The sequence below is a fragment of the Pigmentiphaga sp. CHJ604 genome, from assembly GCF_036972535.1.
GTDB lineage: Bacteria > Pseudomonadota > Gammaproteobacteria > Burkholderiales > Burkholderiaceae_B > Pigmentiphaga > Pigmentiphaga daeguensis.
Map to the genome: position 1 here is coordinate 720567 of NZ_CP136998.1, position 905757 is coordinate 1626323.

817 protein-coding genes, 8 tRNA genes, 1 other RNA gene, 6 pseudogenes and 2 riboswitches (2 of these 834 running past the window's edge) are annotated in these 905757 nt (G+C 67.7%); of the genes and pseudogenes, 417 read left to right on the forward strand and 415 right to left on the reverse strand.

What is annotated here, in order from left to right; genetic code table 11:
* Together R4823_RS03625 and R4823_RS03630 are read right to left on the reverse strand one after the other, a co-directional pair.
* A protein-coding gene (locus tag R4823_RS03625) for a tripartite tricarboxylate transporter substrate binding protein (RefSeq protein ID WP_087836812.1) crosses the window boundary here: on the reverse strand, positions 1-929 show its 5' portion. It extends 46 nt beyond the left edge of the window; the window shows 929 of its 975 coding nt (coding positions 1-929); it begins with the start codon at positions 927-929; its stop codon lies beyond the left edge, outside the window.
* 79 nt (positions 930-1008) lie between these two features.
* Complete coding sequence (locus R4823_RS03630; protein ID WP_338617476.1) at positions 1009-1971, reverse strand: tripartite tricarboxylate transporter substrate binding protein; 963 nt, start codon at positions 1969-1971, stop codon at positions 1009-1011.
* 122 nt (positions 1972-2093) lie between these two features.
* Between R4823_RS03630 and pcaQ the strand changes: the two genes are divergently transcribed.
* Positions 2094-3053: a pca operon transcription factor PcaQ gene (pcaQ, locus tag R4823_RS03635; RefSeq protein WP_087836814.1), complete on the forward strand. Its 960-nt coding sequence runs from the start codon at positions 2094-2096 to the stop codon at positions 3051-3053.
* 34 nt (positions 3054-3087) lie between these two features.
* Here the strand turns inward: pcaQ and R4823_RS03640 are convergent, their stop codons facing one another.
* From R4823_RS03640 to R4823_RS03660, 5 genes are all read right to left on the reverse strand, one after another.
* Positions 3088-3972 carry a Kdo hydroxylase family protein gene (locus tag R4823_RS03640; protein ID WP_087836815.1) on the reverse strand — a complete coding sequence of 295 codons (885 nt, stop codon included), beginning with the start codon at positions 3970-3972 and terminating at the stop codon, positions 3088-3090.
* A gap of 4 nt (positions 3973-3976) precedes the next feature.
* Positions 3977-4516, reverse strand: coding sequence for a TlpA disulfide reductase family protein (locus R4823_RS03645; RefSeq protein ID WP_087836816.1), 540 nt, complete (start codon positions 4514-4516; stop codon positions 3977-3979).
* A gap of 113 nt (positions 4517-4629) precedes the next feature.
* The gene (locus R4823_RS03650) at positions 4630-5304 is read right to left on the reverse strand and encodes a BON domain-containing protein (RefSeq protein ID WP_338617480.1); all 675 of its coding nucleotides are present in this window, start codon (positions 5302-5304) and stop codon (positions 4630-4632) included.
* The gene (locus R4823_RS03655; protein WP_087836818.1) at positions 5304-5894 is read right to left on the reverse strand and encodes a phosphoheptose isomerase; all 591 of its coding nucleotides are present in this window, start codon (positions 5892-5894) and stop codon (positions 5304-5306) included. The genes R4823_RS03650 and R4823_RS03655 overlap by 1 nt, the downstream gene beginning before the upstream one ends.
* A gap of 163 nt (positions 5895-6057) precedes the next feature.
* On the reverse strand, positions 6058-6543 hold the full coding sequence (locus R4823_RS03660) for a YraN family protein (RefSeq protein ID WP_338617483.1): 486 nt from the start codon (positions 6541-6543) through the stop codon (positions 6058-6060).
* A gap of 26 nt (positions 6544-6569) precedes the next feature.
* Between R4823_RS03660 and rsmI the strand changes: the two genes are divergently transcribed.
* Positions 6570-7499: a 16S rRNA (cytidine(1402)-2'-O)-methyltransferase gene (gene rsmI / locus R4823_RS03665; protein ID WP_338617486.1), complete on the forward strand. Its 930-nt coding sequence runs from the start codon at positions 6570-6572 to the stop codon at positions 7497-7499.
* 127 nt (positions 7500-7626) lie between these two features.
* Here rsmI and R4823_RS03670 read toward each other — a convergent pair whose 3' ends face one another.
* Together R4823_RS03670 and R4823_RS03675 are read right to left on the reverse strand one after the other, a co-directional pair.
* On the reverse strand, positions 7627-8505 hold the full coding sequence (locus tag R4823_RS03670) for an IclR family transcriptional regulator (protein WP_176400661.1): 879 nt from the start codon (positions 8503-8505) through the stop codon (positions 7627-7629).
* An 80-nt stretch (positions 8506-8585) separates the two neighbouring features.
* Positions 8586-9254, reverse strand: a complete 669-nt coding sequence (locus tag R4823_RS03675; protein ID WP_165963023.1) for a hypothetical protein — start codon at positions 9252-9254, stop codon at positions 8586-8588.
* 173 nt (positions 9255-9427) lie between these two features.
* On the opposite strand from R4823_RS03675, the gene R4823_RS03680 reads away from it, so the two are divergent.
* Entirely contained in the window at positions 9428-10684 is a 1257-nt protein-coding gene (locus tag R4823_RS03680) for an MFS transporter (protein WP_132979085.1), read from the forward strand.
* A 15-nt stretch (positions 10685-10699) separates the two neighbouring features.
* On the opposite strand, the gene R4823_RS03685 is transcribed toward R4823_RS03680, so the two are convergent.
* From R4823_RS03685 to R4823_RS03735, 11 genes are all read right to left on the reverse strand, one after another.
* Complete coding sequence (locus R4823_RS03685; protein WP_338619107.1) at positions 10700-11686, reverse strand: septal ring lytic transglycosylase RlpA family protein; 987 nt, start codon at positions 11684-11686, stop codon at positions 10700-10702.
* Positions 11687-11812: 126 nt separating this feature from the next.
* Complete coding sequence (gene rapZ / locus R4823_RS03690; protein WP_087837515.1) at positions 11813-12730, reverse strand: RNase adapter RapZ; 918 nt, start codon at positions 12728-12730, stop codon at positions 11813-11815.
* Positions 12731-13075: 345 nt separating this feature from the next.
* Positions 13076-14008, reverse strand: a complete 933-nt coding sequence (gene hprK / locus R4823_RS03695) for an HPr(Ser) kinase/phosphatase (protein ID WP_338617491.1) — start codon at positions 14006-14008, stop codon at positions 13076-13078.
* A gap of 38 nt (positions 14009-14046) precedes the next feature.
* Positions 14047-14523, reverse strand: coding sequence for a PTS IIA-like nitrogen regulatory protein PtsN (gene ptsN / locus R4823_RS03700; protein ID WP_087837517.1), 477 nt, complete (start codon positions 14521-14523; stop codon positions 14047-14049).
* Positions 14524-14944: 421 nt separating this feature from the next.
* The gene (raiA, locus tag R4823_RS03705) at positions 14945-15274 is read right to left on the reverse strand and encodes a ribosome-associated translation inhibitor RaiA (RefSeq protein ID WP_132979082.1); all 330 of its coding nucleotides are present in this window, start codon (positions 15272-15274) and stop codon (positions 14945-14947) included.
* A 275-nt stretch (positions 15275-15549) separates the two neighbouring features.
* Positions 15550-17025: an RNA polymerase factor sigma-54 gene (locus tag R4823_RS03710; protein ID WP_087837519.1), complete on the reverse strand. Its 1476-nt coding sequence runs from the start codon at positions 17023-17025 to the stop codon at positions 15550-15552.
* Between the two features lie 9 nt (positions 17026-17034).
* Positions 17035-17844, reverse strand: coding sequence for an LPS export ABC transporter ATP-binding protein (gene lptB / locus R4823_RS03715; RefSeq protein ID WP_087837520.1), 810 nt, complete (start codon positions 17842-17844; stop codon positions 17035-17037).
* On the reverse strand, positions 17841-18449 hold the full coding sequence (lptA, locus tag R4823_RS03720; RefSeq protein ID WP_132979081.1) for a lipopolysaccharide transport periplasmic protein LptA: 609 nt from the start codon (positions 18447-18449) through the stop codon (positions 17841-17843). Before lptA ends, lptB begins: the two co-directional genes overlap by 4 nt.
* Positions 18450-18456: 7 nt before the next feature.
* Positions 18457-19074 carry an LPS export ABC transporter periplasmic protein LptC gene (gene lptC, locus R4823_RS03725; RefSeq protein ID WP_087837522.1) on the reverse strand — a complete coding sequence of 206 codons (618 nt, stop codon included), beginning with the start codon at positions 19072-19074 and terminating at the stop codon, positions 18457-18459.
* On the reverse strand, positions 19071-19679 hold the full coding sequence (locus R4823_RS03730) for an HAD hydrolase family protein (protein ID WP_087837523.1): 609 nt from the start codon (positions 19677-19679) through the stop codon (positions 19071-19073). Before R4823_RS03730 ends, lptC begins: the two co-directional genes overlap by 4 nt.
* Positions 19680-19684: 5 nt before the next feature.
* Positions 19685-20701, reverse strand: a complete 1017-nt coding sequence (locus R4823_RS03735; protein WP_087837524.1) for a KpsF/GutQ family sugar-phosphate isomerase — start codon at positions 20699-20701, stop codon at positions 19685-19687.
* Positions 20702-20912: 211 nt separating this feature from the next.
* Between R4823_RS03735 and R4823_RS03740 the strand changes: the two genes are divergently transcribed.
* Entirely contained in the window at positions 20913-21452 is a 540-nt protein-coding gene (locus tag R4823_RS03740) for an adenine phosphoribosyltransferase (RefSeq protein WP_087837659.1), read from the forward strand.
* A 37-nt stretch (positions 21453-21489) separates the two neighbouring features.
* Here the strand turns inward: R4823_RS03740 and uvrA are convergent, their stop codons facing one another.
* Entirely contained in the window at positions 21490-24396 is a 2907-nt protein-coding gene (gene uvrA, locus R4823_RS03745) for an excinuclease ABC subunit UvrA (protein ID WP_087837525.1), read from the reverse strand.
* A 385-nt stretch (positions 24397-24781) separates the two neighbouring features.
* Here uvrA and R4823_RS03750 point away from each other — a divergent pair, with 385 nt between their 5' ends.
* From R4823_RS03750 to R4823_RS03760, 3 genes are all read left to right on the forward strand, one after another.
* The gene (locus R4823_RS03750) at positions 24782-25996 is read left to right on the forward strand and encodes an MFS transporter (protein ID WP_338617497.1); all 1215 of its coding nucleotides are present in this window, start codon (positions 24782-24784) and stop codon (positions 25994-25996) included.
* A gap of 160 nt (positions 25997-26156) precedes the next feature.
* The gene (gene ssb, locus R4823_RS03755) at positions 26157-26669 is read left to right on the forward strand and encodes a single-stranded DNA-binding protein (protein WP_087837527.1); all 513 of its coding nucleotides are present in this window, start codon (positions 26157-26159) and stop codon (positions 26667-26669) included.
* 19 nt (positions 26670-26688) lie between these two features.
* On the forward strand, positions 26689-27087 hold the full coding sequence (locus tag R4823_RS03760) for a VOC family protein (RefSeq protein WP_087837528.1): 399 nt from the start codon (positions 26689-26691) through the stop codon (positions 27085-27087).
* Between the two features lie 56 nt (positions 27088-27143).
* On the opposite strand, the gene R4823_RS03765 is transcribed toward R4823_RS03760, so the two are convergent.
* Positions 27144-27356, reverse strand: coding sequence for a hypothetical protein (locus R4823_RS03765; protein WP_087837529.1), 213 nt, complete (start codon positions 27354-27356; stop codon positions 27144-27146).
* Between the two features lie 19 nt (positions 27357-27375).
* Complete coding sequence (gene crcB, locus R4823_RS03770) at positions 27376-27759, reverse strand: fluoride efflux transporter CrcB (protein WP_132979078.1); 384 nt, start codon at positions 27757-27759, stop codon at positions 27376-27378.
* A gap of 100 nt (positions 27760-27859) precedes the next feature.
* Here crcB and R4823_RS03775 point away from each other — a divergent pair, with 100 nt between their 5' ends.
* Positions 27860-29347: an AMP nucleosidase gene (locus R4823_RS03775; protein WP_087837531.1), complete on the forward strand. Its 1488-nt coding sequence runs from the start codon at positions 27860-27862 to the stop codon at positions 29345-29347.
* Between the two features lie 60 nt (positions 29348-29407).
* Entirely contained in the window at positions 29408-30982 is a 1575-nt protein-coding gene (locus R4823_RS03780; protein ID WP_338617502.1) for an EAL domain-containing protein, read from the forward strand.
* A 6-nt stretch (positions 30983-30988) separates the two neighbouring features.
* On the opposite strand, the gene R4823_RS03785 is transcribed toward R4823_RS03780, so the two are convergent.
* Genes R4823_RS03785 through R4823_RS03815 form a run of 7 tightly spaced genes read right to left on the reverse strand, consistent with a single transcriptional unit; the run spans position 30989 to position 38895 of the window.
* A complete protein-coding gene (locus tag R4823_RS03785; protein WP_338617505.1) occupies positions 30989-31744 on the reverse strand; it encodes a citryl-CoA lyase in 756 nt (251 codons plus the stop codon).
* A gap of 14 nt (positions 31745-31758) precedes the next feature.
* Positions 31759-33876: an acetate--CoA ligase family protein gene (locus R4823_RS03790; RefSeq protein WP_279819579.1), complete on the reverse strand. Its 2118-nt coding sequence runs from the start codon at positions 33874-33876 to the stop codon at positions 31759-31761.
* Complete coding sequence (locus R4823_RS03795) at positions 33873-34358, reverse strand: MaoC/PaaZ C-terminal domain-containing protein (protein ID WP_338617509.1); 486 nt, start codon at positions 34356-34358, stop codon at positions 33873-33875. The genes R4823_RS03790 and R4823_RS03795 overlap by 4 nt, the downstream gene beginning before the upstream one ends.
* Positions 34359-34365: 7 nt before the next feature.
* A complete protein-coding gene (fabG, locus tag R4823_RS03800) occupies positions 34366-35112 on the reverse strand; it encodes a 3-oxoacyl-ACP reductase FabG (protein ID WP_087837536.1) in 747 nt (248 codons plus the stop codon).
* A 43-nt stretch (positions 35113-35155) separates the two neighbouring features.
* Complete coding sequence (locus tag R4823_RS03805) at positions 35156-36118, reverse strand: tripartite tricarboxylate transporter substrate binding protein (protein WP_087837537.1); 963 nt, start codon at positions 36116-36118, stop codon at positions 35156-35158.
* A gap of 49 nt (positions 36119-36167) precedes the next feature.
* The gene (locus R4823_RS03810) at positions 36168-37634 is read right to left on the reverse strand and encodes an aldehyde dehydrogenase family protein (protein ID WP_087837538.1); all 1467 of its coding nucleotides are present in this window, start codon (positions 37632-37634) and stop codon (positions 36168-36170) included.
* 4 nt (positions 37635-37638) lie between these two features.
* Positions 37639-38895 (reverse strand): iron-containing alcohol dehydrogenase, encoded by a 1257-nt coding sequence (locus R4823_RS03815; protein ID WP_087837539.1) that lies wholly within the window; start codon positions 38893-38895, stop codon positions 37639-37641.
* 95 nt (positions 38896-38990) lie between these two features.
* Between R4823_RS03815 and R4823_RS03820 the strand changes: the two genes are divergently transcribed.
* From R4823_RS03820 to R4823_RS03840, 5 genes are all read left to right on the forward strand, one after another.
* The gene (locus R4823_RS03820; protein ID WP_087837540.1) at positions 38991-39776 is read left to right on the forward strand and encodes an IclR family transcriptional regulator; all 786 of its coding nucleotides are present in this window, start codon (positions 38991-38993) and stop codon (positions 39774-39776) included.
* The gene (locus tag R4823_RS03825; protein WP_087837541.1) at positions 39773-40798 is read left to right on the forward strand and encodes a nitronate monooxygenase; all 1026 of its coding nucleotides are present in this window, start codon (positions 39773-39775) and stop codon (positions 40796-40798) included. Before R4823_RS03820 ends, R4823_RS03825 begins: the two co-directional genes overlap by 4 nt.
* A gap of 43 nt (positions 40799-40841) precedes the next feature.
* On the forward strand, positions 40842-42047 hold the full coding sequence (locus R4823_RS03830; RefSeq protein WP_087837542.1) for an MFS transporter: 1206 nt from the start codon (positions 40842-40844) through the stop codon (positions 42045-42047).
* A 105-nt stretch (positions 42048-42152) separates the two neighbouring features.
* Positions 42153-43244, forward strand: coding sequence for a glycosyltransferase (locus tag R4823_RS03835; protein WP_338617514.1), 1092 nt, complete (start codon positions 42153-42155; stop codon positions 43242-43244).
* 67 nt (positions 43245-43311) lie between these two features.
* Entirely contained in the window at positions 43312-43656 is a 345-nt protein-coding gene (locus tag R4823_RS03840; protein ID WP_087837544.1) for a hypothetical protein, read from the forward strand.
* An 11-nt stretch (positions 43657-43667) separates the two neighbouring features.
* Here R4823_RS03840 and R4823_RS03845 read toward each other — a convergent pair whose 3' ends face one another.
* From R4823_RS03845 to R4823_RS03910, 14 genes are all read right to left on the reverse strand, one after another.
* On the reverse strand, positions 43668-44777 hold the full coding sequence (locus R4823_RS03845) for a sensor histidine kinase (protein WP_176400663.1): 1110 nt from the start codon (positions 44775-44777) through the stop codon (positions 43668-43670).
* Positions 44778-44859: 82 nt separating this feature from the next.
* A complete protein-coding gene (locus tag R4823_RS03850; protein WP_338617518.1) occupies positions 44860-45876 on the reverse strand; it encodes a UDP-glucuronic acid decarboxylase family protein in 1017 nt (338 codons plus the stop codon).
* The gene (locus tag R4823_RS03855; RefSeq protein ID WP_338617519.1) at positions 45873-46874 is read right to left on the reverse strand and encodes a glycosyltransferase family 4 protein; all 1002 of its coding nucleotides are present in this window, start codon (positions 46872-46874) and stop codon (positions 45873-45875) included. Before R4823_RS03855 ends, R4823_RS03850 begins: the two co-directional genes overlap by 4 nt.
* On the reverse strand, positions 46867-47952 hold the full coding sequence (locus R4823_RS03860; protein WP_338617521.1) for a glycosyltransferase family 9 protein: 1086 nt from the start codon (positions 47950-47952) through the stop codon (positions 46867-46869). Before R4823_RS03860 ends, R4823_RS03855 begins: the two co-directional genes overlap by 8 nt.
* Positions 47949-48938 carry a glycosyltransferase gene (locus tag R4823_RS03865; protein ID WP_254914556.1) on the reverse strand — a complete coding sequence of 330 codons (990 nt, stop codon included), beginning with the start codon at positions 48936-48938 and terminating at the stop codon, positions 47949-47951. Before R4823_RS03865 ends, R4823_RS03860 begins: the two co-directional genes overlap by 4 nt.
* A complete protein-coding gene (locus R4823_RS03870) occupies positions 48935-50674 on the reverse strand; it encodes a carbamoyltransferase C-terminal domain-containing protein (RefSeq protein ID WP_279819607.1) in 1740 nt (579 codons plus the stop codon). Before R4823_RS03870 ends, R4823_RS03865 begins: the two co-directional genes overlap by 4 nt.
* 22 nt (positions 50675-50696) lie before the next feature.
* A complete protein-coding gene (locus R4823_RS03875; RefSeq protein ID WP_338617527.1) occupies positions 50697-51842 on the reverse strand; it encodes a glycosyltransferase family 9 protein in 1146 nt (381 codons plus the stop codon).
* A complete protein-coding gene (locus R4823_RS03880; protein WP_338617528.1) occupies positions 51839-52420 on the reverse strand; it encodes an HAD-IIIA family hydrolase in 582 nt (193 codons plus the stop codon). The genes R4823_RS03875 and R4823_RS03880 overlap by 4 nt, the downstream gene beginning before the upstream one ends.
* The gene (locus R4823_RS03885) at positions 52411-53142 is read right to left on the reverse strand and encodes an SDR family oxidoreductase (RefSeq protein ID WP_087837553.1); all 732 of its coding nucleotides are present in this window, start codon (positions 53140-53142) and stop codon (positions 52411-52413) included. The genes R4823_RS03880 and R4823_RS03885 overlap by 10 nt, the downstream gene beginning before the upstream one ends.
* A 16-nt stretch (positions 53143-53158) precedes the next feature.
* A complete protein-coding gene (locus R4823_RS03890; protein WP_338619109.1) occupies positions 53159-54451 on the reverse strand; it encodes a glycosyltransferase in 1293 nt (430 codons plus the stop codon).
* Positions 54452-54597: 146 nt separating this feature from the next.
* Positions 54598-55116, reverse strand: coding sequence for a hypothetical protein (locus tag R4823_RS03895; RefSeq protein ID WP_087837554.1), 519 nt, complete (start codon positions 55114-55116; stop codon positions 54598-54600).
* Positions 55117-55152: 36 nt separating this feature from the next.
* Positions 55153-57873 carry an ATP-binding cassette domain-containing protein gene (locus tag R4823_RS03900; protein ID WP_338617530.1) on the reverse strand — a complete coding sequence of 907 codons (2721 nt, stop codon included), beginning with the start codon at positions 57871-57873 and terminating at the stop codon, positions 55153-55155.
* 81 nt (positions 57874-57954) lie between these two features.
* Complete coding sequence (locus R4823_RS03905; protein ID WP_338617531.1) at positions 57955-58884, reverse strand: glycosyltransferase; 930 nt, start codon at positions 58882-58884, stop codon at positions 57955-57957.
* Positions 58871-59548, reverse strand: a complete 678-nt coding sequence (locus tag R4823_RS03910; protein WP_165963021.1) for a PIG-L family deacetylase — start codon at positions 59546-59548, stop codon at positions 58871-58873. Before R4823_RS03910 ends, R4823_RS03905 begins: the two co-directional genes overlap by 14 nt.
* A gap of 111 nt (positions 59549-59659) precedes the next feature.
* On the opposite strand from R4823_RS03910, the gene R4823_RS03915 reads away from it, so the two are divergent.
* On the forward strand, positions 59660-61027 hold the full coding sequence (locus R4823_RS03915; protein ID WP_087837557.1) for a UDP-glucose/GDP-mannose dehydrogenase family protein: 1368 nt from the start codon (positions 59660-59662) through the stop codon (positions 61025-61027).
* Positions 61028-61049: 22 nt separating this feature from the next.
* Here the strand turns inward: R4823_RS03915 and R4823_RS03920 are convergent, their stop codons facing one another.
* Positions 61050-61928 carry a manganese catalase family protein gene (locus R4823_RS03920; RefSeq protein ID WP_087837558.1) on the reverse strand — a complete coding sequence of 293 codons (879 nt, stop codon included), beginning with the start codon at positions 61926-61928 and terminating at the stop codon, positions 61050-61052.
* Positions 61929-62142: 214 nt separating this feature from the next.
* On the opposite strand from R4823_RS03920, the gene R4823_RS03925 reads away from it, so the two are divergent.
* From R4823_RS03925 to aspS, 5 genes are all read left to right on the forward strand, one after another.
* Complete coding sequence (locus R4823_RS03925) at positions 62143-64176, forward strand: methyl-accepting chemotaxis protein (protein ID WP_087837559.1); 2034 nt, start codon at positions 62143-62145, stop codon at positions 64174-64176.
* A 378-nt stretch (positions 64177-64554) separates the two neighbouring features.
* A complete protein-coding gene (locus R4823_RS03930; protein ID WP_087837560.1) occupies positions 64555-65832 on the forward strand; it encodes a putative Na+/H+ antiporter in 1278 nt (425 codons plus the stop codon).
* Between the two features lie 188 nt (positions 65833-66020).
* Complete coding sequence (locus tag R4823_RS03935; protein WP_338617540.1) at positions 66021-66350, forward strand: FmdB family zinc ribbon protein; 330 nt, start codon at positions 66021-66023, stop codon at positions 66348-66350.
* A gap of 46 nt (positions 66351-66396) precedes the next feature.
* Entirely contained in the window at positions 66397-66996 is a 600-nt protein-coding gene (locus R4823_RS03940; RefSeq protein ID WP_087837562.1) for a DUF502 domain-containing protein, read from the forward strand.
* A gap of 76 nt (positions 66997-67072) precedes the next feature.
* Positions 67073-68872 (forward strand): aspartate--tRNA ligase, encoded by a 1800-nt coding sequence (gene aspS, locus R4823_RS03945; RefSeq protein ID WP_087837563.1) that lies wholly within the window; start codon positions 67073-67075, stop codon positions 68870-68872.
* A gap of 123 nt (positions 68873-68995) precedes the next feature.
* Here aspS and R4823_RS03950 read toward each other — a convergent pair whose 3' ends face one another.
* Complete coding sequence (locus tag R4823_RS03950) at positions 68996-69619, reverse strand: MarR family transcriptional regulator (RefSeq protein ID WP_087837564.1); 624 nt, start codon at positions 69617-69619, stop codon at positions 68996-68998.
* A 171-nt stretch (positions 69620-69790) separates the two neighbouring features.
* Between R4823_RS03950 and R4823_RS03955 the strand changes: the two genes are divergently transcribed.
* Genes R4823_RS03955 through R4823_RS03970 form a run of 4 tightly spaced genes read left to right on the forward strand, consistent with a single transcriptional unit; the run spans position 69791 to position 76841 of the window.
* Positions 69791-70897, forward strand: a complete 1107-nt coding sequence (locus R4823_RS03955; protein WP_338617546.1) for an efflux RND transporter periplasmic adaptor subunit — start codon at positions 69791-69793, stop codon at positions 70895-70897.
* 13 nt (positions 70898-70910) lie between these two features.
* The gene (locus tag R4823_RS03960) at positions 70911-73997 is read left to right on the forward strand and encodes a MexW/MexI family multidrug efflux RND transporter permease subunit (protein WP_132979064.1); all 3087 of its coding nucleotides are present in this window, start codon (positions 70911-70913) and stop codon (positions 73995-73997) included.
* A gap of 10 nt (positions 73998-74007) precedes the next feature.
* Positions 74008-75420, forward strand: coding sequence for a TolC family protein (locus tag R4823_RS03965; protein ID WP_338617548.1), 1413 nt, complete (start codon positions 74008-74010; stop codon positions 75418-75420).
* A complete protein-coding gene (locus tag R4823_RS03970; protein WP_087837568.1) occupies positions 75417-76841 on the forward strand; it encodes an MFS transporter in 1425 nt (474 codons plus the stop codon). Before R4823_RS03965 ends, R4823_RS03970 begins: the two co-directional genes overlap by 4 nt.
* Before the next feature lie 3 nt (positions 76842-76844).
* Here the strand turns inward: R4823_RS03970 and R4823_RS03975 are convergent, their stop codons facing one another.
* Together R4823_RS03975 and R4823_RS03980 are read right to left on the reverse strand one after the other, a co-directional pair.
* Positions 76845-77273 carry a VOC family protein gene (locus tag R4823_RS03975; RefSeq protein WP_087837569.1) on the reverse strand — a complete coding sequence of 143 codons (429 nt, stop codon included), beginning with the start codon at positions 77271-77273 and terminating at the stop codon, positions 76845-76847.
* Between the two features lie 125 nt (positions 77274-77398).
* The gene (locus tag R4823_RS03980; protein ID WP_338617553.1) at positions 77399-78280 is read right to left on the reverse strand and encodes a LysR substrate-binding domain-containing protein; all 882 of its coding nucleotides are present in this window, start codon (positions 78278-78280) and stop codon (positions 77399-77401) included.
* 127 nt (positions 78281-78407) lie between these two features.
* Between R4823_RS03980 and R4823_RS03985 the strand changes: the two genes are divergently transcribed.
* Both R4823_RS03985 and R4823_RS03990 read left to right on the forward strand, forming a co-directional pair.
* Positions 78408-78830, forward strand: a complete 423-nt coding sequence (locus R4823_RS03985) for a VOC family protein (protein WP_279818139.1) — start codon at positions 78408-78410, stop codon at positions 78828-78830.
* A gap of 113 nt (positions 78831-78943) precedes the next feature.
* Positions 78944-79312 carry a DUF423 domain-containing protein gene (locus R4823_RS03990; protein ID WP_087837570.1) on the forward strand — a complete coding sequence of 123 codons (369 nt, stop codon included), beginning with the start codon at positions 78944-78946 and terminating at the stop codon, positions 79310-79312.
* An 81-nt stretch (positions 79313-79393) separates the two neighbouring features.
* On the opposite strand, the gene R4823_RS03995 is transcribed toward R4823_RS03990, so the two are convergent.
* Positions 79394-79957 carry an NADPH-dependent FMN reductase gene (locus tag R4823_RS03995; RefSeq protein ID WP_087837571.1) on the reverse strand — a complete coding sequence of 188 codons (564 nt, stop codon included), beginning with the start codon at positions 79955-79957 and terminating at the stop codon, positions 79394-79396.
* A gap of 137 nt (positions 79958-80094) precedes the next feature.
* On the opposite strand from R4823_RS03995, the gene R4823_RS04000 reads away from it, so the two are divergent.
* Positions 80095-80967: an endonuclease/exonuclease/phosphatase family protein gene (locus R4823_RS04000; RefSeq protein WP_279818137.1), complete on the forward strand. Its 873-nt coding sequence runs from the start codon at positions 80095-80097 to the stop codon at positions 80965-80967.
* Here R4823_RS04000 and R4823_RS04005 read toward each other — a convergent pair.
* Positions 80959-82311, reverse strand: a complete 1353-nt coding sequence (locus R4823_RS04005; RefSeq protein ID WP_087837572.1) for an MFS transporter — start codon at positions 82309-82311, stop codon at positions 80959-80961. The two genes, R4823_RS04000 and R4823_RS04005, sit on opposite strands and share 9 nt — an antisense overlap.
* 38 nt (positions 82312-82349) lie before the next feature.
* Positions 82350-83132 (reverse strand): M15 family metallopeptidase, encoded by a 783-nt coding sequence (locus R4823_RS04010; protein ID WP_130356986.1) that lies wholly within the window; start codon positions 83130-83132, stop codon positions 82350-82352.
* Between the two features lie 72 nt (positions 83133-83204).
* Positions 83205-83370, forward strand: a riboswitch (yybP-ykoY riboswitch).
* Positions 83371-83388: 18 nt separating this feature from the next.
* Here R4823_RS04010 and R4823_RS04015 point away from each other — a divergent pair.
* From R4823_RS04015 to R4823_RS04035, 5 genes are all read left to right on the forward strand, one after another.
* Positions 83389-83949 carry a TMEM165/GDT1 family protein gene (locus R4823_RS04015; RefSeq protein WP_087837574.1) on the forward strand — a complete coding sequence of 187 codons (561 nt, stop codon included), beginning with the start codon at positions 83389-83391 and terminating at the stop codon, positions 83947-83949.
* 113 nt (positions 83950-84062) lie between these two features.
* Positions 84063-86027 (forward strand): 5'-nucleotidase C-terminal domain-containing protein, encoded by a 1965-nt coding sequence (locus R4823_RS04020; RefSeq protein ID WP_338617562.1) that lies wholly within the window; start codon positions 84063-84065, stop codon positions 86025-86027.
* A 234-nt stretch (positions 86028-86261) separates the two neighbouring features.
* Entirely contained in the window at positions 86262-88667 is a 2406-nt protein-coding gene (locus R4823_RS04025; protein WP_338617563.1) for a 3-hydroxyacyl-CoA dehydrogenase/enoyl-CoA hydratase family protein, read from the forward strand.
* Between the two features lie 211 nt (positions 88668-88878).
* Complete coding sequence (locus R4823_RS04030) at positions 88879-90078, forward strand: acetyl-CoA C-acyltransferase (RefSeq protein ID WP_338617565.1); 1200 nt, start codon at positions 88879-88881, stop codon at positions 90076-90078.
* A gap of 67 nt (positions 90079-90145) precedes the next feature.
* Complete coding sequence (locus R4823_RS04035) at positions 90146-90562, forward strand: DUF2007 domain-containing protein (protein ID WP_087837577.1); 417 nt, start codon at positions 90146-90148, stop codon at positions 90560-90562.
* A 9-nt stretch (positions 90563-90571) separates the two neighbouring features.
* Here R4823_RS04035 and R4823_RS04040 read toward each other — a convergent pair whose 3' ends face one another.
* Entirely contained in the window at positions 90572-91063 is a 492-nt protein-coding gene (locus R4823_RS04040; RefSeq protein WP_165963020.1) for a MarR family transcriptional regulator, read from the reverse strand.
* A 144-nt stretch (positions 91064-91207) separates the two neighbouring features.
* On the opposite strand from R4823_RS04040, the gene R4823_RS04045 reads away from it, so the two are divergent.
* From R4823_RS04045 to R4823_RS04065, 5 genes are all read left to right on the forward strand, one after another.
* Entirely contained in the window at positions 91208-92638 is a 1431-nt protein-coding gene (locus R4823_RS04045; protein ID WP_279818129.1) for a sulfatase-like hydrolase/transferase, read from the forward strand.
* Positions 92639-92699: 61 nt separating this feature from the next.
* A complete protein-coding gene (locus R4823_RS04050; RefSeq protein WP_087837580.1) occupies positions 92700-93668 on the forward strand; it encodes a tripartite tricarboxylate transporter substrate-binding protein in 969 nt (322 codons plus the stop codon).
* Positions 93669-93720: 52 nt separating this feature from the next.
* On the forward strand, positions 93721-94044 hold the full coding sequence (locus tag R4823_RS04055) for a 4a-hydroxytetrahydrobiopterin dehydratase (protein ID WP_254914562.1): 324 nt from the start codon (positions 93721-93723) through the stop codon (positions 94042-94044).
* A 9-nt stretch (positions 94045-94053) separates the two neighbouring features.
* Positions 94054-94944: a phenylalanine 4-monooxygenase gene (phhA, locus tag R4823_RS04060; RefSeq protein WP_087837582.1), complete on the forward strand. Its 891-nt coding sequence runs from the start codon at positions 94054-94056 to the stop codon at positions 94942-94944.
* A 1-nt stretch (position 94945) separates the two neighbouring features.
* Positions 94946-95653: an SDR family NAD(P)-dependent oxidoreductase gene (locus tag R4823_RS04065; RefSeq protein ID WP_338617568.1), complete on the forward strand. Its 708-nt coding sequence runs from the start codon at positions 94946-94948 to the stop codon at positions 95651-95653.
* 7 nt (positions 95654-95660) lie between these two features.
* On the opposite strand, the gene R4823_RS04070 is transcribed toward R4823_RS04065, so the two are convergent.
* The 3 genes from R4823_RS04070 to R4823_RS04080 form a co-directional block, all read right to left on the reverse strand.
* On the reverse strand, positions 95661-96596 hold the full coding sequence (locus tag R4823_RS04070) for a TIGR03571 family LLM class oxidoreductase (protein ID WP_087837584.1): 936 nt from the start codon (positions 96594-96596) through the stop codon (positions 95661-95663).
* A gap of 7 nt (positions 96597-96603) precedes the next feature.
* Positions 96604-97296, reverse strand: coding sequence for a substrate-binding domain-containing protein (locus tag R4823_RS04075; RefSeq protein ID WP_338617570.1), 693 nt, complete (start codon positions 97294-97296; stop codon positions 96604-96606).
* A 98-nt stretch (positions 97297-97394) separates the two neighbouring features.
* Positions 97395-97748 carry a VOC family protein gene (locus R4823_RS04080; protein ID WP_338617572.1) on the reverse strand — a complete coding sequence of 118 codons (354 nt, stop codon included), beginning with the start codon at positions 97746-97748 and terminating at the stop codon, positions 97395-97397.
* A 167-nt stretch (positions 97749-97915) separates the two neighbouring features.
* Here R4823_RS04080 and R4823_RS04085 point away from each other — a divergent pair, with 167 nt between their 5' ends.
* Positions 97916-99160, forward strand: coding sequence for a DUF445 domain-containing protein (locus R4823_RS04085; protein WP_338619111.1), 1245 nt, complete (start codon positions 97916-97918; stop codon positions 99158-99160).
* A 16-nt stretch (positions 99161-99176) separates the two neighbouring features.
* Here R4823_RS04085 and R4823_RS04090 read toward each other — a convergent pair whose 3' ends face one another.
* The 5 genes from R4823_RS04090 to R4823_RS04110 all read right to left on the reverse strand — a co-directional run bounded on the left by R4823_RS04090 (position 99177) and on the right by R4823_RS04110 (position 103327).
* Positions 99177-100721, reverse strand: a complete 1545-nt coding sequence (locus tag R4823_RS04090) for an MFS transporter (RefSeq protein ID WP_338617574.1) — start codon at positions 100719-100721, stop codon at positions 99177-99179.
* Positions 100722-100728: 7 nt separating this feature from the next.
* On the reverse strand, positions 100729-102009 hold the full coding sequence (locus R4823_RS04095; RefSeq protein ID WP_338617576.1) for an RNA polymerase sigma factor: 1281 nt from the start codon (positions 102007-102009) through the stop codon (positions 100729-100731).
* A 4-nt stretch (positions 102010-102013) separates the two neighbouring features.
* The gene (locus R4823_RS04100; protein WP_087837589.1) at positions 102014-102421 is read right to left on the reverse strand and encodes a VOC family protein; all 408 of its coding nucleotides are present in this window, start codon (positions 102419-102421) and stop codon (positions 102014-102016) included.
* A gap of 26 nt (positions 102422-102447) precedes the next feature.
* On the reverse strand, positions 102448-102858 hold the full coding sequence (locus R4823_RS04105) for a YciI family protein (RefSeq protein ID WP_130357005.1): 411 nt from the start codon (positions 102856-102858) through the stop codon (positions 102448-102450).
* A 115-nt stretch (positions 102859-102973) separates the two neighbouring features.
* Positions 102974-103327: a YciI family protein gene (locus tag R4823_RS04110; protein WP_087837591.1), complete on the reverse strand. Its 354-nt coding sequence runs from the start codon at positions 103325-103327 to the stop codon at positions 102974-102976.
* Positions 103328-103579: 252 nt separating this feature from the next.
* Between R4823_RS04110 and R4823_RS04115 the strand changes: the two genes are divergently transcribed.
* Both R4823_RS04115 and R4823_RS04120 read left to right on the forward strand, forming a co-directional pair.
* Complete coding sequence (locus R4823_RS04115; protein ID WP_338617580.1) at positions 103580-104590, forward strand: tripartite tricarboxylate transporter substrate binding protein; 1011 nt, start codon at positions 103580-103582, stop codon at positions 104588-104590.
* Positions 104591-104595: 5 nt separating this feature from the next.
* Positions 104596-105936, forward strand: a complete 1341-nt coding sequence (locus R4823_RS04120) for an amidohydrolase family protein (protein WP_338617581.1) — start codon at positions 104596-104598, stop codon at positions 105934-105936.
* Between the two features lie 31 nt (positions 105937-105967).
* Here R4823_RS04120 and R4823_RS04125 read toward each other — a convergent pair whose 3' ends face one another.
* Together R4823_RS04125 and R4823_RS04130 are read right to left on the reverse strand one after the other, a co-directional pair.
* Positions 105968-106876 carry a LysR substrate-binding domain-containing protein gene (locus R4823_RS04125; protein WP_338617582.1) on the reverse strand — a complete coding sequence of 303 codons (909 nt, stop codon included), beginning with the start codon at positions 106874-106876 and terminating at the stop codon, positions 105968-105970.
* 81 nt (positions 106877-106957) lie between these two features.
* Positions 106958-107536, reverse strand: coding sequence for a type 1 glutamine amidotransferase domain-containing protein (locus R4823_RS04130; RefSeq protein WP_087837669.1), 579 nt, complete (start codon positions 107534-107536; stop codon positions 106958-106960).
* 141 nt (positions 107537-107677) lie between these two features.
* Between R4823_RS04130 and R4823_RS04135 the strand changes: the two genes are divergently transcribed.
* Together R4823_RS04135 and R4823_RS04140 are read left to right on the forward strand one after the other, a co-directional pair.
* Positions 107678-108310, forward strand: coding sequence for an OmpW family outer membrane protein (locus tag R4823_RS04135; protein ID WP_087837593.1), 633 nt, complete (start codon positions 107678-107680; stop codon positions 108308-108310).
* 59 nt (positions 108311-108369) lie between these two features.
* Positions 108370-109809 (forward strand): MFS transporter, encoded by a 1440-nt coding sequence (locus tag R4823_RS04140; protein ID WP_338617585.1) that lies wholly within the window; start codon positions 108370-108372, stop codon positions 109807-109809.
* Between the two features lie 25 nt (positions 109810-109834).
* On the opposite strand, the gene R4823_RS04145 is transcribed toward R4823_RS04140, so the two are convergent.
* On the reverse strand, positions 109835-110437 hold the full coding sequence (locus tag R4823_RS04145) for a carbon monoxide dehydrogenase subunit G (protein WP_087837594.1): 603 nt from the start codon (positions 110435-110437) through the stop codon (positions 109835-109837).
* Positions 110438-110575: 138 nt separating this feature from the next.
* Positions 110576-110947 carry an acyl-CoA thioesterase gene (locus R4823_RS04150; protein WP_087837671.1) on the reverse strand — a complete coding sequence of 124 codons (372 nt, stop codon included), beginning with the start codon at positions 110945-110947 and terminating at the stop codon, positions 110576-110578.
* 174 nt (positions 110948-111121) lie between these two features.
* On the opposite strand from R4823_RS04150, the gene R4823_RS04155 reads away from it, so the two are divergent.
* The 6 genes from R4823_RS04155 to R4823_RS04180 all read left to right on the forward strand — a co-directional run bounded on the left by R4823_RS04155 (position 111122) and on the right by R4823_RS04180 (position 117009).
* A complete protein-coding gene (locus R4823_RS04155; RefSeq protein ID WP_087837595.1) occupies positions 111122-112033 on the forward strand; it encodes a LysR family transcriptional regulator in 912 nt (303 codons plus the stop codon).
* A 150-nt stretch (positions 112034-112183) separates the two neighbouring features.
* Positions 112184-113617 carry an aspartate ammonia-lyase gene (gene aspA / locus R4823_RS04160; protein WP_087837596.1) on the forward strand — a complete coding sequence of 478 codons (1434 nt, stop codon included), beginning with the start codon at positions 112184-112186 and terminating at the stop codon, positions 113615-113617.
* A gap of 128 nt (positions 113618-113745) precedes the next feature.
* Positions 113746-114651, forward strand: a complete 906-nt coding sequence (locus tag R4823_RS04165) for an amino acid ABC transporter substrate-binding protein (protein ID WP_087837597.1) — start codon at positions 113746-113748, stop codon at positions 114649-114651.
* 132 nt (positions 114652-114783) lie between these two features.
* Positions 114784-115536, forward strand: a complete 753-nt coding sequence (locus tag R4823_RS04170; protein ID WP_087837598.1) for an amino acid ABC transporter permease — start codon at positions 114784-114786, stop codon at positions 115534-115536.
* Between the two features lie 12 nt (positions 115537-115548).
* On the forward strand, positions 115549-116241 hold the full coding sequence (locus R4823_RS04175) for an ABC transporter permease subunit (RefSeq protein WP_087837599.1): 693 nt from the start codon (positions 115549-115551) through the stop codon (positions 116239-116241).
* A gap of 33 nt (positions 116242-116274) precedes the next feature.
* Positions 116275-117009, forward strand: a complete 735-nt coding sequence (locus R4823_RS04180) for an amino acid ABC transporter ATP-binding protein (RefSeq protein ID WP_087837600.1) — start codon at positions 116275-116277, stop codon at positions 117007-117009.
* A 49-nt stretch (positions 117010-117058) separates the two neighbouring features.
* Here the strand turns inward: R4823_RS04180 and R4823_RS04185 are convergent, their stop codons facing one another.
* On the reverse strand, positions 117059-117979 hold the full coding sequence (locus tag R4823_RS04185) for a LysR substrate-binding domain-containing protein (protein ID WP_087837601.1): 921 nt from the start codon (positions 117977-117979) through the stop codon (positions 117059-117061).
* A 141-nt stretch (positions 117980-118120) separates the two neighbouring features.
* Between R4823_RS04185 and R4823_RS04190 the strand changes: the two genes are divergently transcribed.
* Both R4823_RS04190 and R4823_RS04195 read left to right on the forward strand, forming a co-directional pair.
* On the forward strand, positions 118121-119188 hold the full coding sequence (locus R4823_RS04190) for a tartrate dehydrogenase (RefSeq protein ID WP_279818111.1): 1068 nt from the start codon (positions 118121-118123) through the stop codon (positions 119186-119188).
* Positions 119189-119196: 8 nt separating this feature from the next.
* Positions 119197-120096: an alpha/beta hydrolase gene (locus R4823_RS04195; protein WP_132979046.1), complete on the forward strand. Its 900-nt coding sequence runs from the start codon at positions 119197-119199 to the stop codon at positions 120094-120096.
* A gap of 3 nt (positions 120097-120099) precedes the next feature.
* Here the strand turns inward: R4823_RS04195 and R4823_RS04200 are convergent, their stop codons facing one another.
* On the reverse strand, positions 120100-121359 hold the full coding sequence (locus tag R4823_RS04200; protein WP_243724393.1) for a citrate synthase family protein: 1260 nt from the start codon (positions 121357-121359) through the stop codon (positions 120100-120102).
* A gap of 117 nt (positions 121360-121476) precedes the next feature.
* On the opposite strand from R4823_RS04200, the gene R4823_RS04205 reads away from it, so the two are divergent.
* Positions 121477-122187, forward strand: a complete 711-nt coding sequence (locus R4823_RS04205; RefSeq protein ID WP_132979045.1) for a glutathione S-transferase N-terminal domain-containing protein — start codon at positions 121477-121479, stop codon at positions 122185-122187.
* Between the two features lie 144 nt (positions 122188-122331).
* Positions 122332-123615, forward strand: a complete 1284-nt coding sequence (locus R4823_RS04210; RefSeq protein ID WP_338617590.1) for a glycerate kinase — start codon at positions 122332-122334, stop codon at positions 123613-123615.
* Here the strand turns inward: R4823_RS04210 and R4823_RS04215 are convergent.
* Positions 123581-124786: a M20 aminoacylase family protein gene (locus tag R4823_RS04215; protein WP_087837606.1), complete on the reverse strand. Its 1206-nt coding sequence runs from the start codon at positions 124784-124786 to the stop codon at positions 123581-123583. The two genes, R4823_RS04210 and R4823_RS04215, sit on opposite strands and share 35 nt — an antisense overlap.
* A gap of 170 nt (positions 124787-124956) precedes the next feature.
* Here R4823_RS04215 and R4823_RS04220 point away from each other — a divergent pair, with 170 nt between their 5' ends.
* From R4823_RS04220 to R4823_RS04230, 3 genes are all read left to right on the forward strand, one after another.
* Positions 124957-126120, forward strand: coding sequence for an aminopeptidase (locus R4823_RS04220; protein ID WP_338617591.1), 1164 nt, complete (start codon positions 124957-124959; stop codon positions 126118-126120).
* A 39-nt stretch (positions 126121-126159) separates the two neighbouring features.
* The gene (locus tag R4823_RS04225) at positions 126160-127854 is read left to right on the forward strand and encodes a long-chain-fatty-acid--CoA ligase (RefSeq protein WP_338617593.1); all 1695 of its coding nucleotides are present in this window, start codon (positions 126160-126162) and stop codon (positions 127852-127854) included.
* An 82-nt stretch (positions 127855-127936) separates the two neighbouring features.
* Complete coding sequence (locus tag R4823_RS04230; RefSeq protein WP_338617594.1) at positions 127937-129280, forward strand: phospholipase A; 1344 nt, start codon at positions 127937-127939, stop codon at positions 129278-129280.
* 7 nt (positions 129281-129287) lie between these two features.
* Here R4823_RS04230 and R4823_RS04235 read toward each other — a convergent pair whose 3' ends face one another.
* On the reverse strand, positions 129288-130172 hold the full coding sequence (locus R4823_RS04235) for an inositol monophosphatase family protein (protein WP_243724377.1): 885 nt from the start codon (positions 130170-130172) through the stop codon (positions 129288-129290).
* A gap of 271 nt (positions 130173-130443) precedes the next feature.
* On the opposite strand from R4823_RS04235, the gene mnmC reads away from it, so the two are divergent.
* Positions 130444-132333: an FAD-dependent 5-carboxymethylaminomethyl-2-thiouridine(34) oxidoreductase MnmC gene (gene mnmC / locus R4823_RS04240; RefSeq protein ID WP_338617595.1), complete on the forward strand. Its 1890-nt coding sequence runs from the start codon at positions 130444-130446 to the stop codon at positions 132331-132333.
* A gap of 333 nt (positions 132334-132666) precedes the next feature.
* On the forward strand, positions 132667-134895 hold the full coding sequence (locus tag R4823_RS04245) for a TIM-barrel domain-containing protein (RefSeq protein ID WP_338617597.1): 2229 nt from the start codon (positions 132667-132669) through the stop codon (positions 134893-134895).
* Between the two features lie 257 nt (positions 134896-135152).
* On the opposite strand, the gene R4823_RS04250 is transcribed toward R4823_RS04245, so the two are convergent.
* Positions 135153-135971 (reverse strand): copper resistance protein NlpE N-terminal domain-containing protein, encoded by an 819-nt coding sequence (locus R4823_RS04250; protein ID WP_338617598.1) that lies wholly within the window; start codon positions 135969-135971, stop codon positions 135153-135155.
* A gap of 192 nt (positions 135972-136163) precedes the next feature.
* On the opposite strand from R4823_RS04250, the gene R4823_RS04255 reads away from it, so the two are divergent.
* Both R4823_RS04255 and coaE read left to right on the forward strand, forming a co-directional pair.
* A complete protein-coding gene (locus tag R4823_RS04255; RefSeq protein ID WP_338619114.1) occupies positions 136164-137018 on the forward strand; it encodes an A24 family peptidase in 855 nt (284 codons plus the stop codon).
* Complete coding sequence (gene coaE, locus R4823_RS04260; protein ID WP_087837615.1) at positions 137012-137653, forward strand: dephospho-CoA kinase; 642 nt, start codon at positions 137012-137014, stop codon at positions 137651-137653. Before R4823_RS04255 ends, coaE begins: the two co-directional genes overlap by 7 nt.
* A 15-nt stretch (positions 137654-137668) precedes the next feature.
* Here the strand turns inward: coaE and R4823_RS04265 are convergent, their stop codons facing one another.
* Positions 137669-138625, reverse strand: coding sequence for a tripartite tricarboxylate transporter substrate binding protein (locus R4823_RS04265; RefSeq protein WP_279818099.1), 957 nt, complete (start codon positions 138623-138625; stop codon positions 137669-137671).
* A gap of 126 nt (positions 138626-138751) precedes the next feature.
* On the opposite strand from R4823_RS04265, the gene R4823_RS04270 reads away from it, so the two are divergent.
* The 3 genes from R4823_RS04270 to R4823_RS04280 all read left to right on the forward strand — a co-directional run bounded on the left by R4823_RS04270 (position 138752) and on the right by R4823_RS04280 (position 140894).
* Positions 138752-139717: a LysR family transcriptional regulator gene (locus R4823_RS04270; protein WP_279818097.1), complete on the forward strand. Its 966-nt coding sequence runs from the start codon at positions 138752-138754 to the stop codon at positions 139715-139717.
* Between the two features lie 167 nt (positions 139718-139884).
* Positions 139885-140640, forward strand: coding sequence for a cell division protein ZapD (gene zapD, locus R4823_RS04275; protein ID WP_087837618.1), 756 nt, complete (start codon positions 139885-139887; stop codon positions 140638-140640).
* Positions 140641-140678: 38 nt separating this feature from the next.
* Positions 140679-140894, forward strand: coding sequence for a DNA gyrase inhibitor YacG (locus tag R4823_RS04280; protein ID WP_338617601.1), 216 nt, complete (start codon positions 140679-140681; stop codon positions 140892-140894).
* 7 nt (positions 140895-140901) lie between these two features.
* Here R4823_RS04280 and R4823_RS04285 read toward each other — a convergent pair whose 3' ends face one another.
* A complete protein-coding gene (locus R4823_RS04285) occupies positions 140902-141810 on the reverse strand; it encodes a LysR substrate-binding domain-containing protein (protein WP_087837620.1) in 909 nt (302 codons plus the stop codon).
* Positions 141811-141930: 120 nt separating this feature from the next.
* Between R4823_RS04285 and R4823_RS04290 the strand changes: the two genes are divergently transcribed.
* The gene (locus tag R4823_RS04290) at positions 141931-143079 is read left to right on the forward strand and encodes an FAD-dependent monooxygenase (protein WP_338617602.1); all 1149 of its coding nucleotides are present in this window, start codon (positions 141931-141933) and stop codon (positions 143077-143079) included.
* Positions 143080-143140: 61 nt separating this feature from the next.
* Positions 143141-144103 (forward strand): tripartite tricarboxylate transporter substrate binding protein, encoded by a 963-nt coding sequence (locus tag R4823_RS04295; protein WP_087837622.1) that lies wholly within the window; start codon positions 143141-143143, stop codon positions 144101-144103.
* Between the two features lie 46 nt (positions 144104-144149).
* On the opposite strand, the gene R4823_RS04300 is transcribed toward R4823_RS04295, so the two are convergent.
* The 9 genes from R4823_RS04300 to R4823_RS04340 all read right to left on the reverse strand — a co-directional run bounded on the left by R4823_RS04300 (position 144150) and on the right by R4823_RS04340 (position 153892).
* Complete coding sequence (locus R4823_RS04300; RefSeq protein WP_338619115.1) at positions 144150-145229, reverse strand: thiamine phosphate synthase; 1080 nt, start codon at positions 145227-145229, stop codon at positions 144150-144152.
* A 174-nt stretch (positions 145230-145403) separates the two neighbouring features.
* Complete coding sequence (locus R4823_RS04305) at positions 145404-146300, reverse strand: ATP-binding protein (protein WP_254914557.1); 897 nt, start codon at positions 146298-146300, stop codon at positions 145404-145406.
* 189 nt (positions 146301-146489) lie between these two features.
* Positions 146490-147191, reverse strand: coding sequence for an isochorismatase family protein (locus R4823_RS04310; RefSeq protein ID WP_338617603.1), 702 nt, complete (start codon positions 147189-147191; stop codon positions 146490-146492).
* Positions 147192-147195: 4 nt separating this feature from the next.
* Positions 147196-148416 (reverse strand): FAD-dependent monooxygenase, encoded by a 1221-nt coding sequence (locus R4823_RS04315; RefSeq protein WP_338617605.1) that lies wholly within the window; start codon positions 148414-148416, stop codon positions 147196-147198.
* Complete coding sequence (locus tag R4823_RS04320; RefSeq protein ID WP_338617607.1) at positions 148413-148883, reverse strand: (2Fe-2S)-binding protein; 471 nt, start codon at positions 148881-148883, stop codon at positions 148413-148415. The genes R4823_RS04315 and R4823_RS04320 overlap by 4 nt, the downstream gene beginning before the upstream one ends.
* Positions 148884-148921: 38 nt before the next feature.
* A complete protein-coding gene (locus tag R4823_RS04325) occupies positions 148922-149791 on the reverse strand; it encodes an FAD binding domain-containing protein (RefSeq protein ID WP_338617609.1) in 870 nt (289 codons plus the stop codon).
* The gene (locus R4823_RS04330; protein ID WP_338617611.1) at positions 149791-150576 is read right to left on the reverse strand and encodes an SRPBCC domain-containing protein; all 786 of its coding nucleotides are present in this window, start codon (positions 150574-150576) and stop codon (positions 149791-149793) included. The genes R4823_RS04325 and R4823_RS04330 overlap by 1 nt, the downstream gene beginning before the upstream one ends.
* A 10-nt stretch (positions 150577-150586) precedes the next feature.
* Entirely contained in the window at positions 150587-152893 is a 2307-nt protein-coding gene (locus R4823_RS04335) for a xanthine dehydrogenase family protein molybdopterin-binding subunit (protein WP_338617612.1), read from the reverse strand.
* Positions 152894-152908: 15 nt separating this feature from the next.
* A complete protein-coding gene (locus tag R4823_RS04340) occupies positions 152909-153892 on the reverse strand; it encodes a tripartite tricarboxylate transporter substrate binding protein (protein WP_338617614.1) in 984 nt (327 codons plus the stop codon).
* Positions 153893-154009: 117 nt separating this feature from the next.
* Between R4823_RS04340 and R4823_RS04345 the strand changes: the two genes are divergently transcribed.
* Positions 154010-154762, forward strand: coding sequence for an IclR family transcriptional regulator (locus tag R4823_RS04345; RefSeq protein WP_338617615.1), 753 nt, complete (start codon positions 154010-154012; stop codon positions 154760-154762).
* Between the two features lie 3 nt (positions 154763-154765).
* Here R4823_RS04345 and R4823_RS04350 read toward each other — a convergent pair whose 3' ends face one another.
* From R4823_RS04350 to R4823_RS04375, 6 genes are all read right to left on the reverse strand, one after another.
* Complete coding sequence (locus tag R4823_RS04350) at positions 154766-155809, reverse strand: 2,5-dihydroxypyridine 5,6-dioxygenase (RefSeq protein WP_338617617.1); 1044 nt, start codon at positions 155807-155809, stop codon at positions 154766-154768.
* Positions 155806-156621, reverse strand: coding sequence for an alpha/beta hydrolase (locus R4823_RS04355; RefSeq protein WP_338617620.1), 816 nt, complete (start codon positions 156619-156621; stop codon positions 155806-155808). Before R4823_RS04355 ends, R4823_RS04350 begins: the two co-directional genes overlap by 4 nt.
* A gap of 298 nt (positions 156622-156919) precedes the next feature.
* On the reverse strand, positions 156920-158146 hold the full coding sequence (gene argJ, locus R4823_RS04360; RefSeq protein ID WP_338617623.1) for a bifunctional glutamate N-acetyltransferase/amino-acid acetyltransferase ArgJ: 1227 nt from the start codon (positions 158144-158146) through the stop codon (positions 156920-156922).
* Between the two features lie 51 nt (positions 158147-158197).
* Positions 158198-159481, reverse strand: coding sequence for a glutamate-1-semialdehyde 2,1-aminomutase (gene hemL, locus R4823_RS04365; RefSeq protein WP_087837624.1), 1284 nt, complete (start codon positions 159479-159481; stop codon positions 158198-158200).
* A 2-nt stretch (positions 159482-159483) separates the two neighbouring features.
* Positions 159484-160167 (reverse strand): thiamine phosphate synthase, encoded by a 684-nt coding sequence (gene thiE / locus R4823_RS04370; RefSeq protein WP_132979031.1) that lies wholly within the window; start codon positions 160165-160167, stop codon positions 159484-159486.
* Positions 160164-161054, reverse strand: coding sequence for a hydroxymethylpyrimidine/phosphomethylpyrimidine kinase (locus R4823_RS04375; protein ID WP_132979030.1), 891 nt, complete (start codon positions 161052-161054; stop codon positions 160164-160166). The genes thiE and R4823_RS04375 overlap by 4 nt, the downstream gene beginning before the upstream one ends.
* A gap of 135 nt (positions 161055-161189) precedes the next feature.
* Here R4823_RS04375 and R4823_RS04380 point away from each other — a divergent pair, with 135 nt between their 5' ends.
* The 9 genes from R4823_RS04380 (at position 161190) to R4823_RS04420 (ending at position 166569) form a co-directional block, all read left to right on the forward strand.
* Positions 161190-161354, forward strand: a complete 165-nt coding sequence (locus R4823_RS04380; protein ID WP_087780643.1) for a rubredoxin — start codon at positions 161190-161192, stop codon at positions 161352-161354.
* A gap of 27 nt (positions 161355-161381) precedes the next feature.
* On the forward strand, positions 161382-161948 hold the full coding sequence (locus tag R4823_RS04385; RefSeq protein WP_087837627.1) for a YqgE/AlgH family protein: 567 nt from the start codon (positions 161382-161384) through the stop codon (positions 161946-161948).
* Positions 161941-162351, forward strand: a complete 411-nt coding sequence (gene ruvX / locus R4823_RS04390) for a Holliday junction resolvase RuvX (protein ID WP_087837628.1) — start codon at positions 161941-161943, stop codon at positions 162349-162351. The genes R4823_RS04385 and ruvX overlap by 8 nt, the downstream gene beginning before the upstream one ends.
* Before the next feature lie 12 nt (positions 162352-162363).
* Entirely contained in the window at positions 162364-162903 is a 540-nt protein-coding gene (gene pyrR / locus R4823_RS04395) for a bifunctional pyr operon transcriptional regulator/uracil phosphoribosyltransferase PyrR (protein ID WP_087837629.1), read from the forward strand.
* Complete coding sequence (locus tag R4823_RS04400; protein ID WP_087837630.1) at positions 162848-163843, forward strand: aspartate carbamoyltransferase catalytic subunit; 996 nt, start codon at positions 162848-162850, stop codon at positions 163841-163843. The genes pyrR and R4823_RS04400 overlap by 56 nt, the downstream gene beginning before the upstream one ends.
* Positions 163844-163846: 3 nt before the next feature.
* Entirely contained in the window at positions 163847-165139 is a 1293-nt protein-coding gene (locus R4823_RS04405; RefSeq protein ID WP_279818080.1) for a dihydroorotase, read from the forward strand.
* A gap of 2 nt (positions 165140-165141) precedes the next feature.
* Positions 165142-165912, forward strand: coding sequence for a lysophospholipid acyltransferase family protein (locus R4823_RS04410; RefSeq protein WP_254914558.1), 771 nt, complete (start codon positions 165142-165144; stop codon positions 165910-165912).
* A 73-nt stretch (positions 165913-165985) separates the two neighbouring features.
* A complete protein-coding gene (locus R4823_RS04415; RefSeq protein WP_087837676.1) occupies positions 165986-166264 on the forward strand; it encodes a YlcI/YnfO family protein in 279 nt (92 codons plus the stop codon).
* Positions 166261-166569, forward strand: a complete 309-nt coding sequence (locus R4823_RS04420; RefSeq protein ID WP_338617624.1) for a type II toxin-antitoxin system RelE/ParE family toxin — start codon at positions 166261-166263, stop codon at positions 166567-166569. The genes R4823_RS04415 and R4823_RS04420 overlap by 4 nt, the downstream gene beginning before the upstream one ends.
* On the opposite strand, the gene R4823_RS04425 is transcribed toward R4823_RS04420, so the two are convergent.
* The 4 genes from R4823_RS04425 to R4823_RS04440 all read right to left on the reverse strand — a co-directional run bounded on the left by R4823_RS04425 (position 166563) and on the right by R4823_RS04440 (position 172395).
* A complete protein-coding gene (locus tag R4823_RS04425) occupies positions 166563-167537 on the reverse strand; it encodes a LysR family transcriptional regulator (protein WP_087837633.1) in 975 nt (324 codons plus the stop codon). The genes R4823_RS04420 and R4823_RS04425 overlap by 7 nt on opposite strands.
* Positions 167538-167781: 244 nt before the next feature.
* The gene (locus tag R4823_RS04430) at positions 167782-169062 is read right to left on the reverse strand and encodes a cytochrome c (RefSeq protein ID WP_087837634.1); all 1281 of its coding nucleotides are present in this window, start codon (positions 169060-169062) and stop codon (positions 167782-167784) included.
* 1 nt (position 169063) lies between these two features.
* Complete coding sequence (locus R4823_RS04435; RefSeq protein ID WP_087837635.1) at positions 169064-169612, reverse strand: (2Fe-2S)-binding protein; 549 nt, start codon at positions 169610-169612, stop codon at positions 169064-169066.
* On the reverse strand, positions 169609-172395 hold the full coding sequence (locus tag R4823_RS04440) for a molybdopterin cofactor-binding domain-containing protein (protein ID WP_087837677.1): 2787 nt from the start codon (positions 172393-172395) through the stop codon (positions 169609-169611). Before R4823_RS04440 ends, R4823_RS04435 begins: the two co-directional genes overlap by 4 nt.
* A 292-nt stretch (positions 172396-172687) precedes the next feature.
* On the opposite strand from R4823_RS04440, the gene R4823_RS04445 reads away from it, so the two are divergent.
* From R4823_RS04445 to R4823_RS04490, 10 genes are all read left to right on the forward strand, one after another.
* Positions 172688-174868: an indolepyruvate ferredoxin oxidoreductase subunit alpha gene (locus R4823_RS04445; RefSeq protein ID WP_087837636.1), complete on the forward strand. Its 2181-nt coding sequence runs from the start codon at positions 172688-172690 to the stop codon at positions 174866-174868.
* A complete protein-coding gene (locus tag R4823_RS04450; protein ID WP_087837637.1) occupies positions 174865-176433 on the forward strand; it encodes an indolepyruvate oxidoreductase subunit beta family protein in 1569 nt (522 codons plus the stop codon). Before R4823_RS04445 ends, R4823_RS04450 begins: the two co-directional genes overlap by 4 nt.
* Before the next feature lie 59 nt (positions 176434-176492).
* Positions 176493-177485 carry a TRAP transporter substrate-binding protein DctP gene (dctP, locus tag R4823_RS04455; RefSeq protein ID WP_087837638.1) on the forward strand — a complete coding sequence of 331 codons (993 nt, stop codon included), beginning with the start codon at positions 176493-176495 and terminating at the stop codon, positions 177483-177485.
* A complete protein-coding gene (locus R4823_RS04460) occupies positions 177482-178012 on the forward strand; it encodes a TRAP transporter small permease subunit (RefSeq protein WP_243724374.1) in 531 nt (176 codons plus the stop codon). Before dctP (R4823_RS04455) ends, R4823_RS04460 begins: the two co-directional genes overlap by 4 nt.
* Positions 178009-179325 carry a TRAP transporter large permease subunit gene (locus R4823_RS04465; protein WP_087837639.1) on the forward strand — a complete coding sequence of 439 codons (1317 nt, stop codon included), beginning with the start codon at positions 178009-178011 and terminating at the stop codon, positions 179323-179325. Before R4823_RS04460 ends, R4823_RS04465 begins: the two co-directional genes overlap by 4 nt.
* A 461-nt stretch (positions 179326-179786) precedes the next feature.
* Positions 179787-181040 carry a Rieske 2Fe-2S domain-containing protein gene (locus R4823_RS04470; RefSeq protein WP_087837640.1) on the forward strand — a complete coding sequence of 418 codons (1254 nt, stop codon included), beginning with the start codon at positions 179787-179789 and terminating at the stop codon, positions 181038-181040.
* Positions 181041-181053: 13 nt separating this feature from the next.
* Positions 181054-181560 (forward strand): aromatic-ring-hydroxylating dioxygenase subunit beta, encoded by a 507-nt coding sequence (locus R4823_RS04475; RefSeq protein WP_087837641.1) that lies wholly within the window; start codon positions 181054-181056, stop codon positions 181558-181560.
* 31 nt (positions 181561-181591) lie between these two features.
* On the forward strand, positions 181592-182566 hold the full coding sequence (locus R4823_RS04480; RefSeq protein ID WP_087837642.1) for a tripartite tricarboxylate transporter substrate binding protein: 975 nt from the start codon (positions 181592-181594) through the stop codon (positions 182564-182566).
* Positions 182567-182568: 2 nt separating this feature from the next.
* Positions 182569-183771 carry a sulfurtransferase gene (locus R4823_RS04485; RefSeq protein WP_338617629.1) on the forward strand — a complete coding sequence of 401 codons (1203 nt, stop codon included), beginning with the start codon at positions 182569-182571 and terminating at the stop codon, positions 183769-183771.
* Positions 183771-184562: an alpha/beta fold hydrolase gene (locus tag R4823_RS04490; protein WP_087837644.1), complete on the forward strand. Its 792-nt coding sequence runs from the start codon at positions 183771-183773 to the stop codon at positions 184560-184562. The genes R4823_RS04485 and R4823_RS04490 overlap by 1 nt, the downstream gene beginning before the upstream one ends.
* A gap of 36 nt (positions 184563-184598) precedes the next feature.
* On the opposite strand, the gene R4823_RS04495 is transcribed toward R4823_RS04490, so the two are convergent.
* Positions 184599-185501 (reverse strand): LysR family transcriptional regulator, encoded by a 903-nt coding sequence (locus R4823_RS04495; RefSeq protein ID WP_087837645.1) that lies wholly within the window; start codon positions 185499-185501, stop codon positions 184599-184601.
* 135 nt (positions 185502-185636) lie between these two features.
* Here R4823_RS04495 and R4823_RS04500 point away from each other — a divergent pair, with 135 nt between their 5' ends.
* From R4823_RS04500 to R4823_RS04510, 3 genes are all read left to right on the forward strand, one after another.
* Positions 185637-187745 (forward strand): CHAT domain-containing protein, encoded by a 2109-nt coding sequence (locus R4823_RS04500; RefSeq protein WP_254914559.1) that lies wholly within the window; start codon positions 185637-185639, stop codon positions 187743-187745.
* Positions 187746-187748: 3 nt separating this feature from the next.
* Positions 187749-189389: a ShlB/FhaC/HecB family hemolysin secretion/activation protein gene (locus R4823_RS04505; protein ID WP_338617632.1), complete on the forward strand. Its 1641-nt coding sequence runs from the start codon at positions 187749-187751 to the stop codon at positions 189387-189389.
* A 67-nt stretch (positions 189390-189456) separates the two neighbouring features.
* On the forward strand, positions 189457-196644 hold the full coding sequence (locus R4823_RS04510) for a filamentous hemagglutinin N-terminal domain-containing protein (protein WP_338617633.1): 7188 nt from the start codon (positions 189457-189459) through the stop codon (positions 196642-196644).
* Positions 196645-196656: 12 nt separating this feature from the next.
* Here R4823_RS04510 and R4823_RS04515 read toward each other — a convergent pair whose 3' ends face one another.
* Complete coding sequence (locus tag R4823_RS04515) at positions 196657-198552, reverse strand: ATP-binding protein (protein WP_338617635.1); 1896 nt, start codon at positions 198550-198552, stop codon at positions 196657-196659.
* A gap of 14 nt (positions 198553-198566) precedes the next feature.
* Entirely contained in the window at positions 198567-199592 is a 1026-nt protein-coding gene (locus tag R4823_RS04520) for an ABC transporter substrate binding protein (RefSeq protein WP_338617636.1), read from the reverse strand.
* Positions 199593-199904: 312 nt separating this feature from the next.
* On the opposite strand from R4823_RS04520, the gene R4823_RS04525 reads away from it, so the two are divergent.
* Together R4823_RS04525 and R4823_RS04530 are read left to right on the forward strand one after the other, a co-directional pair.
* Entirely contained in the window at positions 199905-200516 is a 612-nt protein-coding gene (locus tag R4823_RS04525) for an OmpA family protein (protein WP_087837650.1), read from the forward strand.
* Positions 200517-200554: 38 nt separating this feature from the next.
* Entirely contained in the window at positions 200555-200944 is a 390-nt protein-coding gene (locus R4823_RS04530) for a DUF4280 domain-containing protein (protein ID WP_087837651.1), read from the forward strand.
* 25 nt (positions 200945-200969) lie between these two features.
* Here R4823_RS04530 and R4823_RS04535 read toward each other — a convergent pair whose 3' ends face one another.
* The 8 genes from R4823_RS04535 to phnD all read right to left on the reverse strand — a co-directional run bounded on the left by R4823_RS04535 (position 200970) and on the right by phnD (position 215402).
* Positions 200970-203183 carry a hypothetical protein gene (locus R4823_RS04535; protein WP_338617637.1) on the reverse strand — a complete coding sequence of 738 codons (2214 nt, stop codon included), beginning with the start codon at positions 203181-203183 and terminating at the stop codon, positions 200970-200972.
* A gap of 649 nt (positions 203184-203832) precedes the next feature.
* Positions 203833-204456: a peptidoglycan-binding protein gene (locus R4823_RS04540; RefSeq protein ID WP_338617638.1), complete on the reverse strand. Its 624-nt coding sequence runs from the start codon at positions 204454-204456 to the stop codon at positions 203833-203835.
* Positions 204457-204459: 3 nt separating this feature from the next.
* Complete coding sequence (tssI, locus tag R4823_RS04545; RefSeq protein ID WP_338617641.1) at positions 204460-206730, reverse strand: type VI secretion system tip protein TssI/VgrG; 2271 nt, start codon at positions 206728-206730, stop codon at positions 204460-204462.
* A 5-nt stretch (positions 206731-206735) separates the two neighbouring features.
* Complete coding sequence (tssH, locus tag R4823_RS04550) at positions 206736-209387, reverse strand: type VI secretion system ATPase TssH (protein WP_338617644.1); 2652 nt, start codon at positions 209385-209387, stop codon at positions 206736-206738.
* Positions 209378-210457: a type VI secretion system baseplate subunit TssG gene (tssG, locus tag R4823_RS04555; RefSeq protein ID WP_338617647.1), complete on the reverse strand. Its 1080-nt coding sequence runs from the start codon at positions 210455-210457 to the stop codon at positions 209378-209380. Before tssG ends, tssH begins: the two co-directional genes overlap by 10 nt.
* Positions 210458-210461: 4 nt before the next feature.
* Positions 210462-212294 (reverse strand): type VI secretion system baseplate subunit TssF, encoded by a 1833-nt coding sequence (gene tssF, locus R4823_RS04560; protein WP_338617649.1) that lies wholly within the window; start codon positions 212292-212294, stop codon positions 210462-210464.
* A 108-nt stretch (positions 212295-212402) separates the two neighbouring features.
* A complete protein-coding gene (locus tag R4823_RS04565) occupies positions 212403-214256 on the reverse strand; it encodes an MltA domain-containing protein (RefSeq protein WP_338617650.1) in 1854 nt (617 codons plus the stop codon).
* A 123-nt stretch (positions 214257-214379) separates the two neighbouring features.
* Complete coding sequence (gene phnD, locus R4823_RS04570) at positions 214380-215402, reverse strand: phosphate/phosphite/phosphonate ABC transporter substrate-binding protein (protein ID WP_338617652.1); 1023 nt, start codon at positions 215400-215402, stop codon at positions 214380-214382.
* Between the two features lie 158 nt (positions 215403-215560).
* Between phnD and R4823_RS04575 the strand changes: the two genes are divergently transcribed.
* Positions 215561-217438 (forward strand): hybrid sensor histidine kinase/response regulator, encoded by a 1878-nt coding sequence (locus tag R4823_RS04575; protein ID WP_338617655.1) that lies wholly within the window; start codon positions 215561-215563, stop codon positions 217436-217438.
* Here the strand turns inward: R4823_RS04575 and tssE are convergent.
* From tssE to tssB, 4 genes are read right to left on the reverse strand one after another with little or no spacing between them, the layout of a single operon-like run.
* The gene (gene tssE / locus R4823_RS04580; protein WP_130357078.1) at positions 217431-217862 is read right to left on the reverse strand and encodes a type VI secretion system baseplate subunit TssE; all 432 of its coding nucleotides are present in this window, start codon (positions 217860-217862) and stop codon (positions 217431-217433) included. The genes R4823_RS04575 and tssE overlap by 8 nt on opposite strands.
* 35 nt (positions 217863-217897) lie before the next feature.
* Positions 217898-218392, reverse strand: coding sequence for a type VI secretion system tube protein Hcp (locus tag R4823_RS04585; RefSeq protein ID WP_087840933.1), 495 nt, complete (start codon positions 218390-218392; stop codon positions 217898-217900).
* A gap of 22 nt (positions 218393-218414) precedes the next feature.
* Positions 218415-219902, reverse strand: a complete 1488-nt coding sequence (tssC, locus tag R4823_RS04590; protein WP_338617661.1) for a type VI secretion system contractile sheath large subunit — start codon at positions 219900-219902, stop codon at positions 218415-218417.
* Between the two features lie 26 nt (positions 219903-219928).
* Complete coding sequence (gene tssB / locus R4823_RS04595; protein ID WP_087840931.1) at positions 219929-220447, reverse strand: type VI secretion system contractile sheath small subunit; 519 nt, start codon at positions 220445-220447, stop codon at positions 219929-219931.
* A gap of 241 nt (positions 220448-220688) precedes the next feature.
* Here tssB and R4823_RS04600 point away from each other — a divergent pair, with 241 nt between their 5' ends.
* Complete coding sequence (locus R4823_RS04600; RefSeq protein WP_087840930.1) at positions 220689-221048, forward strand: type II toxin-antitoxin system RelE/ParE family toxin; 360 nt, start codon at positions 220689-220691, stop codon at positions 221046-221048.
* Complete coding sequence (locus tag R4823_RS04605; protein WP_087840929.1) at positions 221045-221377, forward strand: helix-turn-helix transcriptional regulator; 333 nt, start codon at positions 221045-221047, stop codon at positions 221375-221377. The genes R4823_RS04600 and R4823_RS04605 overlap by 4 nt, the downstream gene beginning before the upstream one ends.
* Before the next feature lie 10 nt (positions 221378-221387).
* Here R4823_RS04605 and tssA read toward each other — a convergent pair whose 3' ends face one another.
* Genes tssA through R4823_RS04630 form a run of 5 tightly spaced genes read right to left on the reverse strand, consistent with a single transcriptional unit; the run spans position 221388 to position 229905 of the window.
* Positions 221388-222488, reverse strand: coding sequence for a type VI secretion system protein TssA (tssA, locus tag R4823_RS04610; RefSeq protein WP_338617668.1), 1101 nt, complete (start codon positions 222486-222488; stop codon positions 221388-221390).
* 16 nt (positions 222489-222504) lie between these two features.
* Positions 222505-226074 (reverse strand): type VI secretion protein IcmF/TssM N-terminal domain-containing protein, encoded by a 3570-nt coding sequence (locus R4823_RS04615; protein ID WP_338617670.1) that lies wholly within the window; start codon positions 226072-226074, stop codon positions 222505-222507.
* A 4-nt stretch (positions 226075-226078) separates the two neighbouring features.
* Entirely contained in the window at positions 226079-227416 is a 1338-nt protein-coding gene (locus R4823_RS04620; RefSeq protein WP_338617672.1) for a DotU family type IV/VI secretion system protein, read from the reverse strand.
* Positions 227417-227444: 28 nt separating this feature from the next.
* On the reverse strand, positions 227445-228866 hold the full coding sequence (gene tssK / locus R4823_RS04625) for a type VI secretion system baseplate subunit TssK (RefSeq protein WP_338617674.1): 1422 nt from the start codon (positions 228864-228866) through the stop codon (positions 227445-227447).
* 34 nt (positions 228867-228900) lie between these two features.
* Positions 228901-229905 (reverse strand): TraB/GumN family protein, encoded by a 1005-nt coding sequence (locus R4823_RS04630; protein WP_087840924.1) that lies wholly within the window; start codon positions 229903-229905, stop codon positions 228901-228903.
* 155 nt (positions 229906-230060) lie between these two features.
* Between R4823_RS04630 and R4823_RS04635 the strand changes: the two genes are divergently transcribed.
* Positions 230061-230726, forward strand: coding sequence for a response regulator transcription factor (locus R4823_RS04635; RefSeq protein ID WP_132979009.1), 666 nt, complete (start codon positions 230061-230063; stop codon positions 230724-230726).
* 3 nt (positions 230727-230729) lie between these two features.
* Here R4823_RS04635 and R4823_RS04640 read toward each other — a convergent pair whose 3' ends face one another.
* From R4823_RS04640 to galU, 9 genes are all read right to left on the reverse strand, one after another.
* Positions 230730-232040, reverse strand: a complete 1311-nt coding sequence (locus R4823_RS04640; protein WP_338617676.1) for a HipA domain-containing protein — start codon at positions 232038-232040, stop codon at positions 230730-230732.
* Positions 232037-232348 carry a helix-turn-helix domain-containing protein gene (locus R4823_RS04645; protein WP_338617677.1) on the reverse strand — a complete coding sequence of 104 codons (312 nt, stop codon included), beginning with the start codon at positions 232346-232348 and terminating at the stop codon, positions 232037-232039. Before R4823_RS04645 ends, R4823_RS04640 begins: the two co-directional genes overlap by 4 nt.
* Positions 232349-232433: 85 nt before the next feature.
* Positions 232434-233123: a nitroreductase gene (locus tag R4823_RS04650; RefSeq protein WP_338617679.1), complete on the reverse strand. Its 690-nt coding sequence runs from the start codon at positions 233121-233123 to the stop codon at positions 232434-232436.
* Positions 233124-233181: 58 nt separating this feature from the next.
* Positions 233182-234195: a dTDP-glucose 4,6-dehydratase gene (rfbB, locus tag R4823_RS04655; RefSeq protein WP_338617681.1), complete on the reverse strand. Its 1014-nt coding sequence runs from the start codon at positions 234193-234195 to the stop codon at positions 233182-233184.
* Positions 234192-235073, reverse strand: a complete 882-nt coding sequence (gene rfbD / locus R4823_RS04660) for a dTDP-4-dehydrorhamnose reductase (RefSeq protein WP_338617683.1) — start codon at positions 235071-235073, stop codon at positions 234192-234194. Before rfbD ends, rfbB begins: the two co-directional genes overlap by 4 nt.
* Positions 235070-235636, reverse strand: a complete 567-nt coding sequence (gene rfbC, locus R4823_RS04665; RefSeq protein WP_279820558.1) for a dTDP-4-dehydrorhamnose 3,5-epimerase — start codon at positions 235634-235636, stop codon at positions 235070-235072. The genes rfbD and rfbC overlap by 4 nt, the downstream gene beginning before the upstream one ends.
* 25 nt (positions 235637-235661) lie before the next feature.
* Positions 235662-236483 (reverse strand): symmetrical bis(5'-nucleosyl)-tetraphosphatase, encoded by an 822-nt coding sequence (locus tag R4823_RS04670; protein ID WP_132979004.1) that lies wholly within the window; start codon positions 236481-236483, stop codon positions 235662-235664.
* Positions 236480-237658, reverse strand: a complete 1179-nt coding sequence (gene lptG, locus R4823_RS04675; RefSeq protein ID WP_132979003.1) for an LPS export ABC transporter permease LptG — start codon at positions 237656-237658, stop codon at positions 236480-236482. Before lptG ends, R4823_RS04670 begins: the two co-directional genes overlap by 4 nt.
* 71 nt (positions 237659-237729) lie before the next feature.
* Entirely contained in the window at positions 237730-238572 is an 843-nt protein-coding gene (gene galU / locus R4823_RS04680) for a UTP--glucose-1-phosphate uridylyltransferase GalU (RefSeq protein ID WP_279820563.1), read from the reverse strand.
* Positions 238573-238833: 261 nt separating this feature from the next.
* On the opposite strand from galU, the gene R4823_RS04685 reads away from it, so the two are divergent.
* The 4 genes from R4823_RS04685 (at position 238834) to R4823_RS04700 (ending at position 244460) form a co-directional block, all read left to right on the forward strand.
* Positions 238834-240453: a capsule assembly Wzi family protein gene (locus tag R4823_RS04685; protein ID WP_338617685.1), complete on the forward strand. Its 1620-nt coding sequence runs from the start codon at positions 238834-238836 to the stop codon at positions 240451-240453.
* 95 nt (positions 240454-240548) lie between these two features.
* Positions 240549-240998, forward strand: a complete 450-nt coding sequence (locus R4823_RS04690; protein WP_338619116.1) for a low molecular weight protein-tyrosine-phosphatase — start codon at positions 240549-240551, stop codon at positions 240996-240998.
* Positions 240999-241017: 19 nt separating this feature from the next.
* Entirely contained in the window at positions 241018-242199 is a 1182-nt protein-coding gene (locus R4823_RS04695; protein WP_338617688.1) for a polysaccharide biosynthesis/export family protein, read from the forward strand.
* Positions 242200-242213: 14 nt separating this feature from the next.
* The gene (locus R4823_RS04700; RefSeq protein ID WP_338617689.1) at positions 242214-244460 is read left to right on the forward strand and encodes a polysaccharide biosynthesis tyrosine autokinase; all 2247 of its coding nucleotides are present in this window, start codon (positions 242214-242216) and stop codon (positions 244458-244460) included.
* Positions 244461-244656: 196 nt separating this feature from the next.
* Here the strand turns inward: R4823_RS04700 and R4823_RS04705 are convergent.
* Positions 244657-244851: pseudogene (locus R4823_RS04705) on the reverse strand (transposase domain-containing protein); the annotation flags it as partial.
* On the opposite strand from R4823_RS04705, the pseudogene R4823_RS04710 reads away from it, so the two are divergent.
* Positions 244837-245187 (forward strand): annotated as a pseudogene (locus R4823_RS04710) (IS66 family transposase zinc-finger binding domain-containing protein); the annotation flags it as partial. The pseudogenes R4823_RS04705 and R4823_RS04710 overlap by 15 nt on opposite strands.
* A 129-nt stretch (positions 245188-245316) precedes the next feature.
* Here R4823_RS04710 and R4823_RS04715 read toward each other — a convergent pair.
* The 4 genes from R4823_RS04715 to R4823_RS04730 form a co-directional block, all read right to left on the reverse strand.
* Positions 245317-246407 (reverse strand): IS3 family transposase gene (locus R4823_RS04715; RefSeq protein WP_338617691.1). Its coding sequence is split into 2 segments (ribosomal slippage): positions 245317-246176 and positions 246176-246407, totalling 1092 coding nucleotides; the frame shifts between segments, so codons are not numbered across the junction.
* Positions 246408-246448: 41 nt separating this feature from the next.
* Positions 246449-247975, reverse strand: a complete 1527-nt coding sequence (locus R4823_RS04720; protein WP_338615244.1) for an IS66 family transposase — start codon at positions 247973-247975, stop codon at positions 246449-246451.
* 56 nt (positions 247976-248031) lie between these two features.
* Positions 248032-248376, reverse strand: a complete 345-nt coding sequence (gene tnpB / locus R4823_RS04725; RefSeq protein ID WP_338615243.1) for an IS66 family insertion sequence element accessory protein TnpB — start codon at positions 248374-248376, stop codon at positions 248032-248034.
* Positions 248373-248798, reverse strand: a complete 426-nt coding sequence (locus tag R4823_RS04730) for a transposase (protein WP_338615242.1) — start codon at positions 248796-248798, stop codon at positions 248373-248375. Before R4823_RS04730 ends, tnpB begins: the two co-directional genes overlap by 4 nt.
* A 563-nt stretch (positions 248799-249361) precedes the next feature.
* On the opposite strand from R4823_RS04730, the gene R4823_RS04735 reads away from it, so the two are divergent.
* On the forward strand, positions 249362-250903 hold the full coding sequence (locus tag R4823_RS04735; protein WP_338617693.1) for a hypothetical protein: 1542 nt from the start codon (positions 249362-249364) through the stop codon (positions 250901-250903).
* Between the two features lie 47 nt (positions 250904-250950).
* On the opposite strand, the gene R4823_RS04740 is transcribed toward R4823_RS04735, so the two are convergent.
* From R4823_RS04740 to R4823_RS04825, 18 genes are all read right to left on the reverse strand, one after another.
* Entirely contained in the window at positions 250951-252039 is a 1089-nt protein-coding gene (locus R4823_RS04740) for a glycosyltransferase (protein WP_338617695.1), read from the reverse strand.
* Between the two features lie 7 nt (positions 252040-252046).
* Complete coding sequence (locus R4823_RS04745) at positions 252047-253228, reverse strand: hypothetical protein (RefSeq protein ID WP_338617697.1); 1182 nt, start codon at positions 253226-253228, stop codon at positions 252047-252049.
* 30 nt (positions 253229-253258) lie between these two features.
* Positions 253259-254377 carry an N-acetyl sugar amidotransferase gene (locus R4823_RS04750; RefSeq protein WP_338617698.1) on the reverse strand — a complete coding sequence of 373 codons (1119 nt, stop codon included), beginning with the start codon at positions 254375-254377 and terminating at the stop codon, positions 253259-253261.
* Complete coding sequence (locus R4823_RS04755; RefSeq protein WP_338617699.1) at positions 254364-255140, reverse strand: AglZ/HisF2 family acetamidino modification protein; 777 nt, start codon at positions 255138-255140, stop codon at positions 254364-254366. The genes R4823_RS04750 and R4823_RS04755 overlap by 14 nt, the downstream gene beginning before the upstream one ends.
* Positions 255140-255754: an imidazole glycerol phosphate synthase subunit HisH gene (gene hisH / locus R4823_RS04760; RefSeq protein WP_338617701.1), complete on the reverse strand. Its 615-nt coding sequence runs from the start codon at positions 255752-255754 to the stop codon at positions 255140-255142. The genes R4823_RS04755 and hisH overlap by 1 nt, the downstream gene beginning before the upstream one ends.
* Positions 255751-256992 carry an oligosaccharide flippase family protein gene (locus R4823_RS04765; RefSeq protein ID WP_338617703.1) on the reverse strand — a complete coding sequence of 414 codons (1242 nt, stop codon included), beginning with the start codon at positions 256990-256992 and terminating at the stop codon, positions 255751-255753. Before R4823_RS04765 ends, hisH begins: the two co-directional genes overlap by 4 nt.
* Entirely contained in the window at positions 256989-258086 is a 1098-nt protein-coding gene (locus R4823_RS04770) for a DegT/DnrJ/EryC1/StrS family aminotransferase (RefSeq protein ID WP_338617704.1), read from the reverse strand. The genes R4823_RS04765 and R4823_RS04770 overlap by 4 nt, the downstream gene beginning before the upstream one ends.
* Complete coding sequence (locus R4823_RS04775) at positions 258087-258668, reverse strand: acyltransferase (protein ID WP_338617705.1); 582 nt, start codon at positions 258666-258668, stop codon at positions 258087-258089.
* Positions 258669-258677: 9 nt separating this feature from the next.
* Positions 258678-259625 carry a Gfo/Idh/MocA family oxidoreductase gene (locus tag R4823_RS04780; RefSeq protein ID WP_338617706.1) on the reverse strand — a complete coding sequence of 316 codons (948 nt, stop codon included), beginning with the start codon at positions 259623-259625 and terminating at the stop codon, positions 258678-258680.
* A complete protein-coding gene (locus R4823_RS04785) occupies positions 259622-260674 on the reverse strand; it encodes an NAD-dependent epimerase/dehydratase family protein (protein ID WP_338617707.1) in 1053 nt (350 codons plus the stop codon). The genes R4823_RS04780 and R4823_RS04785 overlap by 4 nt, the downstream gene beginning before the upstream one ends.
* Before the next feature lie 15 nt (positions 260675-260689).
* The gene (tviB, locus tag R4823_RS04790) at positions 260690-261967 is read right to left on the reverse strand and encodes a Vi polysaccharide biosynthesis UDP-N-acetylglucosamine C-6 dehydrogenase TviB (RefSeq protein ID WP_338617709.1); all 1278 of its coding nucleotides are present in this window, start codon (positions 261965-261967) and stop codon (positions 260690-260692) included.
* A 26-nt stretch (positions 261968-261993) separates the two neighbouring features.
* Complete coding sequence (locus tag R4823_RS04795) at positions 261994-263130, reverse strand: glycosyltransferase family 4 protein (RefSeq protein WP_338617710.1); 1137 nt, start codon at positions 263128-263130, stop codon at positions 261994-261996.
* Complete coding sequence (locus R4823_RS04800) at positions 263127-264329, reverse strand: DegT/DnrJ/EryC1/StrS aminotransferase family protein (protein ID WP_338617711.1); 1203 nt, start codon at positions 264327-264329, stop codon at positions 263127-263129. Before R4823_RS04800 ends, R4823_RS04795 begins: the two co-directional genes overlap by 4 nt.
* Positions 264323-264964, reverse strand: coding sequence for an acetyltransferase (locus R4823_RS04805; RefSeq protein ID WP_338617712.1), 642 nt, complete (start codon positions 264962-264964; stop codon positions 264323-264325). Before R4823_RS04805 ends, R4823_RS04800 begins: the two co-directional genes overlap by 7 nt.
* The gene (locus R4823_RS04810; RefSeq protein WP_338617714.1) at positions 264961-265557 is read right to left on the reverse strand and encodes a sugar transferase; all 597 of its coding nucleotides are present in this window, start codon (positions 265555-265557) and stop codon (positions 264961-264963) included. The genes R4823_RS04805 and R4823_RS04810 overlap by 4 nt, the downstream gene beginning before the upstream one ends.
* Before the next feature lie 58 nt (positions 265558-265615).
* Positions 265616-267610: a nucleoside-diphosphate sugar epimerase/dehydratase gene (locus R4823_RS04815; RefSeq protein ID WP_338617715.1), complete on the reverse strand. Its 1995-nt coding sequence runs from the start codon at positions 267608-267610 to the stop codon at positions 265616-265618.
* A gap of 461 nt (positions 267611-268071) precedes the next feature.
* On the reverse strand, positions 268072-269415 hold the full coding sequence (gene glmM, locus R4823_RS04820) for a phosphoglucosamine mutase (RefSeq protein WP_338617717.1): 1344 nt from the start codon (positions 269413-269415) through the stop codon (positions 268072-268074).
* A gap of 365 nt (positions 269416-269780) precedes the next feature.
* On the reverse strand, positions 269781-270878 hold the full coding sequence (locus R4823_RS04825) for a glycosyltransferase (RefSeq protein WP_132978980.1): 1098 nt from the start codon (positions 270876-270878) through the stop codon (positions 269781-269783).
* A gap of 355 nt (positions 270879-271233) precedes the next feature.
* Here R4823_RS04825 and R4823_RS04830 point away from each other — a divergent pair, with 355 nt between their 5' ends.
* From R4823_RS04830 to R4823_RS04855, 6 genes are all read left to right on the forward strand, one after another.
* Positions 271234-272640, forward strand: a complete 1407-nt coding sequence (locus R4823_RS04830) for a phosphomannomutase/phosphoglucomutase (protein ID WP_338617719.1) — start codon at positions 271234-271236, stop codon at positions 272638-272640.
* A gap of 11 nt (positions 272641-272651) precedes the next feature.
* On the forward strand, positions 272652-274247 hold the full coding sequence (pgi, locus tag R4823_RS04835) for a glucose-6-phosphate isomerase (protein WP_338617722.1): 1596 nt from the start codon (positions 272652-272654) through the stop codon (positions 274245-274247).
* 53 nt (positions 274248-274300) lie between these two features.
* Positions 274301-274591, forward strand: a complete 291-nt coding sequence (locus R4823_RS04840) for a nucleotidyltransferase family protein (RefSeq protein ID WP_087840889.1) — start codon at positions 274301-274303, stop codon at positions 274589-274591.
* Positions 274588-274974, forward strand: a complete 387-nt coding sequence (locus tag R4823_RS04845; protein ID WP_132978978.1) for a DUF86 domain-containing protein — start codon at positions 274588-274590, stop codon at positions 274972-274974. Before R4823_RS04840 ends, R4823_RS04845 begins: the two co-directional genes overlap by 4 nt.
* A gap of 78 nt (positions 274975-275052) precedes the next feature.
* The gene (waaC, locus tag R4823_RS04850) at positions 275053-276030 is read left to right on the forward strand and encodes a lipopolysaccharide heptosyltransferase I (RefSeq protein WP_087840888.1); all 978 of its coding nucleotides are present in this window, start codon (positions 275053-275055) and stop codon (positions 276028-276030) included.
* The gene (locus tag R4823_RS04855) at positions 276030-277349 is read left to right on the forward strand and encodes a 3-deoxy-D-manno-octulosonic acid transferase (RefSeq protein ID WP_338617730.1); all 1320 of its coding nucleotides are present in this window, start codon (positions 276030-276032) and stop codon (positions 277347-277349) included. The genes waaC and R4823_RS04855 overlap by 1 nt, the downstream gene beginning before the upstream one ends.
* A 31-nt stretch (positions 277350-277380) precedes the next feature.
* Here R4823_RS04855 and R4823_RS04860 read toward each other — a convergent pair whose 3' ends face one another.
* From R4823_RS04860 to R4823_RS04875, 4 genes are all read right to left on the reverse strand, one after another.
* On the reverse strand, positions 277381-277701 hold the full coding sequence (locus R4823_RS04860) for a helix-turn-helix transcriptional regulator (RefSeq protein ID WP_087840886.1): 321 nt from the start codon (positions 277699-277701) through the stop codon (positions 277381-277383).
* Positions 277702-277718: 17 nt separating this feature from the next.
* Positions 277719-278075: a type II toxin-antitoxin system RelE/ParE family toxin gene (locus R4823_RS04865; protein ID WP_087840885.1), complete on the reverse strand. Its 357-nt coding sequence runs from the start codon at positions 278073-278075 to the stop codon at positions 277719-277721.
* A gap of 153 nt (positions 278076-278228) precedes the next feature.
* Positions 278229-279173, reverse strand: a complete 945-nt coding sequence (locus R4823_RS04870) for a LysR substrate-binding domain-containing protein (RefSeq protein ID WP_338617733.1) — start codon at positions 279171-279173, stop codon at positions 278229-278231.
* A gap of 115 nt (positions 279174-279288) precedes the next feature.
* Positions 279289-280245 (reverse strand): LysR family transcriptional regulator, encoded by a 957-nt coding sequence (locus R4823_RS04875; RefSeq protein WP_338617734.1) that lies wholly within the window; start codon positions 280243-280245, stop codon positions 279289-279291.
* A 116-nt stretch (positions 280246-280361) separates the two neighbouring features.
* Here R4823_RS04875 and R4823_RS04880 point away from each other — a divergent pair, with 116 nt between their 5' ends.
* The 3 genes from R4823_RS04880 to R4823_RS04890 are packed head-to-tail and all read left to right on the forward strand — an operon-like array spanning position 280362 to position 282616.
* Positions 280362-281327, forward strand: a complete 966-nt coding sequence (locus R4823_RS04880) for a tripartite tricarboxylate transporter substrate binding protein (RefSeq protein WP_338617736.1) — start codon at positions 280362-280364, stop codon at positions 281325-281327.
* 21 nt (positions 281328-281348) lie between these two features.
* Positions 281349-282098, forward strand: coding sequence for an alpha/beta fold hydrolase (locus R4823_RS04885; RefSeq protein ID WP_338617738.1), 750 nt, complete (start codon positions 281349-281351; stop codon positions 282096-282098).
* Entirely contained in the window at positions 282095-282616 is a 522-nt protein-coding gene (locus R4823_RS04890) for a cupin domain-containing protein (protein ID WP_338617739.1), read from the forward strand. Before R4823_RS04885 ends, R4823_RS04890 begins: the two co-directional genes overlap by 4 nt.
* On the opposite strand, the gene R4823_RS04895 is transcribed toward R4823_RS04890, so the two are convergent.
* From R4823_RS04895 to R4823_RS04915, 5 genes are read right to left on the reverse strand one after another with little or no spacing between them, the layout of a single operon-like run.
* Positions 282597-283493, reverse strand: coding sequence for a phosphate ABC transporter substrate-binding protein (locus R4823_RS04895; protein ID WP_338617740.1), 897 nt, complete (start codon positions 283491-283493; stop codon positions 282597-282599). The two genes, R4823_RS04890 and R4823_RS04895, sit on opposite strands and share 20 nt — an antisense overlap.
* A 4-nt stretch (positions 283494-283497) precedes the next feature.
* On the reverse strand, positions 283498-284352 hold the full coding sequence (locus R4823_RS04900; protein ID WP_279820395.1) for an amidohydrolase family protein: 855 nt from the start codon (positions 284350-284352) through the stop codon (positions 283498-283500).
* Between the two features lie 39 nt (positions 284353-284391).
* Positions 284392-285378 (reverse strand): ABC transporter substrate-binding protein, encoded by a 987-nt coding sequence (locus R4823_RS04905; RefSeq protein WP_087840881.1) that lies wholly within the window; start codon positions 285376-285378, stop codon positions 284392-284394.
* A gap of 40 nt (positions 285379-285418) precedes the next feature.
* Positions 285419-286126 (reverse strand): 4-carboxy-4-hydroxy-2-oxoadipate aldolase/oxaloacetate decarboxylase, encoded by a 708-nt coding sequence (locus R4823_RS04910; RefSeq protein WP_132978974.1) that lies wholly within the window; start codon positions 286124-286126, stop codon positions 285419-285421.
* An 11-nt stretch (positions 286127-286137) separates the two neighbouring features.
* Positions 286138-287127 (reverse strand): tripartite tricarboxylate transporter substrate binding protein, encoded by a 990-nt coding sequence (locus R4823_RS04915; RefSeq protein ID WP_165963010.1) that lies wholly within the window; start codon positions 287125-287127, stop codon positions 286138-286140.
* Positions 287128-287412: 285 nt separating this feature from the next.
* On the opposite strand from R4823_RS04915, the gene R4823_RS04920 reads away from it, so the two are divergent.
* The gene (locus R4823_RS04920; protein ID WP_087840878.1) at positions 287413-288420 is read left to right on the forward strand and encodes an amidohydrolase family protein; all 1008 of its coding nucleotides are present in this window, start codon (positions 287413-287415) and stop codon (positions 288418-288420) included.
* 21 nt (positions 288421-288441) lie between these two features.
* On the opposite strand, the gene R4823_RS04925 is transcribed toward R4823_RS04920, so the two are convergent.
* Genes R4823_RS04925 through R4823_RS04935 form a run of 3 tightly spaced genes read right to left on the reverse strand, consistent with a single transcriptional unit; the run spans position 288442 to position 290800 of the window.
* Positions 288442-289755, reverse strand: a complete 1314-nt coding sequence (locus tag R4823_RS04925; RefSeq protein WP_338617744.1) for a TolC family outer membrane protein — start codon at positions 289753-289755, stop codon at positions 288442-288444.
* Between the two features lie 16 nt (positions 289756-289771).
* On the reverse strand, positions 289772-290452 hold the full coding sequence (locus R4823_RS04930; protein WP_087840876.1) for a protein-L-isoaspartate O-methyltransferase: 681 nt from the start codon (positions 290450-290452) through the stop codon (positions 289772-289774).
* Positions 290453-290500: 48 nt separating this feature from the next.
* Positions 290501-290800 carry an antibiotic biosynthesis monooxygenase family protein gene (locus tag R4823_RS04935; RefSeq protein WP_087840875.1) on the reverse strand — a complete coding sequence of 100 codons (300 nt, stop codon included), beginning with the start codon at positions 290798-290800 and terminating at the stop codon, positions 290501-290503.
* 144 nt (positions 290801-290944) lie between these two features.
* Between R4823_RS04935 and thiD the strand changes: the two genes are divergently transcribed.
* The gene (gene thiD, locus R4823_RS04940) at positions 290945-291769 is read left to right on the forward strand and encodes a bifunctional hydroxymethylpyrimidine kinase/phosphomethylpyrimidine kinase (RefSeq protein WP_087840874.1); all 825 of its coding nucleotides are present in this window, start codon (positions 290945-290947) and stop codon (positions 291767-291769) included.
* Positions 291770-291858: 89 nt separating this feature from the next.
* On the opposite strand, the gene R4823_RS04945 is transcribed toward thiD, so the two are convergent.
* From R4823_RS04945 to R4823_RS04955, 3 genes are all read right to left on the reverse strand, one after another.
* Positions 291859-292644 (reverse strand): thiazole synthase, encoded by a 786-nt coding sequence (locus tag R4823_RS04945; protein WP_087840937.1) that lies wholly within the window; start codon positions 292642-292644, stop codon positions 291859-291861.
* Between the two features lie 379 nt (positions 292645-293023).
* Positions 293024-294937, reverse strand: coding sequence for a phosphomethylpyrimidine synthase ThiC (thiC, locus tag R4823_RS04950; RefSeq protein ID WP_279817709.1), 1914 nt, complete (start codon positions 294935-294937; stop codon positions 293024-293026).
* Between the two features lie 120 nt (positions 294938-295057).
* A riboswitch (TPP riboswitch) is annotated at positions 295058-295160 on the reverse strand.
* Between the two features lie 67 nt (positions 295161-295227).
* Positions 295228-295953, reverse strand: a complete 726-nt coding sequence (locus tag R4823_RS04955; RefSeq protein ID WP_338617746.1) for a GntR family transcriptional regulator — start codon at positions 295951-295953, stop codon at positions 295228-295230.
* 147 nt (positions 295954-296100) lie between these two features.
* Between R4823_RS04955 and R4823_RS04960 the strand changes: the two genes are divergently transcribed.
* The 4 genes from R4823_RS04960 to R4823_RS04975 all read left to right on the forward strand — a co-directional run bounded on the left by R4823_RS04960 (position 296101) and on the right by R4823_RS04975 (position 299846).
* The gene (locus R4823_RS04960) at positions 296101-297072 is read left to right on the forward strand and encodes a tripartite tricarboxylate transporter substrate binding protein (protein ID WP_087779399.1); all 972 of its coding nucleotides are present in this window, start codon (positions 296101-296103) and stop codon (positions 297070-297072) included.
* Positions 297073-297103: 31 nt separating this feature from the next.
* Entirely contained in the window at positions 297104-298006 is a 903-nt protein-coding gene (locus R4823_RS04965) for a polysaccharide deacetylase family protein (protein WP_158213209.1), read from the forward strand.
* A gap of 11 nt (positions 298007-298017) precedes the next feature.
* A complete protein-coding gene (locus R4823_RS04970; RefSeq protein ID WP_087837269.1) occupies positions 298018-298797 on the forward strand; it encodes an SDR family oxidoreductase in 780 nt (259 codons plus the stop codon).
* A 113-nt stretch (positions 298798-298910) separates the two neighbouring features.
* A complete protein-coding gene (locus R4823_RS04975) occupies positions 298911-299846 on the forward strand; it encodes a hypothetical protein (RefSeq protein WP_087779401.1) in 936 nt (311 codons plus the stop codon).
* A gap of 6 nt (positions 299847-299852) precedes the next feature.
* Here R4823_RS04975 and R4823_RS04980 read toward each other — a convergent pair whose 3' ends face one another.
* The 8 genes from R4823_RS04980 to R4823_RS05015 all read right to left on the reverse strand — a co-directional run bounded on the left by R4823_RS04980 (position 299853) and on the right by R4823_RS05015 (position 308470).
* Positions 299853-300947, reverse strand: coding sequence for a helix-turn-helix transcriptional regulator (locus R4823_RS04980; RefSeq protein ID WP_132978966.1), 1095 nt, complete (start codon positions 300945-300947; stop codon positions 299853-299855).
* Positions 300948-301074: 127 nt separating this feature from the next.
* On the reverse strand, positions 301075-302004 hold the full coding sequence (locus tag R4823_RS04985; RefSeq protein WP_338617748.1) for a LysR family transcriptional regulator: 930 nt from the start codon (positions 302002-302004) through the stop codon (positions 301075-301077).
* 77 nt (positions 302005-302081) lie between these two features.
* Positions 302082-303047, reverse strand: coding sequence for a tripartite tricarboxylate transporter substrate binding protein (locus R4823_RS04990; RefSeq protein WP_338617750.1), 966 nt, complete (start codon positions 303045-303047; stop codon positions 302082-302084).
* Between the two features lies 1 nt (position 303048).
* Positions 303049-303702, reverse strand: a complete 654-nt coding sequence (locus R4823_RS04995) for an isochorismatase family protein (protein ID WP_087779405.1) — start codon at positions 303700-303702, stop codon at positions 303049-303051.
* 129 nt (positions 303703-303831) lie between these two features.
* Entirely contained in the window at positions 303832-305934 is a 2103-nt protein-coding gene (locus tag R4823_RS05000) for a TonB-dependent siderophore receptor (protein ID WP_132978964.1), read from the reverse strand.
* A 186-nt stretch (positions 305935-306120) separates the two neighbouring features.
* A complete protein-coding gene (locus tag R4823_RS05005; RefSeq protein ID WP_338617751.1) occupies positions 306121-306945 on the reverse strand; it encodes an extracellular solute-binding protein in 825 nt (274 codons plus the stop codon).
* Positions 306942-307730, reverse strand: coding sequence for a phosphate ABC transporter ATP-binding protein (locus R4823_RS05010; RefSeq protein WP_243724369.1), 789 nt, complete (start codon positions 307728-307730; stop codon positions 306942-306944). Before R4823_RS05010 ends, R4823_RS05005 begins: the two co-directional genes overlap by 4 nt.
* Complete coding sequence (locus tag R4823_RS05015) at positions 307727-308470, reverse strand: ABC transporter permease (protein WP_087779408.1); 744 nt, start codon at positions 308468-308470, stop codon at positions 307727-307729. Before R4823_RS05015 ends, R4823_RS05010 begins: the two co-directional genes overlap by 4 nt.
* Before the next feature lie 407 nt (positions 308471-308877).
* On the opposite strand from R4823_RS05015, the gene R4823_RS05020 reads away from it, so the two are divergent.
* Positions 308878-309987, forward strand: a complete 1110-nt coding sequence (locus tag R4823_RS05020) for a substrate-binding domain-containing protein (RefSeq protein WP_338617753.1) — start codon at positions 308878-308880, stop codon at positions 309985-309987.
* Positions 309988-309997: 10 nt separating this feature from the next.
* Here the strand turns inward: R4823_RS05020 and R4823_RS05025 are convergent, their stop codons facing one another.
* The 12 genes from R4823_RS05025 to apbC form a co-directional block, all read right to left on the reverse strand.
* On the reverse strand, positions 309998-310879 hold the full coding sequence (locus tag R4823_RS05025; protein WP_279817731.1) for a formate dehydrogenase accessory sulfurtransferase FdhD: 882 nt from the start codon (positions 310877-310879) through the stop codon (positions 309998-310000).
* Positions 310876-311250 carry a hypothetical protein gene (locus tag R4823_RS05030; protein ID WP_087837263.1) on the reverse strand — a complete coding sequence of 125 codons (375 nt, stop codon included), beginning with the start codon at positions 311248-311250 and terminating at the stop codon, positions 310876-310878. The genes R4823_RS05025 and R4823_RS05030 overlap by 4 nt, the downstream gene beginning before the upstream one ends.
* Before the next feature lie 28 nt (positions 311251-311278).
* Positions 311279-312445, reverse strand: coding sequence for a formate dehydrogenase subunit gamma (locus R4823_RS05035; protein WP_087837262.1), 1167 nt, complete (start codon positions 312443-312445; stop codon positions 311279-311281).
* Between the two features lie 12 nt (positions 312446-312457).
* Positions 312458-312691, reverse strand: coding sequence for a hypothetical protein (locus R4823_RS05040; RefSeq protein ID WP_279817735.1), 234 nt, complete (start codon positions 312689-312691; stop codon positions 312458-312460).
* On the reverse strand, positions 312691-313335 hold the full coding sequence (gene fdh3B, locus R4823_RS05045) for a formate dehydrogenase FDH3 subunit beta (RefSeq protein ID WP_087837260.1): 645 nt from the start codon (positions 313333-313335) through the stop codon (positions 312691-312693). Before fdh3B ends, R4823_RS05040 begins: the two co-directional genes overlap by 1 nt.
* A gap of 10 nt (positions 313336-313345) precedes the next feature.
* The gene (locus R4823_RS05050) at positions 313346-316318 is read right to left on the reverse strand and encodes a formate dehydrogenase subunit alpha (protein ID WP_132978959.1); all 2973 of its coding nucleotides are present in this window, start codon (positions 316316-316318) and stop codon (positions 313346-313348) included.
* A 15-nt stretch (positions 316319-316333) separates the two neighbouring features.
* Positions 316334-316540 carry a twin-arginine translocation signal domain-containing protein gene (locus R4823_RS05055; RefSeq protein ID WP_338617754.1) on the reverse strand — a complete coding sequence of 69 codons (207 nt, stop codon included), beginning with the start codon at positions 316538-316540 and terminating at the stop codon, positions 316334-316336.
* A gap of 119 nt (positions 316541-316659) precedes the next feature.
* Positions 316660-317289 (reverse strand): molecular chaperone TorD family protein, encoded by a 630-nt coding sequence (locus tag R4823_RS05060; protein ID WP_132978958.1) that lies wholly within the window; start codon positions 317287-317289, stop codon positions 316660-316662.
* Complete coding sequence (locus R4823_RS05065) at positions 317286-319379, reverse strand: 4Fe-4S binding protein (protein WP_338617757.1); 2094 nt, start codon at positions 319377-319379, stop codon at positions 317286-317288. Before R4823_RS05065 ends, R4823_RS05060 begins: the two co-directional genes overlap by 4 nt.
* Before the next feature lie 20 nt (positions 319380-319399).
* The gene (locus R4823_RS05070) at positions 319400-320053 is read right to left on the reverse strand and encodes a DUF3306 domain-containing protein (RefSeq protein ID WP_338617758.1); all 654 of its coding nucleotides are present in this window, start codon (positions 320051-320053) and stop codon (positions 319400-319402) included.
* Entirely contained in the window at positions 320050-320607 is a 558-nt protein-coding gene (locus R4823_RS05075; protein WP_279817743.1) for a DUF3305 domain-containing protein, read from the reverse strand. Before R4823_RS05075 ends, R4823_RS05070 begins: the two co-directional genes overlap by 4 nt.
* A gap of 12 nt (positions 320608-320619) precedes the next feature.
* Positions 320620-321708 carry an iron-sulfur cluster carrier protein ApbC gene (gene apbC / locus R4823_RS05080; RefSeq protein WP_087837253.1) on the reverse strand — a complete coding sequence of 363 codons (1089 nt, stop codon included), beginning with the start codon at positions 321706-321708 and terminating at the stop codon, positions 320620-320622.
* A 114-nt stretch (positions 321709-321822) separates the two neighbouring features.
* Here apbC and mobA point away from each other — a divergent pair, with 114 nt between their 5' ends.
* The 3 genes from mobA to mobB are packed head-to-tail and all read left to right on the forward strand — an operon-like array spanning position 321823 to position 324237.
* Positions 321823-322410, forward strand: coding sequence for a molybdenum cofactor guanylyltransferase MobA (mobA, locus tag R4823_RS05085; protein ID WP_279817744.1), 588 nt, complete (start codon positions 321823-321825; stop codon positions 322408-322410).
* A gap of 4 nt (positions 322411-322414) precedes the next feature.
* Entirely contained in the window at positions 322415-323707 is a 1293-nt protein-coding gene (gene glp, locus R4823_RS05090) for a gephyrin-like molybdotransferase Glp (protein ID WP_087837251.1), read from the forward strand.
* Positions 323707-324237, forward strand: coding sequence for a molybdopterin-guanine dinucleotide biosynthesis protein B (gene mobB / locus R4823_RS05095; RefSeq protein ID WP_338617761.1), 531 nt, complete (start codon positions 323707-323709; stop codon positions 324235-324237). The genes glp and mobB overlap by 1 nt, the downstream gene beginning before the upstream one ends.
* Before the next feature lie 47 nt (positions 324238-324284).
* Here the strand turns inward: mobB and R4823_RS05100 are convergent, their stop codons facing one another.
* The 3 genes from R4823_RS05100 to R4823_RS05110 form a co-directional block, all read right to left on the reverse strand.
* The gene (locus tag R4823_RS05100; protein ID WP_087837249.1) at positions 324285-325187 is read right to left on the reverse strand and encodes an NAD(P)-dependent oxidoreductase; all 903 of its coding nucleotides are present in this window, start codon (positions 325185-325187) and stop codon (positions 324285-324287) included.
* A 346-nt stretch (positions 325188-325533) separates the two neighbouring features.
* The gene (locus tag R4823_RS05105; protein ID WP_087837248.1) at positions 325534-327036 is read right to left on the reverse strand and encodes a tripartite tricarboxylate transporter permease; all 1503 of its coding nucleotides are present in this window, start codon (positions 327034-327036) and stop codon (positions 325534-325536) included.
* A 12-nt stretch (positions 327037-327048) separates the two neighbouring features.
* On the reverse strand, positions 327049-327513 hold the full coding sequence (locus R4823_RS05110) for a tripartite tricarboxylate transporter TctB family protein (RefSeq protein ID WP_087837247.1): 465 nt from the start codon (positions 327511-327513) through the stop codon (positions 327049-327051).
* Between the two features lie 314 nt (positions 327514-327827).
* Here R4823_RS05110 and R4823_RS05115 point away from each other — a divergent pair.
* Positions 327828-327980 (forward strand): annotated as a pseudogene (locus tag R4823_RS05115) (helix-turn-helix transcriptional regulator); the annotation flags it as partial.
* A 135-nt stretch (positions 327981-328115) separates the two neighbouring features.
* Here R4823_RS05115 and R4823_RS05120 read toward each other — a convergent pair.
* Entirely contained in the window at positions 328116-329111 is a 996-nt protein-coding gene (locus R4823_RS05120; RefSeq protein ID WP_338617764.1) for a tripartite tricarboxylate transporter substrate binding protein, read from the reverse strand.
* 11 nt (positions 329112-329122) lie between these two features.
* Positions 329123-329668, reverse strand: a complete 546-nt coding sequence (msrA, locus tag R4823_RS05125) for a peptide-methionine (S)-S-oxide reductase MsrA (protein ID WP_087837244.1) — start codon at positions 329666-329668, stop codon at positions 329123-329125.
* A 38-nt stretch (positions 329669-329706) separates the two neighbouring features.
* Here msrA and R4823_RS05130 point away from each other — a divergent pair, with 38 nt between their 5' ends.
* Positions 329707-329943 (forward strand): hypothetical protein, encoded by a 237-nt coding sequence (locus R4823_RS05130; protein WP_140416829.1) that lies wholly within the window; start codon positions 329707-329709, stop codon positions 329941-329943.
* A gap of 22 nt (positions 329944-329965) precedes the next feature.
* On the opposite strand, the gene R4823_RS05135 is transcribed toward R4823_RS05130, so the two are convergent.
* Positions 329966-330292 (reverse strand): c-type cytochrome, encoded by a 327-nt coding sequence (locus R4823_RS05135; RefSeq protein ID WP_087837242.1) that lies wholly within the window; start codon positions 330290-330292, stop codon positions 329966-329968.
* Between the two features lie 206 nt (positions 330293-330498).
* Here R4823_RS05135 and lgt point away from each other — a divergent pair, with 206 nt between their 5' ends.
* Positions 330499-331284 (forward strand): prolipoprotein diacylglyceryl transferase, encoded by a 786-nt coding sequence (gene lgt / locus R4823_RS05140; protein ID WP_087837241.1) that lies wholly within the window; start codon positions 330499-330501, stop codon positions 331282-331284.
* 22 nt (positions 331285-331306) lie between these two features.
* Here the strand turns inward: lgt and R4823_RS05145 are convergent, their stop codons facing one another.
* From R4823_RS05145 to R4823_RS05180, 8 genes are all read right to left on the reverse strand, one after another.
* On the reverse strand, positions 331307-332047 hold the full coding sequence (locus R4823_RS05145) for an SIMPL domain-containing protein (protein WP_243724367.1): 741 nt from the start codon (positions 332045-332047) through the stop codon (positions 331307-331309).
* 69 nt (positions 332048-332116) lie between these two features.
* Positions 332117-332938, reverse strand: coding sequence for a sulfite exporter TauE/SafE family protein (locus R4823_RS05150; RefSeq protein ID WP_087837240.1), 822 nt, complete (start codon positions 332936-332938; stop codon positions 332117-332119).
* A gap of 286 nt (positions 332939-333224) precedes the next feature.
* Positions 333225-333405, reverse strand: a non-coding RNA gene (gene ssrS, locus R4823_RS05155) — 6S RNA.
* A 52-nt stretch (positions 333406-333457) separates the two neighbouring features.
* A complete protein-coding gene (locus tag R4823_RS05160; protein ID WP_087837239.1) occupies positions 333458-333760 on the reverse strand; it encodes a cell division protein ZapA in 303 nt (100 codons plus the stop codon).
* Complete coding sequence (locus tag R4823_RS05165) at positions 333747-334049, reverse strand: hypothetical protein (protein WP_087837238.1); 303 nt, start codon at positions 334047-334049, stop codon at positions 333747-333749. The genes R4823_RS05160 and R4823_RS05165 overlap by 14 nt, the downstream gene beginning before the upstream one ends.
* A gap of 124 nt (positions 334050-334173) precedes the next feature.
* Positions 334174-335016, reverse strand: coding sequence for a pantoate--beta-alanine ligase (panC, locus tag R4823_RS05170; RefSeq protein WP_338617765.1), 843 nt, complete (start codon positions 335014-335016; stop codon positions 334174-334176).
* A gap of 67 nt (positions 335017-335083) precedes the next feature.
* Positions 335084-335965, reverse strand: a complete 882-nt coding sequence (locus R4823_RS05175; RefSeq protein ID WP_087837236.1) for a ScpA family protein — start codon at positions 335963-335965, stop codon at positions 335084-335086.
* Positions 335966-335976: 11 nt separating this feature from the next.
* Positions 335977-336168, reverse strand: coding sequence for a DUF3460 family protein (locus R4823_RS05180; protein ID WP_087837235.1), 192 nt, complete (start codon positions 336166-336168; stop codon positions 335977-335979).
* A gap of 276 nt (positions 336169-336444) precedes the next feature.
* Between R4823_RS05180 and R4823_RS05185 the strand changes: the two genes are divergently transcribed.
* Entirely contained in the window at positions 336445-336699 is a 255-nt protein-coding gene (locus R4823_RS05185; protein WP_087837234.1) for a DUF6356 family protein, read from the forward strand.
* Positions 336700-336747: 48 nt separating this feature from the next.
* Here the strand turns inward: R4823_RS05185 and metG are convergent, their stop codons facing one another.
* Positions 336748-338811 (reverse strand): methionine--tRNA ligase, encoded by a 2064-nt coding sequence (metG, locus tag R4823_RS05190; RefSeq protein ID WP_338617766.1) that lies wholly within the window; start codon positions 338809-338811, stop codon positions 336748-336750.
* A gap of 134 nt (positions 338812-338945) precedes the next feature.
* On the opposite strand from metG, the gene R4823_RS05195 reads away from it, so the two are divergent.
* Positions 338946-339278 (forward strand): thioredoxin family protein, encoded by a 333-nt coding sequence (locus R4823_RS05195; RefSeq protein WP_338617767.1) that lies wholly within the window; start codon positions 338946-338948, stop codon positions 339276-339278.
* A gap of 12 nt (positions 339279-339290) precedes the next feature.
* On the opposite strand, the gene R4823_RS05200 is transcribed toward R4823_RS05195, so the two are convergent.
* Positions 339291-340199: a LysR family transcriptional regulator gene (locus R4823_RS05200; protein WP_087837231.1), complete on the reverse strand. Its 909-nt coding sequence runs from the start codon at positions 340197-340199 to the stop codon at positions 339291-339293.
* A gap of 60 nt (positions 340200-340259) precedes the next feature.
* Here R4823_RS05200 and R4823_RS05205 point away from each other — a divergent pair, with 60 nt between their 5' ends.
* The 3 genes from R4823_RS05205 to R4823_RS05215 all read left to right on the forward strand — a co-directional run bounded on the left by R4823_RS05205 (position 340260) and on the right by R4823_RS05215 (position 343633).
* Entirely contained in the window at positions 340260-341339 is a 1080-nt protein-coding gene (locus tag R4823_RS05205) for a 4-oxalomesaconate tautomerase (RefSeq protein ID WP_338617770.1), read from the forward strand.
* Positions 341340-341433: 94 nt separating this feature from the next.
* Positions 341434-342414 carry a tripartite tricarboxylate transporter substrate binding protein gene (locus R4823_RS05210; RefSeq protein ID WP_087837230.1) on the forward strand — a complete coding sequence of 327 codons (981 nt, stop codon included), beginning with the start codon at positions 341434-341436 and terminating at the stop codon, positions 342412-342414.
* Positions 342415-342595: 181 nt separating this feature from the next.
* Positions 342596-343633, forward strand: coding sequence for an esterase (locus R4823_RS05215; protein ID WP_087837229.1), 1038 nt, complete (start codon positions 342596-342598; stop codon positions 343631-343633).
* A 46-nt stretch (positions 343634-343679) separates the two neighbouring features.
* On the opposite strand, the gene R4823_RS05220 is transcribed toward R4823_RS05215, so the two are convergent.
* Positions 343680-343994, reverse strand: coding sequence for a hypothetical protein (locus R4823_RS05220; RefSeq protein ID WP_087837228.1), 315 nt, complete (start codon positions 343992-343994; stop codon positions 343680-343682).
* A 121-nt stretch (positions 343995-344115) separates the two neighbouring features.
* Entirely contained in the window at positions 344116-345429 is a 1314-nt protein-coding gene (locus tag R4823_RS05225) for a hemolysin family protein (RefSeq protein ID WP_087837227.1), read from the reverse strand.
* A 395-nt stretch (positions 345430-345824) separates the two neighbouring features.
* Between R4823_RS05225 and R4823_RS05230 the strand changes: the two genes are divergently transcribed.
* Together R4823_RS05230 and R4823_RS05235 are read left to right on the forward strand one after the other, a co-directional pair.
* Positions 345825-347666, forward strand: a complete 1842-nt coding sequence (locus R4823_RS05230; RefSeq protein WP_338617774.1) for a BamA/TamA family outer membrane protein — start codon at positions 345825-345827, stop codon at positions 347664-347666.
* Positions 347663-351766 carry a translocation/assembly module TamB domain-containing protein gene (locus tag R4823_RS05235; RefSeq protein WP_338617775.1) on the forward strand — a complete coding sequence of 1368 codons (4104 nt, stop codon included), beginning with the start codon at positions 347663-347665 and terminating at the stop codon, positions 351764-351766. Before R4823_RS05230 ends, R4823_RS05235 begins: the two co-directional genes overlap by 4 nt.
* Before the next feature lie 37 nt (positions 351767-351803).
* Here the strand turns inward: R4823_RS05235 and fahA are convergent, their stop codons facing one another.
* From fahA to R4823_RS05250, 3 genes are read right to left on the reverse strand one after another with little or no spacing between them, the layout of a single operon-like run.
* Positions 351804-353072: a fumarylacetoacetase gene (gene fahA / locus R4823_RS05240; protein WP_338617777.1), complete on the reverse strand. Its 1269-nt coding sequence runs from the start codon at positions 353070-353072 to the stop codon at positions 351804-351806.
* Between the two features lie 8 nt (positions 353073-353080).
* Positions 353081-354034 carry a tripartite tricarboxylate transporter substrate binding protein gene (locus R4823_RS05245; RefSeq protein ID WP_087837223.1) on the reverse strand — a complete coding sequence of 318 codons (954 nt, stop codon included), beginning with the start codon at positions 354032-354034 and terminating at the stop codon, positions 353081-353083.
* A gap of 25 nt (positions 354035-354059) precedes the next feature.
* Positions 354060-354632: a cupin domain-containing protein gene (locus R4823_RS05250; protein WP_087837222.1), complete on the reverse strand. Its 573-nt coding sequence runs from the start codon at positions 354630-354632 to the stop codon at positions 354060-354062.
* 152 nt (positions 354633-354784) lie between these two features.
* Between R4823_RS05250 and R4823_RS05255 the strand changes: the two genes are divergently transcribed.
* On the forward strand, positions 354785-355453 hold the full coding sequence (locus R4823_RS05255) for a TetR/AcrR family transcriptional regulator (RefSeq protein WP_087837221.1): 669 nt from the start codon (positions 354785-354787) through the stop codon (positions 355451-355453).
* A gap of 4 nt (positions 355454-355457) precedes the next feature.
* On the opposite strand, the gene R4823_RS05260 is transcribed toward R4823_RS05255, so the two are convergent.
* Positions 355458-356372: a LysR family transcriptional regulator gene (locus tag R4823_RS05260; RefSeq protein ID WP_338617779.1), complete on the reverse strand. Its 915-nt coding sequence runs from the start codon at positions 356370-356372 to the stop codon at positions 355458-355460.
* 347 nt (positions 356373-356719) lie between these two features.
* Between R4823_RS05260 and R4823_RS05265 the strand changes: the two genes are divergently transcribed.
* The 5 genes from R4823_RS05265 to R4823_RS05285 all read left to right on the forward strand — a co-directional run bounded on the left by R4823_RS05265 (position 356720) and on the right by R4823_RS05285 (position 363268).
* On the forward strand, positions 356720-358210 hold the full coding sequence (locus R4823_RS05265; protein ID WP_338617781.1) for a chlorohydrolase family protein: 1491 nt from the start codon (positions 356720-356722) through the stop codon (positions 358208-358210).
* Positions 358211-358261: 51 nt separating this feature from the next.
* Positions 358262-358813, forward strand: coding sequence for a tripartite tricarboxylate transporter substrate-binding protein (locus R4823_RS05270; RefSeq protein ID WP_087837218.1), 552 nt, complete (start codon positions 358262-358264; stop codon positions 358811-358813).
* 98 nt (positions 358814-358911) lie between these two features.
* Entirely contained in the window at positions 358912-359475 is a 564-nt protein-coding gene (gene dcd / locus R4823_RS05275) for a dCTP deaminase (RefSeq protein ID WP_087837217.1), read from the forward strand.
* Between the two features lie 317 nt (positions 359476-359792).
* The gene (locus tag R4823_RS05280) at positions 359793-362054 is read left to right on the forward strand and encodes an arginine/lysine/ornithine decarboxylase (RefSeq protein ID WP_087837216.1); all 2262 of its coding nucleotides are present in this window, start codon (positions 359793-359795) and stop codon (positions 362052-362054) included.
* Entirely contained in the window at positions 362054-363268 is a 1215-nt protein-coding gene (locus R4823_RS05285; protein WP_338617784.1) for an NAD(P)/FAD-dependent oxidoreductase, read from the forward strand. The genes R4823_RS05280 and R4823_RS05285 overlap by 1 nt, the downstream gene beginning before the upstream one ends.
* On the opposite strand, the gene R4823_RS05290 is transcribed toward R4823_RS05285, so the two are convergent.
* Genes R4823_RS05290 through R4823_RS05310 form a run of 5 tightly spaced genes read right to left on the reverse strand, consistent with a single transcriptional unit; the run spans position 363269 to position 366714 of the window.
* A complete protein-coding gene (locus R4823_RS05290) occupies positions 363269-363823 on the reverse strand; it encodes a 3-isopropylmalate dehydratase (protein ID WP_132978944.1) in 555 nt (184 codons plus the stop codon).
* Complete coding sequence (locus R4823_RS05295; RefSeq protein ID WP_087837213.1) at positions 363820-365076, reverse strand: aconitase family protein; 1257 nt, start codon at positions 365074-365076, stop codon at positions 363820-363822. Before R4823_RS05295 ends, R4823_RS05290 begins: the two co-directional genes overlap by 4 nt.
* Complete coding sequence (locus tag R4823_RS05300) at positions 365073-365720, reverse strand: RraA family protein (protein ID WP_165963005.1); 648 nt, start codon at positions 365718-365720, stop codon at positions 365073-365075. Before R4823_RS05300 ends, R4823_RS05295 begins: the two co-directional genes overlap by 4 nt.
* Positions 365721-365722: 2 nt before the next feature.
* A complete protein-coding gene (locus R4823_RS05305) occupies positions 365723-365947 on the reverse strand; it encodes a tripartite tricarboxylate transporter substrate-binding protein (RefSeq protein WP_132979146.1) in 225 nt (74 codons plus the stop codon).
* A complete protein-coding gene (locus R4823_RS05310; protein ID WP_165963004.1) occupies positions 365893-366714 on the reverse strand; it encodes a tripartite tricarboxylate transporter substrate-binding protein in 822 nt (273 codons plus the stop codon). Before R4823_RS05310 ends, R4823_RS05305 begins: the two co-directional genes overlap by 55 nt.
* 183 nt (positions 366715-366897) lie before the next feature.
* Between R4823_RS05310 and R4823_RS05315 the strand changes: the two genes are divergently transcribed.
* Complete coding sequence (locus R4823_RS05315) at positions 366898-367818, forward strand: LysR family transcriptional regulator (RefSeq protein ID WP_132978942.1); 921 nt, start codon at positions 366898-366900, stop codon at positions 367816-367818.
* Here the strand turns inward: R4823_RS05315 and R4823_RS05320 are convergent.
* Positions 367815-368699 (reverse strand): tripartite tricarboxylate transporter substrate binding protein, encoded by an 885-nt coding sequence (locus R4823_RS05320; RefSeq protein ID WP_338617787.1) that lies wholly within the window; start codon positions 368697-368699, stop codon positions 367815-367817. The two genes, R4823_RS05315 and R4823_RS05320, sit on opposite strands and share 4 nt — an antisense overlap.
* A gap of 194 nt (positions 368700-368893) precedes the next feature.
* On the opposite strand from R4823_RS05320, the gene R4823_RS05325 reads away from it, so the two are divergent.
* From R4823_RS05325 to gcvH, 3 genes are all read left to right on the forward strand, one after another.
* On the forward strand, positions 368894-369745 hold the full coding sequence (locus R4823_RS05325) for a class I SAM-dependent methyltransferase (protein WP_243724366.1): 852 nt from the start codon (positions 368894-368896) through the stop codon (positions 369743-369745).
* Positions 369746-369776: 31 nt separating this feature from the next.
* Positions 369777-370883: a glycine cleavage system aminomethyltransferase GcvT gene (gene gcvT / locus R4823_RS05330; protein ID WP_132978941.1), complete on the forward strand. Its 1107-nt coding sequence runs from the start codon at positions 369777-369779 to the stop codon at positions 370881-370883.
* Between the two features lie 70 nt (positions 370884-370953).
* Positions 370954-371334, forward strand: coding sequence for a glycine cleavage system protein GcvH (gene gcvH / locus R4823_RS05335; protein WP_087837207.1), 381 nt, complete (start codon positions 370954-370956; stop codon positions 371332-371334).
* A 52-nt stretch (positions 371335-371386) separates the two neighbouring features.
* On the opposite strand, the gene R4823_RS05340 is transcribed toward gcvH, so the two are convergent.
* Positions 371387-372874, reverse strand: a complete 1488-nt coding sequence (locus tag R4823_RS05340; RefSeq protein ID WP_338619118.1) for a DHA2 family efflux MFS transporter permease subunit — start codon at positions 372872-372874, stop codon at positions 371387-371389.
* Between the two features lie 147 nt (positions 372875-373021).
* Between R4823_RS05340 and R4823_RS05345 the strand changes: the two genes are divergently transcribed.
* The 8 genes from R4823_RS05345 to R4823_RS05380 all read left to right on the forward strand — a co-directional run bounded on the left by R4823_RS05345 (position 373022) and on the right by R4823_RS05380 (position 383130).
* Positions 373022-373465, forward strand: coding sequence for a MarR family transcriptional regulator (locus R4823_RS05345; protein WP_087837290.1), 444 nt, complete (start codon positions 373022-373024; stop codon positions 373463-373465).
* Positions 373466-373540: 75 nt separating this feature from the next.
* Entirely contained in the window at positions 373541-374026 is a 486-nt protein-coding gene (locus R4823_RS05350) for a hypothetical protein (RefSeq protein ID WP_087837206.1), read from the forward strand.
* A 93-nt stretch (positions 374027-374119) separates the two neighbouring features.
* Positions 374120-375361 carry a TolC family protein gene (locus R4823_RS05355; protein ID WP_087837205.1) on the forward strand — a complete coding sequence of 414 codons (1242 nt, stop codon included), beginning with the start codon at positions 374120-374122 and terminating at the stop codon, positions 375359-375361.
* Positions 375358-376551, forward strand: a complete 1194-nt coding sequence (locus R4823_RS05360) for an efflux RND transporter periplasmic adaptor subunit (RefSeq protein ID WP_087837204.1) — start codon at positions 375358-375360, stop codon at positions 376549-376551. The genes R4823_RS05355 and R4823_RS05360 overlap by 4 nt, the downstream gene beginning before the upstream one ends.
* 5 nt (positions 376552-376556) lie before the next feature.
* Positions 376557-379658, forward strand: a complete 3102-nt coding sequence (locus R4823_RS05365; RefSeq protein ID WP_132978939.1) for a CusA/CzcA family heavy metal efflux RND transporter — start codon at positions 376557-376559, stop codon at positions 379656-379658.
* Positions 379659-379679: 21 nt separating this feature from the next.
* Positions 379680-380012: a P-II family nitrogen regulator gene (locus R4823_RS05370; protein WP_087837202.1), complete on the forward strand. Its 333-nt coding sequence runs from the start codon at positions 379680-379682 to the stop codon at positions 380010-380012.
* Positions 380013-380284: 272 nt separating this feature from the next.
* Positions 380285-382774, forward strand: a complete 2490-nt coding sequence (locus tag R4823_RS05375) for a penicillin acylase family protein (protein ID WP_338617795.1) — start codon at positions 380285-380287, stop codon at positions 382772-382774.
* A gap of 11 nt (positions 382775-382785) precedes the next feature.
* On the forward strand, positions 382786-383130 hold the full coding sequence (locus tag R4823_RS05380; RefSeq protein WP_087837200.1) for a hypothetical protein: 345 nt from the start codon (positions 382786-382788) through the stop codon (positions 383128-383130).
* Between the two features lies 1 nt (position 383131).
* Here the strand turns inward: R4823_RS05380 and R4823_RS05385 are convergent, their stop codons facing one another.
* The gene (locus R4823_RS05385; RefSeq protein WP_087837199.1) at positions 383132-383623 is read right to left on the reverse strand and encodes a dihydrofolate reductase; all 492 of its coding nucleotides are present in this window, start codon (positions 383621-383623) and stop codon (positions 383132-383134) included.
* 188 nt (positions 383624-383811) lie between these two features.
* Between R4823_RS05385 and R4823_RS05390 the strand changes: the two genes are divergently transcribed.
* Positions 383812-384480, forward strand: a complete 669-nt coding sequence (locus R4823_RS05390; RefSeq protein ID WP_132978936.1) for a dienelactone hydrolase family protein — start codon at positions 383812-383814, stop codon at positions 384478-384480.
* Positions 384481-384525: 45 nt separating this feature from the next.
* Here R4823_RS05390 and R4823_RS05395 read toward each other — a convergent pair whose 3' ends face one another.
* Positions 384526-384822 carry a LysR substrate-binding domain-containing protein gene (locus R4823_RS05395; RefSeq protein WP_165963003.1) on the reverse strand — a complete coding sequence of 99 codons (297 nt, stop codon included), beginning with the start codon at positions 384820-384822 and terminating at the stop codon, positions 384526-384528.
* Between R4823_RS05395 and R4823_RS05400 the strand changes: the two genes are divergently transcribed.
* The gene (locus tag R4823_RS05400) at positions 384821-385036 is read left to right on the forward strand and encodes a tripartite tricarboxylate transporter substrate-binding protein (RefSeq protein ID WP_165963002.1); all 216 of its coding nucleotides are present in this window, start codon (positions 384821-384823) and stop codon (positions 385034-385036) included. The two genes, R4823_RS05395 and R4823_RS05400, sit on opposite strands and share 2 nt — an antisense overlap.
* 7 nt (positions 385037-385043) lie before the next feature.
* On the opposite strand, the gene R4823_RS05405 is transcribed toward R4823_RS05400, so the two are convergent.
* Entirely contained in the window at positions 385044-386015 is a 972-nt protein-coding gene (locus R4823_RS05405; RefSeq protein ID WP_087837196.1) for a thymidylate synthase, read from the reverse strand.
* A 184-nt stretch (positions 386016-386199) separates the two neighbouring features.
* Between R4823_RS05405 and yccS the strand changes: the two genes are divergently transcribed.
* A complete protein-coding gene (gene yccS / locus R4823_RS05410) occupies positions 386200-388419 on the forward strand; it encodes a YccS family putative transporter (protein ID WP_087837195.1) in 2220 nt (739 codons plus the stop codon).
* A 29-nt stretch (positions 388420-388448) separates the two neighbouring features.
* On the opposite strand, the gene ggt is transcribed toward yccS, so the two are convergent.
* On the reverse strand, positions 388449-390035 hold the full coding sequence (gene ggt, locus R4823_RS05415) for a gamma-glutamyltransferase (protein WP_279817812.1): 1587 nt from the start codon (positions 390033-390035) through the stop codon (positions 388449-388451).
* Between the two features lie 142 nt (positions 390036-390177).
* On the opposite strand from ggt, the gene R4823_RS05420 reads away from it, so the two are divergent.
* Both R4823_RS05420 and ettA read left to right on the forward strand, forming a co-directional pair.
* Positions 390178-391146, forward strand: a complete 969-nt coding sequence (locus R4823_RS05420; protein WP_279817814.1) for a tripartite tricarboxylate transporter substrate binding protein — start codon at positions 390178-390180, stop codon at positions 391144-391146.
* 111 nt (positions 391147-391257) lie between these two features.
* Complete coding sequence (gene ettA / locus R4823_RS05425; protein ID WP_087837192.1) at positions 391258-392931, forward strand: energy-dependent translational throttle protein EttA; 1674 nt, start codon at positions 391258-391260, stop codon at positions 392929-392931.
* A 124-nt stretch (positions 392932-393055) separates the two neighbouring features.
* Here ettA and R4823_RS05430 read toward each other — a convergent pair whose 3' ends face one another.
* Together R4823_RS05430 and R4823_RS05435 are read right to left on the reverse strand one after the other, a co-directional pair.
* Positions 393056-394030 (reverse strand): hypothetical protein, encoded by a 975-nt coding sequence (locus R4823_RS05430; RefSeq protein ID WP_338617807.1) that lies wholly within the window; start codon positions 394028-394030, stop codon positions 393056-393058.
* Between the two features lie 150 nt (positions 394031-394180).
* Positions 394181-395182 carry a hypothetical protein gene (locus tag R4823_RS05435; protein ID WP_087837190.1) on the reverse strand — a complete coding sequence of 334 codons (1002 nt, stop codon included), beginning with the start codon at positions 395180-395182 and terminating at the stop codon, positions 394181-394183.
* 225 nt (positions 395183-395407) lie between these two features.
* Here R4823_RS05435 and R4823_RS05440 point away from each other — a divergent pair, with 225 nt between their 5' ends.
* Genes R4823_RS05440 through R4823_RS05455 form a run of 4 tightly spaced genes read left to right on the forward strand, consistent with a single transcriptional unit; the run spans position 395408 to position 399675 of the window.
* On the forward strand, positions 395408-396280 hold the full coding sequence (locus R4823_RS05440; protein WP_087837189.1) for a fumarylacetoacetate hydrolase family protein: 873 nt from the start codon (positions 395408-395410) through the stop codon (positions 396278-396280).
* Between the two features lie 35 nt (positions 396281-396315).
* The gene (gtdA, locus tag R4823_RS05445; RefSeq protein ID WP_087837188.1) at positions 396316-397374 is read left to right on the forward strand and encodes a gentisate 1,2-dioxygenase; all 1059 of its coding nucleotides are present in this window, start codon (positions 396316-396318) and stop codon (positions 397372-397374) included.
* A gap of 47 nt (positions 397375-397421) precedes the next feature.
* Positions 397422-398627 (forward strand): FAD-dependent monooxygenase, encoded by a 1206-nt coding sequence (locus tag R4823_RS05450; RefSeq protein ID WP_087837187.1) that lies wholly within the window; start codon positions 397422-397424, stop codon positions 398625-398627.
* Between the two features lie 49 nt (positions 398628-398676).
* A complete protein-coding gene (locus R4823_RS05455; protein ID WP_087837186.1) occupies positions 398677-399675 on the forward strand; it encodes a tripartite tricarboxylate transporter substrate binding protein in 999 nt (332 codons plus the stop codon).
* Positions 399676-399784: 109 nt separating this feature from the next.
* On the opposite strand, the gene R4823_RS05460 is transcribed toward R4823_RS05455, so the two are convergent.
* Positions 399785-400012, reverse strand: a complete 228-nt coding sequence (locus R4823_RS05460) for a glycine zipper 2TM domain-containing protein (protein WP_087837185.1) — start codon at positions 400010-400012, stop codon at positions 399785-399787.
* A 245-nt stretch (positions 400013-400257) separates the two neighbouring features.
* Between R4823_RS05460 and R4823_RS05465 the strand changes: the two genes are divergently transcribed.
* Complete coding sequence (locus tag R4823_RS05465; RefSeq protein WP_338619119.1) at positions 400258-401058, forward strand: ferritin-like domain-containing protein; 801 nt, start codon at positions 400258-400260, stop codon at positions 401056-401058.
* On the opposite strand, the gene R4823_RS05470 is transcribed toward R4823_RS05465, so the two are convergent.
* The gene (locus R4823_RS05470) at positions 401050-401376 is read right to left on the reverse strand and encodes a hypothetical protein (protein WP_087837183.1); all 327 of its coding nucleotides are present in this window, start codon (positions 401374-401376) and stop codon (positions 401050-401052) included. The genes R4823_RS05465 and R4823_RS05470 overlap by 9 nt on opposite strands.
* Positions 401377-401423: 47 nt before the next feature.
* On the reverse strand, positions 401424-401720 hold the full coding sequence (locus R4823_RS05475) for a PepSY domain-containing protein (RefSeq protein ID WP_087837182.1): 297 nt from the start codon (positions 401718-401720) through the stop codon (positions 401424-401426).
* Between the two features lie 119 nt (positions 401721-401839).
* Here R4823_RS05475 and R4823_RS05480 point away from each other — a divergent pair, with 119 nt between their 5' ends.
* The 4 genes from R4823_RS05480 to R4823_RS05495 all read left to right on the forward strand — a co-directional run bounded on the left by R4823_RS05480 (position 401840) and on the right by R4823_RS05495 (position 405264).
* The gene (locus R4823_RS05480) at positions 401840-402169 is read left to right on the forward strand and encodes a PepSY domain-containing protein (protein WP_087837288.1); all 330 of its coding nucleotides are present in this window, start codon (positions 401840-401842) and stop codon (positions 402167-402169) included.
* A 2-nt stretch (positions 402170-402171) separates the two neighbouring features.
* Positions 402172-402837, forward strand: a complete 666-nt coding sequence (locus R4823_RS05485) for a response regulator transcription factor (protein WP_338617818.1) — start codon at positions 402172-402174, stop codon at positions 402835-402837.
* A complete protein-coding gene (locus R4823_RS05490; RefSeq protein WP_338617821.1) occupies positions 402834-404201 on the forward strand; it encodes a HAMP domain-containing sensor histidine kinase in 1368 nt (455 codons plus the stop codon). The genes R4823_RS05485 and R4823_RS05490 overlap by 4 nt, the downstream gene beginning before the upstream one ends.
* Positions 404202-404370: 169 nt before the next feature.
* Positions 404371-405264, forward strand: a complete 894-nt coding sequence (locus tag R4823_RS05495) for a hypothetical protein (protein WP_087837179.1) — start codon at positions 404371-404373, stop codon at positions 405262-405264.
* Between the two features lie 23 nt (positions 405265-405287).
* Here the strand turns inward: R4823_RS05495 and R4823_RS05500 are convergent, their stop codons facing one another.
* The gene (locus tag R4823_RS05500; RefSeq protein ID WP_087837178.1) at positions 405288-406457 is read right to left on the reverse strand and encodes a mandelate racemase/muconate lactonizing enzyme family protein; all 1170 of its coding nucleotides are present in this window, start codon (positions 406455-406457) and stop codon (positions 405288-405290) included.
* 114 nt (positions 406458-406571) lie between these two features.
* On the opposite strand from R4823_RS05500, the gene R4823_RS05505 reads away from it, so the two are divergent.
* Positions 406572-407525, forward strand: a complete 954-nt coding sequence (locus tag R4823_RS05505) for a LysR family transcriptional regulator (protein ID WP_087837177.1) — start codon at positions 406572-406574, stop codon at positions 407523-407525.
* Here the strand turns inward: R4823_RS05505 and minE are convergent.
* The 6 genes from minE to R4823_RS05535 all read right to left on the reverse strand — a co-directional run bounded on the left by minE (position 407497) and on the right by R4823_RS05535 (position 414018).
* Positions 407497-407757, reverse strand: a complete 261-nt coding sequence (gene minE / locus R4823_RS05510; protein WP_087837176.1) for a cell division topological specificity factor MinE — start codon at positions 407755-407757, stop codon at positions 407497-407499. The two genes, R4823_RS05505 and minE, sit on opposite strands and share 29 nt — an antisense overlap.
* Positions 407758-407760: 3 nt before the next feature.
* The gene (minD, locus tag R4823_RS05515) at positions 407761-408576 is read right to left on the reverse strand and encodes a septum site-determining protein MinD (protein ID WP_087837175.1); all 816 of its coding nucleotides are present in this window, start codon (positions 408574-408576) and stop codon (positions 407761-407763) included.
* A gap of 20 nt (positions 408577-408596) precedes the next feature.
* The gene (gene minC, locus R4823_RS05520) at positions 408597-409388 is read right to left on the reverse strand and encodes a septum site-determining protein MinC (RefSeq protein ID WP_087837174.1); all 792 of its coding nucleotides are present in this window, start codon (positions 409386-409388) and stop codon (positions 408597-408599) included.
* Between the two features lie 415 nt (positions 409389-409803).
* A complete protein-coding gene (locus tag R4823_RS05525) occupies positions 409804-411567 on the reverse strand; it encodes a glutamine--tRNA ligase/YqeY domain fusion protein (protein WP_087837173.1) in 1764 nt (587 codons plus the stop codon).
* Between the two features lie 205 nt (positions 411568-411772).
* On the reverse strand, positions 411773-413275 hold the full coding sequence (locus R4823_RS05530; protein WP_087837172.1) for an ATP-binding protein: 1503 nt from the start codon (positions 413273-413275) through the stop codon (positions 411773-411775).
* Positions 413272-414018: a response regulator gene (locus tag R4823_RS05535; protein ID WP_338617829.1), complete on the reverse strand. Its 747-nt coding sequence runs from the start codon at positions 414016-414018 to the stop codon at positions 413272-413274. Before R4823_RS05535 ends, R4823_RS05530 begins: the two co-directional genes overlap by 4 nt.
* Positions 414019-414170: 152 nt before the next feature.
* Between R4823_RS05535 and R4823_RS05540 the strand changes: the two genes are divergently transcribed.
* The 4 genes from R4823_RS05540 (at position 414171) to recQ (ending at position 418472) form a co-directional block, all read left to right on the forward strand.
* Positions 414171-414752: a Spy/CpxP family protein refolding chaperone gene (locus R4823_RS05540; protein ID WP_165963001.1), complete on the forward strand. Its 582-nt coding sequence runs from the start codon at positions 414171-414173 to the stop codon at positions 414750-414752.
* A gap of 122 nt (positions 414753-414874) precedes the next feature.
* Positions 414875-415381: a gluconokinase gene (locus R4823_RS05545; protein WP_338617833.1), complete on the forward strand. Its 507-nt coding sequence runs from the start codon at positions 414875-414877 to the stop codon at positions 415379-415381.
* A gap of 102 nt (positions 415382-415483) precedes the next feature.
* Positions 415484-416665, forward strand: coding sequence for a cystathionine beta-lyase (gene metC / locus R4823_RS05550; RefSeq protein WP_338617835.1), 1182 nt, complete (start codon positions 415484-415486; stop codon positions 416663-416665).
* The gene (recQ, locus tag R4823_RS05555; RefSeq protein WP_132978929.1) at positions 416658-418472 is read left to right on the forward strand and encodes a DNA helicase RecQ; all 1815 of its coding nucleotides are present in this window, start codon (positions 416658-416660) and stop codon (positions 418470-418472) included. The genes metC and recQ overlap by 8 nt, the downstream gene beginning before the upstream one ends.
* 175 nt (positions 418473-418647) lie before the next feature.
* Here recQ and R4823_RS05560 read toward each other — a convergent pair whose 3' ends face one another.
* The 3 genes from R4823_RS05560 to R4823_RS05570 all read right to left on the reverse strand — a co-directional run bounded on the left by R4823_RS05560 (position 418648) and on the right by R4823_RS05570 (position 421656).
* Positions 418648-419199, reverse strand: coding sequence for a class I SAM-dependent methyltransferase (locus R4823_RS05560; protein WP_087837166.1), 552 nt, complete (start codon positions 419197-419199; stop codon positions 418648-418650).
* Positions 419200-419228: 29 nt separating this feature from the next.
* On the reverse strand, positions 419229-420608 hold the full coding sequence (locus R4823_RS05565; RefSeq protein ID WP_338617837.1) for an amino acid permease: 1380 nt from the start codon (positions 420606-420608) through the stop codon (positions 419229-419231).
* 127 nt (positions 420609-420735) lie between these two features.
* Entirely contained in the window at positions 420736-421656 is a 921-nt protein-coding gene (locus tag R4823_RS05570; protein WP_176400650.1) for a helix-turn-helix domain-containing protein, read from the reverse strand.
* Between the two features lie 123 nt (positions 421657-421779).
* On the opposite strand from R4823_RS05570, the gene pobA reads away from it, so the two are divergent.
* Positions 421780-422949, forward strand: a complete 1170-nt coding sequence (pobA, locus tag R4823_RS05575) for a 4-hydroxybenzoate 3-monooxygenase (RefSeq protein WP_087837163.1) — start codon at positions 421780-421782, stop codon at positions 422947-422949.
* 206 nt (positions 422950-423155) lie between these two features.
* On the opposite strand, the gene R4823_RS05580 is transcribed toward pobA, so the two are convergent.
* Positions 423156-423755, reverse strand: a complete 600-nt coding sequence (locus tag R4823_RS05580; RefSeq protein WP_087837162.1) for a UbiX family flavin prenyltransferase — start codon at positions 423753-423755, stop codon at positions 423156-423158.
* A 104-nt stretch (positions 423756-423859) separates the two neighbouring features.
* On the opposite strand from R4823_RS05580, the gene R4823_RS05585 reads away from it, so the two are divergent.
* Positions 423860-425185, forward strand: coding sequence for a carbohydrate porin (locus tag R4823_RS05585; RefSeq protein ID WP_243724391.1), 1326 nt, complete (start codon positions 423860-423862; stop codon positions 425183-425185).
* A gap of 21 nt (positions 425186-425206) precedes the next feature.
* Here the strand turns inward: R4823_RS05585 and R4823_RS05590 are convergent, their stop codons facing one another.
* The gene (locus R4823_RS05590; RefSeq protein ID WP_132978925.1) at positions 425207-426199 is read right to left on the reverse strand and encodes a tripartite tricarboxylate transporter substrate binding protein; all 993 of its coding nucleotides are present in this window, start codon (positions 426197-426199) and stop codon (positions 425207-425209) included.
* A gap of 11 nt (positions 426200-426210) precedes the next feature.
* On the reverse strand, positions 426211-427878 hold the full coding sequence (locus tag R4823_RS05595; RefSeq protein ID WP_087837160.1) for an amidohydrolase family protein: 1668 nt from the start codon (positions 427876-427878) through the stop codon (positions 426211-426213).
* A 120-nt stretch (positions 427879-427998) separates the two neighbouring features.
* On the opposite strand from R4823_RS05595, the gene R4823_RS05600 reads away from it, so the two are divergent.
* From R4823_RS05600 to R4823_RS05625, 6 genes are all read left to right on the forward strand, one after another.
* Positions 427999-428913 (forward strand): LysR substrate-binding domain-containing protein, encoded by a 915-nt coding sequence (locus tag R4823_RS05600; protein WP_087837159.1) that lies wholly within the window; start codon positions 427999-428001, stop codon positions 428911-428913.
* Between the two features lie 297 nt (positions 428914-429210).
* The gene (locus R4823_RS05605; protein WP_338617841.1) at positions 429211-434217 is read left to right on the forward strand and encodes a YadA-like family protein; all 5007 of its coding nucleotides are present in this window, start codon (positions 429211-429213) and stop codon (positions 434215-434217) included.
* A 5-nt stretch (positions 434218-434222) separates the two neighbouring features.
* Complete coding sequence (locus R4823_RS05610) at positions 434223-435167, forward strand: OmpA family protein (protein ID WP_087837157.1); 945 nt, start codon at positions 434223-434225, stop codon at positions 435165-435167.
* 175 nt (positions 435168-435342) lie between these two features.
* Positions 435343-435684 (forward strand): TIGR01244 family sulfur transferase, encoded by a 342-nt coding sequence (locus R4823_RS05615; protein WP_087837156.1) that lies wholly within the window; start codon positions 435343-435345, stop codon positions 435682-435684.
* Positions 435685-435696: 12 nt separating this feature from the next.
* Positions 435697-439425, forward strand: a complete 3729-nt coding sequence (locus tag R4823_RS05620) for a DUF748 domain-containing protein (protein ID WP_338617844.1) — start codon at positions 435697-435699, stop codon at positions 439423-439425.
* A 179-nt stretch (positions 439426-439604) separates the two neighbouring features.
* Positions 439605-440837 (forward strand): MFS transporter, encoded by a 1233-nt coding sequence (locus R4823_RS05625; RefSeq protein WP_243724399.1) that lies wholly within the window; start codon positions 439605-439607, stop codon positions 440835-440837.
* On the opposite strand, the gene R4823_RS05630 is transcribed toward R4823_RS05625, so the two are convergent.
* Positions 440834-443566 (reverse strand): bifunctional acetate--CoA ligase family protein/GNAT family N-acetyltransferase, encoded by a 2733-nt coding sequence (locus tag R4823_RS05630; RefSeq protein WP_132979168.1) that lies wholly within the window; start codon positions 443564-443566, stop codon positions 440834-440836. The genes R4823_RS05625 and R4823_RS05630 overlap by 4 nt on opposite strands.
* A 144-nt stretch (positions 443567-443710) precedes the next feature.
* On the opposite strand from R4823_RS05630, the gene gltX reads away from it, so the two are divergent.
* The 11 genes from gltX (at position 443711) to R4823_RS05685 (ending at position 448944) form a co-directional block, all read left to right on the forward strand.
* A complete protein-coding gene (gene gltX, locus R4823_RS05635; RefSeq protein WP_087837153.1) occupies positions 443711-445138 on the forward strand; it encodes a glutamate--tRNA ligase in 1428 nt (475 codons plus the stop codon).
* Positions 445139-445170: 32 nt separating this feature from the next.
* Positions 445171-445246: transfer RNA gene (locus tag R4823_RS05640), tRNA-Ala, on the forward strand.
* A gap of 30 nt (positions 445247-445276) precedes the next feature.
* Positions 445277-445352 (forward strand) — tRNA-Glu (locus R4823_RS05645).
* A 37-nt stretch (positions 445353-445389) separates the two neighbouring features.
* Positions 445390-445466 (forward strand) — tRNA-Asp (locus R4823_RS05650).
* A 186-nt stretch (positions 445467-445652) separates the two neighbouring features.
* Positions 445653-445728 (forward strand) — tRNA-Ala (locus R4823_RS05655).
* Positions 445729-445745: 17 nt separating this feature from the next.
* Positions 445746-445821, forward strand: a tRNA-Glu gene (locus tag R4823_RS05660).
* 36 nt (positions 445822-445857) lie between these two features.
* A tRNA-Asp gene (locus R4823_RS05665) sits at positions 445858-445934 on the forward strand.
* Positions 445935-446073: 139 nt separating this feature from the next.
* Entirely contained in the window at positions 446074-446517 is a 444-nt protein-coding gene (locus tag R4823_RS05670; RefSeq protein ID WP_087837152.1) for a hypothetical protein, read from the forward strand.
* Between the two features lie 211 nt (positions 446518-446728).
* Positions 446729-447760 (forward strand): serine hydrolase, encoded by a 1032-nt coding sequence (locus tag R4823_RS05675; RefSeq protein WP_279816630.1) that lies wholly within the window; start codon positions 446729-446731, stop codon positions 447758-447760.
* A gap of 18 nt (positions 447761-447778) precedes the next feature.
* Positions 447779-448708, forward strand: coding sequence for a LytTR family transcriptional regulator DNA-binding domain-containing protein (locus R4823_RS05680; protein WP_279816632.1), 930 nt, complete (start codon positions 447779-447781; stop codon positions 448706-448708).
* An 80-nt stretch (positions 448709-448788) separates the two neighbouring features.
* Entirely contained in the window at positions 448789-448944 is a 156-nt protein-coding gene (locus tag R4823_RS05685) for a DUF3309 family protein (RefSeq protein WP_087837150.1), read from the forward strand.
* Positions 448945-448966: 22 nt separating this feature from the next.
* Here R4823_RS05685 and R4823_RS05690 read toward each other — a convergent pair whose 3' ends face one another.
* Positions 448967-449422, reverse strand: coding sequence for an ion channel (locus R4823_RS05690; protein WP_279816636.1), 456 nt, complete (start codon positions 449420-449422; stop codon positions 448967-448969).
* 130 nt (positions 449423-449552) lie between these two features.
* Here R4823_RS05690 and R4823_RS05695 point away from each other — a divergent pair, with 130 nt between their 5' ends.
* On the forward strand, positions 449553-450371 hold the full coding sequence (locus R4823_RS05695; RefSeq protein WP_338617856.1) for an META and DUF4377 domain-containing protein: 819 nt from the start codon (positions 449553-449555) through the stop codon (positions 450369-450371).
* 15 nt (positions 450372-450386) lie between these two features.
* Here the strand turns inward: R4823_RS05695 and R4823_RS05700 are convergent, their stop codons facing one another.
* Positions 450387-451640 carry an Hsp70 family protein gene (locus R4823_RS05700; protein WP_338617858.1) on the reverse strand — a complete coding sequence of 418 codons (1254 nt, stop codon included), beginning with the start codon at positions 451638-451640 and terminating at the stop codon, positions 450387-450389.
* A gap of 206 nt (positions 451641-451846) precedes the next feature.
* Here R4823_RS05700 and R4823_RS05705 point away from each other — a divergent pair, with 206 nt between their 5' ends.
* Positions 451847-452662 carry a methyltransferase gene (locus R4823_RS05705; RefSeq protein ID WP_338617860.1) on the forward strand — a complete coding sequence of 272 codons (816 nt, stop codon included), beginning with the start codon at positions 451847-451849 and terminating at the stop codon, positions 452660-452662.
* On the opposite strand, the gene R4823_RS05710 is transcribed toward R4823_RS05705, so the two are convergent.
* The 7 genes from R4823_RS05710 to dctP (R4823_RS05740) all read right to left on the reverse strand — a co-directional run bounded on the left by R4823_RS05710 (position 452659) and on the right by dctP (R4823_RS05740) (position 460351).
* Positions 452659-452853 carry a zinc ribbon domain-containing protein gene (locus R4823_RS05710; RefSeq protein ID WP_087837146.1) on the reverse strand — a complete coding sequence of 65 codons (195 nt, stop codon included), beginning with the start codon at positions 452851-452853 and terminating at the stop codon, positions 452659-452661. The two genes, R4823_RS05705 and R4823_RS05710, sit on opposite strands and share 4 nt — an antisense overlap.
* A gap of 356 nt (positions 452854-453209) precedes the next feature.
* Positions 453210-453641: a thioesterase family protein gene (locus R4823_RS05715; RefSeq protein ID WP_338617867.1), complete on the reverse strand. Its 432-nt coding sequence runs from the start codon at positions 453639-453641 to the stop codon at positions 453210-453212.
* A 67-nt stretch (positions 453642-453708) separates the two neighbouring features.
* Complete coding sequence (locus R4823_RS05720) at positions 453709-455220, reverse strand: indolepyruvate oxidoreductase subunit beta family protein (RefSeq protein ID WP_338617869.1); 1512 nt, start codon at positions 455218-455220, stop codon at positions 453709-453711.
* Entirely contained in the window at positions 455210-457396 is a 2187-nt protein-coding gene (locus tag R4823_RS05725) for an indolepyruvate ferredoxin oxidoreductase subunit alpha (RefSeq protein ID WP_338617871.1), read from the reverse strand. The genes R4823_RS05720 and R4823_RS05725 overlap by 11 nt, the downstream gene beginning before the upstream one ends.
* A 108-nt stretch (positions 457397-457504) precedes the next feature.
* Complete coding sequence (locus R4823_RS05730) at positions 457505-458815, reverse strand: TRAP transporter large permease subunit (protein WP_338617872.1); 1311 nt, start codon at positions 458813-458815, stop codon at positions 457505-457507.
* Positions 458816-458824: 9 nt separating this feature from the next.
* Positions 458825-459340 (reverse strand): TRAP transporter small permease, encoded by a 516-nt coding sequence (locus R4823_RS05735; protein ID WP_338617875.1) that lies wholly within the window; start codon positions 459338-459340, stop codon positions 458825-458827.
* 6 nt (positions 459341-459346) lie between these two features.
* A complete protein-coding gene (gene dctP, locus R4823_RS05740) occupies positions 459347-460351 on the reverse strand; it encodes a TRAP transporter substrate-binding protein DctP (protein ID WP_338617876.1) in 1005 nt (334 codons plus the stop codon).
* A gap of 240 nt (positions 460352-460591) precedes the next feature.
* Between dctP (R4823_RS05740) and R4823_RS05745 the strand changes: the two genes are divergently transcribed.
* Complete coding sequence (locus R4823_RS05745) at positions 460592-461536, forward strand: LysR family transcriptional regulator (RefSeq protein WP_338617880.1); 945 nt, start codon at positions 460592-460594, stop codon at positions 461534-461536.
* Between the two features lie 19 nt (positions 461537-461555).
* Here the strand turns inward: R4823_RS05745 and R4823_RS05750 are convergent, their stop codons facing one another.
* Positions 461556-462374 (reverse strand): ChbG/HpnK family deacetylase, encoded by an 819-nt coding sequence (locus R4823_RS05750; protein ID WP_338617883.1) that lies wholly within the window; start codon positions 462372-462374, stop codon positions 461556-461558.
* Between the two features lie 24 nt (positions 462375-462398).
* Between R4823_RS05750 and R4823_RS05755 the strand changes: the two genes are divergently transcribed.
* Positions 462399-462794: a GtrA family protein gene (locus R4823_RS05755; RefSeq protein WP_338617885.1), complete on the forward strand. Its 396-nt coding sequence runs from the start codon at positions 462399-462401 to the stop codon at positions 462792-462794.
* Here the strand turns inward: R4823_RS05755 and R4823_RS05760 are convergent.
* From R4823_RS05760 to R4823_RS05770, 3 genes are all read right to left on the reverse strand, one after another.
* On the reverse strand, positions 462748-464298 hold the full coding sequence (locus R4823_RS05760) for a glycosyltransferase family 39 protein (RefSeq protein WP_338617887.1): 1551 nt from the start codon (positions 464296-464298) through the stop codon (positions 462748-462750). The two genes, R4823_RS05755 and R4823_RS05760, sit on opposite strands and share 47 nt — an antisense overlap.
* Before the next feature lie 241 nt (positions 464299-464539).
* Entirely contained in the window at positions 464540-465592 is a 1053-nt protein-coding gene (locus R4823_RS05765) for a glycosyltransferase family 2 protein (protein WP_087837134.1), read from the reverse strand.
* A gap of 107 nt (positions 465593-465699) precedes the next feature.
* Positions 465700-466641 carry a LysR family transcriptional regulator gene (locus tag R4823_RS05770; RefSeq protein ID WP_087837133.1) on the reverse strand — a complete coding sequence of 314 codons (942 nt, stop codon included), beginning with the start codon at positions 466639-466641 and terminating at the stop codon, positions 465700-465702.
* A 126-nt stretch (positions 466642-466767) separates the two neighbouring features.
* Here R4823_RS05770 and R4823_RS05775 point away from each other — a divergent pair, with 126 nt between their 5' ends.
* Genes R4823_RS05775 through R4823_RS05790 form a run of 4 tightly spaced genes read left to right on the forward strand, consistent with a single transcriptional unit; the run spans position 466768 to position 470784 of the window.
* Complete coding sequence (locus R4823_RS05775) at positions 466768-467748, forward strand: isocitrate lyase/PEP mutase family protein (protein ID WP_165963040.1); 981 nt, start codon at positions 466768-466770, stop codon at positions 467746-467748.
* A gap of 51 nt (positions 467749-467799) precedes the next feature.
* Positions 467800-468768, forward strand: coding sequence for a tripartite tricarboxylate transporter substrate binding protein (locus R4823_RS05780; protein ID WP_087837131.1), 969 nt, complete (start codon positions 467800-467802; stop codon positions 468766-468768).
* 34 nt (positions 468769-468802) lie between these two features.
* Positions 468803-469819, forward strand: a complete 1017-nt coding sequence (locus R4823_RS05785) for a dihydrodipicolinate synthase family protein (protein WP_243724403.1) — start codon at positions 468803-468805, stop codon at positions 469817-469819.
* Entirely contained in the window at positions 469816-470784 is a 969-nt protein-coding gene (locus R4823_RS05790; RefSeq protein WP_087837129.1) for a tripartite tricarboxylate transporter substrate binding protein, read from the forward strand. Before R4823_RS05785 ends, R4823_RS05790 begins: the two co-directional genes overlap by 4 nt.
* A 16-nt stretch (positions 470785-470800) precedes the next feature.
* On the opposite strand, the gene R4823_RS05795 is transcribed toward R4823_RS05790, so the two are convergent.
* Positions 470801-471925 carry an MFS transporter gene (locus tag R4823_RS05795; RefSeq protein ID WP_132979170.1) on the reverse strand — a complete coding sequence of 375 codons (1125 nt, stop codon included), beginning with the start codon at positions 471923-471925 and terminating at the stop codon, positions 470801-470803.
* Positions 471926-472001: 76 nt separating this feature from the next.
* Between R4823_RS05795 and R4823_RS05800 the strand changes: the two genes are divergently transcribed.
* On the forward strand, positions 472002-472925 hold the full coding sequence (locus R4823_RS05800) for a LysR substrate-binding domain-containing protein (RefSeq protein ID WP_087837127.1): 924 nt from the start codon (positions 472002-472004) through the stop codon (positions 472923-472925).
* 9 nt (positions 472926-472934) lie between these two features.
* Here the strand turns inward: R4823_RS05800 and R4823_RS05805 are convergent, their stop codons facing one another.
* The 3 genes from R4823_RS05805 to R4823_RS05815 form a co-directional block, all read right to left on the reverse strand.
* Positions 472935-473330 carry an OsmC family protein gene (locus R4823_RS05805; RefSeq protein WP_087837126.1) on the reverse strand — a complete coding sequence of 132 codons (396 nt, stop codon included), beginning with the start codon at positions 473328-473330 and terminating at the stop codon, positions 472935-472937.
* Positions 473327-474274, reverse strand: a complete 948-nt coding sequence (locus R4823_RS05810) for a DedA family protein/thiosulfate sulfurtransferase GlpE (RefSeq protein WP_087837125.1) — start codon at positions 474272-474274, stop codon at positions 473327-473329. Before R4823_RS05810 ends, R4823_RS05805 begins: the two co-directional genes overlap by 4 nt.
* A 138-nt stretch (positions 474275-474412) precedes the next feature.
* On the reverse strand, positions 474413-475372 hold the full coding sequence (locus R4823_RS05815) for a tripartite tricarboxylate transporter substrate binding protein (RefSeq protein ID WP_338617905.1): 960 nt from the start codon (positions 475370-475372) through the stop codon (positions 474413-474415).
* 130 nt (positions 475373-475502) lie between these two features.
* Between R4823_RS05815 and R4823_RS05820 the strand changes: the two genes are divergently transcribed.
* Entirely contained in the window at positions 475503-476426 is a 924-nt protein-coding gene (locus tag R4823_RS05820) for a LysR substrate-binding domain-containing protein (RefSeq protein WP_338617907.1), read from the forward strand.
* 173 nt (positions 476427-476599) lie between these two features.
* Here R4823_RS05820 and R4823_RS05825 read toward each other — a convergent pair whose 3' ends face one another.
* The 4 genes from R4823_RS05825 to yjgA form a co-directional block, all read right to left on the reverse strand.
* Positions 476600-477088, reverse strand: coding sequence for a universal stress protein (locus tag R4823_RS05825; protein WP_087837122.1), 489 nt, complete (start codon positions 477086-477088; stop codon positions 476600-476602).
* Between the two features lie 114 nt (positions 477089-477202).
* A complete protein-coding gene (locus R4823_RS05830; protein ID WP_087837121.1) occupies positions 477203-477874 on the reverse strand; it encodes a dienelactone hydrolase family protein in 672 nt (223 codons plus the stop codon).
* A 28-nt stretch (positions 477875-477902) separates the two neighbouring features.
* The gene (gene mog / locus R4823_RS05835) at positions 477903-478547 is read right to left on the reverse strand and encodes a molybdopterin adenylyltransferase (RefSeq protein WP_087837120.1); all 645 of its coding nucleotides are present in this window, start codon (positions 478545-478547) and stop codon (positions 477903-477905) included.
* A 13-nt stretch (positions 478548-478560) separates the two neighbouring features.
* Entirely contained in the window at positions 478561-479172 is a 612-nt protein-coding gene (yjgA, locus tag R4823_RS05840; RefSeq protein WP_087837119.1) for a ribosome biogenesis factor YjgA, read from the reverse strand.
* A 116-nt stretch (positions 479173-479288) separates the two neighbouring features.
* On the opposite strand from yjgA, the gene pmbA reads away from it, so the two are divergent.
* Entirely contained in the window at positions 479289-480680 is a 1392-nt protein-coding gene (gene pmbA / locus R4823_RS05845; RefSeq protein WP_087837118.1) for a metalloprotease PmbA, read from the forward strand.
* Between the two features lie 124 nt (positions 480681-480804).
* The gene (locus tag R4823_RS05850; protein WP_132979171.1) at positions 480805-482109 is read left to right on the forward strand and encodes an FAD-dependent oxidoreductase; all 1305 of its coding nucleotides are present in this window, start codon (positions 480805-480807) and stop codon (positions 482107-482109) included.
* Between the two features lie 399 nt (positions 482110-482508).
* On the opposite strand, the gene R4823_RS05855 is transcribed toward R4823_RS05850, so the two are convergent.
* A protein-coding gene (locus tag R4823_RS05855) for an IS5 family transposase (protein WP_132980470.1) occupies positions 482509-483281 on the reverse strand; the annotation gives its coding sequence in 2 pieces (ribosomal slippage) (positions 482509-482957 and positions 482957-483281; 774 coding nt in all).
* A gap of 173 nt (positions 483282-483454) precedes the next feature.
* On the opposite strand from R4823_RS05855, the gene R4823_RS05860 reads away from it, so the two are divergent.
* The 9 genes from R4823_RS05860 to R4823_RS05900 all read left to right on the forward strand — a co-directional run bounded on the left by R4823_RS05860 (position 483455) and on the right by R4823_RS05900 (position 490687).
* On the forward strand, positions 483455-484369 hold the full coding sequence (locus R4823_RS05860) for an ABC transporter substrate-binding protein (protein WP_087837116.1): 915 nt from the start codon (positions 483455-483457) through the stop codon (positions 484367-484369).
* A gap of 51 nt (positions 484370-484420) precedes the next feature.
* Complete coding sequence (locus tag R4823_RS05865) at positions 484421-485440, forward strand: ABC transporter substrate-binding protein (protein ID WP_338617913.1); 1020 nt, start codon at positions 484421-484423, stop codon at positions 485438-485440.
* A gap of 11 nt (positions 485441-485451) precedes the next feature.
* A complete protein-coding gene (locus R4823_RS05870; RefSeq protein WP_338617914.1) occupies positions 485452-486201 on the forward strand; it encodes an ABC transporter ATP-binding protein in 750 nt (249 codons plus the stop codon).
* Entirely contained in the window at positions 486198-486989 is a 792-nt protein-coding gene (locus tag R4823_RS05875) for an ABC transporter permease (protein WP_087837113.1), read from the forward strand. The genes R4823_RS05870 and R4823_RS05875 overlap by 4 nt, the downstream gene beginning before the upstream one ends.
* A complete protein-coding gene (locus R4823_RS05880; RefSeq protein WP_338617915.1) occupies positions 486986-488335 on the forward strand; it encodes a cytosine deaminase in 1350 nt (449 codons plus the stop codon). Before R4823_RS05875 ends, R4823_RS05880 begins: the two co-directional genes overlap by 4 nt.
* Before the next feature lie 3 nt (positions 488336-488338).
* Positions 488339-488833 (forward strand): MarR family winged helix-turn-helix transcriptional regulator, encoded by a 495-nt coding sequence (locus tag R4823_RS05885; protein WP_087837111.1) that lies wholly within the window; start codon positions 488339-488341, stop codon positions 488831-488833.
* A gap of 74 nt (positions 488834-488907) precedes the next feature.
* A complete protein-coding gene (locus R4823_RS05890) occupies positions 488908-489960 on the forward strand; it encodes a P1 family peptidase (protein ID WP_338617917.1) in 1053 nt (350 codons plus the stop codon).
* A 95-nt stretch (positions 489961-490055) separates the two neighbouring features.
* Complete coding sequence (vapB, locus tag R4823_RS05895) at positions 490056-490298, forward strand: type II toxin-antitoxin system VapB family antitoxin (RefSeq protein WP_087837110.1); 243 nt, start codon at positions 490056-490058, stop codon at positions 490296-490298.
* Positions 490295-490687 carry a type II toxin-antitoxin system VapC family toxin gene (locus R4823_RS05900; protein WP_087837109.1) on the forward strand — a complete coding sequence of 131 codons (393 nt, stop codon included), beginning with the start codon at positions 490295-490297 and terminating at the stop codon, positions 490685-490687. The genes vapB and R4823_RS05900 overlap by 4 nt, the downstream gene beginning before the upstream one ends.
* A gap of 9 nt (positions 490688-490696) precedes the next feature.
* Here the strand turns inward: R4823_RS05900 and moaC are convergent, their stop codons facing one another.
* Both moaC and R4823_RS05910 read right to left on the reverse strand, forming a co-directional pair.
* Positions 490697-491182 carry a cyclic pyranopterin monophosphate synthase MoaC gene (gene moaC, locus R4823_RS05905; RefSeq protein ID WP_338619121.1) on the reverse strand — a complete coding sequence of 162 codons (486 nt, stop codon included), beginning with the start codon at positions 491180-491182 and terminating at the stop codon, positions 490697-490699.
* Positions 491182-492042 (reverse strand): sulfurtransferase, encoded by an 861-nt coding sequence (locus R4823_RS05910; protein WP_338617923.1) that lies wholly within the window; start codon positions 492040-492042, stop codon positions 491182-491184. Before R4823_RS05910 ends, moaC begins: the two co-directional genes overlap by 1 nt.
* Positions 492043-492158: 116 nt before the next feature.
* Here R4823_RS05910 and R4823_RS05915 point away from each other — a divergent pair, with 116 nt between their 5' ends.
* Positions 492159-493658, forward strand: coding sequence for a M48 family metalloprotease (locus tag R4823_RS05915; protein ID WP_087837106.1), 1500 nt, complete (start codon positions 492159-492161; stop codon positions 493656-493658).
* Here R4823_RS05915 and R4823_RS05920 read toward each other — a convergent pair.
* From R4823_RS05920 to R4823_RS05950, 7 genes are all read right to left on the reverse strand, one after another.
* The gene (locus R4823_RS05920; protein WP_338617925.1) at positions 493639-494271 is read right to left on the reverse strand and encodes a DUF2946 family protein; all 633 of its coding nucleotides are present in this window, start codon (positions 494269-494271) and stop codon (positions 493639-493641) included. The two genes, R4823_RS05915 and R4823_RS05920, sit on opposite strands and share 20 nt — an antisense overlap.
* Positions 494264-495946: a thiamine pyrophosphate-binding protein gene (locus R4823_RS05925; protein WP_087837104.1), complete on the reverse strand. Its 1683-nt coding sequence runs from the start codon at positions 495944-495946 to the stop codon at positions 494264-494266. The genes R4823_RS05920 and R4823_RS05925 overlap by 8 nt, the downstream gene beginning before the upstream one ends.
* A gap of 85 nt (positions 495947-496031) precedes the next feature.
* Positions 496032-497078, reverse strand: coding sequence for an alpha/beta fold hydrolase (locus R4823_RS05930; RefSeq protein WP_087837103.1), 1047 nt, complete (start codon positions 497076-497078; stop codon positions 496032-496034).
* An 18-nt stretch (positions 497079-497096) separates the two neighbouring features.
* Positions 497097-497519, reverse strand: coding sequence for a nuclear transport factor 2 family protein (locus R4823_RS05935; RefSeq protein ID WP_087837283.1), 423 nt, complete (start codon positions 497517-497519; stop codon positions 497097-497099).
* 27 nt (positions 497520-497546) lie between these two features.
* Entirely contained in the window at positions 497547-498401 is an 855-nt protein-coding gene (purU, locus tag R4823_RS05940) for a formyltetrahydrofolate deformylase (RefSeq protein WP_087837102.1), read from the reverse strand.
* A gap of 91 nt (positions 498402-498492) precedes the next feature.
* Entirely contained in the window at positions 498493-498690 is a 198-nt protein-coding gene (locus R4823_RS05945) for a zinc-finger domain-containing protein (protein WP_087837101.1), read from the reverse strand.
* A gap of 15 nt (positions 498691-498705) precedes the next feature.
* Positions 498706-499626 (reverse strand): branched-chain amino acid transaminase, encoded by a 921-nt coding sequence (locus tag R4823_RS05950; protein ID WP_087837282.1) that lies wholly within the window; start codon positions 499624-499626, stop codon positions 498706-498708.
* 203 nt (positions 499627-499829) lie between these two features.
* Between R4823_RS05950 and R4823_RS05955 the strand changes: the two genes are divergently transcribed.
* Together R4823_RS05955 and R4823_RS05960 are read left to right on the forward strand one after the other, a co-directional pair.
* On the forward strand, positions 499830-500585 hold the full coding sequence (locus R4823_RS05955) for an AzlC family ABC transporter permease (RefSeq protein WP_243724405.1): 756 nt from the start codon (positions 499830-499832) through the stop codon (positions 500583-500585).
* Positions 500582-500932 (forward strand): AzlD domain-containing protein, encoded by a 351-nt coding sequence (locus tag R4823_RS05960; protein ID WP_087837100.1) that lies wholly within the window; start codon positions 500582-500584, stop codon positions 500930-500932. Before R4823_RS05955 ends, R4823_RS05960 begins: the two co-directional genes overlap by 4 nt.
* Positions 500933-500947: 15 nt before the next feature.
* Here the strand turns inward: R4823_RS05960 and R4823_RS05965 are convergent, their stop codons facing one another.
* The 4 genes from R4823_RS05965 to glnE all read right to left on the reverse strand — a co-directional run bounded on the left by R4823_RS05965 (position 500948) and on the right by glnE (position 506268).
* Positions 500948-501931, reverse strand: a complete 984-nt coding sequence (locus tag R4823_RS05965) for a tripartite tricarboxylate transporter substrate binding protein (RefSeq protein WP_087837099.1) — start codon at positions 501929-501931, stop codon at positions 500948-500950.
* A 59-nt stretch (positions 501932-501990) separates the two neighbouring features.
* Positions 501991-502734 carry a helix-turn-helix domain-containing protein gene (locus R4823_RS05970; protein WP_087837098.1) on the reverse strand — a complete coding sequence of 248 codons (744 nt, stop codon included), beginning with the start codon at positions 502732-502734 and terminating at the stop codon, positions 501991-501993.
* Positions 502731-503297, reverse strand: coding sequence for a VOC family protein (locus R4823_RS05975; protein ID WP_087837097.1), 567 nt, complete (start codon positions 503295-503297; stop codon positions 502731-502733). Before R4823_RS05975 ends, R4823_RS05970 begins: the two co-directional genes overlap by 4 nt.
* A gap of 193 nt (positions 503298-503490) precedes the next feature.
* Positions 503491-506268, reverse strand: coding sequence for a bifunctional [glutamate--ammonia ligase]-adenylyl-L-tyrosine phosphorylase/[glutamate--ammonia-ligase] adenylyltransferase (glnE, locus tag R4823_RS05980; RefSeq protein ID WP_087837096.1), 2778 nt, complete (start codon positions 506266-506268; stop codon positions 503491-503493).
* A 164-nt stretch (positions 506269-506432) separates the two neighbouring features.
* Here glnE and R4823_RS05985 point away from each other — a divergent pair, with 164 nt between their 5' ends.
* The 8 genes from R4823_RS05985 to R4823_RS06020 all read left to right on the forward strand — a co-directional run bounded on the left by R4823_RS05985 (position 506433) and on the right by R4823_RS06020 (position 516837).
* A complete protein-coding gene (locus R4823_RS05985) occupies positions 506433-510500 on the forward strand; it encodes a YhdP family protein (protein ID WP_176400649.1) in 4068 nt (1355 codons plus the stop codon).
* Positions 510501-510555: 55 nt separating this feature from the next.
* On the forward strand, positions 510556-511371 hold the full coding sequence (locus R4823_RS05990; protein WP_087837094.1) for a carbon-nitrogen hydrolase family protein: 816 nt from the start codon (positions 510556-510558) through the stop codon (positions 511369-511371).
* Between the two features lie 49 nt (positions 511372-511420).
* The gene (gene tldD, locus R4823_RS05995) at positions 511421-512881 is read left to right on the forward strand and encodes a metalloprotease TldD (protein ID WP_087837093.1); all 1461 of its coding nucleotides are present in this window, start codon (positions 511421-511423) and stop codon (positions 512879-512881) included.
* 166 nt (positions 512882-513047) lie between these two features.
* A complete protein-coding gene (locus R4823_RS06000) occupies positions 513048-513674 on the forward strand; it encodes a flavin reductase family protein (RefSeq protein WP_087837092.1) in 627 nt (208 codons plus the stop codon).
* Positions 513675-513696: 22 nt separating this feature from the next.
* Positions 513697-514530 (forward strand): hypothetical protein, encoded by an 834-nt coding sequence (locus R4823_RS06005; RefSeq protein ID WP_087837091.1) that lies wholly within the window; start codon positions 513697-513699, stop codon positions 514528-514530.
* A gap of 37 nt (positions 514531-514567) precedes the next feature.
* Positions 514568-515584, forward strand: coding sequence for a tripartite tricarboxylate transporter substrate binding protein (locus R4823_RS06010; protein ID WP_087837090.1), 1017 nt, complete (start codon positions 514568-514570; stop codon positions 515582-515584).
* A gap of 15 nt (positions 515585-515599) precedes the next feature.
* Positions 515600-516019 (forward strand): 5-carboxymethyl-2-hydroxymuconate isomerase, encoded by a 420-nt coding sequence (locus R4823_RS06015; protein ID WP_338617928.1) that lies wholly within the window; start codon positions 515600-515602, stop codon positions 516017-516019.
* Complete coding sequence (locus R4823_RS06020; protein ID WP_087837088.1) at positions 516016-516837, forward strand: DNA-binding transcriptional regulator; 822 nt, start codon at positions 516016-516018, stop codon at positions 516835-516837. The genes R4823_RS06015 and R4823_RS06020 overlap by 4 nt, the downstream gene beginning before the upstream one ends.
* Positions 516838-516853: 16 nt before the next feature.
* Here R4823_RS06020 and R4823_RS06025 read toward each other — a convergent pair whose 3' ends face one another.
* Both R4823_RS06025 and R4823_RS06030 read right to left on the reverse strand, forming a co-directional pair.
* Entirely contained in the window at positions 516854-518380 is a 1527-nt protein-coding gene (locus tag R4823_RS06025; protein WP_087837087.1) for a sulfatase-like hydrolase/transferase, read from the reverse strand.
* A complete protein-coding gene (locus R4823_RS06030; protein ID WP_279816717.1) occupies positions 518377-519339 on the reverse strand; it encodes a tripartite tricarboxylate transporter substrate binding protein in 963 nt (320 codons plus the stop codon). Before R4823_RS06030 ends, R4823_RS06025 begins: the two co-directional genes overlap by 4 nt.
* Before the next feature lie 124 nt (positions 519340-519463).
* Here R4823_RS06030 and R4823_RS06035 point away from each other — a divergent pair, with 124 nt between their 5' ends.
* The 5 genes from R4823_RS06035 to R4823_RS06055 all read left to right on the forward strand — a co-directional run bounded on the left by R4823_RS06035 (position 519464) and on the right by R4823_RS06055 (position 524059).
* Complete coding sequence (locus R4823_RS06035) at positions 519464-520426, forward strand: LysR family transcriptional regulator (RefSeq protein ID WP_279816719.1); 963 nt, start codon at positions 519464-519466, stop codon at positions 520424-520426.
* Positions 520427-520541: 115 nt separating this feature from the next.
* Complete coding sequence (locus tag R4823_RS06040) at positions 520542-521201, forward strand: paraquat-inducible protein A (RefSeq protein WP_338617930.1); 660 nt, start codon at positions 520542-520544, stop codon at positions 521199-521201.
* Positions 521198-521827 (forward strand): paraquat-inducible protein A, encoded by a 630-nt coding sequence (locus R4823_RS06045; RefSeq protein ID WP_132979180.1) that lies wholly within the window; start codon positions 521198-521200, stop codon positions 521825-521827. Before R4823_RS06040 ends, R4823_RS06045 begins: the two co-directional genes overlap by 4 nt.
* The gene (locus tag R4823_RS06050) at positions 521811-523451 is read left to right on the forward strand and encodes an MlaD family protein (protein ID WP_338617934.1); all 1641 of its coding nucleotides are present in this window, start codon (positions 521811-521813) and stop codon (positions 523449-523451) included. Before R4823_RS06045 ends, R4823_RS06050 begins: the two co-directional genes overlap by 17 nt.
* The gene (locus tag R4823_RS06055; protein ID WP_338617935.1) at positions 523448-524059 is read left to right on the forward strand and encodes a PqiC family protein; all 612 of its coding nucleotides are present in this window, start codon (positions 523448-523450) and stop codon (positions 524057-524059) included. Before R4823_RS06050 ends, R4823_RS06055 begins: the two co-directional genes overlap by 4 nt.
* A gap of 24 nt (positions 524060-524083) precedes the next feature.
* On the opposite strand, the gene R4823_RS06060 is transcribed toward R4823_RS06055, so the two are convergent.
* Genes R4823_RS06060 through R4823_RS06070 form a run of 3 tightly spaced genes read right to left on the reverse strand, consistent with a single transcriptional unit; the run spans position 524084 to position 527078 of the window.
* Complete coding sequence (locus tag R4823_RS06060) at positions 524084-525292, reverse strand: NAD(P)/FAD-dependent oxidoreductase (RefSeq protein WP_338617936.1); 1209 nt, start codon at positions 525290-525292, stop codon at positions 524084-524086.
* On the reverse strand, positions 525293-526489 hold the full coding sequence (locus R4823_RS06065; protein ID WP_087837079.1) for an amidohydrolase family protein: 1197 nt from the start codon (positions 526487-526489) through the stop codon (positions 525293-525295).
* A gap of 10 nt (positions 526490-526499) precedes the next feature.
* Positions 526500-527078, reverse strand: a complete 579-nt coding sequence (locus R4823_RS06070) for an amino acid synthesis family protein (protein ID WP_087837078.1) — start codon at positions 527076-527078, stop codon at positions 526500-526502.
* 115 nt (positions 527079-527193) lie between these two features.
* Here R4823_RS06070 and R4823_RS06075 point away from each other — a divergent pair, with 115 nt between their 5' ends.
* Genes R4823_RS06075 through R4823_RS06085 form a run of 3 tightly spaced genes read left to right on the forward strand, consistent with a single transcriptional unit; the run spans position 527194 to position 529527 of the window.
* Entirely contained in the window at positions 527194-527850 is a 657-nt protein-coding gene (locus tag R4823_RS06075) for a DUF4286 family protein (protein WP_165963045.1), read from the forward strand.
* A gap of 16 nt (positions 527851-527866) precedes the next feature.
* Positions 527867-528535 carry a GntR family transcriptional regulator gene (locus R4823_RS06080; RefSeq protein WP_165963046.1) on the forward strand — a complete coding sequence of 223 codons (669 nt, stop codon included), beginning with the start codon at positions 527867-527869 and terminating at the stop codon, positions 528533-528535.
* Positions 528536-528564: 29 nt separating this feature from the next.
* Positions 528565-529527: a tripartite tricarboxylate transporter substrate binding protein gene (locus R4823_RS06085; protein WP_087837075.1), complete on the forward strand. Its 963-nt coding sequence runs from the start codon at positions 528565-528567 to the stop codon at positions 529525-529527.
* Position 529528: 1 nt separating this feature from the next.
* Here R4823_RS06085 and R4823_RS06090 read toward each other — a convergent pair whose 3' ends face one another.
* Complete coding sequence (locus R4823_RS06090; protein WP_087837280.1) at positions 529529-530275, reverse strand: pseudouridine synthase; 747 nt, start codon at positions 530273-530275, stop codon at positions 529529-529531.
* A 113-nt stretch (positions 530276-530388) separates the two neighbouring features.
* Here R4823_RS06090 and R4823_RS06095 point away from each other — a divergent pair, with 113 nt between their 5' ends.
* Positions 530389-531252 (forward strand): alpha/beta fold hydrolase, encoded by an 864-nt coding sequence (locus tag R4823_RS06095; RefSeq protein ID WP_087837074.1) that lies wholly within the window; start codon positions 530389-530391, stop codon positions 531250-531252.
* 18 nt (positions 531253-531270) lie between these two features.
* On the opposite strand, the gene R4823_RS06100 is transcribed toward R4823_RS06095, so the two are convergent.
* Complete coding sequence (locus tag R4823_RS06100) at positions 531271-531807, reverse strand: M23 family metallopeptidase (RefSeq protein WP_279816839.1); 537 nt, start codon at positions 531805-531807, stop codon at positions 531271-531273.
* Positions 531808-532109: 302 nt separating this feature from the next.
* On the opposite strand from R4823_RS06100, the gene aroG reads away from it, so the two are divergent.
* Complete coding sequence (aroG, locus tag R4823_RS06105) at positions 532110-533183, forward strand: 3-deoxy-7-phosphoheptulonate synthase AroG (protein ID WP_338617940.1); 1074 nt, start codon at positions 532110-532112, stop codon at positions 533181-533183.
* Between the two features lie 7 nt (positions 533184-533190).
* Here the strand turns inward: aroG and R4823_RS06110 are convergent, their stop codons facing one another.
* The gene (locus tag R4823_RS06110; RefSeq protein ID WP_087837072.1) at positions 533191-533748 is read right to left on the reverse strand and encodes a cob(I)yrinic acid a,c-diamide adenosyltransferase; all 558 of its coding nucleotides are present in this window, start codon (positions 533746-533748) and stop codon (positions 533191-533193) included.
* A gap of 63 nt (positions 533749-533811) precedes the next feature.
* A complete protein-coding gene (locus R4823_RS06115) occupies positions 533812-534588 on the reverse strand; it encodes an AraC family transcriptional regulator (protein ID WP_087837071.1) in 777 nt (258 codons plus the stop codon).
* 90 nt (positions 534589-534678) lie between these two features.
* Between R4823_RS06115 and R4823_RS06120 the strand changes: the two genes are divergently transcribed.
* The 6 genes from R4823_RS06120 (at position 534679) to glcF (ending at position 543159) form a co-directional block, all read left to right on the forward strand.
* A complete protein-coding gene (locus tag R4823_RS06120) occupies positions 534679-535173 on the forward strand; it encodes a tripartite tricarboxylate transporter substrate-binding protein (protein ID WP_338617942.1) in 495 nt (164 codons plus the stop codon).
* A gap of 35 nt (positions 535174-535208) precedes the next feature.
* The gene (locus R4823_RS06125; RefSeq protein ID WP_338617944.1) at positions 535209-537539 is read left to right on the forward strand and encodes a molybdopterin-dependent oxidoreductase; all 2331 of its coding nucleotides are present in this window, start codon (positions 535209-535211) and stop codon (positions 537537-537539) included.
* A gap of 33 nt (positions 537540-537572) precedes the next feature.
* Positions 537573-538988 carry an FAD-linked oxidase C-terminal domain-containing protein gene (locus R4823_RS06130; RefSeq protein WP_338617945.1) on the forward strand — a complete coding sequence of 472 codons (1416 nt, stop codon included), beginning with the start codon at positions 537573-537575 and terminating at the stop codon, positions 538986-538988.
* Positions 538989-539319: 331 nt separating this feature from the next.
* Positions 539320-540816, forward strand: coding sequence for an FAD-linked oxidase C-terminal domain-containing protein (locus R4823_RS06135; RefSeq protein ID WP_087837067.1), 1497 nt, complete (start codon positions 539320-539322; stop codon positions 540814-540816).
* Positions 540817-540825: 9 nt separating this feature from the next.
* Positions 540826-541899 (forward strand): glycolate oxidase subunit GlcE, encoded by a 1074-nt coding sequence (gene glcE / locus R4823_RS06140; RefSeq protein ID WP_087837066.1) that lies wholly within the window; start codon positions 540826-540828, stop codon positions 541897-541899.
* An 18-nt stretch (positions 541900-541917) separates the two neighbouring features.
* The gene (gene glcF / locus R4823_RS06145; protein ID WP_087837065.1) at positions 541918-543159 is read left to right on the forward strand and encodes a glycolate oxidase subunit GlcF; all 1242 of its coding nucleotides are present in this window, start codon (positions 541918-541920) and stop codon (positions 543157-543159) included.
* Here the strand turns inward: glcF and R4823_RS06150 are convergent.
* Positions 543149-544060 (reverse strand): LysR family transcriptional regulator, encoded by a 912-nt coding sequence (locus R4823_RS06150; protein ID WP_207958586.1) that lies wholly within the window; start codon positions 544058-544060, stop codon positions 543149-543151. The genes glcF and R4823_RS06150 overlap by 11 nt on opposite strands.
* A gap of 131 nt (positions 544061-544191) precedes the next feature.
* On the opposite strand from R4823_RS06150, the gene mdlC reads away from it, so the two are divergent.
* The 3 genes from mdlC to R4823_RS06165 all read left to right on the forward strand — a co-directional run bounded on the left by mdlC (position 544192) and on the right by R4823_RS06165 (position 548319).
* On the forward strand, positions 544192-545760 hold the full coding sequence (gene mdlC, locus R4823_RS06155) for a benzoylformate decarboxylase (protein ID WP_338617947.1): 1569 nt from the start codon (positions 544192-544194) through the stop codon (positions 545758-545760).
* 43 nt (positions 545761-545803) lie between these two features.
* Complete coding sequence (locus R4823_RS06160) at positions 545804-547255, forward strand: aldehyde dehydrogenase (protein WP_087837062.1); 1452 nt, start codon at positions 545804-545806, stop codon at positions 547253-547255.
* 77 nt (positions 547256-547332) lie between these two features.
* The gene (locus R4823_RS06165) at positions 547333-548319 is read left to right on the forward strand and encodes a tripartite tricarboxylate transporter substrate binding protein (protein WP_087837061.1); all 987 of its coding nucleotides are present in this window, start codon (positions 547333-547335) and stop codon (positions 548317-548319) included.
* A 15-nt stretch (positions 548320-548334) separates the two neighbouring features.
* Here R4823_RS06165 and ssuE read toward each other — a convergent pair whose 3' ends face one another.
* Positions 548335-548913, reverse strand: coding sequence for an NADPH-dependent FMN reductase (ssuE, locus tag R4823_RS06170; protein WP_087837060.1), 579 nt, complete (start codon positions 548911-548913; stop codon positions 548335-548337).
* Positions 548914-549118: 205 nt separating this feature from the next.
* Between ssuE and R4823_RS06175 the strand changes: the two genes are divergently transcribed.
* From R4823_RS06175 to R4823_RS06190, 4 genes are all read left to right on the forward strand, one after another.
* Positions 549119-550159 (forward strand): ligase-associated DNA damage response exonuclease, encoded by a 1041-nt coding sequence (locus tag R4823_RS06175; protein WP_087837059.1) that lies wholly within the window; start codon positions 549119-549121, stop codon positions 550157-550159.
* Positions 550156-551811, forward strand: a complete 1656-nt coding sequence (locus R4823_RS06180) for an ATP-dependent DNA ligase (RefSeq protein ID WP_087837058.1) — start codon at positions 550156-550158, stop codon at positions 551809-551811. Before R4823_RS06175 ends, R4823_RS06180 begins: the two co-directional genes overlap by 4 nt.
* Positions 551812-551988: 177 nt before the next feature.
* Complete coding sequence (locus tag R4823_RS06185) at positions 551989-552963, forward strand: tripartite tricarboxylate transporter substrate binding protein (RefSeq protein WP_165963049.1); 975 nt, start codon at positions 551989-551991, stop codon at positions 552961-552963.
* A 19-nt stretch (positions 552964-552982) separates the two neighbouring features.
* Positions 552983-553699, forward strand: a complete 717-nt coding sequence (locus tag R4823_RS06190) for an aspartate/glutamate racemase family protein (RefSeq protein ID WP_279816769.1) — start codon at positions 552983-552985, stop codon at positions 553697-553699.
* Positions 553700-553712: 13 nt separating this feature from the next.
* Here the strand turns inward: R4823_RS06190 and R4823_RS06195 are convergent, their stop codons facing one another.
* Both R4823_RS06195 and R4823_RS06200 read right to left on the reverse strand, forming a co-directional pair.
* Positions 553713-554489, reverse strand: coding sequence for an IclR family transcriptional regulator (locus tag R4823_RS06195; RefSeq protein WP_279816772.1), 777 nt, complete (start codon positions 554487-554489; stop codon positions 553713-553715).
* Between the two features lie 29 nt (positions 554490-554518).
* The gene (locus R4823_RS06200) at positions 554519-556048 is read right to left on the reverse strand and encodes a class I adenylate-forming enzyme family protein (RefSeq protein ID WP_338617950.1); all 1530 of its coding nucleotides are present in this window, start codon (positions 556046-556048) and stop codon (positions 554519-554521) included.
* A gap of 112 nt (positions 556049-556160) precedes the next feature.
* Between R4823_RS06200 and R4823_RS06205 the strand changes: the two genes are divergently transcribed.
* Complete coding sequence (locus R4823_RS06205) at positions 556161-556916, forward strand: enoyl-CoA hydratase-related protein (protein WP_338617952.1); 756 nt, start codon at positions 556161-556163, stop codon at positions 556914-556916.
* A gap of 3 nt (positions 556917-556919) precedes the next feature.
* On the forward strand, positions 556920-557831 hold the full coding sequence (locus tag R4823_RS06210; RefSeq protein ID WP_207958590.1) for an alpha/beta hydrolase: 912 nt from the start codon (positions 556920-556922) through the stop codon (positions 557829-557831).
* On the opposite strand, the gene R4823_RS06215 is transcribed toward R4823_RS06210, so the two are convergent.
* Genes R4823_RS06215 through R4823_RS06225 form a run of 3 tightly spaced genes read right to left on the reverse strand, consistent with a single transcriptional unit; the run spans position 557815 to position 560701 of the window.
* Positions 557815-559248 carry an NAD(P)(+) transhydrogenase (Re/Si-specific) subunit beta gene (locus R4823_RS06215; protein ID WP_087837053.1) on the reverse strand — a complete coding sequence of 478 codons (1434 nt, stop codon included), beginning with the start codon at positions 559246-559248 and terminating at the stop codon, positions 557815-557817. The genes R4823_RS06210 and R4823_RS06215 overlap by 17 nt on opposite strands.
* A complete protein-coding gene (locus R4823_RS06220; RefSeq protein WP_279816781.1) occupies positions 559248-559577 on the reverse strand; it encodes an NAD(P) transhydrogenase subunit alpha in 330 nt (109 codons plus the stop codon). The genes R4823_RS06215 and R4823_RS06220 overlap by 1 nt, the downstream gene beginning before the upstream one ends.
* A complete protein-coding gene (locus tag R4823_RS06225) occupies positions 559577-560701 on the reverse strand; it encodes a Re/Si-specific NAD(P)(+) transhydrogenase subunit alpha (protein WP_087837051.1) in 1125 nt (374 codons plus the stop codon). The genes R4823_RS06220 and R4823_RS06225 overlap by 1 nt, the downstream gene beginning before the upstream one ends.
* A gap of 225 nt (positions 560702-560926) precedes the next feature.
* Here R4823_RS06225 and R4823_RS06230 point away from each other — a divergent pair, with 225 nt between their 5' ends.
* Both R4823_RS06230 and R4823_RS06235 read left to right on the forward strand, forming a co-directional pair.
* Positions 560927-561631 (forward strand): FCD domain-containing protein, encoded by a 705-nt coding sequence (locus R4823_RS06230; RefSeq protein WP_165963050.1) that lies wholly within the window; start codon positions 560927-560929, stop codon positions 561629-561631.
* A 162-nt stretch (positions 561632-561793) separates the two neighbouring features.
* Entirely contained in the window at positions 561794-562717 is a 924-nt protein-coding gene (locus R4823_RS06235) for a dihydrodipicolinate synthase family protein (RefSeq protein WP_087837049.1), read from the forward strand.
* 18 nt (positions 562718-562735) lie between these two features.
* Here R4823_RS06235 and mnmA read toward each other — a convergent pair whose 3' ends face one another.
* The 3 genes from mnmA to R4823_RS06250 are packed head-to-tail and all read right to left on the reverse strand — an operon-like array spanning position 562736 to position 565118.
* Complete coding sequence (gene mnmA / locus R4823_RS06240) at positions 562736-563872, reverse strand: tRNA 2-thiouridine(34) synthase MnmA (protein WP_087837048.1); 1137 nt, start codon at positions 563870-563872, stop codon at positions 562736-562738.
* Positions 563859-564353 (reverse strand): NUDIX hydrolase, encoded by a 495-nt coding sequence (locus R4823_RS06245; RefSeq protein WP_087837047.1) that lies wholly within the window; start codon positions 564351-564353, stop codon positions 563859-563861. Before R4823_RS06245 ends, mnmA begins: the two co-directional genes overlap by 14 nt.
* 60 nt (positions 564354-564413) lie before the next feature.
* The gene (locus R4823_RS06250; RefSeq protein WP_254914546.1) at positions 564414-565118 is read right to left on the reverse strand and encodes an FCD domain-containing protein; all 705 of its coding nucleotides are present in this window, start codon (positions 565116-565118) and stop codon (positions 564414-564416) included.
* 225 nt (positions 565119-565343) lie between these two features.
* Here R4823_RS06250 and R4823_RS06255 point away from each other — a divergent pair, with 225 nt between their 5' ends.
* A complete protein-coding gene (locus tag R4823_RS06255) occupies positions 565344-566204 on the forward strand; it encodes a fumarylacetoacetate hydrolase family protein (protein WP_087837046.1) in 861 nt (286 codons plus the stop codon).
* Between the two features lie 127 nt (positions 566205-566331).
* On the opposite strand, the gene R4823_RS06260 is transcribed toward R4823_RS06255, so the two are convergent.
* Both R4823_RS06260 and R4823_RS06265 read right to left on the reverse strand, forming a co-directional pair.
* Entirely contained in the window at positions 566332-567957 is a 1626-nt protein-coding gene (locus R4823_RS06260) for an FMN-binding glutamate synthase family protein (RefSeq protein WP_338617955.1), read from the reverse strand.
* 61 nt (positions 567958-568018) lie between these two features.
* A complete protein-coding gene (locus R4823_RS06265) occupies positions 568019-568633 on the reverse strand; it encodes a glutathione S-transferase C-terminal domain-containing protein (protein WP_087837044.1) in 615 nt (204 codons plus the stop codon).
* A 128-nt stretch (positions 568634-568761) separates the two neighbouring features.
* Here R4823_RS06265 and purB point away from each other — a divergent pair, with 128 nt between their 5' ends.
* The 3 genes from purB (at position 568762) to R4823_RS06280 (ending at position 572382) form a co-directional block, all read left to right on the forward strand.
* Entirely contained in the window at positions 568762-570141 is a 1380-nt protein-coding gene (gene purB / locus R4823_RS06270; RefSeq protein WP_087837043.1) for an adenylosuccinate lyase, read from the forward strand.
* Positions 570142-570278: 137 nt separating this feature from the next.
* Positions 570279-570737: a cytochrome c gene (locus R4823_RS06275; RefSeq protein ID WP_087837042.1), complete on the forward strand. Its 459-nt coding sequence runs from the start codon at positions 570279-570281 to the stop codon at positions 570735-570737.
* A gap of 124 nt (positions 570738-570861) precedes the next feature.
* Positions 570862-572382: a DUF3300 domain-containing protein gene (locus tag R4823_RS06280; protein ID WP_338617958.1), complete on the forward strand. Its 1521-nt coding sequence runs from the start codon at positions 570862-570864 to the stop codon at positions 572380-572382.
* Positions 572383-572402: 20 nt separating this feature from the next.
* Here the strand turns inward: R4823_RS06280 and R4823_RS06285 are convergent, their stop codons facing one another.
* A complete protein-coding gene (locus R4823_RS06285) occupies positions 572403-573086 on the reverse strand; it encodes a cytochrome b/b6 domain-containing protein (RefSeq protein WP_338617960.1) in 684 nt (227 codons plus the stop codon).
* A gap of 30 nt (positions 573087-573116) precedes the next feature.
* On the reverse strand, positions 573117-574442 hold the full coding sequence (locus R4823_RS06290) for an amidase (RefSeq protein WP_279816798.1): 1326 nt from the start codon (positions 574440-574442) through the stop codon (positions 573117-573119).
* A gap of 124 nt (positions 574443-574566) precedes the next feature.
* On the opposite strand from R4823_RS06290, the gene R4823_RS06295 reads away from it, so the two are divergent.
* Both R4823_RS06295 and R4823_RS06300 read left to right on the forward strand, forming a co-directional pair.
* The gene (locus R4823_RS06295; RefSeq protein WP_279816801.1) at positions 574567-575697 is read left to right on the forward strand and encodes a 4-oxalomesaconate tautomerase; all 1131 of its coding nucleotides are present in this window, start codon (positions 574567-574569) and stop codon (positions 575695-575697) included.
* Positions 575694-576665 carry a tripartite tricarboxylate transporter substrate binding protein gene (locus R4823_RS06300; protein ID WP_279816803.1) on the forward strand — a complete coding sequence of 324 codons (972 nt, stop codon included), beginning with the start codon at positions 575694-575696 and terminating at the stop codon, positions 576663-576665. The genes R4823_RS06295 and R4823_RS06300 overlap by 4 nt, the downstream gene beginning before the upstream one ends.
* Here R4823_RS06300 and R4823_RS06305 read toward each other — a convergent pair.
* From R4823_RS06305 to R4823_RS06335, 7 genes are all read right to left on the reverse strand, one after another.
* Complete coding sequence (locus tag R4823_RS06305; protein WP_279816805.1) at positions 576662-577555, reverse strand: LysR family transcriptional regulator; 894 nt, start codon at positions 577553-577555, stop codon at positions 576662-576664. The genes R4823_RS06300 and R4823_RS06305 overlap by 4 nt on opposite strands.
* Before the next feature lie 92 nt (positions 577556-577647).
* The gene (gene secF / locus R4823_RS06310) at positions 577648-578580 is read right to left on the reverse strand and encodes a protein translocase subunit SecF (protein WP_087837036.1); all 933 of its coding nucleotides are present in this window, start codon (positions 578578-578580) and stop codon (positions 577648-577650) included.
* 5 nt (positions 578581-578585) lie between these two features.
* Positions 578586-580457: a protein translocase subunit SecD gene (gene secD, locus R4823_RS06315; RefSeq protein ID WP_087837035.1), complete on the reverse strand. Its 1872-nt coding sequence runs from the start codon at positions 580455-580457 to the stop codon at positions 578586-578588.
* A gap of 146 nt (positions 580458-580603) precedes the next feature.
* Complete coding sequence (gene yajC, locus R4823_RS06320) at positions 580604-580951, reverse strand: preprotein translocase subunit YajC (RefSeq protein ID WP_087837034.1); 348 nt, start codon at positions 580949-580951, stop codon at positions 580604-580606.
* A gap of 166 nt (positions 580952-581117) precedes the next feature.
* Positions 581118-582251, reverse strand: a complete 1134-nt coding sequence (gene tgt, locus R4823_RS06325) for a tRNA guanosine(34) transglycosylase Tgt (RefSeq protein WP_087837033.1) — start codon at positions 582249-582251, stop codon at positions 581118-581120.
* Complete coding sequence (gene queA / locus R4823_RS06330; protein WP_087837032.1) at positions 582248-583273, reverse strand: tRNA preQ1(34) S-adenosylmethionine ribosyltransferase-isomerase QueA; 1026 nt, start codon at positions 583271-583273, stop codon at positions 582248-582250. Before queA ends, tgt begins: the two co-directional genes overlap by 4 nt.
* A gap of 139 nt (positions 583274-583412) precedes the next feature.
* Positions 583413-584183, reverse strand: a complete 771-nt coding sequence (locus R4823_RS06335; RefSeq protein WP_087837031.1) for an enoyl-CoA hydratase-related protein — start codon at positions 584181-584183, stop codon at positions 583413-583415.
* A 132-nt stretch (positions 584184-584315) separates the two neighbouring features.
* On the opposite strand from R4823_RS06335, the gene R4823_RS06340 reads away from it, so the two are divergent.
* Positions 584316-585140 (forward strand): IclR family transcriptional regulator, encoded by an 825-nt coding sequence (locus R4823_RS06340; protein WP_243724407.1) that lies wholly within the window; start codon positions 584316-584318, stop codon positions 585138-585140.
* 20 nt (positions 585141-585160) lie between these two features.
* On the opposite strand, the gene R4823_RS06345 is transcribed toward R4823_RS06340, so the two are convergent.
* The 7 genes from R4823_RS06345 to R4823_RS06375 are packed head-to-tail and all read right to left on the reverse strand — an operon-like array spanning position 585161 to position 591537.
* On the reverse strand, positions 585161-586321 hold the full coding sequence (locus R4823_RS06345; RefSeq protein ID WP_087837029.1) for a CaiB/BaiF CoA-transferase family protein: 1161 nt from the start codon (positions 586319-586321) through the stop codon (positions 585161-585163).
* Complete coding sequence (locus tag R4823_RS06350) at positions 586318-586767, reverse strand: PaaI family thioesterase (RefSeq protein WP_087837028.1); 450 nt, start codon at positions 586765-586767, stop codon at positions 586318-586320. The genes R4823_RS06345 and R4823_RS06350 overlap by 4 nt, the downstream gene beginning before the upstream one ends.
* 28 nt (positions 586768-586795) lie before the next feature.
* A complete protein-coding gene (locus R4823_RS06355; RefSeq protein WP_087837027.1) occupies positions 586796-587758 on the reverse strand; it encodes a tripartite tricarboxylate transporter substrate binding protein in 963 nt (320 codons plus the stop codon).
* 59 nt (positions 587759-587817) lie between these two features.
* A complete protein-coding gene (locus tag R4823_RS06360; protein ID WP_087837026.1) occupies positions 587818-588585 on the reverse strand; it encodes a glucose 1-dehydrogenase in 768 nt (255 codons plus the stop codon).
* Positions 588586-588610: 25 nt separating this feature from the next.
* Positions 588611-589093, reverse strand: a complete 483-nt coding sequence (locus R4823_RS06365) for a MaoC/PaaZ C-terminal domain-containing protein (protein WP_087837025.1) — start codon at positions 589091-589093, stop codon at positions 588611-588613.
* A gap of 37 nt (positions 589094-589130) precedes the next feature.
* Positions 589131-590276 (reverse strand): acyl-CoA dehydrogenase family protein, encoded by a 1146-nt coding sequence (locus R4823_RS06370; RefSeq protein ID WP_087837024.1) that lies wholly within the window; start codon positions 590274-590276, stop codon positions 589131-589133.
* A gap of 34 nt (positions 590277-590310) precedes the next feature.
* The gene (locus R4823_RS06375) at positions 590311-591537 is read right to left on the reverse strand and encodes a CaiB/BaiF CoA-transferase family protein (RefSeq protein WP_087837023.1); all 1227 of its coding nucleotides are present in this window, start codon (positions 591535-591537) and stop codon (positions 590311-590313) included.
* 174 nt (positions 591538-591711) lie between these two features.
* Between R4823_RS06375 and R4823_RS06380 the strand changes: the two genes are divergently transcribed.
* The 11 genes from R4823_RS06380 to R4823_RS06430 all read left to right on the forward strand — a co-directional run bounded on the left by R4823_RS06380 (position 591712) and on the right by R4823_RS06430 (position 605389).
* The gene (locus R4823_RS06380; RefSeq protein ID WP_087837022.1) at positions 591712-592506 is read left to right on the forward strand and encodes an enoyl-CoA hydratase-related protein; all 795 of its coding nucleotides are present in this window, start codon (positions 591712-591714) and stop codon (positions 592504-592506) included.
* A gap of 219 nt (positions 592507-592725) precedes the next feature.
* The gene (locus R4823_RS06385; RefSeq protein WP_243724408.1) at positions 592726-593889 is read left to right on the forward strand and encodes an acyl-CoA dehydrogenase family protein; all 1164 of its coding nucleotides are present in this window, start codon (positions 592726-592728) and stop codon (positions 593887-593889) included.
* 11 nt (positions 593890-593900) lie between these two features.
* Positions 593901-594977: an acyl-CoA dehydrogenase family protein gene (locus R4823_RS06390; protein WP_087837020.1), complete on the forward strand. Its 1077-nt coding sequence runs from the start codon at positions 593901-593903 to the stop codon at positions 594975-594977.
* 23 nt (positions 594978-595000) lie between these two features.
* Complete coding sequence (locus R4823_RS06395) at positions 595001-596215, forward strand: CoA transferase (RefSeq protein ID WP_087837019.1); 1215 nt, start codon at positions 595001-595003, stop codon at positions 596213-596215.
* Positions 596212-596997 carry an enoyl-CoA hydratase-related protein gene (locus tag R4823_RS06400; RefSeq protein WP_087837018.1) on the forward strand — a complete coding sequence of 262 codons (786 nt, stop codon included), beginning with the start codon at positions 596212-596214 and terminating at the stop codon, positions 596995-596997. Before R4823_RS06395 ends, R4823_RS06400 begins: the two co-directional genes overlap by 4 nt.
* Complete coding sequence (locus tag R4823_RS06405) at positions 596997-598031, forward strand: NADPH:quinone oxidoreductase family protein (RefSeq protein ID WP_243724409.1); 1035 nt, start codon at positions 596997-596999, stop codon at positions 598029-598031. The genes R4823_RS06400 and R4823_RS06405 overlap by 1 nt, the downstream gene beginning before the upstream one ends.
* Positions 598028-599164, forward strand: a complete 1137-nt coding sequence (locus R4823_RS06410; RefSeq protein ID WP_087837017.1) for an NADH:flavin oxidoreductase/NADH oxidase — start codon at positions 598028-598030, stop codon at positions 599162-599164. The genes R4823_RS06405 and R4823_RS06410 overlap by 4 nt, the downstream gene beginning before the upstream one ends.
* A gap of 47 nt (positions 599165-599211) precedes the next feature.
* On the forward strand, positions 599212-600198 hold the full coding sequence (locus R4823_RS06415) for a tripartite tricarboxylate transporter substrate binding protein (protein WP_087837016.1): 987 nt from the start codon (positions 599212-599214) through the stop codon (positions 600196-600198).
* A gap of 15 nt (positions 600199-600213) precedes the next feature.
* Positions 600214-601620 carry an MmgE/PrpD family protein gene (locus R4823_RS06420; RefSeq protein WP_087837015.1) on the forward strand — a complete coding sequence of 469 codons (1407 nt, stop codon included), beginning with the start codon at positions 600214-600216 and terminating at the stop codon, positions 601618-601620.
* A 19-nt stretch (positions 601621-601639) separates the two neighbouring features.
* The gene (locus tag R4823_RS06425; RefSeq protein ID WP_176400645.1) at positions 601640-603295 is read left to right on the forward strand and encodes an electron transfer flavoprotein-ubiquinone oxidoreductase; all 1656 of its coding nucleotides are present in this window, start codon (positions 601640-601642) and stop codon (positions 603293-603295) included.
* Positions 603296-603343: 48 nt separating this feature from the next.
* Complete coding sequence (locus tag R4823_RS06430; RefSeq protein ID WP_087837013.1) at positions 603344-605389, forward strand: NADPH-dependent 2,4-dienoyl-CoA reductase; 2046 nt, start codon at positions 603344-603346, stop codon at positions 605387-605389.
* A gap of 27 nt (positions 605390-605416) precedes the next feature.
* Here R4823_RS06430 and gcvA read toward each other — a convergent pair whose 3' ends face one another.
* Complete coding sequence (gene gcvA, locus R4823_RS06435) at positions 605417-606364, reverse strand: transcriptional regulator GcvA (protein WP_087837012.1); 948 nt, start codon at positions 606362-606364, stop codon at positions 605417-605419.
* Positions 606365-606534: 170 nt separating this feature from the next.
* On the opposite strand from gcvA, the gene R4823_RS06440 reads away from it, so the two are divergent.
* Genes R4823_RS06440 through R4823_RS06470 form a run of 7 tightly spaced genes read left to right on the forward strand, consistent with a single transcriptional unit; the run spans position 606535 to position 612845 of the window.
* Positions 606535-606942, forward strand: a complete 408-nt coding sequence (locus R4823_RS06440) for a RidA family protein (protein WP_087837011.1) — start codon at positions 606535-606537, stop codon at positions 606940-606942.
* Complete coding sequence (locus R4823_RS06445; RefSeq protein ID WP_087837010.1) at positions 606939-607772, forward strand: alpha/beta fold hydrolase; 834 nt, start codon at positions 606939-606941, stop codon at positions 607770-607772. The genes R4823_RS06440 and R4823_RS06445 overlap by 4 nt, the downstream gene beginning before the upstream one ends.
* Positions 607765-609117 carry an amidohydrolase family protein gene (locus tag R4823_RS06450; protein WP_087837009.1) on the forward strand — a complete coding sequence of 451 codons (1353 nt, stop codon included), beginning with the start codon at positions 607765-607767 and terminating at the stop codon, positions 609115-609117. Before R4823_RS06445 ends, R4823_RS06450 begins: the two co-directional genes overlap by 8 nt.
* A gap of 29 nt (positions 609118-609146) precedes the next feature.
* The gene (locus tag R4823_RS06455; protein ID WP_087837008.1) at positions 609147-610427 is read left to right on the forward strand and encodes an aromatic ring-hydroxylating dioxygenase subunit alpha; all 1281 of its coding nucleotides are present in this window, start codon (positions 609147-609149) and stop codon (positions 610425-610427) included.
* A gap of 18 nt (positions 610428-610445) precedes the next feature.
* Positions 610446-610958 carry an aromatic-ring-hydroxylating dioxygenase subunit beta gene (locus R4823_RS06460; protein WP_087837007.1) on the forward strand — a complete coding sequence of 171 codons (513 nt, stop codon included), beginning with the start codon at positions 610446-610448 and terminating at the stop codon, positions 610956-610958.
* 37 nt (positions 610959-610995) lie between these two features.
* Positions 610996-611973, forward strand: coding sequence for a tripartite tricarboxylate transporter substrate-binding protein (locus tag R4823_RS06465; protein ID WP_087837006.1), 978 nt, complete (start codon positions 610996-610998; stop codon positions 611971-611973).
* 23 nt (positions 611974-611996) lie between these two features.
* Positions 611997-612845, forward strand: coding sequence for a fumarylacetoacetate hydrolase family protein (locus R4823_RS06470; RefSeq protein WP_338617972.1), 849 nt, complete (start codon positions 611997-611999; stop codon positions 612843-612845).
* Positions 612846-612881: 36 nt separating this feature from the next.
* Here the strand turns inward: R4823_RS06470 and R4823_RS06475 are convergent, their stop codons facing one another.
* Entirely contained in the window at positions 612882-613163 is a 282-nt protein-coding gene (locus R4823_RS06475) for a peptidylprolyl isomerase (RefSeq protein WP_087837004.1), read from the reverse strand.
* A 93-nt stretch (positions 613164-613256) separates the two neighbouring features.
* Between R4823_RS06475 and R4823_RS06480 the strand changes: the two genes are divergently transcribed.
* Positions 613257-613341: transfer RNA gene (locus R4823_RS06480), tRNA-Leu, on the forward strand.
* 710 nt (positions 613342-614051) lie between these two features.
* On the opposite strand, the pseudogene R4823_RS06485 reads toward R4823_RS06480, so the two are convergent.
* The 3 genes and pseudogenes from R4823_RS06485 to R4823_RS06495 form a co-directional block, all read right to left on the reverse strand.
* A pseudogene (locus R4823_RS06485) lies at positions 614052-614840 on the reverse strand (IS3 family transposase); the annotation flags it as partial.
* A gap of 16 nt (positions 614841-614856) precedes the next feature.
* Positions 614857-615962, reverse strand: a protein-coding gene (locus tag R4823_RS06490; protein WP_105797010.1) for an IS3 family transposase whose coding sequence is annotated in 2 segments (ribosomal slippage) — positions 614857-615716 and positions 615716-615962 — 1107 coding nt in all. Because the reading frame shifts where the segments join, the coding sequence is not laid out codon by codon here.
* Positions 615963-616031: 69 nt separating this feature from the next.
* A pseudogene (locus R4823_RS06495) lies at positions 616032-616414 on the reverse strand (transposase); the annotation flags it as partial.
* Positions 616415-616542: 128 nt separating this feature from the next.
* Between R4823_RS06495 and R4823_RS06500 the strand changes: the two are divergent.
* Complete coding sequence (locus R4823_RS06500; RefSeq protein WP_338617975.1) at positions 616543-616731, forward strand: hypothetical protein; 189 nt, start codon at positions 616543-616545, stop codon at positions 616729-616731.
* Between the two features lie 48 nt (positions 616732-616779).
* Here R4823_RS06500 and R4823_RS06505 read toward each other — a convergent pair whose 3' ends face one another.
* Entirely contained in the window at positions 616780-618135 is a 1356-nt protein-coding gene (locus tag R4823_RS06505) for an IS5 family transposase (RefSeq protein ID WP_338617978.1), read from the reverse strand.
* A 149-nt stretch (positions 618136-618284) separates the two neighbouring features.
* Between R4823_RS06505 and R4823_RS06510 the strand changes: the two genes are divergently transcribed.
* Positions 618285-619280: a tripartite tricarboxylate transporter substrate binding protein gene (locus tag R4823_RS06510; protein WP_338617979.1), complete on the forward strand. Its 996-nt coding sequence runs from the start codon at positions 618285-618287 to the stop codon at positions 619278-619280.
* A 226-nt stretch (positions 619281-619506) separates the two neighbouring features.
* Here the strand turns inward: R4823_RS06510 and R4823_RS06515 are convergent, their stop codons facing one another.
* The 4 genes from R4823_RS06515 to R4823_RS06530 all read right to left on the reverse strand — a co-directional run bounded on the left by R4823_RS06515 (position 619507) and on the right by R4823_RS06530 (position 622821).
* Positions 619507-619638 carry a hypothetical protein gene (locus tag R4823_RS06515; protein ID WP_338617980.1) on the reverse strand — a complete coding sequence of 44 codons (132 nt, stop codon included), beginning with the start codon at positions 619636-619638 and terminating at the stop codon, positions 619507-619509.
* A 566-nt stretch (positions 619639-620204) separates the two neighbouring features.
* Positions 620205-621059, reverse strand: a complete 855-nt coding sequence (locus tag R4823_RS06520) for an alpha/beta fold hydrolase (protein ID WP_338617981.1) — start codon at positions 621057-621059, stop codon at positions 620205-620207.
* Between the two features lie 108 nt (positions 621060-621167).
* A complete protein-coding gene (locus tag R4823_RS06525) occupies positions 621168-621950 on the reverse strand; it encodes an IclR family transcriptional regulator (protein ID WP_338617982.1) in 783 nt (260 codons plus the stop codon).
* The gene (locus R4823_RS06530) at positions 621940-622821 is read right to left on the reverse strand and encodes an IclR family transcriptional regulator (protein ID WP_338617983.1); all 882 of its coding nucleotides are present in this window, start codon (positions 622819-622821) and stop codon (positions 621940-621942) included. Before R4823_RS06530 ends, R4823_RS06525 begins: the two co-directional genes overlap by 11 nt.
* A 425-nt stretch (positions 622822-623246) precedes the next feature.
* Between R4823_RS06530 and R4823_RS06535 the strand changes: the two genes are divergently transcribed.
* The 6 genes and pseudogenes from R4823_RS06535 to R4823_RS06560 all read left to right on the forward strand — a co-directional run.
* Positions 623247-624095 carry a tripartite tricarboxylate transporter substrate-binding protein gene (locus tag R4823_RS06535; RefSeq protein WP_338617984.1) on the forward strand — a complete coding sequence of 283 codons (849 nt, stop codon included), beginning with the start codon at positions 623247-623249 and terminating at the stop codon, positions 624093-624095.
* A gap of 53 nt (positions 624096-624148) precedes the next feature.
* A complete protein-coding gene (locus R4823_RS06540; RefSeq protein ID WP_338617986.1) occupies positions 624149-625333 on the forward strand; it encodes an FAD-dependent monooxygenase in 1185 nt (394 codons plus the stop codon).
* Complete coding sequence (locus R4823_RS06545; RefSeq protein ID WP_338619124.1) at positions 625333-625776, forward strand: OB-fold domain-containing protein; 444 nt, start codon at positions 625333-625335, stop codon at positions 625774-625776. The genes R4823_RS06540 and R4823_RS06545 overlap by 1 nt, the downstream gene beginning before the upstream one ends.
* Entirely contained in the window at positions 625773-626912 is a 1140-nt protein-coding gene (locus R4823_RS06550) for a beta-ketoacyl synthase N-terminal-like domain-containing protein (protein WP_338617988.1), read from the forward strand. The genes R4823_RS06545 and R4823_RS06550 overlap by 4 nt, the downstream gene beginning before the upstream one ends.
* Positions 626913-627030: 118 nt before the next feature.
* Entirely contained in the window at positions 627031-628266 is a 1236-nt protein-coding gene (locus R4823_RS06555) for a CoA transferase (protein ID WP_338617990.1), read from the forward strand.
* Positions 628267-628314: 48 nt separating this feature from the next.
* Positions 628315-629823 (forward strand): annotated as a pseudogene (locus tag R4823_RS06560) (subtype B tannase); the annotation flags it as partial.
* 29 nt (positions 629824-629852) lie between these two features.
* Here the strand turns inward: R4823_RS06560 and urtE are convergent.
* From urtE to atzF, 8 genes are all read right to left on the reverse strand, one after another.
* Positions 629853-630545: an urea ABC transporter ATP-binding subunit UrtE gene (urtE, locus tag R4823_RS06565; RefSeq protein ID WP_087837489.1), complete on the reverse strand. Its 693-nt coding sequence runs from the start codon at positions 630543-630545 to the stop codon at positions 629853-629855.
* Positions 630546-630563: 18 nt separating this feature from the next.
* A complete protein-coding gene (gene urtD / locus R4823_RS06570) occupies positions 630564-631433 on the reverse strand; it encodes an urea ABC transporter ATP-binding protein UrtD (RefSeq protein WP_338619127.1) in 870 nt (289 codons plus the stop codon).
* A 17-nt stretch (positions 631434-631450) separates the two neighbouring features.
* On the reverse strand, positions 631451-632593 hold the full coding sequence (gene urtC / locus R4823_RS06575) for an urea ABC transporter permease subunit UrtC (RefSeq protein WP_279816282.1): 1143 nt from the start codon (positions 632591-632593) through the stop codon (positions 631451-631453).
* Between the two features lie 22 nt (positions 632594-632615).
* Positions 632616-634235 carry an urea ABC transporter permease subunit UrtB gene (urtB, locus tag R4823_RS06580; RefSeq protein WP_338617992.1) on the reverse strand — a complete coding sequence of 540 codons (1620 nt, stop codon included), beginning with the start codon at positions 634233-634235 and terminating at the stop codon, positions 632616-632618.
* A 74-nt stretch (positions 634236-634309) separates the two neighbouring features.
* On the reverse strand, positions 634310-635611 hold the full coding sequence (gene urtA / locus R4823_RS06585; protein WP_279816261.1) for an urea ABC transporter substrate-binding protein: 1302 nt from the start codon (positions 635609-635611) through the stop codon (positions 634310-634312).
* A 198-nt stretch (positions 635612-635809) separates the two neighbouring features.
* A complete protein-coding gene (locus R4823_RS06590) occupies positions 635810-636526 on the reverse strand; it encodes a GntR family transcriptional regulator (RefSeq protein ID WP_087837485.1) in 717 nt (238 codons plus the stop codon).
* Positions 636527-636558: 32 nt separating this feature from the next.
* Entirely contained in the window at positions 636559-640164 is a 3606-nt protein-coding gene (gene uca, locus R4823_RS06595; RefSeq protein ID WP_338617993.1) for an urea carboxylase, read from the reverse strand.
* A gap of 12 nt (positions 640165-640176) precedes the next feature.
* On the reverse strand, positions 640177-642012 hold the full coding sequence (gene atzF / locus R4823_RS06600) for an allophanate hydrolase (protein ID WP_087837483.1): 1836 nt from the start codon (positions 642010-642012) through the stop codon (positions 640177-640179).
* A 223-nt stretch (positions 642013-642235) separates the two neighbouring features.
* On the opposite strand from atzF, the gene R4823_RS06605 reads away from it, so the two are divergent.
* Complete coding sequence (locus R4823_RS06605; RefSeq protein ID WP_165963052.1) at positions 642236-642727, forward strand: thermonuclease family protein; 492 nt, start codon at positions 642236-642238, stop codon at positions 642725-642727.
* Here the strand turns inward: R4823_RS06605 and R4823_RS06610 are convergent.
* Positions 642724-643224 (reverse strand): N-acetyltransferase, encoded by a 501-nt coding sequence (locus tag R4823_RS06610; protein ID WP_087837481.1) that lies wholly within the window; start codon positions 643222-643224, stop codon positions 642724-642726. The genes R4823_RS06605 and R4823_RS06610 overlap by 4 nt on opposite strands.
* A 117-nt stretch (positions 643225-643341) precedes the next feature.
* Here R4823_RS06610 and R4823_RS06615 point away from each other — a divergent pair, with 117 nt between their 5' ends.
* Both R4823_RS06615 and R4823_RS06620 read left to right on the forward strand, forming a co-directional pair.
* A complete protein-coding gene (locus R4823_RS06615; protein ID WP_279816249.1) occupies positions 643342-643809 on the forward strand; it encodes a MarR family transcriptional regulator in 468 nt (155 codons plus the stop codon).
* 13 nt (positions 643810-643822) lie between these two features.
* Positions 643823-645052, forward strand: a complete 1230-nt coding sequence (locus R4823_RS06620; RefSeq protein WP_243724410.1) for a multidrug effflux MFS transporter — start codon at positions 643823-643825, stop codon at positions 645050-645052.
* Here R4823_RS06620 and R4823_RS06625 read toward each other — a convergent pair.
* Entirely contained in the window at positions 645031-645624 is a 594-nt protein-coding gene (locus R4823_RS06625; protein ID WP_338617995.1) for a TetR/AcrR family transcriptional regulator, read from the reverse strand. The genes R4823_RS06620 and R4823_RS06625 overlap by 22 nt on opposite strands.
* A gap of 66 nt (positions 645625-645690) precedes the next feature.
* On the opposite strand from R4823_RS06625, the gene R4823_RS06630 reads away from it, so the two are divergent.
* Complete coding sequence (locus R4823_RS06630; RefSeq protein ID WP_338617996.1) at positions 645691-647160, forward strand: NAD(P)/FAD-dependent oxidoreductase; 1470 nt, start codon at positions 645691-645693, stop codon at positions 647158-647160.
* A gap of 15 nt (positions 647161-647175) precedes the next feature.
* On the opposite strand, the gene R4823_RS06635 is transcribed toward R4823_RS06630, so the two are convergent.
* The 3 genes from R4823_RS06635 to R4823_RS06645 are packed head-to-tail and all read right to left on the reverse strand — an operon-like array spanning position 647176 to position 649542.
* On the reverse strand, positions 647176-647871 hold the full coding sequence (locus R4823_RS06635) for a glutamine amidotransferase (protein ID WP_338617998.1): 696 nt from the start codon (positions 647869-647871) through the stop codon (positions 647176-647178).
* Between the two features lie 22 nt (positions 647872-647893).
* Entirely contained in the window at positions 647894-648721 is an 828-nt protein-coding gene (gene pdxK / locus R4823_RS06640; protein ID WP_338618000.1) for a pyridoxine/pyridoxal/pyridoxamine kinase, read from the reverse strand.
* On the reverse strand, positions 648718-649542 hold the full coding sequence (locus R4823_RS06645) for a YggS family pyridoxal phosphate-dependent enzyme (protein ID WP_279816236.1): 825 nt from the start codon (positions 649540-649542) through the stop codon (positions 648718-648720). Before R4823_RS06645 ends, pdxK begins: the two co-directional genes overlap by 4 nt.
* Before the next feature lie 67 nt (positions 649543-649609).
* Between R4823_RS06645 and R4823_RS06650 the strand changes: the two genes are divergently transcribed.
* Positions 649610-650176, forward strand: a complete 567-nt coding sequence (locus tag R4823_RS06650) for a TlpA disulfide reductase family protein (protein ID WP_338618003.1) — start codon at positions 649610-649612, stop codon at positions 650174-650176.
* Here the strand turns inward: R4823_RS06650 and ptsJ are convergent.
* Positions 650173-651465: a transcriptional regulator PtsJ gene (gene ptsJ, locus R4823_RS06655; protein ID WP_279816231.1), complete on the reverse strand. Its 1293-nt coding sequence runs from the start codon at positions 651463-651465 to the stop codon at positions 650173-650175. The genes R4823_RS06650 and ptsJ overlap by 4 nt on opposite strands.
* Positions 651466-651529: 64 nt before the next feature.
* Here ptsJ and R4823_RS06660 point away from each other — a divergent pair, with 64 nt between their 5' ends.
* Entirely contained in the window at positions 651530-652354 is an 825-nt protein-coding gene (locus R4823_RS06660) for an aminoglycoside phosphotransferase family protein (protein ID WP_087837472.1), read from the forward strand.
* Here R4823_RS06660 and R4823_RS06665 read toward each other — a convergent pair.
* Positions 652351-653580 (reverse strand): MFS transporter, encoded by a 1230-nt coding sequence (locus R4823_RS06665; protein WP_087837471.1) that lies wholly within the window; start codon positions 653578-653580, stop codon positions 652351-652353. The genes R4823_RS06660 and R4823_RS06665 overlap by 4 nt on opposite strands.
* 99 nt (positions 653581-653679) lie before the next feature.
* Between R4823_RS06665 and R4823_RS06670 the strand changes: the two genes are divergently transcribed.
* Entirely contained in the window at positions 653680-654129 is a 450-nt protein-coding gene (locus R4823_RS06670; protein WP_087837470.1) for a helix-turn-helix domain-containing protein, read from the forward strand.
* A gap of 44 nt (positions 654130-654173) precedes the next feature.
* On the opposite strand, the gene R4823_RS06675 is transcribed toward R4823_RS06670, so the two are convergent.
* Both R4823_RS06675 and R4823_RS06680 read right to left on the reverse strand, forming a co-directional pair.
* Positions 654174-655496 carry an MFS transporter gene (locus R4823_RS06675; RefSeq protein ID WP_338618008.1) on the reverse strand — a complete coding sequence of 441 codons (1323 nt, stop codon included), beginning with the start codon at positions 655494-655496 and terminating at the stop codon, positions 654174-654176.
* Positions 655497-655582: 86 nt separating this feature from the next.
* The gene (locus tag R4823_RS06680) at positions 655583-657526 is read right to left on the reverse strand and encodes a metallophosphoesterase (RefSeq protein ID WP_338618010.1); all 1944 of its coding nucleotides are present in this window, start codon (positions 657524-657526) and stop codon (positions 655583-655585) included.
* Between the two features lie 162 nt (positions 657527-657688).
* Between R4823_RS06680 and fabG (R4823_RS06685) the strand changes: the two genes are divergently transcribed.
* From fabG (R4823_RS06685) to R4823_RS06695, 3 genes are all read left to right on the forward strand, one after another.
* On the forward strand, positions 657689-658429 hold the full coding sequence (gene fabG, locus R4823_RS06685; RefSeq protein ID WP_087837467.1) for a 3-oxoacyl-ACP reductase FabG: 741 nt from the start codon (positions 657689-657691) through the stop codon (positions 658427-658429).
* A gap of 105 nt (positions 658430-658534) precedes the next feature.
* The gene (locus R4823_RS06690) at positions 658535-658705 is read left to right on the forward strand and encodes a hypothetical protein (protein ID WP_165963053.1); all 171 of its coding nucleotides are present in this window, start codon (positions 658535-658537) and stop codon (positions 658703-658705) included.
* Positions 658706-659068: 363 nt separating this feature from the next.
* A complete protein-coding gene (locus tag R4823_RS06695; RefSeq protein ID WP_338618013.1) occupies positions 659069-661450 on the forward strand; it encodes a hypothetical protein in 2382 nt (793 codons plus the stop codon).
* A 19-nt stretch (positions 661451-661469) separates the two neighbouring features.
* On the opposite strand, the gene R4823_RS06700 is transcribed toward R4823_RS06695, so the two are convergent.
* The 10 genes from R4823_RS06700 to R4823_RS06745 form a co-directional block, all read right to left on the reverse strand.
* Entirely contained in the window at positions 661470-665135 is a 3666-nt protein-coding gene (locus R4823_RS06700) for a hydantoinase B/oxoprolinase family protein (protein ID WP_338618014.1), read from the reverse strand.
* On the reverse strand, positions 665132-665680 hold the full coding sequence (locus R4823_RS06705) for a winged helix DNA-binding protein (protein ID WP_087837464.1): 549 nt from the start codon (positions 665678-665680) through the stop codon (positions 665132-665134). Before R4823_RS06705 ends, R4823_RS06700 begins: the two co-directional genes overlap by 4 nt.
* Positions 665670-666041, reverse strand: a complete 372-nt coding sequence (locus tag R4823_RS06710; protein ID WP_338618016.1) for a 2Fe-2S iron-sulfur cluster-binding protein — start codon at positions 666039-666041, stop codon at positions 665670-665672. Before R4823_RS06710 ends, R4823_RS06705 begins: the two co-directional genes overlap by 11 nt.
* A complete protein-coding gene (locus R4823_RS06715) occupies positions 666038-667753 on the reverse strand; it encodes an FAD-binding protein (RefSeq protein ID WP_338618018.1) in 1716 nt (571 codons plus the stop codon). Before R4823_RS06715 ends, R4823_RS06710 begins: the two co-directional genes overlap by 4 nt.
* Positions 667754-667755: 2 nt before the next feature.
* Entirely contained in the window at positions 667756-668547 is a 792-nt protein-coding gene (locus R4823_RS06720; RefSeq protein WP_207958592.1) for an ABC transporter ATP-binding protein, read from the reverse strand.
* Positions 668531-669391: an ABC transporter ATP-binding protein gene (locus R4823_RS06725; protein ID WP_338618022.1), complete on the reverse strand. Its 861-nt coding sequence runs from the start codon at positions 669389-669391 to the stop codon at positions 668531-668533. The genes R4823_RS06720 and R4823_RS06725 overlap by 17 nt, the downstream gene beginning before the upstream one ends.
* Before the next feature lie 130 nt (positions 669392-669521).
* Positions 669522-671402 carry an ABC transporter permease gene (locus R4823_RS06730; RefSeq protein WP_279816211.1) on the reverse strand — a complete coding sequence of 627 codons (1881 nt, stop codon included), beginning with the start codon at positions 671400-671402 and terminating at the stop codon, positions 669522-669524.
* A gap of 76 nt (positions 671403-671478) precedes the next feature.
* Entirely contained in the window at positions 671479-672606 is a 1128-nt protein-coding gene (locus R4823_RS06735) for an ABC transporter substrate-binding protein (protein WP_165963054.1), read from the reverse strand.
* Positions 672607-672729: 123 nt separating this feature from the next.
* A complete protein-coding gene (locus R4823_RS06740; RefSeq protein WP_338618027.1) occupies positions 672730-674847 on the reverse strand; it encodes a hypothetical protein in 2118 nt (705 codons plus the stop codon).
* A gap of 105 nt (positions 674848-674952) precedes the next feature.
* Positions 674953-675411: a DUF2501 domain-containing protein gene (locus tag R4823_RS06745; RefSeq protein ID WP_087837457.1), complete on the reverse strand. Its 459-nt coding sequence runs from the start codon at positions 675409-675411 to the stop codon at positions 674953-674955.
* A gap of 287 nt (positions 675412-675698) precedes the next feature.
* Between R4823_RS06745 and R4823_RS06750 the strand changes: the two genes are divergently transcribed.
* Both R4823_RS06750 and R4823_RS06755 read left to right on the forward strand, forming a co-directional pair.
* Positions 675699-677114: an MDR family MFS transporter gene (locus R4823_RS06750; protein WP_087837456.1), complete on the forward strand. Its 1416-nt coding sequence runs from the start codon at positions 675699-675701 to the stop codon at positions 677112-677114.
* A 236-nt stretch (positions 677115-677350) separates the two neighbouring features.
* Complete coding sequence (locus tag R4823_RS06755) at positions 677351-677743, forward strand: DUF4168 domain-containing protein (RefSeq protein WP_087837455.1); 393 nt, start codon at positions 677351-677353, stop codon at positions 677741-677743.
* A 37-nt stretch (positions 677744-677780) separates the two neighbouring features.
* Here R4823_RS06755 and wrbA read toward each other — a convergent pair whose 3' ends face one another.
* From wrbA to R4823_RS06775, 4 genes are all read right to left on the reverse strand, one after another.
* Positions 677781-678380, reverse strand: coding sequence for an NAD(P)H:quinone oxidoreductase (wrbA, locus tag R4823_RS06760; RefSeq protein WP_087837454.1), 600 nt, complete (start codon positions 678378-678380; stop codon positions 677781-677783).
* 97 nt (positions 678381-678477) lie between these two features.
* Positions 678478-679350: a peptidoglycan DD-metalloendopeptidase family protein gene (locus tag R4823_RS06765; protein WP_243724411.1), complete on the reverse strand. Its 873-nt coding sequence runs from the start codon at positions 679348-679350 to the stop codon at positions 678478-678480.
* Positions 679351-679394: 44 nt separating this feature from the next.
* Complete coding sequence (locus R4823_RS06770) at positions 679395-680105, reverse strand: glutathione S-transferase (RefSeq protein ID WP_087837453.1); 711 nt, start codon at positions 680103-680105, stop codon at positions 679395-679397.
* Complete coding sequence (locus R4823_RS06775; protein ID WP_087837452.1) at positions 680102-681133, reverse strand: NAD(P)-dependent alcohol dehydrogenase; 1032 nt, start codon at positions 681131-681133, stop codon at positions 680102-680104. The genes R4823_RS06770 and R4823_RS06775 overlap by 4 nt, the downstream gene beginning before the upstream one ends.
* A 132-nt stretch (positions 681134-681265) precedes the next feature.
* Between R4823_RS06775 and nhaA the strand changes: the two genes are divergently transcribed.
* Entirely contained in the window at positions 681266-682636 is a 1371-nt protein-coding gene (nhaA, locus tag R4823_RS06780; protein ID WP_087837501.1) for a Na+/H+ antiporter NhaA, read from the forward strand.
* 13 nt (positions 682637-682649) lie between these two features.
* Here nhaA and R4823_RS06785 read toward each other — a convergent pair whose 3' ends face one another.
* Genes R4823_RS06785 through R4823_RS06800 form a run of 4 tightly spaced genes read right to left on the reverse strand, consistent with a single transcriptional unit; the run spans position 682650 to position 691014 of the window.
* Entirely contained in the window at positions 682650-684614 is a 1965-nt protein-coding gene (locus tag R4823_RS06785) for an acetyl/propionyl/methylcrotonyl-CoA carboxylase subunit alpha (protein ID WP_338618036.1), read from the reverse strand.
* 23 nt (positions 684615-684637) lie between these two features.
* Positions 684638-686239 carry a carboxyl transferase domain-containing protein gene (locus R4823_RS06790; RefSeq protein ID WP_338618038.1) on the reverse strand — a complete coding sequence of 534 codons (1602 nt, stop codon included), beginning with the start codon at positions 686237-686239 and terminating at the stop codon, positions 684638-684640.
* Positions 686240-686261: 22 nt separating this feature from the next.
* A complete protein-coding gene (locus R4823_RS06795) occupies positions 686262-687437 on the reverse strand; it encodes an isovaleryl-CoA dehydrogenase (protein WP_279816198.1) in 1176 nt (391 codons plus the stop codon).
* A gap of 40 nt (positions 687438-687477) precedes the next feature.
* Positions 687478-691014: an indolepyruvate ferredoxin oxidoreductase family protein gene (locus tag R4823_RS06800; RefSeq protein ID WP_338618039.1), complete on the reverse strand. Its 3537-nt coding sequence runs from the start codon at positions 691012-691014 to the stop codon at positions 687478-687480.
* A gap of 445 nt (positions 691015-691459) precedes the next feature.
* On the opposite strand from R4823_RS06800, the gene R4823_RS06805 reads away from it, so the two are divergent.
* From R4823_RS06805 to R4823_RS06820, 4 genes are read left to right on the forward strand one after another with little or no spacing between them, the layout of a single operon-like run.
* On the forward strand, positions 691460-692473 hold the full coding sequence (locus R4823_RS06805; RefSeq protein ID WP_338618042.1) for an ABC transporter substrate-binding protein: 1014 nt from the start codon (positions 691460-691462) through the stop codon (positions 692471-692473).
* A 15-nt stretch (positions 692474-692488) separates the two neighbouring features.
* Entirely contained in the window at positions 692489-693256 is a 768-nt protein-coding gene (locus R4823_RS06810; protein WP_176400659.1) for an ABC transporter permease subunit, read from the forward strand.
* Entirely contained in the window at positions 693244-693984 is a 741-nt protein-coding gene (locus tag R4823_RS06815) for an ABC transporter ATP-binding protein (protein WP_338618045.1), read from the forward strand. The genes R4823_RS06810 and R4823_RS06815 overlap by 13 nt, the downstream gene beginning before the upstream one ends.
* A 2-nt stretch (positions 693985-693986) precedes the next feature.
* Complete coding sequence (locus R4823_RS06820; protein ID WP_087837446.1) at positions 693987-694286, forward strand: hypothetical protein; 300 nt, start codon at positions 693987-693989, stop codon at positions 694284-694286.
* A gap of 10 nt (positions 694287-694296) precedes the next feature.
* Here R4823_RS06820 and putA read toward each other — a convergent pair whose 3' ends face one another.
* The 5 genes from putA to R4823_RS06845 all read right to left on the reverse strand — a co-directional run bounded on the left by putA (position 694297) and on the right by R4823_RS06845 (position 701452).
* A complete protein-coding gene (gene putA / locus R4823_RS06825) occupies positions 694297-698040 on the reverse strand; it encodes a trifunctional transcriptional regulator/proline dehydrogenase/L-glutamate gamma-semialdehyde dehydrogenase (RefSeq protein WP_338618048.1) in 3744 nt (1247 codons plus the stop codon).
* 42 nt (positions 698041-698082) lie between these two features.
* Positions 698083-698769 carry a metallophosphoesterase gene (locus R4823_RS06830; protein ID WP_279816185.1) on the reverse strand — a complete coding sequence of 229 codons (687 nt, stop codon included), beginning with the start codon at positions 698767-698769 and terminating at the stop codon, positions 698083-698085.
* Positions 698770-698886: 117 nt separating this feature from the next.
* On the reverse strand, positions 698887-699591 hold the full coding sequence (locus R4823_RS06835) for an MBL fold metallo-hydrolase (RefSeq protein ID WP_087837443.1): 705 nt from the start codon (positions 699589-699591) through the stop codon (positions 698887-698889).
* 65 nt (positions 699592-699656) lie between these two features.
* Entirely contained in the window at positions 699657-700544 is an 888-nt protein-coding gene (locus R4823_RS06840; RefSeq protein ID WP_087837442.1) for an oxygenase MpaB family protein, read from the reverse strand.
* Complete coding sequence (locus R4823_RS06845) at positions 700541-701452, reverse strand: LysR substrate-binding domain-containing protein (protein WP_087837441.1); 912 nt, start codon at positions 701450-701452, stop codon at positions 700541-700543. The genes R4823_RS06840 and R4823_RS06845 overlap by 4 nt, the downstream gene beginning before the upstream one ends.
* A gap of 116 nt (positions 701453-701568) precedes the next feature.
* On the opposite strand from R4823_RS06845, the gene R4823_RS06850 reads away from it, so the two are divergent.
* The 12 genes from R4823_RS06850 to R4823_RS06905 all read left to right on the forward strand — a co-directional run bounded on the left by R4823_RS06850 (position 701569) and on the right by R4823_RS06905 (position 715966).
* Positions 701569-702564 carry a tripartite tricarboxylate transporter substrate binding protein gene (locus R4823_RS06850; RefSeq protein ID WP_132979197.1) on the forward strand — a complete coding sequence of 332 codons (996 nt, stop codon included), beginning with the start codon at positions 701569-701571 and terminating at the stop codon, positions 702562-702564.
* A 36-nt stretch (positions 702565-702600) separates the two neighbouring features.
* Positions 702601-703362 carry an SDR family oxidoreductase gene (locus tag R4823_RS06855; protein ID WP_132979198.1) on the forward strand — a complete coding sequence of 254 codons (762 nt, stop codon included), beginning with the start codon at positions 702601-702603 and terminating at the stop codon, positions 703360-703362.
* A gap of 9 nt (positions 703363-703371) precedes the next feature.
* Positions 703372-705012 carry an AMP-binding protein gene (locus tag R4823_RS06860; protein WP_338618055.1) on the forward strand — a complete coding sequence of 547 codons (1641 nt, stop codon included), beginning with the start codon at positions 703372-703374 and terminating at the stop codon, positions 705010-705012.
* Positions 705013-705030: 18 nt separating this feature from the next.
* Positions 705031-705873 (forward strand): amidohydrolase family protein, encoded by an 843-nt coding sequence (locus R4823_RS06865; protein ID WP_338618057.1) that lies wholly within the window; start codon positions 705031-705033, stop codon positions 705871-705873.
* Positions 705874-705972: 99 nt separating this feature from the next.
* Positions 705973-706395 carry a hypothetical protein gene (locus tag R4823_RS06870; RefSeq protein WP_087837436.1) on the forward strand — a complete coding sequence of 141 codons (423 nt, stop codon included), beginning with the start codon at positions 705973-705975 and terminating at the stop codon, positions 706393-706395.
* Positions 706396-706496: 101 nt separating this feature from the next.
* On the forward strand, positions 706497-706841 hold the full coding sequence (gene czcI / locus R4823_RS06875; protein ID WP_087837435.1) for a cation efflux protein, CzcI family: 345 nt from the start codon (positions 706497-706499) through the stop codon (positions 706839-706841).
* Between the two features lie 75 nt (positions 706842-706916).
* A complete protein-coding gene (locus R4823_RS06880; RefSeq protein ID WP_338618060.1) occupies positions 706917-708182 on the forward strand; it encodes a TolC family protein in 1266 nt (421 codons plus the stop codon).
* 12 nt (positions 708183-708194) lie between these two features.
* Positions 708195-709388: an efflux RND transporter periplasmic adaptor subunit gene (locus R4823_RS06885; protein WP_087839986.1), complete on the forward strand. Its 1194-nt coding sequence runs from the start codon at positions 708195-708197 to the stop codon at positions 709386-709388.
* 23 nt (positions 709389-709411) lie between these two features.
* Complete coding sequence (locus R4823_RS06890) at positions 709412-712540, forward strand: CusA/CzcA family heavy metal efflux RND transporter (protein ID WP_338618063.1); 3129 nt, start codon at positions 709412-709414, stop codon at positions 712538-712540.
* 83 nt (positions 712541-712623) lie between these two features.
* Positions 712624-713229, forward strand: a complete 606-nt coding sequence (locus tag R4823_RS06895; RefSeq protein WP_338618064.1) for a TetR family transcriptional regulator — start codon at positions 712624-712626, stop codon at positions 713227-713229.
* A gap of 12 nt (positions 713230-713241) precedes the next feature.
* On the forward strand, positions 713242-714540 hold the full coding sequence (locus tag R4823_RS06900; protein WP_087839983.1) for an MFS transporter: 1299 nt from the start codon (positions 713242-713244) through the stop codon (positions 714538-714540).
* Between the two features lie 13 nt (positions 714541-714553).
* Positions 714554-715966 carry an MATE family efflux transporter gene (locus R4823_RS06905; protein WP_087839982.1) on the forward strand — a complete coding sequence of 471 codons (1413 nt, stop codon included), beginning with the start codon at positions 714554-714556 and terminating at the stop codon, positions 715964-715966.
* Here R4823_RS06905 and R4823_RS06910 read toward each other — a convergent pair.
* Genes R4823_RS06910 through R4823_RS06920 form a run of 3 tightly spaced genes read right to left on the reverse strand, consistent with a single transcriptional unit; the run spans position 715849 to position 717913 of the window.
* On the reverse strand, positions 715849-716793 hold the full coding sequence (locus R4823_RS06910; RefSeq protein ID WP_338618068.1) for an alpha/beta hydrolase: 945 nt from the start codon (positions 716791-716793) through the stop codon (positions 715849-715851). The two genes, R4823_RS06905 and R4823_RS06910, sit on opposite strands and share 118 nt — an antisense overlap.
* On the reverse strand, positions 716790-717497 hold the full coding sequence (locus R4823_RS06915; RefSeq protein ID WP_132979204.1) for a TetR/AcrR family transcriptional regulator: 708 nt from the start codon (positions 717495-717497) through the stop codon (positions 716790-716792). Before R4823_RS06915 ends, R4823_RS06910 begins: the two co-directional genes overlap by 4 nt.
* 35 nt (positions 717498-717532) lie before the next feature.
* On the reverse strand, positions 717533-717913 hold the full coding sequence (locus R4823_RS06920) for a RidA family protein (protein ID WP_087839979.1): 381 nt from the start codon (positions 717911-717913) through the stop codon (positions 717533-717535).
* Positions 717914-718087: 174 nt separating this feature from the next.
* On the opposite strand from R4823_RS06920, the gene R4823_RS06925 reads away from it, so the two are divergent.
* The 5 genes from R4823_RS06925 (at position 718088) to R4823_RS06945 (ending at position 723782) form a co-directional block, all read left to right on the forward strand.
* Positions 718088-719002: a ferritin-like domain-containing protein gene (locus R4823_RS06925; RefSeq protein WP_087839978.1), complete on the forward strand. Its 915-nt coding sequence runs from the start codon at positions 718088-718090 to the stop codon at positions 719000-719002.
* A gap of 85 nt (positions 719003-719087) precedes the next feature.
* On the forward strand, positions 719088-720062 hold the full coding sequence (locus R4823_RS06930; protein WP_132979205.1) for a tripartite tricarboxylate transporter substrate binding protein: 975 nt from the start codon (positions 719088-719090) through the stop codon (positions 720060-720062).
* Positions 720063-720251: 189 nt separating this feature from the next.
* Entirely contained in the window at positions 720252-721340 is a 1089-nt protein-coding gene (locus tag R4823_RS06935) for a TRAP transporter substrate-binding protein (RefSeq protein WP_087839976.1), read from the forward strand.
* A gap of 109 nt (positions 721341-721449) precedes the next feature.
* Entirely contained in the window at positions 721450-722073 is a 624-nt protein-coding gene (locus tag R4823_RS06940) for a TRAP transporter small permease subunit (protein ID WP_087839975.1), read from the forward strand.
* A gap of 2 nt (positions 722074-722075) precedes the next feature.
* Positions 722076-723782, forward strand: coding sequence for a TRAP transporter large permease subunit (locus R4823_RS06945; RefSeq protein WP_087840001.1), 1707 nt, complete (start codon positions 722076-722078; stop codon positions 723780-723782).
* On the opposite strand, the gene R4823_RS06950 is transcribed toward R4823_RS06945, so the two are convergent.
* The 4 genes from R4823_RS06950 to R4823_RS06965 all read right to left on the reverse strand — a co-directional run bounded on the left by R4823_RS06950 (position 723775) and on the right by R4823_RS06965 (position 727877).
* On the reverse strand, positions 723775-724593 hold the full coding sequence (locus tag R4823_RS06950) for an IclR family transcriptional regulator (RefSeq protein ID WP_338618073.1): 819 nt from the start codon (positions 724591-724593) through the stop codon (positions 723775-723777). The genes R4823_RS06945 and R4823_RS06950 overlap by 8 nt on opposite strands.
* 32 nt (positions 724594-724625) lie before the next feature.
* Positions 724626-725837, reverse strand: coding sequence for an alpha/beta hydrolase (locus R4823_RS06955; RefSeq protein WP_132979206.1), 1212 nt, complete (start codon positions 725835-725837; stop codon positions 724626-724628).
* A gap of 35 nt (positions 725838-725872) precedes the next feature.
* Positions 725873-726391 (reverse strand): VOC family protein, encoded by a 519-nt coding sequence (locus tag R4823_RS06960; protein WP_087839972.1) that lies wholly within the window; start codon positions 726389-726391, stop codon positions 725873-725875.
* 226 nt (positions 726392-726617) lie between these two features.
* A complete protein-coding gene (locus tag R4823_RS06965) occupies positions 726618-727877 on the reverse strand; it encodes a flavin-dependent oxidoreductase (RefSeq protein ID WP_338618076.1) in 1260 nt (419 codons plus the stop codon).
* Positions 727878-728003: 126 nt separating this feature from the next.
* Here R4823_RS06965 and R4823_RS06970 point away from each other — a divergent pair, with 126 nt between their 5' ends.
* The 7 genes from R4823_RS06970 (at position 728004) to R4823_RS07000 (ending at position 737458) form a co-directional block, all read left to right on the forward strand.
* Positions 728004-728906: a LysR family transcriptional regulator gene (locus tag R4823_RS06970; RefSeq protein WP_087839970.1), complete on the forward strand. Its 903-nt coding sequence runs from the start codon at positions 728004-728006 to the stop codon at positions 728904-728906.
* 101 nt (positions 728907-729007) lie between these two features.
* A complete protein-coding gene (locus R4823_RS06975) occupies positions 729008-729622 on the forward strand; it encodes a trimeric intracellular cation channel family protein (protein WP_207958600.1) in 615 nt (204 codons plus the stop codon).
* Positions 729623-729635: 13 nt separating this feature from the next.
* Positions 729636-730703, forward strand: a complete 1068-nt coding sequence (locus tag R4823_RS06980; RefSeq protein ID WP_087839968.1) for an AI-2E family transporter — start codon at positions 729636-729638, stop codon at positions 730701-730703.
* Between the two features lie 221 nt (positions 730704-730924).
* Entirely contained in the window at positions 730925-733138 is a 2214-nt protein-coding gene (locus tag R4823_RS06985) for a DUF6351 family protein (RefSeq protein WP_279816149.1), read from the forward strand.
* Between the two features lie 12 nt (positions 733139-733150).
* Complete coding sequence (locus R4823_RS06990) at positions 733151-734125, forward strand: tripartite tricarboxylate transporter substrate-binding protein (protein WP_087839967.1); 975 nt, start codon at positions 733151-733153, stop codon at positions 734123-734125.
* 92 nt (positions 734126-734217) lie between these two features.
* Entirely contained in the window at positions 734218-736122 is a 1905-nt protein-coding gene (locus tag R4823_RS06995; protein WP_087839966.1) for an ATP-binding protein, read from the forward strand.
* Positions 736115-737458: a sigma-54 dependent transcriptional regulator gene (locus R4823_RS07000; protein WP_087839965.1), complete on the forward strand. Its 1344-nt coding sequence runs from the start codon at positions 736115-736117 to the stop codon at positions 737456-737458. Before R4823_RS06995 ends, R4823_RS07000 begins: the two co-directional genes overlap by 8 nt.
* Here the strand turns inward: R4823_RS07000 and R4823_RS07005 are convergent.
* Positions 737445-737906 carry an STN domain-containing protein gene (locus R4823_RS07005; protein WP_087839964.1) on the reverse strand — a complete coding sequence of 154 codons (462 nt, stop codon included), beginning with the start codon at positions 737904-737906 and terminating at the stop codon, positions 737445-737447. The genes R4823_RS07000 and R4823_RS07005 overlap by 14 nt on opposite strands.
* 87 nt (positions 737907-737993) lie before the next feature.
* Positions 737994-739025: an NADP-dependent oxidoreductase gene (locus R4823_RS07010; RefSeq protein WP_338618080.1), complete on the reverse strand. Its 1032-nt coding sequence runs from the start codon at positions 739023-739025 to the stop codon at positions 737994-737996.
* 99 nt (positions 739026-739124) lie between these two features.
* On the opposite strand from R4823_RS07010, the gene R4823_RS07015 reads away from it, so the two are divergent.
* Positions 739125-739331: a hypothetical protein gene (locus R4823_RS07015; protein ID WP_087839963.1), complete on the forward strand. Its 207-nt coding sequence runs from the start codon at positions 739125-739127 to the stop codon at positions 739329-739331.
* A 22-nt stretch (positions 739332-739353) separates the two neighbouring features.
* On the opposite strand, the gene R4823_RS07020 is transcribed toward R4823_RS07015, so the two are convergent.
* A complete protein-coding gene (locus tag R4823_RS07020) occupies positions 739354-740436 on the reverse strand; it encodes an exonuclease domain-containing protein (RefSeq protein ID WP_338618083.1) in 1083 nt (360 codons plus the stop codon).
* Between the two features lie 127 nt (positions 740437-740563).
* On the opposite strand from R4823_RS07020, the gene R4823_RS07025 reads away from it, so the two are divergent.
* The 8 genes from R4823_RS07025 to R4823_RS07060 all read left to right on the forward strand — a co-directional run bounded on the left by R4823_RS07025 (position 740564) and on the right by R4823_RS07060 (position 748081).
* Positions 740564-742795, forward strand: coding sequence for an acyl-CoA dehydrogenase (locus R4823_RS07025; RefSeq protein ID WP_338618086.1), 2232 nt, complete (start codon positions 740564-740566; stop codon positions 742793-742795).
* Between the two features lie 204 nt (positions 742796-742999).
* Positions 743000-743527: a MarR family transcriptional regulator gene (locus R4823_RS07030; protein WP_087839960.1), complete on the forward strand. Its 528-nt coding sequence runs from the start codon at positions 743000-743002 to the stop codon at positions 743525-743527.
* A gap of 118 nt (positions 743528-743645) precedes the next feature.
* Complete coding sequence (gene ectA / locus R4823_RS07035; RefSeq protein ID WP_279816277.1) at positions 743646-744128, forward strand: diaminobutyrate acetyltransferase; 483 nt, start codon at positions 743646-743648, stop codon at positions 744126-744128.
* A gap of 93 nt (positions 744129-744221) precedes the next feature.
* Positions 744222-745541 (forward strand): diaminobutyrate--2-oxoglutarate transaminase, encoded by a 1320-nt coding sequence (ectB, locus tag R4823_RS07040; protein WP_087839958.1) that lies wholly within the window; start codon positions 744222-744224, stop codon positions 745539-745541.
* Positions 745538-745936 (forward strand): ectoine synthase, encoded by a 399-nt coding sequence (locus tag R4823_RS07045; RefSeq protein WP_087839957.1) that lies wholly within the window; start codon positions 745538-745540, stop codon positions 745934-745936. The genes ectB and R4823_RS07045 overlap by 4 nt, the downstream gene beginning before the upstream one ends.
* Positions 745937-746003: 67 nt before the next feature.
* Positions 746004-746936 (forward strand): ectoine hydroxylase, encoded by a 933-nt coding sequence (gene thpD / locus R4823_RS07050; RefSeq protein WP_087839956.1) that lies wholly within the window; start codon positions 746004-746006, stop codon positions 746934-746936.
* Positions 746937-747084: 148 nt separating this feature from the next.
* Complete coding sequence (panD, locus tag R4823_RS07055) at positions 747085-747450, forward strand: aspartate 1-decarboxylase (protein WP_087783350.1); 366 nt, start codon at positions 747085-747087, stop codon at positions 747448-747450.
* 16 nt (positions 747451-747466) lie between these two features.
* Positions 747467-748081 carry a LysE family translocator gene (locus R4823_RS07060; RefSeq protein ID WP_087839955.1) on the forward strand — a complete coding sequence of 205 codons (615 nt, stop codon included), beginning with the start codon at positions 747467-747469 and terminating at the stop codon, positions 748079-748081.
* Positions 748082-748148: 67 nt separating this feature from the next.
* On the opposite strand, the gene R4823_RS07065 is transcribed toward R4823_RS07060, so the two are convergent.
* Positions 748149-748610, reverse strand: coding sequence for a hypothetical protein (locus R4823_RS07065; RefSeq protein WP_338619133.1), 462 nt, complete (start codon positions 748608-748610; stop codon positions 748149-748151).
* A gap of 10 nt (positions 748611-748620) precedes the next feature.
* On the opposite strand from R4823_RS07065, the gene R4823_RS07070 reads away from it, so the two are divergent.
* The gene (locus R4823_RS07070; RefSeq protein WP_338618089.1) at positions 748621-749397 is read left to right on the forward strand and encodes a LysR substrate-binding domain-containing protein; all 777 of its coding nucleotides are present in this window, start codon (positions 748621-748623) and stop codon (positions 749395-749397) included.
* Here R4823_RS07070 and R4823_RS07075 read toward each other — a convergent pair.
* The gene (locus tag R4823_RS07075) at positions 749394-750434 is read right to left on the reverse strand and encodes an SDR family NAD(P)-dependent oxidoreductase (RefSeq protein WP_338618090.1); all 1041 of its coding nucleotides are present in this window, start codon (positions 750432-750434) and stop codon (positions 749394-749396) included. The genes R4823_RS07070 and R4823_RS07075 overlap by 4 nt on opposite strands.
* Before the next feature lie 32 nt (positions 750435-750466).
* On the opposite strand from R4823_RS07075, the gene R4823_RS07080 reads away from it, so the two are divergent.
* The 3 genes from R4823_RS07080 (at position 750467) to R4823_RS07090 (ending at position 755209) form a co-directional block, all read left to right on the forward strand.
* Positions 750467-751513 (forward strand): CDP-6-deoxy-delta-3,4-glucoseen reductase, encoded by a 1047-nt coding sequence (locus R4823_RS07080; RefSeq protein WP_338618092.1) that lies wholly within the window; start codon positions 750467-750469, stop codon positions 751511-751513.
* A gap of 68 nt (positions 751514-751581) precedes the next feature.
* The gene (locus R4823_RS07085) at positions 751582-752772 is read left to right on the forward strand and encodes an acetylornithine transaminase (protein ID WP_087839950.1); all 1191 of its coding nucleotides are present in this window, start codon (positions 751582-751584) and stop codon (positions 752770-752772) included.
* Between the two features lie 100 nt (positions 752773-752872).
* A complete protein-coding gene (locus tag R4823_RS07090; RefSeq protein ID WP_338618095.1) occupies positions 752873-755209 on the forward strand; it encodes an ATP-dependent DNA helicase in 2337 nt (778 codons plus the stop codon).
* On the opposite strand, the gene R4823_RS07095 is transcribed toward R4823_RS07090, so the two are convergent.
* The 4 genes from R4823_RS07095 to R4823_RS07110 are packed head-to-tail and all read right to left on the reverse strand — an operon-like array spanning position 755197 to position 760959.
* Positions 755197-756357, reverse strand: coding sequence for a hybrid sensor histidine kinase/response regulator (locus R4823_RS07095; RefSeq protein ID WP_132979218.1), 1161 nt, complete (start codon positions 756355-756357; stop codon positions 755197-755199). The two genes, R4823_RS07090 and R4823_RS07095, sit on opposite strands and share 13 nt — an antisense overlap.
* A 12-nt stretch (positions 756358-756369) precedes the next feature.
* Entirely contained in the window at positions 756370-756984 is a 615-nt protein-coding gene (locus R4823_RS07100; protein WP_087839947.1) for a chemotaxis protein CheB, read from the reverse strand.
* A gap of 1 nt (position 756985) precedes the next feature.
* Positions 756986-757807, reverse strand: a complete 822-nt coding sequence (locus R4823_RS07105) for a CheR family methyltransferase (RefSeq protein WP_087839946.1) — start codon at positions 757805-757807, stop codon at positions 756986-756988.
* A gap of 20 nt (positions 757808-757827) precedes the next feature.
* Positions 757828-760959 (reverse strand): response regulator, encoded by a 3132-nt coding sequence (locus tag R4823_RS07110; protein WP_338618098.1) that lies wholly within the window; start codon positions 760957-760959, stop codon positions 757828-757830.
* A 296-nt stretch (positions 760960-761255) separates the two neighbouring features.
* Between R4823_RS07110 and R4823_RS07115 the strand changes: the two genes are divergently transcribed.
* From R4823_RS07115 to ugpQ, 12 genes are all read left to right on the forward strand, one after another.
* Positions 761256-762419, forward strand: coding sequence for an ABC transporter substrate-binding protein (locus R4823_RS07115; protein ID WP_279816117.1), 1164 nt, complete (start codon positions 761256-761258; stop codon positions 762417-762419).
* A gap of 11 nt (positions 762420-762430) precedes the next feature.
* Positions 762431-763294, forward strand: a complete 864-nt coding sequence (locus R4823_RS07120; RefSeq protein WP_279816115.1) for a branched-chain amino acid ABC transporter permease — start codon at positions 762431-762433, stop codon at positions 763292-763294.
* Positions 763291-764289 carry a branched-chain amino acid ABC transporter permease gene (locus R4823_RS07125; protein WP_338618101.1) on the forward strand — a complete coding sequence of 333 codons (999 nt, stop codon included), beginning with the start codon at positions 763291-763293 and terminating at the stop codon, positions 764287-764289. Before R4823_RS07120 ends, R4823_RS07125 begins: the two co-directional genes overlap by 4 nt.
* Positions 764286-765026, forward strand: a complete 741-nt coding sequence (locus R4823_RS07130) for an ABC transporter ATP-binding protein (RefSeq protein ID WP_279816112.1) — start codon at positions 764286-764288, stop codon at positions 765024-765026. The genes R4823_RS07125 and R4823_RS07130 overlap by 4 nt, the downstream gene beginning before the upstream one ends.
* Positions 765023-765742: an ABC transporter ATP-binding protein gene (locus R4823_RS07135; protein WP_338618105.1), complete on the forward strand. Its 720-nt coding sequence runs from the start codon at positions 765023-765025 to the stop codon at positions 765740-765742. Before R4823_RS07130 ends, R4823_RS07135 begins: the two co-directional genes overlap by 4 nt.
* A gap of 33 nt (positions 765743-765775) precedes the next feature.
* Positions 765776-766975 (forward strand): cytochrome P450, encoded by a 1200-nt coding sequence (locus R4823_RS07140; protein ID WP_338618109.1) that lies wholly within the window; start codon positions 765776-765778, stop codon positions 766973-766975.
* 11 nt (positions 766976-766986) lie between these two features.
* Entirely contained in the window at positions 766987-767307 is a 321-nt protein-coding gene (locus R4823_RS07145; protein ID WP_087839938.1) for a 2Fe-2S iron-sulfur cluster-binding protein, read from the forward strand.
* Positions 767308-767341: 34 nt separating this feature from the next.
* Entirely contained in the window at positions 767342-767914 is a 573-nt protein-coding gene (locus R4823_RS07150) for a MarR family winged helix-turn-helix transcriptional regulator (protein WP_087839998.1), read from the forward strand.
* Positions 767911-769122 (forward strand): FAD-dependent oxidoreductase, encoded by a 1212-nt coding sequence (locus R4823_RS07155; protein ID WP_338618112.1) that lies wholly within the window; start codon positions 767911-767913, stop codon positions 769120-769122. The genes R4823_RS07150 and R4823_RS07155 overlap by 4 nt, the downstream gene beginning before the upstream one ends.
* Positions 769123-769261: 139 nt before the next feature.
* Positions 769262-770512 carry a D-amino acid dehydrogenase gene (locus R4823_RS07160; protein WP_338618113.1) on the forward strand — a complete coding sequence of 417 codons (1251 nt, stop codon included), beginning with the start codon at positions 769262-769264 and terminating at the stop codon, positions 770510-770512.
* 42 nt (positions 770513-770554) lie between these two features.
* Positions 770555-772006 (forward strand): extracellular solute-binding protein, encoded by a 1452-nt coding sequence (locus tag R4823_RS07165; RefSeq protein ID WP_338618115.1) that lies wholly within the window; start codon positions 770555-770557, stop codon positions 772004-772006.
* A complete protein-coding gene (gene ugpQ, locus R4823_RS07170; protein WP_338618116.1) occupies positions 772003-772779 on the forward strand; it encodes a glycerophosphodiester phosphodiesterase in 777 nt (258 codons plus the stop codon). The genes R4823_RS07165 and ugpQ overlap by 4 nt, the downstream gene beginning before the upstream one ends.
* A gap of 4 nt (positions 772780-772783) precedes the next feature.
* Here the strand turns inward: ugpQ and R4823_RS07175 are convergent, their stop codons facing one another.
* Genes R4823_RS07175 through R4823_RS07185 form a run of 3 tightly spaced genes read right to left on the reverse strand, consistent with a single transcriptional unit; the run spans position 772784 to position 774151 of the window.
* Positions 772784-773527, reverse strand: a complete 744-nt coding sequence (locus tag R4823_RS07175; RefSeq protein ID WP_279816098.1) for a metallophosphoesterase — start codon at positions 773525-773527, stop codon at positions 772784-772786.
* 49 nt (positions 773528-773576) lie between these two features.
* A complete protein-coding gene (locus tag R4823_RS07180) occupies positions 773577-773699 on the reverse strand; it encodes a hypothetical protein (protein WP_254914630.1) in 123 nt (40 codons plus the stop codon).
* On the reverse strand, positions 773696-774151 hold the full coding sequence (locus R4823_RS07185) for a LysR substrate-binding domain-containing protein (RefSeq protein ID WP_338618118.1): 456 nt from the start codon (positions 774149-774151) through the stop codon (positions 773696-773698). The genes R4823_RS07180 and R4823_RS07185 overlap by 4 nt, the downstream gene beginning before the upstream one ends.
* 100 nt (positions 774152-774251) lie before the next feature.
* Here R4823_RS07185 and R4823_RS07190 point away from each other — a divergent pair, with 100 nt between their 5' ends.
* From R4823_RS07190 to R4823_RS07235, 10 genes are all read left to right on the forward strand, one after another.
* Positions 774252-774710 carry a tripartite tricarboxylate transporter substrate-binding protein gene (locus tag R4823_RS07190; protein WP_338618119.1) on the forward strand — a complete coding sequence of 153 codons (459 nt, stop codon included), beginning with the start codon at positions 774252-774254 and terminating at the stop codon, positions 774708-774710.
* Positions 774711-774850: 140 nt separating this feature from the next.
* The gene (locus R4823_RS07195; RefSeq protein WP_165963056.1) at positions 774851-775657 is read left to right on the forward strand and encodes a TcpQ domain-containing protein; all 807 of its coding nucleotides are present in this window, start codon (positions 774851-774853) and stop codon (positions 775655-775657) included.
* Positions 775658-775711: 54 nt separating this feature from the next.
* The gene (locus R4823_RS07200) at positions 775712-777271 is read left to right on the forward strand and encodes a hypothetical protein (protein WP_132979227.1); all 1560 of its coding nucleotides are present in this window, start codon (positions 775712-775714) and stop codon (positions 777269-777271) included.
* 6 nt (positions 777272-777277) lie between these two features.
* Positions 777278-778591 carry a type 4b pilus protein PilO2 gene (pilO2, locus tag R4823_RS07205; RefSeq protein ID WP_338618121.1) on the forward strand — a complete coding sequence of 438 codons (1314 nt, stop codon included), beginning with the start codon at positions 777278-777280 and terminating at the stop codon, positions 778589-778591.
* Positions 778578-779102, forward strand: coding sequence for a hypothetical protein (locus R4823_RS07210; protein WP_338618122.1), 525 nt, complete (start codon positions 778578-778580; stop codon positions 779100-779102). Before pilO2 ends, R4823_RS07210 begins: the two co-directional genes overlap by 14 nt.
* Positions 779099-781024: an ATPase, T2SS/T4P/T4SS family gene (locus R4823_RS07215; RefSeq protein ID WP_338618123.1), complete on the forward strand. Its 1926-nt coding sequence runs from the start codon at positions 779099-779101 to the stop codon at positions 781022-781024. Before R4823_RS07210 ends, R4823_RS07215 begins: the two co-directional genes overlap by 4 nt.
* Positions 781021-782124: a hypothetical protein gene (locus R4823_RS07220; RefSeq protein WP_338618124.1), complete on the forward strand. Its 1104-nt coding sequence runs from the start codon at positions 781021-781023 to the stop codon at positions 782122-782124. The genes R4823_RS07215 and R4823_RS07220 overlap by 4 nt, the downstream gene beginning before the upstream one ends.
* Before the next feature lie 9 nt (positions 782125-782133).
* Positions 782134-782718, forward strand: a complete 585-nt coding sequence (locus tag R4823_RS07225) for a prepilin-type N-terminal cleavage/methylation domain-containing protein (RefSeq protein ID WP_087839925.1) — start codon at positions 782134-782136, stop codon at positions 782716-782718.
* Between the two features lie 9 nt (positions 782719-782727).
* Positions 782728-784296, forward strand: a complete 1569-nt coding sequence (locus tag R4823_RS07230; protein WP_338618126.1) for a type II secretion system protein — start codon at positions 782728-782730, stop codon at positions 784294-784296.
* Between the two features lie 9 nt (positions 784297-784305).
* Complete coding sequence (locus R4823_RS07235; RefSeq protein WP_279816052.1) at positions 784306-784965, forward strand: hypothetical protein; 660 nt, start codon at positions 784306-784308, stop codon at positions 784963-784965.
* Positions 784966-784995: 30 nt separating this feature from the next.
* On the opposite strand, the gene R4823_RS07240 is transcribed toward R4823_RS07235, so the two are convergent.
* Complete coding sequence (locus R4823_RS07240) at positions 784996-785856, reverse strand: CAP domain-containing protein (RefSeq protein WP_279816050.1); 861 nt, start codon at positions 785854-785856, stop codon at positions 784996-784998.
* Between the two features lie 356 nt (positions 785857-786212).
* Between R4823_RS07240 and R4823_RS07245 the strand changes: the two genes are divergently transcribed.
* From R4823_RS07245 to R4823_RS07260, 4 genes are all read left to right on the forward strand, one after another.
* On the forward strand, positions 786213-786404 hold the full coding sequence (locus R4823_RS07245) for a YqaE/Pmp3 family membrane protein (protein ID WP_087839922.1): 192 nt from the start codon (positions 786213-786215) through the stop codon (positions 786402-786404).
* A 164-nt stretch (positions 786405-786568) separates the two neighbouring features.
* Entirely contained in the window at positions 786569-789184 is a 2616-nt protein-coding gene (gene alaS / locus R4823_RS07250; RefSeq protein ID WP_338618130.1) for an alanine--tRNA ligase, read from the forward strand.
* Positions 789185-789222: 38 nt separating this feature from the next.
* Complete coding sequence (locus tag R4823_RS07255; RefSeq protein WP_087839997.1) at positions 789223-789450, forward strand: sulfurtransferase TusA family protein; 228 nt, start codon at positions 789223-789225, stop codon at positions 789448-789450.
* Positions 789451-789558: 108 nt separating this feature from the next.
* A complete protein-coding gene (locus R4823_RS07260) occupies positions 789559-790683 on the forward strand; it encodes an SGNH/GDSL hydrolase family protein (RefSeq protein WP_087839920.1) in 1125 nt (374 codons plus the stop codon).
* A gap of 17 nt (positions 790684-790700) precedes the next feature.
* Here R4823_RS07260 and R4823_RS07265 read toward each other — a convergent pair whose 3' ends face one another.
* The 6 genes from R4823_RS07265 to R4823_RS07290 all read right to left on the reverse strand — a co-directional run bounded on the left by R4823_RS07265 (position 790701) and on the right by R4823_RS07290 (position 796786).
* A complete protein-coding gene (locus R4823_RS07265) occupies positions 790701-791003 on the reverse strand; it encodes an addiction module antidote protein (RefSeq protein ID WP_338618131.1) in 303 nt (100 codons plus the stop codon).
* Positions 791000-791308, reverse strand: a complete 309-nt coding sequence (locus R4823_RS07270; RefSeq protein WP_087839918.1) for a type II toxin-antitoxin system RelE/ParE family toxin — start codon at positions 791306-791308, stop codon at positions 791000-791002. The genes R4823_RS07265 and R4823_RS07270 overlap by 4 nt, the downstream gene beginning before the upstream one ends.
* A gap of 155 nt (positions 791309-791463) precedes the next feature.
* A complete protein-coding gene (locus R4823_RS07275; protein ID WP_087839917.1) occupies positions 791464-794313 on the reverse strand; it encodes a valine--tRNA ligase in 2850 nt (949 codons plus the stop codon).
* A 108-nt stretch (positions 794314-794421) separates the two neighbouring features.
* Entirely contained in the window at positions 794422-794826 is a 405-nt protein-coding gene (locus tag R4823_RS07280) for a hypothetical protein (protein ID WP_338618132.1), read from the reverse strand.
* A 6-nt stretch (positions 794827-794832) separates the two neighbouring features.
* Positions 794833-795264, reverse strand: coding sequence for a DNA polymerase III subunit chi (locus tag R4823_RS07285; RefSeq protein ID WP_087839915.1), 432 nt, complete (start codon positions 795262-795264; stop codon positions 794833-794835).
* 13 nt (positions 795265-795277) lie between these two features.
* On the reverse strand, positions 795278-796786 hold the full coding sequence (locus R4823_RS07290; RefSeq protein ID WP_338618133.1) for a leucyl aminopeptidase: 1509 nt from the start codon (positions 796784-796786) through the stop codon (positions 795278-795280).
* A gap of 76 nt (positions 796787-796862) precedes the next feature.
* Here R4823_RS07290 and lptF point away from each other — a divergent pair, with 76 nt between their 5' ends.
* The 3 genes from lptF (at position 796863) to R4823_RS07305 (ending at position 799562) form a co-directional block, all read left to right on the forward strand.
* Complete coding sequence (gene lptF, locus R4823_RS07295) at positions 796863-797942, forward strand: LPS export ABC transporter permease LptF (RefSeq protein ID WP_132979232.1); 1080 nt, start codon at positions 796863-796865, stop codon at positions 797940-797942.
* Positions 797943-798100: 158 nt separating this feature from the next.
* A complete protein-coding gene (locus tag R4823_RS07300) occupies positions 798101-799048 on the forward strand; it encodes a CysB family HTH-type transcriptional regulator (protein WP_087839912.1) in 948 nt (315 codons plus the stop codon).
* Between the two features lie 121 nt (positions 799049-799169).
* Complete coding sequence (locus R4823_RS07305; RefSeq protein WP_338619136.1) at positions 799170-799562, forward strand: DUF2325 domain-containing protein; 393 nt, start codon at positions 799170-799172, stop codon at positions 799560-799562.
* Here the strand turns inward: R4823_RS07305 and R4823_RS07310 are convergent.
* Positions 799516-800151, reverse strand: coding sequence for a C40 family peptidase (locus tag R4823_RS07310; protein WP_338618135.1), 636 nt, complete (start codon positions 800149-800151; stop codon positions 799516-799518). The two genes, R4823_RS07305 and R4823_RS07310, sit on opposite strands and share 47 nt — an antisense overlap.
* 252 nt (positions 800152-800403) lie before the next feature.
* On the opposite strand from R4823_RS07310, the gene R4823_RS07315 reads away from it, so the two are divergent.
* Together R4823_RS07315 and R4823_RS07320 are read left to right on the forward strand one after the other, a co-directional pair.
* Complete coding sequence (locus tag R4823_RS07315; protein WP_087839910.1) at positions 800404-800811, forward strand: heme-binding protein; 408 nt, start codon at positions 800404-800406, stop codon at positions 800809-800811.
* Positions 800812-800834: 23 nt separating this feature from the next.
* Positions 800835-802160, forward strand: coding sequence for an MFS transporter (locus R4823_RS07320; RefSeq protein ID WP_338618136.1), 1326 nt, complete (start codon positions 800835-800837; stop codon positions 802158-802160).
* Here R4823_RS07320 and R4823_RS07325 read toward each other — a convergent pair.
* The 3 genes from R4823_RS07325 to R4823_RS07335 form a co-directional block, all read right to left on the reverse strand.
* A complete protein-coding gene (locus tag R4823_RS07325; protein ID WP_338618138.1) occupies positions 802141-802539 on the reverse strand; it encodes a hypothetical protein in 399 nt (132 codons plus the stop codon). The two genes, R4823_RS07320 and R4823_RS07325, sit on opposite strands and share 20 nt — an antisense overlap.
* 183 nt (positions 802540-802722) lie before the next feature.
* Positions 802723-804234 carry a fumarate hydratase gene (locus R4823_RS07330; RefSeq protein ID WP_338618139.1) on the reverse strand — a complete coding sequence of 504 codons (1512 nt, stop codon included), beginning with the start codon at positions 804232-804234 and terminating at the stop codon, positions 802723-802725.
* Positions 804235-804301: 67 nt separating this feature from the next.
* Complete coding sequence (locus tag R4823_RS07335; protein WP_242621400.1) at positions 804302-804940, reverse strand: YqhA family protein; 639 nt, start codon at positions 804938-804940, stop codon at positions 804302-804304.
* A gap of 239 nt (positions 804941-805179) precedes the next feature.
* On the opposite strand from R4823_RS07335, the gene acs reads away from it, so the two are divergent.
* Positions 805180-807159: an acetate--CoA ligase gene (acs, locus tag R4823_RS07340; protein ID WP_132979236.1), complete on the forward strand. Its 1980-nt coding sequence runs from the start codon at positions 805180-805182 to the stop codon at positions 807157-807159.
* A 424-nt stretch (positions 807160-807583) separates the two neighbouring features.
* Positions 807584-807673: transfer RNA gene (locus tag R4823_RS07345), tRNA-Ser, on the forward strand.
* Between the two features lie 135 nt (positions 807674-807808).
* On the opposite strand, the gene arsH is transcribed toward R4823_RS07345, so the two are convergent.
* Genes arsH through R4823_RS07370 form a run of 5 tightly spaced genes read right to left on the reverse strand, consistent with a single transcriptional unit; the run spans position 807809 to position 810915 of the window.
* Positions 807809-808549, reverse strand: coding sequence for an arsenical resistance protein ArsH (arsH, locus tag R4823_RS07350; RefSeq protein WP_165963058.1), 741 nt, complete (start codon positions 808547-808549; stop codon positions 807809-807811).
* Positions 808527-808949 carry an arsenate reductase (glutaredoxin) gene (arsC, locus tag R4823_RS07355; RefSeq protein ID WP_087839905.1) on the reverse strand — a complete coding sequence of 141 codons (423 nt, stop codon included), beginning with the start codon at positions 808947-808949 and terminating at the stop codon, positions 808527-808529. The genes arsH and arsC overlap by 23 nt, the downstream gene beginning before the upstream one ends.
* Before the next feature lie 21 nt (positions 808950-808970).
* On the reverse strand, positions 808971-810038 hold the full coding sequence (arsB, locus tag R4823_RS07360) for an ACR3 family arsenite efflux transporter (RefSeq protein WP_087839904.1): 1068 nt from the start codon (positions 810036-810038) through the stop codon (positions 808971-808973).
* A gap of 9 nt (positions 810039-810047) precedes the next feature.
* The gene (locus tag R4823_RS07365) at positions 810048-810539 is read right to left on the reverse strand and encodes an arsenate reductase ArsC (RefSeq protein ID WP_087839903.1); all 492 of its coding nucleotides are present in this window, start codon (positions 810537-810539) and stop codon (positions 810048-810050) included.
* Between the two features lie 31 nt (positions 810540-810570).
* Positions 810571-810915 carry a helix-turn-helix domain-containing protein gene (locus R4823_RS07370; RefSeq protein WP_176400786.1) on the reverse strand — a complete coding sequence of 115 codons (345 nt, stop codon included), beginning with the start codon at positions 810913-810915 and terminating at the stop codon, positions 810571-810573.
* Between the two features lie 313 nt (positions 810916-811228).
* On the opposite strand from R4823_RS07370, the gene R4823_RS07375 reads away from it, so the two are divergent.
* Positions 811229-811972, forward strand: a complete 744-nt coding sequence (locus tag R4823_RS07375; RefSeq protein WP_087839901.1) for a sulfite exporter TauE/SafE family protein — start codon at positions 811229-811231, stop codon at positions 811970-811972.
* Positions 811973-811989: 17 nt separating this feature from the next.
* Here R4823_RS07375 and R4823_RS07380 read toward each other — a convergent pair whose 3' ends face one another.
* Positions 811990-813933, reverse strand: coding sequence for an FAD-binding monooxygenase (locus R4823_RS07380; RefSeq protein ID WP_338618144.1), 1944 nt, complete (start codon positions 813931-813933; stop codon positions 811990-811992).
* 119 nt (positions 813934-814052) lie between these two features.
* Here R4823_RS07380 and R4823_RS07385 point away from each other — a divergent pair, with 119 nt between their 5' ends.
* The gene (locus R4823_RS07385; RefSeq protein WP_087839899.1) at positions 814053-815435 is read left to right on the forward strand and encodes a gluconate:H+ symporter; all 1383 of its coding nucleotides are present in this window, start codon (positions 814053-814055) and stop codon (positions 815433-815435) included.
* Between the two features lie 31 nt (positions 815436-815466).
* Here R4823_RS07385 and R4823_RS07390 read toward each other — a convergent pair whose 3' ends face one another.
* The 3 genes from R4823_RS07390 to R4823_RS07400 form a co-directional block, all read right to left on the reverse strand.
* Positions 815467-815946: a hemerythrin domain-containing protein gene (locus tag R4823_RS07390; RefSeq protein WP_087839898.1), complete on the reverse strand. Its 480-nt coding sequence runs from the start codon at positions 815944-815946 to the stop codon at positions 815467-815469.
* Between the two features lie 94 nt (positions 815947-816040).
* Complete coding sequence (locus R4823_RS07395) at positions 816041-816517, reverse strand: hemerythrin domain-containing protein (RefSeq protein WP_087839897.1); 477 nt, start codon at positions 816515-816517, stop codon at positions 816041-816043.
* A gap of 61 nt (positions 816518-816578) precedes the next feature.
* A complete protein-coding gene (locus R4823_RS07400) occupies positions 816579-817472 on the reverse strand; it encodes a LysR family transcriptional regulator (protein WP_087839896.1) in 894 nt (297 codons plus the stop codon).
* A 115-nt stretch (positions 817473-817587) separates the two neighbouring features.
* On the opposite strand from R4823_RS07400, the gene R4823_RS07405 reads away from it, so the two are divergent.
* From R4823_RS07405 to gtdA (R4823_RS07415), 3 genes are read left to right on the forward strand one after another with little or no spacing between them, the layout of a single operon-like run.
* On the forward strand, positions 817588-818463 hold the full coding sequence (locus tag R4823_RS07405) for a fumarylacetoacetate hydrolase family protein (protein ID WP_338618145.1): 876 nt from the start codon (positions 817588-817590) through the stop codon (positions 818461-818463).
* A complete protein-coding gene (locus tag R4823_RS07410) occupies positions 818460-819650 on the forward strand; it encodes a 3-hydroxybenzoate 6-monooxygenase (protein WP_338618146.1) in 1191 nt (396 codons plus the stop codon). Before R4823_RS07405 ends, R4823_RS07410 begins: the two co-directional genes overlap by 4 nt.
* On the forward strand, positions 819647-820678 hold the full coding sequence (gene gtdA, locus R4823_RS07415) for a gentisate 1,2-dioxygenase (RefSeq protein WP_338618147.1): 1032 nt from the start codon (positions 819647-819649) through the stop codon (positions 820676-820678). Before R4823_RS07410 ends, gtdA (R4823_RS07415) begins: the two co-directional genes overlap by 4 nt.
* A gap of 9 nt (positions 820679-820687) precedes the next feature.
* Here gtdA (R4823_RS07415) and R4823_RS07420 read toward each other — a convergent pair whose 3' ends face one another.
* Entirely contained in the window at positions 820688-821581 is an 894-nt protein-coding gene (locus R4823_RS07420; protein ID WP_087839892.1) for a LysR substrate-binding domain-containing protein, read from the reverse strand.
* Between the two features lie 107 nt (positions 821582-821688).
* Here R4823_RS07420 and R4823_RS07425 point away from each other — a divergent pair, with 107 nt between their 5' ends.
* On the forward strand, positions 821689-822672 hold the full coding sequence (locus R4823_RS07425) for a tripartite tricarboxylate transporter substrate binding protein (RefSeq protein WP_087839891.1): 984 nt from the start codon (positions 821689-821691) through the stop codon (positions 822670-822672).
* Between the two features lie 22 nt (positions 822673-822694).
* A complete protein-coding gene (locus tag R4823_RS07430; RefSeq protein ID WP_338618148.1) occupies positions 822695-824374 on the forward strand; it encodes an FAD-dependent monooxygenase in 1680 nt (559 codons plus the stop codon).
* Between the two features lie 123 nt (positions 824375-824497).
* Here the strand turns inward: R4823_RS07430 and R4823_RS07435 are convergent, their stop codons facing one another.
* From R4823_RS07435 to R4823_RS07455, 5 genes are all read right to left on the reverse strand, one after another.
* Positions 824498-825439: a VOC family protein gene (locus tag R4823_RS07435; RefSeq protein WP_132979245.1), complete on the reverse strand. Its 942-nt coding sequence runs from the start codon at positions 825437-825439 to the stop codon at positions 824498-824500.
* A 34-nt stretch (positions 825440-825473) separates the two neighbouring features.
* Positions 825474-826310, reverse strand: coding sequence for a fumarylacetoacetate hydrolase family protein (locus R4823_RS07440; protein WP_087839889.1), 837 nt, complete (start codon positions 826308-826310; stop codon positions 825474-825476).
* A gap of 184 nt (positions 826311-826494) precedes the next feature.
* A complete protein-coding gene (locus R4823_RS07445) occupies positions 826495-827517 on the reverse strand; it encodes an amidohydrolase family protein (protein WP_087839888.1) in 1023 nt (340 codons plus the stop codon).
* A gap of 193 nt (positions 827518-827710) precedes the next feature.
* Positions 827711-832042, reverse strand: a complete 4332-nt coding sequence (locus tag R4823_RS07450; protein WP_132979246.1) for a DEAD/DEAH box helicase — start codon at positions 832040-832042, stop codon at positions 827711-827713.
* 142 nt (positions 832043-832184) lie between these two features.
* Complete coding sequence (locus R4823_RS07455) at positions 832185-832826, reverse strand: TetR/AcrR family transcriptional regulator (RefSeq protein ID WP_207958594.1); 642 nt, start codon at positions 832824-832826, stop codon at positions 832185-832187.
* Positions 832827-833144: 318 nt separating this feature from the next.
* Here R4823_RS07455 and R4823_RS07460 point away from each other — a divergent pair, with 318 nt between their 5' ends.
* From R4823_RS07460 to R4823_RS07505, 10 genes are all read left to right on the forward strand, one after another.
* On the forward strand, positions 833145-834197 hold the full coding sequence (locus tag R4823_RS07460; protein WP_132979247.1) for a substrate-binding domain-containing protein: 1053 nt from the start codon (positions 833145-833147) through the stop codon (positions 834195-834197).
* Positions 834198-834293: 96 nt separating this feature from the next.
* Entirely contained in the window at positions 834294-835853 is a 1560-nt protein-coding gene (locus tag R4823_RS07465) for a sugar ABC transporter ATP-binding protein (protein WP_165963059.1), read from the forward strand.
* A 4-nt stretch (positions 835854-835857) separates the two neighbouring features.
* On the forward strand, positions 835858-836850 hold the full coding sequence (locus R4823_RS07470) for an ABC transporter permease (protein ID WP_207958595.1): 993 nt from the start codon (positions 835858-835860) through the stop codon (positions 836848-836850).
* A gap of 56 nt (positions 836851-836906) precedes the next feature.
* A complete protein-coding gene (locus R4823_RS07475) occupies positions 836907-838394 on the forward strand; it encodes a 4-hydroxyphenylacetate 3-hydroxylase N-terminal domain-containing protein (protein WP_207958596.1) in 1488 nt (495 codons plus the stop codon).
* Between the two features lie 12 nt (positions 838395-838406).
* Positions 838407-838700 (forward strand): putative quinol monooxygenase, encoded by a 294-nt coding sequence (locus R4823_RS07480; RefSeq protein WP_132979249.1) that lies wholly within the window; start codon positions 838407-838409, stop codon positions 838698-838700.
* Positions 838701-838726: 26 nt separating this feature from the next.
* Positions 838727-839224, forward strand: a complete 498-nt coding sequence (locus R4823_RS07485) for a flavin reductase family protein (RefSeq protein WP_132979250.1) — start codon at positions 838727-838729, stop codon at positions 839222-839224.
* A gap of 14 nt (positions 839225-839238) precedes the next feature.
* A complete protein-coding gene (locus tag R4823_RS07490; RefSeq protein WP_132979251.1) occupies positions 839239-840252 on the forward strand; it encodes an alpha/beta fold hydrolase in 1014 nt (337 codons plus the stop codon).
* Between the two features lie 39 nt (positions 840253-840291).
* Positions 840292-841344, forward strand: coding sequence for a leucyl aminopeptidase (locus R4823_RS07495; protein ID WP_132979252.1), 1053 nt, complete (start codon positions 840292-840294; stop codon positions 841342-841344).
* The gene (locus R4823_RS07500; protein ID WP_132979253.1) at positions 841341-842588 is read left to right on the forward strand and encodes an amidase; all 1248 of its coding nucleotides are present in this window, start codon (positions 841341-841343) and stop codon (positions 842586-842588) included. Before R4823_RS07495 ends, R4823_RS07500 begins: the two co-directional genes overlap by 4 nt.
* A 258-nt stretch (positions 842589-842846) precedes the next feature.
* The gene (locus tag R4823_RS07505; RefSeq protein ID WP_132979254.1) at positions 842847-843833 is read left to right on the forward strand and encodes a tripartite tricarboxylate transporter substrate binding protein; all 987 of its coding nucleotides are present in this window, start codon (positions 842847-842849) and stop codon (positions 843831-843833) included.
* Positions 843834-843836: 3 nt separating this feature from the next.
* Here R4823_RS07505 and R4823_RS07510 read toward each other — a convergent pair whose 3' ends face one another.
* Complete coding sequence (locus R4823_RS07510; RefSeq protein ID WP_243724414.1) at positions 843837-844559, reverse strand: CerR family C-terminal domain-containing protein; 723 nt, start codon at positions 844557-844559, stop codon at positions 843837-843839.
* A 72-nt stretch (positions 844560-844631) separates the two neighbouring features.
* Here R4823_RS07510 and R4823_RS07515 point away from each other — a divergent pair, with 72 nt between their 5' ends.
* From R4823_RS07515 to R4823_RS07550, 8 genes are all read left to right on the forward strand, one after another.
* A complete protein-coding gene (locus R4823_RS07515; protein WP_087839885.1) occupies positions 844632-845648 on the forward strand; it encodes an HlyD family efflux transporter periplasmic adaptor subunit in 1017 nt (338 codons plus the stop codon).
* Positions 845645-847405 (forward strand): ATP-binding cassette domain-containing protein, encoded by a 1761-nt coding sequence (locus R4823_RS07520; protein ID WP_087839884.1) that lies wholly within the window; start codon positions 845645-845647, stop codon positions 847403-847405. Before R4823_RS07515 ends, R4823_RS07520 begins: the two co-directional genes overlap by 4 nt.
* Positions 847402-848541 carry an ABC transporter permease gene (locus R4823_RS07525; RefSeq protein WP_087839883.1) on the forward strand — a complete coding sequence of 380 codons (1140 nt, stop codon included), beginning with the start codon at positions 847402-847404 and terminating at the stop codon, positions 848539-848541. The genes R4823_RS07520 and R4823_RS07525 overlap by 4 nt, the downstream gene beginning before the upstream one ends.
* A gap of 3 nt (positions 848542-848544) precedes the next feature.
* Positions 848545-849660, forward strand: coding sequence for an ABC transporter permease (locus tag R4823_RS07530; protein WP_087839882.1), 1116 nt, complete (start codon positions 848545-848547; stop codon positions 849658-849660).
* A 13-nt stretch (positions 849661-849673) separates the two neighbouring features.
* Complete coding sequence (locus R4823_RS07535) at positions 849674-851296, forward strand: efflux transporter outer membrane subunit (RefSeq protein ID WP_087839881.1); 1623 nt, start codon at positions 849674-849676, stop codon at positions 851294-851296.
* A gap of 39 nt (positions 851297-851335) precedes the next feature.
* On the forward strand, positions 851336-851740 hold the full coding sequence (locus R4823_RS07540) for an Hsp20/alpha crystallin family protein (protein WP_087839880.1): 405 nt from the start codon (positions 851336-851338) through the stop codon (positions 851738-851740).
* Positions 851741-851784: 44 nt separating this feature from the next.
* Positions 851785-854214 (forward strand): endopeptidase La, encoded by a 2430-nt coding sequence (lon, locus tag R4823_RS07545; protein ID WP_338618152.1) that lies wholly within the window; start codon positions 851785-851787, stop codon positions 854212-854214.
* A 146-nt stretch (positions 854215-854360) separates the two neighbouring features.
* A complete protein-coding gene (locus R4823_RS07550; protein ID WP_087839878.1) occupies positions 854361-860636 on the forward strand; it encodes an autotransporter outer membrane beta-barrel domain-containing protein in 6276 nt (2091 codons plus the stop codon).
* Positions 860637-860781: 145 nt separating this feature from the next.
* On the opposite strand, the gene R4823_RS07555 is transcribed toward R4823_RS07550, so the two are convergent.
* The 7 genes from R4823_RS07555 to R4823_RS07585 form a co-directional block, all read right to left on the reverse strand.
* Positions 860782-861555, reverse strand: coding sequence for an SDR family NAD(P)-dependent oxidoreductase (locus R4823_RS07555; protein ID WP_087839877.1), 774 nt, complete (start codon positions 861553-861555; stop codon positions 860782-860784).
* 9 nt (positions 861556-861564) lie between these two features.
* The gene (locus R4823_RS07560; protein WP_087839876.1) at positions 861565-862533 is read right to left on the reverse strand and encodes a tripartite tricarboxylate transporter substrate binding protein; all 969 of its coding nucleotides are present in this window, start codon (positions 862531-862533) and stop codon (positions 861565-861567) included.
* A gap of 25 nt (positions 862534-862558) precedes the next feature.
* Entirely contained in the window at positions 862559-863035 is a 477-nt protein-coding gene (locus R4823_RS07565; RefSeq protein WP_087839875.1) for a RidA family protein, read from the reverse strand.
* A 16-nt stretch (positions 863036-863051) separates the two neighbouring features.
* A complete protein-coding gene (locus R4823_RS07570) occupies positions 863052-864044 on the reverse strand; it encodes a tripartite tricarboxylate transporter substrate binding protein (protein WP_087839874.1) in 993 nt (330 codons plus the stop codon).
* A 24-nt stretch (positions 864045-864068) separates the two neighbouring features.
* Positions 864069-864953 (reverse strand): polysaccharide deacetylase family protein, encoded by an 885-nt coding sequence (locus R4823_RS07575; RefSeq protein WP_087839873.1) that lies wholly within the window; start codon positions 864951-864953, stop codon positions 864069-864071.
* Positions 864954-864998: 45 nt separating this feature from the next.
* Entirely contained in the window at positions 864999-865385 is a 387-nt protein-coding gene (locus tag R4823_RS07580) for a RidA family protein (RefSeq protein WP_087839872.1), read from the reverse strand.
* An 84-nt stretch (positions 865386-865469) separates the two neighbouring features.
* The gene (locus R4823_RS07585; protein WP_087839871.1) at positions 865470-866732 is read right to left on the reverse strand and encodes an alpha-hydroxy acid oxidase; all 1263 of its coding nucleotides are present in this window, start codon (positions 866730-866732) and stop codon (positions 865470-865472) included.
* A gap of 123 nt (positions 866733-866855) precedes the next feature.
* Here R4823_RS07585 and R4823_RS07590 point away from each other — a divergent pair, with 123 nt between their 5' ends.
* Complete coding sequence (locus R4823_RS07590; protein WP_087839870.1) at positions 866856-867755, forward strand: LysR family transcriptional regulator; 900 nt, start codon at positions 866856-866858, stop codon at positions 867753-867755.
* A 9-nt stretch (positions 867756-867764) separates the two neighbouring features.
* Here R4823_RS07590 and R4823_RS07595 read toward each other — a convergent pair whose 3' ends face one another.
* Entirely contained in the window at positions 867765-868742 is a 978-nt protein-coding gene (locus R4823_RS07595; protein WP_176400785.1) for a tripartite tricarboxylate transporter substrate binding protein, read from the reverse strand.
* 144 nt (positions 868743-868886) lie between these two features.
* Here R4823_RS07595 and R4823_RS07600 point away from each other — a divergent pair, with 144 nt between their 5' ends.
* The 3 genes from R4823_RS07600 (at position 868887) to R4823_RS07610 (ending at position 871672) form a co-directional block, all read left to right on the forward strand.
* Positions 868887-869456 carry a DNA-3-methyladenine glycosylase gene (locus R4823_RS07600; RefSeq protein WP_087839868.1) on the forward strand — a complete coding sequence of 190 codons (570 nt, stop codon included), beginning with the start codon at positions 868887-868889 and terminating at the stop codon, positions 869454-869456.
* 131 nt (positions 869457-869587) lie between these two features.
* Positions 869588-870565, forward strand: coding sequence for a tripartite tricarboxylate transporter substrate binding protein (locus R4823_RS07605; RefSeq protein WP_087839867.1), 978 nt, complete (start codon positions 869588-869590; stop codon positions 870563-870565).
* Positions 870566-870580: 15 nt separating this feature from the next.
* On the forward strand, positions 870581-871672 hold the full coding sequence (locus R4823_RS07610) for a CoA transferase (RefSeq protein ID WP_087839866.1): 1092 nt from the start codon (positions 870581-870583) through the stop codon (positions 871670-871672).
* 6 nt (positions 871673-871678) lie between these two features.
* On the opposite strand, the gene R4823_RS07615 is transcribed toward R4823_RS07610, so the two are convergent.
* The 5 genes from R4823_RS07615 to R4823_RS07635 form a co-directional block, all read right to left on the reverse strand.
* Complete coding sequence (locus R4823_RS07615; protein ID WP_087839865.1) at positions 871679-872635, reverse strand: LysR family transcriptional regulator; 957 nt, start codon at positions 872633-872635, stop codon at positions 871679-871681.
* 20 nt (positions 872636-872655) lie between these two features.
* Positions 872656-873540 (reverse strand): DUF72 domain-containing protein, encoded by an 885-nt coding sequence (locus R4823_RS07620; RefSeq protein WP_087839991.1) that lies wholly within the window; start codon positions 873538-873540, stop codon positions 872656-872658.
* A gap of 4 nt (positions 873541-873544) precedes the next feature.
* Positions 873545-874108, reverse strand: a complete 564-nt coding sequence (locus R4823_RS07625; protein ID WP_087839864.1) for a GNAT family N-acetyltransferase — start codon at positions 874106-874108, stop codon at positions 873545-873547.
* 99 nt (positions 874109-874207) lie between these two features.
* The gene (locus R4823_RS07630) at positions 874208-874852 is read right to left on the reverse strand and encodes an OmpA family protein (RefSeq protein ID WP_087839863.1); all 645 of its coding nucleotides are present in this window, start codon (positions 874850-874852) and stop codon (positions 874208-874210) included.
* 141 nt (positions 874853-874993) lie between these two features.
* Complete coding sequence (locus R4823_RS07635; RefSeq protein WP_087839862.1) at positions 874994-875806, reverse strand: alpha/beta hydrolase; 813 nt, start codon at positions 875804-875806, stop codon at positions 874994-874996.
* A gap of 242 nt (positions 875807-876048) precedes the next feature.
* Here R4823_RS07635 and R4823_RS07640 point away from each other — a divergent pair, with 242 nt between their 5' ends.
* From R4823_RS07640 to R4823_RS07695, 12 genes are all read left to right on the forward strand, one after another.
* Positions 876049-876627, forward strand: a complete 579-nt coding sequence (locus tag R4823_RS07640; RefSeq protein ID WP_087839861.1) for a YSC84-related protein — start codon at positions 876049-876051, stop codon at positions 876625-876627.
* A gap of 146 nt (positions 876628-876773) precedes the next feature.
* Entirely contained in the window at positions 876774-877061 is a 288-nt protein-coding gene (locus R4823_RS07645; protein ID WP_087839860.1) for a hypothetical protein, read from the forward strand.
* 9 nt (positions 877062-877070) lie between these two features.
* A complete protein-coding gene (locus R4823_RS07650; protein WP_338618153.1) occupies positions 877071-878471 on the forward strand; it encodes a hypothetical protein in 1401 nt (466 codons plus the stop codon).
* Positions 878472-878503: 32 nt separating this feature from the next.
* Positions 878504-879184 (forward strand): hypothetical protein, encoded by a 681-nt coding sequence (locus R4823_RS07655; protein WP_132979273.1) that lies wholly within the window; start codon positions 878504-878506, stop codon positions 879182-879184.
* Between the two features lie 38 nt (positions 879185-879222).
* Entirely contained in the window at positions 879223-879837 is a 615-nt protein-coding gene (locus R4823_RS07660) for a hypothetical protein (protein WP_338618155.1), read from the forward strand.
* Positions 879834-880052, forward strand: coding sequence for a hypothetical protein (locus R4823_RS07665; protein ID WP_176400784.1), 219 nt, complete (start codon positions 879834-879836; stop codon positions 880050-880052). Before R4823_RS07660 ends, R4823_RS07665 begins: the two co-directional genes overlap by 4 nt.
* Positions 880049-880915 (forward strand): Flp pilus assembly protein CpaB, encoded by an 867-nt coding sequence (cpaB, locus tag R4823_RS07670; protein ID WP_165963063.1) that lies wholly within the window; start codon positions 880049-880051, stop codon positions 880913-880915. The genes R4823_RS07665 and cpaB overlap by 4 nt, the downstream gene beginning before the upstream one ends.
* Positions 880912-882333 (forward strand): pilus assembly protein N-terminal domain-containing protein, encoded by a 1422-nt coding sequence (locus tag R4823_RS07675; protein WP_243724416.1) that lies wholly within the window; start codon positions 880912-880914, stop codon positions 882331-882333. The genes cpaB and R4823_RS07675 overlap by 4 nt, the downstream gene beginning before the upstream one ends.
* Positions 882333-884018 carry an ATPase, T2SS/T4P/T4SS family gene (locus R4823_RS07680; protein ID WP_338619138.1) on the forward strand — a complete coding sequence of 562 codons (1686 nt, stop codon included), beginning with the start codon at positions 882333-882335 and terminating at the stop codon, positions 884016-884018. Before R4823_RS07675 ends, R4823_RS07680 begins: the two co-directional genes overlap by 1 nt.
* A complete protein-coding gene (locus R4823_RS07685) occupies positions 884015-884875 on the forward strand; it encodes a type II secretion system F family protein (protein WP_087839854.1) in 861 nt (286 codons plus the stop codon). The genes R4823_RS07680 and R4823_RS07685 overlap by 4 nt, the downstream gene beginning before the upstream one ends.
* 52 nt (positions 884876-884927) lie before the next feature.
* On the forward strand, positions 884928-885797 hold the full coding sequence (locus tag R4823_RS07690) for a type II secretion system F family protein (protein WP_338618157.1): 870 nt from the start codon (positions 884928-884930) through the stop codon (positions 885795-885797).
* 4 nt (positions 885798-885801) lie between these two features.
* Complete coding sequence (locus R4823_RS07695) at positions 885802-886131, forward strand: DUF192 domain-containing protein (protein ID WP_087839853.1); 330 nt, start codon at positions 885802-885804, stop codon at positions 886129-886131.
* A 33-nt stretch (positions 886132-886164) separates the two neighbouring features.
* Here R4823_RS07695 and argH read toward each other — a convergent pair whose 3' ends face one another.
* A complete protein-coding gene (gene argH, locus R4823_RS07700) occupies positions 886165-887586 on the reverse strand; it encodes an argininosuccinate lyase (RefSeq protein ID WP_087839852.1) in 1422 nt (473 codons plus the stop codon).
* Between the two features lie 22 nt (positions 887587-887608).
* Between argH and R4823_RS07705 the strand changes: the two genes are divergently transcribed.
* The 7 genes from R4823_RS07705 (at position 887609) to cysW (ending at position 895174) form a co-directional block, all read left to right on the forward strand.
* Positions 887609-888385 (forward strand): LytTR family DNA-binding domain-containing protein, encoded by a 777-nt coding sequence (locus R4823_RS07705; protein ID WP_165963064.1) that lies wholly within the window; start codon positions 887609-887611, stop codon positions 888383-888385.
* A complete protein-coding gene (locus R4823_RS07710; protein ID WP_132979277.1) occupies positions 888382-889515 on the forward strand; it encodes a GNAT family N-acetyltransferase in 1134 nt (377 codons plus the stop codon). The genes R4823_RS07705 and R4823_RS07710 overlap by 4 nt, the downstream gene beginning before the upstream one ends.
* Before the next feature lie 78 nt (positions 889516-889593).
* The gene (locus tag R4823_RS07715; protein ID WP_087839849.1) at positions 889594-891654 is read left to right on the forward strand and encodes an NAD(+) synthase; all 2061 of its coding nucleotides are present in this window, start codon (positions 889594-889596) and stop codon (positions 891652-891654) included.
* Positions 891655-891732: 78 nt separating this feature from the next.
* Positions 891733-892071, forward strand: a complete 339-nt coding sequence (locus tag R4823_RS07720; protein WP_087839848.1) for a P-II family nitrogen regulator — start codon at positions 891733-891735, stop codon at positions 892069-892071.
* A 147-nt stretch (positions 892072-892218) separates the two neighbouring features.
* Complete coding sequence (cysP, locus tag R4823_RS07725; protein ID WP_087839847.1) at positions 892219-893235, forward strand: thiosulfate ABC transporter substrate-binding protein CysP; 1017 nt, start codon at positions 892219-892221, stop codon at positions 893233-893235.
* 114 nt (positions 893236-893349) lie between these two features.
* Positions 893350-894183 (forward strand): sulfate ABC transporter permease subunit CysT, encoded by an 834-nt coding sequence (cysT, locus tag R4823_RS07730; RefSeq protein WP_087839846.1) that lies wholly within the window; start codon positions 893350-893352, stop codon positions 894181-894183.
* A 130-nt stretch (positions 894184-894313) separates the two neighbouring features.
* Positions 894314-895174: a sulfate ABC transporter permease subunit CysW gene (cysW, locus tag R4823_RS07735; protein WP_087839845.1), complete on the forward strand. Its 861-nt coding sequence runs from the start codon at positions 894314-894316 to the stop codon at positions 895172-895174.
* Positions 895175-895186: 12 nt separating this feature from the next.
* On the opposite strand, the gene R4823_RS07740 is transcribed toward cysW, so the two are convergent.
* Both R4823_RS07740 and trxB read right to left on the reverse strand, forming a co-directional pair.
* Entirely contained in the window at positions 895187-895804 is a 618-nt protein-coding gene (locus R4823_RS07740) for a Smr/MutS family protein (RefSeq protein ID WP_243724418.1), read from the reverse strand.
* Between the two features lie 232 nt (positions 895805-896036).
* On the reverse strand, positions 896037-896993 hold the full coding sequence (trxB, locus tag R4823_RS07745; RefSeq protein WP_087839844.1) for a thioredoxin-disulfide reductase: 957 nt from the start codon (positions 896991-896993) through the stop codon (positions 896037-896039).
* A gap of 180 nt (positions 896994-897173) precedes the next feature.
* Here trxB and R4823_RS07750 point away from each other — a divergent pair, with 180 nt between their 5' ends.
* From R4823_RS07750 to R4823_RS07760, 3 genes are read left to right on the forward strand one after another with little or no spacing between them, the layout of a single operon-like run.
* Entirely contained in the window at positions 897174-899516 is a 2343-nt protein-coding gene (locus R4823_RS07750; protein WP_087839843.1) for a DNA translocase FtsK, read from the forward strand.
* A 35-nt stretch (positions 899517-899551) separates the two neighbouring features.
* Positions 899552-900229, forward strand: a complete 678-nt coding sequence (gene lolA, locus R4823_RS07755) for an outer membrane lipoprotein chaperone LolA (protein WP_087839842.1) — start codon at positions 899552-899554, stop codon at positions 900227-900229.
* A gap of 17 nt (positions 900230-900246) precedes the next feature.
* Entirely contained in the window at positions 900247-901572 is a 1326-nt protein-coding gene (locus R4823_RS07760) for a replication-associated recombination protein A (RefSeq protein ID WP_087839841.1), read from the forward strand.
* On the opposite strand, the gene R4823_RS07765 is transcribed toward R4823_RS07760, so the two are convergent.
* Positions 901569-902486 carry a helix-turn-helix transcriptional regulator gene (locus tag R4823_RS07765; protein WP_132979279.1) on the reverse strand — a complete coding sequence of 306 codons (918 nt, stop codon included), beginning with the start codon at positions 902484-902486 and terminating at the stop codon, positions 901569-901571. The two genes, R4823_RS07760 and R4823_RS07765, sit on opposite strands and share 4 nt — an antisense overlap.
* Positions 902470-903453 (reverse strand): tripartite tricarboxylate transporter substrate binding protein, encoded by a 984-nt coding sequence (locus tag R4823_RS07770; protein WP_165963065.1) that lies wholly within the window; start codon positions 903451-903453, stop codon positions 902470-902472. Before R4823_RS07770 ends, R4823_RS07765 begins: the two co-directional genes overlap by 17 nt.
* 224 nt (positions 903454-903677) lie before the next feature.
* On the opposite strand from R4823_RS07770, the gene R4823_RS07775 reads away from it, so the two are divergent.
* Both R4823_RS07775 and R4823_RS07780 read left to right on the forward strand, forming a co-directional pair.
* Positions 903678-904532: a rhodanese-like domain-containing protein gene (locus tag R4823_RS07775; RefSeq protein ID WP_176400781.1), complete on the forward strand. Its 855-nt coding sequence runs from the start codon at positions 903678-903680 to the stop codon at positions 904530-904532.
* Positions 904529-905757, forward strand: partial view of an FAD-dependent oxidoreductase gene (locus R4823_RS07780; RefSeq protein WP_087839837.1) — the 5' portion only. Its footprint extends 523 nt past the window's final position; only the first 1229 of its 1752 coding nucleotides appear in the window; the start codon lies at positions 904529-904531; its stop codon lies off the right edge, out of view. The genes R4823_RS07775 and R4823_RS07780 overlap by 4 nt, the downstream gene beginning before the upstream one ends.

Here is a 905757-nt window from a genome sequence, read left to right on the forward strand (position 1 = left end):
CGGGTCTCCCCCTGGATGAACGTGGCGAACTCGGCTGGCGTGCCGCCCACGGTGTCCAGCCCGAGCTTGTTCAGCTTGGCGCGGGTATCCGGATCCGACACGGCCGCCTTGACCTCCTTCGCCAGGCGGTCGACCACTGCCGGCGGCGTGCCCTTGGGCACGAAGAAGCCATTCCATTCCAGCACTTCGAAGTTCTTGAAGCCGTTTTCCGCGATGGTGGGCGTATCGGGCAGCGCGGCCATGCGCTTGGCGGAGGTGACGGCCAGCGCCTTGAGGCGGCCGGACTGGACGTAGGACAGGCCCGACGCGGCGTTGGCGAAGTAGGCGTTCACCTGTCCTCCCATCACGTCGGCCAGGGCCGGAGCGCCGCCCTTGTAGGGCACGTGCAGCATGTCGATGCCGGCCTGGTTCTTCAGCAGCTCGCCCACGAGGTGGGCGGGGCTGCCGGCGCCGTACGAGGCGTAGCTGACCTTGCCCGGATGCTGGCGGGCGTAGTCCACGAATTCTTTGAAGCTCTTGTAGGGGGCGTCGGGGTGGACGACCAGGATGTTGGGCACGGTGACCGCCAGCGACACGGGCACGAGGTCCTTGTCCGGATCGAAGGGCATCTTGCGCAGCGCGGGGTTCACCGCGTAGGTGGAGGCGTCGTACAGCACGGTATAGCCGTCGGGCGTGGCCTGGGCCACCGCCTGCGCGCCTATCATGCCGCTGGCGCCCGGCCGGTTGTCGATCACGACCTGTGTGTGCAGTGCCGTGCCCAGCCGCTGCGCGATCACCCGCGCCGCATTGTCCGCGCCGCCGCCGGCCGAGTAGGGGACGATGACGCGGATGGGACGGCTGGGATAGTCCTGGGCGTGGCCGGGCGATGCGACGGCCGCGGCAAGCGTGGCAACGATGCCGGTGGCGGCCAGACGGGTGAATGCGGGCATGGGGGTCTCCGGGGGCAGATATCTTGTCGGCGCGGCCGCTGCGTCGCGGCCTGCCCCCGTAGTGTAGTAGTCAGGCGGCCTATTCCTTGATATCGATGCGTTTGACCACCTCGGCCCACTTGGCCGTGTCGCGCTTCAGGGTTTCTGCGGCCTGCGCGCCCACCTGGCCCACCGGCGTCAGGTCCAGCGAGGTCAGGCGCTGGCGCACGGGCGCTTCCTGCAGCGCGGCCGTCACGGCTTCCTGCAGGGCCTGGAGCACGGCGGCCGGCGTGTCCTTGGGCGCCATCAGGTACTGGTTGAACGAAGCGTCGATGTTGGGCAGGCCGACCTGCGGCAAGGTGGGCACGGTGGGCGCCATGGGCGAGGGCCGGGCCGAGGACACCGCCAGCGCGGTCAGCCGTCCGGCCTGGACGTTGGGCAGGACCGTGGGCGTCGCCAGGAAGCCGCAGTCGACCTGGCCGCCCATGACGTCGGTCATCGCCGGGCTCGGACCCTTGTAGGGCACGTGGGTCATGGCGACGCCGGCCTTGCTCAGGACCAGTTCGGCCGCGAGATGGCCGGGCGAGCCCTGGCCGCCGGATGCGTAGGTCATCGGCGTCTGCCGGGCGCGCGTGATCAGTTGCTCCATGGACGTGAGCTTGAGCGCGGCGCCGCACACCATCATCTGGTTGAAGTTGGCCACCAGCGAGACCGGCACGAGATCGGTGCGCGGGTCGAAGTCCATCTTCTTGTAGACGAAGGGATTGACCGTGACCACGGTGTCGGGCGTGACCAGCAGCGTGTAGCCGTCGGGCGCGGCCTTGGCGACCTGTTGCGCGGCCAGGCCGTTGTTGGCGCCGGCGCGGTTTTCCACGACGAAGGTCTGCTTGAAGCGGCTGCCCAGGCGTTCGGCCAGGACACGGGCGACCATGTCCGAAGGGGCCCCCGGGGGAGAGCCGACGAGGACGCGCACGGGCTTGGAGGGATAGTCGGACTGGGCCTGCGCCAGCGGAGACGCGGCAAGGACGGCGGCGGCCAGCAGGGCCGGTCGAAGAACGGGCATGGTCTCGCTCCTGATGCTGATGTTTTGCCGCAGTGTATTTAGTTATTTTGGTTATGAAAAATGAAAAATAAGAAGAGTTGATTTCCTTTTGGTTATGATTCTGGCAGGACGAGAGAGGATGCATGCAGGAACACGGCATATCCATGGGACTGGGCCGCATCAAGCTGCGGCATCTCCAATGCCTGGTCGCCATCGCCGCGTACCGGCAAATGGGGAAGGCTGCCGATGCGCTGGGCATCTCGCAGCCGGCCATCTCCAAGACCCTGGCGGAGCTCGAGGACGTGGTGCAGGCGCAGCTCGTGGTCCGCGGCAAGCGCGGCGCGTCGCTGACGGACAAGGGCCGCGTGCTGTTGGGCTACGCCGGCAGCAGCCTGCGTACGCTGCGCGAGGGCCTGGATCATGTGTCGTCGGCCGTGCGGGACGACGCGGCGGTGATCGCGATCGGCACGCTGCCCACCGTCGCCCCCACCATCGGGCCGCAGGCTGCCAGCCTGTTCAAGCGCCAATGGCCGTCGGTGCGGCTGAGCGTGCATACGGGTGTGAATGCGGGCCTGCTGGCGCTGCTCAAGCAGGGCGAACTGGACCTGGTGCTGGGGCGTGTGGCGGAGCCCTCGGAAATGCTGGGCCTGTCATACGAGCACTTGTACGAGGAACCGGTGGTGGTGGTCGCGCGGCCGGGGCATCCGTTGGCGCGGGCCCGCCGCGTGGAGCCCGAGGAGATCGCCGCCTGCGGCATGGTGGTGCCGCTGCCGGGCACGGCCATCCGCCACACCATCGACTCGTACATGGTCCGTCATGGCGTGGGCGTGGGACGCGAGGCGATCGAGACCCTGTCCGATGCCTTCGCCCGATCCTACGTGGCCCACACCGACGCGGTCTGGATGATCGCGCTGGGAGTGGTCGAGCACGACCTGCGCGCCGGCAGCCTGGTCCGGCTGGCCTGCGACACGCAGCACACCTCGGCCTCGGTCGGGCTGACGCTGCGCAGCGACGCGGTGCCTTCGCACGCGGTGCGGGCGCTGATCGAATGCATACGCGCCGCGGCCGCGCAGCGGCGCGAGCAGGCCGAGGGAAATGCCTGAAACGGCCGCGCGGGGCGCGGCCACGGGAAGGGCGCTAGTGCGCCGCGGCGACCTGCCGCGCCAGCACGCGCTGGGGTGAAAGGTCGGGCCGGGCCATGGCCGAGACCGGCAGCAGGTAGGTCTGCTCCAGCATGAACTGGCCGGTCATGGCGGCGTGCGGGGTCTGGTCCGAGAAGCAGATCCAGGTGCTGCCGGGCGGGAATTCGATGCTTTCCTGTATGCCGTCGCGCTGGTAGCCGGCGTCGGCCTTCATGCGGTCGTGCAACTGCAGCATGAAATGGTCATAGGCGCTGCGGCGGCTCTTGGTGATGTGCAGCTTGTGCAGCAGCCAGGCCACGCCGGGCCGATAGGCCGGCATCTGCGGCAGGTAGCGCGCCGACAGCGTGTCGAAGGCTTCGCCCACCCGCCATAGGCGGGTATCGCCGTGCGGGTTGATGTTGTTGAAGACGCGCAGGATGCGCTGCTCGCCCACCGGCCGCGAAGGGAAGGCATCCACGTGCAGGCGGGTGTCGTCCTTGCGCCAGGACATCTTCCAGGTGCCGATGCGGTGCAGGCGCAGGCTGGTGGTGGGCGCGTGCAGGTGCGAGGCGTACTCGGGCAGCAGGCGGTCCAGGAAGCGGCGCGTGGTTTCGTAGTAGCGGCGCACCAGCGCGCCGATGGCGGCCTGGCGCTCGTCTTCCACGGCCACGCCGGTCAGCTTGCCGGTGGTGGCGTTCAGGCTGATGTTCTTGCGCTTCGGATCGACCAGCGCGGGGTCGAGCAGGCCGGTTTCGGCCTGGCTCAATTCGAACCGCAATTCGGGGAAGTACAGGACCTTGCCTTCTTCCAGTTCGGCCACGGGCGTGGACGCGCCGGCCTGGCCGGGCGCGTCGTCCCAGGAGCGGTGGTCGATGCGGACGATGCGGGAGGGCGCGCTCATGGCGTCAGCTGGCCAGCGCCTTCTCGATCGTGGCGTGGAACTCGGCCACGTTGGGCTCGCCCAGGTAGCGCTTGATGATGCGGCCCTGCTTGTCGATCAGGAACGAGGTGGGCGTGAGCTTGACGTCCTGGAAGCTGCGCGCGATCTCGCCCATCGGGTCGAGCGCGACCTTGAAGGGCAGCTCGCGCGACTGCGCGAAATTGAGCACGTAGTTGGCCGGGTCGTAGCTCATGGCCACCGCGACCATCTCGTAGCCCTGGGGCGCGTACTTCTTGTAGGTCTCGACCATCATCGGCATTTCCTTCACGCAGGTCACGCAACTGGTGGCCCAGAAGTTGACCAGCACCACCTTGCCGCGCAGGCTTTCGGTGGTGAACTTGTCGCCGTGGATGGAGGTGAAGGTGGTGTCGGGGGCCTTGGCGGCGGGGGCCAGCGCGAACCAGGCGCCGGCGGCGGCCAGCAGCGCGACCACGAGGATGGCGGCCAGCTTGGCGGCGCCGCGCTGGGCGCGGGCGGATCCGTTGACGGGAGCTGAAATCGACATAGGGGGCGATCCGTTGCGTGGCGGGCAGGGCGGCGCAAGTCCGCGCCCGCGATGCGACCCATTATAGGCCGGGATGCGCGACCCGCCCGCCTTGCGCCGGGCGGGGACGCCGGTCAGCGGTTGCCGGACGAACCGGTGGCGGCTTGCGACTGGTCCTGCTCGGCCTTCACCTTGGACAGGTCCTGCAATTCTTCTTCGGTGATGTAGTCGAACACCTTGACCACCTTCTTGACGCCGCTCACGCCGGCGGCGATCTCGGCGCCGCGCTTGCCTTCGCGTTCGGTGACGCGGCCCATCAGGTAGGCCACGCCGTTCTCGACCGCGATACGGAAGGAGTTGGCGAAGAGATCCTTGGCATCCACCAGCGAAGCCTTGATCTTGCCCTCGATGAATACGTCGTTCGAGCGGGTGGCCAGCGAGGTCGGGATGCCGATCTGGAGTTCGTTCACGATGGCGCGGACGTTCTCGACGCCGCGCGCCTGTTCCTCGGCATCGCGCTTGGCGGCCTCGTCCGGGACTTCGCCGGTCAGCAGCAGCTTGCGGTTGTAGGCATTGGCGTTGATGTGGCCCTTGTCGCCATAGCGGCCCGACAGGCGGCTGGAGGCCTTGAGCTCGATGTTCTTGTCTTCGACCTGGATGCCCACGGTACGGCGGTCGGTGGCGGCCATCGTGCCGACGTAGGCGCCGCCCAGGACGATGGGCGCGCAGGCGGACACCGCCCATGCCGAGCTTGCGACCACGAGGGCCAGGACCAGGGGGCGTACCGCAGCGGCCGGTTTGCGAAACATCAGAGATCTCCCAGCAGTTGAGCGTCGATGCCGTCGCACATGGCGTGCAGCAGCAGGATGTGGACTTCCTGGATGCGCAGGGTGCGATCGTGCGGCACGCACAGGTGCACGTCGTCTTCCGTCAGCATCTGGCCGATGCGGCCGCCGCCCTTTCCCGTCAGCGCGATGACGCGCAGCTCGCGGGAATGGGCGGCCTCGATGGCCTCGATCACGTTGGCCGAGTTGCCGCTGGTGGAGATGGCCACCAGCACGTCGCCCGGCTGGCCCAGCGCATTGACCTGCTGGGAGAACACCCGGTCGTAGCCGAAGTCGTTGCCGACCGCGGTCAGGATGGAGGTGTCGGTATTGAGCGCGATGGCGCCCAGCGGTAGCCGTTCGCGTTCGAAGCGGCCGACCAGCTCGGCGGCGAAGTGCTGCGCATCGGCGGCGGAGCCCCCATTGCCGCAGGCCAGGATCTTGCCGTTGTTGGAAAGACTGAACACCAGCGCGTCCACGGCGGCCGCGGTGGGCGCCGCGAGGGTGTCCTGGCAGTGTTCGAACAGCGCGACGGCGTCGCGGAAATGGGCGGATATGCGGGCGATAAGGTCCATGCCGGGATTATCTCATGCAGGGGAAACGGCCGGCTCGCCGGCCTGGCCGGCAAGTGTGTCCGCTGTAACCGGCCGTGACGCTTCGGTTGCGGGGCGGCGGCCAAGACTTGGAGCGGCTTCGGCAATGATAGTTTCCCTGGCTCGCCGATGGGAGTCCGCCCCGCTATCGGAAACCAGGCAGTGTCTCGAGCGAAAAGGCGTGGCGTATCCAGCGGGGTGGCGCGTCGGCCTCGAAGGCCAGGACGTCGAAGCGGCAGGGCGGCAGCGGTCCCTTCCAGCGGGTGCGCAGGAAATGGGCGGCGGCCCGCGCCAGGCGCACCCGCTTGGCCGGGCCCACGCTGGCGGCCGCGCCGCCGTAGCGTCCCAGGGCGCGCGCGCGGACCTCGACGAAGACCAGGACGGGGCCTTCGCGCATGACCAGGTCGATTTCGCCGGCGCGGCACGCCACGTTGCGGGCCACCAGGACCAGCCCCGCGGCGCGCAGGTGGGCCAGTGCCGCGTGCTCGGCCCGGTCGCCGGCCTGCTGCGTGGGCGAGCGGCGGCGCGGCGACTCCGCTTCCTGCCGGCGGCCCGGCCGGGGGCGGCGGCGCGCCGCCCGCCGCTGCGCCGCATGGGCCAGGGCGTAGGCCTGCGTGTCGGCAGCCGTCATGCGCGCCCTCGCGGTATCCTCGCGCCATGGACAACGAATTCGAATCTTCCGGGCCCGCCACCGGCGCCTGGGAACGGCTGGCCGGCAAGATCGCGGCGCAGCACTGGCCCGGCCCCGCGCTGTATGTCGTGGCCACCCCCATCGGCAACCTGGGCGACCTGAGCCTGAGGGCCCAGGCCTGCCTGCAGCGGGCCGACGTGATCGCCGCCGAAGACACGCGCATGACGCGCCCCCTGCTGGACGCCTGGGGCATTTCCACGCCCCTGATGGCGGCCCACCGGCACAACGAGGCGCAGGCGGCCCAGGCCATCGTCGGCCGGCTGGCCGCGGGCGAGCGGGTGGCCCTGGTTTCGGACGCCGGCGCGCCCGGCGTCAGCGATCCCGGTTCGCGCATCGTGCGCGAGGTGCGCGCGGCCGGCTACCCGGTGGTGCCGGTGCCCGGCGCCAGCGCCGTGATCGCCGCCCTGATGGCCAGCGGCGCGACCTCGGACGAGAATCCGGCGTTCGTCTTCGCCGGTTTCCCGCCTCCCAAGGCGGCCGCCCGCCAGCGCTGGCTGGCCCAGTGGTGCGCGCTGCCGGCGCCGGTGGTCATGTACGAGTCGCCGCACCGGATGGCCGCGACCATGGCCGACCTGCTGGCGGTGTGCGGCGCCGCGCGGCGACTGACCGTGGCGCGGGAGCTGACCAAGCGTTTCGAGGAGATCGCCGCCATGCCGCTGGCCGAGGCGCAGGCCTGGCTGGCCGCCCATCCCCAGCGGGCGCAGGGAGAGTTCGTGCTGATCGTGGAGGCGGCGCCCGAGGAAGCCGCCGGGGCGCTGGATGCCCGGACGGACGAGGTGCTGCGGGCCTTGCTGGATGTGCTGAGCGTGCGCGATAGCGCCAAGGTCGCGGCCCGCATCACCGGCGCGCCGCGCGATGCCTTGTATGCCCGTGCGCTGGCGCTGAAGGAAGCGTAGCGGCAAGGGAAAGCCACGGCGGGGCGGATAGGGAAGGGACATGGCATGGCGACCCGGGATGCGAGTCGCCCAGCATGCCTCAATCGGACGGGCGCCGGCGCGCCGGTAGGACAGGCGTGTCCCGGTCTCAGCCCGGCGCGGCCGCGCCCGCCTGGCCCGCGCCCAGCACGGCGGACACCGCGGCGGCCGCCTGCATCAGCTCCCGCACGGTATCCGGATGGGCCCGCGCCGGCAGGTAGTGGATCGAGGCGACGATGGCCAGCGCGCCGAACAGCGAGCCGTCGGCCTGGAAGATCGGCGCCGCCAGGGCGTTGATGCCGGTGAAGATTTCCTCGGGCGCCTCGGCCCAGCCGCGCTGGCGCACGAGCTGGATCTCGGCGCGCAGGCGGTCGGGGTCGGTGATGGTCTTGGGCGTGCTGGCCGCCAGGGGCTGGGACAGCATCGCGTCGCGCAGCGACGGCGGACCGAAGGCCAGCACGACCTTGCCCTGCGCCACGGTGTGGAAGCCGGGGAACTGCGTGCCGGGACTGAGCAGGATTTCCAGCGCGCTGCGGCCGCGCACGACGTCCAGCACGACGACCTTGTTGGGATCGAAGGTGGTGATGACGATGGTCTGCCCGACGCGGTTGCGCAGGTCTTCCATGATGGGCTTGGCCAGCGATACGACGTCGAACTGCTGCACCAGCTTGCGTCCCAGCAGGAACAGGCGCCAGCCCACGCGGTAGCGGCTGGTGCGCTTGTTCTGCGTGACGTAGCCCTGCTGGCGCAGGGCGGACAGGTGGCGATGCACGCGCGCCTTGGGCATTCCGAGCAGTTCGGCCAGTTCCGTGACCCCGCATTCGGTGCCCTGGGCCGCCATCAATTCCAGGATGCGCAGGGAGATGACCGAGGTCGACGAGATCGCGGCCTCGTCGCCCGAGGTCGGCAGCGCATGGCCGGTCTGGGCGTCGTCCGCGGCGGGTGCGGTGGCGTCGGAGGGAAGAAGGTCCGGGGCGGGGGGATGCATGGATCGAAGCGTGTCTTGGCAAGGCCGGTGGATTCTCGATGGACGCATGCCCGCCCCGTGCCTGGGCCGGGAAGCGCCCGTCAGGGCAGGGTCAGCATGCGCTCGCCGTACACATGATAATGCTGACGCTTGGGCTTGCCGGCGTCTTCCGGCAGAACATAGCGCAGGGAACTGCGCAGGCGGCATCCCTGGGGCAGGATGAAGCAGCGGATGAAGCTGGTGTCCGTGGCCTCGGTGGTGGGCGCCAGGACCGGGGCGTGGCCGAGCTCGAACCACGCCGAGCCTGCCGGATGCACCGTGGTCTTGCCCTGGGTCTCGATGGTGATTTCGCCCTTCAGGCAACAGCGTATGCCGGGGCCCTGGTGCACGTGCGTCAGCGCCACGCCGCCGGGCGGGAAGTCGACGCGGTCGCAGCGCATCAGCCAGTCGAACTGGCTGTCCAGCTCGATTTCCTGTTGCAGCTTGAGGGTGGACGTGGCGCCCGGGGCGCTGCGCAGCGTGCCCGCGGGAGCATCGGGCGCCACCAGTTCCCAGCGCCACAGCACGGCGTCTTCCTCGCCCGCCACCAGCGCGATCTGGTCCTGCCCGACCCAGGCCGATTCCTGGCGCTGGTGCTGGGTGCCGTCCGAGAACTCTACCGTGATCCCGCCCTGCACCACGTAGACCGACCGCGGCATCCGCGGCAGGTAGACCGGCGCGTGGCCGGCGGGGATGCGGTCTTCGTAAAGCCTGATGATGAAACTGCGCATGGATGACTCCTGAAGATATGGCCGGCCCCATGCCGGGCAACGGACCATTTGTATCGATAAACAATACGTTCGTATCATTTATCGTAAACCATGAATGCATGGCTTGGGAATATTCGGATAGAATATTTATCGATACGTTTGTATCGTTTATCGATACACCAAGGAGACGAAGCATGGCATCCTCCGCGACCTCGCTATCCGGCGTGGCCCAGGAAAAATGGTACGTAGGGCGTACCAAGGAACAATGGCGCGCGTTCGGTTCGGCCTACATAGGCTGGATGCTGGACATCATGGATCTGATGCTGTTTGCCATGGTGATCACGCACATGCGGGCCGAATTGAATTTCGACAGCGGCGCGGCCGGGGTCATCGCCTCGATGACGCTGCTGGCCACGGCCTTCGGCGGTCTGATCTTCGGTTTCCTGGCCGACCGGCTGGGCCGCACGCGGTCGCTGGTGCTCAGCATCGCGTGCTATTCCATCGGCACGGCCCTGTGCGGGTTCTCGCAGAACGTCACGCAGCTGCTGATCTTCCGCTTCCTGCTGGGACTGGGGGTCGGCGGGGAATGGTCGGCGGGCGCGGCCCTGGTCACCGAGACGTGGCCGGCCAAGCACCGCGGCAAGGTGATGGCCTGGGTGCAGAGTGCCTTCGCGGCGGGCTACGCGCTGGCCGCCATCGTCGCGGCGCTGGTATTGCCCACGCTGGGCTGGCGCTGGGTGTTCGCCGTCGGACTGGCGCCCGCGCTGTTCGCGTTCTGGGTGCGCCGCCATGCGTCCGAGCCTGAAATCTGGGCGGGCCAGAAAGAGCGCCTGGGCGTCGGGGCGACCCTGAAGCTGCTGTTCGGGCAGCATCTGCGCAGCACGGTGGTCGGCCTGGCGTTCACGGCCGCCGCCATGTGCGGCTACTGGGGCTTGTTTACCTGGATTCCCACCTATCTCGCGACGCCCGTCAGCGCAGGGGGCGCCGGCCTGGACCTGACCAAGTCCACGACCTGGATCGTCATCATGCAGGTGGGCGCGGCGCTGGGTTTCGTCTGCTTCGGCTACATCGCCGACCGGATCGGCCGCCGCATGGCCTTCATCCTGTTCTTCCTGCTGTCGGCCGTGTGCGTGCCGCTGTACGTGCAGATCGAGTCCAGCCTGGTGCTGCTGGCGTTCGGGCCGCTGGTCGCGTTCGTGGGCACGGGCTTCTACAGCGGTTTCGCGCCCACCTTCGCCGAACTGTTCCCGACCAGTATCCGCGCGACCGCCCAGGGCTTCATCTACAACACCGGCCGGGCCACCAGCGCGCTGGCGCCGGCCGCCGTGGGGTTCTTCTCGGCCACCCACGGCGTGGCGAGCGCCCTGGGCGCCACTGCCGGGTTCTTCGCGCTGGCCGCGGTCATCGTGTATTTCTTCCTGCCCGAGACCAAAGGCGGCGAACTGGAATAGCGATCGCGCGCCCGGTCAGCGCACGACGATGACCGGGGCGATGTCCAGCCGCGCCTGCACGCGCTGCGCGGCCGCCAGCGCGCTCTCGCGCGAGGGGTAGGGGCCCAGGTGCACGCGGTGCAGGCTGTCGGTGTTCACGATGCGCAGCGGTTCGGCCTGCTCCCCCAGCTGGGACCGGATCCGGGCCGCCAGATCTTCGGCGTTGCGCTGGCCGCTGAAGGCGCCTACTTGCAGGAAGATGCCCGATTGCGGCGCCGAGACCACCGGCGTGGTGGCGGCCAAGGGGACCTGCACGCCGCTCGCCATGGGACGAGGGACTGCCTGCATGGCGGTGCCGTCCGGCGAGGCGGACGCCAGCGGCGGCAGTTCCCGTATCTGGCTGGCCGGCGCCTGCGTGGCCACCGGAATGGCGACCACCTCGGCTTCGGCCGCCGGCGTGGGGGCGGCGGCCAGCATGGGGGCGCTGCCTCGCTCGCTGCGGATCCTGGCGATTTCCTCCGGTCCCAGCCACTCGACCTCGACCTCTCCGCTGCCCTGTGAGAGCAGGCCCAGCTTGTAGGCGGCCGTGTAGGAAAGGTCGATGATGCGGTCGCTGTGGAAGGGGCCGCGGTCGTTCACGCGCACGATCACCGACTTGCCCGTCCCGACCCGCGTGACGCGGGCGTAGCTGGGGATGGGCAGCGTGGTGTGGGCCGCGGTCATCGCGTACATGTCGTAGATCTCGCCGTTCGACGTGCGCGCGCCATGGAACTTGCGCCCGTACCACGACGCGATCCCGCGCACCTTGTAGGGCTGCATGGACGTGTCGGGCACGTAGCGCTTGCCGAAGATCACATAGGGCTTGTTGGCGCCGCTGGCCAGCGGCTCGACGGCCGGCAGCGGGTCGGGCACGAGATCCAGGTTGGCGGGCGGGTTGGACGGCGGACCGTCGTCCTTGTAGTAGCCGCCGCCGCGCGAACCCGAGGACCCCTTGGGCGTGGTGCCGCAAGCGGCCAGCAGCATCGCTGCGCAGACCGCCGCCAGGAGCAGGGGGCCTTCGGTCCTTCCGCGCGGTGGGCGGCTGGTGGTGGGGCGCGCGCCAGGCAAGGGAAGCCGGTCGGTCTGCTTCATCGTCTAGGGTCCTGAATGCTAAGGTCTGGCAAGCGGCGGCGCCTCGGTGGGGCCACCGCCCGGATCATAAAGGTCGAACTGCTTTTGTGCACGGTGGCGCACCAGCACCTGTCCCTGGCCCGCGAACATGGCGGCCAGTTGCTCCACCACGTAGACCGACCGGTGCGTCCCGCCCGTACAGCCTATGGCCACCGTCAGGTAGCTGCGCGTGTCCTGCATGTACTCCGGCAACCAGGTGCGGATGAAGGCGGCGATGTCGTCGATCATGCGCCCCACGCTGGGAATGGCTGCCAGGAAGTTCGCCACCGGGGCGTCCCGCCCCGTCAACGGCCGCAGGACCGGGTCGTAGTGGGGGTTGGGCAGGCAGCGCACGTCGAACATCAGGTCCGCGTCCAGCGGCACGCTTTCCTTGAACGCGAACGATTCGAAGGTCAGGACCAGCGGCACGGTATCGGCCTGCACCACGTTGCGCACCCAGGACCGCAGTTGCGAGGGCGTCAGCCCCGTGGTGTCGATGACGTGCCCCAGTTCGCGCAGCGGCCCCAGCAACTCCCGCTCGTGCGCGATACAGGCTTCGACCGAGGGCGCCACGCCTTCGTGGAACAGCTTGTCGGTCAGCGGATGGCGGCGGCGCGATTCCGAATAGCGCTGCACCAGCGTGCCGGTATCGGCGTCCAGGAACACTACGCGGATCTCGGTGCCCAGCGCGCGCAGCGCATTGATGGTGCCGGGCAGGCTGGCGATGGCCCCGCTGGAACGCGCATCGATGGACACCCCGACACGCTGCAGCCCTTCATCGTGCGCGGCCGCGATGAAATCGTGAAGAAAGCGGACCGGAAGATTGTCGACGCAGTTGTAGCCGGCATCCTCCAGGGTACGAAGAGCCACGGACTTGCCCGAGCCCGAGATACCGGTGATGAAAACGACACGTAACACAGCAGGCTTTGCCTCGTAGGAGGTTCATTCATCGAAGCCTGAACAATAACGCACATTCGTCGCCCCCCTACGCGCTTCGCGCGCCCCCCAGGGGGCGAAACCGGCGGACCGGCAAAGCCGGATCCGCGGTTTCCTGGGTCTAGGGAAACTATCTTGGATCGAAGCACTGTTGCTACCGCTGGCAGCCAGCGAAGCAACGGTGCCACAAACCAAGATAGCGGCACCAGACCCAGGATGCGGTGGATCCGGCTCCGCCGGTCCACCCGCATCGCCCCCTTGAGGGGGCCCGCGCAAGCGGGTAGGGGGTGGGCTTCCCTTGCGCCCGAAGGGCGTAGGGGGGGGCCTCTACCCCTCGCCGTTCTGGATCGCGTCCATCTGCCGTTCCATGAATTCGGTCATGGTGTCGATGCCACGCAGTTGCAGGATGGCGTTGCGCACCGCGGCTTCGACCAGTACGGCCAGGTTGCGGCCGGCGGCCACCGGCAGGACGACCTTGCGTATGGGCAGGGCCAGCACGTCCTGCGTCAGGGCCTGGAGGGGGAGGCGTTCGAAATTGGCTTCGGGCGAGGTGGTGCGGACCAGGTGGACGATGATCTTGAGCTTCATCTTCCGGCGCACCGAGGTCTCGCCGAAGATCGCGCGGATGTCCAGCAGGCCCAGGCCTCGCACTTCCAGCATGTTCTGCAGCAGCGGGGGGCAGCGGCCTTCGATGATGTTGGGCGCGATGCGGGAGAACTCCACCGCGTCGTCGGCCACCAGGCCGTGGCCGCGGGAGATCAGTTCGAGCGCAAGCTCGCTCTTGCCCAGGCCGGATTCGCCGGAGATCAGCACGCCCATGCCGAGCACGTCCATGAATACGCCGTGGACGGTGGTGACGGGGGCGAGCTTCTTGCCCAGGTAGATGCGCAGGAGGTCGATGACCTGAGCCGCCGAGCGGGGCGATGCCAGCAGCGGCACGCCGCGCTGTTCGCAGTGCTCCAGCAGGTCGGCCGGCGCGGCCAGGCCGTCGGCCATGATGATGGCCGGCACGCCGCTGGCCAGCAGCTCGTCCAGGTGGTGGGCGCGTCGGCGTGCTTCCAGCCGGGCATAGAACGCCAGTTCCTCGTGGCCGAAGACCTGGATGCGCGACGGGTGGATGAGGTTCAGGTGGCCGACCAGGTCGGCGGCGGCCAGGCAGGTGTCGGGCAGCGGCGAGCGATTCGCGTTCGAGCGCCCGGCCAGCCAGCTCAAGGAAATCTTGTCGGTGTTCTCGTCGACCAGTTTTTCGATAGTAAGCATGGGGCACACGGAGAAGGCGGCCGGCCGGGCCCGCCGGGTCAGACCGCGGCGTCGGACTGGGCCGGCTCCCAGTGGGTCAGCAGCGAATGGATCGCGCTGGCCGACGGTTCGGTGGCCAGGGCCTCGCGCAGCGCGCGGTTGGACAGCATCTGCGCCAGCTCGGACAGGATTTCCAGGTGTACCTGCGTAGCCTGCTCGGGCACCAGCAGGAACACCAGCATCTGCACCGGCTTGCCATCGGGGGCGTCGAAATTGATGGGCTGGGCCAGGCGCACGAAGGCGGCCACGGCATCTGTCAGTCCCTTGATGCGGCCGTGCGGCACGGCAACGCCTTGCCCCAGGCCGGTCGAGCCGAGCCGTTCGCGCGCGAACAGGCTGTCGAACACCACCGAGCGGGCGATGCCGTGATTGTTCTCGAACAAAAGGCCGACTTGTTCGAAAACGCGCTTCTTGCTGGTGACTTCCAGATCAAGCAGCACGTTCGAAGGGGGGAGTATCCGCGAGATCAGATTCATAACGTATGCGCCGGTCGGGCGATACAAATTCGCACAATAGATGGACCAGGCGACATCTTTTGGAGATGGACGTCGATTATAGCCACCGGCCCGGTTCTGTCACGGAAAGCGGCACTTTTGTGCCCCGCAAACAACCCGTCCGTATCCCGACCCGGCATCACATGCCCTCGTCCCACGAAGGAAGCGCCCACCCGGGACCCTACACAGTCCCTCGAAAACCATGGCGCAGCGCGGCATTTCTCGATCCCGATCACGGCTAACTGGACGCAAACCCATCCCTTAAACGTTACAACGGCGGGAAAAGCCTCCTTTCCCCGCCGACCGATGTTTACCCCCAGGGCACAGCGGATCCGGCTTTGCCGGTCCGCCAGTGCCGCCCCCTTGAGGGGGCGCGCGAAGCGCGTAGGGGGTGGGCTTCCTTTCAGGGCGTAGGGGGGGGAATTCTTTTTATTGCTTCCTCGACCCGAGGTCGCTGGACCTTGTCCTTGTACTTGATGACCTGGCGGTCGACTTTATCGACAAGGGCATCGATGGCCGCGTATAGATTTTCTTCTTGGGCCTCGCAATGGACGTCCTTGCCTCGGAGATGCATGGTGATTTCCGCGCTGTGGCGCAGTTTTTCCACGGAAAGCAGCACCTGGATATCGATGACGTGATCGAAATGCCTCAGCACCCGCGTGAGCTTGTTCAGGACGTACTCACGTATGGCAGGGGTCACGATGAGGTGATGTCCGCTGATGCTCAGATTCATGTAAAGCCCTCCTTGAAGCAATGTACCGGGAGACTTCCCCGGAGCCCGCGCCCATGTCCGCAGGGCATGGGCGCTTGTGGCACGAGCGTGCCACTTTGCTTGCGTCGCTCCGATGTTCCGGATGTCGCCACGCAATCGAAGTGGCTGGCACATGCGTTTTCAGCGGTTGCTATAAAGATGAGCCTTTATCCGGGGCTTTCAAGTACGGTCTAACCCTAGCATCGCGATTGGGTGATGGATACGCGGCATGCGATGCCGCGCGGGCGCGATCCGTACTAGATGCTCTTACGCAGCGAAACCGGCGGAATCTTGAGCGCTTCGCGGTATTTGGCCACCGTGCGGCGGGCCACGACGATACCCTGCTCCCCCAGCGTCTGCGCAAGTTGGCTGTCGGATAGTGGCTGGGTAGGATCCTCCGCACCAATGAGTTGCTTGATCAGCGCACGGATCGCCGTGGACGATGCCGCTCCTCCGGTCTCCGTGGCGACGTGGCTGCCGAAGAAATACTTGAGCTCGAAAGTCCCCAGGGGGGTAAGCATGTATTTCTGCGTAGTGACGCGTGAGATCGTCGACTCATGCAAGCCTAGTGTATCTGCTATTTCGCGTAATACAAGAGGCCGCATGGCGACTTCGCCATGGTTGAGGAAACCCTGCTGCCGGTCGACGATGGCCTGGGCCACGCGCAGGATGGTGTCGAAGCGTTGCTGGACATTGCGTATCAGCCAGCGCGCCTCCTGCAGCTGCGAGGACAGCCCGGGATGGGCCGAGCTGCGTTCCGATTTCAGGATCTGCGCGTACATCTGGTTGATGCGCAGCCGCGGCATGGCTTCGCCGTTGAGCGTCGCGCGCCACTGGTTGCCGACCTTGCGCACGATCACGTCGGGCACGACGTAGTCCGCCGCGGGCGACGAATAGCGCGAACCGGGCCGGGGGTCGAGCCGGCGGATCAGGCTCTGGGCCGCGCGCAACTGGTCGTCGTTGCAGCCCAGCGCCTTGCGCAGCTTGGCGTAGTCACGCGCACCCAGCAGGGGCAGGTGCTGGGCCGCGATCTGGCGGGCCAGCGCCAGCACCTCGGCATCGCGGGCCTCGGGCAGGCAGTCGAGGTCCGGCGTGCGCAATTGCAGGCAGAGGCATTCGGAGATGTTGCGGGCGCCCACGCCGGCAGGGTCGAAGGACTGGAGCAGCCCCAGCGCGGAGCGCAGTTCGTCGGCGTCGATTTCCAGCTCGGGCGGGAACAGCGCGGCGAGCTCTTCCAGCGACACGTCCAGATAGCCGTTGTCGTCCAGCTCGTCGACCAGCGCCGTCACCAGCGCCGCATCGCGCGGCGTGGCCTGCGTGAGCGCGAGCTGGCCCAGCAGGTGCTCGCGCAGCGACGCGTCGGGCGCGGCCAGTTGCGGCGCGGTGTCGTCGTCGTGTTCGCCGCCGGGGCGGTGCAGCTCCGGCATGTCGGGCAGGTCCGGTCCGTCGCCGGCGTCGGCCGGCGTCGGGGCTTCCACGGTCTCGCCGCCGGGTTCCCCGTCGGCTTCCGGCGCGGCGGGCGCGGTCGTGTGCATGCTGCCGTCGGCGTCGACCCGCAGCGTAGCCGCCACGGGATCGTCCTCGCGTTCGAGCAGCGGGTTCTCTTGCAGGATCTGCTCGATCTCGTGCTCGAGTTCGAGGGTCGACAGCTGCAGCAGCTTGATCGACTGCTGCAGCGCCGGCGTCAGCGCCAGGTGCTGGGAGGTGCGAAGTTGGAGTCCGGGTTTGAGCATGGGCACCGCTTACATGCGGAAGTGTTCTCCGAGGTAGACCCGCCGCACGGCCGGATCGCCGACGATCTCCTCGGGGTGTCCGCTGGCCAGTACCGTGCCGTCGCTGATGATGTAGGCGCGGTCGCAGATGCCCAGGGTCTCGCGCACGTTGTGATCGGTGATGAGCACGCCTATGCCGCGTCCCTTGAGGAAGCGCACGATGCGCTGGATCTCGATGACGGCGATGGGGTCCACGCCGGCGAAGGGTTCGTCCAGCAGGATGAAGCGCGGATTGGTGGCGAGCGCGCGCGCGATCTCGACGCGGCGGCGTTCGCCGCCGGACAGCGAGATTGCGGCGTTGCTGCGGATGTGTCCGATCTGCAATTCGTCCAGCAGCGATTCCAGGCTTTCGTTCACCTGTTTCGCGTCCAGCGGCGCGCCCTGTTCGTTGCGCTGCAGCTCGAGCACCGCGCGGATGTTCTGTTCGACGTTGAGCCGGCGGAAGACCGAGGCGTCCTGGGGCAGGTAGGAAAGCCCCAGCCGCGCGCGCTTGTGGATGGGCAGGCTGGTGACCGAGACGCGATCGATATCTATGCTGCCGGCGTCGGCGGGCACCAGTCCGACGATCATGTAGAAGCAGGTGGTCTTGCCCGCGCCGTTGGGGCCCAGCAGTCCCACCACCTCGCCGCCGTCCACGTGCAGCGACACGTTCTTGACCACCGTGCGTCCTTGATAGGACTTGCGCAGGCCTTCGGCCCGCAGGCGGCCGTCGCCCCGGGCGGACTCTTCGGCGCGCGGCGCCCCGGCCGGCGTTCCGGCCTCGACGAGCGGCGCGTTCATTGTGCCGCCTTGCCCGAGGTCGGGGCGCCGCAGCCCGCCGCCGGCGCGCCGGCGGCCGTCTGGCCGCGCGGCTGGATGATGGTGCGCACGCGCTGGTTGGACGTCGGGGCTTGCGGCCCGCCGGTGGCGGTGTAGGTATCGGTGCGCTGGTTGTAGGTCACGCGCTGGCCGCGCACTTCGTCGACCATCTGTTCGCAGGCCAGGCGCTTGACGACCGCCTTCGAGATGAAATGGATCAGCTCGCCGCGTCCGTCGTACTCGACGCGTTCGGCCACGCCCTCGACGTATTCGTCCGTGCCTTCGCGCCGCTGGCGCACGTTGACCAGCTTGCCGCCGTTGGCGGTGGCGACGCCGAACTGGTAGCCCTCGGCGTCCTCGCGCAGCTCGAGGCGGTCGGCGCGCAGGATCAGCGAGCCCTTGGTCAGCACGACGTTGCCGGTGAAGATGCTGGTCTGCTTCAGGTCGTCGTAGCGCAGCGCGTCGGCATCCACCGTCGTCGGCTGGTTGCGGTCGGCGGCGGCCGCGAGCGCCTGGGCGCCGCAGGCGAGGGCCGCCAGGGCGAGCATGGCCTGGGCGGCGTATCGGGAAAATCGGTGATGTGGCACGGTGTTTCTATCCTTTGGATGGCTGTCGGGCCGAGGGAGCGGCCGGCCGCGTGCTGCCCGGCACGATCTGCACCCGCGTCTGCTCGTTGACCTTCAGTTCGCGCGAGACGTTGTCGTAGCGCATGCCGCGTCCCTGTATGCGCGTGGTGCCGTTGACCACGGTGGCGGGCAGGTCCGTGTAGGCGACATCCTCGTCGGGCAGCAGGGTGACTTCCTCGCTGCGTATGTCGAGCTCGGGACGTCCCTGCCCGGCCAGCCTCCGCAACTGGACGTCGCCGCGCATGACCACGCGCGCGCCGTCCTGGTCCATCCTGGCGTGCTGCGAGGTCGCCGTCATGGTCGGCCGCTCGGTGCGCTGGCTGACCGCGCGGAACTGCGTGACTTCCGAGGAGTCGTCGTCCGGGTAGTGCTCCAGCCGGTCGCCTTCCATGCGCGTCATCGGCATGCCGTGCTCGTCGCTGCGGACCATGACGAACTGCTCGACGAAGGAGTCGATCTCGTGGGTCAGCCGGCGCGGAGGATCTTCCTTGACCGCCCGCTTGGCATAGTCGGCCGCCCACCACGTGCCGGCCACCAGGGCGGCCAGCAGCGCGATCGATACCCCGGAGGCGAGTCGGTCTTTCATTGGGGAGAGGATCCGGCGGTGATGGTCGTGCGGGTGCGGCTGGTGATGTAGCCGCCCAGCCGGCCCTGCGCGGCCAGGATCAGGTCGCAGCACTCGCGTGCCGCGCCATCTCCGGCGGGGCGGGTGGCCACCCAGTGGGCGGCCTGGGCGACGTAGACCGGCGCTTCCGCCACGCTGGCGGCGAAGCCCACGCGCTGCATGGCGGCCAGGTCGATGATGTCGTCGCCCATAAAGCCGACCGCGTCCAGCTCGACGTTGCAGCGCTGCGCCAGCGCGGTCACGGCCGCGCTCTTGTCGCGCACGCCCTGCTGGACCTCGGAGATGCCCAGCTCGGCGGCGCGCCGCGATACGGTGGGCGAGTCGCGCCCGGTCATGAACACGACCTCGATGCCGCTTTCGTGCAGCATGCGCAGCCCGAAGCCGTCCAGCGCATGGAAGCGCTTCACGGTCTCGCCGTGCTCGCCGTAGTAGAGGCGGCCGTCGGTCAGGACGCCGTCGACGTCGAAGATCATCAGTCGCAGCCGGGAGACGCGTTCGCGCACGTCTTGCGGCACGCGGGCCAGGATCAGGGCTTCGGCCGGATGGGGAGTGAGGGGGATCGCCATGGAACTCAGAGCACCTTTGCTGCCATCAGGTCGTGGGTATGGAGGGCGCCGACCAGCCTGCCGGTGGCGTCGAGCACCAGCAACTGGTTCTTGCGGTTGTCGTCCATCAGCGCGGCTGCCTCGGTGGCGAGCGCGTCAGGACCGATGTGAAGGGGGTTGCGCGTCATGCCGGCGACCACGGTCAGGTTGCGGATGTCGCCTTCGCGCTCGATCAGGCGGCGCAGGTCGCCATCGGTGAAGATGCCGACCACCCGGTCGCCGTCGAGGACTGCGGTCATGCCCATGCTCTTGCGGGTGATTTCCACCAGGGCTTCGGTGACCGAGGCCGTGACCGGCACGATGGGCAGGTCCTTGCCGGTGCGCATGACGTCGCTGACATGGGTCAGCAGGCGGCGGCCCAGGGCGCCGCCCGGGTGGGACCGGGCGAAATCCTCTGGGCCGAAGCCGCGCGCCTCGAGGCAGGCCACCGCCAGCGCGTCGCCCAGCGCCAGCGCGGTCGTGGTGCTGGCGGTGGGGGCGAGGTTCAGCGGGCAGGCTTCCTGGGGCACGCTGGCGTCCAGGTGCACGTCGGCGAGCTGGGCCAGTTCGGAATCCGGGTTGCCGGTGATCGCGATCAGCGGCGATCCCAGGCGCTTGACGACGGGCACGATGGTCAGCAGTTCGGCCGTCGTGCCCGAATACGATATCGTGACCAGCACGTCGTTGGCGGTGATCATGCCCAGGTCGCCGTGGACGGCCTCGGCCGCGTGGACGAAGAAGGCCGGCGTGCCGGTCGAGGCGAACGTGGCGGCGACCTTGCGGGCGATGTGCCCGGACTTGCCGATGCCGCTGACCACCACGCGTCCGGGGCAGGCCAGCAGGATGTCGACCGCGCGCACGAACGTGCGGTCCAGGCGGCTGGACAGGGCCTTGAGCGCCTCGATTTCCACCGCCAGGGTGCTGCGGGCCGAATCGATGATGTCGACGGGGCCGGAAGCGCCGGGAACGTATACGTTGGACGTGCCGTTGTCTGAGGTGTTCATGATGGGTCTGAGCCGGTACCGTGGAAGGGCGGGCAGCGAAAAACGCGCCTCGTGTCGCCTTGCGCGGCAACGGTCATTCAATTGCGATGATCTACCAGTATAGTAGCAAGGGCACGATCCTTGCTTCACGCTCTTTGCGTTACAGTGGCGTCCTGTGTCGCCGGGGCCTCCCATCCCGGTTTCCTCCGATTCCTTCCTGTCCGAGCCCGCCATGTTCCTGGACCCGAACTACATCCGAGACCGCATACGCACGGTGCCCGACTGGCCCGAGCCCGGCGTGCAGTTCCGGGACATCACGCCGCTGCTGCAGGACCCGCGCAGCTTCCGCGTGCTGATCGAGCTGTTCGTCTACCGCTACATGAACCAGCGCCTGGACCTGGTGGCGGGCATCGATGCGCGGGGATTCATCGTGGGCAGCGTGATCGCGCACGAGCTGAACCTCGGTTTCGTGCCCGTGCGCAAGAAGGGCAAGCTTCCCTACGACACCATCGCCGAGCAATATGCCCTGGAATACGGCAGTTCGACGGTGGAGATGCATGCCGACGCCGTGCGCCCCGGGCAACGGGTCGTGCTGGTGGACGACCTGGTCGCCACCGGCGGCACCATGCTGGCCGGCATGAAGCTGCTGCAGCGGCTGGGGGCCAACGTGGTCGAGGCGGCCGCCGTCATCGACCTGCCGCGGTTGGGCGGATCGAAGGCGATACGCGATTCGGGACTGAACCTCTACACCGTCTGCGAATTCGACGAGTAAGCGGCCCGGCCTTCGGGGGCCGGCCGGGCCTGGCGCGTCAGCCGGCCTTGCGCCGGGGCGCGCGCGCCGCCCTGGCCGGCGCGGAAGGGGCGCCGGCGGCCAGGAATTTCTTCAGATAGCTGCCGGTATGGCTGCCGGGCGCCTGCGCGATCTCCTCGGGCGTGCCCTGGGCCACGATGCTGCCGCCGCCGTCGCCGCCTTCCGGACCCATGTCGATGATCCAGTCCGCGGTCTTGATGACGTCCAGGTTGTGCTCGATCACGACCACGGTGTTGCCGGCGTCCACCAGGTGCCCGATCACTTCCAGCAGCAGCGAGATGTCGTGGAAATGCAGGCCGGTGGTGGGTTCGTCCAGGATGTAAAGGGTGCGGCCGGTGCCGCGCTTGGACAGTTCCTGTGACAGCTTGACCCGCTGCGCCTCGCCGCCCGACAGGGTGGTGGCGCTTTGTCCCAGGCGGATGTAGCCCAGCCCCACGTCGATCAGCGTCTGCAGCCGCCGGGCGATGGCCGGCACGGCCTCGAAATACTCCAGGGCCTGCTCGACGGTCAGGTCCAGCACCTCGCTGATGTTGCGGCCGCGGTAGCGGATTTCCAGCGTTTCGCGGTTGTAGCGGCTGCCATGGCAGACGTCGCAGGGGACGTAGATGTCGGGCAGGAAGTGCATCTCCACCTTGACCACGCCGTCGCCCTGGCAGGCCTCGCAGCGGCCGCCCTTGACGTTGAAGCTGAAGCGGCCGGGATCGTAGCCGCGGGCGCGGGCTTCCGGCACGCCCGCGAACAGCTCCCGTATCGGGGTGAACAGGCCGGTGTAGGTGGCCGGGTTGCTGCGCGGCGTGCGGCCGATCGGGCTCTGGTCGACGCTGATGATCTTGTCGAAATGCTCCAGCCCCTCGATGGACTCGTAGGGCGCGGGCTCGGTCTGGCTGTTGTACAGGTGGCGCGAGACCACGTTGACGAGCGTGTCGTTGATCAGGGTCGACTTGCCCGAGCCCGAGACCCCGGTGATGCAGACCAGGCGGCCCGCCGGGATGCGCAGGTCCACGCCTTTCAGGTTGTTGCCCGAACAGCCCCTGAGCTCCAGCCACGGCAGTTCGTCCTGGCCCGCCACCGGCCGGCGGGGCGGGATGGCGATGGACTTCTGGCCGCTGAGGTATTGGCCGGTCAGGGACTGCGGGTCGGCCACGATGTCGGCCGGCGATCCCTGCGCCACGACTTTCCCGCCGTGTTCGCCCGCGCCGGGGCCCATGTCCACGACCCAGTCGGCCTCGCGGATCATGTCCTCGTCGTGCTCGACCACGATCACGCTGTTGCCGAGGTTGCGCAGGTGCCGCAGGGTGCTGATCAGCCGGTCGTTGTCGCGCTGGTGCAGGCCGATGGAGGGTTCGTCCAGCACGTACATCACGCCGGTCAGGCCCGAGCCGATCTGGCTGGCCAGGCGGATGCGCTGGGCCTCGCCGCCCGAGATGGTATCGGCGCTGCGGTCCAGCGACAGGTAGCTCAGCCCCACGTTGTTCAGGAAGGTCAGGCGGGCGGAAATCTCGCGCACGATGCGGTCGGCGATCTCGCGCTTGGCGCCGGTCAGCGCCAGTTCCTCGAACCAGTGCAGGCAGTCGGACAGCGGCAGGGCTTCCAGCTGGTAGATCGCGCGTCCCTGGTCATCCTCGCCCACGCGGACGTTGCGGGCCTCGGCGCGCAGCCGCGAGCCGCCGCAATCGGGGCAGGTCCGCACGTTCCTGTACTTGCCCAGTTCCTCGCGCACCGTGGCCGAGTCGGTTTCCTTCCAGCGGCGCTCGAGGTTGGGAATCACCCCCTCGAAAGGGTGCGAGCGCACGGTCGTGCGTCCCTTCTCGTTCACGTAGGTGAAGGCGATTTCCTGGTCGCCCGAGCCGTACAGCACCCGCTGCTGGGTGTCCTCGGACAGTTCCTCGAACGGCGTGTCCACGTCGAAGTCGTAGAAGGCCGCCAGGCTGGTCAGCAACTGATGGTAGAACGGGTTGCGCCGGTCCCAGCCGCGAATGGCGCCGCCGGCCAGGCTCAGTTCGGGAAATGCCACCACCCGTTTCGGATCGAAGAAGCCTACGTGGCCGATGCCGTCGCAGCTGGGGCAGGCGCCGATGGGATTGTTGAAGCTGAACAGCCGGGGCTCGAGCTCCGGCAGGCTGTGCCCGCATACCGGACAGGCATAGCGGCTGGAGAACAGATGCTCGCGTTCGTGGCCATCGGCATCGGCGTCCATCTCCAGCACGATGGCCCGCCCCTCGGCCAGGCCGATGGCCGTCTCGAAGCTCTCGGCCAGCCGCTGCTGGGCCTCGGGCCGCACGCGCAGGCGGTCGATCACCACGTCGATGCTGTGCTTCTCGGTCTTCTTCAGCGGGGGGACGCTGTCGATGTCCAGCACCTGGCCGTCCACGCGCACCCGCACGAAGCCCTGGGCCTGCAGGCTGGCCAGTTCGTCCTCGAAGCTGCCCTTGCGGTCGCGTACCAGCGGCGCCAGGATCGCCAACCGGCTTTCGGCCGGCAGCGCCAGGGTGATGTCCACCATCTGGCTGATGCTTTGCGCCTGCAGCGGCAATTGGTGGTCGGGGCAGTAGGGCGTGCCCACCCGCGCGAACAGCAGGCGCAGGTAGTCGTGGATTTCCGTGACCGTGCCCACGGTCGAGCGCGGGTTGTGGCTGGCGGCTTTCTGCTCGATGGAAATGGCCGGCGACAGGCCCTCGATCAGATCGACCTCGGGCTTGTCCATCAACTGCAGGAACTGGCGGGCGTAGGCGGACAGGCTTTCCACGTAGCGCCGCTGGCCTTCCGCGTACAGGGTATCGAACGCCAGGGAGGATTTGCCCGAACCGGATAGCCCAGTGATCACGACAAGCTGGTGGCGGGGCAACTCCAGCGAGACGTTCTTCAGATTATGGGTGCGCGCACCCCTGATGCGGATGACATCCATCAAGCAAACCTTTACGCGAGCGGTGGCGAAAGCCAACTTGGTAATATAACCCCCCCGTACGCGCTGACGCGCGCCCCCCAGGGGGCGGGCGGCGGGGGGACCGGCGGAGCCGGATCCCCCGTGCCCTGGTCTAGTGGGGCTTTCTTGGGATGTGGCGCTGGTGCTGCCGCTGGCTGCCGGCGTTCGCGATGGGTGACATGACAAAGAGACTCGTATTGGATTCAGAGGATTGCGGGTTCGGTTCCGCCGGCCGGTCACTGTCCTTCGGGCAAAGGCCCGCGTTGCGAAACACGGTTACACGACTCAGGATGCCGCGGATCTGGCTCCGCCAGTCCGCAGGCATCGCCCCCTGGGGGGCGCGCGTCAGCGCGTACGGGGGGGCCCAATGACTTCATTTCGGATGACCCCTTTCGAGCGCCGCGCCAGCTTGTCGCTGGCGGCGCTGTTCATGTGCCGGATGCTGGGGTTGTTCCTGCTGCTGCCGGTGTTCGCGGTGGCGGCGAAGGCCTTGCCGGGGGGGAACGATCCGGCGCGGGTGGGATTGGCGCTGGGCATGTATGGGCTGACCCAGGCGTTCATGCAGATCCCGTTCGGGCTGGCCTCGGACCGCTGGGGCCGGCGGCCGGTGGTGGTGATGGGACTGGTGCTGTTCGTCGCCGGCAGCGTGGTCTGCGCCACGACCGACGACCTGTTCTGGATCACGATCGGGCGGGCCATCCAGGGCTCGGGCGCGATTTCGGCGGCGGTGACGGCGTGGCTGGCCGATGCCACGCGCGACGAGGTGCGGACCAAGGCCATGGCCATGATAGGCGCCTCGATCGGCCTGACCTTCGCGGTGTCGCTGGTGCTGGCTCCCGTGCTGGTGGGCTGGGGCGGGCTGACCGGCCTGTTCTGGACCATCGCCGCGCTGGGCGTGGCCGCACTGGGCGTGGCCGCCTGGGTGGTTCCGGCCGCGCCGCCCGCGCTGCGGGGCGAACCCGCATCCATGTCCAGCGTGCTGTCGCACCCCGACCTGCTGCGACTGAACCTGGGCGTCTTCACCCTGCACCTGATCCAGGTGGCCCTGTTCGTGGTGGTACCCGCCGCGCTGGTGCACACCGGCGGCCTGGACACGGCCACCCTGTGGAAGGTCTACCTGCCGGTGGTGCTGGCCTCGTTCGTCGTCATGGTGCCGGTGATCGGCGTCACCGAACGCTACGCCACCCACCGCAAGACCCTGCTGGGCGCGATCGCCGGGCTGGTGCTGGTGTGCATGTTCCTGCCGTGGGCCCAGGACCACTATGGATGGCTGGTGGGCGCCATGATCGCCTTCTTCTCCGTCTTCAACATCCTCGAGGCCATGCAGCCTTCGCTGGTATCCCGCGTGGCGCCGCCGTCGCTGAAGGGGCTGGCCCTGGGTTTCTATAATACGAGCCAGGCCATCGGGCTCTTCGCCGGCGGGGCGCTGGGCGGCTGGCTGGTCTCCCACCTGGGGTCCGCGGCGGTATTCCAGGCGGCGGCGGGGCTGGCGGTAATATGGCTGCTGGCGGCCTGGGGGATGAAGCCCCTGCCCGCCAGGCGGACCGCTCGGCCGGAGCGGGTGTCCCATCCCGCGTCCTGAGCCCTTCCTGTCCCATTTACGCACGAGACCGTATTGCGGTCGGCGCATTTTCAACCAATGATGTTTTTTTTCTTGTGGCCCGTGGCCGCGCCGGGCGGGGGTGGCTACAATCCACCCGCCTCGCCGCGGGCCGGTGAATACAGTCAATAGGAGTGTGGTAATGGCATCCGTCAACAAAGTCATCCTGGTCGGCAACCTGGGCCGCGACCCCGAAGTTCGCTACACGCCCGACGGCGCAGCGATCTGCAACGTGTCCATCGCCACCACGTCCCAATGGAAGGACAAGAACTCGGGCGAACGCCGCGAGGAAACCGAGTGGCACCGCGTGGTGTTCTACAACCGCCTGGCCGAGATCGCCGGCGAATACCTGAAGAAGGGCCGTTCGGTGTATGTCGAAGGCCGCCTGAAGACCCGCAAGTGGCAGGACAAGGACACCGGCGCCGACAAGTACACGACCGAGATCGTCGCCGACCAGATGCAGATGCTGGGCGGCCGTGAAGGCGGTGGCGGCGGTGGCGAAGGCGGCTACGGCGGTGGCGGCGGCTATGGTGACTCCGCGCCGGCCCAGCGCCCGTCCAACCGTCCGGCCAGCGGTGGCGGCGGCCAGCGTCCGGCCTCGCAGTCGAGCTCGGCGCCGAACTTCGCCGACATGGACGACGACATCCCGTTCTGACGGGCGCGCCATCCCGTCGATGCTCCATCACCTTTCTTTCGGCGTGGCCGACCTGCGTGCCGCCGCCGATTTTTATGATGCGGTGCTCAGGCCTCTGGGGTACGAGCGTGTCTGGACGGATTTCGACGGCGAGCCCGACAGGCAGGCCGTCGGATACGGCCTTCCCGGAGGGGGCGACAAGTTCGCGCTCAAGCAATGCCCGAAAGGCGGGGCCGTACCCGGGCCCGGCTTTCACCTCGCTTTTTCCGCGCCAAGCCGGGATGCCGTCGACCGTTTCCACGAGGCGGCCCTGCGCCATGGGGCCGTCGACAATGGCGCTCCGGGGCTGCGGCCTCGCTACGGCCCGGATTACTACGCGGCGTTCGTGATCGATCCGGAAGGCAACCGCATCGAGGCCGTCATCAGCACGGCGGCCTGACGAGCCGAACCCCGCCCGACCCGGCGGGGTTTTTTGTTGCAACCGATCCTGGCGTTTCAGCCCGCCGCCGGCGCCCGAGCGCCCACCCGCCCGAACTCCACCGGCTGCTTCACGTAGAACAGGTCGATGGGTTCTTTCGCCAGGGCGTCCAGCAGGGTGCCGCCCAGGGCGCCCTGGGCCTGGGCGAAGGCCAGCAGCCAGTGGGCCAGGGGCTGGCCGCCGTGGCGCCGGTCCTGCCGGGTGAAGAAAGTCAGTTGGAAACCGTTCACGATGCGTCTCCTTGCAGGGTCAGGACTGCCGCAACCCGGCGTAGGTGGCGATGCCGAGCAAGGTCATCGCGACGGAACCGCCCACGTGGACCAGGATGGTCGCGGCCACCCAGCCCAGCCGCTGCTGCTGGATCAGGGCAACCAGTTCGGCCGAGAAGGTGGAAAAGGTGGTCAGGCCGCCGCAGAAGCCGGTGATGATCAGCAGCCGCCAATGCGGCGGCAGGGCCGGGTTGCCGGCGAAATAGGCCACGGCCAGGCCGATGATGTAGGCGCCGATGAGGTTGGCGGCCAGGGTGCCAGGTGGCATGGCGGGCAGCAGGGCGTTCAGGCCCAGCCCCAGGACCCAGCGCAGCAGCGCCCCGACGGCGGCGCCGACGGCGATCGCGATTACCGCGAGCAGCATGACGGACTCCTTGCGAAGGCGGGCTAGTGTAGTACGAGGCCGCGGGACCGGCCAGGCCGCGGTAGGCTAAGCTATATCAGGACCTTCTCCAACTCCGATCATGACCCCGCCCGCCAGTGTCCTCCTTCGCCATCCCGCCCCCTGGCCCACCGAGTCCTTCCGCGATCCCGACGCCGCCGTCCAGCGCCTGATCGACATCTACGCGCGCAATACCGCCTTCCTGTGCGACAGCTTCCGCGAGGTGGTCGCCACGCAGGCATCCTCGCCCGGGCGGTTCCGCGCCTGCTATCCGTTCATCCGGATCAGCGTGGACACCTACGACGAGGTGGATTCGCGCCTGTCGTATGGGCACGTGGCCGAGCCCGGCGTCTACCAGACCACCGTCACCAAACCCAGGCTGTTCCGCTCCTACCTGACCGAGCAGCTGCGGCAATTGATGGCGAACCATGGCGTCGCGGTCGAGATCGGCGAATCCGACGTGCCCATCGCCCTGCACTTCGCGTTTCCCGACGGCATCTATGTCGAGGGCGAGGACATCGAGGCGCTCAAGCGGCCCCTGCGGGACCTGTTCGACACGCCCGACCTCGCGGTCACCGACGACGCCATCGTCAACGGCACCCACCGCCATCCGCCGGACGGGCCGCAGCCGCTGGCCCCGTTCACGGCGCCGCGCATCGACTACTCGCTGCATCGCCTGCAGCACTACACCGCCACCGCGCCTTCGCACTTCCAGAATTTCGTGCTGTTCACCAACTATCAGTTCTACGTGGACGAGTTCTGCCTGCGCGCGCGCACGCTGGTGGCACAGGGGCACTACGACGCGCTGGTCGAGCCGGGCAATCGCGTCACCCGCGCGGGCGACCCGCTGCCGGACCCGGCGGCGCCGATGTCGCGGCTGCCGCAGATGCCCGCCTATCACCTGGTGCGCGAGGGGCATTCGGGCATCACCCTGGTCAACATCGGCGTGGGGCCGTCCAACGCCAAGACCATCACCGACCACATCGCCGTGCTGCGTCCGCATGCCTGGCTGATGCTGGGGCATTGCGCCGGGCTGCGGGCCTCGCAGCGGCTGGGCGACTACGTGCTGGCACACGGCTACGTGCGCGACGACCACGTGCTGGACGCGGACCTGCCGACCTGGGTGCCGATTCCCCCGCTGGCCGAGGTGCAGGTGGCGCTGGAGCAGGCGGTGGAAGAGGTGGCCGGGCTGTCGGGCTGGGAGCTCAAGCGCATCATGCGCACCGGCACGGTGGCGACCATAGACAATCGCAACTGGGAACTGCGCGAGCACCTGGAGCCGGTGCAGCGTTTCTCGCAGTCGCGCGCCATCGCGCTGGACATGGAGTCGGCCACCATCGCGGCCAATGGCTTTCGCTTCCGCGTGCCCTACGGCACCTTGCTGTGCGTGTCGGACAAGCCCCTGCACGGCGAGCTGAAGCTGCCGGGGATGGCCAGCGCGTTCTACCGCCGGCAGGTGGGCCAGCACCTGGACATCGGGCTGCGGGCGCTGGAGATCCTGAGCAAGATGCCGCCCGAGCGGCTGCATTCGCGCAAGTTGCGCAGCTTCCTGGAGACCGCGTTCCAGTAGCGGGGTGTGCCGCCCGCACGGTAGGATGCGATCCATGATCGGTACGTGCAAGGGGGGCGCGTGACGACCGGGGAACGGCAGGACAAGCGGTGGTGGCTGAGGTGGCTGCTGGTGGCGGCCGCCGCCGCCTTGCCGCTCGCGGTGGCGGTGCCCTTCGTCTACATGCAGGCCGGCCTGCTGGCGCGCCACGACGCGCGTGGCGCGGCCGAAGTGGTGATGCGCCAGGCCGATGCCATTTTCGCCGAGGCCGACAGGCTGGCGGCGGAGATGGCGCCGCAGGCCGGCAAGTCCTGCGCCGAGGCCGACTCCACCCTGCACGATGCGGCCTTCCAGCCCTACTTCCGCGCCATCGTCCTGGTGCGGCACCGCGTGCTCTATTGTTCCTCGATCACGGACGCCTTCACGCTGCCGCTGGCGCAACTGCTGCCGGACAGCGCAGTGCCGCCGGGGCGGTCCTTTCATTTCGTTCCCGGCACACCCATGGTCCCGGACCGGCCCGCGGTAATGGCGGTCCGGCTGGACGCGGCCGGGGACGGCGTCATCGTCACGGTGGACGGCCGCTATCTGCGGGACCTCCTGGACGCGGTGGGCGGCAGCGGCCGCTACCGGATCGGCATCGAGTCGCTGGATGGCCGGCAAGGCCTGGCGGGCCGGCGCGCGGGCGTCCCGCCGCCCGGCGCATCGTCCGTGCAGGAGGTGGTGTCGACGATCTATCCGTTCCGGGTGCGGTTCCTGGCGGATGCCGCGCTGCTGGCCGAATACCGGAAGCGGCTGGCGGGCAGCTACGCGCCTTTCGTCGTGCTGCTTGCCCTGCTGCTGGGCTATCTGTGCCACCACTTCCTGAAGTACCGGTTCTCGCTGGTGGCCGCCATCAGGCGCGGCATGCGGCGGGGCGAGTTCGAGGTCCACTACCAGCCGGTCATCGACCTGCGCGATGGGTCCTGCGCGGGTGCCGAGGCGCTGATGCGCTGGTTCCGCCCGGGCCTGGGCGCGGTGCGGCCGGACCTGTTCTTCGCCGTGGCCGAGTCCAGCGGCCTGGCGATTCCGCTGACGCGGCACCTGTTCAAGCTGGTGGGGCGCGACCTGCGCCGCTGTCCGATGGGGCCGCTATTCCGCGTGGGCCTGAACATCACCGCCAGCCATCTGGTGGAGCCGAGCATCGTCGACGACGTTGCCCGCCTGCGCAAGGTGGTCGGGTCGGGGGCGGCGGATTTCGTGCTGGAGATCACCGAGCGCGAGCCCTTGCCTCCCATCGAGCAGGTCTACCGGAACATGGGCGTGCTCAGCGCCAGCGGCGTGAAGCTGGCCATCGACGATTTCGGCACGGGCCACAGCTCGCTGGCCTACCTGGAGCGGTTCCCGGTCGATTACCTGAAGATCGACCGCGGCTTCGTGGCGGCCATCGGCACGGACGCGGTCAATGCCTCGGTGCTGGAGATGATCATCGGGCTGGCCGCGCGGCTGGGGGTGGAGCTGACGGCCGAGGGCGTGGAGACGCACGGGCAGCGCGACTATCTTGCCGCCCAGGGCGTGCACTACGCGCAAGGCTTCCTGTATGCGCGGCCCATGCCCATCGAGGCCCTGCGCGCCTGGGTGGATGAGCTCCGCGGCGGGCCGATGCCGGCGGAGCCCTGAAGGCGGTCAGGCCTGCAGCTTGTCCGCCGCCATGTCCCACACCTGCTGGCCCAGGGGGGTGCGCTGTTCCTCCAGAATGTGCGCCATCAGGCCCGCCGTGCGGCCGATCAACGTCAGCGCCTTGCCCTGCTCCGGCGTCAGCCCCATGTCCAGCGTGATCGCGCCCTTGGCGCCCGTGGCGTTGAGCGGAATCTTGCGGCCAGTGGCCCGGCTGGCGGCGGCCGCCAGTTCCACCGCGAAGCGGCAGTAGGCGCCGTAGTAGCCGCAGTCGCGCGCGATCTCGAACATCTTCTCGCAGCGCGGGTCGCCGTCCACATGGACGGGGTGGCCCACGCCGGGTATCTTGCGCTTGGCCGCGCGCGTCTCGCGCACGCAGCGCTCGGCGGCTTCGCGCAATTGTTCGTCGGTCCAGCTTTCCTGCCGGGGCAGCGCATCGCGCAGGAAGCGCGCGCTGTATTCGATCACGCCCAGGAAACGGCTGCCGGCGCCCAGCAGGCCGGCGGCCAGCGCGCCCTGCATGGCCTCGGGCGCGCCATGCAGCGTCAGGCGCGCCGACAGGGCGCTGGGGGTCAGGCCATGATCGGTGGCGCTGACCAGGAACAGGTTGAGCATGCGCTTGAGCCTGTCGTCGGGAAACCTGCCGAGCAGCTCCAGCGACATCACGTCGATGAAGTCGCGTTTGTCGAACAGGTCGTGCACGAGGTCATGGCCTCGCACGGTGATGCGGTGGGCGTCGCCGCCGCCGATTTCGCTGCGTATCATCCGGGATTCCATCATCAGTGAATGACGCCGTCCAATGCGACGGCGCCCTGGCCCTGTTCGAGCACGAGCAGGGGGTTGATCTCCAGCGCTTCCACGCCGTCGCCCAGCGACAGGAAGAGCGCCGCGGTTCTTTCTATCGCGTCGACCAGGGCATTCCGGTCGTAGGCGGGCCGGCCGCGGTGGGCCGGCAGCAGCCGCGCCACCCGGGTCTGGTCCACCATGGCTTCGATGGCCGGGCGGTCGGCGGGCAGGCGGCACCGTGCCACGTCGGCCACGATTTCCACCGCCACGCCGCCCGCGCCGAAGGACAGCATGGGGCCGAACACCGCGTCGCGATGCACGCCGACCAGGGTTTCGATGCCACCGCGCACCATCTCCGCGACGATGACGCCGCGTATCGCGGACGCGGCCACGCCGTGCCGTGCCGCCGCGTCCATGATGGAGGCGAAGGCGCGTTCGGCGGCGGCCTCGTCCCGCACGCCCAGCACGACGCCGCCGACATCGCTTTTGTGCTGCACACCGTCGGCGACCAGCTTGAGCGCCACCGGAAAGCCTATCCGGGTAGCCGCCTGCGCCGCCTCGCGCGCGGTGGCCGCCGTGGCCTCCCGGGGAACGCGAATGCCGTGCCGGGCGAAAAGGGCCTTGGCCTGCGCCTCGTTCCACGGTCCGGCCGCCGCCGGCGTGGCGGGAGCGGCCAGCGGCAGGCCGGCCAGCCGCTCCCGTGGCGCGCGCACGTAGGCGTCGCATCGGGCCATGGCCCGCGTGGCGTTGCGCAGGCTGTAGAGCGGCGCGAAACCTTGTTCGATGAGCAGGTCGTGGGCCGGGCCGCGCCGGCTGCTCATCCAGACCGGGACGAACGGGATGGGCGCTTCGCGGGCGATGTCCATCAGGTTGCGCACCGAGGTTTCGGTGGTGGCGGCGTAGTTGGACGTGATCGGATAGATGACCGCGTCGATGCCGGGATCGGCGAACAACGGCACCAGGCAGCGGCGGGCCAGCGCGGTATCGGTCAGGGCCTTGGTGGTCAGGTCGACGGGATTGGCCAGCGCGGCATAGGACGGAGCATGGCGCGCCATCTCCTGGATCGTGGCGGCAGACAGTTCCGCCATCTCCAGGCCCGCGGCGCTGATCATGTCGGCCGCCAGCACGCCCGCGCCGCCCGACGACGAGTACACGCAGATGCGCCGGAACGGGCGCCCGCCCGCTCGTGCCAGCAGGCTGGCGACGTCCAGCATCTCATCCAGGTCGTCGACGCGGATGACGCCGTACTGGGCGAACACGGCCTCGTTGACCGCGTCCTCGCCCGCCAGTGACGCCGTGTGCGATTGCGCGGCCTGGGCGCCGAAGCTCGACCGGCCGACCTTGAGCACCGCGACCGGCTTGCCCGCCCGGTGGGCGGCCTGGATGGCGGCCAGGAAGCGGACGCCGTCCTTGATGCCCTCCATGACCACGCAGATCGCCCGCACGTCGTCCTGCCGCGCCAGCCACGCGATGAAGTCGGCGCTGTCCAGGTCCACTTCGTTGCCGGTGGAGAACCAGCGGCCGAAGCGCACGCCGCGGTCGCTGCCCTGCATCAGCGATCGTCCCAGCCCGCCGCCCTGCGTGACCAGCGCCAGCGGGCCGCCGTGGCCGTCGTTGCGGAACTCGGTCGAGAACGTCAGGCCCAGGCGCGGTGCCAGCGAGGTCAGACCCGCGCAGTTGGGGCCGTAGATGCGCATGCCCGTGTCGCGCGCCAGGTCGCGCATGGCCCGTTCGGCCGCCTTGCCGTCGTCGCCGACCTCGCCGAAGCCGCCGGTAAAGACCACGGCCGTGCCCACGCCGCGCGCGGCGCAGCGGCGCAGCGCGTCCAGGACGGCCTCGGCGGGCACCAGCAGCAGCGCCACGTCGATGGGGCCGGCGGGGACGCTGTCGATGTCGGGATGGAGCACATGTCCCTTGAGCTCGCCGCCGCGGGGGTTGACCAGATGGACGTCGCCCTGGAAGTCGGAGTGCTCCAGCACATTCTCCACCGTCGTGTGGCCCAGGGAACCGGGCGTGGACGAGGCGCCGACGATCATGATCGAGCGCGGCTTCATGAGCCGGTCGAGGTCGGCGAAGGAAATGCCGGCCGTCGTCGTTGCGGATGCCGTCATGCCTGCGCCTCGCGAAGTTTCATCAGGGTGATCCAGGCGCTTTCCATGACGACCTCCCCATGCTGGTTCAGCACGGTGCGCTCGAGCGTGACCTTGCCCGTGCCGGGACGCCTGCCGGACAACCGCTTCTCGCCCACCGACAGGGCGACCTGGATCGTGTCGCCGATGAACACCGGCTTGCGCCAGCGGCACGACAGTTCGGTCAGCGCCAGCCGCGATGGGTCCATCAGCCGGTAGACCGGCATGCGTGTCGTCAGGCCCGAGGCAATCGCCAGCGTCAGCAGGCCGTGCGCGGCACGTTGGCCGAAGGGGTGCTGCGCCGCGTGGACGGCGTCGGTGTGCAGCGCGTTGTAGTCGCCGGACAGGCCGGCGAAATTGACCACGTCCGCCTCGGTGACCGTGCGGCGCGGGCTGAGCCATTGCGCGCCGGGTTCGAGGTCGTCGTAGTAGAGCGCCTCTTGCAGGTAGCGTTCGATGTCCATGCCGGCCTCAGGAACGGCCGCCGGTGACGTGCACCGTCTCGCCGGTGATGAAGCCCGCCAGCGTCGAGGCCAGGAAGGCGACGGTGGCCGCCACGTCCTCCGGGTCGCCCAGGCGCGCGACCGGCGTGTTCTGCCTGGCCCGTTCGGTCAGCGTCTCGTAGTCGGCGCGCTGGCGCATCCGGGGCGTGGAGATCACGCCGGGGGCCACGGCGTTGGCCGTGATCCCGAACTTGCCCGACTCCAGGGCCAGAGAACGGGTGAAGCCGATCAGGCCGGCCTTGGCCGCCGAGTAATTGGTCTGGCCCGGGTTGCCGCGATGCGCGCGGGAGGCGATGTTGACGATGCGCCCGAACCTGTTCTGCATCATGCCGGGCAGCACGGCGCGCGAACAGTGGAAGGCGCCTTGCAGCGTGACGTCCAGCACGGCCTGCCAGTCTTCTTCCTTCATCCGGGTCAGGTAGGCATCGCGGGCGAAGCCGGCGTTGTTGACCAGGATGTCCACGCCGCCGAAGCGTTCCTGCGCCCGGGCCACGGCCGCGCCGACCTCGTCGCGCGAGGTGACATCGGCACGGCACCCCAGCACATGGGCGCCTTCGCCCTCCAGGATGCCCACGGCACGGGCAATGGCTTCTTCGTTGGCGTCGCAGATGACGATCCGGGCCTGTTCCCGGGCGAGGCGCTGAGCCACCGCCAGCCCCAGCGTGCCGGCGCCGCCGGTGATGAATGCGGTGCGGTCCTTGATTCCTAGATCCATGATTCCTGTCGCAAGTGTTGTAAAGAGTCGGGGTCGGGCAGGTTCAGTCGATACGGATCCTGGCCCGTTCGATCAATTCCTTGGCGGCCTTGCGTTCCTTGTCCAGGAACACGGCGAACTCGTCGGGAGTGCTGCCGACCAGCGGCGTATTGATGGAGGCGAAGCGTTCGCGCACGACCGGGTCCTTGAGCGTGTCGCGCAAGGCGGAGGCCAGCTTGTCGATGACGGGGCGCGGCGTTCCGGCCGGAACGACCACCGCCTGCCAGGTGGTGACGGAGAAGCCCGGCACGCCGGCCTCGGCCACGGTGGGCACGTCCGGCAGGTCTTCCACGCGCTTGGGACCGGTCAGGGCAAGCGCGCGCAGCGTGCCGCTCTTGATGTGCGGATTGGTGGTCGAGCGACTGTCGGCCATGAAATCCAGCCGGCCGGCCAACAGGTCCTGGATGGCGGGGCCGCTGCCCTTGTAAGGTACGTGAGTCATGGATCCGCCCAGCGCGAGGGCGAGCGAGGCGCCGGCGATGTGCATGGAGCTGCCGTTGCCCGCGGACCCGTAGGCCAGCGGCGTTCCTTTCCTGGCCGCGGCGATCAGGTCGCCCATGGTCTTGTAGGGCGAGTCCTTGGGAACCACCACCACCAGCGGCGAATCGGTCAGCTGAGTTACCGGCGCGAAGGCCTTGGCCGGATCGAGCTTGTTGCCGGCGTACAGGTACTGGTTGACCGCCAGCGGGCCGACGTTGGCCCACAGCACGGTGTAGCCGTCGGGCGCGGCGGCGGCCACCGTGTCGTTGGCGATGTTGCCGTTCGCGCCGGGCTTGTATTCCGGCACCACGGGCTGGCCGAGCCGCTTGGACAGTTCGTCCTGCACCATGCGGAACGCGATGTCCGAGGCGCCGCCGGGGGCGAAGCCGATCACGACCCGCACGGGCTTGGCGGGATAGTCGGCCATGGCGGGCGCGGCGGCGGCCAGTGCGGCGCCGAGCAGCAGGGGCCGGTGGAAAGTGGTCATGCCTGTCTCCTTGTACTGGGGTGAAAGGGTGGGGCGCCGCGGGCAGCCCTCATAGCGAGGTGTCGTATTTCACGTTCTTGAGCTGGGTGTTCTCCAGGATGGCCTCCAGCCCCCGCTCCTTGCCGATGCCCGAGTGCTTGTAGCCGCCGAAGGGCGCGTCCACCGACGTCCTCACGCCGGTATTGACGGCCACGCTGCCGGATTCCAGGCGCCGGGCCATGCGCAGGGCGCGCCCACCGTCGCGGGTGAACACGACCGCGGCCAGTCCATAGCGCGTGTCGTTGGCGATGCGCAGCGCCTGCGCCTCGTCCTTGAAGCCGATCAGCGACTGGACGGGACCGAAGATCTCTTCCTGCGACGTTCTCATGCCGTTGTCGGCCGTGGTCAGCAGCGTGGGCGGGACGTAGAAGCCGCGCGCCGTCTCCGGGCGGCTGGCCGGATCCGGGTAGGACCGTGGCGTGGCGCCTTCCTGCCGGGCGATGTCGAGGTAGGCACGCACGCGTTCGGCCTGGGCGCGGCTGACCAGCGGCCCCATCTGGGTCTGCGGGTCGGCCGGATCGCCCATCCGGATCGCGGCCAGGCGGGTTTCCAGTCTTGCCTGGAAGGCTTCGCGGATGCCGTCCTGCACCAGCAGCCGCGTGCAGGCGATGCAGACCTGGCCCGAATTCTTGACGATGTCGCCCACCGCCACGTCCACCGCCGCATCCAGCGCGGCGTCGTCGAACACGATCAGCGGCGACTTGCCGCCCAGCTCCAGCGTGACGCGCTTGACGTCGGCGGCGGCCGCGGCCTGGATCGCGGCGCCGGTGGCGGTGTCTCCGGTGAACGAGACGCGCGCGACGCCCGGATGCCGCACCAGCGCTTCGCCCACGCTGGCGCCGGAGCCGTTGACGACGTTCACCACGCCATCCGGAAAGCCTGCCTCGGCGAACAGCGCCGCCAGCGCCAGGGTAGAGAGCGGCGTGATCTCCGAGGGCTTGATCACCACCGTGTTGCCCGCCGCCAGCGCCGGCGCCAGCTTGTGCAGCGTCAGCGTCATGGGGTAGTTCCATGGCATGACCAGCGCGCACACGCCCAGCGGCTCGCGCAGCGTGAAATTCAACACGCTGGCGTGGTTGAGCATGGGAATGGTGTCGCCTCGTACCGCCGGGATGATGCCGGCGAAATAGTCCAGCGAGGCCGGCATGGCGGACAGCGATTCGCGCGAATGGGTGATGGGCTTGCCGACGTTGCGGGTCTCGATCCAGGCGAGCTTCTCCACTTCGCGCTCGAACAGCGCCGCAAGCCGGCGCAGCAGCCGGGCCCGTTCGCGCGGCGTCGTATCGCGCCAGTGTTCGTCGTAGGCGCGGCGTGCCGCGCGGACCGCCGTGTCCACGTCGCGCGCGGTGGCGGCGTGGACCTGTGCCAGGACGTCGCCCGTGGCGGGATCGTAGGTGGGGAACAGGGCGCCTTCGCCGCCGGCCTGCCAGCGGCCGTCGATCAGCATGCGATAGGGTTGGTCGTCGATGGGGTTCATGTCGCTACGGGGCGGGAAGGATGACGGTGGATGGGGCGGCTTGGCTGCGCGCGGCGATGTCCAGGTAGAGGCCGGCGATGTCGTCGCGGTCGAGGGCGCGCGGGTTGAGCCGGGTCGATGGGCTGAGCAGGGCCTGGTCGGCCAGCGCCAGGGCGTCGTCGCGTGTCAGCGCCAGCGGCGGCAGGCGGTCGGGCAGCCCGCCCAGGGCGCGCATGCGGCGTATCGCGTCCAGCAGGCGGCCGGCGGCCTGCGCGTCGTCTTCATCGGGGCCGGCCAGGCCGCAACGGCGCGCCGCACGGGCGTAGCTGGCGGCGGCTTTCCGGGCGGTGTGGTCCGCGATGGGATCGAAGATGGCGGCCAGGACTTCGGCATGGGCCATGTCCACCCGGCCTTCGAGCGGCGTGCACAATCCATGCACGGCATCCACGCGCTTCATTCCTATCGCGACGCCGGCCAGGTAGCTGGCCATCAGCATGGCGGCACGCGCGTCGGCATCGTCGGGCGTGGCCAGGACGCGCGGATAGGCATGAAGCGCCCGGACCAGGGATTCGGCGGCCAGGGCCGCGCCCACCGGAGCGTCGCAGTCGTTGACCAGGGCCCCCATGGCATGCAGCAGCGCGTCGAAGCCGCCGGCGGCCGTGGCCGCGCGCGGCAGCCCCAGCGTCAGTTCCGGGGCCAGGACCACGGCTCCCGGACGGCTGCGCGCGCTGCGGAACATCAGTTTGCGGCCGTGCTCGTCCTTGACGAGCGCGGCGGTGCTGCTTTCGCTGCCGGTGCCGGCGGTGGTGGGCACGGCCAGGAAGAGCGGGTCGTCGGCCTGCGGGGCGCCAGCCATCCAGGCATTGCCGGGGGCCAGCAGGTCGGCGGGGTCGGCCTGGCCGCCGAACACGGTGGCGTAGGCCACCTTGGCGGTGTCGATCGCGCTGCCGCCGCCGATCGCTACCAGCGCGTCGCACCGGTCCGCGCGGATCGCGGCCGCCGCGGCGCGGACCTCGTCCAGCGACGGATTGGGGCGCACGCCGTCGTACACGGCGGCGATGCGGCAGCCGGCCCGGTCCGCCGCGCGTTGCAGCGCCGGTGATGCCAGCGGCCAGACCCGCGGGTCGGCGATGACCGCCACGCGCCGCGCGCGGCGCAGGACCTGGGCCGCGAAGGGCCACGCCGCCTGGCCATGGCCGCAATGCCCGGGCCACAGGACGACTCGCTCCAGATCGGCAAGCACGGCGGCATCGCCAATGGCGGGCGCACTTGCGTTTGACATGCGTCTCCTTTATAATTTGCACAGCGAATTAGTAATTCGCTAAACGGATTCAGATTAACGTCCAAGCTTTCCGTCCGTCAATCCCTGGAGGCTGCATGGCCGACGCTCCCGCTCGCTCCGAACCCGAAGACCGCCAGTTCGTCGTGGCGCTGGCACGCGGGCTGGAGATCCTGCGCTGCTTCGACGCGGAACACCGCCAGCTCGGCACGACCGAGATCGCCGCCCGCACCGGGTTGCCCCAACCCACGGTGTGGCGGCTCGCCCATACCTTGCAGAAACTCGGCTACCTGGTCATGGAGTCCGGCGCGGACAAGCTGCGCCTGGGGCCCGCGGCCGTGGCGCTGGGGGGCGCCGCGCTGGCAGGCCAGGAGTCGCTGGACATCGCGCGGCCGCGCATGCAGGAATTGGCCGATCGCTACCAGGCGGCCGTCGCGCTGGGGCGGCGGGACGGCGACAGCATCGTGTACCTGGCGCGCTGCCAGGGCGACTCGCCGCTGCTGATGAACCTGCGGGTGGGGTCGCGCATCCCCCTGTACCGCAGCGCGATCGGCTGGGCCTACCTGGCCTCGGGAGCCGGCGGCGAACGAGACCTGGCGCTGGCCGAGGCGGGCGCGCCCGGGCCCGAGGCCCTGCAGGCGTTCCAGGACGCCGTGGACCTGTACGACGAGCGCGGTTTCGTCATCCATTGCCGGCCGCAGCATCACGTCAACACCGTCGCCACCGCCATCGTGGTACAGGGCAACGACCGCTATGCCATCAGTTGCGGCGGCCCGGCGTCGGCCCTGCCGGTGGAAGCCATCCTGGACGAAATCGGGCCCGCGCTGGTCAAGCTCGCGGCCGAACTGCAACCCATCTTCCTGCTCGGCAGGCGCTACGCATGAACTCCGCATCCGCTGCCCAGGCTCCGGCCATCGATACGCCCATCACTCGCCTCTTCGGCATCCGCTATCCCGTGCTGCTGGGCGGGATGATGTGGCTGTCGGACGCCTCGCTGGTGGCCGCGGCCGTCAATGCGGGAGCCATGGGCTTCATCACGTCCCGCTCCTCGGCCGACGTCGGCGCCTTCCGGGAACAACTCCAGAAATGCCGCGCGCTGACGGCGGGCAAGGCCTATGGCGTGAATCTCACGCTGTCGCGGCGCCAGGGCGCCAACGACATCGTGTCCGACATGCTGCGCGTCGCCCTGGACGAAGGCGTGCGCCATTTCGAGACCGCCGGCCTGCCGCCTTCCCCGCTGCTGCCCGCGCTGCGCGAGGCGGGCGCCGTGGTCGTGCACAAATGCGCCCACATCCGCCACGCCGTCGCGGCCGAACGCATGGGGGTCGACGCGGTCACCCTGGTTGGCATGGAAGAAGGCGGGCATCCCGGCTCCAACCCGTTGCCGACCTTCGTCAACGGCGCCTTCGCGCTGGACCGCCTGTCGATCCCGCTCGCGCTGGGAGGAGGCATCGGCCACGGCAGGCAGATCGCCGCCGCGCTGGCCATGGGGGCGGCGGGCGTGGTCATGGGCAGCCGCTTCACCACGGCGGCAGAGACACCGGCGCATCCGGCCTACAAGCAGCGCGTGGTCGAGGCGGACGAACACTGCTCGCGCACCGTGCTGTCCACGTTGGGCGATACCTGGCGCGTCCTGGACAACGAAAACGCGCGCCGCGTGGCGCGGTTGGAAAACGAAGGGGCCCGCAGCTACGAAGCCTTCGGCGAATGGATACGCGGCCATCGCGCACGTGACTACGCCTATGCCCAGGGCCTGCACGAGGAAGGCATGCTGTCGCTGGGGCCGGCCGCCGGCTTCTCGCGGGTGGTCGAGCCCTTCGCGCAGACGCTGCAGGCGCTCATGCTGCAGTGCCGGGAAGCCCTGCTGGGCGCCGGCAGGCTGGCGGGCGGGGGCGAAGCGCCGTGAGCTAACATCCTGGGACGTCCCGCCCACTCACGCCGCCCCTCCCATGCTGCAGCTCGAACGCGTATTTCCCGCATTGTCCGAACCCACGATGCGGCGCTACCTGATGGGGCAGGGGGTGTCGGTGCTGGGCAGCTGGACCCAGAACGTGACGCTCAACCTGGTCGTCTACCATCTGTCGGGCTCGGCCGCCGTGCTCGCCCTGCTCAATTTCCTGCTGTACGGACCGCAGCTGGTGATCGCGCCGCTGGCGGGGGCGCGGGTCAACGCGGGCAACGCGCGCCGGTCTACGCTGAGCGTGCTCTATTCCTCGATGACCGTCGCCTGCGTGCTCGCGGTGCTGTCGATGCTGCACTGGCTGACCTTGCCCATCATCCTGGCCCTGGCGCTGTGCGCCGGCGTGCTGAACGCGATCGAGACCCCATCGCGCCAGGTCCTGCTGCTGACCGGCCTGGAGGATCCGGCGCTGCTGCCCAACGCCATCGCCATGAACACCATGGTCTACAACGTGGGGCGCATGGTCGGGCCGAGCATGGCCGCCATCATCTATCCCACGTTCGGCCAGGCGGCGGCCTTCCTGACCTATGCCGCCGCGCTGGTGTTCATGGCCTGGTGCGTGCGATCGATGCCGCGCCGCGCGACGGCGGCGGCATCGCCCTCGCACGACCGGGGAGGGCTGCGCAATGCACTGGTCTACGTGCTGGACGACCGCTTCACCGCCAAGTACCTGTCCATCCTGGCCTGCATGGGCCTGCTGGCAGGCAGCTACCAGACGCTCGTGCCGCTGCTGGCGGACCGGGTCTTCCACGACGCCGCCCGCTACACCGGCGTGTTCTTCGCCTGCGCGGGCATGGGGGCGCTGGCCGCCGCGGTCGTCCTGTCCTCGTCCATCGCGTCGCGCACCGCCAGTCTGCTGCGGTTCGCCCCCTGGATCGCGTGCGCGGCGCTGGCCCTGTTGTCCACGAGCTGGAGCAGCGTCGTCAGTGGAGCCGCCTTCGTGCTGCTGGGCTTCTGCCTGAGCTTCTCGGCCACCTCCACCAACGCGACCATCCAGCGGCGCTGCCCGGAGTCCGTCCGCGGCGCCCTGGTCGGCCTCTACGGCATGGCCTACAACGGCACCATGCCTTTCGGCTATCTGCTCGTGGGGTCGTTCTCGGAGGCCTTCACGGTGACCGGGGCGTTCGGCACCATGGCCGTGGTACTGGCTGCGTGCATCGGTTTCTTGACGCTGCTGTACTGGCGCAAGACCTGAAGGGAAAGCGCCGATCAGAGGGAGGATTCGCACGCTGGAGCATCGACTCCCGCCCGCCATGACCGGTAGAATGGACTGCGCTTCGAGCAAGGTTCGTTTTTCTCCATGCGCGTGCTCCATATTTGCAGAGTCTATTTTCCCGATGGATGCGGCGTTGCCGAGCGTTCCGTCCACGGCATCGCTTCCAAGGGCGGCGCCCACGGGATCGACAGCCGCGTGTTGACCGTGTCGGCGCGTGGGGGCTGCGACGAGGCCGATCTGTCCGGATATCGCATCAAGCGCTATCCCGCATGGCGCAGTGGCGTTTCTCCCTCTTTCATCGCCAGGTTCCGCGGCGAGGCTGCGTGGGCCGACCTGCTGCACTTCCACTTTCCATGGCCATGCGCCCAATGGGCCTACCTGCTGGGCCGCGTGGCGGTGCCGGCCCTGGCGACGGTCCATGCCGATGCGGCGGGCGGCGGATTCCTGGCCCGGTCCGCGCGAGACGGTTTCCTGCACCGCATGCGGCGCATCATCGTGACTTCGCCGAATTACCTGGCGGGCAGTGCGGTCCTGCGCGGGCTGCAGCAGCGGACGGAAGTGGTGCCCACGGGCGTCGAGGATGTTCCTGCGCGCGATCCCGAGGCCGTGTGGCGCTGGCGGCAACGCATCGGCCAGCGCTTCTTCGTGTTCCTGGGGGGCTTGCGCGACTACAAGGGCCTGCATCACCTGCTGGACGCCATGGAAGGGCGCGATTACCCCCTGGCCGTCGCCGGAGACGGGCCCGAGCGGTCCTCGCTCGACGCCCATGCCCGGGCGGCAGGGCTGCGCAACATACGTTTCCTGGGACCGCTGGACGACGAGGACAAGCACGATCTGCTGGCCGCGGCATACGGCTTCGTCCTGCCGTCCTGTCGCCGCGACGAAGCCTACGGGCTGGCGCTGGTCGAGGCATCTGTCCATGGGTTGCCCATGATCTCCTGCGAAGTCGGAACGGGCACGAGCTACATCAACCTGAACGAGGAAACCGGCCTGGTCGTCCCTCCTGGCGATGCCCGTGCACTGGGAGCCGCGCTGGATCGATTCTGGCTGGAGCCCGGGCAGGTCCGGGCCTGGGGCGGCGCCGCCCGCCGGCGCTACGTGGAGCGGTTCACCGACGAGGCGATGGTTGCGCGACATGCCGCATGCTACGGCGAGATACTGGGGCAAGCCGCCTGACGCAGCGGGCGTCCGGGCGGCGGGCACGCGCATTGCTGATCGATGCAGTGATTCCAAGGAGACCACCATGCCCATCGACTCCAGGCGCGGCCAGCCCCCATCGTCCGCGCACCGCCCCGGCGGCCCCTCCGCCCCCGCCAACCTGCCCGAAGCCGCGGTGGACGAGACCGGCAATGAAGATCCGGGTGCCGAATTGACCGAACTGCCGGATCACGAACAGCAGGAACAGGCCGGCACCCCGCCGCGCGAGCGGGATGGGCAAGCCGGGCGCGAACGCACCATCGGCAATCATCCCGTGGATCCGAACAGCATGCCCTCGCGCATCGGACTGCCGGTGGGCGTCGATCGGGAGACCGCCGCCGACCCGGGAAACCAGACGCCAGACGCCCCGGAGACGGACAACCGGAGCTGAGCAACGCCGTGTCAGTCCGGGGACGGATCGTCGGGCAGCCATAAGGTGAAGGTGGTGCCCGATTCGGACGAGGCGACGGTCAGCGTGCCCCGGTGTGCCACCGCGATCTGCCGGGCGATGTACAGGCCGAGCCCCAGCCCCGTACGGCGTCGCTCGGTGCCGGGACGCTGTCCTCGCATCAGCGGGTCGAAGATCTGGTGCCGCATGTGAGGCGGGATCGGCGCTCCCTCGTTATGGACTTCGGCGATCACGCAGCCCTCGTCGCGGCGCACCCGCAGCGCGACCGGGCGGCCGGCGTAGCCATGCTGGACCGCGTTGCCCAGCAGGTTGGCCAGCAGCTGGGCGAGGCGATTGGCGTCCCAGCGGCCGGCAAGCCGTCCGTGGCATTCCAGCAGAAAAGTCTGCTCGGGATGGATGGCCCGGATCTCGTCCAGGGCGCGCGTGCAGATGTCTTCCAGGTTGGCGTTCGAGAGCGCCAGCGGCAGCGGACTGCCCAGGCGGGTACGGGTAAAGTCCAGCAGGTCGTCGATCATGCGCTGCATGCGCGAGCCGCTGTGTCCGATGCGCGTGGCGGCTTCCCGGCACCGGCCGGGCAGTTCGTCGGCGAGCATGAGCGCCTGCGCGGACATGGCGATGGCGCCCAGCGGCGTCCGCAAGTCGTGGGCGAGAATGCCGACGAACAGATCGCGCGCCCGCTCGAGGCCCGCTGAATAGCGGGAGATCGATTCCTTCAGCGCCTGGTCCAGCGCCTGGTTGAAGCGAACCAGGTCGTCGTGGGCTTGGGCGTCCATTTCACCGTTTTCGCGCGCCCATCGTTCCAGGATGTTGGCACGCAACGCGCAGAACTCCGACACCATCTCGGTCAGGGTAAAGCCGGCCCGCAGCCGGTTGCGGGCATGGACGTGCGCCAGGCGGGTGGCGCCGGACGGCCGGTGTCCGGCGGAGGGCTCGTGGGGCTGGGCCCGCAGGTCCGCGGCAAGCTGCCGCAGCAGCGACCGGGCCGAGGTCTGCAAGGCGTGCTCGGATACGGCCGTTCGCCGCAGGTCCAGTTGCCGGGCGAACGCGCGCCAGTCGCTTAGAAGCAGGTCCAGGTTCGCGTCGATGAAGTCGGCCAGTCTCATAGCCCCTCCCGGCATATATGGCCACGCGTGGGATGGCACTGCACGGCAGGGCGCCGGCATGCCTGCCGGCGGATTGTAAATCCTAGGGCGGGCTGGCGGCTGCATGAGCAAGGCTGGTTACAACGTCGGCGGCGGGAATGGCGCCGTGCTGGAAGAAATGCTCCCGGAAATAGGCCAGGGTGCGGCGCAGTCCTTCTTCCAGGGGCGTAGCCGGCTCCCATCCCAGCATGCGGCGGGCGAGATCGATGTCGGGGCAGCGCCTGACCGGATCGTCCTGGGGCAGCGGCCGCAGTTCGATGTCCGAAGCCGAGCCGGCCAGGCCGCGGATCGTGCGCGCGATATCGAGCACCGTGGTTTCGTGGGTGTTGCCCAGATTGACCGGCCCGTGGAAATCATCGGGGCTGTTCATCAGGCGCACCAGGCCGTCGATCAGGTCGTCCACGTAGCAGAATGACCGTGTCTGCCCGCCGTCGCCATAGACGGTCATGGGCTCGCCTGCAAGCGCCTGCATGATGAGATTGGATACCACGCGTCCATCGTCGGGCCGCATGCGGGGACCGTAGGTATTGAAGATGCGGGCGATCTTGACCTGCAGTCCATACTGGCGCTGGTAATCGGCGAACAGTGTCTCCGCGCATCGCTTGCCTTCGTCGTAGCAGGCGCGTATCCCGTTGGGGTTGACGTGGCCCCAATAGTCCTCGCGCTGGGGATGGCGGTCGGGGTCGCCGTACACCTCGCTGGTCGACGCCTGCAGGATGCGGGCGTTCAGCCTCCGGGCCAGGCCCAGCATATTGATGGAGCCGTGCACGCAAGTCTTGGTGGTCTGCACGGGGTCGTGCTGGTAGTGCACCGGCGAGGCCGGGCAGGCGAGGTTGTAGATCTCGTCGGCCTCGATGTAGAGCGGGAAGGTGATGTCGTGGCGCAGCAGCTCGAACGAGGGGTGGCCGATCAGGTGCGCGATGTTGGCCTTGGTGCCGGTATAGAAATTGTCGACGCACAGGACTTCGTGCCCGGCCTCGATCAGGCGGGTGCACAGGTGCGATCCCAGGAAGCCGGCGCCTCCGGTGACGACGACGCGGCGTGGCAGGCGCGGGCTCATGATGACATCTCCTCGGGTTGGTCGACGTACTCGGCGGCCGTGCGGGTCGCTTGTGCGAAGACGTCCATCCAGTCGCGCACGAAGCGGTCGATGCCGAAGCGCTGCAAGGCGCGCAGGCGCGCCTCCTGGCCCCAGGCGCGCGCCAGTTCGGGATCGGCCAGCAGCTCGTGCATGACATCGGCCAGGCAGTCCAGGCGCGTGTCCACGTAGCCGTTGACGCCGTTCTCGATCACCGTGCTCATCTCCGTGGTGGCCAGGCCGACGACGGGAACGCCGGCCATCATGGCTTCCACCACCGCCAGGCCCAGGCTGGTATAGCGTATGGGATTGAAGAAGAACCGATAGCGGGCCATGAGCGCCGGCAGCTCCAGGTTGGGCACTTCGCCCAGGCCGCCCAGCGACTGCGCATCCATGCCGGCCAGGTCCAGCGGAACGCGCGCACGCAGGGCATCGAAGACATCGGCCCCCAGGCGACGGCCGCGCCGTTTCAGGTGGTTCACGACGACGATCCCGCGCGGCGTCGTGCCCTGGTACTCGACGTCGGGCGGAAGCCGCACGCCATGCTCGACCACCCGCATGGGAGTGCAGCCGCTATCCCACATCAGGGCATTGAACGGCGTGACGTGCACCAGGGTTCCGCGCGGCTCCTGGAACCAGTGCACCGTGTTGGTCGGATGCAGCTGCGGCGGGTCGTGCTCCAGATAGATCTGGGGCAACTGGCGCTGCGCGGCCGACAGCAGTTGCTCCCTGTCCTCCAGGTAGGCCTGCTTGGACTGGTAGAGCACGCAGTCGAAGCGCATGTCGCGCACCTTGTCCGCGGAAACCTCGTGGACGTTGCGGCCCCAGGGCAGTCCGGGGCCCAGCGGCGCGTAGCCGGGTCCGCCCTCGGGGCGGATGACGACATGGAATTCGTGCGGCACCTGTGTCAGGTAGTAAAGATAGTTGCCGTGTACGTGCCAGGTCAGGATGCGCAGTGGCCGCGCGAGGGTTTCAGGCATGAGTGGGCTCCTTGCAAAGCATGCGTTCGGCCTGGAGGATCACGTCCGAGGCCTTGACTCCGAGCGCGCACGGATGGCCGATCGGACAGTCGGGGAAGGCGCAGGGCCGGCAGGCGACGTGGTGCCAGAGCACCACGTGCCGCGAGCGGTCGGCCGGCGCCCAGCGATGTACGTCGCTGCCGCTGGCGATCACCACGCTGGGCGTGCGCATCGCCGCCGCCACATGGGAGACGCCGGTATCGTTGCAGACCAGCAGGCGGCTGCGTTCGAGCATCGCCGCCAGCGTGCCCAGGCCCGTGCGGCCGGTCAGGTCGCGCAGCGGCTCGCTGGCCAGCCGGGCCACCTGGCGCGTCAGGGGGCGTTCTTCGTCGGTTCCCGTCAACGCCACGTCGAAGCCTGTCCGGGCGATCGCGGAGGCCACGGCGGCATAGCGTTCGGCCGGCCAACGGCGCGACGACAGGCGGGCGCCGGGGTGGACGAGCACCGTGCGGCCCGGCCTGAGTCCTTCCTGCCCGGCCAGCATGGCGGCCGAATCGCGGTCTTCGTCCGTCAACGGGAACTCCAGCGTGGCGTCGGGGCAGGGAATGTCCAGGAACCGCATCAGCGCCAGATAGCGTTCGACTTCGGGCAGGTGGTCGGGCCAGGCCAGCCACCAGGCGTCGCGTTCGGAATCGCGCGCCTGTCCGGGCTGGAAGCCGGCGATGCGCGCCGCTCCCAGGCGGCGAACGATATCGTTGGTCAGGCGGCCGCTGCCGTGCAATTGCAGGGCGACGTCGAAGCGCTGCGCCCGGGCCCAGTCGAAGAAGGCAGGCAACGCCTCCTCGCGGAACGGCTGTTCCGGCATTCCTTCCATTCCCGGAAAGGGGGCCAGTTCATCGACATAGTTGGCGAAGCGTTGCTGGAACGCCTTTGCGCCGGCCAGGCCGATCAGGGTGATGCGGGCCCGGGGAAAGCGCGCGCGCAAGGCCCGCAACGCCGGCACGGTGCACAGCATGTCGCCCAGTTGCAGCGCGCGGAACACGGCGATGCGGCCGGGTTCGGGCTGCCACAGCGGATGGGAGCCGGGTACGCCCGTCATAGGAACCTCGCCTTGAAATGCCAGGCCCCGCGCAATCTCCAGAATAGCGAAAGCGGGGGAATGAGCACCGACGTGACCAGCATCTCGATCACGTGCGACGGCGCGAGCGACGCGCCGCGCAGCCGCGCGATGCAGAAATGCAGCGTCAGGGCCGACCAGATCGCCAGTCCGCCCCACGCGAGCCAGGCGAGACCGGCCGCCGCGCCCGTGACGGTGGCCAGTGCGCCGGCGACGATGGCGAAGTAATTCCAGGGCGGCCGGCGACGTATGCGGGAGCGGTAGAGCGACGGATGTTTCTTGTAGAGAAGGGCATCGAAGAACACCTTGCGCTGCTGGCCCACGCTGATGCCGATGGGAGCGGGCCTGACGGGATGCAGGACGATGGCGTCCTCGGCCCTGGCGATGCGATGCCCGCGCGCCAGCAACATGAATTGCAGGTCGGAGTCCTCCCGCCAGGCCAGCGTGAACCGTTCGTCGAAGCCGCCGACGGCGACGAGCGCGCGCTTGCGCACCAGGCAGTTGGCCGTGGCGAATTCCGCCCGTTCCAGTCCTCCCGTATCTCGTTCGTGATCGCGCGGCCTGTCCGGCAGCGGTACGCGTATCCGGCCCACCACGGCATCGACCCCGTCCGTCATCGCATCCAGGCCATGGCGCAGCCAGGACGGGGTGGGAATCGTGTCGTCGTCGGTGAAGGCCACGACCGCCGCACGCGCCTGTTCCCAACCCCGGTTGCGCGCGCCCGACGGCCCCTGCGTGCCTTCCGCCTCGAGATAGCGCACGGTCAGTCCACGTGGGGCGTGTTCCCGCGCGAGCGTCTCCACCACGCGCCGGGTGTGGCGATCGGGCCCATCGTCGACCACCAGTATCTCGAAGCGGCGGGGATCGATGTCCTGCCACGTCAGCGCCCGCAGGCAGCGTTGCAGCATGTCGGGCCGGCGATACGTCGGCACGACCACCGACACCAACAAGTCCGAAATGCCGTTCATGCCGCTTTCTCCAGCAGGAAGGAGCCGATGGCCAGGGCATCGAGCGGGGAAGTCCAGAAGCATTCGATCGCATCGCGCGGCGAGCACACGACCGGTTCCCCGCGGGTATTGAAGGAGGTGTTCACCAGCACGGGCACCCCCGTGCGCCGCTCGAACGCCGCGATCAGGTCGTAGTACGCGGGATGCTGTTCGCGCCGCACCGTCTGCACCCGGGCGGTTCCGTCGGTGTGGCGCACGGCCGGGATGCGGTCGGCCTTGTCCGCCAGCACGTCGAAGACGAACAGCATGAAGGGCGCGACGATGGGGCCCGGGCGGGACGTGGCGAACCATTCTCGCGCGCGTTCTTCCATGACGACCGGCGCCACCGGGCGGAAATCCTCGCGGTCCTTGATCTCGTTGAGCCGGGATTGCATGTCCGGGGAGATGGGCGAGGCCAGGATGGACCGGGCGCCCAGGGCCCGGGGACCGAATTCCATGCGGCCCTGGAACCACCCTATGATCTTGTCCTGGGCCAGCAGCTCCGCGGTGGCCTCGGCGATGTCCGCCGGCTTGCGGTAGGGCAGCTTCGAGCGTTGCAGGAACGCCTCGATCTCGTCATCGTCGAACGCCGGCCCGAGGAAGGCATGATCCATGGTCCAGCTGCGGCCTTGTCCCGGGCGCTGCTGGCTATCCACCCATAGCGCGGCGCCCAGGGACGTGCCGGAATCACCCGCGGCGGGTTGCACCCAGACCTCGCGAAAGGGACCGCGTTCGCGCAGGCGCGCGTTCATGACGCAGTTCAGCGCCACGCCGCCGGCCATGCAGAGATTGGGCGAGCCCGTCTCGCGATGCAGCCACCGTGCCATGCGCTCGACCGTCTGTTCCAGCGCGAACTGCAGCGACCGGGCCAGATCGTAGTGGTGCTGCTCCAGGGGGCCGCCGCGCAGTCGCGCCGGACCGAAGCGCTGCGCCAGCGACAGCGGCGATACCGTATAGCCGCCATCGTCGCCCACGCGCATGACCTCCTCGAAGAAATCCGCATGGCGCGGTTGGCCGAAGGAAGCCAGCGCCATCACCTTGTATTCGTCGGAAGAATGCAGGAATCCGAGATGGCGGGTGACTTCCTCGTAGAGCAGGCCCAGCGAGTGGGGAAGATCGATCTGCTTGATCCGGCGGTAGCTGCCGTCGACGTAGTGCCCGTAGCTGGTGGTTGCGCGCTCGCCCCGGCCGTCCATCGTCAGGACCGCGGTATCGTCGAAGGGAGCGGCCAGGAAGGCGCTGGCCTCGTGCGCCAGGTGGTGCTCGACGAAGTGCCAGCGGCGCTGGATGTCGCCGGACGTGGCTCCGCGAAAGCGTTCCTGCAGGTGATGCGGGGCGCCGTCGGCCAGTTGCCGCGGCGCGTTGACCACGTAGGACAGGAACAGGGGGTCCCAAGGAGAACTCGTGGCCGTGGGGCTGCCGCTGCGCGAGGGCTCCAGCGGCAGGGTGATGTGGCCGTCCGCGGCCTGCTCCTGCAGCAGCAGGGACGGGTCGTACGAGTAGGCGAAGTGGTCGACCTGGTGGATGTCGATGCCCGCCTGCGCCAGGCAGTAGTCGATGGCGTGGAAGGGCAGTTGCCATGTCGTGAACGGCAGCGGGCGCTTGCCATGCTTGACGCGGGAGAACCGCTCCTCTTCCGCCGCCGCCAGCACCACGCCGTCGCGGACCAGCGTGGCGGAACAGTCGTGGTAGACCGCGTTGATTCCCAGTGTGTACATGGACGGACTCCTTGAAAGGTGTTCAGGCGGCCTGTGTGGCGGCGGGGGAGTGACGCCGCCACGCCAGCAGTTCGTGCGCTGCCTGGACGACGGCCGCGGGGTCGACGCCCGTCAGGCAGGCGTGATGGCCTTCCGGGCAGACGCTGCGGTAGCAGTACTTGCACGGCACGTCGCGATTCAGCAGCCGATGCTCGACCCCCCAGGGCGCGTGCTGGGGATTGGTCAGCGCATACAGGTCGGCCACCGGCGTGCCGACGGCCGCGGCCAGGTGCACGGGTCCGCTGTTGTTCGATACCAGTACCGCCGCGTCGGCCAATAGCGCGCCCAGTTCCCCCAGGCCCAGCTCGCCCGACATGTCGGTCGCGCGTCCGCCCGCCAGGACGTTGACGTGCCCGGCCAGCGGCCGTTCGCCGGCATCCCCGGTCAAGACGACGGGAGCGGCGGCGGACAATTCGCGGACGACCTGCGCGAACAACTCGGGCGGATAGCGCCGCGAGGGCGCGCTGGCGCCCGGATGGACCACGATGCACGAGGCCACGTCGGCGATGCCGCGCGCGGCAAGCTTTCCCCGCATGGTCTCGCGGTCGGCCGGCCGCACGGCGAACTCCAGTCCTTCGGCGGCCGGGCGCACGCCGATCGATGCCACCAGATCGAGTTGCCGGCGGGTTTCATGGCGCTCGCCGTCCATGGGGGCGTCGTCCTTGACCCACCGCGTGACCAGCCGGTAGGGGTTCTCGCGCGCGTGGGCCAGGATGCGAGGGATGCCGGCCAGCCTGCACATCAGGGCCGCGGGCAGCGCGCTCTGGCTATAGACCGTGAAGATCACCGCCGCATCGAAGTTCCCGGCGCGCAATCGTTCGATCATCGCCAGGTCGGGGGCGGGGTTGGCGGTGCGCAGGTTCTTCACCCAGGGCGCGTCGTAGGCGATCGCCGCATCCACGCTGGGCAGGTAGGGGGCCAGGCGCGCGCCCGCCGGCGAGCACAGCAGCGTGATGCGCCGGCCGGCCGCGGCGCCCTTCAGGGCACGCACCGCCGGCGTGGTCATCAGCACGTCGCCCAGGTTGTCCAGCCGGACGCACAGGACGTTCGCCGCCCGGTCCCAGTCCGCGCGGGCCGTGTCCTCGTCCAGGCGCTGCGCGACGTCGTCGCCATGAATGGCCGCGTTCATGCCACCTCCCTGGCGCGCATCGCCACCGCCACGATGGCCGCGGCCTGTTCGAATCCGTCCACGATGTAGTCGGGCTCGCGGAACGGGCCGCGCACCCATTCGGTCTCGTGGCCGTTGTTCAGCAGCACGGTGCGGCAGCCGGCGCGCCGGCCGGCCTCCACGTCGTCCAGGATGTCGCCGATGAACCAGGAGCGTTCCAGGTCCAGGTCCAGGTCGCGCGCGGCCTGGCGCAGCAGTCCGGGCTGGGGCTTGCGGCAGGTGCAGGGCAGGGCGTAGGGGCGGCGCACCCCGCGTGCCAGGTGGGGGCAGTAATAGAATCCGTGCAGCCTCGCATGGGCGTTCTCGAACATGCGGGCGAGCTGGAGATGCACGCCGATCAGCGCCTCTTCCTCGAACAGTCCCAGCGCGACGCCCGGCTGGTTGGTGATGACGACCATCGGGGCGCCCGTGCTTCCCAGGCGGCGCAGCCCCGCTTCCACGCCTTCATCCAGCCGCATCCGCGCGGGATCGACGTTGTAGGCGTCGTTCACCAGCAGCGTGCCGTCCTTGTCCAGGAATACCGCCGGTTTCAAGGCCATGACGTTTCTCGCATCGGCAGTACCATCACCTCCGGTATGACGGTTTCATCGGGTTGCAGCAGGACGAAGCGCACGGTGCGCGCCACGTTGGCCGGATCCTGGAGCGTGCCCGCGTCGATGTCGGGAAAGCGGTCCAGCAGGAAAGGCGTGCGCATGCCGCCGGCGACCACCGCCGAGACCTTGATGCCCTGGGGGCGAAGCTCGGCGTGCAGCGCATGCGACAGGCCCAGCAGGCCCCATTTGGTGGCGTGGTACACGGCGGCGTTGGGCCAGGCGCGCTTGGACGCCGTCGAGGCGATATTGACGATATGGCCATGCCCGCGTTCCTTCATGTGGGCGCACGCGTGCCGGGACACCAGGAAGGGGCCGGTCAGGTTGGTGCGCAGGATGCGCTCCCAGTCCGCCAATCCCAGCTCGTCTATGGGGACGGTCAGGTCGATCGCGGCATTGTTGACCACGGCATCCAGGTGGCCGAAGCGCGAAATCGCGCGATCGATGGCCGCCCGCACGTCGCTTTCGTTGCCCACGTCGAAACCGATCGCGTCGGTGTGCGCGCCGATGCGCCGGGCCATCGCATGGGCCTTGCCCTCGTCGATGTCGCCGATCAGCACATGGGCTCCGTCGGCGGCGAGTTCCTGGCATATCGCCGCGCCCAGCCCCTGGCCGCCGCCTGTCACCAGTACCGTCCTGCCCGCCATGTTCGTAGGTGTCCGGGATGTCATGCATTTCTCCTTGAAGTCATTTGGCGGCCAGCGCGGGCTCGGCCATGGGTTCCCGCCGCATGCGGCGGGACGCGGTCGGCGCCTGGGTCAGGCCGGCGTAGGCGCGCAGCATGTCGCGGGCAACGAAGGTCCAGGTGAACATCTTCTGCGCGCGCCGCAGGCCATTGCGCCCCAGTCGCCTGGCGGTCTGTTCGTGCCGCGCCAGAAAGGCCAGGCGTTCGGCCAGCGCCTCGGGGTCGCGGGGCGGGACGAGATAGCCGGTCTTGCCATCGATGACGGTCGACCGTATGCCGCCCACCGCGGCGCCCACCACCGGCCGCGCGCAGGCCATGGCCTCGACCGGCGTGATGCCGAAGGGCTCGTACCAGGGCGTGGTGACGAACACGTCGCAGGCTCCGTAGAACATCGACAGGCGGTCGCGGTCGCACCTTCCGCAGAAGTGCACCGCCTCGCTCACGCCTTCCTCGTCCGCGATGCCGCGCAGCCGTCCCAGTTCGGGCGTGGCCAGGTCGTCGGGCCGCACCGCGTCGCCTCCCACCACGCGCAGGACGGCGTCCACGCCATGGCGGCGGCGCAGGATGGCAAGTGCGCGGATGACGTTGTCCACGCCCTTGCGCGGCACCATGCGGCCGAGCTGGAGCAGCGTGAACCGTCCCGGCTCCCATCCCAGGGCCATGCGCGCGGCGGTCCGGTCCATGGGGGCGAGCTCGGTGGCGTCGAAGCCGCAGGGAATGATGTCTATCTTCGCCGGGTCGGCGGCATAGTGCTCGACCAGGTCTTCCAGGTCCTGCGGGCATTCGGCGATCAGCTTCTCGGCCCGGCGCACGAGCTCGAGCTCGATGGCATAGCGTTCCGCGGGAAACTGGTCGGCACTGCCCTGATGCTTGCGGCGCACGCGGTCCAGTGCATGGAAGGTCATGACCAGCGGCACGCCGAATTCCCGCGTGACTGGCAGGGCCGCCAGCCCGGACATGAAGAAATTGGCGTGGACGACGTCGTAGATCGGCCAGTTGTTGCGGAAGTAGTGAAGCAGGAACTCCGAGAAGTGCCCCATGTATGGCAGCAGCGCTTCCTTGGGGATCGGGCGCGCCGGTCCGACGGGTACATGGATGACCCGCACGCCGGGCTGCCAGGCCAGCGTGCGGGGGAGCGAGGGATCGTCCTGGCGGGTGAATACGTCGACCCGGTTGCCCTGGGCCGCGAGTTCGCGCGCCAGGTGGGCGACATAGATGTTCTGGCCGCCGCTGTCCACGCTGCCGGGAGGAGCCAGCGGGGAAGCATGTTCACTGACGAGGGCGATGGTGCGCATGGTGATGTCCCTTTCGTTGATCAGCACAACTACAGGGGCAGCCATGGCATCTTCCGTTCCCGGCCCGAGAAGCGGCTCCAGTGCCCATGGGGCTCCCGGCTTCACCAGTAAGGTCTACACAAGCGTGAACTTCTTGCCGGGTTTGCCTACAGGACCAGTCCTCGGGACTCCGACAGCGCGCGGCCCTTGACGATCGCCCGCAGGCAGGCCGCGACCGTCATCGCGAAGGCTTCGTCGTACCAAGGGTTGACGCCGCTGGACGCGACCACGTAGCCGTCCAGGCACGCGGTGCCCCACAGCGTGGAGTCGTTCTTCTGCAACAGGTGCGGATAGGCGGTCTGCACGAGATGGCTTTCGAGTCCCGTGCGCCAGCTGATCCGGGCCTTGCCGCGCGCGAAGGCGGCATAGTCGGCGTCCCACTGCTCCGGGTCGCCCACCGCGTGCTCGTAGAGGATGGCTTCTTCGAACTGGTCGCGATCGGGACAACTGGCCGGGTCCATGATGACGAGATAAAGAAAGCCGCTGTCGCCGACGTGGGGATCGCGCATCGCGGCTTCGATCATCGGCATCGCCATGCGGACGGCCTGCGCCGCGGCCTGCCTGTCCGCGTAGAAGCTCGGCGCGGACACCGTGGGGGCCGAGGCCAGGAAGGGATTGCCGTTCATGGGGATACTCCTCTGTCGTGAGAATGTCGGACAAGCTCAGGCGGCCGGGCCGGGCGGGGGAGCGGGCCGGGCGTGGTCGCGCGCCAGCGTGGCGACCGTGGCGGCCAGTTCGTCGGGGTTCACGGGCTTGGCCAGGTGAACCTGGAATCCCGCCAGCAGCGCGCGCATGCGGTCCATGGGCTGGGTGCGCCCGGTCAGCGCGACGGCCGGCATGAGGTCCGGCAGCGAGATCGAGCGCCGGGATTCGAGGGCCCGGATCTCCTGCAGGACCTGGTGGCCGTCCTCGTCGCCCAGCGACAGGTCGCACAACAGTACGTCCGGCCATTGTTCCGAAGGGGTGCGTTCCAGGTACGACAGGGCGGCGCGGCCGGAGTCCATGGGCAGGACCTTCGCGCGGTAGGTCTCCAGCACGGCGCCGATCTGCTCCAGCACCTCGGCCTGGTCATCGACCGCCATCACTGTGATGCCGTCCAGCAAGACCTCGCCCGCCTTGCCGTGCGCGGGGGGCGTTTCCTCGGCGACTGCGCGCAGGGGCAGGCTGAGCACCCGCGTCTCGCCCCGGCCGGTGCGGACGGCGTGCGTCGTGAGCTTGCCGCCCTGGCCCTCGACCACCGCCCGGATGTGCATGGGGTCGAAGACCGCCGAGCCGTCCGGCGGCAAGGGCGGCGGCGCGGCGCCGTGCTCCAGTGCGACGATGGCCTCGTCATCGCGCCCGTCGGTGATGGACAACTGCGCGTTGCCGTCCGTCGTATCCAGCCGCAGTTCCATGCGGCCGCCAGGGGGGCTGACGGCGATGGCGTTCATGCAAAGCTCGGACACGACTTGCTGCAAGGTGCTGGGGTCGCCGGTGACCCGATAGGGATGGGATCCCATGAAGGTGTAGAGCTCGATGGCGCGTTCCTCGATCAGCGGACGCAGGCCGTCCAGCACGCTGGCGACCAGCGCCACCATGTTGACGGGCTGCCTGCTGAGCTGGCGGCTGGTGCGTTCCAGCTCGCTCTGTTTGAGTTGCAGGTTCCACATCTGGGCATACATGCCCTGGCCGGCCAGCAAGGCTTCGTGCGTACCCCGCTCGACGATGCGGCCCTGGTCCAGCACCAGGATCTCGTCGGCATCGACCACGGTGGACAGCCGGTGGGCGATGATGAGCGTGGTCCGGTCGCGCGAGAGCTGCGCGAGCTCGGTCTGGATGGCGCGTTCGGCCATGGTGTCCAGCGCCGAGGTCGCCTCGTCGAAGATGAGAATGGGAGGATTCTTTAGGATCGCGCGGGCGATCGCGATGCGCTGGCGCTCGCCGCCGGACAGCTTCACGCCGCGTTCGCCCACCATCGTGTCGTACTGGGCGGGCAGGGCATTGATGAACTCGTGGATGCGCGCGGCCCGCGCCGCCTCGATGATTTCCGCCATCGAGGCGCCGGGCCGTCCGTAGGCGATGTTGTAGGCCACGGTCTCGTTGAACAGCGCGGTGTCCTGCGGCACCATGCCGATATGGGCGCGCAGGCTCTTCTGGTCGACGCCGGCCAGGTCCTGATCGTCGATGGTGATCCGGCCGGTGTCGGGTTCGTAGAAGCGGAACAGCAGTCGCGCCAGCGTCGATTTCCCCGAGCCGCTGCCGCCCACCACGGCCACCGTCGCGCCGGGCGGGATCCGGAAGTCCACGTTCCAGAGTATCTGCCGGCCGGGCTCGTAGCTGAAATCGACCGATTCGAACCGTACCTCGCCCCGCTTGAAATCCAGCGGCGGCAACTGGCGCGCCTCGTCCGCTTCGGGCGGCGTGTCCAGCAGCGCGAACAGGCGTTCCGCGTTGATGATGGCGTCCTTGGACTGGCGGAACACCATGCCCAGCGTATTGAGCGGCAGGCTGATCTGGATGATGTAGGCATTCACCAGGACCAGGCTGCCCACGGTCATGTGGTCCAGGACCACCTCGCGGCCGGCCAGCAGCATGACCGAGGCCACGCCCATCGCGATGATGGCGCTCTGGCCGACGTGCAGCACGGACAGGGCGTGCTGGTTGGCCACGCCCGCCTGGCGCCATCGTTCCAGCAGCTTGCGAAAACGCACCAGCTCGTAGCGTTCGTTGGTGTAGAACTTGACGGTTTCGTAGTTCAGCAGGGTATCGACCAGGCGTCCGCTGGTGGCCGAATCCGCGACGTTCATCTCCCGCTGCAGCGCGGCCCGGCGTTCGGTCAGCGCGAAGGTGAAGATGCCGTAGCCCAGCAACGCCAGCACCACGATGACGGTGAACCAGATGTCGTAGCCGATGGCCAGGACGACCGCGACCACGCCGATCTCGAACAGGGTCGGCACGACGGTGAACAGCGTGGTGCCGAGCAGGAACGTGATTCCCGCCGAGCCGCGGTCCACGTCGCGCGCCAGCGATCCTGTCTGGCGTGCGATGTGGAAGCGCGGCCCCAGGCGGTGCAGATGCGCGAACGTGCGCTCGTTGAACTCGGCCACCACCTGGTGCAGCACCGGCGAAAACACCACGTCTCGCAGTTCGTTGAACAGGGTGCCCAGGAAGCGCAGCAGCGCATAGGCCAGCAGCAGGAAGACGGGCAGCACCAGGGGATGGGTGGGCTGGCTCAATTCGTCCACGACGCTCTTGAGCACCATGGGAACCGCGACCATGACCAGCTTGGCCAGGATGAGCAGGGCAAGCGCCGTGAGCACCCGCCGTCGCGCCGCCCATATGGGCGGCCCCAGCGTGCGGGCGAGTTGTTGAACGAGGGGCTTGGCGCTCGGGTCCTGGGCCATGGACGACGGACTCCCGTGGCGGCGCGGTCGCGCCGGAACGCGGCCCACAGCAATATGCATACCCGGGGAATCCGGGTAGCGTCAGCGTTCGCGCGAGGATGGGGCCGAGCGCCGGCCCGGCAGCGGCACGGGGCCCGCGCCGGCCTGCGCATCGTGCGCCAGCGTCCGCCGCATGGCCAGGACTTGCGGCGGAACGACCCGGCGCTGGCCGGGAATCCACAGCAGTCCCCGCAACGCCGACCAGGCAACGCCAAGGCGGGCGGTTCCCCGCAGGCCGCGCAGGATACGCAGGGTTTCACGGCCTGCCTCGGCCAGGGGCAGGCGCAGCCACGCCGTCCAGATCTCGTTGCGGGCCAGCAGTTGCCGCCGCAGCGGAGCGTCGCGCCGGGCAGATGGGTAGTGGCGTGTGAAGATGCGCGGGCAATAGACCATGCGCCAGCCTGCCGCCGCGAAGTCCAGGGCCATCAACGCTTCCTCGGCCCCGATGAAGAAGGCGGGATGATAGCCCCCGGTCTCGAGGAAGGCGCAGGTCCGCATGACGGCGGCACCGGCCAGGAAGCCGAGCAGGGCCTTGCCCGGCATCCCGCGCGACGGCAGCGGACTGCGCGCCATGCGCTCGCATGCGGGATCGGGCCGTCCGTCGTCACCCACCTGTACCTGTGCGCAAAGCACGGCGATGTCCGGATGGCGGTCCAGGATGTCGGCGGCCAGGTCCAGCGAATGAGGCTGCCAGCAGGTGTCGTCGTCGCAGAACGCGACGTAGGGCGTGCGGGCCCACCGTACGCCCAGCTTGCGCCCGGCGGCGCCCAGGTTGCCGCCGGCCTCGATGACGTGCACGCCGGGAAAGGCCGCGCGCAGCGCGTCCGCGCTTCCGTCCCGGCTGCCGTTGTCCACCACGCACAGCCGTACCCTGTCGGGCAGTGCGCTCAGTCCGCCGACCGTGCGCAGCACTTCGTCGCACCTGTCATGAGTCAGTACCACGACGGTGACGCGGGGTTCAGCCGATGTCATGGCGCTCCAGCCTCCAGAGTCGTTCAGGCAGGTCCGTATCCTCGTAGCCGCCTTCGCCGAAGGCGCGCAACTGGCTCGCATAGGCCCTTACGGCGCGCGCCTTGGCGCCGGACGCGGAGGTTGGCGCGATGACCGGCGTGAGCCGCCATCCCGATCGCAGCAGCGAGGCCAGGCGGTCCTGCAGCAGGCCCGGCAGTCGGCGGTACAAGGCGTCCTCGTAGCACAGCCACTCGAGTTCCGGATGCCCCGCATGCAGGCGCAGGCACGCCTCATGGACCACCTGATGATCGGAGTGGAACAGGCCCAGCGGCACGGCCACCATGCCGCCGCGCCGGCGGTCCAGGCAGGGGGCGAGATGCTGCTCGATGTCCTCCGGCCGATAGGCGCCGCCGTACTGCGCGTCCAGCAGGTCCAGCCATACCGGGCTGGCGCCCAGCATCGCCAGCGCCTTGGCGTCCTCGGTCCGGCGCGCCTGCATGGCTGCTTGCGCGCTTGCGAAGCCGCATTGCCGATCCCAGTCGGTCAGCGGGGCGTCCCGGGGCGTTCCGGCGAAAACGGTGACGACCGTGGCCCCGGGTGTCCGCTCGAGCAACGTGCCGCAGCTGAACACGGCATCGTCCAGGTGCGGGGAAACGATGGTCAGGGAAGAGAGTGATGGGCTCATGGCGGCTACCTTGCCACCGGCCGGCGGGAACAGGTGTAACCAGATTGAGGCGTTCGCCGGGGGAATGGAACTTGCTGGATGGGGGTACCGATATCCAAAGGGAGCAAGGCCATGAATCTCGCCGTCATCGGCGCCGGCTATGTGGGACTCGTGACCGGAGCCTGCCTGGCCGACGTGGGCAACCGGGTGCATTGCGTGGATCGCGACGCCGCCCGGCTGCATCTGCTGCGGGGCGGCCACCTGCCCATCTATGAACCCGGGCTGGACACGCTCGTCGCGCGCAATGCGGCGGCGGGCAGGCTGGTGTTCACCGACGACCTGCCGGCTGCCGTGGCGGATGCCGACGCCGTCTTCATCGCGGTGGGTACGCCCTCGAGGGAGGATGGCGCGGCGGACATCGGCCAGGTGTTGCAGGCGGCGGGAGACGTCGCGCGCTCGGCCACGCGCGACCTGCTGGTGGTGGTCAAGTCCACCGTCCCGGTGGGCACGTGCGACCGCGTGCGCGAAGTCGTCGAAGCCGAGCTGGCTCGTCGCGGCGCGCCGTGCGAATTGCGGGTGGCCTCCAATCCGGAGTTCCTGAAGGAAGGCCACGCGGTCGAGGACTTCCAGCGGCCGGACCGCATCGTGATCGGCACGTCCGACGACGATGACGGCGCCTTGCTGCGCGCGCTCTACGCGCCCTACAACCGCAACCACGACCGGCTCATCTGCATGGACATCCGGTCGGCCGAGTTCACCAAGTACGCCTCGAACGCGATGCTGGCGGCCCGGATCTCGCTGATGAACGAACTCGCCTGCCTGGCCGAGAAAGTCGACGCCGACATCGAATCGGTGCGTCGGGGCACCGGCGCGGATCCCCGCATCGGCTACGACTTCCTGTATGCCGGGGCGGGATACGGCGGGTCCTGCCTGCCCAAGGATGTGCGCGCGTTGATACGGCTGGCCGACGAGTATGGCGCGGCGGCCGATATATTGGGCAGCGTGCAGGCGGTCAACCTCCGCCAGCGGACGCTGTTGTACGAAAAACTCGAACGCTTTTTCCGGGGCCGCCTGGCCGGCCGCACCATTGCGGTATGGGGGCTGGCCTTCAAGCCGGCCACCGACGACATCCGAGAGGCGCCCTCCATCGACCTGATCGGACGTCTGTTGCGCGCCGGCGCTTCGGTGCGCGGCTACGACCCCGTGGCCGGTGCGAACGCGCTGCGCGCCCTGGGGCAGGACGGATTCTCCATCGCCGACGATGCCCGCGCCGCGTGCCGCGGCGCCGACGCGCTCGTGGTCATGACCGAATGGCGCGAATTCAAGTCGCCCGATTTCCGCGGCCTTGCCCAGACCCTGCGCGCGCGGGCCGTATTCGACGCCCGCAATCTGTACGATCCTGCCTACGTGAGGTCCTGCGGCCTGCACTACGAGGGCGTGGGGCGGGCCGCCGGCCGCCCCGCGCGGCGGGCGGCGCCCGCCGCGGCCACGGTACGCTAGCGGCCGGGCCGCCGCCCGGGCGTCAGCGCCCGGCTTCCGACCCCAGTTCCGCCCCGGTGGTCGGATCCACTTCCGGATCGGAGGCCGTGCGGGTGGCAAGATCCTCCAGCGCGGCTTGCTCATCCGCGGTCAACGTTACCTGCGGCTGGCCGTCGCCCCCGTCCACCGCGCACTGTTCCTCGCGCTCGGAGACGTAGGTGAAATGGCCGTCGTCGTTCCAGGAGCCGCGCATGTCGCCTTCGCCCTGCGACATATTGAAATACACGTTGGTGAAGTGGGGGTCGCCCGGGAGCTTGCCGGGAGGGAAGTTGGGCGTGATCGCGTACAAGGCCTTCTCGAAGGACTGCTGGTGCGCGACCTCCCGCGTCATGAGGAATTGCAGCGCGTTCTTGACGCCCGGGTCGTCGGTCAGGTTGATCAGGCGCTCGTAGATGATCTTGGCGCGGGCCTCGGCGGCGATGTTCGACCGCAGGTCCGCGGTGGGCTCGCCTATGGAGTCGATGTAGCCGGCATGCCAGGGGGCGCCGCCCGAGTTGATCAGGGCCGGCCCACCGCCGTAGAGAACCTGGGTCAGGTGGGAATCGTTGCCCGCTCCGGTGATGGAGCGGTAGAGCTCCGCGGTTTCCTCGGCCGCCTCGGCCAGCTTGCCCTTGGCGCCCTTGTTGAGCATGGCGACGATGGTTCCGATCACCTCGAGATGGCTCAGCTCCTCGGTGGCGATGTCCAGCAGCATGTCCTTGCGGCCGGGATCGTCCTCGGCCAGCCCCTGGGTGAAATAGCGACACGCGGCCGCGAGTTCTCCCTGCGGACCGCCGAACTGCTCCAGCATCAGGTTGGCCAGGCCCGGGTTGCATTCCGAGACGCGGACGGTGTATTGCAGGCGTTTGTTGTGCGCGAACATGAGGATCTCCTTGAAGGGCGAGCGCTTCGCTCCGCAGGAATCATTCCCATGCCGCCTACCGGGATATCCCTGGTAGGCCGGCCCGCAATACTCCCGCAAAAAATGCTCAATTCCCGGTCCCCGCTGCCGTAAACACGGACACGCCCGCCCGCGAAGGGAACGCGAGCGCACGAAACGACCGGCACGAGCCGGCAACAACGGTTTGGGGTAAACAATGGCTGTGTCTCTCGGCTTGGGTCAGCGATCTCTGGCCAAGCAGGTACTGGTGCTGGCGCTTTCCGTCAGCGCCGTCGTCTCGCTGGTGACCGCCGTCGTCGTGGCCTGGCAGGGACTGCAAGCGGGCAAGGAGGCGGTCGAGCGCGAGATGATGGACGCGCTCGGTTCGATCAATTCCAGCCTGGTGTCCTCTTTCGAGTCCTCCCGCGGGCGGGTCGAACGCCAGCTGCTGGTATTCCAGCGCATGCTGGGCGAACTGCCGTCGCCGGACGGCACGATGACCGAAACCGGCGTCGCCGGCGAGGTCATGACCGTGCGCGCCGGGGAAAACGTGCTCAACGGCAACTCGGCGATCCTGCAGCGCATGCGCAGCTATACCGGTGCCGAGCCCGAACTGGTCGTGCGCCACAATAACCGGTGGATCCGCGCCGCGACGCTGCTGCGCGGGCCGGACGGCTCGCCGATGACCGGCCAGCCCATTCCGGCCGACGATTTCGTCGCGACCACCATGGATACCCAACAGGCCGCGACCAACATCGTCTATCGCAACAAGCGCTGGTACGCGCTGCACGTGCGGCCGCTCAAGGACGATACCGGCAAGATCTTCGGCGGCATCACGCTCCAGGTCGACCTGTCGGACGACGTCGGCAGCGCGCTGGAGTTCATCGAGAAAACGCAGGTGGCGGGCTACGGCACCATGTTCGCGATGACGCCCAGGATGAACGGCACCTCGGAGTTCCTGGTCCATCCGCTCTACAAGGGCAAGACGGTCGAAGAGGCCGCCGAGGCCGACCGCTCCTTCTACTACCACATGGTCGACCAGGACCGCGGTTTCCTGGAAGCCACGCGTTCCACCGACGACTCCACCATGCTGGTCGCCTTCCAGACCGTGCCCAACTGGGGCTGGACGCTGGTGGCGACCGGGCCCAAGGCCGAGTTCATGGCGGCGCAGTACCGGCAGATCGGGTTGATGGTGGCGCTGCTGGTCGTGGGCGGCCTCCTGACCGGCCTCCTGACCTATTACCAGATGTCCACCGCGCTGCGGCCGGTGCGCGATGTGGTCGAGGGAATCGGGCGGCTGGGCGATGGCGACCTGACGCGCGACGTGCCGGCGGGGCCGCGCGGATCGCGCAACGAGATCCACATCATGGCCGACCGCATCAACGCCACGCGGGCGCGCATCGCCCACCTGGCCCAGCAGATGAATTCGACCGGGTCGCAGGTCGCCACGGCCACGACCCAGACGCTCCAGGCCCTGCACCAGATCGGCAAGGGTACCGAGGTGCAGTCCGAGGCGGCCAGCGGCGTCGCGGCCGCGGTCGAGCAACTGACCGTGTCGATCTCCCAGATCGCCGACAACACCCGCGAAGCCAACAGCTTCTCGCGCACGTCCAGCACGGCCGCCGAGGAAGGCGCGGTGGTCGTGACCCAGACGGTGTCCGAGATCGAGAAGATGGCCAGCCAGGTGGCCAGTTCCGCCGAGGTGGTGCAGGAACTGGAGGCCTCGTCGCGCCAGATCTCGGCGGTGGTCAAGACCATCCAGGAGATCGCCGAGCAGACCAACCTGCTGGCGCTGAACGCCGCCATCGAGGCGGCCCGCGCCGGCGAGGAAGGGCGCGGCTTCTCGGTGGTGGCGGACGAGGTACGGGGCCTGGCCGAGCGCACGAAGTCCTCGACTTCCCAGATCGCCCAGGTCATTGCCGCCGTGCAGAAGCAGACCGCGCTGGCCGCCGACGCCATGCGCCAGGTCAATGCCGACATGCAGCGCTCGGCCGAGGGCGCCCGCCAGGCCGGCGACGTGCTGGTCCGCATTCGCGAGGCCGCCGGCCGCACCGCCGAGGTCATCGCCGACATCTCGAACGCCGCGATGGAGCAGAAGTCGGCGTCCGAGCAGATCGCCAGCCGGGTCGAGCAGATCGCCCAGTACTCCGAGGAATCGGCGGCCGCGGTGCAGCAGTCGGTCGCGTCGGCCGAGTCGCTGCAGAACCAGGCGCAAGTCCTGGACGAGACCATCCGCACGTTGAGGACGTGATTGGGGCCCCCCCTACGCGCTTCGCGCGCCCAGAATGGTGGGCCCCCAGCCGCTACGCGGCAGCCCCCCAAGGGGGCCGGGACCCGCCTTGGGGCGGCCCGGCGCCGGGTTCCGAGGGGGCGAAACCGGCGGACTGGCGGAGCCAGATCCGCGGTTTCCTGGCTCTAGGGAAACCATCGTGGACTGAAGCACGATTGCTACCGCTGACAGCCAGCGAAGCACCGGCACGACAACCCAAGACAGCGGTACTAGACCCAGGATGCGGTGGATCCGGCTCCGCCGGTCCACCCGCATCGCCCCCTTGAGGGGGCGCCCGAAGGGCGTAGGGGGTGGGCTACACTCCACAGGCACCTTGCCAGTCTAAGACGCCCACCAGCAATGACTCCTGCCTCCGTCAGCGCGATCGAGCTGATCGCCACCGTCCTGTTCGCGATCGCGATCATCCACACGTTCTCGGTGCCCGTCTTCGCCGCGCTGGCGCACAAGGGGGGGCGGCATGCGGGGCTTTGGCACATGCTGTCCGAGGTCGAGGCCGTGTTCGGATTCTGGGCCTTCGTGCTGCTGGTGGCGATGGCGGGCCTGGCGGGCGCCGGGGCGGCGGTCGAGTACATGGACACGCGCAATTTCACCGAGCCGCTGTTCGTGTTCGCCATCATGGTCATCGCCGCCAGCCGGCCGATCCTGAACCTGGTCACGCAACTGGTGGGCGCCGTCGCGGCGGTGGTGCCGGGCAGCCGGTCGGTCGCGGTCTATTTCCTGACCTTGTCGGTGGTGCCGCTGCTGGGGTCGTTCATCACCGAGCCGGCGGCCATGACGCTGGCCGCGGTCATGCTGCGCGACACCAGTTTCCATCGCATCGACAGCTCCCGCTTCAAGTACTTCACCCTGGGCGTGCTGTTCGTCAACGTCTCGATCGGTGGCGTCCTGACCTCCTACGCGGCGCCGCCCGTGCTGATGGTGGCGTCCACCTTCGGCTGGGACAGCGCCTACATGCTGGCCCATTTCGGCTGGCGCGCGGCATGCGCGGTGGTGCTGAACGCGCTGATCGTGACGCTCTGCTTCCATCGGCTGGTCCGGACGCACGCGCCGGCGGCGTCCGGCCCGGGAGGCGAGGAACGCCGGGTGCCGGCCACCGTGACGGCCGTGCACGTGGCCTTCCTGGCCGCGGTCGTGCTGTTCGCGCACCATCCGGCGGTGTTCGTGGGCCTGTTCCTGCTGTTCATCGGCTATACCGAGGCCTACCGGAAGTACCAGCGTCCGCTGATGATCAAGGAAGGGCTGATGGTGGGCTTCTTCCTGGCCGGGCTGGTGGTGCTGGGAGGCCTGCAGAAATGGTGGCTGCAGGACCTGCTGGCGGATATGTCGCCGCTGGTGCTGTACTGGGGGGCGACCGCCCTGACCGCCGTCACCGACAACGCGGCGCTGACCTACCTGGGCTCGCTGGTGGACGGCACCTCGGAAGCATGGCGCACCATGCTGGTGGCGGGCGCCGTCACCGGCGGCGGGCTGACGGTCATCGCCAACGCGCCCAATCCGGCCGGTTTCGCGGTCCTGAAGGGCTCTTTCCCGGGCGGGACCATCACGCCGGTGGCGCTGCTGATGGGCGCCTCGCTGCCCACGGCGATCGCGGCGGTCTTCTTCCTGCTGCCGGTCTAGGGACGGGGGATATTTCCCGCCCGCGCCGTTTTTCCACCTCGTCGCGCTAAATACTCAAAAAATCGCTAAAATTCAAGGCTTTGATTAATTTCCCGAAGTCCGGCCCGCCGGTCCAGATAGCTTTGGCCGCTCTTTGAGTGTTCCCCGCTGACGTGGGGATGAACCGGTATGCCTGAGGAGTCTTGGCGATGCCTATCTACGCCTACAAGTGCAGTGCCTGCGGACACCAGCAGGATGTATTGCAGAAGCTGTCCGATGCCCCGTTGACCGACTGTCCCCAATGCGGACAGTCCACGTTCTCCAAGCAATTGACCGCGGCTGGCTTCCAGCTCAAGGGGTCGGGCTGGTACGTGACCGATTTCCGCAACAACAGCGGCGGCAAGTCCGGCGGCTCGGCCTCGCCAGCCGCCTCGTCCACGGAAAGCAACTCGTCCGCCGCAAGCGCTTCGTCCGGCTCGGATTCGGGAACTTCGTCGACGCCCGCCGCGCCGGCGCCGAGCACGCCGGCCTCGACCTGACCGGGGCGCGGCGCTGGCGGCGCCGTCCGCTCCTACTGGAACCTTCGTGTTCAAACGCTACTTCGTCACCGGTTTGCTGATCTGGGTCCCGCTGGTCATCACCTTGTGGGTGCTGGGCCTGGTCGTGTCGACGCTCGAGGCCGTCGTGCCCTCGGTGCTCACGTCCGAGTCGCTGTTCGGCACCCATATTCCCGGGTTCGGCCTGGCGGTGGTGATCCTGGTGGTGCTGCTGACGGGCATGGGCGCGGCCAACCTGCTCGGGCGCAAGCTGCTCGAGGTCTGGGAAGGCCTGCTGGGCCGCATCCCGCTGGTGCGTTCGATCTACAACTCGGTCAAGCAGGTCAGCGACACGGTGCTGGCGCCCAATGGCCAGGCCTTCCGCAAGGCGGTGCTGGTGCAGTATCCCCGCGCCGGATCCTGGACGCTGGCCTTCCTGACCGGGACGCCCGGCGGCGAGGTGGCCGAACACCTGCCCGCCGACTGCGTGAGCGTTTACGTGCCGACGACGCCGAATCCGACGTCGGGTTTCTTTTTGATGGTGCCGCGCGCCGATATCGTCGAGCTCGGCATGTCTGTGGATGCGGCCTTGAAGTACATCGTATCGATGGGGGTGGTGGCGCCGGGTTCCCCGGCGCGGGGCAATTGACGTCGCCAAGGACGTCCGGCGCGCGCGTGCGCGGCCCGGCCCTGCATCGATACACACCAATTTAGACGGAGATTCCATGCGTACCTGCTATACCGGCCAGGTCTCGACCGAGCACCTGGGACAAACCGTGACCCTGTTTGGCTGGGTGCACCGCCGCCGCGACCATGGCGGCGTCATCTTCATCGACCTGCGCGATCGCGAAGGCCTGGCCCAGGTCGTCTGCGATCCCGACCGCGCCGACACCTTCCAGATCGCCGAGCGCCTGCGCAACGAATTCTGCGTGCGCGTCACCGGCCTGGTGCGCAAGCGCCCCGAGGGCACGACCAACCCCGCGCTGAAGTCGGGCGAGATCGAAGTGCTGGCGCACGACATCGAGATCCTGAACGCGTCGGTCACGCCGCCCTTCCAGCTCGATGACGAGAACCTGTCCGAGACCACCCGCCTGACGCACCGCGTGCTGGACCTGCGCCGCCCGCAGATGCAGCAGAACCTGATGCTGCGCTATCGCGTGGCGATCGAGTCGCGCAAGTACCTGGACGGCCTGGGCTTCATCGACATCGAGACGCCCATGCTCACCAAGAGCACGCCGGAAGGCGCGCGCGACTACCTGGTGCCCTCGCGCGTCAACCCGGGCCATTTCTTCGCGCTGCCGCAATCGCCCCAGCTGTTCAAGCAACTGCTGATGGTGTCGGGCTTCGACCGCTACTACCAGATCGTCAAGTGCTTCCGCGACGAGGACCTGCGTGCCGACCGCCAGCCCGAGTTCACGCAGATCGACTGCGAGACCTCGTTCCTGAACGAGCAGGAAATCCGCGACATCTTCGAGAACATGATCCGTCACGTGTTCAAGGAAGTGAAGGGCGTCGAACTGGCCAACCCGTTCCCGGTCATGCCGTGGAGCGAGGCCATGGGCCGCTTCGGCTCCGACAAGCCGGACCTGCGCGTCAAGCTCGAGTTCACCGACCTGACCGACGTCATGAAGGATGTCGACTTCAAGGTCTTCGCCAGCGCCGCCAACAGCGCGGGCGGCCGCGTCGTCGCCCTGCGCGTGCCGGGCGGCGCGGAATTGAGCCGCAGCGAGATTGACGCCTACACCCAGTTCGTCGGCATCTATGGTGCCCGCGGCCTGGCCTGGATCAAGGTCAACGAACTGGCCAAGGGCCGCGAAGGCCTGCAGTCGCCCATCGTCAAGAACATCCATGACGCCGCCCTGCAGGAACTGCTGGGCCGCAGCGGCGCCCAGGACGGCGACATCCTGTTCTTCGGCGCCGACAAGGCCCGCATCGTCAACGACTCGATCGGCGCGCTGCGCGTGAAGATCGGGCACAGCGAGTTCGGCCGCAAGCAGGGCCTGCTGGAAGGCGACTGGAGGCCGCTGTGGGTGGTCGACTTCCCGATGTTCGAGTACGACGAGGAAGAGCAGCGCTACACCGCCGCCCACCATCCCTTCACCTCGCCCAAGGACGGCCACGAGGACCTGCTGGAAACCGATCCCGGCGCCTGCCTGGCCAAGGCCTACGACATGGTGCTGAACGGCTGGGAAATCGGCGGCGGCTCGGTTCGTATCCACCGCGAGGAAGTGCAGAGCAAGGTGTTCCGCGCGTTGAAGATCGATGCCGAGGAAGCCCAGGTCAAGTTCGGCTTCCTGCTGGACGCGCTGCAATACGGCGCGCCTCCGCACGGCGGCATCGCCTTCGGCCTGGACCGCATCGTCACGATGATGGCCGGCGCCGAGTCCATCCGCGACGTGATCGCCTTCCCCAAGACCCAGCGCGCCCAGTGCCTGCTGACCGGCGCGCCGTCGGAGGTGGACGAGAAGCAGCTGCGCGAACTGCACGTGCGCCTGCGCGCCGCCGAGGTCAAGACGGCGCAGTAAGCGGCCGGCTTCGCCGCACGCCATCCGGGCCCCGCTTCGCAAGAGGCGGGGCTTTTTTCATCGCCGGACCGTCGCCAGGATGAAAAGGCCCCCTTGGGGGGCGGCGCCGCCGCGAAGCGGCACCTACACCTTGTGGATGCGGTACACGCAGCGGCCGCCTCCCGCCAGCAGGTGCTGCTCGCGCGCCACTTGCGTGTCCTTGCCCGCGATCTCCTGGAACAACTGCAGTTCCGAGCGGCAGAAACCCTGGCATGCCTGCGCCGCCGCGCAGATCGGGCAATGGTCCTCCACCAGCAGCCAGTCGGCGCCGTCGCGTTCCACTCTCGCCATGTAGCCCTCGTTGGAGCGGACCTGCGCCAGCTGGCGCAGGCGTTCCTCCAGGCTCTTGCCGTCGCACGCCGCCGCATAGGCGGCCCTGGCTTCGGCTTCGCGCTTGGCAATCAGGCGGTCCAGTCCTTCCTCGCCGAACAACTGCCGGATCGAGTCGATCAACTGCGTCGTCAACTGGGCGTGCGTATCGGGAAAACGACGATTGCCCGCCTCGGTCAGGACCCAGTCCTGGCGCGGCCGGCCGGCACCCGCCGCGGGCTGCTGGCGGCCCTCGACCAGGCCTGCCGCCACGAGCTTCTGCACTTGCTGGCGCGCGGCTTCGGTGGTCAGGTCCAGCTTGCGGGCGAGGGTGGCGGTGGAGACCGGCCCATGGGTCTTGATGAAGAACAGGATGCGATCGGCGGTGGGGAATACCATTCAATTTTCCAAGGTCTTTCTTGCATAAATAAAAGACGCTCTCTAATATGCAAGAAATTTCTTTGATAATAGGCCCTGCCGGTCCCGTTGTCGAGGAATCCGGCTTGCGTTCGCGTTCCCGGGTTCTCCGGCCGTGTCCGAACGGGCCTCTCCTCCTTCAAGGTCCGCATCATGCGCAAGAAAATCCTGGTGGGCACGGCGATACTGGCCGCCGTCGTCCTGGCCGGCGTGCGCGTCGCCGCATCGGGCGGCGACGAGCCTCCCCCCGCCGCCTATCCCGCGCCCAAGGTGGCGGTCGCCAGCGTGCAGCGAGCCCGATTGCCCCGGGTCTACGTGGGCGTCGGCGAACTGGAGGCGGTGCGCCAGGTCCTCCTGGCCACCGAAGCGGGCGGGCGCATCACGCGTATCGCGTTCGAGTCGGGCCAGCGGGTCAAGGCCGGGCAGGTGCTGGTGCAGCTGAACGACGCACCCGAGCAGGCCGAGGCGCGTCGCCTGGAGGCGCAGTTGCGCAATGCCGAACTCCAGCACGCCCGCGTGCTGCGGCTGCTGGAGGAGGATGCCGCCACGCGCGAACAGCTCGACAACGCCCGTGCCGCGCGGGACATGGCGCAGGGAGAACTGCAGCGGGTCCAGGCCCTGATCGCGCAGAAGACGGTGCGCGCGCCCTTCGACGGCGTGCTGGGCCTGCGCCGCGTCCATGCCGGCCAGTACCTGAACGTCGCCGATCCCATCGCATCCCTGGTCGATGCCGCGTCGCTGCGGGCCAACTTCTCGCTGGACGAACAGGCCGTTCCACGGCTGCGTGCCGGCCAGCCCGTGGAGGTGCTGGTGGACGCCTATCCGGGCCGGCGCTTTCGCGCCACGATCAACGCGATCGATCCGATGATCTCGCGTTCGCGCACCGTGCGGGTCCAGGCAACCCTGCCCAATCCGGAAGGCGCGTTGAAGGCGGGCATGTACGCGAGCGTCAGGGTCGAGCGCCAGGACGGCCCGGCCTCGGTGCTGGCGGTGCCCGAGACCGCGGTCACCTATACCGCCTACGGCGATACCGTGTTCGTCGTGCAGGACGCGCCGGGCAAGGGGCTGGTGGTCAAGCGGGTGGCGGTCAAGGTGGGCGCGCGCCACGAAGGCCTGGTCGAGATCGAAGAGGGCTTGCGCGAAAGTGATCGCGTGGTCACTTCGGGCCAGCTCAAGCTGAACGACGGGATGCCGGTGGAGCCGAGCGCGGGCGATACGCTGCGCGAGACGGTGTCCGCCACGCGCGTCTCCGGCATCTGAACCGGGTGCCGCCATGACGTTCACCGACGTATTCGTCCGCCGCCCGGTCCTGGCCCTGGTGGTGAGCGCGCTCATCCTGCTGCTGGGCCTGTTGTCCCTGACCCGGCTGCCGATCCGCCAGTATCCGCTGCTGGAGAGTTCCACCGTCACCATCACGACCGAATATCCCGGCGCTTCCGCCGAGCTGATGCAGGGCTTCGTCACGCAGCCCATCGCCCAGGCCGTGTCCTCGGTGGAAGGCATCGACTACCTGTCCTCGTCCTCGGTCCAGGGCCGCAGCGTCGTGACGGTGCGCATGGAGCTGAACCGCGATTCCACGCAGGCCCTGGCCGAGGTCATGGCCAAGGTCAACCAGGTGCGCTATCGGCTGCCCGAGCAGGCCTACGATCCGGTGATCGAACGGTCGGCCGGCGAGTCCACCGACGTGGCCTATGTCGGCTTCGCCAGCGACACGCTGTCGATGCCGGCCCTGAGCGACTATGTGCGGCGGGTGGTGGAACCGAAGTTCTCCGGCATCGAGGGGGTGGCCAAGGTCTCGGTCTACGGCGGGCAGCGGCTGGCGATGCGCCTGTGGCTGGATCCCGACCGGCTGGCCGGCCGCGGCCTGACCGCGGCGGACGTGGCCGAGGCGGTACGGCGCAACAACTACCAGGCGGCGCCCGGCAAGGTGAAGGGCATGTACGTGATCGCCAACGTCCGGGTCAATACCGATCTCATCAGCGTCGAGGAATTCCGCGACATGGTGGTCCACAGCGGCGCCGACGGACTGGTGCGGCTGCGCGACGTCGGTACCGTGGAACTGGGCGCGGCCTCGACCGAGAGCAGCGCCACCATGGACGGCACGCCGGCGATCTTCGTGGGCCTGGCCTCGACGCCGTCCGGCAACCCGCTGGTGATCGTGGACGGCATACGCAAGCAACTGGCCGAGATCGACAAGACGCTGCCGCCCGGCGTGCACGCGCGGCTGGCATTCGAGACCTCGCGCTTCATCAAGGCCTCCATCGACGAGGTCGTGCACACATTGATCGAGGCGCTGGTCATCGTGGTGGCGGTGATCTTCCTGTGCCTGGGGTCGCTGCGCACGGTGCTGGTGCCGATCGCCACCATCCCGCTGTCCATGCTGGGCGCGGCGGCGCTGATGCTGGCCTTCGGGTTCAGCGTGAACCTGCTGACGCTGCTGGCCATGGTGCTGGCCATCGGACTCGTGGTGGACGATGCCATCGTGGTGGTCGAGAACGTCCACCGGCACATCGAGGAAGGGCGTTCGCCCGCCGCGGCCGCGCTGATCGGCGCGCGCGAAGTGGCGGGGCCGGTCATCGCGATGACGTTGACCCTGGCGGCCGTGTACGCCCCCATCGGCCTGATGGGCGGGCTGACCGGCGCCCTGTTCAAGGAGTTCGCTTTCACGCTGGCCGGCTCGGTGGTGGTGTCCGGCGTGATCGCGCTGACGCTGTCCCCGGTGATGAGCTCATTCCTGCTGCCCGCGCAGCAGAACGAGGGACGCATGGCGCGGCTGGCCGAGCGTTTCTTCGGCGGCCTGACAGGCGGCTACGCGGCGGTGCTGCAACGTTCGCTGCGGCACCGCTGGGTAACCGGCGCGCTGGCGCTGGCGGTCTGCGTGAGCCTGCCGGTGCTGTATTCGATGCCGCAGCGCGAGCTCGCACCGGTGGAGGACCAGGCCAGCGTGCTGACCGCGGTCAAGTCGCCGCAGTATGCCAACCTCGATTACGTCGAACACTACTCGCGCAAGCTGGACGACATCTACAAGAGCCTGCCCGAAACCACGGGGCGCTGGATCATCAACGGCAGCGACGGGCTGGCCTCCAGCATCGGCGGCATCGACCTGTCGGCGTGGGGCGAGCGCGAGCGGTCGGGGGCCGAGGTTCAGTCGGCGCTGCAGGCGGCCGTGAACGACGTCGAGGGCAGCAGCATCTTCGCGTTCCAGTTGCCTGCGCTGCCCGGCTCCACCGGGGGACTGCCGGTGCAGATGGTGTTGCGCAGTTCAATGGACTACCGCACGCTGTTCGACGCCATGGAAGACATCAAGCAGCGGGCGCGCCAGAGCGGCCTGTTCGTGGTGGTGGACAGCGACCTCGACTACAACAACCCCGTCGTGCAGGTGAAGGTGGATCGCGCCAAGGCGAACAGCCTGGGCATAGGCATGCGCGACATCGGCGAATCGCTGGCGGTGCTGGTGGGCGAGAACTACGTCAACCGCTTCGGCCTGGACGGCCGTTCGTACGACGTGATCCCGCAAAGCACGCGCGAGCGGCGGCTCACGCCCGAGGCCCTGGCGCTCCAGTACGTGCGCACCGCCGACGGCGACCTCGTGCCGCTGTCGGCGGTGGTCGCGGTGTCGGTGCAGGTCGAGCCCAACAAGCTGACCCAGTTCGACCAGCAGAACTCGGCCACCTTCCAGGCCATTCCCGCGCCCGGCGTGACGCTGGGCGACGCGGTGGCGTTCCTGGAGTCGGTCGCGGCGAGCCTGCCTGCCGACTTCAGCCACGATTGGCAATCGGACGCCCGCCAGTACAAGCAGGAGGGCAATGCGCTGGCGCTGGCCTTCGCCGCGGCGCTGATCGTCATCTACCTGGTGCTGGCGGCCCAGTACGAAAGCCTGGTCGATCCGCTGGTCATCCTGATCACCGTGCCGCTGTCCATCTGCGGCGCGCTGGTGCCGCTGGCGCTGGGCGGGGCCACGCTCAACATCTATACGCAGATCGGGCTGGTGACGCTGATCGGCCTGATCAGCAAGCACGGCATCCTGATGGTGGAGTTCGCCAACGAGCTGCGTGCCGCCGAAGGGCTCACGCCTATCGAGGCCGTGCTGCGCGCCGCGCAGATCCGCCTGCGGCCCATCCTGATGACCACGGCCGCCATGGTGTTCGGGCTGCTGCCGCTGCTGGGCGCCTCCGGCGCGGGCGCGCAAAGCCGCTTCGGCCTGGGCATCGTCATCGTCTGCGGCATGGTGGTGGGCACGCTGTTCACCCTGTTCGTGCTGCCCACCGTCTATTCGCTGCTGGCCCGCGACCACGCCACCGGCGCAGCGCGCCGGCGCGAGCTGGCCGAGGCCGGCGCCGCCGCGCCGCAGGCGCACTGAGGAGCATCGCATGTACAAGCAACCTGTCATGCCCGCCATGCTGGCCATGGCGGCACTGATCGCCGGATGCGCCGTCGGGCCCCGCTACGAGGCGCCGCAGGTGGCCCCGATTGCGCTGGCCAGCCCCGAGCAGGCCTGGTTCGCCGCCGAGCCTTCCACGGCGCCCTGGTGGTCGTTCTTCGACGATCCCGCGCTGGAACGCCTGATCGCCGCCGCGCTGGAACACAACCACGATGTCCGCCAGGCCTATGCCAGCCTGCAAGGCGCGCGGGCGATGTACGACGAGCGCGAGCTGGACCGCTATCCCGCCGTTACCGCGCAGGCCGCCTGGCGCCGCGGCGTCCAGCAGCAGGCCATGGCCACGGGCGATCCCGAGCGCAAGCCCTTCGAGAACTTCCGCGCCGGGTTCGATGCGCAGTGGGAAATCGACCTGTTCGGCCGCCTGGCCCACCTGGCCGCGTCGGCCCAGGCGCAGGCCGATGCGGCGCGGGCGGACCTGGACCGCGTGTGGCTGGCCATCGCCGCCGACGTCGCCCGTTATCACTACGAGTACCAGGGCTTGCAGCGCCGCCTGAATGTCGCGCGGGCCCAGGCCGAGAGCTGGCGCCAGACGGTGCGGCTGGTGGACGCCAGCGTCCGCGCCGGCAGCGGACTGCGGGAGGATCTGGAAAACGCGCGCGCCAACCTGGCCCGCAGCGAGGCGGCCATCGCGCCGCTGTGGGCGGCCAGCCAGGAGACCCGCTACCGGCTGGACGTGCTCCTGGGGCGGCGGCCGGGCGAGACGGCTGCGCCGGCCGATGCCGGCGGGCAGGCTCCGCTGGTGGGCCGCCTGCCGCTGGGAGACGTCGATGCGCTGATCCGCAACCGGCCCGATGTGGTGCGCGCCGAAAGACTGCTTGCCGCCAGCACCGAAAACGAGGGCGCGGCTACCGCCGACCTCTATCCGCGTGTGAGCCTGGGCGGGTTCATCGGTTTCTTCGCACTGCGCGGCGGCGACCTCGGCGGCGCCGCGCGGGCGTTCGAAGTCGCGCCCACCGTCGACTGGCCGGCGTTCCGGCTGGGCAGCGCCCGCGCACGCCTGCGCGCCGCTCACGCGCAGTCGACCGGCGCGCAGGCCCGCTACGAGCAGACGCTGCTGCTGGCGCAGGAAGAGGTCGAGGGGGCGTTGACGCGGCTGGCCCGCCAGCAGGAGCGCCTGGCCGCGCTGGCGCGCTCCGCGGAGCATGCGCGCGCCGGACTGGAGATCGCCACGCGGCGCTACCGGGCCGGCGCGGGGCCGTATCTGGCCGTGCTGGAGAACCAGCGCAGCTACTACCAGATCAGCCAGGAGGCCACGGAAGCGGAGACCGCCTCGTACGTGAACGCGGTGGCCCTGTACAAGGCCCTGGGCTGGGGCATGGGCACGGACGGAGGAAACTCATGAGCGCATCGACCTTGCCCGAGGCTTCCTGGGGCGAACTGCTCCATGGCCGCAACGCGTTGCGGTCCATCGCGCTGGCCGGCGGCGTCGCGCTGCATGCCATCAACGTCTACGTCGTGACCACCATCCTGCCCAGCATGATCGCCGACATAGGCGGCCTGGAGTACTACGCCTGGAACACTTCGCTGTTCGTCGTCGCGTCCATAGTCGGGTCGGCGCTATCTGCCCGCCTGCTGGAACTGCTGGGTCCTCGCGGCGCCTACCTGCTGGCGCTTTGCGCCTTCGCGGCGGGGTCGGCGTGGTGCGCGTTGTCCCCGTCCATGCCCAGCCTGTTGGCCGCGAGAACGGTGCAGGGCTTCGGCGGCGGCGTGTTGCTCGCGCTGAGCTATGCGCTGATCCGCCAGGTGTTCGAGGCGCGGCTGTGGCCACGGGCGATGGGCCTGGTGTCGGGCATGTGGGGCGTGGCGACGCTGTGCGGCCCGGCGGTGGGCGGGCTGTTCGCCGGGCAAGGGCACTGGCGCTGGGCCTTCTGGTCGCTGATCCCGGTGGCCGCCGTGCTGGCCGCGATCGTATCCGTCCAGTTGCCGGGCCGGAGCCGTTCCGCCGGCGACACTGGCATGCGGCCGCCCTACGCGACCATAGGCCTCCTGGTGGTATCGGTGCTGGCCGTGTCCCTGGGCAGTCTCAGCACCAGCGCCGCGTGGAACCTGGCCGGCGTGGCGGCGGGTTGCGTGCTGGCCGTGGGCATCGCGGCGATCGACCGGCGCGCGGCCGCGCGGCTGCTGCCGGCTGGCGCATATTCGCTGTCGGCGCGGCTGGGCCTCCTGTATGCGCTGATGAGTCTGCTGGTGGTCGGCATCACGACCGAGATATTCGTGCCGTACTTCCTGCAGGTCATCCACGGAATGACGCCGCTCGCCGCCGGTTACCTCACCGCCGTCATGGCCGGCGGCTGGACGCTGGGTTCGGTGGGCAGCGCCGGCCGGCGCGGCGCCGCGGCCGACCGGATGGTGCGGGCCGGCCCTTGGATCAGCCTGGGCGCGCTGGTGGCCATGGCGGTCCTGACGCCACGTGCCGGGTGGCTGGAGGGCGTGCCCGGACTGGCGCTGTATTGCCTGGCGCTGGCGGGCGTGGGGCTGGGCATAGGGGTGGGCTGGCCGCACCTGCTGACGCGGCTATTCGTCGCGGCGCCGCCGGGGGAAGAAAACCTGGCCTCGGCATCGATCACCACGGTGCAGTTGTACGCCATGTCGCTGGCCTCGGCGCTGGCCGGCATGGTGGCGAACGCGGCCGGATTGGCCGATCCGGGCGGCGTGGCCGGCGCCCAGCGGGCCGCCCTCTGGCTGTTCGGCACTTTCGCCATCGCTCCCGCGCTGGCCGTGCTCCTGTCGCGCCGCGTGGCCGGACGGCAGGAGACGGCGTAAGGGCTACGGGGGATTCAGTTCCGAGTCCTGCCACGGGTCGTAGCTCCCGAAATGCCAGACATAGCCTTCGGGATCGGCGAGCGTATAGCCCTTGCCGCCGTAATCTTCCTCCTGGATGGGGCGCACGATGCGGGCACCGGCCTTGATGGCGGTGGCGTAGTGCGCGTCGGGATCGGCGACGACGACGTAGGGCGTCTGGGTCTGCCGGCCGCCGATGTCGGCCGGCAGGGCGGTAAGCTGGCGCATGAGTTCGCTCGTACCCGAGCCGAGCATGATCATGCCGTCTCCCAGGGTGAGCTGGGCATGGGCGATGGTTCCGCCGTCCCCCGGCACCACCAGGTGCTGGGTGAAGCCGAAGGCCTGGCACAGCCAGTCGATGGCGGCGGGGGCATCGCGGTAGACCAGGCAAGGCATGATGGAGGTGCGTGTCATGGGCGGTCTCCTGGCAGGCAGGCGTCGGAACGTACGAAAACCGTAGCATGGCATGCGCGCGATGGACAAGGCGCCGCGCCGCCCGCATCGTTTCCGGGGATGTCCGTGCCAGCCGGCGGGCGGCGTCAGGCGCGCGCTTCCAGCTCGACCGCCTGTTTCCGCATGCTTTCGACCAGCGATGCCAGCACGGCTTCGTTGGCCTCGCGCGGATGCGCGACCACGCCGATCTCGCGGAAGAAGGGCGGCCCGGGCAGCTCGACGATGCGCACCTGCCTGTCGGCGGCCGCATCCACCAGCGTGCCCGGGATGACGGCGCAGCCCAGCCCCTCGCGGACCATGCGCAGGATGACGGCCGGTTCGTCCAGTTCCATCAGCTCGTCCACGCCGGTCGACAGGCGGCGCAGGAACTGGTCGACCAGATGGCCGCCATGCGACTTGCGGTTGTAGCGGATGAACGGCAGCGCCGCCGCCACCGCCTCCCAGTCCCCCCGCGTTCCGCGCGGCGCGATGCCGACGTAGCGCTCGCGCATCAGCGCGGTCCATTTCAGGTGGCGCGGCAGGTTCAGGTTGGGCTTGATCAGCACGGCCAGGTCGAGTTCCTGCTCGTCCACCTGCGCGAGGAGCTGCGAGGACATGCCCGGCACCACGTTGACATGCACGGCGGGCAGGGACTGCCGGAAGCGCCGCAGCGCGCCGGGCAGCAACCCCGTCTGTGCAGTGGAAATCGCGCCCACGGTGATGGCCACCGGCGCCGGCTGCCGGCTGGCGCCGCGCATGGCCTGGTAGCGCTGCACGATGTGCTCGGCCTCGGGCAGCAACTGGCGCCCGCGTTCGCTCAACCGGACCGACTTGCCCGCCCGCTCGAACAACAGGCAGCCCAGGTCTTCCTCTAGCCGCTTGATCTGGGTGCTGACGGCCGACTGGGTCAGCCCCAGGCGCGCGCCGGCGGCCGAGAAGGACGAAGCCCGCGCGGCTGCCATGAAGGTTTGTAGGTAGCGGATCACCATGGGGATGCCTGGATGCTAATAGAAAAAATCGATGACAAGGCCGGGAAACTTTCGTTTCGCATCGGAAGTTTCGTTCAATACAATCATAGCCCGGGCCCGGATGGCGGGCCTGCACCGGAGTTTCCTCATGGCTGGCATCCCGCTCTTTCACCTGGCTTTCCCCGTCGACGATCTCGCGCAGGCACGAGCCTTCTATGGCGGCCTGCTCGGCTGTCCCGAGGGCCGCAGCTCGGACGCGTGGGTCGATTTCAATTTCTACGGGCACCAGATCGTGGCCCACCTGTCGCCGGGCGAGGCCGGCACGCGCCATACCAGCGCGGTCGACGGGGACGACGTCCCCGTGCGCCACTTCGGCGCCATTCTTCCCATGGACGAATGGGAGGCCCTGGCCGAAAAACTGCGCCAGGCCGGCACCCGGTTCGTGATCGAGCCACACGTCCGTTTCAAGGGGGAAGTGGGCGAACAGGCTACTATGTTCTTTTTGGATCCTTCGGGCAACGCGCTCGAATTCAAGGCATTTGGCGATCTCGGCCAGGTGTTCGCGAAGTAGCCGGCCGGCGGCGCGACCCGGGCCCGACCGGTTTTTCATCGCCGGGCCGCCCCTGGCGGGGCAGCGCCGCCGCGCGGCGGCAAGCGTGGGGCCATTTTTCAAGGAAGCGCTGCATGTTGTTATCTTCTCGAGTCTTGCTGGGCTGCGCCGCACCGATGGGCGCGGCCGGCGTCATGCTGGCCGCCATGGCCACGCACCTGACGGGTGGAGGCATCCTGTCCACCGCCGCGTTGTTCCTGCTGCTGCATGCCGCCGCCATCACCGGCCTGGCCGCCGTGGTGCCCCACGTCCAGCGCGGCCGCACCGCCCTGATCGGCGCCGCGGCCCTGATCATCGCCGGCACGCTGCTGTTCTCGGTGGACCTGGCCCTGCGCCAACTGGCCGGCATGAAACTGTTCTGGGGCACCGCCCCCTTCGGCGGCGGCGCCATGATCGTAGGCTGGCTGGGCGTCGCCATCGCCGCCCTCATGCCCAACCGCTGACCCCCACCAGCCCGTTGGTTGCCAGGGCACAGCGGATCCGGCTCCGCCGGTCCGCCAGTGCCGCCCCCCGGGGGGCGCCCGTCAGGGCGTAGGGGGGGGAAACTTCTCCATCCAGCCCACGTACCGATCCACGAATCCCTGGATGAACTTGGCGCTGGCCTCATTGGTGATCTTGCCGTCCGCATCCACCAGCCCGCCGGTGTACTGCACGAAGATGCTCGGCTGAGGCAGCACGGGCACGTCCAGCGCCGACAGCACCATGCGCAGGTGTTCCTGCGCCAGGGCCGTGCCGACCTGGCTGGGCGAGGCGCCCATGATGCCGGCGGGCTTGCCCGGCCACGAACTCTTGCCCCAGGGGCGCGAGCCCCAGTCCAGCGCGTTCTTGAGCACGCCGGGGTACGACCGGTTGTATTCCGGCGTGAAGAACAGCAGGCCGTCCGCGGCTTCCACCTGCCGCTTGAACGTGACGACGGGCCCGGGCAGGGCGGTATCGAGATCCTGGTTGTACAGGGGGAGATCGCCGATGGCGATTTCCTCCGTCTGGAAGTTGGATGGCAGCAGTTTCGTCACGGCCTTCGCCAGCTGGCGGTTGAACGATTCCTTGCGGAGACTGCCGATGATCACGCCGATCTTGTAGGTGCTCATGAAGATTCCCGGATCTGGATGAGAAAAGGGGATGCCGGAGCGCGGCCGCCGGCCGCACCGGAGCGGGGGAACTGCCGATTCATGATAGCGCAGCGAATCCACTAGAATGAATCCCTTGTCCCCCCTTGATGCTCACGATGTCAGTCGTTCGTATCGTCAGCTACAACATCCACAAGGGCATGTCCGCCCTGGGCAAGCGCGAGTCCGTGCAGGAACTGCGCCTCGGCCTGCACGGGCTGCGCGCCGACCTGGCTTTTCTCCAGGAAGTCCAGGGGCGCAACGACAAGTCCGGTACCTTGCACGAGCAGCATGAGATGCTGGCCGCGGCCCTGAGGCTGGAGGCCGCCTATGGCCGCAATGCCGTCTACCGGCACAGCGATCATGGCAACGCGCTGCTGTCGCGCTTCCCCATCCTGTCGCACCAGAACCAGGACATCTCCGATCACCGCCTGGAGCAGCGCGGCCTGCTGCATGCCCGCGTGGGCATCGGCGGCCACGAGGTGCATTGCTTCGTGGTGCATCTCGGACTGTTCGCCGGCAGCCGGTCGCGCCAGGTGGGAGCGCTGGTGTCGCGCATCGAGGAAGTCGTGCCGTCGTCGGATCCCATCCTGATCGCCGGGGACTTCAACGACTGGACCAACGTGCTGTCGGACATCCTGGTCGAACGCCTGGGCTTGCACGAGGTGTTCGCGACCGCGCCTCGGGGCAACAACGTGGAACTGCCGCGCCTGCGCGATTCGGTCCGCATGCTGGGCCGGGTGCTGCGGGGCGGGGAAGCCTCGCCCTGGCGGCTGCGGCCCGGGTTCCAGGGCCCGCCCAAGCTCGGCATGGGCAACGAACTGATGGCGCCGCGTCCGCCCCGCACTTTCCCCGCCATCTTTCCGTGGCTGCGGCTGGACCGGATCTACCAGCGCGGATTTTCGGTCCGGCAGGCCAGCGTGTTGTACGGCAGGCCCTGGACACGCCTGTCGGACCACGCGCCGCTGCTGGCCGAGCTCGAACTACCTTGACATGCGGGTGCCTGGCCGCGCCGCGCTGACCGCGGACGCCGCGGCCAGGAAGACGGCGGCCAGCACGAGGCCCGTGGTCGGCCCGTGCGCCGAGGCGGCGGTGAACGCCAGCGCCACCAGCGCCGCGCCCAGTGCCATGCCGAACTGGCGCGCCGTGGCCTGCAGGCCGCCCGCTCCGCCGCTGCGATGGCGCGGGGCCGCGGTCAGCATGACCCGGTTGTTGGGAGTCTGGAACATGCCGAAGCCGGTGCCGCAAAGCACCATGCAGGCCATGATCCAGCCGTTGGGCGTGCTGGTGGGCAGCAACGAGATGACCACCAGGCCGCCGGCGACCAGTCCGGCACCTATCGAGCACAGGATCGAGGGCGCGACGGATTCCGACAGGCGTCCGGCCACGGGGGCCGCGATGGCCACCGCCAGCGGCCAGGGCACCATCAGCATGCCCATTTCCAGCTGGCTGCGGCCCAGGATCTGCTGGAAGTAGAACGGCAGCGAAATATAGGAAATGGTCTGGCCCGAGAACGCGCAGACCGAGGCGCCGACCGAGAACGCGAACTGGCGGATGCGCAGCAGGTCGAGCGGCAGCAGCGGCGTCGCCTGGGTCAGTTCGCGCCGGACCAGCGCCAGCCCGGCCACCGCGCCGCCGGCCAGCAGCGCGAGCGCCGTCATGAAATCGTGCAGCAGCCGGTCCACGCCCACCACGATCAGGCCGAAGGTCAATCCGCTGAGCGTGGCGCTGAGCGCATCGAAAGGACGCTTGGCGAGTTCGGTCTCGGGCAGCATGCGGCTGCCGATGGACAGGATGAACAGGCCGATGGGAAGGTTGACCGCGAACAGCCAGGGCCAGGAGGCGACCGACAGGATCAGCGACCCTATCATCGGCCCGGCGGCGGACGAGGTCGCCACGACCAGGGCGTTATAGCCGATGGCCCGGCCGAACTGCTTCTGGGAATAGATGAAGCGCAGCAGGGCCGGCGTGACGCTCATGACCGCCGCCGCGCCCAGGCCCTGGAACACGCGGAAGGAAATGAGCATCGTGAACGACTGCGACATCGCGCAGCCCGCCGAGGCGATGGTGAAGGCCGTCAGGCCCGCGCCGAACACGCGCCGGTAGCCCAGGATTTCTCCCAGCGACGAGAAGGGCAGCAGGGCGACGACGATCGCGAGCTGGTAAGTGTTGACGATCCAGACGGCCTGGGCAGGCGAGACGCCCAGGTCACGCGCGATGGACGGCAGCGCGACGTTGGTGATGGTGGTTTCCAGGACGGTCATCGCCATCGCCAGCATCGTGGCTGCCAGGGCCCAGTACTTGCGCGGCGGGGTAAGTCCGTCCAGGGGATGCATCTTCTTGTTGTGCGCGCGCCGTGCGCGCGGCGCGCGGATCAGCGTACGGGGAAATTGAAATAGGTATCCGGATACGGCTCTTCGTCCAGAGTGTAGTGCCACCACTCTTCGGGCAGGTTGCGAAAACCGTGCCTGGCCATCAGTTCCTTCAGGAACCGGCGATTGTGTCGGACAGCCTCGGGTAAATCAGGATTGTCTGTATGCGACTTTACATCAAAAAGGTCGAAGGGGGTTCCCATGTCGACCTCGCCGCCGGCCAGCAGCGGACCACGGACGGGCAGGGCGGAGGCGGTTTCAGGCTCCAGCGCGGCCAGCGTCAGATCCACCGTGCTGCCCCGGCTGTGGCCGGATCGCTCGGCGATGTAGCCCAGTTCGAGCAGCGCGGCCTTGTCCACGCCGGGGAAGTATTCGGCCTTGGTCTTCTGGTCGGCGGCGTCGCGCGTCCAGGCCACGAAATCGGTCACGGCGCGCTGGGGCCGGTAGCAATCGAAGATCTTCAACGTCAGGCCCTGGGGCCGGACTTCGCGCTGCACGGCCAGCAGGCGCCGCGCGGCGGGTTCGGTCAGGATGCAGGTGGGGGCGTCGTAGCCCGCCGCCGGCCGGCCCATGAAGTTGGCGCTGCCGTGATAGCGGATGTCCAGCCGCACGGTCTGGGCGACGTCGGTCAGGTGGACGAAGCCGACGGGGATGGGAAGAAGCGGGTCTTCCTGGGCGTGGGCGACCGGCGAGAGCAGCGCCGCGGCGGCGAGACAGGCGCCGGTGGCTTGTGCCAGCGAACCGGCCGGGCGCCGGTCGTCCTGGTCGGAGGAGCGGTTCTTCATTCGGGCATTCCATCTTGAAGCAGCGCATATTATGCGGCGTACGGCGCGCGGCGGGCCAGTTGCGCTATACTTGCGCCCGTCATTGGGGAGTAGCCTCCTTGCCTTTGGGTGCAAGGGCCTGCGTCAACACACTTGCCTACGGGCATGGCGCAGGCGGTCCAGGACTTGGCAAGACCTTTGATCGTGCAGCTTCCGGTGGGCCGGGGCTGTTGCACGATCATTCGGTCAACCGTCCGGCCCGGAGCGCGTATCAAACATGGAAGCCTTCCTCGTCTCGACCGGCATCGTCGCCCTGGCCGAGATCGGCGACAAAACCCAACTGCTCGCCTTGTTCCTGGCTGCCCGCTGGCGTCGGCCCTGGCCCATTATCCTGGGCATCTTCACCGCGACCATCGTCAACCATGCCCTGGCCGGCGCCGTTGGCGCGTGGCTGACGCAGGTGATCGGTCCCGACGCGCTGCGCTGGATACTGGGCGTTTCCTTCATCGCCATGGCGGTCTGGATGCTGGTTCCCGACAAGCTCGACGCAGCCGAGACCGGCAAGCTCAGGCTGGGCGTGTTCGGCACCACGGTGGTGGCATTCTTCCTGGCGGAAATGGGCGACAAGACGCAGGTGGCGACCGTGGCGCTGGTCGCGCAATTCCATGCCTACTACGCCGTGGTGGCCGGCACCACGCTCGGCATGCTGATCGCCAATGTGCCCGCCGTGCTGCTGGGCGACAAGCTGGCCCATCGGCTGCCGGTGCGGCTGGTGCATGGCATCGCGGCATTGATCTTCGCCTGTCTGGGACTGGCCGCGCTGCTCGGCCTGTTCTGATCGCGGGGCTCGTCCCCGGGACGGCCCGGGGACGGTGCAACACGATCTTCATGCAAGCTTCACGACCGTTTCATGACAGGCCTCCATCCTTCGAGTCCTTCAGTGACAAACGGATGAAAACCATGAAAAGACTCGTGAGCGGCGGTGTGGGGCTCGCCGCGGTATTGCTGGCGGCAGGATGCCTGTCCTCGGGCGATGACGATCTCATTCCCGTCAATCCGGAGCCGCAGGGGCGGCCCCTGGCCCTGACCATCCTGCACGTCAACGACCATCATTCCCACCTGGATGCCACCTCGGCCACGCTGCAACTGAAGGTGGCCGACGGATCACGCAAGGCCGTCGCGGTATCGGCCGGAGGCTTTCCCCGGGTGAAGGCGGCGATCGACCAGCTGGCGGCGAAGTCGACCCACGTGCTCAAGCTGCACGCGGGCGACGCGCTGACCGGCACGCTGTATTTCAACCGGGCGGGCGAGATGGGCGAGCCCGATGCCGCCCTGATGAACACGGTCTGCTTCGACGCCTTCGCGCTCGGCAACCACGAGTTCGACAAGGGCGACAGCGGCCTGAAGCATTTCATCGACCTGCTGCACGCCGGCAGTTGCAGGACGCCCGTGCTGAGCGCGAACGTCAGCTTCGCCGCGTCCTCGGCGCTGCATCCCTCGCGCGCGGCGGGCGCGGTATCGCCGTCGACGGTCGTGGTGCGCGACGGCCAGAAGATCGGCATCATCGGACTGACGATCGCGGCCAAGACCCAGGCGTCCTCGAGCCCGGACAAGGGTACGGTGTTCGAGGACGAGGCGGTGGCGGCGCAGCGCGAGATCGACGCGCTGCGCAAGCAGGGCATCGACAAGATCATCCTGCTCAGCCACACCGGCTACGGGTACGACAAGCAGATCATCGCCAGGCTCGATGGCGTGGACGTGCTGGTGGGCGGGGACTCGCATACATTGCTCGGCCCCGACGCGATGGCGGGCACGTACGCGCTGGGTGCGACGCCCGGTGGCGCCTATCCCACGCGGATGACCGACAAGCAGGGCAAGCCCGTGTGCCTGGTCCAGGCCTGGGAATACAGCCGGGTGGTGGGCGAGCTGAAGGTGGAGTTCGACGCCAGGGGCGAGATCAGCAAGTGCGAAGGCACGCCGCATGTGCTGATCGGCGACGATTTCGCCATTGGCGGCGCGGCGGCGGGTGCGCCGGACCGGGCCGCGATCCTGGCCGACGTGCAGGCCAGCGGTTTCCTGAAAGTGGTGGCGCCGGACGCCGCGGCGGCGCAGCTGCTGCAGCCGTTCAAGCTGCAGGTGGATGCGTTCAACAAGACGGTCGTGGCACAGGCGCCCGACGAACTGTGCTCGCGCCGCGTGCCGGGCGGCTCGCCCACGCAGACGGCCGGCTGGAACGACTACGGCCGGTCGAGCGCGGCCTGCAACGCGCTGGGCGACGTGACCCGGCGCGGCGGCGACATCCAGCAGATCGTGGCGCAGGCCTTCCTGGAAATTGCGCAGAAGGCCTATGGCGGTGCCGACCTGACGCTGCAAAGCGGCGGTGGCGTGCGGGTGCCCCTGCAGGGCGACATCACCGCGGGCCGCGCCATCGAGGTCGTGCCTTTCGGCAACCAGCTGTATCGCCTGGAGGTGACCGCGACGGAGATCAAGAACCTGCTGGAGGACGGCATCGAGGCCACCTATGGCGGCACCGGCGCCACGGGGCCCTATCCCTACACCGGCGGGCTGCGCTGGGACGTGGATGCCACCCAGCCCAAGGGCAGCCGGGTCAGCAACATCGAGCTGCGCGACAGTGCCACGGGGAACTGGGGATTGCTGGACCTGGGCAACGCCACCCGCACCTACAAGCTGTTCGTGCTGAGCTTCAACGCCAACGGCGGCGATGGCTACGCCACCCTGGCGGCCGTGCCGGCCGCGCGGCGGCTCGACGTGGGCGTGCTGGATGCCGACGTGTTCCTGGAATACATCGCGGCGCAGCCCAAGGGGACGAACGGCCTGCCGCAACTGCGCAAGCTGGAACCTGGCCTCTATAGCACCAAGTCCCATAAGGACGTGTGGACCCTCTCTACGCGCTGACGCGCGCCTCCCGGGTCTAGTCCCAGGGCGCGGCCATCGGCCGCGCGGGGCGGGCTTTCCATCCGGCCCGCCAGTGCCGCTCCCTTCAAGAGGTAGACTATGCGAGTAGGCAGTTGCTGCGATGAGGCGTGGCGGCTGCGCGTGTCTTTAGTCCCGAATCGCCCGTGCGCGGCGGCTGTCGCGCATGCCCTAGATTGGGCCGGCCGCTCCGGCCCGTTTATCGCCAGGAAGACCATGTCGAATTTCCTCGTCCGCAAAGTCGCAGTGCTGGGTGCCGGAGTCATGGGCGCCCAGATCGCCGCGCACTGCGTCAATGCCAAGGTGCCGGTGGTGCTGTTCGACCTGCCCGCCAAGGAAGGCCCCAAGAACGGCATCGTGCAGAAGGCCATCGACAACCTGCGCAAGCTCAGCCCCGCTCCGCTGGCGGTGCCGGAACTGGCATCGCTGATCGAGCCCGCCAATTACGAAGACGACCTGGCCAGGCTCAAGGAATGCGATCTGGTGATCGAGGCGATCGCCGAACGCATGGACTGGAAGCATGATTTGTATGCGAAGGTCGCCTCGGCGATCGGTCCGCGGGCCATCTTCGCCACCAATACCTCGGGCCTGTCGATCACCGAACTGTCCAAGGGCATGGCCCCCGGGCTGCTGCCGCGCTTCTGCGGCGTGCACTTCTTCAATCCGCCACGCTACATGCACCTGGTGGAACTGATTCCCACCGCGCATACCGAACCCGCCATCCTGGACCATCTGGAGGCTTTCCTGACCACGGTGCTGGGCAAGGGCGTGGTACGGGCCAAGGACACGCCCAATTTCATCGGCAACCGCGTGGGCGTGTTCGGATTGCTGTCCGCGATGATCGAGGCCGAGCGCTTCGGGCTGACCTACGACGTCGTGGACGACCTGACCGGCGCCAAGCTGGGCCGGGCCAAGTCCGGCACTTTCCGCACCGGCGACGTGGTCGGGCTGGACACGCTGGCGCACGTCATCAAGACCATGGAAGACTACCTGCCCGATGATCCGTTCGCCGCGCACTACGGCACGCCGCCGGTGCTGGCCGGGCTGATCAAGCAGGGCGCGCTGGGGCAGAAGACCGGCGCGGGGTTCTTCCGCAAGCAGGGCAAGGCCATCCTCAGGCTGGATCCGGCCAAGGGCGAGTACGTGCCGGCCGACGGCAAGGCCGACGATGCCGTCGCCCGCATCCTGAAGAACAAGGACGCCGGGCAGCGCCTGCAGGCGCTGCGCGACAGCGAGCATCCGCAGGCCCAGTTCCTGTGGGCCATCCTGCGCGATACCTTCCAGTACATCGCCGTGCACCTGGCCGACATCGCCGGCACCGCGCGCGACGTGGACTTCGCCATGCGCTGGGGATTCGGCCATGGCGTGGGCCCGTTCGAGCTGTGGCAGCAGGCCGGCTGGCTGCAGGTCGCGCAATGGGTGCAGGCCGACATCGCGGCAGGCAAGACGCTGTCCAGCGCGCCGCTGCCGGCCTGGGTGACCAGCGGCCCGGTGGCCGAGCGCGGCGGCGTCCATACGCCGGAAGGGTCGTGGAACCCGGCCGCGGGCAGGTTCGAGCCGCGCTCCAGCCTGCCGGTCTATGCGCGCCAGATCTTCCGCGCGCCGCTGGCAGGAGAGGGCATCGTGCCGCTGGCCGCCGGCAAGACCGTCTTCGAGGACGAGGCGATCCGCCTGTGGACCCTGGACCGCGCCGGCCTGGACGATGTGCTGATCGCCTCGTTCAAGACCAAGATGCACACCATCAGCCCCGCCGTGACGCTGGGGCTGCTGCGGGCCGTCGACCTGGCCGAGCAGGACTACCGCGGGCTCGTGGTCTGGAATCCGGGCGAGCCGTTCTCGGCCGGCGCCGACCTGCAGGCCATCGTGCCGCTGTTCATGAGCGGCGGCGTGCAGGCCGTCGCGCCCGAGGAGGAACGCCTGCAGCAGTTGATGCTGCGGCTGCGCTACGCCCAGGTGCCCACGGTGGCCGCGCTGGCGGGCATGGCGCTGGGCGGCGGCTGCGAGCTGTCGGTGTATTGCGCGCGCCGCGTGGCGCATTTCGAGACCTATCTCGGCCTGGTCGAGGTGGGCGTGGGCCTGATCCCGGGCGGCGGCGGCCTGACCTACCTGGCCCGGCGCGCGGCGCAGGAGCGGGCGCTGGCGCCGGACATGCCGCTGATGGCCTTCCTGAAGAAGTACGCCTTCCAGGCCGCCACCGCGCAGGTCTCCAAGTCCGCGGTCGAGGCCCGGCGCATGGGCTACCTGCTGGACGACGACCCCATCGTCTTCAACGTGCACGAGGTGCTGTACGCGGCCATCCGCGAGGCGCAGGCCCTGCACGACACGGGCTGGCGCGCGCCATGGAAGGAGCCGTTCGCGGCCGCCGGCAGCGAAGGCATCGCCATGCTGAGCGCGCAACTGGTGAACATGCGCGACGGCGGCTTCATCTCAGACTACGACTACCGCCTGGGCCATGCGATTGCCGAGATCCTGTGCGGCGGTGAGATCGAGGCGGGGTCGCTGGTGGACGAACAGTGGATCATGGCGCTGGAGCGCAAGACGTTCATGTCGCTGCTGGGCGAACCCAAGACCCAGGAGCGCCTGATGGGCATGATGCAGACCGGCAAACCTATAAGGAATTGATGTGGCCCCCCCTACGCGCTGACGCGCGCCCCCCAGGGGGCGATGCGCGCGGACCGGCGGAGCCGGATCCGCCGCATCCTGGGGTACCAACCGGCTGGCGAGGAACTGCGTTCTTGGCGTTCCTTCAGTGCAGGTGGTGACGAAGTGGGGTTTGAGCGGTGGAACAACAGGGGCGCCTCGTGGCGTCACGGACGAATTGAAGGAGATGGGGATGTCACGTCAGGTTCAGGATGCGTATGTCGTTGCCGCGTCGCGCACGCCGATCGGGAAGGCGCCGCGGGGAGCGTTGCGGACGGTGCGGCCGGATGATTTGTTGATCCATGTGCTGCGCGCGGCGCTGGCGCAGGTGCCGGGGCTGGATCCGGGGCGTATCCAGGATGCCATCATCGGCTGCGCGATGCCCGAGGGCGCGCAGGGGATGAACGTGGCCAGGATTTCCACCCTGCTGGCCGGCCTGCCGCAAAGCGTGGGCGCGGTCACGGTGAACCGTTTCTGCGCGTCGGGGCTGACCGCGGTGGCGATGGCCGCCGACCGGATCCGCGTGGGCGAGGCCGACGTGATGATCGCGGGCGGCACCGAATCGATGAGCATGGTGCCGATGATGGGCATCAACCCGTCGCTGAATCCGCGGGTGTTCGAGGGCGACGAGAATATCGGCATCGCCTACGGCATGGGCCTGACCGCCGAGAAGGTGGCCGCCCAGTGGAAGGTGTCGCGGGAAGACCAGGATGCGTTCGCGCTGGCCTCGCACCAGAAGGCGCTGGCCGCCCAGCAGGCGGGCGAGTTCAAGGACGAGATCGCTCCCATCGAGGTGGTGACGCACTTCCCCGACCTGGAGGCGGAGAAGGTGGCGGTGCGCAAGCGCACGATGTCGCTGGACGAAGGGCCGCGTGCCGACACCAGCGCCGAGGCGCTGGCCAGGTTGCGGCCGGTGTTCGCGGCCAAGGGCAGCGTGACCGCCGGCAACAGTTCCCAGACCTCGGACGGCGCGGGCGCGCTGGTGCTGGTGTCCGAGAGGGCGCTCAAGGAATTCAACCTCGTGCCGCTGGCGCGTTTCGTGACCGCCACGGTGCGGGGCGTGCCGCCGGAGATCATGGGCATCGGCCCCAAGGAGGCCGTGCCCGCCGCGCTGCGGCAGGCCGGCCTGTCGCTGTCCGATATCGACTGGATCGAACTCAATGAGGCGTTCGCCGCGCAGTCGCTGGCGGTGATCCGCGACCTGGGCCTGGACCCGGCCAGGGTCAATCCGATGGGGGGCGCGATCGCGCTTGGCCACCCGCTGGGGGCGACCGGCGCGATCCGTGCCTCTACCGTGGTGCATGCGCTGCGGCGCAGGAACCTGAAGTACGGCATGGTCACGATGTGCGTGGGCACGGGCATGGGCGCCGCGGGAATCTTCGAGCGGGTCTAGTCGCGTGGTCGAGACGGGGCGTGGCGATTCCTGGCGGGACGCCGCGCGGCGACGGGAGGGGCGTGCAATGGCGGAGTTCGTCACCCTGGAAGTCCATACCAACCCTTGGGACGCCCACATCACCCGTGGGCTGCTGGAAAGCGAGGGCATCCCGGTGCTGCTGCAGAACGAGCACCAGGTATGGGCCAACTGGCCTTTCTCGCTGGCCCTGGGCGGTGTGCAGGTGCAGGTTCCCGCCTTGTCGCTGCCGCGCGCGCAGGCGGTGCTGGCGCGCCGCAACAGCGGGGAGTATCAGCAGGAAGTGTTCGACCAGCCCGTCGCCGCGCGATGCGAGGCCTGCGGCGGCACGCGGTTCGCGCGCGACGTGAACTGGCCGCAGGTGGCGCTGGCACTGGTGACGCTGTGCTGGAGCAGCGTCATCTTCCCGCCTCGCAGGGGACCGATGAAATGCGTGGACTGCGGAACGCCAGCTGGCGAGGCCTGAGCCGGGCGGCTACCGGCCCTTCGCGCGATCGGCGTTCTCCTGCATCCGGCGCAGCAGTTCCAGCAAGCGTTCCACCTCTTCCCTGTCGAATCCTTCCAGCATCCTGGCCTGCCTGTCCATGGCCCGGGCGATCAGCGCCTGGCCGGTCTGCCGGCCCCGCGGCGTCACGCTGAAGATGGTGCGGCGCGCGTCGGCGGGATCGGGGATGGAGCCCACCAGTCCCGCCTGAGCCAGCTTGGCCAGCGTGCGGCTGACCCAGGCCTTGTCGATGTGCATGATCTGGCACAGGGGCGTGACGCCCATGTCGCCGCGCGTGGCCAGGACCACCAGGCAGCGGTATTCGGGCAGCGTGAGGCCGGCCACTTCCTGCGCATCCCGTTCGGCCAGGCCGCCCAGGCTGGATGACAGCCGGAAGATGACGAAGCCCAGCAGCGAGGTCAGGTCGAAATCGACCGGCGCGGTTCCGCGCCGGCGGGACGAGGATCGGGAGGGGGCGGTCATGGGCATCGGCCGGGACGAAAGTGGAACGGACAGGCGCCATGTTGACAGAAGAGCGTGCCGGCCGCCAATTGGTTGTCAAAACATCATTGACAACACAACAAAAAGCGCGCATCGTCTCTTCCGCAGCGTTCAACGATCCGTTTCATGGCTTCCAATCTCCTGATCATCCTGTCGGACGAACACAGCCCCGGCGTCATGGGCTGCGCCGGCCATGGCGAGGTGTCGACTCCGCACCTGGATGCGCTGGCGGCGTCGGGTACGCGTTTCGCCAACGCGGTATGCGCCAGCCCCATCTGTGTGCCGACCCGTGCCGCGCTCGCCACCGGGCGGGCGGTGCACGAGGCCGGCTACTGGGACAATGTCGATGCCTACGACGGTGCCGTGCCCAGCTGGCACCACGTGCTGCGCGAGCACGGGCATGAAGTGGTGTCCATAGGCAAGCTGCACTATCGCGGCGCCCCGGGCGAGGACTACGGTTTTTCCGAAAGCCTGCTGCCCATGCACATCCATGGCGGCCGGGGCGAGGTCAAGATGCTGCTGCGCGATCCGCCCGCCTCGCTGGGCGACGGCGCGAACATGCTGGCCTCGGCGCGTGCGGGCGAGTCGGACTACAACCGCTACGACGACCGCATCTGCGACACGGCGGTCCGATGGTTGCGTCGCAAGGCGGCGACGCCCGCCCCGGACAAGCCCTGGGTACTGATGGTATCGCTGGTCGCGCCGCATTTTCCGCTGACGGTGCCGGCGCCCTTCTTCGACCGCTATGCCGCGCAGCCCCTGCGCCTGCCCAAGGCCTATCGGTTCGGCATCGACGAGGCGGCCCATCCCTTCATCCGCCAGTATGCGCGCGAGACCGGCTACAACGTCCATTTCCGCGACGAATCGGATGTCAGGCGGGCGCTGGCCGGCTACTACGGCCTGGTCAGCTTCCTGGATGCCAAGGTGGGCACGCTGGTGCGCACGCTGAAGGAGTGCGGGCTGGACGACGCGACGCGCATCATGTACCTGAGCGACCATGGCGACAACGTGGGGGCGCGGGGCCTCTGGGGCAAGAGCACCATGTATGCCGAGTCGGTGGGCATACCGATGATCCTATCCGGTGCCGGCATCGAGGCCGGACGGGTCGAGCGCACGCCCGTCGGCCAGACCGATGTCTACGATACCGTGCTGGACGCGGTGGGCGTACCCGCCGATGCCGGACGCGTGTCGCCATCGGCGCGTTCGCTGCTGCGGGAGCTGCCCGCCGACCGCGCGGTGCTGTCCGAATACCATACCGTGGGTTCGCGCGCGGCCGTCTTCATGCTGCGCGACGTCCATACCAAGTACGTCCACTATTGCGACCATCCTCCCCAGTTGTTCGACCTGGACGACGATCCGGACGAACTGCACGACATCGCCGCGAAGTCGCCGGGCCGCGTGCATGCCTGGCGCGAGCGGCTGGCCGGGTTCTGCGACCCCGACGAGGTCGATCGCCGCGCCAAGGCGCGACAGGCCGAATTGATCCGGCGCCATGGCGGCGACGCGGCGATCCGGGCCGGGACGGGCATAGGGGGATACACGCCGGTCTTGGCGTGAGGAGCGGATTCCATCGCGGCGCCCGGCGCCGCATCATCACAAAACCGGCAGGAGACAAGACATGAAGTACCCCAGGGTCCTACGCGGACTGATCGCGGCCGCGCTGGCCGCCGTGGCCGGCATGGCCCAGGCACAGCAGGCCGGCGCGCGGTTGCTGGTGGGCTATCCGGCCGGCGGGGCGCCCGATGCCGTGGCGCGCGTGTTCGCCGAGCACCTGCGGCAGGTCGCCGGCTTTCCCGTGGTGGTGGAGAACCGCGCCGGCGCGACCGGCAAGCTGGCCATCGATGCGGTGCAGGCCGCCCCCGCCGACGGCCAGACGCTGATGGTGATGCCGGCCAGTTCGCTGCTGCTGACGCCCATGGTGCTGAAGTCCGCCCACTACGACGCAGTCCGGGATTTCGCGCCGGTGTCCGCATTGGCCGAATACGGCTTCGGCGTGGCGCTGGGGCCCGCCGCGCAGGGCGCCACGCTGGCGGCGTTCATGGCCTGGGCCAAGGGCCATGCCGACCAGGCCAACTACGCGACGCCCGGCCTGGGGACGCCGCAGCACTTCCTGGGCGCGGAGCTGGCCAGGCAGGGCGGCACGCCGTTGACGCACGTGCCCTACCGCGGAGGCGCCAATGCCGTCACCGACGTGCTGGGCGGGCAGGTCGCGGCGCTGATCACCACCGAGCAACTGCTCGTTCCCTACCAGGCCCAGGGCAAGCTGCGCGCCGTGTTGATCACCTCGCCGCAGCGCAATGCCAAGCTGCCGGGCGTGCCGACCGCGCGCGAAGCCGGCCTGCCGCAGCTCGAGGCGGTGGATTGGTTCGGCCTTTTCGCCAAGGCGGGAACGCCGGCCGACCGGCTGGCGCAGTGGCAGGCGCGGGCCGATGCGGTGCTGGCCAGCCCCGCCTATCGCAAGGCGATCGCCGACCTCGGCTACGCCCTGCCGGCTCAGCCCACCGCCGGGCTCGGGTCCAGGCTGGAGCGCGAACGTGGCCAGTGGCGCGACCGGATGCGGGTTTCCGGTTTCCAGGCAACGGAATAAGATTTGTCGGGGAGCGCAGGCCGCGCGACAGCCGGGGCGCGGCTGCGGTGCGATCTCCCGGCGCAAGGAGCAGGCCATGCAGAAGTTGAGTGCGCAGGACATCGAGCAGGCGATGGCGAAGCTGCCCGAGTGGCAGCTGGACGCGCAGCGGGGCGCCATCCGGCGCCGGTTCCAGTTCCAGGATTTCAGCCAGGCCTTCGCGTTCATGACGCGCATCGCCCTGTATGCGGAAAAGAACGATCACCATCCCGAGTGGTCCAACGTCTACAACCGGGTGGACGTCACGCTGACCACCCATGACGCGAACGGCCTGACACAGCGCGACATCGACCTGGCGCGCCACGCCGACGAGGCTGCGCGCGCCCATTCCGGATAAGAGGCCAGGATGAAGCACCCATCGACCGCGCCCAAGCACGGTCTTGCCGCCGGCGACGCGGGCCGGCCGGAGCGGGCGGACTGGACCATAGACCAGGGCTGGGAGCGCTACACCCAGGAAGAGCACGCCGTCTGGAGGTTCCTGTTCGAGCGGCAGTCCAGGCTGGTGCCGGGCCGCGCCTGCCGCGAGTTCGAGGAGGGCATGCGCGACCTGCCCATAGGCGCGGACCAGATTCCCGATTTCCGCCGCCTGAGCGACGTGCTGTCGCGGCGCACCGGCTGGCAGGTGGTGGCCGTGCCCGGCCTGGTGCCCGACGACGTGTTCTTCGAGCACCTGGCCAACCGGCGTTTTCCCGCCGGGCAGTTCATCCGCCGCGCCGACCAGCTCGACTACCTGGAAGAGCCCGATGTCTTCCACGACGTCTTCGGCCACGTGCCCATGCTGATGAACCCCATCCTGGCGGATTTCGTGCAGGCCTACGGCGAAGGCGGGCTGCGTGCCCAGCGCATGGGTGTGCTGCCCAACCTGGCGCGCGTGTACTGGTACACCGTGGAGTTCGGCCTGGTGCAGCAGACCGAGGGGTTGCGCATCTACGGCTCGGGCATCATCTCGTCGTACGCGGAAAGCCTGTTCGCGCTGGCAGACCCCTCGCCCAACCGGGTCCGCTTCGAACTGGAGCGCGTGATGCGGACGCGCTATCGCATCGACGATTTCCAGGAAACCTATTTCGTGCTGCACGACCTGGAAGAACTGCTGGAGCTCGCGCGGGTCGATTTCGCGCCCGTCTACGAGCGCGTACGCCAGCAATCCGAACTGGAGCCGGGCATCCTGCTGCCGGGGGACGACATCATGACCCGGGGTACGGGCGCTTACCATGCCGCGCGGGCGGAAGGGAACTGACATGGCATCGACACATACGGGGCGGCGCACGGTCATGGTCACCGGCGCGGCTGGAACGTTGGGCGGCGCCGTTGCCGCCGCCTTTGCCGCCGAGGGCGCCAACCTGGTGCTGCTGGACCGCCGCGAGGCGCAACCGCCGGCGGGGCTGGGCGCGGCCTCGTGCCTGATCGCGCCGGTGGATCTGCTGGATGCCGGGCAGGTCGCGGATGCGGCGGACCGCGCGCGGGACCGCTTCGGCGCGATCGACGTGCTGTGCAACATCGCCGGCGGTTTCCGCATGGGCGAGGCCGTGCACGAGACCCGCGACGCCACCTGGGATTTCCTGCTGGACCTGAACGCCCGCAGCATCGTCCATACCGCGCGCGCCGTCGTGCCCGGCATGGTGGCACGGGGTGAAGGCCGGATCGTCAACGTCGCCGCCCATGCCGCCTTGCGCGGCACGGCCGGCATGGGCGCCTATTGCGCCTCGAAAAGCGCGGTCATGCGGCTGACCGAGTCCATGGCCGCGGAGTTGCGCGAGCGGGGCATCAACGTCAATTGCGTCATGCCCACCATCATCGATACGCCCGAGAACCGGCGCGACATGCCGGATGCCGATCCCGCGCGCTGGGTGGCGCCGGCCGACCTGGCCGAAGTGATCCGCTTCCTGGCTTCGCCGGCGGCCCGCGCCGTCCACGGCGCGGCATTGCCGGTGACGGGCCTGTCCTGAAGGCCGTTCAGGACAGCTCGGCGTTCAGCGGGGCCAGCTCGGCGATGACATCCGGCAGCGGCCGGGCGCCTGCGGGCAGGTTCAGGCTGACATGGTGGGTGCCGGCTTCGCGCATGCGCGCCAGGATGCCGGCCAGCGCCCGTGCGCCGGTGCGATAGCCCAGTTCGATGGCTTCGGCCGGGGCTTCGGGGCGGTCCAGCAGTTCCACGCGCATGGCGACGCCGAAGGCACGGAACTGGCCCGGCGCGGCGCGTTCCACCGCCTGGCGCCACATCCCGTGGCGGCCGCGCTGTACTTCCGGCGGACGGTGGTAGGTGGTCCAGCCCACCGCGTGGCGGGCGATCCAGTCCAGGCTCTGGCCGGCCGAACCGACGGCCAGCATGGGCACGGGCGTGGCGGGGAGCGGCCGCAGGCTGAAGGCCACGGGCGGATCGTCCTGCACGTCGGGCACGACGCGCGGCGGGGTCCCCAGCGCGGCCGACAGTTGTTCCCAGCGCGCGCGGAAATCCTCGCGCCGGGTGGCGGCATCACGGCCGAACGCCAGGTATTCGGGCGGCCGGTCGCCCGATCCCAGTCCCAGCACGAAGCGTCCCGGCGCCAGCGAGGCGATCGAGACGGCGCCCTTGGCGACGTGCAGCGGATGGCGCAGCGTCAGCACGACGGCACCCGTCACGAGGCCGATGCGCCGGGTGCGCGCGGCCAGCGCGCCCAGCCATGTCCACGGATCGAGATGGCCGATGGCTTCGGGATAACCGGGATGGTTCAGCGGCACGTCGCGCACCCACAGCGCGGCGAAACCCGCCGATTCGGCCTGGGCCGCCAGTTCCAGTTGATGGTGGAAATCGACTTCGCGCCGGCCGGCATGTTCGGCGGCGTCGACCCAGGGCAGGGCCAGTCCCAGCGTCAGCCGGTCGGCCTGGAACAGGGACGCCGCGGCGTTCATGGCGGCCCTAGGCGGGGTCCATGCCGTTCTTGCGCTTGATCTCGGCCGCGTCGGCGCTGGCCATGAAGGCCAGCAGTTCGCGCACGGTGTCCTGCCGGGTGCAGGTGGCGGCCACGCCGGCGGAGAAGGTGGTCATGACCTGCAGGCCGGGGGGCAGGGGACCCACGATGTCGATGCCCGGCACGTTCATCATTTCGCTCAGTTGCTGGAAGCCAAGGTCGACTTCGCCCTTGGCGATCAGCGTGCCCACCGGGATGCCGGGCTTGGACTGGACGGTGCGGTCCTTGATCTGGTCGGCGATGCCCCAGCGTTCGAACAGTTTGGACAGGTAGACGCCGCTGGGACCGGTGGAGTAGCCGATGGTGCCAGCGTCCAGCACGGCCTGCCTGAGGGCGGTTTCGGAGCCGATGTCCGGGCGCGGCGCGCCGGCGCGCACGGCCACGTAGACGCCCGATACGACCAGGTCCACGCGGCTGCCCGCCACGATATGCCCGGCTTCGGTCATCTGGTCGATGACGTTGGCGGCCAGCACGACGGCGTCCAGGGCTTCGCCGGACTGCACGCGCCGGGCGGCATCGACGCCGCCGACGGATTCCACGAGGATGTCCTGCTGTGCGTGCGATTGCTGGAATTGGGCGACGAGATCGGCAAGCAGCTGCTTGGTTGCCATCGAGGAAAGGATGTGGATCTGGGATGCCATGGTTTGCGTCCTGTGAGTCGGCGGCCGGCACGGCCCTGCCGGCAGATTAGAACATAGGGGCGTCGCGCGTCGGGACGCCTGCTCGGCCGGGTGCCGGCCTACGAGCGATGCGTCAGGATGTTGACCAGATTGCCGAACGGGTCGCGCACGTAGAAGCGCCGCACGCCCCAGGCTTCGTCGCAGGGCCCGTAGACGATCTCGGCCCCGTGCGCGCGGGCGCGGGCCAGCACGTCGTCCACGTCGTCGACCTCGATGGACAGCTCCGGCACGGGCGTGCCCGAACCGCCTTCGCTGGCCACGCTGACCTGGGGCGTCTGGCTGCCGCCGGACGCGAAGGTCATGAGCCAGCCGTGGTCCATGACCACGTCCAGGCCCAGCAGCCTGCCGTAGAACTCCCGCGCGAGGGCGGGGTCGGGGGTGGAGAGATTGGCGACGATGCGGCGGACGGTCATGGCGGTCGTGCTCCGGAAGCGAATCTTGACCGGAGATTCTATCGCCCGCGACCCCCGCGGCTGGAAGCGCGCCGCGGCCGTGGGTAAAGTGGAGGCTTGCCCACCGAAGCACCGCCGTCTTGAATCCTTCCCCATCCGCCGATCCCCGCCTGGCCCGCCTGCGCCGCATGAAACTGGGCGCGCTGGGCCTGCTTGCCGCGTCGTTGGCGGGTTTCGGGCTCAGCCATGCGATGGGCGGGCAGGGCGCCTGGGCCTGGGTCCGGGCCTTCTGCGAGGCCGCCACGGTGGGCGCGCTGGCCGACTGGTTCGCCGTGGTGGCGCTGTTCAAGCGGCCGCTGGGCCTGCCGATTCCCCACACCGCCATCGTTCCCGCCAACCAGGCGCGCCTGGGGGACAACCTGGCCGTGTTCGTGCGCGATCATTTCCTGGCGCCCGACGCGCTGCTGGCCAGGCTCCAGGTATTCGACCCGGCCAGCCGGCTGGGCGCATGGCTGAGCGAGCCGGCCCAGGCGCGCATGGCGGCGGGCATGGCGCGCACGTGGCTGTCGCAGGCGCTGGACCTGCTGGACGAGCGGGTCGTGCGCGAGGCCATCCAGTCTTTCGTCGTCGCCCGCCTGCGGGCCTGGGATGCCGGGGCGACGGCGGGAGAGGTGCTGGGATTGCTGACGCGCGACGGCCGCCATCATCAATTGCTGGACGAGGCCCTGCGGCGCCTGGGGGGCTACCTGGACGACGAGGGCGTCAAGGAGCGGGTGTCGGATCTGATGGTGAAATACGCGCGCAAGGAATGGCCCAGGATCGTCGGGACCGTGAACCTGGTGAAACCGGTCGAAGGGATCGCCGACAATCTGGCGGACCGGCTGGCGCGCGCGCTGCTGGATGAACTGCACGAGGTGTTGTCGCGGCCCGATCATCCGCTGCGCCAGGACTACGAGGCCTGGGTGGCGGACTACGTGGCGCGGCTGCGCGACGATCCGCAATTGCGCGAGCAGATCGACGGCATCAAGTCGCGGCTGATCGATCACCCCTCGGTGCAGGCGTACGTGCAGGGGCTGTGGGCAGAGATCCACGCGGCCCTGCGCCGCAACCTGGATGCGCAGGACTCGCCGCTGGCGCGGCACCTGGAGCAGAGCCTGCTGGGACTGGGCCGCCAGCTGGCCGCCAATCCCGCCCTGCGCGAAGCGATCAACGAACATGTCATGACCGGCGCGCGCAGCCTGGCGGCCCGGCTGCGCGAAGGGGTCACCGAGCATATCGCCCAGACCGTCAGGGGCTGGGACGAAAGGCGGCTGGTGCAGGCGCTGGAGCTGAGCGTGGGCCCCGACCTGCAATACATCCGCTACAACGGCACGCTGGTGGGCGGGCTGATCGGGATCGGCCTGCACGCGCTGGTGCTCGCCTTCGGCGGCTGAGCGGCGGCCGGCCGCGCTACGCCGCGTCGTCGCGCAGTGCCTGGGCGCGGGCGGATCCGCCGCGCAGGATGCAGGCCGCGGCCACGGCCGCGCACAGTGTCAGTACGGCGCCGACCGCCGCGGAGAGTTGCAGCGCATCGACGAACGCCCCGCGCGCCACCGCCAGCATGGCGTCGGCCTGCGGCGTGGGCAGCGCATGCGCCGCCGCCACCGCGGCGCCCAGCGTCGACGAGGCGGTCTCGGCTACTTGCGCCGGGATGCCCTCCGGCATGCCCGCCGATAGGCCGGAACGGTAGATCATCGTGCCCATGCTGCCGAATACCGCGATGCCGAGCGCGCCGCTGAATTCGGCGCTGGTTTCGGAGATGGCCGAGGCCGAGCCCGCCCGCTGCGGCGGCGCCGAGGTGATGATCATCTCGTTGCCGATGGTGAACACCGGCGCCATGCCCAGACTCATCACGATCAGGCCCGCCATGATGGCTTCGAGTCCGTAGGGGCGGTCGGCCAGCAGCACCATCAGGAAACCGGCGGCGGCCGCGAGCAGTCCGCCCACGAAGATGGACAGCGGCGGCACGCGCCGGGCCAGCCTCGGGGCGAGCAGCGAGCCCGCGACGAAGCCCAGCGCCCAGGGCACGGTGACCAGGCCCGCCCGCAGCGGGTCCAGGCCCAGCACCAGTTGCAGGTACTGCGTGATGAAGATGTAGACGCCGAACATGGCGAGGCAGGACAGCGCGTAGGCGGCGATGGCGGCGCTGAAGGCCGGCCGCATGAACAGGTTCAGGTCCAGCAGCGGATAGGGCAGGCGCCGCTGGCGCCGCACGAAGGCCACGCCCACCGCGAATCCCGCCGCGATGATGGCGGCGGCGGTCCACGACGCGCCGTGCTGGGCGATCTGCTTGAGTCCGTAGATCATCGCCAGCACGGCGAACAGGGACTGCGCCACGCTGGGCGGGTCGATGCGGCCGGCGTCCGGGTCGCGGTATTCCGGCAGCAGCACCGGGCCGAGCACGAGCAGGAGCAGCATCACCGGCACCGCGACCAGGAAGACCGATCCCCACCAGAAGAATTGCAGCAGCACCCCGCCCACCAGCGGCCCGATGGCGCTGCCGAGCGAGAAGCTGGCGATCCAGATGCCGATCGCGAACTGGCGCTCGTGCTCGTCGTGGAACATGTTGCGGATCAGGGACATGGTCGATGGTGCCAGGGTGGCGCCCGCGATGCCCAGCAGGGCCCGCATGGCGATCAGCATGCCCGCGCTGTCGGAGAAGGCCGCGATGGCCGAGGCGACGCCGAACGCCGCGGCGCCGATCAGCAGCAGCTTGCGGCGCCCGATGCGGTCGCCCAGGGTGCCCATGGTGATGAGCAGGCCCGCGACCAGGAAGCCGTAGATGTCGATGATCCACAAGAGCTGCGAGCTGGACGGGTTCAACTGCGCGCTGATGGCGGGCAGGGCCAGGTTGAGCACGGTCAGGTCCATCGCGTAGACCATGCAGGGCAGCGCGATGACGGCCAGTCCTATCCATTCCTTGCGGGTGGCCTTGGGAGACGGGGATGAGGTCATGGGAGGATCAGTGGGAAGGGAGGGCTTGGGCAGCACGCTCCAGGAGAAGTTCCTGTTCCCGCAGGTTGCGGGTCATGGCGGCGGCGCGCAGGAATTCCTCGCGCGCCTCGGCGCGGCGCCCGAGTTTCTGCAGCAGGTCGCCGCGCACGCTGGGCAGCCAGTGGTAGTTCGCCAGGGCCGGCTCGGAACGCAGCGCGTCCGCCAGCGCCAGGCCGGCGGCGGGGCCGAAGGCCATGCCGACCGCCACGGCGCGGTTCAGCTCGACCACGGGGGACGGGGCCACCTGCGCCAGGGCGTCGTACAAGGCCACGATGCGTTCCCAGTCGGTCTCGTCCGGCGTCCGGGCCCGGGCATGGCAGGCGGCCAGCGCGGCCTGCAAGGCATAGGGGCCGTGCGCTCCGCCCAGGGCTTCGGCCCGGGCCAGGGCCGCCAGGCCGCGTCGTATCAGCAGCGGGTCCCAGCGCGTGCGATCCTGGTCCATCAGCAGGACGGGGCGCCCGTCGGCGTCGGTGCGGGCCGGCAGACGCGAGGCCTGGATCTCCAGCAGCGCGCACAGGCCATGCACCTCGCCCTCGTCCGGTGCCAGTCCCGCCAGTACGCGCGCCAGCCGCAGCGCCTCGCCGCACAGCGCCGGCCGCATCCAGTCGTCGCCGGCCGTGGCCGAATAGCCCTCGTTGAAGACCAGGTAGATCACTTCCAGCACCGAGCCCAGGCGGGCCGCGCGCTCATGCGCGTGGGGCACCTCGAACGGCACCCTGGCCACCGACAGGGTGCGCTTGGCACGCACGATGCGCTGGGCGATGGTGGCCTCGGGCACCAGGAAGGCGCGGGCGATCTCGCCGGCCGTCAATCCGCCCAGCAGGCGCAGCGTCAGCGCCACGCGGGCGTCGGTGGACAGGACGGGATGGCAGGCGGTGAAGATCAGGCGCAGCAGGTCGTCGCCCACTTCGTCGTCGCGTGCGGCCTCGACCAGGGCCGCCGGATCCGGCGCATGGCCCGCGCCCAGCACTTCGGTCTCGTGGCCGTACTCCTCGTGCTTGCGCGCGTGCAGGGCGGCCTGGCGCAGGCGGTCCAGCGCCCGGTTCTTCGCGGTGGTCATCAGCCAGGCTCCGGGATTGTCCGGCACGCCATCCCCGGGCCATCGCTCCAGCGCGGCCACCAGCGCGTCCTGCGCCAGTTCCTCCGCCAGGCCGACGTCGCGCACCAGCCGCGCGACGCCCGCGATGATGCGGGCCGATTCGATCCGCCAGACGGCTTCGATGGCCCGGTGGGTGGCGGCCTGCGTCACAGGCTCAGCCCTGCTCGACCGTGGCGGGGTCCATGTAGAAGACCTCCCATGCATGGCCGTCCGGGTCGTCGAAGCCATGGCTGTACATGAAGCCGTGGTCCTGCGGAGGCCGCGGTGCCGTGCCGCCGGCGGCCAGGGCCTTGCGCACCATGTCGTCGACGGCTTCCCGGCTGTCGCAGGTCAGGGCCACCAGGACTTCGGTGCTTTCCCGGGCATCACTGATCGGCTTGCTGGCGAAACCGCGGAAAAAATCCGTGGTGAGCAGCATGGCGTAGATGTTCTCGCCGATGACCATGCAGGCGGCCTTTTCGTTGGTGAACTGGGCGTTGAAGGTGAAGCCGAGCTGGCCGAAGAAGGCCTGGGTGCGCGGCAGGTCGGCGACGGGCAGGTTGACGAAGATCTGCTTGTGCATGGCGGGTTCCTTGGAAGATGGGCGCGTTATCGGCTGGTGGTTTCCAGCTTGCGGAAGCGGTCCACCGCTTCGCTCGGGCCGAGGTCGTCCAGCTCGAAGAGCTCGCGCACCTCGATCTCGCCGTCGGCATCCGCCATGGGCGAGGGAAAGCGCCGGGCCCATTCCATGGCTTCCTCGCGCGAGCGGACCTGGATCAGCGTGTAGCCGGCGATCAGTTCCTTGGTCTCGGCGAACGGGCCGTCTATGACCGTACCCTTGCCGGCCCGGTAGCGGACGCGCCAGCCCCGGGACGACGGCTTCAGGCCGTTGGCGTCCAGCAGCACGCCGGCCCTGGCCAGTTCCTCGTGGTAGGCGGTCATCGCGGCCAGCAGGGGTTCCTCGGGCATGACGCCGGCCTCGGTGTCCGCGGTGGCGCGGACGATGATCATGAATCGCATGGCGGTTTCTCCGGTGGTTGCAAGCCCGCACGTGGGCTTCTGACCCTACGACGATCGGCGCGTGCCGGAATCGACATGGCGGAGGCGACCTAGGGAAACTACCAGGTCGAGCGGCTCAGCGATAGCACGGCGCCACTTCCCGGACCTCGACCGTGCACCATTGCGCCGCCGGGCAGGCTTGCGCGATGGCCACGGCCTCCTCGCGCGTGGCGCAGTCCAGCAGGAAGAAGCCGCCTATCATTTCCTTGGCTTCGGCGAACGGCCCGTCCACCAGGCGGGTGCGGCCGTCCCGCTTCTGCACGCGCACGGCGCCGTCCTGCGAGGCCAGCGATTCGGCGGCCAGCAACAGGCCGCGCGTCTTCAGATCGGCGCCGAAGGCGACCATGCGGTCGTAGAGGTCGCGGCCCGCCGCCTCGCTGCGTTCGGCGCGCTGGCCGGTGGGTTCGACGATGAGCAGCATGTAGGCCATGGGGACTCGCAAGAGAGGGCCGCGGGGCGCGGCCGGCGAAGGCGGAGCGCCCGATTCTTGCAGATTTCGCGTCTTTTTTCATGACAGCGTGTAAGCGCGGCGGGAGCACGTATTTAGATGGCCAACTGATAGAACTACAAATTTTTCTCGTTTGCCTGTCCCGCCGCCCGCGGGTGAAATGCCTGCCATGTCGCCGCGGGACATCGGAAGGCGGGCCTTGCTTTCCGGGCCGTCCGGCGGGAAGGAGAAGTGATGAGGCAAGCAAGTACAGCGGCGGCGCAGGGTCGCCGCCGGTGGCTGGCGGCATGTGCCGCGGCCCTGGGCGTCGCGGCCGCGGGGCCGGCGATGGGGCAGCCGGCCTGGCCGGCGCGGCCGGTGCGCATCGTCGTGCCCTATGCGCCCGGAGGCGGCGTGGACGTGATCGCCCGCGCCCTGGCCGAGCGCCTGGGGCAGAAATGGGGCCGGCCGGTCATCGTCGAGAACAAGCTGGGAGCGGCTTCCATCATCGGCGCCGACGCCGTCGCCAAGGCGGCGCCCGATGGCCACACCCTGCTGGTCACCAGCGAATCGACCATCACCAGCAACCCCTTCCTGTACGACAAGCTGCCCTACGATGCCGTGCGCGACCTGGCGCCGATCTCGCAACTGGTCAGCCTGCCACAGATGGTGCTGGCGCATCCGTCCGTGAAGGCCGCCACGCTCGACGAACTGGTCGCGCTGGCGAAGGCCAGGCCCAACGAGCTGAACTACGCCTCGATGGGATCGGGCAGCCTGCCCCATCTGCTGTTCGAGGGGCTGCGGCACAAGACGGGCATACGGATCACCCAGGTGCCCTACAAGGGCATCATGCCGGCCGTGACGGCGCTGATCGGCGGCGAGGTGCAACTGGCCATGGTGGGCGCGGCCATCGCCGAGCCTCACATCCGCGCGGGCAAGATGAAGCCGCTGGCCATCGCGCGGGCCAGCCGGCTGGCGTCCGAGCCCGACGTGCCTACCCTGGCGGAGGCCGGCTATGCCGACGTCGACCCGCGCGAATCCTGGTTCGGCCTGTTCGCCACCGGCGGCACGCCCGACGCCGTGATCCAGCGCATCCATGCCGACGTGAAGGCGATCGCCGCCGATCCGGAATTCCAGCAGCGCTTCGTGGCCGCGCGCGGCTTCGACCCGGTGTTCTCGGCGCCGGCTGAATTCGCCGCCGCGCTGCGCGACGAAATGCGCCACAAGGAACGCCTGATCCGCCTGACCGGAGCCAAGGCCGACTAATGGGCATGCAGTCAGCAAGATGGCACGAGGCGGCCGGACACGTGTCCGGCCTGCCCGCGCGCGAGGAATTCGTGATACGGGGCGGCCATGTGATGACCATGGCCGACGGCATGGACGACCTGCCCGATGCCGACGTCCATGTCCGCGACGGCACGCTGGTGGCGATCGGCCGGGGGCTGCGCGTGCCGGGCGCGCGGGAGCTGGATGCGCGCGGCATGATCGTGATGCCGGGCTTCGTCGACACGCACTGGCACCTGTGGAACTGCTCGCTGCGCGCGCTGATGAGCGGCGACGAGGCGGCGCGCGGCTATTTCCCCGTGACCTTGTCCGTGGGGCCGAAGTTCACGCCGGACGACTCCTACCATTCGGTGCGGCTGGGGCTGGCCGAAGGTTTGGCGGGCGGCATCACCACGGTCCACAACTGGTCGCACAACACCCGCACGCCCGATCACGCGCGCGCGGAACTGGCGGCCATGCGCAGCCTGGGCATACGGGGCCGCCTGGCCTACGGCTGGGGGCAGGACCTGCCGCTGGACCGCGCGATGGACCTGGCGGGCCTCGCCGAAGTCGCCCGGGAAGCGGCCGGCGATCCCATGATCCACTTGGGCGCGGCGCTTCGCACGCCGGTTTCCAATCCGCGCGGCACCGTACCCATCGACGTCGTGCGCACGGAATTCGCGGGCGTGCGGCGCCTGGGGCTGCCCATCACCATGCACGCGCGCCCCGGCGTGGTGTCGGTGCTGGACGCGCACGGCCTGCTGGGGCCGGACCTGCAACTGGTGCATCCTCAGGGCGTGTCGCCGCAGGAGCAGCTGCGGCTGGCCGCCTGCGGCGTCTCGTTCTCGTGTTCGCCGGTGATCGAGGTGTTGTACGCCCAGGCATCGCGCGGCGTGATCCAGTTCCACGAGCTGGAGTGCGCCTGCGTGCGGCAGAGCCTGTCGGTGGACAGTTCGTCGGCCTCGGCCAACGCCGATTTCTTTGCCTGCATGCGCGCCCTGCTGTGGTCGCATCGCCAGCGTTTCGGCGCCGAGGTCCCGCTCACGGCGCGCCGCCTGCTGCGGCTGGCCACGCTGGACGGCGCGCGCGACCTGGGCATCGCGGACCGCGTCGGTTCGCTCGAGGCGGGCAAGCGGGCCGACGTCATCCTGGTCCGCACCACGGACCTGAACATGGCGCCGGTGGCGGACCCGGCCTTCTCGCTGGTCTACTCGGCCCAGCCGGCCAACGTGGATACCGTCATCGTCGACGGGCGGGTCTTGCGCCGGCACGGGCAGTGGACCGCCTGCGATCCCGCGCAGATCGTGCGTGACGCGGCCCAGTCCGTGCGCGAACTGGCAGCGCGGTGAACGCGCGCCGGCCGGGACGGCCGGCGCGGCATCAGCCGCGTTCCTCGAATTCCTTGCAGTGCGCCGCCAGGTGGGCGCGGAAGGACGCCGCCGCCGGCGACAGCGAACGGCCGGGCTGCGTGACCAGTTCGATCTTGCGATACACCACCGGGTCGTGCAGCACGCGAAAGCGCGCGCGTTTCGATCGGGCCAGCAGCCCCGCGTAGGACGGCAGTACCGCGATGCCCAGGCCGGCCTCGACCAGACCGATGGCCGACCACAGATAGTGCACCTCGAAGCGCGGCTCGGCCGCGATGCCCGACTGGTGCAGTACGCGGTCGATCTGCGGCAGCGAGCCGCTGGACTGCGGCACGACGATCATCGGCTGGCTGGCCAGGTCGGCCCAAGCCAGGTCCCGCCGTCGTCGCGCCAGCGGCCATGCGCTGGGAATCATGGCGCCCAGCGGATGGCGCATCAGCAGGCTGCGGTTCAGCTCCACCTCATTGCCGGTGAACACTCCCACGCCCAGGTCGACCTCGCCCTGCTGCACCTGCCGCAGGATGACGTCGACCGGCGCGTCGGACAGGCGGACTTCGATGGCGGGATGGGCGGCCTGGAAGGTGGCGATGGCGTCGGGCAGCAGTGTGGCCGCCATGACCGGCGTGGTCGCCACCGTGACGCGCCCGCGGCGCATCTGCACCAGGTCCTGGGTGCGGCGGATGGCTTGCTCGACTTCGCCCAGGATGCGTTCCGCATGCTGCAGGAATTCGGCGCCGGCCTCGGTGACCGCGAGCTTGCGCGTGGACCGGTCCAGCAACTGCAAGCCCAGCTGGCCTTCGAGTTCGCGCACCAGCAGGCTGGTGGCGGACTGGGTCAGGTGCAGCCGCCGCGAGGCCGCGGTGAAACCGCCGCAATGCACGACTTCGACGAACGCGCGCATCTGGCGCAGGGTCACATTCATACGGCGGCGCTACCTATACTTGCCTGGTCGCGGCAAGTATAGGGGTTGCTGGCCGCCCCCGCGCCGGGCACATACCCGGGGTCAGGTAGGCTGCGCGCCCGATGGCGTGTCGGCGCTCTCGACGTTGGACAGCGCGGCGATCAGCTTCGCGTTGAATGCCGGCAGGTCGTCGGGCTTGCGGCTGGTGATGAGGTTGCCGTCCAGCACGACTTCCTCGTCCACCCACTGTCCGCCGGCATTGCGGATGTCGTCCTGCAACGATGGCCAACTGGTCAGTTGCCGGCCGTCGACCATGCCGGCCGACACCAGCAGCCAGGGGCCGTGGCAGATGACGGCGACCGGCTTGCCCGTGTCGTGCAACGCCTGCACGAAGCGCTGTGCGCCCTTGTCGGTGCGGATGACGTCCGCGTTGAAAACGCCGCCGGGCACCACCACGCCCGCATAGCGGGTCGGGTCGGCGTCGTTCCAGCTCGCCTCCACGCGGAAGCGGTCGGCCTTCTCGTCATGCTTCATGCCCCGGATCTCGCCGGCCTGGGCGGAAAGAATGTGCACCGTGGCACCCGCGCGTTCCAGCGCTTCCTTCGGGCTCGTCAGTTCGACCTGTTCGAAATTGTCGGTTGCCACGATGGCAACGGTGAGTCCTTGCAACGGCTTGGCCATGTCGATCTCCATAGTGGGGCGCCGCGTGGGCAGCCGGATGCCCCAGCAAGCGGCGTGCCCGAGGGCGGCTTGATCTGGGACAAGGCGCGCGGGGCGAGGGGCTGCCAAGCTGGAGCCTCATCGTTCGATATGGAGCTCCTCATGTTTTCCCGCCGCACGCCGCCCATCCTGCTTGCCGCCCTTCTTGCCGCGGCGTTTTCGGCCGCGCAGGCGCACGAAGCCGGCGACTGGCTGCTCAAGGCCGGCATCAGCCAGGTCCGGCCGAAATCGGACAACGGCACCGTCCTGAACGGGGCCGTGCGCCTGGACGCCGGCAATTCGACGCGGCCCAGCGCCAGTCTGACCTACATGGCCACCCGCAACGTCGGGATCGAGCTGCTGGCCGCCGTACCCTTCCGGCACGACATCGGCGCTTCCGGCGCGGTGGGCGGCAACATCGGTTCGTCCCGGCAACTGCCGCCCACGCTTAGCGTGCAATGGCACTTCCTGCCCGATTCGCAGGTGCAGCCCTATGTCGGCCTGGGCGTGAACTACACGCGCTTCTTCCACACCCGGGCCGCGGGCGCCCTGGCCGGCCAGGACCTGAGCCTGGGCGACTCGTGGGGGCTGGCAGCGCAGGTAGGGGTGGACGTGAAGATGGGCGAGCGCTGGTTCCTGAACGCCAGCCTGCGCTACATCGACATTTCGTCCAAGGTGAAGCTGAACGGCAGCCAGATCGGCAAGGCGCGCATCGATCCGTGGGTGCCGACCATCGCTATCGGCTATCGCTTTTGAACGGCGGGCCATTGGGGGGGTAGGGGTATACCCGGGGCGCGGTATATGATTATGCGCAAATGTCCGAGAACCCGCCGCACCCGCCATCTCAGCCCGGGCACGCCAGCCCCCGCCCGCCTTCCGATCTCGATTCACCGGTAGAAGACCAGCGCCAGCTGATCCTGGCGCTGATCGGGATCTGCGCGGTCGTGATGCTGGTGGCGCTGGATTCGACCATCGTCGGCACCACGCTGCCGCGCGTGGTGGCCGAGCTGGGCGGCATGCCCCTGTATGCCTGGGTCGGCACGGGCTACCTGCTGGCCTCGGCCATCGTCATTCCCATCTTCGGCCGCCTGGGCGACCTGTTCGGACGCAAATACTTCATCCTCGTCTCGCTGGGCCTGGTGTCGCTGGGCTCGGTGCTGTGCGGCATCAGCCAGTCGATGCCGCAACTGATCGCGGCCCGCACCCTGCAGGGTGTGGGCGGCGGCATGATGATCGCCACCGCCTTCGCGGCGCCCGCCGACCTGTTTCCCGATGCCATGCGGCGCGTGCGCTGGCAGGCCCTGATCTCGACGTCGTTCGCGGTGGCCAGCGGCGTGGGGCCGCTGCTGGGCGGGGCGATCACCGAATCCTTCGGCTGGCGGGCGGCGTTCTTCGTCAGCCCGGTGATGGGGGTGATCGCCTTCGTGATGCTGTGGCGGTATTTCCCGCCGCTCAAGCCCCGGCACGACACGCCGCCGCGCATAGACTGGCTGGGCGGGGCGCTGCTGGCGCTGGCCGTGGGCACGCCCATGGCGGCGCTCGAGCTGGGCTTCTCCACCCACCCGCGTCCGGTGCTGGGCCTGGTGTTCCTGGCTGTGGCCGCCGTGTCGGTCTTCCTGCTCGTCTGGTACGAGCGCCGCCTGGAACAGCCCATGTTCCCGTTGCGCGTGCTCGAGCGCAGGGAGTCGCGCCTGTTGAACGTCGTCGGCGTGATGACCGGCGCGGTGATGTTCATCCTGATCTACTACGGCCCGCTGCTGCTGCAGGTGGAGGTGGGGCTGAGCCCCACCCAGGCGGGCATGATCCTCGCGCCGCTGGTGGCCTGCATACCGGTGGGCAGCGTCATCAACGGGCGCCTGTTCCCGCGCCAGAGCCAGCCTCAGCGGCTGATGGTGTTCGGCGCGCTGCTGCTGGCCGTGGGCTGCCTGGGCGTGATGTTCCTGGAGCGCGGATCGTCCATGGCCTTCGCCGTGGTCTCGTTCGGCCTGGCCGGCGTGGGCATGGGCTTCATCATCCCCAACCTGACGCTGTTCATGCAGATGATCGCCGAGCGCCGCGACGTGGGCGTGGCCTCGGCGCTGATCCAGACCATGCGCACCCTGGGCAGCGCGGTGGGCACCGCGCTGGTGGGGCTGGTCATCGCCCGCACGTCGGTCAATACCGGCATCGAGGCCGGCATGGTGATGGCCATCGTGTTCTGCGTCGCGATGATGGCCCTGTCCCAGCGCATCAAGATGAAGAACGTGCGCCGCTGAACGCCGCGGCGCGCCGTTGCCGCGCTCAGTGCAGGAAGGTGTGGTAGACCACCAGGCCCGCGATGACGGCCAGCGCGGCCAGCCACGACAGCCGGTTGACCCATTGCGAGGGCAGGTGCAGGGCATGCGCGCCGCCGGCGGCCATCGGCCTGGCCACGCGCGGCGGACGGGGCGCGGGACGTTCCAGCGCCCGGCACGCGCAGACCGAGAACAGCGCGAAGAAGTTGTCCATCATCTTGCGCGCGATCTTCTCGGCCTGGTCCGTGCGCAACTGGGCGAGCTTGCCTTCCAGGTCGGCGTGGGCGGTGTACGAGACCCGCGTGCCGTCGCCTTCCGGCGTCAGCCGGATGTCGGCGTAACCCTTGGCCGATCCGGCCACGCCGCCTTCCCCCTCGAAAGTGAGGTGGTAGGAGTCCTGGGGCCGGATGTCGGTCAGCTGCAGCCGGCCGTGGAAGCGGGCCGACAGCGGGCCGACCTCGGCCCGCAGGTTGACCCGGTATTCGTTTTCGGAGAGGCGCTCGACCTTTTCGCATCCGCTGATACAGACCTTGAGGGTCTCGGGAGCGACGAGCTTGTTCCAGGTGCGTTCCTGGGACGCTGGAATCAGGCGCGAACCGGATATGTCCATGGTGAGTCTCCTTCGCCTTGGGGGCAGGGCCTGCGTGCCTGCCGTGTTGGCTGGCCGGCCGGTCTGTGCCGGCTGGGCTGGGGCGGTGACGTCCTTGTGGTCAATGTGCCACTAATCGCCATGGGTGTCCAGACGGGTTCAGTCCGCGCGCAGGTCCGGCAGGGGGCGCGGGCGCCGCTGGTGGTCGGTCGCCACGTAGACCAGGGTGGCCTCGGTGACCTTGACGACTTCCGAGTTGAGGCGGATGCGTTCGGCGTAGACCTCGACCGCGACCGTGATCGAGGTGCGGCCGGTCTTGACGATGTGGGCGTAGAAGCTGAGCAGGTCGCCCACGAACACCGGTTCCTTGAACACGAACGAGGTCACGGCCACGGTGGCGACGCGGCCGTTGGCGCGGCCCTGGGCGGGCACCGACCCGGCAAGGTCGACCTGGGCCATGATCCAGCCCCCGAACACGTCGCCCGACGGGTTGGAGTCGGCGGGCATGGGGATGACGCGCAGCACCGGCATCTGGCCGGCGGGCAGCGAATTGGGGGCAGGGGGCGGGTAGGGGAGCGAATCGGTCACGCTGGACTCCAGGAAGATGGTCGGTGCGGCGCGGGGCCATGCGGCAAGTGTATGCCCGGCCGGGCGCGGCACCGGCCCCACGGTACAATTTCCGCCGGTTCCTCCACGGTTGCAAGCATGGAAGCCAAGTGGCTCGAAGATTTCATCGCGCTGGCCGAGACCCGTTCGTTTTCGCGGGCGGCCGAGCTGCGACACATCACGCAGCCCGCCTTCTCGCGCCGTATCCAGGCCCTGGAGGCCTGGGTCGGCACCGATCTGGTCGACCGCGCCGTCTACCCCACCCGCCTGACGCCCGCCGGCGAGACCTTCCGCGCCGAAGCCATCGCCATGCTGGCCAAGCTGGACGAGACCCGCGCGATGCTGCGGGGCATGCGTCCCGCCTCGCAGGCGGTGATCGACTTCGCCGTACCCCATACCCTGTCGCTGACCTTCTTCCCGCGCTGGCTGAGCCGTATCCGGGCCGAGGCCGGCCTGCCGGATTTCACGGCCAGGCTGATGGCGCTGAACGTCCATGACGCCGCGATCAGCCTGGTGCAGGGCGGCAGCGACCTGGTCATGGTCTATTACCATCCCCGCCAGCCGGTCCAGCTCGATCCGCGCCACTACGACATGCTGGTGCTGGGCAGCGAGGCGGTCTACCCCTATGCGCGCAGCAAGCCCGACGGCACGCCCGAGTACGTCCTGGGCGGGGGCGGCCCGGTGCCCTACCTGGCCTACGCGCCCAACGCCTACCTGGGCCGCATCGTCGACCTGATCCTGGCGGGCGCCCAGCCCCGGCCGCCGCTGGACGAGCGCTACGAAACCGACATGGCCGAGGGGCTGAAGGCCATGGCGCTCGAGGGGCACGGGGTGGCCTTCCTGCCCGAGAGCGCGGTCAGCCGCGAGGTGGCCGCGCGCCGCCTGGCCTGCGCGGGCGAGGCCTATACCGAGACCATGGAGATCCGGCTCTACCGCGAACGCGCGCCGGCCGGCGTTCCCGCCAAGCCGCTGGTCGACGCCCTTTGGGACTATCTGTCCGCCGCGCGCTGACGCGTCCCTGGCCGCCGGGCATTTTCCTGGCAATGCAAAAAAAACATTGGCCAATGCGAACACGGCATTGGCGCTATCGCGGGGCGCCTGCCTATAGTGTTTTCCATCGGGCGCCGCATGGTGCGGCGGCCTTTCCGATGGACATCGAACATGAGCAGCAATGCCGCTTCCGGCCTCTTCCGCATCGAACACGACCTGCTTGGCGAGCGCGAGATTCCCGCCGACGCCTACTGGGGCATCCATTCCCTGCGCGCCCGCGAGAACTTTCCGATTTCCGGCTCGACCATAGGCGGCCAGGCCGACCTGGTGCGGGCCCTGGCCTGCGTCAAGCTGGCGGCGGCCCGCGCCAACCAGGACCTGGGCGTGCTGCCCGCGGAACGGGCCGGGGCGATCGTCCAGGCCTGCCAGGAGATCATCGAAGGCGCGCTGCACGACCAGTTCATCGTCGACGTGATCCAGGGCGGGGCCGGCACCTCGACCAACATGAACGCCAACGAGGTCATCGCCAATCGTGCGCTGGAGCTGCTGGGGGCCAGGAAGGGCCAGTACGACGTCCTGCACCCCATCCAGGACGTGAACGCCTCGCAAAGCACCAACGACGTCTATCCGACCGCGCTGCGCATCGCGATGTGCTTTTCCTTGCAGCGCCTGCTGGTGGCCATGGCCGAACTGCGCGGCGCCTTCGAGGCCAAGGCGCTGGAGTTCGACGACGTGCTGAAGATGGGGCGCACGCAGTTGCAGGACGCGGTGCCGATGACGCTGGGCCAGGAGTTCCTGACCTATGCCGTCATGCTGGGCGAGGACGAGGCGCGGCTGGGCGAGGCCCGGACACTGATGGTGGAAGTGAACCTGGGCGCGACCGCCATCGGTACCGGCATCAATACCGATCCCGACTACAGCCCGCTGGCGGTGCGGTACCTGGCCGAGATCACGGGGCTGCCGCTGGTGCGCGCGGCGAACATGATCGAGGCGACGCAGGACACGGGCGCGTTCGTGCAGTTGTCCGGCGTCCTGAAGCGCGTGGCCTGCAAGCTGTCCAAGACCTGCAACGACCTGCGGCTGCTGTCGTCGGGACCGCAGTCGGGGCTGAACGAGATCAACCTCCCGGAGCGCGCGGCGGGCAGCTCCATCATGCCGGGGAAGGTGAACCCCATCATTCCGGAAGTGGTCAATCAGGTGGCCTTCGAGGTCATCGGTAACGACATGACGATCACGATGGCGTCCGAAAGCGGCCAGCTGCAGCTCAATGCCTTCGAGCCCATCATCGCGTGGAGCCTGGTCAAGAGCATTTCGCACCTGGAAGCGGCATGCACCACGTTGACGCACAACTGCGTCAAGGGGATCACGGCGAATCGCGAGCGGCTGGCGCAGGCCGTGAAGCGGTCGGCGGGGCTGGCGACGGCCCTGAATCCGGTGCTCGGGTACGAGGCGGCGACGCGGATCGCGCGGGATGCGATGCGGACGGGCCGGCCGGTGGCGGATCTGGTGCTGGAAGCGGGGCTGCTGGATGCGGAGACCCTGGAGCAGGTCCTCAAGCCGGAGGTGTTGACGCGGCCCTACCGGTTCAAGAAAGTGGCGGTTTGAGATGAGGGGGGGTCCGGGAGGGTGACGGCACGTTCCCGGGCTTCGGCTCGGGTAAAAATCCATGTCCGTACTGTCGGCTTGTTGCTACACTCGGCCGACATCGTTACTAGTTACGGAAGGGAGATTCCATGAAGAAACTCGTGCTGCTCTCCGCCGCGCTGACCCTGGTCGCCGTGTCGTCTGTCTCGGCGCAAGACCTGACCGGCCGGCTCAAGAAGATCAAGGACACGGGGACGCTGACGCTTGGCTATCGCGATTCCTCCATTCCTTTCTCCTACCTGGACGACAACCAGAAATCCATCGGTTACTCGATGGACATCTGCTACAAGATCGCCGACGCGATCAAGAGCCACCTGAAGCTGCCCAAGCTGAACGTCGCGCTTGCGCCGGTCACCTCGGCCACCCGTATTCCCCTCATCGCCAACGGCACGGTGGACCTCGAATGCGGGTCGACCACCAACAATGCCGAGCGCCAGCAGCAGGTGTCGTTCGCGCCGACCACGTTCGTGACGGCCACGCGTTTCGTCGCCAAGAAAAGCTCGAAACTGAACGACCTTTCAGACTTCAAGGGCAAGACCGTCGTCTCCACGGCCGGCACCAGCAACCTGAAGTGGCTGACCGAGACCAACGGCAAGGAAAACCTGGGCATGCAGATCATCCCCGCCAAGGACCATGCCGATGCCTTCCTGATGGTCGACAGCGGGCGCGCCGCAGCCTTCTTCATGGACGACATCCTGCTGTACGGGCTGGTGGCCAACTCCAAGAGCCCGGACCAGTGGATGGTCAGCAGCAAGGCCTATACCGTCGAGCCCTACGGCATGATCGAGCCCAAGGACGACCCGGCGTTCAAGAAGGTGGTGGACGACGCCGTCGTGGCGATGATGAAGTCGGGCGAGGTCGAGAAGCTCTATCAGAAGTGGTTCAACTCGCCCATTCCGCCGCGCAACGTCAACCTGAAGGTGCCCATGAGCGATTCGCTCAAGAAGGTGATCGCCAATCCCACCGATTCGGGAGACCCAGCAGCCTATCGCTGATTGCCGGGCCGGAAGGCCAGGCAGCCGGCCATGCGCTGCGCATGATCGAGCAGGATTCCAGGGGACCCGAGCGGTCCCCTGTTTCCATGGGGCCGGCCCCGTGCCGGACCGGGTAAGCACGTCGGAGCCGCGATGAACTACAACTGGAACTGGAAGATCTTCTGGGAGCTGTCGCCAGACGGCCAGGGCACCTACATGGACACGTTGCTGTCGGGCCTGCAGTGGACGCTGGCCACGGCCCTGGCGGCATGGGTGATCGCCTTCGTGCTGGGCTCCATCGTCGGCGTGGTGCGCACCACGCAGGTCAAGTGGGCGGTACGCCTGGCCGGGGCCTACGTGGAGCTGTTCCGCAACATCCCGCTGCTGGTGCAGCTTTTCCTGTGGTATTTCGTGCTGCCCGAGCTGCTGCCCGAGGCGCTGGGCAACGCGATCAAGCAGATCGCGCCGCCGTGGGGCGCGTACTGGCCGGCGGTGCTGTGCCTGGGGTTCTTCACCTCGGCGCGGGTAGCGGAACAGGTACGGGCCGGCATCGAGTCGCTGCCGCGCGGGCAGCGCATGGCGGCCACCGCGCTGGGGCTGCGCGGCACGCAGGTCTATCGCTATGTGTTGCTGCCCATCGCCTACCGGGTGATCCTGCCGCCGCTGACGTCCGAGTTCATGAACATCATCAAGAACTCGTCGGTTGCCATGACCATCGGCCTGCTGGAACTCACGGGCCGCGCCCGGTCGATGCAGGAATTCAGCTTCCAGGTGTTCGAGGCCTTCGCCGCGGCCACGGTGCTGTACCTGATCGTCAGCCTGGTCGTCGTCACCTTCATGCGCTGGGTGGAGCGGCGCGTGGCGGTGCCCGGCTTCATCGGGCCCGCGCGCGGCGGCTCGCACTGAACGGGGGCGGACATGTTCGGCAATTTCGATTTCGACGTCATCTGGCGCACGCTGCCCTACCTGTTCAAGGAGGGCATGACCTTCACGCTGACGCTGACCGCGATGGCGACGGCGGGCGGCATCGTCTTCGGCACGTTGCTGGCGATGATGCGGCTGTCGCGCTTCCGCTGGCTGTCGGCCGTGGCGGGCGCCTACGTCAACCTGATGCGCTCGCTGCCGCTCTTGCTGGTGATCTTCTGGTTCTATTTCCTGGTGCCCTACATCGGCGCGTGGATCATCGGGTCGTCCACGCCGATCAAGGTCGGCGCCTACTGGTCCTCGGTCATCACCTTCACGATGTTCGAGGCGGCCTTCTTCTGCGAGATCATGCGGGCCGGCATCCAGTCGATTTCGCGCGGGCAGACCTACGCCGCCTACGCGCTGGGCCTGAACTACTGGCAGACCATGGGCAGCGTGGTCCTGCCGCAGGCCTTCCGCAACATGATTCCGGTGCTGCTGACGCAGACCATCGTGCTGTTCCAGGACACGTCGCTGGTGTATGTGCTGTCGATCACGGATTTCCTGGGGGCGGCGTCGAAGGTGGCGCAGCGCGACGGGCGGCTGGTCGAGATGTACGTGTTCGCGGCGGTGGTGTATTTCATCATCTGCTTTGCGGCGTCCAGGCTGGTGCGGCGCTTGCAGCAGCGGGTGGCGATCGTCCGCTGACCCGGCCCGGGGATATTTTCAGGAGAGTCTCGAATGATCGAGATCAAGCATGTCAGCAAGTGGTACGGGTCTTTCCAGGTGTTGGCCGATTGCACGACGTCGGTGGCGACCGGCGAAGTGGTGGTGGTGTGCGGGCCATCGGGGTCGGGCAAGTCGACGTTGATCAAGACGGTCAACGCGCTGGAGCCCTTCCAGGAAGGGGAGATCGTGGTGGACGGCATCTCGGTGGGCGATGCGAAGACGAATCTGCCGAAGCTGCGCTCGAAGGTGGGGATGGTGTTCCAGCATTTCGAGCTGTTTCCCCATTTGTCGGTGATGGACAACCTGACGCTGGCGCAGGTGAAGGTGCTGGGGCGCGGGAAGGACGAGGCCGAGGAGCGGGCGCAGAAGTTGCTGGACCGGGTGGGGCTGAAGGCGCATCGGGAGAAGTTCCCGGGCCAGTTGTCGGGGGGGCAGCAGCAGCGGGTGGCGATCGCGCGGGCGTTGTCGATGGACCCGGTCGCGATGCTGTTCGATGAGCCGACGTCGGCGCTGGATCCCGAGATGGTCAACGAGGTGCTGGATGTGATGGTGGATCTGGCGAAAGAGGGAATGACGATGATGGTGGTGACCCACGAGATGGGGTTCGCCAGGAAGGTGGCGCATCGGGTGGTGTTCATGGACGGGGGAAGGATCGTGGAGGACACCGACAAGGAAACGTTCTTCGATCCGTCGGCGCAGCGGTCCGAGCGTGCCCGCCATTTCCTGTCGAAGATCCTGCCGCATTGATTTAGAAAGGGGGGCGGTCTGTACGGCGGCAGGGGGCGAGGTATCCCCGTTACCACGACAACCCTTCTTCCCTGTCCCGTCGCCGATGCGCGAACCGTTCCGCCAGGAAATCCACGAAGGCGGTGGTCTTGGCGGACAGATTCTGGCGTTCGGGGTAGAGCGCGAAGATGTCGGCCGAGGGGGTGTGCCATTCTTCCAGGACGGCGACCAGCCTGCCCGAGCGCAGGTAGGCGCCGACTTCCCATTCCGAACGCATGATGATGCCGTGGCCCTCCAGGGCCCAGTACAGGGCGCTTTCGCCGTCGTTGGCGCTGAGGGGGCCGCGCACCTTGACGGTTTCGGCGCGGGTGCCGGAGCGCAGGTGCCAGGTGCCGTAGGCGGTATCGCTTTCACGGATGACGATGCAGGGGTGGCGGGCCAGATCGCGCGGGGAGGCGGGGGGCGCGTGGCGCTTCAGGTAGATGGGCGAGGCGCACAGCAGGCGGCGGTTGGAGGCGATCTTGCGGGCGGTCAGGCGGGCGTCGGGGAGGTCGCCGATGCGGATGCAGACGTCGAAGGATTCGTCCAGCAGGCTGGCGGGGCGGTCGGTCAGGTGCAGCTGGGCCTGGACGGCGGGGAAGCGCTTGAGGAAATCGGACAGGGCGGGGGCGATGTGGTGGCGGCCGAAGCCCAGGGTGGCGTTGATGCGCAGCAGGCCCCGGGGTTCGTCGCGGCTGCGGCCGACGGTATGTTCCAGTTCCTCGACGTCGGCCAGGATGCGGTTGCCTTCGCGCAGGTAGAGCTCGCCCTCGTGGGTCAGCGCGATGCGGCGGGTGGTGCGGTTGAGCAGGCGCACGCCCAGGCGCCGCTCCAGCCGCTGCAGGCGCTTGCTGACGGCCGGGGTGGACAGGCCCAGTTCGCGGGCGGCGGAGGACAGGCTGCCCTGGCGGATCAGGAGCGAAAAGAAGGCGAGGTCGGAGATGGTGTCCATTGTTAACCTCCATTCAACAATGGTTTTTATCTCGTTCAATTATGAAGGGCAAGCGCGAGATACACTTGATCCATTCCATCCCGCACCGGTTTTCGCGACAGGCTTGCGTGCCGGCGCCATCACGACAAGGACGTTTCATCCATGGCCCACCGCATTGCAGTGATCCCCGGCGACGGCATCGGCACCGAGGTCGTTCCAGAAGGCTTGCGTGTCCTGGAGGCGGCGGCGTCGCGCTTCGGCATCGGCCTGTCGTTCGACCGGTTCGATTTCGCCTCGTGCCAGTACTACGCGCGGCATGGCGCGATGCTGCCCGACGACTGGAAGGAGCAGATCGGCGGCCATGACGCGATCTTCTTCGGCGCGGTAGGCTGGCCGGCCACGGTGCCGGACCACGTCTCGCTGTGGGGTTCGCTGTTGAAGTTCCGCCGCGAGTTCGACCAGTACGTGAACCTGCGCCCCGTGCGGCTGATGCCCGGCGTGCCGTCGCCGCTGGCCAACCGCAAGCCGGGCGACATCGATTTCTACGTGGTGCGCGAAAACACCGAGGGCGAGTATTCCAGCGTGGGCGGCCGCATGTTCGAGGGCACCGATCGCGAGGTCGTGCTGCAGGAGACGGTCATGACGCGCACCGGGGTCGACCGGGTGCTGAAGTTCGCCTTCGACCTGGCGGCGTCGCGTCCCCGCAAGCACCTGACCTCGGCCACGAAATCCAACGGCATCGCCATCAGCATGCCGTACTGGGACGAGCGCGTGGAGGCGATGGCGGGCAAATATGGCGACGTGCGCGTGGACAAATTCCACATCGACATCCTGACCGCCAATTTCGTGCTGCACCCCGACTGGTTCGACGTGGTGGTGGCTTCCAACCTGTTCGGCGACATCCTGTCGGATCTGGGACCCGCCTGCACCGGCACCATCGGCATCGCGCCCTCGGCCAACCTGAATCCCGACCGCCGCTTCCCGTCGCTGTTCGAGCCGGTGCACGGCTCGGCGCCCGACATCGCCGGCAAGGGCGTGGCCAATCCCATCGCGCAGATCTGGTCGGGCGCATTGATGCTGGAGTTCCTGGGCCACAAGGGGGCGCACGACGCCATCCTGTCTGCCATCGAGACCGTGTTGTCCGACGGCCCGCGCACGCCCGACATGGGCGGCAAGGCGGTCACGGCCGACGTCGGCAAGGCGGTGGCGGAAATCGTCGCGAAAAGCTAGGGGCCGCCATGTCCGAGATCTCGCTCTTCAACGACCGGCTGCAGCACTTCCACGTCAATGGCGTGGACATCGCCACGCGCGTGGGCGGCACCGGGCCGGCGCTGCTGCTGATGCACGGACATCCCCAGTCCCATGCCATGTGGCACAAGCTGTGGGCCCGGCTGACCAACCGCTATACCTGCGTCGCCATCGACCTGCGCGGCTATGGCGACAGCGGCATGCCGGCGGACGAGCCGGCCGGGCACGAGGCCTTCTCCAAGCGCACGATGGCGGTGGACGCGGTCGAGGTGATGCGCTGCATCGGCTACGAGACCTTCGGCGTGCTGGCCCACGACCGCGGGGCGCGCGTCGCGCACCGGCTGGCGCTGGACCATGCCGAGCGGGTCGAGCGCATGATGCTGCTGGACATCGCGCCCACGCTGGACATGTACGAGGGCACCACGCGCGGTTTCGCGCAGGCCTACTACCACTGGTTCTGGCTGATCCAGCCGGCGCCCTTTCCGGAAAAGCTGATCGGCGCCGATCCGGCGTTCTATCTGCGTTCCGTGATGGGCGGCCGCCACGCGGGCCTGGCTCCCTTCGCCGATCGCGCGATGGCCGAGTACGAACGCTGCGCGCGCCATCCGCATTGGGCGCACGCGATCTGCGAGGACTATCGCGCGGCCGCCACCATCGACCTGGAACACGATCGCGCCGACCGCGACCAGGGCAACCGCGTGGATTGCCCGCTGCGGGTGCTGTGGGGCGGGAAGGGCGTGGTGGGGCGCTATTTCGACGTACTGGACCTGTGGCGCAGGCAGGCCTCGCAGGTCGACGGCCGGGCGCTGGACTGCGGCCACTACATCGCCGAGGAAGCGCCCGACGCGCTGTGGGCCGAGATCGAGTCGTTCTGGCCCGCGGCCGACTGAGGTTCAGGGGTCGCCGGCGGCGCCCACGAATTTGGCCCGGGGCCGCAGCAGCATGCCGCTCAGGCGCTGCTCCTGCACGTGGGCGACCCAGCCCGCCATGCGCGCCAGCGTGAACAGCGTGCCCACCGATTGGCGCGGCACGCCCATGGCCATGGCCAGGACGATGCCGCCGAGCTCATGCCGGGGATGCAGGCCGAACTCGCCGCGCACGTCGTCGATGAAGCGATGGACCTGTTCGAGCGCCGCCTTCTTGCGCGGCCGGTTGCGGGCCAGTTCGAGCAGCAGCTCGGCGCGTTCGTCGCCCTTGGGATAGAGCGGGTGGCCGAAGCCGGGCACGCTGGCGCCGCGCTCGTGTTGCGCGCGCGCCCGCTGCATGAGGCCGGCGGCGTCGTCGGCGCTGCGCAGGAAGTCTTCGATCCGGTCGTACATCCGCCCCAGGTGCACGCCGGCCGAGCTGCAGATGGCCGATGCGACGCAGCTGTGCAGGGTCGATCCGCCCGAGGCCGCCACGCGCGCGGCGAAGGTGCTGGGCGAGAGCTCGTGGTCGGCGAACAGCACCAGGAAGGCTTCCATGGCTTGCAGGTTGGCCGGGCTGGCGGGCAGGTCCAGGGCCGCCAGCAGGCCCTCGGCCATGGACGCCTCGTCGGGTATGGCATGGAAGCGCCGCCGGCGCGACACCAGGCCCATGCAGCCGGCCAGGGTCTTGATCAGCTGCCGCGCGGCTTCGTGCATGTGGCCGCCGCGCATGCGGTCTTCCACCGATCCTCGCGACATGCCCAGGCGCAGGGTGACGATGGCCATGATCTCCAGCAGCCCGCTGTTGGACTTGGGCGGCGCCAGCGATTCCAGCAGGGTTTCCTGGAGCCGGGGCGTGATGCCCGTATCCCAGCGGCGCGGCGCATCGTGCCAGACGCCGGTCCACAGCAGCTCGCACACGGCTTCGTAGCTGGCGTGGCCGCGGGCCAGCCGCACCGCGGAATGTCCGCGGTAGTGCGGACCGTCGGAACGGATCTCGGTGATCGAGGTGGGAATGATGGGCTCGCCCCAGTTCATGGCCGAGGCGGCCACCGCCCCGTGCCCCGAGCGGGCGGTGGAGCGCGCCTTGACCCGCAGGACGTCCTCGTGCAGGTACAGGCGCTGGCGCGTGTCCGGCTGCTTGACGCTGCGTATCCATCCCTTGCTGACGTAGGCATAGAGGGTCTGCATGCGTATGCCCAGCAGCTCCACGGCTTCCTTGGCGCTGAGATAGTCCTTGTGCGGCATGGTCTTCAAGGTTGATCGATCTTCATCAATATTCTACGGCCCCGCCCCCCTGCGTGGCTGCCGTGCACGGCTGGTATAGTCGGGCGGACCGACACTTCCATCGAGCAAGGATTCCCCATGACGGATCTTTCCGCTTTCCCGATCACCCGCAAATGGCCCGCGCAGCATCCGGACCGCATCCAGCTCTATTCGCTGCCCACGCCCAATGGCGTGAAGGTCTCGATCATGCTCGAGGAAACCGGCCTGCCGTACGAGCCGCACCGGGTGGCGTTCGACACCCAGGACCAGATGTCGCCGGAGTTCCTGTCGCTCAACCCGAACAACAAGATTCCCGCCATCCTCGATCCCGACGGCCCGGGCGGCAAGCCGCTGCCGCTGTTCGAGTCCGGCGCCATCCTGATCTACCTGGCCGAGAAATCGGGCAAGTTCATCCCGCGGGATCCCGCCGGCCGCTACCAGGCCATGCAGTGGGTGATGTTCCAGATGGGAGGCATCGGCCCCATGTTCGGCCAGGTGGGGTTCTTCCATAAATTCGCCGGCAAGGACTACGAGGACAAGCGCCCCCGCGACCGCTACGTGGCCGAGTCGCGCCGCCTGCTGGGCGTGCTGGACCGCCACCTGGAAGGCAAGGCCTGGATCCTGGGCGACGACTACGGCATCGCCGACATCGCCACCTTCCCCTGGGTGCGCAACCTGGTGGGCTTCTACGGCGCGGGCGAGCTGGTCGGGTTCGCCGACTTCGCCAACGTGAAGCGGGTGCTGGATGCCTTCGTGGCGCGTCCCGCCGTGCAGCGGGGCTTGCAGATTCCGGCGGCGCCCGGCGCCTGAGGACGGCTGCGACCAGGTGCCACGCGGGGGCGTGGTGCATGCCGGCGCGATGGGTGGAATAGGGATTTCATCCAGCTAGCCAAGCGGTGGCGGGCAGCCATAATGGCTATCACCACGAAAAGAGACATCAGCCGTTCCCCGCGTATGCATCAACTCCTCCTGGAATCGTTTCAAGCGGCCGTCGCCGCCGCCGACCCCCTCCACATCACCGCCCGCCACCTTCCGGCCCCACCCAGGGGCCGCACGGTCGTCGTCGGCGCGGGCAAGGCCGCCGCCAGCATGGCCCGCGCCGTCGAGGCCGCCTGGCCCGCCGACGCCCCGCTGGAGGGCCTGGTCGTGACCCGCTACGGGCACGGCATGCCGCTCGACCGCATCGCCTGCGTCGAGGCCGGCCACCCCGTGCCCGACGCGGCCGGCGAACGGGCCGCCGGCGACATCCTGCGGCTGGCTTGCGACCTGGGCGAGGACGACCTGCTGATCGTGCTCGTGTCCGGCGGCGGTTCCAGCCTGTTGTCGCTGCCGGTGCCGGCGGTGCCCATGGCCGCGCTGCGCGAGGTCACCCAGTCGCTGCTGCGCAGCGGCGCCCCCATCGAATCGATGAACGTGGTGCGCAAGCACCTGTCGCAGTTGCAGGGCGGACGCCTGGCCGCGTCGACGCGGGCCCGGGTCCTGGGCCTGATCGTCTCCGACGTCGCCGGCGACGATCCGTCCGCCATCGCCTCCGGTCCCACGGTGGCCGATCCCAGCACCTATGCCGACGCGCTCGACATCCTGCGCCGCCACGGCGTGCAGGCGCCGCGGCCGGTGGTCGACTGGCTCGAGGGCGGGGCCGCGGGGCGCCACCCCGAGACGCCCAAGGCGGGCGATCCGGTGTTCCAGCGGGTGGAGAACCACGTCATCGCCACCGCCCAGCAAAGCCTGCAGGCCGGCGCGCGCGTGCTGCGCCGCGCGGGTATCCAGGCGGTGGTGCTGGGCGACACCGTCACGGGCGAGGCCCGCGAGGTGGCCAAGGTCTATGCCGCGCTGGCGCGCCAGATCGTGCGGCATGGCGAACCCTTCGATGCGCCGGTGGCGCTGGTATCCGGAGGAGAATGCACGGTCACGGTGCGTGGAAGCGGCCGTGGCGGGCGCTGCACCGAATTCCTGCTGTCGCTGGCCGCCGAGCTGTGCGGCGAAGCCAGGATCTCGGCCCTGGCCTGCGATACCGACGGCATCGACGGCAGCGAGGACAACGCCGGCGCTTGGTGGGACAGCGAACGCCTGCGCCGGGCGGCGGCCCGGGACGTCATGCCCGGCCCGTGGCTGGACGCCAACGACGCCTGGGGTTATTTCCGCGAACTCGACACCCTGGTCACGACGGGGCCCACGCTGACCAACGTCAACGACTACCGGGTCATACTGATCGAGGCCGAGCGAACCAGTCGCTGACCAGCTTCACCCAGAAGCTGGCCCCCAGCGGCAGCAGTTCGTCGTTGAAGTCGTAGCTGCCGTTGTGCAGGGTGCATGGCCCCAGCCCGTGGCCCGCCTCGCGATGCGCGCCGTCGCCGTTGCCGATGAAGACGTAGCAGCCGGGTTTTTCCTGCAGCATGAAGGCGAAGTCCTCGGCGCCCATCGTCGGTTCGGTCGCGGCATCCACCTGGTTGGGCCCGACCAGCGAGCGCAGCACGTCGGTCACGAAACGGGTCTCGTCGGGATGGTTGATCAGCGGCGGGTACTTGCGCTGGAAGTCGACCTCGATCCGGGCGCCGTGGGCCAGCTCCATGCCCCGGGCGATCTCGTGCATGCGCTGCTCGATCAGGTCCAGGACCTCGATGGTGAAGGTGCGCACCGTGCCGACCATCTCGGCCTCGTCGGGCACGATGTTGGTGGTCGTGCCCGCGTGGATCTGGGTGATGCTGAGCACCGCGGTGTCGATGGGCTTCTTGTTGCGGGTCAGGATGGTCTGCAGCGACTGCGCGAGCTGCACCGCGATCATGACCGGATCGATGCCCAGGTGGGGCAGCGCGGCGTGGGTGCCCTTGCCCCGGACGACGATGCGGAAGTCGTTGCTGGAGGCCATCATCGGGCCCGGCGTGACGGCAAAGCTGCCGACCGGGATGCCGGGCCAGTTGTGCATGCCGAACACGGCTTCCATGGGAAAGCGCGTGAACAGCCCGTCGTCGATCATGGCCTTGCCGCCGCCGCCGCCTTCCTCGGCCGGCTGGAAGATCAGGTAGACGGTACCGGGGAAGTCGCGGTGCGCCGCCAGGTGGCGGGCGGCGCCCAGCAGCATGGCGCAGTGGCCGTCGTGGCCGCAGGCGTGCATCTTGCCCGGGTTCACGCTGGCGTGCTCGAAGGTGTTGAGTTCCTGCAGAGGCAGGGCGTCCATGTCGGCCCGCAGGCCGATGGCCGGTCCGTTCCTGTCCGTGCCTTCCAGGACGCCGACCAGGCCGGTGCCCCCCAGGCCGCGCACGACGGGGATGCCCCATCCCTCCAGCAGGCGGGCAATGGTGTCCGACGTGCGGTGCTCCTCGTAGCACAGCTCGGGGTGGGCGTGGAGGTCGCGTCGGATCGTCTTCAGGTCGCTGTGGAAAGCGACGATGGGTTCGAGCAGATTCATGTGGAACTCCTGAACGTTGCCCCGCCGCGGGTGCGAGCGCGCCGCGCCTTGTCCAGGCGGTCGCGAAGGCGGGAAGGGCCGATGTGCCGCGCCGTGTCCGGCGTCGCCGGCGGGGTCGTGTGCCCCGGGGCCGGCGGTTACCATAGCCATTATCTCCAATGAGCTTGTCCATGGCGAGTGTAACGACGAGGGGCCGGGCGGCCTGGGGTGCCCTGGTCCTGGCAGCGGCGCTGGCCGGGTGCGCCGACCTGCGCTACTACGCGCAGTCGATAGGCGGACATTCGTCGCTGCTGCAGGCGGCGCGGCCGGTCGAAGAGGTCCTGGCCGATCCCGCCACTTCCCCCGATTTGCGCGAGCGATTGCGTCATGCGCAAGACGCGCGCCGCTATGCCAGCCAGGTGCTGGGCCTGCCCGACAACCGCAGCTACACCGAATACGCCGACGTCAAGCGCCCCTACGTGGTCTGGAACGTGTTCGCCACGCCGGAACTGTCCCTGCGGCTCAAGCAGTCCTGTTTTCCGGTGGTGGGATGCATAGACTATCGGGGCTACTACAGCGAAGCCGAGGCCCGGCGGACGGCCGCCGAGCTGAAGGCACGGGGCTGGGACGTGCACGTGGGCGGCGTGCCCGCCTATTCGACGCTGGGCTGGTATCCCGATCCCTTCGTCAACACCTTCATCCGCCTGCCGCCGGCCGAGGTCGCGCGCCTGGTTTTCCACGAGCTGACCCACCAGGCGGTCTACGCGAAGAACGACACGACCTTCAACGAGTCGCTGGCCACGGCGGTGGAGCAGATCGGCGTCGACCGCTGGCTGCGCGAGCCGCAGAACCAGTCGCTGCGGCCCGCGTACGAGGCGTTCGATGCGCGCCGGCACGATTTCGTCGCGCTGCTGCTGGAGACGCGGCGGCAACTGGCGCAGGCCTACGGCGAGACCGGCGCCCGCCAGGGGCCGGCGCCCACCACGCCCGATCCGGCGGGCCTGGGGCCGGACGAGATCGAGCGGCGGCGCGCCCGCAAGGCCGAGATCATCGCCGACCTGAAGTCCCGCTACGAGCGGATGAAGCGCGAGCGGTGGCATGGCTACGCCGGCTATGATGCCTGGTTCGCGCAGACCTTGAACAACGCGCAGTTCGCGGCCATGGGCGCGTACCACCAGTGGGTACCGGCGCTGCTGGCCATGGCGCGCCGCTGCGAAAGTTGCCGCGACGGCAGCCTCGCGCCGTTCCTGGACGAGGCGCGCGAGTTGGCGCGCCTGCCGTATGCCGAGCGCCGGCGGCGATTGCTCGCGGAAACCGGACGCGCGCAGGCGGCTGGGCTATCATCGGCGCAATAAGCCGACACCGCGCGGCAAAGACTGGACCAGGAGACGTGCATGCAAAGACCGTGGCTGGCGTACTACCCGCCGGGCATTCCCGCCGACATCGACCCGGGACGCTACCGGTCCCTGATCCAGTTGCTGGAGGAATCGTTCGAGCAGTACGCCGGGCGCCCGGCCTTCGTCTGCATGGGCAGGACGCTTGCCTACGCCGACATCGACGCCATGTCGCGCAAGCTCGGGGCCTGGCTGCAATCGCGCGGGCTGCCGCGCGGCGCGCGCGTGGCGCTGATGATGCCCAACGTCCTGCAATACCCCGTGGCCATCGCGGCGGTGCTGCGGGCCGGCTACACGGTGGTCAACGTCAACCCCCTCTACACCGCCCCGGAACTGGAGCACCAGCTCAAGGACAGCGGCGCCGAGGCCATCGTCATCCTGGAGAACTTCGCCCACACCCTGCAGCGGGTGCTGTCCGCCACGGCCATCCGGCACATCGTGGTGGCGTCCATGGGCGACCTGATGGGCGGCGTGAAGGGCACCGTGGTCAATGCCGTGGTGCGCTACGTCAAGAAGCTCGTCCCGCCGTTCAGCCTGCCGGGCGCGGTAAGCTTCCGGCGCGCGCTGGCGCAAGGGGCGGCGCGGGAACTGGCGCGCCCCGAGATCGGGCCCGACGACGTCGCCTTCCTGCAGTACACCGGCGGCACGACGGGCGTGGCCAAGGGGGCCGTCCTGTTGCACCGGAACCTCGTCGCCAACGTCCTGCAATGCGATGCCTGGCTGCTGACCGACGAGCAGCCCGCCAGGCAGGGCGGACAGCGCACCCAGCACATCTTCGTCTGCGCCCTGCCGCTGTATCACATCTTCGGTCTGACGGTGTGCGCCCTGCTCGGCATGCGGGCCGGCGGCCTCAACGTGATGGTGCCCAATCCGCGCGACATTCCCGACCTGGTCAGGACGCTGTCGGGCTACCGCTTCACGCTTTTTCCCGGCGTCAACACGCTGTTCAATGCGCTGCTGAACAACGAGAAGTTCCGTTCGCTGGATTTCTCGGGGCTGCGCGTGAGCGTGGGCGGCGGCATGGCGGTGCAGAAGGCGGTGGCCGACCGTTGGCGCGAGGTGACCAAGTCCCCGCTGTGCGAGGGCTACGGGCTGTCGGAGACCTCGCCGGTGGCCTGCTGCACGCCCATCAACATCAAGGAGTATTCCGGCACCATAGGCATCCCGCTGCCGTCCACCGACGCGGCGATCCTGGACGACGACGGCGCGGCGCTGCCGATAGGCGAGCGCGGCGAGATCGCGCTGCGCGGCCCGCAGGTCATGCCGGGCTATTGGAACATGCCGGACGAGACCGCCCGCGTCATGACGGCCGACGGATTCTTCAAGACCGGCGACATCGGCATCATGGACGAACGCGGCTACATCCGCATCGTCGACCGCAAGAAGGACATGATCCTGGTGTCGGGCTTCAACGTCTATCCCAACGAAGTCGAGGCCGTGGTGTCCCAGCACCCGGGGGTGCTGGAGTGCGCCGCCATCGGCGTGCCCGACGAGCATTCCGGCGAGGCGGTGAAGGTGGTCGTGGTCAAGCGCGATCCGGCGCTGACCGAGCAGGACCTGAAGGCCTTCTGCCGGGACCGCCTGACCGGCTACAAGCGGCCGCGCTACATCGAGTTCCGGTCGGAACTGCCCAAGTCCAACGTCGGCAAGATCCTGCGGCGCGAACTGCGGACCGGCACCGAGGCGGCCGCCTAGCGGGTACCTCCCGGCCGTGCCCCTACAATGGCGGCGTCTGCCCGATCGCGGGCATTGTCCGGGAGTTCACATGCCAGGTCGGATGGCTGACCATCGTCTTCGTGCGTCGCATGGCGTCGTGCGCCGCGCGCTCGCGCCCGCGGGCCTCGTCGCCTTGATGGCGGCAGCGCCGTTGCAGGCCGACGCGGGCGTGACCTTCAAGCTGGACCGCCTCCAGGCCGGGCCCGGCGAGACCGTGCGTATCGAGGCCATGTTCTTCAATGAAGGCAACGCCACGGTGGCCTGGGACGCGCCGCGCGAGCTGGTGCTGCAGTGGCGGGACGCGGCCGGCCACGTCGTGCGCGCGCCCGCGCGGCTGGACGGCGGCACCGCCGTGCTGCAGATTCCCGTGGGCCAGTTCTCGCGCGCGACCTGGTCGGCCGTGGTGCCCGAGCAGGCCCGAGGGCTGCAGGCCATCGCGATCGAGGGCGAGCCCGTGCTGCTGGCGCTGGATGCGACGCCCGCCGAGAAGGGCGCCATCGTGGGATCGCCGGCGATCGGCCCCATCGTCGACCCGCGCGCGCCCAACGCCGTGCCACAGGTGCCGGACAACGGCGTGCTGGCCGCGGTCAGCGGCATTTCGGCGGGGTCGGGGCCGGGCAGCACCGCGCTGTCCGGGCCGGCGCCGGCCGAGGCTGCCGCCCCGGGCAACGACGAGCACGACGTATTGAGCCGCTTCCGCAGCGCGCTCTCGCCCTACGAGCCGGTGTACTTCAGCTTCGGCGCCCGCCCGAACCTGAACGCGCGCTTCCAGGTCAGCCTGAAGTTCAGGCTGTTCCAGCCCAACGACGGCGAGGAAACGGGCTTTCTCAACAACCTGTACCTGGGCTACAGCCAGACCTCGCTGTGGGACATAGGCGAGAACTCCGCGCCGTTCCGCGACAGCAGCTACCGCCCCGCGGTCTTCTGGCTGTCCGACCGGGTCTGGGAATCGCAGGATCGCCGCAAGTCGCTGGGTTTCGACGGGGGGTTCGAGCACGAGTCCAATGGCCGCGACGGCGACACCTCGCGCGCCATCAATTCCCTGTATGCCCGGCCCACGCTGCGCTACCGCCTGGATGACGGCAGCACCCTGAGTTTCGGCCCCAAGATCAAGTACTACATGACCCGCGAGGGCAATCCGGACATCGCCGACTACCGGGGCCACGTCGACTACCAGCTGCGCTGGGCCAAGGACGATGGCCTGATGGTGTCGGCGCTGGTGCGCAAGGGCCACGAGAAGGGATCGCTGCAACTGGACATGGCCTACCCGCTGCGCAAGCTGGGCCTGGGCCGCCTGAACGGCTTCCTGCACGTGCAGTATTTCAACGGCTACGGCGAGACCCTGCTGGACTACAACGTGCGCGCCAAGTCGCAGGTGCGCATCGGCCTGATGATCGTGCGCTGAGCGGTCTTCAGCCCGCGCCGGCGGCCTTGAGGTTGGGGCCGATCAGGTCGTGCAAGGCCTTGGCCACGCCGGGGCCGCCGGCGACGATGTTGCCTTGCTCGGGCCAGGGAGCCCGCCCGAACGGGTCGAAGGCCTGCCCGCCGGCTTCGCGCACCAGCAGCGTGCCGGCGGCGACGTCCCACGGCTTGAGCCGCAGTTCCCAGTAGCCGTCGAAGCGCCCGCAGGCCACCCAGGCCAGGTCGAGCGCCGCGGCGCCGTTGCGGCGCACGCCGCGCGTGCCGTGCATGGCGTCGCGCAGCATGGGCAGGTAGCTTTCGGTGAACGACATATCGCTGTAGGGAAAGCCGGTGGCCAGCAGGGCATCGGCCAGGGTTTCCGTGCGCGAGCACTGGATGCGGTGGCTGTTGAGCCAGGCGCCCACGCCGCGTACCGAGGTGAACATCTCTTCACGACAGGGATCGTAGATCACTCCCACCACGGGCCCGGGCTCGCACCGCGTCTCTTCGAAGGCGATGCCGCAGCCTTCCTGGGCCACCAGCGCGATGGAAACGGCGTAGTGGGGAATGGCATGGACGAAATTGGTGGTGCCGTCCAGCGGGTCGATGTACCAGCTGGCGGGACCGGAAGGCGAGCCCCCCGTCTCCTCGGCCACGATGCCGTATTGCGGCGTGCGCGCGCGCAGGACCTCGATGATCGCGATTTCGGCTTCGCGGTCCGCCTGCGAAACCAGGTCGTTGCGGGCCTTCAGGTCGATCACCAGTTCCGAGCGCTTGTGCGCATAGGCTTGCAAGATCGCCGCGCCGGCGTGCGCGGCGGTGACGGCGGCTTCGAGCGCCTTGAAGAGATCCAGCGGGACGGGCTTGTCCATGGTGGCGGCTGCGGGGATGCTCATACAGGGAGTGTACCCCCCCTACGCGCTTACGCGCGCCCCCCAGGGGGCGATGCGGGTGGACCGGCAAAGCTGGATCCACTGCATCCTGGGTCTAGTACCGTTATCTTGGGTTTGGCACGGGTGCTATCGCTGGCTGCCAGCGGTAGCAACGGTGATCCAATCCAAGAAGCGCGTACTAGACCCAGGAAACCGCGGATCTGGCTTTGCCAGTCCGCCGGTTTCGCCCCCTGGGGGGCGCCCGAAGGGCGTAGGGGGGGTTATCATCCTCGCCGTGTTTACCCCCCTGACTCCTTCCCGCCCGGCCTTCGATCAGGACGGCCTGCCTTATAGCCCGCTCTACGGCGACATCTACCATGCCGCCCAGGGGGCGTTGGAGCAGGCTCGCCATGTGTTCCTGGCGGGCAACGGTCTGCCGGAGCGATGGCGCGGACGCGAGCGCTTCACCGTGTGCGAGACGGGATTCGGGCTGGGGCTGACTTTCCTGGCGCTATGGCGCGCCTGGCGCGACGATCCCCGGCGCAGCCGGAGGCTGCATGTGGTGTCCGTCGAGGCCCATCCCTTCGCCCGCGAGGACCTGGCGGAGCTGCTGCGCGCGCGGGTGCCCGCCGGGTGGGACGACATGGCGGCGCAACTCTTGGCGCAGTGGCCGCCTCTTCTTCCCGGCCTGCACCGGCTGGACCTGGATGGCGGCGCGGTGACGCTGACCCTGGCCTTCGGGCTGGCCGAACAGATCGTGCCCCGGCTGGTCCTGCGCGCGGACGCTTTTTTCCTGGATGGATTCAAGCCGTCCGCGAATCCCGGCATGTGGTCCGAGCCGCTGATGAAGGCGCTGGCCAGGCTGGCCGCGCCGGATGCCACGGCGGCGACCTGGGCGAGCGCCGGCGCGGCGCGCCGCGCCTTGCAGGCGGCGGGTTTCGAGGTCGAGCGCAGGGAGGGCTTCGGCGGCAAGCTGCACATGACGGTGGCGCGCCATGCGCCGCGCTTCGAGCGCCGCCACGCGCCGGCCGAGCCGCCGTCCTTCGCCGAGCGCCATGCCATCGTGGTGGGAGCGGGCATCGCCGGGGCCGGTGTGGCGCATGCGCTGGCGTTGCGTGGCTGGCGCGTGTCCGTGTTCGATGCGGCCTGGACTTTTCCCCCGCAAGGTGGCGGCCATCTGGCCGCCGCATTGACGCCGTTGCTGGCCCGGGACGACAGCCCCCGCGCGCGCCTGAGCCGTGCCGGTGCCTTGCGCGCGGCCGCGCGCTGGGCGCCGTGGATGGACGGCGGGATCGTCGCCCGCTGCGGCACCGTGCAGCAGGCCAAATCCGACGACAAAGAGGCCGGCATGCGCGCCATGCTGGAGGAGCTGCGTTTTCCGGCCGACTGGGTGCGACCGGTGACGCGGGACGAAGCCAGCGCGCTGGCGGGTTGCCCGACGGCGCGCGGCGGGGTCTATTTTCCGGGCGGACTGCGGGTGCGTCCGCGCCTGCTGGGGGCGGCGCTGCTGTCCCGGCCGGGCATCGAAGTCCGGGCGGCCCGGGTAGCCCGCATCGAGGCGCTGGCGGCGGACGTGCCGTCGGGCCGCCGGTGGCGGGCCCTCGACCAGGAAGGCGCCACGCTGGCCGAGGCCGAGATCGTGGTGCTGGCCAATGCGGCCGAGGCGCCGCGGCTGCTTGCCGCCAGCGGACTGGCCGCCGACGGCGAACTGCCGGGTTTCTTCGGGCAAAAGGCCATAGCGGGACAGATCACGCTGCTTCCCGCGCAAGATGCCGCCTGGCGCCCGCCGCGCTGCGTGGTGGCGGGCGACGGCTACGTGCTGCCCGCCGTGGACGGCGCCTGCGTGGCCGGCAGCACGTACGTCCACGATGCCTCGCGCGCCGTCGTCACGGCCGAGGGCCACGCGGTCAACCTGGACCGGGCCGCGCGGCTGCTGCCGGAACTGGCCGGGGCCGGCCTGGATCCCGGCGCGTTCACGGGCTGGGCCGGGTGGCGCGCCGTGCTGCCCGGCAGGTTGCCGGTGATCGGCGAATCGCCTGTCCATGGCGGGCTCTGGGCCGCCTCGGGCTATGCCTCGCGTGGCCTGAGCTGGTCGGCGCTGGGAGGCGACATACTGGCCGCTTCCCTGGAGGGAGAACCCATGGTGCTGGAGGGGGATTTGCTGCGCTCGATCGCCTGGCGCTGATCCCGGGCCGAATCGTGGGAAAATAGCGGGATTAACAGCAAAAAAGACGTGCCTGGGGGCGCGCGGTGCCCGGCCCGCGTGTCCCGATCCGCTGCTTCCAGGGGCGCGGGATGGCCCCGGATACGGCCTTGCCGGGCCTCTCGCGGCGCCCCGCGAAGCGCGTCCGTGCGGGAGACGGCTTCTTCCACGGTTTATTTGCCTCCCCGAATCCGTCAAAATAGAGGTTTTGGCGAAAAAGTGCGGTCATTTGCCGCATTTGGGGCGGATAGCGGGGCCTCGCGAGGGTTGCGTCTTTGCTATTGCCAATCTGTCGAAAGCGATCGAGGGAAACCTGTGCCACTTCAATTCGACTCCTCCCGCTACCAGCGTCTGGAATCCCTGTCTCTCAACACGACCAGCCCGTCCGCCGTCCGTTTCACGACGGACCAGGGCCAGCCGGTGCTGGTCGAGGCCAGCGCGCCAGGCGTGTTCAGGTTGAGCATGGGCACGCCCGCCGCCACCGGCAAGCCGGCCTCCGGCTCCGCCACGCGCGCCGCCGCCCTGCATGATCTGCTGGCCCGGGACGAGGCCATAGGCGAGGCCGTGGTTGAACAGGCGGATGTGGCCGGCCAGCCCGGCTGGCGCATCGTCCAGGGCGACAACGTACTCGAGATCGCCGCCAATCCCGTGCGGCTGGCCTTGTACCGCAAGGGGCAGCAGGTGCTGGCCTCGTCCGCGGACCAGGACCTGTGCCCGCTCGGCACCGAAGACGCCGCGGCCCCGACGTCGTGGGCCCTGTGCTTCGACCTCGCGGCTGGCGAAGCCGTCCACGGCCTGGGCGAAAGCCGCATCATGCTGGACCGCCGCGCCGAGCGCGTGGTGTCCGACGAGGCCGAGTCGCGCGCCCTGCCGCTGGCCTGGAGCCCGCGCGGCTGGGGGCTGTACGTCAATACGCTCGAATCCGTCGTGCACGACATCGGCCTGCCCGAGTTCGCGCCCGACAGCTACGTGGTGACCGTGGCCGACGCCCAGCTGGACGTGTTCCTGTTCGTGGGCGAGCCGGCCGAGATCCTGAACCAGTACACCCAGTTGACCGGCCGCGCGGGACAGCCCACGCTGTGGAGCATGGGCACGTGGCTGCACCAGGCGCCCGATACCGGCGCCGAGCAGCTCGCCGCCGTGGCCGGCCAGATGCGCAGCCGCGGCGTGCCCCTCGACGCCGTGTCGTTCCGGCCACCCGCGGCCTGGGAGATCCGCGCCAAGCTGAACCTCGAATGGGACGCCGCCCGCTTCCCCGATCCGCGCCAGGTGCTGGGCGAGTTCAAGGGCCTGGACCTGAAGGTGTGCGCACCCGGTTTCCCGGGCGTGCCCACCCATAGCCCCATGTTCGCCGAACTCGAGGACAAGGGCTGGCTGCTGACCGACGAATCCGGCGCCGCGCAGGTGTTCGCCGGCGTGCCCGCCAGCGCGGGCGTCGCCTTCGGCCTGCTCGACCTGACCCACCGCGACGTGTGGACCTTCTGGCGCGACAAGATCCGCCAGGTCATGGACGAGGGCGTCGATGCGGTGTCCTGCGACATCCAGTTCGACATCCCCGACGGCGTCGAGGCGCGCAACGGCGATACCGGAGCGCGGCTGCGCACGGCCTATCCCATGCTGGTCAAGCGCTGCCTGTTCGAGGCGGCGGCCTGGAACAAGACCCCGCCCGAGGGCGTGGTGTGGAGCCGCGATCTCTTCCCGACCGGCCAGCGCCTGCCCATGCAGGCCCCCGTGTCCGTGCCCAACACCTGGGAAGGACTGGCCGAATCGCTGCGCGCCGCGCTGACGGCGGGGGCCAGCGGGCTGCCCGCCCATGCCCACGACATCGGTTCGCCCCAGCATCCGCGCGACGCCATGACGCCCGAGCTGTACCTGCGCTGGCTGGCGGCCGGCGTGTTCAGTTCGCACCTGCGTTTTCACGCCGTGCCGGGGCTGCTGCCCTGGGACTTCGGCGAGGAGGCCTTCCAGCACGCGCAGACGCTGATGCAGTGGCGCTATAGGCTCATTCCCTACGTGCTGGGGGTGATCGAGGACGCGGCCCGCACCGGCCTGCCGGTGCAGCGTTCCATGGCCCTGTCCTTCCCGGACGATCCCGAGGCGCATGCCCACGAGCTGCAATACCTGCTCGGCCCGGCCCTGCTGGTCGCGCCGGCCGTGCAGCCCGGCAACCAGATCCGCGTCTATTTCCCCAAGGGCGAAGCCTGGTGGGACCTGAACACGGGCTGGCGCTACGAGGGCGGCACGACCTGGACCTTCGAATGCGGCCTGGACCGCCTGCCCGTGTTCGGCCGCGAAGGCCACATGCTGTGCCTGGGCCCCGCCGCCCAGCACACCGGCGAGTTCAACTCCGCCCGCATCCTGGACGAGGTCTGGCTGTTCGGCATGCCCGTGCACAACCCCAGCGTGATGCGCAACAAGATCCGCGTCATGCAGATGCAGGGTTCGAGCTACGCCAAGGGCCTGGAAGGCCTGAAGATCCTGCCCTCCGAAGGCCTGGAAGTGAAGCGCCGCGGCGCCGAGGTACGTATCTCTCGGGCGAGGTAGAAGCCCCCCCCTACGCGCTGACGCGCGCCCCCCAGGGGGCGAAACCGGCGGACTGGCGGAGCCAGATCCGCGGTTTCCTGGGTCTAGTACCTGTTTCTTGGCACGTTACACCGTTGCTATCGCTGGCAGCCAGCGAAGCACAGGTGCTCCAACCCAAGATAAAGGAACTAGACCCAGGATGCGGTGGATCCGGCTTTGCCGGTCCACCCGCATCGCCCCCTTGAGGGGGCGCCCGAAGGGCGTAGGGGGTGGGCCTATCAGTCCTCGCAGGGGCTGTCCAAGGTGCCGCGGGCCAGCTTGTCTACGACCACCGACTCTACCGGGGGTTCGCCGCTGCGGGCGATGTGGCCGTCTATCCACATCAGGACCGGGGTGCCGGGGGCCACGCGCAGTTTGGCGTAGGCGTCGGCCAGGGCCTGGGCCTGGCCGGTGGGCGACACCGGATAGCGCTTGCCGGTGCTGCAGATGGCGAAGGTGGGCTGGCCGTCCTTGGCCACCACCTTGCCGCGCATGGTGAAGGTGTCGGTGATGAAGTCCACCTCGAACTGCTGGGTCAGGGCGTAGTTCAACGTGGACTGGATGGGTTCGCCGTTCTGGTCCAGCATGCGCAGCGTGCTGCCGGAGATGAACTCGTAGAGTCCGCCCTCGTTGCGGTCGCCGATCAGTCGGATCTGGTCGGGCGAGTCGAACAGGCGTTCCCAGCGGCCGGTGCTGATGAAGCTTTGTTCCTTGTTGTCGCGCGTGCCGAAATACACCCGGCGCATGCGCCAGGTCCAGTCGGGCAGCAGCGTGAGCGTGACGCGCTGGCCGGCGCAGTCGGCGCAGGGGATCACGCCGCGGAAGGTTTGCGGCTGGGCCAGGGGCACGCCCCTATCCTGTCCGTCTCGCTCGGCCTGTTCCCGCGTCACGGCGGGCGGCGGCGGGATCACCGCGTCGGCGGCGGCCAGGGTGCCGGAGCGCTCGCGGTCGGGCAGGGGGATCGAGCACGCGCCCAATCCGGCCGCCACGGCCAGGGCGGCGGCCAGGGTGGCAAGGCGGGAAGGGGCGGGGCGGGAGGAAAGGGGCGGGTTGGTCATGACGGCTCCGGCTCTTGAGATTTATCGCAAGTCTAACCTGTTGCGTCTGCCGGCATGCGACGGGAAGCGCGGCGGGCATCGACGGATGCCGTGCCGGGAGCAGGACATTTATTGCCGTGCCCGTCCCACGCGGGGCCCCGGGGGCGGTTAAGCTTGCGGGGGGCCGCCGTGGCGGCGTTTACATCCTTGTCTATGTCATTCGTGCAGATACTCGCGGCCACCCCGTGGCTGGCCTATGCGGCCGCCGCCGTGCTGGGGCTGGTGGTGGGCAGCTTCCTCAACGTCGTGATCGCGCGCCTGCCGCAGATGATGCAGCGCGCCTGGCAGGAGCAGTGCGCGGAGCTGCACGGCGCCGCGCAACCCGGGCAGGCCCGCTTCGACCTGGCCTATCCCCCCTCGCATTGTCCGGCCTGCCGGCATCCGATCGCCTGGCGCCACAACATCCCGGTGCTGGGCTGGCTGGCGCTGCGCGGCCGCTGCGCCCATTGCGCCGCGCCCATCTCCTGGCAATACCCGCTGGTGGAACTGGCGTCGGCGGCGTTGTTCGCGGCCTGCGTCGTGGTGTTCGGCGTGACCTGGACCAGCCTGGCCGCCATGGCATTCTGCGCGGCCTGCCTGGCGCTGGCCGTGATCGATCACCAGACCTCGCTGCTGCCGGACGACCTGACGCTTCCGCTGCTGTGGGCGGGCCTGTTCGTCAACCTGTGGGGCGGTTTCGCCTTCCTGCCCGACGCGGTCATCGGCGCGATGGCCGGCTACGGGGTGCTGTGGTCCGTGTACTGGCTGTTCCGCCTGCTGACGGGCAAGGAAGGCATGGGCTACGGCGATTTCAAGCTGCTGGCCGCCATCGGCGCCTGGCTCGGGTGGCAGAGCCTGCCGCTGGTCATGGTGGCGGCCTCGCTGGCCGGTGTGGCGGTGGCCGGGGTGCTGATGATCGCCGGCCGCGTGCGGCGCGACCAGCCGCTGCCATTCGGGCCGTACCTGGCGGCGGCGGGCGTGGCCGCGATGTTCGCGGGCGACGCATGGATTAAGCTGCTGGCATGGTAGGCACACTTCCTTCTTTCCCCGCCCGTCCCTTGCGCGTGGGCCTGACCGGCGGCATCGGATCCGGCAAGACCGCCGTGGCCGATATCCTGGAGGCGCAGGGCGCGGCCGTCATCGATACCGATGCCATCGCGCATGCGCTGACCGCGCCGGGCGGACTCGCCATCGAGCCGCTGCGGCGCGAATTCGGTCCGGACATGATCGGTCCCGACGGCGCGATGGACCGTCCCCGCATGCGGGCCCTGGTGTTTTCCGACGCACAGGCCAAGACGCGGCTCGAGGCGCTGATCCACCCGCTCATCGGCCAGGAGGTCGAGCGCGAGGCCGCCCGGCGCCAGGGGCTCTATCAGGTCTTCGTGGTGCCGCTGCTGGTGGAGTCGGGTCGCTGGCGGGACCGGGTGGACCGGATCTGCGTGGTCGATTGCGACGAGGCCACCCAGGTCCGGCGCGTGCAGCGCCGCAGCGGCCTGGCTCCCGACATGGTCGCCCGCATCATGGCCGCCCAGGCGACGCGCGCCCAGCGGCTGGCCGTGGCCGACGACGTCATCCTCAACGATGGCCAGACCACGCCCGGCCAGCTGTCCGAGCGTACGCTGGCCCGGCATCGCGCGTGGCTCGACCTGCTGGCGCTGCCCTAGCAGGCTGCCCGGGCTTTACTGGATGTCCAGCTTGCGGATCAACGTGTCCCAACGCGCACGCGTGTCGCGCAACCACGCCGTGGTCTGCGCCGAGTCGGCCCAGAACGGCGTCACCGCCATCTGATCCAGTTGCCGGCGCACTTCCGCGCTTTCCAGGATGTCGTGCAGCAGGCCTTCCCACTTCGTCACCACGGCCGCCGGCGTGCCGGCGGGAAACAGGACCACCTGGCTGAATCGCACGTCGAAGTCGGGTACGCCCTGTTCCTGCGCCGTGGGGACTTGCGGCAACTGGGGATTGCGGATGGCGGCGGACGTGGCCAGCGCCTGCAGCGCGCCGGACCGGACATAGGGAAGGGTGTTGGACGAGGCCACGAAGGCCAGCGGCACGTGGCCGGCCACCACGTCCGACAGGGCGGGGGCGTTGCCCTTGTAGGGCACGTGCGTGCCGCGTATGCCGGTGCGGGCCTTCAGGAGTTCGAAGGTCAGGTGGCCGGGCGAGGCCAGGCCGGCCGAGGCGTAGGTCAGGTCCTCCTTCCTGGCCCGGTCCAGGAAGTCGCGGAAATCCTTCAGCCCCAGCCTGGGGTGGGCCACCAGCACCTGCGAGGTGGTGCCGAAGATGCCGGCCGGCACGAGATCGCGGTAGGGGTCCAGTCCCATGTTCCGGTAGACCGACGGATTGATCGTCAGCAGGTGGTCGACGCTGACCAGCGCCGTATAGCCGTCCTTGGGCGAGCGCGCGACGTATTCGGCGCCGATGTTGCCGCCGGCGCCCGCCCGGTTCTCGACGATGACGGGCTGTTTCAGGCGCGATGCCGCCTGTTCGGCGATCAAGCGGGCGATCAGGTCCAGCGGCCCGCCGGCGGCGAAGTTGACGACCAGCTTGACCGGATGGTCGGGATAGTCGGCGGCCCGCACCGAGGGCGCGGCGGCAACGAGGGAAAGCACGAGGAAAAGGCGCGCAAGCGGTCGCATGGGGTGTCTCCGTGGAAGGGGGGCGGGCTGGCTGGAGCCAGTCTGGTCGGCGCCGTGCCGGCATTATGGGAACGGAGAGGTATTTGTTTCCAATGATAAAATGCCGCTCTGTCATACATAAAATTCATGGCAATGGACTGGACCCGGCGCCTGCGCATCCGGCAGCTCGAAGTGCTGAGCAGCCTGGCCGACACGTGCAATCTCAGCCACACCGCCGAACGTCTCTGCATGACGCAGCCGGCCCTGTCCAAGTGGCTGGCCGAGCTCGAGGCCGAACTGGGCGTGCCCCTGTTCGAGCGCCATTCGCGCGGCCTCGTGCCCACGCGTTTCGGCGCCGCCATGGCCGAACATGCCCGCGTCATGCTGGCCGAGGTCGAGCGGGCCAGTCATGCCATGGCGCTGATGGCCGAAGGGGCGGACGGGCACCTGTCGATCGGGGTGACGGCCACGGTCTCGACCGGCCTGCTGCCGGACAGCGTGGCCTTGCTGCTGGCCCGGCGTCCCGAGACCCGGCTGTCGATCACCGAGTCGACGCTGGACCAGCTTCTGCCGCCCTTGCTCGAGCGCCGCCTGGATTTCGTGGTCACGCGCCTGGAGGGCGATGCCATCGACGATCGCCTGCGCTGCACGCCGGTCTATGGCGAAAGCATCGCGGTGGCCGCGCCTCCCTCGCACCCGCTGGCCGGCCGCCGCGGCCTGGCCTGGACGGATCTGGAAGGATGCGGCTGGGTGGTGCCGCCCCAGGGCAACCCGCTGCGCCGCGAGCTGGACGCCGAGTTCGCGCTGGCCGGCCTGCCCGCGCCGCGCTACCGGGTCGAGGCGGTCGGCATCCTGATGCTGGTGGCCATGATGCAGCGGGCCAACCTGCTGACCGCGCTGTCGCGCCGCGTGCTGGGCTACTTCCAGGCCGCCGGGCAGCTCGTGGCGCTGGACCTGCCCACGCGCCGGCAGGGCATGGTGGGCATCCTGCGCCATCGCGACGCGCCCGACACCGCCTTGCATCGCGACTTCCACGAGGCCTTGCTGGAAGCGGCCGGCGCGGCGGGCGTCACAACTCGAAACCGCATTGCCGAGCCGCCTGCTTCAAAGTAAGGGGTGATCGGGCCACGGTTGAGTGTTTTTCCGGTGGGCTCCGTACCTACAATGGAGGTGTTCCGAAGCGCCCGCGCAAGGGCCGTTCGGAAGCGGGCGCGGCAAGTGTCGCCGTGTCCATGCCGTACAGGTATATTTCTACGAAATTCCGATTCCGGACGGTCTACGTGGTTCTTTACGAATACCCATTCAACGAGCGCGTCCGTACGCTGCTGCGTCTGGAAAGCCTCTTCGACAATCTGTTCTTCTTCGTGCGGCAACCGGATGCCCGCGGGCATCACGTCGCATTGACCACGCTGTTCGAAATCCTGGATGTATCGGCGCGCGCCGATCTCAAGTCCGATCTGCTGCAGGACCTGGAGCGCTATCGCCAATCCCTGAGCTCGCTGCGCGAGCATCCCGGCGTCGATCGCCAGACCCTGGACGTCATGCTGTCCAGCATCGAGCAGGCCACGGGTTCGCTGGTGGCACAGGGCAAGACCGGCCAGCCGTTGCGGCAGAACGAATGGCTGACCAGCATACGCAGCCGCCTGGCGATCCCGGGCGGGGCGTGCGAGTTCGACGTTCCTTCCTTTCATGCCTGGAAGCACAAGCCTGTCGAGCATCGGGTCCAGGATCTCGCCCAGTGGGTCGAGCCCTTCCTGCCCATACGCGACGGCCTGGCCATCGTGCTGAAGATGCTGCGCGAATCGGGCCGCCAGGTCGCGGTGGTGGCCGAGGGCGGCGCCTTCCAGCAGATGCTGGGAGGCAAGGCCTATCAGTTGCTGCGCATCTACGTCGACGAGGCGCTGGGCGTGTTTCCCGAGGTCAGCGCCAACAAGTACATGGTGTCGGTGCGCTTCTCGTCGCAGGGGGGCGACCTCAAGCCCCAGCCGGTGGTGGCCGACGTGCCCTTCCAGCTGACGCTGTGCAACAGCTTCTAAGCGCGGCGGCCCCTTCGTCCGCTGGCTACAATGCTGCCATGGTCAAGAACGTCAAATGTCCCACTTGCGCCAGGCCGGCTCCGTGGAGCCCCGAGAACGCCTGGCGGCCCTTCTGTTCCGAGCGCTGCCGCCAGATCGACCTGGGGGCGTGGGCGGCCGAGAAATTCTCCATTCCCGGCGCGCCGCTGGAGACCGACGACCTGAGCGGCGACACCTCGGGGCGCCTGTTTCCTCCGCCGCAATCGGTGAACTGAACGGGCCCTAGGCGTTGGCCAGCAGTGCCCGGATGTCCAGCGACCGCAGCAACTGCATGGTTTCCCGCGTCAACCGGGTCAGCGGCTGCAGCCGTGCCGTGCACATGATCAGATTGTTGTGCATGGACGGCGTGTGCACGCGGGCCGTGGCCAGCGTGCCGGCGCGCCGCTGCGGTCCGATGGCGCTGGCCGACAGCAGCGCGTAGCCTTCGCCGCTTTCGGCCAGCGCCACCATGGTGTGGACCGCGTTGACCTCGGCGACGATGTTCAGGGCGATGCCGCGCCGGCGGCAGGCGGCATCCACCACCGCGCGGATGGTGTTGGGCTCGCAGGGCAGGATCAGCGGATAGTCCGCCAGGGCATCGACCGGCAGCGATTCGGGCAGCCGCTCGCCCGGACCCGGCACGCATCCCACCAGCATCAGTTCCTCCTGGAATACCGGTTCGTAGTCCAGCGTCTCGCCGGGGGCGGGATCGTACAGCAGCGCGACATCGACCCGGCCTTCGTGCAGCCATTCCCTCAGGCTCACGCTCAGCCCCTCGGTCACGGTCAGCGCGGCGCCCGGCAGGCGTTCGCGAAAACCGCGCACCAGGCTGGGGGCCAGCAGGTGGGCGATGCGCGGCGGAAAGCCGACCACGATCTTGCCGCGGGGCACGGCCTTCAGTTCGTGGATTTCCTGGCGCGCGGTGGCCAGGCGGGCCAGGACGACCCGGGCGTGCTCCAGCAGGCACCTGCCCGCCTCGGTCGGCTCCACGCCGCGGCCGTTGCGGTACAGCAGGTGCTCGTGCAGCTCCACCTCCAGCAGGCGGATCTGCCGGCTCAGGGAAGGCTGGGTCATTTCGAGCACCATGGCGGCGCGCGTGAAGCTGCCGGCATCGACGACCTGGACGAAGTACTCGAGTTGCTTGATATCTATGCCTGTCTCGCGTTACATAGAGAAGTTCTATAGCTGCTAGAGCTGTTCTGCAATTTACTCGATATGTCCCGACTTCAATAATGGGCGCTTCCGCAAAGGCGGACCCATCGGAGGCGTTTCATGAAGAAGTCGGAGTTGCCGGTTGCGATCATCGGCGCGGGTATAGGCGGGCTGGCGGCGGCGACCGCGCTGCGCGCCCAGGGCGTGGAAGTGCAGGTCTACGAACAGGCGCGGCAGTTCGCGCGCATCGGCGCGGGCATCCAGATGACGCCCAATGCCATGCGGGTGCTCGATGGGCTGGGGCTGCGCCCGCAACTGGAATCGATCGCCTTCGCCCCCCGGTCGTCGTTGAACCGCGCGCACGACACCGGCGCCGTGACGAACGAGTTTCCGCTGGCCGGCGCGGTCCTGGAGCGCTATGGCATGCCCTTCCTGGCCATGCACCGGGGCGACCTGCACGCGGCGCTGGCGGCGCGGGTACCGGCGGCGCACATCGCGCTGGGCAAGAAGCTGGTGCACCTGGACCAGGGCGATGGCGAGATCGCATTGCGCTTCGAGGATGGCACCCAGGCCCGCGCCCGCGCGGTGATCGGCGCCGACGGCGTGCATTCGCTGGTGCGCGAACTGCTGCTGGGCGAGGAGCAGCCGAGTTTCACCGGCCGCGTCGCCTACCGGACGACGTTCCCGGCCAGCCGGCTGGGCTCGCTCGACATCGGCCAGTCGCGCACGAAATGGTGGGGACCGGACCGCCACATCGTCATCTATTACGTCACCCGGAACCAGGACGAAATCTATTTCGTCACCAGCCAACCCGAGGATGCCGGCTGGCTGACCCCTGAATCATGGTCGGCCAAGGGCGACCTGGAGGTGCTGCGGGCAGCCTATGCCGATTTCCATCCCGACGTGCGCGCGGTGCTGGCGGCATGTCCGGACGTGCACAAATGGGCGATCTTCCAGCGCGATCCGCTGCCGAGCTGGGGACGGGGCAACATCGTGCTGATGGGCGACGCCTGCCATCCGATGACGCCCTACATGGCCCAGGGCGCGGCCATGGCATTGGAGGACTCGGTCGTCCTGGCGCGCTGCGTGGCCGCCCACCGCACCGACCTCGATGCGGCGTTCCGCCTGTTCGAGCAGGTTCGCAAGCCCCGCACGTCGGCGGTGCAGGCCGGATCGAGCGCCAACAACTGGATGCGCGAGTCCACCAATCCCGATTGGGTCTACGGTTACGACGCCTGGAACGTGTCCCTGGACGCGGGCGCGCAATAAGCCTTCGCCGGACGGAGCCGGGAGGCCGGTGCCCGTCCGGCGCATCAAAATAGGAGACAGCATGAAGACACGCATCAAGACTTTCGTCGCGGCCATGATGCTCGCGGCGGTCCCGGCCCTGGCGGCGCACGCCCAGTATCCGGACCGGCCCATCAAGCTGGTGGTGCCGCACGGGCCGGGGGGCGTCGCCGACACGGTGTCGCGCATCTTCGCCGATGCGCTGGCGCGCGAGCTTAAGCAGCCGGTCATCGTCGAGAACAAGGCCGGTGCCAGCACCATGATAGGCGCCGAGTACGTCGCCAAGGCCGCCCCGGACGGATACACGCTGTTGATGGCCTCGGTGACCACCTTGTCGATCAATCCTTCGCTGTATCCCAACATCACCTACGATCCCAAGCGCGACTTCGCGCCGGTCTCCATGGTCGCGGCGCTGCCGTTCTACCTGATGGCCAGCCCCACGCTGGGCGTCAAGAACGTGAAGGAACTGGTCGCGCTGGCCAAGTCCAGGCCGGGGCAGCTCAACTATTCGTCGCCCGGGTCGGGCACGTCGCCGCACCTGGTGGGCGCGCTGTTCGCTTCCATGACCGGGGTCGACACCCTGCACGTGCCGTACAAGTCCACCGCCTCGGCCGAGGTCGATCTCAACGCCGGCCGCATCCATTTCGCCTTCACCGGTTCGGGCATGGCGCCGATCCGGTCAGGCCGGGTGGTCGGCCTGGGCGTGACCAGCGGCGAGCGCCTGGCGTCCATGCCCGAGCTGCCCACGCTGAAGGAACAGGGCCTGGACCTGGAGGCGACCGTCTGGAACGGCGTGGTCGCGCCCGCCGGCACCTCGCCGGAGATCGTCCGCAAGCTTGCCGACGCATTGGCCCGCATCGCGCGGTCGCCGGACATCAAGGAGAAAGTGCAGGCCCACGGCGGCATCGCGGTGGGCAATACGCCCGCCGAGTTCAAGCGCCTGATCGACACCGAGGCCGCGCGTTGGGAGAAAGTGATCAAGGAGGCCAGCATCACCGTGCAGTGACGCGGCCGGGAGGCCGGCGGAAGGGGCCGCCGGTCCGTCGCCCGGGTCAGCCGCCCCAAAAGCCGCTGATGCCCGCGATGCCATGCGCGCCGTGCGCCAGGGCCGTCGCGCGCGTGTCCGCCGACTGCCCGCCCAGCGCGAGCACCGGCAGGCCGGCGTGCAGCGCCAGCGTGCCGAAGGTCTCCCAGCCCAGGCCGGGCTGGCCGGGATGCGAGCGCGTGGGCAGCACCGGCGCCAGCACCGCGAAGTCGGCGTCCAGCTGGCGCGCGCGTTCCAGTTCCGCGACATTGTGGGCCGATACGCCCAGCATCGCGCCGGGCGGCAGCTTGGGGCGCTGGGCCGGGACGTCGGCGGCGCGCAGGTGCACACCGTCGGCATCGGCGATCCAGTCGCGCGGATGCGCGCTGTTGACCAGTACCCGCGCGCCGGCCGGCCGGGCGCGTGCCACCACCTGTTTCAGCACCTGGCGCAGCGCGTCGTCCGCCGCGCCGCCGGGCCAGTCCGGTTCACGGAACTGGACCAGCTTCAGGCCCGAGGCCAGCGCGGCATCCAGGCGCCGCAGGAAGGCATCGACGTTGCCGGGCGAGCCGATATGGGTGATGGCATAGGTATCGGGCACGTGCAGCCACCGCAGCGGCGGCAGCGTGGCCGGCAGCAGGGGGCCGATGCGCGGCTCCAGCGCCAGTCCCAGCGCGTCCTCCGGCGACTGCGCGCGCGCCTGGGCCGTTTCCAGGTCGGTCGGCTGCTCGCCCCGGGCGATGCGCGCTTCCAGCGCCTTCACCCGTTCCCCGTGATCGCGCCGCGCCGCCTGCACCTCGGCCTCGCTCGCGTCCCGTATCCGCCCCCATTGCAGGGCCTGCGATTCCAGCCCCCGGGGCTCGCCTTCCCAGCGGGTGACCCGGCAGAAATAGAGCCTGACGGTGGCGTGCGAATAGGCGTGCACGTGCGTGACCCAGGTCGACGACTCCAGCACCGTCACCCCCAGTTCTTCCTTCAATTCCCGCGCCAGGGCCTGCAATATCGTCTCGCCCGGCTCCAGCTTGCCCCCCGGCAGCTCCCACCATCCCGCATACGGCTTGCCTTCGGGCCGCTGGCCCAGCAGCAACCGCCCGTCCGGCTGCAGCATCACGCCCACCGCGACATCGACGACTTTCACCCCAGAACCCAGAGACCCCATAATCCTTCCTAAAATGCAATCCACACAAGAACAATACCCAGGGCACAGCGGATCCGGCTCCGCCGGTCCGCCAGTGCCGCCCCCTGGGGGGCGCGCGCAAGCGCGTAGGGGGGAGCCCTCCTGTCAGCGCGTAGGGGGGGGGACCTCCCTCCCGGCCCAATCCTTGGCGAACTGCCAGGCGACCCGGCCGGAACGCGAGCCGCGCTCGAGCGTCCATTGCAGCGCGGCCGTACGCGAGCGCGCGATGGATTCCTCGCTGCATCCCAGGTCGCGCAGCCAGTGCGCCACGATGTCCAGGTAGTCGTCCTGCTTGAACGGATAGAACGACAACCACAGTCCGAAGCGCTCGGACAGCGAGATCTTTTCCTCGACGGTCTCGCCGGGATGGATCTCGCCGTCGCTCTGGTGCTTGGCCTGCAGGTTCTCGTGCATGTACTCCGGCATCAGGTGGCGCCGGTTGGACGTGGCGTAGATCAGCACGTTCTGGGTCGATGCGGCGATCGAGCCGTCCAGCACCGACTTGAGCGCCTTGTAGCCGGCCTCGCCTTCCTCGAACGACAGGTCGTCGGCGAAGACCAGGAAGCGCTCGGGCCGCTCGGCCACGGTCTCCACGATCTCCTGCAGGTCGCCCAGGTCGCTCTTGTCGACTTCGATCAGGCGCAGTCCGCGATCGCCATACGTGGCCAGCATGGCCTTGACCAGGGAACTCTTGCCGGTGCCGCGGGCGCCGGTCATCAGCACGTTGTTGGCCGGCTTGCCTTCCAGGAACTGCACCGTATTCCGGTCGATCACTTCCTTCTGGCGATCGATGTGCTGCAGGTCGTCCAGGTCGATGCGCGCGATGTGCCGCACCGGCTCCAGCCAGCCTCGCGTTCCGCGCTTGCGCCAGCGGAAGGCGTGGGAATTCCAGTCCACGGGGGGCGGGGCGGGGGGGAGCCAGGCTTCGAGCTGGGCGAGGACGCCCTCGGCGCGTTTCAGGAAAGAGGCCAGATCGACAGGTGGGGAAGACTCGTTCGGCACAGCAGCGTTCCTATCTTCGGCCGGAGCCGCGCAGGCCCCGGATCGTGTTCTTGAACGACGGATTCCGGCCCGGGCAGGGGCGCCGCCGGGGCCGGAATCCATCTACGGCACCGGGTATTGCACCATTTTTTTCGATGGCGCGCCCGGCCAGCCGGGCGGTCGATGCCGCAGCCGTAGCCGGGCCAAGGGCTACGGACGCTGACGCAGGAGGCCGATCAGCTCGTCCGTCGGAAGGACGTCCGCGTACTTGCTGGCCATGTCGAACAGGTTGACCGCGTGCGACACCTGCGAGCGGTCGTACACCGCGTCCTGCGGCACCACCACCTTGAGGTTCATCGCGCAGGCGTCCACGGCCGTTGCGCGTACGCAGCCGCTGGTCGTGCAGCCGGTGACGACCACGGTATCCACGCCCAGCCCGACCAGATAGCTCGCCAGCGGCGTGCCGTGGAAGGCGCTGGCCTGGAATTTCGGGATGGTGATTTCCCCGGGGCGGGGGCTGACTGGTTCGACGAACTGGTAATCGCGCAGCGGTACGTCCATGACGCCGGGCACCTTGCGTTCGAATTGGCCCAGGTCGTGCGACTTCTTGGGCGCGACGTAGGGATAGAGCACGGGCGCTCCCAGTTCCCGGAAGGCCTCCAGCAGCCGGGAGATATGGGGGACGGCGCGCCAGCCATGTTCCCCGCAGCTCGTCGGCATGGCCTCGATGGCCTGCGCGATGGGCATGGGCTCGTAGCCCATGGAGCGGTATTGCACGTCTATCACCAGCAGCGCGGGGTGCCGGCCGATACCGCCGGGCGCGCCCCAGCCCGCCTTGCGGTAGATAGCAAGTTCTTCTTCGGGAATGATTCCGTCCCAGGGGCGGGGCCGGTGGTCGAGGACATCGGTCATGGTTCTAGATTTCCACCGTGGTAGCGTCGTATTGCAGCAGCCAGTCGTAGCGGTCGCGCACGGCTTGCGGCGACCATTGCTTGCGAATGTAGGGCCAAGCCGTCTCGGGATTTTCCAGTTCCTTGCTGTGGAAGACCGACAGCATGCCCAGGGAGTCGGCCTTGGTACGGTTGGCGCGCGAGATGCGGGCCGCATCGTAGCGTTGGAGCGCGCGCGCCGTGTCGGTGCCGTCCTGTTCCAGGCAGCGCGCCAGCACGAAGGCGTCCTCCATGGTCAGGTTCACGCCCATGCCCAGATAGGGCGTCATGGAATGGCAGGCGTCGCCTACCAGCGTGACGCGGCCGGCGGACCAGGATTCGAGCGGGTCGCGCACGAACAGGCCCCAGCGGAACAGGTTCTCGGACGCCGTGAACAGGTCGATGATGTCCTGGTGCCAGCCCTTGAAGTCGTCCAGGGCGTCGGCAAGCGCGCCGGGTTCCGACCACGATTCCGTGTGCCAGGTCTGGCTGTCGACCTGCGCGGAGAAACTGACGAACAGCTCGCCCTGGCGCTGAACGGGATAGGTCGTCACGTGTGCGGTCGGCCCGACCCAGGTGGAGGCCAGCGGCTGGCGATGCTGGGGCTTGAGCTTGCCCATGGGGGCCAGGCCGCGCCAGGCCGCCGCGCCGGTGTAGCGCGCGGGCGCGGTGCCGAAGATGGACTGGCGCACGCGCGAGTGCGCGCCGTCGCAGCCGACTACCAGGTCGCCCTCGGCGTAGCCGCCGTCGTCGAATAGCAGGCGGGCGCGGTCGCCCACGGTTTCCGCGCCGACCGAGCGCCGGCCGAAATGGAAGGCGTCCGGCTTTTGCCGCAGGACAGCCTCGTACAGGACGCGCTGCAGTTCCGCGCGCAGCACCTGGATCAAAGTGTGGTCGACCTTGGAGGCGCCGGCGTCGCGGTTGTAGACCGAATGCCCCTCACCCGTCTTCCAGAAGCGGATCAGGCGATCCTCGGGTGACAGGTTGATGGCCTCGATGGTCTCCTTCAGGCCGAGCGCTTGCAGCACGCGCGCGCCGTTGGCCGAAATCCAGAGGCCGGCGCCGACCTCCCGGAGCTCGGATGATTGCTCGTAGACTTCGACGTCGAAGCCCTTCTGGAGCAACGTCGCCGCCAGCGTGAGGCCTCCCATGCCGGCCCCGGCGATGATCACGCGCCGTTTGCCGGCGGTGGACTGCAAAGTACTCATTGGTCCTCCGGTTGGTAAGAGGATGGGTTGTGGATGAGATCCAGGATGGCTTCCATGATCTTCACGTAGCCCGTGCACCGGCACAGGTTGCCCCGCAGGTAGTGGCGGATGTCCTGTTCGGTCGGCCGGGGGCAGCGCGCCAGCATGGACTTGACCGCGAGAATCATGCCGGGCGTGCAAAAGCCGCATTGCAGCGCGCCGTGGGCGATGAACGCGCGCTGCACGGGGTCCAGCTTTCCGTCCCGGGCCAGGCCTTCGATAGTGGTGACGGCGCGGTCGTGCACATCGGCGCACAGCGTGGTGCAGCTGGACGCAGGCTGGCCGTCGACCAGGACGGTGCACGCGCCGCACACCTGCACGTCGCAGGAGCGCTTGGTGCCGGTCAGCTTCAACTGGTCCCGCAGGACGTCGATCAGCATTTCGCGCGGCTCGACCTCAACGGCGCAGGGAGCGCCGTTGAGCGTCATGGCTATGCGCGTCAGCGGAAATTCTTGTTCATCAGGGCTCATGGCTGGGGCAGGCATGCGGAAAGGGCGCGCTGGGCGAGGACGGACACGAGATGGCGTTTGTAGTCGGCGCCGCCATGCAGGTCGTCGTGGGTATCGATATCCGCGGCATCGGCCGCGACGGCGGCGCGCAGACCCTCCCAGACGGAGGCGGCGGGCAGGTCGGGCGCGAGTCCGGCGGCGGCCTCCTGGGCGCGTTCCAGGCATACCGGCCTGGCCGACAGGGCGCCGGCCCACAGGCTGAGCCGTTGCGGGTTGTCGGTGGACCAGACGGCAGCCACACCCACGGCGGGCCGCTCGGTATGGCCGAAGGATCGATAGGCCGAGCGCGTCCCCGTGGACTGCGGCGCGATCTCGATCGAGGCCAGGATTTCGTCGTCGGCGCGGGCGGTGGTGAATTCCCCGAGGTGGAAATCGCGCGAGGGGATCTCGCGTTCGCCATCCGGCCCGGCCAGCACGACCCAGGCATCGAGCGCGCACAGTAGGGTGGGCGCATCGGCGTGCGGCTCGGCGAAACAGAGGACGCCGCCCAGCGTGCCGGCGATGCGCACACGGATGTTCGCGACCTGTTCGCTCAGTTCCGCGTAGCCTGGCAGCAGCTCGCGCACCAGCGGGTCGTTGGCGATCGTGTCGTGGCTGGTCAGCGCGCCTATCGACAGCGTGCCGTCGCTGCGGACCCGGATGCCTTTCAGGCCGGGAATCTGCTTGAGGTCGATCACGTGCTCGTAGCGCAGCACGCGGGCCTTGAGCGCGACCAGCAATTCCGTTCCACCGGCATGAAAGGCGGCGGCATCGCCGAATGCGGCTTTCAGCGCGATCGCCTCGTCCAGGGTGGCCGGCCGATGCAGGGTGAATCGGTGGGCGCGCATCAGTCGCCTCGCTTGCCCAAGCTGGCGGCCGCACCCAGCAGTGGAGCTGCCAGCCACCACCAGGGAGACTGGCCGAAGGCCACGGCGCCGTGGGCGACAGCCACCGCGACGGCGACATTGATGCCCAGGCGCGGCCACTGGAAGACGAGTTCGGTGCGGCGAGGCGGCGCGCTGAGGCCGGCCACGGGCGCCGGTTGATGAGTGGATGCGCGCGAGCTCCGGCCGTTGCCGGCTGCGGAAAGAGACGTCGCGGCCTGGGCCGGCGCGGCCGGCAGGGGAACTGCCGCTGCGGCGTCGGGCATGGCCGCAGCGGCGATGCCCGCGTCCAGGCCTGACAACTCCGCGCGCAGGCGCCGTTCGAACTCTGCGAAGAGCTCCTCGGAACGCTTCTTGACGATGGGATAGCCCAGCGATGCCAGCCGTCCCGCGACCTGCATGCTGGCGTCCACTCCCAGCCGGCACTCGGCCTGGCCGGCCTCGCCGCTTTCTTCTAGGACGACGTGCATGCGTACGTCGATCGTCGTGCCGGTGCGCCGGTCGGTGCCGCTGGCGTGCAGCACGACCTGGCGCTCGGGCTCGTGCGATTCGATCACGATGCGGGTCGGCACCTCCAGCCTGAAGGGGCCGATCTTCTGCATCATCACGGCGGAGAACGCCTTGAAGGGTTCCTCCTCGACGACCTGCTCGCATCCCGGGATCAGGCCGGCGACACGCTTGACGTCGAAAAAGATGGTCCAGAGCCTGGCGGCGGTGGCGGGCAGTACGGCGTCTATTCTGAAGTCCATGGCATGCGTATCAATGGTTGTCGGGTGGGGCTGCGTCTTTTTCCCGCAGGGCGCGCCAGACGCGTTCGGGCGTGAGCGGCAGTTCCTTCACGCGCACGCCCCATCCCTGGAACAGCGCGTTGGCCACGGCGGGTGCCACGGGCAGGATGCCGCCCTCGCCGCCGCCGCGCGAGCCGAACGGCCCGGGGCCATCGCCGCTTTCGAGCAGGGTGGTACCGACCTGCAACGGCAGGTCCTCCATCGACGGCACCTTGTAGTCGAACAGCGTGCCGTTGATGACCTGGCCGTCGGCGTAGACGTATTCCTCGGACAGCGTGTGGCCCAGCGCCATGATCATGGCCCCTTCGTCCTGTCCCTCGGCCGCCTTGCGGTTGAGCACGCGGCCCAGGTCCGCGGCGCCGCCGGCGCGCAGGACGCGGATCGCGCCGGTTTCCTCGTCCAGCGTGATCTCGAAGGCGCCGGCGCCGGTTTCCCAGAACAGCGGCGCGCGCCGGAAGTCTCCGTCGTTGGTGCCGGAGTCGATGCGTCCCACACCCAGGAATTCGCCGGCGGCCATGCCGTTGAAGCGACGCAGCAGTTCGAGAAAGGGCAGCGAACCGTCCGGGCCCGCCACGCCGCCGGCCTCGATGCGATAGGCTTCCGGCGCGCCGCCCAGTACCTGCGCGGCCATGGCCTGGACCTGGCGCACGATGTCTTCACAAGCGCGTTGCACGGCCAGGCCGATGATCACGGTCGAGCGGCTGGCGCCTGTGCCCCAGTCGTAGGGGGCCTGCATGGTGTCGGGTTCGGCGACGCTGATCGCGCGTAGCGGCTGGTCCAGCGCGCGGGCGGCCACGATCCGCAGCACGCCGCGATTGCCCTGGCCGATCTCGACCGTGTTGGCCGAGACGTTGACCGAGCCGTCGGCGCGTAGCCGTACGATGGCGCCGCCCAGCGGCACGATGCCGGGGTCGGTCGCCCCGACGGCGACACCCAGCCCGCGCCGGCCCGGGTGTCCGGTATCCGGCAGATCCTGCAGCGATTGCAGCGCCGCGTGCAGTGAACGGCGCATGTCGACGTCCAGCGGCCGCAGGTCCGGCTTCAGCGTCTGGCCCTTGTCCGCCATGTTGAACAGCCGGAACTCCACGGGATCGCGGCCCAGCGCCGCCGCGATGATGTCCATCTGGGATTCGGTTGCCCAGACGGCCTGTGGTCCGCCTATCGAGCGGAACGCGGCGCCCGGCACGGTGTTGGTGTAGACGCCCACGGCCTCGAGCCGCAGATTGGGGATGTGGTACGGCCCGATGGCGCGGATCGCGGCCTTGACGGCGATGGCCGGCCCGGTGTCCGCATACGCGCCGCCATTGAGCAGCGCACGCACGGACTTGGCGACGATGCGTCCGCTGCCATCGACCGCTGTCTTGAGCGTGATCTCCGCATCGAGCCGGCGGCAGGTCAGCATGGACTCGGCGATCGACAGGCACAGGCGTACGGGCGCGCGCGCCTTCCAGGACAGCGCCGCCGCGAGCGGGTCTACCTTGACCGAGGCCTTGCCGCCGAAGCCACCCCCCACGTAGGGCGAGTGCACGCGCACGCGCGACAGCGGCACGCCCAGGATTTCCGAACAGACGCGCTGGACGGCGGTGGGAGTCTGGCCGCCGCTCCAGAGTTCCAGCGAACCCGGCTGCCAATGCGCGACGCAGACATGCGGTTCCATCGCGTAATGGAACACCATGGGGAACGAGAAACTGTCCTCGAACACGCGTACGTCGCTCTTGAAGGCCGCATCGACGTCGCCGCTTTCATAGGTCCAGTTCTGGAACTGGTTGGTGCCGGGCAGCGGCGTGCATTCGCCACGGAAGTAATAGTCCTTGAGCGGCTCCATGTTCTCGTGCACCAGCGGCGCGCCAGCGGCCAGCGCCTCTCGCGCGGTGGTGGCATGAGGCAGGGGGTCGTAGCGGACGACGATGGCTTCGAGCGCGTCCTCGGCCGTGGCTTCATCCACGGCGGCCACGGCCGCCACCGGGTCGCCCACGTAGCGCACCTTGTCGAGCGCGATCACCGGGCGATCCCGCAGGGAAAGTCCCCAGCGTATCGCGCTGCCGGGAAGGCGATGGAGATCGTCTCCGGTCAGCACGGCGACGACGCCCGGTATCGCCAGGGCCGCGCGGACGTCGATGCCGGCGATGCGGGCGTGGGGCACGGTGCTGCGCAGGATCTTGCCGTGCAGCATGCCCGGAACGTGCACGTCGCTGGCGTAGATGGCGGTGCCCGTCACCTTCTCGAGGTAGTCGGCACGAGGTTCCTGGCCGAGAGGAAGCGGCGTTTTCGCATGCATGAGAGGATGCCCGGCCTATTCTTCGAGCGAGATCTTCGCGCGCGAGATCACTTCCTTCCACATGGCGGTCTCGGCCGCCTGGCGCTTGACGACGTCCTCGGGCCTGCTGGAGGCTGCCTCCACGCCCACGGCGCCCAGTCGTTCCTTGACCTCGGCCGATTGCATGGTCTTGGCGATCTGCGGCACGACCTGCGCGAGAACGTTCTTGGGCACGCCCTTCGGCGCATACAGCGCGAACCAGGTGACCGCATCGAACCCGGGCAGTACCGTTTCGGCCAGCGTGGGTACGTCGGGCAGCGCGAGCGAGCGCTGCGGCGTCGTCACGGCCAGGGCGCGGAGCTTGCCGGCCTTGATATGGCTGAGCACGGCAGGGCCTTGCTCGATCGCCATGGTCACGCGGCCGGCCAGCAGGTCGACCACCATGGGGCCGCTGCCCTTGTATTGCACCGGAAACACGTCGACGCCGGCCCGCTGCTTGAACAGCTCCATGAACACGTGCTGCGACGTGCCGATGCCGGCCGAGCCGTACGGGAGCTTGCCGGGGTTGGCTTTCAGGTGCGCGACCAGTTCCTGGATGGTGTTGACCGGCAGCGAGGCGGGAACGACCACGTACGAAGGGTTGAAACCGAGGATGGAGACCGGCTCGATGTGCTGGTAGACGTTTTCCATCCGCTTGCTGAGCAGGGGCAGGATGGAAAACATGGACGAGGCGCCGATGACGAAGGTGTAGCCATCGGCCGACTGGCGCGAGGCATAGTCGGCGCCGATGATGCCCGAGGCGCCCGCGCGGTTCTCGACCACCGCGGGTTGGCCGAGCTCTGACAGGCCATTCGCGATGGACCGCGCGTACAGATCGGTGGCGCCGCCCGGCGGATAGGGCGCCACGATCGTGATGGGCTTGCTGGGATAGGTCTGGGCCAGGGCCGGGCCCGCGGCCGCGGCAATGCCGAGGCCACAGACTGCGGCCATCGCGATGTTCTTCCAGTTGCAGTTAGACATGGGTTCGGCTCCGCGTGAAAGGGGTGAGTGGGGTGACCGCAAAAATTCTGTCTAATGGAATTCAATTCTGTAGTACGGTACGATACAATGTCAAGAAATTTATGACAGGTGGGACCCATGCCGTCCGACATGGACAATGACCAGAAGTCCGGAGGCGTCGCCGCCGTGGAGCGGGCGTTCGCCATCCTCAACGCCTTCCGTGCCACGGATACCTCGCTCACGCTCAATGAAATCGCCCTGCGGACGGGCATGTACAAGAGCACCATCCTGCGGCTGATCGCCAGCCTGGTGCACGAGCACTGCATCGTGCGCCTGGACGACGGTTCGTATCAGTTGGGATCGATGCTGCTGCACTGGGGCGGGCTCTACCAGGCCGCGCTGCGCCTGGATGACCATGTGCCGCCCATGCTCAGGCGGCTGGTGCAGGAGACCGAAGAGGGCGCTTCGTTCTTCACGCGCGAAGGCAATCTGCGCGTGTGCCTGTTCCGGGTCGATTCGCCCCGGTCCGTGCGCGACCACATCCGGACCGGCGACCTGTTGCCGCTGGACCGCGGCGCGGCGGGACGCGTGCTGCAGGCCTTCGACCGCATGCTGGTTCCGCCCGACGAGTTTCCGCGCCAGCCCTACATCTTTACCGTGGGCGAGCGCGAGCCGGACATCGCCGCGATCGCGGCGCCGGTGTTCGGACCGCAGCGCAGCCTGAGGGGTGCCCTGGCCATCTCGGGGCCGTCGGTCCGTTTCGCGCCGGAGCTGCTTCCGGCCATGACGAACGCGCTGCTGAAGGCGGCAAGCGACCTCACCCGTCGGCTGGGAGGCGACGCCACGCCTTTCGAGCGCTGGGAAAGGGAAGGAGGCGCGACGCCGCGCTAGCGGTCAAGCCGCGGTCACCACGCGCATGGCCGGGTGGACGATGTCGCCGTCCTCCAGGATCCGCTCGCCGTCCAGCCACAGGCTGCACCGCCGCATCGGCAGGTCCAGGTGGCAGGCGGTATCGTTGGTCCCACCCACTTCCAGGTTGGGCCCCAGCGAGAACAGTACGTTGCCGTAGAACGAAAGCGCGTTCATCACGTGTTCGCCGGGCAGGTTGCGCGTGACCGAGAACTGGTACCAGCGGGCCTTTTCGTTCAGGCCCCAGCCGATGTGCGAGACTGCGTAGGCGCGTGGATCGCCGAAGCTGTCGATGTAGCTCTTGATGAGTTGCGCGTCCATGCCGGTGCCAGAGATGTCGACCACGTAGCCCTTCTCGATCCGCAGCGTGACGGCCGACTCGACGTATTTCTTGAATGCGCACAGGATGTCGCCCGGCTGCAGCACCACGGTACCGTCGACCCCGCCGTCGTCGCCTTGCGTGAACGAGAAGCCGGACGGGAAGTGGTCCCAGCGGCCGGGCTCGAACGTATACCCGTATTCCGAGATTACCGGGTACTGCCCCAGGCGGTAGGTGACGTCCGTTCCCGCGGCCGAGGCGAAGCGCAGCTCGCGCGCCCGCTCCAGCATGCCCTTGGCGTGTTCGACGCGGCGTCGCAGGTCTTCGGTGGGGAACATCTGCTTCAGGACGTGGAAGGGCTCCATGACCCGGAGGATGCGCACGCCGGCTGCCTGGATCTCGGCCTGCTCGCGCGAGAACAGCAGGCCCACCATGTCGATGACCATGTCCGCGGATTTCAGCGTCCGCATGGCCAGTTCGTTGCCCACCAGCGGATGGCGTCCCTGCACGCCCACGGCATTGCGCTCGCCGCGGCGCACGTTCAGGTTGAACGTGGTGGCGCCCAGCCGCCCGGCAGCGGCCATGAAGGCATGGGCGTTCTCCTGCCATTCATCGTCCGCCGTCAGGACGACGAGGTTTTCGCCGGGCTTGACGCCGCACAGCTTCAGTTCGTTCGTGAAGACTTCCAGTACTTCCGCATCCAGTTTCAATCGAGGCTCCCTTCGATGGTGTGGCGATGGCGATCCAGCATGCCGTCCAGTGCCTGGCGGAACGCGGCGAAGTTCTCCGCTTGCATCTGATGGCCGACGCCGGGCAGCCGAACGGAACGCAGGTCCGCGCGCCGCCGGTGCATCTCCGCCAGGTCGGTGTCGTCGACCACGCCGCCGTCTCCCGCGCAGATCAGCGATAGCGGTTCGGCCACGCGCTCCATGTCGGCGAACATGTCCTGGCCGTGAAAATCATCGTAGGCGGCATGAACCGCGCGTTCGTCACAGGTGGGTAGCCATTGCGCGCGAAGTTGCTGCAGGTCGGCGGGCCATGGGTTGGCGCCCGCCTGCAGCGCCTCGCCCCGCCGGGCCGCGCGCAGCATGGCCAGCGTGCGCGCCTTCGGAACCGGGTACGGCCGACGGCCGGGGCCGCTGGTAGGCGGATCCACCAGTATGAGCTCGCCGAACAGTCCCGGCGAGGACGCCGCCGCCCGCAACGCGATGCGGGCGCCCATGGAGTGGCCCACCACGGTCGCGGCTTCCCGCGCCATGGCCTGGGCGAAGGCGACGACGTCGGCGGCGCAGGCGTCGAAGCCGTAGTCCAGGTGGGGACCCGACTCGGACAACCCCCGGCCCCGCACGTCCAGGATGAAGCACTCGCGGCTTTCCGCCAGCCAGGCGCCTACATGGCACCACAGCATGGCCGGGCTCACGATGCCCGGAATTATCAGGACGCAGGGACCGCTGCCCGGGAAGTGCAGATAATGCTGCCGGATGCCGTTCACGCGTAGGTGCGCGCCGCTAGCCATGGTCATGGGTCCATAAAAATAGAATGAAATTCTATCAAACAGAATATTGGAGTCAATAAAAAACGGCAACGCGGCGGGGGGCGTCAGCGCGTATGAGAAGATCTCACTTCGCGTTGGGGAGCCTGGGCGCGTGCAGGGCGATCAGGGTGAGCGCAGTTTCAGCCCCTGGCGCAATGGAGTGATCTGTTTTTAGCCTTAAGGACTGATGTGACGGTCTTATAAGGCCAGGATGCGGTGGATCCGGCTCCGCCGGTCCACCCGCATCGCCCCCTTGAGGGGGCGCCCGAAGGGCGTAGGGGGACCTCTACGACCTGTAGTCGGCGTTGATGCTCACGTACTCGTGCGAGAAATCGCAGGTGTACACCGTCTCGGTCACTTTCCCTCGGCCCAGCGAAATACGCACGGCGATCTCGGCCTGTTTCATCACGCGCTGGCCGTCTTCTTCCCGGTAGTCGGGATTGCGTCCTCCATTCTTCGCTACCCACACGTCGTCCAGCCACAGGTTGACCCGGCCCACGTCCAGGTCGTCGATGCCGGCGTAGCCGATGGCCGCCAGGATGCGTCCCAGGTTGGGGTCCGAGGCGTAGAAGGCGGTCTTGACCAGCGGCGAATGCGCCACCGAATACGCGACCTTGAGCGCCTCTTCCTGGCTGCCGGCGTCCTCGACCCGGATGGTCATGAACTTGGTCGCGCCTTCGGCGTCGCGCACGATCAGTTGGGCCAGCTCGGTTGCCGCGGCCTTCAGCGTGGCCAGCAGCTCGGGGTAGAGCGGATCCGACTCGGACTCGATGCGCAGGCCCGCGCGGCCGGTCGCGGCGATGATGAAGGAATCGTTGGTCGAGGTGTCGCCGTCCACCGTGATGCGGTTGAACGAGACGTCGGCGACCTGGCCCGCCATGCGTTTGAGCAGGGCGGGGGCGATGGCGGCGTCGGTGGCCAGGAAACCCAGCATGGTCGCCATGTTGGGCCGGATCATGCCGGCGCCCTTGCTGATGCCGGTCAGGGTGATCTGGTGGCCGCCGATGTTGGCCTTGCTGGACACGATCTTGGGCAGCGTGTCGGTGGTCATGATGCCGTGCGCGGCCTCGGTCCAGTTGCCCGGCGCCAGCGCCTTGACGGCGGCCGGCAGGCCGGCCTCGATGCGATCCACCGGCAGCGGCTCCAGGATCACGCCGGTCGAGAACGGCAGGACCTGGCGCGGGTCCAGGCCCAGCAGCTTCGCCAGCGCGTCGCAGGTGGCGCGGGCGGCGGCCAGGCCGGGCTCGCCCGTGCCCGCGTTGGCGTTGCCGGTGTTGATGACCATGGCCCGGATGGGCAGCGACTGCGCCAGGTGTTCCTCGCACACCTGGACCGGGGCGGCGCGGAAGCGGTTGCGCGTGAATACGCCGGCCACGCTGGTGCCTTCGGCCAGCCTGAACACGGTCAGGTCGCGGCGGCCGGCCTTGCGGATGCCGGCTTCGGTGACGCCGATTTCGACGCCGTCCACCGGAAAGACGAGTTCGGGAGCGGGAATGTGCAGATTGACGGCCATGGCTGTCCTCGCGGAGCGGAAGGGGCGGGGCGCGGCCTGCGCCCCGCCGGATCAGGGATTGAGTTCGGCAAAGGCCTCGCCGGCGATGGCGACGGTCCGGGCGATGACGTCGTCGTCGTGGGCGATCGAGACGAAACCGGCCTCGAACGCAGACGGCGCGAAGCTTACGCCGCGCACCAGCGCGGCGTGGAAGAATTTGTTGAACGCGGCGGTGTCCGAGGCCGAGACCTCGGCCAGCGAGGTCGGCACCGTGTCACGGAAATACAGCCCGAACATGCCGCCCACGTGGTCGGCGCTGAAGGGCACGCCCGCGCTGGCGGCGGCCGCGCGCAGGCCTTGCACCAGCTTGCCGGTCTGGGCTTCCAGCTTCTCGTAGAAGCCCGGTTCGGCCAGCAGCCGCAGGGTGGTCAGGCCCGCGGCCACCGCCACCGGGTTGCCCGACAGCGTGCCGGCCTGGTAGACGCCGCCCAGCGGGGCGATGTGGGCCATGATGTCGCGCCGGCCGCCGAAGGCGCCGATGGGCATGCCGCCGCCGATGACCTTGGCCAGGGTGGTCAGGTCGGGCACGATGCCGGTGCGGCCCTGCACGCCCTGGGGGCCGACGCGAAAGCCGGTCATGACCTCGTCGAAGATCAGCACCGCGCCGTAGCGGGTGCACTGGTCGCGCAGCGCCTGCAGGAAGCCGGGCACGGGCTGGACCAGGTTCATGTTGCCCGCCACGGGCTCCACGATCACGCAGGCGATTTCGTCGCCGTACTGCCTGAACGCGGCTTCCACGCCGGCGATGTCGTTGTAGTCCAGTACCAGGGTGTGCGAGGTGAACTCGGGCGGCACGCCGGCCGAGGTCGGGTTGCCGAAGGTCAGCAGGCCCGAGCCGGCCTTCACCAGCAGGCTGTCGGCATGGCCGTGGTAGCAGCCCTCGAACTTGATGATCTTGGCCCGGCCGGTGTAGCCGCGGGCCAGCCGGATCGCGCTCATGGTCGCCTCGGTGCCCGAGCTGACCAGGCGCACCTGCTCGATCGAGGGCAGGCGGTGCACGAGCATCTCGGCCAGCTCGACCTCGGCCTCGGTGGGGGCGCCGAACGACAGGCCGTTGACGGCGGCCTCCTGCACGGCCCGGATCACTTCCGGATGGGCGTGGCCCAGGATGGCCGGGCCCCACGAGCCCACGTAGTCGATGTACTGCTTCTTGTCGGCATCCCAGGTGTAGGGACCGGCGGCGCGTTCGATGAAGGGAGGGGTGCCGCCCACCGAGCGGAAGGCGCGCACCGGCGAATTGACGCCGCCGGGAATGGTGCGGCAGGCGCGTTCGAAGAGTTCTGCGTTGCGGATCATGGTCATGCCTTGTTGGGGTTGCCGGCGGGGTCCTCGGCCCAGGCCTGGGCGAAGTCCCGCGCGGCGGCTTCGATGTCGTCGGCGCCGAACAGCGCGGTGATGACGGCCAGCGCGTCGGCGCCCGCCGCCACGGCCAGCCGCGCGTTGGCCGGCGTGATGCCGCCGATGGCGACGATGGCCGGCCGGCCGGCGCCGGGGCGCCGCAGCCCGCGTGCCTCGGTCAGGCAGGACAGCGGGGCGTGCACGGCCGCGGGCTTGGTGGGGGAGTCGAACACCGCGCCGAAGGCCACGTGGTCGGCGCCCGCGGCCAGCGCGGCACGGGCGCGCCCGATCTCGTCGTAGCAGGAGGCGCCCACCAGCAGCGCCGGTCCGCCGGCCTGGCGGGCCTGGGCGATGTCGCCGTCCTCGCGCCCCAGGTGGACGCCGTCGGCGCCGGCCTCGATGGCCAGCCGCCAGTCGTCGTTGATGACCAGGAGCACGCCCAGGCGGTCGCAGGCGGTTCGCAAGGCCCGTGCCTGTTCCAGCCGCTTGGCCGGCTCGGCCAGCTTGCGGCGCAGTTGCACGGCGCGCAGGCCGCCGCGGGCGGCCGCTTCCACCGCGGCCACCAGCCGGGCGGTGTCGTCCCATTCGGGCGTGATGCCGTACAGGCCGCGCAGCGGGTGGTTCAGGGCGGGATCGGTGCTCATGGCGCGGACTCCGTGGAATCGGGCGCTGCCTCGTCGCCGGCCGCCGCCTGCTCGCCCTGCTTGGCCCAGAAGAAACGGTCGGGCAGCAGCCGGCCCATGCCGGGCTGGAAGCCCGAGGCCAGCGCCTGCCAGGTGTATTCCTGGGCCTCCGCCGTGGCGTCGCGCACGTCCATGCCGCTGGCCAGCAGGGCGGCCAGGGCCGCCGACAGGGTCGGGCCGGCGCCCCGGAAGTTGCCGGGCAGCCGTGGCCAGCGGTATTCGCCCGCCGGTTCGGCGGCCGTGTCGCCGCCGCCGCGCAGCGTGTTGACCACGATGTCGCCGGGCTGGTGCAGGCCGGTGGCCAGCACCCAGGCCGCCCCCCGGCGCAGCAGCGCCTGGGCCGCGGTCTCGTCGGCCGAGTCCAGGTCCAGCAGGCCGTCCGCCACCAGTTGCTCCAGCCGCAGGCTGTCGGCCACGACCAGGGTCGACTGGGGCACCAGCAGTTCGATGGTGGCGGCCATGATTTCCTCGGCCGAGTCCTCGGTTTCCGCGTCGTCCGCGTCCGGGGGATCCGCCCCCAGGTGCAGCACCACCGGGACGGCCGAGTAGTCGGCCAGGATCTCGGCCACGGCCGCCACCGCCTCGGCCGAGAACAGCCCGCCGATCTTGAAGGCCCGCACCGGCATGTCCTCCAGCAGGCTGCGGGCCTGGTCGTCTATCCATTCGGGCGCGACGGCTTCGCCGTCTTCCAGCCCGGCCGAGTCCTGCACGGTATAGCCGGTCAGCACGGTCAGCGCATGGCATCCCATGCTGGCACAGGTCAGCAGGTCGGCCTGGATACCCCCGCCGGCGCTGGGGTCGGAGGGGGCGAAGGTCAGAACGAGGGGAGGCGTGGGGGCGGCTGGCAACGAAAAGTCTCGAAAGGCGGGGCCGTCCGGCGGGATCCGGGCGGGGCCCACGGTGTTTCGGTAAGATGCGAGATTCTAATGGATGCCCGATGGTTCCCGGTCCGCGGGGACAGGGCTTGGTAAGATTGAGCGACGATGCGTACCTGGATGTGTCTGATTTGCGGCTGGATCTACGACGAGGCGGCCGGCCTGCCGGAAGAGGGTATCCCTCCTGGAACGAAGTGGGAAGACGTGCCGCCCAATTGGGTTTGCCCCGAATGCGGCGCCCGCAAGGAAGATTTTGAGATGGTCGAGATCTGACCCGCCGCGGGCGTTTACAATTCAGGTATGAGCGAACGCGCCAATATCGATCTCACGAACCAGTTCCTGATCGCCATGCCGGCCATGGCCGATCCGAACTTTGCCGGCGCGGTCATCTATGTATGCGAACACACCCCCAAGGGCGCGCTGGGCCTGGTCATCAACCGGCCCACCGACCTGACCCTGGCGGGCCTGTTCGAGCGGATCGAGCTGTCGCTGGACGATTCCCCCCAGGCGGCGTCCCCGGTGTTCTTCGGCGGGCCGGTCCAGACCGACCGCGGCTTCGTGCTGCATGCCCCGGTGGGCGACTACAACTCCTCCATCAAGGTTGGCGACCTCGCCCTGACCACCTCGCGCGACGTGCTGCAGGCGGTTGCCGACGGCCAGGGGCCCGGCAAGCTGCTGGTCACCCTGGGCTACGCGGGGTGGGGCGCGGGCCAGCTCGAGGACGAAATCTCCGAGAACGCCTGGCTCAGCGTGTCGGCATCGTCCGACATCATCTTCAACGTTCCGCCGTCCGAGCGTTTCGACGCCGCGCTGGCGCTGCTGGGCATCGCCCCGATCATGCTGGCGGGCGAAGCCGGCCATGCCTGACGAAACGCTGCTCGCCTTCGACTACGGAACCCAATTCATCGGCGTTGCCGTCGGCAATACGCTGACCGGCCACGCGCGTCCGCTGGAAGTCATCGCCAACACCACGCGCGAGGCACGCTTCGGCCGCATCGAGCAGTTGCTGGGCGAATGGCAGCCGTCCCGCCTGGTGGTGGGCCTGGCGCTGGATGCCGACGGCGGCGAGCAGCCCATGACGGCCCTGTGCCGGCGTTTCGCCAACCAGTTGAACGGCCGCTACGGCCTGCCCGTGGAACTGGTGGACGAGCGCGGCACCAGCCTGGCCGCCCAGTCCGAGATGGGGGCGGCCGGCCGCGGGCTGCGGGTGGACGCGGTGGCCGCCGCCATCATCCTGCAGAGCTACTTCGACACGCCCCGTTCTCCCTGATCCGAGACTGCCATGAACCCAACTCCTCCCAACCTCGACGCCGAGGCGCTGTATGCGCGGCTGCGCGATGCCGTGCGCAAGCTGCTGGACACGCTGCCGGCCGACCGCACCCACCTGGTCGGCATCCATTCCGGGGGATCGTGGATAGCCGAGCGGCTGCACCGCGACCTGGGCCTGCCCGAGGCGCCCGGCAAGCTGGACATCAGCTTCTATCGCGACGACTTCGCGCGCATCGGCCTGCATCCCCAGGTCAAGCCCTCCGACATCGCCTTCGACGTGGACGACAAGCACCTGGTCCTGGTGGACGACGTGCTCTACACCGGCCGCACCATACGCGCCGCCATGAACGAACTGTTCGACTACGGGCGCCCGGCCTCCATCCGGCTGGCCGTGCTGGTGGACCGGGGCGGGCGCGAGCTGCCCGTGGCCGCCGACTTCGCCGCGGCCACCGTCGATCTGGCGCCGGGACAGAGCCTCGTGCTGTCGCGCGCCGGGGATGCCTTCAAGATCGATTTCGAAACCCTGCCGCCCCAGGAGCCGCACCATGCGTAACCCGCAGCTCAACAGCAACGGCGAACTCACCCACCTGTTGACCGTGGAGGGATTGCCGCGCGCGATCCTGAACCAGATCCTCGATACCGCGGAATCCTTCGTGCCCCTGGCCGACCGCGAGATCAAGAAAGTGCCGCTGCTGCGCGGCAAGAGCGTGTTCAACCTGTTCTTCGAGAACTCCACGCGCACGCGCACGACGTTCGAGATCGCGGCCAAGCGCCTGTCGGCCGACGTCTACAACCTGAACATCAACGCCTCGTCGGCCAGCAAGGGCGAGTCGCTGCTGGACACCATCAACAACCTGTCGGCCATGCAGGCCGACCTGTTCGTGGTGCGGCACGCCTCCAGCGGCGCGCCGCACCTGATCGCCCAGCACGTGGCGCCCCACGTGCACGTGATCAACGCCGGCGACGGCCGCCACGCGCACCCGACGCAGGGGCTGCTGGACATGTACACCATCCGTCACTACAAGAAGGACTTCACCAAGCTCACGGTGGCGATCGTCGGCGACATCCTGCATTCGCGCGTGGCCCGTTCCGACATCCATGCGCTGACCACGCTGGGCGTGCCCGAGGTGCGGGCCATCGGTCCGCTGACGCTGCTGCCTTCCGGCCTCGAGCAGATGGGCGTGCGCGTGTTCACCGACATGGCCGAAGGCCTCAAGGGCGTGGACGTCATCATCATGCTGCGCCTGCAGAACGAGCGCATGCGCGGCGCCCTGCTGCCTTCCGCGCAGGAGTACTTCAAGCACTACGGCCTGACGCAGGAGAAGCTCGCGCTGGCCAGGCCCGATGCGATCGTCATGCACCCCGGACCGATGAACCGCGGCGTGGAGATCGATTCCCCGGTGGCCGACGGCAAGCAGGCCGTTATCCTGAACCAGGTCACGTTCGGCATCGCGGTCCGCATGGCCGTCATGAGCATCGTCGCAGGAGCCTGACCCATGAAAATCCATATCCAGGGCGGCCGCCTGATCGACCCGGCCAACGGCGTGGACGCCGTCAACGACATCTACATCGCCGCCGGACGCGTGGTCGGCATCGGCCACGCGCCGGCCGGTTTCGTGCCCAACCGCCTGATCGACGCGCGCGGCCTGGCGGTGCTGCCGGGCCTCGTGGACCTGTCCGCCCGGCTGCGCGAGCCCGGCTTCGAGCACCGCGCCACGCTGGAGTCCGAACTGCAGGCGGCGCTGGCGGGCGGCGTGACCAGCCTGGTGCTGCCGCCCGACACCGATCCGGTGCTGGACGAGCCAGGCCTGGTCGAGATGCTCAAGCATCGCGCCCGCCAGCTCAACCAGTCGCACGTCTATCCGCTGGGCGCGATGACGGTCGGCCTGAAGGGCGAGATCATCACCGAGATGGCCGAGCTGACCGAGGCCGGCTGCGTGGCGTTCTCGCAGGCCGACGCGCACGTCACCGACACCAACGTGCTGCTGCGGGCCATGCAGTACGCCCGCACCTTCGACTATGCGCTGTGGCTGCGCCCGGAGGATCCCTGGCTGGCCCGCGAGGGCGTGGCCGCCAGCGGCGCCATGGCCTCGCGCCTGGGCCTGGCGGGCATCCCCGAGCAGGCCGAGACCATCGCCCTGCACACGCTGTTCGAACTGCAGCGGGCCACGCGCGCGCGCCTGCACCTGTGCCGCATTTCCAGTGCCGCCGGGATCGAACTGGTGCGCCGCGCCCGCGCCGAGGGCCTGCCCGTGACCTGCGACGTCAGCGCCCACCACGTGCACCTGACCGACGTGGACATCGGCTACTTCGACGCGCATTGCCGGCTGACCCCGCCGCTGCGCGGCCAGCGCGACCGCGATGCCATCCGGGCCGCGCTGGCGGACGGGACGATCGACGCGATCTGCTCGGACCACACGCCGGTGGACGAAGACTACAAGCTGCTGCCCTTCGGCGAGGCCGAGCCCGGCGCGACGGGCCTGGAACTGCTGCTGTCGCTGGCGCTGAAATGGGCCCGCGACGCCGATCTGCCGCTTTCGCGCGCGGTGGCGCGCGTCACCAGCGAACCCGCCCGGGTCCTGGGCACCAAGGTGCTGGCCTCGTGCGGTCAACTGGGCGCCGGGGCGCTGGCCGACCTCTGCCTGGTCGACCTGGACGCGCACTGGCTGGTCAGCGAGGACAGCCTGCAAAGCCAGGGCAAGCACACGCCGTTCCTGGGCATGGAACTGCCGGGCAAAGTCCGCATGACCATCGTCGCGGGCCACGTCGCGTATGAGGCGGCTGCCTGATCGTGCGCGCCTGGTTTCGCCTGGCCGCGCACCTGCTGCGGTTCTCGCTGCGGTTCCTGCTTGTCACCCTGTGGGTGATATTCGGGCTGATCGTGCTGGCCACCGTGTTCCGGCGGTTCGACGTGGCGCGGCGCGACCGGATCAACTGCTGGTGGTCCCGCTGGCTGCTGCGCTGGTGCGGCGTCCGCGTCTACGTCAGCGGCCATCCGCCGGTCGAGGGCGCGGCCCTGCTGATCGCCAACCACGTGTCGTGGCTGGACATCTACGCGCTCAGCAGCGTGCGCTGCACCATCTTCGTCGGCAAGCGCGAGCTGCGTGACTGGCCGGTACTGGGCTGGCTGATCGCGGGCGTGGGCACGGTGTTCATCGAACGGGGCAACCGGCGCGCCCTGCACCACGTGGCCCAGGCCATGGGCGAGCGCTTCGCGCGCGGCCAGTTGATCGGACTCTTTCCCGAAGGCACGACCTCAGACGGCCTGGACGTGCTGCCCTTCCACGCCGGCCTGTTCGAGCCCGCTCGCCGCGCCGGCGTGCCGGTGCTGCCGGTGGCGCTGCGCTATCTCCATCATGGCGCGCGCAGCACCTTGCCTTCGTACGTGGGCGAAGAAACGCTGATGGGCAATGCCTGGCGGGTGCTGGGCTCGACCGGCGTGGCGGTGCAGGTCGTCTACCTGCCGCCCGCCACGGCCGAGAACGGCGACGAGGACCATCGCCATGCGATGGCGGCGCGGGTGCGGGAAGCCATACGGGCCGAGGTGCGCCAGGCGGATTGAATACGTCCCCTGGCTTGCCGATGGCCCAGCGTTGCGTTAATGTATTGCAAATGCGATGCATTTGGGAGTTGCCATGAAAACCGCCACGCTTCCTCCCCTGCGGGTAGAGCCGGAACTGCGCGAGGCTGCTGAAAGAGTCCTCGAAGCCGGGGAGAGTTTGTCCAGCTTTGTCGAGCAGGCTGTTCGTTCGGCTGTATCGCGCCGCGAGGCGCAGGCTGCTTTCCTGGCCCGGGCCTTGGCCTCGCGTGATCAGGCGCGGGAGTCGGGGGACTACGCATCGTCGCAAGCCGTATTGGACAAGTTGCAGCAGCGCCTGGAGGCAGCGAAGGTCGACCGGCGCAAGCGGTCTTGATGTACCGCGTTCGTTTCACGCGGGAAGCCGAGCAGGACCTTCTGCGGCTCTATGATTTTGTCCTGGAGAGGGATCCCGATGATCCGGGCCTGGCCGCCCAGGCCCTGGTCGCAATCCAGGGTGGCGTCAAGATTCTCGAGTGTTCGCCCTATACCTGCAGAAAAGCGACGCCGCATTCGCCCTACCTGCGCGAACTGGTGATTCCTTTCGGCCGTACGGGTTACGTCGCCCTGTTCGAGATCGATGGGCCTGATTCCGTCACCATCCTTGCCGTGCGCCACCAGCGCGAAGACGACTATCACTGAGGCGCCGCCCGCCGCCGCGCGCGTTTGGCCGGAGCGGCGCCATCCTCGCCCGCCGCGGGCACCCGGAACAGCCTGTGCACCAGCGCCCGTACCCATTGCAGCGAGGGATCGCGCGCCGTGCTGGCGTGCCACAGCAGGCGCACGTCGTAGGCGGGCGCATAGGGCAGGGTCCATACCTTGAATCCATAGCGCGGCTGCGCGTTGCGCGCGTACGTGGTGGGTACGATCGCCAGCATGCGCGAATTCATGACCATCTCGGGCAGCGCGCCGAAATGGCGTGCCCGCACGGCGATACGGTCGTCGAGCTTCATGCGCGTGAGCATTTCGCTGACGCTGTCGTGGAAGGTCGCCGTGGGCGAGGCCACCAGCAGCGATGCGCTGGCCAGTTCGGCGGGACTCAGTGTCTTGCCCTTGTGTCCGGGCGTGGGCGTCCAGTCCGGCGAGGTGATCGCCACATAGGGCTCGTGGAACAGCACGTCGGCCTGGATGCCGCGCTGCTTGGGATGCAGGATGCCCAGGCAGAAGTCGATCTCGCGCGCTTCCAGGGCGGCGGCGACATCGTTGGCGGGCACGGAAATGTTGGTCAGCCGGGAGTGGGGGGCCTCGGTGTGCAGTGCCGCGGCCAGGGTCGGCAGGAAGGTCATTTCTCCCAGGTCGGACATGGAGACTCGCCACTCGACGTGGCTGTGCTGGGGATCGAAGGCTTCGCGTCCGGTCACCGCGGTTTCCAGGGCGCGCAATTCCGCCGCGACGGTGGGTGCGACCTGTTCGCAGATGCGGGTGGGGACCAGCCCCTGGGGGGTGCGCACGAAGAGCTCGTCGTCGAAGAAGTAGCGCAGGCGGGCCAGGGCGTTGCTGGTGGCGGGTTGGGAGAGGGAGAGGAGTTTGCCGGCGGCGGTGACGGAGCGGGTTTGGTGGATGGAGACCAGGACGCGTAGGAGGTTCAGGTCTAGTTGGCGGAAGTTCATGGGGGTTTCTGGTTCTTGAGACGGCTGTGTCCGGGGCGGCCGCCGTGGGGCGCAGAGGAGCCGGTCCCGGCCTTGCCGGGACTTCCCGGTGTCGGGGCGCCCCACGGCGGCCGCCCCGGACACAGCCTGCGCCATCTGCCAGTGCAAGGGTGCTGGCGTCCTGGAGGATGGGGTGGGGGTATCCGGGGCCCTTATGGGGATTCTACGGAATATTCAGTGGGCAAATGAAGGGGGCTTGCCCTCTTCATTTGCCCTCGCGCAGTTTCGTCACGTCGGCGGCGGTGATCTGGCCTTCGCGGGCGCCCCAGGTGGTGCGCAGGTAGTTGGTCAGTTGGGCGATCTCGTCGTCGGTCAGGCGGCGGGCGAAGCCGGGCATGTCGCCGATGGTGGTGCCGTCGGGCAGGCGTTGGGCGGGCAGGCCGTCCAGGATGGAGAGCAGCAGGTTGCGTGGGTTTTCCAGGCGGACGGTGCTGTTGTTGGCCAGGGGAGGCATGCCGGGCGGGTGGCCTTCGCCGTCGACGCCGTGGCAGGCGGCGCAGGTGTTCAGGTAGACGCGGCGGCCGGGGGAGGGGGCGGCGTTGTCGGGCTTGGCTTGCGGGGCGGGGGCGGGCTTGGGGGGCTGGTCGCCCAGCAGGAAGGCGGACATGGCCTTCAGGTCGTCGTCGCTCAGGTATTGGGTGCTGTGCAGGATGACGGGGTACATCTCGTCGGCGGCGATGCCCTGGGGGGCGAGTCCGGTGCGCAGGAAGCGTTGCAGGTCTTCCGGCGTCCAGCCGCGTTCGGCCAGGGCCCGAGGGGTCAGGGACGGCGCCTCGAAGCGGTTCAGGGTGTAGCCCTGCAGCCAGTCGTCGCGGTGGAGCTGGCCCAGCTTGCCGCGCGGGGTGTGGCATTCGCCGCAGTGCCCCAGGACGTTGGTCAGGTAGCGGCCGCGCACCCATTGCGCGGAGTCGCCCTGCGAGGCGGCGGGCAGCGGGTCGTGGTCGAAGAACAGCAGGTTCCAGCCCGTCATCAGGATGCGCAGGTTGAGCGGGAAGGGGATCTCCGGTTTCTTGTTGGGCTGGGCGCTGGGGCGCACGCTCATCAGGTAGGCGTAGATCAGGTCGGAATCGGCGCGGGGGATGTCGTGGTAGGCCGTGTACGGCATGGCCGGGTAGAGGTTGCGGCCGTGCGGGGCCTTGCCCCGGGTCAGCGCGCGGTGGAATTCGTCGGCGGTCCAGCGGCCGATGCCGTGGTCGGGGTCGGGCGTGATGTTGGTGCCGTACAGCGTGCCGAAGGGAGTCTGCAGCGGGAAGCCGCCGGCGTAGGCGGCGCCGTCGGCGGTCTGGTGGCAGGCCGCGCAGTCGGCGGCGCGGGCCAGGTAGCGGCCCAGCTGTAATTGTTCCGGCGTGGCCTGGACCTGCTGGGGCGGGCGGTCGGGCGGATCGTCGCGGTTGCCCAGGATCGCCGCGGCGACGGCGACCACGATCAGGACCAGGATGACGAGGGCGACGATGGGACCGCGTCGCCGGGGGGACGGGCGGGCCATCTCAGTTCTCCTTGAGGACGAGGCCGGGGGTGGCGAGGATCACCGCCTTGGCCGCCTCGAAGTAGCGTACGTAGCCGGTGCAGCGGCAGATGTGGCGGCCCAGGTGCTCGGTGATCGTGTCTTCCAGCTGGTCGGCGCGCACCGGGTGGGCCTTGAGTCGTTCCATCAGCGCGGTCGCGCCGATGACGAAGCCGGGCGTGCAGTAGCCGCACTGGAAGCTGTAGTGGTCCAGGTAGGCCTGCTGGATCGGGGTGATGGCGATGATCTTCCGCTTATCGTCGCGCTCGGCCAGGCCTTCTATGGTCCGGATACGCTTGCCGTTGAAGTAGTGGGCACCGGTGATGCAGGTACGGATCTCCTCGGTGCCGTCCGGACCGTCCAGCAGCACCGTACAGGCATGGCAGACGCCGATGCCGCAGCCGAAGCGCGATCCGGTCAGGCCCAGGTACTCGTGCAGGAAGTCGACCATCATCAAGGTGTCGGGCACGTCCATGGGCCCGACTTGCTTGCCGTTGATGGTCAGCGTCAGGGGCGAGGTCGTGATCGTCATGATTCCAGGACCTCCCGTATTTTCTCCGGCGTGACCGGCAGGTCGGTGAAGCGGTGGCCGATGGCATGCGCGATGCCGTTCACGATGGCGGCGACGATGGGGATCATGACGACTTCCGCGATGCCCTTGGGCGGATCGGTGTCGGAGATGGGCGGCAGGATGTCGCCGGTCTGGCTCCAGACGGCCACGTCGTGCGCGCGCGGCAGGTGGTAGCGGTCGAAGTTCCAGGTGCCGTTGCCGGGGCCGTCCTCGTACAGCGGCAGGTACTCGTGCAGCGCGTGGCCGATGCCCATCGCGATGCCGCCCTGCAATTGCCCCGACACCAGTTCCTCGACCACCGGCTTGCCGCATTCGAGCACCGAGTGGTGCGACAGCAGCCGCACCTTGCCGCTGGTCGGGTTGACGGCCAGCTCGGCCAGGGCGGCATTGGCGCTGTAGTAGGTGACGCCGGCGTTGTTGCGCTGGGCCGGCGGATAGAAGACGTTGGCCCGCCTGATGACGTCGTAGGGCCTGGCCGAGCGGCCGCCGTCGCCGTAGCGCACGGCCAGGCCGTCGAGCGGGCGCCGGACGGTCGTGCCGCCCACGTCGAAGTCGGCCTCGGCCCATTGCCAGCGGTTGAAGGTATGGCCCACGGCGGCGGTCACCAGGTTGGCCTCGTAGGCGGCCTTGACCAGGCGCTCGAGCGGCAGCGGTTCCAGGCCGTTCGCGGTCAGGCCGCGTTCGGTCCAGCGCGCGTCCTCGCGCCGCACGACCAGGGGCGCGGCCTGGCCGCCACCCGCGCCGCGGGTCCAGATGGCCATCGCCGCCGGCCACAGTCCGTGCTCGAACACGACACGGGCCGTTTCCTTCGTGGCGTGCCCGAAGAAGTAGACGGAGTTGCTGGCGCTGGAGGGCGAGGCGTGGACCGGCGTCCACATCGGATCGGCGGCCAGCCGGTCCTGTTCCTCCTGCTTGACCGTGTAGGTATCGACGTTGCCGACCATGGGCAGGTCGGACCAGTCGGTAACGGCGGTGCGCACTTCGTCGGCGGGGCGGCCGAACCATTCGGCGCACATCACGGCCTGCGAGGTGCTCATGCCGGTGCCGATCTCGACGCCGGTATGGTGCAGCACGATGCGGCCTTCGCTTGTCAGCTCCACGCGCACGAAGGCGGCCTCGCCGCCGGTGCCGAAGTCCTTCTGCACGCAGGCGAAGCCCACGCCATAGCGTTCGTTCGGATGGGCGGCCTCGTAGTCGAGCTTGCGCTGCGCCCGTTCGGCCCACAGCGGATGGCGGCGCGCGCGCTCGAGCACCTCGTCCACCCGCAGGGCGCCGCCGGCGATGGCGCCCTGGGTGTTCTTCATGCCCGACAGCAGTGCGTTGCGGATACGGAACTCGATCGGATCGAGCCCCAGTTCCGCCGCCATCTCGTCGATCATCATCTCGGTGGCGGCCATGCTTTGCAGCGTGCCGTAGCCACGCGCCGAGCCCGCGTCGATGGCCCGCGTGGCCTCGGCCACGGCGATCAGGTCGTTCTTGGGGAAGTAGTACACCGACTGCGCGGCGGTGGCCGCCACCATGACCACCGAGGGCGAGAAGTTCGCGCGTCCGCCGCCGTTGCCGGTCAGCGTGCCCTGGAAGGACTGGAGCTTGCCGGTCTTGCGGTCTACCGCCATGGTGTACTGCATGTCGAAGGCGTGGCGCTTGAGCGAGGTCTGGAAGTGCTCGAAGCGGTCGACCGCGAAGCGCACCGGATGGCCGTCGCCGTACAGCGCGGCGACCAGGCCGTAGAACGGCACGTTGCAATGGTCCTTGGAGCCGTACCCGACCGTGTAGCAGGGGTGCACGAACAGGTGTTCCAGCGGGAAGCCGCTGTCGGCCACCATCTTGGCGGCGGCCTCGGCCACTTCCTGCGGCGATTGCGTGGCCAGCACCATGTGCAGGGAACGGGTGGCCGGGTCATACCAGCAGTTCGCGTTGTCGGGCTCGAGCGCGGCGGTGTCGATGGACTGCGTGGTGTAGCGTCGTTTCATGACCAGCCAGTCGGCGGGCGGCGAGGCCAGTTCCGCGCCGATCTGCTCGGCCGCGCGCATGCCCTGCGCGTCGATGCTGTCCTCGGCCTTGGTGGAGGGCCAGATCAGTGTCTTCTTTTCCGTGGGGAAGAGCGGGCTGTCTTTCAGGCTGGAATAAGCATCTTCGTCGTCGGGCGAGGCGCCGCCCACGCGCACGTAGCGGAACACGCCCCAGGGCTCGCGGTCGAGCGGCCCCGTGGTCGCGCCGTAGCGGATGACGTCGCGGGCGGCGCGCAGCCGGCCGCGGGCGAGCTGGTAGCGCGCGAAGTCGTGGAAGATCAGGATGGCGACCGCGTGTCCCAGGTAGGCCGGCGTCTTGCCGGCGGGCAGCAGCATGTCGTCGCCGTAGAAGCTGGGGAAGGCGAGCTTGTCGCGGGCCAGATCCTCGGCCGTGACGACGCGGTCGGGCTTGAGGTCATCGCCCAGCGGCGCGAGGTCGAAACCCTCGTAGAGCCGGTCGGCCAGCGTGGCGCGAAGGATCAGCGCGTGGGACTGCTGCTTGGGCCAGTGCGGCATGTCGGCGGCGCGGATGTCGCGGGCGAAGACCTTGCCGCCGACCACCTTCTCGTGGCCGTCGACCCGGAAGCGGGTGCGGCCGCTGGCCCGGTTCCATTCGGGACCGCGGAAGATGCGTTCCTCGAACAGGGCGCCGAAGGCGGCGCTGTACAGGGGGGCGATCCACACCGTGACGCCGCCCACCGCGATGGCCTTCAGGAAGCCACGGCGGGACATGCCGGCTCCGGTGGAGTCCGCGCGGGCCGTCGGGTTCCAGGCAGGATCTTGCTTCACAGCACGCTCCTTGCAGCAAAACCGCAGCTGTCATGCTGGCAGCAAAGGATGGATTTATCAATACCGGAAAATGTAGGGAATCAAGACAGGCCGGGCCGATATTCATGGATGATCCTTATAGGGATTATCCGGGGTATTCACAAAACAAATGTGGGATATACGAATAAACCATTAGCCCACGGCCCGCCGCTGGAGAAGAATGATGCGCTGACACCAGGCAGAGGAGAACGGGACCATGGCGGAGCGTTCGTTCACGAACGAGGTCGGCAAGCTGAAGCTGGGAGAGGGCGAGGAGTTCCGCGGCGAGGGGATCCTGGCGGTGACCAAGGCCCTGCTGCAGTCCGGCGTGTCGTACGTGGCGGGATACCAGGGAGCGCCGATCTCGCACCTGATGGATGTGCTGACCGACGCGAACGACATCCTGGAAGAGCTGGGCGTGCACTTCGAGCACAGCGCCTCCGAGGCGACGGCCACCGCCACCCTGGCGGCCTCGGTCAACTATCCGCTGCGCGGCGCCGTCACCTTCAAGTCCACCGTGGGCACCAACGTGGCCTCGGACGCGCTGGCCAACCTGGCCTCGGGCGGCGTGACCGGCGGCGCGCTGCTGATCGTGGGCGAGGACTACGGCGAAGGCTCCAGCATCATGCAGGAGCGCTCGCATGCCTTCGCGATGAAATCGCAGGTCTGGCTGCTGGACCCCCGCCCCAACCTGGAAAGCATGGTGGGCGCGGTGGAGCGGGGCTTCGAGCTGTCCGAGGCCAGCAATACGCCGGTCATGCTGCAGCTGCGCATCCGCGCCTGCCACGTGCATGGCCGCTTCACCACGCGGGCCAACAAGCGGCCGGCGTTCACGCTCAAGGACGCCATCGAGAATCCCGAGCGCGACGTCAACCGCATCGTGCTGCCGCCGGCCTCCTACCTGCACGAACAGGAAAAGGTGGCCAAGCGCTGGCCGGCGGCGGTGCGCTACATCGTCCAGCACGGCATGAACGAGTTCTTCGGCGCCGACGACCGGGACATCGGCATCGTCATGCAGGGAGGCATGTACAACGGCGTGCTGCGCGCGCTGGAGCTGCTGGGGCTGGCCGATGCCTTCGGCCAGTCGCGGATTCCCCTGTACGTGCTGAACGTGACCTATCCCCTGGTGGACGAGGAGTTCGTCCGCTTCTGCGCCGGCAAGCGCAGCATCCTGATCGTGGAAGAAGGGCAGCCCGACTACATCGAGCAGGCGGTGCACGCCATCCTGCGGCGTGCCGACCTGAACACGCGCGTCCATGGCAAGGACGTGCTGCCGATGGCGGGCGAATACACCGGCGGCGTGCTGCTCAAGGGATTGGCGGAGTATGTGCGCCGCTACGAGCCCGGCCTGCTCGAAGGGCGGACGCTGCCTCGCGCCGCGCGGCCGGCCTCGCCCGCGCGCATGCCGGACAATCCCAAGGCCTTCGCCATCCAGCGTGCTTCCGACCAGGTCCAGGGCCGGCCGCCGTCGTTCTGCACCGGCTGTCCGGAACGGCCCATCTTCACCGCCATCAAGCTGGTCGAGCGCGAACTGGGCCGGCACCACATCAGCTGCGACATCGGCTGCCATCTGTTCTCGGTGCTACCGCCCTTCAACCTGGGCGCCACCACCATGGGCTACGGCCTGGGGTGGGCCGGCGCCTCGGCGCTGAACACGCGCGAGACTTCCCGCCGCACCATCTCCATCATGGGCGACGGCGGGTTCTGGCACAACGGCCTGACCAGCGGCGTGGGCAACGCCGTGTTCAACGAGACCGACAACGTGCTGCTGGTGGTGGACAACGGCTATTCGGCCGCCACCGGCGGACAGGACGTGCTGTCGTCCAAGGCCGAGAACCCCATACGCAGCACCAACAACCCCATCGAGAACGCCGTGCGGGGGGTGGGCGTGAAGTGGGTGCGGACGGTGACGCGCACCTACAGCGTGGCGCAGATGCGCGACACGCTGCGCGAGGCGCTGACCACGCGCGAGAAGGGGCCGAAGGTGGTGGTGGCGCAAAGCGAATGCATGCTGAACAAGCAGCGCCGCGTGCGTCCGCTCATGCGCAAGGCCATAGGCGAAGGCCGGCGGGTCGTGCGCGAGCGCTTCGGCGTGGATCCCGATACGTGCACCGGCGACCATTCCTGTATCCGCCTGTCCGGTTGCCCCTCGCTGACCATACGGGACAATCCCGATCCGCTGCGCACCGATCCGGTCGCGGCGGTGGTGGACAGTTGCGTGGGCTGCGGACTGTGCGGCGAGGTGTCGCACGCGGCGGTGCTATGCCCATCGTTCTACCGGGCCGAGATCATCAACAACCCGGGACGCTGGGACAAATTCAAGGCGCGCGTCAGGAAGGCCGTCATCGGCGCCTTGCAGCGCCGCATCGACCGTCGGCTGGAGGGATTGGCGGCATGAGCATCGGCAACGAGACAGGCGCGCCGCGCGCGCTGACCATCGCGGTGCTGGCCATGGGCGGCGAGGGCGGCGGGGTGCTGGCCGACTGGCTGGTGGACCTGGCCGAGCACAACGGTTACCTGGCCCAGACCACCTCGGTGCCGGGCGTGGCCCAGCGCACGGGCGCGACGGTGTACTACATCGAGATGTTCCGCGAGGCGGACGTGCCGCCGGGCAAGGCGCCGGTCATGGCGCTGGGGCCGGTGCCCGGCGAGGTCGACGTGGTCATCGCCTCCGAGCTGATGGAGGCGGGCCGCGCCTTGCAGCGGGGCCTGGTGGCGGACGACCGCACCACGCTGATCGCGTCCACCCACCGGGTGTATTCCATGACGGAGCGCACGGCGATGGGCGACGACCGGGTCGATTCGGCCGCGCTGCTGGAAGGCGGACGGGTGGCGGCGCGGCGTTTCGTGGCGGCCGACTTCAGCCGGATCGCCGAGGACGCCGGCAGTCCCATCAGTCCGGCGCTGTACGGGGCGCTGGCGGCGACGGGCGCGCTGCCCTTCGGCCGCGAACGGTTCGAGGATGCCATCCGCCGCGGGGGCGTGGGGGTGAAGGCCAGCCTGGAGGCCTTCGCCGCGGGCTTCGACGCCGCCATCGCCGGCCAGGAGACGGTGCTGCACGAGACCACCGTGCGGCGCGAGGTGCCGGCGGCGGCTTCGCCGGCGGAGGCATCCGCGGCCCCCGGCCGGCTGCCCGCTGCCGTCGGCCCCCGGCTGGCGTCCCTGGAAGAGCGGATGGCGCGCGAATTCCCGGCCAAGTGCCACGCGGTGCTGCGCGCCGGCCTGGTCCGCGCGGCCGACTACCAGGACGTGGCCTATGCCGGCGAGTACCTGGACCGGCTGGTCCCGCTGCTGTCCGCGCTGCCGGATCGCGGCGCCGCCAGCATGGAGGTATTGTCCGAGACGGCGCGCCACCTGGCCTTGTGGATGACCTACGAGGACGTGGCGCGGGTGGCGGACCTGAAGACGCGCGGCGCGCGCTTCGCCCGCGTGGCCGCCGAGGTGCGGCTGACGCCGGCGCAGCAACTGGAGATCAATGAATTCATGCACCCCCGGCTCGAGGAACTGGCCGACGCCATGCCCGCCTGGCTGGGACGGTGGATGATGCGCAGCGCCTTCGCGCGGGCCTGCATCGGGCCGTTCACGCGCAAGGGCCGGGTGGTGCGCACCAGTTCGCTGCGCGGTTTCCTGCTGCTGTACGCGGTGGCGGGGCTGCGCGGCATGCGCCGGGCGTCGCTGCGCTATCGGGTCGAGCGCGAGCGCATGGATCGGTGGATGGAGGCCATCGTCTCGCTGGCGGCCGGGCAGCCGGCGCTGGCCGTGGAAGTGGCGCGCGCGCAGCGGCTGATCAAGGGCTACGGCGACACCCACGTGCGCGGCTGGGGCAATTTCCAGCGCATCATGTCGGTGTTGCCGGCGCTGCGGCAGGCCGACGACGGCCCCCCGCGCCTGCGGGCGCTGGTCAAGGCGGCCCTGTCGGACGACAGCGGCCGCGCGCTGGAGGAAAAACTCGCGACCGTCTAGGATGAGGCGGCGCCATCACGCAGCACTTCGTAGGTACAAGAAAAGACAGGAGACAACGCATGAAATTTCCGCTCGTCAAGGCAGCCGCCGCTTTCCTGGCCTGCGCGGCCATGTCCGCCGGCCCCGTCCAGGCCCAGCAGGCCACGCTGCGGCTGATCTCGGCCTTTCCCGAGAACGGCATCTACGTGCAGCACCTGCAGGCATGGGTCAAGAAGTTCAACGAGGAAGGTAAGGGGGTGCTGCAGCTCAACTTCCTGGGCGGCCCCAAGACCATGCCCCCGTTCGAGGTGGGCAACGCGGTCAAGACCGGCGTGGTGGACATCGCGCTGAACACCGGCGCCTTCTACACCAACGTGCTGCCCGAGGCCGACTTCCTGAAGCTCAGCGACGTCCCGGTCGCCGAGCAGCGCAAGAACGGCGCGTTCGAGGCCATCAACAAGGTCTGGAACGAGAAGGGCAACATGCAGTACCTGGCCCGCATGGTCGAACACCAGCCCTTCCACCTGTACATCAACAAGAAGATCGACAAGCCGGACCTGACGGGGATGAAGATCCGCATCACGCCGGTCTACCGCGAGTTCTTCCAGGCCCTGAACGCCAACGTCATCACCACGCCTCCGGGCGAGGTCTACACCGCGCTCGAGCGCGGCGTCGTGGATGGCTATGGCTGGCCGATAGGCGGCATCTTTGACCTGAACTGGCAGGAGAAGACCAAGTTCCGCGTGGACCCGGGCTTCTACGACGCCGAGGTCTCGCTGATCATGAACCTGCCGGCCTACAAGAAGCTGACCCCGCCGCAGCTGGCCTACCTGAACAAGCAGTTGCTGGCCCTGGAAGCGCAGAACGGCTTCTGGGACCGCTACGCCGAGGAAGAAACCGCGCGGCAGGCCAAGGCCGGCATCCAGACCATCAAGTTCGACGATGCCACCGCCAGGCGCTATCGCGACATGGCCTACGAAGTGGGCTGGGCCACCGCGGCCAAGCAGAGCCCCGAGGTCGCGGCGCGCTTCAAGTCGCTGCTGTCCCGTCCGGCCGCCGGCAGCCGTCCATGATCGCGCGCGTGTCCGCCGCCTACGGGCGGCTGCTGACGGCGCTGGCCGCCGTGGGATGCGCGTTGCTGCTGGCCATGATGCTCATCATCGTGGCCGACGTGCTGCTGCGCAACCTCGCCATCGCCGGCCTGCCCCGCGGCCTGGCCTGGAGCAACGAGGTGTCCGAGGCCATGCTGTATCTCCTCACGCTGTGCCTGGCGCCCTGGCTGCTGCGCCAGGGCCAGCACATTCGCGTGGACATCGTGCTGCAGGCCATTCCGCGCCGCGTGGCCTGGGGGCTGGAATGGCTCGGCGACGTCCTGGGCCTGGGATGCTGCCTGGCGATCGCCTGGTATGGCGCCCAGTCGGCCTGGGCCAGCTACCAGTCGGGCGCCATGAACATCAAGACGCTGGTCACGCCGGAATGGTGGATGCTGGCGCCGCTGCCCGTGGTGTTCCTGCTGCTGGCGGTGGAAATGCTGTTCCGCATGCACCGCCTGCTGCATGCCGAGGCGGGCCCGCGCAACGAAGCGGTGAGCGCATCATGAGCTGGCAGATCGCGGCCTGGATCCTGCTGGGCGGATCCACGGTGCTGCTGTTCATCGGCATGCCCGTGGCGCTGACCTTCATCTCCATCAATATCATCGGCGCGTGGCTGTACATGGGAGGCGAGATCGGGCTGATGCAGCTCGCCCGCAATAGCGTCAGCTCGGTGGCGGCCTTCTCGCTCACGCCCATTCCGCTGTTCGTGCTGATGGGCGAGGTGCTGTTCCACACCGGCCTCGCGCTCAAGGTGATCGACGGCATCGAACGGCTGATCACGCGCGTGCCGGGCCGCCTGGCCGTGGTCGCGGTGGTGGCCGGAACGGTGTTCTCGGCCATTTCCGGATCGACCATCGCCACCACCGCCATGCTGGGATCGCTGATGCTGCCGGTCATGCTGTCGCGCGGCTACCATCCCCGCATCGCGACCGGCCCCATCATGGCCATCGGCGCCGTGGACATGCTGATCCCGCCGTCGGCGCTGACCGTGCTGCTGGGTTCGCTGTCGGGCATCTCCATCTCCAAGCTGCTGATAGGCGGCGTGATGCCGGGGATCATCCTGTCGGTGGCCTTCGTGCTGTGGATCGTGGTGCGCGTGCGCATCACGCCGTCCTGGGCGCCGGCGTCCGATACCGGCGAGCGGCGCACCGGCTGGGCGCGATGGAACCTGTTCGTGGCCTACGTGCTGCCCACGCTGTCCATCTTCGGCGTCGTGGTGGGGGCGCTGGCGGCGGGTTGGGCCACGCCCACCGAGTGCGCGGCGCTGGGTTCCTTCGCCACCATGCTGCTGGCCGCGCTCTACCGGCGCCTGACCTGGGAAGCCGTGGTCAAGTCGCTCAAGGGAACGGCTGCGATCTCGGGCATGATCCTGTTCATCATCCTGGGTGCCACGACCTTCGCCCAGATCCTGTCGTTCTCGGGGGCGAGCAACGGCCTGGTGGAGACGATCACCGGCCATGGCCTGTCCACCGGCATGATCGTGCTGGGCATGATGCTGATGCTGATCTTCCTGGGCATCTTCGTCGACCAGATCAGCATGATGATGATCACGCTGCCGATCTTCATGCCCATCGTCGGCGTGCTGGGCATCGACCCGGTGTGGTTCGGGGTCATGTTCCTGATCTGCATGCAGCTCGGCCTCCTGCTGCCGCCGCATGGGCTGCTGCTGATGACCATGCGCGGCGTGGCGCCGCCGTCGGTCTCCATGGGGACGATCTTCATCGCGGTCGTGCCCTACGTGGTCATGAGCCTGTTGTTGCTGGGCGCGGTGTTCTTCCTGCCGGGCATCGCCACCTGGCTGCCGAAGATGATCGGCTAGCCTGGGCTGAATCGCCATGCATGGCATCCATGATGACTGGCCTCAACTGCAGGGACTGAGATATTGAACCGTCCTTGACCGGTGGGGTGGGGCGGCCCGCGGTGGGGCGCAGCGTAGCCGGTCCCGCTGCGCGGGACTTCCCGGAGTTGGCGCGGTTGGCGGGGCGGGCGTGAACTCGCGCGGGGACAGTCCCCCGGACTGTCCCTACTGCCGCGCTCAGACATGCACGCCCTTGCTTCCCCGCCAACCGCGCCAACTCCGGCGGCTCCGAATGCGCCCCACCGCGGGCCGCCCCACCCCACCGATCAAGGACTACGGCGGTGATGAGTGACGCCCATAATTGAATGGGATTTGCATCAAAAGTGGGATGATGAGTTCCAGCCATGTGGCTATGCCCCGGCCGGGCAAGTCCTTACCATCGCTCCGTCGCCCCAAGTTCGCGAGGCGTATTGGAGAAAACGATGGAGGCAGGAGAGGCGCTGGTCGACTGGCCCAGCGAAGGCATCACCCGGGTGCCGTTCCAGGTCTTTTCCGACCGGGAGGTCTACGACAGGGAACAGCAGCGGATCTTCCGCGGCCCGGTCTGGCAGTTTCTCTGCATCGAGCAGGACATTCCCGAACCGGGCGACGTGGTCACGTCCTGGATGGGCGAGACGCCGGTGATCGTCGCGCGTGACCACGATGGCCGCATTAACGCCATGGTCAACCGCTGTGCCCACAAGGGCGCGCTGGTCGCGTTGAAGAGCAAGGACAAGGTCAAGAATCTGACCTGTGTCTACCATGCGTGGTCATACCGGCTGGACGGCCGGTTGCGGTCCATCGCTTTCCAGAACGGCGTCAACGGCAAGGGCGGCATGCCCGAGGATTTCGACGTCGAGGCGCACCGGCTGCAGCCGGTGCGCGTGCAGGCCTTCTGCGGGCTGGTGTTCGGCACGCTGTCGGACGAGACGCCGCCACTGGACGAGTTCCTGGGGCCGCGCATGAGCGCCTTCATCCAGCGCAACTTCGGCCGGCCGCTGAAGGTGCTGGGCCGGCATAGCCAGATCATCCACAACAACTGGAAACTGTATGCCGAGAACGTGCGGGACTCCTATCACGCGACGCTGCTGCATACCTTCTACACCACGTTCAAGGTCAACCGGCTGGACATGGACGGGGGCATCATCCTGTCCGACCGCAAGTGGCACCACATCAGCTATTCCAAGCGCGCCACCTTCAATCTCGACAAGGAGTACCTGACGGCCGAGGTGCACTCCGCCAAGTACGGCGCCAAGCACGGCGAATCGGCGCTGGAAGGCCCCGAACTGCTGGACGCCTGGGAAGAGTTCGACGACGGCATCACCCACAGCATCCAGACCGTGTTTCCCAACGTGGTGTTCCAGTTCACGCTCAACTCCCTGGCTATCCGGTTCTTCGTGCCCCAGGGCGTGGACAGGACCGAACTGAAATGGATATTCCTGGGCTACGAGCGCGACACGCCCGAGCAGTCGAAGATGCGCATCATGCAGTCGAACCTGACGGGCGCGGCCGGCCTGGTGGCCCTGGAGGACGGCTGCATCAACGAGTTCGTGCAGCGGGGCACGGTGGGGGCGGGCCAGCGCGCGGCGTTCATCGAGATGGGCGGCCGCGTGGCCGAGTCGAACGAGTCGTCGCGCGCCACCGAGGCCTCGGTCCGGGGGTTCTGGCACGGCTATCGCGACATCATGGGATTCTGACGGAACGCTGATCATGCAGACCACACTTCGTACTGCTTCTTCCCCCGCCGTGCGCGAGGACGTCCAGGCCGCGATCGTACGGCTGATGGCCGACTATGCCCACGCGCTGGACGACGACGAACTGGAGTCCTGGCCGGACTTCTTCACCGACGATGGCACCTACCGGCTGACCACGCGCGAGAACGTGGCGGCCGGGCTGCCCGTGGGCATCATCCATTGCGAGGGGCGCGGCATGCTGCGCGATCGCATCGCGGCGCTGCGTACCGCCAACATCTTCGAGCCGCATTGCTACACGCACGTGCTGGGACCCAGCCGGGTCGCCGCGGTGGGCGACGGCATCTGGCGCGTGCGGTCGAATTTCAGCGTCTATCGCACGTTCGAGAGCGGGGAATCCCGGCTGTACGGCGTCGGCAAGTACCTGGACATCGTGCATGCCCAGGGCGACGGCCCGCGCCTGCGGGAACGCGTGGTCGTGCTGGATTCGCGCTGCGTCGACGTGCTGACCGTCATTCCACTATAACGGGCGCGCCGCGCACCGGAGGAGACACATCATGAAGAAAAGCTTGAAAGCCGCCGGCCTGGCCGCCGCGGCATGGGCCGCCTGTATCGCGCCGTCGCAAGCCGCCGACGACACCGATTGGCCGCGGCATGCCGTGCGGCTGATCGTGCCCTACGCGCCGGGCGGCATCGCCGACCAGATGGCGCGCATCACGGCCGAGGCGTTGCAGGCCGCGTTCAACCAGCCCTTCGTCGTCGAGAACAAGCCGGGCGCCAGCGGCAGCCTGGCGACGTCCTACGTGGCCAAGAGCAAGCCCGACGGCTATACGCTGCTGGTGGGCCTGGCCGCGCCCCAGACCCTGAACCAGTTCATCTACAAGGTGGACTACCACGGGCTGAACGATTTCGCGCCGGTGGCGTTGCTCAACACCAATCCGCTGATCCTGGCCGTGCATCCCTCGCTGCCGGTCAAGACGGTGGCCGATGTGATTGCGTATGCACGCAAGTATCCCGGCAAGCTGAACTTCGGCGGCGCCGGGGGACTGACGCAGTTCGCCGGCGAGGTCTTCAAGTACGACACCAAGACCGACATGGTGCACGTGCCCTACCGGGGGGGCGCGCCGGCCGTGGCGGCCGCCGTGGCCGGCGACGTGCAGATGACCTTCGCCAACTATTCCGACGTGCAGCCCTGGATCGAGTCCGGCCGGCTGCGCGCGGTCGCCATCACCAGTCCCAAGCGCTATCCCCGCAATCCCGACCTGCCCACCATCGCGGAGTCGGGCGTGCCCGGGTACGGCATGGACGGCTGGACCGGATTGCTGGCGCCCGCCGGCACGCCGCCCGCCGTCGTGCGGAAGATCTCGGCGGTGGTGCGCAAGACGCTGAACGAACCCGCGATGAAGGACAAGCTCGGGGCCATGGGCAGCCCGCCCGGGAACATGTCGCCGGAGGAGTTCCGGACCTTCATGGCCGGCGAGATCAAGCGCTGGCAGGGTTTCGTGGCCGAGTCCGGCATCAAGGTGGAATAGGCATGGCCAACGAGCGTGAAGCCGCCCCGATGCCGACCGGACCACTGATCGCCGCCTCCGACCTGGCCCGCATCGCGGGCAGCGCGGGCGTGGCCATCCTGGACTGCACCAGCCACCTGCCCGCGGAGCGGCGCGACGCGCGCCGCGAATTCGAGGCGGCGCACATACCGGGCGCGCGTTTCGTGGACCTGGCCGAGATCAGCGATCCGGCGTCCGGCCTGCCCACGATGCTGCCGCCGGTGGCGCAGTTCGAGGCCGTCATGCGTGGACTGGGCATCCAGGCCGGGGATCTGGTCGTGGTCTACGACACTCACGGCATACGCACCGCGCCACGGCTGTGGTGGATGTTCCGGGGCTACGGCCACGAGCGCGTGGCGGTGCTGGACGGCGGGTTGCCCGCGTGGCGGGCCGCCGGCGGCGCGGTGGAGCAGGGCCCGGCCGCGCCCGCGCGGGAAGGGGACTGGAGCGCGATGCGCGAGCACGACGCGGTGGCCGATACCGCCGCCACGCGCGCTGCCGCTGCGCACGCCTCGTCCCAGGTGGTGGACGCGCGCAGCGCCGAACGCTTCCGGGGCCTGGCGCCCGAGCCGCGGCCGGGACTGCGCGCCGGCCACATCCCGGGCAGCGTCAACCTGCCTTACGAACAACTGCTCGACCCGGTTTCGCATGCCTACCTGCCTGACGACCGGCTGGCCGAGGTCATGCGGGCGCATGGGCTCGGGCTGGGGCGGGACACCCGCTTCGTCTGCTCCTGCGGATCCGGCGTGTCGGCCTGCGTGCTGGCCCTGGCCTTGCACAAGCTGGGCGAACGCGACGTCAGGGTCTACGACGGGTCCTGGACGCAATGGGGCAGCGATGCGGCCTTGCCGGTCGAGACGGGGGACGGCCATGTCTATGCCTTGAAGACCTACGTGGCGGCTCCCGGCAAGTTCGCCGCCATGCGCGACCGCTTCCTGTCATCGGCCGCGCCCCTGCTGGCCGAGCAAGGGTTGATGCTGGAACGAAGCTGGACGCCGCCCGAGGCGCCCGACACCTTCGTCTACCTGCTGAAATGGCGGTCGTGCGTGGATTTCGACCAGGCCTGGGATGCGTTCGCGCGGGATCCGCGCTGGCTGGAGGTCAAGCGCCGCTCGGAAGCGCAGGGACCCCTGATCGCCCGCCAGGAGTCTATGATGCTGGGTACTTCAACAGGGGAGATGCGGTGATGAGCGCGCAGGGCAAGTTCGATGCGGGGTCGGGCCTTTACTACACGGTGCAGGGGCCGTCGGCGGGCGAGGCGGTGCTGCTGGTCCATTCGATCATGTCCGACGGGGAAAGCTGGGCGCGGCAGGCCGCCTGGCTGGCGCGCACGTACCAGGTGGTCGCCATCGACCTGCCGGGCCATGGCCGGGCGCCTGTCGCCGGCGAGGTGACGCTGCCCGGCCTGGCCGATGCGATCACGCGGCTGGCCGACACGCTCGGTCTTGCGCGCTTCCATTTCATGGGCGTATCGCTGGGCGCCATGATCGGCTTCGACCTGGCCACGCGCCATGCCGCGCGGCTGGCCAGCCTGGTGGCATGCGATGCGCCGTCCAGCACGCCGGACAACTACGGGGCGCTGTGGGACGAGCGGATCGCGCGCGCCAGGCGCGACGGCATGGCGGCGCTGGCGGACGAGACCTTGGCGCGCTGGTTCACGCCGGCCACGCTGGCGGAGCAGCCGGCCCTCGTCGCGCGGGTCCGCGAGCAGATCCTGAAGACGCCGGTGGAAGGCTATGCGCATTGCGCGCGGGCGATCAGCCGCTTCGACTATCGCGACGGGCTGGCGCGCAGCCCGGTCAGGGCAACGCTGACGGCGGGCGAGGCCGACGGGGTCATCGTGCCGGCCATGCGCGAGCAGGCGCGGGCGATGCCGCATGCCCAATGGGTGGAGATACCCGGGGCCGGGCACCTGCCCCAGCTCGAGAATCCGGCCGCCTTCGAGGCCATGATGGCGGGGCACTTCGGCAAGGCGTAGGCGCCTGCGCGGGGTTCCCGCTGGCGTGACCAGGCCCTAAGCGTCCTGCGACTTGCGGATGGCGTCCGCCAGGTATTTGAGCATCGCCCGGGTGGCACGGGGCACGCTGGTGCGCGAGACGATGTAGGCATTGAGCGGCAGGCGGGGCTCCCACTCGGGAACGATGCGCTTGAGGCGTCCGCCGGGCACGTAATCGCGTCCCAGGATCTCGGGGATCAGCCCCACGCCGGTTCCGCAGGCCACCATCTCGCGCAGCAGGCGGATGCTGTTCACGCGCGCCCGCACCCGCCCCAGCGCGGAGCGGCCCGCGCCCGACGGCACGGTGTTCCACAGGCTTTGTCCGGACTGCAGCTCGGTCACCACCCAGTCGAGCGCGGGCAGCGTGGCCAGGGATATGGGCTGGGGCAGGCCGGCTTCATAGGCGGGGCTGCAATAGAGCCCGTAGCGGATCTCGCCCAGCTTGCGCACCGTCAGCCGCGACGGCTTGGGCTCGCCGAAGGCGATCAGGATGTCCACGCCTTCGCCGATCAGGTCGATGGGCCGCGTGGTGGTGTCGACCACGATCTGCAGGTCGTTGTGTTCCAGGGCGAATTCCGAGATGGCCTGCCCCAGCCACGCCGTGCCGAACTCGATGGGCATCGCGACGTTCAGCGTGCCCGACATGCTGGTGGCGCTGCGTGCGATCTTGCGCGCGATGCTGTCGCGGGCGCGCGCGATGTCCGCGCACTCCTGCAGCAGGTCCAGGCCCAGGGCGGTGGGCGAGACCTTGCGCGTATTGCGTTTGAGCAGCATCGCGCCGCAGCTTTTCTCCAGCGCGATCAGGCGGCGGCTGAGCGTGGCGCGCGGCACGCCCAGCTTGTGCGCGGCCGACGTGAGCGAGCCGCTTTCCACCACGGATTGGAACAGCATCAGATCGTCGAGGTCGAGTGACAGATGCATGTCGCGGCCTTACCCCTTTAGCGCTATGTCCTATTGCGTATAGGCATGTTAGCGCACGCTACCTAGACTTCGTTCCTATATCCATGGCGGGACGCACCCGCTGCGAACGTGGAGCGCGAGAGCATGGGGCGGGCGATGCGGAAGGAGAGGATCTGGAGCGGCGCGCGCAAGGCCGTGTGCGCGCTGTCGTTCGGACTGGCCCTTTCGCCGGCATGGGCCCAGGAGCCCGTGCCGGACGCCGAGGTGGGGCAGGTCGCGCAGGAGCGGCTGGCCGATGCCGACACCCTGCTGGCGCTGACCCAGGACGGTGCGATCCTGTATGCCCAGGATCCGGTCAAGCTCAGCGGCTACCAGTATTGCAGCCAGGCGGTGGCGCTGGCCGAACAGGGCGAGTTCCGGCAGAGCGTGCGCGCCGCCAGCAAGGCGCTGCACCTGGCCCAGGCCACCAACGATCCCAACCTGGCCGCGCTGGCCAATCGCGACCTGGCGATCGCCTACAGCTATGCGGGCCGCCTGGACAAGGCGGAGTCCTTCGCGCGCGAGGCGCTGCGGCATCCTCCCAAGGAACCCGAGAAGGTGCTGGGGCCGGTGCACAAGGTGCTGGGCGACGTCGAAGTCCGGCGTGGCGACTACCCCGCGGCGATCAAGAGCTACGAGACCGCGCTGGCGAACAGCTCGGAACGCTATGCGCCGCTGGTGCGCGTGTCGCTGGTCAACGCGCTGGCCGAGAACGGCGATGCCGCGCGGGCGCGGCAGGTGCTGGACGCCACCGCCCAGCCTTCCGACCCGGTCCTGGCCACGCAGTGGCAGCGCACGCGCGCGCGGGTCTTGCTGGCCGAGAACCGGCCGCAGGAAGCGGCGGACCTGTACCGCTCGCTCACGACGCGACGGACCGGCGCCGACAGCGGCTACTACCAGCTGTGGGCGTGGGACGGCGTGGCGCGCAGCGAGATGGCGCTGGGCAACAAGCCGGCGGCGGCCGATGCGCTGGGCAAGGCGCTCGACGGGGTGGACGCGGTGCGCGCGCGTTTCCGCAGCGACGAATTCAAGATGGGACTGTTCTCGGACATGCAGTCGGTGTTCGAGCGCGCGATCGGTTTGTACAGCGACCTGGGCAACGCCTCGGCGGCATTCGAGTTGAGCGAGCGCAGCCGCAGCCGGGCCTTGCTGGACGCGGTGCGCGGGCGGGGCAGCGTACCGGATGCCGCCATGGCCACGTTGTCGCTGTCGGGGCTGCAACAGTCCCTGGCGCCCGACGAACGGGTGATCCAGTTCCATGCCCTGCCCGAGCGCCTCCAGGCCTGGATCGTCGGGCCATCCGAGCTGCGGGAAGTTTCCATCCCGATCGGGCGCGACGACCTGGCCAAGCTGGTCGACGCCTTTCGCGACCTGATCGTCAACGGCAAGCGCGGCGCGGTGGACGGCGCGGCACGGGTGGGCGAACTGCTGATCGCGCCGCTGGGCATCGCGCCCGGGCAGCGGCTGGTCGTGGTGCCGCACGGCCCGCTGCACTACCTGCCGTTCCAGGCGCTGCGCCTGAACGGCGCCTACCTGATCGAAAGCCACGCGATGTCGGTGGCGCCGTCCATGAGCATCGCCGTGCAGCTCGCGCGCAGGACGCCGCGCGTCGCGCCCACGCTGACCGCGTTCGGCAATCCGCGCATCGAGGACCAGTACGACCTGCCCGGCGCCGAGCGCGAGGTGCAGGAACTGGCGCGGCTGTTCCCGCAGAAGAACGTCTACATGGGCACCGCCGCCACCAAGACCCAGTTCAAGGAAGCCGCCGCCCGCGCGCCCCTGATCCACGTGGCCGCCCACGCGCAGGCCGACACCGTGGATCCGCTCTATTCGCGCATCCTGCTGGCCAACGAGGACGGCCGGCAGAGTTTCCTGGAGGCGCGCGAAATCCTGGGGCTGGACATGAACCACACGGCCCTGGTCACGCTGTCGGCGTGCGAGTCGGGGCTGGGCCGGATCGCGCAGGGCGACGAGGTGCTGGGGTTCACGCGGTCTTTCCTGTCCGCCGGGTCATCCAGCCTGATCGCCTCGCTGTGGCCGGTGTCCGACGACGCCGCGGAGCTGTTGATGAGTACCCTGTACGCCGAACTGGCCAAGGGCAACGACATCCAGCGGGCGATGCAGGCCGGCCAGCTTGCCGTCCTCAAGCGCAACAAGATGGCGCACCCGTTCTTCTGGGCGCCGTTCAACCTGATCGGGAACTGGCGCCTGACGGTGGAGGGCTGAAGCATGCGGGGTGCCGACAAGACATGGAATCGCCGAGGTATCGCCGCCGCGGCGATGGGGCTGGCATGCTCGGCCGCGCTGGCCCAGACGCCCGGGCCGCTGGCGCAGGCGCCGTCGCAGCGCCTGCCTGAACCGCCCGCGCCAGCCGCGCAGACGGCCTTCCGCTTGCAGCAGGTGACCTTCACCGGCGCCGCGGCCATACCGGCGGACGAATTGCAGGCGCTGGCGGCCGGGTATGTGGGGCGCGATGTTTCGCTGTCCGACCTGGAAGCGCTGGCGCGGGACGTGACCGGGCTGTACCGCAGCCGCGGCTACTTCCTGGCCCAGGCGCTGGTGCCGGTGCAGACCGTGCGCGAGGGACGGGTCGAGATCAGCGTCGTCGAGGGGCGCCTGGGCAAGGTGGACATCCAGGTCGCGCCGGATGCGCCGATCTCCGAGGGACGCGTCCGCGCCTACCTCGCGCCGCTGCAGCCGGGCCAGCCGGTCAGCGCGCAAAGCTACGAACGCGCCATGCTGCTGCTGTCCGACCTGCCCGGCATCAAGGTGTCGTCCGGCCTGCAGGAGGGCGGCGAGCCCGGCACGACGGACCTGGTGGTCGAGGTGACGCAGGCGCGGCGCGTGACCTTCGCCTTCGACGCGGACAACCATGGCACGCGCGAGTCGGGCCGGGTCCGCGCGGGCGGCACCATGCGCGTGGCCAGTCCGCTGGGGCTGGGGGACAACCTGGACGCCCGGCTCATGATGTCTGAGGGCAATTCGCTGAACTTCGGACGGCTGGGCTACGAGGCGCCGCTGGGCACGGACGGCCTGCGCCTGGGCGCGGGCATCTCGCGGGTGCGCTATGAACTGGGCCAGCCCTGGTCGCAACTGGGCGCCAAGGGCCGGGCGACGGTGGCCGACCTGTCGCTGAACTACCCCGTGATCCGGCAGCGCGGCCAGAACCTGTTCCTGCGCCTGGGCGTGGACCACAAGGACCTGCGCGACGATCTTTCCATGTTCTCGTATTCGGCGCGCAAGAACATCGTCGGCGTGGGACTGGGCTGGAGCTGGGAGCGGCGCGACGAATTGCTCGGCGGCGGCTATTGGGCCAGCACCGGTACCCTTTACCACGGGCGCCTGGACATCAAGGACGACCTGACGCGCGCGATGGACCAGGGGCCGGCGGGCCACCGCACGGACGGCGGATTCACCAAGCTGACCTGGCAGGTGTCGCGCCTGCAATCGGTGCTGCCGCGCCACACCTTGTACGTGTCCCTGGGCGGGCAGCTCACCAACGGCAACCTGGACGCGTCCGAGAAGCTGGCGCTGGGCGGCGCCCGCGCCGTGCGCGCCTTCCCGTCCAGCGAACTGCTGGTGGACGAGGGGGTGCTGGGCGTGGTCGAGTGGCGCTGGTCCGCCACCGAGGACCTGACGCCCTATGTGTTCTACGACGTGGGCAAGGGCCGGATGTTCCATTCGCCCACCAGCCTGGACACCAACAATACCCGCAGCATGCAGGGCTTCGGCATCGGCGCGGTCTGGTCGCGGCCCGGCGATTTCATGGTGAACGTCTCGCTGGCGTGGCGCCGCAACACCGCGGCGCCGGTCACCGACGGCGGCGACCGCAAGCCCCGGATCTTCGTGCAATTCCAGAAAGTGTTTTAAGGAACCGGGGCGGCGGAGACCGGCGCCCAAGGCGGCGCGGACCGCGCTCCGGGACCAGGAGAATCACATGAGTGCAGCCATCCGTTCCCCGCGCAAGGTTCGCGGGCCCGTTTCCCCGGTGCCCCAGGAGCGTTGGAGTCCCCGTCCGCTGGCGCTGGCGCTCGCCCTGGTGGGCACCAGCGCGGGCGCCCAGATGCCGACCGGCTTCAATCCCGTGCAGGGCAGCGTGCTCGCGCCCGTCACGAGCGGCAACGTCATGTCCATCCAGCAACAGAGCGATCGCGCCATCATCGAGTGGAGCACGTTCTCGATCGGCGCGGGCAACGCGGTCCGCTTCCTGCAGCCCGGTGCCTCCAGCATCGCATTGAACCGGGTGCTGGGCGGGGACCTGTCGCGCATCTCGGGAGATCTGTCGGCCAATGGCCGGATCTTCCTGATCAATCCGGCGGGCGTGCTGTTCGGGCAGGGCTCCAAGGTGGAGACCGGCGGCCTGGTCGCCTCGACGCTCAACATCTCCAATGCCGACTTCATGGCGGGCCGCTTCCGGTTCGAGCGCGACGACGCCAACACCGCTTCGGTGACGAACCTGGGCACCCTGACCGCGCCGGGATCGACCATCGCGCTGATGGCTGCTACCGTGGTCAACGGCGGCGAAGGCAAGATCGTGGCCGACGGCGGCACCGTGGGACTGGTGTCGGCCCGCCAGGTGACGCTGGACTTCCAGGGCGACGGACTGACCACGTTCCGCTTCGCGCCGGACGCCGGCGCCAGCATGGCCGCGGTCACCAACGAAAGCGGCGCGGTGCTCCAGGCCAACGGCGGCCGGGTGGCGGTGCTGGCGGATTCGGCCCAGGTGGCGCAGCGCGTGGTCAACCAGCAGGGCACGATCCGGGCGCAATCGCTGACCGCGCGCAATGGCGAGATCATCCTGGGGGCATCCGGCCAGGCGGACGTGGCGGTGGGCGGCACGCTGGACGTGTCGGGCACCGCGGGGGCGTCGGGCGGCACCCTCCGCATCGAGGCCGGCGGCATCCGGACCGGATCGGCGCGCCTGGATGCCTCCGGCGACGGCGGCGGCGGGCACATCGAACTGGCGGGCCGGCGGGCGGTCACTATGGACGAGGCCAGCCGCCTGCACGCGGATGCGCTGGCTGCGGGCAACGGCGGCACCGTCGACGTCGGCGCCCCGGGGCTGCATGCGGCGGGCATCATGACGGCGAATGCCGCGGGCGACGGAGCGGGCGGCGTCGTCAAGACGTCGGGCAGCGTGGTCGAGGTCGGGGCGGCCCATGTCTCGGCGGCCGGCGCCGGCAGCGGCGCCAACGGCAAATGGACGATAAGCTCGCAGGGCGACGTGACCGTGGGTACCGCGCCGGCGGCACGGCCCGCCACCGAGGTGTCCGTGGCCGGTGACGACAGCCGGGTATCCGGCGGCGCCGTGGGCGAAGCGCTGGGGAACCGTACCGATGTGACCGTGGCCGCCACCGGCTTCGCGCTCGACGGCGGCCGGGGGCAGAGCGGCAACGTGGTGTTCGAGAGCGACGCGAGCGTGGTCAAGACCCAGGGCGGCACTTCCACCCTGCGCGTGGACGCCATGCGCAACATCGACATGTGGAACGGCGCGCGCATCGAGTCGCAGGCGGGCGCGCTGAACGTCGAGTTCAACGCCGATTCCTCGGGCAAGGCCGCGATGCGCCGGCCGGAGGGCGCTAGCGATTTCGTCGAGGAAAGCGGGGGCAGCATCGACGTGGAAGGCGCCACCATCGCTACCCGGGGTGGCGACCTGCGCCTGTTCGGGCAAGGCGATGCCGCCAACGGCAAGGCCACCGGCGGCACGTCCTTCGTGAATGGCCGGGCGCAGACCCGCCGCGCCGGCATCTTCGTCGGCTGGAGCGACGTGTCGCTGTGCGCCGACGATGCCTGCTCGGCGGGCGGTTCGCTGGCCGCCGCGGGGGCCGGCATCACCACCGTCGACGCGACGTCCGGCCGCGGCGTGGAAGGGGGCGAGGGCGTCACCCTCAGCGGGACCGGCGTGGCGGCGGGCGGCGACATCACGATAACCGGCCACGGCGGCGTGGCGGCGGCGGGCGTACGGATAGACGGGCGCCGCGAAGGGGGCACGCAGCACCGGTTGAACGCGGCGGGCGACATCACCATCGTCGGCACGGCGGCCAATGCCACGCTGGCCGACAATCTTCCCGTGGAGGTCCCGGAAGCCGGCGTGGCGATCCGGAACACCACCGTGGCGGCCGGCGGCGACGTGACGATCGACGGCAAGGGCTCCAACCTGGACGCGCTGACGCAGTCGCCCGACATCTTCGGCGTGCTGGGCTACGACACCATCGAGGCCGTCGATGGCGTGCACATGCTCGACACCCGGGTGCTGGCCGGTCCGCGCCGCGACATCCTGATCACCGGGGCGGCGGGCGGCGACGGCCTGCTCATCCAGAGCGACGGCGCCTCGGGGGCGACCTTCACCACCATCGCCGCGCGCGGCGTGCGCATCGAGAAAAGCGTCGAGGCCCTGGAGGCGCCGGGCGGGACGGCGCCCGACATCGCCACCGACGGTGGCCGCATACGCATCGCCGGCCGCGACAGCGACGTCTGGCTGGCGGGCGAACCGACCAAGGTGGGCGCGACGTTGCAGGTGGACGCCGGCAGCGCGGACGGCCGGGGCGGCAGCATCGAGGTCACCGGACGCAACGTGGGCGTGCTGGGCGCCACCGCGCTGCTGGCCGACGGCGCCGGCGGCGGGGGCGACGTGACGGTGCGGGCCGAGGCCGTGGCGGCCGTGGACGATTTCGCGCGCGTGCAGGCGAACTCGACCGGCGCCGAGGGCGATGGCGGCAAGGTACTGTTGACGGGGCAGGATGGCCTGCGCGTCCACGGCTCGCTCCAGGCGCGGGGCACGGGCGCGGGCCACGGCGGACGGATCGAGACTTCCGGCGGCGGCGTCGACGCGAGCGGCGTCCGGGTCAATGCCGGGACCGGCACCGGCGCGGCGGGAAACTGGATCGTCGATCCCTATGACGTCCGTATCGTCCACGGCACCGGGCCGGGCGCGCCGCTGGCCGATCCTTTCGAGGCGGTGGCCGACACCACGATCCAGGATTCCAGCATCAACACCGCCCTGGATGCCGGCACGAGCGTACGCATAGGGACGGGGGCCGGCAGCGGCACGGGCGGCGACATCACCATAGCCAGCGGCGTGGATATCCGCCGCACGACCGGCGCGGCGCCGCTGGCGTTCGCGCTGGACGCGTACCGCGGCATACGAGGCGATTCGTTCAGCATCGTGTCCGAGGCGGGCGCGCTCGACCTGGCGTTCAACAGCAACGCAAGCGGCACCTTGTCGGGCGATCAGTCCATCGCCTTCCAGAACGCGACGCTGACCACCAACGGCGGATCGGTCAGCCTGTATGGCCAGAGCGACCCGGTGGCGGGCAGCGCCAGCTCCAATCGCGGGCCGGCCATCCGGTTGGTGGACAGCGTCATCGACACGCGTGTCGGCCAGAGCGATGCCGGCGCCGGCGGGAACGTCCTGCTGCGGGGCGCGGGCGACGGGGTGGCCAGCGTGGACATCGAAGGCGGACGCATCGACGCGGCCAGCGGCAGCGTCACGGTGCGCGGCGTCTCTTCCAGTTATGGAGAGGGCGTGCAGATGACGTCGGGCAGCAGCGACGACACCATCATTACGACCACGTCCGGCAACATCGCCATCGTCGGCATCGGCGGCGGCGATTCGTCGACGGGCGCGGAAGGCGTCAGGATGGAAGGGGCGCACGTGCAGTCCGCCAGTGGCGACGTGGACGTGCGCGGGCTGGCGCGGGGGGCGGGCACGACCGCTTCCGGCGTGATCCTGGAGGACTCTTCGCTGGTCGCGCAGGCCGGCCGGGTGCGCGTGGCGGGTCAGTCCGAAGGCAGCGGCGCCGGCATAGACCTGCAAGGCGGCTCGTCCAGCCTGTCGTCGCATGCCATCGATGGCCAGCAAGGCGTCGTCCTGCGGGCCGACAACGACGGCAGCGCCGATGCGATCGCGCTCGCGGCCTCGGTGCGGTCGGGTGCGTCGATCAACCTGCGGCCGGGCGGCGTCGATGCCGCGGGCAATGCCACCGACCACACGGCGACCCGGATTTCCGTGGGCGGGGCGGGCGGCAACGGGTTCTCGCTGTCGGACGCCGACATGGGGAACCTGGATGCGCCCAACGTCATCGTCGGCAGCAATACCCACGCCGCCGACATCTCGGTGGACGGGCCGGTGGCCACGGCCGGCAACCTGACCCTGCAGAACGAAGGAGGCGGGGCGATCGCGCTGGGCGGCAACGTGACGGCCGGCACGCTGGCGCTGCTGGCGGGCGGCAACGTGACCCAATCGCCCACCGCCGCGATCGCCGCGAACGCGCTGGCGGCCCGGTCGGCCACGGGCGACGTCGTGCTGACCAACGCGGGCAATGCCGTGGCCACGGTTTCCGGCGGCGCGGCGGGCGACTTCCGCTACGTCGATGCCGACGGCATCACGGTCGGCAACGTGTCGGCCCTGGGCATGGACGCCGCGACCAACGGCGTGCAGACCCGGGCGCTGGATGGCATTTCGGCCGACCGCGCCATCGTGCAGGCCCGTGCCGGGAACATCACGGCCAATGCCGCGATTACCGCGCCGACCGCCATCACGCTGCAGGCGGATGCCGGCGCCATCCAGCTCAACCGGACCCTGGACAGCGGTTCGGTGGGCCTGCTGGCGGCCGGCGCGATCGGCCAGCAGGCGGGCGCCGCCATCACCGCCGGCACGCTGGTCGCCCGTTCGACCGGCGCGAGCGTGACGCTGACGGACGCGGGCAACCGGGTCGGGATCCTGGCGGGCAGCGCGGCCACCGATTTCCGGTATGCGAACGCCGACGGCTTGACCCTGGGAAATGCCGCCGTCGTGGGCCATGACACCGCGGGCAACGTGCAGGCCGTTGCCGCGTCGGGGATCTCGGCCGATACGACGCAGATCGCGGCTCGCAAGGGCGATCTGGACGTCGCCGCCGCCGTCTCGGCCGTCGACCTGCTCAGCCTGCAGGCCGACACCGGGGCGATCGGAGTGGGTGCCGCGGTCCAGGGGCGCACGGTGGCGCTGCTGGCCGGCGGCGACATCACGCAGGCCGCCGCCGGCGCCATTGCCGGCGACGCGCTGTTGGCCCGGTCCACGGCGGGCGACGTCCAACTGGCGGCGGGGAGCAATGACGTGCGTACGCTGGCGGCATCCGCCGCGGGCGACCTGCGCTATCGCGGCAGCGGCGACCTGGCGGTGGCAACGGTGACGGCGGGGGCGCTGGACGCCAGCGGCACGCCGCAGACCGTCGCGGCTTCGGGCCTGACGGCCACCGATGCGATCGTCCAGGCGACCACGGGCAACCTGTCGGTCCAGGCGGCTTCGAACGCAGCCAACGGGCTGACCTTGCAGTCGGACGCGGGAAGCGTGCAAGTCGGGCAATCGCTGCAGGCGCGAACCGTGGCCCTGCTGGCCCGCGGAGACATCGGCCAGCAGGCCGGCGCCGGCATCACGGCGGACACGCTGGCGGCCCGGTCGACGGCCGGGTCGGTGACGCTGACCGCCCCCGGCAACGACGCCGGCGTGTTCGCGGGCAGTGCGGCCACCGAGCTGCGCTACGCGGACGCGAATGCGCTGACCGTCGGCGAGGCCACTGTCGCCACCCAGGATGCGGGGGGTGGGCTGTCGTCATCGACCGTGGCCGGTGCGCAGGCCGGCACGGTGCGGGTCGCGGCGCGGACGGGCAGCCTGACGGTCGCCTCGGGCGTGACGGCCACCGATGCCGCCAGCCTGCAGGCCGATGCCGGCGCCGTGGCCGTGAACGCCGCGGTGCGGGCCCGGACCGTGGCATTGCTCGCCACGGGAGGGATCACCGAATCGACGTCCGGCGGCATCGCGGCGGATGCGCTGCTGGCGCGTTCGACCGGCGGCGACGTGCGGCTGGAGAACGGCGGCAACGACGTGCGCGCGCTGGCGGGCAGCGCGGCCGGCAGCCTGGCCTATCGCGGCACCGGCGACCTGGCCGTGACGACCGTGACGGCCGCCGGGCTGGATGGGGCGGGCGCGCCGCAGACGGTCTCCGCCTCGGGCGTGACGGCCGGCGATGCGTTCGTGCGGGCCACCTCGGGCAATCTGTCCATCGCCGCCGCCTCGGCCGCGGCCGGGTCGATGGTGCTCCAGGCGGACGCCGGCAACGTGACGCTGGGGCAGTCCGTGCAGGCCGCCACGGTCGCGCTGCTTGCCGGCGGCGACATCGGCCAGAATGCGTCGGGCTCGATCATCGCCGACGAACTGGCGGCCCGCAGCACGGACGGCAGCGTCGTCCTGGACCAGGCATCGAACCGCGTCGGCACGGTGGCGGGCGGGGCGCGCGGCGGGTTCGCCTACACCGACGCGGATGCCCTGCGCATAGGCGAAGTCACGCTGCCGACACTGGGCGCGGGGGAAGGCGTGGTGGCCGGCTCGGAACGAGGCATTTCCGCCGCCACCACGGTCGTGCGGACCCAGTCCGGCGACCTGACGCTGGATGCCGGCGTGACCGGCGGCACCGCCGACCTGGTGGCGGCGGCGCGCTTCCAGAATCCGGACGGCGCGCGCATCGATACTTCCGGGCGCTGGCGCGTGTGGGCCGACACCTGGGAGGGCGAGACGCGCGGCGGCATGGCCGGCTCGGGCACGCTGCCCAACCTGTACGGCCGCGCCTATGGCGCATCCATCGCCGACGCGGACAACCACTTCATCTACCGGCAACAACCGACGGTGACCGTGACGCTGGACAGCGCCTCGCGGCCGGCCGGCATCGGCAATCCCGCCCTGGGCTACACACTGGAGGGCCTGATTCTGGGCGATACCGGAGCGGGCATCAGCGGCACGGCCGGCTCGGCCGCCACCGCGTCGAGCCCGGCCGGCACCTATGCCGTGACCGCGGTCACACCCTTCGTCTCGGCCGAGGGATATCTGATCAACGTCGTGCCGGGCGTGCTGACCGTGAACAGCTACACCCTGCCCAGCGTGGACCTTCAGCGCGAGATACCGACCACCTATCTGTACGACCGGAACCTGGCCCCCGTGGCCATGTGCTTCGCCACCGGGCCGATCGCCGGCGACCGGGTCGAGCAGGCGGGCGACGTGCTGGCCCGGGAATGGTCCCGGGTGCGGACGCGCCCGAACCTGAGCAATTGCGTATCCACCGACCGCCGGAATGCCTGCTCGGACTTCTAAGGGGGACAGGTTCTAGAGACTGGCCGACCGGGCGCCGCGTCCGGCCGGCGTCCAGCGTCCCAGCAGCGCCCGCAGCTTGGCGGGCGCGACCGGTTTGGTCAACAGCGTGACCGAGGCTTCCCGTACCCGCTGCAGGATGTCCGGCGTGGTCGTGCCCGAGATCATGATGGCGGTGGCGCGCGGCCGCAGCTCCCGCGCCTGCAGCAGCAGCGCGAGCCCGTCGTCGCTGTCGCCCAGTTGCAGGTCGCACAGGATCACGTCGTAGCGCCGGCTGGCGTCGCGCAGCTTGCGCAGCGCGTCGCCGGCCGTAAGGGCCTGGTCCACGCGGCAGTTCCATTGCCGCAGCAGGTGGGCCGTTCCTTCCTGGATGGCCTCGTCGTCGTCGATCAGCAGGCAGTCCAGGTCCAGCGAGGTCGTGCCGGCGGTCTCGGACGCGGCGGCCACGGGCGCCACGGGCGGTGCGTCGGTGCTGGGCAGCAGCAGCGAGAATGTGCTGCCCCGGCGCAGCGCGGATCGCACGCCGATGTCGGTCTGCAGCAGGCGGGCGATGCGGGCGCAGATGGACAGGCCCAGGCCGAAGCCGTTGCGCCGGTCGCGCTGCGGATTGGCGACCTGGTAGAACTCTTCGAAGATGCGCAATTGCTGGATGGGCGCGATCCCGATGCCGTTGTCGCGCACCTCGATCCGGGTGGCGGCGCCGTCGCGCCGGGCCGCCACCAGCACCCTGCCGCCTTCGCTGTGGCGCACGGCGTTGCGCACCAGGTTGTCCAGCACGCGCATGACCAGGCCCGCATCGGTCATGACCGCGCGGCCGCGGTCGCGCCACACCAGTTCCACGCCGGCCTCGCGCGCGACCGCGCCATGCATGGCGTCGAGCTGGTCGAACAGGTCGCGCACGCGCACCGGGGCATAGGACGGCGACAGCACGTTGGCGTCGAGCCGCGAGATGTCCAGCAACGCGTCCAGCAGCGCGCTCATGACCTGGGTGCCTTCCTGCAGGCGCTGCATGGCGGGCAACTGCGCGGGGCTGGCGGTGGGCAGCAGGCCGTCGATGAACAGTCCCATCGCATGCACCGGCTGGCGCAGGTCGTGGCTGGCCGTGGCCAGGAAGCGCGTGCGCGAACGCGTGGCCTGTTCAGCCTGCGACAGCCGAGCGAGCGCCTCCTGGGTGGCGGCCTGGATGCGCTCTTCCTGGGACGAGTAGGCGTCCTGCAGGCGTTGCGCCATGTGGTCGACGTCGCTGGCCAGGGCGGCGATCTCGTTGCGGCCGCACGGACCGCAGCGGGCGTCCAGCTTCCCTTCCTGCAAGGACGAGACGGTGGCGGAGATCCGTTTGAGCGGCCGGACGACGGCGCGTGCCATGTGGCGGGCCGACAGCCAGGCCAGCAACAGGGCCGTGCCGCCTATTAGGCCGCCGGCCAGCATCGAGGCGGCGCGCGCGCTCCGGTGCTGGGCATCGTCCAGGAACACGCGCACCGTGCCGATGTCCAGCGCCGGTCCGCCGGGGCGGGGGTAGTCGGTCAGGCCGCGCGTGGCGCGCAGGCGCACCGGTTCGGCGAAAGGGCGGGCGTGCTTGAGCTTGCCCGACTCCGGCCCCGCCGCGATGGCGATGCCCGCGCCGTTGCCGATCTCCACGCGCGACGCGATCCCCTTGGCCACCATGTTCTCGGCCAGGTCGCGCAGCGTTTCCACGTCGCCCGCATACAGGCTCAGGTCGCTGGCCACGGCAAGCTGCCGGGCGATCGCCGCGCCGTTGGCGCGGAAGGCCTGCTCCAGCGCGTCCAGCCGTTCGTGGGTGAACCACAGGGTCAGCGCCACGGCGGCGGTGGCGCACGGCAGCACCCCGAGGCGTATGAGGTCCCGTTGCAGACTGTCCGATCGAAGCGCGGCGGGGAGCATGAGAGCCATGGAGCGGAACAGGCCTAGTCCCGGCGCGCCACGGCCGCGGTCAGGGCCTCGTCCGGCGGCAAGGCCAGGCCCAGCCGCTTGGCCACGTGGGGATTGGTGCGTACCGTCAACCGCCGCGGCGCCTCGACCACCGGCGGACCGGGAGGCGCCTGTCTGAGGCGCACGGCCAGGGCATGGGCCTGCTCGGCCAGCTGCGCGTTGCCGGGGACCAGCGCCGCCACGGCGCCGGCCCGCACCATGGCCTCGCTGGTGGCGAAAACGGGCAGGTTGGCCGTGGCCGCCGATTGCAGCAGCGCCAGGGCCGCGGCGGACGTCGATCCCACCGGGTCGGGCAGCACGAGCAGGGCGTCGCTGGCGGGAACGACGACCTGCAAGGCCCCGGTCAGCGCATTGGCGTCGGGGGCGTCGGCCGCGGCGATGGCCCAGGGCCGGCCGCCGCGCGAGGGATGCTGGGCGGGCCAGGCCAGGGCCGCGCTGGCCAGCTCGCGCATCAGCGGTTCGGCCTGGGGCGCGGTCACCACGCCCACGCGGCGCTTGCCGGGCAGCACGGCGTCTATCAGGCTGAGCTGCTCGGCCGCGGCCGGGTCGCGCAGCAGCACGGCGATGGCGCGTTCGGGGCGGCGCAGCGCCGGCAGGGCGCGCAGTTCCTCGTATTCCAGGCGGCCCAGCAAGGCCAGCAGGACGGGTTCGCTGCCGGCGCGCTGGACCACGGCCCGGGCAGCCCGCGGGCCCACGGCGATCAGCACGCCCGGGTCGCTGCCCTCGGCGCGCGCCGGGGGCGGGGGGGAGGCCGATGACGCCGTATCGGGCAGCATGGAGCCGCGCGCGCTGCGCGTGCGCACGCCGGCCAGGACGGAATCGCCGTCGTCCGGACCGGCCCGCGGCGCGGCCGCCTGTGGCGCGCCGAGCTGGCGCAGCGAGTCCAGCGGCAGGATGTCGACCTTGCCCTGGGTCAGCCGGTGCGAGGCGGCGTTGACGCTGCGCAACTGCGCGGCGAATTCGCCGTACTGCTGCGCCGTATCGTCCAGGATGAGCGTCATGTCGGCCGCCCAGCACGCGGCCAATGGCGCGGCCAGCCATAGGACGGCCAACCGGCGCAGGAGCGGCAACAGAGGCGGCGCGGATGTTCGGAGCACGTTGCGAAGATTCGAAGATTCGTGAAAGCGGTATCCGCAATCTACGTAAGCCCGGCGCGCGCGGCGATAGGGCAGAGGGCCTATGTCGCCGGCAGGCCGGCCGCCGGGGGACGCCACGTCCGTAGGCGATGGAATAGGCCGCTTGGCATATCGATCCGGATCGGGGATTTGCGCACACTATGGCATCCGCCTGCCCATCTTCCTGGAGTGCGCGCCATGAAAACCTCCGTCCGGCCCCGCGCTTTTCCCCCGGGCTTTTTCGCCGCCGCGGCCCTGGCCTGCGCGGCCGCCTTTGCGATCCCGCACCCGGCACATGCCCAGTCCGGCAACTTCGGCACCGAGACCCCCTCGGTCAACCAGATCATCGACCAGCTCAAGGCCGGCGGCGGCGACGATGCCACCGCCGGCGTGCGCACGCGCGCGCTGCGTCCCGGCGCTTCGTCCCAGGCCACCGCGATGCCCGAAACCGCGCCCGCCCCCGCCGCGCCGGCCGCCATTTCCATGCAGATCCAGTTCGCGTTCGGCTCGGACCAGATCGCCGAAAGCTCGCGCCGGTCCATCGACAACCTGGCCGCCGCCCTGGCCTCCGATGAACTGAAGGGCCGCACGTTCACGGTGGCGGGCCATACCGACGGGGTGGGGTCGGCCGACTACAACATGCGCCTGTCGCAGCGCCGTGCCGCTTCGGTCAAGACCTACCTGGTCGGCCATGGCGTCGACGCCGCGCGGCTGCGCACGGTGGGCAAGGGCCAGACCGAACTGCTGAATCCGGCCGATCCGCGTGCCGCCGAGAACCGGCGCGTGGAAATCATCGCCACCGGCTCGTAGCCGCGCGCCGGTTTCCGGCGCGCTGCGGGAGGACCGCCATGGCCATGCACGTCGTCAACGGGGCGCTGCTGCAATGCAGCTTCGGTCTGGCGCCCTCGTCCCTGGTGGTGCTGCCCGTCAATCGGATGATGTCCTCGAACCAGCCGGCGGCCAACATCATGGACCACAAGCCCATGGTCAACATCATGCCCTTCGGCATGTGCGCCAGCCTTGGCAATCCTACGGTCGCCTCGGCGACCTCCGCCGCCCTGGGCGTGCTCACCCCCATGCCCTGCGTGCCCGCGACCAGTTCGCCCTGGACACCCGGTTCGCCCACCGTCATGCTGGCCAACCAGCCGGTCCTGAACAACACGTCGACCTGCATGTGCAACTGGGGCGGGGTGATCACCATCACCATGCCGGGACAGGTGACCGAACTGGTGCCCTGACCAGGGCGGGCCGAACTGGCCGCCGCTATGCCGCCTCGGTGCCCAGTACGACCTTGCCGACCTGATCGATGTCGGGCTTCTCGGGCCGGACCGCTGCGCTGTCGCTTACCCGGATATTGCTGAAGGGGGCATCGCCGGCGGGCGGCGCATCCTCGTCGCCGCCGGCAAGCAGCGACCTGGCCTTGTCTTCGTCCGCGCCCGTGGCCTTGTCCAGGACGTCCTGCACGCCGTCCTTGCGTGCCCGGTCGACGTTGCCGACCTTGTCCTTCATGTCCTTGGCGCTGTTGGCCGGATCCAGGAAGTTGAATTTGTTGTCGCCCAGCTGGCTGACCGCGTCGTCCATCTTCTTGCCGCTTTCCTTGGCCTGTTCCGTGGCTTCGAGGAGATTGTCCTTGGTGTGCTTGACGTCCTGGACCATGCCGGTGGCCTGCTTGATCTTGTCGCGCACCGGATTCCAGACGGTCTGACCCACGGTGTCGCTCAGGCCGAAGGCATCGAGCAGCAGGTTGAACAGCGGAAACAAGGTATTGCGAACCTGCAGGGCCAGCAGCATGGGCAACCGGCCCAGCCAGATCTCCATGGTCCGCGCATCCTTGCTGAGCGCCTGTCCACGCATCTTCTGCAATTCCGCGCTCAGCTCCTCGGCGATGAAATCGATGATGACGTCCAGGTGGGCTGCGTGCCTGGTCAGGAAGTCGCGCAACAGTTCCGCGCCCTTGTTGAGCAATTGCTGCTTGCCCATGCTGACTTTGCCGAGCTGGGTCTCGCCTTCGGCTTTCTTGTTGTCTCCAGGAGGGGGAAAGCCCGCGAGCTTGAACACCAGGTCCACGATCAACTTGCTCAGCGCTTCGCGCGTGGACAGCGCGGTCAGTACGCGAAGATCGCCGTCTCCGGCTGCCAGCAGCAGGTTGGTGTAGACGCGCTCGAGAATGGCGACCGAGGCCTTGGCGATCTCCTGGACCACGGTGTCGACGAAGCCGGGCAAGGGCTGGATGCCGGTGCCCTGGGCGATCGCGCGCGAAATCAGCACCGGCGCGGGAACGATCTTGTCGAGGTTCTTGGGATCCGTACGGGGCTCGTTCCAGCGCGTGCCGCCCGCCAGCGTGGCGAAGGCCGCGGCCAGGGCGGCGGTGCCCGGCCGCGTGCGGGCGCCCGCCGTCTCCAGCCAGTCGGTCAGCGATTCCTGGGCACCCTTGGCCTTTTCCTGCGCCTCCTCGATCTTGTCCTGGGCATCGTCGACGGCCTTCTCGGCCTTGCCCAGGGGATTGTCGGCGTAGGTCTTGGGTGGCTCGGGCGGGGCCGCGCCTTGCGCGTCCGGCGCTCCCTTCTCGAAGAACCAGATGCCGAAGGTAGGTTCGCGGCCGTCCCGTATCGCCGCCACGGAGAAGGCCCGGCAGGCTTCCTCGATGCCGGCTTCGTATTCCGCGCGCGCCGCCTGGAACATGGCCTTGTAGGTGTCCTGGGCCTTGAACAGGTACTTGGGAATGTCGGCAATGAATCCGCCCACCCCGCCAACGGCGCCCAGCGGCCCGGGCAGGGGCAGCGACGGCAGTCCCGCGCCTCCGCCCGCCCCCGGCTTGAAGGCCGAGGCGCACAGCACGGCAAAGTCGGCGCGTACTTGGTGCAGGTCCACGCCGGCCTGGTGCAGGGTGGGGTAATCGATCGACCCGACGTTCAGCTTGTCGCCGGTGGCCTGGATCTTGACCAGCAGCGGCGTGAATTGCTCGGGGCCGACCGCCGCGGACTTCTGGCCGCTGCCCAGCAGCGAACCGACGGTTTCCATGGCGTTGCCGATCGCGCCCTGCATGTTGGTTTCCAGCACGTGCTTGGCGGCATCGACGAAGCTGAACAGCAGCATGGTCTCGCGCAGCAGGGCGTCGCGGCAGCCTACGCCGTGGCCCGGCGGCCCTTTGCCGGCGAAGGTGTCGTTCATGTCGCCGTGCACCTTGCCGAAGTGGATGAATTCGATGGGCATGGGGCGGCTGCCTCGGTTTTCGTCCGAGGATTGGCTTTCGGAGCCCTGGGCGGTCGGTTTCAGGAAGAGTTTTTGCGGTTGGCCGAGTTTGTCGTTGAGTGTTTCGCGGGCGTAGTAGTACGGGGTGCCGCTGGGGACGCCGCCGGCGCCGCCGCCGAGCTTGCCGGCGACGTCGTCGATCAGTCCGCCTAGGGTGGAGTCTTTGCCGGCGACGCTATCGGCTTTGTCCGCTGCTGTGCCGGCCGCGCTTTCGAGTAGTCCCATTGCTTATTTCTCCTCGGTCGTCGTCGGGGCCTGCATGACGGGAGTTCTTGACCCGGCCTTGTTCGAAGCGGCGGAGCCGCCCAGCCCCTGGGGCGCAGCGAAGCCGGTCCCGCTGCGCGGGACTTCCCGTGGTGGATGGGCTCGGCGGGGCGGGCGCAGAACTCGGGCGGGAACAGTCCCCCGGACTGTTCCTAAGGCCGCCCTCAAACAGCTGCGCCCTTGCTTCCCCGCCGAGCCCATCCACCACGGCGGCTCCGAATGCGCCCCAGGGGCTGGGCGGCTCCGCCGCTTCGAACAAGACCTACGGTTTCGATTGGCTACGATCTCCGCTCTCAGGCAGACATTGGGCTTGCGTGACTCGGGGTGCAGGTTTTGTCTGGTGGGGTGGGGGCAGGCAGGGGTAGGCTGGCGCATTCGGAGCCGCCGGTGTGGAGTGGGTTGGCGGGGAAGCAAGGGCCCAGCTGTTTGAGGGCGGCAGTAGGCACAGTCCGGGGGACTGTGCCCGCCCGAGTTCTGGGCCCGCCCCGCCAACCCACTCCACACCGGGAAGTCCCGCGTAGCGGGACCGGCTTCGCTGCGCTCGGCCCCCCCTGCCTGCCCCCTCCGCGCCAGACAAGACCGGATCAAGAACTCGATCCCATGCAATGTCCTACACATGGAGCTCTTCCAACTTGGCGCGCGTCGCATCATCCGGCTCGCCGGTCGCCTCCAATCCATACTGGCTCTGGAAGCGCTTGAGCGCATCACGCGTGGCGTCGCCGATGCGCCCGCTCTCGCCGCCGCAATCGAACCCCAGGTTCTCCAGCCTGCGCTGCACACCGGCGTTGTCGCTGACCGGCCGCAGCGCGCCGATGGCGATGTCGTAGACCTCGGCGCCCTCGGACAGCGTCAACGTGGCGCTGCGCGTCTCGCCCGGGATGGGATGCTCCAGCTTGCCGTCGCCGTCGGTCACGCCGTGGATCACCTTGTCGCCGAAGACCAGGGTATAGGCTTCCTTGGCGCGCGGCTCGTCCAGCACCGTCAGCCGCAGCTTGAGCTTGGTGGGCTCGCCCTTGCGCGTGAACGTGTGGCGGGCGTCCACCGGCTTGCTGACCGACTTCGTCCCCTTGTCGGGAATGAAGATCTCGTCGCCCGGGACGAGCTGGTTGGGATCCTTGCGCTTGGCGCGCAGGCCGGCGTTGTTGCCGTGTTCCCAGATCGTCTTCCACAGGAATCCGTGGTCCTTGGCGATGCTGGCGATACTGTCGTTCTCTCCCACCGTGTAGTTGGGCATGGCTTACTCCCAGGCCGAATCGTCCAGGCCGGGGAAGCTGATCTCGCAGTTCCCCGGGTCGAGGCGCGCCACCCGGGCCACGCCTTCCTGGTCGGTGGAGCGGGTGGCGGTCTTGCCGTTGGGCAGCTTGAACTTCACGCGTTCGCCCGTCACGGGCTGGCCTTCCTCGTCCAGCAGTTGGACCTCGATGTAGTGCGTCTTGTCCTGGTTCTCTTCCGACGTCGGGTCGTGCGTCGGCTCGTCGCCGTCCCCGCCGCCCTTGAAGACCTGGCCAGGGTCGGCGCGCGTGGCCAGCGCGGCCTGCATCACCTGCATGGGGGACACCAGCGAAGCCGCGCTGCCCGAGGCCGGGCCGCCGCCGCTGTTGATCATCACCATGGGCGCCTGGATGTAGATGCCACCGGCCGAGATGTCGATGAAGCTGCCGCCGACCTTGAGCGACAGCTTGGCGCCGGCCTCCAGCACCACGTTCATGCCGGCCTTCAGGTAGTAGCTTTGCGAAACCGATTCGCTATGGCTCTTGAAGGACTCGCCCACGCCGCCGTCCACCTTCACCGACTGCGAGCCGGCGATGGCGACGGCCTGCATGCCGGTGATCTTCAGGTGATCGTCGCCGCCTATCTCGGCTACGCGGTCCTGCTTGATCTTTTCGTGGCGGTGGCGCTTGATCTCGTCCAGCCGGTCGCGTTCGACCACCAGGTGGTCGTCGTTGCCGATGGCGGTGCGGCGGTCGTTCCCCACGCGCAGGTCCATGTCTTTCTGGGCGTTCACGAACAGTTGTTCCTCGCCCTTCTTGTCCTCGAAGCGGATCTCGTTGAAGCCCTCGCCGCCCTTGCTGGACATGGTCTTGATGGTGGACTTGGTCTGTTCCGCGGGCAGCGCGTAGGGCGGCATGTTGTCGGCGTTGTAGACGCTGCCCACCACGATGGGCCGGTCCGGGTCGCCGTCCAGGAAATCGACGATGACCTCCTGGCCGATGCGCGGGATGAACATCGCGCCCCACTGCCTGCCGGCCCAGACCTGGGCCACGCGCAGCCAGCACGAGCTCTTCTCGTTGCGGTGGCTGCGGCGGTCCCAGAAGAAGTGGACCTTGATGCGGCCGTACTCGTCGGTGTAGATCTCTTCGCTCTTGGGGCCGGCGACCACGGCCGTCTGCGGTCCGTTCACGCGGGCGCGGGGCGTGCGCAGCGGCGCGCGGTACGTCACCCGGTGCGGAATCACCGACAGCCGGTTGCCGTAGGTGCTGGCTTCCTCGCCGCCCAGGTCGCCCAGGTTGTTGGTGCCGCTGTGCTCCACCGACACGACCAGGTATTCCTCGTTCATGGCGTCGATGGGGTGGTCTTCCAGCTCGAACACATAGCCCGGCGTCAGCGTGCGGACGTTGCTGGCGCCTTCCAGGGTCTCGTACTCGACTTCCTCGGCCTCGATCTCCACCCGGGTCAACTGGTCGCCGTCGGCCAGTTCGGCATAGCCGCCGGGATGGCGGTAGCGTTCGAACTCGGCGTTGTTGCCCACGCGTATCAGGGAATTGATCGAGACCCGCATGTCGGTGCCGGGCTTGGTGAAGTCGTAGTCGTTGGACACGTAGCGGCCGGTGCGCGAGGCGAAGCGGCGCGACAGCCACGAGATGCCGTCGCGCTCTTCCAGCAGGATCTGCTGGTGGAAGGGCAGCGTGGCCGTTTCCAGCCTGGGGTTGTTGTCCCGGTTGTCGGTCAGCACCATGATCTCGGCGTCTTCCTCGTGGCGGAAGAAGTAATGGATGCCCGCCCTCTCCAGCAGCCGCGAGATGAAGTTGAAGGTGGTTTCCCGGTACTGGGTGCAATAGACCAGGTCCGGATAGTCCTCGGTCAGGTGCAGTTCGTAGTCCGAGAAGCTGAATTCCTTGAACAGGGCCTCGACGATCCGGGGGATGCTCTGGTTCTGGAAGATGCGCGAGTCCTCGTGCAACTGCAGGAACCAGAACCACGGCACCACGTCGCAGACGTAGCGGGTGCTGTGGTTGTCGTCGTCGTTCTGGCGCGGCTCGCCTGCGCGCTCGAAGCTCGACACCCAGCCGGTCCAGTGGCGTTCGCCGTCCTCGGTGTAGACGCGCAGGGTCACGCGCTGGCCCAGCAGGGCGGACGGCTTGATGTCCTCCTGTTCCGAGGCCAGCGTCAGGTGGAAGCGGAAGGGTTCGGACAGCCTTTCGTGCCCCTCGAAGGATTCGACCAGCAACGCGTCCTCGCCCAGCGGCGTGGCCAGGTCGAACAGCCGTTCGGTGGTGGAGATGGCCATGGCCGTCAGCCGATGGTGTAGGCGAAGCCGCCGTCGGTCCCGATGCCGGCGCCGATGCGGGAGATCGGCTCGGCCGCGCCCATGCGGGCCAGCACGAGATCGGCCACCTCGGGCAACAGGGTGCCGGTCAGGATGTTGTCGATGTTGCGGGCGCCGGAGTCGACCTCGGTGCAGCGCTGCGCGATCGCGTCCACCAGCGCCTCGTCGTACTCGAACGCCGCCGCGTGATTGGCGCGTATGCGGCGGGCGATCTTGTCCAGCTTCAGCCGCACGATGCGCTTCATGTTCTCGTCGCGCAGCGGATAGTAGGGAACGAGCGCGCAGCGGCCCAGGAACGCGGGCTTGAAGGTTTCCTGCAGGTCGGGCCGCAGCAGCTCCAGCAGCTCGTCCACGGGCGGCCGGATGCGGCCGTTGTCGCTGGCCTGCATGATGAGGTCGGTGCCGGCGTTCGAGGTCAGGATGATCAGCGTGTTGCGGAAGTCGATCTCGCGCCCTTCGCCGTCTTCCATGTTGCCCTTGTCGAACACCTGGAAGAACAGCTCCAGCACGTCGGGGTGGGCTTTCTCGATCTCGTCCAGCAGCACGACGCTGTAGGGCCGCCGGCGGACCGCCTCGGTCAGGACGCCGCCCTCGCCGTAGCCCACGTAGCCCGGCGGCGAGCCTTTCAGGCTGGAGACGGTGTGCGCCTCCTGGTATTCGGACATGTTGATGGTGATCATGTTGCGCTCGCCGCCGTACAGGATGTCGGCCAGCGCGATGGCGGTCTCGGTCTTGCCCACGCCGCTGGTGCCCACCAGCAGGAACACGCCCTTGGGCTTGTTCGGGTCCTCCAGGTTCGCGCGCGAAGTGCGCACGCGCTGCGCGATGGCGCGCAGGGCATGGTCCTGGCCGATCACGCGTTCGGCCAGCAGCGAGTCCAGCCGGCGCACCGCGTCGATCTCGTCGGCCACCATGCGGCCCACCGGGATCCCTGTCCAGCCGGCGATCACTTCGGCCACCGCGTTGCCGTCCACCAGCGCGTGGACCATGGGCGCATCGCCTTGCGCGGTGCGCAGTTCGGCGCGCAGCCGGTCCAGTTCCTGCGCGGCGCCGGCGCGCTCGGGGGCGTCGGCCGGCAGGCCGGCCAGCGCATCCAGCCGGGTGCCGATCTCGGCCACCAGCTTGCGCTCGGCCGCCCATTTTTCCTTCAGGCGCTCCAGGGCGGACTGGACCTGTGCCGTGTCGGCCGCGATCTCCGCCAGGCGGCAGGCATGGTCCAGGCCCGTGGCGGCCTCCGACTCCAGTTGCGTGCGCTCGGTGGCCAGCGCCTCCAGCCTGCGCTGGGCGTCTTCCACCGCGGCCGGCGTGGCATGCTGGCCGACCGCGATCTTGGCGCAGGCCGTGTCCAGCACGCTGACGGCCTTGTCCGGCAACTGCCGCCCCGCCACGTAGCGCGACGACAGCTTCACGGCATCGGCCACGGCCTCGTCCAGGATGCGCACGCCGTGGTGCTTCGCCATGGCCGCCGCCACGCCGCGCAGCATGCCGACGGCCTTGGCGTCGGCGGGCTCCTCCACCTTGATCACCTGGAAGCGGCGGGTCAGCGCGGCGTCCTTCTCGAAGTATTTCTTGTATTCGCTCCACGTGGTGGCGGCGATGGTGCGCATCTCGCCCCGGGCCAGGGCCGGCTTGAGCAGGTTGGCCGCGTCGTTCTGGCCGGCCGCGCCGCCCGCGCCGATCAGCGTATGCGCCTCGTCGATGAACATGACGATGGGCTTGGGGCTGCGCTTGACCTCGTCGATCACGCCCTTGAGCCGGTTCTCGAATTCGCCCTTGACGCTGGCCCCCGCCTGCAGCAGGCCCAGGTCCAGCGACAGCAGCGTCACCCCGCGCAGCACGGGCGGCACGTCGTCGGCCACGATGCGGGCCGCCAGGCCCTCGACCACGGCGGTCTTGCCCACCCCCGGCTCGCCGGTCAGGATGGGGTTGTTCTGGCGCCGCCGCGACAGCACGTCCACCATCAGCCGTATTTCCTCGTCGCGGCCCAGCACCGGGTCCAGGTGGCCCTCGCGCGCCCGTTGCGTCAGGTCTATGCAGAAGCGGTCCAGGTTGGGCGTCGCGCTGGGCTTGCCGCCTGCGCCATCGGCCGCCGGCGCCTGGTCGGCCGGTGCGCCGGTGTCGCCCAGCGCCAGGGCGTCGCGCGCTTCCACCGACGCCGCGGCGATGGCGTGGAAGTTCTGCTGCAGCGATTCCAGGTTGATGCCCTGCAGCGACTTGATGGCGGGCGCCAGCAGGCGCCTGAGGTCGGCATCCGCCAGCAGCGCGATCAGCAGATGGCCGCTGCGTATCCTGGCCTCGCCGTATTCCACCGACGCGAACACCCAGGCGCGTTCCAGCAGCAGCGGCAGATGGGGCGACAGCGCCGGCGTGCGCGAGTTGCCGGTCTTGAAGGTATCCAGCGCGCGGTCCAGTTCCTTGCGCGCCTGGTCGGGGGGGACGTCGAACTGGCGCAGGATGCGCGTGACGTCCGTGTTCTCGGTCTCGAGCAGCTTGGACAGCAGGTGCTCGATCTCGACGTCGTAGTGGGTACGCGACAGGCACAGGCCGGCCGCTCCCTCCATGGCGCCCTTGCATACGCCGTTCAGGCGTCCCACCAAAGCCCGCAGGTTCACCGCCATGACTGGCCTCCCGTTGCGCTGAATTGAAATTCGCAGTCGTCCGCCGGCCGCGCGCTGCGCCGCCCGCCCAGCCAGGTGTTCCAGCCCAGGCGGGCGGCATCCGTGGCGGCGCCGCCCAGCCGCAGCGGCCTGACTTCGTCGGCGCGGACCGCCAGCCGGATGCGCAGGTCCAGCGCCAGCCCGGTCATGAACCGCGCCAGCTCCACCGTGCCGTCCAGCCAGCCCGCGCGCTTGTCCGGCGGTGGCAGCAACTGCTCGAAATGGCGGCGCCGCAGCGGTCCCACCCGCAGCCGCAGCGTGCTCTGCCGGTCCCAGAAGCGGCTGCCCAGCACGCATTGCCGCCCCAGCGTCGCGGCCTGCCGGCCCAGGCGCGTGCGGTCGCCGGCCGGCACCTCCTGCCAGGTGCCGACGCAGCTTTCCACCGCGACCGGCGCGCGCAGGTAGTCGCTCATGACCTGGGCCAGCGACCCGGCGCCGTGCGGCCGCTGCGACAGCAGGCCGGCGTAGTAGCCCAGCGCCGAGCCGGGCAGCGGGCGCCGCCGCGCCTGGGACCCTGCCGCGCGGCGCGGAAACAGGCTGCCGTAAAGATGGGGCGTGCCCATGCCGATCAGGTCGTAGACGTGCCGGTGCACGCCCGACTCGGCATCCGATTCCAGCGCGACCTCGGGGCGATGGCGGGCCCAGGCGCGCCAGAACAGTTCGATCAGCCGGTGGTTGAACAGGTCCAGGAAATCCTGCGCGGCCGGATCCCGCGCCTGGCGCAGGGCCATCAGCCACTCGGTGTAGTGGCGGGGCAGGACGCCCGATGGGCCGGCCAGGCCCATGAAGTTCACCCGCATCAGCTGCGGTCCGTCGGCGCCGGCCCACGCCGGCCGGTCGATGGAGGCGATCTCGTTCGGCGGGAAAAACAGGCCCAGCGTGGCGCCGAAGCGCAGGGCGTCCGGAGGGATCGCGCGCGTCCCCGCCGGTATGCCGGCGCCGCGCAGCAGCAGCCGCACGGCCTGGAAGAAGCCATATCGCTCCGGATGCGCTTGCAGAAGGGCCAGGTGGCTGTGGACGGGAGCGGCCATGGCGCTACACCAGGTGCTGGTCGCCCGAGCGCGGGGCGAAGGTGGCCATGGCGGCTTCGCGCTGCAAGGTGCGCACGGTCAGCCGGGTCCAGGAATTCGCCGTGCAGTACAGCCCGAAGAAACGGTCGAGCACGCAGGCCAGCAGGTAGACGCCCGAGCCCACGTACTGGCTTTCGTCGAAGGTCAGGGTGATGTCCGTGCCGCGCACGAAGGCCTGTCGCGGCGCCGCGCCCACGCGTGCGACCGAGGGCGCGCCGGCCACGTCCACGATGCCGGCGATCTGCTTGCGCAGGCTGGCCGAGTCGGTGAAGTTGTACAGGCTCAGTATCTCCAGCAGCGCTTCGCGTCCGCCCTCGACGATGGACAGATGGTTCAGCGCCAGGTGGGAGATCAGCCGCCACTGGTTGGCCAGGCGCATGGGCGCGCGCCAGGTGGCGGTGGGCTTCTTCAGCAGCCGCGCGCCGGAAACGGCGCCGGCGTCCTCGAGTTGCAGATTGCTGTCCTCGCCGCCGAAGGGCAGGAGCGCCGGCAGGTCGCGGTTGGTGCAGGTCAGCATGATGGACAGCGTGTCCACCGACGGCACGCTGGGATCCATGTCCTTGTCGACCAGCGCGATGCGCATGTCCGTGCCCTCGTCCGACGGCTGCGACGAAGGGACCCGGCGGGCGATCCAGTAGGTGCCGGGCTCCTGCTCCAGGCCGTGCGCCACCGAGAAGAAGGGCAGGAACTCCCGCACGTGCTCCTGCGACACGCCGCGGGTGTGCCGGCGCACGCCGTCCACCGAATAGACCTCGAGTCCCAGCGGACGCCGCACGTCGGGGATCACGGGATATTCGTGCAGCTCGTGCGTCAGCCGCACCGGTTCGGCCGGTTGCGAGAAAAGATTGACGATGGGCGTGCAATGCAGCCTGAAGGTATCGCGGCCCACCGTCTGCTCCAGCCGGCCCAGGCGCTCCTGGCGGCCGAAGGGCGCGAGCAGGAAGCGTATCTCGATGCCGCGGGCGAAGCGGCGCAGGTCCAGGCCGGCCAGGTCCACGAACAGGAATTTCTCCGGCAGGACGAAGTATTCCTGGATCAGCCGGTAGCCCAGGAACGAGCGGGGATCGTAGTCCAGCAGCCCTTCGCCCTCGCCGAAGCCCACCGGACGCAGGCAGGAGGCGGGCAGCTCCAGCGGCTCGGCCGCGGGCTGTCCCTCGGCCGCCGCGATCTGCACCCGGCTGGTACTGTTGAGCAGCAGTTCGTGCAGCGCATGCACCAGCGGGCTTTCGCCATCCAGGTAGAAGCGCAGCGTGTCGACGCCCAGCTGGGCGAAGCTGGCCTGGCCGCGGGTCTCCACGCGCACGCTGATGGTGGCGGCCGTCTCCGCGCCGCGCAGCGCGAAGGCCGAGCGTTCGATGGATTCACAGCGGGCGGCCGTGACCTCCAGCGGCCAGACCTCCACCGGCCAGGCATTGCGGTAGCGCACGGGCTCGCCCTGCACGGGGCGCGTCAACAGCGTGGTGCCGCGCTCGACGCGCTGCGCGCCGCTCAGCTCCGCGCCCGGCGCCAGCAGCAACTGGGCGATGGACATCGAAGGCACGGGCCGCAGGAAGTGCGGATACAGCACCGACAGGAAAGCCTCGGTGATCTGCGGGAAATCGTCGTCCAGCTTCTTGTGGATACGCGAGGCGATGAAGGCGAAGGACTCGATCAGGCGTTCGACGTGAGGGTCTTCGTAGACATCGCCGTCCAGCAGCAGCCGCGCCGCGATCTTGGGATAGCGCGCGGCGAACTCCTTCGAGAGCTTGCGCAGATGCGTGAGCTCGTCTTCGTAGTAGGGAAGGAGTTCCTCGAGCATGGGCGGACGATCCGGCGCGTTGGAGCATGCAGTCTAGGAGGGGACGGCGGCCCCGGCCATTCGTCGAATGGCCTATTACTCGTGGCATCCGGCGGGTGCCGAGATGTCCTACTGCTCCACGCAGTTGTCCGGATCGGGAACCACGCATTCGGCCAGCACCGCCGGGCCGCCCAGCGAGCGCGTGCGCACCGCGGCCGTCATGGCCGCGGTCTGGAGATCTCGCGGCAATAGCAGCCACATCCGGCCGGTTTCCTTCATGCGCGCGGCCCGGTCGCCGGCCGTGGGGCCGAAGCCCCAGAAGTAGTCGGCGCGCACCGTGCCGCGTATGGCGCCGCCGGTGTCCTGCGCGAACATCAGCCGGTTGACGGTGCCGGCCGCGGGAGAAGGGTCGCCGGTGGATACGAAGACCGGGTAGCCCAGGGGCGTGGTGCGCGGATCCACCGCGATGGAGCGGCCCGCCGTCAGCGGCACGCCCAGCGCGCCCAGCGGACCTTGCGGGCCATCGGGGATCAGCCGGAAGAAAACGTAGCTGGGGTCGGGGATGCCGGTTGCCTGCCCGGCCCCGCCCATGGCGGCGGGCGCGGCGGGGGACGCATCCGCGGGCGTGGCGGGCGCGGGGTTCGCGGCGGGCCGCGCCGGCGCCTTTCCGCCCAGCGCCGCGATGATGGCCGCCACGTCCGGATCGGGGGCCGCGGGCCGGCTGGCCGGCGAGGCGGCGGCAGAAGGCGTGGCCACGGGCATCGCGGCGGTAGGCGAGGGCGCGGCCGGGCGCGCCGGCGTCCCGTTGCCGCGCCCCTGCAAGGCGGCGATGATGCGCGCCACGTCGGGATCGCGCTGGATGGCCGGGGCGGCACGCGGGCTTGCCACCGGCTGCAAGGCCGACGAGGTGGCGGCGGCGCTGCCGCCTCCCAGCGCCAGGCCGCGAGTCTTGATCGCCGCGCCGACGGTGGCGGTGTCGGCGCTCGATGCCTGCGGCAGGAAAGGATGGCCGTTCTGCTCGCCATAGGCCACGCGCAGGGTTTCGCCGCTTGCCAGCCGGATCTTGCCGGAGCCCTGGATCTGCAGCGAATACAGCGCATAGGCATCGTTCACCCAGGCCAGCACCTGCGCGTCCAGCGCGCGCCGCTCGATGTCCTGGCGCGACCAGTACGGCACGATGCGGCTGCCCTCGACCCGCACGCGATAGCGTTTGTCGCGGATACCCGGCGTCAGTCCGCCCATGTCCACGTCGTACTGGCGCGCCCCGGGCGAGCCGGGGGCGGCGGGCGTCAGCCGGCGGTCGTCCAGCCGCAGCCACTGCCGCTTGCCCGCGGCCGCCACCTGCGCGTCCAGGAATAGCAGGTCGGCCGGCACGCCGTGGACGGGGTAGGGGTAGCGGGAACTGCGCGTGCGGCTGCCTTCCAGCAGCGGTTCGTAGTAGCCGGTGATGACGCCTTCGTCGCTCTGGTCCGGGTTCTGCATGGAATAGGCGTGGAAGCGCTGTTCGAAGAAGGCGCGGATGCCGCCATCGTCCGTGGCCGCGATGCGGCCGGCCGCCGCGCACAGCTCATCCCAGACCGGCTTCTTGCCCAGCGCCAGGCAGCTCTGGCGGAAGGCGCTCAGGCTCTCGCGCGCCGAGTCGGCCGACCAGCCGGGCAGGGCCGAGAACGGCACCGGCTCGAAGCGCGCGTACCGGGTGGAGAAAGGCGTGCCCAGGCCCTCTGGCTGCGGCTGCGCGGGCGCACCGCCGTCCGTGGCGGGAGGCGCGGCGGCTGCCGCGGGACGGGCGGCGCCCGCGGGCGACGGCGCCGGTGGCATCGGTGGCGTGGGCGCGGTCGCCGCGGCCGTGGGCACGGCGGGCGGCGGCTGCCGCGTGGCCGGCGCGGTGCAGGCGGCCAAGGCCAGCAGGCCGGCACCGGCGGCGGCCGTCATGGTCAGCCCCCGGGGCGGGGCCACACGAACGTGGCTGGTCTCGGGCGTCATGGCGCTTCTCCCGACAGGATCCTGGCCATGCAGTGTGACGCCGCGCCGGCGTCCGTTCCATACCACTTAGGGCGTAGGACCCATCCCCGGCCTGTGCGAGCCTCCCTTCAGCGGGAGGCGGCCCTAGGGAGAAGAGGCCGCGAGCCGCTGCTGTTGTTCCCCATATTCGGCGGCCAGCCGCGCCAGCCGGGATTGCCGCGCCTGTTCCGAGACCCACTGGCCCTGGAGGGCCTGGCGCTGCGCGAGCTGGTATTCCAATCGCAATACCTGCACCAGCACCCGGTTGTCGGCGGGCGGGAAGCCGGCCAGTCCGTGCAGCCGGCCCAGCACCACGCGCTCGGCGTCGGCGCGCGCGCCGGCGCCATGGCCGTAGCCGCTCAGGAAGGTGCGGACCCTGTCGCGCATCGCGTCGGGGAAGCCTCGTTGCATGACGATGGCGCCATGGGGAATCAGGTCCGATTCCCAGATGATCTTCAGTTTCGCCGCTTCCTGGGGGAAGTGGGAGCGGAAGCGATCCAGGTCGGCGGTGTTGTTGGTGGCCACGTCCACATCGCCGTTGGCCACCGCCAGCGCCGTGCCCTGGTGGCCGTCCACGAGTTCGCTGGGGAAATGGCGTTCGATCGCGATGCCGCGGGGCGCGAACAACTGCAGCTGGGGAATGAGGTAGCCCGACATCGATTGCGTCTCGCCCATGCCCAGGCGCCACTTGCCGGGCTGGTTCAGCACGTCGTCCAGGCTCTGGATGGGGCCGTCCTTGCGCACGATCAGGACCGAGCGGTAGCCGGGCAGTCCGTCCGGCCGCACCACCTGGTTCAGCACCGTCATCCCGTATTGCAGCACGGCTTCGAGTGCGAGCTTGCCCGACACGAAGGCCAGGTCCACGCGGTTTTCCTGCATGGCCAGGCGCAGGCCTTCGTAGGAAGTAAAGGACAGGGCGACGACGGGCCGGCCCACCGAGGCGCCCATGTCGTCCAGCAGCGGCTTCCAGTCCTGGCGCGATTCCAGCGCGCCGCCCAGCGGCAGCACGCCGAAACGCAGCGCGGCCTCCTGTGCCCACGACATGCCCGGCAGGACGGCCAGCGTGATGCTGGCGAGCAGCAGCGCGAACGACATCCGGCGGACGAGGAACTGGGCGAGCGTGGACACGGTAACGGGAGCGTGAATCGGGGCATCGGATCATCGCACCAACCCGCGCGGACAGAAAGAGACGACATATTTGGCAACAGAATCTGCAAGAATCGAATTCGCTTGTCTTGGCGAACGGGGCTATCCACAATCACGAGACCTTCACTATCCGTCTCCGCATGGCCGCGCCGTCGCGTCTCGCCGATCTTTCCCGCCGCTCCGTCGGCAGCGTGCCGCTTGCCGTGCGGCTGATGCTGCTCAGCCTGGTGCCGGCCGCGGTGGCCATCCTGTTGGCCATGTCGGTGCTGGCCCGCCATCACCTGACCGAGCTGACCGAGCTGACCGAGAACAACGCGCGGGCGGTGGCCCGGCAGGTTGCCACGCTGTCGCGCACGCCGCTGATGCGCATGGACCGCCGCGCGCTGCTCAACGCCGCGCGCGTGGGCAGTCAGCAGCCGGGCGTCAGGCAGGTGCAGATACGCACCCTGGATGGCGAGATCGTGGCCCAGTCGGGGTTCTGGACCAAGCCCACCGATCCGCCGGGACTGGAGGTGCTCGAACCCATAGATAGCGAAGAATCGGCGCGCGCCGGCGAAGTCATGGTCGAATTCGACCTGGAATCCATCGCCGCGGCGCGCCGCAACCTGTGGTCCACCCTGGCAGCGTTGCTGGGCGCCTGCCTGCTGGGCGTGGGCATCGCCGGATGGTGGGCGGCGCGGCGCATCAGCGCTCCCATACGCAAGCTGGCCGAGGTCGTCGACCGGCTGGGCGAAGGCGAGGAAGTCGTGGTCGATACCGGCGCCACCGCCGAGGTCGGCCGCCTGCAGCACGGTTTCAAGGTGGCGGCCCAGGCGCTGGCGGACAGCCGCAGGACCATGGAGAGCCAGATCGTGCAGGCCACCCAGGAACTGGCCCTGAAGAACGCCCAGCTCGAGGCCGCCAACCAGGGCAAGACGCGCCTCTTGGCCGCGGCCAGCCACGACCTGCGCCAGCCCTTGCATGCGCTCACCCTGTTCGCCGATGCCCTGCGCTCGGACGAGACCGATCCGCCGCGCCTGGCCTGCATCGCTTCCATCCAGGAGTGCGTGCATTCGCTGGACCGCCTGTTCTCCGAACTGCTCAACCTGTCCCAGATCGACGCGGGCGCGGTGCGCGTGCAGCGCGCCGTGTTCCCGCTCGATCGCCTGTTCGACGACATCAGCCGCAACTTCCGCCCCCAGGCCGAGGAACAGGGGCTGCGGCTGGTCGTGCGCAAGACCGACGCCTGGGTCGATTGCGACTACGTCATGCTGTCGCGCATCCTGAACAACCTGGTCAGCAACGCGCTGCGCCACACCACGCAGGGCGGCGTGCTGGTCGGCGCCCGGCGGGACGGCGCGGGAGGCCTGCGCATAGGCGTGTGGGACACGGGCGTGGGCATCGCGCCCGAGCACCAGCAAAAGGTATTCGAGGAGTTCTACCAGGTGGACGCGTCCAGTTCGCGCGGATCGCGCGGGCTGGGCCTGGGCCTGGCCACGGTGCGCCGCCTGTGCGACCTGCTGCACATGCCGCTGCGGCTGCAATCCCGCGTGGGCCGGGGCACGGTGGTGTCGGTGGTCGCGCCGCAGGCGGCCCCCGCCGAGGCACCGCCGCCCTGCCCGGCGCAGGGCGCCAAGGTGGACTTCACGGGCATGTTCATGCTCGTGATCGACGACGAGCCCAATATCCTCGAAGGGCTGTCGCTGGTGCTGCGCAACTGGGGCGCCGAGGTGGCCGTGGCCGAAAGCCGGTCGCAGGTGCTGGCGCTGGCGCAGCAGTGGACGCGGCCGCCCGACGTGGTCATTACCGACCTGTTGCTGCGCGATGGCGAGAACGGGCTCGAGGTGCTGCGCGCGCTCGACGCGCATCCCGGCATGCGCGGCCGCCGCGCGGCGCGCCTGCTGGTCACCGGCGAGACCAAGCCGGACCGGCTGCGCGAGATCGCCGAGGCCGGTATCGCGGTGCTGCACAAGCCGGTGACCAGCGAAGTGCTCAGGCAGGCGCTGGCTGGGGTGCTGCGCGCGGCGGCCGCTACTTGACCGCGTAGGCCTGCGTATTGAGCTGCAATACCGCGTCGAACTGCACCTTCTCGCGGTCGGGCCCCAGCGACAGCAGGGCGTCCACCTTGAAGCGCAGCACGCGTTCGTACTGGCGAGGCGGCTCCAGCCCCACCCTGACGCGCGACAGGCGGCTTTCGTGCTGGCTGATGGCCGCCTCCAGCGCGCGCCGTATGCGGTCGCGGTCGTGCGGACTGAGCAGGCTGTAGGACGAGAAATCGGGAATGCCGTAGGTCAGCGACGACTTGCGGCATTCGGCGTAGGCCTGCGGAATCAGGCGCGCCCCTTCCGAGCGCGTGTTCAACAGCGCTTCCAGGTCGCGCGAGACGGCTTCGCGCAGCGCATAGATATCGGCGCGGCCGCTGTCGGCCGATGCCGATTCCAGGCGTTCGATCAGGCTCTTCATTCAGGGCCGGCGGACGGTTGCCCGTCCGCCGTCCATCACACCTTCACGTTCTTCTTCAAGTCCCAGCCCGCGGACGCGTTGCCCGACGACTTCCCGTCGATGCCGATCTTGCTGTAGGTCATCTCGATCTTGCCGAAGCCCAGCGCAACGGCTTCCAGCGGTACGTCCTGCGTATTGTCGGAGGCGCCGTCGCGGTTGACCGAGGTCACGATCACGTCGGTCAGCTTGTACTCCATGTACTTCTCTTTCTGGCCGCCGGCGCGGTTCAGCGTGATGGTCGCCTTGGGGATGGTTGCCCCGGTGCAGCAGTATTCGAACAGCTTGGGGCTGGCGATGTCCAGGTTGTGCAGGAAGGTGAAGTTCTTCACCTCGACCCGCGCCGATCCGAGGTTGCCCGACGACGATGCGGTGTTCGACTGGGGCTGGGACGCGCCGAAGCCGTAGTTCTGGATCTCGATCCAGTCCTTGTGCTTCTCGTCCGTGCTTTCCCCCTTGATCCCTTCAAGCTGGATGAATGCGTCGAATGCCATGATTCAGACTCCTCGTGGTGAATTAGCGGGCCGACTGCGGTAGTTCGGCCACCAGGCGCAGCGAGACGCTCAGTTCGTCCAGCTGGTAGTGCGGGCGCAGGAAGGCGGCGGCCTTGTAGGCGCCCGGCTTGCCGGGTATCTCGGCCACTTCGATACGGGCTTCGCGCAGCGGGAACTGGGCCTTGCGTTCCTGCGAGGCCATGTCGTCCAGCAGGACGTACTGCGCGACCCAGTTGTTCAGGTAGGTCTCGACGCTGGCCTTCGAGGCGAAGCTGCCGATCTTGTCGCGCATCATCGTCTTCAGGTAGTGCGCGATGCGGCTGACCGCGTAGATGTATTGCAGCTGCGACGACAGCCGGGCATTGGCATTGGCGGCGTCGGTGTTGTATTCCTTGGCCTTCTGCGCCGACTGGGTCGAGAAGAACGCCGCGTAGTCCGTGCCCTTGCAATGCACCAGCGGGATGAAGCCCAGGTCCGCCAGTTCCTTCTCGCGCCGGTCGGTGATGGCGATCTCGGTCGGGCATTTCAGCGCGACCTCGCCGTCGTCGGTGGCGAAGGTGTGCGTGGGCAGCCCCTCGACCAGTCCGCCGCCTTCCACCCCGCGGATCGCCGCGCACCAGCCGTAGCGGGCGAAGGCATCGGTGATGCGCGCACCCAGCGAGTACGCGGCGTTGCTCCACAGGTACTTGGAGTGATCCTTGCCGGTCACGTCTTCCTGGAAGTTGAAGGCCTCCACCGGCGCCGTGTCCGGGCCGTAGGGCAGGCGCCCCAGTACGTGCGGCATGGCCAGCCCGACATAGCGCGCGTCCTCCGACGCGCGGAAGGATTTCCACTTGGCGTACTCGACCGTGTCGAAGATCTTGGCCAGGTCCCGCGGCCCCGCCAGGTCGGTGAAGCTCTCGAACCCGAACAGCTCGGGCGAGGCGGCCGACAGGAAGGGCGCATGCGCCGAGGCGGCGATGTGCGACATCTCCTCCAGCAGGTACATGTCCTCGGGATGGCGCGTGAACTCGTAGTCGCCGATCAGCGTCGCGAAGGGCGCCCCGCCGAAGGTGCCGTACTCTTCCTCGTACACCTTCTTGAACAGCGCCGACTGGTCGAAGTCCGAGGCGCTCTTCAGGTCCTTCACCAGTTCCTTCTTGCTGGCGTTGAACAGCTTGACCTTCAGCGTGGTGCTGGTCTCCGAGCTGTCGATCAGGTACTTCAGTCCGCGCCAGCTGCCTTCCAGCTGCTGGAACTCGGGCGCGTGCATGACGGCCGACAATTGGTCAGACAGCACCGCGTCCAGCTGCGCGATGCGCGCGTCGATGGAGGCGATGGCGTCGCGCGAGATCGTCACCTCGCCGTCGGCGATCTGGCCGACCAGCTCGGCAATCAGGTCCCGCGCCCGTTCCTTTTCGGTATCGGAGCGGGCGATGCGGCTTTGCGACAGGATGGAATCGAGCAGCGAAGCGGACTCGGCTTCGGCGGATGCGGCGGGCGCCGCGCCTTGTTGCTGGGTGTCGGCCATGGGCGTTCTCCGGTGGCTACGGTGCGTCAGGCTTCGGGGGTGTCGTCTTTCGCGACTTCCCGGGACAGCTGGGCGATCTTGTCGGTGTTCTGCAGCACCTCGCTCAGCAATTCCTCGAACTTGTCGTTGCCGGCCATCTTGTTGCGCAGGTCGGCCAGCTTCTGGCGGGCTTCCAGCAACTTGCGTAGCGGCTCGATCTGCTGCACGAGCTTCTCCGGCTCGAAATCGGCCAGGCTCTTGAAATTCAGCGTCACGCCTATGCGCGATCCGTCGTTGGTCAGCTTGTTGTCCACCTGGTATTGCAGGCGCGGCTTCATGCCCTTGAGCACGTCGTCGAAGTTGTCCTTGTCGATGTTGACGAACTTGCGGTCCTTCAACCGGGGCAGGGGCTCCTCGGGCTTGCCGCTGAAATCGCCCAGCACGCCGGCGACGAAAGGCAGTTCCTTCTTCTCGATGGCGTCGCCGATCTCCACGTCGTAGGTCAGCTGGACCCGGGGCGCGCGGACACGGTCGAGCTTGTGCTGGGTGCTTTCCTTCTTGGCCATGATCGCTCTCCTTGGCGTAGCCGGCGGTCGAACGGGAATGCGGTGCAGTCTAGAAAGGCGGGGCCGGCGGTGGTAGTAGCCAGACGGCCAGACGTGGAGATAGGCCGGAAGGGGTAGGGGGTGAATGCTGCCTGCGAGGCAGGACGGAATTGTCCAGCGTGGTGTGGGCGGCGACGTTATGGATTCATATGATCGAACGGATAGCGAGATCTCGTCGAATATCTATAAATAGGTATAATTAATGAGGGTGATCGAGTTGAAGCCGCTGCGATGGATCGCGTCCGCGAGAAAAGACCTTCGCGCGATGCCGGAAGCCGTGCAGAATATGTTTGGCTATGCCCTCTACCTGGCCCAGGGCGGCCAGAAGCACCCGCAGGCGAAGCCGCTCAAGGGGTTTGGCAGCTCCGGTGTGCTCGAGGTAGTCGAAGATTTCCTGGGCGACACTTACCGTGCTGTCTATACGATCCGTTATCCGTCGGCCGTCTATGTACTACATTGTTTTCAGAAGAAGTCCGTGCGTGGTATTGCCACGCCCAGGCCGGACATCGAACTGATCAGGGCTCGGTTGAAGAGTGTGGACGAGTACGAGGCCAGAGCATGAATGACACCAAGGATTTCCCTATTGAGCAAGGCACGGAAAATGTCTACTCGGATCTGGGGTACCCGGACGCCGCCGACATGCTCGTCAAGGCCGAATTGGTCAGAGAGATCTCGCAGATCCTAATGGATCGCAAGTTGACGCAGCAGCAGGCCTCCAACATCCTGGGCATGCCGCAACCGAAGCTGTCCGAGATGCTGCGAGGGAAGTTCCGAGGCATCAGTCAGGCGAAGATGATCGAATGTCTGAACAGGCTGGGCCGCGACGTGGATATCGTCGTCCGGAAAACCAGGCGTCAGGCGGCGGGGCACACGCAAGTCGTCGTGGCCTGAAGAAGGCCCGTCACCCCCGCGGCACCCCTATCCGATCCCGTATCACCCCCAGCACCGAATCGTCGCTCACCACCTCCGCCAGCCATTGATCCAGCGGCATGTCGGCCCAGCTGACCGCGCGTTCCAGCAGGAAGGACACGGGGCTGTGCGGCTCCACGCGCTTGAAGTGGGCGGCGATCTCGCCCAGGGTGCGCAGCAGTTCGGCGCGGGCCTGGAAATCCACCACCACGCGCGGCACGGCCATCGTGGCCGCGGCCGCCGGCATGGCCTGCAACGCGGGCGCCGGCGTCGCGGCAGGCACCGTGGGAACGACGACCGCGGTTTCGCCGGCCTCCTGTCCGTGTCGGGGCGCGATCCCCAGGTTCTGCGCCGCCCGCCCCAGCACCTGGCGCGCGCGCTTGAGCCCGTCGCCCAGGTCGGCCAGGCTGGGCGCCTGGCGGCCGAAGCGCTGGTCGACCAGCGCCTGCAAGCGGTCGAAGGCGGCCTGCGCCGCGTCCACGGCGGCCAGGGTGTCCGACACGAAGCCCGGGCCGCTGCCTTCGATGGCCTTGTCCACCGACTCCCCCGTGGGCTTGCCCGCGTCCAGGGCCTCCTGGTAGGCGGCGGCGTTCTGGCGCGCCAGGTTGTCCACCTCGCGCGAGTCCTGCCAGTCGATCAGCGTGACGTAGGGGGCGGACGCGGTCAGCGGGGCCTTCTTCAGGGCCAGTCCGCCATAGCTGTTGAACCAGGCCAGCTTGCTGGCGCGTTCTTCCAGGTCGTCGCCATCGGGCCGCGGATGCAGGCCGTCCCAGTAGGTGTCCAGCAATCCGTGCAGCACGTCCATGGCATCGGCCGCGCCAGCCAGTCCGTGGCGGGCGATCAGGGCCTCGCCCAGCCAGACGGCGGCCTGCAGGTCCTTGCTCTGGCTTTGCAGCACCTCGGCGGCCAGTTCGGCGGCGGCCCGCCAGTCGGCGGTTTTGAGCTCGGTCTGCCAGTCGCCCTGTGACAGCGACGCATCGTCCGCGCGGCGCGCTTCCCGGATGCGGTCGTAGGTGTCCGAGAACGAGGCGTCCTCGCCGCAAGGGTCGCCCCCGGCGATGGGTTGCATCAGTTCGGCGATATCGATGGCCATGGGAGTCTCCGGGTCGTCATTCCAGGATGGAGGTCGGCAGTGCGGCGGCCGGTTCGGTCCGGGCGTTCAGGAAGCGCAGCATGTCGTCGGACGGGCGCACGTCCATGAAGACCCGGGCCTCGGTGAAGCCTTGCTGGGCCAGCCGGGCGGACAGCTCCTTCCATTGGATGGGCCCGTACGAAGTGCGGAAATCGGGCAGCCGGAAGGCGTGCGAGCCCGAACGGAAATCGGCGATCAGGGTGGCGAAGCCCTCGGCGCCGGGATAGATCAGCGTCAGGCGGGGCCCCAGGGCAGGCGCGGGCGCGGGCGCGGGAACGGCCGCGGGTACCGCGCCGGGCGCGGCGGCAACGGGCGCCTCCGGCGGCGCGGGCAGCGAGATGTGCAGGCGCGCCTCGATGCAGCTGTCGGGCGACCAGAACACCTGGGCCGTGGCGTCGGCCAGCGACTCCGCGCGGGTGGACGCGAGGTAGGTGCGCTCGCGGCAGACCACTTCCAGCACGGTGCCCTGTGGCCCCTCGCTGGCGGCGCCTAGGCGCGTGGGCTGCGAGAACTGGAAGCTGCCGGCCAGAAAGGGCTTGTTGACCTGGGCCGACAGGATGCGCCGTTCGGCCGCGACCATGCCTTGGTAGGCGGGCGAGAGCGGCAGGCCGATGCCGGCGATGCGCGTGGGCGTGCGTTCGCGTTCGGTGATGAAAGGCTGCAGCCAGTCCTTCACGAAGGCCGTCAGCCGGCCCTGTTCGCCGTACAGCGCATCCGCCTGTTCCTTGGGGGGCATGCCGCGCAGCGCGGCGACCACGCTTTCGTTCCACCGGGCCTGGACGAACTGGCCGGCGCGCTGCACGGTCAGGTACAGCAGCAGCCGCGACGGCCCCTGCACCACGGACCAGGCGGCCAGGTCGTCGCCCTTGAAAACGGCGGCGAACTGCTCTCCCGGCTTGTCCACGGAAGACAGCAGGGCGGCGTAGTCGGCGGCGGGCGGCTGGGGCGGCGCGCCCTTGGCGCGGAACAGCTCGGCCGCGATGTCGTAGGCTTCCTGGCCGCTGGCGTCGGCGCGCAGGCGCAGGTAGGCGCGCGCGTAGTCCGGCCGCTGGGGGCGCAGCACGCGTTCGGTGGTATCGATCTCGGCCAGCAGCCAGGCGGGGGGCTGGATGGGCTCGGCGCCCCACCATCGGCCGAACATCCCGGCCACGGCATCGGCCAGGAAGCCTCCCAGGGGGCGCCAGGCGCCCAGCCAATCATCCTTGGCGCGGGCCCACGCCCGGGTCCAGCGCGTGTCCAGGGGCAGCGCGAGGTCCAGACCTTGCAGCTCGCGGTCGGTGGCGGCGGCCAGCAGCGCGTACGGATCCTCGGCCGTTCCCGCGCGCTTGCCCATGGCGTCGAGCTGGGGGCGCCACAGCGCGGTGCCTTCGAAGAACCTGGCCTGGAAACGCCCCCATGCGCGAAAGTACTCGCTGAAGTACTGGGCTCGGAACGTTTCCAGGACAGGCTTGCGCTCGGGAACGGCGTCGGCGGCGGTGCGCAGCAGCGGGGCCAGCACGTCCCGCCAGGTCTGGCGCGTGAACGCGGTCGACACCTGGGGCATGGCGGCCGCCTCCACGCCCACCACGCGGTCGGGCGGCAGCCAGAAGGCGGTCAGGACGATCGGGTCGCGCCGCTGGTCGGCCCAGGCGCGCACGTCGTCCGGACGAGGCGTATGGGCCGCCAGCAGGCGGGCCAGGAGCGCGCGCAGGCGCTGGGCTTCCGCGTCCAGCGTGGCCGATTGCTGCCAGCGCAGGTAGCCCATGTAGGTGGTGAGCAGGGCGGCGGCGTGTTCGCGATCGGCCCGCGCGTCCTGCTCACCCGAGACAAAAGGGCTGAACAGCCTCGCATTCTGGTCGAAGGCCAGGTTGTTCGCCGCCTCCTGCTGGCATGCGTCACTCTGCCGGCGGCAATGGTCCAGCATGCGCAGCCGCTGGGACACCGCCAGCAGGTGCTCCAGGCCGGCCTGGTTGCGCGCAAGGTCGGTCTCGATGATCTGGTCGTACGGCGCCAGGATCAGGTTGGAGAAATCGCGCAGCACCTGTTCCTTCATCCGCTCGATGTCGGAGTCGGCCCGCCGCAGGCCGAATCCCAGGCCGGTTTCGGCGCGCGCCACCTCCAGCTGCTCGATGGTCCGGCCGCAGCGGGCCAGCCAGCCTATGCGCGCGGCCGCCACCGCGTCGCTGGGTTCGCGGCAGGCCGTCTGCGTCTGCGCCAGCAGCTTGCCGTCGTCCTGCCGGGCGTTGGCGAAGCCGTAGCTCAGCATGGCCGACAAGCCCAGCATCGCGCCCACGCCCACCGCCGCGATCGCCATCTTGCCGGCGTTGCCGCGCAAGCTGGGCGAGGCCAGCGGCTGGTCGGCGGGCAGGAAGCGGGTGAAGAGATCGTCCAGGAACCCGCCCGCCACCCCGCTCTTGCCCGCGGCGGTATCCGGCGGCGACCCGGTCAGGAACAGGCCGCGCCAGCGGGGCGTGCGCTGGAAGGGATTGTCTTCCAGCATCAGGCCGACCAGGGTCGCCAGGCCGGGCTCCAGCGCGCGCACGTGCTCGACGAATTCATAGATGGCCCGGCGTCCGGCCGGCGTGGCCTGGCCGCGCAGCGCGGTGATCCGCAGCGCGTGCAGGCGCTGCACGATGGGCGTGTAGAGTTCTTCCAGCTTGCCGCCGGTGGCCGCGCTGATTTCCTCGGTATCCGACAGCCGGTGCCCCACCGCCTGCGCCAGCGCCTGTTCCGGCACGGCGGCGGCGAAGGCGCCGTAGCCGGGCAGCCGGTCCAGCCCGGTCACCACCAGATAGACGGGCAACTGCACCTGCAGATGTTCCAGCGCCTCGTCCACCAGCCGCCGCAGCCGCATCGCCACCGGCCGCACGGCATCCGGTCCGCCCAGCAGCGTGCGCGCCCCCATGCACACGACGATGCCGTTCAGCGGCAGCTTGTCCCGCTCGGTGGACAGCAGCATCAGCGCCTGGTACCACAGCCCCCGCTCCACGCGGGCCGAGGCGTCGCAGACCGCCGAGGGCGGCGTCTCGATCGCGATCATGGACTTGAAGAACCACCATCGCCAATAACCGTCGGGCTGGGGATCGGGAGGCGGGAAGGGCGAGACCCGGTTGGCCGCGCGCAGCAGGCCGTCCACGCCCGCCTGCTCGTCGCCCACGAACAGCATCCAGGGGATGCGGTAGAGCGGATCGCGGCCCTTGCCGATCTCGGGCGAACGCTGGATGGCCTGGCGCGCCTGGGCGATGGCGGCGCGCATGCGCTCCAGCGCCACCTTCTCGTCCTCCGGGTTGCCCGGGCCCAGGTCGCCGATGCGCTTGCGCGCGAAGCCCCGGCGCGAGAACCGCTTGGCGCCCGAGGCGAACCACCACAGCACGGCGAAGGCGACCAGGCACAGGGCCAGCACCTGCCAGAACCGGGCCGGCAGCAGCGGCAGCACCAGCGTGGCCACGAGCACGACCAGCGCGGCGATCACCAGCAGCAGGACGACGGCGGTGGCCACGCGGACGGGCCGCTTCTTCATGCCGGGCAGGCGTTCCAGCGGCTGGGCGATACGGTCGAGGAAGCTCATGGCGTCACCGCTTCGGTTCGGTTTGCAGGAACAGGAAATTCGCGGCCAGTTTGTCGTTGCCCCGGTGCGCGTCCAGGAACTCGCGCAGCTTGGGCAGGTAGGCCGAGGCCGGCTCGTACTCGGGCCGCTCCGCCGCGTACAGCGGCGTGGGCGAACTGACCACCGTGATCAGCTCCTGGCCGAAGGGCGGCCCCACGATCCAGCCCTCGGGTATCTTCTCGCCCACGTTGAACTGCTCGCCCGCGCGTATCAGCCGGCCGTTCTCCGGCTCGCGCTTGTTGGGGTACAGGTGGATGACCGAGCCGTCCACCGTGTAGTAGTCCACGTACAGGTAGCCGTCGTAGTCGGCCTGGCCCAGCTTGACCGTGACACGTTCGCCTTCGGTGAAGCGGTCCGAGTGGCCGGTGGTGGGAGTGACCTGCAGGCCGTGCCGGCGATCGAGGTTGCGGGCACGGTAGGGCTTGAGCAGCGACACCACCTCGCAGTGCGGCCAGATGCGCACCTTGACGTCGAAAGTGGGCGACTTCACGCCCTTGATGGCGGCGATGTCGGTCTGCACCCGGGCGATGTCCTCGGGCCGCGAGACAAAGCCGCTGACCGCCGTCGCGCCGCTGTCGGCCACCCGCGCGTCCAGCTCCGAGCAGGCGTAGGTCTGCAATTGCCCCTGCACCAGATCCTCCACCGAAGGCCCGGTCTCGCGCGGGCCCGCCACCAGCAGCCACAGCAGATAGCCGACCGGGATCAGCAGCGCCACCGCCGCGCCGGCCTTCAGCAGCAGCTTGTCCCACTGCTTGGGATAGCGCGGTCCCGACGGATCCTTCATCAGGTAGGGCTGCGGCGTGATGGGTTCCTCGCGCAGCGTGTGCAGGGCCGCCGGCGGCACGGGCAACTGGCGTCCGTGCAATTCCTTGAGCTTGCCCAGCTCGCCGGTGTCGCCGGTCTCGAAGTAGTACTGGCCGACGAACCCCAGCAGCAGCGCGTGGTAGTAGACCTCGCGCACCTCGTCCTCGTCCGACTTCAGGATGGACAGATGGTGGAAGAACTCGTTGCCGGCGTTGTTGGTGTTGAACAGCGCGACCTGCAGCGGCGTCACGCTGTTCCAGTACGCGGGGTTGCGCGTGACGATCTCGTCGAACCAGGACACTACCGCGAAGCAGGCCGACTCCACGTGCTCGGGCCGCTTGCCGGCCGCCAGCGCCGCCGCCTTCGCGGCCGCGATCAGCTTGCGCGCGTGTTCCTGCACCTCGGCGGCCCCGTTGCCGGCCGTACCGGCGGCGATCCGCTCGTCCAGCTCCAGCCCGAACGAGAAGACCGGTGAAAAGAAATCCAGCAGGCGTGCCATTGGATGACTCCTGGTTGGGCGCTTGTTGCTATTCTTCTGCGCCGACGGGGAACAGCTTGATGACCGTCTCGTCCGCGGGGAGGTCGGAAAAGATCGAGATGTTCCGCCGGTCCTTGATGAACTGCCAGAACTGGTGCCGGGTATCGATCAGGAAATACGTCGTGTTCGGCGTCTTCTGCGGCAGCTCCTCGGGCGGCACCGGCAGCAGGTCGATCTTCAGGCCGAACAGGGCCGCCTGCAGCAGGCGCGGCATTTCCTCGCTCGAGGCGATCTTGCCGGTGCGCTGCAGGCGCTGGGCCAGCTCCATGCCCTGCACCGGCGATTCGAAGGCCAGGTAGAAACGGGTCTTGTCCGACGCGAACAGGCTGGCCGGCAGGTCGGCCTTGTGGAAGCGGCCGTCGTAGGCCAGCGTGATGCCCACTTCCGCGCCCACCGTCAGCGCCTTGATCAGCGTTTCCGCGCGCGCGAAGGCCAGCTTGAAGCAGCGCCGCAGGTCGTCGTGGTCGTACACCGGCAGCTCGGTTTCGGCGGGATTCGATTGCATGCCGCCGGCATAGCCGATCTCCTCCGAGAACACCGAGAACTCGGCCACCAGACGCCGCAGGTCCTGGTACAGCTGCCAGGGCGGCACCATGCCCAGCCGCACGTGCTCCTGCAACAGCGGGATGTAGCGCGCGAAGGTCTGCATCATCAGCACCCGCATCACTTCCTGCGCGCTGGTCGAGGCCGCGCGTATGCCGCGCTGGCGCTTGGCCGAGGCGAAATCCTGACCGCGCGACACCACCAGGTCGCGCAGCGCGCGCGTCCAGCGCGCCAGGTTGGACGAGGCGTCCAGCGATACCAGCGGCGGCACGTAGTCCTGCGAAAGCTTGAAGCGGCCCGGGCCGTTGGGCAGGATCTCGGCGAACTTGCACGACTCCGCGCTGCCCAGCACCGCCTCGGCATGCTCGTCCAGGCTGCACACGATGCGCGGCTGGCAGTCCACGAAATCCACGTCCACCGCGGGCGCCTGCGGATCGAAGGGATCGGCCACGTGTTCCGTGCGCAACGCATGCCGCGCCGGCAACAGCGACTTCTGCTCCGGCGCCAGCCCCTGCACCGTGGGGTCGCGGGCCAGCACCAGGTAGAGCGAGATCGGGTCGTTGCCCGCCACCGTCATCTCCAGCAGGCTGCGCTCGGGAACCTGGGCATTGCCCGGCTGCGGCGCGCCGGCCGAGCCGCCGCCCACCCAGCGGCCCTCGGCCGTCAGCAGCGCATAGCGCGCGATCCGCACTACCCCGCCCGCCAGCGCCTGCTCATCCAGTTCCAGCGCCTCGAAGCCGCGCGGATAAGGCGCGTGCAGGCCGTGCAAGGCCCACCCGTAGGCCCGCGCCCATTCCTCGTGACATTGCAGATGCTGCGGGGCCAGGAACGCGCCCTGGCCCCAGAAAACCTGCTGTCGGTTCAACATTCCGGTGTCCTCCCCATGGCTTGCCGCCGTCCGTTCACAGCGGCTCCGCCACGATCAGGAAGCCGCGCTGGCGCAGGCGCTCCAGCAGGCCGGCGGCTCCCGTCAGATGAATGGCGCCCACGGCCACGAACATGCCGCCCTGTCTCAGCAGCTCGTCCAGCCTGGGCAGCCAGCGTTCGTTGCGCGCCTCGATCAGGCAGCGCCGCGCCCTCTCCTCGATGGGGCGGGCACGCGCGTCCAGCCCCACCATCGCGTCGATCTCGTCCAGCCAGGCCGCCAGGTTGCGGCTGCGGTAGTACTCCAGCACCCGGGCCGATTGTTCGCCGAACAGCCAGGGGGTCTGCAAACGCTGCTTCAGCACCAGCGCCTGCTCGGCCGACGGCACGCAGTCCAGCGCCGCCAGCTGCTCGTCCAGCGTTTCCAGGTGCTCGGTGCGCAACTGCATGTCGGTCGCCCAGCGCTCCAGCCGCCGGTCCAGCGTCTGCTCGCCCGCCACCTCGCCGCGCGCCTCCAGCAGCGCCAGCGCGGCCCACGGCTTCAAGCGGTGCAACAGGGCCGGCGGCACGCCTGGCAGCAGGCGCTGCAGCTCGGCATACGCCTGCGGCCCGATCAGGCCGGGCAGGCCGGCCTGGTCGGCCAGCAGCCGGTAGCGCTCCTTCGAGGCATCCCAGTGGGCGTCGTTGTCCACCTCGTTGACCAGCATCCGCGTATGGCGCATGGCCTCCCGCATCACGCCGGTGTCCAACGCCAGCTCCTCGGGGTCGCCGAAATGGATGGTGCCGAAAATGAAATTGACCGGCTCCGCCGCCGCGCCATCCGGCACGGCCGAGGGCAGGGAGGGCGCCTGCACCCGGAACAGGACGCTGCGCCACTGACGCCAGGCCTCGGCCGGCGGATCGTCCTCGCGCGGCGCCGTGCCCGGCTGCGCGGACGCGAACGCCGGCACTCCCGCGGCGCATGCCAGCGCCAGCCACAACGACCGCAGCGCCGACCATAACCCTGGCATGGACCGGCACGGGGGGCGGGTGTGCAGTCCCATGGTCCGCGTCCTCGTAGAAAGTGAAGGCGATTCTTTCAGACGGGGTATGTCCGGGCCATATTCCGAGCGGCCTATATCGTTGGTGCAAGCCGCCGGTCCTTGCCTAGCGCGGGCGGGCCGACTATCTTTACGGTGTCAGGGAATATGGGGGAAACATGAAGATCCTGATCGCCGATGACCACAGGCTGGTCATCGAGGCCGTCAAGGTAAAACTGGCCGAACTCGGGCCCGACGTCGAATTCAGGATGGCGCTCAAGGTCGAAGACCTCAGGCGGGAAGCCACCGACGATCTCGACCTGGCCCTGATCGACCTCACCATGCCCGGCGCCGAGGGCTACAGCCACATCGCCGAGCTGCGCGAGCGCCTGCCCGCGCTGCCCATCATCGTGCTGTCCGGCGTCGAGGACCCCGACGTCATGCGCGCCGCCATCGACCTGGGCGCCCTGGGCTTCATTCCCAAGGCCTATTCGCCCGACGTCATGCTCTCGGCCGTGCGGCTGGTGCTGGCCGGCGGCGTCTTCGTGCCGCAGATGATGCTGTCCGGCATGTCCCACCAACCCGCCGGCGCGCCCCCGGCCGCGGCGGACGCCGCCGGCGGCGCCCGCTCCACCTCGCTGGACCAGTTGCGGGGCCTGCTGACCGAGCGGCAGATCGACGTGCTGCGCCTGCTATCCCAGGGCAAGCCCAACAAGCTCATCGCCCGCGACCTGGGCATCAGCGAAGGCACCGTCAAGATCCACCTGGCCGCTATCTTCCGCGCGCTGGACGTGCGCAACCGCACCGAGGCGGTGGTCGCGGCGCGCGGGCTGGCCGGGCTGTAGCGTTCAAGCCAAGCGCTCAGCCATTTCCTTGATCACGTTGTAAACGATGGCGCGCAGGCAGCGAGCCTCGCCGGCGATTGTTGTTTGAAGCGCCGGCTGAGCGCGCGTTCGATCGTTCGCATCGGCCAGGAATGCCTCATACAGCAAGGAGGCCGAGTTCACCACGCTGCGCTGTTGAACATCCAGCAGTCTTGTCGACGTGTTTCGGCGAATGCCCAGCGCCGTGCCTGCCTCAATCATCAACGGCCGGTCGATTTCCGCGAATCTTCGAGCATTCAGCAGCGGCCAGGCCAACGGCGTCGCATCGGGCCAGTCTCGCCCGTCAAAGGCTGGCGTATCGTAGACCGAGGTACTGACGAGGTCATAGTGCGGAGCCAACTGTACGCCGGAGGCCGACACGAAGAAGCTCAGGTTCTTCAGGTGTGCGTCGCCGTTCCCGGTCAGCATGTTGAAGACCAGCCATGAATAGAGCCGCGTACGCGTGATGGCGGAACTTCGACACGCGTCGGCCAGGCGCGCGAGATTCTCGAGACTGCCCTGCGCGTACTTGAACGTGCGGTCCAGTCCCAGAAGCTGGCAGGCATCGATGACGTGACGTCGTTCCCAGTCTCCGCTGGTCGAGACGCGGTCGAACCGGTCGATGACATAGACCGGTTCAGGAACGTAGCGTCGCCGTACGGTCGGTACGTCCAACCCCATCCTGGATGCCAACTGCATGACGAACCATTCGTTGGCGACGGAATGCGGATAGGCCGGATCCACGTGTTCGGGTTTCAGGATCTGGAGCGAAGGCAGTGAACCCGATGGCTCATAAAGTTCGTCGTTGCGCAGTACGACGGCAAGCTTGTGCTGCGCTCCGGCCAGGGACATCCGTTTGCTCGACCCATGGGTCAGTGCAACGCGAGGCAACTGACGGATCCGGCGTGACAGCTCGCTGTCGGGCAGCGGCTTCAGCCCCTCGGGAATACCGGTGTCCGGTGCGACACCTGTTTCCAGCGTGACAGAGCCCGCGGATTCCGCACCGTAATAGCCTAGCAACCCGAACGCATCCGCTGCATCGATGTGGGCGTCGGCGGCCAACAAGACGCGCTGGCCTTCTTCCGGCAATAGATTGTCGAAATACCATTGCACCGGACGCTTGCTCGCGCCGTCGATCAACGGGGCACGCTGCAATGGAAGGTGGGGGCTCAATGGATAGCCATTGCTGTCGGCGTACCAGGCCGCGTCGTACTGGAAAGCCCACAGGCCATCCTGCTCCCAAAGTTCACCGATACGGCGACCGTTGATGCTGGCAATGAGCGTGCGTCTGCTCATGGTTTTTGGGCATCACTTCCGAACGAAGCCGAAAGGCGATCTGCGGTTTCTTCTGGTAGATCGAGGATGATTCGGATCCCCAGTCCGTCGAGGACCTGAAAGAGCTTTCCCCACTGCGCGGTTTCGCCGCCGCGCTCGATCTTGCTCAGAAAATTCTCGCTTACACCCACACTTCCAGCGGCATCGTCCTGGCGGATGCCCTGAGCTTTGCGGACGGCACGTACTATCGGGCCAAGGCTGGTTGCGTCGGCGAGCGTAATTTTCATGAAATCCTCACGGTCAAAAGGATTCTTGATCAGTATGCCCAATTTGACAAGAAAATCCTCATGAACTTAAGGATTTTCTATGATGAACTCGGAATTACGGAAGAATCCTTAGGACCGTGAGGATTTTCTACTCCTCCATCCACCTGACAACGTCGTCCACCGCCGCCCGCGACGTGCGGAAGCCGTTGGCGGGGTGGCCCGGATCCGCGAAGCCGAACGAAATCCCGCAGACCACCTGGCGATCCTGCCCGATGCCGAAGTGCTCGCGGATGAAGCCCGAATACTCCGCCAGTGCGGCCTGCGCGATCGTCGCCACGCCCAGGCTGCGCGCCGCCAGCATGAAATTGCCCACATAGGCGCCGCAATCCACGGCCCCGTACACGCCCAGCGCCTCGGGCGTGGTGATGATGGCCACATGCGGCGCGCCGAAGAACCGGAAATTCTCCGCGCCCTGGCGGGCCGAGGCCTCGCGGTCGCCGCGCTGCACGCCCACGCTGTCGTACAGCTGGAAGCCGCACTCCCGCCGCCGTTCCCGGTAGACGCCGGGGTACTCGCGCGGGAAGGGGAAATCGGAATGCGCCTGCGGGCGCGACATCACGTGGTCGAACAAGGCCCGCCGGAACCGCTCAGTGCCCGCGCCCGCCGTCACGATCACGTCCCAGGGCTGCGTGTTGCACCAGGAGGCCGTGCGCTGCGCCAGCGCCAGGATGCGCTGGATGGTATCGCGGGGCAGTTGCTCGGGCAGGAAGCCGCGGCAGCTCCAGCGGTCGTTCAGCAGGCGGGTGAGCGAGGCGTAGTCGTCGGCGTCGTGGGGCATGGAGCGTTTTCCGAACTGGTGTTACCCGTGTCCCGCGGCATGCGGGCGAGGCTGTTCATCATACGGCGACCCTGGCAAGATACCAGGCCAGCGTCTTCCGGATCGCGCCGTCGAAGTTTTCTTTCGGCACCCACCCCAGCTCCTCCCGCATCTTCCCCGCGTCGATCGCATACCGCCAATCATGCCCCGGCCGGTCCGCCACGAAGCTGATCAGCCGGCGATGCGGCGCGCCCTCGGGATGATGCTCGTCCATCAGCGCACACAGCTTCTCGGCGACCTCGATATTGTTCAGCTCGCACCCGCCGCCGATGTTGTAGGTCTCGCCCGTGCGTCCGTCGCGCAGCACGCGATCGATGCCCCGGCAATGGTCGTCCACGTACAGCCAATCGCGCGAATTGCCGCCGGTGCCGAACACCGGTATCGGCTGGCCGGCCAGGCAGCAGCGGATGATGGTGGGAATGAACTTCTCGTCGTGCTGGTAGGGGCCGTAGTTGTTCGAGCAATGCGTCGTCACCACCGGCAGTCCATAGGTGCGGTGATAGGCGCGCACCAGGTGATCCGAAGCCGCCTTGCTGGCGGAGTAGGGCGAGTTCGGCGCGTAGGGCGAGGACTCGGTGAAGGCCGCGTCGTCCGGCCCCAGCGAGCCATAGACCTCGTCCGTGGAAATGTGGTGGAAACGCCGCCCCGGGGCGGCGCGGCCCTCGGCCAGCCAGGTCTGCCGCGCCGCCTCCAGCAGCACGAAGGTCCCGTCCACGTTGGTGCGCACGAAATCGCCCGGCCCGGTAATGGACCGGTCCACGTGTGTCTCGGCGGCGAAGTGGACGATGGTGTCGACCTCGTGCTCGCGCAGCAGCCGCGCGACCAGTTCCGCGTCGCAGATGTCGCCGTGGACGAACACATGGCGGCCGCTGGCATCGAAGCGGGGAAGAATGCCGGGGTCGGCCGCGTAGGTCATCAGGTCCAGATTGACCACCCGCACGCCGGGATCGCTGGCCAGCAGATAGGCCACGAAGTTCGATCCGATGAAACCGGCGCCGCCCGTGACCAGGACATGCCGGGGAACATGATTCATGCCGCGTCCTTCCATGCGGACAACACCTCTTGCAATCCCGCGCGCCAGTCGGCCGGTTCCAGTCCCAGGACCTCGCGGCCTCGCGTGCCGTCCAGGACCGAATAGCGCGGCCGCCGGGCCGCCGCGGGGTAGTCGCCGCTGCGGATGGCCGCCACCGGGGGCGCGGTGGCCAGCAGGCCCGTATCGCGCGCCCGGGCCATGATGGCCTGGGCGAAGCCATGCCAGGTCGTCGCCGGCCCGCCCGGGTAATGATACGTGCCCCAGGGCAGCGCCTCGCCGTCCTGGATGCGCGCCGCCAGGCACAGCAGGGCTCGCGCGATGTCGCCCGCATGCGTGGGCGTGCCCGTCTGGTCCGCCACCACGCGCAGCGGCCGGCCTTCGCCGGCCAGCCGCAGCATCGTGCGGACGAAATTCCCGCCATGCGCGCCGAACACCCACGACACCCGCAGCGTCAGATGGCGGGGCAGTAGAGCCGGCAGCAGCCGTTCCCCCTCCCACTTGCTGCGGCCGTAGACATTCAGCGGATGCGGGGCGTCATCCTCGGTATACGGCGCGCCCTTGGCGCCGTCGAATACATAGCAGGTCGACAGGTGCAGCAGCGCCGCGCCCTGGGCCGCGCAGGCCCGGGCCAGGTTCCGGACGCCATCCCGGTTCACCGCCAGGGCCCGCTCGGGCTCGCCTTCCGCCTTGTCCACCGCCGTATGGGCGGCCGCGTTGATCACCACCCGGGGACGATACTCGGCCACGATGCGGGCGGTCGCCACGGGATCGCTCACGTCCCACTGCCCATGATCCAGCCCCACGACCCCCAGCGCCGCGCCGCGCAACACCAGCTCGCGCCCCAGCTGCCCGCCGGCGCCCGCGACCAGGATGGTCATGGCGTACCCCGATAGGGCGGCAAACGGTCGCGCGGCAGGTCGGCCAGCAGCGGCTGCGCCTCGTCCTTGGCCGACAGGACATACGGACCCGCGCCGGGCCAGGCGATGTCCAGCGCCGGATCGTTCCAGCGCACGCCGGCCTCGGCGGCCGCATCGTAATAGGCCGTGCACTTGTAGACGACCTCGGCCTCGTCCGACAGCACACAGAAGCCATGGGCGAATCCGGCGGGAATCCACACCTGCCGGTGGGCCTCGCCATCCAGTTCCGTGCCCACCCAGGCGCCGAAACGCGGCGATCCCAGCCGCACGTCCACCGCCACGTCGAAGATCCGGCCCCGCGCCACCCGCACCAGCTTGCCCTGCGCGCCCGGCCACTGGAAATGCAGCCCGCGCAGCACGCCGCGCCGCGACAGCGATTGATTCTCCTGCACGAACTCCGCCTGGATGCCGGCCTGCTCCAGCCAGCTCGCCCGGAACGTTTCCACGAAATACCCGCGCGCATCGCGCCGCACCTCGGGCGCCAACACCAGCACTTCCGGCAGGCGGGTTTCCAGCACGTCCACGGTCACACCTCTTGCCGGCGGGCGATCAGCCCGGCACCTGATACTGTTGGCAGGCCACCTGCACCAGCTTGTGGTCCTCCAGCCGCGCGGCGGTCAATTGCCCGCCCCAGACGCAGCCCGTGTCCAGCGACAACAGGCCCGGACGCTCCAGCAGCCCCAGCGTCGACCAATGCCCGAACACCACCGTGACCGACTCCGTCGCCCGGCCCGGCACGTCGAACCAGGGCATGAACCCGTCCGGCGCATGCCTGGCATTCGCCTTGGCCGCGAACTCCATAGTGCCGTCGGCCGTGCAGAAACGCATCCGCGTCAGCGCATTCACGATCACCCGCAGCCGATCCGCCCCCTGCAACCCGTCATCCCAGGCCGCCGGCAGATTGCCGTACATCTGGCCCAGGAAACCCTGCCAGTTCGGCCCGCGCAGCGTCGTTTCCACCTCGCCCGCCAAGGCCAGCGTCTGCGCCGCCGTCCAGCCGGGCAGCACACCCGCGTGCACCAGCAGGTGCCCCAACTGGAAATGCGCCAGCGGCCGATGCCGCAGCCAGGCCAGGATGTCGGCGGCGTCCGGCGCATCCAGGATCTCCTGGATCGTGTCCGACTTCCCCGCCTTGCGCAGCCCCGCCGCCACCGCCAGCAGATGCAGGTCATGATTGCCCAGCACCGCCACCGCCCGCTCGCCCAGCGACATCACCTTGCGTATCGTCGCCAGCGAGGCCGGCCCCCGGTTCACCAGGTCACCAGCGAACCAGAACCGCGCATCGGCATCGCCCGCGATCTCCGGCCGCGCAAGCAGCGACTCCAGCGGCGCGCAGCACCCCTGCAGGTCGCCGATCATCCAGATACTCATGTCGCCGCACCGGCCGCCTGCCGCCACCGGGCGCGCAGCAGATTGCCGTACTCCATTCCCAGCATCGCCAGCAACGCCAGCCCCAGCGCCAGCGCATTGGGCGCGACCGCCGTCACCCAGGCCGGCCAGCGATTCAACATGCCCACGTTCAGCGCCAGCTGATTCAACATGAAAAAGCCCACGCCCAGCAGAATGCCCAGGAAAATCTTTACCCCGACCCCGCCGCGCCGCGTCTGCATGAACCCCACGGGCGCCGCGATCGTGATCATCGCCAGTAGCGTGAACGGATAGATCAACTTCCGCCAGATGGCCACGATCTGCCGGTCCGACGTCAGATGGTTCTTATTCAGATAGCCCACATAATCCAGCAGATCCGTGAACGACATCCGCTCCGGCGTCAGCACCCGGGCAAGAAGCAATTCCGGCGTCAGCGTCGTCGACACCGTACGCTCGGCCTCCCGGGTCACCACCACCGGCGCCTGCGTCGCCCGCGTCCCCGCGTGCAACGAAGACTCCAGCGTGGGGGAAACCGTCGTGATCGCCACGTCATGCAGACGCAGCTCATTCGTACCGAAACTGGCCGTCTTCGCCTGCGTGATCGACGCCAGCTGCCGCGACGGCGTGAAATCGTACAGCGTCACATCCGAGGCGCCGCCGCCGGCCTGCATCGCTCCCACATTGATGATGCGCTCGCCGGTCGCGGCGTCCTCCTTGAACCAGTAGCCGCTGCGCAGCACCCCCGAAGACCGACCACCCGCGCTGCCCGTGATCGTCAGGCGCGTCTCGTTCAGCTTGATCTCGGCCGCCGGCGTCAACCACTCCGCCAGCACGATCGCCAGCATCATCACCGGCACCGACACCAGCCACAGCATCCCCAGCAGCCGCATCCCGCTTACCCCCGACACCCGCAGGATCACCAGCTCGTGCCGCTGCGCCAGCCCCGCCAGCGCCAGGATCGCCCCGATCAGCAGACCGATGGGCAGGATGTCATAGATCCGCGTCGGCAGCGCCAGCAACTCCAGGAACAACAGGTGATACAGCTTGAAGCCGCCGCGGCCCACCTGGTCCAGATCGTCCACCAGGGCGAAGAACGAGAACAACCCCACCAGCGCCATGAGGACGACGGACGAGGAACGATAGATTTCGGTGGCCAGGTAACGGCGGGCGGTCTTCACGGCGTATAGAGAAACGGGCGGCCCGTTAGTGTAAAGGATGGCCGGCGCCCAAAGGCCGGCCCCGCCGCAGCTTACTTCACTTCGAAACCGTGATACTTCCTGCCCAACGCGACCGTGGCCTCGAACAGCCCCGTCTTGCTGCCGCAGTCGTAACGCTTGCCGTCATAGCGATGCGCGAACACCTTGCGCTTGGCCTGCATCAGCGCCGCGATCCCATCCGTCAACTGGATCTCGCCGCCGGCGCCCTTGCCCAACGTACGCAAGTGATCGAATATCTCGCCTTCAAGCACATAGCGGCCCACCACCGCCAGCGTGGACGGGGCGTCCTCCGGAGCCGGCTTCTCCACCATGTTGAATACCTGGGCGGTCTGCCCCGAAGCGTCCCGCGTGTCGACGATCCCGTACTTCGACGTATCCTGCCGGTCCACGTCCTGCACCCCCAGCACGCTGCCGCCGTTCGCCAGCGCGGCATCGACCAGCTGCTTTGTAACAGGCACGTCGGCATCGATCAGATCGTCGGCCAGCAGCACCGCGAACGGCTCCCGGCCCACCACCGGTTCGGCGCACAATACCGCATGGCCCAGACCCAGGGGAGCAGGCTGCCTAATATAGATACAGTTCACCGATGGCGGGATGATGTTCTTCACCGTGCGCAGCAGCTCGATCTTGTGCTTGGCCACCAGCTCGGCTTCCAGCTCGGGGATCGTATCGAAATGATCCTCGATCGCCCGCTTGTTGCGGCCGGTGATGAAGACCATCGTAGAGATCCCCGCCGCCACCGCTTCCTCGACGGCGTACTGGATCAGGGGCTTGTCGATGACGGGCAGCATCTCCTTCGGCATGGCTTTTGTTGCAGGAAGGAAACGCGTGCCCAGGCCCGCAACGGGGAAGACGGCGGTACGGATCGGTTTCATAGAAGAGACTCGAGAAGAGGTGAGAATGTGAGGTTGCTAGGCATGTTACTCGACTTGCTTCTCGTTCCGGTGCGCTGGGGGGCTGAAGTTGAGTGCAAAGAAAAGTGAAAAAGCGTTTGTTACCGTGGATCAAACTTTGGTTACGGGGGCTATCATGTCTGTATCAGGTGCAAACCTGAGGATCATGAAACCTTCATCGCGGGAAGATCGCAAATTTGTTATAGAAATTAAGGGCGATAGGGAGGCTAAGGGTTTCATGGTATGTTTGCTCGCCCTGTCTTCTCTATGGAGATTGGGGTTTACCCTTATTTCTGCCGCGTTTCACCCTCTCTCTTCCTACTGCCTATCGTGCTAAATAACGGGTTGATTTGCTTGAAAACACTCACCAGCCTGCGTGGTGTCCGACTAGTTGTAATCTGCCTGCTGGGGATTGTTGGCCCTTTGACCTGTGGCATCGTCCGTGCGCAGAACGCAGCCATGGTCGAGGCTGGTAATCAGGAGCTTCGAGACGACCTCCAGTGGTTGGTTGACCGCGAGATCATCGGCTATGTGTCCACGGCCACATGGCCGATCCCTGTCTCTGTTCTAGAGACAGCGCTCGAGGCTCGCAAGAAAAAGGAACTGACGCGGGCCGATGTACATGCGATCCTATCTGTGCGGCGCTATTTGGATGACCAGAAGCGTACTAGCTTCGGGGTTACTGCTCAGGTCAACACCGACTCATTGCCGCAGTTAGGCTTTGCCAGTCAGAGTTTGGCCGCAGGCACGGGTGGGGTGTACCTACAGGGAGGGGGGGATGACTTCGCAGGCAAACTGCAGGTTAATGGATTGCTTGACCCCCTTACGAGCAAGCAGGCAAAGGGAAGTTTAGAAGGTAGTTATATTTCAGCTCAGGTTCTAGGGCAGGCTTTATATGTCGGCCAACTTGCACATTTTTGGGGTCCGGGAGTCGATGGAAGTCTGAATTGGGGAAATGCAGGCACCTCTATTCCGGGAATTGGTTTGCAGCGAGCTAGGCAAAGCGCACCAGAACATGAATGGTTGTCTTGGATCGGACCGTGGGGATATGAGTTATTCCTCGGGCAACTGCAGCATGACAAGGCGGTGCCGGGCGCCCGAGTAATCAATATGCGGGTTTTTGTTCAGCCTCTTAAAGGGTTGGAGCTGGGTGCTTCTCGATTTATTGAGTGGGGCGGGCGGGGACGAGATAATGGGTGGGGATCACTTTGGAACGCTTTGAGAGGAAACTCAAACGATGTAACCCCGGGTAGAGATCCCAGCAATGAGCTGTCCGGATTCGACATGAGATATACATTCGGACTTGGTGGTAATCCAGTTACTGTATATAGCCAAGTTGCTGGTGAAGATGAGGCCGGAGGGCTGCCATCTCACTATCTGGCTCAGTTAGGGGTCCAATACAAACATGCCCTAGGTGCGACACGTATGCAATGGCACGTGGAAGCTGCTGATACGACTGCGAGTCGTATTTTCGGTCTGGGAGACGGAAGAGCAGGAACGGCGTATAACCACATTACCTATAAAGATGGCCTGTACCATGATGGATTGCCAATAGGTCATCCAATCGGGGGGTCTGGGCGAATGCTTTCGGCTGGGGTGGTTGTGATTCCAGACGATTTTCGATATTCGTCAAGATATGGCTTCCGGGTAATGCAGGCTCAGACCAATGTGGCTATGCAGGCGACCAATCAAGCATTTCCGGAGCAGGCGCGATGGTACGCTGCTGAGCTTTCATATAGCTGGCGCATTAACTCTGCTCGGTTTCAGGCTGGATTTTCCCTACTGCGCCGCACAGCTGGAAAAATTGATAATGGCTTTAGTGTGATGTTTTCGATGAATGTTCCTTTGCGAGGAGCGTTCTGAAGGCAGAGTTCTTGCCGTTTCTAAGATTCAGAGTGTGATTTAGGTTTCTTATGTTTTCTAAGCAGTCAAAATCTACTGATCCAGTCCTTCTTGTGATGTGCACTGGGAATGTCTGTCGTAGCCCAATGGCTGAAGCATTAATGGCTCACTACCTCTCTCAGCGTAGGTTAGCGGCAGCAGTAATTTCTCGCGGATTAGCTGCTCCAGTTGGCCGTCCGCCGCATCCGTATGCAAAGGAGGTTTCGTTATCCCACGGCATAGAAATTGCGCCGGATAAACGTGCTTCTACGGTAAGCAGTGCCGATATGAATATGGCAGCTGCAATTTTTGTGATGGACTCAGGGCATCGCCGCGAAGTGCAACAACGCTTTCCTACTGCGAGTGGTAAGACTTTCCTGTTGGGGCAATGGCAAGGATTGGAGATAAGTGACCCTATTAACGAGCCTTTGCCGTCGTTTGAACGAGTTTGGAAACAGTGTGAAGATGGAACGGTCGCCTGGATAACGCGATTGGCTGAAGCCGGGATGCTGCGTGTCGCAGCGTGAGCTGAGGGTAGGTTTTCTCATGAAAAGTATGTTGATGGGAGTTTTCGGATCTATGGCACCCAATTTTTCTATTGTGCCGAATGTCGCTCGCTTATCGGGGTGTCTGATTGGGTGTACCTTAGTTGTTGGATGTTCTCTCGTACCTGGCCAGTATTTAGGTGTTACTCCAAAAATAAATGAAACGGACGAGGCTTATGTATATGACATAAGCGATGTCGAATCAATCGAAAAAAGAGCCGACATATACCCAATTACACCCGCGACAATAGAAAAAAATTATCAAGAACGTGCTAAGGCCGAGGCGCGTTTGGGAAGAATAAAAGAAATTTCTGGAAGCGGTAGTCGCGAGCAATATAGTTACACTGTCGCCCCGCAAGATATATTGCGTATCACTGTTTGGAATCATCCAGAATTAAATAATCCATCGGGTGTTTTAAATGATTTGCAGGGCAGGGTGGTAAACAATGACGGATCTTTTTTTTACCCCTATGCGGGTCAAGTGAAGGCCGCGGGAAGAACTGTTCAGGAAATCAGAGATAGCTTGGCGAAAACATTGTCGGCTGTGCTGGTGGAGCCGCAAGTAGATGTTTCGGTATTGACATATCGCGGAAAGCGCGCGTTCGCAATGGGGCAATTGGAAAAACCAGGAGTTGTCCCTATTACCGACGTTCCATTAACCATCACGGATTTGATATCTCAGGCTGGAGGCCTCAAGCCCGAGGCGGACTTGATGGCAGCCTCGTTAATGAGAGGAAGTAAAGCAATTCCTGTAGATCTTTATGCTCTATATTATCAAGGGGATATTTCACAAAACCTCCAATTACAGGCTGGAGATATACTGACCGTTCCGGAAAATCGCTACAACAAGATATTTGTCCTTGGCGAAGTTGGCAAGCCGCAGTCCATCGTCATGCCCCGTGGTCGTTTGAGTCTGGCAGAGGTTGTGTCGGATTCAGGGGGATTTAATCCACTTAGTTCAAATGCGGGCCAACTGTACGTGATTCGATCTGGTCCTAACGGCAAGCCGCAAATTTGGCATTTGAATGCTGCTGCACCCGATGCGTTAATTTTGGCGGATCGATTTGACTTACGGCCGCGAGATATTGTCTATGTAGACCCTGCAAATGTTGCTCGCTTCGGTCGGGTTGTGAACAATATTATTCCAACGGCGACAGTTCTCCGTGCAACAGTTCAAAATTAAAGCGGCTTCTGAATATGACGGAAATTAACTCAGCTAGAGCAACAGCTAAAGTGACAGAATTGGCGGATGAAATTAACTTATCTGACGTTATAGATACGTTATTACAGTATGCATGGGTGATCGTCGGATTCTTCGTGGCTGCAATTTGCATTGGAGGGCTTTATATAGTCTTGGCCACGCCAATCTATAACGCGGATGCGTTAATTCAGGTCGAAGATAAAAAGACAAGTGCAATCGCCGGCTTGCAAGAGATTGCCCAAGCGCTTGGAACTGAGACGAGTCCAGTGAGCGGTGAGGTAGAAATTCTGCGTTCACGCGAGGTCGTCATGAAAGCGATCGCTGCGACACGTGCGGATATCGAAGTAAAACCGAACTATTTTCCGTTAATAGGTGCTTGGGTTGCTCGCCGATATGAGGATGATGATGCCGCTTCATCACTCTGGGGCCTAGATAGCTATGCTTGGGGCGGGGAAAAACTTACCATTGAAGCTTTCGAAGTACCTGAGGCAGCTTTGGGTGAAGAATTTTTTGTTCGGGCCAAAAATGGAGGCTTTGAACTATTAAATGACGATCGAGACGTAATTGCCTCTGGGCATATTGGTGAAGTTTTGGGCTTTGAGGTAAATGGTAGGAAAGGGAAGCTCCTTGTTGTAAATTTAAAGGCGAGAGACGGTACGCTCTTCAAGGTTGTTCGCCAGGCGTCCGTTGATGTTTATCGGGATATTCTTGAAAATCTGTCGATCAGTGAAGTAGGGAAGCAAAGTAGCGTTATCCGAGTTAGATTTACTGACTCCGATGTTGAGTTCGCTAGGAATTTTGTCAATTCTATTGCACGTGCCTATCTGACTCAAAACGTCGAAAGGCGCAGCGCAGAGGCAGATCAAAGTCTAAAATTCCTTGAAGAACAACTCCCAGAGATAAAAAAGAGTGTGATTCGTGCAGAGGATGCGCTAAATACATTTCGAACAAAAACAAATACTGTCAGTGTTGAAAAAGCGACTGATAGCTTGCTTCAGCAAGCTATCGAAACAGAAAAAGAGCGCATTCGGTTGCAATTAAAACGGGACGAATTGAGACAGCGTTATCGTGCTGAGCATCCTGAATTGAAAGCAGTAGAATCCCAACTGGCGGTATTGAACAGAGAAACTACATCGATTAATGATCAGGTAAATAGGTTGCCGGCGGCCCAGCGAGACTTGCTTAGACTGCAGCGTGATGCAGAAGTAAGTAATGAGCTATATGTGGCGTTGTTAAATAACGCTCAGCAATTAAAGGTTGCCAAAGCTGGAACGGTAGGGAATGTCAGGATAATTGATTTTGCAGTACGAGATACAAAGCCCGTTGCTCCTAAGAAAGCTGTAGTTGTTGCCGTTGCGGCTTTAATTGGACTCTTGTTCGGGATCGTTGCCGCCCTAGTGGTTCGCATGCTTCGTCCTACTCTTAGAGACGTTAGTGAGGTAGAACGAGCCACGGGCTTGGTGTCTTTTGCTAGTATTCCGGAAAGCGTCACGCAAGAGAACCTCGATTCTAGTAAACGCGATAAAGAGGGCCGGCGAGCGATCGTACCTGGTCGTAGTCAATTACTGGCTGTTCTGCAGCCAGATGACCCCGCTATCGAAAGCTTACGTTCATTGAGAACAGGGTTGACTTTCGCAACCTTGGGGGCTGTTAACAAGAACATTGTAATTAGCGGAGCTACGTCTTCCTTGGGAAAGAGTTTCGTCTCTGCAAATCTTAGCGTTTTGCTTGCCTCGACAGGTAAGCGGGTCTTGCTTGTCGAAACTGACATGCGACGTCCTCAACTAGGAGCCTACTTCGGTTACGATCATGTTCAAGGACTATCTAATTATTTAGCAGGGCAGAATTCATTGAATGATGTTCTTATTCGAAATGCATCATCTGTTGATGGATTAGATGTTTTGCCCTCCGGACAAATCCCACCTAATCCAGGAGAGCTTCTGTTAACAGATAATTTTGCTAGGCTCTTGGAAACGTTGCAAAACGAGTATGATCATATTGTATTAGATTCGGCTCCCATTCTCCCGGTTGGCGATACTTTAGCTGTTGCACGCCGAGCAGCAACCGTTTTCTTGGTAGTTCGAGCGGAAGTTAGCACGGCCGGTGAAGTGCGAGATGCTGTTCGAAAACTGGAGGCTGCGGGTTGCGCGGTTAAAGGCATGATTTTCAATGGAATTAAGCGGCGGCGAGTGGGGTATGGCTATGCTTATCGCTACTATTACGGATATGGCTCAAAAAATTAATTTTTATATCCAATTGATTGGATAGTTTTTATAGAATTCAAGAATAAATATTTTTTTGGCAAGGGAAAAATCCTTGCCTTTTTCTTTTTATGTGCGCCCAGCATGTGCGGTCGCGAGTAAGCGCCTGCCGAATCCATCTTGACGATTGGAATCAAACCGCAGGTTTCCAGTAAGCGGTCCACAAAGGCCAGGGTATTCAGCTGACGGTTTCGGTGACTAAATCCGTGACATGCATATTCCACGGCAACAAGGCCTCGTAATCGTCGGCAGTACGAGCAGTGGGCAACTGTCGCAGCACGCGGCGCAGCCACGTATACGGCTCCAGGCCGTTGGCCTTGGCCGTTTCCACCAGCGAGTAGATCAACGCGCTGGCCTGCGCGCCGGCAGGCGTGCCCCGCTGCCGGCCGAGTTGCCGCGCCTGGACATCGTTCACGAGGTGCCCGAAGCCGAGCGTACCTGCGCCTGCGGCACGCCGATGGTGGTGATCGGTGAAACGATCAGCGAGCAGCTGGACATCGTGCCGATGCAGATCCGGGTGCTGCGCCACATCAGGAAGCGCTACGCGTGTCCAGGCGGCGACCAGGCGCCCGTGATCGCGCCCGTTCCCGCGCAAGTGCTGCCCAAGAGCAACGCCAGCAATGACCTGCTGGTGATGCTGCTGACCATGAAGTATGTCGACGGTCTGCCGCTGGCGCGCTTCGAGCACATTCTGGCGCGTGCCGGTGTACGCGTAAGCACCCCCGTCAAGTAGACAGCGGCCGATAGAGATTCGGAGCGTGGGTTAACCGGGGCATATACTGCGCCGGCGGGACGCCACCCAACGCTTCATGGGGGCGGTATGGTAATGCCCCCATTCTTACTGGGTCGCAGAAGTAGAAACTGATGCGGCCATGGCCAGCCGCTGCTTTGGTGTGAACCCGCCCAATGCCATATTCGGGCGTTCGTGATTGTAGGACCACATCCAGCGCGTGGCGTGGTCCTGCACATGCGCCAGGTCTTCCCACTCGTACTGTGACAGCCATTCGTACCTGGCCGTCCGGTTGAAGCGCTCGATATAGGCATTTTGCTGCGGCTTGCCGGGCTGGATGAAGTCGAGCTTGATGCCCCGCTTTTGCGCCCAGGCCAATAACGTTGAACCCGCGTATTCCGGGCCGTTGTCGCAACGAATCGCCAGGGGCCGTCCCCGCTGTTCGATGATCTGGTTCAACACCCGTGCTACCCGAGCAGCAGGAAGCGAGAAGTCCACCTCGATCCCCAGCGCCTCACGATTGAAGTCATCGATCACGTTGAAGGTCCGAATGCTCCGGCCGTCGGCCAACTGGTCATGCATGAAGTCCATCGACCAGACTTCGTTGATGGCCCTGGGAACCTCCAGCGGCTGCGGCATCTGCCGAACCAGCCTTTTGCGAGGTTTGATGCGCAGGTTCAGCTCCAACTCCTTGTAGATGCGGTACACGCGCTTGTGGTTCCAGCCAAATCCACGCACGTTGCGCAGGTACAAGAAGCACAGCATGAAGCCCCAGGTGCGATGGTTGTCGGTCAGGCGCATCAGCCAATCGGCAATCTCCTCGTTCTCGGCCTTGAGCTTGGCTTCGTACCGATAGCAGGATTCGCTGATACGAAAGACTACGCAGGCCACACGGATCGATGCTCGCCTGGACCTGACCACTTCCTTGGCCATCTCGCGTCGGCGAGACGGCCTCAGGACTTTTTTGCCAGGTACTCCGAGGCGATCTCGGCTTTGAGCTTCTCCTCGATGTACATCTTGCGCAGCCGAGCGTTCTCCGCCTCCAGCTCCTTCATGCGCGCCATCATCGACGTGTCCATGCCGCCGAACTTCGACCGCCACTTGTAGAACGTCGCCGAGCTCACGCCCAGTTCCCGGCACAACTCCGGCACCGCCAACCCACCCTCAACCCGCTTGATCGCCTCGACGATCGTAAGCATCCGGGCAATACCGTCTTGACCGGATGCGTTACTGGGACCGTTTAAAGGCTAACGTTCCAGGGCAGCAGCGCCGCGACGTCGTTGACGGGATGGTCGGCGATCACGGTGAGCACGTGGCGCAGGTAGGCCTCGGGATCGATCCCATTGAGCTTGGCCGTTTCCATCAAGCTGTACATGGTGGCGGCCCGCTCGCCGCCGCGGTCCGACCCCATGAACAAGTAATTCTTGCGACCGACGGCGACGCCGCGCAGCGCGCGCTCGGCAGCGGTGTTGTCGATCTCCAGTTCGCCGTCATCCAGATAGCGTGTCAGTGCCTGCCACTGGTTCAAGGCATAGCCGATGGCATCGGCGAGGGTGGACTTGCGCGACACTGTAGGCAACTGTGCCTGCAGCCAGGCGTGCAGGGCTGCCGTGATGGGCGCGGCGCGCGCCTGGCGCTGCTCACGCCGGGTCGTGGGTGGACTGCCCCGGATATCGGCTTCGATCCGGTAGAGTTCGCCGATGCGCGCGAGCGCTTCGGTGGTGACCGGCGTAGGCCGGTCAGCATGGATGTCGTAGAACTTGCGCCGGGCGTGTGCCCAGCATCCTGCCTGGATGACGCGGCCTGTTTCGTAGACCGCGTTGTAGCCGGCGTACGCGTCGGCCTGCAGCGTGCCGCTGAAGTGCTTCAGATGCTGCTGCGGATGGATACCTTTGCGATCCGGCGAGTAGCGGAACCAGACGGCCGGCGCCACCGTGCTGCCGCTGGGGCGATCATCGCGCACATACGTCCACAGCCGTCCTTGGCGGGTCTTACCGTTGCCCGGCATCATCACCGCCACCGGCGTGTCGTCGGCGTGCAGCTTGGTGCCGGCGAACACGTGGTCGTGCAAGGCGTCGAGTAACGGCGCCATCAGGCGGTGACCGGCGCCGACCCAGTCGCCCAGCGTGCTGTCGGCCAGCTCGACGCCTTCGCGCGCGTAAATGCCGCTCTGGCGATACAACGGGATATGGTCCGCGTATTTGCTGACGAACACGTGCGCCAGCAGGCCGGGGCCCGGCAAGCCGCGCGCAATGGGTCGGCTCGGCGCCGGCGCCTGCGCGATCCGGTCACAGCAACTGCAAGCCAGGCGCGGCCGCACGTGGCGCACCACGCGCAAGCTCGACGGCACGTACTCGAGCATCTCGCTGACGTCTTCACCCAGCCGCTTCCAGGCTCCGCCGCAGTCCGGGCAATTGGCCATCGGCGGCAGGTGCTCATGCGTGTCCCGAGGCAGATGTTCAGGCAGCGGCCGGCGAACCGGCGTGGACCGCTCGGACGATTGGCGTTCGACCGCCGGCGTACGCTCGCCCTGATTGATGTGGAGTTCTTCCAACTCGAGTTCGAGTTGTTCGATCTGGCGCAGCAGCTTCTCGGACCTCTGGCCGAACAGCATGCGCTGCAGCTTGGCCAGCAGCAGCGTCAGCCGTTCGATCTCCCGCTTGTCGTCGTGCCGGGATTGTCGCAGCGTGGCCTGCTCTTCGCGCAGCGACATCACCAGCGCCTTGAGCGCGTCGATATCCTCGGGAAGCGGGGTGGCCGTTTGCATGCCGGCATTCTATCAGCGGCGATGCGCGGCATGCCGTTGATATCAACGGCGCGGCGTCAGGCCTGTGTGGGGCGGTTCGTGCGCGCAGGACGACGCCAGTCGATGCCTTCGAGCAGCATCGACAGCTGGGCTGGCGTCAGATGCACCGTGCCCGACTCGGCACCGGGCCACACGAAGTGCCCATGCTCGAGCCGCTTGGCCAGCAGGCACATGCCGTCGCCGCTGAACCACAACACCTTGATGCGATCACCCTTGCGGCCGCGGAAGACGAACACGTGGCCGCTGAACGGATCTTCCAACAGCTTGTGCTGCACGATCGAGGCCAGGCCGTCGAATCCGCGTCGCATGTCCGTCGACCCAGCCGCCAGCCAGACACGGGTTCCCGATGGCAGGCCGATCATGCGCGCAGTGCGTCGAACACGCTGCGCAGGCCGGCAGCATCTGGCCGTCCGAAGACCACCACGCGCACCGGCCCGATATGAACTTCGATCCGATCTGAGACGGGCGTTGCCACCGCAGCGCCTCGCCCCGACGGATCGCCGGCATGATCACGGTCGACCTCGACAGCCACCAGCCCAGTCTGCCGGGGCTCGATCGCCCCTTGATGCCGGAACTGCCATCGCCAGGTATGCAACAGGTTGGCATTGATGCCGTGGGCAAGAGCAACCTTTGCAATCGACGCGCCTGGCGCCATCGATTCGATCACTACCTCGCGCTTGAACTCGGCCGCGTAGCGGCGCCGGCTGCTCGCGCTGTTCTTCTCAACGTCAACAACAGAATCTCTCTTCATGATCGTGATGTCCATCAACGAATAAATGGACATCTAGATTGGAGAGATTTACGACAGAACGACAGACGGTACTGGCCGGAGTCTTACCGACGATCTGGCTATCCGTGAACTTCGATCGCTTCATCTGTAGAACTCCCTGTTCGAGAAAATTCTACTTCTGACTCCCAGGCTTTACAGGGGGCATTACCGAGCCGTATACGTGGCTGCGCCGCGTGCTGCGACAGTTGCCCACTGCTCGTACTGCCGACGATTACGAGGCCTTGTTGCCGTGGAATATGCATGTCACGGATTTAGTCACCGAAACCGTCAGCTGAATACCCTGGCCTTTGTGGACCGCTTACCTTCAATCATGACGCAGTGAACTGTGCACGACTTCCGGTCATGCAAATAGGATGCGGTTTATGGAGCACATACGTCTTACCAATGCCAAACCCCGCCGAATCGGTCACGTTCCCGAAATCGGCGGTCACGTTCGCCGAAATACGCAGGCCGGCGCTTACGAAAAGTCGATTGAGGACTGAACTAGAACTGGCTCAGCTTGGTCAAACTTCTCAAATTCAGGTACAGGTGAGACCTGTCTTAATGGAGGCCCGATCATGAAAAAAATTCGTCGTAAGCTCCTAGGAGCCCTTCTGGTCCCGGCAGCATATTTTGGACGTTCCAAAGCTGCAACGGTAGATCAAGCAGAAGGTACCAACGAGAAGCCTGGGCTAACTTTCGCAGATAGAAAGGTAGAGCCATTTCTAGGGGCCGACCTTGGATCTATCAAGTTTACACAATCAGGTGTGGGAGCGGTGCCATCGAATGTCCTGGAAAAACTAAGAAGAATAATTATCGAGCCAGAAGACTTCGGGGCAGTCGGAGATGGCGTTGTGGATGATTTTCAAGCCTTACAATTTGCACTCCAACAAGCGGGAAAAATAACAGGTGGAGTAGTTCGCGGCCGCGCGGGGAAAATATATAGATATACCAAATCGCTGGTAATACCTGCGTCTTGTACGCTATCTGGTGAAGGGTATCTATCGGATCCCCCTAGCGAGAAGTCAAGTCATGGGACCATCTATCTTAAAGATGGAAATTTTAATGGGATAACGTTGTCAGAATGTTCATCTTTATCTAACTGCTCTCTAGTGGGGGCGCCTGGGAATAAAGGTGACGGTGTTTGTCAGATTGGTACTCGATCCTCCGTTAATAATGTATCTATGTTCTATCATGGGCGTGATAACTACCGAATAGGGAGTGATTCTAGCAGCGATAATACTAATATGTGGCGAGGGGTGAATATAATTAGTTATGGGGCTGGAAGGAATGGTATTTTTGTCGATCACCAGTCAAAAGATCCGCTGCATCCAGATGTAAACTGCGGTTTACTAATGGGAGCTGATTGTCGTCAATCCAGATCTGGGGCTGGCTTGAAACTTGGGAGATGCTCGGATAATACTATTATCCAAGTGTCTGCTCAATTCAACGGGACTGGAATATTGCTAGATAAATATGCAAAAGGAAATGTTATCGTATCTTACTATGTTGAAGGGAATTTAGATAAAAATTTCTCTTTATCAGATGGTGCTATCAGAAATTCAGTCCTTAGTACGACAAATGGCGCTACTTCCTCTGACGTACTATCCGATGCCGGCAGCGACAACTATGTTATCGGGCGTGATTCGAAAACTGGATTTCCCTATTTGAAGTCTCCAATGATTTTTAAAGAAATAGACCTCAACTCGTCTTCTGGTGCCGGTTATATGAGTTTTTCTTCAAATGGAGAAAGAAAATTCAATCTTGAATTGAAGCAAACGGACGCGGACGCAGTATTATCTATTCGCTCAGCCGGAAAGGGACGTTTACGACTTCGCCTTGGTGAAGGTGCTACAGTGAGTGAAGTTCTTCGTCATGATATATTCATAGAAGCAATGGTCATTTCCCCGTTCGCATCACAAGAAAAACTCTTAAATTTGGCGGGAGTAAATGATTCTATGAGTTTTTACATAATTCCAAAATTTAAGCCACCGGAAGGAGTGGTATGGAATGCATTTATTGACGATCAGCAGAAGGCGAAAGTGCGAATTTCTAATATCACAAATTCGGAAATTTCATTGAAAGGGGGAGTATGGCGAATTGAAGGGGTTGCAGCGTAAAGAAAGGCGCTATGAAAAATCGAGAAGAGTCTCTTTTCATACATGCGTTATTTCAGCATAAGGTCTTCAAAGTAATCTAAAACAGCTTCGTTGCAAAATCTGTGTTTAGCATCTTGCACAATACGAGATAAATGTGGAAAATTCCTCTGGCACTGTAGTGTTTTAAGAATAAGTTCAGACAAAAACTTCGCATTCAGTTTCGGGTTTATGTAATGTAACCCGCAAATATTTTCACCGAAATCCCTAGAATCGCCGGTGTCGCTGACATAGACTTCACAACCATGAAGCAAGGACTCTGCAACGACCCTAGAAGGATAGTTAGTTATTTCTTGTAGTGAGAAAACTATGCTGCATTCGGGGAGAAGTTTTTTGGGCTGAATAAAGCCTAAATACTTTATGGGTATGCCTTGGTCACTGAGAGTTTTGATTCTTTCTTTAACTTCTTCTTCCAGCTTGCCATGGCCCGCGATAAAAAAACAAAAATCTGGCGGAACTTCATTTTGAAGGCGGGTCCAGAGAGCGGGCAAAATGTTGAGGAATTCAAAAATCCCTTTTCCCTCGATCAAGCGACTTATCATGCCAACAATAGGACGCTTCGCGATAAAAGAAATGTTCGCTTGATTTTCTGAGTAAACAAACGTTCCGCCCGGAGTAAGTGAAATTTTTTCAGCGGAGGAGATTTTATATGAACAAACTGCTTGATGTATGCTAGGGTTCAAAACATCAACCCTTCGAGCAAATATCATTGCAATATATTGCCGAAGCTGTGAGCGACTCCGTAAGGTGAATCGAGGAGCATAGTAGCAGTTGGTAAGGGAAATCGAAAAAACTTGTTTTGAGAAAAAATGCAGGAAAAACAATGCATTGACTGGGTAGTGGAATTTGTCTAACGCTCTTGTATTCTTTTTCCACCACTTAAAATATTCAAAACAAAAACTTAATAATGAGGATTTCTCAGCCCCAAGAATAACTACCGAGGGTAAGAATTTTTTGTCAATCTGCGCCAATTTTGCCAATCTTGCGCTCGTGACTAGCGTTAGATCGACTCCTCGCTCTCTCAAAGAGCAAAAGATATCTATAAAGCGGCGCTCTGCGCCCCCTACTGATGTGGCGACAATAACAAGGTAATTTGCCATTCTTGCTTTATTCCGACGAGCAAGGCGAAGGCGATTTATTTCGCATCTTGTAAACAATAACAAAAAATGCAGACCAAAGATAAAGCGTATCTATCATCCACGAGCGATGAAGCATAATAATAATCGCGATTGTGGCTACCCCGAGACCGATTAACGCGTTGTGGAATTTGAACGATGTCTTTAAAATGTAGAAAACAGAAAATAAAAATATCGCTATGGCCAACAAGCCGTACTTTGCCGCGAAAGCATCCCAGTTCGAGGAATACTCATTAAGGCTGGTCAGATAGTCCCTGCCTGATCCAAAAATTAACTGTGCAGGTGTATAGGCTTGTAGGTCAAGCGAAAAATCAGCCCGAGCCTGGAGAAGTGGCTGATCAGAAAGAAGTTTGGACAACAGGAAATTATCGATAAGATCCCTTGCAAGTATATAAAATACTAAACAGACTAAGGAAAGGAAAACTAATGAACCGAATCTACGTTCTCGTATTAAAAAGAGAACTAGAAAAGAGATATAGCTGCCCAATGAGAGGGTCGAGAGTAATGTCAAGAAGAGAAGCTTGTTTGACTTGCTAGCCAACAATCGTTCTTCTGTGGCTAAGAGCAAAACTATATATATCCCAAAGTGCCCTGGCTCACCAAACCAGCCGGAATTTCTGACTATTGTCAGACCGCCAAAATTGGATATCTGCGAGCTTAGATAGCTCATCCCATAGTAAAGGATATATTGATCGCTTTCTTGAGGGCGAAAATTTTGGCTAATCGTAATGCTTGGGAAGGGAGCGCCAAGCGTGAGAAAAATCATCGAAACAAGGCTGATGGCTGAAATTACTACAAATATGTTCTTTAAAATTTTCCAGCTCGTAGTAATATTTCCGCCAAAATAATAAACACCTACGATCAAGGCGTAGGAGTAGGCAATAGGTCTAATCGATAGACTATCTGCTAAACGAAAAGGAGCCGCTACATAAAGGAAAAAAAAAGTGGCAATGATGAGAAGACTAAAGATCTGCTTTTGAGGTCTGCGCAATGATCCTCTCAAAAGAATCGAGAGTGAAAATAATAATGCTATGAGAGAAAAGGCAATTTCTGGCGAATTCCACACAAAGAAAGGCTGCATGGAAACAAAAATAAGAGCGCTATAAAGGTAACAGGCTACGCTTAGACGGTTTTTTTCGCTAGTATCTACCATTATTGATGTCATCAATGAGGAATTGTTTTCTCAGCGATTTAAAATATTATATGCTTTTTTCAGAAACTCCCACGCTGGTTTTTCTGTAGCATAGTCAGAGTGAGGTTTTTCCGGTCGTGCTAAATACTTATCTAATTGTTGTTGCGACCACCGCATTTTTTTTAGAAAGTAACGGATATCTTGCTCCAAAGCTTGAGGGCTAGGATAGGGCGAAGTACCTAAACTCGCCACGGCCTCGTCTCGGGAGAGTTGGCCTGTGCTCACCAAAGTACTCAGATGCAAGCGTCGCTTATCGACAGCAAATTTTTTCGGAAGGATATATCCTTGATAAAAGCGCGTAAAAACAGATTCATAGTGCTTGTATGGATAAGGTTTGTATGAATAGTGCTCAACGAGCTCCTTAACTGCCAATTCTTTTTCATATTCAAAGTAATCAAGAAAGGAGATCCATTGGATTTTCTTAATCACTTCATATTTTATGTGATCTAAGACCCCCATCGCCGGGAACGTTCTCATAGATCTGACCCCGTGGCGATGAGCAATGGAGCGTATATTCCGTTTGTCTCGTTTGAACCAATTCCATCCCGCAGGCATACGTATTCCTTCTGTTGATTGATTGGATCCCGAGAGAATGTATTTTGTTTTGTGTTCTGCCGCGAGTTTGTAGTTCACAGCCAGCATCGCGTTATCGTAGAGCAACTCCACATCGATCACATCAGCATCAAAAAAGGCATTCATAAGGTCTCGATACTCGTCCCAGTCTATAACGTGAGTATAGAGATCAACGCCCAATTTTGTGACGATATTTGAAATATTATTCTGTGCTAACTCGGAGTTCCACCCATTATCCATATGGACAGCAAGTGGGCGAAGCCCCAAATCTATGGCTTTGACCAATGCCCATGAGCTGTCGACTCCACCGGATACTCCAATAATACAATCGTAGGACTGGCCGCGGCCTTCGGTTTTCACCTTCTGAATAAATTTATTCCGTAAAACTTCGCGCTCTTGAGAGGAGCAGTTCAATATGTGTCGTGAACGATTGAGGAATTCACTGCAGAAATTGCAATAGCCCTCTTTATCAAAGGTTATATTCGAAGCACTGGTGTCCATTACGCAGCGGCGGCAGGTAACATTAGGTTCTTGCATGGTTTTGAAAGGCTTTCTCGATTGCATCGGGCGTTGGATAAGTGATCAATACTGCTCGATGCGGGCCATAAAAAACAAAAAATGCTCCGACAGCAATTGCATTGGCGCCGGAACTCGCTGCTTTTACTATATCCTCAAGAGACTTGGTACCGCCGCCCAGAACCAATGGTACTGGAATGTGCTGCGCTACCTTAGATAACAAATCTAAGTCCAATCCGGTCAACGTTCCATCACGATCAACTGAGTTAAGAAATATCTCACCTGCCCCGGAATCTAGTGATACCTTCAGGTGCTGTTCAATTGATATTTTTCTTTCGAGAGAGCGAGTGGCATAGCGATAGAGGTGATATTTTCCAAAAAAGCCTCGTTTTATATCCATGCAGACCACTACGCTTTGACTCCCATAACGGTCCGCAATTTCTCTGATGAGACCCGGATTTTGGAGTGCTGCCGAATTGATCGCAATTTTCTCTGCCCCCGCTCGAAAGACATTTGAGGCTTGCTTTAAGTTTTGAATCCCCCCTCCATAGCACAGGGGCATGAAGCACTCGCCTGCCAGCTCTTCAATAAGCCTATAATCGGGTTCCCTGTTGTCGATAGTCGCCGATATGTCCGTAATTATGAGTTCATCAACGTTTTTTTCATTAAAAATTCTTATTGCATTTACTGGGTCACCGACATAACGGGCGTCCGAGAATTCCCTCGTTTTAACTAATTTGCCATTCTTTATGAGGAGAGATGGAATAATGCGAGGTGGGATCATTACTTAGCATGTTCCGCAAAATTCTTCATTAGAGCCATGCCAAAACGGTGGCTCTTTTCAGGGTGAAATTGTACTCCGTAGATGTTATTTTTTTGAAACGAAGAGACAAATGAGTTCCCGTACTCAGTTTTTCCTATAACGACTTCTTCTTCGCTACAAGCAATGAAATAGGAGTGAACAAAATAAAATCGCTGAGAATCAGTTTCGCTAATCAATGGATTGGGTCTAACAACCGATACTCTGTTCCATCCCATATGGGGTACTTTATGTTGACTATCCTTCATGAATCGAAATCGTTGCACCGATGCATCCACCCATCCTAGTCCAGGCAATTGCCCTTCCTCGCTTTGGGTGCACATGAGTTGCATGCCTAGACAAATTCCGAGAATGGGCGTTTTTTTATCTATAACTGCTTCGTGCAAAAAATCACTCCATCCTCCTTTGTGCAACTGCTGCATCCCATGATCGAATGCACCGACGCCGGGCAATATGAACTTGGTAGCGTTGATAGCTTGTGCAGGGGATGTTGCAATTTCAAATTGATGCCCGCAGGCTAGTAGCATGTTGCCGACGGAACGTATGTTGCCAAACTCGGCATCAATAATAACAATCATTTTTTTCCTTTGGCGCAGCGATAAGACATGCCGAGGTAAATGATATAAAGAAATGAATATGCAATCGTATAGTAGAGAACCGCAGCGTGCAAGTTTTCCGCGAAAGAGAAAATCATTGCGGTGAAAAATAGTAAGACGCTCTGCCAAATCAAATCATATGATTGCCAGTTTCCCACGTACAAGGTATAACTTAGCGGGCTAGCAATAAACTTCAAACAATAAAGTGGGAGCATTGTTTTTGCTAATGTCCCGGCTTCCATCCATTCAGCACCAAAGAGAAGGGAGAACGTTGGCTCTAATAGATAAAATGCCAAGCTAGCAGGGATAATTGAGATCAGAGTGAGCGTCTTAAGCATTTTAAGGTAAGCTGTTAGGCAGCTTCCATTTTCTCGATACTCTGAACTTGCTTGTTCTTTAAATACTGGCAAAATTGAACCTGCCAGCAATGAAATTGGTGCGACCATTACTCTGGTTGTTAGAGCATAGAACGCGACAGCGGCCGTGCCGAACTTGGCTCCGAGCAAAAAAACAGGGAGTTGAGAGGAGAGGACGTTGATTAAGTCCGCAGGCATTGAGAAGATGGGGAATCGTCGATGCTTTCTGAATACCTCGCGCATCTCCGCTGCTCGTGGTAAGCGCAATGAGCCTGAAGAAAATTTTCTTAGCAATAGAACACCCAACGCCACAGATGCGAGCATGCCAATAGCATGGGCGAGGATAAGTGATTTAGCCGTCGAAAAAATCATTGCTGCAAGAATCAAAAGCAGGGAAATGATCAGCGCTTGAAAAAATTTTAGAAAGCTAAGGGTAGAAAATCTAGATTGATATGAAAGAACCGCTTGAATGCCAGTGAAAATAGAAAGAGAAAAGGTAGTTGCCGCAATGGCTGTGGACGATCCTTTGAGTGAATCAAGATTTTTTGAGAAAGGAAAGTTTCCTATAAAAAAAATAGAAAAACCGACCAATATGGAAACTGTTAGTGAGGTTATGAATATAGTACCGAGTATTCGGAAGACATCCTTTTGGTTGTCTTCCAAAAAAATTGCCATATCCAATCGCGCAGAAGCCAGCACGACTGTTACGGCGGCTACGCTGATAGCAAACAAATAACTCCCAACATCTGCCTGCGAGAGCGAGCGAGTCAGGAGTGGAAGTGTAGCCAACAGAAGAAGCTGGGCCCCCAATGTTCCTGCAGTAACTGTTAGAACCTTCTTCCAAAATTGGCTAAATGCTATCATGTGGTGAGAGAAATTGTTGAGATCAAAGCGTCGGCAATCGTCTGCTGCTGTAGCAGTTGCATATACGGATGCATGGGTAAGCTCAATACTTCTCGTGAGGCTTGATCACCAACGGGAAGTTGTGCATGGGGATCGTTTACAGCTGGTTGCTGATTTAGTGGAATTGGGTAATGAACGGCTGTTGGAATTCCTATGGATTTCAGTCGCTCAATAACTTGATCTCTATTGGGCACTCGAACAGTGTATTGCGCATAAACACTCTTGCATTCAGGAGCAACCTTAGGGTAGGAGTAAAACCCTCGCTCTTCAAATACTTGAGCATATTGGGTCGCCACACGGCCTCGCAGTTCAATTTCTTGTTCAAAAATTTCGAGCTTTGCCAATAATATGGCTGCCTGGATTGTGTCCAAGCGACTGTTTACGCCCACTCGTACGTGATGATAACGACGATCTTGTCCATGTCGAGCGATTTGTCGAAGGGTGCGGGCCAAGTGTTCGTCATTGGTGAAGATTGCTCCACCGTCACCGTATGCGCCGAGGGGTTTGCTGGGGAAAAAACTTGTGCAAGCTATCGTTGATAGATTGCAGGACCGTCTTCCCCGATATTCTGCACCGAAACTTTGAGCCGCGTCTTCAATAACAGGAATGTTTCTGCTTGACGCAATTGCATTTATTTTATCAAAATCTGCACATTGCCCATAAAGAGAAACAGGAATAATTGCTTTGGTTCGTGGGGTGATCGCCTGTTCCAACGAATTGGGATCCAGGTTATATGTCTTGGCGTCGATATCAACATATACAGGTTTAGCGCCGAGGAGTGCCGCGGCCTCAGCTGTAGCTATATATGTGAAACCTGGAGTGATCACTTCGTCTCCGGGGCAAACTCCCAACGCCATGAGAGAGATTTGTAACGCGTCAGTGCCGTTCGCACAGGTTATGCAATAAGCTGCGCCACAAAATTCGGCAAGTTTCTTTTCTAAGAGTTCTACTTCTGGGCCTAAAATATATTGCCCGTGAGCGAGAACCTGCGCAATACCCGCATCGATTTTAGCTCGGATCTGAGTTTGTTGAGTTTTCAAGTCAATGAATTGCATTTAGTCCTCCTTCTTCGTGAGTGTTGTTCCTGTTAAGCGATATACTTCGCCTGTTTGCGGGCAGGCGGCTTCTCCGACACCTGAAGTGGGGAGTGAAAGCCTTTCTCCATGTTCACTCATCCAACCAATTTGACGTGCTGGGACACCGACTACTATGGCGTAATTGGGGACATCTCTATTTACAACCGCCCCAGCTCCTACAAAGGCGAAGATGCCAACTGTAGTCCCGCACACTATTGTGCAGTTTGCGCCTAACGTCGCACCCCGTTTGATCAACGTAGTGCGATATTCGCTCTTTCGATTAACTAGGGCTCTCGGATTATATACGTTCGTAAAGACCATGCTGGGGCCGCAGAAAACGCCGTCTTCAAGGGTGACGTTGTCGTAAATCGAGACGTTGTTTTGAATTTTGCAGCTGTTTCCAATGGAAACTTGATTGCCGACAAAGACGTTCTGTCCAATTGAAACATTAGTTCCAATCCGAGCATGTGACGAGATATGGCAGAAGTGCCATATCTTGGAGCCATTTCCGATGTTGGCGCCTTCATCTACGACGGAGCTTGGATGGAGAAAGTAGCTCATGGCGTTCGTTTATATTGAATTTAAGAAGGGATGATAGTCGCCAGTCTTTCCCAGGGGGGCGAGTGTGCGAATTGCAGCAACTGTTTCGATCGCTGTTCGGTTTTCTTCTAAGCCGAATCCGCGGCCTGCGAGAATTTCTTCGTAACTTCTTATATGGAGATCAGTAAAGCCTCCTGAGAACTCGATCTCTTCGCCGCCTACAGTAATCGACCGATAGGTGCGTTGACCTTTGGCATGTAAACTCTTGGGAACGTCCTCTGCATCAACGGATAAGAACCATTGCACTCTAGCCTTCTCGTACTCTAGGTAGCCTGCGGCTTTTGTTTCGGAGCTGTAATGAACTTTGTTGTCCTGAAGCGCTCCGAAGACAAAATGGAGCATGTCAAAAAAATGAACCCCAATGTTAGTGGCTATTCCCCCCGATTTTTTTTCATCACCTTTCCATGATTGGAGGTACCATTGTCCTCTGGATGTAATGTAGGTTAATTGCACATCTTGTTTTGAATTGCTATTTCCAGATTGTATTTTTTCTCGCAACGCCTGGATTGCTGGGTGAACTCGTAATTGCAGAATCGTACTGACTTTTTTGCCAGTATCTTTTTCAATTTCTTTCAAGCCGTCAATATTCCAGGGATTGAGGACCAGAGGTTTTTCACAAATAGCGTCTGCTCCAGATCGCAACGCGAAACGCATATGAGAGTCGTGGAGGTAATTGGGCGAACAAATGGAGACGAAGTCAACTTTCTTGGCATCATTCGCTCGACGAAGCTTATCCAAATGGCGATCAAAGCGTTCAAATTCTGTGAAAAAATTGGAGTCAGGGAAGTGACTATCTATGATCCCAACGGAGTCATTAGGGTCAAATGCAGCAACTAAATTATTCCCTGTGGCGCTGATCGCTTGCATATGTCGCGGGGCGATATAACCTGCGGCTCCAATCAAAGCGAAGTTTTTCATTTTTTCTCACTCGGGTTTTCAGATTTATGACTATCGATATACCATTGCACCGCGCTTCTTAGGCCTTTCCTGATGTCAAAATCAGGGGAGTACTGGAGCAGTTGACGGGCTTTATCGATATTCGCAAGAGAATGGAGTACATCTCCATCTCTAAAGGCTCGATGAATAGGCGCTTTCGTATAGATGACGCCGCGTTCGTGCAAATTTCTTTGAAGCAGTTCAAACAGCTCAATCAGGGATGTCCTTTCGCCATAGGCTATGTTGTAGACTTCTCCATTTGCCTTATCGTCTTCATTGGTTGCCGCCAATAAATTGGCTTGAACAACGTTGTCGATGAAGCAAAAATCTCGACTAGTTGAGCCGTCGCCATTTATATGTATATCGGAGTTTTCCAGCATTGCGGCAATCCATTTTGGGATGACGGCGGCGTAGGCGCCGTTCGGATCCTGATGCTTGCCGAAGACATTGAAGTAACGCAAGCCAATGGATTGAAAGCCGTAGCATCGATTGAATACGTCTGCGTAGAGTTCATTGACATACTTAGTTACTGCGTATGGTGAGAGTGGCGCGCCGATTCTGTTTTCAATCTTTGGCAACGCAACGTGGTCGCCATATGTAGAGCTGCTCGCAGCATAGGTAAAGCTACGGACCTTCGCCTCTTTGGATGCAACTAAGATGTTGAGGAAACCGGTAATGTTGGTCGTGTTTGTTGTTAAGGGATCATTAATCGATCTTGGCACAGAACCCAAGGCCGCCTGATGGAGTACGTAGTCGACACCTAGGCATAATTTCTTGCACACTTCAAAATCTCGGATATCACCTTCGATGAACTCAAATTCATTCCATTGAGGTTCCGAGACAACTGCTTGGACATTTTTTAGATTGTTTTGATGTCCGGTTGAGAAATTATCGAGCCCAACTACTCGCTGATTTAATCGGAGCAGTTTTTCCAATATATTACTGCCAATAAAACCAGCTACGCCCGTTATCAGCCACGTTTTGGGATGAGCAAGAAGCTGAGTTTGAAGTTTTTCAAAGGGAGAGGTCATGTTATTGGGCTTAATTTATAAGCGGCCGTCGACAGCATCCTGCGGCAAGATGTGCTTCACGTCATAAATAACGCAATTTTTCTTGCCCAGTCCTCTGATCTTATCAACACCCCAGTCCGAGAATTCGGCATGACCTACCGCAATAATGATCGCGTCATAGGAGTTAGAGATTGGAGAGTCGATGAGCGTGAGCCCGTATTCGTGTTCTGCTTCTTTTCCATCGACCCACGGGTCGTAAATGTCAACGGAAGCATGAAAATTCTTCAATTCATGAATAATGTCAACCACCCGAGTATTTCTTAGATCCGGGCAGTTTTCCTTGAACGCCAATCCGAGAATGAGAATCTTTGCTGAAACTGGATTAATAGTTTTTTGAACGAGCAGGCGCAGCGTTTGGTTCGCCACGTAGGTGCCCATCCCGTCGTTGATTCGGCGACCGGCAAGTATGACTTCGGGATGATAACCAATCTCCTGAGCTTTGTGGGTGAGGTAGTAGGGATCCACACTAATGCAATGCCCTCCTACCAAGCCAGGGCGGAACGGAAGAAAATTCCATTTTGTTCCCGCGGCGTGAAGGACTTCTAACGTATCTATTCCTAATTTGTTAAAAATCAAGGCAAGTTCGTTGATAAGGGCTATATTGACATCTCGTTGTGTGTTTTCGATAACCTTCGCCGCTTCGGCCACTTTGATGGAAGAGGCTTTATGAGTTCCAGCCGTTATGATTGATTTGTAGAGCTCGTTAACAAAATCTGCTACCTTGGGGGTCGAGCCAGACGTTACTTTTAGAATTGATGCCACGCGATGCTGTTTATCCCCCGGATTAATTCTTTCAGGGCTGTAGCCAACGTAAAAGCCGTCGTTAAATTTGAGCCCAGAATTTTTCTCCAGAATTGGTACGCAGACTTCTTCTGTGGCACCTGGATAAACAGTCGACTCATAGATAACTATATCGCCTTGCTTCAAGACCGCAGCCAGCGTTTCACTTGCTCTAATCAGCGGGGTGAGATCAGGCCTTTTCGCTTGATCAATTGGTGTGGGGACTGTGACTATATACACGTTCGCGGCATGCAATTCGGCTGCGTTGTCGGTATATCTAAGATGAGGGGCCATCTGAAGTTCGCTAGCAGAAACCTCAAGCGTGCTATCGTGGCCCAGAGCAAGTTCTTCCACTCGCGCTTTCCGAATGTCATAGCCGATTGTTTGGTATTTTTTTCCAAACTCAACGGCCAAAGGCAGTCCTACATAGCCGAGACCGATGACAGCGATTGTTGTGGAGTTCAGATTTTGCATTTTTCTTTCTCGATAGTAAGGATTGTCTAGCGATTTTGGGGAACGATTTTGGTCGATTCTAGCAAAGCAAAGCTTACTGAGTTCGCGTCGTATTTTTGACAAGCGATTTTCCTGCTTTCCTGCCCGAATTTTTCGCGTAAATCGGGATCGAGGGCCAGATGAAGCATTGCTTCCGCTAGTGAAATGGGGTCTTGAGGTTGGACTAAGAAACCGTTGGTTCCATTTACGACCGTTTCTCGGCAGCCCGGAGCATCTGTAGTTATAACAGGACGTCCCATGGCCATGGCTTCAAGTACCGATCGTGGGGTACCTTCTCGATAAGATGGTAGAACATATATACTGCTTTCTCGGATGACCTGGCGAACGTCATCAACGGTGCCCAGATAGTGAATAATCTTCGATTTCTGCCAATCGTCCACTTGATCGCTGGTAATCGCTGATGGATTTACATCGAATGGGCCGACAAGTAAGAAGGTTGCATCGACTCCTCGAGATTTAACTATTTTCGCCGCTTCTACATATTCGAGGATTCCTTTGTCTCTCAACAGACGGGCGATTAGCAGAAATACCGGATTTGGGGGAAGCGGGGCGACATGGAAATGCTGGGTGTCTACTCCAGAGCCGTTGACAATGGAACTTTTTTGCTCTGATTTAAGAATGCCTGAATTTTTAAAGAAATTCTGGTCATCTGGATTTTGAAAAAAAACATGCTCTGTACGCTGTAGGGCTTGTTTATAGAGAGTTTTAGAGGTGCTCTGAATCCAGGAGCGGGTACGGCCCTCTTTTGATTGGGTAAATGCATATCCTAAGCCAGTGATTAATGCGTAGCGGTAAGGCACTCTGCGAATCCAAGAGGCGAGGATTCCGTAAACTACAGGTTTTATGGTGTAGCAAATAACGTATTCTGGCTTTATTTTGCCTATTAATCGCCACAACTCGAAAAGAGTCCTAATGTCATCTGCGGGGTTGGACCCTGTTCGTTTCAGATGAAAAACATGATATTTGCCACCGATATCCAAAAAGAGTTTGGAGACTCTTTCGTTGTTATCAGCGGCACAGCCATGTACCTCGTATCCTCGGTTCGCTATGGCCTTGATGAGAGGCCATCTGAAGTTTATTAGGGACTGAGCGAGCCCGCCAATAATTAGTACCTTTTTCCTCATTGTTCGGACAAGGTTGGAGGTTTTTTTATGGAGGCTGCTTCCAAGATCGATGTTAGCGAGGAGCAGGTGGTTTTCATTTCAACGGCAGAGAGGGTAGGATGGACCAAGAACATCAGACTAGTCTCGCCCAATTCTGCTGCCCTAGGCAGGCGATTCGGTGGCCGATAGTCTGTGTGCGTGAATGCTTTTTCAAGATAAACCTCGGAGCATGATCCTTGATAGCAAGGTACTTTCTGCTCCGTCAGTGTTTGGACAACTCGGTCCCGTGTCCAACCTACAGCAAGCTGCGCTGGTTTAACGAACAAGTAGTGTTTGTAAGCCGCGTGGTCAATGTAGGCGGGTACTTTGGGAATCCGTACGCATGTGAAGGCCTGGGCTGCTTCGTTGATTTGAGCAGAATAGGTTTGGCGCTGTTTGGTCCAGTCTGCCATTTTACGAAGTTGGATGCGACCTATTGCCGCCTGGATTTCGATCATTCGCCAATTGGTGCCGAAAGAGTCGTGTACCCATCGGAATCCTGGCGGATGCTGCCGTTCATACACCGCTTCCCATGATTTGCCGTGGTCCTTGTAGGCCCACATCTTGGACCACAAACCACGGTCATTGGTCGTGACCATCCCACCTTCCCCTCCTGTGGTCATGATCTTGTCCTGGCAGAAGGACCAGGCACCGATGTGGCCGATGCTACCGACAGGGCGGCCTTTGTACTTGGCCCCGTGGGCTTGTGCGCAGTCCTCAATTACGAAGAAACTCTTTTCTTCGGCCAAGGCCATGATAGGATCCATTTCGCAAGGCCAGCCGGCTAGATGAACGCATATCACGGCGCGGGTATTGGGAGTCAGAACCTCACGGATGCTTTCAGCCGTGATGTTCTGGCTATCCAGGTCGACGTCAGCGAATATCGGCCGCGCACCGGCGTTGACGATGCTCGAGGCAGACGCTAGGAAGGTGCGCGGGGTGACGATTACGTCGTCGCCAGGACCGATATTCAGCGCCTTCAGGGCAAGATCCAGCGCCACCGTTCCGTTGGCCAGCGCAATGGCATATTCCGTATGGCACCACGCCGCGAATTCCTTTTCGAATTCCCGGCATTCCTGTCCGGTCCAGTAATTGACCTTGTTAGACAGCAGCACCCGCTTGACGGCTTCCGCTTCCTCTTCGGTGAAGGAGGGCCAAGGGGAGAAGGGGGTATTCAGCATGTTGGCGTGGTCCTGTTCAAATCTTTGGCCGGGTTGCCCGCGGCGGTGATTCCGTCCGGCTGGGGGCTGACGACGACGGCGCCCACGCCTATCACGGCATGGGCGCCTATGGATATCTGTTGGCGGATGCCGGCGTTGGCGCCTATCCAACTGCAGGCGCCCACGGTGACGCCGCCCGCCAGGTTGGCGCCAGGGCTGATGTGGACGCCGTCGGCCACCTGGCAGTCGTGGTCCACGGTGGCGGCGGTGTTGACGATGCAGGCTTGCCCGATCCGGGCGCCTATGTTGACGACGGCTCCGGCGAACACGACGCTGCCCGAGCCCACGCCAGCATGGCGGCTGATTGTGGCGCGTGGATGAATGATGGTGGCCAGGCGGGCCCCCGCGGCGGCCAGCGTGTCCGTATTGGACAGCCGCACGCGGTTGGCGCCTATGCCCACCACGACGCCGTCGAATTCCTGGCACTGCTGGAGCAGGGCCGCCAGGTTGCCGACGATGGGCCAGGGGCCGCTGCTCTTCCGTTCGGGCCAGGCATCGTCGAAGAAGACGATTTCCTGCCATTGACCGCCGGCCTCGGCCGCATCCGCCACCACGCGGCCGTGGCCGCCCGCGCCCAATATGGCGAGTCGTTTCATGGGTTGTTGCCTCGGAAGCGTTCCATGGTGGCCTGGCCGTCGGCGCTGATGCCTTCGCGCACCAGCACCTTGCGCACGGTCATCCACAGGATTTTCACGTCCAGCCACAGCGAGCGGTTGTCCACGTACCAGATGTCCAGTTCGAATTTCTGCGGCCACGACAGGGCGTTGCGGCCGTTCACCTGGGCCCAGCCCGTTACTCCCGGCCGGACTTCGTGGCGACGCATCTGGCGCTGGTCATACAAGGGCAGATATTCCATCAGCAGCGGACGAGGGCCGACCAGGCTCATGTCTCCGCGCAGCACATTCCAGAGTTCGGGCAGTTCGTCCAGGCTGGTGCTGCGCAGGCGCTTGCCGAACGAGGTCAGGCGTTGATCGTCCGGCAGCGGTTGGCCGTCGGGGCCCTGGGCATCGCGCATGGAGCGGAACTTGACCATCTGGAAGGGCTTGCCGTCCAGGCCGGGGCGGATCTGGCGGAAGAACACCGGCGAACCCAGTTTCCGCCGGATCGCGATGCACAGCACCAGGATGACGGGACTGAGGATGAGTAGGGCGATTGCCGCCAGGACGATGTCGAAAGCGCGTTTTGCCATGAAAAAGGGCCTTCGGAACGAAGGCTGTGGGTACGGTTACGGTCCAGTATAGAGAGGCTTAGGCCGGATGGCCCACGGCGACGTCTCGTTTGCTCTCGTACGAGGCCAGCGGGGCACGCGCCGCCTTGTTTTCCCAGGTGCTGGCCGGGCTGGCTGCAAGCTCGTTCTGCCCGGTAGGTCTATCGCTCAGCAGCGAGTAGGGCGTGTACTCCGGCACCAGCTTCTGCAGGGCCATACGGATGTCCAGGGCGGAACCGTTGTCGCAGGCCGTATGCAGGGTTTCCAGCAGGGATTCGAGCTGGCCCAGGGTCAGGTAGTGTTCGCGCGAGCACAGGATGCGCGGATGGTCGCTGGGGATGGTGTCGCCGCCTATCAGCAGTTCCTCGTACAGCTTTTCCCCCGGCCGCAGGCCTACCACCTTGATTTCGATGTGGCCGTTGGGGCTGTCCGCGTTTTTCTCGGTCAGGCCCGACATCTGGATCATGGTGCGGGCCAGGTCGATGATCTTGACCGGTTCGCCCATGTCCAGCACGAAGACTTCGCCGCCGCGGGCCATGGCGCCGGCCTGGATGACGAGCTGCGCCGCTTCGGGGATCAGCATGAAGTAGCGGGTGACGTCGGCATGGGTGACCGTGATGGGGCCGCCGCGCTGGATCTGGTTGCGGAACAGCGGTACGACCGATCCGGACGAGCCCAGCACGTTGCCGAAGCGCACCATGCTGAATACGGTGCGGTTGTTGGGCCGCAGGGCGAAGGCCTGGAAGATGAGTTCGGCGCAGCGCTTACTGGCGCCCATGACGTTGGGCGGGCGCACGGCCTTGTCGGTGGAGATCAGGACGCAGGTCTCGATGTTGTTCTGGGCGGCGGCCATGGCTACGGACCAGGTGCCCAGCACGTTGTTGCGTATGCCGGCCGCCATGTTGTTTTCCACCAGCGGCACGTGCTTGTAGGCGGCGGCATGGTAGATGGTGTCGACGCGGTGCTCGCGCACGATGCGGCTGACCAGTTCGGTGTCGCACACGCTGCCCATGTAGGCCGACAGCTGGGTGGCGGGGAAGCGCTCGCGCAGTTCGTGCTCGATGGCGTACAGCGCGTATTCGGAATGGTCCAGCAGGACGAGATGGTCGGGTTTTTGCGACTCGATCTGGCGGCACAGTTCGCTGCCTATGGAGCCGCCGGCGCCCGTGACCAGGACCGACTTGCCGGTGACGCATTTGGAAAACAGGTCGCGCCGCGGCGGGACGGGCTTGCGGCCCAGCAGGTCCTCGACCTGGATTTCGCGGATGGCGCTTTCCAGCACCTTGCCTTCCACCATTTCCGCCATGGTGGGCAGGGTGCGCACCGGGATGCCCAGGCTGGACAAACGGTTGACGATGGTGCGCCGGCGCTCGGGCGATGCCGAGGGAATGGCCAGGATGACCTGCTGGATCTCGTGCTTGCGCACGATGTCGTTGAGTCGGCTGAGCGCATAGACGCGCAGGCCGCCCACGTGTTTATTGGCCAGGCGCTTGTCGTCGTCGAAGAAGCAGATGGGCGTGTAGGCGTGGCTGGTGCGCATGGCGACAGCCAGCTGGAACCCGGCTTCCCCGGCGCCGTAGATGGCGACACGCGGCGCCACGATGTGCTGGCGCAGCGGCGTGCGCAGCAGATGGCGCGCGCCGAAGCGGGAAATGACGACGTACGAGAAGGCGATGAACCAGTAGATCAGCAGCGTGCCGCGCGGCGGCGCCGGCAGGTTGAACAGCACGCATCCGATATAGGTGCCGATGGCCAGCACCGCCAGGCCGATACCCGTGGAGCGCAGCATGGAAATATCCATGTAGCGGACCACGTTGCGATACAGGCCGCACAGGTAGAAAACGGGAATCGCGGCTAGCGCCATGATGATGGGCGCGCTGACGCCGTAGCGCTGCAGGATGACCGCATCGCCCAGCCGCAGGTAGAACGCCGCGATCAGGCTGGCGGGCAGCGCGATCGCATCAGCGATCACCATGACCGCGATTTTTTGCGGTCTGGACAGGGAAAGAAGAAAGTCGCGTAGTTTCGTCTGCATGATTACCTTGTACCAATCCGATCGCGGATCGCGAGTCCGGCCCCCGGGGGATGCACACCCCTTTGCGACTCGTTCCCCATCGACTGCCCGGCAGGAAGACAGTTGGCACTCGGTAGTGCGGCGGCGGTATTTTGGTTGGCGCGTCCCATTGCATCAATCCCCGGTTTGGGGGATTGCGGAAAGCCGGCATGCGGTCTTTCTGGTGGATTCTGGACGGTCTGAAAGATTAGCATGTCGCGATGCGCCTATCGTGGGAAACCGGAAAAAGATTGCATCAGTTTGTGCATGCGCGAAATGGTCAATCTCATTTTTGAGAAATACGAAACGTAGCGATCATGTGCCGGTTGCCTGATTGCTTCGTCGATTTCCTGCTCCTCTTTTGCCGCGCTGTCCTGGTCTTGCCGCCCCGGATCCGTAATATATATATGGATATTATGGATCCGGACCGGTCGACTGACGGATCAGGCCAGGCTGGTGGCCAGCCGGTCCACGCAGCGGACCGCCAGCATTTCCTCGTCGGCTTCCACCATCAGGCGGAGCTTAGGCTCGGTGCCCGAGGGACGGATCAGGACCCGGCCGCGGCCCTGCAGCGTGGCGGAGACTTCCCGGTAGGCCGCGGCCAGGCCGGGGTGGGATTCCCATTCCAGGTCGGGTTGCAGCTTCACGTTCACCAGCTTCTGCGGCAGCAGGTGCAGTTCCGAGGTCAGGGCCGGCAGGCCCTTGCCGCTGCGGCGCATGGCGGCCATGACCTGGAGCGCGGCGATGACGCCGTCGCCGGTGGAGTGGCGGTCCAGGCACAGGATGTGGCCAGAGCTTTCGCCGCCGAACAGCCAGCCCTTGTCCTGCAGGGCTTGCATCACGTTCTTGTCGCCAACGGGGGTGCGCACGAACGGGACGTCCAGTTCGGCCATGCGGCGCTCGAAGGCGTAGTTGGTCATGACGGTGCCCGCCACGCCGGCCACCGGGCCCTGGATCATGCGGTCGCGCACGATCACGTACAGCAGCTCGTCGCCGTTGTACATGCGGCCGCTGGCATCGACCATTTGCAGCCGGTCGGCGTCGCCGTCCAGGGCCACGCCCAGGTCGGCGCGGTGTTCCTTGACCTTCTCGGCCAGGGTTTCCGGATGGGTGGCGCCCACTTTTTCATTGATGTTGAAGCCGTTGGGCTCGCAACCGATGGGGATGACGGTGGCGCCCAGTTCCCGGAAGACGTTGGGCGCGATGTGGTAGGCGGCGCCGTGGGCCGCGTCGACCACGATCCGCAGGCCGTTCAGGTCCATTTCCGGGGGGAAGCTGGCCTTGCAGAATTCGATGTAGCGGCCGGCGGCGTCGTCCAGGCGCTTGACCCGGCCCAGTCCTTCGGAGGGCGTGCAGCCCATGGGCTGGTTCAGCGCCGCTTCGATGGCTTCTTCGGTCTGGTCGGGGAATTTGCTGCCCTGGGCCGAGAAGAACTTGATGCCGTTGTCGTCGAAGGGGTTGTGCGAGGCGCTGATGACGATGCCGGCGGACAGGCGCAGGGCGCGGGTCAGGTAGGCGACCGCCGGGGTGGGGATGGGGCCGGCCAGGACGACGTCCACGCCGGCGGCGGAAAGCCCGGCTTCCAGCGCGGATTCGAGCATGTATCCGGAAATGCGGGTGTCCTTGCCGATCAGGACGGACGGGCGGTGCCCGCGCGGGGCTTGGGCCAGGAGGACCTGGCCGGCGGCATGGCCCAGGCGCAGGGCGAAGGCGGGGTTGATGACCGCTCCGCCCACTTTGCCCCGGATGCCGTCGGTGCCGAAATATTTAACCTGTGTTGCAGCCATGATTTCTTCCGTGCGTTCTTATTGCCTCATGCTTCTTTGCTTGTCTGACGAGGAAAGCGACGCCTGGCGTTCCTTTTTATCGGAGCACCGGTAGAGACAGGCCGCCATGATTCCCCACTACGGCTTTTATGGAAATCTGCCGTTTAGCCAACGCAAGCCACACGGACGACAGCATAGGCGGGGAAGTATGACACTCCACTTCCGCTATGTAACAAAATACGGGAGATGGTCCCTAGAATGGGGTAATGCCCGGGGGCCGCGCACCGGGCCCCCTGGGATGACAGCGTTTACAATTTGTTACGCTGTTTAACTAATGTTCGGAGATTTGCGGTCTTTCCCCATCTGGGAAAGTCCCTGCGCTGGAGTCATTCCCTGGACCGGTGCAGGACGAGCCACCTGGGCGTGCGAAAGCGCACGATGGCTGTATACAGCCAAGTATAGACAGCGATGAACACAACGAGAAATAGCATTAACGCTAGTCCCCGGTCCCAGAACACGGTAGCCGGGACGATGGCGACCAGGCTGAGCGCCCACAAATAAGGGGACGTGACGGCGTTGCGCTGGGTCAGCAACTGCGCGTTGCGGGTGCCGATGGCCCAGCGGATGACCCGTTTGTAGATCAGCATGTGCAGGTGCACGCCGTCCGGCAGGCTGGGCGACATGCCGCGCAGATATTTCTTTCGATATATGGAAAATAGCGTCTCGAAGATGGGGTAGATGAACAGCAGCGCGGGATACCAGGCCGAGACCGCGGGATTGCGGACCACCAGCAGGATGCCCAGTTCGGCCAGCATGAAACCCAGGAAATAGGCGCCGCCGTCGCCCAGGAAAATCAGGCCGTAGGGATAATTCCATACCAGGAACCCCAGGATGGCGCCGATCATGAGCAGCGAGCCGGCCAGGATGAGGGGATCGTTGACCTTGAAGGCCACGTATCCCAGCGAGGCGAACATGGCGAGCGCCGCGGCGGCGGCCAGTCCGTTGAAGCCGTCGATGATGTTGACGGCGTTCACCATCGCGCCCACGCAGACGATGGCGGCCAGGCCGCCCACCGCCGGGATGGCCAGCCAGGCGTCGGCCAGGGGGATGTCGATGCGGGTGATGGTGGCCTGCAGCAAGACGGCCGCCAGCGCGGCCCCGGCGAACGCGCACAGCAGGCGGAGCGTCGGGCTGATGCGCTTGGTGAAGTCTTCGGCCAGCCCGATCCCGAAGACCACGGCCGAGCACAGCAACAGCAGGGCGAGGTCGATGGCCAGGGGGAAGTCACGCGAGGTCAGGGCGGCGACCGCCACCGTACAGCCGGTCACGATGCCCAGGCCGCCTATCCGCGGCACCGGCCGGACGTGGAATTTCTGGACGCCGTCCAGGTCATGGTCCGCCGCGGCGCTGTCGCGGTTGGCGAAGCGCACGATGAACATGGTCACGAGTAGGGAAACAATGAAACTGATCGTCAGATTGAGCATGCACGCTTGCCGCAGGTAGGCGCCGGTCCGTTGCCGGCGCAAAGGATTGTTTAGCCTGTTATTTGTATATCCGGCAACCGGGTCGTGTCACGCAATTGCAAGTGTCATGCGGTATCGCATAATTGTGGCGCCGTTACGCAGGGTTACGTCATACAAGAAAACAGGGTTTTCGTACCTTAACTTCATCTATAGTCCCGGTGAACTTTCCGGGGTTGGCACCGGACTATATCGCCTGGAAAGGCGGTGCATGGACACCTAAATTGGTTAGTGAGTGCTGATTGCGCGTTTTGCCCATGGTTGGCGGGCGCATCGCACCGCTGCGACTCATCGAACGAATCTGAACCAGGAGCATCCCGTGGGGACCAACGTCTCATCTTCACCCGCCGACATCGCCGCTTCCGCCTTCAAGGCCTATGACATCCGCGGCGTGGTCCCGTCCCCGCTCAGTCCGGAGTTCGCGCGTCGCCTGGGCGCGGCGCTGGCGCTGGAAGCGCAGCGGGCCGGCGTGCGGCAGGTGGTGGTCGGCCGCGACGGGCGCCTGAGCGGACCGGATCTGTCGCGGGCCTTGCAGGCCGGGCTGATGGCCGGCGGCATCGACGTGCTGGACGTGGGCATGGTGCCGACGCCGCTGGTCTATTACGCGGCCAACGTCAGCGGCACGGGGTCGGGCGTGGCGATTACCGGCAGCCACAACCCGCCGCAGTACAACGGGTTCAAGATGATGCTGGGCGGCACGACGCTGTACGGCGATGCCATTACCGCGCTGCGCGAGCCCATGGTGCAGAATGCCGGCGGCGACGCCGCCACGCCGGGTTCCCGCAAGGAATGGGACGCGGTGCCGGAATACCTGCAGCGCATCGTGGGCGACGTGAAGCTGGCCCGCAAGATGAAGATCGCGGTGGACGCGGGCAACGGCGTGGCCGGTCCGGTGGCGGTGCAGTTGTTCAAGGCGCTGGGCTGCGAGGTGGTGGAGCTGTACTGCGACGTGGACGGTACCTTCCCCAATCACCATCCGGATCCGGCCGATCCGCACAACCTGGAAGACCTGGTCCGCTGCCTGGCCGAGACCGATTGCGAGATCGGCCTGGCCTTCGACGGCGATGGCGACCGCCTGGGCGTGGTGACGAAGTCGGGGCAGATCATCTGGCCCGACCGGCAGTTGATCCTGTTCGCGCGCGACGTGCTGTCGCGCAATCCGGGCGCCGAGATCATCTATGACGTGAAGTGCAGCCGCTACGTGGCGCAGGAAGTGAAGGCCGCGGGCGGCAAGCCGCTGATGTGGAAGACCGGGCATTCGCTGGTCAAGGCCAAGCTCAAGGAAACCGGCGCGCCGCTGGCGGGCGAGATGAGCGGGCATATCTTCTTCAAGGAGCGCTGGTACGGTTTCGATGACGGCCTGTATACCGGCGCGCGGTTGTTGGAGATCGTGTCCCGCTCGGACAATCCGTTGGCCGTGCTGGAAGCCTTGCCGCAGGCCAAGTCCACGCCCGAACTGAAGATGGAGACCGCCGAGGGCGAGCAGTTCGAGGTGGTCAGGCGCCTGCAGCAGCAGGGGCAGTTCACCGGCGCGCGCGAGGTCATCACCATCGACGGCGTGCGGGTGGAATACGCGGATGGCTTCGGGCTGGCCCGTCCTTCGAACACGACGCCCGTGGTGGTGCTGCGGTTCGAGGCGGATGACGAGGCCGCGCTGGCCCGCATCCAGCAGGATTTCCGTACGCAGTTGCTGCGCGTCGCCCCCGACGCCAAGCTGCCGTTCTAAGGAGGGAGGCCATGCAGGAAGGGGCTCCCGCCGATCTGGCGTCCGTTGCGCCGTTGGCCGAGACGGCCGAATGGCGCGCCTTCGTCGAGGCCGCCCATCGGGCGGATCGTCGGGCGGGCACGCTGCGGGTGGTGGAGGCGGCCGGCCTGTCGGTGGACCTGAGTACCCAGGCGCAGTCCGACGAACTGGCGGCGGCCGGCGCAGCGCTGCTGGCCGCCCGCGACTTCGAGGCAGCGCGCGCGCGGCTGCTTGAAGGCGGCATCGCCAATTGCACGGAAAATCGCGCGGCCTGGCACACCGCGCTGCGGGCGGAAGAGCCGCCCGGGCGCGTGGCGGGCCGGGTGTTGGCCGAGCGCGACCGCGTGCGCGCCTTCGTGCGCCACGTGGACGCGGAAGGGCGCTTTGACAGCGTGGTGCACATCGGCATCGGCGGCAGCGACTGGGGCCCCAAGCTGGTGGTGGCCGCGCTGGGCTATGCGGGTACCCGCCGGCAGATGCGCTTCGTGTCCAATATCGACGGCCACGCCATCGAGGCCGGCCTGATCGGGCTCGACCCCCGGCGCACGCTGGTGGTGGTGTCGTCCAAATCGTTCAATACGACCGAGACGCTGCGCAACGCCGATTGCGCGCTGCGCTGGCTGCGCGAGTCCGGCATCGCCGATCCGTGGTCGCAGGTGGTGGCCGTGACGGCCAACCCCGACGCGGCCCGGGACATGGGCGTGGCGCCCGAGCGCATCTTCACCTTCTGGGACTGGGCGGGCGGCCGCTATTCGGTCTGGTCGGCCATCGGGCTGCCGATCGCGCTGGCCCTGGGCGCCGAGGCGCTCGATGGGCTGTTGCAGGGCGCGGCGGCCATGGACGCGCATTTCCTGAACGCGCCGCTGGCCGCCAATGCGCCGGTGCAGCTGGCGCTGGCGGGAGTGGCCAATCGCAACGTGTTCGGCTATGCCTCGCTGAACATCGCACCCTACGATGCGCGGCTGGTTCATCTCGTGCCCTATCTGCAGCAACTGGAAATGGAGTCGCTGGGCAAGTCGGTCGACCTCGAGGGCAGGCCCGTTACCGTGCCGACCGGGCCGGTGGTCTGGGGCATGCCGGGCACCGACGGCCAGCATACGTTCTTCCAATGGCTGCACCAGGGGCCGGAAGGCGCGCCGGTGGATTTCATCATCTGCCGCGAGGCGGATCACCCCTATCCGGAACACCACCGGCTGTTGGTGGCCAATTGCCTGGCCCAGCGCGAGGCGCTGCTGCGCGGCAAGTCCGCATCGGTGCTCGAGGCCGAGTTGGCGTCCAAGGAAAGCGATCCCGCGCGCGCGGCCTGGCTGGCGCGCCACAAGGCGCATCCCGGTGGCCGGCCCTCCACCCTGATCGTGCTGCCGCGCCTGAGCGGGCATGCGCTGGGCGCGCTGCTGGCGCTGTACGAGCACAAGGTGTTCGTGCAGGGGCTGGTGTGGGGCATCAACCCCTACGACCAGTGGGGCGTCGAGTACGGCAAGGTCCTGGCCACGGGTATTGCCCGGGAACTGGCCGGCAAGGGAACGGCGGACGGGCATGACGCGTCGACGGCGTATTGGGTGGCGCAGTGGGGCAATGGGGGGATGTAGGCAAGGTGCTCGCTTTTCGGCTATCGTGAAACCATTGTGTTGCGGGAGAGCGTATGAAACCCTCCGAAGCCCTGGCCTTGAACCGCGTCGCGATACGGCGTGTGGTCGAGTCTCATCGCGCCCGCAATGCTCGTGTATTCGGCTCCGTACTGCGCGGTAAGGATACGGATAGCAGCGACCTGGACATCCTCATCGATCCGACGCCGGAGACGACCCTATTTGACATCGGTGCGATCCGACACGAGTTGGGCAAGCTGTTGGGGGTGCCTGTGGATGTTCTTACTCCCAATGCGCTGCCAGATCGGTTCCGGGCCAAGGTGCTCGCGGAGGCTCGCCCGGTATGACTCGTGACCAGCAACGCTTGGTCGACTATCTCACGCATATCGTAGAAGCCATCGAACGCATCAACTACTACACCGGCGGCATGGACGAGGGCACGTTTCTGCGCGACCAACTCGTGCAGGATGCGGTGATTCGCAATTTCGAGATCATCGGCGAAGCCAGCAATAACATCGAGAAGCGCTATCCCGAATTTGCGGCGGCGCATCCGGAATTGCCTCTGTCGTTCGCCTACCAGATGCGCAACGCGCTTGCCCATGGCTATTTCAAGGTCGATTTTGAGATCGTCTGGAAGACGATCCAGCGCAGTCTTCCTGGGTTACTCGCTCAAGTTCGGGAGGCCTTGACCAGTATCCCTGGCCGGGGCATTGAAGGGATGGGGCCATGACCGCCCAGGTGGATCGGGTCCTTCCCTCCGGTTAAAATCCGCCCTTTCCACGCAGCCGGTTCCCGCCGGCTTTCGTCCGTGCCCCGTATTCTCCTCGTCAAGACCTCGTCCATGGGCGACATCGTCCATGCGCTGCCCGCCGTCTCCGATATCGTCCGCCACATGCCGGATGCGCAGGTCGATTGGGTGGCCGAAGAGGCATTCGCCGCCATCCCCGCCCTGCATCCGCGGCTGAACGCCGTCATTCCGGTGGCGCTGCGCCGTTGGCGCAAGACCTGGTGGTCGGCATCGGTAAGGGCCGAGCGGGCGGCCTTTCGCAAGCGGCTGCTCGAGCATCGGTATGACGCCGTGATCGACATGCAGGGGCTCTGGAAATCGGCGATGGTGGCGCGCATGGCGAACGGGCCGCTGCATGGCTGTGACCTGCGTTCGGCGCGCGATCCCTTCGCGTCCTTTTTTTATCAGCATCGCTACCGGGTGGTGTTCGAGCAGTCGGCAGTGGTGCGCATGCGGGAACTGGCCGCCTTTGCGCTGGGATACGACTTGGCGGGACCGCCGGATTTCGGCATCCGCGCCGAGCCGCCCGCGGGCTTGCCCGCGCGCTATGCCGCGATCATGCCGTCGGCCAGCCGGCCGACCAAGCTGTGGGCCGAGACGTCGTGGCGCATGGTGCTGGAGCGGCTGGCGGTGGCGGGGCATGCGCCGCTGGTGTTTGCGGGCACCGAAGACGAGGCGGCGCGGGCGCAGCGCCTGATCGCCGGCATTCCGGGCGCCCGGGCGCTGCCGCGCATGGGGCTGGCCGAGGTAGCCGGCGTGCTGGCGGGCGCATCGGTGGTGGTGGGGCTGGACAGCGGGCTGACACACCTGGCCGGGGCGCTGGGGCGGCCCACCATCGGCATCTACGCGGACTACGATCCGGCGCTGGCGCCGGTGACGGGTTCGGCCTTCACGGCCAGCCTGGGTGGGCGGGGAACGCCGCCTTCGTGCGAGCAGGTGCTGGCGGCCATCGGCCAGGCCCTGCCGGCCGAAGCGGCCGTGCCGGGAGCGGCGCGTTGATGCGGGGCGCCGTGCTGCAGGCCCTGTATTCGTCGTTGTGGCGGCTGGCCACGCCCTTCCTGCTGTGGCGCATCTGGCGCCGCGCACGGCGCGAGCCGGTGTACGGCGTCCATCCGGCCCAGCGTTTCGGTTTCTATGGCAGCGGCCGGCATGCGCCGGCGCGCGGCGGTTTCCGCGCCGCGCCGGTCTGGGTGCATGCGGTCAGCCTGGGCGAGACGCGCGCGGCGCAGCCGCTGGTCCGGGCACTGCTGGACCGGGGCCTGCCGGTCTTGCTGACTCACATGACGGCCACCGGCCGCACCGAAGGCGCGCGCCTGTTCGAGCAGGACATCGTGCAGGGCAGGTTGCGCCAGGCCTGGCTGCCCTACGACATGCCGGGCGCCGTGCACCGCTTCTACCGGTATTTCGCGCCGCGCTGCGGCCTGCTGGTCGAGACCGAGGTCTGGCCCAACCTGGTGGCGGGCGCGCGGCGCTACGCGGTGCCGATCGCCCTGGTCAGCGCGCGGTTGTCGGCTTCCTCCGCGCGCAAGACCATGCGGGTGGCCAGCCTGGCGCGCCGCACCTATGGACGCCTGGACGCCGTGCTGGCCCAGACCCGGGCCGACGCCGAGCGGCTGCGGCAGGTGGGCGCGCGCGATCCGCAGGTGGTGGGCAACTTGAAGTTCGACCTGCAACTGCCCTACGACCTGATGCAGGCCGGCGCCGCCTGGCGCCAGCGCCTGGGCCGGCCGGTCATCGCCTGGGCCAGCACGCGCGAGGGCGAGGAAGAGTCCATCCTGGCGGCGCTGCGCGACATGCCCCGCACGAAGGGCGGACAGGCGCCGCTGGCCGTGCTGATTCCCCGGCATCCCCAGCGGTTCGACGAGGTGGCGGCCATGGTGCTGGCCTCGGGCCTGTCCATGCGGCGCCGCTCGTCCATGCCCGGCATGCCGTTCGGTCCGATCGATCAGGACACCGCCGTGCTGCTGGGCGATAGCCTGGGCGAGATGCCTTTCTACTACACCGGCGCCGACGTGGCCATCGTGGGGGGCAGCTTCGCGCCGCTGGGCGGGCAGAACCTGATCGAAGCCGCTGCCTGCGGTGTGCCGGTCATCGTCGGTCCGCATACCTTCAATTTCGCGCAAGCCTCGGAAGATGCGATCGAAGCGGGCGCCGCATTGCGCGCGGACAGCGCCCAGGCCGCCTGGCGGCTCGCGCTGGAACTGATCGACGACGGCGACCGCCGCGCCGGCATGCGCGCCGCCGCGGGCCGGTTCAGCGCCACGCATACCGGCGCGACGCAGCGGGTGATGCGGGCGGTGGGGCCCTGGCTGGGGTGAGCGCCCATGGAGCTTCGCGTCGTGGCTTGTGTCAGGCCGCTACGGTGATTCCAGCCTGTTGGGCACGTCGAGCCGGACGAACGACGATTTCGACGTGTTGGTCCAGGGCTACCAACGCCTGCATCAGGCGCTCCAGAGAGATGTTCCGTAGCTTGTAGTTGCGGACCTGCGAGATCTTGGGCTGCGTCATGCCGGTGAGCTCGGCCGTTCGCGCCTGGGTGATATGAAGGTCATCGATCAGTCGATTGAGCTTCATTGCCAAAGACGCCTTGGCCGAAAGTTCCCCGGCGTCAGCGAAGCCAAGATCGAACAAGACATTGTCGGTGCCGCCTGATGGGGTTCCTGCATCCATGATCATTTCCTCGCATGTCAATGGCTCGCCTGTTCGCGTGCCAGCACGATTTTCCAGCGCTGGACGATCACGGCCACATCGGGTCTAGGCGTTGCAATGCCAGACACCGATTTTTTCTGAAACGCATGCAGCACATGAACGGCGTGTCGAAGGCGGATGGAGTAGACGACGCGGAAGGTGTCGGCACGATGATTTTCCTTCAGTTCGTATATCCCCGGGCCCAGCCCTTTCCACGGCCGGCATGACGCGGGCGTCAACCCTGATTGGACAACAAACAGCGCGATACCCATGTCTTTCTGTATGGGCAGCGGAAACTGCTTGAAGTCCTTTCTGGACGATCCTTCCCAATACAAGACTTTGCGTTTCTCTGTCATGAATTATATCTGTTCGGATATAAACAGGAAAATCCTGAAGAGGTGCCGTCGTACAAACACGGTCTTCAGGGCGCAAAGGTTATAGACAGGCCATCAGGGCAGGGGCTGGAAAACGTCTTCTTGTCCGATAGTGGAAGTGCCTATGAGCGGAGCTTAGGGTTCGCCTCTATGCTGCATCCCCGCCGCCGCGTCTTCCAGGCAGGCGATCATCAACTCCGCCCCGGGCGTCAGCCCTCGGTTCCGATTCCATAGCACGCCGCGCGGCCGCATCAGGTGCGGGAAGCTTAGCGGCAGCACCGCCAGCGGTTCCGACGCGTCGGCCGCGACGGCACCGGCCATGACGGCGATGGCGTCGGTGACGTGCAGGTAGGCGCGCGCCAGGTGCGTGGACAGGGTCTCGACGTAGTTGTTGGGCAGTGTCATGCCGTGTTCCTCCAGCGTGCGCTCCAGCGGCGCGCGCAGGATGCTGCCCGCGGGCGGCAGGATCCACGGGTAGGGCTGCAGGTCGGACCATTTCAGTCGCCTGCGCCGGGCCAGCGGGTGCTGGTGCCGCGTCATGAGCTGCACGGGGTCGTCCAGCAGTTCCCTTTCCTCGAACCCGTCGGCGGCGCTGCGCAGGGGCAGCCGGCCGACCACGAGGTCGACGCGGCCCTGCCAGAGTTCGGGCAGCAGGGTCTGGGCGGTGCCTTCGGTGACCAGCACGTTGGTGTGGGGGGAGCGCTGCTTGAGGATGGCGATGGCCTGCGGAAGCAGCATGGAGGTGGCGGCGGGGAAGGCGCCGATATGGATCTTGCCCACCGCGCCCGAGCTGAGCGAGTTGAGTTCGTCGCGCGCCTGATGCAGTTCGGTCAGCAGGGTACGGGCATGGCGCACCAGGCATTCGCCGTAGGCCGTGGGGCGCAGGCCCTGGGCGGTGCGGGTGAAAAGCTCCAGGCCCAGGCCTTTCTCGAGTTCGGCCAGGGCCTTGGAGACCGCGGGCACGGTGACGTGCGAGCTTTCGGCCACCTGCTTGAGATTGCCGTGGTCGTACAGCGCGGTGATGAGTCGGAGGTGGCGTGCCTTCAAGTTGATCTGGAGATACCAGTCGATCTGCGTCATGCCGCCCCCCGGGGTAAGGTCCGTTGCCGGTTGTTCAAGCCGGGGGATTTTACTCAACCGGCCCTGGCGTGCCGCGCAGGCTCGGCCTAACCGGAAGTTAAGGCCAAGTTGGCGATTACTGGCGTTGCCGGCGCCCGGGCGGACCGAACGAAGCCTGCCCCTTGATATCGGCCGCCACGGCTTCCACGTGGCGCACGAGCGCCGCGGCCTCGGGCGACAGGGGCCGGAGCGCCGAGTAGTACACCTCGGTCCAGAGCACGATGCGAGGCCGGAAGGGGCGCAGCACGATGTCGGAGAAGATGCCGCCCGCGAGCAGCAGGGGATTGATCAGGGCGATGCCGACCTGTTCGCGCACCAGGGCGCACGCCGCCAGCGAGTTCCTGGCCAGCACCGGTGCGCGCACGCGCACGCCGGATTCGTTGAGCGTGGCTTCGACCAGGATCGTGGTCGGCGAGTCGTCGGGCAGGGCGATCAGCGTTTCGCCCTGGAGATCGTCGGGGCGGACGAGCGCCCGGCCGGCCAGCCGGTGCCCCGGCGGCAGCGCCGCCATCAGGAGATCCTCCGATATCGTCCGCCGCTCGCACAACTCGAGGTTGCTGGCCGACTGTGGCAGCGGCTGGTTGGTGACGCCCACGTCGATTTCCTGGTGGGCGACCAGTTCCAGCGTGTCATGCGGCGTCTCGACCCGCAGGTCCACCTCCACGTCGGGCATCTCGCGCCGCAGCCGGCTGACGGCCTGGGGCACGATCGCGATCAGCGGCGGCGCGTGCGCGGCGATGGTCACCCGGCGCTGTTTGCCGCGCTCGAGTTCATAGGCCATGTCCAGGGCGAAATCCAGTTGCTGGGCCGCGCGGTTGGCATGGGGCAGCCATTGCTTGGCGGCGGCCGTGGGCCGCAGGCGCCCCCCGGAGCGATCGAACAAGGCCACGCCCGTTTCGCGCTCCAGGAGCCGGAGGATCTTGCTGACCGCGGGTTCGGACACGCCAAGCTTGAGGGCGGCCTCGGCCAGGCTGCGGCTTTTCATGACCGCCGCGAACACGCGCAGGTGGCGGCTGGTCAGGACACGGGGCATGGAAAGTTTGCCTTAACTGAAAGTTAAGTAAATGTAGGCAAAACCGAGGTGAACGGCAACCTACACTGGCTTTCCCCACACGCCCCGCGGCACCGGCCGCTGAACCAGGAGTCGCCATGCCAGCCCGACTGATCGGCTTGTTCTTGTTCTGTCTGCCCTTTTCCCTGGCCGCCCAGCCCTCGGCCTTTCCCAACCGTCCTGTCAGCATCGTGGTCACGACGGCGGCCGGCGGATCGGTGGACGCCATTGCCCGCGCGATCGCCGCCGACCTGGGCAAGACGCTCGGGCAGCCCGTCGTGGTCGAGAACCGGCCCGGCGCCAATGGCAATATCGCCGCCCAGCATGTGAAGGCCTCGGCACCCGACGGTCATACGCTGCTGATGCTGAGTTCCAGCACGTTCACCCTCAATCCGTTCGTCCTGGAACGCGTGCCTTTCAACCCCGAGAAGGACTTCGCGCCGGTGGCGATGACGGCCGGGCTCAACATGGTGCTGGTGGTCGCGCCGGGCACCCGGGCGGGCACGCTCAGGGAACTGGTCGCCGCGATGAAGGCGCGGCCCGGCGAACTGAACTACGGGTCGTCCGGCAACGGGTCGCTGCCCCAGGTTGCGGCGGAACTGCTGGCCATGCGGACCGGCACCCGCGCGACCCACGTTCCCTACAAGGGCATTGCGCCGGCCTTGAACGACTTGTTGGCGGGCCAGATCGATTTCATGTTCGACTCCGGCACCGCGATGTCCCATGTCCAGGCCGGCAAGCTGCGCGCGTTGGCCGTGATCGGCCCCAACCGGCTGCCTATTTTCCCAGACGTGCCGACGTTCAAGGAAGCCGGCGTGGACGGCATGGAAGTGGCCGCCGGCTGGCACGGCATTTTCGCGCCCGCCGGCACGGATCCGGCCATCGTCGATCGGCTCAATGCCGAGATCAACAAGAGCCTGCGATCGGCTGCCATGCGCGAGCGGATGAACAGCATGGGGTTCGAGAGCGTCGCGCTGCCGGCCGCCGAGCTTGGCCGTGCCTTGCGCCAGGATTTGCAGCGGTTGGGGCCGATCGTGAAGCAGGCCGGCATCACCGCCTATTGAACCGGCTCGGAACGCTTCATCATGAATCGTGACATCCGCGTCCCGTTGGTGCTCATTCCCGGCCTGCTCTGCAACGGCGTGCTGTGGGAACCCCAGCGAATCGGCCTGCACGACCGCGCCGACATCTGGATTCCCGACCTGTCGCGCGACGCCAGCCTGCCCGAGGCGGTGGAGCGGATGCTGGCCGACGTTCCGTTCGAGCGGTTCGCGCTGGCAGGGTTGTCGATGGGAGGCTACCTGGCGGCGCTCGCCGCCTTGCGTTCCCCTGATCGAGTCGAACGGCTGGCGCTGTTGAACACGCGTGCCCATGCCCCGGAGACCGAGGCGGGGCGCCGGCGCCGTACCGCCCAGATCGAGTTGGCCCGCCGGGACTTCGCGGCGCTGGTGGAGCAGTTGCTGCCCGCCTTGCTGCGTCCGCAAGCCTTGGGAGACGAGATCCTGGCGCAGGTCGTTCGGGACATGTCCCTGTCGCTCGGTGCGGAGGTGTTCATCCGCCAGCAGGAGGCCAATATGAACCGGCCGCCCATTGCCCACAGGCTGGCGAGTATCGCCTGTCCGACCTGGATCGTCGGAGGCGACCAGGATGCCATTGCACCACAGGAAAGCCAGCATGCCCTGGCTCGGGCCATCCCGGGCTCCCATCTGCGCATGTTGCGCGACTGCGGTCATCTGTCCACGCTGGAGCACCCCGGCGCGGTTACCCAATTGCTTAGGCAGTGGCTCGACAACCCGAGCCTGCCATCCCGACCCTACCAAGGAGCAACACCATGACGTCCCTTTCCACGGCGCCTTCGACCGACCTGGGCATCGAGCAGATCGGCCAGCGCCAGGTGGCGCGTTTCCGTGACCGCAAGCCCGACTGGGAAGCATTCGAAGACGCGAAGCTCGACGGCTTCCGGCGTGCCCAGCATCGATTCATCGGAGCGGGCGGATCCGCCAAGCATGGCGATCCCAGCGTCATCCCGCCGCTGGGCTTCACCTTGAGCGTCATGTTCGTGCCGCCCGGCCAGGGCAATGCTGCCCATACCCACGAAGTGGAAGAAGTGTTCTTCGTGCTGCAGGGCTTTCTGGACGTGTTCCTGGAGGACAAGGCCGGGAACCGGTTCGAGACCCGCCTGGGGGCCTGGGAATGCGTCTCCTGCCCGCCGGGCGTCATGCACGGCTATCTGAACGCAAGCCTGGAGCCGGTCTATTTCCAGGTGATGCTGGGCAAATCCCGCCCCGGCGCGCTGAACTACCAGGATGAAGCCCTGCGCGCCGCGGTGGCGGTCAACCCAGCGCGCCGGTGACGTCGTCGAACAATTCGTCCACCGTGAACCGGCGTGGAATGATCTTCTGTTCGTACGACCACTCGATGGCCATCTCCAGGCCCTTGCGGTTGGCTTCCAGGCCCAGCGGCGGCAGGGTCTCCAGCGCGGCGGCCGGGGCAAGCGCGCGGCTTTCCGCGATCATCCGGTAGATCTCGCGCACGGCCTCGGGATGCTTGCGGGTGACGTCCTGGTGGACGGCAAAGACGTGGTTGATGGGCACGACGCCTTCGCGCTGGTACCAGGTTTTGGCGGCCGCGATGGGTTCCGGGACCAGGGTCTGCACCCGCGGGTCCTTGGGCATGTCGTTGCCGAGGATGGCGGCGGCCAGTTCGCCGTTCAGCATCATCTCGGGAATCGACGACCCCTTGGGCAGCATGTGGCAATTGGGCGGGTCGCGGTATTCGGCCAGGTGGGATTCGTCCACGGTGTACCACTCGACCTTGTTGGGATCGACGCCGTATTCGTGCTGCAGGATGCCGCGCACCCACAGGCCGGTGGTTTGCGCATAGGTGCGCACGCCCACCTTCTTGCCTTCGATGTCCTTGGGGTCGAGGTGGCCGAGTTCCTTGTTGAAGCCGACGCAATGGTGCTGGAAGCGGCCGACCATGGGCGCGGGCAGGATCACGAACGGCTTGCCGTAGGCCTTGGCCTGGAGGTAGGTGACGATGGCCAGTTCGCCCGCGTCGAAGGCGTTGTCGCGGATCATCGGCTTGAAGCCGTCGTGCGCGGTCTTGGGACCGCAGAAGTCGAGCCGGACGATGTCCGAGGCGACGCGGCCGTCCTTCATCGCCGCGGCCACGGGAGAGTCGGCCAGGTTGGTTTTCAGCGTGACGCGCGTGGCGTGTGCGGTGGTCATGGGGTCAGTCCTTCAGCACGGGGTAGAGCTTCTGCGCGGTGCCGGCCATGATCCAGCGCTGGTCGGCGGCGGGCAGGAAGGCGATGTAGTCCTTGAATGCCTTGACGATGTCGGCCAGGCTGTCCTCGGCGGCGGGGAAGTTGGAGCCCCAGGCGATGCGGTCGGCGCCGAATTCCCGGACCACGCGGCCGAAGAAGGTCTCGGGCGTGGCCTGGCCGGAGTACGCGGACTCGGTGTTGCGGCTGCTGAGCTTGAGGTAGAGGTTCTTGAAGCGGGCCAGGTCGAACAGGTGCTGGGCGCCGGCATAGGGCGGGCCGCTGCTGATGTCCGGTTTCATCATGTGGTCGACGATGGCCAGGGTCTGGGGGAAGGCGGTCAGCAGTTTCTCCAGCGCCGGGATGGCGGCCTTGGTGATCTGCACGCACACGGGGATGCCCAGGTCGCCCGCCAGGCCCCAGGCGGGGTGCAGGGCGGGGTCTTCCAGCGTCGGCGCCTGGCCCGGCATGGTGCTGCCGGTGGTGAAGATGCGCAGGCCGGCCAGGCCGCGTTCGGTCCAGTAGCGGATCTTCCGGGTGGCGTCGGGGGCCAGCATGTCGACCGAATAGACGCCGGCGAATCGCTTGGGCTGCGTGGCGATGGAGTCGGCCACGTAAGAGTTGTCGAAGCCGTAGGTGGTCGAGGAATGGACGATGGCGGCCTTGTCGATGCCGACGGCATCCATGGCGGCGACGTATTGTTCGAAGGTGACCGGCCGGGTGGCGGACCAGCCCGAGCGTTCGCCGCCCAGCGGGTTGAGCGGGTAGCGGGCGGTGTCGGGCGAGATGATGTGCGGGTGGATGTCGATCAGGCGTGTGGTCATGGCGGTGTCGCGGAAATGATGGGTATCGGAGGGGGCGGGTCAGGCGCCGACGTCGATGAACATGTCGTCGACGGCGTAGCGCTTCTTGAGCAGGCCTTGCTGGTGGCAGTAATGCATCATGGCTTCGATGGACGGCCGGTTGGCCTCGATGCCGTAGGGCAGGGGGTCGCCCACGATGCGGCCCATGGCGCGGTAGTGCTCGTCCTTGTCCGACACCGATTCGCCGGCGGCGAGCTGGCGCAGGTAGATGTTCTTCGAGGCCAGGAAGGCGTCGTACAGGGCCTTGCCCACCCACGGGTGCCGGGCCAGCACCTCGTCCTTGACGGTGATCAGGCCGTGCACGGGGTAGATGCCGGTCTTGCGGTACCACTCGGCTTCGAGCCGCTCGGCGTCGGGGAACATTTCGAGGTATTCGGGCGGCTTGATGCGGCCGCCCGCTTGCCAGCCGTCGGCCGGCGCGCCGGCGCGGCCGATGCCTGCGTTGTCGGTGAAGGCCGCGGACAGGTAGCCGCTGGCCATCAGGTCCACCAGCGACTTGCCGTCCTTGGCCTGTTCGACGTTGGGCGGCAACTGCAGCGAGGAGACGTGTTCCTCGTCGTCCACCACCCAGGTGATGCGATCGTTGTCGACGCCGTAGTCGTTGGTCAGGATGCCGCGCGTCCAGATGCCGGTGGTGACCGAGTAGGCGCGCACGCCCGCGCGCTTGCCTTCGAGGTCGCGCGGTTCGCGGATACCGGCGTCGTCGCGGTAGACCAGGCCGGCATGGTGGAAGCGACGGAAGATGAAGACGGGCAGCGCCTTGAATGGGGCGCCGGCCTCGCGGGCGATCATGTAAGTGGCGGGAGCCATTTCGCAGACGTCGAACTCGACGTCGCGCACCATGCGCCGGAAGGCCGCGATGATGGGCTTGATCTCGACGAAGTCCGGCTGGACGCCTTCGATGGGCACGTCGCCGCGCTTGAGCGCCGCGGTGTGGCCGTAGGTGGCGATGGCGATCTTCAGGGGCAGGGGTTGCTTGGATGTCATGGCTGCTTGGTCGGAGGGAAGGCGGGAATGGTGTAGAGGGTCAGGCGTCAAGCTTGTCCAGGTCCTCTGCGCTGTAGACGTAAAGGAGACCGGCGGCTTCCAGGCCCTGGCGCATGTTGGCCACGTCCAGCGACAGCTCGCCCGCCAGGTAGCGCTTGCGTGACTTTTCTTCCTTGGCGGTACGCTGGCGCGCCAGCTCCAGCGTGCGGGCGATCTCCAGGCGCGGCACGACCACCACGCCGTCGTCGTCCGCCACGATGGCGTCGCCCGGGTTCACGTTCATGCCGGCGCACACCACCGGCAGGTTGACGTGGCCCAGCGTGGCCTTGACCGTGCCGCGCGCCGAGATGGCGCGCGACCAGACGGGAAAGCGCATCTCGGTCAGCGTGCGCACGTCGCGGCAGCCGGCGTCGATGACCACGCCCTGGACGCCGCGCGTCTTGAGCGAGGTGCAGATCAGGTCGCCGATCATGCCGTCGGTGTTCTCGCACATGACGCCGACCACCAGGATGTCGCCGGGCCGGCATTGTTCGATGGCCACGTGCAGCATCCAGTTGTCGCCCGGCGCGGTCAGCGCGGTCACGGCGGTTCCGGCGATGCTGGCGCCGGCGTAGATGGGACGCAGGTACGGCGCCATCAGGCCGGCGCGCCCCATGGCCTCGTGCACGGTGGCCACGCCGTGCGTGGCCAGTTCGGCGATGAGGTCCTGCGGGCCGCGCGGGATGTTGCGTACGACGACGTTCTTCATGTTGCCCTCGGTCAGTTGATGGGGATGTTCGCCTTCTCGATCACCGCCTTCCATTTGGCGATGTCGGCCTTCATCAGGGCGCGCGACTCGTCCACGCCCAGGGCGTAGGGTTCGGAGTTCATCTCGCGCAGCTTCTGCGCGACCTCGGGCGAGTTGACGGCGGCCACGAAGGCCCGGTTCAGCTTGTCGATGATGGCGCGCGGCGTGCCCTGGCGGATCGACACGCCGTTCCACGACGCCACCACGTAGCCGTCCAGGCCGCTTTCGGCGGTGGTGGGCACGTCGGGCAGGTTGGGGTTGCGGCCGTCGGCCGCGATGGCCAGCGCGCGCACCGCGCCGCTCTTGATCGAAGACAGCATGGGTGGCACGAAGTCGAAGCCCACGTCGATGTCACCGGAGCGCACGCCGGTCAGCAGCGCGGCACTGGTCTTGTAGGGAATGGTCTCGGCCTGGATGCCCGCCACCGACTTGAACAGCTCGGCGCCCAGGTGCTGGCTGGAGCCGACGTTGGTGGTGCCCAGGCTCAGCTTGCCGGGATTGGCCTTGGCATAGGCGATGAGCTCCGTAAGATTGCGAAAACGTGAATCGGGCTTGACCGTCAGGATCAGGTTGAACCTGGACAGGGTGGCGACCTGGGTGAAGTCGTCCACGATGCTGTAGGGCAGGTCCTTGACCAGCGTCTGGGTGATGGCCGTGCCGTTGCCGCCCTGCACGAGCGTGTAGCCGTCGGCAGGGGCCTGCAGGCCGGCCTGGAACGACTGCACGCCGCCCGCGCTGGGCTTGTTGTCGATCACGATCTGCTGGCCCAGGATCTCGCTGACCTTTTGCGTGACCACGCGCGCCGTCAGGTCGCCGATGCCGCCGGGGCCGTAGGGCAGGTACATCCGGATCGGCCGATCCGGATAGTCGGCCGCGGCGGCGGGAGGGATGGCGCCGGCCGACAACGCGGCGGCGAAGAGGACTGCGGCGTACTTCGGAATTCGCAATGCGGGGAGTGTCACGGCTTGTCTCCTTGTCCCGGCGTTCAGGGGGCGCCGATGTGGATGTCGTACTGGCGAGGATGGTTGCATGCGAGGCCCCGCCGGGTCTATTGAGTAAAACTTCCGCGGGGTTGAGCGGATGGTTAAGACGGTCTGGCGAAACGGCCTGGGTTGAGCGTTTCCTCAAGTCACCGGAAGCATTACTCAATGGATGCGCGCGCCTTGCTGTCGGCAGAATGCGGGAATGCCTGCGCGGGCCGATGCCGGCCCGGCCACGACTCACGACGACAGGAGCAAGGAGTCCGCATGATCATCGATTGCCATGGGCACTACACGACTGCGCCCGAAGCCTTGAACGAGTACCGGCGCCTGCAGGTGTCGGCCTGCGAATGCGGCAAGTGCGAGATCTTCCCGCGCCCCGTCATCTCGGACGACCAACTGCGCGAAAGCCTGGAGACCAAGCAATTGCGCATCCAGCGCGAGCGCGGCACCGACCTGACGATCTTCTCGCCGCGCGCGGTCGGCATGGGTCACCACATCGGCGACCAGCAGACCAGCAGCGAGTGGGCCATCGTCTGCAACGACCTCATTCATCGCATCTGCCAGCTGTACCCGGACAATTTCGCCGGTGTCTGCCAGTTGCCGCAGAGCCCGGGCGTGGAGCCGGCCAGGTGCATACCGGAGCTGGAGCGCTGCGTGAAGGAACTGGGCTTCATCGGCTGCAACCTGAACCCCGATCCGACGGGCGGGTACTGGAAGGATCCGCCGCTGCACGACAAGTGGTGGTATCCGCTGTACGAGAAGATGGTCGAGCTGGACGTGCCGGCCATGATCCACGTCAGCGGTTCCTGCAACCCGCATTTCCACGCGACGGGCGCGCACTACATCAATGGCGATACGACGGCCTTCATGCAGTTCCTGACGTCCTCGCTGTTCAAGGATTTCCCGACGCTCAAGTTCATCATCCCGCATGGCGGCGGCGCGGTGCCGTATCACTGGGGGCGCTATCGCGGGCTGGCGCAGGACATGGGCCTGCCGCCGCTCAAGGAACTGCTGCTGCAGAACGTGTTCTTCGATACTTGCGTCTACCATCAGCCGGGCATAGACCTGTTGCTGAAGGTGATCCCGCCCGAGAACATCCTGTTCGCGTCCGAGACCGTGGGCGCGGTGCGCGGCGTGGACCCCGAGACCGGCCATCATTTCGACGACACGCGTCGCTACATCGATGCCGCCGGCCTGGGCGAGGCCGACAAGGCCAGGATTTATTCGGGCAATGCCTACCGGGTGTACGGAAGGCTGAAGAAACGCGGGTAGTGCCTTGGCCGCTGCGCGGCCCTAGCGCAGCAGCGCGTTGACCTGGCGCACGTCGTCTTCCGACAAGATGCCGGAGGCAGCCTTCAGGCGCAGACCCGACAGCAGGGCGTCGTAGCGTGCCTTGGCCAGGTCGCGCTCGGTGGAATAGAGCTGCTGCTGGGCGTTCAGCACGTCGATGTTGATGCGCACGCCCACTTCGTAGCCGGTCTTGTTGGCATCCAGCGCGCTGCGGCTGGAGACCTGCGCGGCCTCCAGCGCGCGGACCTGGGCCAGCCCCGCGTTCACGCCCTGGAAGGCGACGCGGGTGTTCTGGATGGCGGCCCGGCGGGCGACCTCCAGGTCGTTGCGGGCCTTCTCGGACAGCGCGACGGCCTCGTCCACCCTGGAGGTGGTGCCGAAGCCGGCGAAGATGGGCACCGAGACCTGCACGCCCACCGAGCGCGTGGTGTAGAAGTCGTTGACCACCGTCTGCCCGACCAGCCCGCGCGTGCGTGCCACGTTGGCGGCCAGGTCGACCGAGGGGTAGTGGCCGCTCTTGGCGATTTCTATGCCGCGCTGGGCGATCTCGCTGTTCAGCGTGGCCTGGGCGACGGCCAGGTTGTTGGCGGCGGCCTGTTCGGTCCAGGCCTCGATCCGGGGCGGCTGCGGCGCCGGCACGTTGACCGCGGGCGGCAGCTTGGCGAGGTCGCCCGCTGGCGTGCCGATGATCTGCTGCAGCGCGCCGATGCGGACCGCCAGGTCGGATTCGGCCTGGATTTCCTGGGCCTGGGCCAGGTCGTAGCGCGCCTGGGCCTCGTAGGTGTCGGTGATGGTGGCCGTGCCGATCTCGAAGTTGCGCTTGGCCGATTCCAGCTGTTCCGAGATGGCGATTTTCTGGGCGCCGATGAAGGCCAGGTTGTCCTGCGCCGCCAGCACGTCGAAATAGGCCTGCGCCACTCGCAGGATCAGGTCCTGGCGCCCCTGGGCGAGCTGGGCTTCGCCGACGGCCACTTGCAGCTTGGACTGCTCGTAGGTCTGCCAGCCCGTCCAGCGGAACAGCGGCTGGATCAGTTGCAGCGTATAGCTCTCGTTCGTGTAGGTCACGCCCGGCAGGCGCGTCGTGGAGGCCTCGGCCCGGCTGCCGGCCAGCGAGATGGCCGGCAGCAGAGAGGCGCGCGCCTGGGGCAGTTTTTCAAGCGTGGCGGTATAGGCCGAGCGCACCGACGCGAAGGTCGCGTCGTTGGCCAGCGCCGCCTGGTAGGCCTGCTCCAGGTCCAGCGCCGCGACCGCGGGAACGAAAGCGCAGGCGCCCAACAGCGCGCACAGCGTCTGGACGTAGTACGGCCTGGCGCGCATGGGCACGAAACTCCGCTTAGAACTTGAACTTGGAAACGGTGACGCCGCGCAGGGGCTTGACCAGGGTTTCGAACAGCGAGGTGGTCTCGAAGCTGGCGGCCGTGGTCCGGGTGATGAGCAGGGTAGTCATGACCGGCGCCTGGCCGACGATGATGGCCAGCCGGCCGCCCACGCGCAACTGGTACTTCAGGCTGTCGGGCACTTCGGGCACCGAGCCGGTGACCAGGATGGCGTCGTATTCGGTCGAGCCCCAGCCCTTGCTGCCGTCGCCGACCTGGACCGTGGCGTTGGCGATGCCGGCGCGCTTGAGGTTGGCCTGGGCGAAGGCGGCCAGCTTGGGCAGGATCTCGACCGACGTCACCGTCTGGGCCTGGCTGGCCAGCAGCGCCGTCTGGTAGCCCGAGCCGGTACCGATTTCCAGCACGCTGTCGGTGGGCTTGAGCGCGAGTTCCTGCAGCAGGCGCGCTTCGACCTTGGGGGCGAGCATGCATTCGCCGCTGTCGTAGTCGTCGATCCGCAGCGGGATCTCGGTGTCGGCGAAGGCAAGGGTGCGCAGCGCGGGCGGCACGAAGTCCTCCCGCTTCACCTTGAACAACAGTTCCAGCACCTTGGGGTCGAGGACGTCCCAGGGGCGGATCTGCTGTTCCACCATATTGAAGCGGGCGTGTTCGACGTCGGGAAGGGAAGCAGCGTTCATGGCAGGACTTGGCAGGAAAACGTAACAAAACAAACCATTCTAACCGGCTCAGAACGGCTTGGCGACCGTCGTTGCGTGGCGGACCTCGGGCGGCTTGGCGAAGTAGCTGCCCACCAGCGCGCGCCAGGCCTTGAAGTCTTCCGAGCCCCGGAAGTGCACGGTGTGGTCTTCCAGCGTTTCCCACTGGACCACGAGCAGGTAGGCGTTGGGGTCTTCCAGCGTCTGGTGCAGTTCCATGCCGTGGCAGCCCTTCGCCCGCTGGAACAGCGGAGCGGCTTCCTGGACGCCGGCCTCGAATTTTTCCTGGGTGCCGGGCTGGATTTCGATGTGCGCGAGTTCGTAGATCATGGTTGGCCTTCCACAGAATGGTCTGCCATGTTACCCGCGTTCGCGCGGGTCGGACATGCCGGCGCGGGGCGGGCCGGCGGGCGGACTATACTGGCGGCGTGCGTCGCCCGGGGGGGCGGCGCGTTTCGTTTCCAGAGGATCGCCATGTCTGCCGTTCGTCCCATTCCCAAGGCCCTGACCATCGCGGGCGTGGACCCCTCGGGCGGCGCCGGGGTGCTGGCCGACGTCAAGGCCATGAGCGCCCTGGGCGCGTACGCCTGCGGCGTCATCGCGGCGCTGACCGCGCAGAACACCCAGGGCGTGACGGGCGTGCAGCCCGTCGATCCCGCCTTCGTCGCGCAGCAGATCGACACGCTGTTCGCCGACGTGCCCGCCGACGCGGTCAAGATCGGCATGCTGGGCAGCCGGCCCGTCACCGAGGTCGTGGGCGAGCGGCTTGCCCACTGGAAGCCGCCGCACGTGGTGCTCGATCCCGTCATGATCGCCAAGAGCGGCGACGCCCTGCTGGCGCGCGACGCCATCGGCGCGCTGCGCGAAGCGTTGATGCCGCAGGTGACGATGATCACGCCCAACCTGCCGGAGGCCGGCGTGCTGCTGGAGCAGCGGCCGGTGGAGACGGTCAAGGAAATGCGGCGCGTGGCCGAGCGGCTGCGCGAACAATTGGCCCACACCGGCCAGCGCTGGGTGTTCCTGAAGGGAGGGCACCTGCCGGGCGACATGGCGATCGACCTGCTGCACGACGGCGACCGCATGATCGAGCTGGCGGCGCCGCGCATCGACACCCGCAATACCCACGGCACGGGCTGCACCCTGTCGGCCGCGCTGGCGGCGCTGCTGCCGCAGGCGCAGGACGTGCCCGAGGCGGCGCGCCGGGCCAAGCACTACCTGACCGAGGCCATCCGCCACGCCGACCGGCTGGGCGTCGGGTCGGGCAACGGGCCGGTGCATCACTTTCACGGGTGGTGGTAGCGGCTACGCTCCCGGCACGGGAGCGGCCGGCGCGTCCGCCCCGGGGACCTGTTCCTGCGCCCGCAGCCGGATCGGCCGGGTAACTACGCTTAAGACTGGATCAGCCCGGTCATCGGCGAGCTGGGCGAGCCGCTGTACAGCTTCTTCGGCATGCGGCCCGCCAGGAAGGCTTCGCGTCCGGCTTCCACGCCTTTCTTCATTGCGCTGGCCATCAGCACCGGATCCTTGGCCGCGGCGATGGCGGTGTTCATCAGCACGCCGTCGCAGCCCAGCTCCATGGCGATCGCCGCATCCGAGGCCGTGCCCACGCCCGCGTCCACGATGATGGGCACGTTGGCCTGGTCGATGATCAGCCGCAGGTTCCACGGGTTCAGGATGCCCATGCCCGAGCCGATCAGCGAGGCCAGCGGCATCACCGCGACGCAGCCGATTTCTTCCAGCATGCGGGCCTGGATGGGGTCGTCGGTGCAATACACCATGACCTTGAAGCCGTCCTTGACCAGTGTTTCCGCGGCCTTCAGGGTTTCGGGCATGTTCGGGAACAGGGTGTGCGAGTCGCCCAGCACTTCCAGCTTCACCAGATCGTGTCCATCCAGCAGTTCGCGCGCCAGTCGCAGCGTGCGCACGGCGTCGTCGGCGGTATAGCAGCCGGCGGTATTGGGCAGGATGGTGTATTGGCTGGGCGGCAGGTAGTCCAGCAGGCTGGGTTCGCCGGCGTTCTGGCCGATGTTGGTGCGGCGGATGGCCACGGTGACGATGTTGGCGCCGCTGGCGTCGATGGCGGCCTTGGTCTCGTCGAAGTCCTTGTACTTGCCGGTGCCCACCAACAGGCGGGAGGAGTAGGTCTTGCCGGCAAGGGTGAATGTGTCTGTCATGATGAAATCCTGAAAGCTTGCGTGTTCATAGCGGCATCCGGGGCGCATGCGGCGGGCATAGGCCGCGGCGGCGCCGGGGCGGGCCGGCTGGCGCGGCGACGGTCCAGGTCCCGGCTGCGCCGGGACTTCCCGGGTCCGGAGACGAAATCGGGGCGGGCGAAAAACTCGCGCGGGGACAGTCCCCCGGACTGTCCCTACTGCCGCGCTCAAACAGTTTCACCCTTGCTTCCCCGATTTCGTCTCCGGACCCGGCTGGCCCAACGCCGCGCCAGCCGGCCCGCCCCGGCGCCGCCGCGGCCTATGCCCGCCGGAGCGTCTACCTGTGTAGCGGGCCGGCGCACATGCCATCCGGCCAGTGTATCAAGCGGCCCTGGACCGCTCAGGAGCGGTGATAGATCTCCGCCCCCTTCTTCACGAACTCCACCGCCTTCTCCTGCATCCCCTTGTTCAGGGCTTCGGCCTCGCTGACGCCGATCTGCTCCGCATATTCGCGCACGTCCTGCGTGATCTTCATGCTGCAGAAGTGCGGCCCGCACATCGAGCAGAAGTGGGCGACCTTCATCGAGTCCTTGGGCAGGGTTTCGTCGTGGAAGTCCTTGGCGGTGTCCGGGTCCAGGCCGAGATTGAACTGGTCTTCCCAGCGGAATTCGAAGCGCGCCTTGGACAGCGCGTTGTCGCGGATCTGCGCGCCGGGGTGGCCCTTGGCGAGATCGGCGGCGTGGGCGGCGATCTTGTAGGTGATGATGCCGTCCTTGACGTCCTTCTTGTTGGGCAGGCCCAGGTGTTCCTTGGGCGTGACGTAACAGAGCATGGCCGTGCCGTACCAGCCGATCTGCGCGGCGCCTATGCCCGACGTGATGTGGTCGTAGCCGGGCGCGATGTCGGTGGTCAGGGGGCCGAGCGTGTAGAAGGGCGCTTCGTGGCAATGCTCGAGCTGCAGGTCCATGTTTTCCTTGATCATGTGCATGGGCACATGGCCGGGGCCTTCGATCATGACCTGCACGTCGTGCTTCCAGGCGACCTGGGTCAGTTCGCCCAGGGTGCGCAGCTCGGACAGCTGCGCTTCGTCGTTGGCGTCGTAGATCGAGCCCGGACGCAGGCCGTCGCCCAGCGAGAAGCTGACGTCGTAGGCCTTCATGATCTCGCAGATTTCCTCGAAGCGCTCGTACAGGAAGCTTTCCTTGTGGTGCGCCAGACACCACTTGGCCATGATGGAGCCGCCGCGCGAGACGATGCCCGTCATGCGCTTGGCGGTCAGCGGCACGAAGGGCAGGCGCACGCCGGCGTGGATGGTGAAGTAGTCCACGCCCTGTTCAGCTTGTTCGATCAGCGTGTCGCGGAAGATTTCCCAGGTCAGTTCCTCGGCCTTGCCGTCGACCTTCTCCAGCGCCTGGTAGATGGGCACGGTGCCGATGGGCACGGGCGAGTTGCGGATGATCCACTCGCGCGTTTCGTGGATGTGCTTGCCGGTGGACAGGTCCATGACGGTGTCGCCGCCCCAGCGGATGGACCATGTCATCTTCTCGACTTCCTCGGCGATGGAAGAGCTGACGGCCGAGTTGCCGATGTTGGCGTTGATCTTGACCAGGAAGTTGCGGCCGATGGCCATCGGCTCGATTTCCGGGTGATTGATGTTGGCGGGAATGATCGCACGGCCGCGGGCCACTTCGTCGCGCACGAACTCGGGCGTGATGCGCGCGGGGATCGAGGCGCCGAAGGACTGGCCCGGGTGCTGGCGGCCCAGCAGCTCGGCCAGGCGCTGGCCCTGCGGGCCGCTGGCGCGCAGGGATTCGATGTATTGCTCGCGCCGCAGGTTTTCGCGGATCGCGACGAATTCCATTTCCGGCGTGACGATGCCGCGGCGCGCGTAGTGCATCTGCGTCACGTTGGCGCCGGCCTTGGCGCGGCGCGGGGCGCGGTGCAGGTTGAAGCGCAGCTCGGCCAGCTTGGGATCGGCCAGGCGTTCGCGGCCGTAGGCGCTGCTGGGGCCGTCGAGCTGTTCCGTGTCGCCGCGTTCGGCGATCCAGTTCTCGCGCAGCGGCGCCAGGCCCGAGCGGATGTCGATCTTGACGTCGGGGTCGGTATAGGGGCCGCTGGTGTCGTAGACGGTGATGGGCGGGTTCTTTTCGCCGCCGAACATGGTGGGCGTGTCGGCCTGCTCGATCTCGCGGAAGGGCACGCGGATGTCGGGGCGCGAGCCCTGTTCGTAGACCTTGCGCGACTTCGGCAGCGGCTGGATGGCGGCCTGGTCGACCTGGGCCGTGGCGGCGATGAACTTGGGATTGGCGTTCATGGAAGCTCCAAGAAAAAGGTTTCCGGAGCCGAACGAAGGAAGGGATTTTCCGGGTGGCCCCCGGGGACGTCCGTGCACGGACTGGGGGGGCGGCCTGGGGCCGCATGCCGGGAACGCGAGGTTCCGCCGGAAAACGCTCCCTGCATCGGCATTATCCGTACAGGTGCTGAGGGTGTCATCTCAACCCACGCCGAACCGGCGATGAGTACCCCTGCGTCACGGGCGTAAGTATAGGCCGGCGGCGGTCAATGTCCAGCGCGCGTTTCTTGCGCGTTGCACCATGAAGCGTGTCAGGACCGCAGGCCTGGCCTGGCCGACTCGGCCAGCAAGCGCTCCTGCACGCGCTGGGCGGTTTCCATCACGTGCTTGCGCATGAGGCGCGCCGCTTCGTCGGCCTGCAGGGACACCGCCGCCTGGAACAGTTTTTCGTGTTCGTTCTCGCGGCCCTTGCGGTACTCGGCCGTGATGCGGGAGTAGCGGCGGTAGTAGGTGGAGGCTTCGAACATCTGGTTGCAGTAGTCGATCATCCAGCGCGAGCGGCAGCCGGCGATCAGGGCGGTATGGAAGTCCCGGTGCGCGGCTTCCCACTCGGGATTCTCGCGGGGGCCGTCCTTGCCCTTCAGATAGCGGTCCAGCCGCGCCAGGCGGTGGTAGGCCTGGACCAGTCCCTGGACCCAGGTCTGGTCCGCGTAGTCGATGGACGCTCGCAGGGCGATGTCGTTGAGCCAGGACCGCGTGCGCGAGAGCTCTTCCAGGTGCGCGCCGCCGAAGTTGGGCACGGCGAAGCCGCGCCGGTCGTGCTGTACGACCAGGCCCTCGCGCGACAGCCGCGTCAGCGCCTCTCGCAGCGGGGCGAGGCCGACCTCGTAGCGTTCGCTCAACTGGCGGGTGCCCAGCTTCTGGCCGGGTGCGTAATGGGCGTCCACGATGTCGCGCCGCAGACGCTCGTAGGTCTGCGAGGCGAGGGTGGCGGGCACGATGCGGCCGGCGGGAAGGGCGTCGTCGGGTTCCAGCATGATGGTCGAATTTTATCGATAAATCATACACAGCCGGGAATGACGGCTGGTGCCAAGCATATCCGGGTTTCTCCGTGGTTTTTCTTTTCTTTTGTGATCGATAAAAATAAAAAAGAAATATTTTTTATCGATAAAAAAGGAGGAGCGATGAAAACGATCCGATGGTGGTGCCTGGCCGCGATGATGGCGCTGGGCCCGCTCGCCCATGGGCAGGCGCCTTATCCCTCGCATCCGATCCGTGTGGTGGTCCCGTTCGGGGCGGGCGGGACGCCGGACACCGTGGCGCGGCAACTGGCCGCCGAGATGGACAAGCGGCTGAGGACCCGCGTGGTGGTGGACAACAAGCCCGGCGCCAATGGCGTCATCGGGGCGGCCGACGTGGCCAAGGCCGCGCCCGACGGCTACACCCTGCTGCACGTGACGACCTCGTTCGTCATCAATCCCCATGTCTACAAGAAGCTGCCCTACGACATCGGCAAGGACTTCGTGCCGGTGGTGAACGTGGCGACCGGCACGGGCTACCTGCTGATGGTCAATCCCGCGCTGCCCGTGCGCACGGTGGCCGAGCTGGTGGACTATGGCCGCAAGGCCGCCAAGCCGATCACGTATTCGTCGCCCGGCATAGGCAACACCCTGCACCTGGCGGGCGAGCTGTTCGCCGCGCGCGCCGGCATGAGCATGCTGCACGTGCCGTACAAGAGCGCCTCGCAGGCGCTGAACGCGGTGGCGGCGGGCGACGTGGACATCATGTTCATTCCGCCCACGATCGCGCTGCCCTATGTCCAGTCGGGCAAGGTGCGCACGCTGGGCTTCACCGGCGAGCAGCGCACGCCCGAGTATCCGGATGCGCCGACCATGGCGCAGGCGGGCGTTGCCGACTTCGTGCTGCCGGCGGCCTGGCAGGGCCTGTTCGCGCCGGCCGGAACGCCGCAGGCGGCGATCGACACGATCGCGGCCACCGTGCGCGACATCGTCGCCCAGCCGGCGTTCGCCAAGATGCTGCGCGATGGCGGCTATGAACCCGACCCGCGCGCCGGCCAGGCGTTCGCGGAACTGGTGCGCGCCGATTCCGCCCGCTACGCGGAAGCCGTCAAGCGCGCCGGTATCGAAGCCCAATGATCCGATGACCATGACCGAACGAGGAAACGACATGGATGTATTGAACCTGCACGCCGGCGCGACCGAGATCCATCCGCCCGCCGGCTTCCTGCTGCCCGGCGGCAAGCGCATAGGCGTGGTGTTCCGCATGGCCTACGAATGGTGGTCGGACGGCGCGTGGCCGGGCATCGGCCCCATGGGCAATCCGCTCAAGGGCGGCATTCCCGACCTGAACGCGGTCGGCTGGGCCGAGTACGGACATCGCCGCGGCGTGCACCGCGTGCTCGAGGCGCTGGCGCGCAACGGCGTCCGGGCCTCGATCCTGGTGAGCGGGATCATGGCCGAGCGCTATCCGGAAGAGGTGAAGGACATCGCCCAGGCCGGCCACGACGTCGTCGCGCATTCGTACGCGATGGACGTGATCCCCGCCTATCTGGACGAGGCGCAGGAGCGCGACAACATCCGCCGCACGACCGACCTGATCGCGGCGGCGACGGGCACGGCGCCGCTGGGGTGGATCAGTCCGCGCGGCACGCCCAGCCACCGCACGGCGCGCCTGCTGGCCCAGGCCGGCTATCTCTGGCATGGCGACACGCTGAACGACGACATGCCCTACCTGGTGGATTTCGGCGACCACGCGATCGTGGCCGTGCCCGGCACCATGGAAGTGAACGACCTGCCGCTGGTGATGCGCCATGGCCAGCCGCCCAGCGCCATGGTGGACATCTTCGAGGACTGGCTCGACTACGTCCGCAAGTGGGAACGCACGCCGCAGAAGATCGATCCCACGGTGCATGCCCACGTATGCGGGCGCCCGGCCGGGATGGCGGCGTTCCAGCGGCTGCTGGAGATCGCCACGGCGGCGGACGACATCTGGATAGGCACGCGCGCCGAGCTTGCCCGGCACCTGATGCAGGCCATCGGCCGCCCCGTGCCGGCCCACCAACAGCCATAGGCGGAAGACTCATGGATCTGCAGATTCGCGGCCGCAAGGCCATCGTGTGCGCGTCCACGCGCGGGCTGGGGCGGGCTTGCGCCGCCTCGCTGGCGCGCGAGGGCGTGCATGTCGTGATCAACGGCCGTTCGCCGGATTCGGCGGCCGCCGCCGCCCGGGAGCTGGCCGCCGAAACCGGCGGCGCCGTGCGCGCGATCGCGGCGGACATCAATACCGACGCGGGCCGCGCGGCGCTGGTGTCGGCCTGCCCGGATGCCGACATCCTGGTGACGAACAACGAGGGGCCGGCGCCCGGGCGCTTCGTCGACTGGGAGCGCGAAGACTATCTGCGGGCGATCGAGGCCAACATGCTGGCGCCCGCCCTGCTGATCCGCGCGCTGTTGCCCGGCATGCGAGCCCGGAGATTCGGCCGCATCGTCAACATCACGTCGGCCATGGTGAAATCGCCCAGCCCGGCCATGGGTTTGTCGACGTCCGCGCGCACCGGCCTGACGGCGCTGTGCAAGGCCATCTCGCGCGAGGTGGTGGCCGACAACGTCACCATCAACAACCTGCTGCCTGAGCGCTTCGACACCGACCGCCAGCGCTTCATGGCCGAGCGCATGGTGCGCGAGCAGGGCCTGGGCTATGAGGAAGCGCGGCAGCGCATCGTCGACACCATCGCGGCCGGCAGGCTGGGGCAGCCGCGGGAGTTCGGCGATGCCTGCGCCTTCCTGTGCAGCGCGCAGGCCGGGTATCTGTCGGGGCAGAACCTGCAATTGGACGGAGGATCGTATCGCGGGGTGTTCTGAACGGCCCCGTCTGCAAGGGGAGCCCGGTTTTCTTCACTGGATCCTGTGATGCGCCGGGCGGCGCGATTTTCGAGAATGCCGACATTGCCTATTCATTCAGTAAGGAGTCGAGCATGTCGAAATCGTTGACCGCACTTTGCGCCGCCTTGATGGCGGCATCGCTGGCCGCCTGCGGGGGCGGCGGCGGTGATGATTCGGGCGGTGGCGGAGGCGGCGGTGGGGGCGGCGGCGACGGCAAGACGCTCAGCGAGAAACAGATCTGGTACGGCCACGAGACGGCGTTCTCGGCCGTGTCCCTGCACCAGGCGTTCGAACCCATGCTCGAGAACGGAATCGTCATTGGCCGGGACGGCACGCCCGAGTGCCTGGACGGCGGGACGGTCTCGGGCGTCTGGACCGATGCGGATGACAGCGGCACCCTGTCGGCCGGGGACTCGGTGGCATTGACCATGAACGACTGTCGCGTGTCCGACAACGGCATTCCGTTCACGGGCAAGGCGACGGTCGATTTCGACGAGGTGGAGGGCGACCTGCTGGAAGAGGAGTCGGACTGGACATTGGCCGCCAGGGTCACGCTGGGCGAGGGCGCGTCCTTCGACGGGACGTCCGCGTCGGGAACGGCATCGGTGAAGGCGTCCAACGACGTGAGTTCGGCCGAACCCAAGGGGCAGCGCGCCGAGTTCGATATTCCCGCGATCGTCCTGACCGAGGATGGCGGTGCCGTGACGATGAAGTTCAAGGACTACGCCGTGGCCGTGGCCTACGATCCCACGACGGATGCCGATACCTATTCGCGCATTTCGTTCTCGGTCAGCGGCTCGGATCCGGTGCTCGGCCCCGACTACGCCTACGACGCCAGCATGACCGAGACGGTCCGCTTTTCGCATGAGGCGGGCGGTTTCCTGGCGGGTGCGTTCGCCACGAAGACCGCGGCCGAAACGATCACCACCCGCTTCCAGGCGAATGGCAACGCGCCGGGCACCGTCACCTTCTCGTCCAGCCTGGGCGGCAGCAAGACGATGACCTACGGGGAATTCGACGACCTGTAATCACGATCAGTCCCCCGGCGTCAGCAGGCCCAGGTGTCCCATCAGCCGCACCAGGTCTGCCTGCCGCCGGGTCTGGGTCTTGTCGAAGATCGATCGCAGCTGCGTACGCAGTGTGTTGAGCGAAACGCCCAGGGTTTCGGCAACGGTGGGCAGCGGATCGTCGTGCCGGGCCAGGTGGTGGGCCAGGCGGATTTCCGCCGGCGTCAGCCGGAACAGGGTACGCAGCAGCGTGCCCCTCGGGGTGGGACGCCATTGCGGCCCCTGCGCGGCAAGCAGCGCCAGGGCGTCGCCGCCGCGCAGGTCTTGGGTGAGCGGACATGGCAGGACGATGAGCCGGCCGCCGTCTGGTAGCGCGAGCGAGCCGGCCGAGGGGGCCTCGGCGCCGTGGCCGCAGGCCCTGTCCAGCAGCCGGCGGATGGGCTGGGGCAGGCTGGAGGCGCGGGCGCCCAGGGGGCAGTCGGGCTGTTGCCGCCAGATGTCGCCCAGGTGGTTGGACTGCACGATGCGGCCGCGCGCGGAACAGACCAGCAGCGGGAAGCCGAGCCGGTCCAGCATGTGCCGCAGAAGCAGCGATTCGGCTTGTTGCTGGCGGAATCGAAGTTGCAGGTGCAAGGCGGTGCGCAGATGGGGCAACACGGCATGCATCAGCCGGGTCTCATCGTCGTCCAGCGGCGGACGGCCGTTTTCCCTTTGCACGGAAAAGGTGTACATGCGCTCTTCGTCCTGTCCCAGCGGGAGCAGGGCATAGGTGCCCAGGCCGTTCGGCTTCAGGAACTCCTGGTAGAAGGGTTCGCGCTGCAGGCGCGCCTGGCCATGGAATTCGTAGTCCAGGTAGATGCGGCCCGATGCGAGCAGCGACGATGCCGCGCGGCCAGGGTCCAGGTCCTGCATTTCGTTGAAATGCGCGATGACCTTGGGCGGCAGGCCGATGAGCTCGTCCAGTTCCAGCGAGTCCGTCGGCACGTGCAGGGCCACCTGACCGGCGCTGGCCGCGCCGAGCGACAGGCTGATGTCCCGCAGCGACTGCCGCCATTGGTCCTCCGAAAGGACGCCGTCATAGAGCCGCTCCAGCAAGTGGAGTGCAGTCCCTTTCGTATCCATCGGTATATCTATTCTGTGTCCGGAGCGGGCCGCCGCGGCCGCAGATGCCTGGCGGAACTCCCGGGATGTGTCGAAGGGTAACGGTCACCATAGCCGCAAACGAGAGGCAAGCGCAACTCATGCGGTTCTACACCGGGCTGCCCAGTTCCCCCAGCCGCCCCGCGATCATGTCCACGCAGGCCCGGACGATGGGCTCGGTCTGGCCGACATACTGGCGGCTGGCCTCGTCCGCCGCGTGCCGGCGAACGATGAACAGCGTGATGTGCATGCCAGGATCGACGATGGGGCGCGCGATGACTTCGCCCCGCTCCAGCTCGCGCGCGATGGCGCCCAGGGGCATGACGGCCGCCGCCGCGCCGCGCAGCACCAGGTCGCGCTGGCTGGTGATGGAGTGCGTCTCGCACTGGATGCGGGGCTGCGTGCCTTTCTCGAAGGCGCTGGCTTCGACCAGCCGGCGCGCGACGTCGCGTTCGTTGCCCAGCACCAGCTCGTGCGCCAATACTTCGTCCATGGTGACGGGGCCGCAGGAAGGCGCCAGGTCGGCCCGGACCGTCAGCAGCAGCCGTTCCTTCAGCACCGGGGTCGTGGACAAGCCGGGGTGGGGCGATACGGAATAGGCCAGCGCGGCATCGATGTCCTTGCGCTCGAGCGCGTCCACCAGCAGGAAGCTCGGGTTCTCGTACAGCTGCAGGTCGATGTGGGGGTACCGGCGCTTCAGGGTCAGCAGCAGGTCCGAGCCGATCAGCAGCATGGTGCTGGAGGTCAGCCCCAGGTTGAAGCGGACCGGCGCGGCCTGGTCGGCGCGCCGTACGTCATCCTGAGTCCGTGCGACCAGCTCGAAGATCTGGCGCGACCGTTCCAGCAGCAGGCTGCCGGCCGGCGTCGGATCCACGCCGCGCGAATGCCGCGACAACAGCGGAACGCCCAGGGCCGCCTCGAGCTCGCGCATATGGGTGCCCAGGGCCGGCTGGGCGATGTGCAGCTGTTCCGCGGCGCGGGTGATGTTTCTCGTCTCCACGACCTTGGCGAAGTATTCGAGTCGCTTCAGCGTGATCATAGGCGGCAGGCATGGGGGATTCCGCCCTATAGTAGGCCGATTCCGCCGCGGCCGGCACCGCGGCGGAAGGTGGCGAGCTATTGGGTGCCGGCCAGCCCCGCCCGCTGGACCATGCCGCCGAACCGGTCGATCTCTCGCCGCATGTAGTCCCCGTACTCGGCCAGGACGCGGCCGTCGGGGACGATGCCCAGGTCGGCCAGTTTGCGCCGCACGTCGGGCTGGGCCACGGCGTGGCGGGCGGCTTCGGCCAGTTTGCGCAGGTGTTCGGGCGGCGTCCCGCGCGGTGCCAGCAGGCCGATGTCGGCGGTGAATACGTAGCCGGGCAGGCCGCTTTCCTCCAGCGTCGGCACGTCGGGCAACTGCGCGACGCGCGCCTTGCTGGTCACGCCCAGCAGCCGCAGGCGGCCCGCCCGCACCAGCCCTTCTATCGAGGGCAGGCCGGCCAGCAGCATGTCGGCCGTCCCCGCCGCGACGGGGGCGGAAGGCTGTTCGCGGAACGGGACATGCATGATGTCGATGCCGGCCGAGCGGCGGATCTCCTCGAACATGACGTGGTGCAGCGAACCGATGCCTATGGTGCCGTAGGTGAGCTTGCCCGGGGCGGCCTTGGCCTGGGCCACCATTTCCTGGAAGGAGTTGGCCTTCAGCGAGGGGCCGGCCGTCAGGAACAGCTGGGCGGCGCCCAGGAAGGCGATGGGCTCGAAACTGTCCATGCCCTGGTAGGGCAGCTTCTTGTACAGCGTGGGGTTGATGGTAAGCGGGCTGGAGTCGGCCACCAGCAGGGTGTAGCCATCGGGATTGGCCTTGGCCACCGATTCCAGGGCGATGATGCTGCCCGCGCCGGTCTTGTTCTCGACGGCGATGGGCTGCCCCAGCGAGGCGGACATGTGCTGGCCCACCAGGCGCGCGATGACGTCGGGCACGCCGCCGGTGGGCGCGGCCACCACCATCTTGATCGGACGGCTGGGAAACCCGGCGTCGGCATGGCCAGCGGCGGGAGCCATCGCCAGCAGCAGGGCGGCGAATAGAGCTGGCTTTTTCATGTCAGGCCTCCACCGGTTGCGCGATGCGGGAAAGATGGGCGATGACCTCGTCTAGCGGGACGACGTCGCCGTACTTCGCATCCATGTCGAGCAGACTCTGGCGATGGGCCGCGCCGGAGCGGTCGCCCACGGCTTCGGGCGCGACGATGGGGCGGAAGCCGCTCTGCACCGCGTCCACCACCGTCGCCCGCACGCAGCCGCTGGTGGTGCAGCCCGTCACGATGACGGTATCCACGCCTTGCGAGACCAGGCGCGCGGCCAGGTCCGTGCCGGCGAAGCAGCTCGCGTATTTCTTGGACATGATGGAGTCGCCATCCACCGTGTCCAGGCGCGGATCGAGCCGGACGTTGTCGCTGCCTTCCAGCAGGCTGGCCATGCCGCCCATCTTGCGCTGCCAGACGCCGGCGTCGGACAGGTCGGCCCGGTAGCCCACCGTGAAGAAATGAATGGGCGCGCCGATCCGGCGGCATGCGGCGACGAGGCGGTTGGTGGCGAGCACCGCCTGCTTCAGGTCGGCGCCCAGGGGCTGCGCCGGGTCCGTGAAGCCGCGGATCATGTCGACGACGATCAGCGCGCAGTGGCGCCCGAAACCGATGCGGCGCCCGAAGCCCTTTTCCTTGAACAAGGGGTCGTCGATCTGCAAGTCCTGGTCCATTTCTCCTCCATGGAATGTGAACGGCCACTCGGTGGCTCTGGAGGAGAATTGGACCGCGCGGGAGGCGGCCCTGTCCAAGACGGGTTTCGGCTGGAAGCCATACGTGCGGGGTATGGCTGGCGCCGGCGGCTAGAACTTGTAGGTCGCGCTGGCGATGATGCTGCGGCGCGCGCCGTACCAGCAATCCCCGCGCGACAGGCACGTCGCCACGTAGGTCTTGTCGGTCAGGTTGTTCAGGTTGAGCGCGTAGCGCCAGTGGTCGGTCTCGTACGAGACCATGGCGTCGAACAGCGTGACCGATGGCGTGGTGGGGGCCACGCCATCGCGGAACGAGCTCATCCAGCGCACTCCGGCTCCCAGCGCGAAGCCGTTGACGCCACCCAGCGCGAAGCGCCACTTGCCCCAGGCCGCGGCCTGGTGGCGCGGCATGCCTTCGAGCGACTTGTCCAGGTCGATGTAGTTGTAGTGTGCGATCAGATCGAAGCCGCGGGTGATCGCGCCGCGATACTCGAGCTCCAGGCCTTTGGTCTTGGTCGCGCCCACCTGGATGGAATAGAGCGGATTGGCCGGATCGCCCGCCAACTGGTTCTTTTCCTTGAGCTGGTAGACCGAGGCGGTGGCCATCCGCCGGCCGTCGGCCGACTGATGCTTGACGCCCAGCTCCCACTGTTCGCCGCGCAGGGGCTTGAAGCGCGCGCCGTCCTTGTCGGTGCCCGGCACGGGCGTGAAGGATTCGCTGTAGTTGATGTAGGGCGCCAGGCCGTTGTCGGCCACGTACATCACCCCCAGGCGCTTGGTCGTGGCGTTGTCTTTTTCGTCGGCGCTGCCCGCCAGTCCGGCGGTTGTTCGATCGTGGCGCACGCCCGCGGCGACGATCCAGTGCTTGCCTATCTTCATCTGGTCCTGCAGGTACAGGCCCGCCTGGCGCAGCGTATAGCGCGGCTCGTCGGTCAGCACGGGCGGCGTGTAGTTGCCGTAGACCGGATCGTAGGCGTCGATGGTGCCGCCGTCTGCGGCGCCGCTGCGGCGATCGCGGCGGTAGCGGGTCCAGTCGAAGCCCAGCAGTACCTGGTGCTGCACGATGCCGGTCTGCAGCTTGCCGGTCAGGTGCTGGTCCAGGGTGTCGATGCGCACCTTGGTAAGCGCGTCGTCCGCGTAGCGGCCGATGCGGCGCTGGTTGATCGGGTCGGCGGCCCAGCCCCCGGGTTCGGTGAACGAGTCCGCATAATGCGTCAGGTAATCCACCTTGTTGTTGGCATGGCGGAAACCCTGGCTGAAGGACCACTGGTCGTTGAAGCGGTGCTCGAACAGCCAGCCGAACGAGGTGCGGCGCGAATCGTAGCGATCATGGCCGGGTTCGCCGATGAAGCGGCTGGTGGGGATCCTGCCGTTGGGATTGTCGGTGCGCATGCCCGACCACGGCATGAACTGCGCGGTCGAGCCGCTTTCATCCTTCTGCCACAGGCCTTGCAGCGTGAGCGAGGTGGACGCGCCGGGGCGCCACGTCAGCGAGGGCATGACCAGGCTGCGGTTGTCCTTCACGTAGTCGACCTGCGTGTCGGCATCGCGCTTGAGCGCGACGAGCCGGTACAGCCACTGCCCGTCGGCCGTCAGCGGCCCGGTCAGGTCTACCTGGGCCTGCTTGCGGCCGCGGTTGCCCAGTTGTATGCCCGCTTCGCCCTGGAACTCGGCCTGCGGGCGCTTGCTCACCATGTTGATGATGCCGCCGGTGCTGCCCTGGCCATACAGCATGGCGGCGGGACCGCGCAGCACTTCCAGGCGCTCCAGCGTATAGGGCTCGGTGCGGGTGGTGCTGGTGTAGTAGTCGTAGTGCTGGCGCAGGCCGTCCAGGTACAGGGTGGGCTCGGTGCCGCGTATGCGTACCGAGTCGGCGCGCGAGTCGATGCCGTAGGCGTCCGATCGCACGCCGGCCGCGTAGCCCAGCGCGTCCTGCAGGTTGGTGGCTCCCTGGTCCGTCAACTGGTCGCGCGTGACCACCGTGACCGACTGCGGCGTCTCGTGCAGCGGCGTGTCTGTCTTGGTGGCGGTGGCCGAACGCTTGGCGGCGTAGCCGTAGACGGGCCCGCTGGCGGTCTCGCGCTCGGGAGTGGCTTCGACGCGGATTTCCTGCAAGGTGGCCGGTTCGGTGGTCTGCCCGAGCAGGGCGCCGGGAAGCGTGCCCAGCGCGGCGGCCAGGCCCGCGCGGCGCAGTGGGGTGGAGAAGGGTGGCATGGGGTGCGATTTCCGGTGGCTATGGTGAATAAATCTTTTAATGATAATTATTATCAATTCTATTTCAATAGTGAATTTGTAAACGCCGGAGTGGTCGGCACAAGGTGCCCAGACGAAAAAAAAGCGGCCTGGAAAGGCCGCCCGGGTCAGGCGTGGCAAGTGCCCGGCGCGAGGCCGGGCCGGCCGTCACGGTTTGGCGTTGGGGAAGAACAGTTGCTGGCCGTCGATCTTGTAGCTGGCGATCGTCTGCTGCCCGGCCGGGGAAATGACCCAATCCACGAACTTCTGCGCGGCCGCGACCTTGACGTGCGGATGCTTGGCCGGGTTGACGACCATCACGCCATACTGGTTGAAGAGGCGTTCGTCCCCTTCCACGAGGATGGCCAGGTTGCCCCGGTTCTTGAAGCTGAGCCAGGTGCCGCGGTCCGACAGCACGTAGGCGCCGGTGGACGAGGCCATGTTCAGCGCGGGCCCCATGCCGCAGCCGCAAGCCTTGTAACCGCCGCCCTTTTTGTCGTCCAGGCCGGCCTCCTTCCAGTAGCGCAGCTCGGCCGAGTGCGTGCCGCTCTTGTCGCCGCGGGAAATGAATTCGGCGTTCGCCGCCGACAGCTTCTTCAGCGCCTGGACGATGTCCTTGCCCTTGACGCCGGCGGGGTCGGCGGCGGGGCCGATCAGCACGAAGTCGTTGTACATGACCGGATAGCGCTTCACGCCATAGCCCTCGGCGATGAATTTCTCCTCGGCGGCCTGGTCGTGCACGAACAGGACGTCGGCATCCCCGCGCCGACCGGTGTCCAGCGCCTGCCCCGTGCCTTGCGCGACGACCTTGATGTCGATGCCGCTGGCCTTCTTGAAGGCGGGCAGCAGGTGGGCGAACAGGCCGGACTGCTCGGTCGAGGTGGTCGAAGCCATGACGATGGTTTCGGCGGCCGCGGGCAGGCTGGCCAGGGCGGCGGCCGCGGGCAGCAGGCAGCCCAGGACCAGCGGACGCAGGCGGTGGAAGAGCTTCATATTTTTTCTCCTTTGACGAAAAGACCGGCTTCCTCGGGCAGCGGCCCGTTGAAGAAAGCATGGACGGGAAGGTCCGCCAGGACGCGGCCCCGCTCCAGATAGACCACCCGGCTTGCCAGGCGCTTGACCTGGCCCAGGTTGTGGCTGCTGAACACCATGGTCATGGTGCGTCCCGAACGCGGCTGCGCGAATTCCTGCATCAAGGCTTCCACTTCGCGCTTGGCGTGCGGATCGAGATTGGCGGTGGGCTCGTCCAGCAGCAGGGCGTCCGCGTCCATGGCCCACGCCTGGGCCAGGGCCACCCGCTGTTGCTGTCCGCCGGACAGCGCCTTGGCGTTGCGGCCGGCCAGTTCGGCCATGTCGACGCGCGCCAGCGCGCCCATGGCGGCCTGCCGCGCCCGGCGCCAGCCCATGCCCCGCAGCCACAGCCCCAGCGCGACGTTGTTGCGCACCGAGGTGCGCATCATGTGCGGCCGCTGGAACACCAGGGCCTGTCGGTTGCGCGGCAGACAGGAAACGGTGCCCGAGGAGGGAGCGAGCAGGCCATGCAGCACGCGCAGCAGCGTGCTCTTGCCGCTGCCGTTGGTGCCGACCAGCGCGACGCGTTCCCCCGCATGAATGGACAGGTCGACACCGTGCAGCGCGCGCACCGGCCCGTAGTGCAGATCGACGCCGCGCAGCGAGAACAGGACCGGGGCAGGGGCCGGCGCCCGCAGGTCCGGCACGGCCGGGAGCGCGGCATCCGTGTCGACGCCCAGGGGCATGATCGAGGCCGCGCGCTTCATGCGGCCGGGTCCGGCATGCGCAGCCAGGCGGACAGGCCCGCGTCGCGCCGTTCGCGCCAGCGGCGCACCAGCGAGATCAGCGTGTTCAGCAGCAGGACCACGGCCAGCAGCACCATGCCCAGCGCCACGGCCAGGGGCAGGTCGCCCTTGCTGGTCTCGAGCGCGATGGCCGTCGTCATGACCCGCGTGTAGCCCTCGATGTTGCCGCCGACGACCATCACGGCGCCCACTTCCGAGACCGCCCGGCCGAATGCCGCGATGAGGATGGTCAGCAGCGCGAAGCGCTCGTCCCAGGTCAGCAGCAGCCCGCGCATGAAAGTGCCCGCGCCCAGCGAACGCAACTGTTCGCCATGGCTGCGGTCGGCATCCTCGACCGCCTGCCGCGTCAACGCCATGACCACCGGCAGCACCAGGATGGATTGCGCCACCACCATGGCCTGGAACGAGAACATCCAGCCCAGAAAGCCCAGGGGGCCCGAACGCGACAGCAGCAGATAGACCAGCAGCCCCACCACGACGGACGGCAGCGCCAGCATGGTATTGAGCAGCGTCAGCACGGCCCCCCGCCCGGGGAACCGCGCCACCCCCAGCCATGCTCCCAGCACCAGCCCGGCGGCACAGGCCAGCAGACAGGCGCAGGCGCTGACCGCCAGCGACAGCCGGACGATGTCGAGCAGGACGGGATCGAGAGAAGTGATAAGGCGCAGCGCTGTGCCCGCGCTTTCCGCAAGAGTGTTCATGCCGTCTTCAAATGTGCCGCCCCAGCGTAACGGAGTGCGACAGCCGAAGCGATATGAAGCAGCGTGCATAGGTGTCCCACCCCCAAGCGGCCTTTGGCCGCTCCCCCTCAAGGGGGCGGCGCTGGCGGACCGGCAGGAGAGCCCACCCCACGCGGCCTATGGCCGCGCCCCTCAAGGGGCGGCACTAGCGGACCGGCAAAGCCGGATCCGCGGCGCCCTGGGTCTAGTACCCGTTTCTTGGTACGCCACACCGTTGCTACCGCTGGCAGCCAGCGAAGCACCGGCGCCACAACTCAAGACAGCGGTACTAGACCCAGGATGCGGTGGATCCGGCTCCGCCGGTCCACCCGCATCGCCCCCTGGGGGGCGCGCGAAGCGCGTAGGGGGGGGTCATATATACTCCTTCAGTGCATCAAATCGAACTCTCCTACACCTTCGGCGTACTGCGCGCCAACGCTGCCTCCATCCGCAATCCGCTGATGGACCTGCTGCATGCCATACGCGAGCAGGGTTCAATCTCGGCCGCCGCCAAGGCCCTGGACCTGTCCTATCGTCACGTCTGGGGCGAGCTCAAGCGCTGGGAAAAGAGTCTCGGGCACGCGCTGGTGGTCTGGGACAAGGGCCAGCCGGCCCGGCTGTCCGAGTTCGGCAACAAGCTGCTATGGGCCGAGCGTCAGGCGCAGGCGCGGCTGGCGCCGCAGATCGGCGCCTTGTACGCCGACCTGGAGCGCGCCTTCGCGGTGGCGTTCGACGATGCCGCCCACGTGGTGGCCCTGCATGCCAGCCATGACGACGCACTGGCATCGCTGCGCGAGCACGCCGTGGCCAGCGACAAGCTGCACCTGGACATACGTTTCACCGGTAGCGTCGATGCGATCAAGGCGTTGAACGAGGGCCGGTGCGTGATGGCGGGGTTCCATGTCCCCGCCGATTCCCCGCCGGGGTCGTTGGCCGAGCGCACGTACAAGCCGCTGCTGCGGCCCGGGCAGCACAAGATCATCGGCTTCGCCCGCCGCAGCCAGGGGCTGATGGTGGCGCGGGGCAATCCGCTGGGCATCGCGTCGCTGGCCGATCTCGCGCGGCCCGCCGTGCGCTTCGTGAATCGTCCGCTGGGCACCGGCACGCGGGTGCTGCTGGATGAACTGCTGGCCAGGCAGGACTTGCCTGCGTCGGCCATCCAGGGCTATGCCCACACCGAGCCGTCGCACGCGGCGGTGGCGCACGCGGTGGCCTCGGGAGCCGCGGACGCGGGCCTGGGCATCGAGGTCGCGGCGCGGGCCAGCCGGCTGGATTTCATCCCGCTGGTGTCCGAGAACTATTTGCTGGTGTGCCTGAAATCCACGCTGGAGCTGCCTTCGACCCAGGCCTTGCTGGGCATCCTGCGCAGCGAGTCCTGGCAGCGCAAGCTGGCGGCGATGCCGGGGTACCAGCCGCAGCAAAGCGGCGAGGTGTTGTCGATGCGGCGCGTGCTGCCCTGGTGGAGTTTCCGCACGCCCAAGGCCGGCAAGCGCGCCTGAGCCCGCGCGGTCAGGCGCCCTGCGGCGCGGTGCGTGCGGGGCGCGGCGCCGCCGCCAGTTCCGGCTGCAGCGTCAGGCGCCAGGGCGCCGTATAGCAAAGGAAATGCTTGTTGGTGGCCCGGCCGATCGCGCACAGGCCCAGCCGCTCGGCCAGCTCGTAGCCCATCTGCGTGATGCCGCTGCGCGAGACGACGATGGGGATGCCCATCTGCGCCGCCTTGATGATCATTTCGCTGGTGAGCCGCCCCGTGGTGTAGAACACCTTGTCGTCGCCCGCCATCCGGGCCGGGTCCTGCAGCCACATCCATCCGGCGATGGTGTCGATGGCGTTGTGGCGCCCCACGTCTTCGACGAACATCAGCATGCGCTCGCCCTGGAACAACGCGCACCCGTGCACGGAGCCGGCGGACTTGTAGGTGGTTTCCTGCAGCCTTATGGCATCCAGCAGGCCGTAGAGCTGGCCCTGGGTGAGACGCGCGTCGCCGGGCAGGCGGATGTCGTCGATCTCGTCCATCAACCCGCCGAAGACGCTGCCCTGGCCGCAGCCGGTGGTGACCACGCGCTGGGAGGTGCGGGCTTCCAGGTCCTGGATGCCGTCGCGTGTCTGCACGGCCGCTGCCTGGACTTCCCAATCGACCGTGACCGCCTCGACCTCGTCTATCGAACGCACCAGGCGCTGGTTGCGCAGATAGCCCAGCACCAGCAGTTCGGGCATGGCGCCCAGGGTCATCAGCGTGACCAGTTCACGCTTGTCGACGTAGACGGTCAGCGAGCGTTCGGCCGGGATGGAAACCGTATCGCGTATGCCGTGTTCGTTGACGACGGCGATCTCGCGCGTCAGCGGGGCACGGGCATCGGTCAGGAAAGGACGGTGGCGGGGCGATGCGGTCACTGTTTGGGCGTGGCGGCGTCGGGCGCGGCGGAATTGTGCGGCGCCTTGGCCGTTTCCGACGGCGAGTGCGCACCCGCGGCTTCCAGCGGCTTGGCTTCGGGCGGCGTGTAGACGAACGGGCCCGGATCGGCGCAGGGCGGCGTGGACGCTGATGCGTGGACGGGCTTGCCGGCGGCGCGCGCGCTGGCGAAATAGGCGGCCGCGGCCTTGTCCTGCGCCTGGCAGAGCTTGTAGCCGTCGACCTTGGCGGCCCAGGCCGTGCGGGCGGCCGCCTCGGCCGCCTTGGCCTGGGCCTCGGGGCTGGGTGGGGGCAGCTTGGCCAGGGAGGCGGTGGAGAAGACGGCCAGCAGCAGCGCGAGGGCGGTTTTCATGCAGGATCTCCTGGTCGGGGCCGGCGGTTCAGGCGTTCGCCGGCCGGGTGTCCGGCTTCTTCTGGGCGGGCTGGGTGCGCTGGGCGGGGATCTTGCCCGCCTGGATGTCGTTGTACCAGAGTTCGTGGTGCTCGCGGGCCCAGGCCTCGTCCACGTAGCCGGTCTTCATGGCCTTGTAGGCGCCCTTCATGCCTATGGTGCCCAGGTAGATGTGGCCCATGAACATGCACATCATCAGGATGGTCGCCACGGCGTGGACCATGTGCGCGACCTGCATGGTGCCGCGGGTGTAGACCAGGCCGGGGATGACCCGGTCCAGCACCAGCCCGGATCCGATGACGATGAAGCCCAGGAACAGCACGCCGCCCCAGAACACGAGCTTTTCCCCGGCGTTGAAGCGGCCGGTGGGGATGTGCTGGCCGTTGAACAGTCCGCCGCCCTTGCGCAGCCAGACCATGTCGTCGCGCGTGGGCAGGTTGTCGCGGATGAAGGTGAGGAAGACCACCACCAGCGAGACCGCGAACAGCGGGCCCACGAAGTTGTGGGCGGTCTTGAGCAGCCAGGTCATCCAGCCGAACAGGGCACTGCCCATGATGGGCAGCAGGAAGAACTTGCCGAAGGCCATGATCAGGCCCGAGATCGCCAGGATCACGAAGGCGATGGCGTTGACCCAGTGGGCCGCCCGCTCGAAGTACGTGAAGCGCTCGATCTTGCGGCCGGTCTCGGCGCCGTGGACGGTAAGCGGGCCCTTGGTGAAATAGAACAGCGCGATGGCCACCAGCACGATCAACAGCAGCGAGCCGCCGTAGGGGATCAGCCAGTTGTTGCGCACCTGGCGCCAGGCTTCGCCGGCCGAGGTGTATTTCGAGCCCGGGTACTGCACGAAACGCTGGATCAGCACGCCGGCCTCCGGAGCTTCGCTGCGCGGCAGGCTGCTATAGCCGGGCTGCCCGGAGTTGACCAGGCGCCAGTTCGGCGCGTTGTTGCCCGGCTGGACCTTGGCGCGTTCGGCGTTGGTCTGGTCGGCATAGCCCGGGTCCTGGCTGGCGTCGGGCTTGACCTCGAAGATGTTGGCGCTCTGGATGGCACCCATCGAGGTGCCGGCGGGGGGCTGCGCGGCATCCGCCGCCTGGGCGGCGGGGGATCCCAGCATGGCGCCGAACAGCGCCAGCGCGGCAAGTAGCGACCGTAACATGGCGACCTCCGGTCAGTTCACCCGGGTGTATTCGTTCTGGCCTCGCTGGGCCCGGGTCTTGAGTTCCTGCTCCCAGCTGTTCCGGTCGCCCGGCGACCAGCCCGGCGCGGTGAAGGCCGAGACGCCCGTGCCCTTGTACGCGGGCTCGCCGTTCTGGACCTTGCCCTGGTAGAGCGACTGGTCACGTTCGGTACAGGCGGCCGTGCCGAAAACGAGCAGGACGGCGAGAAAGATGCTGGCTTTCATCACTTGCCTCCGGTGTTCGTGCCGCCCGGCTGCGGGTTCTGCGGCGGCTGGCCGGCCTGCTTGGAGCCGTAGGCCGTGCCCCAGCCCCAGACTTCGGCGCCCTTGCCGCGCGTGACCACGCGGGTGCGGAAGATGTCGGCGATCACGTCGCCGTCGCCGCCCAGCAGCGCCTTGGTCGAGCACATCTCGGCGCAGGCGGGCAGCTTGCCCTCGGCCAGCCGGTTGCGGCCGTATTTCTTGAATTCTTCCTCGCTGCCGTGGGCCTCGGGGCCGCCGGCGCAGAACGTGCATTTGTCCATCTTGCCGCGCACGCCGAAGGTGCCCTGCGAGGGAAATTGCGGGGCACCGAACGGACAGGCGTACGAGCAGTAGCCGCAGCCTATGCAGGTGTCCTTGTTGTGCAGCACCACGCCTTCGTCGGTGTGATAGAAGCAGTTGACGGGGCAGACCGCCATGCAGGGCGCGTCGCTGCAGTGCATGCACGCCACCGAAATGGATTTCTCGCCCGGCACGCCGTCGTTCAGCGTGACCACGCGGCGGCGGTTCACGCCCCACGGCACCTCGTGCTCGTTCTTGCACGCGGTGACGCAGGCGTTGCATTCGATGCAGCGCTCCGCATCGCAGATGAACTTCATTCTGGCCATGGCGCGCTCCTTATGCCTTCTCGATGTTGCAGATGGTGGTCTTGGTTTCCTGCATCATGGTGACGCTGTCGTAGCCATAGGTGGTTGCGGTGTTGACCGCCTCGCCGCGCACGATGGGGGCCGCGCCCTCGGGGTAGTAGGCCAGGAGGTCCTTGCCCTGCCAGCGGCCGGCGAAGTGGAAGGGCATGAACGCGGTGTCCGGTCCGACCCGTTCGGTGACCAGGGCCTGCACGTTGAGCCGTGCGCCGGTGGGCGTGACCACCCAGCAGCGTGAGCCGTTGGTGATGCCGCGCTCGGCGGCCGCCTTGGGGTTGATCTCGACGAAGCTTTCCTGCTGCAGCTCGGCCAGCCAGGGGTTGGAGCGGGTCTCGTCGCCGCCGCCCTCGTATTCGGTCAGGCGGCCGGAGGTCAGGATGATGGGGAATTTCTCGTACAGCTTGTCGTCCACGTTCTTCTGCTGCAGCGATTTGTACAGCGTCGGCAGGCGCCAGAAGGTCTTCATGTCGTCGTGGGTGGGGTACTTGGCGACGAGGTCCGGACGCGTGCCGTAGATGGGCTCGCGATGCTGCGGGATGGGGTCGGGGAAGTTCCATACCACCGCGCGTGCCTTGGCGTTGCCGAAGGGGTGGCAGCCGTGGTTCTTCATCACCACGCGGATGATGCCGCCCGACAGGTCGGTCTTCCAGTTCTTGCCTTCGGCCGCCGCCTTCTCGGCGTCGGTCAGTTCGTCCCACCAGCCGAGCTTCTTCATCAGCACGTGGTCGAATTCCGGATAGCCGGTGGGGATGTCGGCACCCTTGGAATGGGAGCCGTCCTCGGCCAGCAGGTTGACGCCGTTGCGTTCCACGCCGAAGTTGGCGCGGAAGTTGCCGCCGCCGTCCATGACGTGGCGGGAGGTGTCGTACAGGTTGGGCGAGCCGGGGTGCTTGAGCTCGGGCGTGCCGAAGCAGGGCCAGGGCAGGCCGAAGTAGTCGCCCTGGATGTCGTAGCCGGTTTCCTTGTCGACCACGCTGCCCTTGGCGCGCAGGGTCTTGACGTCGAAGGCGTGCATCAGCCGCATGTGGGCCTTGAGCCGTTCCGGGCTCTGGCCGGTGTAGCCGATGGTCCAGTTGCTGCGGTTGATCTCGCGCAGGATGTCCTCGATCACGGGCTCGTCCATGCCCTTGACCTTCTGCATCTTGTAGTTCTTGCACAGCTCGGCGCCGAAGCCGAGTTTCTGCGCAAGCTGGTACATGATCATGTGGTCGGTGCGGCTCTCCCACAGCGGCTCGATGACCTTCTCGCGCCATTGCAGCGAGCGGTTCGAGGCGGTACAGGAGCCGCTGGTCTCGAACTGTGTGGCCGCGGGCAGCAGGTAGACGGCGCGGTTGGGGTTCAGGTCCTCGCTCTTGCCGGGCATGGCCGCCATGGCGGCGGTGGCCGAAGGGTAGGGATCGATCACGACCAGCAGGTCGAGCTTGTCCATGGCCCGCTTCATTTCCAGGCCGCGCGTCTGCGAGTTGGGCGCGTGGCCCCAGTAGAAGACGGCCCGCAGGTTGGAGTCCTGGTCGATGACGTCGTTCTTTTCCAGCACGCCGTCTATCCAGCGCGAGACGGTGATGCCCGACTTGGTCATCATCGCCGGCGAGGCGTAGCGGCTCTTGATCCAGTCGTAGTCGACGTCCCAGACCTTGGCGTAGTGGCGCCACGAGCCCTCGGCCAGGCCGTAGTAGCCCGGCAGCGAATCGGGGTTGGGGCCGACGTCGGTGGCGCCCTGCACGTTGTCATGGCCGCGGAAGATGTTGGCGCCGCCGCCGGAGACGCCGATGTTGCCCAGCGCCAGTTGCACGATGCACGAGGCGCGCACCATGGCGTTGCCGATGGAGTGCTGGGTCTGGCCCATGCACCACACCAGCGTGCTGGGACGGTTCTCGGCCATGGTCCTGGCCACTTCGTACACCGTGGCCTCGTCCACGCCGCAGACGTCCTGCACCTTGTCCGGCGTCCACTTGGCCATGACGTCGGCCTTGACCTGGTCCATGCCGTAGACGCGGGCGTCGATGTACTTCTTGTCTTCCCAGCCGTTCTTGAAGATGTGATAGAGCACGCCGAACAGGAAGGCGACGTCGGTGCCCGAACGGATGCGGATGTACTTGTCGGCCTTGGCGGCGGTGCGGGTGAAGCGTGGATCGACCACCATGACCTTGCAGCCGGTTTCCTTGGCGTGCAGCAGGTGCAGCATGGACACCGGATGGGCCTCGGCGGCGTTCGAGCCGATGTAGAGCGCCGCCTTGGCGTTCTGCATGTCGTTGTACGAGTTGGTCATCGCGCCGTAGCCCCAGGTGTTGGCGACGCCGGCGACCGTGGTCGAGTGGCAGATCCGAGCCTGGTGGTCGCAGTTGTTGCTGCCCCAGAAGCTCATGAACTTGCGCAGCAGGTAGGACTGCTCGTTGTTGTGCTTGGACGAGCCGATGACGTAGACCGAATCCGGGCCGCTTTCCTTGCGCAGCTGCAGCATGCGGGCCGAGATTTCCTCGAGCGCGGTGTCCCAGCTGATGCGCTGGTACTTGCCGTCGACCAGCTTCATCGGATAGCGCAGGCGGTGCTCGCCGTGCCCGTGCTCGCGCACCGAGGCGCCCTTGGCGCAATGCGCGCCCAGGTTGATGGGCGAATCGAACACGGGTTCCTGGCGGACCCAGACGCCGTTCTCGACCACGGCGTCGATCGCGCAGCCCACCGAACAGTGGGTACAGACGGTGCGCCGGACCTCGACCTTGCCCTTGCCGGTGCCGGCCTTCTGGTCGCCGTCGGCGGCGCCGGCCTTCCTGACCAGGCCGAGCTGCGTGGCCGCGAGCCCCGCGCCCACGCCCAGGCCCGAGCGGCGCAGGAAGGTGCGGCGGTCCATGGTGGGCAGCGCGTGGGCCATGCCGCGGCGCAGGCTGTGGACGAACGAGGAAGAGGATGCGCCGGAGTCGCCGGCGCCCGTTTTCTTGGTCAGCAACATGCCGTGCTCCGGTGGTTAGACCAGCGTGGACTTGTAGTAGCGCTTGACGTGGTCGGTCACGCTGTAGCCGCCGCCTCGTTCGGGGGCGGGCTTGGCGTCTGCCTGCGGGGCCGGATCGGGGCGCAGCGAGGGCGCGACGGCCGCCCCGACGGCGGCGGCGCCGGCGGTGGCGGCACCCACGAAGAAACCCCGGCGGGATAGGTTGACGGCGGTCTTGGGCATCTCTGTCTCCGTTGGAGCTGGCAGATATGAAGTGCTGTGCATACTGTACCCCCGGTAACCAGTTACAGGCAATGCCGCCAGCCGCGCCACGCCTCGGGTATACCCTCGACCGTAGCCGGTCAGGGCAGCATGTCGAAGCCCTGCGCCTCCACGCTGGCGAAGGCCCGCGTGAATTCGCCCAGCGCCGCGTAGAAGCGGGCGCGCGGGTGGGCCGACAGGGCGTCGCACATGGCGGGCACCCACGGCAGCAGGTGGTCGCCGAAGAATTTCCGCTGATTGGCGAGATGGCACTGTCCGGCGTCGTCTCCGGCGATCAGGTAGCGCATGACCTCGCACAGGTAGGCGATGTGATCCTCGGTCTCGGGCATGGCCGGATCCCGGGCCAGGCCCAGGGCGGCCAGGTCGTTCCTCAGCGCGATCAGCGATTTTTCGTTCAGGAAACCGTTCAGGTAGTGCGACCCGTACAGGTAGACCTCGGGCTTGCCCAGGCCGCCGAACAGCGTTTCGTACTCGTCGCGCAGCGACGGATCGTCGGCGGCCCGGGCCGCGGCCACGAGGTCGCGCCACGGAGCTTCCAGGAAGGCGCCCGCCATCGGCGCCTCGGTGGCCGCCGCGCGCAGGCCGGCCGCGAAGTCCGGATCGGGCGGGGCGTAGAACAGGCGCGCCAGCACGCCGTACAGCTCGGCGCGGGCGATTTCCTCGTCGAGCGAGGCCGAGCCGATGTCGGCGGGGGAAATGGAAGCGTTCATAGATCGGTGATGCGCGTTTCGTTGGCGCCGGAGTACAGGTCGATCACGCGGCAATCGCCGCACATCTTCAGCCGTTCCAGGCCGGCGCCCTGGAACATCGGGTGGCCGCTCAGCCGGGCCAGCATGGCTTCGATCGCCTTTTGCGTGCCGAAGGGCTTGCTGCAACGCACGCAGTGGTAGGGGGCCGTCTCGTTCAGCACGCGCGGCCGGGTGCGTTCGGGCGTGGAAAGCAGGCGCGGCACGAGGGCGAGCGCGTCCTCGGGACAGGTCTCGACGCACAGCCCGCACTGCACGCAATTCTTTTCCAGGAAACGCAGCTGGGGCGCGTCCGGGTTGTCGAGCAGGGCGCTGGACGGACACGCGCCCACGCAGCTCATGCACAGCGTACAGGCGTCCTTGTCGATGGCCAGGCCGCCGAGGGGCGAGCCGGTGCCCGGCGGGCCGCCGGGCAGGGCAATCTCGTCGCGTGCGGCCGGGGCGTGGGCGATCAGGTGGTCCAGCGCGAGGTCCAGCGTGCTGCGTTTCTCGCGCACCATGGCGAAGCGCGCCGGCGCGGCCGGCACCCCGGGACGCCGCGCCGCCAGCTCCCGCAGCGCCGCGTCCAGCGCCTGCGGCGTATCGGGGCGCAGCAGGTGCAGGTGCGGTCCCGCATAGCCCAGGCCGTCGAGGATGGCCTGGCCCACCGCGAGCTGCGCGGCCAGGTTGTCCAGGTATTGCGGCGCTTCCTCGGCCGTGGCCAGGATGGCGACCTGCGAGGCGCCCAGCGCGACGGCGCCCAGCCACGCTTCCAGGCCGAGGCTGGCGGTGTGCCAGACTCCCAGCGGGATGACGTTGGCGGGCAGGCCGTGGAGCCTGCCCAGGCTGGCGTCGCGGCCCAGGCGTTCGACCATCGCGCGGCCGGCCTCCTGGCTGTGCACCAGCAGGACCGGGGCCTGGCCGCCGGCCCGCGCATAGGTGGACAGCAGCGTGCGCAGCACCGCGCCCTGGTCCGTCATGCGCGGATAGGCGTAGGTGATCGCGCCGGTCGGGCAGGCGGTGGTACAGGCGCCGCAGCCCACGCACAGGTTGGGATTGACCTTGATCTGCTGGCGCGCCTTGTCGCTTTCGATGGCGAGGGCCGAGCAGATGTCGACGCAGGCGCGGCAGCCTATCGTGTCGTTGCGGCTGTGCGCGCACAGCGATTGCTTGTAGTCGAAGAACTTGGGCTTCTCGAATTCGCCCACGAGCTCGCGCAGGCGCAAGAGCGGGGCCGGGTCCGCGCCGTTCCAGGCGAAGTAGCCCTGCGGCGGCGCATGCTGCGCGAACAGCGTGCCGCCACCCAGCTCCAGGACCAGGTCGAAGCGCGCTTCCTGCCGTTCGGGGGCGCGGGCGAAGTCGATGGCGCCCGCGGTCGTACAGGCCGCCACGCAGGCGCGATGGTCGCGGCACCGGGCGCGGTCGATCTGGTAGTCGAGCCCTATGGCGCCTTCGGGACACGCGGCAAGGCAGGCATTGCAGCGCGTGCACAGGTCGAGATCGATGGGGTTGTCCTGCACCCATGTCAGGTCGAACGCGCCCAGCCAGCCTTGCAGCGATTCCAGGCGGCCCGCCAGCACGGGATGGCGCCGTTCCTGGCTCGCGTCCGCCGTGCCCGGGCCGCGCGCGAAGATGGTGACGTCAAGCGTGTCCGCCAGCATCGCCGCGGCGCGTTCGGCCTCGTCCAGCGGGCCGACGATGAGCAGGCGCCCCGCGCTGCGATAGCTGACGGTGGGGACCGGTTCGGGGTCCGGCAGCCGGGCGGCCGCCAGCAGCGCCGCCAGCTTGGGCGTGGCTTTCGGGGCCTCGCGGCTCCAGCCTCCGGTCTCGCGGATGTTGACGAAGCGCACGGGGGCGACGGCGGCCTCGGTGTGCTCGCCTATCTGCGCGAACAGGCGCTTCTCCTGCGTACAGGCGACGATGACGGAAGCGGTGCCCGTGACGGCCTGCTGGAACGCGCCGGCCTCGTGGCGGCAGAGCGTGGAGTGCAGAACCAGCTTTTCGTCCAATGCCGCGCCGAGTGCATCGGCGTCCAGGGGCATGGTGTTGTTGCAGTCGCAGATCAGTGTGGGCATGGGCGCTCGAGGGAGCCCGGCTACCTGGGAGGATCGGGCTCGGGAAAGTCGAAATGCGTCTGGCCGTCGCTGGGCGCTTGGCCTGTGGATGCGCCAGACTCTAGCACGGAACCCCGCGCGCCATCATCGGCCGGCTCCTTGCTTGCGGGGGCGTGGCCGGGCGCCGCATCGCCCGCAGGCGGGGCGGGATCGTCCTGGACCAGGGCCAGCACGCGCGCGCTCACCATCTGCCTGAGCGTGGATGCGGGCAGCTTCTCGGGCGAGGAATAGTCGTCGATGTAGACGTCCAGCCCGTCCATGACGTTGTAGTGCGGGTCGGAGAAAAGTTTCTTGAGCGCGGCCAGCTTGACGTCGGGCTCGACCGCCGGCCGCATGAAGGGCGAGAAATCGGAGTCATGCGTCAGCGCGGCCAGGTCTTCCCGCGTCGGGGCGGGCGCTGCCTTGGCGGCGGTGTCCGGCGCCTGCGCCGCGCCGGCGTCGTGGGCCTCGCCCTGCGGGTGGTCCTGCGGATGCGTGGACGGCGCGGCGGGCACGCCCGGCGAGGCCTCGACCGGTCCCGGCTCGGCCTCGGGAGCGGAAGCGGCGTCGACCGGCCGTTCGTCCCCCACGCCTGCCCGCGACCGGGCCTTGCGCCGCGACCAGCGGCCGAGGAAGCCTTCGCCGTCGCCGCTCATGGTTCTTCGCCGTGCTTGCGCCGGCCGGTGCTGACCGACGCCGGGTTGCCGAAGCGGTCCTGCAACGGCACGAAGCTGACCGGGCGCCGCTTGCGCTTGGGCTCGGCCACGTAGTGTTGCGCCACGAAGGCCCGCAGCCAGCCCACGACGTCGGCGGGGGCGGGCACCTGTTCGACCGTTTCCTGGGCGTCCAGCAGCCGGCCGGCGTGGTAGTAGCTGAGCGTGACCAGCTCCGGCCGCGCCAGCGGTTCATCGTCCGGGCCCGCCGCTTCCTGCATGCGCCACATCACGAACCAGCAGGGCGCCTCGGTCGTGGCGTTCAGGTAGTAGCCCTCGGCGTCGTCCTTGAACAGCTCGACCGCGAAGCCGGGATGCAGCCACAGTTCGCCGTGCGCGTCCTGGCGCAGCCGGTGGGGCGCGCCGCCGAACGCCGGCTCGTCGGCCACCACGTCCGCCAGGGTCCACCGCCAGGACTGCCACCGGCTCATCGGGCCGTGGACGCGCTCCTTGCGCATGATCACGGCGACGTCGATGCGGGGAGCCTGGCTGGTCATGGCGGCCTCGGGTCAGGAATCGGCGCTGATGGAGATGGTGGGGAACTTGGACGAGAAGTCCTTGTTCCGGGCGGCGATGGCCACGGCCACCTGGCGCGCGACGGTCTTGTACAGGCCGGCGATCTCGCCATCGGGGTCGGCCACCACCGAGGGCCTGCCGCTGTCGGCCTGCAGCCGGATGTTGATGTCCAGCGGCAGTGCGCCCAGGTAGGGCGTGTCGTATTCGGCCGCCATCTTCTTGCCGCCCTCGGCGCCGAAGATGTGTTCGACGTGTCCGCACTGGCTGCACACGTGCACGGCCATGTTCTCGACCACGCCCAGGATGGGCACGCCCACTTTCTCGAACATCTTGATGCCCTTGCGCGCGTCCAGCAGGGCGATGTCCTGCGGCGTGGTGACGATGACGGCGCCGGTCATGGGCACGCGCTGGCTGAGCGTGAGCTGGATGTCGCCGGTGCCGGGAGGCATGTCGACGATCAGGTAGTCGAGGTCTTTCCAGTTGGTTTGCCGCAGCAGTTGCTCGAGCGCCTGCACCGCCATGGGGCCGCGCCAGATCATGGCTTCGTCGTGGGCGACGAGGAAGCCGATGGACATGACCTGCACGCCATAGTTCTCGAGCGGCTCCATGGTTTTGCCGTCGTCGCTGACGGGGCGTGCGTCGATGCCCATCATGAGCGGCTGGCTGGGGCCGTAGATGTCGGCGTCGAGCAGGCCGACGCGCGCGCCTTCGGCCGCCAGGGCCAGGGCCAGGTTGACGGCCGTGGTGCTCTTGCCCACGCCGCCCTTGCCCGAGGCGACGGCGACGATGTTCTTGACGCCCTGCAGCAGCGGCACGCCGCGCTGGACCGCGTGGGCGATGATCTCGCTGCGCACGTTGGCGCTGACGTTGGAGATGCCGGGCACGGTGCGGGCCGCCGCGATCAGCGCGCTGCGCAGGGCGGGGATCTGGCTCTTGGCGGGATAGCCGAGCAGGACGTCGAAGGAGACGTCGCCGCCGTTGATCTCGATGTTCTTGATGGCTCGCGTCGAGACGAAATCCTTGCCGGTATTGGGATCGACGACGGTTTGCAGGGCCTGGAGCAGGGAATCGGATGTGGCCATGGGAAGGGGGCGGACTCGTGAGTGGGAGGCTGCGTATCGCAGGCCGATGAGGGATATTAGACCACCAGCCCGCGGACGGCGAAATCCGCGGGCGCCTCGTCTATACTCAGCCGCATGATCGACAAGGACTCCATTACCGGCCTGATCCTGGCGGGCGGGCGCGGCAGCCGCATGGGCGGTGTCGACAAGGGCCTGCAGAACTACCAGGGCATTCCGATGGCCATGCATGCGCTGCTCAGGCTGGGGCCCCAGGTGGGGCAGGTCCTGGTCAACGCCAATCGCAACCTGGCTGCCTACGAATCCATGGGCGTGCCGGTGTGGCCCGACGCGCTGCCCGACTACGCGGGGCCGCTGGCCGGATTCCTGACCGGGCTCGAGCACTGCGAGACCGCCTACCTGGTCACGGTGCCTTGCGATACGCCGAAGTTTCCCGAAGATCTCGTCGCCCGCCTGGCCGGCGAACTGGAGGCGGCCGGCGCCGAGATCGCCATGGTGGCCACCCGCCAGGACGGCGCCGTGCGGACCCAGCCGGTGTTCTGCCTGCTGCGGGCGGAGCTGCTGGACAGTCTCGTGGCCTTCACCGCCGCGGGGGGACGCAAGATCGACAAGTGGACCGCCACCCATCGCTGTGTCGAGGTCCTCTTCGACGACCCCGCGGCTTTCGCGGGCGCCAACACGATCGCCGAATTGCAGCAGCTCTGATGCCATGAACGACAAGCCCGCCCCCTCGCTAGAAGAAATCTCGTCCTGTGTCAGCGGCTACGACCCGAATGCGCTGCCGGTCGAGCAGGCCCGCGAATTCATCGCCCGGCTGGTGCCGCGCGTGGAGGGCGTGGAGATGCTGGCGTTGCGCTCGGCGATGGGGCGCGTGCTGGCGCGCGACATCGTGTCCGACATCGACGTGCCGGCCCACGACAACTCGGCCATGGATGGCTACGCGTTCTACGGTTCCGACCTGGCCGCCGGCGGCGATACGGCCTTGCAGGTCGTGGGCAGCGGCCTGGCCGGCAATGCCTACACGGGCAGCGTGGCGTCCGGGCAGTGCGTGCGGATCATGACCGGCGCCACCATGCCCGACGGGCTCGATACCGTGATCCCGCAGGAATTCGTCCGCCAGGATGGCGACCGTATCGTCGTGCCCGCGGGCGCGGTCAAGGCCGGCGAGAACCGCCGGCTGGCGGGAGAGGACCTGGCCCGCGGCGACGTGGCCCTGTCCGCCGGCCGCGTGCTGCGCCCGGCGGACCTCGGCATGCTGGCCTCGCTCGGCCGGGCCGAGGTGCCGGTCTGGCGCCGCCTGCGCGTGGCGTTCTTCTCCACCGGCAACGAACTGCGCTCGATCGGCGAGCCGCTCGATCCGGGCTGCGTGTACGACAGCAATCGCTACACGCTGTGGGGCATGCTCCAGCGGCTGGGCGTCGACGTGCTCGACATGGGCGTGGTGCGCGACGATCCGCAGGCGCTCGAGTCCGCGTTCCGCGACGCGGCCGCGCAGGCCGACGTGGTCATCACGTCGGGCGGCGTGAGCGTGGGCGAGGCCGACTACACCAAGGCCATCATGGCCAGGCTGGGCGACGTGCTGTTCTGGCGCATCGCCATGCGGCCGGGGCGCCCCATGGCCATCGGCCGCATCGATACCGGCGGGCGTAGCGCCATCCTGTTCGGCCTGCCGGGCAACCCCGTGGCGGTGATGGTGACTTTCTACGCGCTGGTGCGCGATGCCCTCCTTGCCATGGCAGGCGCGCCGGCCCAGCCGCTGCCCATGCTGCGCGCGGCCAGCGCGGGGGCTATCCGCAAGAAGCCGGGGCGTACCGAATACCAGCGAGGCATCGTCACGCCCGCCGCGAACGGCGGCTGGGAAGTGCGCATCACCGGTTCGCAGGGGTCGGGCATCCTGCGCAGCATGAGCCAGGCCAACGGCCTGGTCGTGCTGGGGCACGAGCAAGGCAACGTGGCGGCCGGCGAGCTGGTCGACGTCCTGCCTTTCGACGGACTGATCTGATGACGCGCGTCCTGGGACTGGCCGGGTGGAGCGGAGCCGGCAAAACCACATTGCTGACGAGGCTGATTCCCGCGCTGCGGGAGAAGGGCTACAGCGTGTCGACGCTCAAGCACGCGCACCATTCGTTCGACATCGACAAGCCGGGCAAGGACTCCCATCGGCACCGCGAGGCCGGTGCCAGGGAAGTGCTGGTCGCATCGGGCAGCCGCTGGGCGCTGATGCACGAACTGCGCGGCCAGGCCGAGCCCCGCCTGGGCGAGCTGCTGAACAAGTTTTCGCCCGTCGATTTCATCCTGGTCGAGGGCTTCAAGCGCGATCCGCACGTCAAGATCGAGATCCACCGCGCCGCCAACGGCAAGCCGTGGCTGTATCCCGACGACGCCAGCATAGGCGCCGTCGTCAGCGACGTGCCTCCCGCGGGCCAGGCATCGCTGCCCTTCGTCGACCTGGACGACCTGCCCGGCATCGCCAACCTGGTCGTGGACCTGGCCTGGCCCATGGAACGAACCTTGGCCGCTCTGCGCGCGTAAACAGACGACCGTTCACCATGCCGGCGCGCGTGAGCGCGTAGGGGGGGCTACCCCAGCCGTTTAATCAGGGATGACGTGTCCCAGCGGCTGCCGCCCATCTGCTGCACGTCGGCATAGAACTGGTCGACCAGGGCCGTCACGGGCAGCCGTGCGCCATTGCTGCGGCTCTCGTCCAGCACCAGGCCCAGATCCTTGCGCATCCAGTCCACCGCGAAGCCGAAGTCGAACTGGCCGTCCACCATGGTCGCGCCGCGGTTTTCCATCTGCCAGCTTTGCGCCGCCCCCTTGGATATGACGTCCAGCACGAGTTTCATGTCCAGGCCGGCCTTCTGTCCGAATGCAATGCCCTCGGACAGGCCCTGCACCAATCCGGCGATGCAGATCTGGTTGACCATCTTGGCCAGCTGGCCGGCACCGGGCTCGCCGACCAGCGTGACGGCCCGCGAGTAGGCCTGCGCCACGGGCTTCATGCGCTCGAACGCGTCGGCATCGCCGCCGCACATCACCGTGAGCACGCCGTTGACCGCGCCGGCCTGGCCGCCCGAGACGGGAGCGTCGATGAAAGCGACTTCCTGGTCCTGGGCCGTGGCGTACAGTTCGCGCGCGACCTTGGCCGAGGCCGTGGTGTGGTCCACCAGCAGCGAGCCGGGCTTCATGCCCGCCAGGGCGCCATCGGCGCCCAGCACGACGCTGCGCAGGTCGTCGTCGTTGCCGACGCACAGGAAGACCATGTCCGCGTCCTGGGCGGCCTCGCGCGGCGTCGGCGCGTGGCTGCCGCCGAACTCCTGTACCCAGTCGCGGGCCTTGGACGGGGTGCGGTTGTAGACCCGGACCGCATGCCCGGCCTGGGCCAGGTGGCCGGCCATGGGAAAGCCCATGACGCCCAGGCCGATGAAGCTGACGTTGAGCGGGGAGGTGCTGTCGTAGGTCTTGGTGCCAATCGATGCCATGCTGATTCTCCATTGCCAGAGGCAAGTGTATAGCGTCCGGGGTGCCTGTTTCCGCCGGATGGCGAAGGTGGGCGGTGCTGCCCTCCAGGGGGGCGCTTTTTCATCCTGGGGCGGCCCGGCAATGAAAAATGGCCCCCACGCTTGCCGCTTCGCGGCGGCGCTGCCCCCCAAGGGGGCGTTTTTCATCCTGGGGCGGCCCGGCAATGAAAAATGGCCCCCACGCTTGCCGCTTCGCGGCGGCGCTGCCCCCCAAGGGGGCGTTTTTCATCTTGGGGCGGCCCGGCAATGAAAAAAGGCGCCCGGAGGCGCCTTTTTTCTTGCAGCCGCCGGAGCGGCTGGTGTGTCGTCAGTCTTCGACGAAGGTTTCTTCGCGCTTCTTGCGGATCGTGGGCGAGGCCACGATCAGCACCAGGATGACGGCGATGACCAGCAGGGTCGCCGACAGCGGGCGGGTCACGAAGGTCGTGAAGTCACCACGCGACAGGAGCAGGGCGCGGCGGAAGTTCTCTTCCATCATGGGACCCAGCACCAGGCCCAGCAGCAGGGGGGCGCCTTCGCACTTCAGCTTGGACCAGATGTAGCCGATCAGGCCGAAGGCTGCCGTCATCCAGATGTCGAACACGTTGTAGTTCAGCGTGTAGACACCGATCGAGCAGATCAGCAGGATGGCCGGGAACAGGATGGGATAGGGCACCTTCAGCAGCTTGACCCAGATACCGATCAGCGGCAGGTTCAGGATCACCAGCATCAGGTTGCCGATCCACATCGACACGATCAGGCCCCAGAACAGGTCCGGGTTGCTGGTCATGACCTGGGGACCAGGCTGGATGTTGTGGATGGTCATGGCGCCGACCATCAGGGCCATGATCGCGTTACCCGGGATACCCAGCGTCAGCAGCGGGATGAAGGAGGTCTGCGAGCCGGCGTTGTTGGCCGATTCCGGACCCGCCACGCCGCGGATGTTGCCCTTGCCGAAGCTGGAGGGATCCTTGGCGAGCTTCTTTTCCACCGTGTACGAGGCGAACGAGGACATCACCGCGCCGCCGCCGGGCAGGATGCCCAGGGCCGAGCCGATGGCCGTGCCGCGGATGATGGCGGGCGCGGCTTCCTTGAGGTCGGGCCAGGTGGGGTACAGGTGGCCGATCTTGTCCAGGAAGACTTCGCGCTCTTCCTTCTGCTCGACGTTGTTGATGATTTCCGAGAAGCCGAACACACCCATGGCGACCGCGGCGAAGTCGATGCCGTCGGTCAGTTCCGGGATGCCGAACGAGAAGCGGGCCACGCCCGAGTTCACGTCCGTGCCGACCATGCCGATCAGCAGGCCCAGCAAGATCATGCAGATGGCCTTGATCAGCGAACCCGACGCCAGCACGACCGCACCGACCAGGCCCAGGCACATCAGCGAGAAGTATTCCGCGGGACCGAACTGGAAGGCCACTTCGGCCAGCGGGGGCGCGAAGGCGGCGATCAGCAGCGTACCCACGCAGCCGGCGAAGAACGACCCGATGGCCGCAATGGCCAGCGCCTGTCCGGCGCGGCCGTTCCGCGCCATCTGGTAGCCATCCAGGCAGGTCACCACCGCGGAGGTTTCACCCGGCAGGTTCACCAGGATGGCGGTGGTCGAACCGCCGTACTGGGCGCCGTAGTAGATGCCGGCCAGCATGATCAGGCCGGCCACCGGGGGCAGCGCGTAGGTGATGGGCAGCAGCATCGCGATGGTCGGAACGGGACCCAAGCCGGGCAGCACGCCCACCAAGGTGCCGATCAGGCAACCGAGAAATGCGTAGATGATGTTCTGAAACGAGAGCGCCGTTTCAAAACCTAGGGCCAAGTGCTCTAACACTTCCATGGATGGCTTTCCTTAGTTCAAACCGAGAAACGAAGGCCACAGCGGGAAGATCAGACCCAGGCCCACAATGAAGATGAGGTGGACGGCGACCACCAGGCCGATGCCGTTGATGATCGCGACCTTCCACTTGAATTCGTGGCTGGCCATGCTGGACAGCAGCACGAGCAGGAACGCCGACACGTACACGCCCAGCGGACGGAGCAGGATGCCGAACAGGACCACGTTGCCCAGGATGATGCCCGTGGTCTTGAGATTGAGTTTCGGGATTTCCGTGGGCTCGGCCTTGGGCGACAGGCCGGAGATGCCGATGATCGCACCGAGGATCGCCAGGATCACGCCCAGCCAGAACGGGAAGTAGCCCGGCCCCATCTTGGCTGCCGTGCCCATCTGGTAATCAACGGCGAACCCGGCAAAAAATAGCCCGAGGAAGACGAACATCACCCCGGACCAGAAATTTTGTTTTGACTGAATGCGCATTGGAAGTGGGCTCCTATCTGACTTCACTTGCAAGGCCGGCATGTTAGCTCACGCGAAGCTGGCGTGAATAACGAAATTGCTCGCAATGAGTCGGGGTTTTCCCGAAAAATGATGGATCGGCACAACTTTGTGCCAAATTGATCCATAGGATGTTCAGACTCCTGTCAGCCTTGACAGCTTTTTCGCATCCGACGTGTCGTGCAGACTTCCCCTGGGGGGCGCGAAGCCCTTCCCACGGCAAGGTTATCCAATGAAGGGGAAGCACGATGAAGGCGATGCACGGGTGGGACGATGGCCAGGAACGCGGCAAGTCTCTGACGCCGCGGGAACGCGAAGTCATGGACCTGCTGGTCGAGGGACGTGCCAACAAGGTGATCGCCGACCGGCTGGGCATATCCATCCGGACGGTCGAGGTCCACCGCGCGCGGGTGCTGGCCAAGCTGGGCGTGCGCAACGCCGTCGAGCTGGTCTGGCGCATGCACACGGACAGGATGGCCGTGGTGGCCGAGATGCAGGGGCTGCGGGTGGCCGAGGGCGGAACCGACCGCTGGGACCACCGCGCTGATTGAGCAGAGGGGCCGGACCTGCATCCGGCCCCCTGCTCAGTTCAGCTTGGCGCCCGAGATCCTGACGATCTCGGCGTACTTGCGCAGGTCGGACTGCACCAGCGCGGCCAGCGACGCCGGGGTGCCGGGTTCGGCGTCCGAGCCCATGTCGGCCAGGCGCCGGCGCATGTCGGCGCTGCCGAGCGCCCGCGCATATTCATTATGGAGTTTTTGCACCACGGCCTCCGGTGTGTGCGCCGGCGCGAAGATCCCGAACCACGTTCCCAGATCGAAGTCCGGCACGCCGGCCTGCATCATGGTCGGCACCTCGGGCAGCAGGCGCGACCGGGCCGCCGTGGTGACCGCCAGGGCCTTGAGCTTGCCGGCGGCGATGAGCGGCGAGGCGGCGGCGAGATTGTCGAACATGAAGTCCGTCTGCCCGCTCATCAGCGCCACCTGCGCCGGCGTGGCGCCGGCATAGGGGATGTGCGCGGCGAATACGCCGGCACGGGTCTTCAGCAATTCCCCCGCCAGGTGCCCCGCGCTGCCGTTGCCGCCCGAGCCCATGTTGAGCCTGCCCGGGTTGCGCCGGGCGTAGCCGATCAGGTCCTGCACGGTCTGGATGCCCAGCCTGGCGGCCGTGGCGGGGTTCATCACCAGCACGTTGGGCACCGAGGCCACGAGCACGATGGGGGCGAAGTCCTTGACCGGATCGTAGGGAATCGAGGGGAAGAGCGCCGGGTTGATCGCATGCGTGGCGACCGCCCCCATCACCAGCGTGTAGCCGTCGGGCGCCGACTTGGCGACGAGATCGGCGCCGATGTTGCCGCCGGCGCCCGGCCTGTTCTCGACGACCACGGGCTGGCCCAGCGTGGGGCGGATCTTTTCCGCCAGCGCGCGGGCCATGATGTCCAGCGGGCCGCCGGGCGGATACGGGACCACGAAGCGGATGGGGCGCGTGGGATAGGCGGCGTCCTGCGCGGCGGCCGGCGCGGACAGGCAGGCCGCCGCGACCATGGCGCCGCCGGCGAGCAAGGCCCGGCGTCGGTTCATGAGGGGTTCCTTCAGGATTGCTTGAGCTTGTGGGCGAAATTCTTGCGCATCTTGGCCACCTTGGGCGCCACCACGAAGGCGCAATAGCCCTGGCCGGGATTGCGCAGGAAGTAGTCGCGGTGATAGTCCTCCGCCGGCCAGACCGTGGCCGGGGGCAGCAGCCGGGTCACGATGGGCGAGCCGAATACCTGCCGCGCCTCGAGGTCGGCGATCACCTCGCGCGCCGCCGCTTCCTGCGCCGGGGTCTGCCAGAAGATGGCCGAGCGATACTGCGGTCCGACGTCGTTGCCCTGGCGGTCCACGGTGGTCGGGTCGTGCGAGGCGAAGAAGATTTCCAGCAGTTCGTGATAGGTGATGGCAGCCGGATCGTAGGTGACGGTGACCACCTCGATGTGGCCGGTATCGCCGTCGCAGACCTGCTCGTACGTGGGGTTGTCCACGTGCCCCCCGGCATAGCCGGAATCGGCGCGCAGCACGCCCTCGATCTGCTGGAACACCGCTTCGATACACCAGAAGCAGCCACCGCCGAACACGGCTTTGTCGACTTGTGCGGGCATGATCGTCCTCTTCGAGAGAGCCGGCGCCAGGGGCGCCCATGACGATAGTGTATGCGTTCCCGGCGGGCCGACCGGGCGCCATGGATGCCGGTCCCGGCGTTCAGGACGCGGCGCGGGGTCGCCGGAACAGCTCGGCGAACACGGTGCACGACAAGCTGGCCGCCATCGGCCTGGCGGCCAGGACCCAGGGGCTCGAGGCCATGACCGCGGTCTCGGCCTCGGACACACGGCGCTATGCCGGGCTGGTGCGCGAGTTGGGATTGAAGCTGGACTGACGCGCGCCAGTCCGGGGGGGCGTCAGTTCTTCAGCGTCAGGATCCACTGAGCCAGCTTGCGCGCCTCGTCGTCATTGACGGCGTTCTGCGCGGGCATGGGAATGGCGCCCCACTTGCGGAAGCTGCCCTTGCGGATGGAGGCGACCAGCTTGTCGGCCGCTTCGGAGTCCGTGGCATAGCGTTGCGCCACGCTTTGATAGGAGGGGCCGACGAGCTTGGCGTCGACGCTGTGACAGGCCATGCAGTTCTTGGCCTTGGCGAGATCGAGTCCGGTGGTCTGCGCTCCGGCGGTCGTGTGCAGGGCGGCCAAGGCCACCAGTGCGCCCAGGCTGAGGGAACGAATGGACATGAAGATTCTCCGTTGGATGCTGCGCGATGCGCGTATTTCTCGACGGGGCAGAGTATATACAAGCGAAGCGGGTGTACACCGGCTCGGATGCCGCCTGCGTCGATCTGTCACAGGGCCTCGGGACAAGGGGCGTTATGATCGCCACTGTTCGACAGACATCGTGGCCGGGCAGACGTCCGGCCTTTCCTTGAAAGGCGCGCGCAAACATGTTGGTTCACCCGCAGTTTTCTCCCATCGCGTTCGAGATCGGACCCCTGGCGGTGCGTTGGTATGGCCTCATGTACCTGGTCGCGTTCCTCCTGGCCTGGACGCTGGGCCGCTGGCGCATCCGCCACGGCAAGACGGCGCTTACGACGCGCGATCTGGACGATCTCCTGTTCTACAGCGTGCTGGGTGTCGTGCTGGGCGGGCGCCTGGGCTATGTCCTGTTCTACAAGCCGGGCTACTACCTGGCGCATCCGCTGGAGATTCTCGCGGTCTGGCATGGCGGCATGTCATTCCACGGCGGCTTGCTGGGCGTGCTGCTGGTCATGGCGCTGTTCGCGCGCCGGCGCGGTTTCCGTTTCCTGCAGGTAGGCGATTTCGTCGCGACGCTGGTGCCGCTGGGGCTGGCGGCCGGGCGCCTGGGCAATTTCATCAACGGCGAGTTGTGGGGCCGGCCCACGACGGTGCCCTGGGGCATGGTGTTTCCGCAGGCCGGCGACGGCGTGGCCCGCCATCCTTCGCAACTGTATGAGGTCGGCCTGGAAGGCCTGGCCCTGTTCGCGCTGGTCTGGCTGTTCGCCAGCAAGCCCCGGCCGGTGGGCCAGGTCAGCGGCGTGTTCCTGATGGGCTACGGGTTCTTCCGCTTCATGGTGGAGTACACCCGGGAGCCGGACAGCTTCCTGGGCATCCTGGCGGGGGGGTTGAGCATGGGGCAGTGGCTGTCGCTGCCCATGGTGCTGGTGGGACTGGCCCTGTTCGTCTGGGCGCGCCGGCCGGCGACGGCCTGAGCCGCCGGCCGGCAGGCACGGCCTATTGCAGGTAGACCGTGCCCCGCACCGAGACCGACACCGACGACTTGCCGCCTTCCAGGGGCAGGTCGGCCGCCTTGGCTTCCATGGCGGGAGCCGCCATCGCATAGGCGCGCGGCATGGGCGTGACCGTGCCGCTGCCGCTCAGGTCGAGTTGCTTGACCGCATAGCCGGAGAAGCCGAATGCCTTGGCGGCCTGGGTTGCTCGCGTGGTGAAGGCCTTGGCCGCTTCGGCCAGCAGGCGCTGCTCTTCGGCCTCGCGCGCCTCGCGCGACAGCGAGAACGACACGTTCGACACCGCCATCTGGCGGCTCAGTTCACCGGCCAGCTTGGAGGCGGCGCCGAAGTCCTTGGATTCCAGGATCAGTTCCGCGCGTCCGCGCCAGGTGGTGATGCGCCCGTTGCGATCGGTGTTGGCCCAGACGTTGTAGTTGCCGCTGCGCGCGGTGACCGCGGTGTTGCGCTTGGCTTCGGCCAGCGTGGTCTCGAGCAACTGGTTGAGTTGCTGCGACAGCTTGGCCTGGTCGTTGCCCTCGATCTCGTTGGCGAGCGTGATGGTCACCTTGTCCTGCGCCACTTCCGAGGTGGCGGCGGCCGACAGCGACAGCGTCGGCCGATCGGGCTTGGCGGTGTCCGGCGCGGCCTGGGCGACGGCGATGGACGACATCGCGGCCGAGGCGGCCAGTGCCGCGCCGCACAGGGCGCGGCGCATGGTGGGAGCGAGGGTGGGGCGGTAAGCCATGGTGTGAGTCCTTGTTCTGATTGATGGAAGGGCTGACCACGCGCACCGCGACCCGGACCGCGGCGCCTGTCAGGCCCCCGTCAGCGCGGTGACAGCCTTGTATAGCATATAGGCCGCCAGCAGCATCAGGAGGTAGGCGAAGATGCGCTTGAGCGAACGCACCGGCAGCTTGTGCGCGGTATGGGCACCCACCGGTGCCAGCAGCACGCTCGAAACGATCAACACGATCAGCCCCGGCCAATAGACATACCCGAGCATGCCGGGTTGCCCGCTGGGATGCTGCATGCCTGACCAGATGTAACCCGCGGTATTGGCCAGCGCGATGGGAAAACCCAGCGCCGCCGAGGTGGCGACGGCGTTGTGCAACGGGACGTTGCACCAGGTCATGAAAGGGACGGACACAAAGCCGCCGCCGGCGCCGACCAGTCCGGACAGGAAACCGATGCCGGTTCCCGCGGCGGACGTGCCCAGCGTGCCCGGCATCTGGCGGGTCGGCTTGGGCTTCTTGTCCAGCAGCATCTGGATGGCCGAGTATCCGACGAACAGCGCGAACACCAGCGCCAGCCATCCGGTCTTGAGCGCCGAGAACACCGCCCCGCCCGCGAGCAGCCCGCCGATCACCAGCCCAGGCGCGAACCGCGCCACGATGTCCCACCGCACCGCGCCCCGCTTGTGGTGCGCGCGCACGCTGGAAACCGACGTGAACAGGATGGACGCCATCGACGTCGCGATCGCCGCATGCACCACCAGTTCGGGCGGCAGGCGCTGCCAGGTGAACAGCATGGTCAGGAAAGGCACCATGATCATGCCCCCGCCTATGCCGAGCAGCCCCGCGGCAAAGCCCGTGCAGGCCCCGAGTACGAGCAAGGCAACGATAAACAATGGATCCATGTTGAAGTCTTGACGATAGTTGGTAAATCGGTGGACGCGTCTCTTCTCCCCAAGACGCACCCTTCGTTCTAGTTCTAGCACCGAAAAAAACTACCTCGGCAATGCTTGGTCGAAACCAATCAAGTCGGCATTGACGAACGCCGCCCCCCGCCAGCCTGTTGGTACCCCAGGATGCGGTGGATCCGGCTCCGCCGGTCCACCCGCATCGCCCCCTGGGGGGCGCGCGTAAGCGCGTAGGGGGGGCAAAAAAGAACCCGGAGCATAACGTATATGCTCCGGGTCGGATAGGATCCCCGCCTGTGTCGCTAGGCCGGCATCTTGAACCGGGGTTCAAGGTGGTCGCGGTCAGCCGCGCTTCGGGTTCGTCTGACGGAGAGACGATCACGCCCGCGGGCAATTTCCACAACCTCATGCCATAAGCATGGGTCCAAGAAATATAAGGCCAAACACGAGCACGGCAGGGAAGACTGATCATACGCGTTTGTGCCGCACAGAAAAGTACCGCACAAACATCAAAACTTAAAACAACTTCTCTTGGGCCCCCAGGGCTGCATCGACCATGCGATGCATGTCTTCAATTTTACGCTTGTAGTCGCCGACTGCAAGTCGTGAGTCGGGAGAATTCGCATTCATCAACTCGGCGGCCAATTGCAGCGCCGCCATCACCGCGATGCGTTCGGTGCCCGCGACCTTGCCTCCGGCCTTGATGCGCTGCATGGCGCGATCGACCATGGTGGCCGCGGTCAGCAGCGCTTCCTTTTCGGAAGGTTCGCAAGCCAGCGGGTAGTCCTTGCCGAGGATGGTGACGTCAAGACGTTCCATATAGACTCCGAGCGCCCGGGTCGGCGCTTTCTGATCCAGGAGAGGAAGCGTTGTCCGGCGCATCGGCCTCGCCCTCGACTTCCTCGGCGGGTTCCTCGCCGCCGGGCAGGCGCGCCAATACGCCCTCGACCCGCGACTGCGCGGCGGCCAGCGTATCGCGCAGCACGCGGATGTGCGAATCGCGCTGGGCGAGGCTCTTGCCCAGCGCCGCGTTTTCGTCGCGCAGGCTTTGCGTCAGCTCGGTGAGCTGGCGTATGCGGCTGGCGAGAAGGTCGAGATCTTCGATCATGGGCGTATCGTAAACCATCCAGTGCCGGGAATTGTAGCGAACGGCGCGCAGCCGGGGACCCGGCCGCGCAGCGCTGTATCAATTGCTTGCAAGCCTCGCAACCGAGGCCGGATGGCGCGCCCGCCTACAGCTCCAGGTTGTCGATCAGCCGGGTCGTGCCGAGCTTGGCCGCGGCCAGCGCCACCAGCGGCTCGCCGCCTTCGACCTCTTCGCGGCTGGGCGGCAGCAGGTCGCGCTGGCGCCGCACCGAAATGTAGTCCACCTTCCAGCCGCGCCCGCCCAGCGTGGCGGCGGCGTCGCGCTCGAGCGCGGCGACGTCGTGGTTGCCTCCGCGCAGGCCGGCCTGCACGCGGCGCAGCGTCGCGTACAGCTGCGGCGCTTCGGCGCGCTGGTCCGCGCTCAGGTAGCCGTTGCGCGAGGACAGGGCCAGGCCGTCGTCCGCGCGTATCGTTTCCTGCGGCACGATCTCGATCGGCAACTGGAACTGCCGGCACATGGCCCGCACCACCATCAGCTGCTGGTAGTCCTTCTTGCCGAACACGGCCACGCGCGGCTGCACACAGGACAGCAGCTTGAGCACGACGGTGGATACGCCGGCGAAGAAGCCGGGGCGGAACTCGCCTTCCAGGATGCCGCCCAGGTCGTCGGGCGGCTGGACGCGGAAGTTCTGCGGCTCGGGGTACATCTCGCGCTCGTCGGGCGCGAACAGCACGTAGACGTTGCGGTCGCGCTCGAGCTTCTCGATGTCGGCGGGCAGCGTGCGCGGGTAGCGGTCGAAGTCCTCGTTGGGCCCGAATTGCAGGCGATTGACGAAGATGCTGGCGACGACCGGGTCGCCGTGCTGGCGGGCCGTCTTCATCAAGGCCAGATGGCCCTCGTGCAGGTTGCCCATCGTGGGAACGAACGAGACCCGGAGCTGGCCGCGCAGTTGATCGCGCAATTCTTCGATGGTGTGGACGACCTTCATGGCGTTGGATTCGGTAAGGTGGGCTTGGAGGCCGGGGAGGCGGGCGGCCGGGCCGCGCGCCGGGGCCTCAGTGGGTATGGACGGAAGTGAAGGCGAGGCGCACGTAGATCGGCGCGTACGGCTCGGCCTGGGTGATCTCGAGCAGCGACTCGCGTGCCAGTTCCAGCATGGCGATGAAGTGCACGACGATCACCGGCACGCCGGCGCCGTCCTGCACGCGTTCCATGAAGAGTTCGGTGAACTCCATGTAGCGCACGTTCTGCAATCTGCGCAGGATCTGGCTCATGTGATCGCGCACGGACAGTTCCTCGCGCGAGATGTGGTGGTGCGCATTGAGCTTGGCGCGCTTGACGATGTCGGCCCACGCGTCGCGCAGTTCCTCGACGTTGACGTCGGGCAGGCGGCGCACGGTGGTCTGTTCCAGCAGCACCTGGGCCCGCACGAAGTCGCGTCCCAGCTGCGGCAACTGGTCCAGCTTCTGCGCGGCCAGCTTCATCTGTTCGTACTCGAGCAGGCGCCGGACGAGTTCGGCGCGCGGATCCTCGACTTCCTCGTCGGTGTCGGCCTTGCGCACGGGCAACAGCATGCGCGACTTGATCTCGATCAGCAGCGCCGCCATGAGCAGATACTCGGCGGCCAGTTCCAGGTTGTGCTTGCGGATCTGGTCGACGTACGACAGGTACTGGCGCGTGACTTCCGCCATGGGGATGTCCAGTACGTTGAAGTTCTGTTTGCGGATCAGGTAGAGCAGCAGGTCGAGGGGGCCCTCGAAGGTCTCGAGGAAGACCTCGAGCGCATCGGGAGGGATGTACAGGTCTTGCGGCAGCGCGAACAGCGGCTCGCCGTAGAGCCGGGCGATGGCAACGCCGTCGACGACGTCGGGCGTGCTGTCGACCGCGGGTTCAGCCAATGCTGCCAGCCCGTCGTTGGGGGGCGGGGAAGAGCCCATGCGGGAGGTGATCAGTCTTCAGTCTGATAGACATAGGGCTTCTGCGGCACCGTGCCGGCCTTGAAACCTTCGACGAGTTCCGGATCGATGGTCTTGTCCCACAGGCGGGCGCGGCCCTGCTTCTGCTCGCTTTCGAGGTTGGGGCGCTGCTGCTTCAGGTCCTGCAGGAATCGGGTGATGTCGGATTCGTAACTCTTGGCCATGACTAACCTTTGTTCTGGCATGCCGTGCCGCCGGCGCGTGGGCCGTCGGTCGGGACGTCTGCTGTGCACCCGGGAGTTTACTGCACGCCGGGCCGTGGCGCCGGCCGGCGGGCGTCCGGGGCGGTTTGTCCGGGGTGGCGGGGTGATTTTTCTTCATTTTCCCGGATTTGGGGAATGATTTTTATCTTCCGGCCTGGCTTGGACGTAAATTTGCAGTAATTTTGCGGGGCTCAATTGATAAAGTATTCCCCGGTTTCCCTACTTTCCGACATTCCCATGAGCAAATGGTCGTTCACTTCGCATCCCGCTTCCGTGGGTGAGACGTACTTCGAACATCTCGCCGCGTCGTGGGGGTTCGCGTTCCGCATGTTGATGGGCGGCCTGGCGGCCCTGATCCACGGCCTGTTCCCGTTCCTGTGCGTGCGCACCGGTTCGTCCATCATCAAGAACCTGAACGACAAGATGGTGGTGAATCGCGTCAAGGCCGGCCACGCGCCGGCCGGGCAGACGCCGCAAGCCCGGGCGCGCTAGGCCCGGCGGGCGCCGCCCCCCGGGCGAAGGCACGGCCCGCCGCGCCGCCTACCGTACGCGCATGCCGGGCTGGGCGCCCGCCACGGGCTCCAGCACATAGATGCCGGGCTGCGTCTTTTCATCGGCGTGGCTCGCGGCCAGCACCATGCCCTCGGATACCCCGAACTTCATCTTGCGCGGCGCGAGGTTGGCCACCAGCACGGTGAGCTTGCCGACCAGGTCTTCCGGCTTGTAGGACGACTTGATGCCGGAGAATACGTTGCGGGTGCGGCCTTCGCCGGCATCCAGCGTCAGCCGCAGCAGCTTGTCCGAGCCTTCCACGTATTCGCAATTGACGATCCTGGCGATGCGCAGGTCGATCTTGGCGAAGTCGTCGATGGTGATGGCCGGCGCAATCTCTTCGCCGCCGGGCGTGGGCGCCGCGGGCGCCGGCGCGGCGGGCGCTTCCAGCAGCGCGTCGAGCAGCTTCGGGTCGACCCGCTGCGCAAGGTGCTTGTAGGGCGCGATGCGCTGCGGCGGCACGACCACGTCGCGCCATTCGAAATCGCGCCCCAGGCCGAACAGCTCGTGCGCCACCCGCCGCGTCAGCTCGGGCAGGACCGGCGCCAGCATGACCGACAGCGCCTTGAAGCCGATCATGGTGCGCGAGCAGATCTCGTGCAGTTCGCGCTTCTTGTCCGCGTCATCCAGCTGCTTGGCCAGCACCCAGGGCTGGGCCGCGTCGAAGGCCTGGTTGATGCGGTCGGCGGTGGCCATGATCTCGCGGATGGCCTTGCCGAACTCGCGCGCCTCGAATGCGTTGCGCACGAGCGTCGCCGCGGCGTTGAGCTCGTTCTCGAGTTCGATGGGCGTCCCGCCTTCATAGCAGAGCTGGCCGTCGAAATGCTTGATCAGGAAGTTCGAGGCGCGGCTGGCGATGTTGACGTACTTGCCGACCAGGTCGCTGTTGACGCGCGCGACGAAGTCCTCGGGGTTGAAGTCCATGTCCTCGACGTGGGCGTTGAGCTTGGCGGCGATGTAGTAGCGCAGCCACTCGGGGTTCATGCCCAGGTCGAGGTAGCGCAGCGGCGAGATGCCGGTGCCGCGGCTCTTGGACATCTTCTCGCCGCTGACGGTGATGAAGCCGTGGACGTGCAGGCCGTCGGGCGTCTTGCGCTGGGCGAAATGCAGCATCGCGGGCCAGAACAGGGCGTGGAAATAGACGATGTCCTTGCCGATGAAGTGGTACTGCTCGGTATCGGACTGCGGATCGAGCAGGGCGTCGAAGTCCAGGCCGGTCTTCTTGCAATAGGCTTTCAGCGAGGCCAGGTAGCCCACCGGCGCGTCGAGCCAGACATAGAAATACTTGCCCGGCGCATCGGGGATCTCGATGCCGAAGTAGGGCGCGTCGCGCGAGATGTCCCAGTCCGCCAGCTTGCCTTCCTCGCCCAGCCATTCGCGGGTCTTGGCGTAGACCTCGGGCTGCAGGCGCGGCGTGCCGTTGCCGTTGACGCTGCCGGTCCATTCCTGCAGGAAGGCGTAGCAGCGCGGGTCGGACAGCTTGAAGAAGAAGTGGTCCGACGTCTTGAGGACGGGCGTGGCGCCGGTCAGGGTGGAATACGGATTGCGCAGGTCGGTGGGGGCGTAGACGGCCCCGCAGACCTCGCAGGAATCGCCGTACTGGTCCTTGGCGCCGCACTTGGGGCATTCGCCCTTGATGTACCGGTCGGCCAGGAACATGCCCTTGACGGGGTCGTAGAACTGCTCGATGGTGCGGGTCTCGATCAGGCCGGCATCGCGCAGTTTCAGATAGATCTGGCGCGACAGCTCGGTGTTCTCGTCGGTGTCGGTGGAGTGCCAGTGGTCGAATGCGATGTGGAAGCCCTGGAGGTACCTGGGGCGTTCGGCGGCGATGCGGGCGACGAGTTCGCGCGGCGTGATGCCTTCGCTTTCCGCCTTCAGCATGATGGGCGCGCCATGGGCGTCGTCGGCGCACACGAAGTGGACCGTATGGCCTTGCATGCGCATGTTGCGGACCCAGATGTCGGCCTGGATGTATTCCATGATGTGGCCGATGTGGAAGGATCCGTTGGCGTAGGGCAGGGCGGTGGTGACGAAGAGTGTGCGCGACATGGGGCGGAAACGAGGGGGCGATGAAAGTATCGAATAAGGGATTTTAGCCGCTGGGGCGGCCGATGGCCGGGCACGGCGCTTGCGCGCGCCGCTTGGCCGCCGTTTTTGCCATACTGGGCGTACAGGAGGCATCCATGTCCATGAACACCGTTTATGCGGCCCGGGAACCCGCCCGGGACGAGATCGACGCCCTGGGCGAGCCCACGGTGCTGGAGTTCGGCGCGCCCTGGTGCGGGCATTGCCTGGCGGCCCAGCCGCTGATCGAGGCCGCCTTCGAGGGACACGCCAAGGTGCGGCACCTGAAGATCGAGGACGGCAAGGGCCGGCCGCTGGGGCGCTCGTTCGGGGTGAAGCTATGGCCCACGCTCGTGTTCCTGGATCGCGGGCGCGAAGTGGCGCGCATGGTACGCCCCGGCCAGGCGGGGCAGATACGCGAGGCGCTGGCCCTGATCGATCCGCCGGCCTGAAGGCGGGCGCCGTCAGGCGCGCGCCGCGCGGCCGGCGTTGCGCAGCATGTCGTAGAGCAAGTTGGCGGCCGGGGAAAGCGGCCGCCCATGTTTGGAGATCAGGCCCAGGGTGCGGCTGACGCGCGGCTGCGACAGCGGAATCCCGACCAGGGTCGCGTGCGTGGTCAGCGGCAGGGCCAGTTGCGGGACGGCGGCCACGCCCAGGCCGGCCTCCACCATGCCCAGCAGGGTCAGGATGTGGCTGACCTCGATGGCGGTCTGCGACCGCTTGCCGCTCTTGGCCAGCGCGGCCTCGATCAGCAGGCGGTTGCCGCTGCCCTTGTCGACGGTCATGACGCGTTCCCGCGTCAGGTCCTCCCAGGTGACCGACTTGCGCCGGGCCAGGGGATGGTCCTTGCGCGCGGCCAGCACGAAGTTTTCCTTGAAGATGGCCTTGAAATCGACCTCGGCCTCCTGGGTGCCGATGAAGTTCACGCCGAAATCGGCCCGGCCGGAGATGACCGCGTTCAGGACGGTGTTGGCGCCTTCGTCGATGACGCGCACCCGGATGCGCGGGTGCTTGGCGGTGAAGTCGCGCAGCACCGAGGGCAGGAAGTAATAGGCCACCGATGGTACGCAGGCCACCGTGACGAGGCCGCTCAGTTGTGCCGCGAGGTCGCTCACGCCCAGCATGGCGCTTTCCAGCTCGTCCAGTGCGGCACGCGACCGTTCGAGGAACACGCGCCCCACATTGGTGAGCGAAACGTGCCGGGTGGTGCGGTCCAGCAGGCGCGCACCAAGAATGGCCTCGAGCTTTTCGATGCGCCGGCTGAGCGCGGGCTGGGAAAGGTGCAGGTCGTCCGCGGCCGCGCGAAAGCTGGAGCGTTCAGCCACCGCGACGAAAGCCTGCAATTCCTGGAGGTCGAAACTAATGCGTGCCATGCATCAAATTATATAAAAAATGCAATTTACTAATGCACAAGCCAGGTGCATCATTTCGTCATGCAAAAAGCCATACCTTGTGTACTGATGCGGGGCGGTACGTCCCGCGGTCCCTATTTTCGCGCCGAATGGCTGCCGCAGGACGTCGCCAAGCGTGACCAGGTGCTGCTGGCCGCGATGGGATCGCCGCACGAACTCCAGATCGACGGGCTGGGCGGGGCCAATACCCTGACCAGCAAGGTCGCCATCGTTTCGCCCTCGACGCGTCCCGGTTGCGACGTCGACTACCTGTTCGCCCAGGTGTCGGTCGACCGCGCCCTGGTGGACACCCGCCCCAACTGCGGCAACATGCTGTCCGGCGTCGCGCCCTTCGCGATCGACCAGGGCATGGTCGCCGCCAGCGACGGCGAGACCCGCGTGCGGATCTACAATGTCAACACGAATTCGACCATCGATGCCGTGGTGCAGACGCCGGGCGGCAAGACCGAATACGAGGGCGATGCCCGCATCGACGGCGTGCCGGGCACCGGCGCGCCGATCCGGCTGAACTTCCTCGATGCCTGGGGCTCGGTCACGGGCAAGGTGTTTCCCACGGGCAACACCCAGGACGTCATCGACGGCGTGCCCGTCACCTGCATCGATGCGGCCATGCCGCTGATGATCGTGCGCGCATCGCAACTGGGCGTGAAGGGCGACGAGACGGCGGTCGAGCTGGATGCCAACACGGCCATGCTGGCACGTCTGGAGTCCCTGCGCCTGGAGGCCGGCCGGCGCATGGGCCTGGGCGACGTCACCGACAGCGTCATTCCCAAGCCCGTACTGGTCAGCGCGTCGGCGGATGCGGATACGGTGGTGTCGCGGTATTTCACGCCGCACAAGTGCCACCGCTCACATGCGGTGACCGGCGCCATCGGTGTGGCAACCGCCTTCGTGACGCCGGGCACGGTGGCGTTCGAGCTGGGCGCGCCGCGCGCGGCCGGCATGCATCGCATCGCCGTGGCGCACCCCTCGGGGCGCATCGAGGTCGATGTCGAATTGCGTGGCACCGCGCCTTCGATCGAAGTGTGCGGTGCAGGCCTGATTCGCACCGCCCGGAAAATCATGGAAGGGCAGCTTTACATTCCTGCACGCTTTTTTTAGGACCGCGTCATCCGCCTCCGGGCGCCATCGTCGAGCGCCTGGCGGAAGCCGCTTACGCTTCGGTAGTTCCGAAGAATCACACGGAGACTCATTCATGCAAGCCTCGTTCCGAGTGCCGGCGATCGCCGCCTTTGCCACTGCCTTCACCCTGTCCCTGGGCGCCGCCAGCGTCCAGGCCGCCTGGCCCGAGCGCCCGATCACCATCGTCGTTCCCACCGCTCCCGGCGGCGGCAACGACGCGTTCGCGCGCGTCATCGCCCAGAAGATGGGCGACAGCCTCAAGCAAAGCGTCGTGGTCGTCAACAAGGCCGGCGCGCAGGGCGCCATCGGCAGCGAGTACGTGGCGCGCGCCCCGGCGGATGGCTACACCATCCTGTTCGGCTACATCGCCACGCACGGCATCAACCCCGCGCTGCAGAAGCTGCGCTACGACCCGGTCAAGGACTTCAAGCCCATCGGCCTGCTGGCCAGCTCCCCCACGCTGCTGGTCGTGTCCTCGTCCTCCGGCATCACCTCGGTCAAGGACCTGATCGAGAAATCCAAGAAGGATCCCAAGGGCCTGAGCTACGCCTCGGCGGGCGCCGGCACCGCGCCGCACGTCACGGCCGAGCTGTTCAAGATGGTGACGGGCGCCAACATGCTGCACGTGCCGTACAAGGGCTCGGCGCCGGCGATGACCGACACGCTGGCCGGCACGACGCAGGTCATGTTCCCCAGCCTGTTCAGCGCCTATCCTCACCTGGCCTCGGGCCGGATCAAGGCCCTGGCCCTGGCCGGCGACAAGCGTTCCGACGTCCTGAAGGACGTGCCGACGCTGGAAGAGCTGGGCGTCAAGGGCGTCAGCGTGCCCCAGTGGTATGCGCTGTTCGCGCCGGCCGGCACCGACGACGCCATCGTCGAGCGCCTGAACAAGGAGCTCAACGCCGCGCTGCATGACCCCGAAGTCATCGCCAAGTTCAAGGAGCAGGGCGCCGACACGAAGAGCAGCACGCCGCAGGAGCTGGGTGAATTCGTGAAGTCCGAAGTGGCTCGCTGGAAGAAGGTGGTGGAAGCGGCGAAGATCACGACTGAGTAAGGGTCCCCCCCTACGCGCTTACGCGCGCCCCCCAGGGGGCGATGCGGGTGGACCGGCGGAGCCGGATCCACCGCATCCTGGGGAATGAGATTGTGGCTGGCCTTGGGTGTGTCTTGCGGGGCATCCGGGAATGGCGTGGAGGGCGGTGCTTGCACCGCCTTTTTCTTTATCAGGAGGAGATATGAAGAGAAGCGTTGCAGTAGCCGCGGCGGTGTTGTCGGCGGCTTGGGCGGTGGCGGCGGTGGCGCAGCCTATCGTGTTGCGCGACATGGGGTCGTTCCATATCGGCGGCGAGCCTTTCGTGGTGTCGGGCGAGCCGGTGAAGGAGGTGAAGTTCACCGCCAACGGCGTGCCGCTGAAGATCGATCCCAACGGCACCTACATGGTCGGGCAGATGTACGTGCAGTACTTCATCCCCGAGCCCCGCAAGGGCGCGGTGCCGCTCTTGATGTGGCATGGCGGCGGTTTGACGGGGGTGACGTACGAGACGACGCCCGATGGCCGGCCCGGGTGGCTGAACGATTTCCTGCGCAAGGGATGGGCGGTCTACAACTCGGACGCGGTCGAGCGTGGCCGTTCGGGATGGCCGGCCACGGCCAAGCCGGTGTGGCAGGGCGATCCGGTGCTGGTCACCGCGGCCAATGCCTACGAGCGCTTCCGCATCGGCGGGGCGGGGTCGTGGAGCGATGATCCGGCGAAGCGCAAGCTGCTGCCCGGGAACCAGTTTCCCGCCGACCAGATCTGGCAGTTTTCACGGCAGTTCGTGCCCCGGTGGATCACCACGGACGAGCCCACGCTGAAGGCCTATCTGCAACTGGTGGACAAGGTATGCCCGTGCGTGCTGCTGGTGCACAGCCAGGCCGGCAAGTTCGGTTTCCAGGCCGCGCAGGCACGCCCGGACAAGATCCGCGCCGTGGTGGCGGTCGAGCCGGCCGAGGTTGGCGACGAGGACAAGGAAAAGATCGCGGCGTTGAAGTCGGTGCCCGCCCTGATGGTGTACGGCGACTACATCGAACAGGACTCGCGCTGGCCGGCGATCCGCGCCAAGGGCGCGCGCTTCGCCCAGGCCGTCAGGGAGGCCGGCGGCCAGGTGGACGAGGTCGATCTGCCCAAGGTGGGTATCAAGGGCAATTCCCACATGGTGATGATGGACAAGAACAACCTGGAAGTGTCCGCGCTGATCAACGAGTGGCTGGCCAAACGCGGGTTGTATCGGTAGGTTGGCGAGGGAGCGGCCGAAGGCCGCATGGGGGAGGGCTTGCCTTTCAGGACAGCTCTCTTACCTCGACGTCGACGATGTCGCTGCGCTTCATGCGGTTGGCGTAGCCGCTCGTGGAGCGGGCGGGGGCCGCCGCCGCGGTGGCGCCCTCGGCGTTGCCGCCGCCGAAGCCCCAGCGGGTCTGGGAGCGCTTCCAGTAGGTATTGGCGACGAACGGCTTGCCGCGCAGCTTGGCCACGACATAGACGATGGCCAGGGCGACGGCGGTCGAGGCGAGGAGGATGGCCGCCATGATCATGCCGACCAGGGCGATGCCCGCCACGAAGGCGGTGCGTAGCAATTTGGCGATGGTGTCAGTCATAGGTGGTGCGTCGGGCGGGAGCGCCCGGAGCGGGCGGTGAAAGCGTTTGGGCGGCGGCGGGCTTGGAAAAGTTCCCGGTTTTTCGGGCTCACCTTGCAGGTGGGGACGTCCGCGGCCAGGTTCAATAGGGTTCTTCCGGGGTTTCGACCGGTTCGATGCGGGTGGCGATGACCTTGTCGATGCGTTTGCCATCCATATCGACCACTTCGAAGTTCCAGCCCGCCCAGTCGACCTGCTCGCCGGTGTGCGGGATGCGGCCCAGCAGCAGCATCAGCATGCCGGACAGCGTATGGTAAGTGCCCGAATCGCCTTCGGGTAGATGCTGTAAACCCAGCATATCCTCCATCTCGTGCACGTCGAGCAGGCCGTCGAGCAGCCACGAGCCGTCCTCGCGCTGCACGGCCGAGGATTCCTCGGGCGCGGTGGAGGTATGGAATTCGCCGACGATGGCTTCGAGCACGTCGCGCAAGGTCACCAGGCCTTGTACGTCGCCATATTCATCCACGACCAGCGCCGTCTGGGTGTGCGAGTCGCGGAAATTCTGGACGAGCTCGGTGCCGGTCAACGTTTCGGGTACGTACAGCACCGGGCTCAGCCGGCTGGCAAGATCGAGCGGCTCGCCGGCCATGAGCTGGGCCAGCAGGTCCTTGGCGCGCACGAAGCCGATCACGTCCGACAGGTCTTCGCGCACGACGGGGAAGCGGGAGTAGTGCGAGCTTTCGATCTTCGCCCGCGAGACCTCGAGCGGTGCGTTGACGTCCAGGTAGACGATGTCCGAGCGCGGCACCATGAGCGAGGACAGGCGCCGTTCGTCCAGCCGGAAGACGTTGCGCACCATTTGCTGCTCGGCCTGTTCGAAGATGCCCGCCGTGGCGCCCTGGGCCATCAGTACCTGGATTTCTTCTTCGGTGACGAGCTGGTCGTTGTTTTCCCTGACGCCCATGAGCTTGAGCACCGTGTCCGTGGCCAGCGACAGCAGCTTGACGAAGGGCGTGGCGACCCACGACAGCAGGCGCATGGGCGCGGCGATCAGGCCCGCGATGGTCTCCGCGTGCATCTGGCCCAGCCGCTTGGGGACCAGCTCGCCGATGATGATGGACATCAGGGTGATGACGATGACCACCAGGGTCAGCGCGATCGCGCTGGCCGCGTCCGCCAGTGCCGGGAAGTGGTCGCGGATGGCCTCGGCCAGCGGCTTGGCCAGGGCGCCCTCGCCCACGATGCCGGTCAGGATGCCGATCGAGGTGATGCCGATCTGGACAGTGGAAAGGAAGCGCGTGGGGTGTTCGGCCAGTTCGAGCGCGGCGCGGGCCTTGGCGTCGCCTTCGTCGGCGCGCTGTTGCAGGCGGGATTTGCGGGCGGTGACAACAGCGATCTCGCTCATGGCGAAAATGCCGTTGGCGATGAACAAAATCAGAAGTAAGCCAATTTCCATTTTTTCAGGCGGGTCGGTCAGGCGGGCATTCCCCTTTTGGTTGGAAAACGCTTGTAACGCCAGCGAAACCGGTCTTATTTGACCGAATTTCCCCCACCTACTGTTATGAAGACCCCGTAGTCTAGCCGAGGATGGCCGTATTCCAAATGGGCAATGCTACTTACGGGCGCCGGAGCGGCCGTAAACAGATGGAAACAATACTCCGCGCGCGATCACGGAACACGCGCATGATCCGCTATGCTTGCGGTTGAAAATCAATACAGCGGAAGCGTCATGAGTTTGTCAGTCGAACGGGCCTGCGCGGCCGTACCCGGCATGATCGATCCTCTCCCGGGCGCCGACGGGGCTGGCGCCGCAGTCGCGAACGGAAACGTATTGCCTGCTCCGCGGACGTGATGCGCCTGCCTTTCGCGCCCGCCGTCCTGTGCGCCTTGCTGGCCCAGCCCGCGTTCGCGGCGCGGCCCGAGATCACCATCGATCCGGGCGGGCTGCCTGCCAGCGCCCTGCAAGCCGTCACGCACGCCGTGGACAGCATGGCGGACATGGCCGACGACCAGGACGGCGGCGAGGGCATACGCCTGCGCCGCCGCGCCCGCGAGGCCACGCTGGACGCCCTGGCCACCGAAGGCTATTTCTCGCCCGAGGTCCAGCTCGAGGCCGGCACCGACGTGGCGGGTCCCACCTGGGACATCACCATCGTCCCGGGCGAGCGCACCCTCATCGAGACCGTGGACATCTCTTTCCTGGGCGCCATATCCGGTCCGGAGTTCGAGGAGCGCGTCGCCAAGCTGCGCCAGGACTGGGAACTGAAGGAAGGCAGCCCGTTCCGCAACGACGAATGGGAAACCGCCAAGCGCAACCTGCTGGACGCGGCGTCCGAGCGCGATTTCCCGGTGGCCCGCCTGGTCGATACGGCGGCGGACGTGGACGCCGACCGTGCCCGGGCGGCGCTGCACGTCAAGCTCGACAGCGGCCCTGCGGTGCGCCTGTCGGGCGTCGAGGTCCGGGGCCTGAAACGCGTGCCCCAGGGCACGGTCGAGCGCTATGTCCGCATCCGCCCGGGCGAGCCCTACGACCGCGACCGCATGGTGGACTGGCAGCAGACGCTCCAGTCTTCGCCGTTCTTCTCGGGCGCCAAGCTCGACATCGACCGCCAGGGCATCGCGCCCAACCATGAAGAGGATCCGGCCCTGATGCCCAAGGGGCTGGAGCCGGACCAGACACGCACCGAGCGGGCCTACCAGGGGCCCAGCCACCTGACGCTGCCGGTGCTGGCGGACGTGGTCGAATCGCGTCCCCGCCGCATGAGTGTCGCGCTGGGCGTGGACGACGAGGCGGGACCGCGCATCGAGACCATCTACCGGCAGAACGTGGTCCTGGGCCAGCCGGTGGAGCTCGAGACCGGGCTGCGGCTGGACCGCCTGCGCAAGCTCGGCTATGCCGACATCCATCTCGCGCCCAACGAGAACGGGTTCCGCGACAGCTTCGGCGTGCTGGCGCAGGACTCGGACGTGCAGGGCCTGCACGTGCGGCGGCTGGCGGTGGGCGCCATCCGCGCCAAGACCTATCCCGCCGGTTTCCAGAGCCGCGTCGAGTACGAGACCCGCTACGGCGCGCGGGTCGCGCACGAAATGACCGACATCGACGGCTACAACTCCTTCACCACCAACACGGCCACGGCCACCGCCGAGATCATCCGCCGCGACGTCAACGACAAGTACGACCCGCGCGAAGGCACGCTGTTCGCGCTGGGCGCCGGCGCGGGCACCGCGCTCGACGCCAGCAATCATTTCAACCGGCTGACCGCGCGCGGCCAGTTCTGGTGGTCGCCCACCAAGCGCGACGTCATCACGGTGCGCGGCGAGGTCGGGCGCCTGTGGGCGCAGGACATCAACCGCGTGCCGGACGATTTCTCGTTCCGCACCGGCGGCGCGCGTTCGGTGCGCGGGTATCGCTACCTGGGCCTGGGGCGCCAGGTGGGCAACGCGGTGCTGGGCGATGCCGTGCTGTTCGTCGCCAGCGTGGAGGCCACGCGTTACTTCGACGACCGGCTGGGCGGGGCGATCTTCGTCGATACCGGCAACGTCGCCTCGCGCTTCTCGGACATGAAGCTGGCGACCGGCGTGGGCGCGGGCCTGCGGGTCCGCACGCCGGCGGGGCCGCTGAGCGTGGACCTGGCCTACGCGCTGCGCGACAAGAACATCCGCCTGCACTTTTCCCTGGGGATCGCATTTTGAACGGGCCCGTCACTCCTTCCCCCAAGCCCGCTCCGCGTCGCCGCCGCTGGCCCTGGGCCGTGGCGGGCGTCTTCGCGCTGGGCGTGGCCGCGGTGGCCGGCGCGGGCGCATGGATCGCGTCCTCGGCCAGCGGCGCGGCCTGGGCCGTGCGCACAGGCGTGCAACTGGCGGGCGGATCCGTCCGCCTGGAGGGCGTGCGCGGGTCCCTGCTGGGCGGACTGGACATCGATGCGCTGGAGCTGCGGCTGCCGACGTTGGATGCCGACCTGGAGAGGCTGCGCCTGGATGTCCGCTGGCGCGCGCTGCGCGGGGCGCGGCTGCACGTTTCCGAATTGTCGGCGCGGCGGGCCAGGCTGAACCTGCGGCCGTCCGACGAGCCCGCCACGCCGCTGACCTCGCTGCGGCTGCCGCTTGCCATCGACGTGGACAAGCTGGGGCTCGGCACGCTGGACATCGAGATGGATGGCGAACGGCTGCCCGCCAGTTTCGACGGCATCGACCTGCGCGCGACGTCGTCGGGCGCCGAGCACCGGGTGCTGCTGGCCAACCTGCACGTGGCGGCGCCGCAGGCCGAGGCGACGCTGCGGGGCGAGGCCAGCGTGGGCGCGGATGCGCCGTTCCCGGTGAAGCTGGCGCTGCATGCCGGCGGCCATCAGGCGGCGCACGCGTTCGACCTGGGCGCCTCGGCCACCGGATCGCTGGAACGCCTGGCCTTCGCCGTGAGGGGCGACGGCGCGGGCGTGGACGTGAATGCCGAGGGGCAGGCGGCGCTGCTGGAAGGATTCCCGCTGCGCGGCCTCAAGCTGCAATTGCACGGCATCGATCCCGCCGCCTGGATGCCCGGCGCGCCGTCCGCCAACCTCGGCCTGACCGCCGACCTGGCGGTGGCCGACGGCAGCGGCCCGCCGCTGCTGCAAGGCCCGTTCGCGCTGACCAATTCCACCCCGCGCCCGCTGGACAAGGACGGCGTACCGGTGGCCGCGATATCGGGACAACTGAGCGCGCCGGTCGAGACCTTCGACGCGCTGGACGTTGCCTCGCTCCTGATCGAGTTCGCGGGGGGCGGGCGCCTGTCGGGCCAGATGGACTGGCGCCGCGACGCCGCGGCCGGCGACGCCGGACGCGTGCAGGGCCGGCTGCAGGCCAGCGGCATCGATGCGTCGCGGCTGCACGGCGCGGCGCTGCCGACCAGGCTGGCGGGCACGCTGGCGTTTTCCGCCGACGCGGTGGTCCAGTCGCTGACCGCGGACCTGTCGGACCGGTCGCGCAAGGTGCCGCTGGCGCTCAAGCTCGAGGCCGGCGTGCGCGACGAGGTCGTGCGCATTCCGCAGTTCGCGCTGACCGCCGGCGAGGCGCGCGCGAACGGCAAGGGCGAACTGCAATTGGCCGAGCCCCGGCGTTTCGCCGCCGAGCTGCGGCTGGACCGTTTCGACCCCAGCCACTGGGTGCGCAGCGAGGCCCTGCCGCCGGCCCAGGTCTCGGCGCGAGCCGAGGTGAAAGGGGCCTTGCTGCCCGAACTGGGCGGGACGGCACAACTGCGCATCGAGGAGGGCAGCCGCTGGAACGGGCAGCCCCTGGGCGGGCACGGCGAACTGGCTTTTGCCGGCATGCGCGTCACGCGTGCCGACGCGGCGCTGAACGCCGGCAGCAACCGGCTGACGGCCAAGGGCGCGTTCGGGCGTCCGGGCGACAAGCTGGATTTCGACCTGGACGCGCCACGCCTGCAGACCTTGTCATCGCTGCTGAACGGCCGCTTGTCCGCGCGCGGCTCGCTGGGTGAAACGCTGGATGCGCCGGTGCTGGACATGACGCTGGACGCGGGCGACCTGCAGTTGCCCGGCGGCGTGCGCGTGGGCAAGGTGCAGGGGCGCACGAGCCTGGGCGGATCGCCGGTCAACGGCAAGCGTCCGCAGGGCGGGTTCGCGGCCGCGCCGGCCGACATCGACCTGCGCATCGACAACGTGGCCGTGTCCAGCGCGCCGCAGGCCACCCTGAGCCAGGCCACCCTGCGTCTGCAAGGCACGATGGCGCGCCATGAAGGGACGGTGGATGCCGAGTTCGTGCCGGCCGACCGGTCGGCGCCGGCCACGCTGGCGATCCGTTTCGACGGCGGCTGGGGCGCGGGTCCGGGCCGGGGCGCGCCGCCCGGCTGGCGCGGCAAGGTAGGGCAGTTCGACCTGTCCCGCGCGCCGCTGGGCATGTCGCTCGAGGCGCCGGTGGAACTGAGTTACGTGCCGTCCGCGGCGGCACCGCAATGGCAATGGGAAGTGGGGCCCGCTGGCATCGCCTTGCGCCTGCCGGGCGGGCAGACCGGCAAGCTGGTCAACGAGGGGGCACGCGGCGGTGGCGGCCGCTGGGAGTCGCGCGGCCGCGCCGAGGGACTGGCCTGGGCGCCGGAGATCCTGCTCGAGGCACTGGGCGGCAAGCCCATTCCGCGCGAGCGCGTCATCGTGCTGGATGCCGACTGGGACATGCGTTTCGCCGGTTCGCTGCAAGGGACGGCGAACATCCGCCGCCGCAGCGGTGACCTGTGGGTGCCCGGCACGCCGCCCATGGCGCTGGGCCTGCGCACGCTGGATGCCAGCCTCAGGGCGACGCCGGATGGCAACGCGGGCCACAGCCGCATCGTCCTGCAAGCCCTGGTCGAGGGCGACCGCGTGGGCAGCGTGCGGGTGGACGGCGAGGCCGGCGTCATCGCCCGTGGCGGCGCGATCGGCCTGGACCGTGACCGTCCGGCCCAGCTCGATGCCCAGGTGGACCTGAAGGACCTGAGCTGGGTCAGCCTGTTCATCGGCGACAGCGTCGAGGTGGGCGGCAAGGTGGCCGGTTCGGCGCGCGTCGCCCAGTCGGGCGGCCAATGGCATGCCTCCGGCGGCCTCCAGGGGGAAGGCATCCGGATCGTACGGCTGGACGACGGGCTCAGGCTGCTGGACGGCACGCTGAAGGCCACGCTGGAGGATGACCGCATCGTGCTGGAATCCTTGCGTTTTCCCAGCGTGATCCGGGTCAACCCGCGCGATTCGCGGGTGCAGCAGTGGATCAAGAACGAGAGCCAGGGCGGCTGGATGGAAATCAGCGCCGATTGGCGGATGTCTCAGGCCTCGGGCCACGCGACTCTCAAGGCCGAACGCTTCCCCGCGATCCAGCGCGCCGATCGCTTCGTGGCCGGCTCGGGGCGGGTGGACATGGACATCATCCCGGACCGCATGCGTATCGCGGGCCTGTTCGAAGCCGACACCGGCTGGGTCGACATGGGCACCCAGGCTCCGGCCAAGCTGTCGGACGACGTGTACGTGCGCCGTACCGGCGAGGAGCGGCAGAAGAAGACGCTGGGCATCGCCATCGACGTCGGCGCCAAGCTGGGCGACCGCTTCTACCTGCGAGGCTACGGCCTGGATACCGGCATCACCGGCGACCTGCGCATCGTCGGCATGGTCGGCGCCTTGTCGTCCAGCGGCACGGTCCGCACGCGCGGCGGCCGCTTCGATGCCTATGGCCAGACGCTGACGGTGCGCCGCGGCGTGCTGACTTTCCAGGGGCCGCTGGACGATCCCCTGCTGGATGTCGTGGCGGTGCGTGTCGGCCCGCGCGTGGAGGCGGGCGTGCGGATCAGCGGCACGGCGCGCCGCCCCCGCATCGCGCTGGTCTCCACGCCCGAGGTGAGCGACGTGGAAAAACTCTCGTGGCTGCTGCTGGGCCGGGGCCCCGACGAAGGCGGAGGCGGCGCCGATGCCACGTTGTTGCTGAGCGCGGCGACGTCGCTGCTGGGGCCGCAGGGCAGCGAACCGATCTCGCGCCAGCTTGGGCTGGACGAGATCGGCGTGCGGTCGGGCAACGTGGGCAGCAGCCGCGGCCTGCTGCCGGACCGCACGGTGGCGGGGGACAGTACCTCGTCGGCCTACGCGCTGTCGAACAACCAGTTCCTGGTGGTGGGCAAGCGCCTGTCCGACCGGCTCTACGCCAGTTTCGAACAGGCGCTGTCGGGCCGCGACGGTGTGGTCAAGCTCAGCTACCGCCTGAGCAATCGCCTGTCGGCGGTGGCCAAGGGCGGCACCTTGAACGGCCTGGACCTGCTGTATTTCGTGCTGTTCGACGACTGACGCAGACGCGGGGGGCCGTTGCCGGCCCCCCGCGCGTTCAGGGAATGGCCGGCAGCACTCGCCCCCGTACGCTGCCGAAACCCACGCGCAGCGCGCCTCGGCGGGCATGGCCGCGAATGACGACTTCGTCGCCGTCCTGCAGGAAGCCGCGCGTGCTGCCGTCCGCAAGGGCCAGCGGTTGCCTGCCGTTCTCGGTCAGCTCCAGCAGGCAGCCTCGCGCCTCGGGGCTCGGCCCGCTGATGGTGCCCGAGCCCATCAGGTCGCCGGTGCGCAGGTTGCAGCCGCTGCTGGTGTGGTGCGCGAGTTGCTGCGCCATGGTCCAGTACAGGTGCCGGAAGTTGCTGCGGGTGATGGTCGCGGATGCGCCGTCCGGCGTGCCGAGTTCCACCGACAGTTCGATGTCGTAGGCGTGGCGATCGGTTTCTCGCAGATAGGGCAGCGGCACCGGATCCTGTTGCGGGGCGTCCACCCGGAAGGGCTGCAGGGCGTCCAGCGTGACCACCCACGGCGAGATCGACGTGGCGAATGCCTTGGCCTGGAAGGGGCCGAGGGGAACGTATTCCCAGCGCTGGACGTCGCGGGCGCTCCAGTCGTTCATCAGCACCATCCCGAAAATGCGCGCGATCGCGGCATCGGGATCCAGCCGGCTGCCCAGGGCCGTACCCGGCCCCACGAAGAAGGCCGTTTCCAGTTCGAAGTCCAACTGGCTGCAGGGCCCCCACTCGGGCGCGCCGCCGGCGACGGGCAGTTGCCCCATGGGGCGGTTCACGTCGTGGCCGGACAGCACCACCGAACTGGCGCGGCCGTTGTAGCCGATGGGCAGGTGCTTCCAGTTGGGAGTGAGCGCATTGGCCGGATCCCGGAACAGCTTGCCCACGTTGGTGGCGTGGTCCTCCGACGAATAGAAGTCGGTGTAGGACGCGATCTCGAACGGCAGGTGCAGCGTGCACGCCTGCATGGGCAGCAGCGCGCGGGAGCGCAATCCGGCGTCGTCGCGCAGGCGCGAGTCGGTGCCGGACAGCAGCGCCGCCAGGCGTGCCCGGACCGCGTTCCACACGGGCCGGCCGGCGGCGGCGAAGGCATTCAGGCTGCCCTGGCCGAACAGCGCCGGTCCCGAGGGCGTGGGCAGCAGTCCCGCGCGCTCGAGCGCGTGCAGGTCCACCACCCAGGAGCCCAGCGCGGTACCGGCCCGGAGCCCGCCGTCCGGCGTGGAAAAGATGCCGTAGGGCAGGTTCTGGATGGGGAAGTCGCTGTCGGGCTCGACGTCGATGAAGGCGTGCAGCGACGCATCGATGATCTCGTACATGGCCGCGCTCAGTTGCCGGTGTTCAGCAGGCCGAGCGACTGGATCAGCGCACGGTTGGTGTCGTTGTCGCTGGCCAGCCGGCTGGCGAAGGTGGCGCTGTCCAGGTAGTTGACCTGCTGGTAGAGCTGGCCGGCCGCCTTCTGGAATTCGCTCTTCTGCGTGGCGGCGTGGCAGGCTTGCTGGAGCTTGTCGCGCGCGGCCTGCGGCACGCCGCGGCTGACGTACAGGCCGTTGCGGGCGATGACCGCGTGCTTGATGCCGAACTCCGTGATGGCGGGTACCTCGGGCAGGCCGGCCAGGCGCTTGTCGCCGTACACCGCCAGGATGCGCAGGTCCTTGCCCACCACCGACGAGACGCCCAGGGCGCCGAAGTCGATGTGGCCGCCCAGCAGTTGCGGGATGACCTGGGCATCGCCGCGGAAGGCGATCTCGTTGAAGTTCACGCCCGAGGACTTGGCCAGGTTGGCCGTGGCCAGGTGCGGTACCGATCCGGGACCGGCGTGGCCGTAGGACAGCTTGCCCGGCTGCTGGCGCGCCTGGTCCAGCAGTTCCTTGACGCTGTGGATGGGCGAGTCCTTGCGCACGGCGATGACGAACGGGTTCTCGAAGATCTGGCAGATCGGCGTGATGCTGTCGGGCTGGTAGGGCAGGCGGCCCATCAGGAAGGGGGCCTGGGTCAGCGGCGACGAGGGCGAGAACAGCACCGTGTAGCCGTCGGGACGCGCGGAGGCCACGGCGGCCACGCCTATGGTGCCGCCCGCGCCGTCGCGGTTGTTGACGACGATCTGCGTCGACAGGATCTCGGACAGTTCGCGGCCGAAGGCGCGCGCCATGACGTCCACGCTGCCGCCCGCCGAGTACGGAACGATCAGCTCGACCGGGCGCGACGGGTAGGTCTGGGCGGTGGCCGTGGCGCACATGGCGGCCAGGAGCGGAACGAACAGGATCTTCTTGAAAGACATGCTTGGTCTCCTCTTGGAGTGGGGGTTACTGCTGCACGGGCAGGGCCGGATCGAACTTGCCGTCGACCAGGACGAACAGCACGCGGGCCGGCTCGTTCGTGCGGTTGGTCCAGGCGTGATTGGTGCCGCGCTGGATCAGGACTTCGCCGGCGCCGAGCGTGACCTCGGATTCATCCAGCAGCATGGTGATCTCGCCCGACAGCACGATGGCGTAATCGATGGTTTCGGTGCGATGCATGAAGGGGTGGCGCTGCTTGCCGCCGCCCTGGGCGGTCAGCGCATGCTGGCCGCCGAACATCGAGAACGCCTGTTTGGCGGCATCGGCATCCACGTCGCGCAGTTCCAGGCCGGCGGGCGGGAATTCGATGATGCGCACCACCGTGCCCAGTTTCGGCGGGGCCAGCGACACCGGCCCCAGGGTGGGGTCGGCGCCATTGTCGATGGGCGCGGGGGCCGTGGGCGTCAGCCACAGCTGGGTCAGGTAGTAGCCGGGGCGGCTGGCATCGTGGCGGACGTTGGGCGCATAGCCGTCCTCCAGCACGACGGCGCGGCCCTGCTCGTCATGGCCGGTCACGACACGGCGGATCTTTCCGTTCATGGGGTTCCTCATGCGGGCGCCGGATGGCGCGTCAGGGTCCATCATAGGAATTCCCAGCCATTCGGTCAAACGAATGATTCAATCAATCGACTGAAACAAAAATCCAGGCTTTGCGGGTAACATAGGCTCCCTATCGCTTTCCGGACGACTCCATGCCCAGCCCCGCCGCCGATCCCGCCGAATCCGCCTCTACCCGCGACCGCATCGTCGACGTGGCCGAGCGGCTGTTCGCCGAGCACGGCTACAACGGCGTATCGCTGCGCACGATCACCGCCACCGCCGGCGTCAACATGGCCGCCGTGCACTACTACTTCCGGACCAAGGAAGGATTGCTGCGGGCGATCTTCGAGGCGCGCGTGGGCCGGATGAACGACGAGCGGCACGCGCTGCTGCAGGCCTGCGTGCCCGCCGACCCGCAGGCGCGGCCCGAGGTGCGCGCCGTGCTCGAGGCCTTCATCGGACCGGGCATGCGCGTGGGGCAGACCGAGGAGGGCGCCCGCTTCAACCGGCTGTCGGCCATCTGCTCGGTCGAGCCCGATCCGGCGGTCAAGAACATCGTGTTCGGCGTCCACGACGACGTCGGCCGGCTGTTCGTCGACATCCTGGCCCGCGCCTGTCCCCACTTGACGCGGGATGAGCTCTACCTGCGGCTGCAATGCGTGTTCGGCAGCATGATGTACATCCGCGCCGACAACGGCCGCGTCGCCCGGCTGATGCCGGACGTGCGCGCCACGCCGGTGTCCGCCGCCAGCGTCGACCTGACCCTGTCGCGCCTGCTGGATTTCCTGGCAGCGGGGCTGGCGGCGCCCGCCGCCGGCTAGCGCCTTACATCACAACTCCCGGCAGACCTCGAAGATCAATTCCCCGCAGCCAGCGCTGGGACTGGCTGGGATGGGTCCGTTCGTGCCAGAGCTGCGAGACGACGAACTCGCCCAGCGGCAGCGGATGGGGCACCATGCGCAGCGGATAGAGACCGCAGAAGGCCAGGGCGATGCGGCGGGTGACGGTGGCGATCAGGTCGGTGCAGGCCAGCGTGGGGGCGATGGCGAGCATGTGGGGAACCTGGGCGGCGACGTCGCGCGAGATGCCGTGCTGTTGCATCGCATCCTGCAGCACGCGCTCGCGCGCGCCGTTCTGGCGCGGCATGGCGACGTGCCGCGCCGAGGCGAACTGGCGGGGGCCGAGCGTCTGGCCATCCAGCGGGTGGCCGATACGGTGCAGGCAGACGTAGTCGTCCCTGAACAATTCCTGCCGGTAGATGGGATAGGTGGCGGTGGCCACCGGCGACAGTACCAGGTCCACCTTGCCCAGCAGCAGCAATTCCTCGGGCATCAGGGGCTCGATGGGGTGGATGGCCACCGACACCGAAGGGGCCTCCGAGGCCAGGCGCCGCATGAGCGCGGGCAGCAGGGTAAAGGTGACGTAGTCCGTGGCCGCGATGTTGAAGTGCATGCGGGCGGCGTGCGGCGCGAAGGGCTCGGACGGCGAGGCCAGTCCGTTCAGGGCGAGGATGGCGTGGCGCACGCCGGTGGCCATCTCCATGGCCTTGTGGGTGGGGACGACGCCGCGCCCGTTCCGCAGGAACAGCGGGTCGCGGAAGATCTCGCGCAGCTGCGCCAGCCCCTTGCTGACGGCGGACTGGCTGATGTCGATGCGATCCGCGGCGCGGGTCACGTTGCCTTCGGCCAGCACCGCGTCGAAGATCATCAGGAGGTGCAGGTCGACGTGCTTGATATCCATGGGTCCGGGCTTCGTCGGGGCCGGTGGGCGGCCGTGATAATCAAATATTCCATAACGGAATCGAGATAGCCATTCCTGGCGGGAGAGCGCGGTCCGGCCAGATCCTCGCTATGGGGCCGTGCGCCGTCCGTCCCGCTTCTGCCCGCATCGGGCTCGTTCTTCGTCGATTTCACGCATTCCCGGATGGTGCCTGTATCCGTTCCGCGGTACCTGCGAGCCGGGTTGCGGGTCCCTTTCGACCGGCTCCGCCGCGTTGACAGTCCCGGCAATTGCTCAGCATGCTGAGAACCTGTCTCGGGCAGTGCATCGCAGGATCAATATTCGCAGAACGAGGGAAAAAGACCAGCATGAAAACCAGGATCAACGGCGACTGGGTGGTGGGATACGAGAACGGCGGGCATGTGCTCTACCGGCAGGCCTGCGTGGTCTACGACGGGGACCGTATCGTCTACGCGGGGGACGATTACCGGGGCGAGGCGGACCGCGTCATCGAGGCGCCGGGCTGCCTGTTGTCGCCGGGCTTCATCGACACGCACGTGCACTCGGGTCACCGCGCGCTGCACAAACTGCTGACCGACCACGGCCGGGCGGACCTCTTCGGCCAGCCCTACATGGACGTCACGATCGCCCGGTCGGGCACGCGCATACAGGGCTATCCCAATTACCTGACCCAGGAAGAGGCGCAGGTGGATCCCGGCATCGCCCTGCATGCGGCGTTCACGGTCAGCGAACTGCTGCGCAACGGCGTGACGACTTTCGTCGAACTGGGCGGGCACGTGATCGTCCAGGAGGCGCTGTGGAGGCAGTGCGAGGCGCTGGGGGTGCGGGGCTACCTGGGACCGGGCTACGACAGCGGCCGCTGGGCCTCGGACGACGACGGCAACCTGACGCGCGTGCCCTATCCCGACGGCGGCCTGCATCTGTTCAACGACGCGGTGGCGTTCATCGAACGGGTCGAGCGCGATCCGAGCGACCTGGTCCACGGCATCCTGGTGCCGCGCGAGGTCGAGAACTGCAGCGTCGACATCCTGCGCCGGACGGTGGCGGCCGCGCGCGACCTGGGCGTGCCGATGGCGACGCACGCGGGCTACAACGTCATCGAGTTCTACGAGACCGTGCGCGAGCACCGCAAGACGCCCATCGAGCTGCTGGACAGCGTGGAGATGCTGACCCCCGCGCTGAACATCGGGCACGCCAACTTCATTTCCGACAGTCCGCGCCTGAACTACTCGGGCGGCAGCGATCTCAGGCGCATGGGGAAGAGCCGGGTCTCGGTGTCCCACTGCCCGATCAACATCGTGCGCCGGGCCCGCGTGCTGGATTCGTGGAAGTCGTACCGCGAGGCCGGGGTGAACATGACGATAGGCAGCGATACCTATCCGCGCGACATGATCATGAACATGCGCACGGCTTCCTATCACGGCAAGGTCATGAGCCATGACCTGACGGCGGCCAGCGCGCAGGAGGTGTTCGAGGCGGCCACGCTGGGCGGCGCCCGGTCGCTGGGCCGCGAGGACCTGGGGCGGCTGGCGCCGGGCGCCAGGGCGGACATCGTCGCCATCAATCTGGGGCGCAAGGACGTGCTGCGCTACGGGCCGATCTGGGATCCGATATGCAGCCTGGTCGAGTGCGGGGTGGGCGACGACGTGGACCTGGTCGTCACCGGCGGCGAGATCCGCATGCGCGACGGCCGCATTCCCGACGTCGACCTGGGCGGCCTGCGCGCCGAGGCCCAGGCCTTCGCCGAAAAGGTCTGGGGCCAGGTCCAGGACTGGGACCCGCTGCGGCGTACCGCCCGGATGATGTGCCCGCCTTCGTTCTGTCCCGATTGCGAATAGCTTGGGGCGCCGCCCGCGGCGCCCGGATCCGATCGTTTCCAAGGATATGCCATGAAGACCTCACGCTTTTCCCTTGCCCGGACGAATCTCCTGCGGGCGGCCGCCTGCGCGGTGGCGGCCTGCCTGGCGGCCGAGATCTTCGCCGGGCGCGCGGGCGTCGGCCTGCTGCACGTGCCCTACAACAGCGTGTCGGCGGCGCTGGCGGACGTGGCGGGCGGCCAGATCGACATGATGATCGCGCAATTGCCGGCGGCGCTGCCGTTCATACGCGGCGGGCGGGTCAAGGCGCTGGGCGTCGTCGCCGAACAACGCTCGCCGCTGGTGCCCGAGATGCCGACGCTGAAGGAAGCCACCGGGCTTTCCTTCGGCGACGCGGTCTCGTGGTCGGGGCTGATGGCTCCGGCCGGCACCCCGCTGGCCCTGCGGGAGAAGATCGCCCGCGCGGTCACCCGGGCAATGCGGTCTTCCCAGGCCCGGGAACTGCTGGCGCGCCAGGGCACGGTGGGGCTGGGCGGGACGCCGGACGATCTTTCCAAGGCCATCGCCGAGGATTCCCGCCGGTACGGCCAGGTGATCAAGGCGCTCGACATCCGGCTGGACTGATTCGAACGGGGCGGGGGGCGGCGGGGGGTATTGGGGGTATCCCCAGTCCAGCTACAATTCCCCCTTTCACGTAGACGTCCCCTGACGAGACCCCGTCCATGAGTATCAAAAGCGACCGCTGGATCCGCCGCGTGGCGGCCGAAGGCATGATCGAGCCATTCGAGCCCGGCCAGGTCCGGGCGCACGACGGCAAGCGCATCGTCAGCTACGGCACGAGCAGCTACGGCTACGACGTGCGCTGCGCCGACGAATTCAAGATCTTCACCAACATCAATTCGACCATCGTCGATCCCAAGGCCTTCGACGAGAAATCCTTCGTGGATTTCAAGGGCGACGTCTGCATCATCCCGCCCAACTCCTTCGCCCTGGCCCGCACGGTCGAGTACTTCCGCATCCCGCGCAGCGTGCTGACCATCTGCCTGGGCAAGAGCACCTACGCGCGCTGCGGGATCATCGTCAACGTCACGCCCCTGGAACCCGAGTGGGAAGGCCACGTGACGCTGGAGTTCTCGAACACCACGCCCCTGCCCGCCAAGATCTACGCCGGCGAGGGCTGCGCGCAGATGCTGTTCCTGGAAAGCGACGAAGTCTGCGAGACGTCCTACAAGGACCGCGGCGGCAAGTACCAGGGCCAGCAGGGTGTGACGTTGCCGCGGACGTAGCCCCCCCCTACGCGCTGACGCGCGCCCCCCAGGGGGCGATGCGGGTGGACCGGCGGAGCCGGATCCACCGCATCCTGGGTCTGGGGGCAGTGGGGTGCGTGGGGTGGTCCTCAAACCGACACTGAATTGTTTTACGCTAGTCGTTGTTTATTTTTACGCCCGGAGGCGCTGTGCGAGGTAACTTGCTTGCGGCCGGCCGTTTTTCAACCGATTTCCCTGCCGCCACGTGCCCATCCAGGGCACAGCGGATCTGGCTTTGCCAGTCCGCCAGTGCCGCCCCCTGGGGGGCGCGCGTCAGCGCGTAGGGGGGGACCTCAATGAAATTCCGTTTCCCCATCGTCATCATCGACGAAGACTTCCGTTCCGAGAACGCTTCCGGGCTGGGCATACGCGCGCTGGCCGCGGCCATCGAGGCCGAGGGCATGGAGGTGCTGGGCGTGACCAGCTACGGCGACCTGTCGTCGTTCGCGCAGCAGCAGAGCCGCGCCAGCGCATTCATCCTGTCGATCGACGATGAGGAGTTCGGCGAAGGGATGCCCGACGATGTGGCCAATGCGGTCAGCAAGCTGCGGGCCTTCATCGGCGAGCTGCGCTTCCGCAATGCCGAGATCCCCATCTACCTGTACGGCGAGACCCGTACCTCGCGGCACATCCCGAACGACATCCTGCGCGAGCTGCACGGGTTCATCCACATGTTCGAGGACACGCCGGAGTTCGTGGCGCGCCACATCATCCGCGAGGCCAAGAGCTACCTCGAATCGCTGCCGCCGCCGTTTTTCCGTGAACTGGTCAAGTACGCCCAGGACGGTTCGTATTCCTGGCACTGTCCGGGGCACTCGGGCGGGGTGGCGTTCCTGAAGAGCCCGGTGGGCCAGATGTTCCACCAGTTCTTCGGCGAGAACATGCTGCGCGCCGACGTCTGCAACGCAGTGGACGAACTGGGGCAACTGCTGGACCACACCGGCCCCGTGGCGGCTTCCGAGCGCAACGCGGCGCGCATCTTCAACGCCGACCACTGCTTCTTCGTGACCAACGGCACGTCCACGTCCAACAAGATCGTCTGGCACGCCAACGTGGCGCCGGGCGACGTGGTTGTGGTGGACCGCAACTGCCACAAGTCCATCCTGCACGCCATCATCATGACGGGCGCGGTGCCGGTGTTCCTGCGGCCCACGCGCAACCACCTGGGCATCATCGGGCCGATTCCGCTGGAGGAGTTCCGTCCCGAGAACATCCAGAAGAAGATCGACGCCAACCCCTTCGCCAAGGACAACGCGGGCCGCAAGCCCCGCATCCTGACCATCACGCAGAGCACCTACGACGGCGTGGTCTACAACGTCGAGATGATCAAGGAGCTGCTGGGCAGTTCCATCGATACGCTGCACTTCGACGAGGCCTGGCTGCCGCATGCGGCATTCCACGACTTCTACAAGGACATGCATGCCATCGGCAAGGACCGTCCGCGCAGCGCCGAGGCCGTGGTGTATGCCACGCACTCGACGCACAAGCTGCTGGCGGGCATCTCGCAGGCCTCGCAGATCATCGTGCAGGAGTCGGAGAGCCGCAAGCTGGACCGGCACATCTTCAACGAAGCCTACCTGATGCATACGTCGACCTCGCCGCAGTATGCGATCATCGCCTCGTGCGACGTGGCCGCCGCGATGATGGAGCCGCCCGGCGGCACGGCGCTGGTCGAGGAGAGCATTCTCGAGGCGCTGGACTTCCGCCGCGCCATGCGCAAGGTAGAGGCCGAATTCGGCTCCAGCGACTGGTGGTTCAAGGTCTGGGGGCCGGACGACCTGGTGTCCGACGGCATAGGCGAGCGCGACGACTGGCTGCTCGACACCAACGCCGAGTGGCATGGTTTCGGCGAGCTGGCGCCGGGCTTCAACATGCTCGACCCCATCAAGGCGACCATCGTCACGCCGGGGCTGGACGTGTCGGGCACGTTCGGCCAGACCGGCATTCCGGCGTCCATCGTGACCAAGTTCCTGGCCGAGCACGGCGTCATCGTCGAGAAGACCGGCCTGTATTCGTTCTTCATCATGTTCACCATCGGCATCACCAAGGGCCGCTGGAACACCCTGCTGACCGCGCTGCAGCAGTTCAAGGACGACTACGACAAGAACCAGCCGATGTGGCGCATCCTGCCGGAGTTCTGCCATGACTATCCGCAATACGAGCGGGTGGGGCTGCGCGACCTGTGCACGCGCATCCACGACATGTACCGGGCCCATGACGTCGCGCGCCTGACCACCGAGATGTACCTGAGCGACATGGTGCCGGCGATGAAGCCGTCGGACGCCTTCGCCAAGATGGCGCATCGCGAGATCGAGCGTGTCGACGTCGACCAGCTCGAAGGCCGCATCACCAGCGTGCTGCTGACGCCGTATCCGCCGGGCATCCCGCTGCTGATCCCGGGCGAGCGTTTCAACCAGACCATCGTCAAGTACCTGCAGTTCGCGCGCAAGTTCAACGCCCAGTTCCCCGGGTTCGGTACCGACATCCACGGCCTGGTCGAGGAAGTGCTGCCCGGCGGCGAAGTCCGCCACTACGTGGACTGCGTGAAGGACGACTGATGTCCGCATTACGGCCGGCCGCGACGTACGATGTCGCGGTCATCGGCGCGGGCGCGGCCGGCATGATGTGCGCGGCGGTGGCCGGCCAGCGCGGCCGGCGCGTGGTGCTGATCGACCACGCCCGGCGGCTGGCCGAAAAGATCCGCATCTCGGGCGGCGGGCGGTGCAACTTCACCAATCGCGACGCCGGACCCGCCAACTTCATTTCCGCCAACCCGCACTTCTGCCGCTCGGCGCTGTCGCGCTACACGCCGCGCGATTTCCTGGCGCTGGTGGCGCGCCACCGCATCGCCTGGCACGAAAAGCACCGGGGCCAGTTGTTCTGCGACGAGTCCAGCGAGGACATCATCCGCATGCTGCGCGCCGAATGCGACGCGGGCGGCGTCGCATGGCGCATGCCGTGCACGGTAGAATCGGTGGACCAGGGCGAGGCGGGCTTCGCGCTGGGCACCTCGTCCGGCGCCATCCACGCCCGACGCCTGGTCATCGCGACCGGCGGGCTGCCCGTCGCGCAGATCGGCGCCTCGGATTTCGGCCTGAAGATCGCGCGGCAGTTCGGCCTGAAGATCGTCGAACCCCGCCCGGCGCTGGTGCCGCTGACCTTCGATGCCGCGTCATGGAAGCCCTTCGTTCCCCTGGCCGGCGTCGCGCTGGAGGTCGACATCCGCACCGGCGCCGGCCGGCACGCGGCCGCGTTCCGCGAGGACCTGTTGTTCACCCATCGCGGCCTGTCCGGTCCGGCGGTGTTGCAGATTTCGAGCTATTGGCAGCCGGGCGAGGCCATCGTCATCGACCTCGCGCCCGACGTGGACCTGGTGGCCGACCTGCTGGCCGCCAAGGCCGGCGGCCGCCAGCACCTGGGCAACGTGGCGGCCGGCATGGTGCCGCGCCGGCTGGCCGAGCAGTGGCTGGCCGCCGCCCATCCCGGGCTGGGGGAACAGCGCATCGCCGACCTGCCCGACAAGGCGTTGCGGCAGGTGGCCGAGGGCATGAAGCGCTGGACCGTGATCCCGTCGGGCACCGAGGGATACCGGAAGGCCGAGGTCATGCGCGGCGGCGTCGACACGCGCGGCCTGGACCAGCAGACCATGGAAGCCAAGGCCGTTCCCGGCCTGCACTTCATCGGCGAAGTGGTGGACGTGACCGGCTGGCTGGGAGGCTACAACTTCCAGTGGGCCTGGGCCTCCGGCGTGGCTTGCGGCCAGGCGGTCTGATCATGCGCGCGGCGCCTCGACCGGCAGGCGCATGCCGGGATGGGTATCCAGCCACGCGGCCAGCGTGCCGCGAGTGCCGCCGCGCCGGACCACGTCCGCCAGCAGCGGGGACAGGGGCGGGACGTCGACGCGTTGCCCCGTGTCCAGGTTGACGACCGCGCCCGTGCGGAAATCGACGTCCAGCCGATGGCCGGTGCGCGCGAACGCGTCGCCGGCGGGCAGGCCGGCCAGGACCGGGACACCTTTCGAGATCGCGCCGCGCAGCGTCTTGTACGGCATCGATACGCACAGCACCGACAGGCCCAGGGCCGCCATCGCGATGAAACCCTGGAAGTGGGGCTTGCCGCAGCCGAAGTTCGTGCCGGCCACGATGATGTCCCCTGGTCGCACCCTGTCGGGGAAGGCTGGATCCACCATCCTGAGCAACTCGGGCAGCAGTCGCTGCGGATCGTCGATGCGGCGTATCGCCATCTCGAAGGGGATGAGGCCGTCGTCCAGGGGAATGTCGTCGCCGAACACGTGGCAGCGCCCGACGCATCGCATGGTGGCGGTCATGGCGCAAGCTCCCGCGGATCGGCGATGCAGCCGGCCAGGGCCGATGCCGCGACCGTCAGCGGACTGCCCAGGTAGGCCTGGGCGGACTTCGCGCCGAAGCGGCCGGCATGATTGGTCGCAGCCGTGGAAATGGAGGTCTCGCCATCGGCCAGGGGGCCCATCACTCCGCCCGCGCACGGTCCGCATCCGGGGGGAAGCAGCATCGCCCCGGCTTCCTGGAACACCGCCGCGAGCCCGTCGCGGGCCATGCGCAGCGAGGTCTCGACGGTGCCCGGGACGATGAACATGCGCACGTGGCCGGCGATGCGGCGGCCGCGCAGCAGGGCCGCGGCCGCGGCGAAATCCTCGTACATGCCGGATCCGCACGACCCGATGTAGGCGTGGTCCACGTGCCGTCCGGCCACTTCGCCGACATCCGTGCCCAGGTGCGGGCCGCCGGGCAGGGCGACCTGCGGCGCCAGGCCCGCCAGGTCGATGTCGACCTCGGCCTCGACCGGCGCGTCGGCATCGCCGGCGTGGACGGCGCCATCGCCGGCCGGGGTGAACCAGACATTGGCGACGCCGATCTCGGTCAGCGAGTTGCAGAGGGCGACGCGTTCCGACAGCGGCAGCCTGGCCGCATGGTCGCCCGCGAACTCGATCACGCGGTTGTCGTGCGCGGGCAGCCGGCCGCTGGCGAAGAGGCGCGTGACATGGAAACCGACGTCGCGGGCGGTCAGCGCCGGCCCGGTGGTGCCTTGCAGGCGCACGCGCACGGTCGCGGGCACTTGTTCCCAGACCGAGCCGGTGGCCAGTACCGAGACGATTTCCGGGCCGGGCGCGCAAGCGACCGCGCCGACCGCGCCGAAGTTCGTGGCGTGCATGTCGTAGCAGGACAGGAACATGCCCGCGCGCACCAGGCCCGTCTCGATGGGGAAAAGGTGCCCGTGGCCGCCGCGGCCGGCGTCGTAGAAGCGGCCCACGTTCCAGTCGCGGGCGATCTGGCGGATGCGGCGGGCGCGCAGGGCCGAGGCCGGGCTGGCGTAGGCCACCTCATGATCGGTCACGAACATCACGCGCTCGGGGCGGGCGATGCGGCGGTACCCCAGGCTCGACAGTTCGTTGTAGGCCGACTCCACGTAGCCGTCGTGGATGATGACCAGTTCGGGTTCGGGCGAAACGATGTCGCCGGGCCGGACGTAGGGCTTGCCGCTGGCGCGCGCGAGGATTTTCTCGGCGCCCGTCTGCGGAATCCTGGTTGCGATGCGGTTCATGACGGTACCGTATGGGCGGCCTTGCGGGCCATGACATCGGCGTAGCGGCCACCTGCGTCCACGATGCGGGCGGCCTCGCGTTCGAAGTCCAGCCGCGCCTGCAGCCGTTCCAGGAAGCGGGCGGCACCGGCGCGCGGAATGACGACGATGCCGTCGTCATCGGCGCAGAGGATGTCGCCGGCATGGACCAGCCGTCCACCCACTGACACCGGCACGCCCGTCTCGCCCCGGCGCCCGCTCGACCAGCCGGTGGCCACGGCGCCGTGGGCGAATACGGGGAAGCGCGCGCGGCGTATCTCGGCAAGATCGCGGACCCGCCCGTTGCTGACGACGCCGGAGACGCCGCGGCGCTGGGCGACGGCCGTTCCCGTGCCGCCCCAGGTGCAGGCGTCCGGCGCGGGGCCGACGTCGATCACGATGACCGAGCCCGGCGGCGCTTCGTCCGCCGCGCGCACGATCTCGTCGCCGTAGCCGGCGGGCGCGCGCACGGTGTGCGCCGGCCCCACGCACAGCACGCCGGGCACGAGGGCGGACAGCGAGGGCGACAGGTGGCCCGCGCGCTCCATGGCTTCGTGGGCGGCCGCGGCCGAGGCTTGCCGCAGCAGCGCGCACAGCGCGGCGATATCGGCGGTGTCCTGGGCCATGGTCATTCCTGGGGGATGCGGGCGGCGGCCACGATGTCCTTCCAGCGCTGGGCGTCCTTGCGCAGGAACTGCGAGAACTCTTCCGGCGTATTGGCCGGGGCGGCGGCGATGTTGGCCTTGGCCAGCCGCTCGCGCATGTCGGGCGAGGTCAGGACCGCCACGATCTCGCGGTTCAGGCGCCGGGTGATCGCGGCCGGCGTTCCCCGGGGGCCAGCAGGCCCACCCAGCCTTCGATTTCGAAGTCCTTGAGCTCCGGAACGGCGGACTGCGCGGCCGCCGGCACGCCCGGCATCTGCGCGATGGGCGCCAGGCTGGCCACGGCCAGCGGCTTGAGCCGTCCCGAGTCCACGTGCGGCTTGCCCGACAGCACGGCATCGAACATGAACTGCACCTGGCCGCCGATGAGGTCGGTCAGCGCCTGGGGGCTGCCCTTGTAGGGGACGCCCAGCACGTCCGTTTTCAGCCGGGACAGGAACGCGGCGATGGCCAGGTGCTGGATCGTCCCGCTGCCCGCGGTGGCGTAGGTATAGCGGTCGGGGTGGCTGCGCAGCTGCGCCACGAAGTCCTCCAGGCTGGCGTACGGCGCGTCGGCGCGGACCAGCAGGACCATGGGGGCGACGGCGACCCGGACGACGGGCGAGAAGTCGCCCAGGATGTCGAACGGGATCGACTTGTAGATGGCCGGGCTGATGGTGGCCGAGGTGGAGGTCATCAGCAGCGTGTAGCCGTCGGGGTCGGACTTGGCCACATAGGCCGCGCCCACCTGTCCGGACGCGCCGACCTTGTTCTCGACCACCACCGGCTGCCCGAGCCGCGCAGCCAGCTGTTCGCCCAGGAAGCGCGCGGCGACGTCGGACGAATTCCCGGGCGGGAAGGGCGCGATGATGCGGATGGGCTTGGTGGGGTAGTCGCCCTGGCCGGCGGCCGGGGCGGCCGCGAGCAGGGCGGCGGCGAGCGTGGACAGCAGGAGTCCGACGGATCGTGAACGGTTCATGGCTTGTCTCCAGGGGGCGCGGACCTGGGCGGTCCGGCCGCATCGTGCCCGCCGGTCGGGGGCATCGTGCGGTTTCCATGCCGTGCAGTGTAGGAATCGTCCGGTGGAACGACAATCGCGATTATTGTTAGGATTAGGAAGATTTTCCGTACAATCCCTCGTCCGCGAAACCAGCGAGCTTCCATGGCCAGACCCGGTGATCCGATCTCCTCGGTCAATCTGAAACTGCTGCATACCTTCATGCTGGTCGGCGAGAGCCGGAGTTTCCGTACGGCCGCCGGACGCGCCCACCGCTCGGGTTCGGCGGTCAGCGGCCAGATCCGCCGCCTGGAAGAGCAATTGGGCGTGCCGCTGTTCCATCGCACCACGCGCCAGGTCACCCTGACGCGCGAAGGCGAGCAGTTGCTCCAGTGCGTTCGCCGCGCCCTGCAAGAAGTGGAGGGCGGATTGCAGGCGATCCAGGAGGCCGCCGACGTCCAGCGCGGGCGCATCGCGCTGGCCTGCGCGCCCACCATCGCCGGCGCCTACCTGGGCGACGTGCTGGCCGCCTTCCAGGGCAGGTATCCCGGCATCCAGGTCTTCGTGCGCGAGGTCACCGCGGCGGCACTGTTCGAAAGCGTCAGGAAGCGGGAAGTGGACTTCGGCATCAGCGTGATGACCGGTTCACCCGAGTTCCGCTTCGAGCCCCTGCTGACCGACGAACTGGTCGCGCTGGTGCCCCGCGCGCTGCTGGACGGCGATCGCAAGACCATCTCGCTCAAGGCCCTGGCGGCCATGCCCCTGCTGGTGCTCGAACAGGGCACCGCGCTGCGTGCCATCGTCGAGGAAGCGATGGCCGCGCAGGGCCTGCACCTGGCCACGCGTTTTCAGTTCATGCATTCGCAGACGCTGATATCCATGGCGACGGCCGGCCTGGGCGCCGCCATCCTGCCGGCGACCGCGCTGCCGCGCACGCTGGGCCCGAGCGTGCAGAAGCTGCGTATCGTCCGCCCCACCCTGGTGCGCAGCATGGCGATCGTCACGCTGCCCGGCCACGCGTTGTCGCCGGCGGCGCTCAGACTGGTGGACATGCTGCGCAGCATCCTGGCCCAGGCCCGGTCCTAATCCAGGGAAATGTTCAAGCGCTTGATGATCTGCCCGTATCTGCGCGAATCGGCATCGAGCTGGGCCTGGAACTGCTCGGGCGTCATCGCCAGCGGCTCGTAGGCCAGCTGCATGTAGCGTTCCCGCAGTTCCGGGTCCTGCAGTGCCGTGGCGATGTCGCGGCGGATCCTGGCCGCGACGGCGTCCGGAACGCCCCGAGGCGCCAGGATGCCCACCCAGGCGCTGAGCTCGAAACCTTGCGGCCCGCCGGCCTCGCCCATGGTCGGGACCGACTCGAACCCTTGCACCCGCGAAGGCGCCGCGGCCGCCAGCAACCTGAGCTTGCCCCCCTTGTAGAGCGCGTTCATGCTTCCTATGGTGCCGAATGCCCAGGGAACCTGGCTGCTGGCCACGGCCGTGTAGAGCTGGGACATTTCCTTGTACGCGATGTGCGTCATGGACGTGCCCGCCGCCTGGTCGAGCATGGCGCCGCCCAGGTGTCCGGGGCTGCCCACGAACCAGGATCCGTAGTTGATGGCCCCCGGGGCCGCCTTGGCGTCGGCGATCAGGTCGCCCATGCTCCGGTAGCGGCTGTCCGTGGGCACCGCCACGAAGAAATAGTTGCGGAACAAGGTCGTGACCGGCGTGAAGTCACGCTTCAGGTCGTAGGGAAGCTTGCTGAACAGATAGGGCTGCGCGGCCATCTGCGCACTATCCAGTTGCAGCAGGGTGTAGCCGTCGGCGGGCGCGCGCCTGACCACTTCGATGGCGATGAAACCCGCGGCGCCAGGCTTGTTCTCGACCAGCACGGGCTTGCCCCAGGCCCTGGACAGGCGTTCGGTCACCATGCGCAGGTTCACGTCGACCCCGCTGCCGACCGGAAAGGGCGTGACGATGCGCACGGGGCGATCGGGATATTGCGCCGCCGCCTGCGGCAAACCGCAGACCGCCAGCAGGGCGATCTGACAGAGGACGGCCAGAGGTTGAGAATCCCCTGGAGGCCCGGCCCGCTTTCGCGGCGACATCGAGTCAGGCACAATCGAATCCGACGCACCCACGTCCCGCCTCACTCGTTCACCAGAAAAGGGGAAACCCCATGATGCTCGCGTTGTTGGGTAGTTCGTCGCAGTCGAAGTTGTTGCGCCGGTGCGCGCGGGGGATGGCCGTCCTGGCCGCCTGCGCGCTGCCTGCCCTGGCCAGTGTCCAGGCGGCGGAAAAGCCGGGGTCGTCGTATGTTCCCGACGTCGGCCAGGAAGGCAAGGACGTGGTGTGGGTGCCGACCCCCCAGAGCCTGGTCGACAAGATGATAGACATGGCCAAGGCAGCGCCCGGCGACACGCTGATCGACCTGGGATCGGGCGACGGGCGCCTGGTGATCACCGCGGCCCAGCGGGGCATCAAGGCCCACGGCATCGAATACAACCCCGACATGGTGGAGCTGGCCCGCCGCAATGCGCAGGCCGCGGGCGTGTCCCGCGTCGCCACGTTCGAGAAGGCCGACCTGTTCGAGACCGATCTTTCCCGCGCCACGGTCATCACGCTGTTCCTGCTGCCCACCATCAACGAGAAGCTGCGGCCCAGGCTGCTGGAGCTCAAGCCCGGCACCCGCGTGGTATCCAATACCTTCCCCATGGGCGACTGGCGGCCCGACGAACAGGCCACGGTCACCGAGCAATGCCAGACGTGGTGCTCGGCGCTGCTGTGGATCGTGCCGGCCAGGGTCGAGGGCACCTGGAAGCTCGACGGCCGCGAACTGAAGCTGGCCCAGCAATACCAGCGGCTGAGCGGCACCCTGGATGCCCGGCCCATCGACGACGCCACCCTGCGCGGCGACGAGATCTCGTTCTCGGTGAACGGCGTGCGCTATCGCGGCAAGGTGAACGGCGGCACCATGCAGGGCACGCGTGCCGGCGCCTCGCCCGCTTCGTGGTCCGCGGTGCGCGGCTGACGTCCGTCCATCCCGTTGCGCAGGAATCCGCATGACCGCGTCTCTCCCCCTGAAACAGACTCCGCTCTTCGCCGAGCACCTGGCCTTGTCCGGCAAGATGATCGACTTCGGCGGCTGGTCCATGCCCGTCTCGTACGGCTCGCAGATCGACGAGCACCATGCCGTCCGGCGCGGCGCGGGCATGTTCGACGTCTCGCACATGCTCAACGTGGACGTGGCGGGAAGCCAGGCGCGCGCCTACCTGCGCCATCTGCTGGCCAACGACGTGGATCGCCTGGCGGAACCGGGCAGGGCGCTGTATTCCTGCATGCTCAATCCGCAGGCCGGGGTGGTGGACGACCTGATCGTCTACCTGCTGACGCCGGAGCACTACCGGCTCGTGGTCAACGCCGCCTCGGCCGACAAGGACCTGGTGTGGATGGCGCGGGTCGCCCAGGCCGGCGGCTACGACGTGACGATCGAACCGCGCCGCGAACTGGCGATGATCGCGGTCCAGGGGCCCGAGGCCCGGGAACGGCTGGCGCAGGCGAGGCCGGCGCTGGGCCGCCTGGCGCGCGGCCTGGCGCCGTTCACGGCCGAGGGGGCCGAGGGCGTGCTGGTCGCGCGCACCGGCTACACCGGCGAGGATGGCGTGGAAGTGGTGCTGCCCGGCGCCGAGGCGCCCGCCCTGTGGCGCGACCTGCTGGCGGCGGGCGTCGCGCCCTGCGGCCTGGGGGCGCGCGACACGCTGCGGGTCGAGGCCGGCCTGAACCTGTACGGGCAGGACATGGACGAACTGACCCAGCCGGCCGAGGCCGGACTGGCCTGGACCGTGTCCGACCATGACCCGCAGCGCGACTTCGTCGGGCGCGCGGCGCTGGCCTACGGCCTGAAGTGGCAGTTGCTGGGGCTCAGGCTGCTGGACCGGGGTGTGATGCGCGCCCAGATGGCGGTCCACACGGCCGAGGGCGCCGGCATGGTCACCAGCGGCACCATGTCGCCCACGCTGGGCACGTCCATCGGTTTCGCCCGCTTGCCGGACAGCGTATCGCCCGGCGACGCGGCCGAGGTGGAGATCCGCGGCCGGCGCGTCCCGGCGGTGGTCTGCCGGCTGCCCTTCGTGCGGCGCGGCAAGGTGCTCGACAGCGGCGAGCCCTGACCCGCGTCGCCCGCCCCAAGGTTCACTACAATTCCCCCATCTCTTCGACTCACTACCTGGATCCGCCTCCATGAATCTTCCTTCCGAACTCAAGTACGCCAAGACCCACGAATGGATCCGCGCCGACGGCGACCTGCTGGTGGTGGGCATCACGGACCATGCGCAGGACCAGCTGGGCGACCTGGTCTACGTCGGCGACGTCAAGGTGGGGGCCCGGCTCCAGGCCGGCGAGACGGCGGGCGTGGTCGAGTCGGTGAAGGCGGCTTCCGACATCTATGCCCCGGTGGCGGGCGAGATCGTGGCCTTCAACGAAGCGCTCTCGGCCAGCCCCGAGCAACTGAACCAGGAACCCTATGCCGCCTGGATCTTCAAGCTCCGGCCGGACAACATGGCCGATACCGCCGGCCTGCTGGACGCGGCGGGCTACCAGGCCTCGGTCGACGCCGGCTGACGCCACGGCAGGTATCCGGCCGCCGCCGCTGAGCGGCCATGCCCGGCGGCGGTCAGTCCATGGCCACGTGCGGCGCGTCCTCGCCCGCCGCGCGCCGGCGTGACCGCACGATGGCAAGCAGCGGCACCACGCACAGGGTGGCGATGAACATCAGCTTGAACGCGTCGACGTAGGCGATCATCGACGCCTGCTGCGTGACCATCCGGTTCAGCGACTCCAGCGTCGAGGGCGAACTCAGGTCATAGTTCTGCACGAGCGCGGCGTTGGCCGGATTCATGTGCTCGACCAGCGAGGCATGCACGACCTGCGTGTTGCGCGTGACCTGGGCCTGGATCACCGAGATGCCTATGCTGCTGCCGATGTTGCGCACCAGGCTGAAGATGGCCGTGCCGTCGGCCCGGAGCTCGGGAGCCAGCGTGGCGAAGGTGACCGCGCTCAGCGGGACGAAAACGAAGCCCAGCCCCACGCCCTGGATGACGCCCGGCCAGACGATGTCGCTTTGCGAAAGGACCAGCGTGTAGCCCATCATCTGGTAGAGGGCGACCGCCGACACCAGGAATCCGGCCAGCAGCATCATGCGCACGTCCATGCGCCCGACCAGCCGTCCCGCAATCAGCATGGCCACCATGGTGCCCACCCCGCTGGGCGCGGTGACCAGGCCCGTGGTCGCCACCGGGTAGCCCATCAATGCCTCCAGCATGGGCGGAAGCAGCGCCCGCGTCGCGTACATCACCGCGCCGATCACGAAGATGTAACAGGTGCCGGTGACGAAGTTGCCGTCCTTGAGCAGTTCGTAACGAAAGAAGGACCCCTTGCCGGCCGTGGCCGTATGCAGCGCGAAGAAGACGAAGCTGACCAGCGCGATGGCGGCCTCGATGCGTATCTCCAGCGAGCCGAACCAGTCCAGCTGCTGGCCGCGGTCCAGCATGGCCTGCAGCGCCCCGATGGCCAGCGACAGGGTGATGAACCCGAAGAAGTCCAGGGCCTGCCGCGCCGAGGGCTTGGAGCGGGGCAGGTAGGTCAGCACGCCGAACAGCGCGAAGGCGCCGATCGGCAGGTTGATCAGGAACACCCATCGCCAGTTGTAGCTGTCCGTCAGCCAGCCGCCCAGCGTGGGACCCAGTATCGGCCCCACCATCACGCCCACGCCCCAGATCGCCATGGCCTGCGGCTGCTTGTCGCGCGGATTGATGTCCAGCAGGATGGACTGGGACAGCGGCACCAGCGCGGCGCCGAACAGGCCTTGCAGCAGCCGGGCGCCGACGATCTGGGCCAGGCTTTCGGACATGCCGCACAGCAGCGAGGCCACGGTAAAGCCGCTGACCGCGACCGCCAGCAGGCGCTTGACGCCCAGCCGCGCGGCCAGCCAGCCGGTCAGCGGCGTGGCGATGGCGGCGGCCACGATGTAGGAGGTCAATACCCAGCTGATCTCGTCCTGCGAGGCGGAAAGCGTGCCTTGCATGTGGGGCAGTGCGACGTTGGCGATGGTGCTGTCCAGCGTCTGCATCAGCGTGGCCAGCATGATGGACAGCGTGATCATGCGCCGGTTGAGCGGCGCGGCGGAGGTTTGCACGGCGGATGTCCGGCTGGTCTGGAATGATATGCACGTATATCATATGCTTGCTTACATATTCCCGAACGCACGGCGATGGGCGACAATATCGCGCGTTCTTCTTCCGGTCCTCCCATGGCGACTCCCTACGACAAGCGCTTCGGTTTCCTGGTGTCCGACATCGGCCGGCTGATGAGCACCGAATTCGACCGCCGCGCGCGCGGGCGGCTCGAGCTCAGCCGCGCGCAGTGCCGCCTGGCGCTGTACCTGTCCTTCCTGGGCCCGATGACGCAGGCGCAACTGGCCGAGACGCTGGACGTCACGCCCATGACCGTCGCCCGCATGCTGGACCGGATGCAGGAGGGCGGCTGGGTCACGCGCATGCCGGTGCCCGGCGACAGGCGGGCGTTCCGTGTCGAGGCCACGGCCAAGGCCGAGGCCATGCTGGCCGAGGCGCTGAACGTGGGCGACGAGCTGGCCGATTTCGCGCTGCGTGGCCTGACCGAGGCCGAACAAGGGCAGTTGATAGGATTGCTGCAACGCGTCCGCCGCAACATGACCACCCCGGACGGGCGGTGAGCCCCGCGGGGGCCGCGCCGCCGCGCATTCGGGGCGAAATGAGAGTGAATTGCAAAAACTCTCGCAGCGCTTAAAATGCTGCACATGCGACATTGGTACGTGTTCCTCGTATTGCTGTGCCTGCCCCTGCAATGGGTGTGGGCGGAGTCCGCCGCGTGCCAGCTCAAGGCCCACGTGGTGGCCAGCTACCAGCACGCCCGTGTCGCGTCCCACCTGCCCGTGGCGGCCGGCCACGAAATGCGCGAGGCGCCCCAGGCCGGCGCCGCCGTCCGGATCGACATGCCGCGCTGGGAATTCGAGCTGGACGAGGAATTCGACATCGTCGAGCAGATCTCCGAGCCCGACTGGGGCGACGTGGCGGTGGACGACCTGGTCTGCCGGCCGCCGGCCAACGACAATTCTTACGCGGGGGCGCCGCTCGATCCCCACGAGTTCGATCTTCCCCTGTGCGTCGCGATCGCCGAGCCCGTCCTGGGCGACTCGCTGTTCATCGCGTCGCAGCATCCGCCCGCGCCGGCTCCGGTGTTCCGGGCCTACCGCCCGCCGTCACTGACGGCCTGATCCGCGTCACCCTCGTCTGCGGCGGCAGGTAGCCGCCGCACGCGCCTTGCCGGCGGCCTTGTGCCGCCGCGCGTGTCCGTTCCTACGATCATCATGAAGCCCATCACACTCGTTCTGTCAGTGTGGCTGGCGGGCATGTGTACCCACGCGGCTGCGGCGCAGCCCTACACGCTCGACCAGCTATTGTCCCTTGCCCTCCAGGGCAACAAGGGTATCGAGGCCGCCGCGGCCGGCGTCGATGCCGCCCAGGCCGGCCTGACCACCGCGCGCGCCTATCCCAACCCCGAGGTGGAATTCACCACTGGCCGCGTATCGGCGCGCCAGCCGGGTGCCGCCACCGGCATCGGCCAGACGCTGTCCCTCACGCAGCGCATCGATCTGCCCAACCAGCGCCGGCTGCGGTACGAATTGGCCACGGGCACGCTGCGGGCCGTGACCGCGGGGCAGGAGTTCTTCGTGGCGGGGCTGGTGGCCCAGGTCAAGCGCGGGTTCTACGAAACGCTCCGGCGCGAGGCCGAGTTCGCCGCGGCGCAGGAGGACCTGGCGCTGACCCAGCAGTTGTACAACCGTGCCCAGGTCCGGGTGGACGTGGGCGATGCGCCCAAGTACGAGGCGATCCGCGTCGCGGCCGAACTGCTGAACGCGCAGAAGAACAGCCAGAGCGCCCTGCTGCGCGTGAACCAGGCCAAGTCATTCCTGCGCCAGCAGGTCGGCGGCATCCTGCCGGCGGGTTTCGCGGTGGAAGGCCAGTTGAGCGGGAAGCCGTCCCTCGAGAACCTGGAGCGGCTGCGCGAGGTGATGCTGGCGGGCAATCCCGAGCTCACCCAGTTCCGGGCCGAATTGCAGCGGGCCCGCACCGCCGTGGACTACGAGCGTTCGCTGCGCATGCCTTCGGTGGCGCTCAAGGCGACGTCCAGCCGCGATCCCGACACGCGCGACACGCAGTTCGGCGTGGTGGTCAGCGTGCCCCTGTGGGACCGCCGGCAGGGGCCGATCGACGAGGCCGCCGCCACCGCCATGCGCGCGCGCAGCCTGCTCGAGGCCCGCGAATTCGAGCTGACCCAGCAACTGGATTCCGCCTACCAGCAGTACCAGATCGCCGCTTCGCAGGTCGAGGCGCTGGAGTCGGGCATCGTGCGCCAGGCCGAGGCCGCGCTGAACGTGGCCGAGGCCGCCTACCGCTACGGCGAGCGCGGGATCATCGACTACATCGATGCGCAGCGCGTGCTGCGCACCGCGCGCAACGACCTCATCGCCGCCCAATTCGATCTGCAAATGGCCGCCGTGGAAATCGAGCGGCTGCTGGCCAACTCTTCCGCAGGTGACCCCTCATGATTCCGCGCCCTTTCCGCACGACCTCCCACGGCGCACGCCGGACCCTGCCCGCCGCCGCGCGGTGGAGCCTCCTGGCCGCTGTCTGCCTCGTCCTGGCAGCCTGCGGCGACAAGCCCGCGAACGAGGCCGAGCCGGCCGAAGTCCTCGACCCCAGCATCGTGGTCGCGAGCGAGGCCATGCTGGCCCGCATCAAGATCGCCCCGGTTTCGACCGAGCCGTTCAGCGACGTGCTGCGCGTGGCGGGCCGCATCGATTTCGACCGCCAGCGCATGGCCCGGATCGGCGCTCCGGTGACGGGGCGGGTCACCGACATCAACACCACGCTGGGCGCGGCGGTCAAGCCCGGCGACGTGCTGGCGCGCCTGCACAGCACCGAACTGGGCAGCGCCCAGCTGGCCTACCTGAAGGCCAAGGCCCAGTCCGAGCTGCAGCAGAACGCCCGCGAGCGCGCGCGGCTGCTGTTCGCCGCCGACGTGATCGGCAAGGCCGAACTGCAACGGCGCGAGAACGAATACGCGGTGGCTGCGGCCGAGCTGCGCGCCGCCTCCGACCAGTTGAGCGTCCTGGGCATGTCGCCGTCGGCGATCGCGCGCATGGGGCAGTCGGGCGAGATCAGTTCCTTCTCGCCGGTGGTGTCCACCTTGCGCGGGTCCGTGGTCGAGTTCAAGGTGTCGCCGGGGCAGGTGGTCCAGCCCGCCGATTCGTTGTTCACGGTGGCCGACCTGTCGCGCGTGTGGGCGGTGGCCGAGGTGCCCGAACAGCAGGCCGACCTGGTGGCGGCGGGCCAGACGGTCGACATCGAGGTGCCGGCGCTGGGCAACCGCAAGATCTCCGGCGAGCTGATCTTCGTCGGCCAGGTGGTCGATCCCGCCACGCGCACCGTGCCGGTCAGGACCTCCATCGACAACGCCGACGGCCGGCTCAAGCCGGCGATGCTGGCGACCATGCTGATCGCCAGCCGGCCCACCGAGCAATTGGTGATTCCCGCGTCGGCCGTGGTGCGTTTCGAGAACGAGGACCTGGTCTACGTCGAGATCGAGCCGGGCCGCTTTCGCGCGACCCACGTGCAGATGGGCGCCTCGTCCAACGGCAAGCGCGTGGTGGCCTCGGGCCTGAAGGCCGGTGAGCGCATCGTCGTCGAAGGAGCCTTCCACCTCAACAACCAGCGCGCTGGCGTCGATCCGGAGTAACGATCATGCTCGAGAAAATCGTCCGCGCTGCCCTGCAGCAGCGGCTGATCATCGCCGTGCTGGCGGTGGTGGCCCTCGTGGTCGGCCTGGACGCCATGCGCAAGCTGTCGGTGGATGCCTTCCCGGACGTCACCAACGTCCAGGTCCAGATCGCCACCGACGCCACCGGCCGCTCGCCGGAGGAAGTCGAACGCTTCGTGACCGTGCCCATCGAGATCGCGATGACCGGCCTGCCCGGGCTGGAGGAAATGCGCTCGCTGAACAAGCCGGGGCTGTCGCTGATCACCCTGGTGTTCACCGACGCGACCGATGTCTATTTCGCGCGCCAGCTGGTGATGGAGCGGCTGATCGAGATCGGCTCGCGCATGCCCACCGGCGTGACGCCCGTGCTGGGGCCCGTGTCCACGGGCCTGGGCGAGGTCTACCAGTACACGCTGGATAGGCCCGACGACGGCGATCGGGAACTGACGCAGAAGGAGCTGACGGAACGGCGCATCGTCCAGGACTGGGTGGTGCGTCCGCTGCTGCGTTCGATTCCGCAGGTGGCCGAGATCAATTCGCAGGGTGGCTACGTGAAGCAGTACCAGGTCCGGGTCAACCCGGACCGCATGAGCCACTACGGCATCACGCTGCACCAGGTGTACGAAGGGCTGGCGCGCAACAACGCCAACTCGGGCGGGGGCATCCTGCCTCACTACGCCGAGCAGTACCTGATACGGGGCGTGGGCCTGATCGAGAACCTGCAGGACATCGCCAACATCGTGCTGGCCGAATCCAACGGCACGCCCGTGTACGTGCGGGACGTGGCCGAGGTCGGGATGGGGCACGAGGTCCGCTACGGCGCCGTGGTCAAGAACGGCGTGACCGAGTCCGTGGGCGGCATCGTCATGATGATGCGCGGCGGCAACGCCAAGGAAGTGGTGGCGCGCATCAAGCAGCGTGTGGCCGAGATCAACGGCCAGGGCATGCTGCCCGACGGCCTGCAGATCGTGCCCTACTACGATCGCAGCGAACTGGTCGACGCGGCCTTGTGGACGGTGGCCAAGGTGCTGCTGGAGGGCGTCGTGCTGGTCGTCGTGATCCTGTTCCTGTTCCTGGGCGACGTGAGGTCCTCGCTGATCGTCGTGGCGACCCTGGTGCTGACGCCGCTGCTCACCTTCTTCGCGATGAACCGGCTGGGCATATCGGCCAACCTGATGTCGCTGGGAGGGCTGGCGGTCGCGATCGGACTGATGGTGGACGGCTCCGTGGTCGTGGTCGAGAACGCCTTCGCCCACCTGGGCCATGCCAAGGAAAGCGGCGAGAGCAAGGTCCGCATCATCCTCAAGGCGGTGGCCGAGGTGGCGACGCCGGTGGTGTTCGGCATCGGCATCATCATCCTGGTGTTCCTGCCGCTGATGACGCTGCAGGGCATGGAAGGCAAGATGTTCGCGCCGCTGGCCTACACCATCGCCATCGCGCTGGCGATCTCGCTGGTGCTGTCGCTGACCCTGTCGCCGGTGCTGTCCTCCTATCTGCTCAAGGGCGGGGCCGAGCACGACACGCGCATGATCGCCTTCATGAAACGGCGCTACCTGCGCATGCTGGACTGGGTGCTGCGCAACACGAAGAAGACGGTCGTGATGGCCGTGCTTGCCTTCGGCGCATCGGTGGCCGTGCTGCCTTTCCTGGGCACCTCCTTCATCCCGGAGATGAAGGAGGGATCGATCGTGCCGGGCATCAACCGCGTGCCCAACATCTCGCTCGAGGAATCGATCGAACTGGAGCGCCAGGCCATGAAGATCGTCATGGGCGTGCCCGGCGTGAAATCGGCGATCTCCGGGGTGGGCCGCGGCGAGAGTCCCGCCGACCCGCAGGCGCAGAACGAGTCCACGCCCATCGTCAGCCTCAAGCCGCAGGACGAGTGGCCGGAGGGCTGGACCCAGGACACCATCGCCGAGGAGATCCGCAAGCGCTTGGAGGTGATTCCCAGCGCGCAGATCATCATGGCGCAGCCCATTTCCGACCGGGTCGACGAAATGGTCACCGGCGTGCGCTCGGACGTGGCGGTCAAGGTGTTCGGCGAGGACCTGGACCGGCTGCTGCAAAAGGCCCAGGAGATCGCGCGGGTGGCCGAGACGGTGCCGGGTGCGCGCGACGTGCGGGTGGACCGGGTCAGCGGCCAGCAGTACCTGTCCATCAACATCGATCGCCAGGCCATTGCCCGCTACGGCCTGAACGTGTCGGACGTGCACGACGTGATCGAGGTGGCCATCGCCGGCAAGACGGCCACCGAGATCTACGAGGGCGAGCGCAGGTTCTCGGCGGCCGTGCGCCTGCCCGAGGAGTTCCGCGGCAGCGTGCAGGCCATCCGCCAGATCCTGCTTACCACGCCGCATGGTGTGCGCGTGCCGCTGGAGAGCCTGGCCGCCATCGAGGTACGCGACGGGCCGGCGCAGATCAGCCGCGAGGGCGGCAAGCGGCGCGTGGTGGTTGCCATCAACGTGCAGGACCGCGACCTGGGCGGATTCGTGGCGGAGTTGCAGCAGACGGTGCAGGGCAAGGTGCAACTGCCCACGGGCTACTACCTGGAATGGGGCGGGCAGTTCCAGAACATGGAACGAGCGCTGGGCCACCTGTCCATCATCGTGCCCGCCACCGTGGCCGCCATCTTCTTCCTGCTGTTCCTGCTGTTCAACTCGGTGCGCTACGCGACGCTGATCATCACCGTGCTGCCGTTCGCCTCCATCGGCGGCATCATTGCCCTGTTCGTGACGGGCGAGTATCTGTCCGTGCCGGCGTCGGTGGGCTTCATCGCGCTGTGGGGCATCGCCGTGCTGAACGGGGTGGTGATGGTGTCCTACATACGCAAGCTGCGGATGGAGGGCATGCCGCTGGCCGAGGCGGTGGTGGAAGGGGCGACCATGCGGTTCCGGCCGGTCATGATGACGGCGACCGTGGCCATGCTGGGCCTCGTCCCTTTCCTGTTCGCCACGGGACCGGGCTCGGAAGTGCAGCGGCCGCTGGCGGTGGTCGTGATCGGTGGATTGATCACCTGCACGCTGCTCACGCTGCTGGTGCTGCCCACGCTGTACCGCTGGTTCGACGAGGAATCGCCCGAGGCATAGGCGAACGCAAGGAGAAATCGAATGAAGGAAATCAAGGCGATCATACGGCCGGTGCGCCTGGACGACGTACGCGAGGCGCTGATGCGCACGCCGGGTTTTCCGGGCATGACCGTCAGTCACGTGGAAGGGTGCAGCGCGCCGGGGCGGCACCAGCCGCAGAACCTCAAGGAAGAGCTGCTGGATTTCTCGCCCAAGGTGCGCATCGAGATGGTGGCGGCGGACGACCACGCCGATGTCCTGTACCAGGCCCTGAAGCAGGCGGCCACGACCGGGCACGTCGGCGACGGGCTGGTCTGGATGAGCGAGGTGGCGCGTTGCGACTATCTGTGGCAGCCGGGACAGCGGGGCGGCTGATCCGGGCGGGACCGCCGAGTGCGGTTGTCCGGACAAATTTTTCGTTGTTTTTCTGAGATATGGCAATGCCGGCCCCCATGGGGGCCGGTTTTCGCATGCACGCGGCCCGTGCTCGATGGCATGGATATTGCGCGGTCCGCCTGCCGTCCCGCCCATGGGGCGGTTCATCTGCAAGGGGAGAGAAAGAAAAAGCGCATGGCGTAAGGCGGCCCGCCGCATCGGTGCGGTGGACGCAATGACTGAAGTGTCGCAAAGAAAAAACGGAGACAGACATGGACAGGTACGGACGAATCCGATGGTCGTCGTTGGCGGCGGCCGCCTTGTTGCTGGCCGCCTGTGGCGGAGGCGGCGATGGTGACGGCGGAGGCTCGAATCCCCCGCCGGGTCCGGGCACCCAGGTGCCGGGCGTCAAGGAGCAAGTGGAGATCGTACGGGACCGTCATGGCGTGTCCCACATCTTTGCCCAGAATCAGCGCGACCTGTTCTTCGCCCAGGGCTACAACGCCGCGCGCGACCGCCTCTGGCAACTGGACCAGTGGAGGCGGCGCGGCGAAGGCAAGATGGCCGAGCAGTTCGGTGCCCGCTTCGTGCCGGCCGATCGCGCGGCACGCAAGTTCCTGTTCCGCGGCGATGCCGAGGCGGAGTTCGCCAGCTACCACCCGCAGGGCAAGGAAATCCTGACCGCGTTCTCCGACGGTATCAACGCCTACATCGACGAGGTCAAGGCCGATCCCGCCAAGCTGCCCATCGAGTTCCGCCTGACCGGCACCGAACCCGGCCGCTGGTCGCCCACGTCGTCGCTGATCCGCATCTACGGCATCACGCGCAACGTCAGCACCGAGATCTCCATGGCGCGCCGCATCGCGGCCGTCGGCCTGGCGACCACCCAGGAGCTGACCGACCAGCAGCCGGTCAAGACCCTGCAAGTGCCGGCCGGACTGGACGTCGGGACCCTGACCACGGCCATCCTGGCCGAGTATCAGCTGGCGCGCAACGGCATGGCGTTCGAGGCGGGGGATTTCCCGCGCAGCCCGCTGGCGCCGGCCGATCGCGAGCGCCTGGCCTCGGCCCTGTCGGCCAGCGGCGGCACCGCCAAGCGCGAGCCCGAGGAACTGCTGGCCCTCCAGCACGAAAGCAACAACTGGACCGTGTCCGGCGATCGCACGGCATCCGGCAAGCCTATCCTGGCCGGAGACCCGCACCGCGCGATCAGCATGCCTTCGCTGCGCTACATGGTGCACCTGCACGCGCCAGGCTGGAACGTGATCGGGGCCGGCGAACCCGCGCTGCCCGGCGTGTCGATGGGGCACAACGAACGCATCGCGTTCGGCCTGACCATCTTCGCCTACGGCGACGAGGAAGACCTGTACGTCTACGAGACCAATCCGGCCAACCCCGACCAGTACCGCTACAAGGGGGCATGGGAAACCATGAGGAAGGTGGAGGAAAAAGTGCCCGTGCGCGGCCAGGCCGAGCAGAGCGTGACACTGAAATTCACGCGCCACGGCCCGGTGGTGTACGAGGACGCCGCCGCCAACAAGGCCTACGCCGTGCGCGCCGCCTACCTGGAGTTCCCGGGCACCGCGGCCTACCTGGCCAGCCTGCGGCTGAACCAGGCCAGCAACTGGACCGAGTTCAGCGAAGGCATGGCGCGCCATTTCACGCCCGGCGAGAACATGGTCTATGCCGACGTGGACGGCAACATCGGCTGGTTCGGCGGTTCGCTGGTGCCGATACGGCCCAACCCGGATTGGTCGGGGCTGCTGCCGGTGCCGGGCGACGGGCGCTACGAATGGGCGGGCTACCTGTCCGGCTCGCTGCTGCCGCGCATCCTGAACCCCCGCGAGGGTTTCTTCGCCACGGCCAACCAGTACAACGTGCCCGACGACTACGCCTACCGCGACCTGACCAACACCATGGGCTGGGCCGAACCCTATCGCTACGACCGCATCGTCGAGGTGCTCAAGACCTCCACGCGGCACACCGTGCGGGACTCGGCCAAGCTGCAGATCGACGAATTGTCGATACCCGCGCGCACGCTGGTTCCCATGCTGGCGGGCCTGAACTCCGGCGATGCGGACGTGGCCGAGGCCTTGCAGCGCCTGCGTGCCTGGGACTACGTGGCCAGCGTCGACTCCGTGGCCGCCACCATCTTCGAGGCCTGGCTGCCCAAGGTGTCCGCGCAGGTGACCAGTCTCATCGTGCCGCCTGCGGGGCGTTCGGTGTTCGGTACGCTGTCCAAGCCCGTGGTGTTCGCCCGGCTCGCGTCGCCGGATGCGGTGTTCGGGCCCGATCCCGTGGCGGGGCGCAACGCGCTGCTGCTGGACACGCTGAAGTCGGCCATGGGCGACCTGAAGACGCGGCTGGGCGGGGACGTCTCGACGTGGAAGTGGGGGTCGTTGCACCACATCAAGTTCGACCACGAACTGGCCGCGTTCCTCGATGCCGGCACGGCCGGCGACCTGGCCACGCAGCGCTTCCCCGTCGGGGGGACCGGCGATACCGTCCACCGCGCTTCCTACCGGACGTCGGATTTCCGCGTGACCAGCGGCGCATCCTACCGGCAGATCATCGACGTGGCCGATTGGGACAAGTCGCTCGCGATCAACGTGCCGGGGCAGTCCGCCGATCCGGCAAGCCCGTACTACGACAACCTGCTGGAGGCCTGGGCCAAGGGCGACTACTTCCCGATGGTCTATAGCCGCGGCGCGATCGATGCCGTGAAGGCCGATTCGTGGACCCTGCGTCCCGTGGCGCGCTGAGGGAGGCGGCGATGCGCAAACCGATCGTGATCGCATCGGTGCTGGTGGTGCTGGCGGCGCTCGCCGCCGGCGCCATCGCCGGCAGCCGCGTCACGCTGCTGGTGCTGGACGTGCCGGACCGGCAGGCCACGCTGCTGGTCAAGCGCAGCGCGACGCTGGGCATGGGTTGGCTGGAGTCCGAGACCACCCTGTGCCGCCGGCAGCAGCCCGGTTCGCCCCTGCATTCGGTGATGCTGTCGCCGGATTTCTGCCCGCTGGCCCTGGCGGCGGGCCAGGAAACGCGTGGGGAGCGCGTCCTGCTGACCCTGCCGTTCATGGCCTGGCTGCACGGCCTGGCCGGGCGCACGCTGGCCTAGCCTAAGCCCGTATCCGGTCGTAGGTGACGAAGTCGTAGCCCAGCCCGTCCTCGGGCGGCTGGGCCTCGCGCGAGGATTCGCGCCATTGGCCGGCGGGCAGCAAGGGAAACCAGGCGTCGCCCGGCACGTCCGCGTGCACTTCCGTCGCGATGATGGTGTCCGCCCGATCCAGCGTCGCGGCATAGATCTGCGCGCCGCCGATCACGAACACCCGGGCGGCGTCCCCGGCCACGGCCAGGGCATCCTCCAGCGTGTGCACCACCGTCGCGCCCTCGGCCGCATAGGCCGGATCGCGGGTGATGACGATGTTCCGGCGGCCCGGCAGCGGCCGGCCCAGCGATTCCCAGGTCTTGCGTCCCATGACGATGGGATGGCCGAGCGTGGTGCGCTTGAAATGCGCCAGGTCGCCGCGCAGGCGCCAGGGCAGGGCGTTGTCGCGTCCGATGACGCGGTTGCGGGCGTAGGCGACGACAAGGATGAGCTGGGCGGGCATGGCGGGGAAAAGTCTGGCGTATCCAGACCGCAATCTAGCACGAACCTCCCGGGCCTCCGGTGGCTCGCCCGTTGAGACGGGAGGCTGCCAGCCCGCGGGATTTCTGATACAACGCAAGGCTGTGGGCCCGGTTCGCGCCGCGGCCGGACCGCAACGACAATCATTCATCACCAATCGACAAGGGAATCATGGGAACGCAGATCGAATTGACCGCCTCCGACGGTGTCACCATTTCCGCCTATCGTGCCGACCCCGCGGGCAAGCCGCGCGGCGGCCTGATCGTGTGCCAGGAGATCTTCGGCGTCAACGTCCACATCCGCAGCGTGTGCGATCGCTATGCCCAGGAAGGCTACCTGGCCATCGCCCCCGCGTTCTTCGACCGCGTCCAGCCGGGCGTCGAACTGGGCTATGAGCCCGACGACATCGCCAAGGGGCGCGAACTGATGCAGAAGGTCTCCATCGACAACGCCCTGAAGGACGTCGCCGCCGCCCTGGCCATCGCCAGCGAGGCGGGCAAGGTCGGCATCGTCGGCTATTGCTGGGGTGGCACGGTGGCGTGGGCCGCCGCGGGACGCCTGGATGGCCTGTCGGCCGCCATTCCGTACTACGGCGGCGGCATCGCCGGCATGGCCGACAAGAAGCCCCGCATCCCGACCATGGCGCATTTCGGCGAGAAGGACCACGCCATTCCGATGACCGACGTCGAGAAGGTCCGCGCCGCGCAGCCCGAGGTGATCGTCCACACCTATGCGGCCGGCCACGGTTTCAACTGCGACATGCGCGGTTCGTACGACAAGCCCAGCGCCGACCTGGCGCTGTCGCGCTCGCTGGAATTCCTGCGCCAGCACGTGGGCTGACGCGGGTACGCCGGTCCGGCCGCGGGTCCCAGGGGAACAGGCCCCCTAGGCCGGCGCGCCGGACGCGGCGGCCTCCTCCAGGCATTCGATCAGCAGCGTGGTGCTGGGGGACATGGTCCGGTCGCGGTTCCATGTAATGCCCAAGGGGCGCATCAATTTCGGGAAATTGAAAGGCAGCACCGACACCAGGCCCTGGCGACGGTAGTGGTGGGCGATGTCGCGCGTCATGGTGGCGATGGCATCGGTCTGCTGGAGGTTCGCCAGCACGAACTGTACTGACAGCGCCTCGACGAAATCGGCCGGCATCGGGAAGCCGTGCTGCTCGAAGGTGCGCTCGCACATGGGGCCGATCACCATCAGCCCGGCGCTGCAGCCGGAACTGCCCACCATCGCCGAGCGCTTTCCCGATTACGAGATCAATTCGTGGTATGGCGTGATGGCGCCGGCCGGGACGCCGCAGGCGATCATCGACAAGCTGCAGGGCGAGATCGCGGCCATCGTGAAATTGCCGGACGTCGCGCGGCAACTGGAGGCGTTGGGCCTGGCGCCCGGGTGAACCGGCCCTAGACGGCCATGGGCGCCGTCAGCGGCGCGTGGTGCTGGTAACCGACCAGCGAGAAATCGCCCGGCTCCACGCGTTCCAGCCACTCCGGCTCGTACTTGCCGGTGACGGCATAGTCGGGAATGCGGTCCGACAGGGCCAGCTGCGGCGCGGGGAAGGGCGTGCGGGTCAGTTGTTCCCGCAGCATGGGCAGGTGGTTTTCGTAGATATGGGCATCGCCCATGAAATAGCTGAACCAGCGCGGCTGGTAGCCGGTCAGCCGGCCCACCAGGTGCAGCAGCGCGGCGCCCTCGGTCAGGTTGAACGGCGTGCCCAGGCCGATGTCGTTGGACCGGATGTACAGGCACAGCGAGATCTCGCGCGTGGTGGCGTTGGGCAGGAACTGATAGAGCAGATGGCAGGGCGGCAGCGCCATTTCCTCGATCTGCGCCCAGTTCCAGCCATGGAAGAGGATGCGGCGATCGCCGGGATTGTTGTGGATGGTGTCCAGGCACTGGCGCAACTGGTCGACGGCCTTGTAGAGCAGCACCTTGCGCGCGCCGTCCTCGTCGAACTCGGCCACGCGGGCATAGCCGCGGCCCAGCGCGTCCTGCAACTGGGCGGTGCGCGATGCGTCCAGTACCTTGTAGGCCGGCCATTGGCGCCACTGGACGCCGTAGACCGGACCCAGGTCATCCTCGCCTTCGCGATAGGGATTGGCCAGCCATTGCGCGTTCTCGTTGGCGTTCTGGTCCCAGACCTTGCAGCCCAGCGCGCGGAACTCCGCGGCATTGCGCGAGGCGCGCAGGAAGCCCACGAGTTCGCCGATGGCGGACTTGAACGCCAGCTTCTTGGTGGTGACGGCGGGAAAGCCCTGCCGCAGGTCGAACCGCAGCGAGGCGCCGGGCAGGCTGAGGGTGCGGATGCCCGTTCGGTTCACTTGCCACGAGCCGTTGTCGAGGACGGATTGGACGAGGTCGAGGTATTGTTTCATGGGCCTGGGCTGCACAGATGCGACGGGCGGGCCGAAGACGCCCGCCGGTCCCGATTATCGCATGCCGCCGGGTCCGGCCAGGTGGCGTGAAGTCCGCGCAACCCGGGCGGCCGTCGTATGCCCCGGGGGCCCTGGCACGAGTCCTGCGTGCGATAGTTACGTCTGCTCGTTCCTTGCTGCGTCCATGCGTCCCGCCTCCATTCCCGATACCCTGCGCCGCCTCTGGGCGCACGACACCTTCGTCTACAGCCTGCGCGTGTTCATCGCCCTGGCCAGCGTCATGGCGCTGTGCTGGTGGCACGACCGGATGGACCTGGTCATTCCGGCTTTCCTGGGGGTCATCGCCTGCGCGCTGGCCGAGACCGACGACAACTGGCGCGGCCGCCTGCTGGCCCAGGTCGTCACGCTGGCCTGCTTCGCCGTGGCGGCCGTCGCCGTCAAGGCCCTGTTTCCCCACCCATGGCTGTTCCTGGCCGGAATGGTGTTGTCCACGTTCTGCCTGACCATGCTGGGGGCCATTGGCGAACGCTACCGCGCGATCGGATACGCGACCCTGATCCTGGCCATCTACACCACCATCGGCGTGGAGCAGGGCAGGGGCCAGGGCGGCTTCTGGCACGAGCCGGCGCTGCTGATGGCGGGGGCGGCGTGGTACGGCCTGTTGTCGGTGATGTGGGCGGCGCTGTTCGTGCACCAGCCCGTGCAGCAGCGGCTGGCGCGGCTGTATGCCGTGCTGGGCGACTACCTGGTGCTGAAGGGCTCGCTGTTCGAGCCCGTGCGCGGCATCGACCTGGAGGCCCGCCGGCTGGAGCTGGCGCAGCTCAACGGCAAGGTGGTGGCGGCGCTGAACGCGGCCAAGGAAAGCATCTTCAGCCGCCTGGGCCAGAGCCGGCCGGGCCGCAAGACGGCGCGCTATCTGCGCCTGTATTTCATTGCGCAGGACGTGCACGAACGCGCCAGTTCCTCGCACTACCCCTATGACGAACTGGCCGACGCATTCTTCCACAGCGACATCATGTTCCGCTGCCAGCGGCTGCTGGGCCTGCAAGGGCAGGCCTGCCGCCGCCTGGCGCGGGCGATACGGATGCGCCTGCCCTTCGATGCCGGGGACGAGGCGCGGCAGGCCCGGGCCGACCTGGACGCCTCGCTGGAGCATCTGCGGCGGCAGGGGCGCCCGGAATGGGCGCGGTTGCTGCGGTCGGTGAACGCGCTGTCGGCCAACCTGGCGGAACTGGACCGGCGGCTGGGCAGCGCGAGCAACCCCGACAAGCTGGACGAGCAGCAGCAGGACAACAGCCTGCTGGACCGCTCGCCCCAGTCGATGGGCGAGGCCTTCGACCGCGTGCGGCTGCAGTTGACGCCGGGGGCGCCGGTGTTCCGCTACGCCGTGCGGCTGACACTGGCGATGGCGGCGGGCTACGGGATGCTGCATCTGGTCCATCCGCAGCAGGGATACTGGATCGTGCTGACGACGTTGTTCGTCTGCGCGCCGAGCTATGGCGCCACGCGCACCCGGCTGGTGCAGCGGGTGCTGGGTACGGTGCTGGGGCTGCTGGTGGGATGGGTGCTGTTCAAGCTGTTCTCGAGCCTGCTGGTGCAGGCGCTGTTCGCGGTGGTGGCGGGCGTGGCGTTCTTCGCGACGCGTTCCACGCGCTACATGATCGGGACGGCGGCGATCACGGTGCTGGTGCTGCTGTGTTTCAACCAGATCGGCAACGGCTACGATCTGTTCGTGCCGCGCCTGGTGGATACGCTGATCGGCGCGGGCATCGCGGGCCTGGCGGTGCTGGTGGTGATGCCCGACTGGCAGGGGCGCCGGCTGACGCAGGTGGCGGCCAATGCACTGGCCGCGAACAGCCGTTACCTGCGCGAGATCATGATCCAGTACGAGACGGGCAAGCGCGACGACCTGGCCTATCGGCTGGCGCGGCGCAATGCGCACAATGCGGACGCGGCCCTGTCGATGGCGATGTCGAACATGCTGGCCGAGCCGGGGCATTTCCGGCGGGACGCGGACGCGGGACTGCGGTTCCTGACGTTGTCGCACACCTTGCTGAATTATCTGTCGGGGCTGGGGGCGCATCGGGAAAGCCTGTCGGACCATGCGAGCGATGCGCAGATCGCGCGGATGACGATGGCAGTGATCGAGGCGCTGGACGGGATTGCGGCGGGGTTGGCGGGGAAGGGGGGGCTGGATGCCGGCGCGGGCGAGGAAGGGGCGTTGGCGCGGGCGCTGGAGCAGTTGCCCGAGGACGACGCCGATGATGGGCACCGGTTGGTGTTGACGCAGCTGGGATTGATGGCGGGGTTGCTGGAGCCCTTGCGGAGGGTGGGGGGACGGTTGGTCCGGTTGGAGACTCGGGAAGTGGAGGAGGAGTCGGCGGACCAGCCCGCACCGGTGTAGGCCGGGCCGCCGACTCGTTGGGCCGGGCGCTAATAGCCGACGGCCTGGCCGTCGCGGCGGGAGTCGGAGGCGGCGATGTAGCCTTCGTCGCTGCGGTAGATCAGCTGGGCGGTGCCGAAGTCCAGGCTGTGGCGTTCCGAGACTTCGACGGTGTGGCCCAGCTTGCGCAGGCCGTCGACCACGGCGGCGGGGGTGTGGGCTTCCAGGCGGACCTCGCCGGGTTCCACGCGGAAGCGCGGGGCGTCGCTCATGGCCTGGGGGTTCTGGCCGAAGGCGCCCAGGCGCACCATCATCTGCATGTGGCCCTGCGCCTGCATCGAACCGCCCATGACGCCGAAGGCCATGACGGGCTGGCCGTTGCGGGTGACGAAGCCGGGGATGATGGTGTGCATCGGTTTCTTCGAGGGGGCGACGCAGTTGACGTGGCCGGGACGCAGGTTGAAGCCGATGCCGCGGTTGTGCAGCGAGATGCCGGTGCCGGGCACCACGACGCCCGAGCCGAAGCCCTGGAAGTTGGACTGGATGAACGAGACCATGGTGCCGTCGGCGTCGGCGGCGGCCAGGTAGACGGTGCCGCCCAGCTTGGGGGTGCCGGCGGTGGGAGTGGTGGCGCGGGCGGGGTCGATCAGGGCGGCGCGTTGCGCGAGGTAGGCCGGGTCCAGCAGGTCGGTGGGGCCCAGGCGCATGGCGTCGGGGTCGGCGACGTGTTCGTGCAGGTCGGAGAAGGCCAGTTTCATGGCCTCGACCATGGCGTGGTACATGGCGGGGCTGTCCAGGCCCATGCCTTCGAGGTCCAGGTGCTCGAGCATGCCCAGCGCGGCCAGGGCGGCGATGCCCTGGCCGCTGGGGGGGATCTCGTGCAGGGTGTAGCCGCGGAAGTCCTGGCGCAAGGGTTCGACCCATTGCACTTCATGGGCGGCCAGGTCGGCCAGGGTCATCGTGCCGCCGGTGCGCTGCGCGAAGTCGACGATCTTCTGCGCCAGCGCGCCGCGATAGAAGCTGTCGCCGCCGGTCCGGGCGATGTCGGCCAGGGTGTCGGCCTGTTCGGGGAAGCGCCAGCGGTCGCCGGCCCGCGGCGTGCTGCCGTCGCGGAAGAAGGCCTCGGCGAAGCCGGGCTCCTTGGCCAGGTTGGGGGCCTGGCGGGCCCACAGGCGGGCGATCTGCGGGGTGACCTGGAAGCCTTCCCGGGCATAGTGCAGGGCGGGCTGGACCAATTGCTCGAAGGGCAGCTTGCCGAAGCGTTCCGACAGGGCGCGCCAGCCGGCGACCTGGCCGGGCACCGTGACGGCATCCCATCCGGTGACCGGCATGGACGCGCGGCCGCGGAAGTGATCCAGGGTCCAGGCGGCGGGCGAGCGGCCGCTGGCGTTGATGCCGTGCAGGCGCCCCTCGTGCCAGAGGATGGCGAACAGGTCCCCGCCTATGCCGTTCATGACCGGCTCGACCACGGTCAGTACCATGGCGGCCGCCAGCGCGGCATCGACGGCGTTGCCGCCCTCGTACAGCATGCGCAGGCCGGCCTGCGAGGCCAGCGGCTGGCTGGTGCTGACGGCGTTGGCCGCCAGCAGCGGCATCTTCTGCGAGGGATAGGGGAAATTCCAGTCGAAGGGCAGCATGGCGTCGTTTACGGGGAGTCGTCCTGGGACACAGCATACCAAGGGCCGGGCCGCGGCACTCCACTACAATGGACGCCGTCCGCCGGGCCGCGCCGGCGCGCCATCCGGGGCTTTTGTCGCGGCCGCTTCCCTTGCCACCACCATGAACCGTATCCTGCTTCCCCTGTGCGCCGGCCTGCTGGCGCTGGCCGGCACCGCCGCCTCGGCCCAGACCTGGCCCGCCAGGCCCGTGCGCATCATCGTCGCCTATCCGCCCGGCGGGGTCAGCGACATCGTGTCGCGCGCCCTGGCCGACAAGCTCGGCGGCCAGCTCGGCACGACCGTCATCGTCGAGAACAAGGCCGGCGCCGGCGGCACGCTGGGCATGGACGCGGTCGCCAAGGCTGCGCCCGACGGCTACACCGTCGGATTTTCCTCGATCAGCCCGCTGTCGCTGAACCCGCTGCTGGGCCGGGTCAACTATGATCCGTTCAAGGACATCGCGCCGGTCGCCAGCGTGATGTATTCGCCGGTCGTGCTGCTGGGCACGCCGGCGTTCCAGGGCAAGAGCCTGGCCGACGTGGTCGAGCAGGCGCGCAGCCGCCCGGGCGCGCTGCGCTGGGGCACCTCGGGCCTGGCCACGGTCGGCCACATCACGCTGGAACAGTTCAAGCGCGCGGCCGGCGTGGACATCACCCACATTCCCTACAAGGGCGGCGGCCAGCAGCAGAACGATGCGCTGGGCGGCCAGTTCGAGCTGCTGTCCACCAATCTCGGCCCGGTGCTGAACGGCCACATCAAGGCCGGCAAGCTGCGGCCGCTGGCCGTGGGCGCGCCGGAACGCATCGATTTCCTGCCCGACGTGCCGACCTTCGCCGAGGCAGGCTTTCCCAAGGCCAACCTGATGTCGGTGTTCGGGGTCTTCGCGCCGGCGGGCACGCCCGAGGCGGTGCTGGCCCGGCTGAACGCCGAGATCAACAAGGCCCTGGCGCAGCCGGACCTGCGCGCGCGCCTGGTCGACAGCGACAACGTGCCCACCGGCGGCAGCGCCGCGGCGTTCGCGCGCCTGATCCGCGCCGAGTACGACAACAACCGCGACATCATCCGGCAGGCCGGCATCAAGCTGGAGTAGCGCGGCCGCCGGTTCGCCTTTCCCGCGCGAACCGGCCTACACTGTCTGCTTCGCCACAGCGGGGCCGGCCGAGCCGGCCCCGCGCCCTTTTTCCTTTTCGTACGTCCACCCATGGCCCAATACGTTTTCACCATGAATCGCGTCGGCAAGATCGTGCCGCCCAAGCGGCAGATCCTGCGCGACATCTCGCTGTCGTTCTTCCCGGGCGCCAAGATCGGCGTGCTGGGGCTGAACGGCGCAGGCAAGTCCACGCTGCTCAAGATCATGGCCGGCGTGGACCAGGACATCGAGGGCGAAGCCCGCCCCATGCCGAACCTGAGCATCGGCTACCTGCCCCAGGAGCCGCAGCTCGATCCCGAGCACACCGTGCGCCAGGCGGTCGAGACCGGGCTGGGAGGCGTGTTCACCGCCAAGAAGCGGCTGGACGAGGTTTATGCGGCCTATGCCGAGCCCGATGCCGACTTCGACGCGCTGGCCTCCGAGCAGGCCGAGCTCGAGGCCATCATCGCGGCGGGCAGCGGCAGCGGCAACGACGACATCGAGCACCAGCTCGAAATCGCCGCCGACGCCCTGCGGCTGCCGCCGTGGGACGCGGTGGTGGGCCACCTGTCGGGCGGCGAGAAGCGCCGCGTGGCGTTGTGCCGCCTGCTCCTGTCCAAGCCCGACATGCTGCTGCTGGACGAGCCCACCAACCACCTGGACGCGGAAAGCGTGGACTGGCTGGAGCAGTTCCTGCAGAAGTTCCCGGGCACCGTGGTCGCGGTCACCCACGATCGCTACTTCCTGGACAACGCCGCCGAATGGATCCTGGAACTGGACCGTGGTCACGGCATTCCATGGAAGGGCAACTACAGCTCCTGGCTGGAGCAGAAGGAAGACCGCCTCAAGCAGGAAGAGGCCAACGAATCCGCCCGCCAGAAGACCATCAAGAAGGAACTGGAGTGGGTGCGCCAGAACCCCAAGGCGCGCCAGGCCAAGTCCAAGGCGCGCATCGCCCGCTTCGAGGAGCTCAGCTCGCACGAATACCAGAAGCGCAACGAGACCTCCGAGATCTTCATTCCCGTGGCCGAGCGCCTGGGCAACGAGGTCATCGAATTCAAGAACGTCAGCAAGGGCTATGGCGACCGCCTGCTGATCGACGATCTCAGCTTCAAGGTGCCGGCCGGCGCCATCGTCGGCATCATCGGCCCCAACGGTGCCGGCAAGTCGACGCTGTTCCGCATGATCGCCGGCAAGGAGCAGCCCGACAGCGGTGAAGTCGTGCGCGGGTCGACCGTCAAGCTGGCCTACGTCGAGCAGATGCGCGATGCGCTGGAAGACACCAAGACCGTGTTCGACGCCGTGGCCGACGGCGCCGACATCCTGACGGTGGGGCGCTTCGAGATGTCGTCGCGCGCCTACCTGGGCCGCTTCAACTTCAAGGGCGGCGACCAGAACAAGACCGTGGGCAACCTGTCGGGCGGCGAGCGCGGCCGGCTCCACCTGGCCAAGACCCTGCTGGCCGGCGGCAACCTGCTGCTGCTGGACGAGCCGTCCAACGACCTGGACGTGGAAACCCTGCGCGCGCTGGAGGATGCCCTGCTGGAGTTTGCCGGCAGCGTCATGGTGATCAGCCACGACCGCTGGTTCCTGGACCGGATCGCCACGCATATCCTGGCGTTCGAGGGTGATTCGCAGGTGGTGTTCTTCGACGGCAACTACCAGGAATACGAGGCCGACAAGAAGCGCCGCCTGGGCGAGGAAGGCGCCAAGCCCAAGCGGGTGCGGTTCAAGCCGCTGAAGTAACGGACGCTTCGGCGTGTTCCGGGGCCCGGTCCTGCCCAGGCAGGCCGGGCCCCGATGCTTTCAGCGATCGAAGACAGGGGTCCATTCCCGGCCTGTGCGAGCCTCCTTCTAGCGTGAACAGGCCTTAAAGCTCGCCGTCGTCGGACGAGCCGCTCCACCGCACGCCGGACGAAGATTCGATCAGTACGTTGCTAGCGCCCGCGGCTGGGCTGCTGAACGTGGTCGTGATCGTTTCCCCCCGGGTCTCCACGGTAAAGCGGCCGGAGATCGGGCCTGGCGCGCCGCCGTCTTCGGCATGGACGAAGACCAGCGGGTCGATCAGCTTCGTGCGCTGCTCGAAGTCGCCGACGTTGACGCTTTGCCCGCGGCTGGAGAATTGCAGCGCGGTATAGCGTTCGGTCCCGGTGGCGTACAGGTAGTGCGATTCGGCGGCATAGTCGCTGATCGCATTGCCATAGGTCTTGCCATCTTCCGTGTAGCGGACCTTGAAATCGCCACCGGACTGGCTGATGTTCAGGATCTCCTCGATGTCGTCGGGCGTGGCCGAGTCCTCGGGTATGTCGTGGGTGGTCTGTTCGAACCGGACTTGCAGCGTGCCGGCGATCGATTCGTTGGCCGAGAGCGCCAGGTCAGGGGCTTCAAGCGTGAAGACGCCCGAGGTGTTGAACCCGTCGACAAGATCGCCCTGGACTTCCCGCACCAGGATCCTGACCTGCCCGTTCAGCGCCTCGCCCAGGCCCCGCGTGGCGCAATCGGTCATGTCTATCGCCAACGAGTCGCCGGCGCTGATTTTCCCGTCATGGTCGGCATCGGTGTAGACAGAGGTGCGGCTGCCTTTCCCCTCCGCGCACGGCTGCGGCCCTTCGGGCATGCCGTCGCCGACATGGGTGATCAGGGCGTTGACGTAGCCCAGCGCGAAATACGGCAGGAAAAGTCCCGTGGTGTAGGCGCTGCTGGAAAACATGCGCAGTTCGCCCTGGGTCATCGGTGGCGGGGTGTCGTTCTTGCTCTCGGCTCCGCCGCCCCCGCCGCCCCCGCCGCACGCGCCCAGCAGTGCCGTCAATGCCAGCGCGCCGGCCGTCTTCAGTCCCGGTTTCATGACGCTCCCCGCCCCCGATGGAAATAGTGGAGGGCATCTTGCCAGCGCCGATGGCGCGGCACATTGGACTAAAGTCCTGCTTCCGACGAAAAGCGGCCCGGAGGAAACCGGGCCGCTAGCGGAAGACGCGGGGATGCTCGCGGGGAAGGCTCAGAGATCGTCGAAGGCGGCGAAATCCATTTTCGACGAAAGGCCGGAGGTCGACTTGATTTCGACCAGATCCTCGGTGTCCGTCAAGACGATCGTCGTCGTGATGGTTTCACCAGGGGTTTTCGTCTCGAATGCTCCCGCGTCGGGTGAACCGTCGCCCAGATCACGCCAATAGACGAGGGGCGTGGTCATCTTGACGGTGTGGTTGAACGCGCCCAGCAGGGGGTCCGTTCCGCTGGTGCGATAGCCGATGGCCGAGAATGTGTACAGCCGGGTTTCGCTCCCATAGGTGTAATCGCTGGAATAGTCTTCGATGCGCGTGGCGTAGCTCTTGCCGTCCTGGGAGTAGCCGATGTCCAGTTGATCGGCTGTGGTCTGGACCGAAAGTGTGTCGTCGCTGTCGTCCACCGTATCCTTGGTGTCACGTGCGTAGTCGATGACGACCGTCCCGTTCAGGGTCTCGCTGCCGTCCAGCTTGAAGTCCGCCAGCGGGATGGTCATGGTGGCGCCGGAAGATGCCGATCCGTCCAGGAGGTCGCCGGTCACGTTGCTGTAGGTGATGGTGACCGTGCCATCGACCAGCTCATCCCCGACCGGGCCACGGCAGTTGACGAGCTTGAAGGTGACCTTGTCGCCGTTGTCGATCTTGTGGTTGCCATTGCCATCGGTGAACGTGGCGGTAACCGTGCCGGGCGAGTCGCCGTCGCATTCTTCCGAATCCGTCGTGATGTCGTGCTCGACGGCATAGCGGACGAAACCCAGGCTCGCCTGGGCAATCAAGCCGGGGATCTGGGTGACGCCTACCGAGGTGTAGAAGCTCTCATGGCCGGCCCATTCCATCTGCTGCTTGGTGTACAGGGGGGCCGGCGTGCCGCCGCCACTTCCGCCTCCGTCCCCGCCGCCGCTCCCTCCCGAACCGCTCGAACTCCCATCGCCCCCGCCACAGGCGGCCAGGATGGCCAGGGCGAGAACGGAGCCGGCTGTCTTGATGTGCTTCTTCATGTCAGGTTCCCCCGTGAAATCGCGCGGTTCCGCCGCGCATGTTGTGGATAGGCGGAGTATGAGGTTGCGGTGCGTGCCGCTGCATCCCCCAACAAGGGGATGCGCAAGCGTCCGCAATGTGCGATCCATCGGATCCATCCGCCTTGACTAGCGGCCCCCGGTTTCCCTAAAATTGAACGTGCTCAAAATTTTTCATGGCCGCCGCCCAGCGGCACCGGAGACCAAATGAAGATTTGCCGCTACGACGAAGGCCGGATCGGCCTCGTGGAAGGAGACACCGTCTACGACGTGTCGTCCGTGAAAGACCAACTGCCCGCGCTGGCCTGGCCCGTGCCGCCCGGCGATCTGTTCATCGAACGGTTGGGCGAACTGATTCCCGCCATCCAGGCCGCCAAGGCCGGCGCCGCCACGCGGCGCCTGGCCGACGTCCGGCTGCTGAGCCCGGTCGCCACGCCGTCCAAGGTCATCGCCGCGCCGCTGAACTACCATGCCCACGTGGACGAGTCGCTGGCCGATTCCCAGATCCACAACAACGTGCACATCGCCCACTACGAAGGCTTCAAGAGCCCGGTCGCCAAGTTCGGCGTGTTCCTGAAATCGGCGCAGTCGGTGGTGGGCGCGAGCCAGGGCGTGCGCATCGCCTTCCCGGGCAGGCGCAACGACCACGAGGTGGAACTCGCGGTGGTGATCGGCAAGCAGGGCAAGGACATTCCGGCCGCCGACGCCATGGGCTACGTGGCCGGCTACTGCATCGGCCTGGACATGACCGTGCGCGGTACCGAGGATCGCAGCTATCGCAAGTCGGCGGACAGCTATACCGTGCTCGGCCCCTGGCTGGTGACGGCGGACGAGATCGCCGATCCGGGCAATCTGGATTTCTCGATCGACGTCAACGGCGAGCCCCGCCAGCGCGCCAATACGCGCGACCTCATCACCGGCATCGCCGAACTGATCGAAGTGGCCTCGCACGTCTACACCCTGTATCCGGGCGACGTCATCATGACCGGCACGCCCGAGGGCGTGAACACGGTGCAGCCGGGCGACGTCATGCATGCCCGCATCGAGGGTCTGGGCGAGATGGACGTGGCGGTGCGCTGAGCGCCGCCGGAGACGCCGCAGGGCGGAGGAGACACATGAACGATTCCAGGCAAGAACCGGCAGCCGCGGCAACGCGGGCCGAACGCGAGGCGTTCTACGCCCGCATCGGCGCCGACAATCTCGCGCCGCTGTGGGAACAGCTGCATAACCTGGTCACGCGGACGCCGCGTTCCGATTGCCAGCCGGCCCACTGGTCGTACGGCAAGGTGCGGCCCTACCTGACCGAGGCGACCTCGCTCATCACCGCCGAGGAAGCCGAGCGCCGCGTGCTCATCCTCGAGAATCCCGGGCTGCGGGGCAAGGCGGCCATCACGACCTCGCTGTACGCCGGCCTGCAGGCCATCCTGCCGGGCGAAGTGGCGCGCGCCCATCGGCACAGCCAGGCCGCGATGCGCCTGATCCTGGAAGGCAGCGGCGCCTATACGTCGGTCGAGGGCGAGAAGACCATCATGCGGCGCGGCGATTTCGTCACCACGCCGTCATGGACCTGGCATGACCACGGCAACGACAGCGACGCCCCGATGATCTGGCTCGACGGACTGGACGTGCAACTGGTCGCCATGCTGGACGCCAGCTTCGCCGAGGCCTCGTCCGAGGACCGCCAGGAGCTGCGCCGTCCGGTGGGAGACAGCCTGCTGCGCTATGGCAACGGGCTCGCCCCGGTGGATTGGACGCCGCCGGCCAATCGCGCCTCGCCGCTGTTCTGCTATCCGTACGAGCGCACCCGCGAGTCGCTGCTGGGCATGCAGGCCGCGGGCGCGCCCGATCCGCACCTGGGCTACAAGCTGCGCTACGTGGATCCGCTGACCGGCGGCTCGCCCATGCCGACCATGGGCGCCTATGCGCAGTTGCTGCCCAGGGATTTCTCCACGGCATCCTATCGATGTTCGTCGGGCACGGTGTTCACGGTGCTCGAGGGCCGGGTCGAGGTCGTCCTGGACGATCGCGTATTCATGGCCGAGCCCAACGACGTCTTCGTCATCCCCAGTTGGACCGCGCATCGGCTGGTGGCGCGGGAACCCTCGATCCTGTTCAGCTTTTCCGACCGTCCGGTGCAGGAACTGCTGGGCTTGTGGCGCGAAAGCCGGGATTGACCGGCTGTCCCGTATCCGAATCACTCCAGTCATCGTAGAACCGAATCATGCAACAGCATCCTGTCGTCATTTCCGGCGCCGGCCCCGTGGGCCTGGTGGCCGCCCTGTCGCTCGCGCAGAAAGGCGTGGACGTCGTCGTCCTGGAAAGCGAGGACCACATTCCCCAGGACCTGCGGGCCGGTACTTTCCATCCGCCCACGGTCGAGATGCTCGACACGCTCGGCATAGGCGAAACGCTGCGGTCGCGGGCGCTGCGGGTGCCCGAATGGCAGATACGCGATCGCAAGGAAGGGCTGGTGGCCCAGTTCGACCTGGGCATGATCGCCGACCTGACGCCGTATCCTTTCCGCCTGCACGTGGAACAGCACAAGCTGTCGGCCATCGTGGCCGAGGCGCTGCGCGAACACCGCAACGCGCGCCTGCTGTTCGCGCACCAGTGCGCCGGCTATGAGCAGGACGCCGACGGCGTCACCGTGCAGGTGGCCGGTCCCGATGGACGGCAGGAGATCCGCGCCAGCTACCTGATCGGCGCGGACGGCGCGCGCAGCATCGTGCGCAAGACCATGGACACCGAGTTCGAGGGCTTCACCTGGCCGGAACGTTTCCTGGTGTTCGCCACGCGCTACGACCTGCGCCAGCAAGGCTATACCGGCAACGCCTACATCGCCGATCCGGACGAATGGAGCGCGATCTTCATCCAGCCCCACGACGGGCCGCCGCCGATCTGGCGTATCGCGTTCCCGATCGCCCCCGGCATGGACGAAGCCGAGGTGCTGGCGCCGGATTTCGTGCAGGGCAAGATCAAGGGCTTCCTGTCTCCGGACCAGGACTACGACATTCCCTACAAGAGCGTCTATCGCGTCCACCAGCGGGTCGCCAAGGATTTCCGCGACCGCCGGGTGTTCCTGGCCGGCGACGCCGCCCACGTGAACAATCCGCTGGGGGGCATGGGGCTGAACAGCGGCATACACGATGCGATGAACCTGACCGGCAAGCTGGCCGAGGTCATGCTGCACGGCGCGCCCGACGACCTGCTCGACCGCTACCATCGCCAGCGCCGGACGGTGAACGTGGAATACGTGCAGGCCATCACCATACGCAACAAGCGCCTGTTGGAAGAGCGCGATGCCAAGGTTCGCCGCGAACGCCTGGACGAATTGCGCGCCACGGTGGCAAACCCCGACGCCCACCGCCAGTACCTGATCAACTCGTCCATGATCGCCAGCGTGCGACGGGCCAACGAAATCCAATAGCCGGCGGCTGCCGGCGCCACGATCCCGAACACAGAACGAGGAGACAAGCATGCAGGATTCCGCAAACCTTTCCGGACGCCGGGCGTTCATCGCCACGCTGGCGGCGGGCGCGTTCGTGCCGGGCCGCCTGGTCGCCGCCGGAGACGACTTGGGCCTGGCGGACAAGATCGTCCAGGTGGTGGTGCCCTTCACGCCGGGCACCACGCCCGACCTGTGCGCACGGTTGTTCTCGCCCCGCCTGGCCGAGCAGACCGGCCGCACCTTCGTGGTCGAGAACAAGCCGGGCGCCTCCGGCATCATCGGCCTGAGCGCCGTCGCCAAGGCCGCGCCCGACGGCCATACGATCGCGTTCAGCACGAACACGGCGCTCACGCTGCCGCTGGTCTATTCCTCGGTGCCGTTCGACGTCATCGACAGCTTCACGCCCATCGCCATGCTGGGGTCGACCAACTTCGCGCTGTGCGTGCATCCGTCGCTGGGCGTGACGACGCTGGCCCAGTTCATCGAGTATGTCCGGCGGCATCCCGGCACGGTCAACTACGGTTCGCCCGGCAAGGGAACCTTCCACCACCTGTGCATGGAGATGCTCGTCTCCCAGCTCGGGCTGAACATGGTGCACGTGCCCTACAAGGGTTCGGCCGGCGCCACGACCGACCTGCTGGCCGGCCACATCAAGGCCATGTTCCAGCCCATGCACGTCGCCGTGCCCATGCAGCAGGAGAAGCGCCTGGTCATCCTGGGCGCGTCCCGCCGCGAGCAGGATCCTGCCTACCCCGCGGTGCCTCCGCTGGCGGCCGTGGGACTGCCTCGCTACGACGCGGACGCATGGTACGCGGTATGGGGCCCCAAGGGCATGAAGGGCGAACTGGTCGCGCGCTACAACGGCGCCTTCAACCGGCTGCTCGAGAACGACGACGTGCGGGGCACCCTGCTCAAGCAAGGCATGACGCCGCGCGCGATGAGCGCACAGGCGCTGGGCGAGCTGTCGAAGGCGGAATTGGCCAAGTGGCGGGAGGTCGTGAAGGCGGCCAACATCCTCCCGGAATAGGCGCCACGCCATCCTGATACATCTTGTCGTATAAAAGCAACAGCCCCGGATCTCCGCGAGGAGCCGGGGCTGTCGTGCCTGGAAGCGGCCGGCCGAAGCCGGCCCGGGATCAGCGGCGCTTGCCGATCTGGTCGCCGACCACGCCACCGATGGCCGCGCCGCCCACCGTGCCGAGAATGCCGCCGCCAGTCACCGCCGCACCGGCCACGCCGCCGACGCCGGCACCGACCACGGTGCTCTTCTGCCGGCTGGACATGCTGTCCCAGCTGGCACATCCCGCTGCCGAGACCACCATGGCAGCACCGATCATCAGCTTGGCAATGAGATTCTTGTTCATGAGTGACTCCCTATAGTACGTAGTCGTGTACTGGCGGCATCGACCGTCGCGCCGCAGCTTGGGTTAACAGTGACAGATTCGCCCCGGACTGTCTGTGAACGAACTCGACAAGCATTACACAAAGTAACCCCGGGCGGATGCATCCGGAAGCCTGTCGGGACTCGAATCAAGGGCGGATTCGGCTTATGCTGCAAGAATGAACTGCGAACTTCGGAGATTTTTCGGTGGACGCTGTTGCAACGGAAATGCCTTGGCGGCTCGAGGATATCGACCTGAACCGCATCGAGCGGAGCCTGGTGCGGGACGACGATACGCTGTTCTACCTGCTGTGCAGCGCTTCGTTCATAGAAAGCGGTTCCGACCTCTATACCCGCAACCTGGTGAACTACTACCGGGACGACCAGGATGTGGCGACCTGGCTCGGCCAGCACTGGGAGCAGGAAGAGCTGCAGCACGGCCGCGCGCTGCGCGCCTACATCGAACACGTCTGGCCCGATTTCGACTGGCAGGCGGCGTTCGACAGCTTCTTCGGCGAGTATTCCAAGCGTTGCACGCTGGAGGAGTTCGAACCCACGCGCGCCCTCGAGTTGGCCGCGCGCTGCGTGGTCGAAATGGGTACCGCCACGCTGTATCGCAGCCTGGCCGAGTACGCGCCCGAACCCGTGCTGCGCGAGTTGACCACCAACATCCGGACGGATGAGGTCCGCCACTACAAGTACTTCTATCTTTATTTCAACCGCTACAACACGCTGGAAGGCAATGGCCGCGTGAAGGTGCTGGGCGCGCTGGTGCGGCGGTTGCTGGAGATACGCAACGACGACGCCGAATGCGCCATCCGCCATGTGTTGAACCATCGCCATCCCGAGCATGCGAACGACAAGGCATGGATCGATCGCATCAATGCCGATGCGCGGCGCCTGGTCCAGCGCAACGTCAGCGCCGACATGAGCGTGAAGATGTTCCTCAAGCCGCTGAACCTGCCCGCTCGCGTGCTGAACGGCATCGAGCCGCCGCTGGCGCGCATGGTGCACTACGCCTTACGCTGAACGCCGCTGCGCCGGCCGTCCCAGGGTCTCGGCGTGGCGGCCGTGCAGGTAGTTCAGGATTTCGTCGGCCCGATCGGCGGGCCAGTTCCAGATGTCCGTCCACGGTAGGTACGACGGAATGGCGAAGTCGCGCTTGAGCCCCGCCACCACCGCGCCATAGGCCGCGTAGCCGAAGCATTCCTCGCGCGCCCGGCCGAGGTCGGCCAGCGCCGACTCGATCCGGCCGCGCAGGACGGCGTCGGCGCCGATGGTGCCGGGAGCATGCTGGACGTCGAACAGGCTGGCGTCGCTGCTGTCGGAGAACGCGGGCTGGTTCACGGCATTTTTCCTCGAGGCTATCGTGCGGCAGACAGAAGGGGAGGCCATCATTGGCGGCTCCTGCGGGGCAGCCAGTCCGAGGGCTTGACCACCTCGCCCGTGGCCGGATCCAGGTACAGTTTGATCTTGGCGCCGTTCTTGTCGAAGCCTTCGACTTCCCAGCAGCCGTCGTCCCGTTCGACCTCGCGCACTTCGTAGCCCAGCGATTCGGCCTTGCGTATGGCCTGGTCGATGGGAACCCAGCGGTCGTGGGGCACATAGGCGCACTTGTCGGCGGCCTGGGCGGCGGTGGCGTAGGAGGCGGTGGCGGCAAGGGCGATGGTCAGGGCGGGCAGCAGGCGCATGGTGTTCCTCGTTGGTGTTGGCGGGTTGTCCATGGCTGGCAGAATAGCCATCCCCCGCCTCGCGTTCCTGACCGCCGATGTCAGCGTTTTATCAGCCAGCGACTGTTAGTGTGCCGCCCATGTCTGCAATATCCAGCCGTTCCCCCCGCCTGTCCGCGATCCTGCTCGCGGCGGCGCTCTCCTGCGCCATGGCTCCGGCCCTGGCCCGCGACGACCGCTGCAGGCGGGATCAGGACTGCGCGCGCGAAGCGCTGGTGCATGGCGAGATCCGCCCGCTGTCCGATGTGCTGGGCGTGGTGCGCGACAAGGTGCCCGGCGATATCATTGAGATCGAGCTCGACCGCGAAGATGGAATCTGGGTCTACGAAGTCAAGGTCCTGCCACCCAGCGGCCGGCGCAAGAAGCTCGAAATCGATGCCCGCACCCTGGAAATCCTGAAGATCAAGTAGACATGCGCATACTGGTAGTCGAAGACGAGCCGCGCATCGCGGCCGATATCCGTACCGGGCTGGAGCGCGCGCACTATGCCGTGGACGAGGCGGCCGACGGCGAAACCGCGTGGTTCCGGGCCGGCACCGAAGACTACGATGCCATCGTGCTCGACCTGGGCCTGCCCAAGCTGGACGGATTGACCGTCCTGAAACGGCTGCGCGCGGCGGACATCGCCACCCCGGTACTGATCCTCACGGCGCGCGACGGCTGGCGCGACAAGGTCGAGGGCATCGACGCCGGCGCCGACGACTACCTGGCCAAGCCCTTCCAGATGGAAGAAATGCTGGCCCGGCTGCGCGCGATCACGCGGCGCGCGGCGGGCCAATCGTCGGCCATACTGCGCGCCGGGCCCGTGGAAATCGACACCCGGACCCGGCTGGTTACCGTGCATGGGGCCGCGATGACGCTGTCTTCGCTGGAATACCGGCTGCTGGCCTATTTCCTGCACCACCCGGGCCGCGTGCTGTCGCAGAGCGAGCTGATCGAGCACATCTACGAAACCGGCAGCGACCGGGACACCAATGCCATCGAGGCGCTGGTCGCCCGGCTGCGCCGCAAGCTGGGGGTCGACCTGATCGAGACGCGGCGGGGCCACGGCTATCTGATTCCCGACGACGCCCGATGAGCCGCCGTTCGCTGCTGGTCCGGCTGGGGTGCGCCGCGGCGCTGATGATCCTGCTGGCGCTGGCGGCGGGGGGCGTCGGGCTCACGCTGATCTTCGACCGCCAGATGGAGCGGCGCGCGGTCGCCGAGCTGGCCCTGTACCTGAAGGCGCTGGCCGCGCAAGTCCGCCTGGAAGGCGACGGAACGATGGGCCTGGAGGCGGCCCCGAGCGATCCGCGCTTCGAGCAGCCTTATGGCGGCCTGTACTGGCAGATCGACGGGCCCCGGCGCCAGCAGCTGCGTTCGCGTTCGCTATGGGACGAGGCGCTGCCCACCATCGATACGCCGCCAGGGCGCCCCTTGCGCGCGCGCTGGATCGACGGTCCGGAGCATTCGCGCCTGTTGTCGATCGAACGCACCATCGTCCTGAACGATACAGCCACCGATGCGCGGGTCCACTTGCTGGTGGCGCTGGACCGTGTCGACCTGCAGGCCGAGCGCCGTTCGTTCCTGAGCCTGCTGGTTCCTTCGCTGGTCGGGCTGGGCCTGCTTCTCATCATCGCCATGGCGGGGTTCATCCATCTGGCGCTGCGCCCCTTCCGCGACCTGCAGGCCCACCTGCAGGCGGTGCGCAGCGGACATGGCCGCGAGCTGCCGCGCGGCGTGCCTGACGAGGTCCAGCCGGTGGTGGATGAACTGAACCGGTTGCTGGCGTTCCATGACGCTTCGCTCGAACGTGCACGCACCCAGGCAGGCGACCTGGCGCATGGGTTGAAGACGCCGCTGGCCGTCATGGCGGCGGCGGCACGCCGCGCCCGCGACGGCGGGCAGGCAGCGCTGGCGGACGAGATCGACGAGCAGGTCGGCGCCATGCGGCGCCAGGTCGACCGCACGCTGGCGCGCGCTCGCGCCGGCATGGCGGCCGCGCTCGGGTATCGTTCGACGCCGGTCGGCGACGCCGTGAACAAGACCCTGCGCGCGCTGCAGACGTTGCCCGGCGCGCAGTCGCTGGACTGGGACGCCGACGTCGCCAAGGGGCTCTGCTTCGCGGGAGACGAGGGCGACCTGATGGAGATACTCGGCAACCTGCTGGACAACGCGCGCAAGTGGGCCCACAGCCAGATCCGGCTGGTGGCCCGCCAGGCCGGCGAGCGGGACTGGACGCTGGTCATCGAGGACGACGGCCCGGGGTTGCCCGAGGACGAGGCCCTGCGCATCGAGCGGGGCCGCCGCTGGGACGAGTCCCGCCCGGGTACCGGTTTCGGGCTGGCGATCGCCCGGGATCTGGTCGAGGCCTATCGGGGCGTGATCGGTTTCTCGCGCTCCCCGGATCTGGGAGGGCTTCGTGTTTCCATCACCTTACCAGGCCAGCTCCGAAAAGAGTAAGCATTCGCTCCTGCCATTTGCGCCGGGTCGCGGATGATATGTCTATCCCCGCCAGGAGCATTTCAGCGAACGGGAATTCCTCAATTTGGAGGATTGTCGTAAGAACGTACGCCTCCTAGGATGCAGATGGCCTCAAGCCATTCCAAGAAAACACCCAGGGGGAATCCCGATGCACCATGTCCTGAAAACCACCGGCGCCGCTGTCGCGCTGGCACTGCTGGCCGCCTGTGGCGGCAGCGACGATCCCGCCAAGCCTACCTATTCCGAGAAGCAGCTCCAGGAGCTCGCCTTCGATGTGATAGGTATCAGCCTGGGCGTGCCGCAGGTTACGATATCCGCAGCCGGCCAGGCGCTCAGCTTCCTGGACGATGGTGCGCCGAGCGGTCCCCAGCCTTGTGACGACGGCGGCACCTATACGGCCACGCTTACTCGGGCCAGTAGCGGCCCCATCCCGGGCAACGGCGACAAGGTCGACATCCAGTTCGACCGGTGCGATGACGATGACGTGGTGCTGACTGGCAAGACGACCGTCACGTTCAGCGACGTCAGCGGCGACATCTTCGATAACGACGAGCCGGCCGCGGCGACGATGACGTTTCCGTTCCGCGGCATGAAAGTGGACGACGACACTACGCTGGACGGCGATTTCGTGCTGAAGGCGGCTACCACGCCCGGTGGCGCTCCGGACACCGACGACGGCACGAGCACCCTGAAGATCTCGGGCGCGGTCAAGCTGACCGAGAGCGGCGTGTCGATGGAGATCAGCGAGTATGCCTCCGAATTCAGCACCGACCATGCCACGGACACCGACACGATGACCAAGGTCGACTACCGGGCCAAGGGTTCCCGCTCGCCGCTGGGCGAGTTCGACTACCGGGTGTCGTTGACTTCGCCGGTCGTGGCCCGGATCGCTTTCGGCGAGCTGATCAGCGGCGGCCTGCGCGCCAAGACCGACGCCGAGACCGTCGATACGACCATCGCCACTTCGGACAAGGGCGTCACGACGATCTCCGTCAAGTCTTCCTCGGGCAAGAGCACGTCGATCACTGAGGGCGATCTGTAAACGCAAGGAGCGGACTGGCGGATCTACTCCGCCAGCCGCCGCATTTCCGCGTACAGGTCGCTCTTGCCCTCGAAGCCGATGCCCGGCAGCTCGGGCATGACGATGTGTCCGTCCTGGACCCGGACGCCGTCGGGGAAGCCGCCGTAGGGTTGGAACAGGTCCGGATAGCTTTCGTTGCCGCCCAGGCCCAGGCCGGCGGCGATGTTCAGCGACATCTGGTGCCCGCCGTGGGGGATGCAGCGGCGGGGCGACCAGCCGTGCGTGCGCAGCACTTGCAGCGTGCGCTCGTATTCGACCAGGCCGTAGGACAGCGCGCAATCGAACTGCAGCCAGTCGCGGTCCGGCCGCATGCCGCCGTAGCGGATCAGGTTGCGGGCGTCCTGGTGGCTGAACAGGTTCTCGCCGGTGGCCATGGGGCCCGGGTAGTATTCGGCCAGCGCGGCCTGCAAGGCGTAGTCCAGCGGATCGCCGGCCTCTTCGTACCAGAACAGGGGGTAGTCGCGCAGCATCTTCGCGTAGGCGATGGCGGTGTCCAGGTCGAAGCGCCCGTTGGCGTCCACCGCCAGTTGCCCGCGGCCCTCGATCTCGGCCAATGCCGCCTCGATGCGCCGGCGGTCCTCGTCGATGGAGGCGCCGCCTATCTTCATCTTGACCACGTTGTAGCCGCGGTCGAGGTATGAACGCATCTCGGCGCGCAGGGCCGACAAATCCTTGCCGGGGTAGTAGTAGCCGCCCGCGGCGTAGACGAACACGCGCGGATCGGCCGTCACGCCATGGCGTTCAGCCAGCAGGCGGAACAGGGGCTTGCCTTCGATCTTGGCGACGGCGTCCCAGACGGCCATGTCTATCGTGCCCACGGCCACCGAGCGTTCGCCGTGGCCGCCGGGTTTCTCGTTGGACATCGCGGCGGCCCAGACGCGGTGCGGGTCCAGGTTGGTGCCGGCATCGTTCAGCAGCGACTTCGGGTCGGCTTCGAGGATGCGGGGCGCGAAGCGTTCGCGGATCAGCCCGCCCTGGCCGTAGCGGCCGTTGGAATTGAAGCCGTAGCCGATCACGCGCTTGCCGTCGCGCACCGCGTCGGTGACCACGGCCACGAGGCTGCTGGTCATCTTCGTGAAGTCGATGTAGGCGTTGCGGATGGGCGAGGAAATGGGCTTGGTGACTTCGCGGATTTCGAGAATGCGCACGGACATGGAAACTCCAGGAGGGCCGGGCGGAAGGCCGGCTGCATGGACGTATCATGCCGTTTGCCGCATCGGGCGGCCAATGCTAGTTTTCTCTTTTTCCATGCTCTGTAAGCATCGGCCATGAACCTGATCTGGCTGGAAGATTTCCTGGTCCTGGCCGAGTGCGGCAACTTCTCGCGCGCGGCCGAGCTGCGGCACATGACGCAGCCGGCCTTCAGCCGCCGCATACGCATGCTGGAGGAATGGCTGGGCGTGACGCTGTTCGACCGGGCCACGCATCCCGTCACCCTGACGGAGACGGGGCTGTGGTTCCGGACCACGGCCCAGGACATGCTGGCGCGCGTGGAGCGCATCCCCGACGAGGCCCGCCGGGTGGCGCAGGCCAGCTCGGCCACGCTGCGCTTCGCGGCCACGCATGCCCTGTCGCTGACCTTCCTGCCCGACTGGCTGCGTGGCCTGGAGTCCGGCCTGAGCCTGGGGCCCATACAGCTGGTGTCGGACGTCGCCCAGCAATGCGAGGCGCTGATGACCCAGGGGCGGGCGCAGTTCTTCCTGTGCCACGCGCACGAGCAGGCCCCGGCCCGGCTGGACGCCTCGGCCTATCCGTCCATCAAGGTGGGCGACGACGTGCTGCTGCCGGTTTGCGCGCCGGACCGGCAAGGCCGGCCGCGTTTCGTGCTGGGCGGGACGTCGGGCAAGCGCGTGCCCATCCTGGCGTACAGCGCGGAATCGGGCCTGGGGCGCATCGTCCGGGCCGTGCATGGAGCCGCGCTGGCACGGTTGCGGGCGGATGTGGCGGTGACGGCGCACCTGGCGACGGTGCTGCAATCGATGGCGCGCAGCGGCCGTGGCGTCGCCTGGCTGCCGGCCAGTCTGGTCCGCGACGAACTGGGCGAGGGAAAACTGATGGAGGCGGGGGAACCGTCCTGGCGCATCGAGCTGGACATCCGCCTGTACCGCCGCGGCGCGGCCGAACCCGCCGCGGCCGAGGCATTCTGGCGGGCCGCCGGCGCGGGGACGCCGGGGCCGCGCGAGCCGGGCGGCATCAGGTCGCCGAAGGCATCTCGATCTTGACTTCCAGCACTTCCAGCGTGTCCTGGCGCTCCAGGTTCACCTTGATGTCGTCCGGATTGATCTTGACGTACTTCGAGATGACGGCCACCAGCTCCTTCTGCAATTGCGGCAGGTAATCGGCCGAGGCGCCGGAGCCCGATCGTTCGTGGGCAAGAATGATCTGCAACCGTTCCTTGGCGACACCGGCCGACGGCGGCTTTTTCTGTCCTAGGAAAAAGGAGAGCAGCGACATCGATTATTTCCCTCCGAACAGACGCTTGAACAGGCCGGGCTTTTCGTAATCGACGAAACGCAGCGGTTTGTCCTCGCCCAGGTAGCGGGCGACGACGTCCTGGTAGGCTTCGGCCACCGAGGTACCCTTCAGGTGGATGGCGGGCAGGCCCTGGTTCGAGGCTTGCAGCACGTCTTCGGATTCGGGAATGACGCCGATCAGCTTGATGCGCAGGATGTCCTCGACGTCCTTGAGCGACAGCATTTCGCCGTCGGCCACGCGCTTGGCGTTGTAGCGCGTCAGGAGCAGGTGTTCCTTGACCGGTTCCTCGCTGTTGACGGCGCGGCGCGACTTGGCCGACAGGATGCCCAGGATGCGGTCCGAATCGCGCACCGACGAGACTTCCGGGTTGGTCACGACCAGCGCGTCGTCGGCGAAGTAGGCCGCCATCAGCGCGCCCGATTCGATGCCCGCGGGCGAATCGCAGACGATGTAGGCGAAGTCCATTTCCTTCAGCCCTTCCATGACCTTCTCGACCCCTTCCTGCGTCAGGGCATCCTTGTCGCGCGTTTGCGAGGCCGGCAGGATGTAGAGGTTGTCGAGCTGCTTGTCGCGGATCAGGGCCTGGTTCAGGGTGGCTTCGCCCTGGATGACGTTGATCAGGTCGTAGACCACGCGGCGCTCGCAACCCATGATGAGATCGAGGTTGCGCAGGCCGACGTCGAAATCGATGACTGCCGTCTTGTGGCCGCGCAGCGCCAGCCCTGCAGCGAAACTGGCGCTGGTGGTGGTCTTGCCGACGCCGCCTTTGCCTGAAGTCACGACAACGATACGTGCCATGGGGAGTGGGTCCTTATGAGTTAGATGGGCAACGGTTCGACCAGCAATTTCTCGCCGTCGAGGCGGATCAATGCCGGTTTGTCCTGGATGTCGGGGGAAAGCGCCGTGGTCAGCGTGCGGTACACGCCGGCGACGGCGACCAGCTCGGCTTCGAGCCGGGTGGTATAGATGCGTGCCTTGGTGTCGCCGCGGGCGCCGGCCATGGCCTTGCCGCGCAGCGGGCCGTAGACATGGATGTTGCCGTCGGCGATGACCTCGGCGCCGTGGCTGACCACGCCCATGACGATCAGGTCGGCATGGCGGGCGTAGACCCGCTGGCCCGAGCGCAGGGGCTTGTCGATGACCATGGTCGGCACGGCATGCGGCGCCGCGGGCGGCTGCTCGGCCACGGTTTCGGTGGCGGGCGGCGTTTCCGGCTGGCTGGGGGCGGGAGCCGGCGCCTGGGCGGCTGGCGCGGGTTCCGGCTCGGCGGCGGCCTCGGGCTCGGGCGCGGGCGACCGGGCCGGCGCGGCGGGCAGCGACAACAGGGCCAGGCCGGCCTGGCGCGCCGATTCGGCCAGATCCGCCGGAGCCATGATGCCTATGGTCGGCAAGCCGTGCCGCTTCAGGGCCTCGGCCAATTGGTTCCAGTCGAGCGGTTCGGTCAGCCGAGAGGCGTCGATGACCACCGGTTCGTCTTCGAAGAAGCCGGCTGCCTCCTCCATCCGCTGGTCCAGCGCGGCCAGCACGGCCTGGAGGTCGGAAGAATGCAACACCACGCGGATGGCGTAGAGCGAGGTGCTCTTGATATCAAGTACGGGACTGGCTTCCATGGGCGGCGCCGGACGGCGCAAATGCGCAAAATGCAGATTCTACCGGTAGGCGCCCCGGCGTGGGCGTTAGCGGTTGTGTCGGCCCCACCGACACAACCGCTAACGCCCACGCCGGGGCTAGGGAGGTCCCCCCCCCTACGCCCTTCGGGCGCCCCCCAGGGGGCGAAACCAGCAGACTGGCGGAGCCAGATCCGCGGTTTCCTGGGTCTAGTGCGGCTTTCTTGGTTTGATGCACCGCTGCTACCGCTGGCAGCCAGCGAAGCACAGGTACCCCAATCCAAGATAAAAACTCTAGACCGCAGGATGCGGTGGATCCGGCTTTGCCGGTCCACCCGCATCGCCCCCTTGAGGGGGCGCCCGGAGGGCGTAGGGGGTGGGCTTTCCTTGCGCGCGTCAGCGCGTAGGGGGGGGACGACTACTTCCAGGTGTCGCGGAGCGTGGTGGTGCGGTTGAAGACCGGGGCCAGGGTGGACGAGTCTTCGCGGTCGGCGACGAAGTAGCCGAAGCGTTCGAACTGGTAGGAAGTGCCCGGCGTGCCGTCGGTGCCGGGTTCCAGGTAGCCCTGGATGGTCTCGACCGAGTTGGGGTTCAGGTACTCGATGAAATCCTTGCCGCCGGCGCTGGGATTGGGTTCGGTGAACAGGCGGTCGTACAGGCGGATCTCGGCGGGCACGGCCGTGGGGGCGTGCAGCCAGGTGATGTTGCCCTTGACCTTGACGCTGTCCGCGCCGGGCGTGCCGCTCTTGGTGTCGGGCAGGTATTCGGCCTGGACCTCGACCACCTTGCCGGCCTCGTCCTTGACGAAGCCGGTGCACTTGACCACGTAGCCGTACTTGAGCCGCACCATGTTGCCGGGGAACAGGCGGAAGAAGCCCTTGGGCGGGGTTTCCTCGAAGTCCTCCTGCTCGATCCAGAGTTCGCGCCCGAACGGGAAGGTCCGCTTGCCCATTTCCGGATGGTGGGGATGGCGGGGGGCCGAGCATTCCTCGGTTTGGCCTTCCGGATAGTTGGTGATGACCAGCTTGAGCGGGCGCAGCACCGCCACGGTACGCGGCGCCTTGGGGTCCAGGTCGTCGCGCAGCGCCTGCTCCAGCAGCGAATAGTCGATCCAGGAGTCCGACTTCGAGGCGCCGGTGCGCTCGCACAGCAGCTGGATGGCCTCGGGGGTATAGCCGCGCCGGCGCAGGCCCAGGATGGTGGGCATGCGCGGGTCGTCCCAGCCGCTGACGTGGCCGTCGTTGACCAGTTGCAGCAGCTTGCGCTTGCTGGTGATGATGTAGGTCAGGTTCAGCCGCGCGAACTCGTGCTGGTGGGGCAGGGGCGCCTCCAGCAGGCCCAGCTCGCGCAGGTTGTTCAGCAGCCAGTCGTAGAACGGCCGCTGGTCTTCGAATTCCAGCGTGCAGATGCTGTGGGTGATGCCTTCCAGCGCATCCTCGATGGGATGGGCGTAGGTGTACATCGGGTAGATGCACCACTTGTCGCCCGTGCGATGGTGCGTGGCATGGCGGATCCGGTACAGCACCGGGTCGCGCAGGTTCATGTTGGGCGAAGCCATGTCGATCTTCGCCCGCAGGGCCATTGAGCCGTCGGGATGCTTGCCGTCGCGCATCTCGCGCAGGCGGGCGACGGACTCCTCGGGCGGGCGGCTGCGCCACGGCGAATCGGTGCCGGCTTCGGTCAGCGTGCCGCGCATGGCGCGGATTTCCTCGGGGCTTTGTTCGTCCACGTAGGCGTGGCCGGCCATGATCAACGCCTCGGCCGCCTCGTACATGAAGTCGAAGTAGTCGCTGGCGTGGTAGTAGTGCTCGGTGCCGAACGCCGTCCAGTCGTAGCCCAGCCAGCGCACGGCATCGACGATGGCGTCGACGTAGCGCTGTTCTTCCTTCTCGGGATTGGTGTCGTCCAGCCGCAGGTGGCAGACGCCGCCATAGTCGCGGGCGAGGCCGAAGTTCAGGGCGATGCTCTTGGCATGGCCGATGTGCAGGTAGCCGTTCGGCTCGGGCGGAAAGCGCGTGCGGATGCGGGCCGGATCCAGCGGAGCGCCGGCCAGGTCCGACGCCGGGCCGGGGTGGCCGGCCCAGTGTTTCTCGGCATAGCGCCCGGCGGCCAGATCGGCCTCGACGATATTGCGCAGGAAATTGGTGGCTGGAGCGGGAGCGGGTTTGTTCGGTGTGGTCATTGGAAATAGGGGTGGACGAACTGGTCCTTGCTTCGATTTTGCCATAACGCTGGTCCCCCTACGCGCCGCGCGCGCCCGACATGGTGAGCCCCCGGCCGCTGCGCGGCAGCCCCCCAAGGGGGCCGGGACCCGCCTTGGGGCGGCACTGGCGGACCGGCGGAGCGGATCCGCAGTGCCTGAGGGAGGTCCGGCTGGCGGGGTGGGGTCAGGGGGGGAGGGGGATGGCCGCGATGACCCGCAGGCCGCCGCCTGCCGGGGTTTCCAGGACGATCCGGCCGCCGTGGGCGCGGGCGATGGCGTCGACCAGGGCGAGGCCCAGGCCGACGTTGCCGGTGCGGCTGCGGGCGGGGTCCAGGCGGGAGAAGGGGCGCAGGGCGTCTTCGTAGCGGTCGGGGCTGATGCCCGGGCCATGGTCGCGCACGCCCAGGCGGGCCTCGCCGGAGCGGGCTTCCAGGGTGATCTCCAGGGGCGGGGCGCCGTGCTGCATGGCGTTCTGGATCAGGTTGTCGACCAGCCGCGCCAGCGCGACGGCGTCGGCGTTGACCACGATCTCGCCGGTGGGGGGGGACGGATAGTCGATCTGGCTGCCGGTGCCTTGCCAGGCGTGGATCCGTTCCCGCAGCCAGTCGCCCAGGTCGATGGGGGTGAAATGGTAGGTGGCGCGGTCGGTGCCGCGCACGAAGCCGATGAACTGGTCGACGATGTGCTGCATGTCCTCGGCGTCCTGCCGCAGGCCGTCCTTGAGCGCCGGATCGTCGACCATCTCGGTGCGCAGGCGCATCCTGGACAGCGGGCCCTTGAGGTCGTGCGGCAGGCCGGCCAGCAGCGTGCGGCGCACCTTGTCGGACTCGTTCAGCGCATCGAGCATGGCGTTGAAGCGTTCGCCCAGGACCTGGGTCTCGTGCGGGCCGGCCGGTTCCACCCGCTCCGGCTTGCCGGCCGCGAGGCGATCGGCGGCATGGGCGAGCGAGGTGATGGGGCGCGTGATGTGCCAGGAGAACCAGGCGGCCAGCAGCAGGATCGCGCCGACCCCGCCCAGCCACATGACGATCAGGGGCGTCTTGACGGGCGGGCTGATGCGTTCGAGCGAGATGACCAGCCAGGACCGCATGAGCGGTTCGTCGTCATTGCCCAGGCCGGGCGTGAGGGAGATGAACAGGGCGGGTTCGGGGCCGCGGGACAGCGCTACCCGCGAGCCGTCCGCCAACTGGGCGTTCAGGCGCTGGATCAGGCCCCGCATGGCGTGGCGGGGGTCGTCGTCGGCCCAGCGCGGGGCCTCGCGCGGGCCGCGGCGCTCGGGGCCGAAGCGGAATTCGCCGGACCGGTAGTCGGGCGGCATGCGGCCCCCAGGCAGCGGTTCGAACCGGGGGTGGGCCGGGCGGCCTTCCCGCCGTGGGGGCTCGCCCGGCCGGGGCCGGGGCGGGATGGGGCGGGAGACCAGCCGCCACTCGCCCTGGGAGGCCGCCGCGACGAAGGCGGCGCGCTCGCTCTCGTCGATCTGCGCGATGGACGCGCGCAGGGTGCGTATCGTGGTCGCCATGAGGTCCGGGGTGACGTTCTCGAGGACGTTGCGGCGGTAGTGCTCGATGGCCAGGAAGGTCGTGGCCTGCGCGACCAGCACCGCGCCCAGGATCAGCAGGACGAGGCGCGCGCGCAGCGAGCGCGGCACCAGGCGGCCCGCCCAGCCTCGGCGCGCGGGTGCGTTCATGGCAGGGACGGCGAGGCCGGCGCCGGATCGTCGTTCGGGGTCAGGGGAGAGAACCGATAGCCGATGCCCCAGACGGTCTGGATCCATTTCGGCTGCTTGGGGTCGTCCTCGATGGCGCGGCGCAGGCGCAGGATGGCGATGTCGATGGCGCGGTCGTTGCGCTCGCCGGCCTCGTCGTCGCGCGCCAGGGCCAGCAGCCTCTCGCGCGAAAGCGGCTTGCCCGCATTGCGCAGCAGGGCCTCCAGCAAGTTGAATTCGCCGCCGGTCAGGCGTACCTGCTCGGCTCCGCGATGCAGGGTGCGGGCCTTGGCGTCGAAGATGAAGGGGCCGAACGAGACCGGGGCGTCCTTGACCAGCGCCGAGGGGCCGCTCTTGCGCCGCAGCACCGCCTCGATGCGGGCGAGCAGCTCGCGCGGATCGAAGGGCTTGCCCAGGTAGTCGTCGGCGCCGGATTCCAGGCCGATGATGCGGTCCACCGTCTCGTCGCGCGCGGTCAGCAGGATCACGGGCAGGTCCTCGCCGCGTTCGCGCAGGCGGCGGCAGGCTTCCGCGCCGTCGCCGCCCGGCAGCATGCGGTCGAGCACCAGCAGGGCGGGCGCGTAGCGGGTGATGCGCGCTTCCAGGTCGGTGGCGTCCGGCGCCAGCAGTGTGTCGTAGCCCTGCTTGTTCAGGTAGTCGGCCAGGAGCTGGCGCAGAGCCGGGTCGTCATCGACCACGAGCAGTTTGATGGCGGATTTTTCCATGGGGGAATGTTCGCGTGGCGGGGCAGGACCCGCAAGCTGCCTGAAATCGGTTGAAACAGATGGGCCCCGCCCCGCAACCGGTCCGAAACGGGTCTGGAACAAGAATGCCCTCACCGCCGCAGTCCGATGCGGTGTCGACAAGGAGTAATGCAATGACCAAGAACGCCCTTCGTACGATCGCTCTGTCGCTGGCCCTGGCTACCGGGGGCGCAGGCGTGCTGCAGGCCGCCCATGCCCAGGCCGCGGGCGACAATACCACGCAGGCCGAACAGAAGCCCGCGCCGGAACGCCATCGGGGCCCCATGGGCCACCATGGAGCCAAGGGACATCACTTCTTCCGGGGCGGCATGGAGCAGTCGCCGCTGGCCATGCTGGGACACCTGAAGTCCAGGCTGAACCTGACCGATTCGCAGCAGAAGCTGTGGGATGCGGCGCAGAGCGCCAGTCGCGAGGCCGGCCAGGCCATGCGGGCGCAGCGCGAGGAAGGCATCAAGGCCCTGCGCACGCAGGTCGCCGCCGGTCCCCTGGACCTGCGGGCGCTGAGTGCCCGGCACGACGCCGAACGCGCGGCCGTCAAGCCCAAGCTGGATGCCGCCCGGGACGCCTGGCTGGCCGCCTATGATTCGCTGGACGGCAAGCAAAAGCAGGTCGTGACCGACGCGGTCAAGCAGCGCCTGGAACGGGGCGACCGCATGCGCGAGCATCGCCGTCAGGATGCTCCGTCCAAGAGCTGATCACGGCGGACCGGAAAACCGGCGCAGCGATGCGCCGGTTTTTTTTGCGCAATGAGGTACGTTTCTTGCGAGAAGAGGGGCTTTCCGGCCGATATTGCGGACGGCCGCCACGGGAGACGGTCATGGTGGTGATCATCATGGGAGTATCGGGCAGCGGCAAGACGACCATAGGCAAGCTGCTGGCCGCCCGCCTGCGCTGCGGCTATTCGGACGCGGACGAGTTCCATCCCGAGGCCAACATCGAGAAGATGTCGCGCGGGGTGGCGCTGGGCGACGCCGATCGGGAACCATGGCTGCGAGCCATGCGCGCCGCCATCGAGACCGTCCTGGCCGGCGGCCGCACCCACGTGTTCAGTTGTTCCGCCCTGCGGCAGCGCTATCGCGACGCGCTGGCCCGGCCCGGCGAGGACGTCGTGTTCGTCCACCTGGACGTTTCCTACGAGACGGTCATGCGGCGGCTGGCTCGCCGCCGGGGGCATTTCTTCGATCCCGCCCTGGCGCGCAGCCAGTTCCAGGCGCTGGAGGTGCCCCGACGGGGCATCGTGGTCGATGCCGAGCGCACGCCCGAGGAAATCGTCGACCGGATCGCCGCCAGCCTGGCCCAGGGGGACGCACGGGCGGCCCAGTGAGGCCTTCTTGTCCGGCTTGGCGCCGCTTCGGCTTCGATATCCAGCCGACTTCGCTAAAATCCCCTGTGATCGGCGACCCGCCCGAACCTGCCAGAGATGTCCATGCCCAAGCCCGATACGCTGTTGGCGCATGCCGGACGCGCTCCCGAAGCCTATGCCGGCATGGTCAACACGCCCGTCTTCCGCACTTCCACCGTCATCCATCCCACGATCGAGTCGTACGAGGCGCCGCGCGACCTGACGAAGAAGCCGGTCAGCTACGGCCGCCACGGCACGCCCACGACCTTCGCCTTCGAAGAGGCCGTGGCCAGGCTCGAGGGCGCGCACCAGGCGGTGGCCACGCCCAACGGCCTGTCGGCCATCGTCGTGGCCCTGCTGGCGGTGCTCAAGCCGGGCCAGCACCTGCTGGTGGCCGATTCGGCGTATTCGCCGGCACGCGGTTTCTGCGACCGCAGGCTCGTGCCCCTGGGGGTCGATGTCGAATACTATGATCCGCTCATCGGCGCCGGCATCGCCGGTTTGTTGCGCGACAACACCGGCGCGGTGTTCTGCGAGTCCCCGGGTTCGCTCACCTTCGAAATGCAGGACATCCCCGCCATCGCGGCGGCGGCCCATGCGCGCGACATCCCGGTGCTGGCCGACAATACCTGGGTCACGCCGTATTTCGCCTCGCCGTTCGAACTGGGCGTGGACATCTCCATCCATGCGGGCACCAAGTACATAGGCGGCCATTCCGACCTGATGATAGGCGTGGTCGCCACCAACGAGCGCTATTGGAAGCCGGTGCGCCAGACGGTGTACGACTATGCCTACAGCGTCAGTCCCGACGATTGCTACCAGGCCCTGCGCGGCCTGCGCACGCTGGGCGTGCGCCTGCGCCAGCACGAGCGCAACGCGCTGCAGGTGGCACGCTGGCTCGAGGCCCAGCCGGAAGTGTCCCGGGTACTGTATCCGGCGCTGGAAAGCGATCCCGGCCATGCGCTCTGGAAGCGCGACTACCGGGGCGCCTCGGGCCTGTTCTCGGTGGTGCTCAAGCCGGTCGGCGACGCCGCGCTGGCGCGTTTCGTCGACGGCCTGAAACTGTTCGGCATCGGTTCGAGCTGGGGCGGCTTCGAAAGCCTGATCACGGTCGTGCATGCCGCGGCCTATCGCACGGCCACCAGGTGGCAGCCCGAGGGGCCCGCCGTGCGGCTGCACATCGGCCTGGAGGATCCGACCGACCTGATCGCCGACCTGCGCCAGGGACTGGACCTGTTGCACGACAAGGCCGCGGCGCATGGCTGACGGCAGCGCGCTGGAGGTCCTGAACCGGGTTTTCGGCTACGACCAGTTCCGCGGACCACAGCAGGAGATCGTCGACCACGTGATCGGCGGCGGCGATGCGCTGGTGCTGATGCCGACCGGCGCGGGCAAGTCCCTGTGCTATCAGGTACCGGCACTGGTGCGCAGCGGAACCGGCGTGGTCGTCTCGCCCCTGATCGCGCTGATGCAGGACCAGGTCGATGCCTTGACCGAACTGGGCGTGCGGGCGGCCTTCCTGAACTCCACCCAGGACTTCGCGCGTGTGCGCGAGGTCGAGCGCGCGTTCGTGGCCGGCGAGCTCGACCTGCTGTACGTGGCGCCCGAGCGCCTGTTGACCGATCGCTGCCTGGCCCTGCTCGAGCGCGGCCGCATCGCCCTGTTCGCGATCGACGAAGCGCACTGCGTGTCGCAATGGGGGCATGACTTCAGGCCCGAATACCTGGGCCTGTCCGCGCTGCACGAGCGCTGGCCCGACGTGCCCCGCATCGCCCTCACGGCCACCGCCACCCAGGCGACGCGGGTCGAGATCGCCCAGCGGCTGGGGCTCGAGGACGCGCAGCATTTCGTCTCCAGTTTCGACCGTCCCAACATCCGCTACCGCATCGTCGAAAAGAACGATCCGCGCCGCCAGTTGCTCGATTTCCTGAAGCAGGAGCACGCGGGCGATTCCGGCATCGTCTATTGCCTGTCGCGCGCCAAGGTCGAGGAAACCGCCGAGGCGCTGCGGGCCCAGGGCATCGATGCCATGCCCTACCACGCCGGCCTGGACGCCGCCACGCGGGCGGCCAACCAGGCGCGCTTCCTGCGCGAGGACGGCGTGGTCATGGTGGCCACCATTGCCTTCGGCATGGGCATCGACAAGCCCGACGTGCGTTTCGTCGCCCACCTGGACCTGCCCAAGTCGGTGGAAGGCTACTACCAGGAAACCGGGCGGGCCGGACGCGACGGCCTGCCGGCCACGGCCTGGATGGCCTATGGCTTGCAGGACGTGGTGCAGCAGCGCCGCATGATCGACGAGTCGACCGGCGACGAGGCCTACAAGCGCCGCTCGGCGTCCATGCTGGAAGCGATGCTGGGGCTGTGCGAGACCGTCGAATGCCGGCGCGTGCGGCTGTTGCAGTATTTCGGCCAGGCCTCGCAGGCCTGCGGCAATTGCGATACCTGCCTGGAACCGCCCCAGGCCTGGGACGGCACCGAGGCGGCGCAGAAGATCCTGTCGGCGGTCTACCGGCTATGGAAAGAACGCGGCCAGCGTTTCGGCGCCGGGCACGTGATCGACATCCTGCGCGGCAAGCGCAACGAAAAGGTCGAGCAGCACCGGCACGACGAACTCAGCGTGTTCGGCATAGGCGCGGACCTGAGCGAGAAGGACTGGCGCAACGTGCTGCGCCAGTTGATCGCGCAAAGCCTGCTGACGGTGGACCACGAGGCCTTCGGCACGCTGGCCCTGACCGAGGGTAGCCGCAGCGTGCTCAAGGGCGAGCGCACGCTGATGCTGCGGCGCGAGCCCGCCAAGCCGGCCCGTGCGCGCGAAAGCTCGCGGGCCCGTTCCGCCGTTACCCTGCCGCCAGAGGCCGAGGCGCTGTTCACCGCGCTGCGCACCTGGCGGGGCGAAGTGGCGCGCAGCCATGGCGTGCCGGCCTACGTCATCTTCCATGATGCGACGCTGCGGGAAATCGCCCTGGCGCGGCCTGCGTCGCTGACCGAACTGGGGGCGATCAGCGGGGTGGGGGCGCGCAAGCTCGAGGCCTATGGCCAGGAGATCCTGGAGCGGGTAGAGAGGTTCTGACCCGCCGCCAACCTAGGCTGACTCGACATTCATTTTCTTTATCCGGTCTTGTCCGGGGCGCCGGGGCCGGGCGGGCGCGCAGGCGCAGCGTAGCCGGTCCCGGCTTTGCCGGGACTTCCCGGAGTTGGCGCGGTTGGCCCTTAGCCATCATGGATGCCATGAATGTCGATTCAGCCTAGCGAGCCGGCACGGTCCAGAAGTAGATCCGCTTGCTGTCTACCGTCAGGGTCTGCTCCGGTTCCCAGTCGCCCATGTCGAACGCGTGCGAGACGATGCGCGTGCCGGGCTTGAGCGCGAGCAGGGTGGGTCGCAGCTTGAGGTTGAGATTGGGCAGCAGGTAGAGCGTGATGACGGTGGCCGGGCTCAGGTCTTGTTCGAACAGGTCGCCCTGGATGAATCGGACCTTGTCGGTCACCTGCTGGCTGCGCGCGTTGGCGTTGGCCTCGCTGATGCGCTGGGGGTCCAGGTCTATGCCCACGCCGCGCGTGCCGAAGCGCTTGGCCGCGGTGATCGGGATGCGGCCGTCGCCCGATCCCAGGTCGTACAGGATGTCGTCGGGGCCGACCTTGGCCACCTGCAGCATGGCGTCCACCACCGTCTGGGGCGTGGGCACGAAGATCACGTCGGGCGTGCGGGGCAGGGGCTTGGCGGTGCCGAAGGATTGGGCCCAGGCGGGCGCGGCCGCGGCGGCGGCCAGGGTGGTCAGGCAGAACTGGCGGCGTTTCATGGCTGGAAGGCTCCCGGAGAAGTGGCGGGTCAGGATGCGGACGGCGTGCGGCCGCGGGGCTGGGCCAGCATCAGCAGGGCGCCCACGCCCAGCACGGCCACGCCCACCAGGGCGCCGACGCCGGTATGGCGCAGGCTGGCATAGAACAGGTAGCCGCTGGTGGCGATGAACAGCAGCGGCGTCAGCGGATAGAGCGGCACGCGGAAGGGGCGATGGGCGCCGGGGTCCTTGCGCCGCAGCACGAGCAGCGCCACGCCGCTCAGCACGAAGAACAGCCAGAACACCGGCGCGGTGTATTCGACCATGGTGGCGAAGCCGCTGCGGGTGAAGGCCCCCAGCGCGACCAGCGCCAGCGAGATGGCCGCCTGGACCCACAAGGCGTTGACCGGTGTGTTCCACTGCGGATGCCATTTGGCCAGCATCGAGAAGGCCGGGGTGTCCTGGCCGAAGGCGTAGGTGGTGCGCGCGGCGGTCAGGATGGTGGCGTTGGCGGAGGTCAGCGCCGAGATCGCGATCAGCAGCGCGATCAGTTGCGCGCCCGGTTCGCCCAGCGCCCGCCGCATCATGTCGGCGGCGACGGCCGACGAGGCCCCCATGCCATCCTGGCCCAGCACGTTCAGGTAGGCCAGGTTGACCAGCAGGTACAGCAGCGTGATCAGCGCCAGGCTCCAGAACAGCGCCCGCGGCAGGGTCCGCCCAGGGCCCGAGGCCTCGGCCGAGATGTAGGCGGCCTCGTTCCATCCGCCGTAGGTCAGCATCACGAAGATCAGGACCAGGCCCCAGTTGGCGACGCCCGAGGCGGGGGCAGCCGGCGCGGCCGGCGCTGTCTCGGGCGCGAACAGCAGGCCCACGGCGATGATCAGCACGACGCCGCCGACTTCCAGGGCCGTCAGCAGGTTCTGCGTCCACTTGCCGGTGCTCAGTCCCGCCACGTTCACCAGCGTCAGCACGACGATGATCGCGGCGGCGTAGATGGCGGGCGAAGCCGGTCCGAGATTGGCGATCTGCGTGGCATAGTCGCCGAAGATGTAGCCGAGCAGGGCGATCGAGCCGGTGGGGATGACGGTCAGGCGGGCCCACGCGAACAGGAAGGACAGCCGGGCACCGAAGGCGCGCCGCAGATAGTGGTAGTCGCCGCCGGCATGCGGGTAGGTGCTGGCCAGTTCCGCGTAGCACAGCGCGCCGGCGACGGAGATCATGCCGCCGACGATCCAGGCCATCATCATCGCGGCCGGGGAGCCCGCGTGCATCGCCACCAGCGACGGCGCGCTGAAGATGCCGGCCCCGATGACGATGCCCACGACCAGCGCCATGATGTCCAGCGTACCGAGGAGCGGGCGAGTGGGGGGCCTGGCGGCGGCATCCGGGTTGGACGCATGCGGGGTCGATGCGGGGAACGCGTTGCTCATGACGGGAGGGTCCTCGGTGCAGGGCAGGGATGCGTGATCGTCCGGCGCAGCAAGCGGCACGCCCGGCGGCGCGGCGCGGGCGGCAAGCTTACAAGTTCCTGAAAGTAATGGCGAAAGCCGAAGACGGTCAAGCCCCCGGGGGAGGCGCGGCACGGTTGCGGTCGAGCTGGTCGCGCACCATGGTGCGGAAGTCGCTGGGCGATGCGCCTGTGTGCTTGGTGAAGAAGCGCGAGAAATAGCCAGGGTCGGAAAAGCCCAGCGTGAGGGCGATTTCCTTCACGCTCAGCGACGAATAGGCGAGGTCGCGGCGCGCCTCGGTCAGCAGGCGGTCGTTGATGACGCCCAGGGCCGACAGGCCGAGCTCGTCGCGGCAGATCCGGTTCAACTGCGTGGGGGTGATGCCCAGGCGCTCGGCGTAATAGGCGATGTCGCGCTGCTCGCGGAAGCTCCGGTTCAGCAGGGTCTTGAAGCGGTGCAGGTGCATGACGCCGCGCGAGCTGCGCCGGCCCGGCCGGGGGCCGGCCAGCGTGGCGGCCTTGCGCGCCAGCAGGACCAGCACGGTGCCCAGCAGCGATTCGAGCAGGGCCAGTCTCCAGGCGTGGGCTTCGTCGTATTCGGCCAGCAGCAGCTCGATCGATTGGGCGAAGGGCGCGTAGGCCGCTTCCCCGGGCTCGAACGGGACGTGGCGTGGTGCCTGGAAATGAGGAAGGAGCTCCGCGTGGCGAGCCAGCAGGCTTTCCATCTGCTGCGTGACGATGGTGATGACCGCGCCGTCTATGTCCTCGGAAAAGCGGAAGCCATGCGCGTGCAGGGCGGGAACGAACAGGGCGCACGGGCCGTGGACGGTGAAGCGGCGATCGTCGAACTGGATGTCGGCGGTACCTGACCGTATGTACAGAATTTGCACGAACAGGTCATGGCGGTGCAGCTTGATCTCCCAGTCGTAAAGGCGGCTGCGTTGCGGGATGGATTCGCAGTGAAGGCTTTCCGGGACGAGGTTCTTGCCGTGTTCCCCATACAGGGCATAGGTGGGGACGATGCTTTTCATGGCCATGGTTCCTGGCACGCAAGATGTTCGGATTATCCATGAAGATGTCTCCATAATCTATCGCGCGCCGCCGACCCGGCTCTTAAGATGCCTGGAAGTCAGAACACATGCAGGAGACACGCCATGAGGGTCCAAGTCGCAATCATCGGGTCCGGTCCGGCCGGGCTCTTCCTCGGGCAGATCCTTTCCCGGGCGGGCATCGAGACGCTCATCATCGAGCAGCGCAGCAAGGAATACGTACTGGGCCGCATCCGCGCGGGCGTCCTGGAGCAGGGCACGGTCGACCTGCTGGACGAGATCGGCGCCGGCCGCCGCATGCACGAGCAGGGCCTGGTGCACGACGGCATCGAGCTGTGCTTCGACGGCCAGCGCCACCGCATCGACCTGAAGACGTTGTCGGGCGGCAAGAGCGTCATGGTCTACGGGCAGACCGAGGTCACCCACGATCTCATGGACGCGCGCCAGGCGGCCGGCTACGCGTCGGTCTACGAGGCCGAGCAGGTCCGTGTGCACGACTTCGGCACCGACCGGCCCAAGGTCACGTATCGCAAGGACGGCGTCGAGCACGTGGTGGAGTGCGACTTCATCGCCGGCTGCGACGGCTTCCACGGCGTGAGCCGCGCCAGCGTGCCGGCCTCCGCCATCAAGACCTACGAGAAGATCTATCCCTTCGGCTGGCTGGGCATTCTGTCCGAGACGCCGCCGGTGTCGGACGAGCTCATCTACTCGAACCACGAGCGCGGCTTCGCGCTGTGCAGCATGCGCTCGCACACGCGCAGCCGCTACTACGTGCAGTGTTCGCTGGACGACAAGGTCGAGAACTGGTCCGACGAACGGTTCTGGGACGAACTGCGCAGCCGGCTGGATGCGAAGGCGGCCGACTCGCTGGTGACCGGCCCGTCCATCGAGAAAAGCATCGCGCCGCTGCGCAGCTTCGTGGCCGAACCCATGCGCTTCGGCCGGCTGTTCCTGGCCGGCGACGCGGCCCATATCGTTCCGCCCACCGGCGCCAAGGGGCTGAACCTGGCGGTCTCGGACGTACGCTACCTGTCCGATGCCATCATCCGCCACTACGGCGGCGACCAGCAGGGCATCGAGACCTATTCCGAACGGTGCCTGGACCGGGTCTGGAAGGCCGTCCGCTTCTCCTGGTGGATGACCTCGCTGATGCACAAGTTCCCGGAGAACGGCGACTTTGGCCAGAAGATCCAGCATGCCGAGCTGGGCTACCTGGTCGGCTCACAAGCCGCCTCGACCGCCTTGGCGGAAAACTACGTCGGCTTGCCGTATTGAGATCCCCCCTACGCGCTGACGCGCGCCCCCCGGGGGGCCGACGGCGGTGGACCGGCGGAGCCGGATCCACCGTGTCGTGGTCTGTGTCGTCGTTCTCGGTGCGGAGCACCGCATGCTGGCTTTGATCCTGGGCGCCGCGGATCCGGCTTTGCCGGTCCGCCAGCGCCGCCCCCTTGAGGGGGCGCCCGAAGGCCGTAGGGGGGCTTCTAGCGGCCGCCTAAACCTTTCCAGCGTTTGAGGCGGTCGGAGTGGATGCCGAAGAGGTCCAGGGTGCGCAGCACGGTGTGGTTGACGATGTCGTCGACGCTCTGGGCGCCTGAGTAGAAGGCGGGGACGGGGGGGAAGACGACGCCGCCCATTTCGGTGACGGCGACCATGTTGCGCAGGTGGGCGAGGTTCAGGGGGGCCTCGCGGGTCAGGAGGACCAGGCGGCGGCGTTCTTTCAGGACGACGTCGGCGGCGCGGGTGATCAGGTTGTCGGCGTAGGCGTGGGCCACGGCCGCGAGGGTCTTCATCGAGGTGGGGGCGATGACCATGCCGGCGGTCAGGAACGAGCCGCTCGCGATGGCGGCGCCGACGTCGCCGGGGTGGTAGACCACGTCGGCCAGCGAGGCCAGGTCCTTGCGGCCGAGCCCGTGTTCATGCATGGTGTTGAGCACGCCGGCTTCGGAGACGACCAGGTGGCTTTCCCAATCGGGCAGTTCGCGCAGCGCTTCGAGCAGGCGCAGGCCGTAGATGGAGCCGCTGGCTCCGGTGATGGCGATGATCAGGCGTTGGCGCTGACGGTCGGCCGGCGGTGGGGTCATGGGGTGGTGTCTCCTCGTTGTTCGGCGCCCCGCGTCACCGCTGTGTCACGCAGGGCCGGCATAATTGTACGTTGGGTGATCGCGTCGCGAGTACAAGAAGAATGATGGTCGTGTTCCGCCGGCTGCGGGCGTGTGGGTTCCTGCTGACCGTTTTCCTGGCCACGCCGGCCATGGCCCAGGAGTCGTCGCCGGTCCAGGCGGAGGCCTTCGCCATCCATGCCCAGTCGACCTATGTATGGCAGCGCAAGCCCTCGTTCGCATCCCCGTACCAGGGGGAGAACTCGCTGTCGGGATCGCGTGCAACGAGTTATTCGCTGACGGCCACCGTGGACCTGGGCGCCAGGCTGTGGGAAGGGGCCGAGGTCCATTTCAACGGCGAAGGCTCGCAAGGCATCGCGTTCTCCGGCCTGCATGGCCTGGGTGGCCTGCCCAACGGCGAGCTGGCCAAGACCGCGGGTTCCGACATGACCTTCTACCGGGCCCGCGCCTTCCTGCGGCAGACCTGGGGGCTGGGCGGCGGACGCGAGGCGGTCGACGCGGACATGAACCAGCTCGCGGGCTTCGTCGACAAGCGGCGCATCGTGCTGACGGCGGGCAATATCTCGGTGCTGGATGTGTTCGACGCGGTGTCGGTCAGTCACGACCCGCGCACGCAGTTCATGAATTGGGCCTTCATGGCGCATGGCAGCTACGACTATGCCGCGGACGCCCGGGGCTACACCTGGGGGGCGGTGCTGGAATACATCGACGAGGGCTGGGCGGTGCGCGCCGGCCGGTTCATGCAGCCCAGGGAGTCCAACGGCCTGCCGCTGGACCGGCGGCTGGGACGCCACTACGGGGACCAGGTCGAATTCGAGAAGTCGTATGCGGTGCTGGACCGGCCCGGTACGCTGCGCGTGCTGGCCTTCCGCAACAAGGCGAACATGGGAAGCTACGGCGATGCGCTGGCGGCCGCGCGGGGCGGAACGCCCGACCTGGCGGCGGTGCGCAAGGAGCGGGCCAAGCTCGGCATGGGGGTGAGCCTGGAGCAGGGCCTGTCCGATCGCGCCACCGCCTTCATCCGCCTGAACTGGGCCGACGGCAAGACCGAAACCTACGCCTTCACCGAGATCGATCGATCGGTCTCGGGCGGCGTGGTGTTCGACGGCGCGGCGTGGGGGCGGCCGGGCGACACCGCGGGCGTGGCGGCCGCGATCAACGCGCTCAGCGCCTCCCATCGCGAATACCTGCGTCGCGGCGGGGCCGGCGCCTTCCTCGGCGACGGCACGCTGAACTACGGTACCGAGCAGATCGCCGAGGCCTATTACAGCTGGCGCCCCTTGAAGCGGCTATGGATCACCGCCGATGCACAGTACATCCGGCATCCCGGCTACAACCGCGACCGCGGCCCGGCCAAGGTGTTCGGCGTGCGCCTGCACACGGAATTCTGAGGCGCCTCGCCGGAAACCGCCTCATTCGGGCTGGATGTTGGCCTTCTCGATCACGGCCTTCCACGCCTGCGCCTCCTGCTTGATGCGCGCGGCGAATTCCGCCGGCGTGCTGCCTATGGGCGTGACGCCGATGTCGGTGTACTGCTTGCGGATGGCGGGATCCTTCAATACCTCGCGCAGCGCGCGCGAGAATTTGTCGATGATCTGCGGGTCGGTGCCCACCGGCGCGGCCAGCCCCCACCAGTTGCCCGTGACCAGTCCCGGCAGGCCTTGCTCGGCCGTGGTCGGCACCGACGGCAGGATGGGCAGGCGTTCGCCATCGGCCACGGCGATGGCGCGCAGCCTGCCGCTGGTCACATGGCCGGCCACCGAGCTGAGCGCAGTCACATACAGCTGGATCTCGCCCGCCAGCAGAGCCTGGACCGCGGGCGGCGAGCCCCGGTAGGGAACGTGGGTCAATTGCACGTTGGCGAGCTGGCTATACAGCTCGGCCGCGAGGTGGGGCGGGGTGCCGTTGCCGGGTGATCCGAAGTTCAGCTTGCCGGGATTCTTCTTTGCTTCGGCGGTCAGGTCGGACAGGGTGCGGATGTCGGACGAACCGTTGACCACCAGCACGGAAGGGCCGTTGCTCAGCAGGGACACCGGCACCAGGTCCTTGGTCGGATCGAAGCGCATGCCCTTGAACAGGTACTGGTTGGTGACGAAGTTGTTGGTCGCCCCCAGCAGGAAGGTGTAGCCGTCGGGAGTGGCGCGCACCACCTCGTCGGCGCCGATGTTGCCGGAAGCGCCGCTCTTGTTGTCGATCAGGATGCGCACGCCGAACTGCTTCTCCAGTTGCAACTGGACGAAGCGCAGCGTGATGTCGCCGGTGTTGCCGGGCGCGTAGGGAACCACCACGCGGATGGGGCGCGAGGGCCAGGCATCGGCCGCGACGGCGGCGGTCGAGGCGAGGACGCAGGCCGCGGCGAGGCTGGCGACCGCCAGCCGGCGGGCCGGGAACGGGACGGATGTCATGGGAATCTCCTTCAGGGGGTGGGGGCGACGATGTGGCCGTCGACCACCGTCAACAGGGAATGCAGCGTAGGGATATCGTCCTCGGCACAGGTCAGCGGATCGGCGTTCAATACCGCCAGGTCGGCCAGCTTGCCGGGTTCGATCGAACCTCGGACGTCTTCGTCCAATGTCAGGTAGGCGCCGCCCCGCGTGGCGACGTCCAGTGCCTCTTGCCGGCCCAGCGCCTGGCCGGGGGCAACGGATGCGCCGCCGCGGCTGCGGCGCGCGACCGCGTGCCAGATGGGGCCGAACAGCGAAACCGGCAGGTTGTCGCTGCCGAACGCCACCGCGACGCCGGCATCGCGCAGCCGGCGCAGCGGCACGATGTCGTCCTGGCCGGCGGCGCCGCGGCGCTGCATCCACAGGTCGCCGTCCTTGTAGATATGGCGGTTGGTATGCGTGGTCAGCACCAGACCCAGATCGCGTATGCGGGCCAGGGTGTCGGCGTCGACCACCGGCTGGTGGCCGAGCACCCAGCGCTGGTCGTCGATGGGGTGCTGGCGGTGAGCCTGTTCGAACAGGGGCAGCAGGTCGGGCCAGATGCCCGCCACGCGGATGCCGGCCCGCGCGGCCTCGGCCAGCAGCGGCGCCAGCGCGCCGGCATCCAGCGCCGCTCCCGCCTGGAAGCCGGCCCAGCCGGTGCAGGGATGATTGCCGGCCCGCAGCATGTTGTTCAGCGGATCCTTGTCGATCTCGGCGTACAGACCCTGCACGCGCAGCATGTCGTCGCCCCGCCCGCGGCGAGCCAGCCAGGTGCGCCATTCGCGCAGCAGCTCCAGCGCCTGCCCGCCGCCACGAGGTCCCCAATAGGGGCTCAGGACCAGGGTGGACCGCACGGTCGATGCGCCCTGGCCGCGGACCGTTTCGTAGGCGTCGATGACTTCGCCGGCCACGCCGTGGCCTTCGAATACGGCGGTGGTGCCGTAGCGGTTGTATTCGGCCATCGCGTGCCGCAGTCCGCTGGCGCGCTGCTCGGCGGTGAAGCCGGGGGCGGCGCGCATCAGGGTATGTTCGACGATGGGCACCAGCGTGCGCTCGACGAACCGGCCGGTGGGGCGCCCGGCGTCGTCGCGTTCGATGTCGACGTCGGGCGAGGGCGAGACCGTGGCGGGCGTCACGCCGGCCAGCGCCAGGGCGCGGCTGTTGGCCACCGAGACCAGGGGCGCGCGGTTGCGCCAGTACCCCCAGATGGGCCGGATGTAGACGGGATGATCGGGGCTGACCCGGTCCAGGTCGTGGCGCGTGGGGTAGGGGCCGTTCGCCAGCGCGTCGTCGGGTTCGGGATATTCGGGAGGCTGGCCGATGGGCTGGGTCACGATCCAGGTACCCGGCGGGGCCTTGGCGGCTTCGTCGGCGATGATGTCCAGGACGTCGTCCCGCGTGCGCGCGCCGGCCAGGCTGGGCAGGTGGCGCCGCAGGCCCTCGCGGTCCATGTGAGCGTGGCCATCGGTCAACCCTGGCAGCACCGCCTTGCCGCCCAGGTCCACGACCCGGGTCTCGGGGCCGGCCAGGGCGAGCATGTCGTCATCACGGCCTACGGCGGCGATGTGCCGGCCGCGGATCGCGACGGCCGAGGCGACGTCGCCGCGGTCGTCGCAGGTGATGATCCTGCCTCGGTGAAGGACGAGGGTGGGGGACACGGCCGGCGGGCTCCTGCGGTAAGCGTTCCGGCAAATCTAGCAGAGTCGACTAATTGTAAAAATTGAAATATTCATATAGATTCATAGTGATTTCCAATACTTTGCCGGCGGGCCCGCACGATGTCGATTTCCCTGCGCCAACTCGAGGCCTTCGTCGCGGTGTGCAACGAAGGCAACTTCAGCAAGGCGGCCCAGCGCATCCATATTTCCCAGTCGGGCCTAAGCATCCTGATCCGTGAACTGGAACAGAGCCTGGAGTGCCGCCTGTTCGACCGCAGTACGCGCCAGGTCAGCCTGACCGACGCCGGGCGCGAGTTCCGCGGGCCGGCGGCGCGCCTGCTGGCCGATCTCTCCGCCGCCGTCGGCAACGTCAAGGGGCTGGCCTCGCGCCAGCACGGCCACGTGACGGTGGCCGCGCCCCCGCTATTGATGTCGCGCCTGCTGGTGGGCATCGCCGCCCGGTTCCGCAGCGCTTATCCCCACATCGCGCTGACCCTGCGCGACATTCCTTCCGAGGCCATTCCCGCGGGCATCGCCTCGGCCGACATCGACCTGGGCATAGGCATGCTGCCGGCCGATCGCGACGAATACCTGACCGAGCCCCTGCTGGAAGGGCCGCTGGTGGCGCTGCTGCCCCGCGTCCATCCGCTGGCGCGCCGCCGCCAGCTGAAATGGACGGATCTGGCGGAGACGCCGCTGGTGGCGCTGACCCCGGAGAATTCCTTCCGGCAATTCCTGGACGGCTGCTTCGCTCGCCTGGACCTGCAGCCCCGGATCGCCGTCGAGGTCGTCCAGTTGAGCACGGTCATCAGCCTGGTCGAGGCCGGGTTCGGGGCCGCCATCATGCCGCCTTACGGCGCGCTGGTCCCCGGCGACGGCAACTCGGTGGCCAGGCCGTTGCGCGACCCCGTGGTCCGCTCGGAAATCGCCTTGATCCGCGATCGCTTCCGCTCGCCCTCGGCCGCGGCGGCGGCCTTCATCGAGGTGGCGCGCGAGGCCGTCGCGGGGCGTTCCCGTCCCCCGCGCGTTACGTAACGCCCCTGCGTATGGTACGTAACGTTTTGGCTCCGCCGCCCCGCGGCGGGCCCGGGAATCGGTGTGACTATCGCACCGGAGGAACATCTTCGGTTTGCCGATATCCCGTTTGTTTTCAACGTTTTCGCCGCATCGTGCGCCCTCGTTCCGGAGTTCGCGCGGGCTTGCGCCGCGAGGCGTCCAGGCCGATGGCATAGCTTTTGCTCGAAGCTCCCGCAAACGTGTTTTCCAGCAGTGGTCGATTCGCCATCCGGCGGATCGCGGCTCTGTTGGGATACCTATCCGTGGGGGCTGAAATTGAACAAGACCTATCGCACCGTGTGGAGCCAGCGGCTCGGATGTTGGGTGGCGGTTGCCGAAACCGCGCGTGCCAGGGGTAAGGGTGGCGCCAGCAAGGCCGGCGCGCTTGCCGTGGCGCTGATGGCCGGGGCATGGGCGGCGCCGGCGGCGGCCGACGGCATGCATGGCGTGCCCGGCCTGTCGAACGCGCGGCTGACCGATGGCGCCGCGGTGGGCGTGATGAGCCAATTGCTTCAGGCCACGACCAATGCGGCGCCCAGCGTCGCCCCCGTGGCGTCGGCCGTGCAGCAGGGCGTCTCGCAGACGGCGGCGGCCCTGGCCGGCATCGGCGCGCCCATCCTGCCGCCTGCCCCGGCATTGCAGCAGGTACCCATCGCCGAGGCCGTGCCGTCGCTGCCCGTGGTCGGCGAGGTGCTGGCCGCCACCCCGGTTCCCGCCGCGGTCCAGGCCATCGCCGCCGCGCCGGCCGCGGTGACGAAGAAGGTCGGCTCGGCGCTGCCGGGCAAGGCCGGCAAGGCGGTCGAGTCGGTTCCCGCCAAGCTCGCCGAGGTGCTGGCTTCCGCGCCGGTGGACAAGAGCCGGAATGCCGCCGTGCCCGCCGATGACGCGGTCGCTTCGGCGGCGTCGCTGGGATCGGTCGCCACGTTATCCAACAGCGTGCCCGCCTCGCCCATGTCGCCGCTGAGCGGCAACGGCACGCTGGGTATCCTGCCCACGGGAGGGTCGCTCTTCCCCAGCAGTTCCAACCGCCAGACCATGGCGGTCGCCGCCTCGTCGGGCTCGGAGCCGCCGCCGCTCAATCCGCCCGCGCCCACCGGCCTGGTGATCGGCACGGCCGGCCTGCTGGGTGGTGTCGGGCAGGGCCTGCAGCCATTGACGATGAGCCTGTTCGGCCAGAAGGAAGCGTGGATGCGTTCCGGCGCGCTGAGCGTGAACCGCGAAAACATCAACGCGCGCTTCAGCGTGGTCAACGTGCTGGGCATCCCCATCCTGGACCTGGCACCGGTGACGGGTACGCTGCAAGGCACGCTGGGGGGCCCGCTGCCGGAGCAGAAGCTCACGCTGCTGGGCGGCGTGACCTCGGGCAACTACATCACCAACATCAATTCCGGCCTGACCTACAACAACGGTCTGCTGCTGCCGGGCACGCAGCCGCCGTCCTGGGTGGACAGGAACAACTGCCTGAACGTCCTGGGCCTGGCCGGCGCCACCTGCTGGGACATTCCCGCGGCGCAGAACAACCAGGTGCTGATCGGCGACGGCGCTTCGGCCAACGGTTCGCAGGAAGTCGTGATCGGCACCAACGCCAAGCACATCCTGCCCAACGAGGATGCCGGGACGATCTTCACCGATCCCAACATGCCGGGCGTGCCCGACACCAACTACGCGGCGCGCAAGGGCCACTCGGTCCTGATCGGCGACAGCACCTACGGCAATGCCAATGGCCAGACCATCGTCGGTGCCAGCGCATCGTCGACCGTGGCGGGCGGCGTCGCGCTGGGCTTCCAGTCCGTTTCCGACCGCGAGGGCGGCGGCAGGGAAGTGTTCTCGAACGTCGCGGTGCCGGTGCGCGGCGCGGTGTCCGTGGGCTCCGCGGGCAACGAGCGCCAGATCATCAACGTCGCGGGCGGCACGGCGGATACCGATGCCGTCAACGTGCGCCAGCTCAAGGCGGTGGCCGACCAGATCGACGGCATCGACGCCAATTCGGTCAAGTACGACGATGCCACGCGTGGCAAGGTGACGCTGGCCGGAGCGGGCGGCACGGTGGTGACCAACGTCAAGGCCGGCGAAGTCAGCGCCACCAGCACCGACGCGGTGAACGGCTCGCAGTTGAACGAGACCAACACCAACGTCACCAACGTGGACAACCGCGTCACCAACATCGATAACGGCGGCACCAAGTACTTCAAGGCCAACTCGACCCTGGCGGCGGCCTCGGCCACTGGCACGGACAGCGTGGCGGCGGGCGGCGCGTCGGTGGCGTCGGCCGCCAACGCCGTGGCGCTGGGCAACGGCGCCAATGCCAGCATGGCCAACAGCATCGCGCTGGGCGCGGGCTCGACCACCACGGTGGGCGCGCAGAGCGACTACGCGGCTTTCGCGCTGACCGCGCGCCAGTCGTCGGCGGGTGAAGTGTCGGTGGGCAGCGCCGGCGCGACGCGCCGCATCACCAACGTGTCGGCGGGCAGCGCCGACACCGATGCCACCAACGTCGCCCAGTTGAAGGCTGTCGACGGCCGCATCAGCGAGGTGGACAAGCTGGCGATGAAATACGACGACGACACCAAGACCAAGGCGACGCTGGGCGGCGCCGGCGGCACCCTGGTGACCAACGTCAAGGCCGGCGATGTCAGTGCCACCAGCACCGACGCGGTGAACGGTTCGCAACTGCACGAGACCAACACCAACGTCACCAACGTGGACAACCGCGTCACCAACATCGACAACAACGGCACCAAGTATTTCAAGGCCAATTCGACCCTGGCGGCGGCCTCGGCCACCGGCACGGACAGCGTGTCGGCGGGCGGCGCGTCGGTGGCTTCTGCGGCCAACGCCGTGGCGCTGGGCAACGGCGCCAACGCCAGCATGGCCAACAGCGTGGCCCTGGGCGCGGGTTCGACCACGGCCGTGGGCGCGCAGAGCGACTACGCCGCGTATGCGCTGACCGCGCGCCAGTCGTCGGCGGGTGAAGTGTCGGTGGGCAGCGCCGGTGCGACGCGCCGCATCACCAACGTGTCGGCGGGCAGCGCCGATTCCGACGCCGCCAACGTCGCCCAGTTGAAGGCCGTGGACGGCCGCATCGGCGAAGTGGACATGCTGGCGGTGAAGTACGACGACGACACCAAGACCAGGATCACCCTGAACGCCGGCGGCACGGGAACGGTGGTGACCAACGTCAAGGCCGGCGAAGTCAGCGCCACCAGCACCGACGCGGTGAACGGCTCGCAGTTGAACGAGACCAACACCAACGTCACCAACGTGGACAACCGCGTCACCAACATCGACAACAACGGCACCAAGTACTTCAAGGCCAATTCGACCCTGGCGGCGGCCTCGGCCACCGGCACGGACAGCGTGGCGGCGGGGGGCGCGTCGGTGGCGTCGGCCGCCAACGCCGTGGCGCTGGGCAACGGTGCCAATGCCAGCATGGCCAACAGCGTGGCCCTGGGCGCGGGCTCGACCACGACCGTGGGCGCGCAGAGCGACTACGTCGCGTATGCGCTGACCGCGCGCCAGTCGTCGGCGGGCGAAGTGTCGGTGGGCAGCGCCGGTGCGACGCGCCGCATCACCAACGTGTCGGCGGGCAGCGCCGATACCGATGCCGCCAACATCGCGCAGCTGAAGGCCGTGGACGGCCGCATCGGCGAAATGGACAAGCTGGCGGTGAAGTACGACGACGACACCAAGTCGAAGATCACCCTGAACGCCGGGGGTACGTCGACGGTGATCTCGAACGTGGGCCGGGGCGCGGTGACGTCCTCCAGCACGGACGCGATCAATGGTTCGCAGCTGTGGGGCTGGACTCAGGATGAGACCAACATCATGAGCAACCTCAGCCTGTACAAGCGCATCAACGACATCGATTCGGACACCAAGTACTTCAAGGCCAATTCCACGCTGGCCGGGGCGCAGGCCACCGGCACCAACAGTGTCGCAGCCGGTCCGGCAGCCGTGTCGGGCGGTGCCAACAGCGTCGCGATGGGCAATGGCGCCACGACTTCCGCCGACAACAGCGTGGCCGTCGGCGGGGCGTCCGCCGCTTCGGGCACGGCCTCGACGGCGGTGGGCTCCGGAGCGACCGCCACGGGCGCCCAGGCGACGGCGATGGGCTCGGGCGCGACGGCCAGCGGCGCGAACTCGACGGCCATGGGGACCGGATCCAAGGCGACGGGCGAGAGCTCGACCGCGATCGGCGCCAATGCCGATGCGTCGGCCAAGAACAGCGTGGCGCTCGGCGCCGGCTCGGTCGCCGATCGCGACAACACCGTATCGGTAGGCGCCGCCGGCAAGGAACGCCAGATCACCAATGTCGCGCGCGGCACGCAGGACACGGATGCCGTCAACTACGCCCAGTTGAAGGAGGTGTCGGGAGACATCACCAACATCCAGGAAGGCAAGGACGGCATGTTCCAGATCGAGAACTCGCTTGCCCGCGCCAAACCCAAGCCCACGGGCAAGGACTCGGTGGCCGGCGGTGCCGGCGCGATGGCCGAGGGCGCCGCGGCGACGGCGCTGGGCAACGCGTCGATCGCCAAGGGCGAGAACTCGACCGCGGTCGGCAACTCCGCCCAGGCGCTTGGGGTCAATTCGACGGTGGTGGGCAACTCCGCCCTTGCCTCGGGAGCCAATGCCTCCGCCTTCGGTACCGGCGCCAAGGCCGAGGGCAGCGGCAGCATGGCCATGGGCAATGGCGCGCAGACGGGCGCGGCGGCCACCAACTCGGTGGCGATCGGCAACCAGGCCAACGCCACGCAAAGCAATACCGTCGCGCTGGGCAACAACGCCCAGGCCACGGTGGCCAACAGCATGGCGCTGGGCACCGGCGCGCAGGCCAGCGGCGCCAACAGCGTCGCCCTGGGCACGAACTCGGTGGCGGACCGGCCCAACGTGGTGTCGGTGGGCGCGGCGGGCCAGGAGCGGCAGATCGCCAACGTGGGCGACGGCACCGCCGACACGGACGCCGTCAACCTGCGGCAGTTGCGCAGCGCCACGTCGGACTTCACGAGCAGCATCAGCAGCGTGCGCGACGACCTGCGCAGGGTCGAGCGCAACGCCAATGCCGGCGCGGCCTCGGCCATGGCGGTGGCGGGCCTGCCCCAGGCGTATACCCCGGGGCGCAGCATGGCCTCGGCGGCCGCCAGCCATTATCTCGGCCAGTCCGCCATCGCCGTGGGGCTGTCCACCATCTCGGAGAATGGCCGCTGGGTCTACAAGATCGCCGGCAACGTCAATTCCCAGGGCAAGGTGGGTGCCGTCATCGGCGCGGGTTACCAGTGGTAGCGCGCATGAACGAATCATCGGAGGCCAGGATGCAAGAAAACAACCCCCATGCCCGCCGCGCCGGCCTGGCCGGCAGGCGCCTCGCGCTGCTGACCGCATGCGTGGCTTCGGTGGCCGTGATGAGCGGCTGCTCGATGTTCCGCAGTTCGAAGGCCCCGGCGTCGCCGTCCGCGCCGGCCGCGGCGAACGGGGCCAGCCCGCCCGCGGTGGAGTTTCCGGCCCGCGAGTCCGCCTCGCTCAAGGAAGGCACCTTCGTCAACCTGGACAATCTCAGGCAGATGATCCCGGGCATGACCAAGCCCCAGGTCTACGACCTGCTCGGCCCGCCGCACTTCAGCGAGGGCGTGTTCGGCGTGCGCACCTGGAACTACATCTTCAATTTCCGTACCGGCAACGGCAACGAGTTCATCACCTGCCAGTACCAGTTGCGCTTCAACAAGGACATGCAGACCGAGGCCGGCAATTGGAACCGGCGCGAGTGCGCGGACTTCGTGTTCCCGCGCCCGGTGGCCGCTCCGCCGCCTCCGCCGCCTCCGCCCGCGCCCGCGCCGGTCAAGCCGCCCCCCAGGCAGATCACGCTGGGCGCCGACGCGCTGTTCGCCTTCGACCGGTCCGATCTGGCCAGCATCTCGCCCGAAGGGCGCCGCCGCCTGGACGAGATCGGCAAGGAACTGCGCAGCGTGGACGTCGAACGGGTACGGGTGATCGGCCATGCCGACCGGCTGGGCAGCGCCAGCTACAACGACAGGCTGTCCCGGCAGCGGGCCGCCACGGTGGTGGCCTACCTGGTCAATTCCGGCGTGCCGTCCAACCTGATCAGTTCGGACGGCCGGGGCTCGCGCGAGCCGGTGGTGCAGTGCGACCAGCGCAACCGCAGCGAGCTGATCGCCTGCCTGGCGCCGAACCGCCGGGTCGTCATCGAGATCCAGGGCAAGGCCGGCTCTTCGTGAGGCCGTCCGCGCCGCCCCGCGGGCGGCGCGGAACCTCGACGTATTCTGCGCGTTTCGTTTGTCTGGCGGACGTCTCCGAGTTAGGATTACCCCTTATCGATCCCCCGCAACGCGCGGCCCGCAAGGCGCTTCCGGAGCGCGCGCGGCGCGCGGGGGGATCCTTCCGGAGACTCGCATGTCCGCATTCACTTCCCTTACCGAAAACTTCGCCGTGGCCCCCCAACTGGCCCCGGAAGACATGGCCGCCGTCGCGGCGGCCGGTTTCAAGAGCGTCATCAACAACCGGCCCGATTTCGAAGGTGGGCCGGCCCAGCCCTCCAGCGAGCAGATGCAGGCCGCGGCGCAGGCGGCGGGGTTGAACTACGTCCACCAGCCGGTCAACGGCGCGAACATCCAGCCCGGCGACGTTTCCACCTTCGCTTCCCTGCTCAAGACCCTGCCGGGGCCGGTCCTGGCCTTCTGCCGCAGCGGAGCGCGATCGACCAAGCTGTTCATGTCGGCCAGCAATTCCCTCTGACCGGATCGCGACGTGGCTTTCACGCTGGGGGGGACGGTCGACGGCATCAGGCGGCGGCGCAAGCCGCTGGTTCGTATTCTCATTGCCCTGCTGGTCCTGTGGCTGCTGTTCCTGGCCCTGACCGCCTGGGGCATTCCCCGGCTGGTCCGCAGCGTGGCGCTGGCCCAGGTGCCGGAGGTGCTGGGGCGTACGGCACGCGTGGGCGAGGTGTCGTTCAATCCTTTCAAGCTGCGCCTGCGCGTCCATGACTTCGCCATTCTCGACCAGGCGGGCACCCATCCGGATTTCTCGGTGGAGCAGGTCGAGGTCAATGCCTCGGTTTCGTCGCTGTTCCGGCTCGCGCCGGTGGTGGACGGGCTGACGATCACCGCGCCGCGCGTCTCGCTGGTCCGCGAGGGGCCGCAACGCTTCAACATCAGCGACATGCTCGACCGCCTGGCCGCCAAGCCCTCGGAAGACGGGCCGCCGCCCCGGTTTTCGCTGAACAACGTCAAGCTGGACGGCGGCGAGATCACTGTCGACGACAAGGTCACGGGCCGCCAGCACACCGTGCGCGACCTGCAGGTGGGCATTCCCTTCCTGTCCACGCTGGCCTATGCCACCGACATCGACGTGCAACCCAGGCTGTCGGCGCTGGTCAACGGCAGTCCGCTCAACCTGGAGGGCACCGCGCGGCCCTTCGATACGCCGCGTACGTCCTCGCTGCATCTCAAGATCGACGACCTGGGGCTGGATGCGCTGGCCGATGCCGTGCCGGGCGCGATGCCGGTGGTGCTCAAGCACGCCCGGCTCGACAGCGATGCCCAGCTGGTGTTCGAGGAAGGCGGCTCGGCGGCGCCCAAGGTCCGCCTGGAAGGCAATGCCACGGTGCGCGAGGTGGACGTGCGCGACCAGGGCGATGCCGCGCTGCTGGCGTTCAAGAGCCTGGCGCTCGAGAAGTTCGCATTGGAGCCGCTGGCGCGCCGGTTCCAGGCCGAGCGCATCGTCCTGGCCGGCCCCTCGATCCATGCCAGCCGCTCGGCCGACGGGCGCGTGAACCTGGCCGAGGTGGCTGGCCGTTTCCAGCAGCCCGCTGCGCCTGCGCCCGCGGCGCCGGCCGCGCCGTCGCCGTCCGCCAGCCCGGCCCCGGCGCCTTCTTCCGCGCCCGCGCCCGCACAGGCCGATGCTTGGCATGTGTCGGTGGGAACCGTGGCGCTGCAGGACGGCGAACTCGCCTGGCACGATGAGCAGGATCGCTTCGATTACCGCATCTCGGAGTTCGCGGCGGAGCTGCGCGATCTGAACCTGCCCGCGGCGCAGGACCAGGCCGTGCCCTTGACCGTGGCCGCGCGCGTGGGCGAGGCGGGCCGCCTGGACGTCAGCGGCCCGGTCCGCCTCCAGCCTTTGTCGGCGGACCTCGACCTCAAGCTGGATTCGCTGGCGCTGCCTGCGCTGGCGCCGCTGTGGAAGCCGTACCTGGCGCTGCGCATCGACGACGGCTCGCTGGGCGCGGCGGCCAGGCTGCACGTGGAGCAGGGCGAATCCCTGGCGGTGCGCTGGAGCGATGGCAGCGTCGCGCTGCGCAAGCTGGCCGCGGCACCGGTCTCGGACAAGGCATCCAGCCTGAAACTGGAGTCGCTGGAGGTGGGCGGGCTGGCTGGCGACCTGGCGGGGCGTATGGCACGGATTGAACGCATCGCCATCGACGGCCTGGCATTGGCGGCCACCCGCTCGGCCTCGTCGGCCGTGAGCTGGGCGGATATCGCCATTCCGGCCGCGCCCCGGACCCGACCCGCCGGCAAGCCGACCCCGGCCCCCGCCGGCCATGGCCAGGCCGCGTGGAAGGTGAGCGCGGGCACACTGTCGGTCGCCAAGAGCTCGCTCAGGCTGACCGACGAGTCCGTGTCGCCCCGCGTGGCGCTGAGGCTGGACGGCTTGCAGATGGAGGCGCGCAACCTCGGGTCGAACCTGCGGGCGCCCGTCGATTTCTCGCTGCGCTCGTCCGTCCAGGGTCGCGGCACCGCCGACATCAAGGGCACGGTCGTGCCCGAGCCGCTTTCGGTCAAGGCCCAGGTGCGCGCCGACCGGCTGGACCTGACCGCGCTCGCCCCCTACCTGGCGGAGCGGCTCAACGCCACCGTCAAGAGCGTCGTGGCCGGCGCCAACGGCAGGCTGGAGTTCGCGGCCGCCACCGGCAGGCAGCCGCAGCGCGCGGCCTGGACCGGCGCCGCCGAGATCACCAATCTCGACTTGATCGACAAGCTCAACTCGGCGGATTTCCTGAAATGGAAGCGGCTGGCGTTCAAGCGGCTGGACGTGGCCAGCGCGGGCGATACGCTCAAGGCCGACCTGGGCGACATCTCGCTGGAAGATTTCTTCGCACGGGTGATCCTGAGCGAGCAGGGGCGGTTGAACCTGTCGCAGCTGATCGTCCAGCCGGGCGAACAGGCCGGTTCCATCACCGACGAGAAGCCGGCCGGGCCGGCAACGAAGGCCGGCGAGCCGGCGGCATCGGAACGGCGGGTGCAGGGCGCCAAGGAAACAGGCGCGGCAGCCCCCGAGGCGGGCGGAATGCCGCGCGACATCCGGGTGGGCGCGGTGCAGCTGGCGCGAGGCCACATCAATTTCACCGACAACTTCGTCAAGCCCAATTACCGCGCCAACCTGACCGACATCGCCGGCAGCATCTCGGCCGTATCCTCGGCCGACAGCCAGCCGGCCGACGTGCAGGTGACGGCCAAGGTGGACGGCGACGCGCCGGTGGACATCACGGGCAAGCTCCACCCCTTCGGTCCGCGGCTGTACACGGACATCCATGCCAGCGCCAAGGGCGTGGAACTGCCGGCGCTGACTCCCTATGCCGCCAAGTACGCCGGCTATGCCATCGAACGCGGCAAGCTGTCGATGGACGTGCACTACCTGATCCAGGACGGCAAGCTCCAGGCCAGCAACAAGATCTTCCTCGACCAGCTCACCTTCGGCGAACGCGTCGACAGCCCCGATGCCCTGAAGCTGCCGGTGCTGCTGGCGGTCTCGCTGCTCAAGAACAGCCGGGGCGAAATCGACATCGAACTGCCCATCTCCGGATCGCTGGACGACCCGCAGTTTTCGGTGGGCGGCATCATCTTCCGCGCGCTGGTCAACCTGATCGTGCGGGCGGTGACGGCGCCGTTCTCGCTGCTGGCCTCGGCCTTCGGCTCGGGCGAGGAGCTGTCCCACATCGATTTCGCGCCGGGCCGCGCCGTGCTCGACGACGATGCGCGCAAACGCGTCGAAACGCTGGTCAAGGCCTTGAACGACCGTCCGGCGTTGAAGCTGGACGTGGCCGGCCGGGCCAACCCGTCCGTGGACACCGAGGGCCTGCGCAAGGCCGGCGTCGACGCCCTGATCCGCGTCCAGCAGCGGGAAGACCTGCGCAAGAAGGGGGACGACGCCGACGGGAAGGACCTGCCGCCGCTGGATGCCGCGCAGCGGGCCCGCTACCTGGAAAGCGCCTACAAGGCCGCCAAGATCGACAAGCCGCGCAACGTGATCGGCCTTGCCAAGTCCTTGCCCGGTCCCGATATGGAGGCGCTGCTGGCAGCCAGCGTCAACGTGGGGCCGGACCAGTTGCGCGAACTGGCCGTGCGGCGCGCGCAGGCCGTGATGGCCGTGCTGCGCGAGGCCAAGCTGGGCGAGCGGGCCTTCGTGGTCGCGCCCAAGATCGAGGCCAAGCCCGCCGAGGGCGCGAAGCAGACGGGGGTGGACTTCAGCTTGAGGTAGGTCCCCCCCTACGCGCTTCGCGCGCCCCCCAGGGGGCGATGCGGGTGGACCGGCGGAGCCGGATCCACCGCATCCTGGGTCTAGTACCTGTTTCTTGGGTTGTGGCATTTGTGCTTCGCTGGCTGCGGTTGGGGTTTGTTTTGTTTTTAATCTGGATATAAGATATCCAGAATAGAGGCATGGCCTCGCTTCTTGCCGAGTTCTTCATCATGACGCGTAGCGCTTCTTCGTCTGTCAGTGCCTTGCCGGGGCAGGGGTTGGGATCGGTTGCCATTCTTGCGCTGGGGACGTTCGCGGTGGGGACGGATGCGTTCATCGTGTCGGGGTTCCTGCCTTCGATCGCGCAGTCGTTGCAGGCATCGAATTCCATGACGGGGCTGTCGGTCACGGTGTTCGCGGGAACGTATGCGTTGTTGGCGCCGGTGCTGGCGACGGTCACGGCACCGTGGTCGCGCAATCGGGTGCTGGTGGGGGCGCTGGCGGTGCTGGCGTTGGCCAATCTGCTTTCGGCGCTGGCACCGGACATCTGGACGCTGCTGGCAAGCCGAGCGTTGGCGGCGGTGGGGGCGGCGGCCTATACGCCGACGGCCACGGCGGCGGGTGGGGCGCTGGTGCGGCCTGAGCTGCGGGCGCGGGCGTTTTCGCTGGTCACGGGCGGGTTGACGGTGGCGACGGCACTGGGCGTGCCGCTGGGCAATCTGGTCAGCCAGTGGTTCGGCTGGCGCACGGCGCTGGGCATGGTGGCCGCGCTGGCGGCGTTGGCCTGCGTGGGCGTGGCGCTGATCATGCCCGCCCTGCCGGGGCAGGCGCGTTCGTCGCTGCGCGCGCGCCTGGCGGTGCTGCGCCGGCCGGCGGTGGCCTGGGTGCTGCCGCTCACGGTGGTGGGCATGACGGCCTGCTACATCGTGTATGCCTACAGCGTGCCCGCCTTGCAGGCCCTGGGGATCGCCGACGGACACATCGGCGCGATGCTGCTCTGCTACGGCGTCGGGGCGGTGCTGGGCAACCTGCTTGCCGGTTACGGGACCGATCGCTGGGGGCCCACGCCGGTGTCGGTCACCGCATACGTGGCCATGGCGGCGTCATTCGCAATCATGGCGTGGCTGGCCGTGGCGGGCGCCGGCCACGAGGTGGCCGTGGGGCTGCTCGTGCTGGTCTGGGGCATGAGCAGCTGGGGTCAGACACCGCCGCAGCAACTGCGCCTGACCAACGCCGCGCCGCAGGAGGCGCCGCTGGTGGTCGCGCTGAACGCCTCCTGCATCTACCTGGGCATCGCCCTGGGGACCGCGCTGGGCGCGGGCTTGCTGGCGCACGGTGCGGTGTCCGGATTTGCCGTATCCGCGCTGGTTGCCCTGGCCGCGCTGGGTTTCGTCGCCGGCCTGGCCAGGAAGGAAAGCCCCCGTCCGCGCTAGCCCGCCGGACCGTCGCCCGCCGGGGCGCCGTCGCCTTTCAGGCGCAGCCACACCCGCCGCATGCTGAAGTCGTCGGGGTCCACGTCGACGTGGAACCCCAGCCGGCCCATCAGCGTCAGCATCGGCCGGTTGTTGCCCAGTACCAAGCCTTCGATGACGGCCAATCCTTGCCTGCGCGCCGCGTCCACCAGCGTCGTCATGAGCTGGATGCCCAGTCCGCGCCGTTGCCACGCGTCGCCGATGACCAGCGCGTATTCGGCGCTTTCGCCGTCGGCGTTCAGCAGATAACGCGCCACGCCGATGATGGCCTCGCGCAGTTCGCCGGGGTGGTCGGGGTCGGCTTCCCAGACCGTGGCCACCAGGGCCAGTTCCCGGTGGTAGTCGACCTGGGTGTAGCGCGCCAGTGTCCGCGGCGAGAGCTCGCGCATGAACGAGATGAAGCGCATGTAGCGCGTGTGTTCGGACAACTGGCGGGTGAAGTCCTGCAACGGTGCCGCGTCCTCGGGCCGGATGGGGCGGATGGTGTAGGGCGAGCCGTCCTTGAATTGCAGGTGCCTGACCAGGCGGGCGGGGTAGGGGTGGATGGCCATGTGGGCGTAGCCGCCCAGGCCCGCGTCGGCGTCGCCCGCGGTCTCGCGCGTGAGCGTGATGCGGGTGTCGGCCGCGACGACCCGGTCGCCGTCGATCATGACCGGGTCGATGTCTATGGTCTCGATATCGGGCAGCGCGCAGACGATCTCGGAAATGCGGACCAGCACGTCCTCCAGCGCGTCGAGTGCGCGCGGCGATAGCTGGCCCGCCAACGCGTAGCGCCAGACCGGCGAACGCTCCATCAGGCGGCGCGCCAGGAAGCCGTTGAGCGGCGGCAGTTCCAGGCTGCGGTTGGAGGGGCTTTCGCTGCGCGAGCGCGCGGATCCGAAACGGATCACCGGTCCGAACAGCGCGTCGCGGGCCACGCCCATGGAGACCTTGGCCGAGCCGGGCGGGCCGGCCATGGCCTCCACCGTGATGCCTTCGATGTAGGCCTGCGGCGCGGCGGCGTGGGCATTCGCCAGCATGCGCTGGTAGGCGGTGACGAGTTCGGTGCTGTTGCGGATGTCCAGGTGCACGCCCCGGACCGCCGATTTGCGCACCACGTCGGGCGAGTCGATCTTGATGGCCACGGGAAAACCGATCTGCTGCGCGGCGATCACCGCCTCGGCGGGGGTGCGGGCAAGCAGGACCTGGACCACCGGGATGTGGAAGGCCGCCAGCAGCGCCTTGCTCTCGGGTTCGGTCAGTGTCAGCCGGCCCTCGCGCCGCGCGCCGTCGAGCAGGATGCGCGCGCCGGCCAGATCGGGCTCCTGGCCGGGCGGCTCGGGGGGCGGGGTCTGCAGCAGCAATTGCTGGTTGTAGTGATAGGTGGCCAGGTTGCCGAAGGCGTCCACCGCCGCTTCGGGCGTGCGGAACGAGGGCGAGCCGGCGTCGTCCAGGATGCGGCGCAGCGGCCGCATGGCGGCATCGCCCATGAAGCAGGTGATGACCGGCTTCGAGGCCTTGGGCGCGGTGGCGGCCAGGGCCTGCGCCACCGCGCGCATGTCGGCCTCGGGATCGGGCGACAGCACGGCCAGCACGCCGTCCACGCCGGCGTCGGCGACGATGGCCTGCACGGCCTGCGCGCAGGCCTGGGGATCGGGGGCCGAGAACTCGACCACCGGATTGTCGGTCCAGGCATTGGCGCTGAGCGTGGCAGCCAGTTGCCTGCGCGTGTCTTCGCCCAGTTCGGCGCGCATGACCGGCCGGCCCGGCCCCAACTGGTCGAGTGCCAGCTGCGCCGGACCGCTGCCGTTGGCCAGCACGGCGATGCGCCGGCCGCTGGGCAGCTTGGCGAAGCCCAGCGCCTTCACCGCCGAGAACAGTTGCACGAAATAGCGGACGCGCACCGCGCCAGCGCGCCGCAGCGCGGCATCGAAGACCATGTCGGACGGGACCGGAGGCGGCGCGGCGGAGGCCGACTCGTCGGCGGCCAGGGGCCGCACGCTAGTGCGCTCTCGGCCGCCGTGCCCGGCCTTGAGCACCACCACCGGCTTGACGCTGGCGGCGGCGCGGATCGCACTCATGAATTCGCGGGCGTCGCGCACGTCCTCCAGGTAGAGCGCGATGCTATCGGTGCGCGCGTCGGCCACCAGGAAATCCAGCACGCGGGGCACGTCCAGCGCCGCTTCGCTGCCCAGGGAAACGACGGTCGAGAAGCCGGTCCGGTTGTCATCGGCCCAATCCATCACGACCGCCATGATGGAGCGCGATTGCGTGACCAGGGCGACGCGGCCCGAGCGCCCCAGCGAGGGGTGCACGCTGGCGTTGAGGCCGGCGTGCGGCCGTTGCAGCCCGAAGCTGTGCGGCCCCAGCAGTATGCAATCGTGGGCCGCGGCCCAGGCACGGCAGAAATCGTTGTCCTCGAGCGATGGCTCGTGGGTGAGCACCGCCACCGCTCGCGGCCGGGCCGGCGCCAGCGTCTCCAGCGTGGTCCGCAGCGCGTCGCGGGGAACGGACACCACCGCCAGGTCGGGCCGCTCGGCCGCCTGGGCCAGCCCGGCGGGCAGGACGCAGGTGCGCCGCTCGTCCAGCCGCAGCTCGGTGGTGCGGGCGCGCAGCGCGGCGGGCAGGGAGGCCATCATCGGCAGCGGCCGGTCGCTGATGGCGATCAGCGAGTGGGGATCGAACAGCGGGGACAGGGCGTGCCGGGACATGGCCCTCCTTTCTGGATGAGGACGCGCAGGCGCGTGGCGGCCCGGGGCCGCACGGATTTGCTGCAATACAATACTACCCCGGTCAGCCGACCCTGGCGCGCTTCGCGCGCCCAGTATTCACTCCTGCACGAGAGCCGTTTTCCTATGAGCACCGATTCCTCGTCGTCCGGCCGCAACCCCGCGGTCCGTACCCGCTTCGCACCGTCGCCCACGGGCTTTCTGCACCTGGGCGGCGCGCGCACGGCGCTGTTCTCGTGGGCGTTCGCGCGTCACCACGGCGGCACCTTCGTGCTGCGGATCGAGGATACCGACCTGGAGCGTTCCACCCCCGAAGCGGTGCAAGCCATCCTGGACGGCATGGCGTGGCTGGCGCTCGATCACGATGAAGGCCCGTTCTACCAGATGCAGCGCATGGACCGCTATCGCGAGGTGCTGGCGGGCATGCTGGCCGCCGGGTCGGCCTATTACTGCTACTGCTCGCCCGACGAACTCGAAGCCATGCGCGAGCGCGCCCGGGCCGAAGGCCGCAAGCCGCGCTACGACGGCACGTGGCGGCCCGAGCCGGGCAAGACCCTGCCGCCGGTGCCCGAGGGCCGCAAGCCCGTGGTGCGCTTCCGCAATCCGCTGGACGGCGACGTCACCTGGAACGACCTGGTCAAGGGCCCGATCACCATCGCCAACGCCGAACTGGACGACCTCATCATCGCCCGGCCCGATGGCACGCCCACCTACAACTTCTGCGTGGTGGTGGACGACTGGGACATGGGCATCACCCACGTCATCCGCGGCGACGACCACGTCAACAACACGCCGCGCCAGGTCAACATCCTGAAGGCCCTGGGCGCCACGCTGCCGGAATACGGCCACGTGCCCATGATCCTGGGACCGGACGGCGAGAAACTGTCCAAGCGCCATGGCGCGGTCAGCGTCATGCAGTACGACGACCAGGGCTATCTGCCGGAAGCCATGATCAACTACCTCGCGCGCCTGGGCTGGAGCCACGGCGACGACGAGATCTTCACGCGCGAACAACTGGTCGAGTGGTTCGATACCCGCAGCCTGTCGAAGTCCGCGGCGCAGTGGGATCCCAAGAAGCTCAACTGGGTCAACGCCCACTACATCAAGCAGAGCGCCGACGCCGACCTGGCCGCGCGCGTCGCGCCGCGCATCGCCAAGCGGGGTGGGGCGGTCGACGGCGTGGACCTGCCGGCCATCATGGCGCTGCTCAAGGAACGCGCCGAAACGCTCGAGCAACTGGCCGACGACGCCATGTTGTTCTGCGGCGAATTCGATGCCGCGGCCACGCCGCCGGACCTGGTCGCGCAGCACCTGACCGATGCCGCGCGCGCGATCCTGCGCGACTTCGCGCAAGAGGCCGGCTCGATCGAATGGACCCGGGAACAGATCTCGGCGCTGATGAAGGCCACCCTGGCCAAGCATGGCGTCAAGATGCCGGCGCTCGGGATACCGCTGCGGGTAGCCGTGACGGGACGGGCGCAGACGCCGGCCATCGATGCGGTCCTGTCACTGCTTGGCCGCGAGAAAGTGCTGGCCCGCTTGCACACGGTTTAAAAACCGTGCATAATCTCGCTTCTTCGCAGGACGGGGGTATAGCTCAGCTGGGAGAGCGCTTGCATGGCATGCAAGAGGTCAGCGGTTCGATCCCGCTTACCTCCACCAGTCCGGGAAGAAGCAGTACTGTAGTTCCGGGTCCCCTTCGTCTAGAGGCCTAGGACATCACCCTTTCACGGTGAGTACAGGGGTTCGAATCCCCTAGGGGACGCCAGCCGAACAGGTTGGCAGCAGTAAAAATATGCCGCTGCGGAGCGGTAGTTCAGTTGGTTAGAATACCGGCCTGTCACGCCGGGGGTCGCGGGTTCGAGTCCCGTCCGCTCCGCCAAGAATCAGAAAGCCCTGCTAAATCCCGTGTTTAGCAGGGCTTTTGCTTTTCTGCTCCGCCTGTGTCTCAGGCGGGTCCTGCGTGGACTTGCAAGCTGAAATATGGCTATAATCCAGATCCCGCTTGAAAAACATTTCAGCGGGCATCCACCCAGATGGATGGCGGTAACTGAATGGCAGTAACCGTGGGGGTATAGCTCAGCTGGGAGAGCGCTTGCATGGCATGCAAGAGGTCAGCGGTTCGATCCCGCTTACCTCCACCACGAAACAGCAGTTCCAGGTCCCCTTCGTCTAGAGGCCTAGGACATCACCCTTTCACGGTGAGTACAGGGGTTCGAATCCCCTAGGGGACGCCAACCGCCACAGGTTGGCAGCAGTAAAAACGCCGCTGCGGAGCGGTAGTTCAGTTGGTTAGAATACCGGCCTGTCACGCCGGGGGTCGCGGGTTCGAGTCCCGTCCGCTCCGCCAAGGAATTCCAAGGGTTAGTGCGCCAGCAGCCACTAGCCCTTTTTGTTTGGGCGTTCGACATGGCATTCGCCGCCTCGCGAAGCCGGGTACGCGTTTTGCGGCAGCCCGGGTTCATATCCAAAACCAAAGAGGTGACGCCATGAAATGCTCGAGTACCACTCGCAACACGCTGCTCGCCGTCCTGCTGGCGGCTGCCACGCCGTTCGCCATCGCGCAGACGAGTTCGCCCGACCGGACGAGCCAGGATGCCAGGACCGACATGGGGCCGTCGACCGGCTCGTCCGGCAAGCCCCTGCCCGCGGACCAGGGGAAGAACAGCCCGCAGCCCGAATCCACCAAGCGGACCGGGCCCGTCGAGCACGGAAGCCGCAGCGACATGGGGCCCTCCAGCGGGGCCTCGGGCAAGCCCTTGCCCGCCGGCCGCAGCGGCTCGGATGCGGCTCAGCCTTCGGGCGACCGCACCCGGCCGGGCGGCAACGACCGGGAATCCCGGACCGACATGGGACCGTCCTCGGGCGCGTCGGGCAAGCCGGTTCCTTCGCCTGACAACGGCGCGTCGTCGGGAGGCTCGATGCGGCGATGAGTCGCGGCAGCCGGCGCCAGCCTTCGCTGGCGCCGGCTGACAGCGGGGGCGTATGTCGATTCGTCGGCGAATAACGTCGATTGATCGTTCCTGATTGACAATTCCCACACCGACTTCCAACATCCGCGACGTCCATGCGTGCTCCGCATGACGGCTGCCGGGGTGGCGGGCCGCGCGTGAGCGGGCGTCAACCAGCGGAGTGTCCCCGACCATGCAATTCCCCATCGACCCGGCCGATCTGCAGCGCCGCAGGCTTTTCAAGTTCACCGCGTCGGCGCTGGCCGTGCAGGCCGTGGCCGCGTGCGGGGGCGATGCCCAGGCCGCCGAGGGCAATGCCAGCGACGCGGTTCTCAAGGCGGTGGCCGATTTCGGCGCGCTGGCGCCCGAAGGCACGCACTGCCTGGTGCGGGCCGACGTTCCCAATGCTTCCTGGAGCGCAAGCTACAACCCCGACCGGCAACTGTTCATCGGCAGCGCGATCAAGACCTTCATCCTGGGCCAGTTCGTGATCGATGCGGAAACGTCGTACAACGGCATTTCCGGGAACATGCCGCAGACCATCGACGACGGGGTCCGCTCGCCCGGCAGCCCTGTATTCGTCGACCTGAACGGCACGCTGCCCGCCAAGTACGCGCTGGAGGCGATGATCGCCCACAGCGACAACACCGCCACCGACATGGCCTATGCCGCTGTGGGGGCGGACCGGGTGCGGCAACTGATCGCCCGGGCGGGGCTGACGCATACGCGGATCCCGGATTCGACGCGCCGCCTGTTCTCGTACCTGGCCGGGGCGCCCGACGGCGTGGACCTGGGCTGGGAGGCCTTGATGGCGGAGCTGGCGCAGCCTTCGCTGCCGAACGCGCGGCAGGCGATCAACGACAGGCAGTCGATGCTCAGCACGGCCACCGAGCTGGTGGCGTGGTACCGGCAATCGCTGTCGGGCAAGTTCTTCACCCAGCCGGCGACCCTGACGGAATACAAGCGGATACTGGCGATGGCCGACGCGATCTCGCTGGTGGTGCCGGCGGACATCATCGCGTATGGCAAGGGAGGCAGCATCGACTGGCTGGACTTCCACACCATCAGCTTTCCCGGCCAGATGATCGTCGACCGGGTGCCGGTCACGTTCTGCTTCACCTACAACTGGCGCGGTCCGGAAACCAGCACGGGCGCGCCTTTCCAGGCGTTCGTGAAGGCCGTGCGCCCGGTGTTGCAGGCGTGCGTGGACGCCATCCGCAAATAGCGCCGCAAGAGGCCAGCCATGGACAGCATGGACAGCGACGCGCCGTTCGAGACCCTGGAGCGCGACCAGTGCGCGCCGGCTCCGGCGCTGGGGGCCTGGGTCCACCAGGTTGCCCTGGCACTGATGAGCCGGCCCCAGGACGAGGCCATCTTCCTGGCCCTGCAGGCGCTGGGAACGCTGGCGCAGGTCGATCGCGCATGGATGTTCGAATACGATGCGCGCGCCCTGCGCTTTCGCAACACCCATGAGTGGTGCCGGTCCGGCATCACCTCCCATGTGAGCGATCTCCAGGATGCGCCGGTCACGATGATCGCGTGGCTGCATCGCGCCCTGAACCAGCGGCGCGCCGTCATGATCCATGACGTGGCGCGCATGCCGCGCGCGGCAAGGTCGGTACAGGCGGAAATGCTGCGCCAGCAGGATCGCAGCGTGCTGAGCGTGCCTGTGTTCCATGAAGGCCGCCTGCGCGCCTGCATAGGCTTCGATGCGACGCGCGCGCCGGTGCGCTGGCAGCCGGCGCAGGCGCTGGGCCTGTTCCTGTGCGCGGACCTGATCGCGCAGGCCCGCTATGGCGGCACGGAAACCGAGCGCAGCCGGGCGCGCGCGCAGCTCTACGAGCCCCTGCTTTACCTGCGGCTGGGGCACGGAACCCGCGGACTGGCCCCGGCGGACATCCTGGGCGTGCGCTCGGCGCGCGATTATTCCCTGATCTGGCTGGCGGGCGGGGGCTCGGTCAAGGACATGCGGCCCTTGTCCGCCTGGGCGGAGCTGCTGCCACAGGAGAGTTTCATGCGCATCCACCGTACGGCGCTGGTCAACCTGGGGCACGTCAAGGCGCTGGAGCGGGGCGCTTCGATGCCGTGGACCGTCCAGTTGCGCGGCCTGGGCCAACCCTGGTCGGTGTCGCGGCCCTATCGCCAGGCGCTGCGCGCCAGGCTGGGGGTCTGAAGCCGAGGGCGGGCGCGCATCTTGCTGAGGAGCAGGCAGGCCTTGCCAAGGCCGCTTCCTTCGCTATCGAGGAGAACGCCATGCTCACCACAATAATTCTGATCATCCTGCTGCTGGCGCTGATCGGCGCCTTTCCCGCATGGCCCCATGCTGCCAGTTGGGGATACGGGCCCTCGGGCATCATCGGGGTGATCCTGGTCGTGCTGATCGTCCTGCTGTTGATGGGAAGGATATAGGCCCGGGGCGCGCGGGGGGCGCTCAGCGGCGGTTTTCGCCGTCCTGGCGCTCGCGCCAGTTGCGCCGCATGAGAATGAACGTGAACGAAGTGGACCAGCCGATCAGAATCAGGCCCACCAGGGGTTCCACCGAGGCCAGCAGACGCAGCGGCCCGGTGGGAAAGATGTCGCCCAGGCTCTGGGTGGTGAAGGTTTCCAGTCCGAAGTAGATGTAGGCCAGGGGGCCCGCGCTGGCCGCGCCGGTCAGGTGCCCCAGCCCCAGCCATTCCGCGCCTATCCAGTAGCCGGCCCCGAACAGCATGCCCTCCAGGCAATGGGCGGCGATGATGGCGCAGATCAGCACGCCTATGTTCGCCCGCCCGCTCCAGCGCCGCGGATGGATGGAGGAAATGAAGCGCAAGGCTTCGTAGTGCAGGGCGACGGTACCGATGGAGAAGACCACGGTCAGGCCGATGGCCATGAAATAGTGCGCCGGCATCGTTTCTTTGTCAGGACTTGTTGCGGGTATGGGGCGATTATTGCAGTTGTAGCACTCCCCGGCGGGCCGCCGCGCGCCTGGGCGCCGTGGAATGCTACGCTTGATGGCCTCAAGAAGAAGGAGAACGTCCATGAAACGGACCTGGAAAATCCTGCTCGCGGCGGTCGTGGTGCAGGGGCTGGCGGCCTGTGCCCAGCAGGGCGGCGCGGCGGGCGGCTCCGGCGCCAAGACCGATGCCTCGATCCTGACGGCCTATCACTGGCGCCTGCAACAGGCGCTGAACGCGACCGGCGCGCCCCAGCCGGATGCGGTAAACACCCACGGTGGCCAGGCGCTGCAGCTGACCTTCGCCGGGGAGCGCGTTTCCGTGGCCGGGCTGTGCAACATGCTGGGCGGCGGCTACCGCGTGGATGGCGCGCGGATGGCCATCACGCAGATGGCCGGCACCTTGCGCATGTGCCCGGACCAGGCCTTGATGAAGTACGAACGGGATGTGGCCGAGCGGCTGCCGACGGTGTCGGGCTGGGAGATCCTGGGTGGCGCAGCGCGGCCCGAGGCGGGGGCGCAGCCCGCCCTGAAACTCACCTTCGCCGACGGCAGCCAATGGCGGCTGGCCGGCACGCCCACCGACGAGACGCGCTACGGGTCGGCGGGCGAGACCATGTTCCTGGAGGTGGCGCCGGACCTGGTTCCCTGCAGCCATCCCCTCATCCCGAACATGAAATGCATGCGGGTGCGCACGGTCAGCTACGACGCCGCCGGCGTCAAGCAGGGCTATGGCGACTGGGAAGCCTTCTACGGCAACATCCAGGGCTATACCCATACGGCCGGCGTGCGCAACGTGCTGCGTATCAAGCGCTACACCCTCGCCAATCCGCCGGCGGACGCCTCCCGCTACGCCTACGTGCTCGACATGACCGTGGAAAGCGAGCAGGTCTCGGGGCGCTGAGCCCCGGCCGGCGTCTCACCCCAGGCGCCGCGCGGCGTCCAGGGCCAGGCCCGTTCCTATGCTGCCGAACGTGTCTCCCTGGACCGCGCGCGCCGCGGGCAGCAGCGAGGCGACCCGGTTGCGCAGCAGCGGTACGCTGCTCGATCCCCCCGTGAAGAACACCGTATCGACCGCCCGCGCGGCGATGCCGGCGGTGTCCAGCAGCTCGGCGATCGTCCTGCCTATCCGGTCCACCAGGTGTTCGATGGCGGCATCCAGGTCGGCGCGCGTCGCCACCTGGATCAACCCGGGCTCGACGCGGCCCAGGTCCATCCGGGCCTCGGGCGCGGCGGCCAGCGCGATCTTCGCTTCCTCGACCTGGAAAGCCACCCAGTGGCCCGCGCGCTCCTTGACCAGTTCCAGCAGCCGGGCGAGCTTGTCCTTCTCGGCCGATTCGTGGAACAGTTCGGCCAGCATGGTGGCCGACTTGCGGGCATAGACCTGGTTGATGGTGTGCCACGATGCCAGGTTGAAGTAGGGCGTCGAGGGCATCTCCTTGCCGCTGGTCAGGCGGCTGCCCAGGCCCAGCAGCGGCATCACGGTGCGCAGGCTCAGGTACTTGTCGAAGTCGGTGCCGCCGATGTGGACGCCGCCGTTGGCGAGGATGTCCTCGCGCCGCTCGGCGGCGGCTGCGCGCGCGGGATTCAGGCGTATCAGCGTGAAGTCCGACGTGCCGCCCCCGATGTCCACCACCAGGACCAGTTCCTCGCCGGCGATCTGCGATTCGTAGTCGAAGGCTGCCGCCATCGGCTCGTATTGGAATTCGACGTGGCGGAAGCCTACCTCGCGGGCGATCTCCGCCAGGGTCTCCTGCGCCTTGGCGTCCGCGCGCGGATCGTCGTCGACGAAGAAGACGGGGCGGCCGAACACCGCCTGGTCGAGAGTCCTGCCGGCCGCGTGCTCGGCGCGCCGCTTGAGTTCTCCGATGAAACGCGAGAGCAGCAGGCGGAAGGGCAGCGCCCGGCCCTGGACCTCGGTGTGGCCTTCCATGAGCGGCGTGCCCAGCAGGCTTTTCAGCGCCCGCATCAACCGGCCGTCATAGCCTTCCAGGTAGTCCCGGACCGCCGCGCGGCCGAAGCTGGTCTCGATGTCCTCGGCGTGGAAGAAGACCGCCGAGGGAAAGGTGGGCTGCCCGTCTTCCAGCGGCAGCAGGGAGGGAGCGGCGGGCCGGTGCCAGCCGACGGTGGAGTTGGACGTCCCGAAATCGACGCCGCATGCGTTTGAGATCATGGAGGGAAAGGAAAAAGGCGCCGCGCCCCGATGGGGTCTGCTTTCCGGCCGTGGACGGGACGCGACGGGAAACGCAGATCGATATGCGGTCTGGGCATGGCCCGCCTGGGCGGGCCGGTGTTAAAACGGGGAACGGCGTCATTGTATGCGCAGCCACGGACCGCACCGACACCGGTGCAGGGTCCTTCTCCATGGGAGCCTTTCGCATGTCATTCAAAGCCTTGGTCGCGGTCGTTGGCGTGTCGCTGCTCGGCGCGGGGTGCGCCGTCGCGCCGGTCGGCGAGGACACCGCGTTGAAGCAGGCCATCGCCAGTCCGGCGCGCACGCCGGCCTTCGTCGCCCGGGACGCCGCGCGCAAGCCTTACGAGGTCCTGCACTTCTTCGAGCTGCGGCCGGACGCCACCGTGGTCGAGATCTCGCCCGGGGCCGGCTACTGGACCGAGATCCTGGCGCCGTACCTGAAGCCGCGCGGCACCTACTACGCCGCCCAGTATCCGCAGGACGGCGGGGGGCGCGCCTACTACCAGGAGTACTACCGGAATTTCCGCGCCAAGCTGGATGCCAATCCGGCCTGGTACGACCGGGTCCGGGTGACGGCCTTCGGCAAGGGGCGCTACGACATCGCCCCGCCGGGCAGCGCCGACATCGTGCTGACCTTCCGCAACCTGCACAACTGGATGAACGACGGTTATGCCGAAGAGGTGATGGCCGCCTTCTACCGCGCCCTCAAGCCCGGCGGCATCCTGGGCATCGAGGCCCACCGCGGCCGGGCCGACAAGCCCCAGGACCCGCGCGCCGCCGATGGCTACGTACGGCAGGATTACGCGATCCAGCTCGCCCGGCAGGCCGGCTTCGTCTTCGTCGGCAGCTCGGAGGCGCTGGCCAATCCCAGGGATACCAAGGATCATCCGGCGGGGGTGTGGACGCTGCCGCCTACCTTCCGGCTGGGCGACAAGGATCGCGAACGCTACGCCGCGATCGGAGAGGCCGATGGCTTCCTGTTGAAATTCCGCAAACCCTAGGTCTTGGACGCCGGCAGCCGGGCGTAGCAGTGCTTGCAAATAGCGGCGGCGGGATGCACGTACTTGCCGCAGCTCGGGCACTGCTTGCCATGCCTTTCGCGGGCGATCTCGCGAGCCTTCGCCCGTTGGCGAGCCTTGACCACGATGACCCCTACGCAGATGGCAGCGATGATGGCAATGAAAACAATCATGCTTTTCCCGTTGTAATTGCGCGAACGAGTATAGGGGGCGTGTGTTATCGGAAGTTTGCAGGATGTCTCAATTGTTAGAAAGAGCCCACGCCGTTTTTTCTGCGAAAAGCGCGCCGCGCGGGCGGGGGAAACCGCTCCAGGCGCAACAAAGGCGCCTGAACAGTGGCTGAATGAGGGGGTACGCCTCCTGCGAGTCCCGGGGCGAAGGCGGCGGGGCCGGGGAAAGGCAGTCCGTCCGCTAGCGAACGGATACACATGGCTGGAAGGCGGCTGGCCATGATGGCCGAGTTACATTTTCCGGAGCGCGGCCTCTGGAATCGGTAACCGTGGACCAAGGCGCTAGGCGCCGGGTCCGCTCAGGCCTGCCAGTAGCCGCCAGCCTCGATCGCGCGGCGCACGTCTTCGGGCACCTCGATGGGCCGCGTGGTGTGCATGTCGATGAACACCAGGACCAGCGCCGCGCGCAGGCGCACCGGCTGGTCGTCGCCGGCGGGGCTCAGTTCGATGGCGATCTTCAGCGAGGTACGCCCCACGCCGTCGATCCGCAGTGCCGAGACGATGTCCTCTCCCAGCCGGCTCGGGGCCAGGAAATCGACCTGCAGGTTGACGATGGGAATGGCGATGTGCCGCTCGCCATGCAGGGCGGCGAAGCCGGTCCCCAGGCCGTGCCGGAGCCAGTGTTCGACGGTGTCGTTCAGGATCTCGACGTAGCGCGGATAGAACACGATGCCGGCGGGATCGCAGTGCTTGAAGCCGATCTCGACCGGCATGACATGGATGGTTCCCATGCGGTTTCCTCGATGGATGGAGCGGGCGGGCGCGGGAATGGCCGCGGCTTTCAATTAGACCTCATGCTCACACCTGGTGCGCGATGCCCGAGAGCTGCCGGGCGAGCCGCTCGCCGCTGTCGTCGGCCAGCGCGGCCTCGCGCAGGCCGGCCACGGTACGCGCGGCATCGCCGCGGCCACGCAGGGCGGGCAGTACGGCCATGATCTTGCGGTAGCTGCCCAGGCCGCGCGCGTGGGTGTCGCCGTAGCCCTTGATCAGGCGCGGGCATTCGGCGATCTCGCAAGCCAGGTCGTAGTCCTCGGCGGCGAGCAGCACGACGAGGTCCAGCCAGTCCTGCATGCCGGCGGTTTCGCGTTCCTGCCGCAGCGAGCGTGGCCGCAGCCGCTTGAAGGATGCGATGCCGTACAGCAGCAGGAAGCCGCGCAGGCTGGACGTGCGCACGACGCGGCCCTTGCGGGTGGCGCGCGCCAGCAGCGGCCCGGCCCAGCGCGAGGCCAGCAGCCAACGGCCAAGGCCGGCCGGCAGCATGTCGGCGATTTCCTCCGGGCGGGGGTGGAAGAACTCGTTGATGTGGAGTGCCTGGCCGGCGCTGGCCCCGTGCTGCTGCCGGACGCGGTCGAAGCGGGTGGCGCGGATCTTCAGTTCGGCGACGCGCACGGTGTCCTCGTAGGTCATCCACAAGGCGAGATGGCGCGCCGTCTCGCGCAGCAGCCGGCAGGACGGGTCGGAGCCCCCGATGATATCCAGCAGGGGCCGCAGCCGGTCCAGGTACAGGGCGGCATAGGCTGGATCCTGGTAGTCGGCGGCGCGCACGATGCCTGCCCGCAGGATGTCCCCGAGCGGGGCGGGAAACTCCCGGCCGATGCGGGCGTCCAGCGTGGCGAGCCGGGGATCGACGGCCGCGTCGGTCGCGGGCGAGGCGGCGCCGGGCGATGGCGTGGGGCCGTCGGCATGGGCGCGAAAGCCTGCGTCGAAGGCCCGGAGGCTGGCGGCCACGCCTATCCCGCCGCGTTCGATGGCGGCTTCGAAGGCCTGCCGGTCCCAGGGCAGCGCCCGGGTGGCGGCCAGCGCGCCGAACAGGGTCGCGCTGATGACACTGCCGCTGCGTTCGGCCAGGGCCGAATAGTCGCGGCAGATGAATTCGCGGGCCGCCGCGCGGCCCGCCTCGTACAGCGAGGCATAGTCCTTGCGTCCGTCGCCCATGGCCATCTTCTCGGGCAGGGCGTAGACACGGTTGGACGAGGCGATCAGCACGGTCCTGTCGGGCGTCACGAGTCCACGCTGTACCGCCCGGGCCGCCTCCATCAGCTCGGAGGCGATCACCACGTCCACGTCGCCGGGAACGGGCATCAGGCCGAGCACGGGCGCACGCGTCCGGTGGCGGGGTCCGGGCAGGACCTCCACGTAGTAGATCGTGGCGCCGGTGCGCTGCGCGACGCCGGGTACGGACGTGGACTGGGCATGGAAGCCCGCGTGTTCGGCCGTGGCCACGATCCAGTCGGCCAGCACCCCGCCGCCTTCCCCGCCCATGGCGAGGATGGCGATCTTGATCGGGCGCGGGGTTGCCTCAAGCGGCATGGCGGTACTCCTGCTTGGCAAGGCGGCGCTGCAGGAATCGGATGATCGTTCCGGCCAGGCGCGCGCCCAGGGTTTCGAGGCGGGTGGGGTTGGTCACCACGTCGGCCCGGTAGAACGACGGGCACAGCACGGCCGCGTGCGAGACCTCGCCGCACAGGCCGCAGCCCACGCAGCTGGGCAGCACGGTGGCGACCGGATCGCGGCGCAGCGGGTCGGGGTTGTCCTTGATCGACAGCGAGGGGCAGCCGGACAGGCGTATGCAGGAGTGGTCGCCGGTACAGGTGTCGTGGTCGACGCCGAATTGTTCCTTGACCACCCGCCGGCCTTCCTTGGCCATCTGGCGCTGTCGCGGCTTGATCCGCCGCTGCTTGTTCAGCATGCACTCGGACTGGGCGATGACGACCTTGGGGCCGGGTTCGTCGGTGGTGAGCGCTTCGTTCAGGACCGACTGCATCTGCTGGAGGTCGTAGGTATGGGTGACGGTGCGGACCCATTCGACCCCGACGCCCCGCACCGCGGCCTCGATGCCGTGGCGGGTCGAACGGGTGGGGGTGTCGGCCGCGGACGACAGGATGTCCTGGCCCCCCGTTGCCGCCGAATAGCCGTTGTCGACGATGACCGTGACGTTGTTGCTGCGGTTGAAGACCGCGTTGCCGATACCCGAGGTCAGCCCGTTGTGCCAGAAACCGCCGTCGCCCATGATGCTGATGGTGCGCCGGTCGGTTTCGCCGGTGTTGAGCGCCGCCGCGCCGGCCGCGCCCAGGCCGTAGCCCATCGAGGTCGCGCCGATGTTGAACGGGGCCAGCGCGGCGAACTGGTGGCAGCCGATGTCTGCGCTCACGTAGTGTTTGCCGATGCGGTTCTCCACCATTTTCATCGCGGTGAAGATGGGGCGTTCGGGGCAGCCCGTGCAGAAGGAGGGGGGGCGCGGCAGGACCTCGTCCACTTTCTCCAGCGCGACGCCGGGCATGGACGGCACGATGGGCGGAATCCTGGGTTCGAGCATCCGGGCCACGCCCTCGGGCAAGGGCCGCCGCCCGGCCAGCTCGGGCGCGTGGCGGTCGAGGAAGCGGCGCAGCCCCTTCATCACGACCCGGGGCGTGTATTCCCCGGCGCGCGGCAGGAGGTCCTTGCCGTGCAGGACGGTTCCGGCGCCGGCGCGGCGCAGGATGGTGTGCAGCGCCTGTTCGATGAACTCGGGCTGGCCCTCCTCCAGCATCAGCACCGCGTCCTTGTCCCGGCAGAAATCCAGCACCTCGCTTTCCACCACGGGATAGACCACGTTCATGACGTAGATGGGGATGTCGGTGTCGCCATAGATGTTGGCCAGCCCCATCAGCTCCAGCACCCGCATCAGGGTGTTGTACAGGCCGCCCTGGACGATGATGCCGACATGGCGGGCCTCGCCGTCGAAGCGTTCGTTCAGGCCTTGCTCGCGCACGAAGTCCTCGGCGGCCTTCCAGCGCTGCGCGATCTTCTCGTGCTCGTGCACGAAGGTGGCGGGCGCCAGGGCCATGCGCTCCACGTCGCGCCGGGGCTGCTCGATGGCGTCCTTCAGCGTGAACGCGGGACGCCTGTTGTCGGCGGCGTCGAAGCGGCCGTGCGCATGGCAGGCGCGGATGCGCAGCGTCAGCATGACCGGCGTGTTGCTGGCCTCGGACAGGTCGAAGCTCTGCTGCACGGCGCGCACCAGCGAAGGCAGGTTGGGGCGGGGGTCCAGCAGCCACATCTGCGACTTCATCGCGAAGGCGTGGGAGCGCTCCTGGATGATGCTCGAGCCTTCGCCGTAGTCCTCGCCCAGGATGATGAGCGCGCCGCCGGTCACGCCGCCCGATGCGAGGTTGGACAGGGCATCCGAGGCCACGTTGGTGCCGACCGTGGACTTGAAGGTAATGGCGCCGCGCAGCGGGTAGTGGACCGAGGCCCCCAGCATGGCGGCCGCCGTCGCCTCGCTGGCGCTGCTTTCGAAATGCACGCCCAGTTCGTCCAGGATCTCGCTGGCATCGGCCAGGACGTCCATGAGATGGGAAACGGGCGAGCCCTGGTAGCCGCCGACGTACGAGACGCCGGATTGCAGCAGGGCCTTGGTCACGGCCAGGATGCCTTCGCCTTCGAACTCCTGCCCCGCGCCCAGGCGCAGCTTCGTGACTTCCTGCTTGAATGATCGCTCTGCCATAAGCGTTCCGGAAAAAAGATGAAAGGGGTCCCTGGCGGCTGTCGGTGGACAGCCGCCGCGGAACAAGAGGGATCGGGGCGCGGCGGGCGCGCGGAAGCGGGTCTTTTCCTAGAACCTCGACGGCAGCCAGGTGGCTATCGACGGCCAGAGGAAGATCGCCGCCAGCAACAGCACGGTCATGGCCACATAGGGAGTGACCGCCTTGAATATGTCGGTCATGCCGACCTCGGCCGGGGCCACGCCGCGCATGGTCATCAGCAGCATGCCGTGCGGAGGCAGCAGGAGGCCAAGCTGCATGCAGATCAGGTACATGATGCCGAACCAGACCGTATCGATGCCCAGCTGATTGACGATGGGCATGAACACCGGCAGCGTGATCATCATCATGGAGATCTGCTCGACGAACAGGCCCAGGAAGATCAGCAGCGCCAGCATGCCCGCGACGATGGCCATGGGGGAGAGCCCCGTGCCGGTCACGGTCTGCACCAGGCCGCTGGTCGCGCCCGAGAAGCTCAGTATCTGCGAGAAGGTGGTGGCGCCCAGGATGATGAACAGGATCATGGCCGATATCACCAGCGTGCCCTTGAGCGCGGCGAACAGCCGGGCCGGCGTCAGCGCCCGGTAGCAGGCCGTGACGAGGATGGTCGCCATCGACCCCAGGGCGGCCGATTCCGTGGGCGTGGCCCAGCCGGCGATCATCGAGCCGACCACCACGCCGAAGATCGTCGCCAGCGGCAGCACGTACACCAGGAAGGGCCGCACGCGCTCCCAGCCCCGGTGTTCGTCCAGCGGGCCGTTGGGCGCGATGGCGGGCCGCAGGCTGGCGCGGACCACGATGTAGGCGATGAACGACAGGCTCAGGATGAAGCCGGGAGTGACGCCTCCCACCAGCAGCTTGGAGATCGAGATGCCGGACAGCGAACCCAGCAGCACGGTGATGGCCGAGGGCGGGATCAGCATGTCGACCGCGCCGATGGCCATGATGGGACCGCAGGCCATGGTCGGGTGGTAGCCGCGCTGGAGCATGAGCGGCAGCATCAGGCTGCCCAGCATGGCCGTGGTCGCGATGGTGGAGCCCGAGATGGCCGAGAAGATCGTGCCGGCCACGACCGCGACCACCGCCAGCCGCGCGGGCATGCGGCGGATCAGGCGCTCGATGCCGTCGATCACCTTGAGCGCGACGCCGGTGTGGAACAGGACCTCGCCCATCAGGACGAACAGCGGGATGGGCGTGAGCGAGAAGCTGGTGATGGAGGCCGAGCCGTTGCGCACCAGCTGGCCCAGGCCGGGCTCGCCGCCCAGGAACAGCAGTGCCCCGGCCAGGTTGATGACCAGGAAGGAGAAAGCCACCGGCAGGCCGAGGAACAGCAGGGCGGTGGAGCCGCCGAACAGCAGCAGCGAGGCTTGTTGCCAGGTCATGGGCGCCTCCTAGCTGGCCGACACGGCATCATGCCGGGGCCGGTGTTCGGACCTGCGCAACCGGTCCATGCGGAACAGGAACTCGATCGACAGCAGGGAAAAGCTCAGCACCCAGGGCGCGGTACCCCACCATTCCGGCGTCACGAGCGTCTTGGTGATCATGCCGCCGCCCAGGTAGCTTTCGTGGGTGACCAGCCAGCCGTAGCAGGCCAGGGCGACGCTGCAGGCGAAGCCGAGCAGGTCGGCCACCCACTCGCACACCCAGCCGGCGCGCGCCGGCAGCGCCTGCAGCAGGATGTCGACCCGGATGTGCTGGCCCTGGCGCAGCAGCCAGGGCGCGGCCAGCATGGTCATGGCGGAGAGCATCGTTTCCGATATCTCGTTGCTCCAGGACAGGTCGGCCAGGCCGGTGTTGCGGGTGAACACGTCGGCGCAGATCATGACGGTCATCGCCAGCAGGATCAGGCAGGCCAGGGAGAAACAGAGATAAAGCAGATGCCCGTAGGCGCGGGAAATCGTCTGCATGGCGGATCAGGGGCGCGAGAACAGCGACTTCAGCTTGGCCGCGTGCGCGGGGCTGACCTCGGCCATCCGCTTCCAGGCGGCGTCGCGGGCGGCATCCAGCAGCTTGCGGCTGTCTTCCGGCGACAGGGCGATGGTCTTGACGCCCGCCTCGGCCTGGCGCCTGGTCTCGGCGGCGACCTCGTCCTTGTAGGTGGCGTTCTGTTCCTCGGCCCATGCGAATTGCTTCTGCAGGAAATCGCGCTGGGCCTGGGTGAGGTTCTTCCAGGACGACAGGTTCATCAGGATGCCGTTCTCCGAGCCATAGAAGCCGGGATCCACGCGGTACCTGGTCTTTTCCTGCCAGCCCAGGTCGAAGATGCCGGCGATGGGCCAGCCGTAGCCGTCCACCACGCCGCGCTCGAGCGCGGTGTAGAGCTCGCCCGGCGCGGTCTGCACCACCGTGCTGCCCAGGCTCAGGAAGAGGTCCCGGTAGACCGGCGTGATGCGCATCTTCTGGCCCTTGAGGTCGCCGGTGAAGCCCTTGTTGGTATAGATGTGATAAGGCACGCCGTCGCTGAGCCGGGCAAGGTAGGTCAGGCCCTTGGGCGCCAGCAGCGTGTTCATGTAGTCGATGGCGCCGTTCTCGCGCAGTTCCCGGGTCGTCAGGTCGGTGTAGGACATGGCGATGGCCTCGGGCACGATGTTGGTGTAGAACACGCCGGTCACGTTGGCGAGGTCGACCACCTTGTTGCGCACGGCGTTGCCCACCTCGAACGGCGGGATGGCCTTGGGGCCGCCGATATAGTTGATCTGCACCAGGCCCTTGCCTTCCCGGTTGACCTTCTCCACGAAGCGCTCGAAGTGGCGGGAGAAAAAGGTCTTCTCGTCAAAGGAACTGACGGCGCGCAGCGTGACCTGCTGGGCCTGTCCCATGGCCGGCGTGGCCAGGCAGGCGAGCGCGGCGGCCGCGAGGACGGCGCGGCGCTTTCTTTGCAGGGAGCGGGAACCGGCGTTGACGAGGGTCCTGAGCATGTTGACTCCATTGCCGTGCTTCGTTCGCGGGACGCGAGCCCGCGAAGGCGGCGATAAGGGTGGATGGGATGGCGAGGCGGATCGAGGTTAGAGGCGGGCCGAGAGGCCCGTCAACGCGATTTCCTGCGGCATGCGATGAATTCTTTTCATGCACGGCGGTGGTGCGCCCGCGGGGGGCGATCGATGCCAAAATGCCGGTGCGCTTCATGCGCTTTCCCGGACGACTTACGCGATACCGCCATGGAATTGAAGCAACTCAGAGCGCTGCAGGCCATCGCCGACACCGGCAGTTTCGGCGAGGCGGCGGCCCAGCTAGGCTTGACCCAGTCGGCGCTCAGCCACCAGGTGCGCCACCTCGAGGCCGAGCTCGACGAAACCTTGCTGATCCGGGCCCGGCCCAAGGTCTATCCTTCCCCGGCGGGGCTGGCGGTGCTGGCCTCGGCGCAGAAGATACGCGCCGAGATCATGGCGCTGGAGGCACGCTTCGAGCGCTCCAAGACGGGGCCGGTCACGGGCACGCTGCGCATCGCGGCCACCACGTTGTCCATCGTCTACGTGCTGGGCGACCTGTGCGAGGCCTTCATCGAGAAGTACCCGGGCATAGAACTGATCTTCACCGCCACCGAAAGCGCCGAGGCCGCCGTCAGGCGGGTGCAGGTCGGGACGGCCGACGTGGCGTTCGGTCCGCTGGCCGAGGGCAGCAGCCAGATGGTGCGGGTGGCGCTGGGCAGCACCGAGCACGCGTTCATCGTCCGCAGCGGCCATCCGTTGGCCAAGCGCGGGACCGTTTCGCTGGACCAGTTGCGGGAGTTTCCGTTCGTTCTGTTCCAGCCGGGCAGCGGCACGCGGGCCATCACGGACGAACTGTTCCTGCCGGACGGCGGCTATCCGTCCGTCCTGACCGAGTCCAACGACGCCCAGTTCATCAAGCGCATCGTCTCCATCAGCTCCGGTGTCGCGCTGATGCCGGTCTACGCGCTGGCCGACGAGGTGGCCAGCCGCAGGCTGAGCCTGCTGCGCTGTGCGGGCCGGCCCATCCTGGTGGACATCGGCATCGTCCACAAGAAGAACGTGCTGATGAACTCGATCGAGTTGTTCAAGTCGTTGTGCCTGGATCTGCGGGGCCCGTCGCCCATCAGCATCACCATCGAGAACGCGCGCAGCCTGCCGTTCGCCAGGCGCTGAGCCGGCCGCGGCGCGCCTCTCAGGCCAACGGCCCCACCCGCAGGCCTTCCTCGTCCAGCCAGCGCAGGAAGGCCGGGCCGGCCAGCACCCGGTACTCGGCCACGCGCTGCCCGCCGGGAGGATCGTCGGGCACCGGCGCGACCGCCGGATGGCACATCAGCACGTCCCGGTCGCGAGCATGGCGCAACCATTTGCGGACCAGCGCGGCATAGTGCTGCTCGCCGCCCTCGAAGCCGTACACGCCCAGCAGGCGCTCGTTGGTCCGCAGCCCGTGGCCGTGCGCGAGCCGGGACAGTCCGGCGGCCCCCAGCGCGGAAATGGCGCGGGCCTTCAGGCGCGGCGGACGCGGCATGCCGGGCAACTGCGCCGCGCGGGTAGAGCGCAGCCACGGCAGGGCGTGGGCATAGCGCCGCGTCAGCAAGGCGACCAGGCGGGTGCGGATGTGGGGCAGCTGGTGCACGTGCTGGTGGCCGTCGACGTAGGCGGGCGGGCGGCCGAAGGCCTGCTCGAAGGCATCGAACTGCCGGGCCAGTCGTGCATCGATCCAGGCGTCGTCGAGCAGGCCCGCGTAGCTGCGGGCAATCAGCGCGGACAGCGACAGGCGTTCGGCGGGCGTGTCGAAGAAGGCGGTGAAGTCCACATGCAGGCCGGTCTCGATGCCGGTGTCGCCGAGCAGGCCGGCATAGGTGCCGAAACTGGGTCCCAGCGTCATGCAGCTGGCCGCGCTGACGCGCCTGCGCGCGGCCAGGGTGAGGATGGCCAGGTCGACCGATGCGTCCATGCCGAAATCGTCCGCGCACACGACGATGCGCCTGCCGGATAATGGCGGTCCGTTCATCACGTTTCCGTTGGATGGCCATCCATGCGCCTGCTTGCCGGACAGATCCTGCGTTTCGCCGCCGTCGGCTGCCTGGCGGCGGCCACCCATTGGATCGTGGCTGTGGCGTGCGTCGAAGCCCTGCACCTCGTGCCCCTGCGGGCCAACGTGGTGGGCTGGCTGGCCGCATTCTGCGTATCGTTCACGGGTCACCTGCGGTTCACGTTCCGGCACCCGCCGCGTGCGTGGCAGCGCGCCGCGGCGAGGTTTTTCCTCGTATCCGCCGGCGGCTTCGCAATCAATGAACTGGCCTATGCCTGGCTGCTCCATGTGTCCTCGGTGCGTTATGACGTCTTGCTGGCAGCGGTGTTGGTGGGGATCGCGGCGGGTACCTTCATTGCAAGCCGGCTATGGGCGTTTCGCCGCACGCCTGGCGCATGAGCCCATCGCCGGCCTCGACCAGCCATACGCGGCTGCGCCCTTCGCCCAGCACGGGCTGCCGGCTTGCCAGCAGCGGCTTGCGCGTGGCGTCGTCGGCGCTGCCCCAGATCCAGTAGCGCGTTCCCGCGGGGGCCCCGCACAGGCGCTCGCGCAGCAGACGGTCCGACAGCAGCACCTGCTGGCCCTGCACCGGGTCGAAGTGCGCCGCGTCGTAGAGTTCCTTGCGCCAGTTGTCGCGCAGGGGGATCTGCGGGTCGAGCCAGTCGTCCACGACCCAGATGGGCGCGGGAGAGCGGGAGTAGAGCTGCAATTGGAAGGGATACTCGTGCAGGGCCACCAGCGTGTCGCCCGGCCGCAGGCGGGCGCCGATGTCGATGGCCAGGGCCTTGGGACCATGGTGGGAATAGGCGGCGGCCGCGGCCATGGCGGCGCCGCACAGCGTGGCGGCGCCCATGACGGACAAGGGGAACAGGCGCCGCCAGCGCAGGCTGCGGCCGCTGCGCCGGACCGACATGACGACCTCGGCCAGCAGGAAGGCGAAGGCGGGCAGCGCCGGCACGATGTAGCCGATGAGCTTGGAGCTGGGGATGGAGAAGAAGGCCAGGATCACGGCCAGCCAGACCAGCGCCAGCCGCCGCAGCTCGCCGCGGGGCGCGGTCCAGAAGCGCTTGTCGAACAGGCCGGCGGCCCAGGCCGACCAGGGCAGCGCCAACCCGGCAAGCACGGGCAGGTAGAACCAGGCCGGCTGCACGTTGTTGAAGCCGCCGGCGGAGAATCGCTCGAACTGCTGGTAGATGAAGAAGTAGTGGGAGAACTCCGGATAGCGCAGCTGCATCAGCCAGAACCAGGGCACCGCCACGAGCAGGAAGACGCCGATGGCGGGCGGCCACAGCAGGACCCGCAGCTCGGTCCAGCGGCGCGCCGATGCCACCCAGAGCATCAGGACGGCGGCCGGCAGCGCGACGCCTATCAGGCCCTTGGCCAGCACGGCCAGTCCGGCCAGCACCGCGCAGGCCAGCATCATGCCGCGGGCGGAGCCGCCTTCCCGCGCGCGCAGCAGGGCTTCCGCGCCCGCCAGGATGCACAGCGAGATCAGGCTGGCCACCAGCATGTCGAGGTTGGCGAATTGCGCGGCACCGTAGAAGAAGGGCAGGGTGACCAGGATCAGCGCGGCGACCGCGGCGGTGCCGACGTCGCGCCGCCGGCGCAGGAACAGGTACAGGCCGACCGCCGCCAGCCAGGCCGCCAGGACCGAGGGCAGGCGGGCCGCGAACTCGTTCAGCCCGAACACCGAGAACGAGGCCTCGGCCAGCCAGTAGAACAGCGGCGGCTTGTGGAAATAGGGCATGCCGTTCAAGAGCGGCACGGCATGGGAGTGGCTGCGCAGCATTTCCCAGGCGACGCCGGCATAGCGGCCCTCGTCGGGCAGCATCAGCGGCCGCACCCAGGACAGCATGGCAAGCCACGCCGCGATGGCGGCAAAGAACAGGCTGGTTCTTTTCATCGCCGGGCCGCCCCAAGATGAAAACGCCCCCTTGGGGGGCAGCGCAGCCGCGCAGCGGCAAGCGTGGGGGTCATTTTTCATCGCCGGGCCGCCCCAAGATGAAAACGCCCCCTTGGGGGGCAGCGCAGCCGCGCAGCGGCAAGCGTGGGGGCCATATTTTTCATCGCCGGGCCGCCCCAAGATGAAAACGCCCCCTTGGGGGGCAGCGCAGCCGCGCAGCGGCAAGCGTGGGGGCCATTTTTCATCGCATGCCTGCGCGGCGGCTGCGCGTCCCCGTGCCGCGGCGAGAACGGACCACGTACAGCGGCCGGCCCTTGACCTCGTCGAAGATGCGGGCGACGTACTCGCCCACGATGCCCAGCGAGATCAGGTTCAGTCCGGCGAAGAACAGCAGGGCGGCGACGATGGTGGTCCAGCCGGCGACGATGTTGCCCTTGACCAGGTATTCACCCACCACGTAGCAGCCATAGGCGATGGACAGCGCCGCGAAGAGCCCACCCACGAGGCTCGCCATGCGCAGCGGCCAGGTGGTGAAGGCGGTCAGCCCGTCCAGGGCCAGGCGCCCGAGCTGCAGCGGCCGGAAGTGGCTGCTGCCGTGGGCACGGTCGGCGGGAACGTAGGGCAGCGGCTCGGCCTTGAACCCGACCCAGGCGTACAGGCCCTTCATGAAGCGGGTGCGTTCGGGCAGGGCGATCAGGGCGTCGACGACGCGGCGGTCCATCAGCCGGAAGTCGCCGGCATGCGCCGGGACGTTGACGCGGCCGTGCGAGCTGAGCAGCCGGTAGAACAGCCGCGAGCCCAGGCGCTTGAGCGCCGGCTCGTCGTCGCGATGGCTGCGCACCGCGTAGACCATGTCCGCGCCGGCGGCCCACTTGACCAGCATCCTGTCGATCAGGTCGGGCGAGTGCTGCAGGTCGGCGTCCATGCTGATGACGACGTCGCCGTCCGCCGATTCCAGCCCGGCGCTGAGCGCGGCTTCCTTGCCGAAGTTGCGCGACAGCTGCAGGTAGCGGAAGCCGGGGACCTGGCTCCAGCGGGCCATGAGTTCAGGGGTCTCGTCGGTGCTGCCGTCGTCCACCACAATGATCTCCCAGCTTCGGCACAGCGTGTCGAGGCGGGCTCGCAAGAGGGGAAGCAGTTCGCGCAGGTTGCGGGCTTCGTTCAGGCAGGGCAGGACGCAGCTGACATGGGCATCGTGGAAGGCGGAATCCCTGGGCGCGGCTGCCTCGGGCAGAGGCAGGACCACGCCGGGCAGCGCCGGGCCGAAGCCATCCAGATCGTGTTGGACATCCATGGAACACTCGGAGGGAACGACAGAACGGCGCCAGTATGGTCGGGCGTGCGTCGAATTTTCGTTGAAGGGATGTCGAGTTTCCGTTCCTCCGGCCGTTCAGCGGAACGTCAGTTTTCCGGCGTCCCGTAAGTGCGTTCCCCGCGTTCGGCGATCACCTCCAGCAGCGTGCCGGTGAACGCCTCCAGGACCGCAGGCTGTTCCCTTCCGCGCTTGGTGATGAGGTGAAAGCCCAGCGACAGCACGGGGTCGGTCAGCAGCGCGGTGACGACCGGCACGTCGGGTCCGACCGGCGCGGCGAAGGACGGAACGATGGTGGGACCGACGCCGGCCGCCGCCATGCCGATCAGCGATTCCAGATTGTTCATCCGGATGCCGCCCTCCGGCCGCAGGCGCCTGGACGCGGCCTTGCGCTTGTCGATCAGTTGCTGGAGTTCCGAGGTGGGGTGCAGCTCCACGAAGGGCACGTCGGGCAGGTCGTCCCAACGTATGCGCCGGGCCCTGCCCTGCGCCTTCAGGCGCAGCGGGGCGTTGCGGCATTCCACGTACAGGAAGTCGAACTCGAACAGCGGGCGCCGCGAGACCTCGGGCACGTGCCGCGGGAAGATGCCCAGCCCGCAATCGAGTTCCCCGCTGCGCACGCGGCGTTCGACCTCGGGCTTGGGCAGGTCGAACACATGCAGGTCCAGCGTGGGCTGGGTGACGCGCAGCTTCATGTATACGTGCGGCATCACGCTGGCGGAGAATATGGGCGTGGCGCCCACGCGCAGCGTGCGCCGCCGCTCTTCCGAGAGCTGGCTGAGGACGGGGGCGATGGTTTCCACTTCGTCCACCACGTGCTGGGCCACGGGCACCAGCCGCTGGCCGGCCGCGGTCAGGTGGACCGAACGCGTGGTGCGCTCGAACAGCCGGCACGCCAGCTGGCCCTCCATGTCCTGCATCATCAGGCTCAGGCCGGGCTGGCTGATGTGCATCTGCTCCGCCGCGCGCGTGAAGCTGCGAGTATGCACCACGGAAAGAAAAGCCTTGAAATGCCGGATCGAGAGATTCATAAGTAACCTAAATCAATAGATATAAGAGATATATTAGACAAATTAAAAGGCTGTTCCTAGAATTTCCCGCAAGCAGCACAAATGCACCCGCCGGCCAGGCCGGACGGGGCGACGGGAGACGGGACGATGAACGAGGCGACAGCCAAGCGGCGCCAATTCCGCGAACTACTGGCCAGGGACGAACTACTGGTCATGCCCGGCGGCTTCAGCCCCCTGCTGGCCCGCATCGCGCAGGACGCGGGCTTTGAAAGTTATTTCATCGCCGGCTCGCAACTGTGCGCGTTCCTGTACGGATATCCCGACACCGGCGTGATGGGCATGCGCGACGTGGTCGATCATGCGCGGCACGTGGCGGCCCGGACCGACATCCCCATCTTCCTCGACTTCGACACGGGCTTCGGCAATGCGGTCAACGTCTGGTATGCGGTGCAGGAAGCGGTGCGGGCCGGCGTGGCGGGATTGCAGATCGAGGACCAGGAGGCGCCCAAGAAGTCCGGGACCAGTGCCGGCCGCCGCTGCATTCCGGTGGACGAAGCCGTGGGCAAGTACCGCGCGGCCGTCGCCGCCCGCGACGAGATCGACAGGGAATTCGTGGTGTGCGCGCGCTGCGACGCGCTCGGGGCCGCCGGCGAGACCTTCGAGTCCGCGCTGAACCGCTGCGTCGCCTATGCCGAGCAGGGCGGCGTGGATCTGGTCTGGCTCAATTCGGTGCAAAGCCGCGAGCAACTGAAGATCGCCTGCCGCGAGATTCCCGTCCCGGTGCTGACCATCTGGGGCGGGCAGGGGCCGGCGCCGACGCTGGAGGAGTACCGCGATCTCGGCCTGCGGGTGGTGCTGTACCCGACCATCGCGGCCTCGTCGGGGATGCAGGCCGCCTGGCGCGTGCTGCACGATTTCCGCCGGCGCGGCCAGGCGGCGCTGGCCGACTGGGCCGCCCAGGTCAACGCCTGCCCGGACGGGCCGGCCGACTACAAGACCCTGTCCGGCATCCCGAAAGTGATGGAGCTGGAGCGCCGGTTCCTGGCCGAGGGCAGCCGCCCCGACTACGAGAGCACCTGGGGCCACGGCGGCACGCTGGAGCAGAGCGGCAGGCAGCCTCCGAAGTGACCGGGGCCGGCGCGGCCGGCCCACCTTTCTTCTTCCTTCTTGGAAACGAACATGGATCGACGTCAATTGTTGAAGGTCGCGGGCGGAGCCTTGCTCGCGCCGGCCGTGGCGCGCGGCGATGCCTATCCCGTCCGGCCCATCCTGCTGCAGGTGCCGTTCCCGCCGGGCGGCGCGGCCGACGTGATGGCGCGGCTGGTCGCACGCAAGATGAGCGAATCGCTGGGCCAGCCGGTGGCGGTCGAGAACAAGCCCGGCGCGGGCGGCATCATCGGCGCGGCGGCGGTAGCCCGTGCGGCGCCCGATGGCTACACCCTGCTGCTGTCCACCACCAGCACCCATTCCCTGGCCGCCGCCATCAAGTCCTCGCTGCCCTACGATCCCGAGAAGAGCTTCGCGCCCATCGTCGAGATCGCCAACGGCAAGAGCGTGCTGCTGGTATCCAGCGCTTCGGGCATCCAGGACGTGGCCTCGCTGGTCAAGCTGATGAAAAGCCGCGGCGCCGACAACAATTTCGGTTCGGCCGGCGTGGGCACCCTGGCGCACCTGAACGGCGAGGCCTTCAAGCGCGCCGCCGGCGTCGAGATGACGCACATTCCCTACAAGGGCATGTCGCTGGCCGTGCAGGACCTGATAGGCGGCCAGTTGACGATGATGTTCGACAGCGCCGTGTCCGCGCTGGCGGTGCTCAAGGGCGGGCGCATCCGCGCGCTGGCCGTGGCCGGGCGCAAGCGCACGCCGGTGCTACCGGAGGTGCCGACGCTGATCGAGGCCGGCGTGCCGGGCTTCGACATGGAAGCCTATTTCGGCCTGTGGGCGCCGGCGGGCACGCCCGCGCCCATCGTCGAGCGGCTCAACGGCGTGCTCAACGCCGCGATCGCGTCGCCCGACCTGCGCACCGAGATCACCAGCCTGGCGGCCGACCCCGCGGGCGGCACCAGCGCGGCCTTCGCCGAACGCGTCGCGCGCGACCGGCGCAAGTGGAAACAGATCATCACCGATGCGGGCATCACCCCCGAATGATGCACCGTCCCATTCTTTCTTTCAGGAGCTTCCGTTGAGCAACACCTCCCTCCATCCCATCGCACGCCGCCTCTACACGGCGCTGGTCCTGCCGCTGCGGGACGACCTCGGCATCGACGAGCCGGGCCTGCGCCGGCTGGTGCGCTATTACCTGCAACAACCGAGGTTCGCCGCCGAGGGCGGCCTCATCGCCAATCCCGAGGCGGGCGAAGCCTTCTACCTGACCCGCGAGGAAAAGCGGCGGGTGCTGGAAATCGTGATGGAGGAAGCCGCGGGCCGGATGCCGGTGCTGGCCGGCACCTTCGCCTGGACCACCGCGGAGACCGTGCAGACGGCGCTCGACGCGAAGGCGCTGGGTGCCCAGGGCATCTTCGTGGTGCCGCCGGCCGGTTCCATGGACGTGGCCATCGCCTGGGACTCGGTCCGCTATCCGGAGGTGTGGCTGGACCAGATCAAGGCGCAGGACGAGGCCGTGGACCTGCCCATCTTCACCCACCCCATCACCAACGCGTCGCAGCCCTGGGGACTGGGCCTGCCCCTGGAACCCACGCTGAAATTCTGCCGCGAGGTGCCCAACATCGTGGGCTGGAAGACGACCTACGCCTACCAGGGCCACCGCATCCTTGCGCGGGCCATGCGCGACCAGGCGCCCGGCGTCGCGCTGCTGTGCTCGAGCGCGCATTTCTTCCACGAGTACCTGGCCAGCGGCAATTTCGACGGCACCATCAGCGGCTCGTGGAACTATGCGCTGGAGCCCATGCTGGACCACATCGAGGCGATGCGCGCCAATGACCTCGTCGCCGCGCGCCGCATCTGGGACGCGGGCCTGGCGCGCCTGCACGAATACATCTACGCCGAGCCCGGCCGGCTGCACGTGCGCTACAAGATCGCGACCTGGCTGCGGGGCCTGATCGAGTCGCCGCGCATGCGTCCGCCCATGCCCGAGCCGCGCGTCGAAGAGATCCGCCGCATCGACCAGTTGCTGCGCGGGGCGGGCATCGAGGTGGTCCGGGAGCAGACCCGGATGGACGCCGCCGGGAGGCAGGCATGATGGGCGCGCGCCGCATCGCGGCGCTGGCGCTGGCCGCGTTGTTGCCGATGGCGGGTCTTCACGCCCAGGAATATCCGGCCAAGCCTGTCAAGATCGTGGTGCCCTTTCCGCCGGGTGGTTCGACCGACGTGGCGGCCCGCATTCTCGCGGCCAGGCTGGCCGACGAGTTCCGCCAGCCGGTCTATGTCGAGAACAAGCCCGGCGCCGGCACCACGATCGGCGCCGCCTACGTCGCTTCCTCCGCGCCCGACGGCTACACCTTGTACGTGACGGGGCCGATCACCCACGCCAGTTCGCAGGCGCTCTACAGGAAGCTGCCCTACGACGCGCTGCGCGGTTTCGCGCCGGTCGGCAACATGACCGTCTCGCCGTTCATCGTGGTGGTCCATCCCGCCTCGCCGGCGAAGTCGCTGAAGGACCTGCTGGAGGCGGCGCGCAGGCAGCCGGGGCGGCTGAGCTATGCCTCCAGCGGCAACGGCGCCGCGCCCCACCTGGTAACCGAAATCATCGCGCGCTCCGCCGGCGTGTCGTTCACGCACGTGCCGTTCAAGGGCGTAGGGCCGGCGGTGGTCGCGCTGTTGGGCAACCAGGTGGACTTCATGATCGCCGACGTCGCCGTCGTGCCGCAGATCCGCGAGGGCAAGCTGCGCGCGCTGGCGCTGACGACGGCGGCCGAGTCGGCGCTGGTGCCGGGCGTGCCGTCCATGGCGGAGGCCGGCATGCCGGGCGTCGACGTGCCGAGCGGCCTGGCCCTGTTCGCCCCGGCGGGGACGCCGGAGGCGACCGTCGCGCGCATCAATGCGGCGATGAACCGCGCGTTGCGGGATGCGGACGTCATGCAGAAATTCGCCATGCAGGGCTTCGAGATCCAGACCGGCACGCCGGCCGACCTGGCGGCCATGATGGCCCGGGAGGTCGAGCGCTACGGGCAGATCGTGCGGCAGACGGGCATCCGCATCGATTGATGCGGGCCGCGCCGGATCAGGGGCGGCGCAGGCAGGCCAGCGCCGCGGCCGACAAGAGCAGGGCGGCCCCGCCGTAGACCAGCACGGCGGGGGCGGCCGGCAGCAGCAGGCCGGCCAGCATCGGCCCCGTGCCTGCGCCGATGTCGCGCCAGACCGCGCGCGAGGCCAGTGCCTGGATGCGTTCGTTGCCGGGGTGGCGATGCGCGACGATGGGGGCCAGCAGCGGCAGTTGCAGGGCGCGCAGCACGACGATGAGGAAGGCGCAGGCCCACAGCCAGCCGGCGCCGAAACCCACCAGCGCGGCCGAGGTGGCCAGCGACAGGACCACCAGCATGCGTTCGGCGCCCAGGCGGTCGGCGATGCGCCCGCCCAGCGGGCTGAGCAGGATCTCCGACAGGTAGCGCAGCGCCATCAGCACGCCGGCCGCCAGCAGGGCCCAGTCGGGCAGTGCGTCCTGCGCGAGCAGCGACAGGCCGATGATGAACAGGCCGTCCAGCGTCAGCCCTTCCATGAAGGACCAGGCATCCAGGCTGCCTGGTGGCCGTATGCGGCGCGCGGGCTGCGGCGCGCTCCGGGGCCGGCGGTGGGCGGGCAGGCGGCGCGCTAGCGGCAGGGCCAGCAGGGCGAGGGCGGCCAGAATGAAGAAGATGAAGCGCGGTCCGGCCAGGTCCGCCAGCCATGCGCCCGCCGGCAGGGCCAGCATGGGGCCCGCGGCGATCAGGGCGCGCGAGCGGCCGGTGCGCTGCGCCGATCCGGACAGGCTGGCGGTGGCCAGCGCCAGGGTGGACAGGTTCAGCGCCGCGTAGGACAGGCCCCACAGCAGCCGGACGGCCAGCAGCAGCCAGAAGCCCGGGAACAGCGCATAGCCCAGCGCGCAGCAGGCCGAGGCCAGCGCCGCCAGCGTGCAGACGGCGCGATCGCCGCGCTCGGCGTACAGCCTGGCGACCCAGCCATAGCCGGCTATCCGGACCAGCCGATTGGCGGCCAGCAACACACCGGCCTGCGCCAGGCTTATGCCGAATTGGCCCGCGTGGACGGGAAGCAGCAGATAGAGGACGGTATCGGCGGGCAGGCACAGGCCCAGGACGATGGAGGCGTCGCGCGAATGGCGATCGGCGGTGGCGATGTCGGGATCGGACATAGGCCGACATGGTGACGTTCGCGTGACAGGGCGACAAACGATTTAAACTGGCGCGACACGTGAGAAAATTGCACGCATGCTCCATCGTCCGCCGCCTCTCAATGCCGTCCGGGCCTTCGTCGCCGCCGCCCGCCACCTGAGTTTCACCCGCGCCGGGCAGGAACTGGGCGTGACCCATGGCGCGGTCAGCCGCCAGGTCCGCCAGTTGGAGGACTACCTGGGCGTGGAACTGTTCGAGCGCCGGACGCGGCAGATCGTGCTGACGGCGGCGGGCGCGCAGTTCCTGGCCGATACCGCGCCCGCGCTGGCCAGCATCTCGGCCGCCGCCGGAGTCTTCGTCGGGCGCAGCGCGCCGCGGGCGGTACGGATCAACGTGCGCCCCAGCTTCGCGGTGCGCTGGCTGATTCCGCGCCTGCCGGATTTCGTGGCCCGCCATCCGCAGGTCAAGCCGGAAGTGGTGACCAGCACCCTGGCGCCCGAGAAGGCGCTCGAGAGCTTCGACGTGGCCATCCGGCGCGGCCGCCGCGGCTGGCCCCCGTCGATCGAGGCGCGCGCCTTCATGCAGGACGAAGGCCTGGTCGTGGCAGCGCCGGAGCTGTTGCGGGCACGGCCGATCGGGCGTCCCGCCGACCTGGCCGGACATGTCCTGCTGTATTCCCGTTCCCGCCGCGCGGACTGGGAGGCGTGGTTCACGCAGGTCGGCCGGCCGCGTGCGCGGCAGCAGCAGACGCTGCAGTTCGATCACCTGCATTTCGTGATGCAGGCGGCGCTGGATGGATTGGGGCTGGCGCTGGCTCCGGTGTCGCTGCTGGGCCACGACCTGGCCAGGGGCCGCCTGGCGGCGCCCCTGCCGGACCTGCGGCTGGCGCTGGACCGCTACTACTACGGCATCGCGCCCGACGCGGGGCCCGCCGCCCAGTCGTTCGTCGCCTGGCTGCAGGATGTGGCGCAGGCCGAGCAGCGGCAACTATTGAAGCGGGCGGGGATCGCCGCCAGTTGAGCCGGCCGGTCAGGCGCGCGCGACCTCGGTATCGATCTTGATCGTGGTGGTGGTCATCAGCTTGTGGACGGGGCAGCGGTCGGCCACGGCGTGCAGCTCGGCCACCTGTTCGTCGGTCAGGTCGCCGCTGAGCGCCAGGCGGGCGGTCAACCGGTATTCCCCGCGCCGCTCGTCCTTGTCGTCGCGCACGATTTCCACCTCGACGCCGTCCAGGGGGATGTTCTTGCCCTTGGCGTACACCATCAGCGTCAGCGCCTTGCAGCCGCCCAGCGCGGCGTCGAAGTAGTCGTGCGGGGACGGGCCTTCGCCCTTGGGGACCGGCATGTCCAGAGGCACGTCGTGGGCGCCCAGGGAGATGGTGTAGCGCATGCCGCCGGGCATGTTCGATTTGACGTGTACGCTCATGATTGCTCCGTGGCCGGGGAAGCGAGTGGGGATTCGGGCGTTTCGCGGTAGGCCCGCCAGGCATCGTGCCCGCCCAGCAGCGCCCAGGTATTGGTATAGCCCGCCGCGCGCAGCTTGGTCGCCAGCAAGGCCGCCGAGACTTCGTTGGGGCAGGCGCAGTACACCACGATGTCGGTGTCGTAGGGACCGAGCTGCAACTGGTCGAGGGGCGCGTGCACGTCGACGGCGATGGCGCCCGGCAGGGGATCTTCGGGCTGGGGCCGCACATCCAGCAGCACCGGCCGCCGGCCCTCGCGTTCCCAGGACGCGAGTTCGTCCACGGGCAGGCGGGGGACGGTGCGCAGGTACTTGATGACCCGCCACCGCTGGACCAGCCGATAGGCGATGTACAGCGCCAGCAGCGTGCCCAGGAACAGCAGGCCCATCTGGCCGTACTGGTCGATGGCCAGCAGGATGTCCGCCACCACGGGATGGAACAGCGCGCCCAGCAGGACCGCCGAACCGCCCCAGATCAGCGTGCCGGCGATCTCGTAGCCGACGAAAGTGCGGTAGGGCGCGCGGGTCAGGCCGGCCATCACGGTGCTCAGGGCGCCGGCGCCGGGCAGGAACTTGGCCACCAGCAGCAGGCGCGGCCCCACCTGCAGGTAGCGGCTCTGGGTCTGGCGTATGCAGGAGTCCTGCGACAGGGAGATGCGGCAGATGGTGCTGAGCAGCCGTGCGCCGTGGCGCTGGCCGGCCGCGTACCAGGCGCTGTCGGCGATCAGGCTGGCCGCCACGGTGCCGGCCAGGATCAGCGGCCACGAAAGCTGGTCCTGCGCGGCCAGCGCGCCGGCCACGACCAGCAGCGGATAGGCGGGTATGGGCAGCCCCGCCTGTTCCAGCAGCACGTTGAAGAAGACCAGCCATGCCCCGTAGAGCACGAGCAGCGTCTGTAGATCGGCCAAGTGGGCCTCCCGGATGATTCTCTAGGAGAGGATAGGGGCGTTCGCGGCCGAAACAAGCCCAAGGACCGTGGGGGATTTCGGCCCGCGCCGGCCCACCATACCACAGGCCACGGGCGGCATTCCCGGCCGCCCGGCGGTTCATTCGGCGGTGATGTTCGCCGCCTTCACCACGTCCGCCCAGCGCTGGGCATCCTTGGCGACGAGCTTGCCGAATTCCGCCGGCGAGGCGGTGGCCGGCACCATGCCCTGGGACTCGAATGCCGAGGCCGTGGCGGGCGATTGCAGCGCCTGCGAGATTTCCTTGTTCATGCGGGCGATGATCTCGGGCGGCGTGCCCTTGGGCGCGAAGACGCCGTACCACATGTCCACGTTGCCGCCCTTGATGCCCGCTTCCTCCAGGGTCGGCACGCCGGGCAACTGCGCCAGGCGTTTCGCGCTGCCGGTGGCGATGGCCTTGAGCTTGCCGCCCTTGATCTGCGGCAGGGCCACGTGCACGGGCAGGAACATCGCGTCTATGCGTCCGCCCAGGATGTCGGTGACGGCGCCCGCCGTGCCCTTGTAGGGCACGTGCATCATCTCGGCGCCGGTCTGTTGCAGGAACAGCGCCATGGACAGGTGGTGGGGCGTGCCCACGCCCGGGGTGGCGTAGGTCAGCTTGCCGGGGGCCGCCTTGGCCGCGGCCACCAGTTCGGCCACCGTGCCGGGCTTGCGCGACGTGGGCGACACCAGCAGCAGCGTGCCCCACGAGGTCAGCGCCACGGGGTCGAAGTCGGCCACCGGGTCGTAGGGCAGCGACTTGTACAGGCTGCGGTTCATGACCAGGGTATTGACCTGCACCATGAAGGTGTAGCCGTCGGGGGCGGCGCGGGCGGCGCGCTCGCTGCCGATGTTGCCGCTGGCGCCGGCCACGTTCTCGACCACGATGGGCTGGCCCAGGGTCTTGCCCAGCTGGGTGGAGAGCTGGCGAGCCACCAGGTCGATGCCGGTGGCGGGGGTGTAGGGGACGATGAAGGTGATGGGGCGGTCGGGCCAGGCGTAGGCGCTGGCGCACGAACAGGCCAGGGCAAGGGCGCCCAGCGCGCGCAGGGGTCTCGGCATCTCGATGTCTCCTTGGTGTGGTCTCCTGGCAGTATGCGGAAAGCGATATGCTTTGGAAAATGAATTTTTATTCTCATCCATATCCAGCACGATATGGCTGGGGTGACGCTTTCGTTCCCGGTTTTCGCCCATGGATTGGACCCACCGCCTGCGGCTGCGCAATCTCCAGATGCTGCTCAGCCTTGCCCAGACCCGCAACATCAGCCATTCGGCCGCCGCGCTCAACACCACGCAGCCCGCGCTGTCGAAGTGGCTGCGCGAGCTGGAGGACGACATCGGGCTGCCGCTGTTCGAGCGGCATGCGCGCGGGCTGCGGCCCACGTCCTATGGCGAGGCGCTGATTGCCCATGCCCGGCGCATCGAGGCCCAGCTTGACCGTGCCCACAGTGACATGGAAGCCATGCGCGAAGGGGGGAGCGGGCAGGTGTTGATCGGCACCTCGGGCGCGGCGGCGCCGGACACGGTCCCCCTGGCGATGCTGGCCCTGCTGCGGCGCATGCCGCAGGCCCGGATACGGGTGGTGGAAAGCACGATGGACCAGTTGATGGGGCAATTGGCGCAGGGGGAACTGGATATCGTCGTGGGCCGCTCCGCCCCTGAACTGCACGATCCCGCTATCCGGTCCGAGGCGCTATACCTGGAGCCCATCCATTTCGTGGCGCGGCCGTTGCACCCGTTGTTCGAGAGCGGCGAGCCGACGTGGGACGCGGTGATGGGCCATCGATGGATTCTGTGGCCCCGGGGCACGCCGATACGCAACGCGCTGGATTCGGCGCTGGCGGCGGCGGGGCGGGATCTGCCGGTCGATTACGTGGAGTCGAATTCGGCCACGCTGAACATGACCCTGCTGGCCCACAGCGACATGGTCGGCGTGGCGTCGCACCGGGCGGCGATGCGGCTGGTGACGATGAACGCGGTGCGGATCGTGCCGCTGCGGCTGTCGGGGTTCGGGTCGGTGGAAATGTATTGGCGCAATGACGCGTTGCGGCCGGCGGGGGTGGAGGTGGCGTTGGAGTGTCTGAGGGAGGTGGTCAGGGGGCAGGGGGAGCCCTGAGTTCTTGAGACGGCGGCGTCCGGAGCGTATCGGCCCCAGGATGCGGTGGATCCGGCTTCGCCGGTCCACCCGCATCGCCCACGGGACCCGGCGCCGGGCCGCCCCAAGGCGGGTCCCGGCCCCCTTGGGGGGCTGCCGCGTAGCGGCTGGGGGCCCACCATTCTGGGCGCGCGTCAGCGCGTAGGGGGGGGCCCCTTCTTTTCTTTTTCTTCTTTCACGCGGTAGACCAGGACGGCGACGTGGGCCAGGGACAGGACCTTGGCGGTGACGCTGCCCAGCAGCAGGCGCGAGAGGCCGCTGCGGCCGTGGCTGCCTATGAAGATCAGGTCGCAGCCGGTTTCGGCGGCGGCCTGGACGATGCCGTCGGCGACGTTGAAGTTGGAGACGGACAGGGCGGTGCTCTTGACGCCGGCGGTGTCGGCGCGGCTGGTGACGGCATCCAGGTACTTGGCGGCCTGTTCGGCCGAGGCCTTCTCGTACGCGTCGTCGGTGATCGCGTAGGCGGCGGCCATGCCGTCGAAGCCGATGGTGGCGGCGAAGGGCTGGGTGACGTGCAGGGCGACGATTTCCGCGTTCACGGAGCGGGCGAAGCTGACGCCGGCGTTGGCGGCCTGGGCGGACAGCGGCGAGCCATCGGTGGGGATCAGGATTTTCTTGAACATGACGTTTTCTCCTTGAAGATCACGAAGATGACAGCTCGAGCGCCGATGTGGCGGCGCGGGCGTTTTCGTTACGCGCAGTACACCACATCTTGAGCGGCTATGTCTTGATCGGCGTCAAGCCAGTACCTTGCGCAGGAAGGCCGAGATGTCCCCGAGCTCCGGCGCACAGACCGAGTGGGGCATCGGGTAGGCATGCCATTCGACGTCGTAGCCTTCCTGCCGCAGCAGGTCGCGCGAGGCCGTGGCACGGTCGAGCATGACGATGGGGTCGGCCGTGCCGTGGCCCATGAAGATGGGCGTGCCGGCGTTGGCGGGGCTGCGTTCCGCGGCGAAGCTGGCGGCCAGGGGCAGGTAGCCGGACAGGGCCACCAGGCCGGCGAGTTTGTCGCGCAGGCGCAGCCCGGTGTGCAGGGTCATCGCGCAGCCCTGCGAGAAGCCGGCCAGCACGATGTGTTCGGTGGCGATGCCGCGCTGGTTCTCGCGCGCGATCAGGTTTTCGACCAGGCGCTGCGAGGCGCGGATGCCGGCATCGTCCTCGCGCCGGACGAGGTCGCTGACGATGATGTCGTACCAGGCGCGCATGGCCATGCCGCCGTTGATGGTCACGGGCTGCACGGTGGCGTGCGGGAAGACGAAGCGCACGGGTGGCAGGCCGCGCAGGTCCAGTTCGGGGACGATGGGCTCGAAATCGTGGCCGTCGGCGCCCAGGCCGTGCAGCCAGATCACGGCGCGGGTGGGGTTCGGGCCGGTCTCGGTCTGGACGCAGTCGAGCAGGGTATCGGTCATGGCATTCTCGATGATTGAGGGGCCGGCGCTAAGAGGCGGGACGGATCGCCGTCTTGGGGCGGAACGCCTTGCACACGGTTTCGTCGGTTTCGACGTAGGGGCCCTCGAGGAGCTGGATGCAGTAGGGCACGGCGGCGAAGATGCCGGGGACCACCAGCTTGCCGTCGGCTTCGCGCAGTCCTTCCAGGGTCTCGCGTATGGCCTTGGGCTGTCCGGGCAGGTTGATGATGAGGGCGGCGCCGTCCGCCGCCGACGTGCCGCGTTCGCGGATGACGGCGACCTGGCGCGACAGGATGGCGGTGGGCACGAAGCGCAGCGAGATCTGGCGCATCTGCTCGCCGAACCCGGGCATTTCCTTGGAGGCCACGGCCAGCGTGGCTTCGGGTGTGACATCGCGCCGCGCCGGGCCGGTGCCGCCGGTGGTCAGGATCAGGTCGCAGCCGAGTTCGTCGCACAGTTCCGTCAGCGTGGCCGAGATGGCCGGCGCGTCATCGGCGATCAGCCGCTCGACGTAGCGCACCGGCGTGCGCAGGGCGCCGTCGAGCCAGGCCTTGAGCGAGGGGATGCCCTCGTCGGCGTAGACCCCGCTGGAGGCGCGGTCGCTGACGGACACCAGGCCGCACAGCAGTTCGTCGGGATGGTTGCGCACGAGGCGCTTGGCGGAAGTCGTCATGGCGGCGGTGGGATCAGTTGTCGTCTTCGTCGTCGTCGGGGGACGGCGACCCGGCATCGGGAGCGGCCTGCAGCCGCTTGATTTCCTGGAACAGCGCGCGGTAGTGCTTGCGCTGCGGTTCGCGCCCGGGCAGCAGGGCGGCGTTGGCGGCCTGTTCCTTGCGGGCGGCGCGTATCAGTGCCCGCAGGGGCTGGGCCTGGGCGTGGGGGTACAGGTCCATGAAGCCCGTGAAGTGTTCGTCGCTGGCCAGCAGGCGGTCGCGCCACAGTTCGAGCTGGTGGAAGGCGGCGATCTGTTCCATGGATTCGCCGTCCCACTCGGCCAGCATGGCCTGGATGGGCTCGACGTGCGCCTCGCGCATCAGCTTGCCGACATACTGCAATTGCCGGCGCTTGCCTTCGTGGGAGGTGATGCGCTGCGCCTCGCGTATCGCGTCGTACAGGCGTTCGGCCAGGGGCAGTTGCCGCAGCTTGGCGTCGGGCAGCCCGACCAGGCGTTCCCCCAGGTCCTGCAGGGCGGCCATCTGCCGCTTGAGCTGCGACTTGCTGGGGGACTGGTATTCGCCGTCCGGATCGGCTTCTTGCGCCGGGACCAGGGGCGATGGACTACGTTTGGAGCGGGACATGGAAAATGACGTGCTTCGACGGTAAGAAGGCTGACACCAGCTATCATAAAGCCTTGCCTTCCCGCCCGGGCCGCCTTGCCCGCGTGCCCGGGCCGCCTCCTTCCCGAAGAAATTCCATGGCCACATCCCCGTCCCGCAAGAAAACGACCGCCGCGCCGGCCCGTCCCGCGCTCGATACCGATCCCGCCGCCTTCCGCCAGTTGATCCAACGGGTGCTGGACGAATCCAGGCGCGTCGGCGCCACCGACGCCGCGGCCGAGGTGTCCGAAAGCCAGGGGCTGGCCGTGTCGGTGCGCCGGGGCTCGCTGGAGACGGTCGAACAGACGCGCGACCGGTCCCTGGACATCACCGTGTACGTCGGGCAGCGCCGTGGCTCGGCCTCGACCTCGGATTTCTCGGACCAGGCGGTGCGCGACACCGTCCAGGCCGCCTTCCACATCGCCAGCCATACCGCCGAGGACCCGGCCGCGGGCCTGCCCGACGCCGACCTGCTGGCCACCGAATTCCCGGACCTGGATCTCTACCACCCGTGGGATCTGCCGGCCGAGGCCGCGGCCGAACTGGCGTTGCGGGCCGAGCGCGCGGCTCTGTCCACCGACCGGCGCATCACCAATTCCGACGGCGCGTCGGTGTCCTCGTACGAAGGACACTTCGTGATGGGGAACACCCGCGGTTTCCTGAACGGCTATCCGTACTCGCGCCATTCGCTGTCGGTATCGCCGATTGCGGGGCGGGGCAATAACATGCAGCGCGACGACTGGTACACCAGCGACCGCGACTGGGCCCGGCTGGCCGACCCGGCCAGCGTCGGCCGCTACGCGGCGGAACGGGCGCTGTCCCGGCTGTCCGCGCGTCGCATCCCCACCGGCAAATATCCCGTGCTGTTCGAGGCGCCCCTGGCCTGCGGCCTGCTGGGCTCGCTCACGCAGGCCCTGAGCGGCGGGGCGCTGTACCGCAAATCCAGCTTCCTGGTCGACAGCCTGGGCCGGCAGATCTTCCCGGGGCACATCGACGTGCTCGAGGATCCCGCCATCAAGGGCGCCCAGGGCAGTGCCGCGTTCGACGACGAAGGCGTGCGCACGCAGGCGCGCAAGGTCGTCGACGGCGGCGTGGTCCAGGGCTATTTCCTGTCCAGCTACACGGCCCGCAAGCTCGGCATGGTCACGACCGGCAACGCCGGCGGCTCGCACAACCTGGTGCTGGCCTCGCGCACGACGCGCCGGGGCGACGATTTCCGTGCCATGCTGCGCAAGCTGGGCACCGGCCTCCTGGTGACCGAGCTGATCGGACAAGGCATCAACTACGTGACCGGCGACTATTCCCGCGGCGCGTTCGGCTATTGGGTCGAGAACGGCGAGATCCAGCATGCCGTGCAGGAAATCACCATCGCCGGCAACCTCAAGGACATGTTCGGCAGCATTGCTGCCGTGGGGGCGGACACGCTCACGCGCGGCACCAAGACGACCGGGTCCATCCTGTTGCCGGAAATGTCGATCGCCGGACGCTAGGGCCTGCGCGGGGCTCCTTTTCGCGTGAACAGGCCCTGGTGTCGGCCGGCGGGCACGCCGGGTGCTGAAAGATGTGCCGCCGGAGCGAATGGCCCGGCGTTCCATGCGTCACTCAGGAGAGCCTATGAACGCACGGCCTTTGCATCGCATCGTCATCGCCGGCGGCGGCGCGGGTGGACTCGAGCTGGCGGTACGCCTGGGGCGGCGCCATGGTCCCGAGCACGTCACGCTGATCGACGCCACGCCCTTCCACATCTGGAAGCCTTCGTTGCACGAGGTCGCCGCGGGCACGGTGGACATCCACCGCGACGGGCTTTCCTATGCGATGCTCGCGCACGACAACGGTTTCCGCTTCGTGCTGGGAGAAATCCAGGACGTCGACCGCCAGGCGCGCGACGTGCGGGTGGCGGCCCTGCGCGACGCCGACGGCACGGCCATCCTGCCCGAACGGAAGGTCCCCTACGACACGCTGGTGCTGGCCGTGGGCAGCCTGGGCAATTTCTTCAATACGCCCGGCGCCGACCAGTATGCGATCTCGCTGGACACCACTGACGCGGCCGAGCGTTTCCGGCTCGCGCTGCTCAAGGCCATGGCACGCGCCTCGGCCGGCATCGACGAGGCCACGCCGGGCGTCGTCAACGTCGTGATCGTGGGGGGCGGCGCCACCGGCGTGGAGCTGGCCGCCGAATTGCACGAGGCGGGCAATACGATCTCCGCCTACGGGCTGCCCGGCATGACGCGCCAGAACCTGCGCATCACGCTGATCGAGGGCGGTCCGCGCATACTCGGGCCGCTGCCCGAGCGCGTCGCCAAGGCGGCCGAGGAGCTGCTGGTGGAGCGGGGCGTGACGGTGGTGGCCGACTGCCGCGTCTCCGAGGTCACGCCGCATACCGTGGTGGCCCAGGACAAAGTGTTCGACGCCGACCTGTGCGTCTGGGCGGCGGGCATCAAGGCGCCGTCGCTGCTGTCCCGGCTGGGGCTGCCGCTGAACCCGATGCAGCAGGTGCAGGTGGACGAGACGCTGCGCACCCAGGACCCCGACATCTACGCCCTGGGCGATTGCGCCGCGGCGCCGTGGCGCGAGACCGGCAAGACCGTGCCCGCGCGGGCCCAGGCCGCGCACCAGCAGGCCTCGTATCTGCTGCCGCTGTTGTCCGCCCGCATACGCGGGGAGTCGGCCTTCGCGGCGCCGTTCCGCTTCCGCGACTTCGGCTCGTTGGTGTCGATCGGCCATGCCGAGGGGGTGGGCAGCCTGATGGGCAATCTTTCCGGCCGCAAGCTGCTGGTGGAAGGCTGGATCGCCCGCATGATGTATGCCGGCACGCATTGGTCGCACTACGCCGCGGTACTGGGGTGGTGGGGCGCCAGCGTGCGCTCGCTGAGCCGCTTCCTGAGCCGCCGCTCGCAGCCCCGGGTCAAGCTGCACTAGGCTGAATCGCCATGCATGGGGGGTGTCCTCAGTGGCGGGGATTGAGTTCTTGAACCGTCCTTGATCGGTGGGGCGGGGCGGCCCGCTCGGGGGGCGCAGCGAAGCCGGTCCCGCTGCGCGGGACTGCCCGGCGAGGGCAGGCTTGGCGGGGTGGGCGCAGAACTCGGGCGGGCACAGTCCCCCGGACTGTGCCTACTGCCGCCCTCAAACAGCTGCGCCCTTGCTTCCCCGCCAAGCCCACCCTCACCGGCGGCTCCGAATGCGCCCCCCGAGCGGGCCGCCCCGCCCCACCGACCAAGGACTACGGTGGTGATAAGTGACGATCGCAGATCAAGACATAGCGAGGGTTCCTTCTCCCGTTCAACAAGACCGGGTAAAGAACATGAATGTCGATTCCGCCTAGGGCCTGTTAACACAACGCAGCCCATCTGCAATCAGGGCGAAATTGATGAACCCGGTAAACATGACGTCGAGTTTGTCGAAGCGGGAGAAGATTCTGCGGAAGCCTTTGAGTCGCCGAAACAGGCGCTCGACCTCGTTGCGCCGCTTATACATCTCCCGGTCGTACTGCCATGGCTGAACACGCGTCTTCAATGGCGGCACGACTGGGATGTATCCCAAATCCAAGGCCAGTTGCCGAGTCTCGTTGCCTTCGTAGGCTTTGTCCATCAGCAAGTGCAGTGGCCGATTCGGTCTGCCCAGGCGGCGCAACAGTGCCCGCCCCTGCGGGCCATCGCCGGCTTGGCCCGGCGACAGCGCGAAGATCACTGCCGTTCGAGCATCCGCGGCAACCAGATGAATCTTGGTGGTCCAGCCTCCTCGAGACTTGCCAATGCTTTGGCGGCCTTTTTTTTGAGGGCCCCCGTACCGTCCGGATGCACTTTGACTATCGTGCTGTCCAGCGACACCGCCTCGATGCGTATCCGGACAATCTGCGACTGCTGCAGTTGCTCGAACACCCGATCCAGAACGCCGCTCTTGGACCACCGGTTCATTCTCGTATAGATCGTGTGCCAGTTGCCAAAACGCTCCGGCAACCCTCTCCATTTGCAGCCGTGCTCGGCCACGTACAGGATCGCGTTCAGCACGTTCAGATTGCTCATGCTCACATTGCCCCGCTGGCGAGGAAGGCAATGCTCTATCTGCTTGAATTGGGCTTCGCTGATTTCCATCACCGAAGTATCTCTTAATTTTCATGATTAACACCATTAGTGTTAACACGACCTAGTCCCCGCCACGCGTCCTCCAGCCCAGGGTTTGTCCCTGTCCCAGGTTCCATTGACAGCCGAAATTTGCATGATAAAGTCATGTAAATCGTCATGACCTGCACAGCGGCCGGAGCGACATGAAACTCAGAATCGATGCCCATCCCGACCCCATGATGGGGCTGGTTCCCCTGTTCACCGCGATCGACGCCGGCCTGTTCGCCAAGCGCGGCATCGAACCCGTGTTCGTGCAGCGGTCGGCGGTGCAGGCCATCGAGGACATGCGCGCCGACCGCATGGACCTGACCTTCTCCGGCCCCACGCTTACCATCATGGCGCGCGAGCGGTTCGACCTGCCGTCCCGCTTCGTGTCGGCCGCCGCGCTGCGCGGCTCCTATGCCGGCCGCAGCGCCGACTTCATGAATCTCATCGCCCGCCACGGCGTGGCCATCGAACGGCCGTCGGACTTCGAAGGCAAGCGCCTGGGTGCCTTCGCGCTGGACGGCGGTATCACGCACTCGGCGCCGCTGCACCTGTTCAACCTGCACGGCGTCGACGTCTCGCGCGTGCAGTGGGTGCCGATGCCTTTCCACAAGATGCCGGACGCGCTGGCCGCGGGCGAGATCGACGTCGCCATCTGCGTCGAGCCGCTGGTCACCCTGATGCTGCGGCGCGGCCTGGGCCGCGCGGTGGACGAGGTGCTGGGCGAGGGCTCGCTGGCGATGGCCAGCACCGGCAATCCGTCGCTGGTGTCGAACTGGTGGACCACGCAGGCGGCCTACGCACGCGATCCCGGGCTGTTCGCCGCCACGGCCGATGCGCTGGCCGAAGCCGTGGGCGTCGTGTACGCCGATCCGTCGGCCGCGCTGGACGCGATGGCCCGCCATACCGGCCAGGACTCCGCGCTGCTGCGCGAGATCGGGTTCAAGACCACGCTCTTCCACCCCTTCGGCATGGACGATCCCGAGGTCAAGGCCATGTACCGCAGCTGGGTGACCGTGCTGCGCGGCGCCGGCCTGCTCGACCACGACATCGACGTGGAGCAGTTCTTCTGATTTCGAAGCCGCCGCGCGCGGATGGATGTTAGTCACTGTCGGGAGATCGTCATGAAGCAGTCCAGTTCCAGGGTTCGCCGCGCGCTCTTGTTCTGCGCGGCATTGGCCTGCGCGCAGCCGGGCCTTGCCGGCGCCCAGCCGTCCGGCGCCGCGCCGGAGAAAGCCGTGATGTTCATCGGCTGGCGAGCCGAGGCCGAGTGGGGCGGCTTCTTCCAGGCCGTGGCCAAGGGCATCTATCGCAAGCACGGGCTGGACGTCGAGATCCGCCTGGGCAATCCGCAAAGCAATCCCACGCCCATGCTGCTGGCCGGGCGCGTGGATTTCACGGCGGGCAGCAGCGGCACCTCGCTCAACGCGGCGCGCGAAGGCGCTCCGCTGATGTCGGTGGCCGCGATCTTCCAGAAGGACCCGCGCGTGCTGATCGCCCATCCCAACCAGGGCGTGGACAGGATCGAGCAGATCAAGGACCGCACGGTGCTGGTGGGCGCGCTGGGCATGGCGACCTTCTGGCCCTACCTGCGCGGGCGCTTCGGCTTCACCGACGACCAGGTCAAGCCCTATACCTTCTCGCTGGCGCCTTTCCTGGCCGACAAGAAGGTGGTGCAGCAGGGGCTCATCACCAACGAACCGCTGGCGCTGAAGAAGGCCGGCGTCGAGAACCCGGTGTCCTTCCTGCTGGCCGACTACGGCTGGGATCCCTACATGACCACCATCGTCACCACGCGCGACAACGTCGAGAAGCGGCCGCAGTTCGTGCAGAAGTTCGTCGATGCGTCCATCGAGGGCTGGTACAGCTACCTGTACGACGATCCGTCGCCCGGCAATGAACTGATCAAGCGCAACAATCCCGAGATGACCGACGAGCAGATCGCCTTCGCGATCAGCGCGATGAAGGAACGCGGCCTGATCGATTCCGGCGATGCGAAGCGCCTGGGCATCGGGGCGATGACCGACGCGCGCTGGGAGCATTTCTACCGGTCCATGGTGGACGTGGGCGTGCTGCCCTCCGGCCTGGACGTGCGCAAGGCCTACACGCTGAAGTTCGTCAACAAGAAGGTCGGCATGCGATGACTGGAACGGCCATGGATACCGGCCGCGTGCTGGAACTGCGGAACATTTCCAAGCGCTTCGGCAACGGCACGCTGGCGGTCGAGAACCTGAGCCTGTCGCTGGCGCGGGGAAGCTTCGTCAGCCTGCTCGGACCCTCGGGCTGCGGCAAGAGCACGGTGCTGCGCATGATCGCCGGACTGTCCGAGCCGACCGCCGGCGATGTCGTGCGGCAGGGGGCCAAGGGGGCGGTCGGCTTCGTCTTCCAGGAACCCACGCTGATGCCCTGGGAGACGGCGCTGTCCAACACCACGCTGCCGCTGGACCTGGCGGGCGTGCGGCGCGACGAGGCCCGGCGGCGCGCCGCCGAGGCGCTCGAGAAGGTCGGGCTGAAGGGATTCGAGCATGCCCTGCCGCGCGAGCTGTCCGGCGGCATGAAGATGCGCGTCTCCATCGCCCGGGCCATCGTGACCCGGCCGCAGGTCCTGCTGCTGGACGAGCCCTTCGCGGCGCTGGACGAGATCACGCGCTTCAAGCTCAACAACGACCTGCTGCGGCTGTGGCAGGACCAGCGCTTCACCGCCGTGTTCGTCACGCACTCGGTGTTCGAGTCGGTGTACCTGTCCCAGCGGGTGATCGTCATGGCCGCGCGGCCGGGGCGGCTCCATGCCGATCTGTCCATTTCTCCCGACGCCGAACGCGGCGAATCGTCCCGCACCTCGGCCGAATACGCGCACCTGTGCAGGCAGGCCTCGGAAGCCCTCGAAAAGGCGATGAACGCATGAACCCCAAGCTCCGTACCGCGCGCATCGTCCTGCCCGTCGTCATGGGCGTTCTTTGCCTGCTGGCCTGGGAGGCGATCGTGCGCGGCCTGCGCATCTCGCCCCACATCCTGCCCGGCCCGGCCGACATCGGCCGGGCCCTGGTCGAGGACTGGCCGCTGCTGTCGGCGGCGCTGTGGGTCACGCTGAAGATCACCGCCTCGGCCTTCGTCAGCGCCGTGCTGGTGGGCGGCGCCATCGCGATCCTGTTCAGCCTGTCGAAGTGGATAGAGCTGACCTTCTTCCCCTATGCGGTCATCATGCAGGTCACGCCGGTGGTCGCCATCGCGCCCCTGCTGATCATCTGGGTGGACAACGTGCAGGCGGCCCTGCTGATCTGCGCGTGGCTGGTGGCCTTCTTTCCCATCCTGTCGAACACCATCGTCGGCCTGAACAGCGCCGACCACAACCTGCGCGACCTGTTCCGGCTCTACGGCGCCACGCCTGGCCAGACGCTGCGCCGGCTGCGCATTCCGTCGGCCATGCCGTACTTCCTGGCGGGCGTGCGCATCTCGGGCGGGCTGTCGCTGATCGGCGCGGTGGTCGCAGAGTTCGTCGCCGGGGCGGGCGGACAGGGCTCGGGCCTGGCCTATCGCATCCTCGAGGCCGGCTACCAGTTGAAGACGCCGCGCATGTTCGCGGCCCTGCTGATGATTTCCTGCACCGGGGTACTGATCTTCCTGGCGACCTCGTGGGTGTCGCAGCGCATCCTGCGGCGGTGGCACGAAAGCGCCATGGAGCGCGAATCTTGAAATCGCTGGCCGCGGAGCTCGAACGGGCGGCCGGCGCCTACGTCCTGCGCGGCGCGCGGGCGCCCGCGGCGCTGCTGCCCGCCGCCCTGACCGGGTTGGCCGACGCCCAGGGCCTGGCGGACGTGGACCTGGCGGTCGAAGGAGGGCGCCTGCGCGCGGTCGCGCCCGCCGGGGCGCTGCAAGGGGGCGCGGGGCCGGTCCTGGCCGGCCGGCAGGTCTGGCCGGCCTTCCATGACCTGCATACCCACCTGGACAAGACGCACACGCTGGCGCGCGCGCCCAATGACGACGGCACGCTGCTGGGGGCGGTCAAGGCCGTGATGGCCGATCATGCGCGCTGGCGGCCGGCCGAGCTCGAGGCGCGCGCCGACTTCGCCCTGCGCTGCGCCTGGGCGCACGGTACGGCCGGCCTGCGCACGCACCTGGATGCGGCCGGTCCGCAGGCGCGCATGGCATGGGACGTCATGCTGGGGTTGCGCGAGCGATGGAGGCACCGGGTGTGGGTGCAGATGGTGGCCATGGCGCCCATGGAAACCTATCTGGGCGATGGCGCGGAGGACTTCGTGCGCCGCGTGGCCGAGACCGGCGGCGTACTGGGCGGCGTGACGCGCGTGCCCGGGCTGGCGCCGCCCGCCGCGCGGCAGCGCCTGGGGCTGGCCCTGGATGCGTTGTTCGACTGGGCCGTGCGCTATGGCCTGGACGTGGATCTGCACGTGGACGAATCCTGCGAACCCGAGGCCGATTCCCTGCTGGAGGTCGCGCGGCGCACCCAGGCGCGCGGCCTGGGCGGGCAGGTCGTATGCGGCCATTGCTGCAGCCTGGCCGTCCAGGAGGACGAGACCCGCGAGCGCGTGCTGGATGCCTGCCGCGACGCGGGCCTGGCCATCGTCAGCCTGCCGCTGGTCAACCTGTTCCTGCAGGACAGGAAGGCGGGCCGCACGCCCCGGCTGCGCGGGCTGCCGCCGTTGCAGGAAATCTCGGCCCGTGGCATTGCCGTGGCGTTATCGAGCGACAATTGCGCAGATGCATTCCACGCCTACGGAGACTACGACATGCTGGAGGTATTCCGCGAAGCCGTGCGCAACGGCCACCTGGACAGCCACGCCGGCGACTGGTCCGCCAGCGTGACGGCGACTCCCGCGGCCTTGATGCGCCACGGCGGATCCGGGCGGCTCGAACCGGGCGAAGCGGCGGACTTCGTGATTTTCGACGCCCGTGGTATTTCCCGGCTGCTGGCCCGGCCCCAGTCCGACCGCCTGGTCGTGCGGGAAGGCCGGCTGCTGGCCGTGTCGCCGCCGTCCTTCGACGAACTCGACGCGGCGCTGGCGCGCGCGGGGCTGGAGTAGGCCATGGCACGATCTTCATCGGCGAATCCGCCGCGCCGGCCCGGGCACTCGCAGGCCTTCCCGGAAGGCGGCCTGCTGGCGCCCCGGGTCAGTACCTTGAGCAAGGCGCTGACCCGCAGCGCCGTCCAGTTCGCCAAGGCGCACTATGGCCTGTCCCAGGTGGAGTGGCAGGTCGTCACCCTGCTGGGCGTGTTCCAGCCGGTGTCCATACGCGAACTGGCCTATCACGCTATGCTCGATGCCGCCCAGATCAGCCGGGCGGTGTCCTCGCTGGTGGCGCGGGGCGACGTCAACCGCGCGCGCAGCGCGCGCGACAGCCGCGAGGCGGAGCTGTCGCTGACGCCGCAGGGACTGGCCATGCACGCGGAACTGACCGCCGCCGCCCAGGCCCGGAACCGGCACGTGCTGGACGGGCATTCCGCGGCCGACGTGGCCAGGTTCTTCACCATGCTGGACAGTTTCATCGCCCGGGCCAGGCAACTGAGCGACCAGGAATGAAGCGGGCGGGTGGCCGGCCCGCCGGCCGGTCCCTACAATAGCCCCCACTTCATTTCCCCCGACGGAGTTCCAGCATGGACGCACGCGACGCAATGGCCGGCCGCCCGGGCGGGCGCAACCTGATCACCGACGTCGCCGGCCTGCGGGTGGGGCAGGCGCACGACGCCCGGGCCTGCACCGGCGTCACCGTGATCCTGCCGGACGAGCGGGCCATGGCCGCGGTGGACATCCGCGGCGGCGGGCCCGGCACGCGCGAGACCGACACCCTGGGCGCATCCAATCTCGTGCGTTCGGTCGATGCCATCGTGCTGTCCGGCGGTTCGGTCTACGGCTTGGCCAGCGGCGACGGCGTGGCCGCCTGGCTGGGGGCGCAGGGGCGCGGCTTCACGCTGCTGCACCAGCCCGGCGTGCCGCCTTCGCCCATCGTGCCGACCGCGGTGCTGTACGACCTCGCCAACGGCGGCGACAAGCAATGGGGCGAGGCCCCGCCCTATCGCGACCTGGCCATGCGGGCCGCTCGCCAGGCCCAGCCCGGTTTCGACCTGGGTACGCACGGCGCGGGCTTCGGCGCCTCGGCGGGGGCGCTCAAGGGGGGATTGGGATCGGCATCCTACGTCACGCACGACGGCATGACCGTGGGCGCCATCGTGGCCTGCAACAGTTTCGGCTCGGCGGTGGCGCCGCAGGGACGGCGCTTCTGGGCCGGAGCCTTCGAGATCGGCGACGAATTCGGCGGCCTGGGCCCGGCGAATACCCGGGCAGAGGGCGAGAACTGGGAATACGCCAAGCTGGATCCCCGCCCCCGCGCCAACACCACCATCGCCTGCGTCGCCACCGACGTCGCGCTGTCGCCCGACGAGTTGCAGCGCGTGGCCACCATGGCGCAGGACGGCTTGGCCCGCGCCATCCGCCCCATCCATGCGCCGTTCGACGGCGATACCGTGTTCGCGATCTCCACCGGGCAGCGCCAGGCGCCGATGATGGAAGGCCCGGTGGACCCGCGGCCCTTCATCGTCTGCCGGCTGGGCGCGCTGGCCGCCGACGTGCTGGCCCGCGCCGTCGCGCGCGGGGTGTACAGCGCCGTCACGCCCGAGGGGATGACGACGCCGGCGTGGTCGAGTTTCTGAGTCGTACAGGTCTAAGGGTCTCCTCAGGGGGAACTTGCTCCCGCAGTAGCTTGAATGGTATATTTTTTTGGTATATATCATTCTGGGAGGTCTACATGGATACTGCCAAGATCTTCTGGTCCGGCCGTTCGCAAGCGGTGCGGCTACCCAAGGAATACCGTTTCGACACTGAGGAGGTCCGCATTCGGCGTCAGGGGAATGCCGTCATCCTGGAACCGGTCGCACAGAACTGGGCCTGGCTCGATGCCGTCATAGGGCCGGTCGATGAAGATTTCGAACGGGCCGCCACAGAAGCGGCACGGGAGCAGGAGCGTCCCGAGCTGGACTACTTCAAGTGAAATACTTGCTTGACAGCAACGCCGTCATTGCGCTTCTGAAGGGCCATCCCGGATTCCTGGAGCGACTCCGGCGCCACAAACCCGCGGATTTCGCGCTCTCCGCTATCGTGGCCCACGAACTTTTTTATGGCGCGTACAAAGGACTGCGGACTACGCAGAACCTGGCGCGACTCGACGCCCTGCAATTCGAAGTTCTCGCCTTCGATCAGGAAGATGCGCGGCAGGCTGGCGAGCTGCGCGCGACGCTGAACGCTGCCGGAACACCGATCGGCCCGTACGACGTGCTCATCGCCGGTCAGGCGCTGGCGCGTGGTCTGACGCTCATCACGCACAATGTACGCGAGTTCCCGCGCATACCCGCGTTGCGGGTCGAAGATTGGGAAGCATAGGCGGCCGGCTCAACCCTCTGCGCGCCACGTCCCCGACTTCCCGCCTTTCTTCTCCATCAGCCGCACGTCGGTCATGACCATGCCCCGGTCCGCCGCCTTGCACATGTCGTAGATCGTCAGCAGCGCGACGTTGACGGCGGTCAGCGCCTCCATCTCCACGCCGGTGCCGCCCACGGTCTCGGCGCGCACGGTGCAGCGCACGGCGCTCGCTTCCTCGTCCAGCAAGAAATCGCAGGCCACGTGCGTCAAGGGGATGGGATGGCACAGGGGGATCAGGTCCGAGGTCTTCTTGGCGGCCATGATGGCGGCGATGCGCGCGATGCCCAGCACGTCGCCCTTCTTGGCGTTGCCCTCGCGGACCAGGGCCAGCGTGGCCGGCTGCATGCGTATCGTGCCGGCCGCCACGGCCACGCGCGCGGTGGCCGGCTTGGCGCCGACGTCCACCATATGGGCCTGCCCGGCCGCGTCGAAATGGGTCAGGGGGGATTGCGCCATCATGCGTCTCCGGTGGCGATGGGCGAGCCGGGGCGGCTGCTCCATTCGCTCCACGAGCCGGGGTACAGCACCGCCCCGGTCAGGCCCGCCACTTCCATGGCAAGCAGGTTGTGGCAGGCGGTGACGCCGGAGCCGCACTGGCTGATGACCCGGTCGGCGGGCGTGCCGCCCAGCACGGCCTCGAACTCGGACCGCAACTGCGCGGCGGGCTTGAAGCGCCCGTCGGGCTGGAGGTTGTCGCGCAGGAAGCGGTTGGCGGCGCCGGGAATGTGGCCGCCCACGGCATCCAGGGTCTCGTTCTGGCCGCGGAAGCGGTCGGGGGCGCGCGCGTCCACGACCAGGCGCGGGGCCGGCGCGTCCAGGTTGGCCCGCACGTCCTCGTAGGTGGCGGCCGCGACCAGCGGTGGCCGCAGCGTGAACGCGCCCGGGGCGGGCGCGGCGGGCTGGCCGGCCTCCAGCGGGTAGCCGGCCTCGCGCCAGGCCGCCAGCCCGCCGTCCAGCACCGCGACGGCCTCGTGGCCCGCCCAGCGCAGCAGCCACCAGAGGCGGGCGGCCATGGCGGCGCCGGCGGTGTCGTAGCACACCACCTGGGTGGCGTCGGAGATGCCCAGGCGGGCCATCAAGTCGGCGAAGTCCTCGCGCCGCGGCAAGGGGTGGCGGCCATTGCCGCCGGTCTTGGCGCCGCTCAGGTCGCGGTCCAGGTGGACGTAGCGGGCACCGGGGACATGCGCGGCCGCGTGGGCGCGCTCGCCCGCGCCGGTGTCCGCCAGGTCGAAGCTGCAATCGCACACGACGACCGGCGAGGGGGATTGCAGCAGCGCGTGCAGCGCCTGCGCGGAAATCAGGGTGCTGAGGCTCATGGCATGTCCTGTAAGCGTTGCCGTGCGGCCGGCCCGATACCGGCCGCCATAGGTAAATTTTTCACGTTTCGACAGGGGAGCGGGAACCCGTCGCCCAAGCTGGCTATCATACCGGTATGCCGAATTCCGAACGTTCCCCGTCGCTGCGCCGCAAGGCCGTCGCGCTGCTGCTGCCGGCCCTGTTGGCGGCGGCCGCGCCGGCGCTGGCGCCCGCCCAGCCGGTCGGGCTGCCCGACCTGGGGGACTCGGCGGCGCAGGAGCTCTCGCCGCGGCTGGAGCAGCGCCTGGGCGACGCCATCATGATGGAGTCACTGCGCGACCCGGCCTATATCGACGATCCGGACCTGCTCCAGTACCTGACCGGCATGGCGCGCCAGCTGTCGGCCCAGGCGCCCGCAGGCACGCCCAACATCAACGTGTTCGCGGTGCGCGATCCCAGCATCAACGCCTTCGCGATGCCGGGCGGCTACATAGGCGTGCACACCGGGCTGGTGGTGGCCGCGCAGTCTGAGTCCGAGCTGGCCGGCGTGCTGGCGCACGAAATCGGCCACGTGGTGCAGCGGCACATCGCCCGGGGTCTGGTGCAGCAGAAGCAGGACACGCTGATCATGGTGGCGGCCCTGCTGGCGGCGCTGGTGGCCGCGCGCGGCAACTCGCAGGCGCCCGAGGCGGCGATGGCCTTCGGCCAGGCCGCGGCGATCAACTCGCAACTGGGCTTCTCGCGCGAGGCCGAGCGCGAAGCCGACCGCACCGGCTTCCAGATGCTGGAGGCGGCCGGCTACAACGTCAACGGCATGGCCTCGTTCTTTGGCCGGCTGATGCAGGCGTCGGGGCTGAATGAAAGGACCGGCCAGGCCTTCACCCGCACCCACCCCCTGTCCATCGAACGCATGTCCGACATGCAGAACCGGGCGCGCGGCGTGGTGATCCATGACCGCCCGAGTTCCTCGGATTTCTATTTCGTGCGCGCCAAGATGCGCATGCTGCAGGCAAACAGCGGCCAGGACACCATCGAGGCCATCCGCTATTTCCAGAACCGCAGCACCGAGGCCCAGGGCATCGAGCGTGCCGCGGCCTACTATGGCATGGCGCTGGGCTATGTGCGCCAGCGCGAATACGGCAAGGCCAACGACGCCTACCTGGCCGCCACGTCGGGCGCGCGCACCCATTTCATGCTCGAGCACCTGGCCATCGACCTGGCGCTGGCGCGCAACGACACGCAACAGGCCATGAGCCTGGCGCGTAGCGCCGTCGCGCGCTGGCCCGAGCAGCGCGGCCTGGCCATGGCAATGGCCGAGTCCCTGCAACGCGCCGGCCGCAACCAGGAGGCGGTCGATTTCCTGAAAGAGCAGATGCTCAAGTGGAGCGACGAGCCCCGCTTCTACCAGATGGCCGCGGTCAGCTATTCGCGGCTGGGCAGCACTGTGAACGAGCGCCGCAGCATGGCCGACTATTACGCGATGACCGGCGCCCTGCCGGCCGCGGTCGAGCAGTTGCAGCAGGCGCGCGCGGCTTCCAGGGATTTCTACGAGCAGTCGCAGATCGACGCGAAGGTGCGCGAATACCAGCGCCGGTTGAAGGAAGAGCGCGACCTGCTCAAGCGCTTCCAGAGCTGACGGGCCCGGGCCTGTCGACGAAGCCGAAGGCCTGGCCGGCCGGGCCGCGCAACGGGGCCAGCGGCGCGGCGGCGGCGCCAACCGGCGGATAGACCACGGACAGGGTCGCGGCCCCGGCCGGCGCCTGGCCGGTGTCGGCCAACCAGCCCGGCGGGGCATCGAGCAGCGGCTGCCCCGATGCCAGCTTCATGCGTTCCAGTACGTCGGGCAGATGGCGATCCTCGACCATGGCGGGACCGTGTTCGGTCGCGGCGTAGAGCCTGCCCATGGCATCCAGCGCCCAGCGATCCACGCGGGACACGGCATGGCCGGTATGGGTGGCCAGCGAACCGGCCGCATCCGCCTGGCGCAGGATCAGCGGCGCCGCGTCCAGCCTCACGAACACGCGTTGCGGACCGTTCTGGAAGAACCAGCGGCCCTGCTCGTCGTGCCCGTAGTTGCGTCCGATGAAGGCCAGGATCCCGGTGTTGGAAATGGAGACGCCCGGCCCTCCCGCCAGGGCGTCGCCGGCGGGATGCAGGCGCCAGCGGCCCCGGGCATCCAGCGACAACCAGCCATACGCGTCCGGCACGTCGGGCCAGCGCGCCATGGCGGCCAGGACATCGCTATCCATGCCCCGCCAGCCACGACTGCGGCGTGATTTGCCGGGGATCCGTGCGCAGCTCCAGCAGCGCCGGGCGGCCGGCCGCGCAGGCGCGCTCGAATGCGGCGGGGAAGGCTTCGGCGCTTTCCACCCGTTCGGCATGGGCGCCGAACGACAGTGCCAGCGCGACGAAATCGGGGTTGCGCAGGTCGGTGGCGCTGACCCGGCCCGGGAAGCGCTTTTCCTGGTGCATGCGAATGGTGCCGTACATGCCGTTGTTGACGACGATGACGACGACGGCGGAGCCGAATTGCAGCGCGGTGGCCAGTTCCTGGGGATACATCAGGAAGCAGCCGTCGCCGGACACGCAGACCACGGTGCGGTCGGGATGGCGCAGCTTGGCGGCTATCGCCGCGGGCAGGCCGTAGCCCATGGCGCCGCAGGTGGGGGCGAGTTCCGTGCGCGGCCGGCGGTAGCGGTAGAACCGGTGCAGCCACACCGCATAGTTGCCGGCGCCGTTGGCGACGATGGCGTCGTCGGGCAGGGCGCGGTCCAGATGGGCGACGACCCGGCCCAGGTCGACGCCGCGGGCCTCGGCATGCGGCGCGGGCACGACCTGGTAGCGCGCGTGCAGTTCGCCGGCGCGGCGGGTCCAGTCGTCCCAGGCGCGCGAGGCCGGGGCTTCCAGGCCGCGCAGCAGCGCGGCGGCCTTTGCCGGGGCGGACTGGATGGCCAGGTCGGGCTGGTAGACGCGGCCCAGTTCGGCCGCGTCGGCGTGCAGGTGGATCAGTTTCTGGGCCGGGCGGGGGGGCGTCAGCAGCGTGTAGCCGCCGGTGGCGATCTCGCCCAGCCGCGTGCCCACGGCCAGGACGAGGTCGGCGTCGCGCACCAGCTCGGCCAGTTCGGGGTTCATGCCCAGGCTGAGGTGGCCCGCGTACTGGGGCCGCCGGTTGTCGAAGATGTCCTGGCGGCGGAAGGCGCAGGCCACGGGCAGGTTCCATGCCTGGATGAAGGCCGAGAAGTCCGAGGCGGCGGGCTCGCTCCAGTTCGATCCGCCCAGGATGACCAGCGGACGGCGGGCCTGGGCCAGCATCTCGCGCAGGCGCGGGGCCGCGTCGGGATCGGGGCCGCCGGCGACTGCCGGGGCGACCGCGGCCGGCGCGGACGGGCAGGCGGCGCTCAATACGTCTTCGGGCAGGGCCAGCACCACCGGTCCGGGGCGGCCCGAGGTGGCGCAGGCGAAGGCCCGCGCCACGAGTTCGGGTATGCGCGCGGCGTCGTCGATGCTGACGACCCACTTGGCGATGCCGCCGAACATGGACTGGTAGTCGATTTCCTGGAAGGCTTCGCGGCCCAGCTCGCGGGTGGGCACCTGGCCGACGAACAGGATGAGCGGCGTCGAGTCCTGCTGCGCGATGTGCACGCCTATGCTGGCGTGGGTGGCGCCGGGGCCGCGCGTGACGAAGCAGATGCCCGGCCGCCCGGTCAGCTTGCCGTCGGCTTCGGCCATGTTGGCGGCGGCGCCTTCGTGCTTGGCGACGACGACGTCGATGTCGGCGTGGGCGTGCAGGGCATCCAGCACGTCCAGGTAGCTTTCGCCCGGGACGCAGAAGACGCGGTCGACGCCGTTGGCGGTCAGCGCGTCGACCAGGAGGCGGCCGCCGGTGGTGGCCGAGGCGTTGGATACCGTGGAAGTCGAGGCCATGGAAGCATCCGTGTGGTTTTCTCCATTGTCGAAGAAAACGCCGGGGATGTCAGCGGGGGCTTGCCCGATGCGGGGCCGGGCAGGGCTAGCGGCCGTTCCGGAAGAAGTCCGCCAGCCTGCGCGGCAGCCAGTTCAGGTTGCTCGGGAAGCTGCCCGTGGGGAAACCCGCGTGGCCGCCCTGTGCCGGCTGGTGCAGGACCACGTGGCTGGAGGCCTGCTCGGGAGTCGGCAGGTAGCGGCCGGGAAGGAACGGGTCATTGCGCGCGTTCAGCACCAGCGTCGGGATGGCGATGTCCATCAGCAGGGGCTTGCTGGAGGCGCGCGTCCAGTAGTCGTCGACGTCGCGGAAGCCGTGCGTGGGCGCGGTGTAGGCGTCGTCGAACTCGTACAGGTCGCGCGCGTTGGCCACGCGCAGCACGTCGATGGTGCCGGGGAAGCGCTGCGCCTTCTGCAGCGTCTTGGACTTCAGCGTGCGCAGGAACATGTGGGTGTAGATCCGGCGGTTGATCAGTCCGGTGCCCAGCGTGCGCCCGCCGGCCATGAGGTCGACCGGGGCCGAGACGCCCGCGGCGGCGGCGAGCCAGCCGGCGGTGGCGCCGGCCTCGCCCAGGTATTTCAGCAGCGCGTTGCCGCCCAGCGAGATGCCGGCGGCGTGCCAGTGCATCCGTGGCAGGCGCTGCCGCACCGCGTCCAGCATGAAGCCGACGTCGGCCGAGTCGCCCGAGTGGTAGGCGCGGGGCAGGCGGTTCGGCTCGCCCGAGCAGCCGCGGAAATGCGGGACGACGACGGTCCAGCCGCGCGCCCGGAAATACTGCGAGATGGCCTGCGCGTAGTGGCTGGCGCTGCTGCCTTCCAGACCATGGAACAGCACGAGCCCGTTGCGCGACGCGGCGGTGGTGCCGGCCGTCTCGGCCAGCCGCGCGAACAGCTCGGGGCCGACGACCGTATCGGGGCCGAGGCCCGGGGCGGTCCAGTCGAAGTCGATGAAATCGCCGTCGGGCGTGTCCACCCGTTCGCGCTGGAACGAGGCGTGATGGTGCGACGAGAGCTGCGACGCGAAGATGGTCTGGCTATGTCCTTCGGGCAACCATGCGGGAGTGGGGCAGGGTGTCGTGTCCAGGTAGGCGGGCATGCGAGATGGGCGGGCAACTCAATGCAATAGGTCGGGAACGTCCTGGAGCTCGGTCGGGCCGAGGTCGGCAGGGGCTTGCGACGAGTGGTGCAAGACCAGCCGCCAGCCTGTGGGACCCTTGTGGAAGACATTGGTTGCATAGCAGTTGACGAGCTGCTTGCCCTGGGAGGTGTCGACCATGAGTTGTTCGACCACGGTGTGGACCGAACTCATCATGCTTTGCACGGCGTGGACGCGCGTGGGCCGTATCGGCACCGGCGAACTGCCCAGGATCTCGCGCCACGATTCCATCACGGCGTCGTGCCCGATCAGCCGCGGCCCGCCCGGATGGATGCAGACGATGTCTTCGTCGTCGGCCCAGACGGCCATCAACTGCGCGAGATCGCCTTGTTCCAGCGCGTCGTAGAACGCCTGCTCGGCTTCTTCGGAGGTGGCGAACAGCGGAGCGCCGCGGGATTTGAGCACCATTTACGCGAACACGATCGTCTTGTGGCCGTTCAACAGGATGCGATGCTCGACGTGCCAGCGCACGGCGCGCGCCAGCACCAGGCATTCGACGTCGCGCCCGACCTGGGTCAGGGTTTCCGGCGACATGCTGTGGTCCACGCGGGCGATGTCCTGCTCGATGATGGGGCCTTCGTCCAGATCGGGCGTGACGTAGTGGGCGGTGGCGCCGATCAGCTTCACGCCGCGGTCGTGCGCCTGGTAGTACGGGCGCGCGCCCTTGAAGCTGGGCAGGAAGCTGTGGTGGATGTTGATGGCGCGGCCGGCCAGCGCCCGGCACATCTCGGGCGACAGGATCTGCATGTAGCGGGCCAGCACGACCAGGTCGACGTTCTCGCGCTCGGCGATCTGCAGTACCTGGCGCTCTTGCTGTTCCTTGCCGCCCTGCGCCACCGGCAGGTGGTAGAAGGGCACGCCGTACGACGCGGACAGCAGCGCGAAGTCGGGGTGGTTGGAGACTACGGCCGGAATGTCGATGGGCAGTTGCCCGCTCTTGGCGCGGAACAGCAGGTCGTTCAGGCAGTGGCCGTGCTTGCTGACCATCAGCAGCACGCGCGCGCGCCGGTGCGGGTCGCGGATCTGCCACTGCATGGAGAAGCGCTCGCCCACGGCGGCGAATTCCTTGCGCACGGTGTCGGCGTCCAGGCCGTCCGGCACCGAGAAGTGCACGCGCAGGAAGAACAGCTTGGTGTCCTCGTCCCCGAACTGCTGCGAGTCCAGGATGTTGCAGCCGCGCTCGAACAGGAATCCCGACACGTGGTACACGATGCCGGTCGTATCGGGGCAGGCGAGCGTCAGGATGTAATCGTTGTGCTGCACGGGGAGGTCCTGTGAATAAAAAGCAAACCCCGGCGGGCCGGGGCAGCGTCAGCCATGTCCCCCCCAGGGGCGCGCGAGCGCCCGGGGGGATTTAGTGATGATGTACCTTGGCGCCGTCCTTCAGACGGTATTCGGCGCCACAGTATGGGCACTTCGCTTCGCCGGTCGTCCCGATGTCCAGGAATACCTTGGGGTGCATGTTCCACAGCGGAGTATGCGGCCCCGGGCACGAAAGCGGAAGCGCATCGGCATCGACTTCGATGATGGCGTTGGCGGCTTCGGTGGTCATGGCCGTTCCTCCCGATCAGACGTGCGTGAGCCAGTGGCCGTACTTGGCGTTGCGGCCCGCGACCAGGTCGAAGAAGGCCTGCTGCAGGCGCGCCGTGATCGGACCGCACTGGCCGGCGCCGATCTTGCGGCGGTCCAGCTCGCGGATGGGCGTGACTTCCGCCGCCGTGCCGGTGAAGAAGGCTTCGTCGGCGATGTAGATGTCGTCGCGGGTCAGGCGCTTGGTGACGACCTTGATGCCCAGGTCGGCGGCCAGGCTGTGGATGGTCGAGCGCGTGATGCCGGTCAGGGCCGAGGCGATCTCGGGCTCGACCAGCACGCCGTCCTTGACGATGAAGACGTTCTCGCCCGAGCCCTCGGCCACGAAGCCTTCGGTGTCGAGCAGCAGGGCCTCGTCGTAGCCGTCCTCGGTGGCTTCCAGGTTCGCCAGGATGGAGTTGGCGTAGGTGGAGGCCAGCTTGGCGCGGGGCATGGTCACGTTGACGTGGTGGCGGGCATAGGACGAGGTCTTGACCCGGATGCCCTTCTGCAGGGCCTCGGCGCCCAGGTAGGCGCCCCATTCCCAGGCGGCGACCGCCACGTGGACCTTGGCGCCCTTGGGCGAGACGCCCATCTTTTCCGAACCGTAGAACGCGATGGGACGCAGGTAGCAGGATTCCAGCTTGTTGACGCGGACCACTTCCTTCTGCGCTTCCATCAGGACTTCCCGGCTGTACGGGATCTGCATCTGGTAGATGTGGGCCGAGTTGACCAGGCGGTCGGTGTGTTCCTTGAGCCGGAAGATCGAGGTTCCGATGTCGGTCTTGTACGCACGCACACCCTCGAATACCGCCAACCCGTAGTGCAGAGAGTGTGTGAGCACATGGGTGTTGGCTTCACGCCAGGGCACGAGCTTGCCGTCGTACCAGATGAAGCCGTCGCGGTCTGACATCGACATGATGGGGATCTCCGAAATGAACCAGATATTGTACCAATCTGCGACAGGATCCAGCGGCGAAGCGGGCGCGCAGGGGTCCACGCCCGCCGCTTCCCGGGAATCCAGGGAGATTCGGGTAATCACTTACAATAGCTGCGAGCCATAACTTTACTCCTTCCCGGCCGGCCTTCGCCGGGAGCCCGCCGCCGTTCCCCCCCGATCCCATGTCCGCCATGCGCCCGTCCGCCGCAGTGCCCGGTCTGTCCCCCCAGGAGCGCCGGGCGGCCGTCGTCGCGGGCCTGAAGGCGCTGGCCCCGACCACGATCGCGATCGGCGTCTGGGGCATGGTCAGCGGCGTGGCCATGGTCAAGATCGGCCTCAGCCAGACCTTGGCGCTGGCGATGACCTTCCTGGTGTACGCCGGCTCCGCGCAACTGGCCGCCCTGCCGCTGATCGTGGCGGGCGCCCCGGTCTGGCTGGTGTTCGCCGCGGGTTGCGTGGTCAACCTGAGATTCGTGATCTTCGCGGCGGCGCTGCACCCGTATTTCCGCCGCTACTCGCGCTGGCGCCGCCTGGGACTGGGCTTCCTGACGAGCGACATCGGCTTCGTGCTGTTCATGCCCCGCTACGGCGATGCCGCCGTCAAGGGCACGCCGGAGCAGACCTGGTTCTTCCTGGGATCGGCGGTGGGCAACTGGCTGACCTGGCAGGTGTGCTCGGTGGCCGGCATCCTGCTGGGCGCCGTGGTGCCGCAGTCGTGGTCGCTGGAGTTCGCCGCGGTGCTGGCGCTGATCGCGATCGTGGTGCCCATGGTCGCGAGCTGGCCTGTGGCCGCGGCGGTCGGGGCGGCATCCCTGGTGGGGTGGGCCGGCCAGCCGCTACCCTTGCGGCTGGGGCTGGTCCTGGCGGTCGTGGCGGGCGTCTGGGCCGGCGTGGCCACGGAGCGGGCGCTGGAGCGCCGCAAGGAGGCGGGGGCATGAGTCCGTCCACCCTGCCGCCGGTATCCGATTCCCTGTACGTCTGGCTGGTCATCATCGCGCTGGCGTTGTGCACCGTGCTCACGCGCGCCGGCTTCCTGCTGCTGGGCGACAACGTGCCCCTGCCCGAAGGCGTCAGGCGGGCGCTGCGCTATGCGCCCGCCGCGGCGCTGGCGGCCGTGATCGTGCCGGACCTGCTGCCATGGGCGCCGGGCGGCCTGCCGGTGTTCGACTGGCGCGCGCTGGCCGCCGTGATCGCGGTGGCGGTCATGGTGGCCACCCGCAACACGATCGCCATGATAGGCGCGGGCATGGTCACGCTGTGGCTGCTGAGGTGGCTGGCGGGCTGAGCGCCCGCGCCCCTTTCATTCGGCCTGGATGTTGCGCTGGACCACGACGGCGCGCAGCCGGCGGATGTCGTTCTCGACGCGGGCCTGGAATTCGTCGGGCGAGGAGGCCCGCGGCGAACCGCCCCAGTCGACCAGTTGCTGGTGCACGGCGGGCGTATCCAGCACCGCGCGCAATTCGCGGTTCAGGCGCGCGACCACGTCGGCGGGCGTGCCGGCGGGCGCGGCGATGCCCAGCCACGATTCGAAGACCACCGCCGGCAGCGTGTCGGCCACGCTCGGCACGCCGGGCAGCGCCTGCACGCCCTTGGGCGCGGTGGTCGCCAGCAGCCGCACGCGCTGCGACTTGAACAGCGGCGCGGTGTTGGTCATGGTGTCGATCATGACGTCCACGCGTCCGGCCAGCAGCTCGGTCATCGGGCCGGCGCCGCCCTTGAACGGCACGTGCAGCGCGCTGCCGCCGCTTTCGGCCATGATCCATTCGCCCACGAGATGCATGGCGGTACCCACGCCGACCGAGGTGTAGGTGTAGCGGTCTTTTTCGGTCTTGATGCGGCGGACGAAGTCGTCGAAGGACTTGATCGGCGAGGACGGCGCCACGGCCAGCGTCAACGGATACGTCGTGATCGTGGAGATCCAGCTGAAACCCTTGACCGGCTCGAAGGGCAGGTCCTTGCGCATGGCGGCATTGGTGCCGTGGCCGCTGGTCATCAGGACCAGCGTGTAGCCGTCGGGCTCGCTCTTGGCGACCTGGGCCGAGGCGATGTTGCCGCCGTCGCCGGCGCGGTTCTCGACGATGACGGGCTGGCCGACCCGCTCGGACAGCGCCTTGCCGACCAGCCGGGCCACGACGTCGCTGCCGCCTCCGGCCGCGAAGCCGACCAGCAGCTTGATCGGCCGGTTGGGGTAGGTGGTCTGCGCGTGCGCGGGGCCCGCCAATACCGCGGCCAGGATGCCGGCGGCGGCGAGGGCCTGGCGGCGGCCGGTGATCGTGTCATGCATGGTGGGTCTCCTCTTCGTCCCCGTTTTCGTGCGGCCCGTCGAGGCGCGCGTGTGGCCGCTCAGTCCGCCGCCTGCAGGCGGGCGGAGATCTCGCGGCTTTTCTGTTGCAGCACGGCCCCCAGGGCCGCGCCGTTGAGGAACTCCCCCCGCTGTTTCGAACAGACCAGCGAGATCGTTCCGATGACTTCATCCTCGGCCATCACGGGCACGCCGTAGCCGATGACGTCGGGATCGAGCCCGGCGTGGCTGATGGCGTATCCCGCCTTGCGTATGGCCTTCAGGCCGGCCCAGGTGGCGTTCCAGGCCTGCTCGCCGGCGTCCGGGTGGGTCTGCTCGAACAGGCTGCGTACCCGCGCCCGCGGCCAGAACGCCAGCACCGACAGCGAAGGCGCGCCGCGGAACCAGGGCAGGCTCTTGCCCCGCATGTAGGTCAATTCCAGCGGCTCGACGCCGGCTTCGTGCGCCACGTTCAGCAGGTGCTCGCCGTAGACGTTCGAAAGCAGCACGTGGCAGCCGGTTTCCTGCGCCAGGTCGCGCAGGATGGGCTGGGCGGCACGGGTGACCGGGTCGGTCTCGCGGATCAGGGCCTCGAGCTCGACCACGCGCGCGCCCACCACGTAGATGCCGCGCGGCAGCCGTATCAGCAAGCCCGCCGCGCACAATTCCTTGACGTAGCGGTAGGTGGACGAGGGGGTGAAGCCGAAGTGGCTGGCCAGGTCGTCCACCGTCCAGGCGTACCGGTCGTGCGTGTAGGCATCGAGCAGCATCAGCATGCGGCCCAGGCTGGATGCGCTTTCCGTCATGCGGGCGCCTGCTCCACGCCCATGCGCCGGGCCATGTCGGCCCGCCATTCCTGGCGGCTGCGGAAACCGGGCAGGGCGCGCGCGTGCCGCTCGGCCCAGGCCATGAGTTCGGCCGGCGGCAGCTCGATGGGCATGGGCACGCGCATGGGCTGCGACACGTACCAGGGCGTGTCGATGTACAGCTCGAGCCGGTTGCCTTCCGGGTCGCGGCAGTACAGCGACAGCGCGTTGCCGTGCGTGACGGGCGCCAGTTCTGCGACGCCCGCGCCGACCAGGCGGCGATGGTAGCGCTGCAGGGTTTCCAGCGAGTCGGCCATCAGCGACAACTGGTTGATGACGTTGAAGCGGAGATCGGCGGGCCGCCCGGACACCAGCACGATCTGGTGGTGGACGTCCGGATCGCGGCTGGTGAACACCAGTTCGATCGGGCCATGGGGGCCGTCGAGCATGCCACGGTCCGTGATCGTGAAATCCAGGACCTGCGAATAGAAATCGGCCATCCGCTGGATATCGGTGACGAAGATGCCGACGTGGCTGAAGGAAAGACCGGGTCTTTGGGGCATGATGGAAAATATAATCTAATATGTGGCGAATAATCGCCATTGAAATTCGAGTTTTTTGCATATTACGTAAAAAACTCAAAAATAAGACCTGTGTGAAACCCTAGGTAGGGTGGAGCAGCGGGCGAGCGGCCGCGTGCCGCTTCCGGCGGGAATCGGGGGAAGGGGAAGACGGGGGACGACGCCCCCGGGGATCTCAGGAACGGGGGCCCAGCACCTGTTCCCACAGTTCGATCACGGCGGCACGTTCCGCCGTCAGGGCCTCCTGCGGCACGCGAGCCTTTTCCACGTCCTGCAGGCGCAGCGCGTGCTGTTCCCGCCGCAGGGTACGGTAGGCATCGCCCACCCGCCGCGCCAGGTCGGCGGGGATCAGGCCGGCTTCGGCGGCCAGGCGCAGCAATGCGATGTTGCCGAGGTTCTGTACCAGGATCTCGTGCTCGCGGGCGTGCAGCAGGACCAGGTATTGGGTGACGAACTCGACGTCCACCATGCCGCCCGGATCGTGCTTGAGGTCGAAGTCCGGCGTGCGGTTGGGATGGCCTTCGCTGATCTTGCGGCGCATGGCGATGACTTCGTCGGCCAGTTGGCGGGCGTCGCGCGGCATCAGCAGCACCTCGCGCCGGATGCGTTCGAACTGCCTGCCCACCTCGGGATCCCCGGCGGCGAAGCGGGCGCGCGTGATGGCCTGGTGCTCCCAGGGCCAGGCGTGCTCCTTCTGGTAGCGCTCGAAGGCCTCGGTCGAGATCACCATCAGCCCGGCCTGGCCGTCGGGGCGCAGGCGCAGGTCCACTTCGTACAGGCGCCCCGAGGCGGTCATCGAGCCGAGCCATGACAGGATGCGCTGGCCGAAGCGGGCGTAGATCTCGCCGGCGTCCTCGCGCGGGTCGTCGAACAGGAACACCAGGTCGAGATCCGAGGCGTAGCCCAGCTCCTTGCCGCCGTGCTTGCCATAGGCGATGACCGCGAAATGCGCGGGCGTGCGGCCTTCGTCCCTGGACACGCTGTACCAGACGCGCTTGAGCGTTTCCTCGAGCATGATGTCGGCGACCATGGACAGGTAGTCGCCCAGCCGCTCGACCGTCAACTGGCCTTCCAGGTCCTGCGCCAGCAGGTGGAAGCCCCATTGGCGCTGCGTGTCGCGCATCAGGTTCATTTGCCGCTCGACGTCGGGCGCGCCGGTGCCGTCGATCACGCAGGCATCCAGTTCGTCGCTGAGCTTGCGGGCCATGGCGGGCAGGTCGGGCTCCACCATGAGCGTGCGCCAGTCCAGCAGCTCGTCCAGCAGCAGCGGATGCCGGGTCAGGTAGCCCGCGGCCCAGTCGCTGGCCGCGAAGATGCGGGCCACGCGCGCCAGCGTGTCGGGATACTCGGCCAGCAGCGCCATGTAGGCGCTGCGCTGGGCGATGTGCTCGATCAGCCCGAACATGCGGACCAGCGCGGCGGCGGGCGCCTTGGTGCCGGCGCAGGCGTCCACGGCGGCCGGCAGCAGGGCGGCCAGGCGCCGCCGGCTGTTGTCGGGCAGGCTGCGTATGCGAGGGCTGTCGAGCAGCGCCGAGGCGCGCGGCAGCAGGCTGTCGGCCTCGGCCGGCAGGGTCGCGCGTATGCGCGCGACCAGTTCGTCTTCGGGGTCGGCCGCGCCGCGGTCCCCCGGTGACTGATCGCCTTCGTTCTGGCCGAAGACGCCCCGGAAGGTGGTTTCGACGAATTCCCTGTGCGCGGTCAGCGTGCGCTCGAAGCCGGCGGGATCGTCGAAGCCCAGCGCGCGGGCCAGTTCGGCGCGCCGTTCGTCGTCCTGGGGCAGAAGGTGGGTCTGCTGGTCCTCGCGGTATTGCAGGGCATGCTCGACCCGCCGCAGGAAGCGGTAGGCGGCCTCCAGGCGCACGGCATCCTCCGGCTGGACCAGGCCGGCCTCGCGCTCGGCATGCAGCGCGGCCAGCAGGCCGCGCTCCTGCAGCGTCGGCGTGCGGCCGCCGCGTATCAGTTGCGAGAGCTGGACCACGAATTCGATCTCGCGGATGCCGCCTTCGCCCAGTTTGACGTTGTCGGCCTGCGTGGCCTGGCTGCCCGTGCCGTTGTACGAGCGGCGGTTCCAGTCCTCGCGTATGCGCTCGCGCAGCGCGCGCAGCGCCGCCAGCGCATCGAAGTCGAAATACTTGCGGTAGACGAAAGGCCGCCGCAGCGCCTCCAGTTGCGCCGCCTGGCTGGCGGGGTCGCTGCCCTCGAACGCCTGGGCCTCGATGCGCCGCGCCTTCAGCCAGGCATAGCGTTCCCATTCCCGTCCCTGCGAGACCAGGTAGTTCTCGAAGGCGTCCAGGCTCCAGGCCAGCGGCCCGGCATCGCCGTCGGGCCGCAGCCGCAGGTCGGTGCGGAACACGTGGCCGTCGGCGTCGATCTCGGAGATGACCGGCATCATGCGCCGCGTCAGCCTGCCGTAGAACTCGTGATGGGAGATGGGCCTGCGCCCGTCGGTCTCGCCCTCGTCGCCGTACAGCATGACCAGGTCGATGTCGGACGAGACGTTCAGTTCTTCGCCGCCCAGCTTGCCCATGCCCACGATCAGCATTTCCTGCGGCAGGCCGGAGGCGGCCTCGCGCGGGATCCCGTGCACCTCGGCCAGTTCGGCCGCCACGCTGCGGTAGGCCTGCTCGATGGCCAGGTCCGCCAGGCGGGTCATGGCGCCCACGACCTCCTCCAGCGGCGCCAGGCCGGCCAGGTCGCGGGCCATGACGGTGCAGAACACGCGCTCGCGCAGCCTGCGCAGCACCGCGCGGCAGTCCGCCACCGGGAGGGGGCCGGCCGCGGCCACGCCCCGGGCCGTGCACAATTCGTCGAACCAGGCGGCCAGGGCCTGGACGTCGACCGGCCGGGTCATCGCGTCGGCCAGCCACCGTCCGTAGTCGGGCTGGGCGTCTATGCGTCGGCGCAGGTGGCCCGACCAGGAAAGCGCGGGGGTGAGCAGCGAAGTGTCTGTCATGGCGAAAGTTGTGGCAGTACGTTACAGAATTGTGCGCCACGAAGAAGTTTTGCGCATAAGCCAGCATAAGACATGCGGGGCGGTATAAGCTTTCATTTTCCCGATTCATCCATCCAGGCCACAGCGGCCGCTTCGACGGAACGACTGCGTTCCGCCGTTTCTTCGTGCATATCGACCTAGCCTATCTCTATCGCCTCGTGGTGCGGCCCCTGGTCTGGGTGATCCTGGCCGCCTATTTCCTGTTCGCGGTTGCCCTGGTGGTCGTGCGCTACGCCGTGCTGCCCGCTATCGACGACTACCGGCCGGGCATCGAGCGCATGGTCGGCCGCGCGATCGGGGCCTCGGTTACCATAGGCCGGATCGATGCCGAATGGCTGGGCCTGCATCCTAGCTTCGAACTGTCCTCCGTCCAGGTGTCGGATGCCTCCGGGCAGTCCGGGCTGGTCCTGCCTCGCGTGTCGGCCATCCTGTCGTGGCGCAGCCTGCTGGTGCTGGAGCCGCGCCTGCTGCGCCTGCAGCTCGACGCGCCCGAACTCGAGGCGCGCCGCGATGGGCAGGGGCGCTACTGGATCGCCGGCTGGGAAGTCGATCCCCAGGCCCGGGGCGGATCGCGCGAAGGCCTGGACTGGCTGCTGTCCCAGCGCGAGGTCGTGGTACGCGGCGCCCGCCTGCGGTGGAACGATGCCCGGCGGGAGGCGCCGCCGCTGGAGATCGGCAACGTGGCCTTCGTGATGCGCAACACCGGGCGCCACCACCGTGCCGCGCTCAGGGCCGAGCCGCCCGCCGCGCTGGGGTCCATGCTGGACGTGCGCGCGGACTTCACGCATGGCTGGTTCACGCTGGACGCCTCCGATCCGCAGCAATGGCGGGGGTCGCTGTACGCGGCGCTGGACGGCGTCGACCTGGCGGGATGGCGGCCCTGGCTGGACCTGCCGGGCGAGCCTCGGCAGGGCGCGGGCAACCTGCGGGCCTGGATGGACTACGACCGTGGACGAATCCGCTCCGGCAGCGCGCGCCTGGCCTTGCGCGACCTGAGCGTGCAGCTCGGGCCGGACCTGCCGCCGCTGGACATCGCCAGGCTGGCGGGCCGGGCCGAGCTGTCCCCGGTGGCCGGCGGCGGCTACCAGCTGGACCTGGCCGGGCTGGACGCGGCGACCGCCGATGGCCTGGCGCTGCATCCCCAGCGGCTGGCCGCCACCTGGACTCCGGGGCGCCAGGGCACGCCGCCCGCCACGCAGCTCGAGGTGGACGGATTCGATCTCGCGACCGGCCTGCATCTGGCGGACCGCCTGCCCCTGCCAGCGGCGGCGCGCGAGAAGCTGGCCGAGCTGCGGCCCGAGGGCCGGATCGACGAACTGCGGTTGGGCTGGCAGGGGGCGCCCGCGCAGCCCACCGGGGTATCGGGGCGCGCGGCGTTCTCGGGGCTGTCGATCGCGGCGGCGCCGGAACCGGCGGTCAACGATGGCCACCATCCGCAACGGCCGGGGTTCTCCAACCTGCGGGGCAGCATCGAGGTGGACGCGCAGGGCGGACGCGTCGACGTCCACGCGCGCGACGCCGTGCTGCGTTTTCCGGGCGTGTTCGCCGAGCCCGACCTGCCCATGGATGTCTTCGATGTCCGGGCCGCGGCCCGCAAGGGGGCCGACGGCGCCTGGACGGTCGACGTCGAGCGCCTGGATTTCAGCCGCCGCGGCGTGGAGGGCAGTTTCAGCGGCAACTGGAGCAGCCAGGGCCGCGGGCCCGCCGGCACCCTGGACCTGCGGGGCACGCTGGCGCGCGCCGACGTGCGCGAGGTCCATCGCTACATCCCCATCGTGGTCGGCGCGGACGTCCGGACCTGGCTCCAGCATGCGCTGGTCTCGGGACAGGCCGAGAACGTGGCCGTGCGCCTGCGCGGCGACCTGGACACCTTTCCCTACGGCGCGGACAAGTCCGGGGAGTTCCGGGTGGCAGGCAAGGTCAGCGGCGTGACCCTGGACTACCTGCCCGAACCCCTGGCGCGAGGCGAGTTCTGGCCCCGGCTGGAAGACCTCGCGGGGGATCTCGTGTTCGACCGGGTGTCGATGGGCGTGGACGTCCGCTCAGGCCGCGTGCGGGTGGACCGCGCGACGACCGTGGCCATGGGGCGCACGCGCGCGGCCATCGCCAACCTCGAGCATGGGCCGCTGCTGGAGATCGATGGCGAGACGCGCGGGGCGGCGCCGGCGTTCCTGGCCTTCGTCAAGCGCTCGCCGGTGGGACACATGATAGGCGGCGCGCTGGACGACGCCTCCGCCAGCGGCAACTTCGTGGTGCCCCTGTCCCTGCGCATTCCGCTCGACCACCATGACGCGGATCCCGGCCATGCCGAGGTGCAGGTCAAGGGCGAGGTCCGGCTGTCGGGCAACGATTTCTCCCTGGCGCCCGCCGTGCCGCCTTTCTCGCGGCTGACCGGGACGGTGGCCTTCGACCAGCATGGCATCGCCCTGCGCAACGTGGCGGGCATGGCTCTGGACGGCCCGCTGAAGCTGTCCGGCGGCCCGCAGCCGGACGGCACGGACCTGCTGCGGGCCGAGGGCTCCGCATCGGCCGCGGCGCTGGGCTTCTGGTGGAAGGCCCCCGGCATGGCGCGGCTGTCCGGCCGCACGGCCTACAAGGCCTCGGTGCGGATCCCGCCCGGCAAGACGCCCACCGTGCTGGTGGAGTCCGACCTGGTGGGGTTGGCGGCCGACCTGCCCGCGCCGCTGGGCAAGACCGCGCAAGAGGCGCGCCCGTCGCGGCTGGAATGGAGCGGAAACGCCGCCACGGCGGACAAGCCCCGGATGGACTGGTTCGCCGGCAGCCTGGGGCCCGCCGTCAACCTGCACGTCGAACGCGACTACGCGTCCGCCGGCACCGTGGCCGCCGTGCGGGGGGCCATCGGCATCAACCGCGCGGCCACGATCGGCGGCCCGGGGCTGAGCGTGAGCGCTTCCCTGCCCGAGGTCGACGTGGACGCACTGCGCAAGGTGGCCGCGGAGTTCGAGCCGCCCAGGGATCCGGCGGCGGGGGCTGGCCAGGGCGGGGGCGCGGACATTCCCCTGAACCGCATCAGCCTGTCGACCCCGGTGTTGCGCGTGCATGGCCGCCAGCTCGACAAGGTCACGCTGTACGCCGTGCGGCAGGAGACAGGCGGCAACGCCAACTGGCGTGCCGACGTCGAGTCGGCCCAGCTGGCCGGCCGCCTGTCATGGGCCGAAACCCACGGCGGCGAAGGGCCCAACCGCCTGAGCGCGCGGCTGTCGCGGCTGGTGGTCGACAGCGAGACCGAGGACGCGGATCGCGGCGGCGCGCTGGACGAGCCCGCCGCCGACGACCAGGACGTGCCGGAAATCGATCTCGTGGCCGAGCACTTCGAACTGTTCGGCAAGGCGCTGGGACGGCTGGAGGTGCTGGCCCAGAGTTCCGACCGGGGCCGCGAATGGCGGCTGCGCCGGTTGAACGTGAAAAACCCGGACGCCGAGCTGGACGGTTCGGGCGTCTGGAAGCTGGAAACCGGCGCCCGCCCCGGAGGCCGGCGCGCGATGTCGCTCGACGCGGTGCTCAAGCTGGCCGACACCGGCAAGTTCCTCGAGCGCATGGGCGTGCACGGCGCCATGGCGGGCGGGACGGGGAGCATGTCGGCGCAGGTATCGTGGCGGGGCCTGCCTTACACGCTGGACCTGGCGAGCCTGTCCGGCAAGGTCGAGCTGTCGCTGGACAAGGGGCAGTTCCTCAAGGCCGAGCCGGGCATCGCCAAGCTGCTGGGCGTGCTGTCGCTGCAATCGCTGCCGCGCCGGGTGACGCTGGATTTCCGCGATATCTTCAGCGAAGGCTTCGCCTACGACACGATACGGGCGCACGCGGCCATCGCCAACGGCGTGGCCCATACCGACGATTTCAAGATGAACGGCGTGAACGCCACCGTCGTCATCGCCGGCGATGCCGACCTGGCGCACGAGACCCAGCGCCTGCAGGTGGTGGTGGTGCCCAAGCTAGATGCCGGCGCCGCCTCGCTGCTGTACGGGCTGGCGGTCAACCCCGCGGTGGGGCTGAGCGTGTTCCTGGCCCAGTTGCTGCTGAAGGATCCGCTGTCCAAGGTCCTGGCCTACCAGTACGAGGTCACCGGCACCTGGACCGACCCCCAGGTGGCCAAGGTCGGCAGCACCAAGGTCGATGCGGCGGGCAAGGAAACGGCACCGCCCGTGGCCGAGCCGGCGGCACCACCGCCGTGATTCTGCGCGACAATAGCCGCATGCCCGTGCAACACACAGCCAGGAACCCCCGCCCATGACAGCTTCCGACCCCGCCGTGCGCGTGGCGGCCATCCAGATGGTTTCGACCCCCGACGTGGCGCGCAACCTCGCCGACGCCGAAGCCCTGATCGCCGAAGCCGCCGGCCGGGGCGCCAACCTGGTGGCCCTGCCCGAGTATTTCTGTTTCATGGGCCGCAGCGACCGCGAGAAAGTGGCCATCCGCGAACGCGAGGGACACGGCCAGGTCCAGGCGTTCCTGTCCGCCCAGGCGCGCCGGCACGGCATCTACCTGGCGGGGGGAACCCTGCCGCTGGAGTGTCCGGATCCGGACCGGGTCTACAACACCGCGTTCGTCTACGGCCCCGACGGCCGCACGCTCGCGCGCTACGACAAGATCCACCTGTTCAACTTCCGCCGCGGCGCCGAGTCCTACGACGAGGCGCAGAGCATCCGCCCCGGTGCCTCGCCGGTGGGCTTCGACGCGGCCTGGGGCCGGGTGGGCCTGTCCACCTGCTACGACCTGCGGTTTCCCGAGCTGTACCGGGCGCTGGGCCAGGTGGACTTGATTTTGGTGCCGGCCGCCTTCACCTACACCACAGGCCAGGCGCATTGGGAAATCCTGCTGCGCGCCCGCGCGATAGAAAACCAGTGCTACGTCCTGGCGCCGGCGCAGGGCGGCACGCACCCCAACGGGCGCCGGACCTGGGGCCACGCGATGCTGGTCGATCCCTGGGGAACGGTGCAGTCCGTGCTGCCCGAGGGCCCCGGCGTGGTCGACGGCCTGCTGGATCCCGCCCGCATCGCCGAGGTGCGCGCCGCGCTGCCCGCGCTGCGCCATCGTGTACTGTAGACCCCGTGGCGCCCGCCGCGTTTCGCAACGATTTCCTTATCACCCATCCATGCAACTCGTAGAACCGAACATCCAGTCCCTGGCCATCGCCAAATCCCTGCTTCTCGACCCCTGGGGCCTGGACGAGGCGGATCTCTCCCGCGCGCTGGGCGAGATCTTCACCCACAAGGTCGACTATGCCGACCTGTACTTCCAGTACACCCGCAGCGAAGGCTGGAGCCTGGAGGAAGGCATCGTCAAGACCGGCAGCTTCTCCATCGAGCAGGGCGTGGGCGTGCGCGCGCTCAGCGGCGAGAAAACCGCATTCGCCTATTCGGATTCCTTGTCCCAGGATGCCTTGCTGTCGTCGGCCCGCGCGGTGCGCACCATCGCGCGCCAGGGCGCCGGCCGGGCCAAGGTGGCCAGCGGCTATCGGCCCACCGAGGGGCGTTCGCTCTACCTGCCGCAGGATCCGCTGGTCTCGCTGCCGGCTCCCGACAAGGTCGCGCTGCTCGAGCGGGTGGAGCGCATGGCGCGGGCCAAGGATCCGCGGGTGGTGCAGGTGATGGCCGGCCTGGGGGCCGAATACGACGTCGTCCTGGTGGCCGGCAGCGACGGCCGCCTGGCCGCCGACGTGCGGCCGCTGGTGCGGCTGTCCCTGACCGTGATCGCCGAGCAGGACGGGCGGCGCGAAGTGGGCCACGGCGGCGGCGGCGGGCGTACCGGCTTCGATTATTTCAGCGACGAGCTGCTGCAGCAGTACGTGGACCATGCCGTGCACGAGGCGCTCGTCAACCTCGAGGCGCGTCCGGCGCCGGCGGGCGAGATGACCGTGGTGCTGGGCTCGGGCTGGCCGGGCATCCTGCTGCACGAGGCCGTGGGCCACGGGCTGGAAGGCGACTTCAACCGCAAGGGGTCGAGCGTGTTCTCCGGCCGCGTCGGCGAGCGCGTGGCGTCCAAGGGCGTGACCGTGGTCGACGACGGCACCATCCCCGGCCGCCGGGGTTCGCTCAATATCGACGACGAAGGCAACGTCTCGCAGCGCAACGTGCTGATCGAGGACGGCATTCTGCGCGGCTACATGCAGGACTCGCTGAACGCGCGGCTGATGAAGACGGCGGTGACCGGCAACGGCCGGCGCGAATCGTTCGCCCACCTGCCCATGCCGCGCATGACCAACACCTACATGCTGGCCGGCGACAAGGATCCCGAGGAAATCGTGCGCTCGGTCAAGCGCGGCCTGTATGCCGTCAACTTCGGCGGCGGACAGGTGGACATCACCAACGGCAAGTTCGTCTTCTCGACCTCCGAGGCCTACATGATCGAGGACGGCCGGATCACCTATCCGGTCAAGGGCGCGACGCTGATCGGCAACGGCCCGGATGCCATGACCCGGGTCGGCATGATCGGCAACGACATGAAGCTCGATTCCGGCGTGGGTACCTGCGGCAAGGATGGACAGAGCGTGCCGGTGGGGGTGGGGCAGCCCACGCTGCGGATGGAAGGGTTGACGGTGGGCGGCACCGCCTGAGCGGCCGCGCCTGGGGAAAGCCCGGCGGCGGCCGAGCTTTCCACTGGGAGAAAAGTCGGGAAATGTCGATGGACAGCGTGCCGCGCGGGTTCGTATATTTTTCGCGAACCGCACGCGGCGGACCGTCGCCGCTGCGCCCGTCACCCGCTACCCCCATCCCGCCGCCATGTTTCTCGATCCCGAGACCGCACCCGGTTTCAAGCGCAGCCTGTTCAACGCCATCGTCGCGCCGCGGCCGATAGGCTGGATCAGCTCCCTCAGCGCCACGGGCGTGGCCAACCTCGCCCCGTTCTCGCATTTCAATCTCGTCTCCACCGCGCCGCCGGTGCTGATCTTCTCGTGCAACGCCGCGGGCGACCGCCCGGAGAAGGACACGCTGGCCAACGTCCGCGCCACCGGGGAATTCGTCGCCAACCTGGTCACCTGGGACCTGCGCGAGGCGATGAACCAGACTTCGCTGAACGTGCCGCACGGCACCGACGAGTTCGCGCTGGCGGGGCTGGAGAAGCTCGCCAGCGTCAAGGTTCGCCCGCCGCGCGTGGGCGCCTCGCCCGCCCATCTCGAATGCACGCTGCTGCGCATCGTCGAGATCGAGCCCGAGCGGCCCGGCGAGACTCGCAGCTCGGTGGTATTCGGCCGCATCGTCGGCGTGCACCTGGACGAGGCGTTCATGACGGCACAGGGCCATTTCGACGTCGCCCGCACGCGTCCGCTGACCCGTCTGGGCGGCTCGCAGTATTCCTCCGTCGGCGAACTCGTCGAGCTGTCCCGCCCCAACCCTCCGCTCAACTGAACGACACGCTACGAATCCAGCCATGGCAAGCGACAACGACTCCACGGTGCTGCGCGACGCAGACCTGATCGACCTGGACAACCCGCTGACGGCCGGTGGCCGGCGCATCGGCCGTGCCCAGAATTTCTCGGTCGAATGGATAGACAGCACCCAGCCCCATGCGGCGCGCAGCGAGCACGAACTGCTGCTGTTGCTGCCGGGCGCGGGCGCGCACATCGAGTACGAAGGGGGACGGGCCGATGCGCCCGGCCGTTCGCTGTGCATCGTGCCGGCCGGGCGCTGCACGGTCACGCTGGATGCGCCGGGTCCGGGCATTCTGATCGCCAGTTCGCGCCCGGACCTGGCGGAGCAGGATTACCTGAACGCCGTGGAGCACGATCCGCGCGTCGTCGCCTCGACCCCGGCGTTCCGCCGCGTGCGCAAGGCCGGCGAGCTGGTCGTGATTCCCGTCGACGATATCATTGCGCCACCCGACAAGAAGCGCCTGAAGATGCTGCAGACCGATACCCTGAGCATCAACTGGGTCGAATACGACGGTCCGCGCGACCGCACGCAGCTCAGCCCCCACAGCCACGCGCGCTTCGAGCAAGGCTCGCTGGCCATCGAGGGCGAGTTCGTGCACCACCTGCGCACGCCTTGGGGCAACGACGCGACGCGCTGGCGCGACGACCTGCATGTGCAGGCCGATCCGCGCACGTTGCTGGTGATCCCGGTCAATCTGGTCCACACCACGGAGGGCGTCGGACCGGGCTACCACCTGCTGATCGACGTGTTTTCACCGCCACGGCGCGATTTCATCGCGCACCATTGGATCTGCAACTCGGCCGACTACGAGGATCCGGCCGCCGGCGCCTGAGGCGCGCCACCCATAACGATTCATTCCTGGAGACATCATGTACCGTTCCGAGCTTTCGGCGGCGCGCGCTTGCCCACGCGCCGTCCGTACCGCCGCGCGCCTGCTGGGCGCCGTTTTCGCGCTGCTGGCCGCCGCGCCGTCGCAGGCCCAGGGTCCGTATCCCACCCAGCCCGTGACCATGCTGATCGGTTATCCGCCCGGCGCCATCGTCGATACCGTCGCGCGCCAGTTGGCGGCCGTGTTGGCCCCCATGCTGGGCCAGGCCGTCGTGCCCGAGAACAAGGGTGGGGCGGCGGGCCTGGTCGGCGCCAACCTCGCCTCCAAGGCCAAACCCGACGGCCATACCATCCTCTTCACCGCCTACACCTCGTTGCAGATCGCCGCGGCCACCAACCAGGGACTCAGCTTCGATCCGGTCAACGGCCTGCTCCCGGTGGCCTCGGTGGGGCGGCCGACCACGCTGTTGCTGGTTGGCGCCGATTTTCCGGCCAAGACCTTCGAGGAGTTCGTGGCGCTGGTCAAGAGCCGGCCGGGCATCTACAACTTCGGCACCAGCGGCATCGGTTCGCCCAACCATTTCGCGCTGGAGCACCTGAACGCAGCCTTTGGCCTGAAGATGACCGCGGTGCCGTACAAGGGCGCGGCCCAGATGCTGACCGACATGCTGGGCGGCCGGGTGCAGGCCATCTTCGGTTCCTCGTCGCTGGCCGCCGGCCATCTGCAAAGCGGTACCGTGCGGGCGCTGGCCATCGGTTCGCCCGATCCCAGCCCCGCCTTTCCCAGGCTGCCGGTGATCGCCCGCAGCGGCGCGCCGGGCTTCAATGCCAGCGGTGCGCTGGGCGTGTTCGCCCCGCCCTCCACGCCGCCCGAGGTGGTCGAGCGCCTCAATACGGCCATCAATGCCGCACTCAGGGATCCCGCGGTCCAGAGCAAGCTGGGCGAAGAGGGGATCATCCTGGACGTGCAGAGCGCTGCGGATTTCGGCAAGAAGTATCGTGGCGAGGCGCGGGACATCGCAGGTTTCATCCAGCGCCATCAGTTGCGCATCCAGTAAGCCAGGGGGACAGACATGCCGCATCTGTGGATGGAGTATTCCGACAACCTGGAGTCGCACGTCGATATCGACGCGCTGCTCGATGACATACACCGCGAGGTGGCGGCCGACGGTGTCTTTCCGCTGGCCGGGCTGCGTACCCGCGCGGTGCCGGTCCGGCGCTACCGCATCGCCGACGCCCACCCCGACAACGTCTTCGTGCATCTTGTCCTGCGCACGCTGCCTGGCCGGGATCCGCAGGTAAAGAAGGCGTCGACCGACCGCTTGTTCGCTGCCATCCTCGCACGATTCAAGCCCTTGTCCGACCGTTTGCCCATTGCTATCTCCATGCATGTGGAAGAAGCTTCGCCCGATCTTGGCTACCGCCTCAGCACCTATCGCCAGCACATGGCGGCGCGCGCCGCGGCCGGTGCCGCCGAGGCGCGGCCGGCATGACCCGGCCGCATCCGGACGCGCCGGACGAACGCGCCCGCGGCGGCATCCGCAGCGTGGAGCGGGCGATCGAGCTGTTGCAGGCCCTGAACCGGCAGTCGGTATCGAGCATCGACGATCTGCACCGGCGCACCGGCATACCCAAGTCCACGATCGCACGGCTGCTGCGCACGTTCGAAGCCAAGGGGCTGGTGGCGCAATCGGTGCGGTTCGGCGCGTACTACCTCGCCTCGGGCGTGGCGTCGCTGTGCTGCGGCTACAACCACCAGCCGCAGGTGATCGAGGTGGCTACGCCCGTGTGCGACGCGCTGACGCGCGAATTCAAGTGGCCGGTCACGCTGGCGCTGCTGGACATCGACGCGATGGTGGTGCGCTACAGCACCATTCCGCAGTCGCCGCTGTCGCTGCTGCATTCGTCGATCAACCTGCGGCGCAGCCTGGTGGGGCGGGCGCTGGGCCTGGCCTACCTTGCATTCTGCGATCCGCAGGAGCGCGAGTTCATCCTGGACGTGGTGCGCCGCACGGGCCGCGAGGAAGACGCGCTGGCGCATGACCCCGAGGGGCTGGAGCGCCTGCTGGAGGAGACCCGGCGGCAGGGGTACGCCCTGCGCGTGCCCGAGCTCAGCCAGCAGTCCTGCACGCTGGCTGTTCCGGTTTTCCACCATGGCGGCGTCGCCGCCACGCTGGGTCTGACCTGGTTTTCGTCGGTGATGACATCGGTCGAGGCGGTGGATCGCTATCTGGCCAGGCTGGTCGAGTCGGCCGATCAGGTTTCCAGGGGGCTGGGCCGGTTCAAGCCCGAGTCTTCCCGGGAGCCCTAGGATTGGGGCCGCCGTCTCAGGCCACGCCCGAAGCCGGCAGCCGCTCGGGCCGCCGGTCATCGGGCCGCTCGCGCAGCATGTCCAGCAGTTCCCGCCGCCGGCCCGCGTAGCCAGGGTCGTCGAACAGGTTGTCCATCTCGTCCGGATCGTCGGCCAGGTTGTACATCTCGCCCGCGCCGCTGCCCTGTTCGTGCGTGAGTTTCCAGTCCCGGGTGCGTACCGTGCGCAGCTTCAGTTCCACGCCGCAGCGCGAGGCCGCTACGTCCCATTCGCTCAGGGCATAGTCCCGGCCGGCGTCCGCGCCTTCCAGCAGCGGCCGCAAGCTCCGGCCGTGCTGCGGCCCCAGCGCGGCGGTGTTCGCGTAGTCGAACATCGTGGCCGCGAGGTCCAGGGTCGAGACCGGATCGCGCACCTGCACGCCGGCTTGCACGCCCGGCCCGCGCGCCACCATGGCCACGCGCAGCAGGCCTTCGTAGGCCATGGGTCCCTTGAGCATCAGGCCGTGGTCGCCCAGCCATTCGCCGTGGTCCGAGGTGAAGACGACCAGCGTGTCGCCGTCCAGTCCGTACTCGTGCAAGGCCTTGAGGATGCGGCCTACCTGGTGGTCCACCAGCGAGATCATTCCGTAGTAGTTGGCGATGATGTTGCGCAGCTGGGCATCGGGCTGGGTGGGGATGCGCGAGAAGTTCTGTCGCAATGCCTGGACCTCGGCGCTGCCCACCGGCCGGCTTTCCATGGCGGCGCGATGCCACCAGGGGCGCCGATCGTAGTCGGTGGAACGGTGGCGGGGCAGGTCCACGTCGTCCGGATGATGCAGCCGGGACCAGGGTTCGGGGCAGTCGAAGGGATGGTGCGGATCGGGGAACGAGGCCCACAGGCAGAAGGGCTCGTCGCGATGCGCGCGCAGGTATTCGATGGTCCGGTCGCCGATCCAGGTCGAGTTGTGCCAGGCCACGGGCAGGGCCGAGTTGAAGGTTTGCGGCGCGCCGCTGGGTGGTCCCAGGTCGGTCTGGTAGAGGCGGTTGCGCATGTCCCCCAGCCCGTCGCCGTAGTACCAGCGAGAATGGTGCAGGCCGCCGGGCAGCGGCGTGGGCAGCCAGTAGTTGTGGCCTTCGACGACCAGTTCCACGTGGCCGAAGCCCATGTAGGGACCCGACCAGTCGGGCCCCAGTTCGGCCTCGGTGTGCTGGCACTCGGGCCGGCCGGTGCGGGCGAATGTGTGGTGCGTGGAGAAATGTGCCTTGCCGATGAAGCCGGTGGCGTATCCCGCCGCGGCCAGGCTGCCGGCGAAGCCGGCTTCGCCCGTGCGCTCGTCCAGGTCGATGCCGTTGTCGCAGACGCCGTGGGTCAGCGGCAGCAGGCCGGTCAGTATCGATGCCCGTGATGGCTGGCATACCAGGTTGGGCGTGATGCACGACGAGAAGTGCGTGCCGGTGCGAGCCAGCTCGTCGATGTGCGGCGTCTTCACGCGCCGTCCGGCAAAGCCCAGGCAGTCGCCCCGGTGCTGGTCGGTGGTGATGAGCAGGATGTTGGGGCGCTTCATGGCTTGCTTTGCTGGCTCTTGATCTTGGCGATGACGGGGACGAGGCGGCGAGTGTCCGCGGCGATGCGCTCGCGCAGCTCGCGCGGGCCGCCTTCGCCCGCCGCCAGGCCCTGGGCCTGCAGCTTGTCGCGCACCTGCGGATTGCGCAGCACCGCCTGGACGGACGCGGTCAGCTTGTCGATCACCGCCGCCGGCGTGCCGGCCGGCGCGAACAGGCCGAACCAGCTGTCGAAGGTGAAGCCCTTCACCTTGTCCTTGAGCATGGGCAGGTCAGGCAGGTCGGGGATGGGCGTGGCCGCCGTGTTGGCCAGCCCCTGGACCTTGCCGCCCCGGACCGGCTGGATGGCCGTGCTGGCGGCCAGGAACATCATGTCGATGTGGCCGCCCATCACGTCCACGAAGCCCTGGGGCGCCGCCTTGTACGGCACGTGCTTGAACGACACGCCGGCCTCCTGTTCGAACAGCGCCATGCCCAGGTGGTGGGTGGAGCCCTCGCCGCCGCTGGCGTAGGTGATCGTGTCGGGGCGGGCGCGCGCCTGCTCCAGCAGTTGTTCGACCGATTTGAACGGCGCCGTGGGCGAGGCGACCAGCACGTAGCGCAGGGTGGACAGCGTGGCGACCGGTTCCAGGTCCTTCTGCGGCTGGTACGGCATTTTCTCCATCAGGAAGGGCACCGCGGCGAAGGAGGCGTCGATGCCCAGCAGCAGGGTATAGCCGTCGGGCGCGGCCTTGATCACCGCCTGGGTGCCGATGATGGTGGCGCCGCCGGGCTTGTTCTCGACGATGATGGGTACGTTCCACTGCTTGCCGAGCTGTTCGGCGACCAGCCGGCCCACCATGTCGGCGGCGCCGCCGGGAACCGAGGGCACGACCAGCGTGACGGGGCGGTCGGGATAGGCGGCCTGGGCACCGGCCGCGAAGGCGAGGGCGGCCACGAGGCCGGTGGCGGAATTCAGCATGATCGTCTCCTTCGATGCGTCCGTTCCTGGTGGCGGACGCTTCATCTGCGGCAGATGATGGCCGATCTCGATCATTGCGGTCCAATGATATATTTGGCCATCAACATATCAAAATTGGTATGTAATGCCCGATGCTTCCGAGACCGCGCTGCGCGCGGACTGGTACCTGCGCGGCCGGCTCCGGCTGCGCCACCTGCGCCTGATGGTGGTGATGGACGACGTGCGCAACGTGGGCGAGGCCGCGCGCCGCATGGCCACGACCCAGCCGGCGGTCTCCAGGATGTTGGCCGAGCTTGAGGGCATGGTCGGGGCCAGGTTGTTCGAGCGCACCTCGAAAGGGACCTTCCCGACGCTGCACGGCGCCTCGATGATCCGGCACGCGCGCTGGGTGCTGGGCGACCTCGAACGCATGGGACGGGAATGGTCCGAGCCCGGCGGCCTGGGCGTCGAGACCCTGAGCGTGGGCATCAACTCGTCCTCCGCCGCCTTCCTGGTCCCGCGCACGCTGTTGCGGCTCGAGCGCCGGACGGCGGGGGTCAACGTGCTGGTGCGAGAAGGTTCGATCGAGGCGCTGCTGCCCGATCTCCAGACCCGCAAGCTGGACCTGGTGGTGGCGCGGCTGGGGGCGGGCACGGCCGGTGCCGGACTCTCCACGCGCATCCTGGGTGAAGAGCCGATGTGCGTATGCGGGTCGGCCAGCCACCCGCTGGCATCCAGGAAACGGCCGTCCTGGAAGGACCTGGCGGCCTATCCGTGGATCCTGCCGCCGCGCGGCAGCCCGGTGCGCGCGGGGCTGGACATGCTGTTCCAGCGCGAGGACGTCCGTCCGGCCTCGCGGGTGGAATCGGCCTCGGTGCTGAACAACATGGTCCTGATGGACAACAGCCAGGCCTTGTCGGTGATGCCGCGCGCGGTGGCCGCCTATCATGCGCGCCGGCATGCGCTGGCGATCCTGGCGGTGGAGTTGCCACCGGTGTTCGGCCCCATCGGGGTGATACGCCATGACAGCCTGGAACCGTCGCCCGCCATGCTGGCCCTGGTCGAATGCCTGGAGGAAGAGGCCCGGGCCCTGTCCCAGGCGCCGTGAGGCGATGCGCGGCCGCGGCAATCTGCGATATCATGGCGCAGGCATATACATACAGTCTTGTCTGTAAGTGTCTTCTTGCCCAATCCGCCCGCGGCGGAAGCGGACAGCCCTCTTCATGTCCAACTATTCCGATCCTCGCGCCGACACGTCGCTGAAGCTGTGCGAACACTGCGATGCCGTGTTCCGCCGGATCCGGCTCGACCCGGGCGAGCGGGCCTATTGCCCACGTTGCGGGTCCGAGCTCTACCGGAACAACGAACGGCGCTACGGAGTCCTGTTGCCGGTGGTGCTGGCCAGCCTCATCGTCTTCGTCTGCTGCAACGCCTTCCCCATCGTCACGATGGAGATCCAGGGCCTGAGCACGCGCACCACCGTCTGGGGCGCGGTCCGGGTACTGGCGCGGGAGGACATGCTGTCGGTCTCGACCCTGGTCTTCGTCACGACCATCCTGATGCCGCTGGTCGAACTGGGCCTCCTGGCCTACCTGCTGGTGCCGCTGTGGCTGGGCCGGATCCCGGCCGGCTTCGGCCCGGTGGTGCGCCTTGTCCGGCTGGGGCGGCCGTGGGGCATGATCGAGGTCTTCATGCTGGGCATCGTGGCATCGCTGGTGAAATTGTCCGCGATGGCGACCGTGATCCCCGGCGTGGCGCTGTGGGCGTTCGGGGCGCTGACGGTGCTGCTGGCGATCGTGGTCAGCTTCGATCCGGCCGACCTGTGGGAGCATGCCGAGGCCATCGAGGCCGGCCATCCGTCTCCCGCGGAGCACCGGCCATGAGCCCGGTGCGCACCGCGGCACAGGCGGGCGTGATGGAGTGCCCGCAGTGCTCGGCCATCCATCCCCGCCGGCGCGGCGGCTTCGCGTGCGACCGCTGCGGTGCGGCGCTGCACCTGCGCAAGCCCGACAGCCTGCGCCGCACCTGGGCCTTCCTGCTGGCCGCCATGGCCCTGTACCTGCCGGCCAACATCCTGCCCATCATGACCACCGGCACGCTGCTGGGCTCGCAGACCAACACCATCCTGAGCGGCGTCGTCTACCTGTGGCAGGACGGCTCCTATTTCGTCGCCGCCGTGGTTTTCTGCGCCAGCATCGTCATCCCCATCTTCAAGCTCATCGTATTGCTGATGCTCGTCATCACGGCCCAGGCGCGTTCGACCTGGCGGCCGGTCGAACGCACCCGGCTGTACGGCATGGTCGAGGCCGTGGGGCGCTGGTCCATGGTGGACGTGTTCGTCGTCGCGCTGCTGGCTTCGCTGGTGCGCCTGGATGCGCTGGCCACCGTCCGGCCCGAGCCCGGCGCGATCGCGTTCGGTGCCGTGGTCGTGCTGACCATGCTCGCTTCGATGAGCTTCGATCCTCGCCTTATCTGGGACCCCATAGACGCCCATGACAACCAAGCCTGATACTCCCGCTGACGTCACGCCGGGCGAGCCGGCGCGCCGCCGGCCCAACCGGTGGCTGCCGTCGCTGGTCTGGCTGATTCCCATCGTCGCGGCCATCGCCGGCCTTTCGTTCGCGGTCAACAGCTGGTATGCCCGCGGGCCGACCATCGACATCACCTTCCGCTCGGCCGAAGGCATCGAGGCGGGCAAGACCAAGGTCCGCTACAAGGACGTGGACATCGGCCAGGTGAAATCCATCCGCCTGGCCGAAGACCGGTCGCACGTCATCGTCGAGGTCGAGCTGACCTCCGATGCCGCCAACTTCGCCGTCGAGGACAGCCGCTTCTGGGTGGTCAAGCCGCGCATCGCCGCCAGCGGCGTCAGCGGCCTGGGCACGCTGCTGTCGGGCGCCTACATAGGCGTGGACGCCGGACGTTCGCAGGAGCGCGAGGACTCGTTCACGGGCCTGGAAGTGCCGCCCATCGTGACGGCCGACACGCCGGGCAAGCAGTTCGTCCTGCACGCCGGCGACCTGGGCTCGCTCGACATCGGTTCGCCGGTGTACTTCCGCCGCGTCAACGTGGGCCAGGTCGTGGCCTATGACCTGGACCAGAACGGCAAGGGCGTGACCGTGCGGGTATTCGTCCGGTCGCCCTACGACAGCTTCGTCACCACCAGTTCCCGCTTCTGGCATTCCAGCGGCGTCAACCTCAAGCTGGACGCCGACGGCCTGAAGCTGCAGACCGAATCGATCTCCACCGTGCTGCTGGGCGGCGTCTCGTTCATCGACTCGCCCCACCTGCCGCCGGGGCAGCCGGCGCAGGACGATGCCGTGTTCCAGCTTGCCGGCAACCAGGACGACGCGCTCAAGGTCGACGACGGTCCGGCGACCAGCGTGGTGATGTACTTCGAGCAATCGGTCCGGGGCCTGTCGCCCGGTGCGCCGGTCGACTTCCGCGGGGTGGTGATAGGCGCCGTCCGCTCCATTGGCATCGAGTTCGACCGGTCCACCAATTCCTTCCGGCTGCCGGTGGTGGTGGACTTCTATCCCTCGCGCCTGGGCTTGCGCCGGCCCGGCGAGCCGGGCGCGCTGGATGCCGACGCGGAGCGCCGCCTGACGGACGCGCTGGTGCGCCGCGGCATGCGCGCCCAACTGCGCAACGGCAACCTGCTGACCGGTCAGATGTACGTCGCCATCGATTTCTTCAAGGGTGCGCCGCCGCCGGCCAACATGGGCCGCAGCCACGGCCTGGACGAATTCCCGACGATACCGGGCGCCTTCGATGAATTGCAGGGCAAGCTGGCCGACATCGTGGACAAGATCGGCAAGGTGCCGTTCGACGCCATCGGCCGTGACCTGACGGCGGCGCTGGCCGGCATGCGCGAGACCATGGCGTCCGCCGACAAGCTGGTGAAGCGGCTGGACGGCCAGGTCGCCCCGGAGATCGTGGCGACGATGGAGGACGCGCGCAAGACGCTCAAGGCCGCCGAAGGCACGTTCTCGGCGGATGCCCCCATGCAGCAGGACCTGCGGCGCGCGTTGCGGGAACTGATGCGCACGGCCAATTCGCTGCGCCTGTTGACCGACTATCTGGAAGAGAACCCGCAGTCACTGCTGCGTGGAAAGCCCAAGGAAGAACGATGAAGACATTCGTGCTGGCCACGGCGGCGCTGGCCGCGGGACTGTCGGGTTGCGCCGCGCCGGTGGCGCCCGACGTCTACACGCTGCAAGCCCCGTCCCGGGACGCGGCCGCCGCGCCCTCGGCCGGACCGGCCATGGTGATCGACCTCGCCCCGGTGGCGCTGCCCGAGCGCCTGCGCCGTCGCCAGATCGTGCTGCGCGAGGATGGCGCGAAGATACAGATGCTGGAAGGGCAGCGGTGGTCCGCCACGCTGGGCGACGAATTGCAGGATGCCCTGTCCTCGGCGCTCCAGGGCCGGCTGCACGCGGTGGACGTGGCCAAGGGCGGGGTGGCGGGCAAGCCCGCCTATCGCATCAACGTCGAGTTCTCGCGCCTGGACGCGCGCCTGGGCGGACCGGTCGAGGCCACGGTGGCGTGGTCGGTCAAGCCGTCGGCCGGCGGCGCGGGGCAGGTCTGCCTGGGCCGCTTCGAGCAGGCCGCGGCCGGCGGGTCGGTCGCCGACGTGGTGGCGGCCCACCAGGGGCTGGTCGCCCTGGTGGCCGATGCCATCGCCGCCAGCGTGCGCGCGGTGCCGGGCGGGGGCCCGGCGCCGTACTGCGCGGCGGGATAGGGCCGGCGAACCGGTCCGGGCGCCTCAGGCGATCGTCCTGGCCTTGCGCACGCTGTCGATCAGCGAGCTGCGCAGCAGGAACTGGCGGTGCCGCTGCGGATCGTCGGCGATCCTGCGGATGTCGTCCAGCGCCTGTGCGCGCACGGCGGGATCCTTCTCCTCCAGGCGCTTCTTGTTGTTGACCGTCTGCTGCTGCACGAACTCGATGTTCATCTGCCGGCGCCGGCGCTCGTAGCGATCGAAGACCGACGCGTCTTCCTCGCCCCGCTCGACGGCGGCCAGCATGTCGACCAGTTCCATGGCGTCGTGGATGCCGCAGTTCAGCCCCAGGCCGCCGATGGGGTTGTTGACGTGCGCGGCGTCGCCCGCCAGGAACACCCGGCCCTGCCGGAAGCGCGCCGCCACCCGCTGGTGGACGCGGTAGATGTTACGGTGCAGCACCTCGTAGGGCTCGGCCCTGGGGAACACGTGGGCAAGGCGGCGGGCCACCGCGGCGTCGCTCAGGGCCTCTTCGTCGGTCTCGTCCACGCCGGACGGAAACACCGCGCGCCAGCGCCCCTGCATGTCGTCCCCCGAGATCTTGAACAGGTTCGTCCAGGCGTCGGGGTGGGCGAGGTAGTTGCGGTAGCAGCAGCCCATCAGGCGCTCGAAGTCGTCCTTGACCGTGATGACGATGAAGCGCTCGGGCCAGGTCATGCCTTCGAACGGGATGTCCAGCGCCTTGCGCAGCGCGCTGCGGCCGCCGTCGGCCGCGATCACGTAGTCGGCCTCGATGCGTACCTCTCCGCCGGGGGCCTGGGCGGTCAGGGTCACGCCGTCCCCGGACTGCGCGACCGCCGTGATGCGATGCTCGAAGTGGGCCGCCGCGTCCGCGTACGTGCGCAGTTTCTCGATGCCCATGTTGCCGAGCTTGTGCTGCTCGGTCTGCACGACGAAGGGGTAGGGCGTGTCGTCCTTCAGGATCTCGTGGTCGAACTGGGCCACCATGGACTGCGCGGCCTGGTCCCAGAACTGGAAGTAGCGCGCCGTCAGGCCTTCCTTGACGAAGCGGTCGATCAGCCCCACGCGGGCGATCATCTCCAGGGTCGAGCTATGGGTGGTGGCGGCGCGGGGGCTGTCGTCCACGCGCGACTCGGCTTCGTACAGCGAGACCCGGAAGCCCTGCTGGACGGCGGCCAGCGCCGCGACGACACCGACCGGCCCGGCGCCCACGATGGCGATGTGCTTGCTCATTCAATGGCCTCCGGTGGAGTAGTCCTGGGGAATGTCGCAGCGGGCCACGCGGACCGGGCGGTTGCCGGCCGGGGTGTTGCGGCTCTTGCCGACGAAGCGCGGAACGCCGGCGGTCACGACGGCCGACACCGCGGCGATGTCGCCGTTGCGCAGGGCATCGAGCGGATCGTCCTTGGATCCGCCCACGCAGGCGTCCAGCAGGACCACGTCGGCATCCTTGCCCGGCTTCAGGAAACCGCTGTTGATGCCGTAGACCCGGGCGTTGTTGCCGGTTGCCGCCGCGATGGCCCATTCCACCGGCATGTCGGTCAGGCTGGCCAGGTGGGTGATCGTGTACATCATGCCGAGCGGCATGATGCCGCTGCCGGTGGGCGTGTCGGTGGCGATCAGGAAACGGTCGAACTGGTCGGCCTTGCGCACCATGTCGCCCAGCATGAGCGTGGTGCGCAGGTTGCCCGCGGTGCAGACCTGCAGCGCGATCTCCGACTCGTACACCATCTTCGGAAAACCCTCGTCGGGCATGGCCACGGGGCCGCCGTTGACGTGGAACGAGACATGCGGGTTCATGGCGATCAGGTGCTCGGCCCAGATGCCCGACGAACCGGGTATGGACGAGCCGCCGGTATGCACGGTGGTGATCATGCCGTGCTTGCGGGCCCAGCCTATGGCCTGCACGTAGTCGTACGGGGTCTTGACCGCGCCGAAGCCGGCCTTGGCCAGCCAGACGCCCTGCGCGGCGATGTCGGCGAAGTCCTGTTCCACCAGGCCGGGTTCGATGATGATGGAGCCCGCATATACCCGCATGCCGCCCGGACGGTAGTCCTGGAAGCAGCGCTGGGCGGCCACCGCCAGCGCCTTGACGCCGGCCGGATCCTTGGGGCGGCCGGGCGTGTGCACTTCCGAGGCCGTGATGCCGGTGGTGACGCCGCCGTGCACGTAGCTTTCCAGGAAGCCCACGGTCTTCTGCCGCGGCGTGTAGTCGCCGAAGGTGTTGTGCACCTGCGAGTCGATTAGGCCCGGAATGGCGGTGGTGCCGGCCGCGTCGATGACCACGTCGGCGCTTTCGACTTCCGCAGGACTCAGCGTGCCGACCTTGGAGATCAGCCCGTCCTGCATCAGGATGGCGTCGCCCGAGGCATAGGGCTCGCGCCATTCGCCGGTCAGTATCCGGCCCAGGTTGACGATGGCGAGTTTCATCGTGTGCTCCTCAAACGAGTCCGTCCTTGCCCTGCACGTCCCGCAGCCGCAGGCCGCCCACGCGCGCGTTGAGCCGCTCGCGGTTGGAGACGGCGAACACCAGCGCGATTTCGTCGGGCAGGGGGCCGTCGGCGAAATACAGCGTCATGGCGTTATAGAGCGAGCGCACGTACAGCGCATCCTTGGAGGCCAGCGGCACGTCCAGCACCGTGCCCGGTCCGCCGATCTTGGTCACCGACGAGATCCAGGCCTTGCCGCCGCCGATCTCCTTGCGCAGGGGTTCGGCCGACGCCGTCGTCAGCAGCGCGTTGGCATGTTCCTGTTCCCCGCCCAGCCCCACGACGCCGGCCTTGCCGTACGACAGGATCGGATGGTCGCCATAGGCCGCGCGCAGACGGGCGGCCATGCGGGCGCCCAGTTCGGGGCTGGCCTCGATCATGGGCGACAGGTCTTCCACATATCGGCCGGCGTAGGGGTTTTCCACGAAGGCCACGATGGCCGCCTTGCGCAGCGATCCGTCGGCCGGCCGGCCGGCTTCCTCGAGCTTCTCTTCCACGATCGCCTGCCACCTGCGTACTTTCAATTGCATGTGTCGCTCCTGACGTCAGCCACCCTCGGCGAGGGTTTCAAATTCTTGTTGAACCGAATGTTCGACGATGTTATTGTCATACAATCATAAAGTCAATGAAGGTCAGGAGGACGCCATGCGCGGACGCGCCATTCTGTTCTCGGAAATGAAACCGGCCCCCGAGTGGGAGGACAGGTTCAACCACTGGTACGACACCGAGCACATCCCCATCCGCATGGGCCTGCGCGGTTTCGTCAGCGCCCAGCGGTACGCCGCGCCCGAGCGCAACTACCTGGCCGTCTATGAAATGGACGATCTGGCCGCGCTGCGCACCGTCGCCTACCAGGCCATCAAGCAGCATCCTTCCGAGGAAACGGCGTGGATGCTGCGCAACGTCTCCGGATTCACCCGCTACCTGTGCGAGGAAATCGGCAGCGCCGGCGACGCCTCGCCCGAAGCCCTGAATGCCCCGGTGCTCTATCCCGTGTGGTTCAACGTGCCCACGGAACACCTGGACGATTTCGACGCCTGGTACGAGCAGGATCACGTGCCGCTGCTGCTGGAATGCCCCCAGTGGCGGACGGTGCGGCGCTTCCATGTCAAGGACGGCGAGCCGGGCCGCTACAACCGGCTGGCGCTGCACTACCTGGACGACGTCGGCGCGCTGGAGTCGCCGGCCCGCGCGAAGGCCCGCGCCACGCCCTGGCGCGAGCGCCTCGCCGCCCAGCCCTGGTTCAAGGGGACATACGACCTGTTCGACCGCCACCAGGCCCGGCAACTGCCGCCGCTGTAACCGGAGACACGATCCCATGGACCTGAAGATCTCTCCGCGCTCGGTGCAACAGGAAACGGTGCGCCTGGTCCGCGAAGCCATCACCAGCGGCTACTTCAAGCCGGGCGAACGGCTGGTCGAGGCTAAGCTGTGCAGCCTGCTGGGCGTCAGCCGCACTTCCGTGCGCGAGGCGCTGCGGGTGCTGGCGACGGAAAAGCTCATCACCATCGTGCCCAACAAGGGGCCGTCGGTGGCCGAACTGAGCTGGGAAGAGGCCGAGAACATCTATCACCTGCGCGCGCTGCTCGAAGGCGAGGCCGCCGCGCTGGCGGCCGGGCGCGTCAAGCAGGACGACCTGCGCCGCATGCGCGAGGCGCTCGACATCTTTGCCGCCGCCGTCGACCAGCAGGACTGGAAGACGCGCATCTCGGCCACGGCGGATTTCTATGAAGTGATCATCCAATGCTGCGGGAACGCGGTCATGGGCGAGGTACTGCACGGCCTCTTGACACGCATCAACTTCCTGCGGGCCCGGACCATGGCCAGCCCCGGCCGCGCCAAGCACAGCGTGCGCGAGCTCGAGGCCATCTATGGCGCGCTGGAGAAGGGCGATGCCCGCGAGGCGCGCGCCGTGGCCGTGGCGCACGTAAAGGCGGCCGAAGCCGAGGCACGCGACGTCTATCGGGAAATGAATCACGCAGCCTGATTTTTCAACCACGCACGTCGGGGAATGGCATGAAAATGAAGTGGCGATTTGCAGGGGTTCTTCTTTCGCTGACCATGGCGGGGGCCGCGCATGCGGCATGGCCCGAGCGCGCGATCACGCTGGTCGTGCCGTTCGCCGCCGGCGGCAATACCGACAGCATCGCGCGGATCACCGCCGAATGGCTGACCACGCAGCTCAAGCAGACCGTGGTGGTCGACAACCGCCCGGGGGCCAACGGCGCGATCGCCGCGGACTACGTCGCGCGCGCCCGGCCCGACGGCTACACGCTGTTCATGGCCACCTTGCCGCAGATGGCCATCGTTCCGGCCTTGCAGAAGGTCCGGTACGATCCCATCAAGGACTTCGCGCCGGTGTCCATCGTGGCCACCAACGAGTTCGCGCTGGCGGTCCATCCCGGCTTCCCGGCCAAGAGCCTGCCGGAACTGGTGGACTACATCAAGGCGCGGCCGGGCCAGGTCGCCTATGCCTCGGCGGGCAGCGGCTCGGTCAGCCATTTGACGATGGCCATGTTCGTCAAGCGCGCCAGCCTGTCGATGATCCACGCCCCGTATCGCGGCGGCGCGCCGGCCATCGCCGACGTGGTGGGCGGGCAGGTGCCCATGTACTTCGCCAACGTCGCCGAGGTCCTGCCCTACGTCAAGAGCGACAAGCTGCGCGTCGTGGCGGTATCCGGCGAGCGCCGGTCGACCGACCTGCCTTCGGTCAAGACGGTGGCCGAGCAGGGCTATCCCGGGTTTTCCACGGAAACCTGGAACGGCATCGCCGCGCCGGCGGGCACGCCTCGCGAGGTGATCGACCGCATCGCCGGCTCGCTGGCGGAAGCGGGCAAGGACGCGGGGTTCGCCGCGAAGCTGGCGGCCATCGGAGTATCGGTACTGTGCAATACGCCCGAGCAGTTCGCCCGCAAGCTGGCCGACGACAACAAGGTGTGGGCCACGGCGGTCAAGGAATCGGGCGCGTCGCTGGACTGAATCAGAACCGTTCGTCGGGCCGAAGATAGCGCCATTGCCCCGGCGGCAGGTCGCCCAGCGCCACGCCGCCGATGCGCACGCGCTTCAGTCCCACCACCTTCAGGCCCACCAGTTCGCACATGCGGCGGATCTGGCGTTTCTTGCCCTCGCGCAGCGTGAAGGACAACTGGTCGTCGTTCTGCCAGCGAACCTTGGCTGGCCGCAGCGGCTTGCCGTCCAGCGACAGGCCATGGTTGAGCCGCTTCAGGTCGCTGTCGGGCAGGCGTCCCGGACGGGTGTATTGCACGCGGACCAGGTATTCCTTGTCGACGGTGGAGTCCTCGCCGATCAGGTGCTTGGCGATGCGGCCATCCTGGGTCAGTACCAAGAGGCCCACCGAATCGATGTCCAGCCGTCCGGCCGGCACCAGGCTGCGCAACTGGCTGGGCTGGAAGCGGATGGGCGAGCGGTCTCCGGTCCATCGCGTGCTGGCCTTGACCAGGGTCACGGCAGGCTGGTAGCCGTCCTCGGCCTGGCCGCTGACATAACCGACCGGCTTGTTCAGCAGGATGGTGACCCGCTGCGCCTGTTCGGCGCTGGCCTGGCGTTCGATGGTGATCTTCTGGTTCGGCAGCACCTTGCTGCCCAGCACCGACACCACCGCGCCGTCCACGCGCACCCAGCCGCGGCTGATCCATTCATCCGCCTCCCGGCGGGAGCAGAGTCCCAGTTCGGACATGCGTTTGGATAGGCGGACGGGTTCGGACATGCTGGCCACGGTCAAGAATCGGTGCAGAGGCGCTAGTGTAGTGGATGGGACCGTGGCCGCCGCCGCGACGGGTTAAGCTTGCGCCTTTGTCGGCCAGCTTCCGCCCCTCCGTCATGAGCGACATCGATCCCATCCTGTTCCCGAACGACGACCGTGCCCAGGCCGAGGCGGCCATCGCCGCCATGGATGCCGCCACCGTCCGCCACGAGGCCGAGCATGCCGGCACGCGCGTCGTCTGGCGCTCGGCCGGGCAGGGGAGTCCGCTGGTGCTGCTGCATGGCGGGCACGGCAGCTGGCGGCACTGGATACGCAACCTGGGGGCGCTCGCGCAACGCCACACCGTATGGGTGCCCGACATGCCGTCGTTCGGCGAATCCGGCACGCTGACGCCGCCCGCCGACCTGCCCCACCTGGTGGCGACCACTGCGGCAACGCTGGACCAGCTCGTGGGAGCGGACACGCCGATCGACCTGGCCGGCTTCTCGTTCGGCGGCCTGTGCGCGGCCCACCTGGCCGCGCGGCGCGGGCGCGTGGCGCACCTGGCCCTGCTGGGCGCAGCCGGCCATGGCACGCCGCGCCGGCAGAAGGCCGCGATGGTCAACTGGCGGCTGGCAAGCGGCGAGGCGGCCCTGGTCGAGGACCTGCGCCACAACCTGCGCGCCCTGATGCTGCACGACGAAAGCAGCATCGACGCGCTGGCCGTCGCGGTGCACCGCCAGGCCTGCGAGGCCACGCGCTTTCGCAGCAAGGCCCTGTCGCAGAGCGGCCCCACCAAGGGCATCCTGGACGGCTTTTCCATGCCCATCCTGTTCGCCTGGGGCGAGCACGACGTGACCGCGTATCCGGACCGGGTGGGGCCGTGGTGGGTCGACGGCCGGCCCGAGCGCCAGTGGCGCGTGATTCCCCATGCCGGGCACTGGGTGCAGTTCGAGCAGGCCGAGGCGACGAACCGGATGCTGCTGGCCTTTTTCGGCTGAGCACGCACGAAGGCGCCCTCAACGCCCGGCCAGCAGCGGATACGGATTGATGGCGCCGCCGGCCTCGTAGATGCCGTAGTGCAGGTGGGTGGGCGTGCCGCGCGCGTTGCCGCTGTTGCCCACGTAGCCCAGCGGCATCCCGGCCTGGATGCGCTGGCCCGACCGCAGGTCGGCATAGCGTTCGAGGTGGGCGTAGTAGTGCATCTGCCGGCCCGGGCCCATGACCCACACCGTGTTCCCGCCCAGCGTATTGGTGCCGATCCGGGTCACGATGCCTTCCGTGGCCGACAGCACGGCGGTGTTGCGGCGGGCGAAAATGTCTATGCCTTCGTGGTGCCGGCCGTCGGCGCGCGGGGCGTTCCAGGTGTCCCGCAGGTCGCGCGGACGCACCCCCTCGACCGGCACCGGCAGGCGCGAGGGGGCGGGCATCGCCGCCAGTCTCAGTCCGTACAGGGGGATTTCCAGTGCCGGGCGGACGACGGGCCAGCCCAGCCACAGCGCCGCGGCCGCCAGCGTCCAGGCAAGCAGCCGGGGGCGCCGCCGGCGGGGCGGCATCCAGGTGTGGGAAGCGGGCGTGGCCATGGTTTCCGCCGTCCGCAAGAACGGTGCCCGCTACTTGCCGAAGCGGCCGGCCCCTGCTACGATATATTTTATGAACTACGCTTCCACGTATTTTTACTTTTACTTTTTTGGATTTCCAAAGCCGCTGGCGGAGGAAAGGAAGCGTCGTATCTAACGGATTCCTGCCCCAAAAAAGCCGCCAGCGTCCTGGCGGCTTTTTTTGTGCCTGGACGAAACGGTGGGGCGAACCCCCCAAGACATGCATACCAGACATCATTGAAATCCAGGAGAGGATCGTGTCCCACAACACCGACGACTTGCGCATTCGTGAAATCAAGGAGCTGGCTCCGCCTTCGCACCTGATGCGCGAGTTTCCCTGCACCACCAACGTCTCGGAGACGGTCTACTCCACCCGGCAGGCGCTGCACCGCATCCTGCACGGCATGGACGACCGCCTCGTGGTGGTGATCGGGCCGTGTTCCATCCACGACACCAAGGCCGCCCTGGAATACGCCTCCCGCCTGAAGGCCGAGCGCGACCGTTTCGCCGGCGAGCTCGAGATCGTGATGCGGGTGTACTTCGAGAAACCGCGCACCACGGTCGGCTGGAAGGGCCTGATCAACGATCCCGACCTGGACGGCAGCTTCAACATCAACAAGGGGCTGCGCACCGCCCGCCAGTTGCTGCTGGAGATCAACGCCCTCGGCTTGCCTGCGGGGTGTGAATATCTGGACATGATCACGCCCCAGTACATCGCCGACCTCGTCTCCTGGGGGGCCATCGGCGCGCGCACCACGGAAAGCCAGGTCCACCGCGAACTCGCCTCCGGCCTGTCGTGTCCCGTGGGCTTCAAGAACGGGACCGACGGCAACATCCGCATCGCCGTCGATGCGATCAAGGCGGCGTCCCAGCCCCACCATTTCCTGTCGGTGACCAAGGGCGGCGTGTCGGCCATCGTGTCCACCAACGGCAACGAGGACTGCCACGTCATCCTGCGCGGCGGCAAGGCGCCCAACTACGACGCCGCCAGCGTGGAAGCCGCCGCCCAGGACATGGCCAAGGCCGGCCTGGCCCAGCGCGTGATGATCGATGCCAGCCATGCCAACAGCAGCAAGAAGCCCGAGAACCAGCCCCAGGTGCTGGACGACGTGGCGCGCCAGATGGAAGCGGGCGACAACCGCATCATCGGGGTGATGGTGGAAAGCCACCTGACGGCCGGCAGGCAGGACCTGGTTCCCGGCAAGCCGCTGGTCTATGGCCAAAGCATCACCGACGGCTGCATCGACTGGGATACCTCGGTGCAGGTGCTCGAGCGCCTGGCCCGGGCGGTGCAGGCGCGCCGGCTGGTGGCGACCAGCAGCGGCAAGTAGGCCGCGGCTAGAGGCCTCGGGTACGGCCCGAGCGCCACAGGACTTCCGGCGCGCCGGCATCCTGGTTGATGGCGCGGGCCAGTACGAACAGCAGGTCCGACAGGCGGTTCAGGTATTGCCGCGGCGGCGCATGGACGGTCTCGACGCCGGCCAGCGCCACCACGCTGCGTTCGGCTCGGCGGCATACGGTACGGGCCATGTGGGCCAGGGCCGCCGGCCGGCTTCCGCCGGGCAGCACGAATTCGCGCAGCGGCGGCAGCCGGGCGTTGTAATCGGCCAGCAGGCCGTCCAGGTGCGCCACGCGCGCCTCAGTCAGCAGGACGTGGCCGGGCATGCTGAGTTCTCCCCCCAGGTCGAACAGATCGTGCTGGATGTCCAGCAAGTCGTGCGCGATGTCCTGCGGCAAGGCTTCGGTCGCCAGCAGGCCCACCGCGCTGTTGAGTTCGTCCACGTCGCCGATGGCCGCGATGCGCGGCGAGTCCTTGGCCACGCGCGGTCCGGTGGCCAGGCCGGTGGTGCCGTCGTCGCCGGTGCGCGTGGCGATCACGCTCAATCGATGTCCCATGAATGCTCCATGATCAGGGTCCCTGTGCATGCCCCTGTGGGCATCGCCGTGCGTGGATTGTAGTCAGGGCGTTTCCGCTTTCCTTCTCTTCAACTGGCTGGGCGAGTATCCGTAGAATTGCCTGAAAGCGTGGGAATAGGCGCCTTCGCTGGAATAGCCCAGCTCGACCGCGATATCGAGCATTCGGCGGCCCTGGCCGTGCAGCTCGAGCGCGCGTGTCATGCGTGCATGATTGCGCCACTGCTGGAACGACAGTCCGGTCAGCTTCACGAAGATGCGCTGCATCGTCTTCTCACTGGCTCCGGCCTGCGCCGCCCATTGCGCCAGCGTCCTGCCATCCGACGGGTCGGCCTCCAGCGCCCGGCAGATCTGGGCGATGCGCGCGTCCTCGGGAATGGGCAGGCCGGCTGCCACGCGCGGGGCCCGGCGGATCTCGTCCAGGATCACCCGGGTCTTCCAATGGCGCGATGAGGCGTCGGCGTGCGAAGCGTCCCAGCGTCCCGCGTCGAAGATCAGTTCCCTGAGCAGGGGGCTGATTCCCGTCACGGCAAAGGCCGGCTCGGCATATACGGCCGCATCGATATACACGCTGTGGTACCGGTAGGGGCGCTCCATCAGCACCGCGTGGGGAAGGTCGGGAGGGATCCAGGCGGCTCGGCTGGGGCCCAGCCGGACCAGGTGGTGCCCGGTCTGGAGCAGCGTGGCGCCACGCTCGGGATACAGCAGCTGTCCGCAGGCGTGGGTGTGGAGCGAGGTTTCGCCGGCCTGGCCTTCGCGCACGACGACGCGCAGCGGCTCGCCCGCCATGTCGACGGGCAGGGGCACGGGCAGCAGGGTCATATGTCGGTTCTTCGCCGAAAACTGACGGTTTCTCGCCAGTGGAAGAAGCGGGCGATTCCTATAGTGCCGGGGATTCCACGGAGGAACGTCATGTCGAAAATCACTCGTCGGCGGTTGGGCGCGGCCTTGGCCGTCGCGGGGGGGGGCTGGAGCGCGGCCGGCCACGCGCAACGCTATGCTGAAAAGCCTATCACCATCGTGGTCGCCTATCCACCTGGCAGCGACACCGACGTCATGGCGCGTCCCTACAAGGGCGTCGCGCCGTCCGTGACCGACGTCGTGGCGGGCCACATTCCGGTCGCGCTTGTGACGATCGGGCCGGTCAGGCAGTATCTCAAGGCAGGCAAATTGACGGCCATCGCGGTGGCGGATCCCGACCGCACGCCGTTCCTGCCGAATGTGCCTTCCATCGCCGAGTCCGGGTTTCCCGACGTGCGCCTGTGCGCCTGGAACGCGTTCTTCGCGCTGGCGGCATGGTCGGCCGTGCCGGCGGGGGGCTCGCCCGCAAAGCTCGGAGCCCGGGTGGCCGCCGACTACCGGCAGTTGGGGCGGCTGATCGACGAATTGAAGATCCAGGCCGACTGACGGCCGGCGATCGTTCCATCTTCCCAGGAGGACACGTGGCGACCCGAACCATACAGACCGCCTCGCATTGGGGCGTCTACGACGTGGTGACCGACGAGCAAGGCGCCATCGTCGATACCGTGCCGTTCCGCGCCGACCCGCATCCGGCCAGCTTCGTGCGGGGCCTGCCCGAGATCGTGCGCGGGCCGCTGCGGATCGACCAGCCCTATGTCCGGGCGGGCTACCTGCGCCATCGCAACGGCCAGGGGCGCGGCGGCGACGCCTTCGTGCCCGTCGGCTGGGACCAGGCCCTGGGCCTGGTCGCCGACGAGCTGGCCCGGGTCAAGGCCGAGCACGGCAACGAGGCCATCTACGGCGGTTCGTATGGCTGGGCCAGCGCCGGCCGGCTGCACCACGGGCCCAGCGTGCTCAAGCGTTTCCTGGGCCTGCACGGCGGCTACGTGGACAAGCGCGGCAACCATAGCTTCGGCGCCGCGCTGGGCATCATGCCCTACGTCCTGGGGCGCTCGGACATCACCAATCTGGTGGCATCGTGGCCGGAAGTCATGGCCTCGACCGAACTGATGGTGATGTTCGGCGGCGCCGCCCTGAAGAATACCCAGCTCGACCCCGGCGGCGCGGTGGTGCACGACAACCCCGACTGGTACCGGAACACAGGAAGCGGCGGGCCCGTGTTCGTGACCATCAGTCCGTCGCGCGCGGACCAGCCGCCCGCGTCCCGTTCGGAATGGATGCCCATCCGCCCGCATACCGATACCGCGATGATGCTCGGCATCGCCCATACGCTGGCCTCGGAAGGCCTGCACGACCGGGAGTTCCTGGCCAGCCATTGCGAAGGCTACGCGCGCTTCGAGGCCTATCTGCTGGGCCGCGACGGCGGGCCGCCCCGCAGCGCGGAGTGGGCGGCGGCCATCACCGGCATTGCGGCCGGCCAGATCCGCGCGCTGGCCCGCAGGATGGCGGGCAGCCGCACCATGGTGAACCTGAGCTGGTCGGTGCAGCGCGCCGATCACGGCGAGCAGCCGGTGTGGATGCTGGTCACCCTGGCCGCGATGCTGGGGCAGATCGGGCTGCCGGGCGGCGGCTTCAGCATCGGCTTCGGCGCGGTCAACGGCATGACGGCGCCACGCGTCGAGGGCATGCCGCGCCCGACGCTGCCGCTGGGGCCCAATGCGATCAAGACCTACGTGCCGGTGGGCCGCATCGCCGACATGCTGCTGCATCCCGGCAAGCAGATCGAGTGCTTCGGCCGGGCCATCACGTTCCCGGACATCCGCCTGATCTATTCCATAGGCGGCAACCCCTTCCACCACAACACCAACCTGAACCGTTTCCTGCGCGCCTGGCAGGCGCCGGAAACGGTCATCGTCCACGAGCCGTGGTGGAACCCCGCCGCCCGGCATGCCGACATCGTGCTGCCGGCGACCACCACCATGGAGCGCAACGACATCCTGGCGCACGAGAACTCCCCTTATTGGATGGCCATGCGGCAGGTCATTCCGCCGGTGGGGCAGGCGCGCAACGACTTCGACATCCTGGCCGAGGTCGCGGGGCGCCTGGGTTTCGAGGCGGCCTATACCGAAGGGCGCGACGAGATGGGCTGGCTGCGCCACATGTACGAGGTCGCGGCCGCCAAGGCCCGGGAGTCGGGCTACGCGCCGCCGGCGTTCGATGCGTTCTGGCAGGCCGGCCAATTCGCCTTTCCCCAGCCCGAGACCGGCTGCGTGCTGCTGGACGATTTCCGCCGCGATCCCGGGGGCCATCCGCTCGCCACGCCCTCGGGCCGGATAGAGGTCCATTCGCGCACGATCGAGGGCTATGGCTACGCGGACTGCCCGGCCCATCCCGCATGGCTGGAGCCGGCCGAATGGCTGGGCGGCGCGCAGGCCGCGCGCTATCCCCTGCACCTCCTGTCCAACCAGCCGGCCACCCGGCTGCACAGCCAGCTCGATCCGGCGCAGGCCAGCCGCGCCAGCAAGGTGGCCGGGCGCGAGCCCATCGCCCTGCATCCCGACGACGCGGAGGCGCGGGGCATCCGGGAAGGCGACGTGGTCCGCGTGTTCAACGACCGCGGGGCCTTCCTGGCGGGAGCCGTGCTGGCCGGGCACCTGATGCCGGGCGTCGCGCAGATCGCCACCGGGGCCTGGTACGACCCGCTGCAAGGCGGCGAGCCCGGTTCGCTGGACAAGCATGGCAATCCGAACATGGTGACGCTCGACAAGGGCACGTCGAGCCTGGCGCAGGGCTCGATGGCGCAGACCGCCCTGGTCGAGATCGAGCGCGTTGACGACGCGCCGCCGGTCACGGCCTTCGTGCCGCCGGCGGTGCGGCGGTGCGGCGGGCCTGATTGGGGGGGCAGGGCGTAAAATCTGGGGGATCCACCCTCAGGCTGTCGATTCATGAATGCCCCCGATTTTTCCTCGCTGCGCCGTCCGGTGCCCCAGGCCTGCCTCGATGCGCTGGCCGCTCATTTCGGCGACCGCCTGTCGCTCAATGCGTCCGTGCGGGAACACCACGGCCGCGACGAGTCGCCCTATCCGGCGGTGCCGCCCGACGCCGTGGTGTTCGCCGAAAGCACCGAGGACGTGGTGGCGGCCGTCCAGGCCTGCGCCGCGCACGGCGTGCCGCTGATCGCCTACGGTTCGGGATCGTCGCTGGAAGGGCATGTGCTGGCCATCGAAGGCGGCATTACGCTGGATGTGTCCCGCATGAACCGCGTCCTGTCGGTCAACCCCGACGACCTGACCGTTACCGTGCAGGCCGGCGTCACGCGCAAGCAACTCAACAACGAAATCCGCGATACCGGGCTGTTCTTTCCCATCGACCCCGGCGCGGACGCCTCGTTGGGCGGCATGGCCGCCACGCGGGCGTCGGGAACCAACGCGGTACGCTACGGCACGATGCGCGACAACATCGTGTCCCTGACGGTGGTCACGGCCCAGGGCAAGGTCATCCGCACGGCGCGGCGCGCGAAGAAATCCTCGGCGGGCTACGACCTGACCCGTCTTTTCATCGGCAGCGAAGGCACGCTGGGCATCATCACCGAGGTCACGGTGCGCCTGTATCCCCAGCCCGAGGCCGTGTCGGCGGCGGTCTGCAACTTCCCCAGCGTCGATGCGGCCGTGGCCGCGGTCATCCAGACCATACAGATGGGTATCCCGGTCGCCCGGGTCGAACTGCTGGACACCGCCACCGTGCGCGCGTTGAACCTCTACAGCAAGCTGACCCTGCGCGAGACGCCGCTGCTGCTGTTCGAGTTCCACGGCAGCCCGGCCGGGGTCGAGGAACAGGCCACGACGGTGCAGGAGATCACGCGCGAGCACGGCGGCATGGATTTCGAATGGGCCGTGCATCCCGAGGACCGCAACCGTCTCTGGGCCGCGCGCCACAACGCGTATTTCGCCACCCTGCAGCTGCGTCCCGGCGCGCGCGCCTCCAGCACCGACGTCTGCGTGCCCATTTCCCGGCTGGCCGATTGCATCCGCGCAACCAACGCCGACCTGGCCCAGGCCAGCTTCCCCACCTGCGTGGTCGGACACGTGGGCGACGGCAACTTCCACGTGCAGATGCTGCTGGACCCGGACAGCGAGGCCGAATGGGCCGAAGCCGAGGCCATCAACCGCCGCATGGTCCGCCGCGCCCTGGACATGGACGGCACCTGCACCGGCGAACACGGGGTGGGCCTGCACAAGATGCAATTCCTGGCCGAGGAGCACGGCGAGGACGCGCTGGCGCTGATGCGGCAGGTGAAACAGGCTTTCGATCCGTTGAATATCCTCAATCCCGGGAAGATATTGCCCCCCCCTACGCGCTGAGGGGAAGCCCACCCCCTACGCCCTTCGGGCGCCCCCTCAAGGGGGCGAAACCGGCGGACTGGCAAAGCCAGATCCGCGGTTTCCTGGGTCTAGGGAGGTTATCTTGGACCGAATCATCGGTGCTATCGCTGGCGGCCAGCGATAGCACCGGTGCCACCCCTCAAGAAACAGGTACTAGACCCAGGATGCGGTGGATCCGGCTCCGCCGGTCCACCCGCATCGCCCCCTTGAGGGGGCCCGCGTAGCGGGTAGGGGGTGGGCTTCCCGGGGGGTAATACCACTATTGGGGAAAGCGGGGGCACGCTATCTTCAGAAGTTACTGGAGATGTGCATGAACGCCCCAACAGAAATCGGGCTGGACCCGATCGCGGCCGAGCGCCAGGTAGAGGTGGTGCAGGCATTGCGCGCTGTGCTTCCCAACTACTGTGTGCTGTTCAGGGAAGAGGACACGCGTCCCTACGAATGCGACGGACTGTCGCTGTTCCGCCAGTTGCCCATGGTCGTGGTGCTGCCGGAGACCGAGGAGCAGGTGCGGCAGGTCCTGCGGTTGTGCAAGCGGATGGGCGTGCCGGTGGTGGCGCGCGGCGCGGGCACCGGGTTGTCGGGCGGCGCGACGCCGCATGCCGAGGGTGTGCTGCTGGGCCTGGCGAAGTTCAACCGCATCGTCCATGTCGACCCCGAGGCGCGCCTGGCGGTGGTGCAGCCGGGCGTGCGCAACCTGGCCATCTCCGAGGCCGCCGCGCCCCACGGGCTCTACTACGCGCCCGATCCCTCCAGCCAGATCGCCTGCACCATAGGCGGCAACGTGGCCGAGAACTCGGGCGGCGTGCATTGCCTGAAATACGGCCTGACGGTGCACAACGTGCTGGCGGCGCGCGTGGTCACGATGGACGGCGAGGTGCTGGAGCTCGGCTCGTCGGCGCTGGACGAGCCCGGCCTGGACCTGCTGTCCATCATCATCGGCTCCGAGGGCATGCTGGGCATCGTGACCGAGGTCACGGTCAAGCTCATCCCGCGTCCGGCCGTGGCGCGGGTGGTCATGGCGAGTTTCGCGTCGGTCGAGGCGGCCGGCGATGCCGTCGCCCGGGTCATCGCGGCCGGCATCATTCCCGCCGGACTCGAAATGATGGACCGGCGCGCCGTGCACATGGTGGAACCCTTCGTGTGCGCGGGCTACGACCTCGATGCCGAGGCCATCCTGCTGTGCGAATCGGACGGCACCGAAGAGGAAGTGGCCGACGAGATCTGCCGGATCGAGGCGCTGTTCGCCCAGTGCGGCGCGACGCGCCTGCAGGTTTCCGGTTCCGAGGCCGAGCGGCTGCTGTTCTGGGCCGGCCGCAAGAATGCCTTTCCGGCGGCGGGGCGGATTTCTCCCGACTACTACTGCATGGACGGGACCATCCCGCGCCGCTGCCTGGGGCGCGTGCTGTCGGCCATCGCCGAGATGGAGCACAAGTACGGCCTGCGCTGCGCGAATGTGTTCCATGCGGGCGACGGCAACCTGCATCCGCTGATCCTGTTCGATGCCAACGACATCGACGAGGTCGAGCGGGCCGAGCAATTCGGCGCCGAGATCCTGGAGCTGTGCGTGGAGGTCGGCGGCACGATCACCGGCGAGCATGGGGTGGGGGCCGAGAAGATCGACCAGATGTGCGTGCAGTTCGCGCGCGAGGAGCTGGACGTCTTCTTCGGCATCAAGCACGCCTTCGACGCGACCGGCCTGCTCAATCCGGGCAAGGCCATCCCGACGCTGGCCCGGTGCAACGAATACGGACGCCGGCACGTGCACCGCGATGCCATCCGCTTTCCCGAGATCCCCCGCTTCTGATTCCCGGCCATGGACGTTCTGTTATCCGATCTTCGCGCCCGCGTGCTGATGGCCCATGTGGGCCGCAAGTCGCTGTACATCCGCGGCGGCGGCACCAAGGGCTTCTACGGGCTGCCGGTGGACCACGATGCCGTGCTCGACCTGTCGCCCTACGCGGGTGTCATCGACTACCAGCCCAGCGAGCTGGTGCTGAGCGCCCGGGCGGGTACGCCCCTTGCTCAAGTCGAGGAAATGCTGGCGGAGCAGGGCCAGATGCTGGCCTTCGAGCCGCCGCATTTCTCGGCCGGCGCCACGCTGGGCGGCTGCATCGCGACGGCGCTGGCCGGACCACGCCGCGCCAGCGCCGGTTCGGTCGGCGATTTCGTGCTGGGCGTGCGCCTGCTGGATGCCCAGGGGCGCGTGCTGCGTTTCGGCGGCGAGGTCATGAAGAACGTGGCGGGTTATGACGTGTCCCGCCTCGTGGCCGGTTCGCTGGGTACGCTGGGCGCGATCCTGGAGGTGTCGCTGAAGGTGCTGCCCCGGCCCGCCTGCGAGACCACGCTGCGTTTTGAGATGGACGAGGCGACGGCGCTGCGCCGGATGAATGCCTGGGGCGGCCAGGCGTTGCCGGTCAGCGCCACGGCCTGGTGCGGCGGATGCCTGACCGTCCGGCTGTCGGGCGCCCAGGCCGCGATCGCGGCGGCACGCGCGGCGCTGGGCGGCGAGGCGTTGCCGGACGAAGAGGCCCAGGCATGGTGGCGGTCGCTGCGCGACCATACGCATCCCTTCCTGGCCGTGCGCTCGCTGTGGCGCCTGTCGCTGCCGTCGGTGACCCGGCCGCTGGGCCTGGGGCCCACGCTGATCGAATGGGGCGGCGCGCAGCGATGGCTGAGCGGGCCCGTGCCGGCGCAGCGCGTGCGCCAGGCGGCCGCGCTGGCGGGTGGGCATGCCACGTTGTTTCGCGCCGCATCGGTGGACGAGGCGCGGGCGTCGGGCGTGTTCCATCCGCTGTCGACGCCCGTGGCCGCCATCCATCGGCGCCTGAAGAACGAATTCGATCCGGAAGGGGTGTTCAATCCCGGCCGCATGTATCCCGACCTCTAGACACGAACCACCCATTCCATGCAGACACGGCTGACGGAGTCGATCAAGGACACCCCCGATGGCAGGCAGGCCGAGGCCATCCTGCGCAAGTGCGTGCATTGCGGATTCTGTACCGCGACCTGTCCCACTTACCAGGTACTGGGCGACGAACTGGACAGCCCGCGCGGCCGCATCTACCTGATCAAGCAGATGCTTGAGGGGGGCGAGGTCACGGCCAGCACCCAGTTGCACCTGGATCGCTGCCTGACCTGCCGCAATTGCGAGACGACCTGTCCGTCCGGCGTGGAATACGGGCAATTGATCGACATCGGCCGCAGGATGGTCGAGACGCGCGTGGAAAGGGCGCCCGGCGACCAGCTCAAGCGCGCGGTGCTGGGCAGGACGCTGGCTACGCCGGCCTTCGGGCTGGCCATGAGGCTGGGGCAGGCGCTGCGCCCCTTGCTGCCGTCCGCGCTGGCGGCCAAGGTGCCGCCGCGGCGGCCGGCGGGCCAGGTGCCGCGGCGCCGCCATGAGCGCCAGGTGCTGATGCTGGCGGGCTGCGTGCAGCCTTCCATGATGCCGGCCATCGACGCGGCCACCCTGCGCGTGCTCGATGCCGTGGGGATCTCGGCCTCGGTCGCGCCGGGTTCGGGCTGCTGCGGCGCGGCGCGCTTCCACCTGAACCAGCAGGCGGCGGCGCTGGCGCAGATGCGCGCCAATGTCGATGCCTGGTGGCCCGACATCGAAGCGGGCCGCATCGAGGCCATCGTGATGAACGCCTCGGGCTGCGGCGCCACCGTGCGCGAGTACGCGCACCACCTGCGCGACGATCCGGCCTATGCCGGCCGGGCGGCGCGGGTGTCGGGCATGGTGCGCGACATCGCCGAGGTGCTGGCGCCGCACGCGGGCGAGCTGGCTCCGCGGTTGGCCGGCCGGCTGGCCGCGCGGCCGGTCTTCCATCCGCCGTGCACGCTCCAGCATTGGCAGGGCCTGAGGCCGCTGGTCGAGCGCCTGCTGGCGGACCTGGGCTTCGCGCTCCAGCCGTTCTCGGAAAGCCACCTGTGCTGCGGATCGGCGGGAACCTACTCGGTGCTGCAGCCCGAGATCGCCGGTGAGCTGCGCGACCGCAAGCTCGCCGAACTGGGCAGGGCCGGCCCCGATCTCATCCTGTCCGCGAACATCGGCTGCCTGGCGCATCTGCAGGCCGGCACGGACACCCCGGTCGTGCACTGGATAGAAGCGGTCGACGCCGCGCTGGCCGGCAAGCGCGTCAGCGGGTAGGAGACGCCCACATCAGCCGCAGTTCGTCCAGCAGCTTGACGGCCGGCTGGGGAAGAATGCCCTTGGTGCGGCGGAACACCATCAGCCGGCGTTGCAGGGCCGCGCCGGGAATGGGCAGGGTGTCGGCCAGCCCCGCGCCGCGCTCGGCCTCGAACATGGGGTGCGGCATCCAGCTCAGGAAGCCGGCGTGGGCCACCATGCTCTTGATGGCGATGATGGAGCGCGTCTCCACCACGATGTCGGGCGGGGGCAGGCCGCGCGAGGCGAACAGGTGCATGAGTTCGTCGAACGGCGCCGTGCCGCGCGGCGGCAGCACCCATTTGTGGCCTTGCGTGTCTTCCAGGCGCAGCCGGGCGCGCTTGCGCAGCGGATGCGTGGACGCGGCAATGATCTGGCTGGTGTCGTGCCATTCGCAGTCGGGGATCACGCAGATGTCCGCCGTGTCCGGCATCGACACGCCTATGGCGAGATCGATGTCGTGAGTCAGCAGCGCGTCGGTCAGCAGGTCGCCCACGCCCTCGAGCAGATGGACCTGCAGGTTCGGCCATTGGGCCAGCACGCGTCCGATGGCCATGGGCAGCACGAGGCTGACCGCGCTGGCCACCGCGCCGACGCGTATGGTGCCGCGCGAGAGGCCGCGCAGCGCGTCGATTTCCTCGGTGGCCTGTTCCGCTTCGCGCTGTAGCAGGGTGGCGTGGGGGAGCAGCGCCTGGCCGAAGCTGGTCAGCATCATGCCGGTCGCATAGCGCTCGAACAGCGGGGCGCCGATCTGTTCTTCCAGCCGGCGGATGGTGCGGCTCAGGGCGGGCTGGGTGATGTTCAGCCTTTGCGCCGCCCGGCCCAGCGTTCCGTGCTGGACCACGGCCAGGAAGGCGTTGAGTTGGCGTATGTCGAAAGTCATGCCAAAAGGTAATGACTTTTTCCTGAAAAAGCAATGTTCAGGCAAGGGTATGCTGGCCATACTCTCGGGATTCGCCGGGCTCAGGAAACGGACCCCGGCCCGCACACCATCACACCGCGGAGACGAGACCCATGACCACCGTCCGCGAAGCCGTGCTCGACCTGCTGCGCGCCTTCGACATGACCACCATCTTCGGCAACCCGGGATCCACCGAGCTGCCGCTCTTCCTGGACTTCCCCAGCGACTTCGACTACGTGCTGGGGCTGCACGAGGGCGTGGTGGTCGCCATGGCCGACGGCTACGCGCAGGCGCGCCGCAACGCCTCGTTCATCAACCTGCATTCGGCGGCCGGCGTGGGCAACGCCATGGGCACCATCTTCACCGCCTACAAGAACCGTACGCCGCTGGTCATCACCGCCGGCCAGCAGTCGCGCTCCATCCTGCCCTTCGATCCCTTCCTGCATTCGGCGCAGGCCACCGAACTGCCCAAGCCCTACGTGAAGTGGAGCTGCGAGCCGGCGCGGGCCGAGGACGTTCCGCTGGCCATCGCGCGCGGCTACTACATCGCCATGCAGCCGCCGTGCGGCCCGGTGCTGATCTCGGTGCCGGCAGACGACTGGTCGCGAGCATGCGAGCCGGTCGAGGCCCGCCGGGTCGGCAAGCTGCTGCGGCCCGATCCCGACGTCATGGCCGAGATCGCCGGCGCGCTGGACGCTGCGCGGCGTCCGGCCTTCGTCATCGGCGCCTCCGTCGACCGCGACGGCGCCTGGGACGACGTGGTGCAACTGGCCGAGCGCCACAAGGCGGGCGTGTGGGTCGCGCCCATGTCGGGCCGTTGCGGCTTCCCCGAGGACCATCGCCAGTTCATGGGCTTCCTGCCCGCCATCCGCGAGAAGATCGTCTCGATGCTGGGTGGCTACGACTGCATCTTCGTGATCGGCGCGCCGGCCTTCACCTATCACGTCGAAGGCTTCGGGCCGCACCTGCCGCCCGGCGCGAAGCTGGTCCAGCTCACCGACGATCCGCAGGTCGCGGCCTGGGCGCCGGTGGGCACCGCGGCGGTGGGCAGCATCAGCCTGGGCGTGCGCGAACTGCTGGCGCGGGCTTCGCCGCCGGCGCGCGAACTGCCCGCCCCGCGGGCGCCGCTGCCGCGCGCCGAGCCGTCCTCGCCCATGTCGGTGGCCTACGTGCTGCAGACATTGGCCGAGGTGCGCGATCCCGCTTCCATCGTGGTCGAGGAGTCGCCCAGCGCGCGGCCGGTCATGCACAAGTACCTGCCCATGCTGCAAAGCGAGACCTTCTACACCATGTGCAGCGGCGGCCTGGGCTACAGCATGCCGGCCGCCGTGGGCGTCGCGCTGGCCAAGCCGCAAAGCAAGGTCATCGGTCTGATCGGAGACGGCTCCAGCATGTACTCCATCCAGGCGCTGTGGACCGCGGCGCAGCTCAAGCTGCCGATCACCTTCGTGATCCTGAACAACCGGCGCTATGCTGCCCTGACGGAGTTCGCCCCGACCTTCGGCTTCAAGCCCGAAGACCCGCTTGCCGGCACCGACCTGCCCGATCTCGACTTCGTGTCGCTGGCGCGCGGGCATGCCTGCCAGGGTATCCGGGTGTCGGACCCCGCCAAGCTGGCCGGTGTGCTGCGCGAAGCGCTGGCATCGCCGGTGCCCATCCTGGTGGACGTGGAAATCGCCTGATTCCGCCGTCACTATCCCCATTCTTCCAGAGCAGGAGACTGACATGAAAACCCTGACCATGCTGATCGACGGCCAATCCGCCGAGGCCTCCGGCAAGGCGACCTTCGAGCGCCGCAATCCGCTCGACGGCTCGGTCGCGACCCGGGCGCCGGCCGCCACCCCCGAGGACATGACCAAGGCGGTCGACGCCGCCGCGCGCGCGTTCACGAGCTGGCGCGAGACCGGCCCGGGCGAGCGCCGGGCGCTGCTGCTCAAGGCCGCCCAGGCGCTCGAAGCCAAGGCGCCGGCCTTCATCGAGGCGATGGCCGCCGAGACCGGGGCATCGGCCATGTGGGCCGGCTTCAACGTCCACCTGGCGGCGGGCATGCTGCAGGAGGCCGCCGCCCTGACCACCCAGATCAGCGGCGAGGTCATTCCGTCCGACGTGCCAGGCAGCCTGGCCATGGCCGTGCGCCAGGGCGCGGGCGTGGTGCTGGGCATCGCGCCGTGGAACGCGCCCGTGATCCTGGGCGTGCGATCGGTGGCCGTGCCGCTGGCCTGCGGCAACACGGTCGTGTTCAAGGGCTCCGAACTGTGCCCCGCCACGCACGGGCTGATCGTCGAGGCCTTGAACGAAGCGGGCTTTCCCGCGGGCGTGGTCAACTTCGTCACCAACGACCCGGCGGATGCCGGCGCGGTGGTCGAGGCCGCGGTCTCGCATCCCGCCGTGCGCCGGGTGAACTTCACCGGTTCGACGCGCGTGGGCAAGATCATCGCGCAGACCTGCGCCAAGTACCTCAAGCCGGTCGTGCTCGAGCTGGGCGGCAAGGCGCCGCTGGTGATCCTGGACGACGCCGACCTGGACGCGGCGGTCAACGCCGCCGCCTTCGGCGCCTTCGCCAACTCGGGCCAGATCTGCATGTCCACCGAGCGCATCATCGTCGACGAGAAGATCGCCGACGAATTCGTCGCGCGCTTCGGCGCCAAGGCCAAGTCGCTGCCGCTGCAGGATCCGCGCAAGGGGCCCGCGGTGCTGGGATCGGTGGTCGACATGGCTACCGTCGAACGCTGCAACGCCATGATCGACGACGCGCTGGCCAAGGGCGCGGTGCTGGTGTGCGGCGGCAAGGCCGAGAACACGCTCATGCCCGCCACCATCCTGGACCGCGTCACGCCCGACATGCGCATCTACGGCGAGGAATCCTTCGGGCCGGTCAAGGCGGTAGTGCGGGTTGATGGCGTCGAGGCCGCCATCAACAGCGCCAACGACACCGAGTACGGCCTGTCCTCGGCCGTGTTCGGGCGCGACGTGGCGCGTGCCATGCAAGTGGCCAAGCGCATCGAGTCGGGCATCTGCCACGTCAACGGCCCCACGGTGCACGACGAGGCGCAGATGCCGTTCGGCGGTGTCAAGGCCAGCGGCATCGGCCGCTTCGGCGGCAACGCCGGCATCCACGAGTTCACCGAACTGCGCTGGATCACCGTGCAGACCACGCCGCGCCACTACCCGTTCTGATCGCTCCGCTCGCGCCCGTCGCGGCCGGGCGCGGACGCGGGCATCCGTGTTCGTTCATGACAAAACAGGAGACAGACATGAACCGTCAAGCAGGCAAAGCGGCCCTCGCGGCCAGGTGGAGCGCGCTCGCGCTGGGATGCGCGGTCGCCTTCGGCGCCGTGGCGCAAGCCTATCCGACCAAGCCCGTGAAGGTCGTGGTCAACTTCCCGCCGGGCGGCGCCGCCGACCAGATCGCGCGCGCCATCACCGGTCCCCTGCAAGAGGCGCTGGGCCAGCCCGTGGTGGTCGAGAACAAGGGCGGGGCGGGCGGCAACATCGGCGGCGAGGCGGTCGCCCGTTCGGCGCCCGACGGCTACACCCTGCTGATGAGTTCCGGCGGCATGGTGTCAGTCAACCCCTACATCTATCCCAAGATGTCCTTCGACCCGATCAAGGACCTCGCGCCCGTGGCCGCGGCCGCCAAGGTCAAGGTGTTCCTGGTGGTCAAGCCGGGCAAGCTGCCCACCGACGTCAAGTCGTTCATCGGCTACCTGAAGGCCAATCCCGGCAAGCTGACCTACGGCACGCCGGGCAATGGCAGCTCGCCCCACCTGGCCGCGGAGATGTTCCAGAGCCAGGCCGGCGTGAGCGCCGTCCATGTCCCGTACCGTGGCGCCGCGCCCGCGCTGGTGGACCTGCTGGCCGGTCAGATCGACTTCGCCTTCGACCCGGGCATTGCCATGCAGCACGTGCAGTCGGGCAAGCTCAACATGCTGGCCGTGGGCAGCCTGACGCGCTCGCCCATGTTCCCCAACGTGCCCACGCTGGACGAGGCGGGCCTGAAGGGCTTCGATGCCGACACCGTGTTCGGCTTCTACGCGCCCGCCGGCACGCCCAAGGACATCGTCACCAAGCTCAATACCGAGATCAACAAGATCGTGAGCACGCCCGCCTTCCGCGAGCGCCTGGTGGCCCTGGGCGGCGACCCCGCGCCCATGACGCCCGAGCAGTTCCACGAGCGTGCCGAGTACGACGCCAAGCGTTTCGGCGCCATCATCCGGGACCGCAAGATCGTCGGCGATTGATCCCGCCGTGACGGGTCAGGCGTACAGGCGTTCCCGCACTTCCACCGGCTGGATGCGCGGGACGCGCACGCCCAGGCTTGCGTTCAGCTCGCGCAAGCCGCCCAGCAGCCGGGCGGCGATGTCCTGCGAGAGTTGATAGCCTGTGACCGAGTCGCCGGTGATCTGCGCATCGGCGGCATACACCGTGCTGAGTATGTGCCGCGCCCCAAGCGCGTTCAGCACGGGCCGCAGGGCATAGTCCACGGCCAGCAGGTGGGCCGGCGAGCCTCCCGTGGCCAGCGGCAGGACGACCTTGCCCTGTAGCGCGGTCTGGGGAAGCAGGTCCAGGAAGGTCTTCAGTATTCCACTGTAGGCCGCCTTGTAGATGGGCGTGGCGATGATCACGGCATCGACCGGCGCCAGGGACCGGAGCGCGGCGGCAATATGGGCGTCGGTGGTGTCGGCCGACAGCAAGGCCTGGGCGGGCAGGTCGCGCACGTTCAGCGAGCGGGTGGCATAGCCCGCCTGTTCCAGGTGCGCGTCCAGGGTCTGGGCCAGCAGGGTCGAGCGCGAGACGGCCGAGGGGCTGCCGGTAATGGTCAGTATCGAGTGCATGGCGGGCTGCCGAATGTCGAGGCTGTCACCATAAGCCAGCCATCCGCGGAACCCAACCAAGAAATTCGCATTTGCTCAGAAGCTCGGCGTACAAGCGGCTCGTTCACATCTGCTCACGAACCGAACCATCCGCTTGCGACCCCCGGCTTGTGTACGCCCGGCGGCGCTCATATCTTCCGGTTATTGGCTTATGCGGAAACCGCCGATGGATCTCGTCGTCGCCACCCGCGACGGGCTGTACTGCCCGCCCGGGCGCTTCCATATCGATCCGTGGCGCCCCGTCGAACGGGCGGTGATCACCCATGCCCACGCCGACCATGCCCGCGCGGGGCACGGCGCCTACCTGGCCGCCGCGGCGGGCGAACAGGTGCTGCGCATCCGCCTGGGCGACATCCCGCTGCAGACGCTGGACTATGGGCAGGCGGTGGAGATGAACGGGGTCAGGGTTTCCCTGCATCCGGCCGGCCACGTGCTGGGCTCGGCCCAGGTGCGCATCGAGTATCGCGGCGAGGTCTGGGTGGCATCGGGCGACTACAAGCTCGAGGCCGATCCCACCTGCGCACCCTTCGAGCCGGTGCGCTGCCATGTCTTCATCACCGAATCGACCTTCGGCCTGCCCATCTATCGCTGGCCTGGCCGCGAGGCGCTGTTCAGCGAGGTCGACGACTGGTGGCGGCGGAACGCCGACGCGGGACGCGCCTCGGTGCTGTTCTGCTACGCCTTCGGCAAGGCGCAGCGCGTCCTGGCCAGCGTGGACCCGGCCATCGGGCCGGTCATCGCGCATGGCGCCGTGGCCGTGCTCAATGACGCGTATCGCCGCAGCGGCGTCGACTTGCCCGCCGCGCCGCGCGTGACCGACGTTGCCGACCGGTCCATGCTGCGGCGGGCGTTGGTGCTGGCGCCGCCTTCGGCCCAGGGCTCGCCCTGGCTCCGGCGCTTCGGGGATCATTCCGACGGCTATGCCAGCGGCTGGATGCGGGTGCGGGGCAACCAGCGACGCAAGGGCGTGGACCGCGGCTTCGTGCTGTCCGACCATGCCGACTGGCCGGCCTTGCAGCGCGCCATCGAGGCCACCGGGGCGCAGCGGGTCTTCGTGACCCATGGCAGCGCGCACGCCATGGTGCGCTGGCTGCGCGAGCGCGGCCTGGATGCCGAGACCTTCGCCACCGAGTACGGCGACGAAGAGGATGGCGACGAAGAGGATGGCGACATCGGCGATCCGGCGACACCGGCGGACGACGCATGAAAGCCTTCGTCGATCTTTATGCCGCGCTCGACGCCACGACCTCCAGCCTGGGCAAGCGGGCGGCCATGCTCGACTACCTGCGCCATGCGCCGCCGGCCGATGCCGCCTGGGCGGTGTATTTCCTGGCCGGCGGCAAACCGCGACAACTGGTGCCCGCGAAGCTGCTGAAGGAATATGCGCGCGAGGCCGCCGGCGTTCCCGAGTGGCTGTTCGAGGAAAGCTACCAGGCCGTGGGAGACCTGGCCGAGACCATCGCCTTGTTGCTGCCCGACACGCCGCACGCTGACGATGCCAGCCTGGCCGCCTGGATGGAGCACAGCCTGTTGCCGCTGCGCGGCATGGACCCCGGACCCTTGAAGCCCCGCTTGCTGGAGGCCTGGAGCCGGCTCGACACGCGTGGCCGGCTGGTCTTCACCAAGCTCATCACCGGCAGCTTCCGCGTGGGGGTGTCGCGGCTGCTGGTGACGCGCGTGCTGGCCGAGCTGGCCGGCGTGGACGCGAAGGAGATCGCGCAGCGCATGGTGGGCTATACCGACCTGAACGCATTGCCCTCGGCCCAGGGCTATCTGGCGCTGATCGCGGCCGAGGCGCCTGCCGGCCGCCAGGAAAGCGGGATGCCGTATCCGTTCTTCCTCGCCCATCCCTTGCAGGCGGATATCGCCGACTTCGAGCGGCTGCTGGGCCCGCCCGCCGATTGGCTGGTGGAATGGAAATGGGACGGCATCCGGGCGCAACTGGTGCGACGCGCGGGCGGAGCCTGGCTGTGGTCGCGCGGCGAGGAACTGGTCAGCGACCGTTTTCCCGAGCTGCTCCAGGCCGCGGCGGCCTTGCCCGAAGGGACCGTCCTGGACGGCGAGATCGTGGTCCACAAGGAGGGCAGGGTGCAGCCCTTCGCGCAATTGCAGCAGCGGATCGGCCGCAAGACCCTGACCCCGCGCATCCTGCGCGACATACCCGTGGCGTTGCTGGCCTACGACCTGCTGGAGCTGGAGGGCCAGGACTGGCGCGCCCGGCCCCAGCGCGAGCGCCGCGCCGCATTGGACGCATTGCTGGCCGACGCCGGAAGTGCCGGGTTGCTGCCCAGTCCGCTGCTGCTGGAGAGCTCCTGGGAAGACTACGCCCGGCTGCGCGAGAGCTCGCGCGAGCGCGGCGTGGAAGGCATGATGCTCAAGCAGGCCGGCGGCAGCTACGGCGTGGGGCGCAGCAAGGACGTGGGGCTGTGGTGGAAATGGAAGGTGGATCCCTATTCGGTGGACGCCGTGCTGATCTACGCCCAGAAGGGGCATGGCCGCCGCGCCAGCCTCTACACCGACTACACCTTCGCCGTCTGGGACGCGCCTCCGGGAACGCCCGGACGCGGCCTGGTCCCGTTCGCCAAGGCCTATTCGGGCCTGACCGACGACGAGATCCGCCAGGTGGATGCCATCGTGCGCAAGACCACGCAGGAGACCTTCGGACCGGTCCGCAGCGTACTGCCGACCCTGGTGTTCGAACTGGGATTCGAAGGGATCGCGCGCAGCACGCGCCACAAGAGCGGCATCGCGGTGCGCTTTCCGCGCATGTTGCGCTGGCGGCAGGACAAGCCGGTGGAAGAGGCCGACACGCTGGAAACGCTGTCGGCCTTGTTGCCCGCGACGTCGGCCGAGCCGTGACGCCTCATTTCCGGACGCCATGAATCTCTTCCTAAAAATTCGTTGACCGGACGGAGCGTCGCGCATAACCTAGCCGTGATTCGCACATATTGTCCATATTGCGAACAATCAACCGAGGGTGCCGGCATGCATCCCCGCAGATGCTCCGGCTCCTTCCATCGGCCAGAGGAAGCGTTCATGATGATGATGAAGAGAATGGCGGCGGGCGCGGCGGCTGTCCTTGCTCTTGCGGCGGGCACGGCATCGGCGCAGGGGTTCCCCGTCAAGCCGGTGCGAATCGTCGCGCCCTATGTTCCGGGTGGAACGGTCGATGCCCTGTCGCGCGCGCTTGCCGCGCAGTTGTCCGAGGAGTTCGGGCAGCAGGTGGTGGTCGAGAACCGGGCGGGAGCCTCCGGCAACATCGGCGCGGAATATGTCGCCGGCGCCGAGCCCGATGGCCATGTGCTGCTGCTGACGGCCAGCACGGTCATCGTCAACCCGCTCGTGATGAAAGAGAAGCAGCGCTTCGATCTGCACAAGGACTTCACGCCCATCGGCATGGTGGCCAGCACACCCCTGGTCTTCGTCGTGTCGCCGCAAAGCGGCATCGCCACGGTCGGCGATTTCATCAAAGAGGCCAAGGCGCATCCGGACAAGATCAACTTTGGCGTGGGGGGCTTCGGTTCCGGCGGCCACCTGGCCATGGAAACCTTCAACGTCCGGGCGGGCACGTCGATCCCGATGGTGATCTACAAGGGGTCCGCCCCCGCGCTGACGGACATCGTGGGCGGCCAGTTGAGCGCGATCATGGATCCCGTGCTGACTACCTTGCCCTTCGTCAGTACCGGCCGCCTGAAGGCCATCGCCGTCACGGGCGAGCGCCGCAGCGCGCTGTTGCCTTCGGTGCCCACCCTGGGCGAGGCTGGCGTGCCCGACATGGACTTCGTCTCGTGGTACGGCATGTGGGGCCCCGCCGGCATGCCCGAAGCCGTGTCCAGGCGTATCCAGGCTGGCTTGACGAAGGTGCTGGGATCGCCGCAATTCAAGGCCTGGCTGGACAAGCAGGGGATGGTTGCCGGCACGGTCACGGGCAAGCAGTTCGGCGACTATGTCCGGCAGGAAAGCAAGAAGTACGCGCAGGCTGTCGCGGATGCGAAGATCGAACCCAAGTGATCGGGACGGGGGAACAACGGTGGCTGGACGCAAGAAGACTTTCCACGGCGTGACCGTCGGCATCCTGATGGTCAAGACCGGGTTTTGCCGCCTGCCGGGCGATGTCGGCCATGCGGGTACCTGGGACTTCCCCGTGCAGTACCGCATCGTCGAAGGCGCGACGCCGGACAAGATGATGGCGCTGGAATCCTCGGGGTTGCTGGACGACTTCAAGGCCGCGGCGCGGGACCTGGTCGCCGGCGGCGTCGACGGCATCGCCACGACTTGCGGTTTCCTGGCCTTGTACCAGCGGGAACTGGCGGCGGCCTGCGGCGTGCCCGTGGCCTCCAGCAGCCTGCTCCAGGTTCCGCTGGCGCAGCGCCTGATCGCGCCGGACAAGCGGGTGGGGATACTGACCTTCAGCAAGGAGAGCTTGCATGCCTCGCACCTGGAGGCGGTGGGCGTGGATGCCGGCACGCCCGTCGAGGGCATGCCGGCCGACTCGGTATTCGTCACCGCCATCAAGTCGGGCGATGTCGTGCCGCGCCACGAGGCGATGCGTGTCGAGGTGCTCCAGGCCGCCGAGCGGCTGCTGGACCGCCATCCGGACGTCGGCGCCATCGTGTCCGAGTGCGCCAACATGACGCCGTTCAGCGCCGACATCGCGGAGCGCTTCGGCATTCCGGTGTTCGACGGCGTATCGCTGATCAACTGGTTCCAGGCGGGACTGCGGCCGCGCCGCTACCCGGCGGCCTGACGGCCGCGCGGCGTCAGCCGTGCTGGAGCGCGGACGAGACGTTCTCGCACGCTCGGTACAGGTGCTGTGCCAGCGACGAGCCCGTGTCCAGGCAGTCATCCAGGTCCAGTCCGGAGACGACGATGGCGCCGAGCGCCGCCGGGCTTCGTCCGTGGAAGGGGCAGGCGAGCGAGGCCAGCCCGCGCTTGTACTGGCCCACGGTGGCGCAGAATCCCCCTGCCTGGCGGATTTTCCGCAGCGCGGGGCGGACCTTGTCGAAACGGGCCTGGCCCAGCGTGGCCAGGCACAGGTCGTCGGCATACGTGGACAGGATGGCTTTGCCGCTGGCGCAATCGTCGATGGGGAACTGGTTGCCGATATCGATGATGACGTTCATCGGCGTGCGCGGCGTCCAGATGCGTTCGACGATGATGACCCGGTCGCGCGCCGGCACCGAGATCGACACCAGCGCGGAACGGCCGTGCAGGACTTTCTCCTGCAGTTCGACCGCGTAGGGCAGCGCGGCGCGCCGCACGTTGAGCCGGCTGGCGTGCGCCGTGGCGAACAGCAGGCACTCGGGGCCCAAGGCATAGGCGCCGTCGTCGGCCGTGACCATGTCCCAGTGCACGAGTGTCTTGAGCAGGCGATGGACGGTGGTCCGTTCTATGCCCGTGCGGCGCGACAGGTCCAGCGCCGTGGCGCCCTGGGGCGTGCTGGCCAGTTCGCGCAGCACCATGAAGGCGCGGTCTATGGATTGCACCCGTCCGGTGCCGTCGGCATCCGGCTGGCGGTGTTCTGGCGTCGTCTGCAAGGCTAGGGCCTGTTCACGCTAAAGGGAGTTCAGTCTTGGCGGGCGGCGGCGATCGCGTCCTGGACCTTCCGGGTCAACACTTTACCGTAATGGGAGCGCGGCAGGGCGTCCATGAACACCGTGCGCTTGGGGCGCTTGTGCGCGGACAGGCGTTCCCGGCAGAACGCCGCCAGCTCGTCGGGGCTGGGGCGGGAGCCGGGCCGCGCGACGATGGCGGCGGCGACGATTTCTCCCCACTCGGGGTCCGCGATGCCGACGACCGCGGCTTCGAACACCGAAGGATGGCTGCACAGCACCTGCTCCACCTCGGCCGGCTGCACCGATTTACCGCCCGTGCGGATGATGGCCTTGGCTCGTCCCTGTATGCGCAATCGGCCCCGGGCGTCGAGACAGCCCAGGTCGCCGGTGTGGAACCATGCGCCGTCCAGCACGGCAGCCGTCAGCTCCGGCTGGTTCCAATAGCCTTGCATGACGTGGCCGCCGCGTATCAGCACTTCGCCGACCGTGCCCGCGGGCAGGACGGTACGGCCGTCGCCGATGGCGATTTCGGCGCGGTCGGTCGTGGGGCCGACCAGTCCCAGCGTGCTGGCCGGATCGGCCAGCAGTTCGGAGGCGGCGGACGGCGGCCGATAGCAGGTCCACGGTGCTTCGGTCAGCCCATAGATGACGGAAAAAACGGGACCGAAGGCGGCCACTGCCTGCTCGAACAGTTCCGGCGGCATGGCGGCGGCGCCGATTTCGATGCAGGCCAGCGAGCCGAGATCGACGTGCACGTCGGGCAGCACCCTGAGGATGCGGACCAGGTGCGTGGGGACCAGCGATGTGCAGGTCGGCCGGTATCGCGCCGCCAGCTCGAGAAAGCGCCGGGGCTCGAAATGGCCGCCGAGGATGAGCGTGCCGCCATGCAGCAGATGGGCCAGCAGCGATATCGCCGCGATCGGCCAGAGCGGCCGCATGTTCAGCATCCGGTCGCCCGTCCATGGCCGGCGCGCCGCCACGATGTTGTGAAGGGCCGCTGCATAGCTGCTGTGCGTATGCACGACGGCCTTGGGCATGCCCGTGGTGCCGCCCGTGTAGTTCAGCGCCGCGATCCGGTCCGGTTCGCATGGGACAGGTGGATGCAGGCCGGTCGTGGCCGCCCCGGCTTCGCCCGCCAGGCTGTCGAGCGGACGGGCATCGATGCCGCAGTCCTGCAGGCCCGGTCGCAGCGCTTGCACCCGGTCGGCGTGCGACGGACAGTACAGCAGCACCTTCGCGCCGGAGTCGTGCAACTGGGCGAGGTGTTCGGCCGGGTCGAGGGCAGGGTCCAGCGATACCCGGACGCGGCCCGCGCTCATCACGCCATAGTCGGCGAACAGGAAAGCCGGCGTTGCGTCTCCCAGCAGCGCGACGCGGTCGCCCGGCCGGGTGTCGAACGCCGCGAGCAGCCGGTGCGAGAAGGCGAACACTTCGCCCACCAGTTCGGGAAAGCCGTAGCTTCGGCCGCTGTCCGCGTCGATCAGGGCGCAGCGGTCGGGCCAGGCCCGGCGGGCTTGTTCGAGAAGCGCGGGGATGCTCATGGCGGGCGATGAAGGGCGATATGTTCATAATAAACACAAGTTGTGCTCTATACAAACTCTTCCTAAAATCGTCCAGGATGTGCCTTGCAACCGGGGCACGGCGGAGCAATCGATGAGCATCGAATTCGAAGGCATGGGCGATGGCGTGTTCGTCGTCACGCTGAATCGTCCCGAGCGGCTGAATGCGCTGGACGCCGCGCACAAGCAGGCGCTGGCGGACATATGGCGGCAGGCCGAGGCGCGTGACGAGGTCCGGGCCGTGGTGATGCGGGGGGCAGGCCCCCGGGCATTCTCGGCCGGCTCCGATTTCAAGGCGATGAAAGAGACCGGCGGCACCGTCGGCACCGACATCCTGGCCAACGCGATTCCGTCCGTGGGCGTGGAACTCACCAAGCCCGTGGTCGCCGCCCTGCATGGCTATGTCATCGGTTTTGGCCTGACGCTGGCCATCCATTGCGATCTGCGCATCGCCGGCCCGGACGCGCGCCTGTCCTTCCCCGAAGTCGAACACGGCATGCTATCCGGCATCAGCGACATCACGTTGCCCGGCCTGGTGGGCGAAGCGGCCGCGCTCGAGATCATGCTGACCGGCCGGGCCTACTCGGCCGAAGAAGCGCAGGCCATCCGCCTGGTGAACCGGGTCGCCGCCGATCCCTATGCCGAAGCCTTGGCGCTGGCGCGCAAGCTGGCAGGCAATTCCTTCCATGCCAATCGCCTGACCAAGCGGTTGGTGCTGGCCGAGCGCCGCGCCACCATCGCCCGGCATATGCAAGAGGTCGCCCAGGCCCGCCTGGACATCGCCGCGTCCAGCCGCCATGCATCCGTCCTCGATGCCGCCGGCGCGCAACCCCGAGCCCGCCTGGACTGAGCGGTGCAGGCGAGCGAAGCGGCGGCGCCCTCGGCCGGACCCGACTGGTATCTGCGCGCCATGGCCCGGCCGGCCGAATCATGCTGGGTCATGGCCGATGGCGCGCGCCTGCACTATCTGGCCTGGGGGCTCGAGCACACCCACAAGCCCGGCCTGTTGTTCGTGCATGGCTACCGCGCGCACGCCCGCTACTGGGATTTCATCGCCCCGTACTTCGCCGACGCCTTCCGGGTCGTGTCCATGGACTTGTCGGGCATGGGCGACAGCGGCCACCGTGCCGCCTACACCGCGCAGGGCTTCGCGGCCGACATCGGCGCCGTGATCGAGCATGCGGCGCTGGGGCCGGCGGTCGTGGTGGGGCATAGCTTCGGCGGCGCACGCGCCCTGCGCGCCGCCGCGGATTTTCCCGACCGGATCCGGCACGTCGTGGCGGTGGACAGCATCTGCCGCCTGGCCGACAGTCCACCCAGCCACGCCGCGCCGCCCAGGCGTCCCCGGCTCGAACCGTATCCGGACTTCGCCAGCGCGCGCGCCCGGTACCGGCTGACGCCGCCGCAACCCTGCGACAACGCGTTCCTGGTCGATCACGTCGCCCGCCATGCGCTCAGGCGGCAGCAGGGCGGCTGGCTGTGGAAATTCGATCCCCACCTGCCGCCGGGCCCGCACGAGGGAGACATGTCGGAACTGCTCGCCGGCCTGGAGATTCCCGTGGACTACGTGCGGGGGGAATTCAGCAGTGTCATCCGGCAGGAGGACGCCGAGCGCATCGTGGCGCATCTGCGGCATGGGCGTGGGCCCGTGGTCGTGCCACAGGCCCACCATTACCTGATGCTGGACCAGCCGATGGCGTTGATTGCCGTCCTGCGCGCGCTTTTTCAGGGCGGCAGGACGGCGGGTACTACTCGACCGCCTTGACCATGTCCTCGACGACCTTCTTCGCGTCGCCGAACACCATCATGGTCTTGTCGAGATAGAACAGCTCGTTGTCCAGGCCCGCGTAGCCCGCCGCCATCGACCGCTTGTTGACGATGATGGTGCGTGCCTTGTAGGCCTCGAGGATGGGCATGCCCGCGATGGGAGACTTGGGATCGTTCTTCGCGGCGGGGTTCACCACGTCGTTCGCGCCCAGCACCAGCACCACGTCGACTTGGCCGAACTCGGAGTTGATGTCCTCCATTTCGAACACCTGGTCATACGGCACTTCGGCTTCCGCCAGCAGCACGTTCATGTGCCCCGGCATGCGGCCGGCCACCGGATGGATCGCGTACTTCACGTTCACGCCCTTCTCGGTCAGCTTGGTGGTGAGTTCCTTCAGCGCATGCTGTGCGCGCGCCACGGCCAGGCCGTAGCCCGGCACGATCACCACGGTCTCGGCGTTGGTCAGCATGAAGGAGGCATCGTCGGGGCTGCCCGACTTGACGCTGCGCTGCTGCTGTTCGCCCGCCGCGCCGGCCGCCGAGGCGTCGCCGCCGAAGCCGCCCAGGATCACGTTGAAGAACGACCGGTTCATCGCCTTGCACATGATGTAGGACAGGATCGCGCCCGACGAGCCCACCAGCGAGCCGGCGATGATCAGCATGGGGTTGTTGAGCGAGAAGCCGATGCCGGCCGCCGCCCACCCGGAGTAGCTGTTCAGCATCGACACCACGACGGGCATGTCGGCGCCGCCGATGGGGATGATGATGAGCACGCCCAGCACGAAGGCGATGGCCGTCATGATGACGAACGGGGTCCACTCCTGGGTGACCGCGAACCAGATGCCGCATCCGACCATGACGACGGCCAGCAGCAGGTTCAGCATGTGCTGGCCGGCGAACACCACCGGCGCGCCACGGAACACGCGCAGCTTGTAGCGCCCCGACAGCTTGCCGAAGGCGATGACCGATCCGGAGAAGGTGATCGCGCCCACGAAGGTGCCGATGAACAGCTCGATGCGGTTGCCGGTGGGAATGGGGATGCCCGGATCGGCAATGCCGAAGGCATGCGGCTCGGCCACCGCCGCGATGGCGATGAACACCGCGGCCAGGCCGATCATGCTGTGCATGAAGGCCACGAGCTCGGGCATCTTGGTCATTTCCACGCGCTTGGCCATGATGGTGCCGGCGGTGCCGCCGACCAGCAGGCCCAGCACGACCCAGCCCAGGCCGGCCAGCGGCTCGGCGGCAAGCTTGCCGATCAGCGCGGCGGTGGTCAGCACGGCGATGGCCATGCCGACCATGCCGAAGGTATTGCCCATGCGCGAGGTCGTGGGGTGCGACAGGCCCTTGAGCGCCTGGATGAAGCACACCGAGGCGACCAGGTAGAGCAGGGTGACGACGTTGAGCGATAGCATCAGCGGGCCTCCTGCTTGGCGGCGTCGGCCGGCGCGGCCTTGGGCTTCTTGCGGAACATCTCGAGCATGCGCCGCGTGACCAGGAAGCCGCCGAACACGTTGACCGCGGCCAGCGCGACGGCCAGCACGCCCATGGCCTTGCCCAGGCCGGTGTCGGTCAGCGCCGCGGCCAGCATGGCGCCGACGATGATGATGGCGGAGATGGCGTTGGTGACGGCCATCAGCGGGGTGTGCAGGGCGGGAGTGACGTTCCAGACCACGTGGTAGCCCACGTAGATGGCCAGCACGAAGATGATGAGGTTGATGATGGTGTGGTCGATGAGTTCCATTACTTGTTCCTCAGCACGCGGTTGGCATCGCACACCATGCAGGCGGCAACGATCTCGTCTTCGCGCTGGATGGCGGGGGCGCCATCCTTGGCGACCACCAGCTTCAGGAAGTCCAGCAGGTTGCGGGCGTACAAGGCGGACGCGTCGGTGGCCACCTGCGCGGCGAGGTTGGTGTAGCCGACGATCTTCACGCCGTGCGCCTCGACCACCTGGTCGGGCCGGGACAGCGGGCAGTTGCCGCCGCGTTCCACCGCCAGGTCGACGATGACCGAGCCCGGCTTCATGCCGGCCACGGTTTCCTCGCTGACGAGCACGGGCGCGGGGCGGCCCGGGATCAGCGCGGTCGTGATGACGATGTCGGCCTGCTTGCAGCGTTCGGCCACCAGCGCCGCCTGGCGCGCCATCCATGCCGCCGGCATGGGCCGGGCGTAGCCGCCCACGCCCTGGGCGATCTCGCGTTCCTCGTCGGTCTCGTAGGGCACGTCGATGAACTTGGCGCCCAGCGATTCGATCTGTTCCTTGGCGGCGGGCCGCACGTCCGAGGCCTCGACCACCGCGCCCAGCCGCTTGGCGGTGGCGATGGCCTGCAGTCCCGCCACGCCGGCGCCCAGCACGACGACGCGCGCGGCCTTGACGGTGCCGGCGGCGGTCATCAGCATGGGCATGAAGCGGCCGTAGTGGTCGGCCGCGACGATGACCGCCTTGTAGCCCGCGATGTTGGCCTGCGAGGACAGCACGTCCAGGCTTTGCGCGCGCGTGATGCGCGGCGCGGCCTCGAGCGAGAAGCCGGTCACGCCGGTGGCGGCGAGTTTCTCCAGGCCTTCGGCGTCAAAGGGGTTCAGCATGCCCAGCAGGATCTGGCCCGCGCGCAGTTGCGCCAGCTCGGACTCCTGCGGCGCCTGGACTTTCAGCACCAGTTCGGCCTGCGCGTAGACCTGCGCGGCATCGGGCACCAGCGTGGCGCCCGCGGCGGCATAGGCTTCGTCGGGGAAGCTGGCCAGCCGTCCGGCGCCGGCCTGCACCAGTACCTGGTTGCCGCCTGCCGACATTTTCTTCACGGTTTCCGGCGTTGCGGCAACACGTGTCTCCCCCGGCCGGATTTCAGTCGGGACCCCAATCTTCATGAGATTCTCCTCGTTGCGTTGTGGCGGTCGAACGCAAGGGCGTTGCCGTCTTGCGCGGCCTGTGGCGATTCCCCTCGCGTCGCCCGGAGCATCCTAGCATGCCCGGTCAAATCGGCCGCGCCGGGCAGGGCCGGCAGCACCGGCCGGCGGCCGTCCCCAGGTTGACGGGTTGTATGATAACCGGGCAATATGTGTGCTTTGAACCTTCCCCGGTCACGCCTTCGCATGTCATCGACTCCCTTGCGCAGCAGCAACCTGGCCGAGCAGCTCAGCGAAGTGCTCGCCACGCAGATCGTGTCGGGCGAGCGCGAGGCCGGCAGCCGCCTGCCCACCGAAGAACGCCTGGCCGCCGATTTCGGCGTCAGCCGCACCGTGGTGCGCGAGGCCATCGCGCGCCTGAAGTCCGATGGCCTGGTCACGACGCGCCAGGGGCTGGGGGCCTTCGTCGCGGCCACACCAGCGGGCCGGCCGTTCCGCATCGGCGGCGAGCGGCAAGAGGCGAACGCCGTCGTGCAGCAGGTGTTCGAGCTGCGGATAGGCGTGGAGACCGAGGCCGCCGCCCTGGCAGCCGCCCGCGCGACCCCGGCGCAGGTCAAGGAGATCCGCCAGGCGTTGAAAGTCCTGAACCAGGCCAGCCTGCGCGGCGGCGACGGGGTCGAGGAAGACATCCTGTTCCACCGGGCCATCGCGCGCGCCGCCAACAACCCGGTCTACGACGATTTCTTCGAGTTCCTGGAACGCCATACCCGCAACCAGCTTTCCATCAGCCGCCGCAATTGCGAGCTGGCCGGCTGGCTGACCGACATCACGATGGAACACGAAGCCATCTACGAGGCCATCGCCGCGCACGACCCCGCAGCCGCCCGGCAGGCCGCCCATGCCCACATGAGCAACGCGATGGCCCGCCTGCAACGCATCCAAGCCCACTGAGGATGGAGCCCACCCCTACGCGCTTGCGCGCGCCCCTCGAGGGGCGGCACTGGCGGCCCGGCGGAGCCGGATCCGCTGTGCCCTGGAGGGGTTGCCGTTTCATCGACCAACGTGGCGCCCAGCCCCATGAATGATCAACCCCCCGTAAGAAGGAAGAGAGACATGTCCGCACCTCCCCGCCTGCAAGGCCTGCTTGCCCCGGTCGTCACGCCGTTCCAGCCCGACATGCTGCCCGATGCCGACCGCTTCGCCCGCCATTGCCAGTGGCTGCTCGACAGCGGCTGCGCCGGCCTGGCCATCTTCGGCACCAACAGCGAGGCCAACTCGCTGTCGGCCACCGAGAAGATCGAATTGATGGGCAGGCTCGTCGCCGACGGCATCCCCGGCGCCAAGCTGATGCCGGGCACCGGCGCCTGCTCGGTGCCCGAGGCCTCGCAACTGACCGCCGCCGCCGTCAAGCACGGCGCGGCCGGCGTGTTGATGCTGCCGCCGTTCTTCTACAAGAGCGTGCCCGACGAGGGCCTGTTCCGCTACTACAGCCAGGTCATCGAGAACGTCGGCGACTCGGCGCTGCGCGTCTACCTGTATCACATCCCGCCCGTGTCGCAGGTGCCGATCTCGCTGCCGCTGATCGAGCGCCTGATCAAGGCCTATCCCGACACCGTCGTGGGCCTGAAGGACTCGTCCGGCGACTGGAACTACTCCAAGTCCGTCATCGACGCCTTCGCCTCGACCGGCTTCGACGTCTTCCCCGCCAGCGAAACACTGCTGCTGCGCGGCCTGCGCGCGGGCGGCAAGGGCTGCATCACGGCCACCGGCAACATCAACCCGGGTCCCATCAGCCAGCTCTACGCCAACTGGCAGGGTCCCGACGCCGAAGCGCTGCAGCAGAAGGTCACCCAGACTCGCGAACTGGTGCAGAAGTATTCGATGATCCCGGCGCTGAAGGCGATCATCTCTTATTTCGCGCAAGACCAGGCCTGGCGCGCCGTGCGGCCGCCGTTGACCGAGCTGCCGGGGGAGCAAGAGGCGGAGCTGATCGGCAAGCTGGAGGAACTGGGCTTCGACATGCCGGGGTTGAGGTAGCCCCTTGCGCCGCCCCCTTCAGCGGGCGCCCGAAGGGCAAGAGGGGAGGGCAATGATTCCGCCGCCCAGGCAGACTTCGCCATCGTAGAGGACGGCGGACTGGCCCGGGGTGACGGCCCACTGCGCTTCGGGGAAGCCCAGCTCGAAGGCTTCGCCCTGGGCGTGCTGCAGCGTGCAGGCGGCGTCGGGTTGGCGGTAACGGGTCTTGGCGCCGTAGGTGCCGGGGGCGGGGGGCTCGCCGGCGATCCAGGAGGCTTGCTGGGCTTGCAAGGCGTGGCTCAGCAGCCAGGGATGGTCGTGGCCCTGCACCACGTATAGCGTGTTGGACGCCAGGTCCTTCTTCGCCACGTACCAGGCGTCCGCGGTGCCGTCCTCCTGCTGGCGGCCCTTCACGCCGCCTATGCCCAGGCCCTTGCGCTGGCCCAGCGTGTAGAACGACAGCCCGACGTGCCGGCCCACGCGCTGGCCTTCGGACGTCAGGATGGGGCCGGGCTGGGTGGGCAGGTAGCGGTTCAGGAACTCGCGGAACGGGCGTTCGCCAATGAAGCAGATGCCGGTGGAGTCCTTCTTGGCGGCATTGGACAGGCCAAGCTCATGAGCGATGCGCCGCACCTCGGTCTTGCGGATCTCGCCCAGCGGGAACACCGTGCGCGACAGTTGTTCCTGGTTCAGCCGGTGCAGGAAATAGCTCTGGTCCTTGGTGCCGTCCAGGGCCTTGAGCAATTGATGGCGGCCCGCCTGCGGTCCCGACTCGACGCGGCGCACGCGCGCGTAGTGGCCGGTGGCGATGTGTTCGGCGCCCATGCGCATGGCATGGTCCAGGAAGGCCTTGAACTTGATCTCGGCGTTGCACAGCACGTCGGGGTTGGGCGTGCGGCCGGCCGAATATTCGCGCAGGAATTCCGCGAACACGCGGTCCTTGTATTCGGCGGCGAAGTTCACCGCCTCGATGTCGATGCCGATCACGTCGGCCACGCTGGCGGCGTCCAGCCAGTCCTGGCGGGTCGAGCAGTACTCGGAATCGTCGTCGTCCTCCCAGTTCTTCATGAAGAGGCCGACCACCTCGTAGCCCTGCTGTTTCAGCAGCCAGGCGCTGACCGACGAATCCACGCCGCCGGACATGCCCACTACGATGCGTCCCTTACTGCTTGCCATGATGCGTATCCACGATTGCCGTATGTGTGTAGAGCGCGTCCAGCGCCAGCCACGGCCGGCCCGACGCCCGCGCGCGCAGATAGTCGTCCACGCAGCGCATGACCAGCGGACTGCGGTGCTCGGCCTGCCGGGCGCGCAGTTCGTCGGCGGAGATCCAGAACGCGCGGCGTATGCCTTCGTCCAGGGCGCGGCCGGGAATCGGCTGGCCTGCCTCGCCCACGAAAGCGAAGCGCAGGAAAGTCGGCGCATCGGCGGCTTCGGGGCGCCACAGGTACGTGCCCAACCATCCCGACGGTACGAAGGGATGCGCGGTCTCTTCCAGGGTTTCGCGCCTGACGGCGCACTCGAGCGACTCGCCGGCTTCGAGGTGGCCGGCCGGCTGGTTCAGCCTGACGCCGTCGCCGGTGTCTTCCTCGATGACCAGAAACTTGCCGTCGCGCTCGATCACGGCGGCGACGGTGACTCGGGGCGTCCAGACCATGGAGGGTACTCGTTCGGATCCATGGGGGATTTTATCAAAGGGGGGCGCCGGCGCGGCCGGCTATCCCTCGAAGGCCTCGGGGTCATCCAGCACGATCCGCGCGGTCTTCTGGTAGTGCTCGGTCAGCAGTTCGACGGCCCGATCGGCGTCGCCCGCCGTGATGGCTTCCATCAATGCCTCGTGTTCGGCCTGGATCGGACGGTCCGGGAAGATCTTCTGCACCGACAACTGGCGATAGCGGTACAACTGGTCCGCCAGCTGTTCGCAGAAGCCGATCAGCCAGCGCGACCCGCACCCGCCTATCAGCGCCCGGTGGAAGGCTCGGTGGCGCTGTTCCCATTCCGGGTTGGCCTCGAAGCGGTCGTCCCGCAGCGAGCGTGGCGTCTTGGACAGGCGATGGAAGGCCAGGACCAGGTCCTCTTCCCATTGCGCGGAGCCGGATGCCATGGACTTGCGCAGGGCGATCTCTTCCAGCCAGCAGCGGGTATTGGTGATCTCCACCAGGTCGGCGGGGCTGACCGCCGCCACGGCGAAGCCGCGCTGGTCGCGCTGCTCCACCAGGCCGTCGGCGGTCAGCCGGTTCAGCGCCTCGCGCACGGGGGTCTGGCCGGCGCCGTAGTGATGGCTCAGGAATTCGATCTGCAGCTTGCGCCCGGGCGGCAGCAACCGGCCCGCCAGCAGATCGGCGCGCATGCGGTCGTACAGCGAGGTGGCCAGGGTGGCGGGGGCGCCGGGATCGGCCGGTGGGGCGGGGGTCTTAGCCACGAGAACTCCATGAAGCCCGTTGCGGGGGCGGCCGTGCGTGGGTGCCGGCCGGTGGATTTTATATGAAAGTGTATAAAACACCGTCTTGGAAGAAAATATGTATAAAAAATTGCGTTTCAAGAAAATGTATATAAAATGGCGAAGCCGAAGGAATGACCGCCCCGCGGGGCAGGCGTCTTTGCGCGTGCAGGCACGCGCGTTTTCACCCCACTATCGGAGTTAGAGATGAAATTCGTGAGTTTCCGCAAAGATGGCGCCGTGCGCCTGGGCGTCCTGGCCGATGACGGCATCATCGACCTGAACCAGGCCCAGCCGCAGGTCCCGGCGGACCTGGGTGCCGCGCTGCAGGCCGGCGTCGACCTCCAGGCCGCTGCCAAGGCCGCCATCGCGTCGTCGGCTCCGCGCCTGCCGGCCGACTCGATCGCCTACGCGCCCGTGGTGCCCCGCCCCGGCAAGATCATCTGCCTGGGCCTGAACTACTTCGACCACGCCAAGGAAGGCGGCCGCGACAAGCCCGAATACCCCTGGTTCTTCTTCCGCGGCGCCACCTCGCTGCTGGCCCATGGCGAACCCACGGTGCGTCCGCGCGTGTCCGACAAGTTCGACTACGAGGCCGAGCTGGCCGTGGTGATCGGCAAGGCCGGCCGCCACGTCAAGCGCGACCAGGCCATGGACCTCGTGTTCGGCTATGCCTGCTTCAACGACATTTCGGTGCGCGACTACCAGAAGCGCACGCCGCAGTGGACCATCGGCAAGAACTTCGACGCCACGGGCGCCTTCGGCCCGCACCTGGTCACCGCCGACGAGCTGCCTGCCGCCGCCAAGGGCTTGTCGATCAAGTGCCGCCTGAACGGCCAGGTCATGCAGGATGCCAACACCAGCGACATGATCTTCGACATCCCCGAGACCATCGAGCTGCTGACCGAAGTGCTGACCCTGGAGCCGGGCGACGTGATCGTCATGGGCACGCCCGCCGGCGTGGGCCAGGCACGCAATCCGCAGGTCTGGATGAAGCCGGGCGACGTGGTGGAGATCGAGATCGAGAAGGTCGGCCTGCTGCGCAACCCGGTCACGGCCGAAGCCTGATATCCGTAGCTGCGACGCCATGAAAAAAGCCACCGTTCATTCAGGTGGCTTTTTTCATTCTCATCAGAGACCGTCGCTGCCTTCCTGCCGGGCGGCCGGAAGGGGAGCGAGGGGTAGGCGGCCGCGGTCAGGAAGCGGCCTGGGTCTGGGGCAGCATGGCCTCGAAGGACTCGGCCTGGGCCATGGGCCAGTATTTCCGGTAGACCTCGTAGGGCGGCGTGCCGGCCAGCAGCTCGCCGCGCTTCAGGAAGGGAAAGAGGCTGGCCAGCAGCTTGACTTCGTTGCCCGATATCCGGCGCACGATGTGCTCGGCGCTCAGCTTGGATGGATGGTCCAGGCCCGCGGCCGACACCAGTTCGCTCAGGGCGCGCAGGGTGTTGCGGTGGAAGTTGTAGACCCGCTCGGCCTTGTCCGGCACCACCAGCGCCTGTTGCCGCAGCGGATCCTGCGTGGTGACGCCCGTGGGGCACCGGTCGGTATGGCAGGCCTGGGCCTGGATGCAACCCAGCGAGAACATGAAGCCCCGCGCGCTGTTGCACCAGTCGGCGCCCAGCGCCAGCGTGCGCGCGATGTCGAAGGCGGTGATGATCTTGCCCGAGGCGCCTATGCGTATCCGGTCGCGCAGGTTCACGCCGACCAGGGTGTTGTGGACCAGCAGGAGGCCGTCCTGCAGCGGCACGCCGACGTGGTCGGTGAATTCCACGGGCGCCGCGCCGGTTCCGCCTTCGGCGCCGTCCACCACGATGAAGTCGGGCGTGATGCCGGTTTGCAGCATGGCCTTGACGATGGCGAACCATTCCCAGGGATGGCCCACGCACAGCTTGAAGCCCACGGGCTTGCCGCCCGAGAGCCGGCGCAGGCGCGCCACGAACTGCATCAGGCCGATGGGCGTGGAGAAGGCGCCGTGGCGCGAGGGCGAGTTGCAGTCCACGCCCACCAGCACGCCGCGCGCCTCGGCGATCTCGGGCGTGACCTTGGCGCCCGGCAGGATGCCGCCGTGGCCCGGCTTGGCGCCTTGTGACAGCTTGATTTCTATCATGCGCACCTGCGGCGAGGTGGCGTTGGCCACGAAGGCCTCTTCGCTGAAATGGCCGTCGGCGTCGCGGCAGCCGAAGTAGCCGGAGCCGATGTTCCAGACCAGGTCGCCGCCCGGCGCGCGGTGGTAGCGGCTGATGCCGCCTTCGCCGGTATCGTGCGCGAAATTGCCCTTGCGGGCGCCGGTGTTGAGCGCCGTCACCGCGTTGGCGGACAGCGCGCCGAAGCTCATGGCCGAGATGTTGAAGATCGAGGCGCTGTAGGGCTGGGTACAGTCCGGTCCGCCCACCGCCACGCGGAAATCGAAGTTCTCGATGTGCACCGGGGCCATCGAGTGGTTGATCCATTCGTAGCGGCGTTCGTACACGTCTTCCTGGGTGCCGAACGGGCGCTTGTCGATGTCCTGCTTGGCGCGCTGGTAGACGATGGAGCGCTGGTTGCGCGAGAACGGCGCGGCCTTGGTGTCGTCCTCGAAAAAGTACTGGCGCAGTTCGGGACGGATGAATTCGAACAGGAAACGCAGGTTGCCCAGGATGGGATAGTTGCGGCGGATGGCGTGCTTGCGCTGCAGGAGATCGACGATACCCAGCGCCAGCAGCGCCGCGAATATCAGCGCCGGGATGCCCCAGTCCGCGTCGTCCGCGGCCAGCAGGCCGAAGCCCGCGGTGCCCAGGACGGCCAGCCATAACGTGGTGTATCGGGGGGCAAACCAGGACATGCGAGACTCCTTGGGGCTGCAACGGAGTCAAGCATAGCAGCGCGGAGCGGACGGGCCGGGATCAGCCCCGGCGCGGATCGGTGTCGGCGAAGGAAGGGCGCTGCGCCAGTTTTTCGGCCAGGCGGGCCAGGTTCGGATGGCCGTCGCGCCAGTCGCGCTCGGGGTAGCGGAAGTCCAGGTAGCCCAGCGCGCAGCCCACCGCGACGTCGGCCAGCGTGTAGCTGTTGCCGGCACAGAAGGGCTTTTCGCCCAGGCCGGTTTCCATGGCATCCAAGGCGGCGTCGATCTTGCCCTGCTGGCGCGCGATCCAGCTCTCGCTGCGCAGCGCCTCGGGGCGCTGGGTATATTCGGCGCGGATCAGCACGGCGGCGTCCAGCAGGCCGTCGGCCAGGGCTTCCCAGCACTTGACCTCGGAGCGCTCGCGGCCCGAGGGGGGCAGCAGCCGGCAGACGGGCGTGATCGTATCCAGGTACTCGACGATGACGCGGGAATCGAAGACCGCGCCGCCGTCCTCCATGATCAGGCAGGGGACCTTGCCCAGCGGGTTGGAGTCCTGGATGCGGGTGTCCGCCGCCCACACGTTTTCCTGCTCGAACTGGTAGTCGAGTTTCTTGTCTGCCAGGACGATGCGGACTTTGCGGACGAAGGGGCTGGCCAACGAGCCGATAAGTTTCATAGAGCAAGAGCCGGGTGGTCCTAAAATCAGGGCCGGCCGGCGGGCATGGATGGGCCGCGGAGTATACCATCCGGACCCGTCCCCGGATATGCTGCGGTGCTACAATTTCTTTTTACTTTCAAGCGCTTATGAAGACTTCCGACCAGCTGACCCCCCTCAATGCATTGTCGCCGCTGGACGGCCGCTATGCCAGCCGCGGCGCGCTCCTGCGCCCGCTCTTGTCCGAAGCCGGCTTCATGCATCACCGGGTGCAGGTCGAGGTCGCGTGGCTGGTGGCGCTGTCCGACGCGGGACTGCCCGAATTGCAACCCTTCTCCGTTGCCGCGCGCCAGCGGCTGGCGGAACTGGTGGCGGAATTCTCCGAATCCGACGCCGCCCGCATCAAGGACATCGAGCGCACCACCAACCATGACGTGAAGGCGGTGGAGTACTGGCTCAAGGAAAAAGTGGCCGACAACGCCGAGCTGTCCGCCGCGGCCGAGTTCATCCACTTCGCGTGCACGTCGGAAGACATCAACAACACCTCGCACGCGCTGATGCTGCGCGCCGCGCGCGACCAGGCCCTCGTGCCGGCGCTGCGCAAGGCCTACGACAAGCTGGCGGCCCTGGCCGAACAGCATGCCGACCAGCCGCTGCTGTCGCGTACCCACGGCCAGCCCGCCAGTCCCACCACCATGGGCAAGGAATTCGCCAACATGGCGGCGCGCCTGGGCCGGGCCATCGCCGAGATCGAGCGCGTGGAGCCGCTGGCCAAGCTCAACGGCGCCACCGGCAACTTCAACGCCCACCTGTCCGCCTATCCCGAGATCGACTGGGAAGCCTTCAGCGCCAAGGTGCTCCAGGGCCTGGGCCTGACGCAGAACCGCCACACCATCCAGATCGAACCGCACGACTGGATGGCCGCGCTGTTCGACGCCGTGGCGCGGGCCAACGTGATCCTGCTCGACGTGAACCGCGACATCTGGGGCTACATCGCGCTGGGCTATTTCAAGCAGCGCCTGAAGGAAGGCGAGATCGGCTCGTCCACCATGCCGCACAAGGTCAACCCCATCGACTTCGAGAACTCCGAAGGCAACCTGGGGCTCGCCAACGCCACGCTGCGCCACCTGGCCGACAAGCTGCCCGTTTCCCGCTGGCAGCGCGACCTGACCGACTCCACCGTGCTGCGCAACCTGGGCGTGGCCTTCGGCTACTGCCTGGTGGCCTACGACGCCTGCGTGCGCGGGCTCGACAAGCTGGAGATCAACGGCGCGGCCATCGACGCCGACCTGGACGCCTGCTGGGAAGTGCTGGCCGAACCCGTGCAGACCGTCATGCGGCGCTATGGCTTGCCGCAGCCCTACGAGCAATTGAAGGCGCTGACCCGGGGCAAGGGCATCAGCGAAGAGGCGCTGCGCGAATTCATCCTGGGGCTGGACCTGCCCGACGAGCCCAAGGCCCGTTTGCTGGCGATGACCCCGCGCAACTACATCGGCCTGGCGGCCAAGCTCGCCCGCGAGCTGTCGTAGCCCGCCGGGATGTGGGCGCCGGCGCCCACATCCCGGGAACCCTGGCGCGCCGCGCGCATCGAACACGTTGGAATCGTTGTCCGACCGGTCTATCGTCCGGTAGACCCTCCCCCGTCCGTCCTACCCAGGAGCCCCTGATGAAGAGACTTTTGCGCGTACTGTCCGTCGCCTGTATCGCTGCCGCCCCCATGCTGCTGCCCGCCACCGCCGCCGCCCAGTTCGCCAAGCCCGAGGACGCCGTCAAGTATCGCCAGTCGGCGCTTACCGTGATGTCCAACCACTTCGGCCGCATCGCGCCGGTCGTGCGCGGCCAGCAGCCCTACGACCCGGCCCAGGTGAAGGCCGACGTGGCCATCGTGGCCATGATGTCCAAACTGCCGTGGAGCGCATTCGGCCCGGGAACCGAAGGCGGCGGCGCCAAGCCCGCGGTCTGGTCCGACAACGCCAGGTTCAAGCAGGGCCAGGAGCGTCTGCACGGCGATATCGACAAGCTGGTGGCGGCGGCCGACACCGGCGATCTGGCCCAGGTGCGGACCGCGTACGGCGCGGCCGCCGCCAGTTGCAAGGCCTGTCACGACAATTTCCGGAACCGGTAATCGATCGAAATAGGTTTCAGGGCTTGTAAGCCCGTTGTTTCAAAAAAAAGCCAGGTCCACCCTGGCTTTTTTCGTTTTCCGGCGGTCGAATACCTGTGTATTTCCGCCAAATGGGGGGCCCGTCATGGCTTCCGTATCGAAAATCGTCTTGTGCATGGCCGCCGCCTTTTCCACCGTGGCCGGCCTGCCGGTTCCCGTCGCGGCCCAGACCACGGCATCGACCCGCAACGGCGTCGCGCAACCCGCGGAGCTGGAGCAACTGGTCGCGCCCATCGCGCTGTATCCCGACGCGCTGCTGTCGCAGATCCTGATGGCCTCCACCTATCCGCTGGAAGTGGTCGAGGCTGCCCGCTGGCAGAAGGACCATCCCAACGTGACGGGCGCGGACCTGGAAGGCGCGATGCAGAACCAGGACTGGGATCCCAGCGTCAAGTCGCTGGTCGCCTTCCCCAACGTGCTGGACATGATGAACGAACGCCTGAGCTGGACCACGCGCCTGGGCGACGTCTTCCTGTCGCAACAGGATGCGCTGATGGACCAGGTCCAGGTGCTGCGGTCGCGGGCCCAGGCGGCCGGCAACCTGACCTCCGGGCCGGAGCAGACGGTCACCACCGTGCCGTCCTCGGGCGGCACCACGGTCATCCGCATCGAGCCCGCGCGGCCGGACGTGGTGTATGTGCCGGTCTATAACCCCACGGTCGTCTACGGGCCCTGGCTGTATCCGGCCTACACGCCGTTCTACTGGTACCCGCCCGGCTACGTGGCCGCCGGCGTCGTGTTCTCGTTCGGCGTGGGCCTGTTCATCGGGCACGCGCTGTGGGGCGGCTACGACTGGCACTCGCACCGGGTCAACGTCGTCAACATCTACAACTACAACAACTTCAACCGCACACGCTTCAGCCACGTCGACTGGCAGCACGATCCCTACCACCGCCGCAACGTCGGCTACGGTGATCCCGGGCGCGGCCGCCAGTTCTACGGCGGCGATCCGGCCAGACATTTCGCCGCGCGCGAGGCGTACCGCGCACGTGCCGATGCCTGGCGGCGCGACCTGCCCAATATCGACCGCGCGTCGCTGCGCGATCCCGGCAGGGATTTCGGCAGCCGCTTCGACGGAGGCCACGGCAGCCGGTTCGACGGTGGCCACGGTAGCCGTTTCGATGGCGGGCGGCCGGGAGCGGCGGGCGACCGCGGCACGCCCGGCAGCCGTTTCGATGGACAGGGAAGCGGCCCCAGGGCCGATGGCGGCCGCGGCCGCGAGACGGGTAACCCGGGCGCGATGCCGGGCCGCATGCCCGGTGGCGGTGCGGGGATGCCGGGAGCCGAGGGTGGGCGCGGGCAGGGGCCCCAGGCGTCGCGTCCGGGCCAGGACGGCCCGCGCGGCGCCGCGGGCATGCCCTCGCGTCCGTCCGGCGGCCGGGAATGGGCCGGTGGCCGTGGCGAAGGCGGCGGAGTTCAGGCTGGCCCCGGAGCGGGCCGGGGCTGGAGCGGTCCGCAGGGCGGCCGCGAGTTCGGCGGTGGACGCGAGTTCGGCCGCGGGGGCGGCGGCTTCCATGGCGGTGAAGGCCGTGGCGGGGAAGGCCGTGGGGGCGGCAGCGTGGGCATGGCCGGCGGCGGAGGCGGCGGTCATCACGGCGGCCGCTGACCGGCACGGCCCGAGACGGATCAGAACATGGCGGCGGGCCGCAGCGACACGATGCCGTAGACCACCGCGGCGACCACGGCCGCGATGACCAGCGCCAGCAGGCGGGTGCCCGCCGTATCCCGCGCGGAGTCGGCGCCAGCGGTGAATTCCTCGGCCGGAGCATCGCCGGTCACCATGGCGCGGGTCAGCTTCTGCTTCTTCGCGACCCGATACCAGATGATCGCCAGGAGGTGCAGCCCGACCAGGATCAGGATGGGCAGCTCATCGAGCTTGTGCAGCCCGGTCAGCCGGTCCGACCAGTCCTTGCCGACCAGGCCCGCCAGCGGCCCTTCCGTGAAGATGTCGTCGTTGGCGAACAGCCCCGTGACGGCCTGGTAGCCAAGCAGCAGGATCATGGCCACCACCGACAGCGCGCCCAGCGGATTGTGGCCGGGCGTGCGCGGCATGGTGCCCCCCAGGTAGGCGGCGATGGCCCGCGGCCCGCGCACGAAGCACGCGAAGCGGGCATGGCTGCTGCCCACGAATCCCCAGACGATGCGGAACAGGATCAGCCCCAGCACCGCGTAGCCGAACAGCAGGTGGTATTCCGTCCACAGGCCGCCGGCCTTGATGGTGGCGAAGGCCCCGGCCACACAGATGACGAGCAGCCAGTGGAAGAGGCGGGTGGGAAGGTCCCAGACGCGGATCTTGCTTGGGTTGGGCATGGGGCAGCCACCGAGGAAGCGGGAGAATGGTTATTGTGCCATCGGTGCCTGGCCGCGCGGTACCGGTCCGCGCCGGTCTATCACGGGGTGGATGGCCTCGGCGCGCCGCAGCAGCGCCTCATCTTCCCCGGGGCTGCCCACGAGTTGCACGCCCACCGGCAGGCCGCGCGCGGACCAGGCCGTCGGCAGGTGGATAGCGGGCCAGCCGAGCACCGACCAGATCCGGTTGAAGGTCGATTCGCCGGTATGGTGCAGGCCCGCCGGTGCAGCGCCCGCCGCGCTGGGAGTCAGGATGAGGTCCACGTCCCGCATGTGGGCGGCAAGCGTGGCGCGCGCGTTCCGCACCCGGTCCCGGGCCTCCTGGTAGTGACTGGCCGTGATGGCCTGTCCCGCCTCGATCGCCGCCAGCATGACGGCGCTCAACTCGTGGCGACGCGCGTTGAGGATGGGCAGCAGCGAGCGGGCCAGCTCGTGCAGCATGATGCGGCGGTGGCATTCGGCCAGCGCGGGCAGGAGGCCGGGCAGGGGCGCCTCGACGACGGCGCAGCCCGCCTCGCGCATCGCGGCGGACGCATCGTCCAGCGCCTGCCGCGCTTCAGGAGCCAGCGGCCCCAGTTCCGTGGCGTCCAGCATCCAGATGCGCAGCCGGTGCCCGGGAGCAAGGGGTGCGAGGTCCCGCCAGGGAAGCAGGACGCTCGCGGCCAGGATGGCGTCCGCCACGGAACGTGTGAACCAGCCCAGGCAATCCAGGCTGCCGGCCACCGGAGCGACGCCGGCCGTGGGGACCGCGTTCAGCGAGGTCTTGATGCCAACCACGCCGCAGTAGGCGGCCGGTCGTATGACCGAGCCGCCCGTCTGCGTGCCCAGCGCCAGGGGCACCATGCCAGCGGCGACCGCGGCCGCCGAGCCGCTGGACGACCCGCCGGGCGTGTGGCCGGGCGCATGAGGATTGCGCGTCGGACCCGGATGCGAGAAGGCCAACTCGGCGGTGACGGTCTTGCCGACCGGTACCGCGCCCGCCGCGCGCAGCAGCTCGACGCAGGCCGCATGGCGGGACGCGGGGGCGGCCGCGCCGGGCAGACCGAGCCCGGTCGGCATGCCCGCCACGTCGATGATGTCCTTCACGCCCACGGGGACGCCCAGCAGGCTCGGGCGCGGATCGGTGAACGCCGGGCCGTCGCGGTAGGCGCGCTCGACCTCGCGCGGCTGGAACCAGCTCCAGGCCTCCAGGGCCGGTTCCAGCCGCGCGTGCTGCTCGATCACGCCGCGGGCGACGTCGGCCGGCAGCAGGAGGTTGTCACGCAGGCGGGCGGCGATCTCGCCCGCCGATAGTCGGGAATAGTCCAGGTGTCGCATGGCCGCCAGTATGCGGCGGGACGGTGTCCGCAGAGACCTGAATTTTTTTCGCGCCCCCCGCGCCGATTCGTCGTTTGCCCGCTCGGGCCGGACGGCCCAGACTTGCCCCGCAAGGAGGAAAGCCATGCAGACATTTTCCGATCAACTGGGGCTGCGCTGCGTACTGATGCGCGGCGGTACGTCCAAAGGGCCGTTTTTCCTGGCGGAGGACCTGCCGCCGGCCGGCGCGCGGCGCGACGCCGCGCTGCTCAGGCTGATGGGGGCCCTGGAGCCGAGGCGGATAGACGGCATAGGCGGCATCGATTCGCTTACCAACAAGGTCGCGATCATCTCGCGCAGCGCCCGGCCGGGCGTGGACGTGGACTATCTGTTCGCCCAGATCTGCGTCCACAAGAACACCATCGATTATTCGGTGAACTGCGGCAACATGCTGGCCGCGGTCGGCCCGTTCGCCATCGACGAAGGCCTGGTGAAGGCCGCCGCGGGGGCCTCCACCGACGTGGCCATCTTCAATGTCAACACGGGCAAGCGCATCGTCGCCACCGTGCGAACCCGGGCCGGCCGCGCCGTCTATGCGGGCGAGGCGGCCATCGACGGCGTGGCTGGCACCGCCGCGCCGGTGTGGCTGCGCTTCTGCGACGTGGCCGGCGCCAAGACCGGCAAGCTGCTGCCCACCGGCCAGGCCGTCGAGACCATGGAAGGCGTGCGCGTCAGCTGCGTGGACGCGGCCGTGCCCATGGCCATCGTCGAGGCCGCCGAGCTGGGGATGACGGGCTACGAGACTGCCGACGAGATCAATGCCCGCGACGATCTGCTGGCTCGTGTCGAGCGCGTGCGTTGCGCGGCCGGCCGAGCCATGGGGCTGGGCGACGTGTCGCGGCTGGAGATGCCCAAGCTGGTGACCGTGGCGCGGCCCGTGGGGGGCGGTACGATCAATGCCCGGTACTTCATGCCCTACACCTGCCATACCTCGTTCGCCGTGACCGGCGCGGTGTGCCTGGCGGCGGCCGTGCAGGTGCCGGGGTCCGTCGCCGCGCGGATCGCCGATCGGGCCGAGGCGGGCGAGGTCGCCATCGAGCACCCCGCGGGTACGCTGCGCGTGGGGATCGACGCGAGCCAGGGCGCCGCCGGCATCGAGATCCGATCGGCCAGCCTGCTTCGCACCGCCCGGCGCCTGTACGCCGGCACCGTCTATTTTCCGGAGGCGACGCTGGAAGCGTCCGCCGCCGAGTCTGCAAGGGAAGTGCTCGCATGAAACCGTTCCGTGTTCTCCTGACCGCCTGCCTCGCGTTCGCCGGGCCACACGCCGCGCAGGCGGCCGATGCCTACCCGGCCGGACCCATCCGGCTGGTGGTGCCATTTCCCGCTGGCGGCGGCACCGACATCCTGGCGCGCGAACTCGCGCGCGAGCTGGATCAGCAATGGCACCAGCCGGTCGTCGTCGAGAACCGCCCCGGCGCGGGCGGCGCCATCGGTGCCGCCGCTGTGGCCACGGCCAAGCCCGACGGCTACACCATGCTGATGACGACGGCGGGCGTGTCGGCCATCAACCCCAGCCTGTACAAATCCCTGCCCTACGATCCCGAGAAGCAGTTCACGCCGGTCAGCCGCGTGGCCTCGACCGTGTTCGGCGTGCTGGTGCATCCTTCGCTGGGGGTGAACTCCATCGGCGAGCTGATCGCGCTGGCCAGGAGCAAGCCGGGCATGCTGACCTTCGGGTCGGCGGGCAACGGCGCGGCGGGCCACCTGCCCGGGGAGCTGTTCAAGTCCATGGCAGGGATCGACATCCGCCACGTTCCCTACCGTGGTACCAGCCCGGCGCTGAACGACCTGCTGGGCGGCCAGATCTCCATGATGTTCGCCATCCTGGGGCCGGCCACGCCCTACATCAAGTCGGGCCGGGTCAAGCTGCTGGCGACCACCGGCGCCGCGCGCGCCGCAAGCTTTCCCGATGTTCCCACGGTGACCGAGGCCGGGCTGCCCGGCTACGTGGCCGACGAGTGGTGGGGCGTCGCCGCGCCCCGGGCCACGCCGGCCGACGTGGTGCGCAAGTGGAACGTGGCGATGCGGGCCTACGTGGCCAGGCCGGCCGTGCGGCAGAAGCTGATCGAGAATGGCTACGAGCCCGCGTCCGACACCGTGGAAGCCTTCTCGGCCCTGATCGCCTCTGACAAGGTCAAGTGGGGCAAGGTGGTGCGCGACGCTTCGGTCAGCGTGGACTAGGCGGCCTGCGACAGCAGGGCGCCCAGCAGGCGCGACACGGCGGGCGTGGGGACCACGCCCGGGTCCACCACCAGGCGCAGTTCGAAGCTGGCCCAGTCGTCGGCCAGCGGCACCTGCCGGATCTTGGCCGGCACGTGCCAGTCGGCGGGCGCGGCGGGCACCACGGCCACGCCCAGGCCCGCGCTGACCAGCGAGAACACCGCGGGGAAGCTGGTCACCTGGGTGGAGACGGCGGGCGGGTACCGCGTGCCCTGGCCGTCCTGGCCCGAGAACTGCGCCAGCGCGCTGTCAGCCGCCCGCGCGATGTGCGGGAACCGCAGCGTTTCCTCGTAGAAGACGGCGTCTCGTGCGGCCAGTTCATGGCCGGCGGGTACCGCCAGGACCAGCGGCGTGCGCGTATACGGCAGACTTTGCAGGTGGCCCGCCTGGGCGCCGGCATGGGCGATGCCCAGGTCCACCGACCCGTTGGCCACCGCCTCCAGCACCGCCGCGCTCGTGGCTTCCCGCACCGAGATGCGTATGCCGGGATATTCCACCGCGAAACGGGCCATCAGGTCCGCCAGCCCCGCGCACATGCCCGAGGTGTTGGAGGCGATCCTGACCGTGCCCGAGGTGCCGTCGGTGAACCCCGCCAGGTCCTGCTGCAACCCCTGCAATTCCTCCAGCACCCGTTCGGTACGCCGCGCCACCGCCTGGCCGGCGGCGGTCAGGCGCGCGCCTTCCGGCCGCCGGGTCAGGAGGGCGATGCCCAACTGGGATTCCAGTTCCAGGATGCGCTTGCTGGCGGCCGATGCCGTCAGGTGGATGGTCTCGGCCGCGCGCGCCACGCTGCCGGTTTCGTCGACCTTGCGCAGCAGCTGCAGGGTCAGGAGATCGAATCGCGGATTCATGGAAGTGCTCCGTCGGGTCGAATGGCCTGATGAAAACAAAAACGCCCGGCGGAGCCGGGCGCTTCGGGACGTCGTCCGGAACGATGCGGGCGTCAGCCCACGACTTCGCCGGTGTCCTTCTTGGCCGGCTTGACCAGGTCCTCGCGCTTGACGCCCAGCCACATGGCGATGGCCGCCGCCACGAACACGGACGAGTAGATGCCGAACCAGATGCCGATGGTCAGTGCCAGCGCGAAATAGTGCAGCGACGGACCGCCGAAGATCAGCATCGCGATCACCATCATTTGCGTCGAGCCGTGGGTAATGATCGTGCGCGAGATGGTGGCCGTGATGGCGCTGTCGATCACGTCCCGCACCGAGGCCTTGCGCTGCTTGCGGAAGTTCTCCCGGATCCGGTCCATGATGACCACGGACTCGTTCACCGAGTAGCCCAGCACCGCCAGCACCGCCGCCAGCACCGGCAGCGAGAACTCCCACTGGAAGAAGGCGAAGAAGCCCAGGATGATGACCACGTCGTGCAGGTTGGCCACCACGCCCGCCACGGCGAATTTCCACTCGAAGCGGAACGCCAGGTAGATCATGATGCCGACCACCACGAACAGCAGCGCCAGCAGGCCGTCGTGGGCCAGTTCCTTGCCGATCTGCGGGCCCACGTATTCCACGCGGCGCAGCTCGACGCCGGGGTCGGTGGCCTTCAGGGCCTCGATGACCTCGTTGCTCTGCTGGGTCGAGGTCTTGCCCTCGATGTTGGGCAGCCGGATCATCACGTCGCGCGAGGTGCCGAAGTTCTGCACCTGGAAGTCGTTGTAGCCCTTCTGCGAGATGGTGCCGCGTACCTTGTCCAGTTCCACCGCCTGCGGGTAGGCCACTTCCATGACCGTGCCGCCGGTGAACTCGATGGACAGGTGGAAGCCCTTGGTGGCGATGAAGAACACCGCCGCCAGGAACGTGACCAGACTGATGAGGTTCAGCACCAGCGCATGGCGCATGAACGGGATGGTCTTGTGGATGCGGAAGAATTCCATGTTGCTCAGACCTCTTTGGGTTTCCAGACCTGGCCAATCGACAGCTTGGCGAGTTTCTTGCGGCGGCCGTACCAGAGGTTGGCGAGCGCGCGGGCGCCGACCACGGCGGAGAACATCGAGGTCAGGATCCCGATGGTATGGACGATGGCGAAGCCCCGTACCGGGCCCGAACCGAAGGCCAGCAGCGCCACCGCCGCGATCAGCGTGGTGACGTTGGAGTCCAGGATGGTGCCCCAGGCCCGCTCGAAGCCGAGGTGGATGGCCTGCTGCGGCGCGGCGCCGTTACGCAGTTCCTCGCGTATCCGTTCGTTGATGAGCACGTTGGCGTCGATCGCCATGCCCAGCGTGAGCGCGATGGCCGCGATGCCCGGCAGGGTCAGCGTGGCCTGCAGCATGGACAGCAGCGCGATCAGCAGCAGCAGGTTGACCGCCAGCGCGATCACCGAGAACACGCCGAAGAGCCCGTAGTACAGGATGATGAAGATGGCGATCGCGGCGAAGCCGTAGACCACCGAGTGGAAGCCCTTCTGGATGTTGTCGGCGCCCAGGCTGGGGCCGATGGTGCGTTCCTCGATGATGTCCATGGGCGCGGCCAGCGAGCCGGCGCGCAGCAGCAGGGCCGTGTCGTTGGCCTCGACCGTGGTCATGCTGCCGGAGATCTGCACGCGGCCGCCGCTGATCTCGGTGCGGATCACGGGCGCGGTCACGACCTCGCCCTTGCCCTTCTCGAACAGCAAGATGGCCATGCGCTTGCCCACGTTGTCGCGGGTCACGTCGCGGAAGATGCGGGCGCCCTTGGCGTCCAGCGTCAGGTGCACGGCGGGCTGCTGGGTCTGGCCGTCGAAGCCGGCCTGGGCATCCTGCAGGTTCTCGCCGGTCAGCACGACCTGGCGGCGCACCAGCACCGGCCGGCCGTCGCGGTCGGTGTAGCGTTCCAGCCCGAAGGGCACGGTGCCGCTGGCCAGCGCGCTGGTGGCTTCCGGCGAGTCGTCCACCATGCGCACTTCCAGCGTGGCGGTGCGGCCCAGGATGTCCTTGGCCTTGGCCACGTCCTGCACGCCCGGCAACTGGACCACGATGCGGTCGGCGCCTTGCTGCTGGATGACCGGCTCGGCCACGCCCAGTTCGTTGATACGGTTGTGCAGCGTCGTGATGTTCTGGCGCAGCGCGTTGTCCTGCGCGGTCTTGATGGCCTGCGGCGTCAGGGCGCCGATCAGCTTGAAGTCGCCGCCGGCGTCCTGGTCGGTCAGCTGCAGGTCGGGCAGGCCGTTGCGCAGCACGTCGCGCGCGGCGTCGCGGGTGGCGGCGTCGCGGAACTTGATTTCGATGCTCTGGCCGACGCGGTCGATGCCGTTGTGGCGGATGTTCTTGTCACGCAGCAGCGAGCGCACGTCGCCGGTCATGGCGTCGTAGCGCTTGGTCAGCGCGCCCTTCATGTCCACCTGCAGCAGGAAGTGCACGCCGCCGCGCAGGTCCAGGCCCAGGTACATGGGCAGCGCGTGCAGTGCGCGCAGCCAGGCGGGCGAGGCCGACAGCAGGTTCAGCGCGACCACGTAGCTGGGGTCGGACGAATCGGGATTCAGCGACTTCTCGAGCAGGTCGCGCGCGCGCAGCTGCTGGTCCGGCGTGTTCAGGCGCACCCGCACCGTGCCCACGGGGCCGTTCTGCTCGAAGTACAGGCCGGTGTTGGAGATGCCCGCGGCCTGCAGGGTCTGGTCCACGCGCTCCATCATGGAGTTGTCGACCTTGACGGTCGCCTTGGCGCTGGAGACCTGGACGGCGGGGGACTCGCCGAAGAAGTTCGGCAGGGTGTAGATGAAGCCGATCACGACCACCACGGCGATCATGATGTACTTCCAGAGAGGATAGCGATTCATCGGTAATCAAACCTCGGAAGGCTGGCGCATCGGCGCCGGTGCCCGCAGCGGGCCAGGCCGCAGAACGCGAAAAAGGGGCGGCGCCCGGCGCCAGCCCCCGGCAGTGCATCGATGCCGCGCGAGCGGCATGGACGCGAGCGCCCGGCTTACAGAGCCTTGATGGTGCCCTTGGGCAGGACGGTCTGGACCGCGGTCTTCTGGACCAGGACTTCCACCGCCTTGTCGCCTTCGCGCGAGACTTCCAGCGAGACGTAGGTGTCGTTGACCTGGACGACCTTGCCCAGGATGCCGCCGGCGGTGACGACTTCGTCGCCCTTGGCCAGGGCGGCAACCATGTTCTTGTGCTCCTTCTGGCGCTTCATCTGAGGCCGGATCATCAGGAAATAGAGGATCACGAACATCAGGACGATGGGCAGCATCCCCATCAGGGCGCCTTCGCCTCCGGCCGCAGGAGCTTGCGCCAGGACATTGGCGAGCGCGTTGGATGTCAGCATTTCTTCTCCAGAATCAATGACTTGCGTCGAAAATAACTCAAAATTGTAGCCCAGCCCGCCCAGGGCGGAACCCGGCCTCTTCTAGGGATAACCCCGGCCGGATCCGCCGTGCTGACCAGTGGCCGCGAGCTCCTGGTTGGCCACGACGGGGCCGGGAGGTGGAATTCTAGACGCCACGGGCCCGGTTGGCGGCGAATTCCGCCCGCCAGGACGCGAAAACGCCGCCGGCGATGGCATCGCGCATTTCCTGCATCAGCTGCAGGTAATAGTGGAGGTTGTGGATGGTATTGAGCCGCGCCCCCAGGATCTCGTTCGACCTGAACAAATGGTGCAGGTACGAGCGGGAAAAGTTCTGACACGTATAGCAGCCGCAGGTTTCATCCAGCGGACGGGTGTCGTCGCGATAGCGCGCGTTGCGGATCTTGACGTCGCCGTAGCGGGTGAACAGCCAGCCGTTGCGGGCGTTGCGCGTGGGCATCACGCAGTCGAACATGTCCACGCCGGCGGCCACGCCGTCCACCAGGTCCTCGGGCGTTCCCACGCCCATCAGGTAGCGCGGGGCGTCCTGCGGCAGCCGGGGCGCCACGTGGGCCAGGATGCGCAGCATGTCTTCCTTGGGCTCGCCCACCGACAGGCCGCCGATGGCATAGCCATGGAAGCCGATGTCCTTGAGGCCCGCCAGCGATTCGTCGCGCAGGGTCTCGTACATCCCGCCCTGGACGATGCCGAACAGCGCGTTGGGGTTCTCCAGCGCGTCGAATTCATTGCGCGAGCGGCGCGCCCAGCGCAGCGACATCCGCATCGAGGTGGCCGCCTCGTCCACGGTGGCCGGCCGGCCGTCGATGGCGTAGGGCGTGCACTCGTCGAACACCATCGCGATGTCCGAATTCAGGCTGCGCTGGATGCGCATCGATTCCTCGGGCGTCAGCATCAGCCGCGCGCCGTCGATGGGAGAGGCGAAGCGCACCCCTTCCTCGGTGATCTTGCGCAGGCCCTCCAGGCTGAACACCTGGAAGCCGCCCGAGTCCGTCAGGATGGGCTTGTGCCACTGCATGAAGCCGTGCAGGCCCCCGTGGGCATCGATGATCTGCGTGCCCGGCCGCAGCCAGAGGTGGAAGGTGTTGCCCAGCACGATCTGCGCGCCGACCTCGTCCAGCTCGTAGGGCGCCATGGCCTTGACCGTGCCATAGGTGCCCACCGGCATGAAGATGGGCGTCTCGACCACGCCGTGGTTCAGCGTCACGCGCCCGCGGCGGGCCTGGCCCTCGGTGGCCAGGAGTTCGAATTTGAGTCCGTTCATCGTTCTATAAACATCGCGTCGCCGTAGCTGAAGAAGCGGTAGCGCTGGGCCACGGCATGGGCATAGGCGCGGCGGATGGGGTCCATGCCCGCGAACGCCGAGATCAGCATCATCAGCGTCGACTTGGGCAGGTGGAAATTGGTGATCAACGCGTCCACCACCCGGAACTCGAAGCCGGGCGTGATGAACAGGCGCGTGTCGCCGCGCGTCTCGCGCAGCGGCCAGTGGGTGGCGGCGGCCGACTCCAGGGCCCGCACGCTGGTCGTGCCCACGGCGACCACCCGGCCGCCCGCGGCGCGGGCCTGCGCGATGGCGTCCACGGTGGCCTGGGGTAGCGTATAGAGTTCGCTGTGCATCACGTGTTCGGACAGATTGTCCACCCGCACCGGCAGGAAGGTGCCGGCGCCCACGTGCAGCGTCACGAAGGCGGTGCGCACGCCCTGGGCGCGCAGTGTCGCCAGCAGGGCATCGTCGAAGTGCAGCCCCGCCGTGGGGGCGGCCACCGCGCCGGGTTCGCGGGCGTACACCGTCTGATAGCGGGCGTCGTCGCCGGTGTCCGGCGTGTGCGTGATGTAGGGGGGTAGCGGCGTCTGGCCGTGCTCGGCCAGCAGTTCCAGCACCGGGCCGGGGAAGCGCAGGTCGAACAGGTCGCCCTCGCGGCCCAGCATGGTCACGTCGAAGGCGCCCGCCAGGCGGATCGTCGCGCCGGCCTTGGGCGACTTGCTGGCGCGCAGGTGCACCAGCGCGCGGTCGGGTTCGGTGATGCGTTCGACCAGCACTTCCACCTTGCCGCCGCTGCTTTTTTCCCCGAAGAGGCGCGCCTTGATCACCCGGGTGTCATTGAAGACCAGGAGATCGTTCGGGCGCAGCAGGCCGGGCAGGTCGGCAAACCGGCGGTCGTGCAGCCCGCCTTGCGCATCCAGGTGGAGGAGGCGGCTGGCGGTGCGGTCGGCGGCGGGGGTCTGGGCGATCAACTCGGGCGGAAGTTCGTAGTCGAAATCGTCGAGAGTGAGATCTGGCACGGGTAAGACAGGGTTGGGAAAGCGCACGGCAACCCACCATCATAGCCTGGAATCGGCGCCTGTCCGGACGGCCGCCAGGCCGGCGGGCAGTGGGGAACCGGCGATAGGCGACGCTTGCCCCCGGCCCTTCCCCGCCAACTCATTCATCCTTGAAGCAAGCCTTGCGCTTTTCGATGAACGCCAGCATGCCTTCCTTGGCATCGCCGGTTTGAAGCGCGAGCGTCAGCAAATCGCCTTCGATCCTGAGCGCATCGTCCAGGCCGCGCTCCGCCCCTCTCGCGACCGCTTCCCGGGCGAGGGCGGAGGCGGCAAGGCTGAAGCCCGTGAACGAAGCCAGGAAATCCACGCCCGCTTCGATCGGGTCGCTGCCTTCCGACAGCCGGTCAACCAACCCCATGCGATAGGCTTCGTCGGCATCGACCGTCCGTCCGGAAAGAATCAGATCGAGCGCGCGCGATTCGCCGACGAGGCGCGGGAGTCGCTGCGTGCCGCCGTATCCGGGTATGAGGCCGAGTTTGATCTCCGGCAAGCCCATCCGTGCTTGCTTCATCGCGACCCGGAACGTGCACGCCAGGGCGATCTCGAGTCCGCCCCCGAAGGCAAAGCCGTTGATCACGGCGACAGAGGGGATGGGGAGCGTGCCGACGCTGCTGATGATGGCTTGCGCTTCCGCAATGGCCTTCCTGCTTGCAGAAGCAGAGCGTTCCATCATTTCCTTGATGTCGGCGCCAGCGCAGAAAGCCTTGCCGCCGGAGCCGGTGATGAGCAATCCGCGCGCCGCGGATTGCCGGATCTGCCCGATGACATCCCTCAAATCGGACAGCAGTTCAAGGCTTAACGCGTTGAGGGCCTCCGGGCGGTTCAACGTTGCGATCGCAATCGCTCCACGATACTCAAGGGTAACCAGCATGTGCGTCTCCAAAGCGAAAAAAGGGACTTTCAATGTTCACGGCAAGGCGGAAGAAGGGGGTGTGGGCGACTTAAACGCGTTAAACTGAGATCGCTCTGCATATCCGCATCTTCTCTGGATTCGACACGGGACATGACGCAGTTGACGAATACTGGAAAAAATCCAAAGCGTGAAGATGTGATGCCTGGCGAGGCAGGATCGTCGGGGCCCCGGTCCCTGATGCGTCTGTTGAACATATTCCACTCCCTGGCCAAATCCGGCGATAGCATGTCGCTTGCCGAGTTGAGCGCCGCGTTGGTCTCTCCCAAGAGCAGCCTGCTTTCTCTCCTGAGGCCATTGGTGCAAAGTGGCTTCTTGACGCAAGCCACGGGCCGTTACAGCCTGGGGCCGAAGGCGTTCCAGCTTTCGCTCGACATACTTTCTGTCCGTACCTTCTCCAAACTGATACGCACGTTTCTGCTGGAGCTTGCCGAGAGGAGCGGCGAAAGTGTCTACCTCGCCACCATCGACCGCACGGTCGGTCTGTGCAACTACGTGGAAATGATCGAGAGCCAGGAAGCCGTTCGCTATGCCGTCCCCGCGGGTACCTCCCGGCCCCTGTTCGTGTCTGCCGCCGGCCGCGCCCTGCTGGCTTTCCAGCCGCCGGAATGGCGTGACCGGTACATCAAGTCGACCAAGATGGTCGGTCCGGTGACCAAGGCCGCTATCGACAAGGCCTGGCTCAGGGACGAGCTCGAGCGGATCCAAAGCACAGGTATCGCCATCAGTCTCGGGGAAGCGGTTTCTGGCGCTTCCGGTATTGCCGCGCCCATTGTTTCCAACGATGGCACGGCGACGCATGCGTTGATGATTGCCGGCCCTACCGAGCGTTTCCAGAAGGCTCTTCCTGATTTGAAGAGGCTGATGCTGGAGGTCGCACCGCGAGCCTCCGACGTACTGCGCGACGTTCGCAATTGAGGCAGCAGGCCCGGCGTCGATCATCCTTTCAGCAATTCCTCTCTTGATCGCGCCTTTTCGGCGCCCAGCCACTCTGCAAGAACTGCCCTGCCTGTCTCTTTGGTCGGTTTCGCCGGCGGAACGGGAAGCCCGTTGCCGGTACGAGAGAATCGCGGCGCCGCCGCCGGCTGGGTGATTCCGTCCACCGTCACGAAGGTCCGGCGAGCCTTGAGGTGGGGGTGCTCCGGCGCCTCGCTGGCGCTCAGGACCGGCGCGAAGCAAGCGTCCGTACCTTCCAGCAGCCTGCACCAATAGTCGCGATCCTGGCTTTTGAATCTGGCCTTCAAGGCGGCCGCCGCCCGTCGACGATAATCGGGAGCCTCCCGGCGGCCGAGCGTCGTTGCATCGATCTCCAGACGCTCGAGAAGATCTTGATAGAACTTGTCTTCGATCGGCGCGACCGACACCCAGCATCCGTCGGCACATTCATACACGTCGTAGTAGGGGGCGCCGGAATCGAGGATGTTCTCTCCCCGGGGACCGAGCATGCCCGCTTCATGCATGCCGAAAACGGAGGTTGCCAGGGCGGCCGTGCCATCGACAATCGCGGCATCGACGATTTGTCCTTGTCCGGAATTGCGTGCCTCGAGGATGGCAGCAAGAATTCCCAACGCCAGATAGAGTCCGCCGCCCGCATAGTCTCCCACCAGATTGAGCGGCGGCGTGGGCGGTTGCTTTTCGCGCCCGATCCAGCTCAATACGCCGGTCAGAGCGATGTAGTTCAGATCATGTCCGGCTGCTCGAGCCAGGGGACCGTCTTGCCCCCAGCCCGTCATCCGGCCGTATACGAGGCGTGGATTGCGGGCAAGACAGATCTCCGGCCCCAATCCCAGCCGCTCCATCGTGCCGGGACGAAAGCCTTCGATCAGGGCATCCGCTGTTTCAAGCAGTTCCAGCACCAGCTCCTTGCTCGCCGGATCCTTCAAGTCGAGTGCGATGCTTTGGCGATTGCGCAAGAGCAGGTTGTATTCGAGCGGTCGCTCGATGCCCAGGCCAGGCGGGACCGGCCGATCTATCCTCAGTACCGTCGAGCCCATGTCGGCGAGGGTCATGGCTGCCATCGGCGACGGGCCTATGCCCGCAAATTCGACAATCCTGATTCCCTTCAAGGGGCCGCTGGCAATACCGGTCGTCGTTGTCATTGCTGTCCGGCGCCGGTCGTCTTGGCTACCGCCCGAGGGGGGCCGCTGTCGAAATAGAGTCCTCGACCGCTGGCGATCGGGCGGCCTTGGTCATCGGCAATGCGCGTTTCCGCAGTGATCAATTGCTTCCCCATGTGAACGACCTGCGCACTGGCGCGCAAGACCCCGGAGCTGGCGGCCCGGTGATAGTCCACGCTAAGGTCGATGGTCGGGACCGGATAGCCAAGGCGTGCTGCAATGGCGTAGTCGCCGGCCGTATCGATGAGCGATGCCAGGACACCGCCGTGTATCGAGTTGCGTTCCGGACTGGATACGAGGTCGAGACGCCAGGGAACCTCCAGCATGAGCCCATCGGGGCCCAGATGGGCAACTTTGACGCCGATCCATCGATTGAAGGGTGACCGGTCCACGATCGCCTGCATTTGTTCCAGGGTGTCGATAGCCATTGCATGCTTCCTCTTCGATCTTGCAGGGCTAGTCGATGCGTGCGTTGTTGGATTTGATGATCCTGTCCCATCGCTCATGTTCGTCAGCGATGAACCTGCCATATTGGACTGGCGTGCCGTGCTTCGGTTCGGCTCCCTGTTCTGCAAGGCGAACCAGTAGATCCTTGTCGTTCAGGGCCGTTTGAATGGCCGCGTTGAGCTTGGCGACGATTTCGGGTTTGGTGCCCGCCGGGGCCACGATGCCTGACCAGGCGCCAAGTTCCAACGGCTTGCCGACAACCTCGGAGAGGGTGGGGACATCCGGCAGCCCGCTCATGCGCTTTTCCGTGCCCACTGCCAGGGCGATCAGGCGCTTGTCTTTGATGAATGGGATCACTCCCGCGGAGGTGCCCGCATAGAAATCCACCTGTCCGCTTGCGACGTCGGTGACGGCGGGGGCTTCGCCCTTGTAGGGAACGTGAGTTGCGGACCCCCCGATCGCTTGTAGCAGGAGCAGTGCGGAGAGGTGGGTGATGTTGCCGTTCCCGGCGGACGCGTAGTTCAACCTTCCCGGATTCGCCTTGATGGCGGCGATGAGGTCCGACGCGCTTTTGTACGGGCTCTTCGGTGATGCCACCAGGATGATCGGGAGGCTGGCCGTGAGAGCAACGGGCTGAAAATCCTTGTAGCTGTACGGAAGCTTCGTGTACAGCGAAGGACTCAGGATCAGGGCGGACGTGTTGTAGAGGAGCGTGTAGCCGTCAGCCCTGGATTTCGCGACCTGGTCGCTGCCGATATTGCCGTTGGCGCCGGTCACGTTGTCGACGAAGACCTGTCCTCCCATGGCATCGCCCATTTTCTGGGCAATGCCGCGGGCAATGACATCGGTCCCTCCGCCGGCGGCAAATCCAAGGACCAGGCGGATCGGGCGCGACGGATAGGTTTCTTCGGCGTGGGCGGCGTTGGACGCCATGAGGAGGAGAAGGGGAACCGTCTTGAGAATCGTCTTCATGCCGTTTGTCTCGCATTCATTGGGAACCGGTGCTGCCAGGTGAAAGGGGGCGGACGGCGCTAGCCCGCCATCGTCAGCCCACCCGAGACCGAAATCACCTGACCCGTAATGAAGGACGCATCGTCCGAGGCCAGGAAGCAGACGGCACCGACTACATCTTCCGGCTGGCCCAGGCGGCCAAACGGAATCGCTTTTTCCAGCGCACCGCGCAGCTTGTCTCCGCTTTCGCCTTCCCCGGCAAAATCCTTGAACAGTGCGGTGTCGGTCGGCCCCGGGCAGACAACGTTGACGTTGATCTTCTTGCGCGCGGTCTCGCGGGCGATGGTCTTGGTGAAGGCGATGATGCCGCCCTTGCATGCCGAGTAGACGGATTCTCCCGAGGAGCCGACCCGGCCGGCATCGGAGGCAATGTTCACGATGCGTCCATGACCGCGTTCGAGCATACCTTTGAGCACCGCATGATGGAGATTCAGCGGGCCGACGAGATTGATGGAGATCAGCTTCTGCCAAAGGGCCGGCGTGGTGTTGACGAAGCGGTCCGCGTGATCCCAGCCGGCGTTGTTCACGAGCACGTCGACGGGGCCGAGCGTGGCCTCGATCCTGGCGACCGCTTCATTGACGGCATCGTGATCGGTGATATCGACCGCGCAGCCGATGGCTGTTCCTCCGTTCGTCTTGATCCCTTCCACGACTTCGTCGGCACTGGCCGCGTTGAGATCGAAGATGGCGACTTTGCTGCCTTCGGCGGCGAATCTTGCAGAAAGCGCCGCGCCGATGCCGCCGGCTCCGCCGGTAATGATGACGACTTTGTCCTTGAGTCCTCGCATGGCTTTCTCCATTGCAAAAAAGTTGCTATCTCGCTGCGTCTCGGCACTTCAGCATCCGCAGCGGGGTGTAGGTCAAGGCGACCGTGCCGTCCTGCTTGACGACCTTGTTGCGGGTACGGACCAGTGCACGGCCCGGCCGGCTATTCGAACGGCGGGATTCGATGACCTCGCACTCCACATGCAAGGTGTCGCCGGCAAACACTGGCGAATGGACGGTAAGCTCCATGTTGATGAACGCGTAGCCCGTCTTCTGCATCGTCGATTGGGCGAGCAGGCCTTCGGCCATGCCGTAGATGAACGCCCCCGGGGCAATACGGCCCTTGATGTCCGACTCGTTCCTGACGAACTCCATATCGGTGAACAGCACCTCCGTCATGTGAATGACGTTGATGAATGCGCAGATATCGGCGTCCTGGACGGTGCGGCCGAGCGTCTTGAATTTCCTCCCGAGCGGTAGATCCTCGAAGTACAGGCCAAGACCGACGGTGGGGATGTCTTCTTCACTCATGGTTTTACCTTTACTGTTGGCGGTGCCTGGCGTCCGTCTATCGGCGGGAAGGACGGCCAAGCAACCCGTTGGCGACGATGTTGCGTTGGATTTGATTGGTGCCTTCGATGATCTGAAGAACTTTCGCGTCCCGGAAGTATCGGTTGATCGGGTACTCCGACGAGACGCCGGCGGCGCCGAACATCTGCACCGCGTCGGTTGCCACACGCATCGCGGTGTCCGTGGCAAAGCACTTGGCCATGGCGGCGACCGGCGCCAGCGCGGCAGCGGGTTCGCAGGCATCCACCATCGATGCGGCGCGGTAGACCAGGTTGCGCGCGGCCTCGGTCTGGATCGCCATGTCCGCCAGCATCCATCGGATGCCTTGGAATTCCGAAATGGACTGGCCGAAGGCATTGCGGTTGGTGATGAACTCGATGGCGTGGTCGATGGCGCCCTGGGCCAGTCCGACACCGCGAGCGCCGATCAGCGGACGGCTGGCATTGAAGGCTTCCATGACGGCGCGGAAGCCGCCTCCGAGCAGGTTTTCGTCGGGGACGAATACGTTGTCGAGGAAGAGCGGGCAGGAGGGAACGCCGCGTGCGCCGATCTTGTCTTCTTTCTTTCCGACCGTGAATCCCTCGGCGTTTTTCTCGATGATGAACAGGCTGATTCCGTCCTTGTCGCCATCGTTGTACTTGGCCGCCACCAGGACGAAATCCGCGATGTCGGAGTTCGTGCACCAGATCTTGGCGCCATTGATCCTGTAGCCGCCCTCCACCTTTACGGCGCGGCAGCGGATGCTGCCGACATCGGACCCGCTCTGCGCCTCGGTGGTGGAAAACGCGCCGCGGATCTCTCCGGCAGCCAGGCCGGGCAGCAAGCGCTGTTTCTGGGCCTCGGTGCCGCCAGCGAGGATTGCTCCAAAAGGCACCCACTGGACGAGAAGGAGGTAGGCGGTGTTGTAGCAGACACGTCCCAGTTCCTCGATGGCAACGCATGCGGACAGCATGCTGTTGGCGCCGCCATAGACCTCGGGAAAAGGCAAGGTGAACAGTCCCAGATCCTTGAGCAGGGCAAACATGTCGTGAGGGTATTCGGCAGTCCGGTCGATTTCCTGCGCGCGTGGAGCGACGCGCTCCCTGGCGACGCGGCGGATGAGATCCTGGACCTGGCGTTGATCCTCTTGAAGTTCGTAGGTCATTTGTGCGGGTTCCTTGGGCGCTTTGCGCCCCGCTTCATTCAATCGTGCCCTTCTTGCGCAGTGCTTCCAGGTCGCTGGCGGCGAGGTCCAGGATCTCGCCAAGAATTTCGTCGGTGTGCTGGCCGCGCTGTGGCGGCGCATACCGGTATTCGATCTGCGTTCCCGAAAGCCGGATCGGGTTGCGCACGGTGCTCACCATGCCTCCCGCTACGTGCGGCATGTCCACTCTCATCTGGCGATGGACCACCTGGGGATGTTGGAATACCTTGTCGTAAGTGTTGATCGCACCGGTCGGGACATCGCAGTTTTCGAGACGCTTGAGCCATTCCTCGGTGGTATGTTCTGAAAAAGTCTTTTCAAGCTGCTGGACCAGCGCCGCCCGGTTTTCATTGCGGCCCGACATGATCTGGAATCGAGGATCCCGCGCCAGGTCGTCGCGTCCCAGGATCGAGCAGATCGCCTGGTATTGGGCATCGTTGCCGCAAGCCACGATCAGGTGGCCGTCGGCAGTCTTGAAGATCTGGTAAGGCGTGAGGTTGGGGTGGGCGTTCCCCCAGCGTCGGGGAATCTTGCCGCTGGTGAAGTAGCTGACGATCTGGTTCGAGCCGAAATGCACGATCGTGTCGAGAAGCGCGATGTCTATATGCTGTCCACGACCTGTTTCGTGGCGACTCTCTATCGCGGAAAGAATGCCGATCGCGGCGTTCAATCCCGTGAGCACGTCCGCCACCGCGATCGAGGTTTTCATCGGGCCGCCTCCGGGCTTGTCATCGGCTTCGCCGGTGATGCTCATGAGTCCCCCTTCGCCCTGGAAGACGAAGTCGTAGCCAGGACGCGACGCGTAGGGGCCGGTCTGTCCATAGCCCGTGACCGAACAGTAGATCAGCCTGGGATTGACCTCGCGCAGGTCTTCATACGACAGGCCGTAGCGCTTGAGGTCTCCGACCTTGTAGTTCTCCACCAGGATGTCCGACTTCGCCGCCAGGGTGCGAACCAGCGCCTGGCCTTCTTTCGTGCTGAGATCGACCGCAATCGAACGTTTGTTTCGGTTGGTGGACGTGAAGTACGCAGAGTCCTCCGTATTGTCGCCCTGGCCGTCTTTGGTCCACGGCGGGCCCCAATGACGCGTGTCGTCGCCTGCAACGGGGCGTTCCACCTTGATGACGTCGGCACCCAGATCGGCAAGCATCTGGGTGCACCAGGGGCCGGCCAGGACGCGCGTCAGGTCGAGGATGCGGAGATGTGAGAGAGGTCCAGCCATGTCTATCTGCGATGTGAGTAGGGCTTTGTTCCGAGGGGCGGCCGCACTGTCCGGGGCGGGGGACTATTCCTGATTCGTTCTTATATATGAACGATGTTCGTAAATATACACTGACGAAAGGTTCTATGCCATGATTCGTTGAATATTTTTTGCCACGACAACCGAGGAGCAGACATGGGCGAGTACAGCGACATCATTTACCGTCAGGACGACGGCGTTGCGACGATCACGATCAACCGTCCCGGGAAATACAACGCCTTTCGAGGCAAGACCTGCGACGAGATGATCGACGCTTTCAACCGCGCCGGGTGGGACAGGTCGGTCGGCGTGATCGTCCTGACGGGGACGGGAGACAAGGCGTTTTGCACTGGCGGCGACCAGTCGGCGCACGATGGCGGATATGACGGCCGAGGCATGATCGGGCTTCCTGTCGAGGAACTGCAGGGGTTGATCCGCGAAGTGCCCAAGCCCGTGATCGCAAGAGTCAACGGTTATGCGATCGGCGGCGGCAACGTGCTGGTCACGTGTTGTGATCTGGCCATTGCGTCAGAGACCGCAATCTTCGGCCAGGTCGGCCCCAAGGTCGGCTCGGTGGATCCAGGGTTCGGCACTGCGCTCCTTGGCCGAGTCGTCGGCGAGAAGCGTGCGCGCGAGATCTGGTTTCTATGCCGTCGCTACCAGGCGGCGCAGGCTTTGGAAATGGGGTTGGTGAACGCGGTCGTGCCGGCGGATCAACTGGATGCCGAGGTGAAGCGTTGGTGTGACGAGATCCTGGCCTTGAGCCCGACGGCGATTTCCATCGCGAAGCGCTCGTTCAATGCTGACTCCGATTCGATTCGCGGTATCGGGGGACTCGGCATGCAGGCGCTCAGCCTTTATTACGGTACGGAAGAGTCGCATGAGGGTGTGCGGGCGTTCCTGGAAAAGAGGAAACCCGAGTTCCGGAAATATTACGAAGGCAAGGAATAAGTTCCGCCTTGTCGGGCGGGCATGCCGTCGCCTCCGTCCTCTCATCCAGGAATCTCCGCCGGTGGCCTGGTTTCTGTTGACAGGGTGCTCGTTAGATTTAATAATATGAACAACGTTCATAAATATGAACGAATGAACGCCTGGCAAGCTTTCCAGAAGAATTTTTTCGGAGACATTTCGGCGGAGCCGTACCCCCGGCAACGCCGATGTACGAAACACGTGAAACTCACTAACTTCATTCCGCCAATCGCAGAGCTGGCGCCGAAGCTGGCCGCCCTGCGCCGACAGGCCCGCGACTTTCTCGCGGACGAGCATGCATCGGGCGGCTATACCCGTACAGCTGCCGGATGGGATCGCTACGATCCCGCGTTCAGCCGCAAAGTCGCCGCCAAAGGCTGGATCGGGATGACGTGGCCAAGGCAATATGGTGGCCAGGAGTCCTCCTACCTGGAACGCTATGTGGTGGCCGAGGAGTTGCTCGCCGCCGGTGCGCCGGTGCGCGCGCATTGGCTGGCCGATCGCCAGATAGGACCGCTGCTACTTGCCGTGGGGACCGAGAAGCAGAAAAGCGAAATCCTGCCCCTGATCGCCAAGGGAGAGTGCTACATCTGTGTCGGATTGAGCGAGCCGGATTCGGGTTCCGACCTGTCTTCCATCCGGACCAAAGCGACCAAGGTCGATGGCGGGTGGCTGGTCGAAGGCACCAAGGTCTGGACCAGTTATGCGCATATGGCACACAAGATGAATCTGTTTGCACGAACGAGCGCGCGAACCGAGGCGGATCGGCACGCGGGTGTCACACAGTTCATGGTGGACTTGAAGACCGAAGGCATCACTATTCGCCCGATCTACAACCTCGCGGATGACCACGATTTCAACGAAGTCATCTTTGACCGGGTCTTCCTGCCGGAGGATGCCGTGATCGGCAAAGTAGACGGCGCATGGAGCCAGGTCACCGGCGAACTTGCCCATGAGCGCAGCGGCTCCGAGCGATGGATGAACGCCTACGGTCTTCTCGTTGCATTGGTGGATCACATCGGGAAGGGTGCGACCGAATACGATGCCGAGCAAGTGGGACGTCTCGTTGCCCACCTCTCCACACTGCACCAGATGTCTTTTTCCATCGCGGGGCTCCTGGAGCGGGGCGAATCGCCCATGGTGGAAGCGGCCCTGGTCAAGGACCTGGGCACTCATCTGGACCAGGAGATTCCCGCCGTGGCGCGCCGCGTCGTCCCCGAGTGGGCGAGGGCCAGCCTGGATCCGGCCGACGGTTTCCACGACATGCTCGCCAGGGCCATCCTCTATGCCCCGTCGCACACGATACGCGGGGGTACTGCGGAAATTCTCCGCGGGATCATCGCACGTGGGCTTGGACTTCGCTGAGACGGCACCCGATGACTACCGAACGCGAACTGTTATTGGACCCCGCAAGACGTCTTTTCGGGGATTACTGCACCCGCCAGGCCATCGAAACGGCAGAACGAGGAGGGTGGCCAGAAGCTGTCTGGACGGCTCTCGAAGATTCCGGACTGACTCTTGCGGCCACGGCGGAAGCGCGCGGCGGACCGGGGTGCGACCTGGCCGATGCATTCTCCTTGTTGAAAGTCGCCGGCGCCTATTCCCTGCATGCCCCCTTGGCTGAAACGCTGCTGGCCGAGATGCTGCTGTCGGCGGCTGGCCTGCCGCCCGTGGAGGGGCCGGCCACGATTGCGTCCACGCCAGCGGGAGCACAGGTGCAATTGCACAGGGTGAATCGGCAGTGGCGACTCAGCGGGGTGGCGCACCGCGTTCCCTGGGCGCGGCATGCCTCTTCTGTCGTCCTTACCGCGATGCATGAGCAAAAGCCGGCGACCGTCGTGGTCAGAAAGCCGGCCGTCCGGCACCAGGCGGAGAATTTTGCCAACGAGCCGCGCGATACCGTGGATTTCGGCGATGCCATCGTTGACGAAGGCGATGTGGCGATCGAGCGCGGGATGTCGCCCGGCGAAGTCCACGCGTTTGGCGCGCTGGCGCGGGCATGTGCCATTTCCGGCGCTCTTGAGACCATTCTTGATAGTTCGGTTACTTATGCCCAAGAGCGGATCCAGTTTGGCAAACCCATTGCGAAATTCCAGGCTATCCAACAGCAGGCGGCCGTTCTTGCAGGTGAAGTGGCAGCCGCCTCTGCGGCTGTGCAAGCCGCCGTCGAGGGCCTGACCGAACAGGCCTCTCCGTTCGCCATTGCGGTCGCCAAGGTCCGGGCTTCCGAAGCCGCCGGCATCGTCAGCGCCATCGCCCACGAAATTCACGGGGCCATGGGATTCACCAAGGAGCACGCGCTGCACCTGTCGACCCGGCGCGTCTGGTCCTGGCGCGAGGAATTCGGAGACGAGCGCGAATGGGCCGAGTGGATTGGACGGCATGTCGCGACGCTGGGCGGCGAGGCGCTTTGGAGCGTGATCGCCCCCATTCCCGCGCCGTTTTCCAAATAGGAATTTTCGGAGCCGAAGTCCTCATGTCAGCAGCTACGCAACCCACTCTTCATCCCGGTCCCTTTGCGGGGGTGAGAGTTCTTGATTTCACAAACATGATGTCGGGGCCGTATTGCACCCGTCTGCTTGCGGACCTGGGTGCAGAAGTCATCAAGGTCGAGCCACCGGAAGGCGATCACAATCGCTCGAGGCGTCCTGTCCGCAATGGCTACAGCAGCTTCTTCGGGCAGTTGAACGCCGGCAAGAAATGCGTCGTGCTCAATCTCAAGAGCGCTGCGGGCGTTGCCGCCGCCAAAGCCCTGGCGCAGAAGTGCGACATCGTGGTGGAGAATTGGCGGCCGGGTGTTGCCGACCGTCTTGGCGTCGGCTACAAGGCGCTTTCCGAGGGGCGATCCGATCTGATCTATTGTTCCATTTCGGGTTTTGGCCAGACCGGCCCCAAATCATTGCGCCCGGCCTATGCTCCCATGGTGCATGCGGCCTCCGGCTTCGATCATGCGCAAATGGGTTACCAGAAGGCGGATCAGCCGGCCAACACCGCCACCTTTACCGGCGATTTGTTCGGCGGGATATCCGCCTTCAGCGCCGTCCAGGCTGCGTACATCCAGCGTCTGCGCACGGGCAGGGGCCAATACCTGGACGTTTCGCTATTCGACGGTATGCTGAACATCCTGGTCTATGAAGTTCAGGAAGCGCAAGCGCCCACCAACGAGAAGGTGCGTGTCTACCAACCTCTCAAGACCATCGACGGCCATATCGTGCTGGCTCCCACCAGCCAAAAGAACTTCGAGCTCCTGGCCCGGTCCGTGGGCCATCCGGAGTGGATCGAAGATCCGCGGTTCTCCCGTACGCGCGCCAGGGAGGCGCACTGGGGCGAACTGATGGATCTGATCGGAGAATGGACGAAGGTCCGCACCGGCCTTGAATGCGAGGACCACCTTCTGGCCGACGGCGTGCCGTGCAGCCGCTATATGACCGTCGCGGAGGCGATCGCCGATCCCCAGGTCGTCTACCGGGGTTCCATGACGAAAGTGGTGGATCCGGCGGGCAGCTACCTGATCCCCAATGCCCCGTTCGCCATGCCCGGTACGGATGCGGCGCCGAAGCCGCACATCCCGCAGCTGGGCGAGCACGGCCAGGAAATCCTGGGCGGACTGCTGGGATATGCGCCCGCGCAAATCAAACAATGCGCGGCACGCGCAAGTACCCGACCTACTGCGGAAGAGACCGAGTCATGAGCGAAGACAACCTGATCTTGTTCGAGGTCGATACGGACGGCATTGCCGTGCTGACCCTGAATCGTCCAGAAAAGTACAACGCCTTCACCAAGGCAATGATCATCCGGTGGAACGCGATCCTCGAAGAGGCGGCCGAAGACCCGGCGGTGAAGGCGATCATCCTGACCGGCGCCGGGAAGGCGTTTTGCACCGGCGGCGACGTCAATGCCCAGAAAGAGCGCGCGAACAACGATGCGCTCGAACGCAAGGATTTTCTTTTTCGCCACGTGCACAAGATTGCCTTCGCGCTTGAACGAATGGACAAGCCTGTTATTGCCGCGGTCAATGGCACCGCGCGCGGTGCAGGCATGGATATGGCGCTGATGTGCGATCTGCGCATCATGGCGCAGACGGCAACCATGGCCGAGAGCTACATCAACGTCGGGCTGATCGCGGGGGACGGGGGCACCTGGTACTTGCCGCGCCTGATCGGAACCGCCCGGGCGCTGGAGTTGTGCTGGACCGGCCGTGTCATCGATGCGGCCGAGGCCGAGCGCATCGGCCTGGTCAATCGCGTCGTCCCGGAAGGCGAGGCATTGAACGCCGCCAAAGAACTTGCGCGGACCATCGCGGCGCAGCCCTTCGAGGCGGTGCGTGCCTACAAACGCTCCATCTACCAGGGCATGACGATGACGCTCGCATCGCATCTGGACATGGTGTCGTCCCATACCTCCATCCTGCGCGAGACGCCCGACCACCGCGAGCGTGTGGCGGCATTTCTGGACCGCAAGAAGAAGGCCTGATGATGCGTGCCCTTGTCTGTACGGCCTTTGGAGAGCATGGCTCCGGCGAACGCGGGTCTTATTCGCCTGCGTCCCTGGCGGTGAGTGATGTCGAGACACCCGTGCCGCAGGCGGGCGAGGTGCTTGTCCAGGTGCACGCCGCGTCCGCCAATTTTCCGGATCTCTTGATGCTGGACAATCTGTACCAGCATCGTCCCGCCCTGCCGTTCATTCCAGGCTATGAATTTTCCGGCGTGGTCGAAAAGATCGGGCCCGGCGTGACGGGTATCGAACCCGGCGATGCCGGTGTCGCCATTACGCGCTCGGGGGGCTTTGCCGAGTCGGCCGTGGTTGCCGCCGATCGATTCTGGAAGCTTCCCGCGGGCATGGACATGCGGCATGCCGCTGCATTCCCGTTGGCCTATGGCACCAGCTACCACGCGCTCAAAGACCGTGCGCAGCTTGCCCGAGGGGACATTCTGCTCGTTCTTGGCGCCGCCGGCGGCGTGGGCATCGCCGGCGTCCAACTTGGAAAGATGCTGGGGGCCACGGTCATTGCCTGCGCGTCATCGGACGACAAGCTGAAACGGTGCACCGAGTGCGGCGCCGACTACACCATCAACTACGAGAAAGACGACCTGCGTAGCGCGATCAAGGCGATTGTTGGCGAACGTGGTGTCGATGTCGTGCTCGACCCGGTCGGGGGCAGGTATACGGAGGCAGCCTTCAGGAGTCTGGGCTGGAACGGAAGGCATCTGGTGGTGGGTTTCACGGCCGGGGAGATTCCGCGCCTGCCACTGAATCTTCCCCTGCTGAAAGGCGCTTCCGTGATCGGCGTGTCATGGGACACGTATTCCAGGAAATTCCCGGAAGGCGGGGCCCGGAACATCCGGGAACTGGCCGAAGCCATCGCCGGCGGAAAGCTGCTTCCCGCCATTGCTTCCGAGTATCCGCTGGAGAAGGCGAAAGAGGCCTTGGAAGATGTTCGCGAGCGCCGAGTGATAGGAAAGGCGCTGGTCATTTGTCGATCGGATATGAAACTCTTGCCCCAATGAAAATCCCTCTGCTGTTTACCCCGTTGACCCTTCGTGACGTCACGATTCCGAATCGCGTGATGGTGTCCCCCATGGCCCAGTACAGCGCGGTGGACGGCTTCATCACGGACTGGCATTTCGCCCATTTCGCCAAGTTCGCCATGGGCGGTGCGGGGCTGGTCTTCGTGGAGGCGACCAAAGTCGAGCGTCGGGGCCTGGGCACCGTCGGTGACATGGGCTTGTGGAAGGACGAGCAGATAGCGCCGCTCAAGCGCCTCACGCAGTTCATCCGTGCGCAGGGGTCGGTTCCCGCGATCCAGGTCAATCATGCGGGGCGCAAGGCGGGGACGCTCAAGCCGTGGGACGGATTCGGTCCGCTCGATCGTTCGATGCCAGTTGAAGGCGAGGAGCACTGGGAGGTGATCGGCCCCAGTGCGACAAGCTACCTGGAAGGATGGCCCATCCCCCGTCCCATGTCCAAGAGCGACATAGCCGATGTGGTCGATGCATGGGTCGCCACGGCGCAGCGTGCCGAGAAGGCCGGATTCGACATTCTCGAGGTTCATGGCGCGCATGGCTACCTGATCCATCAATTCCTGTCCCCGGCCTCCAACCATCGAACGGATGAATACGGCGGCAGTCTGGAAAACCGGATGCGATTCGCCCTGGAAATTTCGCGGGCGGTGCGCAAGGCCTGGCCGGAAGGCAAACCGCTGTTCTTCCGTGTTTCTTCGGTCGACGAGGGCGGCTGGACGATCGAGGACTCCATCGTACTGGCCAGGGAACTGAAGAAGTGCGGCGTGGATCTCGTCGACTGCTCGGCGAGCGGCATTGCGATCCGCTCTCCGACTGCTTCGCGCAATGTCGCCAATCGCGGATTTCAAGTGCCGTATGCCGAAGCGATACGACGGGACGCGGGCATCGCTACTGCCGCGGTGGGCCTGATCATCGATGGGCCGCAGGCGGACGAGATTCTTCGACGGCAGCAGGCCGATCTGATCGCAATCGGCCGCGAAATGCTCTATGACCCGTTCTGGGCCGCCCACGCAGCCCATGCCCTGGGCTACGACGCCGAGTTTTCGTTGATGCCCAAGCAGTATGGGTGGTGGTTGAATCGCCGAACCAAATCCGGTTTCACAAAAGACGCCAAATGAGCCATCTCTGTGCCCTGAGCAAGCGTCATACAACCTAGGAGACACTCATGGATCGCCGCGTCTTTCTCGCCACGGCAGGTATGGCTGCCGGGCAATCTCTTGTCGCACCAAGGCTTGCGCTGGCACAAGGCACCTATCCGAATCGTCCCGTACGCTTGATCATCCCCTTTGCGCCGGGAGGCCAGACCGACATCCTGGGCCGCCGTTTTGCACAGAAACTGGAGTCCGCCGCAGGCCAGTCGATCGTGCCGGAAAACAAAGGCGGGGCAGGGGGCACGATCGGCAGCCTGGAGGTCGTTCGCGCGGCGCCGGACGGATATACGCTGGAAATCGGGACGTCGTCGACCCACGCGATCAGTCCGTTCATCATGAGCAAGCCGCCGTATGATCCGGTGAAGGATTTCACGCCCATTGCCCTGCTCGGCATCATTCCCATGGTGATCGCGGTGCACCCGAGTGTTCCAGCCAGGAATCTTCAAGAGTTGATCGCGTTGATCAAGGCCAATCCGAGCAAGTATGCCTATGGTTCCGCAGGTGTCGGCAGCATCAACCACTTGACCGGCGAAATGTTCAAGACCCAGGCCGGGGGGCTGGAACTCCCCCATGTTCCCTACAAGGGAAGCGGGACCAGCGTGCAAGACCTGATCGGCGGACAGATTCCGGTCCTGATGGCGACCTTCTCGTCGGTCGAGGCCGCGCAGCGCATGGGGCGAGTCCGCATTCTGGCCATAACGATGGACAAGCGTTCGCCGATTGCCCCCGAAGTGCCGACGGCGGTCGAGAGCGGGATGCCCGACCTGCTGTCCTACACGTTCAACGCGCTTTTCGGGCCTCCCGCCATGCCGGCGGCCATCGTGGGCTATCTTGGCGATCAGTCTCACAAGATCATGAGCGACGTGGCGTTCCAGAAGGACCTGCAAGGCCTTGCGATCGACCCGGTCACGGATTCGACGCCGGAGTCCACTGCCAGGTTCGTTCGAGAGCAGGTCGCCCGATTCGTTCCCATCATCAAGGCGAGCGGCATCCAGGTCTAGGGCCTGCAATCATCGATGACCCGATCCGCGCAAGCGGCCGGGCAGGGAATGGATAAGACCTCGTCCAGAATCGTCGATTTCGCGATCTCCGCCAGAGACGCTTCATTTTCCGCCTCCGCGGTGGATGCGTGCAAACGCAGTCTGGTGGATACCTTCGCATGCGCGCTGGGGGCTTTTGATACGCCCCTGGCGCACAAAGCCCGCCATACCGCCGGCCGCTACAAGGGGGGGCAGCCGGCCGCCCAGGTCTGGGGCTGCGACTGGACCGCCAGCGTGGAGATGGCGGCTTATGCCAACGGCGTGATGCTACGCCTGCTCGATCTGAGCGACGCCTACAGGAAAAAATGCGGCGGACATCCCAGCGACGTCGTTGCCGCCATCGCCGCCGCGGCGGATGCCTGTAACTCGAGCGGCGCGGAAGTCATCGCGGCGACTATTGCGGCGTACGAGATCTACTGCGCCTGCTGCGATGCCGTCGATTTGAACGCCCTTGGATGGGACCAGCCCGTCTACGGCGTGGTCGCATCGGCGATGGGGGCGGGCATGTTGTTCGGTCTGGACAGGGAACAAATGGGGCAGGCGCTGTCCCTTGCCTTGGCCCCCAATCTTGCATTGCTGCAAACCCGGCGTGGGAGTCTTTCGAGCTGGAAGAACTGTGCGGGAGCGAACGCCGCCCGCAATGGTGTGTTCGCCGTCCTGTTGGCAAGGGAGGGGTATACCGGTCCCGAAGAGGTGTTTGAGGGACCGCATGGTTTGTTCGAAATAACCGGAGCCTTCGATTGGGACTTGCCGTCGATCGCCAGCGAGTCGAACCGCATCGCGCGGGTCAACTTCAAGAGTTTCCCATTGTGCTACCACGGACAAGCTGCCGCCTGGGCGGCGCAACGGCTGTTCGGTGTGGTCCGGCCGGATCAGATCGAAAGTATCGACGTGGCGACGTATCAGCAATCGTTCAATGAAATGGCGAGTGAATCATTGAAGTGGGCGCCGAGAACCGCGGAAACCGCCGATCACAGCCTGCCCTTTGTCGTCGCGACCATGCTCGTCTACGGCGACGTGGATAGGGATTCATTCAATGATGCGCGCCTCGACGATGCGGTACTGGCGGGCTTGATGAGAAAAACCCGGGTTACCGTCGACCCGGCACTATCCGACGGGTATCCGCAATCCGCGCCTTGCAGACTATCGGTGCGTCTTGCCAGCGGTGACCGTTTCGATGTCCGGATCGATTCGGCCAAGGGCCATGCGGACAATCCGATGGATTTCGGCGATCTGCGGACCAAGTTCGGGAAGTTGACCGCAGGGCGTTGCGAAGCGAGCCGGGTTGCCGGTTTCTGCCGCGCGATCGGCGCCCTGGAACATGCCCCGAGTTTTCGAGAGACGGTGGGAACGTGGCGCCACCTCGAATCGACCATCTATTGACTGGAAACGACTGGAAAGCATGACCATGGAAGTAATGGAGTATGACGTGCTGATCGTTGGCGGCGGTCCGGCGGGACTGGCCGCGGCGATCAAGCTCAAGCAACTTGCCTTGGAGAGCGGCGGCGAGATCAGCGTCTGCCTGATCGAAAAAGGTTCGACGATCGGTGCCCATATCCTTTCCGGCGCGGTGATGGATCCGATAGCCATTGACGAGCTATGGCCGGCCTGGAAGCAAGACGGTGCGCCGCTGAACCAGCCGGTTACGGAGGATCGGTTCCTGTTCCTGTCCGAGTCCGGCGGTTTCAAAGTACCCGGCTTCGCCTTGCCCGGAAACTTCCAGAACCATGGCAACTACGTCGTCTCCCTGGGAAACGTGTGCCGTTGGCTTGCCTCCAAGGCCGAGGAACTCGGCGTGGAGATCTATGCCGGCTTCGCCGGCACCGAGATTCTTTATGACGAGGGAGGCGCCGTACGCGGCGTGGCCACCGGCAATATGGGCGTGGGTCGAGATGGTGAGCGAACTGCCGGCTTCCAGGAGGGCATGGAGCTGGTTGCCAAGTACACCGTGTTCGCCGAAGGGTGCCGCGGTCACCTCGGCAAAAGGCTGATGGCCAAGTACGATCTGAACAAAGGGGCGGATCCGCAGGCCTACGGCATAGGCCTGAAGGAATTGTGGGAGATCGATCCGGCCAGACATAGGCCGGGCCTGGTAATCCATACCGCCGGCTGGCCTCTGAAAAGCGATACCTATGGCGGCTCTTTTCTCTACCATTTGGAAAACAATCTGGTGGCCGCGGGTTTCGTTGTCGGCCTGGCCTATCAGAATCCTTACCTCAGTCCGTATGACGAGTTCCAGCGCTACAAGCTGCATCCGATGATCAAGCCCTTCTTCGAGGATGGCAAGCGGCTCGCCTATGGCGCGCGCGCATTGACCGCCGGCGGCCTGCTCTCGTTGCCCAGGTTGATCTTTCCGGGCGGCGTGCTGGTGGGCGACGATGCGGGGTTCCTGAACGCTTCGCGCATCAAGGGTAGCCACGCCGCGATCAAGACCGGCATGCTGGCGGCCCAGGCTGCTTTCGATGCCATCGGCGCCGGCCGCGCGCGGGACGAACTCCTGGCTTATCCGGAAGCGTTCAAGCGCAGCTGGCTCTATTCGGAACTGAATCGCGCGCGAAACTTCAAGCAGTGGATGAGCAAGGGTTTGTACGCGGGGGCCATGATGGTGGGTATCGAGCAGAAGCTCTTCGGCGGCAAGGTGCCCTGGACCTTGCACCGCAGGCACGCCGACCACGAGTGCCTGAAGCCCGCCTCGGATTTCAGGCCGATCACTTATCCCAGGCCGGATGGCAAGATCAGCTTCGATCGCCTTTCTTCGGTGTTCATCTCGAACACGGCTCATGAAGAGAACCAGCCGGTGCACCTGACGCTCAAGGACCCGTCGGTTCCTGTCGACATCAACCTGGCCAGGTATGCCGGCCCGGAATCGCGTTATTGTCCGGCAGGGGTCTATGAGTTCGTGAAAAACGATACGCAACCGGGAAGCAATGGCGAACGCCTGCAGATCAACGCTCAGAACTGCGTGCATTGCAAAACCTGCGACATCAAGGATCCGACGCAAAACATCGTGTGGGTTGCGCCCGAGGGCGGCGGCGGTCCGAACTACCCCGAAATGTGAAGAACTCGGCCCGGAGCCGCCGTCGATTCCCCGTTTTTCGAGAAGGCTATGACTCTCTGCACGCCGACCCGCTACCCGATACTGCTGTCGCCGCTACGGGCCGGCACCCATCTGCTGGGGAACCGTGTCCTGATGGGAGCGATGCATATGCAGCTGGAGCTTCTCGACCGTCACACGGAGCGTCTGGCGTTGTTCTACGCCGCCCGGGCGCGAGAGGGGGTGTCCCTGATGGTCACCGGCGGCTTTGCTCCCCACCCCGATGGGCGCATGGACGAGTCCGCGCCCGTTCTGGCCAGTCCGATCGACGCAGAGAAGCTCAAGCCCATCACCGCCGCGGTCCACCGGGAAGGCGGAAAGATACTCCTGCAAATCCTTCATGCGGGGCGGTATGCCCGCATCGCCCGGCCTGTGGGAGCCTCGGAGCGTCCGTCACGCATCAACAGGCGTCCCCTGCGCGCACTCGATACCCGGGAGGTCTGGGGGACGGTCGAGGGTTTCGTCCGCTGCGCCGAACTGGCGAGGGCGGCCGGCTTCGATGGCGTCGAAATCATGGGTTCGGAAGGCTATCTTCTGAATCAGTTTACGAGTGAGCGCACGAACCCTCGCAGCGATGTATTCGGCGGCAGCATGGAAAACAGGCATCGGCTGCCGGTCGAGATCGTCCGCCGGATCCGCGCGGCGCTGGGGCCGGATTTCCTGGTCATGTACCGGATCTCGGCGGTCGATCTGGTTGAAGACGGCGCTTCCCGGACGGAAACCGTTCAATTGGCGCAGGCGGTGGAAAGTGTCGGTGCCGACATTCTGAACACCGGGATCGGCTGGCACGAGTCGCTCATTCCGACCATCATGTATGCCGTTCCCCGGGGAGCCTGGAGATTCGCCGTCGCCGCGATCAAAGGCGTCGTCGGGATTCCGGTCGTTGCCTCGAACCGCATCAATACGCCCGAAGTCGCGGAGCAGATCCTGGCCGAGGGCGTGGCCGACATGATTTCCATGGCCCGTCCTCTTCTGGCGGATCCGGCTTTCGTCAGTAAGGCCGCGGCGGGCCGCGCGGACGAGATCAATACCTGTATTGCCTGCAACCAGGCCTGCCTCGACTATATCTTCAAAGGGAAGCCGGTGACCTGCCTGGTCAATCCACGGGCTGGCAGGGAGCTTGACTATGCCGAATGGCATGCCTCGCGCCGGCGGCAGCGCATTGCCATTGTGGGGGGCGGCGGCGCTGGGATGTCCTGCGCGGTCACGGCGGCGGAGCGGGGTCATGACGTCACGCTTTATGAGGCATCGAAGCGCCTGGGGGGGCAGCTCAATTACGCGAAGGCGGTGCCTGGAAAGCAGGAGTTCAGGGAGCTGTTGCGATACTTCGCCCGGCGGTTCGACGTGCTGGGCGTCGACCTGAGATTGCAGGCGTCGCCAACGGATGAGGAACTGGCCGCGCAAGACTACGACCAGATCGTTGTCGCGACAGGCGTTCGCCCTCGTATTCCCGACTTTCCCGGCGTGTCGCATCCGAAGGTCATCACCTATGCCGACCTGCTCGATGGTAAAGCGCAGGCTGGCCGCCGTGTGGCGGTCATAGGCTCGGGCGGCATCGGTTTTGACGTAGCGGAGTTCCTTCTTGGTCAGCAGTGGCCTGCCGAAGGAGACCAGGCAATACGCCAGTTTCAAGCCTACTGGGGCGTAGACCCCAGCTTGCGCGCCAAAGGGGGATTGGCCACACCGCTATCCGCCGCCCCGGCACGGCAGGTCATCATGCTGCAGAGGCGTCTCGAAAAACCGGGCCGGACGCTGGGTCTGACAACCGGATGGGTCTTGAAAGGAAATCTGCAACGGGCCGGCGTCGAGTTTGTCGCGGGCTGTACCTACGAGCGCATGGACGATGCCGGCTTGCATGTCCGGGTCGAAGGAAACCTGCGCTGCCTTGAAGTCGATACCGTCGTGATCTGCGCGGGACAGGAGCCGGTCAACGACCTTTACCACGCACTCATTGCGCGAGGTTTTCCGGCACATCTGATCGGCGGTGCCCATACGGCGGCAGAGATCGACGCGCTGCGTGCGATCAGCTCCGGCATGCGCCTGGCCATGTCGTTCTAGTTTTCAATGCCAATGCGCCGCACCGGGTCACGCTGTCCGCGCTTCTTTCTTGAGCCACTCCCGGAACTGCTTGACGACCTCGCGTTTCGAGGCCGGTTCGTTGCTGACGATGTGGTAGCTGGACGCTAGCCGGATTTCCAGCGGGAAGGGTGCCACCAGTCGGCCGGTCGCCAGGTCCAGGCGGGCCAGTTCCTTGGTGGTCGCGACCACGCCCTTGCAGGCGACGGCGGCTTCCATCGCGGGGATGGAGTGCCAGAAGTGAGGCCCCCGCGAGGTGTCGATGCCCTCCACGCCGGCTTTCTCCAGCCACATGTCCCAGAACGACGGGCCTTCATACAGCACGCCGCGATCGTCGTGGAGCAGCACGTGGCGGCGCAGGTCGTCGGGCTCGCGCAGGGGGTTGTCGCCTTCGAGCAGGGCGGGGCTGCACAGCGGGGTGAGGGTCAGCGGCATCAACTGGTCGACCCGCATGCCCGGGTAGCCGCCGTTGCCGAACACGACCAGCACGTCGACCTCGTCCACCCAGCCCATCACGCTGGCGACGTCCCCGCGCGGTCCGCGCGGCAGGCGCGGGAACTGCCGCACCCGGGTGGAGACGCGCACGTCGATGTCGGGGAAGGCGGTCACGAAGCGATGCAGGCGCGGCATCAGCCAGTTGGAGATGAAGGACGGGGGCGCGCCGACCTCGAGCACGTCGGCGCCGCGGTGGTCGCGCAGCCGTCCCACCGCCTGGCGCAGGCAGTCGAAGCCTTCTTCCAGCTTGGGAAAGAAGATCTCGGCGCTGGCGGTCAGTTCGATGCCGCGGTGGACGCGGCGGAAAAGACGCACGCCCAGCATGTCCTCCAGGGTCTGGATCTGGTGGCTGACGGCGGCTGGCGTGACGTTCAGTTCCTCGGCGGCCTTCTTCAGGCTGCGGTGGCGGGCGGCCGACTCGAAGGCTCTCAGCGCGGTCAGGGGAGGCAGTGGATGACTCATGTTTTTAGATTAGTTTTTCTAACTTCATATGGGAAGAGAATTCGTGTGACAGGCCTGAAGGGCATGCCTATAGTGACCTGCAAACAAGAGCGCCATATTCCGCGCCCAAGCCATCTTCCGGATGCATCAAGTTAGTGCGTCTAATCTGAAAAACCACCCGTGGACACGCCATGCCCGATATCCAGATCCTCAATCCCGTTGGCCTTGGTACCCCGCTTGCCCAGTATTCCCAGGTGGCCCGTGTCAAGGCCTCGGAATTCGTCTTCATCGCGGGGCAGGTCGCGACCGATCAGCACGGGAACACCGTCGGCGCGGGCGACTTCGATGCCCAGTGCGTGCAGGTCTTCCGCAACATCGACATCGCGTTGAAGGAAGTGGGCGCCACCTGGCAGAACGTGCTGCAGTTCACGACCTACCTGGTGCACTCGCAGGACATTCCCAGGCTGGGCGCCTACCGCGAGCGTGCCTTTCCGGGCATGTTCGGCACCCGCGCCTATCCGACCAACACCTTGCTGATGATCGATCGCCTGGTGCGCGAGGATCTGCTGATCGAAGTGCAGGCGGTCGCGGCGCTATGAGTTCGCGTCTGCGCGAGGGCAGGTTCGAGCTGGACGGCATCCCCGTCCACTACGCCGAAGGCGGCGCGGGCCTGCCGCTGCTATTGCTGCATGGCTCGGGTGCCGGCGCGTCCAGCCACGGCAACTGGCAGCGCGTACTGCCGCGGCTGGCCGAGCTGCACCACGTGCATGCGATGGACCTGATCGGTTTCGGCCGGTCGGGCGCCAAGTCCGCCGGGCCGCATTTCGACTATGCCCTGTGGCTGCGCCAGTGCCGCGAAATGATCGCGCGCATGCCGGGAGAGCGGATAGGCGTGATCGGGCATTCCCTGTCCGGCACCCTGGCCCTGCGTCTGGCGGCCTGCGAACCGCGTGTGGCGCGCGTGATGACGACGGCGACCATGGGCGCGTCGTTCGCCGCCAATCCCGCCACGGAAACCGCCTGGAGCTTTCCCGGCGACCGCGAGGCGCTGAAGCGGGCCTCGCGCCTGCTGGTGCACGATCCGGCGCTGATCGACGAGGCCTATCTGGACGGTCGCGAGCGCATCCTGCGCGAGGGCGATCACGGCCGGCGTTTCGAACAGATGTTCGCGGGCGACAAGCAGCGCTTCATCGATGCCGTCGCGCTGACGGCGGACGAGCTGGGCGCCATCGGCTGCGAGGTACTGATGCTGCACGGCCGCGACGATCGCGGCTTCCCCGCCGATGTTCTTACGCTCCCGATGTCGCGATTCATCGCCCGGGCCGACGTGCACCTGCTGAGCCGCTGCGGCCATTCGGTCGCCTTCGAGTGGCCGGAGAAGTTCCTGGCGCTGGCCGTCCCGTTCTTCACCGGGGTGGCGCATGGGTGAGCCGGCCTACATTCTGAAGGGCAAGGTGATCGACGGCACGCTCGATGCACCCATCGCGCGCGGTGCGGTCGTGACGCAGGGCGAGGAGATCGCATGGGTGGGCGAGGCGGCGGCATTGCCGCCGCGCTACGCGCAGTCCGGCGCCCAGGTGGTCGACCTGCCCGGCCGCAGCATCTTGCCCGGCCTGGTCGACGGACACATCCACATCTCGTTCGGCGAGGCGCGCTCGGAAGAGGAACTGGCGCTGTACACGCCGGTGGAGTTCCGCACGCTGAAGGCGGTGTGGAACGCCAAGAAGGTGCTGCAGGCGGGTGTGACCAGCGCCTTCGATGCCGCGACCACGTTCAACATCGCGCAGTCGGTGCGCGACGCGATCGACAGCGGCATGTTCGAGGGGCCGCGCCTTGCGGTGTCGGGCCGGCAACTGACTTCCCACCAAGGGCTGGAGGATTCCTTCCCCAACTGGATGGAATTCCCGCCGGGGCAGGCGGGCGTGCTGATCCGCAGCCGCGACGAACTGGTCGAGCAGATCCGCTACCAGGTCAAGGACGGCGTCGATGCCATCAAGGTGTCGGGATCGAACGATTCCTTCATCACCCCTGATTCGCTCGACGGCTCGGCCTTCACCTATGACGAATACCGGATGGTGGCCGACGAGGCCCACCGGCTCGGCCGCATGTGCACGGTGCACGCGCGTTCCCGCGATGCCGTGGCCGATGCCGCGCGCGCCGGTTTCGACGTGATCTTCCATGCGTCGTTCATCGACGACGAAGGCATCGATCTGTGCCTGCGCAACGGCTGCGTGATCGTGCCGACGCTGCCCTTGCTGGTCAACGCGATCGAGGCCACGGGCGGGTCGGCCAATCCGGCCAATGCCGGGTTCCAGCGCGAGGTCGACGCGGCGCTGACCAACCTGGCCCGCGCCAGCCGTGCCGGTGTTCCGCTGGTGCCTGGGTCGGAAAGCGGCTGGTCGCCGGTGCCCTACGGCCAGTGGCACGCCCGCGAGATGCAGATATTCGTGGACGACCTGGGCCTGTCGCCCGGGCAGGCTCTGCATGCGGGCACGCTGGGCGCCACGCGTTTGTTCCGCCGCTTCGGCGACCGGGTCGGCAAGCTTGAGGCCGGACGCTATGCCGACTTGATCGTGGTCGACGGCGATCCGCTGGCCGACATCGGGCTGCTGCAGAAACCGTCGCGCTTCGACCTCATCCTGAAGGCCGGGCACCCGGTGGACCGCACGCCGCCCGCGCCGCGCAGGCCCATGCACTACGAACGGCACAAGATGTTCCTGAATGGCATTTTCCACTACGACCAGGAAGCCGGCCACGGCGTCCTGCGGCGCTGACCCTTCTTCATTCTCCAGCAGGAAACTCGATGACGTACAGCAAAGAGCAACTCGCCGGCCTGGTCCAGGCGGATCGCGTGCACCGGGCCTACTACACCGATCCGGCCGTGTTCGAGGCCGAGATGGCCAAAGTGTTCGGCAAGGTCTGGGTCTATGTGGGCCACGACAGCCTGGTGCCCAATCCGGGCGACTATTACTGCACGACGCTGGCCGGACAGCCGGTGGTGCTGAGCCGCCACGAGAGCGGTTCGGTACACGTGCTGTACAACCGCTGCGGCCATCGCGGCGCCAAGGTGCTGTCCCGCACGCGCGGCAACGCGCGCGTATTTTCCTGCATGTACCACGGCTGGGCGTTCCGCCCCAACGGCGAGCTGGCGGGCGTGCCCATGCGCGCCGACTTTCCCGAGGAAGCGCTGCGCGAGCCGCGCGCGGGCATGGAGCCGCTGCCGCGTGTCGACAGCTATCGCGGCTTCGTATTCGCTTCGCTCGATCCCGGCGTGATGCCGCTGCTCGATTTCCTGGGCGAGGCGCGCAAGGGCATCGACGAACTGGTCGACCGCTCGCCCGAAGGGCGGGTCGAGTTCGCGGCCGGCTGCCATCGCTACCACTTCCGCGGCAACTGGAAGCTGCAGATGGACAACATGGCCGACACCTACCACCCCGCGGCCGCCCACGGCTCGACCGTCGGTCCGGACGGTCGCCAGTTCCAGCGGCGTGCGGGTGACCAGGGCGGAGCGGCGCTGTTCTTCGCGCCCAACGGCGAGGCGGTGGTGTCGCAGCTGGGCGTGCGCGGCTTCCCGCATGGCCATAGTTCGGAACAGTCGCTGTTCGACAAGGAGCAGGCCGGCGGCGTCTGGGACGACTACCGTGCCCTGATGGTCGCGCGCTACGGCGAGGAACGCACCGCCGACATCCTGAAGAACCGCCGGCACAGCCTGACGCTGTTTCCGACACTGGACATCCTGATCGCCCAGACCTCGGTGCGCGTGGTCAAGCCGATCGCGGTGGACCTGACCGAGGTCGAGATCTGGCCGGTCCGGCTGGCGGGCGCGCCGGCCGTGATCTCGGACGATCTGGTCAAGTACGTCAACATGACTCACTCCGCGTCGTCGTTCATCCAGACCGACGATCTCGAAGCCTTCGAGCGCTGCCAGGAAGGACTGAAGGCGCAGGGCAGCGACTGGGTGCTGGTCGCGCGCGGCATGGGCGCCGAGGTCGACGAAGGCGACGGCGTGCTGTTCGGCGCGCGTTCGAGCGAAGTCGGCCAGCGCGCCAAACACTATGCCTGGCGCGACCTGATGAGCGCCTGATTCCACCAGAGAGCCACCATGAACACGCTTGCAAGACTCACCCCCGCGGGCCATGCCGCGCCGTCCCTGGACACCCTGCGCGACTTTGTCGAACACGAGGCCGATCTGCTGGACAACCGCCGCTTCGACGAGTGGCTGGACCTGTACAGCGACGATGCCGTGTACTGGGCGCCGGCCGCGCAGGACCAGGCCGACTGGATCAGTCACGTGTCGCTCTACTATGACGAGAAACACACCATGAAGACGCGTGTGGCGCGGCTCAAGCACCCGATGATCCATTGCCAGGACCCGCCTTCGACGACGGTGCGCGTGCTGTCGAACTTCGGTCTGGAAGCCGCTGACGGTGACCGTTTCCGCGTCCGCAGCAAGTTCATCATGCTGGAGGACCGGCCAGGCGCCGACCGCCGCGTGTACGGCGGACGTTATCTGCACACGCTGCGGTTCGACGGCACGCATTTGAAAATCGTCCAGAAGTGCGTGCGGCTCACCAACTGCGACCAGAGCTTCCCGCAACTGACCCAGCCGTTCTAAGGATGCGCATCGGCGCTCTTGCCCCTGGAGGTTCACGATGAAATCCCTGTTGCGCATCGGCCGCGTGCTGGCCTGTATGTCGATCCTGGCGTCCGCGGCCCCGGCCGTCCAGGCCGATGACTATCCGACCCGCCCCGTGCGGATGATCGTGCCGTACGCCCCCGGCGGCGCGCCGGACGTGCTGGCGCGCTCGCTGGCGCCGGGCTTGTCGGAGTTCTTCAAGCAACAGTTCGTGATCGAGAACCGGCCCGGCGCGGGCGGCATCGGCGCGGCCGAAAGCGTGGTCCGCGCCGCCCCGGACGGCCACGTGCTGTTCTTCTCCGACATCCAACAGCTTGCGATCAACCCCTACCTGTTCGCGAAGCTGCCCTATGCCGCCGACAAGGACTTCACGCCCGTGACCCTGGCCGCGACCATTCCGCTCTATATCGCCGTGCAGTCGTCGCTGAACGTGCACAACTTGGCCGAGCTCGTCGCCCTGGCCAAGGCCAGGCCGGGGGCGTTGACCTACGGCTCGTCGGGCATAGGCAGCATCCACCACATCGCCATGGAATCGATGCTGCACGGCCTTGGCATCAACGTCGTGCACGTGCCGTACAAGGGGTCGGGCCAGTCGGTGCCCGCCTTCATGGGCGGCGAGACCTCGCTGGTGATCGCCGCCTATCCGGCGCTGGAGCAATACGTCAGGACCGGCAAGGCGCGATTCATCGCCGTCACCACGCTCGACCGTCCGGCCATGACGCCCGACATCCCGGCTGTGTCCGAAACCGTGCCCGGCTACGACTTCAGTTCCGAGATGGGCATCGTGGTGCCGGCGGGTACGCCGCAGACCGTGGTGCAGCGACTCTCCGCCGCGGTGGCGCGGGCGCTCAAGCAGCCCGATACCGTCGTCCGGCTTAAGGCCATGGGCGCCACCGCCATCGGCAGCAGCCCTGACGGCTATGCCGCCAACATCCGCAACAACCTCGACAAGTTCGGCAAAGCGGTCAAGCTGGCCGACATTACCCCCAACTGAACGCGTCCATACGGAGAGTTTCCTTGAAGCTGTTGAGATACGGCCCGCCGGGCCTGGAGCGGCCCGGCCTGCTCGACGCCGGCGGCGCGATCCGCGACCTGTCCGGCCTGCTGGCCGACATCGGGCCCGACACCCTGTCGCCGGCCGCCCTGCAAGCGCTGGCTGCGCTCGACCCCCGGCGCCTGCCCGTGGTAGACGGCGCGCCGCGGCTGGGCACGCCCTGGCGCGGCATCGGCAAGTTCGTCGCGGTCGGGCTGAACTACGGGCGCCATGCGGCCGAGGCCGGCATGGCCATCCCGGCCGAACCCACGCTGTTCTGCAAATGGACCAGTTGCGTTTCGGGCCCGAACGACGACATCGTCATTCCGCCCGGCTGCGCACGGGTCGACTGGGAGGTGGAGCTGGGTATCGTCATCGGCAGCCGCGCGCGGGCCGTCGACGAGGCCGATGCCCTGCGCCACGTGGCCGGCTACTGCCTGGCCAACGACGTGTCCGAACGCGAATACCAGATCGACCGCGGCGGCGGCCAGTGGGGCAAGGGCAAGGGCTTCGACAGCTTCGGCCCGCTGGGGCCCTACCTGGTCACGGCGGACGAAGTGCCCGACCCGCAGGACCTGGAACTGTGGCTGGAACTCAATGGCGAACGCCGGCAGACAGGACATACCGGCGACATGATCTTTTCCTGCGCCCGCCTAGTCAGCGAGTGCAGCCGCGTGATGACGCTCGAACCTGGCGACGTCATCATCACCGGCACCCCGGCCGGGGTGGGGATGGGAGCCCGCCCGCCGCGCTACCTGGAAGCGGGTGACGTGGTCACGCTGGGCGGCGGCGTGCTGGGGTCCCAGACACAACGGGTCGTCGCGGCGGGCTGAGGGGTGAACCCCCGGCGTGGCCGCGGGCGGTGCGGGTCAGTCCTGGCGGCTGGTCACTTCCACCAGGTGATAGCCGAACTGGGTCTTGACCGGGCCCTGGACGACGTTGACGGGGGCGCTGAACACCACCCGGTCGAACTCCGGCACCATCTGGCCGGGGCCGAAGGTGCCCAGATCGCCGCCCTGGGCGCGCGACGGGCAGTTGGAGTGCTCGCGCGCGACCTGCGCGAAATCGGCACCGCCTTCGATGGCGGCTTTCAGTTCGTTGCACTGGGCCTCGGTGGAGACCAGGATGTGACGGGCGCTGGCATGGGCCATGATTTGCTCCTTGATAAGAGGAAGCAGAGTACCGCAAATTACGGGTATAATTTGCGGCTCCCTTCCTTTCGGCCCTTCGCGCCGGAAGAACCTGCCCGAGTGGTGAAATTGGTAGACGCAGGGGACTCAAAATCCCCCGCCGCAAGGCGTGCCGGTTCGATTCCGGCCTCGGGCACCACTAATAAAATCAAGCACTTAGCGCCAATCTAAGTGCTGCAACGCAAGTAAGCGTTTTTGCCGTGTAACCCAGGCGTAAGCAGTTTTGCCCAATCGCCACGTACCGAGTACAAAGAAAGCCCGGCCACTGTCACAGGTGCCGGGCTTTGCTTATGGTCATTGGGGATGTGATGCCGGGACAGCTATTTTCATACGTCGTTGATCATGACCACGGGTATGCGCCTAACCCAGAAGGCGGTCTGTGTTCACTGGTGCATTGCAAGTTCAGACATACCGGCGACCGCCGTAATAACCTTGTTGAAATGGCTAGTGTGGGGGATTGGATCCTCGGCACAGGTGGAGCCAGTCGTTTGAGTGCTGGGCGAGATCGAATCATTTACTTGATGCGGGTAGATGAGAAGATCCCCTTTCAGCAGTACATAGCCAGTCCAGAGTATCGGGGTAGGTACGATTGCCGTGACTTCGGGCAGGGGAACCAGTTTGCCCTGCTCTCCAGGCACTTCTATTACTTCGGCTGCAACGCTGTAGGCATTGATCAGCTCCCTCCCAGTATTAACAGAGGGACGCTTCAAAAGCGCGGGATGGGGTATCGCCGAGATATGCCTGCTTTACAAATTCAACGGCTCACGGCATGGTTTGGCCGAACATACAAACTTGGCATACATGGCCAGCCTTGCGCGTCGCGAAGCAATCCCGCATTGGTCAGCATCGTTAAAACTCGCCATAAGTGTCGCCCAATAACGCACTGTCGTACCGAAGAAGGTACAAACAACAACACCGCCCGGAGGCGGTGTTGAGGGTGGCGGCGCCGGGAGCCAAACTGGAGTGAGGGCGCCTCTGGTTGTACAACTGGATATACGCCCCGATGGACTGCCTGGCCTGGCTGACCGATTCGTAGGCCTTCAGATACACCTCCTCGTACTTGATGCTGCGCCATACCCGTTCGACAAACACGTTGTCGCGCCAGCTTCCCTTGCCATCCATGGATAACCGGATGCCTCGGCTTTGTACCGCTTCAGTGAAGGCGCTGGCTGTGAATTGGCTGCCCTGATCGGTATTGACGATATCAGGCAACCCGTAGCGGGTAAAGGCTTCTTCCAAGGCGTCAACGGCATGCACCGCTTCCAGCGTGATGGCCACCCGATGAGCCAGAACCTTGCGACTGGCCCAGTCTACGACTGCGGTCAGATACACAAAGCCCCGAGCCATCGGGATATAGGTCGTATCCAGCGCCCACACCTGATTGGCCCGGTTAATCCGCATATCGCGCAGCAGGTACGGCCAAACTTTGTGCTGGACGTTGCGCCGGCTCGTGTTGGGCTTGCAATACAGCGCCTTAACGCCCATGCGTTTCATCAGGGTGCCCACGTGTCGTCGGCCGACCTCATGGCCGTCACGGCGCAGTAGCCGCGCCAGCATGCGGGCCCCGGCAAACGGAAACTCCAGATGCAGCTCGTCGATCCGGCGCATCAACATCAGATCTCTATCGTTGACAGGCCGTGACCTGCTCCCCAATTTAGTACGAAACCAAATTAGAGTCTGCGGTTAAAAAACTGTCTGCAAACTGCTTGGGCGTCAGATACCCGAGCGAACTGTGCGGCCGGTCGTTATTGTATTCCTGGCACCAATCCGCAATCGTTTCCCTTGCGTGACGCATCGAGACGAACCAGTGCTCGTTCAGGCATTCGTCACGGAATTTGCCGTTGAAGCTCTCGATATAGGCATTTTGCTGCGGCTTGCCTGGTTCGATGAAGTGCAGCTTCAGCCCTGTCCTGTAGGCCCATTCGTCCAGCGTTTTCCCTGCAAATTCAGGACCGTTATCAATCGTAATCGACAACGGCAACCCTCGGGCATCTGCAAGTCGTTCCAACACTGCCACGACGCGGCGACCTGGCAGGGACGTATCAACCTCAATGACCAGGCACTCCTTTGTAAAATCATCGACGATGTTCAAGGTGCGGAACCTCCGTCCGTCAGCCAAACCATCAGATACGAAGTCCATCGACCAGCTCTGATTGGGCGCCGTGGCAGGTGCCTTGACCTGTCGCTCGACGCCAGCAATTCTCTTCCTCTTGCGCCTTCTGACTGCCAAACCTGCCTGCTGATAGACGCGGAACAGCCGTTTGTGATTGACGGCCCACCCTTCGCGCTTGACGAGCACATGCAGCCGCCGATAGCCATAGCGCCGCTTGGCGGCTGCCAGCTCACATAGCCGGTCCCGTAGGGCCTGGTCATCCGGGCGGCGCGATTCATAGCGGTACAAGGACCGGGAGATGCCGAATAGCCCACAGGCGCGGGTGACGCCTAAGCCATGCACTTGCATGACGTGCATCACTGCTGCTCGCTTCGCCTGCGGGCTCACCACTTTCGGCCGAGGACATCCTTGAGCGCCGCATTGTCCAGCATGCTCTCGGCTAGCAATCGCTTGAGCCGCGCATTCTCCGCTTCCAGGGCCTTGAGCCGCTGCGCATCCGACACGGTCATGCCGCCGAACTTCGCCTTCCAGTTGTAGTACGTCGCATCACTGATGCCGTGCTTGCGGCATAGGTCTGCTACCTTTGTGCCCGCCTCGGCTTCCTTCAGGATGCCAATGATTTGTTCTTCTGTGAAACGCTTCTTCATGCTACCTCCACGGAGGCAGACTCTACATCATTACCGTACTAATCTCGGGGAGCAGGTCAGCCGGGCCTGATAATACACGCTCGATCGAGCAATCCCCACCAATTTGGCCTGGCGTGACACCGGCAGTGCATGCGTACGGTCTATCATCGCTTTGCGCTCAGCAATCCCGCCTTGGTGAGCGCGCTTTCTAAAAAATCATTCTCCAGCGTGAGCTGGCCGATCTTGGCATGTAGCACCTTCAGATCGGCCGGCGGCTCGTTGTTGCTCTGTCCTGCCGACCCGAATACGTCCGCCGCCTTCTCCTGCAACTGCCGCTTCCATTCCGTGATCTGGTTCGGATGCACATCAAATTGCTGAGCCAGTTCGGCCAGGGTGCGATCCCCCTTGACCGCCGCCAAGGCCACCTTGGCCTTGAACGCCGCTGAGTGTGTTCGTCTCGTTCTCTTGGTCATCTCTCTGGTTCCTTTACCGGCATTATCGCCGGATCAGGCCCAGAGCTCTCCACTTATCGGACTGTCTGAATTTCCGCCGCCACCTCTTTCGCAGCTGGTGCCGCTTTCACCGCAGCTATTTCCCTGGCGTGGCGCAGCAACTGCCATACACGGTGCTGCTCGTCGAAATGGACGACGGCGTCTGCCTATACAGCAATCCCGCGCAGGAGTATCCGGAAGGAACACAGCCTGTCATAGGCCAGGCAGTCGGCGCAACATTCGAGAAAGTGTCCGATGCGCTCGCCCTGGTTCGTTTCTCGCCGCTGTCGAATCCCTGACCCACGCGGCTTTGCTTACTACATAGTCCGCCCTGAACAATTCGGTTCTTAGCAGCAGGGCGGTCGGTTCTCGACCGGAGCGGCGAGCAGTGCTGCAATGACCGGCTGCATCGGCAGGCCGACGCGGACGCAATAAAGCCGCAGCGCGGCCAGGATCAGGCGCAGGTTGTGCCCTGCGCCGCACATCACCGCGTGCAGCGCATCGCCCAGCGCCCCTTTGAGCGGATTGCGGGCGAGCCGCCCGTCCATCTTCATGTGCCCAATGGCCGGCTCGATGGCGCTGCGCCGACGGATCATGGCCTTGAGCGTCCGGGTGATGCCACGCCGTTGTCCCGAGCGCAGGATGCGCACGCCTTCGATCTCCACGCCCCGGTAGCCCTTGTCCACGATGGCTGTGGCGGGTGGCCTGTCCGTGCCGGTGAGGATGCCCACTTGCTCCAGCGTCTCGGCCAGCGTGTGCCCGTCATAGGGGTTGCCCGGCATGGAGCGCATGCCCACCACCAGGCCCTCCTTCAACGTGGTGGCGATGCTGACCTTCACACCGAACTCGTACGGTGTCCTGGCTTTGCCTTTGCTGATGCACTCCACCTCGGGCGCGTGCAGGGCGTACAGCTTGTTCTTGTCCTTCGTGCGCTGGGTCAGGATGCGGCCGGTGCGCTGCAGCAGGTCCTGCACCTTGGCCTGGGCCGCTTCGGGCAGCACATGCAACTGGCGCTGCACCTCACGATGCACGCGGCCCACACGGGTGCGCAGCGTGCGCACGGCCTTCTTCATGCGCTTGAACTGCTTGGCGTGCGCGTAGCGACCGATCTGTGCGGCCAGCCGAGGGGCCACGCGGTTGTAGTTCTGGCGCAGCCGCAGTCCGTTGTCCTCGGCGACCTTGACCAGGTGCTGGCGGCTCTTGTCCAACAGCCGGCTGTCGGTGGGATGGGCGATGGCCTTGGGCATGACGGTGGTGTCCACGATCACCTGCTGCGTGCTGGCCTTGCGGATGACGCCACCACGCCGGGCAGCATCGATGCTGGCCGCAAGCAGCGTTTCCACCCCTTCTTCTCCAATGCGTTTTCTCCAGCGCGTCAGACTGGACGGGTCGATGGGCAGTTCGGTCTGCAGATAGGTCTCGCCACAGAAGAACTGCCAGTACGGGTTCTCCACCCAGGTGTTGACCACGGCTTCGTCGGAAGCATTGAAGGTGTGCTGCAGGTACAGCAGCCCGGCAACCAGGCGCGGCGCCAACGCGGGCCTGCCTCGGCCGGAAGTGAACGACAGCGCGAACGTGCGCTCAATCTCGGCCCAGTCGATCAGCGCGGCCAGTCTGACCAGCGGGTGCTGCATGTTGATCTGCTCGTCCAGCCTTGGACGGAACAGCTCGGCCGTTTGCGGCTGCGAAGGCTTTGGACCCATGGGATTCTTTGGAGGAATTTGCAAGAAAACAGGCACTGGCAAAACCATACCTTGCAAATCCCGGGCCCATCAATCAGCAGAACCACGTTTCAGATCAAGGGATTGCGCATTGTTCAGGGCGGACTACATACCAATAACGGAGATATCCCATGCTTGCCAAGTTGATCCCTTCCGTCCGACTCGCGGCGTCGACCGCCGCCGCGGCCTTGTTGCTACTCGCTGCGGGGCCGGCCCGCGCCCAGCAAGCGCCGTGGCCGCAGAAGTTGGTGCGGATCCAGGTTGCGTTTGCGCCGGGCGCCTCGACCGACAATGTCACGCGCAAGCTTGCCGCCATCATGAGCAAGTCGCTGGGGCAGGCCGTGGCGGTCGAGAATCGGCAAGGGGCCATGGGCGCAATCGCCATGAGCTATGTGGCACGAGAGAGCCCGGATGGCTATACGCTGGCGGCCAACGACAGCAGCAGCGTCATCGTGCCCAATACCACCAGCAAGGTGCCGTATAACCTCCAGCGCGATTTCACGCCGATCGCCGCGGTGATGTTTTCTCCACTCGGCATAGCGGTCAAGGGAGACAGCCCCTTCAAAACGCTGCAGGACTTCATCCGGGCTGCCAAAGCTCATCCAGGTCGACTGACGTACGGCACCGGCGGTGCGGGAAGCAGCACGCATCTTGCCATGGCGGAGTTGGCCAATGAGGCGGGCATCGAATTGACCCACATTCCGTATAAAGGCGCGGGCGAAGCGCTGCTAGCGCTGATGGGTGGACAGATCGATGCCCAGTTCGCGTCCCCCTCGACGGTGATGGGCCACATCGAGACTGGCAAGCTGCGCATGCTGGCCATCAGCGGCGATGCCCCGCCTGCGGCCCTGCCTGGCGTCCCGACATTCGCGAAGGCCGGCTTGCCCAATTACAGCTTCTTTAACTGGATTGGCTATTGGGCCCCCAAGGGTACGCCCACGCCAGTCGTCGACCGCCTGCAAAGGGAGATTGTGGCAGCACTGGCAACGGATGAAATGAAGGCTTATGCGCAAGCCATCGGCGCGACGCCGCGCGTGGAATCCGGCGAGGCATTCGCACAACTGATCGAGCATGAGAATGCGCGTATTGCTGGGCTGGTGGCCAAGTTGAACATCGAAAAACAATGACGGTGTTCTTTGCTGGATGACGATACGAGCGACAGGCAGATGGCCCCCGGCGGGAGCCTTTCGCCGTCGGGCGGCGAAGGGCAGCATGCCACGGCTCGTGCGCCGTTGCGTCGCGCTGCGGCGCAACAGGCCTCCTTTTGCCCTTTGATCTTCACGCACCAAGAGCAGGCGGGCCGAACGAAATGCCCGCCTCGCCCGGTTCGAATTCACCGCGCCGCGCGGTGGGTCAATCGACATTCAGGTCCATTTCCTTCACCCGCGAGCCCAGGCGATCAACATCCTGCAGCCGCTGGTCGGCGAACTTCACAGGAAGGGTCCTGCGCCACATCCGGCGCGTCGTCCAGGATCTCGTATTCAAAGCTGATTCCGCACCCACCTGGCTGCTGCCTAACTCCCTCCGCTGCCCCGCCCGATCTCGCGCAGTAGCACCTGAATCGGCGCCAGCGACTCCATCATCTCAACGGGCGTAGTGCCCAGGTTGCCGGGGAGCTCAGCCCGGAAAAAAGCGGGCCGACGTGCATTGACGCCCTCGCCGGCGTTCACGAACTTGATTACCGCGAACCGCTTACCCCGGCATTCGTCGCACATGGTCATCGACGAATTGGGCAAGTCCGAGGCCCATACCCTATCTGGCAGCACGCCGGCCAGCGCCCTGACACAGCCCCCGGAAGCAGGTGGCCGATGGCGCTGCGCCCGCCGGATGCGGCCGCATGGCTAGGGTTGACCAGCGAGCCGGGCGGCGCGTCGGTCGTAACCGGCAAGACGGCGCCTCGTTGTTGGGAATGTCCGGGCACAGCAGCGCCTTCGGGCCACAGACCGCGCAGGCGAGCACGTAGATCGGCACCAGGTTCAGCGCTCGGCAGCTGCGGACCCGTGGACGCGACCGACCACGCGACCGACCAGCTATCGCCGGCACGAAAGCCGTCAATCAGAAGATGGGAGAGGGAAGGATACGTCCAATCTTCTCAAGAAATCAGCGACGAGCACGTTGAATGCTTTCGGATTGTCTAGGTTCGAAAAGTGCTTGGCCGCAGGAATCACGTGCAATTCGGAACCGGGAATCGCCGCCTGTAGCTCTTGCGCAGCCTCCACCGGTGTGCTGGTGTCTTCGGCGCCGACGATGATCAGCGTGGGCCGCGCGATGCGCCCAGCGCAGGAGCGTAGATCCTGGGCGACGATCGAGGCCAGTGTGCTGAGGTAGGCCCCCGGGGGCATCGCGCTCACCCATCGAGCGTACCGATCGCAAATCGCAGCGCTAGTTCCGAGTGCCGTGCGGCTGGTTACGTAGCTTTTCGCAAAAGCTTCCATTCCGTATTGATCCACCTCCCGACGTACAGCCGCCACCCGGGCTGGGCCGCCTGGCCGCCCGCCAAGCGAAGTGTCCGCTAGCACAAGCGCCGACACTGCCTGCGGACGCAGAAGAGCCATGTGCATCGCAGTTTGGCCACCCATCGAAATGCCTAGACAAACGGCGGATTCCACGCCGCAATGCGCAAGCAAGGCCAACCCCATTCTTGCAGACCGCTCGATGGAATACTCATTGCGGCACGTCGAGCTGCCATGGCCGATGGCGTCCCAGGCCAAGATCCGATGCGATCCCTCGAATGCGGCGATGGTCTCGTCCCACATAGAATGAGTACCACCCAGGCTATGTATCAAGACAAGCGTCGGGCCAGAACCTCGATCGATATAGGCGATGTCCTCTCCGTCGATATGGAGATGTTGAATGGCAGTGTTGTCGTCGCTTGCTCCGAGCGCGACATTGGCAGGGCGGTTCATTGCGAATCTCCAGTCGATGTAGTGACGAGGTGTTGCATAGGCAGGACGGGCGACCCGGCGAAAGACAATGAGTCGGGTCGGGCAATCGAGCTCGTCCTTGCAACAAGCTTAGAAGGCCACACGGTTCATACAAGGAGCGCGCAGCAGCTCGCTCAGCTTGTTGGCTCGGGTAACGATCAATTCGGCGAGGTGGCGCTCGTCCTTCGGGCTGAAGCGAAACTCTGGGACGGTAATGCACAGGTCGCCGAAAACTTGACCGCTTTCGCCAAATACGGGGGCGGCCAGACCGACGGCACCGGGCGTCTGTTCCCCCTTGCTGATTGCATAGCCACGCTCGCGAATCCTCCGAAGCTCTCTCATGATTACCGCAACAGACGGCGGCGCGAATCCCGTGGCCGGAGATGCCGTCACCCTATTTATCACGGACTCCACGACAGCGCCCGGCAACCAAGTAAGAATCGCCTTTCCGCTCGCACCCCATGCCAAGGAGCGAAGTTCGTACATACGGACGCGATATCTCAAGGGATGGCGCGAATCCACTTTTTCCACAAACGACATTTGACGCGATGCGGGCAAGTACAACCCGAGAAGACATGTTTCGTTGCACCCCTCCACCACGTCACGCATGATCGGGCGCGCCACCTCCAGCGAGGGTTGGCCCTGCATCGCAAGCGCGCCCAGTCTCGAAAATTCGCGTCCCACGCAGTACCGCCGCATGGGTGCGCGTTCTGCGAATCCAAGCTGCACCAATTGGTGGAGCAAACGATGTGTGGTACTCGTAGGAAGACCCAGTATTTCGGATAAGCGCTTCACCGAAATTTCTTGCTTACCTTCCACGAGAACGCGCAGTACGGCGAGAAGGCGGCTGGCTGTACCGGTGTCACCGTTCACGGTCATGCTCCACGCCCGCCGGCCCAATCGCCTTCACTGGTGTGCGAGAACCGGCTGGCGTGCCTGATCGGACCGAGTCCACGCTGCCAGAGCGCGCCGATACCGCGGATACCCCTTGATAACCGAGTATTTGCGACAGCTGGCCAGCGCCGACACGCAAAGAGTGGGCGTAATCGTTGAGTTGGCTTTGATCGAATCGCTGCTCGGGAATCGTGACGACCATGGAAGCGACAACATGGCCGCTCACGTTGAAGACCGGCGCACCGATTCCCACCGCGCCCGCAAGTCGCTCTCCGAAAGACGCGACCCACCCCTGGGTTCGTGTGGCTCGTAGTTCGGCATCAAGCTTGCGTCGACGCACCGTGGTATGCGGCGTCAATCGTGGTAGTCCGTTGATTTCCAGAATGCGTTCGCATTCCGCGTCCGGAAGAAAGGCGAGCAGCGCCTTCCCGCTAGCACCAGCGTGTAAGGGCTTGATCTCTCCAACCTCTAATGCGTACTGAAGCGGCTTATCGCATTCTTCGATTGCGACGCAGACGCCAGTTCCGTATTCCTTCGAGTAAGCGTTCAGCGTCACGGTTTCACCCAATTCGTCTGCAAGTTTGCGCATTATAGGGCCTGCTGAGCGCTCTACCGATACGTTTCTGCGGAGCGACGCGCCTAACGTTAGCGCGTTCAGGCCAAGCGAATAGGTGCCAGCAAGCCTGTCGTGAACCAGCAGTCCTTCGCCCACCAGCAATCCCAACAGTCGTCCAGCAACCCCTTGTGGCATGCCGAATGCGGCGGCAATGTCTGCCATGTCGGCTTGGCGATCAAGATCGCCCACGAACCTGAGCAGGGCGATGGCATTCGCAACACTCTGCATACTCATGATTATTCCCTTCCTCATTCAGGGCTCGTACGCCGGTTACGGATGTCGCCTCTCTCGGGCCGTTACCGGGACAGCGCATTGTCAAGCCGGCTGTCCGGACGCGCGCCATGTCATACCGGCCACGCACGTTCTGCCACGCTTCGGGGACCAATCATAAAGACCAGGCGTTGCCCGTCGCAACGCGGAAATCCCGGCAAACGGAATTATGGGGCAACCGTGTTGACCGGTCTTTCGCGAAGCTTCCAGAATCGCCTCATGCCAAAAGAGCCAATAGGAGACCGACCGTGCACAGATGCCTTCGAGTAGTTTCTTCTCTTGCGATGTGTGCGGTATGTGCGTCCGCGACGGCACAGGCGTCGGAGTCTGGTCCAGCGGGCTATCCAAGTCGCCCCATCCGCTGGATCATTCCCTATGGAACGGGCGGCGTGACGGATATTTTCGCGCGCGCGCTGGCGAGCGAACTGTATCCGTATCTGAAACAACCAATCGTAATCGACAATCAGCCGGGTGCCACCCAAGTCATTGGTGTAAAGAGTGCGCTTCGGGCACCGGCCGATGGTCAGACCTTGCTGATGGGCAGCGTCACCAATCTTGCCATCAATGTGTGGACGCAAAAGCACCTGCCTTACGATCCAATCAAGGATCTCGCTCCGGTCGGCATGCTCTTCACATCGCCGCAATTCTTGGTCGTTCGCTCGTCGCTGCGGGTCGAGTCGGTGCGCGATCTGGTGGCACTTGCCAAGGCCAGGCCGGGGGAAATCACATATGCCTCGATCGGCGTGGGCTCTTCCGCCCATCTGGCGGGAGAGTTGTTCAAATCCCTCGCGGGAATTGATATCCGCCACATTCCCTACAAGGGCACCAGCCAAGCCATTACCGACATAGCGGCCGGGAGAGTGGACATGCTGTTTACCGGCGGCGGCCTCTCCTACGTGGAGGGGGACAGAGATCGGCTGCGCATCCTTGCGACGACGTCGACCACTAGGTCGGCTGCCGCGCCCGGGATTCCCACGATGCAAGAAGCCGGCGTTCCCGGATACGAGGCATCACTCTGGTTCTCACTCATGGCGCCCGCGGGCACGCCTGCGGCGATTGTCGAGAAAATCAATCACGCGGTCAATCTAGTCTTGGGGAGCCAATCTTTCAAACAGAAAACCGACACATTGGGGGTGGACGTCACGCCCAGCACACCAAACCAACTCGCCGAACGCATTCAGGCCGAAATTCCCAAGTGGGGAGCGGTCATTACCCGCTTGCCCGGCGGCGGGAACTGAGGCCATCGGACGAACGGGCGGATGACAGTAACAAACCATATGGAACGTGGCAGATGGCGGATCACACACTCAACATAGCAATCATCGGTGCAGGGATCGGCGGTTTGGCCGCAGCGTCCCTGCTGCGCAGCATCGGACACCAAGTGCGGGTCTTTGAACAGGCTGGACAGTTTGGACGAGTCGGCGCAGGCATTCAGATGACGCCCAACGCAATGCAGGTGCTTCGCCGCCTCGGGCTCGAGCCGGCATTGCGCGCCATTGCGTACGAGCCCGAGATCGCGCTTAGCCGCGAATTCGATAGCGGGAGGATTACCAATCAGTTCGCGATTGCAGCAGCAATGGAGCACAAGTACGGGGCGCCGTTCTTCGTCTTGCACCGGGCCGACCTGCACGGTTTATTGGCCGCCGATCACGCGCAGGACAGCATCAACTTCGGAAAGAAATTAGTCTCACTGGAGCAGGACAGTCGAGAAGTGAGACTACGATTTGCGGACGGGTCAGTAGCACACGCCGATCTGGTGGTGGCGGCCGACGGGGTTCATTCGCTGGTCAATACCATTCTTTTCGGACGCCAAGATGCAGTTTTCACCGGCAGAGTCGCCTACCGCACGACATTTCCCGCGGCGTTGCTCGGCAGCCGGCCGCTGGATCCCGCAAGGACGAAATGGTGGGGCCCGGACAGGCATATCGTGATGTATTACGTGACCGCAAAGCGCGACGAAATCTACTTCGTGACGAGCCAGCCCGAAGATGCGGCGTGGCTTACCCAAGAGTCCTGGTCGGCCAAGGGCAATCTGGACGAACTCAGATCGGCGTTCTCCGAATTCCATCCCGACGTACAGCACGTTCTGCAGTGCTGCCCCGACGTTCACAAATGGGGCCTGTTCATCCGCGATCCACTGGCTCGGTGGAGCAACGGAAGGGTCGTGCTTCTCGGCGATGCGTGCCATCCCATGCCGCCATATATGGCGCAGGGAGCCGCCTCCGCTTTGGAGGATGCCGCTGTGCTAAGTCGATGCGTCGCGACAATGGTCGATAACGGGCCGGCCGAGATGGCCAAGGCCTTCGACCTTTACGAGGGGACGCGCAAACCAAGAGCGTCCCGCATTCAAGCCGCCTCCGGCGCCAATAATTGGATGCGACACGCCTCGGAGGCCAATCCCGATTGGGTCTATGGCTACAACCCCTGGAAGGCACCGCTCGTCTCGATGGACCGGGCCATTTCAAGAGAATCATGATGACAAAAGACAACCCTCGCGAGAAATGGGCCTTGCCCCGAACCGTGGTCAAAGCGGGCGAAAATTGGGCACTGGTATGTGGACGATGCAATCGATGCGGGACTGTCGTTTTCCCGCGACCGCCAATTTGTCCGGTCTGCCTCGACGAATCGTTGGAGCCCGATCTTGTCTGCGATGGCGGGATTCTTTACAGCTATTCGATCGTGCACGCTGTCCGTGCAGGGTGGACCTCCCCTTACGGTCTGGCCTACGTCGACTTCCCGAACGGCGTGAGAATTTGTGGCCCCCTCGATATTCCCGCCGACGGGCACATTTCTTTGGACTCGCCCGTGTCCCTGACCGTCGGAGAGCTGCGAGTCGATGCCGAGGGCGTTTCATGGCTATCGCACAGGTTCAGCGCGTTGGGAAGCGGTGCGAAACATGGCAAGGAGAGTATGCGATGAGCAAGGTAGCGATTATTGGCGCCGCAATGTCCCGCTTTGCTAAACGACCGGACGCGAGCTTGCAGGACATCGGCTGGCCGGTCGTGCTTGCGGCCCTGAAGGATGCCCAGGTCGATCGCAGTGCCATCGATGCGGTATACGCTGGCGCTGCATATAGCGGCCGGCTGGTGGGTCAGCGTGTTTTGCGTACCCTTGGGATGACGTCGATTCCGGTCACGAATTGTGAGAACGCATGCTCGAGCGGAGCAACGGCATTTCGCGAGGCGTGCCTCGCCATCAAGCACGGCGAGATCGAAGTTGCGCTGGTTCTCGGAATCGACAAGCTCACTGCGCTTGGCGGAGGCGTATTACCCGGACAGCCCGACGACTGGGAAGTGGAAGTCGGATTGAGCATGCCTGCGCTCTATTCAATGCGCGCACGCAGATACATGCACGAACATCGACTTGATGCGAACGACTTAGCCATGGTTGCGGTAAAAGCCCATCGGCATGGGGCGCTCAATCCCTACGCGCAATTCAACAATGAAATCACCGTGGAGCAAGTCGCCGAGGCGCGTCCGGTGGCAGAACCGTTCACGTTGTTGCATTGCTGCCCGACAGGCGACGGCGCCGCTGCCGTGATCGTGTGCTCCGAGAACTATGTCCGGTCTGCTGCCCGCAAGCCGGTCTGGGTGGCGGCGACAGAACTCAACTCGGGACGGTATATGACCGGGTTCAGGGACTTGACCACACCTGAGATCACCGTTCGCGGCGCCAAGGAGGCCTATGAATTGGCAGGCATCGGCCCCGAGGACATCGATGTTGCGGAAGTGCATGACGCATTTACCGTCGCCGAACTGCTTTACTACGAGGCGTTCGGGTTTTGTGAGCGGGGCGGCGCATTGGACTTGCTTCGTTCGGGAGCGACATCGCTGGGTGGCCGGATACCCGTGAATGTCAGCGGAGGATTGCTGTGTAAAGGACATCCGGTCGGCGCCACTGGCATAGCGCAGATAGCCGAGGTGACTTGGCAGCTGCGCGGAGAAGCGGGAGCGCGACAGGTAGTCGGTGCACGCACCGCGCTGACCCATTGCACTGGCGGAGGCATCGCTGGTTTCGATCACGGGGCCTGCGCCATCAACATCTTCTCGACCTGACGCATCGAGCCGCCTGTCGGCCAATGACGCGGCGTGGGCCAGTTCAGTTATCCGCACGCAGGCGAGCCGCCATCGCCAAGTCTGCTCAGCAACACAAACAGAATCTGAGGCTTGAGGCATGATCACGAAGGATGAAGAGGAAGCTTTGTCTATGGACGCGCCGCTGCAAGGCATGCGGGTGCTCGATTTCACCCTGTTCCTATCCGGTCCGTTCGGCACGCAGATTCTGGGCGACATGGGAGCTGACGTCATCAAGGTCGAACCGGCAAACGGCGATCAAACCCGGTACTTGCCGCCGAATTTCGTCGCCGGAGACAGCGCGTATTTCCTCTCGGTAAACCGTAACAAGGAGAGCATCCAGATCGACTACAAGACCCCGGATGGGCTCGCACTGATCGAACGGCTGGCTCAAGAGAGCGATGTATTCGTGGAAAACCAAAAGCCCGGCAATCTAGCCAAGTATGGGATCACTTACGAGCGGCTGTCCGCGCTCAATCCGCGGCTGGTATGGTGCTCCATTAGCGGCTTTGGCCAACAGGGCCCGTATGCCGGCCGCCCTGCCTACGACATGATTGTGCAAGCCCTGTCCGGCGGGATGAGCATGACGGGGGAGAGCGATGGGAAGCCCGTTCGTTCGGCCATCCCTATCGGTGATATCGCTGCCGGCATGTATGCCGTCATGGGCGTGCTGGGCGCGCTGCATGCGCGCCATCGCACGGGCAAGGGGGCATACATCGACATCTCCATGCTCGACTGTCAAATCGCCATGCTGTCTTATCAAGCCGCCTACTATCTACATTCCGGACGCATACCGGCGCGCCAGGGTAGGGGCCACGAATCCATTCCGAGCTATCGCGCTTTCACTGCGGGCGACGGCGTTGACTTCGTGGTCTGCGCGAATACGGACCGTATGTGGCACGCCTTATGCGATGTTGCCGGAGTAGGAGCCTGGGGGCGGTCCGCCCATTTTCTCAGCCGACAAAATCGGTATGAACACCGACACGAGATATGGCGCGTCCTCGAAGACGCCCTACTAGCCCGCCCGGCAGCCGAATGGGTCGAACTCCTGCATAGTGCCGACGTTCCGGTCGCCATGGTCAACACGGTCGACCAGGCCCTAGCAGACGTACAAGTCCGGCAGCGCGGCATGGTGCTAACGCTCGAGAGCGAAGCAGGCCAGCGTGTTTCCGTTGCCGGCAACCCCGTGAAGATGACCGGCATCGACGAAAGCGCCTACCGTTATCCTCCCTCTCTCGGAGCTGATACCAAAAGCGTTCTCCAGCGCCTGCTGGGCATAACCGAGGAGGAAGCCCAGGACCTCGCTCGCAGGAAAATCATCAACATCAACGGCTGACGGACCCCGTTATCCGTCGTACGCGAGGCCGACGCCGCCAGACAGGACAATCCCATTTTCTTCAACGTCAACAACTCCGGCTGGCTTGCCAGCTACCAGGGAGGCAAGGGCGGCTGGGATCCCGCGACGCCGGTCACGCGTACCAATTATTCGGGCGCGGACATCGTCAATGGCGGCGCCTATGTCAGCACCAGCGACACGGACAAGATCGGCGCTGCGCTCAAGCGCGGTTTCGTGTATGTCAACGTCGCCTCGCGCAGCCGTGGCGCCGTCGCTCCCGCGGGGGTCTACGAGGACGGTGTCTATCAGGGCAAGGCGCCGGCGGCCATCGTCGACGCGAAGGCGGCGGTGCGTTATCTGCGCCTGAATGACGGCGCCATGCCGGGCGATGCCAGCCGCATCGTGGTGAACGGCACGAGCGGGGGCGGCGCGCAGAGCACGCAATTGGGCGCCACGGGCAACAGCGCGGATTATTTCCCTTACCTGCAGGCCATCGGTGCCGCCGGCATCGACAAGGACGGCAAGAGTTCCATCGGCGATGATGTGTTCGCCATCGTGGCCTATTGTCCGATCCAGGACATGGGCAGCGCCGATCTGGCCTACGAGTGGATGTTCAATGTGCTGGATACGCGCGCGCTGGTTGCGGCGGACCAGTTGGCGGGGAAGATCGTCGATGCCGGCGGGACCCCGTTGATCCGGGCTTCCAATCCCGATCCGGCCGGCAGTGCCGAGTTGATGAACGCCTTCAAGGTCTACCAGGCCGGTCTGGGGCTGAGGAACGATGACGGCTCGGCGTTGACCGCGGACAACATGCTGGCCGCCATCCAGGCGGAGATCAAGAAGGCCGCGACCCGTCAGGTCAAGGCGGGCAAGCCGTTCGTGGCCTACGGCGCCTATGGGGATGCCGCGGGCAACGGGGTGGGCGGGGGGAGCGGGACGCTGCACTATCTGAATGACTTCATCGGCACGGACGCCGCCGGCACGGTGACGTTCTTCGATATGACGAAGTACTTGAAATTCGTCGCCACGCAGGCGCGGCTCAAGTCCGTGCCGGCTTTCGACCGGAGCGGCCAGAGCGCCACCGCCGCGGGTGCGGTGACCACCGATGGCGCGGGTACGGTGAACAGCGCCGGCGGCGAGTCCAATCTGTTCGGCACCGCCTCCCAGGTCTATTCCAACTTCACGGAGTATGGCTGGAACCACAACGATGGCGCCAACGGCACCGACAGGCAGGACGGCGTGGGCCTGGCCAGCACGGGCTACAGCTGGGCCGCGAATCCTCAGCGGGATTTCCTGCTGAACCAGTACAAGATGATCAACGCGCTGCCGTACGTCGGCAAGACCGACGGCATCACGCCGCACTGGCGCATTCGCGTGGGCGCGCGGGATCGGGATACGTCCTTTACCGTGGCTTATAACCTCAGCCGCGCGCTGAAGGCCGATCCCAAGGTCAAGGACGTCGACTACGCCCTGCAGTGGGATCAGGGGCACGCCGGCAACTACGACGTGCAGGAGGCGATGGCCTGGGTCGACCGGGTACTGGCCACGGCCGAGTAGGTTGAATGGGGGCGGGACGGCTCCGGTTGTCAGACCGCGATCATCTCCCGCACCCCTTGCGCATCCATGTCCGCACCCAGCCCATTGGCCACGATTTCCCCCCGGTTCATCACCCAGTACCGGTCCGCGATCGCTTTCGCGAAGTCGTAATACTGCTCGACCAGCAGCACCGTCAGCCCCATTTCGTCGACGAGGCGGCGCAGCGTCCTGCCGATTTCCTGGATGATCGAAGGCTGGATGCCTTCCGTGGGTTCGTCCAGGATCAACAACTGCGGTTCGCTCATCAGGGCTCGGCCGATGGCCAGTTGCTGCTGCTGGCCGCCCGAAAGATCCCCGCCGCGCCGGGCCCGCATGTCCTTGAGTACCGGGAACAGCGCGTAGATGTGCTCGGGCACGCCGGCGGGCGCCTTGCGGCTGGCGGCCCCGACCAGCAGGTTTTCTTCGACCGTCAGGCGAGGGAAGATGTCGCGCCCCTGGGGCACGTAGGCGAGGCCGCGGGCGACGCGTTCGTAGGTGGGCAGTCTGGTGAAGGGTTGGCCGCGCCAGGCGATGGTGCCGCTTTTCGTCGGCACGACGCCCATCAGGCAGCGCAGCAGGGTGGTCTTGCCGACGCCGTTGCGGCCGAGCAGCACGGTCAGCTTGCCGTCGGGCACGGTCATGGAGATGTCGCGCAGGATGTGGCTGCCGCCGTAGAACTGGTTCAATCCTTCAATGTTCAGCATCGTCCGTTCCCCGCAAGTTCAACGTCCCAGATAGGACTCGATGACGGCTTCGTCCCGTTTCACGTGGTCCAGGGAGCCTTCGGCCAGCACGCGGCCTTCGGCCATGACCGTCACGCGGCCGGTTTCGCCGGCCAGCGCGGCGACGAACTCCATGTCGTGTTCGACCACCATCATGGAGCAGGTGCCGCGCAGGCGGTTCAGCAGCACGGCCAGTTCCATGGTTTCGTCGTCGGTCATGCCGGCGGCGGGCTCGTCCAGCAAGAGCAGGGCCGGTTGCTGCATCAGCAGCATGCCGATCTCGAGGCGCTGCTTCTGGCCATGCGAGAGTTCGCCCGCGAGCCGGCGCGCCTCGCTTTCCAGGCGTATCACTTCCAGCGTGTGTTCGATCCGGGCCTGGGCCGCGCGGTCCAGGCGCGCGCGCAGCGACGCCCACCAGCGCTTGTCCGCCTTCATCGCGAGTTCCAGGTTTTCCCAGACCGGGTGCTGTTCGAACACGGTGGGTTTCTGGAACTTGCGTCCGATGCCGGTCTGGGCGATTTGCGGTTCGTTCAGGCGGGTGAGGTCGATGCTCTGGCCCAGGTAGACCTTGCCGGCGTCGGGCGAGGTCTTGCCGGTGATGACGTCCATCATCGTCGTCTTGCCTGCGCCGTTGGGGCCGATCACGCATCGCAATTCCCCGGCGTCGACCGTCAGGGACAGCTTGTTCAACGCCCGGAAGCCGCCGAAGCTGACCGTCACGTCTTCCAGGTAGAGGATGGTGCCATGCGACACGTCGATGGCGTTGGGCCGGACCACGTGCCCCAGGGCGGCGGCCCCGGACAGGGTGGGCTGGTCGAGGCCGTCGCCGAAGCCCGACGCGCTGCGCGGCGGCGTCTTCGCGTGGCCCATGGCAGGATGCGTACCCATCAGTGCGTGCTCCGCTTGAAGACGTTTCCGATCAGGCCCATGATGCCGCGCGGCAGCAGCAGCGGTACCAGTACGAAGATCAGGCCGAGGAAGAACAGCCAGTATTCGGGGAAGTTGGCGGTGAAGAAGCTCTTGGCGCCATTGACGGCGAAGGCGCCGACGATGGGGCCGATCAGGGTGCCACGCCCGCCGACGGCGACCCAGATCGCCATTTCGATCGAGTTGCCGGGCGACATCTCCCCGGGGTTGATGATGCCGACCTGGGGTACGTACAGTGCGCCCGCGATGCCGCACAGGATGGCCGACACGGTCCACACGAACAGCTTGTAGCCCAGGGGGTTGTAGCCGAGGAACATCAGCCGGGTCTCGCCGTCGCGCACCGCGGTGACGACGCGGCCGAGCTTGGAGGTGACGATGGCGCGCGCGGCGATGAACGCGAGGACGAGCGTGGCGAAGGTCAGCAGGAAGAGCGCGGTACGGGTGCCGGGGTGGGTGATGGCGAAGCCGGCGATGCGCTTGAAGTCGGTGAAACCGTTGTTGCCGCCGAATCCGGTCTCGTTGCGGTAGAACAGCAGCATCGCGGCGAAGGTCAGGGCCTGGGTAATGATGGACAGGTAGACGCCCTTGACGCGCGAGCGGAACGTGAAGAAGCCGAATATCCAGGCGACGGCCGCGGGCACCAGTACCACCAGCAGCAGGGCGTATCCCAGGTGCTGGGTGCCTTCCCAGTACCAGGGCAGGGCCTGCCAGTTCAGGGACACCATGAAGTCGGGCAGGTCGCTGCCGTACACGCCCTCGTTGCCGATGGAGCGCATCAGGTACATGCCGATCGCGTAGCCACCCAGCGCGAAGAACAGCGCGTGCCCCAGGCTCAATACGCCGCAGTAGCCCCAGACCAGGTCCAGCGCGAGCGCACCGATGGCGTAGCACATGAACTTGCCGGCCAGCGTCATCGCGTAGGCGGACAGGTGAAAGGCGCTCGTCTCGGGCATCACCAGCGCGCCGACCGGCACCCCTATGCCCACCGCGATGCTCAGCGCCAGCAATGCGAGCCAGGCGTTGCGCGAGAGCAGCGCCGGACGCGGCGGCAGGCCCAGCGTCCGTCCGATGTCCTGGCCGGCGGCGGACGGGATCCCCGGCATCGTCGATATCGTGACAGCCATCTCAGGCCTCCGCGCTACGGCCCTTCAGGGCGAACAGGCCCTGCGGGCGTTTCTGGATGAAGAGAACGATCAGCACGAGCACCGCGATCTTGGCGAGCACGGCGCCCCAGAACGGTTCGATCGCCTTGCTGACGAGACCGAGTCCGAAGCCGCCGATCACCGTGCCGGCGATCTGGCCGACCCCGCCCAGCACCACGGCCATGAAGGAGTCGATGATGTAGCTCTGGCCCAGGTCCGGTCCCACGTTGCCGATCTGCGACAGCGCGCAGCCTCCCAGTCCGGCGATGCCGGCGCCGAACGCGAACGCATAGGCGTCCACGCGCGCGGTCCGCACGCCGACGCAGGCGGCCATCCGGCGGTTCTGCGTGACCGCGCGCACGAACAAGCCCAGGCGGGTCCGCGTGAGCATGGCCCAGGCCAGCGCGACGACCGCCAGCGAGAACGCCAGGATCGCGATCCGGTTGTACGGCAGGATCAGGCTTTGCATGACGGTCACGCCGCCGCTCATCCATGAAGGGTTTTCCACCTGGACGTTCTGTGCGCCGAAGATCATGCGCGTGCCCTGGATCAGGATCAGGCTGATGCCGAAGGTGGTCAGCAGCGTCTCCAGCGGCCGGCCATAGAGGTGCTTGAGGACCAGGCGTTCGATGACCGCGCCGCCGAGCGCCGCCGCCAGGAACGCGACCGGCACCGCCACCAGCGGATACCAGTCGAACGCCGCGGGCGCGTAGCGATGGAACAGTGTCTGCACGACGTAGGTCGCGTAGGCGCCGATCATCAGGAATTCCCCGTGCGCCATGTTGATGACGCCGATCAGTCCATAGGTGATCGCCAGGCCCAGCGCGGCCAGCAGCAGCACGCTGCCGAGCGACAGGCCGGCGAACAGCGTGCCGGCGATCCGTCCGCGGCGCTCGATGCCGTCCAGCGTGTCGAGCCCTTGCTGGGCGACGGCCCGTACCTGCGGGTCGGGTTCCTGCCATGCGCCGGTCGCCGATTTGGCCGTCAGCGGGCGCAGCAGTTCGTACATGCCCGGATCCTTGCGGGCGGCGACGAGCTTGACCGCTTCGAGCCGGGTCGCGGCATCCGGGGCGTGCAGCGCGGTCATCGACCATAGTGTGTCGAGACGCTGCTTCAGGGCGGGATCGGCTTCCCGCGCGCGCGCGGCGTCGACCAGGGGCTTCATCGACGGATCCGGACTCTTCAGCAGCGCGTCGATCGCCGCGCCGCGCGCGGCGGCATCGGGCGATGCGAGCTGCAGGCCGGCCAGCGCGCCGGCGACTTTCGCGCGCAGCAGATTGTTCAGCGTGACAGGCTGCGCGGCATCGGCCACGTCCTGGCCGACCGGCCTGCCGGTCGCCGCGTCGCGGGTGGTCTCGTCCGACCGGATCAACAACTGCCCCGCGTCGGTGGCCAGCGCGTTGTCGTCGGAAAGCGCCTGGAGCAGCGCGAACGAGGGCTCGTCTCGCGTCTCGATCAGTTTGTCGATCGCGGCCAGCTTGGCATCGAAGTCGTCACCGCCCAACGGAGCGATGTCGGCGGCGTCGAGCGCGAAGGCCGCCGGGCCGGGGCACGCGAGCGCCGCCGACACGGCCACGGCGCGCAGGTATTGGCGCAGGTTCATGTGGGGAAGACCGGGTTGGACAAGGACAGGAATCCGCCGGGACACGACAGCCGCGCCGTGTCTCGGCGTCGGGCTCAGGCCAGGCCGGACTGGCGCGCCAGTGCGGGAAGCGAGCCGACGACATCCGGCTTGCCCTGGTTGCCGGGAATGTAGGGGCTCCACGGCTGCGCGCGCACCGGCGCCTTGGTGCGCCAGACGACGTTGAACTGGCCGTCCGCGCGCACTTCGCCGATCATCACCGGCTTGCGCAGGTGGTGGTTGCCGTCCATCTCCAGCGTGAAGCCCGAGGGCGCGGCGAACTTCTGGCCTATCATCGCGGCGCGCACCTTGTCGACGTCGGTGCTCTTGGCCTTCTCGACCGCCTGTTTCCACATGTGGAGACCGACGTAGGTGGCCTCCATCGGATCGTTGGTCACGCGCTTCGCGCCACCCGGCAGGTTGTTCTTCTTCACCCAGTCCGCGAACATCTCCTTGAACTTCGTGTTCTCCGGATTGCGCAGCGACATGAAGTAGTTCCACGCGGCCAGGTTGCCGACCAGCGGCTTGGTGTCGATGCCGCGCAGTTCTTCCTCGCCCACCGAGAACGCCACGACGGGCACGTCGGCCGCCTTCAGGCCCTGGTTGCCGAGTTCCTTGTAGAACGGCACGTTCGAGTCGCCGTTGATCGTGGAAATGACGCAGGTCTTGCCGCCACGCGCGAAGGCCTTGATGTTCGCGACGATGGTCTGGTAGTCGCTGTGGCCGAACGGGGTATAGACCTCCTGGATGTCGGCATCCTGCACGCCCTTCGATTGCAGGAAGGCCCGCAGGATCTTGTTGGTGGTGCGCGGGTAGACGTAGTCGGTGCCCAGCAGGAAGAAGCGCTTGGCGCCGCCGCCTTCCGCGCTCATCAGGTACTCGGTCGCGGGGATGGCCTGCTGGTTGGGCGCGGCGCCGGTGTAGAACACGTTGCGCGACATTTCCTCGCCCTCGTACTGCACCGGATAGAAAAGCAGGCCGTTCAGTTCTTCGAACACGGGCAGCACGGACTTGCGCGATACCGACGTCCAGCATCCGAACACGGCGGCGACCTTGTCCTGCGAAATCAACTGGCGCGCCTTTTCCGCGAAGAGCGGCCAGTTCGACGCCGGATCGACCACGACCGGCTCGATCTTCCTGCCCATCACGCCGCCCGCCGCGTTGATCTGGGCGATGGTCATCAGCGCCGTGTCTTTCAGCGACGTTTCCGAGATCGCCATCGTGCCCGACAGCGAATGCAGGATACCCACCTTGATCGGCCCTTTGTTCGCACCTTGCGCGAATGCGGAAGGGAGTCTGCCGGCGATTCCCGCCAGGCCCGCTGCCGATGCGACCTTCAGAAACTCACGCTTTTTCATTGATCGTCCTTGGAAGTGGAAGGTTGTATTTCGTCTTGGATACAAGACTGCATTGAAGATGCAACTTCCGGGCCAGCGGATGAGCCGGCGGCGCCGGAGCAGGGAAGGGGGATTCAGCGGGCTGTTCGCGTCTTGTCGTGATAGATGTCGGTGCGTGGCGGCGCCATGCTGGTGCGCCCCGCACGCATCCCGGGAGCTTCAGGCCTGCTCGCGCGACGCATAGCGTTCGCGGGCGGTCTGCATCATGTACAGCGTGATGCGCTTGACTTCGGCCTGGCTCTCGGCGATATGCGCACGGACCATCTGCCGCGCGAGCGCGGCGTCGTTCTTGCCGATGGCGTCCAGGATGTCCGCGTGCTCCTGGTAGGTGGCGGCCACGCGCGGCGGTTTGGTGAAGTCGAGGCGGCGGATGATGCGTATGCGTTCGGCCACGTCCGTATGCATCCGGGCCATCTCGAGGTTGCCGGTCGCGGCGACCAACCCCGCGTGGAAGCCCTCGTCGAGCGCCGCCGCCCTGGCCGGATCCTGCTCGCGCATTCCGGCTGGCACGCACCAGATCTCCCGCAGCGGATCGAGCTGCGCCGTCTGGCGCCCGGCGACGATACGGTCGATGGCCGTCGTTTCCATCATCACGCGGATCTCGTACAGGTCCTCGAAGTACTTGAAGTCGAAGGTCCGCACCTGCCAGCCGCTCTTGAAGTGCACGTCCACGTAGCCTTCGCGCAACAGCCAGAACAGCGCCTGCCGCACCGGAGTGCGGCTGACCTGCATGCGCGCGGCGACGTCGCCTTCGCTGAACTTGTCGCCGGGCAATAGCCGGAAATCGAAGATGTCCGCCTTCAACCGGGTGTAGATCTGTGTCGCGAGGTTGTTCGCGCCCTGCGCCGGTTCGCCCGGCACGCGGTTGTCCGCCATAAGGAATTCCAGAAACGGTTATGAAGCGGCGGTCATGCCAGCGATACCAGGGGGTCGCCGGCGCTGATCATCATGCCGGGGCGGCAATGCAGGCTCTTGACCAGGCCGTCGTGCGGCGCGGAGATGTGGAATTCCATCTTCATGGCTTCCAGGATCAGCAGCGAGTCTCCCGCCTTCACGGTTGCCCCGGGTTCGACGAGCAGCTTCCAGACGTTGCCCGTGATGTCGGCGGCAACGATCGAGCCCGTCGGATCGTCATGCGCGGTGGTGGCCTCATCCGGGCCGTCGTCCGCGGTGCCAGCCTCGTCGGACTGGGTCGCCCAGCGGGCGACCTCCGCGTCGAACGCCTGCTTCTGGGTGGTCCGGAGCACTTCCAGCTCCGGTTCGATCCGGGCCAGGAAGGCGTTGTACTCACCGAGATCGAAGATCTCTTCCTCGATGCGCACGCCCTGGCGGCCCTCCCGGAAGTCATTGCGCAATCCTTCCAGCTCGCTCTCGGTCACCGGGTAGAAGCGGACCTGGTCGAAGAAGCGCAGCAGCCATGGCTTGCCATCGACGAACGCTTCGTTCTTCAGGAATTTGTTCCAGATGGGCAGCGTTCGTCCCACCAGTTGGTATCCGCCGGGCGAATCCATGCCGTATATGCACATGTACACGCCGCCGATGCCGACCGTTCCTTCGGCCGTGTAGGTTCGCGCGGGGTTGTACTTCGAGGTCAGCAGGCGATGGCGCGGGTCGACCGGTACCGCGCACGGGGCGCCCAGGTAGACGTCGCCCAGGCCAAGCACCATGTAGCTCGTCTGGTAGATCGTATCGTGCACGTCCTGCGTCGAGGCCAGGCCGTTGATGCGCCGGATGAACTCGGTGTTGCTGGGCAGCCAGGGCGCGGTATCGCGCACCGACTGCCGGTAGCGCGCCACGGCGTCCAGCGTCGCCGAGTCCTCGTAGGCCATGGGCAGGTACACCACCCGGCTCGGCACTTTCATCGTCGAAATGCCGGCCAGCGTCGCGTCGGTTGCCGCCAGCGCCTCGACAAGCGCCCGCTGGCCGATGGTCCGGCCGTCGTAGCGCACCTGCAGCGACCGCACGCCCGGCGACAGTTCCAGCACGCCGGGCAGGGCGGCCGCCTTGAGCGCCTCCATCAGCGCATGGACGCGGAATCGCAGGTTCAGGTCGAGCACGTTGTCGCCATACTCGACCAGGATGTACTTGTCGCCGGCCTGGCGGAAAACGGTCTTGGGACGTTCACTCTGCGCGGGCGCCTCGAACAGGATGGGCGAGCCGCGGCGCGTGGAAAATGCCGGCGCATCGATCGATGTCCCGTTCCAGTCGCGGATGAACGCATCCTGCCGCCGCTCCAGCGCGAGCGCCTCGTCGAACGACATCTCGCGAAAGCGGATGCGGTCGCCAGGCTTGACCTGTCCGACTTTCCACAGTTCCGCCTTGGCGATCGTGACCGGGCAGACGAATCCGCCCAGGCTCGGGCCGTCGCGCGTGAGGATAACCGGCATGTCGCCAGTGAAGTTGATGCTGCCGATCGCGTACTCGCAATCGTGGATGTTCGACGGATGCAGGCCGGCTTCCCCTCCGTCCGAGCGCGTCCATTCCGGCTTGGGCCCATTGAGCCGGATGCCCAGGCGGTTCGAGTTGTAATGGACTTCCCACTGGCTGGCGAAGAACGTCTCGATCGATTCCGGCTTGAAGAAATCGGGGGCGCCATGCGGGCCGTACAGCACGCCTATTTCCCATTCCCGCCCGTAGGCGGGCACGAGCGCGGAGGGTAGCGGAGCCGGGGCGTGGATCGGCGCCAGGTCCGCGGTCGCGGGCAGTGCAGGATCGGCAATCGGCAGCACGTCGGCCGGGCGCAGCGTGCGCCCGGCATGTCCGCCAAACTGGCCGAGCGCGAACGTCGCCCGGCTGCCCAGGTACAGCGGCACGTCCAGGCCGTTGCGCACGGCCAGGTAGGTCCGGCAGCCGCTCGTTGCCTTGCCGATCTTCAGCGTCTGGCCGGCCCGGACCGTGACCGGCGCCCAGAATTCGACCGGCGAGCCGTCGAGCCGCGCATCCGTGGGCGCGCCGGTCAGCGCGATCACGGTGTCGCCGTGAAAGCGCAGTGTCGGACCGAGTACCGTGGCCTCGATGCCGGCCGCGTGCTCGTTGTTGCCCACGATGCGGTTGGCCAGACGGAATGCCCAGTCGTCCATCGGACCCGATGGCGGCACGCCGATGTCCCAGTAGCCCACGCGCCCGGGATAGTCCTGGATGGTGGTGTAGGTGCCCGCGTCGATCACCTCCACGGCCGACGGGCGGTAGGCGAAGTCGTCCAGATAGCGGGTCGAGACATCGCCGTCGCGGAACCCCCGGCTCGCGATGACCTTGCGCAGGTAGTCGAGGTTCGTCGCGATGCCCGAGAGGCGGGTCGCGTCGAGCGCGCGCGCCATCGCCGCGATCGCGGCGGGCCGGTCTGCCCCGTGGACGATCAGCTTGGCGATCATCGGATCGTAGTGGGCCGATACCTCGGTGCCAGTCTCCACCCAGCTGTCCACTCGGACGTCGGGCGGAAAGCCGACCTCGGTCAGGGTGCCGGGGCTGGGCGAGAAGTTGCGCAGCGGGTTCTCGGCGTAGATGCGCACCTCGATCGATGCGCCCTGCGGCGTGATCGCCCGGTCCAGGGCGGGGGGAGTGCCGGCCGCCGTCAGGATCATCCATTCGACGAGATCTATGCCGGTCACGCTTTCGGTGATCGCATGTTCGACCTGGAGCCGTGTGTTGACCTCGAGGAAATAGAAGGCCTGCCGCGCGGCGTCGTAGATGAACTCGACCGTGCCGGCCGAGCGGTAGCCCACGGAGCGGCCCAGGTTCTCCGCCGCGGCCAGCAGCCTGCCGCGTACGTCGGGCGGAAGATCCGGCGCGGGCGTTTCCTCGACCACCTTCTGGTTGCGCCGCTGCAGCGAGCAATCGCGCTCGCCCAGCGCGACCACCTTGCCGTTGCCGTCGCCGAAGATCTGCACCTCGACATGGCGTGCGCGGTCGAGGAAGCGTTCGACGAATACGCCGCCGTTCGCGAAGAACGATTGGCCCAGCCGCTGTACGGACTCGAAGGCGGCGACCAGTTCGGCTTCGTCGTTGCAGCGTGTCAGTCCGATTCCCCCGCCCCCTGCCGTGCTTTTGAGCATGACCGGATAGCCGATGACCCGGGCCGCCTTGCGCGCGCTGTCGACATCCGCCAGCAGGCCCGATCCGGGCGTGAGCGGAACGCCCGCCCGCCGGGCCAGCTCGCGCGCCTCGTGCTTGAGGCCGAATTGCTTCATCTGGAGCGCGGTCGGTCCGACGAACGCGATGCCTTCGGCCTCGCAGCGCGCGGCGAACTCGGCGTTCTCGGACAGGAAGCCATAACCGGGAATGATGGCCTGCGCGCCGGTCTGCCTGGCCGCCTCGATGATCAGGTCGGCCCGCAAGTAGCTGTCGGCGGCGGTGTCGCCTCCCAGCGGCACGGCCACATCGGCCGTGGCGACGTGCAGGCTGTTGCGGTCCGCGTCGGAGTACACCGCCACGGAGCGGATTTTCATCCGCTTGAGCGTGCGTGCGATGCGGCAAGCGATCTCGCCTCGATTGGCGATCAGTACGGTATCGAACATGTGGGCTCCGGTTCAGGAACGTGACGGCTCGTTGCTGGGGCGCCGACTGTCGAGGTAGCTCGCCCAGCCGCCGAATTCGGTGATGTCGCTGGCGTCGTCCAGCGCATAGGGTTCGCAGATGAAACCCTTGACCTGCCGGCCGTCGGCGAGGGTCAGCGTGCCGATGCCCAGCGGCGCGGGAACGCCGGCGACGAACGAGCCGAATGCCGCCGCGGGTACGTCCCATAGCTCCACCCGTATCGGCGCGCCGTGGTCCGCCCGCACGAGACCGGGCTTTGGCGGCGTCGTGTTGGCCAGCGCATAGAGCCGATAGTTGGCGGCGGTCGTGGTCGATTCGACGAACCGGGCTGCCCGCGACGTTAGTTCGTGGTTCAGCGGCATGCCGCGCAGATGGGCGCCGACGACCGCCACGCGGATGGATTCGCCTGTCGTGTCGAGGTCCGCAGATCCGGCGGCGGGGATCCTGCCAGCGGCAAGCGGCAGCCCCGTCGCGCCTCGCGTCAGGCCGGTCGCTTCGTGCCACGATGCGGCGAAGCCGGCAAGTGCCCGCTCGCGCCAGGCGTCGCCGATCAGGGTGATGCCGAACGGCAGTCCGTCCTCGCGCAGGTTCGCCGGCACCGCGACCGCGCTCCAGTCGAGCAGATTGACGAAATTCGTGTACTTGCCCAGGTTGCTGTTCAAGCGTATCGGATCGGCCAGCAGTTCGGCGATCCGGTAGTGCGTCGGGGCGGTGGGGACCAGCAACGCATCGAACTGCGCCAGCAATGTGTCGGCACGGCGCTTCAGGTCCGCGAGGCGGTAGATGCCGTCGAAGGCATCGGCGGCCGAGAAATCGCGCGCCTTGAAAATGACGTCGCGGACGACGGGATGGATGTCGGTTTCGTGCCCTGCCGCGAAGGCGCGGATGGCCGCATACCGCTCGGCCACCCAGGGGCCGTCGTAGAGCAGGGCGGCCACGTCGTCGAAGACGGAGAAATCGACGGGTACGCATGTCGCGCCGCGCGCTTCGATATGTGCGACCGCGGCCTTGAAAGCCTGGTCGGACAGGTCGTCGCCGAAGAACTCCGGAACCGCCGGAATGGCGAAGCGCGGGGCCGCAGGGAGACGCCATGTCGCCGACCCCGCCGGCGCGGCTCGTGAGAGTCCATCGGCCAGGTCCAGCGATGCGGCGACATCATGGACGCGAACCGCGTCTTCCACCGTCGTCGAGAACACCGACACGCAGTCGAGCGTCCGGCAAGCCGGCACGACGCCGGTGTTGCTGAACGCGCCGCGCGTGGGCTTGAGGCCGACGATGTTGTTCAGCCCCGCAGGCACCCGGCCGGAGCCCGCGGTATCGGTTCCTAGCGAGAACGGAACGATACCCCGTGCGACCACGGAGGCCGAGCCGGAACTCGATCCGCCCGATATGTATTCGGGGTCGAAGGCGTTTTCCGGTATGCCGTAGGGCGATCGTACGCCGACGAGCCCCGTGGCGAACTGGTCGAGATTGGTCTTGCCGATCAATATCGCGCCGGCCTGGGCGAGTCGCGCGATCAGCGTCGCGTTCTGCGCAGGCGTATAGGCGAACGCCGGGCAGCCCGCGGTGGTCGCGAACCCGACGGCATCGATGTTGTCCTTGGCCGCGAACGGCACGCCGTACAGCGGCAGCTTATCGATGTTTCCGTCGACCGACCGCAGCCGGCTTTCGAGCGCCGCCAACTGGGCCTGGAGCACCTCCGGGCTGGCGATCGAAATCCAGGCCGGATCCGGCCCCGCCAGGGACTCCAGCAGTTCGCCAAGCAGGCGTGCCGGTTGTGCGCCGTCCCGGTATGCGTCGAGCCAGTCGGAAATCGTCCATCCGCGCATCTGGTATTCCCTCTTGTGTACAAGTTTGGAGGGACATATTCAAGAGCCGTGCCAGGCGCGCTGCCATGCGGCTTTAGCCGTGCGGGCGGCGAGATGAGGGGGGATGCTCGGCCGGCCGATGCCTTGCCGCGCACAGGAGTGGCGCGCGATTGCGCTCGACTCAGGGGCGTGCGCCCAGCAATGGTGCGACGGGCCGTGCCGCCGGTGCTGGGATAATGCCGCCATGAAAACCACGATTTCGATGATCCGGTGCCTGGCAGGCATAGCCGCTTTCGCCCTGCCATGCGCCACGTTCGCCCAGGTCTGCACCGTCACGTCCATCCACGATGGCGACACGATGCGCCTGCAATGTCCCCCGCAAAAGAAAAGCACTCCGGTGCGCCTGGAGCGGATCGATGCGCCGGAGATCGGCCAGGCCGGCGGGATCGCCTCGCGCGATTTCCTGAGGGCACTCTGTCCGTTGGGCGCGCAGGCCAGGTTGTCGCGCCATGGCAAGGATCGCTATGGCCGCACGCTGGGCGATGTCGATTGCGGCCATGGCAGCGTGCAGGAAATGATGCTGCGCCATGGGTATGCCTGGGTCTATCCCAAGTTCACCGCGGAACGGGCGCTGGTTGACCTGCAGGGCGAGGCGAGGGCGGGGCGGCGTGGCCTGTGGGCCTTGCCGTCGCCTGTCGCGCCGTGGGAGTACCGTAAGCGGGGCCGCGATCTCTAGGCCGCTACCTCGAAGGCCTGGTGATACGCCACCGTTCCTCCACCCGCCCCGGGCGTGAGCCGGACCGCCTGGAAATATTCCGGCGGCACGCCCGGCAGCACGAAGTCCGGATCGGCCCGGAATCCGAACCGGCCGTAGTATTCCGGTTCGCCCAGCACCACGCATCCGGCCGCATGGCGCTGGCGCAACGCATCGAGCGCATGCGCGACCAGCTGCCCGCCCAGGCCCTTGCCCTGGTGTCCGGGCGCCACGGCGAGCGGACCGAGGCCGTACCAGCCGGGTGTGCCGTCGGAAAGCGCCACGGGAGAGAGGGCCACGTGGCCCACGACCTCGCCATGGGATTCCGCCACGAGCGAAAGGGTCAATGCGCCGGCCTCGCGCAGCGCGTCGACGATCCGTGCCTCGGTGCCGCTCGCATGCGGCGCGGTGGCGAAGGCGCGGGTGATCACGCGGTCGATGGCCGCGATGTCGTGCGGTTGTTCCGGGCGTATCAACATGGGCAGGGGGGGGGCAGAGAGGTTGTCATCCGAGCTAGAGAATATAGGGCAATCAAGCAGCGGAGTGTTTGCGTACTTAGGTTGCATGCGAACTAATTTCCTGGGAAAATAGTTCGCATGCAACCTAATTCAAGGACCCCGCCGCAGCTCGACGAACACGTCCGGGCCCGCTTCGGACGGCTGGTCGGCGCGGTCTACCGCAAGTGGCGCAGGGCGGTCGATCAGCATTTCAAGGAAATGGGTCTCTCGGACGCCACGCGCGCGCCGCTGCTGGCCTTGTACGAATCCAGCGAGCCGGTGGTGCGCCAGAAGGACCTGGCGGAGACATTGTCGCTGGAGAAGTCCTCGCTGGTCCGCATCCTGTCGCAGTTGCGCGAGCTGGGCCTGATCGAGTGGGAAACGGCGGAAGAGGATCGCCGCGCGAAGTCCATCCGCCTGACGCGGCAGGGGCGCGCGCTGGCCGAGCGTATCGTGGCCAAGAGCCTGGAGATCGAGGCCAGCCTGCTGGACGACCTGACCGCGCAGGAACTGCGCATCACCCGCCAGGCCCTGGAAAAGATCGCGCGCCGGTTCGATACGCTTTAGACGAAAGACCTCCATGACCCGCGCGCATCCGTCCCCTGCCCCGTCCATCCGGGCGCCCTTGTGGCTCCTGGTGCTGGTGACGCTCAGCGGCACGATGGCCATGCACATCTTCATGCCGGCGCTGCCGCTGGCGGGCGCCGACCTGGGCGCGAGCCCGGCCGGCATGCAGCAGACCATCACGCTGTACGTGGTGGGGCTGGCGTTCGGACAACTGATCTACGGGCCGGTGTCGGACACCATCGGGCGCCGGCCCACGCTGCTGCTGGGCTTGGGCATCTATCTGGTGGCGAGCGTGTTCGCGCTGTTCGCGCCCACGCTCGAATGGCTGCTGGCCGCCCGCCTGGCGCAGGCGCTGGGCGGCGCGGCGGGCATCACGCTGGGGCGCTCCATCGTCCGCGACATCTCCACGCCCGAGCGGGCCACCAAGGACCTGGCGCTGCTTAACCTGTTGACGCTGGTGGGGCCGGGGCTGTCGCCCATCCTGGGCTCGTACCTGGCCGACGGCTTTGGCTGGCGGGCCATCTATGTGTTCCTGGTGTGCATGGCGACCGCGATGGTGCTGTGCGCGTGGCGGCTGCTGCCCGAGACCAACCTGGACCGCTCGCCGCTGGCCTTCGGCAAGATCGCGCGGGACTACGGCCAGTTGGTCGGCAACCGGCGATTCCTGGGGTTCATGGTGGGCGGGGCCTGTTCCAGCACGGCGCTCTATCCCTATCTGGCGACGGCACCCTACATCGTGCACGGGCAGTTGCAGTTGCCGATTTCCCAGATCGGCTGGTTCGCGGCGATCACCATCGTCGGGGCCAGCGTGGGGTCAGCCACGACCCGGCGGCTGGTGGGGCGCTTGAACACGGAGCTGTTTCTCTACATGGGGGCGGGGCTGAGCCTGGCCATGGCCTTGGTGTTCCTGGGCGTGCAGGCCATGGGCTGGCTGAATGTGCCCGTGCTGATCGCCATCACCTTCCTGCTGACGACGGGATGCGGCATGGCCAGTCCGGCAGGGCTGTCGCGCGCGCTGTCCTCGGCACCGGGGCTGACGGGGTCCGCGGCGGGCCTGTACGGGTTCGGGCAGATGGCGGCCGGCGCGCTGGGTACCAAGCTCGTGGGCTACGGCTCGGATCCGGCCATCTCCTGCGCGGTGGTGCAGATCTTCCTGACGGTGGTGGCCCTGGGGGCTTTCCGGATCGCGGTCGGCGCGCGGGGCGGGGACGGCGGCGAGCCTCAGGGGCGCGACGCGCCCTGAAGAAAGAAGTCGAAGGCGCGCGCGAAGGCCTTGCGCAGGGAAGCCTTCGGGTCGCCCAGCCAGCTCATCAGCGCCGACAGGTACAGGAAATGCAGGTAGTTGGCCAGGCGTTCAGGAGGTTCGTTGTCGCGGACTTCCCCGGCCTGCTGCGCCGCGTGGATCAGCGCGGTGTACGCGGTGACCATGTCGGACGACGACTGCTCGCCCGATCCATCGCTTACCTGCTGGAAGCGGAAGCGGATGTAGGGCGCGGCGTACTGCCGATGTTCCTCCCACCATCGGGCCGAGGCGTCCAGGACCACCGGGATGCGGGAGGCGAAGGTCTTGCGCTTCATGACGGCCTGCATCAGCGGCGCCAAGTCGCGCGCCAGGCGCGCATGCATCCATTCGGCAAGCACCGCTTCCTTGACCGCGAAGTGGTTGTATAGCGTTCCCCGCACGACGCCCGCCTCGACGGCGATCTGTTCCATCGTCACGGCCTCGTAGCCGTGGCGTTCGAACAGGTCGCCCGCCACCGTCGCGATATGTTCGCGCGTGCGCTGGCGCTTGGAGGGAAGGGCGGCCGTGATCATGAAAGAATTATACAGTGTAGAATTTTGTACATTGTCTAATTTTTCCGGTCATGGAGGCTAGCTGCCATGGGAAGGTCGATACGGTCGGCGATGGTCGTCGGCGCGGGGCTGTCGGGCCTGGCGGCCAGCGTGGCGCTGGCCCGGCAAGGCGTCGACGTCGTCCTGGCCGAAGCCGGCGAGGAGGTCGGAGGCTGCTGCTCCACCGTCAGCGAACAAGGCTTCACCTTCAACAACGGCGCCGTGTACGTGGCGGTTCCATCATTGCTGAGATCGGGGTTCGCGCGGCTGGGCATGGACGTCGAGCGCGAGATCGAGCTGGCCGCCATCGCGCGGCCGCATGCGACCCACCTGGGCGACGGCACGGTGGTGCGGCTGGCGGGCGTGGAGGATTCCCTGGTCGAGGGAGACGCGGCACGGACCGCCATGTTGCGGGATGGACTGGACGCACTGCGGCGCCGCTGGGCGCCGATCTATCGCACGCTGGTCCAGGAAGTGCTGCCGTTCGAGCCGGCCCTGGCAAGGACGCTGGGGCGGCTGTGGCGCTACCTGCCTGCCCTGTCGGGGCGGGCCGATCGTCTCATCGCCGGGCATTTCCCGGATGCCGGGCTGCAGGCCGCCGTCGCATCCACCCTGCTGTACACCGGCATGGGGCCGGAACGGCTTCCCGCCACGCAGATCATCGGGCTGGTGGCCTTGCTGGAAGAGGGCTTCCACCTTCCCCGGGGCGGGATGGGAGCCATCAGCCAGGCGCTGTACCGCGCGGCGCAGCGCCACGGCGTGCGCATCCTGTGCGGCCGGCCGGTGGAACGCATAACGGTGGCCGGCGGCGTGGCGCGCGGTGTCGCGCTGGCGGGCGGGGAACGCATCCAGGCCGATTGCGTGATCGCGGCCTGTTCAGGCTTCGACGTGGTCCACCGCCTGCTGCCCGCCGACGCGGTGCCATGGACGCTGGCGCGGCGCGCGCGGCGTGCGCCGCTATCCCATCGCGCGATATCGATCCAGCTGGGCGGCGCGGTCGCCGAGGGGCCGGGCGCGTTCATCGTCAACCACGTGCCTCTCATGCGCGAGCAGGGCCGGCTGCATGTGATGCCGCCGGACGCGCCGCGCTGGCTGGCCTACACATGCCCCACGCAGGTCCTGCCGGATCTGGCGCCGCCGGGACGCTCCATCCTGGAGTTGTACGCGCCTGTCTCCGGCATCGCCTCGGCCGACGAGTGGACGCCCGACATGACGCGGTCCGCCGTGGACCGCTATCTGGCGGCCATGCGGCAGCGGGTTCCGGGGCTGGAGATCGATGCCGTCTGCGTGCTGGATCCACGGGACTTCGTCCGCCAGCGGCATTTGTACGAGGGGGCGCTGTATGGCGTGGCGCCCGGCGCCTCGCCCGACCGCTTCTTCCCGCATCGCACGCCGCTGCGCGGCCTGTATCTGGCCGGACAGACCACGTTTCCAGGCTACGGCGTGCCGTCCGCCATCCTGTCGGGCATACAGGCGGCCGAGGCGGCCACGGGCGGAGCCGGGCCGGCGCGGATCTGAAGAGGTGGCCGGGTGTCAGCAGCCGTCCAGCCAGTCGCCGAAGACCTGGCGGGCCACGCGTTCGAGCTCGGCGCCATGGCGCGCCGCGTCCCGCCTGATGGCGGCGACGTCGATCCGGTGCGCCGCCAGCTCGCAGGCGTGGCCGATCAGCCAGCGTTCGATGTGCGTGGCCTGCGCTTCCAGGTGGAACTGCAGGCCCAGCAGGCGAGGCCCCAGGGCAAAGGCCTGGTTGGGAAAGCCGGGCGTTTGGGCCAGCCTGGCGGCACCGGGCGGGATGTCGAACTGGTCGCCGTGCCAGTGCAGCACGGGCACCGATCCGATGCCGCGTAGAACCGAGGCCTGCCCCTCGTCCGTAAGGGTAAGCGGCGCATAGCCGATTTCGGCGCGGCCGGTGGGCTTGACGTCCGCGCCCAGCGCCTTGGCCATCAGTTGCGCGCCCAGGCAGATGCCCAGGGTGGGCCGGTCCTGCTTCAGCCGTTCGGCAATGGCCGCCAGTTCCGCTTCCAGGAAGGGATAGCGGTCCGTGTCGTAGACGCCGATCGGGCCGCCCAGGATCACGACCAGGTCGGCCGCGGCCAGCGGCCCGGGGGCGATCGCATCGACGCCGGCTTCCAGGTAGCGCACGCGGTAGCCGCGCTCGGCCAGCAGCGGGGCCAGCGTGCCCAGGTCTTCGAAGGCGACGTGGCGGACGATCAGGGCTTGGCAGTTCATTGTCGGGGTTCCGGTCCGGCGTTCAGGGGTAGGGCGGCAGCAGCAGTTCGGCGCAGCCGGCGCGTTGCGTTTCCCGCAGCGCGGCCAGGACGTCATCGGCGGCCTGCCGCGCCGCGGCTTCGATAGCCGCGCCTTCCAGCAGGTGCGCGGCCAGCGACGCGGTGAAGAGATCCCCGGTGCCCTTGGGGGTCAGGGCCAGCCGGGGATGGACGATGGTTGCCGTGCCGGTGCGCGTCACGACCAGGATCTTCATGTCGTCCGGCGTCCAGGTCGCGGGCGCCGCGCTGGTGACGACCACCCATTCGGTATCGCCCGCCAGAAGCCGGCGGGCGGCGCGGATGGCGTCGTCGATGCCGTCCACGGGCATGCCCGTCAGCTGCGCGAGTTCGAAGCCGTTGGGCGTCAAGCCGCGGGCCTGGCCGACGAGGTGGTCGCGGTAGGCATCCACCAGCGACGGGTCGACGTAGATGCCATGGTCGTGGTCGCCGATGACGGGATCGACAATCAGCATGAGGTCCGGGTGGTCCGGCCGTATCCTTTCCAGCCAGCGGCCGAGCGCCTGGGCCTGCGCGGCGTTGCCCAGGAAACCCACCACCACGGCCCGCAACCGGCGCAGCGCGTCGCGGGCCGTCAGGTCGTCCAGGTAGCCCTGGAACCAGTCCAGCGGCAGGGCGCCGCCGTGCATCGTGGGGTAGTGGGGAGTATTGCTGAGCACGACGGTGGGCACGGCGGCGACGTGCAGGCCGGCGCGGTACAGCCTGGGCACCGCGATCGAGTTGCCGACGTGGCCGTAGACGACCTGGGACATGATGGAGACTACGTCCAGCGGGAGGGGGCCGGGATCGTTCATGATGCAGGCTGCGGGTCGGCGGTGGGCCAGTAGTAGGCGTCCGGCGTGCTGCGGGCGCCGAAGATGGCCTGGCCCACGCGCACCACGGTTGCGCCTTCCTCGATGGCGATCTCGTAGTCGCCCGACATGCCCATGGACAGTTCGTCCAGGCCGATGCCGGCCGGCGCGTCCTGCCGCAGGCGGTCGCGCAGCGTGCGCAGCAGCACGAAGCACCGCCGGACCCGCTCGGCTTCGGCGGAGAACAGGGCGAGCGTCATCAGCCCGCGCACGCGCAGGGCGGAGTAGGCGCGCATCTGGCGCAGGAAGTCCTGGACGTCATCTGGATGCAGGCCGTACTTGCTGGCCTCGCCCGAGGTGTTGACCTGCACGAATACGTCCAGCGCGCGGCCCTCGGCTTGCAGCCGGCGGTCCAGTGCCTCGGCCACCCGCGGGCTGTCCAGCGCCTGGAACTCGGCGGCGAAGCGCGCCACCAGCTTGGCCTTGTTGGTTTGCAGGTGGCCGATGATGGACCACTTCAGGTCGGCCAGATCGGACATCGCTTCCCATTTGCGGGCCGCCTCCTGCAGCTTGTTCTCGCCCAGGAAGCGGCAGCCGGCCTGGTAGGCCAGGCGGATGCGCGCTTCGTCGACGGTCTTGCTGACCGGCAGCAGCCGCACGCCGGCCGGGTCGCGGCCGGCGCGCCGGCATGCCGCGGCGATGCGTTCGCGCACCGCCGCCAGGTTGCGGCGGAAATCCTCGACCGAGGCGGCCTGGGGCCAGCGGCCGTGCTGGTCGTGCTGGGTGGGGGTATCGGCCCGGGGGGCTTCGCTGTCCGCGTTCATGTCCGGCTCATCGGTTTGTCCTATGCCAAAAGAGTATCATGTTCAGGCACGACTACAGGAGTCCGACATGTCCCGACCCAAGCCCCATACCGTGGAAGCGCCGCCGTTGCAGGTGGACGAGTGGCTGAACGTCTCCGCGCCCATCGACCTGGCCGGCCTGCGTGGGAAGGTGGTGCTGCTGTACGCCTTCCAGATGTTGTGCCCGGCCTGCCTGGCGCATGGCCTGCCGCAGGCCGAGCGCGTGCATCGCATGTTCCGCGAGGACGACGTGGCCGTGATCGGACTGCATACGGTGTTCGAGCACCACGACGTGACGGGGCCGGCCGCGCTGCGGGCCTTCACGCAGGAATATCGCTGGAGCTTCCCCATCGGGATCGACCGTCCCGCGCCGGATGGGAACATTCCGATGACGATGCGGGACTATGCCCTGGGCGGCACGCCCAGCCTGGTGCTGCTGGACCGCCGCGGTCACATCCGCCTGCATCACCTGGGCAGCATCGACGACCTGGCCCTGGGCTCGGCCATCGGCCGTCTGCTGGAGGAAGGCGAGGAAGGCGGTGGCGCCGGCACGCCCGCAAGCGGACCGGCCGGCGCGGGATGCGGCCCGGATGCCTGCGTGGCGCCGGCGCCCTAGCCCAGGCAGTGCCGCAGGTCCGAGGCGATCCGCCGGCATTGCGCCGGCTCGATGCCCGACAGGGTGATGCGCAGCCCGGGCACGGCTTCGTGCACGCCGAAGGGCTGTCCGTGGCGGACCAGCCAGCCCCGCCGCGCCAGGGTCTGGGCGACCGCCTGGTCGTCGGTGGCCAGCGGCACCCACAGATTGAGTCCGTCCCCGCCTTCCAGGCAGGCGATGCCCCGTTCCCCCAGGGCATCCTCCAGGCGCTTCCTGCGCACGGCATAGTCCTTGCGGGCGCGGGACATCAGCCGGATGGCGTCGGGGCTGCCCAGCGTGGTTTCCGCCATGTCCTGCAGCAGGTGGCTGACCCAGTTCGTGCCCGATGCCAGGCGCAGGCGCAATTGCCGGGAAGTCGCTTCATCGCTGGCCACCAGTGCCATCCGGATATCGGGCCCCAGTGCCTTGGTGAGCGAACGCACCAGGGCCCAGCGCCGCGTGCCCGCGGGCAGCACGGAGTGATAGGCGGCGGTCGCCAGCAGGGCGAAGTGGTCGTCCAGGATCACGGCGACGTGCGGATGTTTCGCCAGGACGCGCGATAGCGCGCGCGCCCGCCTGGCGCTCAGGTTGCAGCCGGTGGGGTTGTGCGCACGGGGCGTCAGGATGACGGCCCGGACTCCCTTGGCCAGCGCGGCTTCCAGCGCCGGCGCCTGCATGCCCTCGGCGTCGACCGGTACGCCCACCGCCTGCAGGCCGGCCACGCGCAGCAGGTTGATGCTGCTCAGGAAGCAGGGGTTTTCCACCGCGACCTTGTCGCCCGGAACGAGCAGGGCGCCCAGCAGGCGTTCGATGGCGTCGACCGCGCCATGGGCCAGGTCGACCTCGAAGGGAGCCGGGCAGTCCTGGGCGAACCAGGCGCGGGCATGGGCCTCGAGTCCCGCGTTGATCAGCGGTTCGCCGTAGAGCCGGGGCCGGTAGGGCCTGGCGTGCAGCGCCGCGGCCAGGTCCGGCAGCCAGGCCGGGTCGGGGTTGCCGCTGGCCAGGTCCACCAGCGGCGAATCGGGCAGCGCGCCTTCCTGTTCTCCGGGCCCCTGGCCGCGTATGGTGGTGCCGCGCCGGCCCTGGGCGGTGGCGATGCCCGCCGCCACGAGGCGCTTGTACGCGGCGGCCACGGTATTGCGGTTGACGTCCAGCTGCGCCGCCAGCTCGCGCACGGGCGGCAGGCCCTGGCCGGGCAGGAGTTGCTGGGACTGGACTTGCGCGCGAACGCTGTCGAAGATCTCGGCCGCGCTCTTTCCTCGTATTCTCATGTCGTCCTAGGACAATGTCGGTGTGCTAGTTTGACACGTTGTTCCACGTAGAGAGCATTCCTCCATGACTCGCCCCCAAGCTTTCGACGCCTGGCTTGCCCGCTGGAGCCTGGAGCCCGACGGCGATCCGTGCACCACGCATTCGAGCCTCTTGCTGCCGGTGCGGCGCGACGGCAAGGCCGCCATGCTGAAGATCTCCACCGAACCCGAAGAGCGCTGGGGCGCGGGCCTGATGGTGTGGTGGGACGGCGTGGGCGCGGCGCGCGTGCTGGAGCACGAGGGCGACGCGATCCTGCTCGAGCGCGCCCTGGGGACGCGGTCGCTGGCCGGCATGGCGCGGGCGGGGCAGGACGACGAAGCCAGCCGCATCATCTGCCGGACCGTCGCCGCGCTGCATGCCCCGCGCGGCAAACCCGCGCCGGCACTGGTGCCGCTGGCCGAGCGGTTCCGGGCGCTCGAACCGGTGGCGGCCCGCCTGGGCGGCATCCTGACCAGGTCGGCCGGCGCGGCCCGGGCGCTGCTGGCCGAGCCTAGGGACGTCGTGCCGCTGCACGGGGACATCCACCACGGCAACGTCCTGGACTTCGGCGAGCGGGGCTGGCTGGCCATCGATCCGAAACGGCTGGAGGGCGAGCGTGGCTTCGACTATGCCAACCTGTTCTGCAATCCGGACCACGCGATCGCCCTGGCCCCGGGGCGCCTGGCGCGGCAGGCGGACATCGTCGCCCGGGCGGCGGGGCTGGAGCGCCAGCGCCTGCTGCAATGGATCCTGGCCTGGGCCGGCCTGTCCGCCACCTGGCTCATCGAGGACGGCGAGGACGAGCTCGTGGCGCCGACCTTGCGCATCGCGGAGCTGGCGGAGGCCGAGCTCGGTCCGGACCGGCGCTAGCCGGGGGCGGAACCGGCCGTCCGGGCGGTAGCCGCCGCCGGCGTGGCGCGCAGGGTGGCCGCCCAGAAGAGCAGGGCCGCAGCGCCGATGCCCGCGCCCATCAGGCACACGCCGTTCCAGCCCGCGTGGGCATAGACCATGGTCGAGATCGATGAGCCGGCCGCGCTGCCGATGGAGTAGAACACCATGTAGGCGGCGGTCAGGCGATTCTGCGCTTCGGGCCGCACGCGATAGATCATGCCCTGGTTGGTGACGTGCGCCGCCTGCAGCCCGAAGTCGATCACCAGGACGCCCAGGACCAGCCACAGGATGGAATGCGGCAGCATCGAGATCGGCAGCCAGGCGGCCAGCATCAGCGCGAGCGCGATGCCGGTCGTGCGCTGGCCGTGCCCGCGATCGGCCCAGCGGCCGGCGCGCGCGGCGCCCAGCGCGCCGGCGGCCCCGGCCAGTCCGAACAGGCCGACCTCGGTATGGGAGAGCGAGAAGGGTGGCGCGGCGAGCGGCAGCACCATGGGCGCGAGCAGCGTCGTGATGTCGGCGAAGATCAGCATCGCGATGATGGCGCGGATGCGCAAGACCGGTTCTTCCAGGAACAGCGTGAACACCGATGCGATCAGGCGCGGATAGGAAATCCGGGTCCCGGTGCGCCGCTGGCGGGGCAGGGCCTTGTAGAGCAGCCCGGCGATCGCCAGCGTCAGCGCCGCCGACACCAGGTACACCGTCCGCCATCCCGACAGGTCGGTCAGGAGGCCCGCGGCGGTGCGCGCCAACAGTATGCCGAGCACGATGCCGCTGGTGACCACGCCCACGACCTGGCCTCGTTCGGATGGCCGGGCGAGCGTGGCCGCGTAGGCGACCAGCGCCTGGGTGACGACCGCGAGCAGGCCCACGGCCGCCATGGAGGCGAGCAGCATGGCCGCCGTCGATGAGAGTCCTGCGCAGGCCAGGGCCAGCACGGAAAGCAGCGACTGCCCGATGATGAGCATGCGGCGATCGAGCAGATCGCCCAGCGGCACCAGCAGGACCAGGCCCAGCCCGTACCCGAGCTGGGTCGCGCCCACGATGAGGCCGGCCACCGCGTGCGACAGGCCGAGGTCGTCCGCCATGACGTCCAGCAAGGGGTGGGCGAAATAGGCGTTGGCGACGGCCAGGCCGCTGGCGACCGCGAAAAGCAGCGTGACCGGACGCGTGAGCGGCGATGGCGCCGCGCTTGCTGTAGAACCCATGGTTGAAACTCCCGATAATTTGGTTTCATTACAAAACCGTTCGGGAGGATAAGGGTTTTAGTTTTATAATGCAACCTAATAATCGATGGAGCGCGGACCATGGTCGGACGAAAAAGCCTGAAGGGGGATTACTGCCCCAGCGCCCGGTCGCTGGACGTGATCGGCGACTGGTGGTCGCTGTTGATCGTGCGCGACGCGTTCGATGGCCTGACGCGTTTCAGCGAGTTCCAGAAAAGCCTGGGCATCGCGAAGAACATCCTGACCGAGCGCCTGCGCACCCTGGTGTCGCGCGGCATCCTGGAGGCCGTCCCGGTGGGGGACAGCGGCGCGCGGATGGAGTACCGCCTGACGGCCATGGGCCGGGACCTGTTCCCGGTGATGGTTGCCCTGCGCCAGTTCGGCGAGCGCCATCTGTTCAAGCCGGGCGAAGCGCATTCCGAACTGGTCGACCGCGAGACCGGCTTGCCGGTCCGGCTGGACATCCGTGCGCCGGACGGGCGGTCGGTGGGGCCGGACGACACGGTGCTGCTCAGGGTGCCCGAGGAATAGCGGGCAGGGGGGCGCCGTTCACCCGAACCGCCTGGCGCCCGGCACTAGCGGGAAGACTCGGTGGCCGGCGAGGCCCGCTCATGTGCCGCCCGAGGCGCGGTCTCCGGCATTTGCCGCAGGACGGGCAGCACCGCCAGCGCGACCACCGCGATCATCGCGCCCGGCGCGGCCGTCCAGCCCGTGGCCTGTACCAGCCATTCCGCCAGGAAGGGCGTCATTCCCCCGAACAGCGCGGTGGCCGCGGTCGCGCCCAGCGCGAGTCCGCTCAGCCGGCCTTCGCCCGGGAATTGCTCGGCCGTGGCGGGAGCGCCCACGGCGCTGACGCCGCCGGCGACCAGCGCCAGCGCGACGGCGCCCAGGGCGACCTGGACGGTGGTGCCGTGTGCCATGTAGGTAAACATGAACAGCGGCAGGGCCGCGCCCAGGACGGCGAGCCCGATCAGCATGGGCCGGCGTCCCAGGCGGTCCGACAGCGCGCCGGCCACGGGCGTGGCCGCGATGACCGCCACGGCGGCGACGGTCGACAGCCAGAGCGATTCGGCTTCCCCGCGGCCTCCGTTCGAGGACAGGAAGGCGGGCACGTAGGTGATGCCGACGTAATACGTGATGGAGCCCAGCGCCGAGATCGCGAAGGTCCTCAGCACGGCGGTGCGGTGATGCGTGAGCGTATGCAGGATGGGCGAGGCGGGTATGGTGCGCTGGCGCTGCTGCCTTTCGAAGTCCGGCGACTCCTGCATGGCCGAGCGGGCGATCCAGATGCTGCCCGCCAGGGCAGCGCCGACGAAGAAGGGAATGCGCCATCCCCAGGCGTCGAGCCGGGGGGTATCCAGCAGCGCCACGGTCGCGGCCGACACCGCCACCGCCAGCAGCGCGCCGACTTCGCTGGCGGCCGAGGCGAGCGACGTGACCAAGCCCCGGCGACGGGGAGGCGCGCCTTCCAGCAGGTAAGCCACCACGCTGGTATATTCGCCGCCCACCGAGAAGGCCATCAGGCAGCGCAGGACCAGCAGCAGCACGCCGGCCGTGGCGCCCAGGCTGCCGTAGGCGGGCAGCAGCGCGGTCGCCAGCATGGCGGCCGTCATCAGCGCCATGGACAGCAGCAGCGTCCGGCGGCGGCCGTGGCGATCGCCGATGTGGCCGAACACGAGGGCGCCCAGGGGACGCATGAAGTACGAGACGGCGAAGCCGGCCAGCGTGGCCAGCAGGGACAGCTCGCCGCCCCCGAAGAAGACGCGGGACAGGACCGTCGCGAAGTACAGGTACAGCGTGAAGTCGTACCATTCGACGATCGTCGACAGGGCGGCGATCGTCAGGGATCCGCGCGAGATGACGGGGGCCGGGGTGGGGCCGCTGGCCGCCGCCGGCATGTCAGGAAAGAGGAATCGTGGCCATGTTCCCGGGAATGATATAGGGATGGCCGGCTCCTGAAAACGCCGGACGGCCTTGCTTGAGCCTAGCGCGCCACCACCGCGAACGCCCCTTCCTTGTCGACCCGTGCCCAGTAGGCCGATTTCGTGGCGTCATAGCCCACGGCCACGGCGCACGAGGCATCGACGTCGGCGGGCAGGGCGGTCAAGAACGCGGCCTGGTAGGGCTGCTTGCTGATGCACGCGGCGGGGGCCAGCGCGACCCACTTGCCGTCCGCGTCGCGGCGCGCCAGCGTGGTGGCGGTGGCGTCGGCGCCCGAGGGCAGCGCGAACTCCAGCACATAGGTGTCGCCGCCCTGGTCGGCGCTGAGTTCCCACTGGCGCGTGGCATGCGCCGGCAACTGCACCGGCAGCTTGCCGCTTTCCGAACCGTCGCCGTAGCTGCCCGGCAGGCCGGTGGTGGCCGTGATGTCCTTGGCGCGTCCCCACGGATCGATGTAGGTGCCGGTCTGCCCCGCGATGCCGCTTATCCACAGCACGTCGGACACCGTGTCCTTGCCGCGCTCCTGCCAGTTCAGCGCGATCAGCTTCTTCAGGTCGATGGTGGTCGCGCGGACCTCGATCTCCTCGTCCCCGGTGCCCTCGTTCACCAGCCGCGCACGCTGGCTGTTGTTGAGGTTGCGGCTGAAGCTCTCGTCGCTGATGAACATGTAGCGGTACATCATGGACAGCATCTCCATGTTGCTGCCGGCGTAGGAATAGCCGGGCGTGGCGCTCATGCCGCGGGTGCGGGTGTCGTAGCGGTTGAAGCTGCGGTTCGTACCGTCCAGCAGGCGCGCGCGATGGCCGCTGGCCGAGGCGCAATAGCTGGTGCGATAGGACGGATCGTAGGCGCTGTTGCGCTGGATGTCGGCGGGCACGCTGCCAGGGAACACCACCTTTTCACAGCGCTGCGTGGAGCGGACGAACCGGTCCAGCAGTTTCCACTGCGGCGTGGCGAGTTCCTTGGGGCCGTCCCCGTTGCGGGTGACGGAATGCTTGGCGAAGTACGAGCGGTAGTCCAGCATGCCGCCCTGGATGGTGAAGATCGAGGCGTTGGCATCGACAAAGCCCGTGTCCTCGTGCTGCACCTTGTGCATCAGCACGCTCTGGATGCGTTCGTGTTCGCCGAAGCGCGTCTCGTAGCCCTTGTAGGCGGCGTCGCCCGAGATGATCTGCTGGAAGCCAAGGTCGGAATCGTCGCGGATGAGGCTGCGGGCATAGTGGTGCTCGTGCCCCGAGACGTAGATCACGTCGTGTTCGGCGAACAGCTTGCGGTATTTGTCGTAGGCTTCGCGGAACTTGGTGTCGTTGACGATGGCCAGGCTGCCGTCGACGATGTTCTCCCGTACCAGGCCGTAGCGGTTGCCGGCGAAGGAGTTGTGGGTCTGGAGGATGATGTGGTCGACCTTGCCGCCGTGTTCCTTGACCATGCTTTCCACGAAGTCGTAGGCCCGTTCCAGCCAGCCGTACGAGATGTTGATGAACAGCACGTTGTCGCGCACCAGCGCGTAGTTCTTGTAGGCCGAGCCGGGCATGTGCCATGCGTCGGCGGGGATGAAGCCTTCCACCGTGTCGTACCAGTCCTGGTCTATGCCCTTGGGGTCGTGGTTGCCCATGATGGGCAGGATGGTCATCCTGTCCTTGTACTGCTCCGCCAGGCCACGCCACAGCGCGTATTCGGCCGGGGTGCCGTTTTCCACGAGATCGCCCACCGCCAGGACCACGTTGACCCCCGACTTCGCGTACAGGTCCAGGATGGCCTTCATGGGATGCAGGGCGACGCCGGAGTCGCCGCCCTGGGTGTCGGGCAGGATGCCGACGCGCAGCGTGGGCGTGACCGGATCCGTCGGCGTGCCGGGGCCGGTCGGCGTGCCGGGGCCGGTCGAAGCGGAGCCGTCTCCACCGCCGCAGGCGGCCAGCGTGGACAGCACGGCGAGCGCCAGGGCGGCGGCCGCCCCGCGCCCGGTCTTGGCGATACGTATGGACATCGTTTGTTCCCCCGAAAGCGGCGCAGATTAGGGGGTCGATATGACCGCGTCATTGCTGCGGATGCGGGACTCCGCCGGACAGGGTAAAAACACACTGGCGCCGAACCGGTGCCCGGCCCGGCGTTCCGGAAGAGGCCGGATTCCATACAGAGGGGGATGTCAGTGAAGCTGAAAGACCGAGTAGCCATCATCACGGGAGCCGCCGCCGGCATCGGGCGGGCCACCGCATGGAAATTCGCCGGCGAGGGCGCCACGGTGATCCTGTGCGACCGGGCGGCCGACGCCGCGCGGGAACAGGCGCGGGCGCTGCAGGAGGCCGGCCACCAGGCCGTGGCCCATGCGCTGGACGTGACCGACCGCGAGGGAATCGACGCGGTCGTCGCAGCCATCAAGTCCAGGTTCCACCGCATAGATATCCTGGTCAACAACGCGGGCATCACGCAGGATGCGCGGCTGGCGCGCATGACCGAACAGCAGTTCGACCAGGTCATCGACGTGAACCTGAAGGGCGTGTTCAATTGCACCCAGGCCGTCGTCGATACCATGCTGGAACAGCAGCGCGGCGTCATCCTGAACGCATCGAGCGTGGTCGGCCTGTACGGGAATTTCGGGCAGACCAACTATGCGGCCAGCAAGTTCGGCGTGATCGGTTTCACCAAGACCTGGGCCCGCGAACTGGGCCCCAAGGGGATACGGGTGAACGCGGTCTGCCCGGGCTTCGTCGAGACCGACATCCTGAAGAGCATGCCCGAGAAGGTGCTGGACGGGTTCCGCACCTCCTGCTGGATGAGGCGGCTGGGAGCGCCGGAGGAAATCGCCAATGTGTACGCCTTCCTGGCTTCCGACGAGGCGAGCTACGTCAATGGCGTGGCGTTGGAGGTGTCGGGGGGGATGTCCGTCTGACCTATGGCCGGCGGTTCATATCACGGCTACATCGTTCGCATAATTGCGAATAAAAGGAGGATGCTGTAACGTGTTTAGCAATTAGAATCAATTGCACATCGTCGTATGAGCTATTACAGCGAGACGGAAAGGCCGCTGCTCAAGCGGTTCCTGCGTGTCCTCGTCGCCTTCCTGGCCGTCTGTTTCCTGAACGCCGCGATCCTCCGCATCGCCTGCCATGCGGGCGGCGTCCCGGAATCCCGGCTGCTGTCCAGCTTCGCCGTGGGGTGCCTGTAAAGGTACGGATCCATCGCGCCGCCGCACGGCGCGCTCATTTGGCCGAGCCGCGTTTTCTTCTCTTGCGTTCCACGCTGTACACCACCAGCAGCGCACAGGCCAGCCAGACCAGCAGGACTTCCAGAAGCATGGATTCCATCCGACATCGAAGTTAGAGCGAATGCTTCTTGATGATAGTGGGCGCTTCCATATTTCGCCAATTGATTAAACGAAACGTGGCAATAGGATTTGGCTTCGTGGCTCGTCCTCATGGCCGCGGATGCCCCATTTGAGTGATGTGATGGTTCTGCCATGACGATATCCTGAGACAAGGGGGACAGTTGCTGCCCGTGCTTGGGATTTTCCTGCTGGCAGAGTCACATCATGGATATCACTTCTTCTTGCCGCTCTCGCATGCTGGGCGGTTTGGTCGCGCTTGCCTGCGCGGGCGGCTTGGCGCCGGCCCGGGCGGCAGATTCCAGCGCGCTGTTCCGCCAGCTCGGCCAGATCATCGAGCAGACCGGCCGGGCCCTCGCCGACGATCAGCGGCGGCAGGAAGAGGAGGAGCAGCGTGCCGCCGAGAACGCGCGCCGCGAGCAGGAGCTGCAGGCGCAGCGGGAACGCGAGGCGGCGGCCCGGCAGCGGGAGCAGCGGGAAGCGGCCAGGCAGGAACAGGAGCGGGCCCTGCGGGCGCTGGCGCCGCCGCCCGAGTACCAGGACCGCATCGTGATCCACAAAAGCCTGCTCGGCATGCAGGAAACCGGCAACGCGCGGCCGGATTTCGACATCACGGCGCGCACCACCATCAGTATCTCCCCCGACGGCGCCTGGCTGGCCTTCGAGGCAACGGACGGGCGGATCATGCTGCGCGATACGGCATCGGGCAAGGACAGGGTGGTGCCGACCCGCGTGCCGCCCGGCCAGTCTTCCCGCTCGCTGGCCTTCGTCGGCAACGAGGCGCTGCTGGTAAGCGGCCTGAAGAACGGTTCCGAAGTGGTCGATCTGCAAGGCAATTCGCTGCGCACGTTGCCGCCGAGCGCGTACTTTCCGTGGTCGAAGGAGGTGGGCGGCCGCTACATCGTCCAGCACTTGCGGATGAGCGATTCCGACAAGGGACTGCGCTGCCTGGGGGTGAGCTACTACGACGCCAGGGGAGTCGACCTGGGCGGCGTGTCGGTGGACGATGCCGAGGCTTGCGCTGCCCGCATCGACGACAAGGGCCGGCAGGAATTCCTCGCCCACAAGGATGGCGTGGTCAGCTATTACGTCAATGGCGTCAAGACCGGCGAGTTCCGCGGCGACGACCGGCGTCCGGCGGAGCAGTACAAGCGTCTCGGCTATCAATGGATAGGCAACACGCCGTATGCCTACTCCGAGATCGGGGAATGGGATAACCCGTCGCATCGGCTGAGGGCGTGGGACGTGGCCCAGGGGAAGATGCTGTGCGAGCTGCCCGGCCATGTCGCCGGGATACCGTATGCCGACAAGCGGGGCAATATCCTGACGGCACAGCCGCCCGTCAGGGTGAGTCTGCCCGATTGTTCGATGGTGCGCGTCAGCAACGGCAACGAGCGGCTGATGGGCTGGGGGGAGATCGCCTACCTGCACGATGAGCAGACCGGCAAGGTCGACGTCATGGATCCGTCGACGTGGCAGCGCCGCATCACGTTGCAGACGCTGCACCGCAGGTCTCCACAGGACCGGTCGTTCTCCGGCGTGTTCCAGGAGCTGCCGGGCCACCCGGACCAGGTGCTGGTGACGTCGTATGCGACCGAGTCCCAGATACCGGCGCAGTTGTTCGACACGAAGACGGGCCAGTTGCTGCGCACCCTGCCGCCCGGCCGGTTCCAGGCGGGGTACATCATCCAGCAGGACCTGCTGACCGGCCAGTCATTCAGCTGGCGCTCGCGTCTCTGGCGCCTCGCCTACGACGACGGCGCCGGCAAGGCGACCACGGCGTTCCTGGCCGCCTTGAAGAAGGACAAGTTCGAGACCTCGGCCGAGTACCAGAAGCGGCTGGCCACGCTGACCATGCCGCATACGATGAAGGTCGCGCTGCGGGACTACGACGCCGACCGGGGCATGTTCATCGGCACCTGGCGCAACGTGCAGGTCTCGGTGCCGCTGCCGCCGGCGCAGGCCCGGCAGTTCGCCGACGCGAAGGAAATGAGCATGACGGGCGACCTGCGCGCGATCGACGAGGATTACCTGGAACTGCGCAACGCCAGCGTGACCACGCCAGGCGGACAGGTGGTGAAGCTGGCGCTGCCGGATGGACCCGCCCCGAAGATCCAGCCGCGGCCCCAGGCCGTGCGCCAGGGGGAAGGGGCCGGCCCGGTGGCCGGCGCGGCGGCCGCGCGTGCCACGGCCGGCGCGCAAGGGGGGCGCTGCACGGGAACCATGGCGCACCTGGCGCCCCAGCTACGCCCCTATACCACGCCCATGCTGGCCGACACCCGCAAGGAAATCCTGGAGATCAACGTGGCGTCGACCCTGGCCAAGGTAAAGGCCGGGGGCGGAACGGCCGCCATGCTGCGCGAGCAGGCGGACCAGTCCGACCGGGCGGCGCGCGACGCGGCCACCACCGCCAACCAGAGCGACGGCGGCGGCAACAGCATCGCCAAGGCCGATGGCGGCACGTTGCCGTTGAACTGGCCGTGCGAGGGGATCCATTCGTCGGCCGTCTGCGGCTACATCATCATGCGCTGGCAGGCGCTCGTGACGAGGGAGTTGGCCAGCATCTACTCGACGTGCCAGGGAGGATGAGGCCGGCGGCCCCTGGCCGTCACGCGGGCCCGTAGCCTCCGCCGCCGGGCGTTTCGATCTCCACCCGGTCGCCCGCCCGCAGTTCGGCCCGATCCGCGTGGTCCAGCGGCTCGATCCGTCCGTCGGCGCGCAGCACGCGAGCCAGTCCGGGCGCGCCGGGTTGCCCGCCGCACAGGCCGAAGGCCGGATGGTGCCAGCCGTTGGCCAGCAGCGATACCGTCATGGGTTCCAGGAACCGCAGCGTGCGCACGCCGCCGTCGCCGCCGCGCCAGCGTCCATCGCCGCCCGAACCGTGTCGGATCTCGTAGCGTTCCAGCCGCACCGGGAAACGCAGTTCCAGTACCTCCGGATCGGTCAGGCGCGAATTGGTCATGTGAGTCTGCACGACCGACGTGCCATCGAAGCCGCCGGCCAGGCTGCCGTTTTCATCGAAGCGGCCGCCCGCGCCCGAGCCGCCGGAGATGGTTTCGTAGTACTGGTGGCGGGCGTTGCCGAAGGTCAGGTTGTTCATGGTCGGCTGGCTGCTGGCCATGATGCCCAGCGCGCCGTACAGCGCATTGGTGACGCAGGTCGAGGTCTCGACGTTGCCGGCCACCACGGCGGCCGGATAGCGCGGGTTCAGCATCGAACCTTCGGGGACCACGATGGTGAGCGGCTTCAGGCCGCCCGCGTTCATGGGAATGTCCTCGTCCAGCAGCGTGCGGAACACGTACAGCACGGCGGCCGAGGTAACGGCGCGCGGCGCGTTGAAATTGTTGGGCAACTGCTTGGACGTGCCGGTGAAATCCAGCGTGGCGCTGCGGGTGGCGTGGTCCACGGTGACCGCCACGCGCACCTGCGCGCCGTTGTCCAGCGATACCGCGAAGCTCCCGTCGCGCAGGCGGCTGATGGCCCGGCGTACGGATTCCTCGGCGTTGTCCTGCACGTGGCCCATGTATGCCTGCACGACGTCCAGGCCGAAGTAGCGCACCATGGCCATGAGTTCCTCGCGGCCTTTCTCGTTGGCGGCCACCTGGGCGCGCAAGTCGGCGATGTTCTGGTCGATGTTGCGCGCGGGATGCCGCGCGCCGGCCAGCAACTGCCGCATCTCGGCCTCGCGCAGATGTCCGTCGCGCACCAGCAGGAAGCTGGTGATGAGCACGCCCTCGTCGTCGATGGTGCGCGAGTCGGGCGGCATGGAGCCGGGCGTCAGGCCGCCGATGTCGGCGTGATGGCCGCGCGAGCCCACGTAGAACAGCACGCGGGTGCCGGCCTCGTCGAAGATGGGGGTGATGACCGTGACGTCGGGCAGATGGGTGCCGCCGGCGTAGGGGTCGTTGAGCACGTAGGCGTCGCCGGGCCGCAGCGTGCCCTGGGTACTGTCGATGACGGCCCGGACGCTGGCGCCCATGGACCCCAGGTGCACCGGGATGTGGGGGGCGTTGGCGACGAGGTCGCCCTGTGCGTCGAAGATCGCGCACGAGAAATCCAGGCGTTCCTTGATGTTGACCGAGTGCGCGGTGTTCTGCAGGCGCCAGCCCATCTGCTCGGCGATGGACATGAACAGGTTGTTGAAGATCTCCAGCATCACCGGATCCGCCTCGGTGCCGACGGCGCGGCGCTGGGGCCGGGGCTGGGCGCGTTCGAGCACGATGTCGCCGTTCGCGGTCGCGGTGGCCCGCCAGCCGGGATCGACCACGGTGGTGGCGTTGGCATCGGTGATGATGGCGGGGCCGGCGATGACGTCGCCGGCCCGCAGGTCGGCGGCGGCGTAAAGGGGGCTGTCCTGCCATGCGCCGGCATGGATGGCGACGCTGTCGCGGGCCTGCAGTTGCGTGCCGGCCTCGCGCGCGGGGCGGCCGAACCAGGCGGCGCGCGCGCTCTGGGGGCCTTGCCCGGCGGTGGCCTCGGCCATCACGGAATCGATCACCAGCGCGCGGCCGGGCATCAGGAAGGCGAAGCGCTGGCGATAGGCGCGCTCGAAGTCGGCCAGCATGTCCGAGGTCTCGCCCAGCGGCACCGGCAGCGCGGTGTCGGTACCCTCGTAGCGCAGATAGGCTCGCTCGGCGATCCGGATGTCGGCCGCCTCGCAGCCCTGGGCCTGGAGTTCGCCCTTGGCCGCGGCGCCCAGTTCGTCCAGCACCCGGCGCGCCTCGGCGCGGCCGTCGTCGTCGAAGCGGCGCTCCACCGAGCGTTCCCGCACGGCGGTGGCGACGGCCAGGCCCATGCCGTAGGCGGACAGCACGCCGGCCAGCGGATGGATCAGCACGCGCGGCATGGCCAGCGCGTCCGCGACGGCGCAGGCATGCTGGCCGCCCGCGCCGCCGAAGGTGGTCAGGGTGTAGCGGGTGATGTCGTAGCCGCGCTGCACGGAAATCAGCTTGATCGCGTTGGCCATGTTGGTGATCGCGATCTCCAGGAAGCCGTGCGCCAGCGCCTCGGGCGTGGTGGCGCGGCCGGTGCCGCGCTCGACTTCGCCGGCCAGTTCGGCGAAGCGCGCGCGGACCACGTCGGCATCCAGCGGCTGGTCGCCACCGGGACCGAACACGGCGGGAAAGTGCGCAGGCTGGATGCGACCCAGCATGACGTTGGCGTCGGTGACGGTCAGTGGTCCGCCGCGCCGGTAGCAGGCGGGCCCGGGATCGGCGCCGGCCGATTCGGGGCCCACGCGCAGCCGCGTGCCGTCAAAGCGCAGGATGGATCCGCCGCCGGCGGCCACCGTGTGGATGCTCATCATGGGCGCGCGCAGCCGCACGCCCGCCACCAGCGTGTCGAAGGTACGTTCGTATTCGCCGGCATAGTGGGATACGTCGGTCGAGGTGCCGCCCATGTCGAAGCCGATGATGCGGTCGAAGCCGGCGGCGGCCGACACGCCGGCCATGCCGACGATGCCGCCGGCGGGGCCGGACAGCACGGAGTCCTTGCCCTGGAAGGCGCGGGCGTCGGTCAGGCCGCCGCTCGATTGCATGAACTGCAGGCGCACGCCGGGCAGGGCGGACGATACACGGTCCACGTAGCGGCGCAGCACGGGCGACAGATAGGCGTCGACCACGGTGGTATCGCCGCGCGCGACGAAGCGGATCAGCGGCGAGACGGCGTGCGAGGCGGAGACCTGCGCATAGCCGAGTTCACGCGCGATCGCCGCCAGCCGCAGTTCGTGCGCCGGGTTGCGGTAACCGTGCATGAGCGCGATGGCGATGGACTGGTAGCCCTGCGCCCGGCCTTCGGCCAGGGCCGACCGGGCCTGCGCCTCGTCCAGTTCGGCGACGATGGCGCCGTCGGCGGCCAGGCGCTCATCGATCTCGACCACGAGGCTGGCGAGCTGTTCGGGCAGGACGATCTCGCGGTCGAACAGGCGCGGCCGGTTCTGGTAGGCGATGCGCAAGGCGTCGCGAAAGCCCCGGGTGACGGCCAGCAACACGCGTTCGCCCTTGCGTTCCAGCAGCGCGTTGGTGGCGACCGTGGTGCCCATGCGTACGACCTCGATGCGATCGGCGGGTACGGGTTCGCCGGGAGCCAGCCCCAGCAGGCGTCGTATGCCTTCGACGGCGGCATCGTCGTAGCGTCCGGGGTTCTCGGAAAGCAGCTTGGCCGTCGCCAGCGAGCCGTCGGGGCGGCGTCCGATCACGTCGGTGAAGGTGCCGCCGCGGTCTATCCAGAATTCCCAACGGGCATCGTCGGCGGGGGAAGAGGAGGTTGTATTCATAGCGATGAGGCCGCGCGGGCGGCCTGGTCATAAAGGCCCGACAGCATGCGCAGGCGCCGGGCCACGTCGGACAGGGAGGCGCCGTCGGCCAGTTCGCCTTCGACGCTGGCAAGCAGGCAGCGGCCCCGGACGGCGCGGAAGCGATCGATCAGCGCCGCGCCTTCCCCGGTGGTGGCGTAGAGCACTTCCTTGCCGCTTTTTTCGCCGCGCACCAGGCCCATGCCAGCCAGTTTCTTCAGCGAGTAGTTGATGACGTGCGTGTCTTCGTAGTTCAGGGTGAAGCAGATGTCGGCCAGTTTCTTGCCCCGCTTCCGATGGTGGACGTGGTGCAGCACCAGCACGTCCGTGACCGCGAGGTCGGCCGCGCCGGCCGCCGCCATGCAGCGCACGATCCAGCGGCTGAACGCATTGTGGGCGATGATCAACCCGAACTCGAGCTCGGACAGCTCGGCATGCGGACCCGTGGCCAGGTGCGCCGAGGACAGGATGCGCAGACGTTCGCCGGCCTCGTCCGACGCGTCCGGGCGCCGGCCGTCATTCGTCATCGTCGTCGCCCTCGCCGGCGAACAGGCGTTCCTTGGGCGGCGCGATCTCGGTCACGAGATCGCGTACCAGCGGCTTGTTCGGCAGGGGTTCGACCGTGTGCGAGGTGCCCGGCTCGAGCTTGGCCAGACAGGCGTACACGACCTTGCCGTCCAGGCGCATCATGCATTCCTTGCAGGCATTGGCGTTGATGCAGGCATAGCGGAAAGCCAGCGTATCGTCCTGGTGCGCGCGCACCCAGCGCAGCGCGTCCAGCAGCGACGCGGCAGCCTGGGCAGGTACGTCGTATTCGACGACGCGGGCCTCGGTGCCGGCGCCGGCGCGCTGGATCTTCAGGCGGATGGAGTCGTTGGTCGATGTCATGCGATGTCCTCCTGCGTGGCCTCGAGGCGCTGGACGGGCTGGGTGGCCAGCGTCCATTGGCCGTCGCGCCAGGCGATGGTCTGGTTCAGCGTCCAGGCGTCTTCCTGCCCGGGATGGTCTTCGCGCTGGTGCGCGCCGCGGCTCTCGCGCCGCGCCAGCGCGCAGCGGGTCACGGCCTCGGCCACCAGCAGCATGTTGCGCAGGTCCAGCGTGTCCAGCCGCGCCGGGTCCTGCGGCCCGCCGCCCGGCAGGTCGCTGCCGGCCCGTGTCCGCAATGCGTCCAGCCCGTCCAGCGCCTGCCGCAGGCCCGCCTCGGTGCGGAAGGGGCCGACGTGCGCCTGCATGAGCGCCTGCAATTCCTCGATCAGGGACGCGGCATTGAGCGCGTCCGGCTCGCCGTGGCGCGGCGCGAGCCGTTGCAGCCAGGGGCGGGCCAGGGCCTCGAGTGCTTCCACCGAGGGCGGCTCCGGGCAGTCGGCGGCCGCGGCGCGGCCGGCCCGCAGTCCGAAGGCGATCGCCTCGGTGATGGCGTTGCCCGACAGCCGGTTCGCGCCGTTGGCGCCGCCCACGGCCTCGCCCGCGGCATACAGGCCGGGCACGTCGGTGGCGAGGTCGGTGTCCACCCGGATGCCGCCCATGTGATAGTGGGCGATGGGCGCCACTTCTATCATCTGCTTCGTCAGATCGATGCCGGCCTTGGCCAGCTTGTTGATGATGGGGCCGAACGCCGCGCGCAGCGTGTCTTCCGGCACGTGACGGAAGCTCAGCCACGCGCCGCCGGCCGGCGTGCCGCGGCCGGCCTCGACCTCCTTCAGGATGGCGTAGGTCGCGGCGTCGCGGGTGGTGGTGTAGCCCTGGCCTTCGGCGGCGTTGCCGTAGCGTTCGACGAATTCCTCTCCCTGGTTGTTCAGCAGCTTGCCGCCCAGCTTGTAGCGGAAGGGATCCCACATGATGGGGTCGAAGCCGACCAGGCGCGGCGCCAGGTGGCCGATGGGGAAGAACTGCACGAACTCCATGTCGATCAGCCGGGCGCCCGCGCGCAGGGCCAGCGCGAAACCGTCGCCGCCCATGTTGAGCGAGGCGCTGTTGCGGCGGTACAGGCGCGTCAGGCCGCCGGTGGCGATGATGGTGGCGCCGGCCCGTATCAGGACCGGGTCGCCGGAGCCCAGGTGCAGCGCCACGGCGCCGGTGACGCGGCCGTCCTTGCGCAGCAGTTCCACCACCAGCAGGTCGCCCACGCGCCGCACGCCGGGCTCGCGCGCGGCCTGCGCGCGCAGGGTCTTGGCCACCGCGGGGCCGGTGTTCAGGTAGTCGACGTAGACGCAGCGGGGGCGGTCGTGGCCGGGGGCCCGGGTCTGCGCCATCCGCTCGCCGTCGCGGGCCCAGCCCACGCCCCAGCGGTCCAGCAGGCGGATCGCGTCCACGCCTTCCTCGCACAGCAGCCGGGCCAGGGGTTCGCTGCACAGGCCGCGGCCCGCCGCCAGCGTGTCGCGCAGGTGATGCTGCCAGTGGTCCGGCCCTTGTTCGCCCAGGGCGGCGGCCACGGTCATCTGGGCCATGATGGTGGCGCCGCCGCGCCCGATCAGGCTGCGGTCGGCCAGCAGGGCCCGCTTGCCGGCCTGCGAGGCGGCGATGGCCGCGCTCATGCCGGCACCGCCGGCGCCTATCACCAGCACGTCGGTTTCCAGCGTGTGCAGGGTGGGATGGGACATGTTCATTCTCCGTTGGGGGCCAGCGCCCCCTCCAATTCGCGGGCCGGGGCTTCCGCGCCCAGGTAGGCCTGCTGCACGGCGGGGTCCGCCGCGAGATCGGCGGCATTGCCTTGCAGCACCACGTGGCCGTGCTGCAGCACATAGGCCCGGTCGGCCAGCTCCAGCGCGATGCGGGCGTTCTGTTCCACCAGCAGGATGGTCTGGCCGGACGCCTTCCAGCGGAACAGCACCTCGTAGACCGCATCGACGAATTTCGGCGACAGGCCCATCGACGGCTCGTCGATGCAGACCAGGCGCCCGCGCCGCAGCCACGCCCGGCCCAGGGCCAGCATCTGCTGTTCCCCGCCCGACAGCGTGCCGGCCAGCTGGCCCCGGCGCTCGGCCAGGCGCGGGAAGGCCTGGAACACCTCGTCGAGGTCGGCGGCCACGGCGGACTTGTCGTGGCGCCGCGGGTAGGCCCCCAGCAGCAGGTTTTCGCGCACCGTCATGTCCGGAAACACACGGCGCCCCTCGGGTACGCTGGCCACGCCCAGCCCGATGACCTCGGCGGGCGCCAGGCCCTGGATCTCGCGGCCGTCCAGCAGGACGCGTCCGTTGGACGGGCGGGCCAGGCCCAGCACCGACTTGAGGGTCGTGGACTTGCCCGACGCGTTGCCGCCCAGCACGGAGACCACTTCTCCGGCCTGGACACGCAGGCTGACGCCGAACAGGGCCTGGACGGCGCCGTAGTGCACGTCGACCGCGTCCAGTTGCAGCAGGGGGGAGGAAGAGGGCAGCTCAGCCAAGATGGGCATCCGAGTTGACCGGCCGCCTGCGCGCGCGGCCGAGGTAGGCTTCGACGACTTCGGGATGGTCCAGCGCCTCGGCCGGGGTGCCGGTGGCCAGTATCCGCCCCTGATTGAGGACGATGGCCTGGTCGGCGATGCGCCGGACCAGGGACAGCTTGTGCTCGACGACCAGGATGCCGAGCTGCGGCTGTTCCGCGCGCAGCGCGAGCAACAGATCGGTGAGTTCGGCGGTTTCGCTGGGGTTCATGCCGGCGGCCGGTTCGTCGAACAGCACGAAGCGCGGCCGGGCAGCCAGCACGCGCGCCAGTTCCAGGCGCCGGCGGTTCGCGTACGAAAGACTGTAGGCCGGCTGGTCGCGCCGCGGCCAGAGCCGTTCGCCGAAGCGTTGCAGGGCCGCGCGGGCGCGTTCCTCTGCCTCGGCCCGGCGGCGGCGCCAGGCGGGCAGGCCGAGCAGTTCGCCGGCGATCTCGGTCAGCGGATCGACCAGCCGCGCGGACCCCGCGCGGCCGAGCAGCCCGGCCTGGGTGCCCAGCATCACGCTGTCCCATACGCTCAGGGCGGGGAACACGCGCGAGGTCTGGAAGCTGCGGCCCAGGCCCAGCCGGGCGATGCGCTCGGGGGCCAGTCCGTCGATGCGGCGGCCATCCAGGAAGACATGTCCCGACGAAGGTTTCTCGACTCCGCTCAGCAACTGGATCAGGGTCGACTTGCCGGCGCCGTTGGGGCCCACCAGCGCCACGGTCTGGCCCGGGGCGACGGCGAAGCTGACGTCGTCCACCGCCTTGACGCCGCGGAAATGGCGGCTCAGGCGCTCCACCCGCAGTCCTCGTTGTTCATCGCGAGTCGTCATATCAGTCGTTCATGGCAAAGAGGAGTCCGTTGCGACGCGTGTTTCGATCGAGGGCACAGCGGATCCGGCTTTGCCGGTCCGCCAGTGCCGCCCCCTTGAGGGGGCGCGCGTAGCGCGTAGGGGGTGGGTTTCATCTTGCTCCGAGGAGGCCATGCGGGCGCAGGCGCAGCATGATCAGCAGCGCCAGTCCGTAGGCGACCATGCGCCATTCGGCGAAGGGCCGCAGCAGTTCGGGCAGCAGGGTCAGCGCGAAGCCCGCCAGCGCCGCGCCGGTCAGGTTGCCCAGGCCGCCCAGCACCGCGATGGTCAGCAGCAGGATGGAGGCGCTGACGGTGAAGCTCTCGGGGCTGACCACGCTCTGCACGTAGGCGAACAGGCCGCCCGCCAGGCCCGCCAGCAGGCCGGAACAGGCGAAGCCCACGAGCAGGTAGCGGCGCACCGGCAGTCCGGCGGTATGCGCCGCCAGCCGGTCCTCGCGTATGCCGCGCCAGGCCCGGCCCACGCCGGAGTCCAGCAGGCGCTGCGCCAGGAACAGGGCGATCCCGGCCACGGCCGCGACCAGCCAGAACTTGCCGGCCAGGCTCGGCAGCGGCAGTCCGCCCAGCAGCGCCAGCCTGGGCGCCGGGATGCCGATGAACCCCATGGGGCCGCGCGTGACGTCCAGCCAGCTCATGAACACCAGATAGCCGATCTGCCCGACGGCCAGCGTGCCCAGCGCGGCCGTGTGGCCGCTGAGCTTGAGCAGCGGCAGGGCAGCCACCACCGCCACACAGGCGGTGGCCGCGGCGGCGCCGATCAGCGCGGCCTCGGCCGGCCAGCCGGCATTGCGGGCCAGCAGCCCGACCGCGTAGGCGCCCACGCCGTAGAAGGCCGTATGTCCGATGGACAGCACGCCCAGCGCCCCGGAGACCAGCGTGACGCTGGCCACCAGCAGGGCGAAGATCATGGCGTAGACCACGGCCTGCAGAAAATAGGCGTTCTGCGTGAGCGCCGGCAGCAGCGCCAGCACGGCTGCTGCCGCCAGGAAGCCCCAGGGCGGGAGTTCCCAGGCGCGCACGGCGCCGCGCTGGCTGGAGGACGAGGCCAGCACGCTGGTGGTCGGCATGGCGCCCGCCGCGCCGCTGGCGCCGCCCAGCGCGTCCAGGCGACGGTCGCCCAGCAGCCCGTGCGGCCGGAACACCAGGAAGACCAGCACCAGGCAGAACGCCACCAGGTCGCGCGATCCTTCGCCGATGTAGGCGCTGGCCAGCGTTTCGACCACGCCCAGCAGCAGGCCGCCCAGCACCGCTCCCGGCGTGCTGGTCAAGCCGCCCAGCAGCGCCGCCGCGAAGCCTTTCAGGCCGAAGGGCAGCCCCATCTGCGGGAACACGCTCTTGAAATAGAGCGCGACCAGCACGCCGCTCAAGGCGCCCAGCGCGCCGGCCAGGGCGAAGGCCAGTTGCCGCACGCTGCCGGTACGCACGCCCAGTTGCGCCGCGGCATCGCGATCCTGCGCGGTGGCGCGCAGCGCGCGGCCCCACCACGAGCGCGACAGGAACAGCGTCAGGGCCAGCGTGGCCAGCGCGCCGAAACCGAAGATCAGCAGGTCGGTGCTGGTGATGTAGGCGTTGCCGAAGTAGTAGGTGGCTTCATCGAACGATACGGGAAAGGACTGGCTCTCGGGCGACCAGACGATCTCGGCCAGCTGTTCGATGATGAGACTGATCGCCAGCGTGGACAGCACGGGGGCGATATAGGGCGCGTTCTCCAGGGGACGCAGCGCCACCCGTTCGAGCAGCATGCCCAGCAGCGCGACGATCAGCACCGAACCGGTGGCCGCGACCGGCAGCGGCAGTTGCAGCACGGCCACGCCGGTGAAGGCGATGAAGGCGCCCAGCATGAACAGCGCGCCCTGGGCGAAGTTGATGAGATTGGAAACGCCGAACACCAGCGAGAAGCCGAGCGCGATCAGCGCGTAGACCTGGCCGATGGCCAGGCCGTTCAGAATCTGGCTGGCGAATAATTCGAGCATGGGTATGGGTGCGGTGGCCGGAAAAGGCTGCGCCGGCCGCGCCGTGAGGCGGGCCGGCGGCAGGCGCTGAAGGAAATTACTTGTTCAGTTGGAATTCGCCGTTGCGGATCACCAGGAAAGTGGGCGCCTTGCGCACGTTGCCGTTCTCGTACTTGGTCACGCCGGTGACGCCCTCGTAGGCGGGGCCGCCCGCCAGTTCGTCGCGCACACTCTGCCCGGTCAGCGGCTTGCCCGATTGCACGACGCGGCGGATGGCGGCCACACCCACGCCGGCCGCGTCATAGGCCAGCGCGGCGAACTGGTCCGGCGTGCGGTTGTACTTGGCGCGGTAGGCGTCGACGAAGGCCTTCTTGGACGGATCGCCGGCGAAGAAGATGCTGTGCACGACCACGCCCTCGGCGGCCTTGCCCGCCAGTTCGATGAACTTGGGCGAGGTCAGCGGCACGCCGCCGCCCACCGGAATGTCGACGCCGGCCTGGCGCAGTTGCTGGATGAAGATCGAGGCTTCCTGGTAGGGCAGGGCCAGGAAGACGCCGTCGGGCTTGAGCGACTTGATCTTGCTGACCAGCGGCCGGAAGTCCCGGGCGTTGGGCATCACGGCCTCGGTCAGCAGCACCTTGCCGCCGTCCTTCTCGATGGCGGCCGAGGTGGCCTTGACGGTGAACAGGCCCCAGTCGTCCTGCGAATACGGGATGACGATGCGGTTGGCCTTGAGCTGCTTGTGGATGGTGTCGGCGTTGTACTGGGCCAGCACGTCGTCGGTATTGTTCTGCCGGAACTGGTAGGGGCTCTGCTTGCTGAAGTCCGGGTGCGACGAGGTGGGGCTGATCTGCGCGATCTTCGCCTCGGTGAAGATGGGCGCCGCCGCCAGCGACGCCGTGGTCGACCAGGAACCGATGGCCAGCACCACGCCGGGCGTGGCCACGATCTTGCGCGCCACGGTGGCGGCTTCCTGCGGCGAATTGCGGTCGTCCTCGACCACCAGCCTGATCGGGCGGCCATTGATGCCGCCGTCGGCATTGACCTTGTCCAGATAGAGCTCGATGGCGTTCTTGAAGCTCGCGCCGTATTCGGCGAAGTTGCCGGACAAGTGGGTGAACAGGCCGACGGTGATCGGCGGTTCCGCGGCCAGGGCGGGGGCGGACAACAGGCCGGAGGCAGCGGTGGCCGCCAGCAGGCGGCGGAAGGGGAGTCGCGTCGGCACGTCGGTTCTCGGGTCGATGGTGGAGGAACGGCTCCGCGGCGGCGCGAAGGCCGGCGGGGCTGCGGATGGAGGTAAACGTTATGCTTTCGTCAATAAAACATCAACGTATTGTTACTAATAAGCTTATATCGCCAGGACCGTATCCAGCAGTCCCGCGCGCCAGGCCAGCCAGGCCAGCGCGACCAGGGCCAGGACGATGGCCAGGCCCCAGGCCTTGCCGTGCCGCTCGGCGAAGGGATCGCGCAGGTTGCGCCCCGCGTCCGGCGGGATGCGCGCCATGCGGGAGAGCGAGCCGCCCAGCTTGACGTTGATCTTCATGCGGCCATTGATGGCCCAGCCGCTGGCGTCCAGCAGCGGGCCCAGGCTGCGCTGGCGCAGCTTGAGCCAGGCGATGAGCACGCTGGGGCCGGAGATGCTCAGGACGATGCCCAGCAGCGCCACCGGTATCCACCAGCCCAGGTCCACGAACTTGGTGAAGACCGCCACCAGGACCGTGCTGATGCTGCCGAGCGCGACGCCCAGCGCGGCCACGGTGCCCACGTCGACCTTGCCCGGCGTGGCTGGCCGTGCCGTCCCGTCCTTCCTGTCGGCGGTGACCAGGTTGGCCGCGAGCGAGCCCAGCTTGCCCTGCGCCGCCTCGTCGCTGGCGGCGGCGCGCCTGGCGACCTGTTCCTCGATCATGCGCACGAACTTCTTGTACGGAGAGAAGAAGGCCTGCGCGATGCTGGTGGGGTTCTCGATGATCTTGACGATGGTGGCGTCCCAGTCGCGGCCCTGGCGGTCGTAGAACACGCCGTTGCGGCCGACGAAAAGAAAGTCCACGTCGCCGGCCGTGACCGCCGCGACGATGGTGATTTTCTCTGCCTGGCGGCGGCAATCGCAGTAGACGAGGTAGGCCTTGGCCAGGCCAGCCAGGGCCGCATGGCGGGCCGCGTCCTCGACGCGCACCGTCAGCTCGCAGCTGCGCGCGTCCAGGTACAGGGTGCCGGCCTGGAAGATCGCGCCTTTGCGGCGGTAGAAGTCCTTGAACGAGACGAAGTTGTCGAGCAGGTGCGCGAGGTCGCGCTGGAAGCGCAGCAGTTTTTCCAGATCGCCCATGCGCGTGGTGCGCGGCTCGATCTTCTCGTCGGCGTCGAGCAGGGATTTGACCGCTGCTTCGGTGCCGTCCTCCAGCATGGCCATGAGGTCGGCCACGACCACGGCGTCGAGCCGTGTCTGCGGCTTGGCGGCCAGCCAGTTCCGGGCCGGTTCCAGCCGCGCCATCAACTGCCGCCACGCCGGCTCCGGCAGGGTGTCGAGCGGCGTGCCCAGCAGGGGTTCCGCGGCACGGGTACGGAAGGTCTCGAGTGCCTGCGCCCAGGCGGGATTGACGCCGTCGCGCAGCGGCAGCGGACGATCGGCCGCGATGGCCGCCAGCGGCAGGCGGGCGATGTGATCCGAACCCAGGGTCAGCGCCTCGTCGTACAGCTTGCGGTATTCCTCCTGCGAGGGGTTCAGTGCGGAAGCCGCCCGGCGGTCGTAGCCCGCCAGGCGGCAGCGCGCGTAATAGTCCTCGATCTTGGCCTGTACCGCGTTCACGGCCTGGATCGCCGCAGGGGTGTCGTCGCCCAGCGGCACGACGGAGCGGTCTCCCGCCACCTTGTCGCGCCATTGGCGGATCGCCGCGGCCTCGGCGAAGAAGGCGTCGGCGCGCGCCCGGTCCGTGCCCGGCTTGCCGTCCAGCCCCTCTACGCTGCCATGGGTCTCCATGATGCGGCGGATCGCGGCGCGGACCGCGGGCGCTTCCGCCGTGTCTTCCGTGATGACGCCATCGCCGTTGAAGCGCATGGCCGCGAGCAGGCGACTGCGATCGGCGACGTCGGCCAGGCCGATGGTATCGCCCGGCTTGCCCAGCAATTGCAGGATGTGGCGGGCTTCCTCGGCCAGTTGTATGCCTGCTTCGCCGTTGGACAGGGCGTCCAGCGCCAGCGTGTCGCCGCCTTGCAGCAGCCGGTCCGGATCACGCAGCCGCTCGCATGTCCACCGGCACGCGGCCAGCAGTTCGGGGGGGCGGATGCGGCCGTCCGCATCGGTATCGATCAGGTCGAGGGTGCGGGGGTCGAACTCGATGCCGCGCGTGGGGCAGGCCAGCGCCACCCATAATTTCTGATCCAGCTGATCGAGATGGCATACATCGGCGCCCGAGCGGATCGATACCTGATCGACGCCGCCCGCGCGGAAGAATTGCCAGGCATGTTCCATTGACGGCCGGCTCCGGGACGAGTCATGCGGGATGGTGCCGCGCCCTCCCGCATTTTTCGTGCCTCGGCGTGAGTCAAGGCATGGAGCAGGCCTTTCGTGCCGGCCCTACAGCAGCGACTGGCCGTATTCCAGCACCTGGTCGCAGACCTTTTCGGTGATCTGCTGCTTGAGCCCGCCGCCTCCCAGCTCCATCTTCTGCCCGCTGTTGCCGCCCAGGATGCCGCTCAGTCCCTCGCGATAGCCGGGATCGGACTGGGCCTGCTGTTCGCCGCCCAGCTTGCCCAGCAGCTTGTCCTTGACGGACGACGCGCCGCCGCCGAGATAATTGTTCTTCGCGCAATAGGTCAGGATGCCCGTGATGTTGCCGGTGCCGACCGAACCCAGCGAGGGCATGGACGCGCCGCCCAGGCCGCCCAGCAGCGATCCTCCGCCGCCCGACGATTGCTGGCCGCCGCCGCCCAGCGCGCCCTTGACGGAATCCAGAAGCTGGGCCTGGGCGGCGGTGGAGGCTCCCAGGAACAGGCCCAGGGCGATGGCGGCAAGACGGGGGGCAGCGGTCGACATGTTTGATCTCCTTGACGGCTTGGATGGTCCGGTGAAGGGCCGGGGCCGCTCGCCGGATGCTGCTCAAGCGTATACCAGGTTGGCGACGCGAACCAATGGCCGATACCGCTGCTGACAACGGGTTGCCGATCACGATCCTGACAAGCGGCTGACATGCCGCATTTCCGGGATCCAGCCTCGTGCTCTACACTCGTCGGGCCCGACCGGGCCACCTCTTACGCAACGGATTCCGCATCGTGTCTTCCGCCGTATCACGTTCCTCGCGCCCCCTCGTCATTGCCTCGGTGATGGCCTCCATGTTCATGATCGCCATCGAGGCCACCATCGTGGCGACCGCCATGCCGCAGATAGCCGGGGACTTGGGCGGACTGAAGCTGTACAGCTGGGTGTTCGCGTCCTTCCTCCTGACCCAGACCGCGATGACCGTGGTGTTCGGCAAGCTTTCCGACATCTATGGCCGCAAGCCGATGATGCTGGCCGGCATCGCCGCGTTCCTGCTGGGCTCGATACTGGCGGGCTTCGCATGGTCCATGCCCTCGATGATCGTCTTCCGGCTCATCCAGGGCATAGGGGCGGGCGCGATACAGCCGGTGGGCATGACCATCGTGGCCGACCTGTATCCGGTGCGCGAGCGCGGCAAGGTCCAGGGATACCTGGCCAGCGTATGGGCGATTTCCGGCGTGCTGGGCCCCATGCTGGGGGCGCTCATCATCCACCAGTTCTCGTGGGCCTGGATCTTCTGGATGAACGTGCCGCTGGGCCTCCTGGCCACGGCGGGCTTCGTGTTCTTCCTGCATGAACAGCGTGAGCGGCGGCCGATGTCCATCGACGTGACCGGCGCCGCGCTGTTCACGGCCACCGTGGCGGCACTGATGATCGCCCTGACCGACGCCGGCGACGGCCAGGCCTCGCGCGCGTGGATGGCGGCCGGCGCCTTCGTCGTCTGCCTGGTCCTGTTCGTGCTGCAGGAGCGGCGCGCCGAGCATCCCGTGGTGTCCTTCGCCTTGTGGAGCCGGCGTCCGGTGGCGGCGGCGAACGTGGCGATGCTGCTGGGAAGCATGGTGATCATGGGACTGACGACCTTCCTGCCCATGTACGTGCAGAGCGTGCAGCACCGCACGCCGGTGGTGGCGGGGCTGGCGCTGACCATGATCATGGTGGGCTGGCCGCTGGGGTCCACCGTGGCGGCCAAGGCGTTTCCCCGCTACGGCCTGCGCCCCATGCTGCTCCTGGGCAGCATACTGGTGCCGATCGGGGCCTGCGCATTCCTGCTGCTGTCGCCGGACAATTCGCCGGTGCTGGCGGGAGCGGGCTCGCTGATCGTGGGCCTGGGCATGGGCTTCATGGGCGTTTGCTCGCTGGTGCTGATCCAGGAGATCGTGGACGTGTCCGACCGCGGCAGCGCGACCGCCTCCAACATCTTCGCGCGCAACCTGGGCAGCACCCTGGGAGCGACCGCGCTGGGCGCGGTGTTCAACTTCGGACTGGCCCGGGCCACCAGCGATGCGCCCATCTCCTCGGAGCAGCTCAAGCGCGCGCTGGAATCCGCCGGCGCCAATCCCGTCATCCAGGCCGCCATGCAGGACTCCCTGCACATGACGTTCTGGGCGGTGCTGGTCATCTCGTTGCTGGTCATGGCCGCCACGGTCTGGATACCGCCCACTACCGTGGGACGCGCGAGCCGTCCCGCCGCCAAGATGTAAGCGTCGGCATCGCGGCCGGCGGCCCGCATCGGCGCCGGGGGCGTCGGAAGGTGCCGGCCCCAGACCCTGGTGCGGCGGCACCCCGGGGCTCGTCCATGGCAAGGATGACGGCCGCGCGGGGCGTGGATGTTACGGCCTGTGAGGCCCGTGGCGCTTTCTCGCATACATACGGCAACCCGGCGCCCGGCCTGGTTTTGGCAGGATGGTGGCACCAGGAACCCCATTTGGAGATTGCCATGAAACGAAGCTATGTCCCCGCCGTGGGCGCCTGCCTGATCGCGATGGCGTCGGCCGCGATGGCGCAGGCCCCGCAGCAGGCGCCCGCGCCGGATCCCGCGCAGGGCGCGATGCCCACGCAGCCCCAGCCCGCGGCCAATGTGTCGGACGATCAACTGCGCAAGTTCGTGAGCGCCGCGCAGAAGGTGGCCATGATTTCGCAGGAGTACACGCCGCGGCTCAACGCCGCGACGGACGCCGCGTCGCAGCAGCAGGTGCACAAGGAGGCCGATGACAAGATGGTCGACGCCGTGCACCGCGAAGGCCTGACGGTGGACGAGTTCAACGGCATCGGCCAGGCCGTCGAGCAGAATCCCAGCCTGGCCCAGCGCGCCCGCGACATGGCCAAGTAAGGCATCGCGGGCGCATGCCCGCGATGTTCGCGCGCGATCAGCCGAACAGCTTGTTGGCGGTGCGGGCCACCAGTTCGCCCTGGAAGCGCGCGCCGGCGAGGTCTGCCGCCGAGGGCTGGCGCGAGCCGTCGCCTCCCGCGATGGTGGTCGCGCCGTAGGGCGCGCCTCCCACGATCTCGGTCAGGGTCATCTGGCCCTGGTAGCTGTACGGCAGGCCCACCACCACCATGCCGAAATGCAGCAGGTTGGTGATGATGGAGAACAATGTCGTCTCCTGGCCGCCATGCTGCGTGGCGGTGGAGGTGAACGCGGCCCCCACCTTGCCGTTCAGCGCTCCGCGCGCCCACAGGCCGCCGGTCTGGTCCAGGAAGGCCGCCATCTGCGAGGACATGCGCCCGTAGCGCGTGCCGGTGCCGATGACGATGGCGTCGTAGTGCTCGAGATCGGCCACCGTGGCCACGGGAGCCGCCTGGTCCAGCTTGAAGTGGGCATTCTTGGCGACGTCGGGCGGCACGGTTTCCGGCACGCGCTTGATGTCCACCTGGGCGCCCGCGCTGCGCGCGCCCTCGGCGACGGCCTCGGCCATTTTCTCGATGTGGCCGTATGACGAGTAATAGAGAACCAGGACCTTGCTCATGGAACCTCCTTGGACGCGGCGTGGGCGATCCAGGTATTCATCCCATACGCCCGGCCGGCGCGCAAGCGGAAGATGTGTAATGAAGTGTTGCGCCTTCTCAGGGCTTGAAGGCGCCGATGAAGATGGCGGGGTCCACCCGCGCGTCGTTCAGGCTGACGTTCCAGTGCAAGTGGGGACCGGTGGCGCGGCCGGTCGATCCGACTCGTCCGACTTGCTCGCCGCGCGCCACTTCCTGGCCCACGCGCACCCCGATCTCGGACAGATGGCAGAACATGCTGATGAAGCCCTGGCCATGGTCCACGAATACCGTCCTGCCATTGAAGAAGTAGTCGCCCACCAGGACCACGCGTCCCGCGGCGGGAGCCTTGACCGGCGTGCCCGCGGGCACGGCGAAGTCCAGGCCGGAATGGGGGTTGCGGGGTTCGCCGTTGAAGAAGCGTTGCAGGCCGAAGGGGCTGGAAAGCCGGCCGCCGGCAACGGGGCGGTCCAGCATGACGTTGCTGGGGCCCTGGGGGCGGAAGGCGCGGTAGGCGGCCAGTTGTTCGGCGGTTTCCTTCTCGATGCGCGCGAGGTCGGCCGGGTCCGGGTTGACCTGGCGCTTGTTCTTGAGCTTGATGTGCTGGGCGACGTAGGTCTTGCTGCCCACCTGGAAATCCAGCGTGCGCGTTCCCGCTTCCTCCTGCACCGCCAGCCGTTGCGTGCCCGGCCTGGTGCCGAGCGGTATGCCGACGACGGCGATCCACTGCCCGCCGTCGTCGCGCAGCACCATCGTCCTGCGGCCCAGATAGGTGGCCACGGGGGCGGCGGGGCCGTCCCCCAGCGGAATCACGGCCACGCCGCCGGGCACGGGCTTGTTCAGAAGACGGGTGATGAAGCTTTCGGCATGGGCGGGCAAGGCGGCGCACAGGGCGGCCGTCCACAGCAGGCAACGGGCAAGCATGGCGGGCATGGGAAGGGCGGGAGAAGACATCGCCCCAAGCGTACAGGCTGCCGCCGTTTCTCCGCAAACGCGCCTCAATCGCCGTCGAGTTCTCGGTAGTGGCGGAAGATGCCGTCACCCCAGGGCAGGCGCCGTCCACTGCCCAGGTAGGCCTGGAGTTCCGGCAGGCCGCCGACGCGCGCGTGCAGCGCCATCACCCGTGGATGGTCGCGCGCCAGGGTCGTCATGCGCCGGGGGAACGCATACAGCAGGCCATCGACCAGGTGATAGAGCGACAGGTCGGCATAGGTCCAGCGGCCGCCGCCGCCGATCCAGTCGCCACGGCGGGCCAGCACGCGTTCGAAGTAGCCCAGGAACTTGGGCATGCGCTGGGCGCGGAAATCGCTGGCGCGCCGCAGCGCTTCCGCCTTCTGCTCCTCGTAATACAGGCCGGAGGCGATGGGGTGATGGACGTCATGGGCCTCGGCCACCATGTCGGCGATGGTCAGCTGGATCTGGTTGATCCACAGCCGGCCCGCCAGGTCGCTCGGCGCGAGGCCGTGGCGTTCTCCCAGGAAGAGCAGGATGTTGGCCGTTTGCGAGATCGTCATGTCTCCTGCGACCAGGTACGGCGGTGCGAAGGGAGGGCTGTCGCGGTCGGCGCGCATGTCGGCCACCAGGTCCGAAGCATCGACGCCCGGCTCGCGCGCGCATTCCCGGTAGGGGATTCCGCCGGCTTCCAGCGCCAGGCGGACGAACTCGCCGCGTCCGGGTATGCCGTTCCAGTACCAGAACTCGTAGGTCATGCGGGCTCCTTCGTGTCTTGCGCCTGGAACTCCAGGCAGATCTTGCCGAAATGGGCGTGCGCGGCCTCGTGGCGGAAGGCGTCGGCGATCTTCTCGAGGGGGAAGCGACGGTCGATCACGGGATGCAGGCCGATGGCCTCCAGGGCGCGCACCATCTCCTGCTGCTGCCGGCGGCTGCCCACGATCAGGCCTTGCAGGCGAGCCTGCTTGGCCATCAGCGCGGCCGTGGGAATCTCGCCGCTGCCGCCGGTCAGCACGCCGATCAGCGAGATGTGGCCCGCCACGCGCACCGCCTTGATGGATTGCGCCAGCGTACCCGGGCCGCCGACCTCGATGACGTGGTCCACGCCGCCTCCGGTAAGCTTGCGCACCGTGTCGCCCCACTGCGGATCGTCGCGGTAGTTGATGACGTGGTCGGCGCCGAGCGCGCGGGCGCGCGCCAGCTTCTCGTCCGACGACGAGGTGATGATGACGGACGCGCCCATGGCCTTGGCCAGTTGCAGCGCGAAGATCGAGACGCCGCCCGTGCCCAGCGCCAGCACCGTGTCGCCCGCCTTGAGCCGGCCGTCGCCGACCAGCGCGCGCCAGGCGGTCAGTCCGGCCGTGGTCAGCGTGGCCGATTCGGCGTGGTCCAGATGGCGGGGAGCGTGCGTGAACCAGGTCGCCGGGCGGACGATGGCCTCGCGCGCATAGCCGTCCACGCCGTCGCCGGGAACCGTGGAGAAATTGCCCACCCGCGCCTCGCCGTCCAGCCAGTGCGGGAAGAAAGTGGACACCACGTGGTCGCCTTCCGCGAACTCCTCGACCCCCGGGCCCACCTCCTCGACCACGCCGGCGCCGTCCGCCATCGGAATGCGGCCGAAGTAGCGCTCGTCCGTGCGCAGGGCGACGAGGTAGTCGTGGTAGTTCAGGGAACTCGCGTGCAGGCGCACGCGGATCTCCCCGGCCGCCGGGGATCCGGGGTCGGGCAGGTCGACGAACTGGAGATGGTCGAGCCCGCCTGGGGCTCCGAGCACAACGGCTTTCATGAGGGACTCTCCTGGGCAGGATGGATGTGGCGCGTGTTCGTATAAAATAACGCCGGGTGTCCTCGCTGTATACGCGGGGGCAGGTTCTGGGCACCGGTCGGGCCGCCGGTGCGGGATTCTTGGATGATCCAGATGAACCGACACGCCCCTCGCCGGCCCGTTCCGCGCGCCCAGGATCTTGCCGCTCGAGCCCTGCTCGCGGTGGAAAGATTTCTTCACATCGAAGCCGTCAGCGGCATCGTGCTGCTGGCGGCCGCCGCCACCGCCCTGGTCTGGGCCAATTCCTCCTACGCCTCCGTCTACCACGCGCTGTGGCATGCGCCGCTGACTTTCGGCCTGGGCAGCCACGTCGTCTCGCAGTCGCTGCATTTCTGGATCAACGACGCGTTGATGACGGTGTTCTTCCTCGTGGTCGGGATGGAGATACGGCGCGAGATCCACGAGGGCGCGCTGGCCAGCCTGGCCCAGGCGGCGCTGCCGCTGGCGGCCGCCCTGGGCGGCGTGGCGGTGCCCGCGCTGATCTATCTTGCGTTCAACGGCCAGGCGCCGCAAAGCCAGGGCTGGGCCGTGCCCACCGCCACCGACATCGCGTTCGCGGTCGGCGTGCTGGCGCTGCTGGGCCGGTCCATTCCCGCCAGCGTGCGCATCTTCCTGCTGGCGCTGGCGATCATCGACGACATCGTCGCGGTGCTGATCATCGCAATGTTCTATTCCGGCGGGCTGGACCTCAGCGGATTGCTCGTGGCCGCCGTGGGCATCGTGATGGTGCTGGCCCTGCAACGGATGGGCGTGGGGACCGCCTACGCCTACGTGTTGCCCGGCGCGGTGCTGTGGATCGGCCTGTTGCAGACGGGCGCGCATCCCACACTGGCGGGGGTCGTGCTGGGGCTGATGACGCCGGTGCTGCCCGCGCCGCGCCACGAGCATCCGCTGGACATCGTGCGCCGCGCGGCGGATTTCCTGGTGCGCGAGGGCGCCGCCGATACCGGTGGCACGGCGGCGCAGGCGCGGCGGCTGCGATGGGCGCAGCGCGAGCTGGTCGCGCCCGTGACGCGCGTGCAGATGGCCCTGCATCCGTGGGTGGCCTATGTCGTCATGCCCCTGTTCGCCCTGGCCAACGCCGGCGTCACGCTGGACGGCGTGGACCTGTCGGTGTCCTCGTCGCAGGCCGTCATGCTGGGCGTGGCGGCGGCGCTGGTGATCGGCAAGCCGCTGGGCGTCGTCGCTGCCAGCTGGATCGCGGTCCGTCTGGGATGGTGCAGGTTGCCTGCCGGCGCGACATGGGGCGGGGTCGTGCTGGTAGGCTTGCTGGCGGGCATAGGCTTCACGATGTCCATCTTCATCGCCAATCTGGCGTTCGGCGACGAAAGTCTGCTGGGGGCGGCGAAGCTGGGCGTGCTGACGGCATCGGCCGTGGCGGCCACGGCGGGGCTGGCGTGGGGCGCCGTGCTGGCGGCCAGGCAACGGCACAAGGCGGGGCCGCAGGGTGAGGGCGCATCCTGAACCCGGTGGCATGTCAGGTCTCGAAGTCCACCAGTTCGTCGCCGTCGTTCACCGCGTCGCCCACCGCGAAGCGGAAGGCCTTCACCCGCCCGTCCGACGGGGCGCCGATCGTGTGTTCCATCTTCATGGCTTCAAGCACCAGCAGCGGCGTGCCGGCGGTTACCCGTGCGCCGGGTGGCACCAGATGCGCAGCCATCCGGCCCGGCATGGGCGCGGTCAGGGCGCCGCCGGTGTCTGCTCCTTGCTTCCAGGCCAGTAGCGGATCGACCCGTGTGAACGTCCATGCCGAGCCGTCGCAATACACGATGCGGTCGGCCCCGTCCCGGTAGACGTCCGCCCGCAGCGTGCGATCGGGCAGGGCCGCTTCCAGTCGCGGATCTTCCCCGCGCACGCAGACGGAGACCGTCGAGCCGTCCAGCACGGCGATCATTCCTCCGGGCCCGGGCTTGACCGAGACTTCGCGGCGATCGCCGCCGCACGCGAACAGGAATGCCGTGGCGGCGTCGCCATTCAGGCGCCAGCCGTCCGCGCGCCACGGCGAACCGGCCGGCGTCGTGCCGGCGACGTGCCGCATTTCGGCCAGCGCGGCCAGTAGCCACGCTTCCCGGGGCGGCGGTTCGTCGGGCCCGAACAGGCGATCGTGTTCGCGTTCGATCAGGCCGGTGTCCAGGTCCGCCTGTTCGAACGAGGGCGTGGCGACCAGCCGCGACAGGAAGGCGAGATTGGTGGGCAGGCCCACGATGCGGCAGGCGGACAAGGCCTGCCGCATGCGGGCCAGTGCCTCGCGCCGATCGGCGCCATGGACGACGAGCTTGGCGATCATCGGATCGTAGTGCGGGGAGATGGTGTCGCCTTCGTCGACGCCCGCGTCCAGGCGCAGCCAGGGGGCCGCGGGAGGCGGCACGAAGCGCCGCAGCCGCCCCGCCGCGGGCAGGAAGCCTTGATGGGGATCCTCGGCGTAAAGACGCGCTTCCAGCGCATGGCCGGACGGGGCCGTCGGCCGGCGGTCCCGCGGCAGCGGTTCGCCGCTTGCCACGCGCAACTGCCATTCGACCAGGTCGAGCCCGGTGATCATTTCCGTGACCGGATGCTCGACCTGCAGCCGCGTGTTCATTTCCATGAAATAAAAGGCGCCCCCGGGATCGACGATGAACTCCACCGTGCCGGCGCCCACGTAGCCCACGGCGCGCGCGGCGTCGATGGCGGCCCGGCCCATGGCCTCGCGACGCGCGGCGGTCATGCCCGGCGCGGGCGCCTCTTCCAGTACCTTCTGGTGGCGGCGCTGGACCGAGCAGTCGCGCTCGAACAGATGGACCATGTTGCCGTGGCGATCGCCGAAGACCTGGATCTCGATGTGGCGCGGGCGCAGGACGTAGCGTTCGACCAGCATGCGATCGTCGCCGAAGGCCCCCACGGCCTCGCGCTTGCAGGCGGCCAGCGCCGCATCGAAGTCCTCGGCCCGGTCCACGCGGCGCATGCCCTTGCCGCCGCCGCCCGCGCTGGCCTTGATCAGCACCGGATAGCCGATGCGGGCGGCCTCGCGGGCCAGCAGCGCGGGATCCTGGTCGTCGCCGTGATAGCCGGGGGTAAGCGGCACGCCCGCCCTTTCCATCAGGGCCTTGGCGGCGGACTTGGAGCCCATCGCGCGGATCGCGCCGGCGGGCGGCCCGATGAAGACCAGGCCCGCGCGTTCGCAGGCCTCGGCGAACGCCGCGTTCTCGGACAGGAAGCCGTAGCCCGGATGGACGGCCTGCGCGCCGCTGGCCAGCGCGGCCTCGACCAGCGCGTCCGCGCGCAGGTAGGAGTCGCGCGCCGGGGCGGGGCCGATGCGCCGGGCCGCGTCGGCTTGCCGGACGTGCCGCGCGCCGGCATCCGCGTCCGAGTACACCGCGACGGTCGCCACGCCCATCCGCCGGGCCGTGGCCATGATCCGGCAGGCGATTTCTCCGCGATTGGCGATCAGGATCTTGTCGAACACGATGGGGCTTTCCTTGAAGGGCGCTACATCCGGAACAGGCCGAAGCGGGTCGGCTCCATGGGAGCGTTCAATGCCGTCGCCAGCGACAGGCCCAGCACGCGCCGCGTCTGCGCGGGATCGATGATGCCGTCGTCCCATAGCCTGGCCGTGGCGTAATAGGGATGGCCCTGGGTCTCGTACTGGCGGCGGATGGGCGCCTTGAAGGCTTCCTCTGCTTCGTCGCTCCAGGCCTCGCCGCGCGACTGCGCGGTGTCGCGCCGCACCGTGGCCAGGACCGAGGCGGCCTGCTCGCCGCCCATGACGCCGATGCGGGCGTTGGGCCACATCCACAGGAAGCGGGGGCCGTAGGCGCGGCCGCACATGCCGTAGTTGCCCGCGCCGAAGCTGCCGCCGATGATGACGGTCAGCTTGGGTACCCGGGCGGTGGCGACCGCCGTCACCATCTTGGCGCCGTCCTTGGCGATGCCGCCGTTCTCGTATTTGCGCCCCACCATGAAGCCGCTGATGTTCTGCAGGAAGATCAGCGGGATCGACCGCTGGGCGCACAGCTCGATGAAGTGCGCGCCTTTCTGCGCCGATTCCGAGAACAGGATGCCGTTGTTGGCGACGATGCCCACGGGCATGCCGTACAGGCGCGCGAAGCCGGTGAAGAGAGTGGGGCCGTAGCGGGCCTTGAACTCGTCGTAGCGCGATCCGTCCACCAGCCGGGCGACGATCTCGCGCACGTCGCAGGGCTTGCGGACGTCCTGCGGCACGATGCCGTACAGTTCCTCGGGATCGTGCGCGGGTTCGTCGCCGTCGGCCAGCGCGGGCGCGGCGGGGCGGTTCAGATTGCCGACGATGCGGCGGGCCAGGTGCAGCGCGTGGGCGTCGTTCTCGGCCAGGTGGTCGGCCACGCCCGAGACGCGGGTGTGCACGTCGCCGCCGCCCAGGTCCTCGGCGCTGACGATTTCCCCGGTCGCGGCCTTCACCAGCGGCGGTCCGCCCAGGAAGATCGTGCCCTGGTCCCGCACGATCACGGTTTCGTCGCTCATCGCGGGGACGTAGGCGCCGCCGGCGGTGCAGGACCCCATCACGACCGATATCTGCGCGATGCCCCGGGCCGACATGTTGGCCTGGTTGTAGAAGATGCGGCCGAAGTGCTCGCGGTCGGGAAAGACCTCGTCCTGCAAGGGCAGGTAGGCACCGCCGGAGTCGACCAGGTAGACGCAGGGCAGGTGGTTCGTCTCGGCGATTTCCTGGGCCCGCAGGTGTTTCTTCACCGTCATGGGGTAATAGGTGCCGCCCTTGACCGTGGCGTCGTTGGCCACGACCATGCAGGCCACGCCCTGGATGCGGCCGACGCCCGCGATCAGGCCGGCGCACGGGGCCTCGTCGCCGTACAGGCCCAGCGCGGCCAGTTGGCCGATTTCCAGGAAGGGCGAACCGGGGTCCAGCAGCAGGCGGATGCGCTCGCGGGGCAGCAGCTTGCCGCGCGCGGCGTGCCGGGCGCGGGCGGCGTCTCCGCCGCCCAGCGCGGCCCGCGCCACCCGCGTGCGCAGGTCCGCCACGAGGCGGCGCATGGCATCGGCATTGGCCTGGAATTCCGGGGAACGGGTATCCAGCCGGCTGGTGTGGGCATGCATGGCCTGGCTCCTGGGCAAGGGGTCAGCGGGTTTCGGCGAAGAGTTCCCTGCCTATCAGCATGCGCCGGATCTCGCTGGTGCCCGCGCCGATCTCGTACAGCTTGGCGTCGCGCCACAGGCGTCCCGTCGGATAGTCGTTGACGTAGCCGTTGCCCCCCAGCGCCTGGATGGCTTCTCCGGCCATCCAGGTCGCCTTCTCGGCGGCATACAGGATGGCGCCCGCGGCATCCTTGCGCAGCGATCGGCCGTGGCCGGGCCGGTCGCAGCTGCGGGCCACGGCGTAGACGTATGCGCGGCAGGCCTGCCAGGTGGTGTACATGTCGGCCAGCTTTCCCTGCATCAGCTGGAACTCGCCCACGCTCTGTCCGAACTGCTTGCGCTCGTGCACGTAGGGCAGCACGACGTCCATGCAGGCCGCCATGATGCCCAGCGGTCCGCCGGCAAGCACCGCGCGTTCGTAGTCCAGTCCGCTCATCAGCACGCCCACGCCGTTGCCGACGCCGCCCAGCACGTTTTCCTCCGGCACCTCGCAGTCGTCGAAGAACACGGGATAGGTGTTGGAGCCCCGCATGCCGAGCTTGTCGAGCTTCTCGCCGAAGGCCAGGCCGGGGAAGCCTTTCTCGACGATGAAGGCGGTGATGCCGTGCGGCCCGGCGTCGGGGTCGGTCTTGGCGTAGACGATCAGGGTGTCGGCGTCGCCGCCGTTGGTGATCCACATCTTCGAGCCGTTCAGCACGAAGCGTGCGCCCTTGCGCGTGGCACGCAGCCGCATGGACACGACGTCCGAGCCGGATGTCGTCTCGCTCATCGCCAGCGCGCCCACGTGATCTCCGGCGACCAGCGGCGGCAGGTGGCGTGCCTTCTGCTCGGGCGTGCCATGCCGGTGCAACTGGTTGATGCAAAGATTGGAGTGTGCCCCGTAGGACAGGCCCACCGCGGCCGACGCCCGCGACAGCTCTTCCATGGTCACCACGTGCGCGAGGTAGCCCAGCGCGATGCCGCCGTAGTCGTCGCCCACCGTCATGCCGTGCAGCCCGAGGTCGCCCATTTTTTTCCACAGGTCCCGGGGGAACGCGTTGTCCTTGTCGATGGCCGCGGCGCGCGGTTCGATCTCGTTGGAGGCGAAGCTGCGCACGACCTCGCGCAGCATCTCGGTGGTGTCGTTCACGCCGAAGTCCAGGGAAGGCAGCGGGATCATGGAGGTTCTCCGGTTCTTGTCTTGCTGCGGGAAGGATGTGTCAGGCCACGGCGTGGGGGACCCGGCGCTCCTGCGGCGAGGTCGAGCCGGGGGGCTCGGCGTACCGGGCCAGCAGGCGCTCCTGCTTGATGCGGGCAACGCGCGCGTTCTCCTCCTTGACGTGTCCGAAGCCGCGCACTTCCTGCGGAAGCCGGGCCAGTTCGAGCGCCACGGGCAGGCGTTCGGGAGTAAGCGTGGCGGCGATCTCCCGCATCAAGGCCTGGTAGCCGCCGATCGCCGCCCGCTCCGCGCGCCGCTCGGGCAGGTAGCCGAACGGATCGAAAGGCGTGCCGCGCAGCCGGCGCGCCCGGGCCAGCCATTTGTAGGCCGTCAGCACCCATGGGCCGTAGGCCTGCTTCACCAGATGGCCGTGCGCGTCCCGGCGCGCGAACAGAGGCGGCGCCAGGTGGAAGCGCAGGCGGTAGTCGCCTTCGAACTGGCGCGCGACGCCTTCGGCGAAGCCGGTTTCGACGAACAGCCGGGCGACCTCGTACTCGTCCTTGTAGGCCATGAGCTTGTAGAGGCTGGCCGCGACCGTGCGCGCCAGCCGGTTGCCCGAGACCCGTTCCTCTTCCAGGGCGGCGATCTCGCGCACGAAGGTTTCGTAGCGGGCGGCATAGGCGGCGTTCTGGTAGCGGGCGAGCCGCTGCGTGCGGTCGGCCAGCAGGGCATCCAGCGAGTACGGCCGGGGCGGCATCATCACCACCGTGCCGGGCCGCTTGAGCCCGGCGGCGACGCTGGCCGCCGGCAGGTCCAGCGCGGCCTGCCGGCCCCATGCGAACGCGGCCTTGTTCATCTCCACGGCCGTGGCGTTCAGTTCGATCGCCCGCATCAGCGAGTCCTCGCGCAGGGGGATCCAGCCCTTCTGCCATGCATAGCCCAGCATGAAGACGTTGGTGGCGATCGCGTCGCCCAGGAGGCCGGTGGCGATCTCGGTGGCATCCACCGCGTCGGTCTGCCAGGCCGCATCGCGCACGCGTTGCAGCATGGCCTCGGGCGAGGCGTGCCAGTCGGGGTCCTGGGTAAAGGCGCCGGTGGGCGATACGTCCAGGTTCAGCGCCGCGCGGGTGCGGGTCCTGGCCATCATGTCGATGGCGTCCTGGCCGCAGGCGACCATCAGGTCGCAGCCCAGCACGACGTCGGCCTGGCGGGCGGGAACCCGCGTGGCGTGCAGCGCGGCGGGGGTGGCGGCCAGCCGCACGTGCGACATCACCGCGCCGCCTTTCTGCGCCAGCCCGGCCATGTCCAGCACGATGACGCCCTTGCCCTCGAGGTGGGCGGCGATGCCCATCAGCGCGCCTATCGTGACCACGCCGGTGCCGCCCACGCCGGTCACGACGATGTTCCAGGCCTGTTCCAGTCCGGGCAGGTCCGGTGCCGGCAGGTCCCGCGGCGGTGTCACCTGCCGCGCCGCCGGCTTGCGCAGCGCGCCGCCCTCGACCGTGACGAAGCTGGGGCAGAACCCTTTCACGCACGAGAAATCCTTGTTGCACGAACTCTGGTCGATGGTGCGCTTGCGGCCCAGCGGCGTCTCCAGAGGCAGGATGGACACGCAGTTCGACTGCACGCCGCAATCGCCGCACCCCTCGCAGACTTCCTCGTTGATGAGTACGCGGCGCGCAGGGTCGGCCAGCTTGCCGCGCTTGCGGCGGCGGCGCTTCTCGGCGGCGCAGGTCTGCACGTAGACGATGACCGACACGCCGGGTTTCTCGCGCAGTTCGCGCTGGATGTCGTCCATGCGGTCGCGATGGCTGATGGCGATGCCCGCCGGCAGGCCCGGAAGCTCGCGCAGCGCATCCGGTTCGTCGCTCACGAGATGGATGTGGGGCACGCCCTCGGCCACCATCTGCTGCAGGATCTGCGGCACGGTGGGCGCGCCCTCGACAGGCTGGCCGCCGGTCATGGCGACCGCGTCGTTGACGAGGATCTTGTAGGTGATGTTCACGCCGGCCGCGAGCGCGGCCCGGATGGCCAGGGACCCGGAGTGCGTGTAGGTGCCGTCGCCAAGGTTCGCGAAGATATGGGGCGTGTCGGTGAAGAAGGCCTGGCCGATCCAGGTCGCGCCTTCGCCGCCCATCTGCGTGAAGGTCTCGGTATGGCGGTTCATCCACTGCGCCATGTAGTGGCAGCCTATTCCCGCCACCGCGCGCGAGCCCTCGGGAACCCTGGTGGACGTGTTGTGCGGGCAGCCCGAACAGAAGTAGGGCAGCCGCTGCGGCGCGCCGGGAGCCGCGCGGGTGTAGCCCTCCGGCGGCTTGCGCGCGTCCAGGTAGGGCAGCGCGCGGGCGTCCAGGGCCTCGCGGCAGATCACCTTGGCGATGCGCGAGGCGATCACGCCGGCGATGGCGGCCGGCGTCAGCTCGCCGTTGGGCGACAGCAGGATGCCGTCGTGCGGCACGTGCACCCATTCTCCGGTCTCGTCGTATTTGCCGACCACGCGCGGGCGGGCGGAAATGGAGGCGTTGTAGAGATGTTCCTTGATCTGGTATTCGATGATCTGGCGCTTTTCCTCGACCACCAGGATCTCGTCCAGGCCTTCGGCGAACTCGCAGATGCACTCGGGCTCCAGCGGCCAGGACACGCCTATCTTCAGCAGCCGCAACCCCATGGAACGCGCGGCTTCCTCGTCGATGCCCATCATGGCCAGGGCCTCGCGCACGTCCAGGTAGCTCTTGCCGGTGGTCACGATGCCCAGCCTGGCCCGCGGAACGAACCAGTCCTGGCGGTTCAGCCCGTTCTGCCGCACGTACTCCAGCAGCGCGTACAGGCGTTCGCGCTGCAGGCGGTTCTCCTGTTCCAGCGGCGGGTCCGGCCAGCGGATGTGGAAGCCGCCTTCCGGAATGGGATAGGTGTCGGGCACGCGGATGTCGACCGCCATGGGATCGATGTCCATGGAGGTGGACGACTCCACCGTGTCGCTGACGACTTTCAGCCCCACCCAGCATCCGGAGTAGCGCGACATCGCATAGCCGTGCAGGCCGAACTCGATCAGCTCGCGCACGCCCGCCGGATTCAGGACCGGGATCATGGCCGCGATGAACGCGTGTTCGCTCTGGTGGGGCAGGGTGGACGACTTGCAGGCGTGGTCGTCGCCGGCCACCAGCACCACGCCGCCATGGCGCGAGCAGCCCGCGATGTTGCCGTGCTTGAACACGTCGCCGCAGCGGTCCACGCCCGGGCCCTTGCCGTACCACAGCGCGTACACGCCGTCGGCGGTGGCCCGGGCGTCCAGGCTGACCATCTGCGTGCCCCAGACCGCGGTGGCCGCCAGTTCCTCGTTGAGCCCGGGCACGAACTTGATGCGATGGGCCTCCAGGTGCCGGGCGGCCTTCCACATCTCCAGGTCCACCGACCCGAGCGGCGAGCCCCGGTAGCCCGAGACGAAGCCCGCGGTGTTCAGCCCGGCCGCTTCATCGCGCTGCTTCTGCGCCAGCATCAGGCGCACCAGCGCCTGGGTGCCGGTCATGTAGACGCGGCCGCGCGGCCGTGTGTATTTGTCGTCCAGGGTCAGGACGGTCTCGACGGGATGTGCGCTCATGATGCACTCGCTGTCCAGGGTTGGGCGCGCAAGGAGGTAGCGCGGGGCAACCGGCCGCGCGGGGCGGCGGATGGCGTCCGCATGGCGCCTTGAAGGCCCGGTCGGATGGACGGGCCGCGTAACGGCGAAAGGGGTAGGCGGCAGGCTGGAGGAGGCGGCGGCGCGGCCCGGGCCGAAGCATGGTCGCGCGGCCCGGGTGGGCGGGCCGGCAGGAGCATGCGCTGTGCGAGCCTTCGCGTTCATACCATCGGTCGGCGCGGCCTGGCTGGCAGGCCGGCTTTCCTCCTCCCGAGCGGCGCGGGGCCGCATGTAGAAGGTGCGTGATGAGCACAACATACCACGCCGGCAGGGGCTTAAGCTTATTTCTTTTAGTTGTTAAGTCAGTCAAAAACATTTAAATACAATATATAGAATCTGCTCGATATCACTCCGGGTTCTGAACACCATGAAACGTTTCTTCGCATCCGCCGCGCTGGCCGTCGGCCTCGCCTCGGCTTCTCTCCAGACGGCGGCGGCCGCGCCGCTGGAGATCGGCTACCTGCCCATCCTGCCCGACGCGCAGTTGTTCATCGCGCGCGAGCAGGGCACCCTGCCGGCCGACGGCGGTCCGGCCAAGCTGGTCCAGTTCCAGAGCGGACCGGCGCTGGTGCAGGCCCTGCTGGCGGGGCAGCTCGACATCGCCTACGTCGGCATCGGGCCAGCCCTGGTGGCGCGCGGCAAGGGCGCCGACATCAAGGTCGTCGCCTCCAACATCGTCGAACAGGTCAGCTTCGTCGCCATGGGCGATCTCGCCCCCTATTTCGCCTCCGGCGATCCCGCCACGGCCTTCTCCCGCTTCGCCAAGGACAAGGGGCGCCAGCCCGTCATCGCCAGCTATCCCAAGGGCGCGGTGCCCGAGGCCGCCCTGCAATACTGGCTGCGCAATCGCATCAAGGTCGATCCCGCGTCCTTCAAGCTGATCTACCAGGGCGAGGCGCAGATGCAGCAGACCCTGCTGACCGGCGCGGTGGACGGCGCCGTGATCCTCGAACCCACCGTGACCACCGTGCTGACCCGCGCGCCCAAGGCCCGCGTCGTCGCGCGCGGCTCCGACCTGTTCCCGCGCCAGCCCGGCGCGGTACTGCTGGTGCGCGAGAAGCTGATCAGCGAGAAGCCAGAACTGGTGAAGTCGCTGGTGGCCGCCCACGTCGCGGCGACCCGGCTGCTGGATACCGATCCGGCCAAGGCCGCGCCCCTGGTGCAGAAATACGTGGGCGGCGGCCGCCTGCCGGTGGACCTGGTCGAGAAGTCGATCCGCAATTCCAAGGGGCAGTTCGAGGCCGATCCCAATCTCATCGTGCCGGCGACGCTGGTGCTGCAGAAGTTCCAGTCCGAGACCGGCACGCTGGAGGGGCCCGCGGTGGACGTGACCAAGCTGTTCGACACGCGTTTCTATGACGCCGTCGCCGGCAAGCGCTAACCCGGCGCGCCGTCCATGATGGTCAAGAATCCCGGGTGGCCGGTGCGCGCGGCCTACGGCGTGGCGGGCATCGTCGTCTTCGTGCTGTTGTGGAAGGCGGCGGGCGTGTTCCGCTGGGTCAATCCCGGTACGCTGCCCGATCCGTTCGCGCTGCCCGACGCGCTGGCGCAGGAATGGACCTCGGGCCGCCTGCTGCCCGCCGTCGGCTCCAGCCTCATCCATTACTTCTGGGGCCTGGCGCTGGGCACCGTGTCCGGCATCGCCGTCGGCCTGGCCGCTGCGACGATACGGCGCTTCGACCTGTTCCAGGCCTACCTGGCCCGCGTGCTGCGGCCCATTCCGCCGCTGGCCTGGGTGGTGTTCGCCATCGCCTGGTTCAAGGTCAGCCACGCCGGCGCCGCCTTCGTCATCGCCATCGGCGTGTTCTGGGTGAACTACTTCGCCACCTACAGCGCGGTTCGCAACATCGATCCCCGCTTCTATGAACTGGCGCGCAGCTTCGGGCAGGGCAGCTACTGGCGGCGCGCTGTCAGCATCACGCTGCCCGCCATCGCGCCCGGCACGCTGGCGGGCGTGCGCACCGGCATCGGCCAGGCATGGATGACGCTGATCGCGGCCGAACTGCTGGGGGTGCCGGGCATGGGACAGGAAATGAACGCCGCGGCGGGCGTGGGCGCCTACGAGGCGGTCGTCGTCTACATGCTGGCCATATCGCTGGTCTACGCCATTTGCGACCTGGGCTACGGGTGGCTGGAAAAAAGGGTGCTGTCGTGGCGGCCGTAATCGAATTCGATCGTTTCTCGTATACCCATCCCGGCGCGCCCGGGCCCGTCATCCAGGACTTGTCCCTGGACATCGCCAAGGGCGAGTTCCTGGCCGTGGTCGGCGGCTCGGGCGTGGGCAAGTCCACGCTGCTGCGCACCGCCGCCGGCCTGATCGCGCCGTCGGCGGGGCAGATGCACTTCCGCCTGCCGCAGCGCGCGGGCCGGCGCCGCCGGGCCGTGGTGTTCCAGGACGGCCGGCTGCTGCCCTGGCGCACCGTGGCCGGCAATGTGGCCTATGGCCTCGAGACCCTGGACATCGATGCCGACGAAAAGCGCGGCCGGGTGGACGAGGCCCTGCGGATGACGGGGCTGGCCGAGTTCGCCGACCGCTGGCCGCACCAGTTGTCCGGCGGCCAGGCCCAGCGCGTGGGCATCGCGCGCGCGCTCGCGGTCAAGCCCGACATCCTGCTGATGGACGAGCCCTTCAGCGCGGTGGACGCGTTGACCCGCCGCCACCTGCAGGCCGAACTGATGCGGATCTGGCAGTCCACGCACGCGGCGATCATGTTCGTCACCCACGACATCGACGAGGCGGTGTTCCTAGCCGACCGCGTCGTGGTGCTGGGAGGGCGTCCCGCGAACGTGGCCGAGAACCTGGTGATCGACCTGCCCAGGCCGCGCGACCGCGGCCATGCCGACTTCGGCCGCTATGTGACCCACTTGTCGGCGCAATTGGGAGTGGACTGACCATGCCGGCCCTCAGGCTCGTCATCCATGCGCCCACGCCCGCGGCGCTGGAGCGGGGGCGGCGCAACCTGGCCAACCTGCTCAAGGCCGACGGCCAGGCCCAGGTCGAACTGGTGGCCAACGCGGGCGCCGTCGCGGCCGCCCTGGGCCAGCCCGATGCCACCGACGTCCATCTTCGGCTTTGCGCAAACACGCTGGCGGCCAATGGGCTGGAGGCGCCGGCCGGCATCGCCGTGGTCGAGGCCGCGGTGCTGCACATCGCGCGGCGGCAGGCCGAGGGCTGGGCCTACATGCGCGCCTGAGCCCTCGGCCCTAACCCATCGTCATCAGGCTGGCATTGCCGCCCGCCGCGGCGGTGTTGATGCTGACCGATCGTTCGACCAGCAGACGTTCGAGCGGAATGGCCGCGTCTCCCGGAGCCAGGTCCACTACCGGCACGATCGCGCCCGCGCGGCGGGCAAGCTGGCGCAAGATGGATTTCAGGCGATTGCCCACGGCATGGACCAGGACCGCGTCGAACGACGATGCGGCGGGATCGGCCACGGCCACGTGGCCGGCGACGCCGGCCGGCAGCGACGCGTGCAATGCTGCCGTCTGGTGGCCGGCCTGCCAGAGCGCTTCATTGCCCGTGCTCAGCGCCGCCGCCAGCTGGGCCAGCAGGTCGGAGGTCTCGTCCGCGATGCACAACACTCTGCCGCGCGGACGTAGCGCGTAGACGTCGAGTTGTCCGGTGGGGCCGGGCAGGGTGGCCGCGGCGATCTCGGGCAGCCGCGCGGCGTAGGTCGCGCAGCGGTCGGCCAGCTCCGCCATGCCCTGGTCGCGGGCCCAGTCCCACAGGGCGGCAAGCGGCCGGGCGGGGCGGGTGGGTTGCAGCCAGGCGGGAGCCGGAGGATGCGGGGCCAGCGCGCGTATCGCGATGTCTGGCGGGGCCGAGGACAACAGGCGCGGAAGATACAGCGGCCCGCCCGCCTTGGGGCCGGTGCCCGACATGCCCTCGCCGCCGAAGGGCTGCACGCCGACGACGGCGCCTATCATGTTGCGGTTCACGTAGACGTTGCCCACGCGCGCCCGGTCGAGCACCCGCGCGACCGTGTCGTCGATGCGGGTGTGCAGGCCCAGCGTGAGACCGTAGCCCAGGTCGTTCACCTGTTCCAGCAGGCTGTCGAGATGCCGCCCCGCGAAGCGCACCACGTGCAGTACCGGCCCGAACACCTCGCGGCGCAATTGGTCCGGCCGTTCCAGCTCGATCAGCGTCGGCGCGACGAAACATCCCTGCCGGCATTCTTCCGCGTCCAGGCGGCCCGAGCGGTGGACCGGGCGGCCGGCATCGCGCATGGCCGCGACGTGGCGCTCGATGTCGTCCCGCGCGGCTTCGTCTATGACCGGCCCGGCATCGGTCTCGAGGCGGTCGGGCCGGCCGATGCGGTATTCGTCCATGGCGCCGCGCAACATGGCCAGGATCCGGTCGGCAACGTCCTCCTGCAGGCACAGCAGGCGCAGGGCCGAGCAGCGTTGGCCGGCGCTGTCGAATGCCGATTCCATCACGTCGGCGACCACCTGCTCGGGCAGGGCGGACGAATCGACGATCATGGCGTTCAGTCCGCCGGTCTCGGCGATCAGCGGAATGCTCCTGCCGTCGCTGCCCAGCCGCTCGGCCAGCACGCGCCGCATGTCCCGGGCCACTTCCACCGACCCGGTAAACAGCACGCCCTGCACGCGCGCGTCGGCGACCAGGCCGGCGCCGATGGATGCGCCGCGCCCCGGCAGCATCTGCAGCGCGCCCGGCGGAACGCCCGCCGCGCGCAGGATGCGCACGGCCTCGGCGGCGATCAGGGGAGTCTGTTCCGCCGGCTTGGCCACCACCGTATTGCCGGCCGCCAGCGCGGCCGCCACCTGTCCGGTGAAAATGGACAGCGGGAAGTTCCATGGACTGATGCAGGCCACGATACCCAGCGGCCGGTGAAGGGCGCCGTCGAAGCCGTCGGTGGCGCGCGCGGCGTAGTAGCGCAGGAAGTCGACGGTCTCGCGCACTTCGCCGAAGGCGTTGGGCAAGGTCTTGCCCGCCTCGCGCACCATCAGTGCCGCCAGCGCCTCGCGTTCGTCCTCCATGCCGTCGGCCGCGCGGCGCAGGATGGCCGCGCGCTCGGCGGGGGCCGTGTCGCGCCAGAGGCGTGCGGCATGGCCGGCGCGCACGAGCGCGAGTTCGAGATCGGCGGGCGAGGCTTCCTGCACATGGCCGACCAGATCGCCGCGATGGGCGGGGCTGCGAATCTCGAGGAGGGGCCCGGGCGCGGCCTGGTCGTCCAGCAGGGGGCGGGCCAGCCAGGTGCGTCCGGCCGCGCCCGCCAGCCGATGCGACAGTTGCAACAGGCAGGCTTCGTCGGACCAGTCCAGCCCGCGCGAGTTGACGCGTTCGGCGCCGTACAGGTTCGGCGGCAGGGGAATGCGCGGGTCGGGCGCACCCACGGAGCCGCCCCCGGCGCCGATGTCGCGGGCGGCCGCGACCGGGTCCACGATCACGGCTTCCAGCGGCAGGACGTGATCAGCCACGCGATGGACGAACGAGGTGTTCGCGCCATTCTCGAGCAGCCTCCGCACCAGGTAGGCCAGCAGCGTGTCGTGCGGGCCGACCGGCGCGTAGATGCGGCAGGGACGCCCCAGGCCGCCATCCCGCGCCGCGCCGACGACCTGGTCGTACAGGGGCTCGCCCATGCCGTGCAGGCACTGGAATTCGTATTGTCCGGGGCGGAAGCCTTGCGGCCCGGCCAGATGGTAGACGGCCGCCAGGGTATGGGCGTTGTGGGTCGCGAACTGCGGGAACACCGCGTCGGGCGCCGCCAGCAGCCTGCGCGCGCAGGCGAGATAGGCGATGTCGGTATGGGGCTTGCGCGTAAACACCGGGTAGTCCTGCAGGCCCTGGACCTGGGCGAGCTTGATCTCGCTGTCCCAGTACGCGCCCTTGACCAGGCGCACCATGAGCCGGCGGCCGCCGCGCCGTGCCAGGGCCACCAGGTGTTCGATCAGGCGCAGGCTGCGCTTCTGGTAGGCCTGCACGACGAAGCCCAGGCCGTTCCATCCTTCCAGGTCCGGTTCTCCGCACAGGCGTTCGAGCAGGTCCAGCGACAGATCCAGGCGCGCGGCCTCTTCCGCGTCGATGTTGAGACCCATGCCGTGGCCGCGCGCCGCGCGCGCGAGCGACAGCAGGCGGGGGTAGAGTTCGCCTTGTACCCGTGCCTGTTGGCTGCGTGCGTAGCGCGGGTGCAGGGCCGACAGCTTGATCGAGATGCCGGGGACTTCGTAGGGCGTGCCGTCCCGGCACGAGGCGCCGATGCGGTGGATCGCGTGTTCGTAGGCGGCCGTGTAGCGCAGGGCGTCGGCCTCGGTCATGGCCGCCTCGCCCAGCATGTCATAGGAATGGGTGTAGCCCCGTGCCACCTGGGCGCGCGAGCGGTCCAGCGCCTGTTCCACGGTGCGGCCCGCGACGAACTGGTCGCCCAGCAGGCGCATGGCGGCATCGACTGCCCGCCGTACCAGTGGCTCGCCGCCTTTCTCGACCAGGCCGGCCAGCGCCGCCTGCGGGCCCGATCCCTGGTGGGCGGCATACAGCCGGCCGGTCAGCAGGAGCCCCCAGACGGCGGCATTGACGAACAGCGACGGACTGTGCCCCAGGTGGGCCGACCATCGGCCCTTGCTGATCTTGTCGCGGATGAGCGCGTCCCGGGTGGCGGTGTCCGGTATGCGCAGGACCGACTCCGCCAGGCACATCAGCGCGATGCCTTCCTCGGACGAGAGCGAGAACTCCTGCAGCAGCATCTGCGCCAGCCCTTCGGTCGCCTGGCGTGCCGACTCGTCGCGCAGCGTGGACGCCAGCCGCCACGCGAGATCCATGACCGGTCCGTCGTCGGACGAGGGGCCGATCTCGTCCAGCAGGCGTCCGACCATCTCGTGTTCCGCCCGCCGGTAATCCGAGGTGATGGCCGCGCGTGTTCCGGTCTGCGGGGCGATGCCCGGCGGGAAGGCCTCGAAGGAATAGGGGCAGGGAGTCGTCGACTGCATGGATGCCCTCCTGTCGCCGTACGGCGTCCGGCAGGAACCAGTCTAGCGCATGGCCGGGGCCCGCAGCGTGGCAAGGTCCAGCAGCGTGAAGCGGCCGTCCTGCATCCATCCGCCCGTGTCGATGTGATGGACGTTCCCGAGCACGACGGGATCTTCCACCGGAGTGTGGCCCACCACCAGCGCGCGCAGTCCGGCAACGCCGCCGACATCTTCGTCTTGCAGCCGGGCGCGCGACCACATCGCGCGGTCCCGCGCCGCGCGCCACAGCCGCAGCGACCAGCGCAGCCTGCTCCAGTCCCGCACCGGGCTGTCCGCGTGCACGATGCCCACGAGCCCCGCCGGCGTCTCGATCTCCCTGGCCAGCGGCAGGCGGGCGAAGGCCTCGGCGTAGATCCGGCGCCGCGCCAGGGGCAGCGTCACGAACCAGGCTCCGCCGTTGGCGATGTAGTTGGTCTGGTCGACGGGGTTGCCCCTGGCGTAGCGTATCGCGATGTCTTCGTGATTGCCGCGTATCGCATGGAACCAGGGCAGGGCCAGCCAGTCCAGCGCCTGCTCGGATTCCGGCCCCCGGTCGACCAGGTCGCCCACGCTGAAAAGCCGGTCGATGGCGGGATCGAAGCCGGCATGGTCCAGCGCGGTTCGCAGCCGCGTGAAATGGCCATGGATGTCCCCGACCGCGAAGTCGCGGCCGTGGCGGTTGAGTTCATGGTGGACGAGCAGCGTGGTCATGGGACTCGATCGGTTGACGTCCCATGATAGGCCTTCATGGATGCCCTGCGGGATGGGCATGGGGGGCACGGCCCCCGGGGCCCTGGATCGCCCGGCTCCGGGACGCCAGCCGGCGGATCAGGCGGCCGGCGCCTGGCCGCAGGCCAGGTTGGCCGGTATGGCGACGTCCATCAGGCGCGGGTTGGGCAGGTTCAGGTTGTCCATGATCTCGACATACTGGGCTTGCGTCTTGCCCGCCAGGCGGGGGTTGTGCCGCTTTTCCTCGCCGATGCTGGAGGCGGTCCAGCCCTTGTAGTCGTGCGCGGGGTAGACCGTGGTGTCGTCGGGCAGCGCGAACAGGCGGTCGACGATGGAGTGCCAGGACAGCCCGGCGTCGCCGGCCTGGAAATCGGTGCGGCCCGTGCTGCGGATCAGCAGTACATCGCCGGTGAAGACGGCACGAGGCGCGGTCGGTTCCAGCACGAAGCTGAAGGATTCGTCGGTGTGTCCGGGGGTATAGAGCGCTTGCAGCGTGATGCCGTCGACACGCAGCAGCTCGCCGTCGCCGACCTGGCGCGAGACGCACTCGGCGCGCGAGCGTTCGCCCATGATGGTGGTGCAGGCGGTGGCGTCGCGCAGGTCGCCCAGCGCGGTGATGTGGTCGGCGTGGGTGTGGGTGTCGATGGCGTGAACCAGGCGCAGGTCCAGTTCGCGGATGGCTTGCAGATAGTGGTCCAGGCGTTCCTTGACCGGATCGATGATCAGCGCCTCGCCCCCGCGGCGGGATGCCAGGAGGTACGTGTAGGTGCTGGAGTCGGCATCGAAGAACTGGCGGAAGATCATATATTTCTTAAAGAAATAAGCAAATTTCTATATGGAATATATGTTAGACATTCGCGTGCCGCCCGTCAAAGCCCGTCGGAGGAGGGAGGAAGCAGTCCCATGCGGCGCTTGGCCCGGTGCGCCGAGCCGTTGCGCACGGCCCAGCGCAGGACCGGCGCGATGCCGCCGATCGCGGCGCCGGCCGCCCGCACGCGCCATGCGGGGCGCCGCAGTTCCAGCATGTCGGCGGCCCAGCCGGGCAGCAAGGCCGTGCCGGCTTCCATCATGAACCGGCTTACCGGCCGCGCCAGCGGGCTGACGGCCGGGGGATGCGACAACAGGATACGGGCGATCTCGCGGGTGCGGTCGTCGCACACCAGTTGTGGCCGCATGCGCGCGAGATAGGCGGCCACTTCGGCGCGTGAACGGGGGACCTCGCGGGCGCCCAGGCGCAGCGCGATCAGCGCGATCTCGTCGTAGTAGCGGTCCTGTTCCGCGCCGGACAGCGTGGGGTCGCGATGGCGCAGGTGCGCCGCCAGGAAGTTGCTGACCTCGGCCACGTGGACCCAGGTCAGCAGGTCGGGGTCGTCGGCCGCGTAGGGACGGCCGTCGGGAGCCGTGCCGCGCACCTGTTCGTGGATGCCGCGCACGCGCGCGATCAGCCGCTCCGCATCCGCCGTGGCGGCATAGGTGGTGCCCGAGATGAACTGGCCGGTCCGGCGCAGGCGGCCCAGCATGTCCTGGCGGAAGTTGGAGTGATCCCATACGCCGGCGAGCGCGAGGGGATGCAGCATCTGCATCAGCAGCGCGGCGATGCCGCCGATGAGCATGGAGGTGAAATCGCCGTGCACCTTCCAGCAGGCCGAGCCGGGGCCGAACAGGCCAGGATCGCCGCGCGGATGCTCGAAGTCGATGCCGCCCAGCGCCAGTCCGGTCAGGCCCAGCACCTGCGCTTCGATGTGCCTGCGTATCATGCGCGGCCCCGCGTGGGCTGGAGGGATGGCGCATTGCGCTGCATGAGATCGCACAAGTGCTCGGCCGCCGGCGTCATGGGCATCTCCGCTCGCCGGATCAGCACGATGTCGGGCGCGGGCAGGCTTTCCCGCACGGCGATCACCTGCAGCGAATCGCGCGTCAGGTCGAATTCCCGCCATTGCACCGGCAGCAGCGCCAGCAGGTCGCTGTTGGCCAGCGCGACCATCATCGACAGCGCTGTGCGGGCCTGGAGCGCCACGCGCGGCGAAGGCAGGCCGTATTCCTGGAACAGCCGCGCCAGGTCGTCCTGATTGTCGTAGTCGGTCGAGGGCAGGGCCCATTCGGCGCCGGCCAGCGCCTTGAGCGAACGCGAGCGCGCCAGCGGATGCCCCTTGCGGCAGACCACGGCGCGGGTATTGGAGAACAGTCGTTCGACGATGAAGCCGGCCGGCACGGTGCCGGGCGCGGCGCCCAGGTAGAAGTCGATGGCGCCGCTGCGCAACTGCGATTCGAGGTCGGGGAACAGTCCTTCGATGAGTTGCAGGTAGACCTGGGGATAGCGCCGCCGGAAGGCGGGCAGGGCGCGGGGCAGCAGGCCCATGTGCGGCATGATGGACAGGCCGGCGATGACCGTGCCGGCGCCCGAACCCTGGGCCTGCGCCAGTTCGTCGCGCGCCCGGCGCAGTTCGTTGACCATGCCGCGCGCGCGTTCGTGGAACAGCCGGCCGAGCGGCGTCAGGACCATGCCGCGCGCCTGGCGCTCGAACAGCGGCGTGCCCAGTTCCTTTTCCAGGCCGCGCACGCTGCGGGTGAGCAGCGGCTGCGCCACGCCCAGCCGGCGGGCGGCGGCGCGCAATCCGCCATGTTCGACGATGGCCACGAGATCCCGCAGTTGATTGAGTTTCATGGATATCAAAATCGAATCACTCATGGGATTTTGACATCTTGTCCGTAGCACCGCCACTTCTCTACAGTCACCTCGCGTTCACCAGAAAAACTTGATAGCACGCGCAGGAGACAAGCATGCAACGCATCATGGCCTTGGGCCGGCACGGCCGGCTGCTGGCATGGGCGGCAGGGTTCGCCGTCGCCCTGTCGTTGATTCAGGATGCACGGGCCCAGACCTGGCCCGTCAAGCCGGTCAGGATGATCGTGCCGTTCCCGCCCGGGGCCGCGCCCGACGTCGTGGCACGGCTGGTCGCGGACCGGCTCTCGCACGCCTGGGGGCAGTCGGTGTATGTCGAGAACAAGCCAGGCGCCGGTGGCATTCCGGGCATGTCGACGCTGGCGCGATCCGCGGCCGACGGCTACACGGTGGGGTTCGTGCCCGCCGCCGCGGCGGTACTCACGCCCTTGCTCTACAAGCAGCCGCAGTATGACGTGGATCGCGACATCGTGCCCGTGGCCGCGGTGGGCACCAGCCCCATGATGGTGGTGGTGCCCGGCACGTCCGCCATCCGTTCGGTGGCCGACCTGGCGAGGGAAGGCAAGGCCAGGCCGGGAACGTTGAATTTCGCGGCGGCACAGGCTGGCTCGGTGCCGCACCTGACCGGCGAGATGCTGGCGCGGGCCGGCGGTTTCCAGCTCTTCACCGTGCCCTATGCGGGGTCGCCGGCCGCCATCAACGCGGTGCTGGCGGGCGAGGCGGCCTTGACCATCGACGGCATCCCGGCCCTGGTCCAGCACGTCAAGGCCGGCAAGATGCGAGCCCTGGCGGTGACCTCGCCGCAGCGGTTGCCGGGCCTGGAGTCGGTGCCCACGGTGGCCGAGACCCTGCCGGGTTTCGAGTCGCTGGGTTGGTTCGCGCTGTTCGCGCCCACCGGAACGCCCGGCCCGGTCGTCGAACGGATCAATGCCGACATCAATCGCCTGCTGGATGACAAGGAGCTGGTCTCGCGCCTGGCCGACCTGGGCGTCTACCCCATGCATGGCAGCGCGGCCGATCTCCAGGCCTTCGTGCGCGGCCAGCAGGCGGTCTGGAAGAACACGGTGCAGGAACTGGCGATTCAGCCGCAATAGGCCTGGCCGTCCGATCAAACCACGATGGAAATGCAGATGAACGAGAGAAGAAAGGCGCTGGTCACCGGCGGCGCGACCGGTATCGGCCGCAGCGCGGTCCTGGCCCTGGCGCGCGCCGGGTACGACGTGGCGATCAACTATGCATCCAGCGCGAAGGCCGCCAGCGAAGTGGCCAGCGAGGCGGCTGCCCTGGGGGCCCGCACGATGCTGCTCCAGTGCGACGTGGCCGACGATGCCGCGGTGCGCGAGATGATGCGCGCCGTCGGCGACCGGTTCGGCCACCTGGACGCCCTGGTCAACAATGCCGGCACGACGGCGGCCTGGAAGGTCCGCGACCTGGACAGCCTGGACATGGGCGAGTGGGACCGCACCTTCGCCGTGAACGTGCGGGGGCTTTTCCAGGTCACGCGCGCCGCGGTGCCGCTGCTCAGGAAGGGCACGGATCCGGCCATCGTCAACACGGCCAGCATCGTCGGGCTCAGGCCCGGGCCCCAGCCCCTGCCCTATGCCGCCAGCAAGGCGGCGGTCGTGAACCTGACCAAGACCCTGGCCTGGAACCTGGGACCGGATATCCGCGTGAACGCCGTCGCGCCAGGCTGGATGGAAGGCGACTGGATGCAGCGCATGCTGGGAGACCGGTACGACGATCTCATGGGCAAGCGTGCCCGCGCCACGCCGTTGCGCCGTTGCGTGACCGCCGACGACGTGGCCGAGACCATGTTGAACCTGCTCCAATCGAACCGCTTCGTCACCGGCGAGATCGTCGTGATCGATGGCGGTTACACCAGCTCGACCTGAGGAGACGCCATGCTCGAGGGATTCGTTCCTTTTCCGCCCGAGTTCGCCCGCCGCTACCGCGAGCGAGGCTACTGGCAGGATCGTTCTCTGGCGCAGGAATTCGCGCAGGCGTTCGCGCGCCATGCGGGAAAGGTGGCGCTGGTCGACGGCGACCGCTGCTATACCTACGCCGACCTGGACAGGCTGAGCGACAACCTGGCGCTGCACCTGCTGGCGCTCGGGCTCAAGCCGCTGGATCGCGTCGTGCCCACGCTGCCTAACGTGGCGGAGTTCGTGATCCTGTATTTCGCGCTGCAGAAGATCGGCGCCATTCCCATCGCCGCGCTGGTCACCCATCGCTACCAGGAGATCAGCCAGTTCGTCAGGCTGTCGCAGGCGCGCTGCTGCGTCTATCCCGTGTCGCAGGGCGACTTCGCCTTCGGTCCGGTGGTGGACCGCATCCAGCACGAGAACGACTGCCTGCGGCTGCGGCTGGTGCTGGGCCCGGCGGGCCCGGGAGAGCACTCGCTGCCCGAACTGATCGAGACCCCCGCTCCGGGAGACCGGACCGCCTTGCGCGACATACGCATCGATCCCGAGGACCCCTGCATCTTCCAGTTGTCGGGCGGCACGACCGGCATCCCCAAGCTGATCCCGCGCACCAACAACGACTACGCCTATAACTCCAAGGTCGCGTCGGAGGTCACGCGGGTGGACGGCAGTTCCGTGCTGCTGCTGGTGCTGCCCATCGCGCACAACCTGCCGCTGGCGTGTCCCGGCATACAGGGCTTCCTGCTGAACGGCGCCAAGGTGGTGCTGCACGCGAACACCCGTCCGGCCGAGATGTTCGCGCTGATCGAGAAGCACCGCGTGACGCACCTCAAGGTGGTGCCGGCGCTGCTGATCCGCCTGATCAACGATCCGGACATCGGACGCCACGACCTGTCCTCGCTGCGGCTCATCCAGAGCGGTGGGCAGCGCATGCAGCCCGAGGTTCGCTCGCGTACCCGTCGCCTCATTCCGTCCGCGCTGGTGCAGGAGAACTTCGGCATGTCAGAAGGCGTGCTGATGTTCGTGCGCCACGACGATCCCGAGGACGTGATGATGGAAACGTGCGGCCGACCGGTCTGCCCCGACGACGAAATCAAGCTGATCGACGACGAGGGACGCGAGGTCGGACCGGGCGAGGTGGGCGAGCTGTCCTGCCGGGGGCCCTACACGCTGCGCGGCTACTTCGGCGTGCCCGAGTACAACGCGAGGCAGTTCACGCCCGACGGCTTCTACCGGTCCGGCGACCTCATGCGCCAGCACCCCTCGGGCAACTACATCGTCGAGGGCCGCAAGAAGGACCTGATCAACCGCGGCGGCGAGAAGATCAGCGCGGAAGAGATCGAGAACCTGATACTCATGCATCCCGCGGTGCAGAACGTGGCCTGCGTCCCCATGCCGGACCCCGACATGGGCGAGCGCATGTGCGCGTGCGTGGTGCTGCGGGCGGGCGCATCGCTGACGCTGCCCGAGCTGGTGGATTTCCTGAAGGCGCGCGAGATCGCCAAGTTCAAGCTGCCCGAGCGGCTGGAGGTGCTGGACGATTTTCCGGTGTCCACCTTCGGCAAGGTGTCCAAGAAATCCCTGGCCGAGATGGTGGCCTCCAGGGCGGCCGCGGCCTGAGCGAAGGAGAGACGCGAGATGCGCATCATCGATCTGCATTGCTATCCGGGCACCCAGACCTGGATCGACGCCCAGGGTCCGTACGTCGAGGCCCTGGCCACCTACTGGAAGCGGAACTGGGTCGGCAAGCCCGAGGACGAGGTAGTGGCCGAGTTCGCCGCGGCCGGCGTGGATGCCTGCCTGGTCGCGCTGGACCTGGAGACCACCGTGGCCACGCCGCCCTGCACCAACGAGTACGTGCACGGCATGTGGAAACGCCATCCCGGCCGCATCATCCAGTGCTGGGGCGCGCTGGAGCCCGCCAAGGGCGAGATCGCGATACGCCAGGCCCGAACCGCGGTGCGCGAACTGGGCTTCATGGGTTTTCACTTCCACCCCATCATGCAGCACTTCGCGGTCAACGACACGCGCTACTACCCGTTGTTCGAGGAAATCGCCTCGCTGGGCGCGGCCGTGATGATAGACGTCGGCACCACGGGCATGGGGGCCGGCCTGCCGGGAGGAATGGGCGCGCGCATACGCCATGCCCATCCTGCCGCCATCGACGACCTGGCGGCCGATTTCCCCAGCCTGAAGATCATCATGGCGCACCCCGGCTGGCCCTGGGTGGACGAGACCACCGCCGTGGCCCTGCACAAGGGGAACGTCTATTGGGAGATGTCGGGTTGGGCGCCCAAGCACTTCCCGGGCAACCTCAAGGTCGACATCCGCGGCCGTCTGCAGGACAAGATCATGTTCGGCAGCGATTACCCCAGCCTGCCCTATGCGCGCATTCTCAAGGAGTGGGAGGAACTGGGCTACAGCGACGCGGTGATGGAGAAAGTCATGCACGCCAATGCGGAGCGCGTGCTGGGCCTCTAGCGCCCATTCCCGGCCTGTGCACGCTTCCTTTCAGCGTGAACAGGCCCTGGGAAGGGCGGGCATGTTTTCTGCTGGAAGAGGGGCTTTCAGGAGAACGACATGACGCACCCCATTACGAGAAAGATCCTGCTTTGCATGGGCATGGCCCTGGCGGCGCCGCTGGCCATGGCCCAGGCCGGACCTGGTGCCGGCGGCAGCCAGAGCGGCAGCAGCAGCCAGAGCGGCGGCAGCAATGCGCCCAGCGGGTCCAGCTCCGACAGCCCGACGCGAGGCAGCGCGAACAGCGGACCGTCGGGATCGTCGGGCAACGCCCAGAGCAGCGGTTCGTCCGCCGGCAAGCAGGGCCAGGGCACCGATGGGGCCGGCTATCCGGGCAGCACCACGCAGGGCGGCGCGCAAAACCAGCCGCCCAACCGTGGAGCCACCGGTTCCGGCGGGCGCGATTCCTCGACGGGCACGCAGTCCCAGGGGACCGGAGACCGTTCCGGCTCGCGCAACAGCGGCAGCCGGCTGCTGCGCTAGGGCTGTTTCCGGCCTGCGCGAGGCTCTTCCCGGCGGGAACAGGCCCGGCCCGCGACAAGCGGCCGCAGGCGTGCAGCGGCGCCAGAGGCTACAATGGCCAGATGCGCCGCCTGTTCATCCTGCTGATGATCGCCTTCCTGCCGTTCCAGTTCACCTGGGCGGCGGCAGCCGCCTATTGCCAGCACGAAACCGGCACGGTGGCCCAGGCCCACTTCGGCCACCACGAACACGTCCACCAGGACACCGGCGACAAGGGCGACGCCAAGAAAGCCGTGCATCCCGATTGTGTGGTCTGCCACATGATCGCGCTGCAGGCCGTCCTGGCCGGCACGCCGGACCTGCCCAAGGCAGGCATCGCCCACGCCCTTTCTCCCGCGTCGCCAGCCTTCCTGGCCGCGGCGCCCGTCTCGCTGCCTGAACGCCCCCAATGGCGTGCGCTCGTCTAGCCGGCGAGACGCAGCCGTTCCACTCGTTGCTTTCGTCTCGCCGAATTCACGCAACCGTTTCCCTGGTGCAATTCGATGCGCAGACTTCTATGGCCGCTCGGGCTGGCGGCCGCCTTGTCCAGCCCGATGGCCGCGGCCCAGCCGCGGCCCGATCCCGTTCCCGTTTCCGTTCCCGTTCTTGATCAGGTGCCCGCCGCCGGCGGTCCGCTGACACTGGAGTCCGCGCTGGCCATGGCTGCCGCGGGCAACCCGGCGCTGGCGGCTGCCGCCAAGGAGGCCGAGGCCTTGCAGGGCGGCGTCGTCCAGGCGCGCGTCCTGCCCAATCCCGACATCGCTTTCGCCGTCGAGGATACGCGGCGCGATTCGCGCACCACCAGCGTGGAGCTGGGCATTCCCATCGAGTTGGGCGGCAAGCGCTCCGCGCGCATCCTGGCCGCGGAGCGGGCGCAGACCGTGGCGGTGGCCGAGTTCACGCGGGCCCGGGCGCAATTGCGCGCGGCCACGGTGGCCGCCTTCTTCGACCTGCTGATCGCGCAGGAGGGCGTGGCGCTGGCCAACGGGTCGGCGCAGGTGGCGGCCCGGGCGGCCGACATCGCGGCCCGGCGGGTGGCGGCCGGCAAAGTCCCGCCGCTGGAGGAGACCCGGGCTCGCGTCGAGCGGGCCAACGCCGACCTCGAGGTCGAGGCGGCGCGGGCGCGTTTGCAGGAAGCGAGGCGGGCGCTGGGGTCGCTGTGGGGCGAGCCCGATCCGCGCTTCGGCCAGGCCGTGGGCAGCTTGGACGTACTCCCCGCGCGCGCGCCCGTCGATGCGCTGCTGCGGGAGCTGGAGCAGGCGCCCGAGCTGGCGGCGCACCGGTTGGAGATCGAACGCCGCGACGCCGTGGTCGGGGTCGAGCGCAGCAAGCGCTATCCCGACGTCAGGTTGACGGCGGGCACGCAGCGCAACAACGAACTGGGGCGCAACCAGACCCTGCTGGGGGTGTCGATTCCGCTGCCGCTGTTCGACCGCAACCAGGGCAACCTGTACGAGGCCACCGTGCGGGCCGACCAGGCGCGCGACGTGCATCGTGCCCTGCAGGTCAGGCTTGCACAGGAGCTGCGCCAGGCATCCGCGCAACTGGAACTGGCACGTAAGAGCGCCGACGCGCTGCGCGGCACGGTGCTGCCCGGCGCGCGCGAGGCCTATGAAGCAGCCACCCGCGGGTTCGAGGCCGGCAAGTCCGGCTTCCTGGATGTGCTGGACGCCCAGCGCACGCTGTTCCAGGCCCGCATCCGCTATCTGGCCGTGCTGGCCGACACCTACCAGGCCGCCATCGCGATCGATCGCGTGCTGGGCCGCTGAAGGAATTCTGTCATGTCGACGACAAGCAAACAAAAGGCCGCGATGGCGGCCATCCTGATCGCGGGCGCGCTGGCGGTGGCAGGCGTGCTGTTCTGGCCCGCTCCGCATGGCGAGGGCGACGGCCACGGCCATGGTGGCCAGGCGCCGGCCGGCGCCTCCGCCGACGAGCATGCCGAGGACGGCCTGGTGAGGCTGAGCGAGGCCCAGGTCCAGGCGGCCGGTATACGCACGGCCGAGGCCGGTCCCGGCGTACTGCGGCCGACCCGCGAATTCCCGGGCGAGATACGCTTCAACGAGGACCGCACGGCCCATGTCGTGCCGCGGCTGGCAGGCATCGTCGAACGTGTGTCGGCGGACCTGGGGCAGCAGGTCCGCAAGGGCCAGGTGCTGGCCGTGATCGCCAGCACGTCGCTGTCGGACCTGCGCAGCGAACTGCTGGCCGCGCGCAAGCGCGAGGACCTGGCCGAGGAAACCTTCGCGCGCGAAAAGAAGCTGTGGGAGGAGCGGGTGTCCGCCGAACAGGACTACCTGCAGGCGCGCACCGCGCGGGAAGAGGCCAGGATCGCGGTGCAGAACGCCGCGCAGAAGCTCCGGGCCGTGGGCGCGACGAGCCAGGCGCCCGCGCTGAACCAGTACGAGCTGCGCGCGCCCTTCGACGGCACGGTGGTCGAGAAGCACATGGCCATGGGCGAGGCAGTGGGCGACACCACCGCCGTGTTCACCATCGCCGACCTGGGCACGGTCTGGGCCGAGTTCATCGTCGCCCCGCAGGACCTGGCGGCGGTACGCGTCGGCGAGAAGGTCAGCATTTCCTCTTCCGCCCTGAACGAGACGGCCGAAGGCACCGTGTCCTATGTCGGTCCGCTGCTGGGCGCGCAGACCCGCACGGCCACCGCCCGCGTCACGCTCGCCAATCCCGGCATGGCCTGGCGTCCGGGGCTCTTCATCACCGTCAAGGTACTGCGCGGCGAGGAAGCCGTTGCCCTGGCCGTGCCCGCCGATGCCATCCAGACCGTGGGCGATGACAGCGTGGTGTTTACCGTCGTGCCCGGCGGCTTCAAGGCGCAGCCGGTGAAGACCGGCCGCCGCGACGGCATGCGGGTGGAAGTGCTCGAGGGCCTGGCTCCCGGCGCGCGCTACGCCGAGACCAACACCTTCACGCTCAAGGCCGAGCTGGGCAAGGCCAGCGCCGAGCATACCCATTAGACCGGACAGACAGGAAGACACTCATGTTCGAACGGATCATCCGGTTCGCCATCGAGCAACGATGGCTGGTCATGCTGGCGGTGTTCGGCATGGCCGCGCTGGGCCTCTACAACTTCACCCGCCTGTCCATCGACGCGGTGCCCGACATCACCAACGTCCAGGTGCAGGTCAACACGTCCGCGCCGGGCTATTCGCCGCTGGAGACCGAACAGCGCATCACCTATCCCGTCGAGACCACCATGGCGGGACTGCCCGGCCTTGCGCAGACCCGGTCGCTGTCCCGCTACGGCCTGTCCCAGGTGACCGTCATCTTCCGCGATGGCACCGATATCCACTTCGCCCGCCAACTGGTCAACCAGCGCATCCAGGAAGCGCGCGAGGCCCTGCCGGCCGGCGTCACGCCGACGCTGGGGCCGATCTCGACCGGGCTGGGGGAGATCTACATGTGGACGGTCGAGGCCGCGCTGGACGCGCGCAAGCCGGACGGCAGCCCCTACACGCTGGCGGACCTGCGCGAGATCCAGGACTGGGTGGTACGCCCGCAACTGCGGACGGTGCCCGGCGTGACCGACATCAACACCATAGGGGGCTACGCGAAGGAGTATCTCGTCGCGCCCAACCTGGAACGCATGGCCGCCCACGGCCTGACGCTGGCGGACGTGGTGACGGCGCTGGACCGCAACAACGTCAACGTCGGCGCCGGCTACATCGAGCGGGGCGGCGAGCAGTACCTGGTGCGCGCGCCCGGGCAGGTCGGGTCCATGGAGGACATCCGCGAGGTCATCGTCAGCCAGGCCCAGGGCCAGCCCATACGCGTGCGGGACATCGCCGACGTGCAGATGGGCCGCGAGCTGCGCACCGGCGCCGCCACCGAGAACGGCAGGGAAGTGGTGCTGGGCACCGTGTTCATGCTGATCGGCGAGAACAGCCGCGCCGTGTCCCGCGCCGTGGACGAACGGCTCGCGGCCATCAACAAGACCCTGCCGCCGGGCGTGAAGACCGTGACGGTCTACGACCGCACCACGCTGGTCGACAAGGCCATCGCCACCGTCAGGAAGAACCTGCTGGAAGGCGCGATCCTGGTCATCGTCGTGCTGTTCCTGTTCCTGGGCAACATCCGGGCGGCGCTCATCACGGCCATGGTCATTCCCCTGTCCATGCTGTTCACCTTCACGGGCATGGTGTCCTACAAGGTCAGCGCCAACCTGATGAGCCTGGGGGCGCTGGATTTCGGCATCATCGTCGACGGCGCGGTGGTCATCGTCGAGAACTGCGTGCGGCGGATCGCGCACGCCCAGGCCGCCGCGGGCCGCGCGCTGACGCGCGCCGAACGCTTCGGCGAAGTATTCGAGGCCTCGAAGGAGGCGCGGCGGCCGCTGATCTTCGGCCAGCTCATCATCATGATCGTCTACCTGCCGATCTTCGCCCTGACCGGCGTGGAAGGGAAGATGTTCCATCCCATGGCGATGACCGTGGTGCTGGCGCTGCTGGGCGCGATGATCCTGTCGATCACCTTCGTGCCGGCCGCCGTGGCGCTGCTGCTGGACGGCCGCGTCCAGGAAAAGGAAAACCGCCTGATGGCCGCCGCGCGCCGGCTGTACGAGCCGCTGCTGAGCCGCTCGCTGGCCAACACGCCGGTGGTGCTGACCTTCGGCGCGGTGGCCGTGGCACTGGCGCTGGCCGTCGCGACGCGGCTGGGCGCGGAGTTCATCCCGAACCTGGACGAAGGCGACCTGGCGGTGCAGGTGCTGCGCATACCCGGCACCAGCCTGTCCCAGGCCATCGCGATGCAGGAGGAGCTGGAGAAGCAGGTCGCCAAGGTGCCCGAGGTGGAACGGGTGTTCGCCAAGATCGGGACGGCCGAGATCGCCTCCGATCCCATGCCGCCCAATATCGCCGACACCTATGTCATGCTCAAGCCGCAGGATGCCTGGCCGCAGCCGCGCCGTTCCCACGAGGAAGTGGTGGCCGCCATCCGGAAAGTGGTGGAGGGCGTGCCGGGCAACAACTACGAGTTCACGCAGCCCATCCAGATGCGCTTCAACGAGTTGATCTCGGGCGTGCGCAGCGACGTCGCCGTCAAGATCTTCGGCGACGACATGGCACAGCTGGAACGCACGGCGGCCGAGATCGCGGCGGTCATGGCGCGCCTGCCGGGCGCCGATGCGGTCAAGGCCGAGCAGACCGCCGGCCTGCCCATGCTGACCATCGCGGTCGACCGGCAGAAGGCCGCGCGCTACGGCGTGAGCCTGGCCGAGGTGCAGGAGACCATCGCCACCGCGGTGGGCGGGCGCGAGGCGGGCATCTTCTTCCAGGGCGACCGGCGGTTCGACATCCTGGTGCGGCTGCCCGACGACGTGCGGGGCGACATCGAGGCGCTCAAGCGACTGCCGGTGGCGTTGCCCCGGGGCGAGGGCCAGGCCCGCGTGGCCTTCGTGCCGCTGGCCGAGCTGGCCCGTTTCGAACTGGCGCCCGGTCCCAACCAGATCAGCCGCGAGGACGGCAAGCGGCGCATCGTGGTCAGTGCCAACGTGCGTGGCCGCGACCTGGGTTCCTTCGTGTCGGATGCCCAGGACAGCATCGAGGCGTCGGTGCGCATCCCGCCCGGCTACTGGACGGCGTGGGGAGGCACGTTCGAGCAGTTGCAGTCCGCCACCGAGCGCCTGCAATGGGTCGTGCCGATCTCGCTGCTGCTGGTGTTCGCGCTGCTGTTCGCCATGTTCGGCAACCTGCGCGACGGCTTGATCGTGTTCACCGGGATCCCCTTCGCGCTGACCGGGGGCATGCTGGCCCTGTGGCTGCGAGGCATCCCGCTGTCCATTTCCGCGGCCGTGGGCTTCATCGCGCTCTCGGGCGTGGCGGTGCTGAACGGGCTGGTGATGCTGTCCTTCATCCGGTCGCTCAGGGCGGAAGGCCATCCGCTGGACGAGGCGGTCCGCCTGGGCGCCGCCACGCGGCTGCGGCCAGTGCTGATGACCGCGCTGGTCGCATCGCTGGGCTTCGTGCCCATGGCGCTGGCGACCGGCACTGGCGCGGAGGTGCAGCGGCCCCTGGCGACGGTGGTCATAGGCGGCATCATTTCGTCCACCGCCCTGACCCTGCTGGTTCTGCCCACGCTGTACCGGCTGGCCTACCGACGCCAGGCGCATTGAGAGGAGAATAGATGATGAATGACATCTATTGAATAAATTATAGTCATCATTTATTATTCGCCCTTCATGCACAGGAGGGCGACATGCCCCGCGTATCGCGACAGCAGGCCGAGAAGAACCGCGCCGCCATCGAGGAAGCCTCGGCGCGGCTGATCCGGGAACAAGGCATCAAGGGAGTCAGCGTGGCCGACCTCATGGCGGCGGCCGGGCTGACCCACGGCGGCTTCTACGGGCACTTCGAATCCAAGGACGCGCTGGCCGCAGCCGCTTGCGCCAAGGCCTTCGCCGCGTCGCGGGAACGCTGGCGGGAACGGACAGCGGGCATGGCCGACGCATCCGCGGCGCTGCGCGTCATCGTCGAAGCCTACCTGTCGCCGCGGGCACGCGACAACGCCGGCAGCAGTTGCCCGGCGGCCTCGCTGGCGGTGGACGTGGCCCGGGAATCCGCCGACAAGCCGGTGCGCCGGAGCTATGTCGACGGCATCCAGGGGCTGGTTTCCTCGCTGGCCGCGCTGTACGGCAGTGGTGATGCCGCGGCCGACCGCGAGCGCGCGCTGGTCGAACTGTCTCTCATGGTGGGCGCGCTGCTGATGGCGCGGGCCACGGCGTCCGACCCCATTTCCGACCAGATCCTGGACGCGGCCCGCAGGCATCTGCTGCCCGCGGACGATACCTCTCCCACGCCCTGACAGGACCGCATCGTGTTCGCCCATCCCGTATCGCGCTGGCTGGCCCGGCGAGGCATCCATTTTTCCTGGGTCATGGTGGCGCTGGCCTTCCTGACCATGTTGTCGTCGTCGGCCGCGCTGGGCCTGCCCGGCGCTTTCCTGCAACCGCTGTCCCGCGAGTTCGGCTGGAACGTCGACCAGATCTCGTCGGCCCTGGCCGTGCGGTTCGCGCTGTTCGGCCTGATGGGGCCGTTCTCGGCCATCCTGATGGAACGTTACGGGCTGCGCCGCATCATGTGCACGGCCATGGTCCTGGTGGCCTTCGGACTGCTGCTGGCCACGCGCATGTCCGAGGTCTGGCACCTGGTCGCCTTGTGGGGGTTGCTGCTGGGGTTCGGCACCGGCCTGACGGCCGTGGTGCTGGGGGCGGTGGTCGCCACGCGCTGGTTCGACCAGCGTCGCGGACTGGTGCTGGGCATGCTGACGGCCAGCGCGGCCACGGGGCAGCTCGTGTTCCTGCCGGCCGCGGCCTGGCTGATCGAACATGTCGGCTGGCGCATGGCGGTGGCGCCGGTGGTGGCGTGCTGCCTGGCCGTGGCGCTGCTGGCGTTCCTGCTGGCGCGCGATCGTCCGCAGGATCTCGGCCTCGCGCCCTATGGCGCCGATCCCCACGCCGCGGCGGCGCCGCCCGCCACGGCGCGTCCCTCGTTCCTGGCTCCTCTTCAGGTGCTGCGCGCCGTCTCCGGCAACCGGACGTTCTGGGTATTGTTCGGCACTTTCTTCGTCTGCGGCCTGAGCACCAACGGCCTCATCCAGACTCATTTCATCTCGTTGTGCGGCGACTTCGGACTGGCCGCGCTGCCGGCCGCCTCGGTGCTGGCGATGATGGGGGCGTTCGACTTCGTGGGCACCATCCTCTCGGGCTGGCTGTCCGACCGCTACGACAATCGCAAGCTGCTGTTCTGGTACTACGGCCTGCGCGGCCTGTCGCTGTTCTGGCTGCCGCATTCGGAGTTCACGCTGTATGGGCTGTCGCTGTTCGCGATGTTCTACGGCCTGGACTGGATCGCCACCGTGCCGCCCACGGTCAAGCTGGCGGCGGCCGAATTCGGCAAGGAGAAGGCGGGCATGGTGTTCGGCTGGGTGTTCGCCGGCCACCAGATCGGCGGCGCGATCGCCGCGTACGGCGCAGGGCTGGTCCGCACGCAGATGCTGACCTACACGCCGGCCTTGTATGCCGCGGGCGCGGCGTGCCTGGTGGCCGCGCTGGTCGTTTTCCTGATTCGCCGGCGGGCGCCCGTGCCCGCGCCCGCCGCTGCGCGGTCCGCCTGACGGAGCCGGCCGCATGTCCATCGATCCGCGCACGCGCCGCCTCATCGAGGCTCCCATCGTCCCCACGCTGCTGCGGCTGGCGGTGCCCAACACGCTGGTGCTGGCCGCCCAGGCCAGCGCGGGCATCATCGAGACCTATTTCGTCGGCAGGCTCGGCACCGACGCGCTGGCCGGCGTGGCCCTGGTGTTCCCGACCGTCATGTTGATGCAGATGCTGTCCGGCGGCGCGGTGGGAGGCGGCATTTCCTCGTCGATCGCCCGGGCGCTGGGAAGCGGCCGGCGCGAGGACGCCGATTCGCTGGTCCACCACGCGATCGTGGTGGGATTGCTGTTCAGCCTGTTCTTTACGGTGGCCGGGCTGGCGGGCGGCCGTTGGCTGTACGGGCGCATGGGCGGCTCGGGCGGTTCGCTCGAGGCGGCGCTGGAGTATTCGCGCTGGATCTTCGGCGCGTCGGCGCTGGTGTGGCTGTTCAATTCGCTGGCGTCGGTCGTGCGCGGCACTGGCAACATGAACCTGCCCGCGGCGGTCACCTGCGCGGGGACAGCCATGCTGGTGCCGCTGTCGCCCCTGCTCATCTTCGGCTGGGGACCGCTGCCGGGCCTGGGCGTGGCCGGCGGGGCCATCGCGCTGCTGGTCTACTATGCCGCGGGCAGCGCCGCGCTGCTGGCCTTTCTTTGTTCGGGCCGCGGCATCGTCCGCCTGACCTGGAAGGGCTGGGCGCTGCGCTGGCCGCTTTTCCGCGACATCCTTCGCGTGGGACTGGTCGCCGCGGTTTCCACGGTGGCGATCAACATCGCCATCAGCATCGCCACCGCGCTGACCGGCCATTTCGGCCCGGCCGCCATCGCGGGCTACGGCACCGGTTCGCGCCTGGAATACCTGCTCGTGCCCCTGGTGTTCGGCCTGGGCGGCCCCATGGTCGCCATGGTCGGCGCGGCGATGGGGGCGGGCCGGCACGACCGGGCGCTGCGCATCGCCTGGGTCGGCGCGGGATGCGCCTTCGTCGTGGCGGAGGCCATAGGCCTGGCGGCCGCTTGTTTCCCCCATGCCTGGCTGTCGATGTTCGGCAGCGAGCCCGACATGCTGGCCACCGGATCGCTCTATCTGCGCATCGTGGGGCCCGCCTACGGATTCTTCGGCGCGGGGCTGGCGCTCTACTTCGCATCGCAGGGCGCGGGGCGGCTACTGTGGCCGGTGACCGGCAGCGTCGTGCGCCTGATCCTGAGCGCAACCGGCGGGATGGCCGCGATCGCGGCGGGGCTGGGGCTGGCGGGAGTTTTCGCGGCCCAGGCGCTGGCGCTGGTGGTCTACGGCGCCATCAATGCGGGCGCCATCGCGCGTGGCGCATGGTTTGGCGGGGCGCCGTATCGCTCGAAGAAATCGCAAAGCTGGCGCCCCAGGAAGTCCTCGCCCGTATCGAAGTGAGCCATGATGGACATGTGGTTGTGGCGAGGCAGCATGAGGAACTGGTTCGCCCGGTGTCCGCGGGCTCGCAGGCGGTGGAAGAATTCCGCGCCGTAGACGTCCAGCAGCGGGTTCTCGTACTCGGCGATCGCCACGAAAAGCGGGAGGGCGTCCGGCGTCACCATGCTGACCGGCGACAGCGCTTCGTACCGGCTCTCGTCGTTGCCGAAGTACGCTCGCACCCCGGCGGCGTTGGGGTTGGCTGCCAGCGCATCGGCGCGCAGCCGGCCGGACAGGATGGCCGCCGCCCGCAGTCCCTTGCCCCGATAGGGCAACTGCGGGTCCAGGGCATGGTGGGCGACGTGGGTGCCGCCCGCGCTGTGTCCGATCGCGACCATCCTGCCCGGATCGCCGCCGTGGGAGCCGATGTTCTCTTCCATCCACGCCAGCGCGCGTCCCAGGTCTTCGGCCCCTCCGGGATAGGGCGCGCCGGGCGCGAGCCGGTATTCCAGGTTGACGCCCAGGTAGCCTTGCCGGGCGAACCAGGTGGGTACATTCGCGTAGACACGCGAGGTGACGTCCTTGTCTCCCCGCACGTAGGCGCCGCCATGCATGAACACGACGACAGGCAGGGGGCCGGCTAGGGCGGGATCGCGATAGATATCCAGGACGTGGCGCGGGTCGGACCCGTAGGCGACGTTGCGCGTGCAGGCAGGGCCCGCGGCGGACGTCGTGTCCAGCAAGGAGGTGTAGGCATCCAGCACCAGGTCCCGGTGCGTCCGGATATCGTCGCCCCAGGCCGGGCCGATGCGCGCCAGCAGCGCGTCCACCGTTCGAGCCGCGTTCATAGGGCGGCCAGCCGCGGCTGGCGGGGCGTCCTGGCGCGCGGGCTCGACGACGGGGCCAGCACCGCGCACATGACGAACTCGACCACGGCCCGCCAGTGGCTGATCATCGATGCGGTGGAGTCGGCCTTGTCCTTGGGCCACAGGGTCCGGATGTTCGAGGACACGTTGAAGAAGTGTACGCATGCGCCCATGATATTGACGGCCGCATGGCCGGGGTCCTGCTGCCGGAACGAGCCGTCCGCCACGCCGCGCTCGAGGATGTCGGCCAGCGTCCGGTACAGCTTGCCGCCGTTGCGGTTGTAGAACGCGCCATCGTTCTGGATGTTCTCCAGCGCGAACAACGGTCCGAGATGGGGTTTGGCGACCATCTGCTGCAGCAGCCTTTCGACGAAGGCATGCAGCGCGTCGACCGGCGGAAGCTTGCGCAGGGAATTGAAGTCCATACCCTGTTCGCGGTCCTGGAACACGCGGTCGAGCACCGCCTGGTACAGGGCTTCCTTGGTGTCGAAGTAATAGTGGATCATCGCCTTGGTGACGCCGCTGCCCGCGGCGATTTCCTCGGTGCGGGTGCTGCGCAGCCCGTCGCGGGCGAAGATCTTCTCGGCCGAGTCGAGTATCGCGCTGCGGGTGGCGACGCTGTCGCGCACGGCCTTGCGCGGGGTGGGGGTAGCCCTCGGGCGGAGTGACGAAGTGCGTGATGCCATGGAGGATTCTTTACGAAGGGGGCGGCCAATGCCGTTCATAGTATCGCGATGGCTTCGATCTCGATCAGGCATCCCGGCGTAACCAGGGACGAGACCTGCACCGTGGAACTGGCGGGCAGCGGGTCCGTGAAGACTTCGCGGCGTATCGCGGAATAGTCCGCGTAGCCGTCCAGCGTCGTGAGGAAGGCCGTGATCTTGACCACATCGGCCAGCGACCCGCCCGCCTCGCGCAGCAGCGCATCCATGTTGGCGAAGATTTCCCGCGCCTGCCGGCCAAGGTCGCCCGCATGGCGGGCATGTTCCGGGTCGGTTCGCGCCAGTTGGCCCGATACGAAGACCATGCGTTTGCCGCCGGCCACCTCCAGCGCCTGGGAGTAGGGGCGGCCCGAGGGCCCCAGGGGTGTCTTGGTGATCATGCCGGTCTCCCTGTTCTATAAGTAACTATCTGGTTGGTTAATTCTAAGCATCGGCTATCGATCATGTCAAAGATCATTGCGGAAAGAATCTTCTTGACATGCCTTGCCCGGGATTTCTAGACTATTAACTAATCAGTTGGTTAGTTAAGGAAAACGGAATCACAAGGAGCCGAGATGTCCGCACAGCCGTCGTCTTTCATTCCCGTCACCGGCTTTCCCGGAATACGCGAGCAGCGGTTTCCGCTGAACCTGGGGGAGGCATTGCCCCGCGTCGAACGTATCTGGACCGTCGCCAAGGGATCGAACTGGGATCCGGTCACGGACATCCCCTGGAGCCAGCTGGACCTGGGCAAGTACACCCCGGAGGAGCTGTATGCCGCCCGGGTGTTCTGGAGCCGGCGCGCCTGGAGCGAATACACCGGCCTGGCTGAATCGCCCACCGTGCTGCTGCGGTTCGCCTTCGAGGGCGGCCGGCCGGGCATGATCAAGCTGGCCCTGGCGACCAAGTTCATGGACGAGGCCAAGCACATCGAGGCCTCGTACCTGATGGCGGAGAAACTGGGCGGCTACCTGCCCGAACCGCCGGAAGGCGCGCCGCGCAAGCGTCTGGTGGCGGGCCTGCGCGAGCGCGGCATGAACCCGGACTACACCCCCGAGGCCGTGCTGGCCTGCTGGCATTGCGTCAGCGAGTACTTCGCGGTCGAGATATTCCGCGTCCGCTATCACCACACCACCGATCCCGTCGCGCGGGCCGTCCTGGGCCGGATCCTGGCCGACGAGGTCCGTCACATCGGCATGGGTTGGGAATACCTGGCGTATCGCCTGCCGCAGGTCTCGGACGAAGTCCGCGAGAATGTGAGGACGGCCATGATCGACGTCATCGAGAACATCGAACTGGGCGGGTTCCACTCGTCGTCCAACGTCAACGAAGAGCAGGATCTGTTCGCCCGGCTCGACCTTGTCGTGGCCAAGGCCGGCCTGGGAGCGGCGCCCCCGGAAATCGAGCACGAGGCCTTCGTGTCCACGTTGGCCGAGATCAGGAGCAAGGCGGCTCAACTGGGCATAGACCTGCCCGAATACACGCTGTGAACCGTGCCGGCCGGCTTCGCAAGGGGCGACCGGCCGGCGATGCCGACGTCTTGCGCGCCGTCCAACGGCAGCCGAGGATACGACCATGATTCGCACTCTATGCATGCAAGCGGCAATCGGGATTTCGCTCACCTGCATGGCCTTGCCCGGCGCACGGGCGCAATCCTATCCCGACAGGCCGATCCGCTTCATCGTGCCGTTTGCGCCGGGCGGCACCGCAGACGTGCTCACGCGGGCGCTGGCCCAGAAGCTCGGACAGCGGCTGGGCCAACCCGTGATCGTGGAGAACCGGCCGGGAGCCAGCACGGCGATCGGCGTCAAGCATGCCGCGATGGCGGCGCCGGATGGCTATACCATCCTGTACGGCGGCGTCAGTTCCCAGGTCATGAACCCGCTCATCAACCGGGTCGACTTCGATCCGGTCAAGGACTTCACGCCCATTTCCCTGGTGAATTCGCTGCCCCTGGTGCTGGTGGTCCATCCGTCGCTGCCGGCGGCCGACTTTTCGCAGTTCCTGGCGCTGGCGAAGACGCGCGCCCAGCCCATCACCTATGCGTCGGCCGGCGCGGGAACGTCCAACCACCTGGCGGGGGAACTGCTCAAGAGCGCCGCGCGCATTCCGCTGCTGCACGTCCCTTACAAGAGCAGCGCTCCGGCCTTGAACGACCTGCTTGGGGGGCACGTCGACGCCATGTTCGACCTGGTGTTGACCTCGGCGCCCCAGGCCAGGCTGGGCAAGGTGCGTCCGCTTGCCATCACCAGTGCCCGGCGCAGCCCGCTGCTGCCGGACGTTCCCACCTTGCGCGAGCTGGGGCTGCCCGAGGGAGAGGTCGATGTCTGGACCGGGGTGTTCGGCCCGGCGGGCATGCCGCCCGCGATCGTCGCGCGCCTGCACGACGAGATCGCCGCCATCCTTCGGTTGCCCGAGGTCCAGCAGCAGTTCGCCTCGCTGGGGGCCCTGGCCGAACCCAGCACGCCGGAGCAGCTGGGAGAGCTGCTGCGATCCGAGCTGGCCAAGTGGAAGCGGGTTGTCCGGGAAGCCAGGATAGGCACGGACTGATGGTGGTTTCATGTCAATTCCCGTTTTGGGGATCAGGGTTTCCCTTAGGAACGCAGTGCTCGAGCGTCCCGTTATCATGTATTTGCCCTACCTATGGGTGGCACTTGTTTTGCACCGGTTGCAGTCTCGTGACGCCCTTTGACAGGACCGGTGCCGCCCGTCGGTTACAACCACCCGGGAGACCCGCACATGCACCGCCGTTCCTTTCTGACCAAGGCAACCGTGGGCGCCGCCGCCGGCGGCGTGACGTTGGCAGCACCCGTATTCGCCCAGGACGCGCCTACCGTCACCTGGCGCCTCGCCTCCAGCTTTCCCCGCAGCGCCGATGCCATCTACAGCGGTGGCGAGGCCGTGGCCAAGTATGTATCCGAGGCCACCGGCGGGAAGTTCACGATCCGCGCCTTTCCCGCCGGGGAGATCGTGCCCGCGCTGCAAGTGCTCGACAGCGTGCAGAACGGCACCATCGAATGCGGGCACAGCGCCTCCTATTACTACTACGGCAAGGACCCCACGCTCAGCTTCGACGCGGCGGTGCCCTTCGGGCTCAACACGCGCCAGATGAACGCCTGGATGCGCCACGGCGACGGCCTCAAGCTGTTGCGCGAGGTGTTCAAGAAGTACAACGTCGTCAATTTCCCCTGCGGCTATACCGGCACCCAGATGGGCGGCTGGTTCCGCAAGGAGATCAAGTCGGTCGAGGACCTGAAGGGCCTGAAGTTCCGCGTCAGCGCGTTCGCCGGCGCGGTGTTGTCCCGCCTGGGAGTGGTGCCGCAGCAGATCGCCGGCGGTGACATCTACCCGGCGCTGGAGAAGGGCACCATCGACGCGGCCGAGTGGATCGGTCCGTACGACGACGAAAAGCTGGGCTTCCACAAGGTCGCCAAGAACTACTACTACCCGGGCTGGTGGGAAGGCACGCTGCAGGTGTCGCTGTACGTGAACCAGGACGCCTACAACAAGCTGCCCAAGCAGTACCAGGCCGTGCTGGAACAGGCGTGCGCGGCCGCCACCAACGACATGATCGCCAAGTACGACGCCGAGAATCCCGCGGCGCTGCGCCGGCTGATCTCGCAGGGGGCGCAGTTGCGGGCCTTTCCGAAGTCGGTCATGGACGCCTGCTATGCCGAGGCCAACAAGGTATACGCCGAGATGAGCGCCAAGAGCCCCGAGTTCAAGAAGGTCTATGACAGCATGGTCGCCTTCCGCGGCAACGTGCTGCCATGGTTCCGGGTGGCCGAAGGCAACTTCGACGGCTACATGTCCACCATTCGCAAGTGACAGGCCCCAGCGTGGCGCTACCTACCCGGTTCCCCGCCACGCACAGGAAGCATGAATCGCTCGCCTGGCCACGCGCCAGGCGTTTTTCGTTCAGCATCGGTCTACAACCATGAATGCTCTCCTTGCTTTCTCCCGCCTGGTCGACAGGCTGAACCTGCTGGTCGGCAAGGCCGTCACCTGGCTGACCCTGGTGGTGGTGGTCGTCAGCGCGGGCAACGCCGTCGTGCGCAAAGTCTTCCACACCAGCTCCAACGCCTGGCTCGAACTGCAGTGGTACCTGTTCGGCGCCATCTTCCTGCTGGCCGCGGGCTATACCCTGTTGAAGAACGAACACGTGCGCGTGGACATCGTCGCGCAGAAGCTGTCGCAGCGTACGCAGATCTGGATAGAGGTCCTGGGCGTCGTGTTCTTCCTCCTGCCGGCCTGCGTGCTGATCATGTGGCTGTCCTGGCCCGTGTTCGTCGATTCCTTCGTGACCGACGAGCAGTCTTCCAACCCCGGCGGGCTGGTGCGCTGGCCCGTCAAGCTCCTGATCCCCGTCGGCTTCTGCCTGCTGGTGCTGGCCGGCCTCTCGCACCTGATCAAGTGCGTGGCCTTCCTGATGGGCAAGGGGCCCGATCCGCGGGAGCGGGACCGGGGCAAGAGCGCCGAGGAGGAGCTGGCCGAGGAAATCGCCCGCGAGGCGCAGGCCCGCGAGGCCGCCGCCCACGGCAGCACGCAGGGAGGCCGATGATGATCGACTTCCTGATAGCGAACCTGGCGCCGATCATGTTCGCCAACCTGGTGGTTTTCCTGCTGCTGGGATTCCCGGTTGCGTTCGCGCTGGCCGCCAACGGCATGCTGTATGCGCTGATCGGCATCGAGCTGGGCCTGCTGACGCCGGTGCTGTTCCAGGCGCTGCCGCAGCGGGTGTTCGGCATCATTACCAACGACTCGCTGCTGGCGGTGCCTTTCTTCACCCTGATGGGGCTGGTGCTGGAGCGCTCCGGCATGGCCGAGGACCTGCTCGAGACCATCGGGCAGTTGTTCGGGTCCCTGCGGGGCGGGCTGGCCATCGCCGTGGTGTTCGTCGGCGCGATGCTGGCGGCCACCACGGGCGTGGTGTCGGCCTCGGTCATCTCCATGGGGCTGATATCGCTGCCCATCATGCTGCGCTACGGCTACGACCGCAGACTGGCCTCGGGCGTGATCGCGGCCTCGGGCACGCTGTCGCAGATCATTCCGCCCTCGCTGGTGCTGATCATCCTGGCCGACCAGCTGGGCCGGTCGATCGGCGACATGTACCGGGGCGCGATGCTGCCCGGTTTCCTGCTGGCCGGCGCCTACGTCGTGTACGTGGTGCTGGCCTCGCTGATCAAGCCGGACAGCGCGCCCGCGCTGCCCGAGGAAGCCCGGCGCTTCCAGGAGCCCAATGGGACGCGCGGCGGCCGGTCGCTGCTGGTGCTGATGCTGGTCTCGGCGAGCATCGCGGCGCTGGTCGGGGACTATCTCGAACACGACACCGCGCCGGTGGACGAGCGCATCGTGCTGACCATGCTGATCTGGGGCGTGTCGGCCTTCATCATCGCGCTGGCCAACAAATGGCTGCGCCTGGGGTGGCTGTCCGCGCTGGCCGAGCGGGTCACCTTCGTGATGATCCCGCCGCTGTTCCTGATCTTCCTGGTGCTGGGGACCATCTTCATCGGCGTGGCCACTCCGACCGAGGGCGGCGCGATGGGCGCGGTGGGGGCGATCGCGATGGCGCTCATGCGCAAGCGCCTGTCGCTGAACCTGCTCAAGCAGGCCATGGACACCACGACCAAGCTGTCATGCTTCGTGGTGTTCATCCTGATCGGTTCCACCGTGTTCGGCCTGACCTTCCGGGCCGTCAGCGGCGACTTGTGGGTCGAACACCTGCTGACCTCGGTGCCCGGCGGCCAATGGGGCTTCCTGATCGTCGTCAGCATCCTGACCTTCGTGCTGGCCTTCTTCCTGGACTTCTTCGAGCTGGCCTTCATCATCGTGCCGCTGCTGGGGCCGGTGGCCGAGAAAATGGGCATAGACCTGATCTGGTTCGGCGTGCTGCTGGCGGTCAACATGCAGACGTCGTTCATGCATCCGCCCTTCGGTTTCGCGCTGTTCTACCTGCGTTCGGTGGCGCCCAAGGAAGACTACCTGGACAAGGTCACGGGCAAGCGCATCGCCAAGGTCACCACCGGCCAGATCTACTGGGGCTCGATTCCGTTCATCGTGATCCAGTTGCTGATGGTGGCCGTCGTGATGCTGATGCCGGGACTGGTGATGCACTACAAGGGCGACCAGGCCGCGGTGGACCCGGGCAGCGTCAAGATCGAGGTGGACAGCTCGTACGGCGAGAGCTATGGCGGCGGGGGCGCCTACGGGGAAGAGCCCGCACCCGGTTCGGGCCAGGAGGGCAGGGACCCGAACGCCGACTTCAAGTAGCCTGCGGCGCGGCGGCGGCGATCTCCCGGGTCACCGCCGCCGCGCAATGCCGCACCAGCTCGGCATAGCCTTCCTCGTTCACCAGTTTTTCGCGCTTTTTCTCGTAGACCAGGGTGGTGGCCCCGACGACGTGGCGCCCGTCGTTGAAGATGGGCGCCGCGATGCCGATGACGCCCGGGTCGATCTCCTCGCGCGAAATGTAGTGCCCATCCTTGCGGATGCGCTTGTAGTGCCGGGCGAAGGATGGCCAGTCGCCGGCGATGGCAAGCACGTCGGGGTCGGCCTTGTGCCGTTCGTACAGCCGCTTCAGGCGCGCGGCCGGCAGGTTGGCGAGGATGACCGCCGGGGCGGCGCCCTTGAACAGGGGCATCAGGTGGCCGCGGTCCAGGCTCATGGGCGCGAGTTCGCCCACGCGCTCGTGGTGGCTGTGCACGATCTCGTCGCCGTATATGTTGCACAGCACGACCGTCGTGGCCGTGCGCTGGGCCAGCTCGCGCATGCTGGCGCGGCTGGCCAGCATGATGGGCTCGGTCCGCCGGATGCGGTAGTCGAGTTCGATGATCTTCGCGCCCAGCGCGTATCGCCCCGCGATCTTCGCCAGCAGGCCGGTCTCGCACAACTGCTTGACGTAGCGGAAGGCGGTGGGCCGGGAGACTTCGAGCAGCTCGGCGATTTCCTCTGCCGCCAGCGTGGTCCTGGCTTCGGAAAAAAGGTCCAGGACCTGGAGGACTTTGGCGAACTGGGACATGGGGGATCGATGCACCTCGGTATTCGGCGCGCCGGCCAGGCCGGCCGGCGCGTTCGCAGGCATGATGGTAATCAATCCCGGACCGGCTTGCCCGGTCAGCGCTGCGCGGCGGCCGGAGCCTCGAAGTCGGCCGCGATCTTGCGGCGGGTCCAGTCGATGATGGTCTCCATGCACTGCGCGAGTTCCCGGGGCTGCCCCAGGTAGTAGTGGGTCGCGCCCTTGATCTGCACGAATTCCTTGTCCGGGGTGCCGAGCGCCGCATGGATCAGGGGATTGTGGGTGGCGGGCACGGCGTCGTCCGCTTCGTTCTCGATCTGCAAGACGGGAACCCGGCGTATCCGCGCGGCGTTCACCGGACCCTTGATGTTGGAGTGGTCGTAGGACCATTGCGACAGCCAGCTGCGCAGCGTGCTGAACCGGGCCAGGCCGGCGGGGCCGGAGTTGACCACGCGCGGGTCGCCCAGATAGCACCAGTTCGGCTTGCGCCCGTTCGGGTCCACCGCGGGATCGAGCCAGCGCACGTCGCACATGGTGCGATGGACCACGAAGCCGCGTTCCCGTTCGCCCGAGGACGAGCGCTTGAGCCGGTCCAGCGTATCGAGCACCCAGGCGCTGATGCGGCGATTGCGCGCCAGCTGCGCCGCCCGGAAGCGCGCCACGAAGTCCTGCGAGAAGGGGGGGCGGTTGGGGCAGTCGGGGGCGTAGATGTCGAATTCCAGGTCCCGGTCCTCGGGGTCCAGTTCGTTGCGCACCGAAGGGTCCAGCCATTCGGTCAGGGTTTCCGGCCGGCTCAGGTGGGCGGCGATGAAGATGATCCCGTCCGCCGGCGTCAGGCCGGCCTGCGTCAGGTCATAGGGGTCGCCCGCCGGCGTGTGGGTGATCGAGGGCGCCTCGGCCTGGGCCTCGTAGAACAGCGACAGCGCGCCGCCGCCGGACCAGCCGACCAGCACCACTTTCTCGTAGCCCAGGTCTTCGCGTGCGTAGCGCATATAGGCGCCCAGGTCGGCCGCCACTTTTTCCATGATCAGGGCCGAATCGTTCTTGGCGTATCGGCTGCCGGCGCACAGCACGTGCATGCCGGATTCGGCCAGCGCCACGGGCATGGGCAGGAGCTGCAGCGTCGAGGCCGGATGCATGAAGAGGAACACGACCTTGGACTGGACGTTGCGGGGCACCAGCCGCTGGCCTTCGAGCACGGTATAGCCCTGGCTGCCGTTGAAGCCGTAGGTTTCCACCATTTCGACCGGCTCGCGGAATTGCAGGATGACGGGGATGCGGTCGAAAGTGTGCTTGGACGGCGTGGACATGACGCGGATTTCCTTGTGGGTTGCGGGGCGGGCGGTTAGCGATGGGCGGCCGAGGGCCGGGTGCGGACCCAGTCCGCCAGTTCGGCATGGGCCGAGGCCTTGAATTCGTCGAGCTTGGCGGCGGGCGCGGTGCGGGTCGTCAGTTCGAGCCGGATGCCATTGGGGTCGAAGAAGTAGATGGACCTGACGAAGCCGTGGTCCGTGACGCCCAGGACCTCGACTCCGGCCGCTTCCAGGCGGGCGCGGGCCGCGCGGAGTTCGTCCTCGGACTCGACCTGCAGCGCGATGTGGTTGACCCAGTCGGGGGTGTTGGCGGAAGGTTCGGCCGCCTGGCCGTCGCCCAGGTCGAAGAAGGCCATGTAGGAGCCGTCCCGCATCTCGAAGAAGATGTGGACGTAGGGGCAGTATTCGCCGGTGCTGGGCACGTGGTCGGCCCGGATCACGTGCGCGAGCGGCAGGCCCAGGAGGTCCTCGTAGAAGTGGCGGGTTTCCTCGGCGTCGCGGCACCGGTAGGCGTAGTGGTGCAGGCCTTGTATGGGAACGAGCGTTGCCATGGTGTCTCCTTCTGCTCCCGGCGCCGGGGGCGGTGGGGGCTGTCGATGATGTGGCAGAGATTGTCGGCGAATTTTGAAAAAGTATCAATAACAGATACTTTTAATTTAAATATGGCGGTTTTTTTCCGATAAAATTTTTCAATAATTTCGGAACTTGCAAAAACAAAAGCCGCCCCAGAGGGCGGCTCGGAAAGGGCGGGGCGGTCCTTCGCGGACCGCGCCGGGGTCAGAGGAAGGAGGGCCGGGCCTTCAGCGCGGCCGGGCTGTAGCCGGCGACTTTCTTGTAGTTGTCGGAGATGCCCTGCAGCTCGGCCTGGGAGACGATGGGTTCGAGCTGTTCGAAGCGCTTGCCGCCGGTCCGCTCGTAGACCTCGCGCAGGATGGCGTCGGGCGGATTCGTGCGGTTGGTCAGCACCACCTGCGTGGTTGCCGCGACCCGGACCTTGTCGTAGTCCTGCAGGGCTTCCTCGGTCAGGCCTCGCCGCTTCAACTGGCCCGCCAGGTAGCGGGCGTCGATGATGGCCTGGCCCGCGCCGTTCGACCCCCGCGGCACCATGGGGTGGGCGGCGTCGCCGAGCAGCGTCAGGCGGCCCTGGGTCCAGGTGGGCAGGGGATCCTGGTCCACCATGGGATATTCCAGGATCGAGTCCGAGGACCGGATCAGGGCGGGAACGTCCAGCCAATCGAAATGCCAGTCCTCGAAGGCAGGCAGGAAGTCTTCCAGCCTGCCCGGCCGGCTCCAGTCGCGGATGGCCGGATTGGGATCGGTGATTTCCGCCACCCAGTTGATCAATTGGCTGCCCTTGCCGTCGACGTCGTTGCGGATGGGGTAGATCACCATCTTGCCCACGTCCAGCCAGCCCGCGCGCACCATGCTGGCCTCGCTCAGGAACGGTTTCCATACCGCGGTCCCGCGCCACATGTTGACGCCCGAATAGCGGGGTGCGCCTTCCTGTGGATAGAGCTGCTTGCGCAGGGCCGAGTGCACGCCGTCGCAGGCGACCAGCAGGCGGGCGCGCACGTCGGGCAGGCGTTCGCCGTCGGGCGAGACGAAGTGCGCGGTGATCGATTCCCCGTCCTGCGTGGCGCCGGTGCAGCGCTGTCCGCAGACCACGGCGTCCGGGCCCAGGCGCTGCTTGACGGCGTCGAACAGCACGGTCTGCAGGTCGCCCCGGTGGATGGAGTATTGCGGCCAGTCGAAGCCGGCGGCCAGGCCCGCGGCTTCGCGGAACACGAATTGCCCGTGTTCGTTGAAGAAGATGGACTCGCGCGTACGCACGCCCACCTTGTCCAGTTCGGGCAGCAGGCCCAGCTCGGCCAGCTCGCGCGCCGCGTGGGGCAGGACGTTGATGCCCACGCCCAGCGGCCGCAGTTCGGGCACGGCCTCGTAGATGCGGCAGGCGATGCCGGCCTGGTGGAGACTCAGGGCCAGCGTCAGCCCGCCTATCCCGGCGCCGATGATGACCACGTCCTCTTCGCTGCTCATGTTCGTACCCTCGTGATGAACTTTCTCTTGCGGATCCCTGGCCAGGGATCCGCTGGTGCTGGTATTAGGCGCCAGAACGTATTATTTTTGAAGTTTAGATATGATATGAATACATATTAGAGTTTTATGAATCTCTCATTGCGCCAGTTGCAGGTGTTCCTGCACGTCGCGCGGATCGGCAATTTCACCCGCGCCGCCGAGAAGGCCCATATGACGCAGGCCGGGCTCAGCATCATGATCCGCGAGATGGAAAAGCAGCTCGATTGCCGGCTGTTCGACCGCACGACCCGGATGGTGGTGCTGACCGAGGCCGGCCGCGACCTGCTGCCCGTGGCGCAGCGGGTGGTGGGGGACCTGGAGGAGGTGGTGTCCAAGCTGGGCGTGGCCGGCCGGCGCGCAAGGCAGACGCTGCGCATCGCGGCCACGCCGCTGATCTCGTCCAACATCCTGCCCCGGGTGTTCCAGCTGTTCAAGCAATCCCACCCCCACGTGGAACTGCGGCTGGCCGATACCGAGCTGCAGCAGGTCGAGGCGCTGGTGGCGGCGGGCGAGGCCGATATCGGACTGGGGTTCTTCTTCAAGCCGCTGGCGGGGCTGGACCGCGCGCCGGTGGGCAAATTCCGGCTGATGCGCGTCGCACCGACGGACGGGGTACCGGGCCGGCCGGTGGGCACGGCGGCCTGGACCAGCCTGCGCGAGGTGCCGTTGCTCGGCCTGCCGCCCGCGAATCCCATCCAGCGGCTGATCGAGCCGCACCTGGAGAAGATCGGCCGCGGCAACGAGGACCGCGCCAGCTTCAACTTCTTCGAGACCCTGATCTCCATGGTCGAAGCCGGGCTGGGCACGGCGGTCATCCCCACGTTCGCGCTGGTCGCCTGCCACCGCCACCGGGTGGCCACCGATCTGCTGGTCAAGCCGGCGGTCAGCCTGGACCTCTATCAGGTGACGCGGCGCGGTTTCAAGGGGCCGCCCGTCCTGGATGACTTCCGCGCGACCCTGATGCAGGCCCTGCCAGCCGTCGGGTCCTAGCAGGCGCCCCGCGGTCCGGCCGGATGCGATAATCCGCGTGGTTCGCGCGCCGCTCCGGCGCGCAGGGAAAAGGAGACGGCCGAGCGGCCCCGCTTATGTTGCTGCAAGTGATCTATCTGGTCGCCATCACCGCCGAGGCCGCCTCGGGCGCAATCATGGGCATGAGGCGGCGCATGGACCTGTTCGGGGTCTGCGTCGTCGGCACGGTCACGGCCCTGGGGGGCGGCTCCATCCGCGACGTGCTGCTGGGCCACTATCCGCTGGGCTGGGTGGCCCATCCCGAATATCTATTCTTCACCGTGGGGGCGGCCCTGGCGGCGGCGCTCCTGGTCCGGTACATGCATCGGGTGCGCATGGCCTTCCTGCTGCTGGACGCGCTGGGCCTGGTCGCCTTCGCCGTGATCGGCTGCGACGTGGCCGAGGCCGCGGGCGCGCATCCCGCCATCGTGGTGCTGATGGGCATGGTGACCGGCATCTGCGGCGGCCTGCTGCGCGACATCCTGTGCAACCAGGTGCCGCTGGTCTTGCGCCGCGACCTCTACGCCTCCGTCGCGCTGGCGACCGGCACGCTGTACGTGTTGCTGCAGCGCTACGGCGTCGGGCACGATCATGCCACCGCCATCGCGCTGGTGGCCGGCTTCCTGTTCCGCATGGTCGCCATCCGCTGGAGCCTGACCCTGCCCGTCTTCACGACCAGAACGCCCCCCGAACATTGAAGGAACGTCCTCGATGAGCCAGACCTCTCTGCAATACCGCACCTTCCTGCTCCTGCTGGTATTGGTCACGCTGGCGTTCGGCTGGCTGCTGTGGCCGTTCTTCGGCGCCGTATTCTGGGGGGCCATCCTGGCCATCATCTTCTTCCCCTTGCAGCGCCGGCTGGTGGCTGCGTTCGGCGGCCGCAACAACCTGGCGGCCCTGGCCACGCTGGCGGTGTGCGTGCTCATCGTGATCATCCCGGTCTCGCTCATCGCAGGCACCATCGTCAGCCAGGGCGCGGGACTCTACGAGCAGATCAAGGCGGGCGACATCGATTTCCGCGGCTACCTCGACCAGGCCATGGCGGCCCTTCCTCCCACCGCGCGCAGCCTGCTGGAGAAGTTCGGCCTGGTGGACGTGAACAGCATCCAGAACAAGCTGGCCGAGGTCGCGACCCGGGGCAGCCAGTTCTTCGCCACCCAGGCGCTGAACATCGGCCAGAACACCTTCCAGTTCGTCATCAGCCTGGGGGTCATGCTGTATCTGCTGTTCTTCCTGCTGCGCGACGGCCCGGACCTGTCCGCCCGCATCCGCCAGGCCCTGCCGCTGACCGAGGAACACAAGCGCCACCTGTTCCGCAAGTTCATCGCGGTCGTGCGGGCCACGGTCAAGGGCAATATCGTGGTGGCCATCACCCAGGGCATGCTGGGCGGCCTGATCTTCTGGATCCTGGGCATCAAGGGCGCCCTGTTGTGGAGCGTCGTGATGGCTTTCCTGTCGCTGCTGCCGGCGGTGGGGGCCGGGCTGATCTGGGGGCCGGTCGCCGTCTACTTCCTCCTGTCCGGCGCCGTGCTGCAAGGAATCATCCTGACCCTGTACGGCATCCTGGTGATCGGCCTGGTCGACAACGTGCTGCGTCCCATCCTGGTCGGCAAGGACACGCGCATGCCCGACTACGTGGTGCTGATCTCGACCCTGGGCGGCATGGCGCTGTTCGGGATCAACGGCTTCGTGATCGGGCCGCTGATCGCCGCACTGTTCATGGCGGTGTGGGACCTGTTCTCGTCGATAGACGGTCCGCCTTCCCCCGACCGGAACTGACCTCTCGCGCCCGCCGTTGCGGAATTCCGGAACGGCGGGCGGCCCGCATGGCGGAATTCTGGCCGCCCGTGTCGCTCCCTCTGCCCGCCGTCTCCCGAAAACGCCAATGAAAACAGGCCCTTGCCGCATGTTCGCGTGCCGGGGCCGTGTTGGCATGGGTGTTGCTAATCCTCCGTCGCTGTAACGAGAAGATTCAAGACACATGACAGGAGGAGGCAGGAATGAGACCCGAGACGACACGGGGGCGGCAGGCGCGCGCCCATGGATATGGAATGGGCCGGCTGGCCCTGGCGGCGGGCGCCGCCGCGGTGCTGGCCACGGCCTGCGGCGGGGATGACGGGGATGGCGGAGCGCCTCCGGGACCGCCGCCGGCGCCGGCCCTCAAGCTGAGCACGGTTTCCTCGCTGCCGGACTACGTCACGGGCGACGACGCGCTGGTGCGGCTGGAGGTGCCGGCCGGCGTCAGCGGCACGCCGGTGGTCATGCTGGACAAGAGCGACGTGTCGCGGGCGTTCGCGAAGATCGGCGATCGCACCTGGCAGGGGCTGGTGAGCGGCATGGCGCTGGGCAAGAACACCTTGCGCGCCCAGGTCGGGGACGCGACCGCCACGCTGGAGGTCACGAACTATCCCATCACCGGGCCGATGATCTCCGGCCCCCACCAGAAGCCCTTCCTGTGCACCACCACCACCTTCGGCCGGCTGGGCGGCGGCACGCTGGACGGGCCGTTCGGCGAGCACTGCTCCACCAATACGCGGGTCGATTACTTCTACCGGAACAAGTCGGGGGGCAACAGCCGCTGGAACACGCCCACGGTCTATCCGGCCGACATGGCCACCATCACCATCGACGAGGGCAAGCCGACCGAGCGTACGGTGCCATATCTCGTGCGGCTGGAAACGGGCACGATCAACCGCGGCATCTACCAGTCGGCGATGCTGCACGATCCGCTCAACGACGGCGAGATCGGCCCGAACAAGCGTTCGAAGGCCTGGAACGGCAAGCTGATGTATCCGCTGGGCGGCGGCTGCCAGGGCGGCTGGTACACGCAGGGCGCGACCTTCGGCACCCTGATCGTCGACGAGTGGATGAAGCAGGGCTACGCGGCCGTCACGTCCACGCTGAACATCTTCGGCTCCAACTGCAACGACCTGCTGTCGTCGGAGACCGTCGCGATGACCAAGGAACGCTTCATCGAGGCCTACGGCGTGCCGGTCTACACGATAGGCACCGGCGGATCGGGCGGCGCCTATCAGAGCTTCCAGACCTCGGACAACTATCCCGGACTGTTCGACGGCATCATCGTGAACATGGTATTCCCGGACGTCACCTCGGCCACGCTGTTCAAGGTCTTCGATTCCCGGCTGCTGAACAACTACTTCAACCGCGCGGGCGGGCTGCCCTACAGCGACGAGAAGAAGAAGGCGATCTCCGGCTACCTGCAGGTCGGCAACATCGCCAACATGAGCGGCAGCGCCGGCCGGCTGGATCCGGTGGTCTCGTTCCCGGCGGGGTTCCAGGAAAGCCTGAAGTATCACCCGGTCAACAACCCCGGCGGCAGCCGCGCCACCGTGTATGACCATACGGTGAACGTCTACGGCAAGGACAGCCGGGGCTTCGCGCTGCGGCCGATCGACAACGTGGGCGTGCAGTACGGACTGAAGGCGCTGAACGACGGCGCCATCACGGTGGAAGAGTTCCTGGACCTGAACGCCAACATCGGCGGCCTGGACGTGGACCTGAAGCCCACGGCGGCACGCACGACCGGCGACATCGACGCGATCCGCCGCGCCTACCAGTCGGGGCGCATCACCCATGGCGGGGGCGGCCTGGCCTCGACCGCCATCCTGGAGCACCGCGACTACTTCGACAACGCGGTGAACGGCGACATCCACAACAAGATCCACTCGTACTCGGTGCGCGAGCGCCTGAAGGCCGCCAACGGGCATTTCGACAACCACGTCATGCTCGGACCGGGCCCGGTGGGCGACAACCTGCTGCAGCTCATGGACCAGTGGCTGATGGGCGTGGTGGGCGACGCCTCCGACCAGCCCAGGTCGCGCAAGGTCGTCTCGCACAAGCCCGCGGGGCTGGCGGATGCCTGCTGGGACAGTGGCGGCAACAAGATCGTCGAACCGTCCACGGCCTATGGCGACGGACGCTGCAACCAGCTCTACCCGGCAGGCATCACGCCGCGCCTGGTGGCTGGCGCGCCGCTGGCCGACAACATCGTCAAGTGCCAGCTCAAGGCCGTCGATCCGGCCGACTACAAGGTCACGCTGAATGCCGGACAGCTGGAGCGCCTGCGGCAGATCTTCCCCGGCGGCGTGTGCGACTGGAGCAAGCCCGGCGTGGAGCAGCAGCCGCTCAAGGGCACGTGGCTTTCGTTCGGCCCGTCCCCCCGGAATCTGGTGTTCGACATCACTCGTCCTTAAGGAGGTATAGAAATGAAGTTTCTTTCCACGTTATCGCTCGGCGTCCTGGCGGCCCTGGCCGCTCCGGCCCAGGCGCAGGACTTCCCCGGCAGCGCGCCCATCGTCGCCGTCGTGCCGTTCGCCGCGGGCGGCCCCACCGACAAGGTGGCGCGCGACGTGACGGCCGTCATGGCCAGGCACCTGAAGGGCCAGATCGTGATCGAGAACGTAGGCGGAGCGGGCGGCACCATAGGCGCGAAGAAGGTGGCCACCGCACGCAACGACGGCCATACGGTGCTGATCCACCACATCGGCATGTCCACCGCGCCGGCCTTGTACCGCCAGTTGGGCTTCGATCCGCTCAAGGACTTCGAGATGATCGGCGAGATCGCCGACGTGCCGATGGTGCTGCTGGGCACCAAGAGCCTGCCGCCGGACAACTTCAAGGACCTGCTGCCCTACATCAAGGCCAATTCCAGCAAGCTGTTCCTGGCGAATGCCGGCATCGGGTCGGCCTCGCACCTGTGCGGCCTCCTGTTCATGAGCACCATAGGCACGCAGCTGGGCACGGTGCCCTACAAGGGGACCGCGCCGGCGCTGACCGACCTCATCGGCGGCCAGGTGAACCTGATGTGCGACCAGACCACCAACGTCGCCGGACAGATCAAGGCCGGCGTGGTCAAGCCCTACGTCGCGATGCAGTCCACGCGCATCGACGCGTTCAAGGACATCCCGGCCGCGGCCGAGCAGGGGCTGCCGGGCATCGAGGTCAAGATCTGGCACGCGATGTATGCGCCCAAGGGCACGCCGCCGGCCGTGGTCGAGAAGCTGTCGGCCGCGCTGCAGGCGGCGGTCCAGGACCCGGTGTTCCGCGGGAAGATGGAGGAGCTGGGGGCGCAGGCGGCGACCGGCGAGCGGGCCAGGCCCGACTCGCTGCGCAAGCATCTCGGCAACGAGATCGCCAAGTGGACGCCCATCATCCGGGCGGCCGGCGTCTACGCCGACTAGGTGCAAAGGAGCTTGCGCCGCCACGTGGCGCAAGCTCCGATGTCTTTCCTGGCGTGCCTGGGATAAATTGCGGACACTAGAACACGAAAATCATGGATGGGGACTTGAGCGTCAACCCGCCTGCCCGCGGTTTTTCCAAGCGCCGCCTGGTGTGGGGCGGCGTCTGCCTGTTCGCCGCCGCCCTGGCGGTGATGCTGGCCTACATCTGGGGCGAACGAACCGGCATCCAGGTGCTGCGCCAGGGGGTGGAGCACAGGCTCGACATCTATGCCGGCGGGGTGCAGAGCGAGCTGACGCGCTACGACTACCTGCCGGGCATCCTGTCCCTGAACAAGGACGTCATCGCGCTGCTGCAGGATCCCGGCAATCCCGAGCGGATCGCCCGGGTCAACCTGTACCTGGAAACGGTCAACCGCAAGGCCGGGTCTTCCGAGATCTACGTCATGAACATGGAGGGGCTGACGCTGGCCGCGAGCAACTGGAACCGCCCGCCCAGCTTCGTCGGCCGCAATTTCTCGTACCGGCCCTATTTCATCGACGCGGCCAAGGGGCTGTCGGGCCGCTTCTACGGCATAGGCACCGTCAGCCAGTCCCCGGGCTATTACTTCTCGTACGGCATCTACCACGACGGCAGGATGCTGGGCGTAGCGGCGCTGAAGGTCGACCTGGACAAGCTCGACGACGCTTGGCTGCGTGCCGACGAGAAGGTGGTGGTGGTGGACGAGAACGGCGTCATCTTCCTGACTTCGGTACCGGGATGGAAGTTCAAGACGCTGGCGCCGCTGTCGTCCCACACGCTCCAGAAGCTGGCGGTGACGCGCCAGTACCACCGCGCGGGATCGCTGGAGCCGCTGGGCATGGCCGAGGTCGGCAAACAGCCCGAGGGCGTGCGCATCGTGCAGTTCACCAACGAAGCGGCGCGCGAGGGCGAGGGCGGCAACTTCCTGGTGCCGTCCTATCTCGTGCAGAGCCGCCAGATACCGGGCACGCAATGGAAGCTCATGGCCCTGTCCAACATGGCCCCCATCCACGCGCGCGCCCGCAACATGGCCATCGCGGTGGCACTGGCCATGGGGTTCCTTGCCATACTGGGCCTGTACCTGCAGCAGCGGCGGCGCGCCATCGCCCAGAGCCTGGCGGCCAGCGCGGCCCTGCAGCGGGCGCACGACGAGCTCGAACGCAAGGTGGCGGCGCGCACGCAGGCGTTGAGCAACGCCAACCGTCACCTGCAGACCGAGATCGCGGAGCGCCGCCGCGCCGAGGAAGTGCTGAAGTCCACCATGGATGAGCTGGTGCAGGCTGGCAAGATGGCAGCGCTGGGCCAGATGGCAGCCGGCATCACGCATGAGCTGAACCAGCCGCTGGCGGCGCTGCGCACGCTGGCCGACAATGCCACGGTGCTGCTGCAGCGCGGACGCCAGGCCGATGCCGAAGAGAATCTGACCATGATCGGCCAGTTGATCGCCCGCATGGGCAAGATCACCGGCCAGTTGAAGAAGTTCGCGCGCAAGTCGCCGGCCCTGCTCAAGCCGACCTCGATCGCGGTGGCCGTGGCCGACGCCTGTTTCCTGCTCGAGCAGCGGCTGCGGCAGGAGCGGGTCGAGCTGCGGTTGAGCGTTCCGGACGATGCCTGCGCCTATTGCGACGGCAACCGGCTGGAACAGATCCTGGTCAACCTGCTGGGCAATGCCATCGACGCGATGGCGCGCAGCGACGAGCGGCGCCTGGAGATCTCGGTCACGGAGGCGGGGGGCTGGGTCGTCATCTCGGTCCTGGACAGCGGGCCGGGCATTCCCGACGAGGTGATGCGCCGGCTGTTCGAACCCTTCTTCACGACCAAGGAGCAGGGGGTGGGCTTGGGACTGGGGCTGGCGATCTCGGCGGGCATCGTGCGCGATTTCGGCGGCAGCCTGCGCGCCTGCAACCGCGAGGGGGGCGGGGCGGAATTCGTGCTGCAACTGCGGCCGGCGAAGTTGGAGGAGACAGTGGATGCATGAAGGATTGACAGTCTTGTTCGTCGAGGACGACCCGGCGGTCAGGCTGGGGGGCAAGCAGGCGCTGCAACTGGCAGGCCTCGAGGTCAAGGCGTTCGAGTCGGCCGAGCAGGCGCTCAAGCACGTCGTGCCCGGATTTCCGGGCGTGCTCGTGACGGACGTGAAGATGTCCGGCATGGACGGGATGGAGCTGCTGCGCCGCGCGCTGGAGATCGATGCCTGCCTGCCGGTGATCCTGGTGACCGGCCATGGCGACATCTCGATGGCGGTGCAGGCCATGCGCCTGGGGGCCTACGATTTCATCGAAAAACCGTTTTCCTCCGAGCACCTGAGCGAGGTGGTACAGCGGGCCCTGGAGAAGCGCGGGCTGACGCTCGAGGTGCAGTCCCTGCGGCGGCAGCTGGACAATCGCCTCGCCATCGAAAGCGCGCTGCTGGGCCGGTCGCCGGCCATGGTGGCCTTGAGGAAGGTGGTGCAGGACCTGGCCGATACCGACGCCGACGTGCTGGTGGTGGGCGAGACCGGAACCGGCAAGGAACTGGTGGCCCGGTGCCTGCACGACCACAGCAACCGGCGCGATCGCCATTTCTCGGCCTTGAACTGCGGCGGCATGCCCGAGACGCTGTTCGAGAGCGAGGTGTTCGGCCACGAGGCCGGCGCGTTCACGGGCGCGGCCAAGCGGCGCATCGGCAAGATCGAGTATGCGCGCGGCGGCACGCTGTTCCTGGACGAGATCGAGACCATGCCCATGGTGTTGCAGATCAAGCTGCTGCGCACCTTGCAGGAGCGGGTGTTCGAACGGCTGGGGTCGAACGAGCCTCAGCCCATGGACTGCCGGGTCGTGGCCGCCACCAAGAGCGACCTGCTGGCCGAATCGGAGCGGGGCGCGTTCCGGGCCGACCTGTACTACCGGCTGAGCGTCGCGGTGCTGGAGATCCCGCCGCTGCGCGAACGGCGCGAGGACATCCCCCTGCTGTTCGAGCATTTCATCCTGCAGGCGGCCCTGCGCTATGGGCGGGATGCGCCGGTGCTGTCGGGGTCCCAGTTGCAGTCGCTGATGGCGCATCACTGGCCGGGCAACGTGCGCGAACTGCGCAACGTGGCGGACCGCTACGTGCTGGGGCTGGCCAAGGACGGCCCGGCCGGCGCGGCGGCCAGCGCAAGGCGCTCGCTGGAAGAGCAGATGACCAGCTTCGAACGCCTGCTGATCGAGGACGCGCTGAAGAACTGCTCGGGCCGCACGGCGGCGGCCAGCGAGATGCTGGGCCTGCCGCGCAAGACGCTCTACGACAAGATGCACAGGCTGGGCCTGAGCACCGATGACTTCAAACAGGCGTAAGTGCGCCCACCAGGCGCGGTCCGCTGGGCGGCCGCTTGCCGGCCGAGGCCGGCGGCTCGGGAATCAGGACGTAGCGTCCGCCTTCCTGGGCCGCGGTATACCCGGTGCCCCGCAGCAAGGTGTCCAGCCCGTCCTGGATCGTGTAGCGGCCGGTCAGCCCGGGCGTCGTCAGGCCGGCCACCAGGGCAGGATCGAACGACAGCCGTATGCCCGCCTGGCGGGCATATTTTTCGAGCGCAGGGCGCAGGTCGCCGCTGGAAATGGCGAAATCCAGCCGGTGCTCGGCCGAGGCCGTCGGGCCGGCCTGCGCATGCGGCATGCCGGGCAGGGCCAGCAGCCAGCCTATCGACAGGGCCACGGGTACCGCGACCATCCACGATTTGCCCGGCACGGTGAACGTCCGCCGTTTGGCGCGGCGTGGCCGCAGGGGAATCACTTGGCACGTCATACGAGTCTCCTGTTGCGGGACTGCGCCGTGGCGCGACCTGCTTGTAATTGTTCGATGACGTCCCTAGGGTAGCACGCCGCGCCCCATCTAGTGGGCGACCCGCACCACCAGCTTGCCGAAATTGCGTCCCTCCAGCAGACCCATGAACGCGGCGGGGGCGTTTTCGAGCCCGTCCACCATGTCTTCCCGGTACTTGATGCGCCCGTCGGCGATCCAGTCCGACATCTGGCGGGTGAACTCCCGGTAGAGCGGTCCGTACCAGTCCGAGACGATGAAGCCCTGGATGCGCAGGCTCTTGGTCAGCGCCAGGCGCATCAGCATGGGCAGGCGGTCCGGGGCTTCGACGCCCGGCACGGCGTTGTACTGCGAGATCAGGCCGCAGAGCGGGATGCGGGCATGGCGGTTGAGCAGCGGCAGGACGGCGTCGAACACGGCTCCGCCCACGCTTTCGAAATAGACGTCGATGCCGTTGGGGCTGGCCGCGGCCAGGCGCTGGGCGAGGTTGGCCGCGCGATGGTCCACGCAGGCGTCGAAGCCCAGTTCGCGGATCGCATGGTCGCACTTGTCCGGTCCGCCGGCGATGCCCACCACGCGGCACCCGTGCAGCCTGGCCAGTTGTCCCACCACCGATCCGACGGCTCCGGTCGCAGCGGCGACGGCCACCGTCTCGCCCGCCTTGGGCGTGCCGATCTGCATCAGGCCCACGTAGGCGGTGAATCCCGGCATGCCCAGCACGCCCAGCGACCATGAGGGATGGGCAAGGTCCGCGGGCAGGCGGGTGAGCCCCTTGCCGGACGACAGCGCGTAGTCCTGCCAGCCGCTGGCGGCCAGGACCAGGCCGCCGGCGGCGAAGTCAGGATGGCGCGATTCGGCCACGCGGCACACCGTGCCGCCCAGCATGACGTCCCCGATGTCCAGCGGCTTCGCATACGAGGCCGCGTCGCTCATGCGGCCGCGCATGTAGGGATCGAGCGAGAGGTAGAGCGTGCGCAGCAGCACCTGGCCGTCGGCCGGACTGGGAACCGCCTCGGTTTCAAGGCGGAAATCCTCGGCCACCGGCGTGCCGGCGGGGCGCCTGGCCATGACGATGCGGCGGTTCATGGGCGCGGACGGGGGCATGTCGTTCTCCTGGCGGTCGTGGTCGGGCACGTCTCGTGCTGATCGGCGATGATCCACCCGCGGGTGGATCGGATCAACGATAAGCCGTCCGGAGCATTTATGAAACCTTCGTCCACCAAGCCTTCCGAGCCGGCCGCCCGGCCCGCCCGCAAGCCGGAGCGGCAGGCCGCCGAGACCGATCTCAAGCGAGAGCAGATGGCCCGCCAGAACGACCGGAATACTTCCGCCGATGACCTGGGCCGTTCGCCCAGGTCGAACAAGCTGTCGGGCAGCGGCATCGACGTGGCGGGACCGGGAGGGAAATAGCCGCCGGTCCGCCGCCGCGCCCTCAGTCCGTGCGTGCGCGGTCCAGCCTCAGCAGCGGGACCTGCGCCAGCCGATCGCGCAGGATGCGGTGGACTTCGTGGTCGTATTCGGCGCGCCCGCCGTCCAGCAGGCCGTACAGGGCCTGATCGTCGGTCGCGCTGCCCAGGAACTGCCAGCGTTCCACGACGTGGATGACGCGGGCCTCGCGTATCCCCACCGGACCTTCGTAGGGCCAGTGCGTGTCGCCGGCCAGGGCGGGCGTGCGCGCGCGGCGATTGTGCAACGGCGCCAGGGTTCGCAACAGCCGGTTCTCGTGCAGCAGGGCGCCGATCGCGCCGCCCGTCTCCAGCCATTCGATGTGCCGGACCTGCTCGGCCAGGCGCCGTGCCTTGGCCGATTTCCAGGCGCCCGGCTGGAAATGCGCCAGCACCTTGTCCCGCAGCCTGGAGGCCCGCCCGACATACAGCGGCTGGTGGTTCACGTCGCGCAAGACGTAGACGCCGTGGCTGTCGGGCAGCAGGCGGGGCAGGGCCGGGTCCAGGTATTCGGGCCAGGGCACGCGGCCGGCCAGCGCATCGACGAGCTCGCCGAGCTGCCCGGCCGGAAACTCGCGGTGGATGTCCTGCCAGAAGTGCCACAGCAGGCGCGCATCGTCGAGCGCACGATGGCGGGCATGCACATGCAGGCCGTGCCGGGCGATCAACGCATCCAGGCTATGGCTGCGGTACTGCGGGTAGAGCTTGCGCGACAGGCGGACGGTGCACAGGACATCGGGCCGGAAGGGCCGGTCCAGCCGGTCGAACTCCTCGCGCAGGAAACCGTGGTCAAAGCGGGCGTTGTGCGCGATGAACAGGTAGCCGTCCAGGCGCCGGGCGATGTCGTCGGCCAGGGCCTCGAAGGGCGGGGCGCCAGCCACCATCGCGTCCGTGATGCCGGTCAGCGACTGAATGGCCGGGGGAATGGGGCGGCCCGGGTGGACCAGGCTGCTCCATTCGCGCATGCCGTCGGCATCCACCTGGACGATGCCGATCTCGGTGATGCGGTCGCTGCGCGGCGTCGTGCCCGTGGTTTCCAGGTCGACGAAGGCCAGGCGGGGAGGATGCATGGGAATGGGTGAAGAACGAGCAGCCCCTATTTAACCAGACCATGCCTGCCCGGGCCGCGCGCGGCCGCGGTCGCGTCTTCCGGCCGGCTTACTATATGAGGTAGATAGTCGACAAGGAGACATCCCGATGGCCGCATCCTCATGGCGCCGCGAATGGCTGTCCAAGCCGCTGTTCCGCTGGGCCGCGAAGGCGCTGCCGACCATGTCGGACACCGAGCGCGAGGCCATCGAGGCCGGGGACGTGTGGTGGGACGCCGACCTGTTCACCGGCAATCCGGAGTGGCGCCGCCTGCTGGACATGCCGCCGGCCAGGCTCAGCGACGAAGAGCGGGCCTTCCTGGACGGGCCGGTGGCCGAGCTGTGCGCCATGGTCGATGACTGGCGGGTCAACTGGGAACTGCATGACCTGCCCCCCGACATCTGGGCGTTCCTGAAGGCACGCAAGTTCTTCGGCATGATCATTCCGCGCAAGTACGGCGGACTGGGATTCTCGGCCTACGCGCATTCCGAAGTCGTGCGGCGGATCTCGACCCGGTCGCTGACGGCGGCGGTCACGGTCATGGTGCCCAACTCGCTCGGGCCGGGCGAGCTGCTGCTGCATTTCGGCACCGACGCCCAGCGCGAGCACTGGCTGCCGCGGCTGGCGGACGGCCGCGACATCCCATGCTTCGGGCTGACCAGCCCCGAGGCGGGATCGGACGCGGCCGCCATGGTGGACCACGGCGTGGTCTGCAAGGGGATGTGGCAGGGACGCGAAGTGCTGGGCATGCGGCTGACCTGGCACAAGCGCTACATCACGCTGGGGCCGGTCGCGACCGTGCTCGGGCTCGCCTTCAAGCTGCGCGATCCCGACCGGCTGCTGGGCGACCGCGAGGACATCGGCATCACCGTCGCGCTGGTGCCCACCGATACGCCGGGGGTGGAGATCGGCCGGCGGCACCTGCCCGCGATGCAGGTGTTCCAGAATGGCCCGAACCAGGGCAAGGACGTGTTCATCCCCATGGAGGCGGTCATCGGCGGCGTCGAGCGGGTGGGGCAGGGCTGGCAGATGCTGATGACGGCGTTGGCGGCGGGCCGGGGCATTTCCCTGCCATCGCTGGCGGCGGCCTCGTGCGTATTCTCGGCGCATACCAGCGGTGCCTATGCGCGCGTGCGCCAACAGTTCGGCATTCCCATCGGCAAGTTCGAGGGCGTGCAGGAGAAGCTGGGCCGGATGGCGGCCCTGGCCTACCAGGTGGATGCCGCGCGCCGCCTGACCTGCGCAGCGCTGGACGCGGGGCACAAGCCCGCCGTGATCTCGGCCATCATGAAATACCACGCCACCGAACGCATGCGCATCGCGGTGAACGACGCGATGGACATCCACGCGGGCAAGGCGGTGATCGACGGCCCGCGCAACTACCTGTCCAACGTCTACCGCGCCATCCCCATCGGCATCACGGTCGAGGGCGCCAACATCCTGACCCGCTGCCTGATCGTCTTCGGCCAGGGGGCCATCCGGGCGCATCCGTTCCTGATGCGCGAGATGGCGGCGCTGGCCGACAGCGATCAGGCCAGGGGCCTGGAGGAATTCGACCGTACCTTCTGGCGTCATGCCGGCCACGCGACGGCCAACGCGCTCCGTGCCTTCGGCCGCGCCTGGACCGGTGGCCGGTTCGCGCCGGCACCGCGCTCGGCCGGTCCGGTCGCCCCCTACTACCGCGCACTGGGCCGCTATGCCTCGGCATTCGCGCTGGTGGCCGACGTCACGCTGGCGACGCTGGGCGGCGCGCTCAAGCGCAAGGAGATGCTGTCGGCGCGGCTGGGCGACATCCTGGCCGAGCTGTATCTGCTGTCCGCCGTCCTCAAGCGCTGGCACGACGAAGGCCGGCAACCCGACGACCTGCCGCTGGTGCAGTGGTGCATGGAAAGCGGCCTCGCCGCCATCGAGGCGAGCCTGGACGCGGTGCTGGCCAATCTGCCCGCGCGGGCGGCCGCGGGGGTGCTGCGGTTCGTCTGCCTGCCCCGGGGCGTGCGCCGGCGCGGCCCGGCCGATGCCGTCACCCTGGCTTGCGCCGAGCGGCTGCTCGAGCCGTCGCCGGCACGCGATCGCCTGTTGCCCGGGTTGGCCCGGCCACGTCCGGGCGAGGCGCTGGACAGGCTGGCACAGGCCTTCGATCTCGCGGCGCGTGCCGCTCCGGTGCTGGACGAGCTGCGCCATGCCGGTGTCCGCGACTGGCGCGACGGCGTGCGCGCCGGAAAGGTGGACGCGGCCCAGGCCTTGATGTTCGAAGACCTGGAACGCGCCATCGCCGACGTCGTCGAGGTCGATAGTTTCGACCCTGCCGAACTGGCCGGAAAGCGCGTGGCGCAAGGCTGAACCCCGGTTTTTCATGTTTCAGCGGGATGTCGGCGGAATCGAAGCGGATAAGGGTAATTTCGGAGCCGTTGACATCGGAATCCAGGGTTTGTAGGGTTGACACCCCGAGTCTTTCTGACTAGAATGATTTGAGTTGAAATCATTGCTCTACATTGATTTGTGGGCAGTGATTTTTTTTCACCAAGCACTTTCGATTTCCTGGACATGGACCACATCGGCTCGGCCGCGGACACGGGCGTCAACTACAACCTGCGCATCCTGCGAGCCTTGCGTCGCATCACACGCAACATCGCGCTGCACTCCAAGCAGTTGGCGGCGTGCAGCCATATCACCGCGCCGCAGCTGGTCTGTCTCCTGGCCGTGATCGAGTCGGGGCCGCTGACGGCCACGGCCATCAGCCGTGAAATCTCGGTCAGCCCGAGCACGGTCGTCGGCATCCTCGACCGGCTGGAGGAGAAGGGCTGGGTCAAGCGGGAACGCAGCAGGGAAGACCGCCGCACGGTCCTGGTATCGGCCACCGATGCCGGCTGCGAGGTGGCCAGCCAGGCACCGTCGCCGCTGCAGAAGACGCTGGCCGATGCCCTGGGCGCGCTGCCGGAACTGGAACAGGCCACGATCACGCTCTCGCTCGAGCGCATCGTCAGCCTGATGGAGAACCCGGGTTCGGACACCTCGCCCATCCTGGACATCAATGCATCGGATACGTCTCCGGAGTCGGGCCTGGCGGTGTGACCCGGAGCCATCAAACCCAGTGCGTCGCCGCAAGGCGCCGGCGTGCGAAACATAGGAGGGTCGTAGTCTGAAAGCGATCGACGACACGCTCATCCAACCTGCGGTATTCAATCCGGCCCTGGAGAATTTCGATCTCCGGCCACCTGAAATCGAAGATGCCGCGGACATCCAGCGACTCATACAGGAATCGCCGCCGCTGGATGTCAATTCCACCTACGCCTACCTTCTTCTGTGCCGGCACTTTCGCGATACCTGCGTAGTGGCCACCCGGCAAGGGCAATTGGCAGGGTTTGTTTCTGCCTACCTTCCGCCCAAGCAATCCAACGTGTTGTTCGTCTGGCAGGTTGCGGTCCATCCCATGGCACGCGGCCGTCGCCTGGGCCAGCGCATGCTCGAGCACCTGCTGGCCAGGCCGCTGCCGCAGCCCATACACAGCATCGAAACCACCGTGTCCCCATCCAACCAGCCGTCGCGGCGCATGTTCGCGGCGCTGGCGCAGGATCGCGGCGCCCAGTGCGTGGAGCAGCCCATGTTTCCGCCCGAACTGTTCGGCCAGGCCGAGCACGAGGACGAGCGGCTGCTGCGCATCGGCCCGTTCTAGCAAAGGCCGGATGCCCCTCGTATCCGTCCCGGTTCGTCCGGGTCCGCCTATACGTCTTTCACGCTTCTAGAAGCAAAACAGGAGGGAAAAACCATGGATCTCAAGATCTTCGACCGTCTCGAATCGGAAGTCCGCGGCTACATACGCTCGTTTCCGGTCGTCTTCAGCAAGGCCAAGGGCTCGCTGCTGTTCGACGAAGAGGGCCGGCAGTACATCGACCTGTTTGCCGGCGCTGGCACGCTGAACTACGGCCACAACAACCCCGTGCTGAAGCAGCCCCTGCTGGACTATGTCCAGGCGGACGGCGTGGTGCACGGCCTGGACATGGCCACCTCGGCCAAGAAAGATTTCCTGGAAGCGTTCGAGCGGCTGATCCTGAAACCGCGCGGCATGAAGTACACGCTGCAGTTCACCGGCCCGACCGGCACCAACGCCGTGGAGGCCGCGCTCAAGCTGGCCCGCCGCGTCAAGCAGCGCCCGAACATCGTTTCCTTCACGCACGGCTTCCATGGCGTGAGTGCCGGCTCGCTGTCGGCCACGGCCAACGCCAAGTACCGAGAGGCAGCCGGCGTGAGCCTGGGCAACACCACCTTCATCCCGTACGACGGCTATTTCGGTCCGGACGTGGACACCATGGCGTACTTCGAGCGCATGCTGGAAGACCGCAGCAGCGGCATGGACACCCCAGCCGCGGTGATCGTCGAGACCGTGCAGGGCGAAGGCGGCGTGAACGTGGCCACGCTGCGCTGGCTGCAGGAGCTGCAACGCCTGTGCCGCCGCCACGACATGCTGCTCATCGTCGACGACATCCAGGTCGGCTGCGGCCGCACGGGCACCTTCTTCAGCTTCGAGTCGGCCGGCATCCAGCCCGACATCGTCACGCTGTCCAAGTCCCTGAGCGGCTTCGGCCTGCCCATGGCCATGGTGCTGATCAAGCCCGAACTGGACATCTGGAAGCCCGGCGAGCACAACGGCACCTTCCGCGGCAACAACCTGGCCTTCGTGACCGCGCGGCAGGCGCTGGAACATTACTGGAGCGACGGCGCCTTCACCCGCGAGATCCAGGCCAAGGAGACGCTGGTGCGCGACTGGCTGGAGAACATGGTCCACAGCCATCCGGAGGCGGACCTGTCGGTGCGGGGACGCGGCCTGATCCAGGGCCTGGTCAGCGGCGTGCCGGGACTGGCCAACAAGATCGCGGCCCAGGCGTTCAAGGGCGGGGTGGTCATCGAGACCTCCGGCGCCAACGACGAAGTGCTCAAGCTCCTGCCCGCGCTGACCATCGAGGAAGGCCAGCTCCGGCAGGCGCTGGAAGTGCTGGACCGCGCGGTGGCCGAGGTGGTGGCCGCCGAGCAGCTGGCCCAGAAGCAATCGAATGCCCGTGTATTGAAATTTGGAGGAAAGGGACGATGATCGTACGCGACATCAAGGACATCATAGGCACCGAGAACGAAGTATCCACGCCGACCTGGACCAGCCGCCGCGTGCTGCTGAAGAAGGACGGCATGGGGTTCTCGTTCCACGAGACCATCATCCATCCCGGCACCGAGACCCACATCTGGTACAAGAACCACGTCGAGGCCGTCTGGTGCATCGAAGGCGACGGCGAGATCGAGACCGTCGCCGACGGCAAGGTCTACAAGCTCGGCCCGGGCGTGGTCTATGCGCTCAACGACAACGACGAGCACTACCTGCGCGGCGGCAAGGAGCCGCTGCGGGTCATCTGCGTCTTCAATCCGCCGCTGACCGGCCAGGAAGTGCACGACGCCGAAGGCGTCTATCCCCTGGACGAAGCGAAGGTCGCCTGAAGGCCCTCGGCAAGGGGCCGCGCCCGCCGGCGGGCGGGGCGGCGCCCATGAGAATAGGAGGACAACCATGATTACTCCCGCACGCGATATCTATTCCTCGCGCGCCGACCGCGCCGCCGGCATCGTGCAGCGGCGCGACCCCGTGGTGTACGGCAGCGCCAAGGTGGAGCCGGGTACCGGCCTGGACGCCGAGCAACTGGGCGGCTACGAGCGCAACGGCTATATCCTGCTGAAGAATTTCTTCTCCGCGCAAGAGACCCAGGCGCTCAAGCGCGAGGTCGAGCGGCTGGTGCGCGACCCCGCCATCCGCCGCCGTGAAGAAGCCATTACCGAGAAGGGCACCGACGTCGTCCGGTCGGTGTTCATGGTGCACAAGCTGAGCAAGCTGCTCGGCCGGATGTCGCAGGACATGCGATTGGTCGGCATCGCCAGGCAGATCCTGGGTTCCGATGTCTACATCCACCAGTCGCGCGCCAACATGAAACCGGGTTTCAAGGGCAAGGAGTTCTACTGGCACTCGGACTTCGAGACCTGGCACGTCGAGGATGGCATGCCGGCCATGCGGGCGCTGAGCTGCTCGGTGCTGCTGACCGACAACGACGCCAGCAACGGGCCGCTGATGGTGGTGCCCGGTTCGCACCGCCAATTCGTCTCGTGCGTGGGCGAGACGCCGCAGGACCACTACAAGCAGTCGCTGAAGAAGCAGGAGTACGGCGTGCCCGACCCCGTCAGTCTGCAATTGCTGGTCGACCAGGGCGGCATCGACGTGTTGTCGGCGCCCGCCGGTTCGGTCGTGTTCTTCGACTGCAACATCATGCACGGCTCGAACAGCAACATCTCGCCCTATCCGCGATCGAACGTGTTCATGGTGTATAACAGCGTGGAAAATACCCTGAACCCCCCCAGGTACGGCCTGAATCCGCGGCCGGAGTTCATCGCCACGCGCGAAAGCTTCGCGCCCATCCAGGCGGTGGAGCCCGGCTACCTGCGATCGGTCTGACGGCGCGCCGTCGGTCCGGCCGGCAAAGGGCGCCTGCGGGCGCCCTTTGCCGCTGGAGGCGGCGCCAGGCCGCCATTGGTGCGGTCCGGCCGGGATCGGGTATAAACGCACCTGGCCGTTTGCGGCCGCTTCCTAGGACACCCGAGTTATGCAACGCATCATGCTTCGCGCCAAGATTCACCGTGTCGCGGTGACTCAGGCCGATCTGAACTATGAAGGCTCGTGCGGAATCGATGAGGATTTCCTCGATGCCGCCGGCATGAAAGAGTACGAGCGCATCGAGCTCTACAACATCAACAACGGCGAGCGCTTCTCCACCTACATCATCAAGGGCAAGCGCGGCAGCGGGGAGATCTCGCTGAACGGCGCGGCCGCCCGGCGCGCCCACGTGGGCGACCTGATGATCATCTGCACCTACGGCCCGATGACGGACGAGGAAGCGGCCGAGCACAAGCCCATCGTGGTCCTGGTCGACGAGAACAACCGCATCAAAGAAGTGATCCGGAAGTCCTGAGCCTGCCGGTGCGCCGATGCAGGCCGATCTGCTGCTCTTTCTTTCCCTGTCGGTGGGCGTGACCATCGCGCCCGGCCCGGACAACCTCCAGGTACTTGCCCGTTCCCTCAGCCAGGGCCGCGCCGCCGGCATCGCGGCCGCGCTGGGCTTCGCCTCGGGCTGCCTGTTCCACACCACCTTGGCCGTACTGGGCGTGGCGGCGCTGCTCCGGGCGTCGCCCATGGCGTTCGACGCGATCCGCCTGGCTGGCGCCGCCTACCTGATGTGGCTGGCGGTGCAGGTACTGCGCAGCCGAGGCGGCTTCTCGCCCACGGGCGGCCCGCCGCCGCTCGGCTTGGCGCGCATCTTCGGCCAGAGCGTGCTGGCCAACATGCTGAATCCCAAGGTCACGCTGTTCTTCCTGGTCTTCCTGCCCCAGTTCGTCAATCCCTGGGTCGGGCATCCCGACTGGCAGATGCTGTGGCTGGGAGTGATCTTCATGGTCCAGGCGGCGGTCGTGTTCTGCCTGATCGCCTGGTTCGCCGGCCTGCTGGGGCAGTTGCTCAGGCGCCGGCCGCAGGTCGGCGTATGGCTGGACCGGCTGGCGGGCCTGATTTTCCTGTTCCTGGCGGTACGCATCGTGTGGGAATAGGCAGCCTGCGGCCACGCATGCTCCGGGCCATGGCTGCGGGATGCCTCGCCGGCATGAAGCCTGGCAGTCAGAGGCGTGTGAGCGATGACAGGAACTCGTCGGCAGGCCAGTTCGCGGCGCTGGCGGCGTCGTTCAGCCGTATCCATAGGTCGCGACCGCGTCCGTCGGGCCATCGGCGGGCTGAAAGCGCGTGGAATTTGTCAGCCAGCAGCGGGAGGGCCTGATCGCGACGCGACGGGTCGCCTGCGGGAAACCGCGTCTCGATCCAGGGCGACGCCGTACCGTCGTCCAGTGTCACCCGCACGGCATTGGCGCAACTTCGAACGGCCGGATCGTGGTGCTCCCGGGTATAGGCCGGATCCTCGGCCAGGTGGGTCAGCGCGCGCAGGCGGTCGATGCGGGGGTCGGCAGCGGTGGCGTCGTCATAATCATGGTGGTCGAGGCGCCCCGTGAGCAGCGCCACGGCCACGACGTACTGCATCGAATAGTCGCGCGCCGCCGAGGAACTGTGCGTATCGCACGGCGCCATCAGCAAGCAGGTGCTGAATCTCGAGCGCTGGCTGGGTGCGGCGCTGTTCGACCGGCGCGGACGCCGGCTCGAGCCCACCGTGGCAGGGCGGGTGCTGGCGGGCGAACTGCGAGACGCGTTCGACCGCATGGCGGGCGCGGTGGAGCGCGCCCGTCCCGAGGCCGGCCGCAAGCTGGTGATCAGCGCGCCGCCCACCATGACCCTGCATTGGCTCGTGCCCAGGCTGACCGGGTTCCTGCGCCAGTATCCCGACATCCAGATCCAGCTGAACAACCGGCGCGATCGCGCGCACGCGCTGCCGGGCGGGGTCGATGCGGCGATCCGGCGCGGCCGCAGCGGCGAGCCGCACCTGGTCGAGACACCTTTCATGAAAGAGGCGGTGACGCCGCTGCGGGCCGGACCGGTCAGGCGCCGGCCCGCCTCGATCGACTCGCTGGAGCGGGAAACCTGGCTGACGGCCGACATGCGGCCCGACGACTGGCAGCGCTGGCTGGCGGTGGCCGGCGTGCCGCATCTGCAGCCGCGGGCAAGCCTGGGCTTCGACCATACCTATCTGGCGGTCGAAGCCGCGCTCGATGGACTGGGTGTCGTGATGGGGCCCCGCTACCTGATGCAGGAGGAACTGGAGGCCGGACGGCTGGTGGCGCTGTTTCCCGAGGTGCTGGCGCCGGCCGACGATTATTTCTTCGTGCACGACAAACAGCGGTCGGCCGATCCGGCCATCGCGACGTTGCGCGCCTGGCTGCAGGCCGAGGGGCAGGCGCACGAGGCCCGCATCCGGGCCTAGCCGGCGGGCCGATACCACGCGTCCAGTGCATGCCGGACGGTGGGATGACGCAGGCGCACGCGCAGCTCGGTCACCAGGCGGCGGTTGTCCAGCCGCCGTGACTCCTGCATGAAGGACCACATCGCCGGGCTGACCGCGGCGCGGACGCCGGCCGCCGGCAGGCTGGGCGGGCGAGGCAGGCCGGCGGCGTCGGCGATGGCATCGAAGTAGTCGCCCATCTTCAGGTCCTGGCCGTCCGCGGCATGGACGATGCGCTGCGGCCGTCCGCGATACAGGGCGGCCTCCAGGGTTCGGGCCAGGTCGCCGATTTCGATATGGTTGGTGTAAACGTCCTCGCCGGGGGCCAGGCGCGGCAGGCCGGCGCGCAGCCGCTCCAGCGGCAGGCGGTAGCGCCCGTAGATGCCGGGAATGCGCAGCACGACGGCGCGCCAGGGAGCCAGGCCCAGGCGCGCCCGGCGAGCCCGGGCCGGGCCGGGCGTACGCCAGGCGGCCTCGGCGTCCACCCGGCGCCGGCTGCGGGGGGACGCGGGGTGCACGGGCGCGGTTTCTGGCAGCCGGCGGCCCCGGGCGTCGCCATAGACGCCGGTGGTGCTGGCGTAGACCACCGTGAGCGCCCCGGTGGCCAGGGCGCCGCGGCGTGGTTTGGCTACAATGGCGGGATGCCGGATTTGCCGTGGGCCGGGGCCCATCGCAGCCGGCCGGACGCGCGCTTTCGGGGCCGGCCGCCGCAGGACGGCCGCCAGCCTGCGGGAGCGAGGATCGCCTTCGCCCTGTCCGGGCGGGGGGGCCAGCATCAGGACGTCGGCTGCCAGACCGCGCAGGCGGGCCAGTTGCCGCGGGCAGTCCAGGTTGCCCAGCAGCGGGATGGCGCCCGCGGCGCGCAGCTCGGGCAGCCGCTGCGGGCTGGACGTCAGCGCGAAGACCCTTCTGCGGCCCGCCAGCCGCTCCAGGACGTGCATGCCCGTGTCGCCGCAGCCGACGATCAGCAGGCGCGGGCGACCCAGGCGCGCGGCATGCGCAGGCTGCGGGATGTTCATCGTATTTCCACCGTTTTCATAGGATCCAGGTGATGAGTCATCAGGTCACCGTTCTGCCCAGCGGTCATCGGTTCACGGTCGAACATGGCCAGACCGTGCTCGATGCGGCGCTGCAGGCAGGCGTAATGTTGCCCTATAGCTGCAAGAATGGGGCATGTTCGTCGTGCAAGGGCAAGCTGGTCGCGGGCGAGATCGAGCTCGGACCCCACCAGGCCCAGACGCTGACGCCCGAAGAGGCCGAGCTGGGCCTGACCCTGTTCTGCGTGGCGCGCCCGCTGACCGATCTCACCATCGAGGCGCGCGAAGTCATTGGCATCGCCGACATCCCCATCCGCAAGATGCCTTGCCGCGTCCAGGGGCTGGCCGAGGCGGCGCCGGACGTGCGGATCGTGCGCCTGCAATTGCCGGCCACCGAGCAACTGCGCTTCAACGCCGGGCAATACGTCGAGATCATCATGAAGGACGGCCGGCGCCGTTCGTATTCCATGGCGAACGCACCCCACGAGGAAGGCGGGCTGGTGCTGCACATCCGCCACCTGCCCGGCGGCGCCTTCACCGACCACGTGTTCGGCGCGGGCGCGACCCAGCTGAAGGAACGCGACATCCTGCGCTTCGAGGGCCCGTTCGGTTCGTTCTTCCTGCGCGAGGACAGCCACAAGCCCATCGTCATGCTGGCCAGCGGCACCGGCTTCGCGCCGATCAAGGCCATGGTCGAGCACATGATCCACAAGGACATCCGCCGTCCGGTCCATCTGTATTGGGGCGGCCGCCGCCCGCGCGACCTGTACATGGACGAGGTGGCCCGGGAGTGGGCCGCGGCCCGCCCGGATTTCCGGTACGTGCCGGTGGTGTCGGACGCGCTGCCCGAGGATGCCTGGACCGGCCGCACGGGCTTCGTGCACCAGGCGGTGATGGACGACCTGCCGGATCTTTCCGGCCATCAGGTGTACGCCTGCGGCGCGCCCGTCATGGTCGAATCGGCGCATAGGGACTTTGTACAACAGTGCGGACTGCCCGATGACGAGTTTTATGCGGACTCTTTCACGTCCGAGGCAGACATCGCCCGCAACACGGTGTAATGTTTATCGACCCGCCGCGTCGGCGGGTTTTCCATTTTTCGCCCTCGGGCACGCAAGGAGTTTGAGTCATGGAATTCGGCCAGTTCAACGTCAACGCCCTCATGGAGATCACGCAGCGCCCGGACCTCGTGTTCGTCCGAGGGCAGGGGTCGTGGCTGGAAGACCATGCAGGCAAGCGCTATCTCGACTTCATCCAGGGCTGGGCGGTCAATTGCCTGGGGCATTGCCCGCCGGAAATCGTCAAGGCCGTGGAGACCCAGTCGCGCCAGCTGCTGAACCCGTCGCCGGCCTTCTACAACCTGCCGTCGATCGAACTGGCCACGCGCCTGACCCAGGCTTCGTGCTTCGACCGCGTGTTCTTCGCCAACAGCGGCGCCGAGGCCAACGAGGGCGCGATCAAGCTCGCGCGCAAGTGGGGGCAGGTCCACAAGCAGGGCGCCTTCAAGATCATCACCTTCAACCACAGCTTCCATGGCCGCACGCTGGCGACCATGTCGGCCTCGGGCAAGCCGGGCTGGAGCACGATCTTCGCGCCCCAGGTCGACGGTTTCCCCAAGGCTGAGCTGAACGACCTGGCATCGGTCGAGGCGCTGATCGACGACCAGACCGTGGCCATCATGCTGGAGCCGGTGCAGGGCGAGGGGGGCGTCATTCCCGCGACGACCGAATTCATGCAAAGCCTGCGCAAGCTGGCCGACGCGCGCAAGCTGCTGCTGATCGTGGACGAAGTGCAGACCGGCATGGGCCGTACGGGCACGATGTTCGCCTACGAGCAGGCCGGGGTGCGCCCCGACATCATGACGCTGGGCAAGGGCATAGGCGGGGGCGCACCGCTGGCGGCGATGCTGGCGCGCGAGGAGGTCTGCGTGTTCAAGCACGGCGACCAGGGGGGCACCTACAACGGCAACCCGCTCATGACGGCCATCGGCGTGGCGGTGTTCGACGCGCTGGCCGCGCCCGGCTTCATGGAAGGCGTGCGCGAGCGCGGCCAGTACCTGTCGCAAGGCCTGGTGAAGCTGGCCGCCAAGTGGGGCATGCCCGGCGAACGCGGCAACGGCCTGCTGCGGGCGCTGGTCATGGACCGCGAGGACGGCCCGGCCATCGTCGAGCGCGCACGCACGCTCGAGCCCAATGGCCTGCTGCTAAATGCGCCGCGCGGCAACCTGCTGCGTTTCATGCCCGCGCTGAACGTATCCACGGACGAGATCGACCAGATGCTCGAGCAGCTCGACGGCATCATCGCGTCGATGCGCAAGTAGGCCGGCGCCCGGCACCGGCCGGACCCGAAGCCCCTCGTCCCACGGACGAGGGGCTTTTTGCATGCGCCGCCGGCGGCGGGCGGGCTGCTATGATTACTGTATGGATATACAGTCGTTCGGGACCGCCCCGGTGCGGGACGAGCTCCCGTCGCCCGCGTACGTCGTGGCCGTGCGCACCCTGTGCGAGTTCACCGCGCGCCAGGGGGATCTCGACCTGCGCTACACGCCCGCGCCGACCGCCCAGGAGGGCCAGGCGGGACACGTCCTGGTCGCGGGACGGCGTGGAGACGGCTACGAAGCCGAGATCGCGCTGTCGGGGGACTACGGCGTGCTGCGCGTCCGGGGCCGCGCGGACGGCTATGATCGCGCGGCGAACCGGCTCGAGGAAATCAAGACGCACCGTGGCCGGCTCGATGCGCTGCCCGGACACCGCCGCGCCCTGCATTGGGCACAAGTCCGGATGTATGGGCACTTGCTGTGCCGCGAGCGGGGATTGACGGAACTGGAACTGGCCCTGGTCTACCTCGACGTCGCCAGCCGGCGCGAGACGGTGTTGACGGAACGGCTTTCCGCCGCCGAGCTCAAGGCCTTCTTCAACGAACAATGCGAACGTTTCCTGGCATGGGCGCTGGCCGAACGGTCGCATCGCCAGGACCGTGACAGCGCCCTGGCGTCGCTGGCGTTCCCGTACGCCAGCTTGCGCACCGGCCAGCGCGAACTGGCGGTGGCCGCCTTCCGGACGGCACGCGACGGCCTGTGCCTCATGGCGCAGGCGCCCACCGGCATAGGCAAGACGCTGGGCACGCTTTTTCCCACGCTGAAAGCCTGCGCGGCGCAACGCCTGGACAAGATCTTCTTCCTGACCGCCAAGAGCTCCGGCCGCGCGCTGGCCCTCGACGCGATCGACCGGCTGGCCGCGGGCGCCGCAGGCAGGCTTCCGCTGCGCACGCTGGAGCTGGTGGCGCGCGACAAGGCTTGCGAGCATCCAGGCCGCGCGTGCCATCCCGACGACTGCCCATTGGCCCGTGGCTTCTATGATCGCCTGGCCGCGGCGCGCGCCGACGCGGTCGCGGCCGCAGGCCGCTGGGATCGGCCGCGCGTGCGGGAGATCGCGCTGTCCCATGGTCTATGTCCCTATTTCCTGGCACAGGAACTCGCGCGCTGGAGCGACGTCGTGGTGGGCGACTACAACTACTACTACGATGGCAACGGACTGTTGTACGCGCTGACGGTTACCCAGGGCTGGCGGGTGGCCGTACTGGTGGACGAAGCCCACAACCTGGTGGAGCGGGCGCGCGGCATGTACAGCGCGTGCGTCGACCAGTCCGCGTTCCAGGCCGCGCTCGCCGCCGCGCCTCCCGCGCTGCGCCGCCCGCTGAATGCCGTGCGCCGGCAGTGGAGCGCATGGAACCGCCTGCAGACGGCTCCCTATCAATGCCATCCGGCCGTGCCGGCCGCGTGGCTGGCCTCGTTGCAGCAAGCGACGGCATCGATTACCGACCGCCTGGCCGAGACGCCCGTGGGAATGGCGCCGGCGTTGCAGCGCTTCTACTTCGATGCGCTGCACTTCATCCGCCTGGCGGAGCAGTTCGGCTCCCATTCCCTGTTCGACGTGACGCTTGCACCCGGGCGCCGCCCGGTTTCCACGCTATGCCTGCGCAACGTGGTGCCGGCGTCCTTTCTCGCGCCCCGCCATGCGGCGGCGCACGCCACCTTGCTGTTCTCGGGCACGCTGGCGCCATCCGGCTTCTATCGCGATACGCTGGGCCTGCCGGCGTCCACGGGCTGGATGGAGGTGCGGGCGCCGTTCAGGCCCACGCAGTTGTCGGTGCGGATCGCCGGACACATCTCCACGCGTTTCCGCGATCGCGAGCGCTCGGTGCCGGCCATCGCCGGCCTGATCGTGCGCCAATACGCGGCCAGGCCCGGCAACTACCTGGTGTTCGCCAGCAGCTTCGACTACGTGCGGCGCCTGGCCGAGGGCGTACGCGAGCATGGCGGGCAGTGGCCCATCTGGGTGCAGACGCCGGACATGGACGAGGCCGGCCGCGCCGGCTTTCTGGCCCGTTTCGTCGAAGGCGGACAGGGGCTGGGCTTTGCCGTGCTGGGGGGCGCCTTCGCCGAAGGCGTGGACCTGCCGGGTTCGCGGCTGATCGGCGTGTTCATCGCCACCCTGGGGATGCCGCAGGTCAATCCCGTCAACGAACGCATGCGGGACGTCATGCAAGCCCGCTTCGGCCGGGGATATGACTACACCTACCTGTATCCGGGCCTGCGCAAGGTGGTGCAGGCCGCCGGACGGGTGATACGGACCGAGCACGACGAAGGCGTGCTGGTGCTGATCGATGATCGGTACGGGCGGCCCGAGGTGCGGCAGCTCTTTCCCGCCTGGTGGCGGGTGGGGCCCGGGGCGGACGAGCCCCTTCAGCGGCGGTGAGCCAAGGGCGCGGCCAGCGAGGCCGGGACCTTGTTTTCGCCGGCGGTTCCGGATCGGCGCGGCAGGACGACTTCGAAGACCGTCAGCCCCTCGGTGTCGCAATTCACCGTCAACCGGCCCTGGTGGATGGCTACCAGTTCCTTGACGATGTAGAGGCCCAGCCCGAGCCCGCCGGAGGGCCGCGACCGGCCCGCCGTGGTGGCGAAGGGTTGGAACAGCCGGGTGCGGACGTCGGGGTCGAGCGAGCCAGAATTGGCCACCTTGACCGTGACGGAGCCGTCATTCGTTCCGTCTATGCTGATGGACACCGGCTCTCCCGGTATGCCGTGCTGCAGCGCGTTGCCGAGCAGGTTGGAAAAAACCTGTTGCAGGCGGTCCTGGTCCCAATGCCCGTGCGTGTCGCCGGAGCACTCCAGCCGGATCGCGCGCCGGTCGTCCAGCGGGTCCAGTTCCTGCACGATGCCACGGCACAGACCGGCGAGATCGACCGGCTCGTGTCCGATGGCCAGGGTGAGCGTTCCCGTGCGCATGTGCGCGAGGTCCAACATCTGGTCCACCATGCGCGACATCCGGGTCCCGCTGTTCCGGATGCGGCCCGCCCAGTCCCGCGTGCGGTCGTCCGTGGCGGTCTGGACCAGGACTTCCGAGATGTTGACGATGGCCGACAGCGGGTTGCGCAGGTCGTGGCCCAATACGGCGACGAACATTTCGTTGGTGCGCAGCAACTGCGTCAGTGTGTCGAGCTGTTCGGCCAGTTGCAGGCGCTGGTGTTGCAACTGTATGAAGACGTCGATCTTGCTGCGGAGTATGTGGGGGTCGAGGGGTTTGTAGAGGAAATCCACCGCGCCGGCTTCGTAGCCTCGGAACGTCCGATGGGTGCTGCGGTCGGCGGCGGTCAGGAAAATGATGGGGACGTGGCGGGTACGGGGACTGCCGCGCATCAGCTCCGCGAGTTCGAAGCCGTCCATGCCCGGCATGTGCACGTCGAGCAGTGCCAGGGCGACGTCGTGTCCGAGCAGCAGCTCCAGCGCCTCCGGCCCCGAATTGGCCCGCAGCAGCTCCACGTCGGGACGCTGCACGAGCGCCTCCAGCGCGACGATGTTTTCCTCGATGTCGTCCACCACGAGAATCTTCACTGAGCGTGGCATGCGTTTTTCCTTCTAGATCTGGTCCGCCGGCGCGCCGCCCCGGGCCGTGCCGAGCTTGCGCAGGGCGGCCGCCATGGCCGCCAGTGGCAATACGGCGTCGGCCGCGCCGGCCTCGATGGCGCTGCGTGGCATGATGGGAGCGGGCGCCGTATCCGGGTCCTGCGCCCAGGTGATGCCGCCCGCGCGGCGGATGGCGAGCAAGCCGGCCGTGCCGTCGCTGCTGTTGCCGCTCAGGACGATGCCGAGCAGGCCGCGGCCGTAGACGTCGGCAGCGGTCTCGAACAGCACGTCGATCGACGGCCGGGAATGATTGACCGGTTCGTCCTGCGTGAGCGACCACGTCCGGTCGCCTTCGGCCTGCAGATGATAGTCGGGCGGCGCGAAATAGACATGTCCCGCCTCGGCGGGCTGTTTGTCGTCCGCCTCCACCACGGGCAGCGCGCAGCGGCCGGCGAACAGGGCGGCCAGCATGCTGCGCTGGGCGGGGGCGATGTGCAGGACCACGGCAACCGTGGCCGGCAGGCCGTCGCGCAGCGCCGGAAGCAGTTCGCTCAATGCCTCGATGCCGCCGGTGGAAGCGCCGATGGCTATGGCCTCCAGGTGCGACGGGAAGGGCGCCGTGTCCATGTCATTGTTTCCGATAGATCTTCTCGGCCGGGACGAAGTCTTCGAATGCCTCGCTGGCGGCGGTGAACCGGATGTTCTCCTTGCTGCCCAGTCCCAGGAATCCCCGCCGCACGAGCGCGTCGCGGAACAGGCCCAGGGCCCGGTCCTGCAGCGTGCGGTTGAAATAGATGAGCACGTTGCGGCAGGACACCAGGTGCACCTCGGAAAACACGCTGTCCGTCGCGAGGCTGTGGTTGGCGAAGACCACCTGCGGCTTGAGCGAGCGGGCGAACGACGCCGCTCCGTACGCGGCATGGTAGTAGTCCGACAGGGAGCGCTTGCCCCCGGAGGCCAGGTAGTTGCGGCTGAACTCGCCGATACGTTCGGTGGGGTAGATCGCGGCCTCCGCGGCGCGCAGGGCTTGCTGGTGGATGTCCGTCGCATAGAACAGCGTGCGGTCGCCCAGTCCTTCCTCCTCCATCAGGATGGCCAGCGACCACAGTTCCTCCCCGGTGCTGCAGCCGGCCACCCAGATCTTGATGGATGGGTAGGTTCTCAGCACCGGCACGACGTGCTCGCGCAGCGCCCTGAAATAGCCGGGATCCCTGAACATCTCGCTGACCTGGATGGTCAGGTACTGCATCAGCCTGGGGAACGCCTCGGGTTCGTGCAGGATGCGGTCCTGCAACTGGGACAGCGTCCTGCAGTCGAACGCGGGGAGCGCCTGCGCGATGCGCCGGCGCAGCGAAGTGGGCGAGTAGTCGCGGAAGTCGTACTGGTACTTGAGATAGATGGCTTCCAGCAGCAGGCCGAGTTCCAGGTCGAAATCCTTGTCCGTGGGCATGAGGGCTCCCTGGTCCTTTCCTATTGAGGCAGCCATACCCGGCATAGCGAGAGCAGTTTGTCGACGTCCAGCGGCTTCGAGATGTAGTCGCTCGCGCCCGCGTCAAGGCAGCGCTGGCGGTCGGCGGGCATGGCCTTGGCCGTGAGCGCGATGATGGGCAGCTTGGCGAACTGCGGGCGGCCGCGGATTTCGCGGATGGCGGTCAATCCGTCCATCTCGGGCATCATGATGTCCATCAGCACGAGGTCGATGTCGCTCGAGCGGGCCAGGGCTTCCAGCGCTTCGCGGCCATTGCGGGCGATTTCCATCTGGGCGCCGAGCGGTTCGATGACCTGCGACAGCGCGAAGATGTTGCGGATGTCGTCCTCGGCCAGGAGGATGCGCCGCCCCTCGAACGCGGAGTCGCGGCTGCGTGCTTCCTTCAGCATGCGCTGCTGCTCCGGCGGCAGGTCCGACTCGACGCTGTGCAGGAACAGCGTGACTTCGTCCAGCAGGCGCTCCGGCGACCGGGCGCCCTTGATGATGATGGACTTCGAGTAGCGGCGCAGCCGCTGCTCTTCGTCGGTGGTCAGCGAGCGTCCAGTGTAGACGATGACGGGCGGGAAGGCGTAGGGACCGTCGCCGGCCATTTTCTCGAGCAGGTCGTACCCCGAGCCGTCGGGCAGCGCGAGGTCCATGATGACGCAATCGAAGCTCCTGGTGCGCAATTGCTCCAGCGCGTCGGCCATGGTGCCGACGCCCGTCTGTTCGAGTCCGGGGGATTGCAGCAGCAGCTGTATGTTGCCGCGCAGCGCCGCGTCGTCCTCGATCACGAGGATACGGCGCAAGCGCTGCCTGAGCCGGGCTTCCAGCGATTGGATCGCGCCGGCCAGCTGTTCGCGCGCCGACGGCTTGAGGGTGTAGCCGATGGCGCCCAGTTGCAGGGCTGTCTCGGTGTAGTCGGAAACAGAGACCACGTGGACCGGCACGTGCCGCGTGGCCGGATCGCGCTTCAGGCGTTCCAGGACGCTCAGGCCGGAATCGTCGGGCAGGCCCATGTCCAGCAGGATGCCGCAGGGCTGGAGCTTGCGGGCCAGTTCCATGCCTTCGACCGCGGTCATGGCCAGCACGCAATCGAAATCCAGCTCATGGGCCAGGTCGTACAGTATCCGGGCAAAGGCGAGATCATCCTCGATGGCCAGGATCAGCCTGCCTGTCCGCGTGAGCTGTTGGCGATCGTCAGGCATGGCGTCCTGGCGCGGTGTCGCGGGCGCTTCCGGGGCGGCGGGCGAGGCGCGCTGCGCGGGCACGTCGGGTACTGCGGGCGGCGTCGGCTGGACAGGCGCGGCGTTCCGCGCAGGAGGCCCGGCCGGGGAGGCGGCTTCCTGCGGCGCATGGATCGCCACCGTGAGCGAGAAGGTGCTGCCCGCGCCGACCTCGCTGGAAACGGTGATGTCGCCTCCCAGCAATTGCGCGAACTCCTTCGAGATGGACAGCCCCAGGCCGCTTCCGCCGTATTTCCTGCTGGTGGTGCCGTCAGCCTGGCGGAACGCCTCGAAGATCACGCCTTGCTGCGACGGCGCGATGCCGATGCCGGTATCCACCACGTCGAAGCGCACCTGCTCCTCGCCGGCCGGCGCCACGCGCAGGGTCACGCTGCCCGTCTCGGTGAACTTGAAGGCGTTCGACAGGAGATTCTTGAGGATCTGCTGCAGCCTCTGGTTGTCCGTCACGAGGACTTCGGGGGCATGCTGGCCGCGTTCGACGCGGAATTGCAGTTGCTTCTGGCCGGCGACAGGTTCGAAAGACCGCCGCATCGCATCCAGAATGCTGTCGACGGTGACGGGCTCTGCCTGGATGTCGATATGGCCCGCTTCTATCCTGGACAGATCCAGGATGTCGTTGATCAGCAGCAACAGGTCGGTGTTGGACGAGTGGATGGTCTGCGCGTAGCGGATTTGCTCGTCGGTCAGGTTGCCGTGCCGGTTCTCGGCCAGCAGCTTGGCAAGGATCAGCGAACTGTTGAGCGGCGTGCGCAACTCGTGGGACATATTCGCCAGGAATTCGGACTTGTATTGGTTGGCCCGTTCCAGCGCGCGGGTGTTCTCGGCCAGGGCGCGTTGCGCGGCGATGAGATTGTTCTTCTGCCGCTCGAGGCTGTCGGTGTATTCCTCCAGCTGGCGGTTGGTCTGCTCGAGCTCGGCCTGCTGGGTCTCCAGCCTGGACTGGGAATCCATGAGCGCCCGGCTCCGTTCTTCCAGTTCCTCGTTGGAAACGCGGAGTTCCTCCTGCTGGACCTGCAGCTCTTCGCTCTGGCGCTTGGTCTCGGCCAGGAGGGCCTCCAGGCGGGTGCGGTACTGCGCCGCCCTGAGGCCGGCGCCTATGCCTTCCGTGGCAGCCTGCACCATGTCGATGACGTCCGCCGTGGCGCCATCCGTTCCCAGGAAACCGAGCTCGATGGCGCCGACGACGGCGCCGTCCGCGAGCAGCGGTGCCGCCACGATGCCGGCCGGTTCCGTGGAGCCGAGCGCCGAGCCGATCTTCAGGTGGCTGGACGCAAGGCCCTGCAGGACCAGTGGCCGCCGCTCGAGCACGGCCTGGCCGATGGCGCCGTCGCCGATGGGTATCTCGGCCGGCGCCCGTTCGCCCTCGGGCAGCGCCCAGGCTGCGACCCGGCGCAGCCTGCCGGCATCCAGGGAATAGAGCACGCCCACCTTCGCGTCCAGATAGTCCGCCAGCGCGCGCAGCACGCCGGTGGAGAAATCCGCTTCGCTGTTCTCGCCCTGCACCGCGGTGGCCATCCTGACCCTGCCTTCCTGTATCCAGGCGATGCGCCGGAGCCTGGCGCCGGAGTCGATGTACAGCGAGGCGACCGTCGCCAGCGCGAACAGGGTGATGGCCCCGATCACCCGGTTGATGGCCGCCATCGCCGTCAGCTCGGCGTTGGTCGGCGACCAGACGTAGCCGATGGCAAGCAGGATGGTGCAGGCGATGGCCACGAAGTAGGGGGCCATGCGATCGCGGGACAACAGGCAGCCGGTCACCGGCGCGATATAGAGGATCCACTCCACGAAGCCGATGGGAGTGAAGATGTCCGTGATGAAGACCAGGGCGGCCATCGCGCCGGTCAACAGGTAGACATGGAAGGACGACAAGTTGCGGGGCAGGGCCATGGGCGTCTTCGTGCGCGGGAGTCGGGCAGGCCTGCATAGGCGCATGCCCGGCATCGAAAGGGAAGGGGCCGAGGGAGTGGCTCGCGGGCGGCTCGGCCGGCAAGCGCAAAAGCATATATCGGTATCAATCGAGGTGCAAAACCGGCGCCGCCCGGAGCGATCCTCCGCGTCGGCGGGCCTGCCCCGTACGGTCGAGCTGAAAGTTAGGGTAATCAACTAGTTGATTAACCAACTTTCTTGCCACAGAATCGCCCTCACTGCACAAAAGATTCGCCACGAGACGAGGAGCAGGAGACATGAGGAAGCTGATAGGCGGGGCCATCGCGGCCGCGGCGGTGGCCTGTGCCGCCCAGGCGCAGGCGGCGACGATCAAGGTGGGGGTCATCGGTCCGTTCTCGGGCCCGTTCGCCCACTACGGCAAGCTCTACAAGGACAGCGTGGAGGCCTATCTGGCCAGCCACGCAGGCAAGCTTGCCGGGCACGAGGTGCAGGTGCTCTACCGTGACAACGGCGGTCCCAATCCCAGCGGCACGAAGGCGCTGGCGCAGGAACTGGTCGTCAAGGACAAGGTGGACTACCTCGGGGGCTTCGTCTTCACGCCCAATGCGATGGCGGTCGCGCCGCTCATCACGCAGTCGAAGACGCCCACGGTCATCTTCAACGCCGCGACCTCCGACATCACCGAGAAGTCGCCCTATTTCATCCGTACGTCATACACCCTCTGGCAGGTAACCGTTCCCGCCGCGCGCTGGGCCTACAAGCAGGGCAAGCGCAAGATGGTCACCGCGGTCACTGACTACGCTCCCGGCGTCGATGCCGAGACGGCCTTCAAGACCGAGTTCGCCAGGCTCGGGGGCACCGTGGTCGAGTCCATCCGCATGCCCATCAGCACCACCGACTTCGCTCCTTTCGTGCAGCGGATCAAGGCCAGCGGTGCGCAGGGCGTCTATGTCTTCCTGCCCGGCGGGCCTCCCAACCTGGGGTTCGTGAAGGCCTACAACGAGAACGGGCTGCGCGCGGCCGGCATCGACTTCCTGGGATCGGCGGAGACCGATGAATTCGACCTGCAGAAGTTCGGCGACGCCGCGCTGGGCCTGACCACCGCATTCCATTACTCGGCCGCGCACGACTCCGACGCCAACCGTAAATTCATCGAGGCGCTGCGCGGGCAGAGCAAGGATGCGATCGCGAACTACGCGTCGGTGGGCGCCTGGGACGGCATGGCCGTCATCCACAGGATGATCGAGGCCACCGGCGGCAAGCGCGACGGCGCGGCGGCGATCGAGGCGGCCCGCAAGCTGTCCTGGGAAAGCCCGCGCGGACCCGTGTCCATCGATCCGGCCACGCGCCACGTGACCCAGAACGTCTATCTGCGCAAGGTCGAGCGCAGCGGCGGCCAACTGGTCAACCGCGAAATCGAGAACTTCGGACCGCAGCCGGACTTCGGGCTCAGGAAGTAGGCGCAGCCTCCATGCACATTCTCGCCAACATCCTGATCGACGGAATTTCCTACGGCATGGTGCTGTTCATCATCTCCGTGGGGCTTTCCATCACCCTGGGGCTGATGCGCTTCATCAATCTCGCCCATGGCGCCTTCGCCATGACCGGCGGCTACCTGGCCGCCTGGCTGGTGCGCACCCAGTCCTGGGGCTACGCTGCGGGCGTCGCCGCCGCGGTCGCGCTGACGGCGGCGCTGGGGGCGGTGCTGGAAGCCGTCGTCCTGCGGCGCCTGTATCGCCGGTCGGAGCTCGACCAGGTCCTGTTCACCATCGGCCTGGCCTTCGTGTTCGTGGCCGCCACCAATCTCGTCTTCGGGCCGCAGGTACAACTGATTCCGCTGCCGCCCTGGCTGGCCGGCTCGGTCGACCTGGGCATGCGCACGCTGCCCATGCAGCGCATGTTGGTCATCGCCATGGGAGCCGCGGTGGCGCTGCTGTGCGGCCTGGTGGTCTCGCGCTCGCGCTTCGGCGTCTGGCTGCGGGCTGCGGTCGACAACAAGGATGCGGCCGCCGCGCTGGGCATCAACATACGCCTGGTCGGCGGACTGACCTTCGCCGCCGGCTGCGGGCTGGCGGCGCTGGGCGGCGTGCTGGGCGCCGAACTGATGCCGCTCGAACCCTACTATGCCCTCAAGTACCTGGTCCTGGTGCTGGTGGTCGTGGCCGTGGGCGGCATGGGCAGCATTGCCGGCACGCTGGCCGCGGCGCTGCTGCTGGGCGTGATCGAGACGGCCAGCAAGTACCTGGCCTCGGAATACGGCAGCCTGTTCTTTTTCGTCGCCATGATCCTCGTGCTGTCGGCGCGGCCCCAGGGGCTGCTCAGGAGGGCCGCATGAGCCGTGCGGATATCGAGCGCGCGCTGGCGCCGTCGTCGCCGCTGCGGCATTGCGCCATCATCGCCGGCGTCGGCCTGTGCGGCCTGCTGTTGCCCGACCAGTGGCCGCTGCTGGCGCGCATCGCCGTGATGGCGTTGTTCGTCCTGTCGCTGGATCTGGTGGTGGGTATCGCGGGGCTGGCCACGCTGGGCCACGTAGCCTTCTTTGGCATGGGCGCCTACGCGGCCGGCATCGTCGCGCTGCGCTGGAGCGCCGACCCGTTGCTGGGGCTGGCGGCGGGCGCGGCGGCGGGCGCGGCGACCGCTGCCGTCTCGGGCCTCCTGGTGCTGCGCTACCAGGGGTTCACCTTCCTGATGCTGACGGTGGCCGTCGCGCAGATCCTGCACAGCCTGGCCAACAAGCTGCGCGGATGGACCGGCGGCGACGACGGGCTCTCGGGCTTCGTCATCGATCCCGTCCTGGGTATCGCGCCGTTCGACCTGGAAGGCAAGGTTGCCTATCTGTACGCGCTGGCGGTGCTTGTCGGCAGCTATTACCTCGTCAAGCGCATCGTCGATTCCCCCTTCGGCCTGTCGGTGCGCGGTATCCACCAATGCCGCCCGCGCATGCCCGCGCTGGGCACGCAGGTCGGGCTTCAGTTGTGGAAGATCTACGTGGTCGCCGGCCTGTTCGCGGGCATGGCGGGCGCGGTATCGGCGCAGATCAGCGGCATCGTGGGGCTGGACAGCTTCGGCTTCTCGCTGTCGGCCGAGGCGCTCGTCATGCTGATACTGGGCGGGGCCGGACGCTTGTACGGCGCGCTCGTCGGCGCAGCGATCTTCATGGTCCTGCATCACACGGCGTCGTCGATCAATCCCTACCACTGGCTGTTCGTCATCGGCGGCCTGCTGATGGCGATCGTGCTGGCGCCGCGCGCATCCCTCGCGGCCTGGTTCCGGGCGATGCCGCGGCCATGGGCCCATGGCGCGCGGGCCGGCAAGCAGGAGGCCGCATGACGCTCAGCGTACGCAAGCTCGACAAGTCCTTCGGCGGCCTGCACGTGACGCGCGCGGTGTCCTTTGACCTGGCGCGCGGCGAACGCGTGGCCCTGATCGGCCCCAACGGCGCGGGCAAGACCACGCTGGTCAACCTGATTTCGGGCGCGCTCAAGCCCAGCGGCGGCGAGGTCCTGCTGGAGGGCCGGCGGCTGACGCACCTGCCGCAGGCCCGGCGAGTGGGCTGCGGTCTGGCCCGCACTTTCCAGATCACCACGCTGCCCGCGCGCATGCCGGTGCTGGACCAGGTCGAGATGGCCATCCATGCGCGGCAGGGCATGGCGCATCGGTGGTGGCGCCCTGCCAGCGTCTACCGCGAGGTGCGCGACGAGGCCTGGGCCATCCTGGAGCGCCTGTCGCTGGAGCCGGCGGCGGGCCGGACGCCCGGCGACCTGGCCTACGGCGAGCAGCGCCTGGTGGAGATCGCGCTGGCCCTGGCGCTGCGGCCCTCGGTGCTGATGCTGGACGAACCCATGGCCGGCGTGCCGCGCGGGGAAGGGCGCACCGTGCTGCGGGCGCTGGAGGAGCTGCCCGGCAGTCTTTCCATCCTGATGATCGAACACGACATGGACCTGGTCTTCAGTTTCGCGCAGCGCATCATCGTGCTGGCCGAGGGACGCATCATGGCCGAGGGCACGCCGGACGAGATCCGCCGCCACCCCCAGGTGCGGGCGGCCTACCTGGGAGCGAAGGCATGAACCCCGGCGCTCCCTTGCTGGAACTGCAGGGCGTGGTGGCCGGCTACGGCCCGGTCACGGTGCTGAACGGCCTGGGCATGGCCGTGGAGGCGGGCAGCCTGACCGCGCTGCTGGGCCGCAACGGCGTGGGCAAGTCCACCACGCTGAAGGCCATCATGGGCCTGGCCCAGGTCAAGGCGGGACGCATCCTGTTCGAGGGGCGCGACATCACGCGCTGCCGGCCGGACGAACGCGCCGGCCTGGGATTGGGCTACGTGCCGCAGACCCGCGACATCTTTCCTTCCCTGTCGGTGGAGGAAAACCTGGTGGCGGGCCTGAAGCGCTTTCCCGCCGGCGATCTCGACCAGGCCTACGCGCTATTCCCGCGACTGCGCGAGCGGCGGCGCAACCGGGGCAACCAGTTGTCGGGCGGCGAACAGCAGATGCTGTCCGTGGCCCGCGCGCTGCTTGGCCGTCCGCGCCTGCTCCTGCTGGACGAACCGCTGGAGGGGCTGGCGCCCGTGATCTGCCAGGAACTGCTGGAAGCCTTCCGCCGGCTGGCGGCCCAGGGCGGGCCCACCATGCTGATCGTCGAGCAGCAGGTGCAGGAGGTCCTGGCCTTCGCCCGCCAGGGCGTCATTCTGGAGCGCGGGAGCGTGGTCCACCAGGGAGACTGCGTGCAACTGCGTACCCGCGACGACATTCTCGATCGTTACCTGGGCATGGCCGTCGCGTGACGGCCATGCCCCGAACCTACCCGTGAGGCGAACATGGCCGATATAGCCGCCGACATTCCCGTGGTCGATTTCGACCCGTTCAGCGACGAATTCCTGACCGACCCCTACGACTACCACCGCCGGATGCGGGATGCCGGCCCGGTGGTACACATTCCGAAGTACGGCATCCTGGCCGTTGCCCGGCATGCCGAGGTCCATGGCGTGCTGAACGATTGGCAGACCTTCATCTCGTCGGCGGGCGTCGGACTCGCCAATTTCCGCACGGAAAAGCCGTTCCGGCCGCCCAGCCTGATCCTCGAGGCCGATCCGCCGCAGCATACGCGCTCGCGCACGGTGCTGGGCCGCATCCTGTCGCCCAGGACCGTGCAGCAGATCCGTCCGCAATTCCAGGCGGTGGCCGAGGCGCTGATCGACCGGTTGGTGGAGAAGGGCACGATAGACGGTGTCAAGGAACTGGGAGAGGCCTATCCCCTGAAAGTGTTTCCCGACGCGGTCGGCCTGACGGAAGACGGGCGCGAGAACCTGCTGGCCTATGGCGACATGGTGTTCAATGCCTTCGGCCCTCGCAACCAACTGCTGGTCAATGCCGCCAAGCGGGTCGAGCCGCTGACGGACTGGATCATGAGCAACTGCCAGCGCCGGAACCTGCGCCCGGGCGGATTCGGCGACCAGATCTACCAGGCGGTCGAGACCGGCGAGCTGACCGAGACCGAGGCGCCGATGCTGGTGCGCTCCTTCCTGTCGGCGGGCGTGGACACCACGGTGAACGGCATCGGCAATGCACTGTGGTGCCTGGCGAACCATCCGGACCAATGGGACAAGCTGCACGCCAATCCTGCGCTGGCCCGCCAGGCCTTCGAGGAGTCGCTGCGCTTCGAGGCGGCGGTGCAGACTTTCTTCCGCACCGCCAGCCGCGATTGCGAACTGGCCGGCGTGCCCATCCGCTCGGATACCAAGGTGCTGACCTTCCTGGCCTCGGCCAACCGCGATCCGCGCCAGTGGCAGGACCCCGACGTGTTCGACATCGAGCGCCGTGCCACCGGCCACATGACCTTCGGTTCGGGCCTGCACGGCTGCGTGGGGCAGGCCGTGGCGCGGCTGGAAGGCGAACTGATCCTCTCGACGCTGGCCCGCCGCGTGCGCCGCATCGAGCCGCTGGGGCCGCCCACGCGGCGCCTGAACAACACGCTCAGGGCGCTGGCGAGGCTGCCCCTGAAACTCCACGCAGCATGAAGGAAGGATGTATGCCCGAAGTTCATCTGATCCAGCCCGACGGCCGGCGTGTCACCCTGGACGTGCCGGTGGGCACCAGCATCATGCAGGCGGCGGTGTCGGCCGGGGTGGCCGGCATCGTCGCCGAATGCGGCGGTTCGTGCATGTGCGCCACCTGCCACGTCTATGTGGACGAGACCGCCCTGGCCCGGCTGCCCGCCATGCTGCCCACCGAGCACGAGATGCTGGAGTGCACGGCCGCCGAGCGCCGTCCCGGCAGCCGCCTGAGCTGCCAAGTTAAAATGACGGAAGACCTGGCCGGGCTGTCGTTCACGCTGCCGGAGAGCCAATAACCCATTATCCACGCACGCCATGCGTGCCCGAGGCATGACCGCCAGACAACGAGAACGTCCGACGCGCACCGACGCGCCGCAGGGCCCCGCCGTCGACCTAGACCGCTATACCCCCGCGTATTTCACCTTCATCGCCAACAAGCTGGCGCGCGGTGCGTCCAAGCATTACCTCGAGACCTACGGCGTCGGCATCGAGACCTGGCGGATCATGGTCATGCTGGCGATCGAGGGCAAGGTCACCGCGCAGCGCGTGTGCCAGCTCATCGGCATGGACAAGGCCTCGGTCAGCCGGACCTTCAAGAGCATGCATGCGCAGGGCCTGATCTCGTTCAGTTCCGACGACCACGACGGCAGGTTGCGCCACGCCGCGTTCACGCCGCGCGGGCGCGAGATGCACGACAGCATCATGAAGTTCGCGCTCAACCGCGAACAGGCATTCCTGTCGGTGCTCGCGCCGGACGAGGTGGACGTGCTGATCGATCTGCTGCGGCGCCTGCACGAGAACCTGCCCATGGTGGACGCCACCTCCGACGCCTTCATGGAAACCCAGCGAGCCCGGGGGCTGGTCCCGCCCCGCGGTCCGCGCCGACGCAAGGTAAGCACATGACCCGACTCGTTATCGTGGGCGGCGGACACGCCGCCGCGCAGCTGGCCGCCTCGCTGGCGGAAAAGCAGTTTCCCGGCAGCATCGTCCTGGTCAGCGACGAGCCCGAGATCCCTTATCACCGGCCGCCGCTTTCCAAGACCCTGATCAAGGATCCGGAGGCGCCGCTGCCCGAGCTGCGCGGCGCGTCCTTCTACGAGCAGGCCGGCATCACGCTGAGGCTGGGCACCCGCGCGCTGTCCATCGACCGGGCCGGCAAGCGCCTGCGGCTGTCGTCGGCCGCGGGGCAGGAAGACCTGGCCTACGACCACCTCGTGCTGGCCACGGGCGCGTGCGTGCGCGAACTGCCGCAGGCACCCGTGGGGACGCCCGGCGTGCACTATCTGCGCACCTATGCCCAGGCGCGGGCACTGCGCGATGCGCTGCCCGGCGCCCGGCGGGTGGTGGTGCTGGGCGGCGGCTTCATCGGTCTCGAGATCGCGGCCACCGCCCGCCACCTGGGCAAGGAAGTGACCGTGTTCGAATCCATGCCGCGCCTGTTGACGCGCTCGGTGTCGCCCGAGATCTCGTCCTTCCTGCTGGAGACGCATCGCGCGGCGGGGGTGGACATACGCCTGGGCAGTTCGGTCGACGGCCTGGAGATGGCGCAGGGCAGGGCGGTGGGCGTGGTGTCGGGCGGCGCGGCCGTCCCCGCGGACATCGTCATCGCCGGCATCGGCGCGACGCCCAACGTGGACCTGGCACGGGACGCCGGCCTGGCCTGCGACAACGGCATCGTGGTCGACGCCACCCTGTCCACCGAGGATCCGGCCATCTCCGCCATCGGCGATTGCACGTCCTTCCCGCATCCCGCATGGCCGCAGCCGCTGCGGCTGGAATCGGTGCAGAACGCCAACGACCAGGCCCGCACCCTGGCCGCCCGGTTGTGCGGCGATCCCCAGCCCTATACCGCCGTGCCCAGGTTCTGGTCGGACCAGGGCGAGGCGCGCCTGCAGATCACCGGCCTGTGGCGCCCGGGTTACCAAAGCGTCGTGCGGCCGGCGGCGCGCGGCACCGGCTTCTCGGTGCTGCATTTCGACGGGGACGCGCTGCGGGCCATCGAGTCGGTGAATTCGCCGGTGGACCAGATGACGGCCCGCAAGCTCATGCAGGCCGGACTGTCGCCCGCCAAGGGCACGGCGGCCGATCCGGCCGTGCCGCTGAAGGCCTGAGGCCAGGCCCGGCCGAACTCCTCCGGCCGGAGGCCGGGCGCTTGCATGCCGCCGCCTCGGGAGCGATACACTTACGCTTTCCGCCGCCTGCCGGGGCGGCGCCGCGGTGGACATGGTCCGCCAGGCCCGAGGAGCAAGAATGAGAGTTGTCGTATTAGGTAGCGGTATCATCGGCACGTCCAGCGCATGGTGGCTGCGCCAGTCCGGCCACGACGTCACGGTGATCGACCGCCAGCCTGGTCCGGCGCAGGAAACCAGTTTCGCCAACGGCGGCCAGATCTCGGTTTCGTATGCCGAGCCCTGGGCCAATCCGCAGGCTCCGCTCAAGCTGGCGCGCTGGCTGCTCCGGGGCGACGCGCCGCTGCTGTTCCGGCTGCACGCCGACTGGCACCAGTGGCTGTGGTGCATGGCCTTCCTGCGCGAGTGCCTGCCCGGCCGGCTGCCGCGCAACGTGCGGGCCCTGGTCAATATGGCGGCCTACAGCCGCAAGACCCTGCAGGACATGCGCGCCGAACTGGGCATCCCTTACGATCATCTCGAGAAAGGGATCATCAATTTCTATCGTGATCCGGCCGAATTCGACGCTTCGCAGAAGGCGGCCGACCTGATGCGCGAATACGGCGTCGACCGCCGCATCCTCAGTACCGAGGAACTGGTGGCGCTGGAGCCGGCCCTGGCGCCGCAAAGCCACCGCATCGTCGGTGCAGACTACACCGCGGCCGACGAAAGCGGCGACGTCTATCTCTTCACCACCGCATTGGCCGAGAAGGCCGCCGCGGCGGGCGTGGAATTCCGTTTCTCCACCCAGATCACGCGCCTGCTGGACGAGGGCGGGTGGGTCAAGGCGGTGGAGACCATCGACGCCCACGGGCGCTACGCCAAGGTGCAGGGCGACGTCTTCGTGGCCGCGCTGGGCAGTTTCACGCCGGAGCTGGTGCGCCCGCTGGGCGTTTCCTGCATGGTCTATCCGGCCAAAGGCTATTCGGCGACATACCCCGTTACGGATTCCACCCGCGCTCCCACGGTCAGCCTGACGGACAGTGCCCATAAGGTGGTATTTTCGCGGCTGGGCGACAGGCTGAGAGTCGCGGGAACCGCGGAACTCAGCGGCTATTCCCGCGCTCTGAACACGGTGCGCTGCCAGGCGCTCACCACCTTGACGCGGGAGCTCTTTCCAGGAGCGCTGGACTTCGACAAGGTGTCGTACTGGTCGGGACTGCGCCCCGCCACGCCGTCGAACGTGCCCCTGATCGGCCGCACGCGCCTGCCCAATCTGTACCTGAACACCGGGCACGGCACCTTGGGGTGGACCATGGGCTGCGGATCCGGGAGGGCCTTGGCCGACCTGATAGGCGGCCGCCGGCCGCAGGTGGATTTTCCCTTTTTGTGAGTGTGTCTCTTGAGCTTGACCATGTTTTCGGAGAACGGATCGATGCAGCCGACTAAGCGCTGGTTGAAATGGGGTGTGTCGGTGTTCGCCGCCGGCGTCCTGGCCGTGGGCGGCCTGGGCACGGCAGCGGCGCAGGGCGCCAAGAAGGGCAGCGCCAAGCCGGCGACCAAGGCCGCGCCGGCCAAGAAGCCGGCGGCGGGCGCCGCCAAGGCCGCTGGCGCCGCGGGTGCCGCCGGTGCCGCCGCCGCGATGGCCGCGCCTTCCGGTCCGATCGAGTTGCAGGTGTGGCATACCCTGAACCCGCAGCAGGCGGCGGAGTTCGATTCGCTGGTGCAGCGCTTCAACGAACAGCAGCACGGCTTCATGGTCAAGGTCACGGCCAAGCCTTCGGTCGAGGCGCTGATCGAGGATGGCACGGCCGCCGTGCGCGCGCGCCGCGCCCCGCACCTGGTCGAGCTGCCCGACAACCGTTCGCCTGAGTTCATCGCGCGGCAGGGAGCCATCCTGCCCATGTACGAATTGCTGGCCAAGTATCCGATCAAGGACCTGCGCTGGTTCCTGCCGCAGACCACCGCCGGCATGAGCGATGCGAAGGGCCGCCTGCTGGCGCTGCCCTGGATGGCCGACATCCCCGTCTATCTCTACAACCGCGACCTGTACCGGCGCGCGGGCCTGGATCCCGATACCCCGCCGCGCACCTGGCGCGACATGCAAGCGCATCTGATCGCGCTGCTGCAGAATGGCGTCAACTGTCCCTACGCCACGAGCTGGCAGACCTGGGTGCACGTGGAAAACCTCTCGGCCATGCACAACACGGCCTACGCCACGCGCAACAACGGGCTGGAAGGGCCCAACGGCGCCCAACTGCTGGCCAACGACCTGCTGCACGTCCGCCATCTGGCCCTGATGATGAGCTGGGTCCGCAGCCACCTGTTCCCGGTGCGCACCGACCAGGACCAGGCCGATGCCGCGTTCGCGTCCGGCGAGTGCGCCGTGCTGACCAGCGGCAGCAGCGCGCTGGCCCAGGTTCAGGGCAAGGCGGCGTTCTCGTACGGCGTGGCGCCGCTGCCCTATTACGAGGAAGAGGCGTCGCGTCCCAGCACGCCGTTCGTGGGCGGTTCCGCGTTCTGGGCGCTGGGCGGCCACTCCACCGCCGAACAAAAGGCGCTGGCCACCTTCATCGCCTACCTGGCCACGCCGGTGGTGGCGGCCGAATGGCACCAGAAGACCGGCTTCCTGCCGCTGACCGAAGCGGCCTATCGCGCCTCCGAGGTGTCGTTCTACAAGAACATCCCCGGCGCCGAGAACGTGGTGCGGGCCATGGCCAATCCGCCCGCCAAGTTCACGCGGGGCTTCCGCCTGAACAACTACGATCGCGTGACCGACATCATCAACAGCGAACTGAACGCCGTCTGGAACGGCGTCAAGCCGCCCAAGCAGGGGCTGGACGATGCCGTGGCGCGGTCGTCGGCGGTGATGAGCGCGAAGAAATGACCACCGGGGAAGGCGCCGTTTCCATCAGGACCTGGCCCTATCCCCGCGTGGTGGCTCATAGGGGCGGGGGCGCGCTGGCCCCCGAGAACACCCTGGCGGGCATGCGCGAGGCCCATGCCCGCCGCATCGGCGGCGTCGAGTTCGACGTCATGCTCGCCGCCGACGGCGTTCCCATCCTCATGCACGACACCCGGCTCGGACGCACCGTACCCGGCGTGGGAGACGTGGGCGCATTCGCGTCCGCGGACCTGGCGCGCATGGACGCCGGCGCCTGGTTCGATCCGCGCTTCCAGGGCGAGCCCGTGCCGCGCCTGGAGGACATCGTGCAATGGCTGCGCCGCCATGGCGTCTGGATGAACATCGAGATCAAGCCCATCCCGGGCCACGACGTGGATACCGGGCAGGTGGTGGGGCAGATGGTGCAGGATCTGTATGCGGGGGTTGCCGATCCCGCCGGGTTGCCGCTGTTCTCGTCCTTTTCCGCCAAGGCGCTGGGCGCCGCGCGCGAAGCCGCGCCGGACATTCCGCGCGGCCTCCTGGTGGAGGGCGTGCCGCCGGACTGGCGGACCCGGCTCGAAGCCCTGGATTGCGTGTCCCTGCACTGCCGGCACGACTTGCTCGATGCCGGGCTGGCGCGCGACATCAAGGCCGCGGGGTACGGCCTCATGTGCTACACGGTCAACGATCCGGAGCGGGCGCGCGAACTCTTCTCATGGGGCGTGGATGCCCTGTGCACCGATCGCTACGACCTGATCGGCGCCGACTTCCGGTAAACCGTCAGATCTCCACTACCAGGCCGGGGTCGAATTCCCCGTTTTCGCCCGGATAGCCGCCCGGGTTCGCCACCACGCGCGCCTTGCCGATGCGATAGTCGAAACAGGTGTGGGTATGGCCATGTATCCAGAGGTCGGCCTTGGCCGCCAGGTCGTCCAGGTTGGACGAGAAGGCCGGCGACAGCTGGTTGCCCTTGTACTGCTGCGGCACCGAACGTTCGCTGGGCGCATGGTGGGTGACGACCACCGTGGGGCCGGTGTGGGGCGTGTTCAGCTGTTGTCCCAGCCAGGCGCGAGCAGCCTGGTGCAGGGCGATGCAGGCCGCCGGCGTGAACTTTCCCTGGTCGGTGTCGATGCAGCTGAAATCGGGCATCACGCGTACGGCCATGGCTTGCGCCAGTTCATCGCCGGGCGATCCATACAGCGCGAAATCGGCCCAGAGCGTGGTGCCCAGGAAGCGCACGCCATCCAGCTCCACTGCTTCGTTCTGCAACAGGTGCACGCCGTGCCGGCGGGCCGTCTCGCGCATCTTGCGGTCCAGCCTGCCCATGTGGGCGGAATAGAACTCATGGTTGCCCGGCACGTAGACGACCGGCGTCTTGCCGAAGGCCCGGCCGGCCCAGGCGATGCCGAGATCGTGCGTATGGATGTCGCCGGCCAGGACGACCAGGTCGGCGTCGACGTCGGGCAACGGGCGATTGCCGTTGAAGTGTTCGTGGTGGAGGTCGGACAGAATGCGGATGCGCATGGTCGTCGGAATCCGAGGCGATGGCACGGATCGACTAGCGTAGCACGGCCTACCGGGCCTCTTGCAGTGCCGCCCGGACCGCGTCCCGCGTCAGGTGCGGAGCGAACATCCTGATGAAGTCGAAGGTGTGGTTGCGCAGATAGGCATTGATGCGCAGGGAAATCGACGTCATGCTGGGTTCGAACAAGGTGGCTGGCGTCGATCACTTTCCATCGCCCGCTGAAAGCCGGGTCGTGCGTGATGATCGGATAGGTCGCCACGTCGCGCAGGGTGGGCTTGCGGATCTTGAGCAGCGGATGACCCACCTTGGTGGATGGAACGCTCGAGCTCGAAACAGTCCATGCGGACCAGCGTCGGGAAGGCTCGCGTGGTTTCCGTGCCCACGGCGAGATCGGCCACGCCTGCTTCCACCATTTCGCAGATCTGCGTCGGATTGCCCTGGCGCAGGTGCAACTGCACCTTGGGATGCTGGCGGATGAAGCGCTCGATGACCTGGGGCGGGACGTAGCGGGCCTGCGTATGCGTGGTGGCGATGGTCAGGCTGCCCCCTTCGCGCGAGGAAGGCTCTTCGCCCAGCCGTTTCAGGCTGTCGATGTCGTTGAGCACGCGCTGGGCGATGGCCACGACTTCTTCGCCGGGTTCGGTCAGGCCGACGATGCGGTTGCGCTTGCGGGCAAAGACCTCGAACCCGAGTTCTTCTTCCAGTTGCTGCAGATGCTTGCTGATGCCGGGCTGTGGCGTCGACCTGACGCCAGTCCATTACAAAGGGGATTCGGCCGCCATCGTCGACCTGCTGGGCGGCCAGGTGCAGATGATGATGTCCAGCATCTCCGGCCTGCTTCCCAACGTGCAGAACGGCAAGCTGCGGCCCATCGCGGTAACGGGCAGGACGCGGTCCCCGACCATGCCCGACCTGCCTACCATCGCCGAGTCGGGCTATCCCGATTTCGAGGTCATCACCTGGTTCGGCCTGGTCGCGCCGGCCAGGACCCCGGATGCCGTCGTCGCGCGCCTGAACCGGGAAGTGCTGCAGGTGCTCAAGCAGCCGGAGGTCAGGGAGAAACTGACCGGCATGGGATTCGAGGTGGTGCCGAATTCGGCGGAAGCGTTCTCGCGCTTCATGGCCGAGGAGAACGTCAAGTGGGGCTCGCTGGTGCGCGAACTGGGGCTGAAGGGACAGTGATGGATGTCCTGCCCGCCATCGCCGGACCTGGATGAAAACATCCGGCAGTAAGTAGTTCACACGCTACCCGGGCACAGAGCTGCCCGGCACGATGCATGCCTGGGCGCGGTCTGGCCGCGCCGCTTTGCCAAGGGTCCTCTATGCATCCGTGTCTCATCACTATCGCCGCCGCATGGCTCGCCTGCGGAACCGCCGCGGCGCAAGCCCTGCCTGCGCCGCACGCCGGCAGGGATGGCGCTTTCGATTTTTCCTATCGCATCGTGGGCGACAAGCGCGTGGCGCCCGTGCAGGTCTTCGACGACGGGCGGCAGACCTATCTGCAATTTCGCGTCGGGCAGGTGTTGCCTGCCGTCTTCAGCGTCGGCGCGCAAGGGGAAAGGCTGGCGCCGGTCGCATGGCAGGGCGGCTACGCGGTGGTGGCCGGCACGGCGGGCGAGTACCTGTTGCGGATAGGCGAAGTCGTGGCGCGTGCCCAGTACCACGGGGGCCGCGGCCGCGCCGGCACGAGTGGTTCCGGCGGAGCGGGCGGCTACCCATCCGACCCGGACGATTCGTCTTTCGCCGCACCAGGCTATCCCGGGCCAGTCCAGGGGCAGACGGTCGCCATCGGCAGCGGGCGTCCCGCAGCGGACCCCGCGCCCGTCCGTCGGGGAACGTACGACGCCACGCCGGCGGACCGGACCATGCGCCAGGCCCTGCGGCGGTGGGCCATGGCCGCGGGCTGGACCTTCGACCCCGAACACTGGACGGTCGACGTCGACATACCGCTTGCCGGGTCGGCCAGCCTGGGCAGCGACTTCAAGACGGCCGTGCGCGAACTGCTGGCCTCCACCGAACTGTCCACCCATCCCCTGCAGCCGTGTTTCTACTCGAACCGCGTGCTGCGCGTCGTCCCCCATGCGGAATCGTGCGACCGTACCAGCACGCCGACGGGACGCCAGGGGTAGGCCATGGTCCATGCATGCAGTGTGTCGCCGCGGTTCCTCCGCGGCACGGCGGCCATGGTTCTTTTCGTGTCGGGCTGCGGGCAGTTCGAGGCCATGCGCCACATCGACGCCGACGCGGCGCGTGCGTCCGACAACATCGCCACCGCCCGCATTCCGTTCCAGCAGTCCGTGGCGGGCGGGCCCGGGCGCGCACGTGCCCAGGAAGTCGCCCGGCCCTGGCTGGCGGGCAAGCCCCAGCCATTGTCGCGCGAGGTCACGCTGCCCGAGGCGCTCCGGGCGTCGGTCGAGACGGCATTGATGTTTCCCGGAGGCCGGGTCGACCTGCCCACGCTGGGCGAGCAGATTGCGCTTGCCACCGGCATACAGGTGCGTATCCAGCCGGACGCGCTCCTGCCGCAGGAAGCCTTTCTTCCGCGCCTGACCCTGGCGCAGGCGGCCGGCGCGGGGACGCCGTCCGCCGTCCAGGTCAGCCTGCCGACGGGGCTGCATCCGCTGCCCCGCCTGCTGGACCTGGCGGCCAACCGCCTGGGCGTGCACTGGAAGTACCAGGCCGGCGCCATCGTCTTCTTCCGCACGGATACCCGGGTATTCAACGTACGCGCGCTTACCTTGAAGGCCTCCGCGGCCGCCAGCCTGGGACGGGCGGGCGGCGGCAACGCAGGCGCTTTCGAAAGCACATCGTCCACGCGCATCGAATCGACGGGCAGCGACGCCCTGGGGGCGGTCAAGGCCAAGCTCGAACCCTTCCTCACGCGTGCCGGCACGCTGGTCGCCAATGGCGACGCCTCGGGGCTCATCGTCGTCACCGACACCCCCGAGGCGCTGGACCGTGTCGCGGCTTTCCTGGAACGCGAGAACAAGGCCCTGACCCGGCGCGTGCGCCTGATGTTCGAGGAGATCGAGTTGGTGGCCAGGAACCAGACCGAGCAAGGCATAGACTGGAATCTGGTCTATCGCCGTACACGGGATGCCGCCCAGGCCGGCTCCCCGGCATCGCTGGTGTCGGACGTCGCGGGGTCGGGCCTGGGCCTGTCCATCGCCGGCGGCCGTTGGGAGGGCTCGGCGGTGGTACTGAAGGCACTGAGCGAGATCGCCACCATCACCCGCCATACCACGGTGCCGTTGCAGACCCTGAACCGGCGCCCGGTCACGCATGCGGTCCGCACCACCTTCACTTATATCGACCAGGTGCAGGTCACTACCGTCGCGTCGTCGGCGGGCACGTCCACCGCGCCGTCAGTCACGCAGAAGGAGGAAACCGTCGGGTCCTTCCTGACCGTGATTCCCGATGCGCAGGACGACGGCCAGATCCTCCTCACGATCGCCTACGACAACACGGTCGCCCAGCCTCTCAAGACGCTGACTTTCGGCGCCAGCGGCAACCAGGTCCAGCTGCAGCAGAAAACCGTGGATGGCATGGGGACCGTGCAGCAGGTCGAGCTGAGGCCCGGCCAGCCGGTGCTGGTGTCCGGTTTCGAGCGTTCGCAGGACCAGTACGACAAGCGCCGGCTGGACGAGGGGGCGCCGATGCTGCTGGGCGGCTCGGGCAAGACCGCGCGCGAGCGTCGCAATACGGTCGTGCTCATCACCGCGCAGGTCGAGGAAGGCTTCTGACTCGCCATGAACGATTACGTCCTGCTTCGATTCGACGGCGACGAGCGCGTGCTGGTCCTGGGCATGCGCTGGCACACCATCCTGGGCAGCCGGCTGGACCAGCGGGCGCGCCAGAAGGCTCGGGAGGTCAGGGCTTCGCACTATGCCCATGCGCCCGGTTCGGAGGCCGTCGGCGTGGTCCGTCTGAGCCGTGCCGACCGTGGCCTGGCGGCCAGTCTCCACAGCGGGGCGTTGGCCTTCGCCGCCGACCACAGGCAAGGGGTGGTCGCGCTGCGGGCGGTGCTGCCCGACGGGCGCATATGGGTGGTCGCCTCGCAGGGTGGCAAGGTACTCACGCATTCGGACCGCGTCCATGATACCGCCGCCGATGCCCAGGAGGCCCTGGACGCCCTGGCCGCGCATCACGGCGACGAACTCGTCGTCCTGGACGCCGACTCGGAAGATTCCGGCGACGTCTCGCTGCCGGAGCTGCTGGGCGAATCGCCGGATCCATACCGGCTCCAGCCATGCGGTTGGAGCATGCCGACGCTGCCGCGGCCGCTGGTCGTCGCGACCCTGGGGTGTGCCGCCGCATTTCTGCTGCGGGCCGGCTGGGACTGGTATCGCCACCTGGGCGGCACCCAGGCGCCCGCGCCGGCAAGCGTCGATCCCGACGCGGCATGGGCCCGCGTGTTCGAGACCTTTCGCCAGCGGGTACGCCTGCACGCCCAGGAGGATGGGCTGGCCGTCCTGGATGCGCTGGCCGAGCTGCCCGCCGAATTGGGAGGCTGGAAGCTGTCGTCCGCCCAGTGCACGCGAGATGCCGGGCCGGGCTGGACGTGCCGCGCCGGGTATGGCAGGGGGCATCGCCTGGCCACCAACGCCAGCTTTCTCGCGGCCCGCCCGCCAGGCTGGAAAGAGACATGGCAGCCCATGGATGCCGTCGTAGCGCACTTTTCCATCGCCGGCGGCGGCCAGGCGCTCGAGCCATCGCGGCTCAGGAGCCAGGAGGAGCATGACGACCAGACCGTCACGGCCCTGCAGCAGGTCATGCCGCTATTGTCGGGCATCACGCTGGGAGACGCGGCGCCCGCGCGGCTGGAACCTCCACGCGACGAATACGGGGCCGTCATCCCCGCGCCGCCTTCGATGCCGGCCATATTCGAGCGGCCGCTGGCGCTGGAAGGACCGTTGCGGTCCCTGTTCCTGATGCCGGAGCTGCTGGCCGGCCAGGTCGAATGGCGGTCGGCCTCGCTCACCGTCGCTCCCGACGCCGAGCTTTCCTTGAATCGGAGCCGGCTCATGGCCGGCATTTCTGGAGTCCTCTATGCGCGTGATTGAGTGGGGCGGGCGGCCCGCCATGACCATGATCGCCGCCCTGTTCCTGATCCATCCCCGGGTGGAAGCGGCTGAAAGCGAACTGGACAAGGTGCGCGAGATGCTACGCATCGATACCGCCCGCGCCCTGGCCGCGGAGCGAGCCCGCCAGGCGCCTGCCCCGAGGTCGGCCGCGGCGCCGGCCCGCCATGGCGACAAAATCGTCCTGACTTCCCTGTATGGCTTGAGCGGGGGCTTGAACGCGGTCGTGCTGGTCAATGGCGAATCGCGGCTGTATCGCCAGGGCAGCGAGCTGCCTCGCGGTACGATCCATCCGGGCCGGGAATATCGGTTGCAGCGTATCGACGACGGCTGCGTCTATCTGAAAAAAGGCGCGGAAGAACGTTCGGCCTGCATCCCGCCCGCCGTGCCCATGCCGGCCGCGGCGGCGGGAGCCGGTTCGGTCGGCATGGCGCCGGTGCCGGCGCCGGCAATGCTGCCCATGCTCGTTCCCGCACTCGGAGCGCGGCCATGAGCCCGCTCATCTGGGGCCGGCCGGGCGTGTCGGCGGTGCTGGCCGGCAGCCGCCTGAGGGCGTCGGGCGCTACCGCCGCGGCGTCCGCGGACAAAGAAAAGGACCCGTCCGCATGCAAGGGCATCGCGTTCCCGGAGCTCGTCATGCGGCTGGACGGCCGCGACCAGCTCGCCCGGATGACGCCAGCCTTCCGGCGGGTGCTGCGTTCCGGCTTCGACGTCGGCAGCCTGCTGGACAAGCTCTGTCCCGTCGAACTCGAGGACGGCCGGGTGGCCCTGTTCACCGTCGATGATTATGCGCGCAGCGAGCAGATCGAGGAGTTCGAGCGCATGGTGCAGGCGCGCGGCCGAACGCTGGCCAGTCCCGCCCGCGTCGTGGTGCCGGCGACGCTGTTGCTGTCGATCGTGCGTGGCCAGATCACGGGGGATACCCTGCGGTCGCGCCGCCGGGTACTGCTCGATCCTGTCAAGAGCTCCATGGCTTCGGCTTTCCACGACATCGTCGCCTGGGGCGCGCGCCACGGTGCGAGCGACATCCATGTCAACCTGAGATCCGCGCATCCGGAATCCGAGATCCGATACACCCTGGGCGGCCGCTACGTGATGCCCGAACGCTTCCGTGGCATGCAGACCAGTACGCTGCGCGAGGTGTTGGCCGTCGCCTACATGGATATACAAGGCGGCAACGGCGCGGTCTTCGACCCGATGATCGAGCAGCAGGGCAGCATCCTGCACGATGTGGAAGGGGTGTCGTTCATGTTGCGCTGGGCGTCGCTCGCCACCGATGCCGGGGCGTCGGTCACCATGCGCCTGCTGCGCATGGACATGCGTGAACAGCCCCCGGATTTCGCCCGGCTGGGGTATCTGCCTTCCCAGGTACGAGTGGTCGAACGCGCCTTGGTGGCCGAAGGGGGAGCCATCGTGCTCGCAGGGGTGGTGGGATCCGGCAAATCGACCACCATCGCCTCGATGATGTCCCGCATCCCGTCCACCCGCAAGGTCATCACGCTCGAGGACCCGGTCGAATATCTCATTCCCAACGCGCTGCAGAACAGCGTCAGCCGGTCGCTCGACGGTTCGGTTTCCAACGAGTTCGACGCCAAGCTCAAGACCATCAAGCGATCGGCCATGAACGACCTGCTCATCGGCGAGATACGCGATCGCTCCACCGGCAGGGCGTTCATGGACCTCGCCAGCTCGGGCAGCAACCTGTACACCACGACGCATGCGGGCGGCGCGGCCCTGATCCCGGACCGCCTGGCCTCGGACTTCATCGGCGTTTCCCGAAGGCTGCTGGCGACGCCCGGGATACTGAAGCTCCTGGTCTATCAGACGCTGCTGCCGGCGTTGTGCCCCGCCTGCGCCTTGCCATTGTCCAGCCTGTTCGACCGGGCCGGCGGGGGCGGCATGGCCAGCCACGAGCCCGATCACTGGCGACGCTATGCCGATCGGCTCCATGCCTTGTACGCCATCGACGTCAAGGCGCTGAAGGTCCGCAATCCCGATGGATGCCCCGCCTGCCGGCAGAGCACCCTGCCGGAACTGCATGGGTACGCCGGGCGCACCGTCGCCGCCGAAATGATCGATCCCACCGTCGACGACGGGTTCCTGCGGCTGGTGCGCGACGCGGACACGCTGGCGTTGCGCGACTACTTCCGGTTCCAGCGGCGCAGCGCGTTCGATCATGCCGACATGACGGGCAAGACGGCGATGGAGTGCGCGATCTACAAGGCGTCGCAAGGGCTGGTCGATCCGCGCGACATCGAACCGAGATTCGTCAGTTTCGAGACCGTCGAACTGCGGAGGACCCGCGCGCCACAGGTGCCGCCTGGGCGCAGGCGGCCCCGCAGGTTGGCCTCCGGCCGGGTGCAGGCGCCGCTCGGGCGCCGCCGGGATGCCGAACGGGGAGGCCGTCCGGCATGAACACGCTTCGCGAACGCGCGCGCATCGCGTGGTGCGCGGCGCAGTTCCGGCCCGGCCGCGCCGATTACTACGACTATCTGGCCGATGTCATGGACGCCTGCAATGGCCGCAAGACATTGCGCGATATCTTCCTGGACGACGCCCGGCGCTATGGAGACCATCCGCGGGGCGTGTTGTCCGCGTACTGGGCGGCGCGCTATCAGCATGCGGGCGGCGATCTCCACGAGACCCTGCGTTCGACGCTGCCGGACGACGACCTGGTCCTGCTTCGCATGGCCCAGCGAGGCGGCGCGGGTGCGCTCGAACAGACCTTGCGCGACGTGGCGGCGGTGACGCGATTGGCCGACGAGGCACGGCGCACGTTGTCCGCCACGCTGTCGGCGGCCCTTGCCGCCGTGCTGGTCTCGTTCGGCATGATCGTCGCCGTGCCCATGTTCACCGTGCCGCGCCTGAAGCGGGCGTTCGGTGCGGTTCCCGACGAGTTCCTGGGCAGCCTGACCCGGCGTCTCTATGCCTTCGCCGAACTCGTCCAGGCGCACCTGTTCGTGTCCGCGCTGGCCGTGGGCCTGGCCGTCTACTTCGTGGCCTGGTCCATGCCCAACCTTACCGGCCGTGTCCGCCGTGTGCTGGACCGGTATTTTGTCTGGCGCCTGTACCGGGACCTGCAGGGCATACGCTTCCTGGCGTCGCTGGCGACCATGGTGAAGCGGCGCGGCAACGTCAGTACCGCGCTGCGCGAAGCTCTGGAACTGCAGGTGGAGGGCGCCAATCCGTGGCGGCGCTGGCACCTGGAAAGAATGATCGCGAATATCGACGACGGCCGCGTGGGCAGCGCCACCTTCGACACCGGCATCGTCGAGCCCGAGACCTTGTGGTTCCTGGCCGACCTGATCTCGGCCCGCGGCATGGACAGCGCCTTGCAGCAGACGCGCGTGCGCCTGGAGGGGCGGTCGCTGGGACAGGTTGCCAGGAAAGCGGCCGCCGCCCGCTGGGTGCTGCTGCTGGCCGCCGTAGGCGTCGCGTTGTCCCTGGTCTTCTGGCATGTCGGCGTCGTCAACGAAATGCGTTCCGCCTTGACCAACTATTACTCCAGCCGATGAGGTATCCCCATGTCTCGCTTTCTTCACGTTCGTCCCGGGCGCCAGCAGGGCTTCACCCTGGTGGAGGTCGCCATCGTCGCCGCCATCGTCCTGATCGCCGCCATCATCGGCATTCCCGCCATCAACGGCTATGTCATCGAGAACAAGGTGCCGGCGGTGGGGCAGGAACTGCATCGCTTCATCGCGCGCACCAAGGTCTCCAGCCAGGGGTTGGGCAACACGCCCTATACGGGCATAGGAATCGCCCAGCTCGCCAATTCGCTGCGCAGCAGCAGCGTCATCACCGTCGCGGGCTCGGGGGCCACGGCCACGGTCCGGCATGGCCTTGGCGCCACGGACGGCAGGATCGTGCTCGCTGCCGATACCCTGACTTCGTCCGGGGATGCCTTCGGACTGACGCTGGACAAGGTCAACGAAGCGGCATGCCCGGCGCTGGCCGCGGTCATGCAGCGGGTGTCCGAGCGCATCGTCATCAACAGTGTCACCGTCAAGCAGCCGGGCACCGGCGGAGCGGCGGGCACCTATAACGCCGCCGGCGCGGACGCCGCCTGCACCAGCGGCGATACGAACTCCTTCTCGTTCACCGCACGATAGGGCGCGCCCATGTCGCATACGACGGCTCTCCATGCCGCGCCGGCTGCCCGCGCGGCACGCCAGCGCGGATGGACCCTGATCGAACTGGCCATCGCCGCCAGCATCGCCATGGTGCTGGCCGTCCTGGCGGGGAGCCGCCTGGTGCGCGAGGTGGACGACGCGGCGGCCCAGGCGACGGGAACGTACCTGCTCGCGATCAAGGGAGCCATGGATGGCTACCTGGTCCGGCACTACGACGCGCTGGCCGGCGGAGCACCCGTTGCCGGCGTGGCGCAGGCATTCGCGCCCACCCTGGCCGAACTGAGGGAGGCCGGACTGCTGCAGCGCGGATTTCCCGATCGCACGCCGTTCAACCAGGCTGTCGCCATCCGTGTCGAGCGCAGCGGCTCCTGCCCAGGGACCGGATGCAGGGTGGATGCGCTGGTGCATACCGCCACGCCGCTGCGCGCGCCGGGGGCTTCCGAGCCGGATCCCGGCATCCTGGCCCAGGTCGTCATGGCCACCGCCGGATACGGCGCCGCCGCCTATCCCGACCAGCCGGCGCTGATGCGCGGCGCGACACACGTCCTTCCCAATCCATTGGGCGCGACGGCGGGTGTCGTGGGAGCCCTGGCAAGCCTGGATACGACCTTGTTCCAGCAGTTCGTGCGCATGCGGGATAGCCGCAATCCCGACCTGCAGGGGAGCCTGGATGTGCGAGGCGGCGTGCGGCTGCACGATTCCCTGGTGCTGCGGGGTACGGCCGGCGATTGCCTGACGGCGACCAACACCGGCGTGCTGACCGTGCAGTGCGCCGGCGTGCTGCAGACCAAGACCGGCCTGTTCCGGGCCGACAACGGCAGCATCGTCCAGATCGATCCAGTCTCGGGCATCGTCGCCAGCCAGCGGGTCCGTGCCGCCGCGGGACTGTCCACCGACCGGGGATCGATCTTCGACGCCGCCGACGCGCAGCCCACCTTGCGCGTGAACACGGGCCAGATGATCGTTGCGACCGGGGCCGGCCTTGCGCTCTCGGTCGTCGGCCGCGACCTCGTCGGACATGCCGGCGTGTCCGTCGATCGGCTGGGCGTCAGGGAGGTGGCCGCGGCCAACACCCCCTGCCTCTCACGGATATCCACCGAGGCCGGCGCCAACGCCGAATTCGCCCGCACGTCGGCCGGAGGCCTCCTGGTCTGCGCCGGCGGCACATGGCGCGAACTGGCAGCCATGGCATCGACCGGCGCCGCCTGCGCCCCCAACGGCGCGTTCGCCACCGACTCCGCCTCGGGCACCGGCCTGGTCTGCCGCCTTGGCGTCTGGATGCGCGCCGACGACCTGCTGTCCAGCTACGTCATGACCGGCAGCCAGATCGTCGCGTCCGGCGACACCGTCCAGAAACCCGCCTGCGGCCGGCTTGGTACCGCCGCCGGCACACCGCTCATCTATCTGTTGCCCCAGATCGAGTCCTCCAAGGCTTCGTCGTTCACCCGCAAGGCAGTGGACGCCGGGACGGGCTGGCAGGTGCAACTGCTGGACTACGACGGAACGGTTCTTGGCGGTCCCGCCAAGGCCATCGCCCAGGTCTATTGCAAATACTAGGGAGGAAGAATGAAGCGAATCATCGCCGCGGGCGCGGGCTGCGTCCTGGTTTCATGGAACGCCGGCGCGCAACCGGCACCGCCGCAGATGCGGACACCTTGGGTGGATTCCACGCATATAACGGGGGTGGCGAAGAGGGTGATGCCGGATAGTCCGGTCACGCCGCCCGGAGTTGATATACCTCAAGAGCCGCGAGCACCCGCAACCATTCAGGAGCTGCTTGACCGCATGGCTGGTGCAGAACTGTACTTCCGTGAGCTGTGGGATGGTCGAAGTGGTTGGAATGAACTGCCCGCCGTCCTGCGCGTTGTGGTGAAGGGAAGCGGCGCGGAAGTCCAATCACATGGGCAGTGGAACAATCAGTGGTCTCGGCTGTGCGTTCTGACTCCACTAGACACCAGGTGTGCGGCCGCTCCCGGCTCCATGAGCGCGAATCTTGTGCTGGAGATCAGCAGTTCAGCCATCACCGTTGCCGGGGCATCGTGTCTTCCCTGGTATATGGGAAGCGCCAGCGCTTGGGCCACATACACTTGGGACCATTACAGCAACGGATATGGCAAGTTTTCTAACCAGAACCGCCATCAACAGCCTGCCGGCAACGGCTACTCCGGATATTTTTTCCAGAACGGGAGCTTTTACTCTTCTTGCTACTACGAGATGCCAGGATAGCGCTTGGAAGAGGATGCTTCCTCTTCCAAGTTAGTGGACATCCCTCGTTGAGAATGTCCAAGCTTTTCCAATGTTGTTTCCCGCTTGGATTGCTTCGATTTCCACTCTGTAGGTCTTGCCTGGTTCCAGTTCGGCAATGGGTAGAAGGAATACACAGCCACGATGTGTTGCCGTCAGGTTGCCGTCAGTGACGATCTGAGCATCGACGGCCTTGTCGATGTATACGGAAGCATGGCGCAAGAGTCGGATCTGAATCGAACTAGTAGTCTGTTCTTCTTGGGCAGTGGCTCGCAACACTTCGAGCGGGGCGTAGTGTCCTTCCGAGCCACAGAACATGATCGGTGTGCCGGTAACAAGCAGGTCTGGGGCCGGGTTTGGCGATTCACTCGAGGGGACGAAGCGGGGGTTGACGTTCGTCTGCTTGTCAATTGGCCAGTGCCACGTTGTGTGAATGGGTTGCAAGTTCGCGGTGGTTGCGCCAAAGGTGATACTGGTACTGCTAAAAATGGCGGGTGTTGTCGTGGAATCCACGCCCAGACCTACTTGGTTGGCTCGCGGCTCCAGTACCCCGTACAGGTGGTAGACCGAATGCAAGAGAGAGTCAATGGCCTCGACGCCTGGTGAGAAATAGGAAATAGCCTCCGTGACTGGTTTTCCCGTATATCCCTGAGCAGTAGCCCTGGAGACATAGTCCGTCCCCGTGAACCACGGCTTATTCGGATCTTCCCCATGGCCCCTCACATAGTTCCTGACCTGATACGTCGCATGTGCCTGCGCGGCGGCATCCAATTGAGCATTCTGTTCCACGGCACCGACCCCGGCCGCCAGCCGGGCCTCGTTGAGTCGCGTGAACGCAGCCAGCTTCTCTCCCGTATGGCTGGACGTGGGCATGTCGGTGATCGGCCGGGTAGTTTCCTGGCCAGGGGGTGGGGCGGGGGGCGCCGGGGGAGAGGATCCGCCGCCTCCGCAGGCGGCCAGCATGGCAGTCAGGGGAAGCGCGCAAATGAAGCCGGGGAAGGACCCCGGCCCGATGGGGGGTGATGGACGTTTCATGGCAAGCCTCGATGCGACACCGCCCGGGAATCTCCGAGGCGGCGAATGAGCCCCTAGCCGGGGGATATCCGGTCTAACGGGTCCTTGGCCCGACACAAGATACGGGGCTCCACGTACGTGGTTGCCGAGGGGGCGCCCGGCTGGCGTCCTGCCTTACCGGTAGAATGTCCGCATCACCGTTTCCATTCCGTCCCATGCGTCTGCTTCTCGCGCTGCTCCTTCCCTGGCTCCAGTTCTTCACCATCGGCCGCCCCTTCGCCGGCATCTTCTGCCTGATCCTGCAATTGACGCTGATCGGCTGGATCCCGGCCGCGATCTGGTCGGTCTACGCGCTCAGCCAGTACAAGACCGACCAGAAGATCAAGAAGGCGATGGCAGGCCGGTAGCCCGGCTCCGGCGCTCGCCGGTCCGGCGATCCGCCCCCGTTTTCCCCGTTCCGGCCCGGGCGCGCACCCCGGGGCCGCCGTCCCTCTATAATTGACGATTCGATATCTATCCGGGGATGCAAACGGGTGCAGTTGGCGATTCATCCCCCTACCTGCGTGCAGCGATGAAATCCGCCGAGATCCGTCAGAAGTTCCTTCAGTTCTTCGAGTCCAAGGGCCACACCGTGGTGCCGTCCTCGTCGTTGGTGCCGGCCAACGATCCGACCCTGCTCTTCACCAACTCGGGCATGGTCCAGTTCAAGGACGTCTTCCTGGGCAACGAAGTGCGCCCGTACAAGCGCGCGACCTCGTCGCAGCGCAGCGTGCGCGCCGGCGGCAAGCACAACGACCTGGAAAACGTGGGCTACACGGCCCGGCACCACACGTTTTTCGAGATGCTGGGCAATTTCAGCTTCGGCGACTACTTCAAGCGCGACGCCATCCACTACGCCTGGGAACTGCTGACCACGGTCTACAAGCTGCCCAAGGAAAAGCTGTGGGTCACGGTCTACCAGGAGGACGACGAGGCCTACGGCATCTGGCAGAACGAGATCGGCGTGCCGGTCGAGCGCATCGTCCGCATCGGCGACAACAAGGGCGCGCGCTACGCGTCCGACAACTTCTGGCAGATGGCGGATACCGGTCCCTGCGGCCCGTGCTCGGAAATCTTCTACGACCATGGTCCCGAGATCTGGGGCGGCCCCCCGGGATCGCCCGAGGAAGACGGCGACCGCTACATCGAGATCTGGAACCTGGTGTTCATGCAGTTCGACCGCGACGCGTCGGGCACCCTGAACCCGCTGCCCAAGCCCTGCGTGGACACGGGCATGGGCCTGGAGCGGATCGCCGCGGTGTTGCAGCACGTGCATTCGAACTATGAAATCGATCTGTTCCAGAACCTGATCAAGGCCGCGGCGCGCGAAACCGGCTGTACCGACCTGGCGAACAACTCGCTGAAGGTGATCGCCGACCATATCCGCGCCTGCTCGTTCCTGATCGTGGACGGCGTGATCCCGGGCAACGAAGGCCGCGGCTACGTGCTGCGCCGTATCATCCGCCGCGCGCTGCGCCACGGCTACAAGCTGGGCCAGACCAAGCCCTTCTTCCATCGCATCGTCAAGGACCTGGTGGCCGAGATGGGCGAGGCCTATCCCGAGCTGGCCAAGGCCGGGGCGCGGGTCGAGCAGGTACTGCGCCAGGAGGAAGAGCGTTTCGGCGAAACGCTGGAACACGGCATGAAAATCCTGGACGGCGCGCTGGCCGCGCTCAAGCCGGGCGCCGCGCTGGACGGCGAGACGCTGTTCAACCTGTACGACACCTACGGCTTCCCGGTGGACCTGACGGCCGACATCTGCCGCGAGCGCAACGTGGACGTGGACATGGACGGCTTCGAGGCCGCGATGACCCGCCAGCGCGAGCAGGCCCGCGCCGCGGGCAAGTTCAAGATGGCCGCCGGCCTGTCGTACGACGGCGCCAAGACGGTATTCGAAGGCTATGCGCACCTGGCCGCGCAAGGCAAGGTCACGGCCCTGTACGTGGATGGCGCCTCGGTGCCGCGCATCGAGGCCGGGCAGGCCGCGGTGGTGGTGCTGGACCGCACGCCGTTCTACGCCGAGTCGGGCGGGCAGGTGGGCGATGCCGGCGTGCTGGTGCAGGGCGCGGCGCGTTTCGACGTGGAAGACACGCAGAAGATCCAGGCCGACGTGTTCGGCCATCATGGCAAGCTGGTCTCGGGCTCGCTGGCGGTGGGCGACACGGTCGATGCCCAGGTAGACGAAGTCCGCCGCGCGCGCACGATGCGCAACCACTCGGCCACCCACCTGATGCACAAGGCGTTGCGCCAGGTCCTGGGCGAGCACGTGCAGCAGAAGGGGTCGCTGGTGGACCCGGACAAGACCCGTTTCGACTTCGCGCACGACGCCCCCATGAGCGCCGACCAGATCGCGCAGGTGGAAGCCATCGTCAACCGCGAGGTGCTGGCCAACACGCCGGTGCAGTCGCAGTTGATGGCCTACGACGACGCGGTCAAGGGCGGCGCGATGGCGCTGTTCGGCGAAAAGTACGGCGACGAGGTGCGGGTGCTGGACATCGGCTTTTCGCGCGAGCTGTGCGGCGGTACCCACGTGGGTCGCACCGGCGACATCGGCCTGTTCAAGATCGTGAGCGAGGGCGGTGTGGCCGCCGGCGTGCGCCGGGTCGAGGCCATCACCGGCGACAACAGCCTGTCCTATCTGCAGAACCTGAACGCCACGCTGGCTTCGGCCGCGGGCGCGCTGAAGGTGCAGCCGGGCGACCTGCCGGCGCGCATCGGCCAGGTGCAGGACCAGTTGAAGGGCCTGGAGAAGGAAATCGCCCAGTTGAAGAGCAAGCTGGCCAGCAGCGCCGGCAATGACCTGGCGGCCTCGGCGGTCGAGGTCAAGGGCGTGAAGGTGCTGGCTGCCAAGCTGGACGGGGTCGATCCCAAGTCGCTGCGCGAGACCGTGGACCAGCTCAAGAACAAGCTCAAGTCCGCCGCCATCGTGCTGGCCGCCGTCGACGGCGGCAAGGTCAGCCTGGTGGCCGGCGCCACGGCCGACGTGTCCGGCAAGGTCAAGGCCGGCGATCTGGTCAATTTCGTGGCCCAGCAGGTGGGCGGCAAGGGCGGCGGCCGGCCGGACATGGCGATGGCCGGCGGCACGGATCCCTCGGGCCTGCCGCAGGCGCTCGCCAGCGTGCAGGGCTGGGTGGAAGGCCGCCTGTGAGCGGTGCGGCGGGAGAAGGCGCAATGAGTACCGAACCGGTGGCGTTCGATCTGGAGGTGGATGCCAAGGGGCTCAAGTGCCCCTTGCCCATCCTGCGTGCGAAGAAGGCGCTGGCCACGCTCGAGAGCGGGCAGGTATTGAAGGTGGTGGCCACCGACAAGGGGTCGGTGCGTGACTTCCAGGCTTTTTCCAAGCAGACCGGCAACGAGCTGCTGGCGCAGACCGACGATGGCGAAGTGTTCGTGCATTACATGAAACGCCGCTGACGGGCTACAGGTACTTTCTCCGCCCGCGGCGCTGAACCTGCCGTCGGGCGGCGTGTCATACCGCAGCTGGCGTTCGCCGGCGCGACCGTTCTCCCCAAGGTGACCCCCATGCGGCTACCGTCATTGCGTTGGCTTCTGGTCCTGGCGCTGCTCGTCGTGGGCGGCTTGGCGGCAATGGCCTTCCGCGACCGCGCCGTGCGCCCGATCGTGACCGGGCCGATCAGCGCCATCGTGTCCTTCGGCGACAGCCTGAGCGACGTCGGCACCTACAATCCCGGCGCAACCTATCCCGATCCGGCCACGCGCAGCGCGGCAGGTCAGCGTTTCACGACCAAGCCCGGGGAGGTCTGGGTGGAAGTGGTGGCCGACGCGCTGGGCCTCCCGATCAAGCCGAACCAGCAGGTCGATTTCGGCCCGCGCGGGCAAGGCGGCCGCATCGTGGACCTGGGCGGCAATGGCTATGCGCAGGGCGGTGCCCATATCGAGACCGACGCCGCGACGGCGCCGGCTCCGGATGGCATCCCGGCCGATGGCGGACTCCAGGGCGAGACCGCCGTTTCCATCAAGGCCCAGATCGACCGCTACCTGGCCACGCACAAAGGCTTCGACGGGACGGAACTGGTGCTGGTGCAGGGCGGCGGCAACGATTTCCTCGATGCCTTCCAGACCCTGGGAGACACCGAGCCCGAACCCGCGTCCGATGCCGACGACCGGATGGAGGCGCTGGTCCGGGCCAAGGCGGCCGCCATGGTGGCCCAGCTCAAGCGTCTGTCCGCGGCCGGCGCCAAGCGGATCGTATACGTCAACCTTCCCGACCTGGGCATGCTGCCGTTCATCCGCAATACCGAGCTGGAAGACCTGGCCACCGACGTGTCCGAGGGCTACAACGAACTCGTGGCCGGGGGGCTGTCGGGCACGGGCGTGCAGGTGTTCGATCTGGCCGGCCTGATCGACGATGCCGTCGACGACCCCGCCGCGGTGGGCCTGACCGTGACCGACAAGCCCGCCTGCACCAATTACGATGCGTCGCAGGGCGAGGTGGATGCACTGCTGTGCACCCCCGCCACGCTGGTGGAGCCGGACGCGGACCAGCACTATTTGTTCGCGGATTCCATGCATCCGACCACGGCCGGGCACCGGCTATGGGGAGAGAAGGTGGCGGCCTTCATCCACGATCGCTTTGGCGCGGTGGTCAAGCCGGTCCGGGTGGCCAGGGATACGACGGCTCGTTGAGCCGGGCAGGGCGAGCGTCACGGGGCTTTGGCTGCAATGGTGAAGACGACACCGAGCGAGTCCATGACCTTGCGCAGGGTCAGATAGTGCGGATTGGCCCCTGGAGCCAGGGCTTTGTACAGGCTTTGCCTGCCCAGTCCGGCTTTGCGCGCAATGTCGCTCATGCCGCGCGCACGCGCCACGGCTGCCAGCGCGGCAAGAAAGACGTCGGGGTTTGCGTCGCCGGCCGCTTCCGTGAGAAAGCAGGCGATGCTTGCTTCGTCTCGCAGGAATTCAGCCGCATCGAATTCGGCGGTGGTTGTTTTTGTCGGCGCTATCATGCGTGTCGCTCCCGCTTCAAGTCCCGCCAGATGGTCCTGGCGAGTTCGATATCGTGTTTCTGCGTGTCCTTGATGCCCGCACAGAGCAGGACGTAGATGTCGGCACCCTCCCGTGCGATGTAGAGCCGGTAGCCTGGGCCGATATGCAGGCGAAGTTCGTGGATGCCTTCGCCGATGGAACGCATGTCGCCAAAGAGCCCGTGCTGGACGCGCAGAAGCCGCATCAGGATGGCGCCACGGTCGCTTGGGCTTTTCAGCCGATGCAGCCATTCCGCGAACTGGTTCGTTCTCTTGATGATCAGCATGCCAAGTGTCTCCTCGTGGAGACAGTTTGTCAAGCATGCAGCGATATTTCAACCGTCGGGGTGATCTTTTTGTCATCCTTCGGTTCAGGGGGAGGGCGTTGCGGATAAGGAAACGGCCCCGGAAGGGGCCGTTCTCGCCGGTCGAAAATCCGCTGTCAGCCCAGTTTCGCCCGCTGCTCCCGCACCTTGTCCAGCGTATCGCTGAACTGGGCCAGCCGGGCGCGTTCCTGCTCCACCACGGCGGCCGGGGCGCGGTCGACGAAGCTGGCGTTGCCCAGCTTGCCGTTGGCTTTGGCGATCTCGCCTTCCAGGCGGGCGATCTCCTTGTCCAGGCGGATCTTCTCGGCGGCCACGTCGACCTCGATGTGCAGCATCAGGTGTGCGTCGCCGACCACCTGCACGGGGGCGCCGACGACGTCGGGCAACCGGTCGACCACCTTGACCTCGGTCAGCCGGGCCAGGGCCGCCAGGTAGGGGGCATTGCGTTCCAGGGCGGCGCGGTTGCCGGTGGCGTTCAGCGGCGCCTTCTGCGAGGGCGGCACGTTCATTTCGCCGCGCAGCGCGCGCACGGCGTCGACCTGGGCCTTGAGCTCGGCCATCGCGGCTTCGGCGGCCTCGTCGATCTTCTCGGCCTGGGCGGCGGGGTAGGGCTGCACGCCCACGCTGGTGGATTCGCCGGCGCGGCGCTTGCCGGCCACCACCGAGACCTTCTGCCAGAGTTCTTCCGTGATGAACGGGATGATGGGATGCGCCAGCCGCAGCACGGTTTCCAGCACACGGATCAGCGTCTGGCGCGTGCCGCGCTGCTGGGCTTCGTTGCCGGTCTGCAGCTGGACCTTGGCCAGCTCCAGGTACCAGTCGCAGTATTCGTCCCAGACGAAGCGGTACAGCGCGGTGGAGATGTTGTCGAAGCGATAGTCGTCGAAGCCCTTGGCGACCTCGGCCTCGGTGCGCTGCAACTGGCTGATGATCCACTTGTCGAACACCGACAGTTCCACCGCTGCGCCGGCTTCCACGCCGCAGTCCTTGCCTTCGACGTTCATCAGCACGAAGCGGGTGGCGTTCCACAGCTTGTTGCAGAAGTTGCGGTAGCCCTCGCAGCGCTTCAGGTCGAAGTTGATGTTGCGGCCCAGCGTGGCGTAGGCGGCCATGGTGAAGCGCAGCGCGTCGGCGCCAAAGGCCGGAATGCCCTCGGGGAATTCCTTGCGGGTCTTCTTGGCGATGCTCTCGGCCTGCCTGGGGTTCATCAGGCCGGTGGTGCGCTTGGCCAGGAGGCCGTCCAGGTCGATGCCGTCGATCAGGTCGACCGGGTCCAGGGTGTTGCCCTTGGACTTGCTCATCTTCTGGCCTTCGGCATCGCGGATCAGGCCGTGCATGTAGACGTGCCTGAACGGGACCTGGCCGGTGAAGTGCGTGGTCATCATGACCATCCGGGCGACCCAGAAGAAGATGATGTCGAAGCCGGTGACCAGCACCGACGAGGGCAGGTAGCGCGCCAGGTCGGGCGTCTGTTCGGGCCAGCCCAGCGTGGTGAACGGCACCAGCGCCGACGAGAACCAGGTGTCCAGCACGTCAGGGTCGCGGGTGAGCGCGCCGGCGTAGCCGGCGGCCGCGGCCTTGTCGCGCGCTTCCTGCTCGTTGCGGGCCACGAAGATGCGGCCGTCGTCGGCGTACCAGGCGGGAATCTGGTGGCCCCACCACAGTTGGCGCGAGATGCACCAGTCCTGGATGTTGTTGAGCCACTGGTTGTAGGTGGTGGTCCAGTTCTCGGGGTAGAACCTGACGCGGCCGTCGGCCACCACTTCCAGCGCGACGTCGGTGATCGACTTGCCGGGATGGTGGGTGCCCTCGGGCGCCGGCTTGCTCATGGCGACGAACCACTGGTCGGTCAGCATGGGCTCGATGATGGCGTTGGTGCGGTCGCCGCGCGGCACCATCAGCTTGTGCTTCTTGACCTCGGCCAGCAGGCCCTGGGCCTCGAGGTCGGCCACGATGCGCGTACGGGCCTCGAAACGGTCCAGCCCCCGGTAGACCTCGGGCGCCTCGTCGTTGATGCGGCCGTCCAGCGTCAGGATGGAGATCATGGGCAGGCCGTGGCGCTGGCCCACCGCATAGTCGTTGAAGTCGTGCGCGGGCGTGACCTTGACCGCGCCGGTGCCGAATTCACGGTCGACGTAGTCGTCGGCGATGACGGGAATCAGGCGGCCGGTCAGCGGCAGGCGGACCTGCTTGCCGATCAGGGCCTGGTAGCGTTCATCCTCGGGATGGACCATGACGGCGACGTCGCCCAGCATGGTCTCGGGACGGGTCGTGGCCACGACGATGGCGGCATCGCTGCCGTCGACCGGGTAGCGGATGTGCCACAGGTGGCCGTCTTCTTCCTCGCTGACCACTTCCAGGTCGCTGACGGCGGTCAGCAGTTTGGGGTCCCAGTTGACCAGGCGCTTGCCGCGATAGATCAGGCCTTGCTCGTACAGCCGCGTGAAGACCTCGGCCACGCCGCGCGACATGTCCTCGTTCATGGTGAAGTATTCGCGCGTCCAGTCGGGCGAGGTGCCCAGCCGGCGCATCTGGCCGGTGATGGTGCCGCCGGAGTGCTGTTTCCATTCCCAGACCTTCTCGACGAACTTGTCGCGGCCCAGGTCGTGGCGGCTGACCTTCTGCGCGTCGAGCTGGCGCTCGACCACGATCTGCGTGGCGATGCCGGCGTGGTCGGTGCCCGGGATCCACAGCGTGTCGAACCCGCGCATGCGGTGGTAGCGCGTCAGGCCATCCATGATGGTCTGGTTGAAGGCGTGGCCCATGTGCAGCGTGCCCGTCACGTTGGGCGGCGGCAGCTGGATGGTGAAGGCCCGGCCGTTGTCGGGGCCCTGGACGTGTACCCCGGCCTTGAAGTCCCCCCGTTGTTCCCACAGCGGATACCAGCGCGCCTCGATGGCGGCCGGCTCGAAGCTCTTGGGCAGTTCGTCGGTCTCGGTTTGAGGTTGGGGAGAGGCTGAGGTCATCGGTGTTCCGGAAATACGTCGGTCGGGCGCGCGGCGGTGCGCCGCAGGCGCCAAACCGAGGATTTTAGTGGATTCTTCAGAGGCTGACGGCAGGCGGCCGGCGTCTCTTCAGCGCGGAGAAAGGGGCTTGCTCTCGACGGCGGCGCGCCGGATCAGTTCTTTCTGGACGGCCTCGTCCACCAGCCGGCCGAGTTCTTCCCGCAGGTTGTAGGCGATGTCTTCCAGTGCGCGGGCGGCCGCCACTTCCAGCGAGGCCCGCATGCGGGTCTTCAGCAGGGGTTCCACCCGGTCGAGCAGGTCCTGCAGGATGGCGGCGCGCAGCGCCTCGATGCCGTCTTCGTCATCCGGACCTGGCGTGGCGGCGGGGGCGGCGGCAGGCGCGGCCACGGGCCAGGATGGAGCGGGGGGCAAAGGGGCCGGCTCCGCCTTCCTGGCCGGCTGCGGCAGGTCCAGGACTTCGGTCAGGAGCGGGATGCCGGCGTCGTCGCGCGGAGGGAAAGAAGGGGCTTGCATATCGGCTCAGGGCAACTGGTGGCGCGACACGTCGTGCCGCACGATGTTGTGGCCGCACTCCTGGTAGAAGCGCCAGCGTGCCCGTGCCGCTTCGCGGTCGGCGGGATCGTTGGTGACGATCTCGATGACGCGCTGGAAGCGGGTGTAGATGGGCGGCCAGGTGTCGTCCAGGTTCAACAGCCAGTCGTGGTGGGGCGTGGGCGCGTCCGAGGCGGTCAGCACGATGGGCGTGTCGGCCGCCAGCGGATCGTTGACGCGGACGTGGGGGATGAAGGAAATGTCGTCCAGCGCCCAGAGCATCTGATCGAAGGCGTTCAGGCGCCCCGTGTCGCGGCAGTACACCACCAGCCGGTGCCCCGCCTGGTGGCGGCGGGTGGCGATCTGGCAGGCGGTGCGCAGCCGGTCGGGGGCGCTGAAGGCGAAGTCGATTTCGGTCATGGGCGACGGGGCGTCAGACCAGGGACAGCAGGTACTGCGTCAGCAGCGGGACGGGGCGGCCGGTGGCGCCCTTGTCCTTGCCGCTGCGCCAGGCCGTGCCGGCGATGTCCAGGTGCGCCCAGCGATAGCCCTTGGCGTAGCGCGACAGGAAGCACGCGGCGGTGACGGCGCCCGCCGGCGGGCCGCCGATGTTGGCCATGTCGGCGAAGTTGGACTTGAGCTGTTCCTGGTAGTCGTCGTCCAGCGGGAGGCGCCATACCGGGTCCAGCGCCTGGCGCGACAGGCTGGTCAGCGTGTCGGCCAGGGCGTCGTCGGGGGTGAAGAGGCCGGTGTTGACGTGGCCCAGCGCCGTGACGCAGGCCCCCGTCAGGGTGGCGATGTCGATGACGGTGGAGGGCTTGAAGCGCTCGACGTAGGTCAGGGCGTCGCACAGGATCAGCCGGCCCTCGGCGTCGGTGTTCAGGATCTCGACCGTCTGGCCGGACATGGTGGTCACCACGTCGCCCGGCTTGTTGGCCCGGCCGCTGGGCAGGTTCTCGCACGCGGGCACGACGCCGATCACGTCCAGCGGCAGGCCCAGCTCGGCCACGGCGCGCAGCGTGCCGAACACGCTGGCGGCGCCGCACATGTCGTACTTCATTTCATCCATGCCGGCGGCCGGCTTGAGCGAGATGCCGCCCGCGTCGAACGTGATGCCCTTGCCGACCAGCACGACCGGGCCGCCGGCGGCTGCCTTGCCGCGCCCCGCTGGCTTCTGCCTGGCGCCTTCGTAGCGCAGCACGATGAACTTCGGCGGTTCGTCCGAGCCGCGCGCCACGGACAGGAAGGAGCCCATCTTCAGCGCCTCGATCTGCTTGCGGTCCAGCACCTCGACCTTGAGCTTGTGCGACTTGCCCAGCTTCTTGGCGGTCTCGCCCAGGTAGGTGGGGGTGCAGACGTTGCCCGGCAGGTTGCCCAGGTCGCGCGCGAGCGACATGCCGTTGGCGATGGCGCTGCCTTCGCGCAGGCCGGCCTCGGCCTCCTTGGCCTCGGATCGCTCGACCGCGAGGACCAGGCGCGCCAGCTTGGGCCGGCTGACGGCATCGCGCTTGCCGAAGGTGGCGTCGAAGCGGTAGGTGACTTCGCCCGCCGCGATGGCAGCCAGCCGCGCGCGGGTGCGGACGTCGGCCGACTGCATGGGGACGGCGGCCAGGGCCGACACGGTCTCGGTCACGCCCAGCGCCGCGACGGCGGCGAGGGCGGCGCGATGGGCGGCGGCCAGCGCCTTGGGCGACAAGGCCTCCTGCGACCCCAGCCCGGCCAGCACGACCCGCTGGGCCGCCACGCCGGGCAGGGACCTCAGCACCAGCGTTTCGCCCGCCTTGCCCTTGAAGTCGGTCTTGACGGCGGCGCGCACCGCGCCCTGGGCCGCCCGATCGACGGCATCGGCCGCCTGCGTCAGCACGCCGTCGGCGTGCACGCCGACCACCAGCGCGGCGGTCTTGATTTTCTCGGGGGCGGAGGTCTGTGTGCTAAAGTCCATGCGCGATTCTTCCTGTATGTAGTCGCGAGATTGTCAATTATCCCGCAGATGCGGGCCCCTCGCACAGGCCAGTACCGTGTCCCTGTTCCAGCGCTCCGTCAAAGACGAACTGACCAGCCATGCCAGCGTCGTATTCTCCACGCTCGTGGTCGTATGGATCAGCGTGCTGCTGGTGCGCCTGCTGGGCGAGGCGGCGGCCGGCCGCATCGGCGCCGACGTGGTCACGGGCATCGCCGCGTTCTCATCCATCAACGCCCTGCCCACCATCATCGCGGTCTCGGTGTTCATCGCCGTGCTGACCACGGTCACCCGCAATTACCGCGAATCCGAGATGGTGGTCTGGTTCTCCAGCGGCCTGAGCCTGGCCGACTGGTTCAGGCCCATCCTGCGCTTCGCCATTCCGTCGGCGGTATTGATCGCCACCTTGACCCTGGCCGCCTCGCCCTGGGCCCAGAAACAGATCGCCGAGTACCGCCAGCGCTACGAGCAGCGTTCCGACGTCTCCAAGGTCACCCCGGGCCAGTTCCTGGAGTCCAGCGGGATCGACCGGGTGTTCTACGTGGAGTCCGCCAACGACGCCGTGGACCGGGTCAGCAACGTGTTCGCGCGCTGGATAGAGAACGGCCGGCTCAACGTGCTGGTCTCGGGCGGGGGCATGCTCGAGGACCAGCCCAACGGCGACCGCTTCATGGTGCTGGAATCCGGCCATCGCTACGAATTCGTACCCGGCACGCCGCAGTTCCGCCTGATGAGTTTCGAGAAATACGGCGTGCGGATGGAGAGCAAGGGCCCGCCTTCCGCCGATGACCTGTCCACCAAGGCGCGCTCGACCATGCAGTTGCTGCGCGAAGGCGGGCAGGGCGCCGCCGGCGAATTGCTCTGGCGTGTCAGCATGCCGCTGCTGGCCATCAACCTGGCGCTGCTGGCCATTCCGCTGGGCGCGGTGAATCCGCGGCTGGGCCGCTCCGGCGACATCGTGATCGCGCTGCTGGTGGCCCTGTTCTACCTGAACATGGTCAACCTGGCCAAGGCCTGGGTGAACAACGGCCGGGTGGACTTCTTCGTCGCCCTGGTCGGGTTGCACGGGGCGGTCGCCGCGCTGACGGCGGCCCTGATGTATTTCCGCCTCAGGGTGAAGGCGCCGAAAGGGGCCTAGCGCGGGGCCTGGGCTGGTTCCGTGGCCTCCATGCTGCGAAATCCGACTATGCTAATTACTAAATATAATAAATAGCATGTCGTATATTACATTATGATCTATGGGTTGCCACGGCCCATCCGTCCGGGTTGGATGGCAGATCCATAGTGAATCGCACCATGAACCTGCAGCAATTCAAATTCGTCCGGGAAACCGTGCGCCGCGACTTCAACCTGACGGAAGCCGCGAGGATGCTCTACACGTCCCAGCCAGGGGTGTCCAAGGCCATCATCGAACTGGAAGACGAACTCGGCGTGAAGATCTTCGAACGCCATGGCAAGCGCATCAAGGGCCTGACCAAGCCCGGCCTGGCCGTCTCGCAGATCGTCGACCGCATCATGCGCGAGGTCGACAACCTCAAGAAGGTCAGCGACGAATACGCCCGGCGCGACGAAGGCGGCCTGACCATCGCCTGCACCCACACCCAGGCCCGCTACGCCTTGCCGCAGGTGATTCCCGCCTTCCGCAAGCTGTTTCCCAAGGTCCATCTGTCGCTGATCCAGGGCAGTCCGGGCCAGTTGGCCGACATGGTGCTGAACGAGCAGGCCGACCTGGCGGTCGCCACCGAGGCGCTGGCCCTGACTCCCGGCATGGTGACGCTGCCCTGCTATACCTGGGAGCATGTGGTGGTGGTCACGCCGGACCATCCCCTGGCCCAGCTGACGTCGTCCCAGGCCAAGAAACTGACGCTGGAGCAGCTCGCGCAATATCCCGTCATCACCTATGACCGCGCCTTCGCCGGCCGCAGCGCGATCGACCAGGCCTTCAGCTCGCAGGATGTCCACCCGGACTTCGTGCTCGAGGCCATCGATGCCGACGTCATCAAGACCTACGTCGAGCTGGGACTGGGGATAGGGATCATCGCCGGGGTCGCCTACGACCCCCGGCGCGACACCGGACTGGTCGGGCTGCCGGTGGGGCGCCTGTTCGGCATGCACACCAGCCGGATAGGCGTGAAGTCCGGCACCTTTCTGCGGGACTACGTCTACACCTTCGTCGAACTGCTGGCGCCCAGCCTGACGCGGGAAGTCGTCCAGAATGCGATCAAGCCATCGGACCAGGGCTGACAGGCTTTTCCTATCTCCGGAGCGATGTCGATCAGTTTAATCAAATGAGAATTCATATCATTCTTGTTGACTCTATAACGAGAATGATTATCATTTGGCGAAAGCAATCGACATCACGGAGATCGTCATGGCAGTCAGCGCAGTCGTGGTCGGGGCAGACCGGCTAGGCAACATCCCGGACCTGCTCAAGGGGCACAACATCGCCATCACCCACCATATCAGCGGGCGGGATCCGGCGCATCAGAAGAAGACGCTGCAACTGCCGTCGGGCACGGAGTTGCTGATCCTGCTGACCGATTTCCTCGGGCACAACGTGATGAAGGCCTTCCGCCAAGCCGCCCAGCGCGCGGGCATACAGGTGGTGGCGTGCCGGCGATCGGTGTGTTCGATGCAGCAGGCGCTCGAGAACTGTGGATTGTGCGGCGCCGAGGCGGGCGCGCCGTGCGCCCGCGTCGCGCAGGAAGAAGTCAGCGTGAAGCTGATTCCGAGGAAGCCAGGCGGCGGGCGCCGTTGAAGCGCTTCTTCCAGTAGGCCATGTCCATGCTTTCGACCCGCACGACCCCTCCCGACGAGGGGGAGTGCACGAAGCGGCCGTCGCCCAGGTAGATGCCCACGTGCGAGAATTTCCGGCGCAGGGTGTTGTAGAACACCAGATCGCCGGGTTGCAGGTCGCCGATGTCGATGGGGTCGCCCACCCGGCTGATTTCCTCGGCCCGGCGCGGCAGTTGCAGGCCCAGGACTTCACGGCTGACGTAGGCTACCAGCCCGCTGCAGTCGAAGCCGGCCTCGGGCGACGAGCCGCCCAGGCGGTAACGCACCCCCAGGTAATTCAGGGCGTAGGCCGCCAGTTCGGCCTGGCCGCCCACGGTGGTATCGGACTTGTCGTCCTGCCATTGGCCCGACAGGATCTTTTCCGGATCCAGCGGTTCGGTGCGGGACGGCACGGGGGAGATGCTGTCTTTCCACGACGGAACGGGGTGGCTGGGCAGACTGTACCGCGCCACGCGCTTGGCGGGCGTATCGGCAGCGGCCGAGGGACCGTTCTGCGGGGAGGGCGGCGATTGCGTGGCGCAGCCGGCCAGTATCGCGGACCCGACCAGCATGGCCAGCTTCCCACCCGCTTTCCGGACCTTCGTCCCGCCGGCCGGGAATCGTGGCCGGGATGCAGGGAGGCGAAGGGGAATGCGGGCCTTTTTCATTCGTATAGGGGGACGCTGGGCACAAGATGATACAAAAGTGGCGCTAAGATACCTCTTTGGCGGCGCCCAGGTCAATGCACTTGTGCGTGCAAAGCTATAAATCCGGCATGGGGACGCCCTACAATCCCCGTTTTTCCCCAACGAGGATTCCGTTCCATGAAGACCAAGCACGTCCTGACCGCCGACGACGTCAAGAAGATCCTGGCCGCCGCCGAAGCCGAGGCGCTCGCCAACAAGTGGGCCGTTTCCATCGCCGTGGTCGACGACGGCGGCCACCTGCTGGGCCTGCTGCGGCTGGACGGCGCTCCCGCGATCTCGGCCCACATCGCCCCCTCCAAGGCCCATACGGCCGCGCTGGGCCGCCGTGAATCCAAGGTCTACGAAGACGTCGTCAACAATGGCCGCACCTCGTTCCTGTCCGTGCCCACCATCCATGGCATGCTGGAAGGCGGCGTGCCGGTCGTGGTGGAAGGCGAGACCATCGCCGCGGTGGGCGTGTCCGGCGTGAAGTCCAACGAAGATGCGCAGATCGCCCGCGCGGGCATCGCGGCGCTCGGAATCTGAGTCCGCCAGCCGGGTTGGCCGCCATGTCCGGGCCGTCCATGCGCGGCGCCCTGAACCCGGGCGTCCGCCGGCGCGAGGTCTTCGCCTGGGCGCTTTATGACTTCGCCAACTCCGGCTACACGACGGTCGTCCTGACGGCCGTCTTCAATGCCTATTTCGTCGGCGTGGTGGCGGGCAATGCCCACTGGGCCACGCTGGCGTGGACGGCGACCCTGTCGCTGTCCTATTTGATCGTGATGCTGGCCATGCCCGGCCTGGGCGCCTGGGCCGATGCCCAGGCCGCCAAGAAGCGGCTGCTGGCGGCCAGCACCGTGGGCTGCGTGGCGGCCACGGCGGCCCTGGCGCTTGCCGGGCCGGGCGGCTTCTGGATCGCGGTACCTGCGATCATCATCTCCAACGTCTGCTACAGCGTGGGCGAATCGGTCATCGCCGCCTTCCTGCCCGAGCTCGCCCGGCCCCAGTACCTGGGCCGCGTTTCAGGCTGGGGGTGGAGCTTCGGCTACGTGGGCGGCATGCTGACTCTGGGACTGTCGCTGGCGGTCGTGATCGCGGCGCAGGCGGCGGGCCGGCCCGCCACCGACTTCGTACCCTGGACCATGCTGGTCACCGCCGCGGTCTTCGCCGCCGCCGCCGTGCCGGTCTTCCTGTTCCTGCGCGAACGCGCCCGGCCCGCGCGCGCGGCTGGCGGGCGGCCAGGCTTCATGCCGGTCATGCGCCAGCTCGCGGCTTCGTGGCGCGACTCGCGTGCCTTCCCCGATTTCCGCCGGCTGCTGATCTGCGGCGTCTTCTACCAGGCCGGCATCGCCGTCGTCATCACGCTGGCCGCCGTCTATGCCGAGCAGGTCATGAAGTTCGGCCAGACGCAGATCATGACCCTGGTGTTCCTGGTCAACATCGCGGCCGCCGCCGGGGCCTTCGCCTTCGGCTTCGTCGAGGACCGCATCGGCCACCAACGGGCCCTGGCCGCCACGCTGCTGGGCTGGATCGCGATGGTGCTGATCGCCTTCTTCGCCACCAGCCAGGGCGGCTTCTGGGCAGCCGCCACCATCGCCGGACTGTGCATGGGATCCAGCCAGAGCGCCGGGCGGGCGATGACCGGCGCCCTGGCACCGGCTTCCCGCCTGGCCGAATTCTTCGCCCTGTGGACCTTCGCCACCCGGCTCGCGTCCATCATCGGCCCGCTGACCTACGGCCTCGTGACCTGGGCCACCCAGGGCAACCACCGCCTGGGCATCCTGTCCACCGGACTGTTCTTCCTGATCGGATTGGCGGTGCTGCGGCACGTCGACATGGCCCGCGGCGTGAGGCGGGGCCACGAGGCCGAAGGGCTTACGCCTTCAGGTAGTTGAGCAGACCGAGCACCAGCGCGGTCGCCGGCACCGCCGAGGCGGCATACCACTTGACGTAACCGATTTCACGCCCGACCGAATCGATCTTGGTGTCGAGCCGGCTTTCCATGGCGCGCATTTCGCCGCGCAGTCCGGCCAGCGAGGCATCCGTGCGCTGCTCCATGGATTTCATCTCGCCCCGCAGGGCGTTCAAGCCGAGATCTATCTTGTGATCAAGAGCCTGTATATCCCGATGCAGGCTCTCGATGTCCCGCCGCATGCCTTCCTGCCCATAGTCGATTTTCGCATCCATAGCGGAGTCCATGGCAAGCACGACGGCCTTGGCGCGCTCTTCCGATACGCCCACAGCTGTCATCGAGGTAAAAAGTTCAACATGCACGATGCCGGCTCTCGATCGTAGAACGAGGAGCGATCATAGGCAACATCTCGATCCTGCGGGCATAGGGTCGGACAATTCCATCCGCCTCGCCGTTGCCTCCGCAGTTGCCAGGGCACAGCGGATCCGGCTTTGCCGGTCCGCCAGTGCCGCCCCCTGGGGGGCGCGCGTAAGCGCGTAGGGGGGTCAAGCCATCTCAGCGATCTTGACCTTCCACGTCTTCGGCCCGGTTTCATGCACCGACGTGCCGTTGGCATCCACGGCCACGGTCACGGGCATGTCCTGCACGTCGAACTCATAGATGGCTTCCATGCCCAGGTCCTCGAAGCCCACGACCTTGGCGCCGCGGATCGCCTTGGACACCAGGTAGGCCGAGCCGCCGACCGCCATCAGGTAGGCCGACTTGTGCTTGCGGATGGACTCGATGGCGACGGGGCCGCGCTCGGCCTTGCCGATCATCGAGATCAGGCCGGTCTTCTCCAGCATCATGTCGGTGAACTTGTCCATGCGCGTGGCGGTGGTGGGGCCGGCCGGTCCGACGACCTCGTCGCGCACCGGATCGACCGGGCCGACGTAGTAGATGACGCGGTTGGTGAAGTCCACCGGCAGTTTTTCACCGCGGGCCAGCATGTCCTGGATGCGCTTGTGCGCGGCGTCGCGGCCGGTCAGCATCTTGCCCGACAGCAGCAGGGTCTGGCCCGGCTGCCACGAGGCGACTTCTTCCTTGGTCAGCGTGTCCAGGTTCACGCGCGTGGACTTGTTGTAGTCCGGCGCCCAGTGCACGTCGGGCCACTCGTCCAGCGACGGCGGCGTCAGGATGGCCGCGCCCGAACCGTCCAGCACGAAGTGCGCATGGCGGGTGGCGGCGCAGTTGGGGATCATGGCCACCGGCTTGGAAGCGGCGTGGGTCGGGAACATGCTGATCTTGACGTCCAGCACGGTCGTCAGGCCCCCCAGGCCCTGGGCGCCGATGCCCAGCGCGTTGACCTTCTCGTACAGCTCGATGCGCAGTTCTTCCAGCTTGTTGCTGGGGCCGCGCTCGAGCAGTTCGTACATGTCGATGTCTTCCATCAACGACTGCTTGGCCATCAGCATGGCCTTCTCGGCCGTGCCGCCGATGCCGATGCCCAGCATGCCGGGCGGGCACCAGCCGGCGCCCATCAGGGGCACGGTCTTGAGCACCCAGTCCACCAGCGAGTCGCTGGGGTTGAGCATGACGAACTTGGTCTTGTTCTCGGAGCCGCCGCCCTTGGCCGCGACCTGCACGTCCACGGTATTGCCGGGAACCAGCTCCACGCTCAGCACACAGGGCGTGTTGTCGCGGGTGTTCTTGCGCTCGAACTGCGGATCGGCCAGCACCGAGGCGCGCAGCTTGTTGTCCGGGTTCAGGTAGCCGCGGCGCACGCCCTCGTCGCACAGTTCCTGCAGAGTGCGCCGGGTGTCGAAGCGCACGTCCATGCCGATCTTCATGAACACGTTGACGATGCCCGTGTCCTGGCAGATGGGGCGCTTGCCCTCGGCGCACATGCGCGAGTTGGTCAGGATCTGGGCGATCGCGTCCTTGGCCGCCGGATTCTGCTCGCGCTCGTAGGCGCGGGCCAGGTGGCGGATGTAGTCGACGGGGTGGTAGTAGCTGATGAACTGGATCGAGTCGGCGATCGACTGGATCAGGTCTTCTTCCTTGATGACGGTAGTCATGGGCGCTCCGAAAAGAGAAGGGTGGGGCGCTGGCATGCCGCCGCGCCGGGAGGTTGTGGCCGTGCTGTCAGTGTCCGTGGGCGTCCTGCTTGAGCATCGGCGCCATGAGGCGGTCGCAATAGGCGATCGCCATCGCGGACAGCAGGAAGGCCAGGTGGATGCCGGCCTGCGCCAGGATGGTCTTGGCGTCGTAGTGCGCGGCGTTGATGAAGGTCTTGAGCAGATGGATGGACGAGATGCCGATGATGGCGGTGCCCAGCTTCACCTTCAGGACCGAGGCGTTGACGTGGGACAGCCATTCCGGCTGGTCGGGATGGCCTTCCAGGTGCAGCCGCGAGACGAAGGTTTCGTAGCCGCCCACGATGACCATGATGAGCAGGTTGGAAATCATCACCACGTCGATCAGCCCCAGCACCACTAGCATGATGGTGGTCTCGGTCAGCTTGGTGGGCGGTGCGGCGGGCGCGGCGCCGGGCACGACCGGCATCACGGCCTCGGCCAGCATGGCAATGGCCTCCTTGTTGCCGAAGGCCGCTTCGATCAGGTGCACCAGCTCGACCCAGAAATGGTAGACGTACACCCCCTGGGCGACGATCAGACCAAGGTAGAGCGGCAACTGGAGCCACCGGCTCATGAAGATGAGCTTGGGCAGCGGGCGCAGGGGTTCCGTCCGGGAAAGCCCCGGTGGCATGAGAGGGGAAGACATGTTTTCCAGGTAGGCTGGGGCGCGCAGAATGACGGTTTGGCGGGAATTGTATGCCAAGAGGAAGGACCACCCCCTACGCGCTTCGCGCGCCCCCTCAAGGGGGCGGCACTGGCGGACCGGCGGAGCCGGATCCGCTGTGCCCTGGGTGGGTTTGTTGCAGTGCAGCGCGTACGGACCACCGGCTTTCGGTAACCTATGGGTATCCGCTCCCTATCACTTCCATCAAAGGACGCAAGGCGATGTCTACCATCGATTCAGTGCTGACCGAGACACGCGTTTTCCAACCCTCCGCGGACTTCGTCAAGCAGGCGAACGTTCCCGGCATGGCCGCCTACCAGGCGCTGTGCGACGAGGCCGAGCGCGATTTCGAGGGGTTCTGGGCGCGGCTGGCGCGCGAAACCCTGCAATGGAGCAAGCCGTTCACGCGGACGCTGGACGAGAGCAATGCCCCTTTCTACAAGTGGTTCGACGACGGCGAGCTGAACGTCTCGTACAACTGCCTGGACGTCAACCTGGCCAACGGCAACGCCGACAAGGTCGCCATCATCTTCGAGAGCGATGACGGCGCCGTCACCAAGGTCACCTACCGCGAACTGCATGCCCGCGTGGGGCGCTTCGCCAACGGCATCAAGGCCCTGGGCTACAAGAAGGGCGACCGCTCCATCATCTACATGCCCATGTCCATCGAGGCCGTGGTCGCCATGCAGGCATGCGCCCGCCTGGGCATCACCCACTCCGTGGTGTTCGGCGGCTTCTCGGCCAAGAGCCTGCAGGAGCGCATCGTCGACGTGGGCGCGACGCTGGTCATCACCGCCGACGAGCAGGTCCGCGGCGGCAAGACCATCCCGCTCAAGCCCGCGGTGGAAGAAGCCTTCGCCATGGGCGGCTGCGAGGCGGTCAAGAACGTCGTCGTCTATCGCCGCACCGGCGGCAAGGTGGCCTGGACCGAAGGCCGCGACCTGTGGATGCACGACGTGGAGAAGGGCCAGTCCGACCAGTGCGAGCCGGTCCAGGTCGAGGCCGAACACCCGCTGTTCGTGCTCTACACCTCGGGTTCCACCGGCAAACCCAAGGGCGTCCAGCATGCCTCGGCGGGCTACCTGCTGTGGGCCGCGCTGACCATGAAATGGACCTTCGACCTCAAGCCGTCCGACGTCTACTGGTGCACGGCCGACGTCGGCTGGGTGACCGGACACACCTACATCGCCTACGGCCCGCTGGCCGTGGGCGCGACCCAGATCGTGTTCGAGGGCGTGCCCACCTATCCGAACGCCGGCCGCTTCTGGGAGACCATCCAGAAGCACGGCTGCACCATCTTCTATACCGCGCCCACCGCCATCCGTTCGCTGATCAAGGCGGCCGAGGCCAGCCCCGACCATCATCCGAAGAAATACGACCTGTCCAGCCTGCGCGTCATCGGATCGGTGGGCGAGCCCATCAATCCGGAAGCCTGGATGTGGTACTACAACAATGTCGGCGGCGAACGGTGCCCGGTGGTCGACACCTGGTGGCAGACCGAGACCGGCGGCCACATGATCACCCCGCTGCCGGGGGCCACCGGCCTGAAGCCCGGATCCTGCACCCTGCCGCTGCCAGGCATCATGGCCGCCATCGTGGACGAGACCGGCGAGGACGTCGAACTCGGCAAGGGCGGCTTCCTGGTGGTCAAGCGTCCGTGGCCGGCCATGATCCGCACCATCTGGGGCGACCCCGAGCGCTTCAAGAAAAGCTACTACCCCGAGGAACTGGGCGGTACCTGCTACCTGGCCGGCGACGGCGCCAACCGCGACACCGACGGTTATTTCTGGATCATGGGCCGCATCGACGACGTCCTGAACGTCTCGGGCCACCGCCTGGGAACCATGGAGGTCGAGTCGGCGCTGGTGGCCCACCCCATGGTGGCGGAAGCCGCCGTGGTCGGTCGTCCCGACGACCTGACCGGCGAGGCCGTGGTCGCCTTCGTGGTGCTGAAGCGTTCGCGGCCCGACGACGCCGAGGCCGCCGAGATCGCCAAGGAACTGCGCAACTGGGTCGCCAAGGAAATCGGCCCCATCGCCAAGCCCAAGGAAATCCGGTTCGGCGACAACCTGCCCAAGACCCGCTCCGGCAAGATCATGCGCCGCCTGCTGCGCGTGGTCGCCAAGGGCGAATCGGTCACGCAGGACGTTTCCACGCTGGAGAACCCGGCCATCCTGGAGCAACTGGGCAAGGCGCTCTGATTGCCGTAGAATGCACGGCTTTGGTGCATTTGTATCCAAAGCTGTGGTGCGCGCCGCACCATAATAGGGGTCAATCCCTAGTGTCACAGTCCAATAGCGGGCGCAGAATATCGTTATGCAGTGGAGGAGACAAAACCCCTGCAGTCTTTAGAAAAGCAAAACGCCCGCGCGGCCGACGACCTAGAGCGTCGGCCGCCGTGGCTATAACGGCAAGGCGCAGCGGTCTCCTCCATTCTCGCCAAATCGTTCGATCTGGTGCCTGATTCACTCCCCACTCTGGTTCCCGTGTTGCCGCATGGCACGATTTTGTGCATCGCAATGTGCCGTGCCGGACACCGTTGCCCGGCCTTGCAGCGGGGCTTGGCTGCATGGTCTGCAATCTGGTATCATTGCGGGCTCTTCTGCCCAGGCTTCTGGGCAGCAAGGACAGGTGGCCGAGTGGTTGAAGGCGCACGCCTGGAACGCGTGTATATGTGAAAGCGTATCGTGGGTTCGAATCCCACCCTGTCCGCCAGGACACCGCAACGGATTGCCGCCGTTGCCAAAAAGCCGCTTCTCCCCAGGGAAAGCGGCTTTTTCTTTGCCCGCCGTCGCCTGGCGTGAGCCAAAGTGTTGCGCCTGAATGAGAAGCCCGGTGATGCTTGGTTCGTCAGATCGATCGCTGATTCACGCGCTTCGATAGTTCCTCCGCACTCTCTTTCCGTTCGCTGTATCGATCCACCAGGTAGTCCCGAACACCGCGTGTGAGCAGCGTGAACTTCATCAGTTCCTCTATGACATCCACCACGCGGTCGTAGTAGCTCGACGGCTTCATGCGTCCTGCCTCGTCGAACTCCAGGAAGGCCTTGGGCACCGAAGACTGGTTGGGAATCGTGAGCATCCGCATCCAGCGCCCCAGGAGCCGCATCTGGTTGACGGCATTGAACGATTGCGAGCCGCCCGATACCTCCATGACCGCCAGCGTTTTGCCCTGTGTAGGACGGACGGCGCCGAGGGATAGAGGGATCCAATCGATTTGGGCCTTCATGATGCCGGTCATCGCGCCATGGCGCTCCGGCGAGACCCAGACCATGCCGTCGGCCCATTGGACGAGATCGCGCAGCTCTTGGACCTTGGCGTCGGAGTCCGGTACGCTGTCCGGAAGGGGAAGTCCGACAGGGTTGAAAATCCGGGTCTCTCCGCCCATGGCCTGGAGGAGCCGGCGGGCTTCTTGAGCCAGAAGCCGGCTGTATGACCGTTGACGAACGGAGCCATATAGCACCAGGAATCTGGGCGGTTGCCCTGACCGCGACCAGGGGAACTGAAACTGGCCCAGCTCCGGACGAGTGAAAAGCGTTTCGTCAATATTCGGCAAGTCTGGCCAACGTTCAGACACGACGGCCCTCCGCATCCACGACGACCTGGCCGTCTTCCTTCGTGTACGCCCCTTGCTGTGGACGAGGCAGGATGTCCAGCACTGCTTCGGACGGCCGGCACAGGCGGGTGCCGAGCGGCGTCACCACGAAAGGCCGGTTCATCAGGATCGGATGCTTACCGATGAAGTCGAGCAACTGTTCGTCGGTCCACTTTGGGTCGTCCAGGCCCAGCTCGTCGTAGGGTGTGCCCTTGACGCGCAACGCCTCCCGGACTGTCAGTTCCGCGTCGGCAATCAGCCGAGAGAGCGTTTCGCGCGACGGCGGTTCGTTCAGGTATTCGATAACGATGGGTTCTTCGCCGCTGTTGCGGATCATGGCGAGCGTGTTGCGCGACGTGCCGCAAGCCGGGTTGTGATAGATGGTGACGTTGCTCATGGGAGTGGTCCAGGTGGGATGTTAGGCACGCTCGTACCAGTTACGGGACCGGTTGACGACGCGCACCACCAGCAGCATGACGGGAACTTCGATCAGCACGCCTGCCACGGTCGCCAATGCAGCGCCGGACTGGAAGCCGAACAGGGCGATCGCGGCCGCCACGGCCAGCTCGAAGAAATTTGATGCGCCGATGAGGGCGGAGGGGCAGGCGATGTCGTGTTTCTCGCCGACACGCCGGTTGAGCCAGTAGGCCAGGCTGGAGTTGAAGAAGACCTGGATCAGGATGGGGACGGCCAGCATGGCGATGACCAGCGGTTGCTGGATGATGGCTTGGCCCTGGAACGCGAACAGCAGGACCAGCGTTAGTAGCAGGGCCGCGATGGACAGCGGGCCGATGCGGGCCATGGCGCGCTCGAAGGCGGCTTGGCCCCGCTTGAGCAGCGCGCGCCGCCAGAGCTGCGACAGGAGCACGGGGATGACGATGTAGAGCACGACCGAAGTCAGCAAGGTATCCCAGGGTACGGTGATGGACGAGATTCCCAGCAGCAGGCCGACGATGGGCGCGAACGCAAACACCATGATGGCGTCGTTCAGCGCTACTTGCGAAAGCGTGAACACGGGATCGCCGCCGGTGAGTCGGCTCCAGACGAACACCATCGCGGTGCAGGGCGCGGCGGCCAGCAGGATCAAGCCGGCGATGTAGCTGTCGAGCTGGTCCTGCGGCAGCCAGGGGGCGAATACCTGCCGCACGAACAGCCAGCCCAGGAAGGCCATGGAAAAGGGCTTGACCGCCCAGTTGACGAACAGGGTGACGCCGATGCCGCGCCAGTGCCGGCGCACCTGGCCCAACGCAGCGAAATCCACCTTGACCAACATCGGGATCACCATGATCCAGATGAGCAGGCCCACGGGCAGGTTGACCTGGGCGACCTCCATGTGTCCGATCGCTTGGAAGATGCCGGGGGCGATCTGGCCTGCTGCGATACCGATGACGATGCACAGCAGTACCCAGACGGTGAGGTAGCGCTCGAAAATGCTCATTGAAGGCGCCGGTGTGGCACATCCCAGCGCGGGATTCTGCGCAGACATGCCGGCCCCTTACCGCTTGCCGATGCTCTGCAGCTCGTGCTGCAAAGACATACCGTCCAGCTTCTGGATCGGCAGCGCCAGGAATAGCTCGATGCGGCGTTTGAGCGCGATGGCTGCATCGTGGAAGGCCTTGCGCTGTTCATCATCCCCTTCCACCGCGGCGGGGTCGGGCACGCCCCAATGGGCCGATACCGGCTTGCCCGGCCAGATCGGGCAAACCTCTCCCGCCGCGTTGTCGCAGACGGTGAAGATGAAATCGAGCGGCGGGGCATCAGCACGCGCAAATTCGTCCCAGTTCTTGCTGCGATATCCCGTGGTCGGCAAAGCCAAGCGCTCCAAGGTAACCAGTGCCTGCGGGTGCACTTCGCCTTTGGGATGGCTGCCGGCCGAGTAAGCGCGGAAGCGTCCCTTGCCCAGTCCGTTGAGCAAGCCTTCAGCCAGGATGGATCGAGCCGAATTGCCGGTGCAGATGAACAGAACGTTGTAGGCCTTGTTTTCCATGGGGGTCTCGCGAGCGCAGTTCATTGGGAAATCAACATGCGGTGCATGCGTCGGCGCCGGAGATTTCACAGGCGGCGCCTTGGCAGCAGTGTTCGGTCAAATAGCCGAGCAGCCCGTTCATCTGGGCGAAGTCGGCGCGATAGATCAGGTTGCGCCCCTGTTGCTCCACGGTCACCAGGCCAGCGTGCGCCAACTCTTTCAGGTGAAAGGACAGGGTATTGCGGGCGACCTGGAGCTGGTCTGCCAGGGTGCTCGGCGTCAGTCCGGCCGGCCCTGCTACGACCAGGGCGCGAAAGGTTCGCAGCCGTTGGGCATGGGCCAAGGCGGAGAGCGCATTGATGGCTTGGATCTCGTTCATTATTCTACGATACAACATTCATTGAACTATTGTGTGAGTAATATGTTGCAGGTTTTGGAAAGCGGAACGGTGCCAGTTGCGTCAGGTGAACGGCTGAAGTTTCACCATTGGCTGTGCTGGACGTAGATGCCGCCGAGCGCTTGACTGGCGGCACTGTCGGCAGGTCGGGACACGCGTTCCCCTTACAGGGTCAAGGAAATTCTCCTATTTTCTCACAAAATGATATCGATTCGCATTATTGTTCTTGCAGTGCGGCCAGCAGGGTTGCGGCGGGGCTATACTCGCCGGCGAAAAAAGAACCGTAATGAAACGGTTCCATGGGGGAGCAGCCATGACGGCTGGAATTTTCGCCATTGTCAGCCTGTTGACCGTATTTGCCGCCTTCCTGTCGGGCGTATTCGGCATGGCGGGCGGCATGGTGCTGATGGGCGCCTTGCTGTTGCTGATGCCGGTCTCGGCGGCCATGGTCGTGCAAAGCGTGGCCTTGCTGGCGTCGAACGTCTGGCGCGCGGTGCTGTGGCGCGCGCATACCGATTGGCGGATCGTGGGGCGGTTCGCCATGGGGGCCGCCGTCGCGTTTGCGCTGATGTTCAGCGTCCGGTTCGTTCCCAGCCGCAGCCTGGCGCTGATCGTGCTGGGGTTGAGCCCTTTCATCGCGCTGGCGGTGCCGGCCCGCCTGGCGCCCCAGGCGGAGCGGCGCATGGCCGCGGAAATATGCGGCTTCGTGTGCCAGGTCATGCATCTGCTCAGTGGCGTCACTGGGCCGCTGCTGGATATTTTCTTCGTGCGCTCGACCACCATGGACCGCCGGACCGTGGTGGCGACGAAGGCAACGTGCCAGGTGCTGGGACATGCCTCGAAACTGGCGTATTTCGGCGGCGCGCTGGGCGCGGCGGAGCTGTCGGCCCAATGGTGGCACTGGGGGGCGATCATCGGGTGCGCCGTGGTCGGCACCTCGTTGAGCCGGGCCGTGCTCGAACGCATCACCGACGCGCAGTTTCGCCGCTGGACCCGGACGATCGTGCTGGGAATCGGGACCGTCTACCTGATCCAGGGCGTGGCGTCCATGATGTAGCTGGCGCGCCAGTCTTCCTAGCCTGCCTCCACCATGAAGCCGTCGAAGAACCCCGCCAGTTCGGCGTGGGCATCCAGCGGCAGCACGTGCGCCACGTACTGGTCCGGCCGCACGATCACCACGCAGCCGCGCCGGCGGTCGATGCCGCGCATGTCGAAGATGTCCTGGCCGCTCTTGAGGTCGGGGCAGAACATTTTCTCGTAGTCGATCAGCCCATGGCGGCCCTTGCGCGGCAGCAGGAAGGACGGCATGGTTTCCAGCGCCAGCGTGCGATGGCCCTGCTGGAAGACCGCGCGCACATCGATCACGGCGTCGACGTCGGCCCCTGCGGGCGTGTATTTCCTGACCGGCGATTGCGTTGACTCGGCCAGGAAGCGGCACAGTTCGCCGATGGCCGAGGACGGCGCGGCGGGGTCCGCGGCATCGGCGAAGGCGAACACGCGCCAGCGGCCGTCGGCCTTGACCGCGTGGCCCAGGTGCATGGGCTTGGCGTCGGCCAGGCGGATGACCGGGGCCGAGTGGAAGCGCATGCCGATGGTCAGGCCGCGCGCCAGTTCCTGGTGGGTCGGCTCCGCGCTGATGATGGACGGGTAATAGCGGGTTTCGGTGCCGGCGGTGAAGCGGCCCTGTTTGACGAAGTAGCGCTGGAATTCGGCCGGGTCGATGCCTTCGCTGTCGTCCCTGGAAGGATCCTTGGGCGCGGCGCTGAACATCTTGGCGAACTCGCGATCGAAGTCGATCAGTTCCTTGGCGACGGTCTGGCGTTCCTTGGAATAGGTATGCAGGATCTGGGGCGTGCTCTGGCCGCGCAGGACGGCGGCGAGTTTCCAGCCCAGGTTGAAGCCGTCCTGCATCGAGACGTTCATGCCCTGGCCCGCCTTGGGGCTGTGGGTATGGCAGGCGTCGCCGGCGATGAAGACCCGTGGCAGGCGGGCGTGTTCTTCCTGTTCGGGCACGTCGTCGAACTTGTCGCACAGGCGCTGGCCGATCTCGTACACGGACCACCACGCGACCTCTTTCACGTCCAGGGTGTAGGGGCGCAGGATGCGCTGGGCGGCGGCGATCAGGCGGTCGGACGTGATCTGCCGGCTGGCGACGCGCTCGTTCTCGTTCAGCTTGTCGAGTTCGATGTACAGGCGCACGAGGTAGCCGCCCTCGCGCGGGATGATCAGCACGCTGCCTTCGCTGGCCGAGTGGATGGCCGACTTGATGCGGATGTCGGGGAAGTCGGTGACGGCCAGCACGTCCATCACGCCCCAGGCCTGGTTGGCGGATTCGCCGTGCAGCGCGCGTCCGAGCGATTTGCGCACCGCGCTGTGGGCGCCATCGCAGCCGACCGCGAAGCGGGCGCGCACGGTCTCGACCTGGCCTTCGTGTCCGGCATCGGTGCGTTCGAAGCGCGCCGTGACCGGGTGGGTGGGCGTGCCGCCGGCCGGGGATTCGGCAACGGCCAGGTCCAGCAGGCGGCGCGAGTAGTGGGGCTCGAGCCGCGACGGCGCGTTGCGCATGACGTCCAGGTAGAAGTCGTGGACGCGGGCCTGGTTCAGGATCACGTGGGGGAACTCCGAGAGTCCGTCCTCGGTGTCCTGGATGCGGCCGCTGCGAACGATGTGGTCGCGCTGTTCGTCGTCGGGCTTCCAGAACGAGGTCTCGTTGACCCAATAGGCTTCCTTGAGCACGCGCCGGCTGAAGCCGAAGGCCTCGAACATCTCGACCGTGCGGCAGGCGATGCCGTCGGCCTGGCCCAGTCGCAGGGGACCGGGTTTCTGTTCGACGATACAGGTCTTGAGGTCGGGAAAGGCCGCCAGTTGCGTGGCCAGGGTCAGGCCGGTGGGGCCGCTGCCCACGATCAGGATGTCGACCTCGTCCGGCAGCGCGTCGGCGCGCGGGCCCGCGGCGTGCCCGGCAGGTTCGGAGATTTCAGGGTCGCCGGGCTTGAACCCGTTCAGATGGAATTGCATGGCGCATCGGATTCGGCAAAGTGACCCTGTCATTATCTCAGTTATCCCCCCGGGTGTTTCGTATAGACTGGGCAACGGTACGAGTTCTTTCCTACGGCTTCGGCATCCACAGGGAAACCATGACCCACGACGATATTCAGCTTCTGGTGGCCGCCCTGATCAGCGTGCTGGCGCTGGTCGGGCTCATCGTGTCGCGGCTGCGGCTGCATCCCTTGCTGGCGCTGCTGGTGGTGTGCGTGGGGGTGGGGTTCGCCACCGGCATGGCGCCCGACACCCTGGTCAAGGCCATCACCAACGGGGCGGGCAAGACGCTCGGAGCCGTGGGCGTCGTCATCGCCCTGGGGGCGATGCTGGGCAAGGTGCTGGCGGACACCGGGGTGACGGACGGATTGGCCGGGGCCATCCTGACGAAGGCGTCGCCATCCAGCATTCCATGGGCCATGGCGCTGGTGGCCTTCATCGTCGGCATCCCCATGTTCTTCGAGGTGGGTCTGGTGGTGCTGCTGCCGCTGATCTTCAGCGTGGCCCGCAAGCTGGAGGAGCAGAAGGCCATCAAGGGCTCCGCCTACGTCTACGTGGGCGTGCCGGTCATCGCCGCGCTGGCGTCCATGCACGGCATGGTACCGCCGCACCCCGGGCCCCTGACCGCCATCGCCACGCTCAAGACCAGCGTGGGCGCCACCATGATCTACGGTTTCATCGCGGCGATACCCTCGATCGTGCTGGGTGGCCCGGTCTATGCCCGCTTCATCGCGCCGCGGCTGACGGTGCGGCCCGACCAGGCGCTGGTGGACCAGTTCTCGGTGGGCAAGGCGGACCCCGGCCGGCCGGTCGGGATCGGGCTGGGCGTGCTGGTGGCGCTGCTGCCGGCCATCCTGATGCTGGTGCACGCGCTGGCCGAGATGCTGGTGCCCAAATCCTCGTTCACCTTCAAGATGGCGGCTTTCCTGGGCAATCCCATCATCGCGATGCTGATCGGCGTGCTGTTCGCGGCCATCGTGCTCGTCTACGCCCGGCACGGCGACGCCGAGAAGCTGCGCGATGCGCTGGGCGCCAGCCTGAAGCCGGTGGCCGGCATCCTGCTCATCATCGCCGGCGGCGGGGCGTTCCAGCAGGTGCTGACGGACGCCAAGGTGGGCGATGCCATCGTGCACCTGACCCAGGCCTTCGCGCTGCCGCCGCTGGTACTGGGGTGGATGATCTCCATGCTGCTGTCGGTCTCCACCGGCTCGGCCACGGTGGGCATCGTGGGCGCCTCGGGCCTGCTGGCGCCGCTGGCCGGCGCCGACCCGACGCTGAACCTGCCGCTGCTGGCCCTGTCGATCGGCTGCGGATCGCTGTTCTTCAACTACGCGAACCACGCCGGCTACTGGATGGTGAAGGAGTCCTTCGGCATGACCATGGGCGAGGCGACGAAGACGATCTCGGTGGTGCAGTCCATCGTGGCCGTGGTCGGCCTGGCCATGGTGCTGCTGATGAACCTGCTGCCGCCGCTGGCGTAGCGCGGCGGCCTTCCCGCCTTATATTTCCACCTTATATTTTGCGCCGCAGCACGATGGGCTTGCCGCCGTAGGCCCGCTTGCTCATCCAGGCGGCCAGCGCCGCGTCCAGGTAGTCGGCATGGCCGGGGAACCACTGGAACAGGTGCAGGGCGAAGTCGTGCACCAGCGCCACGTCGGCCTGCCCGCTCAGGAACAGTTCGCGCACCTCGCGGGTGGATTTCATGACCGCTTCGTGTTCCTGCACGTGGCAGTCGGACGGCGGGAAGTCGGTGGTACGCATCCACTCTTCTTCCTGGCCGAAGTGCGATTTCACGTGTTCCTCGAACGCGTCCAGCGCGGCCGGCGCGGAGTCCTGGGTACAGGTCAGCAGCCGGAAGGCGACGTCGTAGAACTCCTTGTGCGACTCGTCCATGGGGTGGAATCCGAGCAGCCGGGCATCGGACCAAAGAAAGCTGGTGTCGCTTTCCGGGCGAGGAGCGCTGTCGTCGCGCAAAGTCGGTTCTTGCTTCATGGGGCTTCTGGGTAGTATCGACAAGCAGGTGGACATGGTACCCCGCTTTTGGGGGCAGCCGGGCAGCGAAGCCTCCCGCCCGGCTGCCCGGCCGTCAGGCCGGGACGGTGCCCATCAGCTCTTCCTTGCGCGTTGCCATCATGTCCGCCGCTTCCCGCAGGTCGATCTTCTTGCTGACGATCTTGGGAAACAGTTCCTCTTCTTCTTCCTTGACGTGATGGTTGATGTATTCGCCCAGGACGGTGACCTTGGCATCGTACATCTCGTCGGTGGGCTTCATCGCCTGGATCTGCGCGATCAATTCCTTGGCGCTGGCATGCTCCACGACCGCCTCGTCCAGCAGGTCTGCAAAGGGTTCCCCGCCTTCCTGCCGGACCAGGGGATAGAAGATTTCCTCTTCCAGCTTGGTATGGATGGTCAATTCTTTACAGACCGTCTGGGCGATTTCTTCCTTTTCCGCGTCGGATCCCGCGTCCTTGAACTGCTTGAACAGCTTCTTGGCATTGCGATGGTCGTCCAGCAACAGGCTCAGGGCGGCCTTTTGCGGGGCCGGTATGGTCGATTTGTTCATAAGGGTTTCTCCAGAGTGCCCCTCTCACTGAGGTGGGGACCCTTAGCAAACGCCGTGCCCGCTACTCCTGGAACACGCTGGCCGCGACCGCCCGCAGCCATTTGCAGCCTGGATCGCGGTGATAGCGCTCGTGCCAGTACTGGCGCACCAGGTAGGACGGCAGATCGAACGGCACCGCCAGGTAGCGGATCGTTCCGTGGGCGGCCAGGATGCGAGCCAGGTGGATGGGGGCCAGCGCGAGCAGGTCGGTCCTGGCGACGATTTCCTCCAGGCCCAGGAAGGACGGTACCCACAAGGCCGTCTTGCGGACGATGCCGGCGTCGTCGATCGCCTTGTCCAGCAGCCAGTGGGCCGTGCCGGTGGTCATCACGGCCACGTGGGACTCCGACAGGAACTGGGATTTCGTCAGTTTCGCCTTGACGCGCGGATGGCCGGCACGGACCAGGCAGACATAGTGTTCGCTGAACAGCGTCTGCTGGTGGAAACCCGCCTGCATGCTGGTCGTGTAGCCCATGGCCAGGTCGGCATCCCCGGTTTCCAGGCGGCGCGGCGTGTCCGGATCCAGGTCTCGTATCTCCAGGCGTACGTGGGGGGCGATCTCGGCCAGGCGGTTCAGCAGACGGGCCAGGACGACCATCTGGCCGGTGTTGGTCATGCAGATGCGGAACACCCGGTCGGACGTGGCGGGATCGAAGTCCGGGTCCCGGCCTTCCGTACCGTCGAACAGGGCGAGCGCGCCCTGCACCGCGGAGGTGAGCGAGGCGGCGCGGGGCGTGGGCACCATGCCGGCGGACGTGCGCACGAACAGCGGGTCCTTGAAGTGCCGGCGCAGCTTGCCCAGCCGGATGCTGACCGACGGCTGGCTCAGGCCCAGTTCGTCGGCCGTGGCCGATACGGTGCCGGTCTGGCCCAGGGATTGCAAAAGGCGCAGGTCCGTCAGGTCGAGTTTGCTCATGGAGGGCGAGAAAGGGATATTGTATTTTTAAATATGATGAATAAATTCTAGTCGATTGACGCAATAGTGCGGCATCCCTAGTCTTCCTGCCTGACATTCCTGCAAGGAGACATCCATGCTGCTTTGCCGCTTCGACGCGGACCGGCTGGGGCTGGTGGAAGGGGACCGGGTCCGCGACGTCACGCCCGCTCTTGCCGTCCTGCCCGCCCATACCTATCCGCTGCCGCCCTTCGACCCGCTGATCGCCAACCTGGACGTGGTCCGGCGCTGCATCCGCGACCTGTTGCCGGGGGCGCCCAGCCTGCATTTGAAGGACGTTTCCCTGCTGAGCCCGGTGGCCAGCCCGGGCAAGATCATCGCGGCGCCGGTCAACTACCTGAAGCACCTGGACGAAGCCCGGAGCGATGCGCAAATCCATCATCGCAACCAGGTCGGCGAAATCCAGCGCGTGGGCCTGTTCCTGAAGGCCACCAGTTCCCTGGTCGGTCCGGCCGCGGGGGTCGCCCTGAAGCATCCGGATCGCCGCAACGACCACGAGGCCGAGGTGGTGGTCGTGATCGGCCGGCGCGGCCGCGACATTCCCGCCGCGCGGGCGCACGAGTACATCGCCGGCTATTGCGTGGGGCTGGACATGACCACCCGCGGGCCGGAGGAGCGCAGCCTGCGCAAGTCCATCGATACCTATTCGGTCCTGGGACCATGGATGGCGACGCCCGACGAAGTACCGGATCCGGCCAACCTGGATTTCTGGCTGACCGTGAACGGCCAGCCGCGCCAGCGGGCCAATACCCGGGACCTCGTGCTGGGGATACCCGAGCTGATCGAGCTGGCCTCGTCGTTCTACACGCTGCATCCCGGCGACCTGCTGTTCACGGGGACGCCGGAAGGCGTCGGGCCGGTCGAGGCGGGCGACGTCATCGACGTCGAGGTGGCCGGCGTGGGCCGGATGACGGTGGCCGTGCGCCAGGCGCAGGCGGGAGACCCGGCATGAGCGCGGACGATACATCCCGGGTCCTGGTGGCGGGGGGCGGCATAGGCGGTCTGGCGGCAGCGCTGGCGCTGGCGCGCACCGGGCGCCCGGCGACGGTGTTCGAGCAGGCCGAGACCTTCAAGGAAATCGGCGCCGGCATCCAACTGGGCCCCAACGCCTTCCATACTTTCGATGCGCTGGGCATCACCGACAAGGTGAACCGGCTGGCCTCGTTTCCCGACGACATCGTCGCGATGGACGCGCTGTCCGGCGAACGGTTGGTCCAACTGCCCGTCGTTCGCCTGTTCCCGCAACGCTTCGGCCGGCCCTACGGACTGATCCACCGCGCGGATTTGCATGCGGTCCTGCTGGAAGCCTGCCGCGAAAGCGGGCGCGTCACGCTGCATGCCGCCACCAAGGTGCAGGACTACGAGGACACGCCGGACGGCGTCGTGGTCCGTACCCAACGTGACGAGACGTTCACTGGCGCGGCCCTGATCGGCGCCGACGGGCTCTGGTCCACCATCCGCGCGGGCATCGTGGGCGACGGCAAGCCCCGCGTCTCGGGCCATATCGCCTACCGCGCGGTGCTGCGCGCCGACGAAGTGCCCGACAGCAATCGGCTGAACGCGATGGTGGTCTGGATGGGGCCCAAGTATCACCTGGTCCACTACCCCCTGCGCGGCAACGAGCTGTTCAACCTGGTGGCCGTGTTCCACAGCGATCGCTACGAGGACGGCTGGGATACCTACGGCGACCCGGAGGAACTGCACCTGCGCTTCCAGGGCGCGCATCCCCTGGTCCTGGGCATGCTCGAGAAGATCGAGTCCTGGCGCATGTGGGTGCTGTGCGACCGCGAACCCGTGGCCAACTGGAGCAAAGGGCGGGTCACGCTGCTGGGCGATGCCGCGCATCCGATGCTGCAATACCTGGCGCAGGGCGCCTGCATGGCGATGGAAGATGCCGTGTGCCTGGCCGGCAAGGTGCAGGCCCATCGGGGCGACATGGCCGCCGCGTTCCTGGACTACCAGCAGGCGCGCTACCTGCGCACCGCCCGCACGCAGCTGACGGCGCGGCTCTATGGGCATGCCTACCACGCCGCGGGCGCCACGCGCGACTTGCGCAACGCGTTCCTGGGCGCCAGGACGGCGGAGCAGACCATGGAAAGCATGGCCTGGATGTACGACCCGAAGGAGATTCCGCGATGACGGACGACATGCGCGCGCGGCGCGAGGCGTTCTACGGCCGCATCGACGCCAGCCATTGCACGCCGCTGTGGGAAGTGCTGCACGGCCTGATCACGCCCACGCCGTCCACGCCCTGCCAGCCTTGCCATTGGCCGTGGGCAGCCATGTGGCCCTACCTGCGGGACGCGGGCAACCTGATCAGCGCCGAAGAGGCCGAGCGCCGGGTCCTGGTGCTGGAGAACCCGGGGCTGCGCGGCCGGTCCCGCATCACGCACAGCCTGTATGCGGGGCTGCAGCTCATCCTGCCCGGCGAAGTGGCGCCGCCGCATCGCCACTCGCAGTCGGCCATGCGTTTCGTCCTGCAGGGCAAGGGCGCCTATACGGCGGTGGACGGACGCCGGATCGCGATGGAGGAGGGGGACTTCGTCATCACCCCGTCGTGGGCCTTCCACGACCACGGCAATCCCTCCGACGAGCCCATGGTCTGGCTGGACGGGCTGGACGTGCCCATCGTGGAACTGTTCGACGCGCAATTCATGGAGAAGGGCGAGGCCGCGCCGTCGGGGCAGGGCGGCGATGGCGCGGACAACCTGGCGGCCTTCGGCGCGACGATGAAGCCGGTGGGTTTCGAGCCGGCCAGCCGGACCTCGCCGCTGTGCTGGTACCCGTACGCGCGCAGCCGCGAGGCCTTGCTGGCCTTCGCGCGGTCGCAGGCGCCGCATCCGTGCTGGGGCCACAAGCTGCAATACGTCAACCCCGTCACCGGCGGGTGGCCCATGCCGACCATGGGTACGTTCCTGCAGTACCTGCCGGCCGGTTTCGACGGCGCGGCCTATCGTTCGACCGACGCCACCGTCTATGCCGTGCGAGAAGGCAGCGGGACGTGCCGCATAGGCGGACGGGAACTGCGCTTTGGCCAGCGCGACGTGTTCGTCTGCCCGTCATGGATGCCCTACACCCTGCATGCGGATGCCGATACCGTCCTGTTCAGTTTCTCGGACCGGCCGGCGCAGCAGAGCCTGGACATCTGGCGCGAGCAGGCGGGCTGAGGGCCGCGGTCACATCGAGACCGCGGCGCGTTCGAACAAGGTGGACAGATAGGCCGCCGCTGGCGTCAAGGGTACGCCGGCGCGCGAGATCTGCACGATGTCCGGGCCCTCGATGTGCTCGCGCACCGGGATGGCCTCGATCACCCCTTCGAACAGGCGGGCCTGCAGCCACTGCCGCGGCAGCATGGCGAGCGCATCGGTCGAGCTGAGCAGCGCCGCCACGCCCACCATGGATTCGGCCTGGGTCATGGGCACCGGCGGGGGCAGCCCCTGGCTGGCGAAGGCATCCTCGAATTCGGCCTCCACGCGTTCGCGCACGCCCGTCAGGACCCAGTCCTCGTCGACCAGTTCCGCCAGGCTGGTGGCGTGGCGCCGGGGATGGCCCTTGCGGCCCACGACCACCCGGTCATTGTGGAACAGCAGGTCCACCTTGTAGCCGTCGCCGATGGGGCGCGCGGGCCGGGGACCGATGAAGAAATCCAGGGTACCGTCCTGCAGGCGGCCTTCCAGCATGGAGAAGAAGCCTTCCATCATGCGCAGCCGCACGCCTGGATATTTCTTGCGGAACCCCTGGTGCGCCCGCGCCGCCATGACCAGCCAGACCGCGCTGGACAGGCCGACGGTGACCGTGCCCGATGGGGTGCCCAGCAACTGCGCCACTTCTTCGCGCCCGCGCTGGAGTTCCGCCATGGCGGCGTGCGCGCGGCCGTAGAAGGCCTGGCCGATGGGGGTGAGCACCACGCCGCGCGCGTGCCGCTCCAGCAGGGGCGTGCCCAGTTCGCCTTCCAGTTCGCGCAGGCTGCGGGTCAGCGCGGGTTGGGCCAGGCCCAGCGCCCGCGCGGCGCCGCGCACGCTGTGCGCGTCGGCGATGGCGACGAAGTCGCGCAGGTGGTGCAGTTTCATGTCGATAACGCCTAGGTATCGATGGAAGGATTTTGCCATCTTTCTGTAAGCACTGACCTTACCTAGACTCGTCTCCGACAACAAGTACCCCATTACGGAGACAAACCATGACCCTAGCCAGATTCGCGGCAACCCTGTTCTGCGCCATGGCATTGCAGCCCATGGCCGCCGGCGCGGCGCAGCCGGATGCCTTTCCCACCCGGCCGGTGCGGCTGCTGAGCCCGTTTCCGGCGGGCAGCGGCCCCGATGCCGTAGCCCGCATGGTGGGCGAGCAGTTGTCCAAGGACTGGGGCCAGGCCGTCGTGGTGGAACCGCGGCCGGGCGGCAACGGCTTCATCTCGATGGAGGCGGTGCGCCGCGCCGCGGCCACCGGCTATGACCTGGGCGTCGTCGACGTGGGCCACATGGCGATCAATCCCAGCCTGTTCCGCAAGCTGCCCTACGACCCGGTCAAGGATTATGTCCCCGTCGGCGGGCTGTACCGGACCTCGTTCTTCGTGGTGGTCTCCAGCGGCAGTCCGGTCAAGTCGGTGGCCGAGCTGATCGCCGCGGCCAAATCTTCGCCGGGCAAGGTGACGTACGGTTCGTGGGCGGTCGGCAGCCCTGGCCACCTGGGCGCCGCGCAGGTCGAGGCGGCCACGGGCACGCAGATGCTGCACGTGCCGTTCAAGGACACCGCGCAACTGTACGCGGCCGTGGCCAACGGAGAAGTGACCTGGGCGCTGGGTTCGTACGCCACTGCCGGCGCGCTGATCCAGGCCGGCAAGCTGCGCGTGCTGGCGGTGGCCGACGGCCAGCGATCGTCGGCCCTGCCCGACGTGCCCACGCTGGAAGAGGCGGGCGGACCCCGGGGCGTGGATGCCTCCACCTGGGTCGCCCTGGTGGCGCCGGCGGGCACGCCGGCCGAGCGGGTCGAGGCGATCTCGCGCGCGGTGCGCGCGGCGCTGGACGTGCCCGAGGTCAAGGCCAGGATGGCCACGTTCGGATTCGTGCCCGCCGCCGTTCCCGGCGCGACGGTGTCCGAGTGGATGCGCAAGGACACTCCCCGCTATGCCGAGATGGTGCGGCGCACGGGGGCGACGACGGACTGAAGGAAGCCTTACCGTGAATACCATGCAGACAGAAGTCGCCATCGTCGGCGGCGGTCCCGCCGGCCTGATGCTGGCCATCGAACTCGGGTGCCGGGACATTCCCTGCGTCCTGCTGGAAGAGGATGCCGATCCGCCGGCCTTTCCCAAGGCCAACGCGACCTCGGCCCGGACCATGGAGCACTATCGCCGGCGGGGTTTCTCCGACGAGATCCGGGCCCTGGGCCTGCCGCCGGATTATCCGCAGGACGTGGTCTATTGCACGCAGCTGGCCGAGCACGAGCTGGCGCGGTTCAGGATCCCGAGCCGCGGCGAGGCGGCTCGGCGCAGCGAGGCCGGCGGCCATGCTCCGGACAATGCCGGCGACTACGGCAGCGATGCGTGGCCGACTCCCGAGCTGCCGCATCGGGTGCAGCAGATGCTGATCGAGCCGGTGCTGCGCCGGCGCGCGGCCGCGTATCCAAGCGTGCGGCTGTGCCTGGGGCAGCGCGCGGTGGCCGTCGAACAGGGCGAGCAGGGCGTCACGGCCACGGTCGAACCCGAAGGCGGTGGTCAGGCGTGGCAACTGCAAGCGCGCTACCTCGTCGGGTGCGACGGTCCCCGCAGCCTGGTGCGCAAGTCGCTGGGCGTGGGCTATTCCGGACAGGGCAGCGAGCAGCGCGATTTCTTCGGCGGCCAGATGTTGTCCATCTACTTCCGGTCCAGGCGGCTCTACGACGCGATCGGCAAGCAGCCCGCCTGGCAGTATTGGGCCGTGAACGCGCGCCAGCGGGGGCTGCTGATCGCCGTGGACGGCATCGAGACCTTCCTCCTTGCCGTGCAACTGGCCCCCGGCCAGGCGCCTGGCGACATCGATCCGGTCGCCACCGCCCATGCCGTGGTGGGCAGGGAATTCGACTTCGAACTCATCGATCGCCTGCCCTGGGTGGCCGGCTATACGCTGGTGGCGGACAGGATGGCCGGTGGCCGCGTGTTCCTGGCGGGCGATGCCGCGCATCTTTTCACGCCCACCGGAGGCATGGGCTACAACACCTCGATCGACGACGTGGTGAATCTGGGCTGGAAACTGGCCGCCGTCATCCAGGGCGCGGCCCCGCCCGCGCTGCTGGACAGCTACGAGCGCGAACGCCGGCCCATGGCGCTGCGCAATACGGCCTTCGCGCGCAGCATGGCGGACAGCATCGGCAACCTGCGCGCCGGCGCCGACATCGAGGAAGAGAGCGAGGCCGGCGTGCGGGCGCGCGCCGAGCTCGGCCGCCGCCTGGCCGCGCACGTGGCCAGCGAGTTCAACATTCCCGGCCTGCAATTAGGCGTGCGCTACCTGGACAGTCCCATCGTCGCGGTCGAGCCAGGTCCCGCGCCGCAAGACGATCCGAACCGCTACGTGCCCCTGGCCTTGCCGGGGTCGCGCGCGCCGCATGCCGTCGTGCGCGGCAAGGTGCTGTTCGACTTGTTCGGGCGCGACTTCACGCTGCTTGCCTTTGGCGCGCTGCCGGCCGGCGAGCGCCAGGCGTGGCACGCGGTGGCGGACGAGTACGGCCTGGGCCTGGAGGTGCTGGAGCTCGACGATGACGCCGCGCGGGCGCTTTATGGCGCCGAGCGGGTGTTGATCCGGCCGGACCACCATATCGCCTGGCGGGGGCGGGCGGGGGCCGATGCGCGGTCGACGCTGGCCCGGGCGACAGGCCGGGGGCGGATGGGCTGACCGCCGCCGGCGGCACCATTGCGCGAACGCACCGTCCTCGACCGCTTCGCGTATTTCGCTGGCCAGGGCCAGCAGTGGGGTGGAGTCTGCATGCCGGTCGCATCGACCGGCATGTATGCTCGATCAGGCCTCGGTGTTGTGAATGAAGTCCGGCGGCACGTCCGGCCCCCACTGATACAGGCTGTCCTCGGGCGGGAAATCTCCCGAGGGCCACCCGTGCTCGGCCGAGATGTAATCGATGTCGGCCGAGTATTCGCAGTACGAACCCCACGGGTCGCGCACGTAGTGGAAGAAGTTCGATCCCAGCACGTGCCGGCCCGTTCCCCATCCGCGCGTGTAGCCCGCTGCGGCCATCTGCGCCGCTCCCTGGCCGACCTGGTCGATGCTGGCCACGTCCCAGGCCGAGTGATGCCAGCCGCGTGCCGAACTGCGGGCGAAGGCAACCAGGTGATGGTCGCAGCCATGCGGGGCGTGGGTGAAGGCGATGCCGTCGCCGGACCGGTCGGACAGCCTCAGGCCTAGCGTCTTTTCATAGAAAGCCAGTGCGCGCGAGACGTCGGGCGTGAACAGCAGCACGTGAGACAGGCGGCGCGGGCGGACCTGGGCGACCTGGCTGCGGAAGCGGGCGCCGCGCGCGTCGGCCTGCACGTGGATGTCGTCGAGCGGGCTCTTGGCGTCCGGGGTGATCTTGGGGCCGGCCTTGACCTGGATCAGGTTGCCGTCCGCGTCGTGGAACCAGATGCCCTCGGCGGTGGCGTGCGGCACGCCGGCGGCCGTTGCGACGCCGGCCTGCTCCAGCTGAGCGCGGATGGCCGCCAGGTCGCCGGCATAGCAATTGAAGCTGAGGTAGGCCAGCGCCTTGCGCGGGCCCGCGTGGAGGCGGGCCGAGACGTGTCCGTCCCGCGCCCGCAGCGCCAGGCCATCGCCTTCGGCTTCGACCGCGAGGCCGAAGGCTTCGTGGAAATGGCGGGCCACGGCCAGGTCCGGTACCGTCAGCGCGTAGTGGTCGATGGAATGCACCGCGGCTTGCCGGGTGCCCGCGCCATGCTGGGTCTGTATGCTCATGGGTCTCCTCCGTCGTGCGGCCGTGGCCGGACGTTCAGGCTTCGTCGGCGATGGGGTTGCGCAGGGTGGCGAAGCCGGTCACCGATATTTCGCAGACATCGCCGGCGCGCATCAGCAGCTTGGGCGTGCGGGCCCAGCCTATGCCGGCGGGCGTGCCGGTGACGATGACGTCGCTGGGTTCCAGCGTGATCGCCTCGCTGATGACGCTGATCAGCGTGGGGATGTCGAAGATCATGTCGTCGGTGCTGGCCGACTGGACCACTTCGCCGTTCAGGCGCGTTTCCAGGCGCAGGCCGCGCGCCGCGGGCGGCACTTCGCTGGCGGTGACCAGTTCCGGACCGAAGGCGCCGGTGGCGTCGAAGTTCTTGCCCACCGTCCATTGCGGGGACAGGAACTGGTATTCGCGCACCGAGCCGTCGTTGAACAGAGCATAGCCGGCAATGCAGTCGAGCGCGTCTTCCTTCCTGATGTGCCGCCCGCCGCGCTTGAGAATCACCGCCAGTTCGCCCTCGAAGTCCAGGGAGTCGGACACGCGCGGGCGGACGATGGGTTGGCCATGGCCGACCAGGCTGGTGTCGTAGCGGGGGAAGATGGTGGGATAGGCGGGCTGCTCGTACTTGCTTTCCTTGGTGTGGTCGGCGTAGTTCAGGCCGATGCAGAAGATCTTGGCCGGATGCTCGACGACGGGCAGGTAGGCGACGTCGGCCTCGTCCACCAGCTTGCCGCCGCCGCGGGTGCCGGCGTAGGTTTCGAGGTCGGTGTCGGCGACCAGCAGGGATTCGATCGATTCCTCGCCCAGGATCCGGATCTTGTTGCCCTCGCGGGTGCCGAGGTAGGGGGTGCCGTCGTGGAGGAAGCGGACGTAGCGCATCGGGGATTCCTGTCTCTGTTATGGGGCGTGCGGGAAGAATGAGCACGCCCTTGTGCCCGATGCAAGCGTAAAGCGGGGGAGCGATGGGGAAAAGATGGCGGGTTTTCTCCACCGATACCTGACAAGTATCGGTGGAGGCCTTTGGAGGCCGGCAGGCCCCGTCAGGCAAGGGGGAAACCGCGGTTTACAGTCCCCGTGCCTTCAGTTGCGCGTCCAGGCGCGGATAGACCCGGCGCGCGTTCAGTTCGAACACCTTGCGCTTGTCTTCCGCCGGGATGTCCAGCGCGTCGATGTAGCGCTTGGTGTCATCGAAATAGTGCCCGGTCTGGGGGTCGATGCCGCGCACCGCGCCCACCATTTCCGATCCGAACAGGATGTTGTCGACGTCGATGACCTCGAACAGCAGGTCGATGCCGGGCTGGTGGTAGACGCAGGTGTCGAAGTAGACGTTCTTCATCACGTGCTCGGCCAGCGGCGGGCGCTTGAGCATGTCGGCCAGCCCGCGGTAGCGGCCCCAGTGGTAGGGCACGGCGCCGCCGCCATGGGGAATGATGAAGCGCAGCGTCGGGAAGTCGCGGAACAGGTCGCCTTCGATGAACTGCATGAAGGCGATGGTATCGGCGGCCAGGTAGTAGGCGCCGGTGGCGTGCATCGCGCAGTTGCACGAACCCGAGACGTGGATCATGGCCGGCACGTCCAGCTCGACCATTTTCTCGAAGAACGGATACCACGAGCGGTCGGTCAGCGGCGGGGCGCTGAAGCTGCCGCCGGACGGGTCGGGGTTGAGGTTGCAGCCGACGAAGCCCAGTTCGGTGACGCAACGCTCGAGCTCGGCGATGGAACTGGCGATGGAGACGCCGGGCGATTGCGGCAGCTGGCAGACGCCGATGAAGGTCTCGGGGTACAGGTCGACGACGCGCTTGATCAGGTCGTTCGAGCGGCGGGCCCAGACCTGGCTGACGTTCTCGTTGCCGACGTGGGGCTCCATGGCGGAGGCACGGGGCGAGAAGATGGTCATGTCGGCGCCGCGCTCGCGCAGGAGGCGCAGCTGGTTCTTCTCGATGGTCTCGCGGATCTCGTCGTCGGAGATATCGGGATAGGCCGGGTCGATGTCGCCGCCGGCCTTGAAGTTGGCCTTCTGCTGGTCGCGCCATTGGTTGTGGGCGGCAGGCGAGGTCGTGTAGTGACCGTGGCAATCGATGATCATGCTGCGCAATTCCTGTGTGGCGAAGGATGGCGTCGGCCGGGGCCGCGGGGCCATCGATGGGGGAGAATCCGGACGGCCCGTGGGCCGCCTACGCAACGCGCAATTGTAGCCGCTTGCACTTGCGCGATACCCGCTGTTTTCCGCATTTCTGCTTTTCGGGTTTGCGCGGCCGGGAGGGGCCGCCGGGGGGACTTCAGCGTCGCGCCACCAGCGCCGCGCGCAGCCGCTCGCGCTCGTCGGGCGCGGCCTCGACCAGATAGCGGATGTCGCCCGCGACGGCGGCGGCCACGGGCAGTCCGTCGCGATACAGTACGCGGTTGCCGGCCAGCGCGGGTATCTTTTCCCCGGGCAGCAGCACGCCCGCCAGGTTCAGCGGATCGGCGGCGCAGACGCAGGCCAGTTCGCCGCCGGGCTCGCGGCGCCGGATGCCGCGCAGCAGCGGGATGGCCTCGGGCAGCGCGAACTGTTCGCCCGCCAGGCCGGCCACGAAGCGGCCGCCCCGCACGTCGCCGCGGGCCTCCAGGCGGTGGAGCACGGGCAGCAGCTCGCGCCACGGCGGCAGCCAGCGGGCCTCGCGTTCCAGCAGGCGCCAGAAGACGACGCCGTAGCGGCGCAGGAGGACCTGGGCGATGTGTTCCAGGACCTGCGGATCCGTACGCGTACGTTTGCCGGGGGGCGCGGGGTCGGTGGCGGCGGGCCGGCGCAGCAGCGCCCAGCGGCCGGCCTGGTCCATCTGGTTCGGGGCCGTGCCGTGGCGCGAACGCCGACGCTGGTGGGCGGTGCGCTGGGACGCGGGGACGAGCAGCGCGCGCAGGCCGGCGTAGCTGTCGGCGTTCGCGGCGCCCGCCGCGACCAGTTCGCCCAGCGCCGTTTCCAGTTCATTGGGCAGCAGGCGGGTGTCGCCCAGCAGTTCGTCGAAGAACATCGCGCCGTGGCTGGCCAGTGCCTCGCGCACCCGCTGCGCGCGTGCCGACAATTCGGCCTGGTGGTCCGGCGGCACGAGCGCCTGCCAGGGGCCAAGGTGGCGCCGGGGCAGCAGTACCATGGGCGTGGCGCGCACCGGTCCGGCCGTGGACTTGCCCTGGCTCGCCAGGCGCATCCAGACCACTTTGCCGGCCTGGCTCAACCCGTCCAGCCAGCCGGGCGAGTAGGCGTCGAGCCGCGCCGGCAGGATGTCCGATTCCCAGGCTCCGGCAGCGGCTTCGTAGCCTTCCAACTGGTCGATGACCTGTGGCAGGGAGCCGGGGCCTTGCAGGCGGGCGTCCGGCGCGACGTGTTGCCACGCCAGCAGGAAGCGCATGAAGTCCTGCCGTTCGACCGGCTCGATCTCGCGGCGCAGGCGCTTGATGGTGTAGCGGTGGATACGGGCCAGCAGGTGCCGTTCGCACCATTCTTCCTGCCGTGCCTGCGGGTGGAAGCGGCCGCGCATGACGTAGCCTTCGGCCTCGAGCACGGCCAGGGCTGCGGCCACGGCGGGTTCGGGCAAGGACAAGTCGGAGGCGATGCGCGGCAGCGATCGTGGCCCGAAGCCGGCCAGGCGCGCCCTGACCACCTCCACCAGTGCCGCCTCCTGCTCCCACGATTCGTCGTAGCCCGCCGGAATGGCGATGTCGGGCTCGGCGCCGGCGCCGGGATAGACCGCGCGCAAGCACGCGAGCCGTTCGACCGGCACCCACAAACCGGTCCCCGGCTGCACGCACAGGCGTGCCGCCCGTCCGCCTGCGGCCAGGGACCCGAGCCAGTCCGGCCAGCCTTCGTTGGCCGCGGCCTCGGCGTCGGTCACGCACGCCAGGTTCATCAAGGCCTCCTGCATTTCGTCGCCGTTGCGCACTTCCGGCCACGCTTCGGCGGCGACTGCCGCGATCGCGTCCGCGTCGAGCGCTCCCAGATCGTCGGCCGAGGCAGGGTCGGTCCAACGACGGGCGTGAACCGCCTGCGTGCGACGCTCTTCCAGCGGCGCATCGTCGAGGAAGGCATAGGGGCGTGCGCTGAGGATCTCCATGGCCAAGGGCGAGGGAGCAGGGAGGTCGCGGGCGATCAACGCGATGTCGCCGCGCTCGATCCGGCGCAGCAGGGCCAGCCAGCCTTCGGCGTCCATCGCGTCGTGCAGGCAATCGTCTATGGTCTGGGCCACCAGGGGATGGTCGGGAATCTCGCGTTCGCCCACCACGTTCTCCAGGCAGGCGGCCTGGTCGGGGAAAACCGCGGCCAGCAGGTCGTCGCTCTTCATGCGTTGCAACTGCGGGGCGACTTTCTTGCCGCCCACGTAGCGCGGCAGCGCGAGCGCGGTGGTTGCGTTCCAGCGCCAGCGGACGTTGAACAAGGGCGCATCGAGCAAGGCCTGGATCAGCAGGTGCTCGGCCGTATTCGTATGCAGATAGCGCCAGACTTCATCGAGTGGGAAGCTGTGGCTGGTGGACAGCGACAGGATGATGGTGTCCTCGGTCGCCGCGGCCTGCAGTTCGAAATTGAAGCTGCGGCAGAATCGCTTGCGCAGCGCCAGGCCCCAGGCGCGGTTGAGCCGGCTGCCCCAGGGCGAATGGATGACCAGCTGCATGCCGCCGGATTCGTCGAAGAAGCGCTCCATGACCAGGACGTCCTGGGTAGGCAGCCGCCCGAGCGCTGCGCGCGCGCGGGCGAAATACTCGACGATCTGACGCGCGGCCGCAGCGTCCAGGCCGATGGTTTCCTGCAGGCCGCGGACGCCGGCATCGATATCGGGTAGCGGCCCCGACCCCAGCAGGCGTTCGACATCGGCCCGCAGCCGCGCTACGGCGGCGGAAAGCTCGTCGCTGCGGCCAGGGGCTTCGCCAAGCCAGAAGGGAATGCTGGGGGCGGCGCCATGCGCATCCTCCACGCGTACCCGGCCGGCTTCGACACGCAGAATGCGGTAGGAGGTATTGCCCAGCTGGAAGACGTCGCCGGCCAGGCTTTCGACCGCGAAGTCCTCGTTCACCGTGCCTATCATCAGGCCTTGCGGCTCCAGCAGCACGGCGTAATCGGCGTTGTCGGGAATCGTGCCGCCGGACGTGACGGCGGTCAGCTTGCTGCCGCGGCGGCCACGCAGCGTGCCGGCCACGGGATCTCGATGCAGGTACGACGCCCGCACTCCCTGGCGGCCGGCATAGCCTTCGGCCAGCAGGCGCAGCACGGCATCGAAGGCGGCGCGCTCCAGGCTGGCGTAGGGATACGCGCGCCGCACCAGCGCGTAGAGTTCTTCTTCCTTCCACTCCTGGCACGAGACCTCGGCCACCAACTGCTGGGCCAGCACGTCCAGCGGCGCGCGCGGCATCCGCAGCGTGTCGAGTTCGCCGCGCCTCACGGCGTCGAGCAGCGACGCGCATTCGACCAGGTCGTCGCGCGACGTGGGGAACAGCCTCCCTTTCGGCACGCCGCCTACCTGGTGTCCGGCACGGCCCACGCGCTGCAGGAAGGCCGAGATGCCGCGTGGCGACCCGACTTGGCAAACCAGTTCCACGTCGCCTATATCGATACCCAGTTCGAGCGACGCGGTGGCAACCAGCACGCGTAATTCGCCCCGTTTGAGCCGTTGCTCGGCATCCAGCCGGTGCTCCTTGGCCAGGCTGCCGTGATGGGCGGCGACGGCCGTCTCGCCCAGACGCTCGGCCAGGTGGCGTGCGGCGCGCTCGGCCATGCGCCGGGTATTGACGAAAACCAAGGTGGTGCGATGCTGGCTTGCCAGTTCCGCCATGCGATCGTAGACCCGGTCCCAGACGTCCGTGGCCATGACGGCTTCCAGAGGAACGGGCGGTAATTCGATGCCGAGGTCACGCCGCCGGGTATGGCCGATGTCGACGATTTCGCAGCCAGACTGGGGCGCACTGCCGACCAGGAAACGGGCTACCTCGGAAAGGGGCTTCTGCGTGGCAGACAGGCCTATGCGTACCGGCCGCTTGCCGCACAGGGCGTCCAGCCGCTCCAGACTCAGGGCAAGATGGCTGCCTCGCTTGTTGCCGGCAAGCGCATGGATTTCATCGACGATGACACTGCGCGTGTCGGCGAGCATGCGGCGTCCGCTGTCCGAGCCCAGCAAGACATACAGCGATTCCGGGGTAGTCACCAGGATATGGGGGGGCCGCTTGCGCATCGCATGGCGGGCCTGGGCCTCGGTATCCCCCGTGCGCACCGCGGTGCGGATGCCGGGGTCCGGCAGCCCCATGCGCGACAGCTCCGCGCCTATGCCCTCCAACGGTGTCTGCAGATTGACCTGGATGTCGTTGGAAAGGGCTTTCAGCGGCGAGACGTAAAGCACCGTGGTGGCATCAGGAAGCGCGCCTCCCGCCGCCACGCCTTCGCGCACGAGCTCGTCGATGGCTGCGAGGAAGGCAGTGAGCGTCTTGCCGGAACCGGTCGGCGCGGCGACCAGCGTGGGCCGGCCGGCGCGGATGTGCGGCCAGGCGCACCGCTGGGCGTCGGTGGCGGATCCGAAGGTGCGGCGGAACCACGCGGCGACGGCGGGGTGAAAGCCTTCAAGGGCATCCACGGGATGGCGGGCGGAAGTCATGCCCCACTATATGAGGGCGCCGCGCCGGATCGCAACCGGCCGAAAATCGGCCAAGATGCCTCGATTCGCCGGCAGCCAGCGCGTCAAAGTGATGGTATAGGCGTCATAACGGTGCGGCGCCGTGCGGGCGGTGCGGGACTGTTCAATCCTCCGGCAGCTTCGGCCATTTCTTGCGGAAGATTTTCTTTGCCTCGGCGCGAGGCATGCCGGCCATGCCGAGCAGCAGGATGACGGCTTCGTCGATGCTGGCGGAACTCAGCTGGTTGTCGCAAATGGCGCGGCAAATCCCGACGATAGCATCAGTGGTCAGCCGATAGACGAGTTCGGCATCCTCGAAGTGGAAGCGGCCGGCGGCCGCGGCCAGGCGAAGGTCGCGGGTGGCGTGCGGACCGAGCACCCGGAACATCGCGTCGGCGATGACTTCAGAGCGCCGCAGCAACCAGTTCCAGCGCTGGTCGGTCGTGGCGATCTGGATGGTGGAGCGTACGCCGAAGGCGTAGACGCTGGCGGGATCGTCAAAACCTTTGGTGGCGACGCTGATGCGCCACGCCAGCCTTTCCATCACCCGCTCCATGACCGCCATGGCGAGCTCGTCCTTGGAGTCAAAGTAGTAGTAGACCGTGCCCGCGCTGACGTCGGCCATTTCGGCGATCTCCGACATCGTTGCCGCGTCGATGCCCTTGTCGGCGATGAGTTGGTACCCCGCTTCGATCAGCGCCTCGCGATTCTGTCGACGTTTTCTCTCACTGCGCGATTCCGCCCGGGGCGAGTCCGGCATGGTCATTGCTTTTCTTCCTTTGTGCAGTGGTGTGAAGTTCTTGGCGCTCGCGCACCTTCGTAAGGTTCTCTGTTTTCAGGCATACCCTAAGTTTAAAAAAATATTCTTGACTCACGTTCGAATTCGAATAGTATTCGAAAAATGAGTTGCATTCGATAAACCCGGTTTTGCCGTCGCAGACGTATTCGGGAAAGGGTTTGGCACGCACCGTTCGAGAGCAGTAAGCACCAAAGCAAGCACCAGAAGCAGGCCCATAAGAACCGGGGAGACACGCTGGGAAAACGCGGATCCGCGAGGATCGCGCATACACAAGGGGAATGTGAAATGAGCATGATCCGTAAAGCGTTGTCAGGTGTTGCAGTGGCGGTATCGGTGGCAATCGGCTGTGCGTCCGCGCATGCGGAAAACCCCGATCGCCTGCGTGGCGTGATCAAGGAAACGAAGGCAAAGAGGCCCTACCGCGTCGGCGTGACGCTGGTCCACTTCGTCGACGATTACTGGAAGGGTATCGCCTACGGCCTGACCCAGGAAGCAGCTCCGGCTGGCGTGCAAATCGTCAGGCTGATGGGCGCGGGCGGTTATGGCAAGGTGGCAGAGCAGATTGCGCAACTCGAGAGCCTATCCACCATCGATCTGGACGCGGTCATTCTTGGGGCAACCAACTACGACGGTTTCGACCGTGCGATCAAGCGCCTGACCGACAAGGGCGTGAAGGTAATTGCTGTTGGCGTGCCGGTCAACAGCAAGCTGGTGCAGGCCGGCGTCACCATCGACGAGGTCGAGGTGGGTGCGATGCTGGCTGACTATATCTGCCGCCAGAACCCCAAGGCCAAGGTCATTACCGTGCCAGGGCCCAATGGCCCGGCCTGGAACAAGCTGCGCTTTGACGGTGTGCAAGGCCGCGCGAAGAAGTGCCCTGGCATGACGCTGCTGGGCAATACCTTCCGGGGCGATACCAAGCTCGAGGACGGCCTGGCTCAAGCTTCGGACCTGCTGGTGAAGTATCCGGAGGCTGATTTCATCTATACCGCAGCCGCCAACCTGGGTATCGGTGCGGGTATGGCGGTCAAGCGCATGAAGAGCAAGGCCAAGGTCGCGACCGGCACGATTACCGACCGTACCGTGACGCTGATGCAGGAAGGGCAGGTGGCGGTAGTGGTTTCCGAACAGCCGATCCTGATGGGCCGCTCAGCCATACAGGTGCTCACCCGCCTCCTGAACGGCGAGCCTTTGCCCGAGATGACCCCGGCCGGTGCCGTGCCTTACCCCGAGTTCCATGTTCCGCTGGTCGAGATGACCGCCAAGGATCTGGCGGGCTACGACTTATCGAACTACGACCGCCCGCCGGCAAGCTGGCAGGTACCGTCTTTTCAGTAAGCGCGGGCACGCTGTCCCGATTGCCAGGTGTCGCCTCGGCTGCAAGCCGGGGCACGGGGCGGCGCTGACTCTCCGGTCCTTGATATGAGCGGAATCATGACTGAGTCGCATCTGAACGACGGCGCTGCCGGCACACCGGTATTGGAAGTGTCGGGGCTTTCCAAGGCCTTTGGGGCTACGCAGGCGCTGGCCGATGCCTCGTTGTGCGTACGCGCTGGCGAAGTGCACATCATGCTGGGCGAGAACGGCGCCGGGAAGTCGACGCTCGCGAAGATCGTGGCCGGCGTACAGGTCGCCGACGGCGGCGAGATCCGATTGTGCGGACAGATTGTCGCGCCTCGCAGCACGAAAGACGCCCGGGCCCAAGGCATTTCGATCATCTTCCAGGAGCTGTCGCTGGCTCCGCATTTGAGCGTTGTCGAGAATCTGTTCCTGGGTACCGAGCGCGGCAGCTACCCTTTCCGCCGGCTGACGCGCGCCACGGAGCGCGAGCGGGCTCGTGCCATGCTGGAGGAATTGTCGCTCGACCTGCCTCTGGACGAACAGGTCGGGGCGCTGACCGTAGGCGAGAAGCAGATGCTGGAAATTGCCAAGGCGTTGCTGCAAGGCCCCCGGTTGCTGATCGCCGACGAGCCGACTTCGGCACTGAGCGAGCATGAGAAAGTGGCCTTCTTTGCCTTGGTGCGGCGCTTGCAGGCGCGCGGAACGGCCATTCTCTATGTTACCCACCACATGCGCGAGGTATTCGAGATCGGCGACACGGTCAGCACCATGCGCGACGGCCGTATCACCCGCACAGTTGCCGTGGACGAGCGGCTGGACGAGCAGGCGCTGATCGAAATGCTGACCGGTCGGCAGTTCGGCGGACAGCAGCGGCGCGGCTCCAAGTCCTCGCGCGAAATCGTGCTGCAGGTTTCGGGTCTGCGTACCGGAGACGGCTGCGGAGGGGTGGATCTGACCGTGGCGCGTGGGGAAATTGTCGGCGTCTATGGCGTGGTGGGGAGTGGCCGTGAGGCCCTGGCCCGGGCGCTGGCCGGCATTTCGCCGCCGCTCGCCGGCGAGATGCTGTTCGAGGGCCGGCCCTATCGGCCGCGCGGGCCTTCGCAGGCCCGCATGCTGGGCTTGAGCTATCTCGCGATGGACCGCAAGGAGCAAGGCATCCTGCCTCAACGGTCGATTCGGGAGAATCTGTCTTTGTGCTCGCTGCGTAAACATGCGCGTTTCGGCCTGATCCGGGGCGACCGCGAAAAACGCCAGGCACACGAGGCGCTCAAGGCGCTTCGCGTGCGCTTCGGCTCGGAAGAGCAGGCCATCACCAGCCTGAGCGGCGGGAATCAGCAGAAAGTACTGATCGGCCGCGCGCTCGGCTCCGATCCCCGAGTGCTGGTGATGGAAGAGCCGACCGCGGGGATCGACATCGGTTCCAAGCACGACATCTACGAAAGCATCCAGGCGCGGGCCGACGCCGGTCAGTCCTTCCTGGTGTTGTCGAGCGACCTGACGGAAACGCTGACCCTTTGTGACCGGGTCTACACCATCTACCGGGGCCGCATGACCGACGAAATCATCAATCCTTCAATGGCGGACGAAGACCGTGTCATTGCCGGCGTGCTGGGGCGCGCGGCCATGCAGGTCCCCGCCGCCCATGTGGAGTAAGACCGTGACGACGAGCGAGATGGACGTGAGCCAGGAGTTAAGCGGCCATGCTGCCAAGCCCATGAAGCGTTTCCGGAGCAAGGACTACATACTTCCGGCCTTCATCGCCCTGCTGGCGACGGTGACGGGCATTGTCGAGCCCCGTTTCTGGACTGCTGAGAACCTGCTGAACCTAAGCCGGCAGACCGCGCCATTGCTGATTCTGTCGGTAGGCCAGGCGCTGGCGGTGATCACTGGAGGGTTGGATCTCTCGTTGGCGGCCAATCTGGCGCTGTCCGGTGTGTACGGCGTGTTGGTCATGAACCAGTTCGGCATGTTCGCCGGCTTGCTTGCGATGCTCCTGACCGGCGCCGTGGTCGGCCTGGTCAACGGTCTGTTCGTGACACGTTTCCGCGCCTCACCGCTTATCGTGACGCTGGGCATGTTGTCGGTGTGCCAGGGCTTGGCCCTGATGGCCTCGTCCGGCCTGCCCATCTACGACATGCCCGATTCCTTCATCGAGCTGTTCGGCTACGGCGCGGTGGCTGGCGTTCCGGTACCGACACTGGTCGCCGTGGTGACACTGCTGCTGGGCATCCTGCTGCTGCGCTTTACGGTGGCCGGCCGCTATTTCTACGCCATCGGCTCCAGCGCCAAGGCAGCCTACGCCTCCGGCATCGATGTGCGTTTCTACACCGTGCTGGTTTATGTCATGAGCGGGTTGACCGCCGGTATGGCAGCCATCGTGCTGACGGCCTGGGTCAACTCGGCGCAACCCATGGCCGGCGCCGGCCTGGAACTGCACTCGGTCGCGGCCGTGGTGCTGGGCGGCATCGCCCTGACCGGTGGCAGCGGCTCGATGCTGCATGCGCTCTACGGCGCAGTGATCCTTTCCATGCTTTCTAACTCGTTGAACCTGATGGGGGTGTCTTCTTTCATGCAGACCCTCATGACCGGCTTGGTCATCCTGACCGCCGTGGTGCTCGACAAGACTCGCCGGAGCCAGCGCGGCGAATGAGCCGCGGTTGGCATCGGTCCCGACACAACCGTGCTATCGAACAGGAGTCATAGCAAATGGATGCAACCCTGACACTCGGGGAAGGAGCCTCGATGACCCTCGCCCATGAGGCCAAGGAAGGCTGTCTGCGCACAGGCAAGGAATACGTTGAGTCGCTTCGCGACGGACGTCGTGTCTGGACTGGCGGACAAGAAGTCGAGGACGTGACCGCGAACCCGGTGCTGGGGCCGGGCATCTCGCTGCTGGCTGAAACCTTCGACGCGCAGTTCGACCCGGCCCTGCGGGAGGTAACCACTATCGTTGGGGACGACGGCGCACGCACCAGCCGTTCCTGGCAGTTGATCACCAAGCCGGAGGACTTCGTCGAGCGCCGCAAGCTGATCGAGTACACCACGCTGAAAACGGCAGGCAGTTTCGGCCGTCCGCCCGACCTCGCACCGCTGATCGCGGTCGGCCTGTATGCGCGCAGGCCCATTTTCGAGAATGCCAGCCAGGACGTGGACTTCTCGCGCAATATCGATGCCTATATCGAGTACGGCCGCAGGAACAACATCATCGCGGCCGAGGTGCTGGCTGACCCGCAGGCCGACCGCTCCGCGGGCTCTTCGGCCTCCAAGGGATTGCTGCGCGTGGTTGAGCGGCGCAAGGATGGCGTCATCCTGCGTGGCGCAAAATCGGTCGGGTCCATAGCCGCCCAGGCTGACGAGATCATTTTTTCAAACCTGACCCGCCCCGATTTCCCGCCAGAAGGCTGTGTCTGGGGCGCGATCCCGGTCGCGACCGAAGGCCTGAAGCTGGTCTGCCGCGAGTCGGTCTCGCACCCTGGTGCCGACCCCTTCGACCATCCGCTCGCCAGTCGCGGCGAAGAGTCTGACCAGCTCATCATCTTCGACAATGTTTTCGTGCCGAACGAGCGACTGTTCAACGTCGGCGATCCGGAGCTGCTCAAGCTATATGGGCCGGTCACGTTGTGGGTGCACTGGCATATTCTGAGCCGCTTGGCCGTCAAGGCCGACCTTTTCGTCGGCATCGGCCAGCTCGTCATGGACGTGCTGGGGACGGCTCAGATCCCGCAGGTTCGCGCGTACCTGGCCGAGTTGATCTGCTATGCCCAGACACTCAAGGCGTTCGTGGTCGCAGCCGAACGGCTGGCCCAACCTTCGGAGAACGGCGTGCTGGCGCCGGACGTGAACATGCTGACCGCCGGCCGCCTGCATTCCATAGAGCAATACCCGCGCATCATCCATACCGTGCAGGAGCTATGCGGCCAGGGGCTGGTCATGCGCTTCCAGAAGGCGGACTTCGCCAACAGCGAGATCGGTCCGCTACTCGATGAACTGCTGCCCGGACGCAATATGAGCGCACGCGACAAGAATCGCCTGATGAACTTCATCTGGGACCTGACTACCGATTCCCATGCGGGCCGCACCGAGCTGTTCGAGAACGTCAATGCGACTCCGGCCAATTTCCTGCGCGAGCGTCTCTACAAGGAATACCCGCGGGAGAATGTCATGAGCGTCGCGCGCGATCTGGCGGGCATCTGAGGGAATACGGCGATGAATTTCTCTTCTTGCGTGGCATATGTCGTGAAAAGCGGGATGGAAGAGTCGTTCCTGGCCGCGGTGGCCGAACTGGCCAAGGCTACCCGGGCCGAACCGGGCTGCCTGTCCTATCGCTTTCACCGCGATCCGGAGGATGCGGCACGTTTCTTTCTCTATGAACTTTACACGGACGAAGCGGCCTACTTGGCGCACCAGGCCACACCGCATTTCGAACAATGGGCCAAGAAGGCCATTCCGCCCTGCCTGGATGAGCGGCGCATCGAGCGTTATGTGGCGCTGGACCTCTAGGCGCCTTTGGCGTGAAGGAGAAGATCATGGAAGCGGTAGTCGTCGACAAAGAGTATTTCCGCCAGGCCATGCGCACCATGGCTTCGTCGGTCACGGTGTTGGCAACCGACGGCTCGGCGGGACGCGCGGGCCTGACCGTGTCCTCGCTCGTCTCGCTATCGGTCGAACCGCCGTCTGTGCTGTGCTGTGTGCATCGCCAGAGCCAGGCCCTGGGCGCATTGCTGGAGAACGGCGTATTCAGCGCCAATATTCTGGCCGAGCACCAATCGCGCGTAGCCGACGTCTTCGCCGGGATGGTGCCGGAGTATCGTGAAGATCGCTTCGGCATCGCGGATTGGACTCGCGGCGTGACCGGGGCCCCCATGCTGCCGGGCGCTTTATGCAGCTTTGACTGTCGCCTCGCCCGTACCTTCGAGTTCGGTACTCATCGCATTCTCGTGGGCGAAGTACTCGCCATCGAAATCGGCGCGGATCACCCTTTGATCTATGCCGATCGGACTTATCGCCGCTTGGCGCTGGCCTGAAGGAAGTCCTTGCCATGGATATCGAGTTCAAATCCGGCACCTTCGAATTTGGGGATTTCCCCGTGCAATCCGGCGAGATCCTGCCGGACGCCAAACTGTGTTGGAAGAGCTTCGGCACGCTTTCGCCCGAACGGGACAACGTCATCGTTTATCCGACCAGCTTCGGCGCGCATGACAAGGACGTCGAATGGATCATCGGTCCGGACAGGATCCTGGACCCGCGGCGATGGTTCATCGTGATCATGAACACTTTCGGCAATGGCCTGTCTTCCAGTCCGTCGAACAACAAGGATTTTCCCAGGCTGGTGACCAGCGGGGACAATGTGCGCGCGCAAGCCCGCCTGCTTGGAGACGTGTTCGGTATCGAGCGCGTGGCGTGCGTCTACGGATGGTCGATGGGCGCGCAGCAAGCCTATCACTGGGCTGTGCGGTCTCCCGGCTTGGTCGATAGCATCGTGGTCAATTGCGGAAGCGCGCGCACGGCACCGCACAACCGCGTTTTCCTGCAAGGGCTGAAGGCGCTGTTGGAAGCCGCCCCGGAATACCAGGGGAATGGACGTTTCAGCCAGCGGCCGCAAGCGGCGCTACGTGCTTTCGGCAGCGTGTATGCAGGCTGGGCGTTGAGCCAGGAGTTCTACCGCCATGCCGACTATCGGATCATCCCCGGCATGGGCAGCCTGCAGGACTATCTCGACAAAGTATGGACGCCGCGATTTGCTGCCCGCCATGCGTCCGATCTCTACGCCCACCTGACGACGTGGTGGCATAGCGACATCAGCGACGCAGAACGCTTTGGCGGAGATTTGTCCAAGGCCCTGGCCTCGATCGAGGCCAGGGTGTTGCTGCTGCCGGGACGCTCGGACCTCTACTTTCGCGTGGCTGACAACGAAGCCGAGTTGACACACCTGCGCCGGGGGCAGTTGTCCGTGATTCCAAGCGACTGGGGGCACCTGGCCGGCAACCCTGCGCAGAATCCGGCCGACGCGGCCTTCTTGCGCAAGACCGTACGTGCTTGGCTGGACGCATGAACCATCACGACTCACATTCACCGACCAACGGAGAACTTCATGAGCGCTCTTGATTTGCTTGCGCTGTTCCGGCGCGAACTCGAACTGTGCAAAGTTACGCCGGGTGAAACCCTGGCGGTGCTGAGCGGCCCGAATACGCGCCAGGATTACGTCGATGCCTTCCTTGCCGCGGGCCAGCAACTCGGCGCGGAAGTTTTTAACCTGAACTTGCCTGCACCCGTGAAATCCTTCGGAACGCCCACCACGGCCCTTGGCGCAGTCTGGGGGCGCTCGGCATTGACCGGCCACCGGTCCGGCGTCGAGGTGTTGAAGAAGGCGAATATTTTGATCGATCTGATCGGGTTGTTGCATTCCCCCGAACAGGTCGAAATCCAGAAGGCCGGCACGCGGGTACTGATGGTGGTGGAACCGCCCGAGATTCTCGAGCGCATGTTGGCCCGGCCAAACAGCCGAGCGCGTTCGGAGGCGGCGGGGCGCCGGCTGGCCGCGGCCAGGACGCTGCGGTTTACCAACGACGCCGGTACCGATATTACCTACGAGCTGGGCCAGTACAAGCCCATCGTGCAGTACGGTTTTACCGACGAGCCGGGCCGCTGGGATCATTTCCCCGGCGTGTTTGCCTACACCTGGCCGAACGAGGGCAGAAGCCACGGCAAGATCGTGCTCCGAGAAGGCGACATCATCTTTCCGTTCAAGGAGTTCGTGCGCAGCGAGATCCACATCACGGTGAAGGACGGCTTCATCGAGAACATCGAGGGGGGCTTCGATGCCATGCACCTGAAGCATTTCTTCGAGGCGTGGAAGGATCCCGATGCCTATGCCATGGCTCACGTGGGCTGGGGCCTGGACGAGATGGCACTGTGGAACGGCATCAGTTTGATCGACAAGGAGTCGGCCATCGGCCAGGACGGCCGCGCCTTCTACGGCAATGTGTTGTGGTCTACCGGCCCCAATACCGACGTGGGCGGCTCCCGCGATACGCCCGCTCATCTCGACATCGTGATGAAGGGGGCGAGCCTGTATCTGGACGGCGAGCCCATGGTGCTGAACGGCGATGTGATTCCCGACGACATGCGGATCGAACGTCCATGAGCGAGGAGGAAAAGGCGGCGGGGCTTGCCCAGGAGGCACTGCGCCGAGCGCTTGCATGCATCGCCGAGCGCGAGGCCCGCGTGAACGCCTGGCAATGGCTGGATGAAAACGAGGCATGGCGCGCGGCGCGCGAGATCGACCGCAGCGGGCCCGGAGGGCCGCTGCACGGCATGCTCATTGGCGTGAAGGACATTATCGATACGCACGACATGCCGACTGGCTTGGGCTTTGACCCTTATGCCGACCGCCGGCCGGCCTGGGACGCCGGCTGCGTGGCCGCTTGCCGCGATGCCGGGGCACTGGTGCTGGGCAAGACGGTCAGTACCGAGTTCGCCTATTTCGCTGCCGGCAAGACACGCAATCCGCATGATTTCGCAGCCACGCCCGGCGGTTCATCCAGCGGTTCGGCTGCGGCGGTTGCCGCCGGCATGGTGGACGCAGCCTTCGGGAGCCAGACGGCCGGTTCCCTGATCCGGCCGGCCGCCTATTGCGGCGTGGTCGGCTACAAAGGCAGCCACGATGCCTTCGGCCTTTCGGGTATACGCCCGCTCGCTCAGTCCTTCGATAGCCTGGGCATCGTGGCTGGCTCGGTCGAACCGGTCACGCGCATCCGCCAGGTCTTGAACGGTGAAGCCGTCGAGCCCTTGACCGTGCCCATGCGCGCCCCGTACCTGGGGCTGTGTCGCACGCGCCAATGGGAGTTCGTGGAACCGGCGGCCCGCCAAGCCGTGGAGGAGGCCGCCCGGACGCTTGCCGCTGGCGGCGCCACCGTCGAGGCTGTCCAATTGCCGGAAAGCTTCGAGCAGGCCTTCGATTGCCACGGCCTGGTAATGGCCTATGAAGTGGCACGCAATTACGCCTTTGAATACAGGCATTACACCGACCGCTTGAGCGCGGCTTTCAAGGGCCTGTGCGAGAAAGGGCAAGGCGTTTCCCATGCCAGCTACCGCATGGCCAAGGAAACGCTGAGATGCTTGAAAGCGGAACTTGGCGCGCACCTGGCCGGCTTTGATGCCTGGATAGCTCCAGCCGCACTGGGCGAGGCACCACCGGCCGTTGAAGGTACCGGCAGCCCGTTGATGTGCATTCTTTGGACGGCCCTGGGGGCGCCTTGCCTGGGCTTGCCGGTGGGGAAGGGGCCCCGCGGCTTGCCGCTGGGCATACAACTGGTCGCAGCGCCCGGGGAGGATGCCGGTCTACTGGCCGTCGGCGCGTGGGTCGAGGCCAGGTTGCAGCGTACTTGAAACGCGCTTGATTTCCTCAATCGTCCGCCGCCGCTTCCGGAGTACCCAGCATCTGCTGGCGTGAATCAAACACATCGGTACGCCTTGGTGACTTACCTTAGGCCGGCCGCCATTCCTCAAAAAAAGCATATAGTATGTTTGTTAGAGTGTTCGACGCCTGGCAGTACGCGCCGGGCGCCGGACCTCGTCGGCCGCAGAACCGAATGGGGGTTCACCTGCATATCGCCGGGAACTGCCAGAGATAGATGAGGAGACAACATGAAACGCAGCTTTTCGCCCACCCGGGCCGCGCTTGCCGTGACACTGGGCCTGGCTGGTGTCGCCGTCCCGGCCGCCGCCAGGGCCGGGGGCGACTATCCATCGCGGCCGATCAAGATCGTCGTTCCCTATACCCCTGGTACCAGCCCCGATACCCTGTCGCGGCTCTTGTCCGAGAAGCTGGCGGCGCGGCTGGGCCAGAGCGTCGTGGTCGAGAACAAGCCCGGCGCGGCGGCCGCCATCGGCACCGCCTACGTGGCCAAGGCCGCGCCCGACGGCTACACGTTGATGATGTCCCTGAACACGCATGTCATCACCCCGGCTTCGCGCAAGACGCCCTACGATCCGGTCAAGGATTTCACGCCCATCGGGCAGATCGCCTCGGGCCAGATGCTGATCCTGACGCACCCGTCCGTGCCGGCCAAGACCTTTCCGGAATTCGTCGCCTATTTGAAGAAAATGGGCGACGAGGTCAGCTACAGTTCGCCGGGCCCGGGCTCGACCACCCATCTGTATTCCCTGGTGCTGCAGGACATGTTGGGAACGAAGATGCGCCACATCCCGGCCAATGGCATGGGCGTGGCGGCCATGGACGTCATGCAGAACAGCTCGACCATGCTGATCAGCACGGTCGAGGCCTCGCGCGCGAACGTGGCCTCGGGCAAGCTCAAGCCCATGGCCCAGACCGGCAGGCTGCGTTCGCAACTGGTGCCCGATCTGCCCACGGTGGCCGAGTCGGGATATCCCGACTACGACCTGTCGATCTGGGTGGGCATGTACGCGCCGGCCGGCACGCCCAAGGCCATCGTCCAGCGCCTGCACGACGAGATCGGCGCGATCATGGGGGCGCCGCAGATGCGCAAGGACCTGCTCGAGAAGGGCTATGACGTCGTATTGACTTCGCCCGAGGAATTCGCGGAACTGAACCGCAAGGAATTCGCCCGCTGGAAGGACGTGGTCGCGCGCCACGGCCTGCAGGCGGAGTAGGCGTCAGCGCGGCTTGCGCGCGGACCGGCGCGGGGGGCGGGTGGCGACGATGGCATCCAGTCCCGCGAACGCATAGGTCTTCAGGTGCGCGGCCAGGTCCGCCGCCGGCTGCTGGAACAGTGCCTGGATGGGGCTGTTCATGTCGCGGTGGACGATCAGCAGCACCATGCAGGGCGCCATGACGCTCAGCACGCACCGGGTCAGCGCCGGGTCCCCGGCGGGGATGCCGGTGATCTCGCCGATGATGGCGCTGATGAGCCCGAACTTCGGCAGGGCCTCGGCCTCGATGATGCCGTCCAGGTGGGGCGAGGGCGCCAGCACCTCGCGTGCCCACAGGCGGATGTGCCAGCTGTCGGCATTGAGCAGGCTGGCCGTCAGTCCGTCCAGGAATTCCTCGAGCTTGCGCCGCGGGGGCTGGGCGCTGTGCGCCAGGCGCGTCAGGTAGTCCAGGCTGATCAGATGCTTGTGGACTTCCTTCAATAAAGCCAGGTAGAGACCGTCGCGGCTGCCGAAGTGGTAGTTGACCGCGGCCATGTTGCATTGTGCCCGCTCGCAGATGGCTTTGCTGGTGGTGTCCGCGTAGCCCCGCTCGGCGAACAGTTGCCCGGCGGTCTCCAGGATGCGGGCGCGGGTGGCTTCGCCGTCCATGCGTGGAGAGCGGGCGGGGATCGACGGTCGGGACGTGACGGCCATGCGGGAAGGCGCCGGGGACGCGGGAGTGGGCATGTAAAAATCATACATCAAATTGAAATTTGAGTTATATAATTTGCCGACCGACGGTTTCCAAGGGCGGCGGCGATGAAGAAGGTGCTGGCAGGGGGCGTGCTGGTGGCGGCGGTGCTGGCGGGGGCTGCGTGGTATGTCTTGCGCCCGGCGCCCGCACAGGATGGCTTGACGCTATACGGCAACGTCGATATCCGGCAGGTGACGCTGGCGTTCGACGGCAGCGACAGGGTGGTCCGGATGCGGGTCGAGGAAGGCGACCGCGTCAAGGCCGGCGACGTCCTGGCGGTGCTGGATGACCGTTCGCTGCGTTTGCAGGAGGTCCAGGCCCGCGCGCGTATCGCGGTGCAGGAGCAGGCGCTGCTGCGGCTGCGCAACGGCACCCGGCCCGAGGAAGTGGCGCAGGCGCAGGCACAGGTGGCGTCGGCCCAGGCCGAGGTCGAACTGGCGCAGCAGCAGCTCGCGCGCCTCCGGGGCATCGCCGCGAACACCGGCGGACGCGGGGTCAGCCAGCAGGACCTGGACAATGCCGAATCGCGCCTGCGGGTGGCGCGCGCACAATGGGACAGCCGCAGCAAGGGACTGCAACTTGCGCGTGTCGGACCGCGCAGGGAAGACATCGCGCAGGCCGAGGCGCAACTGGAGGTGTCGCGGGCCGAGCTGGCGCTGGTCGCCTACCGCCTGGAGCAGACCGAACTGAAGGCGCCGGCCGACGCCGTCGTGCGCGCCCGGCTGCTGGAACCCGGCGACATGGCCTCGCCCCAGCGTCCCGCCTATACGTTGGCGATCGCCGATCCCAAGTGGGTGCGTGTCTATGTGTCGGAGCCGCAACTGGGACGCGTCAGGCCGGGCATGGCGGCCGAGGTATTCACCGACAGCCAGCCCGACCGGCCCATCGCCGGACGTATCGGCTACATCTCGTCGGTGGCCGAATTCACGCCCAGGAACGTGCAGACCGAGGAGTTGCGGACCAGCCTGGTCTACGAGATGCGTGTGCTCGTGGACGACCCGCAGGACCGGCTGCGGCTGGGCATGCCGGCCACCGTGCGCATCGCGCCGGACCGGCGGGACGACGGAGCACCGGCCAGATGAGCGAGGCCGCCGTCGTCGTGGCGCGCGGCGTGCGCAAGCGTTTTCCGGCCGCGCGCGGGGGAAGCGAGGTCGTGGCGCTGGACGGCATCTCGCTGGACGCGCCCGCGGGCGCGCTGACCGCGCTGGTCGGGCCGGACGGGGCGGGCAAGACGACCTTGCTGCGCCTGGTCGCGGGGCTGATGAAGGCCGAGGGACAACTGCGGGTGCTGGACATCGACGTCGCCGCGGATCCCCAGGCCGTGCAGAACCGCATCAGCTACATGCCGCAGCGCTTCGGCCTGTACGAGGACCTGAGCGTGCAGGAGAACCTGGACCTGTACGCGGACCTGCATGGCGTGCCCCGGCAACGGCGGGGCGAGCGCTATGCGCGCCTGCTGGAGATGACCGATCTCGGCCGGTTCACCGCCCGCCCGGCGGGCAAGTTGTCCGGCGGCATGAAGCAGAAGCTGGGGCTGGCCTGCACGCTGGTCCGGTCGCCGGAACTGCTGCTGCTGGACGAGCCCACGGTGGGCGTGGATCCCCTGTCGCGCCGGGAGCTTTGGGAGATCGTCCGGCAACTGGTCGACGACGAGCGCCTGTCCGTGATCGTCAGCACCACCTATCTGGACGAGGCCGAGCGCTGCGCCCGCGTGTTCGTGCTGCATGAAGGCAGGCTGCTGGCGCAGGGTGGGCCCGAGGATATCCGCCGGCCCGCGCGCGGGCTGTGCTTCGTGGCGGCGCCGCCGCCGGGCGAGCCGGCCCGGCTGCTGCAGGCGCGCCTGCTGGACGACACGGCCCGCGTCATCGATGCCGTGCCAGAGGGGGGAGAGGTGCGCGTGATCCGTCGCCCGGCGGCGCGGGGCGAACCCGCGCAAGAGCCAGGACGCTCCCTGGCCTGGCGGCCGGTCGCGGCCAGGTTGGAAGACGGCTTCATGGTGCTGCTTCGAGAACGCCGGCCGGAAGCCGAGGCAGCGCCGTTGCCCGTGCCGAGCGCGACGGCCGCCAGCGGCGAAGCCATCATCGAGGTCCGCGACCTGGTGCGCAAGTTCGGCGATTTCGTCGCCGTGGACCGCACCAGCTTCACGGTGAACAAGGGCGAGATATTCGGCCTGCTCGGCCCCAATGGCGCGGGCAAGACGACGACCTTCCGCATGCTGTGCGGACTGCTGCCCGCCAGCAGCGGTTTCCTGCGCGTGGCGGGCGTGGACCTGCGTACGGCGCCGGCGCGGGCCCGGCGCCGCGTCGGCTACGTGTCGCAGCGGTTCGCGCTGTACGGCAACCTGAGCGTGATGGAAAACCTGACGTTCTTCGGCAGCGCCTACGGCCTGCATGGCGAGCGCCTGCGCGCGCGCATCGCGGCGGTGCTGGCGCAGTTCGGGCTCGAAACCCAGGCACGAGCGGCCAGCGGACGCCTGCCGGGCGGCTACAAGCAACGGCTGGCGATGGCGGTCGGCCTGCTGCACGAGCCCGACATCCTGTTCCTGGACGAGCCCACCAGCGGCGCCGACGCGCTGGCGCGGCGCGAGTTCTGGCGCCGGATCACGACGCTGGCCGCCGACGGCACCACCATCGTGGTGACCACGCATTTCATGGAAGAGGCCGAGTACTGCGATCGCATCGTCATTCAGGATGCCGGGCGGCTGCTGGCGCTGGGCACGCCGCAGCAGGTGCGCAAACAGGCGGGCGAGACGGCCGCGCATCGCATGAACATGGAAGAGGCATTCATCGGCATCGTCGAGCGTGGCCGCAGGCAGGAGACCGCGGAGGCCACGGCATGAGCGAATCCCGGTCCGGCGGCTTCTGGCGGCGCCTGGTCTCGCTGACGCGCAAGGAAGTGCGGCAGTTGCTGCGTGATCGCGCCAACCTGATGATGGGCATCGCGCTGCCCATCGTCCTGATCCTGATCTTCGGCTATGGATTGTCGCTGGATGTCCGGAACGCGCCCGTGGCGGTGGTGCTGGACGATGCCTCGCCGGTCGCGCGCGACGTGGTGGCCGGGCTGTCCACGCCGGGCTACCTGGCGCCCCGCGTGGTGGGCTCGGCGCACGAGGCCTACGCGCTGATGCGCGCGCGGGAGGTGGATGCCGCCGTGCTGGTGCCGGCGGATTTCTCGCGGCGGCTGGCCGCCGGCGACGCGCAGGTGCAGGTCCTGCTGCAAGGCGCGGACGCCAGCCGCGCGACCATGATACGCGGCTACGTCGCCGGCGCGCTGGCCTCGTGGAGCCAGAAGCGGGCCGACCGCGGCGAGGCTGCGGGGCCGGGCGCGGGCCGGGTCCAGGTGGTCGACCGCATGTGGTTCAACGCCGCCAACGACAGCACGTGGTACCTCGTGCCCGGGCTGATCGTGCTGATCATGACGCTGGTGGGGGCCTTCCTGACGGCGCTCGTCATGGCGCGCGAGTGGGAACGGGGTACGCTGGAGTCGCTGTTCGTCACGCCGGTGCGGCCGGTGGAAGTGCTGCTGGCCAAGATCATTCCCTATTTCTGCGTGGGAATGATCGGGCTGGCGCTGTGCCTGGCCGCCGCGGCCTTCCTGTTCCACGTGCCCATGTACGGATCGCTGCCGGTCCTGCTGTTCAGCGCCATGTTGTATCTGCTGGTCGCGCTGGGCATAGGCCTGGTGATCTCGTCGGTGACCCGCAACCAGTTCCTGGCCAGCCAGGTGGCCCTGATCGCCAGCTTCCTGCCGGCCCTGATGCTGTCCGGATTCATGTTCGACCTGCGCAACGTGCCGACGGCCATACGGGTGATCGGGCAGATCCTGCCCGCCACCTATTTCATGGAGTTGATCAAGTCGCTGTTCCTGGCCGGGAACAACTGGCCGCTGGTGGCCAGGAACTGCGCCATCCTGGCGGCTTACGCCGTCGTGCTGCTGGGCGTGGCGCGCCTGGTCACGCGCAAGAGGCTGGACTGACGCATGGATGCCTTCATCGACTTCTGGCGACGCCTGGCCCAGCTGTGCCGCAAGGAACTGCTGGCCATCCTGAAGGATCCCGCCAACCGGGCGATCCTGGTCGTTCCCGCCTTGCTCCAGAGCGTCGTGTTCGGCTATGCCGCGACCTACAACCTGACCAACGTGCCATACGCCGTGCTGGACCAGAGCCAGGGCGCGGCGTCGGCCCGGCTGCTGGCACGCCTGGACGGCACCGGGGTCTTCCATCGCGTCGCCACGCTGACCGCGCCCCGCGACATCGCGCGCGTGGTGGATGCCGGCGACGCCCTGCTGGTCCTGCAATTCGGGCCGGACTTCGAGGCCCGGCTGGCCCAGGGGCAGGAGGCCCCCTTGCAGGTCATCCTGGATGGCCGCAACTCGACCACCGCCGGCCAGGCATCGGCCCACGTCGCCGAGATCGTGGCGGCCTACAACGCCGAACTGCGCGGCGGTGGGATGCCGGTCACCGCCGTGCCGCGCGTCTGGTACAACCCCAACCTCGAGACGCGCTGGAACATCATGCCGGCCCTGATCGCCGCGCTCAGCATGATGCAGACCCTGATGCTGACCGCGCTCTCGGTCGCGCGCGAGCGCGAACAGGGCACGTTCGACCAGTTGCTCGTGACGCCCTATACGCCCATGGAGATCATGCTCGGGAAGGCCGTTCCGCCGGTGCTGATCGGCCTCGTGCAATCGTCCATCATTCTTTGCGTCGCGCTGTTCTGGTTCCGCATTCCCATGGCCGGGTCGCTGGCGACGCTTTACGCGGGACTGGCGATCTTCACCGTGGCCTGCGTGGGAATCGGGCTGTCCATCTCGGCCGTCTCGGTCAACATGCAGCAGGCCATGCTCTACACCTTCGTGCTGATCATGCCGCTGATGCTGTTGTCGGGACTGGCCACGCCGGTGCGCAACATGCCCGATCCCCTGCAGGTCGCTACCCTGGCGAATCCGCTGCGCTTCGCCATCGACCTCGTGCAGCGCGTGTACCTGGAGGGCGCGGGCCTGCCGTCGCTGTGGCGCAACCTCGTGCCCATGTTCGTCCTGGGCGCGCTCACATTGCCGCTGGCGGCGTGGCTGTTCCGCCATCGTCTGGTTTGACTGGAGGCCAAGCATGGCATGCGATCCGATCCGCCGGCCCGGGACCCGTTTTTTCCTGCAGGCGACCTTGCTCGTGTCGTGCCTGGGCGGTTGCGCGGCCGTGGGGCCGGACTTCACGGCGCCCGCCCCCGCGCAGCCCGCGGACTGGAACAGCTGGCGCGGCGCTCCCGAGGCCTTGCGCGATCCCGTCTCCACGGCGGCGCCATCGGAGCGCTGGTGGGAAACCTTCCAGGATGCGAGGCTGGACGCGCTGCTGGCGCAGGCACGCGAGGCGAGCCCGGACCTGCGGACCGCGGCGCTGCGTTTCGCGCAAAGCCGGCTCATGCGGCAGACCGTGGCCGCGCAGCGCGGGCCGGACGTGGGCTTGTCGGCGGGCGTGTCGCGCCAGCGCCAGAGCGAGTACGGCGCCGGCACCCGCCTGCTGGACGCGATCGCGCCCGACAACCGCGAGCAGCTCGTCTCGGTGCTGAGCGACCCGTTCACGCTGTACCAGGCGGGCTTCGACATGTCCTGGGAAATCGACTTGTGGGGCCGGGTCGCACGTTCGATCGAGGCGGCCGATGCCGACGTGGACGCATCGGCGGCGGCGCTGGCGCAGGCGCGGCTGTCGGTGGCCAGCGAGATCGCGCGCGACTATTTCGAACTGCGCGGCATCCAGGCGCAATTGCAATGGTTGCAGGAGGATATCGCCGCGGCGCGGGAGTCCCTGGACATCTTGCAGGCGCGGCGGGACGGCGGGCAGATCGATGCGCTGGACGTGTCGCGGCAACAGGCGTTGCTGGCCGACCTGACCGGCCGGCTGGCGCCGCTGCGCGCGCAGGAGGCCGCGGCGGCCAACCGCATTGGGTTCCTGGCCGGCCAGCCTCCCGGGGCGCTGCGGGACATGCTGGCGGAAACCCGGGACACGGACGCCCCCATGCCCGATTTGGCACTGGGGCTGCCTTCCGAGGTCGCGCTGCGCCGGCCCGACATACGGGCGGCCGAAGCGCGGCTGCATGCGGCCACGGCCGACATCGGCATCGCGACGGCCGACCTGTATCCGCGCATCGTGCTGGGCGCGAGTTTCGGCTACGAGTCGTTCAAGGACGGCAGGTTCGGCGAATGGGGCAGCCGGCGCTGGTCGGTCGGTCCCAGCCTGTCGTTGCCGCTGTTCGACCGGGGGCGGCGACGCTCCACCGTGGCGCTGCGCGAACTGGCGCAGCAGGAGGCGGCGGTGTCCTACCAGCAGACGGTGTTGCGGGCGTGGCAGGAGATCGACGATGCCCTGACCGGGTACGGCGCCGAACGCCGGCGCAATATCGAGCTGCGCCGCAGGCTGCGCGCCAGCAGCGACGCTCTCGAACTGGCCCGGGCCCGCCACGCCGGCGGGATGACCGATTTCCTGCCGGAACTCGACGCCCGGCGCACCTTGTCGCAAGCCAGGCGCGACCTGGCGCAGAGCGACAGTCAACTGCGTATCGGGCTGGTCGCGATCTACAAGGCCATAGGCGGGGGCGGGCAGGTGGCGCCGGGCGTCCCCGCCACTGACTGCGACATCTGTTACGAATCCGCGACCCCGCGCCCCGCGTGCGTTCCGGCCCGGCGGCGGGGTGCGGCCTTTCCATCCCCTATTGCCAGATGCCACGCGCCGCCTTAATTTGGAGCCATCGGGGCGCCCCGAGCAAGGACAAGGACCATGATCTATCGCAAACCGTCCAACGCCATGTGGATCGACGCGGTCAGGCTGCTGGAGCAGGCGGACAACCTGCACCGCCAATTCTTCCGTCCGGGCCACGGCGGCCCGCAGGGGCCCACCTGGGAACCCCCCATCGACATCTTCGAGACCGGCCGGGCGTTGTCCGTGCTGGTCGCGCTGCCCGGCGTCGCGCCCGACCAGGTCCAGGTGCTGATCGACGGGCCGACGCTTACCGTGGTGGGCGAACGCCCCTTGCCGGCGCCGGCCGAGGCCCACATCCGCCGCATAGAAATTCCCTACGGCCGCTTCGAGCGGCGCATCGCGCTGCCGCCGGGCGCGTTCGAAATCCGGGAGCACAGGATGGTGGACGGCTGCCTCCTGCTGACCCTGCTCAAGCTGGGATAGACCGGCGGCACGCCGCAACTCGAACCGGGGACAGGTAAGAAGCCATGGCAAACGAATTTCGAGACCAACAATCGGGGCAGGAACGGCAGGAGGCGCAGGGTGCGCAGCCCGCGGGCCAGGGGCCGGCGCCATCGATCGCGCTGCCGTCGGACGCGTTGACGCTGGTCCCGGTGCGCAATCTCGTGCTTTTCCCGGGATTGGTGGCGCCCATTTCCATCGGCCGCGACAGCACCGTGCGCGGCGCGCAGGAGGCCGCACGGGCCGGCCGCCAGGTGGGAGTCGTGCTGCAGCGCGACCCGGAGGCCGAGGAGCTGGGCGACGGCGACCTCCATCCCATGGGGACGGTGGCCAACGTCATGCGCTACGTGACCACGCCCGACGGCACGCACCACGTCATCTGCCAGGGCGTGCAGCGTTTCCGCATCATCGAGCTGCTGCAGGGCTATCCGTTCATGGTGGCGCGGGTCCAGCGCTTCGAGGATCCGGAGATCATGACCTCGGACATCGAGGCGCGCCTGATCCAGCTCAAGGCGCGCGCGCTGGACATCCTGCAACTGTTGCCGCAGGCGCCGGCGGAACTGGCGGGCTCCATCCAGAACATGACCTCGGCGCCGCTGCTGACGGATTTCATCGCCGGGCTGATGGAGATCCGGCCGGAGGAAAAGCAGGACGTGCTCGAGACCGTGGACGTCGTTGCCCGGGCCGACAAGGTGCTGGCCCTGATGATGCACCAGATCGAGGTGCTGCGCATCAGCCGCGACATCGACCAGCAGACCAAGGCGCGCTTCGAGGATCGCCAGCGCGAGGTCATGCTGCGCGAGCAGCTCAAGACCATCCAGCAGGAACTGGGCGAGGCCGAGGGCAACAGCGCCGAACTGGCGGAGCTGGGCGAGCGCATCGCCAAGGCCGGCATGCCGGAAGAGGCCGAGAAGCAGGCGCGCAAGGAGCTCAAGCGGCTGGAGGGCATACCCGAGGCATCGGGCGAGTACTCGATGATCCGCACCTACCTGGATTGGCTGATCGAGCTGCCCTGGTCGGTATCCACCGAGGACCGCATCGACATCGCCGAGGCCCGGCGGATCCTGGACGAGGACCACTACGGGCTCGACAAGATCAAGCGCCGCATCCTGGAGTACCTGGCCGTGCGCAAGCTCAATCCCACCGGCAAGAGTCCGGTGCTGTGCTTTGCGGGGCCGCCGGGAGTGGGCAAGACTTCGCTGGGCCAGAGCATCGCCAAGGCCACGGGACGCAAGTTCGTGCGGCTGAGCCTGGGCGGCGTGCACGACGAGGCCGAGATACGCGGCCATCGGCGCACCTACATCGGCGCGTTGCCGGGCAACGTGATCCAGGCCATCCACAAGGCCGGTTCGAACAACTGCGTGATGATGCTGGACGAGGTGGACAAGCTGGGCGCCAGCGCCCAGGGCGATCCCGCCGCGGCGCTGCTCGAGGTGCTCGATCCCGAGCAGCACGATACCTTCCGCGACAACTACCTGGGCGTGCCCTTCGATCTTTCCAGGGTGCTGTTCATCGCGACGGCCAACGTGCTCGACGGCATTCCCGGGCCGCTGCGCGACCGCATGGAAGTCATCACGCTGCCGGGCTACACCGAGGAGGAGAAGGCCCAGATCGCGCGCCGCTACCTGGTGCCGCGCCAGCTCGAGGCCAATGGCCTCGCGCCCACGCAGTGCGAGATCACCGACGCGGCCATCCACGAGGTGATCAACGGCTATACCCGCGAAGCCGGCGTGCGCAATCTCGAGCGCGAGATCGGCAGTACCTTCCGCCATGCCGCCATGAGCGTCGCCGAAGGGACGGCGCAGCACGTGCGCATCGACGTGGACGAGGTCCATGCGATCCTGGGCGCGCCACGCTTCGAAAGCGAGATCGCCATGCGTACCGGCCTGGCGGGCGTGGCTACCGGGCTGGCCTGGACGCCGGTCGGCGGCGACATCCTGTTCATCGAGGCCAGCCGCACGCCGGGCAACGGCAGGCTGATCCTGACCGGACAACTGGGCGAGGTCATGCGCGAGAGCGTGCAGGCGGCGTTGACGCTGCTCAAGGGCCGTGCGGCCTCCTTGAATGTCGATCCCGCGCTGTTCGAGCACAGCGACATCCACGTCCATGTTCCGGCGGGCGCGATTCCCAAGGACGGCCCCAGCGCCGGCGTGGCGATGTTCGTCGCGCTGACGTCGCTGATGACCAATACGCCGGTCCCCTCGGACCGGGCGATGACGGGCGAGATCAGCCTGCGCGGACTGGTCCTGCCGGTCGGGGGCATCAAGGAAAAGGTGCTGGCCGCGTTGCGGGCCGGCATCAAGACCGTGCTGTTGCCGGCGCGCAACCGCAAGGACGTCGACGACATCCCGGAGGAATCCCGCAAGCAGCTCCAGTTCATTTTCCTGGAGACGGTCGAGGACGCGATCCGCGCGGTGAGCCAGGCCGGCAAGCCGGGGGAGACGACGGCCGGCTGATGGCCTGATGTCATTCGTCGGCTGGCAGTGTCGATTCGTCGGCAGGGATTGCGGTGCCCGCATCCTGACAAATAAGATCGTTCGCGTACGACAAACGCACGGTTGCGTTCGTTTGTCGAGTTCTCGCGCATGGGACCCGTACGCACATGACGACGTATCCGCATTCCCCGACGGCCGCCGGCAACGAAGGCGCTTGCAGGCGGCCGTTCCGTCTGGACCTCCTGGCGGCGGCGACGCTGGCCGCCCTGTCGTCGCTGGCCGGTACCGTGCAGGCCCAGGTCGTCCACGACTACCGGGGCGCCGATGGCTCCTGCTGCCATGACCACAACGGCTCGGACGGCGGCAATGGCGCGGATTTCGTCGGCGCGTCCGATTCGTCGCTGAACGTCTCGGTCGGCGCCGGCACCGCGGTCTTCGTGGACGTGAGCGGCGGCCATGGCGGCGACAGCGAGGGTTCCACCGACCCGGGCGATACGAACTACAACCACTGGGGCGGCAACGGCGGGGAGGGCGCGACGCTGGGCTACAACCTGCTGGACAGCACCCTGCGCAGCGGCGGAGTCGGGCTGCGCGCCGCCTCGCATGGCGGCGACGGAGGCAGGTGGGCGATGCAGAGCGGGGGGCGGCGCTACGGCGAGGGCGGAGACGGCCACGACGCGAGCGTGGTGGTCTCGGGCACCGGCATCACGGCCGGGACCTATGGCATATGGGTCGATTCCCTGGGCGGCGCGGGCCAGGAACCCTCGATCCGCGACATCCTGCCGTCCGGCGATTCCGGGCGCGGCGGCAAGGCGGGCGCGGCCAGCGTGAACCTGAGCTATGGAACGTCCGTGACCGTGTCCGGCGGCACGGGGCAGTCGGAGACCGCCGGCGTGCTGGCCCAGTCCGTGGGGGGCCGGGGCGGGGACGGTTTTCACGGCGGCGTCGGCGGCGGACACAGCACGGCAGGGCAGGGCGGCGACACCGGCGATGTCAGCGTCAGCATCGACGGCAGCAGTTCCATCACTACCGACGGCACGGGAACGGCAGGCGTGATCGCGCGCACCCAGGGCGGCCGGGGCGGAGGCGCGGAAGGAAGCGACGAGGGCGAACCCGCCCAGGACGTGCGCGCCAATCGCGGTGGAAACGCCGGGCATGTCACCGTCTTGAACGCGGGCGCCATCACGACGCACGGCACGGCGTCCGCCGCCATCCTGGCCAGCAGCCAGGGCGGCAGGGGGGGCGATGGCGGGGCCGGCTCCTGGTCGTCAGGACATGACGGCGGCGACGGCGGGTCGGCCAGCGGCGTCACCATCGCCAATTCGGGCCGGATCGCCACCTACGGCGATTATTCCAGCGGCATCCAGGTCCGGGTCGCGGGCGGCGACGGCGGCAAGGGCGGCGATGGCGGGCTGTCGGGCCACAGCGGCAGCGGCGGTTCCGGCGGCGGCGTGGGCGCGCTGGCCTACGACATCACCAACAGCGGTTCGATCGCGATCGCCGGCGCGGGCGCCGAGGACGATGACGGGACCACGGGCACGGGATCCTTCGGCATCGTCGCCCAGGCGTCCGGCGGCGAGGGCGGCGCGGGCGCCGAGGCGGCCGGGTGGTTCGTCGTGGGCGGCAACGGCGGCGGCGGGGGCAATGGCGGCGCCGGCCGCGTGACCAATACCGGCAGCATTTCCACCACGCGCGACCAGAGCGGCGCGGTGCTCATGCAAAGCGCCGGCGGTGGCGGCGGCGTGGGCGGCGATGCCGACAGCACCGGCCTGATCGTGTCGATGGCGATAGGCGGCCGGGGCGGCGTCGCGGGCGATGGCGGCGACTTGTCGCTGACCTCGTCCGGACGGATCGCCACGCAGGGCGCGGGCTCCACCGGCGTGATGCTGCAAAGCATAGGCGGGGGCGGCGGGCACGGCGGATCGGCCAAGGCGGCCTCGGTGGGCGTGCTGGTCGGCGTCGCGCTGTCCACCGGCGGAGACGGCGGCGCGGGCGGGGCGGGCGGGCACGTCGCCATCGGGCTCGGTCCGGGCGGCTCGGTCACGACCTCGGGGGCCCTCAGCAGCGCGGTGGTCGGCCGGTCGGTCGGAGGCGGAGGCGGCAACGGCGCGTTCGCCGAGTCCGTGCAGGCGACCATCGCGCCGGAACTGGGGCCGGACATCCCGTCGGGCACGGCCAGCATCCAGGTCACGGTGGGCGGCCGCGGCGCCTCGGCGGGCAACGCCGGGGAGGTCGACATCGCCAATGCCGGCACGGTGGCCACCTCGGGGCACGAGAGCCACGGCATCTTCGCGCAAAGCAGCGGCGGCGGTGGCGGCAGCGGCGGCGTGGCGGCCGCGCCGCTGCGGCCGACGACGATAGGCGCGTCCAGCTTCACCATCAGCTACGGCGTCACGACCGGGGGCGAGGGCGGCAGCGGGGGGCACGGCGGGGCGATCTCGGTACACAACCAGGGCGGCGGCGCGATCACCACCGCCGGCGACCATGCCGTGGCCGTGCTGGCGCAGAGCGTGGGCGGCGGGGGCGGCAACGGCGGCCTCGTCCAGCAGGAGACCGAGCGTTCGTTCGAACCCGTGGTCGGGTCGCCCACCGCATTCCTGGAGACGTTGGCCAAGGTTTCCGAATGGCTGGAGGAAGCGCCCAGCTCGATCTCGTTCGGAGGGCTGAGCTACGCGCTCGATACCCGGGTCGGCGGCAACGGCGGGAGTGGCGGCAATGGCGGCAACGTCGCCGTCGCCAACGACGGCGCCATCGCGACACAGGGCCTGGCGTCGGCGGGCATCATTGCGCAAAGCATCGCCGGCAGCGGCGGGCGGTCCGGGGCCATCGGCTCGGCGGGCGCATCCAGCCTGCTGTCCGCGATCGACACCTTGCTGAAGGCCGCCAACGAAGGCGTCAGCAACGTGGTTTCCCTGGCGCCTTCGATAGGCACCAATCTGTCGGTGGGCGGGAATGCCGGCGATGGCGGGCAGGGGGGCACGGTGCAGGTGGCCAACACCGGCACGGTCTCGACCGCCGGCAAGGCCGCGGCCGCCATCCTGGCGCAAAGCGTGGGTGGCGGCGGGGGCGTGGGCACGGTCTCGGAACAGGACCTGGCCGAACTGGTGAAAGCGCACGGCGGCGACCAGGCCGCCGAGATCCTGGAGAAGATCGACCAGATCGCCGAACTCCTGGCGTCCAAGGGTATGTCCCTGACCCGCAACATCAACGTGACCGTGGGCGGCGGCGGAGGGGGCGGCGGCAATGGCGGCCTGGCCACGGTCGATGCCAGCGCGGCGGGCAGCGTGGTGGCGACGAGGGGCGACCATGCGCCCGGCATCGTGGCGCAAAGCGTGGGCGGGGGCGGTGGCAAGGCCGAGGTGTCGAGCTTCCTGGTCGGGGCCGGCGGGCTGGCCACGCCGGCCGGACAGACGGAAGCGCCGCTGACGATCACGATGGGAGGCAGCCGGACCCTGCCGGGCTTCATGTCGGAGGCGGCGGTGATGAGCGGTGGCGGCGCCTCGGTCACGACGAGACAGGTCCGTACCCAGGGCGACGATGCGCCGGCGGTGATCGCGCAGAGCGTGAGCGGCGGGGGCGGACTGGCCTCGATCAGCATCGACGGCCTGGACGCGGCGGGGCTGGGAGCCGGGCACGCGGCACAGGCGCCGGTCATTTCGCTGGGCGGGAAGATCAGCGTGGTGGGCGGGTTCTCGATTCCCCCCGTCTACGCCGGCGACGCGACGGTCACCACGACCGGCGGCAACATCGTCACGTCCGGCACGCTGTCCCATGGCGTGATGGCCCAGAGCATAGGCGGCGGAGGCGGAGCGGCGACGCTGGCCACCAGCGCCGCCGCGGCGCCGATGCTGGCGCCGGCGCAAGTGACGCTGGGCATGGATGCGTCGAACCAGGAAGCCGTGCGGACCGACGGCGGACACGTTTCCGTGACCACCGGCAAATACGACGAAGGGGCGAGCACGATCACCCATACGATGGTCCAGACCTCGGGCGACCTGGCCTTCGGCGTGCTGGCGCAAAGCGTGGGCGCGGGTGGCGGCTACGTGGGCCTGTTGAGTGGCGGGCAGGCGCAGGCCACCGCCAGCGTCGCGCTGGGAGCGCTGGGCGGCGCGGTGGGCGACGGCGGCCAGGTCGATGCGCGCGTGGCGGTCAACAGCTCCATCGACACGCGGGGCAGGAACGCCGTGGGGGTGCTGGCGCAAAGCGTGGGCGGCGGGGGTGGTATCGCCGGCCTGTCGACGGCCGCGGGCAGGACTACGCTGGCCGCGCCCGCGTCGCAGGGCTCGGGCGCGGGCGGCGCGGTCAACGTGAACGTCGAAGGCTCGGTGCTGACCGAAGGGGCGGGCGCCATCGGCGTGCTGGCGCAGAGCGTGGGTGGCGGCGGAGGCCTGGCCGGGGACCTGTCCTCGGTCAGCTACGACGACACCCTGGTCAAGGCCGTCGACGTGGCGGGGGGCGCAGGCAATGGCGGCGCGGTCGACGTGCAGGTGGGCGTCATGGTCGCCACGCAGGGCCGGAACGCGCCTGCCATCGCCGCGCTCAGCCTGGGCGGCGGCGCCGTCTTCTCGGAAGCCGGCATCCAGGTTCGGAGCAGCGGCGGCGGAACGGGCAGCGCGGGTGGGGCAATCAACATCGGGCTGGGCACGGGTTCCCTGGTCACCGCGCAGGGCGGCGGCGCGCCGGCCATCCTGGCCGTGAGCGCCGGCAGCGCGGCGCAGGACAGCGGCGGTGCCGTCACTATAGGCGTGGGCACATCGTCCGCCGTCTACGCGGACGTTGCCAGTGGCACGGCGATCCGGACGGTCACCGACAACGCCACCTCGGTCTCCAACCAGGGCCTGATAGCCGGCGCGACCGCGATCGATGCCTCCGGCCGGGTGGCCGTGGACAACTACGGCTTGTTCATCGGCAGCGTCACGAGCGGCGACGCTGCCCGAGGTACTTTCGTCAATCACCCGGGCGCGGTGCTGGCCAGCGGCCAGCGGCTGGACGCCTCCCTGGTCAACCAGGGGGTGTTCAACCCGGGAGGTCCGGTCGACCAGCGTGGTTCGTACCAGACGACGTTCATGCAGGGTTTCACGCAAGGCCCGGGAGGCGTCTTCCAGGCCGACGTCGATTTCAGCGCGGGCGGACTGGCCGACGTGATCGGCGTGAGCGGGCCGGCGCAACTGGGCGGCAGCCTGCTGGTGCTGGGGCACAACCTGGCCGGCGGCCAGCCCATGCTGATCGCCCAATTCAATACCACGCCGACGGGCTCGTTCAGCCTTGCGGGGCAATCGCCGGTCGTGAACTACGACGTGTCGCTGACCAGCGACGGCCAGCTATGGGTCACGCCCCAGGCGAATTTTCGTCCGCAGAACCTGGGCCTGACCGCCAACCAGGCCAGCATCGCCGGCTACCTGCAAACCCTGTGGGACCGGGGTGATCGCGGCCTGACGACGCTGTTCGATCCCTTCGCGCGGCTGGAAGGTACGGATGCGTATGTGAAAGCGCTGGGCGCGGTGGCCTCCGACGCGGCGCTGAGCCGCGCGAGCAACCGCACCTACGAACTTCACTCGGCGCTGGACCGGATGATGAGCTGCCCCCACTTCAGCGATCGAAGCGTCCAGCTGGCCGAGGGCGAATGCGCGTGGGCGCGTGTGATAGGCGGCCGCTTCGACCGTTCGGCGTCCGCCGACGGCGCAGGCTACGACAACCGGCAGACCACGGTGCAGTTCGGCGTGCAGCGCCAACTGGCGCCGGACTGGTTCCTGGGGGCCTCGGCCAGCTACAGCCGCACCAATACCTATTCCGCGGACAACACCGTGCGCATCGCCAGCGACAGCTTCCATGCCGGCCTGACGCTGAAGCGGCAGACGGGGGCCTGGCAGTTCGCCGGCGCGCTGATGGGGGGCTACGAGGAATCGGACCAGGCGCGAAGCATCGTGCTGCCGGGCATGGCCGCGCGAGCGACCAGCAAGCCCGATTCCTACCAGCTGGCGGCGCGTGCCCGGGCCGCCTATCAGTTCTCGTTCGGCGACTGGTACGCCAAGCCGTATGCGGACCTGGACCTCATCTACGATCGCACGCCGGGATACAGGGAGTCGGGCGCGGGCCTCTTCGACCTGGTGCACGACGCCAGCGACCGGTGGAGCGCGGTGCTGACGCCCAGCATCGAGTTCGGCGGCAAGGTCAGTATGGGCAAGGCGGTCGCGCGTCCCTATCTTGCGCTGGGCGTGGGGCTGGTGGCGGGGCGCAAGGTGTCGACCGATGTGCGGCTGGCGGTGGCGCCGCAGGATGCGTTCACGTTGTCGACCCGTGTGCCGGGGGTATTCGGCAGCGCGACGGCCGGCATCGAGGTGATGTCGGCCGATGCGTGGTCGCTGCGGGCGGAGTACGGGATCCAGGCGGGCGAGCATCTGGTGGCGCAGACGGCCAGCCTGAAGCTGGGGGTGCGGTTCTAGGGGTTGGGTTGAATTGGGTTCTTTACCCGGTCTTGTCCGGGGTGCCGGGACCGGCTTCGCTGCGCCCCAACGCGAGCCGCCCCACCGCACCGATCAAGGACGGTTCAAGAACCTGATCCCTGCCATTCACGACCGTCGATTCCACCTAAAGCAGCGTCTGCCCCCCATCGATCACGATGGTCGAACCGGTCACGAACGCCGAGGCGTCGGAGGCCAGCCAGACCACGATCTCCTTCAATTCCTCGGGCCGCCCGATCCGGCCCAGCGGCACGTTCCTGACAAAGGCGGCGTGCTTGGCCGGATCGCTCATTTCCCCTTCAGTCAGTGGCGTCAGGAAACGCCCCGGCGCCAGGGTGTTGACGCGGATGCCCTGCGGCGCCCACTCCATGGCCAGCGCGCGCGAGAAGTTGATCATGGCCGCCTTGGCCGCGCTGTAGGGGGAGTTGTTGGGCCGGCCGCGCAGGCCGGCGGCCGAGGCGATGTTGATGATGGAGCCGCGGCCTTGCGCGTGCATGGCCCGTCCCGCCGCGCGGCAGACATAGAAGGTCGAGTCCAGGTTGGCGCCGATCAGGCGCTTCCATTCATCGTCGGCCAGTTCCAGCACGGGTTTGCGCTGGCTGCCCCCGGCCGAGTGCACCAGGATGTCCAGCGTGCCGAATTCCTCGAGCACGGCCGAGACGGCGCGGTCGACCTGCGCGGAATCGGTCGCGTCGGCGGCCAGCGGCAGGGCGCGGGCGCCGGTCGCGCGGATTTCCTCGCAGGCCGATTCGACGTCCCGTGCCGTGCGTGCCAGCAGCGCCACGTTGGCGCCGGCCTGCGCCAGTCCCATCGCGATGGCCCGGCCCAGGCCCTTGCCGGCGCCCGTGACCAGCGCGGTGCGGCCGTCCAGCCGCATGGTGTTCCACAGGGAAGCGTTCATGGGCGGGTCCTAGTTGAAGACGATGTGGGCCTGCTTGATGACGTCGGTCCAGCGCGCCAGGTCGCGTTTCAGGAAGTCCGCGGCCTGTTCGGGCGTGCCCCCGACGATCTCGGCGCCGAGATCCTTCAGGCGCTGGCGGATGTCCGGCTGCTGCAGCCCGGCGTTGACCGCCTCGTTCAGCTTGTCGACGATCTTGCGCGGGGTGCCGGCCGGCGCGAACATCATGTACCAGGCGCCGATCTCGTAGCCTTTCAATCCCGCCTCGTCCACGGTCGGGACCTGCGGCAGCAGGGCCGAGCGCGAGCGGGACGTGACCGCGAGCGCGCGCAACTGGCCGCCGTTGATCAGGGGCAGCAGCGCCGGCATGTTCTCGAAGGCCAGCTGCACGCGGCCGCCCACCAGGTCGACCAGCGCCGGCGCCGTGCCCTTGTACGGCACGTGCGTCATGTCCACGTGGCCCATCAGCTTGAACAGTTCGCCGCCCAGGTGGGACGATGAACCGTTGCCGACGGACGAGAACGCCAGCTTGCCCGGATTGGCCTTGGCGTAGGCCAGCAGCTCGGGCACGGACTTGACCGGCAGCGACGGGTTGACGACGAGCACATTGGGGACGATGGCCACGAAGGCGATGGGCGTCAGGTCCTTGATGGGGTCGTAGCGCAGGTCGGGGAACATGCTGGGCGCGGTGGAGTACGAAGGCATGCTGCCCAGCGTGATCGTGTAGCCGTCGGCGGGCGACTGGGCAACGTGGGCGGTGCCTATCGTGCCCGAGGCGCCGGGGCGGTTCTCGATCACGACGGGCTGACCGAAGCGCTGGGAGATGGCCTGGCCCAGCGCGCGGGCCAGGATGTCGTTGGCGCCGCCGGGCGTCCACGCGCTGATCAGGCGGATGGGCTTGGCCGGGTAGTCCTGGGCGGCGGCGCAGGCCGCGGCCGTCATCAGGCCAACGGCGGCCGCGATGCGTAGGGAGGATTTCATGAGGGATCCTGTCGCGTGGAGGCGGTCAAGCCGGCGTGATTTCGAAGGTGCACAAGGTCTCGACCGGCGCGGTGTAGATCAGGTCCGGCACGCTCAGGCTGGCGCGGGCCATGGCGGCGCGTTCCGGGCCGAACACCTCGACGAACAGGTCGGACGCGCCGTTGGACACATAGGGTGCGCGCTCGAAGCCCGGCGCACCGTTCACGTACACCACCAGTTGCACGACCCGCACGATGCGATCGAGGTCCTTGAGCACCGCCTTCGCCTGGGCCAGGTGGTTGATCGCGCACAGTCGGGCCGACTGGTAGGCCTCTTCCACCGTGACCTTGTCGCCGACCTTGCCCAGGTAGGGAAAGTCGCCGTTGGTGTGGCCCAGGGTGCCCTGGCAGAAGAACAGGCCGCCGGCGGCCACGCCGGGGACCAGGGCCGGGTTTGCCTTGATGACGGGCGCGTCGGGCAGCGTGATGCCCAGTTCCTTCAGGCGGTTTTCGATCGCGGACATGGTGCTTGCTTCCTTGTCATTCGAGAGAGATGTTGGCGGCCTTGATGGCGTCGCGCCAATAGGTGAATTCGGAGCGCCAGAACCGGTCGAGTTCGGCGGTGTTCATGGGCGAGGGGACGGCACCGAGCTCCTTGAGCTTGGCCACCGTTTCCGGATCCCGGGCGGCGGCCAGCACGGCCGACTCCAGGCGGGCCAGCACGGCGGGCGGGACGCCGGCACGGGTGAAGATGGAGATCCAGCTCGAGTTCTTGAACGCGGGCAGGCCGGACTCGGCGATGGTCGGCACGTCGGGCAGCACGGCGATACGCTCTTCCGTGGTCACCCCCAGTGCCGTGACCTGTCCCGCCTTGATCAGGCTGATCGGACCGGTCACGTTGTCGAACACGGCGGTGATGTTGCCGGCCAGCAGGTCCTGGATGGCCGGCGCGGCGCCCTTGTAGGGCACGTGCGTCATCTGGATGCCGGCCATCTTGGCCAGCAGTTCGCCCGACAGGTGCTGCACGCCGCCGGCGCCGCCCGTGCCGAAGGTCACCTTGCCGGGATTGGCCTTGGCCCAGGCGATGAATTCCTGCAGATTGCGCGCGGGCACGTTCTTGTTCAGGATGATCACGTTGGGCAGCTTGCCCACCATGGCGACCGGTTGCAGGTCCTTGATGGGATCGTATTGCAGGTTCTTCTGTGTCAGCGGGTTGATGACCGCCGTGGTCACGATGTTCACCAGCACCGTATAGCCGTCGGGTTCGGCGCGCGCCACTTCGGCGGTGCCGATGGCGCCGGAGGCGCCGGGACGATTGATGACGACCACCGGCTTGCCGAGCTCGGTGGACATCTTCTGCGCGATCATCCGGCCCACGACGTCGGTCGAGCCGCCGGGCGCGAAGCCGATCACCAGCTTCAGCGGCCGGTCGGGAAAGGGCGCCTGCGCCAGGGCGGGCGTGCCGGCGCAGGCCAGCGTCGACAGCGTGGCGGCCAGCAGGGCGCGCCGGATGCGGGGGTGGCTGGTGCTCATGGAAACCTCCGGGTGGGAAGGGAATCAGCGCCTGATGGCGGCGCGCACGTGGGCGATGGCTTCCTGGCGCGTGCCTATCCAGATGTCGTCCGCGGCCTTGGCCTTTTCGATCAGTTGTTCGAACACATGGATGCCGGTGATGCGGCCGAACACGTGGGCGTGGATGGACGGGTCGATGCGCACGGCGCCTTTCTCGCGGGTGCGTACGTAGTCCAGCCAGTCATCGAACATCTCGACCATCATCCGCGGCGAATTGCCGTAGCGGATGTACATGGGCGTGTCGTTCAACTCCATGCCGCCTGGGAACGCGGCGATCTCGCGGTCGCCGAAGCGGACCAGGTAGGGCAGGTCGTCGTTCATGGTGTCGCCGTGCCATTGGTAGCCGGCCTCGGCCAGCAGGCGGGCGGTGCGCGGGCTGGGCGTGGCGCGCGGGCTGATCCAGCCCTGCGGCCGGCGGCCGGTGGCCTGTTCGAACAGCGCCGTGGTGCGCGCCAGGTTGGCGCGTTCCTGTTCCTCGTCCAGGTAGGCGGGGATCACGTCCATGCCGTACGAATGGGCGACGATCTCATGCCCTGCATCCGCGATGCGGCGCACCACGTCGGGATAGCGCTCGGCCAGCACGCCGCAGATGATCATCGTGCTGCGGATGTCATGCTGTTCCAGGATGTCCAGGATGCGATGAATGCCGCGGCGCATGCCGTATTCCACCCACCCCAGCGCGTTCAGGTCCGGCACGCCGGGCTTGAGCGGATTGCCCATCGGCCCCAGCGAGGGCCAGGCGCCGTCCGACCACCCTTCGCAGGCGACGCGGAAGAACACGGCGATGCGCTTGCCGCCGGGCCAGAGGAAATCGGGAGGCAGGAGGTATTCCTGGCCTCCGGCATGGACGTCTAGGGTGGGTGCGGGCATGGGATGGTCCTTGCGATGGCGGGGAGGTGGCGGCCGGGAAGGTGATCAGACTTCAGCCACGCATTCGATCTCGAGCAGGAAGTCCTTGCGCGGCAGACGGGCCTCGACGGTGGTGCGGGCGGGCCATTGCATGGAGTCGTTGCCGAAGAACTCGCGGTAGATCTCGTTCATCTCGTCGAAGTCGGCACGGCGGTCCAGGAAGATGTTGACCTTCACCACCTTTTCCAGGCTGGAGCCGGCTTCTTCCAGGATGTTCTTCAGGTTGGTCAGGCATTGCCGCATCTGTGCCGGAAAGTCGCCCTTGGCCAGCTGCATTTCGCCGAAGTAGGCGGGGCAGCCCGACACGAAGACGAGGTTGCCGGTGCGCACGGCGTGGGCGTGGGGCGCCTTGGTGCGGGTGACGTTGGGGCTGTAGATGACGGTCTTGGTCATGGCGGAGATCTCCGTGTTCGATGGATCCAGGGGTGGAGGAGGCGGCGGGCGCGGGGCCCGCCGCGAAAAGGTGGTCGTTGTCCTTCAGGCGGCGCGGCGGCCTGCGCCCACGGGTGCGAGGAAGCCGGCATCCAGTTCGTCCAGCGTGTTGACGCCCAGCATGGCCATGCCGCGGTCCACTTCGTCGCCCAGCAGCCGGACGGCATGGCGAACGCCCGCAGCGCCCGCCACCGCCATCGCGTAGTTGAAGGGGCGGCCGACGAACACGCAGCGGGCACCCAGCGCCAGCGCCTTGAGCACGTCGGTGCCGCGGCGCACGCCGCCGTCCATCATGACCGCCAGGCCGCCCGCCGCCTCGACGATGGCGGGCAGGACGCGCAGCGGCGACACCGCGCCGTCCAGTTGCCGGCCGCCGTGGTTGGACACGATGACGCCGTCCACGCCCAGTTCGCGGGCGCGCGCGGCATCGGCGGGATGCAGGATGCCCTTGAGCACCAGGTGCCCCTGCCAGCGCCGGCGGATGCGCGCCACGTGTTCCCAGTTCAGGTGGTCGCGCGCGGTGAAGTCGCGCATGACGCGGGAGGACAGGATGGGGGCGCCGCGCGTGGCGAACGAGTTCTCGAAATGCGGCATGCCGTGGCGGGCCAGCGTGCGCAGGAAGGTGCCGCACAGCCAGCGCGGATGGCTCACGCCGTCCCAGGCCAGCCTCAGGCTGGGGCGCAGCGGCGTGGAGAAACCCGTGCGCAGGTTGTTCTCGCGATTGGCCATGACGGGGATGTCCACGGTCAGCACCAGGGTGCGGTAGCCGGCCTGCGCCACGCGGTCGATCAGTGGATCGATGCGCGCGGCATCGCCGGGCAGGTAGGCCTGGAACCAGGTGCCGGGCGCATGCGGGGCGACGTCTTCGAGCGGGATCAGCGAACTGCCGCTCATGATCGACGGCATGTCCGCCTCGGCCGCGCCGGCGGCCAGCACGATGTCGCCCCGGTAGGCGGACAGCGCATTGATGCCCATGGGGGCGATGCCGAAGGGGCGCGCGTAGCGCGTGCCGAACAGCGTGATCGACTGGCTGCGCCGGGACACGTCGACCAGGGTGCGGGGAACGAAGCCGTATTCGGCGAAGGCCGAGGCGTTGTCGCGCAGCGAACTGTTGCGCTCGGCGGCGCCGGCGACGTAGCCGAAGATGGGACGGGGCAGGCGCCGCCGGGCCAGATCCTCGAAGTCGTCCAGGCACAGGGCCTCGCGCAGGATGCGCGGCTCGTCCAGCCCGGCCGGCCGGGAGGACGGCTGGGCCGGAGCTGTGCCCAAAGGCAGGGACGTAGGCGTGGGGTCGGCGTTGGCGCTCATCGGGATCGCGGCGTGCGGTAGTTCCAGTCGAACGCCACTCTACGGACCCTGCTTGTATGAAGAAAGCGATAAAATCCCAATAAGCTATTTCGCTTTTTGGAAAATAGGTCCGCCCGCCACGCCATGACGCTCAAGCAACTCGAGGCCTTCTACTGGGCGGCTACCTGCGCCAGCTTCGCCATCGCGGCGGAGCGCCTGCACCTGTCCATCTCCTCGCTGTCCAAGCGCATCAACGAACTCGAACAGTCGCTGGGCGTGGGCCTGTTCGACCGTTCCGGCCACAGGGCGGAGCTGAGCGAGGCGGGGCGCAGACTGGTTCCCCGGGCATGGAACCTGTTGCAGGAGGCCGAAGCCGTGCGGCGCTGCGTGGCGGTGGATACCGGCTTGACCGGCCGGTGCCGCATAGGCGTGGGCGAGCTGACGGCGCTGACCTGGCTGCCCCGGCTGCTGAAGCTGGCGCGGCGCGAGCATCCCGACCTCGTGGTCGAGCCCATGGTGGAGGTGGGCGCGGCCCTGGAGCACGGACTGGAAAGCGGCCAGCTCGACTGCGCCGTGATCGCCGGTCGCTCGCCCCGCCCGGACATCTGTTCCGAACGCATAGGAGAGGCCCGTTTCTCGTGGGTGATCGCCTCGGATACCGAGCCCGCGGCAAGCGCGATGAGCGATCGCCTGCTGGACGCCCATCCCCTGATCACGCTGGCGCTGGGCGCCGGCACCACGAGGTTGCTGGACGACTGGTTGAACGACAGCGGACTGGATGTCCGCCAGCGCCTGATCTGCAACAACTGGGGGGCCATCGCCGGCTTGGTCAGCGAAGGGGTGGGCGTGGGGATGCTGCCCGCCGCCTGGGCCGCCGAGCTGGCCAGGCGCGGCCGCATACGGGTGCTCAAGAGCTCGCCCGCGCTGGGGCCCTTGCCCTATTCGTTCCGCTGGCGGCGGGACGATACGCGGCCGGTGGTGCCCGGCATGCTGGCCATCGCCCGCCAGGCCATCGACTTCTCGGCACGGAACCGGCTGCTGTAGGAACAGGCCCTAGTCGAGCCTGATGTTGGCGTCGCGCACCAGCTTCGCGTTCAGCTTGAGGTCCTTCGCGATCAGTGCGCCCAGTTGCGACGGGGCCCCGGGGGCGACGTCGAAGCCCATGCCGCCCAGCGTGGCCCGCGTGGCGGCCGCTTCCAGCGAGGCGTTGATCGCCTGGTTCAGGTAGGCGACCACCGCGGCCGGCGTGCCGGCCGGGGCCAGCACGCCGTACCAGGAGTTGGTCTCGAAATCCGGGTAGCCCTGTTCAGCGATGGTGGGCAGGTCGGGGGCCAGCGCGGAGCGGGCCTTGGACGTGACGCCGTAGCCGCGCAGCTTGCCGTTGGCCAGGTAGGGCAGCATGTCGGGCAGGTTGTTGAACATCAGGTCCACCTGTCCGCCCAGGATGTCGGTCAAGGCCGGCACGCCGCCCTTGTAGGGCACGTGCAGGATGTCCACGCCGGCCATCTGCTTGAGCATCTCGCCCGCCAGGTGGGCGGAGGTGCCCGTGCCGAACGAGGCATAGGACAACTTGCCCGGATGTTGCCTGGCGTAGGCGATCAATTGCGGCAGGGTCTTGGGCTCGAGTCCGGGCCGGCCCACCAGAATGTTCGCGGTGGCGCCCAGCAGGGCGACCGGCGCGAAGCCGTGTTCGGTGTCGTAGGGCAGCTTGGCGTAGAGCGAGGGGTTGATGGTGAAGCTGTTGGCCACCGTGACCAGGGTGTAGCCGTCGGCAGCGGATTTCGCCACCTGGTCGACGGCGATGACCGTGCCCGCCCCCGGCTTGTTCTCGATGATCAGGGGTTGGCCGAACCGGCCCTGCATGCCCTGCGCGACGGCGCGCACGACCTGGTCCATGGTGCCGCCAGGCGGGAAGGGCACCAGCCAACGCACCGGGCGGGCGGGGTAGGACTGGGCGTGGGCGGGCACCGCGGGCAGCAGCGCGCAGCCCGCCGCGCCGGCCATCGTCAGTAGGGCCTGGCGTCTATCCATGAGTGCGTATCCTCTCGGGAAGGGGAGGTGGACCCGCTTCGTGCCGGGCCGCGCGGGTGTTGGCAAAAGTATCGGGAGATCGGCGGCGGGCGGCAATCGTCCCAGCGGATACACTCTGTTCTCGCTGCGAGAACGGATGTCCCCATGCCTTACCTTGCCCATATCGATTTCCATGCTCCGTCGGCCGAAGTCGGTCCGCTGCTGATCGGCGTGACCCTGCTGGTGGACGGCGTGGGCGGACGCATCGTGGAGGCCGAGGCCTACGACAGGGAGGACCCCGCCTCGCACAGCTTCTCGGGGCCCACGCCGCGCAATGCCTCGATGTTCGGCGAACCCGGCAGGGCCTACGTCTACCGGTCTTACGGCATCCACTGGTGCCTGAACCTGGTCTGCCGCGAATCCGGCCACGGCGCCGGGGTGCTGATCCGCGCGCTGGAGCCGACCCATGGCCTGGACATCATGCGCGCAAGACGCGGGGTGGACGATCCGCGGCTGCTGTGCTCGGGACCGGGGCGCGTGGGCCAGGCCCTGGGCATCGATCGCAGCTTCGACGGCATGCGGCTCGATCGCCCGCCCTTCGAACTGGTGGCGCGCGAGGGCGAGCCGGACATCGCCACCGGTCCGCGCATCGGTATCTCGAAGGCGCTGGACGTGCCGTGGCGTTTCGGGATGGCCGGTTCGCGCTTCCTGAGCAAGCCCTTCCCGCGGCGCTGAGCGCCGCGCGCCGCGGCCCATAGAAAAAGCCGAAGGCGGGTTCCCGATTTTCGAATTGTTGCGGGGGGCGGGCGCGGCCACAATCGCGGTCACTCGGCATTCATGCCCATACCCATGACAGGAGACCCGCCATGCGCGCACGCATTCTTGCCGCGGCACTGGCTTGCTGCCTCGTGCCGGCAGCAAGCCAGGCCGCCCCGGCCGATACCTACCCCGACCGCCCGATCCGCCTCGTGGTGCCCTATGCCGCCGGCGGCGGCGTCGACCTGCTGGCGCGGAAATTCGCCGAGGCGCTGGGCAGCCAGGTGGGGCAGAGCGTATTCGTCGAGAACAAGGTGGGCGCGGGCGGCACGCTGGGCGCGGTGTCGGTCTCGCAGGCCAAGGCGGACGGCTACACGCTGCTGTTCGGCGGCTCGCCCATGATCACCAACAAGCTGATCAATCCCGCCGTGGGCGTGGACGTGCTGAAGAACCTGGCGCCCGTGTCGCTGATCAACATGAATCCCTTCGTGCTGGCGGTGGCGGGGACGTCGCCCTATCGATCGATCCAGGACATCCTGGCGGCCGCCCGCCAGTCCCCGGGCAAGCTGAACTTCGCCTCGGGCGGCGTGGGCACGGGCTCGCACCTGGCGGGCGCCGCGCTGGCCACGGCCACCGGCATCGACGTGGTCCACGTGCCTTATCGCGGCTCGGTGGATCTCGTGCCTTCGCTGCTGGGCGGCCAGACGCAGTTCTGCTTTCCGGTCGTGACGGCGGCGCTGCCGCAGATCGAATCGGGCGCCGTGCGGGTGCTGGGCGTGACCTCGGCCAGGCGCCTGCCCATTCTTCCCGAGGTGCCGACGCTGAAGGAGGCGCTGGGCAACGACGACACGGTGATCGAATCGTGGAACGGCGTCTGGGGGCCGGCGGGCATGCCCGCGGACATCGTGGCCAAGTTGAACCGCGCGATCCACGAGACCTTCAAGCGCGGCGACCTGAACGCGTTCTTCGACAAGAACGGATCGCCGGTGGAGCTGTCGCCGACCGCGGACGATTTCGCCGACTTCCTGGCGAAGGAAACCGCCAAGTTCTCGCGCATCGTGCGCGCTTCCAAGATCGTTCAATTCTAGGCGCATGGCCATTCTATGAACCAAGATTTCCTGCCGCTGGCGGGCGTGCGCGTGCTGGATTTCTCGCACGTCATCGCCGGCCCCCTGGCGACCTTCTACCTTGCCCGGATGGGCGCCGACGTCGTCAAGATCGAGAAACCCGCCGGCGGCGACGTGCTGCGCCGGTCCGAGCGGGGGCCGTCGGCCTTCCTGTCGCTCAATGGCGGCAAGCGCTGTGTATCGCTGGATTTCCGCACCGAGCAAGGACGCGCCCAGGTCCTGGAGATGGCGCGCGAGACCGACGTGTTCGTGGACAACTTCCGCCCCGGATCGCTGGAGCGGCACGGATTGGGCTACGAAGCGATCCGGGCGGTCAACCCGCGCGTCGTCTATTGCTCGATCTCCGGGTTCGGCCGGACCGGGCCCTGGGCCGACCGGCCGGCCTACGACCACGTCGTGCAGGCGATGACCGGCATGGCGATGATGGGAGGCATGGAAGGCGACGACCCGATCAAGACCGGTTTCCCGGTGGTCGACGCGGCCACGGGCATGCTGGGTGCGCTGGCCATCGTGAGCGCCCTGCACCAGCGCAACCGCGACGGCCGCAGCATCCTGCTCGATGTGTCCATGGCGGCGGCGTCCATGCAACTGATGTACAGCTGTGCCGTCGAGGCCCTGACCAAGGGCGTGTCGCCCCGCCGTGTCGGCAACCAGGGCTATTCGGGCAGCCCCGCCGCCGACTTCTTCCGCACGCGCGACGGCTGGATCGCGCTGGGGGCCAATACGCCCGCGCAGTTCGCCCGCCTGCTGGAGGTGCTGGGGCTGCAAGAGCTGGCCACCGATCCTGCCTTGTTCGACGTGTCGTCCGGGCCGGGCGAGCAGGTGTCTTTCCTGAGGGCGAAGGACCCCGTGTTGCTCAAGGCGCGGCTGCGGGAGCGGATGGAAGAATGGGAGGCGGCGCAGCTCGAACAGCGGCTGGCCCAGGCCGGCGTGCCGGCGTCCAAGGTCCGGTCGGTGGCGGAGTTCGCGGCCGACGCCGTCGCCAGCGGTGCGCTGGAGCCGGTGGTGCTCAAGGATGGCGAGGACAGCGCGACGGTGCCGGGGCTGGGCTTTCGCGCCTGGGCCTGAGCCGGGTCAGGCCGCCCGCGCGGCGGCCATCTGCCGGGCCGCCCAGACCACGGCCTGCCGCAGCGGTTCGACCCCGGGTAGCTGCATCACGGGTTGGCGCGCCAGGAACGCCAGCCGGCTGACCGGGATGTCGTCGGCGACGGGCAGTATGTGCACGCGGCCCATCCCGGCATAGTGGCGGACCGGCGACGACGGCGCGAAGGTCAGCATGCGGGTGGCCGCCACGACCTCCAGGTTCGTGTGATACGGGAAGGACTCGATGCGAGGTTCCGGCGGGACCAGGCCGGCGCCCAGGAACACGCGCTCGAGCACCCGTCGGGCCTGGGACGCCTTGGGCGGGACGATCCATTCCTGGTTGGCGAGATCGCTCAGCCGCAGCGAGGCATGCCGCGCGAGCGGATGGTCCGTCGCGCAGGCGAACAGCCGGCTTTCCTCGTGCAGCGGTTCGATGTGCAGGTCGGTCAGGCGGCCGCCCTGCACGGGCAACTCGTCCAGGTGGCAGATCGCGCAATCGATCTCGCTCCGGTCCAGGCCGCCGTACAGCACGTTGATGCCGCCATGCGTGATGGCGATGCGGGGCAGGGTGCCGGTGGATTCCATCCGGGCCATGGCCTGCGGCAGCAGCCAGGCGTCGAGCAGCGGCAGGACGCCGACGCGCACCAGCGGCGTGCTGCCCCGCACCACGCTTTCCAGCGCCGTGTCGAACGATGCCAGCGCGATGCGCAACTGCCTCAGCGCGAGATTGCCGGCGTCGGTCAGGCTGCCCCCGCGTGCGTTGCGTTCGATCAGCGTGGTGCCGAAGACCTCCTCCAGCGTCTGCACCATGCTGGTCACGGTGGGCTGGCTCAGGTGCAGGGCCTGCGCTACCGCGGCCAGCGAATGGTGCTCGGCCACCAGCTCCAGCAGGCGCAGGTGCTTGATGCGCAACTGGTCGCTGCGGTTGCGTCTGCTGTCGATGTTCACGTCGGCGTCTCGCGGAAAACCTAGGACGCCCGCATGGGCAGCCCCAGGTTGCTCATCAGCGTCTTGGCATTGCGAGGCGCTTCCACCTTCGCGTCATTGTCGAAGTAGCAGAACACATGGCGCCCGGCGGCGCGGCGCGGCGCCTTGCCGCCCATGCGGCGGGCGTCGCGTGGTTCGCCGCCGCGTGCCCAGGCCCGGATGCGCCGGGCCCAGCCATCCAGCGCCGCGTCGGTGTAGCCGCTGACGTACAGCTCCTGGTCGCCGTGCAGGCGGATGTAGACGAAATCGGCGGTGACGTCTTCGTAGTAGGGCCATTTGCCGGCGGTGTCAGCCACCACCAGGGCCATGCCGTAATGCCGCAGCATGTCGGTGAACGCCGGATCGACGAAACTGTCGTGCCGGATCTCGATCGCGTGACGCAAGGGCAGGCCGGGCTGGGCAGCCAGGCTGGCGCGGCCCTGCATGCGCGTCTCGTGCCGGGCCGCCAGCGCGCGGGCGTGATCGGTATCGTGCGGCAGGGCCTTGAAGAAGGTTTCGAACAACGCCGGGTCGAACCGCAGGCTGGGCGGGAACTGCCACAGAATGGGGCCCAGCTTGTCCTTGAGTTCGAAAAGCCCCGACGCCAGGAAGTTGGCCAGCGGCCGATCGATTTCGCGAAGCCGCAGGATGTGGGTCATGTAGCGCGGTCCCTTCACGCTGAAAAGGAAGCCCTTGGGCGTGTCGGCATGCCAGCGGGCGTAGCGCTCGGGCGTCTGCAGCGAATAGAACGAACCGTTCAGTTCTATGGTCGAGAATTCGCGCGACGCGTAGGCCAGTTCCAGCCGCTGCGGCAGGTCGTCCGGATAGAACACTCCTCGCCAGGGAGGGTAGCGCCAGCCGGAGATGCCCACGCGCATGTCGCCCATGGTGTCATGGACCGCCGGGAAGGCTGCGGTCACCCTGGCCCAGCGGCAACTGCATCATGACGGTATCGACCCAGCGGCCGTGCTTGAAGCCCACGCTGCGCAGCACGCCGGCGTGTTCGAACCCGACCTTGCGGTGCAGGGCGATGGAGGCCGCGTTGCCGCTGTCGCCGATGACGGCCACCATCTGGCGCCAAGGCCCTTCCTGGCAGCGCGCGATCAGGGCCCGCATCAAGGCCACGCCGATTCCGCGCCCGCCTGTGCCGTCGGCGACGTAGACGGAGTTTTCTATGGTGTGGCGGTAGGCCGGCCGCGCGCGGTAGCTGCCGGCATAGCTGTAGCCGACGATCGTGCCGTCCTGCTCGGCCACCAGGTAGGGCAGGCCAAGCTCGAGCACGGCGGCGCGGCGGGCGCGCATGTCTTCCACGGTGGGCGGAACTTCCTCGAAGCTGGCGATGCCGTTCAGGACATGGAAGGCGTAGATGGCCTGGATGGCGACCAGGTCGGCGTCGCAGGCGTCGCGGATGACGAGCGTGGGCGAGGGGGACAGGAGTGCGGAGGTGCTGGACATGGCGATGAACGTTCCTGGAGCCCGGCCGCGGCCGGGCGCAAGCCATTACTTTACCCAAGAACGCCGCCGCCCCCCATCGGAGGGCGGCGAAGTCGCCGGTCAGTTCTTGGTGGCGTACAGGTAGATCTCGGTGCGGCGGTTGGCGGCGCGGCCTTCCACCGTATCGTTGCTGGCGATCGGGTCGTTGGGGCCGCGGCCTTCGGTGGTCAGGCGCGCGGGCGAGACGCCCTTGCTGGTCAGGTAGTTGACCACCGCCTGCGCGCGGTTCTGCGACAGGGTCTGGTTGAGCGACATCTGGCCGGTGTTGTCGGTATGGCCGACGGCCTTGGCGCGCAGTTCGGGATGCTCGTTCAATGTCTTGGCGACGCTGTCCAGCACGGGCAGCAGCGCCGGCTTGAGCGCGTAGCTGCCGGTGTCGAACGAGACGCTGCTGGGCACGTTGACCTTCAGCGAACCATCGTTCTGCTCGGTCATGTCGATGCCCAGGTCTTTGGAGCCGGACTTCTCGACGTCCTGCTTGACGGTTTTCCAGTTGTAGCCGACCAGCCCGCCCGCCACGGCCCCCAGGCCGGCGCCGATGGCCGCGCCCTTGGAGTTGCCCAGCAGAGCGCCCAGCCCGGCTCCCAGGGCGGCTCCGCCGCCGGCGCCGATGGCCGTGTTGGTCTGCTGCTGGTTGGCGCAACCGGCGACGAAGACGCCAAGCGCCGCGACCAGGGCAATTTTGGAGAGGGTGTTGGTTTTCATGTTGACCTCCTGGAGTGGACTGGGCAAAAGCGCCGTTACGTATTCGCGACGCTTTAGCAGGCTGATGTTAGCCCTTCCATATGACCGGGAATCGCAACATTTTGTACGTTTTGAGGATGGTTTGCATTCTTGCCGCGGCGCTCAGCCGGCGGCGCGGCACTGGTTGCGCACGAACTGCCGGATGCGGTCCATCGCGTGCAGCGAGGCGGGCGAGCCCGGTTCGACGGTGATGAACATATGGGCCTCGTCGTCGTACTTCAGCACGTCGATCGCGCCGCCGGCCCGCCGGTATTGCTCGCCGAAGGCATCGGCGCGGAAGTGGTCGACGTTGGCATCGTCCGTGCCCTGTATTAGCAGCACGGGCGGCAGGTGGCGGGCTTCCCCGCGTTCCACGATCAACTGGGGGTTGTCCCGTTCCATGGCGGCCTCGTCCTGCCAGAAGGCGTGGTGCGCGTCCAGCAGTGGCGCGAGCCGGCGTTCGCGGGCCATCCGGTAGCGTGCCAGCGGATCCAGGATCGGCCAGCAGGCCACCGCAAAGCGGACCAGCGGCGCCGGATCCGCCGCCGCGCCAGGGGCGCCCCCCAGCAAGGCGTTCAGCATCAGCAGGTGGCCGCCGCTGGACGTACCCAGGCCGCCCACCCATTCGGGACGGCTGCCCAGCCGGTTCGCGTGCCGGCGGGCCCAGGCCAGGCCGGCGTGGACGTCGGCGAAGGTGGTGGCCGCTTCGGCCTGCGGCGGCATGCGGAAATCCAGTGCGAACGTGGCAATGCCCTCGTCCGCCAGCGCCTCGTGCATGGAGGCATTGTTCAGCCGGTTGCCCCGGATCCAGGCGCCTCCGTGCACGTCGACCAGCAGGGGGACGGCGGCATCGCAGCGGGGCCGGTACAGCCGCCCCGGCAGGGCCTGGCCGTCGAAGGCGGGGAACTCCAGGTCTTGAATGTCGAATCCGGACATGGGCGGGCTCGCTTGGAGGCGGACGTCCTGTTTTGGTCGATATGCCCCGATCTTCGCACACTTGGCGGCTTTCCGTGCTTTTCGCGGCGCGCATGCGGGGCGACGGCCGGATGCAACAGCCGGGTTACGTTTGCATTCGCCGTTTTGACGTATATCCGGCAGAATGGCTGTGCTTGCCGCGGCGGGCCTCGACCCTTCCTCCGGAAGCTGCTTGCGGGCAAGCTCACTCAAGGAGAGAGAGCATGAAACGTCGTCAGTTCCTCTACGCCACCGCTACCGCCGGCCTGCTGGTCGCCGCGGGTTGCACCACGACCGACCCCAACAAGGGCGGCGACAGCTCGCCCGCCGCCAAGCGCAGCCGGATCGATTCCGGGGTCAACGAAACGCTGAACCGCCTGTATTCCACGGTCGACGGTTCCCGCGAACTGGGCAACAAGGCCCGCGGCATCCTGGTCTTCCCCAGCGTGATCAATGCCGGCTTCATCGTCGGCGGCGAGTACGGTGAAGGCGCGCTGCGCGAAGGCGGACGCACCACCGGCTACTACAGCACCGCCAGCGGCTCGTTCGGCTTCCAGGCCGGGGCGCAGTCCAAGGCGCTGGTGTTCATGTTCATGAACCAGGCCGAACTCGACCGCTTCAAGTCCAGCAACGGCTGGACCGCCGGCGTGGACGGATCGGTGGCGGTGGTCAAGGCGGGTGTCAACGCCGCGGTCGACACCAATACCGCCCGGGCTCCGGTCGTGGCCTTCGCGCTGACCAACGCCGGCCTGATGGCCGGCCTGACGGTGGAAGGCACCAAGATCTCCAAGCTCAATCTGTAGCGGGACCGGCCGCCGGCGGATGGGGATGACCTTCCTGTCCGTCGCGGGATCCTCGCATTGCCGGTGCGGGGCGGTTCCCGGAAACTGGCGGCACCTCCGCGGACGGTTGGGCACGGCGCCCGGCGCGCGGGGGTGGAGTCCCGCCCATGTCTCTTCCTGTTTTCTCCGCCCGGCGGCGTCGGCAGCGCGGCCAGTCCATGGTGGAGTACGTCATCATCGTCGCGCTCGTGGCCGTGGCCGCGATCGCCGTCTACCAGCTGTTCGGGCAGGTGGTCCGTTCCCAGACGGCCGCGATGGCCCGCGAACTCGCGGGCGAGGACGGCTCGACCGAATCGCGGGCGGCGCAGACCGCGGCCAAGGGTGCCCGGTCCCAGACCTCCGCCCGTTCGCTCAAGTCCTTCACCGGCAACGCCGCGCAGGCGGGCGCGAACTAGATGCGCGCCGTGGATCGCTCGCAGGCCGGACAGGCGTTGGTGCTGGCGGTGGCGCTGCTCGCCGCGGCGGCCGCCGGGTTGGTGCAGCTCTTCAACGGCGGGCAGCTGCTGCGCGAGAAGGTCCGGTTGACGCGCGCGCTGGATGCGGCGGCCTATAGCGGCGCGCTGGCACAGGCCCGGAGCCTGAATTTCCTTGCCTATGCCAATCGCGCGCTGGTGGCCCACCAGGTGGGCATGGCGCATGCCATCACGCTGGCCTCGTGGGCCAGATTCGGCGATACGCAGGCGCGCCGGCTGGCGTCTTCCAATCCGCCCGCCAGCCTGATCGGCGGCCTGTTCGGCGCCGCGCATGGCCGGGCCTACCGGAGCGCCGCGGGCGCCGCCGGAGCAGGCAGCGCCGCCGACTGGGGAGACGGCGCGCTGGCCCGCGCCTTCGCCGAACACGATCGCGTCGTGCACGATGTCCTGGTGCGGGCGCAGGCGGCCGTCCAGCAATCGTTGGCCGACACCCGCATGCGGACCATGCGCGCCGTGCTGGCCGCCCACTATGACGATGGCGCCACGCATCTGGACGCATCCCTGCTGGCCGATACGCTGCCGGGTTTCCTGGTCCGGCATGGCGGCGCGGCGCGGAACCGGCTCAGGGGAATGGTGGAAGAGGCCAACGCGCACTACGGCTTTCTGTCGCCGCGCGATCACGACCGTCGCAGTTTGTTGCCAACGGAGTGGCGATGCCCCTGGCTGCGGCACGAGCTGCGGCGCCGGGGCGCGACCTCGCTGATGGGGCTGGATGCCTGGCGGTCGGTCGACACGCTGTCCTTCCATGCGCTGCGGTCCAATCGCTGGATAGGCTGCTACTACCGTGAATACCCCATGGGCTGGGGCAGCGCCAGGAGCGATGCTTCGTTGGCGGACGACGATCTGCCCCATGTCGATGAACCTCCCGAGGATTTCTCCGACCAGGATTTCTGGCGCTGGGTGAGCGGGCATACCGATTGGAACCTGCTGGATGGGGCGGCCAATCCGCTCGCCAATTCGTTCGCGTTGTCGCAAGGCGTGCTGTGGCAGGGCCGAGGACTGCCGTCGTTCGCCGGATTAGCCGGCAAGCAGGCCGGAGAACCGATTCTTCGCTTTGCCGCAAGGGCCACCCGCGATGCGGCGGCCATGAGGACGACGGACGCCGCCGGGCCACGAGGCGGAGCGGGCCGCCTGGCGTCCGGAGCGGGGCTGGGGGCGGGCGGACTGGCCGCGGTCAGCGCCGCGTCGACCTACTATCGACGACCCGTCGGGCGTGCCGACGGGGGCTCGGAGCGACCCAGTCTGTTCATGCCGTACTGGCAGGCCGGCCTGAGTCCGGTCGCGGCGGCGGAGCGCGAGCAGGCATGGCGCAGGCAGGGGGCGACGCGATGAACGGGCCCATGGAGCGCCAGTGTGGCCAGGCCATGGCCGAGGCCCTGCTCGCGCTGGGCGTGCTCGGAACATTGTGGGTGTTGGGCTCGGCACTGGGGCGGCTGCAGGATCTCGCGCTACAGACCGAGTTCGCCGGACGCCATCTTGCCTTCATCGTCGCGCAGGAGGCGCCGCGGGAAATACGCGAGCGCGCACAGGCCTACTTCTTTCATCCTGATCGCCATCGCTGGCTCAACCATGATGGATCCGCATTGCTGCCCGATCGGGCCGGACGATTTTCCATGGACCTCCGGCAGGCGGCCGGGCTGCTGCCAGACCGGGCGCAGCCCGGGGGGAATGCCGAGCCGGCGCGCATGATCAGAGGGGAGTTGTTGCCGGCGTATCCGGGGCTGGTGGCCGGGCGGGTGTCGGTGCAACCCGACGTCGCGCCGGCTGCCAGGCTGGGCGGGTGGGGAACCAGGGCCCCGCTGTCCAGCCGGTTCGCGATCCTGGTGAATGCCGGCCACGCCCGGGACGATGGCGATGTCCAGGCGCGCATCGCCGGCGCTCCCAGGGCGTGGAGCGACGCCGCGCGGCGTACGGAGCGGGCCGGCCGCGCCGTGTCGGCATTGTCGCGCGTCGATCGGCCCTGGGACCGCCCGCCGCCGCAATTCGATTGGCTCACGGCGTGGCAAGGCCTGCTGCCTTCGGACCTTGCGGGAGGCTCGCGATGATCGCCGCCCGGTGCCGCCAGCCGGTGCGAGGTGGCTTCATGCTCGTGATGGGGCTGCTATGGAGCCACGCGGCAGCGGCCCAGCCCAGCGTGCCGCCCGGCGCGGTGGACCGGGGCTGGGGAGGCCGCGTGCGCGTGAACGGCGTGCGCATGGACGTGCGCCTGTTCGAGGTCCGGCAACCGCCGCTCGAGGTCGCCGACGGCGTGGCCAGGCAGCCGGGGCTGGATCCCTGGCTGCTGCCTTTGCCCGATGGCGTGATGCTGAGCGGCATTCGAGACGAGCGCCCCTGGTTGATGCAGCTTCGCCGGTCTCGATCCGGCGCGACGCAGGGACTGCTGGCCGTCGGCCTCGATGCGAAGGCGAATGGGCGCGCCTCGCCCGCCGCGTGGACGCCACCGGGGGCAACGCTGCTGCTGGACCTGCAAACCCAAGACGAGCGGGGTCGGGTGGCCCATCGGCTTTACGTCCACGATGCCGACACCGCGACATTTTCCCGGTTGCTGCAAGCCAGGCTGACGGCGCTTGGATGGCGTGCGGCATCGGATGGAGGACTGATGGAATGGCATCGCGCGCGGCGGGTGCTGCAGCTGGTGGTGGTGGCGCGGGAGCAAGGAAGCGGCTTGCTTGCCGTGGAGATCGAGACGGGCGAATGAAGGAGCGAACGAGCATGATCGTGGCGGGCAGGAGGCGGGGCGCGCGATGGCTGCGGGGGCAATCCGCCGCGGAGTATCTCGTCGTGGCCATGTTGCTGGCCGGCGTGGCCGGCGCAGGATGGTTCGGCGAGGGGGGCGGATTGCTGGCATGGCTGCTCGAGGCCTTGCGCGGTTTTCATCTGCGTTTCGCCGGCTCGCTGGCCTTGCCGCTATGATGCCGCGCCTGCCCCGTCTTCGCGTGGACCGGAAGTGGTGGGTGCTGGCCGTGGCGCTGGGGGCCGGAAGCCTGGCCGCATGGCTTGGGCAGCGCCAGATCCAGGGCCGCATCGACGCCATCGAGGCCGATGCGCGCGCCGCGCGCATCGCCGTGGTCGTTGCCGCGTCCGACCTGGAGGCCGGCCAGCGCCTGTCGGCGGACCTGGCGGCGGTGCGCGAGATCCCGGCCGAGTGGGCGCCGTCCGGCGCCGTCGACCCCGGCAGGTTCGGCGATCTCGACGGCGCTGTGCTGGCCCACCCGGTACGGGCCGGCGAACCTCTCCTGCCGCTGCACCTGGAGGCCGGGCGCCCGGCTCCGCTGGCCGAGCGACTGGGCAAGGGGCGCCGGGCGGTGACCATACCGGTGGACGAGATCAGTTCGGTATCGGGCTTGGTGCAGCCTGGGGACCTCATCGACCTGTACGTGTCCTTCGACCATCGCGGCAAACGGACGACCATGCCGCTGCTGCAACGGATGCGCGTGCTGGCCACGGGACACCAGACCGAGACGCAGGGGGCCGGAGGCGAGGCGCCGCGCGGCGCGTTCTCCACCGTGACGCTGGATGCGACGCCGGACGAGGCGGTCAAGCTCATCATCGCGCGCGATGGCGGAATCCTTACCGCCATGCTGCGCCGTCCGGGGGACGGCAGCCCGGCGCCTGGCCGGGTGTCGGGCGGGCTCGCTTCCCTGCTGGGGCTGGGCGATGCGGAGCCGCCCGAGCCGCGCCGGCGGGCGGGCGCGACCATCATCTATGGCGACCGCGCTCCCCGCCGTATTCCCGGCCTGGGCGAGGCCGGCGAAGGGCAGGGAGGCCTGCCATGAGCGCCGCCATCATGGGGCGAGCCCTGCGCGGCGGTCCCGGTATCGTGTTCGCCATCCTGGCCTGCGCGGCGCAGGCAGCCGAGCCGTCGTCCGCCCCGTGGCCTGCATGGCTCGAGCAGGAAGAGGTGCCCGCGGCGGCACCTGCGGCCCAGTCCGGCCAGGACCTTCCGGACGTCGAGATGTACGTCGGCGAGACCCAGGTGTTCCCGGCGCCGGGCGTGGCGCGGGTGGCCGTGGGCAATGGCCGGGTCATCAACGCGGCCACGGCCGACGACAGGGAGGTCGTGGTGTTCGCCAACGCGGCCGGCACGTCGTCGCTGGTCATCTGGGACGGGGACGGCGCCATGCGGCGCATGCGCATCACCGTCGTGCCGGGCCAGTCCTCGCGCGTGCAGCGGGAGATCGAGGCCTTTCTCGCCACCATCCCATCGGTGCGCAGCCGGCTCGTCGGCGACAAGATCATCGTCGAAGGCGACGACCTGAGCGACGCGGACCAGGCCCGCATCGCGCTGCTGGCGCGCCGCTATCCGCAGGTGGTCGATTTCACCGGGCAACTCGGCTGGGAGCGCATGGTGATGATGGACGTCAAGGTGGTCGAGATGCCGCGTTCGAGGCTGCGCGAACTGGGCGTGCGCTGGGATGGCGCGAGCACCGGCGGCCTGAACGCGGGGCTGGCCTGGGACGCCGCGGTGGGGCGGCCCCTGCGGGCGGCAGCCGGCGACGCCGCGCAACGTCCCGGAGGCGGCCCCATCGAGTTGCCGTTCCCGGCCACGTCCCCGGCGGGGTATCTGGGCATGAATGCCCTGTTGTCCGCGCGCATCCAGGCCATGGCCCAGAGCGGCGAGGCGGTCATCCTGGCCCAGCCGCAACTGTCGGCGCGCAGCGGCTCCACCGCGCGCTTTCTTGCGGGCGGGGAAGTGCCCTATGCGACGGTGGACAGGAACGGCGCGTCGAACACGACCTTCAAGCCCTATGGCGTCACCTTGCAGATCGCGCCGCGGGTCGATGCGGGCGGCACGGTGCGGTCCGTCATCGACGTCGAGGTCAGCGCCGTGGATCCTTCGGTGACGGCCACGGGCGGCCCCGCGCTCAAGGTGCGCAGGACCGCCACGGAGTTCAACGTGCGCTCGGGCGAGACGCTGGTCCTGAGCGGCTTCCTGTCGCGCGAGCAGTCCCAGGACCTGGATGGGTTGCCCGGCCTGTCCAGCCTGCCCATCCTGGGGCCCTTGTTCGGGTCGCGCAGGTTCCAGCGGCGCGAGACCGAACTGGCCATCTTCGTCACCCCGACCGTCGTCACCCAGCGCAATCCCGACCTGCGAGAGCGCATCGACCGCGGGCAGCGAGTGCTGGACGAGACCTTCGGGCCGGAACGGCTGAACGTCCCCGTGCGGCCCGATGCCCCTTTCCTGGAGCGATGATGCTGGACATCGAGATCCTGACCGACGAGGACCATGCGGCCTCGTTGAGCGTGGCGTCGCCGGCGGTGATCGGACGCGGGGATGGCTGCGAGATCCGCCTGCGCCACTGGCGGGTCGCCCGCCGGCACGCCCGGCTGGAAGAGCGGACCGAAGGCGTGTTCGTGGAAGACCTGGGATCGCTGGGCGGGACCTTGGTCAACGGCCGCCGCATCCTCCAATACGGACCCTTGTTGCCCGAGGACGAGATCGTCGTCGGCGCCGTGATGTTGCGTGTACGAGCGGTTGCCGCGCTGGCCGGCGAGGCGTCGTCGCCAGGCGGCGCGCCCCCGTCGGCGGACGGGGCGGCCGCGCCGGTTGCCCGGTCCGCCGCGGGCCACACGCAAGAAGCGGCGATGGTCGAATGGCGGCGCCGGCTGCATGCGCGCCTGCTGGAGGCCCTGGACCTGCGCCGGCGCGACGTGTCCGCCATGAGCGATGCGGCCTTGCGGCAGGAGGCCGACCGCCTGCTGGAAGCGCTGGTGCTGGATGCCGATGCCGAGATTCCCGCTGACCTGGACCGCGATGCGCTCCGCCGGCAGGTCGTGGACGAGGCGGTCGGGCTGGGCCCGCTGGAGTCCTTGCTGGCCGACCCGGACATCTCCGAGATCATGGTCAACCGGCACGATGAGCTGTATGTAGAGCGCGGCGGCGTCCTGTGCCGGTATCCGGCGGTATTCAGCAGCGATCAGTCGGTCCTGGGAGTGATCGAGCGCATCGTCTCGCCGCTGGGCCGCCGCATCGACGAAAGCTCGCCCATGGTCGATGCCAGGCTGCGCGACGGCTCGCGGGTGAATGCGATCATCGCGCCGTTGGCGCTGAAGGGGCCGGCCCTGACCATACGCAAGTTCCCCGCCCGCCGCTTGCGGATGGAGGACCTGGTGGAGGGCGGATCGCTGGATGCGCACATGGCGGCGTTCCTGCGCTTGTGCGTGGAGCGGCGCAAGAACATCGTCGTCTCCGGCGGGACCGGCTCGGGCAAGACGACGCTGCTCAACATCCTGTCGAACTTCATCCCGCCGGCCGAGCGTGTCATCACCATCGAGGACGCCGCCGAATTGCGCCTGGCGCACGAGCACCTGGTCTCGCTGGAGGCGCGGCCGGCCAACCTGGAAGGCCGGGGCGCGGTCTCCATCCGGGACCTGGTGCACAACGCGCTGCGCATGCGGCCGGACCGCATCGTGGTGGGCGAGTGCCGGGGCGCCGAGGCGCTGGACATGTTGCAGGCGATGAACACCGGCCACGAGGGCTCGTTGACGACGCTCCACGCCAACACGCCGCGCGACGCGATGTCGCGGCTCGAGACCCTGGTGCTGATGGCGGGCATGGACCTGCCGCTGGGAGCCATACGCGAGCAGATCGCCTCGGCGATCGACATCGTGGTCCAGCAGGGCCGCAGCGCGGCCGGGCAGCGGCGGGTGACCGCCATCGTCGAGGTCAGCGGCATCGAGAGCGGCCGTATCCAGCTGCAGGAGCTGTTCCGTTTCGAGCGGCCGGATGGTGCGGTGCCCGGCGACGCCGGATACTTCCAGGGCTGCGAGCTCATGCCCAGTTTCCTCGATGAGTGGCGGGCCGCCGGCGCCGTCATTTCGCCGCAATGGTTCTGCGAGCGCACGCCGGCGCCGGACGGGCCCCGGAGCCTTGCATGAGCGCACGCGCCATCGACGCGCTCATCGCCTGCGCGGTGCTGGTCTGCGTATCGCTGCTGGTCTGGATCGCCTGCGGGTGGGTGCGCGACAGCCTTGTCCGGTACCGGGAGGTGTTCACCGAGACCGCCCGCGTCCGCATGAGCGAGTTCTTCCTGTTCGTGGACGTGAACCAGCTGTGGGTGGCGCACGTTGCGGTGGTCGGCCTGCTGGCGGCCGTCGGCGGGTGGTTCGCGCAGAGCTGGGTCTTCGCCGCCGCCGGCGCGGCGGCCGGGGCGTGGCTGCCGCGCCAGGTCGCCCGCCACCTGCGCACGCGCCGCATGCGCAGGTTCGATGCGCAATTGCCCGACGCGCTGCTGGCCCTGGCCAGCGCCTTGCGCGCCGGCGCCAGCCTGCAGGCGGGGCTGCGCCAGATAGCGACAGAAAGCGAGGCGCCGCTGGCCCAGGAGTTCGCGCTGCTGATGCGCGAGCAGCGCTTTGGCGTGAGCATGGACCAGTCGCTGGCGAACCTGCATGCGCGCGTACCCACCGAAGCGGCCAGCCTGGTCGCTTCGGCGCTGCGGATCGCCGCCGATACCGGCGGCAACCTGGCCGAGACCCTGGAGCGGATAGGCGCGACCGTGCGTGCACGGCTGCACATGGAAGGACGGGTACGCGCGCTTACGGCCCAGGGCCGCTTGCAGGCCAGGGTGGTGGGAGTCCTGCCGTGGCTGCTGCTGGCCACGCTGCATCGCCTGGAGCCCGAGGCGATGCAGCGTCTGTGGACCACTCCCGGGGGATGGGCCGTGCTGGCCCTGGTCGCGGCGCTGGACATCCTCGGGTTGTGGATGATCGCCCGCATCGTCCGGATCGACATATGACAACCGAAGGCGGACTTCATGGGGAAGGCGGCGCTCACGCGACGAGGCCGGCATGGGCATGATCGCGTTGCTGATCGGCCTGGCCGTGGCGGCGCTGGCGGTCCTGGCCTGCCTGCTGGTCATCGACCCGCCCCCCTTGCCGGACCGGACGGCCGAGGCGCCGCCGCGCGCGTTCCGGCTGGCCTGGCCCCTGGTCTCGGCGGCCGCCCACTATGGCCGGCCCTGGCTTTCGTGGCAGGGCCGGCGCCGCATCGAGTCCCAACTGGTCCGGTCCGGCCTGCGCCATGGCCTGGCACCGGTGCACATCCTGGGAGCGCAGGTGCTGTGCGCCTGCGCCGGTGGATTGGTCGCCGCGCTGCTGGCGTCGTCGTGGTCCGGGCTTCCCGCCCTGGCGGCCTGGGCCGCGGCGGGCGCGGCGGCGGGCGGAACCTATCCGCGTCTCTGGCTGCGCGACCGGGTGCGCCGCAGGCGGCGGGACATCCTGCGGGCCCTGCCATTCGTGCTGGACATGACCACCCTGTGCGTCGAGGCCGGCCTGCACGTGGGCGCGGCTCTGCAGCAGGCGGTCCAGAAAGGGCCGCCCGGGCCGCTGCGCGATGAACTGCGCCGCGTGCTGGGCGACGTGCGCACCGGCGTGCCGCGCACGCGCGCGCTCAAGGACATGGCCGAACGCCTGGAGATTCCCGAGATACGGGCCTGGACCGGCACGCTGGCCCAGGCCGACGCGCTGGGCATGAACCTCGCTCCCATCCTGCGCGCACAGTCCGACCAGCGCCGGGCCGAACGCTTCCTGCGCGCCGAGCGCCTGGCGCTGGAGGCGCCGGTCAAGATGCTGCTGCCCCTGATCGCTTGCATCTTTCCGTGTTCCTTCGTCGTGATCGGCTTTCCGATCGTGGTCAAGCTCATGGATACGGGTTGGTAGGGGCATGGCCTGGCATCGCGCGACCAGCTGCCTGGGCCGCCTGCGCGGATGGTTGGGGCAAGTCCCGCCGGCGCCGGGCGATGGCCTGTGGATTGTGCCCTGCCGGGCGGTTCACACCGTGGGCATGTCCTGGCCCATCGATGTCGTCTTCGTGGACCGGCGGGGCAGGGTGCTGCGCATCGTGCCGGCATTGCGCCCGGGCCGGGCGGCCTGTTGCTGGCGCGCGTGGGGCGTGCTCGAACTGGCGGCCGGAGAAGCCGCGAGGCTGGGATGGAAGCAGGGGATAAGAGTGAGCCGGCGCCGCGCATCGACGCCGATGCGGTCCGGCCCATGAGGCGGGTGCGGCGCGGGCCGCACCCCGCGGAGGTCAGCCGCGCGTCTCGTCCAGCACGCGCTGCGCTTCCTCGCGCACGCGGGCCGGGGAGGTGCCGCCGATGTGCGAGCGCGACGCCACCGAGCCTTCCAGCGTCAACACCGCGTGGATGTCCTCGCCCACCAGCGGATGGAAGGCGCGCAGCTCGTCCACCGACAGGTCGGCCAGGTCGCAGCCGCGTTCCACGCAGGCACGCACGGCCAGCGCGACCGCTTCGTGCGCGTCGCGGAAGGGCACGCCCTTCTTGACCAGGTAGTCGGCCAGGTCGGTGGCGGTGGAGAAGCCTTGCAGCGCGGCGGCGCGCATGGCCTCGGGCTTGACCTGGATGCCGCCGGCCATGTCGACGAAGATGCGCAGGGTGTCGCGCACGGTGTCGGCGGTGTCGAACAGGCCTTCCTTGTCTTCCTGGTTGTCCTTGTTGTAGGCCAGCGGCTGGCCCTTCATCAGGGTCAGCAGCGCCACCAGGTGGCCGTTCACCCGGCCGGTCTTGCCGCGCGCCAGCTCGGGCACGTCGGGGTTCTTCTTCTGCGGCATGATGGAGCTGCCGGTGCAGAAGCGGTCGGCCAGGTCTATGAAGCCCACGCGCGGGCTCATCCACAGCACCAGCTCTTCCGACAGGCGCGAGATGTGCGTCATAACCAGCGCGCCGGCGGCGCAGAATTCGATCGCGAAGTCGCGGTCGGACACCGCGTCCAGCGAATTGCGGCACACGCCGTCGAAGCCCAGCGTGCGGGCCACGCGCTCGCGGTCGATGGGATAGGAGGTGCCGGCCAGCGCGGCGGCGCCCAGCGGCAGGCGGTTGACCCGCTTGCGGCAGTCGGCCAGGCGCTCGGCGTCGCGGCCGAACATTTCGGCATAGGCCAGCAGGTGGTGGCCGAAGGTGACGGGCTGGGCGACCTGCAGGTGGGTGAAGCCGGGCAGGATGGTGTCGGCGTGCTGCAGCGCGAGCGTGGCCAGCGCGTGGCGCAACTGGCGCAGCAGGTCGGTCAGCGTGTCGATCTCGGCGCGCAGCCACAGCCGGATGTCGGTGGCGACCTGGTCGTTGCGCGAGCGGCCGGTGTGCAGGCGCTTGCCGGCGTCGCCCACCAGTTCGGTCAGGCGGCGCTCGATGTTCAGGTGGACGTCTTCCAGGTCGAGCAGCCATTCGAAGCGGCCGGCGTCGATCTCGGTTTCGATGGCGGCCATGCCGCGGCGGATGTCGGCAAGGTCCTGCTGGGTCAGGATGCCCACGGCATGCAGCATGTCGGCATGCGCCAGGGAACCCTGGATGTCGAACTTGGCCAGGCGTTTGTCGAAGTCCACCGAAGCGGTGTACCGTTTGACGAGGTCGGACACCGGTTCGGAGAACCGGGCTGACCAGGCTTCGGCCTTCTTGGCGAACTGGTCTTGGGGGCGGGGGTCGGTCGATTTGGACATGGCGCGGATTATAAAGCGGGTTATGGCGGTTACTGTATCGGGAACGGGCTCGCCCGGGGTACTGGTGGTAGGGCGGGACGCGGCGTTCTGCCGCCGCCTGTCGGCGCAGCTCAGGACGCTGGCCAGGCGCCTGCCGTTGCATCTGCTGCCGCCCGCCGTGGGCGTCGACCAGGCGCGGCGGGCGGATCCGGCCCCCGGCGTGGCGCTGCTCGACCTGGGCCTGCCCGACGCCCAGGGCTACGCGCTGGCCCGGGCCTGGGAACGGTCGGGGCCCCGGCTGGTGCTGCTCCTGCCCTCGCTCGACAGCCTGCCCCAGGCCGAGCAACTGCGCGCGAGCGACCTGCTGGTGCCGCCGATACGCATCGACCGCCTGGAGCAGGCGCTGCGGCAAGCGCTGGGCACCGGCCCATCGCCGGACGCCCTGATGGCCCACGGGCGAGACGGCACGGTCGCGGTGCCGGTGGAAGAAGTGCTCTACCTGCGCGCCGACGGCAAGTACGTCAGCCTGCGCACCCGCCAGGGCGAATTCCTGACCGATCGCGCGCTGGCCGACCTGTCGCGCGCTTTCCCCGAACGTTTCATCCAGGCCCATCGCAACGCGCTGGTGGCCCGCTCGGCCATCGCCGGCGCGCGCCTGGTCACCCCGGAACTTACCGGGGTCGATGCCGATCCCTATTGGGAACTGCTGCTGCATGGCGTGCCCGACCGCATCGCGGTGGCGCGCCGGCGCTGGCCGCTGGTGCGGCGCTGCCTGCCGCAAGGCCGTGCGGCCCAGTCCCTTTCCCCGGAGGCGATTTGACCGATACCGCCGTCGAATTGATCGACGACCTGGGCACCCTCGATCCGGCCGCCTGGGATGCCCTGGCCGCCGGCAACCCTTTCGTCGCGCACGCCTATCTGCACGGCCTGCACGCCACCGGCTGCGCCGTCCGGCGCACGGGCTGGCAGCCCACCTGCCTGGTGCTGCGGCGGGCGGGCAAGCTCGTGGGCGCCATGCCGCTGTACGTGAAGTCCCATTCCCGGGGCGAATACGTGTTCGACCAGGCCTGGGCGGAAGCCTTCGAGCGCCATGGCCTGCCGTACTACCCGAAACTGTTGTGCGCCGTGCCGTTTACGCCCGTGGGCGGCCCGCGCCTGCTGGCGGCGGCCCACGAGGACCGGGTGCTGCTGGCCCGCGCCGCGATCGAGGTCGCGCAGCAGGCGGGCGTCTCGTCGCTGCACGTGCTGTTTCCCCGCGACGACGACCTGCGGGCGCTGCGCGAGGCGGGGTACATGCTGCGCGAAGGGGTCCAGTTCCATTGGCGCAACGACGGCTATGACAGTTTCGACGCCTTCCTGGCCGCGATGAACCACGACAAGCGCAAGAAGATCCGCCAGGACCGCAAGAAGGTCGAGCAGGCGGGCATACGCTTTCGGCACCTGCGCGGCGCGGCCATCTCCGCCGGCGACCTGGCGTTCTTCTATCGCTGCTACGCCTCCACCTATGCCAACCACTGGTCCTCGCCCTACCTGAAACCGGCCTTCTTCCAGGCGCTGCACGCCGCCATGCCCGAGGCGCTGCTGCTGGTCATGGCCGAGCGGCACGGCGAGCCGGTCGCCTGCGCGTTGAACGTGGCCGCCGGCGACACCCTGTACGGCCGCTACTGGGGCTGCGTGGATTTCGTATCGGGCCTGCACTTCGAGACCTGCTACCTGCAGGCCATCGCCTATTGCATCGCCCACGGCATCGCCCATTTCGAAGGGGGCGCCCAGGGCGTGCACAAGATGTCGCGCGGCCTGCTGCCGGTGCCGACCTGGTCGGCGCACTGGGTGGCGGACGAACGTTTCGCCGCCGCCATCGCCGATTTCCTGGACCGCGAAACCCGTGGCATGAACCGGTACCTGGACGAACTGGAGTCGCACTCGCCCTTCAAGGCCCCGGCCGATTGACCGGGCAGGGCGGCTGCCGGGACGTCGGCGGGCCATCGGCCTTATGATGTGAGCTACTCCTTGGCGCTGACTTACACGATGAAAGGCAATTTCTTCAACCTCTACGCGCACCGGTTCGCGCGGGTGGCCGTGGGCGTGCCCCGCTGCCGGGTGGCCGACCCCGCGTTCAACGCGGCACAGACGCTGGACCTGGCGCGGCAGGCGGCCGCGCAGGGAGCGGCGCTGGTGGCCTTCCCCGAACTGGGGCTTTCCGCCTACACCTGCGACGACCTGTTCCACCAGGCCGCGCTGCTGGAGGCCTGCGAACGGGCGCTGGGCGACATCGTGGCCGAGTCCGCCGGGCTGCCGGCCGCGCTCATCGTGGGGCTGCCGCTAAGGGTGAACCATTCCCTGTTCAATTGCGCCGTGGTGGTGGCGCGCGGACGCATCCTGGGCGTCGTGCCCAAGACCTACCTGCCCAACTACGGCGAGTTCTACGAAGCCCGCCAGTTCACCGCGGGCGATGCCACGGTGGCCACCCACGTCGAGCTGGCCGGACAACGGGCGCCATTCGGGCCGGACCAGCTGTTCGAGGTGGCCGACGTGCCGGGGCTGCGCTTCCACGTCGAGATCTGCGAGGACGTGTGGGTGCCGATTCCGCCGTCGTCCTTCGCGGCACTGGCGGGGGCCAGCGTGCTGGTGAACCTGTCGGCGTCGAACATCGTGGTGGGCAAGTCGGGATACCGGCACCAGCTCGTCAGCCAGCAGTCGGCGCGCTGCCTGGCGGCCTACCTGTACACCTCGGCAGGGCGGGGCGAATCGTCCACCGACCTCGCCTGGGACGGCCAGTCCATCATCTACGAGAACGGCGAGCTGCTGGCCGAGTCCGGCCGCTTCCTGGACGACTCGCATCTCATCCTGGCCGACGTCGATCTCGAGCGCCTGTCGCACGAGCGCATGCGGCAGACCACGTTCGGCCAGTCGGTGCTGCGCCACAAGGCCGAGACCGAGCGTTTCCGGACGACTGCCTTCGAGATCGGCCTGGCCGTGGACCAGCCCCTGGCGCTGCGGCGCAAGGTCGAGCGCTTTCCCTACGTGCCGGCCGACCGCCGGCGCCGCGACGAGCGCTGCGACGAGGTCTACAACATCCAGGTCCAGGCGCTGGTGCAGCGGCTGTCCGCCATCGGCATGGACAAGGTGGTGATCGGCGTGTCCGGGGGACTGGATTCGACCCACGCGCTGTTGGTCTGCGCCAAGGCCATGGATCGCCTGAACCTGCCGCGCGCCAACATCATCGGCGTGACCATGCCGGGCTTCGCCACCAGCGGGCGCACCCTGCAGCAGGCGCGCGCGCTGATGCGCGTGGTCGGCTGCACGGCCATGGAGATCGACATCCGGCCCAGCTGCGCGCAGATGCTCAAGGACATCGGGCATCCGTACGCCTCGGGCCAGGAACTCTACGACATCACCTTCGAGAACGTGCAGGCCGGCGAGCGCACCAGCCACCTGTTCCGGCTGGCCAATTTCCACAACGCCATCGTCATCGGCACCGGCGACCTGAGCGAACTGGCGCTGGGCTGGTGCACCTATGGCGTGGGCGACCACATGTCGCACTACAACGTCAACGCCAGCGTGCCCAAGACCCTGATCACCCATCTGGTGCGGTGGGTGGCGGAGACGGGCAAGGTGGGTGACGGCAGCCAGGTGCTGCTGGACATCCTGGGCACCGAGATCAGTCCCGAGCTGGTGCCGGGCAAGACCGACGGCGCGCCCGCGCAGCGGACCGAACAGTTCATCGGGCCCTACGAGCTGCAGGACTTCAACCTGTACTACATCCTGCGCTATGGCTTCGCGCCGTCGAAGGTCGCCTTCCTGGCGCTGGCCGCCTGGCACGACCGCGAGCGCGGCGACTGGCCCGAGGAAGCGCACGTGCCGCGCAACCAGTACGAACTGGCCGCCATCAAGCGCAACCTGGGCATCTTCGTGCACCGGTTCTTCAAGACCAGCCAGTTCAAGCGTTCGTGCGTGCCCAACGCGCCCAAGGTCGGCTCGGGCGGCTCGCTGTCGCCGCGCGGCGACTGGCGCGCCCCCAGCGATTCCGAAGAGATCGTCTGGAAGGCCGACCTTGCGAACGTTCCCGATACTCCGCCGGACGCCTGAAGGCCGGCGCCCGGCCGGCTACAATCCCAGTCATCGCATCTTCGCCATTCCCGCCAGCATCTCGACAAAGGTCCAGCCATGAAGCAAGTCACCGCCATCATCAAACCGTTCAAGCTCGACGAGGTCCGCGAAGCACTGGCCCAGGTCGGCGTCAATGGTCTGACCGTGACGGAGGTCAAGGGCTTCGGCCGCCAGAAGGGACATACCGAGCTCTATCGCGGCGCCGAATACGTGGTCGACTTCCTGCCCAAGATCCGCATCGAACTGGTGATCGCCGACGATCTGGTCGACCAGGCCGTGGAGGCCATCATCCGCGTGGCGCGCACGGGCAAGATCGGCGACGGCAAGATCTTCGTGACGCCCGTCGAGCAGGTCATCCGCATCCGCACCGGCGAGACCGGCGAAGCCGCGGTCTGACGTCCGGGCGGCCATTGCCGCCCCCGGCGTCCGCCATATATTTCTCACAAGAATAAAGAAATGATGAATATATGGTTTGATGACATATGTGGATTTGTTACGTTTACGTCTCTCGCATCCACATAGTCAGAAGAAGGACGCCGTTTCATGTTCAAGAAGATCATCGTGCTCGCGGCCACCTCGGCCGCGCTGCTCACGGCAGTGACGGGGACGGCGCAAGCCCAGGACAAGCCGCTGCTGAACGCCTCGTACGACGTTGCGCGCGAGGTGTTCGCCGCGGTCAATCCCAAGTTCCAGGCGTACTGGAAGACCAAGACCGGCCACGACATCAAGATCGACCAGTCGTTCGCCGGCACCTCGCGCCAGGCGCAGGACATCATCCAGGGCAAGAAGGTCGACGTCGTGACCTTCAACCAGGTGCCCGACGTCGACATCCTGGCCCAGCGCGGATTGCTGCGCAAGGACTGGCAGAAGGCCTTCCCGAACAACAGCTCGCCCTACTACAGCACCATCGCCTTCCTCGTGCGCAAGGGCAACCCCAAGAACGTCAAGAACTGGGACGACCTGGCGCGCGACGACGTCAAGCTGGTGTTCCCGAACCCCAAGACCTCGGGCAACGCGCGCTATACCTACCTGGGCGCGTGGCTGTACGCCAACGAGAAGTTCGGCGGCGATCAGGAGAAAATCAAGCAGTTCGTCGGCAAGGTCCTGCACAACGTCGTCAACTTCCCCACCGGCGGGCGCGGCGCGACCGTGGCGTTCGCGCAGAACGGGCAGGGCGACGTGCTGCTGACCTTCGAGTCGGAAGTGATCAACATCGCCAAGGGCGAGGAATTCAAGGCGGGCGGCTATGAGGTCGTGGTGCCGCCGGTGTCCGTGCTGGCCGAGTTCCCCGTGGCCGTGGTCGACAAGGTCGTGGACGAGAAGGGCACCCGCCAGCTCGCCACCGAATACCTGAACTACCAGTACACCCGCGAGATCCAGCTGCTGCTGACCACCTTCAACTACCGGGTCAACCATCCCGACGTCGCCAAGGTCGTGGCCGACCGTTATCCCAAGGTGCGCCTGATCGACCCGACCAAGGTGCTGGGGTCCTGGGATGACATCACCAAGAATCACTTCGGTTCCAACGGCGTGCTGGACCAGTTGCTGGCCAAGCGCTGATCGTGGCGGCGCCGGTCCCGGGGCCGGTGCCGTACAATCCTTCCCGGCAAGGCGCGGCCACCCCGCAGGTGGGCCGCGCTTCTTCGCTTCCGCCCCGATCCCGCCGCCTACGCCGTGAATCCGTCCTTCCGTTTTTTCCGTCGTCCGCCGGTCCTGCCCGGTTTCGTGCCGAGCTTCGGCTTTTCGGTGCTGTTCCTCAGCCTGGTCATCCTGGTGCCCTTGTCGGCCCTGCTGCTGTACGTCGGCGACATGACCTGGGCGCAGTACTGGCGGGCGATCTCCGATCCCCGCGTGGTGCAGAGCTACAAGATCACGGTGTCGGGGGCGTTCTACTCGACCGTCATCGTCACCGGCGTGGGCTTCGTGCTGGCCTGGATCGTGTCCCGCTACGATTTTCCCGGCCGGCGGCTGATCGATGCGCTGGTCGACCTGCCGTTCGCGCTGCCCACGGCGGTGGCCGGCATCACCCTGTCGGCCCTGTTCGTGCCCACCGGCTGGCTCGGGCGCTGGTTCGAGCCCCTGGGCATCAAGATCTCGTACGCCTACCCCGGGCTGGTGGTGGCCATGATCTTCACCAGCCTGCCGTTCATCGTGCGCTCGCTCCAGCCCGTGCTGGAAGACCTCGAGCCCGAATTCGAGGAGGCCGCGTCCACGCTGGGCGCCACGCGCTGGCAGACCTTCTGGCGCGTGCTGCTGCCCAGCCTGGTGCCGGCGCTGATCTCCGGCGCTTCGCAGGCCTTCATCCGCAGCCTGGGCGAATTCGGCGCGGTCATCATGATCGCCGGCAACATCCCGTTCCAGACCGAGATCACGTCGCTGATGATCTTCGTGCGCCTGCAGGAGTTCGACTATCCCGCCGCCGCCGCCATCGCCTCGGTAGTGCTGATCGCCTCGCTGCTGCTGCTGTTCCTGCTGCAAGTCGTCCAGGGACGACTGCTGCGCCGATGATGAGCCCACCCCCTACGCGCTTCGCGCGCCCCCTCAAGGGGGCGACGCTGGCGGACCGGCGGAGCCGGATCCGCGGCGTCCTGGGTCGGGCGGGGCCTTCTGGCCTTATGGATAACTGACACGACTGCCCATGACCAACAAACGGCCCACTCTCGTCCATCAATGGTTGCTGATCGCGCTGGGCATCGTGCTGACAGTGCTGATCCTGGTCGTGCCGCTGGCGCTGATCTTCTCGCAGGCGCTGTCGGGCGGCTGGAGCCTGCTGGCCCAGAACCTGGACGAAGACTTCATGAAGCACGCGATCGGCCTGACCGTGCTGACCACGCTGGCGACGGTGCCGATCAACCTGGTGTTCGGCATCCTGCTGGCCTGGTGCGTGACCCACTACGATTTCTTCGGCCGGCGGCTGCTGACCACCCTGGTCGACATCCCCTACGCGACCTCGCCCGTGGTGGCGGGCCTGTGCTATCTGGTCGTCTACGGGCTGGAAAGCACGCTGGGCAAGTGGCTGTACAGCCATGACATCCAGCTGATGTTCGCCTGGCCCGGCATCATCATGGTGACGGTGTTCGTGACCTCGCCCTACGTGGCTCGCATCCTGATCCCGCTGATGCAGGCCCAGGGCGCCGACGAGGAAATCGCGGCGCTGTCGCTGGGCGCCTCCGGCTGGCAGATCTTCCGGCGCGTGACCCTGCCCAACATCAAGTGGGCGCTGCTCTACGGCATCGTCATTACCAATGCCCGGGCGGTGGGCGAGTTCGGCGCGGTGTCGGTGGTGTCCGGCACCATCATGAACCAGACCCTGACGCTGCCTTTGCTGGTCGAACAGCTCAACAACGACTACAAGACCGCCGCCGCCTTCACGGCCGCGGCGCTGCTGGCCTGCATGGCCATGCTGACGCTGCTGCTCAAGACCATCATGGAGTGGCGCCAGAAGCGGCGCGACGACACGCCGGCGCATTTCTCGCCCGAGGCGATGACCAAGCGCTGAAAACCGTCCGGGTCAGGCCGGCCGGTCCGGCCCTCGCAGCAGCACCAGCACCACGCCCGAGCCGCCGTCGTTGGCCCGGGCCTCGACGAAGGCCAGCACTTCTTCCTTCTGCACGAGCCAGCGCCGCACCTTTTCCTTCAGGATAGGCGTGCGGTTCTTCGATCCCAGTCCCTTGCCGTGGATGATGCGCACGCAGCGCATCTCCTGCCGCACGCAGGCGCGCAGGAATTCCCCCAGCGCCTCGCGGGCCTCTTCCACCCGGTGGCCGTGCAGGTCGAGCTGGGCCTGCACCGTCCACTGGCCGCGCCGCAGCTTGCGCACGATGTCCTGTCCCAGGCCGGTGCGGCGGTAGGACAGCGTGTCGTCGGTATCGATCAGCCAGTCGGCGCCGTAGTCGTCGGAAATGGATTCCCGCAGCACCTCGGATTCGTCTTCCCAGCGCTTGTAGGGCAGGGGAGCAGGCGCGACCGGCGAGGGATCGATCCTGCCCGTGTCCTTCAGCGGCACCACCCCGCCCACCAGCGCCCGAAACTCGACCGCCGCCCGCCGGGCTTCCTCCGCCCGCCGCCGAGCCTCCCGCTCAGCGGCTTCCGCCGCCAGCCGCTGCTCCTGCAACTCCCGTTGCAACACCTTTAGACTGGACAGGCCCCCCCCTACGCGCTTCGCGCGCCCCCCAGGGGGCGATGCGGGTGGACCGGCGGAGCCGGATCCACCGCATCCTGGGTCTGTGTCGATCTTCTTGGTACGAGACACCACTTGTCTGCCTTGATCCAGGGCGCCGCGGATCCGGCTTTGCCGGTCCGCCAGTGCCGCCCCCTTGAGGGGGCGCCCAAAGGGCGTAGGGGGTGGGCTTCTCTTGGGGTTACACCGCTTCGCCGTCCAGCCAGCGCTGGGCGTCCAGCGCCGCCATGCAGCCCGTGCCGGCGCTGGTGATGGCCTGGCGATACACGTGGTCCTGCACGTCGCCGGCGGCGAACACGCCGGGGACCGAGGTCATCGTGGCCAGCCCGTTCAGGCCGCTGCGCGTGATGATGTAGTCGTCCTTCATCTCCACCTGGCCCTTGAAGATGCCGGTATTGGGCTGGTGGCCGATGGCGATGAAGACCCCGGTGACGGCGATGTCCTCGGTCTGGCCGGTCTGGTTGTTGCGCAGCCGCGCCCCGGTTACGCCCGAGTCGTCGCCCAGCACTTCCTGCAGCTCGTTGAAGAGTTTCAGGATCACGCGTCCTTCCTGGACCTTCTCGTTGAGCTTGTCCACCATGATGGGTTCGGCGCGGAACTTGTCGCGGCGGTGGATCAGGGTGACGGTGCGGCAGATGTTGGCCAGGTACAGCGCTTCTTCCACGGCCGTGTTGCCGCCGCCGACCACGGCGACGTCCTGGTTCTTGTAGAAGAACCCGTCGCAGGTCGCGCAGCCCGAGACGCCGCGGCCCTTGTAGTTTTCTTCCGACGGCAGGCCCAGGTACTTGGCCGAGGCGCCGGTGGCGATGATCAGCGCGTCGCAGGTGTAGGTGCCCGAGTCGCCGACCAGCTTGAACGGCCGCTGGTCCAGGTGCGTGGTATGGATGTGGTCGAAGACGATGTCGGTATTGAAACGCTCGGCATGCTGCTGGAAGCGCTGCATCAGCTCCGGTCCCTGCACGCCGTTGACGTCGGCGGGCCAGTTGTCCACCTCGGTCGTCGTCATCAACTGGCCGCCCTGCTCGACGCCGGTGATCAGCATGGGCGACAGGTTGGCCCGGGCGGCGTAGACGGCGGCGGTATACCCGGCCGGCCCCGACCCGAGGACGAGGACTTTGGCGTGTTTGTCTTGGCTCATGATCTCAACAATTTCCTGGCGTCGTGCGCCCGATTTGCAACCGTCATCATAGGTGATCCCGCCCCGTCGCGTTTTCAACCCTGGAGCCTGCCGGGGGGCGGGAGAACGGAATTGTATATTTCTATGGCTGCGATAGCCCCGGGGGAGCTTGACCGGGCGCCACCCACTTATAATCAGCCCATGGCACGTACCGCTACCGCGGGAAATACCCGCAATTCGCAGAACACCGGCAATTCGTCCGGTGCCTTGCCCGGCCGCCTGTCCCGCCTGTTCCGCGAGGCGCGCTGGATCCTGTTCGCCGCCCTGGCCGTCTATCTGACCCTGGTGCTGGCCACCTACAACTCGGGCGACCCGGGGTGGTCGCATGCCGTGCAGATCGACCACGTCCACAACAGCGGGGGCCGTTTCGGCGCCTGGCTGGCGGACCTCATCCTGTTCCTGATCGGCGCCTCGGCCTGGTGGTTCGTGGTGCTGTTGTTGCAGCGCGTCTACGCCAGCTACCTGCGCCTGGCCCACCAGTTCCTGCGCGGCGGCTCCGACGCCGACGTGCCCCAGCGGGTGCGCTGGGAGCAGGGCCTGGGCTTTTGCGCCCTGATGATCGGTTCGGTCGGCCTCGAGGCGCTGCGCCTGCGGTCCTTCGGCGAATCCCTGCCGCACGGCAGCGGCGGCATGATAGGCGAGAGCATCGCCAAGTACGCCTCGTCCTCGTTCGGCTACACCGGCGCGACCCTGCTGCTGCTGGTCCTGTTCGCCATCGGCGCCAGCCTGTTCTTCGGTTTTTCGTGGCTGGTGGTGGCCGAGAAGATCGGTTCCTGGCTGGAGCTGGGGCTGCGCGGGGCCAGGAATTCCTGGCAGGCCCGCGAGGACCGCAAGGTGGGCGAGGTGGCCGTGCAGGCCCGCGCCGAGGTCGTGGTGGCCAAGCAGGAAAAGCTGGTCCACGAGCAACCCGTGCGCATCGAGCCGGCGGTTACGGTCGTCCCCAAGTCCGAGCGGGTCGAGAAGGAAAAGCAGCAGGCCTTGTTCGCCGAGATCACCGACAGCCAGTTGCCGCCCCTCAGCCTGCTCGATCCGCCGCCGCCGACCCAGGAAACCGTCTCCACCGAGACCCTGGAGTTCACCTCGCGCCTGATCGAGAAGAAGCTGGCCGACTTCGGCGTCCAGGTCTCCGTGGTCACCGCCCAGCCCGGGCCGGTCATCACCCGCTACGAGATCGAGCCCGCGGTGGGCGTCAAGGGCAGCCAGATCGTCAACCTGGCCAAGGACCTGGCGCGGGCGCTGAGCCTGGTCAGCATCCGGGTGGTCGAGACCATACCCGGCAAGAACCTGATGGGCCTGGAGCTGCCCAACCTGCGGCGCCAGACCGTCAAGCTGTCCGAGATCCTGGGCTCGCAGACCTACCACGGCAGCTCGTCGGTGCTGACCATGGCGCTGGGCAAGGACATCGCCGGCAAGCCGGTGGTGGCCGACCTGGCCAAGATGCCCCACCTGCTGGTGGCGGGCACGACCGGGTCGGGCAAGTCGGTGGGGATCAACGCCATGATCCTGTCGTTGCTGTACAAGGCCGATCCCAGCCAGGTGCGCCTGATCCTGATCGATCCGAAGATGCTCGAAATGAGCGTCTACGAGGGCATCCCGCACCTTCTGGCGCCGGTCGTGACCGACATGCGCCAGGCCGCCAACGCGCTGAACTGGTGCGTGGCCGAGATGGACAAGCGCTACCGGCTGATGAGCAAGATGGGCGTGCGCAACCTGGCCGGCTACAACACCAAGATCCACGACGCCATCAAGCGCGAGGAGCCCATCCCCAATCCGTTCTCGCTCACGCCCGATTCGCCAGAGCCGCTCCAGCCGCTGCCCATGGTGGTGGTGGTGATCGACGAGCTGGCCGACCTGATGATGGTGGTGGGCAAGAAGATCGAGGAACTGATCGCCCGCCTGGCGCAGAAGGCCCGCGCCGCCGGCATCCACCTGATCCTGGCCACCCAGCGGCCCAGCGTGGACGTGATCACCGGCCTGATCAAGGCCAACATCCCGACCCGGATCTCGTTCCAGGTCTCGTCCAAGGTCGATTCGCGCACCATCCTCGACCAGATGGGCGCGGAAGCCCTGCTGGGCCAGGGCGACATGCTGTACATGCCGCCGGGCTCGGGCCTGCCCACCCGCGTCCACGGCGCCTTCGTCACCGACGACGAAGTGCATCGGGTGGTCGAGCAGTTGAAGGCGCAGGGCGAGCCCAACTACGAGGAAGGCATCCTGGAAGGCTCCATCGAGGGCGAGACCGGCGATGGCTTGAGCAGCGTGACCGGCATGGGCGACGCGGAGTCCGACCCCATGTACGACCAGGCCGTGGAAGTGGTGCTCAAGCACCGCCGCGCCTCGATATCGCTGGTGCAGCGCCACCTGCGCATCGGTTACAACCGTGCCGCCCGCTTACTCGAACAGATGGAGCGTTCGGGTATGGTTTCCGCCATGCAGTCCAACGGCAACCGGGAAATCCTCGCCCCCGCCAGCCAGGACGAATGACCGGTCCTGCCGCGCTGCGCTACGGAGAGTCCCCTATGACGTTCGTTTCCAAGACCACCGCCTTCCTGGCCCGCGCCGCCGCCGGCGCCGGGCTGGCCGCGGCCCTGGCCCTGCCGGGCGCCGCGCTGGCGGGCGCCATCGACCAGTTGCACGCCTTCGCCAGCAACACCCAGTCCGCGCGCGGCAGTTTCTCGCAAGTCACGCGCGGGGCGTCGGGGCAGGCGGCGCCGGCTCAGTCCGGCAGCTTCTCGTTCCAGCGCCCCGGGCGCTTTCGCTGGGAAGTGGCCAAGCCCTACGAACAACTGATTGTCTCGGATGGCAAGCAGTTGTATCAGTACGACCCCGACCTGAGCCAGGTCACCGTGCGGGACGTGGGGCAGGCCATCGGGTCCTCGCCGGCGCAGATCCTGTTCGGATCGGGATCGCTGGAGCAATCCTTCAACGTGGCCGAGCAGCCCGAGCGCGACGGCCTGCAGTGGCTGCGGGCCACGCCCAAGACGCCGGACGCCGGTTTCTCGCGCGTGGACATCGCCTTCAAGGACGGCCTGCCGGCCCGCCTGGAACTGCTGGACGCCTTCGGCCAGACCACGGCCATCACCTTCAGCGGCATCGCCCGCAATCCGCAGCTGCCGCAGGACAGCTTCCGCTTCACGGCGCCCGCCGGCGTGGACGTCGTGCGCATGGGCGGACAGGCGCCGGCCGGCGGCCGCTGATCCACGTCTTTCCACCCATGTCCGATCTGTTTCCCGACGACACGCCCGCGGCCGCCAAGGTGCCCGACGCCGCCGCGCCGCTGGCCGAGCGGCTGCGGCCGCGCACGCTGGACGAGGTCGTCGGGCAGAGCCATCTGCTGGGCCCGGGCAAGCCGCTGCGCGTAGCCTTCCAGTCGGGGCGGCCGCATTCGATGATCTTCTGGGGGCCGCCGGGCGTGGGCAAGACCACGCTGGCGCGCCTGATGGCCAACTCCTTCGATGCCCAGTTCATCGCCATCTCGGCCGTGCTGGGCGGGGTCAAGGACATCCGCGACGCGGTGGTGGCCGCCCAGGCGGCGCAATTGAAGGGGCGCCGCACCATCCTCTTCGTCGATGAAGTGCACCGCTTCAACAAGGCCCAGCAGGACGCCTTCCTGCCCTATGTGGAAAGCGGCCTGTTCACCTTCATCGGCGCCACCACCGAGAACCCGTCCTTCGAGGTCAACTCGGCCCTGTTGTCGCGGGCGCGGGTCTACGTGCTGCAATCGCTCAGCGCCGACGAACTGCGGCAACTGATCGCCAAGGCCATCGCCATGCTGGGCGACATCGAGTTCGACGAGGCCTCGCAGGAGCAACTGGCGGCCTGGGCCGACGGCGATGCCCGCCGCGTCATCAACGCGGTCGAGGTGGTGGCCGATTCGGCGCGCGGGGCGGGGCGCACGCAGGTCGACGCCGAATGGCTGGAGACCGCGCTGTCGCAGAACCTGCGCCGCTTCGACAAGGGCGGCGACGCCTTCTACGACCAGATCAGCGCCCTGCACAAGGCCGTGCGCGGCTCGGATCCGGATGCGTCCTTGTACTGGTTCTGCCGCATGCTGGATGGGGGCGCGGATCCGCGCTATCTCTCGCGCCGCATCATCCGCATGGCGGTCGAGGACATCGGCCTGGCCGACCCGCGCGCGCTGGACATCGCCACGGCGGGCGCCGACGTGTACGAACGCCTGGGGTCGCCCGAGGGCGAACTGGCGCTGGCCCAGGCCGTGGTCTACCTGGCCTGCGCCGCCAAGTCCAACGCCGTCTACAACGCCTACAACATGGCCAGGCGCTTCGCCGCCGACAACGGCAGCGCGCCCGTGCCCATGCACCTGCGCAACGCGCCCACCAAGCTGCTCAAGCAACTGGGGCACGGCAAGCAGTACCGCTACGCGCACGACGAACCGCACGCCTACGCGGCCGGCGTCGATTACTTCCCGGACGGCCTGCGCGCGAAGTTCTACCAGCCCACCGACCGCGGGCTGGAAGCCAAGATCGGCCAGAAGCTCGCCTTCCTGCGCGAGCTCGACAAGGAAGCGAAGAAGGGTTAGGCGGCCGCGCCGCCGCAGGCGAAATGCGGCCGTAGCGATGGCGGCATCCCCCGCACCCGGCGCCGGTACTCCGACGGCGTCCAGCCCGTGTTGCTTTTCATGAAGCGCGTGAAGTGGGGCGGGGCGCTGAAGCCCAGATCGTAGGTGATCTCGAAGATGCTCTTCGCTTCGCCGGCCAGCAGCGCGAAGGCGGCGTCCAGGCGCCGCATGTTGTAGTAGGCCCGGGGCGTCATCCGCGTCGCCCGCCGGAACAGGGTGTAGAAGTAGCGCTCGGACACGCCATAGGCGCCCGCGCCGCGCCGGAACGCGGCGAAATCTTCCAGGTCGCGCAACTGGCCGGCGCGGGCATCGCGGCCCACGCGTTCCTCCAGGCTGTTGGCCTGGGCTGACGTGTCGGGGGCGGGGTGGGGCGTCCGGTTTTCCAGCGAACGGACCACGGCCGCCTGGTACAGGGTTCGGACGCCCTGCGACACCGCCCGGGGGTCCGGGCCGGCGCGGAACAGTTCCGCCACCAGTTGCATGGCGTCGGCGCGCAGCGGGCCGGGCAGGGTGATCATGTCGACCGGATCGTCGTCCCCGGCATGGCCGACGGGCCCGGCGCTGTCGTTCAACAGCGGCGAGGCCTTGATCAGGATGGATCCGACCTGTCCCGGATGCCGCGCGCGTCCCGGCGCGGGCGGGATGGCATAGGTCTGCCGGGGATGGATGACCAGCGCGCGGAACTGGTCCAGGCGGTGCAGGCCGCCGTTCAGGCGGACCGGCAGCGGTTCCTGGTGCATGTTCACCAATACCTGCACGCAGTCGCGGGCGTGGTCCGCCAGATCGACGCCCGACGCCATGACCGAGACCCGGCCGTAGTCCCCGCCGCAATAGCAAAGGTGGGGCGACTCGTGGGCGTCAGTTGGGATCGACAATATTCTTCTCCTTCGCCACCTTCGACCACAGGGCCTTCTCGGTCTGCACGACGTGTTCGAGGCTGGTCCGCCGCGTGTCCGGGACTTCGGCGCCCCACGAGGCGACGAGCTTGCGCACGTCGTCGTTGCCCGCCGCGGCGGTGATCTGCGAGGACAGCGCATCCAGTATATCGGCGGGCAGGCCGGCCGGGCCGAACAGCGCGATCCAGGAAGAGATGGCGGGCACGCCGCGCAGCTTCTTCTCGGTCAGCGTCGGTACCGCCGGCAGCTCCGGGCTGCGCGCCGCGGTGCTGACCGCCAGCGCGTCCAGCTTGCCGATCTTGATCTGCGGCAGCGCCGTCACCAGCGAAATGATGGCGATGTCCACGTCGCCCGCCAGCAGGGCCTGCAACTGGCGCGCGCCCGAGGCGTAGGGAATGTGGACCATGTCGATGCCGGCCGAGGTCTTGATCATCTCGCCCAGGAAGTGCATGCCCGAGCCCACGCCGGGCGACGCGTAGTTGAGTTTCTTCCGGCTGTTGCGGGCGCTTTCCAGGAACTTGTCGAAATCGGCGTAGGCGCCCGCGCGCGAGACGATGACGTACGGCGTGGCGACCAGTTGCGCGATGGGCTGCAGGTCGACTCCCGGATCGACGTTGCCCGGGCGCAGCGCCCACGAGGTCGTGACCGAGGTGCCCGTGGCCAGCAGCGTGTAGCCGTCGTGGGCGGCGTTCTTCACGTGCCGGGCCGCCACTTCGCCGCCCGCGCCCTGCTGGATCTCGACCACGACGGGCTGTTTCAGGCGTTCCGACAACTCCTTGGCGAACAGGCGCGTGGAGTTGGCGGGAAAGCCGTCGCTCCAGGCCATCACCACCTTGATGGGGCGGTTGGGGTAGGGCTGGGCGGTGGCCGGCTGGGGCAGCCATAGCGCAAGCAGGGCGGCGGCCACCCAGGCGTGAGGGCGGGTCTGGAGAAGGCGGAGCGGCACCACTTGTCGTTGTCTCCTGGAGATTGGTCGGGCGGGGGCCGTATGGGGCGGTTTCATTCTAGGAGCGGCCGCCGCGGCGGGCTTACCCTGGACTGAACAGGTGGGCAGCATTTACCCCCATTCGTGTCCGGTCCCGCTGTTCAGCGGGCGGTAACGCCCCGGGCCGGGCGCTCGCCAACAATGCTCGGGCCGTTTCCAACAACATGCCAATGACTTTTCCAACTATGGATATGACTCACGTATCGGTTCGCGGCGGACACGCATTCGAGCCGGCCTTCGTGCAGGCCGAGGACCTGCTGGCCCGCCCGAACGACGACAGGCTGTTCGTCGATGTCCGCCTGGGCGACCCGGAGATCGAATACCGCGCGTACCGCGACGGCCACATCTTCGGTGCCGTCCATGGCCAGATCCGCGATGCATTCGCGGCGGAACCCACCCCGGCAAGCGGCAACCTGCCGCTGCCCGGCCTTGGGCAACTGGCCGACACCCTGAGGAACTGGGGCGTCGGCCGGGACACCGAGATCGTCGTCTACGGCCCGACCCCGGCGCTGGCCGCCCGCGGCTGGTGGGTACTGCGCTGGGCTGGACTCGCCAGGGTGTTCCTGCTCGATGGCGGACTGAAGGCCTGGATCGCCGCCGGCGGCGCGCTGGCGCGCGGCGACGAACCCCATCGGCGCCGGTTGCCCGAAGTCCTGTCCCTGGCCGGAGGACATCTGCCGCAGATCGAGGTGGACGAGGTCGAGCGGCTGCCGGACGGCGCCGTGCTGGTCGATGCGCGGGACGAGGCATCCTACCTGGCCGGGCATATTCCCGGCGCCCGGCATCTGGCCGCCTCCGAGTTCTGGACCCCATCGGGCCGGCTGCGGCCCGCCGGCGAACGGGCCCGCCTGCTGGCGCAGGCCGGCCTCGAGCCCGGCGACGAGGCCGTGGTGTATTGCGGCGGCGGCGTCCTGTCCGCCCTGGTCGCCATGGCCATGGCCGACGCCGGCATCCGGCCCCGGCTGTACGTCGGATCGTGGTCCGAGTGGAACAAGGACCCGGAACGCATGCGCCGCAGCGCGGTGGGAGAGCGGGCATGAACGGGGCAACGGTCCAGGTCGACGTCGCCATCTGCGGCGGCGGCCCCGTCGGCCTTGCGTTGGCCTATCTGCTGGGCCGGGAAGGGCTGCGCGTCGCGCTGTTCGAGAAACGCCCCAGCACCACCGTGCTGCCCAAGGGCCAGTACGTCCATGCCTCCACCGCCGAGCTCTACCGGCAATGGGGCGTCTGGGAACTGCTGGAAGGCAAGGGGTGGTCCATTCCCCGCTCCAACGGCCAGGGCTTCTACGTGCGCATCGCCCAGGGCCCGGTGGCCGACGTCCGCTCCTCGCTGGGCACCGACGCGGAATACGAACACAAGTGGGCGCAGCTCGCGCCCGTCTATCCGCGCAAGGTCCCGGCCTCCGACTACGAGGCCGCGCTGCGCCACCAGGCGGCCGCCTGGCAAAGCGTCGCGCTGCACTTCGGCACCCAGGTGGTGGACGTCGAGGACCTGGGCCGCGGCGTGCGGCTGTCGGTGAAGGAACTCGAATCGGGCCTGCTGCGCGAGGTCGGCGCGCGCTATCTCGTGGCCTGCGACGGCGCCCGCAGCTTCGTGCGCAACCGCATCGGCCGGGGCGAGGACCATGGGCCCACCTTCGGCAACCAGGTGCTGGCCGAGTTTCGCGCCGACCTGGACGATACCCTGGGGCGCGACGGCTACTTCCATTCCTTCGTGCTGGATCCGCGCTATGCCGGCTGGTTCGGCAGCAAGCACCCGGATACCGGGCTGTGGCGCTACAGCTTTCGCCACGACGAGGATCCGCTGCCCGATACAGAAGCCCTGCTCGAACGGATACGCGGCGCGCTGGGCATGCCCGAGCTGCCCGTCGAGATCGTCCGCGTCTACCGCTTCGACTACACCACGGGCCTGCTGCGCAAGTGGCGCGAAGGCAATGTCCTGTTCGCGGGCGACGCGGCCCATTGGCATTCACCCTGGGGCGGCTTCGGCGCCAACACCGGCGTGCAGGACGCCAACAACCTTGCCTGGAAGCTGGGCCTGGTGCTGCGCGGCGCCGCGCCCGACACGCTGCTCGACACCTACGAGGTCGAGCGCAAGGGCAAGGCCCTGCTTACCGTCAAGGCGGCCACCTACAACTCGCTCAACTTCCAGGCCATCGCGGCGGCCATCGCCGTGGGCGAGCCCGGCGTCAGCCTGCACGGGACCTTCAGCCCGCAAGCCGTCGCCTTCCTGCGCGAATGCGTCGCGCCGCACGGCGACAACAG

Bases quoted from the DNA above. Each gene is read 5' to 3' on its own strand.
- R4823_RS03630 (WP_338617476.1), bottom strand. From the start codon at position 1,971: ATGCCCGTTCTTCGACCGGCCCTGCTGGCCGCCGCCGTCCTTGCCGCG.
- pcaQ (WP_087836814.1), top strand. From the start codon at position 2,094: ATGCAGGAACACGGCATATCCATGGGACTGGGCCGCATCAAGCTGCGG.
- R4823_RS03640 (WP_087836815.1), bottom strand. From the start codon at position 3,972: ATGAGCGCGCCCTCCCGCATCGTCCGCATCGACCACCGCTCCTGGGAC.
- R4823_RS03645 (WP_087836816.1), bottom strand. From the start codon at position 4,516: ATGTCGATTTCAGCTCCCGTCAACGGATCCGCCCGCGCCCAGCGCGGC.
- R4823_RS03650 (WP_338617480.1), bottom strand. From the start codon at position 5,304: ATGTTTCGCAAACCGGCCGCTGCGGTACGCCCCCTGGTCCTGGCCCTC.
- R4823_RS03655 (WP_087836818.1), bottom strand. From the start codon at position 5,894: ATGGACCTTATCGCCCGCATATCCGCCCATTTCCGCGACGCCGTCGCG.
- R4823_RS03660 (WP_338617483.1), bottom strand. From the start codon at position 6,543: ATGACGGCTGCCGACACGCAGGCCTACGCCCTGGCCCATGCGGCGCAG.
- rsmI (WP_338617486.1), top strand. From the start codon at position 6,570: ATGGACAACGAATTCGAATCTTCCGGGCCCGCCACCGGCGCCTGGGAA.
- R4823_RS03670 (WP_176400661.1), bottom strand. From the start codon at position 8,505: ATGCATCCCCCCGCCCCGGACCTTCTTCCCTCCGACGCCACCGCACCC.
- R4823_RS03675 (WP_165963023.1), bottom strand. From the start codon at position 9,254: ATGCGCAGTTTCATCATCAGGCTTTACGAAGACCGCATCCCCGCCGGC.
- R4823_RS03680 (WP_132979085.1), top strand. From the start codon at position 9,428: ATGGCATCCTCCGCGACCTCGCTATCCGGCGTGGCCCAGGAAAAATGG.
- R4823_RS03685 (WP_338619107.1), bottom strand. From the start codon at position 11,686: ATGCTGCTGGCCGCTTGCGGCACCACGCCCAAGGGGTCCTCGGGTTCG.
- hprK (WP_338617491.1), bottom strand. From the start codon at position 14,008: ATGCTTACTATCGAAAAACTGGTCGACGAGAACACCGACAAGATTTCC.
- ptsN (WP_087837517.1), bottom strand. From the start codon at position 14,523: ATGAATCTGATCTCGCGGATACTCCCCCCTTCGAACGTGCTGCTTGAT.
- raiA (WP_132979082.1), bottom strand. From the start codon at position 15,274: ATGAATCTGAGCATCAGCGGACATCACCTCATCGTGACCCCTGCCATA.
- R4823_RS03710 (WP_087837519.1), bottom strand. From the start codon at position 17,025: ATGCTCAAACCCGGACTCCAACTTCGCACCTCCCAGCACCTGGCGCTG.
- lptB (WP_087837520.1), bottom strand. From the start codon at position 17,844: ATGAACGCGCCGCTCGTCGAGGCCGGAACGCCGGCCGGGGCGCCGCGC.
- lptC (WP_087837522.1), bottom strand. From the start codon at position 19,074: ATGAAAGACCGACTCGCCTCCGGGGTATCGATCGCGCTGCTGGCCGCC.
- R4823_RS03730 (WP_087837523.1), bottom strand. From the start codon at position 19,679: ATGGCGATCCCCCTCACTCCCCATCCGGCCGAAGCCCTGATCCTGGCC.
- R4823_RS03735 (WP_087837524.1), bottom strand. From the start codon at position 20,701: ATGAACACCTCAGACAACGGCACGTCCAACGTATACGTTCCCGGCGCT.
- R4823_RS03740 (WP_087837659.1), top strand. From the start codon at position 20,913: ATGTTCCTGGACCCGAACTACATCCGAGACCGCATACGCACGGTGCCC.
- uvrA (WP_087837525.1), bottom strand. From the start codon at position 24,396: ATGGATGTCATCCGCATCAGGGGTGCGCGCACCCATAATCTGAAGAAC.
- R4823_RS03750 (WP_338617497.1), top strand. From the start codon at position 24,782: ATGACTTCATTTCGGATGACCCCTTTCGAGCGCCGCGCCAGCTTGTCG.
- ssb (WP_087837527.1), top strand. From the start codon at position 26,157: ATGGCATCCGTCAACAAAGTCATCCTGGTCGGCAACCTGGGCCGCGAC.
- R4823_RS03760 (WP_087837528.1), top strand. From the start codon at position 26,689: ATGCTCCATCACCTTTCTTTCGGCGTGGCCGACCTGCGTGCCGCCGCC.
- crcB (WP_132979078.1), bottom strand. From the start codon at position 27,759: ATGCTGCTCGCGGTAATCGCGATCGCCGTCGGCGCCGCCGTCGGGGCG.
- R4823_RS03775 (WP_087837531.1), top strand. From the start codon at position 27,860: ATGACCCCGCCCGCCAGTGTCCTCCTTCGCCATCCCGCCCCCTGGCCC.
- R4823_RS03785 (WP_338617505.1), bottom strand. From the start codon at position 31,744: ATGATACGCAGCGAAATCGGCGGCGGCGACGCCCACCGCATCACCGTG.
- R4823_RS03790 (WP_279819579.1), bottom strand. From the start codon at position 33,876: ATGACGGCATCCGCAACGACGACGGCCGGCATTTCCTTCGCCGACCTC.
- R4823_RS03795 (WP_338617509.1), bottom strand. From the start codon at position 34,358: ATGGACATCGAACGCTACCTGCAAGAGGCGCTCTACTACGACGACCTC.
- fabG (WP_087837536.1), bottom strand. From the start codon at position 35,112: ATGGATCTAGGAATCAAGGACCGCACCGCATTCATCACCGGCGGCGCC.
- R4823_RS03805 (WP_087837537.1), bottom strand. From the start codon at position 36,118: ATGACCACTTTCCACCGGCCCCTGCTGCTCGGCGCCGCACTGGCCGCC.
- R4823_RS03810 (WP_087837538.1), bottom strand. From the start codon at position 37,634: ATGAACCCCATCGACGACCAACCCTATCGCATGCTGATCGACGGCCGC.
- R4823_RS03815 (WP_087837539.1), bottom strand. From the start codon at position 38,895: ATGTCAAACGCAAGTGCGCCCGCCATTGGCGATGCCGCCGTGCTTGCC.
- R4823_RS03820 (WP_087837540.1), top strand. From the start codon at position 38,991: ATGGCCGACGCTCCCGCTCGCTCCGAACCCGAAGACCGCCAGTTCGTC.
- R4823_RS03825 (WP_087837541.1), top strand. From the start codon at position 39,773: ATGAACTCCGCATCCGCTGCCCAGGCTCCGGCCATCGATACGCCCATC.
- R4823_RS03830 (WP_087837542.1), top strand. From the start codon at position 40,842: ATGCTGCAGCTCGAACGCGTATTTCCCGCATTGTCCGAACCCACGATG.
- R4823_RS03835 (WP_338617514.1), top strand. From the start codon at position 42,153: ATGCGCGTGCTCCATATTTGCAGAGTCTATTTTCCCGATGGATGCGGC.
- R4823_RS03840 (WP_087837544.1), top strand. From the start codon at position 43,312: ATGCCCATCGACTCCAGGCGCGGCCAGCCCCCATCGTCCGCGCACCGC.
- R4823_RS03845 (WP_176400663.1), bottom strand. From the start codon at position 44,777: ATGAGACTGGCCGACTTCATCGACGCGAACCTGGACCTGCTTCTAAGC.
- R4823_RS03850 (WP_338617518.1), bottom strand. From the start codon at position 45,876: ATGAGCCCGCGCCTGCCACGCCGCGTCGTCGTCACCGGAGGCGCCGGC.
- R4823_RS03855 (WP_338617519.1), bottom strand. From the start codon at position 46,874: ATGCCTGAAACCCTCGCGCGGCCACTGCGCATCCTGACCTGGCACGTA.
- R4823_RS03860 (WP_338617521.1), bottom strand. From the start codon at position 47,952: ATGACGGGCGTACCCGGCTCCCATCCGCTGTGGCAGCCCGAACCCGGC.
- R4823_RS03865 (WP_254914556.1), bottom strand. From the start codon at position 48,938: ATGAACGGCATTTCGGACTTGTTGGTGTCGGTGGTCGTGCCGACGTAT.
- R4823_RS03870 (WP_279819607.1), bottom strand. From the start codon at position 50,674: ATGTACACACTGGGAATCAACGCGGTCTACCACGACTGTTCCGCCACG.
- R4823_RS03875 (WP_338617527.1), bottom strand. From the start codon at position 51,842: ATGAACGCGGCCATTCATGGCGACGACGTCGCGCAGCGCCTGGACGAG.
- R4823_RS03880 (WP_338617528.1), bottom strand. From the start codon at position 52,420: ATGGCCTTGAAACCGGCGGTATTCCTGGACAAGGACGGCACGCTGCTG.
- R4823_RS03885 (WP_087837553.1), bottom strand. From the start codon at position 53,142: ATGACATCCCGGACACCTACGAACATGGCGGGCAGGACGGTACTGGTG.
- R4823_RS03890 (WP_338619109.1), bottom strand. From the start codon at position 54,451: ATGCGCACCATCGCCCTCGTCAGTGAACATGCTTCCCCGCTGGCTCCT.
- R4823_RS03895 (WP_087837554.1), bottom strand. From the start codon at position 55,116: ATGAACGGCAATCCCTTCCTGGCCTCGGCCCCCACGGTGTCCGCGCCG.
- R4823_RS03900 (WP_338617530.1), bottom strand. From the start codon at position 57,873: ATGGCCCAGGACCCGAGCGCCAAGCCCCTCGTTCAACAACTCGCCCGC.
- R4823_RS03905 (WP_338617531.1), bottom strand. From the start codon at position 58,884: ATGACATCGGCTGAACCCCGCGTCACCGTCGTGGTACTGACTCATGAC.
- R4823_RS03910 (WP_165963021.1), bottom strand. From the start codon at position 59,548: ATGAGCCCATCACTCTCTTCCCTGACCATCGTTTCCCCGCACCTGGAC.
- R4823_RS03915 (WP_087837557.1), top strand. From the start codon at position 59,660: ATGAATCTCGCCGTCATCGGCGCCGGCTATGTGGGACTCGTGACCGGA.
- R4823_RS03920 (WP_087837558.1), bottom strand. From the start codon at position 61,928: ATGTTCGCGCACAACAAACGCCTGCAATACACCGTCCGCGTCTCGGAA.
- R4823_RS03925 (WP_087837559.1), top strand. From the start codon at position 62,143: ATGGCTGTGTCTCTCGGCTTGGGTCAGCGATCTCTGGCCAAGCAGGTA.
- R4823_RS03930 (WP_087837560.1), top strand. From the start codon at position 64,555: ATGACTCCTGCCTCCGTCAGCGCGATCGAGCTGATCGCCACCGTCCTG.
- R4823_RS03935 (WP_338617540.1), top strand. From the start codon at position 66,021: ATGCCTATCTACGCCTACAAGTGCAGTGCCTGCGGACACCAGCAGGAT.
- aspS (WP_087837563.1), top strand. From the start codon at position 67,073: ATGCGTACCTGCTATACCGGCCAGGTCTCGACCGAGCACCTGGGACAA.
- R4823_RS03950 (WP_087837564.1), bottom strand. From the start codon at position 69,619: ATGGTATTCCCCACCGCCGATCGCATCCTGTTCTTCATCAAGACCCAT.
- R4823_RS03955 (WP_338617546.1), top strand. From the start codon at position 69,791: ATGCGCAAGAAAATCCTGGTGGGCACGGCGATACTGGCCGCCGTCGTC.
- R4823_RS03960 (WP_132979064.1), top strand. From the start codon at position 70,911: ATGACGTTCACCGACGTATTCGTCCGCCGCCCGGTCCTGGCCCTGGTG.
- R4823_RS03965 (WP_338617548.1), top strand. From the start codon at position 74,008: ATGTACAAGCAACCTGTCATGCCCGCCATGCTGGCCATGGCGGCACTG.
- R4823_RS03970 (WP_087837568.1), top strand. From the start codon at position 75,417: ATGAGCGCATCGACCTTGCCCGAGGCTTCCTGGGGCGAACTGCTCCAT.
- R4823_RS03975 (WP_087837569.1), bottom strand. From the start codon at position 77,273: ATGACACGCACCTCCATCATGCCTTGCCTGGTCTACCGCGATGCCCCC.
- R4823_RS03980 (WP_338617553.1), bottom strand. From the start codon at position 78,280: ATGGTGATCCGCTACCTACAAACCTTCATGGCAGCCGCGCGGGCTTCG.
- R4823_RS03985 (WP_279818139.1), top strand. From the start codon at position 78,408: ATGGCTGGCATCCCGCTCTTTCACCTGGCTTTCCCCGTCGACGATCTC.
- R4823_RS03990 (WP_087837570.1), top strand. From the start codon at position 78,944: ATGTTGTTATCTTCTCGAGTCTTGCTGGGCTGCGCCGCACCGATGGGC.
- R4823_RS03995 (WP_087837571.1), bottom strand. From the start codon at position 79,957: ATGAGCACCTACAAGATCGGCGTGATCATCGGCAGTCTCCGCAAGGAA.
- R4823_RS04000 (WP_279818137.1), top strand. From the start codon at position 80,095: ATGTCAGTCGTTCGTATCGTCAGCTACAACATCCACAAGGGCATGTCC.
- R4823_RS04005 (WP_087837572.1), bottom strand. From the start codon at position 82,311: ATGCATCCCCTGGACGGACTTACCCCGCCGCGCAAGTACTGGGCCCTG.
- R4823_RS04010 (WP_130356986.1), bottom strand. From the start codon at position 83,132: ATGAAGAACCGCTCCTCCGACCAGGACGACCGGCGCCCGGCCGGTTCG.
- R4823_RS04015 (WP_087837574.1), top strand. From the start codon at position 83,389: ATGGAAGCCTTCCTCGTCTCGACCGGCATCGTCGCCCTGGCCGAGATC.
- R4823_RS04020 (WP_338617562.1), top strand. From the start codon at position 84,063: ATGAAAACCATGAAAAGACTCGTGAGCGGCGGTGTGGGGCTCGCCGCG.
- R4823_RS04025 (WP_338617563.1), top strand. From the start codon at position 86,262: ATGTCGAATTTCCTCGTCCGCAAAGTCGCAGTGCTGGGTGCCGGAGTC.
- R4823_RS04030 (WP_338617565.1), top strand. From the start codon at position 88,879: ATGTCACGTCAGGTTCAGGATGCGTATGTCGTTGCCGCGTCGCGCACG.
- R4823_RS04035 (WP_087837577.1), top strand. From the start codon at position 90,146: ATGGCGGAGTTCGTCACCCTGGAAGTCCATACCAACCCTTGGGACGCC.
- R4823_RS04040 (WP_165963020.1), bottom strand. From the start codon at position 91,063: ATGACCGCCCCCTCCCGATCCTCGTCCCGCCGGCGCGGAACCGCGCCG.
- R4823_RS04045 (WP_279818129.1), top strand. From the start codon at position 91,208: ATGGCTTCCAATCTCCTGATCATCCTGTCGGACGAACACAGCCCCGGC.
- R4823_RS04050 (WP_087837580.1), top strand. From the start codon at position 92,700: ATGAAGTACCCCAGGGTCCTACGCGGACTGATCGCGGCCGCGCTGGCC.
- phhA (WP_087837582.1), top strand. From the start codon at position 94,054: ATGAAGCACCCATCGACCGCGCCCAAGCACGGTCTTGCCGCCGGCGAC.
- R4823_RS04065 (WP_338617568.1), top strand. From the start codon at position 94,946: ATGGCATCGACACATACGGGGCGGCGCACGGTCATGGTCACCGGCGCG.
- R4823_RS04070 (WP_087837584.1), bottom strand. From the start codon at position 96,596: ATGAACGCCGCGGCGTCCCTGTTCCAGGCCGACCGGCTGACGCTGGGA.
- R4823_RS04075 (WP_338617570.1), bottom strand. From the start codon at position 97,296: ATGGCATCCCAGATCCACATCCTTTCCTCGATGGCAACCAAGCAGCTG.
- R4823_RS04080 (WP_338617572.1), bottom strand. From the start codon at position 97,748: ATGACCGTCCGCCGCATCGTCGCCAATCTCTCCACCCCCGACCCCGCC.
- R4823_RS04085 (WP_338619111.1), top strand. From the start codon at position 97,916: ATGAAACTGGGCGCGCTGGGCCTGCTTGCCGCGTCGTTGGCGGGTTTC.
- R4823_RS04090 (WP_338617574.1), bottom strand. From the start codon at position 100,721: ATGACCTCATCCCCGTCTCCCAAGGCCACCCGCAAGGAATGGATAGGA.
- R4823_RS04100 (WP_087837589.1), bottom strand. From the start codon at position 102,421: ATGCACAAGCAGATCTTCGTCAACCTGCCCGTCGCCGACCTGCCGCGC.
- R4823_RS04105 (WP_130357005.1), bottom strand. From the start codon at position 102,858: ATGCGATTCATGATCATCGTCCGCGCCACCGCGGACACCGAGGCCGGC.
- R4823_RS04110 (WP_087837591.1), bottom strand. From the start codon at position 103,327: ATGGCCTACATGCTGCTCATCGTCGAACCCACCGGCCAGCGCGCCGAA.
- R4823_RS04115 (WP_338617580.1), top strand. From the start codon at position 103,580: ATGAGGCAAGCAAGTACAGCGGCGGCGCAGGGTCGCCGCCGGTGGCTG.
- R4823_RS04120 (WP_338617581.1), top strand. From the start codon at position 104,596: ATGCAGTCAGCAAGATGGCACGAGGCGGCCGGACACGTGTCCGGCCTG.
- R4823_RS04125 (WP_338617582.1), bottom strand. From the start codon at position 106,876: ATGAATGTGACCCTGCGCCAGATGCGCGCGTTCGTCGAAGTCGTGCAT.
- R4823_RS04130 (WP_087837669.1), bottom strand. From the start codon at position 107,536: ATGGCCAAGCCGTTGCAAGGACTCACCGTTGCCATCGTGGCAACCGAC.
- R4823_RS04135 (WP_087837593.1), top strand. From the start codon at position 107,678: ATGTTTTCCCGCCGCACGCCGCCCATCCTGCTTGCCGCCCTTCTTGCC.
- R4823_RS04140 (WP_338617585.1), top strand. From the start codon at position 108,370: ATGTCCGAGAACCCGCCGCACCCGCCATCTCAGCCCGGGCACGCCAGC.
- R4823_RS04145 (WP_087837594.1), bottom strand. From the start codon at position 110,437: ATGGACATATCCGGTTCGCGCCTGATTCCAGCGTCCCAGGAACGCACC.
- R4823_RS04150 (WP_087837671.1), bottom strand. From the start codon at position 110,947: ATGCCGGTGCTGCGCGTCATCCCCATGCCCGCCGACTCCAACCCGTCG.
- R4823_RS04155 (WP_087837595.1), top strand. From the start codon at position 111,122: ATGGAAGCCAAGTGGCTCGAAGATTTCATCGCGCTGGCCGAGACCCGT.
- aspA (WP_087837596.1), top strand. From the start codon at position 112,184: ATGAGCAGCAATGCCGCTTCCGGCCTCTTCCGCATCGAACACGACCTG.
- R4823_RS04165 (WP_087837597.1), top strand. From the start codon at position 113,746: ATGAAGAAACTCGTGCTGCTCTCCGCCGCGCTGACCCTGGTCGCCGTG.
- R4823_RS04170 (WP_087837598.1), top strand. From the start codon at position 114,784: ATGAACTACAACTGGAACTGGAAGATCTTCTGGGAGCTGTCGCCAGAC.
- R4823_RS04175 (WP_087837599.1), top strand. From the start codon at position 115,549: ATGTTCGGCAATTTCGATTTCGACGTCATCTGGCGCACGCTGCCCTAC.
- R4823_RS04180 (WP_087837600.1), top strand. From the start codon at position 116,275: ATGATCGAGATCAAGCATGTCAGCAAGTGGTACGGGTCTTTCCAGGTG.
- R4823_RS04185 (WP_087837601.1), bottom strand. From the start codon at position 117,979: ATGGACACCATCTCCGACCTCGCCTTCTTTTCGCTCCTGATCCGCCAG.
- R4823_RS04190 (WP_279818111.1), top strand. From the start codon at position 118,121: ATGGCCCACCGCATTGCAGTGATCCCCGGCGACGGCATCGGCACCGAG.
- R4823_RS04195 (WP_132979046.1), top strand. From the start codon at position 119,197: ATGTCCGAGATCTCGCTCTTCAACGACCGGCTGCAGCACTTCCACGTC.
- R4823_RS04200 (WP_243724393.1), bottom strand. From the start codon at position 121,359: ATGCCGCACAAGGACTATCTCAGCGCCAAGGAAGCCGTGGAGCTGCTG.
- R4823_RS04205 (WP_132979045.1), top strand. From the start codon at position 121,477: ATGACGGATCTTTCCGCTTTCCCGATCACCCGCAAATGGCCCGCGCAG.
- R4823_RS04210 (WP_338617590.1), top strand. From the start codon at position 122,332: ATGCATCAACTCCTCCTGGAATCGTTTCAAGCGGCCGTCGCCGCCGCC.
- R4823_RS04215 (WP_087837606.1), bottom strand. From the start codon at position 124,786: ATGAATCTGCTCGAACCCATCGTCGCTTTCCACAGCGACCTGAAGACG.
- R4823_RS04220 (WP_338617591.1), top strand. From the start codon at position 124,957: ATGGCGAGTGTAACGACGAGGGGCCGGGCGGCCTGGGGTGCCCTGGTC.
- R4823_RS04225 (WP_338617593.1), top strand. From the start codon at position 126,160: ATGCAAAGACCGTGGCTGGCGTACTACCCGCCGGGCATTCCCGCCGAC.
- R4823_RS04230 (WP_338617594.1), top strand. From the start codon at position 127,937: ATGGCTGACCATCGTCTTCGTGCGTCGCATGGCGTCGTGCGCCGCGCG.
- R4823_RS04235 (WP_243724377.1), bottom strand. From the start codon at position 130,172: ATGAGCATCCCCGCAGCCGCCACCATGGACAAGCCCGTCCCGCTGGAT.
- R4823_RS04250 (WP_338617598.1), bottom strand. From the start codon at position 135,971: ATGACCAACCCGCCCCTTTCCTCCCGCCCCGCCCCTTCCCGCCTTGCC.
- R4823_RS04255 (WP_338619114.1), top strand. From the start codon at position 136,164: ATGTCATTCGTGCAGATACTCGCGGCCACCCCGTGGCTGGCCTATGCG.
- coaE (WP_087837615.1), top strand. From the start codon at position 137,012: ATGGTAGGCACACTTCCTTCTTTCCCCGCCCGTCCCTTGCGCGTGGGC.
- R4823_RS04265 (WP_279818099.1), bottom strand. From the start codon at position 138,625: ATGCGACCGCTTGCGCGCCTTTTCCTCGTGCTTTCCCTCGTTGCCGCC.
- R4823_RS04270 (WP_279818097.1), top strand. From the start codon at position 138,752: ATGGCAATGGACTGGACCCGGCGCCTGCGCATCCGGCAGCTCGAAGTG.
- R4823_RS04280 (WP_338617601.1), top strand. From the start codon at position 140,679: ATGGTCAAGAACGTCAAATGTCCCACTTGCGCCAGGCCGGCTCCGTGG.
- R4823_RS04290 (WP_338617602.1), top strand. From the start codon at position 141,931: ATGAAGAAGTCGGAGTTGCCGGTTGCGATCATCGGCGCGGGTATAGGC.
- R4823_RS04295 (WP_087837622.1), top strand. From the start codon at position 143,141: ATGAAGACACGCATCAAGACTTTCGTCGCGGCCATGATGCTCGCGGCG.
- R4823_RS04300 (WP_338619115.1), bottom strand. From the start codon at position 145,229: ATGCTGCAGCCGGACGGGCGGTTGCTGCTGGGCCAGCGGCCCGAAGGC.
- R4823_RS04310 (WP_338617603.1), bottom strand. From the start codon at position 147,191: ATGACCGATGTCCTCGACCACCGGCCCCGCCCCTGGGACGGAATCATT.
- R4823_RS04315 (WP_338617605.1), bottom strand. From the start codon at position 148,416: ATGAGTACTTTGCAGTCCACCGCCGGCAAACGGCGCGTGATCATCGCC.
- R4823_RS04320 (WP_338617607.1), bottom strand. From the start codon at position 148,883: ATGACGCTCAACGGCGCTCCCTGCGCCGTTGAGGTCGAGCCGCGCGAA.
- R4823_RS04325 (WP_338617609.1), bottom strand. From the start codon at position 149,791: ATGCGCGCCCACCGATTCACCCTGCATCGGCCGGCCACCCTGGACGAG.
- R4823_RS04330 (WP_338617611.1), bottom strand. From the start codon at position 150,576: ATGGACTTCAGAATAGACGCCGTACTGCCCGCCACCGCCGCCAGGCTC.
- R4823_RS04335 (WP_338617612.1), bottom strand. From the start codon at position 152,893: ATGCATGCGAAAACGCCGCTTCCTCTCGGCCAGGAACCTCGTGCCGAC.
- R4823_RS04340 (WP_338617614.1), bottom strand. From the start codon at position 153,892: ATGTCTAACTGCAACTGGAAGAACATCGCGATGGCCGCAGTCTGTGGC.
- R4823_RS04345 (WP_338617615.1), top strand. From the start codon at position 154,010: ATGCCGTCCGACATGGACAATGACCAGAAGTCCGGAGGCGTCGCCGCC.
- R4823_RS04355 (WP_338617620.1), bottom strand. From the start codon at position 156,621: ATGACCATGGCTAGCGGCGCGCACCTACGCGTGAACGGCATCCGGCAG.
- argJ (WP_338617623.1), bottom strand. From the start codon at position 158,146: ATGGCCGTCAATCTGCACATTCCCGCTCCCGAACTCGTCTTTCCGGTG.
- hemL (WP_087837624.1), bottom strand. From the start codon at position 159,481: ATGATCCGCAACGCAGAACTCTTCGAACGCGCCTGCCGCACCATTCCC.
- thiE (WP_132979031.1), bottom strand. From the start codon at position 160,167: ATGAGCACCGATCCCGCCCTGAACCACCCGCTGCGCGGCCTGTACGGC.
- R4823_RS04380 (WP_087780643.1), top strand. From the start codon at position 161,190: ATGCGTACCTGGATGTGTCTGATTTGCGGCTGGATCTACGACGAGGCG.
- R4823_RS04385 (WP_087837627.1), top strand. From the start codon at position 161,382: ATGAGCGAACGCGCCAATATCGATCTCACGAACCAGTTCCTGATCGCC.
- ruvX (WP_087837628.1), top strand. From the start codon at position 161,941: ATGCCTGACGAAACGCTGCTCGCCTTCGACTACGGAACCCAATTCATC.
- pyrR (WP_087837629.1), top strand. From the start codon at position 162,364: ATGAACCCAACTCCTCCCAACCTCGACGCCGAGGCGCTGTATGCGCGG.
- R4823_RS04400 (WP_087837630.1), top strand. From the start codon at position 162,848: ATGCCTTCAAGATCGATTTCGAAACCCTGCCGCCCCAGGAGCCGCACC.
- R4823_RS04405 (WP_279818080.1), top strand. From the start codon at position 163,847: ATGAAAATCCATATCCAGGGCGGCCGCCTGATCGACCCGGCCAACGGC.
- R4823_RS04415 (WP_087837676.1), top strand. From the start codon at position 165,986: ATGAAAACCGCCACGCTTCCTCCCCTGCGGGTAGAGCCGGAACTGCGC.
- R4823_RS04425 (WP_087837633.1), bottom strand. From the start codon at position 167,537: ATGAACTTCCGCCAACTAGACCTGAACCTCCTACGCGTCCTGGTCTCC.
- R4823_RS04430 (WP_087837634.1), bottom strand. From the start codon at position 169,062: ATGGCCCGCCCGTCCCCCCGGCGACGCGGTCCCATCGTCGCCCTCGTC.
- R4823_RS04435 (WP_087837635.1), bottom strand. From the start codon at position 169,612: ATGACGATCACGACCTCGCCCCTGACGCTGACCATCAACGGCAAGCAA.
- R4823_RS04440 (WP_087837677.1), bottom strand. From the start codon at position 172,395: ATGTCCCGCCGTGGCTTCCTGAAGGCCATCGCGGTGGGCGGCGTCACG.
- R4823_RS04445 (WP_087837636.1), top strand. From the start codon at position 172,688: ATGGCGGAGCGTTCGTTCACGAACGAGGTCGGCAAGCTGAAGCTGGGA.
- R4823_RS04450 (WP_087837637.1), top strand. From the start codon at position 174,865: ATGAGCATCGGCAACGAGACAGGCGCGCCGCGCGCGCTGACCATCGCG.
- dctP (WP_087837638.1), top strand. From the start codon at position 176,493: ATGAAATTTCCGCTCGTCAAGGCAGCCGCCGCTTTCCTGGCCTGCGCG.
- R4823_RS04460 (WP_243724374.1), top strand. From the start codon at position 177,482: ATGATCGCGCGCGTGTCCGCCGCCTACGGGCGGCTGCTGACGGCGCTG.
- R4823_RS04465 (WP_087837639.1), top strand. From the start codon at position 178,009: ATGAGCTGGCAGATCGCGGCCTGGATCCTGCTGGGCGGATCCACGGTG.
- R4823_RS04470 (WP_087837640.1), top strand. From the start codon at position 179,787: ATGGAGGCAGGAGAGGCGCTGGTCGACTGGCCCAGCGAAGGCATCACC.
- R4823_RS04475 (WP_087837641.1), top strand. From the start codon at position 181,054: ATGCAGACCACACTTCGTACTGCTTCTTCCCCCGCCGTGCGCGAGGAC.
- R4823_RS04480 (WP_087837642.1), top strand. From the start codon at position 181,592: ATGAAGAAAAGCTTGAAAGCCGCCGGCCTGGCCGCCGCGGCATGGGCC.
- R4823_RS04485 (WP_338617629.1), top strand. From the start codon at position 182,569: ATGGCCAACGAGCGTGAAGCCGCCCCGATGCCGACCGGACCACTGATC.
- R4823_RS04490 (WP_087837644.1), top strand. From the start codon at position 183,771: ATGAGCGCGCAGGGCAAGTTCGATGCGGGGTCGGGCCTTTACTACACG.
- R4823_RS04495 (WP_087837645.1), bottom strand. From the start codon at position 185,501: ATGCATCTGTCACTCGACCTCGACGATCTGATGCTGTTCCAATCCGTG.
- R4823_RS04500 (WP_254914559.1), top strand. From the start codon at position 185,637: ATGCGGAAGGAGAGGATCTGGAGCGGCGCGCGCAAGGCCGTGTGCGCG.
- R4823_RS04505 (WP_338617632.1), top strand. From the start codon at position 187,749: ATGCGGGGTGCCGACAAGACATGGAATCGCCGAGGTATCGCCGCCGCG.
- R4823_RS04510 (WP_338617633.1), top strand. From the start codon at position 189,457: ATGAGTGCAGCCATCCGTTCCCCGCGCAAGGTTCGCGGGCCCGTTTCC.
- R4823_RS04515 (WP_338617635.1), bottom strand. From the start codon at position 198,552: ATGGCTCTCATGCTCCCCGCCGCGCTTCGATCGGACAGTCTGCAACGG.
- R4823_RS04520 (WP_338617636.1), bottom strand. From the start codon at position 199,592: ATGACGCTCATCCTGGACGATACGGCGCAGCAGTACGGCGAATTCGCC.
- R4823_RS04525 (WP_087837650.1), top strand. From the start codon at position 199,905: ATGAAAACCTCCGTCCGGCCCCGCGCTTTTCCCCCGGGCTTTTTCGCC.
- R4823_RS04530 (WP_087837651.1), top strand. From the start codon at position 200,555: ATGGCCATGCACGTCGTCAACGGGGCGCTGCTGCAATGCAGCTTCGGT.
- R4823_RS04535 (WP_338617637.1), bottom strand. From the start codon at position 203,183: ATGGGACTACTCGAAAGCGCGGCCGGCACAGCAGCGGACAAAGCCGAT.
- R4823_RS04540 (WP_338617638.1), bottom strand. From the start codon at position 204,456: ATGCCCAACTACACGGTGGGAGAGAACGACAGTATCGCCAGCATCGCC.
- tssI (WP_338617641.1), bottom strand. From the start codon at position 206,730: ATGGCCATCTCCACCACCGAACGGCTGTTCGACCTGGCCACGCCGCTG.
- tssH (WP_338617644.1), bottom strand. From the start codon at position 209,387: ATGGCGGTGAACCTGCGGGCTTTGGTGGGACGCCTGAACGGCGTATGC.
- tssG (WP_338617647.1), bottom strand. From the start codon at position 210,457: ATGGCCGCTCCCGTCCACAGCCACCTGGCCCTTCTGCAAGCGCATCCG.
- tssF (WP_338617649.1), bottom strand. From the start codon at position 212,294: ATGCTCGAGGAACTCCTTCCCTACTACGAAGACGAGCTCACGCATCTG.
- R4823_RS04565 (WP_338617650.1), bottom strand. From the start codon at position 214,256: ATGACGCCCGAGACCAGCCACGTTCGTGTGGCCCCGCCCCGGGGGCTG.
- R4823_RS04575 (WP_338617655.1), top strand. From the start codon at position 215,561: ATGGCCGCGCCGTCGCGTCTCGCCGATCTTTCCCGCCGCTCCGTCGGC.
- tssE (WP_130357078.1), bottom strand. From the start codon at position 217,862: ATGAAGAGCCTGATCGAACGCCTGGAATCGGCATCGGCCGACAGCGGC.
- R4823_RS04585 (WP_087840933.1), bottom strand. From the start codon at position 218,392: ATGGCATTCGACGCATTCATCCAGCTTGAAGGGATCAAGGGGGAAAGC.
- tssC (WP_338617661.1), bottom strand. From the start codon at position 219,902: ATGGCCGACACCCAGCAACAAGGCGCGGCGCCCGCCGCATCCGCCGAA.
- tssB (WP_087840931.1), bottom strand. From the start codon at position 220,447: ATGGCCAAGAAGGAAAGCACCCAGCACAAGCTCGACCGTGTCCGCGCG.
- R4823_RS04600 (WP_087840930.1), top strand. From the start codon at position 220,689: ATGAGGGTGATCGAGTTGAAGCCGCTGCGATGGATCGCGTCCGCGAGA.
- R4823_RS04605 (WP_087840929.1), top strand. From the start codon at position 221,045: ATGAATGACACCAAGGATTTCCCTATTGAGCAAGGCACGGAAAATGTC.
- tssA (WP_338617668.1), bottom strand. From the start codon at position 222,488: ATGGCCATCGATATCGCCGAACTGATGCAACCCATCGCCGGGGGCGAC.
- R4823_RS04615 (WP_338617670.1), bottom strand. From the start codon at position 226,074: ATGAGCTTCCTCGACCGTATCGCCCAGCCGCTGGAACGCCTGCCCGGC.
- R4823_RS04620 (WP_338617672.1), bottom strand. From the start codon at position 227,416: ATGGCACGCCTGCTGGATTTCTTTTCACCGGTCTTCTCGTTCGGGCTG.
- tssK (WP_338617674.1), bottom strand. From the start codon at position 228,866: ATGTTGAACCGACAGCAGGTTTTCTGGGGCCAGGGCGCGTTCCTGGCC.
- R4823_RS04630 (WP_087840924.1), bottom strand. From the start codon at position 229,905: ATGGGACTGCACACCCGCCCCCCGTGCCGGTCCATGCCAGGGTTATGG.
- R4823_RS04635 (WP_132979009.1), top strand. From the start codon at position 230,061: ATGAAGATCCTGATCGCCGATGACCACAGGCTGGTCATCGAGGCCGTC.
- R4823_RS04640 (WP_338617676.1), bottom strand. From the start codon at position 232,040: ATGAGCAGACGCACGCTCATTGCCAGCATCAACGGTCGCCGTATCGGT.
- R4823_RS04650 (WP_338617679.1), bottom strand. From the start codon at position 233,123: ATGCCCCACGACGCCGACGACTACGCCTCGCTCACCCGCCTGCTGAAC.
- rfbB (WP_338617681.1), bottom strand. From the start codon at position 234,195: ATGAATCATGTTCCCCGGCATGTCCTGGTCACGGGCGGCGCCGGTTTC.
- rfbD (WP_338617683.1), bottom strand. From the start codon at position 235,073: ATGACCATCCTGGTCGCGGGCGCCGGCGGGCAGCTGGGGCGCGAGCTG.
- R4823_RS04670 (WP_132979004.1), bottom strand. From the start codon at position 236,483: ATGAGTATCTGGATGATCGGCGACCTGCAGGGGTGCTGCGCGCCGCTG.
- galU (WP_279820563.1), bottom strand. From the start codon at position 238,572: ATGAAACCGATCCGTACCGCCGTCTTCCCCGTTGCGGGCCTGGGCACG.
- R4823_RS04685 (WP_338617685.1), top strand. From the start codon at position 238,834: ATGTTTGCTCGCCCTGTCTTCTCTATGGAGATTGGGGTTTACCCTTAT.
- R4823_RS04690 (WP_338619116.1), top strand. From the start codon at position 240,549: ATGTGCACTGGGAATGTCTGTCGTAGCCCAATGGCTGAAGCATTAATG.
- R4823_RS04695 (WP_338617688.1), top strand. From the start codon at position 241,018: ATGAAAAGTATGTTGATGGGAGTTTTCGGATCTATGGCACCCAATTTT.
- R4823_RS04700 (WP_338617689.1), top strand. From the start codon at position 242,214: ATGACGGAAATTAACTCAGCTAGAGCAACAGCTAAAGTGACAGAATTG.
- R4823_RS04720 (WP_338615244.1), bottom strand. From the start codon at position 247,975: ATGCAAACGGCCACCCCGCTTCCCGAGGATATCGACGCGCTCAAGGCG.
- tnpB (WP_338615243.1), bottom strand. From the start codon at position 248,376: ATGATCGGCCTGCCATCGGGAACCCGTGTCTGGCTGGCGGCTGGGTCG.
- R4823_RS04730 (WP_338615242.1), bottom strand. From the start codon at position 248,798: ATGTCCATTTATTCGTTGATGGACATCACGATCATGAAGAGAGATTCT.
- R4823_RS04735 (WP_338617693.1), top strand. From the start codon at position 249,362: ATGAAAAAAATTCGTCGTAAGCTCCTAGGAGCCCTTCTGGTCCCGGCA.
- R4823_RS04740 (WP_338617695.1), bottom strand. From the start codon at position 252,039: ATGGCAAATTACCTTGTTATTGTCGCCACATCAGTAGGGGGCGCAGAG.
- R4823_RS04745 (WP_338617697.1), bottom strand. From the start codon at position 253,228: ATGGTAGATACTAGCGAAAAAAACCGTCTAAGCGTAGCCTGTTACCTT.
- R4823_RS04750 (WP_338617698.1), bottom strand. From the start codon at position 254,377: ATGCAAGAACCTAATGTTACCTGCCGCCGCTGCGTAATGGACACCAGT.
- R4823_RS04755 (WP_338617699.1), bottom strand. From the start codon at position 255,140: ATGATCCCACCTCGCATTATTCCATCTCTCCTCATAAAGAATGGCAAA.
- hisH (WP_338617701.1), bottom strand. From the start codon at position 255,754: ATGATTGTTATTATTGATGCCGAGTTTGGCAACATACGTTCCGTCGGC.
- R4823_RS04765 (WP_338617703.1), bottom strand. From the start codon at position 256,992: ATGATAGCATTTAGCCAATTTTGGAAGAAGGTTCTAACAGTTACTGCA.
- R4823_RS04770 (WP_338617704.1), bottom strand. From the start codon at position 258,086: ATGCAATTCATTGACTTGAAAACTCAACAAACTCAGATCCGAGCTAAA.
- R4823_RS04775 (WP_338617705.1), bottom strand. From the start codon at position 258,668: ATGAGCTACTTTCTCCATCCAAGCTCCGTCGTAGATGAAGGCGCCAAC.
- R4823_RS04780 (WP_338617706.1), bottom strand. From the start codon at position 259,625: ATGAAAAACTTCGCTTTGATTGGAGCCGCAGGTTATATCGCCCCGCGA.
- R4823_RS04785 (WP_338617707.1), bottom strand. From the start codon at position 260,674: ATGACCTCTCCCTTTGAAAAACTTCAAACTCAGCTTCTTGCTCATCCC.
- tviB (WP_338617709.1), bottom strand. From the start codon at position 261,967: ATGCAAAATCTGAACTCCACAACAATCGCTGTCATCGGTCTCGGCTAT.
- R4823_RS04795 (WP_338617710.1), bottom strand. From the start codon at position 263,130: ATGAGGAAAAAGGTACTAATTATTGGCGGGCTCGCTCAGTCCCTAATA.
- R4823_RS04800 (WP_338617711.1), bottom strand. From the start codon at position 264,329: ATGCTGAATACCCCCTTCTCCCCTTGGCCCTCCTTCACCGAAGAGGAA.
- R4823_RS04805 (WP_338617712.1), bottom strand. From the start codon at position 264,964: ATGAAACGACTCGCCATATTGGGCGCGGGCGGCCACGGCCGCGTGGTG.
- R4823_RS04810 (WP_338617714.1), bottom strand. From the start codon at position 265,557: ATGGCAAAACGCGCTTTCGACATCGTCCTGGCGGCAATCGCCCTACTC.
- R4823_RS04815 (WP_338617715.1), bottom strand. From the start codon at position 267,610: ATGCAGACGAAACTACGCGACTTTCTTCTTTCCCTGTCCAGACCGCAA.
- glmM (WP_338617717.1), bottom strand. From the start codon at position 269,415: ATGGCTGCAACACAGGTTAAATATTTCGGCACCGACGGCATCCGGGGC.
- R4823_RS04825 (WP_132978980.1), bottom strand. From the start codon at position 270,878: ATGCTCAATCTGACGATCAGTTTCATTGTTTCCCTACTCGTGACCATG.
- pgi (WP_338617722.1), top strand. From the start codon at position 272,652: ATGCAGGAAGGGGCTCCCGCCGATCTGGCGTCCGTTGCGCCGTTGGCC.
- R4823_RS04840 (WP_087840889.1), top strand. From the start codon at position 274,301: ATGAAACCCTCCGAAGCCCTGGCCTTGAACCGCGTCGCGATACGGCGT.
- R4823_RS04845 (WP_132978978.1), top strand. From the start codon at position 274,588: ATGACTCGTGACCAGCAACGCTTGGTCGACTATCTCACGCATATCGTA.
- R4823_RS04855 (WP_338617730.1), top strand. From the start codon at position 276,030: ATGCGGGGCGCCGTGCTGCAGGCCCTGTATTCGTCGTTGTGGCGGCTG.
- R4823_RS04860 (WP_087840886.1), bottom strand. From the start codon at position 277,701: ATGGATGCAGGAACCCCATCAGGCGGCACCGACAATGTCTTGTTCGAT.
- R4823_RS04865 (WP_087840885.1), bottom strand. From the start codon at position 278,075: ATGACAGAGAAACGCAAAGTCTTGTATTGGGAAGGATCGTCCAGAAAG.
- R4823_RS04870 (WP_338617733.1), bottom strand. From the start codon at position 279,173: ATGACGCAGATCGACTGGTATCTCCAGATCAACTTGAAGGCACGCCAC.
- R4823_RS04875 (WP_338617734.1), bottom strand. From the start codon at position 280,245: ATGCCCCGTGTCCTGACCAGCCGCCACCTGCGCGTGTTCGCGGCGGTC.
- R4823_RS04880 (WP_338617736.1), top strand. From the start codon at position 280,362: ATGCCAGCCCGACTGATCGGCTTGTTCTTGTTCTGTCTGCCCTTTTCC.
- R4823_RS04885 (WP_338617738.1), top strand. From the start codon at position 281,349: ATGAATCGTGACATCCGCGTCCCGTTGGTGCTCATTCCCGGCCTGCTC.
- R4823_RS04890 (WP_338617739.1), top strand. From the start codon at position 282,095: ATGACGTCCCTTTCCACGGCGCCTTCGACCGACCTGGGCATCGAGCAG.
- R4823_RS04895 (WP_338617740.1), bottom strand. From the start codon at position 283,493: ATGACCACCGCACACGCCACGCGCGTCACGCTGAAAACCAACCTGGCC.
- R4823_RS04900 (WP_279820395.1), bottom strand. From the start codon at position 284,352: ATGACCACACGCCTGATCGACATCCACCCGCACATCATCTCGCCCGAC.
- R4823_RS04905 (WP_087840881.1), bottom strand. From the start codon at position 285,378: ATGACATCCAAGCAACCCCTGCCCCTGAAGATCGCCATCGCCACCTAC.
- R4823_RS04910 (WP_132978974.1), bottom strand. From the start codon at position 286,126: ATGAAGAACGTCGTCGTACGCAACATCCCGCGCGGCCCGCAGGACCTC.
- R4823_RS04920 (WP_087840878.1), top strand. From the start codon at position 287,413: ATGATCATCGATTGCCATGGGCACTACACGACTGCGCCCGAAGCCTTG.
- R4823_RS04925 (WP_338617744.1), bottom strand. From the start codon at position 289,755: ATGCGCGCCAGGCCGTACTACGTCCAGACGCTGTGCGCGCTGTTGGGC.
- R4823_RS04930 (WP_087840876.1), bottom strand. From the start codon at position 290,452: ATGAACGCTGCTTCCCTTCCCGACGTCGAACACGCCCGCTTCAATATG.
- R4823_RS04935 (WP_087840875.1), bottom strand. From the start codon at position 290,800: ATGATCTACGAACTCGCGCACATCGAAATCCAGCCCGGCACCCAGGAA.
- thiD (WP_087840874.1), top strand. From the start codon at position 290,945: ATGTCTGCCGTTCGTCCCATTCCCAAGGCCCTGACCATCGCGGGCGTG.
- R4823_RS04945 (WP_087840937.1), bottom strand. From the start codon at position 292,644: ATGACAGACACATTCACCCTTGCCGGCAAGACCTACTCCTCCCGCCTG.
- thiC (WP_279817709.1), bottom strand. From the start codon at position 294,937: ATGAACGCCAATCCCAAGTTCATCGCCGCCACGGCCCAGGTCGACCAG.
- R4823_RS04955 (WP_338617746.1), bottom strand. From the start codon at position 295,953: ATGCTGGAACCCGACGACGCCCTTCCCGCCGGCCGCATCGTGCCCGCC.
- R4823_RS04960 (WP_087779399.1), top strand. From the start codon at position 296,101: ATGAAAACGATCCGATGGTGGTGCCTGGCCGCGATGATGGCGCTGGGC.
- R4823_RS04965 (WP_158213209.1), top strand. From the start codon at position 297,104: ATGGATGTATTGAACCTGCACGCCGGCGCGACCGAGATCCATCCGCCC.
- R4823_RS04970 (WP_087837269.1), top strand. From the start codon at position 298,018: ATGGATCTGCAGATTCGCGGCCGCAAGGCCATCGTGTGCGCGTCCACG.
- R4823_RS04975 (WP_087779401.1), top strand. From the start codon at position 298,911: ATGTCGAAATCGTTGACCGCACTTTGCGCCGCCTTGATGGCGGCATCG.
- R4823_RS04980 (WP_132978966.1), bottom strand. From the start codon at position 300,947: ATGGATACGAAAGGGACTGCACTCCACTTGCTGGAGCGGCTCTATGAC.
- R4823_RS04985 (WP_338617748.1), bottom strand. From the start codon at position 302,004: ATGATCACGCTGAAGCGACTCGAATACTTCGCCAAGGTCGTGGAGACG.
- R4823_RS04990 (WP_338617750.1), bottom strand. From the start codon at position 303,047: ATGAAAAAGCCAGCTCTATTCGCCGCCCTGCTGCTGGCGATGGCTCCC.
- R4823_RS04995 (WP_087779405.1), bottom strand. From the start codon at position 303,702: ATGGACCAGGACTTGCAGATCGACGACCCCTTGTTCAAGGAAAAGGGC.
- R4823_RS05000 (WP_132978964.1), bottom strand. From the start codon at position 305,934: ATGCCACCCTTCTCCACCCCACTGCGCCGCGCGGGCCTGGCCGCCGCG.
- R4823_RS05005 (WP_338617751.1), bottom strand. From the start codon at position 306,945: ATGAAGCTCTTCCACCGCCTGCGTCCGCTGGTCCTGGGCTGCCTGCTG.
- R4823_RS05010 (WP_243724369.1), bottom strand. From the start codon at position 307,730: ATGAAGCGCGCGGCCTCGATCATGCCCCTGGGCGTCGACACGGATGCC.
- R4823_RS05015 (WP_087779408.1), bottom strand. From the start codon at position 308,470: ATGAACACTCTTGCGGAAAGCGCGGGCACAGCGCTGCGCCTTATCACT.
- R4823_RS05030 (WP_087837263.1), bottom strand. From the start codon at position 311,250: ATGAAAACCGCCCTCGCGCTGCTGCTGGCCGTCTTCTCCACCGCCTCC.
- R4823_RS05035 (WP_087837262.1), bottom strand. From the start codon at position 312,445: ATGTTACGGTCGCTACTTGCCGCGCTGGCGCTGTTCGGCGCCATGCTG.
- R4823_RS05040 (WP_279817735.1), bottom strand. From the start codon at position 312,691: ATGAAAGCCAGCATCTTTCTCGCCGTCCTGCTCGTTTTCGGCACGGCC.
- fdh3B (WP_087837260.1), bottom strand. From the start codon at position 313,335: ATGGCCAGAATGAAGTTCATCTGCGATGCGGAGCGCTGCATCGAATGC.
- R4823_RS05050 (WP_132978959.1), bottom strand. From the start codon at position 316,318: ATGTTGCTGACCAAGAAAACGGGCGCCGGCGACTCCGGCGCATCCTCT.
- R4823_RS05055 (WP_338617754.1), bottom strand. From the start codon at position 316,540: ATGCCCAAGACCGCCGTCAACCTATCCCGCCGGGGTTTCTTCGTGGGT.
- R4823_RS05060 (WP_132978958.1), bottom strand. From the start codon at position 317,289: ATGAACGCTTCCATTTCCCCCGCCGACATCGGCTCGGCCTCGCTCGAC.
- R4823_RS05065 (WP_338617757.1), bottom strand. From the start codon at position 319,379: ATGCCCACACTGATCTGCGACTGCAACAACACCATGCCCCTGGACGCC.
- R4823_RS05070 (WP_338617758.1), bottom strand. From the start codon at position 320,053: ATGAGCGGCGACGGCGAAGGCTTCCTCGGCCGCTGGTCGCGGCGCAAG.
- R4823_RS05075 (WP_279817743.1), bottom strand. From the start codon at position 320,607: ATGACCAGCCAGGCTCCCCGCATCGACGTCGCCGTGATCATGCGCAAG.
- apbC (WP_087837253.1), bottom strand. From the start codon at position 321,708: ATGGCCACATCCGATTCCCTGCTCCAGGCCCTGCAAACCGTCGTCGAT.
- mobA (WP_279817744.1), top strand. From the start codon at position 321,823: ATGATCGACAAGGACTCCATTACCGGCCTGATCCTGGCGGGCGGGCGC.
- glp (WP_087837251.1), top strand. From the start codon at position 322,415: ATGAACGACAAGCCCGCCCCCTCGCTAGAAGAAATCTCGTCCTGTGTC.
- mobB (WP_338617761.1), top strand. From the start codon at position 323,707: ATGACGCGCGTCCTGGGACTGGCCGGGTGGAGCGGAGCCGGCAAAACC.
- R4823_RS05100 (WP_087837249.1), bottom strand. From the start codon at position 325,187: ATGGCATCGATTGGCACCAAGACCTACGACAGCACCTCCCCGCTCAAC.
- R4823_RS05105 (WP_087837248.1), bottom strand. From the start codon at position 327,036: ATGGAAGTGTTAGAGCACTTGGCCCTAGGTTTTGAAACGGCGCTCTCG.
- R4823_RS05110 (WP_087837247.1), bottom strand. From the start codon at position 327,513: ATGCGCATTCAGTCAAAACAAAATTTCTGGTCCGGGGTGATGTTCGTC.
- R4823_RS05120 (WP_338617764.1), bottom strand. From the start codon at position 329,111: ATGAACCGACGCCGGGCCTTGCTCGCCGGCGGCGCCATGGTCGCGGCG.
- msrA (WP_087837244.1), bottom strand. From the start codon at position 329,668: ATGCCCGCACAAGTCGACAAAGCCGTGTTCGGCGGTGGCTGCTTCTGG.
- R4823_RS05130 (WP_140416829.1), top strand. From the start codon at position 329,707: ATGACGATAGTGTATGCGTTCCCGGCGGGCCGACCGGGCGCCATGGAT.
- R4823_RS05135 (WP_087837242.1), bottom strand. From the start codon at position 330,292: ATGTCCATTCGTTCCCTCAGCCTGGGCGCACTGGTGGCCTTGGCCGCC.
- lgt (WP_087837241.1), top strand. From the start codon at position 330,499: ATGTTGGTTCACCCGCAGTTTTCTCCCATCGCGTTCGAGATCGGACCC.
- R4823_RS05145 (WP_243724367.1), bottom strand. From the start codon at position 332,047: ATGGCTTACCGCCCCACCCTCGCTCCCACCATGCGCCGCGCCCTGTGC.
- R4823_RS05150 (WP_087837240.1), bottom strand. From the start codon at position 332,938: ATGGATCCATTGTTTATCGTTGCCTTGCTCGTACTCGGGGCCTGCACG.
- R4823_RS05160 (WP_087837239.1), bottom strand. From the start codon at position 333,760: ATGGAACGTCTTGACGTCACCATCCTCGGCAAGGACTACCCGCTGGCT.
- R4823_RS05165 (WP_087837238.1), bottom strand. From the start codon at position 334,049: ATGATCGAAGATCTCGACCTTCTCGCCAGCCGCATACGCCAGCTCACC.
- panC (WP_338617765.1), bottom strand. From the start codon at position 335,016: ATGAAGGTCGTCCACACCATCGAAGAATTGCGCGATCAACTGCGCGGC.
- R4823_RS05175 (WP_087837236.1), bottom strand. From the start codon at position 335,965: ATGGGCTCTTCCCCGCCCCCCAACGACGGGCTGGCAGCATTGGCTGAA.
- R4823_RS05180 (WP_087837235.1), bottom strand. From the start codon at position 336,168: ATGGCCAAGAGTTACGAATCCGACATCACCCGATTCCTGCAGGACCTG.
- R4823_RS05185 (WP_087837234.1), top strand. From the start codon at position 336,445: ATGAGCAAATGGTCGTTCACTTCGCATCCCGCTTCCGTGGGTGAGACG.
- metG (WP_338617766.1), bottom strand. From the start codon at position 338,811: ATGTCGCGCACACTCTTCGTCACCACCGCCCTGCCCTACGCCAACGGA.
- R4823_RS05195 (WP_338617767.1), top strand. From the start codon at position 338,946: ATGTCCATGAACACCGTTTATGCGGCCCGGGAACCCGCCCGGGACGAG.
- R4823_RS05200 (WP_087837231.1), bottom strand. From the start codon at position 340,199: ATGGCACGCATTAGTTTCGACCTCCAGGAATTGCAGGCTTTCGTCGCG.
- R4823_RS05205 (WP_338617770.1), top strand. From the start codon at position 340,260: ATGCAAAAAGCCATACCTTGTGTACTGATGCGGGGCGGTACGTCCCGC.
- R4823_RS05210 (WP_087837230.1), top strand. From the start codon at position 341,434: ATGCAAGCCTCGTTCCGAGTGCCGGCGATCGCCGCCTTTGCCACTGCC.
- R4823_RS05215 (WP_087837229.1), top strand. From the start codon at position 342,596: ATGAAGAGAAGCGTTGCAGTAGCCGCGGCGGTGTTGTCGGCGGCTTGG.
- R4823_RS05220 (WP_087837228.1), bottom strand. From the start codon at position 343,994: ATGACTGACACCATCGCCAAATTGCTACGCACCGCCTTCGTGGCGGGC.
- R4823_RS05225 (WP_087837227.1), bottom strand. From the start codon at position 345,429: ATGGAAATTGGCTTACTTCTGATTTTGTTCATCGCCAACGGCATTTTC.
- R4823_RS05230 (WP_338617774.1), top strand. From the start codon at position 345,825: ATGCGCCTGCCTTTCGCGCCCGCCGTCCTGTGCGCCTTGCTGGCCCAG.
- fahA (WP_338617777.1), bottom strand. From the start codon at position 353,072: ATGTACGAGATCATCGATGCGTCGCTGCACGCCTTCATCGACGTCGAG.
- R4823_RS05245 (WP_087837223.1), bottom strand. From the start codon at position 354,034: ATGTCTTTCAAGAAGATCCTGTTCGTTCCGCTCCTGGCCGCCATGTGC.
- R4823_RS05250 (WP_087837222.1), bottom strand. From the start codon at position 354,632: ATGAACGGAAAGATCCGCCGTGTCGTGACCGGCCATGACGAGCAGGGC.
- R4823_RS05255 (WP_087837221.1), top strand. From the start codon at position 354,785: ATGCCCAGCCCCGCCGCCGATCCCGCCGAATCCGCCTCTACCCGCGAC.
- R4823_RS05260 (WP_338617779.1), bottom strand. From the start codon at position 356,372: ATGGATATCAAGCACGTCGACCTGCACCTCCTGATGATCTTCGACGCG.
- R4823_RS05265 (WP_338617781.1), top strand. From the start codon at position 356,720: ATGAAAACCAGGATCAACGGCGACTGGGTGGTGGGATACGAGAACGGC.
- R4823_RS05270 (WP_087837218.1), top strand. From the start codon at position 358,262: ATGAAGACCTCACGCTTTTCCCTTGCCCGGACGAATCTCCTGCGGGCG.
- dcd (WP_087837217.1), top strand. From the start codon at position 358,912: ATGAGTATCAAAAGCGACCGCTGGATCCGCCGCGTGGCGGCCGAAGGC.
- R4823_RS05280 (WP_087837216.1), top strand. From the start codon at position 359,793: ATGAAATTCCGTTTCCCCATCGTCATCATCGACGAAGACTTCCGTTCC.
- R4823_RS05285 (WP_338617784.1), top strand. From the start codon at position 362,054: ATGTCCGCATTACGGCCGGCCGCGACGTACGATGTCGCGGTCATCGGC.
- R4823_RS05290 (WP_132978944.1), bottom strand. From the start codon at position 363,823: ATGACCGCCACCATGCGATGCGTCGGGCGCTGCCACGTGTTCGGCGAC.
- R4823_RS05295 (WP_087837213.1), bottom strand. From the start codon at position 365,076: ATGAACCGCATCGCAACCAGGATTCCGCAGACGGGCGCCGAGAAAATC.
- R4823_RS05300 (WP_165963005.1), bottom strand. From the start codon at position 365,720: ATGGCCCAGGACACCGCCGATATCGCCGCGCTGTGCGCGCTGCTGCGG.
- R4823_RS05310 (WP_165963004.1), bottom strand. From the start codon at position 366,714: ATGAACCGTTCACGATCCGTCGGACTCCTGCTGTCCACGCTCGCCGCC.
- R4823_RS05315 (WP_132978942.1), top strand. From the start codon at position 366,898: ATGGCCAGACCCGGTGATCCGATCTCCTCGGTCAATCTGAAACTGCTG.
- R4823_RS05325 (WP_243724366.1), top strand. From the start codon at position 368,894: ATGATGCTCGCGTTGTTGGGTAGTTCGTCGCAGTCGAAGTTGTTGCGC.
- gcvT (WP_132978941.1), top strand. From the start codon at position 369,777: ATGACCGCGTCTCTCCCCCTGAAACAGACTCCGCTCTTCGCCGAGCAC.
- gcvH (WP_087837207.1), top strand. From the start codon at position 370,954: ATGAATCTTCCTTCCGAACTCAAGTACGCCAAGACCCACGAATGGATC.
- R4823_RS05340 (WP_338619118.1), bottom strand. From the start codon at position 372,874: ATGATCACGCTGTCCATCATGCTGGCCACGCTGATGCAGACGCTGGAC.
- R4823_RS05345 (WP_087837290.1), top strand. From the start codon at position 373,022: ATGGCGACTCCCTACGACAAGCGCTTCGGTTTCCTGGTGTCCGACATC.
- R4823_RS05350 (WP_087837206.1), top strand. From the start codon at position 373,541: ATGCTGCACATGCGACATTGGTACGTGTTCCTCGTATTGCTGTGCCTG.
- R4823_RS05355 (WP_087837205.1), top strand. From the start codon at position 374,120: ATGAAGCCCATCACACTCGTTCTGTCAGTGTGGCTGGCGGGCATGTGT.
- R4823_RS05360 (WP_087837204.1), top strand. From the start codon at position 375,358: ATGATTCCGCGCCCTTTCCGCACGACCTCCCACGGCGCACGCCGGACC.
- R4823_RS05365 (WP_132978939.1), top strand. From the start codon at position 376,557: ATGCTCGAGAAAATCGTCCGCGCTGCCCTGCAGCAGCGGCTGATCATC.
- R4823_RS05370 (WP_087837202.1), top strand. From the start codon at position 379,680: ATGAAGGAAATCAAGGCGATCATACGGCCGGTGCGCCTGGACGACGTA.
- R4823_RS05375 (WP_338617795.1), top strand. From the start codon at position 380,285: ATGGACAGGTACGGACGAATCCGATGGTCGTCGTTGGCGGCGGCCGCC.
- R4823_RS05380 (WP_087837200.1), top strand. From the start codon at position 382,786: ATGCGCAAACCGATCGTGATCGCATCGGTGCTGGTGGTGCTGGCGGCG.
- R4823_RS05385 (WP_087837199.1), bottom strand. From the start codon at position 383,623: ATGCCCGCCCAGCTCATCCTTGTCGTCGCCTACGCCCGCAACCGCGTC.
- R4823_RS05390 (WP_132978936.1), top strand. From the start codon at position 383,812: ATGGGAACGCAGATCGAATTGACCGCCTCCGACGGTGTCACCATTTCC.
- R4823_RS05400 (WP_165963002.1), top strand. From the start codon at position 384,821: ATGGGGCCGATCACCATCAGCCCGGCGCTGCAGCCGGAACTGCCCACC.
- R4823_RS05395 (WP_165963003.1), bottom strand. From the start codon at position 384,822: ATGTGCGAGCGCACCTTCGAGCAGCACGGCTTCCCGATGCCGGCCGAT.
- R4823_RS05405 (WP_087837196.1), bottom strand. From the start codon at position 386,015: ATGAAACAATACCTCGACCTCGTCCAATCCGTCCTCGACAACGGCTCG.
- yccS (WP_087837195.1), top strand. From the start codon at position 386,200: ATGCGTCCCGCCTCCATTCCCGATACCCTGCGCCGCCTCTGGGCGCAC.
- ggt (WP_279817812.1), bottom strand. From the start codon at position 390,035: ATGCTGCCCTTCGACTGGAATTTCCCCTATCCCTCGCAGAAGATGCCG.
- R4823_RS05420 (WP_279817814.1), top strand. From the start codon at position 390,178: ATGAACCGTATCCTGCTTCCCCTGTGCGCCGGCCTGCTGGCGCTGGCC.
- ettA (WP_087837192.1), top strand. From the start codon at position 391,258: ATGGCCCAATACGTTTTCACCATGAATCGCGTCGGCAAGATCGTGCCG.
- R4823_RS05430 (WP_338617807.1), bottom strand. From the start codon at position 394,030: ATGAAACCGGGACTGAAGACGGCCGGCGCGCTGGCATTGACGGCACTG.
- R4823_RS05435 (WP_087837190.1), bottom strand. From the start codon at position 395,182: ATGAAGAAGCACATCAAGACAGCCGGCTCCGTTCTCGCCCTGGCCATC.
- R4823_RS05440 (WP_087837189.1), top strand. From the start codon at position 395,408: ATGAAGATTTGCCGCTACGACGAAGGCCGGATCGGCCTCGTGGAAGGA.
- gtdA (WP_087837188.1), top strand. From the start codon at position 396,316: ATGAACGATTCCAGGCAAGAACCGGCAGCCGCGGCAACGCGGGCCGAA.
- R4823_RS05450 (WP_087837187.1), top strand. From the start codon at position 397,422: ATGCAACAGCATCCTGTCGTCATTTCCGGCGCCGGCCCCGTGGGCCTG.
- R4823_RS05455 (WP_087837186.1), top strand. From the start codon at position 398,677: ATGCAGGATTCCGCAAACCTTTCCGGACGCCGGGCGTTCATCGCCACG.
- R4823_RS05460 (WP_087837185.1), bottom strand. From the start codon at position 400,012: ATGAACAAGAATCTCATTGCCAAGCTGATGATCGGTGCTGCCATGGTG.
- R4823_RS05465 (WP_338619119.1), top strand. From the start codon at position 400,258: ATGCCTTGGCGGCTCGAGGATATCGACCTGAACCGCATCGAGCGGAGC.
- R4823_RS05475 (WP_087837182.1), bottom strand. From the start codon at position 401,720: ATGCGCCTGCTGCCCGCCCTGACCATCGCCCTTGCCGCCACCGCCTCC.
- R4823_RS05480 (WP_087837288.1), top strand. From the start codon at position 401,840: ATGTCTGCAATATCCAGCCGTTCCCCCCGCCTGTCCGCGATCCTGCTC.
- R4823_RS05485 (WP_338617818.1), top strand. From the start codon at position 402,172: ATGCGCATACTGGTAGTCGAAGACGAGCCGCGCATCGCGGCCGATATC.
- R4823_RS05490 (WP_338617821.1), top strand. From the start codon at position 402,834: ATGAGCCGCCGTTCGCTGCTGGTCCGGCTGGGGTGCGCCGCGGCGCTG.
- R4823_RS05495 (WP_087837179.1), top strand. From the start codon at position 404,371: ATGCACCATGTCCTGAAAACCACCGGCGCCGCTGTCGCGCTGGCACTG.
- R4823_RS05500 (WP_087837178.1), bottom strand. From the start codon at position 406,457: ATGTCCGTGCGCATTCTCGAAATCCGCGAAGTCACCAAGCCCATTTCC.
- R4823_RS05505 (WP_087837177.1), top strand. From the start codon at position 406,572: ATGAACCTGATCTGGCTGGAAGATTTCCTGGTCCTGGCCGAGTGCGGC.
- minE (WP_087837176.1), bottom strand. From the start codon at position 407,757: ATGTCGCTGCTCTCCTTTTTCCTAGGACAGAAAAAGCCGCCGTCGGCC.
- minD (WP_087837175.1), bottom strand. From the start codon at position 408,576: ATGGCACGTATCGTTGTCGTGACTTCAGGCAAAGGCGGCGTCGGCAAG.
- minC (WP_087837174.1), bottom strand. From the start codon at position 409,388: ATGGAAGCCAGTCCCGTACTTGATATCAAGAGCACCTCGCTCTACGCC.
- R4823_RS05525 (WP_087837173.1), bottom strand. From the start codon at position 411,567: ATGACCACACCGAACAAACCCGCTCCCGCTCCAGCCACCAATTTCCTG.
- R4823_RS05530 (WP_087837172.1), bottom strand. From the start codon at position 413,275: ATGAACGCACCCGCGCGCCGAGGCTGGGCGGGCCGCCTGGTGCCGCGC.
- R4823_RS05535 (WP_338617829.1), bottom strand. From the start codon at position 414,018: ATGGAAAAATCCGCCATCAAACTGCTCGTGGTCGATGACGACCCGGCT.
- R4823_RS05540 (WP_165963001.1), top strand. From the start codon at position 414,171: ATGACCAAGAACGCCCTTCGTACGATCGCTCTGTCGCTGGCCCTGGCT.
- R4823_RS05545 (WP_338617833.1), top strand. From the start codon at position 414,875: ATGGTGGTGATCATCATGGGAGTATCGGGCAGCGGCAAGACGACCATA.
- metC (WP_338617835.1), top strand. From the start codon at position 415,484: ATGCCCAAGCCCGATACGCTGTTGGCGCATGCCGGACGCGCTCCCGAA.
- recQ (WP_132978929.1), top strand. From the start codon at position 416,658: ATGGCTGACGGCAGCGCGCTGGAGGTCCTGAACCGGGTTTTCGGCTAC.
- R4823_RS05560 (WP_087837166.1), bottom strand. From the start codon at position 419,199: ATGAAACGCCGCCAGTTCTGCCTGACCACCCTGGCCGCCGCCGCGGCC.
- R4823_RS05565 (WP_338617837.1), bottom strand. From the start codon at position 420,608: ATGAGCAACGCGTTCCCCGCATCGACCCCGCATGCGTCCAACCCGGAT.
- R4823_RS05570 (WP_176400650.1), bottom strand. From the start codon at position 421,656: ATGAAAAGCATCGTCCCCACCTATGCCCTGTATGGGGAACACGGCAAG.
- pobA (WP_087837163.1), top strand. From the start codon at position 421,780: ATGAGGGTCCAAGTCGCAATCATCGGGTCCGGTCCGGCCGGGCTCTTC.
- R4823_RS05580 (WP_087837162.1), bottom strand. From the start codon at position 423,755: ATGACCCCACCGCCGGCCGACCGTCAGCGCCAACGCCTGATCATCGCC.
- R4823_RS05585 (WP_243724391.1), top strand. From the start codon at position 423,860: ATGGTCGTGTTCCGCCGGCTGCGGGCGTGTGGGTTCCTGCTGACCGTT.
- R4823_RS05590 (WP_132978925.1), bottom strand. From the start codon at position 426,199: ATGACATCCGTCCCGTTCCCGGCCCGCCGGCTGGCGGTCGCCAGCCTC.
- R4823_RS05600 (WP_087837159.1), top strand. From the start codon at position 427,999: ATGTCGATTTCCCTGCGCCAACTCGAGGCCTTCGTCGCGGTGTGCAAC.
- R4823_RS05610 (WP_087837157.1), top strand. From the start codon at position 434,223: ATGAACGAATCATCGGAGGCCAGGATGCAAGAAAACAACCCCCATGCC.
- R4823_RS05615 (WP_087837156.1), top strand. From the start codon at position 435,343: ATGTCCGCATTCACTTCCCTTACCGAAAACTTCGCCGTGGCCCCCCAA.
- R4823_RS05625 (WP_243724399.1), top strand. From the start codon at position 439,605: ATGGCCTCGCTTCTTGCCGAGTTCTTCATCATGACGCGTAGCGCTTCT.
- R4823_RS05630 (WP_132979168.1), bottom strand. From the start codon at position 443,566: ATGTCCCGGCACGCCCTGTCCCCGCTGTTCGATCCCCACTCGCTGATC.
- gltX (WP_087837153.1), top strand. From the start codon at position 443,711: ATGAGCACCGATTCCTCGTCGTCCGGCCGCAACCCCGCGGTCCGTACC.
- R4823_RS05670 (WP_087837152.1), top strand. From the start codon at position 446,074: ATGAAATGCTCGAGTACCACTCGCAACACGCTGCTCGCCGTCCTGCTG.
- R4823_RS05675 (WP_279816630.1), top strand. From the start codon at position 446,729: ATGCAATTCCCCATCGACCCGGCCGATCTGCAGCGCCGCAGGCTTTTC.
- R4823_RS05680 (WP_279816632.1), top strand. From the start codon at position 447,779: ATGGACAGCATGGACAGCGACGCGCCGTTCGAGACCCTGGAGCGCGAC.
- R4823_RS05685 (WP_087837150.1), top strand. From the start codon at position 448,789: ATGCTCACCACAATAATTCTGATCATCCTGCTGCTGGCGCTGATCGGC.
- R4823_RS05690 (WP_279816636.1), bottom strand. From the start codon at position 449,422: ATGCCGGCGCACTATTTCATGGCCATCGGCCTGACCGTGGTCTTCTCC.
- R4823_RS05695 (WP_338617856.1), top strand. From the start codon at position 449,553: ATGAAACGGACCTGGAAAATCCTGCTCGCGGCGGTCGTGGTGCAGGGG.
- R4823_RS05700 (WP_338617858.1), bottom strand. From the start codon at position 451,640: ATGATCTCAAACGCATGCGGCGTCGATTTCGGGACGTCCAACTCCACC.
- R4823_RS05705 (WP_338617860.1), top strand. From the start codon at position 451,847: ATGTCATTCAAAGCCTTGGTCGCGGTCGTTGGCGTGTCGCTGCTCGGC.
- R4823_RS05710 (WP_087837146.1), bottom strand. From the start codon at position 452,853: ATGATTGTTTTCATTGCCATCATCGCTGCCATCTGCGTAGGGGTCATC.
- R4823_RS05715 (WP_338617867.1), bottom strand. From the start codon at position 453,641: ATGGGAACCATCCATGTCATGCCGGTCGAGATCGGCTTCAAGCACTGC.
- R4823_RS05720 (WP_338617869.1), bottom strand. From the start codon at position 455,220: ATGCCGCTTGAGGCAACCCCGCGCCCGATCAAGATCGCCATCCTCGCC.
- R4823_RS05725 (WP_338617871.1), bottom strand. From the start codon at position 457,396: ATGGCAGAGCGATCATTCAAGCAGGAAGTCACGAAGCTGCGCCTGGGC.
- R4823_RS05730 (WP_338617872.1), bottom strand. From the start codon at position 458,815: ATGACCTGGCAACAAGCCTCGCTGCTGCTGTTCGGCGGCTCCACCGCC.
- R4823_RS05735 (WP_338617875.1), bottom strand. From the start codon at position 459,340: ATGCAGACGATTTCCCGCGCCTACGGGCATCTGCTTTATCTCTGTTTC.
- dctP (WP_338617876.1), bottom strand. From the start codon at position 460,351: ATGCTCAGGACCCTCGTCAACGCCGGTTCCCGCTCCCTGCAAAGAAAG.
- R4823_RS05745 (WP_338617880.1), top strand. From the start codon at position 460,592: ATGGAATTGAAGCAACTCAGAGCGCTGCAGGCCATCGCCGACACCGGC.
- R4823_RS05750 (WP_338617883.1), bottom strand. From the start codon at position 462,374: ATGAACGGACCGCCATTATCCGGCAGGCGCATCGTCGTGTGCGCGGAC.
- R4823_RS05755 (WP_338617885.1), top strand. From the start codon at position 462,399: ATGCGCCTGCTTGCCGGACAGATCCTGCGTTTCGCCGCCGTCGGCTGC.
- R4823_RS05760 (WP_338617887.1), bottom strand. From the start codon at position 464,298: ATGAAAAGAACCAGCCTGTTCTTTGCCGCCATCGCGGCGTGGCTTGCC.
- R4823_RS05765 (WP_087837134.1), bottom strand. From the start codon at position 465,592: ATGGATGTCCAACACGATCTGGATGGCTTCGGCCCGGCGCTGCCCGGC.
- R4823_RS05770 (WP_087837133.1), bottom strand. From the start codon at position 466,641: ATGAATCTCTCGATCCGGCATTTCAAGGCTTTTCTTTCCGTGGTGCAT.
- R4823_RS05775 (WP_165963040.1), top strand. From the start codon at position 466,768: ATGAACGAGGCGACAGCCAAGCGGCGCCAATTCCGCGAACTACTGGCC.
- R4823_RS05780 (WP_087837131.1), top strand. From the start codon at position 467,800: ATGGATCGACGTCAATTGTTGAAGGTCGCGGGCGGAGCCTTGCTCGCG.
- R4823_RS05790 (WP_087837129.1), top strand. From the start codon at position 469,816: ATGATGGGCGCGCGCCGCATCGCGGCGCTGGCGCTGGCCGCGTTGTTG.
- R4823_RS05795 (WP_132979170.1), bottom strand. From the start codon at position 471,925: ATGTCCGATCCCGACATCGCCACCGCCGATCGCCATTCGCGCGACGCC.
- R4823_RS05800 (WP_087837127.1), top strand. From the start codon at position 472,002: ATGCTCCATCGTCCGCCGCCTCTCAATGCCGTCCGGGCCTTCGTCGCC.
- R4823_RS05805 (WP_087837126.1), bottom strand. From the start codon at position 473,330: ATGAGCGTACACGTCAAATCGAACATGCCCGGCGGCATGCGCTACACC.
- R4823_RS05815 (WP_338617905.1), bottom strand. From the start codon at position 475,372: ATGCCGAGACCCCTGCGCGCGCTGGGCGCCCTTGCCCTGGCCTGTTCG.
- R4823_RS05820 (WP_338617907.1), top strand. From the start codon at position 475,503: ATGGATTGGACCCACCGCCTGCGGCTGCGCAATCTCCAGATGCTGCTC.
- R4823_RS05825 (WP_087837122.1), bottom strand. From the start codon at position 477,088: ATGTTCAAGAAAATCCTGATCCCCACCGATGGCTCGCCGCTGTCCGCC.
- R4823_RS05830 (WP_087837121.1), bottom strand. From the start codon at position 477,874: ATGACCGATACCCTGCTCGACTGCGTCCAGACCGAGACCGGCCCGAAC.
- mog (WP_087837120.1), bottom strand. From the start codon at position 478,547: ATGACGACTTCCGCCAAGCGCCTCGTGCGCAACCATCCCGACGAACTG.
- yjgA (WP_087837119.1), bottom strand. From the start codon at position 479,172: ATGTCCCGCTCCAAACGTAGTCCATCGCCCCTGGTCCCGGCGCAAGAA.
- pmbA (WP_087837118.1), top strand. From the start codon at position 479,289: ATGGCCACATCCCCGTCCCGCAAGAAAACGACCGCCGCGCCGGCCCGT.
- R4823_RS05850 (WP_132979171.1), top strand. From the start codon at position 480,805: ATGAACGCACGGCCTTTGCATCGCATCGTCATCGCCGGCGGCGGCGCG.
- R4823_RS05860 (WP_087837116.1), top strand. From the start codon at position 483,455: ATGAAACTCAGAATCGATGCCCATCCCGACCCCATGATGGGGCTGGTT.
- R4823_RS05865 (WP_338617913.1), top strand. From the start codon at position 484,421: ATGAAGCAGTCCAGTTCCAGGGTTCGCCGCGCGCTCTTGTTCTGCGCG.
- R4823_RS05870 (WP_338617914.1), top strand. From the start codon at position 485,452: ATGGATACCGGCCGCGTGCTGGAACTGCGGAACATTTCCAAGCGCTTC.
- R4823_RS05875 (WP_087837113.1), top strand. From the start codon at position 486,198: ATGAACCCCAAGCTCCGTACCGCGCGCATCGTCCTGCCCGTCGTCATG.
- R4823_RS05885 (WP_087837111.1), top strand. From the start codon at position 488,339: ATGGCACGATCTTCATCGGCGAATCCGCCGCGCCGGCCCGGGCACTCG.
- R4823_RS05890 (WP_338617917.1), top strand. From the start codon at position 488,908: ATGGACGCACGCGACGCAATGGCCGGCCGCCCGGGCGGGCGCAACCTG.
- vapB (WP_087837110.1), top strand. From the start codon at position 490,056: ATGGATACTGCCAAGATCTTCTGGTCCGGCCGTTCGCAAGCGGTGCGG.
- moaC (WP_338619121.1), bottom strand. From the start codon at position 491,182: ATGGCGCAATCCCCCCTGACCCATTTCGACGCGGCCGGGCAGGCCCAT.
- R4823_RS05910 (WP_338617923.1), bottom strand. From the start codon at position 492,042: ATGAGCCTCAGCACCCTGATTTCCGCGCAGGCGCTGCACGCGCTGCTG.
- R4823_RS05915 (WP_087837106.1), top strand. From the start codon at position 492,159: ATGCCGAATTCCGAACGTTCCCCGTCGCTGCGCCGCAAGGCCGTCGCG.
- R4823_RS05920 (WP_338617925.1), bottom strand. From the start codon at position 494,271: ATGGATAGCGATGTCCTGGCCGCCATGGCGCGCTGGCCCGACGTGCCG.
- R4823_RS05925 (WP_087837104.1), bottom strand. From the start codon at position 495,946: ATGGCCTCGACTTCCACGGTATCCAACGCCTCGGCCACCACCGGCGGC.
- R4823_RS05930 (WP_087837103.1), bottom strand. From the start codon at position 497,078: ATGCCCGCCTACCTGGACACGACACCCTGCCCCACTCCCGCATGGTTG.
- R4823_RS05945 (WP_087837101.1), bottom strand. From the start codon at position 498,690: ATGACCACCGAAGCCGCCAACGCCATCATCGAAGTCGATGCCGATGCG.
- R4823_RS05950 (WP_087837282.1), bottom strand. From the start codon at position 499,626: ATGTCGATGTCAGACCGCGACGGCTTCATCTGGTACGACGGCAAGCTC.
- R4823_RS05955 (WP_243724405.1), top strand. From the start codon at position 499,830: ATGTCCGCCATGCGCCCGTCCGCCGCAGTGCCCGGTCTGTCCCCCCAG.
- R4823_RS05960 (WP_087837100.1), top strand. From the start codon at position 500,582: ATGAGTCCGTCCACCCTGCCGCCGGTATCCGATTCCCTGTACGTCTGG.
- R4823_RS05965 (WP_087837099.1), bottom strand. From the start codon at position 501,931: ATGCATGACACGATCACCGGCCGCCGCCAGGCCCTCGCCGCCGCCGGC.
- R4823_RS05970 (WP_087837098.1), bottom strand. From the start codon at position 502,734: ATGACGGAAAGCGCATCCAGCCTGGGCCGCATGCTGATGCTGCTCGAT.
- R4823_RS05975 (WP_087837097.1), bottom strand. From the start codon at position 503,297: ATGCCCCAAAGACCCGGTCTTTCCTTCAGCCACGTCGGCATCTTCGTC.
- glnE (WP_087837096.1), bottom strand. From the start codon at position 506,268: ATGACAGACACTTCGCTGCTCACCCCCGCGCTTTCCTGGTCGGGCCAC.
- R4823_RS05990 (WP_087837094.1), top strand. From the start codon at position 510,556: ATGACAGCTTCCGACCCCGCCGTGCGCGTGGCGGCCATCCAGATGGTT.
- tldD (WP_087837093.1), top strand. From the start codon at position 511,421: ATGCAACTCGTAGAACCGAACATCCAGTCCCTGGCCATCGCCAAATCC.
- R4823_RS06000 (WP_087837092.1), top strand. From the start codon at position 513,048: ATGTTTCTCGATCCCGAGACCGCACCCGGTTTCAAGCGCAGCCTGTTC.
- R4823_RS06005 (WP_087837091.1), top strand. From the start codon at position 513,697: ATGGCAAGCGACAACGACTCCACGGTGCTGCGCGACGCAGACCTGATC.
- R4823_RS06010 (WP_087837090.1), top strand. From the start codon at position 514,568: ATGTACCGTTCCGAGCTTTCGGCGGCGCGCGCTTGCCCACGCGCCGTC.
- R4823_RS06015 (WP_338617928.1), top strand. From the start codon at position 515,600: ATGCCGCATCTGTGGATGGAGTATTCCGACAACCTGGAGTCGCACGTC.
- R4823_RS06020 (WP_087837088.1), top strand. From the start codon at position 516,016: ATGACCCGGCCGCATCCGGACGCGCCGGACGAACGCGCCCGCGGCGGC.
- R4823_RS06025 (WP_087837087.1), bottom strand. From the start codon at position 518,380: ATGAAGCGCCCCAACATCCTGCTCATCACCACCGACCAGCACCGGGGC.
- R4823_RS06030 (WP_279816717.1), bottom strand. From the start codon at position 519,339: ATGCTGAATTCCGCCACCGGCCTCGTGGCCGCCCTCGCCTTCGCGGCC.
- R4823_RS06035 (WP_279816719.1), top strand. From the start codon at position 519,464: ATGCCCGATGCTTCCGAGACCGCGCTGCGCGCGGACTGGTACCTGCGC.
- R4823_RS06040 (WP_338617930.1), top strand. From the start codon at position 520,542: ATGTCCAACTATTCCGATCCTCGCGCCGACACGTCGCTGAAGCTGTGC.
- R4823_RS06045 (WP_132979180.1), top strand. From the start codon at position 521,198: ATGAGCCCGGTGCGCACCGCGGCACAGGCGGGCGTGATGGAGTGCCCG.
- R4823_RS06050 (WP_338617934.1), top strand. From the start codon at position 521,811: ATGACAACCAAGCCTGATACTCCCGCTGACGTCACGCCGGGCGAGCCG.
- R4823_RS06055 (WP_338617935.1), top strand. From the start codon at position 523,448: ATGAAGACATTCGTGCTGGCCACGGCGGCGCTGGCCGCGGGACTGTCG.
- R4823_RS06060 (WP_338617936.1), bottom strand. From the start codon at position 525,292: ATGAGCAAGCACATCGCCATCGTGGGCGCCGGGCCGGTCGGTGTCGTC.
- R4823_RS06065 (WP_087837079.1), bottom strand. From the start codon at position 526,489: ATGAAACTCGCCATCGTCAACCTGGGCCGGATACTGACCGGCGAATGG.
- R4823_RS06070 (WP_087837078.1), bottom strand. From the start codon at position 527,078: ATGCAATTGAAAGTACGCAGGTGGCAGGCGATCGTGGAAGAGAAGCTC.
- R4823_RS06075 (WP_165963045.1), top strand. From the start codon at position 527,194: ATGCGCGGACGCGCCATTCTGTTCTCGGAAATGAAACCGGCCCCCGAG.
- R4823_RS06080 (WP_165963046.1), top strand. From the start codon at position 527,867: ATGGACCTGAAGATCTCTCCGCGCTCGGTGCAACAGGAAACGGTGCGC.
- R4823_RS06085 (WP_087837075.1), top strand. From the start codon at position 528,565: ATGAAAATGAAGTGGCGATTTGCAGGGGTTCTTCTTTCGCTGACCATG.
- R4823_RS06090 (WP_087837280.1), bottom strand. From the start codon at position 530,275: ATGTCCGAACCCGTCCGCCTATCCAAACGCATGTCCGAACTGGGACTC.
- R4823_RS06095 (WP_087837074.1), top strand. From the start codon at position 530,389: ATGAGCGACATCGATCCCATCCTGTTCCCGAACGACGACCGTGCCCAG.
- R4823_RS06100 (WP_279816839.1), bottom strand. From the start codon at position 531,807: ATGCCGCCCCGCCGGCGGCGCCCCCGGCTGCTTGCCTGGACGCTGGCG.
- R4823_RS06110 (WP_087837072.1), bottom strand. From the start codon at position 533,748: ATGGGACATCGATTGAGCGTGATCGCCACGCGCACCGGCGACGACGGC.
- R4823_RS06115 (WP_087837071.1), bottom strand. From the start codon at position 534,588: ATGACCCTGCTGCCCGTGCCCCTGCCCGTCGACATGGCGGGCGAGCCG.
- R4823_RS06120 (WP_338617942.1), top strand. From the start codon at position 534,679: ATGTCGAAAATCACTCGTCGGCGGTTGGGCGCGGCCTTGGCCGTCGCG.
- R4823_RS06130 (WP_338617945.1), top strand. From the start codon at position 537,573: ATGAATGCCCCCGATTTTTCCTCGCTGCGCCGTCCGGTGCCCCAGGCC.
- R4823_RS06135 (WP_087837067.1), top strand. From the start codon at position 539,320: ATGAACGCCCCAACAGAAATCGGGCTGGACCCGATCGCGGCCGAGCGC.
- glcE (WP_087837066.1), top strand. From the start codon at position 540,826: ATGGACGTTCTGTTATCCGATCTTCGCGCCCGCGTGCTGATGGCCCAT.
- glcF (WP_087837065.1), top strand. From the start codon at position 541,918: ATGCAGACACGGCTGACGGAGTCGATCAAGGACACCCCCGATGGCAGG.
- R4823_RS06150 (WP_207958586.1), bottom strand. From the start codon at position 544,060: ATGACTTTCGACATACGCCAACTCAACGCCTTCCTGGCCGTGGTCCAG.
- mdlC (WP_338617947.1), top strand. From the start codon at position 544,192: ATGACCACCGTCCGCGAAGCCGTGCTCGACCTGCTGCGCGCCTTCGAC.
- R4823_RS06160 (WP_087837062.1), top strand. From the start codon at position 545,804: ATGAAAACCCTGACCATGCTGATCGACGGCCAATCCGCCGAGGCCTCC.
- R4823_RS06165 (WP_087837061.1), top strand. From the start codon at position 547,333: ATGAACCGTCAAGCAGGCAAAGCGGCCCTCGCGGCCAGGTGGAGCGCG.
- ssuE (WP_087837060.1), bottom strand. From the start codon at position 548,913: ATGCACTCGATACTGACCATTACCGGCAGCCCCTCGGCCGTCTCGCGC.
- R4823_RS06175 (WP_087837059.1), top strand. From the start codon at position 549,119: ATGGATCTCGTCGTCGCCACCCGCGACGGGCTGTACTGCCCGCCCGGG.
- R4823_RS06180 (WP_087837058.1), top strand. From the start codon at position 550,156: ATGAAAGCCTTCGTCGATCTTTATGCCGCGCTCGACGCCACGACCTCC.
- R4823_RS06185 (WP_165963049.1), top strand. From the start codon at position 551,989: ATGATGATGATGAAGAGAATGGCGGCGGGCGCGGCGGCTGTCCTTGCT.
- R4823_RS06200 (WP_338617950.1), bottom strand. From the start codon at position 556,048: ATGAGCATCCCCGCGCTTCTCGAACAAGCCCGCCGGGCCTGGCCCGAC.
- R4823_RS06205 (WP_338617952.1), top strand. From the start codon at position 556,161: ATGAGCATCGAATTCGAAGGCATGGGCGATGGCGTGTTCGTCGTCACG.
- R4823_RS06215 (WP_087837053.1), bottom strand. From the start codon at position 559,248: ATGCTATCGCTCAACGTCGTCACCCTGCTCTACCTGGTCGCCTCGGTG.
- R4823_RS06220 (WP_279816781.1), bottom strand. From the start codon at position 559,577: ATGGAACTCATCGACCACACCATCATCAACCTCATCATCTTCGTGCTG.
- R4823_RS06225 (WP_087837051.1), bottom strand. From the start codon at position 560,701: ATGAAGATTGGGGTCCCGACTGAAATCCGGCCGGGGGAGACACGTGTT.
- R4823_RS06230 (WP_165963050.1), top strand. From the start codon at position 560,927: ATGTCATCGACTCCCTTGCGCAGCAGCAACCTGGCCGAGCAGCTCAGC.
- R4823_RS06235 (WP_087837049.1), top strand. From the start codon at position 561,794: ATGTCCGCACCTCCCCGCCTGCAAGGCCTGCTTGCCCCGGTCGTCACG.
- mnmA (WP_087837048.1), bottom strand. From the start codon at position 563,872: ATGGCAAGCAGTAAGGGACGCATCGTAGTGGGCATGTCCGGCGGCGTG.
- R4823_RS06245 (WP_087837047.1), bottom strand. From the start codon at position 564,353: ATGGTCTGGACGCCCCGAGTCACCGTCGCCGCCGTGATCGAGCGCGAC.
- R4823_RS06255 (WP_087837046.1), top strand. From the start codon at position 565,344: ATGAAATTCGTGAGTTTCCGCAAAGATGGCGCCGTGCGCCTGGGCGTC.
- R4823_RS06260 (WP_338617955.1), bottom strand. From the start codon at position 567,957: ATGTCCTGGTTTGCCCCCCGATACACCACGTTATGGCTGGCCGTCCTG.
- R4823_RS06265 (WP_087837044.1), bottom strand. From the start codon at position 568,633: ATGAAACTTATCGGCTCGTTGGCCAGCCCCTTCGTCCGCAAAGTCCGC.
- purB (WP_087837043.1), top strand. From the start codon at position 568,762: ATGAAGACTTCCGACCAGCTGACCCCCCTCAATGCATTGTCGCCGCTG.
- R4823_RS06275 (WP_087837042.1), top strand. From the start codon at position 570,279: ATGAAGAGACTTTTGCGCGTACTGTCCGTCGCCTGTATCGCTGCCGCC.
- R4823_RS06280 (WP_338617958.1), top strand. From the start codon at position 570,862: ATGGCTTCCGTATCGAAAATCGTCTTGTGCATGGCCGCCGCCTTTTCC.
- R4823_RS06285 (WP_338617960.1), bottom strand. From the start codon at position 573,086: ATGCCCAACCCAAGCAAGATCCGCGTCTGGGACCTTCCCACCCGCCTC.
- R4823_RS06290 (WP_279816798.1), bottom strand. From the start codon at position 574,442: ATGCGACACCTGGACTATTCCCGACTATCGGCGGGCGAGATCGCCGCC.
- R4823_RS06295 (WP_279816801.1), top strand. From the start codon at position 574,567: ATGCAGACATTTTCCGATCAACTGGGGCTGCGCTGCGTACTGATGCGC.
- R4823_RS06300 (WP_279816803.1), top strand. From the start codon at position 575,694: ATGAAACCGTTCCGTGTTCTCCTGACCGCCTGCCTCGCGTTCGCCGGG.
- R4823_RS06305 (WP_279816805.1), bottom strand. From the start codon at position 577,555: ATGAATCCGCGATTCGATCTCCTGACCCTGCAGCTGCTGCGCAAGGTC.
- secF (WP_087837036.1), bottom strand. From the start codon at position 578,580: ATGGAATTCTTCCGCATCCACAAGACCATCCCGTTCATGCGCCATGCG.
- secD (WP_087837035.1), bottom strand. From the start codon at position 580,457: ATGAATCGCTATCCTCTCTGGAAGTACATCATGATCGCCGTGGTGGTC.
- yajC (WP_087837034.1), bottom strand. From the start codon at position 580,951: ATGCTGACATCCAACGCGCTCGCCAATGTCCTGGCGCAAGCTCCTGCG.
- tgt (WP_087837033.1), bottom strand. From the start codon at position 582,251: ATGAACGGACTCAAATTCGAACTCCTGGCCACCGAGGGCCAGGCCCGC.
- R4823_RS06335 (WP_087837031.1), bottom strand. From the start codon at position 584,183: ATGCTGGTTACCCTTGAGTATCGTGGAGCGATTGCGATCGCAACGTTG.
- R4823_RS06340 (WP_243724407.1), top strand. From the start codon at position 584,316: ATGACGCAGTTGACGAATACTGGAAAAAATCCAAAGCGTGAAGATGTG.
- R4823_RS06345 (WP_087837029.1), bottom strand. From the start codon at position 586,321: ATGACAACGACGACCGGTATTGCCAGCGGCCCCTTGAAGGGAATCAGG.
- R4823_RS06350 (WP_087837028.1), bottom strand. From the start codon at position 586,767: ATGGCTATCGACACCCTGGAACAAATGCAGGCGATCGTGGACCGGTCA.
- R4823_RS06355 (WP_087837027.1), bottom strand. From the start codon at position 587,758: ATGAAGACGATTCTCAAGACGGTTCCCCTTCTCCTCCTCATGGCGTCC.
- R4823_RS06360 (WP_087837026.1), bottom strand. From the start codon at position 588,585: ATGCGAGGACTCAAGGACAAAGTCGTCATCATTACCGGCGGAGCCGGC.
- R4823_RS06365 (WP_087837025.1), bottom strand. From the start codon at position 589,093: ATGAGTGAAGAAGACATCCCCACCGTCGGTCTTGGCCTGTACTTCGAG.
- R4823_RS06370 (WP_087837024.1), bottom strand. From the start codon at position 590,276: ATGACCTACGAACTTCAAGAGGATCAACGCCAGGTCCAGGATCTCATC.
- R4823_RS06375 (WP_087837023.1), bottom strand. From the start codon at position 591,537: ATGGCTGGACCTCTCTCACATCTCCGCATCCTCGACCTGACGCGCGTC.
- R4823_RS06380 (WP_087837022.1), top strand. From the start codon at position 591,712: ATGGGCGAGTACAGCGACATCATTTACCGTCAGGACGACGGCGTTGCG.
- R4823_RS06390 (WP_087837020.1), top strand. From the start codon at position 593,901: ATGACTACCGAACGCGAACTGTTATTGGACCCCGCAAGACGTCTTTTC.
- R4823_RS06395 (WP_087837019.1), top strand. From the start codon at position 595,001: ATGTCAGCAGCTACGCAACCCACTCTTCATCCCGGTCCCTTTGCGGGG.
- R4823_RS06400 (WP_087837018.1), top strand. From the start codon at position 596,212: ATGAGCGAAGACAACCTGATCTTGTTCGAGGTCGATACGGACGGCATT.
- R4823_RS06405 (WP_243724409.1), top strand. From the start codon at position 596,997: ATGATGCGTGCCCTTGTCTGTACGGCCTTTGGAGAGCATGGCTCCGGC.
- R4823_RS06410 (WP_087837017.1), top strand. From the start codon at position 598,028: ATGAAAATCCCTCTGCTGTTTACCCCGTTGACCCTTCGTGACGTCACG.
- R4823_RS06415 (WP_087837016.1), top strand. From the start codon at position 599,212: ATGGATCGCCGCGTCTTTCTCGCCACGGCAGGTATGGCTGCCGGGCAA.
- R4823_RS06420 (WP_087837015.1), top strand. From the start codon at position 600,214: ATGACCCGATCCGCGCAAGCGGCCGGGCAGGGAATGGATAAGACCTCG.
- R4823_RS06425 (WP_176400645.1), top strand. From the start codon at position 601,640: ATGACCATGGAAGTAATGGAGTATGACGTGCTGATCGTTGGCGGCGGT.
- R4823_RS06430 (WP_087837013.1), top strand. From the start codon at position 603,344: ATGACTCTCTGCACGCCGACCCGCTACCCGATACTGCTGTCGCCGCTA.
- gcvA (WP_087837012.1), bottom strand. From the start codon at position 606,364: ATGAGTCATCCACTGCCTCCCCTGACCGCGCTGAGAGCCTTCGAGTCG.
- R4823_RS06440 (WP_087837011.1), top strand. From the start codon at position 606,535: ATGCCCGATATCCAGATCCTCAATCCCGTTGGCCTTGGTACCCCGCTT.
- R4823_RS06445 (WP_087837010.1), top strand. From the start codon at position 606,939: ATGAGTTCGCGTCTGCGCGAGGGCAGGTTCGAGCTGGACGGCATCCCC.
- R4823_RS06450 (WP_087837009.1), top strand. From the start codon at position 607,765: ATGGGTGAGCCGGCCTACATTCTGAAGGGCAAGGTGATCGACGGCACG.
- R4823_RS06455 (WP_087837008.1), top strand. From the start codon at position 609,147: ATGACGTACAGCAAAGAGCAACTCGCCGGCCTGGTCCAGGCGGATCGC.
- R4823_RS06460 (WP_087837007.1), top strand. From the start codon at position 610,446: ATGAACACGCTTGCAAGACTCACCCCCGCGGGCCATGCCGCGCCGTCC.
- R4823_RS06465 (WP_087837006.1), top strand. From the start codon at position 610,996: ATGAAATCCCTGTTGCGCATCGGCCGCGTGCTGGCCTGTATGTCGATC.
- R4823_RS06475 (WP_087837004.1), bottom strand. From the start codon at position 613,163: ATGGCCCATGCCAGCGCCCGTCACATCCTGGTCTCCACCGAGGCCCAG.
- R4823_RS06505 (WP_338617978.1), bottom strand. From the start codon at position 618,135: ATGGGTCCAAAGCCTTCGCAGCCGCAAACGGCCGAGCTGTTCCGTCCA.
- R4823_RS06510 (WP_338617979.1), top strand. From the start codon at position 618,285: ATGCTTGCCAAGTTGATCCCTTCCGTCCGACTCGCGGCGTCGACCGCC.
- R4823_RS06520 (WP_338617981.1), bottom strand. From the start codon at position 621,059: ATGAACCGCCCTGCCAATGTCGCGCTCGGAGCAAGCGACGACAACACT.
- R4823_RS06530 (WP_338617983.1), bottom strand. From the start codon at position 622,821: ATGAGTATGCAGAGTGTTGCGAATGCCATCGCCCTGCTCAGGTTCGTG.
- R4823_RS06540 (WP_338617986.1), top strand. From the start codon at position 624,149: ATGGCGGATCACACACTCAACATAGCAATCATCGGTGCAGGGATCGGC.
- R4823_RS06545 (WP_338619124.1), top strand. From the start codon at position 625,333: ATGACAAAAGACAACCCTCGCGAGAAATGGGCCTTGCCCCGAACCGTG.
- R4823_RS06550 (WP_338617988.1), top strand. From the start codon at position 625,773: ATGAGCAAGGTAGCGATTATTGGCGCCGCAATGTCCCGCTTTGCTAAA.
- R4823_RS06555 (WP_338617990.1), top strand. From the start codon at position 627,031: ATGATCACGAAGGATGAAGAGGAAGCTTTGTCTATGGACGCGCCGCTG.
- urtE (WP_087837489.1), bottom strand. From the start codon at position 630,545: ATGCTGAACATTGAAGGATTGAACCAGTTCTACGGCGGCAGCCACATC.
- urtD (WP_338619127.1), bottom strand. From the start codon at position 631,433: ATGGGCCACGCGAAGACGCCGCCGCGCAGCGCGTCGGGCTTCGGCGAC.
- urtC (WP_279816282.1), bottom strand. From the start codon at position 632,593: ATGCCGGGGATCCCGTCCGCCGCCGGCCAGGACATCGGACGGACGCTG.
- urtB (WP_338617992.1), bottom strand. From the start codon at position 634,235: ATGAACCTGCGCCAATACCTGCGCGCCGTGGCCGTGTCGGCGGCGCTC.
- urtA (WP_279816261.1), bottom strand. From the start codon at position 635,611: ATGAAAAAGCGTGAGTTTCTGAAGGTCGCATCGGCAGCGGGCCTGGCG.
- R4823_RS06590 (WP_087837485.1), bottom strand. From the start codon at position 636,526: ATGGCGGACAACCGCGTGCCGGGCGAACCGGCGCAGGGCGCGAACAAC.
- uca (WP_338617993.1), bottom strand. From the start codon at position 640,164: ATGTTCGATACCGTACTGATCGCCAATCGAGGCGAGATCGCTTGCCGC.
- atzF (WP_087837483.1), bottom strand. From the start codon at position 642,012: ATGCGCGGATGGACGATTTCCGACTGGCTCGACGCATACCGGGACGGC.
- R4823_RS06605 (WP_165963052.1), top strand. From the start codon at position 642,236: ATGAAAACCACGATTTCGATGATCCGGTGCCTGGCAGGCATAGCCGCT.
- R4823_RS06610 (WP_087837481.1), bottom strand. From the start codon at position 643,224: ATGTTGATACGCCCGGAACAACCGCACGACATCGCGGCCATCGACCGC.
- R4823_RS06615 (WP_279816249.1), top strand. From the start codon at position 643,342: ATGCAACCTAATTCAAGGACCCCGCCGCAGCTCGACGAACACGTCCGG.
- R4823_RS06620 (WP_243724410.1), top strand. From the start codon at position 643,823: ATGACCCGCGCGCATCCGTCCCCTGCCCCGTCCATCCGGGCGCCCTTG.
- R4823_RS06625 (WP_338617995.1), bottom strand. From the start codon at position 645,624: ATGATCACGGCCGCCCTTCCCTCCAAGCGCCAGCGCACGCGCGAACAT.
- R4823_RS06630 (WP_338617996.1), top strand. From the start codon at position 645,691: ATGGGAAGGTCGATACGGTCGGCGATGGTCGTCGGCGCGGGGCTGTCG.
- R4823_RS06635 (WP_338617998.1), bottom strand. From the start codon at position 647,871: ATGAACTGCCAAGCCCTGATCGTCCGCCACGTCGCCTTCGAAGACCTG.
- pdxK (WP_338618000.1), bottom strand. From the start codon at position 648,721: ATGAACGATCCCGGCCCCCTCCCGCTGGACGTAGTCTCCATCATGTCC.
- R4823_RS06645 (WP_279816236.1), bottom strand. From the start codon at position 649,542: ATGAACGCGGACAGCGAAGCCCCCCGGGCCGATACCCCCACCCAGCAC.
- R4823_RS06650 (WP_338618003.1), top strand. From the start codon at position 649,610: ATGTCCCGACCCAAGCCCCATACCGTGGAAGCGCCGCCGTTGCAGGTG.
- ptsJ (WP_279816231.1), bottom strand. From the start codon at position 651,465: ATGAGAATACGAGGAAAGAGCGCGGCCGAGATCTTCGACAGCGTTCGC.
- R4823_RS06660 (WP_087837472.1), top strand. From the start codon at position 651,530: ATGACTCGCCCCCAAGCTTTCGACGCCTGGCTTGCCCGCTGGAGCCTG.
- R4823_RS06665 (WP_087837471.1), bottom strand. From the start codon at position 653,580: ATGGGTTCTACAGCAAGCGCGGCGCCATCGCCGCTCACGCGTCCGGTC.
- R4823_RS06670 (WP_087837470.1), top strand. From the start codon at position 653,680: ATGGTCGGACGAAAAAGCCTGAAGGGGGATTACTGCCCCAGCGCCCGG.
- R4823_RS06675 (WP_338618008.1), bottom strand. From the start codon at position 655,496: ATGCCGGCGGCGGCCAGCGGCCCCACCCCGGCCCCCGTCATCTCGCGC.
- R4823_RS06680 (WP_338618010.1), bottom strand. From the start codon at position 657,526: ATGTCCATACGTATCGCCAAGACCGGGCGCGGGGCGGCCGCCGCCCTG.
- R4823_RS06690 (WP_165963053.1), top strand. From the start codon at position 658,535: ATGAGCTATTACAGCGAGACGGAAAGGCCGCTGCTCAAGCGGTTCCTG.
- R4823_RS06695 (WP_338618013.1), top strand. From the start codon at position 659,069: ATGGATATCACTTCTTCTTGCCGCTCTCGCATGCTGGGCGGTTTGGTC.
- R4823_RS06700 (WP_338618014.1), bottom strand. From the start codon at position 665,135: ATGAATACAACCTCCTCTTCCCCCGCCGACGATGCCCGTTGGGAATTC.
- R4823_RS06705 (WP_087837464.1), bottom strand. From the start codon at position 665,680: ATGACGAATGACGGCCGGCGCCCGGACGCGTCGGACGAGGCCGGCGAA.
- R4823_RS06710 (WP_338618016.1), bottom strand. From the start codon at position 666,041: ATGACATCGACCAACGACTCCATCCGCCTGAAGATCCAGCGCGCCGGC.
- R4823_RS06715 (WP_338618018.1), bottom strand. From the start codon at position 667,753: ATGTCCCATCCCACCCTGCACACGCTGGAAACCGACGTGCTGGTGATA.
- R4823_RS06720 (WP_207958592.1), bottom strand. From the start codon at position 668,547: ATGCCCATCTTGGCTGAGCTGCCCTCTTCCTCCCCCCTGCTGCAACTG.
- R4823_RS06725 (WP_338618022.1), bottom strand. From the start codon at position 669,391: ATGACGACTCGCGATGAACAACGAGGACTGCGGGTGGAGCGCCTGAGC.
- R4823_RS06730 (WP_279816211.1), bottom strand. From the start codon at position 671,402: ATGCTCGAATTATTCGCCAGCCAGATTCTGAACGGCCTGGCCATCGGC.
- R4823_RS06740 (WP_338618027.1), bottom strand. From the start codon at position 674,847: ATGGAACATGCCTGGCAATTCTTCCGCGCGGGCGGCGTCGATCAGGTA.
- R4823_RS06745 (WP_087837457.1), bottom strand. From the start codon at position 675,411: ATGTCGACCGCTGCCCCCCGTCTTGCCGCCATCGCCCTGGGCCTGTTC.
- R4823_RS06750 (WP_087837456.1), top strand. From the start codon at position 675,699: ATGGCCTCCATGTTCATGATCGCCATCGAGGCCACCATCGTGGCGACC.
- R4823_RS06755 (WP_087837455.1), top strand. From the start codon at position 677,351: ATGAAACGAAGCTATGTCCCCGCCGTGGGCGCCTGCCTGATCGCGATG.
- wrbA (WP_087837454.1), bottom strand. From the start codon at position 678,380: ATGAGCAAGGTCCTGGTTCTCTATTACTCGTCATACGGCCACATCGAG.
- R4823_RS06765 (WP_243724411.1), bottom strand. From the start codon at position 679,350: ATGTCTTCTCCCGCCCTTCCCATGCCCGCCATGCTTGCCCGTTGCCTG.
- R4823_RS06770 (WP_087837453.1), bottom strand. From the start codon at position 680,105: ATGACCTACGAGTTCTGGTACTGGAACGGCATACCCGGACGCGGCGAG.
- R4823_RS06775 (WP_087837452.1), bottom strand. From the start codon at position 681,133: ATGAAAGCCGTTGTGCTCGGAGCCCCAGGCGGGCTCGACCATCTCCAG.
- nhaA (WP_087837501.1), top strand. From the start codon at position 681,266: ATGAACCGACACGCCCCTCGCCGGCCCGTTCCGCGCGCCCAGGATCTT.
- R4823_RS06790 (WP_338618038.1), bottom strand. From the start codon at position 686,239: ATGCATGCCCACACCAGCCGGCTGGATACCCGTTCCCCGGAATTCCAG.
- R4823_RS06795 (WP_279816198.1), bottom strand. From the start codon at position 687,437: ATGATCCCGCTGCCTTCCCTGGACTTCGGCGTGAACGACACCACCGAG.
- R4823_RS06800 (WP_338618039.1), bottom strand. From the start codon at position 691,014: ATGAGCGCACATCCCGTCGAGACCGTCCTGACCCTGGACGACAAATAC.
- R4823_RS06805 (WP_338618042.1), top strand. From the start codon at position 691,460: ATGAAACGTTTCTTCGCATCCGCCGCGCTGGCCGTCGGCCTCGCCTCG.
- R4823_RS06810 (WP_176400659.1), top strand. From the start codon at position 692,489: ATGATGGTCAAGAATCCCGGGTGGCCGGTGCGCGCGGCCTACGGCGTG.
- R4823_RS06820 (WP_087837446.1), top strand. From the start codon at position 693,987: ATGCCGGCCCTCAGGCTCGTCATCCATGCGCCCACGCCCGCGGCGCTG.
- putA (WP_338618048.1), bottom strand. From the start codon at position 698,040: ATGCAGTCGACGACTCCCTGCCCCTATTCCTTCGAGGCCTTCCCGCCG.
- R4823_RS06830 (WP_279816185.1), bottom strand. From the start codon at position 698,769: ATGACCACGCTGCTCGTCCACCATGAACTCAACCGCCACGGCCGCGAC.
- R4823_RS06835 (WP_087837443.1), bottom strand. From the start codon at position 699,591: ATGATCTTCCGCCAGTTCTTCGATGCCGACTCCAGCACCTACACGTAC.
- R4823_RS06840 (WP_087837442.1), bottom strand. From the start codon at position 700,544: ATGATACGCAGGCACATCGAAGCGCAGGTGCTGGGCCTGACCGGACTG.
- R4823_RS06845 (WP_087837441.1), bottom strand. From the start codon at position 701,452: ATGAAACTCAATCAACTGCGGGATCTCGTGGCCATCGTCGAACATGGC.
- R4823_RS06850 (WP_132979197.1), top strand. From the start codon at position 701,569: ATGCAACGCATCATGGCCTTGGGCCGGCACGGCCGGCTGCTGGCATGG.
- R4823_RS06855 (WP_132979198.1), top strand. From the start codon at position 702,601: ATGAACGAGAGAAGAAAGGCGCTGGTCACCGGCGGCGCGACCGGTATC.
- R4823_RS06860 (WP_338618055.1), top strand. From the start codon at position 703,372: ATGCTCGAGGGATTCGTTCCTTTTCCGCCCGAGTTCGCCCGCCGCTAC.
- R4823_RS06865 (WP_338618057.1), top strand. From the start codon at position 705,031: ATGCGCATCATCGATCTGCATTGCTATCCGGGCACCCAGACCTGGATC.
- R4823_RS06870 (WP_087837436.1), top strand. From the start codon at position 705,973: ATGACGCACCCCATTACGAGAAAGATCCTGCTTTGCATGGGCATGGCC.
- czcI (WP_087837435.1), top strand. From the start codon at position 706,497: ATGCGCCGCCTGTTCATCCTGCTGATGATCGCCTTCCTGCCGTTCCAG.
- R4823_RS06880 (WP_338618060.1), top strand. From the start codon at position 706,917: ATGCGCAGACTTCTATGGCCGCTCGGGCTGGCGGCCGCCTTGTCCAGC.
- R4823_RS06885 (WP_087839986.1), top strand. From the start codon at position 708,195: ATGTCGACGACAAGCAAACAAAAGGCCGCGATGGCGGCCATCCTGATC.
- R4823_RS06890 (WP_338618063.1), top strand. From the start codon at position 709,412: ATGTTCGAACGGATCATCCGGTTCGCCATCGAGCAACGATGGCTGGTC.
- R4823_RS06895 (WP_338618064.1), top strand. From the start codon at position 712,624: ATGCCCCGCGTATCGCGACAGCAGGCCGAGAAGAACCGCGCCGCCATC.
- R4823_RS06905 (WP_087839982.1), top strand. From the start codon at position 714,554: ATGTCCATCGATCCGCGCACGCGCCGCCTCATCGAGGCTCCCATCGTC.
- R4823_RS06910 (WP_338618068.1), bottom strand. From the start codon at position 716,793: ATGAACGCGGCTCGAACGGTGGACGCGCTGCTGGCGCGCATCGGCCCG.
- R4823_RS06915 (WP_132979204.1), bottom strand. From the start codon at position 717,497: ATGGCATCACGCACTTCGTCACTCCGCCCGAGGGCTACCCCCACCCCG.
- R4823_RS06920 (WP_087839979.1), bottom strand. From the start codon at position 717,913: ATGATCACCAAGACACCCCTGGGGCCCTCGGGCCGCCCCTACTCCCAG.
- R4823_RS06925 (WP_087839978.1), top strand. From the start codon at position 718,088: ATGTCCGCACAGCCGTCGTCTTTCATTCCCGTCACCGGCTTTCCCGGA.
- R4823_RS06930 (WP_132979205.1), top strand. From the start codon at position 719,088: ATGATTCGCACTCTATGCATGCAAGCGGCAATCGGGATTTCGCTCACC.
- R4823_RS06935 (WP_087839976.1), top strand. From the start codon at position 720,252: ATGCACCGCCGTTCCTTTCTGACCAAGGCAACCGTGGGCGCCGCCGCC.
- R4823_RS06940 (WP_087839975.1), top strand. From the start codon at position 721,450: ATGAATGCTCTCCTTGCTTTCTCCCGCCTGGTCGACAGGCTGAACCTG.
- R4823_RS06950 (WP_338618073.1), bottom strand. From the start codon at position 724,593: ATGCCTGCGAACGCGCCGGCCGGCCTGGCCGGCGCGCCGAATACCGAG.
- R4823_RS06955 (WP_132979206.1), bottom strand. From the start codon at position 725,837: ATGTCCACGCCGTCCAAGCACACTTTCGACCGCATCCCCGTCATCCTG.
- R4823_RS06960 (WP_087839972.1), bottom strand. From the start codon at position 726,391: ATGGCAACGCTCGTTCCCATACAAGGCCTGCACCACTACGCCTACCGG.
- R4823_RS06965 (WP_338618076.1), bottom strand. From the start codon at position 727,877: ATGAGCAGCGAAGAGGACGTGGTCATCATCGGCGCCGGGATAGGCGGG.
- R4823_RS06970 (WP_087839970.1), top strand. From the start codon at position 728,004: ATGAATCTCTCATTGCGCCAGTTGCAGGTGTTCCTGCACGTCGCGCGG.
- R4823_RS06980 (WP_087839968.1), top strand. From the start codon at position 729,636: ATGAGCCAGACCTCTCTGCAATACCGCACCTTCCTGCTCCTGCTGGTA.
- R4823_RS06985 (WP_279816149.1), top strand. From the start codon at position 730,925: ATGAGACCCGAGACGACACGGGGGCGGCAGGCGCGCGCCCATGGATAT.
- R4823_RS06990 (WP_087839967.1), top strand. From the start codon at position 733,151: ATGAAGTTTCTTTCCACGTTATCGCTCGGCGTCCTGGCGGCCCTGGCC.
- R4823_RS06995 (WP_087839966.1), top strand. From the start codon at position 734,218: ATGGATGGGGACTTGAGCGTCAACCCGCCTGCCCGCGGTTTTTCCAAG.
- R4823_RS07000 (WP_087839965.1), top strand. From the start codon at position 736,115: ATGCATGAAGGATTGACAGTCTTGTTCGTCGAGGACGACCCGGCGGTC.
- R4823_RS07005 (WP_087839964.1), bottom strand. From the start codon at position 737,906: ATGACGTGCCAAGTGATTCCCCTGCGGCCACGCCGCGCCAAACGGCGG.
- R4823_RS07010 (WP_338618080.1), bottom strand. From the start codon at position 739,025: ATGCCCCCGTCCGCGCCCATGAACCGCCGCATCGTCATGGCCAGGCGC.
- R4823_RS07015 (WP_087839963.1), top strand. From the start codon at position 739,125: ATGAAACCTTCGTCCACCAAGCCTTCCGAGCCGGCCGCCCGGCCCGCC.
- R4823_RS07020 (WP_338618083.1), bottom strand. From the start codon at position 740,436: ATGCATCCTCCCCGCCTGGCCTTCGTCGACCTGGAAACCACGGGCACG.
- R4823_RS07025 (WP_338618086.1), top strand. From the start codon at position 740,564: ATGGCCGCATCCTCATGGCGCCGCGAATGGCTGTCCAAGCCGCTGTTC.
- R4823_RS07030 (WP_087839960.1), top strand. From the start codon at position 743,000: ATGGACCACATCGGCTCGGCCGCGGACACGGGCGTCAACTACAACCTG.
- ectB (WP_087839958.1), top strand. From the start codon at position 744,222: ATGGATCTCAAGATCTTCGACCGTCTCGAATCGGAAGTCCGCGGCTAC.
- R4823_RS07045 (WP_087839957.1), top strand. From the start codon at position 745,538: ATGATCGTACGCGACATCAAGGACATCATAGGCACCGAGAACGAAGTA.
- thpD (WP_087839956.1), top strand. From the start codon at position 746,004: ATGATTACTCCCGCACGCGATATCTATTCCTCGCGCGCCGACCGCGCC.
- panD (WP_087783350.1), top strand. From the start codon at position 747,085: ATGCAACGCATCATGCTTCGCGCCAAGATTCACCGTGTCGCGGTGACT.
- R4823_RS07060 (WP_087839955.1), top strand. From the start codon at position 747,467: ATGCAGGCCGATCTGCTGCTCTTTCTTTCCCTGTCGGTGGGCGTGACC.
- R4823_RS07065 (WP_338619133.1), bottom strand. From the start codon at position 748,610: ATGGCGCCGTGCGATACGCACAGTTCCTCGGCGGCGCGCGACTATTCG.
- R4823_RS07075 (WP_338618090.1), bottom strand. From the start codon at position 750,434: ATGAACATCCCGCAGCCTGCGCATGCCGCGCGCCTGGGTCGCCCGCGC.
- R4823_RS07080 (WP_338618092.1), top strand. From the start codon at position 750,467: ATGAGTCATCAGGTCACCGTTCTGCCCAGCGGTCATCGGTTCACGGTC.
- R4823_RS07085 (WP_087839950.1), top strand. From the start codon at position 751,582: ATGGAATTCGGCCAGTTCAACGTCAACGCCCTCATGGAGATCACGCAG.
- R4823_RS07090 (WP_338618095.1), top strand. From the start codon at position 752,873: ATGGATATACAGTCGTTCGGGACCGCCCCGGTGCGGGACGAGCTCCCG.
- R4823_RS07095 (WP_132979218.1), bottom strand. From the start codon at position 756,357: ATGCCACGCTCAGTGAAGATTCTCGTGGTGGACGACATCGAGGAAAAC.
- R4823_RS07100 (WP_087839947.1), bottom strand. From the start codon at position 756,984: ATGGACACGGCGCCCTTCCCGTCGCACCTGGAGGCCATAGCCATCGGC.
- R4823_RS07105 (WP_087839946.1), bottom strand. From the start codon at position 757,807: ATGCCCACGGACAAGGATTTCGACCTGGAACTCGGCCTGCTGCTGGAA.
- R4823_RS07110 (WP_338618098.1), bottom strand. From the start codon at position 760,959: ATGGCCCTGCCCCGCAACTTGTCGTCCTTCCATGTCTACCTGTTGACC.
- R4823_RS07115 (WP_279816117.1), top strand. From the start codon at position 761,256: ATGAGGAAGCTGATAGGCGGGGCCATCGCGGCCGCGGCGGTGGCCTGT.
- R4823_RS07120 (WP_279816115.1), top strand. From the start codon at position 762,431: ATGCACATTCTCGCCAACATCCTGATCGACGGAATTTCCTACGGCATG.
- R4823_RS07125 (WP_338618101.1), top strand. From the start codon at position 763,291: ATGAGCCGTGCGGATATCGAGCGCGCGCTGGCGCCGTCGTCGCCGCTG.
- R4823_RS07130 (WP_279816112.1), top strand. From the start codon at position 764,286: ATGACGCTCAGCGTACGCAAGCTCGACAAGTCCTTCGGCGGCCTGCAC.
- R4823_RS07135 (WP_338618105.1), top strand. From the start codon at position 765,023: ATGAACCCCGGCGCTCCCTTGCTGGAACTGCAGGGCGTGGTGGCCGGC.
- R4823_RS07140 (WP_338618109.1), top strand. From the start codon at position 765,776: ATGGCCGATATAGCCGCCGACATTCCCGTGGTCGATTTCGACCCGTTC.
- R4823_RS07145 (WP_087839938.1), top strand. From the start codon at position 766,987: ATGCCCGAAGTTCATCTGATCCAGCCCGACGGCCGGCGTGTCACCCTG.
- R4823_RS07150 (WP_087839998.1), top strand. From the start codon at position 767,342: ATGACCGCCAGACAACGAGAACGTCCGACGCGCACCGACGCGCCGCAG.
- R4823_RS07155 (WP_338618112.1), top strand. From the start codon at position 767,911: ATGACCCGACTCGTTATCGTGGGCGGCGGACACGCCGCCGCGCAGCTG.
- R4823_RS07160 (WP_338618113.1), top strand. From the start codon at position 769,262: ATGAGAGTTGTCGTATTAGGTAGCGGTATCATCGGCACGTCCAGCGCA.
- R4823_RS07165 (WP_338618115.1), top strand. From the start codon at position 770,555: ATGCAGCCGACTAAGCGCTGGTTGAAATGGGGTGTGTCGGTGTTCGCC.
- ugpQ (WP_338618116.1), top strand. From the start codon at position 772,003: ATGACCACCGGGGAAGGCGCCGTTTCCATCAGGACCTGGCCCTATCCC.
- R4823_RS07175 (WP_279816098.1), bottom strand. From the start codon at position 773,527: ATGCGCATCCGCATTCTGTCCGACCTCCACCACGAACACTTCAACGGC.
- R4823_RS07180 (WP_254914630.1), bottom strand. From the start codon at position 773,699: ATGACGTCGATTTCCCTGCGCATCAATGCCTATCTGCGCAACCACACC.
- R4823_RS07190 (WP_338618119.1), top strand. From the start codon at position 774,252: ATGCCGGGCTGTGGCGTCGACCTGACGCCAGTCCATTACAAAGGGGAT.
- R4823_RS07195 (WP_165963056.1), top strand. From the start codon at position 774,851: ATGCATCCGTGTCTCATCACTATCGCCGCCGCATGGCTCGCCTGCGGA.
- R4823_RS07200 (WP_132979227.1), top strand. From the start codon at position 775,712: ATGGTTCTTTTCGTGTCGGGCTGCGGGCAGTTCGAGGCCATGCGCCAC.
- pilO2 (WP_338618121.1), top strand. From the start codon at position 777,278: ATGAACGATTACGTCCTGCTTCGATTCGACGGCGACGAGCGCGTGCTG.
- R4823_RS07210 (WP_338618122.1), top strand. From the start codon at position 778,578: ATGCGCGTGATTGAGTGGGGCGGGCGGCCCGCCATGACCATGATCGCC.
- R4823_RS07215 (WP_338618123.1), top strand. From the start codon at position 779,099: ATGAGCCCGCTCATCTGGGGCCGGCCGGGCGTGTCGGCGGTGCTGGCC.
- R4823_RS07220 (WP_338618124.1), top strand. From the start codon at position 781,021: ATGAACACGCTTCGCGAACGCGCGCGCATCGCGTGGTGCGCGGCGCAG.
- R4823_RS07225 (WP_087839925.1), top strand. From the start codon at position 782,134: ATGTCTCGCTTTCTTCACGTTCGTCCCGGGCGCCAGCAGGGCTTCACC.
- R4823_RS07230 (WP_338618126.1), top strand. From the start codon at position 782,728: ATGTCGCATACGACGGCTCTCCATGCCGCGCCGGCTGCCCGCGCGGCA.
- R4823_RS07235 (WP_279816052.1), top strand. From the start codon at position 784,306: ATGAAGCGAATCATCGCCGCGGGCGCGGGCTGCGTCCTGGTTTCATGG.
- R4823_RS07240 (WP_279816050.1), bottom strand. From the start codon at position 785,856: ATGCCCACGTCCAGCCATACGGGAGAGAAGCTGGCTGCGTTCACGCGA.
- R4823_RS07245 (WP_087839922.1), top strand. From the start codon at position 786,213: ATGCGTCTGCTTCTCGCGCTGCTCCTTCCCTGGCTCCAGTTCTTCACC.
- alaS (WP_338618130.1), top strand. From the start codon at position 786,569: ATGAAATCCGCCGAGATCCGTCAGAAGTTCCTTCAGTTCTTCGAGTCC.
- R4823_RS07260 (WP_087839920.1), top strand. From the start codon at position 789,559: ATGCGGCTACCGTCATTGCGTTGGCTTCTGGTCCTGGCGCTGCTCGTC.
- R4823_RS07265 (WP_338618131.1), bottom strand. From the start codon at position 791,003: ATGATAGCGCCGACAAAAACAACCACCGCCGAATTCGATGCGGCTGAA.
- R4823_RS07270 (WP_087839918.1), bottom strand. From the start codon at position 791,308: ATGCTGATCATCAAGAGAACGAACCAGTTCGCGGAATGGCTGCATCGG.
- R4823_RS07275 (WP_087839917.1), bottom strand. From the start codon at position 794,313: ATGACCTCAGCCTCTCCCCAACCTCAAACCGAGACCGACGAACTGCCC.
- R4823_RS07280 (WP_338618132.1), bottom strand. From the start codon at position 794,826: ATGCAAGCCCCTTCTTTCCCTCCGCGCGACGACGCCGGCATCCCGCTC.
- R4823_RS07285 (WP_087839915.1), bottom strand. From the start codon at position 795,264: ATGACCGAAATCGACTTCGCCTTCAGCGCCCCCGACCGGCTGCGCACC.
- R4823_RS07290 (WP_338618133.1), bottom strand. From the start codon at position 796,786: ATGGACTTTAGCACACAGACCTCCGCCCCCGAGAAAATCAAGACCGCC.
- R4823_RS07300 (WP_087839912.1), top strand. From the start codon at position 798,101: ATGAACCTGCAGCAATTCAAATTCGTCCGGGAAACCGTGCGCCGCGAC.
- R4823_RS07310 (WP_338618135.1), bottom strand. From the start codon at position 800,151: ATGCTGGTCGGGTCCGCGATACTGGCCGGCTGCGCCACGCAATCGCCG.
- R4823_RS07315 (WP_087839910.1), top strand. From the start codon at position 800,404: ATGAAGACCAAGCACGTCCTGACCGCCGACGACGTCAAGAAGATCCTG.
- R4823_RS07320 (WP_338618136.1), top strand. From the start codon at position 800,835: ATGTCCGGGCCGTCCATGCGCGGCGCCCTGAACCCGGGCGTCCGCCGG.
- R4823_RS07330 (WP_338618139.1), bottom strand. From the start codon at position 804,234: ATGACTACCGTCATCAAGGAAGAAGACCTGATCCAGTCGATCGCCGAC.
- R4823_RS07335 (WP_242621400.1), bottom strand. From the start codon at position 804,940: ATGTCTTCCCCTCTCATGCCACCGGGGCTTTCCCGGACGGAACCCCTG.
- acs (WP_132979236.1), top strand. From the start codon at position 805,180: ATGTCTACCATCGATTCAGTGCTGACCGAGACACGCGTTTTCCAACCC.
- arsH (WP_165963058.1), bottom strand. From the start codon at position 808,549: ATGCGGAGGGCCGTCGTGTCTGAACGTTGGCCAGACTTGCCGAATATT.
- arsC (WP_087839905.1), bottom strand. From the start codon at position 808,949: ATGAGCAACGTCACCATCTATCACAACCCGGCTTGCGGCACGTCGCGC.
- arsB (WP_087839904.1), bottom strand. From the start codon at position 810,038: ATGTCTGCGCAGAATCCCGCGCTGGGATGTGCCACACCGGCGCCTTCA.
- R4823_RS07365 (WP_087839903.1), bottom strand. From the start codon at position 810,539: ATGGAAAACAAGGCCTACAACGTTCTGTTCATCTGCACCGGCAATTCG.
- R4823_RS07370 (WP_176400786.1), bottom strand. From the start codon at position 810,915: ATGTTGTATCGTAGAATAATGAACGAGATCCAAGCCATCAATGCGCTC.
- R4823_RS07375 (WP_087839901.1), top strand. From the start codon at position 811,229: ATGACGGCTGGAATTTTCGCCATTGTCAGCCTGTTGACCGTATTTGCC.
- R4823_RS07380 (WP_338618144.1), bottom strand. From the start codon at position 813,933: ATGCAATTCCATCTGAACGGGTTCAAGCCCGGCGACCCTGAAATCTCC.
- R4823_RS07385 (WP_087839899.1), top strand. From the start codon at position 814,053: ATGACCCACGACGATATTCAGCTTCTGGTGGCCGCCCTGATCAGCGTG.
- R4823_RS07390 (WP_087839898.1), bottom strand. From the start codon at position 815,946: ATGAAGCAAGAACCGACTTTGCGCGACGACAGCGCTCCTCGCCCGGAA.
- R4823_RS07395 (WP_087839897.1), bottom strand. From the start codon at position 816,517: ATGAACAAATCGACCATACCGGCCCCGCAAAAGGCCGCCCTGAGCCTG.
- R4823_RS07400 (WP_087839896.1), bottom strand. From the start codon at position 817,472: ATGAGCAAACTCGACCTGACGGACCTGCGCCTTTTGCAATCCCTGGGC.
- R4823_RS07405 (WP_338618145.1), top strand. From the start codon at position 817,588: ATGCTGCTTTGCCGCTTCGACGCGGACCGGCTGGGGCTGGTGGAAGGG.
- R4823_RS07410 (WP_338618146.1), top strand. From the start codon at position 818,460: ATGAGCGCGGACGATACATCCCGGGTCCTGGTGGCGGGGGGCGGCATA.
- gtdA (WP_338618147.1), top strand. From the start codon at position 819,647: ATGACGGACGACATGCGCGCGCGGCGCGAGGCGTTCTACGGCCGCATC.
- R4823_RS07420 (WP_087839892.1), bottom strand. From the start codon at position 821,581: ATGAAACTGCACCACCTGCGCGACTTCGTCGCCATCGCCGACGCGCAC.
- R4823_RS07425 (WP_087839891.1), top strand. From the start codon at position 821,689: ATGACCCTAGCCAGATTCGCGGCAACCCTGTTCTGCGCCATGGCATTG.
- R4823_RS07430 (WP_338618148.1), top strand. From the start codon at position 822,695: ATGCAGACAGAAGTCGCCATCGTCGGCGGCGGTCCCGCCGGCCTGATG.
- R4823_RS07435 (WP_132979245.1), bottom strand. From the start codon at position 825,439: ATGAGCATACAGACCCAGCATGGCGCGGGCACCCGGCAAGCCGCGGTG.
- R4823_RS07440 (WP_087839889.1), bottom strand. From the start codon at position 826,310: ATGCGCTACGTCCGCTTCCTCCACGACGGCACCCCCTACCTCGGCACC.
- R4823_RS07445 (WP_087839888.1), bottom strand. From the start codon at position 827,517: ATGATCATCGATTGCCACGGTCACTACACGACCTCGCCTGCCGCCCAC.
- R4823_RS07450 (WP_132979246.1), bottom strand. From the start codon at position 832,042: ATGACTTCCGCCCGCCATCCCGTGGATGCCCTTGAAGGCTTTCACCCC.
- R4823_RS07455 (WP_207958594.1), bottom strand. From the start codon at position 832,826: ATGACCATGCCGGACTCGCCCCGGGCGGAATCGCGCAGTGAGAGAAAA.
- R4823_RS07460 (WP_132979247.1), top strand. From the start codon at position 833,145: ATGAGCATGATCCGTAAAGCGTTGTCAGGTGTTGCAGTGGCGGTATCG.
- R4823_RS07465 (WP_165963059.1), top strand. From the start codon at position 834,294: ATGACTGAGTCGCATCTGAACGACGGCGCTGCCGGCACACCGGTATTG.
- R4823_RS07475 (WP_207958596.1), top strand. From the start codon at position 836,907: ATGGATGCAACCCTGACACTCGGGGAAGGAGCCTCGATGACCCTCGCC.
- R4823_RS07480 (WP_132979249.1), top strand. From the start codon at position 838,407: ATGAATTTCTCTTCTTGCGTGGCATATGTCGTGAAAAGCGGGATGGAA.
- R4823_RS07485 (WP_132979250.1), top strand. From the start codon at position 838,727: ATGGAAGCGGTAGTCGTCGACAAAGAGTATTTCCGCCAGGCCATGCGC.
- R4823_RS07490 (WP_132979251.1), top strand. From the start codon at position 839,239: ATGGATATCGAGTTCAAATCCGGCACCTTCGAATTTGGGGATTTCCCC.
- R4823_RS07495 (WP_132979252.1), top strand. From the start codon at position 840,292: ATGAGCGCTCTTGATTTGCTTGCGCTGTTCCGGCGCGAACTCGAACTG.
- R4823_RS07500 (WP_132979253.1), top strand. From the start codon at position 841,341: ATGAGCGAGGAGGAAAAGGCGGCGGGGCTTGCCCAGGAGGCACTGCGC.
- R4823_RS07505 (WP_132979254.1), top strand. From the start codon at position 842,847: ATGAAACGCAGCTTTTCGCCCACCCGGGCCGCGCTTGCCGTGACACTG.
- R4823_RS07510 (WP_243724414.1), bottom strand. From the start codon at position 844,559: ATGCCCACTCCCGCGTCCCCGGCGCCTTCCCGCATGGCCGTCACGTCC.
- R4823_RS07515 (WP_087839885.1), top strand. From the start codon at position 844,632: ATGAAGAAGGTGCTGGCAGGGGGCGTGCTGGTGGCGGCGGTGCTGGCG.
- R4823_RS07520 (WP_087839884.1), top strand. From the start codon at position 845,645: ATGAGCGAGGCCGCCGTCGTCGTGGCGCGCGGCGTGCGCAAGCGTTTT.
- R4823_RS07525 (WP_087839883.1), top strand. From the start codon at position 847,402: ATGAGCGAATCCCGGTCCGGCGGCTTCTGGCGGCGCCTGGTCTCGCTG.
- R4823_RS07530 (WP_087839882.1), top strand. From the start codon at position 848,545: ATGGATGCCTTCATCGACTTCTGGCGACGCCTGGCCCAGCTGTGCCGC.
- R4823_RS07535 (WP_087839881.1), top strand. From the start codon at position 849,674: ATGGCATGCGATCCGATCCGCCGGCCCGGGACCCGTTTTTTCCTGCAG.
- R4823_RS07540 (WP_087839880.1), top strand. From the start codon at position 851,336: ATGATCTATCGCAAACCGTCCAACGCCATGTGGATCGACGCGGTCAGG.
- lon (WP_338618152.1), top strand. From the start codon at position 851,785: ATGGCAAACGAATTTCGAGACCAACAATCGGGGCAGGAACGGCAGGAG.
- R4823_RS07550 (WP_087839878.1), top strand. From the start codon at position 854,361: ATGACGACGTATCCGCATTCCCCGACGGCCGCCGGCAACGAAGGCGCT.
- R4823_RS07555 (WP_087839877.1), bottom strand. From the start codon at position 861,555: ATGAACGCTTCCCTGTGGAACACCATGCGGCTGGACGGCCGCACCGCG.
- R4823_RS07560 (WP_087839876.1), bottom strand. From the start codon at position 862,533: ATGAAATCCTCCCTACGCATCGCGGCCGCCGTTGGCCTGATGACGGCC.
- R4823_RS07565 (WP_087839875.1), bottom strand. From the start codon at position 863,035: ATGTCCGCGATCGAAAACCGCCTGAAGGAACTGGGCATCACGCTGCCC.
- R4823_RS07570 (WP_087839874.1), bottom strand. From the start codon at position 864,044: ATGAGCACCAGCCACCCCCGCATCCGGCGCGCCCTGCTGGCCGCCACG.
- R4823_RS07575 (WP_087839873.1), bottom strand. From the start codon at position 864,953: ATGCCCGCACCCACCCTAGACGTCCATGCCGGAGGCCAGGAATACCTC.
- R4823_RS07580 (WP_087839872.1), bottom strand. From the start codon at position 865,385: ATGACCAAGACCGTCATCTACAGCCCCAACGTCACCCGCACCAAGGCG.
- R4823_RS07585 (WP_087839871.1), bottom strand. From the start codon at position 866,732: ATGAGCGCCAACGCCGACCCCACGCCTACGTCCCTGCCTTTGGGCACA.
- R4823_RS07590 (WP_087839870.1), top strand. From the start codon at position 866,856: ATGACGCTCAAGCAACTCGAGGCCTTCTACTGGGCGGCTACCTGCGCC.
- R4823_RS07595 (WP_176400785.1), bottom strand. From the start codon at position 868,742: ATGGATAGACGCCAGGCCCTACTGACGATGGCCGGCGCGGCGGGCTGC.
- R4823_RS07600 (WP_087839868.1), top strand. From the start codon at position 868,887: ATGCCTTACCTTGCCCATATCGATTTCCATGCTCCGTCGGCCGAAGTC.
- R4823_RS07605 (WP_087839867.1), top strand. From the start codon at position 869,588: ATGCGCGCACGCATTCTTGCCGCGGCACTGGCTTGCTGCCTCGTGCCG.
- R4823_RS07610 (WP_087839866.1), top strand. From the start codon at position 870,581: ATGAACCAAGATTTCCTGCCGCTGGCGGGCGTGCGCGTGCTGGATTTC.
- R4823_RS07620 (WP_087839991.1), bottom strand. From the start codon at position 873,540: ATGGGCGACATGCGCGTGGGCATCTCCGGCTGGCGCTACCCTCCCTGG.
- R4823_RS07625 (WP_087839864.1), bottom strand. From the start codon at position 874,108: ATGTCCAGCACCTCCGCACTCCTGTCCCCCTCGCCCACGCTCGTCATC.
- R4823_RS07630 (WP_087839863.1), bottom strand. From the start codon at position 874,852: ATGAAAACCAACACCCTCTCCAAAATTGCCCTGGTCGCGGCGCTTGGC.
- R4823_RS07635 (WP_087839862.1), bottom strand. From the start codon at position 875,806: ATGTCCGGATTCGACATTCAAGACCTGGAGTTCCCCGCCTTCGACGGC.
- R4823_RS07640 (WP_087839861.1), top strand. From the start codon at position 876,049: ATGAAACGTCGTCAGTTCCTCTACGCCACCGCTACCGCCGGCCTGCTG.
- R4823_RS07645 (WP_087839860.1), top strand. From the start codon at position 876,774: ATGTCTCTTCCTGTTTTCTCCGCCCGGCGGCGTCGGCAGCGCGGCCAG.
- R4823_RS07655 (WP_132979273.1), top strand. From the start codon at position 878,504: ATGGCCGAGGCCCTGCTCGCGCTGGGCGTGCTCGGAACATTGTGGGTG.
- R4823_RS07660 (WP_338618155.1), top strand. From the start codon at position 879,223: ATGCTCGTGATGGGGCTGCTATGGAGCCACGCGGCAGCGGCCCAGCCC.
- R4823_RS07665 (WP_176400784.1), top strand. From the start codon at position 879,834: ATGAAGGAGCGAACGAGCATGATCGTGGCGGGCAGGAGGCGGGGCGCG.
- cpaB (WP_165963063.1), top strand. From the start codon at position 880,049: ATGATGCCGCGCCTGCCCCGTCTTCGCGTGGACCGGAAGTGGTGGGTG.
- R4823_RS07675 (WP_243724416.1), top strand. From the start codon at position 880,912: ATGAGCGCCGCCATCATGGGGCGAGCCCTGCGCGGCGGTCCCGGTATC.
- R4823_RS07680 (WP_338619138.1), top strand. From the start codon at position 882,333: ATGCTGGACATCGAGATCCTGACCGACGAGGACCATGCGGCCTCGTTG.
- R4823_RS07685 (WP_087839854.1), top strand. From the start codon at position 884,015: ATGAGCGCACGCGCCATCGACGCGCTCATCGCCTGCGCGGTGCTGGTC.
- R4823_RS07690 (WP_338618157.1), top strand. From the start codon at position 884,928: ATGGGCATGATCGCGTTGCTGATCGGCCTGGCCGTGGCGGCGCTGGCG.
- R4823_RS07695 (WP_087839853.1), top strand. From the start codon at position 885,802: ATGGCCTGGCATCGCGCGACCAGCTGCCTGGGCCGCCTGCGCGGATGG.
- argH (WP_087839852.1), bottom strand. From the start codon at position 887,586: ATGTCCAAATCGACCGACCCCCGCCCCCAAGACCAGTTCGCCAAGAAG.
- R4823_RS07705 (WP_165963064.1), top strand. From the start codon at position 887,609: ATGGCGGTTACTGTATCGGGAACGGGCTCGCCCGGGGTACTGGTGGTA.
- R4823_RS07715 (WP_087839849.1), top strand. From the start codon at position 889,594: ATGAAAGGCAATTTCTTCAACCTCTACGCGCACCGGTTCGCGCGGGTG.
- R4823_RS07720 (WP_087839848.1), top strand. From the start codon at position 891,733: ATGAAGCAAGTCACCGCCATCATCAAACCGTTCAAGCTCGACGAGGTC.
- cysP (WP_087839847.1), top strand. From the start codon at position 892,219: ATGTTCAAGAAGATCATCGTGCTCGCGGCCACCTCGGCCGCGCTGCTC.
- cysW (WP_087839845.1), top strand. From the start codon at position 894,314: ATGACCAACAAACGGCCCACTCTCGTCCATCAATGGTTGCTGATCGCG.
- trxB (WP_087839844.1), bottom strand. From the start codon at position 896,993: ATGAGCCAAGACAAACACGCCAAAGTCCTCGTCCTCGGGTCGGGGCCG.
- R4823_RS07750 (WP_087839843.1), top strand. From the start codon at position 897,174: ATGGCACGTACCGCTACCGCGGGAAATACCCGCAATTCGCAGAACACC.
- lolA (WP_087839842.1), top strand. From the start codon at position 899,552: ATGACGTTCGTTTCCAAGACCACCGCCTTCCTGGCCCGCGCCGCCGCC.
- R4823_RS07760 (WP_087839841.1), top strand. From the start codon at position 900,247: ATGTCCGATCTGTTTCCCGACGACACGCCCGCGGCCGCCAAGGTGCCC.
- R4823_RS07775 (WP_176400781.1), top strand. From the start codon at position 903,678: ATGGATATGACTCACGTATCGGTTCGCGGCGGACACGCATTCGAGCCG.